A 922,746-nucleotide genomic window follows, 5' to 3' on the forward strand; every position below is an offset into this window, starting at 1 on the left:
TTTCGTGGGACACCCGCATCTCCGGATCGTCAGGAAATTCGATGCGCAAGCGTCCGCTGATCTGCTCGGGACTGGTGAACTGGCGCAACTGTCGGACCACCTCAGCGTAGAGTCTGCTGCCCGCCACCAGTTTGGGTTGTTTGGGTCGGCGTCGACGGCGGGCGGCGACCTTCTCACCCTGACGGGCGCGGTAGCGGCCGCCGAGCTGCCCGCGGGCGATCTCCCGGGTGATCGTCGATCGAGCCCGCCCCAACAGCCCCGCGATCTGCGCAGGCCGGTAGCGGGCCTCGAGAAGCTCCTCGATATGACATCGGTCCAGGAAACTGAGCCGGCCGCGACCGGTGCTCACCACTGCTTCCAACTGCGGATTCTGTGTTCGGGGATGCACTCCACCAGCTTTGGTGAACCAATCCTGGCCAGTGCGTTTCGACACGCCGGCGTGACGCGCGGCCGCCGCGACACTCACTCCGCGCGCCAACTCCGCCCAGAAAGCCTCGTGAACCTGTTGCGGCCACATTCCCTGAGGCCGTCCCGGACGTGCCGAGGGCAGCGACCGCCCGCTAGCAGTCATCCACGCATACCCGGTGCACCCTGACACCCCAGCGGCCTTCGCCGCAGCCACGACCGAGGCACCCGCCTCGACCGCATCAAAGAAGCCCTCGCGCACTCCATCACTCACACGCACACCACTTGCAGCCACAGCCACCTCCATCAAGGTGTTGCAGTGACCACTTGAGCCCAGGTTCGGTGACACCCCACGGGGTGCATTTCGGGGGCGGTTTTCGGGAGCGGCTCAGTGATCCCGCCCCGGTCCGTCTCTCAGTTCCGGTGAATGGGCCCGGCGCCCTCGAAGAGGGGTGCGGCCGGCGCGCCATGCCGTTCGGCAATGAGTTGGGCGGCAACGGCGACCGCGACCTCGGCGGGAGTGTGCCCACCGAGGTCCAGTCCGAGCGGTGACCGCAGCCGCGCGAGCTGTTCGTCGTCGACACCCTCTTCGCGAAGGCGACGGTTGCGGTCGGCGGCTGTGCGACGGGAGCCGAGCGCACCGATGAAGCCGAAGGTCGGTGACCGGAGTGCGGTGCGCAGCGTCGGCACATCGAACTTGGTGTCGTGGGTCATCACGCACAGTGCGGTGGTCGAGCCGATCTGCCGATCCCGTATCTGTTCGGCGAGATAGCGATCGGGCCAGCCGACGATCACCTCGTCGGCGTCGGGAAACCTTTCCGGGGTGGCGAACACCGGACGGGCATCGACGACGGTGACGCGCATCCCTAGTGTCGAGCCCAGTGCGCTCAGCGCGCGTACGAAGTCGTTGGCGCCCACCAGAATGAGACGCGCTGCCGGGGCGAAGGTCTGGACGAAGGTGCGCGGCCGGTCGCCGGTCGGGGCGGCCGGATCGGTGACTTCGCAGTCGTCGACGCCGATCACGCCGGAGCGTCCGGTGGCGAGCATGTCGGCGACGTCGCGGTCGAGGCGTCGCCACGGCGGTTGCGAGGTCTCGGTTGCGAGGTACCACTCCGGGTCAGCGGTGAGGGTGGTGGCGACGGCGATCGGCTTCTCGGCGGCCACCGCGTCGGCGAGGCGTCGAAGCTGACCGAGCCGTTCCGGCGTCGGCTCGATCCGTTCGACGACGACGTCGATCTGACCGCCACAGGTCAGGCCGGGTGCTGGATCGCGCGGGTCCTCGATGCCGAACTGTTCGACGACCGCGATCCCGTCGGACAGGACCTGCTGCGCGGTGTGGACCAGGGCGCCTTCGACGCAGCCGCCGGACACCGAGCCGAAGACCGCGCTCTCGGCTGTCACGACCATCGCCGCACCGACCTCACGCGGAGCGGAACCGGCGGTCGCGACCACCCGGCACAGCGCGACCGGACGCGCGTCTGCGCCGCCGAGGACGCCGAGCAGGTCGGGCAGGATGTCGCGCATGTGTTCCAGTTGACCAGATCACCGTCGCCCGGGCCACCGGTGCCTGATGACGACGGAACAGATGTCGCGGATCGCGGCGGTGGTCGACACGATCGGCGACATCGACGTAGAGGCCGCCCGCTAGTCGCCCAGCACCCGTCGCAGGTAGTCGTTGGCGAACACACGTGACGGGTCGAACCTGTCGCGCACCGCACGGAATTCGTCGAATCGGGGGTAGACGGAGCGCAGGTACTCGGCGTCGCGAGTGTGCATCTTGCCCCAGTGGGGTCGTCCGCCGAAGCCGGTGAGGATCGACTCGACGTCGGCGAAGTAGGCGGCGGCGTCGGCCGGGTCGTCGCGGTGGTAGCGGTGCACGGCGATGTACCCGCTGCGGCGTCCGGTGGCGGTGGAGAGCATCAGGTCGTCGGCCGCCGCGGCACGGATCTCGATGGGGAAGCTCACGCGGTACTCGCGGCGGTCGAGCAGCGCCCGGATCTCCCGTAGTGCCTCGGGGACGTTCTCGAGCGGGATGGCGTACTCCATCTCGCGGAAGCGCACATCCCGGTCGGAGACGAAGATCCTGGTCGACGTGTCGGTGAGCTCGCGCGACGACAGGCTGCGCCCGGCCACCGCGTTGATGGCGGGGACCAGACGGGGTGCGCGGACGCCGACCTCGCACAGCAGCCGGAAGAGCTTGTTGCTCAACAACTCATCGTCGACATAGCGGCGGAACCGCGGCGGCCCGGTGATCGGTGCATCGGTGCCCAGCCGCGTATTCGTCTTCACAAGCGCACAATTGGTGTGCGGGAACATGTAGAACTCGTGGTGGTCGGACTCGGCGACGCGGTCGAGGAAGCCGGCGATCGCATCGTCGGCGGAAGCAGGTCCCTCGACGGCGTGCAGCCGGAAGTTGTCGACGCAGTCGAGCGTGATCTCGACGAGTACCCCGAGTGCGCCGAGACCCAGTGCGACGGCGGGTAAGTCCGGGTCATCGGGGCCGACAGTGACGATCTCGCCTCTGCCGTTCACGAGTTTGACGCCGGCGATCTGCGTGCTGATGCCGCCGAACCCCAGCCCGGTGCCGTGGGTGCCGGTGGAGATCGCGCCCGCGATGGTCTGCCGGTCCACGTCGCCGAGGTTGGCCATCGCCAGGCCCCGAGGCGCCAGCAATGCGGGGATCTCGTGCAGGTGGGTGCCCGCATGCAGCGTCACCCGGCGGCCATCGGCGCCGGCCAGGCCCCGCAGACCGGAGAGCTCGAGTTGGACGTCGTCGGCCACGGCGATGGTGGAGAAGCTGTGTCCGGCACCGACGGTCTTGACCGTGCCGCCCCGCCCGGCGGTCTCCCGCACGATGTCGGCGATCGTGGCCACGCTCGTCGGACGCACCACCCGGCTCGGTGAGCACGACGCGGTGCCACCCCAGTTCTGCCAGCTGTGTCCGGTGGCAGTAGATGTCCCGCTCACAGAAAGCATTTCCCTTCGCCTCGGTAGGTCGGCACGACCTCACTCACCACCGCATGACCCGCGCCGTCCCGATCGATGATCGCGACGTGCCGGGCACGCTCGCAGACCTCCCCGGACTTGGTGTGCCGGAACCATACCCGGTCGCCGATCGCCATCGTGGCGGCGGCCTCACCGCGGAGCGGGGTCTGCACCTCGCCGGCGGCCTCGGTGCCGACGAACTCGAGCCCACTGGGCCACACCGGTTTCGGGAGACGATCGGGTGCGGGCGGTCCCGAGGCGATCCAGCCGCCACCGGCGCAGGTGACGATGTCGCGGGCGGGGCGCCGGACGACGTCGAGTCCGAAGGACAGTGCGGGTGCGGGCCGGAACCGGGCGTATCCGTCGAAGAGGTGGCCACCGAAAAGGCCACTGCCCGCGGCGATGTCGGTGACCGATCGATCGCCGGCCGTCGCCTCCAGGGATCCGGTGCCGCCGCCGTTGACGAATTCCAGTTCGGCGATCTGCCGCAGCTCGCCGATGATCTTCCCGCGCCGGCGGCGCAGTTCGGCCATCGACCGGCGCTGCATCGCCCCGACCACCCGGTTGACGACGGCCTTCCCGGGAACCGCATCGGCGACCCCGGCCACCTGCGCCTCGTACGACATCACGCCGACCAGGTGGAAACCGTTTCGCGACTCGATGATCCGGGCGAGCTCGACGGCATCGCGACGGGAATGCACCGGTGAACGCCGAACCCCGATGTGCACGCGACCACCGAAAAGCCGGTACGACGCGTCGAGGTCGATGGCCACCCGGATCGGCCGTCGCGATGCGGGTGGCGCGACCGCATCGATGATGTCCAGCTGGTCGACCGAGTCGACGAGCAGACTCACCCGGCTCGTCGCCACCTCGTCGGCCACGAAGGCGGCCAACGCTTCCCGGCGGACGCTCGGATAACCGAGCAGGATGTCCTCGATCGCCGTCGACGTCGCCAGCCAGTGCGCCTCGGCGAGGTCGTAGGCGAGCACACCGTGGAAACCGGTGCGGGTGGCGAGGTCCGAGATCACCGAACGCACGCGGAGGGACTTGCTGGCGATCCGGATGGGGACACCGGCCGAGCGTCGCAGCAGGTCGGCGGCATTGTGCTCCAGAGCTGCCCGGTCGAGGGCGAGGACCGGGGCGTCGAGCCCGGACCCGGAGACCGCCTGATCGATTGCCGCCCAGTACTGCTCGGGATCTCTCACCCACAGATCGTCGACCTCGACCGCCGAGGATCTGTCGGCCGAACCGTCAGTCGAAGGTGACATAGTTGACGAGCTGGTCGGCGACGGCGGTGATGATCGAGTCGACCACCTTGTCGTCGCCGGTGCTCAGGTAGATCAGCGTGATCGAGTTGGTCGCGGCGATGATGAACGGGCCGATTTCCTCCGTCGGCCGGTTCCACGTCAGACCGGTGAGTTCGGCCGTCTCGTGCAGACCGAACGACGCAACCCGGTAGAGCTGCTCGTACATGACCTTGCCGACCTGCTGCAGTTCCGGATGGTTGTGCGCGTAGATACCGAGCGCGATCGTCGCCTGCATGCGGCCGGGATCGGCTTTGAGGAGGTCGACGAAGGCATGGAACTGGCGAACGATGTTCGCTTTGAGTGCGTCGACGTCGGGATTCGGTCCGAAGTCGGCGGCGGGCATGACCGAATGCAGCATCCGCTCGATGTCGACGGGGACGGCCTGCTCCATCACCGCGCAGAGGAGCGCCGTGCGGCTCTCGAACGCGTAGTGGAAACTCGCGAGAGGCATTCCGGCGTGAGCGCAGATCCGGCGGGTGGTGGCACCCTCGACACCGTGATCGGCGATCACCCGGTAGGCCGACTCGATGAGCGCGCTTCGACGCTGTTCGACGGACATCCGTGGCACGACGGTCAACCCCTTGGCCCACATGCGCCTGCGCATGTGCGATGGACAATGTTCGCCGCAGCCTATCAGTGCCGCTGATCGCGTTTGCGCGGTTCACCGCCGAATATGTGTCGATCCCGGCCCCGGCTCACAATCCGAATCCGGCCGTGTGAGGTTCGGTGCCGGCGTCGTCGCGCTTCACGTCGTACCCCCGCCGATCGGATTACTGTGTGGACGTGACCTCGAACCCCGGAAGAACCGGCTCCGACGCGACCTCGCGGGTCCTCGGGCGGGTGACATCGGCGGGGGCGATGATGGCCGACGCGGTGGCCGGACGGCTCGCCGCCGGCGGTCTCGGCCCGGCACGCGCGCTCGGCGCCACCCGCGAGGAGATCATGCCGCATGTCCGCACGTCACCGAACCTGCGCGACGGGGTCTTCGACAACCCCGAACCGCCCGAGGCGTCCGTCGCCGCGGACCTCCAGGTGCTCGCCGACATGGCACGCCGCCCGGGACGGCCGCGACGGCCGGTGATGCTCACCGTCCCGACCTTCGACGCCCCTGCGCACCTCTCGGCCACCTGGCTCGGACATGCGACGGCGATCGTCGACATCGACGGAGCGCGCATCATCACCGACCCCGTACTCAGCCGCCGTTGTTCCCCGAGTCAGCTCGTCGGTCCGGCACGCATGCACGCGGCGCCGCTGGCGGCGCGAGAGTTGCCGCCGATCGACGTCGTGGTCATCAGCCACGACCACTACGACCACCTCGACATGGACACGGTCACCACCATCGCCGCCACCCAGCCGGACGCGGTCTTCGTCACGACCATCGGCGTCGCCGCACATCTGACGTCCTGGGGTATCGCCGAGGGCCGGATCCGGCAGGCTGATTGGTGGGACGAGGTGGTCGTCGCGACGCGCGGCGGTGAGCTGCGGTTCACCTGCGGTCCGGCGCGCCACTTCTCGGGTCGGCGGCTGGTCCGCAACCTGACTCAGTGGGGGAGCTGGGCGATCGCCGGGCACACGCACCGGGTCTTCTTCTCCGGCGACACCGGGCACACCGAACGCTTCGAGGACGTCGGTGCGCGACTCGGTCCCTTCGACCTCACGCTGATCGCCGTCGGCGCCTACGACGTGCTGTGGCCCGACGTCCACGTCGACCCCGAGGAGGCGCTGTCGGTGCACCGGATGGTGTCGCCCGGCGCGGGAGCCGATTCGGTGATGATCCCGATCCACTGGGGAACCTTCAATCTCGCACGCCATCCGTGGGGCGAGCCGATCGCGCGGTTGCAGGCAGCCTCACACCACGGCGACCCGACTGTGCTCGTGCCGCAACCCGGTGGTTCGATCGACATCGAACACCGCACCGGAACGGGTGTGGCGCACTCGAGTTGGTGGGAGGTTTCGGCGTGAGCACCACGGCGGAGACGATCGAGCCCGGCCTGACCGCGGCAGAGGTGGCGCAGCGGGTCGCCGACGGCAAGGTCAACTCCATGCCCGACCGTTCGGGTCGCAGCGTCGCGGACATCGTGCGCGCCAACGTGTTCACCCGCATCAACGCCATCCTCGGCGTGCTCTTCGCCATCGTCGCGTTCACCGGATCACTCATCAACGGACTGTTCGGCCTGCTGATCATCGCGAACTCGACGATCGGCATCGTCCAGGAGGTGCGCGCCAAACGCACCCTCGACAAGCTGGCCATCGTGGGCCAGACCCGGCCCCGGGTGCGGCGCGACGGCGAGGTCGCCGAGGTGTCGCCCGACGAGGTCGTCCTCGACGACATCATCGAGATCGGCGCCGGCGATCAGATCGTCGTCGACGGGGAGGTGATCGAGGCGATCGCACTCGACGTCGACGAGTCGCTGCTCACCGGTGAGGCCGACCCCATCGACAAGGACCCGGGTGCGCGGGTCCTCTCCGGCAGTTTCGTGGTCGCCGGCGGCGGTGCCTACCGCGCGACCAAGGTCGGGGCCGACGCCTACGCCGCGCAACTCGCCGCCGAGGCGTCGAAGTTCACCCTCGTCTCCTCCGAACTGCGGTCGGGGATCGACCAGATCCTGCGGGTGATCACCTGGCTGCTGATCCCCGCCGGCCTCCTCACCATCGTCAATCAGCTGTTCATCAGCGACAACGGTCTCAAGCAGGCGTTGCTGGGGATGGTCGCCGCTCTGGTGCCGATGGTCCCCGAAGGTCTGGTGCTGATGACCTCGATCGCCTTCGCGGTGGGCGTCGTGCGGCTCGGTCAGCGGCAGTGCCTGGTCAACGAACTCCCGGCGATCGAAGGGCTTGCCCGGGTCAACGTGGTGTGCGCCGACAAGACCGGCACCCTCACCGAGAACGGCATGCGGTTGTCCGAACTGAGGCTCGTGGGTGACGTGCCGGAAACCCGGGCCGGGGAGGTGCTGGCCGCGCTGGCGGCCCACGACCCGCGGCCCAACGCCAGCATGATCGCGGTCGCCGAGGCCTACCCGACGCCGCCCGCGTGGACCGTGTCGGCCATCAAACCGTTTACCTCGGCCACCAAGTGGAGCGGCATGTCGTTCGACGGCCCGGCCGGCGACGACGCGGGCAACTGGCTGATCGGCGCACCCGACGTGCTGCTCGATCCCAGCGGGCCGACCGCACAGCTCGCCTCCGACATCGGTGCCACCGGGCTGCGTGTCCTGCTGCTCGCGCGCACCGACGTCCCCGTCGACATCGAACCCGCCGGCGGCGCGGTCGCCCCCGGCACCGTGACCCCGGTCGCGCTCGTCGTGCTCGAACAGCGGGTCCGGCCCGACGCGCGCGGCACCATCGAATACTTCGAACAGCAGCACGTCGCGGTCAAGGTGATCTCCGGCGACAACGCCCGCTCGGTCGGCGCGGTCGCCGAATCACTGGGCCTCGGGACCGCTGACACCTCGGTCGATGCGCGCCGGCTGCCGGACGACACCGACGAACTGGCCGATGTCGTCGAGCACGGCGTCACGTTCGGCCGGGTCCGGCCCGATCAGAAGCGCGCGATGGTCAAGGCGCTGCAGGCACGGGACAACACCGTCGCGATGACCGGCGACGGTGTCAACGACGTGCTCGCACTCAAAGACGCCGACATCGGTGTCGCGATGGGGTCGGGCAGCTCGGCCGCCCGATCGGTGGCCCAGATCGTGTTGCTGGACAACAAGTTCGCGACCCTGCCGTATGTGGTGGGCGAGGGCCGCCGCGTCATCGGCAACATCGAACGCGTGTCCAACCTGTTCCTCACCAAGACGGTGTACGCGGTGCTCCTGGCGCTGTTCGTGGGCGTCGGCGGTGTGCTGGGCAAGCTGTTCGACTCCGATCCGCTGAGCTACCCGTTCCAGCCGATCCACGTGACGATCTCGGCGTGGTTCACGATCGGCATTCCCGCGTTCGTGCTGTCGCTGGCCCCGAACAACGAACGCGCCCGACGCGGCTTCGTCCGCCGTGTGCTGCTGCAGGCGGTCCCGAACGGCATCATCGTCGGCCTGTGCACCTTCGTCACCTATCTGATCGTCAACCCCGGCGGGCCGGGGGTGGAGGTCGGCGGTGACGCCGTCGAGCTGTCGCCGGCGCAGACGCAGGCCGCGACCGCGTCGCTCATGACGCTCATCGCGATCGCGGTCTACGTTCTCGCGGTGGTGGCCCGGCCCTACACCTGGTGGAAGGTCGTCCTGCTCGGCGTCTCGGCCGGAGCCTACGTGCTGATCTTCGCGTGGCCGTTCACCCAGGACCTCTTCCGTCTCGACTCGTCCAACGCGACGATGAACTCGGTTGCGCTCGTCTCGGCGGCGATCGGGATCGTGTGCGTGGAGGCCGTTTCGCGGGTGGTGCCGCGGTGGATCGCGACTCACGGTTCGCCCGCGGAACACTCGGTGGAGGTCGACGCGGCGGCCGCGTGACCACGCCGTGCAGGCGGCTAAACTCTGCGGCGTATGGCCGGAAGAAGTTCGGCTCGTCGACACACAGGAGACGTCATGGATCTCAAGGGACTCGTCAACAAGGCACGCGACACGCTGCGCAAGAACCCGAACCTGATCGAGAAGGGCGGCGACGCCATCGACAAGGCCACCAAGAACAAGTACGCCGGCCAGGTCGACAAGGCCCAGGACGCCGTCCGCAAGGCCGTCGGCGCGCCGGAGCAGGGCGCCCCGCGTCAGACCCCGCCCTCCAACCCAGGGGAGCCGTTGCCGGGCCAGCAGAGCCCGCAGCCCCGGAACCCGCAAAACCCGCAGTAGGTACCAGGTCACCCGCCGGCGCGCGGGTGGCGCCGATACCCCGATACAGTCGGGTGACCGTCGAAGAAGAACCGCCACGACAGGTCGGCCGCACGTCGTACGCCGACGCGCGGTCCGGCGGTCACCGGCAGCTCCGGGAGCGGTCCGCGGCGGTATGTGTCGAGAGTCACAGGCGTGGCCGGATCGGTGAGATCGGTGCCGAGGTCGGCCATCGTGATCCCGAGCGCGCGGCAGAGGTTTCCCGGCCCGCTCGCGAGCCGATCGTCGGACACCGGCGTCGAGCGCGCGGCGCCGCGTCGGGCACGTGCCAGTTCGACCCCGTCGACCACCTCCCCGGCCCGCAGCAGGACCGCCGCCGCCGGGCCGGGTCCCTGCACCACGATGTTGGCGCAGTGATGGCCGTGGATGCGGTAGACGTACAGCCGTCCCGGCGGGCCGTACATGATCTCCGAACGGGCGGTCCGCGTGTAGGCATGCGATGCGGGATCGTCCGGGCCCGCATAGGCCTCCACCTCGGTGAGCTGGATCGTCACGCCGTGGCCGGTCAGGTGGACGCCGAGTAGCCCGCGGGCCTGTTCGGCCACCGGCGCGGGAGGATCGGACGCGCGGACACTAGGCTCTGGGACCATGGCGAAGACGAGTGACTCCATCGAGGTTGAACTGTCTCCGGAAGATACCTGGGCCGCCGCGTCGGACCTGGGGCGGTACTCGGAGTGGCTGCTGATCCACGAGACCTGGCGCAGCCCGATCCCCGCCGCCGGAGAGCTGCGCACGGGCATCGAGATCGCCTCGATCGTCAGGGTCAAGGGCACGCGGGTGCGCTTCGACTGGGTCATCGAGAAGTTCGACCCGGTGTCGCACGTACGCCTCAAGGGAAGCGGGAAAGGCGGGGTGAAGGCGAAGCTCGATCTCGGCATCATTCCCACTTCGCGCGGATCGGAAGTAACCTTCACTGTTGATCTGGGTGGGTTGCCGCTGATCGGGCCCGTGGGGAAGACCGCGGTCCTGGCGGTATCGGGGGATCTGCGAAAGTCGCTGCAGCAATTCCGAGAGGTGTTCGGCTGACCCGCGCGTGACGTCGCGCGGGCCTCATCGGGCGCCGCGCCGACGCGGTGACGGGTGACAGCGATGCGTCAGACGGTGGAGGACACCGCCGTACGAGGGGAACGAGAGTAACTATGGGGCGTCACAGCTCAGATGCCGACCGCGGCGGAAACGACTGGTCCAGGGCTGCTGCGAGCAGCGGGGGAGCCGCGGGCGGCAACAGCCGGTCCGACGACGATTTCGGCTTCGAGCACCGGGAGGCCGGCAGCGGCCGGCGCGGTGGCTGGCTCTGGGCGATCGTTGCCCTCGTCGCGGTCGTCGTGCTGGTCACCGGCGTGATCATCTGGCAGGCCGGCTCCGGCGGGTGCGGTGACCGGACCCGGGTGGCGGTCGCCTCCGACGCCGCGATGACCGGACCCCTCCGCGAGGTGGCGCGTCAGGCGTCCGCGGATTCCTGCTACGACTACGACGTCCAGACCGCGGCCGGTGCCGACGTGCCCGGTCTGCTCACGCAGGGCGCCGCCGCCCCCGACCTCTGGGTCGCCGACTCGCAGGTGCAGGCACGTCGTGTCACGACGCAGGTCCGCCGCGACCTCGACCTGGTATCGCCGTCGACCGCCTCCACCCCGGCCGTCGTCGCCGGTGAGAACGTCCCTGAACTGCAGACGTGGGTCGACGTCATGAAGCTGCCCGACCTGAGGACCGGCAGTCCGGTCGACACCAGCACCGGCGACGCCCCGATCATCGGTGCGCTCGCGGCCGTCGACGCCGGCGAACTCCCGGAGGAGAAGTTCACCGAGGCCATGACGATCCTGGCCATCCAGCAGAACAACGCACGCCTCGTCAACGACAACGAGGGCACCCGACTCAACCTGGCGAACACCTCCGGTGTGCCGGTGGTGACGACCGAGCAGCAGTACGAGCTCTTCATGCGCACGCATCAGGGGTCGAAGCTGAAGTCCACCATTCCCGCCTCGGGCACCGTGATGCTCGACTACCCCCTGGTGAACACCGCGTCCGCGGCTCGCCAGCAGGTGGCCGACGACGCCGGTACCGCACTCGTCGCGGCACTGAACACGGATGCGGGCCGCAAGGCGCTGACCGAGGCGGGCTACCGCGACGCCGACGGTAACGGGGTCGGCGAGCCGGTCAAGAAACTTCAGCTGCGCGATCCGTCGGCGGTCGACAAGGCACTGCGCCAGTGGCAGGTGCTCGGTGTACCGATCCGCACCCTCGTCGTCCAGGACACCTCGGGTTCGATGGAGACGCCCGCCGGCGGCACCACCCGCGCGGGTCTGCTGATCGATGCGTCGAAGACGGGCCTGAAGCTGTTCCCCAACAACACGATGATCGGTGGCTGGGCGTTCAGCGTCGACAAGGGCGGTGAAGGTCAGGACTGGGTGGAGATGGCACCCATCCGGCGACTCGACGCGCGGTCGGGCAGTGGGACGCACCGTGATGCGCTCGGTAAAGCGGTCGAGGAGGGTCTGTCGGATCTGGGTGGCGGTACGGGCCTCTACGACACCACACTCGCGGCGTTCAAGAAGGTGCAGGACACCTATGACCCGAACTACTCCAACAGCGTCATCATCATGACCGACGGCCAGAACGAGGATCCGAACAGCATCGGCCTCGACGAACTGCTGGCCGAGCTGAAGCGACTCGAGGATCCGGCGCGACCCGTGCTGGTCCTGACCATCGGCATCTCCGACGACGCGGACTCCAACGCGCTCAAGCAGATCGCCGAGGCCACCGGCGGCACCACCTACATCGCCGAGAACGCCGCCGACATCCGGACCGTCTTCGTCGACGCCATCCAGGCGCGCGTCGCCGCGGCCGGTCGCTGACCGCGCCTGGCCGGTTCAGCGATGTGCGAGCACGATGCCGACGGGGATGCTGCTCGCGAGGACGAAAATCGTTGCCAGATAGGCGCCGCCGGCCAGGGGGAAGTCTCTGGCAAGGCTGCGGCCTGCCCAGGCGGTGAGCGCGAGAACGGGGAACAGGATCAGGGACCCGGCATCGACGACATAGGGCAGCTCGGCGAGTGATCCCCCGATCACCAGGCCGTTGGCCACCACCCAGCCGGTCAGCTGCAGATGCTGGACACCCGGCGGCACCGGTTCGCGGGTGTGTTGCTGGGCGGCGCCGATGACCGCGAGCGCCACCCCGCAGACCAGCACCAGGTAGGCCGCCAGCCAGCTGCCCTTGGTCAGATCCAGCGGCCGCGCCACCGCCGCGACCAGGCCGCCGACCACCACGCAGGCTGTACCGAGGCAGGTGAAGCGGTCGATGCTGATCTGCCCGCCCCGGACGGTGAGGTCCGATTGCCCGGCGGTCACGGGGCGTCACCAGCGGTCACAGCGGCGACGCAGTGGTCGCCGCCCGCGAAGGGCAGCAGGACAGTGGTGTCGGGATCCTTCCCGCAGCTGCGCAGCACGCCGCGGATCAGGCCGCGGTGGACCGCGCAGGTGATCTGCGGGTCGGCCTGCGCGAGCTCCAGGAATGGGCAGTGGCGCAGGGCGATCCGGATGTGTTCGTCTGTGGCGGCCGGGACCGGCTCGGGGGCGAAACCGGCGTCGGCGAAGGCAGCCAGCAGTACCGGCACCGGGTCGTGCCCGCTGTCGCCGAGTTCCTGACCCCACTTTTCCCCGGCCCGGGTGGCCCGCTCGGCGGCATCCGGGACGTCACCGAGGGCGGCCATCAGCGATCTCGCCAGGGCGAGATAGTTGCGTGGGCCGGCCGGATCCATGCGCCGGCGCGTACGGTAGACCGCTCGTGGCCGGCCCCGTCCCGCAGGCGGGGCGGTGTCGCGTTCTACGACGCCATCGGCCACCAGCGCGTCGAGGTGGAAGCGTGCGGTGGTCGGTGGCACATCGGCCGCGCTCGCGAGCTCGGTCAGCGTCGCACCATCGGGAGCGTCGCGTAGCAGTGTCGTCAACGTGGTGCGCAGGCTCATTCCAACGGGTTCTCCTGCGGAGGTAAGGATGCGACGAGTGGGGCGTCGGCCGCGATGGCCCCGAGCTTGGCCGCTCCGCCTGGCGATCCGAGCGGCAAGTCCATGCCTGGCAGCGTCTCGGTGAAGAAGTCGGCGTTGTCGGTCAGGTAACCGGCGTACTCCTCGGGTAGGTCGTCCTCGTAGAAGATGGCCTCGACTGGACACACCGGCTCGCAGGCGCCGCAGTCCACACATTCATCGGGGTGGATGTAGAGGCTGCGACCGCCTTCGTAGATGCAGTCCACCGGACATTCCTCGACGCAGGCACGATCCATCACGTCCACACACGGCAGGCTGATGACGTAGGTCATGATCGCAGCTCAGTTGTCGCCGAGCAGCTGCTGCGCCGACTCGGGCGCTGTCGCCGGGTTGTGGGTCGCCGCCGGTGCGTCGGGGGAGGCGGGCTCCACGTCGGCGGTCTTGCCGATACGAATCCGGTAGTCGCGGGGTTCACGGACGAGATACTCCCAGGAGTACGCCCCGGCGCGAACGTCCTCGAACTGACCGTGCAGCGGGATGGGGTCGTGGTCGTTGACCAGGATCAGCGCTTCACCGACGGACAGATCGTCGAAGATGCCGAAGATCTTGGGATGCCGTTGCGGCTTGGGGATCTCCCGGACGTCGAGTTCGATATCGGCCATGTCCGAAGCACCTTCCTATTAAACACGAATTAAGGTTGTGAAAATTAAAGCACGTCCGTCCGGCCGCCGCATCCCCGCTGGCAGCCACGCCCATTCGGCGGCTGATGTCCGCGGCGGCGCGCCGGGAGCGATAGCGTCTGGGGTGCATCCTCACCGACGGGAAGGCCAGAGAATTGTCGGACGGACGAGGTGCGCGCCTTCGACGAGGACGGGTGGTGGTTGTGCCGATCGACCCGGTTGATCAGGTTCGTGACCGCTGCTACGCGCTGCGTGAGTGCGCCGGGCTGAGTGAGCGACGAAGGAGCGCTTCGAAGTCGATGAGCCTCGAAGGGTCCACCTGATGCGGTACGAATACCCCTGCGAGATCGTCACCTTCGTGGTGTCCCCGAAGCATGCGTACTTCGGACGGCCCAAGGACGGTCCCGCCGATGAGGTCGAGACCCACACACCCGACACGGTGGAGATCGTCGCCGACAAGGGCATTCGAGGCGATCGCTTCTTCGGCGTGAAGGCCCACACCGAAGCCGCGGTGACCTTCCTTGCCCTCGAGGCCTGGACCGCGGCGGCCGGTGACGTGGACCCCGTATCGGCCCGACGCAACGTCGTGGTCCGCGGTGTCGAACTGGACCCGTTGCGCGGGAGGGAGTTCGAGCTCGACACCGGTTCCGGCCCGATCCGCTTCCGTGGTGGGCGTCCCGCACATCCGTGTTCGTGGATGGACACCGTCGCCGGCGAGGGCGTGCGCAAGGCGCTCATCGGGCGTGGCGGACTCCGGGCGCAGCCGTTGACGTCGGGGACCCTGCACATCGGTCCCGCGACGATCATCACCGACGTCGAACTCGACGCCGCCCGCGCCGCCGCCCAGGTGAGGCGAGCCCAGCCGATGTGATGATGGGTGCTTTCGAGCTCGGGTGCGCGGCCGAGCGGAAAAGGCACCGTCTGCGGTGGCTCACTTCTCACACTGTGGAGTTGTCAAGGTACGGATGCGGTCCCGGCGGGTGTCGGGTGCGGAAGGTTCTGCGCGAGAGTCTGTGTCAGGCGGCGATGTCGTCGAGTCGCATGGTGCGTCGGTTGTGGGCGGGTAGGGCGCGGCCCTGGGGGTCGATGTCGGCGGGTGGGATGAGCCAGGGGTGGCGGTCGAAGCCGATCATGATGTCCCAGCCGTTGTGGTGGACCTGTGTGTGGCAGCGTTGGCAGAGCAGGCAGCCGTTGTCGAGCTCGGTGTCACCGTCGTCGGTCCAGTGTTGGATGTGGTGGATCTGTGTGTGTGATGGCGGCGCACCGCATTTGATGCAGGTCTCGTCGCGCAGGATGATCGCTTTGCGTAGGTGGGCGGGGAAGAGTCGTCGTTCGCGGCCCATCTCGAGTGGCACGGTCTCGCCGTCGATGATGATCTCGGTGAGGGTCCCGTCGCAGGACAGTTGTTTCGCGGTGGCGTGGGTGACCGGGCCGGTCCAGGGCAGGAATGCGGGATTGCCGCTGTCGGCGGGGATGGTCAGCACTGTCTGGGTTCGCGGGCTGCCGATGGTGTCGATGGCGGCTCCGACGGCGGCTTGGTCGAGCAGTGTCTCGAGGGCGTCGGCGCGTCGTTGTTCGGGGGAGCGTCGGTCGTCGGCGCCGGGTTCGGGGCGCGGTGTGCTGCGTTCGTCGATCATGGCGATGAGTTTCTCGCCCACGACTTGTGTGACGTTGGCGCGGATGTCGATGCGGTTGTCGTCGGTGAGGCTGTGCGACAGCGTGTCCAGGGATCGGTCGTCGCTGGCGGGGATGCCGTCGTCGGTGGTGTCGGCGATGGTGTTGCCGATCATTTGGGCGTGCTTCTGGATGTCGGTGGGTGTGGCGCCGGACAGGGCCTGGGTGAGGAGTTCGGTTTGGTAGATGGTTCGGTCGTCGTCGGAAAGTGATGTGGGGGAGCGTTTCTCGATCGTGGACATCCCGCGGACGATGGCGTCGACGACTTCACCCGCGAGGCGGCCGTCAGCTGCGCAGGTTTCGATCTTGTCCAGCGTGCCGAGGTGGTCGGCGATGCGGGCGGTACGAGTGGCTGCTGCGGGTGGGAGTCCGATCTCGATCAACAGGTTTTTGGTGGTGGAGCCGGCTTTTGCGGCGACGCCGAGCTCATCGAGTTGTGCTGTGAAGGAGGCGATGCGGTGATCGGCGAGGTTGCGCAGCAGTATCCATCGGCGCAGCTGTGAGTACGTGTGGACGCCGGTGGGGTCGTCGGTGGGTGGGGTGATCTCGACGAGTTGATCGAGGATTGCGTCGAGTGGAGTCGTGTCGGTGTCGATCATGACGGCAGCCATCCCTCTTCTGAGGTGTACAAGCGGTTGAGTGGGACCGTCGTTGACTGCTGCTCTGGAGTGAATTCTTCGTGCGTCTTCAGTTCTACATCGGGGGTCTGACAAGAACTGCACACCGACCAAGTCGACCGCGCGAATCGGTGAGATGGTCGAGAACCGTGGTCAATTCCGCCATGACCCTGCTTGACCCACTTTACTCGAACATATGTTCAACTACCATGTTTCTCCACATCCGGGTGTTCGGTCAACACGACGGTTTGGTCAGGGTCTTTCCCGGGCCGGCGATGCGCAGCCGGTCGCCGTCCGGTGTGCACGTCACCGGCTGGGACGGCAACAACGCGATCCCGGGTCCTGAACCTGGGTCCGCCCGGCCTCTACCCCGCCAGCGCGCGCAGGAAGAACCCGAGGTTCGCCGGCTTCTCGGCGAGGCGACGGACGAAGTATCCGTACCACTCGGTGCCGTACGGGATGTACACTCGCACTCGAGCTCCCGCGGCGGCGAGCCGACGTTGCTCGTCGCTGCGGATGCCGTAGAGCATCTGGTGCTCCCAGGTGTCGGGAGCCCGATCGAACTCCTTCGCCAGAATCGACGCGGCCTCGATCATCGTCGGATCGTGGCTGGCGACCATCGGATAGCCGTTGCCCTTCATCAGGATTCGAAGGCAGCGGAGGTACGCCTCGTCGACCTGACCACGGTCGGGGTAGGCGACCGACGGTGGTTCGGCATAGGCGCCCTTGCACAACCGGATTCGCGCACCCGACTCCGCGAACTCGGCGCAGTCGTCCTCGGTGCGCCGGAGATATGCCTGCAGGACGGTCCCGACGTCGGGGAAGTCGCGCCGCAGCGAGCGCACCACGGCCAATCGCTCGTCGACGGTCGAGTGGTCCTCGGCGTCGACGGTGACCGACGCACCCGCGGACCGCGCCGCCTCCGCGATCGTCCGTGCGTTCTCTTCGGCGATCTTGGCGCCGTGCTCGGGCAGTCTCTGGCCGAGTGCGGTCAGTTTCAGTGACACCTCCAGCGAACCGGGTGGCACCGGAGCCAGGCGCGGCATCGCCTGCAGCAGAGCCACATAAGCGGCGACGGTGGCGTCGGCATGCGACTCGTCGACGGTGTCCTCGCCGAGGAAGTCGATGGTCACGGCGAGTCCGTCGTCGAGTTCACGTCTGATCGCGGTGAGCACGTCGTCGAGTGATTCGCCGGGTACGAACCGCCGCACGACCTTCTCGGTCGTCGACCATCGCTGTGAGGCCTGTTTGATCCGTTCGCTGCGCGCCGCGGCGATGATCGTCGGCCGCAAGACGCTGTCGAAGAGCGTGCTCACCTCAGACCCCCGTGAAGTCGGTGCTCATGTGCGGGTATCGGTAAGTCGTCGGTGGTGTGAAGGTCTCCTTGATCGTGCGGGTCGACGTCCAGCGCAGCAGGTTCTCCTTCGACCCCGCCTTGTCGTTGGTGCCCGAGGCGCGCCCGCCGCCGAACGGCTGCTGGCCGACGACGGCGCCGGTCGGCTTGTCGTTGATGTAGAAGTTGCCGGCGGCGTTACGGAGCCGATCCGAGGCGAGGGCGACCGCCGAGACGTCGGTCGCCATGACCGCACCGGTGAGCGCATACCGCGCCGTCGTGTCGACCAGATCGAGAATCGTCTCGTAGTCGGCGTCGTCGTAGACGTACACCGACAGGATCGGTCCGAAGTACTCGGTGGAGAACGCCTCGTCCCGCGGGTCGTCGGACAGCAGCACGGTCGGGCGCACGAAGTATCCGACCGTGTCATCGCAGGCGCCACCGACCGCGACGGTGAGCGACGGTGTGGACTTGGCGCGTCGCAGCGCGGTGACCTGCTTGTCGAAGGCACGACGGTCGATGAGCGCACCACCGAAGTTCGACAGGTCGCGCACGTCGCCGAAACCGAGTTCGGCGGCCTCGCTGAGGAAGTCGTCGCCCATCTTGTCCCACACCGACCGGGCGATGTAGGCACGCGAGGCGGCCGAGCACTTCTGGCCCTGATACTCGAAGGCGCCGCGGATCAATGCCGTCCGGAGCGCCCGCGGTTCGGCGGAGGAATGCGCGACGACGAAGTCCTTACCGCCGGTCTCGCCGACGAGCCGCGGGTAGTTCCGGTACTTGCCGATGTTGCCGCCGACCTCCCGCCACAGGTGCTGGAAGGTCGTGGTCGAGCCGGTGAAGTGGATGCCGGCCAGGTTCTCGTCCGCGAGAACCACATCCGACACGGCCCGGCCGTCGCCGTGGACGAGGTTGATCACTCCGGGTGGCAGTCCCGCGGCCTCGAGGAGTGCCATCGTGTACTGGGCCGAATACGCCTGTGTGGGAGAGGGCTTCCACACCACGGTGTTGCCCATCAGCATCGGTGCGGTCGGCAGGTTCGCGGCGATGGCGGTGAAGTTGAACGGGGTGACCGCGTAGACGAATCCGTCGAGCGGACGGTGGTCGAGCCGGTTCCAGACACCCGGCGACGACACCGGCTGCTCGGCGAGGATCTCCCGGGCGAAGGCGACGTTGAACCGCCAGAAGTCGACGAGCTCGCAGGGAGCGTCGATCTCGGCCTGCTGCACCGACTTCGACTGGCCGAGCATCGTCGCGGCGGCGACCCGTTCGCGCCACGGACCCGACAGCAGTTCGGCCGCGCGCAGGATCACCGCGGCGCGGTCGTCGAAGCTGGTGTGGGCCCACTCGTCCTTCGCGGCCATCGCGGCGTCGGCGGCGGCGCGGGCGTCGTCGTGCGTGGCGTTGGTGAGGAAGCCGAGCACCTCTCGGTGGGCGTGCGGCTGCACGACGTCGATCGGTTCGCCGTGTCCGAGGTGCAGGTGCCCGCCGATGATGTGCGGCAGCTCGCGGCGGCCCGCCATGGACTGGCTGGTGAGTTCATTGATGATGCGGGTGCGTTCGGGCGATCCGGGTGCGTAGGTGTGGACCGGCTCGTTGGCCGGTCGAGGGGGAGTGGTGATGGCGTCCATGACGTCAGTTCACCTGGGGAGCAGGTTCCCGCGATATGGCCGATCGGCAAACTGATCGGTCGTAGCCTTGTTCTTGTGGACAAATCGGCGGGTGTGGCGCTGGGGCATCTGATCCTGGCCCTCGATCGGACGGTGGCGACGCTGATCACCGCGCCGCAAGGACTCGACGTGCCGGTGCGAAGCCTGGCGATGATCGACATCGACGACGTCCACTTCGGCCTCGGCCAGGCCGCGCGGTCGGCTGACGTGTTCCTGCTGGTCGGCCTGTCCGACGAGGTGAGCACTGAACTGCTGGGCGGTCTCGGGATGCACCGTCCGGTGGCCGTCATGAGCAAGACGTCGTCGGCGACACTCACCGATCTCGCCGATCGGCTCGGAATCGCGGTCGTGGCCATCGACCCACACGCTCGGTGGGAGCGCATCTACAACCTCGTGGCGCGCGTCCTCGACACCGCGCGGCGTTCGCCGGACGACGGCGAGTCGATGGAGTCGGGTACCACCGGCGACCTCTTCGAAATCGCGGCCGAGGTCGCCCGGCGCACCGGCGGCCTGGTCAGCATCGAGGACGAGCGCTCGCACGTGCTGGCCTACAGCTCGGCAGGAGACGAGGCCGATGAGCTCCGGCGGTTGTCGATCCTCGGACGCGAGGGTCCGCCGGAGATGCTCGCCTGGCTCCGGCAGTGGGGGGTGATGGACGCGCTGCGCCGGTCGTCGCGGGTGGTGGCGGTCGACGCACGCACCGACCTCGGGCTGCGAGAACGCCGGGCGGTCGCGATCCGGGCCCCCGGGACGGCTGAGTTCCTGGGGGTCGTCTGGCTGCAGCGCGGTACCCGGCCCTTCGCCGCCGACACCGACGAAGTCCTCACCGGTGCCGCCGCAGTGGCCGCCCGGGTGATCGCCCGGCGTCGAACGGCCGGAACCGAACACGACGAATCGGTTCGTCGGCTCCTCGGCGCGCGTGGCGACATCATCGACGTCGATGCCCTGGCCGCCCAACTGGGCATCGAATCCTCCGTCGCGGTGGTGCTCGTCGGGTTCGCGACGACTGGGTCGGCCGTAGACGCTCCGGTCCCATTGGCAGAGAACGGCACTCGCATCTCCGCGCTCACCCTGCACGCCAGCGCGTTCAGTCCGTTGTCGGTGACCGCGACCATCGGCGACCGCGCCTACGTGGTGCTGCCCGGCGTGACCGGTGACGCCGCGGTCGAGTGGGCGCGGGTGTCGGTCGATGCGACGGACCGGCAGTTCGGCGTCCACATCCGGGCGGTGGTCGCGGGACCGGACAACCTCGCCGCGGTACCGGAACTGCGCACCCAGATCGACCGCGTGCTCGACGCGGCCTCCCTCGAAGGTGAACTGATCGACGATGTCACGACCGTCGGCGGTTCGCGCACCGGTGTCCTGCTCGGCGAGATCGTGGCGCTCCTCGCCGAGAACCCCGACCTGGTGGACCCGCGGGTCTCCGAACTCGCCGACCTCGACGACCGCACCGGCAGCGAGTTCACCGTGTCCCTGCGCGCCTACCTGGACCGCTTCGGCGACGTCCGTTCCGCCGCCGGGGATCTCCACGTCCACCCGAACACGCTGCGCTACCGCATCCGCCGGATCGAGGCCCTGACCGGGATGGACCTCGAGGATCCCGCCACGCGGCTCGTCGTGGCGTTGTCCTTGCGGGTGCGGTAGCGGTCACCCCAGAAATCCCGCCCTGAAAACCGCCCCCGAAATCCACCCCACACAGCGGATCCGGCGACATAGTGTCGTCGGATCCGCTGTGGAGGGCGTACTTCGGGGGCGCTTTCCGGTGGTGGTGCGTTCGCGAGATCTCAGAGGATGGTGAGCATCTCGTTGTACGTGGGCAGCGGCCACAGATCGTCGGCGACGATGCTCTCGAGCGTGTCGGCGACCTCGCGCACCGCGGCCATCGCCGGGATCAGCGTCTCGAGTGCGTACTTCGACTCCTCGTAGGTGCTCTCGCCGTGCATGCCGGCGATGCCCTCGTCGAGGGTGACCACCGCGGCCTGCAGTTTGCCGATCAGTCCGGTGATCTCCACGAGAAGTGTTGTGGGAGCTTCGATCCCGGCCATCTTCAACGACGCCGCGGTGCCGGCCAGTTCGCCCTGGTAGCGGATCGCGGCGGGCATGATCATCGTCTTGGCGATCTCCGCGGTCTCCTTGGCCTCGACGAGGATGGTGAGCCCGTAGTACTCGAAGATGACGTCCTCGCGGGCCTCGAGTTCGCGGGCCGACAGGACGCCGTACTTCTCGAAGATCTCGACGACCTCGGGCGCGGTGTACTCGGTGACGGCGTCGACGGTGGTTCGGAGGTTCTTGAGGCCGCGGGCGGCGGCCTCCTCCTGCCATTCGTCGGAGTAGCCGTTGCCGTTGAAGATTACCGCGCCGTGGCTGTTGATGATCTCCTGCAACACCTTCTGCACGGCGTCGTTGAGTTCGGCGCCGTCGGCGAGCAACCTCTCCAGTTCGGTGGAGATGAAGTCGATGGAATCGGCCAGGATGGTGTTGATCGCGACCATCGGATCGGAGATCGACTGGTTGGAACCCGGTGCGCGGTACTCGAATCGGTTGCCGGTGAAGGCGAACGGGCTGGTGCGGTTGCGGTCGCCCGGGTCGGCCTTCAGCGGGGGCAGGGTGTCGACGCCGAGCTCGAGGACGCCGGCCGCCTTGGAGCCGGTGGCGCCGCCCTTGGCGATCTGCTCGAAGACGTCCATCAACTGCTCGCCGAGGAAGATCGAGATGATCGCCGGCGGAGCCTCGTTCGCGCCCAGGCGGTGATCGTTCGACGCCGATGCGACCGCGGCTCGCAGCAGGCCGCCGTAGGTGTGGACGGCGCGGATGATGGCACCGCAGAAGGTGAGGAACTGCATGTTCTCGTGCGGGGTGTCTCCGGGGTTGAGCAGGTTGCCCTGGTTGGAGTTGCCGAGTGAGAAGTTGACGTGTTTGCCGGAGCCGTTGACCCCGGAGAAGGGCTTCTCGTGCAGGAGGCACTTCATCCCGTACTTCTCGGCGACTGCCTTCATCGTGGTCATCATGAGCTGTTGGTGATCGTGTGCGAGCACGGATCGTTCGAAGACCGGCGCGATCTCGAACTGGCCGGGGGCGACCTCGTTGTGGCGGGTCTTGGCCGGGATGCCCTGCTTGAACAGCTCGCGGTCGAGTTCGATCATGAACGACAGCACCCGCTCGGGGATGGCGCCGAAGTAGTGGTCGTCGAACTCCTGACCCTTCGACGGTGGGGCGCCGAACAGCGTGCGGTTGGACGTCATCAGGTCGGGACGCGCGTAGAAGAAGTGCTCGTCGATCAGGAAGTACTCCTGCTCGGCGCCGGCGTAGGAGACGACGGTGTCGACGTTCTCGTGGCCGAAGAGCTTCAGCAGGCGCATCGCCTGCTTGCTCATCGCCTGCTGGCTGCGGAGTAGCGGGGTCTTCTTGTCCAGTGCCTCACCGGTCCACGAGATGAAGATCGTGGGGATGCACAGCGTGTTGCCGTTCGGGTTCTCCAGGATGTACGCGGGGCTCGTCACGTCCCAGCCGGTGTAACCGCGGGCCTCGAAGGTGCCCCGCAGGCCGCCGTTGGGGAAGCTCGACGCGTCGGGTTCACCCTGCAGCAGGGTCTTTCCGGCGAACTCGGCGAGCGACGCGCCGCTCGAATCCGGTTCGAGGAACGAGTCGTGCTTCTCCGCGGTGAAACCCGTCAGCGGGTAGAAGACGTGGGCGTAGTGGGTGGCGCCCTTCTCGATGGCCCAGTCCTTCATCGCCACCGCGACGTAGTCGGCGAGCGTCGGATCGAGCGCGCAGCCGGTGTCGATGGTCGCCGCGACCGCCTTGAAGACATGCTTCGGCAGGCGCTTCTTCATGACCGACAAGCCGAACACGTTGCGTCCGAAAGTATCTGCCAACGGTTCGGTGAATCCGGGTGCCGACACCTCGTAGGTCGTCACGGCCTTGATGGCCTGACGGCGGGACATGCTGCCACTCATGGTTACTCCTGGAGTTTCTCGTCGACCTCGGCGAATGTCGGCACGACGACGTCGCTGGTGTTGCCGCGTTTGCGAGCGACTTGACGCTATGAGCTGGGTGTATGCGCTCCGTTGCCCCCGTGTGACGCTGAGGAAAACTGATGGCACAGCAGGGATTCGTCCGTTCGGACCACCCGGATCACCGCAGTGCGGCGTCGTCACCCATCACGGCACCCTCACGCCGCGGGTCGGCGCCGCCGATCCATCCGGCCTCGTGGCGCATGATCGCGCTGAGACCGCTGGACTGTTCGTCGACGGACACCTCTTCTCCGCGTTCGCGGAGGCCCCGCACCAACGGATCGTGCGCGCCGTCGTCGGTGGTGTCGACCAGTGGATGTTCGCCACCGACGTTCGACGTCGGGGTGTTGGCCGAGCCGAAGTCGATCATCGACACCGCCTGCTGCGGGTTGAGTCCCCAGTCCAGCATCCCGACAAGGGTCTTGACGACGAACTGGATGATGACCGATCCGCCCGGGGAACCCAACGCGGCGATCACCTGTGCGGGTGCGCCCCCGGTACCCGGTTGCATCACCAGGGTCGGGGCCATCGACGACCGTGGACGCTTCCCCGGCGACACCCGATTGGCGAGCAGGGCCCCGTCGTCGCGCGGTTCGGCCGAGAAGTCGGTGAGCTGGTTGTTCAGCAGGAAGCCGTCGACCATGTGGAAACTGCCGAAGGCCGATTCGATGGTCGTCGTCATCGACGCGACGTTGCCGTATCGGTCGGCGACGGTGATATGGCTGGTGCCGTACTCGGTACCGGGATGCGAACCCAGCGGGACCGGCCCGAGATCGCCGGCCGGGGCTTCGCCGAGCGAGGCGTCGGGGCGGATCAGTCCGGCCCGGGTCTTCAGATACCCCGGGTCGAGGATGGTGTCGACGCCGCGTCCCGGCAGCGGGACGAAATCCGGGTCGGCGACGTATTTGTCGCGGTCGGCGTAGGCGAGACGTTCGGCCTCGGTGATCAGGTGTACCGCAGTGGGATTCGGCCGACCGCCGTCCGCGGCCGATGGTGTGGAACCGTCGAGTTCGGTGGGCGGCATCGACGGCAGGTCGAAGTTCTCCAGGATGCCCAGCGCGGAGGCGACGGCGATCCCGCCCGACGACGGTCCCGGCATCGCCACGATCTGGCGGCCCCGGTATTCCGTCACGATGGGGTCCCGCGCGATGGCCCGGTAGTTGCGCAGGTCGTCGACGGTCATCAGGCTGGGCGTCATGCCGCCGGCGGTGGTGCCCGCCTCGGCGACGATCGCCTGCGCGAGCGGTCCGTCGTACATCGCGTCGGCGCCGTCGGTGGCCAGCACCCCAAGGGTTTTCGCGTAGGCGGGGTTGGCCAGGTTGGTGCCCGCCGGTTTCGCTGCGCCCTCACCGGTCAGGAAGTGGTCGCGGGCGTCGACGTCGGCCTCGAGGTCCGCCGCCGCGGCCGCGATCGCCCCGGACAGACGCGGGCTGATCTCGAAACCACTGTCCGCCAAGGAGATCGCGGGGGTGAACAGATCACGCCAGGCATGTTTGCCGTACTCGCCGTGGACCATGCCGAGCATCCGCATCACGCCGGGAATGCCGATCGACCGGCCCGATGCCCGTGCGCTGGGCACCGGTGGTGCCGGGTCGGTGGGGGAGATCCGGATCAGGTAGGTCTCAGTGGCGGCTGCGGGAGCCGTCTCGCGACCGTCGAAGGCGCGCACCGTCTTCGACGCGGCGTCGTAGTAGACGGTGAAGGCGCCGCCGCCGATCCCCGAGGACTGGGGTTCGACGAGACCGAGCACCATCTGTGCGGCGACCAGCGCGTCGGCTGCGGTACCGCCGTCGTGCAGGACGTCGCACGCCGCGCGGGTGGCGAGCGGATTGGCGGTGGCCGCGGCGTACGTTGCGGTGACGACCGGTTTCATCCCGCTCCGGTAACCCGAGGCGATCTCGGGTTTCGTCGCGATGTCGGTGGGGGCGGCCGAGACACTCTCGGCGCCGATCAGATCGCCGTTCGGGATCTCCGTGCAGGTGACCGGCGCGGCGGCCGGACCGTCGGAGCCGTTTCCGCACGACGCGAGGACCAGCATGCAGGAGACCCCGAACACCGCGAAGCGGACGACCCGACGCCCGGAATGAGGACTTCCCCGACGGCGTCTCATGGACTCAGCGTACGGTCATCGCGCAGGACGGACGGAACGAACGGCGATGCCCACACCGATGACGGCGAGGCAGGCGAAACCGAACGAGAGCAGACGTGCCGAACCGACCGCGTCGGACCCGATGCTGACGAGCAGACCCGCGGCCGCCGAGCCGATGGTGTTGGCGACCATCTGCACGGAGTTGACCCCTGCCGAGGCGCGGGCGGCCTCCGCCTGATCGGTGGTGATGCCCATCGCGGCGGTCGCGATGTGAGGGAAGGCCATGCCGATACCCATGCCGGCGACGACCAGAGATGCGTACCACCCGGCCACCGCGATCGGCGCGCTCGACGACTGCAGCAGGCCGTATCCGGCCATACCTGCGGCGAGGAAGGCCGGACCGGCGATGCGGGCGGCCGCCGCGGACCGGCCGTGCGCCCACGTGCTGCTGGCGATCTGCGCGACGGTCCACCCCGACGACAGCGCCGCGGGCATGAGCCCGGCGGCCAACGGTGTCAGGCCGCCGACCTGCTGACCGAACAGCGGGAGGAATGCCTCGGCGGTCGACCCGATCGCCAGCACCGCTATCGACAGATAGATCCACTTGAGGGGATTGCCCACCGAATAGGTGAGACGGGGGAGCAGGCCGGTGGTCCCGCGTCGATCCACGACCACGAACCCGACCAGGGCGAGGAGGGCGACTCCGCCGAGTACCACGATCACCGACGTCGAACCGGCGACGCCGGCGACCGAGACCGCCCCGGCGGCGGCGGTCACCGCGGCCAGCGATGCCCACGGCAACGGGTGCCGTTCGCCCGAGCCGCGACCGCGTGGCAACACCCGCGCGGCGATGGCAGCGATGACCAGGGTGAACACCGTCAGGAACCAGAAGGAGCCGCGCCACAACCCTACCTCGGCGAACAGGCCGCCGAGCGCCGGGCCGAGGAGGTTCCCGACTCCCCACATGGCCGAGATGAGCGCCACCGCGCGCCCCCAGATCCGCTGTGGCAGCGCGATCTGTACGACCGCCAGCGCCAACCCGGTGAGCAGGCCGCCACCGAGCCCCTGGATCAGCCTGCCGGCCAACAGGATCGGCATGGTCGGGGTGAGGGCGCAGATCAGTGAACCCGCGGCGAAGGCGGAGAACCCGATCAGGTAGGCGCCGCGCGCGCCGAACTGTGCCAGCGCGCGTGTCACCAGCATCGACGCCACCACGGACGCGATCAGGAAGATCGTGACGACCCAGGCGTAGAACTCGTCGCCGCCGATGTCGGCGATGGTGCTGGGCAGTGACGCCGCGGTCAGGAAGGTGTTGATCGCGAAGACGAGGATGCCGCCGGCGAACACCGACACCGCCGCGCGGTGTTCACGGGCGAGGAGTTCGGACCATCCGCCCGGTGACGTCGACATCGTGCTGCAGGAATAGCCGACCCCGCGGCGGAAGGTCAAGTCGGTTATCCGTGTCCCGCACCTGGAAGTGGTTGCGACCGCATAGTGTCGGTCGGAAGCGGCGCCGGAGACACCGGGCCGGACACGCGAGAACGGGGTAGAGCGTGGGAGTGGTACGTCATCAGGTCGTCGTCGATGCACCTCGCGAGCGGGTCTTCGACTATGTCGACGGATATCAGAACGTTCCCGAGTATCTGATCGGTGTCACGCACTTCGATCCGACAACAGATCAGACCCGCGGACTCGGGTCGGTCTTCGACGTGAGGGTCGACCTCGGGCCGAAGAAGATCAAGGCGGTCGTGGAGTGCACCCGGTACGTCGAGAACGAGTTGATCGAGCTCCGGGCGATCGACGGTTTCGAGGCCGACACCACGTGGCGCTTCGCCGACGACGGGAACGGCACCGATCTCCAGCTCGAGATCAACTACACGCTGCCCGGCGGGATCGCCGGCCGTGTGCTGGGAGGCATCATCGGCCCGTTCGCGGCGCAAGCGGTCAGACACATCGAGGCCACGATCGCGAAGAAGGTGGTCGCGCGGGGCTGACCCTTTTCAGGTTTTCTCCTCGGTGTCGGTGTCGGTGTCGGTGTGCGCGACGATTCGGTTCGGCAGGTGCCGTGAGAAGAGCAACGCCAGCACGAGCAGGACGAACACGATGAACAGGGCCTGCTGGATCGCGGCGATCTGCGCGTCGGCGTAGGCGTCGGACACCGCCTGCGCCGAGGCTTCCGAGCCGCCGGTGTCGAGCACCATGGTGCGTGCCTGATCCGCCGAGATTATGGGCACTCCGCTGTCGTCGACCGTCGAGACGATCTGCTGTTGCTCGCTGGCGGGGAGCGAATCGGTGTCGTCGACCGCGGAGACGAAACCCGACGACAACAGGAGGAGGAACACCGAACCAGCGACCGCGGTCCCGAATGACGAGCCGAGATTCTGGAACGTGCCCTGCAGGCCGCCGACCTCGGAGGTGTCCTTCTCCCCGACCGCGGACATGTTGACGTTTCCGAGTTGGGAGGCCAGGAGGCCGAAACCCGCTCCGACAACGAACATCCCGATGGCGAAGGTCATGCTGCGCAGGTCGACCCCCACCCCGGCGATCACGAAGAGGACGCCGACCGCCATGGTGAGCTGCCCGCCGCGGGCGATGAACCGGGCCGAACGTCGTGCGGTGAGCCACGAACCGAGGACCGAGAACAGCACGAGACCCACCGACAGCGGCAGGATCTTCACACCGGTCTGCAGGGCGTCGCGACCCAGCATCGTCTGCAGATAGACCGGCACCACGAAGAAGAGGGCGGCGATCGCGAAGTACTGCGCGAGGAACCCGCCCAGTCCGCTGCGCAACGCGGGTATCCGCAACAGTTCGACGCGGAGAAGTGGTTGCCGGCCGGAACTGGCAAGTGCGCGTTGTCGATCGACGAACAACCAGAGGACGACGACGCCGAGCAGCAACAGGTAGGCGACCGGGGACACGCCCAACGGGGCGATCTCCGAGCCGTTGATCTCCGGCGGATGCTGCGGTTTCAGCCACCCCCACGTCTTCGACTGCAGCACACCGTAGACGATGAGCGACAGGCCGCCGGCGGACGCGAGGACGCTCACCGGATCGATCCGCACGTCGCGATCGCGTTCGACGTCGTGGATCAGTCCCGCCGCGAACAGGACGATCACCATGACGACGGTTTCGGCGACGAAGACATAACGCCATGAGGCGTAGGTGGTCATCAGGCCGCCGAGCAACGGGCCGACGGCGGCGGCGAGTCCGGTCACGGCACCGAGGATCGAGAAGGCGGCGACGCGGGCCTTGCCGGTGTAGTTGATCGCGGCCAGAGAGGCGATCGCGGGGATGACGAGCACGGCCCCGAGTCCCTCGACCAGTGACCAGCCCACCATCAGGACGGCCAGGTTGGGACTCAATGCGGTGGTGAGCGAACCGATCCCGTAGATGACGGCGCCGATCTTGAAGGCCCGCACCCGGCCCATGAGGTCGCCGAGTTTGCCGCCGGTCAACATGAACGCCGCCATCGTCAAGGCGTAGAAGGTGATCGCGGCCTGCATGCCGGTGATCGACGTGCCGAGATCCGCGGCCACGACCGAGATCGACACGTTCATGACGGTGCTGTCGAGCACCATCACGAACTGCGACACCGCCAGGATGATGATGACCGACCACGAACGCATCGCGGAACTCCCCTCGGCTGGAAGTGATCTCCGCCGATTGTCCCAGCCGGACGCCGTCAGCGTGGGTGATCGAGCATCGGGACGAGGAATCGTCTCGCGATGTCGGCCAGTTGCGCGTCGTCGGTGATGTCGACGACACGACTCGGCACGGTGAGGAACGACGCCGAGATGCGCACCATCATCTCAGCCACGAGTTCGATGTCGAGATCGTCGGAGATGGTGCCCGACAACTGTTCTCGTCGTAGCTGTGCGGCCACGAACTTCTGCACGACGGACAGTAGGAGGCCGTCGTCGCCGATCATCGATTCGATGAGCATGCTCGACTCGGAGTCGGCCATGCCGCTGATCAGGGGATTGCCGGCGACCGCGCGCAGAGATCCGACAAATCCGACGACCACCCGCTCGGCGGCCGTCTGTGCGGCCGGGATGTCGGCGCGGAACTGTTCGAAGTAGCGCCGGAACTCGCGCAGCACCACCTCGTCGACCAAGGCGTCTTTGGTGGCGAACTTGCGGTAGAGGGTCACTCGCGTGACGCCCGCGTTCTTGGCGACCTTCTCCATCGGGGTCCGCTGGATGCCGAGGCGACAGAAGAGGTCGAAGGCGGCGTCGAGGAGACGTTCGGCGGTCGGATCGGACTCGGTGTCCGTCGGGTTCACCGACCCGAGGAAAGCGCGGTGGATCACCGAACTCGACGACGAGCCGACCGGCATCATGCCCGGTTCCGGGATGTCTGCGGCGGACGACGGCATCGGTGATTCCCCTTTCTGTGGCGATCGATCCGCCCGGATCAACGATCCCAAATCCGGGGATTTCGGTGTGTCTTGGATCACCCGTTGGTACAGAGGATACAAGGATACGAAGTTTGTCACATTGATACATCGGAACGGATGGGACGGGGTCATGGAAGATCTGAACAGGCGGAAGCTGCTCAAGGCCGGAGGAGTGGTCGGCGCCGCGGGTGCGGTGGCCGCGGTGGCCCCGGCGACGCCCTGGACGTGGTCACCCGCGAACTCTGTACCGGGCCGCGGTGCGGGCACCGACCCGCGGCAGCTGTGGGACGACGAGGCCGACCCGGTGATAGCGAAGGTCATCGACAGCGGTCAGGCGCCGAAGGTCAACAAGCTGTTGCGTACCTGGCACAAGAACTCGCAACCGCTGCCCGCCGGGCTGCCGTCGGAACTGCGCGACGTCATGGAGCACGCGCGACAGCTGCCGTCCTGGACCGATCAGTCCAAACTGGCCACGGCGGTGAAGTTCAACCAGAAGCGCGTTACGTACCTCGGGATCATCTACGGCTTCGCCAGCGGGATGATGAGCACCCTGATCCCGCGGGAGGCGCGGGCGGTCTACTACTCCAAGGGTGGTTGGGACCTCAAGGACCGCATCTCCAAGACAGCCAAACTCGGCTACGACATCGGCTCGCTCAACGCCTATCAGCCCGGCGGCGAGATGATCGTGACCTGTCTCAAGACCCGCATGGCACATGCCGGTGTCCGGCACCTGCTGCCCCAGTCACCGCACTGGGTGCACTCCGCGTCGGAGAACGTGCCGATCAGTCAGGCCGACATCATGGTGACGTGGCACAGCCTGCCGACGACGGTCATGCGCAACTTCCGCAAGTGGCAGGTGCCGATCGCTGCCGACGAATCGGCGGGCTTCCTGCATTCGTGGCAGATCACCGCCCACGTGCTGGGGGTCAAGGACGAGTACATCCCGGCGTCGTGGAACGCCGCCGAATCACAGGCGAAGCAGGTGCTCGACCCGATCATCGAGCCGACACCGGAGGGTCGCAAGCTCGCCGACATGCTGCTCGACCTCGGGATGAACCTGGACCTGACCCTGCTCTCGCGAGGAGTTCTGGGGGCGCTGACCCGGTTCATGCTCGGCGACAAGGCCGCCGACGGGCTGCACATCCCGCGTGAACCCGTGTGGACTCCGCTGCTGGAGACGGCGTGGACCCCGTATGTACTGGTCCGTGAAGGCCTGCTGAACGTCGGCATGCCACGCGAGGCCTATTGGATGATCGACGAATTCCTCCGGCAGTTCGTACTCTTCTACATGTCGGAACTGCGGATGCCGATCAACATCGAGATCCCGGTGTTCAACAACCCGAAGTACAAGTAGTCCGGTCACCCAGACTGGCCGACCTCGACCACGCGGCGGTCATCCCCTCTCATCCGCCGTCGAGGCCTCGACCGTCGGGGTTTCGGCCACTGCCGCCCGGTCCTGCTTCTTCTCTCGCCGCTTCGGCAGCAGGGGGAGGCGGGGCCGGGCGGTCAGCCATTTGCTGAACGGAAGACGCAGCAGGATGTCGACGAGCAACAGCGAGCTGACGAGAACGACCGCGATGAGGATCAGCGAACGCATGATCGCGCTGTGCGGGAACCATTCGAAGAGCCCGCCGAGGAAGCCGACGCGTCCGAGGATGTCGAGGATGAGTGGGTGAACGGCGAACACGCCGAACGCGCGCAGGGTCGCTTGCGAAACGAACTTCGCGGCGGCCGGCCGGCCGGCCGCGCGGCGGTCGTCCCAGACGAGACCGATCAGCCACAGCAGCGCGAACCCGCCCACGAGCCACGGCAGCGACACCGGATTCCAGGCGGTGTTCGCCTTCCACGGGACGTTGCCGGGCGAGGTCGCCAGGAGGTAGCCGGCGACGGTGAACGCCGCGCAGCCCGCGGCGACGAGCACCACGGTGGCCATGTGCTCACGCAACCACTTGTCCACCGCCTGCTGATGCTGCGCCGCGAGTACACCCATGGCGACGAACAGTGCGTACATCGGCAGCGTCTTCCACAGGTGCTGGTAGGCGAGGTCCCAGGCCGCCCCGGACGGACGCGGCAGGTACTGGTAGACGACGAACATCATGATCTGGATGACCGCGCCACCGGACAGCAGAAGCCACGGACGGTTCCGGCCGCGTTCGAAGATCCACGTGATGAGCGGGAAGAACAGATAGATCTGCATCGAGATCAGCAGGAAGTACAGCTGGTACTTCCCCTCGCCGACGAGCAGATCGTGCGCGAGTCCGGAGACCCACTCGCCGGCCGGTGGGAAGGGGTTGTCCCGGATGATCACGTGGTCGGTGATCGCGTAGATGACCGTCCACGCGAGGTAGGGCCCGATCACCAGGCCGAAGCGACGCCGCCAGAACTGCACCGGCGACATCTCGCGTCCCTGCATGCTCAGGACGAGGACGTAGAGCGTCACCGCGACGAAGCCGTAGCGGGTGAGGTGACAGAGGGTGCCGACCAGGTTGGCGCCGCGGATCTCGTCGGGTCCGCCGTTGATCGCGTTGACGCTGTGTGCGACGACCACGAAGGTGAACAGGACCACGCGGACGAAGTCGGCGGTGTGTGCGCGCGAGCGGGAGCCCCTGACCGGGGCCGTCGTCGACGGTGTCGCCGGAGTGGTCGGTCCCGAGTGGGCAGCCGTGCCGGTCTCGCTGTCGGCGGTGCGCGCCGAGCCCGCTGCGTGCACCAAAGCAAAGACCTCCCCGTTGACCAAACTGTTACCCGAACGAAGTGTACGGGCCGAATCTGGCAGGAACCTCAACGTCGGGGTGCATGAAGTGGCGACAATCACAGCCCGAATTGCCCGGTTCGCGCTTCCTGTCGACTATAGCGGCGATCGGAATCGGGTGCCGTGTGGAGATGGTGCGGTAGGCGTCGAGTGCTGACGTACACTGCCGTGTGGCGCTCGCGCGGGTCTCGCCCGTCGGCGGGTCGCTGCGCCTTCGTAGCTCAGGGGATAGAGCAACCCTCTCCTAAAGGGTAGGTCGTAGGTTCGAATCCTACCGAGGGCACCACCTGCCGTTTCATAGCTCGAAACCGCGCTGACCGCGGGTCCGAGCTATGACACGGCGGCGGACTTCGCGAAGCGACGGCGGTACACGAGCGGCGAGACGCCCACGGACGCCGCGAAGTGGTGCCGCAGCAGTGTCGCCGAGGTGAATCCGACCAACCGCGCGACCTCTTCGACGGGCGCGTCGGTGGATTCCAGCAGGTTCTTCGCGGCGAGGACGCGATGCTCGGTGAGCCATCGCCGCGGTGACACCCCGACCTCGTCGACGAATCTGCGCGCGAATGTCCGGCCGGACATGTGCATCCGTTCCGCCATGTCGTCGACGCTGATGTCACTGTCGAGGTGCTCGAGGAGCCAACTGAGCAGAGCGCCGAAACCCTCGTCGGAGCAGGAGGGCATCGGGGCGTCGACGAACTGTCGCTGACCGCCGTCACGGTGCGGCGAGACGACCATGCGGCGGGCGATCCGGTTCGCGACGCCCGGTCCCCAGGCCTCGCGTACGAGATGCAACGACGCGTCGATCCCGGCCGCGGTGCCGGCGCTGGTGGTGATGGGACCGTCGTCGACGAAGAGGACGTCGGTGTCGACCGTCGCCTTCGGGAACTGTCGCGACAATTCGTCGCCGTAGCGCCAGTGCGTGGTGCAGCGGCGACCGTCGAGCAGGCCGGCCGCGCCGGCGACGAAGGCGCCCGAGCACACGGTGAGCACGCGGCCGCCGTTGTCGACGACCGCGCGCACGGTGTCCAGGATCTCCGCGGGATAGTCGCCGTCGACCTTTCCGCCCGGGATGGCCACGAGGTCGACGTCGCGGCACTCGTCGAGGGTGTGCGAGACCTGGAGTGAGACTCCGTTGCCGACGCGCAGCGGGACCGACGGATCGGGGGAAGCGACCCGGAAGTCGAATGCGGGAACGCCGTCGTCGGTGCGGTCGAGGCCGAACACCTCGTGGATCACGCCGAACTCGAAGAGCGCGACGTTGCCGTGGAGGAGGACCCCGACCGTTGTCAGCATGACGTCAGTATGGCAGAAAATTTGTGGACATTGTCATTTGCGCCACTGTTGGCTGAAATCAAGTGCGCAGAAAATTACTGCCATGATCATCGCACTCATCGTTCTCGCCGTCCTGGCCGTGGTCGCCGCGGCGACCTTGGTGTACGTCACCCGCCGCACGCCGACCGGTCGCCGCACTCCGCTTCAGCGCTTCGCCGACTGGTGGACGCGCGATCCGCAGCGTCCCTACGGCCCCGACACCGATCGGGTCGCGGCCGAACTGAGCATTCTCACGCGTCGCTACGACCGTCTCGTCTGAAACGGGCTGCGATACCGTAGCGGGCGTGAGCTCTCAGACCGTTCTCGTCACCGGCGCGACCAGCGGCATCGGCGCCGAAGTCGCCCGCCAGTTCGTCGCCCGCGGGCATCGGGTCTACGGCACGACCCGTAACCCCGACGCCGTGCGGCACCCGATCGCCGGTGTCACCTACGTCCGCCTGGACAACGCCGACTATGACTCCGCCACCGCCTGTGCCGACCTCGTCGGTCCGGTCGACATCCTCGTCAACAACGCCGGCGAATCGCAGGCCGGCGCGCTCGAGGACACCTCGATGCAGGCCATCGAGGATCTGTTCCGCGTCAACGTGTTCGGGCCGATCGCGCTCACGAAGGCGGTTCTTCCGGGGATGCGGGAGCGGCGTCGGGGCACGGTGGTCATGGTCGGCTCGATGCTGTCGAGTTTCCCGGTCGCGTTCCGTTCCAACTACGCGGCGACCAAGTCGGCGTTGAAGGCGTTCGCGCTGGCCACCCGTCGTGAGGTCGCGCCGTACGGGATTCGCATGATCTCGGTGGAGCCGGGCACCATCGCCACCGGGATCGGTGATCGTCGGTCCATCCACGTCGGCGAGAACTCGCCGTACCGTGCCGAATACGAGACCCTCGCCGCGGCCACCCGCCGCAACGAGGACGCCGGGATCGGCGCACAGGACATGGCCACCCAGATCGTCGACGCGGCGCTCGCCGAACACCCGAAGCCGTTCTACGCCAGAGGAAACCAGGCGGGAATCGTGTTCTTCCTGCGCCGGCTCGCGCCGCGCCAGCTGATCCTGGACATGACCGCCCGGAAGCACGGCCTCCCCAAGGTGAAGATCTGACCGTGCGAATCACGCTGCGGGTCATCGGGATCGGGCCCGGCGGTCCACGCCAGGTCACACTGCAGGCCATCGACGCCATGGCCGACGTCGACGCCTTCCTCGCCCTCGAGAAGGGAACGGCCAAGAGCGGGTTGCTCGACGCGCGCCGGGTGATCCTCGATGCGCATGCGCGCGCGGGCTATACGCTCGTCGAGATCCCCGATCCGCCGCGTGATCGCACCCCGGCCGACTACGACGCCGAGGTCCGGCGCTGGCATGCGGCTCGCGCGGACCTGATCGCCGCCGCACTGCGGAACGAGGTCGGCGACGGCGGGGTCGCGGCCTTCCTGGTGTGGGGCGATCCGGCGCTCTACGACAGCACACTGCGCATCGTCGACGACCTGGCCGCCCGCGACGACCTCGAGCTCTCGATCGAGGTGATTCCCGGCGTGACCAGCGCCAGCGCACTCACCGCCGCACACGGCATCGTCGCCAACCGCGTCGGCGAACCGATCCACATCACCACCGGTCGCCGCCTCGCCGAGACACCCGCCGGCGCCGATGCCAACCAGATCGTCATGCTCGACGGCGATCTGGCCTTCCGTCACACGGCTAACCCGGACGACCACATCTGGTGGGGCGCCTACGTCGGCACCGCCGACGAGATCCTCATCAGCGGACGGGTGGGCGACGTGACCGACCGGATCGTCGAAGCTCGTGCCGAGGCGCGTGAACGCATCGGCTGGATCATGGACATCTACCTGCTGCGCAAGGCTTCCCGCCCCGCATGATCGCAGAACTGAAGTCTGAGGAACCTTCCACTTCCAGACTTCATTCCGAAGTTGCGACTTCGATCGAGGTCGCAACGTCGAAATGAGTTCTGGGAGTGAAGGAACGACCAGAAAGACCCGCCACCTTTCTGACCGACATCACAGGTCCTCTCGCGCCACCAGCTCCACCGTGACGAGCATGGCGATCGAACTGACGGCGAGCAGCGCGATGAGTACGAACAACTGCATCGCCGCGGCGGCCCACACCGACGCGCCGCCGAGCACCATGCCGACGAAGGCGCCCGGGATCGTCACCAGCCCGACGGCCCGGGTCTGATCGAGTCCGGGTATGAGAGCGGTCGCCGACGCCGGGGCGCAGATCTCGAACCGAGCGTCGCGGGGGAGAAGACCCAGCGAAAGTGCGGCCTCGACTTCACCGTGACGTGTGGTCAGCTCGTCGTGTGCGCGCCGACCGGCGAGGGAGGTGGTGACCATCGCGCCGCCGAGCAAGATGCCGGCGGTGGGGATGACCGCGATACCGCGGGCGGGCAGCACACCGACCACGACCAGCACGAGCACGATGACGATCGTCGGTGCCGCGACCGGGCCCAGGCACCGCGCGACGGTGACGAAGTCGGATTGTTTCGGACGAATGCGCCGCGCCGACGTCCAGGCCGCCGCCGCCGCCATGACCACGACGAACAGCGCGGACGCCCACAGATGCGGAATCACCACCGCCAGTACGCCCGCCAACGCGGCCAGTTGCACGACGGCCCGCAGGGTCGCCACCAAAGTGTCGGTGGCCAAACCGCTTCGGCGGTTCACCAGCACCGCGACGAGAGCGAGCACACCGATGGCGATCGCGAGGACCGGTCCGATCCGGACGACGGCGTCGCCGATTCCGTTCACACCGGCCAGTTCACCAGATCTGCTGCAGGGCCGCGAGCATGTCCTCGCGGATCTCGCGGCGGCAGATCACGAAGTCGGGCATGTAGGGGTGGCGATTGTTGTAGACGATCTCCGACCCGTCCAGGCGACTGCAGTGCAGCCCGGCCGCCAGTGCGACCCCGACCGGGGCCGCGTTGTCCCACTCATACTGGCCGCCGGCATGGACGTAGGCGTCGGCATCACCGCGGACGACGGCCATCGCCTTCGCGCCGGCCGACCCGACCGGAACCATCTGCAGGCCGAGCCGGTTGGACACGTAGCTCGTCTCGTACGAGCCGCCCCACCGCGAGGTCACCATGCGACGGGTCAGTTCGGCGCCCGGCTTCTCGACGGTGTCGGCGCGGAACAGTTCACCGGTAGCGGGCAGCGAGACCGCCGCCTCGGTGACGGTTCCGTTATCCGTCAACGCCACGTGCACAGCCCAGTCCGCGCTGCCCGCGGCGAATTCTCTTGTGCCGTCGAGCGGGTCGATGATCCACACGCGCCGGGCCGTCGCGCGGTCGCCGACGTCGGCGGCCTCCTCGGACAGAACAGCGTCGCGCGGACGGTGTTTGCGCAGGACGGTGGAGATCCACGCCTGCGCGAGAGCATCGCCGACATCGCCGAGCATGCTGCCGGCCAACAGGTCGCCATGACGAATCCCGAGGAGGATCTCCCCGGCTCCCTGGGCGATCCGGGCGGCCAGCTCGGCGTCGGAAAGTCGGGAAGTCATCCCTTTACTAGAGCACACTGGTGGCATGCCCGAGCTCCCTGAGGTGGCCGCCATCGCCGACTATGTCGACGGACGTGCAGCCGGACTCCCGATCCGGCGAGTCGATGTCGCGTCCTTGTCCGTGCTCAAGACGGCCGATCCGCCGTACACCGCGCTCACCGACCGGATCGTCGATTCGGTCGGTCGCGTGGGCAAGTACCTGGTCATCCGGACCATCCCGGGTTCGGAGGCGACGGCGCAGGAGCCGACGCTGGCGCTGGTCATCCACCTGTCGCGCGCCGGCTGGGTGCGATGGAGTGAGGACCTCTCACCCAAGCCGCTGCGCCCGGGCGGGAAGTCGCCGATCGCGCTGCGGGTGCACTGCGGTCTCCCCGGTGAGGGATTCGACGTCACCGAGGCCGGAACCCAGAAGCGTCTGGCGGTATGGCTCGTCCGCGACCTCACCGAGATCGACCGCGTCGCCGGACTCGGCCCCGACGCACTGGAACTGACCGGGGAGCAGTTCGCCGAGATCCTCGCCGGCACCACCGGGCGCGTCAAGAACGTGCTCACCGACCAGCACACCATCGCCGGGATCGGGAACGCCTACTCCGACGAGATCCTGCACACCGCGCGACTGTCGCCGTTCGCGTCGTCGAAAACTCTCAAACCCGACCAGGTGAGCGCACTCTACGACGCGATGCGCGCCGTGTTGACCGACGCCACGACTCGCCTCGAGGGGCAGACCGTCGCCCGGCTGAAGTCGGAGAAGCGCACCGGCCTCCGCGTCCACGCGCGCACCGGACTGCCGTGCCCGGTCTGCGGCGACACGGTCCGTGAGGTGTCCTTCGCCGACCGCTCCTTCCAGTACTGCCCGACCTGCCAGACCGGTGGCAAGGTGCTCGCCGACCGCCGGATGTCGCGGCTGCTGAAATGAGCGATGGTGCACGCGCTCGTCGTCGACGATGACATCAGAGCAGCCGAGACCGTCCGCCGGATACTCGTCAGTGACGGGTGGGCGGTCACCCTGGCCTTCGACGGTCCGGAAGGGCTGTGGCGGGCCACCGAGGGAAGCTACGACGTGATCATGCTCGACATCATGATGCCGGGGATGAACGGGTACCGCGTGCTCCAGAGCCTTCGTGAGCGCGGGATCTGGACCCCGGTCCTGATGCTGAGCGCGAAGGACGGTGAGTACGACCAGGCGGAGGCGCTCGACTGCGGCGCGGACGACTATCTGGTGAAGCCGTTCTCGGTCGTCGTGCTCAAGGCGCGGCTGCGGGCGCTTCTGCGTCGTGGTGCCCCGGAGCGTCCCGCGACCCTGCGCGTCGGAGACCTCTTCCTCGACCCGGCCGAACACCTCGTGCGTCGCGGCGACACCCCGATCACCCTGACACCACGCGAGTACGCGGTGCTCGAATGCCTCATCCGCCACGCCGGAACCGTCGTCTCGAAAACCGCCATCCTGCACTCGGTCTGGGACGAGAACTACGAGGGTGACCCCAACATCATCGAGGTGTACATCGGGTACCTGCGCAAGAGGATCGATCAGCCGTTCGGCGTGCACAGCATCGAGACCGTCCGCGGGGTGGGTTACCGCATCGGTTGACGAGGCGGCATCGCGAGTGCCGTGCTGACCTCGCCGTCGCCCATACCCTCCGGGAGACGACGAGCCGTCGGGAGAGAGATGACGAAGGTGACGCCGTGCGCGAACCCGGCCGGCGGGTCCTGCACGTACACCGAACCGCCGTGCGCACGGACGATCTCGCGGACGATGGACAGCCCGAGACCGGAGCCGCTGCGGTTGCGGCGATCGACATCGAGTCGGGTGAAGCGGTCGAAGATGATGTCGCGACGATCCCGCGGGATGCCCGGGCCGTCGTCGGTCACCGCGATCGACGCGATCCCGCCGGCCGGGTCGAAGTACATGTCGAACCGGACCGTCGACGCCGCGTAACGCACCGCGTTCTCGGCGAGGTTGCGGAGCGCGCGCGACAGTTTCTCCGGATCGCCCGACGTCCTGATCGGGATGATCGTGGTCGCGACTGCGGCGAGCCCCAGTGACCGGAGGCGCCACGCCTCGGCGGCGACGATGTCGTCGAGGTCGACGTCCCGGATGTGCAGCGGCACACCGTGTTCGTCGGAGCGTGCGAGCAACAGCAGATCGTCGACCATGTTCTGGAGCCGGCGGGCTTCGGGAAGAAGCAAGGTGCGGAGTGTCTGCACGTCGATCGGGGAGTCGGTGTCGTCGGCGAGGTCGAGGAGGCCGACCACTGTGGTCAACGGACTACGCATCTCGTGTGAAGCATCCCCGACGAATCGCAGCTGCGCCGCACGGCTTTGTTCGAGACGTTCGAGCATCGAGTTCATGGTCGTGGCCAGACGCGTCACCTCGTCGTCGGTGGACGGGACCGGCACGCGACGCGACAGATCCGACGCGGTGATGGCGGTGACCTGCTCGGTGATCCGCCCGACCGGGCGCAGCGCACGACCCACGAAGAACCAGATGGCGACCGCGGACAGGAGAACCAGGATCGGGAGTCCGACCGCGAGCACCAGCGCCGTGTTGATCAGACTCTGCCGGTACGCGTCCGCCGACACCGCGACGATCACGGTGTACGAGGCTCCGTCGTGCGAGGTGGCGGTGACGGTCGCGCAGAACTCCACGTCGCTGCCGGGGATCAGCCGGCCCTTCACCTGCGACGACGTCCACAGTGCCGGACGCTCCGTCGTCACCGCGTCGGCCGACGCGCCCGGTGAGGACGCCACCACGTCGCCGGTCCCGTCGATCACCTGCACGATGTCGGCCCCGGAACCCATCCCGAGCGACTCGGGGGAGATCGCCGAGATCCCGCCCTCTCGGATCTCTGCGGCGATCTCGTAAGCCCGGTAGCTCGTCTCGTCGTACATCGTCCGGCTGTCCGCGCGATTCAGCATGAACAGCATCACCGCGGCGCCGATGAGCAGAGCGATGGTGACGAGGAGGGTACCGACGATCGTGGACCGGATGCGGACTCCCTGACTCCGGCGTAGAAGAGCGGGGGGCCGGGGGAGCGCGGGGCGACCGGAGGCATGCGTGGAAAACCGGACATCGCGACTCCTCGCCGGTGCCTACCGAGACGACACCTGCTGATCACTCAGCCTAGGTCGTCATGCGTCCGCTCCGACAGTGTTCGAACGGTGTACTGCTTCAGCGGTTCTTCAGGTTCGGCGACGCAGAGTTGTTCCCATGACCTTGACCGCAGACCTCAGGCACCGGGCAACCGCCACCGGCAACGTGCGCGTCGCGACTCAGACGGTTGCCGAATACATTGTGGAACAACTGATCTCGGCGTCAATGACCCTCGGGTTCGGTGTGCACGGAGCCAACATCGAAGACCTCTACGACGCGGCGACGCGTGCGCCGGGGATGACGGCGGTCGTCGCCAAACACGAGTTCGCCGCCGGTGCGATGGCCGACGGCACCGCTCGGATGAGCGGCCGGCCCGGCGTCGTCATGACCACCTCGGGTGGTGGCGCGATGAACGTCGTCCCAGCGCTCGCCGAGGCGTACGACAGCCGGGTCCCGGTGCTCGCACTGATCGGTACCGCGCCGTCGACGCTGGTCGGCCGCGGGCCTTCCAGGACATGCTCGCGCCGCCGGACACCGTCGACATCGCCGGAGTCCTGTCGGCCGTCACGGGTTCGTGTTCGGTCGTCGGGCACGCCGACGAGGTGCCCGCTGCGCTCGCCACGGCCTTCGCCACCCTTCACCGAGGTCTGCCGGCCGCTGTCCTGCTGCCCAAGGACGTCCAGTCCGCGCCGGGCCCCGAACTGCGGCAACTGCATCCCGGGGAGTGGGTGCAGCACGGAATCGGCGTACCGGGGCCGACGCTGTTCGCCGTCGCCGACGAACTGTGCGCTCTCGCGGAATCCGATGCCCGGCTGCTCATCTGGGTGGGTGACGAGGCCTCCCGCGCGAAGGCCGGTCGACCGGTCGAAGCTCTCGCCGACGCGCTCGGTGCGGTGGTCGTCGCGGCTCCCGGCGGCCGTGACCTCCTCAGGGACGCCGACGGTTTCGCGGGCGTCACCGGTGTGATGGGACATCCGTCGGCGCATCGGGCCATCGCCGATGCGGACGCGTGCCTCGTGCTCGGGTGTCGCATGACGATGACCGATCGCGCCGGACTCGACGAGGCACTCGGACGACTCCGGTTGATCCACCTCGGCGCCGAACCGCCGCGGATGCCCGGCGACGTCGACCATGTGCCGTGTACCGACCTCGCCGCCGCGATCTCGCGACTGGCCGGTGGGGTCCGGCGACGACTCGGCCACGATCGCCCGCGCGAAGCGGTCTCCGTGACCCACCTGATCGTGCCGCCCGGCCGAGCGGGCCTGGACATGCGCACCGCGGTCGAGGAGATCGGGCGTGCGTTGCCGCCGGACACCCCCGTGTTCGCCGACGCCGGCAATGCCGGCGCCGCCGCGATCCACCACCTCCCGTGCGGCCACGGCAGATTCGTGGTGGCGCTGGGCATGGGCGGCATGGGATACGCGATCGCGGCCGGGATCGGCAACGCCATCGACTCGGCCGCCTGCGAGAAGCCGAAACGAACCGTGGTGATCGCGGGAGACGGCGCATTCTTCATGCACGGCATGGAGATCCACACCGCCGTCGAACACTCCGCGCCGGTCACCCTCGTCCTGCTCAACAACAACGCACACGCGATGTGAATCAGCCGGGAATGACTCTTCTTCCCGAACACGCCCAGTGTCAACAGGTTTCAACCCAGTGACCTGGCCGGCGGATTGGCCGCCATGTTCGACGGGCTGGTCGTCGCCCGCGCATCCGACGCCGCATCTGTACGCGCGGCAGCCACCGAGCTGCTGTCGCAATCCGGTCCGAACTGTCTCGTCGTCGACGTCGATCCCGACGAGATACCCCCGTTCGCCCCGCTCATCCCGAAAGGACAGTCATGACAGTGCTACAACCCGCCCTCTCCGACCTCGGCGAGGATGCCGCGACCCTCGCCGGTCTCGTCCGCATCGAAACCCATCCGCGGCCGGTCGCGACCCCGCTCGTGCTCGACAAGCTGCGGTCGGTGTATCCCCACGACCAGATCTACGGTGAGTTCTGCCCGGTGCAGGGCTACGTCGACGCCCCGCCCCGCGAGGTGTTCGACTGGCTCGCACACACCCGGCCGCTGGAGAATGGAGCTACAGCCTCCGCGGATTCACCGAGACCGAGGAGCCGGGATTGTGGGTCGCGCAGGACCGGTTGGGAGCCGACACCGCAATCTACGTCCGCACGGTCGCCTCGCCCGAGTCGATGACCGTCGACTATCACTGCGCGTGGGACCAGGGCCGTCACCTCTGGATGATCTACCTGATGCGGTCGTCGACGCCCAGGTGGTCTTCGACAAGCCCGGTTCCGTTGTCCTGTGGGTGAATTGCCATCACCCGTTCTACGACGAGAACCCCTTCCCGGAGACCGCTCCGCCCGAACGGCCGGTGTGGGTGGGGGACTTCTGGGACACCTTCGCCCCCGGCCATCAGATCGAACTCGACAACCTCACCGCCATCGCCGAATACCGGCACCGCAACGGCCTCCCGCTCACCCCAGAATGGATGCGATCATGACATCGAACCCCGTCAGCCTCATCGACCTCGCCACCTACCTTCCCGAGAAGGTCGTTCCCGCAGCGTATTACGCGCAGTTCGCCGAGGACGACACCCTGGCGGACAACGTGATGTTCCGCGCACCGGCATTCCGTCATCATGCTGCCGAGGGGGAGACGTCGGCAGACATGATGATCTCGGCCACGCGTGAGCTGTTCGAGCGGCACGGCGACGATTTCCTCGACGACGTCGACGTGGTCCTCACCCACAGTCAGCTGCCCGAGGTGCCCGTGCGCGGTTGCGGAGGGGAGGTGGCCCACCGTCTCGGCATGAGACCTTCGACTGTCCTCGATGTACACAACGGCGGTTGTGCGGCGTTCATCCACATGATCGATGTCGCCGCGGCGTTGCTGCGGGCCGGCGGAGGCCGCAAGGCGTTGCTCGGGTTGGCGCAGAACAGTGCAGGTCAGGTGTTCGCCCAGGAACAGGTCCGCGGCAAGGCGCAGGCCGCCATCCCGGGAGACGGTGCGGCGGTGGCCGTGCTGACCGTCGACGACGTGGATGCGAGCCCGGTCCTCGGCCTGCGTTGTCACTCGTTCGGGCAGTACTCCGGCGACATGACCGGGGTCTCCGACCCGCCCCGCAAGTACTGGGAGGCCGGACCGGGCCAGGTGCACATCGGGTTCACCCTCCAAGATCGCGAAGGTGCTCGCCCGGGGCAACCGGATGGTGCCCGAAGTCGCCATCGAGGTGGCCGACGAGATCGGCATCTCGCCGTCGGATCTCGACTGGTTCGTCACCAATCAACCCAGCCGGATCATCCTGCGCAATTGGCGTGAGGCGCTCGAACTGTCGGACAGCCATCACCCGGACACGTTCGACGAATGCGGCAACCTGTTCGCCGTGGCCATCCCGGTCACGCTTGACGCCGCCATCTCCGACGGTCGCATCGGCGAGGGCGACATCGTGATGATGGCTGCGTTCGCGCACGCCGGCGACTTCTCCGCGGCCGCCGCGCTGAGATGGGGAGGACGGCCATGAGTCCGCCGCTCGCCGGCGGCGCGTCCTGGCCACGCATCCGACTGGACCTCAACGAATCGGCCTACCCGCCGCTGACCTCGGTCGCGGCGGCGCTGCAGAACGAGATCGTCGACACCCATCGGTACCCCGACTTCCTGCCCGATCGCACGCGCGGACAGATCGCCTGCCACCTCGGTGTCGTACCCGAGCGGGTCACCGTGGGCGCGGGGGCGGCCGGAGTCGCCCTGGCAGCCTTGCAGTGCGCGGCCCGCCAGGCGGCAGAGGCCGGCGTCGCCACGCCGGCGCTGCTCACCTCGACGCCCACCTTCGACGGCTATCCGATCCTCGCGCGGATGGTCGGGATGCGCTTCGACGCAGTCGACCTCGCCGACGACGGCGCAGTCGACCTCGATCGCCTGCTCGCGGCGATCACCCCGGAGACGGTGGTGGTCGTGATCTGCTCGCCGCACAACCCGACGGGCTCGGTGGTGGACGCGGGCGACCTCAACCGGTTCCTCGGAGCGGTGCCGCCGCACGTGATCACCATCGTCGACGAGGCGTATGTGGAGTTCGGCGAGACCACGCCGGACCTGCATCGGCTGATCCGGAACCCCCGCGTAGTGGTGCTGCGGACCTTCTCCAAGGCGTACGGTCTGGCCGCACTCCGCGTCGGGTACGGAATCGGCCCCACCGAACTGATCACCGACCTGCGCGCACACGAGGTGCCCTTCGCCGTCGGCCGGGCCGCGATGGCGGCCGTCCCGGTCGCGCTCGACGCGGAACTCGAGCTGGCGCAACGAGTCCGGTCGATGAGGGGGGGAGCGGGACCGGATGGTGGACATGCTCGCGCACATGGGCTTCCGGGTGCTGCCCAGCCACGCCAACTTCGTCTTCTTCCCCGGTGCGGAGGGCGTGTCGGTCGGCCGGATGCTGTGCGGGCTCGGGGTTGCGGTGAAGGCGTGCGGCACGGCGGGAACCCGTATCGCCGTGGGCGACCGTTCCAGCCGATCAGGTCATCCGCGCCCTGCGACTCACCTCCAGGTCCGCGTAGCCGGCGGTGGTGCCGGTAGGTTCGGGTCCATGACCGCGACGACACGGCAGAAGATCCTCATCACGGGTGCGAGTTCGGGACTCGGCGAGGGCATGGCCCGCAGATTCGCCGCCCAGGGGCGTTCGCTGGCACTCGCCGCGCGACGCCTCGACAAACTCGAGGCGCTGGCCGCCGAACTGCGACCCTCGGCGGCACAGGTCGCGATCGCCCGACTCGACGTCACCGACCTCGACGCGGTGCCGGTCGCCTTCCGCGCGCTGGCCGGCGAACTCGGCGGCCTCGATCGCGTCATCGTGAACGCCGGGCTCGGCAAGGGGGCGCCGATCGGCACGGGTAAGGCGGCGGCCAACCTCGAGACCGTACAGACCAATCTCGTCGGCGCGCTCGCGCAGGCCGAGGCCGCGCTGGAGATCTTCCGCGAGCAGAACGCCGGCCACCTCGTCCTGGTCAGCTCGATCTCCGGGGTCCGGGGCATGCCCAAGGCGCAGGCGGCGTACTCGGCGTCGAAGGCCGGTCTGACCGCGCTGGGGCAGGGACTGCAGGCCGAGTTCGCGGGCTCACCGATCAGGGTGTCGGTCGTGGCGCCCGGCTACATCGAGACCGACATCAACCGTGGCGTGAAGACCTCGCTGATGGTCGACACCGACAAGGGCGTCGACGCCATGGTCGCGGCGATCGAGGCCGAGAAGAACTGGGCCCGGTACCCGCGTGGCCGTGGACGCCGATCGCCGCGGCGCTCAAGTACCTGCCGGCGTCGATCAGTCGACGGATGGTCTGAGGCGGAGCGGCTACTTCCAGTAGTCCTCGTCGAACACCTCGTCGGGGATCTCGTCACCGGGTTCGACGCCGAGCTTCTCGAGCCGGCCCATGATCGCGGCGGCGGTGGCCACGAAGGTCACGAGATCCTCGGATTCGACGGATCTTTCGGCGGGATCGCCACCGAGGAACTCGTAGAGGGCCGGCGGTACGCAGGCGCCCATGTCGAGCGAGCGTGTGCCGGTGGCGGTCCGCCAGGCATCGAAGCTCGCGACGTCGACGGCTTCGGCGACCTCGCCCGTGCGGACGGCTGCGAGCACGTCGTCGATGGTTGCCAACTCACCCGAAGATCCGCTGGACGCGTCGAATCCGAGCACCGTCTCGGCGTCGATGGATTCGTCCTCGGCGAGCGTGAAGTAGACGACCCCACGCCAGTCCGAGGCCAGCGCCTCGATGTCGGTCCGGCCGAAGATGTCTCCCAGCAACTCGCTGACCTGGTCACGACGACGGCTCCCCAACATCTGAAATGCGCCCGACGCCACGCTCTGTCCCTGCTTGTTCGCCACAGACCGTCACCTTACGCAGGTCAGTCGTCGATGCCGAGCACGACCACGCGGCCCGTCGACGGCGACAGGTACACCGTCGCCCGCCAGTCACCCGACGAGAACGCGTCGTCCAGGTGCTGCCCGCCGACGAACTCGCCGACCGGGACGAAGCCGCGCAGTTCGGCGGCCACCCGGTCGGGCGCGGCCACCGGTTCCGCGTGATACTCATCGGCCCAGGCGGTTGCGCGCTCGGGCCCGACGTCGACGACGGCGTCGAACCAGTAGGCGGTGGGACCGGGTACCCGCTCGGAGGACCCGGGGGCGGACCCGAGGGTTCCCGCTGCCCAGCAGTCGACGATGCCGTCGGTGAGCAGCGGAAAACGACGGGCCACCGGCTCGATGTTCCGGCTGGGACCGGCCGTCACGACCTTCACCGCCGCGGGAGCGGACATCGACGTGCCCGGCGCGCGATCGACGGGATCGTCGGGGGTGCAACCGGTGACGCCCACGAGAGCCAGTGTGACGACCGCGAATCCGGCTGCGGGGCGTCGAATCCGGTGTGGCAGCATCCCGCCACGCTAGCTTCCCGCGATCCCGTTTCCCATCCGCTGATCGGATCCGATCAGCGCGAAGGAACCGGCACTGCGGGAAGGGAACGCGCTCGCGGGAGCTCCGACCTCAGACCGCTCGACCCCGATGGCTGCGGTACCACGCGACCAGCTCGTTCGTCGACGAATCGTCGTCGCTCGCGGGCGCATCGGCCTGGGTGATGGTGCCCAGGAGTGCCTTCGCCTGGGTCTTGCCGAGTTCGACGCCCCACTGGTCGAAGGGGTTGATCCCCCAGATGACACCTTCGACGAACACCTGGTGTTCGTACAGCGCGATCAGCTGGCCGATCACCGACGGGGTCAGTCGGGGAGCGAGGATCGACGTGCTGGGGCGGTTGCCCGGCATCACCTTGTGCGCCAGCACATGTGCGGGTACGCCCTCCGCGGCGATCTCGTCGGCCGTCTTGCCGAACGCGAGCACCTTGGTCTGCGCGAAGTAGTTGCTCATCAGCAGGTCGTGCATCGAACCCGATCCGTCGGGACCGGCGGGCAGGTCGTCGGTGGGTTCGGCGAAGCCGATGAAGTCGGCCGGCACGATCCGCGTGCCCTGATGCAGCAGCTGATAGAACGCGTGCTGGCCGTTGGTTCCCGGCTCGCCCCAGAAGATCTCGCCGGTGTCGGTGGTGACGTGGTGTCCGCTCGCGGTCACCGACTTGCCGTTGGACTCCATGGTGAGCTGCTGCAGGTAGGCGGCGAAGCGTGCCATGTCGTTGCTGTAGGGGAGGACCGCCCGGGTGTCGATGTCCCAGAAGTTGTTGTACCAGAGGCCGATCAGGCCCAGGATGACCGGCGCATTCTGCTCGAGCGGCTGGGTGCGGAAGTGTTCGTCGACGATGTGGAAGCCGTCGAGGAACTCGGCGAAACGCTCCTTGCCGATCGCCGCCATCACCGACAGTCCGATCGCCGAGTCCACGGAATAGCGTCCGCCGACCCAGTCCCAGAAGCCGAACATGTGGGAGGTGTCGATCCCGAACCTCGCCACCTCGTCGGCATTGGTGCTCACGGCGACGAAATGCTTTGCCACCGCCTCGGACCCGGCATCGAGGGCCTCGAGCAGCCAGCTCCGTGCGGCGGCGGCGTTGGTCAGCGTCTCGAGGGTGGTGAAGGTCTTCGACGCGATGATGAACAGCGTGGTCTCGGGGTCGAGCCCGTCGAGGGTGCCGACCATGTCGGCCGGATCGACGTTGGAGACGAAGTGGCAGCGGATCCCGGCGTCGACGTAGTGGCGGAGAGCCTGGTACACCATGACCGGCCCCAGGTCCGACCCGCCGATGCCGATGTTCACGACGTCGGTGATGCGTTTTCCGGTGTGGCCCTTCCACTCTCCGCTGCGAAGACGGTCGGTGAACTCGCCCATCCGGGTGAGGACCTCGTGCACGTCGGCCACCACGTCCTGCCCGTCGACGGTCAGGGTGGCGTCGGCCGGGAGCCGAAGGGCGGTGTGCAGGACGGCCCGGTCCTCGGAGGTGTTGATGTGCGCGCCGGCGAACATGTCGTCGCGGCTCTCCTCGAGTCCGACCTCGCGGGTCAGGCTCATCAGCAGTTCGAGTGTCTCCCGCGTCACCCGATGCTTGGAGTAGTCGATGTGGAGATCGCCGACGTCGACGGTCAGATCGCGGCCGCGCGCAGGATCGAGCGCGAACACCTCGCGCAGATGAAGTGCGTACACATGCGGTTGGTGTGCGGCGAGAGCCTGCCAGGACTGCGTTGCGGTGATGTCGCCGTGGTCGGTGCCGGTGAAGTCGCTCCCGGTTGCCTGCGTGCTCATGACACCCAACCCTATGTGTTCGGCGTCCCCACCGCGACGCTCGTCACAGCCGTCGGCACAACTTCACGATCGCGGTCAGCGTCCGAGCGGACCCCGCCCGAGCCGGAGCAGGAGCATCGCGAGGGTGTGACCTTCTTTGCCGAGATCGGCGAAACGATCGAGGACCTTCACCTCGCGGCTGTGCACGAGTCGCGGACCGCCCGACGCCATCCGCGCGGCGCCGATCTTCTTCGAGACCGCCGAGCGTCGTTTGACCGCACCGAGGATGACGGCGTCGAGCCGGTCGATCTCCAGACGCAGTTCGTCGATGTCGTCCGGCAGGTCATCGACGTCGGAGGTGAGCTGGTACTTCTCGAGATCGATCGTGTTCTCGAAGGACGTCCCCGTCGATTGCTGGGGTTCGTCGGATCCGGAGCTCGGGCTGCGATCGGTCACGGCCTGATTTTGCCACGTCGCACCGATCCGACCTGCAGGTACCCGAGCGGACCCGACACCCCCCGATGTGCTCGCGGTCGCCACATGGAGACTGGAGCGCATGCTCAATGCGCGCATGATGTCGATGATCGCGGTGGCCCTGATCGCCGGACAGCTGATCATCCGGGGGTGGCTCGTCGCGACCGGGAACTTCTACTGGGACGATCTGGTGCTGATCGCCCGGGCCTCGTCGAACCCGATCCTCTCCTGGGAGTACCTCGGGCACAGTCACGACGGCCATTTCATGCCGGCGGCCTTCCTGCTGTCCGGAGTGGCCACGTGGCTGGCGCCGGTCAACTGGGTGGCCCCGGCCCTGACGCTGATCGTGCTGCAGGCCATCGCGTCGATCGCGGTGTGGCGGATGATCCGCGTCATCGCGCCCGCGGCCCGGGCCGGCGCGCTGGTGGCGCTGGCGTTCTATCTGTTCAGTCCGATGACGGTGCCCGCCTTCGCGTGGTGGGCGGCGGGCCTCAACACCCTGCCGATGCAGGCGGCGCTGGCCTGGATCGTCGCCGACGCCGTGGGACTCGCACGCGGTGACGTCGACCCGGCCCGACGCCGCGCCGTGTGGATCCGGTCGACGGTGGTCTTCGTGGTCGCACTGGCCTTCTTCGAGAAGTCGCTGTTCATCCTCCCGATCGCATTCGTGGCCGCGGTCCTGGCGAACGGCAGTGGGCGACGCTCGCTGACGTCGACCCTGCGCGCCGGCCGCGAGCTGTGGGCGTCGCTCGCGGTGATCACCGCGATCTGGACCGTCGTGTACTTCGTCACCGCCGATCCGACCGCGGGCAACCACTCGGTCGAACAGACCGCCCGGCTGGTGTGGCGTTCGGTGAACCACGCCATCGTGCCGTCGCTGGTCGGTGGCCCGTGGGAGTGGGACCGGTGGACGCCGAGCCCGCCCACCGGGTTCCCCGCGACGTGGATGATCGTCGCCGGCTGGGTGGTCCTGGCCGCGGTCGCCGGGTGGGCGGTGACCCGGGCGCGCGGGGCGGTGCCGATCGTGGCCTTCGCGGCGCTGTACGCGGTCGCTGCGCAGATTCCGGTGATGTGGAATCGGTCGAGCCCGGAGACCGCGCTCGAGCTCGCCCAGCACATGCGGTATCTCCCCGACACCGCGCTCGTGTTCGCCATCGCGATCGCGCTGCTGGTCGGCGTCCGGCCGACGAATGCCCGGCCGACCGATGCGCAGCCGGACCGCCACGCTGCCGAGGAGACGTCGCCGACGGTGCTCCTCCTGCCCGCTGTCGGTGCGCTGGCCATGGTGTCGGCGCTCGTCTCGCTCGTGTCGTTCTCGGCGTCGTGGCGTGACAACCCGACCGGCGACTACCTCGACGCGGCGGTCGCCACCCTGCACGACAACGCCGACGCGACGCTGCTGGATCAGTCCGTCCCGCTGGAGATCCTGCAGCCGGTCGTCTACCCGGACAACCAGATCAGCCGCATCTTCGGTCGAGTCGACCCGCGGCCGGTCTTCGGCACGAGTACCGACCGCCTCCTCGTCCTGGACACCGCGGGCAACGCAGTGCCCGGCGGGGTGACCCAACGCCGGCTCGTCACCGCCGGAAAGGGCAGCTGCGCCCGGCCCGAGATCTCCGGACCGTCACGTCTGGAACTCGACGGCCCGCTGTTCCGCTGGCCGTGGACGGTCGCCCTCAGTTATTGCGCCACCCGCGACGGCGAGATCGAGATGAAGCTCGACGGCGGCCGGGCGGTGCGCGTACCGGTCCGGTCGGGGCTCGGCTCGATCTACGTCCGCCTCGACGGCGGCGGCGACGCGATCTCGGTGCGTCCGGTGACCGCGGGGCTGCGACTCCACACCGGCGCCGGCCGGGTCGGCGAAGCGGTCGAGGCGCGCTTCGCCGGCGGCTGACCTACTCGTAGAAGTACGCGGTGACGTTGTCGGTCTGTCCCTCGGAGTCGATCAGCGAACGCAGCGCCGACGCGGTCTCCGGCTCGTTGACGAAGTAGACGACCTTCACGTCCCCTGCGGCCTTCACCTGCTCGCCGATCTGCTTCTTGAGGACCGCGGTCCCCTCCCAGCTCGGGTCGAAGCTGCCGGCACTGATGTGCTCTTTGTAACCGGGACCGAAGGTGACGTGCAGGTTGCCATCGGTGCCGATGCCGTCGAAGAGATACTCACCGCGCTTCACCGCGTAGTAGCTGGGCAGACCGGTGATGCCGGCGCCGTAGCGCGCCTGCTCGGGGCTCTTGTTCCCGGTGCGGACGTAGACGACCTCGGTGTTGGTCTGCTTCTCGTTGTCGTCGATGAGTTTGTTGAGGTCGGCCTCGGTGGTGTCGAGGAACGCCAGGTAGGTGTATGCCGAACGCGGACCGATCGACGAGTTCGCCGGCAGGTTGGTCGCGGTGCATCGCGTCGTGGCGGTGCGGCCGAAGTCGACGCGCACGACCGGCTTGCACTCGCCGCCCAGTGCGCCCGCGGGGCGGCCGCCGACGGCGAAGTTCAGGGTCATGCCGTAGTTGAAGTGACCCGTGACGTCGTCGGCCCACGGGATGCCGGAGACGGAGAAGTCGTAGGCGCAGGCCACGGTGGTGCACTCGCCGACCAGTCGCGGGGTGACCACCGGTTGCTTGGCCCACAGGCCCGGCGCCGGCGCCGACACCAGATCGCCGACGAGGGCACGCTGATTGGCGAACACCTTCTGGGCCTGGTCGGCGGGCTGCAGGCTCACCGAGGTGTCGATGTCGTAGGTCGCCGAGCCCTGCTTGGACTGACCCTTGACGTTGGTGACGTTCTTGGTCTCCGGATCGAAGGTGACCTCCCAGCCGCCGATCTTCACCTTGTTGTCGCCGATGAACTCGATGGGCGGGTCGCTCGTCGGCCACCGGCGGGCGTCGGGCGTGCCCTTGTTCGGGGTGGGGAGCTCGGCGCCGAGCTGCGGTTCGGAATCGGATTCCACGTTGCCGATGTCGCCGGCGAGGTTGTCCGGGCCGAGGATGGTGCCGAAGCGCGGGAGGCTGGTGAAGCGGGTCGACGCCCACTTGTTGTCCAGCGGCGCCATGTCGAGGTTCAGCTTCTCGTCGGCGACGAGCAGCTCGTTCCACAGGGCGTTGGGCGCGCTGATGAAGGGGTTGTTGCTGATCTGGCGGTACTCACCCTGCTCGGATCCGAGCGACACCGTGCCCTCGGCGGTGTTCGACGTCGTCACGATGAGGTCGCTGAACTCGACCGTGCCCTCGCCGCGGGCGTCCTCGTACTTGTAGGCGACCTTGCCGGTGTACTTGGCCGCGGGGCTCGTCGCCATCTTGAAGAGCACCTCGTCGAGGCTCTTCTGGCCGCGGAACGCGGCGGTGGGTTCGACCGTGCCCGCACTGCTGAACGGCACGAACGACAGGATCAGGGCCACGGCGAGTGCCAGTGCTCCGACGACCATCACGATGGCGGCGGGGACAATGGACGGTCTCTTCATGGTCGCCTCTTTCGGTCGACGAGGCATGGATCCGCATCGACGGGCGCCCCGAGCCAGTGATACCGGGTCATCGTAGCCGCGGGAACAGGCGTCTCGGGTGTCAACGCACGGGGCGGTCGAGCGATCGGACGACGGGCGTTCGGGCACATGGCCTGCGGAGAGGTGTCGGTGCGGGCGGGTAGCCTGGACTACCGATGAACAGCTCTTCTTCTGCCCCTCTCCTCGCCGGTCGTACGTCTTCCTCCTCCTCGGGGACGGCTGCCGCCGACGACCGTGTCGCGCGCCTGCTCGAGGGCCTCAATCCACAGCAGCGCGCGGCGGTGCTCCACGCGGGCTCACCGCTGCTGATCGTGGCGGGTGCGGGGTCGGGCAAGACCTCGGTGCTGACCCGCCGAATCGCCTACCTGCTGGCGGCGCGCGACGTCACGCCCGGGCAGATCCTGGCCATCACCTTCACCAACAAGGCCGCCGCCGAGATGCGCGAGCGGGTGATCGACCTCGTCGGCCCGCGGGCGGCCTACATGTGGGTGTCGACCTTCCACTCCACGTGCGTTCGCATCCTGCGGGCACAGTCGGGGCTGCTGGAGTCGATGAACTCCAACTTCTCCATCTACGACGCCGACGACTCGAAGCGGTTGCTGGGCATGATCATCCGCGACCTCGATCTGGACCCGAAGAAGTTCAGTCCGCGTGGCGTCTCGGTGGCCATCTCGAACTTCAAGAACGAGCTGATCTCGCCCGACGGGGCGGCGGCCGCGGTCAACGAGGACGACCTCGCCGCGGCGACGATCGCCCGCATCTTCGCGGAGTACCAGCGCCGGCTGCGGGCGGCGAATGCGTTCGACTTCGACGATCTCATCGGCGAGACCGTCGCGCTGCTGCAGCGGCACCCGCAGGTGGCCGAATACTACCGGCGCCGGTTCCGCCACGTCCTCGTCGACGAGTACCAGGACACCAACCACGCCCAGTACGTACTCATCCGCGAACTGGTGGGCGAGCAGACCACGGCGAGCGGACTCGAACCGTCGGAGCTGTGCGTCGTGGGTGACGCCGACCAGTCGATCTACGCCTTCCGCGGTGCCACGATCCGCAACATCGAAGAGTTCGAGCGCGACTTCACCAACGCCGAAACCGTTCTGCTCGAACAGAACTACCGCTCGACGCAGACCATCCTGTCGGCGGCCAACGCGGTCATCGCGCGCAACACCAACCGCCGCGAGAAGAAGCTGTGGACCGACTCCGGCGACGGCGAGCTCATCGTCGGCTACGTCGCCGACTCCGATCGCGAGGAGTCGACGTTCATCGCCAAGGAGATCGAGGAAATCACCGACTACTCGATCGGCGGCAGTTCGAGCCACAAGTACTCCGACATCGCGGTTTTCTACCGCACCAACACCGGCTCACGTGCGATCGAGGAGGTGTTCGTCCGCCACGGCATCCCGTACAAGGTGGTCGGCGGCACCAAGTTCTATGAGCGCAAGGAAGTCCGGGACGTGGTCGCCTACCTGAGGGTGATCGCCAACCCGGATGACTCGGTGAGCCTGCGACGCATTCTCAACACCCCCCGTCGCGGCATCGGCGATCGCGCCGAGGCCTGTGTCGCCGTGCATTCGGAGAACACCGGACGGAGTTTCTACGAGTCGCTGATCGACGCCTCCGAGGGCAAGGTCGCGTTGCTGAACACGCGCGCGGTCAAGCAGATCGGTGGCTTCGTCGAACTCATCGAGGGTCTGCGCGCCGACTTCCTCACACATTTCGGCGACTCCGACACCGAGGACGCCGACACCGCTTTCCTCGACGCCACCGAGGAGTCCACCGACATCGGTGAACTCGTCGACGCCATCGTCGAACGAACCGGTTACCGTGCCGAGCTGGAGGCGTCGAACGATCCCCAGGACGGCGCACGGCTCGACAACATCAACGAACTCGTCGCCGTCGCACGGGAATTCAGTGCCGACGCCGCCCAGATCGACCTGGAGGCCGACGAGGATCCGTCCATCGAGAGCGATCGCGAGGGCGAGCCGGAACCCGGTTCTCTCGCAGCGTTCCTCGAACGTGTCTCGCTGGTCGCCGACGCCGACCAGGTGCCCGACGAGGGTGACGGCGTCGTCACGATGATGACGCTGCACACCGCGAAGGGTCTCGAGTTCCCGGTCGTGTTCGTGACCGGTTGGGAGGACGGGCATTTCCCGCACATGCGCGCTCTCGGCGATCCGGCCGAACTGAGTGAGGAGCGTCGTCTCGCCTACGTCGGCATCACGCGCGCCAAGCAGCGTCTGTATCTGACCAGGTCGGTGACCCGCGCATCGTGGGGGCAGCCGGTGTCGAATCCGGAATCCCGCTTCCTGCAAGAGATCCCGCAGCATCTGATCGACTGGCGACGCACCGAGCCGCGTCGTTCGGCGCGTGGCTTCGGCGGGTCGTCGGGCGGGGTGTTCGGTCGCGACGGCTCGTTCTCGGGCTCGGGTTCGGGTGGTTCGTCGTTCGGTCGTGGGCGGTCGTCGTACTCCTCCGACCCCGCGCGCGGACGGAACAAGCAGGTGCACTTCGACATCGGCGATCGGCACAACCATCCCAAGTACGGCATGGGCAAGGTCGTGGCCAAGGAGGGGAGTGGCGCCACCGAACGTGTCACCATCGACTACGGCGGCAGCTCCGGACGCGTCACCCTGCTGACCGCGGGCGGAATCCCGGGGGAGAAGCTCTAGGAAGTAGTGCGGCGGCCCTTCGAGGCTCGTCGCTAACGCTCCTCGCACCTCAGGGAGCGAGAATGGGCGTGCGCTATCGCTACTGAGGGGGCGAGAATGGGCGTGCGCTATCGCTACTGAGGGGGCGAGAATGGGCGTGCGCTATCGCTACTGAGGGGGCGAGAATGGGCGTGCGCTATCGCTACTGAGGGAGCGAGAATGGGCGTGCGCTATCGCTACTGAGGCAGCGAGAACGGGCGTGCGCCTCAGACGGGCAGCTGTCGGAGAAAATCTAGCCGGTGTAGCCGGAGAGCTTGACGCCCTTGGCGGCGAGCCACGGCATCGGGTCGATCTTGGTGTTGCCGTTCTTCCACACCTCGAAGTGGAGGTGCGGGCCGAACGAGAAGCCCTCGTTGCCGACGAGCGCGATGACATCGCCCGCGGTGACGTGCTGGCCTTCGCTGACGAGGACGCCCGACGAGGACATGTGGCCGTACATGGTGACCGTGCCGTCGTCGGCGCGGATCTGGACCCAGTGGCCGTATCCGGAGGCCGGTTCGGCCTTGATGACGACGCCGTCGGTCGCCGCGTGGATGGGCGTCCCGAGCGGGGCGGCCATGTCGATGCCGCCGTGCATGGTGCCCCAGCGCATCGCGAAGGCGGAGGTGAAGTCGTACTTGCCGAGCGGGATCGGCGAGGCGAAGAGCGGGCGACGAGCCAGGGCCTCGCGCTGCGCCTCGTCGGCGGCCATCTTGGCGCCGACGCCGAGCTGACCGGTGAAGACGTTCATCTGGTCGGTCACCGGCGATGCCGTGGCGACTCCCGGACCGAGGTCGACGGGGGCAGCGGCGTCGTTGACCGCTGCTGCGTTCACCGGCGCCGTCGCGGGCGCGTCCTCGGTGGCACCGACCTGAGAGACGGCGGCGACGGCTGCGCCCGCTGCCATGGCGATCAGAGCGGCGCGACCGCCCTTGAGGGCGTTCGGCGGTGCCGCGATGCGATGCTTGCCGCCACGACGGACGCGCTGGCCGGCCGGGTTCGTGCGGAACGGGCGGAGTGCGGAGTCCGTGTCGGACTCGTCATCGATGAGGATGTCCAGTTCGGCGCCATCGACGTCGAACGGCTCGTCGTGTTCGTACTGATCGAACTCGTGCTCGGGGATCAGGATGTCCTGAGTGATCTCCGAGTGGGTCGGGCGGTAGTAGCCCGTCCAGGACGAGGGAGTCCAAGTGGTCTCGTCGGACGGTGTCCGGGTGGCGGAGGAAGACGAGTCGGAGGTGTCGTAACCGAAGTCGTAGTCGCTGAGGTCGTAGTCCGTGTCCTCGTCGACGACGGGGATGATGGTGGTCATCTCTTCTGCTCTGATGTCCTCGACCAACCCGCCCGATCGGACGCGGCTCGATCCGCGTGAGACTCCGGGTCCCGCCAAATCGTCCACCTCATCTCTTCGCTGCCGCGGATCCGAAATCATCGTCCGTAATCCTTTTGTGACCAATCTCCGAAGCCGACGGTAACGAAATGATTGCGGCAAGTCCAACCCTAGAAAGCCGCTAACCGGAAATTTGTGAGCTGAGTCACAAGACTTTTCCAACTTCGTCAGATCGTCGAATTGCTGGTTTGCCGACCTGCATGAGGTGGCTCGCCGGCATCGTCGCCGCGATCGATTCAACACTGTGTGCGAAAGGCGTGCCCCGTCGGGTCTGGGGGACGGCAGATGTGCCAGGTGAGACGTATCGCGACGTACCCGGGAGTAAGTTCGGACCGAGCGAGTGATCTGTCGCACAAGGGCAGGGTGCGCGCGAAAGGGCGATCCAGTACGGGTTTAGAGTCCGATATGGCCCGCGTTACACCCTTAAGCGGGCAAATCTACGAGATGGTGAGCTGAATGGATCTCTTCGAATACCAGGCGAAGGAACTGTTCGCCAAGCACGGGGTTCCCACCACACCCGGTCGGGTGACCGATGATGCCGCCGACGCGCGGGCGATCGCCAAGGAAATCGGCAAGCCCGTGATGATCAAGGCGCAGGTCAAGACCGGCGGACGTGGCAAGGCCGGCGGCGTGAAGTACGCCGCGACCCCGGACGACGCGCAGTCCCACGCCTCCAACATCCTTGGTCTCGACATCAAGGGTCACATCGTCAAGAAGTTGCTGGTCGCCGAGGCCAGTGACATCGCGGAGGAGTACTACATCTCTTTCCTCCTCGATCGTGCCAACCGCACCTACCTGGCCATGTGCTCGGTCGAGGGCGGCATGGAGATCGAAGAGGTCGCCGCGACCAAGCCCGAGCGTCTCGCCAAGGTCGCCGTCGACGCCGTGAAGGGTGTCGACCTGGAGACCGCCCGCTCCATCGCCGAGCAGGGCCACCTGCCTGCCGAGGTCCTCGACGCAGCCGCGGTCACCATCGCGAAGCTGTGGGAGGTCTTCGTCAAGGAAGACGCTCTCCTCGTCGAGGTCAACCCCCTCGTCCGCACCCCTGACGATCAGATCCTGGCCCTCGACGGCAAGGTCACCCTCGACGCCAACGCCGACTTCCGTCAGCCCGGCCACGAGGAGTTCGAGGACCGCGACGCCACCGATCCCCTGGAGCTCAAGGCCAAGGAGAACGACCTCAACTACGTCAAGCTCGACGGCGAGGTCGGCATCATCGGCAACGGTGCGGGTCTGGTCATGTCGACCCTCGACGTCGTCGCCTACGCCGGTGAGAAGCACAACGGCGTGAAGCCGGCCAACTTCCTCGACATCGGTGGCGGTGCCTCCGCGGAGGTCATGGCTGCCGGCCTGGACGTCATTCTCAACGACGAACAGGTCAAGAGCGTCTTCGTGAACGTCTTCGGCGGCATCACCGCCTGCGACGCGGTCGCCAACGGCATCGTCGGAGCACTCGAGAAGCTGGGTTCGGAGGCCAACAAGCCTCTCGTCGTCCGCCTCGACGGCAACAAGGTCGAGGAGGGCCGCAAGATCCTGGCCGATGCGAACCACCCGCTGGTCACGCTCGCCGAAACCATGGACTCGGGTGCCGACAAGGCCGCCGAGCTGGCGAGCAAGTAAGGGAGCCCGGAAAATGTCGATCTTTCTGAACAAAGACAACAAGGTCATCGTCCAGGGCATCACCGGCGGTGAGGGCACCAAGCACACCGCTCTGATGCTCAAGGCCGGCACCAACGTCGTCGGCGGCGTGAACGCGCGCAAGGCCGGCACCACGGTGTCGCACGTCGACGCCGACGGCAACAACATCGAACTGCCGGTGTTCGCCTCCGTCGAAGAGGCCATCAAGGAGACCGGGGCCGACACCTCGATCGCCTTCGTGCCGCCGAAGTTCTCCAAGGACGCCATCATCGAGGCGATCGACGCGGAGATCCCGCTGCTGGTCGTCATCACCGAGGGCATCCCGGTGCAGGACAGCGCCTACGCGTGGGCCTACAACGTGGAGAAGGGCGCCAAGACCCGCATCATCGGCCCGAACTGCCCCGGCATCATCACCCCGGGTGAGGCACTGGTCGGCATCACGCCGAACAACATCACCGGCAAGGGGCCGATCGGTCTGGTCTCCAAGTCGGGCACCCTGACCTACCAGATGATGTACGAGCTGCGCGACCTCGGCTTCTCGACCGCCATCGGCATCGGCGGCGACCCGGTCATCGGTACCACCCACATCGACGCCATCGAGGCGTTCGAGAAGGATCCCGAGACCAAGCTGATCGTGATGATCGGCGAGATCGGTGGCGACGCCGAGGAGCGTGCCGCCGACTACATCAAGGCCAACGTCTCCAAGCCGGTCGTCGGCTACGTCGCCGGCTTCACCGCGCCGGAGGGCAAGACCATGGGTCACGCCGGTGCGATCGTGTCCGGTAGCTCCGGCACCGCACAGGCGAAGAAGGAGGCCCTCGAGGCCGCGGGTGTGAAGGTCGGCAAGACGCCGTCCGAGACCGCCGCGCTGGCACGGGAGCTCTACGAGGCCCTGTAAGTCGTCTCGACACGAAGAACCCGAGCGGGAGTCATCCCGCTCGGGTTTTTTCGTGCGCTCGGATCGGGGTTACTACTCGCAGGCGACGCCGTCGCCGTCGCGGTCGAGCTTGGCGCGGTAGCCGGGCTGTCCGGCGTACAGCGGGGCGGCCCCCGCCGCTCGTGCCGCCGAGCAGTTCGCGTAGTACGCCGAGGGTGCGTCGGGGGTCGGTGCCTCGGGGGCGTAGAGCCGCGGCGGTGTGTAGGTCGCCTCGGGGAGGGGAGTCGCGGTGGAGGTGCGCGTCTCGGTGCGTTCGGTGGTGGCCGGCGCCGGAACGGTTGCCCCGCAGCCGACCAGCACGCGGGTGATCGCGTCCTTCTCGGCCTGGGTCACCCAGAGCCGGTAGGCGACCTTCACCTCGACCTGGCGGGCCACGTAGGTACACCGGTAGCCCTTCTCGGGCGGCAGCCAGGTGGCGGCGTCGCCGTCGCCCTTCTTCTGGTTCGTCGGACCGTCGACGGCCTGTAGGTTGCGTGGATCGTTGGCGAAGTCGGCGCGCTGCTGCGGGGAGAGTTGCTGCGCACCTTTCTGCCACGCGTCGGAGAGCGCGACGACGTGATCGATCTGAACTGCCGAGGACGTGTCCTGGCCGCGGACGAACCGGATCGTCGTGCCGGTGTACGGGTCATCGAGCGTGCCCGACAGGACGGCACATCCGTTGGACCCCGGCTTGAGTGTGATGTCGGTCAGGTCGCGGCGCAGGATGTCGTTGCGGGTGTCGCAACCATTGTGTCCGCCGTCGACGGTGACGTCATCGGACCAGGCCTGCCCGAACAGGTCGCGGTCGTACCCGGTCTTGGGTGCGCGTCCCTTGACGGCCAGGGTGTTCAGCGTCTCGAGGGCGTTGTCCGCGGCCGGTACCGAGGCCACGGTGATCACGGGCGAGGGGGTCGGCAGGGGCTCCTCGGTGGTCGCGACGGCCGAGGTCGTCTCGGGCGTCGGTGGTGTCGCGGCCACCGGTTCGGTGAGCCCGCAGCCGGCGGCGGCGAGTGCGAAGGCCGCGACGGGGCCGGCCGCGATCAGCCATCGAGCCTGCGGTGTCGAGCGTGGGACGGATTCGGGCATCGTCGAACAAACCTCTCATAGGACCACTCATCATCATGACGCGCACTTGTCTCGACGGGCCTCGAGCTCCATATCGATTGTGGAACGGCGCCGTTACACGACCCGCGACGTGACACGATTGCGACGGTCCGCGCCGATCCCCGCGTGCGATAATTCGGCGGTGAACCCAGAGCCGCGGGGCGGTGCGACATCCCAATTGATGAGGGAGTCGCTGCATTTCGCCGGCGTCGTCGTCGACGTCGCCGAGCGTCTGCCCGTCGCGGGCGGAGTCATCGGTGCGGTACGCACCAGGGCGCAGCAGTTCGTCGGCGACACCAGCGTGTGGGTCGCCACGACGACGCGGACGATTCTCGGTGCGGTGATCCGCGAGGTCGTCGGGGTCCTCACCGAGGAGGTCGACCTGACCGATCTCGTGTTGCGCAACGTCGACCTGCGCCGGCTCATCGCCGAGGTCCTCGCGGTCATCGATCTCGACGCGGTGATCGAGACCGTCGACCTCGATCGTGCTGTCGCGCAGGTGGATCTGATGAAGGCCATCGATCTGGTGGACCTCGACGAGGTGATCGGGAAGGTCGACCTCGACTCCGTGGCCGCCAAACTCGACATCGACGCCGTCCTCGACCGCGTCGATCTCGTCGGACTGGCCGAGGAGATCATCGACGGTGTCGATCTCCCCGACATCATCCGGGAGGCCAGCACGTCGGTCACCGCCGATGTGATGACCGACGTCCGGAGCACCAGCGAACGCGCCGACGACGCGGTCGCCAACGCGGTCAACCGATTCCTGCGCCGGCGCGCCGCCGAGACCGTGGACGAACACGTACACGGACGGGACGGTGGGGGCGGATGACGGCCGAACCCACACCGGACCACCCGGTGGTGCATCGTGCGCACGCCGTGCAGGACCGGGACAAGAACGCCGGGATCGTGAGTCGCGGTATCGCGGCCTTCCTCGACCTGCTCGTGGTCTGGACGATCCTGGGTGCGTGCTACATGGGTCTCGCGCTGATGAAGTTCGTCATCTCAGTCAGCGAGTTCGACTTCCCCGAGGTCAATCTGTTCTTCACCACAACGGGTTTCGTGGTCACCTCGGTGCTGTATCTGGCCACGTGCTGGGAGGTGTCCGGCCGCACGCTGGGCTCGGTCGTGATGGGCTTGCGGGTGGTCAACGGCAAGGGTGTGCGCGTCCGGCCCTCGGTCGCGGTGCTGCGGGCGCTGCTGTGCACGTTCTTCGCCATCGGTCTGGCGTGGGTGATCGTCGACCGTCGGCGTCGCTCGGTCGCCGACATCGTCTTCCGCACCCGGGTCATCTACTCTCGCTGACCGCTTTCAGCTGTGCCAGGCCCTTCTCGAAGTCCTTGCCGAGCATCTTGTCGAAGAAGCCGAACAGGCCGCCGACGCGGCTGAACAGGGTCTGCTTGCCGACCATCACCCAGGTGACCCGGGTGGCCTCGCCCTGGGGGACGAGTTCGAAGGTGACGGTGTTGGTGGCCTTCATCGGCTTCTCGAAGTCGAGTCGGACCTCGACCTCGCGCGGTGCGTCGACGCGGGTGATCTCCATGGCGCCGCGCCCGGCCTTCTTGTTGCCGGACCACGCATACTCCGCGCCGACACCGGACTCCGCGCCGGAGTATTCGCGATGCAGGTCGGGATCGACCCCCTCCCACGGGGACCAGTGGACCCACTGCCGAAAGTCGATCAGGTACGGCAGGATCGCGGCAGGCTGGGCGTCGACGACGGTCGAACGGGTGAAGGTGAAGGTGTCGGCCATGATGTCTCCTGAGAGCGAGGTCGGGTTGTCGAGAAGTATGACACCGGCGGTGAGCGGAATTCATCGCTTCTCTCCCGGGGCGTGATGCACGAGCGGGATACGGTGTGAGGCATGGGTGAACGGGCACGGCTGTCGGCCGTGGACTTGCGGGACATGATCGTCGACGACGGGTCGTGGGAGTCGTTGGACACCTCGATCGTCCGTCCGGCGGTCACCTCCGACGGCGACGACCGTGCCTATGCCGCCGACCTCGCGCGGGCCCGCGAGCGCAGCGGTTCCGACGAATCTGTGATCACGGGGACCGGGCTGATCGGCGGCCGTCGTGCGGCGATCGTCCTCAGCGAGTTCGGTTTTCTCGGTGGGTCCATCGGCCGCGACGCCGGATCACGCATCGTCGACGCGGTCGGCCGGGCCACCCGTGAAGGGCTGCCTCTGATCGCGTTGCCCGCATCGGGCGGCACCCGCATGCAGGAGGGGACCGCGGCGTTCCTCCAGATGGTCGCGATCACCGGGGCCGTCACCGCGCACAAGGCGGCCGGGCTCCCCTACCTCGTCTACCTGCGGCATCCCACGACCGGTGGGGTTTTCGCCTCCTGGGGGTCCCTCGGCCACGTCACCTGGGCGCAACCCGGTGCCCTCGTCGGGTTTCTCGGGCCCCGCGTCTACGAGGGGCTCTACGGCGAACCGTTCCCCGATGGTGTGCAGACGGCCGAGAACCTCGTCCGCACAACGGTCGTCGACGATGTGGTGGAGCCGGAGGCCCTGGCCGGACGTCTGTCGTCGGTGCTGCGGCTGCTGGCGCTGCATGAGAGCCCGAAGCAGTCGAACACGGTTGATGCGCCGCGCCCGACCCCGGGCCAGGTCGTCGATGCCGAAGACGCCTGGGCGAGTGTCCTCGCCACCCGTGAGCCGAGGCGGGCGGGACTCATCGAGTTCCTTGCCCGGGGTGACTCGGCGGCGCTCTCCGATGCGGGTCCACTTCGCTTCGCGCTGAGCAGTTTCGGTGGCCACGTGGCGCTGGTCGTCGGCTACGACCGGCTGTCCCAGGAGAACGGTGAACTGCCCGGTCCCCGACATCTACGGGAGGCGCGTCGGGCGATCATGGCCGCCGGAGACCTCTCGATCCCGATCGTCACCATCATCGACACGCCAGGTGCGGAACTGTCGGTGGTCGCCGAGGAGGGTGGGCTGGCCGCCCAGATCGCGCGCTGCACAGTCGAATTGATCAAGGTTCCGGTACCGACTGTCTCGGTGATGCTCGGCCAGGGCGCCGGCGGAGCGGCACTGGCGCTGTTTCCGGCGGATTTGCGCGTCGCACGTGCCGACGCGTGGCTGTCGCCGTTACCACCGGAAGGAGCCAGCCTGATCGTCCATCGCGACCTCGATCATGCCGACGAGATGGCCGCGCGCCAGGGCATTCTCGCCGGACGACTCGCAGCGCAGGGGATGGTCGACGTCATCGTCGACACCGACTCCGATGCGGACGCGCTGGCCGGGATCCGCGAGGCGATCGGCCGGTATCTCGCGAGTTCGCCGACGCCGGATCCGCGAGCGCGCACCCGGGTACCCGCGGCGGACGTGCGATGACCAGGCGCATCGTCGCGGTCGGAGCGGTGCTCACCGACGACGAGGGTCGGGTCCTTCTCATCCAGCGGCGGAACCCGCCGCAGGCCGGGAAGTGGACGGTGCCGGGCGGAAAGGTCGAGCCCGGCGAGTCGATCGAAGCCGCCGTCGTCCGGGAGATGGTGGAGGAAACCGGATTTCGCATCGAAGTGGGGGAGTTGCTGTGGACGGTCGACATCCCCGGCCCCGACGACGTCGTGTTCGAAGTCCATGACTTCTCCGCGCGGATCGTCTCCGGGACACTGTGTGCCGGAGACGACGCCGCTGACGCCGGATGGTTCACCGCCGACGAGCTGGCCGAGTTGCCGGTGACGCGGGGACTGGTCAGCCACCTCCGCAAGCACGGGGTGCTGGGGTAGGGAACCTTGCACAGGCTGTGGACTGAACCAACGGCCTCAACTCCCTCGGAGGTAATCTTCTTGGCCTCGGATGGGGTGAGGGGGAGACTTGTCTGTTGAAGTGGATCCGGACAGCCCGAGAGTGGCGTCGGGGACGCTGGCTCAGCTTTCTGGAGAGGTCGATTCGGCTCCCTTCCTGGGCGCTGCCGAAGTTGCGGCGCAACTGGTGGGGAGCAGTGTGGGGTCTGCACTCGGTGAGTCGAATACGGCGAGTACCGGCGCCAAGCAGGTGGTCAAGGCGAGGTATGACCAGTTCGCGAGTCTCCTGTCGCTGTCGGCGGACACCTACAGCGACTCTGACGCGGAGGCCGCAGCTCGCATCGCGGGTGTTCCCGACATCAACTCCGCGACAAGCGGTAGGTGAGTGTGGCCACTCCCAGTGACGTTCTGAGTTGGAACGTCGACTCCCTGCGAGAGTTGTCCACACGGGCCGCTGCGATCGCCGATGCAATGGTCGGAACGTCAAAGACAATGCGAGACACGATCTATGATCTGGCCTGGACAGGCGGTGGGCGACAAGCTGCTGAAGACCGGGCCGAACGAGAAAGAGAGCAGATCGGCGCGGACTGGGAACGGAACAGACCGACGAACCTCGGAGACCCGGACAATCCCCCCACCGTTGTCATGGTGCGATAGTGTCGCGCCGATGAAGCATCGTGCGCTACTGGCGGATTCCAGGTTTTGGCAGGCAGCCACCGTGGCCGTACCGGTCTCGGTGGTATTCGCCATTTTCGTCTTCATGATTCTGGCCGGGATCACGGACCGACTGAATCCGGAGTGGTCGTTGTCACTGGGAGTGGTGATAGGCATTGCAGGGGTGGTCCTTCTGGCGATCGCTGTCGGCCTATGGTGGCGCCGAACGCCGAGGTGTGCGGGAGCAGCTCTGGGTGTCTTGGCCGCGAGTGTGGTGGTCGCGTATGTCGCGTTGGTGACACTGTGGTGACGAACCCGTCGACGAGGTATCGACGTGAGGACTGGTTCGGACCGGAATCATTCTGCGCGGTGGTGATCGGTCTGTTCCTTATGTCCTTGCCCTACACCGGATTGGCCCCGCGGGAAGCGGTGTGGTTGATCGTCACGCCACCACTCGTGGGTACAGCCCTCGTCGCGCTGAGCGCGACGCCGGTTCGAGGTACGCGTACCGTTCGACGCGTCGGAACCGGCCTCCTCGCGGCGGGTGCCGGAGCCATCATCTCGATACCCGCCCTTGTGGCCGGGGCTGCACTGGGATCGGCCATCGCGTGAACAGCGACGCGCACCGGATGGCGGCGTGGGTGACCACGGCCGGTGGTGCCCGTTGCCCATCGTGTGGAAGATGGGGGACATGACCGAACTCCTTCCCCTGGATCCCGACCAGCTGCTCACGACGACGCGATCGGTGCGCAAACGCCTCGACTACGACCGCCCCGTCCCCCTCGACGTGGTCAAGGAGGCCCTCGAGGTCGCATTGCAGGCGCCGACCGGGAGCAACAGCCAGACCTGGCACTGGATCGTGCTCACCGACCCTGAGCTCAAGCAGAAGGTCGCGGACTACTACGCGCAGTCCTTCTCCCACTACTACGCCGCCCAGCAGCCGCGCGACGAGACCGGCAAGCGGGTCGCGTCGAGCGCGCAATACCTCGCCGACACGATGGGTCAGGTTCCGGTGCTGGTCATTGGTGCCATCTACACCGGCGGTGACCTGCCCGAGGGCAACCAGGCCGGCGTCTGGGGTTCGCTGCTGCCCGGCGCCTGGAGCCTGCAGCTGGCCCTGCGTGCCCGCGGCCTGGGCTCGGCGTGGACCACGCTGCACCTCGCCCACGAAAAGGAGATCGCCGAATTGCTCGGCATCCCGGCGGGCATCCACCAGGGCGTCCTGCTGCCGGTGGCCTACTACACGGGCACCGACTTCAAGCCGGCTCCGCGCAAGCCCCTCGACTCGGTGCTTCACATCGACGGCTGGTGAGTAGAGTGCGGATCACCATGTCCGCCACGAGTGACACACCACCCGTCGAGGCGGGGGACGACCCCCGCCCGCCGACGCGTCGCACCCAGGCCAAGGCGGCCCGCCGCGCCGAGCTGCTCACCGCGGCGGCCCGGCAGATGGCCGAACGCGGATTCGCCGGGGTGCGTCTCGAGGACATCGGGCGCGCGGTCGGGGTGAGCGGGCCCGCCATGTACCGGCACTTCTCGTCCAAGACCGAACTACTGGACGAGATGCTCGTCGACATCAGTCAACGGCTGCACGACGGGGGCGCCGAGGTCGTCGACCGCGGTGGACCGCCGTCCCAGACGTTGTTGGCGCTCATCGGTTTTCACATCGACGTGCTCGTCACGAAACCCGACCTGATCGTGGTCCAGGACCGGGATCTGTCGTCGACGACACCCGAGGCCAATCATCGGGTCCGACTGCTGCAGCGGCGATATGTCGAACGCTGGGTCGACGTCGTGATCGCCGTCTACGAGGGGGAGGGCCGCACCATGGACCGGGCCGAGGCCCGCGTCCGCGTGCACGCGACGTTCGGCCTGCTGAACTCCTCACCGCGGTTGCCCGACTACGACGAGACGCAACTGCGGCGTCTGCTCACCGCGATGGCCTTGGCCGCGCTCGGCTGCCGGGTCTGATCAGCGGAGCTCGCGGCGCAACACCTTGCCGGTCGCGCTGCGCGGGAGAGCGCCGACGATCTCGATCTCGCGCGGATACTTGTATGCGGCCATCCGTTTGCGGCAGAACTCGATGAGTTCGGTCGCGCTGACCTCCGCGCCCGGTTGCAGGGCGACATAGGCACGCGTCGACTCGCCACGGTAGTCGTCGGGGATTCCGACCACCGCCGTCTCGCGTACCGCCGGGTGTGATTGCAGCACCTGTTCTATCTCGAACGGCCAGATCTTGTACCCGGACGCGTTGATCAGGTCGTTGCTGCGGTCGATGACGTAGAACCAACCGTCGGCGTCCATGAATCCCACGTCGCCGGTGCGCATCTCGCCGTTCATCAGTGCCGAGCCGCCATCGTCCACCTGACCCCAGTAGCCGGCGGCGATCTGTGGTCCGGCCGTGACGATCTCACCGAACGTCCCCGGTGGCACCGGGTCCCCGTTCTCGTCGACGACCCGGGCCGTCGTGTCGAAGATCGGCAGACCCACCGAGAGAGCACCGGTTTCGGGGTCGACCGGCGCGAGGACACCGGGCGGGACCATGTGTGTCGGCGACGTCGACTCGGTCTGGCCGTACACGTTGTGGATCATCCCGCCGAGACGTTCGGCGACCCGATCGGCGACCTCGGGTGGTACCGGTGCGCCACCCGAATAACGGAGGCGGAGTGAGCTGAACGCCTCGGGCGACGCGTCGGGGTGATCGGCGAGCGCGATGTACGCGGTGATCGCGGCGACGGAGAAGGCCGGACGCCAGACGCGCACGGCGTCGAGGACCAGACCGGCGTCGAAACGGTGGGTGAGGATGACTGGCGATCGCAGGGACAGCGCCAGCATCACCGAGCCCACCAGCCCGGTGACGTGGAAGACCGGCGACATGCACAGGATCGGTTCGCCGGACTCCAGACCGGTCCAGTCGCGATATGCCTGCGCGCTGAACGCGAGATTGCGGTGCATCAGCTTGGCTCCCTTGGGCGGACCGGTGGTGCCCGACGTCGGAGCCAGTACGGCGACGTCGTCCGGTGCGGGCACGTGCCGACTCACCTCGCGCGAACCCGTGGCGATCAGGTCGAGGAGTTCGACGGTCCCGGCGGCGGCCGGTACCCGGGACACCTCGAACACGCGCCGGATATCGTCGTTGCCGGCGAAGTCGAGCGGGGAGACGGTGATGACGAGTCCGATGGACCCGGTCACCGCGATCTCATCGGCCACCTCCGCATGCAGGTTGTCGAGGACGAGCAGCGCGCTCGGCGTGAAATCGTCCAGCGCCCTACGGAACTCGGAACGCTTGTACATCGGACTGATGAGCGCGGCGACGCCACCCGTCTTCCAGGCCGCGAGAAGCCCGAGGACGATCGACGGTCCGTTCTGCACGGCGATGCCCAACCGGTCGCCGGTCGCGAAACCGTGTGCCTGTAGAGCGTGCGCGAGGGCGTCGGATGCGGCGTCGAGGTCGGCCCAGCTGAGGGTCGCGCCGAAGTAGCGGATCGCCGGACCGTCCGGCGCCGCCGCGAGGGCCGCGTCGAACATGTCGAGCGGGGACCCGAATTCGACATCGAGGTGCTCGGACAGTCCGGACGGGTAGTGGGCCAGCCAGGGACGGCTCTCGTAGGCGTTCATGCGTAGGTGCGTTCGGCGTGACGCGCGGGAAGCGACAGGTTGTGGACCACGAGACGAGTCTACGAAAAACAGGCGGCTCCCCATAAGCTGTTCAGCGTGGTCGAACAACCGGTGACCGACAGCGGCGCCGCCGTGCGCGAGTTGCGCAAGCAGGCGGGCGTGACGCTGCGCGGACTGGCGGCCGGTATCGGGGTGAGCGTCGGGACGATGAGTGCCATCGAGAACGGCAAGGTCGGGCTCACCGTCGACCGCCTGCGCGAGATCGCGCAGTGCCTGGACGTGCCCGTCGCCCGTTTCCTCGAGCCACCGGGATCGGCGAACACCGCCCCCGAGGGAGACCCGGCGGACTGGCGTGTGTTCACACCGCTGACGCTCGACCCGGTGCTGGAGTCGGCGATCGACGTCTTCGAGGAACTCGGCTACCACGGCGCGACGATGCGACTGATCGCCGCCGGAGCCGACATCAGCGTCGCCGGGATCTACCACCACTACCCGAGCAAACAGCATCTGCTCGTGGCACTGGTCAACATTGCACACGCTGACCTGGCGCAACGCCTCGACGCGGCCGGTGACGGCGTCGACGCGGTGACGGCCTTCGCGAACATGGTGGAGGCGCTGACCCTGTTCCACGTCGAGCGACGCGCGCTGGCGCTGGTCCTGGCGACCGAGCTGCGCCGCCTCGAGGAACCCAATCGGACGCACCTGCAGGCGTCGATGGCGCAGATCGAGGGGCGCCTCCTCGATACGGCTCGACGCGCCGCCGACCTCGGCTCGTTCCGGTCCGGGGACCTGTCGGTGGCGACCAAGGCCATCGTCACGATGTGCATGGCCGTTCCGACCTGGACCGACGACGCCGACGCGGTGCAGGGCCGTCGTATCGCCCGTCAGTACGCGAGTCTCGCGCTCGACATGGTGGGCTTCCACTCCGGCCACTAGGTGTCCCCAACTCGTCGTCGTGCATGCCGGGAGACACGCCCCGGTGGGTGAATGTTCAGTGTTCCTGAACTCACCGTCTGTACTGGGCTTTCCCTCTCTTCATTGACAAACCCTGAGACATCACGGGTTTCGCCTCTTGACGGCGGTGTGATCGGGTGCGATGCTCGTCACAATGAACTTCCCGAGCGATCGCTCGAAAAGTTCAGTCCGCAACTTTCAGTTCGCGACCCGGAACCCCCGGTTCCGCTCAGGTTCGAATCAAAGGAGATGAGATGACCGAGATCGCTGCGCCGTCCATGGGAGACCTGCTGGGTGCCGACACCCCGTCGAACTGGGGCAAGTGGGGACCCGACGACGAGGTGGGCGCGCTGAACTACCTCGATGCGAGCGAGGTGCTGCGCGGTGTCGGGCACATCAAGTCGGGTGAGACCTTCACCCTGCAGATCGAGATGGGCCGCAAGGAGAGCCCCGGCGACCCGCTGTGGCCGGGCCGCGAGGGCATCAACCGCACCAACATCCTCGACGAGTCGTCGTGGGACGGTGAAGGCGCGCCGCAGTTCCCCGGTGGTCTGCACTACGCCGACGACACCGCGAACATCTTTCTGCAGGGCTCCACGCAGTACGACGCCCTCGGTCACGTCTGGTACGACGGCAAGCTCTACAACGGCTACGACGCCCGCAGCACCGTCGACGCGCTGGACAAGGCGTCCGTCCTGCCGATCGCCGAGAAGGGTGTCGTCGGCCGTGGCGTGCTGATCGACATGGCCCGCTACCGCGGCAAGAAGTACCTGGAGAAGGGTGAGACCTTCGACCACAACGACCTCGAAGCCGCCGCTGCCGCACAGGGTGTCACCATCGAGCCGCACGACGTCCTGATCATCCGCACCGGATGGCTGACCTACTGGTACGAGCTGAACAACCCGGAGGAGTTCTACGACGGCTTCTGCGAGCCCGGCCTGACCTACTCCCGTGAGCTGGTGCAGTGGTTCCAGGACAAGGAGATCCCGAACCTGGTCACCGACACCATCGCCAACGAGGTCACCACCGATCCGGAATCCGGTGTGGCACTTCCTCTTCACAACGCCCTCATGCGCAACCTGGGTGTCGTGTTCACCGAGATCGTCTGGCTCGAGGAGCTCGCCGAGGCGTGCGCGGCCGACAACCGCTGGAGCTTCCTCTACGTCGCGGCTCCGCTCAAGGTCGTCAGCGGCACCGGTGCGCCGGTGAACCCCGTCGTCATCCGTTGAGCAACAACCTGAGTCATTCGCTGAAAGAGGAACGTCAGACATGAGTGTCTACGACGAGAAGGTGTGGCTGCGCCACTACCGCGAGCAGGATCTCGCGCCGCGGACCATCGAATTCGACACCGCGCTGGACATGTTCGCGGCCACGGTCGCGCGCAACCCGGAAGCCGGCCTGATCCGCTACTTCGACGGATCGATCACGGCCGGTGAGCTCGACGAGCTCACCGACGCGTTCGCCGTCGGCATCCTGGATCTCGGGTTCACTCCGGGCGACCGTGCAGTGGTCTATGCCCAGAACATCCCGCAGTTCGTCATCGCGCAACTCGGCATCTGGAAGGCCGGCGGTATCGCCGTTTCGGCCAACCCGATGTACCGCAGTCGTGAACTCGCCGAGATCCTCGTCGATTCCGGTGCGACCGTGCTGGTCGCGATGCAGCAGCTGTACCGCGACGTCGCGCAGGAAGCATTGCGCGACAACGAGACCGCGGTGCGGACCGTGATCACGACCTCGGAGCTGGAGTACCAGAGCGCGAACAGCGGAACCCTGGCCGGGGTTGAGAAGATCGAGTGCCCCGATACGGTGGACCTGGCGGCGATGCTGGCGAAGTACCGCGGTCAGCGGCCGCCGAAGCCCGACCTGACCGGCGACAGCGTTGCGTTCCTGACCTACACGTCGGGAACCACCGGGCCGCCCAAGGGCGCGATGACCACTCATCGCAACGTCGTCTTCAACGCGCAGACCTACCGCGACTGGGTCGGCGTCGATGCCGATGACGTGATCCTCGGTGTGGCACCGCTCTTCCACATCACCGGTCTCATCGCGCACATCGCACTCGCCGAGCTGACCGGTGCGCCGCTGGTGCTGATGTACCGGATGGACCCGGCGGACACCATCGCGACGATCGCGCGGGAGAAGGCGACCTTCACGGTCGGCTCGATCACGGTGTTCATCGCGCTGATGAACGTGCCGGACGTCGACCCGGCGTCGCTCGCGAGCCTGTCGAAGATCTACTCCGGCGGGGCGCCGATCCCGCCGAGCACGATCGCCGAGTTCCAGCAGCGGTTCGGGCACTACATCCACAACGTGTACGGCCTGACCGAAACCACCTCGCCGTCGCATGCGGTTCCGTTCGGGGTCACGGCCCCGGCCGACGAGGAGACCGGCGCCACCTCGGTGGGAGTTCCCGTCTACGACACGATCGTCCGGATCATCGACGAGCAGGGCAACGACCTGCCCGCCGGCGAGGTCGGCGAGCTGGTCACGGCCGGACCGCAGGTGGTCGCGGGCTACTGGAACAAGCCGGAGGCCACCGCCAAGGGCATCCCGAACGGCACACTGCACACCGGCGACGTCGGATACATGGACGCCGAGGGCTGGTTCTACATCGTCGACCGCAAGAAGGACCAGATCAACACCAGCGGTTTCAAGGTGTGGCCTCGCGAGGTCGAAGACGTTCTGTACGAGCACCCGTCGGTTCGGGAGGCGGCCGTCATCGGTGTGCCGGACTCGTACCGCGGCGAGACCGTGAAGGCGTTCGTGAGTCTGCGACCCGGCACCGACGCCACGCCGGAGGAGCTGATCGATCACTGCAAGACGCGGATGGCGGCGTACAAGTACCCGCGTGAGGTCGTGGTGATGGCCGACATCCCCAAGACGGCCACCGGCAAGCTGCTGCGTCGCGAACTCCGGACGGTGTCACAGTGATTCGTCCGGATCTGACCGTCCGCACTCCGTCCGAGACCCTCGACCTCCGGCCGTCGGCGAGGGCGCTCGAACTGCGGGATGAACTCATCGCGTTCATGCACTCCGACGTCTTCCCGGCGGAGGAGCGCTATGAACACGAGCGTGGTGTCGCCGGCCCCGACGACCACGACGTCCCGGCGGTCGTCGAAGAGCTGAAGCAGAAGGCGCGGGCGCGTGGGCTGTGGAATCTGTTCCTGCCGTCGGAATCCGGGATCAGCCAGCTCGACTACGCCGGTCTGGCGGAGATCACCGGCTGGAGTCTGCATCTGGCTCCCGAGGCGATCAACGGTCAGGCGCCCGACACCGGCAACATGGAGTTGCTGCACCTGTTCGGCACCGACGAGCAGAAGAAGACGTGGCTCGAGCCGCTCCTCGACGGCACGATCCGGTCGGCGTTCTCGATGACCGAGAAGGACGTCGCGAGTTCCGACGCGACGAACATCGAGACCAGCATCGACCGCGACGGCGACTCCTACGTCATCAACGGCCGGAAGTGGTGGACGAGTGGCGCGGCCGACCCGCGCTGCAAGCTGCTCATCGTGATGGGTAAGACCGATCCCGAGGCCGCAACCCATCGGCAGCAGTCGATGGTGCTGGTCCCGATCGACACCCCGGGAGTCACCGTGGTGCGCGACGTGCCGGTGTTCGGTCGTCACGACCAGCACGGCCACGTCGAGGTCGTGTACGAGAACGTCCGTGTCCCCGTCGAGTACCTGCTCGGTGAGGAAGGCGCCGGATTCGCCATGGCGCAGACGCGACTCGGGCCGGGTCGCATCCACCACTGCATGCGCGCGCTGGGCGCCGCCGAACGAGCCCTGCACCACCTGGTCCAGCGGTCGAAGGGGCGCGTCGCCTTCGGTAAGCCGTTGGCCGAGCAGGGTGTCGTCCAACAGCAGATCGCCGAGTCGCGCATCGCGATCGACCAGGCGCGCCTGCTGTGCCAGCTGGCCGCCAAGACGATCGACGAACTCGGAAACAAGGCTGCCGCACCGTATGTCTCGGCAGCCAAGGTGTCGGTGCCGCGGGTGGCGCTCGAGGTCATCGACCGTGCGATCCAGGTCCACGGTGGCGCGGGTGTCAGCGACGACGTGCCACTGGCCGCGATGTACGGATGGCACCGCGCGATGCGCATCTTCGACGGTCCCGACGAGGTGCATCTCCGCACGATCGCCAAGTCGGAACTGCGACGGTGAGCGTTTTCTGCTGGTTGAGTCGGCGCCGTATGGGGTGTGCTGGTTTTGCTGCTGGTTGAGCCGGCACCGAGCGGAGCGAGGAGCCGTGTCGAAGCCACTTCGCGACCGGTCGAATGAATCCTCGGCGGAGGGAGTGCGTCCGGGGGCCGACCGATCTAGTCTGGGCGCTCAGGTCGCGACGCCGCGTGCGCGATCGATCGACCAGCCGTCGGCGAGGAGTGCACCGTGAACGCAGGCGATCCCAACCAGCATCAGGGCGGTCAGTGGTCGCAGGCCCCACAGGGACCTCCGCCGTCCGGTGGAGCCCCCGGCAACCCGGGCGAGACCACCCAGTTCCAGGGCGGCCCGCCCACCGGTGGGGTCCCCGGGCAGCAGTGGGGTCCTCCGGGACCGCAGAACCAGTACCCGACCGGTGGCTGGGGTCCCTCACCCGGCATGGGTCCACAACGGATGGGGCCGCGGCCCGATCTGTCGGTGATCTTCGCCCTCGGCGCGGCGGTCGCCGGCGTCGTCACTTACTTCATGGGTTTCGTCAGCTGGGTGTCGGTGTCGGTGGGAGCCGAGCAGGAACTCGACCGGTGGGGTCGCGACTTCGAGGAAGGACAGGGCGGCATCCCGGCCTTCTTCTCCTACGAGATCGTGCTGAACCCGGGCAAGTTCTTCATCCTGCTCGGGGTGGTGGGGGTCGCGACGTCGCTCGTCCTGGTACCGCGATACCGGAGGGCGCTGCCCTTCCTCGCTGTGATCGCGCTCGGCGGGTGGCTGGCACTGTTCGCGTCGGCGTTGATCATGCCGCCGTTCCTCGACCTCGGCGCCGGCGCCATCGTCGGCCTCATCTTCGGATTCCTGCAGGTGGCCCTGCTGATGACGGCGTCGTTCTTGTACGGTCTGAGGAAGGATGACGCCACCCCTTCCTGACGGACACGCGCGGCCGGCGGGTCTCGTCGAGGACCCGCTGGTGGATGCGCTTCGCCGTGCGGGGTGCGTGTTCGCCGAGGACGAGGCCGGGTTGATCCGCCGACATGCTCGTGACTCGGCCGAGCTCGACGAGATGGTCCGGCGCCGCGTCGCGGGTGAGCCGCTCGAACATCTGCTGGGCTGGGTGCAGTTCGGCGATCACCGCTTGAGTGTCGGCCCAGGAGTGTTCGTGCCGCGTCAGCGGTCGCTGTTGCTGGCGGAAGAAGCTGTCCGGACCGCCGATGAGCGGACGGGACCTGTTGTCGTGGAGGCGTTCTGCGGGGTGGCGCCGATCGCCTCGGTGGTGGCCTCGTCGGTCGCTGACGCGAGAGTGCACGCATCTGACATCGACGCCGCCGCGCTCGTCCATGCCCGTCGCAATCTGCCCGGTGGCGCCTGGATACATCAGGGGTCCGGTTTCGACGCGATGCCCGCGTCGCTGCAGGGACGCATCGATGTGGTCGCGGCCGTCCCGCCGTATGTTCCCGAGCACGCCTTCGGCCTCCTCGCCCCGGAGGCGCGCGACCACGAGCCCCGACGTGCCCTCACCGGAGGCGTGGACGGGCTCGACCACGTCGATGCGCTGATCGTCGACGCGCAGATCTGGCTGTCCGATGACGGAGTGCTGCTCATCGAGATGAACGTCGCACAGTTCGACGAGGTGGCCCGGCGGCGCCGGTCGGGGGAGTTCGTCGTCGACGCGACGTCCGGCGACGACGGCCAGACGGTGGTGGCCGTTCTCACGCGGCGCCACTGAAATCCGCCCCTGAAATCCACCCCGGCCCGAGATCCGCCCCAGAAATCCGCCCCGGCCCGAGATCCGCCCGCAAGAAGTGACCCTGAGAACAACCCTCCAGCGCCCCGCCGGCGACATATCGCCGCCGAGAGGCCCCTGCTGGGGTCGTTTTCCGGGGCGGATTTCCGGGACGGGTGGTTTCCAGGGACAGATTTCTGGGGTGGATTTCGGGAGCGGGCGGATTTCCGGGACGGGTGGTTTCCAGGGGCAGATTTCTGGGGTGGATTTCGGGAGCGGGTGGTTTCCAGGGGCAGATTTCCGGGGCGGTTTTCGGGCCGGGTACCGACGTTCGTCAGACGCCCAGGGCCTGACGCAGCCGGCTGACCTCCGCCCGGTACTTCTCGACGTTGCGCATCTTCACGCTCTCGTAGCCGCGCACCATGTCCGGCAATCCGGCGAGTTCGACGACGGTCGGCAACTGCGACTCGCGGACCTTCCCACTCTCCATCGCGGCCAGCAGTGCGTCGACCATCTCGCGGTACTCGATGATCAGCGCACGTTCGGTGCGGCGGATCTCGTTGCGGCCGAACGGGTCGAGTGCCGTCCCGCGAAGTCGCTTCATCGACGCGAGGGACTTCAGTGGACGGTTCGCCCAGCCGCCGAGAGTCATCTTCTCGCGCATGCCCATCCGGCGCAGTGTCGGCGGATGCAGGCGAACGGCGACCTCGGCATCGTCACCGAACTCCTCGGCCACCTTCGCCGCGAACGCGGCGTCCTGCGTCAGCCGTGCCACCTCGTACTCGTCCTTGTACGCCATCAGCTTGTACAGGTTGCGCGCGACGCCGTCGGTCAACTCCGCACTGCCCACACCCCGGTGCACCCGCTCGACGACGTCGAGATACTCACGCGCGTAACGCTCGTCGGCGTAGGCCGTCAGCTCGTCATAGCGGAGGGCGACGGTGCGTGCCGACTCGTCGCCGAAACCGCCTGCACGGACGACGCCCATCGCGTGCTCGGACGGTTCGGGTTCCGCGGTCGCGGCACCGTGCAGCGAGGCGATGGCCGCCGACACCGCGTCCGCGTCAGCAACTGCCTGACGCCCCCGTCGGAATGCCTGCACGTTGGCATCGACCGCGACCCCGTTCAGCTCGATCGCACGCTCGATCGACGAGGCCGAGATCGCCAGCGCCCCGGCCTGGTACGCGGCTCCCACCATCACCATGTTGGCGAACTGCTCGTCACCGAAAAGGGCCGTCGACAATGCCCCGGAATCCAGGTAGAGGCCGCGTGTCACGTGAGCATCGATCGCCGAATGGATCGCGGTCTCGGCGGGGAAGCCCACCGAGGTGTCGATGACCATGAGCCCGGTGGGCACCTGCGTCGTGGACACCACGGCGACGGTCTTCTCGGGGGCCGCGACCTTCAGGTTGACCGGGTCGGTTCCGACCAGCGGGTCGCAGACGAGGTAGAGGTCGCAGTCGTCGGTGGCCACCTTCGCCGCCTGCTCGACGTCGTGCGGCGCGACCTTGATGTCGCTGACGACGGCGCCGCCCTTCTGCGCCAGACCCGTCATGTCGACGGTGCGGGCGGCGTGACCGTCGAGCACCGCGGCCGTGGCCAGCACCTGAGACACCGTCACCACGCCGGTGCCGCCGATGCCGGTGACCCGCAGGGAGAAGGTGTCGCGCACCGCCGGGAGGGACGGTTCCGGCAGCAGCGCACCGGGAATGTCGCCGGCGCGCTGCCGGGTGCGCGTCGTGCCCGGTGTGACGGTGACGAAGGAGGGGCAGTCGCCCTTCAGGCACGAATAGTCGAGGTTGCAGGAACTCTGGTCGATCTGCGTCTTGCGTCCGAACTCGGTGTGCACCGGATGTACGGACAGGCAGTTCGACTTCTCACCGCAGTCGCCGCACCCCTCACAGATCCGCTCGTTGATCATCACGCGCGTGGTGGGGGTGGGCATGGTGCCGCGCTTGCGCTTACGGCGCTTCTCCGCGGCGCAGTGCTGATCGTGGATGAGCACGGTCACGCCGGGGACACCGGCGAGTTCGGTTTGCACCTCGCCCAGCTCGTCACGATGACGGACCTCCACGTCTTTCGGAAGGCATAGTGCGCGAGTGCGTTTCGGGTCATCGGAGGTCACGACGATTCGGTGGACGCCCTCGTCGAGCAGGAGGGACGTCAGCCGGGGGAGGTCCATCGCGCCGACCGGGTCCTGGCCGCCGGTCATCGCGACCGTGCCGTTGTAGAGCAGTTTGTAGGTGATGTTCTCGCCGGAGGCGACCGCTGCCCGCAGCGCCAGCGATCCCGAATGCATGAAGGTGCCGTCGCCGACGTTCTGCACGAAGTGGTCGGCCGACACGAACGGCGCCATACCGATCCACTGCGCGCCTTCGCCGCCCATCTGCGTGATGCCGGCAACATCGCCGACCTGGCGCGGATCCATCAGCAGAACCATGGCGTGACAACCGATCCCAGCGCCGACGAGGGTGTCCTCGGAGACCTTGGTCGAGCTGTTGTGCGGGCACCCGGAACAGAAGTACGGCGTGCGTACGGCGAGTGGTAGTTCGATCCTGGTCCGACGCCGCGACCGCTTGTCGATCCACGCCTGCGCGGCGTCGACGTGATGCCGTGCGAGACGGTCGGCGAGACCGCGGGTCACGGCGTCGACGTCGAGTTCACCGAACCGGGAGAACAGGGTCGAACCGTCCTCGTGGACCTTGCCGACGATGCGGGGTGCACGCGGGTGGCGGAACAGGATGTCGCGCATCATCGTCTCGATGAAGTCGCGCTTCTCCTCGATGACGATGACCTCGTCGAGATCGCCTCTGGCGGTGTCGAACATGAAGCGGTTCAAGATGTCCCGCTCGATCGGATAGACCATCCCGAGCTTGAGGAGGCGGATGCCGAGACGACGCAGGTCGTCGTCGCTGATATGCATGAGGCGCAAGGCCTCTCGAAGGTCGAGGTAGGTCTTGCCCGCGGCGACGATGCCGATCCGGTCGTCGGGTGTGGACACCACGATCTGGTTGATCCCGTTGAGCCGCGCGTACTCCTGTGCGCGGGGGATGCGGGTGGTGAGCTGGTTCTGCTCGAGTTCCATCAGGTTGGTACCGAGAAGCCGGCCGCTCGGGACATGCGGGCTACGCCCGAGATCTCCATAGGTGGGGATGATCCGATCGGGATCCACGTGGGCGGTCGACGAGCCGTCGGCGACGTGGGCCGAGATCTTCAGCGAGGTCCACAGTCCGCTGACGCGACTCATGATCGCCGCGTGCACGCCGAGGTCGAGGATGTCCTGCGAGTCGGCCGGGTAGAGGATCGGGATGTAGAGGTCGGCCAGGGCCATCTCCGACGCGCACGGCACCGTCGAGGACTTGGCACCCGGATCGTCGCCGACCAGGGCCACCGCACCGCCGGACGGGTGCGTGCCGACCAGATTGGCGTGCCGGATCGCGTCGGTGGCGCGGTCGAGGCCGGGGGCCTTGCCGTACCAGTAGCCGACGACGCCGTCGCGGGACGTGCCGTCGGGAGCAGCGCTCAGCTCGGCAACCTGGGCGGCCACCTGCGAACCCATCACCGAGGTCGCGGCGATCTCCTCGTTCAGGCCGGGGCGGTGGACGATGTCGTAGGGCGCGAGGAGGTCGCGGCGGCGAGCGAGTTCGAGGTCGTAACCGGCGAGGGGAGAGCCCTCGTAGCCGGAGATGAACGACGCGGTGGTCAGGTTCTGGCGACGGTCGACGCGAGCGCGGTCGCGGACCATGCGGACCAGGGCCTGGATGCCGGAGAGGTAGATCGTGCCCGACTCACGGGTATAGCGGTCGTCGAGCGAGAACCCGTCAGGAAGGGGCTCGGACGAGCGTGTTGCTGACAAGCCGGTTTGTGGGGCCGGCACGTGCTGGAAGCGTGCGCGGTCGTCTGCGAGGGTCATGGGGTTACCTGGCCTTCTATGTGCGGTGGCCGGTCCGGTCGTGCCGGGGATCGACGCATCGGTTGTGGCGGCCCGGGGGTGGTGGGCCTGCCACCACAGTACGAGATGACGTGATGCGCGTCACGTTGAATGGGATCGGTGGCGGGGGCTTCGACGCGGTGCCTCGCTTCGCTCGGTACCGGCTCAGCCGGCGGGGGCGGGGGTGACACGGACCACTCCATGGCGTACGATTCCGTTCAGTTAATCCCTACTAACTGAAGGGTCGATGGTGACCAGCACGCTCGACGGCTTCCGGGCCGCGCACCAGCAGAATCTCGACCTGCTCAACCAGCGTCTGACGACGGTGTCCGCCGGCGGCGGGGCCAAGGCGCGCGAACGCCACGTCGCCCGCGGCAAGCTGCTGCCGCGCGACCGAGTCGACGGGCTGCTCGATGTGGGCTCGCCGTTCATCGAGGTGGCTCCCCTCGCCGCGTTCGGGATGTACGACGACAAGGCTCCGGCCGCGGGTGTCATCGCCGGCGTCGGCCGCGTGGCCGGCCGGGAATGCATGATCGTCGCCAATGACGCCACGGTCTCGGGTGGCACCTACTACCCGGTCACGGTGAAGAAGCACCTGCGCGCGCAGGAGATCGCCGCGGCCAACCGGTTGCCCTGTATCTACCTCGTCGATTCCGGCGGCGCGATGCTGCTGCAGCAGGACGAGGTCTTCCCGGATCGCGATCACTTCGGTCGCATCTTCTACAACCAGGCCACCATGAGCGCCGCGGGCATCCCGCAGATCGCCGCGGTCCTCGGTTCCTCGACCGCCGGCGGCGCCTACGTCCCGGCCATGAGCGACGAGACGGTCATCGTTCGCAATCAGGGCACCATCTTCCTCGCCGGACCGCCGCTGGTGAAAGCCGCCACCGGCGAAGACGTCTCGGCCGAGGACCTCGGCGGCGGCGCGATGCACTCCTCGGTCTCCGGCGTCACCGACCACCTCGTCGACAACGACCAGCAGGCGCTCGCGAAGGTCCGCGAGATCGTCGCCACTCTCGGTCCGCGTGAGGCGCCGCAGTGGGAGACCATCCCGTCGCGGGAGCCGCTCCGTCCGCAGACCGACATCTACGACGTCGTGCCCACCGATTCGCGCACGCCGTACGACGTGCGCGAGGTCATCAAGATCATCTGTGACGCCGGTGAATACACCGAGTTCAAGGCGAACTACGGCACGACCCTCGTCACCGCATTCGCCCACATCCACGGTCACCCGGTGGGCATCATCGCCAACAACGGCGTACTCTTCAGCGAATCCGCCCTCAAGGGAGCGCATTTCATCGAGCTGTGCGATCAGCGTCGAATCCCGTTGATCTTCCTCCAGAACATCACCGGGTTCATGGTCGGCAAGGCCTACGAGGAGGGCGGCATCGCCAAGAACGGGGCCAAGATGGTCAACGCGGTGGCCTGCGCGCGTGTCCCGAAGTTCACCGTCATGGTCGGCGGCTCGTTCGGTGCCGGCAACTACTCGATGTGCGGCCGGGCCTACTCGCCGAGGTTCCTGTGGATGTGGCCCAACGCACGTATTTCCGTGATGGGAGGGCCGCAGGCCGCCGACACGCTGGGCACGGTGCGCCGCAACCAGATCGAGCGATCCGGGGACACCTGGCCGGCGGCGGACGAAGAGGCTTTCAAGGCGCCCATCCGGGAACAGTTCGAACGCCAGTCCGACGCCTACTATTCGACGGCCCGACTCTGGGACGACGGCATCGTCGACCCCGCCCAGACCCGCACGCTGCTCGGGCTCGCGCTCGAGACGGCGCGGTACGCGCCACTGGCCGACCCGCGCTACGGCGTCTTCCGGATGTGAGACGCGAGACCGAGATGCAATCGCCGAGTTCGACCACGACCCGCAGAGGACCCGAGACCGTGAGCACCAGACCCATTCGCAGCGTCCTGGTGGCGAACCGTGGTGAGATCGCCTGCCGGGTGATCGACACGCTGCGCCGCTTGGGAATCCGAAGTATCGCCGTCTACTCCGACGCCGATGCGCAAGCACGCCACGTCCGCGAGGCCGATGTCGCCGTCCGGATCGGACCGGCCGCCGCCTCCCAGAGCTACCTCGACATCGATGCCGTTGTCGACGCCGCACGCAAGACCGGTGCCGACGCCGTGCACCCCGGCTACGGATTCCTCTCGGAGAACCAGAAGTTCGCCGCCGCACTGGCCGAGGCGGGCATCGTCTTCATCGGCCCGCCGGCCGAGGCCATCGCCACGATGGGCGACAAGATCACCGCACGCGCCGCTGTCACCGAGCGCGACGTACCGGTGGTTCCGGGACTCTCGCGTCCCGGCCTGACCGACGACGACCTCATCGCCGCGGCCCCCGACATCGGCTTCCCCGTCCTCATCAAGCCGAGCGCCGGTGGCGGCGGCAAGGGCATGCACCGCGTCGCCGACCCGGCCGAACTGCCCGCGGCACTCCAGCGCGCACGACGCGAGGCGGGCGCCGCATTCGGTGACGACGCCCTGTTCCTCGAACACTTCGTGGACACCCCGCGCCACATCGAGGTGCAGGTCCTCGCCGACACCCACGGCAACGTGATCCATCTCGGCGAACGTGAGTGCTCCCTGCAGCGCCGCCACCAGAAGGTCATCGAGGAGGCGCCGTCGGCGCTGCTCGACGCCGAGACCCGCGCCCGGATCGGCGAGGCCGCCTGCGACGCCGCGCGCAGCGTCGGCTACACCGGCGCGGGCACCGTCGAGTTCATCGTCTCGGCGCACAAGCCGGACGAGTTCTTCTTCATGGAGATGAACACCCGACTGCAGGTCGAACACCCGGTCACCGAACTCGTCACGGGAATCGACCTGGTGGAACAGCAGATCCGCGTGGCCCGCGGTGAGGTCCTCGGATTCGGTCAGGACGAGATCACGCTCACCGGCCACGCCGTCGAGGCCCGCGTGTACGCCGAGGATCCCGCACGCGGCTTCCTGCCGACCGGCGGCACCATCGAACATCTCGTCCATCCCGACACGTCGCCGGGAAGCGGCGTCCGCGTCGACTCCGCGATGCTGGCGGGTCTGCGCGTCGGCAGCGACTACGACCCGATGCTCGCCAAGATCATCGCGCACGGCAGCGATCGTGAGGAGGCGCTCGAACGACTGGACCAGGCACTGGCGCACACTCGCGTCCTCGGTGTCGTCACCAACATCGACTTCTGCCGCTTCGTCCTGCGTCAGCAGGCCGTCGTCGACGCCGAACTCGACACCGAACTCCTCGATCGTCTCGTCACCGATTACGCGGTGCCGCAACCTTCTCCGGAGGCGCAGGTCCTCGTCGGCCTCGCCCGCATCGGCACCCGGGACCGCGGTGACGTCTGGTCCTCGTCCGTCGGGTGGCGCGTCGGCGCACCCGCGCCGGTGGTGACCAGACTCGTGAGCGGCGGACATCACTCCACCGTCTCGATCCGCGTCGAACATGCTGACGCGCACTCTGTTTCGGGAACAGCCATGGTCACCGCGGAGGGTGCCGAAGGTGACGCGTCGTGGTCTGCCGACGTCGTCTACCTGCCCGCGCGGCCAGGTGACGGCCCGAACTCCGACCGGCTCATCGTCGACGGGATCAGTCAATCGTGGTCGTCGACGCTGATCGGCGAGTCGTGGTGGGTGTCGGGTCCGTCCGGCGCGTGGGTCCTCGACCTGGCCCGCCCGCTCCTCGACGAGGCCGCCGACGAACGGGCCGGCGAGATCGTCAGCCCGATGCCGGGCACCGTCGTCGCCGTGGGTGTCACCTCCGGCGACGAGGTGAGCAGCGGCGCGTCCATCGTGGTCGTCGAGGCGATGAAGATGGAACACGCCCTGACCGCGCCCGTCGACGGAACCGTCGACATCACGGTGTCGGTGGGTGACAAGGTGGATGCCGGACAGATCCTCGCCGTGGTCACGCCGGCCTCGGTGGCCGATCCGAAAGAACCCGTCGACACCGCCGCCCCCTCGTGACGGCCCTCCGCAAGCTCCGGGCCTCCTCAGGGAGCGAACGGGCGACGGCCCTCCGCAAGCTCCGGGCCTCCTCGGGGAGCGAAGGGGCGACGGCCCTCCGCAAGCGACCGGCTCCACCGCTCCCTGAGGTGCGAGGAGCGCAAGCGACCGGCTCCACCGCTCCCTGAGGTGCGAGGAGCGCAAGCGACGAGCCTCGAAGGGCTCGGAACCAACCGAACCAAAGTGACAAGAGCGAATAGGACTCTCATGGAACTCACGCAGGAGTACACCGACCTCATCGAGACGGTGCGCGACTTCGCGCAGACCGTGGTGGCGCCGGTGGCCGCGAAACACGATGCCGACCACACCTTCCCGTATGAGGTCATCGCCCAGATGGGCAAGATGGGGCTCTTCGGGCTGCCGTTCCCCGAGGAGTACGGGGGCATGGGCGGTGACTACTTCGCGCTGGCCCTCGCGCTGGAAGAACTCGGCAAGGTCGACCAGTCCGTGGCCATCACCCTCGAGGCCGGGGTGAGCCTGGGCGCGATGCCGATCTATCGTTTCGGCACCGAGGAGCAGAAGCAGCAGTACCTGCCCGACCTCACCGCCGGCACGGCACTCGCCGGTTTCGGCCTGACCGAACCGGGTGCGGGCTCCGACGCCGGTGCCACCGCGACCACCGCCCGCGACGACGGTGACTCATGGATCATCAACGGCGGCAAGCAGTTCATCACCAATTCGGGCACCGACATCACCTCGCTGGTGACGGTCACCGCGGTGACCGGGGTGAAGGAGAACGGCAAGAAGGAGATCTCGACGATCATCGTGCCGTCGGGAACGTCGGGTTTCACCGCCGAACCGGCCTACAACAAGGTCGGCTGGAACGCCTCGGACACGCACCCGCTCACGTTCACCGACGTGCGGGTGCCCAAGGAGAATCTGCTCGGCGAACGCGGGCGCGGCTACGCCAACTTCCTGTCGATCCTCGACGAGGGACGCATCGCGATCGCCGCCCTCGCCACCGGTGCCGCACAGGGTTGCGTCGACGAAAGCGTCAAGTACGCCAAGGAGCGTCAGTCGTTCGGCAAGCCGATCGGGGAGTACCAGTCGGTGTCCTTCGCCATCGCCCGGATGGAGACCCGGGCGCACGTCGCGCGGACCGCCTACTACGACGCGGCGGCGAAGATGCTGGCAGGCAAGCCCTTCAAGAAGGAGGCGTCGATCGCGAAGCTGGTGGCCAGCGAGGCGGCGATGGACAACGCGCGCGTCGCCACCCAGATCCACGGCGGCTACGGATTCATGAACGACTACCCGGTCGCGCGCCACTACCGCGACTCCAAGATCCTCGAGATCGGTGAAGGCACCACCGAGGTGCAGCTGATGCTCATCGCCCGCGAGCTGGGTTTCGCATGAGTGACGGAGGCATGAGCGAGGCCGACCGCACACCCGTGAACCGGATCGTCCAGCGCGGACTCTGGTTCGAGGAGTTCACCGAGGGCACGCTCTACGAACACCGGCCGGGCCGCACCGTGACCGAGGCCGACAACGTGCTGTTCACCACGCTCACCATGAACACCCAGGCCCTGCACCTCGACGCCGCCTGGTCGGCGCAGCAAGCCGGCTTCGGTGGACAGCGCCTGATCAACTCGATGTTCACGCTGTCCACGATCGTGGGCCTGTCGGTCAGCCAGCTGACACAGGGCACACTGGTGGCCAACCTCGGATTCTCCGAGGTCGCGTTCCCCGCGCCGCTGTTCGCCGGTGACACGTTGTACGCCGAGACCCTGTGCACCGGTAAACGCGAATCCCGGTCGAGGCCGGGGGAGGGCGTGGTGAACTTGACCCACATCGGACGCAATCAGCACGGCGAGGTCGTCGCGCGAGCCGCGCGGGCCACGTTGGTGCGCAAGCAACCTACGGAGTGACGAAGATGTTCTTCGACGGACCCGCCGACAACTCGCTCGTGAGCGGAGCGAATCTGGGTGATTCCCAGCTGGCCAACGCCTGGCTACCCGCCGGGCCGGCCCTGCTGTTCTGCCCGGCCGACCGGCCGGAGCGCTACCAGAAGGCTCTCGATCGCGCCGACGTCGTCATCCTCGACCTCGAGGACGCGGTGTCGCCGGCGAATCGCGCGGTGGCCCGGGAGGCGTTGATCGCCAACCCGATCGACCCCGACCGCACGATCGTGCGGATCAACCCGGCCGGCACCGGCGACTACCGTCGCGACCTCGCCGCGGTCTCCGAGACGAACTACCGCGTCGTCATGCAGGCCAAGTCGGAGGACGTGGCGTCGATCCTGGACACCGCATTCCAGACGATCGCGCTGATCGAGACACCGCTCGGTGCCACCCGCGCCAACGACATCGCCGCCACCTCGACCTGCATCGGACTCATGTGGGGCGCCGAGGACCTGGTCGCCGGACTCGGCGGGACGTCGAGCCGATTCGGCCCCGACGAGCCGCGGGCCGGCGAGTACCGCGACGTCGCCGCCTGGGTACGGTCGATGGTCCGCATCGCGGCCGCCGCGCACGGCAAGTTCGCCGTGGACTCGGTGCATCTCGACATCGGCGACGTCGACGGCCTGATCGACGAGGTGCGGGACGCGGTGGCCCTCGGCTACACCGCGACCGCGTGCATCCACCCGTCGCAGGTCGAGCACATCCGCGCGGGCTACCAACCGTCCGAGGAGTCGATCGCGTGGGCGCGCAGGGTCATCGACGGTTCCGCGGAACACAACGGCGGCGTCTTCAGCCTCGACGGCCAGATGATCGACGGTCCGGTGCTCCGGCAGGCCGAGGTCGTGCTGTCCCGGCTGACCGAACGACCGACCGTGAACGCCGAGGACTCCTGATCCACCTGCGACTCCTGATCCACCTGCACTGACTCGTTCGCGACATCCCCGAGAGACCGGAGCATGCCATGAGCAACGACGCTCACGCCCAGAACCTCGCACACACCCACGGACCGCAGAGTCCGGCCCTGCTGACGGACACGATCGGCGTGACCCTGGCGCGGACCGTCGAGAGATACGGCGACCACATCGCGCTGATCGACGCCGCGGCGGATCGGCAGTGGACCTACACCGAATTCCACCGTGACGTAAGGGCATTGGCCGCCGGCCTGCTGCGCCTCGGGGTGGCGCCGGGGGATCGCATCGGCCTGTGGGCGCCCAACCGGTTCGAGTGGGTTCTCACCCAGTACGCCACCGCCGAGATCGGCGCGATCCTGGTGAACCTGAACCCGGCCTACCGCCAGAACGAGATCGAGTACGCCCTGAAGCAGTCCGGATCGAGCGTCGTCCTCGCCGCCGAGCGGTTCAAGGACTCGGGCTACGCGTCGATGCTGGCGGAGGCGCGCCCGCACTGTCCGGACCTGCGAACCGTGGTGACCTTCGAGTCCACAGACTGGGCGGACCTGACCGCCACCCCCTCCGACGAGGAGCTGGCACGCGTCGCCGACATCGCGGCGTCGTTGTCCGCCGACGACCCGATCAACATCCAGTACACCTCGGGCACAACGGGATTCCCCAAGGGGGCGACGCTGTCGCATCGCAACATCGGGAACAACGGCTACCTCGTCGGTGAGCTGCTCGACTACACCGCCGAGGACCGCATCTGCCTGCCGGTGCCGTTCTACCACTGCTTCGGGATGGTCATGGGCAACCTCGCCGCCACCAGTCACGGTGCGGCCATGGTGATCCCGGGCCCGGCCTTCGACCCGCGGGCAACACTGGACGCGGTCGCCGAACACCGCTGCACCAGCCTGTACGGCGTGCCGACGATGTTCATCGCCGAACTCGCGCTGCTCGACGCGGCCCCCGACGGGTACGCTCCCGACCTCTCGTCGCTGCGCACCGGGATCATGGCCGGTTCACCGTGCCCCGAACAGGTGATGCGCCAGGTGGTCGATCGCATGCACATGAGCGAGGTCTCCATCTGCTACGGCATGACCGAGACATCGCCGGTGTCCACCCAGACCAGGGTCGACGACCCGCTCGAGTTGCGCGTCACCACCGTCGGCCAGGTCGGACCGCACCTCGAGATCAAGATCGTCGCCCCCGGCACCGGGGAAACGCTCGGACGCAACGAGACCGGTGAACTGTGCACGCGCGGCTACTCGGTGATGACCGGCTACTGGAACGACCCGGAGAAGACCGCCGAGGCCATCGACGCCGACGGGTGGATGCACACCGGCGACCTCGCCGAGATGGACGACGCCGGCTACGTCCGGATCACCGGCCGGATCAAGGACATGGTGATCCGCGGCGGCGAGAACATCTACCCGCGCGAGATCGAGGAATTCCTCTACACCCATCCCGACATCCTCGACGCCCAGGTCATCGGTGTCCCGGACGAGAAGTACGGGGAGGAACTCATGGCGTGGGTCCGACTCCGCGACCACGCAACCGATCTCACCGCGGAGGACGTTCGCGCCTTCGCCGACGGCAAGATCGCCCGGCACAAGATCCCGCGATACGTCCACGTGGTCAAGGAATTCCCCATGACCGTCACCGGAAAGGTACGCAAGGTCGCGATGCGCGAAGAGGCCACCTCCATCCTGGAGGACCTGAGATGACCGGTGCGTCCCGGTCGGGTGACCGGCAGACGAGTACGGCGCTGCGGGCCGACGAGCCCGCGATGGACCGGTTCCGCCGGCTCGTCGAGGACCGTTTCGGTGCGCGCACCGCGGATTACGACGAGCTCTGGTCGTGGTCGGTGCGGCAGCCGGCACAGTTCTGGCGAGCACTGTGGGAGTTCTTCGACCTCGACGCGCTGGCGGCCGAACCCCTCGCCGAGGGCGACGCAGCGGTCCTCGGCGACGCCCGGATGCCCGGCGCGCAGTGGTTTCCCGGCATCCGCTTGAACTACGTCAGCCAGGTCCTGCGCCACGCCGACCTTCCCGGTGCCGCCATCGTCGGACTCGACGAAGCCGGGGAACGCTCCGAGATCGCCTGGTCGGAATTGCCGGGAATGGTTGCCGCCCTGGCCACGACGCTGCGTGAGCAGGGGATCGGTCCCGGCGACGTCGTGGCCGCCTACCTTCCCGACATCCCCGAGGCGGTCGTCGCCTTCCTCGCCACCGCGAGCCTCGGCGCCATCTGGTCCGGATGCGGTCAGGACTACGCACCCCAGGGCGCCGCGAGCCGCCTCGGCCAATTGCACCCGAAGGTCTTGTTCAGCGCCGCGGGTTACCGCTACGGCGGCAAGGACATCGACAAGCGTTCCGACAGTGCGGAACTGGCGAGCCTGCTGCCGGAGCTGGTCGCGCACATCACGATCGGCGGGGACGCCGACACCGTCTCGGACGGGGGCCCGGCACGCATCGACTACGCCGACGCCCTCACCACGGATGCCGGTGACGCGGAACCGGTCCTCGTGGACTTCGACCATCCCCTCTGGATCTTGTTCAGCTCGGGGACGACCGGACGCCCCAAGGGGATCGTGCACGGTCACGGCGGCGTCGTCGTCGAACATCTCAAGGCGGGTGCGCTGCACGGCGACCTGTCCTCGGACGACGTGTTCTTCTGGCAGACCGCGCTCAGCTGGATGATGTGGAACTACCAGGTCGCCGGTCTGCTCTGCGGGGCACGGATCATCTGCTACAGCGGTTCTCCCCTCTACCCGGACGCCGACCGGCTCTGGCAGATCGTCGCCGATGAGAAGGTCACCTACTTCGGCACCTCGCCCGGTCAGCTACAGGCATCTCGCAAGGCCGGCCTCGAACCGGGCCGCGACCACGACCTGTCTCGGCTGCGCGCCCTGGGCAGTACGGGCTCCTCGCTCGCCGCCGACCTCTTCACCTGGGTCGACGACCACGTGAAAGGCGGACTGCCGATCTCGTCGATCAGCGGGGGCACCGACATCGTGTCGGCCTTCGCCGGCGGATCGATCGGTGCCCCGGTGGTGCCGGGCGAGTTGTCGGTCCGCTATCTCGGTGTCGCGCTGCAGAGCTGGGCCCCGGACGGCACACCGCTCGTCGGCGAGGTCGGCGAGCTCGTCGTCACCGCGCCGATGCCGTCGATGCCGGTGCATTTCTGGGACGACCCGGACGGCACCCGCTACCGTTCCGCCTACTTCGACCATGAGTGGGAAGGCCCGACGGCGCATCCCGATGGGCCGGTGTGGCGTCACGGCGACTGGGTCACCGTGACCGAGCGCGGCTCACTGGTCATCCACGGTCGCAGCGATGCGACGTTGAACCGGCACGGAATCCGCATGGGATCGGCCGACATCTACGAGGTCGTGGAGGCCCTCGACGAGATCGCCGAGGCGTTCGTCCTCGGCGTCGACGGACCCGGCGGCGCCTACTGGATGCCCCTGTTCGTCACTCTCGTCCCCGACGCGGTCCTCGACGACGCCCTCACCGCGCGGATCGCTGCCGCGGTCCGAGACCGGTTGTCCAAACGCCATGTGCCCGATGAGGTGATCGAGGCACCCGGTATCCCACACACGCGGACCGGCAAGAAACTCGAGGTTCCGGTCACGGCGATTCTGGCCGGCCGGTCGGAGGTCAACATCGATCCCAAATCGGTCGACGACTACTCGCTGATCGACTGGTATGCCGAACAGGGCCGAGCTCACCACTGGTGATCGTTGTGCACGAGGAGCGCATCGTCCCCGCCCGGCATGGGTAGCGTGGACGGTGTCGTCGACGGCAGACGTCGAATCGTTCATGTGACCCGACGGTCACATGTACTACCGTGGGCCCGGTGTGCCCGTCGGGACGGTGACGGGGGAGATTCCGTCATCACCGGCGCGCGACCCGAGCGAAGAAGACCCAGACGAGCCGACCAGGAGATCGCCATGACGTATCCATCGGGGGGCTACGGGCAGCAGCCCGAGTCCGGCCAGTCCTACGGCCAGTACGGGAGTCCCTCGGGCTACCCGCAGGCCGGATCCCAGAACCCCGGATCGCAGGGGTCGCCGACCTCCGGTTCGGAGCAGTACGGCCAGCAGTACCCGCAGAGTGGTCAGCAGGGTTACGGCCAGAGCCCTCAGCAGAATTATGGGCAGCAGTACGGCCAGCAGCAGGGCTATGAACAGCAGTACGGCCAGCAGCAGGGCTATGAACAGCAGGGTTACGGTCAGCAGGGTTACGGCCAGCAGGGCTACGGCCAGTACTTCTATTCGCAGCAGCCGGCGAAGCCGCCGAGCCAGGGCCTGCCCGCGATCACGCCGACGATCCTGGCCGGCGTCATCGGGCTGTTCGGGCTCGTCGTGCTGTTCAGCGGCTTCCTCGCCGCCGCCAAGGCCTACGACTTCGAGGTGCAGCTGTTCCAGACGCAGTACAACGCCCCGTACGCGCTGGTCGCCGTCGCCGGTGTGCTCTCGCTCATCTGGCTGATCCCGGGCGTCAAGGTCGCCGCGGCACCGATCGTCGCATCGCTGACCGTCACGGCGTTCCTGATCACGCTGTTCCAGTTCCTCAACGTCGACGACAACGCCTCCGGCGCGATCGTCCTGCTGATCTTCTCGCTCCTCTCGGCGATCCTCGCGATCGTGTGGCTGCTCGTCGAGGCGGCGGTCATCAAGGTGGCGCCCGCGGTGGGAGCTCCGTCGTCCGCCACCGGACCGATCTCGACCGCGGCGTCGACCGCCGATGCCTCGGCGAGCCAGTCGGCCGCCGGTCAGGGTCAGGGCGATGCCCAGTCCGCCGCATACGGCACCGGCAGCGGCCAGGCGCAGTACGGCCAGCAGTCGTCGGGCCAGCAGCCGTCGGCGAACTACGATCCGTCCGCGTACTCGCAGGCGCCCGGCACCGGCCAGAGCGGCTACCCGGGATCGGGCGCCCAGCCGGGACAGGCGTCGGCGCACAGTGAGTCCGGCTACGGCGGCTACAACCCGGGTCAGTACTCGGCGAGCGCCTCGGGAGCCTCGACCGGTGGTGGCGCGTCGGCGAGCCCGTCGGAATCGGAGGCCGGTCCGGCCGCCGACCACTCGACCACGGTCTTCCAGAAGCCCGAACCGCCCACGAGCAGCGGTAGCTGATCGGAGGCATACGAGGGTGCCCCGCCGACACTCGTCGGCGGGGCACCGTCGTGTTCGGGGCCGGCTCTCGTGACCTGAGACGCTTTCCGTCTCATCGCGGCGCGTCTCCGACGGCCCGGCGGCCACCCGTGCCACGCTCATGACGATGCCCACCTTCAGGCCCGACTCGACCGCGGAGAACCTGGCGTCGCAGCTGCGCGCACTGCGACGATCCCGTCGTGCCCAGCGCAGCGCCGTCGAGGGTTCGGCCCGGCAGCTGGCCGTGGTCGCATTCACCGTTCCCGCGCTCGCCCTGGTCACGCTCATCGTCGTGATGCTGACGGTGCTGCTGCTCGCGAGTAGCGGACTCACCGGCCTGCCGAGCGCGATCGCGTCGAGCTGGTTGGCGATCCATCAGGTGCCGGTGACCATCAGCGGGGTCACGATCGGCGTGCTGCCGTTGCTGCCGACCCTGGTCGTCGCGATCGGCACCGCCCGCCTGACGACCCGCGCGATCGGTGGGAGTGGACCCACACAACGGTCGGCGCACGACCTGTTCGACGTCGGTGCCGTGGTCTGCTCGGCGATCGTCGGTCCGTTGCTGATCACCGCGATGTCCCTGGCCATCGTGATGGACGGCGGATCGGTGCTCCCGGTGCAGACGCCCAATGCGCTGATCGCCTTCGCCTACACGATCGGTATCCACGGCGGTGCGGCGCTGGCCGGCGTCACCTGGGTACGACGACACGACTTCGCAGCCCGGTGGGGGATGTCCTACGCCGACCGCCGCGGCTTCCGATACGGACTCGTCGCCGTGCTGGCATTGCTGGTCACCGGCGCGGTGCTGGTGTGCCTGCGCATGCTGATGCGGCACACCGAGATCGGTGAGCTGATCGAAACGGGCTACGACTTCGACGGTTTCCTCGGGCTCACCCTGCTGTCGCTCCTGTATCTCCCGAATCTGATGGTCGGCGCGACCGCTGTCCTCGTCGGTTCCGACGTACAGCTCGGCGCGATGACCGTCGACCTGTTCACCGTCCGCGGGGGAGCGGTCCCTCCCGTCCCCGCCCTCGCCGTCCTGCCCGACGGAACCGGTGCAGGCGACTGGGGCTTCCTCGGGCTGATCGCCCCCGCCGCCGTGGCGGTCTTCGTGGGCTGGCGCTGCCGCGACCTCAACCCGGTCGCGCATTTTCGCTCGATCGGGGTGGCCGCAGCCGTCGCCGCATCGGCCATGGCGATCCTGACCGCGACCGCCGGCGGATCGCTGGGCGAGTTCGGCGACGTCGCGGTCACCGTCTCCGCGGCCGGCGTCTTCACGCTCGGCTGGATCGCGGTGGTCGGCATCCTCCTCGCGCTCGTCTACGCCTTCCTCCCCTCGACCCGGGCCGCCCGCGCAGCCGTCGGGGACGAGTACTTCGACGACCCGGACGACCTCGGCTTCGAAGACGAATACGTCATCGTCGCCGACATCGACGAAGACGACGAATACGTCGAGTACACCGAGACCGACGACGGTGCGTACGAGGACGATGAGTACGGCGAGGGGTACGACGACGAGGGGTACGGCGACGAGGGTGGCTACGAGGACGCCGAATACACCGAGGCGGACCACGCGGGGGACGACTCCGTCGACGGGTTCGTCCCGGCCGATGCGGACGACGTCCCGCCGTCGACCAATCGGATCCACCCCGACGACCTCGACGACAGCAACCTCGTCGACGACGCCGACTACGACCTCTACCCGGGAACACCCGGCGCGGGGCGTCGGCGCTGAGACCCGCTCATTCCCGCTCGACGTGCTGCTATTAGGCTCGCAGGCGTGACTTCGGAGACCGCGCCTGCACCAACACCTGTCGTGGTGATGGCGTCGGGCACCGGTTCCCTGCTCGAGTCGCTGCTCGCCCGTGCCGCCGCCGACGACGCTCCGTTCACGGTCGCGGCCATCGTGGTCGATCGCGTCTGCCGGGCCCAGGAGATCGCGCAACGCAACGAGATCCCGTTGATCACCTGCCGCGTCGGCGACCATGACGATCGGGCCGCCTGGGATCAGGCGCTCACCGACGCCGTCGCGGCGATCGATCCGGGCTGGGTGGTCACCGCGGGATTCATGAAGATCCTCGGTCCGGCCTTCCTCGAACGGTTCGGTGGACGAATCGTCAACAGCCATCCCGCGCTGCTGCCGGCGTTCCCGGGCGCGCACGGCGTGCCCGAGGCACTCGACTACGGCGTCAAGGTCACCGGTGCGACCGTCCACCTCGTGGACGAAGGCGTCGACACCGGCCCGATCCTGGCCCAGCAGGTGGTCACGGTCGACGACGACGACACCGTCGACACCTTGCACGAACGCATCAAAACGGTCGAGCGCGTGTTGCTCGCCGAAGTGGTGACCGCACTGGTCACCCGTGGAGTAGTCATCGATGGACGAAAGGCCCGCATCCCGTGAACGCACAGCCCGCTGACAGCGCCCGCCGACCCATCCGGCGCGCACTGGTGAGTGTCTACGACAAGAGCGGCCTGGCCGACCTCGCGACCGCACTGCAGGTCGCCGGGGTGGAGATCGTCTCGACGGGATCGACCGCCAAGACCATCGCCGACGCAGGTGTCCCCGTCGTGGAGGTCTCGACGCTGACCGGCTTCCCCGAGTGCCTCGACGGCCGGGTGAAGACCCTGCATCCCAAGGTGCACGCCGGCATCCTCGCCGACACCCGCAAGGACGACCACGTCGCCCAGCTCGCCGAATTGGGCGTCGCCGCATTCGATCTCGTCGTCGTGAACGTGTACCCGTTCACCGCGACCGTCGCCTCGGGCGCGACCCCCGACGAGTGCATCGAGCAGATCGACATCGGCGGCCCGTCGATGGTGCGCGGTGCCGCCAAGAACCACCCGTCGGTGGCCGTCGTGACCAGCCCCGGTGACTACGGTCTGGTGACCGAGGCGATCTCGGCCGGCGGCTTCACTCTCGCCGATCGGAAGAAGCTGGCCGCCAAGGCGTTCCGGCACACCGCCGACTACGACGTGGCCGTCGCCTCATGGATGTCGAGCGTGGTCGCACCGGAGGACGAGTCGCAGTTCCCGATCTGGGCGGGTGCCACCTGGAACCGCTCGGCCGTCCTGCGTTACGGCGAGAACCCGCACCAGGCCGCCGCCCTCTACGTCGGCAACGCCGGCGAAGGCGGCCTCGCCACCGCCGAGCAGTTGCACGGCAAGGAGATGAGCTACAACAACTACACCGACGCCGACGCCGCCTGGCGTGCCGCGTACGACTTCGACGCGCCGGCGGTCGCGATCATCAAGCACGCCAACCCGTGCGGCATCGCCGTCGGTGCCGACATCGCCGAGGCGCACCGCAAGGCCCACGCCTGCGACCCGGTCAGCGCCTACGGCGGCGTGATCGCCGCGAACCGCGAGATCACCGTCGAGATGGCCGAGCAGGTCGCCGAGATCTTCACCGAGGTCGTCGTTGCGCCCGGTTTCGCCGATGGCGCGCTCTCGGTGCTCACCCGCAAGAAGAACATCCGTGTGCTGGTGGCGACACCGCCGTCGGCCACCGGTATCGAGACCAAGCCGGTCTCCGGTGGTCTGCTGATGCAGCAGCGCGACGTCCTCGACGCCGAGGGTGACAACCCCGCCAACTGGAACCTGGTCGCCGGTCCGCCGGCCGACGCCCAGACTCTCGCGGATCTCGAATTCGCCTGGCGTGCTTGTCGTTCGGTGAAGTCGAACGCGATCCTGCTGGCCGCCGACGGTGCCTCGGTCGGCGTCGGCATGGGGCAGGTCAACCGTGTCGACTCCGCCCATCTCGCCGTTCAGCGTGCCGGTGACCGCTCCTCGGGCAGTGTCGGTGCGTCCGACGCCTTCTTCCCGTTCCCGGATGGTCTCCAGGTGCTGCTGTCCGCGGGCGTCAAGGCGGTCGTGCAGCCGGGCGGTTCCATTCGTGACAACGAGGTCATCGAGGCGGCCGACGAGGCGGGCGTGACGCTCTACCTCACCGGGGCCCGCCATTTCGCTCACTGATCTCGCACTACTCGTCGTCGCCGGTTTCGGCGCGGGTCTGATCGGATACATCACCGGACTGGCGTCCATCGTCAGCTATCCCGCACTTCTCGCGGTCGGTCTCACCCCGATCGCGGCGAACGTGACCAACACGGTCGCACTCGTCGCGGTCGGGGTCGGCAGCACCGCCCAGTCGGGTAGGGCCCTGCTCGACGGCGATCGCCGACGCCTCGTCATCGGACTGTTCGCCGCACTCGTCGGCGGAACGATCGGCGCCGCACTACTTCTCGTCACGCCTGCCGAGGCATTCGAGGCGCTGGTCCCGTTCCTGGTGGCGATCGCGGCCATCGCGCTTCTCGTGCAGCCGGTCCTGCGTCGGTGGGCGACCTCGCACGCCGAACGGCCGTGGATCTTCATCCTGGGACTGATGATGATCTGCATCTACGGCGGCTACTTCGGTGCGGGTGCGGGCATCATGATCCTGGCGCTGATGCTGGTGGTCACCAGTGAGCCGTTATGGCGTGCGGCACTGTCGAAGTCGGTGTTCCTCGGGGTCGCCAACGCCGTCGCCGCGGTCGGGTTCATGATCTTCGGGCCGGTGGACTGGTGGGCCGCGCTCGCGATGGCGATCGGCTGCCTCCTCGGCGGCTGGTGCGGGCCGCCGGTGGTCAAGCGACTGCCCGCCGGTCCGTTGCGGATCGTCGTCGGACTGTGCGGGCTCGGCCTCGCAGTGTGGCTCGCCGTCGCCTGAGTACGGATGAGGCCGACGATGGCGTCCTCGTGAGAGGTCCCCGAGGGCACATCGCCCTCGGACAGCGCTGAGATGGACGCGAACTTCGCGGTGTTTCGGTGTTTCGGTCAGCGTGAGCGCAATCCTGTCCGTCTCGTCGGCGGGCGACTACACAGGACGGGTGTCCGTTTCCGCACTGCCTGCCCCGCACCGCGACTGCTCGTCGAGCATGTCGTGTCCCGGGCCGGCGGCCGGAACGGAGTCGATGCGTCTGATGACGATCCACTCGATGAACTGGTCCGACGGGTCCCACCAATCGAGTTCGGAAACCGGTTGGGCGACCTGACGTTCGGCCACCCGGTGTGGGATTCCGGCGACGTCCCGGACGAGGTGTACGAACTCGACAGCGCCGACAACGGATTCGCCGACGTCTGGCACACCGACATGACGTTCATGCCGCGACCGCCGATGGGTTCGATCCTGCGTCCGGTCGTGTTGCCGCGCAACGGCGGCGACACCAACTGGGCCGACGCCGAACTCGCGTATCTGTCGCTGTCCGAGCCGATCCGACGCCTCGTCGACGGTCTGACCGCGGTGCACGACGGCAGTCGCGAGTTCGGCTACTACCTCAAACAGCGCCGCGACGGGCGCGGAAACACCTGGGACGGCAAGGAAGTCACCGAACTCGTACCGGTGAGCCATCCGGTGGTGCGGGTGCATCCGGAGACCGGCCGCAAGTCGCTGTTCGTCAACCCGGGTTTCACCTCGCACATCGAGGGCGTGTCGGAGGCCGAGAGTCGCGGCATCCTCGACCTGCTCTACGCGCACATCACCAAGCCCGAGCACATCGTCCGCCACCGCTGGCGTCTGGGTGATCTCGTGCTGTGGGACAACCGCAACACGCTGCACTACGCCAACCGCGACTACGGCGACAACCGCAGCGTGATGCACCGCATCACGCTGCGCGGCGACGCTCCGGTCGGGCCGGCCTGAGGCGACCTTCGAGATCCGTATGACGTTGTGCCCGGAATCCGGGCACAACGTCATACGGATACTTTTGCCCTCGTATTCAACCAAGGGGTTGACAACAGCGCTCCGCGGGAGCATCGTCGTATTCAACTAATCGGTTGAGGAGGACGAATGGCCGACGAGCTGTCCAAGGTGTTCGCCGCACTCGCGGACCCGACCCGCCGCGACATGGTCGCGCGACTGGCGGTCTCCGACGCGACGGTCAGCCAGCTCGCCGAGCCGTACGACGTCAGCATCCAGGCGGTCTCCAAGCACCTGAAGGTGCTCGAGGATGCCGGCCTGGTGACCCGAACCCGAGAGGCCCAGAAACGTCCGGTCCATCTGGAAGCCGAGGTGTTCGACCTCATGACCAAGTGGATCGAGCGGTACCGACGGCGGGCGGAAGAGCGCTACCAGCGACTCGACGTACTGCTCGCCGAGATGAACGACGGACCCGAGGCGGAACGTCCCGAGGGTCAGAACGACAAGACAACCGATAACGACACGACAACGAGGAAAGGAAAGGCGTCATGAGCACCACACAGACCCGCTATCCCGAGGCCGCCATCGAAGCCGACAAGGAGGTCCCGATCATCCGGATCACCCGCGACTTCCGTGGCACCCCAGCCCAGCTGATGAAGGCGCACACCGATCCCGATCTGTTCGTCCGCTGGATCGGCCCCGACGCCATCACCAGCCGGATCCTCGAATGGGATGTGCGCGACGGCGGCAGCTGGCGCTATGTCTCGACCCACGAGGGTCAGGAGTTCGGCTTCCGCGGCTGCTTCCACACCGTGGGTGAGGACAAGATCGTGCAGACCTTCACCTTCCTCGGGATGCCCGACCAGGTGTCGCTGGAGACGCTGTGGTTCGAGGACCTCGGCGACGGCACGACGCGCCTGCATGCCCAATCCCTGTGCGACAGTTTCGAAGCCCGCGACGGCTGGCTCGCGTCGGGCATGGAGGTCGGCGTCAACGAGGGGTATGCCGCCCTCGACCGGCTGCTCGAGTCCGGCGAGCTGTAGAACCATGGCACTGGCAGAACTCGACGCCGCAGACCGGCACCGTGCGGTCGCGGCCGGATTCGCCGACGTGATCGCCGACGTCTCCGACTGGGAGGCGCCGACACCGGTCGACGGCTGGGTCGCGCGCGATGTCGTGGCCCACCTCGTCGACTGGTTCACCGGGTTCCTCGACGCCGGGGGCGTGCGGTTGCCGGGCGGGCCCGCGGTCGCCGACGACCCGGCGGCGGCCTGGTCGGCGCATGCGGCAGCGGTGCAAGAACTGCTCGACGGGCCGTCGGCGCGGGAGACCTTCGCCCACCCGATGGCGGGGGAGCACCGCCTCGCCGACGCGGTCGACCGGTTCTACACCGCCGACGTCTTCATGCACACCTGGGACCTCGCCCGGTCGCAGGGCGCGACCCCCGACCTCGACACCGCCTATGCGCAGGTGCTGCTCGACGGGATGATCCCCATCGACGAGTTGCTGCGGAGCTCGGGTCAGTACGGACCCGCCGTCGACGTGCCCGCCGACGCCGACTCCGTCAGCCGCCTGATGGGCTTCGTCGGCCGGGACCCCACTGCCGGCTGAGCCGGTTCCGAGCGTAGCGAGGCGTTGTCCTGCCGGCTGAGCCGGTTCCGAGCGTAGCGAGGCACCGCGTCGAAGCCCCAGCCCCGCTGCCCCTCGAGACGCCCTTCGGAGGCTCCGGGCTCCTCGGGGAGCAGGGGGTGCTTCGTCGGGCGCGACCCCTCTGCCGGCTGAGCCGGTTCCGAGCGTAGCGAGGCGCCGCGTCGAAGCCCCAGCCCCGCTGCCCCTCGAGACGCCCTCCGCAGGCTCCGGGCTCCTCGGGGAGCAGGGGGGTGCTCCCTCGGCCGCGACCCCTCCGCCGGCTGAGCCGGTTCCGAGCGTAGCGAGGCACCGCGTCGAAGCCCCCTCTGCCGGCTGAGCCGGTTCCGAGCGTAGCGAGGCACCGCGTCGAAGCTCCTGGGTGACCACCCGACAGTGCGCACGCACATCACAACTCGGAGTAGCGTGGATCACGTGCCAGAGGACAATTTCACCACCCATGGTTCTCAGTCGACCGAAACCCGCCATCCTTCACCCCGCACCCTGGGTGAACTGCGTGCCAGCGGCCATGTGCAGCGCAGTGTGCGCGACGAGATCCGCAACAATCTGCTGACCGCGCTCCGCGAGAGTCGCGACCCGTGGCCGGGGATCGTCGGCTTCGAGGCCACCGTCATCCCCCAGCTCGAGCGCGCGCTCATCGCAGGTCACGACGTCGTGATGCTCGGCGAGCGCGGACAGGGCAAGACCCGCATCCTGCGCACCCTCGTCGGGCTCCTCGACGAGTGGACGCCGGTGATCGCCGGATCAGAGCTCGGCGAGCACCCGTACGAGCCGATCACCCCCGCGTCGATCCGCAAGGCCGCGAACCTGCTCGACGATCTGCCGATCGAATGGCGTCACCGCTCGCAGCGCTACAGCGAGAAGCTCGCCACCCCCGACACCTCGGTGGCCGACCTCGTCGGCGACATCGACCCGATGAAGGTGGCCGAGGGTCGCAGTCTGGGCGATCCGGAGACCATCCACTTCGGCCTCATCCCGCGTGCACATCGCGGGATCGTCGCGATCAACGAGTTGCCGGATCTGGCCGAGCGCATCCAGGTCTCGATGCTCAACGTGATGGAGGAGCGCGACATCCAGGTCCGCGGCTACACACTGCGGCTCCCGCTCGACGTGCTCGTGATGGCGAGTGCGAACCCGGAGGACTACACCAACCGCGGTCGCATCATCACTCCGCTGAAGGACCGCTTCGGCGCCGAGATCCGCACGCACTACCCGCTCGAACTCGACGACGAGGTCGCCGTCATCGAGCAGGAGGCCGACCTCACCGCGAGTGTCCCGACCTTCATCGTCGAGATCCTGGCGCGGTTCACCCGTTACGCCCGCGACCACCCGTCCATCGACCAGCGTTCGGGTGTCTCGGCCCGCTTCTCGATCGCCGGGGCCGAAACCGTTGCCGCCGCGGCACTTCACCGCGCGACGGTCACCGGCGAGGACCAGGCGGTCGCGCGTGTCGTCGATCTCGAGTCGGTGGTCGAGGTGCTGCGCGGCAAGATCGAGTTCGAGTCCGGCGAGGAGGGGCGCGAGCTGGAGATCCTCGAGCACCTCATGCGCAAGTCCGTCGCCGACACCGTCCGCGCACATCTCGGCGGAATCGACATGGCGGCGCTCGTCGACGCCCTCGAGAACGGTGAGCCGGTCGTGACCGGTGACCGCGTGCGGGCTGTCGACTTCCTGGGCTCGATCCCGTCCCCGGAGACAACCGGGAATGTGCTCGACGCGATCGCCGAGCGCCTCGAGGCCGACATCGAAGGCGAGCGGGCGAGTGCCGTCGAGTTGGCACTCGAGGGTCTGTTCCTGGCGCGTCGGATCGGCAAGGAAGCCGACGAGGCGGGCCAGACCATCTACGGCTGAGGAGAACACATTGGCGCGCAAGAGCTTCCATCGTTCGCGCTACCAGCGGTACACCGGTGGGCCCGACCCGCTCGCCCCGCCTGTCGACCTGCGTGAGGCGCTGGAGACGATCGGCGACGACGTCATGGCCGGTGCGTCGCCGCAGCGTGCCCTGCGGGAGTTGCTGCGCCGGGGCACCCCGAACATGCGCGGCCTCGACAAGCTCCGGGAACAGGTCAACCGGCGTCGGCAGGAGCTGCTGAAGAAGCGCAACCTCGACGGCACGTTCGCCGAGATCCGCGAGCTCCTCGACCGCGCCGTCCTCGAGGAGCGCAAGCAACTCGCCCGCGATCTCGACGACGACGCGCGCTTCGCGGAGATGCAGATCGGCAGCCTCCCGCCGTCGACCGCGCAGGCCGTCGAAGAGCTGTCGGAGTACAACTGGCGCAGCCCCCAGGCCCGGGAGGACTACGAGAAGATCAAGGACCTCCTCGGCCGCGAGCTGCTCGATCAGCGGTTCGCCGGAATGAAGGAGGCGCTCGAAGGCGCCACCGAGGCCGACCGGCAGCGGGTCTCGGACATGCTCAAAGATCTCAACGAGCTGCTCGAGGCGCACAACCGCGGTGAGGACACGTCGGAGATGTTCGACGAGTTCATGGACGCCCATGGCGACTTCTTCCCGGAGAATCCGCGCAACACCGAAGAACTCATCGACTCGCTGGCCCAGCGTGCCGCCGCGGCGCAGCAGTTCTACAACTCGCTCACCCCGGAGCAGCAGGCCGAGCTGGACCAGCTGGCGCAGCAGGCATTCGGTTCGCCGGACCTGATGAGTCAACTCGCGCAGATGGATTCACAACTCCGCGCGGCGCGGCCCGGGCTGGACTGGGACAACGCGCAGTCGTTCTCGGGGGACCAGCCGATGGGACTGGGGGAGGGTGCCGCGGCGCTCCGCGACATCTCCGAACTGGAAGCGTTGTCCGAGCAGTTGTCCCAGCAGTACGCCGGAGCGCAGATGGACGACATCGACCTCGACGCTCTCGCACGGCAACTCGGCGACGAGGCGGCGGTCGACGCGCGGATGCTCGCCGAACTCGAGAAAGCGCTGTCGGAGGAGGGGTTCTTCGACCGTGCCGCGGACGGGCAACTCCGGTTGAGTCCCAAGGCGATGCGGCAACTCGGGCAGTCGATCTTCCGTGACATCGCCGAGCAGTTGTCGGGACGTCGAGGCGATCGTCAGACCCGGCGCACCGGTCTGCTCGGTGAGCCGACCGGCGCCAGCCGCGAATGGGAGTTCGGCGACACCGACCCCTGGGATGTCACCCGAACGGTGTCAAATGCGGTGTTGCGCACTGTCTCCGAGACCACCGAGCCGTCGCTGGCGACGTCGGAGATGGCGCGGTCCGGAGTGCGGATCGACGTCCGCGACGTCGAGGTCGCGGAGACCGAGAGCCGCACCCAGGCGGCGGTCGTGCTGCTCGTCGACACCTCGTTCTCCATGGAGATGGAGGGTCGCTGGACACCGATGAAGCGCACCGCGATCGCGTTGAACCACCTGATCTCGACCCGCTTCCGCAGCGACGAACTACATCTCATCGCCTTCGGCCGCTACGCGAGGTCCATCGACATCGCGGAACTGACCGGACTGCAACCACGGATGGAGCAGGGCACCAACCTGCACCACGCGCTGTTGCTGGCGCAGCGGCACCTGCGTCGCTTCCCGAACGCACAACCGGTGGTCCTGGTGGTCACCGACGGCGAACCCACCGCGCATCTCGACCCCAGTGGTGAACCGTTCTTCTTCTACCCGCCGCACCCGCAGACGATCGCGTTGACCGTGCGCGAGCTCGACCACGTGGCCCGGCTCGGCGCGCAGGTCACGTTCTTCCGTCTCGGTGAGGACCCAGGCCTGGCCCACTTCATGGACCAGATCGCGCGCCGGATCGGCGGTCGCGTCGTGGCACCGGACGTCGACGGCCTCGGCGCCGCCGTGGTCGGGGACTACCTGAAGTCCCGGAAGGGTCGTCGTCGACGCGGCTGACCGGCGGGCGCCGGCTCAGGCCGTGCGCGGCCTACGTCCGGCGATGGCCCACAGCACGATCCCGATCAGCAGGAGGACGGCGCCGAATCCGCCACCGAAGACGGCCAGGAGAACCCCGCCGACACCACTGAAGATGCCGCCGAGGTCGATCGTGGCGACCACGACGCGGTCGCTGCAGAGGAACGAATAGGTTCCCGCCTCGACCACCTCGTAGGAGTCGAAGGACCGCACCTGGGTGCCGTCGTAGGGGAATTCGGCCGTCACGTCGGTACCGCGTTCGAGTGCCGCCGGTCCGGTGATCTCACAGGAGGGCGTCGCGGCGGTGTTGTCGGGGCGGAAGAGGGCGAAGGTGTCCCCGGCGTCGTATCGGTGCTCGGCCCGTGGGTCGACGACGAAGGCCTGGTCCGCCTGATCGACCACCTGGCTGATCCCGCTGACGGCCAGCACCACGCCGACCGCGACCGATGCGACGAGGATCACGACACCGACGGCGGTGAGGATCTTGCCCCAGAGTCGCATCCCGGTCCGGTCCTTGGGGGGCGCGGGCGGCGGGTAACCGCCGTACCCGTACGGGCCGGGCTGGTTCGGGCCGGGCTGATATGGATTCGGCGCGCCGGACGAACCGGGATCGTAGGGTTGGCCCATGGGTCGCCTCCGGTGTAGGTCGGGCGGGTGTCCGTCCGGGGTGAGTGAATTATGCCCCACATGCGTCGGGCGGTGGGCGGATCGTCGTCGGGGTCGGCTCAGGGTCGAAATCAGGGTGGTCTGACTGCGGTGCGGCCACTAGGGTTTCCAGACGTGACCTCTTCCGGCGATCTCCCCGCACCCGACGATCGGCGGGCGCGTCTGCGTGCCGCCGACGCCGACCGGGAACTGGTGCACGAAATCCTGTCCGCAGCCATGGCTCACGGCAGCCTCTCGCCCGTCGAGTACGAGGAGCGTGCGGGAAAAGCCATGATGGCCAAGACCTTCGGCGATCTCGACGAGTTGACCGATGACCTCCCGATCGCGCAGCTCGGCGTGGCGATGCCGGCGCCGTCGATGTCGCCGGGCCCCCGGGTGACCGGTGGGAGTTCCGATGCGGCGGTGCGCCATCGCCTGGCCATCATGTCCGGTAGCGAATTGTCGGGGACCGCGGTGGTGGCCGACGCCCTCACCGCGACGGCGATCATGGGGGCCGTCGAGATCGACCTGCGCGAGGTCGAGTTCACCGCACCGGTTCTCACCATCCAGTGCATCGCGATCATGGGCGGCGTCGAGATCAGGGCCCCCGAGGGCGTGACCGTCGAGATCGGCGGCCTCGGGATCATGGGCGGCTTCGGCGGGAAGTCGCAGAAGTCGCCACGGCCGGGTGCGCCGGTCGTGCGCGTGACCGGGCTCGCGCTGATGGGCGGCGTCGAGGTGAAGGTCGTGCCGCGCGAAGATCCCGACGCGTGACCGAGCCCGCGCGGTCAGCGGTCATCAGGCGAGAAGCAGGGCGATGACGGCGATGGCCGGGATCGACGCGAGTGTGGTGATCAGCGCGGTGTCCCGCGCCAGGATCTGCCCGCGCCGGTAGCGGGTGGCGTAGACGAGGACGTTCTGCGCGGTCGGCAGTGCGGCGATCACGACCTGGGCGAACAGTGCCTCACCGGTCTGGCCGAATCCCCACCGCGCGATCGCGTACACCGTCAGCGGCATCACGACCATCTTCAGTGCCGCGGCGAGCGCGATGTCGCGGCGCGGGCTCTCACCCTTCTTGAACACCTGGACGCCGGTCAGCGACAGACCGAAGGCCAGCAGCGCCGCCGGCACCGATGCGTCACCGAGCATCTTCAGCGGTGACATCACTGCCGCGGGTGGCATCACACCGAGCACCGACACGAACAGCCCGGCGATGCCGCCGACGACGATCGGGTTGGTGATCGGGGCGATGAGCGAATCACGGACGATCGAGGTCTCGGTGTTCCGTTCGAGGGCGGTGAGGTCGAGGGCCAACAGTGCCATCGGGGAGTAGATGACGATCTGGAACAGAAGCAGTGGCGCGATGAACGACGCGTCGTCGAGGACGAAGATCGCAATCGGGAGGCCGAGATTGACGCTGTTGACATACGACGACGAGAGCGCGCCGATCACGAGTTCCGGGACTGGGCGTCGTAACCACAGCTTGGCGATCACGAGGTAGATGACGCCCATGAGCATCGCGCTACCACCGGCGATCACCAGCGTCGAGGAGAAGACGACCGACAGGTCCGTGGTGACCAGCGAATGGAACAGCAGCGCCGGGGTGAAGACGAAGAACACCAAGCGGGACAGGACTTCATGTGCGTGATCGCCGATCACATGCGTCCGCCCGAGGAGATAGCCGACCCCGACTACTATGAAGATCACCGTGAAGCCGGAGATGACGCCAGACACCGCTCGAGTCTATTCATTAGGGTGATGAACGGATTTATCGGATCGAACGAGGGGGTTACGGGTGTCATATCCACCGGGACAGGGCTCGGGCCAGGGCCAGGACGACTGGGGGACGGTGCCGAGCCCCGGGGCGGCGGACGGATCGGGAGGGTCGCGCCCGAACCTGAACAAGGGTGACCAGGGTCAGGGTTCCCCGGACTACGCGCCGACCGAGTTCGGTCAGACATACCAACCGGGACCTTCCTCCGATCCGCAGGGTCAGAATTCGCAGGGTCAGAATCCGTACGGACAGAACCCGTATGGGCAGAACCCCTATGGCCAGAACTCATACGGACAGAACCCGTACGGCCAGGACCAGAATCCGTACGGTCAGCCGCCGGGGACGGGCTACGGCCAGTACAGCGATCCCTACCAGGCCGGGCAGGCGCCCGCTTACGGATCGGCCGCCTACGGTGCCCAGAATCCTTACGGCGCTGCGCCTTACGGAGGTTACGGTTACGGCGCTCCGCAGAAGAGCACCAACGGCAAGGCGATCGGCGCACTCATCTGCGGCATCGTCGCCCTGGTCATGCTTGCCGCGTGCTTCCCGCTCGCGCTGCCCCTCGGAATCGCGGGTGTCGTCCTCGGCTTCATGTCGCGGCGTGAGGTGGAGCAGTCGGCCGGAAACCAGACCGGTGCCGGCATGGGCCTCGCCGGCATCATCACCGGCGCATTGGGAATCCTCGGCGCGATCGTGTGGATCGTGCTGTTCATCATCCTGATCGCGGCCGGCAACTCGACGGACTCGGTCTACTACTACTGAACGAATTTCGGCCGATCTGAGCTTGCGATCGTCGACTTCTGCCCAGTTCGAGGCGTTTTCTCACTACTCTGTGACCTGCGCAGCCATGTGCATGAACGATCCTCGCGCCGCGACGACGCACGGCTTGGAAGGGCACCTGATGTCGAACCCGACCGGAGGCGGGGATCCGCGCGATCCGTCCTCCACACCCCAGTCCCCGTCGGATCAGGTACCGCCGGATTCGGCACCCGACCCGAATCCTTCTCCGGGGGAGCCGACGCAGAAGGTGTCGGCCGCAGAGCTCCTCGGCGAATCCGGCGATCGCCCAGCAGGTTCGGAGGAGACGACCGAGCCGGTGCCCTCGACGCCGGACACCCGCTCGCCCGACACCTCGACACCCCTGACCTCGACGCCGGGCGCCGGTCCGGAAGGCACGTCGGTGCCGCAGTCGCACAGCCCGGCCGACGGTGTCACCCGCGTCATCAGCACTGGTGGCGCACGTGCCGGGGGTGCACCTCAGGGTCATACCGCGCCGCCCGCACCGCCCGGTCCGCCACCGTCGGGGTACGACTCGACACGCGTGATCTCGACCCGCCCTCCGGGTGGTCCCGGTGGGCCGGGTGGACCTCCGCAACCGGGTTACGGCCCGCCGCCGGGTTACGGCCGGCAGGGTCCGGGGCAGCAGGGGCCGGGGCAGCAGAATCACCGGCAGCCGGCGCCGCCCGGGTACGGACCGCAGGGGACCCCGCCCGGCTACGGCGGGGCCTACGGACAGCCCGGTCAGCCGGCGCCAGGAGGTCGGCCCGGGTACGGTCCGTCACCTCAGCAGCAGGCGCCCGCGGGGCCGCCGCCCGGACAGCATGCGTTCGGCGATGATCCTCGGCCCGGCCTGACCCCCAAGACGAATACGCTTGCGGTGGCTGCGCTGGTCGCCTCGCTGCTCGGTCTCGTGTGTGTCGGCATCGGCGGCCTGGTCGGACTCGTACTCGGCGTGGTGGCGCGCAGACAGATCGCGGCGTCAGGCGGTGGGCAGACCGGCGACGGCCTCGCGCTGACGGCCATCGTCATCGGCTTGTTCATCGTCGTCATGTGGGTGGCGTACTGGCTCGTCGTCGCGTTCACGGGAGTGGAAAGTCCCTGGTCGTACATCTGACGCGGATCTGCGGAGCGTCGTACGGATGACCATTTTGGAGCTGGGCGGTCCCGCCAGGTAGTCTGGTCGGGTTGTGTGCCGCGCCCGCGGGGGCCGATAGGCGCACTGACTCGGGTCGATCGGTGACGCGCAGCGTTGCCGGCGGCCACGCAGACCACAGTAGGAGAAGGGCTCAACCATGGCTGTACCGAAGCGCCGGATGTCGCGGGCGAACACCCGTAGCCGTCGTTCGCAGTGGAAGGCGGAAAACCCCGCACTGCAGGAAGAAAAGGTCAACGGCGTCCCCGTGCGGATTCCGCGTCGACTCGTGAAGGCCGCTCGCGCGGGCATCATCGATCTGGATCGTCGCTAGCCTTTTCCCGGTTGCCGCCTCGGCACCGCGATTTCTACACGGACGGCCGTCCCCGGTTTACCGGGGGCGGCCATTCGTATGCCGTCGGCGGACCGGCGTCCTGGTCGTGAGGAGGGTCTGAGGTGCTTCTCGACGTGCTGAACTTCGCGGGTGTCGCGGTGTTCGCGGCCTCCGGTGCGATGGTCGGTGTCCGCAAGGACTTCGACATGTGGGGCATCGTGACCGTCGGAGTGCTCACCGGCGCCGGTGGCGGGGTCCTGCGGGACGTCCTGCTCGGCATCACCCCACCCTCGTCGGTCCAGGGCTTCGGCAACGCGCTGACCGGCACGATCGCCAGTCTGCTCGTCTTCGCCTTCCATCCGGCCTTCACGAAACTGCGCCGGTCGATCCTCGTCCTCGACGCCTTCGGGATGGGCCTGTTCGCGACGACCGGGGCGTCGATCGCCGTCGACGTCGGAGCGAGCGCGTTCGCCGCCACCGCCGTCGGACTCATGACCGCAATCGGCGGCGGCGTCCTGCGGGATGTGATCTCCAACGAGATCCCGCTGCTCCTCCAGCCCGCGGACCTCTATGCGATCCCCGCGCTGCTCGGCGCCACGATCGTCGCGGTCGGTTCCTACCACACCCCCGTCCCGCACTGGGTCTGGCTGACGGTCGGGTCGATCCTCGCCACCGGTCTGCGTCTGCTCGGACTGAAGTTCGGGTGGCGACTCCCGACGGCCCGGCACTGACCGCCGCCTCGCAGACCCACCCACCCCGCAAACCCACCACTTTTCCAGATATCCACCCCATTGTCGGGTGGTGGAAATCTGGAAAAAGGGTGGGTTTCCGGTCACTCGACGCCGGCGGATCGAAGCGCTTTCTTGATCTGCGCGTAGAAAGCGGCCTTGTCGGCGAGGTCCTGCCATGTCCACCGCACGACGGTGTACCCCTGCGCACGCAGCTTGTCCTCACGGACCTTCTCGTCGACGACGGTCTTCCAAGCCGGATCATCACCGACTGTGCCGTTGTACTTGATCATTCCGTCGAACTCGCCGACCACCCTGTTCGCCAGCAAGAAGTCGACGCGAGCAATGAACTTGCCGTGGTCGTCGACGATCTCCACCTGCTGCTGGGGCACGGGTAGGTCAGGAGACTCGAGCATGATTGCGCGACTGAGGGACTCGCCGACGCTTTCCGATGACGCGTTCGCGTGCGGCAGCGTGCGGCGGAGCATCTCGACCCCCTTGAATCCTCGGCACGAGTCGAGGATCTGCCGCAATCGTTCCGGTCTGGCGTCGCGTCGGAGCGCGGCGTCGAGCACCGCGAGGGCCTGTCGATCGGTACCCAGGCGGGCGACATCGCACGCCGTGCGCTCGATGGATGTCACCGTCACCCCGTCGACGACCTCGATGTCCTGCGGCTCGACGACGGCCTGATGCCGGACGATCTTCGCCGCCCGCTTCCCGACCTTCGGCGACGTGACGTGAACGTGTGACAGTTGGGGCCAGAGCACCGGCAACCGGTGGATGGCAGCCGCGGAGACGTGGCTGAACAGTCGGCCCGGGCGTCCTGCGCTCGCGGCGGCGATGACGGTCAACCGGTGCTTCTCGATGGCGTCGAGTTCGTTGACCGTGGTGAAGTCGGTCATCGCGCCCGGCCAGAGACGGTACAGCGCTTTGCCTGTGACCATCCGCTGCAATGTGTCGTCGGTGGTGTGAGTGCCGACGGTGTCACTTCTGAGGATCAGTCCGTGCCGGTCGTTGGGTAGCTCCATGTGAATGAGACGCACGGGCGCCCGGTTTGGACCCACCTCCTGACAAATTCACCCTTTTTCCAGATTTCCACCCCCTTCTCGGGTGGTGGAAATCTGGAAAAAGGGTGGGTTTGCGGGGCGGCTACTGCGCGATGAACTTGTTGACGGTCCGGTTCAGGAAGTTCGGGATGACCTTGGCGGCATTGCCGAGGACGAGGGTCTGAGCACCGACGGAGTAGCTGGTGCGGTGCAGCAGCTTGTCCTGGCGCGTGGGATGCACGGATTCCCAGACCTTGTCGGCGATCTGGTCGGGCGTGATGCGGATGCCCAGGGTCTTCGTGGACTTCGCGTCGTCGGCGGCCAGCGCGGTCTTCGCCCACAGCGGCCAGATGCTGACGACCCGGATGTCGTCGTGCTCCCACTCGAGTTCGAGGGCCTCGGTCAGTCCGCCGACGAAGAACTTGGTGGCGGAGTAGACCGCGATTCCGGGCTGGCCGTAGATCGCCGACGCCGACCCGATGTTCACCAGGTGCGCGCCCGGAGTCTTCTTCAGGTACGGGTGGGCGGCCTGTGCGCCCAGGGCGACACCGAGTGCGTCGATGTCGATCTGCCGCTTGATCTGCTCGGGCGTGATGGAGTCGATCCTGCCCGCGTGCAGGATGCCGGCGTTGTTGTCCAGGACGTCGAGGGTGCCACCGGTGTGCGAGGTGAACTCGGCCAGCGCGTCGGCCCACTGCTCCGGTTCACGGACGTCGAGCGTGCCCGTGATCCAGTCGGGATGGTCGGCCTCGACCTTCGCGAGGGCGTCGGTATCGACGTCGTAGACGCCGACAGTCCATCCCTCGCGATCGAACCGTTCGGCAGTGGCGAGTCCGATCCCGGCCGCTCGCCGGTGATGAAGATGGATGACATGCGTACTCCTACGGGGTGGTCGGTAGCGGCTTTGGTGGCGCTGACCTGCAAGAAGGCTGTCCAGCACCGAACTTACCGGCCAGTATATTCGTTGATTCGTTTACTGGGTCACAGTGCGGTGCTATCTTGACAACACACATTGTCATTACATCGATCATTGTCATGATCGACGTCGACCGGGAGGGGAGTTCGCATGACGGCCGCGATGGAACGAACCGAGAACGTCATCAGCATGCGAGACCAGGGCACCGAGGAGGTGTCAGCGCGTCTGCTGGCGTCGGCCGCCCGCCTCTCGCGCAATGCGATGACCGAGATCGACTGGTCCAAGCCGATGGACCCGACCAAGTACGGCTGCAGTCCGGAGTGGTCGTCGCTGTACGGCACCGACTACTGGGACGAACTCACCGAGGAGCAGCGGATCTCGGTGACGCGCCACGAGTTCGCGTCGATCATGAACATCGGGATCTGGTTCGAGATGATCCTGCAGGAGATGGTGATCCGCGATCAGTACCTCGGCGACTACCACGGCTCCGAATTCCAGTTCGCGCTGACCGAGATCGCCGACGAGTGCCGACATTCGCTCATGTTCGCCAAGGCGTCGGAGAAGATGGTCGGCGCCTCTTACCGGCCGTCGAAGAAGGTCGCGCGCCTCGGCAAGATCTTCATGCAGACCGCGAAGAACGAGGTCGCCTACGCCGGAATCCTGGTCGCCGAGGAGGTCCTGGACGTTTTCCAGCGTGGCTGCATGCGTGACGACCGCGTCCTCGACTTCATCCGCACGGTCAACGAGATCCACGTCCTCGAGGAATCGCGCCACATGAAGTTCGCGCGCGAAGAGGTGCGCGAATCTCTCGACGGAGTCAGTTGGGCGCGCCGCCAGTTCAGTGCGCTGACCGTAGCGATCGGTGCGTACTACATCGTCACGAGTCTGGTGCAGCGCAAGGCCTTTGCCGACGCCGGCCTCGACGCCGACCGCGCGGTCCGCGAGATGCGCCACAATTCGCACTTCCACTCGATGATCCGTTCGAGCTGCGCCCACCTCATGGAGTTCCTCGACGAGGTCGGCTTGCTCACCAAGCCCGCCATGCGGTACTACCGGAAAGCGCACATGCTCTGATGTTCGTCATCACCCAATCATGTTGCAGTGACGCGGCATGCGTGTCCGTGTGCCCGGTGAACTGCATCCACCCGACACCCGAGGAACGCGGCTTCGGCAGCTCCGACATCCTGCACATCGACCCGCAGGCCTGCATCGACTGCGGTGCCTGTGCCGACGCGTGCCCGGTCGACGCGATCTATCCCGCGGACAAACTCGGCACGCGCGACAAGGTGTTCATCGACATCAACGCCGACTACTACAAGAACAACCCCGACGTCCGGTCGGGGTGGGTGCCGCCGACCGACGACGAGGCGTCCACCGTCACCTACCCGGACATCCCGAAACTGCCTGCCGGCCTGCGGGTTGCCCTGGTCGGCACCGGACCGTCGGGTGGTTATGCGTTGCGTACCCTGCTCGACCGGACCGAGGCGACGGTCACCGTCATCGACAAGCTGCCGACGCCGGGTGGACTCGTCCGTGCCGGCGTGGCACCGGATCATCCGGGCACCAAGGGTGTGCTGCGCGGATTCGACCTGCTCTACCGCGACCCCCGCGTCACCATGCTGACCAACGTGTCCGTCGGCGATGGACCGGACGAGGTCACCCCGGCTGAACTCGCCGAGCATTTCGACGCGGTGTTCTACGCCGTGGGCGCCAGTGAGTCCCGGCGCCTGGGCATTCCGGGTGAGCACCTGCCGGGTTCGACGTCGGCGACCGACCTCGTGGCCTGGTACAACGGCGTGCCCGGCGTCGACGCGGGACCGCCGCTGCGTCGGGGAACCGCCGACGATCCGGCGACGGGCCGCGCGGTCGTCGTCGGCACGGGCAACGTCGCGCTCGACGTCGCCCGCATCCTCGTATCCCCGCCGGAGTTGTTGGCCACCACCGACATCGCCGACCGGGCGCTCGAGATCCTGCGCGAACAGAATGTCCACGAGGTGGTCCTGCTCGGTCGTCGTGATCAGGCCGCGGCCGCCTACACGGCAGCGGAATACCGTGCGCTGTCGGAGATCCCGGGCGTCGAGGTGGAGGTGTTCGACGGAGCGAACGGGCAGGTTCCGTCCTTGCACGAACCCGCTGACCCGTCGCGGCGTCGGATCGTGTTCCTGTTCCACAGCACTCCGGAGGAGATCGTCGGCAATCCGCAGGTGCAGTCGGTGACGGTCCGTACCGGCGAGGGACGGCATCACGTCGCCGCCGACCTCGTCGTGCGCTCGATCGGGTACCGCTCGACCCCGATTCCAGGTCTCGCCTTCGACGACGAGCGCGGCGTCTTCCGCAATGTCGACGGTCGACTGGTCGACGAGTCGGGCGGGATCGTCCCCGGCGGCTACGTGCTGGGCTGGGCCAAGCGCGGCCCCAGCGGCGGGATCGGCGCCAACAAGAAGTGCGCCACCCAAACGGTCGAGGACTTCATCGCCGACGCCGCGTCGGGGAGTCTTCAGCGCACCCGGCGTGCGGCGGGGGAGTTCCCGGCACTGGTGCGCAAGCGGGTGCCGACCGTGATCGGGTACCGCGGAATGCGCGCCATCGACAGGCGAGAACGCCGCCGGGGCATCGAACAGGGTCGCCCTCGTGTGAAGTTCACCCAGGTCGCCGAGATGGTCGGCGCGGCGGGATGGCGGCGTAGCTGACCCTTCGAGACGGCCCTCCGCAAGCTCCGGGCCTCCTCAGGGGGCGATGGGGCACGGCCTCCGCAAGCTCCGGGCCTCCTCAGGGGGCGGAATGCATCCGCAGCCGCGTCGACCGTGCCACCATCGGGGCACACACCCATCCCAGGAGGCGCGATGATGCACGACGGCTTGAACCAGAAGTGGCGCGAGCGTTCGCTGTTCGCCGTGTTCGTGACTGCGTTGGTCACCCAGAACGCGATTGCGATCCCGTATGTGCAGCGCAACGGCCCGGAGTCGGTGAAGGATTTCTTCGTCGGCGACATCATGAAGACCACGCCGGGTCGTTTCGCGATGGTCGATCTGCTCTTCGTGGTGATCGCCTTCCATCTGTGGGCGTTCGGCGAGGCCAGGCGGCTGCGGATCATGCCGTGGTGGATCGCGTCGGTGGTCCTCACCTTCGGGGTGGGCATCGCGACGGCGATCCCGTTCTTCTTCCTGGCCCGCGAACGCGCGTTACGGCGCTGAGCACACGCCTCCGGGCTGCTCTCCGGCCTTCGGAACGGCCGTGAGAACCAGACAACCCTGCCGTAACACCGAGGCAAGTCGCATTTCACGCGGCGCGCGGATAGTGGCGGCATGTCGAGTACTCCGCACTTCCTGCAGGGTGTGTTCCCGTTCGCGGGAGCGGGCCTGACCAAGTCCGGTCCCATCGACCCGGTGCTGTCGTTCGTGGTGCCGTCGGGAATGACGGCCCAGCCCTTGTACTTTCGTGGCGGCAACAGCTCCGACGAACTGATCTGCGTGACCCTGATGCGCGACGGGACGCCGATGCGGATGTTCCCGATGGGGGCGCGGTCGTCGGTGAACGTGCCGCTGAGGGTGGTCGAGGACGTCGATCCCGACACGACGCTCGAACTCGTGATCGCGGCGCCTGAGGGTGCGAGCGGTGAGGTCGTGGTGGACTTCGGGATGGTCGTCTTCTGATGGCGGATTCGCAGAACCTGCACGAACGACGCCGACTGGTCGTCGTCGGGAACGGTATGGCGGGGGCGCGCACGGTCGAGGAGATCCTGACGCGCGGTGGCGGCGACCTGTTCGACATCACGATGATCGGCGACGAACCGTACGGCAACTACAACCGCATCATGCTCAGTCATGTCCTCGCCGGTGAGGCCACGGTCGACGACGACGATCTGATGCTGAACCCGATGGCGTGGTACCGCGAGCACGGCGTCACTCTCTACGCGGGCGACCGCGCCGAGGCAATCGACCGCTTCGCCAAGACCGTGACGTGTGCGTCGGGGCGGGCAATCGACTTCGACGTCCTCGTCATCGCGACCGGCTCCCACACGTTCTTCCCGAACATGGACGGCCTCCGCGAACCCGACGGCAAGCTCGCGCGTGGTGTGTTCGGATTCCGGACCATCGAGGACACCAACGGCATGCTGCAGATGGCGACGTCGCGCGATCACATGCGCGCCGTCGTGATCGGTGGCGGCCTGTTGGGTCTCGAAGCGGCGTACGGTCTGCAGACGCAGGGCGTCGCTGTCGACGTCGTGCATTCGCCCGGGCATCTGATGAACCAGCAGCTCGACGAGCGCGGGGGACGGGTGCTGCGGAACAAGATCGAGTCTCTCGGTGTCGGCGTGCACACCGGCAAGCGCACGACGTCGGTACTGCGCAACGACGACGGGACGGTCGCGGGAGTCGGCTTCACCGACGGGGATTCGCTGCCGGCCGACATGATCGTGGTGACCGCGGGTATCCGCCCGAACGTCGAGATCGCGCGTGGCGCCGGTCTGGTCGTGGAGCGTGGGATCGTCGTCGACGATCAGATGCGTTGTGAGGATGAAGCATTCATCTACGCGGTGGGTGAGTGTGCCCAGCACCGCAGTGAGGTGTACGGACTCGTCGCCCCGCTGTGGGAACAGGCTGTGGTTCTGGCGGACGTGCTGACCGGCGTGAATCCCCAAGCGGAATATCATGGTTCGCGACTGACCACGAAGCTCAAGGTCGCCGGTGTCGACGTCGCGGCGATGGGTGTCAAGGGGCCCGAGCGTGACGACGACGAGTTCGTGCAGTTCTACGAACCGCGCAGCGGCACCTACAAGAGCGTGGTGGTCCGCGACAACAAGCTGATCGGCGCGATGCTGCTCGGCGACATCTCCAAGGCCAACTTCCTCACGCAGGCGTTCGACGACAAGGTGCCCCTGCCGGACGAGCGCATCTCGATGCTGTTCGACATGGGCACGCCGAGCGCGGAGACCGGCGCCGCCGAACTCGCCGACGATGTTCAGGTCTGCAACTGCAACGGCGTCACCAAGGGCGACATCATGGGTTGCGTCGCGTCGGGTTGCACCAGCGTCGGCGAGGTGTGCGCGAAGACGCGGGCCGGCAAGGGATGTGGGTCGTGCAAGGGCCTCGTCGCCGACATCGTCGAGTACGCCGCGGGGGACACTCTGACGGCCGACGCCGCGGCCGACTGGTACGTCCCGTCGATCCCGCTCACCAAGCCCGAACTCATCGACGCGATCCGGCGACAGGATCTGCGGTCGGTCAGCGAGGTCTTCGACAAGCTGGCACCCGACGGCGAGGACGCGACGGCAAAGATGCCGCTCGCCTCGCTGTTGCGGATCATCTGGGGATCGGAGTGGAAGCATGAGCCGGGTGCGTTGTTCGTCAACGACCGAGTGCACGCGAACATCCAGCGAGATGGCACGTTCTCGGTGGTTCCGCAGATGAAGGGCGGGGTGACCTCACCCGAGCAGTTGCGCAAGATCGCCGACGTCGCGGAGAAGTACTCGATCCCGATGATCAAGGCGACCGGCGGTCAGCGACTCGATCTGCTCGGCGTCAAGAAGGAAGACCTGCCGAAGGTGTGGGAGGACCTCGGAATGCCGTCGGGTTATGCCTACGGCAAGTCCTTCCGGACCGTCAAGACCTGCGTCGGAACCGATTACTGCCGTTTCGGTCTCGGTGATTCGACGCAACTCGGAATCGACATCGAAACCCGCTATCAGGGCCTGGAGTCGCCGGCGAAACTCAAACTCGCGGTGACCGGTTGCCCACGCAACTGCGCCGAGGCGCTGTGCAAGGACTTCGGTGTGGTCGCCATCGGCGACGGCAAGTGGGAGATCTACGTCGGCGGCGCCGCCGGTGCCCACATCCGCAAGGGTGACCTGCTGGCGACGGTGGACTCCTCCGACGAGGTGATCCGGTTGTGCGGCATCTTCATCCAGTACTACCGTGAGCAGGGCAAGTGGCTCGAGCGAACCTACTCCTTCGTGCCGAGGATGGGCATCGAGGAACTGCGCGCGATCATCGTCGACGACCGGGACGGCCTCGTGGCCGGCCTGCAGGAGCGGATCGACGAAGCCGTTGCCGCCTACGTCGATCCCTGGCTGGATCGCGCCGAACCGAAGTCGCCCGCACAGTTCACCCCGGCGCTGCCGTTGCTGCCGCTCCCGCAGGTGCCGGTCCGATGACCAGCATCGCCGAACCCGGAGTGGTCATCGGGGCCGTTGCCGACCTGGAACTGGGGGAGAGCCGCGCATATGTCGTGGACGGCAGGCAGATCGCGGTCTTCCGCATGACCGACGGCACGTTACGCGCCACCGACGCCGTCTGCCCGCACCGCGCCGGACCGCTCGCCGACGGCCAGTTCGACGCCGCGAAGATCGTCTGCCCGCTGCACCAGTACGCCTTCTCCTTCGCCGACGGCGCTTGCACGTCGGACGGGATCGGGTCGGTGTCCGTCTATCGCGCCGAGGAGCAGGACGGCGAAGTCATCGTCTGGCTGTAGCACCGCCTGAACGCTCTCGAGAGACTTACCACCTCGGTGATCGTTGCAGGGCGGGTCCCCGCACCTGTGCCAGATGCGGTCCTCCTCTGATGGACCAGTTGGTCACCCCAGACGTTCCTGAGCCCACGCCCAGTCGATACGTTCCTGCTCGAGTCGCACCCGCTCGCCGAGAGCATCCATCACAAGATCTGTGTAGAGATCGCGCTCGGTAGGTGTCAGCCGGACCAGATCCGATGAAGCGGGTCGTTGCTCGATGACCCAGCGATCTCGATGGGCCACAAGCGTTTCGCGATCCATCAACACCGACTCGGTCTGTGGCAGCCACGCTCTCAACCGGTCGAGGATGGCGAAGCCGTGGGTGTCGAGGTCGCCCCAGTAGCGGATTGGGACGCCGGCGAGCCAGGGGAGACGTCCGATCCGGTCCACCTCGAAACCCTTGCCCCACAGCACCACACCGTCGTCGGGGACATCGACACACAGGTAGGTGATCTCGTTCTCGATCACGAGCGCGGTTCGTGGCTGCACTGCGAGACGCGCGAGTTCGTCGGTGCGGACGGTGATCTCGGTGAGTGCTGCAGGTAGACCCATCGATGCGGACGGCCGCAGCCGTACGGACTCGGGCTTTGTCTGCAGCCCCAGTCCGGACAAGAAGCCCGATGCCGTCGACGACACCCCGAGCATCGCAGCCAGCACCGGGCGATGGCGTTCGGCGAACTTGGTGTCGACGCCGGGGGCGCTGATCTCCCGGAGGTAGCGGTGCGAGTCCCGATGGGTGTTCAGCCACGCGTAGGCGGCGATGAGTCGCGGCATCTCCGGTCCCAATTCGAGTGCACGCAAGGGGTATCGGAGCATCCAGTCGCGGACTGCCGGATGAGCGGAGGCTGATTCGAGGAGTTCGTCGAACTGCCGGACCGCCGGTGAGACCCCCAACAGTGCCCACGCCTGATCGAACGTCGACACCACGGCGCGCGACGGCAACTGGTTGCGCCCGACGTGCCGCCCGCCGACCGACTGCCACACCAACGCGTAGCGTCGGTCGCCCTGACGGCCGCTGTCCATCACGGTCACCCAGTCGCGGGCCGCGCCCAGATCCTCGCCGATCTGCGAGGCGGTCGGTCCCCGGAGCGGAATCTCGATGGGTTCGAACGGCTTTGCGTCGGCGTGGGCACGCAACAACGTCCCGTCGTCCCACCGGCGGCGAACCTTGCCGGCGATGTCGTCGGGCGAGGTCCATCGTCGGGTCACTTGAGCCGACCGTCGCGGCGTGACCGGTACTCCTCGATCGTCATCGTCTGCAGGCGCGAGAAGGTGCCGGTGGGGTTGTCGACGAAGCCGATCGCCTTGACGTACGGTTCGATCACGTGCACCTTCTGCAGTGGCGTCACGATCAGCAGCTGCAGCCCCAGCTTGGCGAACAGGTCCAGCGCGTACCTTGTCGACACATCCGAGCCACGTCCGAAGGCCTCGTCGATCACGGCGAAGCGGAAGTCGCGGGACTTCTCCACACCCCATTCCAGGCCGAACTGATACGCCAACGACGCCGCGAGGATCGTGTATGCCAGCTTCTCCTTCTGCCCACCGGATTTGCCGTCGGAGTCGCTGTAGTGCTCCCACTCCACGTCGGTGTCGACGTCTCGTTCGGATGCGGAGAACACGAACCAGTTGCGGACATCGGTGACCCGCCGCGTCCAGTTCTTGTCGGAGTCGGCGTGGCCGTCGCGCCCGCGGAATCGTTCGATGATGCGCTTGACGTCCAGGAATCGTTGCTCGGAGTACTGGTCGCCGTCGACGGCGAGGCTGTCGTTGGTGAGGTTGCGTAGGTCCGCCCGGAACTGTGCAACGTCCTGATTGGTGGTGGCCTCCCGCTCGAGCCGGATGTAGCGTCCCGGGTTGTACGGCACCGCCCCCAACGCCTCGTTGATCCGGGCGACGCGCTCGTCGATGGAGGCGGCCTGCCGGTTGAGCCAGTTGTTGAACCCGGCCAGCTCCTGGATCGCGTTCTTGTTCAACTGCTCCTTGAACTCGAACTCGAAGCGCGGCAGATCATCGGTGGCAACCTGTTCGCGGAACGTCACGAAGTCGGCGCGCGCATCGACGTCGGCGTCCATGTCGGCCCGCAGATCGGGCCAGCGCCGCAGCACCTCGGCCATCTGCTGGGCCAGGCTCTGCCCGAAACCGCCGAGCTCACGGGTGAGCCGTTCGATTCGTTGATGCAGCGTCGACGACAACGTGTTCTCCGCGGCGGCACACTCGGCGGCCCGGGTCGGCAGTGATCCGGAGAGTCGTTGCGTCAGTGCGGCATACGAGGTGCGGGCCGTCGCGAGGTCGGTGTCGGTGTGCTCGGCGACGTACTCGTCGTCGCGTTTGCGGTCCTGCTCCGCGCGATGGCGGGTCGCGGCGGTGGTGGCGAGCTTGCCGGTGAGCTCGTCGATGGCGGTGTCGGCGGTGGCCGCCAGCTCGGCGTTGCGTTCCAGAGCGGTCGTGATCTCCTGCAGACGAGAGGAACCTGATTCCAGCCGTGCTCGTTCGGCCGCATACTGGTCGGCGCGGCGTTGCGCTTCGTCGACGTCCAGATCGGCCCACGAATGGAAGCCGTCGAGACGGGCGAGCGCCTCGCGGCGCGTCTGCAATTGGTCCCGCTCCGACGACAGTGCCTCGACTTCTGTGGCGGCGGTCGCACGTTGCCGGTCCAGGTCGGCGAGATCCTCGCGCAGCGCGGCGATCTTGCGCTCGTTCGCCCATCCGAGAACCCAGCGGCGGGGATCGTCGACCCGATGCCGATCGTCCTTTTCGTGCCGACCGCCCGAACGGACCTGCCCCTCACGGGTGACGGCCCGCTTGGCGGACCGGAACTCCTCAAGGGTCGCCGCGCACTGGTGGTCGGCACGCTTGATCAGTTCGTCGCGCAGATAATCAGCGAACGGACCGGCTTTGACATCGAGGCGGTCGGCGAGCAGCAGGGTCGCGGAACCCTGCCGCTGCAACGGAATTCGTCGTGCCGGCACCCGTTCGTAGACGAGTTTGGCGCCGACGGTGCGCCCGCCGGCACCCCGGAACGTGAGGCGCCGGCCGTTGACCCACTGGGTGACCGCCTCGTAGTGCTGCTGCGGAACCAGCAACGACAGCGCGAAACCACGCAGTACCCGTTCGGCCGCGCCGCGCCATTCGGCATGCTCCTCGGCGACGTCGAGAAGCTCACCGGCATAGGGCACCTCCTCGTGGGAGAGGCCGAGATCGGTGCACAGCTCGTCGCGCAGCTGGACCTGATCGGGCGGCAGGTTGGTGGTGCGATTGGCGAGGTCGTCGAGTTCGTCGCGGATGGCGTCGCACCGTCTGGCGACTTCTTTCTCCCGTCCGATGGCGTCGGCGGTCGACGCGTCGAGTGACTGCTTCGTCGCCGCCAGTCGCGGACGTTCATCGGCGATGAGACCACGCAGCGAGGTGAACTGTTCTGCCGTGATCACCGGCTCGAAGCCGGCGGCGGTCACCGCGGTGTCGAACAGTGCGCGGCCGTGGCGGCGTTTGTCCACATCGTCGCGGGCGGTCGACGCGAGACGTTCCAGCTCACCGATGCGATCGCCGCCGGCCCGGGCCCGTTCCTCGATGAGCGATTCACGTTCGCGGCTCAGAGTCCGTTGCCGCGCTTTGGCTTCGTCCTGCTCACGCAACAGGCGTTCGCCTTCGGCGGTGAGGGTGGCGATCTCGTGGGCGAGCAGACCGGAGCGATGCTCGGCCATGAACAGTCGCACTGCTGCCCGCTGCCGGTCGAGGGCGTCACGTTCGGCCAGCGCGGCGTCGTACTTCTGCGCGGTCGCGACGATCGGGTCGAGCAACTCGAGCTGCTCGCGCGCCCGCTTGACCGCGTCGTACGCCTTGGTGAGGTCGTCGAAGTGGGCGATGATGTCGCGAACCCGGTCGGTCGAGTCGCTCGGTTCGAGCATGTGCCCGCGGACGAAATCGTTGAGATTGCCCACCGACTTCATCGACACTGTCTGGTGCAGCAGCTCCAGGGCCTGTTCGGACCGGATGCCCAGCAGCCGCCGAAGCGCGGTGGAGTATCTGGGGAACTCGTCGACCACGTCGGCGCCGCCGGATCGCAGGCGTTTGCGCAGATCGCGCAGGTCGGAACCGAAGTCGGCGAAATCGGTGGCGATGGCGAGCTGTTTGCTCGCGGTGACGTAGAAGCGGTACGGCTGCCCGGCACTGTCGCGTTGCTGGAAGACCTGTGCCAGGGTGACGGTCTCGTCGTAGCCGGGATTGGTGAACACTCCCAGGATCACCGAGTAGGTGCTGCGGTCCTGGCGCAGCCCCTTCGCACGTGATCGGCCGGTCGCCTCTTGTCGTTCCGACTTGTAGTGGCCTTCGACATAGGACCGCAGTGTGCGTTCCTTGGCCTCGGCGCCGGCGGCCTTGTTGTAGGCGATCTTGTGGGCCGGCATCAGCAGCGTCGTGACCGCATCGACCAGAGTCGACTTGCCGGAGCCGATGTCGCCGGTGAGCAGGGCGGTGTCGGTATTGGGGCTCAGCCGCCACACCTGCCGGTCGAAGGTGCCCCAGTTGAGGACCTCGACATGTTGCAGCCGGAATCCGACGCCGCCGGCCGGGGCGGCCAGTTCGACCGAAGAGAACAGGCCCTCAGTCATTGGCGCTCGCCGTCCCCGCGTACTCGCGCAGCTTGCCGGCGAAGTCCGACAGTGTCTGTGCATCGATGTAGGCCTTGATGATGCGCCGGACCTCCCACTGATCGGTCTGGCCGCGGAGCTGGCGCAGGAAGCCGAGTTCGACGGTTTTCTTGATGGTTGCCTCGGCCTGGTCGACCAGTCGGGCCTCGTTGGTGGACTCGGCCTGGAACAGCCGCAGCATCTCCATGATCTGTTCGGTCGACAGCACGAGGCGCCCGTCGCCGCCGGTGATCTCGAACTCCAGCAGCCGTTTGCGCAGCAGCACCAGCAGCAGACTCACGTTGTAGGTCAACGCACGTCGGCGCACGAGCCGCGGAAGTGGTTCGTCGCCTTCTTCTGCCGGACGGGACCGCAGGTAGGCATAACCCTCGGAGTCGTCGAGCACCACATCCACGCCGATGATGGCGAAGTGGTCGCGTACCCCGGCACCGGAACGTTCGAGGGTGCTCCAGGTGTCCTCGTCGGATTCGCGATACACCACGCCCTGCATCAGCCGGATGATCGCGCTCGCGACAGCGCGTTCGTCGGTCATCGTCGCCTCACCGTGACTCTCGGTAGCCGGGCACGTTTGGTGGTGTCCGGGTCGTCGGGGTCGGGATACTCGAGCAGCGTTTCCTCGGTGTCGTCGATGTCGACACTGACGTCGTCGTCATCGAGAGCGAGGTAGCCGACGATCTCGGCCGCGCCCTGCTCGATCGGGTACATCTCGATCACATCCGACAGCAGCGCCGACGAGCGCTGCGGGAGGATGGTTCGGATGTTGGCAGCCAGTCGCGCCTGATCCACGTAGGTCTGGCTGAACAGGAGATCCGCGTCGACCTCCTCGGTGGCGTCGTCGAGCCGGCTCTCGACGGTGACGGCTGCCGGTTGCTGATAGAGCGGCCGTTCGAACGGCAGCACGATCTCGATGCCGGGCTGATCGACCGTGAGGCCGAAACCCGGTTCCCGGCCGCGGACCTCGAGAGCGGTGGCCTCCACCGAGCGCACGAGGTCGAGGACGCGTCGGTTCTCGAGCCACACCTGGTCGTCGAGGAATCGGCGAAGTTGTTCGGAGATCTGTCGCACGGTGCGCTGGGTGCGATCGGCGGCCTCCGACCAGTCGTGGTGGATACCGCGGATGGGCCGGTCGGCGTCGATGATGTCCATCGACGACACCGCGTCGAGCAGGTCCGACAGTTCGGTCTGCCGTTCGTCGGAGAGCAGGAACTCGTAGAACGACTGGAAGCTGCGGCCCTGATCGGAGCCGGCGATCTCCGAGCGGCCACCCACCAGTTCGGCGAGCAGCTCACCCTTCGGGCCGTCCCAGGAGGCGATCTTCTCGCGGGCGGCTCGGTCGAGCAGACGGAAATTGTCCTCGACCTCGCGGAAGTCGGAGAGCAGCTCCCGGGCGGTCGACGAGAGCTGCTGATAGCGATCGCGCACACCGACCTCGTCGAGGACCGACACATCACCGGCTTCGACCGCCTCGATCTCGGCGTCGATCTCCGCGCGACGGCGACGTAGCTGGGCCAACCGGATCTCCGGGTCGGACTCGGTGCCATGCACGATCTGTCGCAACAGCTCGACGACGGTGTGCAGCCTCGACTCGGTGCCGACGAACGACCGGCCCCGCAACGAGACGACCCACCCGTAGGCCTTCTCGAAGGCGGGGGTCACCTCGTAGTGGACCTCGTCGTCGCCGGGCGGGTAGAAGCGGCGCAGGAAACCGGCGTCGGTGGCGGCCCAATCCTCCAGATAGGCGCGCGGTTCCTTGGGAAAGCGTGGTTGCCCGTCTTCGGTCGATGAGGCGATGTTGAGGGTGTAGAGGAGGTCATCCAGCGCTGTGGCCAGGTCACTTGCCGAGCCGGCGCCCCGGTTGCCCTCGACGAAATAGTTGCCGAGGAACGTCAGGATGAGCGGCGAGTTGTGCGCGCGCAGCAGCCGCCAGGCGGGATGCCGTTCCCACAGGCTGCCGAATGCGTCGAAGTCCACGGGTCAAGGGTAGGCAATGGGGCGACATGCTGGGTCAACGGTGTGCGTGCCGGGTTGTGGCCGGGGAGGTCAGTACACATCGCGCACGTACCGCTTGTCGGCGGCGAGGGCCTTGACGTAGGCCTCGGCAGACGCGGGGGAGCGGCGACCGTGCTGCGCGACGATGCCCTTCAGGGTCGCGTCGACGTCCTTCGCCATCCGGGTCGCGTCACCGCAGACGTATACGTGGGCACCGTCGTGCAGCCACTGGTAGAGCTCTTCGCCGTGTTCGACCATGCGGTCCTGGACGTAGATCTTGCGATCCTGGTCGCGGGAGAATGCGACGTCGAGGCGGGTCAGCAGGCCGTCGCCGAGCATGGTCGTCAGCTCGTCTCGGTAGTAGAAGTCGGTGGCCGAGTACTGTTCGCCGAAGAACAGCCAGTTCTTACCGTTGTGGCCCAGGGCCTCTCGTTCGCGGAGAAAACCGCGGAACGGGGCGATACCGGTACCCGGTCCGACCATGATCATCGGGGTGTCGGGATCGGCCGGCGGGCGGAAGTGCGTGGTCGAGGTGACGAAGACCCCGACCTCGGTGTCTTCGGCTTGGTCGGCGAGGAAGGTCGAGCAGACCCCGCCACGCTGGATGCCGCATCGGTTGTAGCGCACCGCCGACACCGTCAGCTGCACCTCGTCGGGACTCTCCAGCGGGCTCGACGAGATCGAATATGACCGCGGAGCAAGTGGTTTGAGGATCTTCAGCCACTCGTCGACGTCGGCGGAGATCGGGTGCTCGGTGAGGACGTCCACCGACTGACGGCCCCAGGACCAGTCGTTGAACGCCTGCTTGTTGCCGGCCGCGACGAGCGTCTTCAGCTCGTCGGAACCGCAACGCTCATCGACGAATCGGACGAAATCGGGAGTGACCCGCGCGAACTCGAGCCGTTCGCGCAGTGCCTGGTGCAGGGGCATGTCGTCGCCGCCGACCGTCACCGGGTGTCCGCCGTCGAGTCCCGTCCGGTCGAGAAACTCGTCGATCAGGGTCGGGTTGTTCAGCGGCCACACGCCGAGCGCGTCACCGGCCTGATAGGTCAAGGTGTCGGCGGGCAGCCGGAACCCGAAGTTGCGCACGTCCTTCTGCGATCCTTCGGTGTTCAGCTTCACGTTGCGCACCAGCGAGGTGGAAAGGGGCTTTTTGCGTGAGTAGGTCGGCGCGGTCCTCACCGACGGTGCTGCCGACGAGTCTGCGGGCTCGCTGACGACGGTGACCCGCTCGTCGGTGACGCCGGAGACGGGAGCGCGGTTGCCGATGCTGATCGCGCGGATCACCTCGTTGAGCCAGCCGCCCGCGGTCTCCTCGAAGTCCGGTTCGCAGTCGACGCGGTCGACGATCCGACGACCACCGAGCTCACCGATCCGTTCATCGAGTTTGCGCCCGTGCCCACAGAAGTCGTCGTAGTTCGAGTCGCCGAGGGCGAGCACCGCGTAGTCGACACCGGAGAGGTCCGGTGCCTCAGCGCCATTCAATGCCTCCCAAAAGGCCGTACCGTTGTCCGGCGGATCGCCGTCGCCGGTCGTGGACGTGACGAACAGTGCGGTGCCCCGCAAGTCGCCGACCTCGACCTCGTCCATCGACTTGGCATCGACGCGGAGTCCGCTCGCCTTCACCCGTTCGGCGGTCTCGGTGGCCAGTTCCTCCGCGTTGCCCATCTGCGACGCCCACAGCACGGTGATCGTGCCGGTCGACTCCGCCGGCTCCGAAGACTCTTCGCTCGGCGGGGCGACTTCGGTGCGCGCGAACATCCCGGCCAGCAGGCCCGACACCCACACTCGGACCTCCGGGCGCAGCGGTGCATCGGCCGGAACCGTGGGAACCTTTGACGGTGCGTCCGGGACACCCGCGGCCAGCCCGGCCAGATACAACTGTTCGGTCGATGACAACTCTGGAGCGGTGACCTCCGAAACGCCCAGCGCGACAGCCAACTCAGACGAATCGGCGACCGGAAGCACCGTCGACGGCGACCCGGCGACCTTTGTCAGCGTCACGGCGCACACCTTCAGCTCGGGCTGCTGGGAGAGCGGATCCACTGCGTCGGACGTGACCGCGTTGATGGAGAGGTGCTCACCGAAGACGTCGTTCCAATGGAACGGCACGAAGCAGTTCCCGGGGCGCACCCGATCAGAGATCCTGGCCGGCAACACCGCTCGTCCACGACGCGACGCCACCTCGACCTTGTCCTTCGCCGCGACACCCAGGCGCTCGGCGTCCTCCGGATGGAGTTCGACGAACGGCTCCGGGTTGAGTTTGTTCAGCTTGGCAACCCGGCCGGTCTTGGTCATCGTGTGCCATTGGTGCGGCAGACGGCCGGTGTTGAGCAGGAACGGATAGTCGTCGTCCGGGAGCTCGGCGGGGTCGAGGTGCGGCCGGGCGAAGAACTGCGCGCGGCGTGTGGGTGTGGCGAATGCCAGTCGCGGAATCGATCCGTCGTCGAGGCGGTGCAGCGTCTGGCTCCGACCGTCGTTCAGATAGCGGATCGGGTTGCGCGCGCCGTCTTCGAGGAGGTCGGCCCCGTCGGACGACGGTGGGCACGGCCATTGCATCGGTGTCCGGCGCAGGCCGTCGTAGGTGACGCCGCGCAGGTCGTAACCGGTGTCGGGGTTGGCGAACTGCTTGATCTCGGCGAAGATCTCCTCGGCACTCGAATAGCTGAAGGCGTCCGCGTAGCCCATCTCGCAGGCGATGCGTGCGATGATCTCCCAGTCGGGGATCGCCTGCCCGGGCGCGTCGAGAGCGGGTTCGAACAGGGTGAGGTTCCGCTCCGAGTTCACCATGATCCCGGTCGATTCCGACCACAGCGTCGCCGGTAGCACGACGTCGGCGTACTGGTTGGTCTCCGTCTCGGCGAAGGCGTCCTGCGTGATCACCAGATCGGCGCGTTCGAGTCCTTCGATGACGGTCTTGCGATTGCCGACGGAGGCAACAGGATTGGTGCAGATGATCCAGCAGGCCTTGATCTCGCCATCGACCATCTTGCGGAACATGTCGATGGTGCCGCCGCCGACGTCGGTGCGTAGTGTGCCGGCCGGGAGGCCCCACACGGTCTCCACGAACGTGCGATCCACCTCGGACAGCACCGACCTCTGGCCGGGCAATCCCGGCCCCATGTAACCCATCTCGCGGCCGCCCATCGCGTTCGGCTGGCCGGTCAAGGAGAACGGCCCGCTGCCGAGTCGGCAGATCGCGCCTGTCGCGAGGTGGAGGTTGATGAGCGCGTTGGTGTTCCAGGTGCCGTGGGTCGACTGGTTGAGGCCCATGGTCCAGCAGCTCATCCATTCGCCGGCCTCGCCGATCATGGTGGCCGCGGTACGCAGGTCCTCGGCGGGGATTCCGGTGATGGATTCGACCACCTCGGGCGGGTACTGCGCAGCGAAGTCCGGCATCTGCTCGAATCCGTCGGTGAACGACGCGATGAACTCGTCGTCGGTGTGGCCGCCGGAGATCAGCAGATGCAGGAGCCCGTTGAGGAAGGCGAGGTCGGTGCCGGATTCGATCTGCAAGAACAGGTCGGCCTTGTCGGCGGTCGCGGTCCGCCGCGGGTCGACCACGATCAGCTTCGCTCCCGCCTTGACCCGGTCCATCATCCGCAGGAAGAGGATCGGGTGGCAGTCGGCCATGTTCGACCCGATGACCAGGAAGACGTCGGCGTGGTCGAAGTCCTGGTACGAACCGGGCGGACCGTCGGAGCCGAGCGACAGCTTGTAGCCGGTGCCGGCGCTGGCCATGCACAACCGGGAGTTCGACTCGATCTGGTTGGTACCGATGAAACCCTTGGCGAGTTTGTTCGACAGATACTGCGCCTCGAGTGACATCTGTCCGGACACGTACAGCGCGACCGCGTCGGGGCCGTGATCGTCGACGATGGCACGCAACCGGCGCGCGGTGTCGGTGATGACCGTGTCGAGGTCGCCGCGGTGTAGCTGACCGCCGCGGTCGTCGCGGACGAGGGGAGCGTCGAGCCGTCCGCCGGCGGCGAGCATGTCGGCGGTGGTCGATCCCTTGGTGCACAGCCGGCCGAAGTTCGTGGGGTGATCGGCGCGCCCGACGGTCTTGACCAGCCCGCCGGAGTCGTCGAGCCGCATCTCCATACCGCAGCCGACGCCGCAGTAGGCGCACAGGGACATGACCGATCGGGACATGACGGGGTGCGTGGGGGGTGAGGCGGTCACGGTTCCAGCGTCGAAGTCGGATGTTTCGCAACCCGAAGGCCGGCGTTACGCAACCGTCAACTTGATCTCACAGTCGATGGTCACTGGCGTGAAGGCATGAGAAACTGCAGGTCGCGCGCAATTCCGAGACCGGATGGTCCGTGTTGCGGCGTTGCTCAGGCGGATCTCAGCCGAGGCGGATAAGACTGTATGCCATGCGCATCCTCGTGGTTGATGACGACCGGGCGGTCCGGGAGTCGTTGCGGCGGTCGCTCACCTTCAACGGATACACCGTCGAGACAGCGGGCGACGGCATCGAGGCACTCGAGAAGATCCTCGCCGATCGTCCCGACGTCGTCATCCTCGACGTCATGATGCCGCGACTCGACGGCCTCGAGGTGTGCCGCCGACTCCGTTCTGCCGGTGACGACCTGCCGATCCTGGTGCTGACCGCCCGGGACTCGGTGTCCGAGCGAGTCTCCGGGCTCGACGCCGGCGCCGACGACTATCTGCCGAAACCGTTCGCACTCGAAGAGTTGCTCGCACGGTTGCGGGCGCTGTTGCGTCGCGCGGCACCTGAAGACGACATCGACTCGGAGACGCTCACCTTCGCGGACCTGTCGCTCGACCCGGTGACGCGTGACGTGACCCGTGGTGAGCGGCCGATCAGCCTTACACGCACCGAGTTCGCCCTGCTCGAGATGTTGATGGCCAACCCGCGCCGGGTGCTGTCCCGAAGCCGCATCCTCGAGGAGGTGTGGGGATACGACTTCCCGACCTCGGGCAATGCCCTCGAGGTCTATGTCGGCTACCTGCGCCGCAAGACCGAGGCCGACGGCGAGTCGCGACTCATCCACACCGTGCGCGGCGTCGGATACGTGCTGCGGGAGACCCCGCCCTAGTGTCGTCGCCCTCGCGGATGCGCGACCACCTGACCCGTGTGCTCGCCGGCGGCCCCGGTTCGTCCGGGGCGAAGGGGTCGTCCGGAGAGAAGGAGATGCGGGCGCCGATGCCGTTGACGCGGGCGGTGTCCCTGCGTTCGCGTGTCACGATCCTGTCCGCGACCGTCGTGCTGGTGTCGGTGAGTCTGATGGCCGCGGCCGCCTACTTCGTGGTGTACCGGGCGATGTACAACGAGGTCGACCAGCAGTTGGAGAGCCGTGCCGACGGCATGGCGGCTCTGGCGCGCGCCGGTGTGCTCCGCAACCAGCCCGAGCAGCTGGTGGCGGGAACCGTGTTCTCGACGAACATCTCGGTCGCCCTCGTGACCCCGGGCGGTCAGACGTACCTCATCGGGCAGGTCCCGTTCGAGGACCCAGAGCGCGAGATCGTGCGCTCGCCGTCGGTTCCCGGGACCAATCCGCAGAGCCTGCGCACCACCCGCAATCAGCGCGTGCTGACGCGCAAACTCGACGACGGCAACACTCTTGTCCTGGCGCAGAGTCTCATCCAGACCGATCGCGTTCTCAAACGCCTGGCCTGGGTGCTGCTCGTGGTCGGTTGTGGCGGAGTGGCTTTGGCGGCTCTCGCCGGCACAACGGTCGGACGTGCCGGCCTGAGACCGGTGGCCCGGCTGAACCGGGCCGTCGAACGAGTCGCGCGAACGAACGACCTGACACCCATCCCGGTGACCGGCAACGACGAATTGGCCAAGCTCACCGCGAGTTTCAACGCGATGCTCCGGGCACTCGCCGAATCCCGGGACCGCCAGGCACGTCTCGTCGCCGATGCCGGACATGAACTGCGAACCCCGTTGACCTCCTTGCGCACCAACCTCGAACTGCTGATCGCGGCGAGCAGGCCGGGTGCGCCGGCCGTCCCCGAGCAGGACATGGTCGACCTGCGCGCCGACGTCATGGCCCAGATCGAGGAATTGTCCACGCTGGTGGGCGATCTCGTCGACCTCGCCCGCGAGGACGCCCCCGAGGTGGTGTACGAGGAAGTCGACCTCGCGGAGATCGTCGAGCAGGCCCTCGAACGTGTCCGACGCCGCCGCAACGACATCGAATTCGAGCTGGACCTGTCGCCCTGGTACATCTTCGGTGAACAGCACGGACTGTCCCGTGCGGTACTGAATGTGTTGGACAACGCGGCGAAATGGAGTCCGCCGGGGACATCGGTGGCCGTCGGGCTGACGCAGACCGGGATGTCCACCGCGCAGCTCACCGTCGCCGACGCCGGTCCCGGGATTCCCGAGGAGGACCGTGGTCTCGTCTTCGAACGCTTCTATCGTTCGACGCAATCGCGGTCGATGCCGGGATCCGGTCTGGGCCTGGCGATCGTGCGGCAGGTCGTCGAACGTCATGGTGGAACCGTCGTGGCCGACACGTCGCCGCGCGGCGGTGCACTCATTCGGATGACTCTGCCCGGCCGGGCAACTCCCGCGGAACCATCTCCGCAAGTGATTCGTCAATAAGGGTGAAGCGCCGTGCATCGGCGGGTCACGTCGGCCGTCGTCCACACCATCGACAGCTGTGTGGTTACCCGGTGTGACCTGCCCATCGATCCCCTAGGGTTGACCAAGGCGCTGCGCGGGACGCCGGTCGAGTGGTTTCGGCCGACAAACCCGAGCGAAGTGAACCTTGCCGGCACATGGCCGGCGGAGACCACTGAGCCGGCTGTGTGCCGGTCAGACGACGAGGAAGAGACGAAGATGACGACTGGCGGTTCGCAGGGTGGCGGTCCGTACGGGGGTGGCCAGCACGGTCAGCACGGCGCTGGCCCGTCGAACGGGGGCAGCGCTCCCTCCACACCATCGGGCTCCGAGTCACCGACGCAGTCCTACAGCGGTCAGGGCACTCCCGGTCCGGCCTCGGGTGCGTTCCCCGCGCAGGGCGGCCGGCCCGTCTTCGGCGGCAACAACGCACCCACGTCTGTCTACTGCAACCCGGGAACCAGTCCTTTCCCTCCGCAGGCCCCGTATGGCGGGCCCGGAGCCGGCAATGCCTACCCGCAGCCCGCGTTCGGCGGGTCGGGTGGCAATCCGCCGCCCCAGGCGGCGAAGAACAAGGGCGGCGGACGCCTGGCCGCACTCGGCGCCGGTGCGCTGGTGGTCGCCCTTGTCGCCGGTGGTGCCGGCGGTGCGATCGGTTACACACTGGCCGACGGTTCCGACGGGTCGTCGAGCAGCAGCACGAGCAGCGGCCCGCTCGGCGGCGACCCCAAGGCGAACGGGAACACCGCGCCCGTCGAGGCGCCGGCCGGCTCGGTCCAGGAGGTGGCCGCCCGCGTGCTCCCGTCGGTGGTCTCCATCGAGGTCGCCTCGGGCGGCGCGCTGGGCTCGGGATCGGGGGTCGTCCTGACCGAGGACGGGGTCATCATGACCAACAACCACGTCGTGAGCGCCGGCGGCAACGGCCCCGCGGCCAAGGTCGCGGTCAACTTCTCCGACGGTTCGCGTGCGCAGGCCCGGGTGCTGGGCGCCGACCCGATCTCCGATATCGCGGTGATCAAGGTCGACCGGAACGACCTGACCCCGGTCACGGTCGGTAATTCGAACAACCTGGCGGTGGGGCAGGACGTCATCGCCATCGGTTCCCCGCTCGGCCTGGCCGGGACTGTCACCACGGGGATCATCAGCGCGCTCAACCGACCGGTCCTGACCTCGCGCGATCCGGGCACGAACACCACCTCGGTGATCGACGCCATCCAGACCGACGCCGCGATCAATCCCGGGAACTCGGGCGGTGCGCTCGTCAACGCCAGGGGAGCGCTGGTCGGCATCAACACTGCCATCGCCACCCTCGGTGGAGGCGAGCAACAGGCCGGTGGCAGCATCGGACTCGGGTTCGCGATCCCCATCGATCAGGCGATCCGCGTGGCCAAACAGCTCGAGTCCACGGGCAGGGCCAGCCACGCCAACATCGGTGTGTCCGTGCGCCCGAGTGGTGACTCCGACACGCCCGGCGCCGTCGTCACCGATGTGACCCCGGGAGGTCCGGCAGCGACCGCGGGTATCCCGAAGAATGCGGTCATCACGAAGGTCGACGACCGTCCGATCGCGTCGGGAGACGCTCTGGTGGCGGCCATCCGGTCGCACGCGCCGGGGGACACCGTCACCGTGACCTACTCCGATGGCGGGAACAGCAAGACCGCGCAGGTCAAGCTGGGCACGCTCGAGGTGAAGTGACGCGCTGCGCGTCCGCCCGCGAGTACGAATCGCACAACTACAGAGCGCACCACGACCGTCCATCGGACGGTCCGACAAGCTAGAGAAAGGGCCTGCCATGACTTACGCCGGATCCCCCGTTCCCGGAAACCCCGCCATCTCCGGCGACACCGACGAAGGGCAGTCCCTGGACGTCCGTCTCGCCGGTGATCCGGGTCAGGTCGATCCGGCCGACGTGGTGGCCGCCGACGCCGCCGCGCGGGAGTTCGTCGCGCGCCACGAGCAGGCCACGCACCGGCCGCAGGGTGAGGAGATCGGCCGGGCACTCGTCGTCGTCGTCGACGACGAGGCGGCGCATGGAGAGGATCAGCGTCTGCTCGGGCCGCTCGTCGGCGAACTGCTCGCCGAGGCGGGGTTCCATGTCGACGCGGCCGTCGTCGTATCCGGCGACGAGGTGGAGATCCGCAACGCACTGAACACCGCGGTGATCGGTGGCGTCGATCTGGTGGTGTCGGTCGGCGGGGTAGGTGTCGGCGCCCGCGACGTCACCCCGGAGGCCACCGAGCCCCTGCTCGATCGCCGGCTCCGTGGCATCGAGGAGGCGGTCCGCAGTTCCGGTCTCGCCGCCGGCGCGACGGATGGCGGACTTTCGCGCGGGCTGGCTGGAATCTCCGGGCAGACGTTAGTCGTCAATCTGGCCAATTCCCGCGCTGCAGTGCGTGACGGTATGGCGACCGCGGCGCCACTCGCCAAATATGTGATCGAGTCCATAAGTGAATTCTGATCATGGTCGCGATTACTCGTCTCGAGTACTGTTGAGCAAGGCTAAGGATCTCCCTGAACACAGGGACGATCGACCGACCGGAAACGGGGCGTCCCGTCCGCCGGCGGCTGACCGTGAGCACCCCGGAAAACGACCGATGAGCAGTAGCGATGACGCTGCTGCTCGTCGTGCTGCGCGGCGGGCGAAGCTCGATTCCGTGTTCGGTGACGACCTCCCGGACATCACCACAGACGAGTGTGGCGAAGATCACAAAGGCCACTCTCAGGATTGGTTCGAAGCGCAGCGCCCACCCCATTACGAGTGAAATGCGACTTCTTCTACATAGCCGCATCAGCGTGTTTATCTACCGTTAACTTTGGTTCGTTGATAGATCACGTATTCGATATTTGTGATGCTGCGACCCCAGTTCGTGACACAGCTGAGTCCAGCTGTTGCCCGTTCTGAGACCCCTCCGATAACGTTCGGCTCGACAACGCTCGGCGCCCCGTAAATGGGGACATGAGCAGCGTCCTGCGATCTGTCGCGAGTGACGACGCAGCAGTGACCAGGAATTCGATGAATCCTCAACGGAAGCCAAGGCGTGCGCCAGAGCATGCTGGGCATCGCCGTGTGGAGCACATCGAACGTCGAGGGTCATGACTTGCGGATGCGGATGCATTCCGTGGGGGTAACAGCCGAATCCTGTGAGAGGGAACGAATGAGCAAGTTCAGCAAGCTTGGGCTGCGCCGCGCCGCGGGCGCGGTCGCGATCGCCTCGGCCGCGGTCGTGGGCCTGGCAGGCATGGGCGTCGGCGATGCCGCGGCTGCCGGTCTGCCGAATGGTTACAAGAAGGCCGCCGGCATCGACGGCGAGTCCATTCAGACGTGGCGCACCGGTGAGAGCGCGTACCCGGTTTCGACTGTGGCGAACAACCCGGCATCGCGTGGCTTCGCGATCTCCGGCACCTACACCGCGAAGGCTTCGGCCGGTGTCGGCGGCAAGCTCGCCGTCAAGTACATCATCGGTTGCCAGGTCGACGTCAGCGGCATCTCGCTCGATCTGGGCGGCGCCATCAGCCTCACCGCGACCACGCTGTCCGGTTCGCTCGGCCTCCCGCTGAAGCCGGGTCAGGTCGCGGTCGTCGACATCACCGACAAGGACTTCTCGGACAGTGGCATCGCCGCCGTCCAGCTGTCGCAGCTCACGTTCAACCTCAACCAGTGCGGTGGCTACGCCTCGGCACGCTCCGCGGCCAAGGTCATCGGTGCCAAGGGATACAGCACCGACGACGGCAAGCTGAGCGGCGAGGGCACCCTGATCCAGTCCACCCTGTACGGCAAGCCCTTCACCATCAACTGACCGGGCAGATAACTAGCACTTCCTGACTTATCTGCCCTGTGCAGATTGATATTCCACGAAGGGGAATCATGAAGAAGAACATCACGCGTCGCGTGGTTGCGGCGGCCGGTCTCGCCGGTGCCGTCGCGATGGGCCTCACCAGCCTCGGCGCCGGCGGCGCCACCGCCGGCCCGCTGCCCGGTGGCACGATCACCAAGACCCTGGTCGACGGCACGCCGGTCACGGTTCAGCTGTTCGACGAGTACGTCAACGTGCAGCGTCCGATCAGCAACGTCCCCACCACCCGTGAGGTGTGGCTGTCGGGCAAGGTCCGCGTCACCGTCGGCGGCAAGGCCAAGGGCGGCGCCGTCAAGGTCGGCTACGACGTCGGCTGCCAGGTGAACTTCGGTAGTGGAAAAGCAAACGTTCCGGGCGTCGCGGGCGGGGTCGACTACGGAACTCCCAGCAACATCACCGCAAACGGTGGCATCACTCCGTACAACAAAGAAGGGGACCTCGTCGGCGGCAGCCTTACCCTCGGTCCGGGTGAGGTCAAGCGCAAGTGGCTCATCAACGAGACCTCGGGCGACAACACCGCTTACACCGACTACGAGCTCAACGGTTACACCTTCAAGGGCAAGACCGGTGGTGTGGCCTACAGCCAGGAGCAGTTCAAGGTGGAGAGCTGCGCCGGCTACGCCGCTGCTCGCGCCTTCATCCAGGTGACGGTCAGCACCGACGCCGTCAAGGGCGTCGTCGCGCTCAACGGCAAGCCGTTCAGCCTCGGCTGATCGACTCGCTGACCCTCAGTAGCACCGCGGGGCGGGAATCCTTCATGGATTCCCGCCCCGCGGCGTTGTCTGGCGTGTGGGAGTGTCGAGGGTAGGTGGGCTTGGGGGTGTGAACCGCCCCTTGGTTGGCTGGAGGCTTGTTTAGTTGGCTGCAGCGACTGCCGGGACCGGGTTCACGGTAGCTGGGGACCGTGAGAGTCGACCAGTAGCGGCTTCGTACTCGAAGGGTGGGACGTGTCCGACCTCGCTGACACCGCCTCTTGGCCGCATCACCGGGTTGCGAATACACTAGCCTTGAACAGCGAGTCGAACCCCTCAGAAGACCGGGCACGGAGCCCGTACACCCTTCGAACAGCACCCGGTCGGGTGCTGTACGAGCGCACGTGAACGGGAACTTTGTACCGGCCGTCGCGTTGTCGTACGAATCACCCTTGGAGCCAACAGAAGTCACCGTCTCAGCGTCGCTGAGGCGTTCGGAATACAGCGAATCGCTCGATACTGCAGGATACGGTCGGAGTGGTGAATCAGCCCGGCCACCACACCCTGACCGGCCTGCGAACGCGCCCCACAACCCCATGTCCAAGGCGTCGAGGGCGAGGCTGGTGCGCATCGTGGTCGGCGGCCGCGGTGCCTCGACTCCCTTGCTGCGGGAGGTCTCTCGCGTCTTGGACCGCGCCATCCCTTGCAGCCCATCGGCTTTCATTGGTCGGCATGCGCGGCGATCTGGGCGACCGTATCTCGCAGGGCTGCACGGATCCTCGGTGTGGTTGCAGGGTTTCTGAATCCCTCAGTGGTGCAACGTCGAACCGCCCCCCACGTCCAGGGACGCGAGGGGCGGTTGCGAAATCGGTGAGCTCAGACTCAGTCCGTCTCGGATTCCTTAGAGCCGGAAGACAGCGCGGTGAGGATCTCGCTGATGTTGAATTCGATTCCAGTTGCCATGTCGATCTCCTTGTTTCTGTGTGGTGCCTCGATGGGTTTCGCGGTGTCCCTGCGGAATCCGCGACGTCGGCGGCTGGTCTAGTTGGGTTCAGGCTCGCTCGAGCCGGCCTTCAGCTCGTCGATGATCTGTTGCAGTGTCACGCCAGCGATTTCGGCCATTCGTTACTCCTTATGATGGGTGGTTCTGAAAATCGAGTAGGACGAGGTCGTGGCCGCGTGATTGACCGCGCATGGCACGGTCGTGACGTGCGCAATCATACAAATCGGTTGCGGTCTCGACCTCGGCAGGTGCTGTTACTTGGCGTCGTCTGTGGAACCGAAGCCGGCGAGGACTTCCTCGATCTGAAAGTCGATGTATTCGATGCCGATTGCGTCAGCCATGGGATCTCCTAAAAGGTCTTTGTCGAGCTTGATGTTCCGGCTCCGAGGACCGCAACGGGGCAGACATTACCGCACCCATTCACGGCTGTCCTGGTCAGAGAAACTTGAACTCCTGGTGAATTATCTAGAAGTCACGCCTTGGACCTCGCGGCACAGCTAGGGGCCACTCGCCGACGAGGTCACCGGTGTGCTGATATTGAGGGCGTGATGCACCGCCTGAATGCAAGTGGCTTGACTGTCCGGCCGCTGCTGGCATCCGACCGGGATGCTGCCTTGGATCTTCTGCAGAACGGGTTGCGTGAGGTTCCGATTTACCGCTGGCTGCTGGGCGACGGCGCCTCCGACGGTGCTTTTCGTTGGTACGGCGAGATCTTGTTCGTCGAATACCTGAGCGGGCTGCAGGGGGTCTTCAACGAGACGGACCTAATCGCTCTGATTGCTGTCGCCAGAGATGCAAGCGAACCTGGCCGCGCTGACGATGATCTGAAAGCACGTACGCGGCACTACATTCAGACGATTAACGGGTTCGCGCAACGATTCGCCGAACTGAAGACAAAGACTTCGGAAGCTGCGGTGCCGGGGGGTGATCTCCGTGTGATCTTCGCTCTGGTTCACCCTTCCTATCGGAGGAACGGAACGTTGTCGGCACTCGTGGAACCCATCGTCGAGGAGGGGCGGAGGGCTGGGCTCACGCTCACCGCAAGCAGCAGCGAACCTGAATTGAGGGAACTGTATGCCCGTAAGTGGAATGCGCGGGTCTGCGGTGAGTTTGCGCTGACCGACGGTCCGACGGTGTGGTGCCAACGACTAGATCTTTGATGTGCGCGACCGCAGGTGCGGTCGGGTCCTCCCGCCGTCGCATGCTGCCTGGTGTGCGGAGTAGTAATCGCGGGAAGTAGCCGAGCCTCGGCGTCGACGGTGAGGATACCGCCGCTGGGAGAGTGGCCGAGGGTGCATAAGTACACAAATCGCTCCGTAGCCTGGGCTACGGAGCGATTGTGAAGTAGATCCCCGACCTACTCGGAAAGGCTCTCCGAACCCGACTCGACCGAACCCGTCACCAGTTCGACGATTGCTGCGGTGATCGCACCTTCGATGATGTCTGCCATGTCATCTCCTTCGTCGACGTTTAACTATCCTGCGGGCGGAACCTGCCATTCAGGCGTCCGATATCCGCGAGAATGACATTACGACAATCGGAGATCAGAGAGCGACTTTCGTGCGAACGCAGACCTAATACGACCCGAACTCTCCAGTGAGATCATTCCGATGTCGTCTGCCTTCCGGTACTTGCTGCCGGTGCCCGCCGACGACTTCGGCCCCCGCCTGGTGGGCGAGGGCCGAAAAAGGGCGAAACTCTCAGCGCGAGTGGCGTCCCGGCGCGTCTGGACCGTCACCGGGGAACTGCTCACCCGGGTACTGCTCGCCCGGGTACGGCTGCTCACCGGGGTACTGGGAGCCGGGGGGCGGGTAGTTGCCGGGAGGCGGATAGTTTCCGGGCGGTGGGTAGTTACCCGGAGCCGGCTGCGGCGTCGGATACGGCTGGCCTCCTGGGCCCCCGGGATGACCCTGCGGCGAGTCGAACAGTGGCGATGACTGCGGACCCGACTGCGGTGAACCCTGTTGGGACGGTCCCTGCTGGAACGGCTGACCCGACGACGGGGGAGTCGAAATTCGTTGCGTGGTACCGGCGCCGGACGGCGACTCGTACGGTGCGAGCGGGCCCGACTGGGGCGCGTAGGCGTCACCGGCAGGCGCGGACGGTTCGGCCAGATGCGGCGGCAGATCGCTCTCCGCCTCGGCCTTGGCCTTCGACGTTCCCTCCGGATCGAGCAGGTCGCGGATCTCGGTGAGCAGAGCTACCTCGGTGACCTCGGACTTCTTGCCGAAGCCGCCCAGTTCCGCGAGCCTGTTGTAGGGCAGGATGATGATGAAGTACACCACCGCCGCGATGATCAGGAAGTTGATGATGGCGGTGATCACGCCGCCGAGGTCGACGAATGTCGAGGCGTTGTCGGTGATCTGGAAGCCGAGTCCCTGTGCGGCGTCGGTACCGATCGGGATCGAGTTGATGATCGGCTGAACGATGCCGTCGGTGAACGCGGTCACGATGGCGGTGAAGGCCGCACCGACGATGACTGCGGTAGCCAGCTCGACGACGTTGCCCTTGAGTATGAAGTCCTTGAATCCCTTGAGCACGGTGTGCGGCCTCTCCTTGGTAATCCCGCTCTTGTTTCCGGCAATTCGGTGTCGGTCGGTGCAAATCCGACATTTGCTGTGCGAACTCGTACTACCCTATCCACGATCGTGAACAGCGCGATCCATTTGCCTTGAATCGTCCGGAGTGTCGCGGGTTCAGTGCAGGACGACCGCGAGCGAAGACTCCAGACCTGCGGCGGCGACGCGATGGGCAGCTGCGGCATCCATCGCCAGGAGCACCGGTGCGACCGAGTTCCGGCCGGAGGCGAGCCCGCCCGAGGAGGACTGACCCGTGTGCATCGCCACGACGGCGCGTCGTGCGAGGACATCGGCCGAATCGGTCAGGACGTCAACCACATCCCCGGGCCGGAGCAACGAGGTGACCGCCTCGTCGGACAACCGGACCGGTACGAGACGGGCGTCGTCGACCCCGGTCAGCTCGGCCGGCAGACGCGAGGACAACAGGCGGGTGTCGGTGAGTATCTCCCCGGTCCGTACGCGACCGGTGACGGTGCGGCCGGTCGCGAGTGCGGTATCGGAGATCGCCCCGGCGGGGACCGTGCTCCCGATGACGAGCCGAGGGGTGAGATCACCGGCCTCGACCATCTGTCCGGGTACCAGATCGTGTGCCGCGACGAGCACCTCGAACTCCCCGTCGGCGCGGGCCCCGACCACTGCGACGACGGCGGCCGCGACGATCAGCGCTACCGCGACCAGTCGTCGGACTGCGAGACTGCGCGTCCATCCGGGACGCACCGCGTGAGCAAGCCGGTCGCCCAGGCGTGGTCCGAGCCGCTCGCGCGGCAACGACATCCGAGTCAGTGGCATGGCTGGACGATAGGCGTCGACCACCCGGGAAACGGTGCCGCGGACTCGTTGTGGACAGTCGTGGAGTCCGGCGTCGTGCTGTGCACAAGCGACCGCCGGGTCGGGCCTCCGCTAGGGTGACGTCGGAAACAAACCAAGGTGTGCCGGGAAGTCTGGTCGGCCGTCGCCCGGTGAAGGGTGGCGTGAAGAGGGCACGTGTACGTGTGCCCCGCGGACAGAGGAGTTCCATGACACGCGACCGACTGCGGCAGTGGGCCGCTCTCGACACCACCAGCGGCGTGCTGTTGCTCATCACGGCGGCCATCGCAGTCGTATGGGCCAATTCGCCGTGGCGGGAGAGCTACACGTCGCTGCTGCACACCGAGATCGGTCCCGAAGCCCTGCATCTGCATCTCTCGCTGGCGCACTGGGCGTCCGACGGACTACTGGCGATCTTCTTCTTCGTGGTCGGTGTGGAGCTCAAACACGAGTTCGTCGCCGGCAGCCTCCGCGACCTGAAGCTCGCTGGGGTGCCGATCGCGGCCGCCGTGGGCGGCATGGTCACGCCCGCGCTCTGTTACGTGGTCGTCGTCGCGGCGGGGGACCCCGAGGGACTTCGGGGATGGGCCATCCCGACGGCCACCGACATCGCCTTCGCGCTCGCCGTCCTCGCGATCTTCGGTCGCGGCCTCCCACTGCCGTTGCGGACGTTCCTGCTCACGCTGGCCGTCGTCGACGACCTGCTCGGCATCGTCGTGATCGCGACCTTCTATACCGACGAGATCGACTTCGTCATGCTCGGCGGCGCGATCGCGGTGGTCGCGGTGTTCGCCGTGCTGGTGCGCCGGTCGTGGCGGCTCTGGCCGCTCCTCATCCCGGTCGGCCTCGTCGCCTGGGGCCTCATGCACGCGTCCGGCGTCCACGCCACCGTCGCGGGTGTGCTGCTCGGCTTCGTCGTGCCCGCGGTCGCCATCCGCGGCGAGAAGATCCCGCGCACCGAACGGCTCGACGAGGCGGTCCGTCCCTACTCCGCGGCGATCGCGCTCCCGGTCTTCGCCTTCGCCGCCGCCGGCGTGACGGTGATCGGCGGTGAGGGCTCGATCGTGCAGCCCGTGTCGATCGGCATCGTGCTCGGACTCGTGGCCGGCAAACTCGTCGGCGTCCTCGGATCGACGTGGCTGATGACGAGGTTCACGCCGCTACGGCTGCCCGACGCCATCGGAATCCGGGACCTGCTGCCGATCGGCATGCTCACCGGCGTCGGCTTCACCGTGGCGCTTCTCATCGCCGAACTCAGCTTCGAGGGCGGTTCCGACGACCACGCCGCGGCTGCCAAGGCGGCCATCCTGGCCGGTTCGCTCATCTCCGCGATGCTCGCCGCGGTCCTGTTGCGCTGGGATGCCCGCCAGGCGCGCGACGCCGACATGAACCGCGACAACATCCCCGACGTCAACCGCGATGTGATCGGCGGATAGACGTCGGGAGGGGTCGCCGGGCGGGCTGGGTGGACCCGCGTTAGCACTCGGAATGTGGGAGTGCCAAAATCGGTTACACTTGTCAGCGTTTACTGACTTTCGGAGGTTCAGGTGCCCACCTACTCGTATGCCTGCACGGAGTGCGACAACAAGTTCGACATCGTCCAGTCGTTCTCCGACGATTCGTTGACCGAATGCCCGCAGTGCACAGGTCGCCTGCGCAAGCTGTTCAACTCGGTCGGCATCGTGTTCAAGGGGAGCGGCTTCTACCGCACCGACTCGCGGTCGGGTTCGTCCTCCTCGGACGCCGCGTCGTCCTCGTCGTCGGACAGTTCGTCGTCGAGCAGTTCCACGTCCGGCAGTTCCTCGACCTCGTCGGATTCGTCGAGCTCGAGCAGCGCCACCAAGAGTGACAGCAAGGCCGCCACGCCCGCCTGACACGCGGGGCGCACAACTTCAGACCAGAACCTGGGCAGGAGCTCACCCGTCACGCGACGGAGGCACCGCCCGGGTTCTGTCGTCTCAGCCGAGTTCCTGGAACCCGCCGCCGGGGGTCAGCGCCCAGCCCACGGCCACATCGTGGTCGCCGGCCGGCAGGGAGTCGACGAGCTCCTCGTCGTAGACCACCGCGACGAGTTCTGCGGACAGCCCCACGAGCGTGCGGTCGTAGTACCCGGCACCACGGCCGAGGCGGACGCCGGTCTTGTCGACGGACAGAGCGGGGATCAGGATCACCGACGCCGCGCGGATCGCGGCGACACCCAGGCGGTCGTTGGTGGGTTCGAGTAGGCCCCATCTACCCGGCGACAACGATCCCGGACCGGTGTATCGCGCCCAGTCGAGCGGTGCCGGATCGCCGGCGGGAACCACCGGGAGTAGCACCGTGACGCCGCGATCGAGCAGTGCGTCGAGCATCGCCGTCGATCCCGGCTCGTCGCCGACCGGTACATACGCGGCCACCGTGACGTCGTACTCGAGCCGGAAGGGGCAGGTGTGTATCCACTCGGCGAGGTCTGCCGCAGCCCGCTCGCGCGCGGCCTTCGGTATGGCCGACCGGCGGTTCGCGGCGTCCTCGCGCCGTTGGTCCTTCAGGGTTCGCACGACGCGTCCGTCCTTCATCCCGTGGTGGCTCGCCGACGACCGAACTGTATCCGACCACGGTCTCGATCCGGGTGAGGTCCGGGTCACTGCCGTCCGTCCGGCCGGCCGGGGACACCTGTCCTAGGGTGGATTCATGACTGCGTCCAAAGAAGGCTTCAGTGAGTACGAGGCGGTACCCAACACTCCGCCGATCCCGCGTACCGCGGTGGTCCCGGCTGCCGGGCTGGGGACGCGGTTCCTCCCCGCCACCAAGACGGTGCCCAAGGAGTTGCTGCCGGTGGTCGACACCCCGGGCATCGAGCTGGTCGCCGAGGAGGCCAAGTCCGCCGGCGCCGAACGGCTCCTGATCATCACCTCCCCGGGCAAGGACGGGGTGGTCGCCCACTTCGTCAAGGACCTCGTGCTGGAGAGCACCCTCGCCAAGCGCGGCAAGGAGGCCATGCTCGCCAAGGTCCGCAAGGCCCCGAACCTCCTCGAGGTCGCCTCGGTGATCCAGGAGAAGCCTCTGGGTCTCGGTCATGCGGTCGGTTGCGTCGAGGACCTCCTCGACGACGACGAGGACGCCATCGCGGTCCTGTTGCCGGACGACCTCGTCCTGCCCGGCGGAGTGCTGGAGGTCATGGCACGTACCCGTCAGCGCCGGGGCGGTTCCGTCCTGTGCGCGATCGAGGTTCCCGAGGACCGCATCAGTGCCTACGGCGTCTTCGACGTCGAGCCGCTGCCGGATGCGAACAATCCGAATGTGATGAAGCTCAAGGGCATGGTCGAGAAGCCCGAGCCGCAGGACGCACCGTCGAACCTCGCGGCCGCTGGACGCTACATCCTCGACCGCAAGATCTTCGACGCGCTGCGCCGGATCAAGCCGGGTGCCGGTGGTGAACTCCAGCTCACCGACGCGATCGCGCTGCTCATCGAGGAGGGCGAACCGGTGCACGTCGTCGTGCACCGCGGCACCCGCCACGACCTGGGCAACCCGGGTGGCTACCTCAAGGCCGCGGTCGACTTCGCGCTCGACCGTGACGATTACGGGCCTGATCTGCGTGAGTGGCTGGAGAAGCGACTGGCCGAGAGCTGATCGCCGGCGGCCTCCGCGCGCCTCGACCGTTCCGGCGCGCACGCCCGATAACGTTTCCCTGTGTTGTATCGAGCAGTGCGGGAAGAGCGGTGAGATGCGGTCCGTCGAAGATCATCTGACGCTCGTGACCGCCGCCGCGGTGGCACCGCGGCCGGTGCGCGTCGCGATCTCCGAGGCGCAGGGTCTGATGTGCGCGGAGGAAGTGGTCACCGAGCATCCGATGCCGGGTTTCGACCAGGCCGCCATCGACGGTTACGCGGTGCGTGCGGTCGATGTGGCGCTCGCCGGTGTCGTCGCTCCGGAGGATCTCGAGGATTTCGATGCGAACGGCGCCGAACTCGTCGACCTCGAGGCAGGCGAACCGATGATCGTCTCGCTGCCCGTGGTCGGGGAGGTGGGTCCGGGGTCGCGGACCCCCACTCGGCTGCAGCCGCGACAGGCCGTCCGGGTCGAAACCGGTGCGCCGATGCCGACTCTCGCGGACGCGGTCGTGCCGCTGCGCTGGACCGACGGCGGCGACCAGAAGGTGAAGATCGGGCACGGCGTCGAGAGCGGCAACTATGTCCGAAGGGTCGGGGACGACGTCCAGCCCGGTGACGTCGCGGTCCGTGCCGGCGCGATCATCGGTCCCGCCCAGGTGGGTCTGCTGGCTGCGGTGGGGCAGGCGCGCGTGATGGTCCACCCGCGCCCGCGGCTGTCGGTGATCTCGGTCGGCAGTGAGCTCGTCGACATCGATCGCACTCCCGGGCCAGGGCAGATCTACGACGTCAACAGCTATGCGCTCGCCGCGGCGGCGCGCGACGCCGGCGCCGACGTCAACCGGGTCGGCATCGCCGAGCGCGACGCCTCCCGCATGCGAGAGGTGGTCGAGGCGCAGCTCATCCGCTCCGAGATCGTGGTGATCTGCGGCGCGGTCGGCGGTAGCGCGTCGAAGGCCATCGCCGACGCCCTCGCCGATCTCGGTGAGCTCGAGATCGTCCGGGTGGCCATGCATCCGGGATCGGTGCAGGGCTTCGGCCGGCTCGGTCGCGACGAGGTGCCGACCTTCCTGCTGCCGGCGAACCCGGTGAGCGCGCTGGTGACCTTCGAGGTGATGGTGCGGCCGCTGATCCGTATCGCGCTGGGCAAGCGGCAGCCGATGCGCCGGGTCATCAAGGCCCGCACCATCGGGCCGATCGCGTCGGTGCGCGGCCGCAAAGGGTACCTCCGCGGACAGCTCATGCGGGACGAGCGGACCGGGGACTACCTGGTTCAGGTGCTCGGTGCGTCGCCGACCGGCTCGTCGCATCTGCTGGCCGAACTCGCCGAGGCGAACTGCCTCATCATGGTCGACCCCGACGTCGAAGAGATGAGCACCGGCGACGAGGTCGAGGTCGCCTTCCTCGCCCAGCGCGGCTGACCGCGGAGCGCGACTCTCCGCGAGACGCAGGTCTCATGCGGGGGATCCTGTGATTGCGCCTAAACTGTCATCTCGTGTTCAGGTGGTTGAGTGGCGGTGAGGGGAGTCCGGGCTGGCCGGCGTCCCTGGGACCGCTGCGCACCAGGGCCGGAACGGTCACGCTGCGCCCGGTGAAGATGCGGGACGGCAAGACCTGGAGCGCACTGCGCATCCGTAATCAGAATTCGTTGTTGCCCTGGGAACCGACCGGCGTCGGGAGCTGGGCCGACCGGCATCAGCCCGGTTCGTGGCCGCCGTTGTTCGCGGTGCTGAAATCCGAGGCCAAGCGCGGCACGATCCTGCCGTTCGTGATCGAACTCGACGGCCAGTACGTGGGGCAGCTGACCGTCGGCAACATTCAGCGCGGAGCCGTGCGCAGCGCGTGGATCGGCTACTGGGTCGACGACACGCATTCCGGGAAGGGCATCGCGACGGCAGCTGTCGCTCTGGGCGTGGATCACTGCTTCGGTCCGGTCGGCCTGCACCGGCTCGACGCGACCGTGCAGCCGGCCAACGACGCCTCGCGGAAGGTGTTGAAGAACATCGGTTTTCGGCAGGAGGGCCTGCTGGTCCGGTACATGGACGTCAACAAGCGCTGGCGCGACCACATGTTGTTCGCGTTGACGGCCGAGGAGGTCGTCGGCTCCGCGGCCGAGGCGCTGGTCCGTTCGGGCCGGGCGACATTCCAGTAGAAAGGCTATGCGCCGTGAGCGAGCTGGAAATCGTGGTTCGCGGCAACGCGCGCGGCCGCTACGCCCCAGAACGTGGCGTCATCGACATCGCCGTCCATCTCGAAGGCCCGGTGAAGTCTGCGGTGTACGAGTCTGCGGTGACGCTGCATTCCAGGATCACCGACGCCCTCGGCGAACTCGAAGCGGCCGGCGCGGTCAACCGGTGGACCGCCGAATCGGTACGGGTGTACTCGTACCGGCCCTACACCAACGAGGGCGAGTCACGGGAACCGATGTACAACACCCGTATTCGTCTCGATGCCGAGTTCGGCGACTTCGAGAAGCTGTCGGAGTTCATCGACACCTGGTCGGGCGAGGAGGGGGTGGCGATCGACGGCGTCCGTTGGGACGTGCACGAGGCCAGCCGTCGCGCACACGAACGTGAACTGCGCCGGGAGGCGGTCGAGGACGCAATTGCCAAGGCGCAGGCCTACTCCGACGCCGTGGGCCGCGGACCGGTGACACCGACACTCCTGTCCGACCCCGACATGGTCGACCACGTCGCGTCGCCGCGTGCGCGATTGATGGGTGCCGCCGTCGCGGGTTCGGCGCCGAGTCTGGAACTGCGGGCCGACGACATCGAGATCGACGTCGCGGTCGACGCGCGGTTCCGCGCTGAGTGACTGAGAGTGGCGTGTGAATCCGCGTCGACATGACCGCGCTACGGCGCGTCGGCGTGGAACTGGGACTTTCGGGCCCTAGATTGTGGAGTGGCCTCGTGTGACCAGAGTGAATGAAGGGAGAGTCGCATGCCCAACTCCGTACTGTGGGTTTGTCTCGTCGCGGTCTGGCTCTTCGTGCTGGTCCCCATGGTGATCAAGGGTCGTCCCCAGATCCTCAAGTCCACTGAGGCCGCGAAGAAGACGCGACTGCTCCACCGTGGTGGAGCGCGAGCGACGGCACCGTCGACCGCGCGACGCCGCTCGTCGGCTCGCCATCCGCACGACCCGTCCTGGAAGTCGACGCGTAAGACGGCCGCGGCCGCCACCGCCGTCGTCGACGAGACCGAGGACGACACCCAGACCGACGATGCCGACGACACGACGAAGGTCCAGAGCGTCGGGGACGTCGAGGTCGAGAAGCCGACGGTCGAGGCCTCCGATGACGCCGACGACGATCTGACCGACGCCGCCGACGACGTCGAGGCAGACGACACGGACGACGAAGGCGAGTACGAGGATTCCGAAGAGGCCGAGTACGAGGACGATTCGGAGGCCGCCGAGTACGACGACGAGTCCGAGTACGACGACGAGTCCGAGTACGACGACGAGTCCGACTACGAAGAGAGCACTGAGTACGAGGACGCCGAGTACGAGGACGCGACCGACGATCTCGACGAGGACGAATACGACGACTACGCCCGTGCGTCCCGGCGCACCGAGGACGAGCCGGAATCGGTCGTCGACGAGCTGGAGGACGAGCGTCCGGCTGCGCACACCGCACAGTCCGGGCGGGGTCGCCGCAGCGTCTACTCCTCGGAGAAGGAACGCGAGCTGAAGTATCGCGAGCGCCAGCGGGTCACTCTCGGCCTGTTCGCGCTGCTGATCCTGGCCGTGGTGTCCGGGTTCCTCATCGGGACAACCGGTTGGGTCGCCACCGGTGTGATCGGGCTGATGCTGGTCGGCTACCTCGCCTACCTGCGTCGGGCTGTGAAGGTGGAGCAGCAGATCCGGGCCCAGCGGCTCGCCCGTGCCAAGCGTGCGCAGCGCGCTGAGGAGGAGCGTCGTCGACGCGCCGCCGCGGTGCCCGAGTTCGCCGCCGCACCGCCGCCCCCGCGCCTGCGACGTCCCGGTGGCGCAGTGGTTCTCGAGATCGACGACGAGGACCCCGTCTTCGATCACCTGCCGCCGTTCCAGCGTCGCCGCATGGACCGCGAGGACGTGGAGTTCCGCCGGGTCGGCTGACCTTTCAGCTGCCTTTGGTCAGCGACGCCCTGCCGTGCGACTCCAGCCAGGCCTGGCCGCGTCTGGCGGCCGTCGAGAGGGCGAATCGCTCGCCGACATAGGTCGCCGGTGCGCCGATCACCGGGATGTACCCGAGCATTCGGAACAGCACCATCGGCTGGGGACGGTTCTCGAACTCGTCGTCGACCGCTCGGAGCAGCTTCGCGGCGTCCCAGATACCGCGGAACAGCGACTTCTTGCGCTCGTCCGGGTCGGTGGGGAGTGCGGCACCGGATTCCGGGTCGACGTCAGGTGCGGAGATGTCCCGTCCGCACAGCACCGACGCCAGGAGAGCGACCTGGCGACCGCGCTCGGTGACCCCGTACTCGCGGGCGATCGCGACGAGCACCATCGCCTGGTTGACGAACCCCAGGTAAGGCGTGACCGGCAGGCGCTTCGCCCAGACGCCGAAGACGCCGGGGAAGGCGACCGCACCGGTGTTGAGCGTGCCGATGCGGGTCACCCACCAGCTCGCGCGCTTGTGCATCGACCGTTCGCCCCAGCCCTTGGTGCCGGGCCAGTCGGCGACGTCGAGGAGCTTCGCCGCGGCGTGCCGGGCCTGCTGGAGGCGGGAATCCGGGTGGTCGTCGTCGTGGAAGGTGTGTTCCTTGAGGTCGAGCGGGTCCCGTTCGGCGAGCACGTCGAGGACCGGGTTGATCACCCCCACGACATTGTTGAGAACACCGGCCAACTGCTGATCAGACATCTGAGGCACCGACCCAGCCTAGCCATGGGTCCAGGCGTTTGGGATCCCGCGCGGTGGGGCTGCTAAAGTGGCTCCCGGCTGGTCGCAATGCGACCCTCCGGGGCTATGGCGCAGTTGGTAGCGCGACTCGTTCGCATCGAGTAGGTCAGGGGTTCGATTCCCCTTAGCTCCACAGAGTCCGAGGGCTCCGGCGCACGCCGGGGCCCTCGCTGTCGTTTTGGGCGCTGTCGTTTGGGAGCCGTTGTTTGGGCGCCGACGATCCGATGTCCGCGCCGGTCGACGGCTCGGAGCACGGCCGGGGTAATGTCGAAGACATCCGGATCGAACATCCGACAGGCCGCTGTCGGCGTCTCCGGTGTCAGACAGACCGTTTTCCGTCTGGTGAGCATGTCAGGTGGCAAATGTGAGTCCCGTCTCGCGTGTTTTCATCGTCCCGGCCGTGGGGGCCCGTCGATGAGCGCCCCGCCGCTTCTGGGTCCGCCTCGAGTGCGGTTCGGCGTCGATCCGTCTGTGGCGATCGGCGGCGCCTGGTACCCGTACACGGTCCAGCTCGCCGACGAGTTGCCCGGCGTCCTCGCCGCGGCGCGACCACAGATCGGCGAGGTGACCGGTATCGACGTCAACTGGCAGAGCTTCCGCCGATACCCAGGCCTGGATTCGCCCGACTCGCCCGCGACGCCGCCGTTGATGACTCTGACCGCGAAGGGGATCGAGGTGACCCTGCTGGTCATCCCACCGCGAACCGTGTCGTCCCTGGCAGCGATCTTGTTGCGTCAGGCGAGTAACACCGTGTCCCCGGACAGTCAGCTGCATTCGCTGGAATACCGTCGTGCGGAGCGGATTCTGGAGCTCGCTCGCCGGTCGCTGTCCACGTCCTGATCCCTGAGGTTCGAACTCGGGCACATCCGAACGACCTATCGTCGTCGTTCATCGCGTGGAGGGCGCGTTCCGGTCTCCGCCACCCGGGACGCAGCGGGCCGTGGCAGGGGAGTGCTGCGGTTTCGGCCGCCTTCCGAGCCCGGGTCGCTGTAGGTTTCCGCCTATGACCGCCGCGATGCTCACCTTCGCCGGGACGCTGCTGGTCGCGATGATCGGAGCGGTCATCGCGCGACTCGACGCCAACGACCGGCACCAGAAGTTGTCCCAGAAGGTCGACATCCTGGCCAAGCTGTCGCCCGAGTCGCCGGCACACACGCGGATGAGCGGAATCGTCCTCGCCGCCATCGACGATCTCGCCGAGCACGAGCATCGGCGTCGCAGTGCGGTCTTTCAGCGTCGGACGCTCACGATGGCGTTACTCGCCTGGCTCGTCGTGGTCGGATTCCGAATCGCGGCCGAGCAATTCGACCTCGGTCACTACGAGAGCGTCATGCACTACGTCGCGGTGACACTATTGGTGACCGGCTTCGTTCTCGTCCTCGCGTCGGCCGTCGCGACCGTGCGCGACTTCCGCCATCGCGACGAGGAAAACACGCCGTGACCTCTTCTGGACGCGTGATGCCTCGGCGACCGTGACAAGAGATGCGCGTCAGCCGGTGACGCGCGTGCATGGAGAGATTCGAAGACGGGTGCGACGTCGTCGATCGTGGGGCATTGCAGGTCGGGGCGCATCATCGAGTACAGCGCCTCGTTGTGGATCATCGGCGTCGAGATGTTCCCGGGCGCAATGGCGTTGACGGTGATGCCGTGACCGGCGAGGTCGAGGGCCGCGCTCTTGGTGAAACCGATGACACCCCATTTGGATGCCGCATACCCCGCCATGTTGGTGTTACCGGCCCGGCCGAGCATCGACGAGATGGTGACGATCCGTCCGTAGTTGCGTTCGATCATCCCGCCCGCCACCGCGCCGACCGTGTTGAAGACGCCGGTCAGATTGGAGGAGATGACCTCCGCCCACTGGCCGGAGGTCATCGACTGCACGGGTGCCGCGACCGACACGCCCGCGTTGGCGACCGCGATGTCGATGCGGCCGAACTCCGAATGCGCCTGTGCGACCAGCGCATCCATCGCGGCGCGGTCGGCGGTGTCGGCCCGGACGGAGATGCATCTGCGGCCGGTGGCGGCGACCAGACTCGCGATCCTCATCTGGTCCTGGGCGCATGACCGCATGGCTTCCCGTAGTCCTCTCATCGTGCCACGGTGTGGACGTCCTCACCCGACCAATGGGCGCGGAGGCGGTCTTCGAGATCGGCGCGTTCTGGCCGGTCGGTTCCCGTTGATCGGAAGTCCGGCAGCCGGTCTGGGCAAACGCCCACCCAGGTCCGCAGGTCTTTGTTAGTTTCTCAGCGATGAGGTCCTCGAAGCTGCTGTTGGGGCTGGTCGTGGCGGCGCTGGCCGGGGTGTTGGTCGCCACCGCCACGCCCGCGCGGGCAGACACATTGCCGGTCACCTACAACTTCCTCTCCGGAATCCCCGGTGAACTCACCGACCCGGGTGGTTCGCTGCCCGGCGCGAACGACTGGAACTGCAAGCCGTCGGCGCGTCACCCCAACCCGGTCATCCTCGTACACGGGACGGGCGGATCGCAGCAGACCAACTGGGGAACCTACGTCCCGCTGCTGAAGAACGAGGGATACTGCGTCTTCACGCCCACCTACGGCGCGATCAAGGGTGCCCCGTGGCCGATCAGTGCGATCGGCGGGATGGGCCTGATGTCCGAGAGTGCACGCGAGCTGGGTGGCTTCGTCACCAAGGTGCGTCGCGCCACCGCAGCGTCGAAGGTCGACATCGTCGGACATTCCCAGGGGACCGTGGTACCCGCGTACTACGCCAAATATCTCGGTGGCCAACACAACATCGACAAGTACGTCTCGCTGGCACCCGTGTGGCGGGGGACGACCGTCGCCGGCGCCGATGCCATCGGCCCGTTCGTACGCGGTCTGGGTGTTCGGCCCGAGCAGGTTCCCTTGTGCCAGGCGTGTTTCGACCTCGACCCTGGTGCCGCGTTCCTGCGTAGGGTCGCCGAGGGCGGCTACTACCTGCCGGGCATCGAGTACACCAACATCGCCACGCGCTACGACGAACTGGTGGTGCCGTACTGGTACGGGCTTCCGCCGGGTGGATCGAATGTCCGCAACATCGTTGTGCAGGAAGGATGTTCGGTCGACTACACCGAGCATGCGGGTATGGCGGGGTCGCGGCGAACGGCGTACTTCGTGTTGAACGCGCTCGATCCCGAGCACCCTCGACGCGTGCCGTGCGAGCGGGTCGCACCGTTCACGGGTAGCCCGTTCTGACCGTCGTGCACGAACCCTTCCGTCCCGGCGTTCGGTGTCGACTGCGGGTGCCCGCCGTGCTCGTGATCGCGCTTGCCGCAGTGCTGTTGCTGCCTGTTGGTGTCGCCTCGCCGGCGCGAGCCGCGGTTCCGCCGCTCGGTCCGGACTTCGACTTCGGTGTCGCCCAATCCGGCTTCCAGTCCGAGGGATACAACCGGGACTCGAACTGGCTGCGGTACGGGAAGCAGGGCAAGGTCGACGATCCGGTCGGCAACGCCGTCGACTTCTACCATCGTTACGCCGAGGACATCGATCGGGCCGCGTCGCTCGGTGTCGGGATCTACCGCACGTCGGTCGAGTGGTCGCGGGTGGAACCGACACGCGGACACGATGATCCGGCGGGCTGGGCGTTTTACGACAGGGTGATCCGCAAAGTCGTCGACGCCGGCATGCGACCGATGATCACGCTCAACCACTGGGTGCATCCCGGCTGGGCGGTGGATCTCGGCGGGTGGAATCGCCCCGGAATGACCGACGACATGGTGGCGTTCGCCTCCCGGGTCGTCGACCGGTATGCCTGGGCCGACCCGCTGTGGATCACCTTCAACGAACCGACCGAGTACGTTCGGCGCGAACTCCAGTACGGCGGGGTCTCGCCGCAGAACCTGGGCCGGATGGCCGATGGGATCGTCGCGGCGCATCGGGCCGTCTACCGGCACATCCATCGGGTCCAGCCAGGCGCGGAGGTGTCGTCGAACTTCGCCTACTATCCGATCGCTGGACTCCAGCCGTGGCTGGAATCGATCTTCCCGCAACGGATGCGCGACACCCTGGACTTCGTCGGCGTCGACCACTACTACTCGTTCTCGGTCACCGATGCGTCGGTGGCCTACGGCGCACTCGGCGAGTTCTGGAAGAGTTCACAGGCGCCCGAGAGCATCTATTACGTGCTCCGCCACGTGGCGCGACAGTTCCCGGGCAAGCCGATCCGGGTGATCGAGAACGGGCTGGCCACCGATCCGGCCGGTCGCCGCCCCGACGGTTATCGGCGTTCGGACCACCTACGTGACACGGTGTACTGGCTGCAGCGGGCCAAGCAAGACGGCATCACCGTGAAGTCCTACAACTACTGGAGTCTCACCGATAACTACGAGTGGGGCGATTTCGACTCGCGCTTCGGTCTGTACACCGTCGACGTCCGACGAGACCCGTCGCTGACACGGCGTCCCACCGACGGCGTCGCCGCTTACCGGGAGATCACGCGGTCCGGGGGAGTGCCTGCCGACTACCGGCCGACGCGGAGGCCGGTGCCGTGCTCACTGGTCGACGTCCCGGACAGCTGTGCCGAGCCGGCGGTAGTGCGTTGAGCGGCGCTGCGTCGAGCGTTCCGCGGAACGCTCGTGGAGTCGTGACCTGCGGAATTGTCGGTGGCCGCCGGTAGCTTGTTCGTATATCTGTTCGAACTGGCTGGGGGGTCGGGATGTCTGTTACCGCGTTGCGTGGCGAGGGTGTGTCGTCGATGTTCGACGGTGCGGATCCGGCGTCGTTGTCTGATGAGGTGCTCGAGGTTCGGGTGTTGGGGTATGCCGCGCAGATCACGGCGTTGACCGCGGAGTTCTTGTCGCTGGTGGCGGAGTTGGGTGAGCGGGAGTCGTGGCGGGGTCCGGCGATTCACTCGTTGGCGCAGTGGTTGTCGTGGAAGGCGGGGATTTCGCAGCGGACGGCGCATGAGCAGGTGCGGGTGGCCAAATCATTGCGGGAGTTGCCGTTGATCCGGAAGGCGTTCGGTGCGGGGCGGTTGACGTATTCGAAGGTGCGGGCGTTGACGCGGGTGGCGACTCCGTCACGGGAGAAGGAGCTGGTGAATCTGGCTCTGTCGTGTACGGCGTCGCAGCTGGAGAAGGCGGTGCGGGCGATGCGCCAGATCGATCGGGGCTACAGCGAAGGTGGGGAACTCGTGACGCCCACGGAGTCGTCGGCTCGGTGGCAGTGGAATGCAGATGGGTCGTTGTCGGTGTCGATGACGCTGACGCCGTTGGATGGAGCGCGGTTTCTGGCGGGGACGGTGCGGGCGGAGTACGAGCGGACCCGCACGGCTGGTGATCCGGATCTACCGAGCGTTCCGCGGAACGCTCCTGACGGCGAGTTGGAGACCGAGGGTGCTCCGGATTCGGAGGTGAGGCCGGCGAATCGTCGGGATCTGTGGAAGCGGGTGCCGTCGAATATTGCTGCGGCGGTGGTGGCGATGGCCGACATGGTGCATGAGGGGATCGCGATGCCCGACCTCGCTCCCGGGGCGGAGATCCTGATCCACAGTGGTGACGGGGTGGAACAGGCGCATCTGGATGACGGTCCGGCGTTGTCGGAGGCGGAGCTGGAGGAGGCGCGGTGTGGTGCGTCAATGCGAGAGGCGCTGTCCAGGAGGGTGCCCGGTCGTCGCGGAAAACTGGCGTTGCTTGGGCTGGGCCGTAAACAGCGGGCTCCGAGTAAGGCGATGATCCGGGCGTTGTGAGGTTCCCCCCGAACCGTAGAGGCATCGATAATGAGGAGCACGATGCCAGAGAAGCGGAAGAAGTACGACCGGGAGTTTCGTGATGGGGCGGTCCGGATCGTCGAGGAGACAGGTAAGCCGATCGCCCAGGTCGCTCGAGACCTGGGGGTCAACGAGGGCACCTTGGGTAACTGGGTCAACCGGGCGCGCGCCGAGCGGGAGGGCCGCGGCGAGCTGACCGTTGATGACGCTGCTGAGCTCAAACGGTTGCGTGACGAGGTCGCCGAGCTGCGCATGGAGCGTGATGTCCTCAAGCGATCAGTGGTCCTGTGGGTGAAGGAGGCGACGAAGTGAGCGTGGCACGCTTTATCGCCGACCAGAGGACCAACTATCGGGTGCCACACGCGGTGTCCTGCCGGCTGCTCGGGGTCAGCGAGGCGTGGTTCTACAAATGGCATAAGCGGACCCAATCGCCGGGTGCGGCAACGGGTTTGCACACCACCCGCGACTATCGCCGGGACACCATCGACCGGGCCGTGGCGGTGGCGTTCGACAAGGCCCGCGGCCTGCACGGGTCACCGCGCCTGCATGCGGATCTGCGTGCTGACGGGTGGACGGTGACCGAGAAGACTGTCGCTGATTCGATGTGTCGTCAGGGCCTGGTCGCGCGGCGGATCCGCCGGCGCAACGGGCTGACCCGTCAGGACAAGACCGCCCCGAAGTTCCCCGATTTGTTGGGTCGCGATTTCACCGCACAGTGCCCCGATCAGCGGTGGGTCGGCGACATCACCGAGATCCCGACCGCGGCGGGCAAGCTGTATCTGGCCACGGTCATCGACCTCTACAGTCGCCGCCTGCTGGGGGCGGCCACCAGTCGTCACCCGGATGCAGCGTTGGCGTGTGCGGCGATCGAGATGGCGGTCGCCACGCGGGGCGGTATGCAGGCGATATGGCGTGATGACGATGCGCAGAAGCTGATTTTCCACACCGATCGTGGGTCGACGTACACCGCGAAACGGTTCACCAGGCTGTGCCAGAAGATGGGTATCCGGCAGTCGATGGGCCGGGTCGGATCGTGTTTCGACAACGCCGCAGCGGAGGCATTCTTCTCTTCTTTGGAGTGGGAAGTGTTGTCACGCAACGAGTTCCATACTATCATGGAGGCGCAGGCGGTCGTGTTGGAGTGGTGCTACGGCTTCTACAATCACCAGCGTCGCCACAGCGCGATCGGGATGATGAGTCCGGTCGACTACGAGAACACCGCAGTCACCGAGCCCGAAGCCGCATAGAGGAGTCCTCCACGATTCCGGGGGAACCACATTGTTCCTCCGCGATCGCTGTTGCCAGACGCCAGGTTGTGGGCGGACACGGCATCTGCACGCGCATCACGTGGTGTTCTGGTCGCACGATGGGGAGACCGAGCTGGACAACCTGATTCTGTTGTGTGGGACCTGTCATCGGGCGCTGCATCGGGGTGAGTTCTCTATCAAGTCCCATGGGCAGCAGCGGTTTTCGTTCCACATGCCGAATGGTTCGGTGATCGAGGTGAATCCACCAACCCGGGCGCCGGGGTTGTGGCAACCCGATGATCAGGTCGCGGCGGATGCGACGGTGCCGGTCGGTGGCGGGAGACTTGATCTTGGGTATGCAATGGAGGTGATCTACGCGGTGTGGGAATGGAAGGGGCGCGCCGCGGCCAGCACCGCAGCGGCTTGATGTCGTTGCCTGGCCCGTCTCTCAGCTTCGGTGCTGGTCGAGTGCCATGACGGATCGAACGTGTTCTGCCAGTGACCCGGACAGGGTCTCGCGCGCCCTCGCCACGGACGAGTTCCCGCATCTGGGCAAGCTGCGGTGCAAGGAGCCGCTCCTGAAATTCTTGCGCCACCGCATCATCGGTTTGGATCGAGGCGGCCAGCGACCGGAGTAGAGAACGCTGCGGTTCGGTCGAGATCTCCTCGACGGCCGCGCTGAGTGCAGCCGTGACCGACGTATCTGCGGGTCCCTGCGGTTGCCGAGCGTCTCGTCGCGCATATCGCCGACCCGGAACCGGGCCGTCTGAGACTCCTGATCGGCGAGGACGCGCCGTCCCAGGTCGCCGTGGTTCTCGATCGGCGCGCACGCGAGTACGCGACCCAGGCGAATGCCTGACGAGGTCGGCTCAGGGGAGGCCGAGCGCGCGTAGACCGGCGGCGGTCGCGGCGGCGAGGATGACCACGACCGCGATCGGCGCGCGCAGGACGGCCGCGACGACGCCGACGGCCACGCCCGCGGGCCGTGCCCAGCCGGCGAAGTCGTGACCGGCGAAAACGGCCCCGGTCAGCGCCACCGCCACGAGCAACACCACGGTGGCCCGATCCATCAGCTTCTCCGCGGTCGCCGACACCGTGAAGCGGTTGCGGAGAAGCGGTCCGGCCAGCCGGATCAGGTAGGTGCCGGCAGCGAGGACGGCGATTCCGATGCCGAGGGAGAACCCGGAGATCAACGGGGTGCCTCACGGTGGTTTCGACACGGCTCGTCGCTATCGCTCCTCACCGGCTCAACCAGCGGGGATGGCGGCTCGAGCAGCGGAGCACGCGGCTCAACCAGCGGAGAACGCGGCTCGAGCAGCGGGGGCCGCAGCCGCCGGGCTGCTTCGACGGCGGCGAATCCGGCCAGTGCACACAAGATCGGCAAACCGGCGGGCAGGAACGGCGTCGAGGCCACCGCGACGGCACCGCCGACGGCGACAGCTGCCCAGGTGGCGCGCGTCCGCAAGGCCGGAATGGCAAGCGCGGCAAGCAGAGCGGGGAATGCGGCGTCGAGTCCCAGCGCTTCAGGACTCGCGACGCTGCTCCCGAGGAGGGCACCCAGCCCGGCTCCGACCGGCCAGCAGACGAGTATTCCCAAGCCGCACAGCAGGAATGCCGCACGAGCGCGCCGCGGCTCGGATTCCGCGGTGGTCATCGCGGCCGTCTCGTCGTTGATCAGGTGTGCTCCGAGGAAGGCCTCCGGGAGCCCGCGCAGGTGTTTGCCCACCGCGAGCCCGTATCCGAAGTTCCGCGTGTTGACCAGGAGTCCGGTGAGGGCGGCGACAACAGGGACGCCCCCGGCGGCCAGGACGCCGACGAAGACGAACTCCGACGACCCGGCGAGCACGACGGTCGCGATGAGCACGATCTGCCAGAGGGCGAGGCCGGCGCTGTGGGCCGCGACCCCGTACGACGCGCCGATCACGAGCACCGACAGGCACATCACGACGACGGCGCGCAGTGTCGCCGAATCGAGTGTTCTCCATGCCGAACGCATGACTATCATAGTGAACACACAGCAGGTGTTCGTCAAGATGGACGATCGGACGGTTTGATGAACGAATCTCGGCAGGTGAACCCGAAAACGCTGGTCGCCGCGTCGCTGAAGCGCGAACGTGCACGTGCCGGACTGTCGCTCACCGAGCTGGCGCGTCGTGCGGGTATCGGGAAGTCGACCCTGTCCCAGCTCGAATCGGGCGAGGGGAACCCCAGCGTCGAGACGCTGTGGTCGCTGTCCACGGCACTCGGCGTGCAGTTCTCGGCGCTGCTGGACTCACCCGCGCCGACCGTCGAGGTGATCCGGTTCGGGGAGGGGCCCCTCATCCCAGCCGCAGACGCCGATTACTCGGCCACCCTGCTGTCGACCGCCGCGCCCGGCTCCCGGCGCGACATGTACGTCATCCGGGCAGAACCCGGCAAGCCGCGGGTGTCCGCGCCACATGCGCGCGGCGTCGTCGAACACGTGGTCATCAGCACCGGGCGTGCACGGCTGGGACCGAGTGACGCCGCCGAAGAACTCGGCCCCGGGGATTACATCTCCTATCCCGGTGACGTCGAGCATGTCTTCGACGCGCTGGAACCCGGCACCGTCGCCGTCATGCTGAGCGAGGCGTTCTGAGCCGCGACCTCGGTCACAACGATTCGCTTCTTTCGTTACCGGCGCGTAGTGTCGATCGCAGTGTTGCGCCCGTGACGGGTTGCATCAACGCGTCGTAGAACGCTTCTCTCGCAGGTCGGGGCCCACTCAGGTGGTCGCCGGGTCGGACTTCAGATGTCCACCGCCTGCCATTGACTTCATACGGCGAACGAGCCCGCGTACCCGCGTGTTCGCCATCGGCACCGACCATCGGCAGTGAACTGTCGTCCTGCTCGCGTGCCACGCACAGGAAGAGCTCTGCTCACATAATGACTGCTGTCCTCGAGACCCCCTCGGCACCTGTAAACCAGGTCGCCGACACCACTCCCGCCGACACCACCGCTCCCCAGGTTTCCTTCGAATCCCTCGGCGTACCAACCAAACTGGTCCAGGTCCTGGCATCGCAGGGCAAGGCCGACGCCTTCCCGATCCAGGCCGACACCCTGCCCGACACCCTCGACGGCAAGGACGTCCTCGGCCGCGGCAAGACCGGCTCGGGCAAGACCCTCGCCTTCTCCATCCCGCTGGTCGCCGGACTCGCCGAGATGCAGGTCAAGCGCTACGTCGGTGCCCCCACCGGCCTCATTCTGGCGCCGACCCGTGAACTGGCCACCCAGATCGCGGCTGTCGTCGAGCCGCTCGCGGCCGCCGTCGGCCTCACCGTCACCACCGTCTTCGGCGGCGTCAAGCAGACCCGCCAGGAACAGGCCTTCCGCCGCGGCGTCGACATCGTCGTCGCTTGCCCGGGACGCCTCGAAGATCTCATGCGCCAGGGCATCGTGAAGCTGGACGAGGTGGAGATCACCGTCATCGACGAGGCCGATCACATGGCCGACCTGGGCTTCCTCCCGGTCGTCACCAAGCTCCTCGCCGCCACCCCGGCGGAGGGTCAGCGGATGCTGTTCTCGGCAACCCTCGACAACGGCGTCGACAAGCTGGCCAAGCGCTTCCTCGACAACCCGGTCCTGCATTCGGTCGACTCCGCCGAGTCGCCGGTCGCCGCCATGACCCATCACGTGTTCGAGGTGTCGTCGGCGGGCAAGGCCGACCTCGTCGCCGAACTCGCTTCCGGCGCCGGTCGCCGAATCCTGTTCATGCGCACCAAGCATCAGGCCAAGAAGCTCGCCAAGAAGCTGAGCGAACAGGGCATCCCGGCCGTCGACCTGCACGGCAACCTCAGCCAGGCCCAGCGCGACCGCAACCTCGCCGCCTTCGGTGAGGGAGACGTGCGCGTCCTCGTGGCCACCGACGTCGCCGCCCGCGGTGTGCACGTCGACGGCATCGAGCTGGTCGTCCACGTCGATCCGCCCGCCGAGCACAAGGCCTACCTGCACCGTTCGGGCCGCACCGCGCGCGCCGGCAGCTCCGGTGACGTCGTCACCGTGTGCCTGCCCGAGCAGCGTCGTGAGGTCTCGCAGCTGCTCCGCAAGGCCAAGATCAAGGTCACCCCGAAGCAGGTCGACGCCAAGGCCGGCGCCGTCGACGAGCTCGTCGGCGAGCGGGCCCCTCGCGTGTCGGCTGCCGAGCGCGCGGCCGCCGAGGCGGCCCGTGGTGGCCAGGGTGGTCGTTCGCAGGGTGGTCGTTCTCAAGGCGGTCGTTCGCAGGGTGGTCGTTCGCAGGGTGGTCGCCGTGGCGGACACCCGGGGCGTTCGCGCGGCGAGGGTCGCGGCAATGGCGCCGCCCGCGGTGAGAGCCGTGGCGGGGTACGCGGTCAGGGCGGCGAGAGCCGCGGGGGCGAGCGCCGGTCGGGTGGACAGCGTGCCACCGACGGCCGCTCCGCCGGTCAGTCCCGTTCGGCGGGACAGGGTCGCTCGGCGGCTCAGCCCCGTTCCGGCGACCAGCATCGTGCGGGTGGACGTTCGCAGGGCGGACGTCGCGCCAGCCGTCCGGCCGGTTCGCCGACCAACCGCTGAACCGAACCAACCGCTGAATCAGGCGGGTAAGAACTTCTGAGCAAGCCGTGGCGCAAGCCACGGCTTGCTTCCCCATGCGAATGCCCGGCCGGTCAGCGCCGCCCACGTGGGTGAGAGCCGGCCGTAACCGATCAGCAGCGCCGCGGCGGGGTCGACGCTGACGTGGACTTCGGCGCGTCGGGGATCGTCGGGGTTGATGATCAGCTCGCCGTCGGTGAACTCGTAGAGGTAGCGCTCCGAACACCCGCGCAATCGGATGTCATAGGTGCCGTCGTGTCCCGCCGCTGCCGTCGGGTCCACCCAGCTCGGCAGCACCTGTTGTCGGCCTCGGATGATCATCAGCACCACGTCGGGCTCGACCCACCACCGCGCGCCCACCGCACGCGCGATGTCGTGCCCGTGCACCACGAACTCGCCGATGAGGATGCCCAGCGCGGCGTCGGCCCGGATGAGCCGGTCGCCGTCGAACCGCATCTTCGGTACCTGGGCATTGAAATGCGAGACGGTGTCGACCAGGATGTCGAGGCCCTCTCTCAGCTGGCGCGCCAGCACCGAGACGTCACGGGTCGGCAGGTTCGCGATCTGTTTCGCGTTGAAATCCGGGACGTCGATCGCCTGTCGGCACCATTCGCCCTCGCCGCGCGCGAGCGCGAGAAACCGGGCCGGCGCCAGGGCGACGTGCCCCAGGCAGTCGACCAGCGTCCAGCCCGGCATATCCGGCAGACGCGTCTCCGGCTCGTCGACCCCCTCGACGAGTTTCAGAAAACGTTCCCCGGTGGTCAGCGCGGCGTCGGTGTAATCAAACCTCGAGAACATCCCCGTCACGCGTGGTTCCTCCCCCCACATGAGGCGCAAGAGTACTCGTGCGCACTGCGACGTGCGAGACCTCGTTCGGAATCGTGTGCAGTTACAGTGCCTATCTGGCACGCGCACAATGTCATACGGGATTCTCTCGCCGTGATCTCAGGTCTGGAGTCCAGCTTCAGGGTGACTCACCAATCGGACGAAACCGACACGGGCGGGCCCCGGTTTATGGGTTCTTCGCGGCCACGATCGCCGCACGCACCGCTTCGAGGCACTCCGCGCCGTGTGGCTCGCCGACGCCGAGGTGATAGCTGCCCGGGCGACCGTCCTGACCGGCGAAACCGGTCACCGCGAACCCGTCCGCCGACTCCGGTGTCTCGACCGACGCGACGGCGAGCGGCACCGACAGCGCCGAGATCCCGCGGTTCGCCCCGGAGACGACGACCAGCAGGTGCGTCGGGTGCAGTGCGACGAGCGTCTGGTGCTCGGAGTCGGGATCGGCCGGGTTGGCGCGCCGCCCGAAGAGCTTGCCGGTCAGCGACGAGGACGGCGGATTGATGCTCCGGGTGATCCACGCGGGCAGGTCATCGGTGATGGTCAGCTGCCGCGACTCGGCGTGGTCACGCAGCGCCGCCGCGAGGTCAGCCGGAAGAGCGGACAGATCGGCGCGCACGGTGGTGCGCTGGTACGCGGGCCCCATGGTCGATCAATCTATCCGAGAGCGCGCCCTCTTCGAGATCTGCGAGCAGCGAGGACACGGTCTCCGCCGAGTCGGTCTTGTTGGTGCCGATGAAGCCCGACGGTCCACGCTTGATCCAGCCGGTCACGTACGTGCCCGGTACCTGTTCGTCGCCGTCGAAGACCCGCCCGGCGCGATGCGGGATGACGCCCTTTGCTTCGTCGAAGGGCAGGCCCGGTACGGGGACGCCGCGGTAACCGACCGAGGTCAGCACGAGTCCGGCCTCGAGGGTGGCGCTTTCACCGGTGGGTTCGATCACGGTCGCGCCCGCGTCGTCGACGATCACCCGGTTGCGGCCGACGACGACACCGTTCGCGCGTCCGTCCTGCCCGCGCACCTCGAGCGGAGAACCGAAGAACGCCAGCCTGATCCGACGCCCCTCTGGTTCACCGGCAGCGGCGCATTCGGCCAGGATGTCGAGTTTGGCGCGGATGGTCGCGTCGAGTTCGCCGTCCACCGGAGGCGACTCGAGATCGGCGGGATCGACCGTCACCGCGACACCGGAATCCACCAACCCGATCAGCTCGGGCAGCGTGAATGCGGCGTGGACGGGTCCGCGCCGTCCCAGAACGACGACCTCGCGCACCGACGACCGCTGCAGGGCGGTCAGTGCGGCCGGCGAGATGGGCGTGTCGGCGAGTGCGGCAGGGTCGGCGACGAGGATGCGTGCCACGTCGAGTGCGACGTTGCCGTTGCCGATGACCACCACCCGGTCGGTGGACAGGTCGACGTCGAGGTCGGTGAAGTCCGGATGGCCGTTGTACCAGCCGACGAACGACGTGGCGCTGGTGACGCCGGCCTGCTCGATCCCCGGCAGGTCCAGCGTCTTGTCGGTGGGGGCGCCGACGGCCCAGATGACGCCCGAATGACGTGCCCGGAGGTCGTCGAGCGTGATGTCGCGTCCCACCTCGGTGTCGAGCAGGATCTCCAGATTCGGGTTGCGCGCGATGTCGTCGAACAGGCGCATCACCTTGCGGGTGTGCAGGTGGTCCGGGGCGACACCGAAGCGGGCGAGACCGAACGGCCGGTCGAGGCGTTCGTACATCGTCACCGAGACCTGGGGATGGCGCAGCAGCTCGTCGGCGGCGTACATCGCCGACGGTCCGGAGCCGACGATGCCGACCGACACCCGGCGCTCGACCGCGAGTTGCCGCGGACGGTCGATCGGGGCGAGAGGGAGTCGTCGTGCGGGGTCCACGGGGAAACGCGCCGCACCGTCGACGGTGTCGCGGTATTGCAGAGCGTTGACCTCGGCGAACCGTTCCTGGCCGTCGGGCAGGCGATGGCCGGGCACGATTGCGCCGACTGGGCAGGCGCTGACGCATGCCCCGCAGTCGACGCAGATCGCCGGGTCGATGTAGAGCATCTCGGCGATGCCGAAGTCGGGTTCTTCCGGGGTGGGGTGGATGCAGTTGACGGGGCATGCGTAGACGCACGACGCGTCGCCGCAGCACGCCTGGGTGACGACGTGAGGCATGAGGGTCGGTTCGCTACCTGTGTGGAGGAGGGCGGATCAGGCCGGTGGGGGGTCAGGCTGCCGTGTAGGTCGGTTCGCTGCGGAAACGCGAAGGGCGACCGCTGATTCCGAGTGCACGCCAGAGCAGGCGCGACACCGGGTTCATCAGTCCGCTCTGGTCGGCGAGCATCCGGACGTCTCCGAAAACGTTGCGCAGGAAGCGCTTCGACTCCTCGGACCGCCAGAAGATGTCTTTCATGACCTCACGGGGGACGTCGAATTCCCGGGCGAAGGAACGTGGCGGCACCACGATTGCACCGCACAGGATGCGCATCGTCAGCGGCAGCATGAGTGACAGCAGGAAACGCTGGAAGCGGTTGCGCTGCGGGACCTGCTCGCGGATGAAGTGATGCGCGAACGAGATGTGACGCGCCTCTTCGGCGACGTGCAGCTGCATCACCGCGGCCATCGTCGGGTGCAGGCGGGCGCGGGTCCGCAGGAAGTCCTTCTGGATGTGGTCGATCGGTTCCTCACCGCCGAGTACGCCGAAGAAGAACACGATCGGGAAGACCGTCGACACGAGCGGGACGAGCGGCGAGATCAGCCGGTACCCGATCTTCGCGCCGGGAACGTCCATGCCCACGCGGTTCACGAACTCCTGGAACATCAGGGTGTGATTGCACTCCTCCTTGGATTCGTGCGTGGTGTACCGGAACTCGCGTGCGCCATTGGGGAGGGAGAAGCTGTACTGCATCAGGCCACGGATGAGCACCGACTCGAACTGCAGGCCGACCTTGGCGACGTTGGCCTGACGCCACATGCCGATCTCGATCTGCTTGCTCTCCGGCAGCTGCTGGTACCAGGGGTGACGACCGATCGGGTCGACCTCGTAGGAGAGGATCCAGCGCGGGTCGTCCGCGGTGATCGCCATGTGCGGCGCATCCCAGTCGATGTCGACGTAGGGGTCGAAGTTGCGGTGCACCGAGGCCGCGGACAGGTCGTCGAGCACCTGGCCGTAGTCGTGTTCGGAGCCCGTTTTATCGGGTTCGGGAACGTAGCGCGAGGGTGCGTCGCCGGTGGTGTTCGGATTCGTCAATGCTTTGGTCATCGTCGCGTCCTTCGAGGTGGGCCGGGCCATGTGCGGGTGGCCACAGCAGATGAGTCGAACGTATTTCGACGCTCCGCTATTTGTCAACACTCGATGTCACGTTCCGTGGTCCGACCAGGTCCGGTTCGCCCGCTGACCAGCCGAGACGGACGTAATTCGTTCGGCTGGTTTCACACGGTTGCGGACCGCTTCGCGCGTTAGAGTTACCGCACAATCCGTGCCACCCGACCTCATCGGAGGAAAGCGATGTCCCGTCGTGTCCCGTACGCGCCCGGTCCGCCGCCGCGCGCTCCACGGCCGGGACCCGGCGGCCTCGGGGACCTGACACCCGAACTCGTCGAGACCGACGTGTGGACCGACGCCATGGTGCAGGCGGCGGGCATCCCGGTCGTCGACGTCCCGTTCGTCACCGTGGGTTCGGGGATCGGTTCCTTCGTGACCGTCGACTATCTGCGGATCTGTGGCGTTCCGCTCGACCAGATCGCGGTCCTCGGTCCGCAGGACGTGCCGTGGCGCAGCTACGAGTACCTCACCCGGGTGTCACAGATCCCGCGGGGCGAACGGCTGCGGTCGGATTCGGCGTCGACACCCGACAACATCTGGGGATTCCCGTCGTATGCGGTCCGCGAGGCGTGGGCCGACAAGCAGATCAAGCCGCTGTGGAATGTGCTGGTGGAGCCCGTCTTCGCGAACTTCTACACCCCGAGAGCGGGGCAGGCGTTCGAGTCGATGGAGAAGGAGTGCCGGCGCATCGGCTATCTGAAGTCGCTGCACCGCGGGCAGGTTCGCATGATCCGACGCCGCGCGGGCGGCGGCTACTTCACGATCCTCACACCGCCGCAGGGGAGTTCGCCGACCAAGCGGGTCGCCTTCCGCAGCCGCTGGGTGCATGTGGCGATCGGCTATCCGGGAATCAAGCTGCTGCCGGACCTGCAGGCGTTCCGCGAGACCTATCGCGACGCCAGCAAGGTCGTCAACGCCTACGAATCGCACGAACACGTCTACCAGTCGCTGCAGCGCAAACCGGGCACCGTCGTCATCCGCGGCGCCGGGATCGTCGCATCCCGTGTGCTGCAACGCCTGATCGACGACCGTGATGCGCTCGGCCTCCAGACGCAGATCGTGCATCTGTTCCGCACCTACTACGACAAACCCCACGGACCGCACATCTTCATGCGGCGCAAGGGCAAAGACGGGTGGGCCTACCAGGGCTTCAACTATCCGAAGTCGGTGTGGGGTGGGCAGCTCAAGGCGCGCATGCGCAAACTCGAGGGACACGAACGCGCCGAGGCCTACAAACAGATGGGTGGCACCAACACCCCGGTCCGCGACGACTGGCAGGAACAGCTCGCGCGCGGACGCCGGGAAGGGTGGTACCGGGTGGCGGTCGGCAGGGCCGAGAGCCTGGTGCCGGGTCCGGGCGGCCAGGGCGTGGTGACGACCGTGCGCGTCGACCCGCACGCCCCGATCCGACAGGAACACCGGCCGGACGGCACCTTCGAGCTGTACGCCGACTACGTCATCGACTGCACCGGGCTCGAGGCCGACGTGCGCGAACACCGGTTGCTGCGAGACCTTCTCGACCACACGGGCGCGGGGATCAACCCGGTCGGCCGGATGGACGTCGAACGCGACTTCGAGCTGAAGGGCACCCGCAACGGCGACGGGAAGCTGTACGCATCGGGCAGCGCCACACTCGGCGGGTACTTCCCGGGTGTCGACACGTTCCTCGGTCTGCAGATCGCCGCGCTCGAGATCGTCGACGATCTCGCCCGGCAGGGATTCTGCAAGCGCCTCACCCCGTGGCGGTCGACCGCCCAGTGGTGGCGGTGGATGAACAACAAGGGAGTCGACTGATGCTGCCCACCCTGTGGGGACGGATCCAGACCCGCGTGCTGGTGCTCGGCATCCTCGGCGGGTTGTGGACCATCGTCCTGGTGCCGTTCCTGTGGCTGATCTCCTCGGGTGATCCCACGATCTTCGACGTCTACCGCGTCGCTTTCACGGTGTTGTTCACGGTCATCGTGCTCGGTGTCGCCTGGGAGTTCGTCTACCACTTCCTGCAGCAATTCCGCTGGGAGAAGGACTGGCCCACCCTGTTCGGGCTGCTCACCGCGATCAACGAGGGCATCGTGGTGTGGCTGGTCATCGACGTGACCGGGCTGCTGCCCGAGGAGCTCCGGCCGTCGCCGTTCGTGTTCGCGGTCCAGTTCGTCACCACCTGGATGCTGGTGTGGGTGGCGGTCAACGGTCCGCTGCGAGTGATCTTCCCGCACTGGCGATTCCAAGGAGGACGGTTCCTGTGACCAGTCCGGGCGACATCCCGAGCGTGACACCCACGGTGACGCTGATCCCCGGTACCGGGATCGTGATCCGCAAACCCGCATTCCTCTGCCTGATCGCGGACACGGTGCCGGCCGCGTTCATCACCGACCTCCTCGACATCGAATCAGCGGTTTCGGTACCGGATTCCGCGCCCCGGCGCGGCCGTCATCTCGTCCGCGCGCTCGCGCAACTCGTGCTGACCGCCGACGAGCAGATCGACATCGCCTTCGCCGCACCCGACACCGTCGGGATCGCGATCTTCCTGTCGGGCAGGGTCTACGGGGAGACCGACGGCAAACGGATCGAGCCGCCTCCCGGCGAGACCTACGACAAGGCCGTCCCGTGGCCCTTCGAGGGGCTCGGCCTGTACCTCGAGGGGACCGTCCCGGCCGAGGTCGGAGAGGAACGATTCGACCTCGTCGACGGTGTCGTCCCCGCCTCCGGGGCTCTGCTGCACACGCCACTGGGTTTGCGCGGCACCGAATTCCATCCGCTTCCCGCCTCGTCGCGGATCCCGGCGCCCGAGCCGGAACCGCAACCCGAGGCGGAACCGCGGCCCGAGGCGTCCGCGCCGCAGCCCGAACCGGAACCGCAGCCCGAACCGGAACCGGACCAGATGGGGACGACCGAGCGGATGCGACCGGACGTCGACGAACTGTCGACGCCGGCGCATGCCGCGCCGGTGGCGGAGCCCCTGCCGTTCACCTCGACCCCGCTGGGCGGGACCCCGGTCGGGCAGCCGGGGGCCGGTGATCCACTCCCCACGGAGCCGATGCCGGCCGCGCCCGCGGTCCAGCAGTCGCCGTTCGCCCAACCCGACCCGTTCGCCGAACATGTCGAACCGCGGGCCCCGTTGCCGAAGGAAGAGCATCAGCGGCCCGCGACCGAGGTCGTGAAGATCGAGGCCTCACGGGCCAAGGTGCACGGAATCCGATGCTCCCGAGGTCATCTCAACCACCCGCAGTCGTGGCTGTGCGGGGTCTGCGGCATCCGGATGGATCAGCTGACGACCTTCCTCGTGGAAGGTGAGCGCCCGCCGCTCGGCTGGCTCCTACTCGACAACGGCTTCACCTTCCTGCTCGACGAGGACCTGGTCATCGGCCGCGAACCCGGATCATCCGGCGGTGGACGGGCCGGGAGCCCGAAACCGATTCGCGTCCAGGACGAGACCGGACAGCTGTCGCGCCGCCACGTCGAGATCCGGCTGGTCGAGTGGACCGTCCAGCTCGTCGACCTCGGTTCGGCGAACGGCACGTTCGTCGCCGACCCGAGCAGCGGGAACCGGGAGGTGCGCCTGCTCCCGCATCGTCCCCATGTACTGGTTCCGGGGTCGCATGTGCGTATCGGAGGACGCCACTTCATCTTCGAGTCGCACCATGCCCGAATCTGAGACGGCCAGGACCTGACATGGACAAGCACACGGTTGCGTTCCTTCTCCTGGATGTCGCGGTCATCATCGCGGTCGCCCGCGTCGGTGGGATGATCGCCCGTGCGGTGCGTCAGCCGGCCGTCGTCGGTGAGATCGCGGCCGGAATCGCGTTGGGGCCGAGTCTGTTGGGTCTCCTGCCGGGAAACTCCGACGAGTGGTTGTTCCCCGAAGAGGTGCGGCCGCTCCTGGGTGGGCTCGCGCAGATCGGTCTCGTGCTGTTCATGTTCATCGTCGGTCTCGAACTCGACATGCGACTGACGCGAGGTCGTGAGCGTGCGGCGGCGAGCATCTCGGCGTGCTCGATCGTGCTGCCGTTCGGACTCGGTGCGGCACTGGGGCTTCTGCTGTACCCGTCGCACGACACCGTCGGCGGAGTCGAGATCGAACGGCTCGGGATGGTCCTGTTCATGGGCGTCGCGATGTCGATCACCGCCTTCCCGGTGCTCGCCCGCATCCTCGCCGACCGCGGGATGATGCGGACCGTCCCCGGTGTCTTCAGTCTGGCCGCGGCCGCGGTCGACGACATCCTCGCGTGGACCCTGCTCGCGTTCATCATCGCGATCATCGAGGGCGGTGATCCGCTGGAGGTGGCCAAGATCGTCGGGATGACCCTGGTGTACGCGGCGGTCATGTTCGGCATCGTGCGCCCACTGCTGGTCAAGCTGGTCGAGTGGCGGGACTCGGCGGGACGTCTCAGCCCGGACATCCTGGCGGTCATCCTCATCGGCGTGTTCCTGTCCTCGGCGGTCACCGACGTCATCGGCATCCACCAGATCTTCGGTGCGTTCATGTTCGGCGCGGTGATGCCGAAAGTCGGTGCCGAGCAGTTGCACCGGGAGATCCTGGAACGGCTCGAACAGGTCAGCGTGCTGCTGTTGCTGCCGATGTTCTTCGTTGTCACCGGCCTGAGCGTGGACCTCGCGGGCATCGGGCTGTCGGGGCTCTGGCAGTTGGGTCTCGTGCTGGTCGTCGCGATCGCCGGCAAGTTCCTCGGCGCCTACGCGGGTGCGCGGGCCAGCGCGATACCCACGCGGCAGAGCGCGGCGATCGCCGTACTCATGAACACCCGGGGTCTCACCGAACTCGTGATCCTCTCGGCGGGACGCGACCTCGGCGTCCTCAGCGACGACCTCTTCGCGATGCTCGTGGTGATGGCGCTGGTGACCACGGTGCTGACCGAGCCGCTGCTCCGCCTGGTGTATCCGGACGTGGTGGTGGCGAACGACATCGCCGCGGCCGAGCGTCGAGCGCTGGCCGCCGCGACCGCACCGCGGGTGCTGGTGGTCCTGCGCGATCCCGGCGGCACGGTCGACGACCTGCGTGCACGGCACCGCCGGTTGCTCGATTGCACAACGGGTTACGACGTCGTGCTGGCGGGTCTGCTCACCGCGACGGACAGCCCGGCGAAGCGCCTCGAGGTCGGGGTGCCGGTGGTGCCCGACTTCGCGGCCATGGCGTCGGCCGTCGAGAAGCTGAACCTGCTCGGTGCCTCGCTGACCGGGGCCGGGTCGGTGTCGGTTCTGTGCCGGTTCAGCGCCGACCCGGCCACGGACCTCGACGCGATGACCCGAAACGCCAACGCCGACGTGATCGTCATCGACGCCGCCGATCGCGAGCTCGGTGAGATGCTGCGGGCGGCGCCGGTGGCGATCGTCGACGAGAACGTGTCGGCGGGTGTGGGACCCGGCCGCAGCGTCATCACCTGCGTGGTCGCCGACAACCGCAGCGGCCGCACTGCCGCCGTGGTGGGGGCGGGTCTGGCATTGTTCGGGTCGCGATCTCTCACGATCGTCTCCGCGGGCTCCCGTCGCCGGTGGCTCGCCGACCTGAGACCCGTTGTCGACCGCGGGGTCCGGGTCTCCCTCGTCGAACCGAAGCGTCACCGCGGTGAGGACGGCGCCTTCACGGTCGCCGCCGCCGACGACGCCACCCGCGGGCGTGGCTCGGACACTCCGGTGATCGTCGTCGACAACACCGAGACCAGCGAAGAAGCCCTGGGGGACCGGATGGCCACGCTGTACGCCGAGTCTCCGGCATCCGCCGACACCGCCGCGAACGCCACCGACACCACGCAGACCACCGACGCCGGATCTGCCGCGAAAGAGAGGCACTGACATGGCCACTGTCGAGATCCCGCAGCAGCTCGCGGATTTCACCGTGCTCCAGAAGCTGGGAGTCGGCGGCAACGGAACGTTCTATCTCGCCGTACCCCCCGCACGGCTGGGCCTGTCGACCGATCGCGTGGTGGTCAAGGTCTTCAGCGGCGTGTGCAGCGACGACGCCTACCGCCGAGGCGTGCGCGAACTACGTGCGTTCGCCGCGGTCGCCTCGCCCTACCTGGCCGGTCTGTACGACGCAGTTCTCCAGGGCCAGTTCATGTATGCGATGGAATACTTCCCGCTGGGATCACTCGGCACACCCGCGCGCCCCCTGAGCCGGGACGAGCGGCTCGCCGCGGTTGCCGACGCGGCGCGAGGCGTCGACGCCCTGCACGAAGCCGGCATCGCCCACGCGAACATCACGCCGTCGAGCATCATGGTGACCGAAACCGGCGGGAAGATATCCGATCTCGGGCTCGCCCGGGTTCTCGCGGCGGACGAACCGATCACGAGCTTCGCTCAGCCGGGTGCGGTGCAGTACATGGACCCGGCGCTCCTGGCGGGCGATGTGCCGTCCCGCGCGACGGACATCTGGTCACTCGGCGCCTGTCTGCATCGCGCGCTCACCGACGAGGGGGTGTACGGCCAGGTGCCCGACACCCAGCCGTTGCTGGCGATCCGAGCCGCCCTGTCGACGCCACCCGCACTGTCGGAGAACCTGAATCGGGACGAGCGCACGCTGATCGCCAATTGTCTTGCCCTGGCCGGAAGCCGGCCGTCGACCGCGCTGCAGGTCGCCGAGCGGGTCGACGCGCTACGGGGTCGGTGAGGCGGACCGTCGCTCAGCCGAGTGGTGCGGTGCGCCACCAGGCGTCGAGGATCTGACGACCCGAATGACCGGGCCACGTGGTGATCACCGTGTACGGCTCACGCGCCGGCGCGACGAAATTGGTGACGACCCAGCCGTCGGCGAGACTGTCCCGGCTCGACGACGCGGGACCGTCCCGCCACTGGATCTCGTCACCCGGATACCCCTCGAGCGCTGCGGTGACGGTGTCCCGTGCGATGGGTGTGGCCGTGTGCCAGACGACGTAGGTCACCTGCTCGGCGTCGGAGCACGTGATGGCGTCGAGGCCGTCGCGGAACACGGCCTCGCAGGCCGCATCCCGCCAGCCCTGCTGGTCGGGAGAATCGGGCAGCAGTCGCGGAAAGGCGTCGGCGATCGGCGCGACCGCCGGCGGCCACGGTGGTGGCGCGTTGCGGGCGCCGAGGACGATCACCGTGCCCACGCAGATCGCGACCACCACGAGCGCCACCACCAGTGGCGTGAGTGTCGGGCGTCGCGGTGGCGTGTCGGGTCTGTTCTGACGTGTCGGATGGTGGCCGGCGACGAGTTCGGTCGGCCGATCGGGATTCCACGCCGGCTGGAAGGCCCGCGGCGGTGAGCTGATCACCTCGGTCGGTGGCTCCCCGTCCGTGTGAGTCAGGTGGAGGGCGAGGTCGGCGGCCCGGACGAACTCCGCGCAGGTCCGATAGCGGTGATCGGGCTGCGGATCGAGAGCGCGGGCGAGCGCCGAGTGGAAAGCGGGGGATACCGCTCCCGTAATACGGTGTCTGGCAACCGAAGTGGTGCCGCTGAGCAGCTCGACGAGAATTCGGCCGACTGCGGCGACATCGGTTTCCGGGTGCGGGGTGTCCTCATCGTGGGCGGGTGGCGTCAGGCCGAAACCGCGCAGGGTGACGGCACCGGGGCCGGCGATGTCGGAGGCGGTGATCTCCGACGAAGCCGAATCCGGGCGGGCCGAGATCAGGATGTCGGCGGTCGTGAGGCCGCCGTGGACCAGCCCGCGGCGATGTGCGGCGTCGAGGGCGTCTCCGACGGCACCGATGATGCGCACCGCCAGGTCGATGTCGATGCCGTCGGGATGGCGTCGGATCAGTTCGGCGGCGTCGGTGGCGGGTATCGGCGCCGTGGCGACCCACACCCGGCCGTCGGTCAGTCCGTGGCCGGCGATTCGGGCGATCGCGGGATGTCTGGCGCCGGAAGCCAATTCATTGGAACGTGCGAACCAGTCACGAAAACGTGGATCTGCCGAACGCGCCGGGTCGACCACGGTGAGGACTACGGGTTCGGGTCCGGGTGGGCCGGAGGAAGGGGGACCCGACTGCACCGGGACCGCGCGACAGGTCGTGCTCACCGCGGATTCGTGGAGCACCCGTTCGATGCGGTGACCGGCGACCACCGAGCCGGGAACAACCGAGCCTCGCGCGGGCGAATCGCCGTGACTGGCATCGAAGGACACGCTTGGCTCCCGGTGGTCTGAGAGCTCGAATTGTACCGGCCGGGGCCGGCGCTATTCGGTGTTCGACTCGAACAGCACGGGTGCCGAATTGAACAGCATCACGATGAAGAACACCAGCAGGAACCAGGACCCGCCCTGCCACAGTTGCCATCGGCCACCGGCTTTCCAGACCCGGTACGTCCGCACCAGCATGGCGATCGCACCGATCAGGACCACGACCGGCGCGACGACGAAGAGTGCGTTCTGGAGAGACTGCGACGAGGCGTGTGCGACGATGAGGAGACCGAGACCGAACGCGACGGTGATGGCGATGTGGATCACGATCGCGCGAAAGTCGTTGTTGCCGTTCTTCGGTGTCGGGGAGTTCGGCGTCGGGGAGGTCATGATGACTCCCACGCTACACGCCGCTCGATACCCGGTGAGAAGGACTTAGTGCTCATTGCTGCCCGCGGTCCGCGGGAGCAGGATGAAGTGAGGACCGGCCCCCGGCCGGAGTTTGACGACCGGCCCCGGCCGGGGTCGTGACCAGAGGAGATGAGCGAGGGACATGAACGCGATACTCGTCGGTGTGGACGGTTCCGAGGCGGCCGAAGGCGCGGTGCGGTGGGCGGCGAAGGCCGCGGCGGCGGAGCGGCTCGATCTCAAGATCGTCGGTGCCTATGACGCGAGCACCAGCGACTACGCTCCCGGACTGATCATTCCGCAGGACGTCATCGACGCCATCCGTCAAGACGCGTCGGACGCAGTGCATGCCGCCGCCGCCGTCGCCAAAGAGGTTGCGCCGAACGTCAGCGTCGCGACCTCGATCGTCGACGGTGACGCTGCCCGCGTGCTGCTCGAGTTGGGCAAGGACGCTGCGATGATCGTGGTCGGCACGCGCCGGCTCGGCAGCGTGAAGGGACTGTTCCTCGGTTCGGTGAGCATCAGCGTCGCGGCCCACGCCCACGGCCGGGTGGCCATCGTCGCCGCCGGGGGATCGGACACCGGGCCGGTCGTGGTCGGTGTGGACGGATCGCCGATCAGCGATGTCGCGGTCGCCGAGGCGTTCCGGCAGGCGTCGCTGCGCAACGCGCCGCTGGTGGCCGTCCACACCTGGACGCCGCTGGACGCCGACGCCCTGCACGGCTACGGGATCGGGCCCGAGGAGGTCCAGCGGATGACCCAGGACGCGGTCGAGGTGCTCGCGGAGCGACTGGCCGGATACGCCCAGGACTACCCGGACGTCCGCGTGGAGCGGCACGTGCTGCCGGAGGAGCCGGCGAAGGCGCTGCTGGACGCGGCCGGTACCGACGCCCAGCTCATCGTCGTCGGCAGCCGGGGACGCGGCGGATTCCGCGGACTGATGCTCGGCTCGACCAGCCAGAAGGTGATGCACCAGGCCGAGTGCCCCGTGCTGGTGGTGCGCGGCTGACCAGGTGAGCTGCCTACTATCGACCCATGACGCTGAAGAGACTCGAGCTCTCGGTCGGGGAGCTCGCGCAGCGCGCGGGTATCGCGCCGTCGGCGGTCCGGTTCTATGAGGAACAGGGACTGATCTTCAGCCGGCGGACGGCCGGCAATCAGCGGCGCTACCACCGGGCGATGCTGCGGCGGGTGGCGTTCATCCGTGCCTCACAGGTCGCCGGCATCCCGTTGTCGGTGATCGGGGAGGTGCTCGCCGAACTCGGTGACCACGAGTCCCCGTCGAAGTCGATGTGGGAGGCGGCGTCGAAACGCTGGATGGACGACATCAACCATCGCATCTCCCTGCTGGAGAACATGCGCGACATGATCGGCTCCTGCGTCGGGTGCGGATGCTTGTCACTCGGGGAATGTCACCTGCTCAACCCGGGAGACGAACTGAACAAACTCGGTCCGGGACCGCGTCGTCTCATGACCGAGTGAACGGGAGTCGAGAAACCGTCGGCGGTAGGGTTGCGGCATGGCTCGACCGTCGCGCGTGGCGCTTGCTCTGGGAAGTGGCGGCGCTCGCGGATACGCGCACATCGGGGTGATCGCCGAACTCGAGGCACGTGGCTTCGAGATCGTCACGGTCGCCGGATCGTCCATGGGCGCGCTGGTCGGGGGCCTGTACTGTGCGGGCAAACTCGACGACTACGTCGACTGGATCTCGGGACTGTCGCAGCTCGACGTGGTACGGCTGCTCGACGTCTCACTCACCAAACCCGGCGTCATCGGAGCCGAACGCATTCTCACCCGTGTGCGGGAGATCCTCGGCGACACCGTGATCGAGGATCTGCCGATCCCGTTCACCGCCATCGCGACCGACCTGTTCGCGGGTCGCGCCGTGTGGTTCCAGCGCGGCAATCTCGCCGACGCCCTGCGTGCATCGATCGCGATCCCCGGCGTGATCAGCCCGCATGAGCACAAGGGACGGCTCCTCGCCGACGGCGGCATCCTCGACCCGGTGCCCGTCGCACCGACCTCGGGCGTCCCCAGCGATGTGACGATCGGCGTGATCATCGGCTCCGACGGCGGGCCCGAGACGGGTGCCAGCCGGCAGTCCAAGACGAAAGGCCTGCTCCGACGCAACGTCGCGCCGATCCTCGACAACGAGTTCGTGCGCTCGGTCCGTGACCGCTTCGGTTCGGAGGCCGGTGACGTGGCGGGGACCGAGGGGGCCGACGAGATCGCCCCCGCTGCCACCTCCGACGAGGAGGGAGCTGTCGTGGTCGACACCGGCGCACTGTCACCGGACGCCGCCGGCGAGCCCGGCCGGATGGGTCGCGTCGAGGTGCTCAGCCGGTCGCTCGACATCATGCAGGAGGCGTTGACCCGCTATCAGGTGGCCGGTTATCCGCCCGACGTCCTGATCCGGGTGCCCCGTCGTGCGGTGCGGACCCTGGACTTCCACAAGGCCGCCGAGATGATCGACATCGGCCGTGAACTCACCGCCAAGGCCCTCGACGACCTGCCCGAGATGCCATGAGGCAGATCCCTCGCGGCATCTGGGTGCTGCTGTCGGCCAACGTCGTCATCGCACTCGGCTACGGGTTCATCGCGCCCGCCCTCCCGAGTTTCGCTCGCGCCTTCAACGTCTCGTTCACCGCGGCCACCGCGGTGGTCTCGGCCTTCGCCGTCATGCGGCTGCTGTTCGCGCCGACGGGCGGACGACTCGTGTCGGTGTTCGGCGAACGGCGAATCTATCTGACCGGACTCCTCATCGTCGCCGCGAGCACGCTGGCTTGTGCCTTCGCGCAGACGTATTGGCAGTTGCTGGTGTTCCGCGGCCTGGGCGGCATCGGATCGACGATGTTCAGCATCTCCGCGATGGCCCTGCTGATCCGGATGGCGCCCAGCGACATTCGCGGGCGGGTGTCGGGCTTCTTCTCCGCGGGTTTCCTGATCGGCAGCATCACCGGACCGCTGATCGGCGCGGCCCTGGTGGGTTTCGGCCTGCGCGTGCCGTTCGTCGTGTACGCGGTCGCGCTTCTGGTCGCGTCCGCGGTCGTGGCCACCCAGCTGCGCGAGGTGATCGCCCCCGACCAGGCCGAGGGGCCGACGGCCGGACTCATCGGCTTCCGGACGGCCTTGCGCGACAGTGCCTACCGGGCCATCCTCGCGTCGAACTTCACGCAGGGCTGGGCGTCGATGGGTGTGCGGGTCGCGGTGGTTCCGTTGTTCATCACCGAGGGACTCGGTGCAGGCGCCGGTATGGCCGGGATCGTGCTGGCGATCTATGCCGCGGGCAACGTGCTCGCGATCCTCATCGCCGGTCGCCTGTCCGATCGGTTCGGCCGTCGGCCGATCATGCTGCCGGGTCTGACGATCACCGTCGTCGCCACCATCGCACTGGGATTCTCGCCCAACGTCCCCGTCGCGCTCGCACTGTCGGTGCTCGCCGGTGTCGGTTCCGGTCTGTTCGCGCCGACTCATCAGGCGGCCCTCGCCGACGTCCTCGGCAATCGTCAGCAGGGCGGATCGGCGCTCGCGGCGTACGGGATGTCCTCGGACCTCGGTGCGGTGACCGGGCCGGTCATCGTCGGATTCGTGGCCGATCGGGTCGGCTTCGGTCCCGCGTTCGTGCTGACCGGTGTGGTCGCGGCGATCGCCCTGGTCGCGTGGCTGTTCGCCCGGGAGACCGCGCCTGCGGTCGTCGGTCAGGGTCCGGCGTTACGGTTGAGCGATGACGCGTGAGGGGCAGCAGGACACCGCGGGCGAGTGGGATTACGCTCTGGGGGCGAACTCGGAGGTCGGCACCCTGCGCGCGGTGATGCTGCACCGCCCTGGTGACGAACTGCGGCGCCTCACCCCGCGCAACAGCGATCAACTCCTGTTCGACGGCCTGCCCTGGGTCGACCGTGCGCAGGAGGAACACGACGCCTTCGCCGAGGTGCTGCGCGATCGCGGTGTCGACGTCTACCTGCTCGGCGACCTGCTGACCGAGACGATCGCACACAGCGGGGCCGCCCGCATCCAGGGGATCGCGGCCGCGGTCAGTGCGCGACGTCTGGGATCTCATCTCGCCGAGGATCTCGCGAGGCACCTGCGGGGACTCGCGCCCGCGGAACTGGCCGACGTCCTGATGGCCGGTATGACGTTCGACGAACTGCCGATCACGCCGTCGGCGGAGCGGTCGTCGCTGGTCCGCCGGATGCATCACGGCCCCGAGTTCGCCATCGAGCCGCTGCCGAACCTGCTGTTCACCCGCGACAGTTCGTTCTGGATCGGGTCGCGCTTCGCGATCACCTCTCTCGCGCTGCCCGCGCGAGCGCGAGAGACGTCTCTGACCGATCTGATCTACGCCCATCACCCCCGTTTCACCGGTGCCCGACGCGCCTACGAGTCGCAGGTCGCGCCGGTCGAGGGCGGCGACGTATTGCTCCTCGCGCCGGGTGTCGTCGCCGTCGGGGTCGGCGAGCGCACCACGCCGGCCGGGGCGGAAGCGCTGGCGCGCAGCCTCTTCGACGACCATCTCGCCCACACCGTGCTCGCCGTGCCCATCGAGCAGGCGCGGGCGTTCATGCATCTCGACACCGTCTGCACCATGGTCGACACCGATGCGGTGGTGATGTACCCCAACATCCGCGACCACATGTCGGCGTTCACCCTGTCCCACGACGCGGCCACCGACGCCGTTCACGTGACGGGGGAACGGCCTTTCGTCGAGGCGGCGGCCGAGGCCATGGGGATCGGCAAACTCCGCGTCATCGACACCGGTCTCGACCCGGTGACCGCCGAGCGCGAGCAGTGGGATGACGGCAACAACACGCTCGCGTTGTCCCCGGGAGTCGTCGTGTCCTACAACCGGAACGTGGAAACCAATCGCCGCCTGCGTGATTCGGGGATCGAGGTGATCGAGATCGAAGGCCGCGAACTCGGCTCGGGTCGCGGTGGGCCCCGGTGCATGTCGTGCCCGCTGGCGCGTGATCTGTTGTGAGGGGACGACAATGACCACATCGCTGCTGGCCCATCTGACCGTCGACCCGGCATCGGACCGGCCACCGTTCGAGCAGGTGCGGCTGCGTATCGTCGAGCTGATCGCCGACGGCACGCTGCTCACCGGTGAACGCCTGCCGACCGTCCGGGCCCTCGCCGCGCACCTGGACCTCGCCCCCAACACCGTGGCCAAGACGTATCGCGAACTCGAGGCGGCCGGCGTGATCGAGACGCGCGGACGCTCGGGTTCCTTCGTCAAGGCGGGGCGCCACGACGCGCAGGACGCCGGTTTCGCGGCCGCGTCGACGTACGTCGGGACCGCCCGTGAGCTGGGACTCGACGACGACACGATCGTCTCGATGGTCCAGCGGGCGTTGCGCGCGACTTGAACAGACGCGCCGACGTTGCTTTGGTGGGGTAATGACAAGTGAACAGACAGCGACGACTCGTCGCGCGCGAGATGGCCAGCGCCGGCGTGATCGGGGGAGTCGGCCCGGGAGCCCACGGATCGATCCGGTGGTCTTCTCGATCACGGCTGCACTCGTCATCGCGTTCGTCGTGTGGGGCATCGGGGACAAGGACAGCCTCAACTCGACCACCGGTGAGATCCTGAGCTGGATCACCACCAACCTCGGCTGGCTGTTCATCCTCTCCGCAACCGGATTCGTGATCTTCGCGGTGTATCTGGCGGTTTCCAAGTACGGACGAATCCCGTTGGGGCTCACCGGGGAGAAACCTCAGTTCCGTACCATCAGCTGGATCGCGATGATGTTCAGCGCCGGAATGGGAATCGGCCTGATGTTCTTCGGTGCCTATGAACCGCTGTACCACTTCGCAAGTCCGCCACCGGAGATCGATGCCGGCGATGTCCGGACGGCAATGGCGACCACCATGTTCCACTGGGGTTTCCATCCGTGGGCGATGTACGCCGTCGTCGGACTCGCCCTCGCCTACAGCACCTTCCGGCTCGGCCGGACGCAGCTGATGAGCGCGGTGTTCACGCGTCTCCTCGGCCCACGCGTCTCGCACGGTCCCGCGGGCAAGCTCATCGACATCCTGGCCATCTTCGCGACCCTGTTCGGCACCGTCGCCTCATTGGGCTTGGGCGCCTTGCAGATCGGTTCCGGTCTGGACAAGGTCGGCTGGGTCAACGAACCGACCAAGCTCCTGCTGGTCGCGGTCATCGCGATCCTCACCGCAGCGTTCGTGGCCTCCGCGGTGTCGGGTATCGCGCGCGGCATCCAGTGGCTGTCGAACATCAACATGGTGCTCGCCGTGGTGCTCGCGGCCTTCGTGTTCGTCGTCGGACCCACGATCTTCATCCTCAATCTGCTGCCGACGACCCTGGGCGCCTACGCCACCGACCTCACCACCTTCGCGGGCCGTTCGGACGCCACGGTGACCTCCGACGCGGGCCGGCAGTGGCTGGCCGACTGGACCATCTTCTACTGGGCATGGTGGGTGTCGTGGACGCCGTTCGTCGGCATGTTCCTGGCCAAGATCAGCCGGGGCCGGACGATCCGTGAGTTCGTGATCGGCGTCATGGTGGTGCCCACGACCGTGTCGCTGGTCTGGTTCTGCGTGTTCGGCGGCACCGCGATCCGGCAGCAGACCGACGGCGTCCTCGACTTCGACCCGGCCACGGCGGCGAGCGAGGACACCCTCTTCGACGTACTGGCTCACCTGCCGTGGACCGGTGTCGCCTCGGCACTGGTGATGGTGCTCGTCGGGATCTTCTTCGTCTCCGGAGCCGACTCGGCCTCGCTCGTGATGGGCACCCTGTCCCAGCGTGGCGTCGAACATCCCTCGCGCGCGCTGACGGTGTTCTGGGGCGTGCTCACCGGTGTCGTGGCGGCGTTGCTCCTCGCGATCAGCGGTGACGACGCACTCGACGGCATCAAGACGATGGCCATCATCGCCGCCTTGCCGTTCGTCGTGGTGATGATCGGCATGTGCCTGTCGCTCTACCTCGACCTCCGGCGCGACCCGCTGATCGTGTCTCGTCACGTCTTGTCGGCTCAGGTCGATCAGCACGTCCGCGAACAGGCCGTGGCGATCGCCACCGGTGAACTCGAGTCGATCGACGCCGACGCCGTCAAGCACCTGGAGAAGATCGATCCGGGCTACGTCGAGCAGGTCGGTACGGGTGTCGCCCACCCGCTGGGCGAGGCGCACCACGCCGACACCGAGGCGGGCGTCGAGCCCCAGAAGTAGTCGCGCTCAGCCCCAGCTCGGCAGCCAGATCTGCTGCCGCCAGAGTCCCGGCGAGATCGGGGAGGCGGTGAGGATCGGCCACAGCCACACGAAGTTGGTGACCACGAGTGCCACGTAGACGGCGACCACGATGATCGACAGCACCCGGCGCTCGGGTCGGGCGCGGGCCGTGGTCGCCGTCGAGCGCAACAGATCGCCGCAACACAAGGCGAGGCCCATGACGAGGAACGGGGCCAGGGCGGTCGCGTAGAAGAAGTACATCTGGCGGTCGAGGGACAGGAACCACGGCAGGATGCCCGCACCGTAGCCGACGAGCACCGCCGCGTAGCGCCAGTCGCGGCGGACGACCCACGACCACAGACCCCACAGCAACATGGGCAGTGCGAGCCACCACAGGGCGGGCGGTCCGATCAGCATCTGGGCGCGGACGCACTCGCCCCCGCCGCACTGATCGGGGCCGTTCTCGAGTGCGTAGAGCATGGGGCGCAGGCTCATCGGCCAGGTCCACGGCTTTGATTCCCATGGATGGTGATTGCCCGCGGAGTTGGTCAGTCCCGCATGGAACTGGAGAATCCCGGCCTCGTAGTACCAGAGCGACCGCCACGCTCCCGGCACCCAGGCGAAGGTGCCGCCGGTGCCGATCGCATTGCCCTCGGAATAGCGGTAGACCGCGGTCTCGCTGTTGAACCACGGGATGTAGGTCAGGAAGTAGATGACGACCGGCATCACCGCGAGGCTCGCGCCGGCGGGCACGACGTCACGGACGATCGTGCCGATCCCCGGTCGCCGCACGTGGTACGCGCGCCGCGCCGCGACGTCGAAGCCGATCGCGAGGACGGTGAAGAAGATGACGTAGTAGACGCCCGACCACTTGGTTCCGCAGCTGAGTCCGAGCATCACCCCGGCGGTGAAGCGGTACCAGCGGAATCCGAGCCGTGGACCGAACCGGCTGTCGTCCATCCGGCCCTCGAGGTAGACGCGGTACATCCGCTCGCGGACCTGGTCGCGGTCGGCGAGGAGCGCGGCGAAGGCGGCGACGATGAACAGGGTCTGGAAGATGTCGAGCATCCCCATCCGGGACTGCACGAACAGCACCCCGTCACAGATCGCGAACACGCCGGCGACGGCACCGACCAGAGTCGACCGCGTGAGCCGGCGCACCGCGCAGTAGACGAGGACGACGATGAGGACACCGGAGATCGCCGGCGCGACCCGCCAGCCGAGCGGACCGTACCCGAAGGCGGCCTCGGAGGCGGCGAGCATCCACTTGCCGACCGGAGGATGCACCACGAGCCCGTATGCCGGATTGTCCTCGATCGAGTTGCCGCCGGTGAGGACCTGCCATCCCTGCGGCACGTAGTGCTTCTCGTCGAAGACCGGCGTGCCCTTGTCGGTGGGGTGACTCAGGTTCCAGAAGCGGGTGAGGGCGGCGATGAGAGCGGTGACGACACCCACCACCAGGCCGCGACCACGGTCCGGGGCACCGAACAGCGCCGCCGGGACCTCCGGTCCCAGACGACGAGGCGGGACCGCCGCGGGGACCGGGACACCGACGGGCACGGCGGTGTCACGCGCGGCGGTCATGGTCACCCGCTCGATCCTAGTGGGCCCTCGTAAGCTGGCTGACGATGAATGCCGCCCAGCCCGACACACAGTCCACCGACCACCTCCGGTCTGCCGTGCCCGGGACGAGCGGACGGCTGGTGCTGGCCGCCACCCCGATGGGACAGGTGGACGATGCGTCGCCCCGGCTGAGGGCGGCGCTGCAGACGGCCGACATCGTCGCCGCCGAGGACACCCGCCGCACCCGGTCGCTCGCCGCCGCGCTCGGCGTCGAGATCGGCGGACGCGTCGTCAGCTACTACGACCAGGTGGAGGCCGCCCGGACACCGGGCCTCGTCGAGGCGATCGCCGGCGGTGAGACGGTCCTGCTGGTCACCGATGCCGGGATGCCCTCGGTCAGCGACCCCGGCTACCGGATCGTGGTGGCCTGCGCCGAGGCGGGTCTGCCCGTGACGGCATTGCCGGGACCCTCGGCGGTGACGACGGCACTCGCGGTGTCGGCGCTGCCGTCGGAGCGGTTCTGTTTCGAGGGCTTCGCGCCACGCAAGCCGGGTGCCCGTGCGGAATGGCTGCGCGAGCTGATCGCCCAGCCGCGCACCGCCGTCTTCTTCGAGTCGCCGCACCGGCTGGCGGACACGCTCGCCGCGGCGGCCGAGATCCTCGGACCCGATCGGCGCGGCGCGGTGTGCCGGGAGATGACGAAGACCTACGAGGAGGTCCGCCGCGGTGGTCTGGCCGAACTGGCCGAGTGGGCGGCCGGCGGCGTCAAGGGCGAGATCACGGTCGTCATCGCCGGCGCGGTGGCCGCCGAATCCGACATCGACGAACTGGCCGACCGCGCCGAGAAACTGGTGGCGGGCGGGATGCGGCTCAAGGATGCCTGCGCGGAGGTCACGCAGGGTTCGAGTGCCTCGCGACGCGACGTCTACCAGTCGGTTCTCGATAGGCGTCGAGCTGATCCGAGCTGACCCGCAGCTCGACGCGCGGCGCCAGCCGGTAGGGCCGGCTCGAGACGAGCGCGCCGACCACCCGGCGCAGGCGCGACAACTCGGCACGCACGCTCACGGTGTGGTTCTGGTCGCCGAACAGCAACTGGCTCAACTGCTGTGAGGTGAGTCCATGGTCGCCCGCGTCGGCCAGCAGCAACAGGATCTGCGCGTGGCGCCGGGTGAGCACCGTACGCCACGGGTCGTCGTCACCGGTGACCGTGATCGTCGGCTCGCCGTCGAGGTCGAGTTCGGCGATGACCGGACCCGAGGGGCCTGCCGGACGCACGAGCCAGCCCATCCCGAGTCGTTCGACGACGCACATCCCGAGTCCGGGCACGAACTGACGCATGTCCACCGTCGGCGCGGCGACCCGGACCGGCGGCGTGCACCCGCGGCCCTCGGCCACCCAGCCGTCGTCGTCGATGAGTAGACCGGGCCCGTGCAGGCCGGCGAGCTGGGCACGGCCGTAGTAACGGAGGTCGGCGAGGGTGCGCTGATGGGCGAGAGTCACCTCGTGCTCGCTCAGTGCCGCCAGGGCGTTCGTGAACGCCGAAGCCGCGGGCTGCATCTGCATCGCCGGTCCGGCCAGCCCGGCGACCGCGACCATCTCACCCGTGCGCGGATCGTGGACCGGCGTCGCGGTGCAGTACAGCCCGTGCAGGGATCGGCTGTAGTGCTCCGCGCCGAAGACGCGGCTGGGTCGCCGGTGGCGGATCGCCAGGCCCACCGCCGTCGTCGCCGCGGAATCCTCATCCCACCGGCTTCCCTCGACGAGGCCGAGCCGGTTCGCCTCGGGCAGCACCGCGCGCGAGCCGCCACGCCACAGCATCACCCCGTCGGTGTCGAAGATGCCCAGTGCCATCAGCGGGTCGTCGGCCGACTGGGCGAACACCCGCTTGAGAGAGTCCACCGAGTGGCGGAGCGGATGCGCGGACCGGCGGGCTTCGAGCTCGTCGCGGTCGATCCGTCCGCGGTGGTGGTCGTCGAGCGTGGAGGGATTGTCCGCGGCCTTCACCCGGGTCCAGGACTCGGCCACTTCATCCGCGAATCGGGGAGGCGGCGTCGCACCCGACATGATCGCCTCGCGGTCGCGATTGATCTCCCGGGCCAGCTCCGTGAGATCGGTGGTCGTCCGGATGGACAAAGTCATGGGAGAAATATTACCCAAATCGCCAATCAAGTCCGGTATTTGCGATCCTGCAACGTCTGCGTCCGGTCGCCGGCAACGATGCTGGCAGCCTTGTCGAGACACTCCTGCCACTCGTCGTCCGGGACGGAATCAATGGTGATTCCGCCACCGACACCGAGTGCGATGCCGCCGTCCGGAGCGATCTCGACCGTGCGGATCGCGACGTTGAGATCGAGGGCGCGGTCGGGTCCGGCGACGCCGATCGCGCCGCAGTAGACGCCCCGGGCGCTGCTCTCCCAGTCGGCGAGCAGCTCCATCGCACGCAGCTTGGGCGTACCGGTGACCGATGCGGGCGGGAAGGTGGCGTCGAGCACCTCGGCGTTGCCGGTGCCGGGCCGCACGATCGCCTCGACACGCGAGACCAGGTGCCAGACGCCGGGCGCGGGCACCACCGACAGCAGTTCGGGCACCCGGACGCTGCCGGTGACGGCGATCCGTCCCAGGTCGTTGCGGACGAGGTCGACGATCATGATGTTCTCCGCGATGTCCTTCGCGGAGGCGGACAGGGCGTCGGGGTCGGCGTGCGCAGGCAGGGTCCCCTTGATCGGCGAGGAACTGATGATGTTCCCGGTGCGCCGCAGGAAGGTCTCCGGTGACAGGCTGGCGACCGTACCCCAATCACCCTGGAGGAAAGCCGCTTTCGCGGGGGTGGTGGCACCGGCGAGGTCGGCGAAGAAGTCCACCGGCCGACCCGACAACGTGCCGGTGAACCGCGTGCACACGCATGCCTGATACACCTCGCCGGCGCGGATCGCGTCGAGACAGCGATCGATCGCGGCCAGATGCGGTTCGCGCGCCGGCGGTGTCCAGTCGGTCGTCGTCGGCTTCCCCTCACCGGGATGCGGGGCGTCGAGTACGGCGTACGCCCAGTCGGGGAGGCCGGTGCCGAGGGTCGACCACACGCCGTTCCGCAGGACGAGGACGCCGTCGGTGAGACCCCCGGCGGTCGACGGCAGCGACGCCTCCTCGGCGCGCACGGGGAATCCGAGGTAGCCGAACCAGAAGCGGTCGGGGTCGTCGGGCGGGGTGCAGCCCGGGACGACCTCGATTGTCGGAGCGATCACCGCGTCGGTGTCCAGCCAGTCGCCGATCAGCGCTGCGGGCGGTGGGAGTCCCCGGGTGCGGGTCTCGGCATGGAGAGCCCGGAGCGCATCGAGCGCGGACGCGGCCATGTGCGGCGAGGGCGGGTCAGTTCTCGTACCGCGGGAACACCGGCGACGGTTTGGGCAGTGCGACGCCCGGTGCCAGCCGGGTGGTGACGACGCTGAACTGGCGGTCGTCGCCGACGGCGAGCAGATCGAGGATCTTGTTCGACGACTCCGGCATCACCGGCTGGCTCAGCACCGCGACGATGCGGACCACCTCGGCGCACACATAGAGCACGGTGCCGGTGCGGTCGAGGTCGGTCTTCGCGAGCTTCCACGGTTCCTGCGACGAGATGTACCGATTGGTCTCGGCCAGCGTCGACCACAGCGCCTCGAGTCCGAGGTGGATGGCCTGGTTGTCGAAGTGCTCGCGGACGGTCTCGAGCAGCGAGTCGGCCCGGTCGAGCAGCGCGCGGTCGGTGTCGGTGAGTTCACCGGTCGCCGGCACCACACCGTCGAAGTACTTGCCGATCATCGACAGGGTGCGCTGGGCGAGGTTGCCGAACTCGTTGGAGAGGTCGGCGTTGATGCGCGACACGATCGCCTCGGCGGAGTACGACCCGTCCTGGCCGTAGGACACCTCGCGCAGGAAGAAGTAGCGCACCGGGTCGAGACCGAACTCGTCGATCAGGTTCTCCGGGTCGACGACGTTGCCGACCGACTTGGACATCTTCTCGCCCTTGTTGAACAGGAAGCCGTGCGCGAAGACCCGCTTGGGCAGCTCGACGCCCGCGCTCATCAGGAAGGCGGGCCAGTACACGCAGTGGAACCGGATGATGTCCTTGCCGATGATGTGCAGGTCGGCGGGCCAGAACCGCTCGAAGGTCGCCGGATCGTCGGGAAACCCGACTCCGGTCAGGTAGTTGGTCAGCGCGTCGACCCACACGTACATGACGTGTTCGGGGTGGCCGGGGACCTGGACGCCCCAGTCGAAGGTCGTCCGCGACACCGACAGGTCGGTGAGCCCGCCCTTGACGAAGCTGATGACCTCGTTGCGCCGCGCGTCGGGACCGATGAAGTCGGGCTGTGCCTCGTACAGCTCGAGGAGCTTGTCCTGGTAGGCCGACAGCCGGAAGAAGTACGTCTCCTCCTCGGTCCAGGTCACCACGTGACCGGTGTCGGAGGCGACGCGCTCGCCGGCGTCGTTGACCTCGGTGTCGGCCTCGGCGTAGAACGTCTCGTCACGGACGTCGTACCAGCCGGAGTACTTGTCGAGATAGATGTCGCCGCGGTCGCTCATCCGCTTCCACAGCTCTTCCGACGCCCGCTTGTGATCGGCGTCGGAGGTGCGGATGAAACGGTCGAAGCTGGAGCCGAGGCGTTCCTGCAGCGACTGGAACCGGTCGGAGTTCCGGTTGGCGAGTTCGGCGGTGGGGATGCCCTCGGCCAGCGCGGTCTGCTGCATCTTCTGGCCGTGGACGTCGGTGCCGGTGAGGAACCGGACGTCGAAACCGTCGAGGCGCTTGAACCGTGCGAGGGCATCGGCGGAGATGTACTCGTAGGCGTGCCCGATGTGCGGTGCGCCGTTGGGATAAGCGATCGCGGTGGTGAGGTAGTACGGGCGCCCCGCACCGTACGAGGTGCCGTCCTCGGCCGTGCCGGACAGATCAGGGCTGGTCAGATCGGGTGCCATAGTGCTCCACAGAGTACCGACCGGCGGCCGGTGACAGCCAATCGCGGGTCGGCGCCGATCAGGGGGATCGTAACGATCCGATGGCCCGCGCGGTGCGCGCGACCGTCTCGTCGGCGTCGTCCCCCAGGTCGGTCAAGGCCTTCGACGCCGCGTCGCCGGCAATCTCGGCCAACGCCTGGACCAGCCGCAGCCGGACCGACGGGTCCGGGTCGCCGCCGAGACGATCGACGAGCAGGCCGACGATCCGGTCGTCGTCCGCATACGTCGCAAGGGTCTCGGCCGCCTCGACGTCGCGGTCCCCGGCGGCGACGAGTTCGATGAGGACGTCCACCGCGGCGTCGACCCCCCGACGGCCGAGGGCGCGGGCGACCGTGCGCCGGACCTCGGGATCGGGGTCCGTCAGCGCCCCCTCCAGCACGGCGGTCGCCCGGGCGTCCTCGATCGAGGCGAGGGCGGTGATTGCGCGGCGCCGGATCGTCGGATCGTGGTCGGCCACCCGCGCGGCGAGCTGGTCGAGCGCACCCGATGTCTGCGCGAGTGCCCAGCGGAGGGCGCCGGCCGTGTTGGGATCGGATTCGGCCAGCAGCGCGTCCGTCAGGGCCTCGGCGGACAGTCCGGCGTCGCCCGCCCGCAACGCCGCCCGCTGGCGGTGGGCGGCGTACTCGGAATGCACCGCGCGCAGCAGACCGACCACATCGAGTACCGCCGACCAGTCGTCGGCGTCGGCGGCCTCGATCTGCCGCAGCCGATCCAGTAGCCGGGCGTCGGCGGCCATCCGGTCCTCCGTGTCCTGGATCATCCGCTCCAGGAGCGCATCCGGCGCGAAGCCGGGATCGTCGAGTGCACGGCCGACGTCGCGCAACGACAATCCCAGCGACCGGAGACTCTCCACATGGAGGAGGCGTTCGATGTCGGCGTCGGAGTACTCGCGGTAACCACCTGTGGTCCGGCCCGTCGGCCGCACGAGGCCGAGGGTGTCGTAGTGGCGCAGCATCCGGGTGCTCACACCCGAACGCCGCGCCACCTCGCCGATCAGCACGGCGGACCCGAATCATGAACCGGTACACCGGTGTTCGCCAACCGTGTGGCCATTTCGAGCTCATACGCGAAGTCGCTGTCCGGATCGTCGAGGAGCCGCGCGGTGGCGGCGGCATGCGCGCGGACCCGTGGATCCCGATGTCGACGAGCCGAGGCGAGTGCGTCGAGCGATATCTCGCCCAGAGCGGCGAGCGCACGACTCAGGCTGCGCTGCACCTCGATTCCGCGGCGACCGAGTTCACCGGCCAACTCGACCGAGAGTCCCACCTCCTCGTCCGCCGGGACGAGGACCACCGCGGCGCGCCACGCGGCCCGTGCGACGTCGGGATCGGCGTCGTGCAGCAGTTCGACGGTGATGGCCGGCCACGCCGTCCGATCGCCGATCTTCGACAGCGTGTGCAGCGCCTGGGCACGCGCCTGCGGTGACGCCGAGACCAGCTCACCGATCAGGCGCGGTACCGTCAGCGCCGCCGGAAGTCTGGTCAGCGCCCAGGTCAGCATGTCCCGGACGAAGAAATCCGGTTCGGTGCCGCAGCGTGCGACGAGGTCGTCGACGAGGCGCGGGTCGGGTTCGGTACCCGCCGCCATCGCCGCCCGCAGCCGCGTCGAGGCCTCGGGGGAGTGCAGCGCGGTGGACAGGGCGCTACGGGTGGGGTCGCTGAGTGCGTGCTCGGTTGTCATCGTCGGCACCTCCTACCCCCGCATTGCAGTCCTTGACACAGTGTGAAGGTCAAGCGGTGGACGCGCCGGGCCCGATCAGATCTCGCGTCGGTAGGGCTCGCAGCCCGGAGGCGCCTTGGGTGGCTCGCGGTAGTGGAAGTCGGGGATCTTCATGGTCACCGGCGCCGAGGTGAGCGTGAACTTCTCGCCGTGGTGTGCCAGGTCGATCGGCGGACCCGACAGCAACCGGTAGGTGGTGCTCTCCTTGTCCACCGCGACCACGATCTTCGACTCCCGCACGATCATGCGGAACGACAGGTAGGTCAACCGCCTCGGCAGTCGCGGCGCGAAGGTGATCTGCCCGCCGAAGTCGCGCATGCCGCCGAAACCGGCCACGCAGTCCGTCCACGCCCCGGCGAGCGCAGCGATGTGCAGGCCGCTGTTGACGTTGTTGTGCAGGTCGTGCAGATCGGTGAACACCGACTCGGCGAGCAGGTCGTAGGCGAGGTCGAGGTAACCGACCTCGGCGGCGGTGACCGCCTCACAGCATGCCGACAGCGACGAGTCGCGCACGGTGATGGGGTAGTAGTAGTCGAAGTTGCGGAGCTTCTGTTCGGCGGTGAACGAGTCGCCGAACAGGTAGGTCGCGTACACCAGATCGGCCTGCTTCACGACCTGTTTGCGGTAGAGGTCGTAGTACGGATAGTTCAGCAACAGTGGGTAGCGGCCGACCGAGGACTCGAAATCCCACGCGCTGAGAAGCGTGAAGGACTCGCACTGCTGGTGCACCCCCAGCGCCTCGTCGTAGGGGATCGACATGTCGTCCGCGCACGACTCCCAGTGCGCCGCTTCGGCTGTGGTCACCCCGAACTGCTCGGCGAGATCGGGTCGACGGTGCACCGCCGCCACCGCGTCGCGCAGGTTCTGCTGTGCCGCGAGGTTGGTGAAGACGTTGTTGTTGACCACGGCCGTGTACTCGTCGGGCCCGGTCACGCCGTCGATGCGGAACTTCCCGTTGACATCGTGATGGCCGAGGCCGGCGAACAGCCGGGCGGTTTCGACGAGAAGTTCGACGCCACACTCGGTCTCGAACTGTTCGTCGCCGGTCGCGCGCAGGTACCGGGCGGTGGCGTTGGCGATGTCGGCCGACACGTGCACGCCCGCCGTGCCCGCGGGCCAGTAGCCCGAGCACTCGTCGCCGTTGATCGAGCGCCACGGGAACATGGCGCCGCGCTGCCCGAGTTCCGCGGCGCGGGCCTTGGCCTTGTCCATGGTGGCATGGCGCCAGCGGAGTTCCTCCCCGGCCGCCGCGGGCACCGTGTAGGTGAGCATCGGGAGGATGAAACTCTCGGTGTCCCAGAAGGTGTGGCCGTCGTATCCGGGACCGGTGAGTCCCTTGGCCGGGATCGCGCGTGACTGTCCGCGGGCGCCGGCCTGCAGGACGTGGAACAGCGCGAACCGGACCGCCTGCTGGAGTTCGGGATCGCCGTCGAGCTCGATGTCCGCGTCGCGCCAGAAGTCCTCGAGGTATCGGACCTGGTCGGCCTTGAGGGAGTCCCAGCCGGTCTCCATCGCCATCGCCAGCGCGGCGTCGACCTGCGCACGCAACGCCGGGACCGAGCGTCGGGCCGACCAGCCGTACCCCATGTACTTGGTGAGGGTCAGGCTCTTGCCCTTCGGCACATTCGCCGCGATGGTCAGGCGGGCGAGGTCGCCGTCGGCGCGGATGAAGGTGTCGGCCTTGTCCGGGAAGTAGATCTCGTGATCCATGCCGGCCGCGATGTGCAGACCCGACTGCCTGGTGTGGTGGACCAGCATGCCCCAGTAGTTGCGGCAGGTCGCGAGATCCGACACCAGCGGGGCGTCGAGCGCGGCCGCGAGACGCGGGTCGTTGCCCGGGGCCGGGACCGGCTCGTTGGCCAGCAGATCGGACTGGAGAACGAGTTTCATGTCCTCGTCAACGGGCTCCACCTCATAGCGGATGGCTGCGATGGTGCGCTTGGTGAACGAGACGAAACGCTCGGACTTGATCCGCACGGTGCGGCCCGTCGGCGACGTCCACAGGGTGTGCCGGCGCAGCGTGCCGGTACGGAAGTCCAGCGTCCGCTCGTGCTCTTCGGTACGCCCGTACCGAAGATCCATCGGCTCGTCCTCGACGAGCAAACGGATGATCTTGCCGTCGGTCACGTTCACGACCGTCTGGCCGGACTCCGGGTAGCCGTAGCCGCTCTCGGCGTAGGGCAGGCCGCGCAACTCGTAGAAGCCGTTGAGGTAGGTGCCCGGGTGATCGACCGGCTCACCTTCCTCGAAGGTTCCGCGTAAGCCGATGTGCCCGTTGGACAACGCGAACAACGTCTCGGTGCGGCCGAGCATGTCGAGATCGACTCCGCCGCTCCACTTCAGCTGCCACGGGTGGATCTCGAACCCGTGTCCTTGATCCGGGTTCATGCGGGCAGCAATTCGTCGAGATCGTTGACGACGATGTCGGCGCCGGCGGCACGCATCGCCTCGGCCTGGACTCCGCCGACGCGGTCGATGCCGACGACGTAGCCGAACTCGCCTGCGCTAGCGGCCTGTACGCCCGAGATGGCGTCCTCGAAAACCGCGGCAGCGGCCGGCTCGACGCCCATCAGCTCGGCTCCCAGGAGATAGGAGTCGGGAGCCGGTTTGCCGTTGAGTCCACGCGCGGCGATCTCGAGACCGTCGACGCGAACCTCGACGAATCCCGACAGGTCGGCTGCATCGAGCACCGGTCCTCCATTCTTCGACGACGTGACGACTGCGATGCGGAGGCCCGCCTCACGTGCCGCGGTGAGGTACCGCACCGAGCCGGGATAGGCATGCCCACCCTCCTCGGCGAGGCTGACCAGGAACATGTCGTTCTTGCGACTGCCGATCGCGGTCACGGTCGCCGGGTCCACATCGGTGATCCCGCGCGAGGCGAGGAATGCCCGCACGCCGTCCTCACGGGGACGCCCGTCGACATAGTCGAGGTAGTCCTGGTCGGTGAACTCCACGAACCCGGGGGCATCGACGCCGCCGGCGCGTTCGGCGAGGAAGGCGTCAAAGGTTCTCTTCCATGCCTTGCGGTGGAGCTCCGCGGTCTCGGTGAGGACCCCGTCGAGATCGAAGAGCGCGACAGAGATCACTTCTGGCAATCCCAACACGATGCGCAACGCTACCCGTCCGAGTCGGGGAAGGCGCGACGAAGCGCGATAGCGCGCGTCACGCAGAGCTGGCCGTGCGGGCTTCCTCGGTGGGCGACTGCTCGTCGTCCCAGAAACCGATGGATTCCAGCTGGTCGATCAGGCGGTCACGAGCGTCGTCGAACGCCGCGACGATCTCGGACTTGATGCCCACGGTGTCGCCCTTGCGCAACAGCTCGATGAGTCGCCGGTGGCTGGTCGCGGCCTCCCGGCCCCACCCGGGGTCGTTCGAATACAGCTGCAGCGGGTTGTACTTGCTGGCCGAGTACTGGAACCAGGCCAGCTTCTTGCTCTCGGCCATGAGGTGCACCTTGCGGTGGAAGGCGAACTCCGCGGAGAGCACGCGGTCGGCGCGTCCCGACTCGACCGCGGTCTCGAGATCGTCGACGATCGCGCCCAGCTCATCCAGCTGTTCGGCCAGGTCGGGGTTCTCGGCGGCATGACTGGCCAGACGTGCGGAGAGTTCGGCCTGCATCCAGAAGATGTCGACGATGTCACCGCGGGTCAGCGTCTCCACGATGAATCCCCGGTGCAGGGCCTGTTTCACGAGTCCCTCGCCGCGGAGTGTCGCGAGTGCCTCGCGCACAGGCGTCACGCTGCAACCGAGGGCCGACGCCGTCTCGTCGAGCCGGACGAACTCGCCCGGCCGCAGGACACCGGTCATGATGCGCGTGCGCAGGTAGTCGGCCACCTCGACGGCCAGCTGGGTCCTGTGGAGAGGTCCGGGGGTCATCGGTCGTTCCGTCCGTTGGTGTGGGGGTCCGTCACCGCGGTCCGCCTGAGTCGGGTGGCGCGGCGTATGCGCTGTCGTCTGCCGTGTCGGCGTCGGATCGGTCCGGGGCAGAGACCCTGCCGCAGGCGGACCGTGGGCACCGTCCGGCGGAAACGATGCTCGTGGCCGGCGGACCATTCGACTCCGTAGATCGACCTTAACCGTTCACCGGCCATTCCCCACGTCAGCAGGCGGATGCGGGGGAGGTGTCGGACGTACCGCCAGGGCATCGAATAGGTTGCGAACACCTGCGCGGCGACGTCGCCTGCGGTGACGTGTTCCGGATCGTCCGACGTCGACCGCGGCAGGGTCGCCGGGTAGTCCCCTTCGACGAAGTCGAGGTCCTTGTTCACCTCGCGGACGAGATCACGCACGCTGTCCTCGTCGCCGGCGACCGCGGTCCGCAGGTAGTTCACGGTTCCCGACCAGCGGCCCGCGCCGCGGACCCCGTACACGCCGCTCTCGACCTCGGTCGGGGCCACCCCCGCGTGGGCCAGCTGCATCAGCGCCGCGCGGGGCCACATCAGATAGATCACCGGCTCGTCGAGGACCCGCGCGAGGTCCGGACGTGAACGTCGCGAGATCAGATGATCGCCTTGTCGTGTTTCATCCGGCGTCGCAGGTCCCGCATCAGCATGCGACTGCCACCGAACCGGATCGACTTGGGCAGGAACTTGTTGACCACCGAGACGAAGGTGAACAGGTGCTGGAAGCGCCGACGGTCGTCCTCGGTCCATTCCAGGCCGAGCTGGTCGCGGTAGATCGGCGGCAGCGACCCGATGGTGAGAAAGCGCAGGAGACTCACGAACGGCAGTCGGATCAGCGGGTTGATCATCTTGAGGTCGACGAGATCGTTGAGGAAGTCGCAGGTGGTGTCGTCGATGACGATGCGCTGGCACGCGAGGTTCCAGTACCGGTCGAAGTCCTTGCGCGTCGCCGGCCACATGTCATCGGGTACCTGCAGCGTCGTGCCGAGGGTCTTGGACGACTGGTAGAACTCCTCTGCCTCGTCTTCGGTCATCTGGCCGTGGAGCAGTAGGTGCATGTCCTCGATACCCACGAACAGGCATGCGGCCACCCACATCTGGAGTTCCCGGTTGAACGCGTTGTACTTGACCGGGCTGTTCGCGTCGGACTTCACGTGGCGATGAGCCGAGTTGACCGTTTCCCGGAACGCGGCCTTCTCCTCGTCGGTGCCGAGGATCGCGACCGCGAGGTACTGGCCGGTGGTGCGGGCCCGCTTCCACGGATGCTTGGTCAGCGCGCCGGATTCGACCTTGCTCTCCATGACGCCGTAGGCGACCTCGGGCCAGCCCAGTTGCATGACGACGTTCGCGGCACCGCCGGCGAACGACCAGAAGTCGATGGCCTCCTGGATGCGCGCTGGTTTGCGCAGGCTGGTCGCGCGCCGCTTGCGGGTGGTGATGTGGATGCGGGTGCGCCGGGTCGTCAGTTCCGGCTCGGTGTCCTCGATCGACGGTAGGTAGCTCGCGGCCATGGTGGTCACTCCTCGGATCGGTGTGGGTTCACTTCGTCTCGACGTTGTCGACCAGCCAGCGATCGCCGGAACGATCGAGCGTCACCACCATCCGGTACGGCTGGGTCTTGCCGTCCGGGGAGACGACGTTGCGTGCCTTCTGGTCGGCGAACAGGATCACCGTCGCGGAGGAGCCGTCGATCTTCTCGACGGCCGCGTGCGACACCTCGGCGGTGGACTCACCCTTGCCGTCGGTGACGATCTGACTGAGGGCGGTGACCATCTCGCTGTACTTGGCGGCGAAGTCGTCGGTCGACATCGCGGTGATCGCGTCCCGATTCTTGTTCAGATCGCGGTAGTCGAAGCTGGACAGTTTGATCGCGTAGTCCTTGGCGGTGTCGATCGCCTCGGCGCTCGCCTCGGGCGAGGTGGCCGAGGAATCGGTTGTCGCGTACTGGTAACCGAAGAACCCGGCGAGGGCGGTCGCACCCAGCAGCAGCGACGCGAGTACACCGGTGACGATCGTGCCCCGGCCGGCCGGCTTCCGGGTCAGGGGAGCAGTGCGCGCAGCGGATGCGGTTCCGGTCGAGGAGACGTCCGCGGTCCCGTCGGCATCCGCGGCGGCGGTTCCCGCCGCTGCGGTTCGAGTCGTTGTGTCAGTTGCCATTTCGTGCCCTTTCCAGAAGTTCGTGCCACCACTGCAGCAGCTCCACGCCGTTCGGGATGAGTAGTGGATCGGCGACGGCCGGTGGTCCGGAGACACCGCCGGGGGATGTCCAGGTGCTCGTGCCCAGGTCGTTCGGCCGTGGGGCGTTCACCGCGCCGCGTTGTCCGTAGCCGTTGCCCGCCGGGCAGAAGCGCGCGAGATTCGGTGCCGGGGTGTTGAGATCGCCGACCGGGTAGCGGGGCTGGTCGTAGAACATACAGACGGGTCCCTGGGTGCCGATGAGCGCGAAGTCGGCGCGCCCGTTCTTCACGATCGAACGCAGGTCCAGCAGACCCTGGGGGATCGTCTCCAGGCCGACGGCGAGTGACTGGTCGCGGTCGGAGATGATCGGTTCCACCACCGCGAGATTCGCCATCACACCGCCGAAGGTGCCGCGGTACTTGTCGAACAGCGCCTGTGTGCGGGTCAGCGATTCGGGTGACTTGTCGAGCAGGTAGACGAACACCGGCTGGTTGGCGTCGAGCTGGTCGGTGAATGTCGCGGCGCTGCGCATGCCGGCCTCGAAGGCCGTGGTGGTGTCGTTCATCGCGGACAGCACCTGTAGCCATTCGTCGAAGAGTCCCTGCAGGATCGGTGCATTGCGGTTGACCAGCCCGGCGAGCGCGGTTCCGTTCGACACGATCCCGGCCAGGGCCTTCTCGTCGTGGTCGAAGGCCGCGTAGAACTCGTTGCCCAGCGTGGTGAGGTTGCCGCTGCCGATGCTGCGGAGCACCGACGCGGCGTCGCCGATGATGGCGTCCATCTGCTTGGGCTGTTTGTCGGCCGGCGCGGCGATCGTGTCACCGGACTCGAGATACGGGGGATTGTTGTCGGGCGGGATGATGTCGACGCTCTGGATGCCGGCCATCGAGGCCATCGTGACCTGCATGAAAGAGTCGGCGGGGATGCGGGTGTCCCCGCGCACGACCAGTTCGATGTCCGCGGCGCCACCGGCCGGATCGAGTTCGACGGAACGCACGGTGCCGATGTCGACGCCGCGGAGCGTGACGCCCGTGCCCGAGCTGAGCCCGAACGCGTCGTCCATCCTGGCCGTCAGGACGATCTTGTCGCCGAATCCCTCTGGCCCGGCGATGAAGTTGATGCCGTAGGGGATCACGATCGCCGAGAGGGCGAGGAAGATCAGGAACTGCAGCATCCCAGTGCGCGCCTGTGGCATCCGAACGCGGGGCATCCGAAGGCGCCGGGTCTTCGCCTTGGTGGTCATCGCGGGGCTCCTGGGCGTGGGCTGGGTGTCTGAGGGGTCGTCTTGGGTGGGGTCTTCGTCGCCGGCGCCGCCTTCTTCGCGGCCTTCTTCTCCGGCCTCTTGTTCGCGAGACCGCCGGACAGCACGTTGCGGAGGTCGTCCGGTGTCGGGAGGGGCTGACCGGCGAGCAGAACACCGCCGGTGAGGATCTTGTCGATGCCGCCCGGGATGTCGAGCGAACCGTCGAAGACCAGGTAGTCGCCCGGAATCGCGCGGTCGAAGTTCGTCATGAACGCGTTCATGTTGTCCAGGGTCGAGCCGACCTCGGTGTTGAACGCGGACAAGGACTTCACCATCTGTTCGGCGTCGCCGACGAGGTGGTCGAGCGTCTCCTGACGGCCGCGCGTGATCGCCGCGACGTTGGTCGCCAGTCGCGTGGTCTGCGACATCAGCTTCGCGATCTGATCCCGCTGTGCGGCGAGCACGGTCACCGCCTGCGGGACCTGACCGAGGAAGTCGTCGACGGTCTGCTGCTGCGCGACGAGGAGCTCGCTGACATCCGCGGCCGCCGCCATCGCCGCGTTGAAGTCGTCGGTGTACCTCGACGACCGGGCGAGCAGTCGGTTCAGCGTGTCGATCAGGTCGCCGACCTTGTCGGAGCGGTTCTCGAAGGCGGTGTTGAGGCTCGACATCACCGACTGGAGCTGGCTGACGCCACTGCCGCCGAGGATGTTGCCGAGCGCGGCGAGTGTGCTCTCGATCTGCGGTCCGACACCGGTGTCGGACAGGCTGAGATGCGACCCCTCGGTGAGCCGGCCCTGCGGGTCCGCGGGCTCGGACAGGCGGACGAACGGCGTTCCGAGCGCCGACGGCAGTTCGACGTTGAGCGTCGTGTTCGCCGGGAGGTCGGTGCCGTCGGCGATCGTCATGGTGATCTCCGCATGCCGTTCCTCCAGGCGCATGTCGGTGACCCGTCCGACGATCTGCTGGCCGTGCCGGACGTCGGCGCCCGACACCAGGCCGTCGGCGGTGATGAGTTCGGCGGTCACGTCGAAGGAGTTGCGGCCGCCGGCACCGAGCGGCAGGTCCTGCAGTCCGACCGAGCAGCCCGACAGGCCGACGGTCACCGCGATCGCCGCGGTGGTGATCCGGATCTTTCTGGCACGCACAGTCATCAGTTCCCTCCCTTCGGGGGGAGCTTGCCGCCGGTGATCGCCGAGACGATGCCCAGCGGGTCGGACGCGCTGATCGGGAACGAGATCGGGTTGGTGAGTCCGGCGCCGGTGCACAACGGCATCGGGAACTGGTCGCACAGCGGCTTGAGCGTCTTGAACTGGGTCAGCGTGGTCGAGACGTTCAGGCGGATGCGGCCACGACGGTCGGGGCCGATCGTGCTCGACAGGTTCTGCATCATCAGCGGTGCGAGGTCCATGAACTCGGCGAGTCCGGCCTTGTTGTCGACCAGGGTGTCGCCGAGGACCTTCAGGTTCTCCGCGACGACGCCGACGTCGTTGCCGTGGGCGAGGACGAAGTCGTTGATCTGGTCGAAGACGACCTTGAGATCGTTGACGGGCCCGGCGATGTCCTGGTTGGACGACGCCCACTGGCTGCTCAGCAGACCCATCGACTCGATGAGGCCGTCGAGCGAGACCTGCTTGGCGTGGAAGGTCTGCATCAGCGTGTTGAGACTGTCGATGAGATCCTGCAGGTCCTCGGTGCGGGCGCCGAAGATCCCCGACGCCGACGCGAGCCCGGACATCGTCGTCCCGAAACCGGTGCCGCGGCCGTCCCACGACTTGGCGGTGGCGGCCAGGAGCGCACCCATGTCGTTCGGGTCTTTCGGGGCGCCGGGCGCGGCGTCGGCGGGCCCCATGATCTTCGTCAGCACGCTGATGCTGTCGAGGAGCTGGTCGAAGCTGATCGGGGAGTGGGTGCGCTCGAGTGGGATGGTCGCGCCGTCGGGCAGCTGCGGCCCACCGGTGTAGGCCGGTCCGAGTTCGAGGTGACGGTCGCTGATCACCGACGGGTTGAGCACGTAGGCCGAGACGTCGGCCGGGAGATCGACGTCGCCCGGCATGGTCACGGTGACCTTGACGTGGTCCCCGGCGGGCTCGACGTTCTCGATACGTCCGACCGGAACACCCAGGACGGTGACCTTGGACCCCTCGTACAGGCCGTTGACGAACGCGAAATCGGCGTGGACGGTGCGGATCTGCGGATCGCGGCCGAAGACGTACCACGTGCCCACGATGATCGCGACCACGAGGAGCAGCGCGGTGAAGATCTTGCCGCCGTATCGCTTGCGCGGGCGGACCTCACGTACCTGGCGGAAAGTCATCAGCGGCACCCCTGCATCACGCCGAGCACACAGAGCAACGAGTCGGGGATGACCGCGCTCGGCGACACCACGTCGGTCCAGTTGCCGTTGCCGGTCGCATCGGTGATCGTGCGCATGGCCGGCGGCAACTGCGTCAGGATCCGGTCGATCGACGACACGTTGTCCCGCAGTGTCTTGGTCACCGACTCGATGTTGGTGACCAGCTGACCCATCGGGACCTTCGGGAAGGTCGTGGCCATCTGGTCGAGCACGGCGCGGAGGTTGTCGGTCAGACGGGTCAGCAGGACGCGCCGGACGACGAGGGTCTGCACGATCGCCTGCGTGCTGGACATCGCGCTCGAGATCGAATCACTCTGCTGCACGGTCACTTCGGCGACCCGCTTGGAGATGGCGAGCAGCTGGTCGAGCTGCGTGCCCGTTCCCGTGATGGCGGCCATCGCGCCCGTCGCCCCCTTCATCGAGGCGTCCAGGGTCGAGGTGCGGGGCATGATCTCCTTCATGGTCACGAACATCGCGCGCACGGCCTCCTCGTCGATGTCACGCGAGGCGGTGACCGCGGCGCCGGAGATGTCGTTGAGGCTGTAGGGCACCGTGGTGCGGTCGAGCGGGATCGTGTTGTCGGGACCGACCTTTCCCGATCCGCCCGGGACGATCTCGAGGTAACGCTTGCCCAGGACGGTCCGGAGCCGGACCGATGCGCGCGTCTGGTTGCCCAGCGGCTGACCGTCGTCGAGCCGGAAACCGACGCGAACGCGGTCTCCGGCGAGATCGACCGACTCGATCCGGCCGGCCGGGACACCCGCCACCAGCACCGGATCGGCCGTCGTCAGCCCCGACGCGTTGGCGAGTTCTGCGGTGTACGGGCTGGTGCGGGTGAAGTAACTCAGCTGGGGGATGCCGATCGCGATCAGCATCAGCGCGACCAGGGTGATGATGCCCGCCGTGCCGAGGACCGCGGGTGACGCACCCTGTGCGCGCTTGTCGGACTTGAAGACGAACTCCAAGATGCCGACGAAGACGTCGATGAGCCTGACCAGAAACACGGACTTAGGTTCCTACCTTGCTGGGAGCTGACATGGCTTGTCTCACATGCAGACCGGGGAGTGGAGCGGACCGAAGATGTTGGCGTCGAGGCCGACGGCGCCCAAGGTGAAGTTGCAGAGGTAGAGCATCATGAATCCCCCGTATCGTCCGCTCTTGTTGATCTCCTCGGCCATCACCGGAAGCCGGTCCAGGAATCGGGTGAAGGCCGGCGTGTTCGGAACCCAACTGGCCGTGACCTGTTCGAGTCCGACCATCGACTTCCGGAAGTCGTCGCCCGCGACGGTCATCATGTCGGCGAGCGCCGACACGGCGCGGTCCCCGCTGTCGAGGAGTGCGGCGAGTTGGCCGTTGTCGCCGACCACCGCCGAGGTGAGGTCGGACAATCCGCGGAAGAGTTCGTTCAGCTGCGGGTTGTGCCGGTCGACGGTGCCCATCAGCACGTTGAGGTTGCTCACCAGCCGGGCGAAGACCGCGCTGTTCGCCGAGAGGTTGTTGCCCATCGACGCGATCTGGCCGAGCAGAGTCTGCACCGAACCCGAACGCCCCTCGAAGGTGTCGACGAAGCCACGTGCGAGATCGTTGACCTGGTTGGCGTCGAGCGCGGAGAACAGTGGCTCGAAACCGTTCATCAGGGCGGTGAGGTTCACCGGCGGTGACGTCCCCTCGACGGGGATCCTCGTGCCGTCGCGCGCGGTGCCGTCCGCACCGCTGTCGGTCAGCGCGATGTAGCGGGCACCGAGCATGTCCCCGTAGCGGATCGCCGCGTGAACCTGCAGCGGTAGCTGATGGTCGTCGGAGATCGAGACGGCGACGTCGGCCAGGGCCGAACCGTCGTCCTGCGGTGCGAAGGCGACCGACTCGACGCGGCCCACCCGCACACCGGACATGGTCACCGGGTTGCCCTCGACCAGACCCTCGGCGTCGGTGAACTGGATGTGAAAGGTCGTCGTGGACCCGTGCACCGGGACACGCAGCGTGTTGCTGACGAGCACCGCGGCGATGATGCCGATGAGGACGAACGACCCGGCTTTCAGGATCGTCTTCAGCGAGAGAGTGGTCATGACACCTTCACCTCGTGGCCGCGAACCATCGGGCCGAGCATCAGCGTGGTGGCGGGGTTGGGGCCCGTGCTCTTGGGTCCCGTGCCCTTCGCCGGGGTCGCACCGAGTTCGGACTCCAGGCGGCTCAGCGTCGGGGCCTCACGCGTCCCGTCGATGACGGGGGGACCGACGAAACCGGAAGGGGTGTAGGTGGGTTCACGAGGGGAGAGCACCTTCGGGTTGGGCGCGCCCGGTGGTCGGACCGGTCCGGTGCCCATGCCGGTTCCCTTGCCGAAGCACTGCGAGCCGCGAAGCGATCCGTAGGTCGGGCAGTCGGCGGCCGTGTACGGCATCGGCTGCGAGAACGTGGGAACCGCGGTGATGTCGAAACGGCCGCTCGAGAACAGCATCGCGCCGGCGGCACCGAATTTCTTGGCCTCGGCGAGCGTCTTGCTGACACCCGACGGGTTCTCCGCGACGGTCGAGAGGATGGTGCCGGTGGAGTCGAGCACGGTGATGATGTTCTTGCGCTGGGCGGCGAGGAACGGGTCGACCGCGCCGGCGAAACCGGAGGCGGCGGTGAAGAACGACGCGAGATCGTCCTGGTTCTCGAGGATGCCGCGGGAGATGCTGGTCGTGTTGGCGAGCGTCTCGGTGATCGCCGGGGTGGAGCGTTTGAGACTCTCCATCACGGCGCGGAATTTCGGTGTGGCGTCGATGAACTGGTTGACGGTCGTCTCGAGTGTGCGCGACGCCTGCCACCAGTCGTCGATCATGACGCCGAGGTCGCCGCCACGGTCGCCGATCGCGGTGGCCACCGCGGAGAGCGCGATGTTCATCTTCTCGGGCTGGACCTCGGCGAGGACGTCGGCGAGTTTGGTGTAGATGCTGTAGAGGTTCGTGGCCTCGGCCGACGTGTCGATCCGGATCTCGTCACCGTCGGACAGCGGTGCGGCGCCCGCCGCGGGCTCCGGTTCGGTCAGCTGAACGTAGATGTCGCCGAAGAAGGTTCGCGGCAGGACGCGCATGGTGACGGTGGACGGGATCGCGTCGATGGCGGCGCCGTCGATGGAGATCCTCACCTGTGACGAGACGGTGCCCGGGTCGATGCCGCTGATCTCGCCGACCGTGACTCCGTGATAGCGGACCGGCGCGCCGGTGGTGATGAGGCCGGCCTCGACCGGCACCTCGGCGAACACCTCGGGATCGCTGGTGACGGTGCCGGCGCTGCGGGCCACCATCCACACCGCGAAGGCGGTGATGAGGGCGCCCGCGATCAGGGCGCGGAGGATGTAACCGAATCGGGAGACCGGGTTGCCCGGCAACATGGTCGACACGTCAGATCCCCATTCCCGGGATCTCGGGGACCAGGCCCCACAACCCGAAAGTGAAGATCACGTCGAAGATCCCGATGGCCAGGATCGACGTGCGGAGTGCGCGTCCGGCCGCCTGGCCGACGCCTTCGGGTCCGCCGGAGGCGAAGTACCCGTAGGAGCAGTGGACCAGCGCGACGATACCGGCGAAGACGATCGCCTTGATCGCGGAGTAGAGCAGGTCGGTCGGCGTGAGTGCGAGATGGAAGAAGTAGTCGAAGGTGCCCGAGGATTCGCCGTTGAACCAGACCACGACGAGACGCGTCGCGATGTAGCTCGCGAGCAGGCCGATCATGTAGATCGGCAGGATGCACACCATCGCCGCGATCATGCGGGTCGTGGCGAGGAAGGGGATCGACCGGATCGCCATCGAGTCGAGCGCGGCGATCTCGTCGGAGATGCGCATCGCGCCGACCTGGGCGGTGAACCCGGTTCCGACCTTGGCGGCCAACGCGATTCCGACGACGACGGGCGCGAGTTCGCGGGTGTTGGCGATCGCCGAGAGCATGCCCGACAGCGAGGTCATGCCGACCAGCTGCAGCCCGCGGTAGGTCTCGACGCCGAGCATCATCGCCGCCGCCAGTGACATGGCCAGCACGATGCCGAGCGTTCCTCCGCCGGAGAGAAGGGATTTCGACCCGAAGGTCACCTCGGCGATCTGGTTGAGCACGTGCTTGCGGTAGTGCACGAGGGTGAACGGGATCGCGGCGATCGCACGCACGATGAAGGTGACGAACTCACCGGCCCGGACGATGCCGGAGACCGTCTGGTCGATTCGACGCCCGAGCCGGCGTTCGGTACGCACTGTCACGTCTGCGGAGACCACCATCAGTACGCCCCCACGGCCGGCACCATCACGGTGTAGAGCTGGGACAGGATCGTGTTGAAGACGAACACGAGCGCGAACGCGATCACCACCGCCTCGTTCACCGCGTCGGCCACTCCTCGTGGGCCACCGCGTGCGTGTAATCCCTTGAAGCAGGCCACAATCGTGGACAGCAACGCGAACATGGCCGCCTTCACGAGTGCCATCACGAAGTCCGAGAACCGGCCGTACTGGCTGAAGGTCGCCATGAACGCGCCGGCGGGCAGGTGCTGGACGTAGATGTGGTAGAGGTAGCAGGCTCCGACGCCGGTGACCGTGATGAGTGAGCACAGCACCAGCGAGACGATGATCGCGGCGAGGAGCCGCGGTGCGACGAGGCGCTCGATCACGTTGAGCCCCATGACCTCCATGGCGTCGACCTCTTCACGGATCTTGCGCGATCCGAGATCGGTGCAGATGGCCGAGCCGGCGACACCGGCCATCATCAGTGCCGATACGAGGGCAGAGGCCTGGCCGACGATGATGAACGCGACGACCGCGCCCGAGTAGCCGCCGGCGCCGATGCGTCCGGCGAGTTCGCCGACCGAGACGGCGATGAACACGCCCACCGGGATCATCAGCAGGAGTGACGGTCCGGTGCTGACGCGGCCGATGAAGACGGTCTGGTTCAGGGTCTCGGCGATGGACAGGCGTCGGCGGAACGTCGCAACCACCAGTGCTCCGATGGCCTGCAGCGCGAACCCGAGTGTATGACCGGCCTCGTTGGCCAGGTCGCGCAGCGGCCCCCGGGAGGCGGGCAGCTCGAACGCCATTGGTCCCCCTGTCATCGCGGTGACATCCCGACGCTCGATCGCCGACTGTGACCCGCGTCGCATAGGAAGCTATCCGGTTTTATATATGAAATCAAACGAGACGGATTCTTTAATGCGTCTCTCCTGGTCGCGGAGAAGTCGACCCGAGCTGTGGGGGTCGGGTTGCCCGTGACAGAGCGGTGGCCGACGTCCGCGCCCCGATGAGACGATGGCGCGATGACTCGCCGTTTCGCTCAGGTCGATGTGTTCTCGTCCACCGGTACCGAGGGCAACCCCGTGGCGGTCGTCGTCGACGGGGGTGGTCCCGGCGCTCCCATCGCAGAGGATCGGATGGCCGCCTTCGCCCGCTGGACCAACCTGTCGGAGACCACGTTCGTGCTGCCGCCCACCGACCCGGCGGCCGACTACAAGCTGCGGATCTTCACCCCCGACGGGGAGTTGCCGTTCGCCGGCCACCCGACTCTGGGATCGGCGCACGCGTGGCTGACCTCGGGCGGGCGACCGAAGGGGGACGACGTCGTGCAGGAATGCGGCGTCGGGCTGGTCCGGATCCGGCGGTCGGGTCCGCGACTCTCCTTCGCGGCGCCGCCGTTGCGCCGGTCGGGCCCGGTGGACCCCGGCGTCGTCGACGAGGTCATCGCTGCTCTCGGCGTCGCCCGGGATGAGGTTCGCGCCGCGGAGTGGGTCGACAACGGTCCGGAGTGGATGGTGATCCAGGTGGGATCGGGGGAGCGGGTGCTCGATGTCCGTCCCGACATGCCCGCGCTCGGCGACCACAAGGTCGGCTTGCTCGGGCTCTACGGATCGGGAGATGTCTTCGCCGAGGTCCGGGCGTTCGTCCCGGGTATCGGTGTACCCGAGGATCCGGTGACCGGCAGCCTCAACGCGGGGATCGCGACCTGGCTCCGGGCGACCGGACAGGCGCCGGAGCGTTATGTCGCCGCGCAGGGTGCGGCCATCGGACGGGCCGGCCGCGTCCACATCCACGACGACGGTGACGACATCTGGGTGGGTGGCGACACCGCGACCGTGATCGAGGGCACAGTCGCGCTGTAGCCCGGCGCGAGGTGTCGCCGGTCTGTGTCAGGGTGTTTGCCATGAGCGACGCTGCCGGGTCGGAGACCCTCGGGAACGCCGGGTCGGAGACCCTGAGCAACAAGGCGGCCAGGAAGCGTCGTCGGCGCGAGCCGCCGCCCGATCCGGCTCCGCTGCCGGGTCTCGTGGACGCCCACACCCACCTGGCGGCCTGCGGTGGACGGGACGCCGAGTCGGTACACGCCATCCTCGACCGTGCGCAGGCGGTCGGGGTCGATCAGGTGGTGACGGTCGCCGACGACATGGTCGATGCCCGCTGGGCGGTCGCGGCGGCGGAATGGGACGACCGGGTCTACGCGGCTGTCGCGCTGCATCCGATGCATGCGGGTGATCTCGACGACGACACCGCCGCCGAACTCGAGCGGATGATCCGTCATCCGCGGGTCGTTGCGGTGGGTGAGACGGGCCTCGACTACTACTGGCCCGGCAAGTCCGGCGACTGCGCGTCGCCGGCGGTTCAGCACGAGACGTTCCGCTGGCACATCGATCTCGCCAGGCGAGTCGGTAAGCCGCTGATGATCCACAACCGCGAGGCCGACCGGGATCTGCTCGACATCCTGGCCGCCGAGGACGCCCCGGAGACCGTGATCATGCATTGCTTCTCCGGTGACCGGAATGTTGCCCGCGAGTGTGTCGACCGTGGGTACTTCCTCAGTTTTGCCGGAACTGTGAGCTTCGCCAATGCCGAGGAGTTGCGGGTGGCGGCGGAGCTGGTGCCCGACGAACAGATCCTGGTGGAGACCGACGCCCCTTTCCTGACCCCGCATCCGTACCGTGGCCAGCCGAATCAGTCGTACTGCCTGCCGTACACCGCACGGGCGATCGCCGAGGTCAGGGGGGTGTCCGAGGAGCAGATGGCGCGATTGTTAGGCGCCAATGCGCGGCGCGCCTACAACATCTCTTTGCCATAATCTGGCCGGTTCGTTATCGTACTGTGATCCCGCTCGGCCAGAGCGATTACATCCGGCTACCAGCGGTTCACGACGAGGTGCGTATGCATCCCGGAGTGCGGATGGGTCTTCTGGTCGCGGCGGCGCCCTGTTGCCGACCAGATTGTTGTGCCTTGCCTTCTCTACCTCCTTCAGTGTCACCCAAGTCGGTCTTCTCGAAGATCAACGGGTCCGATTCCCTGCGTGCCCGCCTGGCCGTCGGAGCCGTCTGCGCGACCGTCGCCGCCGGTGGTGTCATGGGTGTCGCGATGCACAAGACCGTGACCATCGATGTCGACGGCAAGACCCGTCAGGTGTCCACGATGGCGATGTCCGTGGAGAGCCTGCTCGAATCCGAGGGCCTCGCACCGGCCGGGGGTGACAAGGTGAGCCCGTCGCTCGACTCCGGTTTCGGCGAGGGGCAGACCATCACGGTGAACCGTCTGAAGAAGCTGACCCTCGACGTCGAGGGCAAGCGCGAGACGGTCATCACCAACGCCTCGACCGTGGACCAGCTCCTCTCCGAACGCGGACTGACGCATGCCGCCGAGCAGGCGGACTTCGCCACCGACAAGCTGCCGGTCGACGGCGGCGAGATCGATGTCGCGCTCCCCAAGCCGGTGAACCTCGTCGACGGCCCGGCCAAGAAGCGGCCGACGGTCGCGGCCCACACCGTCGGCGAACTGCTCGAGGCCCTCGGAACGCCCCTCGGGCCCGAGGACAAGGTCGTCCCCGCCGCCGACACCGAGGTCACCCCCGACCTGAAGGTCATCGTCACGCGCATCAAGACCGAGGACGTCACCGTCAACGAGCCGGTCGCCCCGCCGGAGATCAAGAAGGAAGACCCGACACTCGTCCGTGACCGCAAGGTCGTCGAGAAGAAGGGCACTCCCGGTGAGGCGCGCGTGACGTATAAGGTCACCACCGTGAACGGCAAGGTGGTCAAGCGCGACAAGCTGACGAGTGACGTGCTCACCGAGCCCGTCGCCGCCACCGTCCGCATCGGCACCAAGCCGGGCGCGCCGTTCGTGCCGCCGGGCTCGGTGTGGGACGCCCTGGCCCAGTGTGAGGCCACCGGCAACTGGGCCATCAACACCGGCAACGGTTTCTACGGCGGTGTCCAGTTCGACCAGAACACGTGGGAACGATGGGGCGGACTCGAGTTCGCGCCGCGCGCGGACCTCGCCACCCGCGAAGAGCAGATCGCGGTCGCCTCGAAGACCCAGGCCGTCCAGGGTTGGGGCGCATGGCCGTCGTGCTCGTCCAAGTTGGGCCTGCGCTGATCGACGACCCGCCAGGCGACGCACCGCGGCTCCTCGGACCCGCGCAGATCCGCGAACTCGCCGCCGAAGTCGGTGTCCGGCCGACCAAGACTCTCGGGCAGAACTTCGTCCACGACGCCAACACCGTCCGACGCATCGTCGCGGCTTCCGGGGTCGGCGCCGACGATGTGGTCCTGGAGGTCGGCCCCGGCCTGGGGTCGCTGACCCTCGCGCTGCTCGGGACCGCCGGCCGGGTCGTCGCAGTCGAGATCGATCCGGTTCTTGCGCAACGGATTCCGCAGACAGTCGCCGAGTACGCGCCGGCGCGGAGCGGCGACTTCGACGTCGTGCTCGCCGACGCGCTGCAGATCACCCGTGACGACCTGCCCGTCGTGCCGACCGCGCTCGTCGCCAATCTCCCGTACAACGTGTCGGTTCCGGTACTGCTGCATCTGCTCGGGCTGTTCCCCGAGATCACGACCGCCTTGGTGATGGTCCAGGCAGAGGTGGCCGACCGGCTCGCCGCCCCGCCCGGTAGCCGCACCTACGGTGTGCCGAGTGTGAAGGCCCGGTACCACGGCCGAGTGAGTCGAGCAGGTGCGGTGGGGCGCAACGTGTTCTGGCCCGAACCCAAGGTCGAGTCCGGTCTCGTGCGCATCGAGCGCACCGACGACCACCCCACCGACCCGGAGTTCCGGCAGGCGGTGTTCGCCGCGATCGACGCAGCATTCGCCCAGCGCCGCAAGACGATGCGGTCGGCACTGGCCGGCTGGGCGGGCTCCCCGGCGGAGGCCGAACGACGCTTGCGCGCTGCCGGCATCGACCCGGGTATCCGTGGCGAGAAACTCGACGTCGACGACTTCGTGCGGCTGGCCCGCACCGTCTGACGCATCGCTCCGATCCGGAAGAGCGAGACGCACCCCTCCGCCTCTGCCGCCTGAGGTGCGAGGAGCGCAAGCGACGGGACGGCCTCTGCCGCCTGAGGTGCGAGGAGCGCAAGCGACGGGACCGCCTCTGCCGCCTGAGGTGCGAGGAGCGCAAGCGACGGGACTGCCTCTGCCGCCTGAGGTGCGAGGAGCGCAAGCGACGAGCCTCGAAGGCCTGGTGAGTTGACCTAGCCGAGCCGAGAAGTACGTGGCCTCAGCCTGTCTGGCGGCGTCGACCGGATTCCGTTACACGAATGAGCAGTTCTCAGCTCGACGCCGCGCGCAGCTTATCCAGGAGCTCCGGTGCGGCGTCGCGCAGGAACTCGTCCTGCGTCTCACCGCCGATCTGCACGAGCGCGATGTCGGTGAATCCGGCTTCCCAGAACGGTTTCACGGCCTCGACGATCTGGTCGAGGTCGGGTCCGCACGGGATGTTGCCCGCGACATCGTCCGGGGTGACGTACTGGGTCGCGGCGGCGAAGCCCGCGGTGGTCCGGAGATCGGCGTTGACATCCCAGCCGCCGGCGAACCAGCGGAACTGGTCGTGGGCACGTTCGACGGCGGCATCGCGGTCGGGGCCCCAGCTGATCGGGATCTGACCGATGGCGCGGGTGCCCTTGCCGTCGATCGTCGAGGTGGCGGCCTGGGCGTTCCACGCCGAGATCAGGTCCGGGTCGGGTTCCACGGCGATCAGATGATCGGCCAGCGGGCCGAACGTGTCGATACCGGATTCGCCGGCCACGGCGACGCCGATCGGCACCGGCTGGTCGGGGAGGTCCCAGACGCGCGCGGCGTCGACCTGGAAGAACTCGCCACGGAAGTCGACGAGTTCGCCGGTGTGCAATGTGCGGATGATCTCGATGGCCTCGGCGAGCATGTCCTGGCGATCGGCGACCGCAGGCCAGCCCATGCCGACGACGTGCTCGTTGAGGTTCTCGCCCGAACCCAGTCCGAGTGTGAAGCGACCGTCGGCGAGGATCTGCAGGGTCGCGGCCTTCTGCGCGATGACGGCCGGGTGATAGCGGATCGTCGGGCAGGTCACGTAGGTCATCAGCTCGACGCGCTCGGTCGCGTGTGCCACCGCACCCAGGACCGACCACGCGTAGGGGGCGTGGCCCTGGGCGGACAGCCACGGGAAGTAGTGGTCGCTGCACACCTCGAAGTCGAAGCCGGCCCCCTCGGCGCCGATGGCGTAGCGGACCAGATCCTTGGGGCCGGCCTGCTCGGTCATCAAGGTGTACCCGAATCGGGGTGTCATCAGAACTCCTCTGCACGTCTTTCGTGGGCCGGGATCGGTCGCTTCGGTGTAGCCAGCGAGCCGTTCGGGTAAACGGACCGCCTCACCACGCGTCAACCGACCAGGAAAGAAGGTGCAGATGCCCGACGCAGACGCCGGAGCTTCAGTCGACACCGTTTTGCTCGACGTCGACGGGACCCTGATCGACTCGACCTATCTCCACGCACTCGCCTGGATGCGGGCCTTCACCGCGCACGACCTCACCCCGCAGTGGTGGAAGGTCCACCGTGCCATCGGAATGGGCGGCGACCGGCTCGTCGGCGAGATCTGCGGCGACGAGGTCGAGGCGTCGCTGGGCGATACCCTCCGCGACGACTGGGAGGGTCACTACCGCGAACTGGTGCCCGACCTGCGGCCGTTGCCCGGGGCCGTCGACTTCGTCCGAGGTCTGCTCGATGGGGGATACCGGGTGGCGCTCGCATCGTCGGGCAAGGCCGAATTCACCGACGCCGCACTGAAAGTGCTGGGTTTCGGTCACGACGACCTGGCCGCGGTCACCTCGTCGGACGACGCGGACGATTCGAAGCCGGCACCCGACATCCTGGAGGTCGCCCTGACGCAGGCGGGGGGTGGCCGGGCGGTCGTCGTCGGAGACACGGTGTGGGACGTCGCGTCCGCGCATCGGCTTCCCGCCGAGTGCGTCGCGGTCCGGTCCGGTGGTTTCGCCGAAGCCGAGTTACGCGACGCGGGGGCGGTACTCGTCGTCGACCACGTGGGCGAACTGTCGCGCCGCGGGTGGCGGCCCTGAGCGCATATGCGAAGCGGCCGACTAGTCTGAATCACTGTGTCGCGAACGTCGCTGTCGGTGGTAACCGATTCCGTCACCGCGCGTGCCCCGTCGAAGGTGAACCTCCACCTGGGTGTGGGCCCGCGCCGGGCTGACGGGTACCACGATCTGGTCACCGTCTTCCAGGCGCTCTCGCTGCACGATGACGTCCGGGTCGCGCGCGCCCACGAGCTGACCGTCGCCGTCCGAGGTGAGGGTGCCGGTTCGGTGCCCGCCGATGCCTCCAATCTCGCGGCCCGCGCGGCGCAATCGCTGGCCGAGTGGGCGGACCGTTCGGCACACGTCGCCATCGAGATCGAGAAGACGATCCCGGTCGCCGGCGGCATGGCCGGCGGCAGCGCCGACGCCGCCGGAGCGCTCGTGGCGCTCGCGCATCTGTGGAAGCTCGACATCTCGCGTGACGAACTCGCCGAGATCGCCGCCGACCTCGGGAGCGACGTCCCGTTCGCGCTCCACGGCAACACCGCGCTGGGCACCGGACGCGGTGAGCAGCTGATGCAGGTGCTCTCCCGAGGCGAGTTCCACTGGGTGCTCGCCCTTGCGCGAGAAGGCCTGTCGACGCCGGCGGTGTACCGGGAACTGGACCGGCTGCGGGAGAGTCGTTCCGACGAGACCGATGACGACAGCGACTTCCTGCGTCGCCCCGACGATCTCATGCAGGCGCTCGCGTCGGGCAGCCCCCGCGCGGTGGCGCCGTTGCTGCACAACGACCTCCAGCCCGCCGCCCTCAGCCTGCAGCCGACGCTGCGCCGCACCCTCCGGGCCGGGGTGGATGCGGGAGCCCTCAAGGGGATCGTGTCGGGGTCGGGTCCGACGTGTGCGTTCCTGTGCGCGGACGAGCAGTCCGCCGTGAACGTGGCCGCCGAACTGTCGGGAGCCGGTGTCGCCCGTGCGGTCCGCACCGCGAGCGGCCCCGCACCGGGAACCCGCATCCAGGGCACCGACTGAAACCATCGCGTTGCGCTGACCTGGTCTTTCTCGGAGGTCATTACAGTTGTGCGGGTGCTCCGCAGACCACTGACCGCCGTGCTGACATCCGCCGTCGCCGTGCTCGTCGGCATCGGGTCGCTCACGTCGACGCCGCCGTCGACGGCCGCGGCCCCCGCCAACGGATTCGTGTTCACCACCCGCGACGTTCCCGACGACCAGCTACCGTCGGCCGCGGCCGCCGGTACCCGGCTTACCTATGCCACGCGGGACCAGCGTGGACGCCCGGCGATGGCGAGCGGCGTCTACTGGGTCCCGCGCGGCACACCGCCGCCGGGCGGATGGCCGGTGGTGTCCTGGGCGCATGGGACCGTCGGTATCGCCGACGAGTGCGCACCCACGAAGCACCGGTTGGGTGACGGGGTCGAAGCACCCGTGCGGGCCGCGCTGGAAGCCGGCTACGCGGTGACGGCCACCGACTACGCCGGACTCGGATCCGCCGGGGAGACCGACTATCTCGGCGGCGCGGCCGCGGCGTACTCGGTCATCGACATGATCCGCGCGGCCCGGTCGGTCGACGCCGCCCTCGGTGGCTCCTGGGTGTCGGTCGGGCATTCCCAGGGCGGACACGCGGCACTGCATGCGGCGCACCGCGCACCGTCGTACGCTCCGGAATTGCCGGTCAAGGGGGCGGTCGCGATCGCTCCGGTGTCGTCGTTGGAGAACCTGTTCGGTCTCTTCGGACCGCGCGTACCCGGACTCGGCACCCTCAACGTTCTGAGCGCCCCGTTTCTCTACACCCTGGCAGGTCTGGACCATTCGCAGCCCGAACTCGGGGTCGGGGACTTCCTCACCGACAGCGGCAAGCGGTTCCTGGACCGGTCGCGCGCCCGCTGCAACGGTGATGTCGTCGACGCGCTGCGGTCGGTGTCGCCGGGATCGCTTGTCGCATCGTCGTTCACGAAGGACCAGAAGTTCCGCGACGCCCTGCGGGCCTACGCCGAGGTTCCGACCGCCGGCTACCCGGCGAAGGTGACCATCGCGCACGGACTCCTCGACCCGGTGCTGCCGTATCCACTGAGCCGTTCACTGCGGTCGGCGATGAGCCGCGACGGCACCGACGTCGACCTGAAGACCTACGCGCGCGCCGACCACAGCAGCGTCGTCGACGGCTCGCTACCCGACGTCATGACCGCCATCCGGGAGGCGTTCGCGCGGTAGGTCACTCGATGGCCTCGCCGAGCTCCATCCAGCGCTCCTCGAGTTCGGCGAGTTCGGACTCCATCTCCCGGATGCGTTCGGTCTCGGCGGACAGGCCCTGGTAGTCGGCCTGGTCGTGGTCGGCGAGGGCGGTGCGTGCCTCGTCGATCTTGCTGTGCAGCTTGTCGATCCGGCGTTCCAGCGACGCCAGCTCCTTGTTCGCGGCCCGCAGTTCGGCCCCGCTGAGCGCGGAGGTGGGCGCGGAGGTGGGCGCGGAGTGCGCCGATGCAGACGACTCGCCGGAGTTCGACGCCGTGGCGGAAGCCGATGCCTTCTGCTGTGCCGCACGGAGTTTCAGGAACTCGTCGACGCCACCGGGTAGATGGCGCAATTTGCCGTTCATCACGGCGAACTGCTGGTCGGTGACGCGCTCGAGGAAGTACCGGTCGTGTGAGACGACGATGAGGGTGCCGGGCCAGGAGTCCAGAAGATCCTCGAGGGCGGCGAGCATGTCGGTGTCGAGGTCGTTGGTCGGCTCGTCGAGGATGAGCACGTTGGGGGCGTCGAGCAGGATGAGCAGCAGCTGCAGACGACGCTTCTGACCACCGGACAGGTCGCGCACCGGGGTGGAGAGCTGGGCGCTGTCGAAACCGAGACGCTCGAGCAGCTGCGACGGGGAGAGTTCCTGCGCCTTCGATCCCGAACCGAATGTGTAGGTGGTCTGCAGCTGTGAGATGACCACGCGCACCGGGTCGTCGAGGTAGCGGTTCAGGTCGTCGAGCCGCTGGGTGAGGGTGGCGACCTTGACGGTCTTGCCGCGCTTGACCCTTCCCCCGGTCGCCGCGACCGTCCCGGCGATGAGCCCGAGCAGGGTCGATTTGCCCGCACCGTTGACGCCGAGGATGCCGGTGCGTTCGCCCGGCGCCAGTCGCCATTCGACGCCGTCGAGGACGTTCCGGTCGCCGTAGGAGACCGACACGTCGAGCAGGTCGACGACGTCCTTGCCGAGGCGCGCGGTGGCCAGCGACTTCAGGGCGACGGTGTCGCGGACCGGCGGGACGTCGGCGATGAGGGCGTTGGCCGCGTCGATGCGGAACTTCGGCTTGGAGGTGCGGGCGGGCGCACCGCGGCGCAGCCAGGCGAGTTCCTTGCGGGCCAGGTTCTGACGGCGCGCTTCGATCGCCGCGGCCTGCCGGTCACGCTCGACGCGCTGCAGGATGTAGGCGGCGTACCCGCCCTCGAACGGTTCGACGATCCGGTCGTGGACCTCCCAGGTCATGGTGCAGACCTCGTCGAGGAACCAGCGGTCGTGGGTGACGACCAGCAGCCCGCCGGCATTGGCGGGCCAGCGGCGCTTGAGGTGATCGGCGAGCCAGGTGATGGCCTCGACGTCGAGGTGGTTGGTCGGCTCGTCGAGCGCGAGGACGTCGTACTCGCCGGCCAGGAGCCGGGCCAGCGACACCCGGCGGCGCTGACCGCCGGACAGCGAACCCGTGGTGGCCGTCCACTCGACGTCGCCGAGCAGTCCGCCGATGACGTCCCGGACACGCGGGTCGCCGGCCCATTCGTGTTCGGGCCGGTCCCCGACGACGGCATGACCGACGGTTTCGTCGTCGTCGAACCGGTCGACCTGGTCCAGGACCCCCACACGCACTCCGCCACGCACCGTGACGCGTCCGGAATCGGGTTGTTTGCGACCGGCGAGCATCGCGAGCAGGCTCGACTTGCCGTCGCCGTTGCGTCCGACGATGCCGATACGGTCGCCCTCGTTGACGCCGAGGGACACCGAGTCGAAGACCTTGGTCGTCGGGTATTCCAGGCCTAGGGTTTCCGCGCCGAGAAGATGAGCCACGCCGACCAGGTTAGTGACCGGCCCGGCGCGGGTTACCGGCGGATCGCGCCGTTGATCATCATGGCGATCGCGAGCGCCCCCGCCTGGTTGACGTGATAGGGAAGCGCGATCCGATTCGACAACGCGCTCTCGTACCAGGGATTGATCAGATTGCACGGGTCATGACCGAGCGACCCGCGATTGGCGTCGACGAAAGCACCGCCGACCTTGGTCGTCGCGCGCAGGAGAGCGTCGTTGGCGCGGTAGAACACCTGACGCATCCATCGAGCGTCGGGGTCGCTGAGCGGGATCAACGGCCAGCACCCGCTGTTACCGATGAACCCGCCGAGACCGACGACGATGATCTGCGCGCGGGGAGCCTTCTGGCGGATCGCCCGCAGCGCCGGGGTGACACGGTTCTCCATGAGCTGGACGCGCCACCGCACCTCGTTCTCGAGCCGCGGGTTGTGCCGGCAACGTCGATCCGTGAGCGGCTGGCGGATCGCGCACTGCGCGAGGATCGCGGCCCACTGCATGTCGTTGCCGCCGATGCTGACGGTGATGAGTTGGGCGTCGCGGGGGACCAGGTTCAGCTGGACCGCCTTCGCCCCGCGCGAGGTGTGCTGTGCGGCGCGATAGAGGTGCGCCGACTGCGCCCCGGCGCACGACGTGTCGACGAAACGCCGTGGCAGCGTCATCGCCGCCACGTATTTCGGATAGTTGAGCGCCGACCGCTTACAACCGTCGAAGTACTCGGGTGTCGGCGTGAAGAATCCGCCCGAGGCCCGCGAATCACCCATCGCGATGTACGGGCCGCCGGTGTAGCGCACGGGCGCAGCCTGCGCGGGGGATGCCGTCGCGGCCACCAATGCTGTCACGAACGCGGTGATCAAGACCGCTGCCAGGGCGCGCACCCCGCGCCGATACTCCCGCACCAAAGATCCCCGCACTTTCCACGTCCCGACCCCGCTGCTTTGCTCAGCGAATATTAAGGCAAGCAGATCACGCGTGTGCACGGAGTGCGTTTTCGGTGCTGCTTCTCGGCACTGATGTCGCACTCGGCGGGAGCAGCGTTACGGCGGAACCAAGAAGGGAGTCGATGCGTCCAAGAATGCATGGTGATTTCGACCGCGCTCCGCACCCTCGCTCTCTCGCACGACGGCGTGGTCACCATCGATGAGGCGCGCGAGCACGGCCTCAGCAACGGTGCCGTCGGGCGTCGGGTGAAGTCCGGAGAATGGGTGCGCGAGGCGCACGGGATCTATCGTCTGGCCGATCACCCGGTCACCAGCCGTACGCGAACTCGGATCGCGACACAATCGGTGTCTCGCGATGCGGTACTCAGCGGACTTGCAGCAGCGTGGTGGCACGGTGTCGCGACCAAACGGCCCGCCGTTGTCACCGTTACCGGTCCCAAGAGTTGGAAGGGCGCGACGGTGAAAGGCAGAAAAGTCATCCGCCGAACACTCGACTCCGCTGACGTCGTCGACCACAAGGGCTTGCGCGTGACGGCGCTCCCACTGTCGGTCCTCGAAGGCGCCGTCGAGGGGAACATGGATGTCCTCGACCGCGCAGTGCAACGCGAGAAGGTGACCGTCGACGCGCTCGTCGAGACGTTCCAGCGTCGTCGTAAACGCAAGGGCGCCGCCGAGATGGCGAAGATGCTGGTGCTCGTCGGGTCGGGTGCACGGTCTGCCGCGGAGCGGCTGGCGGTCGACGCGTTCGAGCAGCACGGAATCACCGGCTGGATCGCCAACCATCCTGCAGCGGGCTATGTCATAGATTTCGCCTTCACCGAGAAGAAGGTGGCCGTCGAGATCGACGGCATGGCCTATCACCGCGACGCCGAGGTCTTCCGTTCGGACCGGGCACGGCGCAACGCGCTGATCACCGCTGGGTGGACGGTCCTCAACTTCACCTGGGCAGACCTGCTGGAAAGGCCGGGTTACGTTGCAGCGCAGGTCGAGTACACCTTACGCCGAACGCAGAGTGCGGGATGAGTGCCGGAAAACAGCACGCATCCCGCACTCTGCGGAAGCGGGAACCTAGAGCCCCAGATCCTTGGCGATGATCGTCTTCATGACCTCGCTGGTGCCGCCGTAGATGCGCGAGACGCGGGTGTCGGCGTACAGGCGGGCGATCGGGTACTCGAGGACGTAACCGTAACCGCCGTGCAGCTGCAGGCACTTGTCGATGACCTTGCCGGCGGTCTCGGTGGCGAACAGCTTGGCGCGGGCGGCGTCCGGGACGGTCAGCTCGCCCGCGTTGTGCAGCTCGAGAGCGCGGTCGACGATCGCGCGGATCGCCTCGACCTCGGCCGAGCACTCGGCGAGCACGAACTTGGTGTTCTGGAAGGCCGCGACCGGTTTGCCGAAGACGTCGCGTTCCTTCGTGTAGGCGATCGCGTGCTGTACGGCCGCGGCGGCGGTGGCCGACGCCCCGATCGCGATGGTGAGGCGTTCCTGGGCGAGGTTGTGGCTCAGGTACTTGAAGCCCGCGCCCTCGTCGCCGAGGAGGTCCTCGACCGGCACCTTCACCGAGTCGAAGGACAGTTCGGCCGTGTCGGAGGCCTTCAGTCCGATCTTCTCGATCTTGCGGCCGACCGAGAACCCCTCGGACTTGGTGTCGACCACCAGGATCGACAGTCCCGCACGACGATTCTCGGGATCGAAGGGGGTGGTGCGGGCGACGACGAGGATGCGGTCGGCGAGCGCGCCACCGGTGATGAAGGTCTTGGCGCCGTCGAGCACGTAATGCGAGCCGTCCTCGGACAGCTTCGCGGTGGTCGCGATGTTCGCGAGGTCCGAGCCGGTGCCGGGTTCGGTCATCGCGATCGCGAACATGATCTCGCCGGAACAGAATCCGGGGATCCAACGCTCCTTCTGCTCCTGCGTCCCGTACTCCATCAGGTAGGGGAGGATCAGGTTCGAGTGCACCGAGTAGCTGCCGAAGGTGACGCCCGCCGCGGAGGTCTCCTCGGCGATCACCAGGGAGTAGGTGAAGTCGGTGACGCCACCGCCGCCGAACTCCTCGGGGGCCTCGATGCCCAGGACGCCGAGATCGCCGAGCCGGTTGTAGAACTCGCGCGGCGGATGGCCCTGCTTCTCCCAGTCGTGGTAGACGGGTACGACTTCCTTGGCGATGAAGTCCCGGATCGTCTTGCGGAAGGCCTCGTGGTCCTCGGTGAAGATGCGACGCTGCATGGTGATTCCTAAAGTGTTGGGGAAGTGAAGGATTGGTTACTGCTCGCGGTACTCGCGCAGGAGTCCCCTGGAGATGATCTGCTTCTGGATCTCGCTGGTGCCCTCGCCGATGAGCAGGAAGGGCGCATCACGCATCAGGCGTTCGATCTCGAACTCCTTGGAGTAGCCGTAGCCACCGTGGATGCGGAAGGACGCCTGGGTGACCTCGGCGCAGTACTCGCTGCACAGGTATTTGGCCATACCCGCGGCGACGTCGTTGCGTTCCCCGGAGTCCTTCAGCCGGGCGGCGTTGACCATCATCAGGTGCGCGGCCTCGACCTTGGTCGCCATCTCGGCCAGCGAGAAGGCGATAACCTGATGTTCGGCGATGGGCTTGCCGAACGTGGAACGCTGCTGGGCGTACTTGACGCCGAGTTCGAAGGCGCGCTGGGCGATTCCGCACGCACGCGCGGACACGTTGACGCGACCGACCTCGACGCCGTCCATCATGTGCGCGAAGCCCTTGCCCGGCACCCCGCCCAGGATGTCGGTGGCCGGTGCGCGGTAGCCGTCGAAGACGAGCTCGGTGGTGTCGATTCCCTTGTAGCCCATCTTGTCCAGCTTGCGCGGGATGGTCACGCCCGGGACCACCTCACCGAAGCCGGCCGGCTTCTCGACCAGGAAGGTGGTCAGGTTCTTGTGCGGCTTCTCCTCGCCCTCCTCGGTACGGACAAGTGCCGCAACCAGAGTCGACGATCCGCCGTTGGTCAGCCACATCTTCTGTCCGTTGATGACGTAGCTGTCGTCACCGTCGCGCTTGGCGGTCGTCTTGATCGCCGCGACGTCGGAGCCGAGTTCGGGTTCGGACATGGAGAACGCACCCCGGACCTCGCCGGTGGCCATTCGCGGGAGGAACCGCTGCTTCTGCTCGTCGGTGCCGTGCTGACGCAGCATGTAGGCGACGATGAAGTGGGTGTTGATGACGCCCGAGACGCTCATCCAGCCACGTGCCAGCTCCTCGACGCAGAGGGCGTACGTCAGCAGCGATTCACCGAGGCCGCCGTACTCCTCGGGGATCATCAGGCCGAACAGTCCCATCTCGCCCATGCCGTCGACGATGGCCTGCGGGTATTCGTCCGCATGCTCGAGCTCCTGCGCATTGGGGATGATCTGTTTGTCGACGAAGGAGCGCACGTTGGCGACGATCTCCGTCTGGATCTCGGTGAGGCCCAGGGTCTGCGCGAGGCGGGTCATGGTGGTGGGTTCTCTCCCATGAGTAAGCGGTGCAGGTCGCACCGGCTGGCGGATGTGAGACGCAACGTACCCAAGCATGCCGTCCCGTGACCGCTGGAAGTAGACGCGATGCGCTAAGGGTGCGATAGCGCGAGCCAATGGTCGTCATGGAACGGCCGCGGCAGATTGTTCCGTGCCTAACTCTCGGATAGGGCCAGCCAATGGTGCCTGTTCGCAGCGCTGTGGCCCTCGACACATAGGCAGCTGTAGTCGGACCGTTCGCCGAGCGAACGTTGTGCCTCACATTGACGACAGTTTCAATCGAACGCAGATGTGATCCGCCCCACTGAATTCCCGGTCCATCTACTCTCAGACCATTCGCCTGAAAGAGGTTTCCCCCATGACGTCACGACCGCCTCCGGATCAGGCTCCGGCAAAGATCCCGCGGCAGCCCCCACTGCGCCCGACACCACCGATTTCGAGGTGACGCCAGGACGATTCGGCGGCGTCGGCCCGCTCGGCGAATCCCGGCTCACCGCATGGGGACTCACATCCCTGCTGGTCAGCCTGTATGTGATCAACTACGCCGACAAGGCCGTACTGGGCATCATCGCCAAGCCGCTGCGTGAAGAACTGGGTCTCAGCGCGTCCCAGATCGGACTCGTCGGAAGCCTGTTCTTCCTCACCTTCACCATCGGCGGCTTCTTCGCCGGCCTGCTCAACCGCTGGATGACGTTGCGCTGGTCGCTGGTCCTCCTCGGCCTGTGCTGGGCGGCGGCGATGTTGCCGCTGATCGCGGTGGCCGGTTTCGCGGTCCTGCTCATCAGCCGGCTCCTGCTGGGCCTGTCCGAAGGACCCACGTCGGCGCTGCTGCACACCGCCGCGTACGCATGGCATCCGCCGGCGCGTCGGGCGCTGCCCGGCGCTCTGCTGGCCGGTGCCGCATCGATCGCCAAGATCGCGATCGCCCCGCTCCTGACGGTCATCACCGTCAGCTTCGGCTGGCGCTGGGCGCTGTTCGTGCTCGCCGCCGCCGGTGCGGTCTGGGCCGTCGTGTGGCTGTCGACCTGGCGCCCGGGCCCCTACATCGCCGGCGGCAAGACCAAGAAGGTCGACGAGATGTAATGACCAGGGACGTTGTGGACGGTGTGGCGCCAGTGAATAGGTGAGGACCTCCGGTATCGGTGTGGTTACCACAACACACGCCGCTACCAAGAGGTCCTCATGTCCCACGCTAATGCCTTACTGACCCCAAAGGGGCGTCTGAAACTCGCTTCGGTGATCATCGATGAGGGCTGGTCGATCCGCCGAGCCGCCGAACGGTTCCAGTGCTCGCCCACCACAGCCAAGAAATGGGCCGACCGCTATCGGGACGGCGGGCCCGCGGCGATGGCTGATCGATCCAGCCGACCCCACCGCAGCCCCAATCGGACCCCCACACGCTGCGAACGGCGAATCATCAACCTGCGCTTCACCCGCCGCTGGGGACCACACCGCATCGCCTACCACCTCCAACTGCCCTGCAGCACCGTCGGAGCGGTGTTACGCCGGTATCAGATGCCGCTGCTACGGCATCTCGACCACAACACGGGCTTGGTCGTCCGCCGGCCTCGACCACGCCGTTACGAGCATCCAGAGCCCGGCGACATGATCCACGTCGATATCAAGAAACTCGGCCGGATCCCCAACGGCGGCGGACACCGCAAACTCGGACGCACGATCGGTAACCGCAACGACAAGAAGAACGGTCGTGGCTACGCCTTCGTTCATCACGCCGTCTGATGACCACACCCGACTGGCCTACTCCGAGATCCTCGGCGACGAACGTAAAGAGACCGCCGCCGGATTCTGGTCGCGTGCGAACGCCTACTTCAACAGTCACGGAGTCACCGTCAAACAGGTACTCACCGACAACGGATCCTGCTACCGCTCACACCTTTTCAAGCAAACCCTGGGTCCCGAGATCACGCACAAACGTACCCGTCCGTACCGACCACAAACCAATGGCAAAGTCGAACGATTCAACCGGACGCTGAACCAGGAATGGGCCTACGCCCAGACCTACCTGTCAGACGAGGCCCGCGCCCAGACCTACCAGGACTGGGTTCATCACTACAATCACCACAGACCCCACACAGCCATCGACGGCAAATCACCCATCGAGCGACTCGCCGTCCACAACCTCCCTGGGAAGAACAGCTACAGCCAGCTGCAGTCCGGTTCGATGTTCGCCTTCCCGTCGATCGTCGGTCTCGCACTTATGCTCCTCAGCTCGATCACCAGCGACCGGATGATCACCAAGGGTGCGTCGCCGCGGGTGCTCCGCGTCGTCGTCCCGTCGGTGGGCGTCCTGATCTCCGGTGTCCTGCTGTTCCTGCTGCCGTCGATCAGCACCCCGATGGTGTGTGTCCTGATCCTGTCGGTCGGCTACGGCTTCGCCGCCATGGTGTTCCCGCTGCTCAACGCCGCGATCGCAGAGATCTGCCCGCCCCGTCAGACCGCCGGCACCCTCGGTGTCTTCCTGGCGATCATGGCCATCGGCGGCCTCGTCGCGCCGTACGCCACCGGCGCCATCGTCGACGCCGCGGCGACGCCTGCCGAGGGTTACGCCACCGCGTTCCAGGTCCTCGGACTGGTCGCATCGGTCTGCGCCGTGCTGGCCCTGATCTTCGCCAACCCGGCGCGCGACCGCACACGCCTGCGTCCGCATGCGGTGCTCACCGCCTGAGGCGACGCTTCTTTCATAGGCAGCACCTCATCGTCCGTGAGCGGGAATCGACTTGTCCGCCAGACCACTTCGTGGTCGGCTCGACAGGACGGGTGATTTCCGCTCACGGACGTCCTCGGTTCCACAACTGAAACTCCCTCATCCACTGCCCGACATCTTTAGGAGACCTCATGCGCGATGCAGTGATCGTCGACGCCGTCCGCGCCCCGATCGGACGCCGCCGCGGAGCCCTGTCCGGAATCCATCCGGCCGACCTGTCCGCCCACGTCCTCGAGGCTCTCGTCGAGCGGACCGGCGTCGATCCCGCGATCGTCGACGACGTCGTGTGGGGTTGTGTCAGCCAGTCGTCGGAGCAGGCCGGCAACATCGCCCGCACCGCGATCCTCGCGGCCGGGTGGCCGGAGTCCGTACCCGGCACCACTGTCACCCGCGCCTGCGGGTCGAGCCAGCAGGCCGTCAGCATGGCTGCCGCCGCGGTCATCTCGGGCCAGCAGGATGTCGTCATCGCCGGTGGTGTGGAGTCGATGAGCCGGGTCGCGATGGGCAGCTCGGCCCCCAACGGCGAACACCAGCCCGCCACCGTCCTCGACCGCTACGGCATCGACAAGTTCAGCCAGGGTCTCGGCGCGGAGACGATCGCCGCGAAGTGGGGATTCGACCGCACCCGCGTCGACGAATATTCCCTGCGCTCACACGAACTCGCGGCCGCCGCCGTCGACCGCGGTGCGTTCGACGGTCAGCTGGCGCCCATCTCCGGGGTGCTCGAAGGTGACGAGGGCATCCGCCGCGGTGGCACCCTGGAGTCGCTCGGCAAGCTCAAGCCCGCGTTTGCCGAGGAAGGCGTCATCCACGCCGGCAACTCCTCGCAGATATCCGACGGCTCGGGTGCACTCCTGATCATGTCGTCGGAAACAGCGAAATCGCATGGCCTGACCCCGATCGCGCGCATCCACACCGCGGTGGTCGCGGCCGACGACCCGGTCGTCATGCTGACCGGCCCGATCCCGTCGACCGCCAAGGCGCTCAAGCGTTCCGGTCTGTCGATCGACGACATCGGCGCCTTCGAGATCAACGAGGCCTTCGCGCCCGTGCCGCTGGCCTGGCAGGCCGAGACCGGCGCCGACATCGAACGGCTCAACCCGCTCGGCGGCGCGATCGCCGTCGGCCACCCCCTCGGCGGTTCGGGCGCGATCCTGATGACCCGCCTCGTGCACCACATGCGCGACAACGGGATCCGCTACGGCCTGCAGTCGATGTGTGAGGCCGGCGGCATGGCCAACACCACCATCCTGGAACTCCTCTGATCCCGCCCCCACCCGAAGCCAGACAGCACTGAAAGGCACATCAGCACAATGGAACTCAAGGGACTCTCCGTCGCGATCACCGGTGGCGCCTCCGGCCTGGGGCTCGCCACCGCCAAGCGCGTCATCGACGCCGGCGGCCTGGTCACCCTGATCGATCTGCCCACCTCCGACGGACAGGCCGTCGCCGACGGCCTGGGTTCGGCGGCGAACTTCGCCGCCGCCGACATCACCGATGCCGAACAGTTCGCGGCCGCTCTCGATGTCGCCGACGAGCGCGGCGGCCTGCGCGGACTCGTGCACTGCGCCGGCGCGGGCCGTCGCATGCGGATCCTCGACAAGGACGGCAAGGCCGGGTCGGCGGAGGACTTCGAGTTCGTCATCAAGCTGAACCTCGTCGGGTCGTTCCACGCACTGTCGCTGGGTGCCGAGCGCATCGCGCGCCTCGAACCCATCGACGGCGAGCGTGGCGCCATCATCATGACGGCCTCCGTCGCGGCCTTCGAGGGGCAGATCGGCCAGATCAACTACTCGGCCTCCAAGGCGGGCATCGTCGGCATGACCCTCGTGGCCGCACGCGACCTGGCCAGCAAGCTGATCCGCGTCAACACCATCGCGCCCGGCACCATGGACACCCCGCTGCTCGCTCGCCTGCGCGAAGACGTGCGGGCCTCGCTCGCGGCCAGCATCCCCAACCCGTCGCGCCTCGGCCGTCCCGACGAGTTCGGACAGCTCGCGGCGAACATCCTGGAGAACGCCTACCTCAACGGTGAGACCATCCGGCTCGACGGTGCTATCCGCATGGCACCGCGATGAGCGGCGTGTCGCCGACGACGCTCACCTATCCGGACACGAGCATGGCGGTGCTGCCGGCAAGTATGGCAGCGCTGTACGGCGACCGCGCGGCAGTCGTCGACGGAGACACGACGCTGACCTACGCCGAACTCGACGCGCGTTCGGCGGCGGTGGCGTCGGCCCTTCGGTCGGCGGGCGTCGCCGAACGTGACGTGGTGCTGATCTATCTCACCAACAGCATCGAATTCGTTGTCGCCTACTACGGTTCGCTGCGAGCCGGTGCCACCGTCACGCTCGTCAACCCGTTGCAGCCGGTGCCCGGCCTGCACCGGCAGATCGTCGAGACCGGCGCGGTGGCGGCCTTCACGCAGGTCGAGCAGTCCGGTCGACTGCTGTCGGCGGCCGTCGATTCATCGCTGACCACCGTGGTGGTCGTGGACGGGTCCGTCGAGGCTTCGGTTGGCGTGCGGGCGATCTCGCTCGAGGAGTTCACCGCCGGGCACTCGGACGCCCCCGCCGTCTCCGTGTCCTCCGGCGACGTCGCACATGTGGCGTTCACCGGTGGGACGACGGGCGTTTCGAAGGGTGTTCGGGTGCTGCACCGCAACGTCCTCGGCAACGTCACGCAGATGATCGGTTGGCGTGCGGGGCACGCGATCGAGGTCGGCGACGACGGTCTGTTGCGGTTGACACCGCGCGAGGGTTCCGACCGTGGAGTGGTTCCGGGCGATGCCGCGACCGTCGTCGTGTCGCCGCTGTTCCACGCGCACGCGCTGATCAACATGTCGTTCCTGTTGCTCTGCGGCGCAACCCATGTGTTCGCCGGACGGTTCGAACCCGGACGGATGCTCGCCCTGATCGAGCGGTACCGGGCGTCGTATGTGACCGGCAGCCCGGCGATGTGGCATGCGCTGGCAGTCCACCCCGACGTCGAGTCGCGTGACCTGACGTCGGTGCGGGTGGTCTCGTCGGGCGCCGCTCCGATCGACCTCGTGACGCTCGGAGAACTCGAGAAGGCTTTCCCCGCAGCGGCGATCGTCGAAGGCTACGGACTCACCGAGGCGACCTGCCTGGTGTCCTCGGCACCGCTCACGGCCGAGGGCCAGTACCGGCTCGGCAGCGTCGGACTGCCGACCTTCGACACCGAGGTCGAGATCCGCGCCGCCGGTGACCCGGCCGTCGTCCTGCCGGCGGGGGAGCGGGGACAGCTCTGGGTCCGCGGGCCGCAGGTCACGGACGGTTATCTCGGTCATCCCGACCAGACCGCGGAACAGTTCGTCGACGGGTGGCTCGACACCGGCGACATCGCCTACCGCGACGCCGACGGCTACATCTACATCTGCGACCGCGCCAAGGACATGCTGATCTACAAGGGCTACAACGTGTATCCGCGGGAGCTCGAGGAGATCCTGGTGACCCACACCGATGTCGCGGCCGCCGCGGTGGTCGGTCGTGAGGCCGGGCCCGTCGGCCAGGAGCCGGTGGCGTTCCTGGTCCCCAAGGCCGGTCACGACATCGACGAGGACGCGGTCGCCGCGTTCGTCGCCGAACAGGTGTTGCCCTACAAGAAGATCCGCGACGTCTTCGTCGTCGACGAGTTGCCGACCTCGGCTGCCGGCAAGATCCAGAAGGTCGCCCTGCGGGAGCGTCTGACACACTCCTGACCTGCTCCGAAGAAGGGCCCGTCCCCACCGAGGTGAGGACGGGCCCTTGTCGTCGTGAGCTCAGCGCTGGGCGTTCTTGGCGCCCTGCTTGTAGAGGTTGCGGCCGATGATGAGGCGCTGGATCTCGCTGGTGCCCTCGTACAGTCGGAGCAGACGGACCTCGCGGTAGATGCGTTCCACCGGGACGTCGCGCATGTAGCCGCTGCCGCCGTGGATCTGGACGGCGAGGTCGGCGACCTTGCCCACCATCTCGGTGCAGTAGAGCTTCGCAGCCGAGGGCGCGAGACGACGGTCGGTGTTGTCGACCCAGGCACGGGCGGCGTCGCGGACCAGGGCCCGCCCGGCCATCACGCCCGTCTGCTGATCGGCGAGCATGGCCTGCACCAATTGGAACTCACCGATCGGTTCACCACCCTGGGTGGAGGTGGCCGCCCAGGCGATCGACTCGTCGAGTGCGCGCTGAGCGGTACCGACCGACAGTGCGGCGATGTGCACGCGACCGCGGGCGAGGGACATCATCGCGGCCTTGTAACCGACGTCCTCGCTGCCGCCGACGAGGGCCGAGTTCGGGACGCGAACGCCGTCGAAGTGCACATCGGCGGTCCAGGCGCCCTCCTGACCCATCTTGCGGTCCTTCGCACCGACGGTCAGACCGGCGGAGTCGGCCGGGACGAGGAACACCGCGATGCCGGTGCCGTTCTCGTCGGCCGGGCGGGTGCGCGCGAACACCACGAACAGGTCGGCCAGCGGAGCATTGGTGACGAAGCGCTTCTCGCCGCTGATGACCCAGTCGTCGCCGTCGCGGACGGCTTTGGTGCGCAGGCCGGCGGGATCCGACCCGGCGCCCGGTTCGGTCAGCGCGAACGACGCGACGACCTCACCGGAGGCGATCTTCTCCAGCCAGGCAGCCTTCTGTTCGTCGGTGCCGAAGTTCACCAGCACCTGACCGGCGATGCCGTTGTTGGTGCCGAACATCGACCGCAGCGCGAGGGAGGTGTAACCGAGTTCCATCGCCAGTTCGACGTCCTGGGTCAGGTCGAGTCCGAGTCCGCCCCACTCCTGGGGGATCGCGTATCCGAAAAGACCCATGTCCTTGGCGGTTTGGCGGATGTCCTCGGGAATCGCGTCGGTGTCCAGGATCTCCTGCTCGCGCGGTACGACGACCTCCCGAACGAACTCTCGGGTCGCCGCCAGGATGTCGGCGAAGTCTTCCGCGCTCACCTGGGAGGTCGCGGTTGCTGGTTGCATCACTCCGGTCATGCTGCCACTCTTGCGCGTCCACGGTGAGGGGTCCAATACGAAAGCGGGATCGCTCCGATAGCCGTTGCGTATGAAACGGAGGCGTTCGGCGCCGGAAATGCGGGTTAGATTACTGCCATAACCCGGCGCCTCACGCCGTCGGCGTTTGCACCAGAACCCCATGGGAAGGACCGAAGATGTCATCCACCACCGCCCAGCCGCTGCTCGAGGGGCGCACCGCCGTCGTGACCGGCGGTGCCCAGGGCATCGGCTTCGAGATCGCCCGGTCCTTCGTGGACGCGGGCGCCAAGGTGGTCCTGGGTGACCTCAACCTCGACGCCGCCCAGGCGGCCGCCGAGAAGCTCGGTGGTCGCGACGTCGCCCGTGCGGTGAAGTGCAACGTGGTGAACGGCGACGAGGTCGACGCTCTGCTCGCCGAGGCGGTCGACGGCTTCGGTTCGCTCGACGTCCTGGTCAACAACGCCGGAATCACCCGCGACGCCACGATGCGCACCATGACCGAAGAGGACTTCGACCTGGTGATCTCGGTGCACCTCAAGGGCACCTGGAACGGCACCCGCAAGGCAGCCGCGATCATGCGCGAGGCCAAGCGCGGTGCGATCGTGAACATCTCCTCGCTGTCGGGCAAGGTCGGCATGGTCGGCCAGACCAACTACTCCGCCGCGAAGGCCGGCATCGTCGGCATGACGAAGGCCGCCGCCAAGGAGATGGCGCACCACGGCGTGCGGGTCAACGCGATCCAGCCCGGCCTGATCCGCTCGGCGATGACCGAGGCGATGCCGCAGAAGGCCTGGGATCAGAAGATGTCGGAGATCCCCATGCACCGTGCCGGTGAGGTCGGCGAGGTCGCGAGCGTCGCCCTGTTCCTCGCCTCGGACATGTCGTCGTACATGACCGGCACCGTGCTCGAGGTGACCGGCGGCCGCTTCATGTGAGAGCTGTTCTCACCCAAACTCTTCCACCCGAGATTCTGCGAAAGGTCAACCATGCGAGACGTCGTCATCTGTGAGCCGGTACGTACCCCGATCGGCCGGTACGGCGGGATGTTCAAGAGCCTCACGGCGGTCGACCTGGGCGTGACCGCGCTCAAGGGTCTGCTCGAGCGCACCGGCCTGGACGCGGAGAAGGTCGAGGACGTGATCCTCGGGCACTGCAACGGCAACAGCGAGGCCCCGGCCATCGGCCGCGTCGTCGCCCTCGACGCCGGGCTCCCGATCACGGTGGGCGGCATGCACATCGATCGCCGATGTGGCTCGGGCCTGCAGGCCGTCATCCAGGCCGCCTACCAGGTGTCCTCGGGCGACAACGACCTCGTCGTCGCCGGTGGCACCGAGTCGATGAGCAACGCCTCGTTCTACTCCGTCGACATGCGCTGGGGCGGCGCGCGTACCGGAATCGCCATGCACGACAGCCTCGTCCGCGCTCGCTCGACCGCGGGTGGTAAGCACTACCCGGTGCCCGGCGGGATGATCGAGACCGCCGAGAATCTCCGCAAGGAGTACGAGATCTCGCGCGCCGAGCAAGACGAGCTCGCGGTCGAATCCCACACGCGCGCAGTGCGTGCACAGAAGGACGGTGTGCTGGCCGAGGAGATCATCCCGGTCACCGTCCCGGGCCGTGCCGGCGATCAGATCATCGACACCGACGAGCATCCGCGCCCCGACGTCTCCGTCGAGTCCCTGGCCAAGCTGAAGCCGATCATGGGCAAGTCCGACCCCGAGGCCACCGTGACCGCGGGCAACGCCAGCGGCCAGAACGACGCGGCGTCGATGGCGATCGTGACGACCAGCGAGGTCGCCGAGAAGCTCGGCCTGCGTCCGCTCGTCAAGCTCGTCTCATGGGGTCTCGCGGGTGTGCCGCCGCGCACCATGGGCATCGGACCGGTGGCGGCCACCGAGAAGGCACTGGCCAAGACCGGTCTGACCCTGGCCGACATCGACCTCATCGAACTCAACGAGGCCTTCGCCGCCCAGGCGCTCGCCGTGACCCGTGAATGGGGTTTCGGCCGTTTCGGTTCCGGAGGCGACTTCGACCGCACCAACGTGCACGGTTCGGGCATCTCGCTGGGCCACCCGGTCGGCGCGACCGGTGGCCGCATGCTGGCCTCGCTGGCCCGTGAACTGCAGCGCCGGGAGGCCCGCTACGGTCTCGAGACGATGTGTATCGGCGGCGGTCAGGGACTGGCCGCGATCTTCGAGCGGGTCTCCTGAGCGACCTCGATACGCGGCGTCCTCGCTCCGCTCGGTCGACGCTACTCGGCCGGCGGGTGGGGGCGCCGCGCTGCGTTGCGGTTGAGGCTACTCGGCCGGCGGGTGGGGCGCCGCGCTCCCTGATCCGAAGGAACGGGCACGGCACGCCACTGCTTCCTGAGGTGTGAGGAGCGATAGCGACGAGCCTCGAAGGGCCTGGTGAGTTGGTCTCGGCGCTACTCGGCCGGCGGATCGACCTGCGCGCGAACGAGTTCGACGAAGGCCTGACCCACGGGCGACAGGGACGCGGGGTCGAAGGCGATCGCGAACGGCCGGACGAAACGCGGTTCGGTCTCCCGGATGACGACGCGGTCCGCGGCCGTCTCGGCCATCGAACGTTCCAGCAGGGTGCCGCCGATACCGGCCAGCACCATCGGGAGTCGTTCCTCCCGATGCTCGGAGAGCACGGCGAGTGGTGGCCGGACCCCGCCGACGCGGATGGCCTCCTCGAGTTCGTCGGCCACCGAGTGCCCGCGCGGGACGAACACCATCGGCACCGCGGGGAGATTTCCCAGTGGGATCGGTCCGTCGGGAACCACGGCGTCCTCGGGATAGACGAGGACGTACTCCTGCTCACCGAGAACGATGACCTCGAGCGCGTCGCCGGCGATGGGCAGGTGGGCGACGGCGAATTCGCAGTGACCGTCCTCGATGGACGACGCCGCCCGCGTCTCATCGCGTAATTCGCCGAGCCGCACCGACACTCGCGGATAGGCGGCGCGGAAGCGGGCGATGAGGTCGACGACCGGACCGACCGCCGTCGCCGGTGAGGCGAGCAGGTCGAGATGACCGGTGAGTTCATCCTCCTCGGCCGCGAGGAGATCGCCCACGGCGTCGACGTCGCGGATGATCTGGCGCGCCGGACCGACCATCGTGCGGCCGGCCGCCGACGGGACCATGCCACGACCGATGCGGTGGAACAGCTGCACGCCGAGTTCGCGTTCGAGGGCGCGCAATGCCTGCGAGACCGTCGGCTGCGCGACGCCCAGCGCGGTGGCGGCACCGCCGATGCCCTGGTTCTCGACCACGGCGAGGAAGTATTCGACCTGGCGTAATTCCATGGTGGCCTACCAGTCCCGGGTCTCGGTCGGCTCCGGGCTCAGGCCGGAGTGGGCCCGGGCCGCGGAGATGAAGGCGAGGGCCGCCGGCGAGAGGAGTCCCGAGCGCAGGACGAGTCCCCACGGCCGTGTCAGCGGCGGATCGAGCGCGAGCTGCCGGACACCGGCGAGCTGTTTGTCGGCGACGATGCGCGGCACAACCGTTGCGGCCGTGCCGCGTTCGACGAGATTCCAGATCGCCGCCGGCAGCGGACAGTCGACGACGACGTTGCGCGCGGCGTCGTCGATGAGGTCGGCGAAAAGGGTCGCGGTGTGCTGGTCGCTGTGGTCGATGACCAGCGGCACCGAGCGGATGGCACTGCGCGACACGGTGTCCGGGAGTCCTGCGGCCAGCGCGTCGGGTGCGGCCACCACCAGTTCCTGCTCCGTCATCGGGATGGCGGAGAACGTCGCGTGTTCGGCGGATGAGTCGATGACGCCGATCTCGGCAGCGCCGGATCGCAATGCGGAGAGCACACCCGCCGGACCGTCGGCGGCGAGGACTCGCACCGCGAGACTCGGGAAGCGCTCCCGGAACAGGCGGACGACGTCGACGAGGGGATCGATGCTGAATGCCGCATACGTCACCACGTCGACACGCCCGGCCTGCAGTTCGCGCACCGCGTCGACCTTCTGCTTCGCACGCTCGACGTCGGCGAGGATGCGCCTCGCCGCGTCGTCGAGCTTGCGTCCGGCCTCGGTGAGTTCGAGGCGCCGTCCGGTCCGGTCGAAAAGGGTCACACCCAGACGCTTCTCGAGCGTCCGGATGGCCTGCGACAACGAGGGCTGCGAGATGTAGAGCGACTGGGCGGCCTTCGTGATCCCACCGTGGTCGACGACTGCGACGAAGTAGGTCACGAGGTGCAGGTCCACCTCAGTCACTCTAGTGATCGGCCTTTCCCGCGATCAGCGGCCCTTCCACTGTGATGATCAGCGGCCCCGCCACTGGGGTGCGCGCTTCTCGGCGAACGCCTTGGCACCCTCCTGTGCGTCCTCGGACGTGAAGACCGGGGTGAGGTACTCCCACTGCTTCTTGATCAGGTCGGTGTCGGTGTACTTGATGGCCATCGAGGTGACCTGCTTGGTTGCACGCACCGCAAGCGGTCCGTTGGCGGCGATCTTCGCGGCGAGTTCGCGCGCACCGTCGAGGGCCTCGCCGGGCTTGGTGACCTTGTTGACCAGTCCGAAATGGTGGGCGCGCTCGGCGGTGAGCGGGTCACCGGTCAGGGCGAGCTCCATCGCGACCTGGTACGGGAGGATCTTGGGCAGGCGCAGGAGGCCGCCGGCGGCTGCGGCGAGACCGCGCTTGACCTCCGGGATGCCGAACTTGGAGTTCTCGGCGGCGACGACGAGGTCGGCGGACAGCGCGAGCTCGCAACCACCGGCGAGGGCCCAGCCCTCGACCGCGGCGATCAGCGGCTTGCTCGGCGGGGCCTCGGTGAGGCCACCGAATCCGCGGCCCTTCAGCGAGACCTGCTCGCCGCGCGTGAACGCCTTGAGGTCCATGCCCGCGCAGAACGTACCGCCGGCGCCGGTGAGGATGCCGATGGTGAGGTCGTCGCGCGACTCGAGTTCGTCGATGGCCGCGGCGATGCCCTCGGACACCTCGAGGTTGACGGCGTTCTTCGCCTCGGGACGGTTGATCGTGATGACGGCGACGCCGTCGGCGAACTCGGTGAGCACGGCGCTCATTGGGGATTCTCCTCTGTGTAGTGAATTGCGGAAGGCGAACTGCTCGTGTGGTGTTCGGACACCGTCGCCAGCGACCACCGGACGGGCTCGATCGCGTCGTCGGCGAGGTCGGCCTCGGTCGGGGCGGGCGTCGATGACAGGATTCCACGCTCACTCAGGACCAGCAGGTGAGCGTCGGTCTCGCGCAGCGCGAGGCGTTTCATCGTGAGGTTGAGGTCGCTGAACGGCCGGGACCAGCGGACGGCCTGGGTGATCTCCCACGCGGTGGACTCGGGACGCGCGGCGACCGCCTCGGTGATCTCGGTGAGCCGTTCCTCGTGATGAGACAGCAACCCGGTGACCCGGGCACCCAGACCGCGGAACCGGTATTCGTGGGAGGGCAGGGCCTCGTGGTCTCGCATCCGCTCGGTGTTCGCCAGGGAGACGAGGTAGTCCGCGAGCGGGCTCTGGGTCTGCATCGGGCTGGTCGAGACGTTGGGGCTGATCCGCGGCAGCAGGTGGTCGCCGGTGAAGATGACTCCCGCGTCGTCGTCGGCGAAACAGAGGTGGCCCGGGGTGTGACCGGGCGTCCAGATGGCGCGCAGGTTCCAGCCGGGGATGTCGAGGGGGGCGTCCGCGGTCAGCTCTCGGTCGACGGTCCGGCCGTCGGGTAGCCGGACGAAGTCGACGAGTCCGAGTCCGGCGACGTCGGCCGGGGCACCCAGCACGCGCAACTCCCACCGGGCCTCGTCGAGCTGACGTTCGACCTCGTCGTCGGAGTGATAGCGCAGGTGGCAGGCATCGTCGCGGTGCATCAGCAGCTCGGCGTCGGTGTGCTCGAGCAGCCTCGGGACGAGGCCGAAGTGGTCGGGATGGAAGTGCGTGATGGCCGCCGAGCGCACGTCGGTGACGTCGTGGCCGGTGCCCCGGATGCCGTCGACGAGCGCCTGCCACGACTCGTCCGACGGCCAGCCCACGTCGATGAGCGCGAGACCGCCGTCGGGCAGCGCGAGGGCGTAGACCAGGACGTACCGCAACGGGTTGGGACCCATCGGCACCGGGATCGACCACAGCCCCGGCCGCACTTCTTCGACCGGCGGGAGCACCTTGTCGGCCCAGGCCTGCTGCTGGAGCCGACCGGTCACCTCGATCGTGGTCATCCGACCTCCTGGGCTGTCATCGTCGCGGCGCACCCGATGGCTGTTGCGGTGCGTAACAGTCATCCGATCACGAGAGGCCGGTGACGCTCAAAGTGGGGGCGGCTCAGGCGCCGTGAGGAACTACCTATGGATCGAAGGTTTGCGCTGACGATGACCCACCCACCGCGACGCGACGATCGATCCCGACCCGCTCCAGGAACCCGGCATCGTGCGAGACGACGAGCAGCGCGCCATTCCACCTCTCGAGCGCGCCGACCAGCTGGGTGACCGTGTCGAGGTCAAGGTTGTTGGTCGGTTCGTCGAGGATCAGCAGCCTCGGGATCGGGTCCCCGAGCAGCGCGTCGGCGAGGCCGACGCGCAACCGCTCACCGCCGGAGAGCTCCTCGAGCGCACGGTCGGCGCGGGCGCCGCGGAACAGGAACCGCGCCAGATGCGAACGCACCTCCTGAGTGCCGTTGTCCGGGTGATGCGCGGACACCAGGCCGGCGACCGACAGCGACGGGTCGTCGAAGACGATCTGCTGCGGCACATACGCATACGGCACCGCGATGGCCTCGCGTGCGATGAGGTCCGCGATCAGCGTCGACTTCCCGCATCCGTTGGGCCCCACGAGCGCGATCCGTTCCGGACCATCGATCCGCAACCGATCATCGGTGACGACCTGGGTGCGTGGCGCCAGTTCGACCTCCGGCACCACGATCCCGGCGGTGCGCTCGTCCCGGATCTCCTCGCGTGCCCCGTCCAGACGGGAAGCGGCCGCCGCGACGTCGTCACGATGGGTGTTGCGCAGCTTCCCGGCCGACACCTGGGCCTCGCTTCGGCGCTTGTGCGCGATGATCTTCGGCACCCGCTTCTCCCGTTCGGCGGTCGCCGCGGTGCGGGCGCGGCGATCGAGCTTGATCCGGGCGTCGACCAGCTCACGGCGCTGTCTTCGCAGATCGCCGGCCGCGTTGGCGACCGCGGCCTCGGCGGCCTCCTGCTCGGCGTCCACGATGTCGCGGTGGTGCGAGTACGGACCACCGAACACGCGGACCCGCCCCCGGTACAACTCGAGTGTCGCGTCGACGCGCTCGAGCAGTTCGAGATCGTGACTCACCACGACCACCGTGCCGGCGAAGGTGTCGATGGCATCGAAAAGCCTTGTTCGCGAGCCGGTGTCGAGGTTGTTCGTCGGTTCGTCGAGGAGCAGTACCGACGGTCGGCGCATGAGCGCGGCGACGATCGACAACAGCGTCGCCTCGCCACCGGACAGGGCGCCGACCCGCCGATCGAGATCGGCGGGCAGACGCATCTGTTCGAGGAGTCCGATCGCCCGTTCGTCGACGTCCCAGTCGTCGCCGACGGCATCGAAGTCGGCGGGGTCGACAGACCCGCCCTCGATGCGACGGATCGCGTCGCGGATGCCGTCGATCCCGAGCGCTGCGGACACGGTCGATCCCGGGTCCGACTGCGGGTCCTGCGGAACGATCCCGACCTCCGGTGCGGGCCCGGTGCCGGCGATGCTGACACTGCCCGATGCCGGGCGCAGGCGCTGCGCGATCAAGCCGAGCAACGTCGATTTACCCGCACCGTTGGCGCCGATCAACGAATACGTCGACGCACCCAGCGTGAGGTTGAGGTGATCGAAGACGACGGTGCCGTCGGGCCAGCTGAACGAGACGTCGGACAACACGATCGACGATCCCGGAGAAGACGGGGACTGCGCAGAAGAGGGCAGGGCAGTGGACACGAGAACTCCTGAAGTGGTTCGGATTCACCGACGGGTGTCTCATCGACATCGCGCGTCGGCGGGGGCCACTTCAGTTCTTCATCGGGTGGGATCACTCCTCGTGTCGCCGGCAACTGCGGAGTTCACCGTAGTAGATGTCCTCGGGTCTGCCAACGCGTTTTTCCCCGGTCTCATTCCGGTGCGATGAACCCGGACCTCCGGCACCGCTACGGTTGAGGGCATGTCCTTCATTCGCACCTCGGTGTCCAACGGCGTCGGTGAGATCGTCCTCGACCGGCCGAAAGCCCTGAACGCGCTGGACCAGACCATGATCGACGACATGTACGCCACGCTCGGCGAGTGGGGTGACGACGACTCGATCGAGACGGTGCTCGTCACCTCGGCCGGCGACCGCGCGTTCTGCGCGGGCGGTGACATCCGTGCGATACGCGATTATTCGCTCGACGGGGACACCACGGCGATCACGCGCTACTTCAACAGCGAGTACCGCCTCGACCAGATGGTCGCCGACTACCCCAAGCCCTATGTCAGCCTGATCGACGGCGCGGCCATGGGCGGCGGCCTCGGCATCAGCGTCCACGGCGAGATCCGGGTGGTGACCGAGAAGGCGATGATCGCGATGCCCGAGACCGCGATCGGATTCTTCCCCGACATCGGCTCCACCTACTTCCTCCCGCGGTTGCCCGAGGGTGTCGGCATGTGGCTGGGCCTCACCGGGGCCCGTATCCGCGGGATCGACGCGGTGGCCGTCGGCCTGGCAACGCATTTCGTCGCGTCGGCCGATCTGGCCGGAGTCGCCGAATCGATCCGTTCCGGCGATCCCCTTGCCGATGCGCTGGCGTCGTCGGGGACCACCGAGACCAGCGACGTCCCGCTGCGCAAGATCGGGGAGTACTTCGCCGACGACAACGTCAGCGCGATCGTCGGCGGCCTGCGCGGTGCGATCGGCGACGACTGGGCCGCGGAGATGATCGGCCTGCTGGAGAAGGCCTCACCCACCAGCCTGTGGGTGACGGCCGCGATGATCAACGTCGGCGCGCAGTCGGGGATCGACGAGTGCTTCGATCGGGAACTGCATGCGGCGCAACAGATCACGGCGACCAACGACTTCCGCGAGGGAGTGCGCGCGGTGCTGGTGGACAAGGACCGCAACCCGTCTTTCGACCCCGCCGCCATCGACGACGTCGACCCGGCGGTGGTCGCGCGGATCGTGGGTGCGTGAGCCGAAACCCCTACGGAGTGACCTGGAACCGTCCGGACAGGACGACTGTCGACGGGGTGCCGGCGTCGGGTCTCCGGCTCGTCGACGACTCGTCGGTGTCGTAGGCGACGTCGTCGTCGGGCGCGAACGGATTGGCGTCGACGCGGGCGGCCTCCGGGCACGTGAACGAACCCGCGGCGAGTTTGCCCGACATCCCGCTGATGCTGAGCCGGCACGCCGAGGACTGGTGGTAGACACCGTCGACCGAGACCCCGATCTGGGCATTGATCGGTGTGGTCAGGGGGCCGGCGGTGGGGCGTGGTCCGCCACCGGCGGGCGGGACGGTGCCACCGGTCAATTCGCTGACGGGGAACTCGATCTGGGCGCCGTCGGTCCCGGTTCCCTTGAACACGAACAACAGCGAATCCGGCGGGACATCGGGCCGCGCCGGACCCCACCGCGCGAACTCGTAGCAGGTGGTCGCTTCCTCGGAGGTCTCGCGGTTGCCGGCTGCCGGGAGACCGGCCGTCGTGGCTGCCTGTTCGGTGATCGCGATCCGGATGTCGCCGGAACGGAAGTCGAGGCCGTGGCCGCCGCGGTCGACATTGCCCTGTAGCGGTTTCTCGGCGCATTTCGCGGGATCGATCGGCCGTGCGGTCGGGGTGGGTGCGACGCTCGTCGACGTCGCGGCCGGCGGCTGACCGCCGGCGCAGCCCGAGATCAGGAGCGCCGTCGCGGACACCACGATCAGCGCCCCGACACCACGGGTGCGTACGAGGTGACGCCTCATCGGGTCAATCCGCCGCGGCGACAAGGGGTTGCAGCGTCAGGTCGGGATGTTCCTTCTCGATGTACTGCAGGCGCCACTTGTCGCTGAAGAGCGCCAGGATCGCGCCGTCGGTGCGCGTGAACACCTCGACGCCGCGCTGGCGGTCGAGCTCGGGTGCACTCTCGGCGTCGGTGCGTCGGGCCAGCGTGTACCCGAGCGGCTCGATGATGGTGTCGACGTTGAACTCGGCCTTCATCCGCGCGGTCACGACCTCGAACTGCATGGGGCCCACCGCGGCGAGCACCGGCGACATGTCGCCACGGGTGTCGTTGCGCAGTACCTGCACGACGCCCTCGCTGTCGAGCTGGTCCATCGCCTTGCGGAACTGCTTGTACTTGTCGGCCGTGGTCGCGCGCAGCGTCGAGAAGTGTTCGGGTGCGAACGAGGGGATCGGCGGGAACTGGACCCTGGGGCCGTCGAAGAGGGTGTCGCCCGGGGCCAGTGCGGTCGCGTTCACCAGTCCGACGACGTCGCCCGGATATGCGGTGTCGACCGTGGAGCGATCCCGGCCGAACACGGCCTGGGCGTACTTGGTGGCGAACGGTTTTCCGGTCTGCGCGTGCGTGACGACCATGCCGCGCTCGAACTCGCCGGACACGATCCGCATGTACGCCAACCGGTCTCGGTGACTGGAGTCCATTCCGGCCTGCACCTTGAACACGACGGCGCTGAACGGGTCGGTCACCGAACGTTCGGTGCCCCCGATGTCGAGGCGACCGGCGGGCGGGGGAGCGAGCTCGACGAGTACCTCGAGCAGTTGCCGGACACCGAAGTTCAGCATCGCCGACGCGAAGATCATCGGCGAGGTCTGACCGGCGAGGAACAGTTCCTGGTCGTGATCCTGGCCCATCTCGGAGAGCAGTTCGCTCTCCTCGACGGCGGCCGTCCACTCGTCGCCTTCGCGCGCCGCGGCGTCGTCGGCGCTCATGATCTCCTCGGGGGCGATCTTCGCCCCGCCGGCCGTGCGCGTGAAGTGCACATACTCGCCGGTGCGACGGTCGAGCAGACCGCGGAAGTCGCCGGCGATGCCGACCGGGAAGAACAGCGGGGTCGGGGTGAGGCCGATGCGCTCGGTGATCTCGTCGATCAGCTCCAGCGGTGTCTGGCCGGGACGGTCCCACTTGTTGATGACGGTGATCACCGGGATACCGCGGTGGCGACACACCTGGAAGAGCTTCAGGGTCTGCGGTTCGAGGCCCTTCGCGGCGTCGATGAGCATCACCGCGGCGTCGACCGCCGTCAGCACGCGGTAGGTGTCCTCGGAGAAGTCGGCGTGACCGGGGGTGTCCACCAGGTTGATCACGCTCGGGATGTCCGCGTCGCTGTGCTCGGCGGCATAGTTGAACTGCAGCGCGGTGGAGCTGACCGAGATGCCGCGGGCCTTCTCCATCTCCATCCAGTCGGAGACGGTGGACTTTCGTCCCGCCTTGCCGTGGATCGCACCCGCCTCGCTGATCATGCGCGCATGCAAGGCCAACGCCTCGGTCATCGTCGACTTGCCGGCGTCCGGATGGGAGATGATCGCGAAGGTACGTCGACGCTTGACCTCGGTTGCGACGTCAGAACTCACGAGATTCGAGGCTACTCGGCTGGTCGGGGGGCATCCAAACTCGCGTGGGTCAGCAATAGGTATCGCTGAGCGAAACCTATTGCTGACTGCTTCGGTCAGGCGGCCGCTGCGAGAGCGTCGCGGACGCGATCGACGAACTGTTCAGGCCGCTCCGTCAGATCTGACCACGTGAAGTTCAGGACGGTCCAGCCGCCTGCGGTCAGGTCGTTGCGCCGGTCGCGGTCGCGTTGGAACGCGGCCGCATCTCGGTGATAGGCGAAGCCGTCGATCTCGACGATGAGTCGTGCGCGAGGAAACGCGAGATCGGCGACGTATCCGTCGGTCGCGTAGTTCGCGAACCAGCCGGGGATACGGGCCGAATCGAGAAGGGAGACCGCGATTCGCTCTGCAGCCGACCGGGCGCCGGGACCCAGCAGTTCGAGGATGCGCGTCATCGCCCGTTCGTCGGAGGTGCCGACTCAACGAGCGGCTGCCGCGTTCAGCTGCTGCAACGACACCCGCCGGCGCAGCAGAGCGTTGTCGACGACGCTGACGCTTTCTTCGATCGCCGCTTCCAGAACTGAAAGCGCAAGAGTGGTGACCCGAAGGTCCGACCGGACGATCACCTCGGCGTCGTCGAGATCGCGATACCGCACGCGCACGCCCTCGACCTCTCGGCCGTGACTATGCCGAGGCGCGGTGACGGTGATCGTGGAGGGATTGTCGGCCAGTCCCTGCCACCAGACTGCCGACAACCCGGACAGGACCGCGTTCGGTCCGGTCTTGTGCACGGCCAACCGGGCCTTGGTGCGCGCTGTGATCGGGTGGTCGGCGAGGGTGTAGATGCCGCGACCCTGCGAGACCCAGGCGCCGCAGGTGACCCGTCGCCGCACGGCAGGGCGGGACAGGCCGGCGGATCGGACGTCAGCGGCGGTGATCACCCCGTCGTTGTTCAGGGCTATCCGACGGAGTTCAGGCGGGAGATGCATGGGGTTTGGACGTTGCCGGCAGCCCACCGGTTCCGCGTCGGAAATGAGTCAGCAATAGGTTTCGCCACGCGAAACCTATTGCTGACTGAGAAATCGAGGGCGACCTACTCGAACGGCACCGGCGGAAGCTTGACGACCTGCGAGGCGTACGAGAGTCCGGCACCGAAGCCGAGAAGGAGGGCGGTCTGGCCCGGCTGCGCCTTGCCGGTGGAGAGGAGGTCCTCCATGGCGAGCGGGATCGAGGCGGCAGAGGTGTTGCCGGTGTACTCGATGTCGTTGGCGACGACGGCGCCCTCGCGCAGCTTGAGGTTCTTGGCGAGCAGCTCGTTGATGCGTGCGTTGGCCTGGTGCGGGACGAAGACGTCGAGGTCCTCGGAGCCGATCTTCGCGGCCTCGAGGGCGCGGACGGCGACCTTGCCCATCTCGAAGGCGGCCCAGCGGAACACCGCGGTGCCCTCCATGCGGAGGTAGGGGCGCTGGACGCGGTCACCGTCGAGGAAGGTCACCCAGTCGAAGTCCTGGCGGATGGCGTTGAACTGCGATCCGTCCGAACCCCAGACCACCGGGCCGAGTTCCTGCTCCTCGGTGGGTCCGACGACCACGGCGCCGGCGCCGTCGCCGAAGATGAAGCAGTTGGTGCGGTCGGTCATGTCGAGGGCCACCGACAGCTGCTCGGCTCCGATGACCAGGACGTTGGTGGCGCTGCCGCCGCGGATCATGTCCGACGCGAGGGCCATGCCGTAGCCGAAGCCGGCGCAGCCGACGGTCACGTCGAAGGCAGGGACGCCGTTGCAGCCGAGTTCGGTGGCCACTTTGGTAGCGCCGGCCGGGGTCAGGAGCAGGTGCGTGTTGGTGGCGAGGATGACCGCGTCGATGTCGGAGCCGTGCAGCAGGGCGTTCGCGATGGCCTTGCGTCCCGCGTTGACCGACATCTCCATGACGCTCTCGTCGCGGCGGGCGAAACGGCGGGTCTTGATGCCGGTACGGGTGTAGATCCACTCGTCGGAGGAATCGATGTGCTCGCAGATCTCGTCGTTGGTGACCACACGCTCGGGGCGATAGGCGCCGATACCGAGCATGCCGATGTTGTTGATCCCTGAGGTGTCCGCGATGACTGCCATGGTCTTCCTTCCGAATATGTGACCCGACATACGACGGTACTCACCCGGTCACTTACTGGGAAGTACCGCATCCCCCTCGCACATCGTTACCGGTCGATTCCGATCTCCACGGCGCAAGCGGACCGAATGTGTCCTCATTGCGATGAAAACTGGTGCGCAGATCGGTCGATACCTCACGTCAGCGTCGGAAATCGGCCGCTCGATACGACGATCAGCACACGACGAGGTGCGCGTCCGGCACGACAGACAGCCAAGTGGGAGAAGGAGAGTCCGCATGATTCATGCGCGCGGTTTGGTCCAGGTGTTCCACACCGGGAAAGGAAAGAAGAAGCGCGAGGTGCGAGCCGTCGACGGCGTCGACCTCGACGTGGCCGAGGGGGAGGTGGTCGGCTTCCTCGGGCCCAACGGAGCGGGCAAGACGACCACACTGAGGATGCTGACGACACTGCTGCGGCCCACCGCGGGCACCGCGACGGTCAACGGCTACGACGTCGTCGAAGATCCGGTGTCGGTGCGTCGCAGCATCGGGTACGTGTCCCAGGCCGGTGGCACGTTCAGCCAGGCGCAGGCGGGCGACGAGATCGTCGACCACGGGATGCTGTACGGGTTGTCGAGAGCGGAGGCGACCCGGCGAGGCCAGGCGTTGTTCTCGGAGCTGCAGCTCGACGGCCTGTGGGAACGGATGCCCAAGAACATGTCCGGGGGGCAGAAGCGGCGCCTCGACATCGTGATGGGCCTCGTCCACGAACCGTCGCTGGTCTTCCTCGACGAGCCGACGACGGGCCTCGACCCGCAGGCCCGGGCCAACCTGTGGGAGCACATCCGCAGGCTGCGCAGTGAGCGCGGTGCGACGGTGTTCCTCACGACGCACTATCTCGACGAGGCGGACGAACTCTCGGACCGGATCCTCATCATCGACAACGGACGGATCGTCGCCGCCGACACCCCCGACAACCTCAAGGCCCAGGTCTCCGGCGATCTGGTGTCGCTCGAGGTCGCCGACGCGGCGGCGGTCACCACGGCCGCAGAGAAACTCGCGTCGGTCACCGGCGGTGATGGTGGCGGAAGGATCGAGGTGGACGGCCGCCACGTTCGCGGCCGGGTGCCGCGCGCGGGCCGGGCCGTGCCCGGACTGCTCCGTGACCTCGACGCATCGGGGATCTCGCTGGATTCCATCGAAGTCATCCGCCCGACCCTCGACGACGTCTTCCTCACGCTCACCGGAAGGTCCCTGCGCGACGCGGAGACCGCCGGCGATCCCGTCGGTGACGTGCCCGGGATCGAACCCGATGCCGTCTCTGCCGCAACCGTTTCCGACGATGCAACCCGCCGCACCGAGCAGGAGGTCGCCCGATGAACAGTTTCCTCCGTGACAGCACCATCGTGTTCCGGCGTCAGATCCGGATGAACCTGCGCAATCCCGCCTGGGTCCTGATCGGTGTCATGCAGCCGATCCTGTATCTGCTGCTGTTCGGACCGTTGCTCAAACCGCTGGTCGCCCAGTTCCCCGGTGGCGCCGACAACCCGTACACCTTCTTGGTGCCGGGTCTTCTCGTCCAGCTGGGACTGTTCGGGGCGCTGTTCGCCGGCTTCAGTCTGATCGGGGAATGGCGCGAGGGTGTCATCGAGGCCGAGCGAGTGACTCCGGCGAGCCGGACCGCACTGCTCACCGGTCGCCTGATGCGCGACATGCTGCAGTTGCTGGTGCAGGCCCTGATCCTGGTCACTCTCGGATTCGCCATGGGCATGCGCGGATCGATGATCGGCGTGATCCTCGGCATCCTCATCACACTGCTCATCGGCGGTGCGTGCGCCGCGGCGTCGAATGCCCTGGCGCTGACCACCAAGAGCGAGGACGTGATGGCCCCGCTCATCAACATGGTGATGATGCCGGTGCTGTTGCTGTCGGGAATCCTGCTGCCGATGACGCTCGGACCGGAATGGTTGCAGGGACTGAGCAATTTCATGCCGTTCCGCTGGATCGTCGACGCCGTGCGCGACACGTTCGGCGGCGACCTCGCAAGCGCTCAGGTGCTGTGGGGAGTGCTGGCCGCACTCGTTCTGGCGAGCCTCGGGACCTGGTGGGGCACTTCGGTGTTCCGCAAGGAGAACGCGTAACCCTTCGATACGCCCTCCGCAAGCTCCCGGCTACTCAGCCTGGATGCACCGATGTGGTGTGCCGGTGGTGGTGGAGGGTGTTGTGGGCGTGCGGTTTTGGGGGTGGTGGTATGTGGGCGTGGGTGGTCTGCCGATCTCGGAATGTCGGCTTGTTTCACTGGGTGTCCTGGTTGGGCCCGGGGGTGGGCGGGGTTGGTAGGGGTTTACGCGGGTTTTCGATGGTGGGTGTGGTCGAAGAGGTTCTGCCAGTACGGTTGCCAGGGCCAGTCGCGGGGTAGGTGCAAGGTCACGCGGCGTGCTGAGCGGGAGATGCGGGCGGCGATGCTGATCAGGGTGCGGCGCACGGTGGCGGTGGTGGCGGTGGTCATCCCGGCCACACATCCCGCGGCGCGGGAGAGGTTGAACGCGATGACTGCGCAGGTCAGCCAGGCGTTGTTCGCGGCGAACTGTGCCGAGGGCAGGTGGGCCAGGGGCCCGTTTTTGAGGTCGGCGTGGACGTTTTCGATGATGGCGTGTCCGCGGTGGATGGCGTCGGCGGTGACCGGATCGGGGTCGGGTTGGCTGGTGAAAAACGCGTGGTAGCGCCAGATCGGGAACAACTCGCCGGTCTGGGTGCTTTGTTCGTCGGGTACTCGCCGCACGATCAGGTGACCAGGCACTGGCTTCTTGCCGCTCATGTTGCCGGTGAATGCGGTGAACGGGGTGGCCGCGACCTGGGCGCGGTGGACCACGGTGTGGGTGTCGGGGTCATAGACCGGGCGGGTGTAGGTGATCGGTGTCCAGGCGGTGGCGTCGATGTTGGCGATGGCGCGCAGGACGTCGGGTTGGCGCCGCAGGGTGATCGAGACGTGCGCACCGTGGGCCAGGCAGGCGCGGACCATGTCGTAGGAGTAGAACGCGGAATCGGCACGCACCAGCACTGGTGGTGCAGTGGTGGTGGGCCTCAGACGGGTGAGCGTCTTCAGTGCTGAGGTGATCATTGACGCTGCGCCGTGCGAGGAACCGCGAGCACCGCGGCGTAGGCGCTGCCCACAGATCACCGGGGCCCGTCCTGGGGCGGTGAGCGTGGTCAGCAACACGTTGAGTCCGCGGGTGCCGGTGTAACCGACCTGCGCGCCCTGTTTGCCATAGCCGTGGACCTCGATGACAGTGTCATCGATGTCGAGCATCACCGAGGCGCTGGGATTACTGAGATCACCGAGCAGGCTGGTCTGTCGTGTCAGTTCGCCGAGAAACCGGGTGGCGACTGCGTCGAGTTGGCGGGTGTGGCCGTAGGTGAACATCCGCAGAAACGATCCCAGCGTGGACGGTGCGTAGGTGCGGTCGAACAGGGTACCCATCGCTCCGTGACGCAGCACACCCATGTCGGCGATGCTGTCCGCACCCATGACCATGCCGGTGACCAGCGCCGATACCTTCGCTCCTGGGTGGGCGCCTTTGTCGGTGGGGATCGTGAGCCACTCGTCGGCCAGGTCGGCCAAGCTGCACGAGGTGGCCAAGCCCATCACCGGCACGACCCCCGCTGCGGCGATCAGGTTCGGGTCGTCGAACGAGGCTGCTGCTACCGGGTTGGTATGAGAGAATCGCATCTGCGAGATGCCTTTCTTCGTGCCTGAATGTGTTCCTTAGACAAGTCCCATTCTTGCACTGCAGCAAGGCATCTCGCTTCTCAACACCCCATCAAACACCAGAAACCTCACCCCAAATCGGTGCATCCAGGCTCAGGGAGCAGGGGGAGAACACCGTGCACGCCTACCAGGCGTGCACGGTGTTCTGCGCGCTCTCCAGGTCCTGGGAGACGAGGAGTTCGACGGCGTCGCAGCCGTTGCGGATCATCAGCTCGACCTCGGCCCGGTCCGCGGACGGGAACGGCTTCAGCACGAAGTCGGCGGGGTCCTGCCGGCCGGGCGGACGGCCGATGCCCATGCGTACGCGCAGGTAGTCGCGGGTGCCCATCACCTGGCTGATCGAACGCAGCCCGTTGTGGCCGCCTTCGCCACCGCCGCGTTTGAGACGCACCGCGCCGAAATCGATGTCGAGTTCGTCATGCACGACGATGAGGTCGGCCGGCGTGACCGAATAGAACTTGGCCAGCGGACCGATCTGCCGGCCGGACTCGTTCATGTAGACGCGTGACTTGGCCACGAGAACAGACTGGCCGCCGAGGCGGACCTCGGCGACCTCCGCACCGGATTTCTTGTGAACCTTCCAGCGCTCGCCTGCCGAGTCGACGAGGCCGTCGGCGACCATCGCGCCGACGTTGTGCCTCGTCTTCTCGTACTTGGACCCGGGATTACCGAGTCCGACAATCAATTTCACCACTGGGGCAGTTTCACCACTCGAGTCGAGCAGTCTCGGGGTCGGATTACTCCGACTCCGCGGGAGCCTCGGCAGCAGCCTCTTCCTCGGCACCTTCGGTGGCCTCGGACTCGGTGGCGGCGGCCTGGGCCTCGTTCACGGCGACGATCAGGGTCTCCGGATCGGCGATCAGGGTGACACCCTCCGGCAGGTCCAGATCCGAGGCGTGGACGGCGGTGCCGGCCTCGGCGCCCTCGACGCTGACGACGATCTGCTCGGGGATCGACAGGGCGTCGGCCTCGACCTCGACGACGCTGGCGTCGGAGACGACCAGGGTGCCCGGCGCAGCGTCACCCTCGACGACGATGGCGACCTCGACGGTCACCTTCTCGCCGCGGCGGACGATGAGGAGGTCGGCGTGCTCGATGTAGTTGCGGATCGGGTGGACGTCGACCTGCTTGGTGAGCGCGAGCTGGCTGGAGCCCTCGATGTCGAGATCGATGATGGCGTTGAGGCCGTTGTTACGCAGGATCGCGGCGAAGTCGCGCGCCGGGAGGTTCAGGTGCTGCGGGTCGGTGCCGTGGCCGTAGAGCACGGCGGGAACGTTGCCCTCGCGGCGAGCGCGGCGAGCGGCGCCCTTGCCCTTCTCGGTGCGGGTGGTGACAGCCAGCTTGGAGGCCTGAGTAGCCATGGTGATCTCCTCTGATCGGTGGTTGCGGTCGGTCGTCCGTCGCGACGAGCAACGGGCACGGATTCCGACCGCGGACACCCACCGGGCTGCATGGGGCACCCGAGGAGACTGCGATGGTCGCGCCGATCACGGTGACTGGATCACCCTCGCCGAGACAACGTCGGCCAGGATAGTCGATGACCTGCCGGGATGTCACATCACGGCACCTCGGCGGCCGGTGGCAGGCATACTTGGCTGCCATGACCTCACAGACCCCGATCGAGATCGTGACGGCATTCCTCGACGCGTTCGTCTGCAACGACACCGCAGGTGCTCTGGCGTGCGTCGACGACGACATCGCCTACACCAACGTGTCGCTGCCGACCATCCACGGCAAGCGGAAGGTCGCCGGAGTGCTGGGCGGCGTCGCGAAGAAATCGTGGATCGGCTTCAACTACCGCATGGTCAACGTGAGCTCCGACGATGCGGGTGTCGTGCTCACCGAGCGTGTCGACGAGCTGCGTTTCGGGCGGCTGCATCTCCAGTTCTGGGTGTGCGGCCGCTTCGAGATCCGCGAAGGCCGGATCGCGGTGTGGCGCGACTACTTCGACTACTTCGACATGACGAAGGGGCTGGTGCGAGGCGTTACCGCGCTCGCCCTGCCCGCGGTGCAGAAGCCGTTGCCGGCGCCGAACCGGGACTACCTGGCCAGCGGGCTGTAAAAGACCAGGCCGTTGCCCTGGTTGTCGTACACCACGGCACGGCGTTCGTGCGCGTCGTCGTAGGGGCCCTTCACGATGGCGCCGCCGCCGGCCTCGATCGCCTTCGCGGCGGCGTCGACGTCGGCGGTCTTGATCCCGACGACGACCTTGCCCGGGATGGGGTGGTCGACCGAGGTGGCGAGGGCGAGCGTGACCGCGCCGGCGTCGAGTGCGGCGAAGTGGGCGCCGTCGCGGAACTTCAGCGACATGCCCAGGGTCTCGGTGTAGAAGGTGATCGACTCGTCCAGGTTCTCAGTGGACAGGATGATCATCTTTGCTTCGTGGTCGCTCACGGCACCTCCAGAGGGAGAGGGATCAACGGTCGACGGCCGGCGTCGTGCGCTACGCTACCCGCGATCGAGGGTGTCTGGAACGGCTGAATCGCGTTCTGGCACAAAGATGTACGAATCGCTGACCAAAGTCCCGACCCGTTCGGGACCGATGCCCCTTCAGAGAATCTCGTCGAGCTTCTCGATCGGCCGCGGGATGCGGGTTCCCTTGTCGGTCACGACGATCGGCCGCTCGACGAGGATGGGGTGTTCGACCATCGCGTCGAGGATCTGATCATCGGTGGCCGACGCGAGGTCGAGCTCTTTGTAAAGAGCCTCGCGTTTGCGTACGGCCTGCGCGGGGGTGACCCCGGCGTCGGCGAACAGCGCTACGAGCTGTTCGCGCGTGTAGGGCTCGTCGAGGTACTTGACGACCGCCGGCTCGATGCCGGCGTCGCGGAGGGCCTGCAGCGCTTTGCGCGAGGTCGAGCACTTCGGGTTGTGATAGATCGTCGCGTCCACGAAATACACCGTACCCAGCCGAAAGCGGCCCGGGCTCCAGAGGGGGAGAACCCGGACCGCTCGCGAACCCGTTCTGTGGGTGAGATCGCTACTCGGGATCGAGTGCGAAGTCGTACTGCACGACGTTCCGTCCGTCCGCATCGGGCTTCGGGTCGAGGAGCAGCTCCGGCTTGGTCGCCGAGGCGACGTCGCTGTCGAGCCAGTCACCACCCGCGAAGTACAGCTGGGTGACGATCGGATGCCGCCCCTTGGCCGACACCCGCAGATGCAGATGAGCCGGACGCCACGGGTGCCATCCGGCGGCCTCGATGAACTTGCCGGTCGGTCCGTCGGTCGGGATCTGATACGGCGCGGGCTGGATCGTGGTGATCTCGTAGCGGCCGTGACCATCCGTCACGACCGTGCCGCGCAGGTTCCAGTCCGGGATGTGCGGTGCGAACCCCGAGTAGTAGCCCTCGGCGTCGGCGTGCCAGATCTCGATCGTGGCACCCGCCATCGGGTTGCCGTCGAGGTCGGTGACCTGACCGTGCATCACCAGCGGTGTCTCGCGGGCGTCGGTGCTGCGCATCGGTAGGGTGCAACGGGCGGGCAACAGCGGGGAATCGGGGAGGTAGTACGGGCCTTCGATACTTCCTTTGGTGCCCTTGAACTTCCGCGAGTTGACCTCTTCGATGTCGTGTTCGACGAAGACGTCGAGCAGCAGCGGCCACTCCCCGCCCTCACCGACGTCGATGAGCCACTGCTTGAGGACGCGGTACTCGTCGTAGGTGATCTCGTATTTGTCGATCAGTGCGCTGAAGCCGGCGAAGGCCTCGGATGCGATGGCCGACAGACGTTCCGGTGAGGTGTCGGCGGTGAACCGATGGCCCGCGAAGGCCGCGGTCGCGGCGCTTCCGGAGCCCGCCGCGGTCGGTGATTCGACGGCGGCCGGGTTGTCAACAGCGCTCGGCCGTTCGATGGTGGTCATGATGTCTCCTGGTTTGGATGGGCTGTGCGAGAGGGAGGTTCAGCGGTTGCCGAAGTAGCTGACGTCGTCGTTGCCGATGAGGTCCGGCACGGTCCAGCCGTCGAGGTCGTACTCGGACATGCACTGCTCGGCGAGACCCTTCATCTCCCCGACGGTGCCGCGTGCATCGGCGAACATGAGGAGTTCGGCCTTGACGCCCTCGTGGTTGCCGGCGTAGTTGCGCTCGTAGAGCTCGTGACGGCCGCCGAACTCGCTGCCGATCGAATCCCACAGCGCCTTCATGACCTTCACGCGATCGACGGCGAGGATGCCGTCGGAGCCGCGGACGTACTTGTCGAGGTACGGGCGGACGTCGGGGCTCTTGAAGTCCGCCGAGCTCGACGGCAGGTAGATCAGACCGGAGGCGACGTCCTGCTCGATGATCTCCTTCACGCGGGGATAGCCCTGCTGGGCGAACATGCGGTAGGTCAGGCCGTACTCGAGCTTCGGGATGACGGTGTCACCGATCCACGGCTCGGGGTTGTTGACCATGGCATCGCTCAAGGACCAGAACAGGTTTCGCCATCCGATGACCTCACCGACGCGGGTCTGCACGCCGCGGAACCCGCCGGCGCCGGTGCAGTCGAGGGCCTTGAGGAGCAGGCCGGCGATGAAGTCGAGCTTGACCGCGAGACGGGTGCAGCCCTGGAGGGTGAAGCGAGGTAGGAAGCCGGACTGCGGGAAGAAGGCGTTGATCTTGTCGACGTCGCCGTACATGAAGACGTTCTCCCACGGCACGAGCACCTTGTCGAAGACGAAGATGGTGTCGTTCTCGTCCATGCGGCTCGACAGCGGGTAGTCGAACGGGGTGCCCATGACCGCGGCCTGCTGGGTATAGGAGGAGCGGCAGATCAGCTTCACCCCCGGGGCATCCATCGGGACGGTGCAGATCAGGGCGAACTGCTTCTTCTTGATCGGCAGACCGTAATGGGAGATGAAGTTGTAGTTGGTGATGGCCGAACCGGTCGCGACGACCTTGGCGCCGGAGACGATGAGGCCGGCGTCGGTCTCCTTCTCCACCTTCATGAACACGTCACCGACCTCGTCCGGCGGGAGCTGGCGGTCGACCGGCGGGTTGATGATGGCGTGGTTCCAGTACAGGACCTTCTCCTGCGACTCCTTATACCAGCGCTCGGCGTTGGCCTGGAACGGTGCGTACAGCTCGGAGTTGGCGTGCAGGGTGCCGAGGAAGCTGGCCTTGTAGTCGGGGCTGCGGCCCATCCAGCCGTAGGTCATCCGCGCCCAGGTGGCGATGGCGTCGCGGTCGGCGCGCAGGTCGTCGGCCGATTTCGGTGCGCGGAAGAACGGCATGGTCACGCCACCGTTGCCGGTGTCGGTGGGTGCGGTGACCTTGTCCTTGGTCGCCGGGTCGTGCATGGCGTCGTAGAGGCGCGCGGTCATCCGGATGGGGTTGCGGAAGGCCTCGTGGGTCGTCACGTCCTTCACCCGCTCGCCGTTGAGCCAGATCTCGCGGTCGTCACGCAGTGACTCGATGTACTCGTCGCCGGTCATGGGCCTAGTGGCGAAGTTCTCGGTGCGGTTGGCCTCGGAGTCGGCGGCGACGTTCACCTTCGACCGGTCCACGTTGTTGGTCGTCTCGGTGTCGGGGGCGATGTCGGTTGCGGTCATGATGGTCCTCACTTGTGTTGTGTGACGGTCGATGTCGTTGACAGCCGGGATGGGGTGGGGTCAGGCGGGTGCGCCGACCGGTACGCAGGTCGGGTGGAAGCGGGCGGTCGCGTCGAACCACCGGCTGTGCGGGTCGTCGAGACTACCGCAGTAGGCGGCCGCCCCGGAGGTGTCGCCGAGCTCGTGGAACTTGCTGCGGTAGAAGAGAAGCGGTTCGGCCTCGGTGTCCACGCGGGCGTCGACGATCTCGCCGATGTAGATGATGTGGTCGCCCCCGTCGTAGGACGCCCAGGGCGAGCAGATCAAGGTGGCGGCCGTGTCGGCGAGGGCGGGAACCAGCCACTGGTTGTTCCATTCGGGACCGGGGTCCTGCGGCTTGCCGGCGAAGTGCATGGCGGTGTCGAGCTGATCCGATTTCAGGATGTTCACCGCGAACGGGGCGTCGTCGAGGAAGCCGCACGCCTTGGACTTGCGGGTGAGAGTCACCTGGCACAGGCGGGGTTCGATCGAGATCGGGGTGAACGCGGTGACCGTCGCGCCGTGCGGCGTGCCCTCGTCGTTCGCGCAGGTGATGACGGTGACGCCGGTGGCGAACTGGCCGAAGATGTTGCGCATCGTGCGTTGGTCCATGGGGATCGGCTCCTTCGTGCTCGAACAGTGTCTGGTCTGGCGGTGCGACCCAACGTGAGTCGGCGCGTCAGCAGGTCGCGCAGTGCGAGGGCATCCTGTTGCGCAACCCGCGGATGGCCGAACAGCTGGGCGGCATGCTCACCACCGCCCTGGTGCTGGCGGCGCTACCCGACACCGACGAACCGATGGCCGGTACCCGTCCTCGTATGGTCAAGCGCGTCATCGACGCCATCCATGCCGACCCGGCCCGGCCCTGGACCGTGGGTGAGCTGGCGGAGATCGGGACCGTCAGCGCCCGGCGCCTGCAGCAGAGCTTCCGCGAATGCGTCGGGATGAGTCCCATGGAGTACGTGCTCGACGTCCGGCTCGAGTGCATCCACAACGACCTGATGACCTACGGCGGAACCTCGACCGTCACCGACATCGCGACACGTTGGGGCGTCATGCACACCGGCCGGTTCGCCGCCGCCTACCGGCGTAAGTACGGGGTCTCGCCGTCGGAGACCCGGCGGAGGTCGTAGGCCCTTCGAGGCTCGCTGCGCTCGCACCTCAGGGAGCGGGAGGGCGTGCTGCGCTCGCACCTCAGGGAGCGGGAGGGCGTGCTGCGCGCGCACCTCAGGGAGCTGTAAACACCGCGCCCGGATGTTCGTGAGAACATCCGGGCGCGGCGGTGAGAGGGACTGAAAGACTAGGCGATGCCGTCGAAGAGGCTTGTGACCGAACCGTTTTCGAAGACCTCACGAATCGTCTGTGCGAGCAGCGGGGCGATCGACAGGACGGTGAGGTTCTCGAAGCGCTTGTCGTCCGGGATGGGCAGCGTGTCGGTCGCGATGACCTCCTTGGCGCCGCATCCGGCGAGGCGCTCGGCAGCGGGATCGGAGAAGACGCCGTGGGTGGTGGCGATGATGACGTCGCCTGCACCGGCGTCCTTGAGGACGCGGACCGCCCCGGCGATGGTGCCGCCGGTGTCGATCATGTCGTCGATCAGGACGCAGGTGCGTCCCTCGACCTCACCGACCACGCGGTTGGACTTGACCTGGTTGGGGACCAGCGGGTCGCGGGTCTTGTGGATGAAAGCCAGGGGAGCGCCGTTGAGGGCGTCGGCCCACTTCTCGGCGACGCGCACACGACCGGAGTCCGGCGACACGACGGTGATGTTGTCGGTCCCGTAGTTGTCGCAGACGTAGCCGGCGAGCTGGCCGAGGGCGTGCATGTGGTCGACCGGGCCGTCGAAGAATCCCTGGATCTGGTCGGTGTGCAGGTCGACGGTGATGATGCGGTCGGCACCCGCGGTCTTGAGCAGGTCGGCGATCAGGCGGGCCGAGATGGGCTCGCGTCCGCGGTGCTTCTTGTCCTGGCGGGCGTAGGGGTAGAACGGCAGGATCACGCTGATGCGCTTGGCCGAACCGCGCTTGAGCGCGTCGATCATGATCAGCGCTTCCATGACCCACTGGTTCAGGGGGTAGGGGCAGCTCTGCAACACGAAGGCGTCCGAGCCGCGCACGGACTCCTCGAAACGGACGAACAGCTCGCCGTTGGCGAAGTCGCGTGCAGTCTGTGGGGTCACCTTGATGCCCAGTTCGGTGGCGACTGCTTCAGCCAGTTCGGGATGGGCACGACCAGAGAACAGCATCAGGTTCTTCTGGTTGTCGGTGGTCCAGGTCATGAAAACTCTTCTGTCCGTTTCGATGTCGATCTTCTGGGCTGCCTGCCGCGAACGGCAGACCGTGGTCGGGACCGCCTCAGGCGGACCCGAGGTCCTTGTCGTGCGCCTCGATGGCCGCGCGCGCCGCCGCGGTGTCGGGCCGCTTGGTGACGACCCAGTCCTCGATGACACGCTGTGCTCCCGCCGAGACCGCGAGGGCTCCCGGCGGTACATTTTGCCGCACGACGGTTCCGGCGCCGGTGTATGCCCCGTCGCCGACGGTCACCGGGGCGACGAACATGTTGTCCGAACCGGTGCGGCAATGGTCGCCGATCACGGTGCGGTGCTTGTTCACGCCGTCGTAGTTGACGAAGACGCTCGACGCCCCGATGTTGGAGTGTTCGCCGATGGTCGCGTCGCCGACATAGGTGAGGTGCGGGACCTTCGAGCCGTCGCCGATCGTGGCGTTCTTCGTCTCGACGAAGGTGCCGATCTTGCCCGCGACGCCGAGCACGGTGCCCGGTCGCAGGTAGGCGAACGGACCGACGGAGGCGTCGCCGCCGATGACGGCGTCGCTGCCGTGGGTGCGGATGACGTGCGCGCCTTCGCCGACCGTCACGTCGGTCAGCGTGGTGTCGGGCCCGACGACCGCGTCGGCGGCGATGTGGGTGCGGCCGTACAGCTGTGTGCCGGGTTCGATCCGCGCATCCGCCTCGATCGTCACGTCGACGTCGATCCAGGTGGTCGCCGGGTCGACGACGGTGACACCGTCGATCTGGTGGCGGCGGATGATGCGGCGGTTGAGCTCGGCCCCGAGGTCGGCGAGCTGGGCGCGGTCGTTGCAGCCGGCGACGAGGACGGGGTCGGCGACGGTGAAACCGCGGACTGCCTGACCGGCGTCGCGGGCGATCTCCACGATGTCGGTGAGGTAGAACTCGCCCTGGACGTTGTCGGTGGACAGCTTCGAGAGCGCGTCCCGCAGCGCGGCGGCATCGACCGCGTAGACACCCGCGTTGACCTCGGTGATCGCGCGCTGCTCGGCGGTCGCGTCCTTGTGTTCGACGATTGCGCGGACAGCGTTGTCGTCGGCGCGGATGATGCGTCCGTAACCGGTCGGGTCGTCGGCGATGAAGCTGGTCAGTGTGACCGCGGCACCACCGTCGGCGGTGTGGGTGTCGATGAGGCCGCGCAGGGTGTCGGCGTCGAGGAGTGGGACGTCGGCGGCGGTCACGACGACCGTGCCGTCGAAGTCGGCGGGAAGACCGGTCAAACCGACGCGGGCGGCGTCGCCGGTGCCGCGCGGCTCGTCCTGCTCGGCGATCGCGATCTCGCGGCCCAGTGTGGCGGCGATGTCGGCGACGGCGGCGGAGACCCGTTCACGCTCGTGGCTGACCACGACGACGAGGTGCTCGGGATCGATACCCGACGTGCCGTGCAGGGCGTGGCCCAAGAGTGAGCGGCCGGCAATCGTGTGGAGGATTTTGGGGGTCTTGGACTTCATGCGGGTACCGGCACCCGCGGCCAGCACGATCACGGCCACAGATGACGACGTTCCCGACATCGAATGCCCACCCTCTTCCTTCATCGGTGTTCACGTCGGGTGCGATCCTACGCACCGGTAGAACCGTGCAATAACGCGCCGCACCGATTTTCGGTGGATACGGGCTCCGACGTGATGCACCACACGTCCTCCGACCGCACCTGATAGAACACAAGGGACCGTCTCACCCGAGCGATCGATCGGCGCCCCCGGCGCTCGGTGTCGATGCGCAGGCGGGGAGCGGACGACATACGTGCGCCGGGCGTCCCGGTGCGCACACCGACCAACGGAGGTATGAATGAGCACGCAGAAGACCGCGATCGTCACCGGCGCGGCACGGGGCATCGGTGCTGCCGTGGCCAAGCGACTCGCCGACGACGGCCTGGCCGTCGCCGTCCTGGACCTCGACGCCGATGCCTGCGCCGACACCGTCAAGGCCATCACCGACAAGGGCGGCAAGGCGCTGGCCGTCGGCGCGAACGTCGCCGACGAGGCGTCGGTGCAGGCCGCCGTCGAGAAGGTCGCCAATGAGCTCGGCGCGCCGACCGTCGTCGTCAACAACGCCGGCATCACCCGCGACAACCTGCTGTTCAAGATGACTGTCGACGACTGGGACGCGGTCATGGCCGTCCACCTGCGCGGTGCTTTCAACGTCACCAAGGCCGCCCAGAAGTACATGGTCGACGCCGGTTGGGGCCGCGTCGTCAACCTGTCGAGCACCTCGGCTCTCGGCAACCGCGGTCAGGTCAACTACTCCGCCGCCAAGGCCGGCATGCAGGGCTTCACCAAGACCCTGGCCATCGAACTCGGCAAGTTCGGCGTCACCGCCAACGCCATCGCCCCCGGTTTCATCGAGACCGAGATGACCGCCGCCACCGCCGAGCGCGTCGGCGTGCCCTTCGAGGACTTCAAGAAGGCCGCCGCCAGCCAGATCCCGGTGAACCGCGTCGGCGTCCCCGAGGACATCGCCCACACCGCGTCGTTCTTCATCAGCGAGGGTGCGGGCTTCGTCTCGGGTCAGGTCGTCTACGTCGCCGGCGGCCCGAAGGACTGACTCGACTGACAGACCTCGTCTCGACTCCTGGACTTCGATCGAAGTCCGGGAGTCGAGACGAAGTCGACCGGTGGCGTCACGTCGTCGCCGGGGCGCTGTGGCACAATCGTCAGCGCAGTATTCCCCCATGGTGTAATCGGCAACACTTCTGATTTTGGTTCAGGCATTCCAGGTTCGAGTCCTGGTGGGGGAGCTTCAGTAAACAGTCAGCTCAGGGCTGGTTTTCGTCCACGCTCGCAGATCCTGATGTCGATATCGCACGCGAGAACCCCAGGAGACGAAAACGACCCCGACCTCCCAGCGTTCGCACCCGATGAAGGAGGGCCGGTGGTGGCGAGCGTTGGCGCCATGCCAGCCATACAGAGCCTGCCTTCCTTGCCGGAACGACTGTGCCGAACCCCGGTAGGGTCGGCGGCTTCAGTTGCAGTTGGACGATGCCGGAGCGAGAACTGCATTGTGGACGGCTCCGCAATTCCGGTGTGGTGAGGCCGAGAACAATCAGTTAAGTGCTAGCTCAGCAGGAGTTGTGCAATCTCGTCACTTAGAGACTCCTTGCTGGCGAGCTCGCGAAATTCTTCACTGGCGGCGCCGACATTGATGTACCAGAGGTCTGTCTCGAGTGCACAACGGGAAATAGACTCACTGTGCGCTGCCGTATTGTCGAATATATCCTGAAGCGCGTTAAGAGTTGTTGATAGATGGAGTTCTCTCGCGTTAAACTGCGCGTTGTCAGGTCTACTATCACGCTGCCGAGAGCGGCTTATGTCCGCATCTGCTGCGGCCTGGTTTTGTGTCTTGAAAATAACTGCAGTCCATATGGCAGAGAACTTAGTCCTCAACCAGGTTTCCTCGTAAGTTGCCCATATGTTGTCGAGGCTGTCCGCCTTGTCCTCGAATGACGTAGCCGCTAGCAAGGAACCCGATCTACCTGAGGGTTTCAAAGCTAGGTCGACTTTCCTTATGAATTGGTTTGCACGCGCCGCCATATGGCACGCCATGAATGTCTCGTCCCGGTTGAGGATCTTATCTCCAAGAAGAATTGTGGTTAGTACAATTGCGAGAGCGTCGCAAATAACCTCTTCTCCTATGCCCTCGAGATTTGACATGATCGAGTCTAGCCGCTCCTCGAGGGTGATTTTTGCTCCGTATCTAGGAACTATTTTTGTTTCGAGGATCTTGCGAATGTCCTCGTCCTCGGTTGCGGCAACGTATTGAATGCCCGACTCCGTAATTCGGGGTATCTGCATCGTTTCTAGAGGTCCGAACGTCATGTTTCCTAGTAGGTCGATGGGACTATTGCTGTCAAGGTATCGAACTGCTTCAAGTATTGCCTTCTCGTAATCGCTGGCGTACGCCCGTGCGATCACGTCGGCCGTATCACGGATGGTGCAGTGTGCCAATTCGTGCGCAATTGAATACGCAGACATGACCGCAGTCCAGCTGCCAACCAAATCTGGATTATGCATGCCCGGGGGTTGCTGCTGCTTCTTTTCGTATGCATGGAATGCGTTAAATGCAGCCTTTTCTCTCTGTCCGCCGGCTAAGTACCGAGCGGCGTGGATCGCGTGAACCCAGCCAGGAATTTCGAACATGGGACGATATGACAGAGACGGCGCGGCCTCGTTGAAGAGTGCGGAGAGTAGTGCAAAGTGAATACTGCGGAGGCGAGAATCATATATTATATGGGAACCCGTGCTTGTATGGATTGTCTCAACATCGCCGACATGAGATGATATCTGGGACATTCTCACGTGCGATGCATCGAATCCATAGCGCGATAGGGCGGCCACACAGTTGTTGAAGAAAGTTGGCAACATGGGGTTGTCGTAGTTCGAGTGCGTCCCGCGAGTTGCACTGATGTATCGAGAGACAGCATCGGGGGCTGTTCCGTAGTCAAGCATTCGAGCCATCAATTGGAATGTTCTTGTTGATCTCGCTGTATATTCTTACCGCGTCGTTTGCCGAGTAACCATCAATTTTCACACCGTTAATGCTCACACTTGTATCTTTTCTTGCTGCGACACGAGCGTTCAGCCACGCTTCAAAGTAAGGAAATGTCACCGTGCTTAAGGTGACAATAATTGTCATAACTGTTTCGCCGTCAAGAGATCGGGTCTCGAAGGGGGCCTCGGGCCTCTGAAGAGACTTGCCGAGGTCGTCCAGGTCAGTGCGGTCTTCTGCAGGGAGGCTGATCGCCAGGTCAACGGTGCTCATCGTTTGAGCTTATCGGGGCGGTGCGGTGTTGACATGCCCAATATCCCAGTTAGCCGAACCCCGCCAATGCTCGGACAAGTCGAAAGTCGTTCACCAAGGGTTCTTTTGAGCGTGCCGAGTCTCTCGCCGAACCGCTCTACGAAGTCGCGTCGCAGAAGAATCTTGAGGTGGCGGCCAGTCGGAAGCTGGTTTGAGACTGAGGCATGGCCAGGGTGACATCACCGGGTTCCGGGTCGACGTGGAGTTGCACGTACTGCGGTCAGTAGGGAAGTGGTGTCAGGCGGCTGGTGTCATCTACTCAGTATGATGACGCGTTGAGTGCGCTCTCGGGCAAACAAGGTGCTCGACCGTCAGCGCAACTCGAGGGCGACCAGCCGGCTTGTCGCCGGCGGCGGCAGGTGTCGCTCGGCGGCCTTGCGGTGGGCACGGCTCCGTTCCAGGGGCGGAGCGATCGGAGGCCATGGCATGCACTGAAGCCGCGAGTTCATGCGCTAGTGCAGCATCGGCATGTCCTATAGCTGCGCGGACTCGTGTGCAGTGACGGCGCGCTCTATCGACTCCTGGGCATGTTCCGCAGGCGCCGCGGGTTTTTCCGTGACCGGCTCGCCGGCGGCCAGCTGTCGACTCCGCGGATACCGCGAGTGCGATCCGCTCAAGACTGGTCGTGCCAATGATCTGCGCCGGGAATGTCGCGAGGGCGACCGGTCCAGACGGCGGGCTTTGGCCACTGCGGCGTCGAGTAGGGTGTCGACGTCTTTGCGGGCAGCCAATCCTCGCTGTGCTCACTGTATGGTCACCGGCAGGCTGAAGGAGATGAGTTGAGGTCAGAGATTCGCGACAGTACGATCCACCACCTGTCAGAGCGCGTGCGCAGGCGGAACTACACTAAGTATCTGACGGGTATGCGTGTGGTAAAGCTGCGGGGGTTCACCGACGTCGAGGTCCGCTTCGACTTTCCCGTTACCGCGCTTATAGGCCCCAACGGAGCGGGAAAGACCACCATCCTCGGCGCAGCTGGACTGATCTACGACTCCGTTCCACCTCGGAGGTTCTTCGCCAAGAGCGGCACCTACGACGGGTCGATGCGCGGTTGGAAGATCGAGTACGAACTCATCGACAAGACCCGCCACGGCTCGCCCTCCATCAACAGAACCGCGAGCTACCTGCAGGCGAAGTGGAACCGCGACGCCGTTAACCGTGTCGTCGTGATCTCTGGGATCGGCCGTACGCTCCCTGCGAGTGAGCGGAAGGACACGTACCGATTCATCAAGGGGGACTTCGAAGGCGCACGCGAAGTCACCTTCTCTCCGGAAGTGGTCAACGCGGTGGAGAACATTCTCGGCAAGGCAGCCGCAAACTATCTCCAAGTTGACGCGGACGCCGAAGGGAAGAATTCGATCTACGCCGTGCGCGGCGCCACCGCCGACGAAGATAGCTACAGTGAGTTCCACTTCGGTGCAGGAGAGGCGAGCATCATTCGCATCGTTTCCCGCATCGAGGAGGCCCCCGACGACTCGCTGCTCCTGATTGAGGAGATCGAGAATGGTCTCCATCCCGTCGCCACCCGCCGCCTCGTCGAGTACCTGATCGACGTTGCTCGCCGGAAGTCCTGCCAGGTCATCTTCACCACTCACTCGAACGACGCGCTCGCGCCGCTACCGACAGAAGCAGTGTGGTCCACCTACCGTGGCAGGGTCACTCAGGGCAAGTTGGACGTTGCAGCGCTCCGCACGCTAACAGGACAAGTGGAAGCACAGTTGGCGGTCTTCACCGAGGATGCTTTTGCTGCGATGTTCGCAGAGGTTTCACTACGGGCGTACTGCCAGGCGAACAGCTATGAACTCGCGGGCATCGAGATCCACAGTCTTGGCGGTGCCGCACCCGCGAGAGATCACACTCGCTTCCACAACGAAAATCCGTTGCGCCGCTTCCTCGCGATTGCCCTCCTCGACGGAGACAAGCGGGCCGAGGGCGGGTTTGCCGATCGACAAATCACGGAATCGGCTGACGCGGATGGCGTGGATGACGCGCCGAAGGCTGGCCGCGCGGACATTGTCTATGGCCCCGGCGATGGTCACCCTGAGGCTGCTGTATTCGAGGACATCCATGACAACTTCGACGTCGTCGGCAACCTACTCGGCAAGCTGACAATCGCGTTACAGCTCGACACGCCAATGCAATCGAGGGTGCGCGGCTCCGTCGAGGAGCGACGGCGCACGAACCGCGACATCCACATCATCTTCGCGCAGATCGGCGAAGACCTCGACTTCCTCTCCGAGTCGCTGGTCCAGCGCGCGTTCCTCAGCACGTGGGCGAACACTTTTCCTGAGAAGGTCGCCGCCGTGTGGGACCCCTGTCGCGAGCTATTTAGTCGCAAGGCGGAGTAGTCCGCCGCGGACATCCAAGGCTGAAGGAGGGGCTGAGAGTATCAATGCCTTAGCGCGCCTCAGAGGCTGACCGGGCACAAGGCCGACGTAGCTAGGGATACGGACGGGTGTAGTTCCCCTAACGCCGCCACTACAGGCTGGGCGGGTTCCTCTCACCTAACGAGTGCCTTGCTGGCGATAATCCTTTTCGCCCGCGCCAAGGCCGCGGCGTTGTTAGGCGCGTACAGCATCTTGAGTGCGATCTCAATAAACTCGGCTATTTCAAGGACATCGGCCGCGGTAATAGGTGTTGAGCCAGTGTGGGTTCCGTCGTTGCCGACCCATTTGACCGCTTCCAGGAGATCGGAGGCCTCCACGCGTGTCGCGGCGTCAGTGGTGCCGGCGGCGGCGCCTGTTCGAAAGTCGACGAGGCGCTGGTGTAGCGACAGGTGACGGCCAACCTTGTTGCGCGCGGGAACACCCTGCGCATCCATTAGGCGCTCGAGACCTGTGCGCAGCGCCGTTATGGCCGATCTCGGATCTGCCCACACGACCGCTGCGGCCCGATCGAGTTCGGTAACGACGGCATCGGGCACGTCATCAGGTAGCTCGAATAGTGGCAACGCTGGATAAAGCATCCGAACCTTGAGAACCTCGTAGAGGTCAGTGCGGCCAGTTGGGCCAGTATCCCAGTTCGTGCCATAGTCGCCCAGGACAGCGACGACTTCTAGGCAGGCAGTGTTGGCGCACACGAGACGGCCACTGAAAACGCCGGTGATCTCGTCGGGGTCCAGGCCGAGAGCGTTCCAGTTCTGCATCCTGAGGCTGAGACGGTCGAAGTGAATATCGCCGGCGAGCGCGGTCAGTGTTGAGTCACACTTTGGGCACGGCAGAGCTGGCCATTTGTCGACGGGGAAATACTGTTGCAATGCTGCGACCTGACGTTTCATGTCAGATCGATCCGCGCGCCGTCAGGAGGCGCTGAACTGATGTTGTCATATCTTGAGATCAAACCAGACTCAACGGCACAGAATCACTCACGGATCACCGCTCAAGCGGGTCGTGAGAGACCCAGGTTGTCCCGCAGCGTCGTCCCCTCGTACTCAGCCCGATGCACGCCCAACGCTTGCAGCACCGGCACCACCTCGTCGACGAAGCGGTCGAGTCCGCCGGGCACGATGTGCGGGACCAGGATGAAGCCGTCGGCGACGTCGTTCTGGACGAAGTCGTTGATGGTGTGCGCGATCGTCTCGGGTGATCCGACGAAGGACTGGCGTCCGGTGACCTCGATGATGAGTTCGCGGGTGGTGAGGTTCTTGGCCTCGGCGAGGTCGCGCCATTCGCGGGCGGTGGCGACGGGGTCGCGATGCATCCTCACGCTGGCCCGCCCCTTGGCGACGGTGTTCTCGCCGGGGATCGGATCCACTTGTGGCAGTGGACCGTCTGGGTCGTGATCGGAGAGGTCGCGGTTCCACAGTTGTTCGAGGAACTTGATCGCGGTCTGGCCGCTCACCTGCTGCAACCGGACCTCGTGGGCGAGTTCGGCGGCCTGCGAGTCGGTGTCGCCGACGACGAACGTCGCCGCGGGCAACACGAGCAACTCCTCGGGTCGACGACCGTACGCGGACAGTCGCCGCTTCACGTCGGCGTAGAACGCGCGACCGGCGTCGTAGGTGGCGTGCCGGGAGAAGATGGCGTCGGCCGTGGCCGCCGCGAACTCTCGTCCCTCGTCGGAGTCGCCGGCCTGGAAGATGACCGGACGACCCTGCGGCGGTCGTGGTGCGGCGAAGTGTCCGCGGATGTCGAATTGCGAACTCCGGAACTCGAATTCGCCGGCGCCGTCGCGTGCCAGGAAACGGCCGGAGGTCTTGTCGGCGACGATGTCGTCGTCGAGCCACGAATCCCACAGCACGGCTGCCGCGTCGAGGAACTCCTTGGCGCGGGCATAGCGCTGGTCCTCCGGTAGGTACCCGCCGCGGCGGAAGTTCTCGCCGGTGAACTCATCCCACGAGGTCACGACGTTCCATGCGGCGCGACCGCCGGACAGATGGTCGAGGGTCGCGAATTGCCGTGCGACGTTGACGGGTTCATTGAACGTGGAGTTGATGGTACCGGTGAGACCGAGGTGTTCGGTGACCGCCGCAAGGGCGGAGAGGACGGTGAACGTGTCGGGTCGGCCGACGACGTCGAGGTCGTAGATCAGTCCGTTCTGCTCCCGCAGCCGGAGGCCCTCGGCGAGGAAGAAGAAGTCGAACCTGCCGCGTTCCGCAGTCTGCGCGAGATGCACGAACGAGTCGAACTCGATCTGGCTGCCGGAGGCGGGATCGCTCCAGACCGTGGTGTTGTTGACGCCGGGGAAGTGGGCGGCGAGATGAACCTGCTTGGTCATGCGACTCCGGCCTTTCCGGTGGTGAAACGGTTGAGCGGTTGGGGCAGGCCGAAGCGATCGCGAAGGTTCCGATCGTCGTATCGGTTGCGGAACAGATTGCGGCGCTGCAGTTCCGGGACCACCGCTCGGGTGATGGAGTGCAGATCATCCGGCAGGACCGCGGGATGCAGACGGACGCCGCGGATGCCGTCGACGGACAACCACTGTTCGATCTCGTCGGCGAGATCTGCCGCGGTCCCGACGACGGGGACGATGTCGGGCGTGAACGATGTCCCAGCCCACTGGTCGAGCTGCGCGAGACGCTCGGCCGCAGCCCGGCGCGTCTCGCCGAGGACGACGAACAGGTCGACGAGCACGAGAACCGGATCATCGGGAGAACGTCCCGCGGCGCTGTGCGCCTTGGTGATCGCGGTGACCGCACGACCGGCGTCGTCGACGTCCCGCGGCGCGATGAAGCCGAGGTCGGCGACGCGACCGATCACCTGCAGATCGGCGGCATGTGCGGCGGTCGTTGCGACGATCGGCTGGCCCTGGGGCGGCCGCGGCGTGATCGACGGGCCGCGCACAGAGAACTGCGCCCCACGGAAGTCGATGTAGTGCAGTTTGTCCCGGTCGACGAACCGTCCCGTTGCGACATCGCGGATCTCCGCATCGTCCTCCCACGAATCCCACAGCAGCCGCAGGACAGTCACGAAGTCGGTTGCCTCGTCGGCGAGCTCGGCCAGAACGGCTGGGTCGTCGGGAAATCGGCGTTGGCCGAATAGTGCTGCCTCATCGGGGTCGGGGGTCGTGCGAAGGACGACACCCGCGCGACCGCCGCTGATGTAGTCGAGTGTGGCGATCGCCTTCGACACGTGGAACGGCTCGGTGTGCGTCGCGGTCGCGGTCGGGAGGAGTCCGATGTGCCGCGTCCCCGGTGCCAGTCGCGATGCCAGCAGAAGCGAGTCGAGTCGGCCCACCGCCCGGTCGGTTCGCGGTCGTCCGGAATGCAGTTCGAACGCGTCGGCGAACGTGACCAGATCGAGGAGCCCCGCTTCGGCGTCGGCGATGAGCGACTGCCAGTACTCAACTGTGGTGAGCGTGTCGGGTCGTGCGCCGGGCGCGCGCCACGAACCGGGATGGGACCCGGTCTGATCCAGGGCGACTGCCACGTGCAAGGGGTCGCTCATCGGTTCCTCCGTGTGGTTCGTATGCACCGTCTGGTCGGTCCTGCTCGATGCGGCAGATGCCGTCCTCGCCACCAACGGACGGTCGACGAGGAGGATTCCGGGACGACGCCATCCGATCCGGCTGGGTCAAACCCTTCCGTGAGCGGTGATCACCAGGCTTCCTGGTGGGGTCGGCGTCACGGCCAGTGGAGGAGAGCCATGTCATCAGTCGCGGCGATCCCGCTGTCGGTGCTGGATCTCGTGCCCGTCGTCGACGGTTCGGACGCGCCGACCGCCATCCGTCGGAGCGTCGAACTCGCACGTCACGTCGAACGGCTGGGTTATCGGCGGTACTGGCTGGCCGAACATCATTTCGTCGCGGTTGCCAGTTCGTCGTCGATGACGCTGATCGGTTTGATCGCGGCCGCCACCGAGTCGATCCGGGTCGGATCGGCGGCCGTTCAGATCGGACTGCACACCCCGGTCTCGATCGTCGAGGCCTTCGGCACCATCGACGCGCTGTATCCCGGTCGCCTCGACCTCGGGCTCGGGAGGTCGGCGCAGCGACGCACCGAGATCGCCTCGGGGAGTCGTCCACCCACCACACCGCAACCCGACAAAATCGTCGACGGTCTGCTGATCCCGTCGCCGTTCCCGGTCGAGAAGCTCCTCGGGTCGCCGCGCGTCGTCGCGGCCTACGAGGCCTCACAGTTCGAGGGGGCACAACCGCCGGACTTCGACGACGTCGTCAGCGACCTGATCGCGTTGCTGGAAGGCCGGTTTCGCCACGGCGAGATCCCGCTGACCGCGGTGCCGGGTACCGGCGCCGATGTCCAGGTCTGGATCTTCGGCAGCAGCAAGCGGCAGAGCGCACAGACCGCGGGAGCGCTGGGACTGCCGTTCGTCGCCAACTATCACGTCAGTCCCAGCACCGTCCTCGAGGCGGCCGAGGCCTATCGCGGTGCATTCCGTCCGTCGGCCGAGCTCGCCGAACCCTATGTCGTCGTGTCCGCAGATGTGGTTGTCGCCGATGATGATGCGACCGCGCAGCATCGCGCATCGACGTACGGGCACTGGGTCCACAGCATCCGCAGCGGTGCGGGCGCGGCTCCCTACCTCGATCCTGACACCGCACCCGCGCTCGACGATGAGCAGCGCGCGATCGTCGACGACCGAATCCGCACACAATTCGTCGGATCGCCCGGCACCGTCGTCGACGGGTTGCGCACCCTTGCCCGTGTCACCGGCGCCGACGAGCTCGTGATCACGAGCGTCACCCATGATTTCGACCATCGCCTGCAGTCGCACGAACTACTCGCTCGCGCATGGGGATTGGAGGGTGCACGATGACTGATCACGCAGCGTGGTTCGCCGGCGCCTCGCGGGGTCGCCTTCGCCAGTCGCTCGCCGCACTGTTCGAGGACTTCCTGTGCCGGCTCGACGCTGACACGCTTGCTGCCGCAGCTGCGCTGCATCCCGAGGCCCCGCGAACGCCGATGCCGCTCGACGAGGGTGCCGCGCGGCGGAGCTATTGAGCCAGCGACACGCTCCGAGGTCGCCGATACGGAGTGAGAGCGCATGCGACATCATTCCTGCGGGCGGAGTGAGGAATTCGGGTCACCGGCCCTTCGAGGCTCGTCGCTTGCGCTCCTCGCACCTCAGGGAGCAATGGGGGGCGCGCTTGCGCTCCTCGCACCTCAGGGAGCAATGGGGGGCGCGTGCGTTTGGTCGAGCTTCAGGGAGTGAGAAGGTCGGGTGTGCCCTAGGCGATGAAGCCCTCCGCCTTGAGCCAGTCGTAGGCGACGTCGGCGGGGTCCTCGCCGTCGATGTCGATGCGGCCGTTGAGTTCCTGCATCACCGCGTCGGTGAGCTTCGCCGACACCGGCGCCATCAGTTCGGCGATCTGGGGTGCCTCCTTGTTGAGTCTCGTGCTCAAGACCACACAACCGCTGTACGGCAGGAAGAACTTCCGGTCGTCGGTGAGCACCGTGAGATCGAGGTTCTTGATCCGGCCGTCGGTGGAGTACACCATGCCGAAGTTGCAGGGTGTACTGCGTGCCGTCGAGGTGTAGACGACACCGGAGTCCATGGTCGTGACGTTGTCCTTCGGCACGCCGTCGGGCTCCCCCAGAGGGATGTCATATGCCTTCAGCATCGGGATCAAACCGTCGGCACGACTCAGGAACTCGTCGTTGACGCAGAACGTCCGCTCCGACACCGGCAGTTTCGCGATGTCCGACATCGTCGTCACGTCGAGACGTTTCGCCGTCGGCGCCGACGCCGCGAATGCGTAGGTGTTGTTGAAGGCGGCCGGCGGAAGCCATTCGGCTCCATTGGCGCGATCGGCGTCGCGGACGCGTTGCCACAGCTCGTTCGGGTCGGAGATGGTCTCGGTCTCGCCGAGGTAGGTCTGCCAGGCGGTTCCCGTGTACTCCCACAGGATGTCGGCGTCGCCGTTGAGGAGTGCCTGGCGCGACGACATGGAACCCGGTGCGTTCGTCAGATCCTTGACGGCCGCCCCCGCCGCGCCGAGATAGGTCGCGGTGATCTTGCCCAGCAGAACGGACTCACTGAAGTTCTTCGACGTCACCCGGATCTCGGTGCCCGCCAAGGGCGTCGACCCGTCGGCCAGGAACGCCTCGCGGAATGTGCCCGACGAGCTGACCAACCCACAACCGGCGACCATGATCATGAGTATCGCCGAAACGGAGGACAGGGCAGTCTTTCTCATGAGACCCCCCGCGGTGTCGCGGCCAGTTCGACGAGTCGTCCGAGCCAGTCGATCGTCATCGCCAGCAGCGCGACGAGGACCGCGCCGGCGACGAGAAGTTTCGGTAGGAACAGGGTGATACCGGTCGTGATGAGCGTGCCGAGGCTCGTCGCGCCGATGAACGTACTCAGCGTCGCGGTGCCGACCAGGATGACCAGCGCGGTGCGCACGCCGTTCAAGATGACGGGGACCGCGAGTGGTAACTCGACCTGGAAGAGTGTGCGCACTCCGGACAATCCGATTCCGCGTGCCGCCTCGACCGTCCGCTGATCGACCTGTCGCAGACCGACGATCGTGTTCTGCAGGATCGGCAGCACCGCGTAGACGACGAGACCGACGACCGCCGTGTTGAATCCGGTGCCGAGCCAGAACGTGAACAGCACGAGCAGGCCGATCGCCGGAGCCGCCTGCCCGATGTTGGCGATGTTGATCGCAATCGGGTTGAGCCACTTCAGAGATGGGCGAGTCAGGGCGATCCCGAGCGGGATGGCGATACACACGACGATCACGGTCGCCACGAGCGTGAGCTCAATGTGATCGAGGATCGTCGACCGCAATGCCGGCCACGACATCGATGCACTCTCGGTCTCGGTGAATGTCGTGCGCTGATACCAGATCACGAATCCGACGCCGATGACGATGATGACCAGCGGTTCGAACCAGACGTCGACGGGGACCTTCGCGAGCCGTCGTCGGAAACCGCCCCGGGGTGGCTGAACAGTCTCTTCGGCGGCAGCGGTGACCCGCGCGGATTCGTCGGCGACCGCGGTCATCGTTCGGCGCTCGGCTCGGGTGCCGCGACTGCCTCGGCGCCGGCGGGCGACGACTCGTCGTCGGCTGCGACGACCGGGGTCTCGACGGGTGCGGACCCCTCGGTGTGGTCGACGTAGCCGAGGTGGTCGTCGTCGCGGACATCCGCGAGTTGCCCGCGGATCGCCTCCATCACCGACGCGATGTTCAGTGCGCCGATCACCGCGCCCCGGCCGTCGGTGACGAGGACGCCGCCCTGGCTGGTCGCGAGCATCGAGTCGAGTGCGTCGTTGAGCGTCGAGGACTGTGCGACGACCGGCAGCCGCGGGTCGAGATAATCGGACACCTCGGGTTTGGCGGCGACCTCGTCGACGGAGGGCCAGGCGCGTGGGCGCCCGTGTTCGTCGACGACGACCAGCCAATCCTCACCGGCCGCTCTGGCCCGGTTGACGACACCGCCGGACGGTTCGCCGACACGCGCGGTGACCACCTGTTTGATCTCGACGTCGCGTACGCGGGTGAGGGTCAGGTGGGCCAGTGTCGCACCCGAACCGACGAATTCCTCGACGAACGGGCTGGCGGGGTTGGCGAGGATCTCTTCCGGCGGGGCGAACTGTTCGATGTGCCCGCCCTCGGAGAGGATCAGGACCTTGTCGCCGAGTTTGGTGGCCTCTTCGAAGTCGTGGGTGACGATGACGATCGTCTTGCCGAGTTCGTGCTGGATGGCGATCAGCTTGTCCTGCAGGCGTGCTCGCGTGATGGGGTCGACGGCGCCGAACGGCTCGTCCATCAGCAGGACGGGCGGGTCGGCGGCGAGGGCCCGTGCCACGCCGACACGCTGCTGCTGGCCACCGGACATGTCCTTGGGCAGACGGTCGGCGAACGTCGCGGCGTCGAGTCCGACCAGGTCCATCAGGTATTCGGTCCGCTCGGCGATACGCTTATTGTCCCACTTGAGGATTCGCGGGATGGTGCCGATGTTCTTGCTCACCGACCAGTGCGGGAAGAGTCCGCCGGACTGGATCACGTAACCGATGGACTGCCGCAACCGATCCGGGTTCTCCGCGGTCACATCTCGGCCGCCGATGTAGATACGTCCCTCGGTGGGCTCGATGAGCCGGTTGATCATCTTGAGGGTCGTGGTCTTGCCGCAGCCCGACGGGCCGACGAAGGCGACGATGTCACCGGCTTCGATCTCCAGGTCGAGTCGGGCGACCGCGGGCTTGGTCTGGCCCCGATAACGCTTGACGACGCCTTCGAGCCGGATCGATTCGCCGGTGACGACGCGGTCCGTCGCGCCGGACGACGGTTGGCGGGCCGGGGATTTCGACGACGGGACGGTGGTGGAGTCGGTCATGAGAGTCCCTTGGAGATGGTGAGTCGGCCGAGTAGTACCAGGAGAGCATCGAAGACGAGCGCGATGATGACGATGAGAATGGTTCCGGCCAGCGCAGATTCGAGGGCGTTGGCGCCGCCGAGTCGGGCGAGGCCGTTGAAGATGAGCGATCCGAGACCCGGGCCGAGGACGTAGGCGACGATCGCCGCGACGCCGACGATCATCTGCGTGGACACGCGGATTCCGGTCAGGATCACCGGCCACGCGATCGGCAACTCGACCGTCAGCAGGATGCGCCAGCGCGAAAGGCCGATGCCGCGGGCGGATTCGACGACCGAGGACGGAACCGAGCGTAAGCCGACCACCGCGTTGCCGATCACCGGCAGCATCGCGAAGAACGCGAGCATCAGGAAGGACGGTGTCACACCGAGTCCGAACGGGACGATCAACAGTGCGAGCAGGGCCAGCGACGGAATCGTCAGTGCCACACGACTAGACGTGAGAGTGAGTGCGGACGCCAGCGGAAGCCGGTAGACCAGCGCGGCGACCGCGATGGCGACCAGGGTGCCGACCAGCACGGTCTGAAACGACAGTGACGCGTGCTGATAGGTCAAGAACGTGAGGGAGCGAGCATTGTCGCCGATGTAATCCCACAATTGCACGGTTGTGTTCCCATCCCCGGTGGTGAATCCGACATTACGCATCGTCGAGTGACGGTGGCTACATTTGGTGGATCGCGCGCGTCATCACACTCACGGCGGGCGAACCACCCTCCACTGTTTGCGCCGTATGCGGAGTCGGCACGATTCCGCGCACATCGGGAACCGATGACCACCCGGACGGTGTCATCCTGGAAGGGTGAGTGAGAGCGCCCCAGTCGATACGACAACCACCAGCACCGGGATCGATCCCGACGACGACCAGGCACTCCTGGCGGAGGCCGTCCGTTCGTGGACGCGGATCGCCGCCTGGGTGCTCAGCATCGGCGGGGTGATCGGGTTCGTGGCGTCGTTCGTGCTGACGGTCGAGCGCTTCGAACTCGCCGCCGACCCCGACTACGTGCCGACGTGCAACTTCAATCCGGTGCTGAGCTGCGGTTCGGTGATGGCCAAGCCGCAGGCCGCGCTGTTCGGCTTCCCGAACCCGCTGCTCGGTATCGCCGGGTTCGCGGTGGTGATCACCACCGGTGTGGCGATCTTCGCGGGCGCACGCCTGGCGGGCTGGTACTGGGCCGGTCTGCAGGTGGGCGTGACCGCGGCGATGGCCTTCATCTGCTGGCTGATCTACTCGAGCCTGTACTCGATCGGCGCGCTGTGCCCGTACTGCATGGTGGTGTGGGCGGTGACGCTGCCGATCTTCGTCTTCGTCAGCGTGCGCAACGCCCACGCGAGCGGACTGACCTCGCGGTCGGGTGTCGCGCTCGCGGTGGCGCGCAGTCATGCCCTGATCCTGGTGCTCGCCGTGACGCTGGTCGTCGTGCTCATCGCGGTGCGGTTCTGGTCGTACTGGTCGAGCCTGTACTAACCGTTCGGGGGCGAATCGGGAGCGGGAGTTCATGCAACATTCGTGATTCGACGGCGTCTCGTCCTAGGCTTGGCGCATGGCGATCGGACGTCCGGCGGAGGGTTCGGCCGAGGTGCAGCGGGCACCGCGGGCGCGGATGACCGGCGCCCAGCGGCGGCTGCAACTGATCGAGGTGGCGCGCGGACTGTTCGCGGAACGCGGATACGAGGGCACGTCGATCGAGGAGATCGCGCAACGCGCCGGCGTTTCCAAGCCGATCGTCTACGAGCACTTCGGCGGTAAGGAAGGCCTCTACGCGGTCGTCGTCGACCGTGAGATGGAAACCCTGCTGGAGATGGTGACGGCATCGCTGTCGAAGAACCGGTCGCTGTACCGCATCCAGCAGGTCGCCCTCGCGTTGCTCACCTACATGGAGGAACGCACGGACGGTTTCCGCATCCTGGTGCGCGGCGACAGCACCGCGTCGACCGGCGAGACGGCCACCTACTCGAGTCTTCTCAACGACGCGGTGAGTCAGGTCGAGCACATCCTGGCCGGCGACTTCGAGCGCCGCGGCTTCGACCCCGCACTCGCCCCGCTCTACGCGCAGGCCCTGGTGGGCATGGTGTCGTCGACCGCCCAGTGGTGGCTCGACGTCCGTGAGCCGTCGAAGGAGGTCGTGGCCGCCCACCTGGTGAATCTGTGCTGGAACGGACTCACACGCCTCGACCCGTCGCCGGCGCTCGTCGGTCCCGACTACGTCGAACCGCTCGAGCGCACCACCGCCGAGGACAGTTGAGTCCCGGCGCCCGGGCCGACGTCTGAACGACGGTCAGGCCAGCACCAGACTCCGCTTCGAGAGTCCCATCCAGAATCCGTCGATCACCTGATCCGGCCGCTGTTCGGCATCGTCGCTGGCGCCGAATGCGACGAACAGCGGCGCGAAGTGTTCGACCGTGGGGTGGGCATACGGCATGCCGGGCGCGGTCTGACGGAACCTGATGAGCGACTCCACATCTCCGGCGGTGAACCGCTCGGCGGCCCACGCGTCGAACTCGGCCGACCAGCTCGGCGGGGTGGCCTCCGGGCGCCAGTCGCGCAGGAACGGCAGGCCGTGGGTGGTGAATCCGGACCCGATGACGAGCACACCCTCGTCGCGCAGCGGCTTGAGTCGACGGCCGAGTTCGAGCAGCCGCTCGGGGTCGAGAGTCGGTAGTGAGATCTGCAGTACCGGGATGTCTGCCTCGGGATACATGACCGTCATCGGCACGTACGCGCCGTGGTCGAGGCGGCGGGTGGGGTCGTGGGCGATCGGTTCGCCGTCGGGCATCATCGCGGCGACCCGGCGGGCCAGGTCAGGGGCACCTGGCGACCGGTACTGGACGCGGTAGTACTTCTCGGGGAACCCGCCGAAGTCGTAGGTCAGCGGTGTCCGTGAATCGGTGGAGCCGATGGTGAGGGGTGCGGCCTCCCAGTGCGCGGAGACGATGAGGATCGCTGTCGGCCGGCCGAGTCCGCGGGCGAGTGTCTTCAGCTGTTGGACCCAGGTGGGGCTGTCGACGAGGGGTGGGGCGCCGTGGGACAGGAACAGTGCGGGTTGACGCGTGGGGGAGGTCGAGCCGGTCATTCCTCTACTAACCGGACTATGGTCCGCTTTGTTCCGCGGCCGCGCGGCGGTCCGTTTCCGTGCCGCCGGGTGGGCGCCCGGCGTGGCCAGCGCGCCTCCCGTCGCGGGCGGGCGATAACGTTCCAGACATCTCCGGCCGCGCGGCGGCCCAGAGGGAAAGGAACTCCCGGCGCGTGGAGACAGTCGGCATCTACCTCGTGGTCATCTTCGGATGTGGATTTCTCGCGCGGTTGATTCGCCTGCCCACTCTCGTCGGGTACCTGGCGGCCGGGTTCATCCTGCACGCGCCGGGGATCGAACAGTTGCCGATCATCGACACCCTCGCCGAACTGGGCGTGACGATCCTGCTGTTCACCATCGGTCTCAAGCTGGACCTCCGGATGCTGTTCCGGCGCGAGGTCTTGCTCACCACCGCTCTCAATCTCGCGGTCATCCTGGGTCTCACCACCGGCTTCCTCGGACTGCTCTCGACGATCGGTGTCCGGATGCTGATGGGCGAGAGCTGGCAGACGCTCGCTCTCCTCGGCTTCGCGTCGTCGTTCTCGAGCACCGTGTTCGTGGTCCAGGTGCTCGACGAGCGCTCGGAGTCGCGCTCCCTCTACGGCCGCATCGCGATCGGCATCCTCGTCCTGCAGGACGTCGTCGCCGTCGCCTATCTCACGGCGATGAGCGGTGAGCCGCCCAGTCCGTGGGCGTTCGCACTGGTGCTGCTGATTCCCGGTGCATGGGTCGTCCGGCGACTGTGGAACCGGCTGGGGCACGGCGAATTGCAGACACTCTTCGGTGTGACCATGGCACTCGTGCCGGGGTACTGGCTGTTCGAATCCGTCGGCATCAAGGGCGATTTCGGTGCGATGGTCATCGGCGTGCTCCTGGCCTCGCATCCGCGGGCGTCGGAGCTGTCACGCACGCTGTTCGGGCTTCGTGAACTGCTGCTGGTGGGCTTCTTCGTCTCGATCGGCCTGCACGTCACGCCGACTCTCGACACCGTTGTCCTCGGGCTGCTCCTCGTGGTCCTCCTGCCCCTCGAGGCGGCGCTGTTCACCTTCATGCTGGCCATGTTCGGCCTGCGTCGGCGCACCTCGATCCTCGCCGGACTCGCCCTGGCCAACTTCTCCGAGTTCGGGCTCATCGTCATCTCCACCGGCGTGGACGCGGACCTCGTCGACGACGACTGGCTCGTGGTCACCTCGGTCGCGGTCGCCGCGAGTTTCGTGTTCTCCACGCTCGTCAACCGCCGCGGGTCCCGATGGGTGAGCCGGCTCTCGGCGTACGTCCCGACGCCGGCCGCCGCGCGTGCCCATCCCGAGGACGCGACGATCGACCTCGCACCCGCCCGGGCGGTCGTCTTCGGACTCGGACGGGTGGGCAGTTCGGTCTACAACCGACTCGTCGACGAGTACGGGCTGAGCGTCGTCGGAGTGGAGAACGACCCCCTGAAGGTGGTCGACCTCCGTGCGCGCGGACTGCGGGTGATCGAGGCCGACGCGACCGAGACGGGGTTCTGGGAACGGTGCGAAGGGGTCTCCGACCTCGACATCCTCGTCTTCGCCATGCCGTTCCACGGCTCCAATCTGGTGGCCCTCGATCGGGTGGAGGAGAGAGAGTTCGCCGGCACCATCGCAGTCGTCGCCCAGTACGACGACGAACGCGACGAACTGCTCAGTCGGGGTGCCGACGTGGCCTTCCACATCTACGAGGGGACCGGCGTGGGTCTGGCCGACGCCGCTGCCGAGGCCGCCGGCCTCGACCGGTGACGCCGCTACCGGTCGCGTGACTCCCAGATGTCCTTCTGCATGTAGACGCAATCGATCCATTGGCCGGCCTTGTGGCCGATGGCACGCAGGCGGCCGGCCTCGGTGAACCCGAACCGCGAATGCAGAGCGATCGACCCGTCCCCGCCGGTGGCGGCGATCACCGCGACGATCTGGCGGACGTTCTCGGGGTTCGCACGATCGAGCATCCCGGCCATCAGCGCTGATCCGACGCCGCGGCCGCCGAAGCCGGGCCGGACGTAGATGGAGTCCTCGGTGGACCGGTCGTACGCCGGCATCCCGCGGAACGTGCCCAGGTAGGCGTAGCCGACGGTCTGTTCCGTAACGGACTCGTCGAACGCGCGGGCCACCACGAACGGCCGGCCGGCCGCGGTGATCGCGGCGTGCTTGGCGTGCCACTGCTCGAGCGTGGGGACGACGTAGTCGAAGGTCGCGACGGTGTGCTGCACGTAGTGCGCATAGATCTCGGCGACCGCGTCGAGGTCGTCGACCGTCGCGTCGTCGACGACGATCTGCCGCACCTCGTCTGAGTGGGAACCGTGCATTCCGACGAGGATATCGGCGAGCCCGACCCGGGGTGTGACGGCGCACCTACGACCAGTGGTAGTAGAGGCGGTAGATTGGCTACCGTGCGCGCGGCCTCCGATTCCGACTACCAGGGAGTGCATCCCTGGTGGTCGGTCGCTGCCGCAATCGTGTCGGCGGCGCTGGGCGTCGGCGCCCACGGACTGGCGGCGGGCGGGGGCACTCCGACGCCGTCGCACGCGGTTCTGCTTCTCGCGATCAGTGCCGGGCTGGGCTGGGTCCTGAACGCCGGGCTCGCCGACCGCGTCCGCGGTCGCGCATCTGCCGCGCTCTCGGTCGGATCGGCACTCGCCACCGCGCAACTCTTCGGGCACCTCGCCATGAGATCCGGCGATCACCACGCGCCGGTGGACGCGGTGACACCCGGCCCGACCATGCTCCTCTGCCACCTCGCGGCGCTCGCCGCCGCAGCGGTGTTGCTGGTCGGCGCCGAGGAGTGCTCGCGACGGGTCGGTTCGCGGATCATCGCCGCGATCTCGGGGGAGCGGTCGATCCCTCCCCGGGCCGTCCTCGTCGTCGCGGCGGCCGACGCCATACCGCTCACACCGACTCGGCTGTCGGGGAATCCGACGCGCGGCCCACCCATCGCGGTGCGCTGACCCATCCTTCCTCCTTCCCGCCGCGGCCCGTGGACCGCCGGCGGTGATCCGCGCACCACAAAAGGTGAAAAAATCATGTTCTCAACAACTTTCGTTCCCTCGTCCGTTCGTCGGCCGCTGGCGGTCCTGGCCATGGCGACGCTCCCGATCACCCTGCTCGCCGCATGTTCGTCGGACGACGACGCCACCACGCAGGCACAATCGGTGACCATCAGCGATCAATGGGTGAAGTCGGCCGACACCGGGATGACCGCGGCCTTCGGCACCGTCGCCAACACGTCCGGAACCGAGGTCACCCTCACCGGCGGTACCACCGAGGTGGCCGGGCGCGTCGAGGTGCACGAGATGGCGCCGTCCGATGGCGGCGGCATGGTGATGCGACCCATCGAGGGCGGTCTCGACATCGGCCCCGAACAGACGGTCGAGCTCAGGCCGGGCGGCAACCACATCATGCTGATGGACCTGCGGCAACCGATCAAGGCCGGCGACACCGTCACGCTGACACTGCGATTCGGCGACGGCTCGACGCGCGAGTTCGTGGCACGTGCCCGTGATTTCAACGGGGCACGAGAGGACTACGCACCGGGCCACGGCGCGCCCGCCGCCGGCACCGATGGCTGAGTCCGGGGGCGGCGGCCCCGCGCTGAGGCGCCGCACCCTGTTCGTGGGTGCGGCCGGACTCGCCGGGCTCGGCGTGGGTGTGAAGGCGGTCACCGCCCACGCCTCCGACGAGGCGCCGACCCATGGACGTGACGTGGTCGAGTTCTACGGGGACCACCAGGCCGGTGTGACGACGCCGCCACCCGCGCACGTGAACTATGTGGGCCTCGACCTCGTGTCGTCGGGCGGCGAACGCGACATGCAGGCGGCTCTCGCCGGCGTGCTGCAGGTGTGGACCGAGGACGCAGCCCGCCTCACCGCGGGTGATCCGGCTCTCGCCGACAGCGAACCGGACCTCGCCCGGCTGCCCGCCCGGCTCACCGTGACCGTGGGCCTGGGGCCCGGTGCGTTCACCGGCACGGGACTGGAAAATCGCCGGCCGCGCTGGCTGCATCCGTTGCCGCGATACGTCATCGACCGGCTCGACCAGCGACGCTGGGGGCAGACCGATGTGCTGCTCCAGATCTGCGCCGACGACCCGATCACGATCGCCCACGCGACCCGCGTGCTCACCGCGAATGTCGCGGGCCGTGTGCGTCTGAGATGGGTGCAGCGGGGTTTCCGCAACGCCCGCGGGACGCAGGACGAGTCCGTGACGATGAGGAATCTGATGGGTCAGGTCGACGGGACGGTCAATCTGGGACCGGCCGATCACGACAGTCTCGTCTGGGACGACGGTGCCGAGCAGCCCTGGTTCGCCGGCGGCACGTCGATGGTGCTCCGGCGGATCGCGATGAACCTCGACACGTGGCAGGAGCTCGATCCGCGGGACCAGGAACTCTCGGTCGGCCGCAGGATCGCCGACGGGGCGCCCCTGAGCGGCGGGACCGAACACGACGACCCGGACTTCGAGGCGGTCGTCGACGGACTCCCCGCCATCCCGGCGTCGTCGCATATCGCGCGGGCTCGCCGCCGCAGCGAGGTGGAGCGTTTCCTCCGGCGCGGATACAACTACGACGACCCGCCGGAACCCGATGGAACGGGCAACGTCCCGACCTCGAACAGCGGGCTGCTCTTCGCCTCCTATCAGCGTGACGTCGACGCGCAGTACGCGCCGGTCCAGGCGCGGCTGGCCGAACACGACGCGCTGAACCGGTGGACGACGCCCATCGGATCGGCGGTCTACGCCATCCTTCCCGGGGCACGTCGAGGGGAGGTGCTGGGGGCGGGCCTGGTCCGCTGATCCACCGGATGACCGGGCGCGGAGCGCGGCCCCATACAATCGGCGGAGTGTCGACGCTCCGTGCCCTGTCCGGTCTGGCCGCGCTCGCGTGTGCGGACAAGTCCTTCCGCGAGGTCCGCGAACGCCGTGGCGAACAGCGCCTCGACATCACCGCACCCGATGCGGCGCGGCCATTCCTCGTCTCGTGCCTGGCCGCCGACGCCGACGCCCCGCTTCTCGTCGTCTCCGCCAACGGTCGGGAGGCCGACGATCTGACCGCCGAGCTCGCGGAGATGCTCGACGACGCCGACGCGGTGGCCCAATTCCCGTCGTGGGAGACCCTCCCGCACGAGCGGCTGTCGCCCAGCGCGGACACCGTGGGTCAGCGACTCGCGGTGCTGCACCGTCTCGCCAATCCCGGCGACAGGCCGCTGCGGGTCGTGGTCACCACGGTCCGCTCACTCGTGCAGCCGATGGCGCCGGGCCTCGGAGACGTCGCCACGGTCACCCTGCGCGAGGGCATCGAGGTCGACTTCGACGGCTTGCTCGCCCAACTCGTCGAGATGGCCTACGAGCGTGTGGACATGGTCGGACGCCGCGGCGAGTTCGCGGTCCGCGGCGGCATCCTCGACGTCTTCCCGACGACCGCCGACCACCCGGTCCGCGTCGAGTTCTGGGGCGACGAGATCACCGAGATGCGGGCGTTCTCGGTCGCCGACCAGCGCAGCCAGCCGGAGGTCGAAGCGACCGAGGTGCGCATCCACCCGGGACGCGAACTGCTCCTCACCGAGAAGGTCCGCACGCGCGCAAGCGATCTCGCCGCGGAGAACCCGGACGACACCACGCTCTCCGAGATGCTCGGCAAACTGGCCGAGGGCATTCCGGTGGAGGGGATGGAGGCGCTGATCCCGGCGCTCGTCGACGGCGAGATGCAGCTGCTGACCGCGGTCGTCCCGGCCGGGACGCGTGTGCTCGTCCTCGATCCGGAGAAGGTCCGGACCCGCGCCGCCGATCTGTCCAAGACCGGTGCGGAGTTCCTCGAGGCGTCGTGGACGGCCGCGGCGATGGGTGCGAATGCACCCATCGACGGCCGCTCGGGTGTCGGCATCGACCTGGAGGCGAGCGCCTACCGTCCGCTCGACGACGTGCGCGCTGCGACGCTCGAGGCGGGCCGCCCCTGGTGGACCCTGTCGCCGTTGTCGACCGGGAGTGGGGACGAACTCGAGCTGGACCTGGTCCCCGGGCCCGCTCCACGCGGCGACGAACGCGAGATCGCAGCCACGTTCGCCCAGCTGCGAGCCCATGTGTCCGACGGCAAGACCGCCGCGATCGTCGTCGCCGGCAAGGGCACCGCCCAGCGCGTCGGCGAGCGACTGTCCGAGGCCGAGGTGCCGTACGTGATCGCCGAGCCGGGACATCGTCCCGAGCCGGGCGAGGTCGCGGTCTTCGGTGCGACGCTGCGCAACGGCATCGTCTGCGCCGACGCCGGTCTCGTCGTCGTCACCGAAGCGGACCTCACCGGTACCCGCGTGGCGAATGTCCGCGACGGGCGCAAACTCCCGGCCAAGCGTCGCAATCAGGTCGACCCGCTGGCCTTGACCGCCGGTGACCTCGTCGTGCACGACCAGCACGGCATCGGCAAGTTCGTCGAGATGATCGAACGCACCGTCTCGGGTGCGCGTCGCGAATACCTGGTCCTGGAGTATGCATCGAGCAAACGCGGCCAGCCCGCCGACCGGTTGTACGTGCCGATGGACGCCCTCGATCAGCTGTCCCGGTACGTCGGTGGCGAGCAGCCCTCGCTGTCCAAGCTCGGCGGGTCGGACTGGCAGAACACGAAGCGCAAGGCGCGCAAGGCCGTTCGCGAGATCGCCGGTGAGCTGGTACAGCTCTACGCCGCACGTCATGCTGCCCCGGGTCACGCCTTCGGGCCCGACACCCCGTGGCAGCAGGAGATGGAAGACGCCTTCGACTTCACCGAGACGATCGATCAGCTGACCGTCATCGCCGAGGTCAAGGCCGACATGGAACGTCCGGTCCCGATGGACCGCGTCGTCGTCGGCGACGTCGGCTACGGCAAGACCGAGATCGCCGTGCGTGCCGCGTTCAAGGCCGTCCAGGACGGCAAGCAGGTGGCCGTCCTGGTGCCGACGACCATTCTCGCGCAACAGCATCTGCAGACGTTCACCGAGCGGATGAGCGGATTCCCCGTGCGGGTGCGCGGGCTGTCGCGTTTCACCGACGCCAAGGAATCCCGCGAGATCACCGAGGCGATGGCCAAGGGCGAGGTCGACATCGTCATCGGTACGCATCGTCTCCTGCAGACCGGCATCACCTGGAAAGACCTCGGACTCGTGATCGTCGACGAGGAACAGCGATTCGGCGTCGAACACAAGGAACACATCAAGTCGCTGCGCACCCACGTCGACGTGCTGACCATGTCCGCGACACCGATTCCGCGAACGCTGGAGATGTCGATGGCCGGCATCCGCGAGATGTCGACGATCCTCACCCCGCCGGAGGAACGCCATCCGGTGCTCACCTACGTCGGCGCCTACGCGCCGAAGCAGGTCGCCGCCGCGATCCGTCGTGAGCTGCTGCGCGACGGTCAGGTGTTCTACGTCCACAATCGTGTCTCGACCATCGACAAGATGGCCAAGGACATCTCCAACATGGTCCCGGAGGCGAGAGTCGTCGTGGCACATGGCCAGATGGGGGAGGACCAGCTCGAGCGCACGGTGTCGGGGTTCTGGAACCGCGAATACGACGTGCTGGTCTGTACGACCATCATCGAGACCGGTCTCGACATCTCCAACGCCAACACGCTCATCGTCGACCGTGCCGAGAACCTCGGCCTCTCGCAGCTTCATCAGTTGCGCGGACGCGTCGGCCGAAGTCGTGAGCGCGGTTACGCCTATCTGCTCTACAGTCCCGATCGTCCGCTGACCGAGACCGCCTACGACCGGCTGGCGACGATCGCCCAGAACAACGAACTCGGCGCCGGGATGGCGGTGGCGCTCAAGGACCTCGAGCTGCGCGGTGCCGGAAACGTGCTCGGCGCAGAGCAATCGGGTCACGTCGCGGGTGTGGGCTTCGATCTGTACGTACGCCTGGTCGGTGAGGCCGTCGAGGCGTATCGCGCGGCCGCCGACGGCCAACCCGTGGAGACGCAGGAGACGGGCGAGGTGCGCATCGATCTGCCGGTGGATGCGCACATCCCGGTCGAGTACGTCGACTCCGACCGCCTGCGCCTGGAGGCGTATCGCAAACTCGCGTCGGCCGGCGACGACGCCGCGGTAGACGCGGTTCTCGTCGAACTCACCGACCGCTATGGTCCGCCACCGGTCGAGACCACCCGACTCGCGTCGATCGCACGTCTGCGTCTGCGCTGCCGCGAACGCGGGATCGCCGAGATCGGTCTGGCCGGACAGGGGGTCAAGATCTCGCCGCTGCCCCTGCTCGACAGCGAACAGGTGCGCCTGCGGCGGTTGTACTCGTCGGCGACATACCGGGCGACGACCTCGGTGGTCACGCTCCCGATCCCGCGGACCGGGGGAGTCGGCTCGGCACGTCTGCGCGACGACGAGCTGATCGAGTACCTCACCACGTTCCTGACGCAGCTGAAGCCGGAGCCGAGCGGCTGACCACTGAAAACCACCCCTGGAAAGCACCCGTCAGGGCGGTGTGAGTGACACTATGTCGTCGAAGTGCCTGCTCAGGGTGGTTTTCGGGGGCGGTTTCCAGGGGTGGTTTTCGGGGGACGGTCGAGAAGCAAGTCGGGGGTCGAGAAAGGACGTACGACGAATGACGGTGGTGCTGCTGGACCCGGCACGGCCCGACCTGATCCCCATCCGGGCGCGCGCCTGGCTCACGGGACCGGTCAAGGTCACCGAGGACGTGCCCGCCGTCCTCCTCTGGGAATTCGACCACGTCGAACCGGTTTTCGACGAGGTGCTCGGTGAGACCCCCGTCGACTCCGTGCTGGTGAGCACCGACGCCGATCACCCGCTCGTCCGCGCCCGCGCCGCCCGCGGTGAGCAGGTCATCGCCGCGGCGAAGGTGTCGGGGATGGCGCTGCTCGACTCGGTCGCCCTGATGGACACGTTGCGCCGCAACGGACCGTGGGAGAGCACCCAGACGCATCACTCACTGCGGCGCTACCTGCTCGAGGAGGTCTACGAACTGCTCGACGCCATCGAGACCGGCGACCAGATCGAGCTGAAGGAAGAACTCGGTGACCTGTTGCTGCAGGTGCTCTTCCATGCGCGCATCGCCGCCGACGATCCGGAGTCGCCGTTCGACATCGACGACGTCGCACGCAGTTTCACCGCCAAGGTGATGGGACGCACCCCCGGTGTGCTGTCGGGCGCCCACGCCGACCTCGAGACCCAGATCCGGGAATGGGAGGAACGCAAGGCCGCCGAGAAGCAGCGCGGTTCCGTCCTCGACGGGGTCGCCACCACACAACCGTCGCTCGCTCTGCTGCAGAAGATCCTCGAACGTCTCACCGCCGCGTCGTATCCGGTGGAGACGATCCCGGCCGAGACCTGGACGGTCACCGTCACCGCAGGCGACGACAGCGTCGAGGCGCAGGCCCGGGACAAGGCTCTGGCACTGATGGCGTCGGTGTACGCCGCCGAGGCACGGGCCAGGGAGCAGGGCGTCGTACTCGATTCACGCGAGGCGTGGCTGAGCGTGCTCGCGGGCTGAGCAGGACCTCACTCGAAAAGTCGCTGCCCCCACCACTCGCCGGGCTCGAGGCCCGGTGGGATCGCGAAGGTCGACGAGCCGTTGGGGATCAGGTACTCGGTCATCGCGTCCTGGCGGGACAGGATCTGCTGCATGGGGACGAACTGTTTGCCGGTGTCGCGGTTGAAGGCGATGAAGAACAGGCCGGCGTCGAGGTGGCCGAACCCGTCGGAGCCGTCGGTGAAGTTGTAGCCGCGGCGAAGAATCCGCACGCCACCGAGATTGTCCGGATGCGCCAGCCGCACATGGGAGTTCCGCGCGATGACCGGTGTGCCCCCGGAGGTGATCGCGAAGTCGGGGTCGTCGAACTCGCCGGACTTGCCCAACGGTGCACCGGACCGTTTGGTGCGGCCGACGATCTGCTCCTGCTCGAAGAGGTTGGCGCGGTCCCACGGTTCGATGTCCATGCGGATGCGGCGGGCGACGAGGTAGGTGCCGCCGGTCATCCACTGCGCCGCCGGTGGATTGTCCTCGGGACCGACCCACACCCAGCGGTCGAGGAGGTCGGTGTCCTCGGCGCGCAGGTTCGCCGTTCCGTCCTTGAATCCGAACAGGTTTCGGGGTGTGTCCTGGGACTGCGTCGTCGACGACGTCCGGCCGAACCCGAGCTGCGACCAGCGGACCGACATGACGCCCACCGCCATCCGCGCCAGGTTGCGGATCGCGTGGACCGCGACCTGCGGATCGTCGGCGCAGGCCTGCACGCAGATGTCGCCGTACGACCGTGCGGGTTCGATCTTCTCGGCCGCGAACATCGGCAGGTCGACGAGCGCCGGCGGTCGACGGTCGGCGAGCCCGAACCGATCGGGACGGTCGGGAGCCGACGCGCTGGGACCGAAGAGTCCGGGTCCGAAGCCGATCGTGAGGGTCAGGTGAGCGGCGCTCAGTCCCAACGCTTCTCCGGTGTCCTCCGGTGGCGTGTACTCGCCGAGTCCGGTGGCGCCGTCGGCGACGGTCTCCTCACCACGGGTCATGCGTTCGGCGGCCTCGGTCCAGCGGCGCAGCACGGACACGAGTTCGTCCCGGTTGTCGGTGACCACGTCGAAACTCGCGAAATGCAGACGATCCTGGGCGGCGGTGATGATGCCCGCCTGGCGCGGACCCCGGAACTCGACCACGTGATCGGCTGACGGTGCCGGGGTGGTGGCGCGCCCGACGGCCACCCCGCCCGCGGCGACGAGCAACCCGGCGCCGGTCCCGCCGAGGATCGCACGACGCGACAGACCGCGTCGTGTCGTGCGCCTCACGGGTTCGGTGGTCTGTGCGTCGTCGGGGCGGGGAGCCGGATCATTCATTGCTGCAACACGATTCCTGGTACCTGGGACAGGGTGGCCGACAGTGCGTCGATCTGATTCGACAGTTCTTTGCGCTGCTCCGGGGTGACCTCGGTGTACGACACGTAGCCGTCACCTTCACGGTAGGAGTTGACCGAGGTGCGAACCGTCGCGAACTGGGCGGTGATCTTGTCCATCAGCGCCGGGTTCTTGGCGGAGATGATCGGCTGCAGCGTCGCGATCGCGGTTTCCGAACCGTCGAGGTTGCCCGCGAAGTCCCAGAGATCGGTGTGGGAGTAGCGGTCCTCCTCGCCGTCGACCTTGGTGGCGGCGACCTCGTCGATCAGCGCCTGCGGGCCCTTCACGAACGAGAGTGTCTCGAACTCGAAGTCGGGTTTGCTGACCTCGTCGCGAAGCTTGGTGACGTTGGCGAGCAGACCGTCGGCGATCCCGGCGATGGCCTGCGGGTTGTCGGTCTCCTTGGCGTTCGCGGCATCCGACGGGGTGATCTGCCCGGGCGCATCGCCGATCTCGGCGGGCTGCGGCGGCCACAGGAAACGTTCGATGCGATGGAATCCGGTGAACGGCTGGGAGCCGTCCTCGGTGTCGTCCCACCGCATGTCGACGGCGGGGTCGAGGTCGGGGAAGGACTCGGCGACCGGCTCGATCCGTTCGTACGGCGTGCGGACGAGGCCGAATTGCGCTCGCGCAGCGTCGAGATCGCCCTTCTTGATGTTGTCGACGAACGTCGTCGTCTGGGCGTGCAGTGTGTTCAGCTGATTGCGGACGTATTCGAGGTACTGCGCCTTGGCGGCCGTCACGTCGGCCGGGACGCCGGATTTCTCCTTGCGCTCACCGCCGACCTCGAGCTCGGTACGGATGCCGGTACCGACCATGCCGGGCTTGCACGCGACGGTGTAGGTGCCGGGTTCGACGATCTCGACGGTCAGGTTCCCCGAGAGTCCGGGGCCGATGTTCTCGACCTCGCCGAGCACGCGGTTGTTGTTTCCGTAGACGTAGAACTCGGTGACCTTGTTGCCCGAGTTGGTGACCGTGAAGTCGATGTTCCCGGTCGTGGCCTCGTTCGAAGCCAGCTCGCAGGCGTCGGCGGTGGAGGTCACGGCGATCGCGCCCTCGGCGCTGCTCTTCTCGGTACAGCCGGTCAGCAAGATGGGGGTGAGCACCACCGCGGCCGCAGATGCGGCCACCACGGTTCTACGGTTCACTGAGGATTCCTTTCGGGGGTGGGCTCCGCAGGTGCGGGGCTCTCGTCGGGGGTTCGGGTCCTCTGGGCGACGGCCCGCCGGCCGGCTCGCTGGCGGCGGAAGAAGATCGCGGTCACCACGACCACGTAGACGATCCAGACGAGCACCTGCAGCACCGTCGGATCCGGCCGCACGTTGAAGATGCCGCCCAGGACGGTTCCGTACCACGAGGAGGCGTCGTACGTGCCGGAGACGTCGAACGCGATGTTGCCGAGACCGGGTAGCCAGCCCACCGTCTGCAGCGCGCGGATTCCGTAGGTGAGGATTCCGGCGGCGACGACGATCAGGAACAGACCCGTGTAGGTGAAGAACACCGAGAGGTTCATCCGGATGGCGCCGCGGTAGATCAGCACCGTCAGCACGATGGCGGCGAGGATCCCGACCACGAGTCCAAGCAGTGGCCACAACCCGCCGGACACACTCTCGGCATAGCCGACCATCAGCAGCGCGGTCTCGAAGCCCTCACGTCCGACGGCCAGGAACGCCAGACCCAGCACCGACGCACCGCCGGCGAGGAGCGCCTTCGACATCCCGCTCTTGAGGTCGGCGGAGATGTGGGACGAGGCCTCGCTCATCCACAGCACCATGAACGTCACGATTCCGACCGCCACCAGCGATGCGACGCCGGCGATGGTCTCGGCCGCGAGCGGCGTCATCGTCGACGTACCGAAGTGGATGACGAGGAACACCACGAGGGTCATGGCGATTGCCGCACCCACGCCCGCCCAGATCCACTTCAGGGCGTCCCGGCGGTCGGTCTTGACGACGAACGCGACCAGGACCATGACCACGATGCCGGTCTCGAGACCCTCGCGGAGACCGATGAGGGCGCTGCCGAACATCTGGGTGTAGATCGACGGGCCCCCGCCGGCAGCGAGGAAAGACGTGCCGCTGGAGGCAAGTGCCGATATGTAATCCACTCGGTGGTCCATCTCCTTGGCGCCCCGCGGCACCGTTTGTTCTGTAAGGCTAGCCATAGCGAGAGTAGACCCAGGGTCGGAGGGCGCATAGGGCACATCGCCCTACCCGGGCGTGCGTCGCCCGTCGCCGCGGAGTTCGGCGCACGATGAATTCAACTGCGGGGCCGCTGCGGTGGGCGGTATGTCGGTATTCGGCGTCGGTGCGACCCCGGCACCGCCGTCCATCTGCGTCATCATGGGGAATGGCCCGCGAGAACGTCATCCTGATCCACTGGCACGACCTCGGACGCCATCTGACGTGCTACGGCGCGGACGGCGTCTCGTCACCGGCCCTCGATCAGCTGGCCGCGCACGGCATCCGTTTCGCCGACGCCCATTCCACCGCGCCGCTGTGCTCCCCGGCTCGCGGATCGCTGTTCACCGGGCGATACCCCCACCGCAACGGGCTCGTCGGGCTCGCCCACCACGGGTTCGAGTACCACGCGGATGTGCGGACACTGCCGTCGCTGCTCGCCGACGCGGGGTACCGGTCGGTGCTGTTCGGGATGCAACACGAGAGCGCGGACCCGCAGCGCCTCGGCTTCGACTCGGTCGACGTCTCCGACTCCCGGTGCGACCACGTGGTCGAGCAGTCCCAGGACTGGCTCCGGCGCCACGCCGACGAGGATCGGCCCTTCTTCCTGACCGCCGGCTTCTTCGAGACCCATCGGCCGTACCCGGCGGACGAGTACGAGCCGTCCGACACCAGTGGCATCGCCGTCCCGGGATTCCTGCCCGACACCGATGACGTCCGCGAGGACCTCGCGGGTCTCCATGGCTCCATCACCAAGGCCGACGCCGCGGTCGGGCGCCTGCTCGACACCGTTGCCGAGCTGGGTCTGGATTCGTCGACGTGGATCGTGTTCATCACCGACCACGGCCTGGCGTTCCCGCGCGCGAAGTCGACGCTCTACGCGGCGGGGACCGGCGTCGCGCTCATCATGCGGCCACCGACGCAGCGCGGGATCGAACCGCAGGTCTACGACGACCTGTTCTCCGGAGTCGACCTGACGCCGACCCTGCTGGAGCTGCTCGGTGTCGAGATCCCCGACGAGGTGGACGGTGACTCTCACGCGTCGGCTCTCGTCGGGCCGCTCGGCGAGCCGGCCGCGGCCGTCCGCACCGAGGTGTTCACCGAGAAGACCTATCACGACGCCTTCGACCCGATCCGCGCCGTGCGCACCAAGGAGCACAGCTACATCGAGAACTTCGCGACCCGCCCGGCGCTGTTGTTGCCGCTCGACATCGCCGACAGCCTGTCCGCACGATCGCTGGATATCGAAGCGATACAACAGGACCGGCCGCGGGTCGAGTTGTACGACCTGCGTTCCGATCCCCATGAGCGCAACAATGTCGCCGAGGACCCGGCGTATGCCGAGGTGCGTGCGGCACTCGCCGCGACCCTCTCCGCGTGGCGCGCCGAGACCGGTGACGACCTGCCGGACGAGGCCACCGGCACGGCCATCGCCCAACGCTTCATGGGCGCTTTGAATGCGAAGGCGCCGCGGGTGGAGTCGCAGGAAGACGCGTTGCCGTCGCGTCGTCCCCGGGGGTCGCGCCGCTGAGCCGAGAGCCACCCCGTCTGGACACTCACTACAGTCGTTACGTGTCAAGGGTTTCGGGCCGGACGCTGCCGACCGAGGCTCAGCGGGAGTAGACCGCGCGCGGTGGACTGCGTGGTGCCCGCTATCCGTGGGGCGACGCGCGCCCCGGTCCGGACCGACCCGGGGAACCGAACGCAACCGCCGGCAGTTGTCTTTTGTGAGCCACGCGGTTGTGTGTTGTGTGCGGGACCACGCCGTCACATGTGCGATCGTGGTCGCTCGGGCGGGCATCGGCTCGCTCCAGACCTGAGACAGGAGTGGAACGGGGAATGCGTGTGGTGGGCCGGGGGCGGAATCGTCGCTCGTGGAGGAGTGGGCTCGTGGCGGGTGTCGTGGCGATCGCATCGTCGGTGCTGCTCTCCGCGTGCATCGACCTCCCGTCGCTGAACAGGCCGGACATCCCCGAGGGCATCCCGCCCGGCGCCGGGGTGCCGCAGCCCTACATCGACATCAACGCACCCGGCCGGACCGCCGACAAGATGCGCGAGTGGGCCGAGCCCATCTCGAAGTCGACCGGCATCCCGGTCGTGTCCCTGCAGGCCTACGGCAACGCCGCCGAGATCCAGCGCCAGCAGCACCCCGAATGCGGCCTCGCGTGGACGACCCTCGCCGGAATCGCAGGTGTCGAGAGCAAACACGGGCACTACCGTGGTTCCGATGTCGCCGCCAACGGCGACGTCAGCCCGCCGATCCGCGGGGTCAAGCTCGACGGCACCAAGGGCAATATGGAGATCCGTGACTCCGACGGCGGCGGTCTCGACGGCGACTCCACCCACGATCGCGCCATGGGGCCGTTCCAGTTCATCCCCGAGACGTGGAAGCGCTACGGCGTGGACGCCAGCGGGGACGGTGTGCCGGACCCGGACAACATCGACGACGCGGCCCTCTCCGCGGCCCGCTACCTGTGCGTCTCGTCGGGCAACGACATGACGGTCGCCGAAGGGTGGGAGAAGGCCATCCGCCGATACAACAACTCGATGGCATACGTCCTCGACGTACGCGATCACGCCAACGCCTACTCCATCAATGTTCGGTTCTGACCCCGTCGGTGTTCGATTCTGACTCCGTCGACGCCCGGCTGGTAACCGGGATCCGGACGGTTGCTGCCGTGGCCCGAGACCTTGTCTCGTGCACCGTGGGGGCAGCCACTACTCTTTGACCTACCGACCGGCATCACAGCCGGCACGTCCACCGAGATCGGAGTTCAGTCGTGGCAATCATCGAGCAGGTAGGTGCGCGCGAGATTCTCGATTCGCGGGGAAACCCGACGGTCGAGGTCGAGGTCGTCCTGGACGACGGCACCTTCACCCGCGCCGCCGTTCCCTCGGGCGCATCCACCGGGGAACACGAGGCCGTCGAGCTCCGTGACGGTGGCGAGCGGTACCTGGGCAAGGGTGTCACCAAGGCCGTCGAGGGCGTCCTCGGCGAGCTGGCCCCCGCGGTGATCGGCATCGAGGCCGAGGAACAGCGTCTCGTCGACCAGGCACTGCTGGATTGCGACGGAACCCCGGACAAGAGCCGCATCGGTGCCAACGCGCTGCTCGGCGTGTCGCTCGCGGTCGCCAAGGGCGCCGCCGAGTCGGCCGGTCTGCCCCTGTTCCGCTACATCGGCGGCCCCAACGCCCACATCCTGCCGGTCCCGATGATGAACATCATCAACGGCGGTGAGCATGCCGACAACGGCATCGACTTCCAGGAGTTCATGATCGCGCCGGTCGGCGCTCCCACCTTCAAGGAGGCCCTCCGCTGCGGCGCCGAGGTCTACCACGCGCTCAAGTCGGTGCTGAACAAGCAGGGCCTGAACACCGCGCTCGGTGACGAGGGCGGCTTCGCCCCCGACCTGCCGAACACCGAGGCCGCGATCGCCGTGATCGGTGAGGCCGTCGGCAAGGCCGGCTACAACTTCGGTCGCGACGTCGTCATCGCGCTCGACGCGGCGTCGACCGAGTTCTACTCGAACGGCGCCTACAAGCTCGAGGGCAAGGAGTTCGGCGCCGACGACATGGTCTCGTTCTACGAGAAGCTCATCAGCGACTACCCGATCGTGTCGATCGAGGACGGTCTGTCCGAGGACGACTGGGCCGGCTGGGCCAAGCTGACCGAGTCGATCGGCGACAAGGTGCAGCTGGTCGGTGACGACCTGTTCGTGACCAACCCCGAGCGCCTCGAAGAGGGCATCTCGAAGGGCATCGCCAACGCGTTGCTGGTCAAGGTCAACCAGATCGGCACGCTGACCGAGACCCTCGACGCCGTCGCTCTCGCGCACAACAACGGCTACAAGTCGATGATGAGCCACCGGTCGGGCGAGACCGAGGACACCACCATCGCCGACCTGGCCGTCGCCTGCAGCTGCGGCCAGATCAAGACCGGCGCGCCCGCTCGTTCCGAGCGCGTCGCCAAGTACAACCAGCTGCTGCGCATCGAAGAGGGTCTCGGCGATGCGGCACGCTACGCGGGCGACCTCGCCTTCCCGCGTTTCTCGTTTGGTTCGTGATTAGCTGTCTTCATGGCTTCTGATCGACGTCACCGCGGTGACGGGCGTCAGCGTGCGCGGGACCGGAGGGTCGACCCGCGCGTACGCGACGCCCGTCGCACGCGACGACACGATCGGTCCGGCCGGCCGGCCCGACCTGTATCACCGGTCTCGGTCGTCGAGACCGGTGAGCAGGAGCTGATCAGCGACGACGCGGCGGCCGAAGGCCAGGACAGCGCCGCCGACAGCCCGGCCCCGTCCGGGGAGCGAGTCACCACACGACCCCGCCCGAGCGCATCCCGCGGCCGGATGCGATCCGGACTGGGTGCTCGGCTCCGCCGGCTCGAGATGACCCCGGCGACGGTCGCAACGCTCGTCATCACCGTCGTCGTGGTCTGCGTCGTGGCCCTCACGCTGGCCATGCCGCTGCGCACCTACTTCAGTCAGCGTTCGGAGTTCCGGCAGCTCACCGCGTCGAACGAACAGCTGCGGCGCGAGGTCGCCGACTATCAGCAGAAGGTCAACGAGCAGAACGACCCCGCCTACATCGAGGCCCAGGCGCGGACGCGTCTGCAATTCGTCAAACCAGGAGAGATTCCGCTCGTGATGTTGTTCCCCGCCGACGAGGCCCGCCGCGAGGCCGCCGAACGAGCCGAGGAGCGCGCGCGTGCGCCCTGGTACGGCAACCTCTGGGACACCCTGTCGACTCCGCCCGCCGCGCAGTGAGGTCAGAGACCGTGAGCGTGTCCGAAGACGACCTCGCCACCGTCGCAGCCCAGCTGGGGCGTGAACCGCGCGGGGTCATCGAGATCAGCTATCGCACTCCCGACGGTCAGCCGGCGGTGGTCAAGACCGCGCCGCGGCTGCCCGACGGCACCCCGTTCCCGACGCTGTACTACCTGACCGATCCGCGGCTGACCGCCGAGGCGAGCCGGCAGGAATCGGCCGGGGTCATGAAGGGGATGACGGCCCGGTTGTCGTCGGACCCGGAACTCGCCGCCGCATACCGTCGCGCGCACGAGGACTACCTCGCCGAACGCGACGCCATCGAATCGCTCGGCACCGACTTCACCGGCGGCGGGATGCCGGATCGGGTGAAGTGCCTGCACGTGCTGATCGCCCACTCGCTCGCCAAGGGGCCGGGACTCAACCCGCTCGGCGACGAAGCGGTCGCCCTCGCGGCCGCCAATGGGTTGCGCGGCAGCGCGATTCCCGCCGACTGGCCGGAGACCTTGCCGACTGAGACCTTGCCGCCGACGGAGACCTCCGGAGACGACGCGTGACGATCGTCGGTGCCGTCGACTGCGGTACCAACTCGATCCGTCTGCTCATCGCACGGCCGGGGGAGGACGGGCGCCTCGTCGACCTGCATCGCGAAATGCGGATTGTGCGACTCGGTTACGGCGTGGACGCCACGGGACAGTTCGCGCCGGAATCGATCGAACGTACCCGGATCGCGCTCGCCGACTACGTCACGACGATGGAATCGCTGGGCGTCGAGAAGGTCCGGATGGTCGCGACGTCGGCGACCCGCGACGCGTCGAACCGCGACGAGTTCTTCGCGATGACCGCCGATCTGCTGGGATGTGTGTCCGACGGCGCGATCGCCGAGGTCATCTCGGGTGACGAGGAGGCACGGCTGTCGTTCCGCGGTGCCGTCGGCGAATTGGACCCGGCCAGTGGACCTTTCGTGGTCACCGATCTCGGCGGAGGTTCGACCGAGGTGGTGCTCGGCGACGCCGACGGTGTCCACGCCGCATACTCCGCGGACATCGGGTGCGTGCGCCTGACCGAACGGACTCTGCCGTCGGACCCGCCGACCGCCGACGAGATCGCCGCGGCCCAGGCGTTCGCCGCAGAGCGGTTGGCCGAGGCCTTCACGCGGGTGCCGGTGGAGTCGGCCCGCACGTGGGTCGGCGTTGCCGGGACGATGACGACGCTCGCCGTGCTCGGCGCCGGACTCACCGAATACGACTCCGAGAAGATCCACCTCTCCCGTATCTCGCTGCCCGACCTGGACCGCGTGTGCTGGGACCTCATCGGCATGACGCGCGCCGATCGTGCCGCGCTGGGGCCGATGCATCCCGGTCGCGTCGACGTCATCGGTGGGGGATCGCTGGTCACGCTGGAACTGGCCCGGGTGCTGTCCGAACGCGCGGGTATCGCCGAACTCGTCGTCAGCGAACACGACATCCTCGACGGGATCGCGCTGGGCATTCTGGACTGAGCGGCCGGCCCGATAAGATGTGACGCATGGCATACAACCTGCACTGCCCCTGTGGCGAGTCCATCACCGCACTCGAGGACGACTTCGTCCCCAAGGTCCAGGCCCATCTGGCGGCCGAACATCCCGGCCGGGACTACAGCGAGACCGAGATCATGATGATGGCGATGACCGTGCCCGACCGCGCGGTGAAGGACTAACCCTTCGAGACGCCCTCCGCAAGCTCCGGGCTCCTCAGGGAGCGGATGTAAACCCACCCCTTTTCGGCAGAATCACCACCTCGCGGGGTGGTGATTCTGCCGAAAAGAGGGGGGTTTGCGTGTCAGACGGCTGCGGGGTTCCGCAGCGAGATGTTGTTGCACGCCTCGCAGACCGACTCGGGGATGATGCCTTCACGCTGCAGGAAACCGAAGATGGTGCAACCGAGGCAGAATCCGAAGACCGATTCGAGTGTCGCGGCGGCGATCAGGATGCCGGTGGCGAGCTGTGCGGCCAGGCCGAAACCGAACAGGCTGAGCACGAACGCGACACCGCTGACCACCAGGCCGATGGCCTGGGCGAAACGCTTCGGCGGACCCGGGACGAGCTTCTCCTTGCGGACGATCTTCGGGACGATGAACTTCACCGAGAGCTGACCGAAAGGGGAGAGCGTCGGACCCGACGCCACGCGCAGCGCGAAGCCGAGGGCCAGAAGGCCGTAGACGATCGGTTCGTTGACCGCGACCGCGATGATCGCGAGGACGACAACCAGGCCGGCGGTGGTCCGGGCCGCATAGTCGTTCACGGGGTTGGGAAAGGTGAGAACCTCACGCACCGACATCGACAGAAACCTCCATGAACTAGGAAAACCAGGACCAAGTTACGGGTGAGCCCGCGCTTTGGCAAAGGTTGTATTCACCCAGATCGCAACAGAGGTGAGTTCTGTCTCACAAATGATCGGTGTCAGGTGCGATGCGGGGTTCCTCGGCCGCGATCTCCCGCGGGTCGGCTACGTCGGGTTCGTCCTGATCTGTGACACCACCGTCGTTGGCGAGTTCGGCCTCACGGGAGATCTCGCCCTCCTGGTCGATTCCGGTCTGCTCGCCGACGTCGATGCGGTCGGGAACCTCGTCCATGTCCACTCCTGTCACTTTGCGTGCCTGCTCGGATTCGGAGAAGGGCGCCGACATGTCGGCGTCTTTGATCGCCTCGGCGTAGGCGAACTCGGCGTCGATGATCTCCCAATCGCCGCCTCGGGCCCGCTCGTCGGCCTTTGCCTTACGTGCGGCCTCACGCATCTCGAACCCGTCGGTGACGATCTCCCCGATCTCGCGGGTGACACCGGCTACGGCGCCGGTGATGATCGTCGCGATCCGGCCGACGTGCGTGGCCGTCGACTCGATCAGTTCCTGGAACAGGTCCTTGTTGCGTTCGATGCTGTCGACCATCTCTAACCCCCTGGGTGCTGAAGGGTGTGTGTCCCCGCGTGTGAGTGTCCGCGCACGGCCGTACGTGCGGCTGGTCCCGAGGGTACCCTCGGGACCAGCTGATCAAACGATTCCTAAAATGCGCTGGTCAGGCAGCAGAAACGGGCTTCTCGCGCTCGACGATGACGGTCAGATCGTCGTCGTCGCGGGTCATCCAGTTGGGCAGCGACAGCTTTGCGATCTTCTTCCAGGTCGACGCCAGCTGGTGACTGAGCGAGCCGGTGTTGTACGGCAATCCGTAGCGCTCGCAGATCTCTTGGACCTCGGCGGACATCGACGGGTAGCGGCTCGCGGGGATGTCCGGGAACAGGTGGTGTTCGATCTGGTGGGACAGGTTGCCGCTCATGATGTGGAACAGGGGGCTGCCGGTGATGTTGGCCGAGCCGAGCATCTGCCGCAGGTACCACTGTCCGCGGGTCTCGTTCTGGCATTCCTCCGAGGTGAAAGTCTGTGCCCCGGTGGGGAAGTGGCCGCAGAAGATGATCGAGTACGTCCAGACGTTGCGCACCAGGTTGGCGGCGGCGTTGCCGACGAGCGTCGGAACGAACAGCGGGCCGGTCAGCGCCGGGAAGACGACGTAGTCCTTGAGGACCTGCCGGCCTGCCTTGCGCCACATGCCTTTCACCAGGCCCTTGATGTCACTCCACTTGCGCTTGCCCTGGATCACGTTCTCCGCCTCCAGGTCATGGAGCATGACGCCCCACTCGAAGAGGAGCATGAGGGCGGTCGCATAGCCGAGGTTGCCCAGGTAGTAGGGATTCCACTTCTGGTCACGCGCCATCCGCAGGATGCCGTAACCGATGTCGCGGTCCTCGCCGATGATGTTGGTGAACGTGTGGTGCAGGTAGTTGTGGCTGTGCTTCCACTGGTCGGCCGGACACACGGTGTCCCACTCGAATTCGCGGGAGTTGTAGGTGTCCTCACGCATCCAGTCGTACTGGCCGTGCATCACGTTGTGGCCGATCTCCATGTTGTCGAGGATCTTCGACACCGAGAGTGCGCCGACGGCGGCGACCCACGCCGGAGGGAAGAACCCGAGGTACATCAGTGCGCGACCACCGATCTCGAATCCTCGCTGGGCGCGGATGACGGAGTACAGGTAGTCGCGGTCCTTCTGGCCGAGATCGGCGACGATGCGGGAGCGCAGTTCGTCGAGGTCGCGTCCCAGGGCCTCGACCTGCTCGTAGGACAGGACGACGGTGTTGGGGTCTGCGGGTGTGTTGTTGTCCGAGGTCTTCTCGGCGGCGCGCAGGGCCGGCAGGTTCTCGGTGGGCGCCTTGCGGGCGGCCTTTTCGATGTCGATGGTCATGGTGTGCCTCCTGCTGGGTAGGAGAGGGAATGGGTGGTGGTCAGCGGGATAGGGTGATCGTCGACCGTCAGAGTTCGATGTCGACGGAGCCGACCGGGGCGTTGATGCACAGTTGGATCTGTGTGTCGGACTCGGTGTCGGTCTCGCCGGTCAGCACGTTGCGGGTGCACCCCGATTTCTTGACGGCGGTGCACGAGAAGCAGATCCCCATGCGGCAACCGGACTCCGGGGTGAGCCCGGCGGCCTCGGCCTGGTCGAGGATCGGGCGACCGTCGTTGGTCGCCGTGGTGCCCGACCGGGAGAACGTGAGTTCGCCCTCGACCGAATCCGGGTCGACGACTGTCGTCGGGGTCAGAGTGAACGCCTCGCTGTGCAGTGGCTGCGAGATGCCGAGCGCGGCATGTACCTCGGCGACGGCATCCATCAGGGCCCGCGGTCCGCAGACGAAGACGTCGGCGTCGGCCAGACCGGGGACGTCGTCGAGGTGAGCGGCGGTGAAGTGACCGTCGCGATCGTCACGGGTGTGGTGTACCCGTAGGTCGATGTTGGGATGTGCGGACGCCAGCGCGACGAGTTCGTCGCGGTACGCGACCTCCGAGGCGGTGCGAGCGTAATGCACGAAAGTGATCGGTCCGGCGTACCCTCGGGCCACCAGCGTCCTCAACATTGAGAGCACAGGTGTAACGCCGCTGCCGCCGCTGATGAAGACGGCCGAGGTGGGGTCGGTCTCCGGTAGTACGAAGTCGCCGTCGGCCTGGGACAGTCCGACGACGTCACCCGGCCGGGCGTGTGCGCCCAGATGCTTGGAGACGAGGCCGTCGTCGTTGGCGGTGATGGTGAGTTCGATGTCGCCGTCGGGACCGGTGGCGGCATTCGCCGGAGAGAAGCACCTGGTGTGCCGAACGCCGTCGATGACGACGCTGAGCTGCACGAACTGTCCGGCACGGTGTCCTTGCCATTGGCGGGTCGGACGGATGGTGAGACGCACCGTGCGGGGCGTCGGGTGCTCGGCCCGCACGATCTCGCCGCGCAGGTCGCGCCAGGTGAGCATGGGGTCGAGCAGTTCGAGATAGCGGTCGACCGGATGCGGGGACAGTGCCGCCTCGACGATCGATCCGACCAGGCGGTTCCAGCGGCCGGGGCTGCCGGCGGCGGTGCCCCGGGTCGGGGTATGGGGTGTGCGAATGCTCATGAAAGGGCTCCGTTCGCATGATTCGGTGTACATGTGTACACAAACGAGTGTGACACGTGGCCGCCCGGGAGCGTCAAGCGGAAATCCCTGTGACGGCCGTCACTGTCGATGGGAGGTCGCGGTCCGGGCGGCGCGCGCCGGCGAATACACTCGACTCTGTGACACGCACGCGGAGTTCGAGCCAGCGCGATGCGCAGACGCGTGCGGACAAGAAGAACCAGACGCGCCAGGCGCTCCTCGACACGACGAGGTCCCTGGTCGGTGAGCGCAGCTTCGGCAGCATCAGCCTGCGCGAGGTCGCCCGCGGTGCGGGGATCGTGCCCACGGCCTTCTACCGGCACTTCGCCTCGATGGAGGACCTCGGGGTCACCGTCGTCGAGGATTCGATGCGGGTTCTGCGTCGCGCACTCCGAGAGGGTCGGCGCGATCTCGCGGCTCGCGAGGCGATGCCGACCGCGAAGAACTCCCTCGACATCCTGTTGCGTCACGTTCGCGAGAACGAGTCGCAGTTCCGATTCCTCATTCGCGAGCAGCACGGCGGTATCGCGGAGATCCGCCGCGCCATCGACACCGAGCTCCGGCTCTTCTCCAAAGAGCTGACCATCGACCTCGCCCGGATTCCGGACCTCGCGCCCTGGCAACCCGAAGACCTCGAGATCGCCGCCGAACTCATCGTCACGATCATGCTGACCGCGGTCGCCGACCTGCTCGACGGCGAGTACCGCGGTCGCGGCGTCGAGAAGGAGATCGTCGAGCGCACCGAACGCCAGTTGGTGATGGTGTTTCTCGGCATGGGGCAGTGGCGTCCGTCTGAGTAGGGCGTCCCTCTGAGTAGGGCGTGACCGGCCCGGTGACGCGCATGCGACCGTCGTCCTGCCCGTGACCTGCGTGAACGCAGTCGTTACCGAACACTGCGGACCGTTGTCCACTTGGCGTCACAGAGATTTCAACTGTGGCCTGGTGTCTCGCCGGTGTTCGACACTTGTCGCCGACATGTGTTTCGCGGTGCGGGTCCCTCGGTCCGCGCTGCCGATCGCACCTGCCGCTCCACCCCTTCTGCTCCACGACGAAAGGTGCCTCCGCGGTGTCTCTGCATTTCCACTGGTTCCTGCCCACCTACGGTGACTCCCGCAACCTGATCGCGGGCGGGCACGGCAGCCAGATGAACGGGGACCGGCCGGCCGACCTTCGATACCTCAAGCAGCTCGCGGCCGCGGCCGAAATCAACGGCTTCGAAGCGGTACTGACCCCGGCGGGACTGTGGTGTGAGGACGCGTGGCTGACCACTGCGGCACTCATCGACGCGACGGAGAGCCTGAAGTTCCTGATCGCCTTCCGTCCCGGACTCATCTCCCCGCTGCTCGCCGCCCAGATGTCGGCGACCTTCCAGTGGCATTCCGAAGGCCGTCTCCTGATCAACGTCGTCACCGGTGGCGAGTCCAGTGAGCAGCGCGCCTTCGGCGATTTCCTGGCCAAGAACGCGCGCTATGAGCGCTGCGCGGAGTACCTGGAGATCATCCGCCGCCTGTGGACCGACGAGGAGCCCGTCGACTTCGTCGGCAAGCACCTGCGTGTCGAGAACGCGCTGCTCGGCCGTCGCCCGACCCCGACCCCGCCGGTCTTCTTCGGCGGCTCGTCGCCGGCCGCGGGTGACGTGGCAGCCAGATATGCCGACACCTACCTGACCTGGGGCGAGCGGCCGGAAGCCGTCTCCGAGAAGATCGCTTGGATCAACGGACTCGCCGCTGCGCAGGGCCGGACGCTCGATCACGGCATCCGCTTCCACGTCATCGCCCGGGAGACCTCCGAGCAGGCCTGGGCCGAGGCGGAACGCCTTCTCGACAATCTCGATCCCGCTCAGGTCGCCGCCGCTCAGCGGAACCTCGCGCAGTCGGAGTCGGAAGGTCAGCGTCGTATGTCCGAACTGCATGGTCGCGGAGCAGCTTTCGAGGGTTCGACCGACCCGCGTTCGCTGGAGATCCACCCGGGCGTCTGGTCCGGCGTCGGCCTGGTGCGCGGCGGTGCCGGCACCGCGCTCGTCGGTTCCTACGACGAGGTCGCGGAGCTGATCGGCGAGTACGCGTCCCTCGGACTCGACCACTTCATCCTGTCCGGATACCCGCACCTCGAGGAGGCCTACCACTTCGGTGAAGGCGTCCGACCCGCGCTGGCTCGACGCGGTCTGCTCGACGCGGCCGACGCCCGTCCGAGCGAAGAGGTCCGTACCGCGTTCCTGCCGCGCCTGCAGGCCGCATCGTCCTGATCGATCCACGTTCCACCTGAGAATCCACCTGCGGAGGTAACACCATGTCCACCGAATCCATCGCGGACCAGATCAAGTTCGCCTATTGGGTGCCGAACGTCAGTGGCGGTCTGGTCACCAGCACCATCGAACAGCGCACGAGCTGGGACTACGACTACAACATCAAGCTCGCCCGGACCGCGGAGAACAACGGCTTCGAGTACGCCCTCTCGCAGGTCCGTTACGAGGCGAGCTACGGCGCCGAATACCAGCACGAGTCGACCAGTTTCAGCCTCGCCCTGCTGCTCGCGACGCAGCGGCTGAAGGTGATCGCCGCCGTGCATCCGGGCCTGTGGCATCCGGCGGTCCTCGCCAAGCTCGGCGCCACCGCCGACCACCTGTCCAAGGGCCGTTTCGCGATCAACGTGGTCAGCGGCTGGTTCAAGGACGAGTTCACCCACCTCGGTGAGCCGTGGCTCGAACACGACGAGCGCTATCGCCGCAGCGGCGAGTTCCTCGAGGTCATCCGCAAGATCTGGACCGAGGACAACGTCGACTACCGCGGCGACTTCTACCGAATCCACGACTTCACGCTGAAGCCGAAGCCGCTCAACACCCCCGAGCGTCCGAACCCGGAGCTCTTCCAGGGCGGCAACTCCACCGCGGCCCGCAGCAACGGCGGCCGCTTCGCGGACTGGTACTTCTCCAACGGCAAGGACTTCGACGGCGTCACCGAGCAGCTCGACGACCTGCGCGCCGTCGCGCAGGCCCACAACCGTTCGGTGAAGTTCGGCCTCAACGGCTTCATCATCGCCCGCGACACCGAGAAGGAAGCCCGCGACACCCTGCGCGAGATCGTCGAGAAGGCGAATCGTCCTGCGGTGGAAGGTTTCCGGGATGCCGTACAGCAGGCCGGCAACTCGACCGGTGACAAGAAGGGCATGTGGGCGGACTCGAAGTTCGAGGACCTCGTCCAGTACAACGACGGCTTCAAGACGCAGCTGATCGGTACCCCGGAGCAGATCGCCGAGCGCATCGTCGCCTACAAGCGTCTCGGCGTCGACCTCATTCTCGGCGGCTTCCTGCATTTCCAGGAGGAGATCGAGTACTTCGGCGAGAAGGTGCTCCCGCTCGTGCGCGAACTCGAGGCATCGCTGACCCCCGCAGCAGTTCTGTGACGGCTGTAAGTCAGGCCCGACCCGAATCGGCGAGCCGGATCCAATCGACGGCCAAAGCTCTCTCCGTCGCAAGGGAACTCGCTGCGACGTTCGCGGCCGGTGCAGGCGAGCGCGATCGCGACCGCCGCCTGCCGTTCGCCGAGATCGATCGCCTGTCGGCGTCGGGTCTTCTCGCGTTGACGGTGCCCGCACGGTTCGGTGGGCTCGACGTGTCGCCGAGTGTGCTGGCCGAGGTCGTCTCGATACTTGCCGCCGCCGATCCCAGCATTGCGCAGATCCCGCACAGTCATTTCGTCTACCTCAACCTGGTGCGCCTCTCCGCGGGAGATGCGTTGGCCGAGCGCATCTTCACCGATGTCCTGGCCGGTGGCCGGGTGGCCAACGCGCAGTCGGAGCGCGGCGGCAAGACCATCGCGGACATCTCGACCCGTCTGACCCCGATCGACGGCGACGGTGGGCGGTTCGTCCTCGAGGGTGAGAAGTTCTACTGCACGGGTTCGCTGTTCGCGCACACGCTCGCCGTCCTGGCGAAGCTCGATGTGGCGGCCGGCGACCTCGCACCAGGTGAATATGTGGCCTTCATCCCCGCGAATGCGCCCGGTGTGGAGATCATCGACGACTGGGATGCCGTGGGGCAGCGGACCACCGGTTCGGGAACCGTCCGATTCTCGGGTGTCGGAGTGACCGCGGCCGACCTCGTGGCGCGCGCGTCGGCGACGTCGGCACCCACCGCGTACGGCGCGTACGCGCAGTTGCTCCACGTCGCGATCGATGTGGGCATCGCTCGGGGTGCGCTGACCGCGGCGGTCGAGTTCGTGCGGACCAAGGCCCGTCCGTGGTTCGAGGCGGGTGTCGACCGGGCGGTCGACGATCCGCTGGTGGTCCAGCGTTTCGGTGAACTCGAGGTCGACGTCGCAACTGCCGAGGCGATGCTCGTCGCCGCGGGTCGCAGGGTCGACGAGGCCGTCGACGGCTCGGCAGGCGCGCCGCGTGAACTCGTCGCCGAGGCGTCGATCGCGGTGGCGCGTGCCAAGGCCGTGGCCGACCGGGTCGCGGCGCCGGTCGCGTCGGCGCTCTTCGAGGTGAGCGGAACCCGCAGTGCCGCGGCCGGGACCGGGCTCGATCGCTACTGGCGTGACGCCCGGACGCACACTCTGCACGACCCGGTCCGGTGGAAGTACCAGCACATCGGGCGCTGGCTGCTCCGTGGGGAGGATCCGCCGCTGCACGGCGTGATCTGAATTCGCCTGTAGCAGAATCGCGTTGCGTTTGATCCCGGCTCCCGGGATCAAGCGCAACGCGATTCTGCTCTTCTACAGGTATTTGCCCACGTGTGAGAGCGCCTTCTTCGGGGTCTTGGCGTCGAATCCCTCGCCGATCGCCCGTAGCTTCCATTCATCGCCGTCGCGGCCGATGACCGCCATCGCGACGGCGGTGAACGGCATGCCGCCCTTGAGGGTGTAGCGGGCGAGTTCGGCTGACGTCGTCTCGTCGACGAGACGGCAGTAGGCGTTCTCGATCTTCTCGAAGGTGTGGCCGCGGTAGGACGTGACGATGAACATCAGTGCGTCGATGCGGGCCGGAACCGACTGCAGCGCAACGCGGATGACCTCGTCGTCGCCCTCGCCCTCGCCGGTCAGGTTGTCGCCCGAGTGCAGGACCGAACGGTCCTTGCTGTTGAGGTGGCCGTAGTACACGGTCTCGACGCACTGGCCGCCGGAGAACATCAGCACCGACGCGTCGAGGTCGATCGACCCGCCGCGGCCGAATCCTCCGCGTACCGGGTCCCAGCCGAGGCCCATGCGGATGTTGGTGAGCTTGACGCCACCCTCCTTGCGCAGCGTGACCTTCTGGCCCTTGGTGAGGCTGACCGGACGATCCTTGCTCAGGCTGATCTCCGGTGCCCGAGGTGGAGCGGGTGGCGGCGTGGGAGCAGGCGGGGGAGTCGAAGCAGGTGGGGGAGCGGCGGGCGGCGAATAGGTCGGCGTGGTCTGCACGGGTGCGGGAGTCGGCTCCTCGTCGACGCTGACACCGTGGTCACGGACGAGATCGGCGAACCCGCCGGCATATCCCTGCCCGACGGCGCGCACCTTCCAGTCGAGGTTGCGCCGGTAGACCTCGAGGGCGATGACGACGGATTCCGTCGTGAGGCCGGTGACGGTGAAGTCGTAGAGTTCGCGTCCGCCGCCGTCGGTCACCCGCGCGATCGGCGGCGCGAACCGGCCGAACGTGGAGCTCGTGTCGTCGAGGGTGATGACGGCACGGACGGCGTCGATGTCCGCGGGGATCTCGTTGGTCGAGATGTGCAGTCGCGCCGGACCGTTGGGCGCCTGCTGCAGCGAAACACCCGGACCGGTGGGCTGGTTGTAGAAGACGAAGTCGTTGTCGCTGCGCACGACGCCGCGGTCGGTCACCAGCAGTGCCGACACGTCGGCGGCGGTCGCGAGTTCGACGGAGACGACGATCTGGGAGGTCGACAGCGGGCCGTTCTGGCCTTTGGTCAGCGAGGGCATGGTGCACAGGGTAGTCATCGGTCGCCGTCGGCGTCCGAATGCGATCGTCCGGGCGACAGAGAAGTGTCAGTCGGTCGGCTTATGCTGCTCGGTATGTCAGGAAGCCGGGTCGGCACGCAGTTCGGGCCCTATCGTCTCGACGCACTGTTGGGGCGGGGCGGCATGGGAGAGGTCTACCGGGCATACGACACCGCCAAGGACCGTACCGTCGCGCTGAAACTGCTCAACCCAGGTCTCGCGGACGACACCATGTACCAGGAGCGATTCCGCCGGGAGTCGCACGCCGCGGCGCGACTGGGTGAGCCACACGTCATCCCGATCCACGACTGGGGCGAGATCGAGGGCGTGCTCTTCATCGACATGCGCCTCGTCGCCGGCGAAGACCTGCGGGCCCTGCTCAGCCGCGAGACGCGGCTCGAGCCGGCACGGGCGGTCTCGATCGTCGAGCAGGTGGCCGCGGCACTCGATGCCGCCCACACCGAGGGGTTGATGCACCGGGACATCAAGCCGGAGAACGTCCTCGTCGATGCCAACGACTTCGCCTACCTCGTCGATTTCGGTATCGCCCACGGCGCCGACGACACGCACCTCACGCAGACGGGTACCGCCGTCGGTTCGATCGCGTACATGGCGCCCGAGCTGTTCGACGCGGCGTCGCCGGGTCCGGCGAGCGACATCTACAGCCTCGCGTGCGTGCTGTTCGAGTGCCTCACCGGCCAGGTGCCACATCCCGCGAAGACCGTGAGCGCCGCTATCAAGGCAGCGGTCCTGTCGCCCCCGCCGGCGCCGAGCTCGGTCAACGCCGACGTCCCGGAGGCGATGGATGCTGTCCTCCGGACAGGTCTCGCCGCCGAACCGTCCGAACGCTACGAATCGGCGCGGGAGCTGGCTCGCGCTGCCCGCGCGGCGTTGTCCGGCGACCCGGACGCCGGACCCGCAGCAGACTCGGCGACAAGCATCATCAAGGCGCCCCACACCGTCATCGCCCCGGTCGAACCGGCGTACGAGCCGACCCAGATCCGCCAGACGACCGGCCCCGAGACCGCTGCGGGACCACAGATGTCCGGTCCGCAGCAGGTATCGGCACCCCAGTCGTATCCCGAGTCACACCCTGAGTGGGGCGGATCCGGCACCCGACAGCTCTCCGGGCCACAGACCTTCGGCGCGTCACAGCAGATGTCCGCACCCGCGTATCATGTTGAGCCGCAGCAGTTCTCGTCAGCTCAGCAGTACCCGAGCGCATACGGACCGCCACCCGGTTATCCGCCGGCCTATGGACAGCCCCGGCAACGGCGCTCGGCGGCGATCCCGATCCTCCTCGGGCTGATCGCGGTTGTCCTCGTGGGCATCGCCGTCGTCGTGGGCGTCCTCCTCGCGGGTTCAGGGGGCGACAGTTCGGAACAGGTCGCCGACCCGACCACCCCGACGATCACCGAGACCGTCGCGCCGCCGCCGACCGTCGAGAACGCACCCCAGGGGCCGCGCGCTCCCGCGGCGCCACCGCCGGGGTCCGCGCCGTGCGACGCGACCGTCGGCGTGGGGACATCGGTGACGAGCTGCCCGTTCGCCTTCGCGGTTCGAGACGCGTACTTCAGTGTGGGACAAGACCGTTCCCCACGCGTGGTGACCGCGGCGAGTCCCGTCACGGGGCAGTCGTATGCGATGAGCTGCGTCCCGGAGGGGGCGATCGTGGCATGCCGCGGCGGGAACGACGCGGTGGTGCACATCTACTGATGAGGACCACGCAGACGATCAGGTCCGTGGCGGTCGCGCTCGGATTCGTCGTGGCGGTCACCGCCGGTTGTACGACGTCCGCCGACCCCGCCCCGATCACACCGGTCACCGTGACTGTGACGTCGACACCCTCGACCCCGGTCCAGCCCACACCGGGCCAGCACGGGGCGGGGAGCCCGGCGCCACCGGTCCCCGCCTCGTACGGCGCGCTGGCCGCGAGCTTCCGCAAGGTCGCGTCGTCGACCGGGCTGACCGTCGGCATCGCGATCGCGCCGGTCGGCGGCGATGCGGTCCCCGCACTGACCCTGGGGGACACCACACCGCAGGTCGCATGGTCGACGATCAAGGTGCCGCTCGCGGTCGCCGCCGAACGCCAGAACGGACCCAGCCCGGCCGCTGGTGCGGCGATCATCAACTCCGACAACGGTTCCGCCGAGGCATTGTGGTCGTCGCTGGGCGGCGGACAGAGCGCCGCCGACGCGGTCACCGCGGTGCTGCGCGACGGAGGTGACACCACCACCGTCGTCCCGGCCACACAGCGTCGGCCGGGGTACACGATCTTCGGTCAGACGATCTGGGCATTGCCCGACGCTGCGACATTCACCGCCCATCTCCCGTGTCTCGAGGGGGCGCGGTCGGTGCTCTCGCTGATGGGTGAGGTCGCCGGGAATCAGCAGTGGGGCGTCGAGGTGATGTCCGCGCCTCGCGCGACGGCCGTGAAAGGCGGCTGGGGTCCCGGCATGTCAGCGGGGTATCTCGTGCGTCAGATCGGCCTGTTCACCTTTCGTGACGGTCAGCGCACCGCGGTGGCGATGAGTGCGGTCGGCGGGTCGATGACCGGCGGGATCGCGGCGCTGAACGCGGTGGCCGCCTGGCTCGACACCAACATGACCCGGCTGCCACGCGGCCGGTGTGCCGCCTGAGACCGAATTCCGCCGTCGCCGTCGGCGTGATGCCGGTCGCAGCAAGGTCCCGATTGGGTATACGAGCTGGTCACCCGGCCGGCCGCGGCACTACTCTCGTGTGTCTAAAGTGACTCAGGAGAATACTGTGAAAGTTGTGACTCGGTGTGCGCTGGTCGTCGGTGCTGTGATGATGTCCCTCGTCGTCGGTGCCGGAAGCGCGAACGCGGTTCCGCTCCCGGCGCTGCCGCCGCTGCCCGAGCCGTTCGCGTCCTGGTTCACGCCACCGGAACCGGTCGACAAGAAGCTGGCGAAGAGCTATGCCGCACTCCAGAAGTCGATGAAGAAGTCACTGCCCGGCCAGCTGGGTGTCGCCATCGTGCCGGTCGGCAGCGACCAGGTCATCTCGCTGGGATCGCTCAAGGCGGGCCGGGCGTGGTCGACGATGAAGGTTCCGGTTTCGCTGGCCGCCCAACGCGAGCGCGGTCCCGCCGTCGCAAGGATGGAGGACAAGGCGATCACCTTCTCCGACAACGACGCCGCGGGCGAACTGTGGGGAGCACTCGGCGGCGGGCGCGCCTCCGTCGACGCGGTGACCGCCGTGCTGCGCGAAGGACACGACACCCGGACGCACGTCTCCTCGGAGATCGACACCCCGGCGTCGTATCCGGGATACACCTCCTGGGCTCTGCGCGACCAGGCCCTGTTCGGCGCGCATCTGCCCTGCCTGCCCGGCAGCGAACACATCATCCGGCTGATGAGCGACGTCGCCCCGAACCAGCAGTGGGGCATCGCCAGGGTCGGCCGGAACAAGGGGGCGGTGACCGCCGTCAAGGGCGGCTGGGGTCCGGCCACGTCCAGAACCGGTGGTCATCTCGTGCGTCAGCTCGGCATCATCAGCACAGTCGACGGCCAGGTCGCGGTCTCGATGGCGGCGATCCCACGCAGCGGGTCGTTCACCGACGGCACCAAGATGCTCACGCGACTGGGCAACTGGCTCGGCAAGAACCTGGTCGAACTGCCCAAGGGACGGTGCTGAACTCCCCTCAGCTCGCCGCGGGTGACGGCATGCCCGCCGGTCGGCAGAGGGCCGCGGCGATCGCGGTGGTCAGCGGAACCGACAAGGCGATCGCGATACCGCCGACGAAGGACCGCGCGAGTTCGACGGCCACCACGTCAGTGGTGAGCAGACCTCCGAGGGGTTGCTGGGCGACCGAGAAGAGCAGCATCAGCGGCAGGGCGCTGCCGGCGTAGGCGAAGACCAGGGTGTAGACGGTGCTCGCGATGTGGTCGCGTCCCACGCGCATCGCGGCCTTGAAGGTCGCGAGCCGGGTCGGTTCGCCCGCGGCGGCCAGTTCGAAGGCCGCGGACGCCTGGGTGATCGTCACGTCGTTGAGGACGCCGAGCGTGCCGATGATGAATCCGGCCAGCAGTAGACCGCTGACCGAGATGTTGCCCTGATAGACCTGCAGATTGGTGGTCTGGTCGCCGGACAAACCGGTCAGGTTCATCGTCTCGATCGCCAGCCAGCTCAACAGGCCGGCCATCAGCAGTGAGGTCAACGTGCCGAGCAGGGCCGAACTCGTACGGAGGCTGACGCCGTGTGCGAGGTAGAGCACCACGAACAGGATCGCCGCCGACGACACCACCGCCACCGCGACCGGGGATGATCCATCGAGGATGGCCGGCAGGGTGAACCCGCCGAGGACGACGAAGGCGAAGGCGAGGCCGAGGATCGAGCGGAATCCGCGCCACGCCGCGACCAGCACGATTGCCGCGATGAAGAGGATCGCCCAGACGATCGTGGCCGTGCCGCGCTGGAAGTCGAAGAAGGTGTACCGATTGCCTTCCGGTCCGGGCACCGTCGAGAGCCGGATCGCATCGCCGACGTGGAGCGTCGGCTGACCGGCCTGCGGCTCGTCGCTCGCGCCCGGGGTCGGCGTGCCCTCGGGTCCCGGTTCGGTCCCCGACTGTGCACCCTTCGTGGGGATCTCCAACACCGTGTACCGGCCGGCGGCCTCACCCGAGTCGATGCGGACCGCGTTCAGGATGCAGGGCCCGCCGGCGACCGGGTTGACGGGGATGTCGGCGGTCTCGAGCACCGACCCCGCCGCCGGGTTGAGACAGTTCGCGCGGAACTGGTCGACGACCTCGCCGTCGACCGTCTGGATCGAGCCGCCGTCGGCCGCCCGGAACTGCGTGGGCACCGGATGCTCGGAATCCGACGGCCAGAGAACGATCATTCCGATCGTCACAGCCACCGCGGTGACCGCCAGGGTCCCGATGACCAGCCACCGCGCGAACGGGGACAGCATGTGGGAGATGTCGGTCAGCGAATGTGAATGACCGTGATGTGTGCGCTCCACGCCGGTGAGCCTATGCGTAAGCGCCCGGGTCGTGGTGTGCGACCCGGGCGCCCGGTGTGAACACGCGTCACGGAATGGTGGCCTACAAGGGCAGGAGAATGTTCTTCACCTGCGGATCGGTGCGCAGGAATTCCTGCACCGCGGGATCCTTGAACGCGGCTACGAGGTTCTTGATGTTGTCGGTGTTCTCCCACTCGGTGCCGATGGTGAGCTGTCCGGCGAACTCGTCGGGGGCCGGGGGAGCGTAGATCTGCTTCTCGATCGGGATGTTCGCGGCCGGGTAGTACTCGGTGTAGCCGACGGTCGCGTCGAGATCGGCCAGCGACCGGGACTGAGCGGCGAAGTCGAGCAGCACGAACTGCAGGTTGCGCGGGTTGGTGGTGATGTCCTTCTGGGTCGCCGTCCACTTGTCGATGCCCGGTTTGAGGGTGATCAGGCCGGCGCGCTCCAGCAGCCACAGGCACCGTCGCTGACTGCGCGGTTGAGCGTGGTCGAGTCGGCGAGCCCCTTGAAGGCGACCTTGATCCCGTATCGGGGCGCGACCTCGTTGCCGATGTACTCGACGAGCGCCTGCTCGGCGGCGTTGCCCTCGGCGGTGACGACGGTGAGCGTCGCACCCGGGGTCTCGTTGGGGGAGGTCGAATCCGAGCCGAGGAACCGCCAGCCGAGGACGCCGGCCAGAACAGCGACGACGACGAGGACGCCGGCGATCAGCGGCCAGCGGCGACGCGTGGAGATCTCGATGTCGGAATTGCCTGCGGGCGGCGGAGTTTCGGGCGACTTGTCCGACACGTCAGTGGCGGAACCGGTGTCCTGGGACATGCGTGAACCTTTCAAGAGTGGTGAAAGTGAGACGAGGGGCTCTGGCGTGAAGGCGCGTCGGTCAGTGGTTGACGCGCTTGGAGGTCACCGGGTTGAGGCTGCGCGCGAGTGCGTCGCCGGCCAGCTGGATCAACGCCACGGTGATCACCAGCACGATGATCGTGGCGACCATGACGCCCTGGTCGAAGCGCTGGTAGCCGTAGGTCACCGCCACGTAGCCGAGGCCGCCGGCGCCGATCGTGCCGGCAATGGTCGAGTATTCGATCATCGCGATGGTGTTGATGGTCAGACCACCCACGATGCTCGGCAGGGCCTCGGGAACCTGTGCCTTCCAGATGATCTGGGCGTTGGAGCCGCCCGATGCGCGGGCCACGTCGATCGTCGACGCCGGGACCGACCGCAGCGAGTTCTCCACGATGCGGGTGAAGAAGGCGATACCGGCGATGGACATCGGGACCACCGCCGCGGCGATGCCGATGTTGGTGCCGGTGACGAGGCGGGTGAACGGGATGATCGCCGTCATCAACACCAGGAACGGCAACGACCGCCCGATGCTGATGATCCAGGACAACGGTGTGTGCAGCGCCCGGTTCTCGAAAAGGCCACCGGGAGCGAGGTTGTGGACCAGTGCGCCGAGCGGGACGCCGACGACGAGGACGACGACCATCACGATGCTGACCATCAGGACGGTGTCGACGAACGCCGGGAGCAGCAGATCGGGGATCTCGTCGAGCGGAACGGTGATGCCGGCCAGGTTGATCGTGCTCATGCCGCGGGGTCGAAGTGCGCGTCCGAGAACCGAATCGGGATCGAGTACCAACTTCTCGAGGCGTCCGTGCTCGACGATGCGTCCGTGGTCGAGTCGGCCGACGGTGTCGGCGACGCGCACGATGGTGTCCATCTCGTGGGTGATGAACACGACTGCCAGACCGAGTTCGTTCCGGACCTCGGTCAGGAGTTCCGGGAAGGTGTCGGTGGCCGGGTCGAGTCCGGAGGTGGCCTCGTCCGACAGCAGCACCGACGGCTGCCCGCCGGAGAGCTGATGGGGGTACAGATTCGCCTTGTCGGACAGGCCGACCAGGTCGAGCAGGTCGGCGACCCGCGACGTGGTGGAAGCCTTTGTCGCGCCCAGGTACTCGAGCGGAAGGGCGACGTTCTGCGCTGCGGTCCGCCGCGAGAGCAGACTGGCCGGCTGGAAGACCGTGCCGATGCGGCGTCGAGCACGGTGGTGGGGTTCGGCGAACCGACCCCGAAGATCTTGCCCGAGAGCCATCGCGGTTCGACCTACCGCGTCGGCGGCGTGAGCGTGTAGATTCTGGCGTCGTAGGGATCTCGTCCGGCCAGGACGAGTTCCTCGCGGATCTTGCTCACGACGTCGCCCAGGATCGCCTTGGTGGGTGCGGCGACGAAGACGGCTTCGGCGTTCTCCGCGGCGAAACGGCGACCGCGTGGTGAGGCGCCCGCCTGGTAGATGACCGGCGAACCCTGTGGCGACGGCTCGGAGAGGTGGATGCCGGGAACGGTGTAGTGCTCACCGTGGTGTCCGATGTGGTGGACCTTGGCCGGATCGGCGAAGATGCCGCGCCTCGCGGTCGCGGCGTACCGCGTCCCGTTCCCAGGAGCCCTCCCACAGCTTGTAGAGCACGGTCAGGTACGACCGCGGGTGAGGTGGTCGAGCGTCGACAGACGACGTGCGAACGGATAAGGGTGTTCGAAACCGGTGCCGGTGGTGACGCCGAACCCGAGGTGCTGGGTTGCGTGTGCCATCGCGGAAACCAGCAGCAGCGGGTCGTTGACCGGGATCTGGGCGCCCTGGCGGATCGCCGCCTCGTCGGTGCCGGACAGGACGTCGTAGGTACCGAGGACATCGGCGATGAACAGGCCGTCGAAGCCGCCGGTCTCCAGGAGCCGGGCGAGGTCGACCCAGTAGTCGATGGTGTTGTAGTTCCACGACCGGTCGCTCGGATGGCGCCACAGGCCGGGGGACTGGTGCGCAACGCAATTCATGTCGAAGGCGTTGAAGCGGATCTTACGGGTGGAGCGCGAGCCGTCGGCGGGGGTCACGGCAGGCTGGTTCTGTTCAGACACCGGAGGAATGATGCTGACGGATCGGCGGACTCGCCATCCTTGCGCGCACGGCGAACTAAACTTGCCGCATGCGCGCCACAGATGTGTTAATCGACGGTCTCGGACGGGTCGCCGGGAATGTTCATGCGCTGCTCAGCGATATCGAGCCGGACATCCTTAATCGGGCACCGGCGTCGGGAGCGAACACGATCGCCTGGCTGGTGTGGCACCTGACGCGCGTTCAGGATTCGCACATCGCCGACGTCGCCGACACCGACGAGGTATGGGTGAGCGGCGGTTGGGTCGATCGATTCGACCTGCCGTTCTCGCCGGCCGACAGCGGGTACGGCCATTCGGCCGAGGACGTGGCGCGGGTTGTCGTCGACGATGCGGAATTGCTCCGCGGTTACTACGACGCCACGCACGCGGTCAGCGTCGACTACATTGCGTCGCTGACGGATTCGGATCTGGATCGGATCGTCGACACCAACTGGGACCCGCCGGTGACGCTCGGTGTCCGCCTGGTCAGCGTGGTCGACGACGATGCCCAGCACATCGGGCAGGCGGCTTATCTCCGCGGGTTGTTCGTCTGACCGGCGGCGTCATGCCCGGGGAGACGGTGGAGGCAGGCCGACCCTGGGACTCCAGGCCGGTCGCCCTCCGCACCCGAAGGCACGAAACCGTTCTCTCGGCTGTCCGAGAGTTAGGACCTGCAGCCCTTGAAGGTCTGGAAGTCACCGGCGAATGCAGGGCCGCCCTTGCAGGTGGGGCCGTTCTTGCCGTCGACGACCACCTCGGCGCCGGGTCCTGCGATACCGATGGCCAGTCCGGCGCGGTCGCCGGTCATGGTGACAGTGGCACCGGGCCCGAGCGCGATCGCCGCGGGGCCGGCGAAGTTGTTCGCCTCGGAGGTGGCCTTGCCGCCGTTGTCGGTGATGGCCAGTGCCAGACCGGTGGGGCCGGACTCGGCGCTGCACGAGGCCATGGAGGAGGTCTGACCAGGCAGAGCGGGACACACCGCGGGGGCTGCACCGGCCGACGGCGAGGCGGCGAGCGATACCGCGGTCGCCCCGGCGGCAGCGACGACGAAACCGAGGGCTGTACGCGCAACTGTCTTCATTTAGGACTCCTTTGTCGAGTACTCGGCCGAGTACTGGGTTGGGTGTCGAGCTCAAGCGATTCGGATTCACCGCGGTGCCGGATGGGCCGCGGGGAACTTGCGCCGCACCTGGTGAATGCCCACTGCGCGTAAGTTGAAACCGTGCAATTGCGAATCTTCACCGAACCCCAGCAAAGGCGCGACCTACGATCAGCTGCTCGCAGTCGCGAAGGCGACCGAGGAACTCGGATTCGACGCCTTCTTCCGCTCCGACCATTTCAGCGGCATGGGCGGCGACGGACTGCCCGGACCCTCGGATGCGTGGATCACGCTGGCCGGGCTGGCGCGGGAGACGTCGCGGATTCGACTGGGCACACTGGTCTCGTCGGCCACCTTCCGCCTGCCGGGCCCGTTCGCGATAGCGGTGGCCAACGTCGACCAGATGAGCGGCGGTCGAATCGAACTGGGTCTCGGTGCGGGCTGGTATGAGCCCGAGCACGAGGCGTACGGCATCCCGTTCCCGTCGCTGAAGGAACGGTTCGACCGGCTCGAGGAGAGCTTCGAGATCATCACCGGTCTGTGGGGTACGCCCGAGGGAAGCCGATTCGACTACCGCGGTGAGCATTTCCAGCTCAGCAACTCACCGGCGCTGCCGAAGCCGGTGCAGCGCCCCCGTCCGCCGATCATCGTCGGCGGCAGCGGAAAGAAGCGCACGCCGGCACTGGCGGCACGATTCGCCGACGAGTTCAACGTGGTGTTCCAGCCCGTGGACGTCGCACGTGAGCTGATCGGCAACGTGCGCGCGGCCTGCGCCGCGGCGGGGCGTCGTCCCGAGACCATGACCTATTCGGGTGCGCTCGTCTTGTGTTGTGGCAGTGACGAAGCCGAATTCCGGCGCCGTGCCGAGGCGATCGGCCGGGAGCCGGAGGAACTGCGCGAGAACGGCGCCGCGGGGACGCCCGACGAGGTCGTCGCGAAGATCGAGAGCTATCGCGAGCTCGGGATCACCCGGATGTATCTCCAGACCCTGGACCTCGACGATCTCGATCACCTCGAACTCGTTGCGTCGAAGGTGATCCCGCAACTCGGCTGAGCCTCAGGCGACGCCGGCGTGCATCTCCCAGAACAGGATCTCGGCTCCGCCGGGGCTGTGCAGGGAGATCTCGCCGGCGTTTCTCGTGCGCACGGCATCGCCTTCGACGAGCGTGTCGTCGCCGGCTAAATCCACCTCCCCTCGCGCGACGTAGAGGTGGCCGTAGGGGGAGGCGGGAAGAGTCACGGTCCTGCCGGCGGGCATCTGCGCCACGTGCAGGGCGGCGGCGGAGTTGTTGATGGTCACCGGTGTCGTCGTCGCGTGGCGGGACAGCCCGGAGACGACGACCACGAGGTCCCCGCTCGCCAGCGCGGTAGTGACGTCGGCCTCGGCATATCCGGGCTCGAGGCCGGTCTCTTCCGGAGCAACCCACATCTGGACCACGCGCAGATCGGTGCCGTCGAGACGGCCGGTCGCGTTGCCCTCGCTGTGGGAGATCCCGCGGCCCGCCGTCATGCGTTGCACGATACCGGGTTTCAGGATGCCGTCGTTTCCGGCGGAATCCCGGTGGCGTAGTGCGCCGTCGAGGACCCAGGTGACGATCTCGGCGTCACGGTGCTGATGCCGGTCGAGTCCTTCGCCCGCGTCGACCCGATCGTCGTTGTGCACCAGCAGGACTCCGTGGGCGTTCGCCGCCAGATCGAAGTTGCCTGTCGCCGGGAACGACTGCCAGGACTCGAGCCATTCGTTGCGCCAGTGATGACGTTCGTCGGCGCGGATGATGGTGAATGACATCAGGTCTCCTGGGTTCTCGGATGAATGGTGTCGAGGTGGGCGGCGAGTCGTTCCATCACCGCTCGCAGCTCGCGTCCGTCCGACGGCCGGAGCGCCGAGAAGAACAGTGCATCGACGCTTCGGTGGTGGTCGCGGGCGGCATTCCGGAACGCCGAGCGTCCCTCCTCGGTGAGTACCGCGTAGCTGCCGCGCCTGTCCTCGATGGCGCGTTCCCGCTGCAGCCAGCCATGTTTCACCATCGCATCGACCTGATACGAGAGTCGCGACGTGGAGAACACCATGCGGTGCGCCAGATCTCGCATACGCAATCTGCCGCCCTCGCTCTCGTGGAGGATGAGCAGCACGCTGTAGTCGGCGAGGCTCATTCCGGTTCCCGCTCGCAGATCGTCGTCGAGCATGGTCTGCAGGCGCGCGGCGGTCTCGATGAAGACGCGCCACGCGCCCTGCAGGTCATCGGAATCGGTGGGCATGGATCAGCGAACGGTGTGCGGCATCAGTGCATCCGGCGGGACGACGCCGAGCCGACCGGCCTGATAGTCCTCGATGGCCTCGACCAGCTGCTGGCGGGTGTTCATCACGAATGGACCGTACTGCGCGACGGGTTCGCGGATCGGTCGGCCCCCGAGAAGGAGAACCTCCAGGGCAGGGCGGTTGCCGTCCTGCGCACCGTCGGCGGCCACGGTGATCCGATCACCCTTGCCGAGAACCGCGAGGGAGCCCTGCTCGATCGGACGTCCCTCCGCGCCGACGCGTCCGCGGCCGGACAACACGTACACCAACGCGTTGAACTCGGGATTCCATGGGATCGACACCGCCGCACCGGGTTGCACCGTGGCGTGGGCCATCGTGATCGGGGTGTGTGTGGAGCCCGGTCCGCGGTGTCCCTCGATGTCGCCGGCGATGATCCGGATCAGCGATCCGGCGTCGGGCGAGGTCACCAGGCCCACCTGGCCGCCCTCGAGGTTCTGGTAGTTGGGCGGGAGGAACTTGTCCTCGGCCGGCAGGTTGACCCACAGCTGGATGCCGTGGAACAGTCCGCCGGACTCCACCAACTCGGCCGGCGGCGTCTCGATGTGCAGGATGCCGGAGCCCGCCGTCATCCACTGCGTCGCACCGTCCTCGATGAGGCCGCCGCCGCCCGCGGAGTCCTGGTGGGCGAAGCGGCCGTCGATGATGTACGTGACCGTCTCGAAGCCGCGGTGCGGATGCCAGGAGGTACCGCGCGGTTCACCGGGCTCGTAGTCGACCTCACCCATTTGGTCCATGTGGATGAACGGATCGAGTTCGGCGGGGGAGACGCCCGCGAAGGCGCGCACCACCGGAAACCCTTCTCCTTCGTAGCCGCGCGGTCCGCGGGTGACCGATCGGACGGGACGCTCGGTGGCGTCGAACCCGGGCGAGGACAGGCGCGTCAACGACAAGGTGTCGGCGGAGACGGCAGGCATGGTGTGCTCCTTCGGTCGGCAACTCACTCAAATTTGAGTGACTCTGTGTCGGTCAACCGCGCGAGGTGGCGGGCTATTCCTCGCGCGTTCGGTCTCCCGCCGTGCGCGTGGTGGGTGATAATCCAGCCCATGGTCGACACCGCGTCATCGAAGCCGCCCGAGCGGCAGCGCATCAAGAAGCTGGCGCAGGCAGCGCTCAATGCCGATATGACGGTGGAGCAGCTCGAGGGAATCCTCGCCGACATGGGTGAGGCCCTGGAGGGACTCGGCCCGACGATGAGCAATCTGGACGCGACGATCGAGAAACTGGATGCGACGCTCGTGCGGATGTCGGGAACACTCGATCAAGTGGACGCGACTGTCGACCGGATGTCCGACGTCGTCGCCCGGCTCGAGCGGGTCGTCGCACGCGTCGAGGTGATGGTCGGGATCGGGGAGGCCGCACTACGTCCGCTCGGCATGCTCGAATCGGCAGGAAAGTCGGTCGTGGCACGGCTGGGCCTGCACTGACGAGACCACGGCTCCAACGGCTCCACGGACGAGAGAACAGGGAATGACACCGGAAGAACACAGTTTTCGCGGTCCACACGGCCAGGACATCGTGTACGACGTCCACCGCCCCGAAGGTGATAAGCGCGGTGTCGTGGTCATCGCGCACGGACTCGCCGAACACGGCCGACGGTACGGACATCTGGCGCAGCGTCTCGTCGACGCGGGATTTCTCGTGGCGATCCCCGACCATGTCGGACACGGACGCTCCGGCGGCAAGCGGATGCGGCTGCGTCGGTTCAGCGAATTCACCGGCGATCTCGACACCGTCATCGCCCACGTCTCCGACGAGGCCCTCCCGACGTTCCTGATCGGACACAGCATGGGTGGTTGCATCGCCCTCGACTACGCGCTCGACCATCAGGAGAAGCTCGACGGGCTGATCCTGTCGGGGGCTGCCGTGCTCCCCGGGGACGACCTGTCTCCGCTGGCCGTCAAGATCGCGCCGGTGATCGGGAAGATCGCGCCTGGGCTCCCGACCACCGCGTTGAGTTCGACGAGCATCTCCCGCGATCCGTCCGTGGTGGCGGCCTACGACGCCGATCCGCTCGTGACGCGTGGCAAGATCCCGGCCGGTCTCGGTGGGGCGATGATCTCCACCATGCAGTCGTTCCCGCAGCGTCTGCCGTTGCTGCAGCTACCGCTGCTCGTGATGCACGGCGGCGCCGATGCCCTCACCGACCCGAAGGGCAGCGAGCTCGTCGAGCGGCTCGCCGGTTCGGAGGACAAGACACTCGTCATCTACGACGACCTGTTCCACGAGATCTTCAACGAGCCCGAGCAGGACGTGGTCCTCGACGAGGTCCTGACCTGGCTGCAGGTGCACACACCCGCCTCGTGACGGCGTGCCGGCCGATCAGGTCAGCCGCACGACGACGCCGGCGAGCAGCACCAGCACTCCGCCGAGCTCGCCGACTATCAGCGCGACCATGAACAGGTACGTTCCCGGCATCGGGTTCTCGAACTGATTGGTGGTGTCGCGGAGTGCGCCGTGGATGCAGTACGACGCGATCGCGGCGACGAAGAACACGATCGGGACCGCCGCGGCCAGCACGTTGACGACCGGCGCGAACGCGCTCAGCTCGACCAGCGCGGCGAGGACGAGGGTCGCGAACGAGTACATCAGTGCCGCACGGTGAGCGATGTCGACGTACACATGCGCGCTGTGCTCGGGCGACGTGCGGATCCCGTGGTACTTCCACACTCCGAGCGCCAGGCCCCAGACCAGGATTGCCCCGGAGGCGAACACCACGGCGATCGTGTCGGTGCCGACCAGGTCGGCCAAGTCAGAGTTCACGCCGTAACGCTAACGGCTGCGAGCGAAGTCGGGTCACCGCCCTGGCGTGGTGGTCGTGGTCGTCGACGGGACAGACCCGTCGGACCGGGCCGGTCCCGTCGGCGCGAGCTGCGGGATCGTGGGCTTCGTCGTGCTTGCCGCGGCCGATTCCTCTGGGGCCGATTCCGCTGCGGGCGCGGCGGGTTCGGCCGCTGCCGACTCGGGTGCTGCGGGCACCGACGCCGACACGTCACCGGTCGACGGGGCATCCGATCCCGAGGCCTCGGACGAGTCAGCTGATTCCGACGCCGCCGGGGTCTCCGAGGATGCGCTGGACGCGTCCGTCGACTGCAGCGCGGCCAGGACCGAGGCGTCGAGTGCGGGGGAGGCCGTGACGGCATTCTTCGCCGCCATGGTGACCTTCGCGGGGCCCTCGGGGTCGGGGCTGCCCGACGCCGAGACGACGGTCGTCTTCTCGGTGACCGGCGGATTGTTGCGCAGGGCCTCGAGTACGTGCCCCTTGCCGTCGCCGAGGGCGCGGCCCCAGTTCTCCCAGGTGTGGCCGCCGTAGTTGGGCAGCGAGATCACCGATGCACCGGACTGCTTGGCCTGCAGCTGCATCAGTACGGTCGACACCGCGGACAGGATCTCGAGTGCGATCGCCGAGATCTGATCCTGTGGCGCGAGCTTCGCCATCTCGGACGGGGTGAGGAACCCGTTGCCCGACGAGATGATCAGGACCTGGCCGTTCTCGGCGAGCCTGCCGACGTTCTTCGACGGGTCGTTGTCGGCCCAGCGGTCGCCGCCCGGCGCGCCCCACATGTTGACCACGCCGCTGACGTAGTTCGACACCAGGCTCTGCGTCGCGAAGACGCCGAGGGCGCCGATCGGATTGTCGGTCTGGTAGTAACCCGACATCGCCTGGACCACCTTGAACTGCTCCGGGTGTCGTTCGGCGAGCGTGACCGCGGGACCGCCCGACATCGAGAGACCGACGATCGCGTTGTTGTTGCGCGCCACCCCGAACTCCTGCTCGAGGTACGCAGGCAGTTCGGACGTCAGGAAGGTCTCCTGCTTGATGACGGTGTTCTTGTCGCCCGCACCGCCGTCCCAGTCGGTGTAGAACGACGACGCGCCGCCCACCGGCATGACCAGCGTGGTGTCGGCCTTGGCGTCGTAGACGCGGGCCGCCTGGACGTCGGTGGTCCAGGCAGAGCGAGTCTCGCTGGCCCGCATGCCGTCGAGCAGGTAGACGCCGCTGTCGCTGCCGCTCGACGCGCGGATCTGCACGATCACGTCGCGCTGCTGGGATTCCGACCAGACCTTGCAGTTCTGCACGAAGTATCCGGACTTGTCCCAGGTGCAGCCCGGGCGCAACACCTCCGGATGGCCGCGCAGAGCGCTGGCCGTGTTCGACGAGTTGAGCAATGTGCTCGCCCCGAACAGTCCGAGGGTGAGGATCGCGACGACCGAGATGCCGGTCAGAATGCGTTGCCGAGACGAGAGACGACGGATCTTGGATGAATGCGACATAGAACTCCTGACGTACGCGGCCACCCGAAGATCGCGTCGGTGCCGATGTCAAGAATGTCGTTCGACGACCCGACCGGCGTTACGCGCGCGCCGACGTCGCCGTGCGGATCGTGATCTCGGCGGTCTGCTCCGGACGTTCCCACCAGAACATGTGCCCGACGCCGGGCCAGCGTTCCAGCGTGGCGCCGGGGATCCCGGCGGCGAGCCGTTCGCCCTCGGCGACCCCGATGACCTCGTCGACGTCACCGTGGATGACGGTGGTCGGCACGCTGATGGTGTCCAATCGGTCGCGGGTGTCGTGGCCGCCACAGGCCGTGGCCTGATAGGCGACCACCGCCGATGGCACCTTGCGTAGCGTCGAGGACCGGGTGAAGCGATCGAATGCGCCGTCCCCGGAGCAGAACTCCGGGGAGAGGTTGACCTCGAAGGCGGTTCGGGCGACCCGCGCGGCATCCCGGGAAGCGATGGCCTCGACGAGACGCAGGGCACCGGACGTGCCGATGGCCCCCGGTCCGCCCGCGGTGGTGCAGCCGAGGACGAGGCTGCGTACGCGATCGGGATGGGCGAGGACCAGCTCCTGGGCGATCATGCCGCCCATCGACGTGCCCAGGACGTGCGCGGTGTCCCAGCCGAGTCCGTCGAGGACGCCACGCGCGTCGGCGGCGAGATCGGCGATGGTGAACGCGCCCTCGGCCCGACTGCTCCCGCCGATGCCGCGGTGGTCGTAGACGGCGACCTCGAAGTGCCGGGTGAGTGCGTCGAGGAGTTCATCGGTCCACATCTCCCGATGCGCTGACATTCCCGCGATGAGCAGGAGCGGTTCGCCGGACCCGGTCACCTCGACATCGAGGACGGTCGTGGAGTCGGGATGGGTGGGGATCAGCATGAACGTGAATCGTACCCAGGACGCCTACGCCGCAGGGTGATCGTCGATAAACACCTGCGATCAATCCCCGGAAACTGTGTCCTTGTTCTTGCCGAATGCGCAACTAGCCTCGCCCACATGTACGCACCCAGCTTCGAGCGGCCGCCCGGTACCCGGCCGGGTCCGTCGTCGATACTGCGCGACGCGGGCGGGGCCTACCTCGCGAACGGACTGATCGGGCTGATCTTCGCCGCGTCCGGTCCGGTGGCGGTGATCCTGGCAGCGGGCGCGGCAGGCGACCTCACGACCGCGCAGCTGACATCGTGGATCTTCGGTGTCTTCGTGCTCAACGGAATCCTGACGGTGGTCGCGAGCTGGATCTACCGGATGCCGCTCGGATTCGCATGGACGATCCCCGGCACCGTGCTGGTCGGCGCGGCGGTACAACACCTGACCTGGGCCGAGGTGGTCGGCGCATTTCTCCTGACCGGTCTGCTCATCATCCTCGTCGGTATGACAGGTCTTGTGCGACAGGCGATGTCGTTGATACCGATGCCCATCGTGATGGGCATGGTCGCCGGTGTGTTCCTGCAATTCGGTCTGGACATCGTCGGGGCGGTCGGCGCCGACCCGCGGGTCGCGGTACCGATCGTCGTCGCCTTCTTCGCTCTGCACTGCCACCGGACGGTGAGCCGGCGGGTGCCACCGATCATCGGGGCGTTCGTGGTGGGTGCGATCGCGGTCGTCGCGACCGGGTCCTTCCACGTCGACGCCGCGGCGTCGACGATCGTGGCCGTGCCCGTGTTCACCACCCCGGAATTCACCGTTCGTGCCGCGATGGAACTGGTTGTGCCGCTGGCCATCACCGTGATCGTCGTGCAGAACGGCCAGGGTGTCGCGGTGCTGCGCGAGGCCGGACACCATCCGCCGGTCAACGTGATCGCCCTCGCCAGCGGCGTGTGGTCGGCACTCGCGGCATCGGTCGGCGCCATCTCGTCCTGCCTGACCGGCCCCACCAACGCGCTGCTGGTGTCGGGCGGCCGCCGGGACCGGCAGTACATCGCCGCACTGACCTTCGGACTTCTCGCGATCGTGATCGGGGTGTTCGCGCCCGTGTTCGTCATGCTCATGCAGGCGATGCCCTCGGCGTTCATCGCGACGGTGGGCGGGCTGGCGTTGCTCGGGGCCCTCCAGGGAGCGTTCCGCGGAGCGTTCAGCTCCCGATTCACGACGGGAGCGCTGGTGACCTTCCTGGTCACGGTGTCGGATCTGACCGTCCTGAACATCGGGTCGGCGTTCTGGGGGCTCGTCGCGGGAACCGCGGTGTCGTGGGTCGTCGAGCGCGACGATCTCCGTGCCACCGACCCGATCGAGCGGGTGTCGTCTGCCTGAGGTGGGGGCTTCGACGCGGTGCCTCGCTTCGCTCGGTACCGGCTCAGCCGGCGGAGGGGGCCGGGGTGAACGCGCGAGAAACCGGCGGGCGCATCCGCAGTGGACGCGCCCGCCGGTCAGAGGGGTGTCAGACCCGGTGCGGCGTCAGGAGCCGTAGCCGAGCAGCGACTTGACCTCGAGGAACTCGTCGAAGGCGTAGTCGCCCCATTCGCGACCGTTGCCGCTCTTCTTGTAACCGCCGAACGGCGCGACCGGGTCGACGGTGGCGCCGTTGAGTCCGATCGAACCCGCGCGGATGCGCGAACCGATGCGGCGGACCTCGTCGAGGTCCTTGCCGGACACATAACCGGCGAGGCCGTACTCGGTGTCGTTGCCGATCTTGATCGCCTCGTCGATCGAGTCGTAGCCGATGACGACGAGCACCGGACCGAACACCTCGGTGCGGGCGATCTCCATGTCATTGGTGACGTTGGTGAACACCGTCGGCTTGACGTAGTAGCCGGTCTCGAGACCTTCCGGACGACCCGCACCACCGATGACCGGGGTGGCGCCGTCGGCGATCGCGCGTTCGATGAGTCCCTGGATCTTCTCGAACTGTGCCTCGGAGACCACCGGGCCGAGCTGGACCTCGGTCGTCGGATCGCCGACGGTGATGTTCGGCTCGACCGACTTCGCGATCTCGGCGACCTCGTCGAGACGCGAGGACGGCACGAGCATGCGGCTGGGCGCGTTGCACGACTGGCCGGAGTTCATCATCATCGCCGCGATGCCGCCTGCGACGTTCTTCGCGAAGTCCTCGTCGTCGAGGATGATGTTCGGGCTCTTGCCGCCGAGTTCCTGGGCGACGCGCTTGACCGACGGCGCGGCGGTCTTGGCGACCTCGATGCCGGCGCGGGTGGAGCCGGTGAACGAGATCATGTCGATGTCGGGGTGGGCGGCCAATGCCGCGCCGACGCCGGGTCCGTCACCGTTGACGAGGTTGAACACGCCGGCGGGAACGCCTGCGGCGTCGAAGATCTCGGCCACGATGGCGGCGCTGAACGGTGCCACCTCGGAGGGCTTGAGAACCATGGTGCAGCCGGTGGCCAGAGCCGGGGCGACCTTGCACATGACCTGGTTGAGCGGCCAGTTCCACGGCGTGATGAAGCCGCAGACGCCGATCGGCTCCTTGACGATGCGGTGCCCGCCGCGGTCCTCGCTGAACGAGAAACCGGGCAGCTGCGCGGCGGCGGTCATCAGGTGGCCGAGGCCGATCGGCACCTGGGCGGCGTTGGTGAGGCCGACCGGCGAACCCATCTCCTCGGTGACCGCGGCAGCCAGATCGCCCATGCGGTTCTGGTATTCGGCGATGATCCGGTTGATGACCTCGAGGCGCTCCTCGACGGTGGTCTGGCCCCAGGTCTCGAAGGCGCGGCGCGCGGCGTCCACCGCGGCGTCGACGTCGGCGGCAGTCCCGATGGCCACCTGACCCGCCGCCTTCTCGGTGGCCGGGTTGATCACGTCGATGAGGTTGAGTTCGACGGGGTCCACCCACTGGCCGTCGATGTAGAACTTGGTGATGTCCGGCATGTCGCCTCCGTTGCAGCAAAGATGTGAAGACATTTGTTGTGGTTTCACACTCTATGCCCTGACGCGGTCGAGGTCTCGTGAATCTCACCAGCCGCAAGCGGTCGCTCGCCGAGACATTTTGGGACAGTGGTCCCAGTCGCATTTTGCGACGCTCGTGCCGCCGCCGGGGGACTAGGGTCGAGGCATGATCCTCATCGTCGTGAAATGGCCGATCAAGCCCGAGTACGCGGACGAATGGCCCGAGCTGTCACGTGAGTTCACCGAGGCGACCCGTGCCGAACCGGGCAACAAATGGTTCGACTGGTCGCGTTCGCTCGACGACCCGAACACCTACGTGCTGGTCGAGGCATTCGACGACGACGCGGCCGAGGCGCACGTGACCTCTCCGCATTTCAAGCAGGCCCAGCAGGAGCTGCCCAAGTACCTGCAGCGGACCCCGGACATCATCAACACCACCGTCGGCGGCGACGAGTGGTCGAAACTGGGCGAGTTCGAGGTCGACTGAACGAGACCGTCGCGGTCACCGGCCGGCGCGGACCTCGGCCTCGGGGGAGGTGCGGGTCGCGGGGCCGGAGTCGTCGAGCCTGAGGTTCTCGCCCTCGATGTCGACGTTGGGCAAGATGCGGTCGAGCCAGCGCGGCAGCCACCACGCCTTGTCGCCGAGCACCGTCAGCACCGCAGGCATCAGCGTCATGCGGACGACGAAGGCGTCGAAGAAGACGGCCGCGGCCAGCGCGAAGCCCATCACCTTGATGAAGGCCATGTCCTGCAACATGAACGCCGCGAACACCGAGATCATGATCGCCGCAGCCGCCGCCACGACACGTGCGGAGTGCCGGTAGCCCTCGACGACGGCGGTCGTGGCGTCGGCGCCGTGCACGTAGGCCTCCCGCATTCGCGTCACGAGGAACACCTGGTAGTCCATGGCGAGACCGAAAACGATGCCCACCAACATGATCGGCAGGAACGACACCACCGGTTGCGGATTGCCGACGATCCCCAGGGCGCCGTCGGTGAACAGTGCGACGGTGACACCGAAGGTCGCCGCGACACTGAGCAGGAAGCCCAGCGCGGCGGTGAGCGGCACCAGGATCGACCGGAACACGATGATCAGCAGGATGAACGCCAGCCCGACCACCACCAGCAGGTAGGGGATCAGCGAGTCGGACAACCGCTCGGAGATGTCGAGTTCGATCGCGGTCTGTCCGGTCACCCCATAGGAGATGCCGGTGGTCGCGGCGACCCGCGGTTCCATGTCCCGCAGCGTCTGGACCAGTTTCGGGGTGGCCTCGTCGGACGGAGCGGTCGACGGAATGATGGTGATCTTCGCGGTGTCGCGGGCCTCGTTGAGCCCGCCCGCGCCGATCTGCGCGATTGCCACACCCTCGATCTGGGCGAAGTCGTCGACGAGGGTGTCGAAGGTGCGGAGGCGATCTCCGGTGTCCTCGATACCGCGCCCGTCGGCGACGACGACGAGCGGCCCGTTGAATCCCGGACCGTAGCCTTCGGCGACCATGTCGTACGCCTGCCGCTGCGTCGTCGACGGCTCGGACGTCCCGTCGTTGGGCAGTGCCAGCTTGAGACCTGTCATCGGGACCGCGAGTACGACGAGGACGCCGACGATCACGGCGGTGACGGCACGCGGATGGGCGACGATCCGCTGGACCCAGCGCTGACCGTTGTGCACGCGTTCGGTCTCGTGCGGTTCCACGTCGGGTGCGTTGAGCCGGGGGAGGCGCCCACCGAAGGTCCTGCCGCCGAACAGGCCGAGAATGGCCGGTAGCAAGGTCAGGGCGACCAGAACCGCGACGATCACCGTGGCCGCGGCTGCGACACCCATCGCGGTGAGGAACGGGATGTTGACGATCCCCAGCGCCGCCAATGCGATCACGACAGTGCTGCCCGCGAACACGACCGCCGATCCGGCGGTGCCGACAGCCCGGCCGGCCGCATCGGCGCGGTTCGCCGACCGATGGATCTCGTGCCGGTATCGGGACACGATGAACAGCGCGTAGTCGATACCGACGGCCAGCCCGATCATCGTCGCGAGGATCGGGGTCTCCTTGCTGAGGTCGAAGAAATGGGTGCCCAGCTGGATGCCGAGCATGCCGATCGCGACGCCGACGATCGCGGTGATGATCGGCATACCCCAGGCGACCAGGGAGGCGAACGTGAGGATCAGGATCAGCGCGCCGAAGCCGATGCCGATCAGCTCCGAGGTGATGCCGAGCTCGAACTGCTGGGTGGCCGTGCCCTTCATCTCGACGGTCAGTCCCGCGGCTCGTCCGTCCTCGGCGACGGCGTCCATCTGCGCGCGGGTCGTCTCGGTGATGTCCGACGACGCCTCCACGGCGAAGGACGTACCGAATTGCGCGACGGTGGACGAGGAGTTGATGGGCGAGGTCGCCTGCGCATCGGCCGCCGCGTCGGCGGCACTCTTGCCGAAGGTCCGCTCCTGGAAGGTCTGGGACAGTTCTCTGAGTCGGCCCGGGGACTGTTCGGTGCCGTACGAGACGAACGGATTGACGATCGAGTCGGGGCTCTCGACCGCCTCGACCTTCTTGAGGTCGACGACCATGTCGTCGATGGCCCGCTGGTACCGCGGTTCGGTCAGCGTCGAACCCTGGGGCGCCCGAACCACGTAGGTGACGCTGACGTCGGTGCCGAAAGACGGCTCGCCGGGGAAGCGCTCGACCATGAGGTCCTGCGCCTTCTCCGAGGGGATGCCCGGGATGGAGAACGATTCCGACGCGGGTTTGGCCAGCAGCGATGCGCCGACACCGAGTCCGATGAGGACGAGAACCCAGATCGCGATCGTCTTGAGACGGTTCTCGTACGTCCAGCGTCCGAGTCGGTACATATGTGTTGCCACGTCAGGGCTCCTTGTGGGATGCGTCGGCCAGGTCGTTCAGAAGCGGGACGGGACGCCCCAGACCGGCCGACATCTGGTCGAAGGCGGACTCGAGCACGGTGGACAGGACGGGTGGCATGGATCCGCCGGACGCATGTGCGGCGCGCTCGCTGCGTGCCACGAAGTACTCGAGGGCCACCCGCGCGGTGGTGATCGCCGTGTGGACGACCAGGTGTGGGTACATCGCGTCGGCCCGCTGGCCGCGGCGATCGTAGAGCTGGGCAAGTCGGGCCTCGAACGTCTGATCGAGGTCGATGTCGCGCGTTCGGGCGGTGAGTGCCGGGTCAGTGTCGAGAAGTCGCAGCAGCGCGACGATCTCGGCCGGCTCGCCGACGTCGAGTGAGGTGGCGGTCTCGATGAGCGCGGTCCGGACCGAACACCAGAAGCTCTCGCCGGCCGGTCGGGCCTCGATCCGTTCGATGACCGAATCCAGCAGGGAGTCGACGAAGTGGAGAAGCGCGTCTTCTTTGCCGCCGAAGTAGTTGTGGAAGGTGCGGACCGAGACGTTCGCCTCGGCGGCCACCGCGTCGATGGTCACGTGTTCGATGCCGTCGCGGATCGACAGGCGGAGCACGGCGCGCGCGAGCGCCTTGCGCGTGGCGGCCTTCTTGGCCTCGCGGAGTCCGGAGGGGTGCACTCCTCTACGGTAGTTGCAAGAACCTACAAACTTGCAGGCGGGTGCATAATGCAAGAGTTGTCTCAGTGGTGGGTCCGGAGTGGCGGGGCTCACACGGCGCGCTAACCTCCGTGCACGCTGCTGAGGATCGCCACGATCACGCCGGCGACCGTCAGTACGCCGACCACCCACCCCATGGTGATCGCCAGGCGTCGGCGCCCGAAACGGGCCGCGTTGATCGCGATGCCGAGGCACACCAGGATCGCGATCGAATACAGCGAGATGCCGAGGGTGAGGAGCGCGACAGAGGAATCGGCGGCCAGGACCTGGGTGGACATGCCACGAGTACATCACCACGGTGCCGACACGAACCAATTCGGCCGAAGAGTCCCGAACGGGGCGGGCCGACCTAGCGCTTGCTAGGGTGCCCGCAGCGGTTCGGTCGAGGAGGGTGCGTGGACGTCGGCGGCAAGATCTTCGTGGTGACAGGCGCGGGCAACGGTATCGGGCGTTGTGTCGCACTCGATCTCGTCTCTCGAGGTGCGACGGTGGTCGGCGCGGACATCAACGAGGTCGGTCTCGCTGAGACCGGGCGGCTCGCGGTGGACTTGTCCCGCTTCCGTTCCCATGTGCTCGATATCGGCGATCGCGAAGCGGTGCAACGGTTTCCGGGGATCGTGCGCGCCGAAGTCGGTCAGGTCGACGGGTTGTTCAACATCGCGGGGATCGCTCAGGACACACAGCCGATCGCGGAAGTCGGCGACGACCGCGTCGATCTGCTCATGCGCGTCAACTACTTCGGCACCGTGTGGCTCACCCGGGCCTTCCTGCCCGACCTCGAACAGCGCCCCGAAGGTGGACTGATCCTCATCACGTCGAGTCTGTCCGGGCTCGCGCCGTTCCCGGGCGCCGCGTTCTACGGGGCCAGCAAGGCCGCGGTCGCGCTCTTCGCGTACGGCCTCGCGCAGGATCTTCGGGGGAAGAAGTCGAAGGTCACCGTGACCACTGTCATCCCGGGCACCATCTGGACCGATCTCGTGCGCAAGACCTCTCAGGCCCTCGGCACCCCCGAGGCCGTCGCGAAGGGTTTCGCGATGGCTCCGGAGAAGGCCGCGCGTCGGATCATCGACGCGGCGCTCGACGGTCGGGTCCGCGCGGTGGTCGGGAAGGATGCGCATGTGTTCAACGGTGCGCGCAGGCTGAGTTCGCGGTTGAGCGAGCGGATGGCGTATGCGCAAGTGGGTCGATTCGTGTATCGGTCGTCGAGTCGTCGGAACGGATGACATCGAGCCGGGAGCGGGACCTCCTGGTTGAATGCGGTCCATGCGATCCTCTCGCGGGCCGTCCTCCGCACGCACCTTCGTGACCCGTGTCGTGACTGCTGTGATTGCCGTGTCCGTCGTCGTGGGGCTCGGTGCCGCTCCGGCGCTTGCCGCGCCGCCGAACGCGGCGCGCAAGACACTCACCTACATCGCCCTGGGTGATTCGCGAGCGGCCAGCCCGACCACGCTCACCCAGGTCCAGGGGTGCTCGCGTTCGGAGACTGCCTACCCGAACCTGCTCGCGAAGACCATCGGTGCGACGTCATTTCGCACAGTTGCCTGTGCGGGCGCAAAAGGGGAGAACATCACCTCGGTGCCGCAGCTGCGCTTGGATGGAGTCCATCCGCCGCAGATCCAGGCGGTGCGTCCCGACGCGGACCTGATCACGATCTCGATCGGTGCCAACGATGCCGACTGGGGCAACCTCTCGCGCTGGTGCATCGCGCCGATCGAGGGTATGGACTCGCGCTGCCGCACCAATCCCTTCTATGTGAACGGGGTCAACCACGGGCTGCGGGCGCTCGAGGCCGCGATCAACTCGTCGCTCGAGGCTGTCCGTGGGCGGGCACCCGACGCTGCCATCGCAGTGGTCGGTCAGGGTGGGTACTTCGGCGACCGCGGGTGCTATCCGGCCAACCCGGCGAGCGACGCCGACATATCGTTCATCCGGAACAGTTTCATCGGCAGGTACAACACGATCCTGGAGAAGGTGTCCGAGCGTCACGGCGCCATCTTCGTCGACATCCAGAACCAGGTCGTGGGACATGATGCGTGCTCGCGTGACAAGTGGTTCGAGGGCTTCGTGCCGACCAGTGTCTACCTCGGATTTCACCAGCACCTCAAAGGAAATCAGGCCATGGCCCGCCTGATCGCCAGGGCGCTGCCGGAGAACCTGCGCACCTCACGCTGAGTCCGCCGAATCGTCGTCGACGCCTGTGAAACGAGTGCCCCCAGTCGGACTCGAACCGACACTGTGCCGATTTTAAGTCGGCTGCCTCTGCCAATTGGGCTATGGGGGCTTCCCGGTGAGCATAGTCAGGTTCCTTGACCTGCCTCTTCCTTGACCCGCCCACCGCAGCGGGTGATCATCGGAGACATGGACGCGACAGCGGTGACCGGCGCTCGGAACTGGGAGGCTGTCCGGACGCGGCATCCCGAACTCGTCGAACGGCTGGAAGTCGGCCTCTCCCAGGGTGACCCGCTCGCCGACGCGGTGGTCGTCGAGGCCCGCGAACGCGGGATGTCGTTCTCGACATTGGTCGATCTCCTGGAGTCCCACGCGGATCCGGCCGCGCCTGATGATCCCGACCGGATCGAGATGCCGGCGTCGATGCGCCGACTGCTCAGGGCGACGAGCACCCCGCCCACGTGGTTCGACGCGGCAATCGCGGCGTCGGGGGCGCGTGCGTGGTGGCGATTCGGCACCCTGCAATCGTCGACGCTCTATCAGTCGCTGATCTACGGGTACAAGGCGCAGGGTTTCGTGCGGCCCTTGGTCGCCACGGGCCGCCCGGGGCTGGGGACGCGCGATCGGGTGCAGTCCACGGCGCGCTGGGTCGCGGAGGCCACCACGCCCGGAGCGATGTTGCCGGGAAATCCCGGTTGGGTTGCGACACTGCGCATTCGGCTCCTCCACGCGTACATCCGGGACACCCTTCGCCACCCCCATCGCGTCGACGGGGAGGACGCCGCGGGCTGGGATGAAGATGCGTGGGGAGTGCCGATCAACCAGACCTACTCGATGATGACGATCTCGTGCGGGTTCCTGGCTCTGCCGCTGGTGGTCGCGCGTGACTTCGGCATCCACTACAGCAGCGCCGAACGCGAGGCGATCACACCTGTGGCGGTGGATCGGCTGGGTCGTCGGCGTCGACGACGACCTGCTCCCGGTCAGTCACGCCGAGGCGGCCGATCTGTTCCGGGTTGCCGCCGAGTTCGAACTCGAACCGGACGATTCGTCGAAGGTGCTCATCAAGGCGTTGCTCCACGAGGGCTATGACCTCCCCGGCGTCGTGCAGGGCGCGGCGCCGATCCCGGTGCCCGCGGTGCTGGTGTCCGCGCTCGACGTGGTCACGGGTCCCATTCTCCGGTCGTCTTTCTCCGCGATTTCCACCCGGTGGGTGGAGCGTCCGGTGGCCCGCCGCATGGGTTTGCGACGTTCACCGCTTCACCATCTGGTGGACGTCGCGCGTCCGGCGATCCGGTTGCGGGAGATCATCCGTGCCACGGGACTGCTCGGTTCGGAATCGGTGGTCATCGAACGGGAGCTCCGAACGGTGCGTCGTGGAGTCGGTATGAATCGTGCGGCTGCTCACGACCCGCACTCGGTGATCCACGCAGGTTGATCCATTGACCCGGTAAGTTACTGCTGATAACTTAACGCCGTAAAGTCGACCGAGGCGAGGGGGCGCACGGTGGTTCGATTGACACGGCTGATCATCTCGATGCCGAAGAGGGTGCTGCTCGGCGCCTTCATCCTCATCGTGGTGTGTGGTGCGTACGGCGCGACCGCCGCCGAGCATCTGCTGGCCGGCGGTTACAGCGATCCGAACGCGGGCTCCGCAAAGGCCGACAAGGTACTCGACGAGACGTTCAATCGCGGGGGCATCCAGGTCGTCCTCAAGCTCGACGGTCCGGCCGGTGTCGACATCTCGCGTGATCCGACCGCGAAAAGCGTGGCGGACAACGTCATCCGTGAACTCGACGCGAACGAGAACGTGCAGGACCAGATCCTGTCCGTCTGGGCCGACCCGGCGCTCGACTCGGCGCTGGTCAGCCGCGACCGGACGTCGGCGCTGATCATCGTCTCGCTCGAGGGCGGCGAGGATCTGGCTCCCGCCCGGGCGGCGGAGATCGAGGAGGCGTTCACCGGCGAGCGCGACGGGATCTCGATCCGCGTCGGCGGCCAGGCGCTCGTGTACTCCCAGGTCAACGAACAGACCGCGTCGGACCTGTTGATGGCCGAGGCGATCGCCATTCCCATCACCTTCATCGTGCTGATCTTCGTCTTCGGTGGGCTCATCGCCGCGGCGATTCCCGTCGGCATCGGCATCGTCTCGATCATCTTGACCTTCGCGCTGCTGCGGGTGATCGGTTCGATCACCGACGTCTCGGTGTTCGCGCTGAACCTCACCACCGCAATGGGTCTGGCGCTCGCGATCGATTACACGTTGCTGCTGCTCACGCGCTACCGCGAGGAGGTCGAGCGGGGACGCGACCGCCCCGACGCGATCGTCCGGACCCTGGCCACCGCGGGCCGCATCGTGGCGTTCTCGGCGGTGACGGTTGCGCTCTCCCTGAGTGCGTTGGTGCTGTTCCCGCAATACTTCCTGCGCTCGTTCGCCTTCGCCGGGCTGGGCGTCGTGGCCGTCGCGGCCCTCTCCGCGCTCATCGTGACCCCGGCCGTGCTGATGCTCCTCGGCGACCGGATCGATGCGCTCGACGCCCGCAAACCCGCGCGCCGTCTGCTGCGTCTGCAGCCGTCGCAGCCTCGCGAACCGGAGGACACCTGGTGGTACCGCCTCGTCCAGTGGGTCCTACGCCATGCGCTCCCCGTCGCAGCCGTCGTCACCATCTTCCTGTTGGTCCTCGGCGCACCGTTCCTGTCACTCAAGATGGGCTTCCCCGACGACCGCGTGCTGCCGGAGTCCGCGAGTTCGCACGCCATCCAGCAGGAGATCCGCGACGACTACGAGGTCGACCTCTCCTCGGCGGTCACCATCGTCGTACAGGGGCCGGTGGGGCAGCAGTCACTCGCCGCGTACACATCGGCGCTGTCGCAGGTCGACGACGTCAATTCGGCGGGCTCGTCGGCCGGGACCTTCGTCGAGGGTCAGGCGGTCGCGCCCGGCAGTCCCGACGACAGTCGCGGCGACGTCCACATCCTCAACGTGTCGACCGACCGGGACCCGACCAGCGATGCCGGCATCGGGCAACTCGACGACCTGCGCGCGGTCCCCGCGCCGAACGGTACCGAGATCCTCGTCACCGGGCTTGCGGCGACCACCGATGACACTGTCGGCTCGATCTACGCCCACGTGCCCTGGGTGCTCGCGCTCATCGCGATCGCCACGTTCGTCCTGCTGTTCCTCTTCACCGGCAGCGTGGTCCTCCCGCTGAAGGCGCTGGTCCTGAACATCCTGTCGCTGTCGGCGACCTTCGGCGCGATGGTGTGGTTCTTCCAGGAGGGGCACCTCGGCGGCCTCGGCACCACGGCCACCGGGACGCTGAACGCGACCATGCCGGTGCTGCTGTTCTGTGTGGCGTTCGGTCTCTCGATGGATTACGAGGTCTTCCTGCTCGGACGCGTGCGCGAGGAATGGCTGAAGTCCGATCGCACCCGCGCGGCCAGCGATCATGCCGTGGCACTGGGCCTTGCGCGCACCGGTCGGGTGATCACCGCGGCGGCCCTGCTGATGAGCATCGTGTTCGCCGCGATCGCGGCCTCGGAAGTGTCATTCATGCGTATGTTTGGGGTGGGGCTGGCCCTGGCGGTGCTGATGGACGCGACCCTGGTCAGGATGTTCCTGGTGCCCGCGTTCATGCGCCTCGCCGGACGCGCCAACTGGTGGGCGCCGGCACCGCTGAGGAAGCTCCACGACCGCTTCGGTCTGTCCGAGGAAGTGTCCGAGGACGACCCGCCACAACCACACCGGATACAGGAGAAGAACCGAGCGCAGGAGAACAGTGACGACACGCAGACGGGCGAGATCACCTCGCGGAGCAGGTGAGATCCTCGCCGAGGAGATCATCGAGGCCGCGGGCGAGCTGCTGGTCGAGCACGGTGACGACACGGGCATGTCTATCCGGGGGGTCGCCACTCGCGTCGGCGTCACGCCACCGTCGATCTACCTGCACTTCGCCGACAAAGACGCCCTTCTCGACGCCGTGTGCGCCCGCTACTTCGAGCGCCTCGACGATCAGTTGGCCTCCGCGACCGAAGGCATAGACGATCCGCTGGAGCGGGCGCTGCAGCTCGGCCTCGCCTACGTCCGGTTCGCCGTCGCGACCCCGGTGCTCTATCGCGTGGCCTTCGGGAAACCAGCCGACGCCGCGCATCCGTCCAAGGTCGACCAGGTGCTGGCCGCCAGCGCCTACACCCGGTTCGTGGACACGGTTACCGAACTCGCCGACGAGGGGTTGTTCGGCCGCGACGACGTGAACGACGTGGTCCTCGAACTGTGGGCCGCCGCGCACGGCATCGCATCGCTGATGCTGTCCAAACCCGGACTGGGCTGGGGGGACGATTTCCAGCGCGCCGAGTCCATGCTCAAGGCAGTGTGCCTCGGACGTGCGGTGATGTCTGCTCACACCGACTGCGGGGACCCCGAGACCGCGCGGACATGGCTGGCGACCCTGCGGCCTCGGCAGCACGAGAGACAGTGATGAACGACAAGATGGTCAAGGGCCGGTAAAGTCGGATTCGACACGGTCACTCTTGTCGTCCCGTCAGGGAACTCACAGGAATGGCTCGACGTTGAGACGGTATAGATCCGTACCGATTAAGGAGCGCTTCGTGCGAGAGAGCAGCAATCCGGTGATGCGCGGCGTGGTCCGCGACAATCAATCCGGATACGCGGGGTTCGGGGCCGGCACGGCCGGCACCGGCGTCGCGATGAACAAATACGGTCAGGCAGCTGACCCTTACACCCAGGCGCCGCCCGCCACCCGGCAGCTCACCATCGACGACGTGGTCACCAAGACCGCGATCACTCTGGGCGTCCTGACCGTCGTCGCGGTCGCGACCTACTTCGGCATCAGCAGCCGGGCCACCGAGTCCGCTCAGGTCAGCCTCGCGCTGCCGCTGATGATGGTCGGTGCGATCGGCGGTCTCGTCCTCGTCCTGATCGCGAGCTTCGGCCGTAAGCAGGACAACCCGGCCATCGTGCTCGCCTACGCGGCATTCGAGGGACTGTTCGTCGGTTCGATCTCCTTCGCCTTCGCGAACCTGGTCGTCGGCGGCGACATCTCTGCCGGAGCCCTGATCGGACAGGCGGTTCTCGGTACGTTCGGCGTGTTCTTCGGCATGCTGTTCGTGTACAAGATCGGCGCCATCCGCGTCACGCCGCGCTTCACCCGCATGCTGTTCGCCGGCATGATCGGTGTGCTCGTGCTGATGGTCGGCAACCTGGTGATCGGCCTGTTCACCGGCGAGGCCGGTGTCCTGCGCGACGGCGGTCCGATCGCGATCATCTTTTCGCTGGTCTGCATCGCGTTGGCGGCGTTCAGCTTCCTGCTCGACTTCGACTCGGCGGACCGTCTCATCCGCGCCGGCGCGCCCGACCGCGCAGCATGGGGCGTCGCCCTCGGCCTGACCGTCACCCTGGTCTGGCTGTACGTCGAGATCCTGCGCCTGCTGAGCTACTTCAACTCGGACTAGTTCCGACGCGGCGGTCCCGCATCCGATTCACAACGAACCCCACACCCGCGCCGGTGTGGGGTTCGTTGTCGTCTGTGCGGAGGAAATAGATGTCAAGTGGGCATCCGCGGACAAGAGCTGTGCCGACCATCGGGGATGGTGTTTTTTCTGATTCAGCTCGCGTTGATGATCGTCGGCGCGATGGTGCACATCCTGGCGGACCGGTCGGCGCGTCGACGCACCATCGGCCGCAATGCAGAACTCGTGCTGCTGTGGATCCTCGTACCCGGCGGAGTGTTCGGCGTCTTCGCCGGCTTCGGGCACGTCGGACCGAATGCCCCGGAGATCGCCAAGGACATCGGACCGGACTTCATCCCGTCGATGTTCCAGTGGGAGCTCGGGTGGAACGACATCGCCGTGGGGTTGATCTGCCTGCTGACGTTCCGGATCCGCAACCGCGGCGGATGGCTCGACGCCGCGGTGTGGGCGCTGGCGATCAGCTACGGCGGCGACCTCGCCGGGCACATCTCGCAGTACTACATCCACGACAACACGGCGACGAACAACGTGTGGGCCATCCCCGCCGAGATCTACATCGTCGGCGGGACCGTGATCGCGTGGGCCGTCTATCGACGAACAACCCCTCGCAGCGTCGCGGTCCTGGGACCGAACGCGGCGAGGGGCGTCGAAGAGCGAGAGGAGACCTCGGTCAGTTGAGGCACTGCGCGCGGGTCAGCTGAGGCGCTCGAGAACCATGGCCATACCCTGACCGCCACCGACGCACATCGACTCGATGCCGAAGGTCTTGTCATGGGTGCGGAGGTTGTTGAGCAGGGTGGTCGTGATCCGTGCACCGGTCATACCGAACGGGTGGCCGAGAGCGACCGCGCCGCCCGAGACGTTCAGCTTGTCGTGGTCGATGCCGAGTTCGTTCGCCGAGCCGAGCACCTGGACGGCGAAGGCCTCGTTGATCTCCACGAGGTCGATGTCGGACAGCGACATCCCGGAGATCTTGAGCACCTTGCGGATCGCCTCGATCGGACCGAGGCCCATGATCTCGGGTGACAGGCCGGTGGCGGCGGTGGCGACGACGCGCGCCAGCGGCGTCAGGCCGAGTTCCTTCGCCTTGGTGTCGCTCATGATGACCAGCGCGGCGGCACCGTCGTTGAGCGGGCAGGCGTTGCCGGCGGTGATGGTGCCGTCGGGTCGGAAGACCGGCTTGAGCTGCGAGATCTTCTCGTACGTCGTACCCGCGCGCGGGCCGTCGTCGGTGGTGACCTGGGTGCCGTCGGCCAGGGTGACCGGTTCGATCTCGCGGGCGAAGAAGCCGGACTTGATGGCCGCTTCCGCGCGGTTCTGACTGAGGACGCCCCAGCGGTCCTGGTCCTCACGCGAGATGCCGGTGAAGCTCGCGACGTTCTCGGCGGTCTGGCCCATCGCGATGTAGACGTCGGGGATGAGTCCGTCCTGGCGGGGGTCGTGCCAGATCCCGGTGTCGCCGGCGGCGGCGAGTTCGGTGCGCGCCATCGCGTCGTCGAAGAGCGGGTTCTTGGAGTTCGGGGCACCGTCGGCACCGCCGGAGATCCCGAAGCTCGACACGCTCTCGACGCCGCCGGAGATGATGACGTCGGCCTCGCCGGCCTTGATGGCGTGCAGCGCCATACGTGTGGTCTGCAGCGACGACGAGCAGTAGCGGTTGACCGTGACGCCGGGGATGTGGTCGTAACCGAGTTCGACGGCGATCACGCGGGCGATGTTGTTGCCGCCCTGACCGCCCGGCTGGCCGATGCCCCAGTGGATGTCCTCGATGTCGGCCGGGTCGAGTTCGGGCACCTTCGCGAGGGCCGCCTCCACCATCTGGCGGGACAGGTCGTCGGGACGGACGTCTTTGAGGGATCCCTTGGCGGCGCGGCCGATCGGGGAGCGGGCGGTGGAAACGATCACTGCTTCAGCCATGCGCCCACGCTACCCCAACCAAGCAGATGCTTGGTTTGATGGGGTGGTAGATCACATCTGCCGCTCACACCTGCTTGAGCAGGCGTCGGAGCGCGGTGGCCACGCGCGACTCCTCCACCGCCGGGGATTCCTCGGGAGGTTCGGGTAACGGTGCCGAACCCCACTCGCCGATGGCGTCGAGGACCGGTGGCATCAGGATATCGGCGGCCAGCGCGTATCCCGCCGCCGAGGGGTGGTATTGATCCGGGGACAGCATGAAATCGAGCTGGGCCCGGAACTCCTTGGCCATCAGGTCGGCGAGCGGAACCGACCGCCCACCCGCGGCACGGACCGCCGCGCGTTGGGCTGCAGCCAAACGAAGGCCCCACTGCCGCAACACTGTTCGCAGCGGCTGCGGGATGGCGGTGATGACGCCGAAGTCGGGGCAGGTGCCGACGACGACCTTCGCGCCGCCGCCGACGAGCAGTCGCACGGCGTCGCCGAGTCGGCGGGCCGACGCGCGGATGCCGTTGCGGGACGTCACGTCGTTCGCGCCGATCAGGATGATCGCGACATCCGGCCGTTCGTGGGCGATGAACATCGCGTCGATCTGGGCGGCCAACCCCTTCGACGTCGCGCCGACGATGGCCTTGTTGGCGTAGCGGACGGTCTTGCCGGTCTCGGCCGCGACTCGTCGTGCGACCTGCACACCGGGCGTCTCGTCGGCCGTGTCGACACCGAGTCCGGCCGCGGTGGAGTCGCCGAAGACGGTCAGGAACAGGTCGACTTCGGTGTCGCGGGTGTACCGCGTCACCCGGCCGTCCGGGTGATAGACGCCGTCGCCGTCGGGGGCGTTGTCGGTGCGGTGCGGGATCACGGTGCGGGCCGTCGCGGCCTGGCCGTTGAGGTAGTTCCAGACCGCCCATCCGGCACTTGCTCCAGCCGCAGTGGCTGCCGCCGTGGCGCCCACGTCACGGCAGACCCGGCCCCAGGCCCAACTGTCGGCACCGACCTTGCGACTCCAACCGGACACGGCCGCCAGTCTAGAGGTCGACGGCCGGGTGTCGGTGGCCGAGTGTCGGGGACCACGACGGTTCTGGGACCATGGACTCATGCGCATCGCCAATCACGTTGTGGACCTGGTGGGCAACACCCCTCTGGTCAAGCTGAATTCCGTGACCTCGCCCGGATCCGGGCTGGTCGCGGCCAAGGTGGAGTACCTCAATCCCGGCGGGAGCAGCAAGGACCGCATCGCGGTCCGGATGATCGACGCCGCCGAGGCCTCCGGTGAACTCAAGCCCGGCGGCACCATCATCGAGCCGACATCCGGCAACACCGGAGTCGGTCTCGCACTCGTCGCGCAGCAGCGCGGATACAAGTGTGTGTTCGTCTGCCCGGACAAGGTCGGCGAGGACAAGCGCAACGTGCTGCGTGCCTACGGTGCCGAGGTCGTCGTGTGCCCGACCGCCGTGCCGCCGGAGCACCCCGACAGCTACTACAGCGTGTCCGATCGTCTGGTCCGCGAGATCGAGGGCGGGTGGAAGCCGAACCAGTACGCCAACCCGGCCGGCCCGCAGAGTCACTACGAGACCACCGGCCCGGAGATCTGGGCCGACACCGACGGGAAGGTCACGCACTTCGTGGCGGGCGTCGGCACCGGCGGCACCATCACCGGCACCGGGCGCTACCTCAAGGAGGTCTCCAACGGTGCGGTGAAGGTCATCGGCGTCGACCCCGAAGGGTCGGTGTACTCCGGCGGGACCGGACGCCCGTACCTCGTCGAAGGCGTCGGTGAGGACTTCTGGCCGGCCGCCTACGACCCGGAGATCCCCGACGAGATCATCGCGGTCTCCGACGCGGATTCCTTCGACATGACCCGCCGCCTCGCCCGCGAGGAAGGGCTCCTCGTCGGCGGTTCCTGCGGTATGGCCGTCGTCGCCGCCCTGCAGGTCGCCGAGCGCGAGGGGCCCGACGCCCTCGTCGTCGTACTCCTGCCGGACGGCGGACGCGGCTACATGGCCAAGATCTTCAACGACGAATGGATGAGCAGCTACGGCTTCCTCCGCACCCCGCTGGACGCCAACGCCAAGGAGTCGCTGGTCGGCGACGTGCTGCGCGGCAAGACCGGCGCCCTGCCCGACCTGGTCCACACCCACCCGCAGGAGACGTTGCGCGACGCCATCGAGATCCTCCGCGAGTACGGGGTGTCCCAGATGCCGGTCGTCGGCGCCGAACCGCCGGTCATGGCCGGCGAGGTCGCGGGTGCGGTCACCGAGCGAGACCTGCTCAGCGCCGTCTTCGAGGGACGCGCCAGCCTGGCCGACCCGGTCTCGGCGCACATGGGAGATCCGTTCCCGCTCATCGGTTCCGGTGAGCCGATCAGCGCTGCCACCAAGGCACTCGGCGACAGCGATGCGCTGATGGTCGTCGAGGACGGCAAGCCCATCGGCGTCATCACACGCCACGACCTGCTCGCGTTCGTCTCGAGCCACCCGATCGTCGGATAGGAGCACACCACTGTGAGTGAACGACGCAGCGCCGCGGATTCGGTTCGCTGGCAAGGTTTCTCGACCCGCGCCATTCACGCCGGATACGATCCGGATCCCCAGACCGGCGCGGTGAACGTGCCGATCTACGCCAGCTCGACCTTCGCCCAGGACGGCGTCGGCGGACTGCGCGACGGATTCGAGTACGCCCGCACCGGCAACCCGACGCGACGGGCGCTGGAAGCCAATCTCGCCGCACTCGAACACGGAACCTACGGTCGCGCTTTCGCGTCCGGTATGGCCGCCACCGACTGCCTGCTGCGTTCGACGCTGCGTCCCGGCGACCACCTGGTGATCCCGAACGACGCCTACGGCGGCACCTTCCGACTCATCGACAAGGTGTTCACCCAGTGGGGCATCACCTATTCGGTGGCACCGGTGTCCGACGTCGCCGCGGTGCGCGACGCGATCCGTCCCGAGACCAAGCTCGTCTGGACCGAGACACCCACCAACCCGTTGCTCAACGTCGGCGACATCGAAACCCTCGCCGCCATCGCGCACGAGGCCGGCGCGAAGCTCGTGGTGGACAACACCTTCGCCTCCCCGTACCTGCAGCAGCCGCTGACCCTCGGCGCCGATGTCGTCCTGCACTCGACCACCAAGTACCTCGGTGGTCATTCCGATGTCGTCGGTGGTGCGCTGGTCACCGACAGCGAAGAGCTCGACGAGGCGTTCGCCTTCCTGCAGAACGGGGCCGGTGCGGTTCCCGGACCGTTCGACGGCTACCTCACGATGCGCGGCACCAAGACGCTCGCCGTCCGCATGGATCGCCACTGCGACAACGCCGAGAAGGTCGTCGAGTTCCTGAGCTCGCACGACAAGATCGACGCCGTCCTGTACCCGGGACTCGAGAACCACCCGGGACATGCGGTCGCCGCCAAGCAGATGAAGCGCTACGGCGGCATGGTGTCGGTGCTGGTCAAGGGCGGCATCGAAGAGGCCAAGCAGTTGTGCGCCCGCACCGAGGTCTTCACCCTCGCCGAGTCGCTGGGCGGCATCGAGTCGCTGATCGAACACCCCGGCGCGATGACCCATGCGTCGACCGCCGGCTCGTTGCTGGAGGTCCCGGCCAACCTGGTTCGTCTGTCGGTGGGCATCGAGGACATCGACGACATCCTGGGCGACCTGGAGAACGCGCTGCGCTGACAGCCAGCGGTTGATACCGGCCCAATGCTGCTCACATCTGCAGACATCGAGAAGGCGACCGCCGAGTTGTCCGGCGTGATCCGGCGGACGCCGGTGATCGCGTCCCGCGTGCTGTCCGAGCGAAGCGGGGCCGACGTCTGGCTGAAGTGCGAGAACCTGCAGCGAACAGGCTCGTTCAAGCCGCGGGGTGCCTATCTGCGGATCTCCCGGTTGTCCGCCGACGAGCGGGCACGCGGCGTCGTCGCAGCGAGTGCGGGCAACCATGCGCAAGGGGTCGCCTGGTCGGCAACCGAGCTGGGCACCACCGCACGGGTGTACATGCCGACCGGCGCGTCGTTGCCGAAGATCGCGGCGACGAAAGCCTATGGCGCCGAGGTGGTTCTGGCCGGTGAGACGGTGGACGACGCACTCGTCGAGGCCCAGCGGTACGCGGACCGGACCGGTGCGGTGCTGATCCATCCGTTCGATCACCTCGACATCGTCGCCGGTCAGGCCACGGTCGGGACCGAGATCCTCGAGCAGATGCCCGATGTCACGACCATCGTCGTCCCCCTCGGCGGCGGCGGTCTGCTCGCCGGAGTCGCGGCCGCGGTACGGGCGTCGAGGCCAGACGTCCGAGTCATCGGCGTGCAGGCGGCCCAGGCCGCGGCATGGCCGACGTCGCTCGCGGCGACGCGTCCGGTGCCCGCGGCGTCGATGAACACCATGGCCGACGGCATCGCCGTGGCCCGGCCGGGCGACGTCCCGTTCGAGCACGTCACAGAGTACGTCGACGAGGTCGTGACCGTCAGCGAGGAAGAACTCAGTACGGCGCTCCTGCTGATGCTCGAACGGGCGAAGATGGTCGTCGAACCCGCGGGCGCGGCAGGTGTGGCCGCCGCGGTGGGCGGCACGCTCGACCTGTCGGGAAAAGTGTGTGTCGTGTTGTCCGGCGGCAACATCGACCCGTTGCTGCTGCGCCACGTGACCACTCACGGCCTCACCGCCGCCGGGCGATTTCTCACCTTCACCGCCACCGTCTCCGACCGCCCGGGCGGACTTCTCGCGCTGCTCGAACTGCTCCGCGACCAGGGTGCGAGCGTCATCGACATCGTGCACTCACGCGTCGCCGACGACCTCTACCTCGGCGAGGTGCAGGTGACCGTCAGCGTCGAAACGCGTGGGCCTGATCACCAGCACGACGTCCGACGCGCGTTGAGCGAGGCCGGTTTCCTGCGGGGATAGCTCGGCGAGGTTGTGGATGGGCCGTATGCCTGTGCAAGCTCCTCGTCGTCGGGCTTCGTGCGCACTTACCTTGCCGTGCATGGGAAGACGTTCACACTCATCCGAGTCGGCATGGGGACCTGAGCACGCGGAGCGGATTCGGGCGGATCTGTATGAGAGCTGGCGGTGGCTCAGGCGTACGTGCGAGACGCTGCTCGAAGAACTCGAGTCCCTCGACGGGCCTGTCTGCCAAGAGCACCATGCGCGTCGGTCGCTGTTGGTAAACGGGATGCCGCGACTGAAGATGACGAGGGATGCGGCGGAGTATGCCACGCGGACATTGCCGTACGTGCCCCTGACGTGGGTGGAGAGGTCGGCGATGCCGGTGCTGACGGGAGCCGGCGATTCCTATGATGCCGCCGACCTCTGGGACATTCTCGACTTGGTCGAGCGCGACGACGCCGGCTTTGTGCTCTTCGAGGAGTCGGCCGGACGCCATCGCATCGACGAAACCATTGCCGGACGGGCGCACGACATGTCGATCGACGGGCTCTATTGGCATTCCGCGAACGTGGTCTTCGAAGAGCTACCAGACGAGAGGTTCGATGGGATGGTCATCCACTTACTGACCAGGGACCGGGGACTGCGCCGCGACCATGCCGCGACGCAGCGTCGTCCCTTGGTGGTCGAGGCAGAGGCCAATCTCCTGCTCTTGGCGCCGCTAGGCGTGGAGCTACAGGTGGATTCGGTTCCTGTCCGCTTGGTGGCAGCACTCATCGACGAGGTCGGGATCGACGAGTCGGTAGCCCTGCACCTGGAAGTGCTGAACGAGCAGACCCGGACCGTTTTCGCTGCGTGAATCCGCGACTACGCCGCCGACGGGAGATGCGCGAAGTACTTCAGCGTGTCCGCTTCGATCGTCTTGTACACGGTCGACGACGCCGGCCCGGAGAACGCGGTGACGGCCTTGGACTTGGTCGGCAACTCGAGTGCGAAGGTCCACCGCAGGCGACAACCGACGTCGGCGGGGTCGATCTGAGTGGCCTCACCGAAGCGGCGGATGCCCGGGACGTTGGCGCTCTTGACCCGAAATGCGTTGTGGTACCGGCCTGCTTCGGCGTCCTCGGTCCAGTGGAAGAAGTCTTCCTGGAGCGTCACGTACCCCGGACCCAGGACGGCCTTGCGGGTGGCGCCTGCGCCGTAGGGCGGCGGAGAGGTGAATTCGATCGACTTGATCGCCCGACACCAGTCGAGGGTGTTCTGGCGAGTGAACTCAGCCCATGCGCGCTGCGGCGTGACGGGCAGTCGGACGTCGATCACGTGGCGCACGGGTGCGTCGTCGAAGAAGTCGAGGTCGAAGGTCTCCAGCGAATGGGGTGCCATGCGCCCATTGAAGCATCGACGTCTCGGTCCCACAGGCGCTTCCGCGATGGGACAGGCGAACCTCAACCCGATTCCCAGACTTCGATCGAAGTCTGCCAGTCGAGTTGAGGTTCGCCGGTCAGAGTGCCGGAGAGATCCGGCCACGAAAGTGAACCAATCGCCGGCGCGCTGCGTCCAAGAGATATGACTGTCTTCCCGACCGACCCCTACGGACTCATCCGACGCGAGGCGACCCTCCGGCTGGGCATCTCCGACGACGTCGTCGCGGCGGCGGTGCGCCGGGGCGAACTCGTCAGGCTTGCTCCGGGTGTCTGCGCCATGGCGGACTCCGATCCCGAATCCAACACGAATGAGGCCGATCTCTACCGACTCAAGTCGATCGCCGTTGCCACCTCTGCTCGTGATCGGGACACATCGACGCTGAGTCATGACTCGGCGGCGGCCGTCCATGGACTGTCGCTGCTGCATCCCGAGCGTGAGGTCGTTCATCTAACCAAGACACGCGAGCGCGGTGGTTTCGTGCGCGGCCATCGCATCGTCCATGCCGGTCCGCTGTCCCCGGACCACGTCGCCTCCGTCGACGGTGTTCAGGTGACAACCCTCGAGCGCACCGCGGTCGATGTCGCCATGAATGGGGACTTCGCACAAGCTCTGGTCGTTTTCGACGGTGCCCTCGCTCGGAAAGCCGACCTCGCCACGATGACGACGATCCTCGAATCTCGTGGACGATGGCGTGGAGTGGGCACGGCACGGCGCGCCCTGTCGCTTGCCGACGCCGCGTCGGAGAGCGTCGGCGAATCATGGAGTCGGGCTCAGATGATCGTGGCCGGGCTGCCGATGCCGCGCCTGCAGCACACGTTCCAGACGAGCGAAGGGCCTGCGCGTGCCGACTTCGATTGGGAGGCAAAGCTCGTCGGTGAGTTCGACGGCCTGCATAAGTACGGCCGGTTGCTGCGTCCGGGGGACACGCCACGTGATGCGCTGATCCGAGAGAAGCGCCGCGAGGACGCCCTCCGCGCGCAGGGGATCATGGTGGTCCGCTGGACGTGGGCGACGCTCGAGCGCGGCGAGTTGGTCGGTCTGCTCCGCCCGTGGCTGGATGCGCTCGCGGCTGCGTGACCGGTGGACCTCAGTTCGACGTGCAGACGTCGGTCGAAGTCTGCACGTCGGACCGAAGTCGACGTGATTGCCGGTCAGACTGGAACCATCTGATCGGATGACACTGTGCGCCAACGTTTTTGTCGTACCCCCGTGACACCTTGCTATCAGACACGGTTCCGCTTCCCAGAACCGTGAGCAGAGAAGGAAAAACGATGAGCAACCCCCAGAAGAAGAGATGGCCGTGGGCGGCAGGCGTCCTGGCGGCGTTCGTGATGATGATCGGGGTCATGGCCGGCTTCGGCACGAGCGTCTCCCCGCAGGCATCGCCGAGCGTGCAGGCTCCCGTGATCAAGCTCGTGTCGGAGAAGTCAGACGCGGTCGCCATGGCGAGGGAGTACCTTGCGTACAGCAGTTTTTCGAAGTCTGGGCTGATCGGCCAGCTCGAGTTCGAGGGCTTCTCATACTCGGACTCGTCCGCCGCCGTCGATCAGCGCGAGGTCGACGGTGAGGTGAATTGGTATGTACAGGCAGCAAAGTCTGCCCGTCAGTACCGCGAGTATTCCCCGTTCTCCAGGCAGGGACTGATCGAACAGTTGGAATTCGAGGGATTCACCAATCAGCAGGCGGTTTACGGAGCTGACCACAGCTAGCGGAACACATCTGTTCTGTCTCTGACGGTGTTACCGATATGTCTCGGAATTGAGTGTGATCGTCGCGCATTCGCCCACGATTCCTCCGAGCATACGACGCCGCGGAACTGTCAGACCTGTTGTGCAGAATGACATTTGAGCGGGCCGCTTCCCGGTCCGCATGTGAAAGAGGAACGAAATGACCGACCCCCAGAATCCCCAGGCCGGACAGGCCTATCCGGGACAGTCCCAGCCCGGACAGGCCCCCTATCCGGGACAGCCCTATGGGCAGCCCCAGTACGGAGCTCCCGGTCCGTACGGTGCACCGCCGGCGTACCAGGCGCCGATCCAGCCGCCGAAGAAGAAGAAGTGGCCGTGGATCGTCGGCATCCTGGTCGTGCTCATTGTCATCATCGCCGCCGTATCCGGCGGTGGGGACGAGGGGACCGACAACACCGCTTCGTCGGACAACTCGAACTCGGCCGAGCAGGCGGGTTCGGGTAACGGCGATGCTGGAAACGACAAGGGCAACAAGAAGGCCGACGATCAGGCCGCCGGCCTGAACACGCCGGTGCGCGACGGCAAGTTCGAGTTCGTCGTCACCAACGTCGAGTCGGGCCTGTCGTCGGTCGGCGAAAATGAGTTCCTCACGGCGGAGGCGCAGGGACAGTTCGTGGTCGTCACCATGACGGTGCACAACACCAGCAAGGAGCCGAAGGACTTCTCGCCCACCAATCAGAAGCTCTTCGACACCGAGGGCCGCAGCTTCGAGCCCGATACCACCGCGCAGATCTACCTCGGCGGCAGCGACATTCCCGTCTGGGACAACATCAATCCGGGTAACACAGTCGAGGTCAAGGTCGTCTACGACATGCCCGTTGACGCCAAACCGGCCAGCATCGAGCTCCACGATTCGGTGTTCTCCGGCGGTGTGAAGGTTAACCTCGGCTGACCGCACCTGCGGACAGGCGAACCTCAGTCCCGACCGGCAGACGTCGACCGAAGTCTGCATGTCGAAACGAGGTTGATCAGACGAAGCGAGCCCGGGACGATGTCGTCCCGGGCTCGGCTCGTGGTCAGACGGCTGGGATCAGCTGTGGTACGGCTCCGCGCTGACGAGGGTCACCTTGATTGTCGCGCCGCTGGGCACGGAGTACTCACGCGTCTCGCCGACCTTGGCGTCGATCAGTGCGGAGCCCAGGGGCGAGCTGGGGGAGTAGGTCTCGAGCTTGCCGCCCGACGCGCCCTCTTCGCGGGTCGCGATCAGGAAGGTCTCGGAGTCCTTCTCGTCGCCGTCGTAGTAGACGGTCACGACGGAGCCGGGCAGGGCGACGCCGGACTGGGTCGGCGCCTCGCCGACCTTGGCGTTGTTCAGCAGCTCCTGGAGCTGGCGGATGCGCGCCTCCTGCTGGCCCTGCTCCTCGCGGGCAGCGTGGTAGCCACCGTTCTCCTTGAGGTCGCCCTCTTCACGTCGCTCATTGATCTCGGCAGCAATGACCGGACGATTGGCGATCAATGAGTCGAGCTCGCTCTTGAGGCGATCGTGCGACTCTTGGGTCAACCAGGTCACCTGGGTGTCGGTCATCGGTCACTCCTTCGTGTTGCCCGCGCCGCGTTGCGACTTTTTTCACCGCGCGACATTTGGACGCTAAAAATGCAGCAACACGACCCCTCGCGGAGCCGTGTATCCGACCATCTTACCAGCCGACGAGACCTATGGCACATCCGTTGTGCGGGCGGTTGCCGCGTCGAGTGCTTCCTGATAGGTGGGCTCGGCTCGTTTCAGCCATCCGACAACGAAATACGTCACCGGCATGATGACGATCTCGACCATTGTCTTCCAGACAAACCCGACAACGGTGTAGTTGACGAAGTCCCCCCACGTGGAGATACCCAGTGCAGATGCGGCGATCGAACAGAAGACGAGGGTGTCCGCGAATTCGCCGACGACGGTCGATCCCAAAAGGCGCGCCCACAAATGTCGCTCACCGGCGCGCTCTTTCATTTTGACCAACACGAATGAATTCAGGAACTCGCCCACCACATATCCGGCAAGTCCGGCAAGTAGGAATTGTGGAACGACGCCGGCGACGGTTTCGAAAGCCTCTTGGCCTTCGTAGAAATCGGCGGCGGGGAGCTGAATCGTCAGCCAGAAACACAACGACGCGAGAACGAGGACGGCGAAACCGGCCAGGATCGTGCGGCGCATCGCGCGGAACCCGTACACCTCACTGATCACGTCGCCCAGGACGTAGGCGAGCGGGAACAGGAAGAACGCGCCGTCGGTGACGAGGCCCTGCATGTGGATGGGGCCGAGGTCGACGTCGAGCCAGTCGTCGAACAGCACGACACCCTTCGTGCCGGTGACGTTGCTGATCAGCATCACGCCGACGAACAGCCCGACGAGCAGCGGGAAGTAGCGGCTACCGATTGCGGCGAACGCCGCGCGGGGTGCCGGTGTCTCGCCTGGTCTGGCCTGCCGGGTGCTCACGACTCGGGCTGCAGGTAGGCGGGCACGTTGACGGTGCAACCGAAGACCTCACCGATCACCGGGGGTTTGGAGGTGGTGACCTCGGTGCGGACACCGATCCGCTCGGCGGAGTCGGCCGGGATCAGGATCTCGCGGCGCCCGGTCTCGCTGCCGTCCTTCGATCGTCCACGCACCACACAGGCGGCGGGCTTGCTCGGGTCGGAGCGGTCGACGGTGAACTGCACGGCGACGGTGTTGCTGTCGAGGATCTCGTAGCCGGTGGCCTCGCCGGACACGTCGGCGGTGCCGAACTTGCTGTACCCGATCGCCGCCAGCGTGACGCCGGCCACCACGACGAGTATCGACAGCGCGACGAACCAGCGCCGACGGGTCTGAGCGGTCGCGGAATGCTCCGGGTAGGTCGCGCGCGGGCCGCTGCGAGGGCGCTCTGCGGCGCCCCCATCCGAACTGTTCACGCGTCAATACCTACCATGGGACGAGTAGCGATCCGAAGGTGAGGAACTGTGACCGAAACCCACGCCGACGACCCGCAGCCGGGTGTGTTCCGTCTGATGGCGGTCCACGCGCACCCCGACGATGAGTCGAGCAAGGGTGCGGCCACGTCCGCCAAATATGCGGCCGAGGGCAATGAGGTGCTCGTCGTCACCCTGACCGGTGGCGAGCGGGGCGACATCCTGAATCCGGCGATGGACCGTCCCGGCATCAAAGAGCGGATGTCCGAGGTCCGCCGCGAGGAGATGGCCAAAGCCGCCGAGGCACTCGGCGTGAAGCAGACCTGGCTGGGTTTCGTCGACTCGGGGCTGCCCGAGGGCGACCCGCTGCCGCCGCTGCCGGAGGGCTCGTTCGCGACCGTACCGCTCGAGGAGGCCACGGAGGCACTCGTCCGCGTCGTCCGGGAGTTCCGTCCGCATGTGATGATCACCTACGACGAGCACGGTGGATATCCGCACCCCGATCACATCCGCTGCCACGAGGTGTCGCTGGCGGCCTACGACCAGGCCGGGGAACCCGACGCGTTCCCCGGAACCGGTGAACCGTGGACGGTGTCGAAGATCTACTACACGCACGGGTTCATCCGCGATCGCATGGTCCTTTTCTCCGACGAGTTCGCGCGTCACGGCCAGGAGAGTCCGTTCGCCGAGTGGCTCAGCAAGTGGGATCCCAGTCGCGGTGACCTGATGGGCCGGGTGACCACCCAGGTGGAATGCGCCAAGTACTTCCCACAGCGTGACGATGCGCTGCGGGCCCATGCGACGCAGATCGACCCCAACGGCATGTTCTTCGCCGTACCGCTGGAGTGGCAGCAGCGACTGTGGCCGACCGAAGAGTTCGAGCTGGCCAAGACGCGCGTGAAGACGGCCCTGCCCGAAACCGATCTGTTCGCCGGAATCGAGGCGTGATGAACATCGACATCGTGAACAACGTGGACTTCGTGAACACCGTGATGGTCGTCGCGGCGGAGGAGCCGCAGGGACCGGAATTCGGCAAGTCGTCCCCTCTGGGACTGCTCGTCATCCTGGTGTTGCTGGTCGGGACCGCGTTCCTGATCTGGTCGATGGGCCGTCAGCTCAAGAAGCTGCCCGAGTCCTTCGACACCGAGCACCCGGAAGCGGATCAGGCGTTCGACGAGGGCACCGATCCCTCCGGTCCGATCGCCGCTGCCTCGGCGCACGTCGACGCTGCACCCGACGGCGCCGTAACCGATGGCGCCGTAACCGATGGCGCAGCACCCGACGACGCCGCACCCGGCGACCAGGACGCGACGAGCACGGCCGGGACCGATGAGCGACGACCGGCGGACACCTGACGGGTCGTCGAACATGCTGGGCTCGGCGACGAGCCCATATCTCCGGCAGCACGCCGACAATCCCGTGCACTGGCAGGAGTGGTCCGACGCCGCGCTGAGCCGGGCACGCGACCGCGATGTGCCGGTCCTGTTGTCGGTCGGCTACGCGGCCTGCCACTGGTGTCATGTGATGGCACACGAGTCCTTCGAGGACGAGACCACCGCGGCCCAGATGAACCGTGACTTCGTCTGCATCAAGGTCGACCGGGAGGAACGTCCCGACATCGACGCCATCTACATGGCTGCCACCGTCGCGATGACCGGGCAGGGGGGCTGGCCCATGACCTGCTTCCTGACCCCCGATGGCGACCCGTTCTACACCGGCACCTACTACCCACCCCGTCCGCGCGGGCAGATGCCGTCGTTCCGGCAGGTGTTGACCGCGGTCACCGAGGCGTGGACCCAGCGACGCGCCGACCTCGACGACACCGCCGCGAAGGTGCGCGAACACATTGTGGTGAACACCTCACCGCTACCCGCGGGAACCGTTCCGGTCGACGACCGGCTGCTGGCACACGGTGTCCGCACGGTGCTGGACGAGGAAGACCGTGAGCGCGGCGGTTTCGGCGGCGCACCCAAGTTCCCGCCCTCGGCTCTTCTCGAAGCGCTGATCCGGCACACCGAACGCACCGGCGACGCCGCCGCGCTCGATGCCGCCGCCCGGACCATGCACGCGATGGGTCGCGGCGGCATCTACGACCAACTCGGCGGGGGCTTCGCCCGCTACTCGGTCGACGCCGGCTGGGTCGTGCCCCATTTCGAGAAGATGCTCTACGACAACGCACAGCTCTTACGTGCCTACGCGCATCTCGCGCGGCGGACCGGAGATCCGCTCGCGCACCGCGTCGTCGAGGAAACGGTGACGTTCCTCCGACGGGATCTCCGGGTGCCGGGCGGGTTCGCCTCGTCGCTCGACGCCGATGCCGGCGGGGTGGAGGGCTCCACGTATGTGTGGACTCCGGACGAATTCGTCGAGGTGCTCGGGCCGGAGGCGGGACGTTGGGCCGCCGAGCTGTTCGTCGTGACCGATCAGGGCACTTTCGAACACGGGCGTTCGACGCTGCAGCTCCCGGCGGATCCGGAGGACCGCGACCGCCTCGACGCCGTGCGCGCCGCGCTGTTCGACGCCCGGGCGAGACGTGTCCAGCCCACCCGCGACGACAAGGTCGTCACCGCGTGGAACGCGATGACGATCACCGCGCTCGCCGAGGCGGGCGCCGGGCTGGGCGAGACCGGCTTCGTCGACGACGCGGTCCGCTGCGCCGATGAGTTGCTGCGCGGCCATCTGGTCGGTGGTCGGCTTCAGCGTTCGTCGCTCGGCGGTGCCGTGGGGGCCGACGGCGGACTCGACGACCATGCGGCCTTGAGTACGGCTCTCCTGACACTGTTCCAGGTCACCGGCGAGACCCGTTGGCTCGGAGCAGGATTGGGGTTGCTCGACACCGCGATCGAACTCTTCGCCGACCCGGAGGCGCCCGGCGCCTGGTTCGACGCCACGGGCGAAGGGCTCATCGCCCGTCCTCGCGATCCGATCGACGGCGCCACTCCGTCGGGTGCGTCGCTGATGGCCGAGGCGCTGCTGACCGCGTCGATGCTCGCCGACCCGGAGAGGGCGGTCGGCTATGCAGAACTGTTGGAACACAGTCTGTCCCGTGCCTCGGTGATCGTCGCCAAGCTTCCGCGATCGGCCGGGCACTGGATGTCGGTGATGTCGGCGCGGGTCGCCGGCCCGCTGCAGATCGCCGTCGCGCAGGGTCCGACGTCGGATCAGTCGCTGACCAGAGCGTCCTGGGCGCATGTCCCCGGCGGCGCGGTCGTCGTCGCCGGTGAAGTGGATTCACATCCGCTGCTGGTCGCCCGCGGACCGGTCGGCGGACGCGACGCAGCCTACGTGTGCCGGGGAACGGTGTGCGGGCTTCCGGTCACGGACGAGGAATCACTCGCCGCGCAGTTCAGGTGAAGCAGGTGTCGGATACCGCGTGACGGGTACTCGTGGCCATGCGCATCTCCACCCTGACCGGGACCTCACTCGCCACCGCCGCGGCCGGTGCCATCGGCAGCATCGTGACCAGGCCGGCGGTCGAGACCTGGTATCCGCGGCTGAAGAAACCTTCCTTCGTCCCGCCCGCCTGGGTGTTCCCGGTGGCCTGGACCGCCCTCTACACCGACATCGCGGTCACCTCGGCGGTCGCGATCGACGGCTTGGACGAATCCGCCGCAGGCGCAACGACGGGCGACGCGAAGAACGACACGAAACAGGCGTGCCTCGCCGCGCTCGGCGCCAACCTCGCGCTCAATGGGGCGTGGAGCTGGATCTACTTCGGTAAGGGGGCGCTGGGCACTGCGTCGGTGGCCGCAGCAGTCCTCACGGTCAGCAGCGCTTACCTCGCCCGACGCACCGGTGCCGTGAATGCGCCGGCCGGGGCTGCCCTCGCTGCCTACCCGGCCTGGTGTGCGTTCGCCACGGTGCTGTCCACGTCGACGTGGTGGCTCAACCGCGACCGCAGGCTCGCGTCACGCTGACCCGTCCGCCCTCATCCGGTCAGCACGGCATCCGTTCAGCACTTCAGCCGTGCAGCACTTCCGCGAATCGGTCGACCGCCCAATCGATCTCCGGCACCGTGATGACGAGCGGAGGGGCGAGGCGCAGCGTCGAACCGTGGGTGTCCTTGGCCAGGACGCCGCCCTCGGCGAGGCGTAGGCAGAAGTCCTTGCCGGTGCCGAGTGCTGGATCGAGATCGATTCCCGCCCAGAGTCCGAGACCGCGGGTCGCGACGACACCGTGGCCGATGAATTCACCGAGGCGCGTGTGCATGTGGTTGCCGAGGTCGGTGGCGCGTCGCTGCCAGGTGCCTTCGGCGAGCATGTCGACGACGGTGTGACCGATCGCCGCGGCGAGTGGGTTCCCGCCGAACGTCGAGCCGTGCTGTCCGGGGTGCAGGACCCCGAGGATGTCGGTGTTCGCGACGACCGCGCTCACCGGCACGATCCCGCCGCCCAGCGCCTTGCCCAGCAGATAGACGTCGGGTTCGACGCCCCAGTGTTCGAGGGCGAAGGTCCGCCCCGTGCGGCCGAGGCCCGACTGGATCTCGTCGGCGATCAACAGCACGTCGGCGGCGGTGCAGAGTGCGCGTACTCGCGGCAGATAGTCGTCGGGCGGCACGATGATCCCGGCCTCACCCTGGACGGGCTCGACCAGGACACCGACGGTCGTCTCGTCGATCGCAGCGGCGAGTGACTCCACGTCGCCGAAGGGGACGCGTACGAAACCCGGTGTGTACGGGCCGAATCCGTTGCGCGCGTCGGGGTCGTCGCTGAAGGAGATGATCGTCGTGGTGCGGCCGTGGAAGTTGCCGCCGGCGACGATGATCGTGGCGCGGCCGTCGGGCACGCCCTTGACGTCGTATCCCCATTTGCGGGCGACCTTGATCGCCGATTCGACGGCTTCGGCGCCGGTGTTCATGGGCAGCACCATCTCCTTGCCGCACAACTCGGCAAGTGCGGCGCAGAACGGTTCGAGTCGGTCCGAGCGGAACGCGCGACTGGTGAGGGTGACCCGGTCGATCTGCTCGAGTGCTGCCGCGACGATCCGCGGATGCCGGTGTCCGAAGTTGACCGCCGAATAGGCGCCGAGGCAGTCGAGGTGACGCTTGCCGTGGACATCGGTGATCCAGGCGCCTTCGGCGCTGGCCGCGGTCACCGGGATCGGCGAGTAGTTGTGTGCCACATGCGGTTCCACATCGTGGTCGGGAGGTTTCACGTCGTGGGGCATCAGCGTCATGAATCGAGGGTATCGTCGGACTCTGGTGCAAACAATCGCCGTGAATTGCGTATGGGCGCAACAAATCGCCGCGAATTTCCGGAAAGGGGGCCTCTGTTGCGACACCTCGACGATCTCGATGAAAAGGTGCTTGCCTGCCTCACCCGCGACGCGCGGGCGACCTATGCCCAGATCGGCGACGAGGTCGGACTCTCGGCGCCCGCGGTCAAGCGGCGCGTCGACCGTCTCCTCGACGACGGGGTGATCCGGGGGTTCACCGCGATCGTCGATCCACACGCCATGCAATGGACCACGGAGGCCTATGTGCAGGTGTATTGCCGCGGCAACATCTCACCCGAGGAGCTCAAGGCGTCGTGGGAACCGATCCCCGAGGTCGTCAGCGCGGCGACCATCTCGGGTCAGGCCGACGCCATCCTTCGGGTTCGCGCCCGCGATGTGCGGCACCTCGAGCAGGCGCTCGAGCGCATCCGGGCTGCCGGTCCGGTGGACAGGTCCGAATCGATCATCGTGCTCAGTGAACTGATCGACCGTGGCCACCCCTGACACCCATGGCCATCCGTAGGAGGGCCCTGTGCTAGTGTTGTCGCCGTGATCAGCACCGTGCGCGCCTATTGGCGCTTTATCGAGGCTCCGGGTGGGGCCACGATGAAGCGCTGACCAAGCGCGCGCACGTAACACCCGGAGCCCGAGCAGCGACCATACGGTCGCTGCTCTTGTCGTTTTGAGCGGGGCTCCACCACTGAGAAGGCGTGCCCCGGATTGACCACCGACAGGGCATGACCTCGAAAGGCACACATCGTGACCACACTCCCGGATCTCTCGACGCGTACGGCCGAGCAAACCGAATCGACCTCCGATCGTCGGATCAAGTCCTTCCGTCCGATTCCGTCGCCGGACACCGTCCGCAGCGAGCTGCCGCTGACCGCACGGCGTGCGCTCGCGGTTGCGCGGGACCGCGACGAGATCGCCGACATCCTCGCCGGCCGCGACGAGCGCCTGCTCGTCATCGTCGGACCGTGCTCGGTCCATGATCCGATCGCCGCGATCGACTACGCCCGTCGTCTGGCACCGCTGGCCGAGGCCTACTCCGATCGCCTGAAGATCGTCATGCGGGTCTACTTCGAGAAGCCGCGCACCACGGTCGGCTGGAAGGGTCTCATCAACGACCCCGGCATGGACAACACCTTCGACGTGGAACGTGGCTTGCGGACCGCTCGATCACTGCTACTCGACATCATCGACCTCGGACTGCCCGTCGGCTGTGAGTTCCTCGAGCCGACGAGCCCGCAGTACATCGCCGACGCCGTCGCCTGGGGTGCGATCGGCGCACGCACCACCGAATCCCAGGTGCACCGCCAGCTCGCCTCGGGCCTGTCGATGCCGATCGGCTTCAAGAACGGCACCGACGGCAACGTCCAGGTCGCCATCGACGGGGTGAACGCCGCTGCGGCCGAACATGTCTTCTTCGGAGTCGACGACTTCGGCAACGGCGCGGTCGTCGAGACCGCCGGCAACGAGGACTGCCACATCATCCTTCGGGGCGGTACCCGCGGACCCAATTTCGACGCCGAGTCGATCGCGTCGGCCGCCGAGGCCCTCGAGAAGGCGGGCCTCCCGGCACGGGTGATGATCGACTGCTCGCACGCCAACTCCGGTAAGGACCACATCCGCCAGGCGGAGGTCGCCACCGAGATCGCGGCGACCCTGCGTGCCGCCCGGGAGGCCGGTGCGGTGTCGAACATCAGCGGCGTGATGCTGGAGAGCTTCCTCGAGCCCGGCGCCCAGTCGACGGACGCGACCCCGCTGGTGTACGGCAAGTCGGTCACCGACAAGTGCATGGGCTGGGAGGCCAGCGCCACCGTCCTCGACGTACTCGCGCGCGCCTGACCCTTCGATACGCCCCTCCGCAAGCTCCGGGGCTACTCAGGGAGCGGATTGGCCTACGTCGACCGCGGCGGTCGCGTCGGGAATGGTGACGACGGCGCGGCGTCGCAGCGAGCCGCGTGGTGATCGCACCGACGCTGCCACGCGGAACTCGGCCTCCCAACGGTCGTGCTGTATGCGGTTGAGCAGGTAGCCGCGCTGGGAGTTGCCGAACCGCACATGCGGCGAGGCGGCCTTCAACTGGCGGTCGCTGCCGTCGCTGTCCTCGCCGTCGCCGCCGGACGTGATCGACGTCGTGGCGAGTTCGACTCCGCGGGTGAGGGAGGCGTCGGCATAGTCGGTCCGTAGGTCGGCGACGACGCTCCGGTGGATGTCGCCGGCAAGGGACACCAGGTTTCGTACGCCGCGGTGTGCCGCCCCGTCGAGGATGCGACGTCGCGATGACTCGTAGCCGCTCCACCCGTCCATGCTGACCGCCCGGGATTCGCCGCGGGCCAGGTCGGCCATCGGGACCTGCTGGGCGAGGACATCCCATCGAACGCGACTCGACGCCAGGCCGTCGAGGAGCCAGCGTTCCTGCCGCGGACCGAGGATCGTCCGCGACGGGTCCGCGGTTCGGGCGTTCTGCGGGCAGTCGTTGTCCCCGTTCACCTGATCGCTGCGGTGGCTGCGGGTGTCGAGGAGGTTGATCTCCGCGAGGTCGCCGAAGGTGAGGCGCCGGTGCGCGCGGATGAAGGTGCCGTCAGGTCGTGCGGTGGTCCGCACCGGGGTGTTCTCCCACCACGCCCGCAGCGCTCCGGCGCGGCGGACGGCGAATTCCGAGAGGGCTGTCTTGTCCTCGGGAATCGTTGCGGCCCAGTTGTTGTCGACCTCATGATCGTCGAAGGAGATCACGAACGGCGACGCCGCATGAGCCTGCTGCAGGTCGGGGTCGGTCTTGTAGAGGGCGTACCGTTCCCGATAGTCGTCGAGACCGACGGCCTCGCGTGCCGCCGACACCGGTCGCGCCGCACCGCGGCGGGCGTCACCCGGGATCGGCTTCTCGTAGATGTAGTCACCCAGGTGCAGCACCAGATCCGGTGCGTGCGCGGCCATGTCGGCGAAGGCATGGTAGTAACCGTCCGCCCAGTTCTGGCAGGACGCCACCGCGATGGACAAGGCGCTGACGCGGGCGTGGGGAGCCGGGGCGGTGCGGGTCCGCCCGACCGGGGAGATCTCGCCGAGGGCACGAAAACGGTAGAAGTAATCGGCCGCGGGGGCGAGGCCACGCACGTCGATGTGGATGCTGTGACCCCACTCCGCGGTGGCGTGGGCGGCCCCGCGTCGGACGACTCGCGTCATCGACTCGTCCGCGGCGATCTCCCACTCGACGCGCACCGGACGTGAACCCATCCCGCCCAGTCGGGCGAACGGATTGCGCACCAGCCTCGTCCACAGCACGACGCCGTCCGGCAGCGGATCGCCGGAGGCGACTCCGAGGGAGAACACGCCGGCTGAATGCGCCGGGGAGGTCGCAGCAGGAGGAGCTCCGCCCAGCAGTCCCGGGGTGAAGGCCAGTCCCGTCACGAGTCCGGCCCAGGAGAGGAACCGGCGTCGGGAGGTGCCTGCCCGAAGGGTGAGGTCGGGGTTGCAGTGGAGTGTGGCCGGCGGTGTACCGGCCGGGGTTCCCGGCATGGCCTCAGCCGACCAGGACCACCTGACGTGGACGCCACCGAGAGGCGGCGGCAACGTGATGTTCGCGTGAAGAGAAGGCGAGGTGAAGAAGGCGAGGGTGGGACTGAGTCAGCAGTCCTTCGATGGATGACGGTTGGCCCTACCGCAACGTACTGATTCGGCATGCAATCAAGAGGTCAGTCATCTCGAATTGCCCTGTTTCCGGAGGTAGTCATGAGTATTCGATCAGCCCGCCGTCCCAACCCCTCGTGGCCGGCGCTGCCGGATTGGTCCGATCTGATGTCCCGATTCGAGTCCATGCCTCCATGGGGCTCCGGGGCAGGACGTCTGATCCGCGTCGAGGAACACCTCGATGAGGGCAAGTACACCCTGCGTGCCGAACTGCCCGGTATGGACCCGGACAAGAACTTCGACATCAGCGTCCGTGACGGGCGGTTGACGATCAAGGCAGAACGCGAGGAGCGCAGCGAAGAAGGCACCCGGACGGAGTTCCACTACGGGAGTTTCTATCGCTCCGTGCCGCTGCCCGAAGGTGCGAAGGAGGACGACATCGACGCGACCTATACCGACGGCATCCTCACCGTGACGATGCCGGTGAGCGAAGCGCCGTCTCCCGAGAAGCGGATCGAGATCAAGAGGAGCCCCGCCGAGGGTGGCGAGGGCAACTGACGGTGTAACGCCGATGACGGCGAGCGATCTGGCACAGGGCACTACCTACCATGTCGATGCCGGCGCGGAGGTCGAGCAGGTGATGCACATGATGGAGGAACACCAGATCCGACGTGTCCCCGTACTCGAGGAACATCGTCTGGTGGGCATGATCAGCGAAGCCGATATCGCACGTCACCTACCGGAGAACGCGGTCGGGTCGTTTGTCGAAGCCATCTGCGCACCGACCGTGCGGCCCTCTTCCTGAACCGGCCGTCCGGTCGTCGTGGAAACCCGGGGGGAGGTGAGGAGGATGGTCGATCAGATGATGCATATGTGTCACCACCTGATGATGTGGATGCACGGCATGGGGATGATGCCGCCGATGAACATGCACATGTGACCTGCTGAGCCGGCCGGGAATGCTAGGACGTGACGACCAGCCAGGCGGCGGTGTAGTGCAGCAGTGCCGCGATCGCGGTGCACAGATGGAACACCTCGTGGTGGCCGAACGTGCGCGGCCACGGGTCGGGCCAGCGGGCGGCATACAGCACGCCGCCGAGACTGTAGAGCACTCCGCCGAGCGCCAGCAGGATCATGACGAGGTAGCCGGTCTGGGCGACGAGTGCGGGAGCGACCACGACGATGACCCAGCCGAGCAGGATGTAGAGCGTGACGCCCAGCCAGCGGGGAGCGCCCGGCCACAGGATCTTCAGCAGTGATCCGCCGAGCGCGCCCGCCCACACGATGCCGAGCACCCACCAGCTGGCCGGGGACGGTAGCCCGAGGGCGCAGAACGGTGTGTAAGTGCCGGCGATGAACAGAAAGATCATCGCGTGATCGGCGCGCTTCATCCGGATGCGCGCCCGCGCCGTCTTCCACGGGATTCGGTGGTAGGTGGCACTGACGGTGAACAGCCCGACCACGGTGACGGCGTACACCGCGCAGGTCAGCGCGGCGACGGCACCGTCGAGGATCGCGGCCCCGATGACCAGCGCGAGGCCGGCGACCGCTGCCACATACGCGGAGTAGTGGTGGATCACGCCGCGAAGACGGGGGCGATCGTTCACGTCCAGGGGCGGGCTCGGCAGTGTGTTCACAAAACCTACGGTACCGTAAGTTACTCGTCTGTAGGGATGGCTGCGGACGTCGGCGGGGTCATCCTGCTCGCACCCCGACGCGTAAGGTGTCCCACGTGACACGAGGCCGCGAAGGATGAAGCTGCTGCCGGATCGGGTGCGCCGACCAGTTCTCACCATCTACGAACGTCGACTCATCCAACTCCTCGACACCCAACGCCTACCGCGGCATGTCGCGATCATCTGCGACGGCAACCGGCGCTGGGCGCGCGAGGCCGGATTCGAGGACGTCAGCCACGGACATCGGGTGGGTGCCCAGCGGATCGCCGACATGCTCGGCTGGTGTGCGGGTCTGGGCATCGAGGCCGTCACCATCTATCTGCTCTCCACCGAGAACCTGAACCGGTCGTCGGACGAACTCGACGCACTGCTGGAGATCGTGCCCGACATCGTCGACGAGATCTCCTCGCCGGACGGGGACTGGTGCATCCGCATCGTCGGCACGCTCGACGCCCTGCCGGACGCCGTCGGCCGGCGGCTGCGGGCCGCAGCCGAGCGCACCTCCGAACGGAACGGCATGAACGTGAACGTCGCCGTCGGGTACGGCGGCCGGCAGGAGATCGTCGACGCGGTGCGAGCGCTGCTCGACGAACAGCGTGCCGCCGGGGCGACGCCGGAGGAGATGATCGAGGCGGTCACCGTCGAGGCGATCGACGCGAACCTCTACACCAAGGGACAGCCCGATCCCGACCTGGTGATCCGGACCTCCGGAGAACAGCGACTGTCGGGATTCCTGTTGTGGCAGAGCGCATATTCGGAGATCTGGTTCACCGACGCATACTGGCCCGAGTTCCGCCGCGTCGATTTCCTCCGTGCGCTACGGGACTACTCGGCGCGCAGCAGGCGATACGGCAAGTAGGTCGCGCAGCGCCTGAAGGTCGGTCGTGAAGGTCGACGCCGCGGGAGTTCCGAATCCGACGACCAGGCCGCCGTTGGGCAGCGGGTCGGCGTCGGGATGGCGGAACAACGACAGCCCGACGACCCCGATCCCGCGTTCGAATGCCTGGTGGACCAGGGTGTGCTCGTCCGCGTGGCCGACGGGGACGACCGCGTGCAGTCCGGCCGCGATCCCGGGTACATCGAATCCGCTCGCGCTGACCGCGTCGACGAGTGCGTCGCGGCGCTGTCGATAGAACTGCCGGCTCCGGCGGATGTGTCGGTCGTAGGCGCCGGAGTCGATCAGGTCCGCGAGGATCAGCTGATCGACGATGCTCGCATCCGGTTCACGTAGTCCTTTGGCGCCCAGCACGATGTCCACCAGCCTCGGTGGCAGGGCGAGCCAGCCGGCGCGGACGGCAGGGGAGAGGCTCTTGCTCATCGACCCCGCATGGATGACGACATCCGGACCGAGCGCCTGCAGTGCGCCGACGGGGTCACGGTCATAACGGAATTCGCCGTCGTAGTCGTCCTCGACGATGATCGCACCGGTGCGACGCGCCCACTCGATGACCTGCATGCGTCGTGCCGGGGACAGGGCGACCCCGGTCGGGAACTGATGGCTCGGGGACAGCAGGACCGCCGAGGCGTCGCTGCGCTCGAGTTCGTCGATCACCATGCCCTCGTCGTCGACGGGGATCGGGATCACCCGGGTGCCGCCGCGCTCGACCGCCTGCCAGTGGAAGGGCAGGCCGTGGCTCTCGACCGCGAGTTCGTCTCCGAACACGTTGCGCGACAGCAACTCCAGTGCGGACTGTACCGCGGTGCCGAGCACGATCCGGTCGGCGCTCGTACGAACACCGCGGGTGCGGCTCAGGTATCCGCTCAGGGCGCGGCGGAGTTCCGGTCGGCCCTGCGGGTGTGACGGAGCGAAGGCCTCGTCGCCGACATCGGTGAGTACCCGACGGGTGGCGCGGATCCAGTCGGTCCGCGGGAACATGCTCGCGCACGGTTGACCGAGCGAGAAATCGTGCGGCAATCGGAAAGTGGTGGGCGTCGCGGGTTCCTCGCCGACGATCTGGGTGTCGGTGGGGTTCATGGCGGTGTCGGGGTGTGCCGCGCCGTCGGCCACCCGCGTGGACGAGCCCTGGCGAGCGGTCAACCAGCCCTCGGCGATCAACTCCTGGTACACGGTCGACACCGTACCGCGGGCCAGTCCGAGGTCGGCAGCAAGTGAACGATAGGGCGGCAGTGCGGTGCCGGCGGGCAGGCGTCCGTCGAGAATGGCCGAGCGCAACGCCTCCGTGAGTGTTCGACGCAGCGTCGCACCCCGGCCGCGGGCACTCGCCTCGGGGTCCGGCTGCAGGTCGAGAAACAGGTCGGCGCCGAGCCGCGCGGCGACCTCCGCCCAGGGATCGGGAGGGGCGACGCTCGGATTGACTCCGGTTTCTTCCATCGGATTGGACCACTTTCTTGTGCTAATCCCGAACTAGCGTAAGTCCTGAACAGGTGAACAGGTGAACAGACACACAGAGGCCGACGATGTCGGCGAGGAGGGCGAGATGAAGATCGTGGTGGTCGGAGCGAGCGGAGAACTGGGTAGCCGGGTTGCGGACATCCTCGCCGAGCGCGGCAACGAGGTGATACGGGCGAACCGGGGGACCGGGGTCGATGCCTACACCGGTGATGGCCTGGCTCAGGCGCTGTCCGGGGCCGACACGGTGGTCGATTGCCTCAGCCTCGAGACGCTGAGTGCGAAGAAGGCCGTCGACTTCTTCCGGACGACGGCGCACAACATCGGCAGGGCCGCCACCGCAGCCGCGGTCGGGCACGTTGTCGTCGTCTCCATCGTCAACGCCGACGATCCGGCGGTGAACGCGAAATTCGGTTACTACCAAGGCAAAGCGGCCCAGGAGGCCGCCTACCGCGATGTCGTCGACCCGGCGTCGCTGACCATCCTGGCCTCGGTGCAGTGGTTCGAACTCGCCGAACAGATGATGGGGAGAATGGCTTTCGGCCCCGTCGCGGTCGTACCGAAGATGTGGTGCCGTCCCGCGGCCGCGGGGGATGTGGCGAAGGTGGTCGTGGACACGGCAACCGCGGCGCCTGTCCCCGCGAATGGGGGCGGGGTCCGCAAGATCGAGGTGGCCGGGCCCGCCGAGATGAGTCTCGTCGAGGTGGCGAAAGCCGTTGCGGCAAGGCGGGGATCGCCACGCTGGGTTCTCGGGGCGCCCGTCGGTGGGCCGGCGATCCGCGGCGGGGGACTGGTGCCGGCGAACCCCGACGTGGTCACCCCGACCACACTCGAGCAATGGCTGGCCCGCCGCGCCGACGCTTCCGCGGGCAGTGCGCGATGAGTGTTCGCACGCGCCCGTCGACACGCATGTGGATTCCGCGGGACAATCCCGCCGTCTACAAGGCGCTGGTCGCCCTGCAGCGCGCGTCGTCGGCGGGTGTCGACGCCGAGATCGGCGAGCTGATCTCGATGCGGGTGTCGCAGCTGAACGGCTGCGCCTACTGCTTGCACATGCACGCGGGGGACGCGCTGGCCGCGCAGATCGACCCGCACAAGTTGCTGATGCTTCCGGCATGGCGTGAGGCCGGGCCGGTCTTCGACGCACGCGAACGCGCGGTCCTCGCGCTCGCCGAACAGCTGACACTGCTCGGCGACCGTGCGGTCACCGACGACGTATTCGACGACGTGCGAGTGCATTTCGGAGCCGTCGAGACCGGTCAGCTCGTGGCCGCGATCGCGATGATCAACACCTGGAACCGGATCGCGATCGCCGGCGGCTACCCGGCCGGGCTCGACGAGCGGCGTGCGTCGGTGACCGTCGGCTGACGCTAAACCATGGCGAACGGGGAGATCTCCATGCCGATCTCGAGAGATGCCGCGATCTCCCGGATCTCGTCGTAATCGAAGACGACGTGACCGGCCAGGACGTCGACGTCTCGGCGTGCACGCTGCATCGGGTGGTCGAGAAAGTGCACACTGGCACCCGAAGCCTCGAGCAGGGTGCCGATCACCGCTCTCGACTCGTGCACGATCCGGGCTGCGGCGAGGCGTGCCTGCGCACGCGTGCGGATGTCGATGGTCTCTCCGGCAGCCAGCATTCCGTCGATGGTCGTGGTGGTCTCCGCGAGCAGACCACGGAGGGCGTGTAGTCGGATTCGCGCGTCTCCCAGCCGAATTCGGGACGCAGGCTTGTCCTTCTGCTTGACCATCTGGTATGCGAGGACCCGTTCGGAGAGTCGTGCCGCGTACAGGTCGGCGACCCGTTCGGCCGTACCCAGCGCGGGCATCGCGGCCAGCAGCGCGAGGGCAGGCACCATCGGCCAGCGATACGAGTAGTTGTCGTGCAGCGATGCGCCAGGTGTCTTGCCTGCGTACAGATCCCGGACCCGGACGGTGCGATGGGCGGGTACGAAGGCGTTCTCGATCACCACGTCGTTCGAACCGGTCGCCCGCATGCCGTCGGTGTGCCAGACGTCGTCGACTCGTGCGTCGCTGATCGGCAACAGCGCGAGGATCGCGTCCGGTCGGTCGCCGGTGACGATGGCGCCCACCATCACCCAGTTGGCCGCCATGATCCCGGTGGCCCACGACCAGCGTCCGGATACCGAGAAACCGGCACCCCGGGGCTCCGCGGTGCCGGTCGGCGCCAGCGGTGCCGGTGCGAGGTACGGGCGATCGGCGAACGCCTCCTTCTGTGCCTCCTCGCCGAACAGTGCGGTGATCCAGCCGTGCAGCGTGTAGAAACCCAGCGTCCAGGCACTCGACGTGCATCCGTGTGCCAGGCGTCGGACGTGGTCGAGGATCTCGGGGAAGGGTGCTTCGAGTCCGCCGAACCGGTTGGGGATCAACAGATCCAACAGGCCGGAGTCGGTCGCGTCCCGGATCGTCTCGGCGGGCAGTTGCCGTAGGTCCTCTGCGCGACCGGCGCGCTCGGCCAGTGCGGCGATGAATTCGTCGGTGATCGTGACCGTTCCGGCTGTCGGGGAGTCCACGGGCCGAAACGTAACATACGAAAAAGTATGGGAGGCCTGGACCGGAAGACCGCATCGATCCGGGCCACCTGGATCTTCGCGATGGGTATCGGTGCCCTGCACCTGTCCAACAGCGAAGCGGACCGGGCGTCCACCGGCCGCAACAGCGCCGAGCTGGTGGACCTGATGCTCACAGCTTCCGCAGGCGCACTCGGTTGATGGAGTGGTCGACGTCCTTGCGGAGGACCAGCGAGGCCCGTGGCCGGGTGGGCAGGATGTTCTCGATCAGGTTCGGCCGGTTGATGGAGGTCCACAGGTCCCGGGCCGCGGCCGTCGCCTGCTTGTCGGTGAGCGAGGCGTAGGCGTGGAAGTGGGAGTCCGGGTTGGCGAAGGAGGTGGTCCGCATCTGCAGGAACCGGGAGATGTACCACTCCTCGATGTCCTCGATCCTGGCGTCGACGTAGATGGAGAAGTCGAAGAGATCCGACACCATCAGGGTCGGGCCGGTCTGCAGGACGTTGAGCCCCTCGAGGATGAGGATGTCGGGCTGCCGCACATAGTGATAGACGTTCGGCACGATGTCGTAGGCGAGGTGGGAGTACACCGGCGCGGCGACCTCGCGAGCACCCGACTTCACCTCGGTCACGAACCTGAGCAGCGCGCGCCGGTCGTAAGATTCGGGAAAACCCTTGCGGTGCAAGATGCCCCGACGCTGCATCTCCGCCGTCGGGAGCAGGAAGCCGTCGGTGGTGATGAGGTCGACCTTCGGATGTGACTCCCACCGGGCGAGCAGGGCCGCGAGCACGCGCGCGGTCGTCGACTTGCCGACGGCGACACTGCCCGCGATGCCGATGACGAACGGGACCTGTCGGTTGACCTGGCGTTCGCCGAGAAAGGTCGAGGTGGCCGCGAACAGTCGTTGGCGCGCAGCGACTTGCAGGTGGATCAGACGTGACAGGGGAAGGTAGACGTCGGCGACCTCGTCGAGGTCTATCTGCTCACCGAGACCCACGAGCTCGGCGAGCTCGGACTCGTTCAGTACGAGGGGCATCGACTCACGCAGTTCGCGCCACTGCCGGCGGTCGAGTTCCAGGTACAGGCTGGGGTCCCGATCACTGGCATTGCGGGCCATCAGCGCTGCTCCGGGGTCGTGGTACGCGCGGCTGCCCGGGTCGTCATGCGTAACAGCTTAGGGCCCACCCCTGGCTGCGACGCGGTGGGTCCACGCGGTGAGTCTGCTCGCGGTAACGTGCCGGTATGCCGGCCGACCACGCGAACCCCGACCTCGTCACCGACTACCTGCGGCTGGGGCTGGCGTTCGATCGGCTCGAAGAAGGCTTCGTCGACGCGTTCACCGGCGACCCGGCGGTGCGCGCCGAGATCGCCAACGGACCCGCACCCGACCCGGCGCAGCTGGCCGCACAGGCGCGAGCCCTGCGCGCCGACCTCCCCGGTGATCTCCCCGCGGACCGGGCGGAATTCATCGGTGCCCACCTGCGCGCGCTCGAATGTTCGGCACGTAAGTTCGCCGGCGACGACGTCTCGTTCGTCGATGAGGTCAGCGCCTATTTCGACGTCGACATCGCCCTCGCCGACGCCGACCGTTACCGGCAGGCCCACACGGAACTGGCCGAGGCGCTCGGCATCGGCGACGCCACCGGTACCGAGCTGCGCGACGCCTACGCCGCGCATCGTCGTGCCGACGAGATCCCCGCCGAGAAGGTCGACGAATGCGTCCGGGCGTTCAGTGGTGCCCTCCGGGAACGTGTACGCGCGCAATACCCGTTGCCGGACAACGAGATCGTCGACTTCGAGGTCGTCACCGACAAACCGTGGTCGGGGTTCAACTACTACCTCGGCGACTACCGGTCCCGGGTCGCGATCAACGTCGACCTCACGCAGCACATGTCGTCGCTTCCGCACCTGATCGCTCACGAGGCCTACCCCGGCCACCACACCGAGCACTGCCGCAAGGAACAGTTGCTCGTCGGCGCCGGCCAGTACGAGCAGTCGATCTTCCTCGTCAACACCCCGCAGTGCCTCATGGCCGAGGGACTCGCCGACCACGCCCTGACCGCCATCATGGGCAAGGACTGGGGGTTCTGGGCACAGGAGATCTACGCCGACCTCGGTCTGCGCTTCGACGCCGACCGGGCGATGCGCATCGGACGCGCCACCTCCGGACTCCTGACCGTCCGACAGGATGCGGCCCTGATGCTGCACGACCAGCACGCCGGCGCCGACTCCGTGGCCGACTTCCTCCAGACGTGGTTGCTCGCGCCGCCCGAGCGGACCCGCCAGATGCTGCGGTTCCTCACCTCGCCGCTGTGGCGTGCATACATCAGCACCTACGTCGAGGGTTACCAGCTGCTCGAGAGCTGGCTCGACGCCGCCGGCGACCGCGCCGCGGCCTTCGGGCGGTTGCTCGACGAACCTCTCATCCCGGCGAGCCTGCGGCGTGAGCTGGTGCCGGGTTAGGGGATGAGTAGGGGGGCTCCCTAGACTTGACGACATGACCGCGAACTCGTCATCCGTGAACTCGATGTCCCTGGCGGAGCTCGACCCCGACGTCGCCGCCGCGATGAACGGCGAACTCAGCCGTCAGCGGGACACTCTCGAGATGATCGCCTCGGAGAACTTCGTGCCGCGCGCGGTGCTGCAGGCGCAGGGCAGCGTGCTCACCAACAAGTACGCCGAGGGTTACCCGGGACGCCGCTACTACGGCGGCTGTGAGTACGTCGACGTGGTCGAGGACATCGCCCGCAACCGTGCCAAGGAACTGTTCGGCGCCGACTTCGCCAACGTCCAGCCCCACTCGGGTGCGCAGGCCAACGCGGCCGTGCTGCAGGCCCTGATGGAGCCGGGGGAGACCATGCTCGGTCTCGACCTCGCCCACGGCGGTCACCTCACGCACGGCATGCGACTCAACTTCTCCGGCAAGCTCTACGAGAACGCCTTCTACGGCGTGAGCAAGGAGGACTTCCGCATCGACATGGACGAGGTGCGCAAGATCGCCCTCGACGTCAAGCCGAAGGTCATCGTCGCCGGCTGGTCCGCCTACCCGCGCACCCTCGACTTCGAGGCGTTCCGCTCGATCGCCGACGAGGTCGGCGCCCACCTCTGGGTCGACATGGCGCACTTCGCCGGACTCGTCGCCGCCGGTCTGCACCCGTCGCCGGTCCCGCACGCCGACGTCGTCAGCTCGACCGTGCACAAGACACTCGGCGGCCCCCGCTCCGGCATCATCCTCGCCAAGCAGGAATGGGCCAAGAAGCTCAACTCGGCGGTGTTCCCCGGCCAGCAGGGTGGGCCACTCATGCATGCGATCGCCGGCAAGGCCGTCGCACTGAAGATCGCCGGCACCGAGGAATTCGCCGACCGTCAGCGTCGCACCCTCTCCGGTGCGAAGCTCCTCGCCGACCGCCTCACCGGTGAAGACGTCGCCAAGGCAGGCGTGTCGGTCCTGACCGGCGGCACCGATGTCCATCTCGTGCTCGTCGACCTGCGCAACAGCGACCTCGACGGACAGCAGGCCGAGGATCTGCTCCACCAGGTCGGCATCACCGTCAACCGCAATGCGGTGCCGTTCGACCCGCGCCCGCCGATGGTCACCTCGGGTCTTCGCATCGGAACGCCCGCGCTGGCCACCCGTGGCTTCGGCGACGAGCAGTTCGTCGAGGTCGCCGACATCATCGCCACGGCGCTCGCCGCCGGTTCGTCGGCCGACGTCTCGACGCTGCGCGGCCGTGTCTCGAAGCTCGCCCTCGACTTCCCGCTCTACGAGGGACTCGAGGAGTGGGGGCTGATGAGTCGGATCTGACTCGGCTCGGATCTGACCTGGATTGCCCACCTTCGAGCGGGCTCCGTATCCTTGCAGCGATGAACGCACTCACTGAAGACGACCTGATCATCGCGCTCGAGAAGGCTCTTCCCGAGATCGCGGAAGACCACCAGTCGGCCGCCAGCCCGTGGAACCCGCACGACTGGGTGCCGTGGGACGACGGACGCAACTTCGCGTTTCTCGGCGGAGACGACTTCGACCCGTCGCAGGCCACGCTGTCCGACGAGGCACGTGCCGGGCTGCTGGCGCTCCTCCTCACCAAGGACAACCTGCCGTCCTACCACCGCGTGCTGGCGAAGCACTTCCCGGCCTTCTCCGAATGGCGTCAGCTGATCGGCGTGTGGACCGCGGAGGACAACAGGCACTCCATCGTGCTGCGCGACTACCTCGTCGTGCGCCGCGCGATCGACCCGGTGGACGCCGAGGACCGGCGACTCGTCCACGTCACCAAGGGCTACCGGCAGACCCCGGAGCAGGTCGATCCGCTCGGCCCGCTGGATGTGCTCGCATTGATGGCCGTGCACGAGAACCAGTGCGTCAGCTTCATCAAGCGGATGTCGGCGGTCGCCGCCGACGACGTCCTGGTGCAGATCCTCGCCAAGATCTCGGCCGACGACCAGCAGCAGGCCAACACCTTCGGTGCGTTCCTCAACGCCGGCATCGTCGCCGATCAGGACGCCACCGTCATCGCGATCGACTCCGCGCTGGCGGTGGGCCGGGCCGAGGCCATCGGTCACGACATCGATGATTTCGAGGCCGAGCGCGCACTGATCGCCGACTACGAGAACTCCGACACCTGGCGGGACATCGCCGCCACCCTCGCCGACGCGGTCAAGCTCGACTCCGTGGAGGGGCTGGGCGAGGAGGCCGAGGCGGCGCGCCAGCGCATCCTCTCGCGCGCTCGCGGCTAGACGCGGCCCACCGCTCCCAGAACTCGCGCACGGCGCCATCAGGACGACGAATGTCCTGGTGGCGCCGTTTGCGTCCCTGGAGCAGACGATACTGCGGTTAACGCGAAATTCACGCCGACACACCTGATTCGGGCGCGCCGCTCGAGAATCCAACGCGTACGTTGTCGAGTACGGACCGCGGGGAAGCGGTTCGTCCGGGAGGTTCGATTCGTGGATTGCAGCAGCAACGCGAGGGGGCCGGCCCCGGTCCTCGTCCACCTCGGCTGACGCCGAGGGCAACGGACTTCGACCGGCCGGTCAACTGCGAGAACTGGTTTGTGCGGGCGCCGCATGAACGTAGGAGCCCCACGTGACCACACGCACCTACGTCCTCGACACTTCCGTGCTGCTGTCCGACCCCTGGGCGGTCATGCGCTTCGCGGAGCACTCAGTGGTGTTGCCACTGGTGGTCATCAGCGAACTCGAGGGCAAACGTCACCACCACGAGCTCGGCTGGTTCGCACGTGAGGCGTTGCGCATGCTCGACGACCTGCGGCTGGCACACGGCCGGCTCGATCTGCCGATCGAGATCGGCGATGAGGGCGGCACCCTCCAGGTGGAGCTCAACCACACCGATCCGGCCGTCCTGCCGGCCGGTTTCCGCACCGACAGCAACGATTCCCGGATTCTGGCCTGTGCGCTGAACCTGCGTGCCGAGGGCAAGGACGTCACCCTCGTGTCCAAGGACACGCCGCTCCGGGTGAAGGCCGGCGCGGTCGGTCTGGCCGCGGACGAGTACCACGCACAGGACGTGGTGGTCTCCGGGTGGTCGGGGATGACCGAACTCGACGTCGAGACCTCGACGATCGACGCGCTGTTCGCCGACGGCGTCATCGACCTCGACGAGGCCAGGGAGCTGCCCTGCCACACCGGCATCCGCCTTCTCAGTCCGTCGTCGAGTGCCCTCGGTCGCGTCAATCCGGACAAGCGCGTGCAGCTGGTGCGGGGAGACCGGGAGGCGTTCGGCCTGCACGGGCGTTCCGCGGAACAGCGCGTCGCCCTCGACCTGCTCCTCGACGACAGCGTCGGCATCGTCTCGCTCGGCGGAAAGGCGGGGACAGGCAAGTCGGCGCTGGCACTGTGCGCCGGTCTCGAGGCGGTCCTGGAACGCCGGACCCAGCGCAAGGTGGTGGTGTTCCGGCCGCTGTACGCGGTCGGCGGCCAGCAACTCGGCTACCTCCCGGGTGGTGAGGCCGAGAAGATGGGTCCGTGGGCACAGGCGGTGTTCGACACCCTGGAGGGGCTCGCCTCACCGGAGGTCATCGAGGAGGTGCTGAGCCGCGGGATGCTGGAGGTGCTGCCGCTGACGCACATCCGTGGTCGGTCACTGCACGATTCGTTCGTCATCGTCGACGAGGCACAGTCGCTGGAACGCAACGTCCTGCTGACGGTGCTGTCGCGACTGGGATCGGGATCGCGCGTGGTGCTCACCCACGACGTCGCGCAACGCGACAATCTTCGAGTGGGCCGGCATGACGGCGTGGCCGCGGTCATCGAGAAGCTGAAGGGGCATCCGCTCTTCGCGCACATCACGCTCACCCGTAGCGAACGGTCGCCGATTGCAGCGCTGGTGACGGAAATGCTGGAGGAGTTCGGGCCGTCCGCGCCGGGAGCGTAGCGAGCGGGCGACAATCGGCTGTGAAAAGAAGGAAGCCGCGACGATTCGCTGAGGGGAGGGAATCGGCGCGGCCTTCCGTCTGGTCCACCGCTGTGTTCGGCGTTGTCACGCTGCGAACCTCAGTGGCGGACCGGTCTCTCGGACGCGATCAGGCTGCGCCGCCGTCGACGCCGCTGAGCGCCTTGAGCAGATCGATGAGGGCTGTCACAACTTCGATGTTCTCGAGGGAACCCATTGTTTCTCCTTTGTCGGTGGTGTTCCGATCGGCGATGTCGCTGATCGACTTTCGCCATTTCCGACGCTAACGATTTTGTTTCGTTCCTGCAAAGGAAAGCTCGGTGAATTACCCGGGACGTGGTTGAACAATTGGTCTTCCGACGCATTGTCCTGCGCGGCGAGCAATGGATCATCGTTGATTTTCCATCGAGAATCGACAGCCGTCTCGGCGGTCGGAATGAGGTCGGAGGTCGGGATGCTTGATCTGATCCTCATTGCACCGTGACCATCACGTGACTCATGAGATCTTGCGCACTGTCACACTGGTGTGGTGCTGAAGTTACTGATGAGGCGAATGAGACTTCTGGGACTATTGGTGATAGCGGTGCTCGCCGCGTGTGCCGGTGGCGCGGGTCAGGCCTTCGCCGAGCCGGAGCCGACCACCCCGACCACTCCGGGGAGTCCGACGGGACCGGGAGCGGCGACGGGACTGGGCATCCCGGTGCTCGACGACGTGCTCGACCAGCTGTCCGGTGACAGCGGTTCCGCAGATGCGCCCGGCGGCGTCGAGCGTGCCGGCGGGGCGACCGGCCAGATGATCGTGGTGACCGCGCCCAAGGCGTCGGACACGACTGCCACCCTCACGGCCTTCGAAAAGGGCGCCGACGGCAGCTGGAAGCCGGTTCTCGGGCCCGGCAAGGCCTTCCTCGGTTCCCTGGGCATGGGGGAACCGCAGGACAACGTGCCCCGCACGCCGCAGGGCACGTTCCCGCTCGACCAGGCGTTCGGTCGTCAGCAGAACCCGGGTACCAAAATGCCCTACATCAAGGTCGATCAGCAGGACTGGTGGGATTCCGATCCCAAGTCACCGACCTACAACACCCACGTGCGTCAGGCGCAGAGCCCCGGCGGTGACAGCGAGAACCTGTACAACTCGGGTCCGGTCTACGACTACGCCGTCAACATCGCGCACAACCCGCAGCGCACGCCCGGCAAGGCGTCGGCGATGTTCCTGCACGTGACCAACAACGAACCGACGATGGGCTGCGTCGCCATCGAACGCGAGCTGATGAAGAAGATCCTCGTCTGGCTCGACCCGGCGAAGAATCCGAAGATCACGATCGGCGTGAACCAGGGCGCGCCGACCGGCGAGGCGCCCGGAGCAACCCCTCAAACAACTCCGGGTGCCACGCCGTCGACTCCCGACCTTCCTGCCTCCGATGAGCTGACCGGCCTGCTGTCGCAGCTGGTCGGCGCGGTGCCATCCCTCTTGGGTCTCGGCGCCGGGCTCGGCGGCTGAAGACACCGCCGCCGGATCTCACGGATCGCTGATCTCGAGGCGCGCCTGCCGGCAGGCAGGGCAGAAGGTCTCGTCGGCCCCGATGTGCCAGCCGTTGACCCTGGCCCAGTCGTCCCGGTCGGCCTGGGACAACGGCGATCGTGTGACGAAGCTGCGTCCGCAGCTGTCGCAGTACCGGTCGGCCGAACCCTCGGTTTCGGCGGCCAACGGGGATATGACTGTCATGACGGGACCTCTGTGGCTGGGTTTCGATTCGGGCCCTGTCGTCGCGTCGTCGGCGGACTCGCGACTTGGACGAACGACCAACTCAGTGTCACCGGATGTGATGTGGGTCTCATAGGGCCTAATGGCACATGGTTGGCCGATCCGCGGCCGCGGCTCAGCGGTCGTGGGGTACGACCATCACCGGGCACCGCGCGGATCGCAGGACCGACAGGCTCGTCGAGCCGAGTCTCATGCCGGCGAATCCGCCGCGGCCGCAGGCGCCCACGACGAGCAGTTGGGCTGCTTGGGCGTGGTCGAGAAGTGCGCGTGCGGGACGGTCCCGGGTTACCGCGCAGCGGATGGTGACCTGGGGATATCGGCGGCGTACCTCGGCCAGTTCATCATCGAGCCAGGCGTCGGCTCGGCTCCGATGGGTCGGCCAGTCGGACACCGTGCACGGCACGGACATGTCGGCGTCGCACCAGGCGTGGACGACTGTGACCGGCACGCTGCGCAGGGCAGCGGCGGCGAATGCGGCGCTGACCGCGCGCCGTCCGCCCGGGGAACCGTCGGTGCCGACCACGACGTTCGCCTGAGACCAATGCGCTGCGGTGTCCCGGACGACCGTCAACGGGCATCTGCAGTACTCGGCGAGGGCGATGGTCACCGACCCGAGAACCACCCGATGTCCGGCCATGTGCCCGCGGTTGCCCACGACGACCAACCGCGCCCGATCCGATGCGTCGAGCAGGGCGGCGATCGGCGGGGAGTCGACCACCTGGGTCGTGATCTTCAACGGGTCGGGGGTGTCCGTCGAATCCTCGACGACCCGGCGGGCCTCCGCCAGCGCACGTTCGAACCGGTCCCGAAGCGGATCGAGGACGTGCGGCTCGTCGGCCGACAGGTTCGCCGAGGCGATCATCTCGATCTCGGACCGGTGGAGAGCGGCGTCGCGTGCGGCCCAGCGTGCCGCCGCGCGTGCGGTGGCGGAACCGTCGATGCCGACGACAACGGGCCCGTCGGTGAATCTGGACGCGGTCACACGGCTGTCCCCTCTGGAGGTCACGCACCGAGCGCCGGGGTGTCCCGGCATTGGCTTCCGTTCTCCAGTACAGACCTCGGCGGGGGGGCGAGTCATCGGGTAAAGAGTCCCCAGAATGGGGACCAATGACACGTTTGCGCTCGAGGTGGCGGGGTATGAGCGTGGAGCTCAGCGGCCGTTGCCCCGCTGCGCCACTTTCGCCGCGTACACCGCTGCCTGCGTACGGCGTTCCATGCCGAGTTTGCCGAGCAGCCGGGAGACGTAGTTCTTCACGGTCTTCTCCGCAAGGTGCATCCGCGCGGCGATCTGCCGATTGGTCAGCCCCTCGCCGAGGAGGGCGAGCAGAGTGCTCTCCTGCTCGCTCAATGCGTCGCCGGGCTTCTTCTCTTTCTCGCGCTGGGTGCGCAACCGGTCCATGAGGGCCGCGGCAGCGCGGTTGTCGAGCAGTGAACGGCCGGCGCCGACGTCGGTGATGGCACGTGCCAGCTCCATGCCGGTGATGTCCTTGATGACGTACCCGCTGGCGCCGGCGAGGATCGCGTCCATCATGGCCTCGTCGTCGGTCATCGAGGTCAGGATGAGGCAGCGCAGGCCGTCGACGCGGCTGAGCAGCTCGCGACACAGTTCGATCCCGTTGCCGTCCGGCAGGCGGACGTCGAGGACGGCCACATCGGGTTTCACGGTGGGGACGCGGGCGAGCGCCTGCGCGCAGGTCGCGGCCTCGCCGACCACCCGGACGTCGTCCTCGTGGTCCAGGAGTTCGACGAGGCCCCGTCGGACGATCTCGTGGTCATCGACGAGGAAAACCGAGATCATCGGCCACACCTCCCTCCGGCGCGGGTGCCGCTGAGACGAATTGTAGGACGACCCCAGACGTGTTTCACCCGGATTGCCCGGACCGGCAGATTCGCGCATATCCGGAATGTCCGTTTCACCACTGATGCGACGGTTCGCGGAATATCCAATTGCGGTGCGGGACTTACTGATCGAGGGCTTCGAAGTCATTTGTCGAGAATTATTCAACCGAATACTCGACGGACCGCAGGGTATATCATCCAGAATATGGTCCGCGAATTCCCGGAACGTGGCGCGAGGTCTATCGAACTACAGAATGCGCCGTCGCAGAAGCGATTGCGTGAGCTCCTCGGTAAGGTCGGCGACCGGATCACGCAGATCGCCGATGTTCGAGACCGCATCGACGGTCTGCTCGAAGCCATGCTGTCGGTGAGTTCCGAACTCGATCTGGAGACCACTCTCGAGTCGATCGTCGCCGCCGGAATCCGCTTGGTCGACGCCGAGTACGGCGCGCTCGGCGTTCTCGGCAGCGGATACGACCTCTCGGCTTTCCTCGCCCAGGGCATCAGCGAGGAGGTCCGCACCGAGATCGGAGACCTGCCGACGGGACGCGGCGTGTTGGGCCTGCTCATCGACGACCCGCGGGTGTTGCGGCTCGACGACCTCTCCGAGCACCCCGCGGCGGTAGGTTTCCCGCCGAATCATCCGCAGATGACCACCTTCCTGGGCGCCCCGATCCGGGTACGTGACGAGATCTTCGGCAACCTGTTCCTGACCGAGAAGAAGAACGGTGCACTGTTCACCGAGGACAACGAACTCGTCATCCAGGCACTGGCGGCGGCGGCGGGCATCGCCATCGAGAACGCCCGGCTCTACGAGCAGGCGCAGACACAGCTCGCCTGGATCGAGGCGAATCGGGACATCATCGCGGAGCTGCTGACGGGTGCCGACAACCAGGAGGTCCTCGAGGCGATTGCCCGCAAGGTGCTCACCCTGGCCGACGCCGACCTGGTCTGCATCGCCGAACCCCACGACCACGAGATGCCGCCCGAACTAGTGGAAGAACTCGTCGTCACGGTCGCCGAGGGCATCGACGCCGATGTCTTTCGCGGGCGGACCGTGCCCACCAGGGGCTCGACCTCCGGCGACGCTTTCCGGCGACGCCGGCCGGTTCTGCGTGACCAACTCGAGTACGACATCTCCGGGCACTCCTCGGCATGGCACGGTCCGGTCATGGTCGCCCCGCTGCGCACGGTGGAGTCGACCCGTGGAGTGCTGATCGCCGTGCGGTCCAAGGGACGCGACGCGTTCGCAGAGGACCTGCTGAGCCTGAGCGCGGACTTCGCCGATCAGGCGGCCCTGGCACTCCAGCTGGCCAGCGCGGCGAACCAGACCCAGCAGATGCGGGTGCTGGAGGATCGCGAACGAATCGCGCGCGACCTGCACGATCACGTGATCCAGCGGATCTTCGCCGAGGGGCTGACGCTACAGGCGACGCTGCAGCGCACCCGGTCACCCGAGATCCGGGCCCGGCTGACGCGATCCATCAACAATCTGCAGGACATCGTGCAGGACGTGCGCTCGACGATCTTCGATCTGCAGGCGGAAGAATCCGAGACCACACGTCTCCGTCAACGCGTGCAGGAGACGATCGATCAGCAGGTCGACGATCTGCCGATACAGACCCATGTGCGGATGGCGGGACCGCTGTCGATCGTCGAGCCGCGACTCGCCGACCAGGTGATCGCGGTGGTCCGCGAGGCGTTGAGCAATGCGGTCCGGTACGCCCACGCCACGACGTTGACGGTCGCGATCTCGGTCGCCGACGACCTGGCCGTGGAGGTCACCGACGACGGGGTCGGGCTAGATGAGGACGTCACTCCGAGCGGGCTGACCAACATGCGGCTCCGAGCCGAGGAACTGGGCGGGACCTTCGCGCTGACGACACCCGGGGCCGGCCACGGGTTGTCCGTGCGGTGGACTGTTCCGCTCTAGTTCGCGTCGTCGCGTCGCGTCGTGTCACGTCGCGTCGGGTCAGGTGGTGGGGCCGGCCCACGGACCGGTGTCGTGGTCGGCCGGCAATCGCCAGGCCGACGTCCGCTCGGTCACCCATGCCACGGCCTGCACTCCCGACAGGAGGCCGAAGAGAACGACGAGCCAGATGGATAGCCCGACGAGAGCGCAGACGGCGAAGGCTGCGAGGAATGCGACGAGAACACCGGTGAGAGTGATGACCGGTCACCTCCTACGTACTTGGAGGAGACTCTCGGGGGTTCGAGAGACTGACCCTCACACTTTCTCCTGGTGGCGAACTTTTCGCGAGAGGCCGAAGGTCACATGTTGATGGGTCGTTTGAGCTCGAAGCCCGCCGTGCGCACACCGTCGGCACCGTCCCGCGGCGCGGTCGCCCGGTCGATCTGGGCGCGTGCCTGATCGAGGACAGGGGTGTCCGGGTCGAGGACCGACAGGTAGCGGTCGTGCGCGGCGAGCGACCGGACGGCGACCTCGAACTGCTCGTCGACGTCGACCGCATGCGTTGCGGCCGGACCGTTCTCGAACAACCACGCGGGCACCTCGTCGTATCCGGCCGCGACCAGGGCGTCGTAGGAGTCGAGCACGGCCGCGGCGAACTCCATGTGATCGCGTTGATTCGGCTGGCCGGGGGCCCATTCGGGACCCCCGTACAATGACAGGATCACCTGCGGCGCAATGCGTTCGATGGTCTCGGTGATCTTCGCCCGGAGTTCGCGGGTGTTACGGATGTCGCTGTCGGGGAAGCCCCAGAACTCCACCTCGTCGACGCCGACGATCGACGCGGAGGCGCGCTGTTCGGCTTCGCGCAGCGGGCCGCATTCGGCCGGTGACATTCCCTCGATGCCGCGCTCGCCGCTGGAGGCGAGCGCGTAGACCACCCGCCTGCCCTCGCCGGTCCATCGCGCGACCGCTGCCGCCATCCCGTACTCCGGGTCGTCGGGGTGGGCGACGAGGACGAGTGCGGTCTGCCAGTCCGTGGGGAAGGGCTTCAGGTTCGTCATGGCCCGGCCGTACTCAGCGTTCCCGGTCGAGATTGGCCATCTTGAGAACGTCGAGGCGCGCGTCGAGTTCCTCCTCGCTGAGCTTGTCGCCCACGAGGCCCCGATCGATCACGGTCTGGCGGATCGTCTTGCCCTCCTTGAGGGCCTGTTTGGCGACCGCAGCGGCCTCCTCGTAGCCGATCGCGCTGTTGAGCGGTGTGACGATCGACGGGGAGCTCTCGGCCAGGGTGCGGAGACGGTCGACGTTGGCCTGCAATCCCGAGATGCAGCGGTCGGCGAACAGTCGGGACACGTTGGCCAGCAGCTTGAGTGACTCGAGGACGTTGCGGGCCATCATCGGGATGTAGACGTTGAGTTCGAAGGCGCCGTTGCCGCCGCCCCAGGTGACCGCCGCGTCGTTGCCGACGACCTGTGCCGCCACCTGCGTGACCGCTTCGGGCAGAACGGGATTGACCTTGCCCGGCATGATCGAACTACCCGGCTGGAGGTCGGGGAGCAGGATCTCGCCCAGGCCGGTCAGCGGTCCCGAGCCCATCCACCGGACGTCGTTGGCGATCTTGGTGAGCGACACCGCGATCGTCTTCAGCTGGCCGGACAGTTCGACGAGCCCGTCCCGGGCGGCCTGCGCCTCGAAGTTGTCCTTGGCCAACGAGAGTTCCTCGACACCGGTGCGGCGGACGAGTTCGGCGACCACCTTGGTGCCGAAGCCGGCCGGCGCGTTGAGTCCGGTGCCCACCGCGGTGCCGCCGATGGGCAGCTCGCCGACACGCGGCAGGGTCGCGGTGACGCGCTCGATTCCGGCCTCCATCTGCCGTGCATACCCGGCGAACTCCTGGCCGAGAGTCACCGGCACCGCGTCCATCAGGTGTGTGCGGCCGCTCTTGACCACGTCACGCCACTCGGTTGCCTTGTCGGACAGTGCTTTCCGGAGATGGTTGAGCGCCGGGACGAGGTCGGTGACGACGGCCTCGGTCGCCGCGACGTGCGTGGCGGTCGGGAACGTGTCATTCGACGACTGCGACATGTTGACGTGGTCGTTGGGATGCACGTCCACCCCGTTGGCCTTCGCGATCGATGCGATGACCTCGTTGGTGTTCATGTTCGAACTCGTGCCCGACCCGGTCTGGAAGACGTCGATCGGGAACTGGTCGTCGTGGTTGCCGTCGGCGATCTCGGTGGCCGCCGCGATGATCGCGTCGGCTCGCTCCGCGTCGAGGAGTCCCAGATCCTTGTTGACCGTGGCGCAGGCCGCCTTCAGCAGGCCCATGGCGCGGATCTGCGCCCGCTCCAGCGGGCGATGGCTGATGGGGAAGTTCTCCACCGCCCGCTGCGTCTGGGCGCGCCACAGAGCATCGACGGGCACCTGCACCTCGCCCATCGTGTCGTGCTCGGTGCGGTATTCCTGCTTGTCCGGTGCCTCGTTCTTGCCCTGTGCCTCGGTCATAGGTGTTCTACTCCTTCGATCGAATCCTTATGCCGCTCAGCGGGACGTTGACGGCCCCACTCGGGTCGGTGAAAAAGTCGTTGCCCTTGTCGTCAACAACGATGAAGGCCGGAAAATTCTCGACCTCGATCTTCCACACTGCCTCCATCCCGAGCTCGGGGTACTCGATGATCTCCTGGCTCTTGATGCAGTCGAGCGCCAGTCGGGCGGCCGGGCCGCCGATCGAGCCGAGGTAGAAGCCGCCGTGCGAGTTGCACGCCTCGGTGACCTGCTTGGAACGATTTCCCTTGGCCAGCATGACCATCGAGCCGCCGGCGGCCTGGAACTGCTCGACGTAGGAGTCCATGCGGCCGGCGGTCGTGGGACCGAACGAACCGGAGGCCATGCCCTCCGGGGTCTTGGCCGGACCGGCGTAGTACACCGGGTGATCGCGCAGGTACTCGGGCATCGGCTCGCCGGCGTCGAGGCGTTCCTTGATCTTCGCGTGAGCGATGTCGCGGGCCACCACCAGGGGGCCCGTCAGCGACAGGCGTGTCTTGACCGGGTACTGCGACAGCTGTGCCAGGATCTCGGTCATCGGGCGGTTGAGATCGACCTCGACCACCTCGCCGCCCGAGATGTCCTCCGCCACACCGGCAGCCGGCATGTACTCGGCCGGGTCGGTCTCGAGCTGCTCGAGGAACACCCCGTCGGCGGTGATCTTGCCGAGCGCCTGCCGGTCGGCCGAACACGACACCGCGATGGCCACCGGGCACGACGCGCCGTGGCGGGGCAGACGCACGACGCGGACGTCGTGGCAGAAGTACTTGCCGCCGAACTGGGCGCCGATGCCGAAGGACTGGGTCAGCTTGAAGACCTCGTCCTCGAGCTCGAGGTCGCGGAAGCCGTGCGCCGACATCGAACCCTCCGTCGGCAGGTTGTCGAGGTAGTGCGCGGAGGCGTATTTGGCGGTCTTCAGCGCGAATTCGGCTGAGGTGCCACCGATCACGACGGCCAGGTGATAGGGCGGGCAGGCCGCGGTGCCGAGCGAGCGGATCTTCTCGTCGAGGAACTCGAGGATGGACTTCGGGTTGAGGATGGCCTTGGTCTCCTGGAACAGGAAGGACTTGTTGGCCGACCCGCCACCCTTGGCCATGAACAGGAACTTGTACTCCGGGCCCTTGGGGCCCTGCTCGGTGGCGTAGATCTCCACCTGGGCCGGGAGGTTGGTCCCGGTGTTCTTCTCGTCGTACGTGGTCAGCGGTGCGAGCTGCGAATAGCGCAGGTTGAGCTGCGTGTAGGCGTCGTAGACACCCCTCGAGATCGCCTCGGCGTCGTCGGTGCCGGTCAGCACGCCCTCGCTCTTCTTGCCCATCACGATCGCGGTGCCGGTGTCCTGGCACATCGGCAGGACGCCACCGGCGGAGATGTTGACGTTCTTGAGCAGGTCGAGGGCCACGAAGCGGTCGTTGCCCGATGCCTCGGGGTCGTCGATGATCTTGCGGAGCTGCGCGAGGTGGGCCGGGCGCAGGTAGTGGCTGATGTCGTGCATGGCCTCGGCGGTGAGCTTGCGGATCGCCTCCGGCTCCACCTTGAGGAACGTCTGTCCGCCGGCTTCGAACGTCGAGACACCCTCGGTGGTGATGAGTCGGTAGGGGGTCTCGTCGGCGCCGATGGGGAGCAGATCAGAGTAGAGAAACTCGGGGGCTGAGGGTGGTTTACTCACGCACCGGATCGTATCGCCCCAGCAAAACGGCCCCACGTCAGAGGTGACCGGACTCGTGAGATGGATCACGGTCGCAGCTCCCCGACGCGGGGCCGTTTGCTCGGTGTGTCAGAGGTCGACGCCGGGCGTCAGAGACTGATGCGGGCGTACTCGCGCAGCTTGGCCGGCTTGTGGACGGCCTCGATGCGGCGGACGGTGCCCGACTTCGATCGCATGACCAGCGAACGAGTGGTCGCACCGTTGGGACGGTAGGTGACGCCGCGCAGCATGTCGCCGTTGGTGACACCGGTCGCGCAGAAGAAGCTGTTCTCGCCGCTCACCAGGATGTCGTTGGTCAGGACCCGGTCGAGGTCGTGACCCGCGTCGATGGCCTTCTGGCGCTCCTCGTCGTTGCGGGGCCACAGCTTGCCCTGGATCTCGCCGCCCATGCACTTCATCGCGACGGCCGTGATGATGCCCTCGGGGGTGCCACCGACGCCCATCAGCATGTCGACGGTCGAGTAGTCGTCGGCGGCCGCCACGGCGCCGGCGACGTCACCGTCGGAGATGAGGCGGATCTTGGCGCCGGCCTGGCGGATCTCGCCGATGAGATCGGCGTGGCGGGGCCGGTCGAGGACGATGACGGTGAGGTCGGCGACGTCGATGCCCTTGGCCTTGGCGACCGAGTTGATGTTCCACTCGACCGACTCGTTGATGTTGATGGCGCCCTTGGCGTCCGGACCCACGGCGATCTTGTCCATGTAGAACACGGCCGACGGGTCGTACATGGTGCCGCGTTCGCTGACCGCGATCACCGAGATCGAGTTGGGGCGGCCCTCGGCCATCAGGGTGGTGCCGTCGATGGGATCGACCGCGACATCGCAGTCGGGGCCCTCGCCGTTGCCGACCTCTTCGCCGTTGTACAGCATCGGCGCCTCGTCCTTCTCGCCCTCGCCGATCACGACGACGCCGCGCATGGAGACCGTCGAGAGGAGCTGGCGCATCGCGTCCACCGCCGCGCCGTCGCCGCCGTTCTTGTCACCGCGACCCACCCAGCGGCCGGCCGCGAGTGCAGCCGACTCCGTCACACGGACCAATTCCATCGCGAGGTTGCGATCGGGTGCCTGGTGGTTGCTGGCTGTCATGGGCTTCGGCTCCTCATGTGTGGCCCCGATCTCAGTGGGTCGCAGCCCCTGGGATCCGTGGGTGTGGCGGTGATCTCAGGGACCATCCTTGCATGTCACACCGGCCGTTCGGTGACTGACCCTGGTAGTGGGATACTCGGCGACATGGCAGACAAACCGCGCATTCTCATCAACGGCAAGGACATGTTCTGGTCGTTGGTGCCGCTGATCGCGCTGTGTGCATTGGTGGCGATCGCGTCGGGGAATTGCTCGGTCGGCTTGAATCAGGACCCCGCAGACAGCAAGGTGCCCGCGTTCGACGTGGTCACCGCACTGGACGCCGACGCCCGGCAGATGCCGTTCCCGATCCGCCGGCCGCCCACACCCGAAGGATGGAAGCCCAACTCCGGCTCGTCGGATGCGATCGAGGGACATCGGGTCAGCACCGTCGGCTGGCTCAGTGCGAGCAAGGCCTATGTGCAGCTGAGTCAGACCGACGCCTCGGAGGACCTGCTGGTGCCGTACCTCGGCGGGAGCGGTGACGAGTACGCGGACACCACCGGCACCGGTACCCGCGAAGCGGGTGGCCGGCAGTGGGTGACCTACGAGACCTCCGAGGGCAAGAAGTTCTGGATCGCCGACTTCGGCGATGTCCGGATCGGCGTGCTCTCCCGGGGACCGGACTCCGACATCGAGACGATCGCGTCGTCGGTGGCGACGCAGCCACCGCTCGATGCCTGAGTGGAGACGATTCGAGTAGCCGACTACTCGCGATGACGAGTGCCTCCGTTCATAGCGTCTGCTCCAGGAGGCGCTCATGTCCGGGGAATTCTGGCACAGGTACAGGTGGACACCGGCGACGTCGTTGTCCGCACAGGCCGACGCCTGGCTGAACATCATGTGGGGACGACTCGTCCTCGTCGCGGTGCTCGTCGCACTGCTGGTGATCGTGGTTCCCGTGTACGGGGCCGGCGCGGCCGTTGCGGCGACCGGCGGTCAGGTCATCAGCGTGCCGTGCGTGCGAGTCGACCCACCGGCCGGCCGCCGGGAACCGCTGGTGCTCACCGATGGTCCGGTTCGAGCCGCCGAGCGGTCGCGGGTGTCCGCGGTCGACCAGCGGGTCCTCGTCGACTTCGACTGAGGTCACTCATCGTCGTCGTCGGCCGAATTCTTCTGTGCGATCACGGTTTCGATGCGTTCACGCGCGCCGCGGAGATGTTCTTCGCAGCGAGTCGCGAGCGCCTCGCCCCGTTCCCACAGGGCCAGTGAGGTGTCGAGATCGAGGCCACCGTGCTCGAGTGTGCTGACGATGTCGGCGAGTTCGTCGCGCGCCTCCTCGTATCCGAGTTCGGTGACCGGTGTGTACTCCTCGTCGGTGCTCACGAATCTCCTTCGTCGTCCGTGGACGTGGATGTGGGTGCCTCGGTGGCGGTGACGGTGGCCCTCGCCGCGCCGTCGGCGACGCGGATGCGTAGTTCGGCGCCCGCCGGCAGATCGTCGAGAGTGCTGACGACGTGGGTCACGTCGGTGTCGGTTCGTTGCACGACCGCGTAGCCACGCGCGAGGGTCTGGGCCGGGCCCAGGGTCGAGAGCCGGGCCGCGAGGTGCTCGTGGCGCCGGTCCTCGGTGTCGACGTGGCGTAGGACGTCGCGCCGCAGGGCACGCACCAGCTCGGCCACGTTCGCGGACTCCTGGTCGACGATCACGCCCGGCCGGGCGAGGACCGGACGTCGCCGCAGTCCGTCGATCACCCCGGTCTCGCGGCGCACCCAGTTGCGCAACGCCTGAGCGCTACGCCGGCGCAGGTCGTCGATCCCGGCGAGTTCGGCCTCGACGTCGGGCACCACTCGCTTGGCGGCGTCGGTCGGGGTGGCCGCACGCAGGTCGGCGACGAGGTCGAGCAGCGGATTGTCGGGCTCGTGCCCGATCGCGCTGACCACCGGCGTCCGACACCGCGAGACCGCCCGCAACAGCGCCTCGTCGGAGAACGGCAGCAGATCCTCGACGCTGCCGCCGCCGCGGGCGATGATGATCACCTCGACGTCGGGGTGGGCGTCGAGGTCGGCGAGGTGGGTCAGGATCCGTGCCACCGCCGTCGGGCCCTGCACGGGTGCCTCACGGATGTCCAGGCGCACGGCCGACCACCGGCTGGTGGCGACGCTGACCACGTCGTGCTGGGCGGCACTGGCCCGCCCGCTGATCAGCCCGATGGCGCGGGGCAGGAACGGCAGCGGACGTTTGAGCCGGCTGTCGAACAACCCCTCGGCGGCCAGCAGCTGACGGAGGCGTTCGATCCGCAGCAGCAGTTCGCCGACCCCGACCGGACGGATGTCGCTGATCCGCAACGACACCGTGCCGCGGCCCGTGTAATAACTCGGGCGGCCGAGGACGACCACGTGGCTGCCGTCGGTCAGCGGAACCTCGGTGCGCGTCAACAGATCCGGGCTGCACGTCACCGAGATGGAGATGTCGGCGGCCGGGTCCCGCAGGGTGAGGAAGGCCGTGCGGGTACCGGGGCGCCGGCTGATCTGGGTGACCTGACCCTCCACCCAGATCTGGCCCAATCGGTGTATCCAGTCGGCGATCTTCGTGTTGACCGTGCGTACCGGCCACGGATTCTCGGCCGAATTCGGCGAGGTCCCGCTCACGCCTCGGTGGAGCGCTTGTTCTGCGACGCGATCCGGTTCTCGAGCATCGTCACGAACGGTGCGCGACCGCGGTTCGACTTCTCGTAGTCGACGAGGCTGGTGAGGTCGTCGGTGCCGACCGCCCGTAGACGTGCCCGCAACTGTGCCAGGGTCAGCGTGTCGTAGTCGATGAGTTCGACGATCTCGGGTGTCGAGCCGTTCTTCGACGCCGGGGCAGGGGTCGCCGGCGTCTCCGCGGCGTCCAGGACGTCTTCGGGCGCGGAGCTGTACAGCGCGAAACGGCCGGCATCGGCACGCGGCGGTGCGGCGGTGGCATCCGTGGCATCGGCGGGCTGGTCGCCCGGGTCGTTGCCGTCGGCGGCGGCCTCGATCTCGTCGTCGACGGTGGTGGCCTTCGTGGAAGGCCTGGCGGGCTTCGCGGGCGTCTCGATCGGTACGTCGCCGGCGTGGGCGTCGGCGTCGGGGGCCGGGGTCTCGACGTCGTCCTCGTCGAAGCGGGCCCACTCGGGCTCCTCGCTGGGCTTGTCGAAGATCATCTCCAGGACGGCGTCGCCCTTGATGGCGAGTTCGGCGATGTTCTGCTGGGCCCGCATACCTGCCTGCAGGGTCTGGCTGACCGCAGTCATCGGGAGGGTGACAAACAGCGCGGGAAGCTTGCGCGTCTCCTCGAGGGCGGTGACGATCAGACCTGCGGCGATACGGGCCGGGTAGGGTGCGCGATGCATGCCAACACTCTGCCATCACGGGCACCCGTCTGTAACCCGTACCCTGGAAGCATGTCTGTCACGAAGCGTGTCCTGCTCGCCGAACCTCGCGGCTACTGCGCGGGTGTCGACCGCGCGGTGGAGACGGTCGAGCGTGCTCTCGACAAGCACGGCGCTCCCGTCTATGTCCGCAAGGAGATCGTGCACAACCGCCACGTGGTCGAGACCCTGGCGGATCGCGGGGCGATCTTCGTGGGGGAGACCGACGAGGTGCCGGAGGGGTCGATCGTCGTGTTCTCCGCACACGGTGTCTCACCGCAGGTCCATGCGACCGCCGCGGAACGCAACCTGAAGACCATCGACGCGACCTGTCCGCTGGTGACGAAGGTGCACCAGGAGGCCAAGCGGTTCGCCCGCGACGACTACGACATCCTTCTGATCGGCCACGAGGGCCACGAGGAGGTCGAGGGGACGGCCGGTGAGGCGCCCGAGCACATCCAGCTGGTGGACGGCCCGGACAGTGTGGACTCGGTGACCGTGCGTGACGAGTCGAAGCTGGTCTGGCTGTCGCAGACCACGCTCTCGGTCGACGAGACCATGGAGACGGTGAGGCGCCTGCGCGAGAAGTTCCCGCTGCTCAACGATCCGCCCAGCGACGACATCTGTTACGCCACCCAGAACCGGCAGGTCGCCGTCAAGGCGATGGCCCCCGACTGCGATCTCGTCATCGTCGTCGGTTCCAAGAACTCGTCGAACTCGGTTCGCCTGGTCGAGGTGGCCCTGCAGGCGGGCGCCAGGGCCGGCCACCTGGTCGACTACGCGCGCGAGATCGACGACGTCTGGCTCGAAGGTGTGAGCACGGTGGGCGTCACCTCCGGTGCGTCGGTGCCCGAGGTCCTCGTCCGCGGCGTGCTCGACTTCCTCGCCGAACGCGGCTACGACACGGTGGACACCGTCAACACCGCCAACGAGACACTGACCTTCGCGCTGCCGCGGGAGTTGCGGCCCGCGCGTACCACCAGCTGATCAGAATCTGTCTGATCAGAACTCGTCGGGGTCGAGCTTGCGCACCCGACGGTGGGGCAGCGCGATCGCCAGCACGGTCGCGATGAGCGCGGCGCTGACACCCGCCCCCGCGACGGCGACGTTGCGTGCGGTGTGGTCCGGCGGCGTCGGGGGTGCCGGTGCGGCGATCGGGGCCGACTGCGGCCCGGCCCGCTGATCGGCGGGTAGTTCCGCGGTCAGGGCGGAGACCGGGTCGACGACCCCGTGACCGATCCGCTGGTCGTGTCCGGTTCCCGGGGCGTGGGCGGTCGCCACGATCCGATCCATGACCTCCCGTGCGCTCAGGTCGGGGAACCGTGCCCGGACCAGAGCTGCGGTACCGGCGACGTAGGGTGCGGCGAAGCTCGTCCCGATCAGCGGCAGCGGCCCGTTCTCGCTGCGTTGCGCCGACACCAGGCGGCCCGAACCCTTCGCGCTGTCGAGACTCACGATGTCGGTGCCCGGTGCCGCCACACCCACCCACGGGCCGTGGAGGCTGAAATCGCTCGGTGTGCCGGTCGCGGCGTCGATCGAGGCGACGGTGAGGACGTACGGCGAGTACCACGCGGGACTCGCGATCGTCGTCACCGCACTCCAGTCGTCCGGGTCGCCGGCGGGAGGCGTCGGATTCTGGCTCTGGCAGGCGCCGTCCCGGGTGATGTTGCCGGCCGCCGCCACCACCACGACGTCGCGGTCGTAGGCGTATCGGATCGCCGCCCCGAGTGCGCGGTCGTCGACCTTGTCGGCCGCCGGCGCGCACGCGACCTCGGAGATGTTGATGACGGTGGCGCGCAGGTCGACGGCGCGGACGATGGCGTGGGCGAGTGTACGGACCGAACCGTAGCCCGAGCCGATCGCCGGTGCGGGGTCGTCGTCGCGGCGATCGTTCTTGGCCTTGAAGGCGCTGCTGGACTGGCGGATGCCGATGATCGAAGCTGCGGGCGCGACGCCGGCGAAGGCGTCCGAGGTGCTCGGCCGGGCGGCGATGATGCCCGCGACCAGGGTGCCGTGGGCGTCGCAGTCCTCGAGTCCGGTGCCGTTCGAGACGTAGTCGCCGCCCGCGGTGACGCGCCCGAGTCGCGGGTGCGGTGTCACGCCGGTGTCGATGACGGCCACCCGCTGTCCGGCGCCACGGCTGAAGCGCCAGGCCTCCTCGAGATTCATCATCGATTGGGCGGCAGTCGGATTCGCGGTGTTGCGGGTGAGGGTCGCGGTGTTGCACAGATGGCTCTGCTCGGTCGGTTCCGGCGGTGCGACAGGTGCCGAACGGATCAGTGCCGATGCGTCGACACGCGGCGGGGTGACCGCGGCGGCGGGGGAGGAGGTCAACCCGAGCAGGGTCGCGGTCAGCGCCAGCGCGAGAGGCGCCGCGATCCGGGTGCGTGCCCGGGACATCAGATCTCCCGGACGATCCGGTACAGGTCGAGCAACCACAGCAGCAGCGGGACGATGAGCGCGACGAGGATGTACTCGCCGATCTCCGCCCACCGGCGCATCACCGGGGAGAAATCCTGATGAGGCGCAACGACTCCGAAGACGAGCGCGGCGATCAGGACGACGCTGCCCAGGGCGAAGGACACGATCGGCCACCGGCCGTCCCCGAACGCCAGACCGACCAGCAGGGTGAGCACCACGAGCGCGCCGCCGATGATGAGGATCGCCGCCTGGAAGAGGTCGCTGTGGGAGCGTCCGCGCAGGCACAGGACCACGCCGATGATCGCGGCGTAGGCCGCGTTCTTCCATTCGAAGCCGGCGAGGGGAGCGGCGGTGAGCACCGCCGAGATCGCGACGATGCCGGTGAGGCCGCCGATGATGCCGGTCAGGTACGCGTTGGCGATGTATGAGCGACGTTCCAGCGCATCGGCCTTCGGCAGTGCCGTGGCCCCGATCGCGCCGATGCCCTCGATCGACGGCTGCGGTTCGATGTCCTTGACGTCGATGGCCGCGCCCGCGGTGGGGACCGGCGGCAACGGCAGTTTGGCGAGCAGGATCGTCAGTCGTGGGGAGAGCCCGATCAGCAGCAGACCCACCGCCGCGACGACGGCCGCGACCTCCGCGACGTCGGCGTCGATGAGCATTCGGGCACCACATCCCAGGACGCCGGCGAGTGCGGCGCTGGTCACCGCACTGTGGGCGGTCGCACCGACCGCGGTCATCCGGTAGGTGATGACCGCCGTGGCCAGGGTCAGCGCGAATCCGAGTGTCAGATGCGCGGCGCCGAAGGATCCGGGCGTGAGGATCATGCCGGTCACGAATGCCATCGGCGCCGCGCAGACCGAGAGGATCGTCGAGCTGAGCTGATCCCGGTAGTAGCGCGCGACGATCGTGGCCGCGGTGATCAGTCCGATCACCGCCAGCCCGGATCCTCCCGCGAGCCACAGTGCGCCGCTGTCGAGTCGACTCGCGGCGAGCCCCGCCGCCGCGGCGACCGCCGCGACCAGGGCCAGTGCATGACCCACATACCTCGCCGAGGTCGCGGTCCAGCTCATGAACTGGGATTCGTTCAGTCGCGCAACGGCATCGACCACGTCGTCGAACAGGATCGGCGACTCACCGGTCCGGGTGGAGGTCAGCAGGAGAAGGTCGCCGTCGCGGATTCCCGACTCCGACAGCGAGCGGTGCAGGGCCAGCGGTTCCTGACCGACCAGGGCCAGGGTCCAGCGGTTCTGCCGGTCGTGCGGGCGGCCGCGGCCGCGGGAATCCGAGTCGGGGTCGTCCGGGTCGTGACGGTTGGGGTTGCGCGACTCGATCTGTGCGACGAGGTCACCGATGAGTCCGGCGATCGGGATGCCCGCGGGCAGTCCGACGTCGAGTTGGGTGTTGCCGCCCAGCACCGAAACACGTACGAGCTGCGGCTCGATTGCGGTGTCCGCGCGTCGACGGTCACCGCCACTGCCGTCCGCGGCGGTCGTCGGGTGTCCCGGCGCGAATCCGTCCACAGGTGACATACAGGTCAATCCTCCCCCAGGTTTCAGCAGCTAACATAGCCAACTTCAGCGGGTTCGCCCGCCCGGGGATACACAGCTCGAGGTGTCAGGGGGATCGAGTGGTCACGACCACTGAGGGATTCGTGCGTCGGCCACGCATCACGCCGCCTCGAATGCCGGGCGGCGAGGTCAACATCCAGGCGCCGCCGGACGTCCCGCGCGTGGTGCCCGGCAACCTGCTCATGAAGCTGCTGCCGGTGGTGATGATCGTCGCCGTCGTCGGCATGATCGCGCTGATGATGGTCACCGGTGGCCGCAACATCCTGACCAATCCGCTGTTCATGATGTTCCCGCTGATGATGCTCATGTCGATGTTCGGCATGTTCGCCGCCGGTGGGCGCGGCGGCGGCAAGCGCGCCGCGGAACTCAACGAGGAGCGCAAGGACTACTTCCGCTACCTCGGCCAGTTGCGCGCCCAGGTCTTCGACACCGTGGAGAACCAGCGCGCCGCCCGCACCTGGAGTCATCCCGATCCGCACGCGCTGCTCGACGTCGTCGGCAGCCGGCGGATGTGGGAGCGACGCCCCGCCGACAACGACTTCGCCCATGTGCGTGTGGGAGTCGGCGTCCAACGCCTCGCGACGCGGCTGATGCCGCCGGAGACCGGCCCGCTCGAGGACATCGAGCCGGTGTCGATGGTGGCCCTGCGTCGCTTCGTGCGGACCCATTCCGCGGTGTACAGCTTGCCCCGGTCGATCTCGCTCCGCGGCTTCCCGGCGATCAACATCGAGGGTGCCCGGCAGGAGACCCGCGAACTGGTCCGTTCGATGATCGTCGAACTCTGCGCCTTCCACGGCCCCGACCACCTCCACATCGGCATCGTCACCGGCGACCCCGCCGGCGAAGCCTGGGACTGGGCGAAATGGCTTCCGCACGTAGGGCATCCGACGCTGCGCGACGGTATCGGGCCGATGCGGATGATCTATCCGACGCTCGCCGATCTCGAGAACGCGCTGGCCGCCGACCTGCTGGAGCGAGGTCGGTTCAGCAGGTCGGCGCCGCCGAACGGGAACCGCGCCCACCTGGTGGTCGTCATCGACGACGGTTACGTCGCCGGCGACGAGCGCATCCTCAGCTCCGCGGGCATGGAGGGCGTGACCGTCCTCGACCTGACGGCACCGCCGGACGGTCTCGCGGCCCGGCGCGGCCTGCAACTCGTGGTGCGCGGGGGGAAGGTCTCGGCCCGGAGCGTCGCGGGCGTCGAGGAATTCGCGGACATGGACTCGCTGACGATCGCCGAGGCGGAGGCGATCGCACGCCGCATGGCCCGGTACCGGCTGGCGACGGCGGCCACCCTGGCGAACCTGGAATCGGAGGCCACCTCGACCGATCCGGGCCTGCCCGCCCTCCTCGGCATCGACGACGCCGCCCGTTTCGACCCGGCCACGGCCTGGCGCGGACGCACCGGTCGTGAACGTCTGCGGGTGCCGATCGGATACACCCCGAGCGGCGCGCCGGTCGAACTCGACATCAAGGAGAGCGCCCGCGGTGGCATGGGACCCCATGGCCTCTGTATCGGTGCGACGGGTTCCGGCAAGTCGGAGTTCCTGCGGACCCTCGTCCTGGCCATGCTGGCCACGCATTCGCCGACCGAGCTGAACCTGGTCCTCGTCGACTTCAAGGGCGGCGCGACCTTCCTCGGGCTCGAGTCCGCACCGCATGTCGCGGCGATCATCACCAACCTCGAGCAGGAACTGTCGATGGTCGACCGCATGAAGGATGCGTTGTCGGGCGAGATGAATCGCCGCCAGGAGGTCCTGCGTGCGGCGGGCAACTACGCCAACGTCGCCGACTACGAACGTGCCCGCGCCTCGGGTGTGCGCCTCGAACCGCTGCCCGCCCTGTTCATCGTCGTCGACGAGTTCTCCGAACTGCTCTCGCAGAAACCGGATTTCGCCGAACTCTTCGTCGCGATCGGTCGTCTGGGCCGCTCGTTGCACATCCACCTGCTGCTGGCCTCGCAACGTCTCGAGGAGGGCAAGCTCCGTGGGCTCGACTCCCACCTGTCGTATCGAATCGGCCTGAAAACCTTCTCCGCCAACGAATCCCGGTCGGTACTCGGTGTCCCCGACGCCTACCACCTACCGAGCGTGCCCGGTTCGGCCTACCTGAAATGTGACTCGGACGACCCGGTCCGGTTCAACACCTCTTATGTCTCGGGTCCGTACTATTCGCCGGCCGTGGCGTCAGACACCTCGGACACCATGACGTCGGGGATACCGCGACTCGGGAACCTCAAGGTCTTCACCGCGCTGCCGGTCCCGCTGGACGAGGGTTCCCCGCGGTCGCTGCTCGATCAGGCGGCGAGCCTGCTCGACGAGGAGCCGCCGGCCCTCGACGCCGCGCCCGCCGACTTCGAGCCGACCTCGGTGTCGGTGCCGACGCTGATGCAGACCATCATCGGTCGCATGGAGGGCTCCGGCCCGCCGGCTCACCGGGTCTGGCTGGACCCGCTCGACGATTCGCCGACCGTGGAACACCTGGTCGGAGCACGCGACTGGACCAAGCCGACGGTCCCCGGCAACCTGGCCTTGCCCATCGGTCTGGTCGATCGCCCCTACGACCAGCGACGCGATCCCCTCGTCATCGACCTGGCGGGCGCGGCCGGCAACGTGGCCGTGGTCGGTGGCCCGCAGTCGGGCAAGTCGACGACGCTGCGCACGATCATCATGGCCGCGGCGGCCACGCACACGCCGGAACAGGTGCAGTTCTACTGCCTGGACTTCGGCGGCGGCAGTCTCGCCGGCCTCGCCGGTCTCCCACATGTTGGTTCGGTTGCGTCCCGCGGCGACATGGATGCCGTCCGCCGCACCGTTGCCGAGGTCGGGGCGGTCGTCCGGGCGCGGGAGCTGTTGTTCGGCCGTCTCGGCGTCGAGTCGATGCGTGATTACCGGGCCCGCCGTGCGGCCTGGTTCGCCTCCGGGACCCTCGCGCCCGACGATCCGTTGGCCGCCGACCGGTTCGGCGACGTCTTCCTCGTGCTCGACGGCGTCAGCGTGCTGCGTTCCGAACTCGAGTCGCTCGAGGAGCAGATCACCACGATCGTCTCTCAGGGGTTGTCTTTCGGCGTGCACGTGATCGTCAGCGCCTCGCGGTGGGCCGAGATCCGCCCGGCGGTCCGAGACCTCCTGGGTACGCGCATCGAACTGCGCCTCGGCGACCCGTCGGACTCCGAGATGAGTCGCCGCGCCGCTGCGGGCGTCCCGCAGAACCGTCCCGGTCGGGGTCTCACCGCGGAAGAGCTCCACATGCTCATCGCCCTGCCGCGCCTCGACCCGGTCAGCAGCGCCGAGTCGCTGCCCGCCGGTGTGGCGGCCTCGGCGGAGAAACTCGCCGCCGCGTACCCGGGCCGTTCGGCGCTGCCGGTCCGCAAGCTGAGCACCGAGATCGCGATGTCGGCCGTCCAGAACGGGCTGGCCGCGGCCGAGGTCACGTTGTCGCTGAACCAGGTCGCGATCGGCGTCGGCGAACTGGAGCTGGCCCCGGTGGTGCTCGACTTCAACGCACAGCCCCACTTCATGGTGTTCGCCGACGTCGAGCACGGAAAGACGAACGTGCTGCGCGCGATCGTTCGCGGCCTCGTCGCCGGCGGCACCCCGGAGCAGGTGAAGATCGCGTTCATCGACTACCGCCGCACGATGCTCGGCGTGGTCGACGGCGATCACCTCGCCGGATATGCCAGCTCGCACGACAATGCCATGACACTGATGAACCAGCTGGCGGCATATCTCAAGGACTGCATGCCCCCGAACGACGTGACCGTTCAGCAGCTGCGGGAGCGTTCGTGGTTGGCCGGCAAGCCGGAGGTGTACCTCGTGGTGGACGACTACGACATGGTGGCAACATCGTCGGGCAACCCGTTGCTGCCGGTCATCGAGTACGCATCGCACGCCCGAGACATCGGTTTCCACATCGTCCTGGCGCGTCGATCCGGCGGCCTCGGCCGGGCGATGTTCGATCCCGTGATCGCGCGGCTGAAGGACCTGTCGTCCGACATCCTGCTGATGAGCGGCGACCGCGACGAAGGTTTCATCACCGGACGCAGCCGCATGCAGCGGCTGGTGCCCGGACGCGGTGAACTCGTCTCGCGGGTGCGTCCGCAGGAGATGATCCAGGTCGCCCACCTACCGGCCGACGACTAGCGACGGATCTGCCTTGGACGACACGGGTACGGGCAGGAGCGGGGTGAGCCGACGCCGTCCGACGGTCGTCGACCTCGCGTTCGGGCAGCCACGGATCTGGGATCCGGTCACCGGGCTCAGGTGCCCTGACCGCGATCTGCGCCCGCTGCTCCTCGCGGTCGACGAGATGACGGTCGTGCTCGACGGCCGGCGCCGGCACCTGCGGCAGGCGTGGCAGCAGGCGTTCGACGAGATGGGTGTCCACGCCTCGGATCCGGACCGCCCGCTGATCGTCGGGCATCCGAGTACCTGGGGACACCGGCGCGCGTCGTCGCTGGCCGATGCCGGAGGGCGGAGGGCGGGCCAGGCGCCACTGACGCTTCTCCCGCGTGCGGTCCTCATCGCGCGCAGCCACGCCGACATCACCGTGCGGCGCTGTGCCGTCGTGGAGACCACGCACATCCCGGAACCGCCCCACGATCCCGCCCGTCCACGCCCGGCTGCGTGGGATGTGCAGATCGTGCGGCGACACCCCGAGGGCTGGGACATCGAGCGCAGTGGGGTGATCGAGCCGGGGGACCGGGAGGCCGAGGGGCTGTCGATCATCGACGACGCGGTCGAAGCCGTCTTCGTCGACGGTGACGATCCGCGGGAGGTGGCGGCGGCGACAGAGCTGGTCGCCGCGCACGCGATCGCGGGCCGTGTCGTGCCGGTGGACCGCGACCTTCTCGTCCGTCTGGGCCGCCGGACCGGTGGTGTCGCCGACGACGCCGTGCCGGTGGCCGACGGGCCCGCGATGCCGGCGCCGGACGCGTCGAGGCGACGCAGCCGTCGTGTGCTGGCCGGTGCTGCGGCCGCGGCGGTGGTGGTCGTCGCCGTCGCCTTCGGGGTGGGGTGGTGGCAGCGGGACGACCCCGCGCCCGCTGCTGCCGAGGTCGCGGTCGGCCGCGCCACGATGTCGGTTCCCGGGAACTGGCGGGAGTCCGGGCAGGACACCCCGAGCGACACCACCGACGACCCGACCACGACCCGCACCGTGTTCGTCTCCGCCGACGACGGCCGGCGGATCATCGCGGTCCTGACCGAGCTGCGCGACGGGTCGACCCGGCAGTCCGTCGCCACGAGTCTGCGCAATCGCATCGACCAACGGGGCGACGACGTCGTCACCGAGTTCTCCGCGGACACCCGCTACGCCGGACGCGACGTCATCAGCTACCGGGAGGCACCGGCGTCGGGCAGCGCCATCCGCTGGTATGTCATCGTCGACGACGGTCTGCAGGTGTCCATCGGGTGTCAGGCCGGGACGACCGCCGAATCTGTGGACCGCGAATGCGCGGAGGCCGTCAGATCGGTACGGGTGGGGCAGTAGGGGACGAGCGTGACGGGTCGGCTCGGCGTTTTGACCCTGACCTGCACGGTCGCGTAACCTGGATCGCTGGTGCTCGGCGCCTGTCGCACACACGCGTGCACAGGCAGAAGAGACCCGGGTCCCCACTGGTCGCCGGGAACAACCTCCGCCGTACATCCGACCAGCACCCACAAGACAAGAGTTGAGGACCAACTGTGCCTACCTACACCCCGAAGGCCGGTGACATCACGCGTACGTGGCACGTCATCGACGCCACCGACGTGGTGCTCGGCCGGCTGGCCGTGCAGAGCGCGAACCTGCTCCGCGGCAAGCACAAGCCGACCTACGCCCCGCACATGGACGGTGGCGACTTCGTCGTCATCATCAACGCGGAGAAGGTCGCGCTGACCAGCAACAAGGCCGAGCGCAAGCTGAACTACACCCACTCGGGGCATCCCGGTGGCCTGAAGTCCCGCACCACCGCCGAGCTGCTCGAGACCTTCCCCGAGCGCGTCATCGAGAAGGCCATCAAGGGCATGCTGCCCTCGAACAAGCTCGGCCGTGCGATGGCCTCGAAGCTGAAGGTCTACGCAGGCCCGAACCATCCGCACGCGGCTCAGCGCCCCGTTCCCTTCGAGATCAAGCAGGTGGCCCAGTGACCAACGAGAACATCAACGAGGCCGTCGAGGCCGTCGAAGAAGCTGTCGAGGTCGTTGAGGCCGTGGAGGCCGTCGAGGCCGCTGCCGACGATTACGACACCGCTGCCGCTGTCGAAGAGGTTCGCGAGCCGGTCGTGATCGACCGTCCGATCCAGACCGTCGGCCGCCGCAAGGAAGCCGTCGTCCGCGTTCGCCTGCTGCCGGGCACCGGTGAGTTCAAGCTGAACGGCCGTTCGCTGGAGGAGTACTTCCCCAACAAGGTGCACCAGCAGCTCATCAAGGCTCCGCTGGTCACCGTCGAGCGCACCGAGTCGTTCGACATCTTCGCCAAGCTCGTCGGCGGCGGCCCCTCGGGCCAGGCCGGTGCGCTGCGTCTCGCCATCGCTCGTGCCCTCATCGAGGTCACCCCGGATGATCGCCCCGCCCTGAAGAAGGCCGGCTTCCTCACCCGTGACCCGCGTGCGGTCGAGCGCAAGAAGTACGGCCTCAAGAAGGCCCGCAAGGCGTCGCAGTACTCCAAGCGCTGATCTTGGCACGCCTTTTCGGTACCGACGGCGTCCGAGGCCTGGCCAACGCCGAGCTCACTCCCGAGCTCGCGTTGCGCCTGGCCTCGGCCGCCGCGGTCGTTTTCGAGGACCTGTCCGACGATCACTCGCGCCGCCCGCGTGCGGTGGTCGGTCGCGACCCACGAGCCTCCGGCGAGATGCTGGAAGCCGCCGTGTGCGCGGGACTCGCCGCGACCGGCGTCGACGCCATCCGCGTCGGCACCGTGCCCACCCCGGCGGTCGCGTTCCTGACCGCGGACTACCACGCCGAGTTCGGCGTGATGATCTCCGCGTCGCACAACCCCATGCCCGACAACGGGATCAAGTTCTTCTCCGCCGGCGGGCACAAGCTCGACGACGAGGTCGAGGACCGTATCGAAGCGGCGATGGACGACGACTTCGTCCGGCCCATCGGTGCGGCGGTCGGTCGTGTCCTCGACGCACCGGACGCGGGAGACCGCTACCGGCGGCACCTGGCCCAGGCCGTCGACGAGCGTCTGGACGGTCTGACGGTCGTGGTCGACTGCGCACACGGCGCCGCGTCGCAACTCGCGCCGCTGGCCTATGCCGACGCCGGTGCGAAGGTCATCGCGATCCACGCCGATCCCGACGGCCTGAACATCAACGCCGACTGCGGTTCCACCCACATGGACAAGCTGCAGGCCGCCGTCCTCGAGCACGGCGCCGATCTCGGTCTCGCCCACGACGGCGACGCCGATCGTTGCCTCGCAGTGGATTCCACCGGTCAGATCGTCGACGGCGACGCCATCATGGCGATCCTGGCGACGTCGCTCGCCGACAAGAACCGTCTGCACGAGAACGTCCTCGTCGCCACCGTCATGAGCAACCTCGGCCTGCACATCGCGATGCGCGAGGCGGGAATCACGGTGCGTACCACGGCCGTCGGCGACCGCTACGTGGTGGAGGAGCTGCGTCGCGGCGGGTACTCCCTCGGCGGTGAGCAGTCCGGCCACATCGTGGTCCCGGGATCGGGAACCACCGGCGACGGCATCCTCACCGGCCTGATGATCATGGCCCGCATGGCGGCCACCTCGTCGCGACTGGCCGACCTGGCCGGCATCGTGACGGTGCTGCCGCAGGAGCTCATCAACGTCCGCGTCGCCGACAAACACGCAGTCGCGGAGTCGCAGTCGGTCAAGCAGGCCGTCGTCGACGCCGAGGCCGAACTGGGCGAATCGGGACGAGTTCTGTTGCGTCCCTCCGGAACCGAACAGCTCGTCCGGGTGATGGTGGAAGCCGGCACCGCGGAGCAGGCGGGCACGGTCGCCCGTCGCCTCGCCGATGTCGTCGCCGCCGCCGGCGCATGACCCCCGATCTCGTGGACAGGGCCAGCACTCCGCGGGCGGTCCTGTTCGACTTCTCCGGCACCCTGTTCCGCTTCGAGGCGCGCGACGACTGGTTCGTCGATCTCCTCGACGATGCGGGCGAGGCGTTCGTCCCGGAGCGGCAGGCGGACATCATCCGCCGCATGGTCGCGCCGGTCGGACTGCCCGAGGGTATCGAGGGCGACGACCGGACCGCTTGGGAGCGAAGGGATCTCGATCCGGAATTGCACCGGGTCGGGTACCTCGCCCTGCTGCGCACGGTCGGGATGAGCAACGCCGGTCACGCCAACTCGCTCTACGACCGGGTCCTCGACCCGGAATCGTGGGTGCCGTTCGCCGACACCGTCGAGGTGCTGACGCGTCTCGCGGACACCGGGGTGCCGATCGGCATCGTCAGCAACATCGCCTTCGATCTGCGCAAAGTCCTTGCCCTGCACGGCATCGACCACCTCGTGGACGCCTACGCGCTCTCCTATGAGGTCGGCGCGATCAAACCCGAACCGCGCCTCTTCCGCGCCGCCCTCGACCCGATCGGCGTGCCGGCCGGCGACGTGCTCATGGTCGGGGACAGCGTGAAGGCCGACGGCGGTGCGCGTGCGCTGGGGTGTTCCTTCGCGCTCGTGCACGATGTGCCGCCGGCCGATCGCCCGACGGCGCTGCTCGACGCCGTGGCCGCTCATGGCATCGAGCTGCGCGACTGAGATCTCCTCTCAGAAGTTGCCCTTGGCCGACCAGCCGCCGTCGACCGGGTAGATCTCGCCGGTCAGGAAGTCGCCCTCACGCATGAGATAGGCGACCATCGAGGCGATCTCCGACGGGCGGCCCAGCCGACGCACGATGTGCGCGTTGGCATTCGCCTGTCGCATCTCCTCGGTGATGTCGGCCAGGATCGGGGTGTCGATGGTGCCCGGTGCGATGGCGTTGATCAGGATGTTGTGCGGGCCGTACTCGTAGGCGGCCTGCTTGGTGAGGCCCACGACGCCGCCCTTGGCCGCCGAATACGACGCCAGGTTGGGCAGACCCCGAAGCGCGGCCATCGATGAGATGTTGACGATGCGGCCACCACCGTTCTCGATCATGCCGGGGATGACCGCTCGCATGCCGAGCCACACGCCCTTGAGGTCGGTGCCGACGACGACGTCCCATGCTTCCTCGGTGAGGCCGACGACGGTGTCCTCGCTGATCATGTTGACCACGCCGGCCACATTGGCCAGGAAGTCGATCGAGCCCTGTGAGGCGGTGATCTGCTCCACCGTGGCCGCCCAGTCGTCGGCGACGCGGACATCGAGGCGGACCGCCTCCGCGGAACCGCCGGCCTCGGCGATCTCTTTGAGGGTGACCTCGCAGTCCTGGATGTCGGCGGCGACCACATGGGCGCCGTCTGCGGCGAGTCGGATGGCCGTGGCCTGACCGATACCCTGTGCGGCGCCGGTGACGATGGCAGTTTTTCCGTTGAGAGACATACGTGTTCGCTTTCTGTTTCGGAGGAGGGGACGAGAAGGGTGCGTTCAGGGCTGTTCGGCGAGCAATTCGGCGAAGCGACGCCGGGCGGCCTCGCGCCGGGTGGGGATGTGCTCGGTCGGCCGGTCGTCGGCCGGTCGTGTGTATCCCTTGAGGTACTGGCGGGCGACGCTGTCGCGGTGCACCTCGTCGGGGCCGTCGTAGAGACGGCCGGCGCGTGCCGCGCGGTACATGGACTCCAGCGGCAGGTCCGCGCTGTAGCCGAGTGAGCCGTGGACCTGGAGCGCGCGGTCGATGACGTCGTGCAGGATCTTGGCGCCGAAGAACTTGATGAGCGCGATGTCCTTGCGGGCGGCGGCCGTGCCCTCCTCGTCGATGCGCCACGCGGCATGCAGCGTCATCAGACGGAGGGCCTGGATCTCGGCCGCGGAGTCGGCGATGAAGTTGCGGACCGTCTGCTTGTCGGCGAGGACCGATCCGTGGGCGTACCGGTAGGTGGCGCGTTCGCACATCATGTCGAATGCGCGACTCGCCTGACCGATCCAGCGCATGCAATGGTGAATCCGGCCGGGGCCCAGTCGTTTCTGGGCGATGAGGAAGCCGTCGCCCCGATTGCCGAGCAGTGCCGTGTCGTCGACCCGGACGTCACGCAGCACCACCTCGCAGTGCGAACCGTAGGTGTGCGGGCGCGGCCGGGGATTCTCGACCGAACCGATGTCGCGGACCACGTCGAGACCCGGTGCGTCGATCGGGATGATGAACTGCGAGGGGCGACGGTGGCGTTCGGCGTCGGGATCGGTGACGGCGACGACGATCATGAAGTCGGCGGTGGCTGCATTGCTGATGAACCACTTGTGGCCGTTGAGAACCCACTCGTCGCCGTCGCGGACCGCGGTGGTGGTGAGGTTGGTCGGATCGGCGCCGGCGTTGTCGGGTTCGGTCAGCGCGAACGAGGAATAGTACTCGCCGGCGAGCAGCGGCTCGAGCCACCGCTTCTTCTGCTCCTCGGTGCCGACCGCGGCGAGAATCTCGCAGTTGCCGGAATCCGGTGCCTGGCAGCCGAACACGAGCGGTCCGTACGGTGTGGAACCCAGGATCTCCTGCATCAGGCCCAGCTTCACCTGGCCGTATCCCTGTCCGCCGAGTTCCGGGTCGAGGTGTGCGGCCCACAGGTCGTTCGCCTTGACCTCTTCCTGTAGCGGGGCGATCGCCTTGCGCAGTTGATCCCAGTCGAGATCGAGGGTCTCGAGCGGGAAGACCTCGGTACGGACGAAATCCTTCATCCAGTCGAGCTTCTTCTGGAATTCGGGTTCCGTGGAGAAATCCCAGGCCATGGTGGTGTGCTCCGTTTCTGTGGGGGATCGTTGACGAGTACGGGTGGGGTGGGGAAGCGCCGGCGATGTGCGACGGGTCAGGCGCCGGCGGTGATCCCGCGTGCGCGGACGAACAGACCGTCGGCGTAGCGGTGCAGCCGTTCACCGACGTCGCGGGGCGCCTTGCCGTCACATGACCGGGCGTAGGTGCCCTCGAGGATGATGCCGAGTTTGAAGCTCGCGAGAACGGTGTACCAGTCCAGTGCGTCGAGATCCCGGTCGGAACGCTCCGCGTAGCGGGCGACGATCGCGGACCGGCTCGGCAGGTTGCCGGCGCGTCCGAGTGCGCTCTCGTAGAGATCGGGCTGCCGCGGGTCGTCGGGCCAGATCGCCAGCAGCACACCGAGATCGAGCAGCGGATCGCCGACGGTTGCCATCTCCCAGTCGACGATGGCCGCGACCCGGGGAGCGCGGTGATCATAGAGGACGTTCGCCACGTGGTAGTCGCCGTGCAACAGTCCGGGCCGGAAGTGGCCGGGACGGTTGTCCTCGAGCCAACCGGCGATGCGATCCAGATCGGGGAATGTTCCGCCCCGATATCCCGGTGTGGCGGCGTACCGCTCGTGTTCGGCGAGCCACCGGGGCACCTGCCGTTCGAGGAAGCCGTCCGGTTTGCCGAAGTCGTCGAGGCCGATGACGGAGTGGTCGACCGCCGCCAGTCCGGCGAGTGCGTCGACGAGGGCGTAACCCATCGCCTCGCGTCCTTCCGCTGTCGCGGCGTACGGGGCCGGCAGCGCATCGGCGGCGTTGAACCCGTGCACCGGCTCCATCAGGAAGAAGGTCGCGCCGAGGACGTCGGGATCGGTGGTGCCGGCGACGAAGCGCGGGTGCGCGACCTCGGTCGAACTCAGGGCCGACAGCAGGGTCATCTCGCGGGCGATCGCGGCGTTCGACTGCGGGCGCAGGTGCCGGGGCCCGCGCCGCAGGACGTACTCACGTCCGCCGCGGCTGACGATGACCATGATGTTCTGGGTACCGCCGTGCAGCGGCCGGAGCTCGGTGGTGTCACCGGTGGGGAGGCCCTGCTCGTCCATCCACGCCGTCAGCGCTGCGATGTCCACCGGGATGGGGTCGGCGGGAGCAGGACGGTCGGGGATCGTGCTGTGGGCCATGAGACGAACCTATGGCGTGTCCGCCTCGCGGAGAACCGTCGTCGTGCTGATCTGTTGGAGGAATCTCCAACCGGCATCGACGCAGTTCACTGACCTGCGAGATCCAGGACCTGGAAGGCCATCTTCGCCGACAGCAGGCAGTCCAGCGACGTCGGATCGCGACGGGCGATCTCCTTGATCCGGCCAAGGCGGTACCGGATGGTGTTCTCGTGGACGTCCAGCGCCGACGCGGTCGCCTGCACCTTGCCGTCGGCGGCCACGAAGGCGCGCCAGGTGGCGAGGAGGGTGCCGTCGTCGTGCTGTCGTACCGGCGCGACGAAGGAGTGCGCGAAGTGCAGGGCCTCCTTGACGTGGCCGCTGGACACGATCACCCGGAACAAGCCGAGCTCGTCGAGCGTCATCACCCGCTCGTCCCAACCGAAAGACTTTGCCACCGAGCCCATCTCGCGCAGGTCGCGATGAGCGTGCGGATAGTCGACCGGCGTGCGACAGATCCCGGAGATCAGGGTCGCCCCGAGCGAGAGGTCACCGGAGAGTCGATCGCGGATCGTCGACACGTGGTCGCGGACGTGCCCGACCTCGTCGAGGTCGTCGGACTCCAGGCGGACCATCACGATGACCGCCCCGGGCAGCCGGACGGCCGGTGGCGGGGAGATCGACATCACCGACGCGAAGGTGCGCGTGACCAGGGACTGAATCGCCGACGCCGTCAGGCTGTCGGTCGCGTCGTCGACGGCGAAGCGAACGAGGACATGGGGATTGGTCAGGTCGATGCCGAACTGCGGGCCTCGTCGGACCAGGTGCTCCTTGTCGCGGCTGTTGCGCAGTAGATCGGAGAGGTAATCGTCGCGCGCCTGACCCTCGGTCTCGATCTGCCGACGCTCGGAGAGCATCTGGAGCGCCAGGACGGTGGCGCCGCGTTCGGCGATGTTGGCGTCGAGGGCCTCCAGGCTGCGGCCCACCTCGACGATGCCGAGGAAGCCGGTCTGCTTGCCCTCGATCACCATGCGGCACATGAGATGCCGACGACCGAGGCCGACGGCCAGCTGCGCGGGCACGATGGCCGACGGCGTGCTCACCGACAGTTCGGCGAGCGCCTGACGCACCGAGGCGGTGGCCCGCACCTTCTCGCTCATCACCGGGGGAGCGGTGAGCTTCAGCGCGTCCGGCGCGGACCAGGCGAGCACGTCGAACGAGTTGTTGTAGAGGACCACAGGCTTGGCTGACAGCTCCGACAGAAAGGTGAGCGGGACGCCGAGCATCGCGCGGACATCCCAGTGCGTCATCGTTCGGCGGTGGGGACGCGGGTCGTTGAGCGCGTCGGCGATGACGACGGGCGCGCGCGTGTTGATGACCTCCTGGCTGAAGAGGTCGCCGTCGAAACCGGAGACCTGCCTCTTCACGGCCTCGGTGATGTCGCCGGCCTCCTGGCAGAAGCCCGCGGCGCCGCGGTAGCTGCCGTTGGCGTGCCGCAGGTACACCGAGCACCGGGTGACGCCGAGAAGTGCGCAGAGCTTCTGGCCGACCAGGCTGAGGAGATCTTCCAGCTTCGTGTCGGTGATCGCTTCGGTCGTGATCTCGGCGAAGGCCGCGATGACCTCGCGCTCGCGGCCGGTGGCATGTGCCGATCCGGCGTCGACCCCGTGCTCCACCATGGACGTCATCCGCGCGACCTCCTCACCGACTGCTCATGATGAACCTCACAGTAGCAATGAGTGGTGAGGCGGATCATGCACCCGTCGTCCCGGTCGGCGCCTCGGCGACGGCCTCGGTGGGCAGCACGTGGCCCATCCGCTCCCTCTTCGTGCGCAGATACCGGACGTTGTGCGGGGTCGACACGGTCGGCAGTCCGACGCGTCCGAGGATCTCGAGGTCGTGCCCTCCGAGTCCGCCGTACTTCGCCGGGTTGTTGGTGATCAGGCGGACGCGGCGGATGCCCAGGTCCTTCAGGATCGCGGCGCCGGTGCCGTAGGTGCGCGAGTCCACCGGGAGTCCGAGAGCGGTGTTGGCGTCGACGGTGTCGAGCCCCTGTTCCTGGAGTGCATAAGCGCGGATCTTGTGGCCCAACCCGATGCCGCGACCCTCGTGTCCGCGCAGGTAGACGACTGCTCCGCAGCCCTCTTCCGCGATGGCTGACAGAGCTTGTTCGAGTTGTGCACCGCAGTCGCAGCGCAACGAGCCGACGATGTCGCCGGTCAGGCATTCGCTGTGTACGCGGACCAGCGCGCCCTCGGCGGTGGCACCGGCTGCGGCCACGTCGCCCATGACGAGAGCGAGATGTTCGGTGCCGTCGATGTCCGAGCGGTAGGCGACCGCGCGGAAGTCGCCGAAGAGGGTCGGCATCGCCGCGGTGGCCATCTGGTGGACGAACGAACCGGCGGCGGTCCGGTGGGCCACGAGGTCGGCGATGCGCAGCACGGGCAGTCCGTGACGTTCGGCGAACTCGAGCAGGTCGTCGCCGCGTCGCATCGTCCCGTCGTCGGCGATGATCTCGCCGATGACCCCGACCTCGCCGGCGCCGGACATGGTCACCAGATCGACGGCGGCCTCGGTGTGTCCGGCGCGGGTGAGGACCCCGCCGTCGCGCGCCTGCAGCGGGAAGACGTGCCCGGGACGGCGCAGATCGCCGGCCAGGGTGTCGTCGGAGGCGAGCGCCCGGACTGTGAGCGCGCGGTCGTGTGCCGAGACCCCGGTGCCGGCATCCCGGTGGTCGACGGTGACGGTGAAGGCGGTGCCGTGCGCGTCCCGGTTGTCCTCGACCATCTGCGGTAGCTCGAGCCGGCGGGCGCGGTCGGCGGTCATGGGCGCACAGATGATGCCGGTGGTGTGCCGGATCAGGAACGCCATCTGTTCCTCGGTGACGGAAGCCGCCGAACAGATCAGATCGCCTTCGTTCTCCCGGTCGTCGTCGTCGACCACGACCACGAAACCGCCGGCGGCGACCGCCGCTACGGCACGGGCGACCGCCTGGGTGGACGCCTCGGTCGCGATGGGGGTCGGGGTGCTGGGGATCGTGTTCACGAGGCGACCTCGAATGCTCGGTGGGTGCCGAACACCCGGTCGTGGTAGGTGAGAGGTGCTACGGGGGCGACGCCGGTTGCGGCGATGTTGCCCAGTGCGACAACATGATCGCCGCCGTCCACCAGGGATTCGGTCGTGCAGGCCAGCCAGCCGGAGGTGCCGTCGAGGCGGGGGAGTGCAGACGACTCCGACCAGACGATCCCGTCGAACTTGTCGGCGCCCTTGCGGGCGAACCGCATCGCGACGTCGGCCTGGTCGTGGGCCAGCACGTTGACGCCGAATCGACCGGTGCGACGGATGATCGCGAGGAGGTCGGAGCCGCGATCGAGGGACACCAGGACCATCGGCGGTCCCATCGACAGCGACGTGAATGCGCTGACCGTGGTGCCGTGCGGTCGCTGGTCGTCGAACGCGGTGATGACCGCTACGGGCGTGCAGACCCGGGCCATCACCTCGCGGAACTCGAGGGCCACCTGGTCGATGACGGTTTCGCTCATCGATCCTCCTGGAGATGCGTGAGAGGGTTGGAGTCGCTGCGACGCCGGAGAGTGCCGGCGCCGCAGCGACGTTCGGATGGCGTCAGACCCCGGCGGGCGTCTTGGCCTTCATCTTGTGGACCGCGGGGACGACCTTCTCGCCGAAGAGCTTCAGGCTCTGCTCGGCGGCGTCGAAGGGGAGACCGCCGAAGGCGAAGGCCGCGTTGGGCAGGAAGTCGCCGATGAGCTCGTGGCGGTAGGCGTACTTCTCGATGCACTGCTCAGGTGTGCCGTAGATGTTCGCCTCGACGTAGGCGTCGGCAGCGGCCTCCATGCCGGCCTCGCGGATCATGTCCGCGCCCGCCTGGTAGGTCTCGTAGCCCTTGGTCTCACGCCAGTGCTTGCCGGCGAAGTCGTAGTGCTTGATGACCGACAGGAAGTACCGGTTGACGTGCTCGTAGGCCAGGCGACGGGCCTCCTCCTCGTCCTCGTGACAGATGACGAAGTCCTGGATGACCGGCGGGCCGGGCTCGGTGCCCTGGGCATCGCGGAACATCTGCTTCCAGCCGTTGATGGCCTCGGCATGCTGCTCGAACGGGAACTGCATGAAGGTCATCATCTGGACACCGAGGTCGGCGACCACCGGCACCGAGTCGGGTGACATCGCGGCGGCGAAAAGCCTTCCGTCCCAAGAGGTGTTCGGATTGGGGGCGGGACGCAGCGCGATCTCCTTCTGCGGATACATCGGGCCGTCGCCGGAGACGACGCCGGTGCGCAGTCCGCGCAGCACCATCTCGGCGGCCTCGTTGAAGCGGGGGCGCGCCTCGTCCATTCGGGATTCCGAAAGCCTCGTACTCCAGCTTCGCCAGACCGCGTCCCATGCCGAGAAGCACACGCCCGCCGGACATCTGGTCCAGCATGATGGCCTTCTCCACGACGCGGAGCGGATCGTTCCACGGCAGGATCGTGGCGCCGATGCCGAGCTTGACCTTCGAGGTCCGGCCGGCGAGGTAGGACAGGATCGCGAAGTTGTCCGGGCACATCGAGTAGTCGTCGAAGTGGTGCTCCGCCGACCAGACCGAGTCGAAACCGGCCTTCTCGGCCAGTACGCCGAGCTCGAGGTCGCGCAGGAAGACCTCTTCGTCGCTCACGTTCTCGTGGTAGTTCTGGAAGACGAGAAGTACGCCGACATCCATTGCATTGACTCCTTGATCACAGGGGTTGGGGTACTGGGTATCTCGAAAGATCGGGTCTTTCGAGGGGAATGGCCGCCGGCGGCGGGATGAGGGTCGGGGACCGCCGGCGACCGGGGCTCAGCCGAGGAAGACCGCGCGGGTGTGCTCGGTGTCGAGGAATTCCTTGACCTCGTGGATCTTTCCTTCGCGGACCACGAAGACGAAGTGGTAGAGGTTGTTGTAGACCTTGCCGTTGTTCATCTCCGAGTACGACTCGGTCTCGACCGCGACGCGTTCTCCCTCGGCGGTGAAGGCGAGCGGGGTGAGGGCGATGGCACCGGTCTTGGTGGTGGAGGAGAGGCCGGCCAGCATTTCGCCGAATGCCTCTTTGTCCTTGGTCCCGGAGATGCCTTCGATCTCTCCGCCCACCCACCAGGTGGCCGTCGGCGCCAGGTAGGACAGGATGGCGTCCACGTCGCCGCGGGAGAACACCTCCATGAATTCCGCGACCAGAGCCTTGTTCTGCTGCTCCGTGCTGACGCTTGCCGTACTGGTTGACACCGATTGGCCTCCTTCTGACCGCCCCCCGGGGGGGGAAGGCGAGAAACTGTGTGCAACAACGACGTTATGGGTCGATGTGGCGTGAGTCACCCTTGCGTTTCGCGTCTCTTGTGGGTTGTCACAACCGGTGCGGGGTGTCGCGAGCCCACGTCACCGGCCACCGCCGCTGAAGGTGTTCATCAGTCCGCCGTCGACGGGCACGATGGCGCCGTACATGTAGGTGGACAACGCGACATCGACGATGACCTGCGCGATCTCCTCCGGCCGGCCGGTACGTCCGGCCGGGATGGACGAGACGACACGCGCCCGCGCCCGGTCGCTGAGTCCCGAGGTCATGTCGGTATCCACAAAACCGGGGATGACCAGGTTCACCCGGATGTCGCGTGGGGCGAGTTCCGCGGCCAGGACCTGGGTCAGACCGCTGAGACCGGCCTTGGCCGAGCCATACGCGACGTCGCCCGGGAATCCCCGGAAACCGACCACCGCACCGACATTCACGATCGACGAGCCCGGTTCGAGGATCGGGACCGTGGCCTTGCACATCTCGAAGGCGCCGGTGAGGTTGGTGGTCAGCACAAGGTCCCAGTCCTCGCGACTCAGATCGTCGACGCGTCCACCGCGGTGCACGCCGGCGACGTTGATCAGGCCGTGGGCACTGCCGTACTCCTCCTTGACCGTGGCCAGCGCGCCGGCCACCGAAGAGGAATCGGTGATGTCGGTCTTCAGTTCCAGGACCTGAGCCGGTCTGGTGAACGGCGTGGTGGACACGCCACGGGCCAGGGACACGACCGAATCGCCTCGGGCTGTGAGGTTCTCGACGACCGCCCGGCCGATGCCGCGCGATCCGCCGGTGACGATCCAGACCCGGGGTCGGGTGTTCATGACTTCAGGAAGCCGGTCAGTTCGGCGAGGTAGCGGTCCCGGTCCTCGAGGAACGGGGCGTGACCGCAGGCGTCGAACGGGACGAGACGAGCGCGCGAGTTGAGTTCGAGGACGGCCTCGGCCCCGGCGAAGGGGACGAAGGCGTCGTCGCGGCCGTGCGGGAGCAGGATCGGGATGTCGAGCCCGCCGAGTTCCTTGCGCAGGTCGGTCCGGGCGAGGTCGCGCAGTGAGTCGTCGCCGACGGGTCCCATCTCCATGAACATCCCCCAGATCCAGTCCAGGACATCGGAACTCGGGGGAGTTGCGCACACCGCCGCGGCCACCCCGCGGAAGGTGTCGGCGCGGTTGGCGGCGGCGCCGGTGAGCACACCCTCGACGTCGTCGGTGGAGCCGCCGGGCCAGTCGTCGGTCGCGGTGTAGCGCGGCGACGCACCACCGGTCAGGACCAGGCCGCCGGCACGCGAGCCGAGTGCGGCGGCGGCAGCGGTGGCGACCGCTCCGCCCAGGGACCAGCCGTTGATGACCGGGGACGACAGGCCGAGGTGTTCGACCACCTTGACCACGTCGTCGGCGAGCGCCGCGATCGTCGCATCCTCGAAGTCCTTGTCGGAGCGGCCACAGGCGCGCAGATCGACGAGGACGACCTCGTGGCCCGCGGCCTTGAGCGCGGGAGCGGTCGTGTCCCAGCAGCGGGTGTTGGCGCCCCACCCGTGGATCAGCACGATGGGACGCTCGTCCCCGCGGTGGTGCTCGAAGTAGATCCGGCGATCGTTCTCAACCGCGAGATAGCTCATGGACTTCTCCTTCTTCGTCGAACTCGATTTCGAAAAACTTGTCGGCCTGGGTGGCGGGTTCCTCGTTCCGCAGGGCGCGGGGGACCAGCGGCGGGGCGTCGGCGAAATGCGGCATGACCTGGTCGGCGAGCAGTTCCATCGACCGCACGACGTCCTCGTGTGCCATGCCGCCGAACCGCATCCAGCAGATGAGATGGTCGAGACCCGTTTCCTCGCGGAGGATCTCGATGTCGCGGATGAGCCCGTCGGGGTCGCCGACGTAGCAGACCCCGCCCTCACGCAGGCCGGTCAGTGACATCGCACCCTCCGCGGCGGCCTCTGCCAGCGCGGCGTATCGCTCGTAGCCCGCGGGTGTCGCAACGCCCTGAGGAACGGCGGACATGACGTTGTCGAAGTACCACTCGAGGCTCGGTCGTGCCCGTCGGACGGCCAGTGCGTCGTCCTCGGCGAGATGGATCTGCCAGTTCATCGGGAAGTCGAGGGACAGCGGATCGCGACCCCGATGCATCAGCGTGCGTTTGGCGCCGACGACGAACCCGTTGAGTTCGGGCAGTGTCATCAGGGTCGGCGTGACGAGCATGTTGTGGCCGTGATCGGCGACCAGGTCGAAGGTCTCGGGACTGATCGACGCCACGTAGATCGGGGGTGTCGGTCGCTGCAGTGGCGTCGGTCGGCAGTCGACGCCGTCGATGTGGAAGTGCTTGCCGTGGAACGTGTACGGCTCACCGATGGCCTTGGTCCACAGACCCGTGACGATCTGGAACGCCTCGTCGAAGACCTCGCGGCTGACGTCCTGCTTGTCGGCCACGCCCATCGCACGGAACTCGTGGGGCTGGTAGCCGCGTCCGACACCGAAGTCGAGCCGGCCACCGGAGATCACGTCGACCATCGCGAAGTCCTCGGCGATCCGGACCGGCCACGCGAGGGTCAGGTTGCTGACCGCGATCCCGATGCGCATCCGGGAGGTGCGGGACGCGATGGCGGCCGCCGCGACCTGCGGTGACGGCATCGACCCGTAGGCGCTGCCGTGGTGTTCGGCGAGCCAGACCCCCTCGAATCCGAGACGTTCGGCGATCTCGACCTGCGAGAGCATCTCCTCGTAGGCCCGCCGAAAGTCCCGGTCCGGACTCTCCAACACGTAGAACAGGCTGAACTTCACAAGGTCGACGTTAGGAATCGCCGTGCGTCACCGGAACCGGAGAATCCGCGGCGGTTGTGGGTTCCCACAAGTCGGGTGTGCCGGCGGCCCGCTCACGGAGAGTCCGTTTGTCGAGTTTTCCCACGCTGGTTCGCGGGAGATGGTCGACGATCACGATCTTCTCGGGCATCCACCAGCGCGGCACACGCTCGGCGAGCTCCGCCGCGACCTCGTCGACATCGAGGCCGTCGTCGCCGACGATGTAGGCGACCGGGCGCTCCTGCCAGCGCGGATGCGGTACGGAGACCACCGCCGCCGCGTGGACGGCCGGATGCTCGACGAGCGCCTCCTCGAGGGCCACGGAGCTGATCCACTCGCCGCCGCTCTTGATGAGGTCCTTGCTGCGGTCGACGATGGTGAGATAGCCGTGTTCGTCGATGACCCCGATGTCGCCCGTGCGCAACCAGCCGTCGTCGAACCTGTCCGGATGGTCGGCCCGGTAATAGCGGGTGGCGACCCACGGCCCGCGGATCAGGACCTCGCCACGGCTGATCCCGTCGTGGGGCATGACCCGACCGTCCTCGTCGACGAGTCGAGCGAGATCGCCGCGATCGCGGAATCGGCACCAGAGGGGTCGGCGTCGGCGTCGATCGGCACGACCGGCATGTCCGGGCGTTGCGCGCGAGCGGTGGTGAGCAGGTGTTCCAGCGTCGGGTCGGCGAAGATCATCGCATCGTCGGCGTGATCGACGATGTAGGCGATCTCGTCGGGGGCGAGTCGGACGTTGATCGTGTGCAGCACCGCGCCGGCGAGCGGCACCGCGAGATACAGCTCCAGGTGCCGACGGTGGTTCCAGGCCAGTGTGCCGACCCGGTCACCCGGACGTATGCCGCTCGCGATGAGGGCCGACGCGAGCCGCAGGACCCGGTCGGCATAGTCGCGATAGGTGTACCGGAAGACCTCGGCGCCGTCGACGTGATCGATGATCTCCTTGTCGCCGAACATGTCTCGCGCCCGGAACAGGAAGTCGGTGATCAGGAGGGGGTGCGCCGACGGCGGCGTGGGGGGTGCGGAGGATGGGCCCTGGTTCATGCAGGGACCTCCACCGACGATCGCGCGGCCAGTCGGGCTCTGACCCCGGGTACGACCGTGCCGGCGAGGAGCTCGATGCGGGCGCTGCCGCTGTCGATGGACTCGCCGGGCAGCTGTGCCCAGAAGTGCACGTCCTCGATCTGCGGGGTTGTGGTGAGTTCGTCGACGGCGGTGGCCGGGTCCCACAGGGTGAACGAGCCGGCCTCGACGAGCTGATCGGGTTCGGTGAACTGCGGGATGGGACCGAACGCGCCCATCTCGATGTACTTGTTGATCTGGTAGAGCGCGTGGGCGCCGATGCGCGACCATTCCCGCTCGGGATCGTCGGCGATGATGGTCCACTGCCCGGCAAAGATCCGGCCGTCGTCACGGGACCGGCCGAGTCTTTCGAGCGCGTCCAGGTAGGACGCGTGGTGTGCGTTCTGGGTGCCGAGGAAACCGTCACCGATGCGTGCGGCTCGTTCGATCGCCGGATCGGCCATCGCGCCGACCAGGAGGTCGGGGGTCGTCTCCGGCGTGGGCGTGACGGGCAGCGCGGGTTTGCGCAGGCGCTTGCCGTCGAATGGTTCGGCCGACCCGGACCAGCAACGACGCACGATCTCCACGCCTTCCTCGAGCAGACTCGGCCGGTTGATCAGCCGCCGTCCGAAAGCCTCGAACTCCGGCTCCCAATATCCCTGCCCGACACCGAGCGAGAAACGTCCGCCGGTCAGCAGGGACAGCGTGGCGGAGTCCTCGGCGAGCCGGATCGGGTTGTGCAGTGGCGACACGACGAGGTTGGTGCCGATCCTCATCGTCGTCGTCCGGTCGCCGATGGCGGAGGCGAGGAGGAACGGCGAGGGTGTGTAGCCGTCTTCCATGAAGTGGTGCTCGGTCAGCCAGACGGAGTCGATCCCGATCGACTCCGCCCAGACGATCTGATCGAGCGTCGCTCGATAGAAGTCGCCGAAACCGCGCGAGTTCCCGGGCGGGTTGCGGAAGTCGTACCAGAGCCCGAAGCTGACGTCCGACGTACTCATTGCATGGTCCTTTCGCCGACGGTGTGGTCGGTGTCACTCTGGGCGATGGATGTGACGACCGGAAGGGCCCATCGGCGGGGTCATTGTCGGAAATCCCAAGGTCCGCGGATGCCGGCCCGGGAGATGGAACCGGCAGCGTCCCGTGAGCGTCCAACAGATGACGTGTTCCGGGCGGAGACGGCGAGCGCGCGGGATGGGTACCATCAGGCATCGTCAGGGGGGTGGGCATGGACAGCGCGGGGTCGAACCGGATCGCCATGGACGTCGAGCAGGTGTCCGCGGTCGCGGGCTATTACCGGCGTTCGTCCCTGGTTCTGAACGCGGTGGCCGACGACCTGGCCGCGCACGACTTCGGCCGGTGGGCGCGCACCGATGCGGACCCCGGCCCGGCGTCGTCGCTGGGTCCGTCCGCCGCGACCTACGCCGAGATGAGTGCCACGCTCTCCGTCCGACTCCGAACGCAATCATGGGCTGCGGCCGTTCTCGCCGACACCCTGCGGAACTCCGCGATCATCATGGCCGCGGGCGACGCGCACGCCGCGGACGAGATCACCCGTGCGACACCGGGGTCGGGGGCGACGACGGGATGAGGCGGGGTGCGGATTCGCTGGCCACGCTGCGGAAGGACGCGCAGGACGGTACCGGGGCGCTGACCCAGTTGCTGGCGGTCGGACGGCTGATGGGTGTACCGGTTCCCGACGACGTGACGATCCGTGCGGGGCTCCGTGCGGTGGACGACTTCGACATCGCGGCGCTCGCGGCGGACAGCCGGGTGCTGGTCTCCGCTCATCGAGCCGTGTCCGATCAGCTGCATCACCTGCCCGAGCAGCGGGTCCGGCTCGACGACGGCTGGCACGGCGAGTCCGCGTCGTTCGTGATCGAGACCGTCGTCGACCATCAGCGGCGCGCGGAATCCGACCTCTATCTGCTGCACACGATCACCGACGCCACCTCTGCGGCCGCATCGGGGATCGACCGTCTGTTGCGCTCCTTCTATCTGGCCCTCGCGCGTCTGTCGGCACCGAATGCCGCGGGAACCCCACCGGCCGAGCTCCCACAGGCCGTGCTCTCCGGACGTGTCCCGCTCGATGTCGCGGTCGAGGACATCCGGTCGCGCGTGGCACTGTTCACCACCTCCGTCGACGCGACACTGCGCGGGATCGCCGGAATCCTCGACATCCTGAACCGGTCCCTCGACGGGATCGACGACGATCCCTATCCCGTCGAACCCGAGCCCGTCGAACCCGAGACCCGGCCCGTCGCGCGTGCTGCCGAGCCGGTCCGGCCCCAAGCAACTCCGACCGAGCCGCCCCTCCCGCCGACCGAGACGGTGCTACCTGTGCGCGAGTCCGACGAAGGGGACATCCCGTTCCGGTTGAGCGGCTCGTCGGCCGCGGAACCCGAAGTCGCGCAGAAGATTCGTGGGGCCGAACCGGCTGCTTTCGAGAGCAGGCCGGCGGCCGGTCCCGGACCGCAGACGCCGACACCGACCCACATCGTCGCCGACACCCGCAGCGGCCGCACATCTCCGGCCGTCGGCGGGGCGTCGAGCTCACCCGAGCGATCGACCGGAGATCTGGCCCTGGCGGGTGACCAGTGAGTCTCGCCGATCAGATCGAAGCGCTGGCGCGCTCTGCCACCGCCGAGGTCGCCGATGCCTCACACCGCTTCTCCGCGGCACAGCGCGATCTCGAGATCGCGATGACCGACCACCGGCGCACCGCCGAGCAGTCGGCGGCGCAACGGCTTCGTGCCGAACTGGAGCGCGAGGCCAACGCCGCCGACGCATTGCCCGGCATCATGCTGCCCGCCGACATGGCCGACGCCAGTCCGCATCTGCCGCCGCCGAACGCATAGGCTGTCAGCTGTGCCAGGCAAGAAGCGTCCGAAACCATCGCAGTCGCCCGCGAAGCTGATGACCGCGCTCGGCCGTCGGGGCCCGAATCGCGTTCTCCACGGCGATCTCGGGATCGTCGGTACCCGCGGCGAGGTGTTCACCCCTGCGAGCGGGGAACGACTGCCCGCCATCGCCTTCGGGCACGGCTGGCTGTCCTCGCCGAGCCGCTACCGCGACCTGTGCCAGCACTTGGCGTCGTGGGGCATCGTGGTGGCGGTCCCAGCCGGTCAGCGGGGGGTACTGGTGTCCGACGACGCGATGGCCGCGGAGCTGCGTTCGGCGTTGTCGATCGTGACCCGGGTCCGGCTGGGCTTCGGCGAGATCACCGTCGACCCGGCGAAGGTGGGCTTCGCCGGTCACGGTTTCGGGGCGTCCGCCGCCGTCATCGCTGCGTCGGAGGGCATCCTGCACGGCCAGCGGCAGCCCGACGTCCGGGGTGTGGTCGCGCTCTTCCCGGCGCCGACCACCGCCGGGCTCCTGCCCGCGGCACGTCGAGTGACCGCGCCGGGGCTCATCGTCTCCTCGATCGGCGAACTCGACACCATCGACGGCAACGCGCTACCGCTCGCGCAGGCGTATGGCGCCGACCACACATCAGACGACGAGCGCCGTGTGGTGCTGCGCACGCCGCCCGGAGCGACGTCGCGGGGCCTCGTCGAACATCGCACGATCGGCGCGCTGTGGGGGAGCAACGGGGCCGACAAGAAGACGCACGGCGCCGCGCGTGCGCTGACCACCGGATTTCTGCTCCACACGCTTACCCAGGACCCCGAGTACCAGGCGTTCTCCGATCCCGGCACCGTCCTCGGCAAAGTCCCGGCCGTTGACCTCGACGATCCGCCGGAGGTGCAGGACCGAATCGCCAAACTGCTCGGCGCCAAGGAACGCAGGCGTCGTCGCGCAGCGTCTCCGGTGCCCGCCGCGGCCCCGAACGTCGTGGTCCCCAAGACCCTGGAGTGACGCCCCCGCGCGCGAGCGCATCGTCCGCACCGCGCGCAGGTACGCTGACTAGCTATGTGTGGAATCGTCGGATACGTGGGGCGCCGCGATGCCCTGGACATCGTCGTCGAGGCATTGCGACGGATGGAGTACCGCGGGTACGACTCGGCGGGTGTCGCCATTCTCGACGGCGCCGGTAACACCGCGATCCAGAAGAAGGCGCTCCGCATGGAGAACCTGGAGAAGCAGATCGCGACCGTCGGCCGGGAGTCGCTGTCGGGGACCACGGGCATGGGGCACACCCGGTGGGCCACGCACGGCAAGCCGACCGACCGCAATGCGCATCCGCACGCGAGTGACGACGGCAAGATCGCGGTCGTCCACAACGGCATCATCGAGAACTACGCCGAGCTGCGGGCCGAGCTGGAAGAAGACGGCGTCGAGTTCGGCTCGGAAACCGACACCGAGACCGCCGTCCACCTGGTCTCCAAGTACTACGCCCTCGGCCCGACCGCCGGCGACTTCGTGGCCAGCGCCTATGCCGCGCTGCGCCGGCTCGAAGGTGCGTTCACCCTCGTGTTCACCCACGCCGACCATCCCGACACCATCGTGGCGGCACGCCGGTCGACCCCGCTCGTGGTGGGTGTCGGGCAGGGCGAGATGTTCGTCGGATCCGACGTGACTGCGTTCATCGAGCACACCCGCGAGGCCGTGGAGCTCGGCCAGGACGAGGTCGTCGTGATCACCGCCGACACCTACACGATCACCGACTTCGACCGGAATGAGCGCGCGGGCAAGCCGTTCCACATCGACTGGGATCTCGCGGCGGCCGAGAAGGGCGGCTACGACTTCTTCATGCTGAAGGAGATCGCCGAGCAGCCGCGCGCGATCGCCGACACCCTGCTCGGACACCTGCAGAACGGGCGCATCGTGCTCGACGAGCAGCGACTGACCGACGACGACCTGCGCGATGTGGACAAGGTCTTCGTCGTCGCCTGCGGTACGGCCTACCACGCCGGACTGCTGGCCAAGTACGCGATCGAGCACTGGACGCGTCTGCCTGTCGAGATCGAGCTGGCGAGCGAGTTCCGCTACCGCGACCCGGTCCTCGACCGGTCGACGCTGGTCGTGGCGATCTCCCAGTCGGGCGAAACCGCCGACACGCTCGAGGCCGTCCGGCACGCAAAGGATCAGAAGGCACGAGTCCTCGCCATCTGCAACACCAACGGTGCGCAGATCCCGCGCGAATCCGACGCGGTGCTGTACACCCACGCCGGTCCGGAGATCGGTGTCGCGTCCACCAAGTGCTTCCTCGCGCAGATCGTCGCGGCCTATCTGGTGGGTCTGGCGCTCGCGCAGGCCCGCGGCACCAAGTACGCCGACGAGGTGGCCCGCGAGTTCGCGGCCATCGAGGCGATGGCCGACTCGGTCGCCGAGGTCCTCGAGACCATGGAGCCGGTGCGCGAGCTCGCGCAGTCGCTGGCCCACCACAACACGGTGCTGTTCATCGGCCGTCACGTCGGCTACCCGGTGGCCCTCGAAGGTGCGCTCAAGCTCAAGGAGCTCGCGTACATGCACGCCGAGGGCTTCGCCGCCGGTGAACTCAAGCACGGGCCCATCGCGCTGATCGAGGACGGTCTGCCCGTCATCACCGTCATGCCGTCCGCGGACGGTCGCGCGGTGCTGCACTCGAAGATGGTCAGCAACATCCGCGAGATCCAGGCCCGCGGTGCGCGCACGATCGTCATCGCCGAATCCGACGACGCCGCCGCCCGCGCGGTCGCCGACGAGTTCATCCCGATCCCGAAGACGCCGACGCTCCTGCAGCCGCTGGTCTCCACGGTGCCGCTGCAGGTGTTCGCCGCCAGCGTCGCCCAGGCGCGCGGTTACGACGTCGACAAACCGCGCAACCTGGCCAAGTCGGTGACCGTCGAGTAGACCGGTCCCGATGTCGACCCGGTACCTGACCGCCGACGAGGTCCGCGACGCCGAGCGGGCGTCGGGGGACCTCCTCGCCAACGGAACGCTGATGCGCCGCGCCGCGCACGGCGTCGCGCAGGCCGTCGTGGGGGAGTTGAACCGGACGGGCGGATGCTACGGGCGGACGGTAGGAGTGGTCGTCGGGGCGGGTGACAACGGCGGCGACGCCCTCTTCGCCGCCGCCGAACTCGCCCGCCGCGGAGCAGCCGCCCATGCGGTGCTGCTGGCACCCGACAAGGCGCACCCGGCCGGGCTACGGGCGTTCCGGTCGGCCGGCGGGCGTGTCGTCGACTCATTGCCGGGGCATCCCGACGTCGTCATCGACGGTGTCGTGGGCATCGGCGGCCGCGGACCGCTGCGACCCGCCGCGGCGGCGGTCTTCGCCGGTCTCGGTGCCGAGACCACGGTCGTGGCAGTCGATCTGCCGTCCGGTGTCGACGCCGACACCGGCGAGGTCCACGACCCGTCGGTCCGCGCCGATCTCACCGTCACCTTCGGCTTCCCCCGGCGCGCACACCTTCTCGCCGCGCCCCGGTGTGGTCGCGTGATCGTCGTCGACATCGGCATCGGTGACCCTACGGAACCGGCTGCGCAGCAACTCATCTCGTACTCCGACGAGGAGATCGACTGGCCGGTGCCGGGACCTGCCGACGACAAGTACACCCAGGGCGTGGTCGGGGTCGTCGCCGGCTCGCACCGCTATCCGGGCGCGGCGATCCTGGCCTCCGGGGCCGCGGTGGCCGCGACCTCGGGCATGACGCGGTATGTCGGATCGGCTCACGCCGAAGTCGTTTCGCACTTCCCCGAGGTGATCGCCGCTCCGGACCTCGCCGACGCCGGCCGCGTCCAGGCATGGGTGGCCGGTCCGGGAATGGGCACCGACGCCGCCGCGACGGCGACGCTGCGTACCGTCCTCGACTCCGATCTGCCGGTTCTCGTCGACGCCGATGCGCTCACCATCGTCTCGACCGATCCCGCACTCGTCGACGGCCGTCGGGCGCCCACGCTCCTGACTCCCCATGCCGGGGAGTTCGCGAGGCTGACCGGGACCGAGGTGGGCGCCGATCGGGTGTCCGCGGTCGCCGACCTCGCCGCCCGGTGGGGTGTCACGGTGCTGCTGAAGGGCCGGATCACGCTGATCGCCGACCCGTCGGGAAGGGTCGTCGGAAACGACGCCGGGGCGTCGTGGGCCGCGACCGCCGGCGCGGGCGACGTGCTGGCCGGGATCGCCGGCTCACTGCTCGCGGCGGGTCGGTCACCACAGGAGGCGGGTGCCGCGGCGGCCCGCGTCCACGCCCACGCCGCCCTGCTGGCGAGTCGGGGAGCCCCGATCGGCGCCTCCGCGCTGCTCGCGGCCCTGCGACCGGCGATCCGCGAGTTCGCCACACGACGAGCAGGAGCGGAGCCGCCGACGCCGTCACGCGCATCATCGTGACGTCCGCCCAACCGTGTCCCCGGTGCGCCCGCATCGGTGTGATTCCTCATAGGCGGCCGGGTGAAACGGCTGGTCACGGCGCTGGGCAGGTCTCCGCGCACAAATCGTTCGCGACGATCTGGGAGAATGGTCGGCGATGACTTCCCCTGCTCTGACCGCGACCGTCGACCTCGGCGCCATCGCGCACAACCTCGACGTGTTGCGGACGACCTCGAATGCTGCCGTGATGGCCGTCGTGAAGGCCGACGCCTACGGTCACGGCGCCGTGCCGGTCGCGCGGACCGCACTGGCCGCGGGCGCCGCCGAGCTGGGCGTCGCGCACATCACCGAGGCCCGCGCCCTGCGTGCCGCCGGGATCGACGCCCCGATCACCGCCTGGTTGCACACCCCGGCCGCGGACTTCGAGGGCGCGGTCACCGACCACATCGAGATCGCCCTGTCCTCGTCCACCCAGCTCGACGCGGTGGTCGCGGCCGCCCGTGCCACCGGAGTCGCGGCGAGTGTCACGGTCAAGGTCGACACCGGACTCAACCGGAGCGGCGTCGCGGCCGACGAGTGGGACGACTTCGCCGTGAAGATCGCGAAGGTGCACGCCGAGGGAGCCGTCACCGTCCGCGCGGTGATGTGTCACCTCGCCCGCGGTGACGAACCCGACCATCCACTCAACAGCGAACAGGCCGCCCGGCTCGACGCCGCAGCCGCCGACCTCGCTCGCCTCGGCGCGGCGCCCGAGATCATCCACATGGCGAATTCACCTGCGGCACTGACTCGTCCGGACCTGGCGCGTGACATGGTCCGGCCCGGGATCGCGCTCTACGGTCGTACCCCGGTCCCCGAGCGCGGCGACTTCGGGCTCATCCCGGCGATGACGCTGTCGGCGCAGATCGCCCTGGTCAAGCGCGTCGCCGCCGGGGAGGGTGTCTCCTACAGCCAGACCTGGATCGCACCGCACGACACCGTCGTCGCGGTGATCCCCGCGGGTTACGCCGACGGGGTCCCGCGCCTGCTGTCGGGACGACTTCGCGTACGGATCGGTGACCGGCTCTTCGGCGGGGTCGGCCGGATCTGCATGGATCAGCTGGTCGTCGACCTCGGACCCGACGCGGCCGGGGTGCGGGAGGGCGACGAGGTCGAACTCTTCGGCACCGGGGCCCGCGGGGGCCTAACCGCCAAGGACTGGGCCGACGCCATCGGCACCATCGACTACGAGATCGTCTCCCAGATCGGCAGCCGCGTGGTCCGGCGCTACGTGAACGCGAGCCCGGCTCGCGGTGACGCGGTGGCCGACGAGTGAGCGGGGTGAGTGTGGTGGACGATTCCGAACGCGTCGGACTGCTGGCCGGGCTGGCCGGTGTCGCGGCACTGGGCGGTATGGCGGCGGTCGGCGCCGCGCGCAACATCGCGCGCAAGAGCGTCGTCGGCAAGTCCGATCCCCACGCCGACATCGACCTCACCAGGTTGTACGACGAGCAGGCGCGGACGGTGACCACCGACGACGGACTCGACCTCGCGGTCCGGACCGTCGACCTCGGTGACGTTCCCGACGGCACACCTCCCGAGCTCACCATCGTCTTCGTACACGGATTCAGCCTGCGGCTGGCGAGCTGGCACTTCCAGCGCGACCAACTCGCGGCGGAGTGGGCCGACCGCAACTACCGTTTCGTCTTCTACGACCACCGCGGACACGGCGAGAGCGATCCCGCGCCGGTGGAGACCTGCACGATCGCCCAGCTCGCCGACGACGCCGCGGCCGTGATCCGTTCCACGGTGACCGCCGGACCCGTTGTCGTGGTGGGCCATTCGATGGGCGGCATGACGGTGATGGGGCTGGCCCGTCGTCATCCGGCCCTGTTCTCGTCGACGGGCCCGGTTGCCGGCGTGGGTCTGGTCGCGACCGCGTCGCGTGGCCTCACCGAGGCGGGACTCGGTGAGGGACTGGGTAATCCGGTGGTCGACGCTTTCCGCCTGAGCGTCCGACGCGCGCCGCGCCTGGTCCAGGCAGGTCGTGGCCTGACCCGCCAAGCCCTCGAACCCGTGCTCGTCGCGGCCAGCTTCGGGCCGGCGTTCTTCAGCCCGGCACTCGGTAGTGCCGTGGAGAAGATGATCCAGAACACGCCGATCGAGACCATCGTGAACTTCCTGCACGCCTTGGAGATCCACGACGAATCGACGGCACTGCCGGTGCTGGCGCAGGTGCCCACGACCGTCGTGTGCGGCGACAAGGACCGGCTGACACCGCTGCCGAACTCGGTGCGCATGTACTCCCAGCTCGGTCCGGATTCCCGTCTCGTGGTGGTCAAGGGGGCCGGCCACATGGTCCAGATGGAGGAACCCCGGATGGTCAGCGACGCGATCGTCGATCTCGTGGACCGCGCCCGGATCGCCCGGCCGGCGCCCCGTCGGCGCTGGTGGAAGAAGTTGGGGAAGGCATGAGCCCAGAGAGATCGCACACCGACGGAATCCACACGACACCGGTCACCGACCGCACCGGAACCCGTGAGCTGCCCGAGGTCGCCGACACCGAGGCGTTCGGCGCCGAACTCGCCACCGTGTTGTCCGCCGGGGACCTCGTGATCCTCGACGGCCCGCTCGGTGCGGGCAAGACGGCCCTGGCTCGCGGAATCGGCGCAGGTCTGGGGGTCGAGGGCCGGGTCACCTCGCCGACCTTCATCATCGCGCGCGAGCACCGACCGGGCCGACCCGGCGGCCCGGCGATGGTCCATGTCGACGCCTACCGGCTCGGCCTGGCCGGCAGCGACGAGGCCGGTGGGCCGGCACGAGGCGGCCTGGACGAACTCGACGCCCTGGACCTGGACACCGAACTGACCGATGCGGTCGTCGTGGTCGAATGGGGTGAGGGTGTGGCCGAGCGGCTGGCACAGCGATACCTGGTGGTGCGGTTGCGTCGCGACGTGGACACCGATGTGCGACACGTGGAATGGGAGTGGGTGACCGATAAATGAGTTCGGCTGAACGGGGTGTCGACGCGGCGCGGACGGTGCTCGCGATCGACACCGCGACCGACTCGGTGGTCACCGGCGTCGTCGAACTGACCGGCCAGACGATCGGCGGCGTGTGCGTGCTCGCCGAACGCGTGGTCACCGACCACCGCCGGCACGCGGAGCTGCTGACCACTCTCATCGCGGAATGCCTTGCCGAATCCGGGATCTCCCGCGACGCCCTCTCCGCGGTGGTTGTCGGATGTGGTCCCGGACCGTTCACCGGCCTGCGGGTGGGTATGGCCACCGGCGCGGCGTTCGCCGACGCACTCGGCATTCCCGCACACGGCGTGTGTTCGCTGGACGCGCTCGCACTCGAGACGACTCCGCCGGCCGGGCGTCCCGACGTCCTCGTCGTCACCGATGCCCGGCGCCGCGAGGTGTACTGGGCGCTGTACCGCGACGGGGCGTGTGTCCGCGGACCTGAGGTGTCCGCGCCGGCGACGGTCGCCGAGGAGCTGGCCCCGGTGTTCACCACCGGCGAGGTCGGTGCGGTGTCCGGGTCGGCGTCGCATCTGGAGCTGGTCGGCTGGACGGAGACGACCCCGCAGGTGACCGTGCCGTCGGCCCGGGGGCTCGTCGCGGCCGCCGCGTCGGCAATCGAGGCCGGCGTGGTGCCGGAACCACTTGTGCCGCTGTATCTCCGACGCCCCGACGCGGTCGAGCAGAAGGCCAGGAAGCTGGGAGCCGCGCGGTGACCGCCCCCGAACTGATCATCGACGCGCTGACCTATGGCGACATCCCGCACTGCGCCGCGCTGGAGAAGCAGATGTTCGCCGAGGACTCGCCCTGGCCGGCCTCGGCGTTCCGGGCCGAACTGAACGCGCCGTACAACACCTACTTCGCGGCGCGGGAACGTGCGGGCGGTGAGGTCATCGGCTACGCCGGGATCTCCACGCTCGGTCAGCCGGATGCCTACGAATGCGAGATCCACACGATCGCAGTCGATCCCGCCCACCGGGGGCGGGGGATCGGCAAGGCGTTGCTGGAGGCGATGCTGACGGTGGCCGACGCCGTCGACGCGCCGGTCTTCCTCGAGGTCCGCACCGACAACGACGTCGCGATCACCCTGTACTCCCGGCACGGCTTCAGCACCGCCGGGTTCCGCCGTAATTACTACCAGCCGTCCGGCGCGGATGCGTACACGATGTTGCGGGCCCCGAGTTCGGGACGGCCGCTCGATCCCGAGGAGGGCCCGGCGTGATCGTCATGGGCATAGAGAGTTCCTGCGACGAGACCGGGGTCGGCATCGTGCGCTGGACGCCGGCCGACGGTGACACACCCGGCCATGCGACGCTGCTCGCGGACGAGGTCGCCTCGAGCGTCGACGAACACGCCCGGTTCGGCGGCGTCGTCCCCGAGATCGCCTCACGCGCGCATCTCGAGGCCATCGTGCCGACGATGCGCCGCGCCCGCGAGGCCGCCGGCATCGACAGGCCCGACGCCATCGCGGTCACCATCGGACCCGGACTGGCCGGTGCGCTGCTCGTCGGCGTCGCGGCCGCCAAGGCGTATGCGCTGGTCTGGGACGTACCGCTGTACGCGATGAATCACCTCGGCGGACATGTCGCGGTGGACACGCTGGAGCACGGACCGATGCCCGAGTGCGTCGCCCTCCTCGTGTCGGGTGGACACACACACCTGCTGCACGTCACCGATCTCGCGGAGCCCATCGTCGAACTCGGCACCACCGTCGACGACGCGGCGGGGGAGGCCTTCGACAAGATCGCCCGACTGCTGGACCTCGGGTTCCCCGGCGGCCCGGCCCTCGACCACGCTGCGCGCGACGGCGATCCGAAGGCCATCGCGTTCCCTCGCGGGATGACCGGGCCGCGCGATGCCCGCCATGATTTCTCCTTCAGCGGTCTCAAGACCGCGGTCGCGCGTTACGTGGAGAAATGTGAGCGCGACGGGGTGGCGGTTCCGGTGGCCGACGTCGCGGCGTCGTTCCAGGAGGCCGTCGCCGACGTCCTCACCATGAAGGCCGTCCGCGCGTGCGGTGATCTGGGTGTCGACACGCTCGTCCTCGGTGGCGGTGCCACCGCGAACTCGCGGATCCGGTCGCTCGCCGAGGAGCGCTGTGCGGCCGCCGGCATCACGCTGCGCGTGCCGAAGCCGAGACTGTGCACCGACAACGGCGTGATGATCGCGACCCTGGGCGCACATGTGATCGCCGGGGGCGCGGCGCCGTCGCCGCTCACGGTGGCTTCCGATCCGGCGATGTCGGTACGGGTCAGTCAGCTCTGAAATCCGCATCGCGGCTCTGGCGCTTCCTGAGCTGCGATCGCGGGGAGCGAAACTCGGGCATTTTGCACCCACCACCCTTGAGTGCTGGCACTCGCACGTATAGAGTGCTAGCTGGCGCTGAACGAAGCCTCGGACACCCGCGACGACGAGGTTTTGTCTCAGGGCCATGAACGTGCAGATTCTTTCTCAGTACGAAAGTTGAGGACTCACATCGTGGCGAGCGTGAACATCAAGCCGCTTGAGGACAAGATCCTGGTGCAGGCCGTCGAGGCCGAGACGACCACCGCCTCGGGCCTGGTCATCCCGGACTCCGCCAAGGAGAAGCCGCAGGAAGGCACCGTCATCGCCGTCGGCGAGGGCCGGGTCACCGAGCAGGGCAACCGCGTCCCCGTGGACGTCAAGGAAGGTGACACCGTCATCTACAGCAAGTACGGCGGCACCGAGATCAAGTACGCCGGCGAGGAGTACCTGATCCTGTCGGCGCGCGACGTCCTCGCCGTCATCGGCAAGTAGGACTCGGGCCACACAGACCCCGCGAGTCGTTCGCGATTCGACGCACCGCCCCGGCTCCCCGTGCAGGGGTACCGGGGCGGTGTGCGTTGTCTCGACCGACTCCCGTGAAGAAAGAGATTCATGGCCAAGCAGATTGAATTCAACGAAACCGCGCGGCGGGCGCTCGAGCGAGGCATCGACCAGCTCGCCGACACCGTGAAGGTCACCCTCGGCCCGCGCGGCCGGCACGTGGTCCTCGCCAAGGCATTCGGTGGACCGAGTGTCACCAACGACGGTGTCACCATCGCCCGCGACATCGACCTCGAGGACCCCTTCGAGAACCTCGGTGCCCAGCTGGTCAAGTCGGTTGCGACCAAGACCAACGACGTCGCAGGTGACGGCACCACCACCGCAACGGTTCTCGCGCAGGCGATGGTCAAGGCCGGTCTGCGCAACGTCGCCGCCGGTGCCAACCCGATCGCGCTCGGACAGGGCATCAGCAAGGCCGCCGACGCACTGAGCGAAGCCCTGCTGGCCGCCGCGACCCCGGTCGCCGGCGAGCAGTCCATCGCCCAGGTCGCCACCGTCTCCTCTCGCGACGAGGAGATCGGCGAGATGGTCGGCAAGGCGATGTCCGTGGTCGGCGCCGATGGCGTCGTCACCGTCGAAGAGGGCTCGGGGCTGCAGACCGAACTCGAGATCACCGAGGGCGTGCAGTTCGACAAGGGCTTCCTCTCGCCGTACTTCGTCACCGACGTCGACAGCCAGGAAGCGGTCCTCGAGGATGCGCTCGTGCTGCTGTACCGCGACAAGATCAGCTCGCTGCCGGAGTTCCTGCCGCTGCTGGAGAAGGTCGTCGAGGCGGGCAAGTCGCTGCTGATCGTCGCCGAGGACGTCGAGGGCGAGCCGTTGTCGACCCTGGTCGTGAACTCGATCCGCAAGACCATCCGAGCCGTCGCGGTGAAGTCGCCGTTCTTCGGTGACCGCCGCAAGGCGTTCATGGAGGACCTGGCGGTCGTCACCGGCGGCACCGTGGTCACCTCGGACGTGGGCCTGAGCCTGTCGACCGTGGGCCTCGAGGTCCTCGGCTCGGCACGTCGTGTCGTCGTCACCAAGGACGCCACCACCATCGTCGAGGGTGCGGGTACCAAGGAGGCGATCGCCGGCCGCGCCGCGCAGCTGCGTCGTGAGATCGAGGAGTCGGACTCCGACTGGGACAAGGAGAAGCTCTCCGAGCGTCTGGCCAAGCTGGCCGGCGGGGTCGCCGTCATCCGTGTCGGTGCGGCCACCGAGACCTCGCTCAAGGAACGCAAGCACCGCGTCGAGGATGCCGTCGCCGCAGCCAAGGCCGCGGTCGAGGAGGGCATCATCCCCGGCGGTGGTTCGGCGATCGTGCAGGCGTCGAAGGTGCTCGACGAGCTCGCCGCCTCGCTGACCGACGACGAGGCGCTGGGCGTCCGCGTGGTGCGGGATGCTGCCAAGGCGCCGCTGTACTGGATCGCCTCCAATGCCGGTCTCGACGGCGCCGTGGTGGTCGACAAGGTGTCCAACCTCGGCAAGAACGAGGGCTTCAACGCCGCGAGCCTCACCTACGGGGACCTCGTCGGCGAGGGCATCATCGATCCGGTGAAGGTGACCCGTTCCGCGGTCGTCAACGCCGCGTCGGTCGCCCGCATGGTGCTCACCACGGAGACCGCGGTCACCGATCGACCCGCCGAGGAGCCCGCCGGCCACGCCGGACACGGTCACTCGCACTGATCGAGCGGTAGTTCACCGATCGAGCGGTGATACACACACAGGAGCCGGGCATCCTCCGAGGATGTCCGGCTCCTGTGTCGTTCGCGGTGGTGTCCGCAGGGCCCTGCTCGCCGTCCGCCGGCGGCTACGGACTGCTCAGCTCGCCATGCGGCGACCGACGCCGCGCTTCATCAGCATGCTGCGTTCGGACTCCGAGAGTCCGCCCCAGATCCCGTAGGGCTCGGCCACTGCCAGCGCGTGCTCGCGGCACTGGGCGATGACGGGGCACTGGTGGCACAGCTCCTTCGCCCGACGTTCACGCTGGGCGCGCGCACGGCCACGTTCACCGTCAGGATGGAAGAACATCGACGAGTCGACGCCGCGGCAGAGGCCGGACATCTGCCAGTCCCAGATGTCTGCGTTGGGGCCGGGGAGATGATTGGGCTGAGGCATGGCAGCTACTCCTTGTCTAAGGCCGCACCGAGGTGCTCGGTCGAGAAACGTCGATTTCCTGCAACGCTTGGGCTCACATTAAGCGGCCCTGAGAAATGGCGTCAATACCGTCGAAATCAGACATCGGGGCAGTGAAAGTCTCCTAAATGTTAACGGCGGGTTAGATGAACGGATGGTGCTAGCACAGCGGGGTCGAGGGGTTGTCACGCCCTCTGATCGGACGAAGGTAATGGGCCGCGACCTGCGTAGATGGAAAGACCAATGCTTTCCTCGACGAGTGAACACGACCTGATCATCGAACGACGGCCGTGTCAACGGTTAACACCGAGGAAATCTGGTTATTATCCGCCGGTGATCTGGTCGCAGGATTAACGTTGGGAATCGTTCGTTAAATTCATGCAAACCAAAAGAGAAGTAGTGATCAAGACCACTTCACGGGGCCTCGACAAGGCTCTTGAACTGCGTTGGGAGGCCGCGGTGGAGGCGGGAGGCCGCGGTGAATACGCCGCGGCGCTCACCATGCTGGCGCGGTTGGACGAGGACGTGAGGTCCACACAGGGGTCGACGCCCCGCGGACCCGCCGCCGCGTTGCTGTCGCTGTGCCGGAGCACGACGGCCTCGCTGCTGCGGCAGGGCGGACGCCACGATCTCGCGCTGGGACTCGACGGGGTCGCCTTCGCAACGGTCGCGGGTGTCCATCCGGTCGCGGACGATCTGGGACGGGATGACTCGGCTCGGATCGACCCGGTACGGGCCGCACAGTCCGATGCTCTCATCGGACTGGCTGCCGACAATCTCGGTCTCCTTCGTTTCCGGGCGTCGGCGCGACTGCTCGGTCGTGCTCGGGAGCAGCTGTCCGGGCCGGGCGGGTCCGGCCCGGAGGGGTGGGCCTCATCGGAAGCCGTGGACTGGCTCACCCACGGCCGGTGCCGGCTGCGCTGGGAATGGGTCAGTGCCGAACTCGGGCTGTACTCCGGAGACGTCGCCGCGGGGTTGGCTCATGCAGAGGCCGCCGACCGGCTCGTCCGTCATCTGGCCGGCACCTCGGACGTGCCGGTCCGGCATCGCGTGAAGACCTCTCTCATCCACGCGGCGGCCCTCGCCGGGGCGGGGAATTCCGAGGCATCGGCCGCGCGGGCCCGTCGCGTCGTCGTCGATGCAGGTGAACACGGTTTGATGCCCCTGGAATGGGCGGCGACGAGCCTGCTCGTCGGCACGGGCGTGGCGTCGGCGTCGGAAGAGGAGAGATGTCGAGAACTGCGCGCCACGCTGAGCGGCAAGGGCATGGCACTGACGCCCGCGGAGTGATGGCTAAGGTGTTTGAGGGTCTGCCTCGTGCGTTGCGGTGACGTTCAGGGGTGTCGCGGCCCGTAACAGGACCGCCTCACGACGGTCAACCGATCTGTAACACGGGGATTCCTACGCGCGATGAAGCTGTCAGGTGGTGAGTTGGACGACGCTGTCCGGGCCGCGGGCCAGGGCGACCGTGCAGCTCTCACCTCTGTCCTCGAAAGCGTGCAGGAACCGATCCTGCGCTATTGCCGAGGGCGAATCGGAGTAGGAGAACGTCATCTGTTCTCCGCAGACGACATCGCGCAGGAGGCTTTGATGGCGGTGATGACCGCGCTGCCCCGTTATCGGGACCAGGGCAAGCCGTTCATGGCCTTCGTCTACGGCATCACGTCACACAAGGTCGCCGATGCCATGCGGGTGGCCGCCCGGGTCAAGTCCGACCCGGTGGAGGATGTGCCCGAGGTGGGTCATGTGACCGGCGGACCGGAGCAGTCCGCTCTCGACGCCGACGGCAGTAGGCGGATGCGCGCGTTACTGGACATACTTCCGGAGAAGCAGCGCGAGGTGCTGGTACTCCGGCTGGTCGTCGGCATGTCGGCCGAGGAGACGGCCCAGATGATCGGGAGCACCGCGGGTGCGGTTCGAGTGGCCCAACACCGGGCGCTGGCGAAGCTGAAGGACGAGTTGAAACGGACAGGAGGTCACGATGAGCGGGGAGTCTGACTGGCGCGATCGTCGCTTTGTCCACGGACGCGAACATCTCGGCCGTCCGGGTCAGCCGTCGAGCCGGGGTCGGGGACCGGGTCCGAGCGGCCCGTCCACCGGAGGTCCCGCCGCCGGAGGGCCCGCAACCGGCGGTGACGCTCTCGGGCACGAAGCGGGCGCAATCGGTGCGGAATCACTGGACATCGCCGAGGTCGGTTTCGACGAGAACTTCCTCGACGCACTTTCCCACGATGTGCCCGTCCCCACCCGTGACAGCACCGAATACCAACTCGCAGAACTTCTCTCGGGGTGGCGCAACGAGGTCGTGTCGACCCCGGTGCCGCAGCTGGTGTCCGTCGACGACGTCGAGCGCGCGATCGCGAGCACCGAACGCGCGAGTCGTGGCCGCCGCATGGTGCGCCACCTGCGCGTGGTGTCCGGCGCGGCCGCGATCGTCATCGTGGCAGCGGCCGGCCTGACCGTCCTGTCCGAGGGCTCGCAACCGGGCGACCCGCTGTGGGGCGTCAAGCAGGTCGTGTTCGCCGAGGCGGCGTCGGAGACCCAGGCTGCCCACGATGTGCGCGCGGACCTCGAACGTGCCGAGGCGGCGATCGCCGCAGGCGACACGCAGGCGGCCGCGAGCTTCATCGCGAAGGCCCAGAGCAGCATGGGGCCGATGCGCGACAAGGACAGCCGGGAGGAGATGTCGGACTGGATGAACCGGCTCCGCGCCGGGGTCGGCCTGCCGCCGACCCGGGATGCGACGTCGTCGGCCGGTCAGTCGGAATCCGCGGCGACCGAATCCGGCGCAACGACCACCAATCCGGACGTGCGCAACCGGACCGACCAGAGGTCGCCCTCCGACAGTTCGGTGACCACGACACCGACGACCGAGGTGCCGCCTCCCGCGGAGGAGCCCGGTCAGACCGAGGAGCCGTCACAGTCGGCCCCGCCGAGCGAGCCGACCACCGGGCCCACCGAACCCACGACGAGTTCCTCGGTGTCGCGTACACCCGCCGACTTCCCGGCCTTCCCGTGGACACCGCCGCCCGGTGTCGACGCGTCGGACGGACGGCCCCGCTAGATCCGCAGGAACCAACCGCAGACGACTGCGCCCGTACCGATCTCGGTACGGGCGCAGTCGTGTGAGGGGGAGATGTCGGTCTGGTGGGCGGTGGCCCGCTGGTGTCAGCGGCCTTCGTCGAAATGGTTGCGGGCGTCGGCGTAGCCGCGGCAGTAGTCCCAGGTGACGTAGGCGTCGGGTCGCGGGTCGACGGCCGGCTCGTGCGGCCGGACGGTCCCGTCGATGAGCAGCTGGATCAGGTTGGCCCGGAGCATGTCCCAGTCGTGGTAATGGTCCTCGTGGCAGTCGTCGCAGACGACGACGAGACCGCGGACGCCGCGGTGGGCGAGCAGCGCCTCGTAGACCGCGAGATCGGCCAGGTCCTCCTCGACCGCCAGCCGCTCGTTCTCGTCCAGAGGGATGCCCGGTTCCACACTGTCCAGTGCGGAAGCGGGATCGCTCGGGTCGTCGGCGAACGGATCCGGCGGGAGGCCGGGTGGCAGGTGGTCACGCACACCACCACCGTAGCCGATCCGGGCGCTGTTCCGCCGTAGCCCTCCAAAGGTATTCCGAAGGTATCCGAGCCGGTGCCGGAGGAGGTTCCCGAACGTGGGAACGCGGGGTCCCGGACGCCTCACCGGCGCCGGAGTGCACGTGTGACGATCGCCGCATCGGTCGACTCGATACGATGGACCGATGACGCATGTTCGCACCGGTGGAGACGATCCCGGCAAGGTCGCAATGCTCGGCCTGACCTTCGACGACGTCCTGTTGCTGCCCTCGGCCTCGGACGTGATCCCCAGTGAGGTCGACACCTCCTCGCGAGTGACCAAGAACGTGACGCTGCGCGTGCCGCTGGTGAGCTCCGCGATGGACACCGTCACCGAGTCTCGCATGGCCATCGCGATGGCGCGCGCCGGCGGCATGGGCGTGCTGCACCGCAACCTGTCCATCGAAGCGCAGGCCGCCCAGGTGGAGACCGTCAAGCGGTCCGAGGCCGGCATGGTCACCGATCCGGTCACCTGCACGCCGTCGCACACCCTCGCCGAGGTCGACGCGATGTGTGCGCGGTACCGGATCTCCGGGCTGCCCGTCGTCGACGACAAGGGTGAGCTCGTCGGCATCATCACCAACCGCGACATGCGCTTCGAGGTCGACCAGAACCGTCCGGTCGCCGAGGTCATGACCAAGGCGCCGCTCATCACGGCGCAGGAGGGCGTGTCCGCCGAGGCCGCGCTCGGGCTGTTGCGTCGCAACAAGATCGAGAAGCTGCCGATCGTGGACGGCAACGGTCGACTCACCGGTCTCATCACCGTCAAGGACTTCGTCAAGACCGAACAGCATCCGAATGCCACCAAGGACTCCGACGGTCGTCTCCTCGTCGGCGCCGCGGTGGGTACCGGTGGGCCGCAGTGGGACCGCGCGATGGCCCTGGCCGACGCGGGCGTCGACGTGATCGTCGTCGACACCGCCCACGCGCACAATCGCCTCGTGCTCGACATGGTCGCCAAGCTGAAGGCGGAGGTCGGCGATCGTGTCGACGTCGTCGGCGGAAACGTCGCGACCCGCGAGGCCGCCCAAGCGCTCATCGACGCCGGTGCGGATGCGGTCAAGGTCGGCGTCGGACCGGGCTCGATCTGCACCACCCGCGTGGTGGCGGGCGTGGGTGCCCCGCAGATCACCGCGATCCTCGAGGCGGTCGCCGTGTGCCAGAAGGCCGGTGTGCCGGTCATCGCCGACGGCGGTCTGCAGTATTCGGGCGACATCGCGAAGGCGCTCGCCGCCGGTGCGTCGACCGCGATGCTCGGCTCGCTGCTCGCCGGCACCGCCGAGGCGCCGGGCGAACTCGTCCTGGTCAACGGCAAGCAGTTCAAGAGTTACCGCGGCATGGGTTCACTCGGCGCGATGCAGGGCCGCGGCCAGGCCAAGTCGTACTCGAAGGACCGCTACTTCCAGGACGACGTCCTCAAGGAGGAGAAGCTCGTCCCCGAGGGCATCGAGGGTCGCGTGCCGTTCCGCGGTCCGCTGGCGCAGGTGATCCACCAGCTCGTCGGTGGCCTGCGTGCCGCGATGGGCTACACCGGTTCGTCGTCGATCACCGATCTCCAGACCGCACGTTTCGTCCAGATCACCGCGGCCGGGCTCAAGGAATCGCATCCCCACGACATCACCCTCACCTCCGAAGCGCCCAACTACTATTCCCGCTGACATCCCCGCGGCCGTTCCCGCCGGTCCCTCCGGACCGGGGACGCCGTAGGGTCGTCGTGCAGCTGAACTCCGCAGAAAGGCGCACTGGTGCGTGACCTCGTCGAAATCGGCATGGGCCGGACGGCCCGACGGACCTACGAACTGGACGACATCAGCATCGTCCCGTCCCGTCGGACCCGTTCGTCCAAGGACGTCTCCACCGCGTGGCAGATCGATGCCTATCGGTTCGAGTCCCCGATCCTGAGCCACCCGACCGATGCCCTGGTGTCGCCGTCGGTGGCCATCGAGCTCGGCAAGCTCGGCGCGCTCGGCGTCATCAACGGCGAGGGACTGTGGGCGCGGCATCGCGACGTCGAGGCCAAGCTCAAGGAGCTGGCCGCCATCGCCGCCGGCGATCCCGATCCGTATGCGGCGGTGCGTCATCTGCAGAAGCTGCACGCCGCACCCCTCGACAGCGGCCTTCTCGCCGAAGCGGTTGCGCAGGTCCGCGACGCCGGTGTCACCACCGCGGTGCGCGTCAGCCCGCAGCACGCACCGGAACTGACCCCCGCCCTCCTCAAGGCGGGTGTCGAACTCCTCGTGGTGCACGGCACGATCATCTCCGCCGAGCACGTCGCGCAGGTCGACGCCGACGGGGCCCAGCGCGAACCGCTGAACCTGAAGACGTTCATCGCCGACCTCGACATCCCGGTCATCGCCGGCGGCGTCCTCGATCACAGCACCGCGCTGCACCTGATGCGCACCGGTGCCGCGGGCGTCATCGTCGGCTACGGCTCGGCAGCCGGAGCGACGACCACCGGTGAGGTGCTGGGCATCGGCGTGCCGATGGCGACCGCCATCGCCGACGCGGCCGCCGCCCGTCGCGACTACCTCGACGAGACCGGTGGACGCTACGTCCACGTCATCGCCGACGGCGACATCCACACCTCAGGTGACCTGGTCAAGGCCATCGCCTGCGGTGCCGATGCCGCGGTGCTCGGTACGCCGCTCGCCGCCTCGGCGTCGGCTCCCGGTGGTGGCTGGTACTGGCCGTCGGCCGCCGCTCACCCCGACACCCCGCGCGGGGCGCTGCTCCAGGTGGCCGGCAACGCCGACCGCCCGAGCCTCGATCGAGTCCTCAACGGCCCGTCCGACGATCCGTTCGGCGAGCTCAACCTCGTCGGTGCGCTGCGGCGCGCGATGGCCAAGGCGGGGTACTGCGACCTCAAGGAATTCCAGCGCGTGGGGCTGTCCGTCCACGCTTGACCGCTCCCTGAGTACCGTCCGGAGCTTGCGGAGACCCGTCGCTCGCTCCCTGAGTACCGTCCGGAGCTTGCGGAGACCCGTCGCTCGCTCCCTGAGTAGCGTCCGGAGCTTGCGGAGACCCGTCGCTCGCTCCCTGAGTAGCGTCCGGAGCTTGCGGAGGACGCGTATCGAAGGGTTAGGGTGACCTGGCTCATCCCATGTGACAACAGCTATTAGTATGGTTTCCATGGGTGTGACAAAGCGATCCGACAGCTCCACCGACTTCGACGTCCTCGTCGTCGGCTCCGGATTCGGTGGCAGCGTGAGCGCGCTCCGACTGGTGGAGAAGGGTTACCGCGTCGGTGTCGTCGAGGCGGGACGCCGCTTCGAGGACGAGGAGTTCGCCAAGACCAGCTGGCGGCTGAACCGTTGGCTGTGGGCCCCGAAGCTCGGTCTCTACGGCATCCAGCGCATCCATGCGCTCAAAGACGTGATGATCCTGGCCGGCGCGGGTGTGGGCGGCGGTTCGCTGAACTACGCGAACACCCTGTACAAGCCTCCGACACCGTTCTTCACCGACCCGCAGTGGAACCACATCACCGACTGGGAGGACGAACTCACCCCGTACTACGACCAGGCCCGGCGGATGCTCGGCGTGGTCACCAACCCGACCATCACCGACTCCGACCGGATCGTCGCGGAGGTGGCGGAGGAGATGGGCGTCGGCCATACCGTGACGCCCACGCCCGTCGGCGTGTTCTTCGGTGCCAAGACCGGACTCGAGGGTGCACCCGGCGAGACGGTGCCCGACCCGTACTTCGGCGGCGCCGGACCCGACCGCACCGCGTGCACCGAATGCGGTGCCTGCATGACCGGCTGCCGCGTCGGTGCGAAGAACACCCTGCTGAAGAACTACCTCGGACTCGCCGAACGCAACGGCGCCACCATCATCGACCGGACGACGGTCGACTCCCTCGTCCAGCGGGCAGACGGCTCGTGGGAGGTCGGGACACACCACTCGTCGTCGTGGGGACCGTTGGGACGTCGTCGGCGCACGTTGACCGCCGGCCAGGTGATCCTCGCCGCGGGGACGTTCAACACCCAGCGACTGATGCATCACGCGAAAGTCACCACGCTGCCGCAGATCTCGGATGCGATGGGCCGGCTGACCCGGACCAACTCGGAGTCGATCCTGGGCGCGATGGGTTCGCGGGTCGACCCCGAGCACGACTACTCACGCGGCGTCGCGATCACGTCGTCGTTCTATCCGGAACCGAACACCCACATCGAGCCGGTGCGATATGGCAAGGGCTCCAATGCAATTGCCTACTTGCAGACGCTGCTCACCGACGGCGGCACGCGCCGCAACCGGTTCGGGCAGATCCTCAAGCAGGTCGCGAAGAACCCGTTCCTGCTGGTGCGGCTGCTCGTCGTGCGCCAGTGGAGTGAGCGGACGGTGATCGCGCTGGTCATGCAGAACAACAACAACTCGCTGACGACCTTCGTGCGCAAGCGCGGACCGCTGCGTTACATCACCAGCAAACAGGGTCACGGCGAACCGAACCCGACATGGATTCCCAAGGGCAACGAGGCAACTCGCCGGATGGCGGCCAAGCTGAACGGCGGCGTCGCCGGCGGCACCTGGGGCGACATCCTCAACATGCCGCTGACCGCCCACTATCTCGGCGGGTGTGCGATCTCCGACGATCCGGACAGCGGTGTCATCGATCCGTATCAGCGCGTGTGGAACTACCCGACGCTGCACGTCACCGACGGCGCGTCGGTCTCGGCGAACCTCGGTGTGAACCCCTCGCTGACGATCTGTGCGCAGGCCGAACGGGCGGTCGCGTTGTGGCCCAACAAGGGTGAGGAAGACCGTCGGCCCGCGCAGGGGGAGAGCTACCAGCGGATCGACCCCACGGTCCCGGCGGCGCCCGTCGTCCCGGCGGACGCTCCCGGCGCGCTGCGGCTGCCGATCACACCGGTCACGGGCCCGGGCGTCACCGCGTAGATGCCGAAACTCATCAGATTGCGTTTTGTCCCGGTGACCGGGACAAAACGCGACCTGATCCCCACCTCGCGCGCTAGTCGAGCCCGCGCGCGGTGAGTGTGTCGGCGAAGCCGTCCGCGGTGCGGAGGGCGGCGAGCACGACCGGCGCGACCAGGATCCGCGGACCCGGCCGGAGCCCGCGGGCCTGGCGTGCCTCGTCGACCTCGCGCACCACCTCGACCATCAGCGGGATGGCGCGGATCGTCAGTGCGAGCGCGATGGCGATGAGGTCGGTGCGCACCCCGATCCGTCGAAGCGGACCCAGGGCGCGCACGATCGCATCGAGCATGTCGGTGGTGCGGGTCGTCAGCGTCACGACCGTCGCCAGGGCGACCGACAGCGCCAGGACGCCACAGATCACCACCGCGCGCTGCCAGTCGGTGAAGATGACCTGAAAAGCGAAGATGGACAACAACATCCAGGTCAGCGGGCGGAGCTGACGCCAGGCCTCGAGCGGGCCGATGCCGGCGAGCGCGAAGGTCGCCGCGACACCGAGGGTCGCGACCCCCAGCGTGAGCAGTGTCCCCACGGTCAGCGACATCACGAGGATCGCCACCGCCATGGCGACGAATTTGACGCCCGGTGGAAGCCGGTGCAGCAGGGTGTTCCCGGGACGGTAGACGCCGAGGACGTTCACGACATCAGGGTCCGGTAGAACGCGATGGCGGGAGCCGGCTCGTCGTCGGCGACCACCCGGCCTTCGTCGATCACGATGACCCGGTCGAAGCCATCGAGGATGTCGAGGTCGTGACTGACGACGATCAGCTGTTCGTCGAGTGACGCGAAGACGTCGGTGAGCATGCGGGTGTTGCGCAGATCGAGCAGGGTCGTCGGCTCGTCGGCGACGATGATCGCCGGGTCGGTCACGAAGATCGACGCGAGCGCGAGAAGTTGTTTCTGTCCGCCGGACAGTCGTTGAGCGGGATGGTCGGCGTGCTGGGCCAGACCGAAACGCTCGAGTACCTCGAGGGCCCGGACGGCGCGCTGCTTCTTGTCGAGGTCGGTACGGCGCAGCGACAGTTCGATGTCCTCGATGACCGTCGGCATGATGATCTGCCGGTCGGGGTCGGAGAAGATGAACCCGACACGGCGTCGGACCTCACGTTTGTGCCGGGCGACGAGAAGACCGTCGACGGTCACGGTGCCCGAGACCGGCACGACGAGCGCGTTGATCATCCGCGCCAGCGTCGACTTCCCGCTGCCGTTGGCCCCGACGATCCCGATCCGGTTCTCGGTGAGATTCAACGAGACGTCACGCAGCACGACCCGATCGTCGTAGGAGTGCGAGACGTTCGTGAACTCGATCATCGAGGTGTGGCGCCGGCCGGGTCGGCTCAGCTGTCGGCGCCGGAGCGCCGCAACAGTCGGAGCGGCTCGATGAGGCCGGGGCGGCCGCGGTGGATCTGCGCGGCCACCAGTGCGGCGACGACGACTTTGATCACGTCGCCGATGAGGAACGGGCCGTTCGACGTGATCGCCGCCCACACCGTCAGATCGGTGCGCAGGATCAACCCGAGAATGCCGAACAGGTAGATGACGAACATCCCGCCCAGTGCGTTGATCCCGATGCCCCAGAGCACGCGGTACCGCGGCCGGTCGCCGACCGCGAGCATCGCCGCAGTCAGCACACCGATGACGATGACCGCCGGCAGCCAGCCGACGAAGTAGCCGGCGGTCGGGGAGGCCAGGGCGGTGAGGCCGCTGCGTCCGCCGGACAGGATGGGGAGTCCCGCGATGGCCAGCACCATGAAGATGACGACGGCGAGAGTTCCCTTCTTCGGGCCCAGGACGGCGCCCGCGAGGATCACACCCAGCGTCTGGAATGTGATCGGCACGCCACTGGAGCCGATGTTGATGGTCCCGGGCAGGCCGAGCGCGGCGATCAACGCGGCGAAGACGGCGGCCTGGGTGAGGTCGCCGATGCTCAGCGACCAAGCGGAGGTACGGGGAGATGCAGTCATGTCGGTGTCGAAGTATTTCACGTCGAGGTCGACCACTAGACTCGGCCGGGTGACAGACTCTTCTGCCGAGGATTTCCTCGAGGGCCCGCGGCCCGTACTCGTCGTCGATTTCGGAGCGCAGTACGCGCAGCTGATCGCACGAAGGGTGCGCGAGGCGCGGATCTACTCCGAGGTGATCTCCCACGACGTCCCGCTGGCGAAGATCCAGGAGAAGAACCCGGTCGCGATCATCCTCTCGGGCGGACCGGCGTCGGTGTACGCCGAGGACGCCCCGGAACTCGACCCCGCCGTCTTCGACCTGGACATCCCGGTCTTCGGCATCTGCTACGGCTTCCAGGCGATGGCGGCAAAGCTGGGTGGCGAGGTAGCCAACACCGGCGGCCGCGAGTTCGGCCGCACCACGTTCACGGTGAACAGTGGCGGTGTCCTGCACCAGGGCCTCTCCGAGACCCAGCCGGTGTGGATGAGTCACAACGATGCGGTGCAGCAGGCGCCGGAGGGCTTCATCGTCACCGGTTCGACGCCCGGTGCTCCGGTCGCGTCGTTCGAGAATCTCGAGCGCCGCATGGCGGGCGTCCAGTACCACCCCGAGGTGCTGCACACCCCGCACGGCCAGCAGGTCCTCACCCGCTTCCTCTACGAGATCGCCGGTCTCGAGGCCACCTGGACCGCCGCGAACATCGCCGACGCCCTCATCGACGCGGTCGCCGACCAGATCGGCGACGGCCGGGCGATCTGCGGTCTGTCGGGCGGAGTCGATTCCGCGGTGGCCGCCGCGCTGGTCCAGCGCGCCATCGGCGACCGTCTCACCTGCGTCTTCGTCGACCACGGACTGCTACGAGCCGGTGAGCGCGAGCAGGTCCAGCACGACTTCGTCGGCGCGACCGGTGCCAAGCTCGTCACCGTCGACGCCGCCGACAAGTTCCTCGAGGAACTGTCCGGTGTCAGCGACCCGGAGACCAAGCGCAAGATCATCGGCCGCGAGTTCATCCGCTCCTTCGAGGGCGCGGTGAGCGAGGTCCTCGGCGAGGAGGCCGAGACGGGCGAGAAGGTCGACTTCCTGGTCCAGGGCACGCTCTACCCCGACGTGGTCGAGTCCGGTGGCGGCAGCGGCACCGCGAACATCAAGAGCCACCACAACGTCGGCGGCCTGCCCGAGGATCTCGAGTTCAGCCTCGTCGAGCCGCTGCGCCTGCTGTTCAAGGACGAGGTCCGTGCCGTCGGCCGCGAACTCGGCCTGCCGGAGGAGATCGTGGCGCGCCAGCCGTTCCCGGGTCCGGGTCTGGCGATCCGCATCGTCGGCGAGGTGACCGCCGATCGGCTCGAGATGCTGCGCAAGGCCGACCTCATCGCCCGCGAGGAGTTGACCGCCGCCGGTCTCGACGCCCAGATCTGGCAGTGCCCGGTGGTGCTGCTGGCCGACGTCCGCAGCGTCGGCGTCCAGGGTGACGGCCGTACCTACGGTCATCCGATCGTGCTGCGCCCGGTCGCGAGCGAGGACGCGATGACCGCCGACTGGACGCGCGTGCCCTACGAGGTCCTCGAGATCATCTCGACCCGGATCACCAACGAGGTCCCCGACGTCAACCGCGTCGTCCTCGACGTGACGAGCAAGCCGCCGGGCACCATCGAGTGGGAGTGACACAACACATCAGGCCGGCGTCGTGATCACGACGCCGGCCTGATGTGTTCACCCCTCGCCTTTCATCTCCGGCTGCGAGTCCCGGAGATGATGAGGATCAGTCCGATCAGCAGCCCGATGCCGACGGCGGCCCAGCCGAGGTCGGCTGCTTCGGGAAGTGCCGGCCCGCCGGCCAGACCCCACCCGGCGACGGCCAGTGCCGCGATCCCCACGATCCCCAATCCCGGTGCGCGGTGCGTTGATTCGGCGTAGTCCTCGGTAGCGGCGGGATCGCCGTTCATCTGCTCGCTCATCGTGTGACCTGAACCTCTCCCATGCCGGTGTGTGCGTCGATCTCGAGAACGGGTCCGTCGGTGCCGTCGCGACCACCGTCGAGTCCGGTGGGGCAGTCGATGTCGCCGATCCCGGTGTCGCAGGTGACACGGACGTTCATGTTCTCGGGCAACGCGACCTTGATGACGCCCATCCCGTTCTGGAGCTCCACCCGCCGGTCCGCGGTGAGGTCGACCTCGCGCAGGTCGAGGGTCATCTCGCCGACGCCGAGGGAGTACTCGGGTTGGATGTCGTTCTCCGTCAACGGCTTCCACACTCGATCGCCGGCCCCTCCGTTCGGGATCGTGATCCCCGAGACCGTCGTGGTGACGATCGTCGCGACGCCCAGCAGAATGGCCACGGGCAGGAGACCGGTGCTGTGCTCGCCGGTGCGTCGTCGGAGGGTTGCGGCCAGCAACAGGCCCGCGCCGACGACTGCGAGGCACAACGAGAGGACTCGGGGCGTGGTGAACCAGTCCACCCCTGCCTGATTCAGGGCGGCCCCGACCGCGCCGACGATGATCGCGAGTCCGAGGACGACCATGGTCAGCGGTGACCGACGGCGCCGAGGCTCGATGGACCTCACCGGGGCGGCGGGTTCGGGGAGATCCCAGGCGAACGGGGCCGCTCCCAACGGATCCCAGGCCGGCGGTGCCGGGTCGAGGTCGTCGGAGGCCGGCACCGGAGTCGGCAGGGGAGACCAGCGTTGCCCGGCCGATCCGGTGTCGACGTCGCCCTGGTTCATGCCCGTCTCCTTCGTTGCCGCCGCGTTCGGGCCGGTGTCGGTCGTGGACTTCTGCAGGTCGACGGTGGGTGTGCTCGCCGAGTTCGCGGCGGTCGTCCCAGAACCGGTCGTCCCGGAACCGGTCATCCCGGTATCGCTCATGGTGCGTGGGACCCATCGTTCGAATTGCCCCGCCGACGGCGGTGGGACCACGACGTCGGTGACGGCCACGGTGTCGATGCTGGTCCCGGGTGGGGGCGTGGGCGTGCGCAGATAGAGCAGGTACCACCCGCCGAGCATCAGGATCGCGCCGACCAGGCCACCCGAACCCCAGGTGCGGTTGGGGCCGATCGAGGTGACGATCACGATCGCGAGGACGACCAGCACGATCACCTGTGGATTGCCCCAGCCGTGGCCGTGACCGTGGCGTCGGTGCCCGCCGTGGCCGCCGGAGTACGCGGCGCGCAGTGCTTCGGCATGGGCGCGCTGGGACCCCGGGAACGCGATCCAGGCCGCCAGGTAGAGGATCAACCCGCTGCCGCCGAAGAAGGCGGAGACCACGAAGGCGACCTTCACGAGCGTGGGGTCGACGCGGTAGCGGGCCGCGATGCCACTGCACACGCCGGCGATGGTCCGGTTCTCCGGACGATAGGGGCGCGTCGACCACAGCTCCCTGAGCTGATTCTGGAACTCCTTGGTGTCCATGGGGATCATCGTGCTCCCTCGAGTGCCCGCAGCACATCGGGTGATCCCCTGATTTCACCCCCGGCGCCGATCGGGGGTGCGGGTCGGGCACCCCGAGTCACGGGTGGAGAAACGGGGGAGAACCCCGATGTCCGGATTGGCATGCCATGGGACCATCGAGGGGTGAGTGGAACGGAGGTGGAGCCTGCGCCGCGGCTGGTACGCCGGGACGGCGGCCGGGTGGTCGCCGGGGTCGCCGGCGGGATAGCCGACCATCTGGGGGTCGACGTCTTCCGCGTCCGGATCGTGTTCGTGGTGCTCGCCGCGCTGGCCGGAGCCGGGGTCGCGGCCTACGGTCTGCTCTGGTTCTTCTGCCCGCCCGGCAAGGACACCGCTCCGCCCGCGCCGGGCGAGCGCCGGCAGTCCCTGGGGCTCGCGGTGATCGGGCTCGTCGCGATGTCGGTCGTCGGCTTTGCCGCCTCGGGCACACCTGCGGAGTATCTCGTTCCCTTCGTGTTCATCGCGATCGGTGCGAGCCTCGTGTGGCGGGAGTTCGACACCTCCCACCGCGCGCCCCGCGCTCCGCTGCTGACCTGGACACGACTGATCGGCGGCGTGCTGCTCGTCGTCGGCGGACTCGTGGTGATCGTCGTCGCCGGCGATCGCAGCTTCGGCGGCCTCAACTCGACGATCCTCGCGGTGGTGGCGACACTCATCGGCGTCGTGCTCCTCACCGTGCCGCTGTGGATGCGGATGTGGCGTGCCCTCAACGAAGAGCGCGCCGCACGCATCCGCAATGCCGAACGCGAGGAGATCGCCTCGCACCTGCACGACTCGGTGCTGCAGACCCTTGCGCTGATCCAGAAGAAGGCCCACCGTCCCGAGGAGGTCGCGCGGCTCGCCCGCAGCCAGGAACGGGAGTTGCGTGCCTGGCTGTTCGGCGACCCCGCGCAGGAACGCGGTTCGCTCGCGGCGGCGCTGCGCAGCGTCGGCGCGGAGGTCGAGGACGCCTATGGCGTCGACGTGGAGATCATCACCGTCGGTGATCTGCGGCCCAACGACGCGCGGGATGCGAAACGATGGTCGGCGCTGGCCGGGGCGACCAGGGAGGCGCTGGTCAACGCGGCCAAGCATTCCGGTGAGCGCACGGTCGACGTGTACAGCGAGGTGACCGAGGACCAGGTCGAGGTGTTCGTCCGCGACCGTGGCGTGGGCTTCGACCCGATGGTCGTCGACGACGACCGCCAGGGGATCAGCCGGTCGATCCGGTCGCGGATGGAACGGATGGGCGGTCGGGTGGCGATCACCTCGACACCGGGGCGCGGGACGAATGTCGCTCTGACGATGCCGCGCGTCGACCGTGTACCGGTGGTCGACGAGGCGGTCGACGAGGCGGTCGACGAGGTCGACGAGGTGGGCGCGGAGACCGGCGCACCGCCGGTGCATCAGGCCCAGACGGAGCAGGCAGAGAAGGAAACAACGGACGACCGGAAGGTGCGATGACCCCCCAGCAGACCTCGAATTCGATGGACACGACCACCGGCGCACCGGCGTCGGGCTACACCGTGTACCTCGTCGACGACCACGCCGTGTTCCGTTCCGGGGTGCGCGCGGAGCTGGCCGACGAACCGGGACTGCGGGTGGTCGGGGAGGCGGGTACGGTGCCGGAGGCGATCGCCGGAATCGTCTCCACCGCACCGGACGTGGTGCTCCTCGACGTCCACATGCCGGCCGGTGGCGGGGTCGCGGTGCTGCGTGGCGTACTCGACCGGCTCGGTACCGATGCGGCGTCGACGCCGGTCTTCCTCGCCCTGAGCGTCTCCGACGCCGCCGAAGACGTGATCGCGACGATCCGGGCCGGTGCCCGCGGGTACGTGACCAAGACGATCGACGGCGCCGAACTCGCCGATGCGGTGCGTCGTGTCGCGGAGGGCGATGCGGTGTTCAGCCCCCGGTTGGCCGGGTTCGTGCTCGATTCGTTCACCGGCAAGTCGTCGGCGGCCGAACCGCCGCTGGATCCGGAACTCGACTCCCTCACCCGCCGTGAACTCGAGGTGTTGCGACTGCTGGCCCGCGGGTACACCTATCGGGAGATCGCCGAGGAGCTCTTCATCTCGATCAAGACCGTGGAGACGCACGCATCCAACGTGCTGCGCAAGACCCAGCAGTCCAACCGCAACGCCCTGACCCGCTGGGCGGCGACACGCCACATCGGCTGATCCGCCGGTCGGTTCGGCTACTCCGCCGATCGGTTCGGCTACTCCGCCGATCGGTTCGGCTACTCCGCTGGTTGAGCTCGTCTCCGCTGGTTGAGCCGTCTCCGCTGGTTGAGCCGTTTCCGCTGGTTGAGCCGTCTCCGCTGGTTGAGCTCGTCGAAACCTAGCTGTAACTCTTGGGGAGGTTGTGAACGGCGTGGTTCCGGTCAACAGGTGAGGGCCTCCGGTATCGATGTGGTTACCACACACACGCCGATCTCCAAGAGGCCCTCATGACCCACCGTAATGCCTTTCTCAGCGAACGTGGCCGCCTGGCCCTGGCTCAGTGCGTCGTCGACCAGGGTTGGCCACTGCGACGAGCCGCCGAACGGTTCAACTGCTCACCGGCCACGGCCAAGAAGTGGGCCGACCGCTACCGGCAGACCGGTGAGGCCGGCATGACAGATCGGTCCAGTCGCCCCTACCGGTCACCCACCCAGCTCGCGGTGCGCCGTGAACGTCGAATCATCAAGCTACGGTTCCTGCGTCGCTGGGGCGCTGCACGAATCGCTGCGCACCTGCGGTTGGCGAGGTCGACCGTTGAGGCGGTGTTGCGCCGGTATCAGATGCCGCTGTTGCGTCACCTCGACCAGGCCACCGGACTACCGGTGCGCCGGACCCCGCCACGCCGCTATGAACACGACGCTCCCGGCGACCTGATCCACGTCGACATCAAAAAACTCGGCCGCATCCCCGATGGCGGCGGCCACCGAAAACTCGGACGCACGATCGGCAACCGGCACAACAAGAAACAACGCCCCGGCTACGCATATCTGCACCACGCTGTCGATGACCACTCACGGTTGGCGTACTCCGAGATCCTCACCGACGAACGCAAAGAGACCGCGGCGCAATTTTGGGACCGGGCCAACGCCTTCTTCCAGGCCCACGGCATCTCCGTGAAAAGAGTGTTAACCGATAACGGAGCCTGTTATCGCTCAAAGCTTTTCGCAGAATCCCTCGGACCGACATCGCGCACAAGAAGACCCGACCCTACCGGCCGCAAACCAACGGCAAAGTCGAACGCTTCAACCGGACCCTGGCCTCGGAATGGGCCTACGCCGAGGTTTACACCTCAGAGACCGCCCGCGCGGACACCTACGCCGACTGGCTGCACCAGTACAATCACCACCGAACCCACAGCGGTATCGGCGGCCTCACCCCGATCGAACGCCTACACGTTCACAACCTCACCAGGTCTTACACCTAGCGCAACAGCGCGATCGCGAGGACCACGAGCACCGCAAGCACAGCGAAGAACACGAAGACCGACACCGCGAGGGCCGTGCTCGAGGTGGCCGAGTTCCGGGACGGTTCGCCGTAGCCGGGGTTCATCGGCTGCCGATGGGGTGACGACGACTGGGAGGCAGCCGAATACGGCTGCGGCGTCGACATCAGCGTCGGGGAGTGGTGCTCCTGCCGCGTATGCGGGATGTCGCGTGAGCCGCGATCACCGGCCACGGTCGGCGCGTACGGCGGCAGGGTCGCGCCGGCCACCGGGCGATGGGGTCCCGTGGTCGACGAGCGGTTGTTGCGCTGCGCCCACACCGGCGTACCTGCCCCGGGGCGGGTGATGAGGCCGGTGAGCACCTGGTCCCTGGTGCCGCGGGAACCGGCGGCGAAAGCGGTGAGCGCGTCGCGCGCCTCCGCCATCGACGGTCGTTTCGTCGGACTCGGTTCCAGCAGACGGAGCAGCACCGGTTCGAGATCACCGGCCTTCGTCATCGGATTGATCCGTGCCCGGGCGACCTTGTGCAGCAACGCGATCGAGTTGTCGTCGACGCCGAACGGTGGCTGGCCCTCGACCATTGTGTAGATCGTGGCACCCAGCGAGTAGACGTCGGAGGCCTCCATCGGCTCCGCGCCGCGGGCCACCTCGGGAGCGAAATAGGCTGGGGTGCCGGTGATCACGCCGGTCTGGGTGAGTGTCACATCGTCCTTGGCCCGCGAGATGCCGAAGTCGGTGATCTTGACGAGGCCGGCGTTGCGGCCGCCCTCGGCGATCAGGATGTTGCCCGGCTTGATGTCGCGGTGCACGATGCCGGCCGCGTGGGCCTCGACCATCGCGTCGGCCACCTGCGCACCGATCTGGGCGGCCTCCATCGGCTCGAGCGTCGTTGTGGCGTGCAGGATCTGGGCGACGCTGCGTGACGGCAGGTACTCCATCACCAGCCATGGCTCACCGCGGTCGAGGGCGACGTCGTGCATCGCGATGGCGTTGCGGTGCGACAGCTTCGCGGCGATGCGACCCTCGCGCATCGCCCGCTTACGGACGTTGTCCGCGGAATCCTCGGTGAGGCCCTCGGTGGAGACGACCTGCTTGACGGCCACGTCGCGATCGAGGAGCTGGTCGCGAGCAAGCCACACCGTGCCCATGCCGCCGCCGCCGATCCGCGACTTCAGGCGGTATCGGCCGGCCACCAGGTACTGGGGACCTGGGGCATGATGGGTTCCGACGGACGGTGGCATACGGCGATGATAGCGGCGAGGGATCGCCGGCGGGCACCCCACTTGACAGTCAGATCGCACATGTGTTCGACTCGCTGGTATGCGATGGTCCGAGCAGGCGGTCGAGGTCGACGACGGGGCACTCCCCGGGCTGAGCCGCTCCGGCCTGGTGCGGTCGGTGCGGACGCCCGACTTCGAGGGTGTCACCTTCCACGAGGTGCTGGCGAAGAGTGCTCTCAACCGTGTCCCGGAGGCCTCGCATCTCCCGTTTCAGTTCACCGTCAACACTTTTCGCGGATGCACCCACGCGTGCCGGTACTGTTTCGCCCGGCCGACGCATGAATACCTCGACCTCGATGCGGGTAAGGACTTCGATTCCCAGGTGGTCGTGAAGCTCAATGTGGCGGCCGTGCTGCGCAAGGAGCTGAAACGACGCTCCTGGACGCGGGAGACCGTCGCGCTGGGAACAAACACGGACCCCTATCAGCGGGCCGAGGGCCGGTACAAGCTCATGCCGGGGGTGATCTCGGCGCTGGCGGAGTCCCGGACGCCGTTCTCCATCCTCACCAAGGGCACACTGATCCGGCGTGACCTGCCCCTGTTGCGGCAGGCGGCGGCCCAGATCCCGGTGAGCATCGGGATCTCGCTGGCCATCATCGACCCGGATCTGCAGAAGAAGATCGAACCGGGCACACCGTCGCCGCAGGCCAGGCTGTCGCTGATCCGCGACCTCGCCGACGCCGGCCTCGCGCCTCATGTGATGGTCGCACCGGTCATTCCCTACCTGACCGACTCGACGTCGCACCTCGATGCGCTGCTGGAGGCGTTGGCCGGGGCCGGCGCGTCGGGCGTGACGGCGTTCCCGATGCATCTGCGGTCCTCGACCAAACCCTGGTTCCTGGAGTGGCTGGCCGAGGAGCACCCGGCGCTGATCCGCCGTTACCGCGGCCTCTACGGACGCGGTGCCTACGTGACACCTGAGTACTCGTCGTGGCTGCGGGAGCGGATGCAACCCATGGTGCAGCGCCACGGGCTGGCGGGCTCGGGTGGCCTACGGCAGTCCGGCACGGATGCGGACTCGGCGGGGTCGGTCGCCGCGCCCGAACTGCAGCACGCGCTCACCTTGTTCTGACCCTCCTGCTGCCTGAGGGGCGTTCCCCTTGCTGCCTGAGGTGCGAGGAGCGTGAGCGACGAGCCACGAAGGCCTGGTGACGTCACTCGCCAGGCCTTCGTGGCTCGCTTCGCTCGCACCTCAGGCAGCAGGGGGCTCCTCGCACCTCAGGCGGCGGGGGGGCTCCTCGCACCTCAGGCAGCAGAGGGGCTCCTCGCACCTCAGGCGGCGGGGGTTTGTTTTCTGTGACGAAAGATGCGCCAGTGCAACGTGTTACGTCCGTCGATCGGGTGCTGATGGCCGTCGGTTGACGCTTGTCGGTGGGTGGTTCTACTCTCTGGGTATCGAAACAATGTTCGAATGATCGGCGGACGAGATCACTCTCGGATCATTCCTCACGGCGGTTCGAGAACCAGATGGCGCAGCACCTTCCCGGCTCGCTCGAGTACCACCACGCGACTGGAGAGTGTCATGGATGTGTCATCCCGTGTCATGGATGTGTCGTCCCGTACGGATGAATTGGCCGGACTCCGCCGACGCATGGCGGCGATGTCGGGGCGTCCCGACCGGCACGCGGTGGAGACGCGTGATCCGGCCGCAGGCGTGCTGCCGATCCCCGAACCGCTGTCGGAGATACTGCCGCACAATGGGATTCCGCGTGGAACGGTCGCCCGGTTCGACGGTGCCAACTCGTTGCTGGTCGCGATGATCGCATCGGTCACCCGCGCGGGCGGTCAGGTCGGGATCGTCGGGATGCCCCGGCTGAGTCTGTTGTCGGCGGTGGAGATGGGTGCGGACCTCTCGCGCATCGCCACCATCCCCGATCCCGGCATCGATCCGGTGGAGGTCGCCGCGGTGCTGCTCGACGGCATGGACCTGGTGGTGCTCGGCAAGGTCGGACCGGGGGTGGGCGCGGCGGATGCGGTCGCCCCGTCACGGGCGCGCGTGGTGATGGGACGCGTACGCAAACAGTCGTCGGTCCTGCTGGTCGCCGGTGGCACATGGCCGGGTGCGCAGCTGACCATCGAGGCGCGGGTGCTCACCTACCGGCACAGCCCGTTGGTGTCCGGCGCCACCGACCTGGACTCCGCACGCAGCGGTTACGGCCGCATCGGCGGGATGAGGCTGCAGGTCACGGCCTCGGGACGCGGCAGGCAGTCGCAGAGCACCGAGGTCGATCTCCTGGCACGAGGCCAGGGTGCCGACCGGACGGTGGAGATGGTCTCGACGACGAGTGCTCGTCCGGTCCTCGCGGTCGCGAACTGAGGCAGGGGGCGAACCGATGACACAGCAGGAGCTCACCAGGCGGACTCTCGCACTCTGGTGCCCGGACTGGCCGGCGATGGCGGCGGCCGCCGAGGCCGATCTGCCGCCGTTGCATCCGGTGGCGGTGCTGTCGGCGAACCGGGTGGTCGCCTGTTCGGCGACGGCCCGGGCCGTCGGCGTCCGACGCGGCATGTGCAAACGCCAGGCACAGGCGGTGTGCCCGGAGATGACCGTGGTCGCGGCCGACGAGGGTCGCGACGGCCGGCTGTTCGATCCGGTGGTGACCGCGGTGGCCGAGGTGATCCCGACCCTCGAGGTGCTCCGGCCGGGTCTTCTGGTGATCCCCGGTGATCGGGCGGCGCGCTACTTCGGCGGTATGGAGGCGCTCGCCGAGGAACTCGTCGACGTGGTGTCTGCCTGCGGTATCGAATCGCAGGTCGGCATCGCCGACGAGATCTTCACCGCCGTCCTCGCCGCGCGGCACGGCCATCAGGTGGAACCGGGTGGTGACCGGGCTTATCTCGCCGGGCGTCCCGTCGCCGATCTCGCCCTCGAACCCAGCATGAGCGACCCGTCACGTGTCGAGCTGGTGGATCTGTTGCGGCGCTTGGGGATCGGCACCATCGGCGCCTTCGCCGAGATGGACATCGCCGACGTGGCCACCCGATTCGCCCGCGATGCGGTGCTCGCGCACCGCCTGGCCAATGCATTACCGGGGCGCGTGCCCTCAGGCCGGCATCTGCCGGCGGAACTGGACGTCGACCACACCTGCGATCCGCCCGTCGACCGCATCGACGTCGCGGCGTTCATCGGACGTACCCTCGCCGAGAAACTGCATCGTCGTCTGCGGGACGCCGCGGTCGCCTGCACCCGGCTCACCATCGAAGCGATCACCGAACGCGGCCAACAGCATTCGCGGACGTGGCATTGTGCACAGCCGCTGACTCCGGAGACGACCGCGGACCGCATCCGCTGGCAGTTGGAGGGGTGGCTGACCGGTGGGCGGCGGGGGAACGGCGGCCGGAAAACGAATGGCGGGGGAACGGGTGGACCGGGCAAGGACACCCGTCCCGACTCGCCGATCGTGCGGCTGCGGTTGATACCGGTGGAGGTCGTCGAGGCCGGTGCCCTGCACTATCAGCTCTCCGACGCACTCTCCGGCGGCACAGCGGTCGACCCCGACGTCGAAGAACGCGCCCGTCGCTCACTCGTCCGTATCCAAGGACTGCTGGGTGGCGATGCGGTCCGTATCCCGGTGCTCAGCGGTGGGCGCGGACCCGCCGAGCAGATCACGATGGTGTCCCTCGGCGACGAACGGACACCGCGCCGCGACCCGTCCGCACCGTGGCCCGGCCACCTGCCGCAACCCACCCCGACGGTGCTGGTGGAGACGGCTGTCAGTGTGCTCGACGCCGTCGGCCAACCGGTGCGGGTGACCGACCGGGGAGCGTTCACCGCCGAGCCGGTGACCGTCCGGCTGTCGGAGCCGGCGGGTGGGGGAAAGAGCCGGAAGACGAGTTGGGGGTTGTGCTGGTGGGCCGGCCCGTGGCCGGTCGGCATGGACCGTGCATCCGCGGCAGGGACCACCGAACTGATCGCACGGGCACAGGTGCTGCTCGACGATTCGCGCGCACTGTTGCTGTGCTACCGCGGAGGAACGTGGATCGTCGAAGGGGTCTACGAGTGAGGGCTTCAGCTGTTGCGACCCCGCGCGATCACCGGCCACCTGGTGTCCGAGCCGTCGATCGCCACCAGCTCGTCGACCAGGTTGACCGCGTTGCACACGTGGTTCGGCACCACGCGAACGAAGCTCCCGATACCCGGGATGTCCTCGTCGGGAGACTCCGCCGGGAACTCCACCACCGCATGATGTTCCGACAGCATCACGATGCGGGCATCGTGATGGTCGAGGAGCCGGCCGTACCCGGTGGCCCAGGGTGCGCGGTCGGCGCCGAGGATCTTGCTGCCCGCGTCGAGGACGATCCGGTGGGCGTCCCGGCGCACCACCGTCGCGACCGCGGTCAACGCGACCTCGTCGAAGCCGCACGAGCCGATCTCCACCTGCTGCGCGTCGTTGAACGGATACACGCCGGGGCGGATCTCGGTGAGGACATCCGCATGTCCCGCGTCGAGGAAGCCGACCGTCGGGGTCGAACCGCCGCTCCGGACGCGGGGGTCGACGCCGTTCGCGCGCAAACCGGCGGCCGCCGTCGCCAGCGCGGCCACCTCCTGTTCGGCCGCGGCGCGTCGGGTGTCACCGAGACCGTAGGAATGGCCGGGGAAGGTGAACACGCCGATGACGTCGAGTCCTGCCGCGACACCCGCCTCGGCGACGGAACCGGCCAGTTCCGGGGCGACGCCGGTGCGGTGCTGACCGGAGTCGACCTCGACGAGCACCTGCAGGCCGGCCGTGCCGAGCGACCTGGCGAGATGCCGTGCGCCGGCGAGCGAATCGACCCCCACTCGCAGATTGACCCGCTCGGCGAGCGCGCGCAGTCGAGACGCCTGGACGGCGTTCGGCCACAACGGGTATGCGATGAAGATGTCGGTGCACCTGGTGGCATCGGAGGCGTCGGCGAAGGCTTCGGCCTCGCCGATGGTCGCCACGGTCAGCCCCACCGCGCCGTGATCGATCTGAAGGCGGGCGATCTCGGCGCACTTGTGGGTCTTGGCGTGCGGCCGGACGTCGACGCCGACGTTCCGGGCTGCTCCGGCGAGTGTGGCGAGGTTGCGGTCCAGTCGGTCGACGTCGACCTCCAGGTACGGGGTGTCGATCACGCGTCGCGACCACCGGAACTGCGGGGACGGCCCAGGGCGGCCGCCGACTCGCCGAACAGCAGGTACTCCTGGTGCAGGATGCGGGTGGTCAGATCAGGGGTGTAGCGATGCCCGAGTTCGGCGATCGTCCCGACGACCGAACTGACCCGTTTGGGCCGATCGATGATGGCGTGCAACACCCGGGACGCGGCCTTGTCGACATCCCAGGTGCCGGGCTGGTTGTCGTAGGCCTCGGTGGGGGAGATCATCCGCGTCTTCACCAGCGGCAGACGCACATTGGAGAACGTCACATGATCGGAGACGGTTTCGGTGCCGGTCACATCGCTGAACGCCTCCAGCGCCGCCTTCGACGCCGCATAGGCGCCGAAGCGCGGACCGCGGGACTGCACCGCGATCGAGGTCACGTTGACCACATGTCCCGACCGCCGGGCAACCATGTGCGGCAGGAGTCCGAGGATGAGGTTGACCGCGCCGAAGTAGTTGACCGCCATGACCCGGTGATAGTCGTGGGAGCGTTGCACCGAGTTCACGGTGGCGCGCCGGATGGACCGGCCGGCGTTGTTGACCAGCACGTCGACGTGACCGTGCTCCGCCAGTACCGATTTGATCAGCGCGTTGACCGACTCCTCGTCGGTGATGTCGCACTGATACGCCACCGCACGGCCGGGCGGGATGCCCTTCTTGCTGGTCGTCGAATTCAATTCGGCGGCGGCGGAATCGAGTTCGTCGGCAGATCGGGCCACGATGATCACGTTGGCGCCACGTGCGATGCACATCCGGGCGGTGGCCTTCCCGATGCCGCTCGACCCGCCGGTGATGAGGATGTTCTTGCCCACGAGAGGGCCGCGGGGGTCGCGACGCCGGTTGCGGGAACGGTCGAGGTGCGCAGACCAGTACTGCCACAGGCGGGGTGCGTACTCGGCGAATTCGGGGACGCCGATCCCGTGCTCGTGGAGGACGGCGATGGTGGCGTCGGAGGAGAACTCCACCGGCAGCGACACCGCGTCGAGCACCGCCGGTGGGATGCCCTGTTGGGTGGCGAGGAGATTGCGGCCGACGCGGGCCGGTCCCATCGCGGACAGCGCCAGTACCGGCTCGACCATGGCGTGGGGGACGGCGTCGAATCCCCGGGGTGCACCGAAGGACGGGGCGAGCGCGTTGTACATCTCGGTGATGGTGAGCGAACGCCGGTCCCCGAGGTGGAACACGAGCCCGCTGCGCTGCGGTTCCACGGCGATGAGTGCCACCATGGCTGCGGCGACGAAGTCGACGGGCACCATGTTGAGCGTGCCGAGGTCGGGCATCGGCAACCGCAGCTTCGACGGGAGACGTCCGAGCGCCGCGAGGTGACCGAAGAAGTAGTAGGGGCCGTCGATCTTGTCCATCTCGCCGGTCCGCGAGTCGCCGACGACGATCGAGGGCCGGTACACGCGCCACCGCAGGCCCTCGCGTTCGCGCACGACTCGTTCGGCCTCGAACTTGGTTCGGTGATACGCCGTCGGAAAGCCTTGCCCGACTTCGAAATCGGTTTCGTCGAAGCGGCCGCGATGGTCGCCGGCCACCGCGATCGAGGAGACGTGGTGCAACAGCGCGTCGTGGGCGATGGCGAAGTCGGCGACGCGTGAGGTGCCGAGGACGTTGGCGGCTCGTTGCGACTCGGCGCCGGCGGCCATGTCGTAGATTGCGGCGAGATGGACCACGTGGTCGAAATCCGGCAGGTCGTTCGCGTCGAGGCCGAGGCCCGGGCTGGTCAGATCGCCGACGACCGGGGTCACTCGATCGGCGGCACCGAGGTCGTCGAGCAGGGCGGTGAACGTGGATCGAGAGGATTCGCGCACCAGTGCGTGGATGGTCGCGTCGGGGTCGACGGTCAGAAGACGATCGATGACGCGCCGTCCGATGAACCCGCTGCCTCCGGTGATGAAGTAGCTAGTCATGTAGGGATCCCATCATGTGAGCGGGCATGTCACCCGCTGGATGTCCCGTCCCCCGATGGGAGATGGAATCTGTCTGGTACTCAGAGTTGCACTAACTCGAGCCGGACGCAACGGCCTACGGGGATCGGCGGGGAATCCGGATGTCCATTCGAACTCGTGTTCGATAGACTGTTCGGGTGGGCTGGGATCAGGGACCACCGACGTGGTCGGAGATGGAGCGGGTGCTCTCCGGTCGGGCACCCGACGGCGGGCGTCCGGGTACCGCCTTCGGTCCCGATGACAGCGACCACGCGATGTTCCCGGGCGACGGCGGCGACAGCCCCGCCTGGTCGCGCAAACGTGGTGCGTACCAGGCGGGGGACATCAGGCGGGGATCGTCGTCGGTGGCATACGCCGAACTCCACGCCCACAGCTCCTACAGCTTTCTCGACGGTGCGTCGATGCCGGAGGAACTGGTCGAGGAGGCGCAGCGGCTCGGTCTGGCGGCGCTTGCGGTCACCGACCACGACGGCTTCTACGGGATCGTCCGGTTCGCCGAGGCCGCCCGTGAATTCGGGATGCCGACGGTCTTCGGTGCGGAGCTGTCGCTGGAGCCCGACATCGCACGAACCGGACACAACGATCCCCCGGGAGAACACCTGCTGGTCCTCGCCCGTGACGGCGAGGGTTACCGCCGACTGTCGCGGACGATTGCCGAGGCGCACATGGTCGCGGGCGAGAAGGGGCTGCTGCGCTACGACCGCGACGCCCTGGCCGGTGCCGGGGACGGGCATTGGCTGATCCTCACCGGCTGCCGGAAGGGCGCGGTCCGACGCGCGCTGGACCGCGGCGGCGTCCCGGCCGCGGAGATCGCGCTGCGGGAGATGATCGAGACCTACGGCCACGGCAACGTCGTCCTGGAGCTCACCGCCCAGGCCATGCCCGACGACGACGAACGCAACGCGGTGCTCGCCGGTCTCGCCGCGCGCGCCGGGGTGCCGACGGTGGCCACCACCGGTGCGCACTTCGCCGCGCCCCGGCGCCGCCGGCTGGCGATGGCGATGGCGGCGGTTCGGGCCCGCACCGACATCGAGACCATCGCGGGCTGGATGCCGGGCGTGGCCGGCGCGCATCTGCGCAGCGGCGACGAGATGGCACGGCTGATGCCCGCGCACCTCGACGCGATCGACAACGCGGCCGGCCTCGCCGCCGATTGCGCCTTCCATCTGGGCCTGATCGCGCCGGAATTGCCGCCGTTCGACGTGCCGGAGAGTTACACCGAGGCCAGTTGGTTGCGTGAACTCACCATGACCCGCGCCCGGCGCCGCTACGGCACGCCCACCGAACATCCGCAGGCCTACCGGCAGATCGAGCACGAACTCGCCATCATCGAGACCCTCACGTTCCCCGGCTATTTCCTGGTCGTCGCCGACATCGTCGACTTCTGCAAGGCCAACGACATCCTGTGCCAGGGCCGGGGGAGCGCGGCCAACTCGGCCGTCTGTTACGCCCTGGGGATCACCAACGTCGACCCGGTCGCCAACAAGCTGCTGTTCGAGCGGTTCCTGGCCCCCGAACGCGACGGACCGCCCGACATCGACGTGGACATCGAGTCCGACCGTCGTGAGGAGGCCATCCAGTACGTCTACCGACGGTACGGCCGGGATCGCAGCGCGCAGGTCGCCAACGTCATCACCTACCGCGGCCGCTCGGCCATCCGGGACATGGCGCGGGCGCTGGGGTATGCGCCCGGTCAGCAGGACGCCTGGGCGAAGTCCCCGGACACCGCACCATCGGACGTGACCGATCTGGCCGGTGAGATCCTCGGCATGCCACGGCATCTGGGCATCCACTCCGGTGGCATGGTGATCTGCGACCGGCCCATCGCCGACGTCTGCCCCACGGAGTGGGCACGGATGGAGAACCGCAGCGTGCTGCAGTGGGACAAGGACGACTGCGCGGCCATCGGGCTGGTCAAGTTCGACCTGCTCGGTCTCGGCATGCTCTCGGCGCTGCACTATGCGATCGACCTGGTCGCCGAGCACAAGGGCATCGAGGTCGACCTCGCCACACTCGATCTCGCCGAACCCGCGGTCTACGAGATGCTCTGCCGCGCCGACTCGGTGGGCGTGTTCCAGGTGGAGTCCCGCGCCCAGATGGCGACCCTGCCGAGGCTGAAACCGCGCTGTTTCTACGACCTGGTCGTCGAGGTGGCGCTGATCCGTCCCGGTCCCATCCAGGGCGGCTCGGTGCATCCCTTCATCAAACGACGCAACGGGCAGGAACCGGTCACCGTCGAGCACCCGTCGATGCACAAGGCCCTCGAGCGGACGCTGGGCGTGCCGCTGTTCCAGGAGCAGCTGATGCAGTTGGCCGTCGACGTCGCGGGCTTCGACGCCTCCGAGGCCGACCAGTTGCGTCGGGCGATGGGCTCCAAACGGTCGCCGGAGAAGATGGAACGCCTGCGCAAACGCTTCTACGCCGGCATGGAGCGACTGCACGGCATCACCGGGGACACCGCCGACCGCATCTTCGAGAAGATGGCCGCCTTCGCCAATTTCGGCTTCCCGGAGAGCCACTCGCAGAGTTTCGCGTCGCTGGTCTTCTACTCGTCGTGGTTCAAGTTGCATCATCCGGCCGCGTTCTGTGCGGCGTTGCTGCGGGCACAGCCGATGGGTTTCTACTCGCCGCAGTCGCTGGTCGCCGATGCCCGCCGGCATGGGGTGGCCGTCCATCGTCCCGACATCAACGCCTCCCTCGCGCACGCGACTCTGGAGAACGAGGGCCTCGACGTGCGGTTGGGTCTCGACGGGGTGCGCGGGGTCGGTGAGGAGGTCGCCCAACGCATCGTCGACCGTCGCGCCGACGGGCCGTACACCGACATCACCGACGTCTCGCGGCGTGCTGCCCTGAGCGCCAAGGAGCTCGAGGGGCTCGCCGGGGCCGGGGCTTTCGACGGTTTCGGTCTCAGCAGGCGGCAGGCGCTCTGGGAGGCCGGGGCCGCCGCGACCGTCCGCGACGATCAGCTGGAACTGCGATCGGCGGGTGCCACCCCGACGCTGCCCGGCCTGTCCGACATCGAGTTGGCGGCCACCGATGCCTGGGCCACCGGCATCACCCCGAAGACGTATCCGACGCAGTTCCTGCGCCCTCGGCTCGATGCGTTGGGGGTGGTGGCCGCGGACCGGTTGCTGTCGGTGCCCGACGGCGCGCGTGTGCTGATCGGGGGTGCGGTGACCCATCGCCAACGACCTGCGACGGCTTCGGGCGTGACCTTCATCAACCTGGAGGACGAGACGGGGATGGTCAATGTGGTGTGTTCGGTGGGCCTGTGGGCGCGGTACCGTGTACTGGCACAGACGGCACCGGCTCTGCTGGTGCGCGGCCGGGTACAGAATGCCGAGGGGGCCGTGACCGTCGTCGCAGATCGTTTGCAGCGCATGGATCTTCGAGTTGGAACCAGATCCAGAGACTGGCAGTAGCCCGCGGGAGGCCTGCCGGAGTGAGAAGACAATGAATCGGGGATATCGATGCCGCAGCAGGTCGTGGTGACCGTCAAGCCGAAGAGCAGCAAGGGTCCGCTGGTGGAAACCGGACCCGACGGCACCATCACCATCTATGTTCGCGAGCCCGCCACCGAGGGCCGTGCCAACAAGGCCGTCGCCGAACTGCTCGCCTCACATCTCGGAGTGCCCAAGAGCAAGGTCGCGCTCATCGGCGGGGCGACCGCCCGCACCAAGCGGTTCCGGGTGGGCTAGACGGCCCCGGCGAAACCGTTCTGCCGCCATGCCTCGTAGACGACGATGCTCGCCGCGTTGGCGAGGTTGTGTGAACGACGGCCGGCGAGCATCGGGATGCGCACCCGGTCGGTGACCTCGGGTTCGGAAAGGACCTCCTCGGGCAGTCCGGTCGGTTCCGGGCCGAACAGCAGCACGTCGCCGGGCCGGTAGTCGACGTCTGTGTGATAGCGCTCCGCATGTGCGGTGAACGCGAACACGCGCTCGGGCTTCAACGTGGTCCACGCCGTCACCAGGTTGGGATGCACGGTCACGTTCGCCATCTCGTGATAGTCCAGACCCGCCCGCTTGACCTGGGCGTCGGACATCGAGAATCCCAGGGGTTCGATGAGGTGTAGTTCGCACCCGGTGTTGGCGGCCAACCGGATCGCGTTTCCGGTGTTCGGCGGGATGCAGGGCTGATAGAACATGATCCGGAACATGATGTGCTCAGCGTAGTCGCAGGCCTCGCCGGGAGTGACGCGACGGTTCGTGTCGGCTACAGGTCGAAACCCGTGTTCGCACCGCACAGCACGATGCACGGCGTCGAATCCGGTTCTGTCCGAACCGCTCCGGTGGTCACCGCGGCGACGGCCGCGGCGGTGCCGTGTTCGACGAGGATGCGGTGAGAGTCCCACAGCATTCGTCGAGCGGCGACGAGCTGGTCATCGGTCACCAGCACACTGTCGACGTCCGGATGCTGTGCGGCGGTCTCCCAGCAGATGTCACCGAGGCGGGTCGCACCGAGGGAATCGGCGGCGATGCTCTCGAGTTCGACCGGGACCGGTGAACCCGCTGCCCGTGCCTGGTGAAAGCACGATGCCCCGAGGGGTTCGGCACCCACCAGGCGGTCGCCGGGACGCAGGGTCGCCGCGAGGCCGGCGAGGAGCCCACCGCCGCCGACGCAGGCCACGGTGGTGACCGGACCGGGTATGTCCTCGGCGACCTCGAGGCCGATCGTGCCCGCACCCGCGACGATGTCGGGCAGGTCGTAGGCGTGGAGAGCCAGGGCGCCGGTGGTCGCGGCGATCTCCACCGCGGCGTCGGCGGCGTCCTGGTAGCGCAGCCCGACGAGATGAACCTGCGCGCCCAGGGTTCGCAGTGTTCCGACCTTGACCGCGGGAGCCGTCTCCGGGATCACGACGGTGCAGGGCACGCCGGCGATCCGTGCGGCCCAGGCCGCGCCGATCGCGGCGTTGCCTCCTGACGCGACGAGCACCCCGGCGTCCATCAGCGTTCCCTCGGCGCGCGCGTGCATCGTCGCCCACAGGCTGCCCCGGACCTTGAAACAGCCACCGAGCTGGAGGTACTCGAGTTTGAACGCGACGTCCCGCGGGCCGTCGACGGTCTCGATGGTGCTGTGCGATGTCGGTGTGCGCCGCAGGAGAGGGGAGATGGTCCTGGCGGCGAGGTCGACGTCGGCCCGGGTTGCTCTCACGGCACAGACAGTAGTGGCTCACATCGCGCTCGCTCCGGATGGAAGAATGTCGGGCGTGACCGCGATACGACTGGATGGCAAGACCACGCGCGACGAGATCTTCGCGGATCTCGCCGAACGGGTGAACAAACTGCGCGAGGCGGGCATCACCCCGGGTCTGGGCACGGTACTCGTCGGAGACGACCCCGGCTCGCACTCCTACGTCAAGGGCAAGCACTCGGACTGCGCCCGGATCGGTGTCGAATCCATCCGCAAGGACCTGCCGTCCGACGCGACCACCGAGCAGCTCAACGCCGCGATCGACGAACTGAACGCCGACCCGGCCTGCACGGGATACATCGTGCAGCTGCCGCTGCCGAAGCACCTCGACGAGAACGCGGCGCTCGAGCGGATCGACCCGCTCAAGGATGCCGACGGACTGCACCCGATCAACCTCGGTCGACTGGTGCTGGGCAAGGAGTCGACACTGCCCTGCACGCCGCGCGGCGTCATCCATCTCCTCCGGCGTTACGACGTCCCGATCGCGGGTGCCCGCGTCACCGTCGTCGGTCGTGGGGTCACGATCGGCCGGCCGATCGGCCTGCTGCTGACGAGGCGCAGTGAGAACGCCACGGTCACTCTCTGCCACACGGGGACCGCGGACCTCCGCTCGGAGGTCGAGCGTGCCGACATCGTCGTCGCCGCTGCAGGTGTACCGCATCTGATCACCAAGGACATGGTGAAGCCGGGTGCCGCGGTCGTCGACGTGGGCGTCAGCCGGACCGACGACGGCCTGGTCGGCGACGTCCATCCCGACGTGTGGGAGGTCGCCGGACACGTGTCGCCGAACCCCGGCGGAGTCGGGCCGCTGACCCGCGCATTCCTGCTCGTCAACGTCGTCGAACGGGCCGAGCAGCAGCTCGCCGCCCAACAAGCCGCTGCCGAGGCCGTCGCCGGGGTCGAGGGCGGCGGCACGGCGTGAGCCCGGACGAGCCGCACGTCGGCCCGGTCGGTTCGGATCCGCCCTCGACGGATCCGAATCGGCCGAAACCGCGACCTCCGGGTGACGGAGCTCACGGAGCCGAACCCGTGCCCGAGCTGGTGCACGGGGTGCGTGCGGTCATCGTTCAGATCCCATATCTGCTGGTGATGCTCGGCGTACTCGTGGCCGCGCTGTTCGTGATGTTCGACCGATGGCGACGCGGATCTTTCGTGTTCGGCGCGGCGCTTCTCGTCGGTGCGTTGCTCCGGGCGTTCATCCCTTCGTCGCAGGCCGGATTGTTGCAGGTCAGAGGGAAACTGTTCGACGTCTCGGTGATGGCGACGGTCGGTGGTGTGATGCTCTGGCTCGCCACGTCGATCGACTCTTTGGGAACGGATTGATTACAATAGAGACCTGAGCGTGACCTTGAGACGCAGTGGTCGCGCCTGACCAGGCAAATCTCTCTGCCCGACAGCACTGAGTACGACGCTGGGCAGACGCATCGACCGCTGGAGTACGTATCACTGCAACACCGACCGATGGCCACGTGAACCAAGTGACGTCGATGGGCGTGTCGGCAGGCGCCGGCATGATCCACTACGTCTTGCTGACGCGTGACGATCTGGGCCGCAGTGTGGTGGATTCGCGCGTGATCGACGTCGACCCGACCGACGGGCTCGACGGCCCGGGGCGCGTGAACGCCGGTATCGACGTCATGCTCAGCGCAGCCCGCGAGGCCGACGCACGCGTCGGTCCGATCGGCGTCGCGGCCCGGACCGCGGCCCAACGACGCCATCTGCGATCACGGGGGAGCGGCCCCCGCCGCCAGATCCGTCTCGTCGCCGAGGACGAGGCCGTGGTCGCCTACCTCGCCGACACCGGTGAGATCGACCGCTTCTCCGCGGCCGTGGTCGTGGACTGCGGTGACACCGGTATGACCATGTACACCGTCGACCCGCAGAACCGGCAGATCACCGCCGTCGAACGCTCGACCGTGATCAGCGGCCGGCGTCTCGACCGCGCCATAGCCGAAGGTCTCACCGCCGACAACCCGGCTCTCGGAGATTCGTCGCGCACCCGCGCCGGGCGCAGCGAGTTGCTCAGCGCCTGCCGGACCGCGAAGGAAGAGATCGCCTACGGCGCTGCGGGATCCGATGGCACCGAGGGTTCGTCGGTGACGCTTCCGGGCGGTTCGGGACGGGTGTCGCTGACCGAATCCCATGTCGCGGGCGCCGTCGAACCGATGGTGCGTGAGGCACGGGAGGTGTTCGACCGCTATGTGGCCGACGTGGCCGCGCGAGGCATCAATCCGGACGCAGTGGTCTTCGTCGGTGGTCTCGCCAATCTGCCCGCGGTCCGGGAGATCACCCAGGGGCATGACTTCGACACAGTGTGCCCGTCCGCCCCGGAACTGGTGGCGGCGACGGGTGCGGCGCTCCTCGCCGGTGAGAGCGGTCCGAGCACCGCGCGACTGGCCTTCATCGGTGGTCGTCGGCAGCGTGAGTGGCTCTCGGCCATGCCGCTCGCGGTCGCGGGAGCGATCATCGCCGCGGCACTGATCACCGTGTACGCGGTCAGCTCCTCGTTCGCCGAACGACAGGTCACCGAGCCGTCGCCGTCGGTCGACAGTGTCCCGGCGGTCGCAACGACGAGCGAGCAGCGATCCGATCCGGTCCCCACGACGTCGGCTCCGGTGACGCGCGTCCCCGACCAGCCCGTCGAGCAGACCTTCGAGCAGACCTTCGAGCAGCCGACCGTGCCCCAGCAACCGGTTCCGACACCGGACCGGGACGCTCCGGGCTGGGCCACCACAGAGTTGGCGCCGACTCCGCCGTCGACCGGTACGAGCACGCGTACGTTGTCGCCGTATCCGTGGCCGACGCTGCCGTTCGCTCCGGGCACGACGCCGCGCATCCCGCCGGATCTGTTGCCGAAGGAGCTACTGCCGTCGAGTCCGGCGCAGACTCCTCCTCCGCCCGAACACTCGGCCACGCCGCGGGCGGAAGCACCTGCCGCTCCGTCGTCGAGCAGCCCGGTACCCGTCCCGCGCTGAGCGCCGAAGAGCGCAGACCGGCTCAGGCGTCGCGGCGGGCCAGTTCGACCGTGCGCTTGAGCAGGTCGCTGATGGCGTCGAATTCGGTGAGGAAGCCGTCGTGCCCGGTGTCGGATCGCACGACCTGCAGACCGCCGACGCAGTTGCCCAGCTCTTCGGCGAGCTCGGCCTGTAACCGCAAGGGATACAAACGATCCGAGTCGATCCCGCCGACGATGACGGGGACCGTGCACTCGTTGAGCGCCTTCTTGATGCCGCCGCGGTTGCGGCCGACGTCGTGGTGGTTCAGGACCTCGGTGAGCACGACGTAGCTGCTCGGGTCGAAGCGCTGCATGAGTTTCGACGCCTGGTGCTCGAGGTAGCTCTGGACGGCGTACCGGCCGCCGAGCAGCGGCTGCTCGTCGCCCTGCGGCTCGTTGGCGAAGCGCTCGTCGAGCTCGGGCTCACTGCGGTACGACAGGTGCGCGATCTGACGGGCGATGCCCATCCCGGTCAGCGGGACCTGTCCGGTGCCGTGGTAGTTCCCGCCGTTCCAGGCCGGGTCGGACTTGATGGCGGCGATCTGGGTGGTCTGGATGCCGATCTGGTCGGCGGTGGCGCGGGCGCCGACGGCCAGCACCAGTGCGCTGCGGACGCGCTCGGGGTATTCGATCGCCCACTCGAGTGCACGGGCTCCGCCCATCGATCCGCCGAGAACTGCTCCGACGCTGCGGATTCCGAGACGGTCGAGGAGAGCGACCTCGGCGCGGACCTGGTCGAGGACGGTGATCTGTGGGAATCGCGAACCCCACGGCCGACCGTCGGAGGCGAGTGACCCGGGACCCGTCGATCCCTTGCAGCCGCCGAGAACGTTGGCCGAGATGACACACCATTCGTCGGTGTCGATGGCCATACCCGGACCGATGAGGCCGTCCCACCAGCCGGGCGCCTCGTGCTCGTTGTCGGCGGGACCGGTGACGTGGGAATCGCCGGTGAGTGCGTGCAGGGTGAGGATCACGTTGTCGCGGGACGGCGACAACGTCCCCCAGCGCTGAAACGCCAGGGTGACGTTGTCGATCCGTTCGCCGCTGTCGAGAGGCAGCGAGCCGATGCTCATGCCGACGAGCTTCCCGTCCGGGACCGATTCCCAGTCGGGCTGATCAGACGCTTGCGCGTTCAGGTCGATACTCACCGACAAAATTGCCTCACCTGTCTCACTTGGCGGCTGCGAAGCCCTGTTCGAGGTCCGCCAGGATGTCGTCGATTCCCTCGATGCCCACGGCCAGGCGAACAAGTCCCGGGGTGACACCTGCGGCGAGCTGCTCCTCGGGGGTCAGCTGGCTGTGGGTGGTCGAGGCCGGATGGATGACCAGCGAGCGGACGTCGCCGATGTTGGCCACGTGGCTGTGCAGGGTCAGGGCGTCCACGAACTTCTTGCCCGCGTCCACACCGCCGGCGATCTCGAAGGAGATGATCGCACCCTGTCCCTTGGGGGCGAGTTCCTGGCCGCGCTGGTACCACGGCGAGGACTCGAGGCCGGCGTAGGCGACGGACTCGACCTGCGCATGACCCTCGAGGAACTTCGCGACCTTCTGCGCGTTGGCGACGTGACGCTCGATGCGCAGGCTCAGGGTCTCGAGGCCCTGGGCGAGCAGGAAGGCGTTGAACGGGGCGATGGCGGCACCGGTGTCGCGCAGCCACTGGACGCGGGCCTTGAGTGCGTAGGCCGGCGCACCGAGGTCGGCGAAGACCGCACCGTGGTAGCTGGGGTCCGGGGTGGTGAAGCCGGGGAACAGGTCCTTACCGTCGCGCTGCACACGCCAGTCGAAGGTGCCGCCGTCGACGATCACACCGCCGATCGCGGTGCCGTGTCCGCCGATGTACTTGGTGGCCGAGTGGACGACCACGTCGGCGCCATGGGCCAGCGGGTTGATCAGGTACGGGGTGGCGACGGTGTTGTCGATGATCAGCGGCACGCCGTTGCGGTGTGCGACCTCGGAGACGCCCTTGATGTCGAGGATCTCGTTGTTGGGGTTGGAGATCGACTCACCGAAGAACGCGCGGGTGTTCTCGCGGACGGCGGCCTGCCACGACGCCGGATCCTCGGGATCCTCGACGAAGCTCACCTCGACGCCGAGCTTCGGCAGGGTGTAGTGGAACAGGTTGTAGGTGCCGCCGTACAGACGCGGGCTGGACACCACGTGACCGCCGGTCTCGACGATGTTGAGAATCGAGTAGGTTTCCGCAGCCTGCCCGGAGGCCACGAGCAGAGCGGCGACGCCGCCCTCGAGCGCGGCGATGCGCTGCTCGACCGCGTCCTGGGTCGGGTTCATGATGCGGGTGTAGATGTTGCCCGGCTCCGCGAGACCGAAGAGGTTCGCCGCGTGCTGCGTGTCGTTGAAGACGTAGGAGGTGGTCTGGTAGATCGGCAGAGCCCGGGCATTCGTGGCCGCGTCGGCGGTCTGGCCGGCGTGGATCTGCTTGGTTTCGAAGCTCCAGTTGTCGGCTGGATTCGTGCCCTCGTTGGCATCAGACATGACGATTGATCACTTTCTACGGTCGGCAGGGCCAAATTCGACCCTGTTGGGGTCCGACCTTCGGACCCGCGCTTGCCGGGGCTTCGCTTCTGCGATCCCACAACCCGGTCATCACCCGGAGCACCCCACCGCGGTTGGAGGGTTGCCGATCAGCAAGCCGGGGCTTGGCGCTGATACTCATGACCTGGCGACAAGGATATAACACGGATGTGAGTGCCTGAGAACCCTCCCGGTCACGCCGAATCGAACCCCTCACACTGCCTCCGAACCGTGTACTGAGCGTGTGGTCCGACCGGTTGAAATCGGTCAAACGGCACGGTGAATCCCCAGTACAGCGTCGTTAGCGCTTCTCAGCATCATGTCAGGTTCTTCGTCGTCGCCTTAGGGTTCGGGCAACCCCGGCGGGCTTCCGCGCTGGCATGGTCCGGGTTCACCGAGGAGAACACCTCATGGCTGCGCTGGCACACCTCCGCTCTCGACGGATCTCCGTCCTCGTCGCGTCTGCAACCGGTCTCGCGGTGGCCGTCGCCCTGTGTCTTCCCGGTGACGCCCTCGCGGAGGCATCCGAGTCCTGCGGAGCGGGCGCGGTCGTGATCGCCGCCGGCACCAACGACCCGGAGGGGCAGCACCTGGTTGGGGTCACACAGCGGTACCGAGGGCTCGGGCCGGACGGGAACCCGGACCCGGAGTCCGAGTATGCGGGCGACAACGGATACACGATCATCTACGCCGACTATCCGACGACGCTCTGGCCGCTGGGCGCCACGGGGTACGACTCGAGCGTGGCGCAGGGAAACGCGGCGACCAAATCGGCGATCGCCGGCTATCAGACCCGGTGTTCGGGTAAGCCGGTCGTCGTCGCCGGGTACTCGCAGGGCGCCCGGGTCGCGGGTGATGTCCTGGCCGACATCGGCTCCGGTCCGGTCGAGGTCGTGGCGACCGACGAGAACGGCGACCCACTTCTCGACGAGGACGGCAATCCGATCACCGTCGTCATCGACCCGGACGGGATCAGCGGCGAGTTGTACTCCGACCCGCGGCAGGCCGGCGACAAGACCGGACGCGGCATCGAACTGTCCCTGATCGGCGTGATCCCGGGTCTGACGATGTCCGGTCCGCGCGGGACGACCGGGACCGACGCCGGTTTCGGTGAGCTCGAGGGTCGGGTGGTGTCGGTCTGTATCGAGGGCGACCCCATCTGTGACCTGCCCGATCCCGTCTACGACCCGATCGGTGCGATCGACGGGCTCCTCGGTTACCAGGTCAAGCACTTCCTCTACCCGTACGCGATGTACCGGGACCCCGCGTCCCAGTGGGCGACGCGACCGGTCTCGTGCAACGACGCGGGGACGGTCTGCATGGTCGGGGCGCAGTCCGCATTCGCCGAGCTGGTCCAGGGCTGGGCGTCCGATCTCGGTTACACCGGCGAGATCGGCGACTTCCTGTCCGGCCGTCCGACGGTCGGCCTCCCGCTCGGGATCACCCTGGCGAACCTGCAGCCCGTCGTCCGCCTGGTCCAGGGTGTCCTCCCGCCGCTGCCGCAGCTCGGTTACGGCGCCTACCTTCCCGACCTCTTCGTCTTCGAGGACATCCTGCAGGGCATCGTCAGCCTGTCCCCGGCGCGACTCATGCGCGGTGTGACCGCGCTGGCCGCCAGCGTTCGCAGCATCGTGCTGCTGCCGGTGAACGCCGTGCGGTACTGGGCGGGCGCGATCGTCGGACCGACCGTCACGTCGCAGCAGAACACCTTCACCGTGCTCGCCGACGACGACTCCGAGGTGCCGGTGACTCTCGCCCGAACCTTCGCCGCCGTCGACGACGATCCCGAGACCAGCGGACCGGAGGTCGAGGCGACCCATGGCGGTTCCGGCATCCCGGCCCCCACGGAGGTGGCGAGCGGTCCGTCCGGAGTCGACTCTTCGGCGGATACGGACACCTCGGCGCCTTCGTCGGCTGCCGAACCCGACAACAGCCCGGCCGGCGGTGGCGACGGCACCGACCCGTCCACCAGTGGCGGTGATCCGGGCGTGACGCGGTCGGAGACCGATTCCTCCGACGCGCCGTCGTCGGACGCCGGGACCCCGGGCTCCGATCCCGACGGCGGCTCCGGCAGCGCGGACTCCGGGACCTCGAGCCCGGACGGCTCGTACTCGGGCAGTTCCGGCAGCGGCGGGTCGGATTCGAGCAGCGGTTCCGGCAACAGCGATGGCCGATCGGACTTCGTCGAGCGGCGACTCGGGCTCCGAGTAGTCCCGGCAGACTCCGCGGAATCGATCACCCAGCGATCGGGCAGGCGGCGGGGGTCGTCGGCCCCTGTGAAGCAACTCACCGGGTCCGGGGGGAATCGTTGTCTCCAGGGGCCGGTTGGCATGAGGCGTGCCTGACGCTCCCACGACGACCACCGGTGCGCCGGACGACCTCGTTCCGAACGTGCTCGACAACGCATCGTCGAAGGTGCAGGAGCGTCCCTCGTCGACGATCTCGAGTCGTGCCCGCCGGTTGACGATCCTCGCGCTCGCGCTGGGCGGTTTCGGTATCGGGACCACAGAGTTCGTTGCGATGGGTCTGCTCTCGAACATCGCCGGTTCGCTCGGCGTCTCCGAGCCGACCGCCGGCCACGTCATCTCCGCCTACGCGCTCGGCGTCGTCGTGGGTGCTCCGCTGATCGCGGCGCTCACAGCGCGTATGTCGCGGCGGGTGCTCCTGATCGCGTTGATGGTGGCGTTCACGATCGGCAACCTCGCGACCGTGCTCGCGCCGTCGTACGGACTTCTCCTCGTGGCGCGGTTCGTCGCCGGTCTTCCGCATGGTGCGTACTTCGGCGTCGCGGCGCTGGTCGCCGCGCACCTCGCCGGTCCGCGGAATCGGGCCAAGGCGGTCGGGCAGGTGATGCTCGGTCTCTCGGTGGCGAACGTCGTGGGCGTGCCCGCGGCGGCCTGGCTGGGGGAGACGTTCGGGTGGCGCACCGCGTTCGCGATCGTCGTCGTCATCGGCATCGCGACCGTCGTCGCGCTGGTCCGTGTGCTGCCGACCCTGTCCGGCATGACGATCACCGACCCGCTGACCGAACTCGGGGCACTCAGACGAACGCAGGTGTGGTTCACCCTGGTGATCGGCGTCGTCGGGTTCGGCGGGATGTTCGCGTTCTACACCTATCTGAACTCGGCCCTGACGTCGGTGACGGGACTGCCGGTCTCCGTCGTGCCCTTTGCCCTGATGCTGTACGGACTGGGCATGGTGACCGGGAACTTCGTCGGCGGCTACGCGGCCGATCGGAGTGTGTCCGTCGCCATCCTCGCCGGCCTGTTCACCAGCGCGGTGACTCTCGCGGCCTTCGCGGTGCTCGCCGAGAATGCCTGGGCGGCACTGATTCTCACCTACTTCGTGGCGCTGACCGGATCGACGATGCTGCCGGCTCTCCAGACGCGGCTGATGGACGTCGCTGCCGACGCGCAGACGCTGGCCGCCGCCCTCAATCATTCGGCGCTCAACGTCGCCAACGCCGCGGGTGCGTTCCTCGGCGGCGTGGTGGTCTCGGCCGGGTGGGGGTTCCTGTCGCCGTCGGCGATCGGCGCGGTGCTCGCCGTCGGCGGAATCGCCGTCGCGGTCGTCGCGATCACGACAGTTCGACGGCGACCCGCCGCGGTCTGAGTGGTCGGCGCTGCCCGGTCAGCCGTTGGTCGGGGGCGTCGCGATCGTCTTCGACAGGTACAGCGGTTCGCCGAGCTTGTTGATCAGCTCGAGCTGCGTCTCGAGGTAGTCGATGTGTTCCTCCTCGTCGGCGAGGATCTTCTCGAGGAGGTTCGCGCTGGTGATGTCGCCCTTCTCGCGGCACATCGCGATGCCCGGGCGGAGTCGCTCGACGACCTCGATCTCGACGGACATGTCGGACTCGAACTGCTCGCGGATGGACTGACCGATGCGCAGCGGCAGCAGTCGCTGGTAGTTGGGGAGGGCCTCGAGGAAGAGGATGCGATCGGTGAGGAGCTCCGCATGGGTCATCTCCTCGATGGACTCCGCGCGGGTCTTCGCGGCGACCTCGGTCAGACCCCAGCTCGCCTGCATCTTCGAGTGGAGGAAGTACTGGTTGATCGCGGTCAACTCACTTGTGAGCTGTTCGTTGAGTAGTGCAATGACCTCGTCGTCGCCACGCATGTTGACAGCCTCCCGTTAGCCGATCGTCTCGTGACGAAGTTAACACGACAAAACGCCCCGCGCGCGTTCTCGCGCGAGGTTGTTTGGGAGTTGTCGAATGTCAGATCATGCGGCGTTCGTCGCGGTCGCGAGCCTTTCGCTCAGGATGCTGTCGAGTTTCTCCAGGCAGGTTCCGCAGCCCTCACCCGCGCCACACCGATCACTGATGTCGTCGACGGTGTAGGCACCGGCATCGCAGTGCTCATGTACTTCGTCGACGGTGACGGCGCGGCATATGCAAACGAACATCTTCGGACCTAACGTAGTGCCTGGATTAGGTAATGCTTACATATTCTCCCCGGTGAGCACAAGGGTTGCCTTACCTGTATTTCGTCTCAATTGGAGACCCGGAGACCCGTCTCGGGAGGTGTGCGGCGCGGCTCGGGCCTGTCGGACCGGATCCGTACTATGTGGCCTCGTGCCACTCTCCATTTCCACGGTCAACGTCAACGGAATCCGCGCGGCGGTCAAACATCGTTCCGAGACCAACCGCGGCTTCCTGCCCTGGTTGGAGGACTCGTCGCTCGACGTCGTGCTGTTGCAGGAGGTACGCGCGAGCGAGGACCTCGCCCGGGACGCCCTGGCTCCCGCGCTTCAGGCGGGCTGGCATCTCACGATGAGCGAGTCGGCGGTCAAGGGACATGCCGGTGTCGGCGTGCTCACCCGTCGGGCGCCGGAGGCGGTCCGGATCGGTTTCGGGAGCGCCGAGTTCGACGAACTCGGTCGCTATCTCGAGGTCGACCTCGACACCGATCTCGGACCGGTGACCGCGGCCAGTCTGTACCTGCCCAAGGGTGCGGCGCTCACCGACGCAGAGAAGGACATCGCCAAATTCGAGGAGAAGGCGCGGTTTCTCGACGAGTTCGGCGACCACCTCGGTCGGCTCGTCCGTCGTCGCCGGCACGTCGTCGTCGGTGGCGACTGGAACATCGCCCATGCCGAGGCGGACATCAAGAACTGGAAGGGCAATCTCAAGAGCCCGGGCTTCCTGCCGCATGAACGCGCGTGGGTGGGCGGGCTCCTCGAGGCCGGCTGGCGTGACGTCTCCCGTGAGCTCCATCCCGGTGAGAGCGGCCCGTACTCGTGGTGGTCGTGGCGGGGCAAGGCCTTCGACAACGACTCCGGCTGGCGGATCGACTATCAGCTGACCAACCGCTCCCTCGCCGAGCGGGCGGTCAAGACCACCGTCGACCGGGCGGCCGCGTACGACCTGCGGTGGTCGGATCATGCACCGGTCACCGTCGTCTACGAGTGAGACGGGCACCCGCGTCAAAGGGCTGTGCGGGTCTGCGAAAATGGACCAATGAGTTCTGACGCCTCCGCATCCGGTGCCGCCCGACCGCGCGTGCTGTCGGGAATCCAGCCGACCAGCGATTCCTTCCACCTCGGCAACTACCTGGGTGCGGTCCGCCAGTGGGTGGCCCTACAGGACGACTTCGAGGCGTACTACTTCATTCCGGACATGCATGCGATCACGGCGTCGTTCGATCCGAAGACCCTCGCCGATCGCACGCGCCTGTCGGTCGCTCAACTGCTGGCCGTCGGCGTGGATCCCGAGCGCTCCACGATCTACGTCCAGTCGCACATCCCGGAGATCGCCGAGCTGACCTGGGTGCTGTCGTGCATCACCGGTTTCGGTGAGGCGAGCCGGATGACACAGTTCAAGGACAAATCGGCCAAGCAGGGCGTGGACGCGGCGGGTGTCGGGCTGTTCACCTATCCGATCCTCATGGCCGCGGACATCCTCGCCTTCCAGGTGGATCAGGTGCCGGTGGGCGAGGACCAGCGTCAGCACCTCGAGCTCACGCGCGATCTCGCGCAGCGGTTCAACTCGCGGTTCGGCAAGGTCCTCAAGGTCCCGCAGGCGTACATCGTCAAGGAGTTCGCGAAGATCTACGACCTGCAGAACCCGACCGCCAAGATGAGCAAGTCGGCGGAGTCCGACAAGGGCCTCATCAATCTGCTCGACGAGCCGAAGAAGTCTGCGAAGAAGATCCGTTCGGCGGTGACCGACACGGAGACCGAGATCCGGTTCGACCCCGAGAACAAGCCGGGTGTGAGCAACCTGCTCACCATCCAGTCGGCATTGAGTGGCACTCCGGTGGACGTCCTCGTCGACAAGTACCAGGGCAAGGGATACGGCGACCTCAAGGTCGAGACCGCCGACGTCCTCACCGAGTTCGTCACGCCGCTGCGTGGCCGCGTCTCCGAGTACATGGACGATCCCGCGCAGCTCGACGCGATTCTCGCTCGTGGCGCCGAACGCGCTCGGTCGGTGGCCTCGGCGACCCTCGAGTCGGTCTATGACAAGGTGGGATTCCTGTCGCCGAGGCGCTGACACAGTCCTGAGTTCGACCTCCTCGGCGATTCGACGAGGAGGCGTGCGGTGAGTTCGGTGGTCGATACGGGGAAGTCGCTCGTCACCCGTGCGAAGTCGATCTACGAGGACCGGCGTGAGCGCTGGACCTGGCTCGACCACCTCGTGCGGACGGTGGACCGCTACAACGACCGCCGCGGAAATCTCTACGCGGCGAGCATCAGCTTCAACGGCATCCTCGCGCTCGTCCCGATCATCATGGTGGCGTTCGCGGTCGCCGGCTTCGTGCTGGCCCAACAGCCGGAGGTGCTGCAGGAGATCCAGGACGCGGTCGTGGAGAAGATGCCGGGGCAACTCGGCGATCAGGTCTCCGACATCATCACCTCGGCCATCGACTCCCGTACCACGGTGGGTGTGGTCGGCCTGCTCGGCGCGGCGTTCACCGGCATCGGCTGGATCTCCGGGGTCCGTACCGGAATGACCGAGATGTGGGGTGGCCGAGTACAACGCAACGCGGTCATGTCGAAGGTGTGGGATCTGGTGACCTTCGCCGGACTGGGTGTCGCCTTCGCGGTGACGATGGCCGTGACCGCCCTGGGCAATTCGGGTCTCACCAAGACCGTGCTGGGGTGGGTGGGCCTCGACGACGCGTCGTGGGCGCCGATCCTCGTGCGGGTGGTGTCGACCGTGGTCTCGATCCTCGCCACCTGGGCCTTGTTCACGTTCATCATGGCTCGGCTTCCCCTGGTGCAGTTGCCATTCCGCAACACCCTGAAAGCCGGACTGATCACCGCGGTCGCGTTCGAGATCGTCAAGACGGTCGGCGGGCTCTACCTCCAGTCGGTGCTGAGCAGCCCCGCGGGTGTGGCATTCGGCCCGATCCTCGGTGTCATGGTGTTCGCGTACCTCGCATCGCGCATCGTGCTCTACGCCGCCGCCTGGTGTGCGACCGACCCGGCGAACGAGGAGTTCCAGGTCGAGGAGGACCCCGACGCGGAACTGCATCGGCCGGTGGTCATCTCGCCGACGGTCGAGGTGAGTCCGACGCCGCGTCCGGCGGCACTGGCGGCCGCGGCGGGGGTCGGCGCGGCGATCGCGACGCTCGTGGGGGTCGTCCGCAGGCGCTGACGAAGCGGAGGAACGATCCCGGCCGGGGTCGGTCATGGGAACTGTGGCCCGCGGACCTTCCCGCGTGACCATTTCCTTCCCGCCTATTGAGCTCGATACGCGGGAGGGAATCCGACAAGCGGGAGTTTCTGTCGTCGGCGCCTACCCGCCGCCCTTCCGAGCAGAAGCGGGTGGGTGGATCACCTGCGCCCGAAAAGCCTGAGTCCCAACAGCAGCAACACCACGGCGGCGAGCGCCGCGACGAGACCGATGAGGACGCGCACCGACATCGGGGAGGCGGTGTCGGACCCCGAACTCGCGAGGTGGGAATCCGGGGACGAGGCGGCGTGCGGCGCAGTGGATTCCGCCGCTTCACGAGTGGAGTCGACGAGACGTCCGACGGTGACCTCAGGACCTGCACGGAAGCCGTATTCGAACATCGCCCGCGCTTGATCCCAGTACATGTCGCCCTCGACCGATAATCCGTACATCTGCACGACGAGGATGCGGTGGCCGTCGCGTTCGGCCACACCGACGAAGGTCTTGCGCGCGTCGTCGGTGTAGCCGGTCTTCCCGCCGAGCATGCCCGGATAGCCGTCCACGAGAAGCCGATTGCTGCTGTACATGTCGTAGGCCGGATGGTCCTTGTCGCCGGGCACATCTGGTCGGCGCGGATAGCCGGGGAATCGGAAGGTGGGCTTCGCGATGAGCTCCCGAAAGGTCTTCTGCGCCATGGCTGCTCGGAAGATCAGTGCGAGATCGTAAGGCGAGGAGGACATCCCGGCGGCATCGAGACCCGATGGGCTCGCTGCGCGCGTGTCGGCGGCGCCCAGCTCGCGGGCGCGTTCGTTCATCTTCTCGAGCGTGGTCTCCACGCCACCGAGTTCGCGGGCGAGGGCGTTGGCGCAGTCGTTGCCCGACACCATGAGCAGGCCGGTGAGCAGGTCGCGGACGGTGTAGTGACCGCCCGGTCCCATCCCGCACGAGTCGCCCTCGGTGCTCCAGTCCTCCGCGGTCGGGATGACCGTCGCGTCGAGGTCGAGTTCGTCGAGGGCGATGAGTGCGAGCAGCACCTTGATCGTCGACGCGGGCCGGTACCGACCGTGGGGGTCCTTGGCCGCGATGACGCGGCCGGAGTCGAGGTCGGCGATCAGCCACCCGGCCGAGGTCAGCCGTGGCGGAACGGGACCAGCCGCCGGGTCGGCGACGACGCCGCAGTACGAGAGATCCTCACCCCCGATCGCGGGTGTCGGGACGGGCAGCGAGGACGGGGTCGTCGAACCCGGTGCGACCGCCTCGGATTCGTCGACAGGAGGCGGCGTGCCGATCTTGTGCGGACAGTGATCGGTGACCGGAGTGCTGAAGGCGGGTGGGGCGCCGGTGGGAAGCGGGACGGCCCCGGCCGGTCCGACGCCGACCGGTCCGGCGGACAACATGCACAGAAGCATCCCGAGAACAGCGGCGACGAGTGCCGATGCGGTCCGGCGAGTCCACCCCGAGGTCACCGATCGCACGTTACCAGCGGAACCACGCGGTCTCCGGACGTGCGAACGCGTCGTGTCCGACGTTCGGCCATGCGGACTACAGCAACGAATACGCCTCGCCCAGGACCGACCGCAGGATCTGCTCGATCTCGTCGAACTCGGCCTGTCCCGCGATCAGCGGTGGCGCGAGCTGCACGACGGGATCGCCGCGATCGTCGGCGCGGCAGTAGAGCCCGGCGTCGAACAGCGCGGTGGACAGGAAGCCCCGGAGGATGCGTTCGGATTCGGCTGCCGTGAAGGTCTCCTTGGTGGCCTTGTCCTTCACGAGTTCGATCCCGTAGAAGAAGCCCTCGCCGCGCACGTCGCCGACGATCGGCAGGTCGTACAGCTTCTCGAGGGTCGCGCGGAACGCCGGGGCCTGGGTCTTGACGTGGTCGTTGAGGCCTTCACGCTCGAAGATGTCGAGGTTGGCCAGTGCGACCGCCGCCGACACCGGGTGCCCGCCGAAGGTGTAGCCGTGGGCGAAGGTCGTGGTGCCGTCGCGGAACGGTTCGAAGAGCCGGTCGCTGGCGATCATCGCGCCGACGGGGGAGTAGCCCGACGTCATGCCCTTGGCGCAGGTGATGATGTCGGGGACGTAGCCGAAGTCCTCGCAGGCGAACATCGAACCGATGCGACCGAAGGCGCAGATCACCTCGTCGGAGACGAGCAGGACGTCGTATTCGTCGCAGATCTCGCGCACCCGCTCGAAGTATCCGGGCGGCGGCGGAAAGCAGCCGCCGGCATTCTGGACGGGTTCGAGGAAGACGGCGGCCACGGTGTCGGGGCCCTCGAATTCGATCGCCTCGGCGATGCGGTCGGCGGCCCAGCGGCCGAACTTCTTCGGGTCATCGGACAGGTGGTCGTCCGCCCGGTAGATGTTGGTGTTCGGCACCCGGAACGCACCGGGCGTCAGCGGCTCGAAGGCCTCCTTGAGCGCCGGCACGCCGGTGATCGCGAGTGCGCCCTGCGGGGTGCCGTGGTAGGCGACCGCACGCGAGATCACCTTGTGCTTACCGGGTTTGCCGACCAGCTTGAAGTACTGCTTCGCCAGTTTCCAGGCACTCTCGACGGCCTCGCCGCCACCGGTGGTGAAGAAGACGCGATTGAGATCGCCCGGCGCGTAGGCGGCGATCCGCTCGGCGAGCTCGATGGCCGGCGGTGTCGCGTACGACCACAGCGGGAAGAAGGCGAGCTCCTTGGCCTGCCGGGCTGCGGCCTCGGCGAGTTCGACGCGTCCGTGACCCACCTGCACGACGAAGAGTCCCGCCAGGCCGTCGAGGTAGCTGCGGCCCTGATCGTCGAAGATGCGGACGCCCTCCCCTCGGGTGATCACCGGAGGGGTGATGGCGTCGCCGTGCCGGGCGAAGTGTCCCCAGAGATGAGCTGCACTGCGGGCGCCGAACGACTGAGCGGAGTTCGGGGGCGTAGAGGGGGCGGTCACTGTCATCGGGTTCCCCAGTTGTATTGCTGTTTCACGAGTTTCAGGTAGACGAGGGTCTCGGTACCGACGACCTCCGGGTGCACCCGTACCTTCTTGTTGAGGATCTCGAGCAGGTGGTCGTCGTCCTCGGAGACGACCTCGATCAGGATGTCGAAGGACCCCGCGGTCAGCAGCACGTAGTCGATCTCGGGGTGTTCCGCGAGCCGTTCGGCGAGCGCCTGGGTGTCGCCGACGCAACGGATGCCGATCATCGCCTGGCGTGCGAATCCGAGTTTGAGAGGGTCGGTGACGGCGACGATCTGCATGAGACCGCTGTCGCTGAGCTTCTGCACACGGTTGCGCACGGCGGCTTCGGAGAGTCCGACGGCCTTGCCGATGGAGGCGTAACTGCTCCGACCATCGGCCTGGAGGAGCTCGATGATCTTCTTCGCGGTTGCGTCCAGCTGTGTGGATACAGGGTCAGCCACCCCATGATCGTGACGGATTTAGTGATGAATCGCAACATCGACGACGGAAACCGTACTGAAGTCCGGTTTCGGCGCGTGAATCCGCAACGGCAACGGTAGGATCTGGGGGTATGTCCTCACCAACCAGCATCCCGTCCGGCTGGATCAACGGTAAGCCACATCACTCGACCGGTGCCGATCGCATCGTGGTCAATCCTGCCACGGATCAGCCGGTTGCGACTGTGAAACTCGCAGGTCGCGGCGATGTCGATGCCGCGATCGCGAGTGCCCGCGCCGCGCAGCCGGCCTGGGGACGTGCCACCCCGGCCGAACGGGCGGGTGTCCTGCTCGCGTTGGCCGGAGCGCTGGCGGCGCAGTCCGAGGTGTTGATCGCCGAAGAGGTCGCGCACACCGGCAAGCCGATCCGGCTCGCGACCGAGTTCGACGTCCCCGGATCGATCGACAACATCGAGTTCTTCGCCGGTGTCGCACGCAATCTCGAGGGCAAGGCGAGTGCGGAGTACTCGGGCGACCACACCTCGTCGATCCGCCGTGAACCCGTCGGCGTCATCGGCACCATCACGCCCTGGAACTACCCGCTGCAGATGGCGGTGTGGAAGGTCATCCCGGCACTCGCCGCCGGTTGCGCGGTGGTCCTGAAGCCGGCCGAGATCACGCCGCTGACGACGCTGACGATGGCCCGCATCGCCACCGAGGCCGGACTGCCCGACGGCGTTCTCAACATCATCGTCGGCACCGGTCCGGATGCCGGCGCACACCTGGCCGGACATCCCGGCGTCGACATGGTGACCTTCACCGGGTCGAGCGCGGTCGGCCGGCAGGTGATGACGCAGGCCGCCGCCACCGGGGCACGGGTCCAGCTCGAACTCGGCGGCAAGGCGCCGTTCGTCGTCTTCGACGACGCCGACCTGCAGGCAGCGATCCACGGTGCGGTCGCGGCCTCGATCATCAACGGCGGACAGGACTGCACCGCGGCGACCCGGGCGATCGTCGCCCCCACGCTCTACGACGAATTCGTCGACGGCGTCGCGGACCTCATGTCGCGCGTCGTCATCGGCGATCCGACCGACCCCGCCACCGATCTGGGCTCGCTCATCTCGCGACGGCACCGCGAGAAGGTGGCCGGGATGGTGGAGCGCGCCCGGGCAGCCGGGGCCCGGTGGTCACCGGCGGCGCGGTGCCCGACGGTCGGGGCGCCTTCTACCCGCCCACGCTCGTCGCCGATGTCACGGAGGACTCGGAGATCTACCGCGAGGAGGTGTTCGGACCGGTGCTCACGGTCAGCCACTTCGCCGGCGACGACGACGCGATCCGTCGCGCCAACGACACCCCGTACGGCCTCGCCGCGTCGGCGTGGACGCGCGACGTCTATCGCGCACAGCGGGCGTCGCGCGAGATCCACGCCGGTTGTGTCTGGATCAACGATCACATCCCGATCATCAGCGAAATGCCGCACGGCGGGTACGGCGCCTCCGGCTTCGGCAAGGACATGTCGACCTACTCCCTCGACGAGTACCTGCTGATCAAGCACGTCATGAGTGACATCCACGGCGTCGCCGAAAAGCAATGGCACCGAACGGTCTTCGCCCTGAATGGTCGGTCGGTGTGACGACCGGAACGTGGGCCCGCGAGCCGACCTCCCGGGGCGTCGAGATGGTCGCGCAGGCCGCGGCCCGTCCCTACTGGCTCGATCGGGATCTCCGTCCGGAACCGCGGCCCCGACTCGTCGGTGAGGTCACCGCCGACCTGCTGGTGATCGGCGGTGGCCTCACCGGGCTGTGGACCGCGGTCCAAGCGGCGGAACGGGATCCGTCTCGGACGATCGTGCTCGTCGAACGCGAACGGATCGCCGAACACGCGTCCGGACGCAACGGCGGCTTCTGTGCCGCGAGCCTCACGCACGGACTAGGCAACGGTCTGCAGCGTTTCCGCGACGAGATGCCGACGCTGCTGCGCATGGGGCGCGAGACACTCGACGCCATCGAGAGCACGCTGACCCGCCTGGGCATCGACGCCGACGTCGAGCGCACCGGAGAACTCGACCTCGCCACCACCGGATGGCAGTACGACGCACTCGCCGAGACCGCGGCCGCGGGCCGGGCGCTCGGCGAGGAGCTCGTGCTGCTCGACGCGTCCGCGGCGCGGGAACGCGTCGACTCGCCCATGGTCCGTGGCGCCCTCTACGACCCCGAGGTCATGCTGATCGATCCGGCCAAACTCGCTTTCGGTCTCGCCGACGCCGCGGAACGGCTCGGGGTACGGATCCACGAGGAGACCGAGGTACTGGGACTGTCCGGCGGTTCGTCGGGCCATGGTTCGTCGGGCAAGGTCTGCGCCCGAACGGGATACGGACAGGCGCGCGCCGGCCGGGTCGTGGTCGCGACGTCGGCGAGCACCTGCTGCAGATGTTCCCGCAACTCGAGGGGATCACCGCGACGCACACGTGGGGCGGGGTGATCGACACCTGCTCGAGGTTCTGCGCCTTCTGGGACACCTCCCACGACGGGCACGTGGTGACGGCGGTGGGTTTCACCGGTCTCGGCGTCGGTGCCTCGCATTTCGCGGCCGCGACCGCACTCGACCTCGTCGACGGTCGGCAGACCGAACGGACCGCGCTGGAGATGGTGCGCCGCAAGCCGTTACCGTTCCCACCGGAGCCGGTTCGGTGGGCCGGCATCACCCTCACCCGGCATCAGATCGCGCGCAGCGAACGCCGGAACGGCCGTCGGGGTGCGTGGCTCACGCTGCTGGACAAGGTCGGCTTGGGTTTCGACAGCTGACCCGTTCCTGCTCGGCAGATCTGGTTCTCAGCTGTTCTTGGGGACCACGATGACCGGTGCCGTCGTCCACCGGAGGATGCGTGAGGCGGTGCTGCCGAGGAAGACCCGGTTGGACGATCCCAGGTGTCCGGAACCGACGGCGACGATGTCGTTGGCGTCCCACGGCAGGTTGGCGAGTGCCTCGTCGACAGTGGCGCCGTCGGCGACGAGGACATCGACGGCGAGTTCGGCGTTCACCTCGGCGCGGGTCTTGTCGAGAAGTTCACGCGCGACGGCGATCTGCGCGGTCCGCGCGTCACGCGACGAGTCGTCGTCGAAGGGGGACTCGAGGGAGACCAGGGACAGCAGCCGGAGGTCGAGTTTGGCGCGTTCGGCGAGTTTCTCGGCGAACGGGAGCGGATTGTCGGTGCCGGGCTTCACCGGCACAGCGACGGTCACCGTGTCGAGGACCGCATCGACCCGGTCGGCATATCCGCGTGGTGCCAGGGCGACCGGAACCGGCGACGAGTGGACGAGTTCGTTGCTGACGGTGCCGAGGGTGTGGCGACGCAGCAGACCGTCGCCGGTGCCGCCGACGACGATCATGCTGGCCTGCGTCGCGAGCGCGTGCGATGCGAGCCCGCCGGCGAAGGAGTCGTCGACCGTGACGACGGTGCGATGGGGGAACCCCGCGGGGATGAGTGCAGCCCCCTCGCGGAGCCATTCGGCGGCCTGCGCCTCGATGCGCTGCTGATACTGGGCGAGACCGGGCCGGCCGTCGTAGGGGACCGGCCGTACCACGCACACCAGGTCGATCGTCGCCCCGGTGACGCGTGCGAGCGCCACGGCCAGGACGACACCGTCGGCGCCGGAAGGCGTCGCGAGGTATCCGACCGTGAGCCGCGGAGTGGTCGGGGGTCTGGTCTCCTCGTCGGGGGTCTCCGACTCGGGCCGGGGCACGGTCGCGTCAGTGGACATCGGGAACCTTCACCTCGGTGGTCGCGGTCAGTGTCCTGCCCCGGAAGAAGTCACTGTTGTGGGCGATGCAGGCCAGCATCAGGGGGATGCCGAGGACCAGCATGCCCACGCCGAGCACGAAGACACCTCCGATACCGCCGACCGAGGTGGCGCCGTAGTCCGGCGAGATCATGTCGATCGCCGAACGGATGAAGGCCGCCGCCATCGCGACTCCGCCGAGGAGTGGGAGAAGGCCGCGCAGGAAGAAGTTCCGGGCGGAGCCGAACAGGGTCGACCGGAAGTACCAGACGCAGGCAAAGGCGGTGATCCCGTAGTAGAACGCCACCGCCAGTCCGAGGGAGGAGATGGAGTCGGCGAGCGTGTCCTGGCTGAGCAATGACAGGACCAGGTAGAAGGTGAGCGCCGCGGCGCCCATCGCGGCGGTACCGAAGGCCGGCGTCATGTAGCGCGGATGGATGGAGGCGAACCTGTCGGGGAGCGCCTTGTAGACGGCCATCGAAAGGCTGCTCCGTGCGGTGGGCAGGATTGTGGACTGGGTCGAGGACAATGCGGAGACGCAGACGGTCAACAGCAGTGCCGAGGACATGACCGCACCCGCCACCGGATCGCCGAGGATGGTCAGCACGTCCTCGGCGTTCGCCTCGTTCCCCAGTCCGATCCCGGTGTCGCCGAAGCCGGCGAACGACTGGACGGCGTAGGCGACGAGCACGTAGGTCGCGACCAGGATCAGACAGGTGAGCACGGCGGCGCGTCCCGGGGTCTTGTCGGGGTCCTTGGTCTCCTCGCTGATGGCGAGGCACGCATCCCATCCCCAGTAGATGAAGATGCACAGGATCACCGCCGCCGCGATCTGCGACTGATCGAGGCCGTCCGGCCACAACCACGACAACTCGGGGTCGATCGCTTGCGCTCCGGCCCGGCCCGTGCCCGCTTTGACCAGGGCGATCACGCTCGCGACGATGAGCACCGCGAACTGGATGAACATCAGGATCGCCTGCATGCGTTCGCTGATCACGATGCCGCGGATGCTGATCCAGGTCATCCCGATGATGAAGACACTCCCGAGCAGGATCTTCGCGATCGAGCTGTCGGCCAGACCGTCCAGGCCGAGGAACCGGAACAGGTACAGCGCGGCGATCTCGGAGACATTGGCGAGCACGATGATCGCCGAAACCGCGAGACCCCAGCCGCCGATCCAGCCGATCCATGGACCGAAAGCCTTTGTGCCCCAAGTGAAGGTGGTGCCGCAGTCGGGGGTGTCGCGGGACAGCTCGCGATAGGCGAAGGCCACGAGCAGCATCGGGATGAACGCGAGGACGAACATCGCCGGTGCCTTGTCGCGAACGTTGTCGACCACGTAGCCGAGGGTGGCGGCAAGGCTGTAAGCCGGTGCGACAGCGGACAAGCCGATGATGACGTTTCCCATCAGCCCGATCGATCCGGCCCGAAGTCCCTTGCTTCCCGGGTTCTCGATGATGCCGGACGTGCCCGCGTCGGCTCCGACCGATCCGGCCTCGATGCGCTCCGACATGCCCGTTCTCCGCTCACGTATCCATGACGAGAGCCAGCGTACGATTCTCCGTTCCGGTTCCTCTCGGTAAGTTCGAAACCCGGCTCAATTGCGTGGTCGGCACCTGCTCGTCGGGTGCGGTCCGCGTACCGTGTCGTCGGCCACGAGAACGGCGTCGACCCGGATCTCACATCTGGAAAAGGTTCCGCTGGATTGGAATAGCGCATCGAGTGGTTCGCGCGGCGAAGGTCTCGTGTACACCAGGGTCGCCGACCACAGCTTCGTCCGGCCGTCCTGATGTGCGAGCGGGACGTCGGTTTGCGTTCGCAGCCGGCCGTCGGCGTCGAACCACACGGCGGCACCGTTGAGTTGCCGGTCGGAGGTGAAGGTGATCGTGATCCGGTGGGTGTCCGGCTCGTCCGGAGGCGACGCCGTTGCGGGTGAGAAGACCGCCAGGCACAGCGCTGTGCTGACCAGGACGGTGAGTAGAAGGCGGAAGTACAGGACTCGGACCACGTCGGCGCTCCGTTCGGCGGGCTGGTTGGGTTCTCGTTGGACGCAGCCGAACGCCGGGCGGTTCCACGGTTCACCGAACGAGTGTCAGCTCCATCGCCGCGGTCTGCCGAAAATCCGTTGTGGCGCTGAGCAATCGGTTGATCGCCAGGCGGCCCTGCAGGCGGGCCAGGGCGGCACCGACGCACAGATGGAGTCCTTTGCCGAATGCCAGGTGCGAGCCGTGTCCCGACCGGGCGGTAGTACGGTCGAGGTCGAAGGTCGGCGGGGCGTCGAAATGCTCGGGATCACGGTTGGCCGCGCGCCACATGAGATAGACGTGGGAGCCGGCCGCAAGGTGGGTGTCGCCGAGGGTGGTGTCTGTCACGACATGCCGGAAGTGGCCGCGGAAGGGGGAATCCAGGCGCAGTGTCTCCTCGACGAAGGCCGGGATGAGCCCGGGATCGCGACGGAGTCGCGCGGCGACGTCGGCATACTGCGTGAGCATCCGGACGGCGCTGGTCAGGAGGCTGACGGTGGAGTCGGAGCCCGCCGCGACCAGTTGCAGGAGGATCATCACCGCAGACGGGCGATCCAGGTCCTCACGGGAGACGGCCGACGCGATGTCGGCAAGTACGCCTCGTCCCGGCGTGCCTGCCCGGTCGTCGTCGCGCGCCCGATCGAGCGCTTCGCCGAGGTAGGCGGTGAGCTCGGCGACCGCGGTGGTCGCGGTGGTGAGCTGACCGGGGGTGATGACGCCGTCGATCAGCACATTGGTTGCGCCCGCCCAGTGGGCGAGATCGCCGACGTCGTCGTGTGAGAGACCGAGCAGTTCGGTGACCACCGTTATCGGGACACGTTGTGCGACAGCGGTTGTCCAGTCGGGTGAGTCCCCTGGTGTGGTGGGGTTTCGGGGCTGGGGTGAGGCCGTCACGTTGCGTGTCGGTGCCCCTGTTGAGGCGGGCCATCGCGTAGTGGTCAGTGAGTTACCTACCCAGTGACTCAACAGAAGGACACACGACGCGATGACCCACGATCATTCTGCCTTGCTCGCCCAGCTCGATGCACTTACGGCCGCTGATTCCGGCGCGGTGTTCGCCGAGTTGATCCGAGCGGGCCTACAAGCCCTGATCGAGGCCGAGGCCAGCGAGAAAATCGGTGCCGGCCGCTATGAGCGTTCCGCGGAACGCTCGACTCACCGTAACGGCCACCGCACCAAGACCGTGTCAACGACCTCGGGTGATGTCGAGGTCAAGATCCCCAAGCTACGATCCGGGTCGTTCTTCCCGAGCCTGCTCGAACGACGCAGACGCATCGACAAAGCACTGCACGCAGTGGTGATGGAGGCCTACGTCCACGGCGTGTCCACGCGCTCGGTCGATGACCTCGTCAACGCCCTCGGCGTGTCCTCGGGCATCTCCAAGTCCGAAGTCTCCCGCATCTGCGCCGGCCTCGACCAGGAAGTGGCCGCGTTCCGCGAGCGCTCGCTGACCCACACCGAGTTCCCGTACGTGTTCGCCGATGCCACTTTCTGCAAGGTTCGCGTCGGTGCCCACGTGGTGTCGCAAGCGTTGGTCGTGGCGACGGGAGTGTCGATCGACGGCACCCGTGAAGTGTTGGGTACCGCAGTCGGCGACTCGGAGTCCTTCGAGTTCTGGCGTGAATTCCTCGCCTCCCTCAAAGCGCGGGGTCTGTCTGGGGTGCATCTGGTCATCTCCGATGCCCACGCCGGATTGAAAGCCGCTGTGGCCCAACAGTTCACCGGCTCATCGTGGCAGCGATGCCGGGTTCACTTCATGCGGAACCTGCACGGTGCGGTGTCAGCAAAACAGGCACCCGTGGTGACCGCGGCGGTCAAGACCATCTTCGCTCACACCGAGCCCGCCGAGGTCGCCGCGCAGTGGGACCAGGTCGCCGACACCCTGGAATCGTCGTTCCCGAAGGTGGCGGCGATGATGGCCGATGCCAAACCCGACGTGCTCGCGTTCACCGCGTTCCCACACGCGCACTGGCAGAAGATCTGGTCCAACAATCCCATCGAACGGCTCAACAAGGAGATCAAACGCCGTGCCGATGTCGTCGAGATCTTCCCCAACCCCGCCGCGTTCCTGCGGTTGGCGACCGCGGTCGTGATCGAGGCCCACGACGAGTGGCAAGTCACCCGCCGCTACCTCTCCGACATCAGCATGGCCGAACTTCGCAAAGTCATCGCCGCCAAACATCAAGCCACCGAAACAGTCGACGAAACACGCCAAATCGCCTAACATTCACCACGACTCGTTGATCACAACGCGTGGCTCACGCCGGTCCGAAGTCCACCACCCCAAGGGGCGCTATCGTCCAGTCGATCGTGTTCCCGTTCAGTCCCTCGGTCCACGCGGTGTCCACCACCTCGGCGACATAGGGCTCCATCGCACGGATACGTGCCGGCGTCAGTGACGGCATGACCAGCGACCGGTGGAGCCGGTGCCGTGGACCGTCCGCGGTCGCCAGTACGTGCATCGCGTCGCCGAGGCCGGCCACCGGGAACTCCGAGACCGACCCGTCCTCGTGGCAGACCATGGTGGCGGTCAGGTTCGACGAGAACTCCTGAGGTCGGCGCACCACGTCGGCGATGAGTTCCCAGGAGCCGACGGCGAAGAACGGGGAGTCGCCGATCCGCTGGACCGGGAATCCGCTGTGGAAGCGCGACAGGAAGGCGGGATCGTCGAGTGCGAGCATTCTCTCAGCGTCGCCGACCGGCATGCAGGGGGCAACGATTCCTACGAAGTCGATACGCGGGGTCTGCCGTTGCGGGTCGCCGTGTCTCACAGATGGGGCCTGACCTGGGTGAAAAGGGCCTCACGGAGGGGTTATCTGTCTCATGATGAGAATCGGCGACGGAGGGAGTGGGATGTCGGACTGGCTCGTGGGCGACGATCGTGGTGAGGCGGCACGAAGGCGGCTCGTCTCCCATGCCGCCGCGCTCATCGCCGCGCGTGGACTCGAGGCGTTCAGCGTCGACGAACTGGCTCGTCGCGCGCACTGCTCGCGCGCGACGATCTACCGCCATGCCGGTGGCCGCACGGCGCTCGTCGAGGCGGTGTTGTCGTCGACCGCCGCCCCGGTCCTGGAGTCGATCCGCCACGAGGCGGCGGGCACCGCAGGCGTGGAGCGTGCGCGGATCGCGATCACCGCTGCGCTCCGCGCACTGCGCGGGGACCGGGTGATCCGCCAGTTCCTCCGTCCGGCGAACCTCATTGCGTCGACCCCGACCGTGCTCGCGTCGCCGACGGTGCTGGCCGTGGCCGCGGAACTCATCGGCATCGACCCCGAGGACACCGTCGCCGCGCGGTTCGCCATCCGGTCGGTGCTCACGATGCTGCTGTGGCCCGCCGCGCCCGAGGAGGAGGCGGAGCTGGTGGACTCGATCGTCGCGGGCGTCTTCCACGGCAGGGCGCCCGGATGAGCAACGGCCCGCACCGAAATCGGTGCGGGCCGTTGCCGGGCTGCAGAGAAAAGCGTTGAATCCTCTAGCGCGAGAACATCAGTGCGCGCTTGACCTCCGAGATCGCCTGCGTGACCTGGATGCCACGGGGGCATGCGTCGGTGCAGTTGAAGGTGGTGCGGCAGCGCCACACACCGTCGACGTCGTTGAGGATGTCGAGACGCTCGACGGCGCCCTCGTCACGGCTGTCGAAGATGAAGCGGTGCGCGTTGACGATCGCGGCGGGGCCGAAGTAGGAACCCTCGGTCCAGAACACCGGGCAGCTCGTGGTGCAGCACGCACAGAGGATGCACTTGGTGGTGTCGTCGAAGCGGGCGCGGTCGCTCTGGCTCTGGATGCGCTCACGGGTGGGCTCGTTGCCCGAGGTGATCAGGAACGGCTTGATCGCGCGGTACGCGTCGAAGAACGGCTCCATGTTGACCACGAGATCCTTCTCCACCGGAAGACCCTTGATGGGCTCCACGGTGATGGTGATCTCCTTGGACTTGTCCTTGGGGAGCATGTCCTTCATCAGGAGCTTGCAGGCCAGACGGTTGACGCCGTTGATGCGCATCGCGTCGGAACCACACACGCCGTGTGCGCAGCTGCGGCGGAACGTCAGGGTGCCGTCGAGGTAGCCCTTCACGTACAGCAGCAGGTTGAGCAGACGGTCGGTCGGCAGCGCCGGGACGCGGAAGCTCTCGAAGCCCTGGGCGTCCGGATTCTCCGGGTTGAACCGGAAGATCTTGAGCGTGACCATGGTGGCCTCGTCGGGCACCGGGGGCAGCGGCGGCTCGTCGGAGGAGGGTGCGGGCTTGTCCAGAACAGATGTCATCAGTACTTACGCTCCATCGGCTCGTAACGGGTCTGCACCACGGGCTTGTAGTCCAGCTCGATGTCCGAGAGAAGGTCGGTGCCCTTCTTGTAGGCCATGGTGTGACGCATGTAGTTCACGTCGTCACGATCGGGGTAGTCCTCGCGTGCATGGCCGCCACGCGATTCCTTGCGGTTGAGTGCGCCGACCACGGTGACCTCGGCCATCTCGAGCAGGAAGCCCAGCTCGATGGCCTCGAGGAGATCGCTGTTGAAACGCTTGCCCTTGTCGTGGACCTTGATCTGGGCGTACCGCTCCTTGAGCGCGTGGATGTCGGTCAGCGCCTGCTTGAGGGTCTCCTCGGTCCGGAACACCGAGGCGTTCGCGTCCATCGACGCCTGCAGCTCGGTCCGGATGTCGGCGACGCGCTCGTGGCCGTGCTCGGACAGGAGCAGTTCCAGCCAGCCGTCGACCATCTCGGTCGGCTTCTCCGGGAGGTCGGCGAACTCCGCGTTGTTGGCGTACTCGACGGCGGCGATACCGGCGCGGCGACCGAAGACGTTGATGTCGAGCAGCGAGTTGGTGCCGAGGCGGTTGGCTCCGTGCACCGACACGCAGGCACATTCACCGGCGGCGTACAGACCGTGCACGACCTCGTCGTTGTTGCGCAGCACCTGACCGTCGACGTTGGTCGGGATGCCACCCATGACGTAGTGGCAGGTCGGGAACACCGGCACGTACTCGGTGACCGGGTCGACGCCGAGGTAGGTGCGCGCGAACTCGGTGATGTCGGGGAGCTTCTCGTTGAGGACGTCCTCGCCGAGGTGGGTCACGTCGATGTAGACGTAGTCCTTGTTCGGTCCGGCACCGCGGCCCTCCAGTACCTCGAGAACCATCGAGCGGGCGACGATGTCGCGGGGCGCGAGGTCCTTGATGGTGGGGGCGTAACGCTCCATGAAGCGCTCGCCGTCGGCGTTGCGCAGGATGCCGCCCTCACCGCGCACGGCCTCCGAGATGAGGATGCCGAGGCCGGCCAGGCCCGTCGGATGGAACTGGTGGAACTCCATGTCCTCGAGGGGCAGGCCCTTGCGGAAGATGATGCCCATGCCGTCACCGGTGAGGGTGTGGGCGTTGGACGTCGTCTTGTACATGCGGCCCGAGCCGCCGGTCGCGAAGACGATCGACTTGGCGTGGAAGACGTGGATCTCGCCGGTGGCGAGTTCGTAGGCGACGACGCCGGTGGCGACCTGCTCGCCGTCTTCGTTCTCGGTGAGGCAGATGTCGAGGGCGTAGAACTCGTTGAAGAACTCGACGTCGTGTTTGACGCAGTTCTGGTACAGCGTCTGCAGGATCATGTGACCGGTGCGGTCGGCGGCGTAGCAGGCACGACGCACGGGCGACTTGCCGTGGTCGCGGGTGTGCCCGCCGAATCGACGCTGGTCGATCTTGCCCTCGGGGGTCCGGTTGAACGGCAGACCCATCTTCTCCAGATCGAGCACCGCGTCGATGGCCTCCTTGGCCATGATCTCGACGGCGTCCTGATCGGCGAGGTAGTCACCACCCTTGACGGTGTCGAAGGTGTGCCACTCCCAGTTGTCCTCCTCGACGTTGGCCAGCGCGGCGCACATGCCGCCCTGAGCCGCGCCGGTGTGGCTGCGGGTGGGGTAGAGCTTGGTCAGAACCGCGGTGCGGGCGCGCGGTGCGGATTCGATCGCCGCGCGCATCCCGGCGCCGCCGGCGCCCACGATGACGACGTCGTAGCGGTGTTCCTGCATGTTGTTGGTCTCCTTTAGCCGACGCTGTTGACGTCGAAGGTGAGGATCGCGTAGGTGCCCAGCACGAGGGTCAGGATCATCGACACGGCCAGCAGCACGTTGAGCCAGAAGCGGGTCGAGTCCTTGCGCGAGTAGTCGCCGATGACGGTGCGGACACCGTTGCCGCCGTGCAGCTGGGCCAACCACAGCATGGTCAGGTCCCAGATCTGCCAGCCGGGGGAGCTCCACCGCGCGGCGACGAACGAGGCGTCGATGCGGTGCACACCGCCGTCCCAGGCGAGCATGATGAACATGTGGCCGATCGTCAGGAAGACGAGGATCAGGCCGGAGAAGCGCATGAACATCCATGCGTTCTTCTCGAAGTTCCCGCCCTTGGGCTTGCGGGGCGAACGAGGGTTGTCCAGGCTGGCCGGACGGTCGTGTTCCTTGCCAAGGGTCTTCGCGACACCGGTGGCTTCCGAGGTGGTCATCTCTGGTGTCTCCTACAGGTGGCTGAACATGATCTGCAGCAGGCGGACGGCGCCGGCGGCGAACACGACGACGAACAGGGTCATGGCGACCCACAGCATCTGACGCTGGTACTTGGGGCCCTTGGCCCAGAAGTCCACCAGGATCAGGCGCACGCCGTTGAAGGCGTGGAACAGGACGCACGCGACCAGGGCGATCTCCATGAGACCGATGATCGGGGTCTTGTAGGTTTCGATGATCTCGTCGTACTGGTTGGGATCGACGCGGATGACCGCGGTGTCCAACACGTGTACGAACAAGAAGAAGAAGATGGTGACGCCTGTGATGCGGTGCAGGACCCAGGACCACATGCCCGGGTCGCCGCGGTACAGGGAACGTCGACGCACCGGGTCAGGTGCGACTTCGGTCGAGGTGCTCATCGGAAAAGTGGCCTCCAACATCGTCGATGGACGCGTCGAATCGGCATGCTCCGACTCGACCATGGACCCATGACAAGAGACTCTAAACCCATGCCCATTGCGGTGATAAATTGCCCGAACCGATCTGAGGCACAAGACATTACGACTTAGGTTTGCCTTACCCAAGCTTTGGCGGCGATGAATTGCGCATGTCCGGTTGGTTACACCATTTGCCAGGAGGTGGGCGTGCATACCGAAATACCGTGGAATGTCCTGCGACACAGTGCAACTGAAATGTTGTCCCGTGCCTACGCGCCGTACTCGCACTACCCGGTGGGGGCGGCGGGCGTCACCTCCGAGGGGCGTGTCGTGGCCGGCTGCAATGTGGAAAATGTCTCATACGGCCTGGGTATCTGTGCCGAGGTCGCGCTGGTCGCGCAGCTGATCTCACAGGGTGACCGGTCCCTGCGTGCGGTGACGGTCACCGATGCCTCCGGGAAGATCCTGATGCCGTGCGGGCGGTGCCGGCAGGTCCTCCTCGAGCACGGAGGCCACGAACTCCTCGTCGACCACCCCGCCGGTCCGCGTCCGCTCTCCGACCTCCTGCCGGACGCGTTCGGTCCCGACGACATCGCGGAGGTCGTCTCGTGACCTCCTCGCTCGAGGCTGCGAGCGACGAGGTCATCCACGCCGTCTCGGTGATCGCCACCAAGCGTGGGGGCTTCGAGCTCAGCGACGCGCAGATCGCCTGGGTGGTCGACGGCTACACGCGCGGCGAGGTCGCGCCGGAACAGATGTCGTCGCTGTTGATGGCCATCTACCTGCGCGGCATGAACCGGCGGGAGATCGCGACCTGGACCCGGGCGATGATCGACAGCGGACGCCGGATGGATCTGACCGGCCTTCGCCGCGACGGACGTCCCCTCACCACCGTCGACAAACACTCCACGGGCGGCGTCGGGGACAAGATCACGCTGCCCCTGACGCCTCTGGTCGCATCCTTCGGAGTCGCGGTTCCGCAGCTGTCCGGCCGCGGCCTGGGTCATACCGGCGGCACCCTGGACAAGCTGGAATCCATCCCCGGCTGGCGGGCCGAGGTGAGCACCGAGGAGATGTTCGCCCAGCTCGAGCGGGTGGGTGCGGTCATCTGTGCCGCGGGCGCGGATCTCGCTCCCGCCGACCGTAAGCTCTACGCGCTCCGTGATGTCACCGGGACGGTCGAGTCCATCCCGCTGCTGGCGACCTCGATCATGAGCAAGAAGATCGCCGAGGGCACCGGAGCCCTTGTCCTCGACGTGAAAACCGGCTCGGGCGCCTTCCTGCCCGACGAATCCGATGCGCGTGAACTGGCGTCGACGATGGTCGAACTCGGACACGACGCGGGGGTCGACACCCGGGCGCTGATCACCGACATGAGCGTTCCGCTGGGCCTGGCGGTCGGCAATGCGGTCGAGGTCGCCGAGTCGGTCGAGGTGCTCGGCGGCGGTGGGCCGGCCGACGTCGTCGAACTGACCCTGGCACTGGCCCGGGAGATGCTCGACGCCGCGGGTCTGCCCGACGCCGACCCGGCATCGCACCTCGCCAACGGCCGGGCGATGGACTCCTGGCGGTCGATGATCGCCGCGCAGGGTGGCGACCCGGATGTTCCGCTGCCGGTCGCCCGGCACCAGGACGTGGTCACCGCCGATCGCGACGGCATCGTGGCGGGTATGGACGCGCGCGCGGTCGGGGACGCCGCGTGGCGGCTGGGCGGCGGACGGTCGAAACCGGGGGAATCGGTCTCGGCCGAGGCGGGTGTCATCATCCACGCCAAACCCGGCGATCCCATCCGCGCCGGTCAACCGCTGTTCACGTTGCACACCCAGGATGAGGAACGGATCGCCGGCGCGCGCTCGAGCCTCGACGGTGCGGTGCGGATCGAGGACGGGGACACCGACAGGCGCGGCGCCGGCGACCGGCCGCTGATCATCGATTCCGTTAGGTTCAGAAGATGACGACGCTGGATCCGGCGCACCTCACCCTCGCGCCCAAGGTGCTTCTCCACGATCATCTCGACGGCGGGCTGCGGCCGGCGACCGTCCTGGAACTCGCGCACGAGGTCGGTTACGACGGGCTGCCGGTCGACGACGCGGCCGGGCTCGCGCGTTGGTTCCGCGAGGCCGCCGACAGCGGGTCCCTCGAGCGCTATCTGGAGACCTTCACCCACACCGTCGCCGTCATGCAGACCGCCGATGCTCTCGAACGGGTGGCGCGTGAGTGTGTGGAGGACCTTGCCGACGACAACGTCGTGTACGCCGAGGTCCGCTACGCACCCGAACAGCATCTCGAGGCCGGGCTCACGCTCGACGAGGTCGTCGAAGCGGTTCTGCGTGGCTTCGCCGACGGCGAGCGGATCGTCGCCGACCGTGGAAAGCGCATCAGCGTGCGATGTCTGGTCACCGCCATGCGTCACGCGGCACGGTCGCGGGAGATCGCCGAGCTCGCGGTGCGCTACCGCGAGCGCGGCGTCGTCGGCTTCGACATCGCGGGCGCCGAGGCCGGCCACCCGCCGACCCGTCATCTCGATGCTTTCGAGTACATGCGGGCGAACAGTGCGCCGTTCACCATCCACGCGGGCGAGGCGTTCGGCCTGCCGTCGATCCACGAGGCCATCGGCTTCTGCGGCACCGACCGTCTCGGGCACGGCGTGCGGGTCTTCGACGACATCGAACTCCCCGAAGGCGTTGACCTCGCCGCCCATTCCTTCGCCGGCGCGAAGCTCGGCCTGATCGCGAACGTCGTGCGCGACAAGCGGATTCCGCTCGAGCTGTGCCCGAGTTCGAATGTGCAGACCGGCGCGGTCGCGTCACTCGCCGAGCATCCGTTCAACGTGCTGGCCCGACTCCGGTTCCGCGTCACGGTGAACACCGACAACCGGCTCATGGGTGACACCACGATGAGCAAGGAGTTCGGACTGCTGGCCGATCAGTTCGGTTACGGCTGGGCCGATTTCGAGCGATTCACGGTCAACGCGATGAAGTCGGCGTTCATCCACTTCGACGAACGTCTGGCGTTCATCGACGACGTGATCAAGCCGGGCTACGCGGTGCTGCTGGGGTGACCTCGATACGGCCCTCGGGTAACCCCTCGGGCCTACTCGGCCGGCGGGGATGACGGCCCTCGGGTACCCCCTCGGGCCTACTCGGCCGGCGGCGGATCAGCCCTTCTTGACGAGCCGGTTCTCGAAGTCGTGCTCGAGTGCGCGCCACGCCTCGGCCTCGTTGTCGAACGGTCCGCTCGGGGCCATCCGCTTCGGGTCGGGGTTGACGGTGTAGTCGACGAACCAGCCGAGGGGGGTGGACGATCCCAGTGCCTCGTTGACGGTGTCGTCGCCGGCGTAGTCGGCTGCGTCGCTGAACAGTTCGACGGCCAGGTCGAGCTGGTCGCGGTCCATGCGGCGCGGGCCGTCGGCGATGTCCTCGGCGAGACCGGGCAGCACGTACACGTTGTCGTCGATGACGTCGAACTCGAGCGAGCCGTTGGTCGCCTCGGTGCGGATGTCCTCGAACGTCGACAGGTCGGACAGGTCATGGCTGTTGTCGTCGGCGAGGAAGCGGGAGAGTGCCCGCGCCGAGGTGAACACGAAGATCTTGCCCTTGGCGCCGAGGAAGACCGGGTCGTCGCCGAGGTAGCAGCGCAGCGTCAGGTACTCGTTGCCGCGCGTGACGATCTTGATCGGGTCGATGCCGACCGACGCCCAGAAATCGTCGTCGTCGTAATCGTCGTCCTCATCTTCTTCGTCTTCGTCGTCTTCGTCCTCGGCCTCGTCGTCCGCGGACTCGACGATCTCGATGTCGTCGTCGTCTTCCGGCTCGTCCTCGTCCTCCGCGGAGGCGGCGGCCTCGAGTTCGGCTTCGGCGGTCTCCACGGCCTTGGCGTCGACCTTCGGCGTGGTGATGACCTCGTCGATCGCGTCGAGGACGTCGTCCCAGTGCTTCGCGATGAGACGTCCGATGCGCACCCACAGGTCGAGGCCCTCGCGGCCCTCGAAGTTGCGCGTGCCGGTCGTGACCGCACCCAGGATCGGGTTGCCGTTGAAGAACTTCGTGATCGCGGTCAGCTCGCAGACCTCACCCAGGATGCGCACGATCTCGAGTGCGTCCTCGAGTTCGGCGATGACCTCAGGGGTCGGGTCCTCGGCGGCCAGCTCCGGCACGCCCACCAGGTCGTAGGTGTGGCGCTCGTCCGGCACCAGCTCGTCGGCCTGCACGCCGACGATGGTCGGCCACGCCGGATGCTCGACGAGGTCGTTGTCGTCGTTGGTGCGGATGAAGGCCGCGAGTTCGGCGACGCCGGGCAAGACGTAGAGATCCTCGTCGAGACCGAGGAACGCCTCCCACTCGTCGTCACCCTCCCGCCAGCGGGGTGCCCACAGGGTGAAGCTGTTTCCGTCGGTGAGTCCGAGCTCAATCGGGACGATGTCTCCGGCCATGGGGACACAGCCTAGCGATTGATCGCCGTGGATCCAGTAGTGCCCCCACAGACGCCGAACGGTACTCGCGCCGCATCGTCACCGCGGCCGGAAGAATCCCTCGAAGGTCTGGTCCAGATTGGCGGTCCGAACCGGTGAGACACCCACCGGATCGCCGGCCTCGATCATCTGATCGTTGCCGATGTACATCGCCACGTGGCCGGACCACACGGCGAGATCGCCCGGCTGTAATTGCGCCCGGGACACGCGGAATCCGGCGGTGTCCTGATCCTGGGCCAGGCGGGGGAGTTCGAGGCCGGCCTGCCGATACGCCCAGCGCGTGAAACCGCTGCAGTCGAATCCGGCGGGCGTCGTCCCGCCCCAGACATAGGGAACACCACGCTGACTCAACGCCGCCCGGACGGCTTTCGCCGCTCGCTCGTCGGGCGCGTACGCCACCGAACCGTCGGGGAGGGTGATCGGCACGCGTCCGGATGCCGGGGATTCCGAATGCCGCTCGCCCGGCGGTGCGGCGGTCGTGACCGCGGCGGGCGCGATCCGTCGGCCCAGGGAAGCCATCGCGTCGGTGTCGGAGCGGAGGTCGGCGCGTGTGCGGGAGACGATCTCGAGGCCGCGTCCGAGGTGCTCGGCCGCCACCGGCAGCATCGTCAGCAGTCCGGCCGGCGTGAACAATTCGCTCCCGAACGCGCGGGCACGACGTTCGAGCGAATCCACCAGGGCGCCGAGTTGGGTCGACGCCGACCGGACCTTGCTCCCGGCGCTCTCGACGAGGCGGGCGAATTCGTCGGCGTCACCCGTCAGCGCGCCCATGCTCTGCTGCAGTCCGACGGCCGCGTCGGTGGCGGCGTCCGCGCCGGACCCCTCCCAATGCGGGCGGACGGCTTCGGTGGCCGCCACCGACCCACGGCGCGCGGCGTCGACGGCCGACGCGGCGGACCGGATCGTCTGTGCCGGATTGCCCGGCGCCAGGACGCCGGTGCCGAGTGCGCCGACGAGCAGGCGCAACGGTTCGATGAAGAGCTCTACACCGGGCATCACAGGGTGAACTCCCGGTCGGCGGCCGCGCAGTCGCAGTCGAGGTAGCCTTCGTCGGCGCGCCGGGTGGCCGACGCCAGTTGTTCCTGACGTGCCGCGGTCGTCTCGATGCTGCGCCGGTGGATCTGCAGGAACTCGACCACCGCGGCGAGGAACTCCGCGCCGATGATCCCGAACGTGATCGCGAGGTCGACCAGTGCCGCTTCGTCACCGGCACGATCACCGAGCAGAGCGCCGCCGGCACTGTGGGCTGACGAAAAGTCTTGCAGTGCCGCGGAATCCGTCCGCAGTGTGGTACCCGGGGTGTGGTCGGGAGGCGTGAGGGCGGCGGATGAGGTCGTGGATCGCGGGCTCATGGGATTCTGACGCGGCGGACGCCTGTTCGGTTCCATCGGACACCCGACGCGGCTCACGGCACGCACTGCGCATGCGGACGGACCCAGGAAATACTCTGGTCGCCATGGAACGCCTGATCGTCGATCATCCCCTGGCCGCCGCGCGTCTGACGACGATGCGAGACGAGACCACCGACAACGCCGGATTCCGTGCGGCGCTGTCGGATCTCACCCAGATGCTCATCTATGAGGCGCTGGCCGGTGCGCCGCGTGTCGACATACAGATCAAGACGCCGCTGGTCCCGTACACCGGATCGCGTCTGGCGACGCCGCCGCTGCTCGTGCCGGTCCTGCGAGCGGGTCTGGGAATGGTCGAGCAGGCGCATGCGATGGTGCCCGAGTCCCGGGTCGGCTTCGTGGGCATCGCCCGCGACGAGGAGACCGCACAACCGGTGCCGTATCTCGAGTCGCTGCCCGAGGACCTCTCCGGACTTCCGGTCTTCGTGCTCGATCCGATGCTCGCGACCGGAGGGTCGATGCTGCACACGATCGAACTGCTCGTCGCGCGCAACGCCACCGACATCACCGCGGTCTGCGTCGTCGCGGCGCCGCAGGGCGTGGCCCTTCTGGAGGAGTCGGGCCATCCGTGCCGACTGGTCGTGGCGGCGATCGACGAGGGACTCAACGATGTCAACTACATCGTGCCGGGGCTCGGCGACGCCGGCGATCGTCAGTTCGGGCCGCGCTGACGGGGTTCGTGCCGAGGGTGGCGGCCGGTCGCGAGCGGTTCAGCCGGGCAGCGACCAGTAGGCGAGCATCGGTTCGTTCGTCAGCACCGAACCGCCCTCGACGATGGTGAGACTCGCGGGGGACACCAGATAGCGGACCGCTCCGTTGCGCGCCTCGAAGGTGTTGCCGACGCGGGTCGGGAACTGCAGCTCGATGCCGCCCTCGGGTGCCTGGCCCTTGTAGTACCAGCGACCCGTCTGGTTCCCGACCTGGCAAATGACCACGCGGGACCGTGAGGTCTGACCGATCGCGACGGCCGGGTCGTCGGCCGCGTTGCAGCGCGGACCGGTGACGAACCCCTGCCAGTCGGCACCCGTCACGGTCGGGGTCGGACGGTTCGGCACCGGTGACTGGGTCGTCGTGACGGTCGTCCGGGGAGGTGTCGGGGACCGGGTGACGGTGCTCGTGATCGTCGCGGGCTCCGGGGTGGTGGTGGTCGCGGCGGTCGTGTCGGCGGACTCCTCGTCCGACGGGATCAGGAGAAATGCGGCGAGCACCCCCGCCACCACCAGCAGGACACCGGCGCCGATCGCCACCAGGACCGCGGGCGACGTCCAGGGCGAGCGCGGCGGTTGCGGTGGCGGACCCTGCGGATAGCCACCCGCCCCATAGGCGCCCGGGTACCCGCCAGGCGGGTAACCGCCGGAACCGTCGGGTGGATAGGTCATGGTGCTCCTCGAGATCTGTCGGGACTACTCGGGTGAGGATTCGGCGTCGGGATCGGTTCTACAGCTCGCCGATGATCTGGGCGAGCAGCTCACCCATGCGTGTCGCCGACGCACGCCCGACGTCGAGCACCTCGGTGTGGCTGAGGGGTTCGCCGGTGATCCCGGCGGCCAGATTGGTTACCAGCGAGATCCCGAGAACCTCGAGTCCGGCCGCCCGGGCCGCGATCGTCTCGTGCACGGTCGACATGCCGACCAGGTCGGCTCCGAGCGTGCGGAGCATCCGGATCTCGGCCGGGGTCTCGTAGTGCGGTCCGGGCAGACCGGCGTAGACACCCTCCGCGAACGACGGGTCCACGCGACGGGCGATCTCCCGCAACCGCGGAGAGTAGGCGTCGACGAGGTCGACGAACTGTGCGCCGACCAGCGGAGAACGAGCCGTCAGATTGAGGTGGTCGGAGATCAGGACCGGCTGACCCACCGACATGTCCTCGCGCAGCCCGCCGGCCGCGTTGGTGAGCACGACCGTGTGGACGCCGGCCGCGGCCGCGGTACGTACCGGGTGCACGACGCGTGCGAGATCGTGGCCCTCGTAGGCGTGAATCCGGCCGAGGATCAAGAGGACTCGGCGGTCGCCGACGCGGACCGAGTGGATCACTCCGCCGTGACCGGCGGCCGCGGGCGGGGTGACGCCGGGGATCGAGGACATCGGCAACGAACGGATCGGTGCGCCGAACGCGTCGGCCGCCGGCGCCCACCCGGAGCCGAGGATCACGGCCACATCGTGTGCGGCGGCGTCGGTCTCGGCGGCGATGGTGGCGGCCGCGACGATGGCTGCGGCGTCGGCGTCGGCAGTGGGATCCATGCGCCAACCCTAAACGGTGACCCCGACGCCGGTGCGGCACCGCGGCATCGTGCGACGGCCGTGCCCGGAGGGGACTCGTCACGGGGCGATAGGGTCAGGCCATGCCATATCTCAACGAGGTCGGGGAGGTCGTCGAACTCCAGCTCGGGGCCACAGGCGCCGAACTCGACGAGTCGAACCCCGAGAACCGCTTCCGTCTGGAATGGATCGACGAGGTGGAACGACTGCTCGGTGAGGTGAGCGCCGACCCGAGCCGCCCACTGGTGCTGACCGCGACCGGCAAGTTCTTCACCAACGGGCTCGACACCGACCACATCGTCGCCGCGCCGGATCAACTGCCCGCATACCTCGACCGCGTGCACTCGCTGTACGCCACGATCCTCACGCTCCCCGTCCCGACCGTCGCCGCGATCAACGGCCACGCGTTCGGTGCCGGCGCCATGCTCGCCCTCTGTACCGACCATGTGCTGATGCGCACCGAACGTGGTTTCTGGTCCCTGCCCGAGGCCGCGTTGAACATGCCCTTCACCCGCGGCATGTCGACACTCCTGCGCACGCGGCTCACCGATCGGGCCGCGACCGAGGCGATGTACACCAGCCGGCGGTACGGCGCCGCCGAGGCCGCCGCGGCGGGGATCGTCGACGAGGCGGTCGAGGCGGAGCGGCTGACCGCCCGCGCCGCCGAGGTCGCCGCTTCGCGCGCGGCGACGGCCGGCCCCAACCTCGCCCTGATCAAACGAGGCCTGCGCGGACCACTGCTCGACGACCTCGCCGTTCCGACTCCGGCAGGGGTCCTGTCGTGACCGGCGTGACGGCGGACAGACTCCCCGACGCGTCGCGCATCATCGACGCGTGGCTGGCCGCCCACGGCCCCGAGCTCATCGCGTGGCGGCGCGACATCCACGCACATCCCGAGCTGTCCCGGCAGGAGGTGCGCACCACCGAGCTGGTGATGGCCGAACTGTCGGCCGCCGGTCTCGACCCTCGCCGGCTCCCGCTGGGCACCGGCGTCGTCTGCGACCTCGGTCCCTCCGGTGAACCGCGGATCGGTCTGCGCGCCGACATGGACGCCCTGCCGGTCACCGAACACACCGGCCTCCCGTTCACCTCGACCGTCGAGGGCGCGTCTCACTCCTGCGGACACGACGCCCACACGGCGATCCTGATCGGCGTGGCCAAACTCCTGGCCTCGGCCGGTCCGCTGCCCGTGGGTGTCCGGCTGATCTTCCAGGCAGCCGAGGAGGTCATGCCCGGTGGCGCGCTCGACGCCATCGAAGCCGGGGTGACCAGCGGGCTCGGGCGCATCTTCGCGCTGCACTGCGATCCGCGTCTGCCCGTCGGCACCGTCGGCCTGCGATCGGGTCCGCTGACGTCGGCGGCCGACCACATCGACCTGCAACTCCACTCCGCAGGCGGACACACCTCCCGCCCGCACCTGACCGGCGACCTGATCTACGCGATGGGCACCGTGATCACCGGACTGCCCGGCGTGCTCTCGCGGCGCGTCGACCCCCGATCGGGCACGGTGATGGTGTGGGGTGCGGCCAATGCCGGGAGCGCCGCCAACGCCATCCCGCAGGAAGGCCGGATGCGCGGCACGGTCCGCACCGGTGACCACGACACCTGGGCGGCACTGGAACCGTTGGTCCGCAGCGTCGTCGGCGAACTCCTCGCGCCGCTCGGCGTGCGCTACGACCTCTCCTACTTCAGAGGCGTTCCGCCCGTCGTCAACGACGAGATCGCGGTGGGCATGCTCGAACGCGCGGTCGCCGCGATCGGCCCCGAGACCGTCGCCGCCACCCCGCAGTCACCCGGCGGCGAGGACTTCTCCTGGTACCTCGAGCAGGTTCCGGGCGCGATGGCCCGACTCGGCGTGTGGGACGGTTTCGGTCCGCAGGTCGACCTGCACGCCCCCAACTTCGACCTGGACGAACGCGCCCTCGCCATCGGCGTCCGCACGCTCGCCGGGGTCGTACTCAACGCACGCAGCGCTGCCGGCGAACCGCCGGAACTGACGCCGCCGTTCGCGCCCTAGAAGACCTCAGGGTTCGACGGGCCCCGGACCTCAGGGTTCGACGGGCCCAGGCCCGGGCCCGACGTTGCGCGACTCGCGCAACCGCAGGTCCTGGACGTAGTCGGCGGGAGCGCCGGCGATCTCCGCGGCCTCGGCCATGACGCCGAGGTAGCGGGCCGAGGGGAGTCCGCCCTCGTAGGCGTCGAGCACATACAGCCAGGCCAGCACGGGGCCGTCGGCGGTGTCGACGCGTGCGCGGATCTTGCGGTGGATGCCGAGCTCGGAACCCTCCCACCGGTCGAGGAGTTCCTCGTCTTCGGTCGTCACGTCGTACAGGACGACGAAGACACGGGCGTCGGGGTCATCGCGGTCCTCGGTGACCGTCGCCAGGGAACCCTCCCAACCGATGTCGCCGCCACCGAAGGTCAGGCGCCACCCGCGTAGCCATCCGGTACCCGACATCGGCGAGTGCGGCGCGCGTTCCGCCATCTGCTCGGGATGCATGTTGGATCCGTAGGCTGCGTAAATCGGCACGGGTGGAGCCTAGTGGGTCGGCGGCGAGTCCGGAAGGCGACAGGCAGGAGGCGAGTAGTGGCGTACGCCGCATGCGGGGCCACCCGAGGAGTGCCGCGGGACGATCAGGACTAGGTTGTTAGGTGGCGCGACACCACGTGACGGTCCGCCACATCAGAGCGACGCACCACCCCGCGAGGCTCGACCCAGTCGGATCAGCAGTCGGACACCAGCCAGTCGGACGCCCGCCGGTCCGGCACCAACCAGTTCGCCCATTCGACAACACCACGCCGGGCGCACGGTGCCCCACGAAGGCCGCCGCGACGAGACCGGTGAAGGACAGGAGTGCACAGTGACCAGGATCGTCATCATCGGCGGTGGACCAGCGGGTTATGAGGCGGCGCTCGCCGCGGCCGCGTACGGCGCCGACATCACGGTGATCGATTCGGACGGGATCGGTGGCGCCTGTGTGTTGTGGGACTGCGTCCCGTCGAAGACCTTCATCGCCTCCACCGGTATCCGTACCGAGGTGCGTCGCGCCGTCGACCTCGGCATCAACATCAAGACCGACGACACCCTGGTCACCCTCCCGCAGATCCATCAGCGCGTGCGCGACCTCGCCTTCGCCCAGTCCGCCGACATCAAGTCGCGACTCCTCAGTGAGGGCGTCAAACTGGTCTCCGGTACCGCCGTTCTCGACGAGACGCAGGTCGGCGTCTCGACCCACTGCGTCGTCGCGACCCTCGCCGACGGCAGCACCGAGCGCTACGACGGTGACGTCGTGCTGATCGCGACCGGCGCGTCGCCGCGCATCCTGCCCGACGCGCAGCCCGACGGCGAACGCATCCTCACCTGGCGTCAGCTCTACGACCTCGAAGAACTGCCCGAGCATCTCGTCGTCATCGGTTCCGGTGTCACCGGCGCGGAGTTCGTCCACGCCTACACCGAACTCGGTGTGAAGGTGACGCTGGTGTCGAGTCGTGACCGCGTGCTCCCGCACGAGGACGAGGACGCCGCCCTGGTGCTCGAGGATGCGCTCGCCGAGCGCGGCGTCGAACTCGTCAAGCACGCGCGTGCCGACAAGGTCGTCCGCGACGGCGACACCGTCACCGCGCATCTCGCCGACGGGTCCACCGTCACCGGCAGTCACGTGCTGATGACCGTCGGCTCCATTCCCAACACCGCGAACCTCGAACTCGAGCGTGCCGGGGTCGAGGTCGACAAGGGTGGCTACATCCGGGTGGACCGGGTGTCGCGGACCTCGGTGCCCGGAATCTACGCGGCCGGCGACTGCACCGGCTTGCTGCCGCTGGCCTCGGTGGCCGCCATGCAGGGTCGCATCGCCGTGTACCACGCCCTGGGCGAGGGCGTCAGCCCGATCAAGCTGAAAACCGTTGCGTCGGCGATCTTCACGCGTCCGGAGATCGCCACCGTCGGGGTCTCGCAGAAGGCCATCGACGCCGGCGAGTACCCCGCGCGCACGGTGATGCTGCCGCTGGCGACCAATCCGCGCGCCAAGATGAGCGGGCTGCGTCGCGGATTCGTGAAGATCTTCTGCCGTCCGGCCACCGGCGTGGTGATCGGTGGTGTCGCGGTGGCGCCCAACGCCTCCGAGCTCATCCTCCCGCTGGCCCTCGCGGTGCAGAACAAACTGACCGTCGGCGATCTCGCGCAGACGTTCTCGGTGTACCCGTCGCTGTCCGGTTCGATCACCGAAGCCGCGCGTCAGCTCGTCCGGCACGACGATCTGGACTGACACCTCGTCGGGCGGCGCGATCACGGTAGGGTCGTACGAATCCGCCCGGAACCGGGCGCACCGCGACGTAGGGGGAGATGTCGTGACAGGGCCCGTTGCCGACCCGTTTGCGCAGAACAACCGGGGTGTGTCGAACGCGCCGTCGTTCGGCGGGGGACGCACCGACTGGGCCGGCATGGGCATCGACGAGATCATCGACACCCTCCGCACCATGGATCCCGGCCGGGCCTCCGGTGACGTCGAGACGATCCTCAAGGCGATCGAGGCGGTGCGCCGCGCGTCGGATCGCATGGCGGCGATGTTCGGCGACGAGCTGCTCGGCCTCGCCTCCGATGCCGCCCTCGATGCGGGAAAGGCGTTGTCCGACGCCATGCAACGGAGTCTGGAGACGGCCACCGTGGTCGGCGAGGCCCTGAGCACCGCCGTCGGGATCGTCGGTGCGACACGGGGTCAGGAGGGGCGGTTGCGAGAACTGCAGCAGCACCTCCGCGACAACCCCGAGGACGCTCCGGTGGTGCGGTTCGAGGCGGACCGCACCATGTCGGGCACGTACTCGTCACCGATGCAGCGTGTCCAGCACGCGCTTCCGGAGCCCACCGGGCCCGACGACCTGGTGCGCGGGATCGGCGGCATGTCGTCCGCGGCCGGCCCGGGGTCCGGATCCGAGACGCCGCGCGGTCAGGCGGCGAACACCGTCGACGCCGGAGACTTCGGCCGTTCCGGTGGCGCCACGGTCCCGGTCGCGACCGGTGGGCCGGGCCCGGGACCGACGGGAGGTGGGCCCACACCGGTCACGCCGGTCTCGTCGTCCTCCTCGCCGTCGGGATCGTCCGGCCGCCGGGATGTCGACGACCCCGACGGACTGCTCCGCGGCGGTCAAGGCACACCGGGCGGCGTCGGCGCGCACGGTGTCGCCGGTGCCGGACGATCTGGGGCCGAGCGCGGAAACGGTTCTGACAGAGCGGGTTCCGGGATCGCGGCCGGAGTTCCGATCACCCCGGTGGGCGGGCCGCTACCGCTGACGCCGTCGTCGCCCGGAGTCGCCACGCCGACGACGTCGACGCCGCCGGCCGCGAGTGCTGCGGGACCACGTGCGGGGATCGCACCACCGGTGGGCCCCGCCGGTGCGCCGCCCACGGCCCGCCGGCCCGGCGCCGAGGACGACGACAAGCACAAGGCGGCGCCCTACCTGAACAACCGAGAGCACGGCGCGGAGATCGTCGGCGACCTGCCGCTCGTCGGGCCGCCGGTGATCGGCGACTGGATTCCGCACATGGTCCCGGCCGCACCGGAGGTCGCACCCCCGCAGCCGACGCCGGGTGAAGAGATCGCTCCGGCGGTTCGGCACCCCGGTACCGCCGACGCGGGTACCGGCGGAGGCGAGGAACCGTCGTCGACGACACGTGGCCGGACATGCTGAGCCGGGTGGACAGGCTGCCCGGCGGTGTCGCCCGGCTCGCCTCCGCCGTGCCCGACGAGGACATCATCCGGTGTCTGCATCTGCTGGTAGCCACCGTCATGGACGTGACCGGAGCGTCGACACCCGAGGTCCGCGACGTGATCCGCCAGTGGCGCCAGCAGGGGAGTGCCGAGCCGGCGGGCGTGGCGTCGTTGAGGGTGGTTGCCGCACAACACGATTTCGATTCGTTCGCCCACCAGCGACGCGGTGACACCGATCGTCAACTCGACAGCTTCCGCCGTGCCCGAGCTGTTGACTGCGTCCTCGCCGCGATGTCGGTGTCGACGGCCGCGGAGGCACCGCGCACCGCTCTGCGGGAGGCTGCGTACGAAGCCGCCGCCGCGCTCGGGGGCACCGCGGGTGTCGTCGGGGTTCTCGCCGACTACGTCGCCTGATTCACGCCAGATCGAAGCTGCGCTCGACGGCGCGATTCCATTCGCCGTACAGGCGTTCCCGCTCTTCTTCGGCCATGGCGGGTTCCCAGCGTTTGTGTTCGGCCCAGTTCGCGCGGATGTCGTCCTCGCTCTCCCAGAACCCCGCCGCCAGACCGGCCGCGTATGCCGCACCCAGTGCCGTGGTCTCGTTGACCACGGGCCGGACGACCGGGACGTCGAGGATGTCGGCCTGGAACTGCATGAGCAGTTCGTTGACCACCATCCCGCCGTCGACCTTGAGCGTGGACAGCTCGATGCCGGCGTCGGCCTGCATCGCCTCGATGACCTCGCGGGTCTGGAAGGCGCTGGCCTCCAACGCAGCCCGGGCCAGGTGGCCCTTGTTGACGAAGCGTGTCAGACCGACGATCAAACCGCGGGCGTCCGAGCGCCAGCGTGGCGCGAAGAGGCCGGAGAACGCGGGTACGAAGTAGGCGCCGCCGTTGTCGTCGACCTCCGCGGCCAGCTTCTCCACATCCGACGACACCGGGAACAGGCCGAGATTGTCCCGCAGCCACTGGATGAGCGAGCCGGTCACCGCGATGGACCCCTCGAGCGCATAGCGCGCCGGCTCGTCGCCGATGCGGTAACAGACCGTCGTCAGCAGGCCGTGCTCGCTGAAGACCGGCTCGGTTCCGGTGTTGAGCAGCAGAAAGTTACCGGTCCCGTAGGTGTTCTTGGCCTCGCCGGGTGACAGGCAGGCCTGGCCGAAGGTGGCGGCCTGCTGGTCGCCGAGGATGCCGGTCAGCGGGACGCCGGGGAGTGGTCCGTTGCCTCGCAGCGCGCCGAAGTCGCCGGACGAGCTGCGGATCTCGGGCAGCATCGAGATCGGGATGCCCATCTCGTCGCAGATCTCCTCATCCCAGCTCAGCGTCCGCAGATCCATGAGCATGGTGCGCGAGGCATTGGTGACGTCGGTGACGTGCTGCCCGCCGTCGACTCCGCCGGTCATGTTCCACGCGATCCAGGAATCCATTGTCCCGAAGCACAACTCGCCGGATTCGGCGCGCTCGCGAAGCCCATCGACGTTGTCGAGCAGCCAGCGGATCTTCGGTCCGGCGAAGTAGGTCGACAGTGGCAGGCCGGTGCGTTCGCGGTAACGGTCGACGCCGGCGTCGCCGGCGAGTTCGGTGCACACCTCGGCGGTGCGGGTGTCCTGCCACACGATGGCGTTGTGGACCGGCCGTCCGGTCTCGCGGTCCCAGATCACCGTGGTCTCGCGCTGATTGGTGATGCCGCAGGCGACGATGTCCTTGGCGGTCAGGTCGGCCGAGGCCAGTGCGGCGGCGCCGACTCGGCGGGTGTTGCGCCAGATCTCGGCGGCGTCGTGTTCGACCCAGCCGGCCCGCGGGAAGATCTGTTCGTGTTCGAGTTGTTCCACCCCGACGACGCGTCCCTTGCGGTCGAAGATCATCGCCCGGGTCGAGGTGGTGCCCTGGTCGATCGCCGCCACATAATTGCCTGAACTGCCCACGCCGTCAGTGTCGCACGCTGTGGTGTGGGCCGGAATCAATTAGGCTCGGCGAACATGAACACCGAGTTCAACCCGGACCGGCCGGCGGACATGGGGTCGCACTACCACGCCGAGGCGTGGCGGCGGTTCGGTGACGAACAGTTCGACATCGTGGTGATCGGTGGCGGGGTGGTCGGGGTCGGCGCCGCGCTCGACGCCGCCACACGCGGTCTGCGGGTGGCGCTGGTCGAGGCGCGCGACATCGCCTCGGGGACCTCGAGCAGGTCGTCGAAGATGTTCCACGGCGGCCTCCGTTACCTGGAACAACTCGAGTTCGGTCTCGTCCGTGAGGCCCTCAGGGAGCGCGAGCTCTCGCTGCGCTTGCTGGCCCCGCACCTGGTGAAACCCCTCCCGTTCCTCTACCCGCTCACTCAGCGGGTCTGGGAGCGGCCGTATGTGGCGGCGGGAATCTTCCTCTACGACCGCATGGGCGGCGCCAAATCGGTGCCGGGCCAGCGCCATGTGACACGATCGGGCGCGCTGCGCGTGGCTCCGGCACTCAAGCGCAACTCGCTCATCGGCGGAATCCGGTATTACGACACGGTCGTCGACGACGCCCGGCACAGCCTCACCGTGGCCCGCACCGCGGCCAACTATGGCGCGGTCATCCGCACTTCGACGCAGGTGATCGGCTTTCTCCGCGAATCCGACCGCGTACTCGGAGTGCGCGTGCGGGACACCGAGAGCGGCGACGTCACCGAGGTGCGCGCCCACTGCGTCATCAACGCCGCCGGGGTGTGGACCGACGAGGTCCAGGCGTTGTCCAAGCAGCGCGGTCACTTCAAGGTGCGCGCGTCGAAGGGCGTGCACATCGTGGTGCCGCGCGACCGGATCGTCAGCGAGACCGCGATCATCCTGCGCACCGCCAATTCGGTGCTGTTCGTGATCCCGTGGGAGACCCACTGGATCATCGGCACCACCGACACCGACTGGAACCTCGACCTCGCACATCCGGCCGCCACCCGTGCGGACATCGACTACATCCTGGAGCGTGTCAACGAGGTGCTGGTCACCAAGCTGACCCACGACGACATAGAAGGCGTGTACGCCGGTCTGCGGCCGCTGCTGGCCGGTGAGGACGACGAGACGTCGAAACTCTCGCGCGAGCACGCCGTCGCCACCGTTGCGCCGGGATTGGTGGCGATCGCGGGCGGCAAGTACACCACCTACCGGGTGATGGCCGCCGACGCCGTCGAAGCCTGCAACGACTTCATCCCCACCCGCGTAGCGCCGTCGATCACCGAGCGGGTGCCGCTCCTCGGCGCCGACGGGTACTTCGCGCTCATCAACCAGTGCGAGCATCTCGGACAGCGGTACGGCCTCCACCCGTACCGGATTCGACGACTGCTCAACCGTTACGGCTCGCTGATCGACGACGTTCTCTACTACGCGTCCGAGGACAGGTCACTGCTCGCACCGCTGGGCGCGGCGCCGCAGTATCTCCGCGTCGAAGTGGTCTACGCGGCGGTCGCCGAGGCCGCACGGCATCTCGAGGACGTGCTGGCGCGGCGTACCCGTATCGCGATCGAGTACTCCCATCGCGGCGTCGACTGTGCCGACGAGGTCGCCGACCTGCTCGCCCCGATCCTGGGCTGGACCACCGAACAGCGCGACTTCGAGGTCGCGACCTACATCGCCCGGGTCGAGGCCGAGGTGGCCTCGCAGCAGCAACCCGACGACGACTCGGCCGACGCCCTGCGGGCGGCCGCACCCGAGGCGCGGTCGGAGATCCTGGAGCCGGTGCCCGTCCCCGAGTGAGACCGCCGGCCACCCGGCGAACTCGGAGACTTTGTCCTCTGTCGCCACCGTCTCTCGTAGAGGATCATCGAACTGGGGAAGAAGGGACTGATCATGATGGAGATGCCGGTTCAGATACTCGCTCCGGAAGAAGCCTGGGAGTTGCTCGGCTCCGGGGAGCTGGGACGGATAGCGTTGAGCGTCAACGACACTCCCGACATCTTCCCGGTCAACTACTATGCGGCGGACGGGAAGATCACCTTGCGTACGGGTGAGGGGACCAAACTCGCCGAGGTGGTCGTGAACAACCGGGTGGCGTTCGAGTCCGACGCCCACACCGACACCGGTGGGTGGAGTGTGGTGGCCAAGGGCTCGGCGCGGATTCTGTCCGCACTGAGTGAGATCGAGGCCGCCGACCGGTTGCCGCTGCGTCCGTGGATCGCGACGGTCAAGTACAACTACGTGGAGATCGCGGTCGAGGAGATCACCGCGCGTCGTTTCGAGTTCGGACCCGAACCCGAACGCTACCCCGTCTGACACCGCGATCAACTCTGGCAGCGTGGGCACCAGTAGACGGATCGCTCGCCACCGGTCGAGGCGAGTTCGCCGCGTTTGATGATCGTCGCGCAGCGGCGGCACAGCTGTCCGTTGCGGCCGTACACCCACATGCGCGCGTTCGGTGAAGTGTTGCCGGTGGTGGTCCGGGCCGAGCGCATCCGGTTGGCCCACAGCAGCCGCCGGCTGAGGTCGACCATCGGACCGAGGTCCACGTCTCCGACCGGACGGGTCGGGAGAACGCCACGCAGATAACAGATCTCGCTGCGGAAGACGTTGCCGACGCCGGCCATCAGGCGTTGGTCGAGCAGCGCCGCGCCGATGGTCTGCTCGGGGTCGGCGCCGAGGCGGCGGATCGCCTCCGCGCGGTCGAAGTCGTCGGCCAGCAGATCCGGCCCCAGATATGCGAGGGCGGCGTCGGGGTCGGCGAGGAGTTCGAGGGTGCCGAGATCGAAGCCGACGGCTTCGTGATCGTCGGTGCGCAGCACCACCCGCGCCTGGTACGCGGGGCGACGCCACTTCTGGCCCCGGCGATGCACATGCCAGACACCCTCCATCTTCAGATGGGAATGAATGCTGACCGCGTCGCCTGCACCGGGTTCGCTCTCGTCGACGTCGATGAGCAGATGCTTTCCCTTCGACCTGACCCCGACGACGGTCCGTCCCGACAGGTCGGAGGTGGCCAGCGACGGGATGCGGAACTGCGTCGAGATGAGTGTGCGTCCTTCCAGGCCCTGACGAAGCCGGGCGGCCGCGGCGAAGACCGTGTCGCCCTCAGGCATGGGTTCCGTACCGGAGTCGGATGCCGCGCGGGGTCGTGGCGAAACCGGCCTCGACGAGGACCTTCCCGAAGTCTGTGCCGCGCACCGGTTCCGAGTCGATCTGGTCGATCGTCAACCGGGAGATGCGGCCCGCACGGACCAGGGCCACCAGTGCTCCGGCAGCGGATTCCAGGGCAGGGATCGAGTCGGTGAAGGTCAGGAGCGTCTTGCCGCCGCGTTCGACGAAGCACACGAGCTCGCCGTCGACCAGAACCACCAGGGCGCCCGGCTTGCGTCCCGGCCGGTGGCCGGCTTCGGCATCCCGGGATCTCGGCCACTCCAGCGCCGCACCATACGGATTGGCCGGGTCGGTGGCGGCGAGGATGGTGGCCTCACGCGGGGGCTTGCGGTCGGGGAGGGCGTGACGCCGCAACTCGTCGACCGTGGCCGGGGAGGCGAACTGTGCGCCGCCGAGTCCGTCGACGTAGTAGCCGCGACGAACCTGGCCGTTGTCCTCGAAGACGGTGAGCGCCTTGTACACCCGGGCGAATCCGCCGGTCACCTCTTCGGCGGTGACGCTGCCCCGGGTGATCACGCCGTACCGGGTGAGCAATTGATCGCACAGCGCCTGCGTGGCGATCGTCGGGTCGATCTCGGGCCGGTCCAGTGCGAACCACCGACCGCTCGCGGTCGGCGCGACCGGTGGCCCGGACGCGTGCTCGGTCAGGTAGCGCGCGGAGAGGCGTCCGGCGCGGAGTCGTGGGGCGCGGCCTCGTGCGCGGTGGGCGGGTGCCGACCGTGGAGTCGACGGACTTCGCCGGGGATGGAGCAGCGCGCGCACCGGAGCGAAGGTGTCGTTGCTGACCTGACCGGCCCAGACCAGGTCCCACAGGGCGCTCTCGACATCGGCGGCGGGCGTCGTCGTACCCGTGCTGATGTCGCCGGCGATCTGTGGGAACCGCAGTGCACCACCGGGTTCGAGGGCGGTGGTGATGGCGTCGTGGACGGTGGTGGTGTCGATGGTGTCGGACTCGGGGAGGGTGAACGCGGCGACGTCGGCCGGATGCAGGGCCACCCAGCCGTCGGCGTTGCCGATGCGGCCGTGTCCCGACCAGACGACCTCGCCACTGCTCAGCAGCTCGTCGAGCATGGACGGTGCGTAGTCGGTGACGCGTGCGGGCAGGATCAGCGACTCCCAGGCCGACGCCGGGAGCGGATATCCGGCGAGCTGGTCCACGACCGTCGCCACTCCGTCCACGCCGCGCAACTGCGTCCCGGGTGACCCGTGCTGCCACTCGACGAGAAATCTGGTGAGGACCTCGGTACCGACCGGTGCGACCTCGGCCCGGCTCGCGGCGAGCGACCCACGACGGATCTGCCCGAGGACGTCGGTGTGGCACCACTGGGTTGTCGGCGCCGTCCCCTGAGCCGGATCGGCCGGTCTGGTCTCCGGGAGGAAATCACCTTCGACGACGCGTCGTTCGCCCGCGAGGCGGGCCAGGGTGTCGCGCACGACGGCCGTCGCGATCCCCAGGGCCGCCGCCGCGTCGGCGATGGTGAACGGCCCGTGGGTGCGGGCGTAACGTCCGATGAGGTCGCCGATCGGATCAGGTACCGGTTCGAGGAAGGCGGCCGGAATGCCCAGTGGTGCAGGGACTCCGAGTGCGTCGCGCAACCGTGCGGTGTCGTCGATCGAGGCCCAGAGCGCACGCCGGTTGTGGTTGACGGAGATGATCTGACCGCTGCGGTGCAGCTCGGCGAGCACTTCGGCCACCGGCGTCTCGCCGCGGTACCGGGCCTCGACCTCCTCGGTGGTCAGCGGTCCGAGCCAGCGGAGCAGGTCGACGATGTCTTCGGCGTCGCGCGCCTGTCGATCCGGGGACAGCCGTTGTAGGCGGGCGATGACCTCGGCGATGACACCGGGATCGAGCAACTCGCGCAGGTCGACGCGGCCCAGCAGTTGCGCCAGCAGGCTGGTGTCGAGTGACAGTGCGGCGGCACGGCGTTCGGCGAGTGGTGCGTCGTCGGCGTACATGAAGGCGCCGACGTAGCCGAACAGCAGCGACGCCGCGAACGGCGACGGACTCGGCGTCTCGGTCTCCACGACGCGGATCCGGCGCGAACGGATGCGGCTGAGCAGATCGAGCAGGGCGGGGAGGTCGTATACGTCCTGCAGACACTCCCGCACCGCCTCGAGGACTATCGGGAAGTCGGGGAACTTGGATGCCACCGAGAGCAATTGGGCGCTGCGCTGGCGCTGCTGCCAGAGCGGTGCGCGGCGTCCCGGATCGCGGCGGGGCAGAAGCAGTGCACGCGCGGCACATTCGCGGAATCTCGAGGCGAACATCGACGAGTCGGCGAGGCCGTCGGTGACGAGCTGTTCGACCTCGTCGGGGTCGAGGAGGAAGACATCGGCGCCCGGGGGCGCGTCGTCGGTGTCGGGGAGGCGGAGGATGATCCCGTCGTCGGACGCGGTGGTGGCGCCTTCTATGCCGAGCGTCGCGAGGAGTCGCTGGGAGATGGCGCTCGCCCACGGTGCGTGGACCCGCAGACCGTACGGGGAGTGCAGGATGACGCGCCAGTCGCCGAGTTCGTCGCGGAACCGTTCGACGACGAGTGTCCGGTCGGTGGGGACATGTCCGGTCGCCTCGCGTTGTTCGGCGATGAGGGTGGCGAGGTTGGTGCGGGCGTTCTCGGTCAGCCCGAGGCGCTCGGCGTGGGTGTCGAGCTTCCCGGGGTCGGCGATGGACCCGGTGAACGCCCCGATCGCCGCGCCGAGTTCGGCGGGACGCCCGATCGCGTCGCCGATCCAGAACGGCAGCCGGCCGGGTTGGCCGAACGCCGGCGACACCAGGACACGGTCGTGGGTGATGTCCTCGATCCGCCAGCTCGTCGCGCCCAGCGCGAACACATCGCCGACCCGCGACTCGTAGACCATCTCCTCGTCGAGTTCACCGACGCGCGTGGACTTCTCACCGGTATCGATGCGGCCCGCTCGCTGCGCTCCCGGCGCCGAGACCATGAAGACGCCGAACAGCCCGCGATCCGGGATCGACCCACCGGAGGTCACCGCGAGTCGTTGGGCACCACGGCGACCCGTGATCACGCCCGCGTCGCGATCCCAGTTGACCCGGGGGCGCAGTTCGGCGAACTCGTCGGAAGGGAACCGTCCGGCGATGAGATCGAGCGTCGCGTCGAAGACCCCGCGTCCGAGATCTTTGTAGGGAGCGGCCCGGCGGACCACCTCGTACCAGTGGTCGACCTCGAGATCGTCGACGGCGGCGGCCGCGATGGTCTGCTGGGCAAGGATGTCCAGGGGATTCTGGGGAACCTTGATCTCCTCGATCGCACCGTCGAGCATGCGCTCGACGGTGACCGTGCAGTGCAGCAGGTCGGTGCGGTGTTTGGGGTAGAGGATGCCCTGGCTGATCTCGCCCACCTGGTGGCCCGCGCGGCCGATACGTTGCAGACCGCTCGCGACCGACGGCGGTGCCTCGACCTGGATCACCAGATCCACCGCACCCATGTCGATGCCGAGTTCCAGCGAACTGGTCGCCACCACGCACGCGAGACGACCGGCCTTGAGGTCGTCTTCGATCTGGGCGCGGTGCTCCTTGCTCACCGAACCGTGGTGGGCACGCGCGAGAACGGCTTCGGCGCCGGAGCTCGCCCCGCTGCCCATCACGAACGCCGGGGCCCCGCCCGCGACCGTCGGATTGGCCCTGGGTTCGGTGGTTGTGCCTTGTCGCCCGGCGTGGATCTCGTTGAGCCGCGCGGTCAGCTTCTCGGCGAGGCGTCGCGAGTTCGCGAACACGATCGTCGCCCGGTTGGCCTCGATCTGGTCGACGATCGACGCCTCGACGTACGGCCACAGCGAACCGGCGGTGGGAGAGAAGGCATCGTCGAGTTCGGCCGGGTCGGCGCCGTCGGGACCGGGGGCCGGCGGGATGTTGGCCATGTCCTCGACCGGGACGTCGACGCGGAGGTCGAAGGTCTTGTCGGCCTTCGGTTTGACCACCTGGCACGGGGCCGACCCGGACAGGAACCCGGCGACGACCTGGGGTGGCCGCACGGTCGCCGACAGGCCGATCCGCTGAGCGGGTTTCTCGAGCAGTTCGTCGAGGCGCTCGAGGGTCAGCGCCAGGTGCGTGCCGCGTTTGGTCGCGGCGACCGCGTGCACCTCGTCGACGATGATCGCCTCGACGTTCGTGAGACTCTCCCGCGCCGCCGAGGTCAGCATGAGGTAGAGCGACTCCGGGGTGGTGATCAGGATGTCGGGCGGGGTCTTCACCAGGGCGCGGCGGTCGGCCGCCGAGGTGTCGCCGGAGCGGACGCCGACCGTGATGTTCGGTTCGGGCAGGTTCAGTTCCTGCGCGGCGCGGGTGATGCCGGTGAGCGGCGCGCGCAGGTTGCGCTCCACGTCGACGGCGAGCGCCTTCAGCGGCGAGATGTAGACGACCTTCGTGCCCGGACGGCGTGCAGCGGTGTCGGCGGCGAGCCGGTCGAGGGCCCAGAGGAACGCCGCCAGGGTCTTGCCGGAGCCGGTCGGTGCGATGACCAGCGTGTTCGCGCCGTCGGCGATCGAGGTCCAGGCGCCCTTCTGCGCCGCGGTCGGCTTGGTGAACGCCCCGGTGAACCATCGCCGGGTGGGGGCGGTGAAGCGGTCGAGTACCGAAGGGCGGGGCATCTCTCCACTATGTCTCACATGTGTGACAGGTCGGGGTATACAGTCATCTCACGCCTGTACGGGGAATCCGGTGAGAATCCGGAACGGTCGCGCCACTGTGAACGACGAACCGGACGCGGTCGAGGATTTCGACGGTGCCTGGGGAAGACATGAGTCAGGATGCCGTGCCGGCGAGTAACTGATCCACCACACTCACCGACGCGAGATCGGCGAAAGGACATCCCGATGACAGCTCCCCGTACGTCCGAAGCAGTCACACCCGCACCGCGCGCTCTCGCGGTACCGAATCTGTCGGTCGCCGGCGCGGCGCTCTGGCTGAGCCTCACCGTGCTGCTGGCCGGGCTCGCCTACTACTTCCTCGGCTACGACCAGGGTGTCGTCTCCGTCTTCGGCGAGGACACGCACGTGCACGAGTTCGTGCACGACGCCCGCCACTTCCTCGGCTTTCCCTGCCACTGAGTCGTTCTGACCCGATCGGTAGGGACAAGTTCACATGGAGAAGAGATTCATCGGCGCAGGCCTGCTGTCGGGCCTGATCGCCGGCATCCTGTCGTTCGTCTTCGCACGGTTCTACATCGAACCCGTGGTGTCGAAGGCCGTCGACTACGAGGGCGCCCGCTCAGAGGCCGAGGAGACACTGGCCCATGCCGCCGAGGCGGGTGGCCACCACCACGGCGACGGCGGTGAGGTCTTCACCCGCGCCATGCAGGAGAACCTGGGCGCCGGCGTCGGCAACCTGGTGTTCGCGCTGTGCATGGGGGCGTTCTTCGCGGTCGCCTTCACCGTGCTGTGGAGCTACCTCGGCAACCGGTATCCCGCCACCGATGCCCGCGCGGTCGCCGGAGTGATCGGTGCGATCGGTTTCGTGGCCGTCTTCGGCGTGCCGTTCTTCGCCTACCCGGCCAATCCGCCGGCCGTAGGGGACGACGACACGATCGGGGATCGGACCGGCGCCTTCCTGACCATCACCGTCGTGTCGCTGGTGCTGGCGATCGCAGCCGTCGTACTCGCGCTGTGGCTGCGTCCGCGGATCGGCGGGTTGGTGTCGGCGGTCGTGGGCGGCGCGGCGTATCTGACAGCGGTCGGTATCACGATCGCGTTCCTGCCGTCGTTCAGCGAGGTGCCCGATCCGGTGCGCGACGAATCCGGTCGGATCGTGTTCCCGGGATTCCCGGCGGATGTGGTCGCCGACTTCCGCGTGTACACGATCACCAACCAGGTCATCCTGTGGACGGTGCTGACGGTGACCTTCGCGCTGATCCTCGGCGCGATGGCGCGGTCGAAGAACCCGACCGCGCGCCGGACGGTCGACGCCGCCGAGAACTGAACGGGCCCGGACGTTCTCATGCAGATCATCACCGCCGGGCGCGCCGGTCCCAACAGATCGGTGCGCTTCGGCGGTGATGCGCCGCTGGACGAGCGCGGGCGGCGCGACATCGAAGCGCTCGCCGCATCGGTCGCCGGACCGGTGACGCTTTGCGGACCCGAGGCCGCGACCCGCGAGACTGCCCGGCTCCTGGGCGGGCGGCCGGAAGTCGACGACGCGCTCCGGACACTCGACGTCGGTTCCTGGGCGGGATCGACGCCCGAGGAGATCGACCCGCGCGACCTCGCGGCCTTCTTCACCGACCCGGCGGCCCGACCCCACGGCGGCGAGAGCGTGGCGGTATTCGTGCGCAGGGTGCACGCCTGGCGCGACCACCACGACACCGCGATGGCCTCGATCGTGGTCGCGATGCCCGTCGCCCAGGCGCTCCTGTGCGACGACCCGGGCCGATACTTCGGGATCGAGGTCCGTCCGGCGGCCTCCTACCTCTGGTCGAGACCCTGAAGAAACGAATTCGCGCAGACGTACCTAGACATCCTGAGTGACTCCTGACACAGTTGAGTCGGCAAAACTGAAACGTGTTCGCCCCGGCGGGCACCGGTCTGGGAGAGTGACGATGTTCGAGTGGTCCGAAGAAGATCTGATGGTGCGGGACGCGCTGCGCGCGTTCATCGACAAGGAGATCCGGCCACATCTCGACGAGCTCGAGTCCGGCGTACTGCCCCCGTACGACATCACCCGCAAGCTGCTGTCGACCTTCGGGGTCGATGCGATGGCCAAGGATGCGCTGGAGAAGGAACTCGCCGCAGAAGCCAACGGGGAGAAGAAATCTTCCGGTGACGGCGGCGGTATGGGCGGCTCGATGTTCATGATGGTCAACATCGAGCTCGCGGGTGTGTGCCTGGGCCTCGTCGCGTCGCTGGGTGTGAGCATGGGCTTGACCGCCTCGACGATCCGCGGCAAGGGCACGCTCGCGCAGAAGAAGCGCTGGCTGCCCGAGCTGGTCACGATGGAGAAGGTCGGCGCCTGGGCGATCACCGAACCCGATTCGGGCTCCGACGCGCTCGGCGGCATGAAGACGACCGTCCGCCGCGATGGTGACGACTACATCCTGAACGGGCAGAAGACGTTCATCACCAACGGCCCGTACGCCGACACCATCGTCGTGTTCGCGAAACTCGACGACGGCAGCGGAACGCCGATGCGTGACCGCAAGGTGCTGTCCTTCGTCCTCGACAAGGGGATGCCGGGGCTCACCCAGGGCAAGCCGTTCAAGAAGATGGGCATGATGAGTTCGCCGACCGGTGAGCTGTTCTTCGACAACGTCCGGGTCGGCAAGGACCGTCTGCTCGGCGAGACCGAGGACACCGGGGGAGATTCCCGTGGTTCCGAAGGCGCGAAGGCCGGCTTCACCGCCGAACGTGTCGGCATCGCCGCACTGTCGCTGGGCATCATCAACGAGGCGCAGCGACTGTCGATCGACTACGCCAAGACGCGCAAGCTGTGGGGTCAGGAGATCGCCCAGTTCCAGCTCATCCAGCTCAAGCTCGCCGAGATGGAGATCGCCCGGATCAACGTGCAGAACATGCTCTTCAGCACGATCGAGCGGGGCAAGGCGGGTAAGCCGCTGAGCCTGTCGGAGGCGTCGGCGATGAAGCTCTACTCGTCGAAGGCCGCCACCGACGTGGCGATGGAAGCCGTTCAGCTGTTCGGCGGCAACGGGTACATGGCCGAGTACCGGGTCGAGCAGCTCGCGCGAGATGCGAAGTCGCTCATGATCTACGCCGGCAGCAACGAGATCCAGGTGACCCACGTCGCCAAGGGGCTGCTGCGCGGCTGACCGGCGAACCGCACCGAGCGACGGCCCCGGCAGAAGCCTGCCGGGCCGTCGCTCGTCGTTGTTTGTGGCGAGAAGGCATCGATCTGAGCCCTTTTCGGCGTCACCGCGCGTGATATGAGTCGTGGCCGTCGACAATACGACGTGATTCGTCGATGCCCCTCAGGAGAGGTATGGCAATGTGAGGTCTTCGAGTGGTCGAGGACGCCGCATCCGCTGCCCAGGACGGCGGGCGACTGTGAGGTGAACGATGGGTGGCAAGAAGCATCGCGGGAAGAATTCCGTCAGTGGTCTTTCGGGCGTGGCCGCGACCGATCAACCGGCGGCGGTCGACCGGGCGACGATCGATTCCGGAATCCTCCTCCTGAAGTACTGGCTCGAGGTCAGTCAGGAACAGCAGACGCTGCGCCTCCAGAGTCGCATCGACGATCCGCGCAAGATCTGGAAGCTGTCGAAGGTCGACCTCGAGTCCTACAGCCGCTGGTACGACTTCTCGCGGGCGCGCGACGAGATGTTCCGTTACACCGACACCGGCTGGGCGCCTTGGTACGTCGTGTCCAACGACGACAAGAAGCGCGGCCGGCTCAACGTGATCAGCCATCTTCCCTACCAGGAGCGGTGAGGTGACCGCCGACCAATCAGCGGTGTGGCGTTGCCTGGACGCGGTCGCACCGCGGCGAGCGCGCGCATGAGCGTCGGCAGGTCGGCGCTCTGGCGCCTTCCAGGTCTCGCGACGGCCCGGGGATACAAGCGCGAGTGGCTTCGTACCGACGTCACCGCCGGTCTGGTGCTCACCGCGCTGCTCATCCCCGCCGGGATGGGCTACGCCGAAGCCGCCGGGCTGCCCGCCTATGCGGGCCTGTGGGCGACGATCGTGCCGCTGCTCGCCTATGCCGTGGTCGGCCCGTCGAAGATCCTTGTGCTCGGCCCGGATTCGTCGCTCGCGCCGCTGATCGCCGCGGCGGTCCTGCCACTGGCCGCGGTCGGTGACCCGGAGGACGCCCTCGCACTCGCCGGGATCCTCGCCGTGCTCGTCGGCGCAATTCTCCTCCTGGGCGGCTTTCTTCGGCTCGGATTCGTCACCGAACTCCTGTCCAAGCCGCTGCGACTCGGCTATCTGAACGCGATAGCGCTCATCGTCGTCGTGGGACAGTTGCCGAAACTGCTCGGCTTCTCGGTCGACGCCTCGGGGTTGTTCCAGGAGATCGGTGAGATCGTCACCTCCGTGGTCGCCGGTGACGTCGACCCGGTCGCCGCCGCGATGGGGATCGCCTGTCTCGTGGTCATCGTGGCCTTTCGACGCTGGCTCCCGCGGATACCGGGGGTTCTTGTCGCGGTGGTGGGTTCGATCGTGGTGATCGCCCTGTTCGGACTCGACGACGACATCGGGATGGTCGGCGCGCTGCCGGCGGGACTGCCCCTTCCGCAGTACGGCGGCATCGACTGGGACGACGTGCTGTCCCTCGTCGGACCCGCCGCGGGGATCGCGCTGATCGCCTTCGCCGACTCCGGGGTGCTGTCGCGGACCTTCGCCGCCCGGCGCGGTGAGGACGTCGACGGCAGCACGGAGATGAAGGCGATCGGCACGGCCAACCTCGCCAGTGGACTCTTCGGTGGATTCCCCATCTCGGCGAGCGGTTCCCGAACGCCGGTCGCCGAACAGGCCGGTGCGCACACCCAGCTCGCGGGCGTCGTGGGAGCGGCCGCGGTACTGGTGTTCGTCCTGGCGGCTCCCGGCGTGACCGCCTATCTGCCCGACGCGACGCTGGCGGCAGTCGTCATCGTCGCGGCGACCGCGCTCATCGACATACCCGGGATGGTCCGGGTGTGGAAGTTGAGCAAGATCGAATTCGGCTTGGCCGCGGCGGCATTCCTCGGCGTTGCGCTCGTGGGTGTTCTCCAGGGCATCCTGGTCGCGATCGGACTGTCCTTCGTCGCCGTGGTGGCGCGCGCCTGGCAGCCGTACCGAACAGAACTGGTGGAGTTGGGGGACACCGGCTTTCACGACGTCGTCCGGCATCCGGAGGGCCACCGGATTCCCGGGCTCGTGCTGGTCCGTTTCGACGCGCCGCTGTTCTTCGCCAACGGCAAGATCTTCGCCTCACACGTTCGGGAAACGTTGGCGCGCCGCGGGTCACCGGTCGACTGGGTCATCGTCGCCGCCGAACCGATCACCGGTCTCGACACGACCGCCGCAGATGAACTCGTCGATCTCGACCGCTCGCTCGAGTCGTCTTCGGTCCGACTGGTGTTCGCGGAGCTCAAGGGGCCGGTCAAGGACAAGCTCATTCGGTTCGAAACCGATGACCGATTCGACGAATCGCGGTTCTATCCCACGGTCGAGTCGGCGGTCGAGGCGTACCGGAACCGTGGTTCAGCCACCGCTGAGCCGCGGCCGGAGCAGATCCCGTAACCGGACCCAGTCGAGTTGCGGCGGTGCGACACGGATCTCGGGACGCTCTCGAGGGACACGGACACGCAACGCACCCGGGGCGATGGTGCAGCGCACCGGAGTCCGGAGTCGCACCGACTCGCCGTCGATACCGACCGGGATCTCGGCGGCGTCGGCGTCGACGATGACCTGCGTCGCCGTGCGCTGTACGAGGCCTTGTTGGTGGCCGCGCCGGAGCAGGCCCACGGCCTGGCGGGTGTCGGCGACCGAGACGGTGACCACGCCGAGTAATCCGGAGTCGATGCGCGTTCGGCGTCCAAGCCCCGCCAGGTCATTGGTGGCGTAGGGACCGTTGCTCACCAGGATCGCCTGTGGCCCGGTCACGGTGTCGTCGCCGATCCGGGCTCGCAAGCCCGGCCCGGAGTCCGCGCCGAGCAGGTCCGGCAGCATCCGCAGGACCGTTCCGGTCTTGTCGTCGCGGTACTGCGGACTCTGCACGACCTCCGCATAGACGCCGAATGACGCGTTGTTGACGAACGGGCGCCCATTGATCCAGCCGAGGTCGACGTGCAACTCGATTCCGTCGTGAAGTGCGTCCAGACATCGGGTGGGATCGCGCCGGTCCAGCCCGAGGTCGAGCGCGAAGTGATTTCGGGTGCCCGCGCTGATCACGAGGAACGGCACCTGTTGTTCGGCGGCCACGGCGGCCACCAGGGCCTGCGTGCCGTCACCGCCTGCCACCCCGAGGAGGTCGGCTCCTCGTCTCACCGCATCCCTGGCCAGTTCGGTGACGTCGACCTGTTCCGGCCCGCTCAGCAAGGCGACCTCGGCGCCGAGTTCCTCGGCCCGGCGCTGCAGGTCGAAGCGGCCGACCTTGCCGCCGCCCGACCGTGGATTCATCACCAGGAAGGGACGGCTCACCGGCGTCGCCGGATGTTCCGGCATGAGTGACTGTGCCCGAGGCGGTCGCAATGCTCGTCGGGCGCAGGCGATCGCGACAACGACCAGTGCCCCTGAAGCGATCACGACCCAGAGCTGGCGTTCGCGGATCAAGAAGACTGCCAGAAGTGGAAGCTGGATGACGGCGACGACAGCGGCCAGTGCGCGGATCGCGCCGCGGCTGATGAGGAACCAGTAGATCGCCACGACGATGACCACGGCACACGCGATACAGACCAGCAGCAGTAACACCAGTGCCCGCAGTCCCGACATGGCGACCGGGAGCAGCAGCGCGACGATCACCGCCGCGACTGCCGCACGCGCCCACCATCGACGAGAGACCGGTTCCTCGTCGACGGCCGTACCCGGCTCCTGCCTCATACCGTCGCGTCGTCCTGCCACGCCCGTGCCGGCCGGATCACGATCTCGATCACCAGCAACGTGACGAGTGCGAAGAACGCGATGAGCAGGACGACGAGGCCGGTCGGGTAGTTCCAGAACATGAGCAGCACCGCGGCGATGCCGATGACGGTCGCCCGCAGCGCGATGCGCGCACGGTAGGCGGTTGTCTCGAAGGCATTCGGTGGGCGTGCCTTCCGTAGATGTTGCAGGGAGTCGAGACCGTGTGAGAACCCGTGCCGCACCGCGGCGGCAGACGACGAACCGCCGATCAGATAGGCGCCGATCGCGATCACGAGTCCCAGCACGGCAACGGCTCGCAGTGCGAGTCGGAGTGGTTCGGTCACGGTGTCGGCGATGACGGCTGCTGCGTCGGGCGACAACACCTCCGCCGGTATGTCATCGAGATACAGTGCGCGGACGACGATCAGCGAGATCGCCAGGACGAGCATGCCCACCACCAACGACAGTCCGGCGAGGGAGAGCGCGCGGAGTCGTCGACCTCGTGGTGCGATCGCGACGGCGCCCAGGGCACATGCGATCGCGAGCCACGGCAGGACGTCGGCGACGGTGTCGAGCGTGGAGACCGCGCGTTGCGCGCGGATCAGTTCCGGTGACCGGAACAGCACGAACTGCTTGTCGACGGCGGGGATCTTCTCGGCGAAGGTGAACCCGCTGTCCAGGAGGCGCTTCTTGACGTTCTCGATCACCGTCCCGAGCGAGATGCTCACGGTTCCCGACTCATCGACGGTCACCGAGGACGGTCCGACGTCTCCGGTCACCACGGCGACGAGAGCGGCATGCGCCCTGCGATTGGCCTCCACCCAGAGCGTTTCGAACTGGTCGCTGGTGACCAGGGACGACACCGTCTGCTGTACGAAGGTGCGGGCCTGGCCGGCGAGGACCGGTGCGAGTCCGTCGATCGCACGATCCACGCGGGGCGCGTTCGCGGTGGCGGGAGCCGCATCGCTCAGCGCGTTGAGGGCGTTCGCCGTCAGCGCCTCGACGTCGATCCGCTGGAAGATCTCGTCGGTGACCGTGTCGGTGATCTCGGCCTGCAACGTGGGTTCCGAGGCCAGCGGTGCGACCGTCGTCAGATAGCGGTCGGTGTCGAGGATCTCCCCGCGCACGAAGCGGGAGGTGACCGAGGTGATCGCCAGCAGTGCGACGAGGACGCACAGGACCCCGACCGCGAACCAGCGCCAGCCGGACCGCCGTTTCGCGGCGCCGGCCGACGCTGGTTCGCCCGTCTCGGCCCGTTCGCGGAGCCGGGCAACCTCGGCGCGCAGCTGCTCGAGTTCGGCACGTTCGGAGGTGCTGATGGGGAAACCCCCGGGCGGTTCCTGATCGCCCCCAGGGGTTTCCGTGTTCACCGATGGCGCCGGTCTGCGTCAGCGGTAGTCGGCCCGGGGATTCCAGGTCGAGACCGCCCAGATGACGACCACATCGAGCGCGATGATCAGCACCGACCACCACGGGTAGTACGGCAGCCACAGGAAGTTGGCGATGATGGAGAGGGCGGCGATCACGATGGCGGTGAATCTGGCCCAGCCGGCACCGCTGACGAGTCCGGCGCCGACGATGATCGCGATGGCGCCCAGCACGATGTGGATCCAGCCCCAGGTCGTGAAGTCGAACTTGTACACGTAGTCGACTCCGCGGACGAAGACCTCGTCCTTGGCCACGGCCGCGATGCCCTGTGCGAGTTGGACGACACCGACGACGATCAGGATGATCGCCGCGCCGATGGACGTTCCGGCGGCGATACCCTGCTTGGCAGAAAGGGTTCCGCCGTCGTCTACGGGTGCAGTATGTGTCATGGTGCCCTCCTCTGGACTGTCGGATAATGAGGAGTGTGCGTCTCGGCGTGGCGATCTCGCAGGAATTCTGCCGAAATGTTTGTTCTTTGTTCCCAATTGCCTTCCAAATGAAATGTCTTGTGCACCAGACTTGTTAGGGAACCAAAGAATTCTTTATCCGATGTTGAACGCCTGTTTGTCAGCTCTTTAACTTCGGCGTTTGTCGCCGAATTCGGGGTGCGTGAGCCGCCAGATCCGGTCCCGTGACATCGGCGTCTCGTACGGGCGGACGTCGAGGGCACGTCGGATGGCGTTCGCCAGCGCGGGAGCGACCGGGTTGAAGGGGGACTCCGACATCGATTTGGCCCCGAACGGACCGAGTTCGTCGGCGGTGTCGGCGAAGTAGACCTCGGTGAACGGGATGTCGGCCATCTGGGGAACACGGTAGGTGCGGAACACCTTGGTCAGCGGTGCGCCGTGGTCGTCGAACATGATCTCCTCGTAGAGGGCAGAGCCGATGCCCTGCGCCACACCGCCTTCCACCTGACCCCGGCACTGTTCGGGATTCATCACGGTGCCGGCGTCGGCCGCGTGGACGGATTGCAGGATCGCGACGGTCCCGGTCTCGGTGTCCACCGCCACCCGGAAGGCCTGCACATCGAATGCGATGGAACGCATCTCGCCCCGTTCCTCGCCGGCGGCGATGGCGCGCGGGCCGTCCGGATGCAGCACCCGGTGACGGTCGTCGACCGTGTCGATCAGGTGTCGGAACCCGATCAGCCGATCATCGGCAAGGGCTCCGTCCGAACGCATTTGGATGTGGGCGGGATCGACACCGGTGAGTCGGCTCGCGGCCCCGACGAGAATGTCGCGGAGTGCGAGGCAGGCGCCGTACACGGCCTTGCCGGCGACGGTGGTACCCGCAGAGGCGAACGCTCCGGTGTCGTGTGTGACGGCGTCGGTGTCCCCGTGCCACAACGAGACCCGGCCCGGTTCGGTCGACAGCGCGGTCGCGACGATCTGCGTGTGGACCGTCGTGGTGCCGTTGCCGAACTCACAGGTCCCGACACCGACGTGATAGGTGCCGGCGGAGTCGACCGCCACGGTGACATCCGCGAAATGACCGCGTGGGGCCATGGTGGCGATCGCGGAGATCGCCATCCCTTCGCCGATGCGCCACCGTGGTCCGGGCGGGACGACGGCACCGTTGCCCCGCCGCAGGGCGGACTCGGCCAGGTCGAGGCACTGGTCGAGACCGTAACTGCCGTAGACCAGGTCCACCTCGGGGTCGGGACGTGCGATGAGTAGCGGATCGCCGTCGGCCACGGCATTGCGACGCCGGAGTTCGAAGGGGTCGAGGCCGAGGCGGACCGCGAGCTCGTCCATCGCGCACTCGACGGCGAAGATCACCTGCCCGAGACCGTAGCCGCGGAACGCGCCCGACGGCGGGTTGTTGGTGTAGACGACCTCGGCGTCGATCCTCTTGACCGGGCAGTTGTACACCGAGACCGACTCGGCGCAGGCATGGAACATCACGCCGATCGCGTGGTTGCCGTACGCACCGGTGTCCGACAACACGTCGACTCGCAGCGCGGTGAGCCGGCCGCCGTCGTCGGCCCCGAGATCCACCGTCACCCGCATCGGGTGGCGATAGGTCGTTCGCGTCATCTCGTCGGTGCGTGTCATCTCGTAGACGCAGGGACGCCCGGTGCGCAGTGTGGCGACGGCGGCGAGATCCTCGGTCAGCATCTCCTGTTTGCCGCCGAATCCGCCGCCCACGCGGCCGCTGAACACCCGGACCTTCTCGGGTGGGAGATCAAGGATTCGGGCGAGTTCGTCGCGTACGAGGAACGGGACCTGTGTGCTCGTGCGGACCACCAGACGTCCGGTGGCATCGGTCCAGGCGACCGAACCGTGGGTCTCGAGCTGCGCGTGGGAGACCCGACCGTTGCGCCATGTCCCGTGCACCGTCGTCGACGATGCCGCGAGTGCGTCGTCGACGTCACCGCCGAAACCCTCGTGGAAGGTGGCGACGATGTTGCGTTCGGCCTCCATCACCCGGTCGTCGACGGTGCGGTCGGGATGGATGACGGGGGACCCGGGCGTGCGTGCATCCTCCGGGTCGAAGACCGCGGGCAGTTCCTCGTAGGTGACGCGGATCAGCGCCGCGGCCTGCTCGGCGATCCCCGGTGTCGAGGCGACGACGGCGGCGACGCGCTGTCCGACGAAGCGAACTACGGGATCGAAGATGAGGGTGTCGTCGGGGTCCTCTAGCCGGTTCTGATGACGTCCGGTGGAAAACCTTGGCGTCGAGACGTTCTCGTGGGTGAGGATCACTTCGACGCCGGGGAGGGCCGAGGCGTCGGAGGTGTCGATCGCGAGGATGCGGGCGTGTGGGTGCGGCGAACCGAGTACGTGGATGTGCAGTGCGCCGTCGACCGGGATGTCGAAGGTGTACGCCTCGGTACCGGTCACCACGCGTCGCGCCGCGGGCGGATTGACCGAGGTGCCCACGCCGGCGCCGACCGCCGGACGGGGACGGGCAGGCGCCAGGGTGTTGCCGATGGCGTCCCGGATCGAACGGTAACCGGTGCAGCGGCAGAGGTTTCCCTTCATCCGCCGCGGCAGGTCACCGAGGTCGTCCGGGGTGAGCGTCGAGGCGGTGACGACCATGCCCGCGGTGCAGAACCCGCATTGGAAGCCGAAGCTGTCGACGAAGGACTGCTGCACGGGATGCAGATCGTCGGGTGTGCCGAGGCCGGCGACCGTGGTCACCGACTTCCCGGCGGCGCGCTGTGCGGGAAAGATGCACGAGTGCACGGGTTGTCCGTCGACGAGTACCGAACACGCACCGCAATCGCCTGCGTCGCAACCCTTCTTCACCTCGAAGTGGCCGTGCTGGCGGAGCAGCATCCGGAGGCACTGTCCAGCAGCGGGTTCGGCGTCGATCGTCTCGCCGTTGACCTCGAACTCCATCGTTCTACCCCGTCCCGGTGAGCTCGAGGCGGATCTCCTCGGCGAGGACCGCCGACACCCCGCGCCGCCAGTCGGCGGACCCGAGCGGATCGGTGTAGTAGCCGGGGGCGGTGGTGATGTCGTGATGCAGCCGGTCCGCGGTCGGCGGACGGGGATACCGCAGAACCGTGGGCCACTCCGTTGCGGCCGTGATCCCGAAGACCGTGGTGGCGTCGGGGTCGATGCGGCCGGTCACGACGGCCCCGGAACGTCCCAGGTCGACGAGGGCGATCTTCCGGAACCCGGTCACCGCGGCCAGTGCGTGCGCCGGGAAGTCGACGGCGCGGAGGACTTCCCCGGGGCCCAGGAGGTTGATGCCGTTGCCGATCACCAGTTCGGCGACCGGCACACACCGGTCGGCACCGTCGGGATTCCAGATGAGCGCCGTGGCGTCGAGTGCGACGGCCAGTGACACCATCGACGCCGCCGCGAAGGACCGGCAGATGTTGCCGCCGACCGTGGCCATGTTCCAGATCTTGAACGACGCGAGAAGGGCGTTCGCGCACTGGGCGAAGAGGGGATGGGCGCGGAAGCCGGGGCGTGGCGGCAGTGCGACCAGCTCCGCGATGGTGCAGGTGGCGCCGATGCGGAGACCGCCGTCGGGTAGGTCTTCGACCGATTCCCAACCCATTTCGCTGAGGTCGATGAGACCGGTGGTGGCCGGCTGGGGTTCGGAGAAGACCCAGGTTCCGCCGGCGACGAGTTGTTCGCCGGGGCCCGCGAACACGTCGCCACGAGAACGCGCGAATCGGTACTGGGTGACGGCGGTGAGATCCATCAGTGTGCCTTGTCGAGAAGGCGGCGGAGCTGCGTCGCGACCGCGGTGGTCAGGTCCCACAGTACGAGGTCGGTGAACTCGCCGGGTTCGATCGACGCGATTCGACGACGCGGTGCCGACCACACGCACCGCTCGGCGCCGGGCCCGACCCGGCCGGCCGATTCCATGTCGTCCGGTGGGGTGCAGCCGAAAGGTTCGGCGGCGTAGGCGTTCTCGATGAGCGTCGCAGGGGGCACGGCGTCACGCTACGTGGATCGGCCCGGCCGCGCATCTCGGTGACCGGTGACGTCGGCGACGTCGGGTTCGGCGAGGTCCGGTGTCACACGGGGGTTTCGGTGAGGCCGCGCCGCCCCGGGATGGCCATCGCGACCACCGACGCCACGACACAGGCGGCCAGCGCGATACCGGACGCCCACAGATAGCCTTCGCTGGCCGGGACCGAGATCACGCCCCCGTCGGGATCGGTGCCATCGGGTCCGGTGACCGTGATCATCGACCAGGTGAGGAGCATGCCGACGACGGCCGCGGCGGTCGAGGTGCCGATGATGCGCATGAGGGCGTTGACGCCGTTCGACTCACCGGTCTGCTCGATGCTCACCGACTGCATGATGAGTGCGGGCATCGCCGAGTAGGCGATCCCCAGTCCGGCGCCGATGCAGCAGGCGATCACCAGCATGTGGATCCAGGTCAGGGCCCACGGGCCCGCGAGTCCGACGATGAAGACGACGTATCCGATGCCGATCACGGCGCCGCCGAGGGCGAGTGACACCCGCGCGCCGAGTGCGGCGTTGATGCGACCGCTGAGGTTGGACAGCGCGAACATGACCAGGCCGCTCGGGGCGAGGATCAGACTCGCGTGGACCATGTCGTAGCCGAAGCCGTTGGGACTGTTGGTGGGTGCCATGAGCAGCTGGATCGGGATGAGCTGCATGGCGTAGAAGGCGAAACCGGTCGCGATCGACGCCAGGTTGGTCAGGAGCAGGGGACGCTCGCCGAGGATGCGGAGATCGATCAGCGGGTTCGGGCGTCGTAGTTCGACAACGGACCAGACACCGAGGAGCACGACGAAGCCGCCGAAGCAGCCGAGGGTGAGCGGGGCGGTCCAACCCCACACCGCGCCCTTCGACAACGGCAGGAGGAGGCAGACCAGGACCCCGGCCAGGCCGAGCGCACCGAGGAGATCGAATCGTCCACCGGATGCGGAGGAGCTCTTGGGGACCGTCAACACGACGCCGACGGCCGCCAGGGCGGCGACGGCGCCACACGACCAGAACAGGGCGTGCCAGCTGACGTGCTGGGCGATGGCCGCGGCGAACGGGAGTCCGAGCGCGCCGCCGATCCCGAGCGAGGCGCTCATCGTGCCGACCGCCGAGCCGAGGTAGCGGGCCGGGACGATGTCGCGCATGACGCTGATGCCCAGTGCGATGATGCCGAATCCGAGGCCCTGGAGACCTCGCCCCAGGATGAAGAGCGGCAGTGAGGTGGACAGGGCGCAGGTGATCGAACCGACCGCGACGAACCCGAGGCTGGCGAGGATCGCGAGCCGTTTGCCGTACATGTCGCCGATGCGGCCGCCGATCGGGGTCGCGACGGCTCCCACCAACAGGGTGATGGTGATGGCCCAGGTGGTGTTCGACGCGTCGGCGTTGAGAAGGGTGGGGAGTTGGGGGATCAGCGGGACGATGATCGTCTGCATCAGCGCGACGACGATGCCTGCCAGGCAGAGCACCGTGACCGCGGCACGGGGGTGGACGTGTTCGTCGGTGGCGTCGAGCGAGGGGTGGATGTCCGGCGAGGTGTGCGGGTCTTCTTCGCCCTGCGATCCGTTGGTCTCGGTCCTGCTGGTCACTCGCTCGTCCGACCCGTTGTCTTCATGTGTCGTTCACACCTCCGAAAGGTCAGACTATCCCGGCCCGGTCGCCGGAGAACGTTTGCGTCCCGGCCTGGGACGTCCGGAGGAAACGGTCTCAGCGTGCGATCAGGGCCGCACCCGACACGGGTTCGGGCCAGCGGGGCGTCACGCCGTCGCCGGAGGAGATGCCGCGCACCCGCCGCATCACCCAGGGGCCGAGGAAGGTGCGCGCCCATTCGGCGTTCTGTCGACGCTGCTCGCGGCGGGTCAGCTCGGCCGCGGCCTCGAGCTCGACGGGGGTGATGTCGTGGTCGACACCGAGGAGGTCCAGGACCTCGGCGGCCATCCGGGTGTGGCCCAGAGGTGACATGTGCAGGCGGTCGGTGTCCCACATCCGGTAGTCGTCGTAGCCCTTGAGTCGCCAGTAGTCGAAGACGACGACGTCGTGCCGCTCGGCGACCTCGCGGAGCAGTTCGTTGTAGATGGCGATGCGGCCGCGCAGCGTGCGGAAGACCGGGGCCCAGCCCGTGTCGTAGGCGGTGAAGACGACGACCGTGGTGCCGGTGGCGACCAGCTTGCCGAGCGCGGCGTCGTATCGGGCCATCAGCGCGTCGAGGTCGATCGACGGCCGCATGATGTCGTTACCGCCGGCGTAGAGGGTGATGAGATCGGGGTTCATGGCGACCGCCGCGTCGAGCTGCTCGGCGATCACGGCGTCGAGCAGCCGGCCGCGGATCGCCAGGTTCGCGTAGCTGAAGTTCTCGTCTCGGGCGGCGAGTTGTTCGGCGACGCGGTCGGCCCAGCCGCGCAGACCGTTCGGTCGGGCCGGGTCCGTGTCGCCGACACCCTCGGTGAAGGAATCCCCGAGCGCGACGAAGCGTGTGAAGCCCACGATGTTGACCCTCCTGGTCGGCGGTGACGAATGCCGGTGACGAACGGCGACGGCGAATCCGGGGTCGACGCTAGTTGTGCCGGGCCTGCCGAACCAAAGTCTGCGGCGTGCGTCACTCGCCCAGGCGAGGGCTCGGGTTGCGCGATTCGGATCGATTTATTCGTAATCCGGATACTGCGCGGCAACAATTCTCGACAGAGCGATCGGTCGGTTTTCGGGCATATTCAGCGCTGGTGATCTCTCACCGTGCCAACCTGCGGTGAGAGCATTTCACAACCCCTGTGCAATCTCTCCCGGTTATGTTGTCCGGCAGTCTGTTTCGGTGCTCGCCGGGGAGGTGTCGCGGGATGCTCGGGGTGGGTTGTGTCGTGAGTAGGATCACGTGATGTACTGCACAGGTCCGTCGAGTGAACGGACCCGAGATAACTCGATACAAATGTCGCAGCGGGAGAAAAGGGAACACCCGATGTTCGAGAAGGTTCTGGTTGCCAACCGGGGTGAGATCGCGATCCGCGCGTTCCGCGCCGCCTACGAGCTGGGTGCGCGCACGGTCGCGGTGTTCCCGTATGAGGACCGCAACTCGGTGCATCGCCTGAAGGCCGACGAGTCGTATCAGATCGGTCTGCCGGGCCATCCGGTGCGGGCGTACCTGTCGGTCGACGAAGTGGTGTCCGCGGCGGTGCGCTGTGGCGCCGATGCGATCTATCCCGGCTACGGCTTCCTGTCGGAGAACCAGGGTCTCGCGGCTGCGTGTGCCGAGGCCGGCATCACCTTCGTCGGACCCAGCGCCGACATCCTGGAGATGACCGGCAACAAGGCCACCGCGGTGGCCGCGGCGAAGGCTGCGGGCATTCCGGTGCTGGCGTCCTCGGCGCCGTCGTCGGATCTCGACGAGCTGCTCGCCGCTGCCGAGGACATGCAGTTCCCGGTGTTCGTGAAGGCGGTCGCCGGTGGTGGCGGTCGCGGTATGCGGCGCGTCGACGATCGTGCCGACCTGGCCGAGTCGATCGCCGCGGCATCGCGCGAGGCGGAGTCCGCGTTCGGCGACGCCACGGTGTTCCTGGAGCAGGCCGTGGTCAACCCGCGCCACATCGAGGTGCAGATCCTCGCCGACACTTACGGCAACGTGATCCACCTCTACGAGCGCGACTGCAGTCTGCAGCGCCGCCATCAGAAGGTCATCGAGCTCGCGCCGGCGCCCAACCTCTCCGACGAGCTGCGGGAGAAGATCTGCGCCGACGCCGTGGCCTTCGCCCGCCACATCGGTTACACCTGTGCGGGCACCGTCGAGTTCCTCCTCGACGAGCAGGGACGCCACGTCTTCATCGAGATGAACCCGCGCATCCAGGTCGAGCACACCGTGACCGAGGAGATCACCGACGTCGACCTGGTGAGCTCGCAGCTGCGCATCGCGGCGGGGGAGTCCCTGGACGATCTCGGGTTGTCGCAGGAGTCCGTCCGCATTCGCGGTGCCGCGCTGCAGTGCCGCATCACCACTGAGGATCCGTCCAACGGATTCCGTCCCGATGTGGGTCGCATCACCGCCTACCGCAGCCCGGGCGGCGCGGGTGTGCGCCTCGACGGTGGCGCCAACCTGGGTGCCGAGGTGAGCGGGCACTTCGACTCGATGCTGGTCAAGTTGACTTGTCGTGGAAGAGATTTCCCGACCGCGGTGCGGCGCGCGCGGCGTGCGGTGGCCGAGTTCCGCATCCGCGGTGTGGCGACCAACATCCCGTTCCTGCAGGCCGTGCTCGACGATCCGGACTTCCGCGCCGGTCGGGTCACGACATCGTTCATCGACGAGCGCCCGGAATTGCTGACCTCGCGGTCGTCGGCGGACCGCGGCACCAAGATCATCTCGTACCTGGCCGACGTGACGGTCAACAAGCCGCACGGCGAGCGTCCGACGACGGTGTACCCGCGAGACAAGCTGCCCACCGTCGAGCGTTCGGTGCTCGCGTCGCCGCCCGATGGTTCGCGTCAGCGTCTTCTGCAGCTCGGACCCGAGGGCTTCGCCCGCGACCTGCGCGAGAACCCGCGTCTCGGCATCACCGACACGACCTTCCGCGACGCGCATCAGTCGCTGCTGGCGACGCGCGTGCGCACCACCGGTCTGGTCAACGTCGCACCGTATGTCGCGGCGCTGACTCCTGAATTGTTGTCGGTGGAGTGCTGGGGCGGCGCGACTTACGACGTGGCCCTTCGCTTCCTGAAAGAAGATCCGTGGGATCGGCTGGCGCAGTTGCGCGAAGCGATCCCGAACATCTGTCTGCAGATGCTCCTGCGGGGTGCCAACACCGTCGGGTACACGCCGTACCCGACGAAGGTCACCACCGCGTTCGTCTCCGAGGCGACCGATGTGGGTATCGACATCTTCCGGATCTTCGACGCGCTCAACAACATCGACGCGATGCGTCCGGCGATCGACGCGGTCCGCGAGACGGGGACCGCGGTGGCCGAGGTGGCGATGAGCTACACCGGCGACCTGTCGTCGCCGTCGGAGGATCTCTACACCCTCGACTACTACCTGCGTCTGGCCGAGCAGATCGTCGAGGCCGGTGCGCATGTGCTGGCCATCAAGGACATGGCCGGTCTGTTGCGCGCGCCGGCGGCGACCACGCTGGTCTCGGCCTTGCGCAAGAACTTCGACCTCCCGATCCATGTGCACACCCACGACACCCCGGGTGGTCAGCTCGCGACCTACATGGCGGCCTGGCAGGCCGGCGCGGACGCGGTGGACGGTGCGAGTGCGGCGCTGGCCGGTACCACCAGTCAGCCGCCGCTGTCGGCGATCGTGGCCGCCACTGCGCACACCGACCGTGACAGCGGTCTGGACCTGGCCCGGGTCTGTGATCTCGAGCCGTACTGGGAGGCGCTGCGAAAGGTGTACGCGCCGTTCGAATCCGGTCTGCCGGCTCCGACCGGTCGCGTGTACTCGCACGAGATCCCCGGCGGTCAGTTGTCGAACCTGCGGCAGCAGGCCATCTCGCTGGGGCTGGGCAACCGCTTCGAGGCCGTCGAGCAGGCCTATGCCGCCGCCGACTCGATGCTGGGCCGTCTGGTCAAGGTGACGCCGTCGTCGAAGGTCGTCGGTGACCTGGCCCTGGCGCTGGTCGGTCGCGGGATCACCGCGTCGGATTTCGCCGCCGACCCGAGTTCCTACGACATCCCCGATTCGGTGATCGGGTTCCTGCGTGGCGAACTCGGTGACCCGCCCGGTGGATGGCCGGAGCCGTTGCGCACCCTGGCGCTGCAGGGCCGTGCACCCGCGCCGGAGATGGCGACGCTGACGACCGACGACGAGGCGATCCTGGACAAGCCCGGCCGCGATCGTCAGGTCCGGCTCAACCACCTGCTGTTCCCCGGTCCCACAAAGGAGTTCGAGGAGCACTACGAGACCTACGGCGACACCTCACGGTTGTCGGCGAATCAATTCTTCTACGGCCTGCGGTACGGCGAGGAGCATCGCGTCTCGCTCGAGCCGGGTGTGGAGTTGATGATCGGTCTCGAAGCGATCAGCGAGCCGGACGAGAAGGGCATGCGCACAGTGATGTGTGTGCTCAACGGTCAGCTCCGTCCGATTGCGGTGCGCGACCACAGCATCGACTCCGCTGTCGCCGCCGCCGAGAAGGCCGATCGCTCCAACCCGAAGCACATCGCGGCGCCGTTCGCCGGGGTCGTGTCCCTGTCGGTCGACGAGGGTGACGAGGTCGCCGCAGGCGCCACGATCGGCACCATCGAGGCGATGAAGATGGAAGCGGCCATCACCGCACCGGTCGGCGGCAAGGTCTCTCGGGTCGCGGTCGGCCCGGTCGCCCAGGTCTCGCCGGGTGATCTGCTCATCGAGCTCAGCTGACGAGACTCGCCCCCGCGTAGGCGTTTCCGTCCCACGCATCCGTTTCCTTCCCGCTGATCGAGCTCAATCGGCGGGAAGGAAACGCAAGCGCGGGAGATCAGGCGACCACGAGGTCTGCTCGGGGACGCGTACCCGCGATGAGTTCCGCGTTGGGTTCGTCGACGGTCTCGATCCAGGCGCGCGCCTGGGCTTCGGTCTTCCCGGCGGCGATGTGCCGTTTCAGCAGCCGCTCGCGTCGGACCTCCGCGTCCGCGTCGACGTAGACGAGGCGATGGAGGAGGGGCCGCACGCCGTCCCACCCGGGTTCGTCGAGCCCGAGGTAGTTGCCCTCGACGATCACGAGTCGTGCGGTGGTGGGCACGATGAGCGACGCCGCGATCGGCTCGCCGACGGTGTGGTCGAAGTCGGGTACGTACACGGTCTCGTTGCCGTCGGCGATGCGCTGAAGCACGGCAACGAATCCCGCGGCGTCGAAGGTGTCGGGTGCGCCTTTGCGGTCGCGGTGGCCGAGTCGATCGAGGACGGCGTTCGACAGATGGAAGCCGTCCATTGGCACGTACCCGACGGCGTCGGCGCCCGGTGTCGACGAGAAGTCGTCGACGAGCGTCCGTGCGAGCGTCGTCTTCCCGGCGCCCGGAGGCCCGGTGACGCCGACGAGCACTCGGTCGGCCGTGTCGAGGAGAGCCGAGATGTCCTCTCGAACGGGCATCAGCTGCCGCGGTACGTCGAATACGCGAAGGGGCTCAGCAGCACCGGGACATGGTAGTGGTGATCGGCGGCGTCGATCTCGAAGCAGATGTCGATCTCGGGGTAGAACGCCTTGATGTCGTTGTCGGAGAACCAGTTCCCGGTGTCGAAGACCAGGTGGTAGATGCCCGGGACAAGCGGTTCGGGGTTGATCTCGCCGATACGACCATCCGAATCGGTCTGTCCCGAGGACAATTCGGTGCCGGAGGCGTCCTGCAGAGACACCTCGACGCCGACGGCCGGGGCGCCCGACGTCGCGTCGAGTACATGGGTGGACAGGCCGGTCATGCGGAAGCTCCCTCGTCGGTGTCGTGTGTCGCCAGCATACGGATGAGGCGGCTGCGGTTGATCTTCGCCAGTTCGGCACGCATCACGCGGCGTTCGGTCTCGGCGTCGTTGTCGATGCGCTTCTTGAGGATCCCGAGCAGTTCGTGCGCCGGGCGGCCGTTGGCGAAGACCAGATAGACATGCCCGAACCGCTGCTCGTACGCCGCGTTGAACTCCTCGAGTTCGGCGAGTACCGAGGGGTCGGCACCGGCGACGCCGGACTGTTCTCGCGCTGACGAGGCGTTGTCGGGCCGATCGCCGATCCGGGGATGCCCGGCGAGAGCTTCGTCGATGTCCGTCTCGGTCAGTTCGGTCAGGATCTGATCCGCCCGGTCCAGCAGGGCCTGCGCGTCGACGAAGGGGCGGGCCGTCGCCACTCGCCGCGCCCAGGTCGGCGAGCTGCAACAGGCGAGCAACCGTTCGACGCATGCGTCGACGCTCAGCTCGTTGAAGCGGCGGACGTCTCCTTCGTCGGCGGCATCGCGGCGATCGTCTGGGCGCACGCGTCCAGCTTAGGAGGTCGACCCGAGTATCGCCGGTTCACGGGCGGCGGACACATGGAAGATGGAACGGTGAAAGCGTTGCCGGAGGACAGCACGACCGGTTCGGTTCTCGGTGTGGTGCTCGCCGCCGGCGCCGGTACCCGGTACGGAATGCCGAAGATTCTCGCCCACGGCGGTGACTGGCTGGATGCGGCGACGAACGCGCTGCGGGCTGGCGGTTGCGTGGACATCGCGGTGACCATGGGCGCGGCGGTCGTCGAGCCGCCGGTCGGCGCCACCGCGCTCGTCGTCGACGATTGGGCCGAGGGAATAGGTGCGTCGGTGTCGGCGGCGCTGAGATGGGCGTCGCGTCGGCCCGGGATGGGCGGGCTGTTGCTCACCGTGGTCGACACCCCCGACGTCGGAGCCGACGTGGTGCGACGCATCCTCGAGACATCCGAAGGTCGGCGCGAGCGTCTGGTGCGTGCGGTCTTCGACGGCCGGCCGGGCCATCCGGTGTACATCGGTGCGGATCATCTCGGCCCTGCGCTCGAGGTCATCTGCGGCGACGTCGGTGCGCAGGCCTATCTGAGGAGCCGGGAGGTGACGGCGGTCGAGTGCGGGGATCTCGCGTCGGGTGAAGACGTCGACACCAGGGGATGAGCCGGCGGTGACATGCCCATTCGGAGCGTGCCCATTTCGAGACCTTCTCGTCGCCGTTCCGGTGCATGGGGATCCCGCTCCTGGCGAGCGAGGGTGCATAGGGTGCAGACAGAGCCCGCATCGGTACAGCCAGAACCGGTGCACAACGGGCCGTAAGGACCATCACCGGCGAAGAAGGTGATCACGTGGCGCGAGGACACCACCGTCGAATCGTCGCGATGATCGCCGCGCTGGCCGCGGGTCTCGGAGTGGCCGCGTGCTCGGTGTCGCCGGAACCGCAGGCCGCGTCGCCCGCCGCCACGCAGGACGCCCATCTGCCACCGGGCTTCGACACCACCTTCCGCTGGTCGGCCACGCCGGTGCTCGACCCGCAGTCGGCCGAGGGGACCTTCGTGCGCGCCTACGTCGAGTCTTTCGAGCTCGCCAACGCCGGCGCCTCGGCCGAGTGGGGTTATCCGGGATTCGCCGAGGCCTCACCGTCGAACATCGACCAGATGGTGACGGCCTACCCGTCCGGCGTCTCGGACGCCCGACGTCAGGTGGGCAGTGCGTTCTATACGGGCATGCGGCGCACCGACGACGCCGACTGGACGCGAATCGTGCTGTGCCGACAGGGATATCACTCGGTCGAGCGTGACGGGGCCGGACCCGACCGGAGCTGGGCGATCGGATACGACACGTCCCGGCCCGTCGAGATCGACATCCGGCGCACCGGCGACCGGCCACCGGCAGCCCCGCGTGGTGGTCAACGGACGCCGGAGGTGAATGTCTTCGGCGGCTGGTACACCTCGCGATACGACTTCGCTGCGCTGTATCCGACGCCGACGACTGACCAGAAGGTCTGTGCGGCAACGCGACAGGCGGGGATGCCGCACTGGCTGCCGACGCAGGGCGACGACCCGTGGCCGGTGTCACCGGCGGTCCCGGGCTGGTCAGCCTACCCGGGCGTCGGCTGAGGCCCGCTCAGTTGTCCGGCAGTCCCTCGAGCAGGTCGTCGAGGTGGACGGGCAGGTCTCGGACGCGCACACCCGTGGCGTTGTAGACGGCGTTGACGACTGCTGCGGCGCTGCCGACGATGCCGATCTCACCGGCACCTCGGGAACCCATCGGCGTCGCGTGTTCGTCGGGGTCGTCGAGCCAGATGGCGTCGACGTCGGCGATGTCCGCGTGCACGGGGACGTGGTACTCGGCCAGGTCCTGGGTGACGACGTGACCGAAACGCGGGTCCCGGACGCTCTCCTCGTACAAGGCCATCGAGATGCCGAAGGTCATGCCGCCGATGAGCTGTGATCGCACCGTCCGCGGGTTGATGGCGCGTCCTATCGAGAACACGCCGAGCATGCGGGGGATGCGGATCTCACCGGTGTCGACGTCGACGTGGACCTCGACGAAGTGGGCGCCGAACGAGGCGATGGTGAATTTCTCCAGATCGGGGTTCTCGTCGGTCCTCGCGCTGACCTCGGCGCCGTCCGCGGGATCGTCGCCGAACCGTGTCCGGAAGCGTTGTGCCGCGGTGACTATCGCCGAACCCCACGACGAGGTGCCCGACGAGCCGCCCGCGACGGTGGCGCTCGGCAGGGCGCTGTCACCGATCTGGAGGTCGATGCGGTCCGGCTCGACTCCCAGCGCGTCGGCGGCGATGAGTGTCAGCGCGGTCCAGGCGCCGGTCCCGATGTCGGTGGCCGCGATGCTCACCGAATACCGGGTGCCCCGGTACGAGATCGAGGCTTCGTTGCCCGGGTTCACCATGTGCGGGTATGTCGAGGAGGCGACACCGAATCCGACGAGATGCCGGCCGTCCCGGTGTGTCCCGGGTTCTGGACGACGACGGTCCCAGCCGAATCGTTCGGCGCCCGCGCGGAGGCATTCGACGAGCTGTCGCGACGACCACGGCTTCCCGGTCTCGGGATCGTCGGCGGGTTCGTTGCGGATACGCAGCTCGATCGGGTCGAGCCCCACGGCATGGGCGAGTTCGTCCATCGCCACCTCGCCGGCATACATCCCCGGCGCCTCGCCCGGCGCACGCATCCAGAACGGCGGCGGGACGTCGAGTGGTACGACGTGGTGATCGGTGCGCCGGTGCGGCGCGGTGTACATCATCCGCGACGAGACGGCGGCCTGCTCGGCGAACTCCTTGGCATGTGCGCTGTGGGTGTGCGCCTCGTGGATCAGCGCGGTGATGTTGCCGTCGGCGTCCGCGGCGATGCGGAGTCGGGATCGCGTGGGCGCGCGGTGGCCGACGTAGGCGAACATGTGCTGGCGGGTGACCGCGAACTTCACGGCCCGGCCGGGCACCCGCATCGCGGCCATGGCGGCCAGGACGTCGTGTGAGTGGGGTGAACCCTTGGACCCGAACCCGCCCCCGACATGCGGAGCGATCACCCGCATCTGTGCGGGTTCGAGTCCAAGGACGGGAGCCAACGCGGAGACCACGCCCTGCGTCGACTGCGTTGAGTCGTACAGGGTGAGGAGCTCCTCGTCGGGTGCCCACAATGCGACCACGGTGTGTGGCTCCAGCGGATTGTTGTGCTCTTCGGGCGTCGAATACCACTCGTCGACCACGACGGTGCCCTCCGGCGGATCCGCCAGAATTCGGTCGGGTTCTCCTGTCTCGGAGGTGGTTTCGAATCCGCCGTTGACCTTCGCGGGCCGGTAGCGATTGGGGTGGTCGACGCGGAACGCGGTGTCGTGGGGAGCCTCGTCGTAGGACACCGTCACGGATGCGGCTGCTTCCCGGGCGATTTCGGGTGACTCCGCGACCACCGCGCCGATGAGCTGGCCGCGGTAGGAGACCTCCGGGGACTGCAGGATCGTGAGATCGCCGTCGGAGGTGTCGGCGAGGCGCGGCGCGTCGTCGACGGTGAGGACCGTGACGACGCCGACGGTCGACTCGGCTGCGTCGGTGTCCATCGAAGTGACTCGGCCTCGGGCGACGGTCGCGGTGACCGGCCACAGGTACACCGCGTCGGTGACGTGTTCGTAGGCGTACGGAGCTGTGCCGCGGACTTTTTCGACGCCGTCGATCCGAGCGTGGCCGATCGGGGCTGGAGACGATCCGACGACGCTCATCGGGTGGTCAGCTCCTCGAGAACAGCGGTCAGGGTGCGTCGGACGAGGGGGATCTTGAACTCGTTTCCGTCGAGCGGCCGGGCGGCGGCGAGTTCGGCGTCGGCGGCCTCGGCGAACAGTTCGCGCGAGGGTTGCTGCCCGCGGAGCACGGCCTCGGCCCGTTCGGCGCGCCACGGCTTGTGGGCGACGCCGCCGAATGCGACCCGCGCATCCGCGATCGTCCCATCGTTCAGACTGATCTCGGCGCCGACCGAGACCAGCGCGAACGCATACGATGCACGGTCGCGGACCTTGCGATAGGTCGACGCCGATCCGGGGGTCGGGGCGGGCAGGTCGATCGCGACGATCACGTCGTGGGGCTCGAGAACCGTGTCGCGGTCGGGATGTTCACCGGGTAGCCGGTACAGCGCACGCACGTCGAAGTCGCGTTCACCGTCCGGGCCCTGCACCACGACACGTGCGTCCAGGGCGGTGAGCGCCACGGCCAGGTCCGACGGGTGGGTGGCCACGCAGATTGCCTGGGCATCGGTGTCGGGCGCCCCGAGCACGGCGTGATAGCGCGTGTAGCCGCCGATCGCCGAGCACCCGCTGCCTGGTGTGCGTTTGTTGCACGGGGTCGTGACGTCCTGGAAGTAGACGCATCGTGTCCGCTGCAGCAGGTTTCCGGCGTTGGTCGCCAGATTGCGCAGCTGAGGGGATGCGCCCGAGAGCAGGGCGCGTGCAAGCATGGGGTAGCGACGGCGGACCAGGGGATGGGCGGCGGTGTCGGCGTTGCGCGCCGTCGCGCCGAGACGCAGTGAACCATCCGGGTTTTCGCCGATCTGATCCAGAGGAAGTCGTGAGATGTCCACCAGTGCAGGCGGGTTGGCGATGCCCAGCTTCATGTGGTCGACGAGGTTCGTGCCGCCCGCGAGCAGCTTCGCGCCGGGATGGTCGCGGAGGAAGTCGACCGCGCCGGCCACGTCGTCGGCGCGTTCGTAGGTGAAGGGGATCATCGTCCCGCCGCCTGCCGGATCGCCGCGACGATGTTGGGATAGGCCGCGCAGCGACACAGGTTGCCGCTCATCCGTTCCCGGATCTCGTCATCGCTGAGGGGTTCGTCCGAGGTGTCGGGGTCGAGGTCGTCGGTGGCGTGACTCGGGTGCCCGTTCTTGGCCTCGTCGAGCATGCCGGCCGCCGAACACACCTGGCCCGGCGTGCAGTACCCGCACTGGAAGGCGTCCTGATCGATGAACGCCTGCTGGAGTGGGTGGAGGTCGTCGGCGTCGGCGAGTCCCTCGGCGGTCACGATCTCGGTGCCCTCGTAGCTGACGGCGAACGACAGGCAACTGATGATGCGGCGACCATCGACGAGGACGGTGCACGAGCCGCACTGGCCGTGATCACAACCCTTCTTGGGCGAGAAGACGCCCAGACGATCCCGGAGGCCGTCCAGGAGGGTGGTGCGCGTGTCCACCACGACATCGCGGGCCACACCGTTGACCGACAGAGAAACCCTGGCTTCCACAGCGCGCGGATACCCGCCGGCATGGGGGTTAAACCACGGTTTACGGCGTCTCCCGCGGTATCCGGCCGGTGCGGTGGCGCGCCGCGATGTTCAGCCCGGGGGCCGATCCGTCTGGAACAATCGGCGGAATGGCCCCCTCGAGACCCAGAGTCGTCGTCATCGGAGCAGGATTCGCGGGCATGCACTGCGTCCGTCGACTGCGGAAGGCCGCGGTCGACGTGACCCTGGTCGACCGCGGAACCAGCCACGTCTTCCAGCCGCTGCTCTACCAATGCGCCACCGGGTTGCTGTCCGAAGGCGCGATCTCCAGCCCGATCCGGCACCTGACCCGGCGTCAGCGCAATCTCGATGTCGTACTGGGTGAGGCCGCCGGCATCGACGTCGAGACGCGCGAGATCATCGTGGACCGTCTCGACCGGTCGTCGTTCCGTCTGCCCTACGACTACCTCGTCGTCGGAGCCGGTATGCGTACCGCGTATCGAGGCAACGATCAGTTCGCGAAATACGCACCGGGGATGAAGTCGCTCGACGACGCGCTGACGATCCGCCGCAAGATCATGGCCGCCTTCGAGATGGCGGAGACGATCACCGACCCCGCGGAACAGCGATCCTGGCTGACCTTCGCGGTCGCGGGCGGAGGACCGACGGGGGTCGAGTTGGCCGGGCAGATCCGTGAGCTCGCCACCCGCGCCCTCGAGCGTGAATACGACGCCATCGATCCCGCCCAGGCACGAGTGCTGTTGCTGCACGGCGGGGATCGGGTGCTGCCGTCATTCGATGCACGACTGTCGGCGAGTGCACAGCGAACCCTCGACGCCCTGGGCGTCGAGACGCACCTCGGGGTGCACGTGACCGGTGTGGGCGACGACTACGTGGAGACGACCCGCAAGGCCGACAAGCACAAAGAGGTGTATCCGGCGCGGACGACGCTGTGGACCACCGGCGTCGAGGCCGTCCCGTTCGCCGCCACCCTGGCCACGGCCCTCGGCGTCGAGCAGGATCGGTCAGGGAGGATCCCGGTGGAATCTGACCTCTCGGTGCCCGGCCATCCCGACGTGTTCGTGGCCGGCGACATGATGGCGTACAAGGACCTGGCCGGTGTCGCCGAGGTCGCCATGCAGGGCGGTCACCACGTCGGTCGGGTGATCGCGGAAAGCGTTGCAGGGCAGCGGGAACGGGCGCCATTCAAGTACCGGGACCTCGGGACCGCCGCCTACATCGCGCGGCGCCACGCCATCGTGCAGTCGGGGCGTTTCCAGATGTCGGGGTTCACCGGATGGGTCGCGTGGGGCGCCATCCACATCGCCTTCCTGGCCGGCGTCCGAAACCGCCTGGGAACCGTGATGACCTGGGGCGCAACCCTGATGACCGATTCCCGCCGGGAGCGGGCGATCATCTACGGCGACACCGAGACCGCCCGGACACCGTACGCGCGCCGGGAACCGAAATAGGTCCGCCGCGTCGTCCGTTGAGAGTTTGTCGTCCGGTCGACCTCATCTCGACTTCCAGACCTCGATCGAAGTCTGGTAGTCGAGATGAAGTCTGGGAGTCGGCGAAATGATGGCGTACAAGGACCTGGCCGGTGTCACGCGCGACCGCCGCGCCCGGTTCAGAGATGGCTCAGAAACCAGTCGCGGGCCAGGACCGCGACCTGCTCGAGCGCACCCGTCTCCTCGAAGAGGTGGGAGGCACCCGGTACCACGGTGATCTCACATTCGGCGGTGATCGATTCTCGAGCACGCTGATTCAGGTCGAGGACCAGTTCGTCTCGTCCGCCGACGATCAGCAGGGTGGGCGCTGTCGTCATGGCCAGTGCGTCGCCGGCGAGATCCGGCCGACCGCCGCGCGACACTATCGCCTGGACATCCACACCCGGGTCGGTGGCGGCACGCAACGCGGCGCCCGCCCCGGTACTCGCGCCGAAGTAGCCGACCGGCAACGACCCCACGTCCGTTCGGGCGGCGAGCCAGGTGGTGACATCGACCAATCTTCGCGCCAGCAGGTCGATGTCGAAGACGTTGGCGCGGGTGAGTTCTTCCTCCGGCGTCAGCAGGTCGAACAGCAAGGTGGCGATCCCGGCCGCGTTGAGGACGTCGGCCACGTAGATGTTGCGGGAGCTGAACCGGCTGCTTCCGCTGCCATGCGCGAAAACGACCACTCCTTTGGCGTTCTCGGGAACGGTGAGGTGTCCCGCGACCCTGACCGGTGGCTTCCACCTCGACCTCGTGGTCACCCGCGCGGTGATCGTGGGCTTGAGAGTTCATGTCTTCTCACCATTCAGGTTGTCTGGTTCGGTTGCGGGCTGTCGTGCGCGCCCGGTCGAGCAGACTGCCGACCTCATCGTCGAGATGGACGGCCAGGTGGCGGCAGGCGTCGGCCCGATCCAACTGCATGTTCGCCTCCGTCCGTGCCGTGAGGGGTGTCCGGTCCTTGCAGTATCCATCGGTCGAGAGGGGCAATGTCACCGAATCGCTCACCGGAGAGCTCGGAGGGCGGAAGCATGCGGCCTGACCCGGAGGCCGTGCGGACTCCGGGCCCAAAATGTCCGAACGGCGTGTCGAGCGGGCTGATCGCATGCTACGGATAGAGGCGTAAGAGGATTGCGGCACATCCCTGAGGAGCCCTGATCATGAACCGACGTCAGAAAGCGCTGGTTTCGTCCTTTGCCGCGATCACGATCGGGGTCGCCGTCGTGGGTTGTGGCAGCGACACCACGTCATCTGAGGGCACCACTTCGGCGACCACTGCGGTGAGTACCGAGACGGGTTCTGCGACGACGGGTTCTGCGACGACGGGGAACGGCGACGACTCGGGCGGCGAGACCTTCGGTGGTCTGCCTGTTTACGAGCCGTCCGATCAGGTCAGCAAGGCGCCCGGATCGCTGGTTCTCACCTCGCCGGACTCGGTGGAGAAGATCGGCGAGTTCTACAAGAACGCAGTCCGGGACGGGGACTGGGACATCGTGTCGGAGACGGTGTCACGGTTTGCGGCCAGCATCACGGTCAAGAAGAGGGGCAGGGGAGCGTCCATCAACGTGGCCCCCGGCACCGACGGATCGGTGATCTCGATCAGCAGCTACCCCTCGCTCTGAGTCCGACAGCCGAGTCGTCGGGCTCGACGTAAGACACGAAGGCCAGGTCAGACGAAGGTCAGGTAGTCAGTCCTTCACCGGCGTCATCTGCTTGCCGCAACAGATCTCCCGGTGTTCCATTCCTTCGGGACATGGGCACTCTTTCTCATAGACGAGCCGCGCTCCACAACCTTGGCACTCGTAGCGGTCTCCGGCGTTCCGGGGCATCTGAACCTCCGTGGGATAGTTCCGCACCGTCTGGACCGGCACTCACATCATTCGATGAGCCGAACCGGCCGCCGGTCGGTTGAGTTGTTTCCGGTGACGTCTTCGGATTCAACCACGTCGACTGTCCGGAGGGACGGTCTTGATCTGAAAACCGTCGACGGGCCGGACCCGGTCGGGTATCCGATACACATGTGACCACTGGTGCACAGCAGTACCTGACGCCTGGCAGACGATGTCGTCTGGCAGGCCCCGTCAGACTGTTCCGCGGAACGCTTGTCCGTCGTCGCGGAGCCTGGTATTCAGATTAGAACACGTTCTAATTCTGACCTGGCGAGGAGTCTGTATGCACACCCCAATCTGCGACGAACTCGGTATCGAGTTCCCGATCTTCGCGTTCACCCACTGTCGTGACGTGGTGGTCGCGGTCAGCAAGGCGGGTGGCTACGGAGTACTCGGCGCGGTGGGTTTCACGCCGGAGCAGCTCGAGATCGAGTTGAACTGGATCGACGAGCACATCGGCGACCACCCGTACGGTGTCGACATCGTGATCCCCAACAAGTACGAGGGCATGGACTCGAACATGTCGGGCGAGGAGCTGACCAAGCTGCTCCAGTCGATGGTGCCGAACGAGACCCTGGAATTCGGACGCAAGCTGCTCCGCGACCACGGGGTGCCCCTCGCCGAGGACGACGACAACTCGCTGCAGCTGCTCGGTTGGACCGAGGCCACCGCGACACCGCAGGTGGAGATCGCGCTGCAGCATCCGAAGGTCACGCTGATCGCCAACGCGCTCGGCACGCCCCCGAAGGACATGATCGAGAAGATCCAGGCGGCCGGTCGCAAGGTCGCGGCGCTGTGCGGCTCCCCGAAGCAGGCGCGCAAGCATGCCGACGCCGGGGTCGACATCATCATCGCCCAGGGCGGCGAGGGCGGTGGTCACTGCGGTGAGGTCGGTTCGATCGTGCTGTGGCCGCAGGTCGTCAAAGAGGTTGCGCCCGTGCCGGTTCTGGCCGCCGGTGGTATCGGCAGCGGCGAGCAGATCGCGGCTGCGCTCGCGCTCGGCGCGCAGGGCGCGTGGAGCGGATCGCAGTGGCTGATGGTCGAAGAGGCCGAGAACACCCCTGTCCAGCAGCAGACCTACATCGATGCGTCGAGCCGTGACACCGTTCGCAGTCGCTCGTTCACGGGCAAGCCGTGTCGCATGTTGCGCAACGACTGGACCGAGGCGTGGGAAAACCCGGAGAACCCCGATCCGCTGGGGATGCCGTTGCAGTACATGGTCTCCGGTATGGCGGTCGCCGCGACGCACAAGCATCCCGACGAGAGCATCGACGTCGCCTTCAATCCCGTCGGTCAGGTGGTCGGGCAGTTCCGCAAGGTCGAGAAGACGTCGGCGGTCATCGAGCGCTGGGTGACCGAGTACATCGAGGCGACCGGCAATCTGGACACGTTCGCCAACGCGACGACCTAGACCGGACGAGGGGCGGGCTCATCCGGCGGATGCTCGCACCAGGGCTCGCCTCTCGTTCCGGTCATCGCGGATACGCCGGACCTGGGTTCGCACATCGGCGACGACCTCCCGCGTCGACGACGCGGGTTGGCGGAGTGCGCCGAGGATGAGGCTGGGAAGAGCGGTCAGCGGAAGCATCGACGACGGCGCCTGGACGCGGTTGTAGATGTCGCTCAGGATCTGAGCGTACTCGGGGCGATCCCGAGCGCGGTGGTAGAGCTCGTATTCGAGCGGCGAGGGCGGCGAGCCAGACGCCAGCACGTTCGTCCACTGATAGATCTCGACGCAGTCCTGCTCGCGTCGAGCGGCCCATTCCGCGGTGGCGGCGTCGACCGCCTCGGGGTCGGGACCACCGCGAGAGCCGAGAATCGGGGCGAGTCGCTCGCCGAGCAACCGGCCGTACCGGTAGGCGTCGCGGATTCCCTGCGCGGTGACCGGATCCTTGAAGTGGCCGGCGTCGCCGGGCAGTGCCCATCCCGGTCCGCTCGACCGGCGGAAGTACGACTCGATTCCGGTGCACGACCGCACCCGGGACACCATTTCCGCGCCCTCGAGGCGTCGTGCCAGGCCAGGCAGCGCTGCGACGCCCGCGCGGTAGGCATCGGTGACCTTACGCCCGTGGAACGCGTCATCGAGCTCGACAGGCGGTTGCAGCAGGCACAGCGTCTGGCCGTCGTCGCAGGGGAATGCGGTGCCGAGTAACCCGTCGACCCGCCATTGGGAGGCGATGTGGCGCAGGTCTTCGCGTGGGTCCGTCCAGTAGGCGAAGTAGCACGATCGGCCACTCCTGGAGGAAATCAGCGGGGTCTGCGCTCCCACCTCGCGGGCCACGACGCTCTTGCGGCCGTCGGCCCCGATGACGATGGGAGCAATCGCCGCCCGTTCGTGGTCGTCGGGATCGGTATAACGGATGCCGGTGACGCGCCCGTCATCGGAGATCAATCCCGTTGCCCGACACTGTTGCCGGATGTCGGCTCCGAGGGACGACGCCGTCCGGACGAGGGCGTCGTCGAGATGTGAACGCCGCAGACACATTCCGTAGTCGATACCGGACACCGGCGAATACCCGGTGCGCCAGCCGATCTCGTCGAGGATGGCCTCGGCGATGGGAAGACGTGGCGCGCCCGCCTCCTCGACGGCGGGCAGGGCGCCGAGTGCGTGGATCTCGGCCAGGGTCGACGGCCACAGCAGATGCGTGGAGAGTGTGTCGGAGGGGAAGCGCGCCGAATCGATGACCAGGACGTGCAATCCGCGGCCGGCGAGTGCGATCGCGGTGGCAGATCCGGCGCAGCGCGCGCCGACGATGATGGCGTCGAACTCTTCGGCTGCGTTCACTCCGGTGTGACTCACCGCGACCTCCATCGGCTCGGACGGCCTCTGGTCAACGAACAGTAGTCGCCGAACGCACAGGTGCGTGGCGACTTCTGTTCGATTGCCTGTCAGAAGGGTGGCGGGTTTGCTTGGTTCCAACGCTGTTCGGCGCGTCGGGCCCGGCGGGACCTCGTGTCTCGCTGAGTGGCGTGCCGGACGCGCGCCGGATGATCGGGTGAGCGAATCGGTGCGAGATGGCCGAACAGATCACGGCCGTTGTAGGCGTTGCCGACGAACATGTGTCCGGTGGGTGTGGTGAACCAGGCGGTCAGGAACTCGTCCTGGTAGTCCTGCCAGCTGGTGAAGGTCTTGATCCGGTGGTGAAACCGGCAGAGTGGTTTCAGGTTGCGTTCGAGGGTGCGTCCACCACGGTCGGGATGCTGATGGTCGAACGGCCGGGTGTGATCGAGGTCGATCTGCCACACCGGCGCATTGCATCCCGGGAAGGTGCAGCACAGTTCGCCGGCCCGCACCAGGGCTTGCAGCTTCTTCGACGGAACGTAACGCAACGCAGCGCCGATTCCGGGCTGGGTGCGACGGTGGGGTGCAGGTAGGTGCGTCGGGCTTCAGCGAGCAGCTTGCGTGCGGTTTCGGCGTCGATGATGCCCTGACCATCGAGAAACGCCGGATCATCGTCGAGGCCGATGAGGGTGGAAAGATTGGCGATGATGAAGTAGTTCGCCCGCGGAGCTGTCTTGTCGGCGGCGCAGGAGCACGGCATGGGTCCTGGGTCGACGTGGTGAGGGTCGACCGTCGGGGCATCCTCGGGTTCAGCGGTCTCCCCGAATTCTCTTGCGGAAGACGAACAATCGTTGCATGTGCAGGCTAGTGAAGTCGCGCCGCGAGCCAGTGCGACCAGCGCATCGGCGCGACGTTGTGCAACGGTGCGAGGGTCGGCGGCATGTACTTCGGCCGCCATCGCGGACAAGCGGGCGTCGAACGCGGCAGCGTCGGCGATCGGTAGTGTCCCGGACAGGCGGGATTGTCCGGGGTTGAACCGATCGGGTCCGACGGTGACCTTGCGGTCGTCGGTGGCTCGCTCGCGACGCCTGCGCACTGCCTCGGGTGCCCACTTTGCGACGATGGCGTCGACCATGGCGGTGAACCGGGTCGTCGACATCGGTGCGCGGGCGAAGATGGCCTCGGCCAGATGTGCATCCACCGTCTGCATCTCATCGGCGTCGGTGACGAGGTCGGTTCGCTTGATCGCGATGAGGAAACGCTTCTTGTCGATGCGGCCGCAGGCCAGTGCGTGACCGGTGAACGACAGTCGATACCGCAGGGCGTCACCGGCCATGATGAGTTCTCGGGCCTCTGCCGGCGTCATGGTCAAGGTGGCGCCGACCTCGGCGATGGCCTGCTCGAGACCGTTCGGCCCGAACTGTGCGTACGGGTTCTCACTGGCGGCCGCTCGAGCAGCCAGCTCGTCGAACGCCTCGATCGAGTCGAGTTGTCCGCTGTGCGCCTCGGCGCGACGCGCGGCATAGTCCATTTCCCGTTCGTCGTGAATGAGGCTGGCAACGGTCATCATTCGGTGGGCTGTCGACGCGGCGAGCCCGGCGCAGTGATTCAAGACCTCGATCAGCTCAGGGGCTGAGAGTTCGGTATCGGGACGCAGCGTGGGCTCGACAGAGTCTTCTGTGATGCCTGCCGAATCCGTGGATTCGCTGCCCGCCCCCCGCGCCATGACACAACAGTACTCGAATATGTGTTCGAGTCAAGTGGTCTCCAGTGCGTCAAGCATTCTGGCGGGCGCGCTGAGTGCAGGATCTTGACGCGCAGGGACTTGAAAAGAAGCTGTGACCGACGCCGAACACGCCCTCACCCGTTGCCGGCGATCGTTGGTTTCGACTACTCGCGGGTGTACTCGGCGATGTCGATGTCGATGTCGTGTTCGGCGGCCAGTGCTCGGAGCTTCTCGGCGTCGTCGAGTTGGATGCACACGCAGGCGTGTAGGCCATCGTCGTCGCGGCGCACGATGTAGTAGGCGTTGCTGTCGGTGAGTTGATCACCGTTGGCCCCGTAGAAGATCCACCGCACCTTGACCAGGCTGATCGCGGTGGTGAGGTGTTCGACGTTCAGGCATTCGTGGCTGACCGATGCCAAGCCGAGTTCGCGGTAGAGCGGGTAGGCCTGCTCAAGGCTGTGTGCCATGGTCTCGCGGTCGTCGACGACACCGGCGAAACGATCATCGATGATCATGCCCGGGATGGCCCACAACTGTGCGGCCGCGGTCGAGTCGAAGGCACTCAGCGTAGCGGCATAGCGGGTCAGGTAGTCGTCGATTTCCGGGTCGATCTGGTTCATGTCTCTGAACCTATTACCAACGACCTATTACCAACGCCGTCGCAGCTATGTCGGCTTGCGACCGGCAGGTTCGAGACGAGGGTGTCAGAGCTTCCCGAACGCGTTCTGGGCCGTGCCGAACTGTACGGGCCAATGCAGACAGGCGCTGAAAGCTCGGAGGAGAGAGCGACACCTGACACTCTCGGTCGATTCAGCCGATCGAACGCGAGAGGGGTTCGGCCACAGTGAGATCCAGCGCACCTTCGGCAAACCGTGACACTGGCCCGATCGCAGCGTCGAGCGCCGCGTCGTAGCCGTCGCGCGCCTGACCCCACAACCGGCCCGAGGCGCCGTCCGGCGTCACCCCGACGAGAGCGATCAACTCGCCGGTCGTGGGGATGCAGATGGCCCACACGAAACGCGTCTCGGTGTGCCAGTCGGAGTTCGCTGCCTCGACGTAATCGGCGGGGGAGTCGACCCCGAGAAGAGACAACGCCGGGACGTCGGTGATCCGGTCGTCCGCACGAAGCGAACGCAGATACCACGTCCCGGCGTTGATCTCGACTGGTTGCACGATGTCCCTTCGATACGCTCGCAGGCTCGCTACTCAGGGAGCGGGTGGCTCGCAAGCTCGCTACTCGGGGAGCGAGCCACGAAGGCCGGCGAGGTTGCCTCACCAGGCCTTCGTGGCTCGTCGCTATCGCTCCTCGCACCTCAGGCAGCGAGGGTGGTCGCTCGCACCTCAGGCAGCAGGGTGGTTCCTCGCACCTCAGGCAGCAAGGGTGGTTCCTCGCACCTCAGGCAGCGAGGGTGGTTCCTCGCACCTCAGGCAGCGAGTGGGTTACTTCAGCTCGAGCAGCACGGTACCCTGGGTGACCGCGGCGCCGGCCTCGATGGCCAGACCGGTGACCACGCCGTCCTTGTGGGCGGTGACCGGGTTCTCCATCTTCATCGCCTCGAGGACGACGACCAGATCACCGGCGGAGACCTCCTGGCCCTCTTCGACGGCGACCTTGACGACGGTGCCCTGCATCGGAGCGGCCACGGCGTCACCGGAGACGGCTGCGCCGCCGCCCTTCTTGCGCGAGCGGGCCTTCGGCTTCTTGCGGATGACACCGTTGGTCGAGCCGCCGCCGCCACCGAGGGCGAGATCACCCGGCAGCGAGACCTCGACGCGGCGTCCGCCGACCTCGACCACGACCTTCTGACGCGGTGCGGCGTCGTCTTCCTCGATCGGCTCTCCACCGGTGTACGGCTCGATCGGGTTCTCCCAATCGGTCTCGATCCACTTGGTGTAGACGTCGAACTTCTCGCCGTCGCCGATGAACGCCGGGTTGGAGACGATGTGGCGGTGGAACGGGATGACCGTGGCGAGGCCCTCGACCTGGAACTCGGCGAGTGCGCGACGCGAACGCTCGAGCGCCTGCTCGCGGGTCTCGCCGGTGACGATCAGCTTGGCCAGCATCGAGTCGAACTGGCCGCCGATGACGTCGCCCTCGACAACACCGGAGTCGACGCGCACGCCGGGTCCGGTGGGCTCCTTGTAAACCGAGATGGGGCCGGGGGCCGGCAGGAAGTTGCGGCCGGCGTCCTCGCCGTTGATGCGGAACTCGAAGGCGTGGCCGCGCGGGGTCGGATCCTCGGTGAACTCGAGCTTCTCGCCGTTGGCGATGCGGAACTGCTGACGGACGAGGTCGATGCCCGCGGTCTCCTCGGTGACCGGGTGCTCGACCTGCAGACGGGTGTTGACCTCGAGGAACGAGACCAGGCCGTCGTTGCCGACCAGGAACTCGACGGTGCCCGCGCCGTAGTAGCCGGCCTCGCGGCAGATGGCCTTGGCGGACTCGTGGATCTTGGTGCGCTGCTCGTCGGTCAGGAACGGCGCCGGGGCCTCCTCGACGAGCTTCTGGAAACGACGCTGCAGCGAGCAGTCGCGGGTACCGGCGACGATGACGTTGCCGTGCTGGTCGGCGATGACCTGCGCCTCGACGTGGCGGGCCTTGTCCAGGTAGCGCTCCACGAAGCACTCACCGCGACCGAACGCGGCGATGGCCTCACGCGTCGCCGACTCGAACAGGTGCGGGATCTCTTCGATGGTGTAGGCGACCTTCATACCGCGACCGCCACCGCCGAAGGCGGCCTTGATCGCGACGGGCACGCCGTGCTCCTTGGCGAAGGCGACGACCTCGTCGGCGTCCTTGACCGGGTCCTTGGTGCCGGGCGCCATCGGTGCGTCGGCCTTCAGCGCGATGTGACGGGCGGTGACCTTGTCGCCGAGGTCGCGGATCGACTGGGGTGACGGTCCGATCCAGATCAGCCCGGCGTCGATGACGGCCTGGGCGAAGTCGGCGTTCTCGGACAGGAAGCCGTAACCGGGGTGGATCGCGTCGGCGCCCGACTTGGCGGCGGCGTCGAGGATCTTGTCGAAGACCAGGTACGACTCGGCCGAGGTCTGGCCGCCCAGTGCGAAAGCCTCGTCGGCGAGTTTGACGAACAGTGCGTCCGCGTCGGGCTCGGCGTACACGGCGACGCTCGCGAGGCCCGCATCCCGGGCTGCGCGGATCACACGGACAGCGATCTCGCCTCGATTGGCGATGAGGACCTTGCTGATTGCGGTACTGGGCACTTGTTCTCCTGGGCCTTACTCGTACTCAGGTGCTCACGACGCGCGGTGGCGCGTGCGACACGGTTGTCGGACAACGGTCAAGACGGTGGTGCAGCCTTCGCCGGCCGGGATGCGGACGGTGAGGGCGCGGACGACGCCGGGAGTCCGGGCGTCGCGACCTTCCGGCAAATACAGTAGCCCACCGAGCAATCGTTCGGTGGAGCCGTGGGTCACAACGCGCGGGAGAATGTGCTCGCATCACCGAGGCGCCGTACGAGTTCGGCGAAATTGTGCAGGTAGGCGTGTACGGGACCGAGGGTCGGGTCGATGTCACTCGCCTCCGCGTCGAGCGGAAAAGGTGACGCATCCGGCATCGGGGCCCCGACGGGGGGAATGTCGGTCGACGACTCGGCGACGCCGAGTTCGCGGAGCGGGGATTCGCGCGGGAAACGGGCCGAATAGCGCAAACCGGACGGGGTCCGGTTGATCCAGATGTAGACCTCGTGCGGGGAGTAGCTGTGGCTGCGAATCACCTTCGCGCGGCCGGCGTCGGCCGCCCCGGCGCCCGGCGCGTACCGGGTGTCGATGAACGAGATCACGAACCGCGGCTCACCGTGGTGGCCGATCAGGTCGGCCACGCGAAGGAAGGGTAGCGAGGCGCCCCGGCGACCGCGCTTGAGGACGGCCGTGGCGCGGGTGACCGCCTGATCGAAGGTCGGGGAGTCGGACATGTCCATCCAGAACGGCGCGACGCCCACGAACCACCCCAGCGCGGTCAGCCACTGCGTGTCGTCACGGGTGTGCCGGGGCAGCACGCAGCGGAACTCCGCGTCGTCGGTCATCTCGTGATGGACCATCGCGAACGCGGCGAGGATGCCCGCGGTCAGCGTTCCGCCGGCCTCCGAACAGATCGCGGTGAACCGGTTGGCGGTCTCGTCGTCGGCGACGACGCCCCACAGCGACTCCTGCGGGATCGTCGTCTCCTCGAAGTACTCCTGATCGGCCTCGTCCCCGATTCCGCCGCTGGTGCCCTCCGGGGACCGCAGCAGGGCCGGCATGTCGCCGGCGCCCGTGCGCAGGAACTCCGACCACAGGGCCACCGCCGGATGGTCGCCGCCGGTCTGGTCGGCGCGGCGTCGTTCCTCGGCGCTGAAGTCGACGTAGCTGCCGACCGCGGGCAGGTTGGCGGTCCGGTGTTCGCGCGCCGCGCGGTACAGCGAGACGAGCTCCTGCTGGGCCATGATCAGCGAGTAGCCGTCGACCAGGGAGTGGTCCGCGGCGAACAGCAGGGTGAACGAGTCGGCGCGTCCCACCGTCGCGAACAGGTAGGCGGGCCAGTGCAGCGGCGCGGTGGCACGGTCGAAGGAGCCGCCCAGCTGCTCGACGAGGGGGCCGGGCTCGGCGAACCAGCCGATGCGTCCCATCTTGAGTTTCACGGTGCCGGGGTCGGTGGTGAGCCGCTGCAGGCCCGTCCCCTTGATCACGACGTGGCTGCGCAGGACCTCGTGACGGTCGATCCACTGGGTCAGCACCGAGCGGATCGCCGGGATCGACAATGGTTCGTCGAACTCGATCGACAGGCCCAGCCAGGCCTCCCGCCCACCCTCGCGCTGGGTCCGCACCCGATAGTCGAAGGCGGCACGCAGATGCTGTTCGTGGTTGTGCGAGGTCAGGCGGGGATCAGGACGCCAGGCGCCCAACCCGCCCGAGACATAGGGGGTCCACTCGACGAGACCCCCCGGTGCGATCGGCTCGTCGCGGATCTGGATGAACTTCATACCCCGGGTGTGTCGGACCCGGAACCGGCCGTCTGATCGCGCACCTGCGCCTTGATCCGGCCGAGCATGCCCGCCATACCCCGGAGGCGGAGCAGACTGACCGCGCTGCCCAGACCGAGGTCGTAGTAGAAGTCCGACGGGACGTCGAGGATCTCCTGCGCCGACGCGGTGTCGAGACCCTGGTGCAGGATCGCCGCGAATCCGCGCGTCGTCGGCGCCTCGCGCGGCGCGGTGAAGTACAGCCGTACCGATTCCGGATCGCCGGCGTCGACGGACAGGAACACCGGTGACTGGCACTCGGGTACCGGTTCCATCGCCTCCTGTTGCAGATGCTCAGGGAGGTCGGGGAGTTCGCCGGCGAATTCCAGGAGCAAGGTGATCTTGTCGGAATCACCAAGTGCGGCAAAGTCTTCGACGATTTCTGCCAGGGCTGGGGGCAAGCTCATCGTCGGTCGGGGCTCACTTGCGGCCGGGCGCGGCACCCGGCTCGTCGCCGACGGCGATGGGTACGCGAACCGCGTTGCCCCACTCGGTCCACGATCCGTCGTAGTTGCGAACCCTGGTGTGCCCAAGCAGATGGGTCAGCACGAACCAGGTGTGGCTGGAACGCTCGCCGATGCGGCAGTAGGCGATCATCGGGGTGCCCTTGTCGAAGTCGCCGTAGATCTCGTCGAGCTCGGCGCGGGGACGGAAACGGCCGTCCGGAGCGGCGGCCCTGGCCCACGGGATCGACACCGCGGTGGGGATGTGACCGCCGCGCAGCGCGCCCTCCTCGGGGTAGTCGGGCATGTGGGTGCGCTCGCCGGTGTACTCCTGCGGCGAGCGGACATCCACGAGCGGCTCGGTGCCGAGCGCCTCGAGGACCTGCGGGGCGAAGGCGCGGATCTTCGTGTCGTCGCGCTCGACGACGGGGTAGTCCGACCGCGGGTACTCGGGGACGTCGAAGGAGGTGTCCCGGTCCTCGGCCATCCACGCGTCGCGACCACCGTCGAGCAGGCGCACGTCCTCGTGACCGAACAGCGTGAACACCCAGAGTGCGTACGCCGCCCACCAGTTGCTCTTGTCGCCGTAGATGACGACGGTGTCGTCGCGCTCGATTCCCTTGCTGCGCATCAGTTCTGCGAACTGTTCACCGTCGATGTAGTCGCGGGTGACCGGGTCGTTGAGGTGCAGGTGCCAGTCGATCTTCTGCGCGGTCGGGATGTGGCCGATGTCGTAGAGCAGCACGTCCTCATCGGATTCGATGATCTTGAGGCCCTTGGCGCCGAGATGAGCCGACAGCCACTGGGTGGTCACCAACCGCTCGGGGTGGGCGTACTCGGCGAAGGCCGGATTCGGGTCGGTTTCAACACTCACGGTCTGTTCTCCAGCTTGGTGCGTTCGGGCGTCTCGACATACATCGCGCGGACCGTGACCGGTCCCGGATACAAAGGGTAGGGCATGGGCGCGTCCGACTGCCCGGTGGCAGACGGGCTCCCGTCTGTCGCAGCTGGTGAGGGCGTGCTTCGGACGGATGACAAACCCCAGGTCAACGGGTGGTTGCCTGCTAAGTTCGCCCAATGATCGATCGACGTGGGGCTCGCGTGGAGCGCCGGGATGTCTCGCGAATGGTCCGGTGGAGCGTTCCGTTGGCGGTGCTGGTGCTCGCCGTGACGAGTGGATGTTCGCTCATCTCCTCCGACGACCCGTCGAGCCCGGCGCCGGCGCCGTCGGCGTCGGCCTCGACGTCGACCTCCTCGTCACCGGGATCGCCGACACCGAGTACACGGTCGAGCATCCCGTCGTCGACGCCGGGCGACGCCGACCCCAGGGGATGCCGTCCGGACGACTGCCCGAAGCTGGCGACGCCGACGGCGGAACTCATGACCAGCGGGGTGAATTCGTCCAACGTCGACACCGCGGTACCGAAGTACCTCACCACGCTGCTCGACGACCTCGACCAGACGTGGGGTGGATGGTTCGGTGAACTCGGTTGGGGTGACCCCGCACCGGGACGGGCCCTGATCGAGTCGGGCACCTCGTTCGCCACCGAATGCATCGACGAGGACGGGGCGTCCAACCGGATTCCGTCCGACGAGGCGAACGCCTTCTTCTGCGGGGTCGACGAGGAACCCAACGGCGACGGCCAGGAGACCGAGGGCAGCATCGTGCTGCCGGTCGACACCTTCGCCGCCATCTGGGACGGGAACGTCTTCGGGGTGCCGTCGCCGATCGTCGGGGACTTCACCGCCGCGATCGTCGTCGCCCACGAGTACGGACACAACGTGGTGTTCCGGATGGCCGAGGCGTTCGGCATCCCGGAGCGGCGACTGCCTCAGGGCAAGAACAGCGAACTGATCGCCGACTGCCTCGCATCCAACTGGGCGGCCACGGCCTACCAGCGTGATGCGTTGGGCGCCAAGGAGATCCTGCAGGTTGCGACCCTGCTCCCGATCATCGGTGACACCGGCGGCGCGATGGGGCACGGGTCGGCGACCGAACGCGCGCGGGCGCTGACCATCGGCCTGACCGGACCGCAGTTCAATCGTCAGGGACAGCCGGTGGACTGCCTACAGCGGTACTGGCCGGAGTTCTTCGAGGTGGGGTGACCCTTCGAGGCAGTGAGAATGGGTGTGGGTGGTCAGTGCTTCCAGAAGTCGGTGACCGACAACCCGACCTCGGTCAGGAGCCGGTGGACGAGCGGCAGACCGATCCCGATGACCGACGAAGGATCGCCCTCGATGCGTTCGACCAGCCAGCCGCCGAGTCCGTCGAGGGTGAACGCACCAGCGACCTGTAGCGGTTCGCCGCTGTCCACATAGCGAGCGACCACGTCGTCGTCGGCATCGGTGAAATGGATTGTCGTGGAACTCGTCCCGGTCGCGCTGGTCGAGCCGCCATCGGGATCGAGCCGGATCAGGTGGTGGCCGGTGAGCAGGTCGGCGTTGCGGCCGCGCATCTCGGCCCACTGCGCGAGTGCACGTTCGGGCGTGTGCGGCTTGCCGAGCAGGCGGTCGTCGAGATGCAGCATCGAGTCACAGCCGATGACCACGACCGTCTCGCCGTTCTCGGCCGCACCGGCGATCTCCGGCAGTGCGGCGACCGACTCGGCCTTCGCCCGTGCCAGCTCGGCGACGACGGCGTCGGCGGGAGTGGCCGGCGGCAACTGTTCGAGCAGCGCGTCCTCGTCCACGTCGGAAACGCGCACCACCGGTTCGACACCGGCGGCGCGCAGGACCCGCAGTCGGGCCGGGGAGGCGGACCCGAGCACGAAGACCGGGCCGGCGGTGGCCGGCCCGGTCTCGTGTGTGTTCGACCCGATCTGGGAATCAGGCACTGTCAGTAGCGCAGATTGGTGAAACTCGACGGTGCGCCCCACTGGGGACGGAGTCGATCGACCGGGCGACCCCAGTCGTTGCGGATCTCCGGTTCCGGCTCACCACCGCCGGCACCCGCGCCGGCCAGGACGCTCACCAGCACGGCGAGGTCCTCATCGGTCGGGTTGCCGTTGACGACGGTCAGGAACGGCTTCTCGGCTGCCTTCTCGGTGTTCTCGTTCACGGATGCCTCGTTCGCTGGGCTCTCACTCACAGGGGGATGTTCCCGTGCTTCTTCGGCGGCAGGTTGACCATCTTGCGCTCGAGCAGCTTGAGTGCGGTCGCGATCTGGCCGCGGGTGTGGCTCGGCGGGATGACCGCGTCGACGTAACCGCGGGCGGCGGCGACGTACGGGTTGACGAGGGTGTCCTCGTACTCCTGCTGCAGCTCGAGGCGCAGTGCGTCGACGTCCTCGCCCTTCGCAGCGGCCTCCTTGAGCTGATTGCGGTAGACGAATCCGACGGCGCCGGAGGCACCCATGACAGCGATCTGCGCCGTGGGCCATGCGAGGTTCACGTCGGCACCCATGTGCTTGGAGCCCATGACGTCGTATGCGCCGCCGTAGGCCTTACGGGTGATGACGGTGATCTTGCCGACCGTCGCCTCGCCGTAGGCGTAGAGCAGCTTGGCGCCGCGGCGGATGATGCCGCGGTACTCCTGGTCGGTGCCGGGCAGGAAGCCGGGGACGTCGACCAGGGTGACGATCGGGATGTTGAAGGCGTCGCAGGTGCGCACGAAACGGGCGGCCTTCTCCGAGGCGTCGATGTCGAGGCAGCCGGCGAACTGGGTGGGCTGGTTGGCGACGATGCCCACACTGCGGCCGTCGACGCGGCCGTAACCGACGACGATGTTCTTCGCGTAATCGGCCTGGATCTCGAGGAACTCGTCGTCGTCGAGGATGCGACGGATGACCTCGTGCATGTCGTACGGCTGGTTCGGCGAATCCGGGATGAGCGTGTCGAGCTCGAGGTCCTCGTCAGTCAGGGTGTCCTCGATGGAGCCGGCGGCCGGCTGCGCGACCGGCAGACGCGGGGCATCGGCACGGTTGTTGCTCGGCAGGTAGCTCAGGAGTTCCTTGACGTACTCGAGCGCGTCCTCTTCGTCGGAGGCGACGTAGTGCGCGGTGCCCGACTTCGCCATGTGGGTGCTTGCGCCGCCGAGTTCTTCCTGGGTGACCTCTTCACCGGTGACGGTCTTGATGACGTCCGGGCCGGTGATGAACATCTGGCTGGTCTGGTCGACCATGACCACGAAGTCGGTCAGCGCCGGGGAGTACACGTGGCCGCCGGCGGCTGCACCCATGATCAGCGAGATCTGGGGGATGACACCGGAGGCGCGGACGTTGCGGTGGAAGATCTCGCCGTACAGGCCGAGCGAGACCACGCCTTCCTGGATGCGGGCGCCGGCGCCGTCGTTGATGCCGATCAGCGGGCGGCCGGTCTTGATGGCGAGGTCCATGACCTTCACGATCTTCTCGCCGTAGACCTCGCCCAGGCTGCCGCCGAAGACGGTGGAATCCTGCGAGAACACGCAGACCTCGCGGCCGTCGATCGTGCCGTAGCCGGTGACCACACCGTCTCCGACCGGTCGACGCTCGGCGAGACCGAAGTTGGTGCTGCGATGCTTGGCGAGCGCGTCGAGTTCGACGAACGAGCCCTCGTCGAGCAGGTGGGTGATCCGCTCACGGGCGGTCAGCTTGCCCTTCGCATGAGTCTTCTCGACGGCGGCCTCGCCCACGGGGTGCTTCGCCTCTTCGAGGCGATTGCGCAGATCGGCGAGCTTCCCCGCTGTCGTGTGGATGTCGGGAGCGGCGGCATCGTCGCGTGAAGCTGTGGTCATGACTGTCGATGCTAACTACCCGAGTGTGAGCCACGTCAACCGGATCAACGTGAGATATCCCTCAGGTTCCCGAGCGATCGGTCGGTGGTTGTTCATTTGTTAGGTTCTTCAGACATGTCCCTCGACGCCGACCTGCTCCGGACCCGACTCGCCGACACGCGCTGGCACCGGATCGAGGTGGTCGATTCCACCGGGTCGACCAACGCCGATCTGGTGTCCCGCGCGGCGACCGAACCGGTCGACGGCACGGTGCGCCTGACCACCGACCAGACCGCAGGTCGCGGACGGCACGCGAGGACCTGGACCGCGCCGCGCGGGACGCAGCTGGCGATGTCGGCGGCGGTCGACGTCGGCGAGCACACCGAACACCTCGGCTGGTTGTCGTTGCTGGCCGGGCTCGCCGCGGTGCAGGGAATCAGTGAGGCGATCGGCGTGCGGCCGGGTCTCAAGTGGCCCAACGACGTGCTGATCGACGGGCGCAAGACCGCCGGGATCCTCTCGGAGTACACGCGTTCACCCCATACCAGGCACGGGGACGGCGGGGTGGCCGTGATCGGCACCGGCCTCAACACGACGATGTCCGAGGACCAGCTCCCGGTCCCGACCGCCACCTCGCTGCAGTTGGCGACCGGTGAGGACGTCCCGCTCACCGAGCTGGCGGCGTCGTACCTGCGGGCACTGTCGGATCTGCTCGACCGGTGGCCGAACGACGTCGACGGACTCGCGGCGCGCTACCGGGAGGACAGTGACACCATCGGGCGCCGCGTACGCCTGGTGCTGCCGGGCGACGAGGAGGTCATCGGGACCGCAACCGGCGTCGACGCGTCCGGGCGGATCGTCGTCGACGCCGACGGCCGTCAGGTGATCGCGGCCGCCGGGGACGTCACGCACCTGCGGCCGGTCTGACTTCGACGGGGCTCAGCCGGCGACAGACGGGGCCTAGCGCTGCAGGCTCTTGACGCCCATCGCCGGGATGATCGTCAACGGCGGAAGACCGATGACGAAATGCAGGATCGCGGTCTCGATGCCGACCGAGGTCTGCTGATAGGTGAGGATCGGGATCAGCACCGCCGCCACCAGGAGCAGCCCCACGATCCAGCGATAGAACTGGTTGGGCGCCGGCGTGATGAGCTGCAGCACATACCAGAGCGCGCCGGCGGCGAGTGCGCACAGGAATCCCACGACACCGAACCAGATCTCGCTGGCCGCCACCGGGTTCCAGACACCGAGTTTGCCGGACTCGTTCACCTTCTCGACGAACGCCGCGATGATCCAGGCGACCAGCCACGCAGCGAGGCCGGTGACCACACCGGTCATCACCACGCCACCGGCGAAGGTGACCGGGTTGACGTCGGGTCCGCGGCGCGGCGCCCGGTCCGGCCGTGGCTGCTCGACGTAGCCGCCCGGTGCGGCGGGGCCGTCGGCGCGGTACGGATCCCGGTAAGGCTCGGCATACGGATCCTGCCGGCTGTAGGCACGCGAGTCGGGGTTGTACCCGGATTCGTAGCGAGCGGTCCGTGGGTCGGGATCGCGGTGCGGGCCCCGCGGGTCCTGGTAGGTCATGACAATTCTCCTCGCCGACCGCCCCAACGTGCCCGGCAGTCGATCGGTATTGGTGTCTCGCAGTCTACTCAGCGTGGCCCCGGGCAGGGCCGTCCCGATTATGCTGAGCCGCATGGCTTACCCGCGGGAGAACCTGGCGCCCGGTGAACGTGTCGTTCTCCACCGGCACCCTCATTGGAAGTGTCTGCTCGGTCCGTTCCTGTTGTTCGGGATCATCACCGCGGCCGCGGGTGTCCTCGCGGGCGTGATCGCCGGATCGTCGCTGGGCTCGACCCCGCGGACGGTGCTGCTGCTCGTCGTCGGCGTGGTGTGGGCACTCGGCCTCGTGTGGTATTTCGTCCGGCCGTTGCTGTCCTGGAAGACGACGCACTTCGTCCTGACCGACCGCCGGGTGATGTTCCGCAACGGAATCCTCACCCGGTCGGGTATCGACATCCCGATCCGGCGGATCAACACCGTCGAGTTCCGCCACGGCGTCATCGACCGGATGCTCCGGACCGGCACGCTGGTCATCGAGTCGGCCTCCGACGAACCGCTGTCCTTCGACGACATCCCGCAGGTGGAGAAGGTCCATTCGCTGCTCTACCACGAAGTGCTCGAGATGTACGGCGACGACGCGGAAGACGACTACGGCGTCCCGGGCGGCCCCGCCGACCGTCCCGAGAGCAGAGGGGCGCGGGAGCGTTGACCAACGTGCTGCTCGCCGAGGACGACGCCGCGATCGCCGAACCGCTCGCGCGGGCCCTCTCCCGCGAGGGATACGGGTGCGATGTCGTGAGCACCGGGGCCGACGCGCTCGAGAAGGCCCTCGACAGCCGCTACGAGTTGCTCATCCTCGACCTCGGACTCCCGGTCCTCGACGGCCTCGAGGTGTGCCGGCGGGTGCGCGCCCAGCGTCCCGCGCTCGCGGTCCTCATGCTCACCGCGCGCACCGACGAGGTCGACTTCGTGGTCGGCCTCGACGCCGGTGCGGACGACTACGTGGGTAAACCGTTCCGCCTCGCCGAGCTCCTCGCCCGTGTGCGGGCGTTGCTCCGCCGGCGTCAGCCCGACGACGGCGAGCCCGTACTCGAGGGCGGCGCGATCCGACTCGACGCGCGGGCGCGGCGAGTCCTGGTGGACGGGGAGGACCTCACCCTCGCGAACCGCGAGTTCGATCTCTTGCGATTCCTCATGGAGCGTGCGGGTCAGGTGGTGACCCGTGAGGAGATCCTCACCGAGGTCTGGGGTTCGGCGGATCTGCGGTCGTCGAAGACCCTCGACATGCACATCTCGTGGCTTCGCCGGAAGATCGGCGACGACCGCCACAACCGCCCGCGGCACATCGTGACGGTGCGCGGCGTCGGCTTCCGGTTCGACCCCTAGGAAGTTCCATGCGACCGGCATCGATGCGACCGGCTTCCATGCGCCGGCGCCTGCTCACCACGATGACCGCTGTCCTGATCGCGGTCGGCTGTCTGCTGGGCATCCCGTTGAGCGTCGTGGCCTGGTGGTGGGTGGCCGACAACGCGAATCAGGCTCTCGACAACCGGCTCAAGATCGTCGCCGACCAGCTCATCCGGCAGGAGGGGGCCGACGGTCGCATCCCGTCCGAGGCCGTCAACCGGCAGTCCTTCGAACTGCTGCTGCCACCCGACGGCCAGCTGACCATCACCTACCCGGATCTCGGGGGAGTCGATCGGCGGATGGTCGTCGGAGCCGACATCGATGGGCCCCGACTCTCGGAATCCATCGGTCTGGGCACCGCCGGCACGCTGACCCTGTCCATCCCGCGCAACGAGGTCCGGGACGACCAGATGACCGCGGCCGGCGTCGTCCTGCTCGTGGTCGTCGCCTCGGTGATCGGCGGCTCGGTGGTGGCGGCGGTGTCGGCGGGCCGGATCGTCGACCCCCTGACCGATCTGGCCGACCGCGCGGCGACTCTCGGCCGTGCCGACTTCCGTACCGAATGGAAGATGTACGGCATCGCCGAACTCGACCGGGTGTCGCGAGCGCTCGCCGACGCCAACACCGCGCAGGCCCTGAGGCTCGAACGCGAACGCGAGATCGCCGGCGATGCGTCGCATCAGCTCCGCAGCCGGCTGACCGCCATCCAGCTGCGGCTCGACGAGCTGGCGCTGCACGACGATCCGGCGGTCGTCAGCGAAGCCGAGGAAGCACTCGACCAGGTGGAGCGACTGGCCACCGATCTCGACGAACTGGTGGAAGCCTCGCGTGCCGACGAACCCGAACCACATTTCATCGACGTCGGCGACATGCTCGCCACACTCGTCGAGGACTTCCGTCACGCCTTCGAGGCGCAGGGTCGGCAGCTGATCGCGGTGGTCGAGGGTGCACCGCAGGCGCTCACCTCGCAGTCCGGACGCCTGCGGGAGGCAGTCAGTGTGCTGGTCGACAACGCGCTACAGCACGGTCGCGGGACGTGCCGGATCGAGGTGAGCACCCTGCAGGCCGGCGATCTGGTCCGCATCACGGTCGCCGACGAGGGCGACGGCGTCGCCGACGAGATCTCCGCGCACATCTTCCGCCGCGGTTTCTCGGCCGGGAAGCGGCCCGGTGCCGGGCGCAGCGGCGTCGGACTGTCGCTGGCGCGGGCGTTGATCGAGGCCGACGGCGGGCGCCTGGAACTCACGGTCCGACGTCCCCCGGTGTTCGCCATCGTCGTCCCGGCCCGATATGCGAGCGGATACGGCGAGGAACCGAACGAGCAGGACGACCCGGGTCCCGGCGGCACGGACACCGACGTCAGGCGTGACCGAGTTCCTCATCGTTGAGCTCGGCGAGCGAGGGGTGCAGGTCGGTGGACCCGGCTTCGCCACCGCGGAGGAGTTCCTCGGGGAACGCGAATTTGCGCAGCGCCCAGAAGCGGAAGGCCATCTGCATCAGGTTGCCGATGATGTAGCCGAGGACGAAGTCGACGACGACGACCTCGGACACACTCAGGTTGGACCGCATGTCGAAGACGTTGTTGCCGACGAACAGCGGTGCGGCCTGCAGGATGACGCCGATCCCGCTGATGAAGAAGAACAGCAGTGCCTCGTGGTGGCGTTCACGGCCGCCGCGGTTCTTGAAGGCCCACTCGCGGTTGAGGATGTAGCTGAGGATCGTCGCCAGCACCCCGGCGATGATCTTGGCGATCACCGGCTTCGGCTCGAGGATCGTGAGGCTGAGGCTGTAGAAGATCGCGAGATCGAAGATGAAGGTGGTACCGCCGACCATGGCGAACTTGATGAGTTCGTGGTGCCGCATCACGAGCCGTCGGACCGGCGCTGGGAGGCGAGCGATCAGCTCGTCGATCAATGGCACAAGATCCGAGTGTACGAAACAACAGCGCCGGGGAAGTTCTCCGGGCGGTTGTGCGGATGACAGAGCGGACGTGCCACGATGGTTCGCGTGAATCCACGCGAGGCGGATGGAGCGCCAGTGAACGGGCCGATGACCTCGAATTCCGCGCCACCCACCCCGGAAGCGGCGCGTAGCGCCGGCGCGGCGTCGGGTATGCCGAAGGTCACGATGATCGGTGGCGGACAGCTCGCGCGGATGACGCATCAGGCCGCGATCACACTCGGACAGTGTCTGCGCGTGCTGGCCGCGTCGGACTCGGACCCGGCCGCGCAGGTGAGTGCCGACATCGTCCTCGGCTCACACGACGAACTCGACGACCTGCGCCGCGCCGCCGCCGGTGCCGCCGCACTGACCTTCGACCACGAAGGTGTGCCGCTGCATCACCTCCAGGCACTCGAAGCCGAAGGAGTGGCGGTCCTCCCGCCGTCGAAGGCGCTGCACTTCGCCCAGGACAAGCTGGCGATGCGGGTTCGCCTGGCCGAGCTGGGTCTGCCGGTCCCGGAGTTCGCCGACCTCGCCGGCGACCGGACGGCCGCCCGCGCGCGTCTCGCCGAGTTCGGCGCGGCCAACGACTGGGAGATCGTCATCAAGGCGGTCCGCGGTGGATACGACGGTCGCGGGGTCTGGCTCGTCGACGGCGCCGACGAGGCCCTCGCGGTCTTCGACGAGTACCCGTCCGACGCGCCGGCGCTGCTGGCCGAACAGAAGGTGCCGATGCGGCGCGAACTGTCGGCCATGATCGCCCGGTCCCCGTTCGGGCAGGGTGCGGCGTGGCCGGTGGTGGAGACCATCCAGCGTCACGGCCAGTGCGCCGTCGTGCTCGCGCCCGCACCGGATCTCTCCGACGACGTCGCCGAGCAGGCGCAGCAGATGGCGTTGCGTCTCGCCGGCGAACTCGGCGTGGTCGGTGTGATGGCGATGGAACTGTTCGAGACCGTCGACGGCGAACTCGTCGTCAACGAACTCGCGATGCGTCCGCACAACAGCGGGCACTGGACGATGGACGGCGCGGTCACCTCGCAGTTCGAGCAGCATCTGCGCGCCGTTCTCGACTACCCGCTCGGCAACACCGCGCCGACCGCGCCGCTGACCGTGATGGCCAACATCCTGGGCGCGCCGAGCGCACCGGAGATGTCCATGGACGAGCGCCTGCACCACCTGATGGCGCGGATGCCCGAGGCCAAGGTGCACCTCTACGGCAAGGGTGAGCGGCGCGACCGAAAGATCGGCCACGTGAACATCGTCGGCCGGCCGGGTGAATCGATGGAATCGGTGCGCGAGCGCGCCGAGCGTGCTGCGCAGTGGATGTCGCACGCGACGTGGACCGACGGATGGGATGTGCATTCATGACCGAGAACAGGGGCCCTCGTGTCGGCCTGATCATGGGCAGCGACTCCGACTGGCCGACGATGAAGGCGGCCGCGGAGGCACTCGCCGAGTTCGACGTGCCATTCCAGGTGGGTGTCGTCTCGGCACACCGCACACCGCAGCGGATGCTCGACTACGCGGCCGGTGCCGCCGCCAACGGCATCGAGGTCATCATCGCGGGAGCCGGTGGGGCAGCGCACCTTCCGGGCATGGTCGCCTCGGCGACGCCGTTGCCGGTGATCGGTGTGCCGGTGCCGCTGCGACACCTCGACGGCCTCGACTCGTTGCTGTCCATCGTGCAGATGCCCGCCGGTGTGCCCGTCGCGACGGTTTCGGTCGGCGGCGCCCGCAACGCCGGACTGCTCGCCGTGCGCATCCTCGCCTCCTCCGACCCCGTCCTGCAGGAACGGATGGTGTCGTTCCAGAAGGGCCTCGAGCAGATGGTCCTCGACAAGGACGCCGCGCTCCAGCAGGAACTGCTCGGCGACTAGCCCTCTGCCGCAGGCGATCCCGGAGTGGCGGGGGACAAGCCGAGTTTGTCGGTGAAGAAGTCCAGCACCCGGTCGAAGGCTTCCCTCGTGGGTTGTCCGGGTTCGTCGTAGAGGTCCTCGGTCAGCACCGAATGCGGCCGGGGGAACATCGAATCCGGGTTCGCGGCGTCGTCGGGGAGTTCGATGCCGATGAACGAGTCGCCGAGAAGTTCCTGGAGACGGGCGAATCGAGAACGCGGCGAGAGCTGATCACCGGCGAAACGCAGACCAATCACCTCCAGGCCGCGGGCGCATCGTGCTTGCACTTTCTCGAGGTCGGCCTCGCCGACGTCGATCGCGCGTGCGCGTCCGGGGAGGACCGCGAACGGCAGCGACGGCTGCGAGAGCACCGGCGCCAGCATCCGTTCGTCGGTGGCCATCGCGAGCGCGAAGCCGCCGGTGAAACACATTCCGACCGCACCCACCCCGGGACCGCCGCAACGGTCGTGCTCGCGGGCGGCGAGCTCGCGCAGCCACGCCGTGACCGGTGAGGTCTTTCCCGTTGCGAGAATGGTGAATTCGCGGGTGATGCAGGTCTTGGCGATGGTGCCCAGCATCGACCGCATCGAGCCGACCCGGCCGAGGTTGTCCGGGCGAGGATCGCGCCCGTCGACGCCGAACAGCGACGGCATGACGGCGGTCGCCCCCAGATCGGCGATGCGCCGCGCGACGTCGGCGACCTTCGGACTGATCCCGGGCATCTCGGCGATCACGATGACCGCAGGACCCGTGCCCTTGCGGTAGACGCGACGGGTGTCGCCGCGCAGGGTCACGTCCTCGGCGGTGAAATCGTCGAGCGGGTCGTCGGCCACCGGGGTTCAGGCCTTGTGCAGGGTGCCGAGGAGAGCCGACTCGAAGAGCCGTGCGGGGATCTTCGCGCCGGAGGCGATGTCGGGGGAGTCCGACGGGACGATGCGCGGACCGGTGACCTGATAACGCTCGTTCTTGCGGACGATGGCGAAGGACCCGGCCGCCTGAACGTTGCGCACCCAGTCGGTGTGCCGGCCGTAGGTGAGGATGATCGTGAGTTTGTCACGATCGACCCAGGCCAGCACCGGATTCGAGTAGGTCTTTCCGGACTTGCGGCCGACGTGCTCCACCATCGCGAAGGGCGGCAGGTGGGGTGCCCACTGCCGCTGGATCGGATTGGTGACGATCTTGTTGAAACGGGCCAGTGCGTTGGGCAGTCGCATGTCCCCACTGTGCCGTATCAACTGCGATCCCGCAGGTTCTTGTGCACCGCGCTCCCGCGGGTCGTGCGCACTGCGATCTCGCAGGGCCGTATCAACTGCGATCCCGCAGGTTCTTGTGCACTGCGCTCCCGCGGGCCGTGCGGTAATTGCGACGCGGGCCGTGCGGCAATTGCGGCTATTCGGAGGGTGTTCCGAGGACGACTCCGGCCTTCTCGACCTCCGCGACCGCCGCCACCCGCTCGGCGGAGGCGTTCGCGACGTGCACCAGACTGCCACCGGCGACCAGAGGTGCGAGCAGGTGTGCGAGCACGCCGGGCGCGGTGTGCCAGGGACGCGTCGACACCACGCGGGTACCGGCGGCGATGCCGTCGCGTTCCGCGACGGTGCGTGCCTCGGTGACCACCTCGGCGGTCGGCATCCCGTCGAGCGCCTCGACCGCCGGGGACCGCGAGACGAACTGGTCGCCGTGCACCCGCACGACGCTCCCGTAGTCGCCGACCCCGGGCGGGAGATCACGCAACGGCAGCGCGAACGGATCGAGTGACGCCACCACGACCTCGTCGGCGTCGGGATGGTCGTCGAGCCGGTCGCGCGAGGTGAAGACCACCCGTGGCTCCGAAGCGGCCTCCGCGGCATCGGCGTCCGCGAGGTGGACGTCGGCGCCGGCCCACAGTGAGCCGATCACGATCCCGGCCGTCTGCCAGTGCTCGGGGAGGTCCACCACCACGACGTCCCCCGCGCCCACCCCGATCTCGTCGACGAGATAGTTGGCAGTCTTGGCCGCCCAGTTGCCGAGGGTGGCCGCCGACAGTTCGGTGCGCTCGCCGGTCGCCTCGTCGTAGTACGTCAGCAGCGGACGCGAATGATCGGCCACCGCACCGAAGATCGCGTCGGCGACGGTGTTCGGACTGCTCAGTTCACGCACATCGGCCCCTTGTTCGCGGCGGTGATCGGCGGGCGCTTGTTGCCGACACGCTCACTGGCCGGGGTGTTGTCGGACTGGTCGCCGGTGTCGCCGAGCCCGCCCGGTCCGGCGTAGGTGTTGGTGAGGACCACCTTGAGCTGGTCGTCGGCGAGGTTCGGGTCCTCGACGACCTTCACGCCGCCGAGGTCCTTGGCGAGCAGCCGCGCGGCGTCGCCGTTCTCCTTCGCGTAGATCACCGAGTCCTTGGTGTCGGCCTTGCCGCTGGAGGTCTCACCGGACTGATAACCCTTGTTGGTCAGGATGTTCGCCACGTTCGAACCCAGTCCGTCGATGGTGCCCGCGTTGACGACGTCGACCTTGAAATCGCCGCGCTGGGCGTCGGCTCCGGCCTGCTTCGGGGTGAGGAGGTCGCTGGTGTACGTCTTCACCGCCTGCGGATCCACCTGGACGACGCTCTGCAGACCGTCCTCGCTCCAACCCTGTTCGGTGACGATCGGGATGGTGGAGAACTTCACGCGGCCGCCGCTGAGGTCCTTGAGTTGCTCCGCGAAGTTGATGATGTTCCAACCGTCGTCGATGACGATCGACCGCGCCACCGCGTTCTGCATCTCCGAGAGCTTTCCCGGATCGGTGAGAGTGCCTGCGGACAACACCTTCTGGGTCAGTGACGCCATGAACGCCTGCTGACGTGTGATGCGGTCGAGGTCGCCGCGCGGGAGTCCGTGACGCTGGCGCACGAAGCTCAGTGCCCTGGGCCCGTCGAGGGTCTGGACACCCTTGCGGAAACGCGCGCCGCTGAACGGATCCCGGACCGGGGCGTTGAGGCAGACGTCGATGCCGCCGACCGCATTGGTCAGCAGGACGAAGCCGAGCAGGCCGACCTCCGCATAGTGGTCGACCTGGACGCCGGTGAGGTTGGCGACGGTGTCCACCAACGCCTTCCGGCCGGCCAGCGTGCCTTCCTTCTCCGCCTTCTCGGGCGACTGCCCGGCTTCCACGGCGCGGGCGCGCACGCCTTCGCGGGTGGTGCCGTAGGCCGCGTTGATCTTGCTCATGCCGATACCCGGTACGTCGACGTACGAGTCACGTGGGATCGAGATCGCGGTGGCCGACGAACCGTCCTCGGGGATGCGCACCAGCAGGATGGTGTCGGTGTTGGTGGCGACCTCCTCGCCCGAACGCAGGAGCTTGACCTCCTCCGGCGAGAGCGGGTTGCCCTTCGCGTCGGTACGGGAGTCGGTGCCCACCAACAGGATGTCGACGGCGCCGTCCTTCGCACCACCCAGACCGAGTCCGCCGAGCTGCGTGATGCGAGTCTCCAGGTCGGACATCGTGTTCCATGCGTAACCGGTGCACAGCAGCACGGCGACCGATGCGATCGCGATCAACGCGCGACCCCATCCGGCGCCCGACGCCCATCCGGCGTGAGGGCGAGTGACGGTGCCGGGCGGAGCGGTCGGCGGAGCGGTCGGTGTGGTGGACTCTGCAGTGGCCGAGAGCTTTTCGGTCACCGCGGCAGCACTTCGGGCTGTTCCTGCCGAAGCGTGCTTCCCGGGTGCGGCCTTCTTCGGTGGGGTTCTCCTCGGTGCGGCCTTCTTCGGTGCGGCCTTCTTCGCGGGAGCCTTCTCGGCGTCGGGTCGAGGGACGCGCTTGCGGGCGGAATCCGGTGACGCGGAACGCTTACGTTCGGCGGGTGCCGACCGCGTGTGGATCTCGCCGGACGAGCGTCGGCCGAGAGGCTCGTCGCCACGCCGCGGCCGGCGGGGAGACGCCGGTTCCTGCGGGGGCACACGCCTGCGGGGGTCGCGCGGCTCCGCGGGGCGTCGACGAGGCCTGCCTTCGGCATCCCGGGCGGGGATCCGTTCGGGCGGCGGCTGGCGCCGTGCGTGTTGTGCGGACTCGGCTCGCGACTGCGTCGTGGGAGCACCACGCACCACCCGGCGTCGGGGAGCGCCGGGCTCGGGGTCGGCGGGACGCGGGCGGGCGCCCTGAGGCGGCCACCCCGGTTCACCAGTGCGTTCGCCGCGCACCGGCCGTCGGCCGTGATCGGCATCCGGAGTGCGCCGGCTGCCCGGCTCCGGCGGTACCGCACGCCTGGGGCGCGGCCGCCCACGTGCGCCGTCGGATGGTGAATCCACTGGTCCGCGGTCCCTTTCGTGGTCGTCGTGCTGCTCGACGGTGGCGTCCGGTCGGTCCGCGCCATGGGATTGTCGGTGCAGGAGTGAAAGCTGATGTTGCTGTCGCCAGGCTACTGAAGTGATTCGGGAATTCGAGAACGCAACGCCGAGAAGTCGAGTAGCGGTCGTCACGTGTTGATGGACGGCCGAGTCGTGGCACGCCGGGGTCTGCGGCACGATGGTGGCCATGCGTGTCACGCCCAGCACCCCCACCGTGTACATCGTCGGCGCCGGCGGGCAGCTCGGCACCGCACTCCAGGAGAGGACTGCCCAGGCACCCGACTCCGTGGTGTGGCGTCCGCTGACCTCCGCCGACATCGACATCACCGACGAGACATCGGTCGCGGCCGCGCTGGGCGACCTCGGCGCCGGCGACGTCGTGGTCAACTGTGCCGCCTACACCGACGTCGACGGTGCCGAGTCTGATCCGGAGGGTGCGCGCCGGGTCAACGTCACCGGTCCGGCACTGCTCGCCGCCCAGACCGCCGCCGCGGGGGCGTGGTTGATCCATGTCTCCACCGACTACGTCTTTCCCGGTACCCCGCTCGACGGCCCGGGCTCAGCGGGCGACCGTCCCGACGGCTACGAACCCGATGACGTGAGCGGCGAACCGGCAACCGTCTACGGGGCAACCAAACTCGCCGGTGAACGCGCCGCACTCGACGCGGACCCGCGTGCCACCGTCGTGCGCACCGCGTGGGTCTACACCGGCGGACCCGAGAGCCGCGACTTCGTCGGGACGATGCGTCGTCTCGAGCAGACACGCGACACCGTGTCGGTCGTCGACGACCAGCTCGGTTCGCCCACCTACTGCATCGACCTCGCCGACGGGCTGTGGGAGCTGGTGGCCGCCGGGCCCCGCCCCGAGGTCACCGGAACCGTCCTGCACGCCACCAACGCGGGCCGCGCGACGTGGTTCGAGGTGGCGGCGGCCGTCTTCGAGGAGGTCGGCGCCGAACGTTCACGCGTGCTGCCCACCACCACGGCGGAGTTCCGGCGCCCGGCACCGCGTCCGGCGTATTCGGTGCTCTCCGGACGCTCCTGGGCCGCGGCGGGGCTGACGCCGCTACGGGACTGGCGCGCCGCGCTGCACGCGTCGATCGTCGAGCCGGGCGGTTCGTTACCCTGAGCCGGTGCCCGCTCAGCTAGCCGTCGTCACGGTGACCTACTTCTCCGGTGATCACCTCGCGACATTCCTTCGCAGTCTCGACGCCGTGACCGATGTGATGCCGCAGGTCGTCATCGCAGACAACGGCTCCGACGACGGTGCACCCGAACAGGCCGAGAAGGACTACGAGTCGGTGAAACTGGTCCGCACCGGCGGCAACCTCGGCTACGGCCGCGCGATGAACCGCGGGGTCGCCGAGATCGATCCCGACATCGAGTTCGTGCTCATCGCCAACCCGGACGTCGAGTGGAAGCCGGGCTCGATCGACGAACTCCTCGACGCTGCGCGGCGCTGGCCGCGTGCGGGATCGCTGGGACCGCTCATCCGGGAACCCGACGGCACCATCTACCCGTCGGCGCGACGCGTTCCCGACCTCGTCTCCGGCACCGGTCACGCCATCCTCGGCACGGTGTGGAAAAAGAATCCGTGGACCGCGGCCTATCGCGCCGACGACGAGGCGCCGTCGGAACGGGCCGTCGGCTGGCTCTCGGGGTCGTGCCTGCTGGTTCGACGGGAGGCCTTCGACGCCGTCGGCGGCTTCGACCCCCGCTATTTCATGTACATGGAGGACGTCGACCTGGGCGACCGCCTGGGCAAGGCCGGCTGGCAGAACGTCTATGTCCCCTCGGCCGAGATCGTGCACACCAAGGGGCACAGCGCCGGTCGGAACCCCGAGAAGATGCTGCCCGCACACCACGAGAGTGCCTATCGGTTCCAGGCCGACCGCAACCCCGGTGTGTGGCGTGCACCGCTGCGGCTCGCGCTGCGCGTCGGCCTGGCCGCGCGGTCGCGTCTTGCGGTCCGAGCGGCCCGCCGGACCACGTCGACGGAGAACACCTCGACGAGCGAAGACAACGGATGAGTGCTGAAGTGAATACCGGACATCACGAAGAAGGGACCGATCAAGTGGATCAGTACACCGTGCGCGAGTCGGTGGGGCGCGCGTCCGTCGGCGGATCGGCGCCTGTTGCCGAGGGCGTCGAGGCGGTCGTCCTCGTCGGCGGCAAGGGCACCCGGCTCCGTCCGCTCACGCTCTCGGCGCCCAAGCCGATGCTGCCCACCGCGGGCCTGCCCTTCCTCACGCACCTGCTGTCGCGCATCCACGCGGCCGGGATCCGCGACGTCGTCCTCAGTACCTCGTTCAAGGCCGAGGTGTTCAGCGAGTACTACGGCGACGGCTCCAAACTGGGCCTGCGTCTGCGCTACGTCACCGAGGACGAGCCGCTCGGCACCGGCGGCGGCATCCGCAACGTCCTCGACGAGCTGACCGCCGACACCATCGTCGTGTTCAACGGCGACGTGCTCGGCGGCACCGATGTGCGCGACGTCATCGACAGCCATCGCGCGGCCGACGCCGACGTGACCATCCACCTCGTCCGGGTGAGCGATCCGCGCGCGTTCGGCTGCGTGCCGACCGACGGCGACGGCCGCGTCACCGCCTTCCTGGAGAAGACCCAGGACCCGCCGACAGATCAGATCAATGCCGGCACATACGTTTTCAACCGCAAGATCATCGAGTCGATCCCGTATGGCGTGCCCGTCTCGGTGGAGCGCGAGGTCTTCCCGCGCCTGCTCACCGAGGGCAAGCACGTCCACGCCCACGTCGACCACGCCTACTGGCGCGACATGGGCACCCCGGAGGACTTCGTCCGCGGCTCGGCCGACCTGGTGCGCGGCATCGCACCGTCACCGGCGCTCGGTGATCGCCACGGCGAGTCGCTGGTCCACGAGGGTGCCGGCGTCGGCCCGGGTGCCCTGCTGATCGGCGGCACCGTCGTCGGCCGAGGCGCGGAGGTCGGGCCCCGCGCCCGCCTCGACGGTGCGGTGGTCTTCGACGGCGCGGTCATCGAGGCCGGTGCGGTCGTCGAGCGCTCGATCATCGGTTTCGGCGCACGAATCGGTCCGCGGGCACTGATCCGCGACACCGTCATCGGCGACGGCGCGGACATCGGTGCGCGCTGCGAACTCCTGCGCGGCGCACGCGTGTGGCCGGGAATCGAGATCCCCGACAACGGAATCCGCTTCTCGACTGACGTGTGAGGCGCCTCGCGAACTCGGCGCGCGTGTGAGACCCCGCAAACCCACCCTTTTTCGGCAAACCCAGCACCCCCTCAGGGGGCGGATCTGCCGAAAATGGGTGGGTTTGCGTTGTGGTCAGCGGGTCTTGACCGCCGCGAGCACACCGGGCCCGAGCGGGATCACGACCGGCAGGAGGCGCTCGTCGTCGGCGATCAGCAGGGCCGCCTCGCGCGCGGCCGCGGTCGGCGGGTCGGTGCGGGACGGATCGCCCACGGTGCCGTCGGCCGTCGCGTTGTGCACCACGACGACACCGCCGTCGCGCAGCATGCGGACGGCCTCGGTCACGAACCGCGGCAGGTCCAGCAAGGGACCGTCGATGAAGACCAGGTCGTAGGACGTGTCCGAGAGACGCGGCAGCACGTCGGTGGGTGTGCCGTTGATCAGGCGCGTGCGGCCGGGGGAGATGTCGGCCCCGGCGAACGACGCCCGCGCCGCACGATGGTGCTCGGGTTCGGGGTCGATGGTGGTCAGGACCCCGTCGGCGGCCATGCCGTTGAGCAACCACAGACCGCTCACGCCGGTGCCGGTGCCGATCTCGGCCACGGCCTTGGCGTCGGCGGTGCGGGCCAGGAGTGCGAGCAGCGCACCGACCGCTGGGCTCACGGGCGTGGCACCCAGTTCCTCTGCGCGGGCACGGGCGGCGATGACGGCGTCGTCCTCGACGATCGCCGACTCGGCGTAGGCGATCAGATCGGGGCCGGCGGACGGGGTTGACTCGGTCACGCGTCGAGGTTAGACCGCAGGCCCGGTCAACGCGGACATGGCACGCCGACCTGGGCGAATCCCGGGCCGCGGTCGGAGCCCGTCACATCCTCAGGGAACACTCAGGGGACTCATACGGCGACCACACTCCGATACGAGAGGGTGAGTGCGTCCGGTTGACGGTACTGCCCGGCGAGTCGGTGTGAAGCCCCGGCGCGTTGGGAATACCGGACCGGTGCGACGTTGTTCGACACGGTGAGTGCTCTGGGTCACCGGGCTGTGTTCACGAGAGAGGAACCGACCACCCACCATGACCGATTCCCGCGATTCCACCGACGAAGTGCCCGCCGTTCCGGCGGGCACCGCAGGTTTCGACGCCACCGGCGACGAACTGCTGATGCCGTCATGGGATGAACTGGTGCGCGAGCACGCCGACCGCGTCTACCGCCTGGCCTACCGCCTGTCGGGGAATCAGCACGACGCCGAGGATCTCACGCAGGAGACCTTCATCCGGGTGTTCCGATCGCTGTCGAACTACCGCCCCGGCACCTTCGAGGGCTGGTTGCACCGCATCACCACCAACCTGTTCCTCGACATGGTCCGCCGCCGCAGCAAGATCCGCATGGAGGCATTGCCCGAGGAGTACGACCGCGTGCCGGCCGACACCCCCGACCCCCAGCAGATCTTCGACGCCACCAACCTCGACCCGGATCTGCAGCGCGCCCTCGACTCGCTGGCGCCCGACTTCCGCGCCGCCGTCGTCCTGTGTGACATCGAGGGGCTGTCCTACGAGGAGATCGCCGCGACCCTGGGTGTCAAGCTCGGCACCGTCCGCAGTCGCATCCACCGTGGCCGCCAGAGCATCCGCGACGCGCTGGCCGCCCAGGGGCACACCAGCAGCCGTTCGGTCGCGATCGGCGCGCACAGCTGACGATCCCCGGCTCGTCAGGCTCGGGAACCACGAGTCGATGAGCGTCGTTGTCTGACTCGGATAAGCTGAGACGTTGCGTGCGGCCCCGGTCACACCCCGTGCGGCGGCACAGCCCGCCGACGGTGAGTACCGTGGCGAGCAGACTCGGCAGAGGTGATGACAACGGAGTACGGCGGACACGTCGTGGAGAGGGGTGACCGACGATGATGGACGGCGATCGCGGGCGTCCGACCCCGGGCGGCGGTGTCGAGCCCCCGACCCCCAATCTTCGTCGCCGGCGATCCTCCTGGGGTGCCGACTCGTGGACTCCGGCCCCGTCGTCCTTCCTGCCCAACCGCGGCTATCGCGCGCCGGGCACCGCCGGTGGACGCCGTTTCGCCCCGACCGAACATCTCGCCCCCGAGGCGGTCGCCGCTTTCGTCGACGGTGAGCTCGGTATGTCGGCGCATGCTCGCGCCACCCACCATCTGGCGCTCTGCCCGGAGTGTGTGGCGGCGGTCGACGCCCAGTCCCTGGCCCGTACCCGCCTGCGCGAGTCCGGCCAGGTGTCGGTGCCCGCCTCGCTGCTCGGAGCGCTCTCTCAGATCCCGACCCGCGAGATCGACCTCGGCTCGGACACCCCGACCGACGGCATCCCAGGCGCCCGCGAGGCGATGCGCCCGCCCGTGAACCCGCTCATGCGCGACACCGGCCGCGGCCGTAACTTCCGCCGTCGGGGTAGGTGAACGTGACCGACGGAACCGGACCCCAGGGCGAGGACACCTCGACTCCCGGCGGTGACGCGGAGTTCGCGCGTCGCGAAGAACCCCCACACTCGCAACGGCTGACGCCCGGGCGGCCGCGGCACGCCCCCGTATCGCCGGCAACGGCGCAGGTCTTCGGCCGGCCCTCGGGAGTGCGCGGTTCGTTCGCCGCCGATGCCGGCAGCCATTCCGCGCCGCAACCGCACGTCGCCGACCCGGACCCCGTCCTCGCCGAGGCATTCGGGCGTCCGCCCGGCTCTGACGAGACCCTCCAGCGCGATCCGCTTGCCACCTACGGCCAGACCGAGGACGAGCCGCCGCGCAACGACCCCTGGCGTGATCCGGAGAGCCCCGCGCGGCTCGTCGATCCCGCCCTGCCGACCAGCGCCTCGACGCCGGCCACCGACCCCGGCCCGAAACTCGGCGTCCGGGATGTGTTGCTGGGCAACCGCATCAGCTGGAGCGCGCTCGCGGCGCTCGCGATCATCGCGCTGCTCATCGCCGTCGTCGGCGGTCTGATGGGGCGGTGGACCGCCGAGGTCGCGGCGCCGCTGACCACCGATTCCGTGGAGCTGTCCACCGACGACCCCGGAAACGGTTCGGAGCCGCGTTCGCCGATCGCCGAGGTGGCGCGTTCCGTCGAGAAATCCGTGGTCGCCATCGACGTCCGGGCGTCGGGGGCCTATTCGACCGGTTCGGGCTTCGTCATCGACAAGGCGGGGTACATCCTCACCAACAACCACGTGATCTCGATGGCCGCGAACGACAAGAGCGCCAAGCTCGAGGTCGTCTTCTTCGACCGTCAGCGTGTCCCGGCACGCATCGTCGGACGTGACCCCAAGACCGACCTCGCGGTGCTCAAGGTCGAGAACGTGAGGAATCCCACCGTGTCGGTCCTCGGTAGTTCCGCGGACCTGCAGATCGGCGAGGAGGTCGTCGCCTTCGGATCGCCGCTCGGGCTCAACCGGACGGTGACGAGCGGCATCGTCAGTGCCACGAACCGCGCGGTGGCGCTCACGCCCGACGCCGAATCCGACACCGACGCGGTCATCGACGCGATCCAGACGGACGCGGCGATCAACCCCGGCAACTCCGGCGGTCCGCTGGTGAACGGCGACGCCAAGGTCGTCGGCATCAACACCGCGGGTCGGCTCGGTGCCGGCGGCGGCTCGATCGGGCTCGGATTCGCCATCCCGATCGACGAGGCCAAGCCCATCGCCGAAGCCCTCATCCGCGACGGCAAGGTCAACCACCCCCAGATCGGCATCAACGCGAGCTCGGTCCGCAACGAGCGTGTCCTGGGCGCCCAGGTGCGCAATGTGGTGTCCGGCGGACCGGCCGAACGCGCCGGAGTTCGCGAGAACGACGTCATCACCTCGTTGAACAACCGGCCCATCGAGAGCGCCGACGAGTTGAATGTCGCGGTCCGGACCGCGAAGATCGGTGAAGAGATCCCGTTCCAGTACTGGCGGGACGGGCGTACGTTCAACGGCACCATCACGCCGGCGAGCGACTGACACCGGGACGAGGCAGATGTTCAGCAGTATCGGATGGGGCGAGATCGCGATCCTGGTCGTGGCCGCCCTGGTCATCCTCGGGCCCGAACGACTCCCGGGCGCGGTGTCCTGGTCGATGCAGTCGCTCCGCAAAGTCCGCGACTATGCGACCGGTGCGACCAACCAGCTCAAGGACGAACTCGGTCCGGAGTTCGAGGATCTGCGCAAACCTCTCGCGGACCTGAACGAGCTGCGGGGGATGACGCCGCGTTCGATCGTCACCAAGCACCTTCTCGACGGCGACGACTCGCTGTTCCGCCTGGGCGAGGACGCCACCACCGTCGATCGCAGCACCACCCCGGCGCCACCGATCAAGCCGGTGTCGGCGCCGATGTCGCTCGACAAGAACACCGACACCCCGGCACAGCCGTCGTCCGACACTGCACCGGCAGAGCGTCGTACAGGTGGCCGTCCCGCCGTCACCGACTGGGACGCGACCTGATCGGAACTCCTCAGGAGTGGCGGACGGTGTCGAGCCCGAGGCTCATCCCGGCCAGTCCGCGCTTGCGGACGGCGAGTTTCGCGGCGATCGACCGCAGCGCTGAGCCGGCGGGGGAGTCGGGGGCCGACAAGACCACCGGAACACCCGCGTCGCCGCCCTCGCGCAGTGCGGTCTCCAACGGGACCTGACCCAAGAGCTCCACGGGTGCGCCCACCGCACGGGTGAGGCGTTCGGCGACCTGCTCGCCACCACCCGAGCCGAACGGCTCCATGCGGGTGCCGTCGGGGAGCTCGAGCCAGGACATGTTCTCCACGACGCCCAGGATCTTCTGGCGGGTCTGGAGCGCGATCGCACCGGCGCGCTCGGCGACCTCGGCGGCGGCCTGCTGCGGTGTGGTGACCACGAGGATCTCCGCACCCGGGATCAGCTGCGCGATGGAGATCGCGACATCGCCGGTGCCCGGGGGCAGGTCGAGGAGCAGGACGTCGAGGTCGCCCCAGTAGACGTCGGCGAGGAACTGCTGCAGCGCGCGGTGCAGCATGGGTCCGCGCCAGGTGACCGGGGTGTTGCCTTCGGTGAACTGGCCGATGGAGATGAATCGCACGTTGTGGCTGATGGGCGGCATGATCATCCGCTCCACCTGGGTGGGCTTGGCGTCACTGCCCAGCATCCGGGGGACGGAATGGCCGTAGATGTCGGCGTCGAGGACACCCACGCTGAGTCCGCGCTCGGCCAGTGCGGCCGCGAGATTGACCGTGACGCTGGACTTTCCGACGCCACCCTTACCGGATGCGACGGCGTAGACGCGGGTCAGGGACCCGGGCTGGGCGAAAGGGATGACCGGTTCGGCCTTGTCCCCGCGCAGCTTCTTGCGCAACTCGGTGCGCTGCTCGTCGTCCATCACGTCGAGTTCGACGCGCACCGCACCGACACCGGCGACATCGGCGACGGCGGTCTCCACCCGCTGGACGATCTCGGTGCGCAGGGGACACCCCGACGTCGTCAGATACACCCCGACGTCGACGCTCGCATCGTCGTTGACGGTGACCGACTTGACCATCCCGATGTCGGTGATGGGCTTGCCGATCTCCGGATCCTTGACCTTGCCCAGGGCGGCGCGAACTGCCGATTCCGTGGGCGCGACTCCTGTTGTCATCTGGTCCAGCCTACCGGCGCCGCCGACGGACCACGGTGGTGGTCCCGGCAGGCGGTCGTGCGGTGCCGGATCAGCGAACGGGCACCGGTGTCGTCGCCGGTCCCGACCGGTTCTCCGGCGGGGCCTTCTTGGTCACCGGAGCCTGCTTCTTGGGCGGCGGCGGGGGCACCTGTCCGGGCAGGGTGATCGTCGGCAGGCACACGATGAAACAGTTCTGCGGCGGCGGTGCGGGCCTGCGTACCGACGGCGACGAGGACGACGGACCCGACGGCGGCGTGGAGGACGAGGAGGAACTCGACTTGCTCTTGCTCGACGAACTCGACGCCTTGCGTTTCGCCTCCGGGATCGGGTTGGTCGGCATGACGCCGGTGGCGTAGGCGCCGGCCCAGCCGAGTACGTTCGCGACGTACTCCATCGAGCGGTTGTACCGGAGCACCGCCGCGACGCGGGTGCCCTCGCTCATGATGTCGCTGACCCCGGCGCACAGGTAGCGTCCCGCAGAGTAGGTGGCGTCGAAGATGTTGTTGGGGTCGGACTTGCCGTCGCCGTTTGCATCGGAGCCCCAGGACGCCCAGGTACTGGGGATGAACTGCATCGGTCCCATGGCCCGGTCGTGCCCGGGGTCGCCGTCGATGCGTCCACCGTCGGTGTCCTTGATGACCGCGTTGCCGGCCAGGGAACCGTCGAGCACGGGCCCGGCGATCGGGTTGATGGTGGTGCCGTACTGGTCGACCGAACCGTTGCTCGCATGATTGGACTCGATGCGGCCGATGCCGGCGAGCAGGAACCAGGGCAGCTTGCACTGGGGACTCTCGACGCCGACCCGGTTCGCGGCGAGCTTGTAGGCCTGCAGGACCACGCCGGGGATGCCGAGAGGACCGGAGGGGAGATCGTTCGCGAGTCGGAACTGCGGCGCGGGAAGCGCGGCGGCAGGCTTCTCCGGCGGCGGCGCGAAACCCAGGAGCGTCACGGGCGAACCCGGCACGACATCTGCGACGACGACCGGGGCCTCGGGTTCGGGGGTCGCTGCGGCGAGCACGCCGTGCGCACTCGATGACGCCGTGCCCAGCACCATCGTGCCGACGAGTGCGCCACCGACGACGATCGTCGCGGCTCGCCGCGGGAAGTGCAGGGGACGCTGCGGCCCACGACGGCGGCGCACCAGGTTCAGCGGGCTCATCGGCCACCGCCCCGGCGGTTCGCCAGCACCGATTTCTCGATCACATGTACTCCGTTGTCACAACACCACACGTCTGCCCCCCGAGGACGCAGTGATTGCCCGCTCCGGCCGCACGGCCTGGAGCCGAGAGCGGATGTGTCCGAACCGGGTCTGGCGTCGTGACCGACACCGGGATCCGGCCGAACTGTGACCCACCATACATATTGGGTCTGATGACCCAATGGCGAACTCCGCATTTACTCGTCGTCACTCACTTCGTCGCTGCGCCGCGAGAAGTTACGGCGGCAAACCCATGGGAGAGAAGTTACTGGAGTGACGTCACGGAGTGGTATCGGGCGGTGCCGGGACCTCCTGGAGACGTGGTCCGCTCAACGGGACTTCTCGACGCCGTCCGCGTCGTCCGAGGCTTCGTTGCGTGCACCGAACCGTTCGGTCAGCTCATCGAGTAGCTCGTCGAGTTCTTTGCGCAGGTAGTCGCGCGTCACCGTGTCGCCGACGGCCAGGCGGACGGCGGCCAGCTCACGCGCGAGGAACTCGGTGTCGGCCTTGGTCTGCGCCGACCGCATCCGATCCTCCTCGAGCGCCACGCGGTCCCGGTTCTCCTGACGATTCTGGGCCAGCAGGATCAGCGGCGCGGCGTAGGCCGCCTGCGTGGAGAACGCGAGGTTGAGCAGGATGAACGGATACGGGTCCCACCGGATCGTCACCGCGACCAGGTTCAGCGCGATCCACACCACGACGATGACGGTCTGGATCAGCAGGTACCGGCCCGTGCCCAGGAACCGGGCGACACGTTCGCTGTACATCCCGACGACGTCGGAATCGAGGTTGAACGAGATGGTGCGCCTGGTGCTGGGGATGTCGAGTTTGCGACCGCCCTGCTCGCTCATCGGATCCTCACCTGCGCGCCGGCGCCGGTCCGCTTGTCGACGTCCTCGGGTTCGGTCTCACGCCAGTCGCGCGGCAGGATCTCGTCGAGGAGGTCGTCGACGCTGACGGCGCCGAGCAGGTGGCCGGCCTCGTCGACCACCGGGCCGCAGACGAGGTTGTAGGTCGCGAAATAGCGCGTCATCGTCTCCAGCGAGTCTTCCGGGTGTAATTGCGCGAGGTCGGTGTCGAGGATTCCGCCGACCAGGTGGGCCGGCGGCTCGCGCAGCAGGGCCTGCAGGTGCACACAGCCGAGATACTTGCCCGTCGGCGTCGCGGTCGGGGGACGCACGACGAACACGATGCTCGCCGAAGCGGGGGTGAGGTCGGGGTTGCGGACGCGTGCGAGTGCCTCGGCGATCGTCGTCGACGCGGTGACGATGATCGGTTCGGAGGTCATCACACCACCGGCGGTGTCAGGGGAGTGCAGCAGCAGTCGACGGACCGGTTCGGATTCCTCCGGGTCCATCTCCTCGAGCAGCGCCTCGGCCTCGGTGTCGGGGAGCTCGCCGAGGAGGTCGGCCGCGTCGTCGGGGTCCATCTCCTCGAGAATGGTGACGGCCCGATCGCGACCCAGGGCGGTGAGCATCGCCGTCTGATCGTCGGGTGGCAGTTCCTGGAGCACGTCGGCGAGCCGCTCGTCCTCGAGCGCCGAGGCGATCTCACCACGTCGTTTGGCCGGCAGCTCCCGGAGCGCGTTGGCCACGTCGGCCGGGCGCATCCCCTCGAACTGCATCAGCGCCTGGGCGACGCCCTGGCCGGGCAGGTCGAGGGCGGACTGGGTGATGCCCTGGACGCTGGACCATTCCACGACGTGGGTCTCGTGACGCCGGCGCAGACCGCGTCGGCCCGCGCGGATGGCGACCCGCGACACGACCCAGTCCCGGGTGCGGGTGCGTTCGATGCCGAGATCGACCACCGTCACGTCGGCGTCGGCGAGTTCGGGCAGGTCCGGGTCGGTGACCCGGACCCGGGTGTCGAGGATCTGGCCGATCGCCAGGGCCTCGCCGGGGCGAAGATGCAGTTTCCGCAGGCTCACCGTGCCGGTGTTGAGGGTCACCGCCTGCGGTTCGATCCCGGTGACGCGCAGCATGGGAACGAAAATCCTTCGGCGGGTGGTCAATTCGACCGCGAGGCCGAGTGCGCGTGGTTGTTGACCCGACAATCGGATCGAGATCACCACGTCGCGGACCCGCCCGATGGATTCACCATCGGGACCAAGGACGGCCAACCCGACTAATCTGGCCACGAACACCTTGCTCACCGACGACATGGGAGTAAGGGTAGTGCCATCGGTTCGGCCAACGCCGTCGGCGAGCGCGGAACAGCAGACTCGACTTCACAGGGAGGTCCCGAAATGACGAATCCCATGCGCCCGGGTCGGGAGACGCCGGGACTGCCGACGCCGCCCAAGGGGTGGCCGATCGGCTCCTACAGCACCTACGCCGAGGCGCAGCGGGCGGTGGACTATCTGTCCGACGAGAACTTCTCCGTCGAGGACGTCACGATCGTGGGCGTCGACCTCATGCAGGTCGAGCGTGTCATCGGACGCCTGACGTGGGGCAAGGTGATCGGCGGAGGTCTGGTCTCGGGGGCCTGGCTCGGCCTCTTCTTCGGCATCCTGGTCTCACTCGTCTTCGCCGGTTCGCCCCTGGGGCCGATCCTGGTCGGTCTCGTCGGCGGCATGGTCTTCGGTGTGATCTCGGCGACGATTCCGTATGCTGCGACACGCGGCCAGCGCGACTTCGCGTCGACCATGCAGCTCGTCGCCGGCCGTTACGACGTCCTCTGCGATCCCAAAAGTGCAGAGAAAGCCCGCGACATGCTCGCGCGCCTGACGATGTGAGGTCTCGACCGTCGGCGGACACGGGGCGATCACAATCGGCGACGGAGTGGCACGCCCATGCCGAATGTGTTGCATGTCACGAATCGTGACGTATAGCGTTGCACCTCGGACGCTCACGGCGGAGCACCTCGGGTACTCCGCCGCGTACGACATCGAGGAGGCTGCGTGCGGAGCAGGGTCAGCAGGTATCGAACCACAAGTCGCGTAAGGCGAAAGGTCCTCGCGGCGGCGGTCGCCGCGGCCGCGGCGCTCCCCGTGCTGTCGGCGTGCGGCTCGGGATATGAAGCGGGCGTACTGAATTTCTATCCACCCGCCGACGGTGCCGACACCTTCGCCGCGATCGGCGACAAGTGTTCCGCCGAATCCAACGGTGAGTACAAGATCGTCACGACGCCCCTGCCGAAGGGTGCCGACGATCAGCGGCTGCAGTTGGCCCGCCGCCTCGCCGGCAACGATTCCGGGCTCGACCTCATGGGCATGGACGTGGTGTGGACCGCTGAGTTCGCCGACGCGGGCTGGATGGTCCCGGTGCCCGACGCGATGGCCGCGGAGGTGTCCGCGCGGACCCTCGGCGGTCCGCTCGACACCGCGGTGTGGAAGACGGATGAGGATGAGCGCGAACGCCTCTACGCCATCCCGTTCTCCACCAACACCCAGTTGCTCTGGTACCGCAAGGATGTGCTGCAGGACAAGGTCGACCGCCGTCGTCCCGCCTCGACATGGGACGGGATGCTCGAGGATGCACTGGTCAGCGGCCGCAACGGCGGACCGACCTACATCATGGTGCAGGGCAGGCAATATGAGGGCCTGATGGTCTGGTTCAACTCGGTACTCGTCAGTGCCGGCGGCCAGGTCGTCGACCCCGAGAACCCCGACAAGGTCACGCTCAACGACACTCCGGAGCATCGCGCGGCCACGGTCCGCGCCCTCCGGACACTCAAGGCGGTGGCCACCGCACCGGGCGCCGACCCGTCGCTGACCAACTCCGACGAGGGTGCCGCCCGCCTGGGCATGGAGAGCGGTGAGGCGCTCTATGAGGTCAACTGGCCCTTCGTGTTCCCCGGCATGCGCGAGAACGCCGTCGCGGGATCCGTCCCGTTCCTGGACCTTACGAAGTACGCCGACCTGTACGCCGACAGCGAGAATCCGCCGTCCGACCGGGATGTGCTCCCGCTCAACCGGGAGATGCAGAAGGTCTTCGACTTCGCCCCGTACCCGGGCTTCGAGGGCCTGCCCACCAAGACGACCCTCGGTGGGATCAACATCGCCGTCGCCAGCACCTCCGAGCAGCCGGACCTGGCCTTCCGTGCGGCCGAGTGCATCACGAGCGAGGCGTCGCAGAAGAACTTCTCGCTCAACGCGGGTCCGCCCCCGGTGATCGAATCCATCTACGACGACGCAGATTTCCGCCTCGCCTATCCGATGGCGCAGGAAATCAAGCGTCAGCTCGAACCCGACCATGCTGCGATTCGTCCGAAGTCTCCTGACTACCAGGCGATCTCGACGCTGCTGCAAGCAAAGCTGAGTCCGGTCGGGGCGTGGGATCCGGAAACACTGGTGGACGAACTCGCCGAGGCCGTCCAGAAGGCAATCGACGGGGAAGGGTTGGTTCCGTGACCGATCACAACACACCCGGCGGGAACACTCCGGGCGGGCGCGCACCGAACGAGGACGACTCCGCCGACGAGTCCGCGTTCCGCCCCGGCCGTCATGCGCTGCCCGACGATGCGCCCGCCCAGACCGGCCCGATCCCCATCGTGGGGGACAGCCCGCCCGTGCACTCCGACGAGTTGTGGAAGGCGCCACCGGGAGGACGCCACGAGGTTCCACCCGGTTCGGCCCGGGTCGGTTCGGCGCCCGCGAACCCGGTCGGGTCGAATCCCGGATCCGTCGGCGTGGCACGGTCATCGGCAGCCGCCACCGCGGTGGCCGAACGACGCCGCGATGAAGCGGCACCGAAGCCCCGCAAGCGCAGTGAGGGCAAGACGGCCGAGCGGCGGCTGGCCTTCTGGCTCGTCGCGCCCGCCGCGCTGATGATGCTGCTGGTGACCGGATATCCGATCATCTACGCGGTCTGGCTCTCGCTGAACAAGATGAGCCTGTCCGCGCCCGGAGAGCGGGAGTTCGTGTGGTTCTCGAACTACGCGACGGTGCTGACCGACAACTACTGGTGGACGGCCTTCGGCGTCACGGTGGGTATCACGGTCGTGTCGGTGCTCATCGAGCTCGTCCTCGGCATGGCCATCGCACTGGTGATGCACCGCACCATCTTCGGACGCGGCACGATCCGCACCGTCGTCCTGATCCCGTACGGCATCGTGACCGTGGCCGCGGCGTTCTCGTGGTACTACGCGTGGACGCCCGGCACCGGCTATCTGGCGAACCTGCTGCCCGACGGCAGTGCGCCGCTCACCGAACAGTGGCCGTCGCTGGCGATCATCGTCCTCGCCGAGGTCTGGAAGACCACCCCGTTCATGGCGCTGCTGTTGCTGGCGGGCCTGGCGCTGGTGCCCGACGACCTGCTGAAGGCCGCCCAGGTCGACGGTGCCGGTGCGTGGACGCGCCTGTGGCGCATCATCCTTCCGCTGATGAAGCCGGCCATCCTCGTCGCGCTGCTGTTCCGCACCCTCGACGCGTTCCGCGTGTTCGACAACATCTACGTTCTCACCAGCGGGTCCAACAACACCTACTCGGTGTCGATGCTGGGCTATGACAACCTGTTCGGCGCGTTCAACCTGGGCGTCGGATCGGCGATCTCGATCCTGATCTTCATCTGCGTGGCGATCATCGCGTTCGTGTTCATCAAGGGGTTCGGCACCGCCGCACCGGGTTCCGACGACGAGGGGAGGTAATCCGGTGAATTCGAGCGGAAAGTCCAAGGCGTGGTGGACGATCGCCAACATCCTGGTGATCCTGTACGCACTCATCCCGCTGCTGTGGATCATCAGCCTGTCGTTCAAGCCGGCGTCGAGCGTGACCGACGGGAAGTTCATCCCGGCCGAGTTCACCCTCGACAACTACAAGTCGATCTTCGAGACCAGTGCCTTCACCTCGGCGCTGATCAACTCGATCGGCGTCGGTCTGATCACCACCCTGATCGCGGTGATCCTGGGCACGATGGCCGCCTACGCCGTGGCGCGACTGGAGTTCCCCGGCAAGAAGGTCCTCATCGGGGCCGCGCTGCTGATCGCGATGTTCCCGCAGATCTCGCTGGTGACACCGCTGTTCAACATCGAGCGGCGTCTGGGTCTCTTCGACACCTGGCCGGGCCTGATCCTGCCGTACATCACCTTCGCGTTGCCGCTGGCGATCTACACACTGTCGGCCTTCTTCCGCGAGATCCCCTGGGAACTCGAGAAGGCGGCCAAGATGGACGGCGCCACCCCGTGGCAGGCCTTCCGCAAGGTGATCGCGCCGCTGGCCGCGCCGGGTGTGGTGACCGCGGCGATCCTGGTGTTCATCTTCGCCTGGAACGACCTGCTTCTCGCCCTGTCGCTGACCTCGACCGAACGGGCGATCACCGCACCGGTGGCCATCGCGAACTTCACCGGCAGCTCTCAGTTCGAGGAGCCGACCGGTTCGATCTCGGCCGCCGCGGTCGTCATCACCATCCCCATCATCATCTTCGTGCTGTTCTTCCAACGTCGAATCGTGGCCGGTCTGACTTCCGGCGCCGTGAAGGGATAACCCATGGCAGACATCGTTCTGGACAAGGTCACCAAGAAGTACCCGGACGGCTCCACCGCGGTCGACGGGGTCGACATCGAGATCGCCGACGGCGAGTTCGTGATCCTCGTCGGCCCGTCGGGCTGCGGAAAGTCGACGACGCTGAACATGATCGCGGGCCTCGAGGACATCACCTCGGGCGAGCTGCGGATCGGCGGGGAGCGCGTCAACGAGCGCGCCCCCAAGGACCGTGACATCGCGATGGTGTTCCAGAGCTACGCGCTCTACCCGCACATGTCGGTGCGCGACAACATCGCCTTCCCGCTGACCCTGCAGAAACTGCCGAAGGATCAGATCGCCGCCAAGGTCGACGAGGCCGCGCGCATCCTCGATCTCGGTCAGTACCTCGACCGCAAGCCGGCCAACCTGTCCGGTGGCCAGCGCCAGCGCGTCGCGATGGGCCGCGCGATCGTGCGCTCGCCCAAGGCATTCCTCATGGACGAGCCGCTGTCGAACCTCGACGCCAAGCTGCGCGTGCAGATGCGGACCGAGATCGCCCAGCTGCAGCAGCGCCTGGGGACCACCACCGTCTACGTGACGCACGACCAGACCGAGGCCATGACCCTCGGCGATCGTGTGGTCGTCCTGCGCGGCGGGCACGTCCAGCAGATCGGTACGCCCCAGGAGCTCTACAACAACCCGACCAACGTGTTCGTCGCCGGGTTCATCGGTTCGCCGGCCATGAACTTCCTGTCCGGCCGCCTCGGCACGGACGGCATCGAGACCGCGATCGGCACGATCGCCCTCGACGATCACCGCGCCGTGGTGTCGCGTGCAGGCGACGTCGGAAGCAGCGGTGAGGTTCTCATCGGCATCCGCCCCGAGCACCTCGAGGACGCGTCACTGGTCGACGACACCACGCGTCGGCAGGGTGCGACGTTCACCGCGAACATCGAAGTCCTGGAATCGATGGGCTCGGACATCTACGCCTACTTCGGCATCGGCGACGGATCGAGCCGGGCGTCGAGCGACGCGCTCGCCGAGCTGTCCGCCGACTCCGGCGCCGACCTCGGGGGCAGTCAGCTCATCGCCCGCCTGTCGCCGGATTCGATGGTCCGCCGTGGTTCGACCGCCGAGCTGTTCTACGACGCCTCGAAGGTGGCGGTGTTCGATCAGAGCTCGGGAGAGTCGCTGCGCCGCCGTTGAACCCGGTTATCGACTCGCTGCGCGACCACTACCGCCGTCTCTGGTGGGAGTGGTCGCGCAGTTCGTCGAACACCTTCTCGTCCCAGATGTGCCTGCGTACCAGCCGATAACGTTCGCAGGCCACCCACATGTACAGTTCGGCGTCGCTGGTCAGATCGTCGCGGATGCCGGCCCGGCGGGCCATGCGGACGACGGGCAGGAACTCCTCGCCGAACCAGCGCCGGGCGACCTCGGTGCGACTCAGGAACTCAGCGATCTCCTGAGACAGCCGAAAACCCCACGCCTCCACGTTCTCCGCGAGTTCGGCGTAGTCGAACGGGTCGGTCAGGGTGATGGCCTCGGCCTGCGCACCCTCGAGCGGCACCCGCGACAGGAACAGCCGGCGGTGATCCTTGAGGATCAGGTCCGACGGTGCGTTGATGCCCTCCGGTGAGATTCGTGTGTGGATCTCGGTCACATAGGCGTCGATGGTGGTCAGGTTGCGGGCGATGGCGATCGACACACGGTGATGGCCGTCGATGACGAAGTGCATCGAGCCGACCCGGTAGAGCTGAACCGGCGGCACCGACTCACCGCGGCGTTGCGCGGCGGCGATCCGCTGCCACCGTTCCCGCAGCCGCGACGAGGTGGGGCGGAAGTAGCGGTCGAAATCCTTGGTGCGGTCGAAGCTTCCGACGATCGAGGACACCTCGACGACCTGGAGTCCGAGTACGGTCTTGCCCGTCGCCCCGAGCGCCGCGACGACCTCGTCGAACGGCAGGATGGTGTTGACGTCCGCCGGCTGACGCATGAACCACTGTGCGAGACGGGCACGTTCGGCCTGGCGGCGCAGCCGGGCGAAGTCGTTGCCGGCGTCGGCGTCGGGGAATCCGGTGTCACGCGCCATGTCTGCGTCTCACGATCTCGACGTTCCGGCTCGCCGGATCGATGTCGAACTGGCAGAAGCCCACGACGTTCATCGACGTCGTCGTCTCGCCGATCGGCAGATCGCGCGACTTGCTGCCGTAGGGATGGACGTGCCCGTGCACCAGTAGCGTCGGGCGCAACGCATGCACGAGCGGGTGGAAACAGTCGAAACCCTGATGCGGGGTGTCGTCGCCATCGCCGACCCCGCGCGCCGGGCTGTGGGTGAGCAGGATGTCGGTGCCGCCCCGACCCGGACCGACGGGCCTCGACAGAACGTTTCCGCAGCGCAGACGCATCGACCGGAGTCGTTGCTGGGTGTCGGTGTACTGGTTTGTGCCGCCGTTGTATCGCCGGCTTCCGCCGAGACCGCTGATCCGCAGTCCGGCGACCGTCACCGTCCGACCGTCGGCGTTGATCCCGCCGCGCGGACCGGGATCCACGGTGGGTAGGCCCGCACGGGTCCACCCGGTGCGTCCGCGGTGGTAGCCGCGGAGTTCACGGTCGTGGTTGCCGGGGACGTAGACACAGGGTGCGTCGCACAGCGAGGCGAGGATCTCGAGATAGTCGAACGGGAGGTCGCCCGCGCCGAGGATGAGGTCGGGACGCCCCTCGATCCCGATGCCGAAGGTGAGAGAGTCCACCACCTCGTCGGCGACCGCCAGAACCCGGACCATTGCTCCAGGCTAGACGAGGGCTCAAATCGGTCACAGTCTTCTCGGTAGCCTGACGGACGTGACTGAAGCGGTGACCGAACTCGTCGGGCGACATGTCAGGGAACGGCTGGGCGCCGAACCACAACGAGCGTCGGTGACGTTCCTCGGTGTGGAGCCGATCGACGTCCTGCGGTTCGTGCTCGGCGACTCCGCCCCCGGTGAGCTGGTGTACGTCACGTCGGGGTGTGCACGCCACCCGATGACCGATCCGACCGACCTCCACGCCGACCCGGTGCGGGGGCCGCGGGCCGAACTGGTGGTACGCATGCGGGCGGGTTCGCCGCTCCCCGGTCTGCACAGGCGCTTGGCGACGCTGGCGGCCGCACCCGCCGTCGAGGGGCTGATCCTCGACGCCGACGCCCTCGTCGACCTGGGCGAACCGCTCTGGGACGGCGCCACCTGCACCGCGGTGTTGCTGTCCGACGACGAACTCGGCGAGGTCGAGTTGCCCGACCCCATGGATTCCGTCCGTCTGTTGCGGGCGGTGCCGATCACGGCGAACGAGGCGGCCTGGGTACGACTGAAGGGGGCTGAGGCGTTGCGCGACGCCTGGCAGGAGGCCGGCATCGATGTCGCCGAACCAAATCGCGCCTCGGCCACACCCGGCTGAGGTTTCGTGCGGCTCCCCGGCGGGAACGATGCACTGGTGACGCTGACATCCGCATCGCCCGCATCGCCGCGAGCCACGGTCGCCGCCTCCGCGGTCGGCGAGGTCTATCTGCCCCAGCAGGACACCGAGCTGCTCATCGACCTGGTGCACTCCCTGGGAGTGGACGGCAAACGCGTCCTCGACCTGTGTACCGGCAGCGGTGCGATCGCCATCGCAGCCGCTGGTCGGGGCGCCGCCGAGGTCACCGCCGTCGACGCCTCCGCCGACGCGGTCGCGTATGCGCGCCGGTCCGCGAGATCGGCGGGGGTGTCCATCACCGTCGAACACGGAGATCTGACCCGTCACGTCGGGCAGTACGACGTCGTGACCTGCAACCCTCCCTACGTACCGACCCCCCCGGTCGACGATCCCCGTTATCACCCGGCGGGACCGTCGCATGCCTGGGATGCGGGCCTCGACGGTCGGGCGGTGTTGGACCTCCTGTGTGCACACGTCCCGACGCTGCTGCGTCCCGGCGGAGCGTTCCTGCTGGTGCATTCCGAGTTCGCCGACGAGGAGGCGTCGCTGCGGGCTCTTCATGCCGCCGGTCTGCACGCCGAGGTCGTCTCGGAGCGGTTCATCCCGTTCGGTCCCGTCATGACCGCCCGGGCCGAGTGGCTCGAGGAACGCGGACTGCTCGAGCGCGGATGCCGCGTCGAGCGACTGGTCGGCATCGCAGCCGTCGCACCGGGCGACCGGAAGGTCGACGGGGAGCCGGCAGAGGGTCACACTACTGACACGGAGCATTCGGCATGACCCTGGAGGACGTCACCGTGGCGCGAACCGAGAACGGCGCGGGCACCGAGCGCACCGCGGTGCGGGTCGTCCGCGGAGGACCGGTGCTCGTCGAAGGGCCGGTCGACATCGAACTACCGGATGGCTGCCGTGTGCAGTCCGACCGCTTCATGGTCGCCATCTGCGCGTGCGGTCGCAGCAAGAACTATCCGCTGTGCGACACGAGTCATCGCAAGCGACGTCGGCGCTCGGCTGACTAGTTCGTTCTTCTAGATCCCGGGGAAAGCGCTCTCGCCGCGTTCCCAAGCACCCATCACGTGTGCTTCGAGTGCGTCCTCCACGAACAAGAAGGCGCGGATCCCGAAGATGACGTCGGCCTCGGCGCTCGGATCCGTTCGGACGAGGTCGCCGACCACGTCGGTGCGCAGAATCTGCTCGTGGACCGCGTCGGCCTCGACGTGTTCGCGGTAGAAGTGCCGGCAGGCCTCGGGTGCGTCGAGCCGTTCGAGTCCGGCGAGGAGTCGCTGGGACCCGGGCGGTGAGGTGATCTCGGTGGCCGCGAGGTGTCCGACGGCCGCACCGCGGTAGCGGCGGTGAAGACCGAAGAGCGACATCAGGTTCACCGGCGTCAGGGCGGCGGCGGGGACGGAGTCGAGGTAGCCGAGATAGTCGGCGGACAGCTCCGACGCGCGGAGCAGGTCGGCGAAGAGCTCCTGGTGCACGGCACGACCGCGACCCCCGCCGAACTCATCGAATTCGACTGCGACGAAAGACGCCTTGGCCTGCCCGCGTAGTCGCGGGATCGCCCAGGCGTGCGGATCGGCCTCCTTGAGGTGATACAGCGACCGCAGTGCGAACATCTGGCGGTATTGCTCCCAGGTCCCGTTGTCGCGGAGGAAGTACGACGCGCCGTCGCCGTCGAGGTTCTCGATGCAGAGTTCGTCCATCTCGACCTGCACGGACTCGTCCTCGGCGGCCGCGGGTACGTCGCGGTGGAGGGCCTCCAGGAACCGCCGCTCGAGTTCGGCGCGCAGCGACAGCAGCGCCGGCTGCCACTCCCACGTGACATCGGCGTCGGCGAATCCGACGTAGTGCATCTCGTAGCAGAGGTAGAGCGCGAGCTGCAGGTCGTCGCCGTAGGGGGCCGGGTCGTGCAGTGCTGCGGTCACGTCGACGGTGGGTGTCGTATCGGGATCGCTGCGCAGCAGGTCGATCACCGCCTCGGACAGGGGACCGCGTGCCTGTGGCAGCGTCGGGATGCGAAAGACTCCGACCGTGGTCGGATCCGCAGCGATCGCCTCAGCTGACACCAGCACTCCTCACTCCTCTGGTCCGCGACGCCTGGCGCGGACGCGGATCGTTCCCCGGGTATCCGGGGGCGGCCTGGCCCAAACCTGCCATACCGGTGACCGTCATCCCAGAATAGGCCGCCGCTACCCGGATCTGACCGCGCTGAGCAGGGCGTCGTCGAGTGAAACGCGCACCAGGGCGGCGGCGAGGACCTCGGGCCTGCCGCCGGCGAGGTCGGCGAGCCGCCCGGGCTCGTCGGGAAGACCGAGGTCCTTGGCGGCGTCGAGGGCCCGTCGGTCGAAACGCGGTGCGACCCAGCCCCACACGGACTGCACCTCCCGCAGGAAGATCTCGGCGCCGACCGGACCTATGCCGGTGAACTCCTGCAGCAGTTTCGCGGCCTTGTCCGGGTCGGAGTCGGCCTTCTCGGCGAGTTCGCGGAGATCGCCGTGATAGTCGTCGAGCACCTTCCGGCCGGCCTCCCCGAGCCGGGTGGCGGTGCTCTCGTCGTAGCGCTTGTAGTGTCCCCGGCCCAGCGCGTCGACGAGGCTCTGCCACGACGCCCGGGCCATCTTCTCCGGGGTCCGGTACCCCGACGAGAACAGTTCGCGAGCTGCGGCGACCGCGATGTCGGCGGAGATCCGCGTGCTCAGCAGGAGGGACAGGACGAGCAGCTCGAACAGTGGCGACGGGGTGTCCTTCAGCGTGATCCCCGCATCCTCGGCGTAGGTGCGACCGGCTCTCTCGAGCAGGGCCTTCACGGTGTCGTCGGTGTCGGTATCGCTCATGGTCTTGTGACTACCCGAGGTGGCGATCGAGCAATCACCTCACAGCCAGTGGCTGCGCCGAAAGACCACGAACAGCGTGACGCACACCGACACCAACACACCGAGGACGACGGGATAACCCCACGTCTGGTGCAGTTCGGGCATGTGATCGAAGTTCATGCCGTAGATACCGGCGACCATGGTCGGCACCGCCGCGATCGCGACCCATGCGGAGATCTTGCGCATGTCGGTCGATTGCTGGATGCCCACCTTCGCCGCGCCGGCCTGCAGCAGGGAGTTCAGCAGTTCGTCGTATTCCAAGACACGGTCGATGACGGTCGTGAGATGGTCGGCGACATCGCGGAAATGCCGGCGGACCTCCTTGGGCACCAACGGGTTTCCGCCGGCAGTCAACATCCGCAATGGCTCGGACAGCGGGGTGACGGCGCGTCGGAGTTCGAGGACCTCGCGCCGCAGGAGATAGACCGGGTCGATGTCGAGCCAGCGGTTCTGCCGGCTGAACACCGACTCCTCGATCGCCACGATGTCGACGTCCATGCGTTCGGTCACCGCGAGGTAGCTGTCGACGACCTTGTCGGCCACGGCGTGCAGCACGGCGGTCGGGCCGAGTGCGAGCCGTTCGGGTCGGCTCTCGAGATTCCGCCGCATCCCCGACAGTTCGGTGTGCTCGCCGTGCCGCACGGTGAGGACGAAGTCGGGTCCGGCGAAGACCATGATCTCGCCGGTCTCCACGACCTCGCTGGCCTTCGCCATCGACTCGTGTTCGACGTACTGCACGGTCCGCAGCACCAGGAACTGCGTGTCGTCGTAGACCTCGAGTTTCGGCCGCTGGTGTGCGTGCACGGCGTCCTCGACGACGAGTTCGTGCAGACCGAAGGTCTTGCCCACATCGGCCATCTGGGAGTCGTCGGGGGAATGCAACCCGACCCACACGAAGCCCTCACCCGATTCACGAACCTGAGCCAGTGCGTCGCGGTAGCCGATGCGACCCGGCCGGCGGTGGCCGTCGACATAGACCGCGCAGTCGACGACCGCGCGTGCCGCGGGCACCGGGATCTTCCTCGGCGAGGGGTGTGCCTCCCCACGCGGCGGGAGGCCGCGCGGACCGGGCCTGGGGATCGTCGCCACGTTTGCCGATGGTACGCGCGGGGACTGCGTCATTCCCGCCGGTGGGATCTCGGCCGTGCCGCCGAGGGTGTCTGAACAGGGAGGTGCACAGCAGATACGGTGGCACCGTGCGTAAACGTCTCGTCCGCAAGCGTCTCGTGGTGGCCACCGGGCTGATCGTGGCACTGGCCGTCGTCCTCGCCGGGTGCGGGGACGAAGCCGCGTCGCCACCGCGGGGCATCGTGATCGGCTCGTCGGACGACGCGGCCATGCGGGTGATGGCCGAGGTGTACGCGGGTGCACTGCGCAACGCGGGTTCCATCGTGTCCGCCGACCGGCTTCGCGGTGACGACGCGACGCTGCTCGACGAGATGGATCGCGCCGACCTGGACCTCTTCCCGGCCTTCACCGGGGACCTGCTGACGATGCTCTCCCCGTCGTCGACCGCGGTCGGCGCCGAGGACGTCTACGTGGAGCTGAACCGATCACTGCCGCAAGGTGTTTCGGTGGGTGACGAGACGCCGGTCTCCGGCGCGCCGCAGATCTTCGTGTCGACGACCCTCGCCGGCAGCGTGGGCGCCACCGGCCTCGACGACTGCGCACTGCTACCAGCCGGACTCCCGGTCGTCGCCACCTCCGACCCCGATCCGGCGACGCTCAACGCGTTCACCTCGGCCGGGTGCCGACTCGGACCCGTGGAAACGGTCGACACCACCGATCAAGTCCTGCGGCGCGCGGCCGACGGCAACGCGGTCGGTCTCCTCACGCCACTCGACATCGCAGGGGAGGACGCCGAGGGCGCATCGTCCGACGTCCAGGCACTACGCAACTCGGAAGGCGGCGGCGACACCCCCGACAACGCGCCGGCCGGGGTCGAGGCGAGCACCGAGCGCGAGCCCGCGGCCGAACAGACCGGACCGCGCGCCGAGGTGCTCGTGCCCGTGTTCCGGTCGGCCGCACTCAACCGCGATCAGGTCAAGACCATGAACAAGGTCGCCGGCGAGATCACCACCGCCGACCTCGCCACGATGGCGGGCGAGGTCGAGACCGGCAGCGATCCGCGGGACGTCGCGCTCGAGTGGCTGGCCGAACACGGCCTGTAGCTGCTCAGTTCGCCTTCGAGAGCGCCCAGCCGGTGACCTTCGCCGAGACCCACTGGTACTTCGATGCGACGATGCGCACCGCGAGATCGAGGATCTTCGCATCGGCTCCGACGAGGATGCGCGCCTTGTTCTTTCGCACGCCCTCGATGATCACGTCGGCGGCGTCCGCACTCGACATGCGCGCGAGGTAACGGTCGAAGAAGGCGGCGGTCGCCTTCTGGTCGTGGTCGCCGGAGACGGTGGCGTTGCGGGCGATCGCGGTCTTGATTCCGCCCGGGTGCACGCAGCTCACCTGGACCGGGTGCTTGGCGATGATCATCTCCTGGCGCAGGGCCTCGGTGAAGCCGCGGACGGCGAACTTCGCCGAGTTGTACGCGGCCTGACCGGGTTCGGCGAGGAGGCCGAACAGCGACGAGGTGTTGACGATGTGGCCGTCGCCGGAGGCGATCAGGTGCGGCAGGAACGCCTTGGTGCCGTTGACGACTCCCCAGTAGTCGACGTCCATGACGCGCTCGATGTCCTTGAACTCGGTGCGTTCGATCTCGCCGTGATGTGCGATGCCGGCGTTGTTGAAGATCACGTTGACCACGCCGAAACGGTCCTTGACGGTGTCGGCGTAGGTCAGCACGGCTTCCCGCTCGGCGACGTTGAGCAGCTGCGAATGCACTTCTGCTCCGGCCGCTTTCACGAGACGCTCGGTTTCGGCCAGGCCGTCGGGCGTGACGTCGGAGATGGCGAGGCGTGCACCCTGCCGGGCGAGTTTGACCGCGATGTCGCGGCCCATGCCCGAACCGGCGCCGGTGATGACCACGACCTTGTCGCGAAAGTCCTTCATGAGTTGTCTCCTCGAGATGGTGTCGAAGTGGCGGGGGGTCGAACGCTCAGGCGTTGACGGCCGCCGGCTGGTCGGTCTTCGACTCGTCGCCGTGATCCGGGGTGGAGGTCGCCGGGCGTCGTGCGCCGCGGGTGACATCGTATGCGGCGATGTCGAACCGGCGGGTCGTGTTGCGGAAGGCGAAGGTGAACCCGGGCCACAGCGTGGTGATGTTGCCGTTGGCGTCCTTGTACCAGGAGGCGCAGCCGCCGTTGACCCACACGCTGTTGCGGAGCTTGTGCTGGATGCCCGCGTTGAACTCCTGCTGTGCCGACAGCTTCACCTCGGTGCGGGTGATCCCTTGCGACCGAACGGTTTTGAGGTAGTCGACGAGGTAATTCAGCTGCGATTCGATCATGTACACCATCGAGGTGTGGCCGAGGCCCGTCGACGGCCCGACCATCAGCATCATGTTCGGGAAACCGTGGACGAACGAGCCCTTGTAGCCCTGCATGCCGATCTCGGCCCAGACGTCGGCCAGGCTGCGCTGGTCCTTGCCGACGATCTTGTCGAAGACGGGGGAGTCGGTGACGTGGAATCCGGTGGCGACGACGATGACGTCGACCTCGCGGGTCGTCCCGTCCTTGGCGACGACCCCGGTGGGGGTGATCCGCTCGATCCCGTCGGTGACGAGGTCGACGTTGGGGCGGGCGAGGGCGGGATACCAGTCGTTGGACCGCAGGATGCGCTTGCAGCCCACCTGGAAGGTGGGGGTGGCCTTACGGCGCAGCTCGGCGTCGCGACCGATGCCCCGCGCGATGTTTGCGCGGCAGAGCAGTTCGACGGGCTTGAGCGCGGTGGGGGAGTAGGTCAGGCCGAAGGCGATGACCTCGTTGGCGGCATAGATCCCGCCGCGGACGGCCGACTGGTAGCCCGGGACGTTCTTGTACGCCCAGTGCTCGAGCTTGGTGTACGCGCGTTCGGTACGGGGGACGATCCACGGTGCGGTGCGCTGGTAGACGTCGAGGCGCGAGGTCACCTTGGCCAGCTCCGGGACCAGCTGGATGGCCGAGGCGCCGGTGCCGATGACCGCGACGCGCTGTCCGGTGAAGTCGTGGTCGTTGTCCCAGCGGGCCGAGTGGACGATCTTGCCCTCGAAGGACTCGATGCCCTCGATGTCGGGGAGGTTCGGCTCGCAGAGCGGTCCGACGCCACCGATGAGGACGCGGGCGCGGACCTGTTCGGTGGTGCCGTCGCGCTCGGTGTCGATGATCCAGCGTTCCTCGTCCTCGTTCCACGCGGCGTTGGTGACCTCGGTGCCGAAGCGTGACCGGGCCGCGATGTCGTGACGAGCCGCGACATCGTTGATGTACGCATGGATCTCCGGCTGGTGCGAGTACGACCGCGACCAGGTCGGGTTCTTCGCGAACGAGTAGGAGTACAACTGCGACGGCACGTCGCAGGCGGCGCCGGGGTAGGTGTTGTCGCGCCAGGTGCCGCCGAAGTCGCGACCTCGATCGAGGAGCACGAAGTCGTCGAATCCGTGCTGCCTCATCCGGATGGCGGCACCCAGCCCCGAGAAGCCGGCCCCGATGATGGCGATCTCTACATCGTTCGTTGTCATGGTGCCACCATAGGGGTGATACTGAACACGTGTCAATAGTTATTGAACAAGCCTCAATAGGGGTAGTCTGACCGGGTGACCAGTAGAGGAACGGCTGCCACGCCGGTGATCGGGGACAAGCCGACCGCGTCCAAGCGCACCCGGATGAGTCCCGAGGCCCGTCGCGATCAGCTCCTCGAGTTCGGTCTGGAGATGGTCCGGGACCGCCCCCTCGACGAGATCACCATCGACGCCATCGCCGACGCGGCCGGGGTGTCGCGGGCGCTGCTGTTCCATTATTTCGCGTCCAAGCAGGACTATCACGTCGCGATCGCCCAGGCGCAGGCCGACCGGATGCTGGCCTGTACCGAACCGGACGAATCCCTCGGCGACCCGATCGCCATCCTGACCGCATCCATGGCGGCCTTCGTGGACTTCGTCAGCGAGAACCGTTCGGCATACACCGCTCTCATCCGCGGGGCGTCGAGCTCGGACCCCGCGATGCGCGACGTCTTCGACCGCACCCGGGAGGTCATGGTCGGCCGCGTTCTCGATCACGCGCCGGCTTTCGGTGTGGAGGTCACCCCGACGGTGGTGCTGAGCGTCCACGGCTGGGTCGCCTTCGTCGAGGAGACGACGATCCGCTGGCTGACCTCGCCCACGGTCACCCGTGAGCAGCTCCTCGGCCTGATCACCGCGGCGCTGCCGGCGCTCGCCGCTGCGGGCGAACAAGCCACCGGGAGCACCGGGTAGCGATGTGTCAGACGGCCGGGCCACCGGCCGGGTTGACGTCCGCCGTCGTGGGTCGCACGCCGCGGTTGCGTAGGAGGAGGCCGACCGCGATCATCCCGACCCCGAGAACGAAGTGGAGCCAGTTGTCTGCGGTGTTCACCGGGACGAAGTTGGCGCCGCTGTCCTGGTCGATGACCAGACCGTAGACCCAGAGCACGAGGTAGATGGCACCGCCGGCAACCAGGTAGAGGAACGCGGTGGCCGCCGTGCGGGCCAGGAGGATCCCCGCCACGCCGAACACCAGGTGGACGATGTTGTGCAGGATCGACACCTGGAAGATGCCGAGCAGAGCGGCCTCGGAATGATGACCCGCGAACGTCAGCGTGTCGTAGTCCGTGGTGATACCCGGGATGAAGCCGAGAATTCCGACCAGCAGGAAGACCGCGCCGACGACTAGCGCTGCGGTCCGGATGGGTGAACGAGTGACCCGGGCATTGGCATTCGTGGATGACATGAGAATCGACCTCCGAGGATTTCTGCGGATGCCGCGGCACGGTCTCGACCACGTTCTGATCTGTGTAGCCGGTAATAACCCTCACGATCGATTCCAAACCTGCGGTTGTGCACACGCCCGGATACGGTCGGTCCCGGGATTGTTCACCGCTGTGAACGGTCGCCTGCCGACCCCCGATGTCGGGAGGTGGCCGTCCCCGACGGTGAGCTGCCGTGACGTTGTTGTCCACCACCTGACACGGTCGGGACGAAAGGTCTTGCTACATGCCAATGCCGGAGAACGCCGAGGTTCGACGCGGGGTGCCAGGATGAGAGTCGCCATAGTCATCATCGGAACCCGGGGTGACGCACAACCCGGACTGGTCCTGGCACATGCGCTCGTCGAACGAGGACACGACGTCCGCATCGGGTTGCCGCCGAACACGATCAACGACGTCATGCGGCAATCGCTCGACGTCCGGCCCCTCGGGGTCGATTCTCGCGCCCATATGGAGAAAGTGCGGCGCATCCGCCGGGAGACGGAAGGGAAACCCATCCGTCGTATGCGCGACCTCGGTGCCGCGCACGTCTTCGGCTGGGATCGGCTCGTCGATGACATGTCGACGGTGGTCGACGGTGCCGATGTGATCGTCACCGGGTACAACACCGAGGTCCAGGCGCTCGCCTACGCCGAAGCAGCCGGTGTCCCGCTGGTGTCGATCCACCACGCGCCCGTCCGACGAAACCGTCGGGTGGCTCCGTTCATCGGGCGCCTGCCGGCCCGCAACAGCGCCGCGGTCCTCGCCAACTGGGTGTTGTTCGATGCGGTCACCTCGCTGCTCGGCCGACGCCGGGAGAACCGACTGCGCGCCCAGCTGGGTCTGCCCAAGGTGTCGCGGCAGTTCGCCAAACGGATGAAGGACATACCCGGGGTCGAACTACAGGCCTACGATCCGATGTTCGCGATCCGCGACGACCCGACGTGGGACGGCGACAGCCGGCTCCGCCGGCGTCCGGCAGTCGGATTCATCGAATTGCCGGCTGGTCTCCGCCCATACCTCGACCCCCAGCCCGACGAACCGGAGCCCGGCGACGACCTGATGACGTGGCTGGACGCAGGTGATGACCCGCTGTACGTCGGCTTCGGCAGCATGCCGATGCGAGGGCAGAAGGCCACCCTCGAGGCCTTTCTCACGGTCGCTCGTCGCCTCGGGCGCCGGCTGCTGATCTGCGCGGGCTGGACCGACCTGAGCGCCGAGATACGCGCGGCCGCCGAGTCCGACGACGTGCGCATCGAAAGCCACGTCGATCACGCCACCGTGTTCCCACGGTGCGCGGTCGTCGTCCACCACGGCGGCGCAGGCACGACCGCGGTCGCGCTCCGGTCGGCCACGCCGTCGTTGATCTGCTGGTACATGGTCGACCAACCGTTCTGGGGAGAAGAGCTCGAACGGCTAGGCATCGGGGCCTCCATGCCGATGACGAGCGACGGCGTCCTCGACCCCGACCGGATCGAGGAGGCGATCACCTCGCTGCTCGACCCGGGGGTGGCCGAGCGGGCGCGACGGGTCAGCGAGAAACTCACCAGCGCCGGCGACACCGTGACGTACGCGGTCGACGAGATCGAACGCCAGGTCGGTGACGCGGCTGAGCGCGGTGCCGGTGGCGCGAGTGCGGGATCGTCGGTCACGCGACTCGAACGTCTCGCGACCGACGATGCGCTCTACTGGATCATGACGCCGGCACTGGGATGGTCAGTGGTGCTGCAGATCGTCTGGGTCCTCGACGACGAGATCTCACCGGAGGCGCTGACCGCCATGAACACCGCCCTCGTCCGGGGGCCACTGCACCGGATTCTGAAGACGACCGATGTGTACGGAGCCCGGCCGCGATGGGAACGGGCACCGGACGCGCCGCCGCCGGCCATCGACGACTTTCCGATCGCGGAGTCCGACATCGACACCTGGGCTGCCGAAGAGATGGCCACGGTTCCACTCGACGTCGAGAACGGTCGATGCTGGCGGCTTCGTGCGGCGCGCACCGAGTCGGGCGGCACGGTGCTGTCCCTGTGCGCGCTCCACGTGGCCACCGACGGTCGGGGAATGCTCGCCGCGGCAGCCGAGGCGGCGGCGGCTTCTGGTGCTCCGCTCGATTCGGCGACGGGCGGTGTCACACCGCGCCCCCTCAACGTCCCGGATGCCGACACGGCCTCGCGCAGCCGCCGGCGACTCGCCGATGTGGCGGACGCGTGCGTGCAAGTCGGTGAAGTCGCGCGCGGTCTCGTACGAGCGGTCGTCGAACAGCGAAGGAGCGTCGACGTCGAACCGGATCCGCGGCCGGACCGGCCGCCGTTGTTCGAGCGATCACCCAACGCCCGTTTCACTTATGCGACCGCGACCGTCCCGACGGACGTGTGGGAGCGGGTCGCGGCCGAACACGGCGGGACGTCGAACACGATGTTCATCGCCGCGGTCAGCGGGCTGCTGAGGTCCAGCGGTTTCGCGCCCCGCGGAGTGCCGATCAAGGTGGGGGTGCCGGTCGACCAGCGTGAGGGCGACGATGAGCGACGCAACGCGATTGCCGGGGTCTCGGTGTATCTGGCCGACGAACCGGTCGCGGGCGGAGATCTCGGCGGCATTCGCGCCGCCTGCAAGGCAGCTTTTGTGCGACTGTCCGAAGGCAGGCGCGCCCCGCACATCCACCTGAACCCGCTGATCTGGTTCCTGCCGACCTCTCTGCTGTTGAAGGTGGCCGGTGCCGGCGCAGCCGGCCGGACACCCGACGCGATGGTCTCCAACCTCGGCGATGTCCCGGCCGAGGCGATGGAGATCGGTGGCCGGCCTGTGCGTCGCATCGCACTCCGCGGGATGGCGCAGGGAGTCGACCCGACCACGGAACTGAGGTTCGGCGACGGTGTCCAGTCGTGGCTGCTCCGGAGCCCGGAGCAGGTCACCTTCTCCGTCCTCGGCTGCGACGAGTCCCACTTCCCGGACGACGGGACGCTGCGCGACCTGCTCGACCGCGAACTCGATTCCTGGGACATCCCGCACCATATCTGGTGAGTCTGCACGCAGGAGGCCCCTGCCGGATGATTCCGGCAGGGGCCTCCTGCTGTTGGTAATCGGGCGGCGTGGACCTACTCGCCGAACGCCTCGTCGAGGATCTCCTGCTGCTCGACCGCGTGCACCTTGCTCGAACCCGAGGACGGGGCCGACATCGGGCGACGCGAGACGCGGCGCAGGCCACCGAGGACGTCCGGGAGCACCTCGGGCAGCCACAGGCCGAGGAACGGCCACGGACCCTGGTTGGCCGGCTCCTCCTGGACCCAGCGGAACTCGCTGGCGTTGCCGTACTGCTCCAGTGTGTTGCGCAGGCGGCGGTGCGGCACCGGGTAGAGCTGCTCGATACGGACGATCGCGATGTCGTCGCGATCCTCCTTGTCGCGGCGGGCGGCGAGTTCGTAGTAGAGCTTGCCGCTCACCAGCAGGACGCGCTTGACCTTGTTGCGGTCGGCGTCGCCCTTGGCGAACTTCGGATCGTCGATGACCGACCGGAACTTGTCGTCGGTGAAGTCCGACACCGGGCTGACGGCGGCCTTGTTGCGCAGCATCGACTTCGGGGTGAAGACGATGAGCGGACGGCTGATGCCGTCGAGCACGTGACGGCGGAGCAGATGGAAGTAGCTCGCCGGGGTCGACGGCAGTGCCACCGTCATCGAGCCCTCGGCGCACAGCTGCAGGAAACGCTCGATGCGGCCGGAGGTGTGGTCCGGACCCTGACCCTCGTGACCGTGCGGCAGGAGCAGCACGACATCGGAGAGCTGACCCCACTTGGCCTCACCGGAGGAGATGAACTCGTCGATGATCGACTGGGCGCCGTTGACGAAGTCGCCGAACTGCGCCTCCCACAGCACGAGTGCGTCCGGGTTGCCCACGGAGTAGCCGTACTCGAAGCCGACGACCCCGAACTCCGACAGCGGCGAGTCGTAGACCATGAATCGGCCGCCGTTGTTCTCTTCGTCGGCAGGCTGCAGGTGGTTCAGCGGGGTGTACTCCGAACCGTTCTGACGGTCGATGAGCACCGAGTGACGCTGCGTGAACGTGCCGCGGCGCGAATCCTGACCGGACAGACGGACGGTGCGACCCTCCATCACCAGCGAACCGAAGGCGAGGAGTTCGGCGAACGCCCAGTCGATGTTGCCGTTACGGGCGGCCTCGGCGCGACGCTCCAGAACCGGCTTGACGCGCGGATGCGGATTGAATCCCTCCGGGACGTTGACGAAGGCGTCGCCGATCGTCTGCAGGACCTCCTTGTCGACGGCGGTCACCAGCTTGGTCGGCAGGGTCTGGTCGGACTGGATCGACGGCGACGGCTCGGCGTGGTACTTCTCGAGTTCCTTGACCTCGTTGAAGACTCTCTCGAGCTGTCCCTGGTAGTCGCGCAGAGCGTCCTCGGCCTCCTTGGTCGAGATGTCACCACGACCGATCAGGGCCTCGGTGTAGCTCTTGCGGACGCCGCGCTTGGTGTCGATGACCTCGTACATCGCCGGCTGCGTCATCGAGGGGTCGTCGCCCTCGTTGTGGCCGCGGCGGCGGAAGCACACCAGGTCGATGACGACGTCCTTGTTGAACGCCTGGCGGTAGTCGACGGCGAGCTTGGCGACCCACACGGATGCCTCGGGGTCGTCGCCGTTCACGTGGAAGATCGGCGCACCGATCATCTTCGCGACATCGGTGCAGTACTCGGTGGAACGCGAGTGCTCCGGTGCGGTGGTGAAACCGACCTGGTTGTTGACCACGATGTGTACGGTGCCGCCGGTCCGGTAACCGGGCAGCATCGCCATGTTCAGCGTCTCGGCGACCACACCCTGTCCGGCGAACGCCGCGTCGCCGTGCAGCATGAGCGGCAGGATCGGGAAGCGATCGTCCTCGTCGAGGAGATCCTGCTTGGCGCGCACCAGACCTTCGAGGACCGGGTCGACGGCCTCGAGATGGCTGGGGTTGGCGGTCAGCGACACGTTGATCTCGTTGTCGCCGAACATCTGGTAGTACTTGCCCTCGGCTCCGAGGTGGTACTTCACGTCGCCCGAACCGTGGGCCTGCGACGGGTTCAGGTTGCCCTCGAACTCGCTGAAGATCTTCGAGTACGGCTTGCCGACGATGTTGGCGAGCACGTTCAGGCGGCCGCGGTGCGGCATGCCGATGACGACCTCGGTGAGGCTGTGCTCGGCGCTCTGGTCGATGACCGCGTCCATCATCGGGATGACCGACTCGGCACCCTCGAGCGAGAAGCGCTTCTGACCGACGTACTTGGTCTGCAGGAAGGTCTCGAAGGCCTCGGCCGCGTTCAGCTTGCTCAGGATGTACTTCTGCTCGCCGACCGGGGGCTTGACGTGCTTGACCTCCACACGTTCCTGCAGCCACTTCTGCTGTTCCGGTTCCAGGATGTGGGTGTACTCCACACCGACGTGCCGGCAATACGCGTCGCGCAGGATCGACAGCACATCGCGCAGCTTCATCTTCTCCTGGCCGTGGAAACCGCCGACCTTGAAGGAGCGGTCGAGATCCCAGAGGGTCAGGCCGTAGGTCGCGATGTCCAGATCCGGATGGCTGCTGCGCGCATCACTGTCCATCATCAGCGGATCGATGTCGGCCATCAGGTGACCGCGGCTGCGATAGGCCGCGATGAGTTCGAGCACGCGGGTGCTCTTGTCGACCAGACCGGCCGGGATGTCCCGACGCCAGCGGACCGGCTCGTAGGGCACATGGAACGCGGTGAAGATCTCGTCGTAGAACGCGTCGTCGATCAGCAGCTGGTGGATGGTGCGCAGGAAGTCGCCCGACTCCGCGCCCTGGATGATGCGGTGATCGTAGGTCGAGGTCAGCGTCATCAACTTGCCGACGCCGAGTTCGGCGATCTGCTCGTCGCTGGCACCCTGGAACTCGGCCGGGTACTCCATCGCACCGGCGCCGATGATCGCGCCCTGCCCCTTCATCAGGCGGGGCACGGAGTGCACGGTGCCGATGGTGCCGGGGTTGGTCAGCGAGATGGTGACGCCGGAGAAGTCGTCGGCGCCGAGCTTGCCGTCACGCGCGCGTCGGACGATGTCCTGGTATGCGGTGTAGAACTCGGCGAACCCCATCGTCTCGCACTCTTTGATCGCGGCGACGACGAGTGTGCGGTTGCCATCCTTGCCGACCAGATCGATGGCCAGACCGAGGTTGGTGTGCGCGGGGGTGACGACGTTGGGTTTGCCGTCGATCTCCGCGTAGTGCCGGTTCATGTTCGGGAAGGCCTTGATGGCCTGGACGATCGCGTAACCCAGGATGTGGGTGAAGCTGATCTTGCCGCCGCGGGTACGGGCGAGGTGGTTGTTGACGACGATGCGGTTGTCGATCATCGCCTTGGCGGGAACCGCGCGAACACTGGTGGCCGTCGGGATCTCCAACGACAGGGCCATGTTCTTCGCGATGGCGGCGGCGGGACCGCGCAGGACCTTGTTGGCGTCTGCGTTGTCCTTGGCGTCCGACGGGGCGGACTTGGCGGCGCCGGCCGTGGCAGCAGGCTTCGGCTGGGAACGGGCGGAGCCGTCGCGGCTCGCGAGGCTGTGGCCGGATGCGGCCTTCGTCGCGGTCGACTCCTTGGCAGGGGAGGGCTTGCGAGCTGCGGCGGTCCGCGTCGGTGTCTGGTCGAGGGTGACCTGCTTACGCGGTGCGGTCTCGCCGGCGGGTGTCGCCGGGGCGCTGCCACGGCCGGAGCCGGAGGCGCTGCCGTTGGCGGACGGGGTGGAGGCCGGTTCGGTGGACACTGGGCCACCGTTGTCTCCGGGCTTGTAACTCTTCAAGAGCTCGTGCCAACTCGGGTCCACCGAGCTCGGGTCCTCTTTGAACTGCTGGTACATTTCCTCGACCAGCCAGGTGTTCTGTCCGAAGTCAGAAATCGAACTGCTGCTCACAGCGGTATCTCGCCTCAATTCCCTTAAGGTGCCGGGTTCTCTGCCACGCTGTCGTCCCTTGTGGAGACTATCGGTGAACCAAGTGCCGATGCTACGCGTCGTCGGCTGCGTCACACCCACCGACCTGCTACTACGGAGTCAGATCGTCATCTCGGGTGATCCGGCGCGGATGGTTCGGTTGTCGGTGTGCGATGCGCCTCGTTGCGCGTCCTGTCCCGAGCCCGTGAGGTCGGCACCCACCGCATTCTTCCTCACGGCGTGCACCGTCGCGTCGGGCTCCGTCACCGCGGCCTCGTCGGGGTCCACACCGGCTTCCCAGAAGCCGCGATACAGAGTGTCCAACGCCAGTAGTTCGTCATGTGTTCCGAGTTCGACGATCCGGCCGCCGTCGACCACCGCGATGAGGTCGGCACGGGCAGCGGTGGCCAGCCGGTGGGCGACGATGACCGAGGTCCGGCGCCGCGTCATCTCGCGGCCGGCCACCAGGACCTGCGCCTCGGTCGCCTGGTCGAGCGTGGCGGTGGCCTCGTCGAGCAGGAGCAGATCGGGGTCGACGAGTTCGGCCCGGGCCAGCGCGATCAGCTGACGCTGGCCGGAGCTGAGACCCTGACCGCGTTCGCCGATGGGGTGATTCATGCGCCCGGGCAGAGCCGCGATCATCGGAAGAGCACCCACCGCGGCAGCGGCCTCGACGATCGTCGCCCGGTCGGCATCCGGCCGCCCGTAGGCGATGTTGTCCGCGACGGTCCCGGTGAACAGGTGCGGTTCCTGCGGGACCAGACCCAGGCGGCGACGATATCCGGAGAGGACGAGATCGCCGATGTCGGTGCCGTCCACGAGGACGCGTCCGGTCGTCGGGTCGTAGAAGCGGGCGAGCAGTTTGACGATCGTCGACTTGCCCGCGCCGGTCCGGCCGACGAGTGCGAGCGAGGTTCCGGCCGGGATGTGCAGGTCGACGTCGTGCAGCGCGTCGGACTCCGCACCCTGATAGCGGAAGCCGACCCGGTCGAACTCGACCTCGCCGTCGAAGCCGGTCGCCGGCGGTGCCGCGGCGTCCGGGTTGACCCGCAGCGAACTCGGGGTCCGCAGCAGGTCGCCGATCCGGCGCAGGCCGACCGCCGCCTGCTGGTAACCGTCGAAGACCTGCGACAGTTGCTGGACGGGACCGAACAGCATCGTGAGATAGAGGACGAATGCGACCAGGGTGCCCGCGGACAGCGACCCGGCCGCCACCTGGCCGGCGCCGACGCCGAGCGCGATCGCGGTGGCGATGTCCGACATCAGCATGATGAGCGGGAAGTACGACGCGATCGCTCGCTGCGACACCATCCGCGCCTCGACCCACGCCGCGGACCGCTGCGCGAATCGTTCCTGTGCACCCGCGGTGCGGAGGTAGCTCTGAGTGGTCTTGATCCCGGCGATGTTCTCCTGGAAGTCGGCGTTCACGGTGCTGATCAGTTCGCGGGACCGCGTGTAGGCGGCGCTCGCGACCCGACGGAAGACGATCGTGGCGGCGACGAGGAGCGGGAAGACCGGAAGGACCAGCAGTGCGAGCAACGGGCCGGTGACCAGCAACGCGATCGTGACCCCGACCAGGGTCAGGAGCGCGACGATCGCCGAGGTGAGCCCGGTCTGCAGGAAGGTCGACAACGCGTCGATGTCGGTCGTCATCCGCGTCATGATGCGACCCGACAGTTCGCGTTCGTAATAGTCCAGCCCGAGCCGCTGGATGTGGGCGTAGCTGCGGATGCGCAGCCCGAACAGCACACGTTCGCCGGCGCGTGTGGAGGTCAGCGTCAACAACGACGCGGCGACCCACCCGACCCCGACGAGCACCACACCGCCGACCGCCGCCCACCACAGGGTGCGCTGGTCGTGGTCTCCGGCGGCGTCGATGACGGCGCGGGCGATGCTGGGGAACACCAGGCCGATGAGGGTGTCGACGGCGATGGCCGCCAACGCGAAGGCGAGTAGCCATCGGACCGGTCTCAGCAGTCCGCGGAGCGTGAAGTGCGGGTTCTCGCGCCGGACGTCGGCGACGTCCACCTCGGGGTCCTCGACGGCCGGCGGCAGTGCGTCGACCCTCGCCTGGAGTTCGGGCGTCGCGGGCATCGAACCCAGGGCGCCGGCGACACCGCCGCCGCCGCGACGCCCGGCCCGTGGTCCGGCGCCGACCGCTGTGCCGGGCCGGGCAGGTGGCTGCCCGGCCGGGAGATCAGTTGTGGGCCAGAGGTTCTCGATGTCGTCTGCGGAGACGTTCGGCGGCGCGGGTGTCGACGGGCCATCGAGGTCTCCCACGGCGTCGGTCATCAGCTCGCGGAACCTCGCCGACCCGGCCTCGAGTTCGGCCAGTGTGCCGATCGCGGTGATCCGGCCGTCGTCGAGCACGGCCACCCGATCGGCGAGCACGAGCGTCGACCGCCGATGGGCCAGGACCAGCATGGTGCGGTTCTCATCGCGCAGGCGGCCGAGGATCCGGGCCTCGGTGGTCGCGTCGACCGCCGACGTCGCGTCGTCGAGCACCAGGACGCGCGGATCGGCGAAGAGGGCGCGCGCCAGGGCGACCCGCTGGCGCTGTCCGCCCGAGAGGGTCAGGCCGCGCTCGCCGACGACGGTCTCATAGCCGTCGGGCAGTGCCTCGATGAACTCCGCCGCATCGGCCGCCGCGGCGGCTGCCGCGACCCGGTCGGCGAGGGAGTCGGGATCGACGGCGGCGGCGGGCCCCATCGCGATGTTCGCGGTGATCGTGTCGGAGAACAGGAAGGGCTCGTCGAAGACGACGGCCACGGCGCCGTGCAGCGCGCCGGGCGTCAGCGAGTCCACCGGGTGCGGCCCGTCGGAGCCGATGAGGGAGATGGTGCCCGCGTCGGGCCGCTCGAAGCGGCTGACCAGATCGGCGACGGTGGACTTCCCGGAGCCGGGCGGGCCGACGATCGCCACGCATTCACCCGGTTCGATCCGCAGGTCGATGCCGGTGAGCACGGCAGGCGGGTCATCCGCCTCATGGGTGTGATGGGCGAAGGAGACATGGTCCAGTTCGACGCCGAGCTGCCCGTCGGGCAGCGTGCCGGTGGCGGTTTCGCCGGGGTCGCGCGGGTGATCGATGACGTCGTAGACGCGTTCGACCGCGGCGCGGGCCAGCTGGGCGTTGACGATGAGGTTGGTGAGGAGGCGGGCGATGCCCGTCATCGCGGTGACGTAGGTGGTGAAGGCGAGGAACGTGCCGGCGGTGATCGCGTCCGTCATCGTCAGGTAGCCGCCGACGACGATCACCCCGACCATTCCCAGCTGGGGGATGGCGCCCAGGGTCGGGCCGAACCGGGCGTTGATCCGCGCCGCGCGCAGACGCCGGGCGAACAGCGTGCGGCAGCGCGTCACCAGTCCGTCGACGGCGCGGTCCTCCTGGCCGAAGCCCTTGACGACGCGTACGCCGGTGACCGTCTCTTCCACGTGCTGGGCGACGTCGGCCGCGGATTGCTGGGCGGACCACGTCGCGGCGAACAGCTTCCGGCGGGTACGGAAGACCTCGAGGGCGATGAGTGGCGCGATCACCAGCGCGACGGCGGTGAGCATCGGCGAGAGATAGGCCATGATCCCGAGGGCCACGACCATCTGGACCGCGGCGCCCATCGACAGCGGAGCCATCGCGAGCAGTCCCTGGACCACCTGGATGTCGGAGATGGAGCGGGAGACGATCTGCCCCGTCCGGATCTGGTGCTGACTGCGGCCGTCGAGATGGAGCAGGGTGTCCAGCAGGCGTCGGCGCAGGTTGTTCTGCACGTTGATCGCGAGTCGGCCCGCGAACACGCGCCGCCCGAAATGGCAGACGTAGCGCACGAGAGCCAGGACGACCAGCCCGGTGATGATGGTGGACAGGGCGAGATCGTCGTCGATCACGCCGGTGGCCCGGTCCACCGCCCCTTTGGCCAGCAGGGGCATCACGACGTCGACGGCCACCGCGATCATCGTGACGGTCAGGGTCACGACGACGATGCGACGGTAACGCCACGTCTCTCCGACCAGCTTCCGGATCCAGCCCGGTGAGGTGGTCGGGGTGCTCCCGGTGGCGGGAGGCGCGAAGGGTCCCGGGATCACCGCGAGCCGGGCGGCAACGGGCTCGTCTCGCCCACCACCTCGGCGTCGAGTACCCAGAAGACAGGCGCGGGACCGAACGCCTCACGCGCGTTGTGCACGATCTTGCGACCGAGTGCGCGGCTTCCCGCGCCACCGATCACCGCACCGATGCCGGCCGGCATCAGCTTGCCGAAGATCAACGGTGCGCGCCGGATCGCGTACTTGCGCACGAGTTTGTTGACGAGGGTCTTGTTCAATCTGGTGATGGCGCCCGACGGTAGGGCCGCACCGCCGAGTCGGCGAAGGGGGCCGCCTCGCGTACCGACGACCCGGCCGAGCGCGAGCACGCCCTCCTCGCCGAGTGCGACCGCCAGGACCAGTGCCTTGCGTCGTTCGGTCTCGTGGACGCCGATGCCGTGAACCTCGGCGACGGACAGGGCGAGCAACGCCGAGGCCTCGAGGAAGAAGGCGGTGTCGCCGGTCATCGCGCCGAAGGCTGTCATGGTTCCCACACCGGGCACGGCCGCGGCCGCACCGACGGCCCCACCCGAGCCGGTGACGGCGTTCAGGTAGCGCTTCTCGAGCCGCTCGATGATCTGCGCGGGGGAGTCGTCGGGGTATTTGCGGCGCAATGAGGCGACGTACTTCTTCACCGCGGGGCCTTGGAGCCTCTGCGCGCGGTCGAGGATTCCGCCGGTGACCTCGACGGCTTTGCCGGGCTGGTTGCGAGCGGTGTCGGTCATGACTTCGGTACCCAATTCTCTTCGGGGACGACCTCGGCGGGTCGTGGGGGGCCGGGTGGTGTGCCGTCGCCGAAGGGGCGTCCGCCGAGTTCCTCACGATGGTGGGGGGTGAGCCATCCCCGCAGGTCGGGGCCTTTCGGCACGATCTGGGTGGGGTTCACGTCGGTGTGCACGATGTAGTAGTGCTGCTTGATCTGGGTGAAATCGGTGGTGTCGCCGAAGCCCGGGGTCTGGAACAGGTCACGCGCGTACGCCCACAGCACCGGCATCTCGCTGAGCTTGCTGCGATTGCACTTGAAATGGCCGTGGTAGACGGGGTCGAAGCGGGCCAGGGTGGTGAACAGGCGGACGTCGGCCTCGGTGATGGTGTCGCCGACCAGGTATCGCTGCGTCGACAGCCGCGCGGAGAGCTCGTCGAGCTTGGTGAACAGGCGGTCGTAGGCGGCGTCGTAGGACTCCTGACTGCCGGCGAACCCGCATCGGTAGACGCCGTTGTTGACCTCGGTGTAGACGCCTCGACTCACCTCGTCGATCTCGTCGCGCAGGTGCTCGGGGTAGAGCTCGGGTGCGCCGTCGCGGTGGAACGCCGTCCACTCGAGCGAGAAGTCGATGGTGATCTGGGGGAAATCGTTGGTCACGACCTCGCCGGTGGGGACGTCGACGATCGCGGGCACGGTGATTCCCTTGGGATAGCGGGGGAACCGCTTCTCGTAGGCGTCCTTGAGTCGTGGGATCTGCAGGACGGGGTCGAGGCCGCCCGGGTCGAGATCGAAGGTCCACGAGTTCTTGTCGTGGGTGGGCCCGCAGAGTCCGAGAGAGATGGCGTCTTCGAGCCCGAGGAGCCGACGGACGATCAGCGTCCGGTTGGCCCAGGGGCAGGCGCGCGCGGCGACGAGACGATAACGACCCGCCTCGACGGGGTAACCGTCGCGACCGTCTGCGGTGATGCGGGTTTCGATGTACTTGGTGTCCCGCACGAATTCCTGGCCGGACATCACATAACTGCCCTGTTCGCCGGAATCGCTTGTCGCGGTGTGGTCGCTGGCGGTGGAATCCTCGGGCGCACGAGTCATGCTCACCACAGTAGTGATGGCCGGTGACAGTTGGCAGGGTCCGGACATGTGCGTATATTCCGACTGGAATATTCGACGCCGATCACACGACCTCGGGGTCGTCGGACCAGGAGGTTCGCGCATGGCGTGTTCCACCCCGCTCGGACCGGTGGCGATCCTGGTGCTCGGCCTCCTCCACGAACGTCCGATGCACCCCTACGAGATGGTGCAGACGACTGTCGCGCGCCGCGAGGACCGCCTGGCGAAGTTCCGGGCCGGCACGCTGTACCACGCGGTGGACCGGCTCTTCGAGAACGGACTGATCGAGGTCCACGAGGTCCGTCGCGAGGGCAACCGTCCCGAACGGACCGTCTACACGATCACCGAAGCCGGCCGGGGAGCGCTCACCGAGAGCCTCGAACGCATCCTCGAGACGAGACCCGAGGAATACCCCGAGCTGTACCTCGCGCTGTCCGAGGCGCACGGGCTGCCCCGCAACCGGGTCGTCGAACTCCTCGACCGGAGGATCGCGACCATGCGGGCCGACCTCGCCGACGTCGAGGCCGCCGTCGCGGAGATCCGGTCCCGGGGCAAACCGGAGATGTTCTTCCTGGACGGCGGTTGCCGGATCGCGACACTCACCGCCCAGATCGCATGGCTCGACGACCTCGTCGACCGCCTCCGCACGTACCGCATCGCATGGCTCGACGACCCGGATTCGCCGTATCGCGTTCCCGCCGGGCCGAATACCTCCCCGGCTCCGAACACCTCCCCCGACACCGAACGCCTGACACAGAAGGTCGAGTAGAGATGACCCGTTCCACCCCCGCCGCCGGGGTCGCCGGCTCCGAGGTGACGACGAGGCCCTGGGCTGCGCTGATGGCGCTGTGCGTGGGCTTCTTCATGATCCTCGTCGACATGACGATCGTGGCGGTCGCCCAGCCGCGTATCCAGGCCGATCTCGACACCGATGTCAACGGCGTCGTCTGGGTCACCAGTGCCTATCTCCTGACGTATGCGGTGCCGCTGCTCATCACCGGCCGTCTCGGGGACAAGTACGGCCCGAAGACGATGTATCAGCTCGGCCTGATCGTCTTCACCCTCGCGAGCGTGTGGTGCGGCCTGTCGTCGTCGATCGGTGAGCTCATCGCCGCACGCGGCCTGCAGGGCATCGGCGCCGCGCTCATCACCCCGCAGACGATGTCGCTGATCACGCGTATCTTCCCGCCGGAGAAACGCGGTGCGGCCATGGGTGTCTGGGGCACGGTCGCCGGTGTGGCCACTCTGGTGGGCCCGCTGCTCGGCGGCATTCTGACCGACGCTCTCGGCTGGGAATGGATCTTCTTCATCAACCTGCCGGTCGGCATCGCAGGACTGGTGCTCGCCGCGACCCTCGTTCCGAAGGTCGAGACAAAGGACCACCAGTTCGACTGGATCGGCGTGGTCCTGTCGGCGATCGGTCTGTCCGCGCTCGTGTTCGGCATCCAGGAGGGCGAGAGCTTCGACTGGGCGGCGTGGATCTGGGCGCTGATCGTCGGCGGTCTGGTGTTCTTGGCGGTCTTCGTCTGGTGGCAGTCGCGCATCCGCACCGAGCCGCTGCTCCCGCTCTCGCTGTTCCGCGACCGCAATTTCTCGCTGGCCACCGTCGGTATCTCCTCGATGGGTTTCGCGGTGTCGGCCATGATGATCCCGCTGACCTTCTTCCTGCAGCTCGTGGGCGGTATGACACCCACCCGATCGGCGGTCGTGCTGGTCCCGATGGCGATCCTGACCGGTGTCCTCGCGCCGATCGTCGGGCGCATCGTCGACCGCGTGCACCCACGCGCCATCGTCTCCATCGCGTTGCTGCTCAACGCCATCGCGATCGGCTGGCTGGGCGTGGTCGCGCGCCCGGAGACGCCGGTCTGGATGATCATCCTGCCGCTGTGTCTGATGGGTATCGCGTCCGCCGGGATCTGGGCACCGCTGGCGGCCACCGCCACGCGCAACCTGCCGTGGCATCAGGCGGGTGCGGGTGCGGGTGTCTACAACACGCTGCGCGTGATCGGCTCGGTGCTGGGTTCGGCGATGATCGGGGCCCTTCTGCAGTCCCGCCTCGCGGCCGAGTTGCCCGGGATCGACGCCGCCGCGGCGCAGGACAGCACCGGCGCGAACCAGTTGCCGGAGTTCCTCCGTGAGGGCTTCGCCACCGCGATGGGCCAGTCGCTCTACCTGCCGGCGGCCGCGTTGCTGGTCGGTGTCGTGGCGACGTTCTTCTTCGTCCGGCCGGCGCACCAGATGCCGTCGCGCGCGCCCGCCGGCCCGGCGGATGCCGCGACGGGTAGCGCGACTCACACCGTCCCCGTGACCGGGGCCTGAGCGCGCGTCCCCCGATCTGTCGGGGCCCGACCGTATGGTTTGTCATCATGCGGATCGTGCACACCTCCGACTGGCACCTGGGCCGGACGTTCCACGGTGTCGACCTGCTCGCCGACCAGCGTCGCGCGCTGAGCCACCTCGCCGCGCTGGTGGCGGCCGAATCGGCCGACGTAGTCATCGTCGCCGGTGACGTCTACGACCGCTCGGTCCCCTCGGCAGACGCGGTCCGTGTCTACGACGACGGTCTGGCCGAGATCGCGGCCGCGGGGGCGCAGATCGTCGTGACGTCGGGCAACCACGACTCGGCCACGCGCCTGGGTGCGGGTTCGTCGTTCGCCGCTGCGGGCGGGTTGCACCTGCGGACCTCGATCGACGCGATCGCCGAACCGGTCGTCCTGTCCGACGCGCACGGCGAGGTCGCGGTGTACGGCATCCCCTACCTCGAACCCGACACCGCCCGACGCCACCTCGGCGTCGACGAGGTGTGCGGCCACACCGCGGTGCTCGACGCCGCAATGAGCCGCATCCGGGCCGACCTCGAAACCCGACAGTCGCGATCGGTCGTCGTCGCCCATGCCTTCGTCAGCGGCGCGGCGGCCTCCGGATCGGAGCGTTCGATCAGTGTCGGGGGAGTGGAAACCGTTCCCGCCGAGACCTTCTCCGGCGTCGACTACGTCGCCCTCGGTCACCTTCACTCTCCGCAGCGCGTCACCGACACGGTGCGCTACAGCGGCTCGCTGCTGCCGTACTCCTTCGGCGAGCGCACCCACCGCAAGGCGGTCTGGATCATCGACCTCGACGCCGACGGCGTCACCGAGATCCGCCGCAACGAACTACCCGTCGTGCGCCAATTGAGTTCACTGCGTGGAACTCTCGACGAATTGCTGACCGCGGAACAGTTCCTCGCCGTCCAGGACCACTACGTCGAGGCGACGCTGACCGATACCGTGCGTCCGCTCGACGCGATGCGCCGCCTGCGGGAGCGATTCCCGTTCGCGGTGCACGTGCAGTGGGATCGTCCGCACACCGGTTCCGGGGTCGACTATCGCTCGCGGGTCCGCGGCCGGAGCGATGCCGAGATCATCAACTCCTTCGTCGAGGACGTCCGCGACACCCCGACCAAGGGGGAGCGGGTACTCATCGAACGCGCGCTGCGCGCCGTCGTCGGCGAACCCGAGGCGGACGCCGGCGCCAACGGCGAGCTGGCGCTGTTCGCCCTCGACGCGTTCCGGGCGGAGACCGCATGAGCACGGAAACCGTATGAGACTGCACCGGATTCGGATTCGTGCGTTCGGCCCCTTCGCCGACGAGGTCACCGTCGACTTCGACGAGCTCGGCGCGGACGGCCTGTTCCTCCTGCACGGACAGACGGGCGCGGGCAAGACCACGGTCCTCGACGCGGTGGCGTTCGCGTTGTTCGGACGGGTCCCCGGCGCGCGGGACACCAATCGTCGCCTGCACTCGGATCATGCTGCCCCCGAGACGGTTCCGGAGGTCGAACTCGAGGCCACCATCGGTTCCCGCCGGATGCGCATCACCCGCTCGCCCGAACACGAACGCCCCAAGAAGCGCGGCGACGGGAAGCGGAAGATCAATGCCTGCGCGTCGCTGGTCTGGGTGGACGGTTCGGGTCCGGACCTCACCCGTATCCCCGAGATCGGCGAAGCGGTCGTTCGTCTGCTCGGCATGAGTGCCGAGCAGTTCTTCCAGGTCGTGCTGCTGCCGCAGGGCGACTTCGCCCGATTCCTCCGGGCACACTCCGACGAACGGGAGGAGTTGCTGGAGCGGCTCTTCGACACCGAGCGCTTCGGCGACCTCGAGGAGTGGCTCCGCGACCGGGCCCGTGAGAGCGCGGCCACACTGGCCGAGCACGCCGGCACCCTCGACCGCATCGCCGGGCAGATCGTCGCGATCAGCGGCACCCAGGCGCCCGCGGAACCCGACTTCGACTGGGCCCAGGGGTGTCTCGACTCGGCCCGGCAGGCCGCGGAACACGCACTGGCGGAATCGACCGCCGCGCAGGCGGCGGTCGAGCAGGCGGAAGCCGCCCACGAGCACGGCCGGCGCGTCGACGAGTTGCGTCGTCGTGGGCTGCAGGCGCGTGAACGACTCGCCCGGCTCGCCGACGGAGAGACGACGCTGACGGCCGCCGAGCAGTCGCGTCGGCTCGCCCTGCGCGCCGCACCCATCGCGCCGCTCGCCGACGACCACGAGCGCTCCGACGCCGAGGTCGCCGCCGCGTCCGCCGCGGCCGATGGCGCACGCGCCGCCCTCGCCGAACTCGCCGAGGGCCGGGCCCTGTGCGAAACCGACTGTGACGATTCGGCGCTCGTCGCGGCCGTGGACCGCTGGACCGAGGAATCGGGCCGCTGGGAGCCACTCGCGAAACGCGTCGCGGAGCGTCCCCGGCTCGTCGCCGACGTCGACGGACTCGAGAAGACGATCGCGGCCGCGGAACAGCAGGCCGCGGAGACACGTACACGGCTCGAGTCCGCGCCCGCTCGCCGCGACGAGGCGGTCGCCGCGCTTCGGTCCGCCGACGAGTTGCGTGTCCAGGCGCCGAAGCTGCGTGCCGAACGCGACCACGCCCGGCGGGTCCTCCAGGCCTTCACCGATCGCGACGAGGTGCTCGCGCAACTGGCCGACGCCGAGCAGGACCTCCTCGACGCGCGGGAGAAGCATTCTGCCGCAAGAGAACACCAGCTCGACATCCGCGAACGACGCCTCACCGGGATGGCCGTCGAACTGGCCGGCGCCCTCGTGGACGGGGAGCCGTGTGTCGTCTGCGGCTCGGTGGGGCATCCCGCGCCGGCTGCCGGCGACGCCGACGCCTCCGTGGGAGAGGCCGAAGAGAAGGAAGCTGCGGCCGCCGAGGAACGTGCGAGTGCGATCAAGGCCATCGCGCAGTCCGCGGTAGCCGCACTGCGGGAACGGCAGGCCAATCTCGACGCCGTCATCGCCGGCGCCGAGCGCGCCGCGACCGAGGCCGGTCACGCCCGGCTGGTCGCCGACCTCGCGTCCGCCGAGCGAGCGGCCGCGCGCACGCCCGCTCTGCAGGACGCCGTCGAACGGATCGACGCCGAGATCGCCGACCGGCGCCGGACTCTGGCCGACCACGAGACCGCGCAAGCGGGGCGTCGTGAACGTCTGACGGCTCTGCGCGAGAACCTGAAGGCCCTCGACGCCGAGGTCCAGGAGGCGACCGGCGGGCGGATGGGGATCGCCCAGCGCCGTCACGAGCTCGCCGAACTCTGTCGCCGCACAAGGACTCTGCGGGAGGCCCGACGCGAACTCGACCGGGCCCGTGGCCGTCGCACCGAGATCGCCGAGCGGCTCGCCGCCGCCTGTGCGGACGCCGGATTCGTCGGCGCGGACGAGGTGCGGGCTGCCGCCGCGTCGCACACGCAGATCCGTCACTGGGAGAAGCTGCTCGAAGAGGCGGCGGCGATACGCGCCGGCGCCGAGGAGACCCTCGCCGATCCCGACGTATGCGCAGCGCTGGAGGCACCGGAGGTCGACGTCGCCCGTCTCACCGCGGATCTGGTGACCGCACGGGCCCGTCGCGACGATGCCGCCCGCGTGAATGCGGTGGCGGCACAACGCCGTACCGACCTCGAAGAGTACGTGGCGGGATTCTGGGCGGCTCTCGATGCGCTGGCGCCGCTGAGGGCGCGGCATGACGAGTTGCAGGGTCTCGCCGAGCTCGTGAGCGGACGCGGACAGAACTCTCGTCGTATGTCGCTGCGGTCCTATGTGCTGGCCGCGCGGCTCGACGAGGTGCTGGTCGCGGCATCGGGCCGCCTGCGCGAGATGTCTTCAGGGCGATACGAATTCGTCCATTCCGACGCCGCCGGCGTGCGTGGCCGGCGCGGCGGTCTGGGGATCGAGGTGCGCGATGAGTACACCGGCGTGCTGCGCGCCACCACCACGCTGTCGGGTGGGGAGACCTTCTTCGCGTCGCTGGCCCTCGCGCTGGGCCTCGCCGACGTCGTGTCGGCCGAATCCGGGGGTCGCGTCCTCGACACGATCTTCATCGACGAGGGTTTCGGCACCCTCGACCCGGAGGCCCTCGACCTCGTCATGGGCGTCCTCGACGACCTCCGCTCCGGCGGGCGGGTCGTCGGCGTCGTCAGCCACGTCGACGAGCTGCGGGCCCGAATCCCGGCCCAACTGCACGTCCTGCGGGGCGAACACGGCTCGACGCTACGGGTGCAGAGTCCACTCGGCGTGTCGTGAGCTGCCCGATTGTGATGTGCCGGTGAGCGTGCGCTAGTCTGGGTTCCGCCCGATGAGCCCCCGTAGCTCAGGGGATAGAGCGTCTGCCTCCGGAGCAGAAGGCCGCAGGTTCGAATCCTGCCGGGGGCACCACAACCGCAAACCCACCACTTTTGGAGAAACCCACCACCCTTCGGGGCGGTGGGTTTCTCCATTCGTGGTGGTTTTGCGATCGGTGGTTTTGCGGATCACACGTACGGCTCGGTGAGCATCTCCAACAGCTGACCCGACGGGTCCTTGAAGTACACGCGGCGTCCCTCCTCGATGGAGATCGCGTCCGGGCGCCGCATCTGCGGATCCGCCCAGTGTTCGACGCCGCGGCGTCGTAGGGCGGCATACCCGCGATCGAACTCGTCGTCGTTCATCAGGAACGCGAGATGGATCGGCTCGTTCACGGGAGCCGGCGCGAACTGCAACAGCGTGTCGTCGTCGAGCAGGATGTTGACGAACGGGCCCCAGTTGGTCGTCGGCCGGGCGCCGAGGACCTCGACATAGAACTGCGCGGAGACGGTCGGTTCGTGGGCACCGATGATGATGTGGTTGAAACTGACTGGCATGGGCGAGACTTTCGCTCCGGCGCCTCCATGCCTGACGCGGTCCGCCACCGGCACGCGACGCTGTGCCAGAAGCTACCACCAAACGAGAATCGCCACCTCCGCTACAGAATCGCCGGCTACAGCTGGCGATTCCGGGCGGAGGTGGCGATTCTCGTCCGGTAGGGGGAGGTCAGTTCATCGGCAGCGGCTGCGCGTTGCGCTCGGCCAGCATGGCCTCGATGATGCCGATCTCTTTGTCCTGCGTGCGCTGCATCGCCGACGCGAGGTCGCGGACGTAGGGCTGCGAGACGTTGGCCGGGTTCGCGGCGTACTCCATCATGTGGAGCCCGCCCTCGTGGTGGCGGAGCATCAGCTGCAGGAAGGTCGTGTCGACCTCGGGCCCGCGCATCGCGCGGAACCGCTCCATCTCCGCCGACGTCGCCATGCCCGGCATGGCCGGCTGCTCGGCGCCGGCGGCCGGGGTGGACTCGTGATCGCCATGGTCCATGTCGCCGTGATCGTCACCGGACGTCTCCGTCGACGATCCGTGGCCCATCCAGCCCATCGCCTCGCCGGGGTTGGTGACGGGTTGACCCCAGCGGGTCAGCCAGGACTGCATCTGCCCGATCTCGTTGCTCTGGGCGGTGAGGATGTCGAAGGCCATGCTCCGCACCTGGGGATCGGTGCCGTGCTCGAGTTCGATCGCGGCCATCTCGACGCCCTGCTCGTGGTGACGCGTCATGTCCTGCGCGAAACCGACCGCGGCCGAGTTCGCCGCGGGGGAGTCCTCGCCGGAGGAGTCGTCGGCCAGGCTCGCCTGGATCAGCAGCCCGAGGCCGACGCCGACGAGCAGCACCGCGACCGCGGCGAGCGCGAGGATGGCCGGACGTCGACGTGACGGGGCGCTGCCGGTGGTCGGCTCGGTGCCCTCAGGTGTCTCGCTCATGTTCGTTTCCCGTCCGATCAGCCCGCGGGCATCGGGTTGTTGCCGCCGCCGTCCATGGGCACGGCGCCGGCGCCGGGCGCGCCCTCGTCGGCCGGCGGGGGATTCGACGGATCGAAGCCCGGGATGGCGGTGCAGGTGGCCTGCGTCTCCGGGTATGCCGCGGTCTGCGGGTTCTCCTGGTAGACGCCGGGCATCATGTTGCGGCGCAGCGAGGTGATGAACTGATCGAGCCGCGGGTCGCTCGCCGAGTCCAGCTTCAGCTGATGCCCCCAGCTCTGCACCGAGACCGGCTTGTCCTGCCCGGGGTAGGGCGACAAGAACAGGTACTGTTCACCGCGCACGAGCCGCTTGAGGTAGTCGACGTCCTCAGGCGAGGCCGTGTCGGGGTTGTAGGTGATCCAGACGGCGCCGTGCTCGAGTGCATGGACGGCGTTCTCCGAGCGCAGCGGGTTCGGGTAGACGACGCCGGTACAGGTGGCCCAGATCTCGTCATGCGGTCCGCCGAAGGGCGGCGACTGGTCGTAGGCGACGCGCTGGGACGCGTTCACGTGCTTGCCGGCCTGGTAGTAGATCTTCGTCACGCCGTCGATGTCCTTCGACGGGTCGGGGTTCTGCGGTGACGGGACGAACTCGGAGACCGACTGGACCGCCACGTCGTCCTTCTCATTGGCGCGCTTGTCGTTGAACTTGGGCACGAGGTAGATCGCGAGCCCCGCGAGGAGGCCGATGACCACGACGACCGCGCCGATCAGCATCCAGTCGACCTGCCGGCCGGTCGCCGTGGGTACGGACCCGGACTTCTTACGAGCCTTGGGGACGTTCGCCCCTGGTTTGCGCGCCATTGACTTCTTTCCTCGTACGACGGGGGTCGCCATGCGCGCGGGCGGTCGTACCCCCCGGCGCGCGCTCGGCGCACACGAGTCTACTGATGGACGGCACCGGCCCCGGGAGGGTGCGATTATCGATGAGCGGCCCTCGGCCAATAGGATGGTGTCCCGTGACTCCCGCCGACCTGGCCGCGCTGCTGCGCGCCGTGACCCTGACCGTGGTCCGTGACCGCGGACTGGACGAGAACCTGGTGCCCGACTTGATCGTCGTCGAGCGCCCCCGTCACGCTGACCACGGCGATTACTCCACCAATGTCGCCCTGCAGCTCGGCAAACGACTCGGTGTGGCGCCCCGTGAGCTGGCCGGATGGCTCGCCGATGCCTTCGCCGGCGCCGAGGGCATCGCCAAGACCGAGGTCGCGGGTCCCGGCTTCGTCAACATCTGGCTCGGTGCAGCCGCCCAGAACACCGTCGTCGCGACCGTGATGGAGCGGGGCGAGAGCTACGGCCGCGGCAAGGAGCTGGCCGGCTCGATCATCAACCTGGAGTTCGTCTCGGCGAACCCGACCGGACCGATCCACCTGGGCGGCACCCGCTGGGCCGCCGTCGGTGACGCACTCGGTCGTGTCCTGGCGGCTCGGGGCGCCGACGTGACGCGCGAGTACTACTTCAACGACCACGGCGCCCAGATCGATCGCTTCGCGCGTTCGCTCGAGGCCGCGGCGCTGGGCGAACCGACCCCGGAGGACGGCTACGCCGGCGACTACATCGCCGACATCGCGGCCAAGGTCACCGAGAAGGTGCCCGACGTGCTGTTGAAGCCCGAGGCCGACCGGGTCGAGACCTTCCGCGCCGTCGGCGTGGACCTGATGTTCGACCACATCAAGCAGAGCCTGCACGCCTTCGGCACGGACTTCGACGTCTACACGCACGAGGACAAGATGTTCGCGACGGGTCTCGTCGACGAGTGCATCGAGGAGCTCAAGGGCAACGGCAACCTGTACGAGAGCGACGGCGCCTGGTGGCTGAAGTCCACCGATTTCGGTGACGACAAGGACCGTGTCGTCATCAAGAGCGACGGCAACGCCGCCTACATCGCCGGCGACATCGCCTACTACCGCGACAAGCGCAACCGCGGCTTCAACCTGTGCATCTACATGCTCGGTGCCGACCACCACGGATACATCAGCCGCCTCAAGGCCGCCGCGGCCGCGCTCGGCGACGACCCGGCCACCGTCGAGGTCCTCATCGGCCAGATGGTCAACCTCGTCCGCGACGGCAAGCCGGTGCGCATGTCCAAGCGTGCGGGCACCGTCATCACGCTCGACGACCTCGTCGACGCGGTCGGTGTCGACGGCGCGCGGTACTCGCTGATCCGTTCGTCGGTGGACGTGAACATCGACATCGACCTGGACCTGCTGACCAAACAGTCCAACGACAACCCGGTGTACTACGTGCAGTACGCGCACGCCCGGATGTCGGCGCTGGCGCGCAACGCCGCCGACCTGGGCGTGGTGTCCTCGCTCGACCACCTCGACCTGCTCGACGACCCGGCCGAGGGTGAATTGATCCGTACCATCGGCGATTTCGACGAAGTGGTCGCCACCGCGGCCGCCCTGCGCGAACCGCACCGCGTGTGCCGTTACCTCGAGGTCCTCGCCGGCACCTACCACCGCTTCTACGCCAAGTGCCGCGTCCTGCCCCAGGGCGACGAGGAGGTGGCCGACATCCACCGCGCCCGGCTCGCCCTGTGTGAGGCCACCCGTCAGGTCCTGGCCAACGGTCTCGGGCTCGTCGGCGTCAGTGCTCCGGAGCAGATGTGAGCGCGCACCCGGCCGGACCCCGGCACGCCGAACTGCTGGCCGCGCCGCATCTCGCGCAGCGGCCGAACGATCCGGCCGTCCTCGCCGCCATCCCGCCCCAGGTGTGGCCTCGCAACGCCGCCCGCGACGACTCGGGTGAGCTGCGCATCGCCGGCGTGCCGGTGAGCGAGCTGGCCGCCGAGTTCGGGACGCCGGCGTTCATCGTCGACGAGGCGGACTTCCGGTCCCGGTGCCGCGACATGATGGCGGCGTTCGGCCCCTACGGCCGGGTGCACTACGCGTCGAAGGCCTTCCTGTGCAGCGAGGTGGCCCGTTGGGTCGCCGACGAGGGGTTGTCGCTGGACGTGTGCACCGGCGGCGAACTCGCCATCGCGCTGCGCGCCGGTTTCCCCGCCGAACGAATCGCGTTGCACGGCAACAACAAGAGCCCCGAGGAGCTGGCCGCTGCGGTCGACGCCGGTGTCGGCCACGTGGTGCTCGACTCGATGATCGAGATCGACCGGCTCGATGCCATCTCGGGTGAGCGGGGCACCGTCACCGACGTGCTCGTCCGCGTCACCGTCGGTGTCGAGGCGCACACCCACGAGTTCATCTCGACCGCCCACGAGGACCAGAAATTCGGCTTCTCCCTCGCCGGCGGCGTCGCGATGGAGGCGATCCGCCGGGTCTTCGCCGCCGACAACCTGCGCCTCGTCGGTCTGCACAGCCACATCGGCTCGCAGATCTTCGACATGGACGGCTTCGAGCTCGCCGCCCATCGCGTCCTCGGGCTGCTGCACGATGTCGTCGACGAGTTCGGCGTCGAGAAGACCTCGCAGATCTCGATCGTGGATCTCGGTGGGGGACTCGGTATCTCGTACCTCGAGGAGGAGCGTCCGCTGCCGGTTCAGGAGGTTGCGGAGACCCTTGCCGACATCGTCCGCCGCGAGTCCGCCGCCGTGGGTCTGCCGATGCCGGTCATCGCCGTCGAACCCGGCCGGGCGATCGCCGGGCCGGGCACCATCACGCTGTATCGGGTGGGCACGGTCAAGGACGTGGAGATCGGCGGCGGCGCGGTGCGCCGCTACATCTCCGTCGACGGCGGCATGAGCGACAACATCCGCACGGTGCTCTACGACGCCGAATACGACGTCCGTCTGGTCTCGCGGGTCTCCGACGCGCGCGCGGTGGTCTGTCGCGTCGTCGGAAAGCACTGTGAGAGTGGCGATATCGTGATCAAGGATTGCTGGCTGCCGGAGGATCTGGGCCCCGGTGACCTCATCGCGGTCGCCGCCACCGGTGCCTACTGTTACTCGATGTCGAGCCGCTACAACATGACCATGCGGCCGCCGGTCGTGGCCGTGTCCGATGGAAAGGCCCGCCTGATGCTGCGGCGCGAGACCATCGAAGACTTCCTCAGCCTGGAGGTGGGCTCGTGACCGGATCTGTCCAGAACGCAAGTGACACAAGCGAGGTGAATGCGGTGCGGCCCATCGGGGTGGCGGTACTCGGAATGGGCAATGTCGGTGCCGAGGTGGTGCGGATCATCACCGAGAACGCCGACGACCTGCGATCGCGCGTGGGCGCGCCCGTGGAGATCCGCGGCGTCGCGGTGCGAGATCTCAACCGGCCGCGCAAGATCGGGCAGGAGTTGCTGACCGACGATCCCGCGGCGCTCGTCGCGCGCGACGACGTCGACATCGTCGTCGAACTCATGGGTGGCATCGACCCGGCCCGCGAGCTGATCCGTTCCGCGCTCCAGAGCGGCAAGTCGGTCGTGACCGCCAACAAGGCGCTGCTCGCCGAGTACACCGGCGAGCTCGCGACCGCGGCCGCCGAGGCGAAGGTCGACCTGTACTTCGAGGCGGCGGTCGCCGGTGCCATCCCGGTCGTCCGCCCGCTCATGCAGTCGCTGGCCGGCGACACGGTGGAGCGCGTCGCCGGGATCGTCAACGGCACCACCAACTTCATCCTCTCGGCGATGGACGAGACCGGCGCCGACTACGCCGATGCGCTCGCCGAGGCCGGTCGTCTCGGATACGCCGAGGCTGATCCGACGGCCGACGTCGAGGGTTACGACGCGGCGGCCAAGGCCGCGATCCTCGCGTCGATCGCCTTCCACACCCGGGTCACCGCTGCCGACGTGCACCGTCAGGGCATCTCCTCGGTCACCGCGGCCGACCTGCTCGCCGCCAAGAAGTTCGACTGCACGATCAAGCTGCTCTCGATCTGCGAGCGCGTCCGCGACATCGATGGCTCGCAGCGGATCTCGGCGCGTGTGTACCCGGCGCTGATCCCGCTGACCCATCCGCTGGCCACTGTCAACGGGGCCTTCAACGCGGTCGTGGTCGAGGCGGAGAACGCCGGCCGGCTGATGTTCTACGGTCAGGGCGCCGGTGGTTCGCCCACCGCCTCGGCCGTGCTCGGTGACATGGTGATGGCGGCGCGCAACCGCGTCCACGGCGGTCGTGGCCCCCTCGAATCGACCTATGCGTCGTTGCCGATCGCACCGATCGACGACGTGTTCACCCGCTACTACATCTCGATGCGCGTGTCCGACCGTCCGGGCGTGCTCGCCCAGGTCGCCGGTGAGTTCACGAAGCGGTCGGTGAGCATTGCCGCCGTGCGCCAGGAAGGCGCAGGTGACGATGCCCGCCTGATCGTGGTGACCCATCGGGCCCCCGACCGCGCGCAGTCGGATTGCGTTGCGGCGCTAGAAGACATGGACGCCGTCATCAAGGTGTCGAGTGTGTTGCGATTGGAAGGTACCGATGACTGAAGCGACTTCTGCGCCCGTGCACCGCGCGTGGCCCGGCCTGATCGAGGCATACCGTTCGCGGCTGCCCGTCGCCGACGACTGGAAGGTCGTCACCCTGCTCGAGGGTGGCACCCCGCTGATCAGCGCCCCGCATCTGTCGTCGCTGACCGGTTGTGAGGTCTATCTCAAGGTCGAGGGTCTCAACCCGACCGGTTCGTTCAAGGACCGCGGCATGACGATGGCCGTGAGCAACGCGGTCAACAACGGCAAGACCGCGGTGCTGTGCGCCTCGACGGGCAACACCTCCGCCTCGGCGGCGGCTTATGCGACCCGCGCCGGGATCACCTGCGCCGTCCTGATCCCGCAGGGCAAGATCGCGATGGGCAAGCTCGCGCAGGCGGTCATGCACGGCGCCAAGATCATCCAGGTGCAGGGCAACTTCGACGACTGCCTCGAGCTCGCGCGCAAGGCCACCGCGGAGTTCGACGAGATCGAGCTCGTGAACTCGGTCAACCCGGCCCGCATCGAGGGGCAGAAGACGGCCGCCTTCGAGATCGTCGACGTCCTCGGTCGCGCACCCGACGTGCACGCGTTGCCGGTCGGCAACGCCGGCAACATCACGGCCTACTGGAAGGGCTACACCGAGTACCACGCCGACGGCGTGTCGTCCTCGCTGCCCCGCATGCTCGGTGTGCAGGCCGCCGGGGCGGCTCCGCTGGTGAACGGCGCTCCCGTCAAGGAGCCGGAGACCATCGCGACCGCGATCCGCATCGGGTCGCCCGCGAGCTGGAACCAGGCCGTCGCGGCCAAGGAGGAGTCGAACGGGCAGTTCCGCGCGGCCACCGACGAGAAGCTGCTCGAGGCCTACCGCCTGATCGCGGGCAAGGAAGGCGTCTTCGTGGAGCCGGCGTCCGCAGCGAGCGTGGCCGGGCTCCTCGCAGCACGCGCCGACGGCTGGATCGAGGCCGGCTCGACCGTGGTGTGCACCGTGACGGGCAACGGCCTCAAGGACCCGGACACGGCTCTGGCCGGCATCCCCGAGGTCGAGGCGATCCCGGTCGATCCGGTGGCAGTGGCGAATGCCCTCGGTGTCGGCTGAGACCGCCGGGGTCGAGGAGATGACGCAGAACGGCGAGATGACCGATCCCGGGGTGGCGACGCGACAGCTACCCGTGGGTCTCTCGACGCGCGTCCGGGTACCGGCGTCGAGTGCCAACCTCGGACCGGGATTCGACTGTCTGGGCATCGCTTTGGGCATCTACGACGAAGTGATCGTGGAAACCGTCGAGGCCGGGGTCGTTCTCGACGTCGAGGGGGAGGGCTCCGCCGACGTCCCCCGCGACGAGTCCCATCTCGTGGTGCGTGCCCTCAATCACGGTCTCGCGCATGCCGGAGTGTCCGCCCCGGGCCTGAAGTTGCGCTGCATCAACCAGATCCCGCATTCGCGGGGCCTCGGTTCCTCGGCCGCGGCCGCGGTCTCCGGCCTCGCCGCCGCGTCCGGCCTGATCTCCGCCGCGGGATTCGGCGTGGGCCTGTCCGCCGACGAACTGGTTCAGTTGTCCAGTGAGTTCGAGGGACACCCCGACAACGCCGCCGCGAGCGTCCTCGGTTCGGCCGTCGTCACCTGGACGGACACCGCCGACGAGGTGAACTCGTATCACGCCCACCGGCTGTCGGTGCACCCCGATGTGTGCGCGACCGTCTTCGTCCCCGACACCGAGTCGTCGACGTCATTCACCCGTGGACTTCTGCCGGACGCGGTGCCGCGCGCCGACGCGGTCTTCAACCTGAGCCGCGCCGCGCTCGCCGTCGTGGCCCTGACCTCGGACCCGCGCAATCTCATGGCCGCCTCCGCCGACCGGTTGCACCAGCCCTATCGTGCGTCGGCGATGGTGCCGACCAGCGACCTCGTCGCCGAACTGCGCGCACGCGGCCACGCCGCGACGGTCTCCGGCGCCGGTCCCACGGTCCTGGTGCTGGGTACGGCGCCGATCCCGGCCGACATCCGGGTACTCGCGCAGGGACTCGGCTTCACCACCCACTCGGTGGCCATCGCCGGCGGCGTGGACATCAGCGCGGGCTGAGGTCGCGGCGCTCATCACACGCCGACGCGTTTCATTCCGGGGACCGAGGGGAATACCTGACGGGCAACGCGCGTTGGGAACGAGGTGTTCAGCGGTGTCTCGCCGAGGACCACAGCCTCCGATTCGGAGCCTCATTTGGCGCTTTCGGCGTGTTGCCCCTATCATGCGAACGGGGTTAACATATTCTGGTCTAGCCGCGCGGGCTTGTCCTGCCGTGCTTCTCATCCATCACCGATCGGTGACGCCGATCGTATCCGGCCGGGGTCGTGGGTCTCTGTCGACGGTGCCGAAGCGCGGGTGGCTCCCGAGCACGCTCGCAGCGGGACCGAACATCTCTCTGACCGTTCACCCTCCACCGTCCAACGCGGACGGACTCCCTCGCGTAGACAGCAGGGAAACGTAGACCTCACGCAGCTTCCGTCTGCGGGAGGAACGAAAGGACTTCCGTGACAGATACGGACCTGATCACCGCACCTGCCGAGCAGGAATCCGCGGGTTCGGCCGGCCCTGACTCGGGGCAACCGGCCAAGACACGCGCTCGCGCAGCCCGTACCGGCCTGTCCGGCATGGTGCTCAGCGAACTGCGGACCGTAGCCGGTGAACTCGGCATCAAGGGCACGTCCGGCATGCGCAAGGGCGACTTGATCGCCGCCATCAAGGAGCGCCAGTCCGGTGCCGCCGGCAAGAGTGCAGGCGCCAAGGCCGAGGCCAAGAGCCCCGAAGTCAAGAACGTCGACGCCAAGGCGGCCGACGTCAAGGCAGCCGACGCCAAGGCGGAAACCAAAGCCACCGAGACCAGGCGCCGCAGCGCCAAGGTCTCGTCCGAGGACGGGCAGCTGTCGATCGCCGAGTCCGCCGGTGACGGCGATTCCGGTCGGGCACCCCGCTCCGCGGGCAAGAAGACCACGGCTCCGGAGGCGGGTGAGCAGAACGCCGAACAGCCCAAGGGCGGCGAGCAGAAGGCCGACGCCACGGGTGAATCAGCCAAGGCCGGCGACTCGGAAGGCGGTGAGCAGCGCAACCGCCGCAACCGGAACCAGAACCGGGACAACCAGAACCGCGAAGGTGGCCAGAACCGCGAAGGTGGCCAGAACCGCGAAGGTGGCCTGACCCGCGAAGGTGGCCAGAACCGCGACAACCAGAATCGCGATGGCGGCCAGAACCGCGGCGGCGGTCCGAACCGTGACGATCGCGATGACGACGGCGAAGGCGGCGGTCGACGCCGCGGACGCCGTTTCCGCGAGCGTCGTCGTGGGCGCGACCGCGACACCCAGAACGAACCGCAGGTCTCCGAAGACGATGTGTTGCAGCCCGTCGCCGGCATCCTCGACGTGCTCGACAACTACGCGTTCGTCCGGACCTCGGGTTACCTCGCCGGCTCCAACGACGTCTATGTGTCGATGAACCTGGTGCGCAAGAACGGACTTCGACGCGGCGACGCCATCACCGGCGCGGTCAAGGTGCCGCGGGAGGGTGACCAGCAGAACCAGCGCCAGAAGTTCAACCCGCTCGTGCGCCTCGACACCGTCAACGGCGGTGACGTCGAGACCGCCAAGCGCCGTCCGGAGTTCAACAAGCTGACCCCGCTGTACCCCAATCAGCGACTGCGCCTCGAGACGACCCCGGATCGGCTGTCGACGCGTGTGATCGATCTGATCATGCCGATCGGCAAGGGCCAGCGCGCACTGATCGTCTCGCCGCCCAAGGCCGGTAAGACGACGATCCTCCAGGACATCGCCAACGCGATCACGGTGAACAATCCGGAATGTCACCTGATGGTGGTCCTCGTCGACGAGCGTCCCGAAGAGGTCACCGACATGCAGCGCTCGGTCAAGGGTGAGGTCATCGCCTCGACCTTCGATCGTCCGCCGTCAGACCACACCTCGGTCGCCGAGCTCGCCATCGAGCGCGCCAAGCGTCTCGTCGAGAGCGGCAAAGACGTTGTGGTTCTTCTGGACTCGATCACCCGTTTGGGTCGCGCGTACAACAATGCGTCGCCGGCGTCGGGCCGAATCCTCTCCGGTGGTGTCGATTCGACCGCCCTGTATCCCCCGAAGCGGTTCCTCGGTGCGGCGCGCAACATCGAGAACGGCGGGTCGCTGACCATCATCGCCACCGCGATGGTCGAGACCGGTTCGACCGGTGACACGGTCATCTTCGAGGAGTTCAAGGGCACCGGCAATGCCGAGCTCAAGCTCGATCGCAAGATCTCCGAGCGTCGTGTGTTCCCCGCGGTCGACGTCAATCCGTCGGGTACCCGCAAGGACGAACTCCTGCTCTCGCCGGATGAGTTCGCGATCGTGCACAAGCTGCGTCGTCTGCTGTCCGGGCTCGATTCGCAGCAGGCGATCGACCTTCTGATAAGTCAGCTCAAGAAGACCAAGACGAACATCGAGTTCCTGATGTCGGTCCAGAAGACCGCGCCGGGAGCCGGTGGCAACGACGACTGACGACGAGCAGTCGGCGAACAGCAACCGACCGACGGGCCCCGTCTCGCATCACGCGGGACGGGGCCCGTCTGGTTTGTGTGTGCTTGCTCCCTGAGTGGCGAGCGTGCGAGCGTGTGCTTGTTCCCTGAGTGGCGAGCGTGCGAGCGTGTGCTTGTTCCCTGAGTGGCGAGCGTGCGAGCGTGTGCTTGTTCCCTGAGTAGCGAGCGTGCGAGCGTGTGCTTGCTCCCTGAGTAGCGAGCGTATCGAAGGGTCAGGAGGCCAGGTCGCCGGTCAGGTGATCCCATGATTCCGACGCTGCGCGGGGAACGGCTCCCGTGTGCGTGACGACCAGGCAGCAGTGTGCGCGCCGGTCGTAGATCTCGACTGCTGCGGTCGGGCCGCACGCGCCCTGCGACCGAGTGACCCAGCACTGCTCGACGTGGTTGAAGTTGACCATCACCCGAGACCTGCCGGACGCGAGCACCATCTGCCCGCGGTGTTCGCGAGCGCCGTCGAGCCGGTCCTGGCGCATCTGCATGCATCCCGGAGCCGCGGCTGCGACGGTGACCGTCATCCCGAGCAGGGCGGCGTGTTCCAGCGCGCCGATGACGCGGCGGGTGTCGACACGGATGCCGTGCGCGCCATGTCCCTGCGTCAGCGAACGAAGCCGGGTGGTGCCGCCGTCGAGCAGAATCGAGTCGAAGAGCCCGATCTGGTCGTCGTGGCGGTCGGGCAGGGCGGCCGGGATGTACTCCGGCCCCACGAACGCCGGCGCGGCAGCGGGTTCCGGGCGGTGGCCGGCCGATACCGATGTGGACAGGGACAACGACTCGAAGGCGAGACGGTCGGAGTTCTCGGTCAGGTACGTCGCGTGCGCGGTGTTGCCGAGCGAGTCGAACAGTCGCAGCGTGGGCGGCACAAGCGCAGACGGGTCGGTCCGAAGGGTCGAGGACAACCGGGAGGGGTTGAGTCGCAAGGAGATCTGCTCGTCACCGACGTGGAGTGGCCCGCCCAGCGACGTCGGCACCCCGTGCACCCCGATCGCGTTCATGATCACCGGTCCGGCGACGGTGACACCGACGACCTCGGCGAGCGAAGGGAGTCGGCCGGCGATCCCGTCGATGTCTGAACTGATCGAGGAGTTGCCGAAACCAGGTGTGCCGAGCAGGGTTTCGAGGTCGCTCGGTCGTGTCGGGTCGGTGGGGTCGGGCACTGTGCGTCGATCTCGCGTCGGCTCAGTAGACGTCGCGAGCGTAGCGACCCGCGGCGCGGAGCGCGTCGACGTAGTCCCGAGCGCCGTCGGAGTCGACACCGCCGTGTTGGGCGACGATCTCGTGCAGGGCGGCGTCGACGTCGCCGGCCATCGTGGCGGCATCACCGCACACGTACACGTGGGCGCCCTTCTCGAGCCAGGCGAACAGATCCGCACCGTTCTGGCGCATCCGGTCCTGCACGTAGACCTTGTGGTCCTGGTCCCGGGAGAACGCCAGGTCCAGGCGGTCCAGCAGACCGTCGGTGACGAACCGATCGATCTCGTCGGCGTAGAGGTAGTCGGTGTCGCGGTGCTGGTCACCGAAGAAGAGCCAGTTCTGTCCGGTCGAACCACTGGCCGCACGGTGGTGGAGGAAGCCACGGAACGGCGCGATGCCGGTCCCCGGGCCGATCATGATCGCCGGCGCCTCGTCCTCGGGGAGGCGGAAGGTTTTGTTGGGGGTGATGAAGACGTTCACCGTGTCGCCGGGGGCGCAGCGGTCGGCGAGGTGCGTCGAGCACACGCCGCCGCGCTCGCGATCGTCGGCGACGTAGCGCACGGTCGCCATCGTGATGTGCACGGTTCCCGCATGGACCGTCGGGCTGGAGGAGATCGAGTACTCGCGGTGGGCGAGGGGGCTGAGCTCCTCCAGGAGTTCCTCGGGTGCGAACGTCAGAGTGGGATCGATGTTCAGCAGGTCGAGGACGTCGCGGCCGCGGAGCCACGTGTCGAGCGCCTGTGCGTCACCGCCCTCGATCAGACGGGTCAGCTCCTCATGGCCAGTGCGTTCGGCCACCGCCTTGGCGAGATACTTCGACGGGCAGCCGATCTCGTAGCGCGTGGCGAGGGACTCACGCAGGCTGTAGGTGCCCTTGCGGTCAGCGATGATCTCGTCGCCGGCCGCGCCGAGGCGCTCGAGGAGGAGATCCACCAGGGCGGGGTCGTTGACCGGGGTGATGCCGATGCCGTCGCCCGGCTCGTAGGTGATCCCGCTGTCACCGAGGGAGATCTCGAGGTGCCGCACCTCCTTGGCCGATCCCGGACCCGACAGCAGGGTGTTGGTCAGGATCGTCGCGGGGTACGGGTTCCGGCGGTTCCACGGCGACCGGGCCGGCTTGCGCCGTGCGGGCGCGGTCCGCGACGTCGACGACTCATCCGGGGTGGTGCGCAGTGGCGTGCCGGTACCGGCCGGAGCGGCGTCGTACATCGAGGATCCTTCGTGGTCGCAGAGGGGTGGGGCGCAGAGGGGTGGGGCGCACAGGGCTGGCCGTCGGCCACCGTACTATCTTCAGGGCACCCTCACGACCCCCTCGGGATGTGATATTCGCCCGGGAATCAATCGGGTGGCCATGCCGTTGACCAACCTGCGGCCGCTGCGTCCACGATTTCCGTCGTGAACGGCGCACATGGCATACTGAGCGGTCGAGTCCGGTTCCGGTTCACACCGTCGACAGGCGACGGTGACCCGGCGACCATAGAAAGGGACAGCCAGACATGAAGCAGGGAATCCACCCCGAGTACGCGGCGACCACCGTCGTCTGCGGCTGCGGCAACACGTTCGAGACCCGCAGCACCGCTGCCAACGGTCGTATCAACGTCGAAGTCTGCTCGCAGTGCCACCCGTTCTACACGGGCAAGCAGAAGATCCTCGACACCGGCGGCCGTGTCGCCCGGTTCGAGAAGCGCTACGGCAAGCGCGCCAAGTAGACCACGCTGCGACGCCCGCCCGACGCCCAGTCGGGACGGGCGTCGTTTGTGTTTGGTCGTCATCACCCGATTTCCAGGTCTCGGGCCGAAGCAGTCTTCGGCGGTGAGTTCCGTCTCTACAAGTGAGGTTCGCAGTGAGTACGCAGAGTCCGTCGGCCATCGATGACATCCTGGCCGAGCACTCCGGTCTCGAGCGTCAGCTGTCCGACCCCTCGCTGCACGACGACCCGGCCGCCGCTCGCCGTGTCGGGAAGCGGTTCGCCGAGCTCGCCCCGGTGATGGCGACCTACAACAAGCTCAAGGCGGCCCGCGAGGACCTCGAGGCGGCGCGTGAACTCGCCGCGGATGATGCGTCGTTCGCCGCCGAGGTCCCCGCCCTCGAGGCGACCGTCGAGGAGCTCGACGCGACGCTCACCGATCTCCTCGCCCCCCGGGATCCGCACGACAGCGACGACGTGGTGCTCGAGATCAAGTCCGGCGCCGGCGGCGAGGAATCGGCGCTGTTCGCCTCCGACCTCGCACGCATGTACCTCAAGTACTGCGAGCGGCACGGCTGGAAGGTGCAGATCCTCGGCGTCACCGAATCCGACCTGGGCGGCTACAAAGAGGCGACCCTGTCGATCAAGTCCAAGGAGACGGTCCGGGACGGCGTGTGGTCGCGCCTCAAGTTCGAGGGCGGCGTGCACCGCGTGCAGCGAGTGCCCGTGACCGAGTCCCAGGGACGTATCCACACCTCGGCGGCCGGGGTGCTCATCTATCCCGAGCCCGAAGAGGTGGCCGAGGTCGCGATCGACGAATCCGACCTGCGCATCGACGTCTACCGATCGTCGGGCAAGGGCGGTCAGGGCGTCAACACCACCGACTCGGCGGTGCGAATCACCCACCTGCCCACCGGCATCGTCGTGACCTGTCAGAACGAGCGGTCGCAGCTCCAGAACAAGGCCCGCGCGATGCAGGTCCTCGCCGCCCGTCTCCAGTCGGCGGCGGAGGAGGAGGCCGAGGCCGCGGCCGCCGAGGGTCGCGCCGCGCAGATCCGCACCGTCGACCGTTCCGAGCGCATCCGTACCTACAACTTTCCCGAGAACCGCATCACCGATCACCGCATCGGATACAAGGCGAACAATCTCGATGCCGTACTCGCCGGGGACATGGACAACCTGCTCGACGCGCTCGTCACCGCCGAGCGCCAGGCCCGCATGGAAGCCGAATAACCCCGATGTCGCCCGCGCCGGTCCGGGTGGCCGACGAAATCCGCGGCGCCACCGCACAACTGGCGGCGGCCGGGATCGACTCGGCGCGGCGGGACGCCGAATGGCTGATGGCGCACGTCCTCGCGTGTGACCCGGGGCGGCTGATCGTCATCGACACGATCGACGACGCGCACGTGCGCGAGTTCCGGGCGGCAATCGATCAGCGGGCGCGGCGAATCCCGTTGCAGCACATCGTCGGTACCGCGGCCTTCGGTCCGGTCGAGCTCGCCGTCGGGCCGGGGGTGTTCATCCCGCGGCCGGAGACCGAGTTCCTGCTCGAGTGGGCGGTGTCGGCCGCCGCGACAATGCCGGCTCCGCTGCGGATCGTCGATCTGTGCAGCGGTAGCGGTGCCCTGGCCATCGCCGTGGCGACGATGGTCGGGTCCGCCCGAGTGGCGGCCGTCGAGATGTCCCATGACGCCCTGAAGTGGCTGCGGCGCAACGTGTCCGATGCGCCGGAGGCGGTCCGGGAGCGGATCGACGTGTTCGCCGCGGACGTCACCGACGCTGCGCAGATCGGCCGGGTCATACCGGCGGGGAGTGTCTCGGTCGTGGTGACCAATCCGCCCTACGTGCCGCGGCGGTCGGCGGTCGGTCCCGAGGTGGACCACGATCCGGAGCGCGCCGTCTTCGCCGGCGACGACGGCATGAGCGTGATCGTCCCGATGGTGCCGGTCATCGCGACCATGCTCACCGCGGGTGGTGTCGTCGGGATCGAACACGACGACACGACCTCCGACGCCGTCGTCGACTGTCTGCGCGCCCATGGCGCATTCGACGAGGTGACCGCCCACACCGATCTGGCGGGCCGTCCTCGCTTCGTGACCGCGCGCCGGATCGGCGCAGGCGCGTCTCGCGGGGGAACCCGACCGTCGGCATGACAGGATGGTCGGGTGAGCATTGTTTTCGACTGCAACGATCCGCAGAGCCGTTCGGCGGGCATTCGCGCGGCCGTCGGAGCGGCGAAGGCGGGACGCCTGGTGGTGGTCCCCACCGACACCCTGTACGGAGTCGGTTGCGACGCCTTCGATTCCGACGCCGTCGGCTCGCTGCTCGCGGCCAAAAACCGTGGCCGGGACATGCCCGTGCCGGTCCTCGTGGGTTCCTGGCACTCGATCGACGGGCTCGTGCTGTCCGTCCCGCAGGCCGCCCGCGACCTGATCGAGGCGTTCTGGCCGGGCGGTCTGAGTCTCGTTGTCCGACAAGCTCCTTCGCTGGCCTGGGATCTCGGTGACACCGATGGCACAGTGATGCTGCGCATGCCGCTGCATCCGGTCGCGATCGAGCTGTTGCGCGAGGTCGGACCGATGGCGGTCTCGAGCGCGAACGTGTCGGGCCGTCCGCCCGCCACCACCGTCGACGAGGCCCGTGAACAACTCGGCGACGAGATCTCGGTCTACCTCGACGGCGGACCCGCGCCGGTCGCACAGGCGTCGACGATCGTCGACGTCTCGGGGGCACAGCCGCGCATCCTGCGCGAGGGTGCCATCACGGCCGAGGCCGTGGCCGAGGTCCTCGACGTCGATCCCGCCTCGCTGCGTGGGTGAGATGCTGCCGGGCACCGGATCGACGGGTGACCCGCAGGTCGACGCTCTGATCGACCGAGAGTCGACGCGGCGGCGCTCGTGGCTGCAGTTGCTCGCGAGCGAGACCGAGCCCACGCCGGGCGTACGTGCCGCGATGGCCTCGGCCTTCGACGCCAAGTACGCCGAGGGACGGCCCGGCTCGCGCTATCACGGCGGATGCGAGGTCGCCGACGAACTCGAGGAACTCGCGATCGGCCGGGCACGGGACCTCTTCGGGGCCGGTCACGTCGATGTCCAGCCGCTGTCGGGGAGTGCGGCGAATCTCGCCGTCTACGCCGCGTTCGCCCAGCCCGGCGATCCGGTGCTCGCCCTCCGGCTCGAGCACGGCGGTCATCAGACCCACGGTTCGCGCGCCAACTTCTCCGGACGATGGTTCTCGCCCCTGCACTACGAGGTCCGCCGCGAGGACGAGTACATCGACTACGACCAGGTCAGGGAACTCGCCCTGGTGCACCGCCCGCGGATCCTCGTCGCGGGCGCCACGTCGTATTCGCGGTCCTTCGACTACCCGCTCCTGCGGGCGATCGCCGACGAGGCCGAGTGCATCCTGCTGGTCGACGCGGCGCATCTCGCCGGTCACGTGGCCGCCGGTCTCCTCCCGTCGCCGGTTCCGTACGCCGACGTCGTCACCTTCTCCACCAACAAGGTGTTCCGCGGACCGCGCGGCGGCGTCATCCTGGGCCGCGCCGAGCACTCCGACGCGCTGCTCAAGGCCGTTCACCCGTTCGTCCAGGGCGGTCCGTCCATGCACGCGATCGCCGCCAAGGCGGTCACCTTCCACGACGCGGGCACCGCGGACTTCGCGTCCTACGTGAGGGCGACCGCCGACAACGCGCGCAGGCTCGCCGACGCCCTGACGGAACGAGGGCTGCGCGTCGTCTCCGGGGGCACCGACACCCATCTTGCGGTGGTCGACGTGTCCGCGCTCGGCATCTCGGGGTCGGCGGCGCAGGATCGGCTCAACAGGTCCGGGATCGTGGTCGACAAAGCGGTCCTGCCGTTCGACGAACGTTCCGTCTCAGAGGGATCGGGCATCCGGATCGGGACCCCCGCGGCCACCTCCCGGGGCCTGACGGCGGACATGATCCCGGCCGTCGCCGACGCGATGCTGGCAGCGTTGTCGACCGAGGACCTCTCGACGCACGATCGGATCCACCGTGAGATCAGCGACCTCGCATGCGGGTAGCGTTGTCCGCGTGTCCGAGACGTCCCGAGCGACCTCCACAGACCGGGTGGTGAGCCGATGATCGAGGCCGCCCCGGTGGTGCTCGCGGCCGCGACCGACGGGGGAGGGGCCGGTGTCCCGCTGCGCGAGTTGCTGCTCGTCGGTCTCACCGCCGCCGCGATGACGTATCTGCTGACCTCGGCAGTGCGGGTGTTCGCGATCAAGGCCGGTGCGGTCGCCGTGCCGCGTGTGCGCGACGTCCATGTCATCCCGACCCCGCGACTCGGAGGCCTCGGCATGTTCGGCGGGGTGGTGGCCGGTATCGCGCTCGCCGCCAACCTGCCCGCACTCAATCGGGGCTTCGCCTACACCACGGACCTGACCGCGGTCATCACCGCGGGGACCGTGATCGTCCTCGTCGGTGTCGTCGACGACCGGTGGGGTCTGGACGCCCTGACGAAGTTCGTCGGACAGCTGACCGCCGCCGGGGTCCTGGTGCTCCTCGGCATCTCCTGGATCCAGGTGCCGGTGCCGTTCGCCGACATCGGGACCCTCGTGCTGGATCCACTGCAGGCTGGCCTGCTCACGGTCGCCGTCACGGTGGCGACGATCAACGCGATCAACTTCGTCGACGGCCTGGATGGTCTGGCTGCCGGGCTGGGACTCATCGCCGCGTCGGCGATCTGCATGTTCTCCCTCGGTCTGCTCCGCGACCAGGGCGGTGACGTCAGTTACTATCCGCCGGCGCTCATCGCCGTCGCCCTCGCCGGCGCCTGCCTCGGATTCCTGCCGCACAACTTCTCGCCCGCCCGCATCTTCATGGGCGACTCGGGTGCGATGCTGATCGGGCTGATGCTGGCCGCCGCGTCGACGAGCGCGTCGGGTCGCATCGCGGTGAACGCCTACGGACCGGCGGACATCTTCACCCTGCTGTCACCGCTGATCCTGGTGGCGGCCGTGGTTTTCATCCCGATGCTCGACATGCTCCTCGCGGTGATCCGACGGACGCGGGCGGGCGTCGGTTTCTACACCCCCGACAAGATGCACCTGCACCACCGGCTGCTCGAGCTCGGACACTCCCAGCGGCGCGTCGCGCTGATCATCTATCTCTGGGTGGGCGTCCTGGCGTTCTCCGCCGCGGCGAGCACGCTGTTCCCCCTCTCGGTGGTCGCGCCGATGTTCGGGGCGGGTCTGGTGGTGGCGCTGCTGGTGACCATGGCGCCTCGTCTGCATCGCCGGTTCGCGGAGCTGCGCACCGCGACGAAAGCCTTCCGCTGACGTGCGCGTATGCCGCTGTGCGCGAGGCGCATCCAGCACTGACAGCCCCTTGGTAAGGGGACAGTAAAACTCGTGTACTATCTCGTGTAGTAGGTCGACGTCGGTCTGGCGGGTGGCACTTCGGAGCTCCGGAGGGCGAACGCCGTGACGCCGTCGGCGCTCCACCTCCCCGGCGAGGTGCACACCCCCTGGGCTGCGCGTCATCCGGTGTTGGTAGTGTCACAGAAAACCGCGAGCTTACGTTCGGCCATACCAGCTGATCGCACGCGCGTTGCCCTGTGCCTGCGGGTTAGAGGATCCCCTAGTTGAGGAGAGGCGAATGAGCACCACCGTCCCCGACTCGACGTCGTACTATCCCGCTGCCCCGACCGGTCTCGTCCGGCCCGGGATCATCGCGGCGGTTGCGACCGTCGTGGTGGGTGTGCTCGCCGTCGTTCTGGGCCACCCCTGGTTCGCCGTGTTCTTCCTCGCCGGTGTCGTGCTGGTGTTCGTCAACACCAAGCTGGTCATCCGCGCGGTCGACAACGTGGCGACCGCAGAGAACCCCCGTAAAAAACTGCTCGCTCTCAATTCGGCATACCGCCTCGGGGCTATCACGCTCCTCGCATTGGTGGCGGCCTTCCTGGTCCGGCCCGACGGGCTGGGCGCGATGTTCGGACTCGCCATCGGCCAGGTCATCCTGGTGCTGAGCACGGTGATTCCGGTGATGAAAGGACTTCGTAAGCAGCTATGACCGTCTTGTCTTACCTGGCCGAGTCGGCAGAGGAGTCGTCAGAGTCGGCGATCGAGGTCGGCCACCACATCGAGGTCGAGTGGTTCGGGATGACCGTCAACCTCGACACGGTCATCGGCAGTGCCGTTGCGGCGGTCATCGTCATCGCCCTCGCTTTCTTCGTGCGCTTCAAGATGACCTCGAACAAGCCGAACTCTGTTCAGCTGTACTTCGAGGTCATCACTGTCCAGATGCGCAACCAGATCGAGAGCGCGATCGGCATGAAGATCGCGGGCTTCGTCCTGCCGCTGGCCGTCACGCTGTTCACCTACATCCTGGTCGCCAACTGGCTGTCGATCATCCCGTCGCAGTACGGGACCGAGCACGGCACCAGTGAATGGCTCAAGCCGCCGGCCAGCGATGCGAACTTCGTCTACGCGCTCGCACTCTTCGTCTTCGTCTGGTACCACGCGGCAGGCGTCAAGCGACGCGGTCTCATCGGTCACCCGGTGAAGCTGGTGAAGGGACACTCGGTCGCCATCGCCCCGGTGAACATCATCGAGGAGATCGCCAAGCCCGTCTCGCTCTCCCTCCGTCTTTTCGGCAACATGTTCGCCGGCGGCATCATGGTTGCGCTCATCGCGCTGATGCCCGCCTACATCATGTGGGCGCCGAATGCACTCTGGAAGTCCTTCGACCTGTTCGTCGGCCTGATCCAGGCGTTCATCTTCTCGCTGCTGACGGTCCTGTACTTCAGTCAGGCCATGGAGCTGGACGAAGACCACCACTAGTACGAACCCGGCCGGTGTCTGCCGCGCCGGGAGCAAAGACCTGACACGTGCAGTGTCAGTTTCACCCGAAAGGAAAGTTCTCAATGGATCCCAATCTGATTGGTCTGGGTGCGTTGATCGGTGGCGGCCTCATCATGGGTGGCGGCGCGATCGGTGCCGGTATCGGTGACGGCCTCGCCGGCGCTCAGTTGATCGCGGGCATCGCACGTCAGCCCGAGGCACAGGGCCGCCTGTTCACCCCGTTCTTCATCACTGTGGGTCTGGTCGAGGCTGCGTACTTCATCAACCTGGCGTTCATGGCGCTCTTCGTCTTCGCCACCCCGATCACCGGCCAGTCTTAATCCCGGTCGCTGACCGGGTCCCAAGGATCAAGGGAACATCCGCACAATGAATCTCGCCGCAGGAAACTTCCTCATCCCCAATGGCACGTTCTTCGTGTGCCTGGCCATCTTCGTCATCGTCTTCCTCGTGATTCGGACGATGGTCGTGCCGCCGATCCTCAAGGTGCTCGAGGACCGTGAGGCCCTGGTCGCGAAGACCGCCGAGGACAACCGGGCCGCTGCGGCGAGCTACGAGGATGCCGACACCGGATACCGGGCCGCTCTCAAGGAGGCGCGGGCGGACGCCACCGGTATTCGGGATCAGGCACGTGCCGAGGGCAACGAGCAGTTGTCCGAGGCAAGGAAGCGTGCCACGGCAGAAGCCGACGCTGCGATCGCCAAGACCGCCGAGCAGTTGAAGGCGGAAGGAGAGCGGGCCGCGGAGACCGCTCGTCGCGACGTCGACTCGTTGTCGGCCGTGCTCGCGAGCCGTGTGCTCGGTACCAATGTGTCGCCGTCCTCGCAGTCGGCGGCGTACGAGTCGACAGGAACGGTGAAGTAAGTGGACATCGTCATTGGAAACCTGATCGGGCTCGCGATCATCGTCTTCCTCTTCTGGAAGTTCGTGCGACCCGTGCTCTCGAAGGCGGTGACCGCGCAGAAGGAAGCCATCGCTGAGCAGGTCACCGAGAGCGAGGCAGCCAAGGCCCGGGTCGCCGATGCACAGGCCGCTCATGAGCGAGCGCTGGCAGAGGCCAAGGCCGAGGCCGAGGAGCTGCACAAGGGCGCGGTCCGGGACGCCGAGAACATCAAGCAGGATCTCGTCGCCCAGATCGATTCCGAGGTGAAGCGGATCACCGAGCACGGTCGTTCGCAGACCGAGCTCAACCGCGCCTCGCTGGTGCGGTCGCTGCGCAACGATCTCGGTCTGACCGCGATCGACGGGGCGTCCAAGCTCGTCCGGTCCCACCTCGCGGACTCGAAGGCACAGTCGGAGAGCATCGACCGGGTCATCGAGGAACTGGAGTCCATGTCGGCCGGCGGGCCCTCGGACCTGGTCACCCGCCGCGTGGACCTGATCGGCCTGCACTCGATGCGCGCCACGAGCCGGGAGGCCGCTCTCGCCGTCTCGTCGGCGTTCGACTCCTCGGCGTCGTCGCTCGACAGCGACGCCCTGGTGAAGGCCAGCGACGAGCTGACCGAGGTCATCCGCCTGCTCGACACCAACCCGGTGCTGCGCAAGCGACTCACCGAGGACGAGGACAACACCACCGGCCAGGTCAAGCTGGTCGAGAACCTCTTCGGCGGCAAGGTCTCGCCGATCGTGGTCGAGGTCCTGAGTGCCGCGGTGAAACAGCGTTGGTCGTCGTCGGCCGACTTCTCCGCCGCTCTGCGTCGTCAGAACGCACTGATCGTGCTGGCCGCCGCCGAGCGTGACGGAGTCATCGAGCAGACCGAGAACGAACTGTTCTCCGTTGCTCGACTGATCGACCAGAACCCGCAGTTGGCCTCGCTGCTCTCCGACCACAGCCATGATGGTGGAAAGCGCGCGGAGCTGCTGCGCTCGCTGGTGGGGGAGAAGGTCGGGAAACTGTCCTGGATCCTGCTGGCCCACTCCGTCGAACTGCTACAGGGCCAGCCGGCCGATGTGGCTTTCGATCAGCTCGCCGAGCTGGCGGCGGCACGCCGTGGCGAGTCCGTGGCCCACGTGGTCTCGGCAGCCCCGGTGTCGGAGTCCCAGACCACGCGTCTGGCCTCCGTGCTCGGCACCATCTACGGACGCACCATCTCGGTGCAGACCGAGATCGATCCCGACATCCTCGGCGGCCTCCGGATCGCCGTCGGCGACGAGGTGATCGAGGCCGATGTGGCCACACGCCTGGCGAAGGCGGCCGAGAGCCTGCCCAGCTAGACCCTGCCCGACCACATCCAGCGAATACCCCCCAAACACCAGCCGGACTGAGCAAGAAAGACGAGTACCAATGGCGGAGTTGACGATCTCACCAGACGAGATTAAGGGAGCGATCGAGCAGTATGTCTCATCGTTCGATGCCGATGCCTCCCGCGAGGAGGTGGGCATCGTCACCGACACATCGGACGGTATCGCGCACGTCAGCGGACTGCCCGGCGCGATGGCCAACGAGCTGCTGCAGTTCGAGGGCGGCGTGCTCGGCGTGGCCCTGAACCTCGACGAGGACGAGATCGGCGCCGTCATCCTCGGTGACTACGAGTCGCTGGAAGAGGGCCAGCAGGTCAGCCGTACCGGCGACGTGCTCTCGGTCCCCGTCGGCGACAAGTTCCTGGGCCGCGTCGTCGACCCGCTGGGTGCGCCGATCGACGGCCTCGGTGACATCGAGGCCGAGGAGCAGCGCGTCCTCGAGCTCCAGGCCGCCTCGGTGCTCGAGCGCCAGCCGGTCGAGGAGTCCCTCGCCACCGGTATCAAGGCCATCGACGCGATGACCGCCATCGGCCGCGGCCAGCGCCAGCTGGTCATCGGCGACCGCAAGACCGGAAAGACCGCGGTCTGCATCGACGCCATCCTGAACCAGAAGGCCAACTGGGAGACCGGCGACCCGAGCAAGCAGGTTCGCTGCATCTACGTCGCGATCGGTCAGAAGGGCTCGACCATCGCCGGCGTCAAGACCGCTCTCGAAGAGGCCGGCGCGATGGAGTACACCACCATCGTCGCGGCCCCGGCCTCTGACTCGGCCGGCTTCAAGTGGCTGGCTCCGTACACCGGTTCGGCCATCGGCCAGCACTGGATGTACCAGGGCAAGCACGTCCTCATCGTGTTCGACGACCTGACCAAGCAGGCCGAGGCCTACCGCGCCATCTCGCTGCTGCTGCGTCGTCCGCCGGGTCGTGAGGCATACCCCGGTGACGTCTTCTACTTGCACTCGCGTCTGCTGGAGCGTTGCGCCAAGCTCTCCGAGGAGATGGGCGGCGGTTCGATGACCGGTCTGCCGATCATCGAGACCAAGGCCAACGACGTCTCGGCGTTCATCCCGACCAACGTCATCTCGATCACCGACGGTCAGGTCTTCCTCGAGTCGGACCTCTTCAACAAGGGTGTCCGTCCCGCCATCAACGTCGGTACCTCGGTGTCGCGTGTCGGTGGTGCCGCTCAGACCAAGGGCCTGAAGAAGGTCTCGGGTTCGCTGCGTCTGGAGCTCGCACAGTTCCGTGAGCTGGAAGCCTTCTCGGCCTTCGCCTCCGACCTCGACGATGCGTCCAAGGCTCAGCTCGAGCGCGGCGCCCGCTGGGTCGAGATGCTCAAGCAGGACCAGTACAGCCCCTTCTCCGTCGAGGACGAGATCGTCTCGATCTACCTCTGCGGTGAGGGTCACTACGACTCGGTCCCGGTCGACGACGTCCGCAACTTCGAGACGCAGCTGCTCAGCCACCTGCATCACGCAGCCAAGGGTGTCTACGACTCGATCGCCGGCGGCAAGGTGCTGTCCGACGACCAGGCGGAGTCCCTCGTCGCCGAGACCAACAAGTTCAAGAACAGCTACCTCACCCACGACGGCAAGCGCGTGGTCAACGAGGCCGAGGCCGAGGCAATGGATGCCGAGGACGTCGAGAACGAAGAGATCAAGATCCGCAAGTGATCTCAGACGTCAACGGACATTGCGCTAAGGAAGGGGTGAGGGCTCGTGGCCAGCATTCGTGAGCTGCGCTCACGCATCCGGTCGGTCCAGTCGACCAAGAAGATCACCAAGGCTCAGGAACTGATCGCGACCTCGCGCATCACCAAGGCCCAGGGTCGTGTCGCCGCGGCCAAGCCGTACTCGGAAGAGATGACCACGGTCCTCTCCGAGTTGGCGAGTCACGCGGGGACACTGGACAACCCGCTGCTGACCGAGCGTGAAAACCCCAAGCGTGCGGCGATCCTGGTGGTCACCAGCGACCGCGGCATGTGCGGTGGTTACAACGCGAACGTCCTCAAGGCGACGCGGGAACTCATCTCGCTGCTGCGCGACGAGGGCAAAGAAGCCGTCCTGTTCGTGATGGGCCGAAAGGGCGTCGGATTCTTCAACTTCCGCGGCCTCACCGTCGAGGATTCCTGGACCGGCTTCTCCGAGTCGCCGAAGTACTCCGACGCCTCCACCGCGACCGGGTTCCTCGTGGACCTGTTCGTGGCGGGTTCGGGTGTCGAGGTCGAGCGTCCCGGTGGGGACGGCAGCCTCGAGGGTGTCGACGAACTGCACCTGGTGTACACCCGGTTCCAGTCGATGCTGTCGCAGGTGCCGGAGGTTCGTCGCGTGGCGCCTCTGGTCGTCTCGGAGGACACCGATTCCTCCGACGACAAGCCGTCGCGCAACTACACCTTCGAGCCGGGCGCCGAGACCCTTCTCGACGCTCTGCTGCCGAAGTATGTGACCACGCGGGTCTACGCGGCGCTGCTGGATTCGGCCGCGTCGGAGTCTGCGGCTCGCCGTACCGCCATGAAGGCGGCCACCGACAACGCCGAGGAATTGGCCAAGACGCTGTCGCGTGAGGCCAACCAGCTCCGCCAGGCTCAGATCACCCAGGAAATCAGCGAGATCGTCGGCGGTTCGAGCGCCCTGGCGAACTAGCCGGATGCGCCGACCAAGCACGACGACGAGACCCAATACTTCGATCAAGAGGAAGTGACCCAAGCACCATGACCGCAGCAGTAGAAACCCCCTCCGCGCAGTCGGCGGGTTCCGCCGATGGGCGGGTTGTCCGCATCATCGGCCCCGTGGTCGACGTGGAGTTCCCGCGGGGCTCGATCCCCGAACTGTTCAACGCCCTGCACGCCGAGGTCACTCTCTCCTCGGTCGCCAAGACCCTGACCCTCGAGGTCGCTCAGCACCTCGGTGACAACCTGGTGCGCACCATCTCGATGCAGCCCACCGACGGCCTGGTCCGCGGCGCGTCCGTCTCCGACACCGGCAAGTCGATCGTCGTGCCGGTCGGCGACGTCGTGAAGGGCCACGTCTTCAACGCCCTCGGCGACTGCCTCGACAGCCCCGGCCTGGGTCGCGACGGCGAGCAGTGGAGCATCCACCGCAAGCCGCCGGCCTTCGACGAGCTCGAGGGCAAGACCGAGATCCTCGAGACCGGCATCAAGGTCATCGACCTGCTGACCCCGTACGTGAAGGGCGGCAAGATCGGTCTGTTCGGTGGTGCGGGCGTCGGCAAGACCGTCCTCATCCAGGAGATGATCACGCGTATCGCGCGTGAGTTCTCCGGCACCTCGGTGTTCGCCGGCGTCGGTGAGCGCACCCGTGAGGGCACCGACCTCCACCTCGAGATGGAGGAGATGGGCGTTCTCCAGGACACCGCCTTGGTGTTCGGCCAGATGGACGAGCCGCCGGGCACGCGTATGCGCGTGGCTCTGTCGGCGCTGACCATGGCGGAGTACTTCCGCGATGTGAAGCACCAGGACGTGCTGCTGTTCATCGACAACATCTTCCGCTTCACGCAGGCGGGCTCGGAGGTCTCGACCCTCCTCGGCCGTATGCCGTCCGCGGTGGGTTACCAGCCGACCCTGGCCGACGAGATGGGCGAGCTCCAGGAGCGCATCACCTCGACCAAGGGCCGCTCGATCACCTCGCTGCAGGCGATCTACGTCCCCGCCGACGACTACACCGACCCGGCTCCGGCGACCACCTTCGCGCACCTCGATGCGACCACCGAGCTCTCGCGTCCGATCTCGCAGCTGGGTATCTACCCCGCTGTGGACCCGCTGACGTCGACCTCGCGCATCCTCGAGGCCTCGATCGTGGGCGACGAGCACTTCCGCGTCGCCAACGAGGTGAAGCGAATCCTGCAGAAGTACAAGGAGCTGCAGGACATCATCGCCATCCTCGGTATGGACGAGCTCTCCGAAGAGGACAAGGTCACGGTGCAGCGTGCTCGCCGTATCCAGAAGTTCCTCGGCCAGAACTTCCTGGTCGCCGAGAAGTTCACCGGTCAGAAGGGCTCGGTCGTCCCGCTCGCGGACACCATCGAGGCATTCGACCGTGTCGCCAAGGGCGAGTTCGACCACCTGCCCGAGCAGGCGTTCAACAGCTGCGGTGGACTCGACGACGTGGAGGCCGCCGCCGCCAAGATCGCCGGAAAGTAGCGGTAATCCATGGCTGAGAAGTCCTTCCACGTGGAGGTTGTCTCCGCGGATTCGAGCCTGTACTCGGGCGAGGCCACGTTCCTGATCGCGCAGACGACCGTCGGCGAGCTGGGAGTCCTGGCCAATCACGAGCCGCTGCTGGGCCAACTGGTCCCGGGTGGCTACGTGGTGATCGTCGAAGAGAACGGCAATCGCCGCGCGGCGGCGGTCGAGGGCGGATTCCTGTCCGTCACCGGCGAGACCGTCACGGTGCTGGCGGAGTCGGCCGACTGGGCCGACGACGTCGACATCAATGCGGAGAAGACCGCGCTCGAGCGGGCTGAGGCGGATTCGCCGGAGTACCACCGTGCTCACGCGCGTCTGACTGCGGCACAGCAGCTTTCGAAGTAACACCCCGCATTCGCGGCGGTCATCTCGGCCGGTCATCGGATTTCCATCCGGTGGCCGGCCGAGGTCGTTTCGCGTCGGGTGTGGGCGATCTGGCATGCTGTGTTCCACAGCCCCTGTCTCGCAAGTCGTGTCACGGCGTCGGTCCTCCTCGTTGGAAATCCGACGGTCGTCCGGACATACGCGGAGACTGCACGAAGGAGTAGGTGATGTCGCTGCCGGTCGTCTTGCTCAGTGTGCTGCTGGCGGTCGCCGTCATCGTGTGCGTGTTGCTCGCGGTCCGCCTGGCGCAGCTCAGGCGCGTCGGCACCCCCATCCTGTTGCGCACCATCCCGGCGGAGGTCGACCACGGCTGGCGTCACGGGACGGCGCATTACAGCGATGACTCGCTGCGCTACTACCGCCTGGCGTCCCTGCGTCCCGGACCGAACGTCACCCTTGTCCGGCAGGGCATCGAGATCACCGGCCGACGCCGCCCGGAGGGGACGGAGACCGAGATCCTCGAGGGCATGCTGATTCTGCAGGTGAAGCCCTCCGGCAAGAACCCGATCACCGGTAAGGGCAAGGACGGCTACGAGCTCGCGATGGGCCCGGGTGCGGTCACCGCGTTCCAGTCGTGGCTGGAGTCTCGGCAGTCCGCGCGTTCAGAACGGCGCAAGAGCGCCTGATCCCGCCGGTCGGAGCGGGATTTCCCGTTCCGGGCTATCAGTTCTCCGGAGTGGCTGGTCGTGCTCGGTTGCCGCCCGGAACCCACTTCACGTCGCCGAGTGTGCCGTCGGGTGCCCGATTGGCCACCCGCGACAGGATGAACAGCAGGTCGGACAGCCGGTTGAGGTATCTCGCCGGCAGGACGCTCGTGTCGTCGGGGTGGGCGGTCACCGCGGCCCACGCCGAACGCTCCGCGCGGCGGGTCACCGTCCGCGCCTGGTGGAGCAGGGCCGCCAGCGGTGTTCCGCCGGGCAGGATGAACGAGTCCAGGGGCGGTAGGTCGGCGCCGAAGTCGTCACACCAGCCCTCGAGGGCGTCGATGTACTCCTGGGCGATGCGCAGCGGCGGGTATTCGGGGTCGTCGACGATCGGGGTGGACAGGTCGGCACCGGCGTCGAACAGGTCGTTCTGCACCGTGGCCAGCACGGCGGCGATGTCCTCGGGTACGTCGCCGCCGAGGGCCAGTGCCATGCCGATCGCGGCGTTGGCCTCGTCGCAGTCGGCGTAGGCGACCACGCGCGGATCGGTCTTGGGGACGCGCGAGAAGTCACTCAGACCGGTCGAACCGTCGTCGCCGGTGCGGGTGTAGATCCTCGTCAGATGAACGGCCATGCGTTGAATGTACTGCGTGCGATGAGCGCCGGGGGGCGGCGGATAAGGTGGCAGGCGTGAGCGATCGGTTTCTGGTGTCGGGCGGGGCACGTTTGTCCGGTGAGGTGTCTGTCGGTGGCGCCAAGAACAGCGTGCTGAAGCTGATGGCGGCAGCGTTGCTGGCCGAGGGCACGACGGTGCTGACCAACGCGCCGGAGATCGCAGACGTCCCGCTGATGGCCGATGTCGTACGTGGTCTGGGTGCCGTCGTGGAGATGGACGGCGACACCGTGACGATCACGGCCCCCGCCGAACCGAAGTTCCATGCGGACTTCGCCGCCGTCCGTCAGTTCCGCGCCTCGGTGTGTGTTCTCGGACCGCTGATGGCCCGGTGTCATCGAGCGGTGGTGGCGTTGCCGGGTGGTGACGCGATCGGTTCGCGACCCCTGGACATGCATCAGGCGGGCCTGCGTGCTCTCGGAGCGACGAGCTCGATCGAGCACGGCTGCGTGGTGGCCGAAGCCGACGCCCTCGTCGGTGCTCCCATCGCGCTCGAGTTCCCCTCCGTCGGGGCCACCGAGAACATCCTGATGGCTGCCGTCCTGGCCGAGGGCCAGACGACGATCGACAACGCGGCCCGCGAACCGGAGATCGTCGACCTCTGCGTGATGCTGCAGCAGATGGGTGCCCAGATCGAGGGCGCCGGCACGTCGACGCTGACGGTGAACGGCGTCGACCGGCTGCATCCGACGACCCACCGGGTGGTGGGGGACCGCATCGTCGGTGCGACCTGGGGTATCGCTGCCGCGATGACGCGCGGTGACGTCACGGTTCGCGGTGTGCAGCCCGAACACCTGCAGCTGGTCCTCAACAAGCTGGTCGACACCGGTGCCCGCGTGGACACCTTCAGCGACGGCTTCCGGGTGCGCCACGACAGCCGGCCGGTCGCGGTGAACGTCTCGACGCTGCCGTTCCCCGGTTTCCCGACCGATCTGCAGCCGATGGCGATCGGACTCGCCGCCATCTCCGAGGGCATGTCCGTCATCACCGAGAACGTCTTCGAGGCCCGTTTCCGCTTCGTCGAGGAGATGGTGCGCCTGGGCGCGGACGCCCGCACCGACGGCCACCACGCCGTCATCCGCGGTATCGAGCGACTCTCGAGCGCACCGGTCTGGTGTTCGGACATCCGTGCCGGCGCCGGCCTCGTGCTCGCCGGCCTCGTCGCCGACGGCGTCACCGAGGTGCACGACGTCGAACACATCGATCGCGGCTACCCGCATTTCGTCGAGATCCTCCGCAGCCTCGGCGGCGAGATCGAGCGCGTCACCGACTGACATGTCGGCCCCACCTGTCCGATCGGACAGGTGGTACCCCCGTCCTGATGGACCGACCCTGCCCGCCGAGGGTCAGGACCCCTTGTGGGCGTTGTGATCTGAGCGACATTCTCGTTGTGACAGACCCAACCGTCACAAGGAGTTCACCCCATGGCCATTGAGCTGAACCAGATCTGGGATTTCCCGATCAAGGAGTTCCACCCGTTCCCGAAGGCGAAGCTGGGTGTCGGTGCGCACGACATGCTCGGTGTCGAGGCCAAGGAACTGGGCATCACGCGTGCCCTGCTGATGACCACCGGCCTCCGCGGTTCGGGCATCATCGAGGAATTGATCGGCAAGATCGAGTACCAGGGCGTCGACGTGGTGCTCTACGACCAGGTGGAGTCCAATCCCAAGGACTACAACGTCATGGATGCCGCGGCGCTGTACCAGTCGGAGAAGTGCGACGGCATCATCTCGGTGGGCGGCGGGTCGAGCCACGACGCCGCCAAGGGCGCCCGGATGGTGATCGCCCACGACGGCCGCAACATCAACGAGTTCGAGGGCTTCTCCAAGGCCACCAACAAGGAGAACCCGAAGCACATCGCGGTCTCCACCACCGCGGGCACCGGCTCGGAGACCTCCTGGGCCTACGTCATCACCGACACCTCGGACATGAACAATCCGCACAAGTGGGTGGCGTTCGACGACACCTGTCTTGTGGACCTCGCGATGGACGATCCGCTGCTCTACTACTCGTGCCCCGAGCACTTCACCGCCTTCTGCGGCTTCGACGTGCTCGCCCACGCCAGCGAGCCGTACGTCTCGCGCCTGGACTTCGCCCCGTCGCTCGGCAACGCCAAGTACTCGATCGAGCTCATCCGCGATCACCTCCGCACCGCGGTCTACGACCCGCGTAACCTCGCGGCCCGTACCGGCATGATGTACGCCCAGTACATCTCCGCGCAGGCATTCAACTCGGGTGGTCTCGGGCTGGTGCACAGCCTGTCCCATGCGGTGAGCGCCTTCTACGACAGCCACCACGGACTCAACAACGCCATCGCGCTGCCGCGCGTGTGGGAGTACAACCTGCCGTCCCGCTTCGAGCGCTACGCGGAGATCGCCGCGTTGCTCGGCGTCGACACCTCCACGATGACCACCGTCCAGGCCGCCGACGCCGCGGTCGAGGAGGCCATCCGCCTCTCGAAGGACCTCGGCATCCCGGACAACTTCGGACAGCTGTCGACCAACAGCTACGAGAAGAACCGGATGAACACCGGTAAGTACGAGGGGCGCGGCGAGAGCATCGACACCTCCGAGAAGCAGATCCGCGCCATCGCCGAGCACATGATGGGCGACTGGTGCACCCCGGGCAACCCCCGGGAGAGCACCGTGGAATCGCTGATCCCCATGGTGACGCACGCCTTCACCGGCAGCTACTGATCACCCGGCCGGAACCCCGTGCCCGGGAGGGGAATCCCTCGCGGACGCGCGGGTTCCGCCCCAGTCCACCGCCCCGTCGACGGAAGGTCTGACGATCCGATGACGCACACCTCCACCGCCCTCGCCCGCCTCACGGATGCCGACGAGACCGCCCGCTTCGCCTCCGCAGAGGAACTGACCGCTGCGCTCGGGGAGCAGGGATACCTCATCGGACCGGAACTGGCGATCGTCGTGCACCTCGCCACGCTGCTGGACCGGCCGCTGCTTCTCGAGGGGCCGGCGGGTGTCGGCAAGACCGAACTGGCCAAGGCGCTGGCCGCGGCGTCGGGGCGTGAGCTCATCCGCCTGCAGTGTTACGAGGGGCTCGACGACTCGCGTGCCCTCTACGAGTGGGACTACGCCCGCCAACTGCTCCACGTGCAGATGCTGCGAGACCGCATCAGTATCGAATTGGCCTCGGAGGCAAGTCTTTCGGAGGCATCGGCGGCCCTGGCGCGTACCGAGGTGGGCGTGTACACCGAGGACTTCCTGGTGGCCCGGCCGCTGCTGGCCGCGATCACTTCGACCACCCCCACCGTGCTCCTCGTCGACGAGATCGACCGTACGGACGAGGCGATGGAGGCGGTCATGCTCGAGGTGCTCGCCGAACGCCAGGTGTCGGTACCCGAACTCGGGACGTTCACCGCACGGTCGTCGCCGTGGGTGATCCTGACCTCCAACGACACCCGTGAGCTCTCGCCGGCCCTCAAGCGCAGGTGCCTGCACTTCCAGGTCGGCTACCCCGACCCGGACACCGAGCGCGCCATCGTCGCGGTGCGGGCTCCCGACATCGAGGACGAGGTCATCGGCGAGGTCGTCGACCTCGCCCGGCGACTCCGCGATCTGCCGCTGCGCAAGAGTCCCTCGATCGCGGAGGTCATCGACGCTGCTCGTGCGGCGTCGTATCTCAGGACCACCGAACCGGCACGGAACGCCCGTCCCGGATCCGGTCCGGCCGACGCCGCGTTGCTCTCCGTGCTGGTCAAGTTCGGCACCGACCTCGACCTCGCCCGTCATGCGCTGTCGACGCCCCCCGCAGACACCGCCGCCGCGGAGGTCGGTGTCGACGGGTCGACGCCGTCAGGGTCGGTCACGGCCCGGGCGTTCGGGGCCGGGCGGGCCCGCAGTGCCGGGGTACGCGCGGGCCGATGACCGTGCGCACGCCGCCGACGGGGGCCGTCCGCGACGAGATCCTCGACCTGGTCGCGGTTCTGTTCGGGCAGGTCCTGCGCGGTGCAGGGATCGCCGCGTCGCCCGCGGAGGTGATCGAGGTGCGGCGGACACTGGCGATCGTCGGGGCCGCCGACCTCGCGGTGCTGCGGGCCGCGCTGCGCAGTGTCTCCGTCAAATACGGTTACGAGACAGCAGGTTTCGAGCACGCCTTCGACGTCTTCTTCCTGGGTGCCGACACGGGGCCCGACCGCGAGGAGGACCTGCCCCGCCCGCGGGGTGCCGCCGCGGACCTGCCCGACGACGTCGTCTGGGACGACGAGTTCGACGGGGCGGCCCGCCGAATCGGCGCCGACGAGCACACCGACGAGATCGGCGATCTGATGGCACCCAACCCCGATGCCGGCGAGCGACACGGGGAGAGCGCCCATCGCGAAGAGAACGACTTCACCGTGTCGGCCGGCGCCGAACAGCTCGGCGTCGACCCGGACAGCGGATCGGTCAGCGGCGGAGTGACGTACACGGTCGAGATCGACTCCGCCGATTCGGCGTCGGTCGGCGAGCTGACCGGCGCCGCCGCCCGGGTGGAGAGCACACCCCTGGGGGTGACCGGCGCCGCCGCGATCCTGGCGGCTCTCGACGCCTACGACCCCCGGGGAGCGTACGGAACGGAGGGGAACGCCGACCTCGACGACGCGCGTCGCATCGAGCTCGAACGTGCCCTGGCCGCGTTCGTCGACGTGTTCACCGCGCGCCTCGAGGCGGCCGGGCTCACCGAGGGCGACGCACCCGGTCGATCGGCCCCGGTGCGGACCGAACAAGCCGACATCGACCGTGCCTGCCACCGGCTCGTCCAGCGCATGCGCGGAGCACCGCGACGGGTGATCGGCCGCGGAGATCGCGGGACCCTCGACATCCGCGCCACGATGCGCGCGGCGGTCGCCACCGACGGGGTGCCGGCCGAACTGTGGCGTCGACGTCCGCGGCCCGGCCCCGTGCGGTTGCTGGTCCTGGTCGACGTCTCGTTGTCGGTCCGGCCGGTCACCGGGTTCATCCTGCGGCTCGCGCAGACGCTGCACCGTTTCGGCGACCGGTGCGAGGTCGTCGCCTTCGTCGACCGGCCGGTGCGCGTCACCGCCGCGCTCCGGGCGGCGTCCGCCGACGCCGCGCTGGCCGCTGTGCTCGCCGCCGACGGCCTCGACCTGGCCGCGACGAGCGACTACGGACGGATGTTCGCCGGACTACTCGGCGAGTTCGGCGACCTCGTCACTCCGCGTACCTCGGTGCTCGTCGTCGGCGACGCGCGCAGCAACGGATTCGACGCACGCACCGACCTGGTCGCCGAGATCGGCCGGCGCGCACACCGCCTCGCCTGGGTGACCCCCGAACCGTCGCGCTACTGGTCGCAGACGGGGTGCGCGATGGCCGACTACGCCGAACACTGCAGCGGTGTCGTCAGCGTCCGGGACGGGGCCGAGATGCTTGCGCGCTGTGATGAACTGGGTGCAGCGCTCAGGTGAGGTGGGTAGCGTCGAAAATGCCGGTGGCGCACGACGACATCATCGGCCCGCGGTGATCGGAGGTCAACGGATGCAGGGTGGCACGCGCCGACGCAGCCCCGGTCATGTCGCCAAGTTCCACGCCCCCGAGATCGTGCTCGGCCCGGGCGCATTCGGCGAGGTGCCGCTCGCCACGTCGGGGCTCGGGATGCGCCGCCCGCTGGTGGTGAGCGATCGCGGTCTCGAGGGCACCCGCTGGTACGCGCAGCTGATGTCGGGGCTGGCCGCGGCGGGGCTGGACGCCACCTCGTTCGTGGACGTGTCGCCCAACCCGCGTGCCGGCGAGGTCACCGCGGCGTTCCTGGCCTACAAGGCGCACGATGCGGACGGGCTCGTGGCGCTCGGCGGGGGATCGGTCATCGACGCGGCCAAGGGGGTCGCGGTGCTCGCCGCCAACGGCGGTCACATCCTGGAATACGAGGGAATCGATCGTGCCCGCCGGCCGTTGCCGCCGCTCGTCGCCGTGCCGACCACCGCCGGGAGCGGTGCCGACGTCTCGCAGTTCTGCATCATCAACGACGGACAGCGCCGCACCAAGGTCACCATCATCGGCCGGTCGCTGGTGCCGGACCTGTCGGTGAGCGATCCGGAACTGCTCACCACGGTGCCGGCCGAGGTCACCGCACAGGTCGGGATGGACGTGCTGACCCACTGCGTCGAGGCCTACGTCTCGCTCGCGCACGGCCGGATGACGGATTCGCTTGCACTGGAATCGATCAGCGGTGTCTGGACGCATCTCGAGCGACTGGTCGACGACCCGCTCGACAAGGTCGCGGCGGAGGAGATGTCGCTGGCGTCGCTGCGGGCCGGGATGGCGTTCACCAACGCGATCCTCGGCGCGACCCATGCGATGAGCCACCCGGTCGGCGGGCATTGCGACGCCCCCCACGGTGCGATCAACGCGGTGCTGCTGCCGCATGTCATCCGCTACAACGCGGAGGTGTGCGCCGACGGATTCGTCGACCTCGCCGGGGCGATCGGCCTGTCCACCGACGGGAATGCGCGCATGGTCGCCGACCGTCTGGCCGATGCCGTGGCGGGCCTGGGTGCACGGGTCGGGATGCCGGAGTCCCTGGAGCCGTTGGGCGTTCGCCTCGGCGATCTCGATCGTCTCACCACGCACGCTCTCGCGGACTCGTGCATGACCACGAATCCGCGCCGTCCGCAGGCGGCGGGGATTCGTGACCTGTACGCGGCGGCACTGTGATGGTCGGCGCCGCGCGGGGGCCTGACCCCGAACGGGAGCCCGACCGGTCCGATCTCGACAGCCTCGTCGGTCTGCGCAGCGTCAAGGGCAGTCATTACGCGCAGTACCGCGGGGTCGAGGCCCGGCTGAGCCGGGTGGTCGGCGCTCTCGAACGGATCTCGCGGGCGCTGGTCCGCACCGCCGAAGGGCCCGAGGCGCTGGTCATCTCGGTGGTCGAGGCCGCGCGTGACCATCTGGGTGCGGAGTGGGTGGTGTTCGGGCTCGCCGACGGACGCCTGGAGCGATCCGCCCCGCGTCACCTGATCAGCTCCGGCAGCGGCAGGTTGTACGCCTTCGAGGGGTCGTCGACCGCCTCTCCGCCCGACGGGCTGCCCGACCAGGTGCTGAACCGGCTCAACGACATCCTGCGCGGCCACGAGCCGCTGTTGCACCGCCCGATCCTGTCCACCGACCACGTCCATGTCCCGGTCGAACTCGACGGCAGCGTCGTCGGCGGCCTGTCGGCGTGGACCCCGTCCGAGCGCGTCGTCGACCCGACGGACGTCGTGGTCCTGCGGATCCTGGCCAGCCAGGCGATCGTCGCCCTGCTCAACGCCGAGCTGTTCTCCGAAACACATCGGCACGCCGCGGAATTGGCCGAACGAAACGATGAGCTCGAGCGGGCCCAGCGTGAGTTGTCCGCCGCGATGCGCACCACCGTCCTCAACGAGGAGCGGTCGCGGATCGCGCGCGAGTTGCACGATTCGGTCACCCAGTCGGTGCTCTCGGCGGGCGTGCAGATCGAGCTGTGTCGCGACCTCGTCGACGGTGCGGCACTCGAACGGCTGCAGATGGCCGGCCGTCTCACGAAAGAAGCGGTCGAGCAGCTGCGGACGTTCATCTACACGCTCAACAACGCCGCGAGCGTCCCGTCGCCGAGTGTCCGGGAGGTCTTGACCGAATTGTGCTCCCTACACATGCCGCCCGACCTGACCACCGCGGTCCGCATCCGGGGACGCTCCCGCGACCTGACCGGCGACGTCCAGCACGCGCTGCTCCGGATCGCGGGGGAAGCACTGTTCAACGCCGCGATCCATGCGCGGGCCGACGAGGTCACGGTGACCCTCACCTATGCGCCGGAGCAGGTGTCGCTGTCGGTCGACGACGACGGGGTCGGCGACCCCGAACATCTGCGGCGCGTCCTGCGGACCGCGTCGCTCGGCGACCTCGCCGCCGGACGCCACCGCGGCCTGGCGAACATGGCCTCGCGGGCCGCCGAGCTCGACGGCGAGATCCGAATCCGCCGGTCACGGGCGGGTGGCATCCGAGTGACCGCGACCCTGCCGACGGGTGCGGGATCGCCGTCCGCGTCCGATTCCGGAGCCACGACCAGGGAGTTGCCGTGAGCACCGACAAGACGAGCACCGGTAAGCAGGCCAGGCCCATCCGCACACTGCTGGTCGACGACCACGCCCTGCTCCGGGAGGGGATGCGCTCGCTCCTCGAACGCGAGGACGTCGTCGAGGTGGTCGGCGAAGCCGACTCGCACGACGCCGCGCTCGCGGAGGTCAATGCGTGCCGACCGGATGTGGTGGTCGTCGATCTCAAACTGTCCGCGGGTACCGAATACGAGGGACTGCGCGTGATCAAGGACATCGCACAGCGTCACCCGGAGGTCGCGGCGCTGGTGCTCACCACATTCCTCGACGACGACCTGGTGGTGCGGGCTGTTCGCGCCGGCGCGCGGGGATACGTCGTCAAGGATGTCGACACCACCGAACTGGTGCGCGCGATCCAGGCCGTCTCGACGGGTGGCAGTGCCTTCGATCCGCGCAGCGCGGCGGTGGTGTTGCGGACCGTCTCCGGGGAGGCCGAGACCACCGAAACCCTCAGCGACCGAGAACGTGAGGTCTTGCGACTGCTCGCCGATGGCATGTCCAACAAGCGGATCGGGGAAACGCTGTATATCTCCGAGTCGACGGTGAAGTTCCACATCCGCAACATCATCCGCAAGCTCGGGGTCACCAAGCGCACCGATGCGGTCTACACGGCGAGCAAACGGGGGCTCATCTGACCGGCGGGTCCGAGGGGGTGAGGACCAGCCAGCCGCCGTGGTCGACGAACACCTCGGCCCCGGAGTGGGCGACGCTGTTCGCCCAGCTGTGCAGATCTTTCTCGGTCAGCCGGAGACGGTGACCGAAGTGGGGGCTGGGCTCCTCTTCGAAGGGCACCGCGACGACCACCCGGCGCCTCGCCACCCGCAGCGCCTCGGACAGCGCTGCCTCCACACCGCGGGCGTCGAGATGCTCGAGCAGGTGGATGAGCGAGACCATGTCCACGGAATCGTCGTCAAAGGGGAGCGCGGTCGCGTCGCCGACCACGGCGTCGACGGGTACACCGAGTCGCCGCGACGCGCACGCGAGCAGCGACACCGCGCCCGGTGAGATGTCGCAGGCCGACACGTCGTACCCGTCCATCGCGCAGGCCAGCGCGAAGAATCCGAAGCAGGAGCCCACCTCGAGGATCGACGAACCGGTGGCGAGTGAGCGTGCGCGCCGGTGCACGGGAGCGAAGGCCGAAGCCCCGCAACGAAGTTCGCGGATCGAGTTGTCGTAGAACGCCGACCACGCGTCCGCCGAGGTGGCTGCGGAGGTCCGGATGATGCCCACCGCCGCGGATTCGAAGTTCTCCTGACCCGACAACACGCCGGCCTCCACCAGCGAGACCAGCCCGTCGACGACCACCGAGTCGGAGATCGTCTCCTCGTCGAAGGGATGAGCGATCTGGAGGACGCCGGCCACTCGACGCCACGACAGGAGCCCGCAGCGGGCGAACCCCCTGGGGACGAGCCCGGATCGGAGTACCCGAGGCACACGCCCGCGTACGGGTGATGGGTCGAGAAGCGCAGCCGGGAAGGTCGTCGACTGATCGATGGTCGTCATGGACCGACCGTAGAAACATCCTGACCTGCGCATAACTGTCCGAGCGGGGGTGAGTACCTGTCCGAACGGACGGTTTGCGGCGCACGTCACAGTGACCGGCCCGGCGAGAATCTGCACGCGACAGAGCGTTTCGGTGTCGCCCGGCAACCCGTGACCTGCGGCGATGTCCGACTCGGGGAAGCGTGACCAGGCGATTTGACCCTGACGATTCGGTTGCGTAACTTTCTTCAAGTCAGCGCGCCACGGCGCCGCCCCGGAAGACCTGAGAGGGTCCGGCCGGGGAGTGGAGACCGGGCTTTGCGCAGACCGCCCCCGAACTTCGAGTTCGAGACTTCGTGTCTTGGACGAGGTGTGCGGGGTTGCCAGATCCCCTGAGTCCGAAAAACTTCGGATTTGCGGACTGAGGATCGGGTCTGGTAGGCTGGAAGAGTTGCCCCGGAGACGGGGTTGACGCGGAAAGTCAGGACAAAGTCTGCTGGTGAAAGCCCTTGTGGGGGTGAGTATCTGGTGGGTGTGTGTTCTTTGAGAACTCGATAGTGTGATGATGAATTGTCTGATGCCATTTTGGCATCGTGCATTCTTTATGGATGTAGATGTTTATTGTGTGTGGCGCTCGGCCCCGTCTGGGTGTCACATGTTTTTGCTAGTTTTGGATTGGTCAGGTTTTGCTTTCCTGATTGTGTTGAAACGCTGACACTTTCTGGGTGTTGGTTTTGTTTCGCTATTTTTTCATGGAGAGTTTGATCCTGGCTCAGGACGAACGCTGGCGGCGTGCTTAACACATGCAAGTCGAACGGAAAGGCCCGCTTGCGGGTACTCGAGTGGCGAACGGGTGAGTAACACGTGGGTGATCTGCCCTGGACTCTGGGATAAGCCTGGGAAACTGGGTCTAATACCGGATATGACCTTACATCGCATGGTGTTTGGTGGAAAGCTTTTGCGGTTCAGGATGGGCCCGCGGCCTATCAGCTTGTTGGTGGGGTAATGGCCTACCAAGGCGACGACGGGTAGCCGACCTGAGAGGGTGATCGGCCACACTGGGACTGAGACACGGCCCAGACTCCTACGGGAGGCAGCAGTGGGGAATATTGCACAATGGGCGCAAGCCTGATGCAGCGACGCCGCGTGAGGGATGACGGCCTTCGGGTTGTAAACCTCTTTCACCAGGGACGAAGCGCAAGTGACGGTACCTGGAGAAGAAGCACCGGCCAACTACGTGCCAGCAGCCGCGGTAATACGTAGGGTGCGAGCGTTGTCCGGAATTACTGGGCGTAAAGAGCTCGTAGGCGGTTTGTCGCGTCGTCTGTGAAATTCTGCAACTCAATTGTAGGCGTGCAGGCGATACGGGCAGACTTGAGTACTACAGGGGAGACTGGAATTCCTGGTGTAGCGGTGAAATGCGCAGATATCAGGAGGAACACCGGTGGCGAAGGCGGGTCTCTGGGTAGTAACTGACGCTGAGGAGCGAAAGCGTGGGTAGCGAACAGGATTAGATACCCTGGTAGTCCACGCCGTAAACGGTGGGTACTAGGTGTGGGGCTCATTTCACGAGTTCCGTGCCGTAGCTAACGCATTAAGTACCCCGCCTGGGGAGTACGGCCGCAAGGCTAAAACTCAAAGGAATTGACGGGGGCCCGCACAAGCGGCGGAGCATGTGGATTAATTCGATGCAACGCGAAGAACCTTACCTGGGTTTGACATACACCAGAAAGCTGTAGAGATATAGCCCCCCTTGTGGTTGGTGTACAGGTGGTGCATGGCTGTCGTCAGCTCGTGTCGTGAGATGTTGGGTTAAGTCCCGCAACGAGCGCAACCCTTGTCCTGTATTGCCAGCGGGTTATGCCGGGGACTTGCAGGAGACTGCCGGGGTCAACTCGGAGGAAGGTGGGGATGACGTCAAGTCATCATGCCCCTTATGTCCAGGGCTTCACACATGCTACAATGGCTGGTACAGAGGGCTGCGATACCGTGAGGTGGAGCGAATCCCTTAAAGCCAGTCTCAGTTCGGATTGGGGTCTGCAACTCGACCCCATGAAGTCGGAGTCGCTAGTAATCGCAGATCAGCAACGCTGCGGTGAATACGTTCCCGGGCCTTGTACACACCGCCCGTCACGTCATGAAAGTCGGTAACACCCGAAGCCGGTGGCCTAACCCTTGTGGAGGGAGCTGTCGAAGGTGGGATCGGCGATTGGGACGAAGTCGTAACAAGGTAGCCGTACCGGAAGGTGCGGCTGGATCACCTCCTTTCTAAGGAGCACACAACATCACGTGTTTCTGCAGGCGTATGTTCTGCGGCGCGTGTGTGTTCGAGGGTGAAACATCAGACAGGCTCACCGCTTCCACACGTGTGGAGGTTGGGGGTTGCTGCCAGGTCGTGAGGCCGGCGGGTTCATCGCACACTATCGGGGTTCTGAGGGAACACGCTTTGTGTTGTCTCTGACCTAGCTGGTTGCTGTGAGATTGTGTTGATCTGTCCTGTGATGGGGCGGGGAGCGGTCGAGTGGTGGTCGGTGTGTGTTGTTTGAGAAGTGCATAGTGGATGCGAGCATCTTTATTTCAAATCAACAATTTTTTGTTGGTCTGTGATTTAGCAGAAAGAATGTTTTGTGATGTCTACATTCGATCCTCGCCGAGCATGATCCTTTCGGGGTTGTGTGTGCAGCTTTCGGGTTGTGTGGTGGGGGTGGTTTGTAGGTGTTGTTGTAAGTGTGTAAGGGCGTTCGGTGGATGCCTTGGTACCAGGAGCCGATGAAGGACGTGGTAGGCCGCGATAGTCCTCGGGGAGTTGTCAAACGAGCTGTGATCCGAGGGTGTCCGAATGGGGAAACCCAGCACGAGTGATGTCGTGTTACCCACCTCTGAATGTATAGGGGGTGTGGAGGGAACGTGGGGAAGTGAAACATCTCAGTACCCATAGGAAGAGAAAACAAAAGTGATTCCGTGAGTAGTGGCGAGCGAAAGCGGATGAGGCTAAACCATGCGCATGTGATACCGGGTAGGGGTTGTGTGTGTGGTGTTGTGGGGTTCATCTTCTTCCATCTACCTGTGGAAGCGTGAGTCAGAAAATCGTGTGTTAGGTGAAGTGGCCTGGAATGGTCTGCCGTAGACGGTGAGAGTCCGGTAGCTGAAAACACATGGTCTTGCGTGATGTTCTCCCAAGTAGCAGCGGGCTCGTGGAATCTGCTGTGAATCTGCCGGGACCACCCGGTAAGCCTGAATACTTCCTGGTGACCGATAGCGGACAAGTACCGTGAGGGAAAGGTGAAAAGTACCCCGGGAGGGGAGTGAAATAGTACCTGAAACCGGACGCTTACAATCCGTCAGAGCCTGCGCCTTCGGGGTGGGTGATGGCGTGCCTTTTGAAGAATGAGCCTGCGAGTTAGTGCTCGGTGGCGAGGTTAACCCGTGTGGGGTAGCCGTAGCGAAAGCGAGTCTGAATAGGGCGTTTGAGTCGCCGGGTCTAGACCCGAAGCGGAGTGATCTACCCATGGCCAGGGTGAAGCGACGGTAAGACGTCGTGGAGGCCCGAACCCACTTCAGTTGAAAATGGAGGGGATGAGCTGTGGGTAGGGGTGAAAGGCCAATCAAACTCCGTGATAGCTGGTTCTCCCCGAAATGCATTTAGGTGCAGCGTCACATGTTTCTTACCGGAGGTAGAGCTACTGGATGGCCGATGGGCCCCACAGGGTTACTGACGTCAGCCAAACTCCGAATGCCGGTAAGTGAGAGTGTGGCAGTGAGACTGCGGGCGATAAGGTTCGTAGTCGAGAGGGAAACAGCCCAGATCGCCGGCTAAGGCCCTAAGCGTGTACTAAGTGGAAAAGGATGTGGGGTCGCGAAGACAACCAGGAGGTTGGCTTAGAAGCAGCCACCCTTGAAAGAGTGCGTAATAGCTCACTGGTCAAGTGATCCTGCGCCGACAATGTAGCGGGGCTCAAGTACACCGCCGAAGCCGCGGCACTCACACAATAGCCCGTTGGTTTTCTACGGAGAATCAACCAGGTGTGTGGGTGGGTAGGGGAGCGTCCTGCATCCGTGGAAGCCACAGAGTGATCTAGTGGTGGAGGGTGTGGGAGTGAGAATGCAGGCATGAGTAGCGAAAGCAGAGTGAGAAACTCTGCCGCCGAATGACCAAGGGTTCCTGGGCCAGGCTAATCCGCCCAGGGTGAGTCGGGACCTAAGGCGAGGCCGACAGGCGTAGTCGATGGACAACGGGTTGATATTCCCGTACCCGTGTATCCGCGCCCATGCTGAATCAGTTGTACTAACCATCCAGATCCCCCAGGAGCACCTTCGGGTGCCGGGTGGGGTGATGCATGGGACCTTGGCTGGTAGTAGGCAAGCGATGGGGTGACGCAGGAAGGTAGTGGGGCCAGTCAGTGGTTGTACTGGTGTAAGCCTGTAGGGCGTGTTCTAGGCAAATCCGGAACACATAGAGCCTGAGAGGTGATGCGTAGCCGTTGCGGTGAATTCCATGATCCTATGCTGCCGAGAAAAGCCTCTAGTGAGTTGGTACACGGCCCGTACCCCAAACCAACACAGGTGGTCAGGTAGAGAATACTAAGGCGATCGAGAGAACTGTGGTTAAGGAACTCGGCAAAATGCCCCCGTAACTTCGGGAGAAGGGGGACCCATCCTGGTGACGAGATTTACTCTCTGAGCTGGTGTGGGTCGCAGAGACCAGAGAGAAGCGACTGTTTACTAAAAACACAGGTCCGTGCGAAGTCGTAAGACGATGTATACGGACTGACGCCTGCCCGGTGCTGGAAGGTTAAGAGGACCGGTTAGTTCCTTTCGGGGAGCGAAGCTGAGAATTTAAGCCCCAGTAAACGGCGGTGGTAACTATAACCATCCTAAGGTAGCGAAATTCCTTGTCGGGTAAGTTCCGACCTGCACGAATGGCGTAACGACTTCTCTGCTGTCTCAACCACAGACTCGGCGAAATTGCAGTACGAGTAAAGATGCTCGTTACGCGCGGCAGGACGAAAAGACCCCGGGACCTTCACTATAGCTTGGTATTGGTGTTCGGTTCGGTTTGTGTAGGATAGGTGGGAGACTGTGAAGTGGGCACGCCAGTGTTCATGGAGTCGTTGTTGAAATACCACTCTGATCGTATTGGACTTCTAACCTCGGACCCTGATCGGGTTCAGGGACAGTGCCTGGTGGGTAGTTTAACTGGGGCGGTTGCCTCCTAAAAGGTAACGGAGGCGCCCAAAGGTTCCCTCAGCCTGGTTGGCAATCAGGTGTTGAGTGTAAGTGCACAAGGGAGCTTGACTGTGAGACGTACATGTCGAGCAGGGACGAAAGTCGGGACTAGTGATCCGGCACCGGCAAGTGGAAGCGGTGTCGCTCAACGGATAAAAGGTACCCCGGGGATAACAGGCTGATCTTCCCCAAGAGTCCATATCGACGGGATGGTTTGGCACCTCGATGTCGGCTCGTCGCATCCTGGGGCTGGAGTAGGTCCCAAGGGTTGGGCTGTTCGCCCATTAAAGCGGCACGCGAGCTGGGTTTAGAACGTCGTGAGACAGTTCGGTCTCTATCCGCCGCGCGCGTAAGAAACTTGAGGAAACCTGTCCCTAGTACGAGAGGACCGGGACGGACGAACCTCTGGTGTGCCAGTTGTCCCGCCAGGGGCACCGCTGGTTAGCTACGTTCGGAAGGGATAACCGCTGAAAGCATCTAAGCGGGAAGCCTGTTCCAAGATGAGGTTTCTCACCCCCTTTGCGGGGTTAAGGCCCCCTACAGACCATGGGGTTGATAGGCCAGAACTGTACGCACAGCAATGTGTTCAGGTGACTGGTACTAATCGGCCGAGGACTTACCAACAACACCCACACACCACAAAACATTCTGTTTTGGTGTGTTCGCATCCACTATGCATCTTCTGAGACAACACACGAACAAACAAACACCAGCGGTTTGTGGTTGTTTCACATTGTTACGGCGGCCATAGCGGAGGGGAAACGCCCGGCCCCATTCCGAACCCGGAAGCTAAGCCCTCCAGCGCCAATGGTACTGCACCTTAATCAGTGTGGGAGAGTAGGACACCGCCGAACACAACTTCCACTGTGGCCCTTCACGACACCAATCGTGAAGGGCCACAGTGCATTTCACGGACTTGCGATGAACTCGCGCAGCAGAAGAGTGAGCTCGGGAGCGCTGTCAGTCGGAGCCCTTGGGCACGACGATCATCGGTACCGATACCGCTCGGAAGATCTTCGCGGCGGTGGTGCCCAGGAACAACGTGTTCGGGGCGGCCAGCCGGCTCGACCCGACCATCACCACATCACCGTCGTGCCATTCCAGCGCCCCGATCGCCTCTTCGATCGTCGCGCCTTGGGCGACGGTCGACGTCACCGGGAAATGCTCCGGCAATTGCTTTCTCGCTTCATCGAGAGTGCGCTGAGCATGTCGTCGGGCAGATTCGATCGCGGCGTCCTCGGGGACGTTCCGCCAGGGCTGCATGTCGTCGATCGCGAGAATCGAGACCAGCCGGATGGGCCGGTGCGCCCGGATACCGCTGCGGATCGCGGTCTCGAACAACAGCGGAGCTCCCGGCCGGTCCCCGATCGTCACGGTGATCTCACGAACCTCGTCGGCGCCCAGATGCGCGAACCCGGGCGGCGCGACCGCCACCGGGATCGGCGACGCGTGCAGGATGTCGTTGACGACCGTCCCCAGCGTGTGGCGGCCCCTGATCCCACCGCCGGCTCCGCCGATCACGAGAATGTCGGAGGCGGTGCGTCGTGCCTCGATGATGAGTCCCTCGGCGGGATTGGCGTGCTCGGCGATCGTCGTCGTGGTCTCGATGTCATCGGGGAGACGTGCGGCCGCCTCGTCGAGCCAGCGGCGCGCCGCGCTGTCCAGGGCGTCGGAGAGTCTCTCCACCGCGTCGTCGGCACCGGCCGGTTCCGGCGGGATGACGATGCAGATCTCGAGTTCGGCGTCGAATGTGCGTGCCAGGCACGCACCCAACGACACCGCGTCCTCGCCCCCGGAGGTGGCGATGTATGCGACGAGCAGCTTCATCGGTGCTCCCAACTGTCTCGGGGCGATCTCACTGGGCCCAGCCTAGTCACGTCCGTGCCCTATTCACCGTTGTTGAGTTCCTCGTGGCGTTCCCCATCGCGTCGGCTACCCGATCGCCCCAGGACACGCTTAGATTGGGCCATGGAATCCCTCGTCGACGGCTACCTCCGTCACATCATGGACGAAGTCCGCGACGACCGGTCCGGTAGCGTCGCCGACTACATCCCCGAACTGGCGGTGGTCGACCCCGAGGGATACGGATTGTCTCTGTGCGTCCATGACGGATACACGTACTCGCACGGGGACTCCGCCGAGACCTTCTCCATCCAGTCGGTGTCGAAGCCGCTGACCTATGCGATGGCACTGCGGAGGCACGGCGTGACCGCGGTGGACGCCAAGATCGGCGTCGAACCGTCCGGTGAGGCCTTCAATGAGATCAGCGTCGACGATCGCCGCCGTCCGAAGAACCCGATGATCAATGCCGGTGCCATCTTCGCGGCGTCGATGCTGCTCCCGGCCTCCCGCGACGTGGGTCGCGTAGACGTCGAGGCGGCGTTCGCCGAGATCCTCGACTTCTACTCGGGCTGCGCGGGGAGGCAGCTCACGATGGACGACGAGGTGTACACCTCCGAGTCGGCCACGGGGTCACGCAACCGCGCGATCGCCTACATGCTCGACAGCTTCGGTGCGCTCGAGACCGATCCGGACGCCGCGATCGACCTCTACTACCGGCAGTGCTCGATCCGCGTGACCACCGAGGATCTGGCCGGTATCGGCGCAACCATCGCCAACGGTGGCCTGAACCCACGCACCGGCCGCATGGTCTTCTCCTCCGAGATCGCGCAGCGTCTGCTCAGCGTGATGACCACCTGCGGCATGTACGACGGGGCGGGGGACTGGGTCACCTCGGTCGGACTGCCGGCCAAGAGCGGCGTCGGTGGCGGGATCCTCGCAGTCCTCCCCGGACAGCTGGGCATCGGCGTGTACTCGCCGCGACTCGACGAGCACGGCAACAGCGTCCGCGGCGTCGAGACGTGCCGGCACCTGTCGAAGGACCTCGGTCTGCACATGTTCAACGTGACCCGCGAGAGCCGGGTGACGATCCGCTCGGTCTACGACCTGGCCGACACCCCGGTGAGTGCCGAATGGAGTGAACGCGAGCGCAGCTACCTCCGGACCTGCCGCGACAAGATCCGTGTCTACGAACTCCAGGGCGACCTGACGTTCGCCGGCGCCGAGAGCGTGCAGCGCCGCCTCGAGGCCGACATCGACCGCTACACGGTGGTCATCGTGGAGATCTCGCGGATCGGTGTCATCGATGCGGTCGCGCGGACGATGGTCCTCAGCATCAAGCGGCTACTCGACGACAGTGGCCGCCGAGCCGCACTCGTCGACCCCGACGGCGTGGTGCGGGCCAGCGTGATCCGCCATCGCGCGGACGGCACCGCACCCGACCTCGACGCCCCGGAAGACCTGAAGGGCTTCGATCCGGCGCTGCCACACGTGCACGCGACGATGGAAGATGCCGTCATCGACGCGGAGACCTTCATGCTGAAGCACTACTACGATCAGTGAGCGGCGCGGGCGCGTGAGTTCGCCGCGGCCGATGCCCTAGGGTGGGCTCGTGCGTCTCGTCATCGCGGAGTGTCAGGTCGACTACGTCGGGCGGTTGACCGCCCATCTGCCCCTGGCCAAGCGCCTGCTGCTGATCAAGTCGGACGGTTCGGTGAGCGTGCACGCCGACGACCGCGCCTACAAACCGCTGAACTGGATGAGCCCGCCGTGCTGGCTCACCGAGGCCGCCGTGCCCGAGGGCACCGCGGCGGAGGCGTATTGGGTCGTCACCAACAAGGCCGGTGAGGAACTGCGGATCACCATCGCGTCGATCGAGCACGACTCGAACCATGAACTCGGCATCGACCCGGGTCTGGTCAAGGACGGCGTCGAGGCGCATCTGCAAGAACTGCTCGCTGAACACGTGGAGACGCTGGGAGCCGGCCACACCCTCATCCGCCGCGAGTACATGACGGCGATCGGGCCTGTCGATCTGCTGTGCCGCGACGCCGCGGGCGGAACCGTTGCCGTCGAGATCAAACGCCGCGGCGAGATCGACGGCGTCGAGCAGCTGACGCGCTACCTGGAACTACTCAACCGCGACACCACCCTGGCCCCGGTGGCCGGCGTCTTCGCCGCACAGCAGATCAAGCCGCAGGCGCGGACGCTCGCCGAGGATCGTGGAATCCGTTGCCTCGTGCTGGATTACGAAGCCCTGCGCGGTGCGGAGAGCACGGAGTTCCGACTCTTCTGAGCTCCGCTCAGGCGTTGGCGCGGGCTTCCGGCGACAGCTTGCGATTGAGCAGTTCGAGGTCGTCGGTGTCGGAGAGCACGGTGTACTCGGAGTCCTCCGGCTGCGCCAGCAACTCGGGCAGTTCGTCGAGCTTGTCGCGGAGCTGACCCAAGTTGGCCGCGATCTCCTGACGGGCACGGTCGGCCGCGTGGGCCATCTCGCGGGACCGGCTCAGGCGTTCGCCGGCGATGTCGAGTGCCGTCTGACGGATGTGATTGGCCTCGTCGAGGGCCCGTTCGCGCTGGTCGGAGAGTTCGGCGTCGTGGCGTTCACGTTCGGCGGCGCGTTCGCGGGAGCTGATCGCCTCCAGCTCGGCGACCTCGGACTTCGCCTTCTCCACGATGCGGCGGGCCTCGTCGGCGGCCGCCTTCATCGTCTTGGTGTGCTCGGCCTCCATCGCCGCGGTGCGTTCGGCGATGAGACGCGCCGACTCGGACTCGTTGGCCGCGGCGGTCTCCTTGACCTGTCGGGCGCGCGCAGAGGCCTCGTCGACGAGCTTCTTCGCCGCCGCCTGCGCCTCGCTGCGGACCCGCTCGGCCTCGGCGGCCGCATCCGATCGCATGTCGGCGGCCTCCTGACGGGCGATCGACAGCGTCTCGGCGGCTTCGGCCGAGGCCTCGGCACGCATCTCCGAAGCCTCGTCGGATGCGAGTTGCAGCATGCGCGAGAGACGTTCGCTCATACCCTGCGCGGTGGTCGGCGGTACCGAGAGTTTGTCGATCTCGCGCCGGAGTTCGGCGATCTCCTCGCGCGCCTCTTCCAGATGGGCGGCGAGCTCGTGTGCGTTGGCGGTGGCGGCGTCGCGATCCGCGGCGAGAACCCGCAGCTCGGCGTCGAGTCGCTGAAGATGGTCGGCGACCTGCTCACGGTCATAACCGCGCATCACGATCGCGAAGGGCAATTGCCGTGCGGGACCTGGCATGCGGGCCAGTGTATCGGAGACGGCCGGACCCTGAAGCGCGGTCGGACTCAGGCTCGGTGCCGGTCTCGGCGTTCTCGGCGACACGGCCTCCGGCGGCGGTGCGTGGACATCCAACAGGGCGTCCACGCGCCGGCGCCGGCGTTCGTCCCGGCATGCCGGCCGGGAGTGAACGGGGAGGAATTCAGTAAGCGCCCGAACGGCTTTCGGTTCGGGCCGGGCGGTCGGTTCTCAGTGTGCGGCGTCGGCGCTCGGCTCGACGAGCTCGAGCAGGACGCCGCCCGCATCCTTGGGATGGACGAAGTTGATCCGGGAGTTCGCGGTGCCCCGCTTGGCGGCGGGGTAGAGGACGCGCACGCCGGCCTCGGTGAGGCGGGCCATGACGGCGTCCACATCGGTCACGCGCACCGCCAGCTGCTGCAGGCCGGGGCCGCTGCGGTCGATGAACTTCGCGATGGTGGACGACTCGTTCAGCGGGGCGAGCAACTGGATCAGCGTGCCACCGTCCGCCGGGCCGACCATGGCCTCCTCGACACCCTGCTCTTCGTTGGTCTCCTGGTGCAGCGTCTCGAAGCCGAGATGCGTCGCGTACCACTTCTTCGCGGCGTCGAGGTCGGGAACCGCGATGCCCACGTGGTCGATGGCCACGACCAGATCGGAGATCAGTGCGGTCGCGCCCTGGGGAGCGGCGGCGGGAGTGCTGGGGTCAGTTGCTGGGGAAGACATGAGACAACGGTAGCGTTGAGCCCAAGAGCGCACAGAGCGGGCGCTCGGTAGCTCCCCTGCAACACACCCCCCGGAGGTTCGTTTCATGTCCCCGAATGCCGACAACACCACGGTCATCGTCGCCGGCGCACGCACCCCCTTCGGCCGCCTCCTGGGCTCGCTGAAGGACTTCAGCGGCGTCGACCTCGGTGCGGTGGCGATCCAGGGTGCACTGGAGAAGTCCGGGGTCCCGGCCTCGGAGGTCCAGTACGTCATCATGGGCCAGGTGCTGACCGCGGGGGCGGGTCAGATGCCGGCTCGTCAGGCTGCGATCAAGGCCGGTATCGGCTGGCACGTCCCGACCCTGACCATCAACAAGATGTGCCTGTCGGGTATCGACGCCATCGCGCTCGCCGACCAGTTGATCCGCGCCGGGGAGTTCGACGTCGTCGTCGCAGGTGGCCAGGAGTCGATGACCCAGGCCCCGCACCTGCTGCCGGGCAGCCGCGGCGGCTTCAAGTACGGCAACACCGAACTCGTCGACCATCTGGCCTTCGACGGCCTGCACGACGCCTTCACCGATCAGCCGATGGGGGCGCTGACCGAGCAGGGCAACGACAAGGACGGCTTCACCCGCGAGCAGCAGGACGAATTCGCCGCCCGCAGCCACCAACTCGCCGCCGCCGCCTGGAAGAACGGCGTCTTCGACGACGAGGTCGTGCCGGTCTCCATCCCGCAGCGCAAGGGTGACCCGATCCAGTTCGCCGAGGACGAGGGCATCCGCGCCAACACCACCGCCGAGTCGCTCTCGGGCCTGCGACCGGCGTTCCGCAAGGACGGCACCATCACCGCGGGCAACTCGTCGCAGATCTCCGACGGCGCTGCCGCCGTCGTGGTGATGAGCAAGGCCAAGGCCGAGGAGCTGGGCGTGACCTGGCTCGCCGAGATCGGTGCCCACGGCGTCGTCGCCGGACCGGACTCCAGCCTGCAGGCGCAGCCGGGCAATGCGATCCTCAAGGCCTGCGACCGCGAGGGCATCGCCCCCACCGACCTCGACCTCATCGAGATCAACGAAGCCTTCGCCGCGGTCGGCCTGGCCTCGACCCAGCAGCTCGGCGTCGACGCGGACAAGGTCAACGTCAACGGTGGCGCCATCGCCGTCGGCCACCCGATCGGCACCTCCGGCGCCCGTATCACCCTGCACCTCGCGCTCGAGCTGCAGCGTCGCGGTGGCGGCGTCGGCGCAGCCGCGCTGTGTGGTGCCGGCGGCCAGGGCGATGCGCTGATCATCCGCGTCCCGAAGGCCTGAGAGATCCGCTGAAGGAGACTTCTACGACACTTTGTCGTAGAAGTCTCCGCCGGCAGGCACAATGGGGAACATGCTGTCTTTCTTCGACCTGACCACACCCGCCAAGCGCTTCCGCTTCGTCGCCGTGGCGGAAGCCATCACCTGGGCGTGGCTGATCGTCGGGATGATCCTCAAGCGTGTCAACGACGACCCCGAGGCCATCGCGCTGCCCGGCGCCACCCACGGCGCCGTCTTCGTGATCTTCGTGATCGTCGCCCTGATCACGGCCTTCCAGCTCAAGTGGAATGCCGTGAAGTGGGAGCTGCCCCTGGGTGGACGCCGCATCGGGATCCCCATCGTGACGCTGCTGGCGCTCGCATCGAGCGTCCCGCCCTTCGGCACGATCGTCTTCGAGTGGTGGGCCAAGCGCAACGGCCACCTCGCCGAACTCTCGGCCGGCCGGTCACCCCAGCAGGCGACCGCCTGATCCGGACGTGATCCATTGATCGTCGCATTCAGCCTCACGCCCTCGGGCGGAACCGCCGTCGACGCCGACGGCGGGATGAGTGCGGCGGTCGCGGCCGCCGTGGAGGTGGTGCGGTCCTCTGGACTCCCGCACCAGACCACCTCGATGTTCACCTATCTCGAGGGCGACTGGGACGAGGTGATGGCGGTGGTCAAGGCCGCTGCCGAGGCCGTCGCCGCCCATGCGCCGCGCGTCGGCCTCGTGCTGAAGGCCGACATCCGTCCCGGCCACACCGACGAACTGACCGGCAAGGTCGAACGGGTGGAACGCCACCTGGGTTCGGGCGCCTGAGTGCAGGTGCCCCAGACGACCGAACCTCGCCGATCCCGGCGGGCGGTCGCCTCGATCTTCGCCCTCAACGGCTTTCTCGCCGCCATGTGGGTGGCGCACATCCCGGTCATCAGCGACCGCACCGGCGTCGGCCACGACGAACTGGGCGGCCTGTTGCTACTCCTGGGCGGCTCCGCTTTCGTGGGCATGCAGGTGTGCGGTCCGCTGATCGACCGCTGGGGTTCCCGGCCGCTCACCGTCGCCGCTGCGGTTGTGCTCGCGGCGGTCATCGTCACCCCGGTCCTGGCCGTCGACACCGTCACTCTCGGCGCCGCCCTCGCGGCCTTCGGTTTCGCCAACGGGTGCCTGGACGTGTCGATGAACGCCCAGGCGGTGGCCGTCGAGCGCGCCTACCGCCGGCCGATCATGTCGTCGTTCCACGGATGGTTCTCCTCGGGGAGCCTCCTCGGCTCCGGAGTGGTGGCGGCGACTCTGTGGGCCGACGTCGGGGTCGTGCCGACCGTCGCGAGTGCCGCCGTCGCCGGATTGGTGGTCGTCGCCGCGGTCGCGCGCGGTCTCGCCGGGCGCGACGAGTCGCCGACGACGTCGACGAACACCTCGTCGGGATCGACGTCGGGATCGACGTGGTGGGACGGCATCGACCGGCGACGACTCGTCCTGCTCGCGATCGTCGCCTTCGGGCTCATGCTCGCCGAGGGCACCGCCTACGACTGGAGCGCCCTGCACGTCGTCGAGAGCTACGGGACCGGTGAGGCGATCGGAGCGATCGCCTTCGGCGCCTTCAGCGCGACCATGACGGTCTCGCGATTCGTCATCGACCCGGTGGTCGCCTCGGTGGGTGCGGTCCGCGTTGTGCGGGTCGGCGCACTCGTCGGCATCGTCGGCATGGCGATCGCGATCGTCTCGCCGGTGCCTGCGCTCGCCGTCGTCGGCTGGGCGGTCTTCGGTGTCGGACTCGCCGGGCTCATCCCGCAGATCTTCACCGCTGCGGGAAATCTCACCGATTCCGCGGGTGGCCGGACGATCTCGATCGTGGTCGGATGCGGATACCTCGGAATGCTCGCCGGACCCGCCGTCGTCGGGTTCATCAGCAGCCGAACATCTCTGAACACCGGCCTGCTCGCGGCACTGGCCGCGCTTCTGCTCGCCGTGTGCCTCGCCGGGGTCGTCCGTCCGCCGCAACGACCGGTGTCCGCGCTGAGCGAACCTCGGTCGTCGCACCCGGGTGGTCGTGCCACACTAGAGGGGTGACGCGACCAACCAATCGTCAGCAGGCCGCCGCGGCGGCCCGTCAGCAGGCTGCTGCCGCCATGGCCATGACCGGTGCCGTCGATCTCGGCGGGATCAAGGACCGGGCCGAAGCTCAACGCGCCCAAGCCCAGCGCGCGCAGGCACAGCGAGACCCGGCCCAGTCCGATCGATCCGACGGTGCCCAACCCGGTACACCGCCTCCCGGTGCGCCGCCCGTGGCATCCGGTGCGAGCGTCATCGACGTCACCGAGGAGACCTTCGAGGCCGAGGTCCTCAACCGGTCGATGCAGCAGCTCGTCGTCGTCGATCTCTGGGCCGAATGGTGCGGGCCGTGCAAGCAGCTATCGCCGGTCCTCGAACGCCTCGCCACGCAGTCCGGCGGTCGCTGGGTGCTCGCCAAGGTCGACGTCGACGCGAATCCCCGTATCGCGCAGGCGTTCCGGGTGCAGTCGATCCCGATGGTCGTCGCGATCGTGCAGGGGCAGCCGGTCACCGCGTTCAACGGCGTCCGGTCCGAGGCCGAGATCACCAGCTGGATCGACGAGATCTTCGCCCAGGTCGGCAACGCGCTCCCGGACGCACCCGCGGATGCGGCCCCCGAGCCGGAGCAGTCCGATCCGCGCATGATCGCCGCCGAGGAGAAGCTCAACGACGGCGACTTCGACGGGGCACTTGCCGCGTATCGCGCCGTCGCCGAAGCCGAACCCGAGAACGTCGAGGCGGCGTCGGCGGCACGGAACCTCGAGTTCATCCTGCGCGCGCAGGCCCACGACCCGAACATCGTCGAGACCGCGTCCCCGCGCGACGTCGACGCACAGCTCGCGGCCGCGGACGTCCTGCTGCTGTCCCAACAGCCCGAGGCGGCCTTCGACCGGATCATCGACGTCGTCCGGGTCACCAACGGCGAGGAACGCACCCGCGCCCGGACACGGCTGCTGGAACTGTTCGAGCTCTTCGACCCGGCGGAGCCCTTCGTCGTGACTGCTCGACGGAAGCTGGCGAGCGCGCTTTACTGATCCGCACACCCACCCTTTTTCGGCAAATCCAGCACCCTCCGACGCATCCTGTCAGGCTGTTTGTGAGACACCTGGCGGGGTGTGCGGGGATCGGAATGTGTGATGACTATCAGTGTCGAGGTCGGCCGAACCCCGAATGGGCAGCGGTCTTACCCGCTTGGTTTCAAGGTCGAGTTTTTGCAGTTGTGGGATGCGGCGACGCTGGAGCGCGGTGGCCGTGCCCGGTTGCTGCGCGAGCATGCTCTGTCGCGGGCCACGGTGCGGGGCTGGTTGCACGCCCGTGATCGGGGAGACTTTGAGGTGTCGATGGTGTCGGCAGCACTCAAGTCGAAAGGATCGCGCCGGGTGGATGCTCAGGAACGAGCCGAGTTGGCGCGGTTACGCGCTGAGAACCAACGGCTACGTAAGAAGGTCGAACAGGCCGAAGCCATTCAAGAGATCATGGGAAAAGCTATCGAGCTCATGGACGGGATCACCGCGAGCTCGACGAGCGAGGAGGAGCAGATCCCACCGGCGTTGATGAGCGCCGAACAGTACCAGCAGTGGCTGCACCGCAAAGGACTGTCCTAGTCGAGACGGTCATCGCGTTGGCCGCAGCTGGGATGACGATCGCGGCGGCATGTGTGTGGGCGGGATTGCCGCGGGCAACGTTTTATCGCCTCACTCGCCGGTATCGGCACTACACACCGGTGACCGATCCGGTCCCGCAGCACGCCCGCCAACAGCCGGCGGCATTGACTGCCGGTGAGCGTGCCCAGGCACGAGCGGTACTCGAAGACGAGCAATACGCCGAGCTGTCAGTGTGCCAAACCTATTGGCGGGCTTTCGATGCCGGTCGGGTGCCGTGTTCGCAGAGCAGTTTCTACCGCATTGCCAAAGCCGAACAGATGACCGGTGATCGCCGCAAAGGCAGGCACGGCGGCGGGTGCGCACGCCCGGCGCCCAAAGCGGTAGCGACGGCGCCGGGGCAGTTGTGGTCCTGGGATGTCACCGAACTCAAAGGACCATCCCGCCAGCGCTACAAGCTGTACCTGGTGATCGATGTGTTCTCCCGCTACCCGGTCGCCTGGCGCATCGAGCACGTCGAGGACACCGCCCTGGCAGTCGACATGTTCGCCGCCGCCTTCACCCGCTACGGCGCCCCGCAGGTGCTCCACGCCGACAACGGGGCGATCATGCGCTCACGCGATCTGCTCGACGCCCTGCAGGCTGCCAAGATCGAAGCCTCGTTCTCCCGGCCCCGAGTCAGTGACGACAACCCGTTCTCCGAATCGCTGTTCAAGACCATCAAATACGACCTGCAGTGTCCCGACCGGTTCGACCACATCGACCACGCCCGCGCCTGGACCGCCACCTTCCTCGCCACCTATGCCGACGAGCATCGCCACAGCGGGTTGGCCTGGCACACCCCGGCCTCGGTGTTCGACGGTACTGCCACCCAGCAGCGGCAGCACCGCCAAACACTGCTCAACCGCCACTACCTGGCCCACCCGCAACGCTTCCGGCGCCCACCCCGGGCCCCGGAAATCCCGACCACCGTCGGGATCAACCACAGAAGAACAACCAACCAAGTCCTGTCTCAGACAGGTTGAGAAATTCCGCTCCGAGGTGGTGACTCTGCCGAAAAAGGGTGGGTTTGCGCGCTAGCGGGGCGCGAGCCAGATGGCGGAATTGGCCGGCAGCATGACCCGCGCCGAGGCGGGGCGTCCGTGATACGACGGCCCATCGGCGGTCACCGCTCCCAGATTCCCCTTGCCCGCGCCGCTGTAGGCGTCGGCGTCGGTGTTGAGGATCTCCTCCCACACCCCGCCCTGCGGCAGTCCGACCTGGTAGTCGACGCGGTCCGATCCGGAGAAATTGAAGATGCAGGCGACGACCGATCCGTCCTCCCCGAACCGCAGGAAGCTGATCACGTTGTTCGCGGTGTCGTTGGCATCTATCCACTCGTAGCCGAGGGGGGTGATGTCCTGCGTGTACAGCGCAGGGGATGACCGGTAGATCCGGTTGAGGTCCGTGACCAGCGTCGATATGCCGGAGTGCAGTTCGCCCTCCCAGCCCTCGAGCTGGTGCCAGTCGAGGCTGCGGTTGTCGGCCCATTCGCCGGTCTGACCGAACTCCTGGCCCATGAACAGCAGCTGTTTACCGGGGTGCGACCACATGTACGCGAGGTACACGCGGGCGCCGGCCGCCTTGGTGAAGGAATCGCCCGGCATCCGCGTCCAGAGCGTGCCCTTGCCGTGGACCACCTCGTCGTGCGACAGCGGCAGCACGAAATTCTCGCTCCACGCGTACATCAGCGAGAAGGTGATCTCGTGGTGATGGAAGCTGCGGTGCACCTGATCCCGCGACAGGTAGTCGAGGCTGTCGTGCATCCAGCCCATGTTCCACTTGAAGCTGAAACCGAGGCCGCCGAGATCGGTCATCCGGGTGACACCCGGCCATGCGGTGGATTCCTCGGCGACGGTGATGACGCCGGGGAAGTGTTTGTGGACCGTCGCGTTGGTCTCCTGCAGGAACTGCACCGCTTCGAGGTTCTCGCGGCCACCGTGGATGTTGGGCCGCCACTGCCCGTCGGGACGTGAGTAGTCCAGATACAGCATCGAGGCAACGGCGTCGACGCGCAGTCCGTCGATGTGGAACTCGCCGAACCAGAACAATGCGTTGGCGACCAGGAAATTGCGTACCTCGTGGCGTCCGAAATCGAAGACGTAGGTGCCCCAGTCGAGTTGCTCGCCGCGCATCGGGTCGGCGTGCTCGTAGAGCGGGGTGCCGTCGAAGCGGGCGAGAGCCCACTCGTCCTTCGGGAAGTGCGCGGGCACCCAGTCGACGATCACCGCGATGCCACGCGAATGCAGATGGTCGACGAGGTACCGGAAGTCGTCGGGAGTGCCGAACCGGGCGGTCGGCGCGTAGTACGACGTCACCTGGTAGCCCCACGAACCGCCGAAGGGATGCTCGGCCACCGGGAGGAACTCGACGTGCGTGAAGCCCTTTTCCACGACGTAGTCGGCGAGCTGGTGGGCGAGTTCGCGGTAGCCCAGGCCCTGACGCCACGACGCCAGGTGCACCTCGTAGATGCTCATCGGTTCGCGCTCGGGCGCGGAGCGCTCCCGGCGCGCGATCCAGGCGTCGTCGGACCAGACGTGCTGCGATCGCGTGACGACCGACGCCGTCGACGGTGGGGGTGTGGTCCGGTAAGCCATCGGATCGGCCTTGTCACGGATCACGCCGTCGGCGCCGTGCACCCGGAACTTGTAGTGCGCGCCGTCGCCGACGTCGGGGATGAACACTTCCCAGACACCGCTGACCCCGACCTTGCGCATGGGAGCCACGCGGCCGGTCCATCGGTCGAAATCCCCGATGACGGCCACGCCGTGGGCGTTGGGCGCCCAGACCGAGAACGCCGTGCCGGAGACCTCGCCGTCGGCGGTCGTGTACGAGACGACGCGGGCCCCGAGGGCCTCCCACAGCGTCTCGTGCCGGCCCTCACTGAACAGGTGGATGTCGATGTCGCCAAGGCTCGGCAGGAATCGATAGCCGTCGGCGACGACGAACTCGGCGGTGCCCGCACCGTCGGGGTAGACGATCCGGTAGCGGTAGTCCATCAGGTCGGCGATCGGCACCGTGACGACCCACAGGTCGTCGGTCTGACGGGTCATGGGGTGGTCGACGCCGCCGATGACCGCCGACACCGACAGGGCGTCGGGTCGTAGTGTGCGCAGGATCGTGCTGCCCCCCGGGGCGTCGTGCGCCCCGAGGAACGCATGCGGGTCGGGATGGGTCAGCGCGTCGAGCCGGCGTAGGTCGTGATCGGACGCCTCGGGGGCGGGGAGGGAACCGGCGGCGAGGGGGCTTCCCGGCGCGGCGGTGCCGGGGGTCGTGGGGGACTCGGGATCTCGACGATCGGTCACGGGCACCTCACTGGATTCGGTAGGCGAGTCGCGCTGCGGTGGCGGGGTCGAGCGGCGGGAGGGCCAGGATGTGGGCGACCGCGCGCCACGGCTCCAGCCGGACGTAGTTGTCCTGTCCCCACCAGTACTCCTCCCCGGTGACCTCGTCGCGGACCGGGAAGTGGTCGTACCACTCGAATCCGAGTGTGGGCAGGTCGAGCCAGACGGTGGAGTCCTCGGCGGCGAACGGGTTGAGGTTGACCACCACCACGACGCGGTCGCCGGAGACCGGATCGATTTTCGAATAGGCGATCAGCGACGGGTTCTCGACGTGGTGGAAGTGGATGTTCCGCAGCTGCTGCAGCGCCGGATGCCGGCGGCGGATCTCGTTGAGCGAGGTGATCCACGGTTCCAGCGACTCACCGCGGCTCGTCGCCGCCTTGTAGTCGCGGGGACGCAGCTCGTACTTCTCGGAGTCCTGGTATTCCTCGCTGCCCTCGGCGACCGCGACGTGTTCGTAGAGTTCGTAGCCGCTGTAGACGCCCCAGGTCGGGGCCAGGGTCGCGGCCAGGGCGGCGCGCAGTGCGAACATGCCCGGGCCGCCGTGCTGCAGGCTGGCGTGCAGGATGTCGGGGGTGTTGACGAACAGGTTGGGACGCGCCTCATCGGCATGATCGGCCAGTTCGCGACCGAACTGCTCGAGTTCCCACTTGGCCGTCTTCCACGTGAAGTACGTGTAGGACTGGGTGAATCCGAGGCGGGCGAGACCGTACAGACGCGCCGGGCGGGTGAACGACTCGGACAGGAACAGCACATCCGGGTTCCGCTTCTTGACCTCGCCGATCAGCCACTCCCAGAAGTTCGGCGGCTTGGTGTGCGGGTTGTCGACGCGGAAGATGTTCACGCCCAGGCCGACCCAGTGCAGGACCACCTGCAGCACGGCCCGATAGATGCCGTTGCGGTCCTCGTCGAAGTTCAGCGGGTAGATGTCCTGGTACTTCTTCGGCGGGTTCTCCGCGTAGGCGATCGTGCCGTCGGGCTGGATGATGAACCAGTCGGGGTGTTCGGTCGCCCAGGGATGGTCGGGTGCGCACTGCAGTGCGAGGTCGAGGGCGACCTCCAGTCCCAGCTCACGCGCCCGCCCGACGAAGTACTCGAAGTCCTCCTCGGAGCCCAGCTGCGGGTGGATCGCGTCGTGGCCGCCGTCCTTCGACCCGATGGCCCACGGCGAGCCGACGTCGTCGGGACCGGCGACCAGGGTGTTGTTGCGGCCCTTGCGATTGACCTCGCCGATCGGGTGGATCGGCGGGAGGTAGACGACGTCGAAGCCCATCCCCGCGATCCGCGGGAGGTCCTCGGCGGCGGTGAGGAAGGTGCCGTGCACCGGGTTGCCCTCGCCGTCCCAACCGCCGGTGGAGCGGGGGAAGAACTCGTACCAGGACCCGAAGAGCGCGCGGGTGCGGTCCACCCACACGCGGTAGGTGCGACTCTTGGTGACCAGTTCCCGGACGGGATTGTCGTGGAGCAGTTCGACGACCTCCTCGGAGATCGCCAGACTCACCCGGTTCTCGACCCGGCGGCGTCGTGCGCGGAGCAGACGCGCGGCGTCGAGCAGGAGTTCGCGGTTCTCGTCGGCGATGTCCTCGGCGGCGCGGGTGAGGATTCGGGCGCCGGTCTCCAGGTCGTTGGCGAGGTCGGCGGCGCCCTGACCGGCGTCGAGCTTCTTGGTGACCGCCGAACGCCAGGTGGTGTACGGATCGCTCCAGGCCTCGATGCGATACGACCAGAAGCCGACCGCGTCGGGGACGAACGCCGCGTTGAAGGTGTCCGGTTCGGGCGACGGGGTCATCCGGATGTCGAGGACGCCGCGACGCGGTGCCTCGACATGGAGCGTGACGCCGATCGCGTCGTGCCCTTCGCGCCACGCCGTGGTGCTGATCGGGAAGAACTCTCCCACAACGGCTTTCGCGGGCTGCTGCCCGGCCGAGACCAGGGGTGCGATGTCATCGATACCCATGCGCCCGATCACTCGAAGCCTCCTCTCGTCAGCTCCCGCGATTGGTCAGGGTGCGTTGTCGGTCTCGCCTGCGTTGGAATCACCGCTACCCAACCTAGTGCCCCGCGTGGGCGATTGTCTCGTCGTACACGGTCGCCGTGCCGGTCGTCTCGCGTCAGGCGTGCTCAGCCCACCGGACGCGGTGCGGCGGTGAGCCGGCTGAGGGCGGACCGGACGACGGCGGGATCGGTGGTCCGCCACATCGGAGGCAGCGAGGCGAGTAAGTAGCCCCCGTATCCGGCCGTCGCCAGCCGGGAGTCGAGCACCGCGACGACGCCGCGGTCGTCGACCGAACGCAGCAGTCGGCCGGCGCCCTGCGCGAGCAGCAGCGCGGCGTGATTCGCCGCCACGGACAAGAAGCCGTTGCCGCCCCGGGCGTCGACCGCGCGCTGCCGTGCGGTCAGCAGCGGATCGTCAGGGCGGGGGAACGGAATGCGGTCGATGAGCACGAGGCTCAGCGACGGCCCCGGCACGTCGACGCCCTGCCAGAGCGACAGTGTGCCGAACAAGCAGGTCTCGGGATCCTCGGCGAAGCGTCTGACCAGGGTCGAGGTGGTGTCGTCGCCCTGACACAGCACCGGGTACTCGCAGCGTTCCCGGATCGCCTCGGCCGCCTCGCGGGCAGCGCGCATCGACGAGAACAACCCCAGCGTGCGCCCGCCGGCGGCATCCACGAGCTGGGCGATCTCGTCCATCGTCCGCGGAGCGATACCCGAGCGATCGGGCCGGGGCAGGTGCCGGGCCACGTAGAGGATCGCCGACTTCGGATAGTCGAACGGGGAGCCCGCGTCGAGACCGGTCCAGCGCGCCGAGCCCGAATCGGAGGGAACCGCCTTACCACTGGCCGTGACGTTGCGGGCGGCCGTCGGGTCGGGGCCCGGTTCGTCGCCCGGCTCGTCGGCGGCGGGACGGTCGGTGCCCCGCCCGGAGGCGGGCAGACCCCAGGTCGCGGCAAGGGCGTCGAAGGAACCGCCGATGGTCAGGGTCGCGGACGTCAGGACGACCGTCGAATTGGCGAACAGCGACGCGCGGAGCAGTCCGCCGACCGACAGCGGCGCGATGTGCAGCACCGGACGGGGTTCGGCGCCGCGTCGGGAGGTGTCGAGGCCGACCCACACCACGTCGCGGCGTTTGGACTCGTCGGGTTCGTCGAAGGCGCCGAGGACGCGGACGACCGTGTCGTGCATGTCGTCGAGCGAGGTGAGGGCCGCCGACCGGGCTGCGGCTGCGCCGTCGTCGCCGGCACCGGGCGCGCGCACCGGCCCGATCGCGGTCCGGGTCTGCCACAACCGGTCACGCAGCATCACCAGAACGGACGTGGCGTCGGGCGGCAGCTGCGTCCACTGTGTCTTCGGCGCCGTCTCCAGGAGTTTCCCGAGTTGCTCACCGGCACCGAGGAGGGCGTCGGCGGTCTCCTCGTCGACGAGTTTGCCGACGCGCCGGGAGACGAGGGCGATCGAGGCCGCCGACAGTTCGTCGGTCGCCACCGAGGTCATCCGGTCGACGAGTTCGTGGGCCTCGTCGATGATCACGACGTCGTGCTCGGGCAGAACGTTGGCCGGGCTCGTCGCGTCGATCGCCAGCAGGGCGTGGTTGGTGACCACCACGTCGACCTTGCCGGACCGGCGGCGGGCCTGTTCGGCGAAGCAGTCCTCGCCGTAGGAACAGTTGGCGGCACCGAGGCATTCACGCGCGGACACACTGACCTGTCGCCAGGCGCGGTCGGCGACACCGGGCACGAGGTCGTCGCGGTCACCGGTCTCGGTGTCGCTGCTCCACTCGCGCAGCCGGGTGACCTCGCGTCCGGTGCGGGACAACTCGAACGGATCGAACAGCTCGGTGTCCGGCTCGTCGGCGGCTCCTGAATGGATCTTGTTGAGGCACAAGTAGTTTCCGCGACCTTTGAGGATCGCGAAGGTGGGTTTGCGGCCGACGGGCTTCGCGAGGGCGCCGGCGAGACGGGGGAGGTCGCGCTCGATCAGCTGCCGCTGCAGCGCGATCGTCGCCGTCGACACCACCACGGTCCGTCCGGTCTCGACCGCATGGCGGATGGCCGGCACGAGGTACGCCAGCGACTTTCCGGTGCCGGTCCCGGCCTGTACGGCGAGATGTTCGCCGGTGTCGATGGCGTGCGCGACGGCCGAGGCCATGGCTACCTGACCGTCACGGCGACGACCGCCGAGCGCGGAGACCGCGGTGTCGAGCAGTTCGGTCACCGGGGGAGTGTTCGACATGTGGTGTTCCGGGGTCCTCGTTCGAGATGGTGCGAGATGGGGTGTGTGAGTTTCAGACGGATCCGCGGGCTCTACGGTTCCCTCGGGACTAACCCGTGCCGCACGAGCCGTCGTAGAGCAGGTCGCCCACCAGCTCGACCCCCGCCTCGCGCATGCTCTTCAGCGCGTCGGAGGTGGTCGCCGCCCCGACGCCCGCGGTGAAGTTGAGCAGCACCCGCGTCGTGAAGCCGGCGGCTACCGCATCGAGTGCCGTCGCGCGGACACAGTGATCGGTGGTCAGTCCCGCGATGTCGATGCTGGAGATCTTGTGGTCGCGCAGCCACTGTTCGAGGCTCGTGCCGTCGTCCGTAACACCCTCGAAGCCGGAGTACGCAGCGGCGTACTCACCTTTCGAGAAGGTCTCTTGCGCTGCGGTGGAATCGAATTCGGGGTGGAAGGCAACGCCGTCGGTGCCGACCACGCAATGCGGCGGCCAGGTGTCGACGTAGTCGGGGTCGTCGGAGAAGTGATCACCGGGATCGATGTGGTGATCGCGTGTCGCGACGACCGTCCGGTACTCGTCGAGGATCTTGGTGATCGCCCGGGCCACCGCCGCACCACCGTTGACCGCGAGGGAACCGCCCTCACAGAAGTCGTTCTGGACGTCGACGACGACCAACGCGTCGGCCGGTTTGGTGCCGTCGCTGCGTTCGCTGTTCATCTGCTACCCCCTGGCGGATCGAATCGTGTTGCTCGTCAGCCGAGCTGGTATCGGGTCGGCACCGCCGGGTCCCCGTGCGAGAGGCCGAGGCCCTCCCACGGCAGGCTCACCAGCCCTGCGGCGAGATGGGCGCGCGCGTCGGTCAGCGAAGGCAGCGATGCCACCGGCTCCCCGCCGCGAACCAGCGGAATCTGCAGGTCCCGCAGGTGGAGACCGCCCTCGGCGTCGGGGCGTGGTCCCTCGGCACGGTAGACGATCTCTTCCACGATCGTCCCACTGGCACGTGCGGCCCGCACCGCCGCCTTCGCCCCGCCACGCGACTCCTTGTGGCTCGACCGCTTCGCGACGGCAAGCCCGTCGACCTCGACGAGCTTGTACACCATGCCCGCGGTCGGTGCGCCGCTGCCGGTGACCAGCGAGGTCCCGACGCCGTAGGTGTCGACCGGTTCGGCGCGCAGCGAGGCTATCGCGTACTCGTCGAGGTCGCCGGACACCACTATCTGGGTGTCGGTGGCGCCGAGGTCGTCGAGTTGCGTGCGTACCTGCCGGGCGAGCACGCCGAGATCTCCGGAGTCGATGCGAACCGCACCGAGGCCGGGGCCGGCGACCTCGATCGCGTTGCGCACGCCCTGGGTGATGTCGTAGGTGTCGACCAGCAAGGTGGTGCCGACGCCGAGCGCATCGATCTGTGCGGTGAACGCGGCCTTCTCGTCGGGACCGTCCGGTCCGGAGAAGCCGAGGGTGAACGCATGCGCGGCGGTTCCCGCGCTGGGGACGCCGAAACGACGGTTCGCCTCGAGATTCGACGTCGCGGCGACGCCGGCCAGGTATGCGGCACGGGCGCTCGCGACCGCGGCGCGCTCGTGGGTGCGTCGGGAACCCATCTCGATGATCGGCCGGGACCCGGCGGCGCTGACCATCCGCGCGGCGGCCGAGGCGATCGCGCTGTCGTGGTTGAGGATCGACAGGATCAGCGTCTCGAGCAGTACGGCCTCGGCGAAGGGCGCACGGACGGTGAGGATCGGAGAGCCGGGGAAGTAGAGCTCGCCCTCGCGGTAGCCGTCGATGTCCCCGGAGAACCGGTAGTCGCGCAGCCACGCGACGGTCTCGGTGTCGAGGAACTTCTCCACGACGGCGATCTCCTCGTCGCCGAAACGGAACTCGGCGAGCTCGGCGAGGACGCGTCCGGTGCCTGCGACGACGCCGTACCGGCGGCCGTCGGGGAGTCGTCGGGCGAACACCTCGAACACGCACGACCGGTGTGCGACCGGGTGGCGGAGAGCCGCTGCGACCATGGTCAGTTCGTACTGATCGGTCAGCAGCGCGGTGTTGTCGATGCTCACTGTCGCGTTACCCTTGTCTCCATGGCGCCTGACGAAACTCGTGCGCACGAGGCTACCCCCGGCGGTACCGCGGTTGCCGAACCCGCGGTGGCGGACGGCGCGGCGGATCTCGACAAACCCTGGATGACCGTCGTGTGGGACGATCCCGTCAATCTGATGCGGTATGTGACGTTCGTCTTCCAGAAGATCTTCGGCTACTCGGAGTCACGTGCCAATCAGCTGATGATGCAGGTGCACACCGAGGGCAAGGCCGTGGTCTCCAGCGGCGACCGCGACAAGGTCGAGGGTGACGTGCGCAAACTGCACGCGGCCGGCCTGTGGGCCACCATGCAGCGCGATTCATGACCGGGTTCGCATTTCTGCCGCCCGAGCGCGGACCGGGATCGACGGTGCCGACGGGGTCGACGATGTCGACGGTGGGGAGACACTGAGGCGTGCGCACCTGGAAACGCAAGGGCCGCGGCGAGTCGATCCGGATCACCTCCCAGCTCGACGCGCACGAGGCCGAGCTGCTCGCGTCGCTGGTCTCCTCGATGTGCGAGCTGCTGACCGAACGCGCCGACACCGCACCGCGCGATGCGCTGTCGGATGTCACCGGTATCCGGGTCGGCCATGCCGACACACCCGACGACGCCACGCTCGGGCGTCTCCTGCCGGACTTCCATCGCCCCGATCAGGACCGGGAACTCTCCGCCGAGGTGGTGAACGGTCGCCTCAACTCGGCGCTGCGCAGCGTCAACGAGCCGAAGATCATCGACGCCAAACTCGCTGCGGCGCAGGTCCTTCTCGACACCCTGCCCGACGGCGGCGGCGACCTCGCACTCACCGTCGAGCAGGCGACCGCCTGGTTGACCGCCCTCAACGACGTCCGCCTCGCCCTCGGGGCGATGCTCGGGATCTCCGAGGACACCCCCGACCGGTTGCCGGCCGATCATCCGCACGCCGCGCATCTCGACGTCTATCACTGGCTGACGGTGATGCAGGATCTGCTCGTCGAAGCGGTGATGTGACCTACGATCCACGGTGACACCGCTCCATTCGGGAGCTTTGTCCGAGTTCTTCGTGGTGCGGGTCGGGACAGATGAGAGCAGAGGTGTACGTGACCACCATCGGACGACCCACCCGCCCGGGCGATCGCATCACCGACGTCGCCGGGATCACCGTCGGGCACCGTCATCGTGTCGACGCCGATGCGCAGGTCTCCGGCACCGCCGACGCACCCGACGGCCACGGCTGGGCGACCGGGACGACGGTCGTGCGGATCTCGGGACCCGCTGCGATCGCCGCCGTCGACGTGCGGGGCGGTGGTCCGGGCACCCGCGAGACCGACCTCCTCGATCCGTCGAACACCGTGCAGACCGCGCACGCCATCGTGCTCAGCGGCGGCAGCGCCTACGGTCTCGCAACCGCCGACGGCGCGATGCGCGCCCTCGAGGCCGAGGGGGTCGGCCTGCCGATGGACACCCGAGGACATGTGGTGCCCATCGTGCCCGCGGCGGTCATCTTCGATCTCCCGGTCGGCGCGTGGGATCACCGGCCCGACGCCGACTTCGGCGCCGAGGCGGTCCGCGCCGCCGGTACCGATTTCGCGGTCGGCAGTGTGGGGGCCGGCGCCGGTGCTCGTGCCGGCGCGCTGAAAGGTGGTGTGGGCAGCGCATCGGTGACGATCCCGACGGGTCCGGCCGCAGGTGTCACCGTCGGCGCGCTGATGGTCGCCAACCCGGTCGGTGCCGTCATCGACCCGCAGAGCGGCCTGCCGTGGGATCTCGGTGAGGACGACCTCGAACGCCTGGGCCTGAGGCGTCCGGAGGCCGGTGACATCGCACGGCTGGCCGAACTCGCGGAGAAACACACCGTGCTCAACACGACGATCGGAGTCGTCGCCACCGATGCCGCACTCGATGCCGCGATGACCCGGCGGATCGCCATGGCCGGCCACGACGGTCTCGGCCGCGCCATCCGCCCGGCCCACTCACCGCTCGACGGCGACACCATCTTCGCCGTCTCCACCGGTGCGGTGCGGCCGGAGTCGATCGACCCGGCGTTCGCCTCACCGCCCGGCATGCATCCGGACGCGGCGGTCATCGCGGAGATCTGCCGATGCGCGGCCGACGTCGTTCAGCGAGCCATCGTCGACGCCGTACTCGCCGCCGAGTCGGTGGCGTCCATCCCCACCTACGCGCAGGCTGCGCCGTCGGCGTTCGTCTGAACGGCCCGCCCCGGACTCACCGACGGTGACACCGGTCATAGGTGAATGCGGAATAGGCGTTCGCGCGGCGGCGTTCCCTCTCGGGACAAGTGCGACGACCTGTCGCCGACCCTCCGTGCCCTGCCCACCGGGGCCCGCGTCTGCGAAGGAGAACGGGACACCGATGCTCAAGATCGATCAGGAACTCGTCGACGCGATGGTCGCGCATGCGCGCGCCGATCATCCGGACGAGGCGTGCGGGGTGATCGCGGGGCCGGAGGGTTCCGAGGCCCCGCAGCGATTCATCCCGATGATCAACGCGGAACGGTCGCCCACGTTCTACCGGTTCGATTCCGCCGAGCAGCTGTCCGTGTGGCGCGAGATGGACCGTCGCGACGAGGAACCGGTGGTGATCTACCACTCGCACACCGCGACCGAGGCCTACCCGAGCCGCACCGACATCTCCTACGCCGGCGAGCCCGGCGCGCACTATGTGCTGGTGTCCACCCGGGACCCGGAGACCGTCGAGATCCGTAGCTATCGCATCGTCGACGGCACGGTCACCGAAGAAGAGATCGAGATCAGGAGCTGAATATGCCCGTCACCGTGTCCATCCCGACGATCCTGCGGACCCACACCAACGGCGCCAAGCGCGTCGAGGGTTCCGGGACGACGCTCGCCGCGCTGATCGACGATCTGGAGTCGGGCAACCCCGGGCTGAAGGAGCGCCTCGTCGCAGATGGCAAGCTCCACCGGTTCGTGAACATCTACGTCAACGACGAGGACGTCCGGTTCTCCGGTGGCCTCGACACCTCCATCGACGACGGTGACGAGGTGACCATCCTGCCCGCGGTCGCCGGCGGCTGCTGAGCGTGACACGCTACGACTCACTCATCGACTCGGTCGGCAACACCCCGCTGATCGGTCTCCCGCGGCTGTCCCCGCGCTGGGACGACTCGGCCGACGGGCCCCACGTGCGACTCTGGGCCAAACTCGAGGACCGCAACCCGACCGGCTCCATCAAGGACCGCCCGGCGCTGCGCATGATCGAGCAGGCCGAACGCGACGGGCTGCTGCACGAGGGTTCGACGATCCTCGAACCCACCAGTGGCAACACCGGGATCTCGCTGGCGATGGCCGCGAAACTCAAGGGCTATCAACTGATCTGCGTGATGCCCGAGAACACCTCCGAGGAGCGTCGGTCGCTCTTGCGCATGTTCGGCGCGAAGGTGATCTCCTCGCCGGCCCCGGGCGGATCGAACACCGCGGTGGCCGTGGCGAAGAAGCTGGCATCGGAGAACCCCGACTGGGTGATGCTGTACCAGTACGGCAACGTCGCGAACATCGCCGCCCACTACGAGGGGACCGGCCCGGAGCTCTTCGCCGACCTGCCGGAGATCACCCACTTCGTCGCCGGTCTGGGCACCACCGGGACGCTGATGGGCGTCGGACGTTTTCTGCGTGAACGCAATCCGGAGATCGAGATCGTCGCGGCCGAACCCCGCTACGGCGACGAGGTGTACGGCCTGCGCAACATCGACGAGGGATTCATCCCGGAGCTCTACGACGAATCAGTGCTGACGCGCCGGTTCTCGGTCACCGGAGTCGACGCGGTCGCCCGGGTGCGTGAACTGATCGACCTCGAGGGAATCTTCGCGGGCATCTCCACCGGCGCGATCCTGCAGGCCGCGCGCGGTATCGGCCGCCGGGCCATGAAGGAGGGGTCGCGCGCCGACATCGGCTTCGTGGTGCCCGACGCGGGGTGGAAGTATCTGTCGACCGGGGTCTACGAAGGTAGCCTGGACGACGCGGAGCAGGCACTCGAAGGTCAGCTCTGGGCGTGACCGGCCCCCGGGACGCCATCCACAAGAGTCGAGACCCGAAGAGATAATGGCCATGACGTCGTACACCTCGCCGGTTGGGCAGGAGCCGCAGCGGCGCTCCCGCCCGCTCTGGTTGCGTTCGTTGATCACCACCGTGTGCATCATCGCGGCGCTGTTCGTCATCGAGCTGATCGACGCGGCCACCCGGTACGACCTCGACTCCAACGGAATCGAGCCCCGCCAGGTCGACGGGCTCGACGGCATCCTCTGGGCGCCGATGCTGCACGCCGACTGGGAGCACCTGTTCGCCAACCTCATGCCCGGGGCGGTGCTCTGTTTCCTGGTGCTGATGACCCAGCGGTTCCTCGTCGTCACCGGCATCATCTGGGTGATCTCCGGTCTGGGAGTGTGGCTCTTCGCCGCGCCCTACTCGATCACCGTGGGCGCGTCGGGCATCATCTTCGGCTGGCTCACCTTCCTCATCGTGCGCGGACTGTTCAACCGGGACCTGTGGCAGATCCTCGGCGGCGTGGTGCTTTTCCTGATCTACGGCTCGATCCTCTGGGGCGTGCTGCCGACGAATCCGCTCGTCTCGTGGCAGGCGCATCTGTTCGGCGCGATCGCCGGCGTGCTCGCCGCCTGGTTCCTCGCCGCGCGTGACCGCAAGAAGCGGCAACGCACCGTGACCCCGGGGGTGGCGTCATAGCCGCACAACCCACGGCGCCCGTCTGGGCCGCCGATCCCGAGGCACCCATCGGGATCTTCGACTCCGGCGTGGGCGGTCTGACCGTCGCCCGCGCCATCATGGACCTGCTGCCCGACGAGGACATCGTCTACATCGGCGACACTGCGAACGGCCCGTACGGGCCGCTGACGATCCCCGAGATCCGCAAGCACGCCCTCGCGATCGGCGACGATCTGGCCGAGCGGGGTGTCAAGGCGATCGTCATCGCCTGCAACACCGCATCGGCCGCATGCCTACGCGACGCGCGTGAGCGATACGCGCCGATCCCGGTGATCGAGGTCGTGCTCCCCGCGGTGCGTCGTGCGGTGGTCGCCACCAAGAACGGCCGGATCGGTGTGCTCGGCACCGAGGCGACGATCGCCTCACGCGCATACGAGGATTCGTTCGCCGCCGCCCGTGACGCGGTGATCACCGCCGTACCCTGCCCGCGCTTCGTCGACTTCGTCGAACGCGGGATCACCAGCGGGCGGCAGATCCTGGGTCTGGCGCAGGGCTACCTCGAACCCCTCCAGCAGGCCGGCGTCGACACGGTCGTGCTGGGCTGCACCCACTATCCGCTGCTGACCGGGGTCCTGCAGCTCGCGATGGGCGACGAGGTGACGCTGGTGTCCAGCGCCGAGGAGACGGCCAAGGACCTCTTCCGCGTCCTCACCGAGAACGACCTGCTGCATCCGCACACCGGCCGGGAGGCGTCGCGCGTCTTCCAGGCGACCGGCGACCCGGAGATGTTCGCGAAATTGTCGCGACGGTTCCTCGGGCCCGTCGTCGGTGCCGTGCAGCACCTTTAGCCGACTCGGGCAATCTTCGCGGCTCACTTGTGACCCGGTAACCCGACAGCAGAAGGCGCGGGCATGGCACAGTAGGGCGTATGCGTCTCACGGTCCTCGGATGTTCGGGCAGTGTGGGCGGTCCGGGGGCGGCGTGCTCGGGCTACCTGCTCTCCGTCCCCGGCGAGCAGCCGGTGCTGCTGGACTGCGGACCGGGGGTGTTCGGCGAGCTGCAGCGGGTCACCGATCCGAACAGCGTTGCGGTGGTGCTCAGCCACCTGCACGCCGACCATTGTCTGGACCTGCCGGCCATGCTCGTCTGGCGACGCTATGCACCGTCGCCGGCGAAGGAACGTGCGCCTCTCTACGGCCCGCCGGGCACCGCGCTGCGGATCGGTTACGGCTCGTCGGAGTATCCCGGCCAGGTCGACGACATCACCGACACCTTCGACGTCCAGGAGTGGCGCGACGGTCTCGAGGTGACCCTCGGCGGCATGCGTATCAAGGCGATGAACGTCAACCACCCCCCGTCCACTTTCGGGCTGCGCATCACCGGGCCGGAGGGCCAGGTCATCGCCTACAGCGGTGACACCGCTCCCTGCGACGAACTCATCGACCTCGCCGCCGACGCCGACCTGTTCCTGTGCGAGGCGTCGTGGACGCACTCGCCATCGGAACGTCCACCGGATCTCCATCTGTCGGGGATCGAGGCGGGGGAGGCCGCGACGAAGGCGAATGTGCGGTCGCTGGCGATCACTCACGTGGCGCCGTGGACGGATTCGGCGGAGATCCTCGCCGAGGCGCGCCGTACGTTCTCCGGGCCGGTCGATCTGGTCCGGCAGGGACAGGTCATCGACCTGCTCTAGGGCGCCCAGCGTCAGTGGGTCACAGTCGAGTGGGTCATGAGGCGTCCGACCGTGGTCGTTACAGTTGGACCCGTGACCACACGAGCTGACGGCCGAGCCGACGACGAACTGCGTCCCATCTCCTTCACCCGCGGCTTCACCAGCCATCCCGCGGGATCGGTGCTGGTGGAGTTCGGGCAGACCCGCGTGATGTGCACCGCGAGCGTGACCGAGGGCGTGCCGCCGTGGCGCCGCGGATCGGGCCTCGGCTGGCTGACCGCCGAGTACTCGATGCTCCCGGCGGCCACGCACGAGCGGAACAAGCGCGAATCGGTCAAGGGCTCGATCGGCGGCCGCACCCACGAGATCAGCCGACTCGTCGGGCGGTCCCTGCGGGCCTGCATCGATCTCGCCGCCCTGGGGGAGAACACCATCGCCCTCGACTGCGACGTCCTGCAGGCCGACGGCGGCACCCGCACCGCCGCGATCACCGGTGCCTACGTGGCCCTCGCCGACGCCGTCACCTATCTCCGTGCAGCCGGCAAACTGTCTGACCCCCAACCGCTTTCGTGTGCCATCGCCGCGGTGAGTGTGGGTGTCGTCGACGGCCGTGTCCGTCTGGACCTGCCCTACGAAGAGGACTCCCGGGCCGAGGTCGACATGAACGTCGTCGCCACCGACGCCGGTACCCTCGTCGAGGTACAGGGCACCGGAGAGGGAGCGACCTTCGCACGGTCGACACTCGATGCGCTCCTCGACGTCGCCGCGGTCGGGACACAGAAGCTCTTCGAGGCTCAGCGTGCGGTGCTCGCCGAGCCGTACCCGGGTCAGCTTCCGGGCAACGCCTGATGTCGAAGGTCCTGCTCGCGAGCCGTAACCGCAAGAAGCTCGCCGAGCTGCAGCGCGTCGTCGACGCCGCGGGGATCACCGGATTGCAGATCCTCGGTCTCGACGATGTGCCCGAGTACCCCGAGGAACCCGAGGACGGTGCGACCTTCGAGGAGAACGCGCTGATCAAAGCGCGCTCGGGTGTGCGTGCCACCGGATTGCCCTGTCTCGCGGACGATTCCGGGATCTCGGTGGACGCACTGAACGGTATGCCCGGAGTGCTGTCGGCGCGCTGGTCGGGCAGGCACGGCGACGACCATGCCAACAATGCCCTGCTACTGGCCCAGCTGTCGGACACCCCGGACGAACGACGCGGTGCGGCGTTCGTGTCGGCATGCGCGCTGGTGCTGCCGGACGGGACCGAGACGGTCGTGCGCGGGGAGTGGCGCGGGCGGGTGCTGCGGGCCGAGCGCGGACCGAACGGTTTCGGCTACGACCCGCTGTTCGCGCCCGATGACGAGCCGGCCGCGGGCCGGTCGTCGGCCGAACTCACCCCGGAGGAGAAGGACTCGCTGAGTCACCGTGGCAAGGCGCTGGCACAGCTGGTCCCGGCCCTGCGGGCGCTCGCGAACTCCTGAGCTGGGCCGGTACCCTCGCCGCCACCGCTCCCTGAGGCGCTCGCCGCCACTGCTCCCTGAGGCGCTCGCCGCCACTGCTCCCTGAGGCGCTCGCCGTCCCCGCTCCCTGAGGCGCGAGGAGCGTAGCGACGAGCCTCGAAGGGTCAGAGGTTGAACTGCGCCTTCACTTCCCGGGTGCGCTTGTGCTCGAACCAGAACGACAGGAACGGAATGGTGCCGGCGATCGCGGTGATGATCGTCTTGCCCGCGGGCCAACGCACCTTGATCGCCAGGTCGATCGCCATGATCAGGTAGACGAAGTAGACCCACCCGTGGACGATCGGCACGAAGTCGAGCGCCTTGTTGTCGAAGCCGTACGCCAGGATCAGTTCGGCGACGAGCAGAAGCAGCCAGACGCCGGTGATCCAGGCCAGGACGCGGTACCTCAACAGGGCCCCACGGACCTTCTCCACCGGGGCGGTGCGGGCAGAAGCGGTGGATGCGGTCTCGGTCACTGCGGGCCTTTCGATGACGGGGCGTCGGTGGTGTCGGCCGATCTGAGCTCGGCCAGGTAGCGGTTGTATTCGATGAGTGCTGCGTCCTTGACCGGATCGTGGTCGGTCGCGAGAGACGATGCGCTCGGCGTGGTCGGGCGCTCGGGGAGGATGCCCTCGGGGATCTCGGCCGCGGCACGCGCGTCCGCCGCGGCCTTACGTGCTTCCTCCGGGTCCCTTTCGAGGACGACGAATCGTCGGTAGGCGTAGATCACGGCGATCGCGAAGGCGGGCCACTGCAATGCGTAACCGAGGTTCTGGCCGCTGCCGGATGACGACTCGAAGCGCGACCACTGCCACCAGGCGAGGATCAGACACGCCGCCGCGGCGACCACGGTCAGCACCACGAGAGCCGGCCGGTGCGTGCGACGGGGGGACGAGGACATACCTTTCAAGGTACCTGGCCTGCGATGATCAGAACGCGGCCGGTAGGGTGGTCGCGGTTACAGTGCAGAGCCCGGTTCTACGCCGGGAACGCACCGAGCGCGAGTGGCGGAATTGGCAGACGCGCTGGATTTAGGTTCCAGTGTCTACGGACGTGGGGGTTCAAGTCCCCCCTCGCGCACCGGATTTCGTAGAAGATGTGCGCCGATGGCGCGCATTGCTGCTACGAGACGTTCAGGAGTTCGACGGCGTCGTCGTCGGCGAAGACGATGTCGTGGTCGTCGGTCGAGATCGCCCAGCGCCGCAGCCGGGCGGTGTGATCCTCGTCAATGCGCGCCTCGACGGTCTGGTCGCCGGGAGCGAGGTCGGCGAAGTCGTCGACGATCTCACCCTCGCGCGTCGTGCCGTCCTCCAGCGTCACGCGCACCCGCGACGACACGTGCACACCCTCCAGATCCGCGGCGTCGGCGAGGTCGTCCGCGCCGGACTCCTCGGACTGCTCGGTGGTCGCTTCGTCAACCGGAGCGTCGAGCGGGGTGTCCTCGGCCGTGGCCTCCTCGACCGGGGCCTCCTCGACCGGGGCCTCCTCGACCGGGGCGGCGTCGTCGGTGCTGCTGTCTTCGGCGAGGAGCACCTCCGGGGCGATCTCCACCGTTGCGTCCTCGTCATCGGTCGGCAGATCGGCGTCGACGACATCCTTCTCCGTGTCCACCGCGTCGCTCGCGCGATCGCCGCTGCTCTCCGGTGCGCTCATCGCGTTGCCGTCCTTCCGGTCAGGGAATGTGCTCTCCGGGTGGCCGAACGCACCGAAATGGCACGTTTGACCAGGCCGTAGGGGTGATCATACTGAATACAGGCGTTGTCATCCCGAATGGGACCGAATCGTTGCCGCTCCGGAATTCTTGCCTCTGCCGGATCGGTGCCGGGCCCGGCTCTTCTCGGAGCAGACCCCCAAGCCGTGACAGGTCGACGTCGGCTCGACCTGCAGACCTCGATCGAAGTCTGCACGTCGAGCCGAGATCCACCGGTCCCGGACGGTGGATCCAGGCGTGGGGTCCGGCTGCTGACGACGAGGGTCTCCACGATCGTCGATTGTCGGACGATGAGTAGCCTCGACGAGGTGACAGCGCGACATCCCTCCCCTCATCCGCTCGTCGACGACACGGTCGTCCACCCGCTCACCGACGACACGGTCGTCGACGCCCTGGGTGCCGACCTCCGCGCTGCGGGCTACACGACCGACGGCGTGACCGAACTCCTCGGTGAGGATGTCCACGCCGCACTGCTGCGCGGGGTGTGGTGGCCCGCGGTGGCCGCGACCGCGGCGGAACAGCGCGACGGCGGTGCCGGTGAGTCGCGCCTCGCGACCGTCATCCGGCTCTTCCTGCTCGGTTCGGACGAAGCGGAAGACGTCGTCGCCCAAGCGTTCCCGTCCGCCGGCGTCGACGCACTCGTCGCCCAGGGCGTCCTCACCCGGCTCGACGGCGGAGCGATACGCGCGAGCCTCGACATCCGCCCGCACGCCGACGAGACCCACGACTTCCTCGTCGTAGCGGATCAGGACGCCGCCATGCGGCCCGGTCCCGTGGCCCGCGACCACGTGCTCGGCATCGGTGGGGCCTCGATGTCCCTGGCGCGCGCGATCATTCGCGAACCGGCGCGACGGGCCCTCGACATCGGCACCGGGTGCGGCATCCAGGCGCTGCACCTGAACTCGCACTGCGAGGAGATCGTCGCCACCGACACCAACGAACGGGCGCTGGCACTGGCGCGGGCGACCGCCCGCCTCAACGGGATGTCGTGGGATCTGCGCGCCGGCAGCATGTTCCAACCCGTGGCCGGGGAGCGCTTCGACCTCATCGTCTCCAACCCGCCGTTCGTCGTCGGGACCGGCAGTCAGGACTACATCTACCGGGACTCCGGCGTCGTCGGAGATGCGCTGTGCGAGCAGCTCATCCGCGAGCTGCCGGCGCACCTCAACCCGGGCGGCACCGCCCAGATCCTGGCCAACTGGATCATCCGCGACGGTGCGGACTGGCGTGACCGGGTCCGCGGATGGCTCGACGGAACCGGCCTCGATGCCTGGGTCGTCCAGCGGGAGGCTGCCGATCCGATCAGCTACGTGTCCCTGTGGCTCTCCGACGCCGGGGAGGACGAACAGGCCGCGGCCCGCCGCGGGGAGCAGTGGCTCGAGTGGTTCGACGACAACGACATCGTGGCCATCGGCATGGGTTCCATCACCGTCCGCGCACCGGAGGCGGGGGAGGACCGGGAACCCGACGTCGTGATCGAGGAGATCACCGGTGCCGGTGAAGAGGTCACCGGCCCGGAGGCACAGGCGTTCCTGGCCCGCAGGCGATACCTGCGCGAGACCTCCGACGCGGAACTTCTGGACAAGCGACTCTCGGTCGCGCCGGTGATGCTCGAGGAACACTCGCTGCCCGGCGAGGACGGGTGGCAACAGGTCGGGGCCGCCGTCCGCCGCCCCGGCGGTCCCGCCGCGGTTCTCGGCGTCGACGAGGTGTCACGCGCACTGCTCGCCGGATGTCGCGGGCAGGTTCCGCTCCACGCCCTGATCGAGCTGCTCGCCGGCTTCCACGGTGTCGACGCCGATGCGTTGGCCACCGCGGCACTGCCGGTGGTCCGCGAGGCGATCGGACGCGGGATTCTCTACGAGGCCGACGGAGAGCTGCCGGGGTCGGTCACATCCGTGCGTAACGGGTGAGCCAGTAGCAGTACACGCCGTAGGCGGCGATACCGATCGCAGCGAGGATCATCAGCACCTGTCCGGCGGGCAGCCCGGCCAGTGATTTGACCGTCCCGTCGATCCCGCTCGCCTTCGACGGGTCGGCGGTCGCCACCGCGACGATCACCAGGATGCCGGTACCGATCAGCACGAGCCCCTTGCCGCAGTATCCGACCACCCCGGCGATGGTCGCGGCCCGGTCGCCGGACGCCCCGGCCCGGGATGTCGTGACGTCATCGGAGGTCGAGCGACCGATGGGGGGTTTGAGGTCATCGAGGAACGAGCGGCTCGCGCCCTTGTACACGTGGTAGACGCCGACGCCGATGATGATCAGGCCGGCCACCACCACCACGAACTTCCCACCGCCGGATTCCATCAGGCGTGCGGTGAGTCCGGCGTTCTGCTTTCCGCTCGACTGGCCGTTACCCAGAGCGAATCGCACGGCCGTCCAGGCGAATCCGACGTAGACGACGGCCAGCGACAGTGCTTTCCCGCGGTCCAGCCAGTCCTGGGCACCGTCGTTCTCCTTGCCGGGCTCCGTCGGGTGCGGCCCGAGGATCGCCTCCGCGATGCGCCACAGGGCGAGGCCGGCGAAAGCCGCGGCGGCCACCCACAGCGCGAGCCGGCCCCCGGGGTTGCCGGCGAAGATCCCCAGCGCCCCGGACTGGTCGGCCGTCCCGGTGTCACCGAATGCGAGTCGCACGATGATGTAGGCGATGAGCAGGTGGAGGAGCCCGCTGAGGGCGTGGCCGGCACGCGCCACATGCTCGAACCACGGGCTCTCGGTGGCGCGATCGACCGCGCCGATGACCGGGTTGCCTGACATCGCCGCCGCCTTTCGCCGGGGGGTGAACGAGAGGCCGGCGCCTCGAACGATACGCGCGCTCAGCCGGCGCTCGGGAAGGTTGCGTCGAGAGCCTGGGCGAGGTCGGCGATCAGATCGTCGGCGTCTTCCAGGCCGACGGAGAATCTCAGGTGCCCCCATTGCCGAAACGGCTCGGGATAGACGGCGACGCGAGGGCCTTCGGGTCCGACGTGGACGATGAGCGACTCGTCGTGGCCGAGCGACACCGCCGACGTGATCACCTTCAGGGCTCCGACGAAACGGTTCTGGGTCGCCGAGTCCCCGCGGACGGCGAAGGCCATCATCGCGCCGAACCCGCGTCCGCCGAACTGGCGTGCCGCCAGCTCGTGTTCGGGATGGGAGGTGAGACCGGGATAGCGCACGAAGGCGATGCGCGGATCGGCGTCGAGGAAGGCGGCGACGCGTTCGGCGTTGCGCTGATGTTGGGCCAGTCGCAGCGGCAGGGTGATGGCACCACGGGCGATCAGCCACGCGTTGAACGGAGAGATCACGCCGCCGACGTCGACCATCGCCTGCTCTCTGATCCGGCCGATCAGTTCGGACCGACCGAGCACCGCGCCGCCCATCGCGTCACCGTGACCGTTGATGTACTTGGTCAGCGAATGCACGACGAGGTCGGCGCCGTCGGCGAGCGGCCGGTACAGGGGAGGTGGGGTGAAGGTCGAGTCGACGAGCAGCAGGGCGTCGGCGGAGTGCGCGATGTCGGCGAGCGCCGCGATGTCCCCGACCTTCGTCGTCGGATTCGCGATCGTCTCGACCGCCACCAGCCGCGTGGTGGGACGCAGTGCCGCCCGGACGTTGTCGGGATCGGTGATGTCGACGAAGGTCGCCTCGATCCCGTACTTGTCCGGCAACAGCTCCGCCCACAGCTTCCACGTCGCCTCGTAGGTCGTGTCCGAGACGACGACGTGGTCGCCGGTCGAGAGAAAGGTGAAGAACACCGCGTGCAGCGCCGCGACGCCGGACGCCAGGACCACCGCGTCGTCGGCCTCCTCGAGTGCGGCGAGCTTCTCCTGAAGCGCGACCTGGTTCGCGCCGGTGTTGCGCGTGTAGAACAGCTGCTCGGTACCCGACCAGCTCATCTGTTCCGGTTCGGGCGGCAGGTGATACGAGTTCGCCATCGTGATGGGCGTGCGGACCGACGGACCCGACGAGTCGTTCCCGGAATGCACGCTGCGTGTCATGTCACCGGGGATGGTCTCGCTGGTCATGCATGTGCTCCTGTCGGTTGCGGCTGATCGTCGGCCGGCACTCCGGGTTCGAGATAGGTCTCGACACCAGGGGCGTCGTCGGTGACGGGACCCGGCTCGGCTGCGTCACGGTGTGGCAGGACGCCACGCACGACTCGTCCGGGGACCTTGTGCAGTTTGTCGATGTGGGTGAAGTACCGGAACTCGGCCCACGCCCAGCAGATGCCGAAGACCAGTAGCGCGACGGCCTGCATCGTGATCGTGTCCCACGGGCGGTGAGCGATGTGAATGGGTACGACGACCAGCGCGATCGCCTGGATGACGTACGAGTCGAGGCTCCGGGTCCCGGTCATCACCAGCGGACGCAGCCAGTCGTGATGCCACCACCGGAGCAGCAGCCGGAAGACTCCGTAGATGGCCGGGATCGCCAGATAGGCGCCGATGGCACGCGCGGGCCGGAAGTCCAGCTTGTCGGCGATGGTGGGCTCGAGGTGCGCCCATGGCCCGACGTCGACTCCGTAGTGGAAGAACAGCGCGACCGTCACCGCGACCGCGACGATGACGACGAGCCAGCGGTCGATGAACTCCGGGACACGCCAGCGGGACCAGTTCCAGCCGATCACCACCGACGGGATGAACATGATCTGCCATCCCGCCACGTTCTGGATGTGGGGGGCCGCCTGGTAGGCGCTGACGTAGAACCAGTCCGGGGACCAGACGAGCGAGAGTACGTACAACGCCAGGGAAACGGCGACGGTCCACGCCCACCAGCCACGCTGGAGGAGAGGGAACAGGGCGAACGCCGAGACCATCAGCACCATGTAGAGGAGCAGGATGTTCCCGCCGCTCGGCAGGTACTGCATCGTCACCGAGAGCCAGATGCCGTCGATCCAGCCGTCGACCGGGAGCAGGAGCGTCAGCCAGCGGTGCCCCGCGAGTGCTGCCGCGACGGCGACCAGCGCGATGACCAGCTGACACACATAGAGGACCGCGATCCGTTTGGCCAGCCGGACGTAGGCGTACCGCAACCCGTGGCGCGTCGCCCAGCGCTGGTACACGAGGCCCAGCACGATGCCCGAGAGCATGACGAATGCCGACATGCCGTCGACGTAGGGAAACGCGTGCGTGGGAGACGCCAGCGGGGCGTCGGTGGCGAAGTGTGCGGTGACCATGCTCCAGATCGCCACCCCGCGGGTGGCGTCGATGGCGAGATCTCGGTTCCCAGACCCTCGTTCTTGAGACATTGATCTGAAGATAGAACTCACCGCGGCCCGGAGTCATCCCGGGCCGCGGTGAGTCGTGACGGAAATCGCTGACGAGTGGACGCCTGCGTGTATCCGACGCGGGCGCCTACGTGTAGAGGTCGGCGATCGCCTGCTTGTGCGCGTCGTGGATGACGTTGCGCTTGAGCTTCAGCGTCGGCGTCAGCTCACCGGTCTCGATCGAGAAGTCGGTGTCGAGGATGGTGAACTTCTTGATCGCCTCGGCGTTGGAGACCTTGCTGTTGGCGTCCTTCACCGCGGCGTCGATCTCGGCCTTCAGGTCCGGATTCTCGATCAGCTCCGACAGCGGGGTGTCGGCGGGCAGATGGTGACGCTCCAGCCAGCCCGGCACGGCCTCCGGGTCGATGGTGATCAGTGCGGCGATGAACGGCTTGTTGTCGCCGACCACCAGGCACTGGCTGATCATCGGATGGGCGCGGATCGAGTCCTCGAGCTGAGCAGGGGAGACGTTCTTGCCGCCCGCGGTGACGATCAGCTCCTTCTTGCGGCCGGTGATGAAGAGGTAGCCGTCGTCGAGGGTGCCGATGTCACCGGTGTGGAACCAGCCGTCGCGGATCGCGTCGGCGCTCGCGGCCTCGTTGCGCCAGTAGCCGCCGAAGACGACCGGCCCCTTGAGGAGGATCTCGCCGTCGTCGGCGATGGCGACCGTCACACCGGGAACCGGGCGGCCCACCGAGCCGACCTTCTGGTGTTCCTCGTTGTTCGCGGTGACCGCGGCCGTGGTCTCCGACAGGCCGTAGCCCTCGTAGACCGGGATGCCGACGCCGCGGAAGAAGTGGCCGAGGCGGGCGCCGAGCGGTGCACCACCGGAGATCGCACCCTCACACTGGCCGCCGAGAGCTGCACGGAGCTTGCCGTAGACGAGCTTGTCGAACAAGGCGTGGCGGAGCTTCAGGCCGAGGCCGACCTTGCCGTCCTCGGTGGCCTTGCTGTACTCGATGGCGGTGTCGGTTGCCTTCTCGAAGATGGAGCCCTTGCCGCCGTCGTAGGCCTTCTGCTTGGCCGAGTTGTAGACCTTCTCGAACACGCGCGGCACCGACAGCACGTAGTGCGGCTTGAAGACCGCGAAATCGTTGACGAGATTGGCGATGTCGTTGGTGTGGCCCAGGATGACCCCGTTCTCCACGCTGGCCACCGCGATGACGCGTGCGAAGACGTGGGCGAGCGGGAGGAACAGCAGAGTGGTCTTGCCCTCCGCCAGACCGGCGCCGACGGCGTCGCGGGTGGCGGCGCACTCGGCCATGAAGTTGGCGTGGGTGAGCAGGACACCCTTCGGACGACCGGTGGTGCCCGAGGTGTAGATGAGGGTCGCGGCATCGGACGACAGCGAATTCGCGTAGCGGCGGTCGAGTTCGTCGTCGGCCGTCTTCGCGCCGCGCTTGGTGATCGTCGGCAGCGCGTGCTCGTCGATGACCAGGGTTTCCTTGAGTGTCGGCGTCTCGTCGATCACCCGGATGTGCTTGGTGTAATGGCCTTGGTCCTCGACGAAGAGGAGCTTGGCTCCGGAGTCCTCGAGGATCCATTGCACCTGATCGGGGGCCGAGGTCTCGTAGATGGCGACGGTGCACGCGCCCGCGCGCCAGATGGCGTAGTCGAGAACGGTCCACTCGTACCGCGTCGACGACAGGATCGCCACGCGGTCGCCGGGCTCGATGCCCGACGCGACGAGTCCCTTGGCGACCGCGTCGACCTCGTCGGCGAAGTGCTTCGCGGTGACGTTGATCCACTGATTGTGGGAGCGCTTGCGGAAGAGAGGCATCGTGGGCCGCTCGGTCCGATAACGAAGGATCGAGTCGACGAGGTTCGCCTTCTCGTCGATCGTGAGATCAGACGGGGTGGCGTACTGCTGCTGCATGGCACTCCTGTGACGGCAACTATATCTGGACATTTCCGGCGTCAGTTCCGCGGTGACCGGGCACTACGCCGTTTGAGTGGCACTGACAGTACCAGTATCGGTGTGATGCATCACACGTGCCGCCAATAGTGCCTTACTCGCTGTTCAGCTGCGCTATGTGACGCGATCGTGGCACGATGCCGACATTCCGGGGTGGTGCGATTACAGTTGAGTCCGATGAATGAGACCCGCGCATGAGCACTTCCGAACAAGGCGAGCACAGCGCGCCGGCTGACACCTCCGCACAAGACGCCCCTGGTGGTTCGTTCGACGATCTCGGCATCGAGCCGCGAGTCCGCGCCGCGATCACCGACGTCGGCTACGAGACCCCCTCGCCGATCCAGGCGGCGACGATCCCGCCGCTGATGGACGGCCGCGACGTCGTCGGCCTGGCGCAGACCGGCACCGGCAAGACCGCCGCCTTCGCGATCCCGATCCTCTCGCGGCTCGACACCTCCGCCCGCACGCCCCAGGCACTGATCCTCGCGCCCACGCGTGAACTGGCTCTGCAGGTGTCCGAGGCCTTCGGTCGCTACTCCGCGCACATGCCCGAGGTGAAGGTCCTGCCGATCTACGGCGGACAGTCCTACGGTGTGCAGCTCGCGGGCCTGCGGCGCGGCGCGCAGGTGATCGTCGGCACGCCCGGTCGTGTCATCGACCACCTCGACAAGAAGACCCTCGACATCTCCGGACTCGAGTTCCTCGTGCTCGACGAGGCCGACGAGATGCTCACGATGGGCTTCGCCGAGGACGTCGAGCGCATCCTCGCCGAGACTCCGGACACCAAGCAGGTCGCGCTGTTCTCCGCGACCATGCCCAGCTCGATCCGCCGGCTCGCCCAGCGCTACCTGAAGTCGCCGCAGGAGATCACCGTCAAGTCCAAGACGGCGACCGCGCAGAACATCACGCAGCGCTATCTGCAGGTGTCCCACCAGCGCAAACTCGACGCGCTGACCCGATTCCTCGAGGTCGAGGAATTCGATGCGATGATCGTGTTCGTCCGCACCAAGCAGGCGACCGAGGAGCTCGCGGAGAAGCTCCGTTCGCGCGGACTGTCCGCGGTCGCGATCAACGGCGACCTCGCTCAGGCGCAGCGCGAGCGGACCATCAACCAGCTCAAGAACGGCTCGATCGACATCCTCGTGGCCACCGACGTGGCCGCTCGCGGTCTCGACGTCGACCGGATCTCCCACGTCGTGAACTACGACATCCCGCACGACACCGAGTCGTATGTGCACCGGATCGGACGCACCGGCCGCGCCGGACGTTCGGGCAACGCGCTGCTCTTCGTCTCGCCGCGTGAGCGCCACCTGCTGCGTGCGATCGAACGGGCGACGCGTCAGGAACTGACCGAGATCGGCCTGCCCAGCGTCGACGACGTGAACGCGCAGCGTGTCGCGAAGTTCGGCGAGTCGATCACCCAGAACCTGTCCTCGGACAACCTGGACCTGTTCCGCGGTCTCATCGAGAACTACGCCCGCGACAACGACGTGGCGATGGCCGACATCGCTGCCGCGCTGGCCCTCGAGACACGCGACGGCGGGTTCCTCCTGTCGCCCGATCCGCCGGAGTCGGAGAAGCGGGCGAACCGTGAACGGGAGCGCACCCCGCGCCGGCCCGGTGCGAGCTTCGCCACCTACCGCATCGCGGTCGGCCGCAAGCACAAGGTGTCCCCGGGTGCGATCGTCGGCGCGATCGCGAACGAGGGCGGCCTGACCCGCGCGGACTTCGGCAACATCAGCATCCGCGACGACTTCAGTCTCGTCGAGCTGCCCGACGACCTCGACAACGAGACCCTGTCGTCGCTCCGCCACACCAAGATCGGTAAGAACCCGATCGACATCCGGAAGGACCTCGGCTCCCCGCGCACCCGCGGCGGCAAGCGCGGCGGACCGCAGGGTGGGCGTGACAACTGGGGCAAGCGGCCGTCTCCGCGGGTCGCGGGTCGCAGTCGCCGGTCCTGATACCGCACTGAGCCGAGCGGGGGTTTTCGCTCGGCGTGCCGCAATGGCAGTGACGGAACTTGTCAAACCGAGATCATTCCGTAACCTTGAAGCGGGGGTCTTCAAGGTGTCCATCCCGATCGGCGGATACGCCGGTGGATGTGACAGACGATTACGAGTGAGCACAGGATTGGTGAGTCACCAGTGTCAGTGGTGAGTGCAATTTCAGCAGCCGAAGCAATTGACCACAGCCGCGCAGGGAACGCGGTCATGGTGGATGCCCGCCCGCAGGTGGTGCGCCACCAGGGCAGTCTTCCCGGTGCCTTCGTGGTCGAACCCAGCGAGCTTCCCGACCTCCTGAGTCCCACCCCGACCGGAACCTTCCCGGTCATCCGGGACGCCGGTGAGGCGCGACGCAAAAAGATCGCGCGCGACACGGAGATCGCCGTGGTGTCGGTGAGTTCGGAGGCGCCGCGCATCGCCGAGCAGATCGCCGACCTGGGGTACACCAACGTCCGCTACGTCGACGGCGGGTACCGCGCGCTCCGCTCGACCACCTGAGAGGTTCCACCACCGTTCCTCTGACCAGCGGCTTGGTAGCGTAGGAACGCCGGCTACGAGAGGAACCCATCGGATGCAGGATGACACTCGCGAGACGCTGCGAGACCAGGTCGCCCGGCTGATGGCGTTCCTGCGGGACGTCGTCCGCTCGCGCTCCGGGGATGTCCGGGACATCGACGACCACGCCGGCCACGTCTGGGTCGGCGCCTCGACGCCGGTCCCGGTACGGCCCGCGGCCGCGCCGGGGCAGGTCGTCGTCGAGATCGGTTCCGCCGACGCGGTCCACGCCGATGTCGCACGCCTCGTTGACGAACTGTCCGCGAGTCCCGACACGCTCGAACTCGTCCTGGCCAACGCTCTGGTCACGGTTCACGACGATGCCGGCGCCGAACCCCTGGTCCGCGAGCATCTGCTCACCCAGGCCGTGGTCGCCGACCGCGACGGGTCCGGCGCCATCCGGCTGTCACTCGGCGCGGGATCCGCGCCGACGATGCACGACACCCATCTCCTCGCCGCGGTCGACGGACTGGAACTCGCGGGAGCGGTGAAGACCCGGACCAGACTCGCCGAGCAGCCGTCCGTGGTCGTGAAGAAGGTCACCGACCTCGTGGGTGAGTGGCTGGGCGAGATCGAGATCGACGCGGACCGCGCCACCCTCGCGCTCGACATGCGGCCGGCGATCGTCCTGCGGCGCCGCGGCGTCGAGAACTCGCTCGCCTTCTACGACGCGATCATCGACGACCTGCGCGACGAGGGCTCGAGCGTGCCCGTCGGTCTGGCCCAGCTCGTCAGGCCGATCGACGCCGAGGACCGGCTCGCCGCCCTGGACGACCCCGATGTGCTCTCGCCCCGACGTCTCATCGCCGACGCGCTCTTCCCGCTACCGTCGAACGTCGAGCAGCGGGACGTGCTGGTCCGGCTGGGCAACGACAGCGGGGTGGTGGTCGAGGGACCGCCCGGGACGGGCAAGACGCACACCATCGCCAACGTGACGTCGGCGCTGCTGGCGAAGGGTCAGCGCGTGCTGGTCGTCAGTGAGAAGGCGCACGCGCTCCACGTGCTGCGGGACATGCTCCCGCCCGCGCTGCGGGAACTCACGGTGTCGATCGCCGACATCTCCCAGGACCGTGCCGAGACCATCGTGTCGGTGGTCGAGAACCTCGCGGCACGCAAGTCGGCGTTCTCGATGTCCGTCGCCGACGCCGAGATCGCCGACCTCGAGGCCCGCCGCGACCACGCCCTGCACCAGCGCGACCAGATCATGCGTGCGCTCTGGGATCTCCGGGCGGGAGAGACCGAGGTCCACGAGTGGGTGGCGGGGGACTACCGCGGCACCCCGGCCGAGATCGTGCGCCAGGTCAAGCGCGACGCCGAGCGCTATGACTGGATGCCACCGGGACTCGACGGTGCGGTCCCGCCGCTCGACTCCGGCGAGTTCTCCCGGCTCGTCGAACTGCTGAAGGTGACCGGCGGCGACACCGGCCGGCTGACCCAGCGGTTCCCCGACCTCGCCGGCCGTCTGCCGGAGCCCGCCGAGATGGACACCATCTGCGCGCGGATCGCCGCCCGCCCCCACGAGCCCCATCACGGCGCAGAATCGTTGCTGCCGTCTCTCGACGGCGTCGACAGCGAACGACTGCTCTCCATCAAGCAGCTCTGCGAGGAGCTGGGCGTGGCCGCCGGTGAGGTGTCGTCGTTCCCCGCCCCGATGGTCGACATGGCCGACCGTCTGCTGGCCGGCCGCGCAGCCCACCTGTGGTCGCGGGTGACGACGCTGTCCCCGGTGATCGCCGAGGCCGCTCGGCGCGACCGCGAGCTGGGCGCCCACACGGTCCTCGTCGACGGAGACCGACCGGGCGATGCGGCGTTGTTCGACGCGGCGGCCGACCATCTGGCGGACGGCGGCCAGTGGCGGGGCCGGCTACGTCGATCTCCGCAGCAGCGAGCGGTCGAGGAATCGCCGGTGCGGGCGACGGTCGACGGTCGTGTCCCGACCGACGAGGCATCGTTGCGGCGCGTCGCCGACCACCTGACGGTCGTCGACGCCGTCCACCAGGTTCATCGCATCCTGGCCGATCTCCATGTACCCGTCGACGCCTCCGGGTCCCGGTCCGCGCAGGTCGATCAGCTCGTCCGACTCGACTTCCAGCTGGCGTGGATCTCGCGGCTGGTCACCGGCCGCGACCGCCTCGTCCACGAACTCGAGGCCATCAGCCCCGGCGGCCCGCGACCCCGCAGCGTCGGCGAGATCGCCGAGGTGGCCGAGCAGGCCGGGTCGATCGCGGCCGCCAACGACGCCGCCCTGGCCGAACGTGAGCTCGCCGACTGCGCCTACGGGCTCGCCGCCGAGCTGGAGAAAGGTCCCTCGCCCGAGGGGGACGCGCTGCTCGCCGCGCTCGGTACCGCCGATGCCGACGCGATCCGTTCGGCGCGCAGGGCATTCCTCCGGGCCCGGGAGCAGGCGAACGCGGAGACCGCCCTCGATCTGCTCGAACTGCGTCTGAAGAGTCGCGCCCCGGAACTGGCCCGGACGATGTGGGCGACGCCCTCCGATCCGGTCTGGTCGGATCGTGCGCGGGAGATGGCCGCCGCCTGGGCGTGGAGGTACGCCCACACCTGGGTGTCCGAGCGCAGCGATCCGCATTCCGAAGCCCGGATACAGGCCGACCTGGATGCCATCGAGGTCGACATCGCCCAGTTGACCACCCGGCTCGCCTCGGCACGTGCCTGGCGGGAGTTGCTGGTGCGCACCACGACCGGCGAGATCCAGGCGCTGCAGTCCTACCGCGACCACATGATCAACCTCGGCAAGGGATCGGGTAAGCACGCGAACCGTTTCCGACGTGCGGCGCGCGAGGCGATGTCGGTGGCGCAGAACGCGATCCCGGCCTGGATCATGTCGATCAGCCAGGTGGCGGAGACGCTTCCGCCGCGGCGGCACTCCTTCGACGTCGTCATCGTCGACGAGGCGTCGCAGGCCGACATCACGAGTTCCTTCCTGCTGTGGCTGGCGCCTCGGATCATCGTCGTCGGCGACGACAAGCAGTGTGCGCCGGTGGGACTCGCGGGCACCACGCTCGACGACGCCTTCGCCGAACTCGACGCGGCGCTCCCGGATCTGCCGACCTACCTCCGCGACGGACTCACCCCGCGGTCGAGTCTGTTCTCGTTGCTCCGCAGTCGGTTCGGCAACGTGGTCGGGCTGCGCGAGCATTTCCGGTCGATGCCGGAGATCATCGAGTTCTCGTCGCAGCAGTTCTACGGCAACGCGCCGTTGATCCCGGTGCGGCAGTACGGTTCGGACCGGCTCGAGCCGTTGCGGACGGTCGCCGTCGACGGTCAGGCCACCGGAAGCGGATCCGGACTGGTCAACGACGCCGAGGTGGAGGCGATCGTCGAGGCCCTCCGGCGGTGTCTGGGCGATCCTGCCTACGACGGCCGGGATTTCGGCGTGATCGCACTGCAGGGCACCAAGCAGGCCGAGGCGCTCGAGCGGGCCCTGCGTGAGGGACTCGACGCGCAGGCGTGGCGCACCCGGCGCATCCGGGTGGGCACCCCGCCGGACTTCCAGGGCGACGAGCGCCACGTCGTCTTCCTGTCGATGGTGGTCTCCGACCCATCGGCGATCTCGGCACTGACCCGCGCCGAGTCGCAGCGACGGATCAACGTCGCGGCCACCCGGGCCATGGACCAGGTCTGGCTGTTCCACTCGATCGGCCTGGACGACTTGCGGCACAACGATCTCCGGTACTCGTTGCTGTCGTACTTCACCGCCCACGAGGGTCTCGCGATCAGCCCGATGCCGACCGACGTGCCCGACGACCGTCGTGTCGAACCCTTCGACAACCTGCTCGAACAGCGGGTGTTCAACCGCCTCGCGGCACTCGGCTATCACGTCACCCCGAAGGTGACCGTCAACAACCGCATCATCGACCTGGTGGTACTCGGCGCCGACGCGCGGATGGCCGTCGAATGCGATCCCGACGCGTTCCCGGGGACCGGGCGTCAGGCCCGTTCGGATCTGGAGCGCGAGCGTGAGTTGCGGCGCTGCGGATGGGAATTCGCGCGGGTCCGCGAGTCGGAGTTCGAACTCGATCCGGACCGGGTGATCGACGCGGTGGCCGCGGCCCTCGAGGCGCGCGGCTGCAAGCCCGGTTCGCTCACCGAGCGGCCGGCCGCGGAGGACGTGCCGACGTGGACCCCGATCGACCTGACCGTGGGTGATTGAACGCGGGAAGTGACGCGGGTCGTCAGTCCAGCGCGCGGAGCAGGGCCGGCAGCCCCGCGGCGGCCGGGACCCGCAGACTGTGGGTGACCAACTCGGACACCGACGATTCGGCGGGATTGAACTCGATGACCGGGATGCCTTCGCGTACAGCACGTTCGGTAGTGACGCGGCCGGATAGACGATGCCGCTCGTGCCGACGACGATCACCACCTCACCCGCGCGGAACGCCTGATCGGCGCGCTGCCAGTCGTCGGTCGGCAGTGCCTCGCCGAACCAGACGACACCGGGGCGGACGTCGCCGCCGCAGCGCGGACAGGTCGGCGGCGTCACCCGGGGTTGCACGTGTTCGGTGTCGGGATCGGTCGGTGAGGGCCGTGCGTCCGGGCCGTCGTAGGGGGTGTGACACACCGAGCAGCGCGGCGCGAAGAGGCTTCCGTGGAGGTGGCTGACCACGTCGCTTCCGGCGCGCTCGTGCAGGTCGTCGACGTTCTGGGTGACGACCATGACGGTGCGGGAGGCGCCGAGTTCGGCGAGTGCGCGGTGTCCGGCGTTCGGTTCGGCGGCAAGGACCTCGCGGGCGCGCCAGCGGTACCAGCCCCAGACGAGGGCGGGGTCTCGTTCCCACGCCTCCGGGGTGGCGAGTTCGGCCGGATCGAAGGTCTCCCACAGTCCGGTCTGCGCGTCGCGGAAGGTCGCGATCCCGCTCTCGGCGGACATGCCGGCCCCGCTGAAGACGGTGATCCACTCGGCGTCCCGGACGAGATCGATCACCGCCTCGGGGATGATCAGGCCGGTCATCCCGTGGCCTCGAGGGATGCGCGGACGAGGTCGGCGGTCTCGTCGGGGTTCGGGTCGCGGCGCACGACGAGCCCTTTGGCGAAGCTGAGCTTGTCGCCGTCGCGGCGGGGCACGACGTGCAGATGGGTGTGGAAGACGGTCTGGAAGGCGGCCCGGCCGTCGTTGAGGGCCAGGTTGACCCCGTCCGCGGCCATCGGTCCGGACCTCATGGCCGACCCGACCCGCTGGCCGGCGGCGAAGAGGGCCGCCCCGAGGGACGGGTCGAGGTCGTCGAGGCCGGACGAGTGGACGCGGGGGACCAGCAGGGTGTGCCCGCGTGTGATCGGCCGGATGTCGAGGAAACCGACGACATCGTCGTCGGAGTAGACGATCCGGCCCGGAGCCGTGCCCGCGACGATGGCGCAGAAGATGCAACTGCTCATGCGCCCGACTCTAGGGCACGGGCGATGTGTGCCGGGGCACCTCGCGACGGACGCAGACTCACCGACGGAACGCCGGCGTGGCCCGGATCACATCACGGTTTCATAACGGTTGACCGAGCGCGCGCTCGGCCGTCGACCCGCCGCCGGGTACGTTGCCTGGCCTGGCGGTTTCGCAACCCTTCGGATGGTCGTTGACATGGTGTTTCAAGTTACCCACGGGGTTACTGATGGGTATACCGGTAGGTCACCCGGAAACATGAGGAATCCCTCACTTTCGTGTGTCATCATGGGTGTCACGTTCACGTCCCAGACGACTCCTCAACGAGCCGGGGATTGTCAATGTCCATGTGTGGCAGGCGTGTTCATCCGTTGTACCCGTTAGTTCCGATCAGGCAGGGCTGCCGAGGTCGTTGTCGCCTGCGATGCCCCCGGTGTCGTGGACGACCCCGTTCTCATCGACGAGGAATTCGCCGGCGCTCCCGCCTGCACCCAACACTCCGCCGACCACCGAGACCGACCACCACAGAGGAGTACTCGTGACCGTCGACCAGTTCCGTACCGGCTCGCAGGGCGCCGCCAACGCCGAGCGCCCCACCACCACCCTCATCGACCGGCTCGCCCAGGGTGAGCCCTACGCGATCAGTTTCGGCGGTCAGGGCGGCGCGTGGCTGCCGACGCTGGCCGAGCTGGTCGTAGACGCCGACCTCGAACACCGGATCGCCGCCATCGTGGAGGCCGCGGAACAGCTCGTCGCGCCGGTCGCCGACGACCTCGTCGTCGCCCGCGCCGAGGGCTTCCACCCGCTCGCGTGGGTTCACGCACACGACGCAGGCGAAGAGGTGCCGACCGAGGCCGCACTCGCCGACTTCACGCTCTCGGGTCCGGGAGTGCTGCTGACCCAGCTCGCCGCCATCGAGGCGCTGCGCAAGCAGGGGCTCGACACCGCCACCCTCCCGCCCAACGCCGTCATCGGACATTCGCAAGGCTCCCTGGCCACCGACGCGGTCGGAGCCGAGGGAAGCGCCGCGGAGGCCGGCCAGGGCCTGCTGCTCGCCGTCGCCCACCTCATCGGCGCCGCAGGTTCACTGATCGCGCGCCGCCGCGGACTCGGTGTCACCACCGACGGCGCGCCGATGCTCGCGGTCAACAACGTCACCCCGGCGCGCGTCGACGAGATCCTCGACCAGTACCGCGCCGGTCTGGCCGAGAGCGACCTGGCCACGGCGCCCGTGGTGTCGATCAAGAACAGCCGTAACGCACTCGTGCTCTCCGGCGCCCCCCGTCACCTCGCCGGCTTCGTCGCCCTCTGCGAGCGCATCGCCGCCGCCGAGGCAGACGAGCGCAAGCGCAAGTTGACCGGCGGCGCGCCGTTCGCCCCGAAGTTCGACCACCTGCAGGTGTCGGTCGCCTTCCATCACCCCAACATGGCCGAGGCCGTCGAACTCGTCGGTGAGTGGGCCGACCGCTGCGGCATCGACCGCGAGCTCGCCACCCGCCACGCCCACGACATCCTCGTCGCGCACGTCGACTGGGTCTCCTCCGTCGACGAGGTCGTAGCCGGCGGCGCCAAGTGGATCCTCGACTTCGGTCCCGCCGACATCGCGACCCGTCTCACCTCCTCGCTCGTCCGCGGTCAGGGCGTCGGCCTCGTCCCCGCGGCGCTGCGCGTCGGGCAGCGCAACCTCTTCAGCCCGGGCGGCGTTCCCGAGGTCGCCGCCCCGTGGTCGCAGTTCACCCCCACCCTCGTCGAGCTGCCCGACGGTCGCACCGTCGTCGAGACCGCGTTCACGCGTCTCACCGGTCGTTCGCCGATGCTGCTCGCGGGCATGACCCCGACCACCGTCGACCCGGCGATCGTCGCCGCCGCCGCCAACGCCGGCCACTGGGCCGAGCTCGCCGGCGGTGGGCAGGTCACCGAGGACATCTTCGCCCGCAACATCGCCACCCTCACCGATCTGCTCGAGCCGGGCCGGGAGGCACAGTTCAACGCGCTGTTCCTCGACCCCTACCTGTGGAAGCTGCAGCTCGGCGGCAAGCGACTGGTGCAGAAGGCCCGCGCCCAGGGCGCACCGCTCGACGGCGTCATCGTCTCGGCCGGCATCCCCGAGCTCGAGGATGCGGTCGCCCTGGTCGATGAGTTCGTCGAGGCCGGACTCCGCTTCGTCGCCTTCAAGCCGGGCACCGTGGAGCAGATCCGCTCGGTCGTCCGGATCGCCGCGGAGGTCCCGCACCACCCGATCATCGTCCAGATCGAGGGCGGCCGCGCCGGTGGCCACCACTCGTGGGAGGACCTCGACGACCTGCTGCTGGCCACCTACGGCGAACTCCGTGCCCGGCCCAACGTCGTCATCTGCGTCGGCGGTGGCATCGGCACCCCGGAGCGGGCCAGCGAATACCTGACCGGCGTCTGGTCGACCGGTTACGGCTACCCGCTGATGCCGCTCGACGGCATCCTCGTCGGCACCGCGGCGATGGCCACCAAGGAGGCCACCACCACGCCCGAGGTCAAGCAGCTGCTGGTCGAGACCGCCGGTATCGACGAGTGGATCGGAGCGGGCCACGCCACCGCCGGAATGGCTTCCGGCCGTTCGCAGCTCGGCGCCGACATCCACGAGGTCGACAACACCGCCTCGCGTTGTGGCCGTCTGCTCGACGAGGTCGCCGGTGACGCCGAGGCCGTCGCCGCCCGCCGCGACGAGATCATCGCGGCGATGGCGGACACCGCCAAGCCGTACTTCGGCGACGTCGCCACGATGACCTACCGCGAATGGCTCGACCGCTACGCCACCCTCGCGGTCGGCGATGCACACGGCGATCAGCATCCGTGGGCCGACATCACCTGGCAGCAGCGTTTCGTCGAGATGCTGCAGCGCACCGAGGCCCGCATGCACCCGCAGGACTCGGGCCCGATCCCGACGATGTTCGCCGACCTGTCCGCCACCGACGATCCGCACGCCACGATCGACGCGCTGGGCAGCGTCTACCGCGAGATCGACACCGACATCCTGCATCCCGCCGACGTCGCGTTCTTCCTCGAGCTCTGCCGCACCCCGGGCAAGCCGGTCAACTTCGTGCCGGTCATCGACAAGGACGTGCGCCGCTGGTGGCGTAGCGACTCACTGTGGCAGGCCCACGACGCGCGCTACGGCGCCGATGCCGTCTGCGTCATCCCGGGCCCGGTCGCCGTCGCCGGCATCACCCGCGTCGACGAGCCGGTCGGCGAACTGCTGGACCGCTTCGAGGCCCGGGTCGTCACCGATCTGCTGACCGCAGGGGTGCGTTCGGCGCAGGTCGCCTCCCGACATCGCGCGGGACTGGTCCCCGACGCCGGTGTCCTGACCGCGGTCCTGGAGTCCGATGACGTGAGCTGGGCGGGGCGGATCGTCCCGAGCCCGGTCGCGCTCCTCGGTGATCGCGCCGCCTGGTCGGTGGTCGCCCCCGAACGTGCCGAGCACGAGCCCACCGGGGCGGTGATCGAGCAGGTCGGTTCGGAGCACGGCGTGACCCGCTTCGATCTCGTGGTCCCGATCTCCGGTGCGGCCGTGCGTATCCCGCTGCTCGCCGGCCTCGGTGTGCGGGACGGCGGCTCGCCCGTCGTCGGACTCGACGACGCCGCCGGCGCGATGACCGAGATCCTCACCGTCGCCGCGGGCGGCGACCTCGCCGAGGTGACCGACGGCACCGCGACCACCTCCATCACCTGGCAGCCGGACTCGGTGGCCGACCACGCGTCGGTGACCGGCTTCTCCCTGCCCGCGAACCTGCGCCCGACCACGCCGACGGAACCCTTCGGCTTCGCCGTCCCCGACACCCTGGTCGGCGCCTGCTGGCCGAGCGTGTTCAGTGTCATCGGTGCGGCCCGCACGGAGACCGGCGCACCGGTCGTCGAGGGCCTGCTCGACCTGGTCCACCTCGACCATGCGATCGCCCTCACCGGTGAGATCCCCACGGAGACCACCGAACTGACGATCACCGCGCGGACCGGAGCGGTGCGCGACTCCGAGGTGGGGCGTGTCGTCGAGGTCTCGGTCGAGATCGCCGGACCGGCCGGACCGATCGCCACCCTCGAGGAGCGGTTCGCCATCCGCGGACGCCTCGGTGCGGCCGAGCTCACCGACCCCCTCCGGGCGGGCGGTGCACCGACGGCCGAGCAGTCGGCCACCCGCAAACTGCTCCGCTCGGCCACCATCACCGCGCCGAACCGGATGCACGGTTTCGCCGTCGTCTCCGGTGACCGCAACCCGATCCACACCGACGCCTCGGCCGCCAAGCTGGCCGGACTCGGTGAGCCGATCGTGCACGGCATGTGGCTGTCGGCCGCCGCTCAGCAGGTCGTCACCGCCACCGACTCGAAGAACCCGACACCGTCGGCGCGTCCGCTGATCGGCTGGACGGCACGTTATCTGGGCATGGTGCGCCTCGGCGACACCATCACCGTGCGCGTCGACCGCGTCGGTCTCGACACCGGCCGCGAGGTCGTCGAGGTCAGCGCCAAGGTCGGGGACAACCTGGTCATGAGCGCCACCGGCCTGCTGGCCGCCCCGCGGACCGTCTACGCGTTCCCGGGCCAGGGCATCCAGAGCAAGGGCATGGGCCTCGACGCACGGTCGCGCTCGAAGGCCGCCCGCAAGATCTGGGACCGCGCCGACAAGCACACCCGCCAGGCACTCGGCTTCTCGATCCTGGCCGTCGTGCGGGACAACCCGACGACCCTCGTCGCCAACGGCACCACCTACAACCATCCCGACGGCGTGCTGTACCTGACGCAGTTCACCCAGGTCGCCATGGCGACCCTCGGTGTCGCGCAGATCGCCGAGCTCAAGGAAGCCGGCGGGTTCGTCGAGGGCGCCATCACCTGTGGTCACTCGGTCGGTGAGTACAACGCACTCGCGGCCTGTGCCGGAGTCCTGCCGCTCGAGGCCGTCCTCGAGGTCGTGTTCCAGCGCGGCGAGGCCATGCACCATCTCGTTCCCCGAGATGAGCAGGGCCGCAGCGACTACCGCATGGCCGCGATCCGGCCGAGCCAGTTCGGACTCGCCGATGCCGACGTGACCGGCTTCGTGGCCGGCCTCGGCGAGGAGATCGGGGAGTTCCTCGAGGTCGTCAACCTCAACCTGCTCGGTTCGCAGTACGCGATCGCCGGAACGGTCCGCGGCCTGGAACACCTCGAGGCCGAGATCGACCGTCGCCGTGCTGAGTTCGGCGGCAAGCGGGCCTTCATCGTCATCCCGGGTATCGACGTCCCGTTCCACTCCAGCGTGCTGCGCGCGGGTGTGCCGGAGTTCCGCGGCAAGCTCGAGGAACTGCTGCCCACCGACATCGACATCGACATCCTGATCGGTCGCTACATCCCGAACCTGGTGCCGCGCCTGTTCAACCTCGGACGCGATTTCGTCGAGGAGATCGCGGCACTCGTGCCGTCCGATCCGCTGAACGCCGTTCTCGCCGACTGGGACTCCTGGACCGCGAAGCCCGCCGAGCTGGCCCGTGTCCTCCTGATCGAGCTGCTCGCCTGGCAGTTCGCGAGCCCGGTGCGCTGGATCGAGACCCAGGACCTACTGTTCAGCGGTCCGGAGCGCAACGGTCTCGGCGTGCAGCGCTTCGTCGAGATCGGTTTGAAGGGTGCCCCCACCCTGACCGGTCTGGCGAACAACACCCTCAAGCTCGACGACTACGCCTCGGCCACCACCGAGGTCGTGAACGTCGAACGCGACTCCGACGTGATCCTGGCCAAGGACGCCGGCCACGAGCCGGACGAGGACGAGATCGAGGCCCCCGCAGCGTCGGCCGACGCTCTGGCGGAGGCGGCGCCCGCCGCGGCGGCACCGGCTCCGGCGGCAGCTCCGGCCGCCCCCGCCGGCGGCCCGCGTCCCGACGACATCGCCTTCACCCCATCGGATGCGGTGAAGTCCGTGATCGCGCTGTGGACCAAGATGCGCGTCGACCAGATCGGTGCGGCCGACACCATCGAGGCGCTGTGTGACGGTGTGTCCTCGCGTCGCAACCAGCTCCTGCTCGACATCGGCGGCGAGCTCGGACTCGGCGCCATCGACGGTGCGGCCGAGGCCGACATGGTCGCACTGGCATCGACCGTGGAGACCCTGGCGCGCGGCTACCGGCCGCTGGGTCCGGTCCTGACCGACGCCGTCAGCGACCAGATCCGCAAGGTCCTCGGCCCAGTGGGCAAGCGCCAGAACTACATCACCGACCGGGTCGCCAACGTGTGGCAGCTCGGACCCGGCTGGGGCCTGCACGCGACCGTGGCGCTCGCCCTCGGTACCCGGGACGGTGCCTCGGTCCGCGGCGAGGCACTGGGCAACCTGCTCGACGGCCCGGTCGCCAACGCGGATGCGCTCGACACGCTGATCGACAAGGCGGTCACCGCCGTGGGTGCCGAAAAGGGCATCGCGGTGAGCAAGCCCGCCGGCGAATCCGGCGGCGGCGCAACGGTCGACGCGGCCGCTCTCGGTGAGTTCACCGAGCAGATCACCGGTCGCTCGGGAGCGCTGGCCTCGGCGGCCTACACGGTGTTGGAGAAGCTGGGACTCGCCGAGGTCGCCGACCTCGCCGAGGCCGCGGCCGACCCCAACGCCGAGCTCGCCGAACTCGTCAGTGCCGAACTCGGATCGGACTGGGCGCGCACCGTCGCACCGGCGTTCGACGACGCCAAGATCGTCCTGATCGACGACCGGTGGGCAACCGCCCGTGAGGATCTCGTCCGTCTCTGGCTGACCGACGAGCACGAGCTCGACGCCGACTTCGAGAAGGTCGTCGGCGGGTTCGTCGGAGCCGGGGACACCGTCGCCGAACACGCCACCTGGTGGCAGGGCAAGGCCCTCGCGAGCGGAAACGCCGTGCACGGCCGCGTCTTCGGGGCGATCGCGCACGCTGCCGAGAACCCGGAGAAGGGCATCTACAGCCGCGAGATCGCCGTCGTCACCGGCGCCAGCAAGGGGTCGATCGCCGCGGGTGTGGTGGCGGGCCTCCTCGCCGGTGGCGCGACCGTCATCGCGACGACCTCGCGACTGACCTCCGAACGTCTGGCCTTCTACAAGAAGCTCTACCGCGAGAACGCCCGCACCGGTGCCGCGCTGTGGATCGCCCCGGCGAACATGGCGTCGTACAACGACGTCGACGACCTGGTCGAGTGGGTCGCGACGGAACAGACCGAGAACCTCGGCGGCACGACCGCGGTGGTGAAGCCGGCCATGAAGCCGACGATGCTGTTCCCGTTCGCCGCCCCGCGGGTGGCCGGAGATCTCACCGACGCCGGTGCTCGCGCCGAGCTCGAGATGAAGGTCCTGCTCTGGTCGGTCGAGCGGCTCATCGCCGGTCTGGCGGAGGTCCACTCCGACCACGACATCGCGGCCCGCCTCCACGTGGTCCTGCCCGGTTCCCCGAACCGCGGCATGTTCGGTGGCGACGGCGCCTACGGCGAGAGCAAGGCCGCCCTCGACGCGCTCGTGACGCGCTGGTCGGCGGAGGAGTCGTGGGGGTCGAAGACCACCCTGGCCCACGCTCTCATCGGCTGGGTGCGCGGCACCGGGCTGATGGGCCACAACGACGGCATGGTCGACGCGGTCGAAGCCGCCGGTGTCCGCACCTGGAGCACCGAGGAGATGGCCGCCAACCTGCTGACGCTGTGCACGCCCGAGCAGCGTGCGTCCGCGGTCGACGCGCCCGTCCTGGCCGACTTCACCGGCGGGCTCGACGCCTCGACCGACCTCAAGGCGCTCGCGGCCACTGCTGCAGCCGCTGCCGAGGCCGCCGAGGACGCCGACGAGGCACCGGCGTCGACCACCGTCGCCGCGCTCCCGGCACCTGCCCGCGCACCGCGCGGCATGCGTCCGGAATGGCCGTCGATCGACGCGCGTCCCGAGGACCTGGTGGTCATCGTGGGTGCCGGCGAGCTCGGACCGTACGGTTCGGCACGGACCCGCTTCGAGATGGAGGTCGACGAGAAGCTCTCGGCGGCAGGTGTTCTCGAGCTGGCCTGGAACACCGGTCTGATCCACTGGGATTCGGCTCCGAAGCCGGGCTGGTACGACACCGAGTCCGGTGATCCGGTGCCGGAGAGCGAGATCGCCGAGCGCTACCACGACGAGGTCGTCTCGCGGTGCGGCATCCGCCGCTACGCCGACGACGGCGCGATGGTCGACAACACCTCGCCGCTGCTCACCTCGGTGTTCCTCGACGAGGACCTGACCTTCACCGTCAACTCGGAGGCCGAGGCCCGTGCGTTCGCCAGTGCCGACCCCGAGAAGACCCGGGTGACGCAGAACCCCGACGGCGACTGGCAGGTCACCCGCCTGGCCGGCACGGAGATCCGTGTGCCGCGCAAGTTCTCGCTGACCCGCACCGTCGGCGGTCAGATCCCGACCGGTTTCGACCCGACCCGCTGGGGCGTCAGCCCCGACATGGTCGAGGCAATCGACCGGGTCGCGTTGTGGAACCTGGTCGCCACCGTCGACGCGTTCCTGTCGTCCGGCTTCACACCGAGTGAACTGATGCGGTGGGTGCACCCCGGCCTCGTGGCCAACACCCAGGGCACCGGTATGGGCGGCATGGCGTCGATGCGAGACCTGTACGTCAACACCCTGCTCGGTGAGGCGAACGCCAACGACATCCTGCAGGAGGCGCTGCCGAACATCGTTGCGGCACACGTCGTCCAGTCCTACGTGGGCAGCTACGGCGCGATGATCCACCCGGTCGCGGCGTGCGCCACGGCGGCGGTGTCGGTCGAGGAGGGCGTCGACAAGATCCGTCTCGGCAAGGCGCTCTTCGCGGTGGCCGGCGGATTCGACGATCTCGGCATCGAGGGCATCGTCGGCTTCGGCGCGATGTCGGCGACCGCCGATTCGGCGAAGATGACCGCACGCGGCATCGACGACCGCCGGTTCTCGCGAGCCAACGACCGTCGACGGGGCGGGTTCGTCGAGTCGGCCGGTGGTGGCACGATCCTGCTCGCCCGCGGCGATGTCGCGGCGCAGATGGGTCTGCCGGTCCTCGGCGTGGTGGCGTGGGCGCAGAGCTTCGGCGACGGCGTGCACACCTCGATCCCGGCTCCGGGACTCGGTGCGCTGGGCGCCGCCCGCGGCGCACTGTCCTCGCCGCTGGCCAACGCCCTGAGCGTGCTCGGGGTCGGCGCCGATGACGTCGCGCTGGTCTCCAAGCACGACACGTCGACGAAGGCCAACGATCCCAACGAGTCCGAGCTGCACGAACGGCTCGCCGAGGCGATCGGACGCGGTACGGGCGCCCCGCTGTTCGTGGTGTCGCAGAAGTCGCTCACCGGTCACGCCAAGGGTGGCGCCGCCGCCTTCCAGCTGATCGGTCTGTGCCAGATGCTCCGTGACGGCATCATCCCGCCGAACCGCAGCCTGGACTGCGTCGACGAGAAGATGAAGGAGTACCCGCACCTGGTCTGGCCGCGCGAGACCCTGCAGCTGGGCGAGCGGTTCCCGCTCAAGGCCGGTCTCTTGACCAGCCTCGGCTTCGGGCACGTGTCCGGGCTCATCGCGGTCGTCCATCCGGAGGCGTTCATCGCCTCCCTGGCACCCGAGGAGCGGGAGACCTACCGGCAGCGCGCCGACGAGCGTGCACGTCTGGGCAGCCAGCGCTTCCTGCAGTCGATCTGCGGGGGCGAGCCTGCCTACCAGCGTCCGCCGAACCGCCGCTTCGACGAGTCGGTCGACGAGCACGACGCCGAGGCGGGCATGCTGCTCGATCCGTCGGTGCGTCTCGACGAGGCGGATGTGTACGGTTCCGGTCGGGTGCCGGAAAACCGTTGACCGCAGCGGATTCGGGAAGTGAGGCGAAGCCGGGGGAGATGAGCGTTCTCGGAGTGGGCATCGACATCGTGTCGATCCCGGAATTCGCCGAGCAGCTCCGGCAGCCGGGTACGACGTTCGCCGACCGGTTCACGGTCGGCGAGCGTCGGGACTCGGCTGCCGGAACCGGCGACGATGCACGGCATCTCGCCGCGCGCTGGGCGGCCAAGGAGGCCGTGGTGAAGGCGTGGTCGGTGAGCCGGTTCTCGCGTTCCCCGCTGTTGCCGCTGATCCGGCACAGCGACATCGAGGTGGTCACCGACACCTGGGGCCGGCCGGCGATCCGGTTGTCCGGTGAGATCGGTAATCATCTGCGCGACACCGTCGTCCACGTGTCGTTGACCCACGACGGGGACACGGCTGCGGCGGTTGCGATCCTCGAGGGCCGATAGCGCCCCGCAGAACGCGACGACCCGGGGTTCAGACCGCCGTCGACTCCTCGAGCAGCAGATAGCCGGCGAGCATGCGCTTGAGCTCGGCAACGGTCTCGTCGTGGTCGTGGCCGTCCTGCACCGAGAAACTGAGCAACGAGTACGCCGTGTGCACCAGCACCTGCGACATCATCTCGCGCCGTTCACGCTGAGAAGGCGTGAGCGGCGCGATTATTCGTGCGACCTGCTCGGCGAGGACGCGTTCGTTCTCCGACGCCGTCGCGCGGGTGGCCGGGGTCGACTGGACCGCCAGCCACACCGCACGCCGCGACGGATCGGTGCGCCACAGCGCCGCGAGGTGGTCGAGGAACTTCTCGAGAAGACTGGGCCACTCGAGCGAGGGCACCTCGCTGGCGAACGCGGTCAGCTCCTCGCGCACGTCGACGGTGTCCTGCCGGTCGAGCTCGCAGACGATGACGTATTTGTTCGCGAAGTACTGGTACAGCGTGCCGATCGGGACCTCGGCGCGGGTCGCGATCTCCTCGCAGGTCAGGGATTCGAATCCGACGTCGATCAGCAGTTCGCGGGCCGCCTCGAGCATCGCCTGGAACTTGCGCTTGCTGCGTTCCTGGGTGGGCCGCTTACGCGGCACCAGCGGCTGGGCGGACTCGGTCATCGCGATGTCTCACACGGACAGGTCGCGGCGCAGCTTGGCGACGTGCCCGGTCGCCCGGACGTTGTACTGAGCGAGGGCGATGGTCCCGTCGGTGTCGACGAGGAACGTGGAGCGGATGACACCGGTGACGGTCTTGCCATACATCTTCTTCTCGCCGAAGGCACCCCACTCGGTCAGCACCTTTTTCTCGGGGTCGCTCAGCAGCGGGAAGGTGAGTCCCTCCGCCTCGACGAACTTGGCCAGCTTGGCCGGCTTGTCGGGGGAGATGCCGAGCACCGTGAGGCCCGCATCGTCGAGCTCGGCGAGGTTGTCGCGAAAATCGCACGCCTGCTTGGTGCAACCGGGCGTCGACGCCGCCGGGTAGAAGTAGACGATGACCTTCTGGCCGGCGTAATCGGACAACGACACCGGATTCCCGTTCGCATCGGGCAGGGTGAACGCGGGAGCGCGATCACCGACGGACAAACGCTGTGCCTCCGCGGGGGGAGTGACCTCTGCCATGAGAGCCAGGCTAGTGCATGGTCACATGTCGCGAGGTGGGGATGTCGTAGCATCGAATCGCCGCCGTCTGGCGGCGATCTGGAAGTCAATGACAACGCGTGAGCAGTGACGACGCGTGACAGAGCGAGAAGCGCCGGAAGGATGCAACGTGGCCGGAGACACCGAACGTATCGAGCAGGACATCGCCAGGGCCCGTGAGGACCTTGCCAACACGCTCGACGCGCTGGCCGAACGTGCCAACCCGCAGCGCCTCGCCGACGACGCCAAATCCAAAGCGCTGGCGACGCTGCAGAAGCCCGCGGTGATGTACTCGATCGCCGGTGTGGGCGCGCTCGTGCTCGTCTTTGTGGTCCGCAAGATCGCGAGCTGATCCACGCCGCTGCCGGCCCGCCGGGAACAAGAGTCTCGACGACACGTACAAACCCGTTCCGACCAGGCGATTTCACAACTGGCGACGGTGTCCTGTAATGTTCCTTCTCGCCGCCGGGAGGCAAACCGGAGGCGAAACCGGCAAGCGCCATTAGCTCAATTGGCAGAGCAGCTGACTCTTAATCAGCGGGTTCGGGGTTCGAGTCCCTGATGGCGCACAGAGTCTCACAAAACGCCTCGCAGAAGCTGCGGGGCGTTTTGTGGTATCCCGGGTCGGCGGGACGTCGGGGTATGTGGCGTGCCGAGTTTTTCCCGGGCATCGTCGCCCGGACCGTGCAGGACACGCCGCCGAACGGACGACACAGACGGAGTTCTGCAGGCGGGTTCTCGTACACTGGTGCGAGATTCGGGACGCATTCGGCCGTCCGGTCATCGGAGTCGGTCGAGACAGGTGGGAGAGAGATGGGGATCGGTCGTTCTTCTCGACGGATGCCGCTGATCATCAGTGGTGTGCTGCTCGCGATCATCGCGCTCGTGACGTCGTGCTCACAGGAGGCGTCGTACTCCGACAACGTGACCAGCTCGAGCCTCTTCGACGACCTGCTCAAGCCCGCTGTGGACATCACCGAACTGAACAATCAGCCGCTGAGTGACAACACGGTCGGCGTGCAGCCGGGTGCCCCGATCAAGGTCACCACGAGCGAGGGCACTCTTAGTCGCGTGCTCATCACCAAGTCGGACGGGACCCCGCTCAAGGGCTCCTTCAGCGACAACGACACCGTCTGGGTCAGCAACGAGGCGCTCGGCTACAACCGCACCTACACGCTGGAGACCGACGCGGTCGGCATCGGCGGCGCGGTCACCAAGAAGGTCACCTTCACGACCAGCAGCCCCAACAACCTGACGCAGGCCTACCTGACCCCCAACCCGGGTGAGACCGTCGGCGTCGGTCAGCCGATCGCGGTGAAGTTCGACGAGCCGATCCCGAACCGTCGCGCCGCGCAGAAGGCCATCCGGGTCACCACCGATCCGCCGGTCGAGGGCGCGTTCTACTGGATCAGCGACAGCGAGGTCCGGTGGCGTCCCAAGGAGTACTGGAAGCCCGGTACCAAGGTGCGGGTCGCCGTCAACACCTACGGCATCGACCTCGGCGACGGCCTGTACGGCCAGGAGAACGTACGCACCAACTTCACGGTGGGCCGCAGGATGATCATCACCGCCGACGACAACACCAAGCAGGTTGTCTTCGAGCGTGACGGCCAGGTCATCAAGAGCATGCCGACGTCGATGGGCAAGCCGGGTGACGAGACCGACAACGGTGTCTACCTGATCGCCGACAAGCACGACCACATCATCATGGACTCGTCGACCTACGGTGTGCCGTCGACTTCGCCGAACGGCTACCGCACACCCGTCGACTATGCGACGCGGATGTCCTACAGCGGCATCTTCTTCCACTCGGCGCCGTGGTCGGTGTGGGCCCAGGGCAACACCAACACCAGCCACGGCTGCCTCAACCTCAGCCCGGAGAACGCGCTCTGGGTCATGAACAACACGCTGCGCGGCGACCCGGTGGTCGTCAAGAACACCACGGGCGGCACCCTCTCGGGCACCGACGGGCTCGGTGACTGGAACATCCCGTGGTCGGAGTGGCGCAAGGGCAACGCGGACGACTCCTGATCCATGACTCATCTGTCCGGGACCCGCTCGCCGGGATCTCGCATGGGCCTGCTGAGGAGCGGAGGGCTCCGGTGGATCGTCCCGGCCTGTGCGGTGGTGGTTGCCGGCACCGCGCTCGGGGGTTCGGTTGCAGTGGTTCACGCAGCACCGTCGATCGTGTTGCCGAGCTCGGGGTGCGAGGCGGACCTGCCACCGAAGCCGAAGAAGGGCCCGGTCGATCCGCGTGATCTGATCCCGCGCTTGCCCGACCGGTTCAGCATCCCGCTCCCGTATCCGCGAATCGTGCCGGTGCCCGAGCCGGCCCCGGAGAAGCCGGTGGTGCGCATCCCGTCGGAGAAACCGCCGAAGGATCCGTGCTCGGATCCGTGCCCGGACATCACCGACCCGCCCAAGCCGAAGCCCGGCACCGGCGGGCCCGCCCTGAGCATCGAGTTCCCGAAGATCACCTTCGATCCGGCGCCGAAGGACATCCCGGTCCCGGTGCCCAACCCGAATCCGCCGCCGGTCCCGCCACCGCCCGCGGCCATCGCCCCCGGCGTCGACGCCGGTCCGGTCGCATCCAGGCCGGCGCGTCCGCGCGTGTCCGACGTCGATCTCGTCAGCACGCTCACCGGCAAGGGTTCCACGAGCCGCACCGACAAGCGCTGGCAGATCCACGGCACCGACCTCGGGATCATGTGGGAGTCGACGCCGGGCAAGGTCGCCGTCGTCTTCGGTGACACGTTCGGCAAGGGGTTCCGTCCGCCGGGAGCCAACGGTCGGGACTGGCGCTCCAACGTGCTCGGGTTCTCGAGCGACAAGAAGCTGTCCGACGGGATGAGCATCGACACGATGATCCAGGACAGCCGATGCCACGCCGCGGAACTCCTCAGCGCACGGCGCATCGACCGCTACGAGATGACCGTCATCCCGACGTCCGGTTTCGCGGTCGGTGACCGGCAGTTCATGACCTACATGTCGGTGCGGACGTGGGGCGAGATCCCGGGGGTGTGGCTCACCAACCACGGCGGGCTCGCCTACTCCGACGACGGCGGGTCGACGTGGACGAAGGACCCGTACGCCCGATGGGACAACATCTTCGGCGTGAGCCAGTTCCAGGTGTCGTCGATGGTGCCGCAGGGCGAGTACGTGTACATGTTCGGTACGCCCAACTCGCGGATCGGCTCCGTGGGCCTGGCGCGGGTCCACCGCGATCACGTGCTGAACAAGACCGCCTACCAGTACTGGCGCGACGGAAGATGGGTTCCGGCCCGGGACGGCAATGTCGCCTCGGTGATCTTCGCCGGCCCCGCGGGCGAGGTGTCGGCCCGGTACGACGAGAAGTCGCAGCGCTGGCAGCTGACCTACCTCGATGCCTTCCGCGGGGCGATCATGTTGCGCAAGGCCCGTGAGCCACAAGGACTCTGGTCCGAGCCCTCAGAACTGGTCCACTCGTCGAAATACGCCCAGCTCTACGGCGGCTTCATGCACCCATGGTCGAGCGGTGAGGATCTGTACTTCACCATGTCGACCTGGACCGACTACAACGTCTCATTGATGCGGGCGCGCATCCGCTGACCGATGCTCAGCCGACCTCGAACGTCCGCGATGTACCGCTGATCTGCCGGATGCGCCCACCCCCGTCACGGCTGTTGCCGTTGTACTTGATCCGGTACGTTCCCGATGTCCCGGCGGGCGGTCGCCACGTGATCGTGATGCGCGAGGTGTCGGTGCTGCCGGCCGGACGTGCCCAGCGGAACTCGGTGGACCAGTCGTTGTCGTCGGCAACCGTCTTCCAGGTCCCGCCGTCGCGCCGCTGGACCTCCAGATACGTTCCGCCATGGCGGAAGTCGTTGTTGGGATGGGCGCCGACGAAGTCGACGGTCACGGTCTGCTCCGGACGGTGGGACCCGCCGGGCTGCTTCAGCACGTCGCCGTAGGCGTGACCGGCGATGGGCCGGTCGGCGGGCACCGGCGGGACCAGATCCGGCTGTAGGCCGGACTTGTCGACCGGCGCCGGACCGCGATCGAGACCCCTACCCGATGCCATGGCACCGGCGAGCTTCGCGAACTCCTGCATGTACGCCGGCAGTGTGTAACGGCCGTACTGGGTTTCGCCGCCCTCGTACTGCTGGAGGTCGTATTCCTCCGGGGTGGTGACGTACTGGGTGTAGGCGTTCGCGTAACCCTGGACGAGCACGTTGTCGATGTCGACGCGCAGTTCATCGGCGACGACCCGCCGCAGCCGGAGTCCGGCGACGACGGTCACCTCGGCCGGGACCGCGACGAGCACGAGCTCGCCGATCCGCATGATCTGCAGCGGGACCACGGACGGAATCCAGCCCGACGGCGGCATGAGTCCGAGCGGGAAGAGAATCAGCTTGGGCGCCTGCATGTCCCGCACCCACGGGGCGATCGGCGGTGTCTTGTCACCGCCGAGCGCGGTGACGAGAGGGTTGGTCATGCCCTCGACGAGGAGGGGGAGCGGCTGCTCGTAGTTGTCCTCGCTGCTGGTCGCCGCGGCGGCTGCACCCATCATCGCCGGCGTCGTCGACGCCGGTTTCCCGTCGGGTGTGAAGGTTCCGGACACCCGCACCGCGGACATGTCGACATAGCGGGTGACCGAGTCGACGCCGCCGCGCGTCATCGGACGGCTGGCGTCGAAGGCGCGTCGCCCGGCGATGTACTGGCGCTCACCGATCAGTTCGCAGTTGCGCTTGTTGTCCGTGGTCGGCCCACTCGGCGTGAACCACTTGAGGGAGAGGTTCGGCGTCATGTCACCCGAGTTCGTCTGTGGGAAAGCCGCGACGAAGCCCGGTCGGGTGCGCTCCCACAGGTAGCTGGCGTACCCCTTGTTGTCGCCGGCGATCAGCACGTTGTGGTCGGCCAGCGAGGTGCCATGGGTCGAGAACCAGGTGATGGCCCCGACGTCCTTGCCGCTGGTGTGCCGCAGGCGCAGGACGGTGACCTGCGGATCGATCGCATTGGGGAACAGCTTCTTCTCCGACGACGGGTTGGCGTCGAAGGCGACCTTGGACCGGTTCGCGCTGGCGTTGTGTAGTTCCTCGCGGCCGATGGTGATCGTACCGGGGGCCAGGTTCTCGTGCGCCCGCACGATGGCGGCGAACATACCGTTGACCTCGGCGTCGTAGGAGTTCTTCTTGAAGCCGAAGGCGGCGAGCGAATACGCGTGGTCCCAGGCGGTTCCGCCGCAGGAGGCGTGCGAATGCTGCGCGTTGAGGTTGACGTTCGCCTCGGTGTAGATCGAGCCGAAACGCTTGCTCAGCTTCTCCATCAGCCCCATGTGGTGCGACTGGAAAAGGCAGGCGATGTCGGCGGTCAGGAAGACCACGCGCTTGCCGGTCGCCTGGTCGACGATGATGTAGGCACGCGCCCAGCATCGTTGGAGAAGTCCGGCCGCGACCTGCTCGGGGTTGGAGTAGCCCATCATGCCCTGTCCGGCGACGGCACCCGTGACGTCGCCGATGCCGCAGCCGACGAGGTAGTCCGTCGAATCGGCCGGAGCCGCCGACGCCTTACCGGCCCGGCCCGTGTTCAGCGCCAGGCCGGCGCCCGCGGCGGTCACCGCCGCACCGGCGATCAGTTGTCTCCGTGTCACGTTCACGTAGTGGGTCCCTTTCCGGCGTTCTCTGGGGCGTCGACGATGTGAGTCGACAGGTTGGTGACCGTGGCGTCGGCGATGAGGTCGCAGACGGTGCGGTCGCGGATGTTGAGGTACGACAGGGTGATTCCGTCGGTGGCGGCGAGGATGAGCGGTGCCAGTTCGGTGGTGGGCCGGTCCCAGCCGGTGCCGGTGACCGTGGCGACGCCGTCGAGTGCTCCGGCGATCGCCTCGTAATACCGGAGGTACATCTGTGCGCCGAGGTCGCTCAGACCGTCGGTCTGCCTGGCGTACTGGTTGAGCGAGATCATCGCCTGCTCACGGTCGGGGTCGGCCTGCACTCCGTCGATGTAGGCAGAGAGCGCGGTCTGGAGAATCGCCAGCACGCCGGCCCGTCCCGGCAAGATGTCCTGGGTGCCCTCGCCGAGCGCCGCACCCACGGCGCTGAGCTCCTTCTCGGTTCCGTGCTCGACGAGTGCGGCGAGGAGTTCGTCACGGGTGGCGAACACGTAATGGAAGGTCGACAGCGTGACGCCGGCCTCCGCGCAGATCGCTCGCGTGGTCGCGCCGTCGACCCCGCGTCGGGCGATCACCCGAAATGCGGACTCCAGCAGTAGTTCTCGCCGTTCCTCGACAGGCATCCTCATGGTCGTGGCACCGTCACCGCAGTTGGGTCATCTGAGGTCATCGAGGATCTCGCGTGCCGCACGACGGCCCGAGCGCACCGCGCCGTCCATGTAACCGGTCCAGTGGTCCGAGGTCTCCGTCCCGGCCCAGTGGATGGGGCCGACGGGCTCGCGGAGTGCGGGGCCGTATCTGGTTAGTGTCCCCGGTCGGCTGACGGCGACCGGGCCGCCGCGCGACCACGGTTCGAGGTCCCACTTGAACACACCGTGGTCGATGAAATCCCGTGCCTCGGGACCGAAGTACTCGACGAAGTTGGCGATGCACTCCCTGACCAGCGTGGATTCGGGTGCGTGGTCGAGGCGTCGCATCGCGTCGGCCGAGATGAAGCCCATCAGGATGTGCTGGTTGTCGGCGTAGCTCTCGAAGGTGACATCGATGGGGCGTCCGGACCCGTAGACCTGCCCGGACAGACCTTTGTCCCGCCAGCACGGTCGACGGTAGATCGCCGCGAACTTGCTGACCGCACCCATCCGGTAGCCGCGGTGGATCCCGATGCGTGCGGCGGGAAGCCCTGGGCGGTAGTCGATCTGGCCGGCGATGGCGGGGGACATGGCGACGATGACACGGCGGGCGCGGTGGGTTCCGGCGTCGCCGGTGACGGTCGCGATGCCGTCGGAATACGAGATCGACCGGACGGGCGCGTGGTAGACCACGTTCGCGGCGAGCTCGCGGGCCATCCGCAGCGGGATGAGTGCGGCGCCCCCTTCGAAGAGCCGCTCCTGCGCCCCGCCGTCGGTGCTCAGGAGTCGGACGAGGGTCCCGGGATTCTGTTCGTCACCGGATGCCGCGATGTAGTTGAGGTAGTAGAGCGCGGACACCTCGTCGGGCCGGACGGACAGTGGCGCCGACATCGCGATCTGCACCAGGTCGCGCGCCGTCTGGGTGTCGGCGATCTGGTGGGTGTACTGCCCCCACGTGATCGAGTCCAGGTAGGCGGCGTTCGGGTGTTTCCACGGTTCGCCGACGGGGAATCCGGCCAGTGCATCGGCCTGCGCCCGGGCCAGGGCGGCACCCGCCTGTCCGAGGTCGGCGACGGCCGGTACCGGCAGGGCGGCGGGTACGCGCGTCGTGCCGGTGCGGCTGACGAAGATGCTGTCGCCGGCGTTGTAGGTGCGCAGGGTTCGGACGTCGTACTCGCGCGCCAGTCCGGCGATGTGACCCTGTGTCGGACCGATGAATTCGGCCCCGGCGTCGAGCGTGGCACCCAGCCTGGGCGAGGCGATGTTGTGCACGCGGCCGCCCGCGCGTTCCCGGGCTTCCAGCACGGTGACCGAGGCTCCCGCGGCTTTGAGAGCCTTCGCAGCAGCGAGTCCGGACAGTCCTGCTCCGACGACGATGACGTCGACGATCCCCGACGGTGCCGCCGATGCCCGTCCGGAACCGACGAGCGAAGCCCCCGCCACCGCGCCGGTCACTGCCAGCGTTCCGCCGAGGAAGTTCCGGCGTGAGAGGTGTGTGCTCATGTGATCCCCCGATCTCCTGGTGGCGCGAGAGTATCGACCACATGTTCAGGTCAGATGACCTGAAGTATCGAGAGAGTAACAGGGAAGTGTGAGGTGCGACACCCCGCTACACACGTAGAATCGCCACTTCCGGCACAGCGCTGCTTGGGAGTAGCGCCGGTGTGCCCGAAGTGGCGATGAAGCGGAGACTTATCTGCGCGCGCGATCATCACGGCGCGCACTCGGGCGCGGCCGCGGAATCAGGGACCGGAAATCAGTCCTTGTTGCCGGGGATTCCGACCATGAATCCGACCCCGATGATGATGCACGAGATCAGCGCGACGACGAACATGACCCAATAGGCTGGCATGTGCCTCACGGTACTGCGGGAGATGTTCGTCCGCAGCTACTCCGGGATCATTGAGGTCCAAGTACCCGCAGGTCGTGGGCACAAGGTTGCGAGGAGGATCGAGGCGAGGGTGGCTTCGGCGTCGGAGGCGTTGCGCAGGTCGATGACTTGGCGCAGGTGCAGGCGTGGCTGATCGCCGGACGCCGGGTCGGGTCCGTGGATTTCGGTGCGCACCTGTTCAAGGTGCTCGGCGAAGCGTCGGGGTATGTCGGGTCGCCGGTTGATGCGTTCGGGATTCGGAGGCGCGCCGGGTTCGGCGTTGAGCCGCCAGGCGCAACGGCCCGCGTCGGGGCCCTCGCGGACCATGCGGGTGGTGTATTGGCCGGGTTGCCCTCCGACCATCCGATTGTGTTTCGGACACGCGGGTGCGAGGTCGGTGATGTCGGTGAGTCCGCCGAGGCCCCAATCGAGTTGGGCGTGATGCATTTCCACGTGTGCTGCGGATAGGTCGCAGTCGGGTGTGGAGCAGACCTCGCCGTCGGGTCGGGCGAAGGACACCAGTCGTTGTTCGCGGGTGGCCAGGCGTTTGCCGCGTCCGAAGTACAGCGGTATCGCGGTGGCGTCTTTGAACACGGCCAGCCAGTGTTGGGCGTCGGCGGCGAGGTCGATGAGGTCGGGGATGGGGATCAAAGTGCCGGTGGCGGTGGTGGCGAACCCGGCTTCGCGGATCAGATCGTTGAGGTCGGCTTTGACGATCACCTGTATCGGCAACCCGCGGTGACTCTTGCCGAGCAGGCCGTCCTCGAGCACAGCCTTCAGCAAGGCGTTGAACGCGTCGTGGTTGCGCTGCGCATCGCTGCGATCATCACGTGCGGCCGCGGCTTCGACCATCTCGGGGTCGGCATTCTCGATCGACCCGTGCGGTGATTCGGGGTCGTCGGGGTTGTTCATGCCGGGTTTGGCCCAGACCGCGAGCAGCATGGTGATCCGCGCGAGGAGTTCGGGTGTGAGGTCGGCGGACATCTTGGCGGTGCCGTCGGCGCGTTGCCGGTTGACCGACAGTTTGCGACGGCGTTTGCGGTCGGTGTCGTCGGCGAGTGTTCCGTCGGGGTCGAGGTGGGCCAACAGGCGTGCGCCGAGGTTGGTGATGTCGGCGGGGGTGTGGTCGACGGCGATTTCGGTCATCTGTCGTTCGGCGGCGATCTTCACGTCGTGGTCGACGGCGTGCGGGATCTGGTCGAGCACGTCGATGACCGCACGCACATGGGCGGGGCCGACATGTCCGTCGGCGAAGGCGTCGGCCAGGGTGGGGTGCTGGGGTGGGAGTGGTTCGCCGGTAGGGCTGGGAAAGGTTGCGGTGGCCGACATCTGGTCGCGGCGCCGCATGGGTTCGGCGATCCGGAGGCGGTGGGTCATGAACTGGATGACGCTGCGGTGCCCGGTCTTACGGGGTAGGTCACGTTCGGTGGCTTCGACGACCTGACGGTCCCCGGCGAAACTCAGTCGCGCGACGGCACGTTCGGTCTCCGCGGCGACCTCCACGAGTTCGGAATCGGTGCACGAGGCCAGATCGACAGTCTGGATCCCATCAATGAGGGCGTGCAGACTGCGAACGAGTTCGGTGGCCCGCGACGGCGGCACGTCTGAAGTGATGATGGCTTCACTGCTGGACATGCTGCACACCCCCGTCCGTCCTGCGAATGTATGTTCGACAGTACGCGCTATCGCGTTGCCGTGCAATGAAAACCGATCATCAGTTATCCGTCGCGAATTGTCGGTACGGCGTGCTAGGACGCGCGGGACTTCGGTGCATGATGACCGCAGATCACTCTGTCGTTCGGGCGGTGGGGTGTTCTGAATCACTCTGGGCCAAAGGGTCCCTCACGGTGGGACGTGTCAGTAGCGTCCGAAACGTCCTGGCCAGCCCACTTCTCAGGCGGATCTCTCATGACTCTCGAGCTCTCGACGCCTCCGGGTGTCGTCGGTGCCGTGCCCGCGGCACCAGCGACCGCGGCGACGCCGGTGCGGTCCACGTCGCGCTCGCGCCGACTCCCGCTCCTGCGTACCAATTCGATTCGTGTCCTGCGCCAGTCCATCGGCCTGATCCTCGTGGTCGGTGTCTGGCAGCTCGGAGCACGAGACTGGTTGGGTGCCACCACGCCTGCGCCGACCGAGGTGGTCACCGCCGGTTGGGAACTCGTTCGCACCGGTGAACTGTGGACCCACCTCGCCGCCTCCGGGCGTCGAGTGGCCATCGGCCTGGCCATCGGTATCGTCATCGGTGCCGTCCTGGGTGCCGCCGCCGGACTGTTCAAGGTCGCCGAGGATGTGGTCAACGCGCCCGTCCAGGTACTGCGCATGATGCCGGCTGTCGCACTGGTGCCGGTGTTCATCATCTGGTTCGGGATCGGCGACGAGTTCAAGATCGCACTCATCATCGTGGCGCCGATCTTCCCGATCTATCTCAATGTCGTCGCCGGCATCCGTGGGGTCGACCAGAAACTGATCGAGGCCGCGGAGTCGTTGGAACTGACACGGTTCGAGCTGATCCGATACGTCGTCCTTCCCGGTGCACTGCCGCAGATCTTCGTCGGCCTCCGCCAGGCGCTGGGTATCGGCTGGCTGGTGCTCGTCGTCGCGGAGATGCAGACGACGCCCGTCGGTCTCGGCTTCCTGATGAACGACGCGAAGGAATACCTCCGCACCGACCAGATCTTCCTGGTGCTGGTCATCTACGCGATCCTCGGTCTGCTGACCGACATCGCCGTGCGTGTGCTCGAACGCCGGTTCCTGTCCTGGCGCAACGGATTCGAAGGTCGGTGACAGATGGTCATCGGTAACGAGAACAGGGTTGTGGTCGCCGGAGCAGGCCGCGAGTTCGACGGGCGGACGGTCCTGGCCGACGTCGATCTGACCATCGAACCGGGAGAGTTCGTCGCCCTCCTCGGGGCGAGTGGCTCGGGCAAGAGCACGCTGTTGCGGGGGATCGGTGGCCTCGACCGTGGATTCACCGGCATCATCGAGGCCCCGGCCGCCAAGGCCATCGTGTTCCAGGAACACCGGCTCATGCCGTGGTTGTCCGTATGGCGCAATGTCGCTCTCGGCCTACGCGGCGGCAACACGCGGGACCGTGCAAGACGCGCGCTCGAGGAGGTCGGTCTCGCCTCGAAGTCCGACGCGTGGCCCTCGACCCTGTCGGGTGGCGAGGCGCAGCGGACGGCACTGGCCCGCGGCCTCGTCCGCGAGCCCGAACTGCTGTTGCTCGACGAACCGTTCGGTGCACTGGACGCACTGACCAGGATCAACGCCCAGAAGCTCGTCGCGCGACTGTGGGAAACACATCGCCCGGCAACTCTTCTCGTCACCCACGACGTGGAAGAGGCGTTGCTGCTCGCCGATCGCGCCCTGATCCTGCGGGGCGGCCACATCGACGAGGAGATCGTCGTCGACCTTCCCCGTCCTCGCCGGGTGACCGATCCCGAGTTCGTCGCCCTACGTTCGCGTCTGCTCGCCGGACTCGGTGTCGGCGACGGCGAACCCATCCGAACGACCACCACTGATCAGGAGTACACACATGTCTGAGCAACTGACGCTGTCCACCGATGTGCTCGTGATCGGCGGCGGGCCGGCGGCCACCTGGGCGGCCATCCATGCCCGCGACGCGGGTGCGGAGGTCATCATCGTCGACAAGGGATACTGCGGTACCTCGGGCACGACGGCGCCCGCCGGAACCGGTGTCTGGTACGTGGCTCCCGATCCTGACGAGCGCGCCAAGGCCAAGGCGAGCCGCGAGACGCTGGGCGGAAACCTCGCCGACCACGCGTGGATGGACCGGGTGCTCGACCAGACCTACGCCAATATGCACCGGCTGGGCACCGAGGCCCGGTATCCGTTCCCGGTCGACGACCGAACCGGCGAACCCATCCGTACCGGCGTCCAGGGCCCCGAGTACATGCGACGGATGCGGGCCTGGGTCCAGCGCCGCGGTGTGCAGATCCTGGACCATTCGCCGGTTCTCGAACTCCTCACCGACGCGTCCGGCGCGGTGGGCGGCGCGGTGGGCTACCAGCGCCAGGCCGATCGCGACTTCCGCGTCACGGCAGGGGCGGTCGTCCTCGCCACCGGTGGCTGCGCGTTCTTGTCCACAGCGCTGGGCACCAACGTCGACACCGGTGACGGTGCACTCATGGCAGCCGAGGTCGGGGCGTCGTTCTCCGGCATGGAGTTCGCGAACGCCTACGCCATCGTCCCCAAAGGCTCGACGGTAACGAAGACCGCGTACTACGGGTACGCGACCTTCTTCCACGCCGACGGACGCATCGTCGAGGGCGCGGGGTCGATGAAGGGGAGGTCGATGATCGCCCGGACGTTGCTGAACGAACCCGTCTTCGCCCAACTCGACCGTGCCGACGAGACGGTCGCAGCGAAGATGCGGAAGGGGCAACCCAACTTCTTCCTGCAGTTCGATCGCCGTGGAATCGACCCGTTCACACAGCGTTTCGAGGTCGACCTGCTCGCCGAGGGAACCGTGCGGGGAACCGGCGGCATCGACGTCGTCGACGACGACTGCTGGACGGGAGTACCCGGCCTGTACGCGGCCGGCGACGCGGCGACCCGCGAGCGCATCTGTGGCGGCTTCACCGGTGGTGGCAGCCACAATTCGGCGTGGGCGATGTCCTCCGGCAGCTTCGCCGGTGCGGCGGCCGCCCGAGCGTCCCGCAGCGCGGGCGGCGCGGTGCCGATCGACCGGCTCCGCGGCGCGGGGACCGTCGGGTTGTCGCTCACCCACGGCTCGCTCAGCGCCGACGAGGTCGTGGCAGCGGCGCAGGCCGAGCTGACTCCGTTCGACAAGAACTACATTCGCACCGGTGATCGGATGGCCGCTGCTCTGCGGGGGCTCGATTCCCTGTGGGACGGCGTCGCCGACAGCTCCTATGGAGCGCCGACGCCGGCAGGTCGCATCCGGACGAGAGAGGCCGCCGCGATCACCGCCGTCGGACGCTGGATCTATCGATCGGCGCTGGCGCGCACCGAATCCCGCGGGATGAGCAAGCGCGACGACATCCCGGGTCTCGATCCCGCCCAGCAGGCACATGTGCGTACCGGTGGACTCGACGAGGTGTGGGTCTCCGGCCCTCGCCCGACCGGCCACGTCGGAACCGGGACTCTCGCGAGGATTCCGGCATGATCGAACTCGTCGTCGCGTCCGCCTGCATCGCCTGCGACAAGTGCGTGAACGTCTGCCCGACGAACGTCTTCGACACGGGCACAGACGGTATCCCGGTGATCTCGCGACAGTCGGACTGCCAGACGTGTTTCATGTGCGAGGCGTACTGCCCGACCGACGCGCTCTATGTCAGTCCTCAATCGACGCCGATCGGTTCCGATGACACGGTCCGCGAGGAACTGATCGGCAGTTACCGCGAGAAGCTGGGCTGGGGGAAGGGGCGTCAGCCGGGAAGCCGAACGGCCGTCGGACCGCCCATTCCGCACGGGGATCCGCCGCCACGGCTCGTCGAGCGAATCCTCGACGAACCCTCTCCCTCCATCGGCTGAACACACCTCAGTCGAAATCACCTGAACCGCAACCGGTTCACCGAACCCGCGCGCTCTCGTCATGCCTTTGCCGGGATCGCGCCACGAACAGAGAACTCACCCATGAACATCGACCGCCGTCATCCGATCCGCCGATTCACGCGCACGGTCGCCGTCCTTGCGGCCGCATCTGCGGTCATGGCCGTCGCCGCATGCGGATCCGACGACACGTCCTCGGCCCAGCGCGACGTCATCGACACCCTCCGTATCGGTGTCATCGGTTCCAGCAACGTCATCGCCGGCCCGGTCGGGTTCGCACACAGCCGCGGCGAACTCCTCGAGGCGTTCGCGCCTCTCGGGGTCAGCAAGGTGGAGGTGTTCAGTTTCCCGAACGGTCCCGATCTGAACCAGGCCCTCGTCGGGGGGCGACTCGACGTGGCCAACTACGGCGACACGCCCGCGTTGGTGGCCCGCGGATCCGGCCTGCAGACGCGACTGGTCGCGGTTCAGCAGTTCAACAACGACGCCGGCGTCGTCGCGAAGGACCCGTCCATCAAGACACTCTCGGACCTCGCGGGCAAGAACATCGGAGTCCCGAAGGGGTCCTACATCGACCGGTACCTGCAGGGAGCCCTGGCCGAGGAGGGGATCTCGGCGAACCTGATCCATCTGTACCCGGCAGATCAAGAGGCGCCACTCAACTCGGGCGAGATCGATGCAGCGGCCCTCCCGGGCGTCATCCCGTCGGTCGCCCTGCAGACGTTCGAAGGGAAGGGGTTCCACCTCGTCGACTCCGTCTACCGGGACCGTCCGAATCTCGCCGGGACCAGTGTGACCGTCAGCAGCGAGGAGTTCCTCACCAAGAACCCAGAGTTCGCGCCCATCTGGCAGAAGCTGCACGCCTCCGCGGTCGACTACGCCAAGGACCACTGGGACGAGTATCTGCAGTTCGAACTCGGCAACTCCAAGGCTCCCGAGGCGGCGGTCCGTGCCGCAGCGAATCCCGACGGGTACTCCGAAGAACCGTTCCCCGCGGATGCCGTCGAACTGCTCACCGGCACCAAGGCGTTCCTCGTCGAGCAGGGCAGCATCAAGTCCGACTTCGACCTCGAGAGCTGGTTCCAGCGGTCGCCGATCGACAAGAACCCCTGATCGGAGGTGCCTCCGTACTCATGCGGCTCCCGCGGCCGGTCAAGGGTCCCGGCCGCCTAGATCCCGGTGCCCAGTAGTCGCTCACCGGGGTGGGCGGCTTCCCACGCGGCGATCGCGGCGTCCCACTGGTCGCCGTCGAGGGTGGTGACCGACGCGGGGAAGAGGGCGTCCTCCTCCTTCGCGATGTGCCGGTGCAGGGCGAAGACCTCGCGTCGGAATCGGTCCCGGTCTTCCGGGATTGACAGGTCCATCGAGTCCAGGAAGGTGCCGAGTTCGCGATGCTCGGTGACGAGCGGGTCGATGTATTCGGCGAAGAGGTCGTGTTCGGAGTCGAGCAGCTGGGAGAACAGGCCGTCTTCTTCGCCACGCCAGTGCGACCGGAGTTCGACTGTCAGCCTTCCGGCGAGGTCACGTGCACGATCCACGTCACCCGCATCGAGTGCGCGGACCGCATCGCCGCCGAGGTTCACGGCCCGCTCGTGTTCGGCGGTGTAATCCCGCAGGAGCGGCATGTCCCGGCAACCGCAGTATTGGCACACTCTCTCACCTCTCTGTCCACTCACCCCGCCGTCCCTCGACGGTCCGCTCGTTCGGTCCGGTTGCGGGAATGTGAGCCCTCCACCCACATCCCACGGTACGAGGAATGATGGGTTGTCGCGTGTCTCTCGCCGGTCGGCGGTGGTCGGGAACGACGAGTACGCGAGACGTCGGCACACCCTCCCCACCCGCACCAGAAACCCGCTGGCCACCGACCCGTATCCTGGACGGGTAAATTCCCGCACCGACCAGGAGAGATCATGCTCGCCCGAATTGACCTGCGCGGTAGCACGCCGACGCTCGCCGAATTGCGTCGCGCGCTGCCCCGCGGGGGTACCGACGTCAATGCCGTACTCGACACGGTGACGCCGGTTGTGCATGCGGTGGCCGAGACCGGCACGCCCGCGGCGCTGGAATTCGGGGAGAAGTTCGACGGTGTGCGGCCCGCCTCGGTGCGGGTCCCCGCCCAGGTCATCGCCGATGCCCTCGCCGGTCTCGACCCCCAGGTCGCCGACGCGCTCCGCGAATCCATCACCCGTGCGCGCAAGGTGCACTCCGACCAGCGGCGCGAGACCACCCACACCCAGGTCGTCGACGGCGGTGTCGTCAGCGAGAAGTGGATTCCGGTGCGTCGCGTGGGGCTCTACGTTCCCGGCGGCAACGCGGTCTATCCGTCTTCGGTGATCATGAACGTCGTCCCCGCGCAGGAGGCCGGCGTCGGCTCGTTGGTCGTCGCGTCGCCTCCGCAGAAGGACTTCGGTGGCTGGCCACACCCGACCATCCTCGCCGCCTGCGCGCTTCTCGGCGTCGACGAGGTGTGGGCGGTCGGCGGTGCACAGGGCGTCGCGCTGCTCGCCTACGGAGGAACCGATACCGATGCCGCCGACGAGCCGGGCGCCGTCCTCGACCCGGTCGACCTGATCACCGGCCCGGGCAACATCTACGTCACCGCCGCCAAGCGGTTGTGCCGCAGCGTGGTCGGCATCGACTCGGAGGCCGGACCCACCGAGATCGCGATCCTCGCCGACGACTCGGCCGACGCGGGCATCCTCGCCTCCGACCTCATCAGCCAGGCCGAACACGACGTCCTCGCCGCCTCGGTGCTCGTCACCGACAGCACCGAGCTCGCCGATGCCGTCGACGTCGCACTCGACCAGCAGGTCGCCGCGACCAAGCACCGCGAGCGTGTCACGACCGCGTTGTCGGGGGAGCAGTCCGGCATCGTCCTCGTCGACGACCTCGAAGCCGGTCTCGCCGTCGTCGACGCCTACGCCGCCGAACACCTCGAGATCCAGACCCGCGACGCCGCCGCGATCGCCGACCGCGTGCACAACGCGGGTGCGATCTTCGTCGGCCCGTATGCGCCGGTCAGTCTCGGCGACTACTGCGCGGGCTCCAATCACGTTCTGCCGACCTCGGGTTCGGCGCGCTTCGCGTCGGGCCTGTCGGTGCAGACATTCCTCAAGGGTGTCCACGTCATCGACTACGACGAGGCCGCACTGCGTGAGGTCGCCGACAAGGTCGTCACCCTCGCCGATGCCGAGGACCTGCCCGGTCACGGCGATGCGGTCAAGCAGCGCTTCGCGGGGAGCGTGCGCTCGTGACGGCATCGGAGGCGCCTGTCACGAACGTCACGGGAAGCAACGTCCCGGGCTCGGGCATCACCGTCGACGACCTGCCGCTGCGCGAGAACCTGCGCGGTAAGTCCGCCTATGGCGCACCGCAACTCAAGGTGCCGGTGATCCTCAACACCAACGAGAACCCGCACCCGCCGTCGCAGGCCCTGATCGACGACGTCGCCGCCTCGGCCCGTGACGCCGCGGCGGAACTGCACCGCTACCCCGACCGCGACGCGATCGCCCTGCGTACCGACCTCGCCGCCTACCTGACCCGAGCCACCGGAGTGCAGCTCGGTGCCGAAAACCTCTGGGCCGCAAACGGTTCCAACGAGATCCTGCAGCAACTGCTGCAGGCGTTCGGCGGTCCCGGGCGTCGTGCGCTCGGCTTCGTGCCGTCGTACTCGATGCACCCGATCATCTCCGACGGCACCGACACCGCCTGGCTCGTCGCCGCGCGCTCACCCGACTTCGGTCTCGACATCGACTACGCGGTCGCCGAGGTCACCAACCGCGAACCCGACGTGGTCTTCGTGACCTCGCCCAACAACCCGACCGGTGGCTCGATCCCGCTCACCGATCTGCGGCGCATCGTCGAGGCCGCACCCGGCATCGTGATCGTCGACGAGGCGTATGCCGAGTTCTCGTCCGCACCGAGCGCGACCGAGCTCATCGACGAGTTCCCGACCAAGGTCGTCGTCAGCCGCACCATGTCGAAGGCCTTCGCCTTTGCCGGCGGACGCCTCGGCTACCTCGCCGCAGCACCGGCCGTCGTCGACGCCATCCAGCTCGTCCGCCTGCCGTACCACCTGTCGGTGCTCACCCAGGCCGCCGCACGCGCCGCACTGCGTCACAGCGACGACACCCTCGCCGGTGTCGCCGAGATCATCGCCGAACGCGAACGCGTGGTGACGGCGCTCACCGGCTTCGGCTACCGCGTCGTCGACTCGGACTCGAACTTCGTGCTGTTCGGCGGCTTCCGGGATGCTCCCGCGTCCTGGCAGCGTTACCTCGATGCCGGTGTCCTCATCCGGGACGTCGGGATCGCCGGCCACCTGCGGGTGACCATCGGACTCCCACCCGAGAACGACGCCTTCCTCGACGTCAGCCGCACGCTCGCAACAACAGATCTGGAGAACTCTCAGTGAGCACCCCCGCGCCTCGCATCGCGAAGGTCGAACGGACCACCAAGGAATCCTCGATCTCGGTCGAGCTCGATCTCGACGGGACCGGCATCACCGACATCTCCACCGGTATCGCGTTCTACGACCACATGCTGACGGCGTTCGGCCAGCACGGCAGCTTCGACCTCACCGTCAAGGCCGAGGGCGACATCGAGGTCGAGGGACACCACACCATCGAGGACACCGCCATCGTCCTCGGACAGGCGCTCGGTCAGGCTCTCGGCGACAAGAAGGGCATCCGCCGCTTCGGCGACGCCTGGATCCCGATGGACGAGACCCTCGCGCAGGCCGTCGTCGATGTGTCCGGCCGTCCTTACTGCGTGCACACCGGCGAACCGGACCACCTGCTCACCGCGGTGATCGGCGGATACCCGGGCGTGCCGTACTCGACGATCATCAATCGGCACGTCTTCGAGTCGATCGCCCTCAACGCCCGCATCGCCCTGCACGTGCGGGTGCTCTACGGCCGCGATCAGCACCACATCACCGAGGCCGAGTTCAAGGCCGTTGCGCGTGCCCTGCGCACGGCAACCGAATACGACGCACGCGTGACCGGTGTGCCGTCGACGAAGGGTGCCCTGTGAGCGCGGCCGACGTCACGATCCTCGACTACGGTTCGGGCAACCTGCGGTCGGCGCAGCGGGCGCTCGAGCGCACGGGCGCCCAGGTGACCGTGACCTCCGACTTCAACACCGCACTCGAGGCGACCGGTCTCGTCGTGCCCGGTGTCGGTGCGTTCGCTGCGTGCATGGAAGGTCTGCGCGCGGTGAAGGGCGACCGGATCATCGGTCGGCGCCTCGCCGGCGGACGCCCGGTCCTGGGCATCTGCGTCGGCATGCAGATCCTGTTCGAACGCGGTGTGGAGTTCGGGGTCGAGGCCGAAGGTTGCGGGGAGTGGCCCGGAAGCGTCACCCAGCTGCCGGCTCCGGTCCTGCCGCACATGGGTTGGAACACCGTGGAGGCCCCGGAGGACTCGGTGCTGTTCGCCGGACTCGACGCCGACACCCGCTTCTACTTCGTGCACTCGTATGCCGCACAGAGCTGGGAGATGGACAACGTCGGTTCGCCGCTCGCGGCCCCGAAGCTGACCTGGGCCGAACACGGCGGACGTTTCCTGGCTGCCGTCGAGAACGGACCGCTCTCGGCCACGCAGTTCCATCCGGAGAAGTCCGGCGATGCCGGAGCCCAACTCCTGGAGAACTGGGTGAAGGGTCTCTCATGACCGGCGGCACGCCGGCCGGCGATGCAGGCGGTGGGGCCGTCGGGAACTCTGCCGACACCCCGTCGGCGGGCGGCGGTTTCTCGATCGCCAAGCTCGCGTTCTACGCTCTCGGCGCCGGTGTGCTGGTTCTGGCGGTGTCCATCCCGATCATCGTCCTGCTGGCGAACTGGTCGCCGGTCGCCGGTCTGATCGCCGCGCTGGCGGCGGTGGTCGCGATGATCGCGGCGATCGGTACGGTGGCAAATCGCATGGTCAACCGCGCGCGGGCCGATCTGATCGCAGCCCGTGACGACCACCCGCCGGCCTGACCCCTCTCCCACGACAGCCAGGACACAACAGTCCGACCCGAGAACAGACAGGAAAACTCCACCCATGGGTAGCACCCTCGAACTCCTTCCCGCCGTCGACGTCGCCGACGGGCAGGCGGTCCGCCTCGTCCAGGGCGCGGCCGGCACCGAGACCTCGTACGGTTCGCCGCGTGACGCGGCGCTGGCGTGGCAGAACGACGGTGCGGAGTGGATTCACCTCGTCGATCTCGATGCCGCGTTCGGCCGTGGTGACAACCGTGAGCTCCTTGCCGGTGTGGTCGGCGAACTCGACGTGAAGGTGGAACTGTCGGGCGGCATCCGCGACGACGAGTCGCTCGCCGCGGCGCTGGCCACCGGTTGTACGCGCGTCAACCTCGGTACCGCGGCCCTCGAGAACCCGGAATGGTGTGCCCGCGCGATCGCCGACCACGGAGACCGCATCGCCGTCGGCCTCGACGTCATCCGCGACGGCGAGTCCTACCGGCTGCGCGGCCGCGGCTGGGTCACCGACGGCGGCGACCTGTGGGAGGTCCTCGAGCGCCTCAACCGCGACGGCTGCTCGCGCTACGTCGTGACCGACGTATCCAAGGACGGCACCCTCAAGGGCCCGAACCTCGAACTGCTCGCCGAGGTCGCCGCGGCCACCGACGCACCGATCGTCGCCTCCGGCGGGGTCTCGGCGGTCGACGATCTGATCGCGATCGCCGGTCTCGTCGACCAGGGCGTCGAGGGCGCGATCGTCGGCAAGGCGCTCTACGCCGGCCGCTTCACCCTGCCCGAGGCGCTCACGGCCGTCGCCGGGGTCTGATGAGCGCAGCCCAGAGTTCGCTCGACCTCCCGCGGTTGCTCGACACCGCGGGATCGGTCCTCGACGCCGCCGTGGAGACCTTCGTCGAAGGGCTGGGCGCGCCGAGCGCCGTGCACAAGGGCGGGACGGACTTCGCCACCCAGGTGGACCTCGACCTGGAACGGCAGATCTCCGCCGAACTCGAGGACCGGACGCAGATCCCCGTCCACGGTGAGGAGTTCGGCGGTGCCGATCCGATCGACGGCCCGGTATGGGTGCTCGACCCGGTCGACGGGACCTTCAACTACTCCGCGGGCATGCCGCTGACCGGCATCCTGCTCGGTCTCGTCGTCGACGGTGAGGCGACGCTGGGTCTGACCTGGCTGCCGCTCCTGGACCGGAAGTACGCGGCCCACGCGGACGGACCACTGATGGTCAACGGTGTGGCCGTGGAATCACCGCCCGATCCGGCCCTCGACGAGTCGGCGATCGCCTTCGGGCCGTTCAACGCGGCCGGGCGCGGTCGCTATGCGGGATCCAAGCGGGCCGACCTGCTGCGCGCGCTGAGCTCACGTGTCGCACGGATCCGGATGACCGGCAGCACCGGCGTGGACATGGCGTTCACCGCCTCGGGCGTGTTCGGCGGAGCTGTTGCCTTCGGACGTCATCCCTGGGACAACGCGGCGGGCGCCGCACTGGTCCGCGCCGCGGGTGGCGTGGCCACCGACCTGGCGGGGGAGCGCTGGACGGTCGCGTCCCCGTCGCTGGTGGCCGGCGCACCCACGGTGCACGCAGGGCTGATGGCGGTGATCGACGAAACGGTCGAGGACTGGTCGGCGTGACCCCGCAGAACCGAGACGTGGCAGCCACCGATGAGGCAGCCACCGATGAGAGAGGTGCGAGAGCATCCCATGGAAGCACCACAGGTCAACGAGCTGAAGGAGTCACGACGATGACGCTGGCGACCCGGGTCATCCCGTGCCTCGACGTCGACGACGGTCGAGTGGTCAAGGGCGTCAACTTCGAGAACCTGCGTGACGCCGGAGATCCGGTCGAACTGGCCGAACGCTACGACCGCGAGGGTGCCGACGAACTGACCTTCCTCGACGTCACCGCGTCGAGCTCGGGACGTTCGACGATGATCGACGTCGTCAAGCGGACCGCCGACCAGGTGTTCATCCCGCTCACCGTCGGTGGCGGCATCCGCACCGTCGAGGACGTCGACACGATGCTGCGCGCGGGCGCGGACAAGGTCAGCGTCAACACCGCCGCGATCGCACGTCCCGAGGTCCTCGCCGAGATGAGCCGGCGGTTCGGTTCGCAGTGCATCGTCCTGTCGGTCGACGCGCGGACCGTGCCGGAGGGTTCCGAGCCGACGCCGTCAGGCTGGGAGGTCACCACGCACGGTGGCCGCAAGGGCACCGGTATCGACGCGATCGAGTGGGCTCGGCGCGGTCAGGAGCTCGGGGTCGGCGAGATCCTGCTGAACTCGATGGACGCCGACGGCACCAAGCAGGGTTTCGACCTGCGCATGCTGAAGGCGGTGCGCGAGGCCGTGCAGGTTCCGGTCATCGCCAGCGGCGGTGCCGGCCGTGTCGAGGACTTCGCCCCCGCTGTCGAGGCCGGTGCGGACGCGGTGCTGGCCGCCTCGGTGTTCCACTTCGGTGAACTCACCATCCACGACGTGAAGGCGGCCATGCGGGACGCCGGGATCACCGTCCGATGACACAGGCAGGAGAACGCTGATGGCACTCGATCCGGAGCTCGCCGCACGTCTCAAGCGCAACGCCGACGGGTTGTTCAGTGCGGTCGCCCAGGAACGCTCGACGGGTGACGTACTGATGGTCGCGTGGATGGACGATGCCGCCCTCGAGCGCACCCTCGCGACACGCACGGCGACCTACTATTCGCGCTCGCGCCAGGAGTACTGGGTCAAGGGCGAGACCAGCGGCCACACCCAGTACGTGCACGACGCACGCCTCGACTGCGACGGCGACACGGTGCTGCTCGTCGTCGACCAGGTCGGCGCGGCCTGCCATACCGGCAACCACAGCTGTTTCGACACCGACTCGCTGCCTTTCGGAACAGAAGCCCGTCCCGTCGATTCCGCACAGTAGATTTCCATCGTGATCACACCCGAAAGGCGGTGACGCTGCATGCCCCTCATCCAGATCTCGCAGACCCCCGGACTCTCCGACCGCGTCAAGCGCGAGACCATCGCGGCGGTGACCGAGGCGTACGCCAAGGCAACCGGCAAGAACCCGGATTCCGTCTGGGTGACGATCACCGAGGTACCGCGCACCCAGTGGGGCGTCGGCGGCGAGCCCCTCGGATGAGCGGCGTGAACTCGGCGGCCGTGGCGCACACGACGTCCCTCTCCGAATTCCTCGACCTCGCCCGCGACCATCGCGTGGTGCCGGTGACCCGAAAAGTGCTCGCCGATTCCGAGACACCGCTGTCGGCGTACGGCAAGCTGGCCGGCGACCGTCCCGGCACCTTCCTGCTGGAATCGGCGGAGAACGGCCGCTCCTGGTCGCGCTGGTCCTTCATCGGGGCCGGAGCGCCATCGGCGCTGACCGTCGTCGACGGTCAGGCGCACTGGTGGGGATCGGTGCCGGTGGGCGCGCCCGAAGGTGGAGACGCGCTCGAGGTGCTGGCCGAGTCGCTGCGCGTCCTGCGGACCGACCCGTTTCCGGGTATGCCGCCGCTGACCGGTGGCTTCGTCGGGTTCATGGCCTATGACATGGTCCGGCGTCTCGAACGCCTCCCGGAGACCACCGTCGACGACCTCGGCCTGCCGGACATGATGATGGTGCTGGCCACCGACCTCGCCGCCGTCGACCATCACGAGGGCACGATCACTCTGATCGCCAACGCGGTGAACTGGGACGGCTCCGACGAACGCGTCGAGGAGGCCTACGCCGACGCCGTGGCGCGGCTGGACCGGATGACCGAGGCGCTCGCCGCACCGGCGTCCTCGACCGTCTCGACCTTCGACCGGCCCAAGCCGGACTTCACCGCGCAGCGCTCCCTGGAGGAGTACAGCGAGATCGTCACGAGCCTCGTCGGCGAGATCGAGGCGGGCGAGGCCTTCCAGGTCGTCCCCTCGATGCGTTTCGAGATGGACACCGACGCCGATCCGCTGGACGTCTACCGCGTGCTCCGCGCGTCCAACCCCAGCCCGTACATGTACCTGCTGCGGATGCCGGGGACCGAGGCGAACAGCGACACCGCTGCTCCCGATGCGATCGCACGCAAGCCGTTCACGATCGTCGGCAGCAGCCCGGAGGCGCTGGTCACCGTGTCCGACCGGGTCGCGACCACGCACCCCATCGCGGGAACGCGCTGGCGGGGCGCCACCGAGGAAGAGGACCAGCTGCTCGGCAAGGGCCTTCTGGAGGACGAGAAGGAGAACGCCGAACACCTCATGCTCGTCGACCTCGGCCGCAACGATCTCGGTCGCGTGTGCGTCCCGGGCACGGTGAAGGTCAGCGACTACCGCCACATCGAGCGGTACAGCCACGTCATGCACTTGGTGTCGACGGTCTCGGGAACCCTCCGAACGGACAAGCACGCGCTCGACGCGGTCACCGCCTGCTTCCCGGCGGGAACCCTCACCGGAGCGCCCAAGGTGCGCGCGATGGAACTGATCGACGAACACGAGAAGACACGACGCGGCCTGTACGGCGGCATCGTCGGCTACCTCGACTTCGCCGGCAACGCCGACACCGCCATCGCCATCCGCACCGCGCTTCTCGCACGCGGGCACGCCTACGTGCAGGCCGGTGGCGGCGTGGTCGCCGACAGCGAACCCGAATACGAGTACAACGAGGCACGCAACAAGGCCACCGCGGTGCTCAATGCCGTGGCCGCCGCGTCGACGATGAGCAGGGTCGGGGAGACACCTGGAGGGGAGACGTCGTGACCTCAGCCGAGCAGCCGGCCGACGGCGCCGCGCCGAAGTCCCGGCCGAAGTCGTCGCGCCGTCCGCAGATCATCGCCGCGATCCTGATGGCGGCCACCGCCGCCGCGTTCTGGGGTGCGAGCCGGCTGACGTGGGCGACGGTCTCGGCAGAGGACGGCCTCTCACCCCAGCGCGCGTTCGACGTCAAGGGATCGGACTGGAGCCCCTGGCTGACGCCGCTCGCCCTGGTCTATCTCGCCGGTATCGCCGCGGTGCTGTCCGTGCGGGGCTGGGGCCTGCGCCTCGTCGCTCTGCTGGTCGCCGCCGGCGGTGTGCTGGCCGCGTTCCCGGCGATCTCACTCATCACCGGCGGCACCGACTCCGAGTACGCCGCCGACGCGGGCGACATCCCGGACCGGTACATCGTGCTCTACACCGACACCAAGTGGCCGCCTGCCGCGCTGGTGCTGCTCGGCACCGTGTGCGCGGTCGTCGCCGCCGTGGTGCTGCTCCGGGTGGCCAAGGGTGCGAGGATGTCGTCCAAGTACAAGACTCCCGCCGCCCGGCGGGAGGAGCTCGAGACCGAGATCTTCGCCGATTACGAGCGAAGGAAGAAGGCGGCCGCGGCGGACGCCACGACCGGTGACACCCCGGCCACGGGCGAGGTCGAGACGGGCGGGAAGGACGGCCGGCCCGGCGACGATCCCGACGCGAACGAGCGCATGATGTGGGACGCGCTCGACACCGGGATCGACCCGACAGAGTCGTCCGATCCGGACGAGCGCTGACCCTCCGGGCGAGCAATGACCCGACCGGAGTTCTCCGGGAGACGCACCCGACAGGCCGGGGATATGCGTACTGAGACATGCGTAACAGTCGAGGACGGTTGCGGGTTTGTGGAGATTCGGCCAACCCGACGACAGGCCGCCGAGACGATCGGTCTACCCTGAGACCACACGACGAGCGGAAGGGAGCGGAGTCGCTGTGAGCATGCCCAACGTTCTCGAGTCGATCATCGAGGGAGTCAAAGCCGACGTCGCCGCACGTGAAGCGGTGGTCGACTTCGCTGCTGTCAAGGCCGCCTCGGCGAAGGCTCCCGCTCCCCGGGATGTCATGGCGGCGCTCCGCCAGCCCGGCATCGGTGTGATCGCCGAGGTCAAGCGCGCCAGTCCGTCGAAGGGGGAGCTCGCCTCGATCGGCGATCCCGCCGAACTCGCCAAGGCCTACGAACAGGGCGGCGCCCGCATCATCAGCGTGCTGACCGAGGAGCGTCGCTTCCACGGATCACTCGCCGACCTCGACGCCGTTCGTGCAGCGGTCGACATCCCGGTCCTGCGCAAGGACTTCATCGTCGGGCCGTATCAGATCCACGAGGCCCGCGCCCACGGCGCCGACGTCATCCTGCTCATCGTGGCGGCCCTCGAACAGAACGTCCTCGCCTCGTTGCTCGACCGCACCGAGAGCCTGGGCATGACCGCCCTTGTGGAGGTCCACACCGAGGAAGAAGCCGACCGTGCCCTCGAGGCCGGCGCGTCGGTGGTCGGCGTGAACGCCCGAAACCTGAAGACCCTGCAGGTCGAGCGGGACACCTTCTCGCGGATCGCCCCCGGCCTGCCGACCGAGATCATCCGCATCGCGGAATCCGGCGTTCGTGGAACCGCCGACCTGCTGGCCTATGCCGGCGCGGGCGCCGACGCCGTCCTGGTGGGTGAGGGACTCGTGACAAGTGGTGACCCCCGCGCCGCGGTGCGTGAGCTGGTCACCGCGGGTACCCATCCGTCGTGCCCGAAACCAGTTCGCTGACATACGCCTTCGGGCCGTGTTCGGTCCATGTCGTCGTCGGCCCGATCGACTGTGAGATGTAGTGACCGCCCATCCTGATTCGGCCCATCCTGATTCTTCCGCGAGCACGGTGCTTCCGCCCGCCAGCACCGGACTGACCACGCGTACGTCGATCGAACCCGACGAGGGCGGTCACTTCGGCGTCTACGGCGGACGGCACGTGCCGGAGGCGTTGATGGCCGTCATCGACGAGGTCACCACAACCTTCTACAAGATCCGCTCCGACGACGACTTCCTCGCCGAACTCGACCGTCTGCAGCGTGATTACGCCGGACGGCCGTCGCCGCTGTACGAAGCGAAGCGTCTCGCCGAGTATGCGGGGGGAGCGCGCATCTTCCTCAAACGCGAGGACCTCAACCACACCGGCTCGCACAAGATCAACAACGTTCTGGGACAAGCGCTTCTGGCTCAGCGGATGGGCAAGAACCGCATCATCGCGGAGACCGGTGCCGGTCAGCACGGTGTCGCCACCGCCACCGTGTGTGCGCTGCTGGGTCTCGAGTGCGTGATCTACATGGGTCGCGTCGACACCGACCGTCAGGCGCTCAACGTCGCTCGGATGCGCCTGCTCGGCGCCGAGGTCATCGCCGTCGACAACGGTTCGGCAACCCTCAAGGACGCGATCAACGAGGCGATGCGCGATTGGGTCACCAACGCGCACAACACGTATTACTGCTTCGGCACCGCCGCGGGACCTCACCCGTTCCCGGTCATGGTCCGTGACCTCCAGCGCGTCGTCGGTCTCGAGGCTCGCGCCCAGATCCTGGACAAGGCCGGACGCCTGCCCGACGCGGTGACCGCTTGTGTCGGTGGTGGTTCCAACGCGATCGGGATATTCCACCCCTTCATCGACGACAAGGACGTTCGCCTAGTCGGTTTCGAGGCGGCCGGTGACGGTGTCGAATCCGGCCGTCACGCAGCGACTTTCACCGGCGGGACGCCGGGAGCGTTCCAGGGCGCGTACTCATACCTGTTGCAGGACGAGGACGGTCAGACGATCGAATCCCACTCGATCTCCGCCGGTCTCGACTACCCGGGCGTCGGCCCCGAGCACGCCTATCTCAAGGACACCGGCCGGGCCGAGTACCGTCCGATCACCGACACCGAGGCGATGGACGCACTGGCGCTGTTGAGCCGTCGGGAAGGGATCATCCCGGCCATCGAGTCGGCCCACGCGGTCGCCGGTTCGCTCAGGCTGGGCAAGGAACTCGGCGAGGGCTCGATCATCGTCGTCAGCCTCTCCGGACGCGGCGACAAGGACGTCGACACCGCGGCGCGCTGGTTCGGCCTCTTCGATCCCCCACCGTCACAGGACGAGGCGAAGACCACCAGCGGGCAACCGGGAGAGCAGGCATGAGCGCAGACACGATCCCGTCGAAAACCGGACCGGTGTTCGCCAAGTGCCGCGCGGAGAACCGCGCCGCCCTGATCGGCTACCTCCCGGTGGGTTATCCGACCGTCGACGATTCGCTGACGTCCTTCCGCACGATGGTCGACGCCGGTTGCGACATCATCGAGGTCGGGGTGCCCTACTCCGATCCGGTGATGGACGGTCCGACGATCCAGGAAGCCGCCGATCTCGCCCTCACCAACGGCGTCCGCGTCCATGACGTGTTCACGGCAGTCGAGGCGATCACCGCGGCGGGCGGCAACGCGGTCGTGATGACCTACTGGAATCCGGTGCTGCAGTATGGCGTCGACAAGTTCGCACGCGATCTCGCCAACGCCGGCGGCGCCGGTCTCATCACGCCGAACCTGATCCCCGAGGAAGGGGCCGCATGGCACGCGGCCTCCGACGAGCACGGGCTCGACCGCATCTATCTGGTCGCGCCGTCGTCGACCACGGAACGCATCGCATACACCGTCGACGCATCGCGCGGATTCGTGTACGCCGCATCCACCATGGGTGTCACCGGTGCGCGTGACGCGGTGTCGGACATGGCTCCCGAGCTGTGCGCCCGCGTCCGCGAGTACTCCGACATCCCCATCGGCGTCGGCCTCGGTGTCCGCAACCGCGAACAGGCCGCCCAGATCGCGTCCTATGCCGACGGCGTCATCGTCGGGTCGGCACTCGTGACCGCGGCCAAGGCCGGCCAGGACCGACTGGCTTCGCTCACCGCAGAACTCGCCGAGGGCGTGCGGTCGCGCCACGCCGCCGTCTGACGCCGGCCCTGCTGCGCGAGTCGTTCGCCGGCGTCTCCTGCGTCTCCTGCGGCTCCTGCGTGTCCTGCTGGTCGAGTGAGGCCGGGGGGCCACCAGAGGGCCCGTATCGAGGCCAGGCGCGCCACCCGGCACCCGGACCGACGGGCGTGAGTGGCCCGGTCGGATAGGGTTGCACCGTGAACGCGCCGACCTCGACGATGCTCGCCTACATCCCCAGTCCGCCCCAGGGCGTGTGGGATCTCGGACCGTTCCCGCTGCGCGCCTATGCGTTATGCATCATCGCGGGGATCATCGTCGCGGTCTGGTGGGGAAATCGCCGGTGGATCGCCCGCGGGGGACAGGAAGGCGAGGTCCTCGACGTCGCGATCTGGGCGGTGCCGTTCGGTCTCCTCGGCGGTCGTCTCTACCACCTGATCACCGACTGGAAGACCTACTTCGGGGCCGACGCCCCCAAAGAACCGCTCGACGCCCTGCGAATCTGGGACGGGGGTCTGGGAATCTGGGGTGCGGTCGCGCTCGGTGCGGTCGGAGCGTGGATCGGCGCCCGACGCCGCGGCATCCGGTTGCCCGCCTTCGGCGATGCGATCGCCCCGCCGATCCTGTTGGCGCAGGCCATCGGCCGGCTCGGCAACTACTTCAACCAGGAGTTGTACGGCCGCGAGACGACGCTGCCCTGGGGTCTCAAGATCTATGAGCGCGTCAACGAGGCCGGTTACTCCGACGCGGGCCTGATCGACGGCAAGTCCAACGGCGTCGTCGTCGCCATCGTCCAGCCGACGTTCCTCTACGAACTCCTGTGGAACGTGCTGATCGTGGTGTTGCTGGTGGTCATCGACCGCAGGTTCCGCATCGGTCACGGTCGCCTGTTCGCGCTCTACATCGCGGGCTACTGCCTTGGCCGGTTCTTCATCGAGATGCTGCGCGACGACCGTGCCGCCGTCGCCAACGACATCGCCGGGATCCGTCCGAACCTCTTCACGGCCGCGCTCGTGTTCGTGTGCGCGATCGTCTACTTCGTGGTCGCGCCCAAGGGACGTGAACAAGGGTTGGAGATGTACCACCCCGAACGTGCCGCCGAACTCGAGGAGCAGGGCGTCGCCGGATACGTCGACGACTGGTACGACGAAGATCTCGACGACCTGGACGGTAAGAAGGTCGAGCCGGCAGCAGGCGCCACCACCCTGGACGTCCTCGACGACGAGATCGCCGAGGAGGCAAAGGAGGCCGAGGCGGCGGAGCGCGCGGAGACGACCGAGACCACCGGAAGTGCCGAACCGGCGGTGGCCGAGACAGCGACAGCACAGGACGGTGAATCCGCCGATCAGGCGGCCGATAACGCCGAGCCGAGCGCGGTGGACGACTCGCAGGCCGACACCGAGACCGCGGACGGCGACGGCACCGAGGCTGCCGAATCGGCGGTCGACGAAACCGCGCTCGAGGAATCCGCGGTCGACGAAACCGCGGTCACGGAGGCCGGCGCTGAGTCCGCCGACGTGCAGCCAACCGGTGACACGGCGCCTGGCACAGCTGAGCCGGACACAGCTGCGTCGGACACAGTTGATTCGGACTCAGCTGATGTGGAGGCCGTCGGGTCTGACGCGGAAGAGTCGGGCACCGTCGAATCGGACACCGTTGAGTCGGACACGGTTGAGTCGGACACGGTTGAGTCGGACACGGTCGACTCGGACACGGTTGAGTCGGACACGGTCGACTCGGACGCAGGGGAGTCCGACGTACCCGAGCCGGAGACCGAGGCAGCCGACTCCGAGGTCGCCGACGCCGAGGTAGCCGACTCCGAGACCACTGGGTCCGGGGTCACGGAATCCGAGGCTGGCGGCGTCGCCGAATCCGAGGACGCAGCAAGCGACGTCGCCGACAGCGACGTGACGTCGTCTGCCGCCGAAACCGGTGACGCAGAATCTGCTGCCCCAGATGACGCCGACGTGGAAGCGACCGACGCAGACCGACCAGACGCCGGGGAGACCGACTCCACGAGCAGTTTCCGCCGCCGGGTCGCCTCCAGATTCGGTCGCCGCCGCCCCTGAAATAGACCCCAGTAAAGCGCCCTCCAGAGAGCAGCCAACGGTGAATTCAGGCGGTCGCTGCAACAGGATCGGTTGGGTGTGAGTGTAGGAGTTCGTCGAGTTTTTCGGCGGGTGTGAGGAATCCGTGGCGTTTGCGGGGCCGGTTGTTGAGTTCGGCGGCGACGTTGTCGAGGATGCCTGGCCCGTGGAATGACAGGTCGGTGCCTTTCGGGAAGTATTGGCGTAGTAGTCCGTTGGTGTTTTCGTTGGTGCCGCGTTGCCATGGGCTGTAGGGATCGGCGAAGTAGATCGGCAGTCCGGTGGCGGCGGTGATGGCAGTGTGCAGCGCCATCTCCGATCCGCGGTCCCAGGTCAACGACCGGCGCAGGATCTCTGGGATCTTGGGCACGGCCTCGGTCATGGCCGCGGCCACCGTGGCGGCGGTGTGATCACCGGGCAGATGCAGCAGCATCACGAACCCGGTGCTGCGTTCGACCAGCGTGCCGATCGCTGAGGTGCCGTGCGCGCCGAGGATCAGATCGCCTTCCCAGTGACCGGGGATGGCGCGGTCGGCGGCTTCGGCGGGGCGTTCGCTGATCGAGACCGCGTCCTTGATCGAGCCACCGCCCCGGGGTTGGCGGCCCTGGGGTTTGCGGCGCAGTCGCCCGGTGCGTAATCCCTTCTTGACCTCGTCTTTCAAGCTGCCCTTGGCTTGGACGTAGAGGGCGAGGTAGATCGTTTCGTGGGACACCCGCATCTCCGGATCGTCAGGAAATTCGATGCGCAAGCGTCCGCTGATCTGCTCGGGACTGGTGAACTGGCGCAACTGTCGGACCACCTCAGCGTAGAGTCTGCTGCCCGCCACCAGTTTGGGTTGTTTGGGTCGGCGTCGACGGCGGGCGGCGACCTTCTCACCCTGACGGGCGCGGTAGCGGCCGCCGAGCTGCCCGCGGGCGATCTCCCGGGTGATCGTCGATCGAGCCCGCCCCAACAGCCCCGCGATCTGCGCAGGCCGGTAGCGGGCCTCGAGAAGCTCCTCGATATGACATCGGTCCAGGAAACTGAGCCGGCCGCGACCGGTGCTCACCACTGCTTCCAACTGCGGATTCTGTGTTCGGGGATGCACTCCACCAGCTTTGGTGAACCAATCCTGGCCAGTGCGTTTCGACACGCCGGCGTGACGCGCGGCCGCCGCGACACTCACTCCGCGCGCCAACTCCGCCCAGAAAGCCTCGTGAACCTGTTGCGGCCACATTCCCTGAGGCCGTCCCGGACGTGCCGAGGGCAGCGACCGCCCGCTAGCAGTCATCCACGCATACCCGGTGCACCCTGACACCCCAGCGGCCTTCGCCGCAGCCACGACCGAGGCACCCGCCTCGACCGCATCAAAGAAGCCCTCGCGCACTCCATCACTCACACGCACACCACTTGCAGCCACAGCCACCTCCATCAAGGTGTTGCAGTGACCACTTGAGCCCAGGAACGACATATTCTCGTCGGCGCCCCTGTCGAGGGTGGTTTCCCGGGGCGGATTCCGGTCGTGAGGATCACAGGCCTCGAGCACCGGCGTGCCCCGTGGTGTTCGGATACGATCGAATCTCACGACGCGCGATCTCCGACCGCCCGGTACCGACCACCATGACCCTCGCAAACGACCCTCGGGGTCGCGACGGTTTCGAATCAGCCCGGTACCGATCTCGGCACGGTCACTCGCTCGCCGCGCAATACTCCTCGGGCCAGTGCTGTCCCAGTGGACACTCAGCAGCGATCCGTTTCCGGATCGAGTGGAGGTAGTGATGCTGTTTTCCGCGCTCCCGGCCAAGCAGGGCCTGTACGACCCGGAGGCCGAAGTCGACTCGTGTGGCGTCGCGATGGTCACCGACATCCACGGCCGGCGTTCGCACTCGATCGTCGCCGACGGTCTTCTGGCACTGGAGAACCTCGAGCACCGCGGGGCCGCCGGAGCCGAGACCAACAGCGGTGACGGCGCCGGCATCCTGATCCAGCTGCCCGACGAATTGCTGCGTGCCACCGCCGACTTCGAGCTTCCCGCGCCGGCCGCCGACGGCTCCCACACCTACGCGGCGGGCACGTGCTTCCTGCCGATGGACCCGGACCTGCAACAGCGGGCGATCGCGCGGGTCGAGGCGCTCGCCGCCGACGAAGGAATCACGGTCCTCGGCTGGCGTGATGTGCCCGTCGACCACGAACACGCCGACATCGGCGGGACCGCCGTCGCGTGCATGCCGTACATGATGCAGATCTTCGTCACGGTCGATCCCGAACCGGGTGACGAACGCATCGGCGGCGTGGCCCTCGACCGCTTCATCTACCCGTTCCGCAAGCAGGCCGAGCGGGTAACGCCGGAGGTCGAGGAGGCGGGTACCGGCCTGTACTTCCCGTCGCTGTCGAGCCGCACCATGGTCTACAAGGGCATGCTCACCACGATGCAGTTGCCGCTGTACTACGCGGATCTGCGCGACGACCGGTGCCAGAGCGCCATCGCGATCGTCCATTCGCGGTTCTCGACGAACACGTTCCCGTCGTGGCCCCTCGCGCATCCGTTCCGGTTCGTCGCGCACAACGGCGAGATCAACACGGTGCGCGGCAACCGTAACCGCATGCGCGCCCGTGAGGCCCTGCTCGAGACCGATCTCATCCCCGGCGACCTCAAGCGTGCCTTCCCGATCTGCACTCCCGAGGCCTCGGACTCGGCCTCGCTCGACGAGGTGCTCGAACTGTTGCATCTCGGCGGTCGCAGCGTGCCCCACGCGGTCATGATGATGGTCCCGGAAGCGTGGGAGAACGTCCCCGACATGGATCCCAAGCGCCGCGCGTTCCTGCAGTTCAACGCGTCGCTGATGGAGGCCTGGGACGGGCCGGCGTGCGTGACCTTCACCGACGGCACCGTCGTCGGCGCGGTCCTCGACCGCAACGGCCTGCGCCCCGGCCGATGGTGGCAGACTCGCGACGGCCGGATCATCCTCGCCTCCGAGGCGGGTGTCCTCGACGTCCCGGTCGACGATGTCATCAGCAAGGGGCGCCTCGAGCCGGGCCGCATGTTCCTCGTCGACACGGCCCAGGGGCGGATCATCCCGGACGAGGAGATCAAGGGCGAGCTGATGAACGCCGAGGCATACGACGAGTGGTTGCACGCCGGGCTCGTGGACATCGCCACGCTGCCCGAACGCCCGGTCTTCCAGCCCAACCACGACACCGTCGTCCGCCGGCAGCTGTCCTTCGGATACACCGAAGAGGACCTGCGCGTGCTGCTCACGCCGATGGCGGCGTCGGGGTACGAACCGCTCGGCTCGATGGGCACCGACACCCCGGTCGCGGTCCTGTCACAGCGCTCGCGGCTGCTCTACGACTACTTCGTCGAACTGTTCGCGCAGGTCACCAACCCGCCGCTGGACGCGATCCGCGAAGAGATCGTCACCTCGATGGGCCGCGTGATGGGTCCTGAGCAGAACCTGCTGAATCCCAGCGCCGCGTCGTGCCGCCAGATCATGCTGCACTGGCCGGTCCTCGACAACGCCGACCTCGCCAAGCTGGTCCACATCAACGACGACGGCGATCATCCGGGGTCGTCGGCCAAGCTGCTCCGTGCGCTGTACGAGGTGGCCGAGGGCGGAGCCGGCCTCGCGGCCGCGCTGGAGGATCTGCGTCAGCGGGCGAGCCACGCGATCGCCGAGGGACACACCACGCTCGTCATCTCGGATCGCCTCACCGACTCCGACCACGCGCCGATCCCGTCGCTGTTGGCCACCTCGGCCGTCCACCACCATCTGGTGCGCACCAAGGAGCGAACCCGGGTCGCACTGGTCGTCGAATCCGGCGACGCCCGTGAGGTCCACCACATCGCGACGCTCATCGGTTTCGGGGCGGCCGCGGTCAACCCGTACCTGGCGCTCGAGACGATCGAGGACCTCATCGCCGAGGGTGAACTGACCGGCGTCACCCCGTCGAAGGCGATCCGCAACTACCTCGAGGCGCTCGGCAAGGGTGTGCTGAAGGTGATGAGCAAGATGGGTATCTCCACGATCAGCTCCTACACCGCCGCACAGGCTTTCGAGGCCGTGGGCCTGTCGTCGGAGGTGGTGCGTGAATACTTCACCCGCACGGTGTCGCGCATCGAGGGCGTGGGACTCGACGAACTGGCCGAGGAGGTGCGCATACGTCATCACCGCGCCTTCCCGGAGAATCCCACCGAGCAGGTCTACCGCCGACTCGACTCCGGCGGCGAGTACCAGTACCGCCGGGACGGCGAACTGCACCTGTTCACCCCGGAAACCGTCTTCCTGCTGCAGCACGCCACCAAGACCGGGCGGGCCGAGATCTTCCAGAAGTACTCCGACGAGGTCGACCGGCTGTCCCGCGAAGGCGGCACGCTCCGCGGTCTCTTCGAATTCGATCTCGATGCGCGCGAACCGATCCCGATCGAGGAGGTGGAACCGGTCGAGGAGATCCTGAAGCGCTTCAACACCGGTGCCATGAGCTACGGCTCGATCTCTGCCGAGGCCCACGAGACCATCGCGATGGCGATGAACAGGATCGGCGGCCGGTCCAACTCGGGTGAGGGCGGCGAGGACGTCGACCGTCTCTACGACCCGGAACGCCGCAGCGCCGTCAAGCAGGTCGCGTCCGGGCGGTTCGGTGTCACCAGCGACTACCTGATCAACGCGACCGACATCCAGATCAAGATGGCCCAGGGTGCGAAACCCGGTGAGGGCGGTCAGCTTCCGGCGTACAAGGTGTACCCGTGGATCGCCAAGACGCGGCATTCGACGCCGGGTGTCGCGTTGATCTCGCCGCCGCCGCACCACGACATCTACTCGATCGAGGACCTCGCCCAGCTGATCCACGATCTGAAGAACGCCAACTCCGAAGCGCGCATCCACGTCAAGCTGGTCAGCGCGGTGGGCGTGGGGACGGTCGCGACGGGCGTGTCGAAAGCACATGCCGACGTCGTGCTGATCTCCGGACACGACGGCGGTACCGGTGCGTCGCCGCTGACCTCGCTCAAGCATGCCGGCACCCCGTGGGAGATCGGACTCGCCGACGCCCAGCAGACGTTGATGCTCAACGGACTTCGCGACCGGATCACCGTCCAGTGTGACGGTGCACTGCGTACCGGCCGAGACGTCATCATGGCGGCGTTGCTCGGCGCCGAGGAGTACGGCTTCTCGACCGCGCCACTGATCGTGGCCGGGTGCATCATGATGCGCGTCTGTCACCTCGACACGTGCCCCGTGGGTGTCGCCACCCAGAACCCGCAGCTGCGGTCGCGGTTCACCGGCCAGGTCGATCACCTGGTCAACTTCTTCCGCTTCATCGCCGAGGACGTGCGGAAGTATCTGGCGCAGCTGGGGTACCGGACCCTCGACGAGGCCATCGGGCAGTCGCAGCGTCTGCACACCGACGCCGCGGTCGCGCATTGGAAGTCGAAAGGACTCGATCTGTCCCCGATCTTCCGCAAGGTGGAGGACAAGGGTCCGAGCCGTCGGGTGCGGGAGCAGTATCACGCACTCGACCGTGCACTGGACCAGACGCTCATCCAGCTCGCCGAGGGTGCGCTGGAGGACGCCCACCCGGTCACGCTCGAACTGCCGGTGCGCAACGTCAACCGGACCGTGGGCACCCTGCTCGGGGCCGAGGTCACGCGACGCTATGGCGCCGAGGGCCTGGCCGAGGACACGATCGTGGTGAAGCTGGAGGGTTCGGCCGGCCAGTCGCTGGGCGCGTTCCTGCCGCCCGGCGTGACGATCAAGCTCACCGGTGACACCAACGACTACGTCGGGAAGGGGCTGTGCGGCGGCAAGATCGTCGTCGCCCCGCATCCCGACTCGTGGTTCGTGGCCGAGGACCAGGTCATCGCCGGCAACACCATCCTCTACGGCGCGACCTCGGGTCAGGTGTACCTGAGAGGCCGCGTGGGCGAACGTTTCTCGGTTCGCAACTCGGGTGCGACCGCGGTGGTCGAGGGTGTCGGTGACCACGCGTGCGAGTACATGACCGGCGGGCGCGTGGTGATCCTCGGACCGACGGGACGCAACCTGGCGGCGGGGATGTCGGGTGGTATCGCCTACGTGCACGACCTCGACCGGACCAAGGTGAACATGGCGATGGTCAAGCTCATGCGCCCGGACCCCGACGATCTGGCATGGCTCAAGGAGACCGTCGCCAGACACACCGACCTGACGGGGTCGGCGATGGGCGCCTCGATCCTGGCGGACTGGCCCCGCCGCTGCCTGGCGTTCACGAAGGTGATGCCCACCGATTACAAGCGCGTGCTCGACGCGGCCAGGATGGCCGAGGCCGAGGGACGCGACGTCGATTCAGCGATCATGGAGGCGGCACGTGGCTGATCCGCGCGGGTTCCTGGAAGTCCCGAAGAAAGAAGCGAAGTACCGTCCGGTCGCCGAGCGCGTCCAGGACTGGGACGATGTCTACGTCCACGCCGACAACCCTCTGAAGGTGCTCGAGGAGGTCAGTACTCAGGCGCGCCGCTGCATGGACTGCGGTATCCCGTTCTGCCACTCCGGTTCCGCGGGTTGCCCGTTGGGCAACCTGATCCCGGAGTGGAACGACCTCGTCCGACGCGGCCGCTGGGACGCGGCGAGCAGCCGGCTCCACGCCACCAACAACTTTCCCGAGTTCACCGGGATGGTGTGCCCGGCGCCGTGTGAGGCCGCCTGTGTCCTGTCGATCTCCGAGTCCGCGACCGGCGGCAGCGTCACCATCAAACGCATCGAGAAGACCATCGCCTACGAGTCGTGGGCGGAGGGCGTCATCGGACCCGAACCGCCGGCGTCCAAGACCGGGAAGTCGGTGGGGGTGGTCGGTTCCGGTCCGGCCGGACTCGCTGCGGCGCAACAGCTCACGCGTGCCGGGCATGACGTGACCGTCTACGAGCGCGACGACCGGCTCGGCGGATTGCTGCGCTACGGCATCCCCGAGTACAAGCTGCAGAAGTCCGACATCGATCGTCGTATCGCCCAGATGCGCGCCGAGGGAACGGAGTTCGTCACCAGCTGCGACGTCGGCACCGATCTGTCCGTCGGCGACCTGCAGGCGCGACATGACGCCGTCGTCCTGGCCATCGGCGCGATGCAGGCCCGCGACAACCCGGTGCCCGGTCGCGAGCTCAACGGGGTCCACCTGGCGATGGAACATCTCGTGCCCGCCAACCGGGAGTGCGAGGGCGACGGCCCGTCGCCGATCACCGCGGCCGGCAAGCACGTCGTCATCATCGGCGGCGGCGACACCGGCGCGGACTGCCTGGGCACCGCCCACCGGCAGGGCGCGGCCTCGGTGGTCCAGCTCGACTACAACCCCGAACTCCCCGACGAACGCGACGACACGCGCTCGCCGTGGCCGACCTGGCCGCTGGTCATGCGGACCTCCAGTGCGCACGCCGAGGGCGGTGAACGCAGGTACCAGGTGGCCGTCCAGCGTTTCCTCGGCGACGAGGAGGGCAACGTCACCACCATGGTCCTCGCGGAGGTCGAGGTACGACGAGACGCCGACGGTCGACGCGAGATCAAACCGGTCGGGGAGGAGTTCGAGATCCCCTGTGAGCTGGCGCTTTTCGCGATCGGCTTCGCCGGTGTGGAGCGCGGCGAACTGCTGTCGGGACTGGCGATCGAACCCAACAAGAGGGGCGCCATCTCGTGCGGAAGTGATTGGCAGACAGACGCTCCCGGTGTTTTCGTGTGTGGGGACGCGCATCGCGGTGCATCGCTGGTGGTGTGGGCGATTGCCGAGGGCCGGTCGACGGCGCGGGCGGTGGACGAGTACCTCGTCGGTGAATCCGACCTACCCTCTCCGGTCCGGCCCGCGGCCCTGCCGCTCTCCGTGCGCTGACGAGCGGAGCCGACGGACCATCGCGGTCGCCGACCGAGACGGCGGGTGGGGAGAACACGCGCGGGCGGCGCGTGTGACGCGAAACCCGTACCGAAAGGTAGTGCACCGTCACCAGCGACAACACCACGTGACCACTGGATGACGTCTGTGACGGCGCGTGGAGATGCTCCACCGACGGGACTAAGGTGTTGGTGTGACTCGGCGAACCAAGATTGTCTGCACCATGGGTCCGGCCACTTCCAGCGACGAACGCCTCAAGGAACTCGTCGCCAGCGGTATGGATGTGGCCCGGATGAACTTCAGCCACGGCAAGCACGAGGACCATGCTGCCGTCTACGCGCGCGTCCGCAAGGCCTCCGATGCGGCGGAGAAGGCCGTCGGCATCCTCGCCGACCTGCAGGGACCCAAGATCCGGCTCGGTCGTTTCGACGGCTGCGACGGCGCGACCGTCTGGGAGACGGGTGAGGAGATCCGGATCACCGTCGACGATGTCGAGGGCACCCACGATCGCGTCTCCACCACCTACAAGCAGCTGTCGGAGGATGCGAGCCCGGGCGACCGGCTCCTCGTCGACGACGGCAAGGTCGGACTGACGGTCTCGTCGATCGACGGCAACGATGTGGTCTGCACCGTCACCGAGGGCGGTCCGGTCAGCAACAACAAGGGTCTGTCGCTGCCGGGTATGAGCGTTTCGGTGCCCGCGTTGTCCGAGAAGGACATCGCGGACCTCGAGTTCGCACTCGGTCTCGGTGTCGACATGATCGCGCTGTCGTTCGTGCGCAGCCCGTCCGACATCGAACTCGTCCACGAGGTCATGGATCGGGTGGGCCGCCGGGTGCCGGTCATCGCGAAGCTGGAGAAGCCGGAGGCCATCGAGAACCTCGAGGCCATCGTCCTGGCCTTCGACGCCATCATGGTCGCCCGCGGCGACCTCGGCGTCGAACTGCCGCTCGAGCAGGTGCCGCTCGTGCAGAAGCGGGCCATCCAGATGGCCCGTGAGAACGCCAAGCCGGTGATCGTCGCGACCCAGATGCTCGACTCGATGATCGAGAACTCGCGACCCACCCGCGCCGAGGCGTCCGACGTGGCCAACGCCGTCCTCGACGGTGCGGACGCGGTGATGCTCTCCGGCGAGACCTCGGTGGGGAAGTACCCGCTCGAAACCGTCCGCACGATGGACCGCATCTGCCGGGCCGTCGAGTCCGGTCCGCGTGACGTGCCGCCGCTGTCGCATGTGCCCCGGACCAAGCGCGGCGTCATCTCGTACGCAGCCCGCGACATCGGCGAACGCCTCGAGGTGAAGGCACTCGTCGCGTTCACCCAGTCCGGCGACACCGTCCGGCGCCTCGCCCGGCTGCATTCGCGGCTGCCGCTGCTGGCCTTCACGCCGACGCAGGAGGTACGGAGTCAGCTCGCACTGAGCTGGGGCACGGAGACGTTCATCGTCAACAACGTCGACACCACCGACCACATGATCGACCAGGTCGACCATCAGTTGCTGCGCATCGGCCGACTGTCCGAGGGTGACGTGGTGGTCATCGTGGCCGGCGCCCCGCCCGGCACCGTCGGCTCCACCAACCTCATCCACGTCCACCGCATCGGCGAGCAGGACCACTGACAAGCACGACCACCGACACCGAGGTCCCGGGTCTGTCACTAGGGTGAAGGCCATGACCGTGGAACAGACCGGGGATCTCGGCAAGCTGCTCGCACTGCTCGACGTGGAACGCCGCGACGAGGACGTGTTCATCGGACACCACCCGGAGCAGGTCACCGCACGCACCTTCGGCGGGCAGCTCCTCGGGCAGGGAGTGGTGGCCGCATCCCGCAGCCTGACGCGCGGCAACCCGCCGATCCATGCGTTACACGCACACTTCATCCGCGGCGGCGACGTCACCAAACCGATGGAGTACCACGTCGACCGGTTCCGCGACGGCAAGTCCTTCGCCAATCGTCAGGTCACCGCCAAGCAGAACGGCGAAGAGATCTTCACGATGCTGGTGGCCTTCCAGGACAATGCCGCCGGACTCGAGCACGCGGTGGAGATTCCGCAGGTGCCCTACCCGGAGGAATTGCCCACTCTCGGAGAGCATTTCAAGGGATTCGAGGACCGGATCGCCACCTTCGTGAACGCCCTGCATCCGGTCGACATCCGCTTCGCGAATGATCCGAGCTGGAAGGCCAAGGAGGCCGGGCACAAGCTCACCGACAACCGGGTGTGGATGAAGGCCGACGGCGTGATGCCCGATGACCCCGTGATGCACGTCGCCGCAATGTGTTACGCCTCCGACACCACGGTCCTCGACTCCATCATCACCACTCACGGACTGTCGTGGGGCATCGACCGGCTGTTCGCGGCGACCGTGAACCACTCGATGTGGTTTCATCGCGAGTTCCGTTTCGACGACTGGTTGCTGTACGCGACGCGTTCGCCGGTGGCGACGGGTTCGCGCGGCATGGGGTCGGGACGATTCTGGATGCGTGACGGCACCCTCGCGACGTCGGTCGTGCAGGAAGCGTTGATCAAGTACTTCCCGCCCAAGAAGTGACTCCTTCGAAAATGACTGCAGCCCAGGAGATGTGGCTCGATCCCGGCCCGCCCCTCCCACGCCGGACCTGGCAGCGCAGGACGCGTCGACCGGTCATCGTCGGGACCACGATTGCGATGGTGCTGTTCGCCGCCGTTGCGATCGGCGCCCTGCTGGTCGGACTCCTGACCACCCCGACCTTCACGGCCAAGGGCGGCGTCGTCGCCGATTGCGCAACGGAAGTCGCGGCGCTGCCCGACGGCGGACGCATCGTCCGCGGCGCGCAGGTCGCGATCTACGACGCCGCCGGCGGTGAGGTCGCCGTCACCTCGCTCGACCGCTTCCTGCGCGCGGACGAGGGGTGCCAACTGACCTTCGAGGTCGACGGCGTGACGTTCACCGACGCCGGCTACGTCGTCCGGGTCGGCGATCGTTTCTCCCAACCGGTCTCCACGTCCGCCCTCCAACAGGGTGCGGTGCTCCGGTCCCTCGCCTGAGTTCCGCCGACCCGTCGCGACATGGGCCGCAGTTGTCCGGACAGCCGGTGAACGCCGGGTTAAACTGCGCCGGATCATTGTTGGGCCCGGACCCGTTGTGTCGACTGCATCTTCGACGCTCCGCGTGCAGACGGGCCGCGATGTCGCCCGGCGTTCCCGGCTGCGACGTCCGACGGTAAGGGAGTGTGCGTGGAGTACAGCATCGACTGGGGCAACGAGGTGTGGGCCAGCCTGAAGTGGCTGGCCATCGCATTCGGGATCTCCGCGGCGTCGATTCTCGTCATCGGATTCCTGCTCGCCCGCTTCAGTCGTTGGGGCAGGCCGCTGTGGCGCGTCATCGGCGGATTCTTCACCGAGCCCGGCACGCGACTGCGGGCCTGGGGGCTGGCCGCGGCGCTCACCCTGCTCGCACTGATGGGTGTGCGGGTGACGGTGCTGTTCTCGTACTTCAGCAATGACCTCTTCACCGGCCTGCAGACCGCGGCCGAGGGATTGGCAGGCGGTCCGCAGGGTGCCGACCTGCTTCAGGCCGGCAAGGACGCGTTCTGGCATTCCATGATGGTGTTCGCGATCCTCGCGTCGCTCCACGTGGTGCGCACCATGATCGAGATCTACGTCGGGGCCGCATTCGAGATCAACCTCCGCCGCTGGATGACCGCCGGGGCATCGGCGGACTGGATGAACGGACGCGCCTTCTACCGCAATCGCTTCGTCGACCTCAGTGCGGGACTCATGCGGCGCAGGTGGTTCCGCCGCACACCGGAGCCCTCGAGCAGGCCGACCGACATCCATCCCGGTGTCGACAACCCCGACCAGCGCATCCAGGCCGACATCACCAACGTCGCGTCCGTCGGATCGTCGTTGCTCTGGGGCGGTGGCGGTTCGTCGACCAACGGTGTGCTCACGGCGATCGCCTCGATCGTGTCCTTCTCGAAGATCCTCTGGGATCTGTCGGGGCCGGTGACGCTCCTCGGTGTCGAGATCCCACGGATGATGATGTGGCTGGTTTTCGTGTACGTGCTGGTGACGAGCGTCGTGGCGTTCGCCATCGGTCGACCGCTCATCCGTCTCAACTTCTGGAACGAGCGGCTCACCGCGAATTTCCGCTACGCGCTCGTCCGGGTCCGCGACAGTGCGGAGAACATCGCGTTCTATCGCGGAGAACGGGTCGAACACTCCGGACTGATGTCCCGGTTCGCGGCCGTCATCAGGAACTACTGGCAGATCGTCCATGTCCGGATGGCCTTCGTCGGCTGGAACTTCAGCGTCAGCCAGCTCGCGGTGGTGTTCCCGTATCTGGTGCAGATCCCGCGGTTCTTCGACGGCCAGATCAAGCTCGGCGACATGCAGCAGACGGCGTCGGCCTTCGGCGAGATGCACGACGCACTCTCCTTCTTCCGGACCGCGTATGACGACTTCACCGGTCTGCGCGCGTCGATCATCCGTCTCGACGGGCTGGCCGACGCCGACGTCAAGTCGCGATCCATGCCCGAGATCACGACCACGGATCGGGAACGCGCAGTGCGTCTCGCCGACATCGATGTGAACACCCCGAGCGGCGATGAGCTGATCCGCGCACTCAACGTCTCTCTCGATCCCGGTGACGCGCTGGTCATCAAGGGCCGTTCGGGTTCGGGCAAGACCACTCTCCTGCGGGGACTGGCCGGCCTGTGGCCGTTCATCGACGGCGAGTTCGCCCGCCCGCCGGGCGACCACACCCTGTTCCTCTCGCAGATGCCCTACATCCCGCTGGGCGATCTGAGGACCGCGGTCGCCTATCCGGCGCTTCCCGACGACGTCGGCGACGACACCATCAGGCGGGCCCTGGAGAAGGTGTTCCTGCCGCATCTCGTCGACCGTCTGCACGATGAGGAGGACTGGGCCAAAGTGCTCTCGCCGGGCGAGCAGCAGCGCGTCGCGTTCGCTCGCATCCTGCTGACGAAGCCGCAGGCGGTGTTCATGGACGAGGCGACCTCGGCGGTCGACGAGGGCCTCGAATACGCGCTGTACCAACTGATCCGGACCGAGCTCCCGGAGACGATCCTGGTGTCGGTCAGCCACCGGAGCACCACCGACCAGCACCACACCGAAGTGCTGGAACTGATCGGTGGAGGGGCGTGGACGTTGTCGCCGGTCGACTCGAGTCTTTCGCTAGACAAACAGTCTTGACCCGCAGTTTTCGATCTGGTCACCGTTTGGCGTGAACCGGTCCTCGCCACGGTCACCCTCGCTAGTGTGATCTGCAGCACAGCCATCGCACTGGCGATTGGAGGACCAGATGAGCGCTCCAGACCTGATCACCTTTCCCCATGAGACCGGCGTCGACGTGTCGACGGTGCCTGCTGCGTTCCAGCAGACGGTCACGGTCCGTCCGGACGCAGTGGCCATCCGTACCGCCGGCGGCGGTCGGCAGATCACCTGGGCGCAGTACGCCAGCGGGGTCGAGGCCATCGCCGGTGGACTCGCGGCGCTCGGCATCGGGCACGGCGACACCATCGGTCTCATGCTGACCAATCGGCCGGAGTTCCACTTGGTCGACACCGCGGCAGTGCACCTGGGTGCGGTCCCGTTCTCGATCTACAACACGAGCTCCTCCGACCAGATCGAGTACTTGTTCGGCAACGCCGAGAACTCGGTGGTGATCACCGAGCAGAAGTTCCTGCCGGTGATCACATCGGCGAACACCGCCGTCGAACGCATCATCGTCGTCGATGGGGTGGCCGCCGACGCGATCTCGCTCGACGACGTCGCACGCACACCGCCGCCCGATGGGTTCGATTTCACCGCGTCGTGGCGGGCGGTGGAACCCGAAGATCTGGCGACCCTGATCTACACGTCCGGGACCACGGGACCTCCGAAAGGCGTCGAGATCACCCACCGCAACATCGTCGCGGAGATGGCCGCGCTGGTGGAGAAGGTCGACGTGGGGTTCGACGACCGCTCGATCTCCTACTTGCCGGCCGCGCACATCGCCGACCGGGTGTCGTCGCATGCGGCGAACATCATGCGCGGCATGCAGCTAACCACGGTGTCGGACCCGCGCGAGATCGGCGCGGCGTTGCCCGAAGTGCATCCGACGTTCATCTTCGGGGTCCCGCGGGTGTGGCAGAAGATCCGGGCCGGCGTCGAGGCGAAGGTCGCCGAGGAGTCCAGTCCGGTGAAGAGAGTGCTCGCCGGTTGGGCCTTCGGCGTGGGAGCAGCCGGTGTTCAGGCACAGATCGACGGCAAGGGGCTGGGTGTCCTCGCCAGGGCTCAGCGTGGCCTCGCCGACCGGTTGGTGCTGCACAAGGTGCGTGCCGCGCTCGGACTGGACCAGATCAAGTTCGCCGGCTCGGGTGCCGCAGCGATCCCACCAGAGGTGTTGAAGTTCTTCCTGGGCTTGGGAATCCCGATTCTCGAGGTGTGGGGGATGTCGGAGACCACCGGTGTGTCGACGATGACCACGCCCGACAACCTCAAGATCGGCACCGTCGGCCCACCGATACGTGGCATGGAGGTCAGACTCGCCGACGACGGGGAGCTGTTCGTCCGCGGCCCCGTGGTGATGCGCGGATACCGTGGGCAACCCGAGAAGACGGCGGAGGCGATCGACGCCGACGGTTGGTTGTCGACCGGTGACATCGCGAAGATCGACGACGACGGCAACGTCATCATCATCGACCGTAAGAAAGAACTCATCATCAACGAGTCCGGAAAGAACATGTCGCCCACCAATATCGAGAACGCGATGAAGGCGGCGTCGTCGTTGATCAGTCAGGTGGCCGCGATCGGCGATGCGAAGCCGTATGTCTCCGCGCTGGTCGTACTCGACCCGGAGGTCGTGGCGGCGCGCGCCGAGAAGCTGAATCTGCCCGACGCCGACCTCACCGAACTGTCCGTGCATCCCGAGGTCGTGGACGAGGTCTCGACCGCCATTCGTACTGCCAACAAAAGGCTGTCCCGCGTGGAGCAGGTCAAGCGGTTCACCATCGTCCCCGTCACGTGGGATCCGGGCGGGGATGAACTGACACCGACGATGAAGCTGCGCCGCGCTCCGATCGCCACGAAGTACGCGGCCGAGATCGGTGCCCTGTACGAACCGCAGCCGGGTGACGCCGTAGTGGATCTGCGGTAATGACCGCCGCCGCCGATCGTGATCAGGCCCCTGATCGTGAACTGGGTCCGGTCGACTACGTCGTCGTCGAATGGGCCGGGCGAGAACCCACCGGTGAGGCGTTGCCCTACCTGATGGACCTGATCGACCGCGGGATCGTGCGTCTCATCGACATCGTCTTCCTGACCAAGGGGGCCGACGGAGCCGTCGCCTTGGTCGAGATCGGGGAACTGGGTGTGGAGTTCGCGATCTTCGACGGAGCGGCGACGTCGATTCTCGATGACACCGACATCGCCGAGGCGGCCACTGCGATCGAACCGGGTTCCAGTGCAGCGGTTCTCGTGTGGGAGAACCTGTGGGCGGCTCCGTTCGCCACAGCGTTGCGCAACAACGGTGGGCGCGTGGTCGCATCTGGCCGGATTCCCGTCGACGCGCTCCTCGAATCGCTCGACGCGATCGAGCGATCGTGATCGTCTCGACAGCCCTGACGGGTCAGAGAGGAACAGTGTCATGTCAGGTCTGATCCGCGGGGTCGCCCGCACGGCCGTCATCTCCGGGACCGCCACCGCGGTGAGCAATCGGGTGTCGCGGCGTCAGGCGAGCCGCTGGGCGCAACAGGGGACTGTCACCCAGCAGGACCCGAGTGCGCAGCGATATCCCGAACCGCAGTACGCCCCGACGCCGTATCCCGAATCACCGCCACCGCCGCAACCACCGCAACCGCCCGCGCAGTCGACCGGTATGGACATTATTGCGGCGCTGAAGGAACTCGGTGCGCTCTACCAGCAGGGCATCCTCACGGAGGCGGAGTTCGCCGCGCAGAAGGCGAAGATCCTCGGGATGTGAGGGCGGGGAGCGATCGCGGGATCACGAGGTCTCGATGGTGAGATCGTCTGCGTCGCCGATGTTCTGCTGTGCGCCCGGACGTGAGGTGTCCTTGAGGGCCACCCCTGATCGGCCGAGTCTCCGGGCGCCGTCGACGAGGGCCGCGGTGATCCGCGCGGCGACGTCGTAGTGCAATCCGTCCGGCGGGTGGATGTTGGAGATGCAGTTGCGGTCGGCATCGGTGCGTCCGGGCCGGGGTAGATGGGTCAGGTAGATGCCGAGGCTGTCGGCAACCGAGAGTCCCGGTCGCTCACCGATGATCACGATGAGGGTCGTCACGCCGAGGGCCTCGCCGATGTGGTCGCCGAGCGCGACGCGCGCCTGCGTGGCGATCACCGGCGGCGCCATCGTGTAGCGGCGGTCGAGGGCATCGACGAGTGCGGCCACCAGACCGTGTCCGTGATCGGCGACCGCGTGCGGGGACAGGCCATCCGCGATGACGATGCCGATGTCGGTGGCGGATTCGGTGAGCGCCGACAGGTCCTCGGGTGTCCGGCCGAGGTCGGGTCTGCGCAGATACTCGCCGCGGTCCGAGGCCCGGCTCGTGACGATGACCGGACGACCGAGGCCGAGTTCGGCGAGCGACTCGGCGATGGCGTCGGCGTCGAGGGGTTCGTGGACGGCATCGCGTGCTGCTGCGTGTGCGGCCTGGAACTCCAGGACGCGACGTGACGGCAGGGAGTTACCGGCACGCCCCAGACCGATGCGCGCCTGCGTGGTTCGACGCATCGACGCCCAGATGTCGTCGCCGCCGGCGAGTTCCGCCGGCCGTGACTGCTCCGGTGTGCTCATCGGCCGGCCGCCAACGGCAGGAGGGGTGAGGTCGCCGGATCGACCGGCAGGATCCGGCCGTCGGCGTCGCACATCCCGAGTCGGGCGAGCCACGCCTCGAATTCGGGTGCGGGACGTAATCCGAGTGCCTGTCGCACGTACAACGCGTCGTGGAAGGCCAGGCTCTGGTAGCCGAGCATGACGTCGTCGGCGCCGGGCACCGCGATGACGAAGGCCGCTCCGGCGACGCCGAGGAGCGTGAGCAGGGTGTCCATGTCGTCCTGGTCGGCCTCGGCATGGTTGGTGTAGCAGACGTCGACGCCCATCGGGAGTCCGAGGAGCTTCCCGCAGAAGTGGTCTTCGAGTCCCGCGCGGATGATCTGCTTGCCGTCGAAGAGGTATTCGGGGCCGATGAATCCGACGACGGTGTTGATCAGCAACGGGTCCAGGGCGCGTGCCACCGCGTAGGCCCTCGTCTCGAGGGTCTGCTGGTCGACGGCTTTGCCACCGGTGCCGAGGTGCGCGCCCGCCGACAGCGCGGATCCCTGTCCGGTCTCCAGATACATGACGTTGTCGCCGACCGTGCCGCGGTGCAGGGACCGGCCGGCCTCGTTGGCCTCACGCAGGATCGAGAGATTCACCCCGAATCCCGCATTGGCTCCTTCGGTCCCGGCGATCGACTGGAACACGAGGTCCACGGGGACGCCCTGACCGATCAGGTCGACCGTGGTGGTGACGTGCGAGAGCACGCAGGACTGCATCGGGATCTCGAAGCGCTGACGGATTTCGTCGAGCATGTGGAGCAGGTCGGTGGTCGCCTGCGGTGAGTCCGACGCCGGGTTGATCCCGATCACCGCGTCGCCGCAGCCCATCAGCAGACCATCGAGGGTGGCTGCGGCGATCCCGCGCGGATCGTCGGTGGGATGGTTGGGCTGCAGGCGGGTGGCGATGCGGCCCGGGAGTCCGATGGTGGTCCGGAACGCCGAGGTCACCCGAATGGCCGATGCCACCAGGATGAGGTCCTGGTTGCGCATGATCTTCGACGTGGCGGCCGCCATCTCCGGCGTCACGGCGGGGGAGATGCGTGCGATGCGTTCGGCCGCGTCGGAGCGGGTGGAGATCTCGAGCAGCCAGTCGCGGAACCCGCCGACGGTCAGGTGTGAGATCTCGGTGAAGGCTGCGCGATCGTGCGTGTCGACGATGAGTCGGGTGACCTCGTCCGACTCGTAGGGGACCAGGAGATCCTCGAGAAAAGAAGACAGGGGAACGTCGGCCAATTGCCATGCCGCAGCGGCACGTTCGGCGTCGGACGTGGCGGCGCAACCGGCCAATTCGTCACCCGAGCGGCGCGGGGTGGCCTTGGCCATGAGTTCGACGAGGCCGTCGAACTCATAGGACGTGCCGGAGATGGTCTGGGTGAATCTCATGGTCCCCGAAGTCTAGGTTCGGCCGATCCGCCGCGCATGACGAACGAACCACCTGCACTGACGCCGGCAACGGAGTGACCCTTGACACATCCAGATGAATGAATGTACGTTCACTCGTACCGCAATAGATGTTCACAGCGGGGCTCCGCTCGAGCAAGAAATCATCGCTGACCACTGCAGACACGCCCATATGGATGTGCCTGGAGGCGATTCCCAGCAGAAGGAGATCAAGATGGATTACGAAGACATCGACTACACGGTCGAGGGCCCCACCGCGATCATCACGATGAACCGGCCGCATCGGTACAACGCCTTCCGGGCCAAGACGGTCGAGGAGATGATCAACGCCTTCCGTCGTGCCTGGGCCGACAACGGAGTCCAGACGGTGATCCTGACCGGAGCCGGGGAGAAGGCGTTCTGCACCGGTGGTGACGTGAAACAGCGTGCGGAGACCGGCGATTACGGGCCCAGCGAGAGCGGCATGTTCGAGATCGGCAACCTGCACAAGACCATTCGCGACATCCCGAAGCCGGTCATCGCCGCGGTCAACGGACTCGCCATCGGCGGCGGACACGTCCTGCACGTGCTGTGCGACCTCACCATCGCAGCCGACACGGCACGCTTCGGTCAGTCCGGGCCCAAGGTCGGGTCCTTCGACGCCGGATTCGGTTCGGCGTTCCTGGCCCGCGTCGTGGGGGAGAAACGTGCCCGCGAGATCTGGTACCTGTGCCGCCAGTACGACGCCGAGACCGCCGAACGGTGGGGACTGGTGAACTGGGTCGTCCCGGCGGCCGATCTGCTCGACGAGGCGAAGAAGATCGCCGCCGAGATCGCCGAGAAGTCGCCCACCACACTGCGCTTCCTCAAGCAGAGCTTCAACGCCGACACCGACCACCAGGCCGGTCTGTCCAATCTCGCGATGAGCGCCCTGGACCTGTTCACCCACCACACCGAAGAAGGTGCCGAGGGTGCGCGGGCCTTCGCCGAGAAGCGCATGCCCGAATTCAACAAGTTCGCCGCCATCTGATTCGGAAGGACACCGAAACCAATGAGCTCCAACAGTATCGCCGTCGTGACGGGCGCCGGATCAGGCATCGGGAAGGCGATCGCCTTGGGCTTCGCGGCCGAGGGGACCACCGTGGTCGCCGCCGATCTCGATCTCGATGCCGCCAAGCGCACCGCCGAGGAGGCGGGTTCCATCGTGCCGATGGCCGTCGACGTGGCCGACCGTGCCAAGGTCGACGAACTGCGCGACGCCGTACAGGCGGAGGTGGGTGTCCCCGACATCCTCGTCAACGCCGCCGGCTGGGACCGCACCGATCAGTTCCTGAACGCCACCACCGAATTCGCCGAGAAGGTGGTGGCCATCAACTACCTCGGTCCGGTCCACATGGCCAGTGCGTTTCTGCCCGGCATGGTGGAGGCGTCGAAGTCCGACGGCTGGCGGGGTGGCCGCGTGATCAACCTGGCCTCCGACGCCGGGCGGGTCGGTTCGGCGGGTGAGACGATCTACGCCGGCGCGAAGGGCGGCGTCATCGCCCTCTCGAAGTCGCTTGCGCGGGAGATGGCCCGGTATCAGATCACCGTCAACGCGGTCTGCCCTGGACCCACTGACACCCCGCTGTTCCAGGCGCAACCCGAGAAGCTGAAAGAAGCTCTGGTGAAGGCGATCCCGTTCCGGCGACTCGCACGTCCCGACGAGGTCGCCGCACCGGTCCTGTTCTTCGCCTCGCCCGCGGCGTCGTTCATCACCGGTCAGGTGATCAGCGTCAGCGGCGGTCTCACCATGGCCGGTTGACCGGCCGCCATCCACCCGGATCGAGATGAGCCCTGGAGGGAACCGACATGACCCCCGACACGAGTTACGTGTATGACGCGCACGCGTACCGCAGTTTCTTCGAGCACGAGTTCACCTATCTGAACGGTTTCCGCCGCAACGTCGCCCGCTACGGCGGCGAGGTGGCGATGATCGACCCCCTCGCCGAACGGCAGTGGACATACGCCGAACTCGGTTCGGCAGTGGACGAACTCGCGGCCGGTCTCGCCGATCGCGGGGTGACCGACGGCGCCGTGGTGGGCTATCAGTTGCTGAACGGCCCGGAGTTCGCGCAGCTCTACCTGGCGACCCAGGCGGCCGGAGCGGTCGGATCCCCGGTGAACTTCCGGCTCGCGGCGGGGGAGACGGCCGTCATCCTCGACATCAGCCGGCCGAAGGTCTACGTCTACGACACCAGTCTCAGCGCCACGGTCGACGAGGCCATCGGCCTCGCCGACCACACCCCGCGGCTGCTGGTCGGTGTGGGTGAGGGCGACCTCGTCGCCGGGTCGATCCGCTTCGACGATCTGCCGGTGGCCGGCGCTGTGCCACCGGCGGTCTCGCGCGGTGTCTTCGACGAGACCACCCGGTTGTACACCTCGGGGACGACCGGCATGCCCAAGGCGGTGCCGATGAACTCGGCCATCGAGATCTTCTCGGCGCACGACGTGATCATGCACTTCCCGCTGTCCCCGGACGACCGGACACTGAACATGACGCCGTGGTTCCATCGCGGCGGACTCTACTGCGCCGGTCCCAATCCGTCGTTCTACCTGGGTTCCACGGTCGTCCCGATGCGCACCTTCGATCCCGAGCTGACCCTCGACTGGGTGGAGAGATATCGATTGACCTTTCTCATCGGTGCGCCGACCAACCTGGCGATGCTTGCCGGCGCGCAGTCGGCGAACCCGCGCGATCTCTCCAGTCTGCGCGGCATCGTCACAATGGGGGCCCCGCTCGAACGCGAGGCGGCACTGCGTTACCAGCAGGTGCTCACCCCGCGGATCTTCAACGGCTACGGCAGCACCGAGGGATTCTGGAACACCTTTCTGCGACCCGACGATCTCCCCGAGCACGCCGGAACCGCCGGACGTGCGTGCATCGACGACGACGTCCGCGTGGTCCGGGTTCACGACGACGGGCATCTGGCGAGCCCGGACGAGGTCGTCGCACACGATGGTGCGGAAGTCGGTGAGGTCATCATCCGGTCGCCGAAATGCGCGGCCGCCTACTACGACTCCCCCCGGCAGGAGAAGGCCAAGTACAACGGCAGCTGGCTGCATATCGGTGATCTGGCCACCTGGGACGCCGATGAGTTCGTCACCATCGTCGGTCGTAAGGACGACATGCTGCTGTCCGGCGGCGAGAACGTCCACCCGGTTCAGGTCGAGGAAGCACTGAACGGCCATCCGGGCGTGGTCGACTCGCTCGTGGTCGGTGTCCCGGACGAACGGTGGGGAAGTCTCGTCGTCGCCTACGTCGTGCCCGCCGACGGGGCGGCCCCGACGCCGGAGGACCTCGACGCCTACTGTCGCTCGCACCCGATGCTGTCGAGCTTCAAACGTCCTCGCGCGTATCGCATCGTCGAGTCGCTCCCCGTCTCGGCGACCGGGAAGAAGTTGCACTACAAAGCCACCGAGTCCGCCGCGCGCGAGATGGCCGACGGCGCGTTCCGCGCACCGGCCCCCGACCGCGTCCACGGCTGACTCACCCCGAACGGAAGAATCGATGTCCTCACTCACGCACGACCTCGAACACAAGCACTTTCGCGAGACGGTCAGACGCTTTGTGGCCGAACAGATCACCCCCGTGCACACCGACTGGGAGAACGCCGGGCAATGGGATCGCGACCTCTTCGTCGAGGCGGGCAAGAACGGACTCCTGGGCTTCCCCGTGCCCGAACGGTTCGGTGGTCCCGGCGTCGACGACTTCCGGTACAACGCCATCCTGATCGACGAGGTGGCGCGCACCGGTGCCGCCGCCGAGGCCATCGCCTTCTCGTTGCAGAACGATGTCGTACTGCCGTACCTCACGGAGCTGACGACCGACGAGCAGAAGGCTCGCTGGCTGCCGGGGGTCGTCGGCGGCGACACCGTGCTGGGTATCGCGATGACCGAACCCGGTGCGGGCAGCGACCTGACCGGTATCCGCACCTCGGCGGTCCGCGACGGCGACCACTACGTGGTCAACGGCGCGAAGACCTTCATCTCCAACGGTCGCAACGGTGACCTCTTCGTCGTCGCCACCCGGACGGGGCCCGAGAAGCACAGGGGGCTCACGCTTCTCGTCGTCGAAGCGGACACGCCCGGGTTCGTCCGGGGCCGCCGACTCGACAAGATCGGACTGCACGCGCAGGACACCGGTGAGCTGTCCTTCGAGGACATGCGCGTCCCCGCGGCCAACCGTCTCGGCGGGGAGGGCGAAGGCTTCTATCAGCTCGTCCGCAACCTCCCGCAGGAGCGGTTGTCACTGGCCATCGGTGCTGTTGCGGCTGCCGAGGGCACCTTTGCGCGCACCCTGGAGTACGTGCAGGAGCGCACGGCATTCGGGTCGCCGATCTCGTCGTTCCAGAACACGCAGTTCGTCGCCGCCGAACTGGCGACCGAACTCGACATCGCCCGCACGTTCCTCGACGACTGCATCGCCGAACACATCGCCGGTCGGTTGACGCCGGCCCGCGCCGCGAAACTCAAATGGTGGGCCACCGAGCTGCAGGTGCGCACCGCCGACCGGTGCCTGCAACTGCACGGCGGCTACGGCTACATGCGTGAGTATCCGGTGTCGCGGGCGTTCGTCGACGCCCGCATCCAGACCATCTACGGCGGCACCACCGAGATCATGAAGACGATCGTCGCCAAGGACCTCGGGCTGTAGGACTTGTACAGTGACTCCAGCGCTGATTCGTCGAGGCGGTCGTGGGCCGGTCTCGATGAACACAGGCACGATTGGATCAGAAGGAAGTTAGTGGGATGGCGAAATCTGCGACGGCGAGGTCGTCGGCCGACCTGGCCGTCGAGGAAGCGGTGCGCGCGGTGCGTGTCTCCACCCGCCGCCGGCAGCTGCTCGACGCCGCCGTGAAGGTCATGCAACGCACCGGTTTTCACCAGATGTCGATGCAGGCACTCGCCGAGGAGGCCCAGGTCAGCGTCGGCCTGTTCTACAAGTACTTCGGTGGCAAGGAAGAGATCCTACTGGCCGCGATCGTCGACATCCTGGAGGCCTTCCGCGATCAGCTCCAGCCCGCCATGGACCGCGCCGGTGACGATCCCGTCGAGCAGTTGATCGCGGGTTTCCGTCAGTACGCGACCATCGTCGACGAGAACCGTGACGCCGTCGTGCTGACGTATCGGGAGAGCCGGACGCTCGACGCCGCTGGACGGGAGCGGATCAAGGAACTCGAGGTCGAGACCTCCGCACCGATGCGGGCGGCGGTCACCGCCGGGACGGCAGCCGGACTCATCGTCGACGTCGACGCCGACCTCGTGGTCTTCGACCTGATGATGCTCGCCCATGGATGGGCGCTCAAGCACTGGCATTTCGCGCCCGGGTACGACCTGGACCGGTACGTGTCGGCCCAGCTTCGGTTCGCCTTGCAGTCCCTCGTCGTCGAGGACGCCCTACCGACCTATCTCGCCCGGCTCTGAGGTCGCCCCTGCCCGTACCGGGGGGGTGAGTGCCCGCGCATAGCTGCCCATCGCGCGACCCGCGGCGAGGATCGGATCGGTGGAGCGCTGGGTCCGGGCGACGATGAACGCGCCCTCGAGTGCCGAGACCACCGCGTACATCAGCGAGCGGGCATCCGCGTCGGTCAGTCCGCGCGCGGCGAAGAGTGCGGTGCCGGCGTCGATCCACGCGGACATGACCTCGTCGGCGACCTCTCGGAGGGCGGGTTCGGCATCGGCGACCTCGCCGGCGACGGTCCCGACGGGGCACATGTTCAGCCAGCCACCCTGCTCGATGGTGTCCGCCGCGGCGACGAACGCCGCCTCGATTCCCTCCGCGGGGTCGTCGTACGGCGCGAGTAGCAAGCCGATCAACTCGCCGTAGGCGGCGCCCGATTGCCGGAGAGCGGCGGCCGCGACGTCGCGCTTACCACCGCCGAAGTGGTGATAGATCGATCCGATGGGGGCGTCGGCCGTCTCGACGACCTGTTTGATCCCGGTCGCCGCATAGCCCTGCCTGCGGAGGAGCTCGGCCATCGCCACCACGATGCGTTCGTCGGTCTTCACCCTGGCCATTCTAGAGCAGATATTCTAGAGTGATCGTTCTAGAGGCCGGTTGCGGTCTCCCGGCCGAGGTGAGGAGCGCGCGACATGACCCAGCTCAACCAGATGGGAAGCCCGCAGGCGGGTGCCGTCAAGAGAATCGAGACCCCGGCCGGGACGGTGGAGTACGCGGAGGACGGTGCGGGTCCACCGGTGGTCCTCCTGCACGGCCTGCTCATGGACCACACGGTGTGGGACGACGTGATCCCGTTGTTGCCGAAGGGTTTCCGCTACATCCGGCCGGTGCTCCCGCTCGGGTCTCACCGGATTCCGCTGCACGAGGATGCGGATCTCTCGATGGACGGGATGGTGGGTCTCGTCGCCGACGTTCTCGACGCCCTCGACCTGCGCGACGTGACCCTCGTCCATTCCGATTGGGGCGGCTCATTGTTCCTGACCGCGCTCGGCCGCGACGAGCGTGTCGCCCGCATGGTGATCCTGCCGTGTGAGGCCTTCGAGAACTTCCCGCCGGGACTTCCCGGCAAGATGGCAACGCTGGCCGTGCGCCTGCCCGGGGGCATCACCCTCGCCGCACGTCAGCTGCGGATCGGGTGGCTGCGACGACTGCCCATTCTCTGGGGCTGGATGATCAACAAGCCCGTCGACAACGAGCGGATGCGCCGATGGACCGACCCCGTCCTCGCCGACCCGCGCATCCGGCGGGACGTCACCAAATACGCGACCACATCGTTCGATCCCGCCGAGCTCGTTCGAAAGACGGAGGCGCTCAGGGGGTTCGACGGGGATGTGCTCGTGCTGTGGTCGCCCGACAACCGGGTGATGCCGCCGGCGCACGGCCCTCGGCTCGCCGAGCTGGCGCCGCGTGGCCGCTATGCCGAGATCCCCGGTGCGGCGGTGCTGTCGATGCTCGACGAGCCGGAAGCCGTCGCCCGCGAGATCGGCGCGTTTCTCACCGCGACCGCGTCCCGCGGATAGTCATGTCGACCGCGAGGGTCAGGAACCTTCGATCTTGAAGCCCACCTTCAGGGTGACCTGGAAGTGTGCGATCTGGCCGTCCTCGATGTGTCCGCGGGTCTCGGTCACCTCGAACCAGTCGAGATGATTGACCGTCTGCGACGCACGCGCGATCGCGTTCCGGATGGCGTCGTCGGTGCCGGTCGCGGCTGAACCGACCACCTCGATGACTCGATACACGTTGTCGGACAACGATTCTCCCTCCGTCGGCGCCGGTCCGGCCATGGATGACCGGACCGCCTCATGGGTGACCTCGTTTCTGTCTACCCCTAAGATGCGGGGAATGAACATCGAATCGGCAAACCGTGATCCCGGCGCGCGGTGTCCGTGTCTGTCCGGCTTGCCGTTCGGTGAATGCTGCGGGACCATCCTCGCCGGTGAGCGCGACGCGCCGACCGCCGAGGCGCTGATGAGATCGCGCTTCACCGCTTTCGCCCTCGGTGATCGAGATCACCTGCTGCTCAGCTGGCACCCCGACACGCGTCCCGACGATCTCGAACTCGACGATGCGATGCGGTGGTACCGCCTCGACATCGAATCGACGAACGGCGGATCGCCGTTCGACACCGAGGGCGAGGTCACCTTCACCGCGTACTACAAGACCGGTTCGGAGCGTGGCACGCTGCACGAACGCAGTCGCTTCACCCGACACGACGGGCGCTGGGTCTACCTCGACGGTGTCGTCGGCTGACTCAGGAGTCCACGTAATCCCAGAACTGGAGCCAGGTGACGTTCGCGAAGATCGCCAGGCATCCGACGTACACCAGCAGGATCACCCCGGCGCCGGCGAGATTGCTGCGGAGGCTGTTGCCGTCCACCGGATCCAGCCAGCGGCGGAACGGTTTCGCCGCCCACGGCATGAGCCACCACTGCATCAATCCGACGCTCACGACCTGACTCAGCCACAACGCCAGCCACGGCTGGGCTCCGATGCGGTCGAGAACCGGCCCGAGGAAACGGGACAGGACCATCACCGTCGGGTAGAGCACCAGCAGGACCATCATCGCCGACTTCCAGTTCGGCGTCTGGCGGATACGGCCGTGGTCGTTCCGCACGGTGGTGCCGAACGCGGTGGTGCTCGACATCGTCTCGAAGTCGTGGGTCAGACTCGAACGCAGTCCGGAGAGGGCGGCGCTGCGTTCGCGAGACGACACCCACGCCGAGAGTTGCCGGTCGGTACGGAACCGCAGCACCGACAACGCCGTCTCGCGGTCCTCGTCGACGAACAGTGACGTGCCCTCGTAACCGCTGAATTCTCCTGCGGCGCCGGTCAAGTCGCGCTGCGCGTCGATGAAAGCGTCGACCTTGCCCGACACGATGTCGTGGCGGAAGGCGCCGACGCCGGGCGGGGGCGGTACGCCGTCGACCAGTTCGAGCATCGGCGCCGATGCCATCCAACCGTGAACACGCCCGTCCCGCAGGATCTCGGCCCGCCGGGGGCTGTCGACCCAGCGGTCGCAGGCCTTCTCGTCGACGAAGGTCGCGGCCACCGCCGGTTCGAAACGGCCATCCGCAACGGTCGAGACACGCGCGCTCAGGCAGCCCTCGCTGTCGGCCGCCGACGCGGCGAGCAGTGCGGCCCAGTCGGCGAACCCGGTCTGTGAGACGGGGTGGAACACCGACACGGTCGTGATCACGGCATCAGAGGGAAACTCGCCGGCCCTGCACATGGACCTCGGCGATCGAGGATTCACGCAACCCCATGAGAAGTCCGAACAGTGTCTGGTCGCGGGCGAGGTCGTCGTCCTCGGCGCGGACCGCGTTCTCGAGCACTCCCTTGAGCGCGTCAGCCGGTTCGATGACGAGGAAGTCGGCTTCCTTGCCCTCGTCGAAGTTGCCGAAGCGGGCCTCCATGTCCAGAGCACGGGCGCCACCGAGGGTTCCGATGAACAGCATCTCGGCGGGATGCATCGACACCCCGGCGTCGCCGGGTTCGGTGATGTGCTGCTTGAACGCGTCGCCGAGCACCCGCGGGATGAGCCACTCGTCGCCGCCGCCGAAATCGGTTCCCGCCGAGATGTTCACCCCCGACGCGACAGCGCGCTTCCACGGCATGGTCCCCGAACCCAGGAACAGCTGCGACACGGGACAGTGGGAGATGGACGTACCGGTCTCGGCCATCCGGGCCAGTTCGACGTCCTGGCAGTGCACACTGTGGGCCAGGATCGTTCGTGGACCCAGAAGGCTCTTGCCCCCGACCTGGGAACCCGGGAGGAATTTGCCGTCGTAGGTGTCCAGGTATGAATCGACCTGGTAGACCTCCTTGGTGGTGTCGATCTCGCCCGTGCCCGGACGGTTGTTCTCGTTGAGGTGCGAGTGGACGTAGACGCCCAGATCGCGGTACTCGTCGTAGAGTTCGCCGAGATTGCGCAACGTCTCGGTGGTCACCGACAACGAGAATCGCGGGATGATCGCGACATGCAGCAGCGCGGTGCGGAAGTCGCCGGTGTCGGCAGCGTGCCACTTCTCGATCTCCGCCCGCGTCAGGCGGATCGCCTCCTCCTCGGAGGTGAGGAGGGGTTTGGCCGTGTCGCCGCCGACGGTTTGGATACCGCGACCGGCCACGATGCGCAGACCCGCCTTGCGGGTCTCGGTGAACAGCGAATCCTGCGCGTGGGGAAAGGCCGAACCGAACACCATCATCGCCGTGGTGCCGGCGGCGACGCGGCGTCTGGTGAACTCGACCGCCGCGGCCTGGGCGAACTCGGGATCGGCGAACTTCGATTCGGAGGGGAAGATGCAGAGGTTCAGCCATTCGAGAAGCTGTCCGCCGCCGTAGGAGTCACCCGCATAGGTCTGTGGGAAGTGGATGTGGGTGTCGACGAAGCCGGGGATCAGGTACCCGCCGGGATGATCGTGCTTCTCGGCCGACGCGAATTCGGTCGGTAGCCCGGACCGTTCGCCCGCGTACTTGATCTTCCCGTCATCCCCGACCACGAGAGCGCCGTCGGGGATCGACACCAGGGCGTCGACGGCCTCGGTGATCTTCGGACTTCCGGCCAGGTGGAAGATGTGGCCGTGATGGACGTGGTCGGTCATCGGTGCTCCTCGGATCGTGGGATGGGGTCGGGGGACAGCGGGCGGTCACCGAGGTGGGTCTCCAGCCGTGGCCCCGTCGTCCGTCGGCATGGTCCCGGCCCGATCACGGCAACGACCAGAACTCGACGGTGACGAGATAGAAGACGGCCACCCAGGCCGCGTTCAGGGCGACGATGAACAATCCGCCCTTCACGTCGGTGTGTGGTTGCGGGGCCTTGGTTTTCGGTCGCAGCCACCAACCGAGGACCCTGTTCACGTAGTACGGCATCGTCAGATAGCTCATCGCGAAGCTGGACAACAGGTTTCCGATCAGCATGCCCAGCCACAGGGGCATGCCCAGCGGAGCGGTCACCAGCGTCAGGAACACGACGGTCGGGTAGAGGCCCACCCACACCGCGACCGAGGTCTTGAAGTTGGACGGGGGCGGGGCGTCGGGGGCGCCGTGGGAGAACCAGTTGCCGAACGAGTGGTCGATCGTCTGCAAGGTGAACTCGCCGAACTCCGCCGCCTCCGCGAGCAGGGCACGTCGTTCCGACGACGTCAGCCACGCCTCGAGATGCTCGGCGGTGTCGAAGCGATACGACACCGTCCACTCGTCCTGCACCCCCTCGATGGGGCGGAACAGTTCGGAGCCGCGGAAGCCCGCGAAACGATGCTCGGCGTCGTCCACCCGTTTCTGCCAGGCGAGGAAATCGTCGACCTTGGCGTCGGCGACATGGTGGGTGATCACGACCGTGACCAGTGTGTCGGGTTCCTTGGCGTCGTGGGCGAGGACCTGTGCGGTGGCCGGGCCGTCCATGAGATCCGCGCCGGCGCGCACGTGTTCGAGACGGACACTGCTGTTCAGCCAGTCCTGGAGATGGCTGACGGAGTCGACGCCGTAGATGGTGAGCCATTCCGCATGGGTGTCCGTCGGAGGCCGCAACTCGACGCCGAGGAAGCCCGGAAAGCTCGCGGCGGCAGCAGAGATCGCCGTATGCCAGGTGCGAAACGATTCGTCCGCACCGGCGCGGACGCGCTGGCCGAAGATCAGCGTGGCGGCGCCGTCCGGGCCCCCGATAGGTCGGCTCGTGTCCGGATGGGAGGTCTCGTTGGTCATGGGCTACTCCGGCGGTCGGTACTCGTGGGCGCGCTAAAGGGGATGGACGCCCAGAACGCGGGCAGGGTCGACGCGATCGCGTAGTTCACGTAGGCGAGTGAGGTTCTCGCCGTAGGCAAGTGCGGTCTCGTGATCGGTCTCGTCGAAACCCGGCCGGACCTCGACGCCGTACACACCCAGGGTGTCCTCGGCGAGGACATCCAGAATGTACCGGGCCCAGCCGGTGCAGGAATCCTCATCCGAGTGGATTCCGGTGTCCGGGTCGTCGGACCAGATCGCGTTCAGCGGCACATTCCATTCGGCGCGACGCCCCCAGAATGCCGTGGCGCCCTCGGCGACATCGGCGAGCGCGCCGCCCGTGTGCTGGAAGTCGATGCGGCACGCCCGCGTCGGGGCGATGCCGATCCCCTCGGCGAGTTCGTCGGCGACGCCGGAGCGCAGTGTGGGGCCGAGGAAGACCGACTTGCCGTAGAAGTGCCCGTGATCGTCGACGGCTTGGGGGTCGGGCGGACTGATCGGCGGCGGATCGGCGCCATCCGGTCCGGGCAGTGCGAACTCGGGTAGTCCGTCGAGGTACCGGCCGACGGTCGTCGACCGGAAACGAGGCGGATGCGACGAGCCGTCGACGACCGCGTCGGTTGCCTCGCGCGCTTCGGCCAGATCCGCCGGCCGCGTACTGCGGCAGGCCGTGTACACGAGCATCGCCGGGTCACCGGTCGATCCGGGATACCCCAGGACAGCGCCCATGGTCGTATGCCGCGGAAGTGTCGGAGCAGTGTCGAAATAGGCTGGAAGAGCGTCGAGTTCGATCACCGCGCGGTCGACGTGGACCGGCCCCTGTTCGTGTGTCCGGATCACCGCGCGGGTGACCACGCCGAACGACGGGGCGCACCCCCGGACCGCCCACCAGAGGTCGGCGTCGACGCCGCCGCTGTCCTCGGAGAGTCGGACCACCTCGCCGTCGGGCAGGACCAGTTCGACCTCGACGAGATGATCCAGCGTCAGTCCGGTGCTCCGCGTGAGATACCCGACGCCCCCGCGGGTCACGAGGCCGAAACCGGCGAGGCCGACTATTCCCACCGGGATGACGCGGCCCTCCGCCGCCAGTGCATCGAGGACAGAGCCGACCGTGGCGCCGCCCTCCACCTCGACGTGTGCGCCACGAGGTCGAACACTCGTGAGATGTACGGACAGGTCGAGGAGGACGGCGGCGTCGTCGACGGAGTGGAACTCAGGCCGCCCCCGCGGACGGTGACGGTGCCGCCGCGGGCCGTGACCGTGCGCATCGTCATGGCCACGTCCGAGGTGTCCCGTGGATGAACCACGCAGGGCGGATGGCGCCGAGAGGCATCGGGAAAGAAGATGCGTCCCAACGAGTCCCGGTAGCCGACTGAACCGGGAAGATGGACCCGGCCGGGTAGGGCGACCTCGAGATGTGCGGTCATACCGTGATCGAGCGTTGTCATCGGCCGTCCCGGTCATTCGAGGTCGTCAGCGACGTTGGACGGCGTCAGTATGACCACGCACCCGCAACGCGCGCGCAGAAAGCCGTCGAAGTCGTCCCGTTTTCGTTGAACAGACCACAGGGTGGGTGACCTCCGGGAGCGTCCCGGGCGAAACCGCAACGGTGTCCACGTGCGGACCGGTTCACGTAGCGGCGTGCCGCGCGATCCAGTCGACGAGCGGGGTCGTCGCGCGCCAGTCCTTGCGGACCCGGTCGACGAGTGCCGGGGTGTGGATGACCTCGTCGAAGCCGTAGTCACGGCCGGCGAAGAGCGACTTGTGACGCAGAAGGTCGATGCGCGGATGATCGACGTCGTAGCCGCGTGGAGCGGTCTTCAACCGGTCGCCGCCGATCTCCCATCCGGCTCTGGTGAGCCTACGGACGAGTTTCTCCAGTTCGGGCCCGTGCCGGTCATGGTCGATGGCCTTGCGCAACTCGGCGAGCCGTGCCGGGGTGGCTTCGTAGAACCCGGCCCCGACGCGGACACCGGGAGCGCCGATCTGGATGTAGTAGCCGGTGGCCGGGGCCACGGCCACAAAAGCTCCCTGATGTGTCTTGTAAGGCGTCTTGTCCTTCGAGAACCGGACGTCGCGATACGGCCGGAACAGCTTGGCGGTGCCGAACTCGTCGGCGAGCTCCTCGGCGAGTGCCGACATCGGTTCCGCGACCGCCGTGCGATACGTCTCTTTGTGCTGCTCCCAGAAGAACTTCGAGTTGTCGATCTCGAGATCGTCGTAGAAGTCGAGGGCGGCTTCGGGAAATCCGTCGAAGCTCATGACATCACCATGCCGGCACTAGTCATCCGATAGTCCGTCCGAATCCGACGACGCCGCCGTCGGACCTCCAGTCCAGCTCGTGTACCCGGATCCTGCGCATCTCGTTGCCCCCGACCGTGGTCGCCTCGTCACCGTCGACCCCGACCACGATATTGGTGTGCTGGCCGAGTGCCGACGACCGGTCGTAGATCACGACGTCGCCCACGCGGGGCGTGTAGTCGCCGGCGGGTTCGAAGCGCCCGGTGTCCTGGAAGTACTCCTGCAGGGTGAACACTCCGGGGATTCGCCAGTGCCCCGAGTGGGGGTTGGCGAACGGGGTTCCGGCTTCGCGCATGATCCAGCTGACGAAGTTCGCGCACCACGGCTCGTCGACGCCTTCGGAATAGAACGTGCCCGGCCGCTGTGCAGCGTGCTCGGCACGGAGCAACTCCACGATCCGGTTCTGTGCCGGTGACAGCTGCGAGGCGTCCACCTGGGGAAATTCCGCGGTGTCCCACGGGAGCCACCGCTCGGGAACGGTGCGCCACGCGACCAGCCCGGCACCCAGGAGCAGGACCACGGCGACCACGACAGCCACGGCGAACGGCCGGCGTCGTCGACGTCGGGTGGGCTTTTCGTCGAGGTCGTGCGCGGCTTCGGGTGTCACCTCGACGAGTGTAGGGACCGCCCCGAGGTGGGGGTGCCATGGCGACCGACGTGTGTTGGCAGAATGACGGGCTGACGGGGGGACTGACAACGACAACGGGTGACGAGAACGAGGCAGAGGACAACATGGCGGACGAGTCGGGACACGAGCCGATCCTGCGTGCGGGTGACACCTGTCGGGAGATCGCCACCGCCGACCGCGTCGCCTGCATCGTCGACGCGGCGGACTACTTTCTGCACGCCAAGTCGGCACTGCTCCAGGCACGACGCCGGGTCATCCTGATCGGCTGGGACGTCGACACCCGGATCAGCCTCGATCCGCGGTCATCCGACCACGAGATCCCCGACCGGCTCGGCGACTTCCTCGAATGGCTCATCGAGCACCGGTCGGGCCTCGAGATCTACGTGCTGCGCTGGAGCACGGGTGCGTTCACCGGGATGCTTCGCGGGGTGGCGCCGCCGTTCGTCCAGGACCTCCTCACGGGGCGTCGTCTGCACTACCGGATCGATGCCGCGCATCCGGTGTCGGCCGCACACCACCAGAAGATCGCGGTCATCGACGACCAGTTCGCGTTCTGCGGCGGCATCGACATGACCGTGGACCGTTGGGACACCTCGGAACATCTGTCGCACAACGATTTCCGTCGCGACCCCGACGGTGAACCGCATGGTCCGTGGCACGACGTGACCGTCGCACTGGACGGGGATGCCGCACGCGTCGTCGCGAGTGTCGCCGTCGACCGGTGGGAGGCGGCGACCGGTGAGCGTCTGGCACCCCTCGTCGACACCGAGGGCCCCGACATCTGGCCGAAGGGTCTCGACGTGACGTTCGCGGACTGCGAGGTCGGGGTCGCCCGGACCATCCCTCATTACAACGACCGTCCGGAGATCGACGAGATCCGCCGGTTGTACCGGGCGGCCTTCGCCGCCGCCCGCCGCACGATCTACGTCGAGAGCCAGTATCTGGCCGCCCGCGAGATCGCGGAGGCCCTGGCCGAGCGACTCGCCGAACCCGACGGTCCGGAGATCGTCGTGGTCCTCCCACGCAACGCCGACAGCCCGGTGGAACGACTGGCCATGGACGGCGCACGCCACAAGCTGCTCCGGATGCTGTGGCGTGCCGACGTCCACGATCGGTTCCGTGCCTACTATCCGGTGACCTCGGAGGGTGACGAGATCTATGTGCACGCCAAGGTGCTCGTGGTCGACGACGTCCTGCTGCGCATCGGCTCGTCGAATCTCAACAACCGGTCGCTGGGCTTCGACAGTGAATGCGACGTGGCCATCGAGGCACGCCGCGACGACCCCGACGACGCGGGACTTCGCGACACCATCACATCGATGCGTACCCGGCTGCTGTCGGAACATCTCGACGTCGATGCCGAGGTCTTCGACGACACCGTGCGCGAGAAGCAGTCGCTGATCGGGGCGATCGAGTCGCTGGCCACCCCGGGCCGCACGCTCGAACTGTTCGACCGCGACGTGATCGACGACGAGGCATCGATCATCGCCGAGAACGAACTCGTCGACCCGGAGGGTGCGCGCACTCCGCTGGTCGAGCGGATCTACCGCGGGGTGATCCGGCGCGGGGTCGGAAAACGACTGCCGCGCTGAGGGTTTCCTCAGTCGGAGAGCCGCGCGGTCTCGATGGCCGGAGCGATGATCTCGGCGAGATCCGCCGCGACGTCGCGATCGCCTTCCGGCGGCATCGCGACATAGCTCAGCGCCATGCGGGTGATGGCGCGCGCGATGCGTTCGATGTCGGAGTCGGGCATCGACAACCACGTCGACTCGCGGAACGCCTGGGAGAGCCGGTCGCCGGCCGTGGCGATGATCGGTGCCGCATCCGTCGTGATGAGTTTCATCAGATCCGGTTTCGCCTCGCCGGAGAGCAGCGACGCGATCAGGGGATCGGTGGCGACGCCGGTGAAGTACTCGGTGAACGCGGTGCGCAGCGCGCCGGTCACGTCGTCGACGTGCTCGGCGAGGGAGTCGGCGACATGGCCGGCGAAACGGCTCGCCAGCCGGACCGCATATCCCTGGGCGAGTCCGTACCTCGACCCGAACTCGTTGTAGACGGTCTGCCGGCTGACACCGGTGGCGGCGGCGACGTCCGACATCCGTACCGCCGACCAGTCCCGGTCCATCAGCAGATCGTGCAACCCGTCGAGCAGAGAGTTACGCAGCAGCGTCTTGCTGTCCTGGGCGTAGTTACGCGTCGTCATCCCGCCGCGCCGACCGGCTCCAGCGTCTTCTCGATCTCGGTACGGAGTGCACGGCCGGCACCGCCGCGACCCATGCACACCGCGCCGACGAGGCGTTCGTCGGCGAAACAGCGGACGGTGGTGGCGAACCCGTCGGCGCAGGTGCCCGTCCCCGTGCTGGTGTCGAGGTCCACGTCGAACCGGTCGGCCATGGTCGGCCACCCGACCATCTGGATGTTGCTGCTGTACTGCATCGACCATGCGAGCGGGACGCGCGGGACGGGGGTCGAGGGACCGGTGGCGAGGCCGAGATCGGCGGCGATGGTCATGGCCACCAGTTTGCCGTGCTCGGTCGCGGTCAGCCACTGCTCGGCCCGCATCGGCTCACCCGTCAGCGGATGGGGCCGTGCTGCGACGTCGCCGGCGGCATAGATCCGGGGTGTCGAGGTGCGCAGCGTCTCGTCGACGACGATGCCCGCGGGGCTCACCGACAGACCCGCCGCCTCCGCGAGGGCGGTATCTGGTTGCATCCCGATGGCGCTGATCACGGTTCCGGTCAGCCGGGTGCCGTCTGCCAGCGTCACCGCGTCGGTCTCGGCGGCAGTGATCCGGGCGTCGGTGACGACCCGCACGCCGCGATCCCGATGCAGGGCGGCGACGGCCTCCGCAACGCTGTCCGGGACCACCCGCGACAGCAACGACGCGGCGGCCTCGAGAACGGTGATCTGTCCGGCGGAGTCCACCCGCTGCTCGGAGGACGACACTGCGGCGGCGATCTCCAGGCCGATCAGTCCACCGCCGACGATGACGACCGGACCCGAGTCGATCCGGGCACGGAGACGTTCGACGTCGCGGCGAGTGCGCAGCGACAGGAGGTCCGGCGACGCGCCGGGCAGTTGGCGCGCCGTGCCGCCGGTCGCGAGGACGAGCGCGTCATAGCCGACCGCCGAACCATCGGCGAGTCCGACGGTTCGGGACACGGCGTCGATGCCGGTGACCCGGACGGACGGCACGATGTGGATGCCGCGCTCCTCCCAGTACCCCGAGGGCCGCAGGGTGATCTTGGGATCGGAGAGGTCCCCGTCGAGGATGCCCTTGCTGAGCGCGGTGCGTCGGTAGGGGAGGTGGGGTTCCTCGCCGAAGACGGTGATCGTCCCGTCGAACCCGTTGGCCCGCAGGGTTTCCGCTGCCGTGATGCCCGCGACCCCGGTCCCGACGATCACCACCGATGGGGGGTGGGCGGGCCCGGAGTTCACGGGCGGGCCACCTCGACCATCTCGAAATCTGCCTTCGCGGCACCGCAGTCGGGGCAGCTCCAGTCGTCGGGGATGTCGTCCCAGCGGGTCCCCGGCTCGATGCCGTCCTCCGGCCACCCGAGCTCTTCGTCGTATTCGAATCCGCAGACCTCGCAGCGGAACAGCTTGAACTTCACTTCGCCACCTCTTCGAAATCGATCTTCTCGCGGACGCCGCAGTCCGGACACGCCCAGTCGTCGGGGATGTCGGACCACGCGGTGCCGGCCGGGAATCCCTCACGGGGTGCGCCGGCCGCCTGGTCGTAGACGAAATCACAGACCGGGCAACGGTAGGCGCTCATCGGTCGCCGTCCTTCCCGGCGACACCGTGCGCGGCGAGGATGCGTTCACGACGATGCGGCGCGACGTTGACGAGCTCGATGTCGCCGTCGTAGTGGTCGAGGACCCGCTTGTCCATCACCGCACGCCAGATGGGTGGGAAGTAGGCGAGCGTGATCATGCTGGCGTACCCGCTCGGCAGGTTCGGCGCACCGTCGAAGCTGCGCAGCGTCTGGTAGCGGCGGGTGGGGTTGGCATGGTGATCACTGTGTCGCTGAAGGTGATACAGGAAGATGTTCGTGCAGATGTGGTCGGAGTTCCAGCTGTGCTCCGGGGTGCAGCGCTCATAGCGGCCGGTCTTGGTCTTCTGGCGCATCAGACCATAGTGCTCGAGGTAGTTGACGGTCTCGAGGAGCGAGAACCCGTAGACGGCCTGGATGACGAGGAACGGCAGGATCTGCCACCCGAACACCGCCGCGAGCACACCCCACAGCACGATCGACATGGCCCAGGCGTTGAGGACGTCGTTGCTCGGATGCCAGAACGGCTTGCCGACACGGTCGAGTCGCTTGCGCTCCAGCTCGATCGACGACTTCAGGCTGCCCCACACACTCCGCGGCAGGAATCGCCAGAAGGTCTCACCGAAACGCGAGCTCGCCGGGTCCTCGGGGGTGGCGACACGGACGTGATGTCCGCGGTTGTGCTCGATGTAGAAGTGACCGTAGAAGGTCTGAGCGAGCGTGATCTTCGACAGCCACCGCTCGAGATCGTCCTTCTTGTGGCCGAGTTCGTGTGCGGTGTTGATGCCGATACCGCCCATCACGCCGATCGACAGGGCGAGACCGATTTTGGAGGCGAGGCCCAATCCGCCGTCGATGCCGAGCCAGCTGAGATCGTCGGCAGTCCACAGATAACAGGCCATGACGAGGCTGGCGATCTGGAACGGGATGTAGATGTAGGTGCACCAGCGGTAGTACTTGTCGTTCTCCAGCTGCTCCATCAGCTCTTCCGGCGGATTCGAGCCGTCGGGGCCGAAGAAGACGTCCAGGATGGGCAGCAGGACATAGACCAGCATGGGTCCGATCCACCACCAGACGGGGGACACGGCGTCGAAACCGTGGCCGATCGCGTTGAAGGCGGCGACGAATGCCATCGCCAGGAAGACCGACGTCGGCGGGATGAGGCCGAGCAGCCAGAGGTGGCGCTTCTTGTCGCGCCATTCCAGGGGCGGGGTGCCGGGGGTGGATTCGAGCGGTGCGGTACTCATGCACGCTCCTCTCACGAGAAGGACTGTGACTTGCCGCACTAGACACTAACCGAGACAATGTACGTTGTCTAGACAAAACCGATGGTTTGTAAAGTAGTCTCTCGGAAAGAAGATCCCTCGCGCGTTTCTGTCGGGGGAGGGCGCGAGGGATCTTCCTGGGGGAACTCCGGGACGGCGGGGGAAGGCCGCATCCGGAATCGAGGGGGTTCTACCCCTCGGTCATGGGGTGTTGATCCAATTCAGGATCGACTGGGCGGCAGCGGGATCGCCGTTGCCGATACCGATGGCCGCACCGATGGCGGCGCCGACCCCGGCGCCCCAGATGCATCCGACGATGACCAGACAGCCGATGATCAGACCGGCGAGCGCGCCGACCGCGGTCGTCACGTTGCCACCGCGGTTCCAGCCGTTGGTGATGTGCCAGATCATCTGCTGATATGCGCGGTCCTTCTTCGCCGACGCCGGGCGGACACCGGCGGCGATCGCTGCCCGGGCCTCCGGTGTGAGGAGCGGGGTGAAGGTCGCCTGGGTGCGATCTGCGCTGACCCGCGTCTGTAACGGCACATTCACCCCGTTCAGCGGGAGTGCCAGGGCGACACGCTCGAGCGTTCGGCCGTTGAGATCGACGACGCGGATCTCGTCGCCGGCGGCGACGAATGTGGCGTTCTTCAGGGCGGAGGAGATGGATGTGCCGTCCGCGGATGCCACCGACAGATGTGACGGCGCCGCCGGCGCGGGCGTTCCGTGAGCGGTGCCGAACGACACCGTGAGCATCGCGACAGCCAACGTCGTGACGCTGAGAAGGCGGAAACGTCTCATCGTTGATCTCCACTTCGTCTGCGTGGCGACAGGTCGCCGTCGCCTCCGGTGACCACATTCAGGCCGTCTGCTGCCGGTCCGAGCGCATTGTCGGGTTCAAGCGGTGTGATTCTTGCATCGGCTCACGACCATGTGTGCTCTGTCCCGCGGCCATTGGTACGAACGGATGACAACGGTGACCCCGATCACACCGCGTCCTACCATGGACGAGTGGGTTTCGTCGTCCCGCCCGACGCCTACGGGCGCTTCATGGGCCGTTATGCCGACCCTCTCGCCGAGGTCTTCGCGACCTTCGCGGAGGTCGGTGCCGACGCGCGTGTCCTCGACGTCGGGTGTGGCCCGGGGGCGCTGACCGCCCATGTGCTGTCGCGAGGGGCCGCAGTCACCGCGATCGATCCGTCCCCGCCGTTCGTCGACGCGATCCACCAGCGATTCCCCGATGTCGACGTGCGTCGTGGGACGGCCGAGGAATTGCCGTACGACGCCGACGAATTCACCCACGCCCTCGCGCAGTTGGTGGTCCACTTCATGACCGACCCGGTTCGCGGCATCACGCAGATGGCGCGGGTGACCCGGCCGGAGGGGATCGTCGCGGCATGTGTGTGGGACGGACCCAGCGGAGCGCTCGCGCCCTTCTGGGATGCGGTGCACGTTCTCGATCCCGACGCCCAGGACGAGGCGCTCCTCTCCGGCGCCCACCGCGGTCACCTCACCGAACTGTTCGAGACGGCCGGGCTGCGGAACGTCACCGAGGAACCGATCACCGTCGACGTGGTGCACCCGACCTTTCCGGAGTGGTGGGAGCCCTACACTCTCGGCGTCGGTCCTGCGGGCGAGTACGTGACGACGCTCGGCGCCGGTGCCCGAACCGAACTCGAAACGGTCGCGCGTGGTCGTCTGGGCGACGGGCCGTTCACCGTCTCGGCCACCGCGTGGGCCGCTCGCGGGACGGTATGAGCCCGGGCTGGGTCAGTCGGCGGCCGACGGCCGTATACCCGCAGCAGGATGGTGAAGTTCCGGTACGGATCACAGCCTCGACACGGATTTCGCCCCCAGCGTTCGGAGAACGCGAACCAACTGCTCACCTCCGTCGGCCACCGAGCCGTCGTTGACGATGACGACGTCGCCCGGACGATGTGGCGCCGGGTCGGGACGGGACAGGCGCGCCGTCACGTCGCTATCGGACTCTCGTCCTCGACCCCGCAGGCGGCGCTCCCGGACGTCGTCGGAGACGGTCACCCGGACGACCACCAGCCGCGCGTACCTGGTCGCCAACTCGTCGATGACGGATCGCGAAACGTTCACCACCGCGACCCGGCCGCTCCGCACCGTGTCGTCGATATCGGCCGGAATCCCGTAGCGCAGGCCATGCGCCACCCAGTGCGCCGCGAAGTCTCGACGTGCACAGGCTGCGTCGAACTCCGCGTCGGTGACCGGCCGATGATCCTCGCCGGGGCCGGCGGGCCGGGTGATCACCCGCCGCGGAAAATACGCGTCGCAGCGCTCGGTGGCGTAGTCCATCAGCGAGTCCTTGCCGACGCCGCTGGCGCCCACCACCGCGACGAACGCGCCGGGACCGAGTGGCGTGCTCACGTCACGCGGGTCCCGGCTCGGTAGACGCCTCGGACGACGGGGACGTCCACGCCGCGGGGATGACGTGGCGTGGGCGACGACGAATGCGGACGCACCCGCACCAGATCGGCACGCTTGTTCACCGCGATCTCGCCGCGGTCGTCGAAGCCGACGGCGCGTGCGGGGTTGCCGCTCACCAGTTTCACGCCCGCCACCAGGTCGAGCGAGCCCTCGGCGGCGAGCTGGAACACCGCCTGCAGTGGGCTCGCCGGTACGTAGTCCGACGACAGGATGTGCAGAAGCCCGCGTTCCAGGAGGTCGCTGGCGGCCACGTTGCCGGACTGGCTTCCACCGCGCGCGATGTTGGGAGCCCCCATCACCACCCGGAGACCGTGGCGGGTGGCACTCTCGGCCGCGACGATCGTGGTCGGGAACTCGGAGATGTGCACTCCCAGGCCGATCGACTCCTCGACGTGTTCGACGGTGGCGTCGTCGTGTGCGGCGAGCGTGATCCCCCGTTCGGCCGCGAGTGTGGCGATCGTCTTCCGGTTCAGGTCGGCATATCGCTCGGACTGTTCGACCCGTTCGGCGATGTAGCTGTCCATGTCCTCGAGTGCGATCAGATGCTTGCCCGAGTAGTACTTCTTGAACTGCTCGACATCGGCGAACTGTCGCTGCCCCGGCGCATGGTCCATCAACGAGGCGAGTCGGACGTGGGGGTCGTCGGCGAATCGGCTGAAGGCATCGACGCAGTCGGCGGCCGACACCTCGCAGCGGAGATGGATCGCGTGGTCGGCACGCAGCAGCCCGGCGTCGGCCGCCTGCGTCACCGCATCGGCGAGGCGATGCGCGGCGGTCGCGGCCCGGTCGGCCGACTCCGACTCGGAACCGATGCGGACGGCGTCGAGGACCGTGGTGGCGCCGGCCGCGGCCATCTGGGCGTCGTGGGCCAGCACCGCGGGCAACGGATCCCAGAAGACACCCGGTCGCGGTGCGAAGTGGTACTCGAGGTGATCGGTGTGGACCTCGACCACACCGGGAATCAGGTAGTCGCCGTCGAGGTCTTCTCCGGCCGACGGAGCGGAGCGCTGCGGACTGATGTCGGCGATCACGCCGTCCCGGATCAGAACGCTGCCGTGCAGGATCTGATCGTCGAGGACGATCCGGGCGTTGGAGAGGACCGTTTCGCTGCTCATCGTGTGATTCCTCTCTGGGCTGTCTGGGCTGTCTGGGCTGTCTGGGCGCTCGCGCCGGGATGACGGGATGCAGGTGCGACGGGTTCCGGCCGTGCCGTCCCGAAGGTCATGGGATGAACCGAATGAAGACGAAACGGTGCGCCCGGTGTCTCCTGGATCAGCACCGTCAACACGTCGAGGGGGATGTCGTGGCCGAGTACATCGGCGAACCACGACTGCAACACCCCACCGACTTCCGACCGCCGGTCGTCGGGAATCCGGTCGGTAAGCGTGAGGTGGAAGCGGAACTCGTCCAGTACGTACGGATAACCCCAGCGCTCGAGGAGCTCTCGTTGTCTCGGCGTCAGCGCGTCGGGGTTTCGGCGCGCACGATCCTCGTCGGTCAACGGCGCACGGAACGTGTCGAGACCGGTGACGACTGCGTCGGCCACCGAGCGCAACGGCTGGTCATCGACCCCCGGAACCAGCGCGAAGAACGATTCGAGCCGGCCCAGACGCAGACGAGGGATCGACACGGCCGGGGTGCGTGCCGCCAGATCGGCCACCGCGCAGGCCAACTCGTCCAGCGACCGGCCGGCGGCGAGACGGAACGGCGGCTTCAGTGTCCCGTGGAAACCGTACGAACGTGCGGCGACGGTGATCGCGTCGACCTCGTCGCGCACCCACCCGCTGGGCGCACACGGCGGTACGGCGCGGCCGTCGATCGCGCGACCCAGCCACTTCTCGGCATGTTCCCGGAGCCGGGCCGCGCGCGCGTCGGCCTCCGAGGACCCCCGGCCGAATCCCGGTGCCGCGTAGACCGCGGCACGCCACACGGTCATCTCGCGGTACCCGCGATCGGTGACGAACCGACACCGCCCGCTGGCGGGGTGAAGGAGGCGACGTCGATCAGTCGGTCGGCGACGGCTTCACGGACGTGTGCGTCATGGAAGATGCCGAGCATTGCGGTTCCGCGGGAACACTTCTCGCGGAGCAGGTCGATCACCACGTCGCGGTTGTGGGCATCCAGGGATGCCGTCGGCTCGTCGAGGAGGAGCAACGGCAGGTCCGGGAGGAACCCGCGCGCGATGTTGACCCGTTGCTGTTCGCCGCCGGAGAAGGTGGCCGGCGGCAATCCCCAGAGACGTTCGGGGATGCTGAGACGGGTCAACAGAGCGGCGGCCCGCTCTTCGGCGACGGTGGCGTCGACGCCGCGCTCGAGGAGCGGTTCGGCGACGACCTGGAGGGTCGGGACCCGCGGGACGCAGCGCAGGAACTGGCTGACGTAGCCGACCTGATCACGTCGCGCGGTGAGGATCTCGCGGGGGTCGACCCCGGCGAGATCCACGGTTCCCCGACCGGTGTGCAGCACGATCCGGCCGCGGTCCACGCCGTAGTTGCCGTAGACCATCTTCAGGATCGAACTCTTGCCGGCACCGGACGCACCGTCGAGGACGACACATTCGCCGGCGAACACCTGGAATTCGAGTCCGGTCAGCACCGGGAGCTCGACCCCGCCCTGCAGATGCATGACGAATCGTTTGTCGACTCCGGACACGTCGAGAACGGCGACGCCGCGTCCGGATGGGTCCGAAGACGTTGCCGAGGAACGGCTTTCGGTGGTGGGGAGCATGGTCATCCTTGCAGGATCGACGAGACGAGGAGTTGGGTGTAAGGAGCATGGGGGTCGTCGAGAACGCGGTCGGTGAGCCCTGATTCGACGACGCGGCCGTCCTTCATGACCACCGTGCGATGCGACAGCAACCGTGCGACCGCCAGATCGTGCGTCACGATCACGACGGCCAGCCCGAGATCGGCGACGAGCCGGCGGAGCAGGTCCAGCAACCGGGCCTGCACGGAGACGTCGAGACCGCTGGTCGGTTCGTCCATGAACACCAACCGCGGGGCGACGACCAGATTGCGGGCGATCTGCAGACGCTGGCGCATCCCGCCGGAGAAGTCGGCCGGCGCGTCGTCGATGCGGTCCACGGGGATCTCCACCCGTTCCAGCCACTGGGCCGCGGTGTGCCGGATCCGGCCGTAGTGGCGGTGCCCGGTGGCCATGAGCGGTTCCCCGATGTTGCCGCCGGCGCTGACGTGCATGCGCAGGCCGTCGGCGGGGTTCTGATGGACGAAGCCCCATTCGGTGCGCCACAGGTGCCGTACCGCGCTCTCGCTGAGCGCGGCGAGGTCGACGACCTCGCCGTCGGCCAGACGATAGTGGATCTCGCCCTCCGACAGCGACAGTCGCTGCGACAGCGTGCCGAGCAACGTCGACTTGCCCGAGCCCGATTCGCCGACGACGGCCAGGACCTCGCCCGGCCACAGGTCGAAATCGACGTCGCGGCAACCATACCGATGTCCGTAGCGATGCCCGGCCCCGCGGACGGTCAACAGGGGTGCGTCGTCGTTCATGCTCCGACCTCCTCGTCGGTTCGGATGGCGTTGCGTTCACAGTGATCGGTGTCGGAGCACACGAACATGGCGGTGCCGGAGTCGTCGGTGATCACCTCGTCGAGGTAGACCCCGACGGATCCGCAGATGGCGCACGGCCGGTCGAAACGTTGCGGTTCGAACGGATGGTCCTCGAAGCCCAGGCTCTCCACCGAGGTGAACGGCGGGACGGCGTAGATCCGCTTCTCGCGGCCGGCGCCGAAGAGCTGCAGCGCCGGGTTCATGTGCATCTTGGGATTGTCGAAGCTGGGAATCGGCGAGGGCGACATGAGATATCGGCCGTTGACCAGTACCGGGTAGTCGTAGGTGGTGGCGATGTGCCCGAAGGAGGCGATGTCCTCGTAGAGCTTGACGTACATCAGCCCGTAGTCCTCTAGGGCATGAAGCCTGCTGGTCTCGGTTTCCCGGGGCTCGAGGAACCGCAGCGGCTCGGGGATGGGCACCTGGTAGACGAGGATCTGTCCGGCGCGCAACGGGGTCTCGGGGATGCGGTGCCGGGTCTGGATGACCGTGGCGTCCTCGGTGACGGTGGTGGTGGCGACGCCGGACACCTCGGCGAAGAAGGTCCGGATGGATACCGCATTGGTGGTGTCGTCGGCACCCTGGTCGATGACCTTCAACACGTCGTCGCCGCCGAGAACCGCCGCGGTCACCTGGACGCCGCCGGTGCCCCAGCCACGCGGCATCGGCACCTCTCGCGAGGCGAACGGGACCTGGAAGCCCGGCACGGCAACCGCTTTCAACAGCGAACGACGAATCATCCGCTTGGTCTGTTCATCCAGATAGCCGATGTTGTAGCCGATGGATGTGACGCTCATGATGCCTCCGGGTCGAGCTCACGGGTGGATGTGTCGGCCGGGTCGTCGGCGACGCGCGCCACCCGACGGCGGAAGTCGTCGTGGAGCTGCCGGACGAGGACGAGCTCGGCCTGGAAGTCCACGTAGTGCGGGAGTTTCAGATGCTCGACGAAGCCCGTCGCGGCCACGTTGTCGGCGTGACTGATGACGAACTCCTCGTCCTGAGCGGGCGCGACGATGCGTTCGGCGAACTCGTCGGTCCGCAGGGCCCGGTCGACCAGCGACATCGACATGGCCTTGCGTTCACCTCGACCGAATGCCAGTCCGTAACCACGGGTGAACTGGGCGGGTGAATCGGCACTTCCGGTGAACTGGTTGATCATCTGACATTCGGTGATCTCGACACGACCCAGCGGAACCGCGAATCCCAGTTCGGGCGCGACGAATTCGACCTCGACCTCGCCGACGCGGATCTCGCCGGCGAATGGGTGCGTCCGGCCGTACCCGCGCTGAGTGGAATAGCCCAGCGACAGCAGGAACCCTTCGTCGCCGCGTGCGAGGGCCTGCAGACGACCGGCTCGGGACATCGGGAACGTGGTCGGATCGCGGGTGATGTCCACGGGTTCGGGGTCGTGCGGGTCCGGATCGGCGTCCTCGATGAGGTCGCCCCCGGCGAGAAGATCGGTGACCCGGGGCATGTGGACGTCCTCGGTGAGCGTCGCCGCCTCCGGACCGTCGGTGTCGCGATCGATGAACAACCGATGCGTGTAGTCGAAGGTTGCGCCGAGCTGCTGCCCGCCGGGCAGATCCTTGAACGTGGCCGACACCCGACGCTGTGGCGGCAGGGAAGCGGTGTCGACGGGTTCGGAATAGCCGAACCGGGGGAGAGTGGTCCGGTAGGACCGGACCAGGGTGATGGCCTCGAGTGCATCGCCCTGGGCCTGCACGATGGCGCGGCCCGCGAGTTCGGGGTCGTAGAGCGACCCCTCGCTCATCACCCGGGAGACCAGGACGCCGAGTTGATCGGCGATCTGGGCGGGCTCGAGCGCGGGCCGGCCGGCGTCGCCGCGTCCTTGCTTGGCCAGCAGGGCATGGGCGTTGGCGATGGCGCGTTCACCGCCTTTCACCGCTACATACATCAGACCTCCTGGGGGTCGAGTCGAGTCGTGCGAGGCAGCCCGGCCACGGTGTTCCCGGTGACGAGCACGAGGTCGACGCCGCGGGGGAAGAGGGTCGTGTTGCGGTGCCACTGCGCGGCGAAATCGTCGAACCCAGTCGGCACCTCGACGGCCTGGGCGGTCTCGATGCCCGGCCCGCGTCCGGCGAAACGGGTCGTCGGTGCGTCGGCGGGGACGGCGAGCAGGACTGTCGCCGACTGATGTGGCGCCTCGTCGGTACCGGCGTCGAGGGTGTCGAGGCGCGGGATCGACGCGGGATCGGTGGCGAGGATGAACTGGGCTTCGGCGGGGTCGTCGATCAGCCGGACACCGGTGTGGAAGGTCAGCCAGGTGCGGATCGTCGGTGTCGAGGACAGTTCCGGTGCGAGCCAGACGGTGCAGTCGTCGTCGAGGAGGGTCAGGGCGAGCGCCCCCAGTGCGGGACCGAGGGGCAGCGGGGCCGCAGGTGTGCCGGCGACGGGGAATCGCCGTCCGGGATGTGCCAGGGCGTCGAGTACGGCGCGGAACGCCGCCTGGGATTCCCTGGTCGGATCGTCGAAACCGGGTGCGGGAACGAGAGTGTCCGCGGAGACGGTCGGCGGTGTGGGGGTCATTCGTGCTCCCTGGAGATGTTGAAGAAGTCCACGAGTGTGCTGCGGGCTTCGGCGCGGCGGGTGGTGTCGCGCTCTTCGGCTGCCTTCCGCATCGGTTCGATGACCTCGGCGAGAACCCGTGGACGCTGGGTGTCGTCGCAGAGGAGAGCGTCGAAACATGCGGCGGCACGGGCATGGTCGAGGTCGGTGCCCAGGATGTAGGCCGAGCCCACGGCGTCGGCGGTCAGCGGTCCCCCGCTGAGGCGGACCGTTGCGCGGGTCACCGTGGCCTCACCGAGGTTGAAACGGTTGCCGACCGAGTCGATCCGGGCGCGGAGCATCAGCAGGCCGGCCTCGGGGCCGCGGATCTGCTGCACGGTGGGTTTGGGTTCCCACTGTTGCCACGCGGTGTCCACCTCGGCTGGGGGTGCCGATGCCAGAGTGCGCATCCAGTTCTGTCGCGGGGTGAGCGCGGGGTCCGCGTCGGTGCGAGGTGTCGTCGCAGTCATCGGTCCTCCGGTGTGTTGATTCGGTGAGAGGTGAGAGTCGGTGGGGGGGTGGAGCGGTTCTGCAGTAGTTGTCTAGATCAGTAGACAACTTGATGGTGGTCGGTGTCGGCCACCAACTCGGTGACGTGGGATGGCGGTGTGGCCGCCGTGCGGTGAACACTTGGTGAACGGCTTCGAGCCCCTGCGCAGGCGGTACATTCGGGATCATCATGGTCATGCACAGCAGGTCTCCCAGTGGCTACTCGACGTGGCGCCTCATCGCCGACGAGCTTCGGGGCGAGATCGTCGACGGCGGACTTTCGCCCGGCACTCGGTTGCCATCGGAGTCGCAGCTCGCGAGTCGTTTCGGCGTCAATCGCAACACCGTGCGGCAGGCGGTGGCCGCGCTCGCGTCAGACCGCCTGGTCGTCGCGCGGCGCGGTAGCGGAACCTTCGTCGCCGAACACGAGGTACTGGTCCACCGGATCGGCCTGAGAACGCGTCTCAGCGACAGTCTCGGTGGCCGGGCCAAGGGTGCGACTGTGCGCCTGCTCGACTCCGAGACCGTGCCCGCGCCGGCATCCGTCGCGGCGCGACTGGGTCTCGACGACCGCCCGGCGCTGCGCCTGGAGATCGTCCGCGCCGTCGACGGTCTCCCGATCTCGTTGAGCACCAATTGGTTCGACGCCGAACGCGTACCCGGCCTCGCCGGGCGTTTCGAGGCCGAAGGGTCCGTGACCGGGGCTCTGCGCGCCGAGGGAATCGACGACTACGTGCGCGGTGCGACGACGATCGCGGCCCGCCATGCGACGACGAGCGAGGTCGCCGATCTGCAATTGCTCGAGGGTGCAGTGGTTTTGGCGGTCGAAGGACTCGACCAGCTGCCGGACGGCACACCGCTGCAACTGGCGGTCACCCGTTTCCCGGCGGACCGGGTCGAACTCGACGTCGACCCCGGGCGGTGAGGCGCCGCCCGGGGTTCAGCCCGCCGGGCACTGCCCGACCCTGATCTGACCGGTCAGCGGAACACCCGCCGTAGCCAGGCGGCGAGGCCCTCCACGATGAGAACGGTGACGACCATCATCATCACCAGCGTCGTGACCTGACCATGCGTCGACGACAAGGTCGAGGCGTTCATCAGGTAGAAGCCGATGCCGCTGCCACCGACGATGCCGAGGATGGTTGCTGCCCGGATGTTCGAGTCCACCAGGTACAGGGTGTTGCCGATCAGCGAGGGCAGGGCCTGCGGCCAGGTGGCCGCGAGGTAGCGCTGGCCGCGTGCCGCGCCGGTTGCGGTCAGGGCGCGTTCGGGGCCGGGGGAGACCTCCTCGCAGGAGTCGGCGATCAGCTTGCCGAGAAGTCCGATGCCGCCGACGGCGAGTGCCACCACACCGGCCTGATTGCCGAGCCCGGTGATCATGATCAGGAAGATCGCGAGCACGAGTTCGGGTATCCCGCGGAACACCACCAGCAGCACTCGGAATGTCCCGCGCACAGCCGGATTGGGGGCGATGTTGCGGGCCGCGAGGGACCCGACGGCAAGCGAGACGACGAGCGACAGCAATGCCGCGGCGAACGCGACCTGCACGGTCACCAGCAGTGCATCGGCGAACTCGCCGAAGGTGTACGAACCGGTGCTGGGCGACCAGAAACTCGCGATCGACGGCCACATGTGGGACCAGTTGACGTCGGCGAAGTCGATGTCGGCCATCCAGTAGCTGGAGATCACGAGCATGATCGCGCCGACGGTCCAGGCGCAGTTGCGGATTCGTCGTCGTGTCCACGGCTGACGCGTCATGGAGTCGACGGTCATCGCGATGGTGGAGGGGGCGTCGGTGGAGGTGCGACGCGGCCGGCCGCGGGTGACGAGTCGTACGGCGCGGTCACCGAGCCGGCGACCGCGAGGTTCCACGCCGAGGAGGTTGCGCCGGATGGTCGAGGAGATGATCTCGCACACGACGCACAACACGAAGATGACCGCGGCGATCCCGAGTCCGCGTCCGTAGCCCTGCGGAAACTGCTCGAACGCGATCTTCATCGCATAGCCGAGTCCGCCGACGCCCGCGTAGCCGAGGATCGCCGAACCTCGCAGGTTGATGTCGAAGCGGTGCAGGGTTGTCGCGATCCACGACGGCAGCACCTGAGGAAAGACACCCGACCAGAACTCCTGTGCACGACTGCCTCCCGTCGCTCGGATCGCCAGCCGGGGGCCGTCGTCGATCTGTTCGATCGCATCGGCGAACATCTTGGAGATCATGCCGATCGAGTGGATGCCGATCGCCAGCACGCCGGGCAGCGGACTCCCCAGTACGAAAGCGAGCGAAAATGCCAACGCGAGAACGGCATCGGGCACCGAGCGGGTGAGCACCCCGATGGTCCGGCCCATCCAGCGCAATGTGGTGGACGGGGTGGTGTTCGATGCCGACACCCAGGCCACCGGAACGGAGATGATCGCGGCGATCACCGTCCCGAGGATCACGATCCCCAAGGTCAGCCCGATGAGATATGCGAGCTCACCCCAGGCGGGCAGGCTGATCGGGTCCATCAGCGAGAACACCTTGCGGGCGTTGTCGATGCTCGACACGATGTTGGCCCAGGAGAAGTCGAGAGTGCTCAGCGAATAGACACCGAACGCCAGCATCCCGAGGATCACGACCGTGCCGACGGTGCGCCCGGTCCGCCGTGGCGGCCGGGGCGCCGACTGCTCCGGTTCTGGTGGAGCGGTCTCGAGGACGGTCACCACGTGCCGCTCCGGATGCGGAGGTCGTTCTCACCGGTTTCGGCGCCGACCTGGCGATAGATCGTCATGGCCCGCTCGCGGCTCAACTCGGCCGTCGGCGTGTCCAGGACGACCTCTCCCGCGCGCAGTCCGACCACCCGGTCGGCCCACTCGAGAGCGAGTTCGACCTGATGGAGACTGCAGACGACCGTCAGTCCGCGGTCTGCGGCGATCTCCCGGATGAGAGCCATGACCTGTGCGCTGGAGTCGGGATCCAGGCTGGCCACGGGTTCGTCGGCGAGCAGGATCTCGGGATCCTGCATCAGTGCCCGTGCGATCGCGACGCGTTGCTGCTGCCCACCGGACAGCTGGTCGGCACGTTCATATGCCTTGTGCAGCAAGCCGACTCGATCGAGATGACCGAGCGCCCTGCGCCGCAGGGACTTCGGATAAGTCCACAGTCCCAGGCGCGGACCGCGCAGCTGCGCGAGCGCCCCGGTGAGCACGTTCTCCAGGACGGTGAGCGGGCCGACCAGTTCGAACTGCTGGAAGATCATCCCGATCCGGCCACGCAGTGCGCGTAACTCTCTCGAGGAGCTCTCGGTGAGGGTGCGGCCCAGTACCGATACGGCTCCCGAGGTGGGTGAGTCGAGCCCGTCCAGATGGCGGAGCAGGGTCGACTTGCCGGACCCGGACAGGCCGAGCAACACGACGATCTCACCGCGTGCGACCGTGAGGTTGATGTCGTGCAGGGCGCGGGTGGCGCCGAAATCCTTGCAGACCCCGTTCACTTCGATGAGTGGTGCAACCGTCGTCGTGATCGCAGTGGGTGAGATCGTCGTGTTGGTCATGGTCGTGATCCTTCGACTCAGCGGGTCAGGACGCGCACTTCGCGGCGGCGATGTTCGTGCAGAGATCGCTGATCGGGGTGAAGTACTGCTTGTCCACCGGGAGTACGCCGAAGTAGTTGGACGTGAAGCCGTCGGTCATCGGGACCCCCGACGCGGCGATGGCTTCCACCGTGGCGCCGCGCAATGCGTCGGTGACCTTGGTCTTCGCGTCGGCCGGCAGTGCGGAGGAGACGGTGAACGGGCCGCCGGGCACGTACTCGCGGTTGATCACCTTGACCTGACCCTTCTTGACGCCTTCGGCGGCCACGGTGTCCTCGGCGAATCCCAGGTCGCACTGCTTGGATGCGACTGCCTGGGCAGACTTGTCGTGGCTGCCGGCGAAGAACGGAGTGAAGTCGTCGAAGGTGGGTCGGCCGTTGGCATCCTGGCCCGTCGACGTCACATCGAGTCCCGCCTTGGACAGGGCGTTGAGCCCGAAGAGGAAGCCGGAGGTCGAATTCGGGTCGACGAAGCAGACCGACTTGCCCTTGGCGTCGGCCAGCGAGGCGATCGGCGAGTCAGCCGCGACGATGGCCTCCGAGAAGTACCCGGCGTCCTCGGCGTCCGGCGAAGTGAGGCCCGCGGCGACCGGTTCGATCTCGGCACCCTTGTTGGTGGCCATCACGTACTGGAGGCCGCCCATGACGCCGACGTCTGCCTTACCTGCGACGAGTGCCGCGACCAACGCGGTGTAGTCACTCGTGGGGTAGTACTCGACCTCGTAACCGGTGGTCTTGGCGAGGTAGTTCTGCATCGGCTTCCAGTTGGCATCCGAGCCGGCCTTGTCGGGGACCGCGGCGAAGACCAGGGTCTCGGGGGCCTTGGCCCAGCCGCTGGAGGCGGAGTCGGTGGACGAACAACCGGTAGTGCGGCGGCGGAAAGTGCGCCGGCGACGGCGACGGACAGCAGGGTCTTGATGCTGCGGGCGCGCATGATGGAGGCCTTTCGAGGCGGTGGGATGGCTACGACCAGGGCGGTCGGGGGAATCCGTGTGGCGGAGACGCGGCTGTGAGCAGCAGGTGTGCGAGCCGCCTTCCGGGCACGCCATCAGGGTTCGATGGCCCGATGAACGGTTGTCTACCCGCAACTGTCATCTGGGTGAAGGCGCTCGGAACATGTCTAGTTGTGTAGACAGGTTGGTTTCATTGAGTGGCGAAGCGGGATGGATTCGGTGTCGCCCGCTACTGTTTTCCTCTGGACTCACAGAGGGAGACAACGTATGTCGGGCCATGTGAACGTGGACAACTTCGTTCGGGCGGAGACGCATCGGATGTTCGCCGACATCCAGTTGGCCGCCGGTGGGGTGGGCAGGTTCCGCCACAATCGAGAACCCGCCGCCATCGACGAACAGACGGTGATCCGGCTCAATCGGGACACCCTGTACAGCTTCGCCGTCGCCGATCTCGCGGCGCCGGCGGTGCTCACCCTGCCCGACGCCGGTGATCGCTACGTGTCCGCGATGATCGTGAACGAGGACCATTACGTCGGTGACGTCCTGCACGCGGCCGGCGAGCACACGCTGACGCAGGAGGTGTACGGATCGCGCTACGTCCTGGTCGCCGTACGGTGTGGTTCCCCCGGAATCGTGGAGGACTCCTCTATGCGGCTTCGGGCTCGGTGACTGCGGTGTTCTCGTAGTCGACCGGACTCATCATCCCGATCGCGCTGTGGCGACGCTGGTGATTGTAGAAGCCGTAGCACCACTCCAACACGACCGCCTGCGCCTCCATGATAGTATGGAACTCGTTGCGTGACAACACTTCCCACTCCAAAGAAGAGAAGAATGCCTCCGCTGCGGCGTTGTCGAAACACGATCCGACCCGGCCCATCGACTGCCGGATACCCATCTTCTGGCACAGCCTGGTGAACCGTTTCGCGGTGTACGTCGACCCACGATCGGTGTGGAAAATCAGCTTCTGCGCATCGTCATCACGCCATATCGCCTGCATACCGCCCCGCGTGGCGACCGCCATCTCGATCGCCGCACACGCCAACGCTGCATCCGGGTGACGACTGGTGGCCGCCCCCAGCAGGCGGCGACTGTAGAGGTCGATGACCGTGGCCAGATACAGCTTGCCCGCCGCGGTCGGGATCTCGGTGATGTCGCCGACCCACCGCTGATCGGGGCACTGTGCGGTGAAATCGCGACCCAACAAATCGGGGAACTTCGGGGCGGTCTTGTCCTGACGGGTCAGCCCGTTGCGCCGGCGGATCCGCCGCGCGACCAGGCCCTGACGACACATCGAATCAGCGACAGTCTTCTCGGTCACCGTCCACCCGTCAGCACGCAGATCCGCATGCAGGCGCGGTGACCCGTGCAGGCCGCGGGCCTTGTCGAACGCCACCGCCACGGCCCGGTCGATGGTGTCCCGGCGATAGTCGCGGGTGGTGTGCAAACCCGTTGCCGCACCCGGCGATTGGGTCCGCTTATGCCATTTGTAGAACCACGCCTCGCTGACCCCGAGCAGCCGGCAGGACACCGCGTGTGGCACCCGATAGCTGGTCCTCTGGTCGGCGATAAAGCGTGCCACGCTCACTTCGTCGCCTCCTTCACCCACAGGACCACTGATCGCTTGAGGACATCACGCTCCATGCGCAGCTCGGCGACCTCGTCACGCAACCGTTTGAGCTCAGCAGCGTCATCAACGGTCAGCTCGCCGCGGCCCTCCCGCTCGGCGCGCGCCCGGTTGACCCAGTTACCCAAGGTGCCCTCGTTGACCCCCAGGTCTCGAGCGACCTGGGCGATCGGCTTACCTGTCTCCTCGACGATCCGGACCGCCCCATCACGAAACTCCCGGTCGTACTTCTTCCGCTTCTCTGGCATCGTGCTCCTCATTATCGATGCCTCTACGGTTCGGGGGGAACCTCACGGATCCTGGTCGATCCGACCGATGTGGTCGATGTGGCCGAAGTCGGGAGGTTGCAGGACCAGGTGACGCTCCTTCCGGGCTCGTCGGAGCCGTTCGTGTCCCCCGACTACGACACCGCAAGTCTCGATGCGACCCGAGATGCTCTGCTGGAGCTGGCGAAAGGGCTCACCTCCTTCGACCACACCTTCGGCAGCCGCGAAGAGGTGGACCCGGTCCGCCACCTCATCGGATGCGCGGCGGGCTGGGGTGGGCTCCCGACATCCGAGGCCACCTATGTCGGCGTCGACCCCGCCGTCGGTCCCGGGCACTACGAACTCGTCTTCGCCGACATCCCGGTCGACGCCTTCTGGTCGGTGTCGGTCTACAACGCCGCGGGGTTCTTCGAGCCCAACGAGAAGGACCTCTACACGGTCAACAGCGTCACCGGCGTACGTAACGGCGACGGCTCGATCACCGTCCGGTTCATCCCCGACGCCACCGGTGACGTCCCGCCCAACGCGATCGTGACGCCCGAGGGCTGGAACTACCTCATCCGCCTATATCGACCGCGCCCCGAGGTCCTCGACGGCACGTGGACTCCGCCGGTCCTGAAGCCGGTCGCCGATTCCTGAGCCGTCGGTCGCCCTCCGGAATGACGTCGATGACGTGATCGACTGACGCAGCGGCCACGCACCTCCGATTCGACTTCGGCCCGGTTGCAAGAATTTTCGCTCCATGAGGTGCCCCCTCCATCTCTGAGGTGTGAGGAGTTTTGGCGGTGGGTGCCCATCTGCTCCCTGAGGTGTGAGGAGTGTTGGCGGTGGGTGCTCATCTGCTCCCTGAGGTGTGAGGAGTGTTGGCGGTGGGTGCTCATCTGCTCCCTGAGGTGTGAGGAGCGTTAGCGACGAGCCTCGAAGGGCTGGTAACCGTCCCTCGCCGCGCTTGCTTCACACGCGCGGGTATGCGGCGGCGAGCATTATCGAGGCGAGGGGTGGCTTCGGCGTCGGAGGCGTTGCGTAGGTCGATGATTTGGCGTAGGTGCAGGCGTGGTTGATCGCCGGACGCCGGCTCGGGTCCGTGGATGTCGGTGCGCACCTGTTCAAGGTGTTCGGCGAAGCGGCGGGGTATGTCGGGTCGCCGGTTGATGCGTTCGGAGTTGGGGGGTGCGCCTGGTTGGGTGTTGAGTCGCCAGGCGCAACGGCCTTCGTCGGGTCCTTCCCGCACCATGTGGGTGGTGTATTGGCCGGGTTGATCGCCGACCATGCGGTTGTGTTTGGAGCAGGCCGGGGTGAGGTCGGTGATGTCGGTGAGCCCGCCGAGGCCCCAATCGAGTTGGGCGTGATGCATTTCCACGTGGGTGGCGGCTAGGTCGCAGTCGGGGGTGGAGCACGCCTCGCCGTCGGGTCGGGCGAAGGAGACGAGGCGTTGTTCCCGGGTGGCGAGTCGTTTGCCGCGCCCGAAGTAGAGCGGGACGGCGGTGGCGTCTTTGAACACGGCCAGCCAGGGTTGGGCGTCGGCGGCGAGGTCGATCAGGTCGGGGATGGGGATCAGGGTGCCGGTGGCGGTGGTGGCGAACCCGGCTTCGCGGATGAGGTCGTTGAGGTCGGCTTTGACGATCAGTTGCACGGGGAGTCCGCGGTGACTCTTACCCAGGAGTCCGTCCTCGAACACCACTTTGAGCAGGGCGTTGAGGGCGTCGTGGTTGAGCTGGGCGGGGCTGCGGTCGTCGCGTTCGGCGGCGGCCGCCACCGCGTCGGGGTCGGCGTCGTCGATCGACCCGTGTGGGGAGCCGGGATCGTCGGGGTTGTTCATGCCGGGTTTTGCCCACACGGCGAGGAGCATGGTGATGCGTGCGAGTAGTGAATCACCCCAGGTTTTGTGCCGCCTCCAATGTGGGCTGGTCCTCGGGGCCGAGGCCAGCGTAGTGGAGCGTTTCGAACTCGGTCGGGGGAATCTGGCCAATACTCGAGTGCAACCTGCTGTTGTTGTACCAGTCGACCCAACCAGCGGTCGCGAACTCGACGTCGGAGATCGTCCGGTACGGGCCGGAGTGGAAGATCGTGGTCCGGATGCACTCGGTCTTGTACAAGCCGTTCACCGACTCGGCCAGCGCGTTGTCGTAGGCGTCCCCGACCGATCCGATCGACGCTGCGATGTCTTCGAGTCGCAGACGCTCAGTCAGTGTAACCGATGTGTACTGACTTCCGGCATCCGAATGATGAATAAGCTCAGCAGCTTTCACCGGATGCCCTTCCCGATTGCGCTGCCACAGTGCCATCCGAAGCGGGACTGTCACCAACTCCACCGACTTCGATGTCGAGGCATGCCATGCCACGATTCGACGGGAGAACACGTCGATGATGAACACCACATACACCCACCCAGCCCAGGTCCGGCAGTAGGTGAAATCGGTCACCCAAACCCGGTTCGGTTCGGCAGCACTGAACTGTCGGTTCAACAGATCCTCCGCGCGGACACCATCAGCGGATCTGACGGTCGTTCGGACTCCCTTCGACCGTCGAATTCCTTGGTGGCCTAACACTTTCATCGCTCGATCAACGGCACCATAGGACACCCCAGGCAGAGTTGTGCGATGCAGATGGGCGCGCATCTTCACCCGCCCGTAGAGGCCCTCGGGAGTCATCTTCCGCCGGCCGTCGTCACCGGTGCGCCAGACGACAGTGCGCACCGCATCGACGACGTGGGCATCAGAGACCGTCCGTGCGGCAGGCGTGCGTGATCGCCATGCCCGGTAGGTTCGTGCGGCAATCTGGCAGCCCTGCCCACGCAGGACCCGGCAGATCGACTCGACCGCAAACCCGTTGGCGCGCATCTGATCTATGAACGCCACGATCATCGGTTGCGGGGGTCGAGTTCCCCCGCGAAGAAAGTTGTCGCTGCTTTCAGAATGGCAACGTCTTCTCGTAACTGCTTGTTCTCGGCCTTGAGGCGCTTGATCTCGGCGGACTCCTTCGTAGTGGTCCCGGAGCGGGCGCCGGCATCGATCTGGGCTTGTACGGCCCATCGACGTACCGTCTCCCCGCCGACACCGACCTGCTTGGCGATCGCTTCGGCCGCGGCAGTCAACGACGTGTACTCGCCGCCGTGGGCCTCCAGCAACCGCAAGGCCCTCGAACGGACCTCCGGATCGATTTTCTTAGGCATGTGCCCATCCTTCCTGACTCAGAAGGAAGCGGCATCAAACCTGGGGTGATTCATAGTTCGGGGGTGAGGGTGGCGGTCATCTTGGCGGTGCCGTCGGCGCGTTGCCGGTTGACCGAGAGGTTGCGGCGCCGTTTGCGGTCGGTGTCGTCGGTGAGGGTGCCGTCGGGGTCGAGGTGGGCCAGCAGTCGGGCGCCGAGGTTGGTGATGTCGGCGGGGGTGTGGTCGACGGCGATCTCGGTCATCTGTCGTTCGGCGGCGACCTTGACGTCGTGGTCGACGGCGTGCGGGATCTGGTCCAACACGTCCATCACGGCGTGCACGTGAGCTGAACCGACTTGGCCTTTGGCGAACGCCTCGGCCAGGGTCGGGTGCGTGGGTTCGAGGGGTTCACCGGTGGTGAGGTCGGGAAAGGTTGCGGTGGCCCGGGTTTGCTTGAGTCGTTTGCCGGGGTAGGCGATGCGGAGCCGGTGTTTCATGTAGTCGATGACGCTGCGGTAGCCGGACTTGCGTGGCAGGTCGCGCTGGTCGGCTTCGACGATCTGCTGGTTACCGGTGTAGGTGAGTCGGGTGATGGCCCGTTCGATGCGCATGCCGGCGTCGTCGACCTCGGCATCGGAGAGTTGGGTGAAGCCGGTGTTCTGCAGCTTGTCGACGATCGTGTCGAGTTCATCGAGCAAATCGGGCATCTCGGCAGGGGAGGGCTCGTCGACGACATCAGTAGATGCGATGTCGGTCATGACGGTCACCCCCTGAATCCGTGGTTCGAATACATGTTCGACTGTACACGCAATTATTCTGCCGTGCAGAAGAATTCGGTGCTGGATGGCGGCACGAGAATTGTCGGGGGTGTGGTGTAAAGGGCCTCCGGTCGTTGGTTGGCACCCCGGGTGTCTCGAATGCCGGTGGTTGTATCGGCGAAAGCCATTCACACCACAGTCGATTTCGCGGATACTGCTGCAATGTTGCTGCCCCAGCGAATCCTCACTCGCCGGTCCCGCGTCGGCACATTGGTGATCGCGGTCCTTGCACTCTCGGCGCTGCTGGTCGGCACCCCGGGTGCCGCAGACGCGGCACCGGACAGCTGGCGGTACACGATGGTGGGGTTCTCCAACACCAGTGCCCAGCACATGGACGTGTACCAGTCCTCGGACGCGACCCGGTTCCAGCCGATCCGCATGTCGGCTTACCAGCCACCGTCGGGTCTGGTGCGTGACCCGAGTATCTTCCGGAGTTCGGACGGCTGGTACTACGTCACCTACACCACCGGTTCGACGTCGATCGGCTTCGCGCGCAGTCGTGACCGCGTGAACTGGACCTTCATGCACAACTACCCGGTGCCGTTGTGCTGTGCCTTCCTGCCCGGCACGGGTGACGGCACCGGGTCGTCGGCGGGCTCGCTGAGTTTCGGATCGGCGGGCTCCAGTGACGGACCGTCGTTGTCGCCGTTCACCACCAAGGCGTGGGCGCCGGAGTGGTTCGTCGAAGGTGGCCGGGTCAACGTGATCCTGTCGATGTCGACGGGTGGCGGATTCGTTCCGTATCTGATGACCGCGCTCGAGCCGGGACTTCGGTTGTGGAGTCCGCCGGTTCCGATCCTCGGCCTCGGGGCGGACCGTATCGACACCGCTGTCGTGAAGGTCGGGGCGACGTATCACGCGTTCACCAAGAACGAGACCAAGAAGGTCATCGAACACGCGGTATCCGGGTCGCTGGTGGGGCCGTACCGATTCGTCGCTCCGGGTCCGTGGGGTCGCCTGGTCGAGGGGTCTGCCGTGGTCCAGCTGCCGAACGGCAACTGGCGGCTCTATGTCGACGCCTATCGGGACCGCCGGTACTTCTACTCCGACAGTGGCGACGGGCTGCGGACCTGGACGCCGTTGAAGGAACTCCCCGGACTCTCGGGATCTGTTCGTCACTTCGGCGTGGTCCGAGAACCGGTCTAACCCTGCCCGAGCAGGTTCACGGCGTTCGCGCCGACGAGGCTGAGGATCACTATCGACAGCATGGCCTGCACGGCCATCGCCGGCTTCATCCAGCGCGCGAGCGGCATGACGTCCGTCGGGCTGAACGCGGTTGCGTTCGTCCGCGCCAGACAGAGGTAGTCGACGAAGACCGGTCGCCAGCCGCGCGTTGACCGCCCTCGAGGACGAGGATTCGGCGACATTGAGCGACATGTCAGATCGTATGCGCCACGCGCTGTTGCGGGTCAGTGCCAGGAGTGCGCGAACCGTCGCGTTCCCCGTCCACGCGACACGATCCTCGGAAACCGTTGACTGAACCGACCCTGCCGGTACTGTGTTGGATATCACATAGGCTGTGGAGGGAGCGCCATGATAATGGCCGAAATGAGAGAACTGCACCGTAGTATCACCACGCTGCGGCATCACATCGTCGGACTGAGGGCGCACTACGGCGATACCGACGCGGTTCGCCGGATGGCCAACGACCTCGACCGCCTTGAGATCGACCTGCACGACTTCGAACACAGCCCGCCCAAGCCGGTCAAGGTGAAGGCCAAGGAGCAGGTCATCTACGTTCCCGACAGCAAATCCGACGAGTCCGCGTGGCTCGGCGCTCAAGACGAAGGGCTCGGCTTCCACTCGCGCGAGCGCACGAAGTGAGCGCCCCCGCGGCTGAGCGGGAGTCACTCGGGGTCTTCTCCCCGAGACGGGCGCGCCTGACGGTGCGAACCCTACGGACCGACCGATGGTGGTTGTCGCCGTTGCTGACGGTCGTGGGCCTCGCGGCTTTCGTCGTCTACGCGACCGTGCGGTCGTTTGTCCGGAGCGCCTACTACGTCGCGGATTATCACTACCTGACGCCGTTCTACTCGCCGTGTCTGAGCGAGTCGTGCGTCCCTGGGTCGAGCCATTTCGGCACGCCCTTCCCCGAGTTGCCGATGTGGATACCGCTGGCGTTCCTGTCGCTGCCGTTCCTGCTCGGATTCCGGTTGACCTGCTACTACTACCGCAAGGCCTACTACCGGTCGGTCTGGCTGTCGCCGCCCGCGTGTGCGGTCGCCGAACCCCATACCAAGTACACCGGGGAGACACGGCTTCCGCTGATCATCCAGAACTCGCACCGGTACTTCTTCTATGTGGCCGTCGTCATCTCGGTGATCAACACCTACGACGCCATCGTCGCATTCCACGGCAAGGGCGGTGGTTTCGGCTTCGGGTTGGGCAACGTGATCCTCATGGTCAACGTGCTGTTGCTCTGGATCTACACGGTGTCGTGTCATTCGTGCCGTCACGTGACCGGCGGTCGGCTCAAGCACTTCTCGAAACATCCGGTGAGGTACTGGATCTGGACGCGGGTCTCCAGACTGAACACCCGGCACATGCAGTTCGCCTGGATCACGCTCGGAACGTTGATGCTCACCGATTTCTACATCATGTTGGTGGCCAGCGACACCATCTCGGATCTGAGGTTCGTGGGTTGATCGATTGAGTCGCAACCACTGTTGTGCAACCGTTTTCAAAGTTGGGAGTCGCGCTAGATGACCGAACCGGAACGCTACCAGTACGACGTCGTTGTGATCGGTGCGGGTGGTGCCGGTCTGCGGGCGGTCATCGAGGCCCGGGAAAAGGGCTATTCCGTGGCCGTGGTGTGCAAGTCGCTGTTCGGCAAGGCACACACCGTGATGGCCGAGGGTGGTTGTGCGGCGTCGATGGGTAACGCGAACGCGAAGGACAACTGGGCGACCCACTTCCAGGACACGATGCGCGGCGGGAAGTTCCTGAACAACTGGCGGATGGCCGAACTCCACGCCAAGGAAGCACCCGATCGTGTGTGGGAGCTGGAAACCTATGGGGCGCTGTTCGACAGGACCGCCGATGGTCGAATCGCCCAGCGCAACTTCGGCGGTCACACCTACCCGCGGCTGGCGCATGTCGGTGACCGGACCGGACTGGAACTCATCCGGACGATGCAGCAGAAGATCGTGTCTCTGCAGCAGGAGGACTTCGCGGCGACCGGCGACTACGAGTCACGGATCAAGGTCTTCGCCGAGTGCACCATCACCGAGCTGCTCAAGGACGGCGACGCCATCGCCGGCGCGTTCGGTTACTGGCGGGAGTCCGGGCGGTTCATCGTGTTCGAGGCGCCTGCCGTGGTGGTCGCGACCGGCGGGATCGGCAAATCCTTCAAGGTGACGTCGAATTCCTGGGAGTACACCGGCGACGGCCACGCTCTCGCCCTGCGCGCCGGCGCGAGCCTGATCAACATGGAATTCGTCCAGTTCCATCCGACCGGGATGGTGTGGCCGCCCAGCGTGAAGGGCATCCTGGTGACCGAGGGCGTCCGCGGTGACGGCGGAGTCCTGAAGAACACCGACGGCAAGCGGTTCATGTTCGACTACATCCCGCCGGTGTTCAAGGGGCAGTATGCCGAGACCGAGGATGAAGCCGACGAGTGGCTGGCCGACAACGACTCTGCCCGCCGCACGCCCGATCTGCTTCCACGTGACGAGGTCGCTCGGGCGATCAACGAGGAGGTCAAGGCCGGTCGCGGAACCGAACACGGTGGCGTCTACCTCGACATCGCCTCCCGGATGCCGGCCGAGGAGATCATCCGCAGACTCCCGTCGATGCATCACCAGTTCAAAGAGCTCGCCGACGTGGACATCACCGCCGAACCGATGGAGGTGGGCCCCACCTGCCACTACGTGATGGGTGGGATCGAGGTCGATCCGGACACCGGCGCCTCCCGGGTACCGGGTCTGTTCGCTGCCGGCGAGTGCTCTGGGGGGATGCACGGATCGAATCGGTTGGGCGGTAACTCGTTGTCGGACCTGCTGGTCTTCGGTCGACGCGCCGGGCTCGGCGCGGCGTCGTATGTCGAGTCACTGGGCAACCGGCCCGGAATCGCCCAGGACGACATCGACCGCGCGGCGAGATACGCGCTCTCGCCGTTCGATCCGCCGGCCGACGGCAAACCGGAAAACCCCTACACGCTGCACATGGATTTGCAGCAGGCGATGAACGATCTCGTGGGCATCATCCGTAAGGAAGACGAGATGCAGGAAGCGCTGCGAGTTCTGGCCGACCTTCGAAACCGGCTCGGCGACATGCAGGTCGAAGGTCACCGGCAGTTCAACCCGGGCTGGCATCTGGCGATCGACCTCCGGAACATGTTGCTGGTCAGCGAGTGTGTGGCAAAAGCGGCCCTCATGCGTACCGAGAGTCGCGGCGGACACACGCGCGACGACCACCCGTCGATGGACTCGGACTGGCGCAACACACTGCTGGTGTGCACCGCGGACATCGGCGACGGCTCCCCGGTGCCGGAGGTCGAGGTCGTCAAGAAAGAACAAGAGCCGATGCGGCCCGATCTGTTGGAGCTCTTCGAGTTCGAAGAGATCGAGAAGTACTACACCGCCGCCGAGATCGCCGGTCACCCCGGCGCCGGAGGCGAGCGAGCCGAGGGACAGTCGGAGGACTGACATGGGATACGACGCGAAGTTCCGGGTGTGGCGAGGTGACACCGAAAGCGGTGGGCTGCAGGACTACACGGTCCTGGCCAACGACGGCGAGGTGGTGCTCGACATCATCCACCGCCTGCAGGCAACCCAGGCCCCCGACCTGGCCGTGCGATGGAACTGCAAAGCCGGCAAGTGCGGCTCGTGTTCGGCGGAGGTCAACGGTCGCCCCAAACTGCTGTGCATGACCCGGATGTCCACGTTCACCGAGGACGAGGTCATCACGGTGACCCCGTTGCGGACGTTCCCGGTGATCCGCGACCTGGTCACCGACGTCTCGTTCAACTACGAGAAGGCCCGCGAGATCCAGGCCTTCACCCCGCCACCGGGTCTGGGACCGGGGGAGTACCGCATGAAGCAGGTCGACGTACAGCGATCCCAGGAGTTCCGAAAGTGCATCGAGTGCTTCCTGTGCCAGAACGTCTGTCATGTGGTGCGCGATCACGAGGAGAACAAACAGGCCTTCGCCGGGCCGCGCTATCTCATGCGCATCGCTGAGCTCGACATGCACCCGCTCGACGTCGCCGAACGGCGCGAGACCGCACAGAACGAGCACGGCCTAGGCTTCTGCAACATCACCAAGTGCTGCACCGAAGTGTGCCCCGAGAACATCAAGATCACCGACAATGCGCTGATCCCGATGAAGGAACGAGTGGCCGACCGGAAGTACGACCCACTGGTGTGGTTGGGGAACAAACTGTTTCGGCGATAGCCAGAACTGATCGAGCTGAGTGGCACGGGTGGACCCGCGCCGACCGACGGGGGATCCGTGAGCTCGGTGGCGCCGTTGTGTCCCTGGCTGCTGTCGGCAGAAGCCTTCACCACAGGTGGGAGGGGCTGACGTCGAAGTCGGCCGCGACCGCACGATCGCGGTACTGCTCGCGAAGCCACACCGCTGCTTCGGCATCACCACGGTCATCGGCGAGAAGTGCGCGCAGGCGTAGAGCAGACAAGGTGTTCAGCACGAAGCCGTCGTCGACGGGCATCGCCGCCAGGCGAGTGGTGGCCTCCTCGGCTTCCGACCGATCTCCGGTGTGGCCGCGGGACAACAACGCTTCGACCAGGACGGTGGTGGCAACTCCCCGGGAGAGGACCTCGCCTGCCGCCTCCATGACCGCGATCGATCTCCTCGCCAGTTCGATCGCACCGTCGAGATCGCCATGCTTGTCGCGATGGCGAGCGATCGCGGGATTGAGCAAGAGCCGTCGCGTTGATCGCATATCCACGGCGGGATGCCGTGGCCTGTGCTTGTCGCAGCAGGCCGATTCCGTCCTCGTAGTCAACAGTCTCACCGGCATCGTGTTGGTAAACCAGACCAGGCCCCGAGTAAGACGAGCGAATGTGAGGAGATACTCGTCTCCGATCTGTTCGGCGATCGAGAGCGCCTCGCTCGTCTCGTCGAGCGAGGTCGGGTCGACAGAACGGGCGCCCTGGGGGATCGAGAGAATGTACTTGTACAGCAGGGCGTTGACGAGTTCGCTTGCGTGAAGGCTCCGAGCCAGGGCCACCGCAATGTCGGCGTCACGGCGCCAGCCGGGCACGCCCAGACACATTCGGTACAGTCCCCGCCGCCGCGTGGCCGTGGCCAGTGGAGACTCGAAGACGACGCTGCCGCGGGTGAGATCGCCGCCGATGAGATCGATGACCGCCTGTGCCAATCGCAGTGCCTCCCGTAGCTCGCCCACCTCGGACTTGGCGTGGCCCACGGTCAGCAGCAGTCCGCCCGTGACGGTCGGGTCATCGAGCGACTCGATCAGCGAAAGGAGTTCGGAGCACAGTGCCTGTGCTTCTCGGTGGCGGTGTTGCCCGGTCAGCGCCATGATCATTCCGCCGATGCCGACTGCCAGGGATCGTCGGTCGCCGGACTCGTCACACAGCTGCCGCAGACGCCCGAACCGCGCGTCGGTGAGGTTGCCGCCCACCGTCCAGACCTCCGCGCAGAGCCGGGTGAGCACCTCGATCTGCAACCTCACGCGCTCCGTGTCATGAACTGGCAGTTGCTCGGTGATCTCGCGGGCCCGCTGCCAGCTCGTCCATGACGCGGAGCGGTCATGGCGCGCGAGCCAGTCACCGGCCCGCATCTGCCAGGCGTAGGCGGACCGGAGGTCGCCGGCACTCCGATAGTGGCTCGCGATCAATCCGGCGTGCTGTTCGACGTGGGCAGGACTGTTCTCCTCGATGGCGACCGCAACTCGTCGGTGTCGTTCGCGTCGGGTCGCTTTCAGCTGTGATTCGTACGCCACGGTGCGTATGAGTGGATGCCGAAATGCGAACTCCGCGGCGGATGTGTTCGGTGGGCGCTCGAGCAGTTCGGCGGCGAGGAGTTCATCGATCGCTTCGGCGAGGTTCACGACCTCTTGCGATACGGCTACGAGAAGCTCTGCCCGGAATCCGGTTCCGATGACAGCTGCGCTGTACAGAACGGCTTTCGTCGGACTTCGCAGCCGATCTATTCGAGCTGCGATGGCGGCGTAGAGCGTCGGAGGCACGGCGATGTCCGTGAGTCTGTGACTGGATCGGTAACGCCCGCGTTGCCCGCTGAGAACTTCCCGCTCGACCAGGTCGTGAACGATCTCGGAAGCGAAGAACGGGTTGCCTCCCGATGCTTCGACGATCTGCTCAGAGATTCGGCGAACCGACGGATCGCTGCCGAGAACATCGGCGAGCAGGGCCTCCGTCTGACTTTCGTCGAGGGGCGGCAACACCAGCGATTGCGCGGCGGGGATGCCGACGAGACGTCCACGGTAGTCGGGCCGGTGAGTGATCACCACGAGCGATCGGGCATCGCGCAGGTCGTCGATGAGCTCCGCGATCGTGGACTGACTCTCGTCATCCATCCAGTGCACGTCTTCGATAACGACGAGTGCTGACGTGACGTCGGCCCGCACGCCGCGGCCGATCAACGATCGAACCCGGCGTCGTCGCGCCTCGGCAGAGATCTGGGGCAGATCGATCGATGGTTCGGCGACGCCGAGCAGGTCCTCGAGAAGAAGTAGATCCTCAGGGTCGTCGTGTACGAACCTCGACCGCAGAACCGCTCGCACGTCACCGGGTTCGCGGGAATCGGCACCGAAGAGTGTCCGCAGCCACCGGCTGAGCGCGGAGTAGGGCAGGTTGCGGGTGTGGGACTCGCAGGAGGTGGTGTGGACGGGGATCGCGCGGCGAGAGGCCATGTGTGCGAGCTCGGCAGCGATCCTCGTCTTCCCGATCCCGGCCGGCCCCACTATCCGCGCGACCCCGCCGCGCGCACTCACCGCGTGGTCGAGAAGGGAATCGAGTTGTGCTAGTTCAGTCGACCTGCCCACCAGGAGTGTTTCCGACACGCCACGATGCAGCGCTGCCCCGGGCTTGAGGTCTTCGAGAGTGCGGACCTCGACCAGCGTGTTGCGACCCTTGATGGGGACGAGCTGGACTGGACCCAACTCCGCTACGTGTTCGACGAGTCGAGCGGTGCTGGAACTCAACAGTATGCCGTCGGTGGGCGCGGCCGATTCCATCCGATGGGCCAAGCCGACGTGTTCGCCGAAAGTGGTGTAACCTATTGCGCTGGAAGCGATCTCTCCGGCAACGACTCGGCCTGAGTTGAGCCCGATCCGGATCTGTAGATCGACGCCGTCTCGGTTGAGGGCATCGTCGGCGAGCATCCGCGCCCGTTCGCGAATGCGCAGAGCAGCGAGGCAGGCGCGAACCGCATGGTCCTCAAGAGCATTCGGTATGCCGAACACAGCCATCAGACCGTCACCGGTGAACTGATTCAGGAGCCCGTCGTAGCTGCTGATGGTTTCGGCCGAGCGGCTGATCAGCTCCGACATCAGCTCGGCCAGGCGCTCTGCACCGACCTTTTCGGCGATTGTCATCGACCCCACCACATCTGCGAACAGGACCGTAACCTGTTTGTACTCGGCGGTGTCGAGGCCGGGGAGCCTCGTCCCGCATCCATCGCAGAAACGGGCGTCTTCGCGTAGTAGCAGTCCGCAAGCTCGGCACGTCGACTGTTTCATACGAGACTCCAGCGAGCGTCAGTGGCTGACTCGGATCACGATACTCGTGCTGACGGTGTTTGGGGACGTGCGACCAGGGCCAACGAGGTGGACCCCATCTTGAGCCTCAGCAGGCTGGCGAACGCGGGTGCGAAAGCGACACTGATGGACAACCTGGAGATCTGTGGCTCTCGAGCGAACCCTCGCCAGGGGCTCCCACAGATCGGAAAGCCGGCCACTGCTCGCCAAAGGCCGGCGCAGGTGTGATGGTTCTCTGGAAGTCGCGGGTACGCGCAGACGGGTGCCCGTTATCGCAGGTTGATGGTGCCCCCGGTGAGACTCGAACTCACACTGGACGGGTTTTGAATCCGTTGCCTCTGCCAATTGGGCTACGGGGGCCAGTGCTCGGGTTGCCCCGTGCAGGAGCCAACTCTAGATGATCGGCCGACCGGCCCGGTAACCGGTACTCTTCGGAGCAACTATGGCGTGGAGGAGGGGATGGTGACGGTGACCGACAGCGCGACGACAACAGCTGGTGAGACCACGAAGACACACCGGGTTCTGGTGGCCGAGGACGACTCGTTGATCCGCATGGATCTCATCGAGATGCTCCGTGAAGAGGGCTACGACGTCGTGGGCGAGGCCCCCAACGGGCAGGTCGCCGTCGAGCTCACCGAGTCGCTGAGGCCCGACCTGGTGATCATGGACATCAAGATGCCCATCCGCGACGGCATCGACGCGGCGACCGAGATCGCGGAGAAGCGGCTGGCGCCGGTGGTCATGCTCACCGCCTTCAGCCAGCGCGACTTCATCGAGAAGGCGCGGGACGCCGGTGCCATGGCCTACCTGGTCAAACCGTTCACCAAGGCCGACCTGGTGCCCGCCATCGAAGTCGCGGTCAGCCGCTATCACGAGCTCAAGCTGCTCGAGCGTGAGGTCGCGACGATGAACGAGCGGCTCGAGACCCGCAAGCTCGTCGAACGTGCCAAGGGTCTGCTCATGCAGAAACAGGGGCTGTCCGAACCCGAGGCGTTCAAATGGATTCAGCGCGCTGCGATGGACCGTCGGACCACGATGAAAGCCGTGGCCCAGGTGGTCGTGGAGACTCTCGGAGCGAACTGAGCCGCCCGAGGGTCGATTGACGCAATGCCTGTGCGCGCAAGCCAGTTTCACTGTCTTTACGCAAGGGCAACAAGATCGCGCTAGCTTTTCTCCAGCGAGGCGCGGTTCGATGCGTCGATGTCGATGCGCCGCCTTCGTGGGATACCTCCAATCGCAAGGAGAACACCGATGTCCTTTCGTTTCCTGACGAGCGGGGCAGTGGTCATGACGGCGGCGGCAGCGCTCGTCGTCGCAGGCTGCAGCAGCTCTGATTCCGGTTCCGACGAAGGCTCGGGAGGGTCGGCGAGCGCAGCTGTCGAGTCCACGCCCGCGCCTCCCGGACCGGGCCTCGCCCAGAAACTGGCCTGTAACCCGCCGAAGGCCACCCCGGGACCGGCGAGCACCGCGCCGCTGAAGATCGGCACGCTGCTCCCCGAGACCGGCTCCCTGGCCTTCCTGGGACCGCCCATGGTCGCCGGCGTCAACCTCGCCATCAAGGACATCAACGCCGCCGGCGGTGTGCTCGATCAGCCCGTTGCGCTGGTCACCGGCGACTCCGGCGACACCACCACCGACACGGCCAACGCCACTGTCGACCGCGAACTGTCCGCCGGTACCCAGGTGATCATCGGCGCGGCGTCGTCGTCGGTGTCGCTGAAGGTCATCGACAAGATCGCCAACGCGGGCGCCGTCATGTTCTCGCCGGCCAACACCTCCGATGAGTTCACCTGCTACCAGGACAAGGGCCAGTACTTCCGTACCGCTCCCGCGGATGTCCTGCAGGCACAGGCACTCTCGCAGACGATGGCCGAGGACGGCGTTCAGCGCGTGTCGGTCCTCGCGCTCAACGACCCGTACGGAACAGGGCTGGCCGACAACACCGTTCGTGACCTGGAGGCCGCCGGTGTGCCCGCCGACCAGATCCAGAAGATCATCTACGACCCGAACGCCCAGTCGTTCAACGCCGAGGTCGACCAGGTGAAGAACTTCAACCCGGATGGCATCGCGCTCATCGGGTTCGAGGAGAGCGCCAAGATCCTGACCCGTATGCACGAGGTCGGCATCGGGCCGAGCGACGGCAAGCTCGTCTACGGCGTCGACGGGAACATGGGCAACGCGCTGGGCCAATCGGTCGGTTCCGGTCTGCTCAAGGGCATGAAGGGCACCACCCCGCTCACGCAGACCAGCGGTGAGTTCCAGTCCGCCCTCAAGGAGCTCGATCCCGAGCTCATCGATTACAACTACTCGGGTGAGAGCTACGACGCCGCGGTGCTGAGTGCCCTCGCGGCGACAGCGGCCAAGTCGACCGACGGTCGCACCATCGCCGCCACCATCATCGGCGTCACCAACGGCGACGAGGACTGCGACTCGTACCAGGCCTGCCTGGATCTGCTGAAGAGCGGCAAGACGATCGCCTACGTCGGCAAGACCGGCAACCTGGCGTTCAACGCCGCCGGTGAGCCCAGCGTCGGCTCGTACGGTGTCCTCGAGTTCGACGGGGAGAACAAGCTGCTGACCCCGACCCGCAAGTACGTTTCGGTGGCCGCGCAGTAGCCACAACGGAACCAGGGACCCTCGGCTCGCGAGCCGAGGGTCCCTGCTACTTCTTCTTCTCCGAGCTGCCCGCCAGGGTGCCCAGATAGAGCTCGATGATCTTGGGGTCGTTCGCGAGGTTGTTGCCGGTGTCGGTGTAGGCGTTGCGGCCCTGGTCGAGAACGTAACCGCGGTCGCAGATCTGGAGGCAGCGGCGGGCGTTCTGCTCGACCATGATGATCGAGACGCCGGTGGCGTTGATCGCCTTGCAGCGGATGAACACCTCGTCCTGGAACATGGGGGACAGGCCGGCCGACGGCTCGTCGAGCAGCAGCACCGCCGGATCCATCATCAGCGCACGTCCCATCGCGACCATCTGTCGTTCGCCGCCGGACAGCGCGCCCGCCTTCACCTTTCGGCGTTCGGACAGCAGCGGGAACAGTTCCGAGACGAACTCGAACCGCTTGACGAAGGTCTTCGGACGCAGGTAGACGCCCATCTCGAGGTTTTCTTCGATCGACAACGCAGGGAACACGTTCTGCGTCTGCGGGACATACCCGACGCCCTTGTCGACGAGGACGTGGGCCTTGGCCGAGGTGATGTCGTCGCCCCGTAGGGTGACCGAGCCCTTTCGCACCGGGATCAGCCCGAACAGGGCCTTGAGCAGTGTCGACTTGCCGGCACCGTTGGGCCCGATGATGCCCACGATCTCGCCGTCGTCCAGGAAGAAGTTGCACTCCTCGAGGATGTTGATGCCCGGGAGGTAGCCGGCGGTGATGTCGTCGGCACGTAGCAGGGCATTCGTGGCGAGCCTGCGGTGTTCCTCCGGCGTGGCCGCGAGCTGTGCCGGCGTCAGCGACCCGGCGTCCGAACCGGTGCTCATCACTGCGCCTCCTTCTCGTCCGCGCCGGTGGGCGGCAATTCGGTGACCTCCGACAGGTCGCCGCCCACCTCCAGAGTGGCCTCGATGGCCGCCTCGACCTTCTCCGCGAGCACCGCGGTCGCGCCGACCGGTTGCCCTCGATCGTCGAACTCCAGCGCCTGATCGTGATGCCCCCCGAGATAGGCGTCGACGACAGCCTCGTTGTCGCCCAGGCGATCCGGCAGGGATTCGGCGATGATCTGTCCCTGGGCCATCACCACGACCCAGTCGCTGATGTCGCGGATGACGTCCATGTCGTGTTCGACGAACACCACTGTGACGCCCTCGTCCCGCAGCGACTTGATGTGTTCGAGCAGGCTCTGTGTCAGAGCCGGGTTCACACCCGCCATCGGCTCGTCGAGCATCACGATCTCCGGATCGGTCATCAGCGCGCGCGCCATCTCCAGCAGCTTGCGCTGCCCACCCGAGAGCGACCCGGCGAAGTCGCCCGCCTTGGCGTCGAGCTTGAACCGACGCAGCAGTTCATGGGCGCGCTCGGTGATCTCGGCCTCCTGCCTGCGCCACGTCCACGGTGCGAGGGCGGCGAGGAAGTGCTCGCCACGCTGTCCCGTCGCACCGAGTTTGACGTTGTCGAGCACCGACAGCTTCGACAGTGCCTTCGTCAGCTGGAAGGTGCGGACCATGCCCCGTCGGGCGACCTGGTGCGGAACCATCCGGCCGAGGGATTCGCCGTTGAGCGACCAGGTACCGGAATCAGGCTTGTCGAAACCGGTGATCAGGTTGAAGAAGGTGGTCTTGCCGGCGCCGTTGGGGCCGATGAGACCGGTGATGGCCCCGCGCTGCACCTCCAGGTGATCCACCTGGACCGCCTTGATGCCGCCGAAGGTGCGAGAGATGTTGTCCACCACGATGATCGGGTCGGGCTTGGCGGACCCGGGCTCGGGTGAGACGTCGGCGAACAGGCGTGCACGTTCGGGAGCGGACAGCGTCTCGAAGTCGCGGCGCGTCGCCCTGGTGTCGGCGATGCCGGGGTCTGTCCCGTCGGCCGTGACCCCGGCTGCCGGTCCGGTGGGCGTCGAGGGTTCGTCGTCGTGAGCCGTGTGGCGGCCGTCATCAGGCATCGAGTTGCACCTCCCTCTTGTTGCCGAGGAGTCCCTGTGGCCGGAACACCATCATCAGAATGATCGCCAGACCGAGCAGCACGTAGCGGATCGCGCCGACCTGCTGCGCCGACAGGTCGAGGAGGGGGTCGTCGCCGGCCGTCGCCTGGCGCAGCAGTGCGTCGGGGATGGCAAGGAGGAACCAGAAGAGCATCGCGCCGAGAACCGGTCCGAAGACGGTCGCCGCACCGCCGAGGATCAGTGCGCCGTACGCGAAGAAGGTCTGGGCGGTCGAGTAGAAGTCGGGGTTGATCGACTGTGTGGCAAGCGCGTTGAACACGCCTGCGAGGCCGCCGATGCAACCGCCGAGGATCAGCGCCTGCATCTTGAAGAAGTAGGCGTTCTTGCCGAGCGAACGAGCCGCGTCCTCGTCTTCGCGCACCGCCTTGAGTACACGCCCCCACGGGCTGCGCACGAGGAGGTAGACCATGAGGCAGAGGAGACCGACGACGATCCAGCCCACCACCATCGACCACAGGTCGCCACCGAGGAATTTGACCCCGAGGAACGAGTACTGCTTGCCGTTGTCGAATGGGCTGATCGTGAAGAAACCGCTCGCGTATCCGTAGATGCCGTTGGTGGAGTGGGTGAAATCGTCGGCCGACGTCGAACGGAACACCAGTCGCAGGATCTCCGACGCGGCGATCGTCACGATCGCCAGATAGTCCGCTCGCAGACGTAGCGTCGGGATGCCGAGGACCACCGCGAGCATGCCGGCGGCGGCGATTCCCACGATGGCGCCCAGCCACAGTGGCTGGTCGTAGTTGACGGCCATGATGCCCACGCCGTAGCCGCCGAGGAGCGCGAAGGCGATCTGGCCGAAGTTGAGCAGCCCGGCATAGCCGAAGTGCAGGTTGAGACCGATGGCCAGCAGAGCGTAGAAGATAGCCGACGGGCCGACGAGCTGCGCGAGCGCGATCTGTAGCGCGGAGATGATGTCCATGGGTCAGCCGATCCTCGCTCGCGATCCGAGAATGCCCTGGGGCCGGATGGTCAGGATGATGATCAGGATCAACAGGCCGCCGATGTATTTGAGGTCGGGACTGAGGATGTACGTCGACAGCTGGACGAGCAGTCCGACGATGAGGCAGCCGAGCAGCGCGCCGTAGGCGGTGCCGAGACCACCGAGGGTGATGCCCGCGAACATCAGCAGCAGGAGCTTGAAACCCATTTCCCACTGCACGCGGCCGCCGAGTTCGGAGAGCGCGAACATCACGCCGCCGAGCGTCGCCAGCCCGCCGGCGAGTGCCCACACGAACAGGATGACGCGGTCGACGTCGATGCCCGACGACTCGGCGAGATCCTTGTTGTCGGCGACGGCGCGCATCGCCTTGCCGATCCTGGTGCGCTGCAACAGCAGAGCCACGCCGAGCAGCACGACGATGCAGATGATGATGCAGGCGAGATTGACCGGTGTGATCGCGAACGGACCCGACCCGATCTGGGTCTGCGCCTGATAGTCGTCGAATGGTTCGGCCCGGTCGGAGAAAAAGATCAGGATCAGATACCGCAACACCAGGGCCAGACCGATCGACACGACGAGCATGGCGATCAGCCCGGTTCGTCGTCGTCGCAACGGTCTCCAGAGGCCGAGCTCGTTCAGGATGCCGATGCCGACGCCGACGATGACGGCGAGGATCGTCGCCGGTATCAGCTGCAGCCCGACCCTCACGTTGAACACCCACGCGACGACGGCTCCCAGTGTCACCAGCTCCCCGTGGGCGAAGTTGGTCAGGCCTGTCGTACCGAAGATCAGGCTGAGCCCGACGCCGGTGATGGCGATGATGAGGCCGAAGCGGATGCCGTCGATCGCCAGGCGCGTGAGTTCGGCGACCGCCGATACCTCGGTGCCGGTTCGGACCTCGCCGAACGAGAAGATGACCGGCCGGGCGGTTCCACCGCTGACATCGACCGGTAACTCGGACTTCTGGACCTCGACATCGTCTGGGAGAGAACCGGTGTCGACGACGATCGTGTACTTCCCGGGTGGGACCATGACCGACCAGGCGCCGGTCGCGGACGAGGTCGCCGTCCCGACGACGCTGCCGGCGGCGTCCTTGGCCTCGAGTTTCACACCCGCGACCTTCTCCGTGCCGTTCCGCAGGACGCCGAAGACCCGCACCTCGTCGGGAGCGGCATCGGCCGACGGGGTCCCGAACAGCCCGCACAGTACCGATGCCGCGATGAACAGCAGGATGGTCGATGCGGTGCGCCGGGTGGAAGTCCTGCGTGTCGGTCGTCGCCGGGACAGCGGGCGGGAGGACGGTGAACGGGTCTGGCAGGCGGGCTGACACTCGGGGCGATGCGTGTGAATCCGTTCGGTGTGGTCATCGGACACGAGTGGGGCCTGCCGGTCAGGCTCTGTCATCGAGGGTGGTACCTCCCTGTTGACCCGTGCGGGTTGGCATCGGTCGGCGCATGAGCCCGCCGGTGTTGCTGTGCGGCGAGTCACTTGGGGAACTTAGCCGCAGCATCGTCGCCGCGTGACGACAACGACGTTTCCCGGAAGTTACATCTGCGGCGCGACGCGATCGGTTCGATCGACGCAATGTCGTGTTGGCTCGACGGTCGGCGCCGTACGCTGGTCGGATGGTGCCGGTGACCATCACGCAGACGAAAGACGTCGAACTCGCGAGTGCATTGCTCGCACAGGCCTTCGCCGACGATCCGGTGACGGTGTGGATGGACCCCGACACGTCTCGGCACCGCGCGATGTTCCGTACGCTGCTGGTCCACAGTCACGGACGGGGTTCGACGCTCGATCTCGCGATGCGCGACGGGCAACCGGTCGGTGCGGCCGCCTGGGACCCTCCTGGGCACAAGATCTCGACGTGGGCTCAGATCGTGTCGTCGTGGGAGTTCTTCCGTACTCTCGGGCCGCGCGTCAACCGCGGGATCAAGCTCGAGACGGAGTTCGCGAAGTATCGTCCCAAAGAGCCCCACTGGTATCTGGGGCAGATCGGTGCCCCGGTCAAAGGTGCCGGCATCGGCACGGCGCTGCTGACGCACCGGCTCGAGCAGATCGACGGACCCGCGTATCTGGAATGCTCCAATGGCCTCAACGTGCCGCTGTACGAGCGGTTCGGCTTCCAGGTCACCGAGGAGTTCGAACTGCCGCTCGACGGCCCGAAGGTCTGGGCGATGTACCGCCCGATGTGACACTGGTCGTCCACCTCCGAGTCGAACACCCGGCGGGCGGGGTCCGGGTGTCGGAACGGATCACTAGACTCAGCGACTGTGAGTCCAGCGCAGAGTTCCCCGGCAGCAACCCGTACCGGCAGCAAGGTCAAGACCAAGCAACCGGTCCTCATGCTCCTCGACGGACATTCCCTGGCATATCGGGCGTTCTTCGCGCTCCCGGCCGAGAACTTCAAGACGCACTCCGGGCAGACCACGAACGCCGTCTACGGCTTCACCTCGATGCTGATCAACCTGCTGCGCGACGAGGAGCCCACCCACATCGCGGCCGCCTTCGACGTCTCGCGGAAGACGTTCCGCTCGGAGATGTACCCGGAGTACAAGGCGCAGCGCTCCAAGTCGCCCGACGAGTTCAACGGGCAGGTCGACCTCACCAAGGAGGTTCTCGACGCGCTGGGCGTCACGGTCATGGCCATCGAGGGCTACGAGGCCGACGACATCATCGCGACCCTCGCGACCCAGGCCCGCGAACAGGGTTTCAAGGTCCTGATCGTCACCGGTGACCGCGATTCGCTGCAGCTCGTCGACGCCTCGACCACGGTCCTCTACCCGCGCAAGGGTGTCTCGGACCTCACGCGTTTCACCCCCGAAGAGGTGGAGAAGAAGTACGGTCTCACCCCGGCGCAGTACCCGGACTACGCCGCGCTGCGCGGCGACCCCAGCGACAACCTGCCCGGCATCCCCGGGGTTGGGGAGAAGACCGCGTCGAAGTGGATTCGTGAATACGGTTCGCTGGCCTCGCTGGTCGATCACGTTGACGAGGTGAAGGGCAAGGTCGGCGACGCCCTGCGTGCTCATCTCGCCTCGGTGCAGACCAACCGTCAGCTCACCGAACTCATCCGCGACATGCAGCTGCCGGCCGGCCCCGACGACCTCGCGATGGTCGGCTGGGATCGCGACCGCATCCACCAGCTCTTCGACGACCTCGAGTTCCGCGTCCTGCGCGACCGCCTGTTCTCGACCCTGAGTTCCGTTGAGCCCGAAGCCGAAGCCGGATTCGACCTCGACGGTTCGGTCCTCGGTGCCGGTGAGGTCGCGAGCTGGCTCACCGAACACGCCCGAACCGGCCGCACGGGTCTCGCGGTGACCGCGCCGCACGTCGTCGTGGGCTCGGACCCGACCGGTCTGGCGATCGCGGCCGCCGACGGCTCGTCGGCGTACGTCGATGTGACCACGCTGACGCCGGAAGATGATGCGGCACTGGCCAACTGGCTTGCCGATCCCGACGCGCTGAAGGCTGTTCACGAGGCCAAGTGGGCGGTGCACGCGCTGCGCTCGCGCGGCTGGAAGCTCGACGGGGTCACCAGCGACACCTCGCTGGCCGCATATCTCGTCCGCCCCGGACAGCGGACCTTCAACCTCGACGACCTCGCCCTGCGGTATCTGCGCCGGGAACTGCGCGCCGACACGGGTGCGGGTGACGGCCAGATGTCACTGCTCGACGACGACACCGAGGGCAAGGTCGCCGAACAGCACATGCTCGAGGCGCGGGCGGTACAGGAACTCGCCGACACGCTCGACATCGAGCTCGACCGCATCGACTCCAAGCCGCTGCTGACCGAGATGGAGCTGCCGCTGTCGTTCGTGCTGGCCGACCTCGAGGCCGCCGGCATCGCCGTCGACGTCGACCACTTCAATGCACTCGCGCAGATGTTCAACGACCGGATTCGTGCAGCCGCGGAATCGGCCTACGAGGTCATCGGCGAACAGATCAACCTGGGCTCGCCGAAGCAGCTGCAGACCGTGCTCTTCGACAAGCTCGACATGCCGAAGACCAAGAAGACGAAGACCGGTTACACCACCGACGCCGACGCCCTGCAGTCGCTGTACGAGAAGACCGAACATCCTTTCCTCGCACACCTTCTCGAGCATCGCGACGCCACGAGGCTGAAGGTCACCGTCGATGGTCTGCTGAAATCGGTGGCGGACGACGGTCGCATCCACACCACCTTCAACCAGACCATCGCGGCCACCGGCCGGTTGTCGTCGACCGAGCCGAACCTGCAGAACATCCCGGTCCGCACCGAGGCCGGACGCGAGATCCGCCGCGGCTTCATCGTCGGCACCGACCAGGCGTCCGAGGTCAACTACGAAAGTCTGATGACCGCCGACTACAGCCAGATCGAGATGCGGATCATGGCGCACCTGTCGGAGGACGAGGGACTGATCGAGGCCTTCAACACCGGCGAGGACCTGCACAACTTCGTCGGATCGCGCGCCTTCGGGGTGCCGATCGACGAGGTGACCATCGAGATGCGTCACCGCGTGAAGGCGATGTCGTACGGACTTGCCTACGGCCTCAGCGCTTTCGGACTCGCGGCACAGCTGAAGATCAGCCGCGAGGAGGCCAAGGAACAGATGGAGGCGTACTTCGCGCGCTTCGGCGGCGTGCGTGACTATCTGCACGATGTGGTCGCCGAGGCCCGGCGCAACGAGTACACCGCGACCCTGTTCGGCCGCCGGCGTTACCTGCCCGACCTGAACAGCGACAACTTCCAGCGACGCCAGTCCGCCGAGCGGATGGCGCTCAACGCGCCCATCCAGGGCACCGCGGCCGACATCATCAAGGTCGCGATGATCAACGTCCACAAGCGATTCGTCGCGGAGAAGCTGACATCGCGGGTGCTGCTGCAGGTCCACGACGAACTCGTGGTCGAGGTGGCGCCCGGTGAGCGGGACGCGGTGGAGGCAGCGGTGCGTGAGGAGATGGGTAACGCCATCACGCTGTCGGTCCCGCTAGAGGTGTCGGTCGGGTTCGGTCGGTCCTGGGACGACGCGGCCCACTGATGGTCTCCTCGCCCAGGCGGGTCGGTGTTCTCATCGGCGACGGCATCGGTCCCGAGGTCGTGCCGGCCGCGATGACGGTGGCCGACGCGGCAGCGGCCGTGGAGGGCTTCGGGATCGATTGGGAGGAACTCCCGTTCGGCGCCGCCGCCATCGCCTCCCACGACGACGCGGTACCCGATGCGACGCTGTCGGCCCTCGACGACCTCGGTCTGTGGATCGTCGGGCCGCACGATTCGGCGGCGTACCCGGTCGAGCACCGCAGCCGCACCCCGGGGGCGGTGCTGCGCACTAGGTACGGACTGTTCGCCAATCTCCGTCCCGCCAAGGCATTTCCGGGTGTGCCGGCGACGAAGCCCGACATCGACGTGTTGATCGTCCGGGAGAACTCCGAAGGCCTCTACGCCGACCGCAACATGACCGTGGGCAGCGGTGAGTTCATGCCGACCCCGGATGTCGCGCTGGCCGTGGGGCTCGTGACCCGGTCGGCCAGCGAGCGCATCGCGCGGGTCGCCTTCGAAGCCGCACGGGACCGCGCTGATTCCGGTCGTCCGGCACGGCTGACCATCGTGCACAAGGCGAACGTGCTGCGCCTGACCACGGGCCTGTTCCGCGACGCGTGCCGGGAGGTCGGCAAGGAGTTTCCCGACGTGGAGATCACCGAACAACACGTCGACGCCATGGCGGCGCTGCTCGTCCGCCGACCCGCTGACTTCGACGTCATCGTCACCGAGAACCTCTTCGGCGACATCCTGTCCGACCTGGCGGGCGAACTCGCCGGCTCGCTCGGCATCGCCGGTTCGGTGAACTGTTCGACGACCCAGGTGATGGCGCAGGCCACCCACGGAGCCGCCCCCGACATCGCCGGGCGGGGCGTCGCGAATCCCGTCGCCATGATCGCGTCGGTGGCCATGGGGTTCCGGCGCTACGGGCTCATCGCGGACGACCCGGAACTGATCGCGGTTGCCGACCGCATGGATTCGGCGGTCGCCGGCACCCTCGCGGCCGCGATCGCGACCGCCGACCTGGGCGGGACGGCATCGACCACCGAGTTCGCCGCAGAGGCGGTCCGGCGGGTGACCGGCACGTGACGCGCACGCGGACGTGCGTGAACTCCGGGTGGTCAGCCGGTGGGACGGGTGGCAACTACAGTGTGTTGTCTGACCAGGTGATCGTTCGAGATCGAAGGGATGTGTTGTGACACGGGCCTCGACGCGGGTCGACCGACGTTCCCTTCGACCACGTGTGGCCCGGTTGCTCGGCGTGCTCCTGGTGCTCGCGGTCGTGGTCACCGGCTGTGTGAACAACGAGGAACGCGAGCGCGCCAACCAGGTGACCCCGATCAACGTCGACGTGGCGAAGGTACCGGCGATCGCCGCGCTGGTTCCGCCGGAGATCGCTCGCACCGGTCGGCTCGTCGTCGGCGTCAACGTGCCGTACCAGCCCAACGAGTTCAAAGGGCCGGACGGCAAGATCATCGGCTACGACGTCGACCTCATGAACGCCGTCGGCAAGGTCCTCGGCCTGACGCCGGTGTACAAGGAATCGCAGTTCGACACGATCATCCCGTCGGTGCAGGCGGGGACCTACCAGCTGGGCATGTCGTCGTTCACCGACACGCTCGAGCGGGAGAAGCAGGTCGACTTCGTGACCTACTACAGCGCCGGCGTGCAGTGGGCACAGGCCGCCGACTCCGATGAGGCCATCGACCCGTCGAACGCGTGCGGCAAGCGGGTCGCGGTACAGACCACCACCTACGAGGACACCGACGAGATCCCGGCCAAGAGCGCCGAATGCGTGGCCAGAGGTCTTCCGCCGATCGACAAGGTGAAATTCGACAGCCAGGACGAGGCGGTGAACGCGCTGATCCTCGGCCGGGTCGACGCTATGTCGGCGGATTCGCCGGTCACCGCCTATGCGATCAAACGCACCAACGGAAAGCTGAAGGCCGCCGGTGAACTGTTCGACTCGGCGCCTTACGGATGGCCGGTTCGGAAGGGTTCCGGGTTGGGACCCGCGCTGCAGAAGGCCGTGCAATATCTGATGGACAACGGACAGTACGACGAGATCGCGGCCAACTGGGGCCTGCAGGAGGGCATGATCGATGTCTCCGTCATCAACGGAGCGGTGAGCTGAGATGACCTCACCGCAGACCGACTCCACCACCACGGCCGGCGAGCCCGAACCGATCAAGGCGGTACCGCTTCGCCGACCGGGGCAGTGGATCGCCGCCGTCATCATCCTCGTGCTGGCGGCGCTGTTCGTCTACGGGGCCGCCACCAACAAGGCCTACGCCTGGGGCACCTACGGCCGCTATCTGTTCGACGAACGCGTGCTGTCCGGCGTCGGGTACACGCTCGCACTCACGGTGCTGGCGATGACGATCGCGATCGTCCTCGGTGTCGCCCTCGCCATCATGCGGCTCTCGCCGAATCCCGTCCTGCGCGGCACCGCCTGGGTGTACCTGTGGATCTTCCGCGGCACACCGGTGTACGTGCAGCTCGTCTTCTGGGGTCTGTTCCCGGCGATCTACAAGCAGATCGACGTCGGCATTCCCTTCGTTCACCAGTTCGCGTCCTTCGACATCCAGACCCTCAACGCCGCATTCCTGTTCGCGGTCATCGGCCTCGGTCTCAACGAAGCCGCGTACATGGCCGAGATCGTGCGCGCGGGCGTGTCGTCGGTCGGCGAGGGACAGTCCGAGGCGTCGATCGCATTGGGCATGTCGTGGGCGCAGACGATGCGCCGGACCGTGCTGCCACAGGCCATGCGGGTGATCATCCCGCCCACCGGCAACGAGTTGATCTCCATGCTCAAGACCACGAGCCTCGTGGCAGCGGTGCCGCTGACACTCGACCTCTATGGACGGGTGCGTGACATCTCCGGCGTCAACTTCGAACCGATCCCGCTGCTGCTCGTCGCCTCGACCTGGTACCTCGTCGTCACCAGCATCCTGATGGTCGGCCAGTACTACGTGGAGCGCCACTACTCACGGGGCGCCACCCGCGCGCTGACCGCACGACAGCTGAAGGCGATGGCCGACGGGCAGGCGGCTGCGGCCGATGACGTCGCGGGCGGACCGGGAGCAGGCCGCACGACCGGGGGAGAGAACGCATGAGTTCCGCCGAGACACCGATGGTCCTCGCCGACCGGGTGTGCAAGAGCTTCGGATCGGTCCAGGTCCTCAAGGGCATCTCACTCGAGGTCGCCCGGGGCGAGGTGACGTGTCTGATCGGTCCGTCCGGTTCGGGCAAGTCGACGTTCCTGCGGTGCGTCAACCATCTCGACGTGGTCAACGCCGGCCGGCTCTACGTCGACGGTGACCTCATCGGCTACCGGGAGCGCAACGGCAAGCTCTATGAGATGAGCGCCAAAGCTGCTGCAGCCCAACGCCGCGACATCGGCATGGTGTTCCAGCACTTCAATCTCTTCCCGCACCGGACGGCCCTCGAGAACATCATCGAGGCGCCGATCCAGGTGAAGAAGCAGCAACGGGCCGAGGCCATCGAACGGGCCGAGTACCTGCTCGAAAGGGTCGGTCTGTCGGATCGTGCCGACGCCTATCCGGCGCAGTTGTCCGGCGGTCAGCAGCAGCGCGTGGCCATCGCCCGGGCCCTGGCGATGGAACCCAAGCTCATGCTCTTCGACGAGCCGACCTCGGCACTCGACCCCGAACTCGTGGGCGACGTCCTCAAGGTGATGCGCGAACTCGCCGCGTCGGGAATGACCATGGTGGTCGTGACCCACGAGATGGGATTCGCGCGCGAGGTCGCCGACCAGCTGGTTTTCATGGACGGCGGCGTCGTCGTGGAGAAGGGTGACCCGCGCGAACTTCTCGCCAATCCGCAGGAGGGGCGGACGCGCGAGTTCCTGTCGAAGCTGCTCTGAGGCCGGGACCCCGGCTCGTCATGCAGGTTTGTGGCTGCAGAAGATCGCGGTGCCGGGGAAGTAGCGTCCGCGAAACGGGCTCCACTGCCCCCATTCGCGATCGTGATCGTCGGGCCACTCGGGTTCGATGATGTCGTCGAGGATGAACCCGGCTGCCCGGAGCTCGCGCACCCGGTCGCCGATGGTCCGGTGGTGCTCGACGTAGGTGATCTGACCACTCGGGTCGGTTTCGGTGTACGGGGTCCGGTTGAAGTACGGGATGTGCACGGTCAGCCCCTCGGGTCCCGGGTCGTCGAGGAACATCCACCGCATCGGATGGTTGACCGCGAAAACCCAACGGCCGCCGGGCTTCAGGACGCGGGCGACCTCGGCCATGACGCCGGCGGAGTCGGCGACGAAGGGGATTGCGCCGAAGGCCGAGCAGGCGGTGTCGAATGACTCGTCGGCGAACGGAAGCGTTTCGGCGGTCGCCTGGATCAGCGGCACGCGCACCTCGTCGGCGTCCATGGCGTCGAGTCCGATCCCGAGCATGCGACGGGACAGGTCGACACCGACGGCGTGTGCGCCGTTGGCCGCCAGCCAGCGGGCACATGGTGCTGAGCCGCAGCCGATCTCGAGGATCGTGCGGCCCCGGATCTCGCCGAGAAGGCCGGCCTCGGACTCGCGGACACCTTCGGGACACCACACGAACTCGCCGCCCCCGGTGTAGGTGCCGAGGAAGGCGCCGTGCTCGTCGTGGTAATTCTCCGCGTCGTAGTCCCACCACCAGCGGCTGGCCCGGTCACTTGTCGCGGAGTCGACGTCGCCCAGGACGCGTGGAGGTCGTACGGAGGTCTCCTGTTCGGTGGTCTCCGAATTCTCACGGTCGTCCTTCGTGGGCATCCTGCGATGATAGGTCCCCGTCCGGTACGGCCCGGCGGCGGCAGAGCCTGTCGAGCGGCCGGGGGCCCGATCACCACGGACGCGGGCGCGGTGTCACCGGGTGCCGGGGACCGGTTCCTCGGATGTGGGGTCGGAACGGGCCGGTTCGGTCGCGTTCGGCGACTGCGGTGCGTGACGGATGGCGATCATCATGGCCACGCCGACCGCGGCCGTGAAGACGCCGACGGCGAGGTACTGCCACGACCGGAAGGGGCCCGGCAGGAATGCGACCGTCGCGATCCACCAGGCGAGAGTCATCGTCGTGAAGCACTGCCACATCAACCGGCTTTGACCGCGAAATGACCTGCGGCGCAGTGTCATCGACGGGCCGAACAGTGCATATGACATGAGGGTCAGTGCCGAACTCGCGAGATAGAGCGGGTCGTCGAACAGGAGTCGCAGATACTCCCACGCGAGGATGGAACCGGTGGTCGCCGCGATGATCAGCAGCGTGAACTGGAAAGGGGACCACGCCGGTGCCAGTTCTCGACGGCCGTATCGGATGAGCTGGGCGAAGAACACGAACTCCAGGAGTGCGGCGCTCAGCAGGCCGAGCCAGAACAGCTGGAGGAACCAGTGGTCATAGGTGGAGAACCAGTCGCGGAAGCGGACGACATAGGCGATGTCGTGGGCAAACCAGAAGAGGGTGCAGGCCAGCGGTATCGAGTAGCTCGAGTCGCGGCGTGCGACGCGTGCTGCCTCGATCAGCCACACCGTCTGGCAGAGCATCGCCACGCCCAGCCCCACCAGCAGTCCGACAGCGTTGGCGTCGATCGCCTCGAGGAGTCGATCTGGCGAATAGGTCACGCGTCTCCTACCGTCCGGCGCCGGTCCGGATCCCGGCACGGAAAAATGGTCGCATGCCAAATTATTTATCGTCAAGACATGTGTCGGACCTGTGGGAGTCGGACGGGTCGAGTGAAGTTCGGGTCACTGGATGAGTTCGTAGAACCGGAAGAAGCCGAAACCCTCGATCGGCAACACCTCGACGCTCTGAAAGCCGGCCTGCTCGGCGTACGACCGGAGGATGGCGGGTCGCATCACTGTGCCGGTGGCCACCGACGGCGGCGAACTCATCGAATCCGGTAGGCAGACGAAGAGTGAGAACCCGTACATCAGTTTGTCCAGTTCGTCTGCGGGGCCGGAGAATTCGTCGGAAACCGCTTCGTCCATGACGATCATCGGCGCACCGGGTGCCAGGGCTTGCCGGGCCGCGGCCAGCACGTCGACGGGCCGCGGCATGTCGTGAAGGCATTCGAACGCGAACGCGGCGTCGAACGGTCCGTGTGCGGTGGCCTCCTCTCCGCCGGCCAGATGGAACTGCACTCGGTCGCCGAGTCCTGCGGCCTCGGCGTTGTCACGCGCCATCTGCACCGATGCCGCATCGACGTCGAGACCGACGAACGTCGCCTCCGGATAGGCGCGGGCCAGGGCGATGGTCGAATGACCCGCGCCGAAGCCGATGTCGGCGATCTTCGCGTCCGGTCGCGACAGTCGCTGATGGAGGTGGGCGACCCTGCCGAGAGCAGGTCCGAGTTCGGTGTCGAACCACGGCTTGTTGAGTGCGGCCTGGCATTCACGCGCGTCCGCTCCGAGTTGTTCCCAGCTGACACCGCCTCCGTTGCGATAAGCATCGAGCAGTTCGGGCAGCCGGCCGAACGAGGCGGCGAACATCCGGGGCAGCGCACCCAGATAGGAACGGCTGGAGGTGTCGGTGAGGACCTCGGCGACGCCGGGTGAGATGGCGAATGTCGTCGGGGTGTCGGACAGGTCGGCGGCGAGGATGCCGAAGGCCGCCTGCATCTCCAGCCATTCACGGGCGTACCGTGCGTCGGTGGCGGTCCGGGCGGCGAGATCGGCGGCGGTGAGTGGACCATGGTCGGCGAGGCACTGATACCAGCCGAGGCGCTCCCCGAGGTAGACGCTCATGGTCTCCGCGGTGGCCAGTGTGGAGTCGAGGAATCGCTCGGCGAATTCATCGGCACTCGGCGCCGTCGGTGCGATGGTCGTGCGGTGCGGGCTCTGTCCGGGCGGTTCGGTGCCATCAGGTGTGATCGTCATGATGGAACGATGGCAGCGTTGGCTCTCGAGCCGGTCACGGTGCGGTTTCGACTCGGTCCGCAGGTCGTCGCCTCAGCACGCCCGCCCGGCCACCACGTGTTCGGTTCCGGCGTCGGGGTCCCAGCGCCGCAATGCGGTGAACGTGCAGATCCGGTCGGGTTTGCCCAGCGACTCGAGTGTGCCCAGTGCTTCGCCGACCTGTGTGAACGACAGGCGTCGGGCGAGGGTGAAGTGCGGGGTCCAGGCGCCCGGGTCCACGTGAGCGAAGGTGCTCGGGGTGGGGTCGTCGTCCTGCACGTCCTCGTCGCGGTGGGCGGTGTGCTCGCGAACCGTCCGTGCGACCTGGGCATGCAGCGACAGCAACTCGGTGCTCGGGACGACGAGCAGCGCGAGCGTATGGCGCGACCCATGGCCGAACACGATGGGCGCACCGATGAGGCAGTTCAGCGGGAGACGCTGGGCGGCGGGGCCGAGGGCGACGTCGGCGGCCGTCGCGATGTGGCGGGCCGCCAGCAGGGTGACGTGCGGACGGTTGGTGTCCGAACGGATGCGCTGGGCGCTGGGCAGGTCGGCGTCGGCGAGCGCGGCCCAGCGGTGCCGGAACCAGTGGTCGGTGTCGTCGTCGGGTAACAACTCGATCGAATGTGCCACGGACGTAGTCAACCAGAGCTCTCCGGATGTACCCGGTGATCCAACTCGCGATCGTGCACCAGGAAAAGGCGGGCGGGCACCGACTGTGCGCTGTGTCCGGACGGCACGTGTCCTCGGTTCCCGGTGGCCCGGAGTGGACGTCCCACCGGTGGTCTCACGGGCATTTGCCCAGCACAACGCCGCTGGAGTAGGCTTGACGAACGCGCGTGTGCTCGATGACGCGCGACAGGCACGCGCCCCGATCGAAATGCTTCTGATCAGGGGTTTCATGCCGTGAAATACCTCAAGAATCGTACCTACTACACACCTGTCCGGAGCAACTCAACATATGTCGTCCCCCACGATCACCTCGCCGCAAGTAGCCATCAATGACATTGGCACTGCCGAGGACTTTCTCGCCGCCATCGACTCCACGATCAAGTACTTCAACGATGGCGACATCGTGGAAGGCACCATCGTCAAGGTCGATCGGGACGAGGTTCTGCTCGACATCGGTTACAAGACCGAAGGCGTCATCCCTTCTCGCGAACTGTCGATCAAGCACGATGTTGACCCCAACGAGGTCGTCAACGTCGGTGACGAGGTCGAGGCCCTGGTCCTCACCAAGGAGGACAAAGAAGGTCGTCTGATCCTCTCCAAGAAGCGTGCGCAGTACGAGCGGGCTTGGGGCACCATCGAGGAGCTCAAGGAGAAGGACGAGGCCGTCAAGGGCACCGTCATCGAGGTCGTCAAGGGCGGCCTGATCCTGGACATCGGCCTGCGCGGCTTCCTCCCGGCATCGCTCGTGGAGATGCGTCGCGTCCGCGATCTGCAGCCGTACATCGGCAAGGAGATCGAGGCCAAGATCATCGAGCTCGACAAGAACCGCAACAACGTGGTCCTGTCGCGTCGCGCATGGCTCGAGCAGACCCAGTCCGAGGTCCGCAGCGAGTTCCTGCACCAGCTCCAGAAGGGCCAGGTCCGCAAGGGCGTCGTGTCCTCGATCGTCAACTTCGGTGCGTTCGTCGATCTCGGCGGCGTCGACGGTCTGGTCCACGTCTCCGAGCTGTCCTGGAAGCACATCGATCACCCGTCCGAGGTCGTCGCCGTGGGCGACGAGGTCACCGTCGAGGTCCTCGACGTCGACCTGGACCGCGAGCGTGTTTCGCTGTCGCTCAAGGCCACCCAGGAAGATCCGTGGCGTCAGTTCGCCCGCACCCACGCGATCGGACAGATCGTTCCGGGCAAGGTCACCAAGCTCGTGCCGTTCGGTGCGTTCGTCCGCGTCGACGAGGGCATCGAGGGTCTGGTCCACATCTCCGAGCTGGCCGAGCGCCACGTCGAGGTGCCGGATCAGGTTGTCGCCGTCAACGACGATGCGATGGTCAAGGTCATCGACATCGACCTCGAGCGTCGTCGTATCTCGCTGAGTCTCAAGCAGGCCAACGAGGACTACACCGAGGAGTTCGACCCCTCGAAGTACGGCATGGCCGACAGCTACGACGAGCAGGGCAACTACATCTTCCCCGAGGGCTTCGACGCCGAGACCAACGAATGGCTCGAAGGCTACGAGAAGCAGCGTGAGGCATGGGAGGCCCGGTACGCCGAGGCCGAGCGTCGCCACAAGATGCACACCGCCCAGATGGAGAAGTTCGCTGCTGCCGCAGCCGAGGCTGCCAACGCCCCGACCGACTACTCGTCGGCTTCGGAGAGCCGCGGTGGCTCGTCGAACACCAGCGGTCCGTCCGCCGGTGGTTCGCTGGCCAGCGACGAGCAGCTCGCCGCTCTGCGCGAGAAGCTGTCGGGCAACGCCTGACACCTCTGCTCACTGAGCACACGAAAGCCCTCCCGGGATCTCCCGGGAGGGCTTTTCGTATGTCCGGGTTCAATCGTCGTGCTCGGATGCCGTCGTGATCTCGTAGTAGTCGGCGACGTCGAAGGCGGTCAGCGACACCCACCGGGATCCTGGCGAGCCGGTGCCGGAGTCCGTCGGCGAGTCGTCGGTCGGTGCCCGGAAGTCCCGTAGCTCCAGTGCCAGTGACGGTTGCCGATCCACCGCAGCCGCCACCGCGTAGAGCCCGGCCAGAATGTGCAGGCATCGGTCACCGCGTGCCCGGCACGAACAGTCTGCGACGTCGAGGACCGCCGGCGACCACGCACCCGATTCCTTCAGCCGACGGTGGACCTCGTCGGACGGTTCGGCCGACGAGCCCAGCAGGTCGCGGAGCACGACGGCTGTCGTGGAGGTCATCGCCGAGAACTCCAGGTGTGCGACCGATGCCTCGCCACCGCGCTGGACCAGTCCCTCCACGTGCCGTCCGTCGACGGTCAGGGTGACACCCCCGTTGCGGGCGATGCTGCGGGCCCGCGGTGCCAACGGGTTCGGGGTCCGGGTCGAGAGCGGTTCGGCGAGCCGGACGATCTCGGCGCCCCACGCGCTGAATCCGAATTCGGCTGGTGTCGTGGTCATTCCGCCTCCCGGATTGCCGGGTCCAGATTTCGGTTGCGCCGGAGGACGGTGATGAGCCGTTCGTCGCTGAGCGCGGTGAGTTCTGCGAGAGCCGAGGACTCGTCGAGATGTGCGCTGAGCGCCGCCTTACGCCGGTGGAGGTTGTCGATGTGTTCCTCCAGCGTCGTGGCGGTCGTCAGCGTGGTGACGGTGACCGGCCGATCCTGCCCGATCCGATGGACACGATCGGACGCCTGGGCCTCGACGGCTGGGTTCCACCAGCGGTCGAAGTGGATGACGTCGCACGCGCGGGTCAGCGTGAGGCCGACGCCGCCGGCCTTCAGGCTCATCACCATGACGTCCGGAGTCCGCCCCGCCTGGAAGTCGGCGACCAGTTCGTCCCGCCGCCCCGGTGTGAGCCCACCGTGGAAGAACGGGATGTCGCAGTCGAATCTGTCGGCCAGATGGTCGGCGAGGAGGTCACCGGTGTCGCGGTACTGCGTGAAGACGAGAGTGGGCGAGCCGGTCTCCATGTTCTCCTCGAGGATCTCCATGCAGCGGTCGAACTTGCCCGACCGGCCCGGCAGGCGGCCGCGGTCGCGGTCGCCGGTGACCAGAGCGGGATGGTTGCAGATCTGCTTCAACCGCGTGAGGGTCGCGAGAATCCGTCCGTGGCGTTCGATTCCGACGCCGAACCCGGCGTCCTCGATCGCGGCCAGATGAGCGTCGTAGAGTTCCGCCTGCTCCGCGGTCAGATCCACGAGCACGGGGTTGTGGATCTTCGGTGGTAGGGCGGAAGCCACCCGGGCTTTGGTCCGGGCCAGCATGACGGGTGCGACGGCGACGCGTAGACGTTGCAGCGCACCGGAATCCCCGTCATCGACCGCACGGGTGAAGCGCCGCCGGAACACGGCCCGGTGCGGGAAGACGGACGGGGCGACCACCCGAAGGATCGCCCACAACTCGTCGAGGCTGTTCTCGATCGGCGTGCCGGTCAGGGCGATCCGCGCCTGCGCATCGACGCGGCGTGCCGCGCGCGAGAGTTGGGTACGGGGATTCTTCAACGCCTGCGCCTCGTCGTAGATCACGGTGGCCCACCTCCGTCCCGCGAGTTCGTCGATGCCCAACCGCAGTCGGGCGTACGAGGTGATCGTGACCGATCCGGCGGTGTCCGGAGCTTCCTCGATGCATCCGGTGTCCACGGCGAGCCCGGGTGCGAATCGGGTGATCTCATGCGCCCAGTTGGTGACCAGGCTCGTCGGGCACACGACGAGTTGCGGTCCGGTCTCGGCGCGGAGCGACAGGAGCCCCACGGCCTGAACCGTCTTGCCCAGTCCCATCTCGTCGGCGAGTACCGCTCCGCCTTCGGATTCGGCGGTGGATGCCAGCCACGCGACACCCCGGACCTGGTAGGGCCGTAGCTGCGCACGGAGGCGATCGCGGAGGAGTTGATCGGTGGTGAGACATGCGCGCATCGCCGTCCGAGCGAAATCTGCGGTGGTCATCGCCGTGCCGGTCGGATCGACCTCGGCATGGGCGGCGAGCGGGAGAGGAGTCTCGTCCTCGCCCCGAAGGAGTTGCTGCCAGACCTGTACCGAAGGCGCATCGGATGCCTGGGTGGCAAGGGCGTCGACGTCGACGAGGTCGCACGACACGTCGCGGACCACGAGGCAACGCCCGGCCGGGACCGCGAGACGGCACGTGTCCGAGCGTGTCCCGGAGTCGTGGGACGACCAGATCGCGAACTGGTGCAGGTCGGGGAGGTAGGTGGCCTGTGTGGTCAGCGGAACTCCTCACTTGGTACGGTGTACGGAATTATTCTCCGTACACCGTACGGGAAAGGAGTACACATGTCGACTGCCGAAGACGCGCGGACCCTTGTGCGCTTGCTGTGGCGCGGACGTGCCGAGCCCGAAGCGCCGAGGCGCGGTCCGCGACAACGGGTCACCGTCGACGAGATGGTCGTCAAGGCGATCGCGCTCGCCGACGATCGAGGATTGAACGCGCTCTCGATGCGGGCGCTAGCGGCTGAACTCGGTGTCGGCCCGATGACTCTCTACACCTACGTGCCCACGCGAGATGTCCTCGTTGCTCTCATGGTGGACCATGTTGCCGGCGACTCGCCGATGCCGAGCCCGGCGACGACGGTTCGGGAATCCCTCGCCTCGGTCGCACGCGTGCTGCGAGCGGAGTACCTGGCACATCCCTGGTTGCTCGACGCCAACCCGTGGCGCCAGGTTCTCGGGCCCCACCGTCTCACCCGCTACGAGCGGCAACTCGAAGTCCTCGAATCCCTGGACATCTCCGACCTCGATCGCGACCACATTCTCGCCCTCCTGGTGGCCTTCGTGACCGGCAACGCCCGGGAAGCGCTGGCCGCCGGCGCCGCGGCGACCGTCAGCGGCATGACCGACGCCCAGTGGTGGGAGGTGGTCGCTCCCGAACTCGACGCGGTGATCCCGGACGGCAGGTTTCCCCTCTCGGGGCGCGTGGGAACTGCGGCCGGCGAACGTCATCAGGCTCCGGGCGCTCCCGACGAAGTGTTCGACTTCGGCCTCGTCTGCCTGCTCGATGGTTTGCGGCCACTCATCGGCGACGACTGAGGTTCTCTCGCACGGATGGTGGCAACCATGCGTTGTTGACAATCATTTTCATTAGAATGTGCACTGTCCGAGTGCTATCACCACGGACAACCCTGACCCGTTCTCTCGCGCTGCTCGCCGCAGCCTCCTTCGCACTCGTCGCATGCGGGGATTCCGACCCCGGGGAGGCGGCGCGCCCCGCGGATTCGTCGACGCCACCCGCGGAACGGCACAGTGCGACACCGCGTCTCAGCCTCAGTTACGACGGCGGAATCCTCGTCCTCGACGCGACCACGCTCGAACAGGTCGCCGACCTGCCGGTCGACGGATTCGTCCGTCTCAACAGCGCGGGCAACGGGCGGCATGTCCTGGTCTCCGAAACCGGCGGCTTCCGGGTCCTCGACGCCGGAACCTGGACCAAGGCGCACGGCGACCACGGGCATCATTACACCGCCGAGCCTTCTCTCACCGAGATGCGCTTCGGCGGAGCAGAACCCGGTCACGTCGTGGTCCACGACTCGCGCATCAGCCTATTCAGCGACGGCACCGGGCAGGTCGACATCGTCGAACCGGCCGAACTACTGCGCGGCAACCCGGTCGCCACCACGTTCACGGTTCCGCAACCCCACCACGGGGTCGCGGTGTTCCGCGGCGACGGATCGGTCGTCGTCACGCGCGGAGACGACGAATCGCGCAGCGGCATCGCAATTCTGGACAAGGAGCGGACCGAGATCGCCCGCAACGACGAATGTCCCGGCGTTCACGGCGAGGCCGCCGCGTCCGCCGGCCGCCTCACCTTCGGCTGTGAGGACGGCATCTTGATCGTCGACGGCAACAACATCCGCAAGGTGACCAGTCCGGACCCCTACGGCCGCATCGGGAACCAGGCCGGTGACCACGGATCGCCGATCGTGCTGGGGGACTACAAGAGTGACCGGGACGCCGAACTCGAACGGCCGACCCGATTCTCGCTCACCGACACCCGTACCGGCGAGCTCCGACTGGTCGATCTCGGCACCTCGTACAGCTTCCGGTCGCTGGAACGCGGCCCCGGGGGGTCTGCGGTGATTCTCGGAACCGACGGCGCGCTGCACGTCTTCGACGTGGAATCCGGGACCCGCACGGCTCGAATCCCGGCGATCGGGGAGTGGAGCGAACCGGACGAATGGCAGTCGCCGATGCCGAATCTCGTCGTGCAGGACGGTGTCGCCTATGTGAGTGAACCGGCGTCGAAGAAGATCATCGCGATCAACCTGGAGACGGGGGCGAAGGTCGCCGAGGCGGGCCTGCCGCACGAGACCGTCGAACTCGCCGCGGTCACCGGTTGACGCGGTCACCGGTTGACCCGACGCGACACACTGGTGCAGCCGGTATGCGCGAGGCGTCGGTGGGTTTGCCAGACTGGTGACGTGATCAGGCTTGGGCTGACCGGCGGCATCGGCGCCGGCAAATCGACCGTGGCAAAGACCTTCGTCGAACGAGGCGCGTACATCATCGACGCGGACAAGATCGCCCGCGAGGTGGTCGAACCCGGGTCGGACGGTCTCGCCGCGCTCGTCGAGGCCTTCGGCCCCGACATCCTGTCCGCCGACGGCAGCCTCAACCGCCCTGCCCTCGCGGCCAAGGCGTTCCTCGACGACGAATCGCGGAAGACGCTCAACGGGATCACCCACCCGCTGATCGGCGCACGCACCCAGGAGTTGCTCGAAGCGGCACCCGACGACGCGATCGTCGTCCAGGACATCCCGCTGCTGGTGGAGAACCACACAGCGCCCTTCTTCCATCTCGTGGTGATCGTGTTCGCGGACGCCGACGTCCGACTGCATCGCCTCACCACGATGCGCGGCGTCGACGAAGCCGATGCGCGAGCGCGAATCGCGGCTCAGGCCACCGACGAGCAGCGGCGCGCGGTCGCGGATGTCTGGCTCGACAATTCCGGATCGGCCGACGATCTCGCGGCCGCCGCCGCGCGGGTCTGGGATGACCGGCTCGTACCGTTCGAGGCCAACGTCCGTGCACGCCGGGTCGCCGAGCCGGTCCCCGCACTCGTTGCGGCCGAACCCAATCCGGACGGCCCGGCGCCGCGGCTGGTCAACCGGCTGTGGGCGATCGCGGGCGAGCGGGCGACCGCCGTCGAGATCACCGATGCGGCGAAGGCCGAGCTGCGCATCACCGCCCGCGACGGCGCCGCATCGGCCGAACTCGCCGACCTCCTCGCGGTCGGTGGGTTCGCTCCGGCCGGGCCCGGCGTCCACGGCTCCTGCGATCCCGGGCGGCCCGCCACCGTGCGGATCGAGACCGCCTGAGGCGCTCGCCCGAACTGACTACGAATGTTTCCTGAATCGGCCACATCGTGGGCCCGGCGCTGTTAGCTTTGCGACACGCACCGATTCCGGTGCGGATCAACCAGCTGTCACGGCGCTGTGAGGAGCACACATGTGGGGTCAGGGTAGTCCGAATCGGGTGCGTACCGTCGTCGGCGGCATCGCTGTCGGTGCGGCCGTCACGGCCGCCGTCGTGACCGCGGCGCCGGCTGACGCCGCCCTGCAGGCAATCGCCGTCGACACCCTGCCCGGCTACGGTTCGTCGGCCAACGGCTCATCGAACTACGGTCTCTACGGTGCCGGTTGTTCCTACAAGCTGTCGGTGATCGTCGGCGACCCCGAGTCGGCGAAGTCGACGCTGAAGATCACCTCCACGCGAGCCGGGCGGACGGTGACGATCTACAACGCCAGGCCCTCGACCGTCGAGGTCAAGCCGACCTGGCGGCCCGCCGCGCCCGGACGTCACGTGCTCACCGCGACCCTCGACGGCGTGGTCAGGTCGCGGACCGTCGACGTCGGCACCGGAGTGCACCGCAGTTCATCCGGAACGGGGCATGCTTCGTGCTCCCGACCTACTGAGATCCCCTACCTACTGGGATCCCCGAGGTACCGGGACCCCCGACCCGACTGGGTCTACCGGCCGTAGCCGGGCCGGTGGTCCCGGAAGAACACCACGCCGCCGGCGGTGTCGTCGAGCCACGCCTGCACATCGTTGCCGTGCGCGGCCGCCCCGACAAGCGCGCGGGTCGCGATCTCGACCGCCTCCACGCACCGGGTGTTGTCGAGCAATCCGCACCGGTGTGCCTCGAAGATCTCGTCGACGTCGATGAGCTCCAGCGGTGAGCCCGGCACGTCGACGAGGTCGAGGTACCAGTCCTCGGCGTACCAGCGGCCGCGTTCGTCGGGTCCGACGAACCGCCCGATGTCGAGGTACAGACGCTGATCCGCCCGATAACCACCTTGATAGTGAAAGATGTTGGCGCGCAACCCCAGTCCGGGGAGCAGCCACGACTCGAGGTGGTCGAACCGCGGGTGACCGGGCGCGGGGCGCGACATGTAGAGGCCGTAATCGGTGACGCGGTACTCCTCGACCTCGCGGACGAATCCCTTGTTGTCGGTGTTCGTCATGGCGGGCACATCGAACACCTCCCGCTTGGGCGGGTGCAGCGAATGGGTTGCGGCGGCCGGCGCGGCGGTGGTCGGACCGCTGTTGCTCGTCATGCCCCGAATGTAGTGGCGGCCGCCGCCGAACTCAGCCCGAAAACCGGAGTTGTTCCCGGTCTGCGTCCCGCGTCGGACCCGGGGGCCGCGACCGCGCGGGAACACTCCTGTCGTACGGCGCGTTTACCCTGGCACTATGGCTTTTGCAGCAGAACGTCCGGTGCTCGCGCACTCCGAGTTCCGTCCGATCGGCGAGATCGAGCGCACCGAAGCCCGTTTCGAGGTGGTCAGCGAGTACGAGCCCGCAGGTGACCAGCCCGCCGCCATCAAGGACTTGACCGCCCGGATCCAGGCCGGGGAGAAGGACATCGTGCTCCTCGGTGCCACGGGTACCGGCAAGTCGGCCACCACCGCGTGGCTCATCGAGCAGGTCCAACGCCCCACCCTGGTGATGGCACCCAACAAGACACTCGCCGCGCAGCTCGCGAACGAGCTCCGCGAGATGCTGCCCAACAACGCGGTTGAGTACTTCGTGTCGTACTACGACTACTACCAACCCGAGGCGTACATCGCGCAGACCGACACCTACATCGAGAAGGACTCGTCGATCAACGACGACGTCGAACGACTCCGCCACTCGGCGACGTCGAGCCTGCTCTCGCGTCGTGATGTCGTGGTGGTCGCCTCGGTGTCGTGCATCTACGGCCTGGGCACCCCGCAGTCCTACCTCGACCGCTCGGTCGAGCTCGAGGTGGGCCAGGAGATCGACCGCGACGCCCTGCTGCGGCTTCTCGTCGACGTGCAGTACACCCGTAACGACACGGCGTTCACCCGGGGCAGCTTCCGTGTCCGTGGCGACACCGTCGAGATCATCCCGTCCTACGAGGAACTCGCGGTGCGCATCGAGTTCTTCGGCGACGAGGTCGAGTCGCTCTACTATCTGCATCCGCTCACCGGTGACGTCGTCCGCCAGGTCGACACGTTGCGCATCTTCCCGGCCACCCACTACGTCGCGGGTCCGGAGCGGATGGAGCGGGCGATGGCCTCGATCGAGCAGGAACTCGAGGAACGGCTCGCCGAGCTCGAGGCGAAGGGCAAGTTGCTCGAGGCCCAGCGCCTACGGATGAGGACGACCTATGACCTCGAGATGATGCGCCAGGTCGGGTTCTGCTCGGGTATCGAGAACTACTCCCGCCACATCGACGGTCGCTCGGCGGGAAGCGCGCCCGCGACCCTGATCGACTACTTCCCGGACGACTTCCTCATGGTCATCGACGAGTCGCACGTGACCGTGCCGCAGATCGGCGGCATGTACGAGGGCGACATGTCCCGCAAGCGCAATCTCGTCGAGTACGGCTTCCGTCTACCGTCGGCCGTCGACAACCGCCCGCTGACCTGGGACGAGTTCGTCGACCGCATCGGTCAGACCGTGTATCTGTCGGCGACGCCGGGACCATACGAACTCGGTCAGTCGAACGGCGAGTTCGTCGAGCAGGTGATCCGCCCGACCGGTCTGGTGGACCCGCAGGTCGTGGTCAAGCCGACCAAGGGGCAGATCGACGATCTGGTCCACGAGATCCGGCAGCGCACCGAGCGCGACGAACGCGTCCTTGTCACCACGCTCACCAAGAAAATGGCCGAGGACCTCACCGACTATCTGCTGGAACTGGGAATCCGCGTGCGGTACCTGCATTCGGAGGTCGACACCCTGCGTCGTGTCGAGTTGCTTCGGCAGCTCCGGTCGGGTGACTACGACGTCCTCGTCGGCATCAACCTCCTCCGCGAGGGGCTCGACCTCCCGGAGGTGTCGCTGGTCGCGATCCTCGACGCCGACAAAGAAGGGTTCCTGCGGAGCACCACCTCGCTGATCCAGACCATCGGCCGTGCGGCCCGCAACGTGTCGGGCGAGGTGCACATGTACGCCGACAAGATCACCGACTCGATGCGCAATGCCATCGACGAGACCGAGCGTCGCCGCGAGAAGCAGATCGCCTACAACAAGGAGCGCGGTCTCGACCCGAAGCCGTTGCGCAAGAAGATCGCCGACATCCTCGACCAGGTGTACCGCGAAGCCGAGGACGAGGCGGTCGCGGTCGGCGGTTCGGGCCGCAACGCCAGCCGTGGCCGCCGGGCGCAGGGCGAGGTGTCGAAGGCCGGCAGTGCGGGCGTGATCGAGAAGCGGGACGTGTCGACGATGCCGCGCGCCGAACTCGCCGACCTGGTGTCGCAGCTGACCGATCAGATGATGAGCGCCGCCCGCGACCTGCAGTTCGAGCTGGCGGGCCGGCTGCGCGACGAGATCGCCGACCTGAAGAAGGAACTGCGGGGAATGGACGCGGCAGGCATCAAGTAGGGCGGTGACCTGCGAAGTCCCCGGGACCGTTGCTTCCGGACGGTGTGCCGATCACCACGATCGGCGGACAGACACGCCGTGGCAAACTAATGTCCCGGTGAAAGAACCCTGCAATATGGGGGATATTAGGTGACGCCTCGCTGATGGGCAGCGAGGCGAATTCATGTCGGAGGTTGGGATGAGCGCATACGAGACCATCGTCGTCGGGACCGACGGCTCGGAGTCGTCGATGAAGGCGGTGGAACGTGCGGGGGCACTCGCGGGCGAACGCGCGCAGTTGGTGATCGCGTGCGCGTATTTCCCCAGCGAGCGCGGCGCCGGGGAGGCGGCCGACATCCTCAAGGACGAGGCCTACCAGGTCACCGGCTCGACGCCGACCGAGGAGATCCTGCGGACCGCCAAGGAACGCGCGTCCAAGGCCGGAGCCGCCACCATCGTCCAGCGCCCCGTCAAGGGTGCGCCGGTCGACGCACTGCTCCAGCTCGTGAGCGACGTGAAGGCCGATCTCCTGGTGGTCGGTAACCGCGGCCTGAACTCGATCGCCGGGCGCCTGCTCGGATCGGTGCCGGCCGATGTGGCGCGCAAGTCGGCGTGCGACGTGCTGATCGTGCACACCACGGGTTAGTACAGCTAGTCGCCCGCCGGCTTCGAGCTGACGAGCCAGTCCCCGCCTCAGCGGGCCTCCGGAAACCCTCCGGCGCGCCCGAGGAGAGCGGGGACGCTCTTTTCCAGGGACCTGCCCAGCCATTCCGCGGCGTCGATCAGTCCGTACATGTCGACACCGGTCGAGATGTTCGACCGGTCGAGCGCATACAGCAGATCCTCCGACGCGATGTTGCCCGTCGCCGCGGGCGCGAAGGGGCAACCGCCGAAACCGCCGATGGACGCGTCGAGCGCACTGGCCCCGGTGTCCAGGGCGGTCAGCGCATTGGCGTAGCCGGTGTTGCGCGTGTTGTGGAAATGCCAGCGCTGCGGAATCCCGGGCGCGTGTGCGGCGGCCAGATCGGCGAGCGTGCGCACCTGCGCCGGAACGCCGACGCCGATGGTGTCGGCCAGGGCGATCTCGTCCGGCGCCGCACCGTCGGTGAGCCGCGCGATGATCTCGCCGACCCACTCCGGTGCGACCTCTCCGGAGAACGGACAGCCGAAGGACACGGCGATGGTCACCGTCGTCCGGAGACCGGCTGCTCGCGCATCGCGCACGACGTCGACGGCGGCGGCGACGCCCTCGTCGACACTGCAGCCCTGGTTCCGCTGACTGAACTCCTCGGTCGCGACGACCACGACGTTGACCTCGTCGACGGCTGCGGTGAGTGCACGGTCGAGACCTCGTCGGTTGAGGACCAGTCCGATGTAGGAGACGCCGTCGACTCGCGGCACCCGCGCCATGACCTCTTCGGCGCCGGCCATTTGCGGCACCCGCTTCGGGTTGACGAAGCTGACCGCCTCGACGCGACTGATCCCCGCTTCGACACTGCGGGAGATCAGCTCGACCTTGTCGTCCACCGACAAAATGGTCTGTTCGTTCTGGAGGCCGTCTCGAGGGCCGACCTCGACCAATTGCACGCTTTTCATGTGCCCAATCTTGCCCCGTCGGGGATGGCGGGCGCGAGGAGATCCGTTCCATCGAGCGGATGTCGGTCGAACGACCGAATCCAAACCGCAACGTAAGTGCTGTCGCGCTACAGAAGTGAACGAAGTGACTCCGTGGGACTTCCGTGGTCCCACCAGTCACAGCAGTTCGCGGCAGCGTGCGGAGCGTCGTGTGGAGCCGAGATGCGCTGTATCACTTTCGATCTCAAAAGAGATGTAAAGCGTATGATTCGTGGCTGTTCAGCGAAAGCCTCGGGGGACGGGTCAGCGGCTGGTGCCGCTCGCAGTCGTGTTCCTCGCCGACTTCCCGACGACCCGCTCCGGGAAGCTGGACCAGTCGTCGTTGCCCGCCCCGGACCTGACAGCCGGCGCCAAGGAATTCCGCGAGGCGCGGACACCGGCCGAGAAGGCGATCGTCTCCCTCGTCGCCCAGGCTTGGGCCGAGAACGGATCAGCCTGTCCGACAACCTCTTCGCCCTGGGTGCTGACTCGATCCTCGCGGCACGCATGGTGTCCCGGGCCCGGATCGGGCACGGTCTGACGATCGCCCTGACCGACGTCTTCGACAGCGACGACCTCGCCGATCTCGCATCCCGCGCCGTCGTCTCGGACACCCCGCCCGTGTCCACGGAGCGTCGACGCCGGCCACGCCCGGCACGGATACCGTTGTCCCAGGCACAGACCCGGTTGTGGTTCATCAACCGGATGTCACCCGCCGAGGCGACCTACAACATGTCCGGCGCGCTGCGGCTCACCCACGCGGTGGACACCGCGGTGCTGCGTCGAGCAGCGCTCGACGTCCTCGACCGGCACGAGATCCTGCGTACCGTGTTCCCGGCCGTCAACGGCGAACCCGAACAGCGCATCCTCGACACCGCGTCCGCCGGCGCCGTACTCGATTCCGAACCTGTCCGGATCAGCACGGAGGGACGCCGGGAGGCTTCTGCCGCGGAACCGCTCGAAGCGGCGATCGCCGCCATCACCGACGTGGGATTCGACCTGGCAGAAGAGATTCCGTTCCGGTGCCGGCTGATCACCGGGGACCCTCGCGGCGATGTCGTGGTGCTCGTGCTGCATCACATCGCCGCCGACGGACACTCGTTGCGGCCGTTGCTCCGGGATCTGATGACGGCCTACGAGAGCAGGCGTGCCGGCGAGTCCCCCGAGTTCACCCCGCTGCCGCTGCAGTACGCCGACATCGCCGTCGAACGCGCCGAGGTCCTGGGCACGCCTGAACAACCCTCACCGGCGCTGGTCGACGGTCTCGAGTTCTGGCGTGCGGAACTGGACGGCGCACCCGATCTGCTCCAGTTGCCCACCGACCGTCCGCGCCCGCGGGTGATGTCCAGTGCGGGAGCCCACCTCGACGTCACCCTGGACGCGGAGCTGTCCGCCGACCTCCGTCGGCTGGCGACCACGCTGGCCGTCACCCCGTTCGCGGTCTTCAGTCCGCGCTTGCCCTCACGCTGGGCAGGCTCGCCGCGGTGGACGACATGAGCATCGGTACCGCGGTTGCCGGGCGCGACGATCCGGCCGTCGCCGATCTGGTCGGCATGTTCGTCAACACCGTGGTCCTGCGCACCGCACTGCGGCCCGGTGACACCGTGCGGGATCTGGTCACCGGGGCACATCGCCGTTGCGCTCGGGCCATGAGTCATGCCGACGTGCCCTTCGAGCGCGTCGTCGACGCCCTCGCGCCGCAACGGTCGCCGTCACATTCGCCGTTGTTCCAGGTCGCGTTGAGCGTGCAGCCCGACCAGTTGACCGACCTGTCGCACTGGACGGGGTCGGCGGAACTGCTCGATGCGCGGGTTCCGTCGGCGAAGTACGACGTCACCGTCTCGGTGACCGAGCGTTCGGACGACTATGTCGTCGAATTCGCCTACGCCACCGATCGTCTTCGACGAGAGCACGGTCCGCGACTTGGCGTCCCGGCTGCGGCGGGTGCTCAGCCAGATGGTGTCGGGGCCCGATCGTGTCCTCGCCGCGATCGATCTGCTCGAACCCGACGCGCTGCGCGAGCTCGCCGCACCACGCCGCGGCGCCCGTCCGGAGACGACCCTCGCGGAGCTCATCGCCCGGGGGTTCGCCACCGCCGACCCCGCCGCGGTCGCCCTCACTGGTGAGGCCACGAACGGTACCGCACGACTGACCTGGGCCGAGGTGGCCACGGTGACGCATCAGATCGCCCGTGTCCTCGCCGACCGCGGACTGGGGCCGGGAGAGGTGGTCGCCGTCAGCATCCCCAGGTCGCCCCGGATGGTGCTCACGATGCTCGGGGTGGCCATGAGTGGGGCCGCGTTCGTCATCATCGACGCGCGGTTGCCGGTACGGCGCCGCGCGGCGATGCTCGCCGACAGCGACGCCGCCCTGGTGATCACCGTCGACTCGGTGGTCGCCGCCGACCGGGCCGCGGAACCGGATGCCGCACCGCAGCAGCGTGACACGAGCGTCCGTGACCTCGGTGTCGAGGAGTGGTTGCTCGACGACCTCGAGGTGGAACTGAACATCGCCGGGCGCCGCGACCATCCGGTCACCGACGCGGACCGGACGCGTCGCACCCGTGTCGACGATCTCGCGTACCTGCTCTTCACATCCGGATCGACGGGACGTCCGAAGGCGGCCGCGGTCACCCACGCGGGGCTGGCGGAGATGGTCGCCGAACAGCAGGCCCGGCTCGGGGCCACGCCGGCGTCCCGTGTAGTGCAGCTCGCCGCACCGGGTTTCGGCGTCGCCGTCTGGGAGATCATCCTCGCGATCTGTGCGGGCGCGGAACTGGTGATCAGCCCGCCGGACGTGTTCGCCGGACCCGAACTCGAGGACGTCACCGCACGGCATCGGGTCACGCACGCCGTGGCCACGCCGACAGCTCTGGCGACGATCGATCCGGCGTCGGTCCCGGACGTCGAGACGATCATGGTGGCGGGGAGGAGTGCCCGCCGGAACTGGTCGCTCGGTGGGATGCCGATGGCCGGCGCCTGCTGAACCTGTTCGGTCCCACGGAGACCACGATCTGGGCGACCGCGTCCCGACCGCTGCGCGCGACGGCGCCGGTGACCATCGGGCGCCCCATCTCCGGCGTCGGAGCACGGGTTCTCGACCCGGGTCTGCGACCGGTGCCGCCCGGCGTCGTGGGCGAGCTCTACCTCGCCGGACGTGCGCTCGGACGGGGCTACCACGGACGCGCCGGGCTGTCCGCGGGCCGGTTCGTCGCCGACCCGTTCGGTGCCGGCACACGGATGTACCGCACCGGTGATCTCGTCTCATGGACACCCGATGGCGAGCTGATCTATCACGGCCGCAACGACTTCCAGATCAAGATCCGCGGCATGCGGGTCGAGCCGGGGGAGGTCGACGCAGTGCTCGTCACCCACCCCGACGTCGAGCACTCGGTGAGTGCGGGGATGCCCACGCCGGCCGGCGACACGGTCCTGGTGTCCTATGTGACCGGCCGGCCGGGCCGCAGTCCGGCACCCGAGCAGATCGTCGACCACGCGGTCGCCCACCTGCCGGCACATCTCGTCCCACACACCGTCCAGGTGCTCGAGGAGTTCCCGGTCACCCGCACCGGCAAGGTGGACCGCCGTGCGCTGCCGGCCGTCGAGATCTCACCCGCTCGCGAATATGTCGCTCCCCGAAGCCGTCTGGAGGCGGCAGTGGCGCAGATCTTCGCCGATGTCCTCGGACTCCAGACGGTCAGCGTGCACGACGGATTCTTCGAACCTCGGAGGCAGTTCGCTGTCGGCGACCAAGGTGACCTACCGGGTCGAACAGCACGTCGACCGGCGGGTGCCGCTCGCCCTGCTGTTCGAGAACCCGACGGTCGCGAGTTTCGTCGCCGCACTGCACACCGTCGAGTCCGTCGGGACGGGACGTGTCCTGACACCGCGGGAACGGCCGCACATGGTCGACCTCACGGGTGTGCAGCGCGGACTGTGGTCACTCAACCAGATCGACCCGTCGTCGTCGGCGTACAACGTCGGATTCACCCTCGAACTCGATGGGCCCCTCGACATCCCGGCCCTCACGGGGGCACTCGGGGACGTGATCGCCCGCCACGAGTCGCTCCGGACGCGGTACCCGCTGCACGAGGGGCGGCCGGTTCAGGTCATCATCCCGGCCGCTGATGCTCTCCGCGGATTCCGGGTCGCCCTCGTCGACACCACCCCCGACCGCGTCGGGGAGGAGATCGCCGCCGTCGTCGAACCGGGCTTCGACCTGACCGGCCCCAACGCGATCCGGGCGGTGATCCTGCGACTGGCGTCCGACCGCCACCTCCTCGTCTTCGTGGTGCACCACATCAACGCCGACGGCGGTTCGTTGCGGCCCTTGGCCCGCGACCTGACCACGGCCTACCGTGCCCGGATCAGTGGGCAGGCGGGACCGTGGACGGCGACCGTGAGCGCACCGCGCGTGCAGTACGCCGACTACGCGATCTGGCATGCCGAGCGGCTGGCGGCCGAGGCACCCGGTGGGCTGACCGAGGAACGGGCTCAACTCGAGTACTGGGAACGACGCCTCGGGACGGTACGGGAACCGGCGGTGATCCCGACGGACCGTCCGCGGCCGGCCGAACCCCGGCACCGCGGAGGTGTCGTCGACCTGAGCATCCCGCCCGAAACCGCAACGGTTCTCAAACATCTCGCGCGTGTGAACAACACGACGCAGTTCGTGGTGATGCACGCGGCGCTCGCGGTCCTCATCGGCCGTCTGTCCGGAAGCGAGGACATCGTGATCGGGACGCCGTTCGCCGGCCGCGACGATCCCGCCCTGGCCGAGATGGTCGGCATGCTCGCGACCACGGTTCCGCTCCGAACGCGTCTGCGCCTCGACGAGCCGTTCGACGAGCTTCTGCGACGCGTACGGACCGAGGACGTCACCGACCTGGCCCATGCCGACGTCGCCTTCGACCAGATCGTCGACCACCTGAACCGCGCCGAGACGGGACCGGGCCGGCGCGGCCGCCACAACCCGTTGTTCTCGGTCATGCTCTCGTACCAGAACCTCGACTTCCCGGAGGTGAGCCTCGACGGTCTGTCCGTCCGGGTCCGGCCCCCGGCGTCGATCGCGGCCAAGGTCGATCTGGAGATCATGGTGTACCCGGACGACCTGGACGGGGTGGATCGGGGTGGTGCACTCGGTGGCCAGATCGCCTACGACACCGACCTCTTCGACCGAGCCGGTGCCGAACGGATCGTCGAGCGCTACCGGAACCTGCTCACCGACATCGCGGCCCGGCCGGGCACCCCGGTCGGCGACCTGTCCATCTGGGCCGACAGGCAGTCGTCGGAGGTAGTCGACGAGGAGCAGGCGCTCCACGAACTCGTGTCCGCAGTCGCCGCGACGGTGCCCGACGCGGTGATCGGCATCCCCGGGGCGCCGTCGGTGACCTTCGCCGACCTCGAGGCCACCTCGGTCGCCATGGCCTTCTCCGTGCCGGACGAGGACCCGGGTGAGGCGCTGACGGTCGTGGTCACCACGCTCCTCGCCGACGCGGACCGCACCATCGACGAGGTGTTCGCGTGCATCCGCACCGCGGCGACGAACGCACTGTGCGTAGGCGCCGATGCGGTGAACGGTGAACCCCGACGGAACCGGGCGGACCCCGCGTGACGTCGGACACCTCGGTATCGCGCAGCGTCGGGGCGCGCACGTCCGCGGGGTCCACTCACCAGCCGGCGGTGCTGCGCAGGCTCACCTTCGCCGCGACCCACGCGGCCGACGCCGAGGCGATGGTCGGTGCGTCGGGGCCCGTGACCTTCGGTGAGTTGCACCGGCGGGTGACGGCGGCAGCGACCACCCTGGCCGCCCGCGGTGTGGATCCGGCCCCGGCGGTGCGCGCGACGGTCACGGCGCTGTTGCCCCGAACCGGAAGCACCCCGGCACAATTGGCGGCCACCGCCGGTGAGGTCCTCGCCGACCTCGAACGGCGGATCGACGACGTTCTCGGCACGCGCGACGTGGAGTCCCTCCCGGGTCTCTTCCGGGTGTCGGCACGCCGACGCGCAGACGCAGTGGCGCTCACCGACCTCGACGGCGCGGCGATCACCTACCGCGAGCTCGACGATCGGACGGAACGGCTCGCCCGCGCACTGGCCGCCGCCGGAGCCGGGCCGGAATCGCTGGTGGGCGTGGCGATGCCACGGTCGACCGAGCTCGTCGTCGCACTGCTCGCGGTGCTCAAGACCGGCGCGGCCTACCTGCCGCTGGACCGCACCCATCCCATCGCGCGGCTGCGAACCATCGTCGACGACGCCGCGCCGGTACTCGTCCTCGCCGACCCCGAGACCGCCGCCGCCTGGGCGGACATGCCTGCCCGGGTCTCGACGCCCGACGATCTGACGGCGTGGGCCGAACCGGTCCCGGTGGCGCTTCCCGATCGAGTCGGCGCACATACGAGTGCCTACGTCATGTACACCTCCGGATCGACCGGTGTGCCGAAAGGTGTTGTGGTCACCCACGACAACGTGATCTCCCTGCTCGTCGCGCTCGGCGCGCTGGTCGAGAGCACGCCCGACGACGTGTGGTCGATGTTCCACTCGTATGCCTTCGACGTGTCGGTGGGCGAGATCTGGGCGGCGCTCCTCGCCGGGGGCCGCCTGGTCGTGCTCGACCATGCCACCACGCGTGCGCCGGACGACGTGGTCGAGGTGTTCGACCGCGAGGGCGTCACGGTCGTCAACTTCACGCCGTCGTCCTTCTACCAGTTCGCCGCGGCGGTCCGGCCGCCGCATGGTTCGGTTCTCCCGCAATCGGTTCGGCGCCTCCACTTCTCGGGTGAGCTCCTCGACTACGAGCATGTGCGGAAGTGGCAGGCCGACCGCGCCGCCGACGGGTCGCCGGCCAGGCCGGGAGCCGACGTCCCCGGGCCCCAGCTCAACAACATGTACGGGCCGACGGAGACGACGGTGTACATGACGCGGCGCGAGCTCACGCGTGGATTCGTCGACGCCGCAACGGCATCGGACATCGGACAACCGCTTCTCGGGTCCCGCGTGCACGTCCTCGACGCACGGCTCGCGCCGCTGCCCGACGGTGTGCCCGGCGAACTGTACGTTTCGGGTGTCCAGGTGACCCGGGGTTTCCTCCGGCGCCACGGCCTGACGGCGACGCGTTACGTCGCCGACCCGTTCGGCCCGCCGGGCAGCCGGATGTACCGAACCGGTGACATCGGCGTCGCCAGGGACGGATCGATCGAGTTCGTCGGCCGGCGCGATGGACAGGTGAAGCTGCGTGGGTTCCGTATCGAACTCGGCGAGGTCGAGTCGGCGATGTCCGCCGTCGACGGCATCGACGCGGCCGGCGCCGACATCCGCATGCGCGGCGACACCGAACATCTCGTCGGCTATCTCGTACCCACCGCCGGGAACGGACCCGGCGAAGCCACCGTCCGGACCCGTCTCGCGGCCGCGTTGCCGGAGTACATGGTGCCGACCCTGTTCGTGTGGCTCGACGCGCTGCCGCTCACGGTCAACGGGAAACTCGACCGCACGCTCCTGCCCGAACCGGACGCCACCGACGACCCGGGAATCGACGAACCGCCCGCCACCCCGACCGAGGAGCGGCTGGCCGCTCTCGTCGCGGAGATCCTCGGCGAGAACGAGATCGGCGTCACCGCCTCGCTGTTCGACCTCGGCGGCAATTCACTCACCGCGACCCGCGTCGCGGCGCGCGCGACCGAGGACCTGGGGACCACGGTGGCCGCGCGCGACCTCTTCGCGACGCCCACGGTGCGCGGCCTCGCCGAGGTGATCGACCAGCGACTCGCCGACGGCGATGAGCCGGGACCCGCGCGGCCGCCGCTGCGTCCGGTGGACCGCACCGGGCCGTTACCGTTGTCACCGGCCCAGCGCCGGATCTGGTTCCTGGAGACGATGAACCCGGGGGGAGCGGCCTACCTGATCCCGGCCGTCCTGCGCCTGCGAGGCCGCTCGGACGCCGACGCGCCGGGCACACCTGTCGATCCAGCGGCCGTGGCCGCGGCGCTCGACGACCTGATCGTCCGTCACGAGACGTTGCGCACACGGTTCGTCGCCGGCGACGGGGTTCCCCGACAGATCATCGACGATCCCGATACCGCGCGGCACGACGCCCGGGCGGATCCACCGATCGACATGCGAGGTACCGGCACACCCGGGGTGACCGCGACGGTCGCCGACATCGTCACGCGCGGTTTCGATCTCGAGAACGAAGCGCCGGTCCGGGCGCGGCTCATCCGGGTCGCCGACGACGAATGGGTGCTGGTGCTGGTCGTCCATCACATCATCGGCGACGGTGGGTCGATGGCGCCGCTCGTGGCGGACTTCGTCCAGGCATACCAGGCCCGGTTGTCCGGTCGTGCCCCGGAGTGGCCGCCACTGACCGTGCAGTACGTCGACTATGCGGTGTGGCATCACGAGATCCTCGGGGACAGCGCCGACCCCGCGTCGCTCGCGGCCCGTCAGCTCGCCTGCTGGAAGACACAGCTCGCCGGCGTCCCCGAGCTCACCGATCTGCCGTTGGACCGTCCACGTGCGCCCGTACGCGACGAGAGCGGGGCGGAACTGTCCGCGGTGATCGACGCCGCGACGTGGTCCCGCCTGCTCGAACTCGCCGACCGGCACGACGCGACCATGTTCATGTGTGTCCACGCGCTTCTCGCGGTCACGCTGCTGCGGTCGGGGAGCAGCGCGGATCTGGTGATCGGCACACCGGTGGAAGGTCGCGGCGAGCGTCAGCTCGACAGTCTCGTAGGGATGTTCGTGAACACGCTCGCGCTGCGCACCCCGTTGCGACGTGACGCGGACTTCGCCACGGTTCTCGCGATCTGCCGCGAGACCGACATCGCTGCCCTCGATCACGCCGATCTGCCGTTCGAAACGGTCGTGGAGGAGGTCACGACCGCCCGCAGCACGGCGCACCCGCCGCTGTTCCAGGTCGCGCTCGCCTTTCAGAACACCGAACGGCCGGTCGTCGAACTCCCCGGACTGGTCGTCTCCGAACTCGAGGTACCGGTCACCACCGCCAAGGTGGATCTGCAGGTGACGGTCGTCGACCCACCGGGGCGGCCTCGCGACGAGGACACGCCCGTCGTGATCACCTACGCGACAGCATTGTTCGACGCGGACACCATCGCCGACCTGCTGCATCGCCTGCAATCCATCGCGCGGTCGGTCGTCGACGCACCGGAGACCCCGATCGGTGACCTGCCGACCGGGGAGTCCGACGCCGTCCCGGCACTCGTGAACTCGCCGGCCCTCACGGATTCGGCGGTCGCGGTGCCCGCGCTACTCGACTCCGCGGTGGCCCACCATCCGCACGGTGTCGCCGTCACCGACGGTGAACACTCGCTGACCTACGCCGAACTCGATGCGGCGTCACGATTGCTCGCCGCGGAACTCCGGTCGCGGGGTGCACGACCGGGCACGGTCGTGGCACTGGCCGTGCCCCGTTCGTCGGTCGGCACGGTGGCCTTCTGGGCGATCGCCCGGACCGGGGCGGCGGCCGGACTGATCGACCCGTCTCAGCCGGCCGAACGCATCCGGTACATGACCGGCACACTGGCCACGACGCTCGGCGTGACGTGCGCGGCGGCGGATGCCGTCGGCGGTGCCGGCGCACCGAGCGAGCCGGACGTCGGCACCTCCTGGCTCGTCGTCGAGGATCTTCTCGACCTGACGGACCGCTCGCGATGGGCGCCGGAGTCGGGTGTGTTCGATGACCCGCTGCCGTCCGTCCGGATGGACGACACGGCCTACGTCATCTTCACCTCGGGCTCGACCGGTCGTCCCAAGGGCGTCGCGGTGACGCACCGCGGGCTCGCCGATCTCGTCGCCGACGCCCGGTCGCGTTTCGAGTTGAGCCCGTCGTCGCGGGTGCTGCGTTTCGCCGCACCGGGATTCGACGCCTCGGTGTTCGAGACCCTGGTCGCGGTGGCCGCCGCCTCGACCCTGGTCGTGGTGCCACCGGGCGTCACCGGTGGCCGGGAGCTGGCGGCAGTCATCACCGACGAGGCCGTCTCGCACATGACGATCACACCGAGTGCGTTGGCCACGGTTCCCGTCGAGGCGTTCCCCGATCTCCGCGTGGTGTGCGTGGCCGGCGACTCCTGCTCGCCCGAACTCGTCCGCGCCTGGTCGGACGGACGCATCATGTACAACCTGTACGGTCCGACCGAGGCCACCATCTGGTCGACCGCATCCGGCGCCATGCGTCCCGGCGGGCCCGTCACGATCGGCGGACCGATCGCGGGAGTCGGTGTGCTGGTCCTCGACGCCCGCCTGCATCCGGTGCCACCCGGCGTCGCGGGCGAGCTGTACCTCGTCGGCCAGGCGCTGGCCGCCGGATACCTGAACCACACCGCCCTGACCGCAGAGAGGTTCGTCGCCGCGCCGTTCGGGCGACCGGGCGAGCGGATGTACCGGACCGGTGACCTCGTCCGCCGCCGTCGTCGGGACGACCGCTGGGAGCTCGACTTCCTCGGTCGCAGCGACTTCCAGGTCAAGATCCGCGGATTCCGGATCGAGACGGGCGAGATCGACGCCGTGCTGGAAAGTCATGCAGCGGTCGACTTCTCGACCACCGCCGGTGTCGCCCACCCGACGTCGGGCGAGACCGTGCTGGTGTCGTGGGTTCACCACAGCGAAGGTGCGGTCATCGACGTGTCGGCGCTGGCAGCCCATGCCGCACGGCAGCTGCCCGCGCACATGGTGCCGACCGCGATCGTCCCGCTCGACGAGATCCCCCTCTCCGCCACCGGCAAACTCGACCGGGCCGCGCTGCCGGTACCCGAGTTCTCCCGCGGCGTCCACGTCGAACCGCGCACCGCGACCGAACGCACGGTCGCCGCGGCCTTCGCCGAGGTCCTCGGCATGGACGGCGCCGACGACGCACCGGGCGTGTCCGCACTCGACTCGTTCTTCGACCTCGGCGGCACCTCGCTGTCCGCGACGCGCGTCGTCGCACGGCTCGGCGCCGAACTCGGTGTCGAGATCGGGGTGCGGGTGATCTTCGACGCGCCGACGGTCGAGGCCCTCGCGTCGGCGATCGACACCGTTGCCTGAGCTGGCCGAGCCGCGTTCGACTGCGGAGGTGGCCGAAGCGCTAAGGTCATGATCAACTACCTCGCGGACACCACCGGCGGGTCAGCCGAACCGCCGCTCGCACAGTTGGGTGAGGTAGAGGGGTTGCGTGTGCAACCGGTCGATCCCGGCCCGCCGCCGGCGAAGGTCGACCTGACTCTCGGACTCGCCGAGACGAACACCGTCGACGGGACGGTCATCGCCGGCGAGATCGACTACGCCGCAGGGCTCTTCGATCCGGAGACGGTCGCCGTGTTCCGCGACGTCTTCCATCGCATGGTCGATGCGATCACCGCGGACGTCCCGACCGCCACGGTTCTGGGTGAGATCGATCTGGTCACCGACGACGACCGTCGTCGACTCCGCTCTCCGGATGCACCGGGCGTCGTCGTCGATCCCGCCGGGCGACTCCTGCCGCCGCGGATCCCGGGTGAACTGCGTAGGTCCGACGAGACGCCGGTCGATTCCTCGACCGGACTGCTCGCACGGTGGCTGGAAGACGGTGGGGGACCGCGGATCGAGGTTCTCGGCCGCCTCTACCGTCAGGTCCGGATCGGTGGGTTGCGGGTCGATCTCGACCGGGTCGAGAGGATGCTCGCCGATCTCGACGGTGTGCGGTCGAGCGGCGTCGTCTCCATACCGGGCGCCGCCGGTGTCGAGATCCACGGTTGGGTGAGCGTCGACGCCGACATCACGGCGGACGATCTTCGTCGAGCTGCCGTGGAAAGCATTGCCCCGCATTGTGTTCCGTCGACGCTGACGATCGTCGACGAGATCCCGGTCGATGACGACGGACGGCCCGATCATGCGCGGATGTCGACGATGATCGGCACTGCCGCTCGCGATGCGGGTGTCCCGGAGCGGCCCGAGGCGCCGGTCGGGGAGTGGGAGGTGCTCGTCGCCGAGTGCATGTCCGGAGTCACCGGCGTCCCGGTCACGACCGCGGTCCAGGGATTCTTCGATGTCGGCGGAACTTCACTGTCCGCGGTGCGGCTCGTCGCGGAGCTCCGCCGCCGCACCGGCCTTCCGGTCGAGGTCGCCTGGGTGTTCGCCGGGCCGACTCCTCGCGATCTCGGTGCGCGGCTGGCCGCACACCGCGACCCGGAACGCGCCGGTGGCCCCACCACTGCGGCAAACGGCGGCGTCGTCGTGCCGCTGCGCCGGGAGGGATCGCGGAACCCGGTCTTCTGTGTGCATCCCGCGGACGGGCTGGCGTGGTTGTTCGGTGGCCTCGCACCCCACCTCGACGACCGGCCGGTGTACGGACTCCAGGACCCGTACGTGGTGGCCGGCGACCTCCCCGACGCCACCGTGCACGACCTGGCCGTGCGCTACGTCGACGAGATCCGGCGCATCGCCCCCGACGGCCCGTACCACCTCGTGGGTTGGTCGATCGGCGGTCTCATCGCGCAGGAAATGGCCGTCGAACTGCGTTTGCGCGGTGCGGAGGTCGGCGTTCTCGGATTTGCTCGACAGCTTCCCGGCCGACGATGCCGAGCCGGCGACCGGCTGGACCGACGACGGGGAGATGTCGCTGGACATCGATGCGCGTGAGCTGGCCGCCGAGCTGCTCGGCGGCTGGCGAGCGGTCATCGACGTGGACGAGCTCGTCGACCCCGCCCATCCGGGGTCCGTCGCGCCGGAGACCATCGCGGCCGCGATCCGGGACAAGGCCATCGGACTCGGCCTGCTCGATGCGGAATCCTTCGACCGGATGCTGCAGCGTATGACGAGTTCTGCGGAACGCGCCATCGCCCACCGGCCGCGACCCTACGACGCGATGCTCGTCGTCGCCACCGACGGCGAGGAGGACTCGACCGACGAGGCGCCCAACCGCTGGGCGCACCATGTGGGGGGTGACATCACCCGCATCGACATCGACACCGACCACCTCGGGATCGTCGGCAGCGAGGCGCTGGCGGAGTTCGGTCCGCGGATCGACGCGGCGCTCAGCGACGCGGAGTCGCGACGCCGGTGACGGCCGGCAGGTCGGCGAGCACCTTGGGAAGAGGGTCGCCGTGGACGACCACGAGTCGCTGCGTCGCGCGGGTCAGTGCGACGTACAGATCGCTGAGACCCCGCGGTGACTGCGCGATGATCGCGGCGGGTTCGACGACGATCGTGGTGTCGAACTCGAGACCCTTACAGGTCCGGACCGTGTAGACCTTCGGGGTCTCGACGTCTGTCGCGTCGAATGCGTCCGGGTCCGGCGCGGCGTTCACCGCATCGAGAAGGGCGTCCGGGACGACGACCGCCGTGAGTCCCTGGGGTTCGGCCAGGTCGACGGCACGCAGGACACCGGTCGCGATGCTCTGCGCATCCCCGGCATCGGTCACCGGGATCGCGACCGGCTCGACACCGTTGCTGCGCAACGAGGTCGGCGAGGTCTCGCCGTTGCCGATCTCGTCGAGGACGCGCGCGGCGTAGGTCATGATCTCGCTGGGCGTCCGGTAGTTCACCGACAGTTCCTTGAACTGCCAGCGCTTGGCGACGTAGGGCTCGAGCACGTCACCCCACGACCAGGTGCCCGCCTCGTCGGAGGTCTGTGCGGTGTCACCGATGATGGTCATCCACCGGTTCGGGATGCGGCGCATCACCATCCGCCACGCCATCGGCGAGAGCTCCTGTGCCTCGTCGACGATCACATGGCCGAAGGTCCAGGTGCGGTCGCCGTAGGCGCGTTCGGCTGTGGTGGCGCGCCGGGTCTCGGTCTGGCGCGACGCCAGTTGTTCGGCGTCGATCAGGTCATAGGCCATCAGGATCTCGGGATCGAGCTCGTCCTCGAGATCCTGTGGGGCCGAACCGGTCAGGATGTCGAGTGCGTCCTGGGCCTCGGCGAGCCGGCGACGCCAGCGGGCGCGCTCGGCACGTTCGGCGTCGTCGGTGCCGTACCCGATGAGTTCGGCCAACTCGTCGAGCAGCGGCACGTCGGCGGGGGAGAAGTCGTCCCCGGTGGTCGAGTACGTGCGCGGTTCACGCAGCAGGGCCGCCCGGTCCGCGTCGGACCAGCCGGGCGTGGCCTTGCGGATCGCACGCTCGTCGGTGAGCAGCTCGCGCAACATGTCCTGCGGAGTCAGTGTGGGCCAGTATTTCAGCAGCGCCGCGCGGATGTCGGGGTCGCTGCTCATGTCGTCGCGGATGTCGGAGATGTCGGCGGGGCTCAGGAGCTGGGAACCGTCGAGCAGACTGGAGCCGATGGTCGAGGCGTGCCGCGCCGCGAGTTCGGCGAGACCGGCCTTCAGGAAGGCCCTCTGGGACTGGTTGTGTGCACGCCGGGTCGCACGGGCCTTGGCACGCGCCGCCTTGATCAGGGCGGAGTCGATCTCGACCCGATAGCCGTCGAAGTCCACCGGTTCGGGACGGGACGGCAACGACTGCTTCGCGCGCACAGCGCGTTTGAGGACGTCGACCATCCGGAGCCCGCCCTTGACTCCGGCGGTGAACCGCGGGTCCTCGCTCCGTGCCCGGACGCCGGGGAACAGGTCGCCGATCGTCGAGAGCAGGACGCCGGATTCGCCGAGCGACGGCAGGACCTGGCCGATGTAGCTGAGGAAGTCGTCGTTCGGTCCGATGATGAGAATGCCACTGCGTGAGAGGATCTCGCGGTGTGTGTACAGCAAGTACGCGGCACGGTGCAGCGCGACGGCCGTCTTGCCGGTGCCCGGACCGCCCTGGATCACCGTCACACCGCGGTGTGTCGACCGGATGATGAGGTCCTGCTCGCGCTGGATGGTCTCGACGATGTCGGTCATCTCGCCGGTGCGCGCCGCGTTCAGGGCGGCGACGAGAGCGGATTCGTTGACGACGTCGCCGTGGCCGAAGTCGTCGAGCAGGGCGTCGCCGGCGGTCAGTGATTCGTCGCTGACCCCGCGGACCCTGCGGCTGCGGGTCCGGATGTGGCGACGGCGGGCGACGTCCTCGGGGGCGGCCGGCGTGGCCAGGTAGAAGGGGCGTGCGAGTGGGGCCCGCCAGTCGAGCAGCAATGTCGCGTCGGTCGCGGTGTGGTCGTGTGTCCCGTCTGCTCCCAGACCGTCGTCGAGGACACCGATGCGGCCGATCCGCCGGATCTCGCCGTCGTCGAGGTCGAGGCGGCCGAAATACAGGTTGTGTTCGGCGGCATCGAATTTCGCGAGATCCTCGTTGTACATCCGCTCGTAGGACTCACGTTCCGACCGTGCCTGCGGGGTTCCGCCGCGCTCGCTCAGGGTCGACGACAGGCGCCGCTGGGTCGTCTGCCGCATCCGGTCGAGACGGCCGTACACCCGGTCGAGGTGCTCCTGTTCCTCGCCGATCCGAGGGTCGGTGTCGGTGTCTGGGGACAAGGCGGTCACGCCACACCTCCGCGCGCGTCGACGGGCCACCCCGACCGTGCCAGCCCGGCGTCCTTGATCAGCCCGGTGATCCGTGCCGCGTGGTCCGCAGTCGCCAGTCGCGCGCAGACCTGTGGCGTCGAACCCTGAAGGGCGGGATCGTGCAGGTGCTGGTCCAGCCATCCGACGACGCGTGCCTGGCTGCCGAACGGCAGCGGCGTTCCCGTCGCGGGGTCGGCGAGGACTCCGTGACGCGACACGTAGATGTCGAACTCGTCCGGAGTGGCGGGACCGTCGTGGGGCAGCCGAGGGTCACCGAGAATGAGGGGATGGTCGTGCGTGTTCACTGTCCGTCGATCGTAGTTGGGTTCGGTCAGGTCGAGCGCCTCGGTCTGGAGCGGTGACAGCCAGGCCGCCACCGTTTCCCATGTGCCGTGAGCTGTGCGAACAGGTGCCGCAGGGATGTATCCGCGGACTGCGACGTGGGCGGAGTGACCGACTGTGATGTTGGCGACCCGCACACGCCGGAGGTGGAGGAGGGCGGCAGGGTCGAGGTGCCCGAGTTTGCGGCGGAGGACGCTCGGCGCCGCGTTCGAACCGACCGCGACCACCAGACGCGTACCCGGAGGCGGGAGCGACGGGACGTGATCGACCACAACGGACGCGGACACCCAGGGATAGTTCTCTGGAGGGTGTGCCGCGTCCGCGTGGTGATCGGTGGTGGTCAGCGTCGTACTCGCATCCGGCTACCGGGCAGGACGGTCAGCCGCGCGCCTTGCGCCAGCGCTTGCGACCTTCGTCCGCGGTGTGCGAGGCGGTTTCCTCGGCGGCGGCCGCGAGTTGCCGTGCGGACTCGGCGAGTTCGGCCGAACGGGCGCGGGCGAGATCGGCGAACTCGGCCGAGCGGTCCCGGGCGAGTTCGGCGAGTTCGGCCGAGCGGTCCCGGGCGAGTTCGGCGATCTTCGGCGCGTTCTTCTTGGCCTGCTTCTGGGCTTTCTCCGCGCGCTTCTGCGCTTTCTTCGCCAGCTTCGGGCCCCGCTTGCGGGCGGTCTCGGCCAATTCGGACGAACGATCGAGTGCTGCGTCGGCCAAGGTCGACGAGCGCACCAGCGCGGCGTCGGCCAGTACGGGTGCTCGATCGCGAATGCGATCGGCGACGACGGCCGCGGTGTCGGCGGCCCTGTCCGCGATCTCGAGCGAACGCTTCTGAGCAGCTTCAGCGAGTTCGGGGGCGTGCTCGCGGAACTTGGCCGCCGCCTCGGCGGACCATTCCGCGGACCGCTCGGACAGCACGTGGGCACCCTTGCTCAGCAGCTCGCCGGCCTCGGCCGACCGTTCTCCGACGACCTCGGCACCCTCGTGTGTGCGCTCGACGAGCGAATCCCAGGTCGAATGTCCGGCGGTCGCGCCGATCGGGAGCGCCGCGGCGACGGCACCGGCCTTCTGCCGGCCGCGCCACGCGAGCGACGGCTTGCCCTCGGTGTCCACCGCGGCCAGCAGCACGCCGCCGAGCAGGCCGACGTTCTTGATGAATGCGTCGCGCTGGGCTTCCTTGCGGACCGGGTCGGCCTCGTTCCAGAAGTCCGTACCGGCGGCCGTCGTCGGGATCAGCGTGCCGGCCAGGACAACCGAGGCGAGACGCGGGAACTTGCCGGTCGCCAGCAGGATGCCACCGCCGATCTGCGCCGCCGCATTGATCTGGACGAGGGTCTCGGTGTTCTCCGGGACCTTGTCCGCGACCTCCGGCGGCAGGGCGGTGCGTGCCTTGTCGACGAGAGGCGCCGCGGACTGCGCGATCGGTTTCGGGCTCCGGATGGCGTCGACGCCACTGGCGACGAACGCAGACGCGAGGAGCGGGCGGGCGATACGGCGGAGAATCATTCGGTCACAACCTTCTTCGATCGAGTGCGGTTCGAGATCCGTCGGGGTACAGCGCGTTTCTGGCCTGATCAACGCTACCCGCCCTCCGGATCCATGCAGGTGAATCGACTCTTCGTGATCCGTTCGGGAATTTCGGGATCCCGGGGGCACGTTTGGCAGAGCGCTTCGAGAACCAGGTATCCGGAGGGGGCGGGGCTCAAACCCGGCCGTCCCGACTTGACGCCAAACCCACCCTTTTTCGATGAAGCCACCTCCCTGGCCGGGGGTGGAAATATCGAAAAATGGTGGGTTTGCGGGTGAGACCGGGACCGGCCTACCAGCGGCGCTCGCGCCACTCCGGCACCGAGGCGCGTTCGGCGCCCAGGGTGGTGTCCTTCCCGTGTCCCGGGTAGACGACGGTCGAGTCGCCGAAGCGGTCGAACAGCTTGGTGGAGACGTCCTCGATGAGGGTGTCGAAGTCCTCGGGCTTCCAGGTCTTGCCGATGCCGCCGGGGAACAGGCAGTCGCCGGTGAACAGATGGACCGTGTCGCCGTCCGACCCCGTGTCGGTCAGGGCGAGCGCGATCGAGCCCGGGGTGTGGCCGACGAGGTGGATCGCCTCGAAGCGGAGGTCGCCGATCTCGATCACGTCCCCGTCGTCGACGAGACGATCCGGGGTGACCGGGAGTTCGGGGGCGTCGAACCGGCCGGCGGCGGTGGGCACTCCGGTGTGCTGGGCCACTGCGGCCAGTGCCTGCACGTGATCGTGGTGCTGATGGGTCGTGAAGATCAGGGCCGGCTTCCCGCCGATGGCGTCGAGTGTGGCGATGATCGTGTCCGCGTCGTTCGCGGCGTCGATGATCAGCTGGTCGCCGGTGGCCTTCGAGGTCACCACGTAGACGTTGTTGTCCATCGGACCGACGGACAGTTTGACGATGGTGGCCGAGCCGAGGGTGCGGCGCTGCGGGGTCTTCGACCCGGAGAGATCGCCGGTGTAGGAATCGCTGATCGGTGTCGCTGAGGTCATGCGGCAAGGCTATGACACCGCGCGGCCGATGTGTGACGCTCGCGACGGTCGGACCATCCCTGCGCGCGGGTATCGTGGACTATCGGTCCGATGGTGTATGGCGCGGATGGCGAGACCGATCGTCCGGCTCTCGGACCACGAATCCCATCCGGGCCGACGCTTCCGGAACAGTTTTGTCGGTGCCTGTCGTTACGGTGCCCATGCGCCACCCGTGCGCCCCGGTGAGTTTGAGAAGACTCTGACTCGAGAAGAAACGTTAGGACTGCAGTGGTTGATCGTCTGATCGTCCGAGGTGCCCGCGAACACAATCTTCGGGGCATCGATGTCGACCTGCCCAGGGACAGCCTCATCGTGTTCACCGGGCTGTCGGGATCGGGTAAGTCGTCCCTCGCCTTCGACACGATCTTCGCCGAAGGTCAGCGTCGTTACGTCGAGTCCCTCTCGGCCTACGCCCGGCAGTTCCTCGGCCAGATGGACAAGCCCGACGTCGACTTCATCGAGGGACTGTCGCCTGCGGTCTCGATCGATCAGAAGTCGACCAACCGCAACCCCCGTTCGACGGTCGGCACCATCACCGAGGTCTACGACTACCTCCGGCTGCTCTATGCCCGCGCGGGTAAGGCGCACTGTCCGATCTGTGGCGAGGCGATCGCCAAGCAGACCCCCCAGCAGATCGTCGACCAGGTGCTCGCCATGGACGAAGGCACCCGCTTCCAGGTCCTCGCACCGGTGGTCCGCACCCGTAAGGGCGAGTTCGTCGACCTCTTCGCCGAACTCCAGACGCAGGGCTTCTCCCGCGCCCGTATCGACGGCGTCGTGCACCAGCTCACCGATCCGCCGAAACTGAAGAAGCAGGAGAAGCACGACATCGAGGTCGTCGTCGACCGCCTCGTCGTGAAGGCAAGCGCCAAGCAGCGTCTCACCGATTCGGTGGAGACCGGTCTGCGTCTCGCGGACGGCATCATCGTGCTCGACTTCGTCGATCTCGAGGAAGACGACCCGAATCGCGAGCGCCGGTTCTCCGAGAAGATGGCGTGCCCCAACGCCCACCCGATCGCCATCGACGACCTCGAGCCGCGGTCGTTCTCGTTCAACTCGCCTTACGGTGCGTGCCCGGAGTGTGACGGCCTCGGCATCCGCAAGGAGGTCGACGAGGAGCTCGTCGTGCCCGACCCCGAGTTGACCCTGTCCGAGGGTGCGGTCGCACCGTGGTCGACGGGCCACAACGCCGACTACTTCCTGCGCCTGATGTCGGGTCTCGCCGACCAGATGGGCTTCGACGTCGACACACCGTGGAAGAAGCTGCCGGTGAAGGCGCGTCGCGCGCTGCTCAACGGCAGCGACCACCAGGTGCACGTGAAGTTCCGCAACCGCTACGGACGCACCCGCTCGTATTACACCGAGTTCGAAGGTGTCATGTCGTTCCTCGCCCGGCGGATGGACCAGACCGAGTCCGAGCAGATGAAGGAACGCTACGAGGGGTACATGCGCGACGTGCCGTGCCCCGCCTGCCAGGGTGCGCGTCTGCGTCCCGAGATCCTCGCCGTCACCCTGAACCACCCCGAGTACGGCCCGAAGTCGATCGCCGAGGTCTGTGCGCTGTCGGTCGCCGAATGCGCCGACTTCCTCGACAACCTCCATCTCGACGAGCGTCAGGCCGCGATCGCCAGCCGCGTTCTCAAGGAAGTACAGGCCCGCATCCGCTTCCTGCTCGACGTCGGCCTGGAATATCTGTCGCTGTCGCGTGCGGCCGGGTCGCTGTCCGGCGGCGAGGCACAGCGCATCCGTCTCGCGACGCAGATCGGGTCCGGTCTCGCCGGCGTCCTGTACGTCCTCGACGAGCCGTCGATCGGTCTCCACCAGCGTGACAACCGCCGGCTGATCGAGACCCTCACCCGCCTCCGCGACCTCGGCAACACGCTGATCGTCGTCGAACACGACGAGGACACCATCCGCGCGGCCGACTGGATCGTCGACATCGGCCCGCGCGCCGGTGAACACGGCGGACACGTCGTGCACAGCGGCAGCTACAAGGATCTGCTGAAGAACCGCAAATCGCTGACCGGTGCATATCTGTCGGGCCGGGATTCGTTGCCGATCCCGGAGATCCGCCGGCCGATCGACCGCAAGCGTCAGCTGACCGTCGTCGGCGCCCGTGAGCACAACCTGCGCGGGATCGAGGTGTCGTTCCCGCTCGGGGTGATGACGGCGGTGACCGGGGTGTCCGGCTCGGGTAAGTCGACCCTCGTCAACGACATCCTCGCGACCGTGCTCGCCAACAAGCTCAACGGCGCACGACAAGTCCCCGGGCGCCACACGCGGATCAAGGGACTCGACAACCTCGACAAGCTCGTGCAGGTCGACCAGTCGCCGATCGGTCGCACCCCGCGCTCCAACCCGGCGACCTACACCGGCGTCTTCGACAAGATCCGCACGCTCTTCGCGGCGACCACCGAGGCCAAGGTGCGCGGCTACCAGCCGGGCCGGTTCTCGTTCAACGTCAAGGGCGGTCGCTGTGAGGCCTGTACCGGCGAGGGCACGATCAAGATCGAGATGAACTTCCTGCCGGACGTGTACGTGCCGTGCGAGGTGTGTCACGGCGCTCGCTACAACCGGGAGACCCTCGAGGTCCACTACAAGGGCAAGACCATCGCCGAGGTCCTCGACATGCCGATCGAGGAGGCCGCCGACTTCTTCGAGCCGGTCACCTCGATCCACCGCTACCTCAAGACCCTCAACGACGTCGGTCTCGGATATGTCCGTCTCGGACAGCCTGCGCCGATGCTGTCGGGTGGTGAGGCGCAGCGCGTGAAGCTGGCCGCCGAGCTGCAGAAGCGGTCGATGGGCCGCACGGTCTACATCCTCGACGAGCCGACCACCGGCCTGCACTTCGAGGACATCAAGAAGCTCCTCGCGGTGATCAACGGGCTGGTCGACAAGGGCAACACGGTGATCACCATCGAGCACAACCTCGATGTCATCAAGACCGCGGACTGGGTCATCGACATGGGTCCCGAGGGTGGCAGCGGGGGTGGCATGCTCGTCGCCGAGGGCACCCCCGAGGACATCGCGGTCGCCCCGGGAAGCCACACCGGCAAGTTCCTCGCCGAGATACTCAAGGTCGACGAGACGGTCGCGTCGGCGGGCTGACACCCCAGAAAAATCGCCACTTCCGTTGCAGCAGCCCTACTTACAGTCAGCGCTTCTGGAACGGAAGTGGCGATTGTGCTCTGTCTGGGGGAGCGGGGCTCACTTGCCCATCGACTTACGGATCTCCTCGAGGCGCTTCTTGGCGGCCTCGTCGCGCTTGCGCATCATCTCGTCGACGCTCTGCCCCTCGGCACTCGCCTCGGCGAGTTCCTGGGAACCGATCGCGGTGGTGATGCGGTTCTCGATCTTGTCGCGGACGAAGTCGAAGGTCGGGACACCGCTGTCGGTGTAGTCGGGGTCGGGGAGAGTCCCCGGCACCGGGCCCGTGTGCACGACCTCGGCGTCGACGATGTCGTCCGTCTCGGCCGGCTTGTCCTGATCCGTCATGTGACCAGGGTACGGCGTGTGGGCTTCGACGCGGTGCCTCGCTGCGCTCGGTACCGGCTCAGCCGGCGGTTGCGCCGTGGGGGCTTCGACGCGGTGCCTCGCTGCGCTCGGTACCGGCTCAGCCGGCGGGGCTCGGTGTCGTCTGCGCTCGGTACCGGCTCAGCCGGCGGGGCTCGGTGTCGTCTGCGCTCGGTACCGGCTCAGCCGGCGGGGCTCGGTGTCGTCTGCGCTCGGTACCGGCTCAGCCGGCGGGGGCTACTTCTTCGGAACCCGAACCGGGCCGGTGTACTTCTCGCCGGGGCCCTCGCCGGGCTCGTCGGGGTAGGCGCTCGCCTCCCGGAAGGCGAGCTGGAGGCCTTTCAGGCCGTCCCGGATCGGTGCGGCGTGGATGCCGAGGTCGGCCTTCGACGCGTCGACGAGGCCGGCCAGTGCGGTGATGAGCGTGCGTGCCTCGGGCAGGTCGATCCGGTCCTCGGGGGTGCCCTCGGCCAGGCCGAGCTTCTCGGCGGCGGCACTCATGAGCATCACGATGGAACGGGTGATGACCTCGATCGCCGGAATATCTCCCAGGTCACGGATGTTGTCGAATTCGGTGTGTGCCGCATCATCCGTGTCGGCGCCACTGCCCGTCGCACCCTCCTGGGGTATCGGTGCTGGTGACGAATTGGGGTTCTCGGCCATGGCTGTTAGACTCCCATAGCACGACCGCCCTGGTATGCGCCGGGGTCGTAAGTGGAGTTCCGCTCCCACCGTTCGACGCACTGCTCGCCTCGCGAGATCACGCAGTTGCACGGTCCGGTTCACGCCGATCGTCGCAGATCGCATCCTCGTCGATGCGACCGCAGATCGGCAATGCTGTGCCCCTGAGGTGCAGCGCGAAGAATCGGTCGGTATCGGAGCCCCGCGGACAACAGTCCCGGGGCTCGTTTGCTGAGGTTTGCGCTGGTTCTCCTGCACACGACCCTCGCCACGACGCGACGGTTACCACTGCAGGATTGAACAAGGAGGCCCCATCAGCACTGAGACCCGCATCAACGAGCGCATCCGCGTCCCTGAGGTCCGACTCGTCGGACCCAACTCGGAGCAGGTGGGCATCGTGCGTGTTGAAGATGCGCTTCGCTTGGCCTACGAGGCCGACCTCGACCTGGTCGAGGTGGCTCCGGACGCCCGTCCGCCGGTCTGCAAGATCATGGACTACGGCAAGTTCAAGTACGAAGCGGCCCAGAAGCAGCGCGAATCGCGTCGCAATCAGCAGATGACCGTCATCAAGGAGCAGAAGCTCCGCCCCAAGATCGACGACCACGACTACGAGACCAAGAAGGGTCACGTCGTCCGGTTCCTCGAGGCGGGGTCAAAGGTGAAGGTGACCATCATGTTCCGCGGCCGCGAGCAGTCCCGTCCTGAGCTCGGCTACCGCCTGTTGCAGCGCCTGGGTAACGATGTCGCCGATTACGGCTTCGTCGAGACCTCGGCCAAGCAGGACGGTCGCAACATGACGATGGTTCTCGCCCCGCACAAGGGCGCGAAGACCCGCCAGAAGGCGCAAGAGAGCCGCGAACGTTCCGGCGGCCCGAAGAACGCGCCGGACGAGAGCTGAGCCGATCGGCCGGACGCGGGTGCATGCCCCGTCCCGGCCGAGATCACGAGAAGTGAACCCGGATTCCAGCCGGACCTGATCAGGTTCGGCTGCCCGAGTTCGCCCGACAGAAGGAAAGACATGCCAAAGAGCAAGACCCACAAGGGCACCGCGAAGCGGTTCAAGGTGACCGGCAGCGGCAAGATCGTCCGCCAGAAGGCCAACCGCCGCCACCTGCTGGAGCACAAGCCCTCCAAGCGGACCCGTCGTCTCGACGGCACCACCGTCGTCAGCGAGAACGACGCCCCCCGCATCAAGCGCCTGCTGAACATCTGACGCGCGCGAACCCGGACATCTGACAAGCAAAAGGATCTAACACATGGCACGCGTGAAAAGGGCAGTGAACGCCCAGAAGAAGCGTCGGTCCACCCTCGAGGCCTCGAAGGGCTACCGCGGACAGCGGTCGCGCCTCTACCGCAAGGCCAAGGAGCAGCAGCTCCACTCGATGACCTACGCCTACCGGGACCGTCGCGCCCGCAAGGGTGAGTTCCGGAAGCTGTGGATCGCGCGTATCAACGCTGCGGCCCGCGCCAACGACATCACCTACAACCGCTTCATCCAGGGCCTCAAGGCCGCTGGTGTCGAGGTTGACCGCAAGGTGCTCGCCGACATCGCGGTGACCGATCCCGAGGCCTTCACCGGCCTGGTCGAGGTCGCTCGCAAGGCCCTGCCGGCTGACGTCAACGCCCCGGCTGCCTGATTGCGCCACACCACACACGACCCGCGAGTCGCACGACGGATGATCCGATGACGGAGATCCTGTCCGAGCGATCCTCGCGGGTCGTGTCGTATGCCAAGCTCCATCGCGCCGCCGAGCGGCGCGACCAGGGGCGTTTCCTCGCCGAGGGGGCCAACTCGGTCGGCTCGGCCCTCGCTGTCGACCGAGCCGAGGTCGTGCTGGTCGCCGACGAGGAGCGTCTTCGGCACCGTGAGCTCACCGACGCCGCGGCGGCCGCCGGCGTCCCGGTCCTCGTGATCTCCGAGCGGGCGGCGTCGAAGCTCGCGGAGACATCGACCCCGCCCGGGATCTTCGCGGTCTGTCCGCTCCTCGACGTGCCGCTCGAGAGCGTCCTCGCCGACGAGCCGAGGATGCTCGCGATCGCCGTCGAATCGCGAGAGCCCGGCAACGCCGGCACCCTGATCCGATGTGCCGACGCGATGGGCGCCGACGCGGTCGTGCTGCTCGGTGACGCCGTCGACCCCCACAACGGCAAATGTGTCCGTGCGAGCGCAGGGTCGGTGTTCACCGTGCCGGTGGTTCGTCACCGTGCCCTGACCGAGGGACTCGACGCCATCGCAGGGGCCGGTGTCACGCTGCTCGCCACCGCCGCCGACGGCGAGGTGAACCTCGATCACGCCGCCGAGGTGCTGTCCGGCCGGGTCGGCTGGCTGTTCGGCAACGAGGCCCATGGCTTGCCCGCCGACATCCAGGCCGCTGCCGACCACCGGGTGTCGATTCCGATCCGCGGTCGCGCCGAGAGCCTGAATGTGGCCGCCGCGGCGGCGATCTGCCTGTACGAGAGTGCGCGCATCCACAGTGCGGTGGGTCGCGGCTGACAGCTGTCCCAGGCGGCCGGTAGGGTCGGCGATCGTGTCAGAAACTGTGCCACCCGCGTCCGTGCCCCCATCCGAGTCCGCTCCCGCAGCCCCAGCCCAGTCGGCTGCCGCGCAGTCGGATGCCGTCACCCCGCAGACGGTGCCTGCCCCCGACCCCGCGGTCGTGAACGCGCGCATCGCGTCGGCAATCGCCACCGAACTCGGCGTCGGCGTCGGACAGGTCCGGGCCGCGATCGAACTGCTCGACGGCGGATCGACGGTCCCGTTCGTCGCGCGGTACCGCAAAGAGGTCACCGGCGGGCTCGACGACACTCAGCTGCGCACGCTCGACGAGCGTCTCGGATACCTGCGCGACCTCGAGGCCCGGCGGCAGGCGGTTCGTGAGTCGATTGCCGCCCAGGGCAAGCTCGACGCCGAACTCGACGCACGGATCCTGGCCGCCGACACCAAGGCACGCCTCGAGGACATCTACCTGCCCTACAAGCCCAAGCGGCGCACCAAGGCCCAGATCGCGCGCGAGGCCGGGCATGAACCGGTGGCCGACGCGCTGCTGTCGGACCCGATGACCGACCCGTCGACGTTCACCGCCGAGCAGCTCGACGGCGCTCGCGCGATCGCCGTCGAACGTTTCGCCGAGGACGCCGACCTCGTGGGTGAACTGCGTGAACTGATGTGGCAGACCGGCGTGCTGCGGACCACCGTTCGCGAGGGCAAGGAATCGGCCGGCGCCAAATTCGCCGACTACTTCGAGTTCTCCGAGCCCTTCACGTCGATCCCGTCGCACCGCGTGCTCGCTGTCCTGCGCGGCGAGCGTGAGGAGATCCTGTCGGTCACCCTCGACGCCGACCCGGAGGCCGCGGATCGCCCGGCCGGCCCGGGTCCCTACGAGCAGCGCATCGCCGCGCGTTTCGGGATCTCCGATCAGGGCCGTCCGGCCGACCGCTGGCTCGCCGACACCGTCCGCTGGGCGTGGCGCACCAAGCTGTTCGTCGGACTGTCACTCGACGTGCGGATGCGTCTGCGTCAGGCGGCCGAAGCCGACGCGGTGGCCGTCTTCGCCACCAACCTCAAGGACCTGCTGCTGGCCGCGCCCGCGGGCGCCCGCACCACCATGGGCCTCGATCCCGGCCTGCGCACCGGTGTGAAGGTCGCCGTGGTCAACGACACCGGCAAGGTCGTCGACACCGCCACCATCTACCCGCACGAGCCGCGTCGCGACAAGGCCGGCGCCCTCGCTGTGCTGGGTGCGCTCGTCCAGAAGCACGGCGTCGAGCTGATCGCGATCGGCAACGGCACCGCGTCCCGCGAGACCGACGCGCTCGCCGGTGAACTGATCGCGGCCATCAAGGACTCCGGCAAGAAGCCGCCGACCAGCGTCGTGGTCTCGGAGGCCGGCGCGTCGGTGTACTCGGCGTCGGCGTATGCCTCGAAGGAACTGCCCGACCTCGACGTGTCGATCCGCGGTGCGGTCTCGATCGCGCGCCGCCTGCAGGACCCGCTCGCCGAGCTGGTGAAGATCGATCCCAAGTCGATCGGCGTCGGCCAGTATCAGCACGACGTCTCCGAGACGCTGCTGGCCCGGTCGCTCGGCGCCGTGGTCGAGGATGCGGTGAACGCGGTGGGTGTGGACGTGAACACGGCATCGGTACCGCTGCTGTCCCGTGTTTCCGGTATCACCGCCGGGCTCGCGGAATCGATTGTCGCGCATCGTGACTCGAACGGCGCGTTCCGCAGCCGCAAGCAGATCACCGATGTGCCGCGACTCGGACCCAAAGCCTTCGAGCAGTGTGCCGGCTTCCTCCGGATCACCGACGGCGACAACCCCCTCGACGCATCGAGCGTCCACCCCGAGGCCTACCCGGTCGTCACCCGGATTCTCAACACCGTCGGCACCGACGTCCGCTCGCTGATCGGCGACACCGCCACCCTCACCAAGCTGCGTCCCGACGACTTCGTCGACGAGACGTTCGGCCGTCCGACCGTCATCGACATCATCGCCGAGCTCGACAAGCCGGGTCGTGACCCGCGCCCCGAGTTCAAGACCGCGACCTTCGCCGCCGGCATCGAGAAGGTCTCCGACCTCACGCCCGGCATGGTGCTGGAGGGTCAGGTCACCAACGTGGCGGCCTTCGGTGCCTTCGTCGACGTGGGCGTCCACCAGGACGGTCTGGTTCACGTGTCCGCGATGGCGCACCGCTTCGTCTCCGATCCGCACGAGATCGTGAAGTCCGGCGACATCGTGAAGGTGAAGGTCATGGACGTCGACGTCGAACGCAAGCGGATCGGACTGTCGCTGCGTCTCGACGACGAGCCCGGCACCGGAAACTCGGGCAAGGGTGGCACCCGCGCGCCGCGCCCTGACAACCAGCAGGGCAACCGTGGCGGTGGGCAGGGACGTCGCAACGATCAGCGTGGCGGTCAGGGTGCTCAGGGTGGTCGCGGCAACCAGGGCAACCGCGCCGGCGGCAACCGCAACGACCGTCGCCCCGCACCGAGCGGTGCGATGGCCGACGCCCTCAAGCGCGCCGGCTTCGGCAAGTAGCTCCCGACATCGCTTCGGTCCCGGCACGCTTCAGTGACGGGACCGTGGCCTTTCAGCCGGCCTCGGCGCCCACGACGCCGTCCAGGAAGTCGATCAGGCCGCTGCTCAGAACGTCGTTGTCGTCGCCGCTGACCATGTGGCCCGCGCCGGTGACGTCGATGTAGCGGGCACCGGGGATCAGTCGGAGTAGCTCGCGCACGCCGTCGTCGCTCACGACATCGGACTGTTTGCCCCGGATGAGCAGGGTCGGGACCCGTACCGCCCGGGCGGCCTCGCGCGCACGTTCCTCCCGCTCGGCGGCTGTGTGCTCCATGTTGTCGTGCGATGCGAGCATCCGCGGATCCCAGTGCCAGTACCAGCGTCCGTCGCGTTCCCGGAGATTCTTGCGCAGGCCCTCGATCCGGGGCGGGCGGCTCCGGTGCGGGTTGTAGGCGACGACGGCGTCGAGGGCGTCCTCGAGACTGTCGAAGCCGTCGAGTCCGTCGCGCATGAAGCCGGTGATCTTGGCGATTCCCGCGGGTTCGGCGGTCGGGGTGATGTCGACGAGGACGAGCGCCCGTGCGATCGACGGGTCGGCACCCGCGGCGTGCAGCGAGGCCAAACCGCCCATCGACGCGCCGACCAGCACCGGTGTCTCACCCAGGTCGTCGACGATCTGCCGCAGGTCACGGGCGTGCGCGTCGTGGCTGTAGTCGCCGTCGTCGGCCCAGTCGCTGTCTCCGTGGCCGCGGGCGTCGATCGTCAGCGCCCGCCAGCCGTGCTCGGCGAGGCGGGCGCCGGTGCGCTGCCAGGAGTGCCGGGTCTGTCCACCGCCGTGCAGCAACAGGGCGGTGCCGGTCGGCGTGCCGGAGGGCTCCCAGACATCGGCGGCGAGTCGGATGCCGTCGCCTCGGAGCTGGGTGATAGTTGATTGCTTCACCTTTCTGTCTCTACCGTGGTGGCGGCCGATGGTAAAGCTTTTCGGCGGCACGTGATGCGTGCCACAGGCGCCCGGAGGTTGCGGGGATCACCGACCCCGGCTGAGTAGTTCTGCTCAGGTCGAGGGCCACGTACCCGGCGAGACTCGATGAATGCTCACGACCTCCCGCCGCCGGACAACCGGCGGACCGACCAGTCTGCCGACCCCACACGAACTCGCGGCACTCACCGGGGACCGGGATCGGGTCGTCGACCTCATCCGCATCTGCTCGCTGCTGGTGGTCGTCGCCGGCCACTCGATCATGCTCACCGTCGACACATCCGACGGCGCGATCCGTCTCGGCAACACACTCGGCGACGTGCCGATCCTGCAGCCGGCCACCTGGCTGCTCCAGGTGCTGCCGTTGTTCTTCTTCGCGGGTGCCGCCGCGTCGACGCACGGGTGGATGTCGCGTGCTTCCCACGACCACCCCACTGCCGGGCACTGGCTGTTCACCCGCGTGCAGCGACTGCTGCGTCCACTCGTCTGGTACCTCGGCGCCGTGCTGCTCCTGCTGGCCGGACTGACGACCGCCGGCCTCGACGCCGCGGCCGACGTCGTCGCGCGACTCGGCGTGCAGCTGCTCTGGTTCCTCGGTGCGTATCTCCTCGTGCTGGCCGTGGTCCCGCTGCTGCAGCGGATCCGCACACCCTTCCACGTGATGATCGCGCTCGGAACATGCTGGGGGAGTGCAGCGGTCATCGACGTGATCCGTTTCGCCGACGGCCCGTCGTGGCTCGGCTATCTGAACTTCCTCACGGTGTGGACGATCCCGGCCGTGCTCGGCGTCGCCTACGCCAAGCGCATCCTTCGTCCGGTGACTGCCGCGGCGGTGGCGACAGGTGTGCTGATCCTCGACGTCGGGCTCGTGTACCGGGGTCCGTATGAGGTCTCGCTCGTCACGGTGCCGGGGCAGCAACTGTCGAACATGAGCCCGCCCAGCCTGCTCCTCGCCGGTCACGCGATCGTGCTGTGTGCGGGCGCGATCGCCGTGCGAAGGATGCTGGCGAAGATCGCCGACCGTCCGCGGGTCTGGTGGTGGGTCGTCCTCGGCAACCGGGGTGCGATGACGCTGTACCTCTGGCATCTGCCGGTGCTCGCCGCGATCATCGTGTCCGGCGCGGTGACGGGCGCAGACCGTGCCGATGTGCACTCCGCGTCGTTCCCGATCATCGTCGGTGCCCAGACGATGCTGCTCCTCGCGCTCATGGTGCCCGTCGTCGCGGTGCTGTCGCCTCTGGAGAACCGGCCGCTCCGGTGGTGGGACGATCCGGTCGCCGGGCGATCCGGACGCGCGCGTGACCTGGCCCTGCTGGCGGTGCTCGTGTGCCTCGGCATCGCTGTTCTGATGGTGTCGCGGTACGGCCTGCTCGGCGACGGCATCGGGTGGCTGATCGCCGGGATCGGATGTGCGACGACCGCCCGTGTCCTCGCTCTTCGGCCGTCCAGTCCGCGCGGAGCGGACACGGTTCCCGGAGACCACGCCTCCCTGCAGGTCAGCGCGTCGCGGCGGTCGACTACCCTCGATGAGAGTCATCGCCGCCGTCGACGGTCGCCTCGAGCCGGTTTCCGCGCCCGACCGGCCCTCCGCGTCACGACGACACCGTCCATCCACCGACCCATGCATGAGGAGCTCGCCGACCGTGGCCACTTCCGCCGACGAAACGGTATTCCCCGGACCCGACGACCTCGAGGCGGCCGCGGCGTCGGCCGTCGAGGCCTTCGATGCGGCGGCCGACCTCGAGCAGTTGTCCGCGGCGAAATCCGCGCACCTCGGTGATCGCTCGCCGATCGCCCTGGCCCGACGCGCACTCGGCAGCCTGCCGAAGGACCAGCGCTCCGAAGCGGGCAAGCTCGTCAACCAGGTCCGTGGCCGGGTCACCGCGTCGCTCGAGTTGCGCACCGCGGTCCTCGAGGCCGAGCGCGATGCGGCGGTCCTCGTCGCCGAGTCGGTCGACGTGACCCTGCCCAGCGGTCGACGCCCGGTCGGTGCGCGCCATCCCATCACCGTGATCGCCGAGCAGGTCGCCGACGTCTTCGTCGGCATGGGCTGGGAGATCGCCGAGGGGCCCGAGGTCGAGACCGAACACCACAACTTCGACGCCCTCAACTTCCTGCCGGATCACCCGGCGCGGTCGATGCAGGACACCTTCTACATCGCACCCGAGGGTTCGCGTCAGGTGCTGCGCACCCACACCTCACCGGTTCAGGTGCGCTCGATGCTCAACCGCGACCTGCCGATCTACGTGGCCTGCCCGGGGCGTACGTTCCGCACCGACGAACTCGACGCCACCCACACCCCGGTCTTCCACCAGATCGAGGGTCTCGCCATCGACAAGGGCCTCACCCTGGCGAACCTGCGCGGCACCCTCGAGACCTTCGCCCGGGCGCTGTTCGGGCCGGAGACCACCACCCGGATGCGCGTGTCCTACTTCCCGTTCACCGAACCGTCGGCCGAGGTCGACGTGTGGTTCCCCGCCAAGAAGGGCGGGCCCGGCTGGGTGGAGTGGGGCGGCTGCGGCATGGTGAACCCGAACGTACTGCGCGCCAGCGGGATCGACCCGGACGTCTACTCCGGTTTCGCATTCGGCATGGGGCTGGAGCGCACTCTGCAGTTCCGCAACGACATCTCCGACATGCGCGACATGGTCGAGGGCGACATCCGGTTCACCCTCCCGTTCGGTCCGGCCGCCTGAGCGGCGCGACCCCTCCAGACTCCTCACGACGCGACGAAAGTAGTTGATACACAGTGCGTGCACCACAGTCCTGGTACACCGAGGTCCTGCGCGCGGGCGACCCGACGTGGTCGGCCACCACGGAGGAGATCGACGCGGGTTTCGTCCGCGTGGGTTTCGAGATCGAGGACATCGAGAAGTTCCCGGAGATCACCGGTCCGCTGGTGATCGGTCGCGTGGAGACGATCGAGGAGCTCACCGAGTTCAAGAAGCCGATCCGGTTCTGCACCGTCGAGGTGGGCGAGGCGGAGCCGCGCGGCATCGTCTGCGGTGCCCGGAACTTCGCCGTGGGTGACCTGATCGTGGCCGCACTGCCCGGCGCCGTGCTGCCCGGTCCGTTCGAGATCGCTTCCCGCAAAACCTACGGTCGCGTCTCCGACGGCATGATCTGCTCGGTCTCGGAGCTCGGCATCGGCAACGACCACAGCGGCATCCTGGTACTCGCCCCCGGCACGGCCGAGCCCGGCGCCGACGCACGCGAGGTTCTCGGACTCGACGACGCCGCGATCGACGTGAACGTCACCCCTGACCGCGGTTACGCCTTCTCGATCCGCGGTCTCGGCCGCGAGTTGGCGAGCAGCTTCGAGGTGCCCTTCGTCGACCCGGGCGTCACCGAGGCGGACGTCACAGCCGAGGGCACCCCGTGGCCCGTCGCCATCGAGGACGGCTCCGGCGCCACCCGCTACACCGCGCGCGTGATCAGCGGCGTCGACCCGTCGGCCATCTCGCCGTGGTGGATGCAGAAGCGACTCATGGTCGCCGGCATCCGGCCGATCTCGGCGATCGTCGACGTCACCAATTACGTCATGATCGAACTGGGTCAGCCGCTGCACGCCTTCGACGCCGATCGCATCACCGGCACCGTCACCGTCCGTTCGGCGAAGCCAGGTGAGAAGCTGCGAACCCTCGACGAAGTCGACCGTGTGCTCGACCCCGAGGACGTCGTCATCGCCGACGAGACCGGTCCCATCGCCCTCGCCGGCGTCATGGGTGGCGGCGCCACCGAGGTGGGCGAGGAGACCACGACCGTCCTGCTCGAGTCGGCCACCTTCGATCCCGTCCGCGTCTTCCGCACCGGTAAGCGCCACAAGCTGACCTCCGAGGCCAGCAAGCGCTTCGAGCGCATCGTCGACCCGGAGATCACCGCGGTCGCCTCCGACCGCGCCGCGGAGCTGATCGTGGAGATCGCCGGCGGCACGATCTCCTCGCCGCTGTCCGAGGCGCGGGTCGTGACACCGCTCCCGTCGGCGATCGGCATCGCCGCCGACGAGCCCGACCGCGTCGCGGGCATCAGCTATCCGGCGGGCACCACCGCCGCGCGCCTCACCGAGGTGGGGTGTGTGGTCACCGGCACCGATACGCTCGACGTCGTCCCGCCGTCGTGGCGTCCCGACCTCAGGCAGCGCGCCGACCTCGTCGAGGAGGTGCTGCGCCTCGAAGGCCTCGAGGACATCCCCGCCGTCGTGCCGCGAGCACCCGGCGGCACCGGCCTCACGCCGAAGCAGCGTCGGCGCCGCAGCGTCGGGCGCACACTCGCGCTCGACGGATATGTCGAAGTCCTCCCGTACCCGTTCATGCCGGCCGGGGTCTTCGACCTCTGGGATCTGCCCGCCGACGACGAACGTCGCCGCACCGTGAAGGTGGTCAACCCCCTCGAGTCGGATCGGCCCGAACTCAACACGACGCTGCTGCCGGGTCTGCTCGAGATGGCCGCGCGCAACATCTCCCGCGGCCAGCGCGACCTGTCGCTGTTCACCATCGGCCAGGTCGTCATCGCCGGCGACCATGTCGCGCCGGTTCCCGCACTCGACGTGACCCGTCGCCCGACGGACGAGGACATCGCGGCGCTCGACGCCTCGCTGCCGCATCAGCCGCTGCATGTCGGCGTCGTCCTGACCGGTCTTCGCGATCCGGCAGGTCCCTGGGGTCCGGGCCGTGCCGCCGACTACCTCGACGCCTTCGAAGCGGCTCGCACGATCGCTCGCGCCGCGGGCGTGGAGGTCGAACTCTCCGCTGCCGATCACCGGCCGTGGCATCCGGGTCGGTGCGCTCGCCTGACCGTCGACGGACGCACGGTCGGGTACGCCGGTGAGCTCCATCCGGCGGTTCTCGAACGCGCCCACCTGCCCAAGCGCGCGTGCGCGGTGGAGATCGACATCGACGCGCTCCCGCTCGGCGAGGTGCTGCCCGCTCCCGCGGTGTCGGTGTTCCCCGCCGTCCTGCAGGACGTGAACGTGGTGGTCGCGGCCGACGTACCCGCTGCCGAGGTCCGGTCGGCGCTGCGCGACGGCGCGGGTGAGCTGCTCGAGGACATCGCACTGTTCGACGTCTTCACCGGTGAGCAGGTCGGCGAGGGGAACAAGTCGCTGACGTTCTCGCTGCGCTTCCGTGCGAGTGATCGCACGCTCACCGAGGACGAGGCCAACGCCGCGAAGCTCGCCGCGGTGGACGCCGCTGCCGACCGGGTGGGCGCCCGACTCCGCTGACCGAAGGGCACTTCGACGGCCACCCACCCGGCGATGAATTGATTTGCAGGCTGCTGCATAATGATTGCATGGCTTCGACAAGCTCAACCAGCAAGGTGAAGGTCGCGGTGGCCGGCGCGAGCGGCTACGCGGGCGGTGAGATCCTCCGACTCCTGTGCGGGCATCCCCGTCTGCGATCCGGCGAGCTCGAGATCGGCGCGCTGACGGCCGGCGGCAACGCCGGCACGACGCTCGGATCTCATCATCCGCACCTGTTGCCGCTGGCAGAGCGGGTTCTCGAGGAGACCACCCCGGAGATCCTGGGCGGTCACGACGTCGTCTTCCTGGGCCTGCCGCACGGCGCGTCGGCCGTCATCGCCGACGCACTGCCGCCGACGACCCTGATCATCGACTGCGGTGCTGACTTCCGGCTGCGCGACGCCGGCGACTGGACCGCCTACTACGGCGGCGATCATGCAGGAACCTGGCCGTATGGACTGCCCGAGCTGCCCGGGAATCGCGACGTCCTCAAGGACGCCGGCCGGATCGCCGTCCCGGGGTGCTACCCGACGGTGTCGATCCTGTCGCTGCTCCCGGCGATCGCCGCGGGATTGGCCGAGCCGCACGTGACCGTGGTCGCGGTGAGCGGTGCGTCGGGTGCCGGTCGCTCGCCGAAGGTCGATCTCCTGGCCTCCGAGGTCATCGGGTCGGCCCGGGCCTATGGTGTCGGCGGCGTCCACCGGCACACCCCGGAGATCTCGCAGGCACTCTCGGCGGCGGCGCAGCAACCGGTCACCGTCTCGTTCACCCCGATCCTCGCGCCGATGGCCCGGGGCATCCTCGCGACGTGCACCGCACGAACCGTCGCGACCGGCGATGAGGTGCGCGCGGTCTATGAAAAGGCCTACGCCGACGAGGAATTCATCCACGTACTGCCGGAGGGCCGACTGCCGGCCACCGGTTCGGTCATCGGTTCCAACGCGGTCCAGCTCGGGGTGACCGTCGACGAACGCGCCCAGACCCTGGTGGTCGTCGGCGCCGTGGACAACCTGACCAAGGGGACCGGCGGCGCCGCGGTCCAATCGATGAACCTGGCGCTGGGCTGGACGGAGAACGAGGGACTGAGCACCGTGGGAGTCGCACCGTGACGGGAATCGAGAACACCCAGCAGGATCCGGAGCGGATCGAGGGCGGCGCCCCGGGCGATCATCCGCGGCTCGTCCGCGGACAGGGTGTCACCGCGCCGCTGGGATTCCGTGCAGCGGGAATCGCGGCCGGTATCAAGGCATCCGGTGCCGCCGACCTCGCTCTCGTCGTCAACGAGGGTCCGGACTGTTCGGCCGCGGGTGTCTTCACCACCAATCAGGTCAAGGCGGCTCCGGTGCTCTGGTCCCAGCAGGTCCTCACCACGGCCAGGCTGCGGGCCGTGATCCTCAACTCCGGCGGTGCCAACGCGTGCACCGGACCGGGTGGATTCCAGGACACCCACAAGACGGCCGAGGCCGTCGCGGAGGCGCTGAGCAACTGGGGGACCAGCACCGGTGCGGTGGAGGTCGCGGTCTGCTCGACCGGTCTCATCGGCGATCGCCTCCCGATGGACAAGGTCCTCGCCGGCGTCACCGAGATCGTCCAGGAGATGGGCGGCGGACTCACCGGCGGCACCGATGCCGCGCACGCGATCATGACCACCGACACCGTGCCGAAACAGGCTGCGCTGCACCATCCCCAGGGATGGAACGTCGGCGGTATGGGGAAGGGCGCCGGGATGATGGCGCCGTCGCTCGCGACGATGCTCGTGGTGCTCACGACCGACGCTGCGGCGACCTCCGAACAGCTCGACACCGCGCTGCGCCGGGCGACGGCGCGGACGTTCGACCGGCTCGACATCGACGGCTCCATGTCCACCAACGACACGGTGCTGCTGCTGAGTTCGGGCGCCAGCCAGATCCCGGTCGACCAGGCCGACCTCGACGAGGCCGTGTTCGCGGTCTGCGACGATCTGGCCGCCCAGATGCAGGCCGACGCCGAAGGCGTCACCAAGCGGGTCACCATCACCGTCACGGGCGCACCGACCGAGGAGGATGCGCTGACCGTCGCCCGGTTCGTCGCACGCGATTCCCTGGTCAAGACCGCGTTGTTCGGCTCCGACCCGAACTGGGGCCGGGTGCTGGCCACGGTCGGCGCCTCGCCGGTCCGCATCGACCCGGACGTGATCTCCGTGTCGTTCAACGGATCGCCGGTGTGCGAGAACGGCTGTGGCGTGCGGGGTGCGCGTGACGTCGACCTGTCCGACGCCGACATCGACGTGCTCGTCGACCTGAAACTCGGCGACGCATCGGCGTCGGTCCGGACCACGGACCTCTCGCACGCCTACGTCGAAGAGAACTCGGCGTACTCGTCATGACCGGCACCACACCGGAATCCGGTGCCACTGAAAGTGTCCCGGGGGCGATCGACCCGGCCGCAGGTCTGCAGAAGGCGACGATCCTTGCCGAAGCGCTCCCCGCACTGCAGGAACTCGCCGGCGCCACGATCGTCGTCAAATACGGCGGCAACGCCATGGTCGACGACGAGCTGAAGAAGGCGTTCGCCGCGGACATGGTGTTTCTCCGTGCCTGCGGCATGCACCCCGTCGTCGTGCACGGAGGCGGACCGCAGATCTCGGCGATGCTGAAAAAGCTCGGCCTCCAAGGGGAATTCAAGGGCGGCTTCCGGGTCACCACCCCGGAGGTGATGGACGTCGCCCGGATGGTTCTCTTCGGTCAGGTGGGTCGTGAGCTCGTCGGCCTCATCAACGCGCACGGGCCCTATGCGGTCGGCATCACCGGCGAGGACGCCCACCTGTTCACCGCGACGCGGCGGACGGTTCTCGTCGACGGCGTCGCGACCGACATCGGGCTCGTGGGCGACATCTCCTCGGTGAACACCTCGGCGGTGCTCGATCTCATCGGGGCGGGCCGTATCCCGGTGGTGTCGACCATCGCTCCCGATCGTGACGGCGTCGTCCACAACATCAACGCCGACACCGCGGCGGGAGCGCTCGCGGAGGCGCTCGGCGCGTCGCGGCTCGTGATGCTCACCGATGTCGAGGGGCTCTACACCGACTGGCCCGACCGCGGGTCGCTGGTGTCCCAGATCGACACCGATGCGCTGGTCGAGCTCCTGCCGTCGCTGGATTCCGGCATGGTCCCGAAGATGGAGGCCTGTCTGCGTGCGGTGACCGGGGGAGTCGAACGCGCCCACGTGATCGACGGCCGCGTCGCCCACTCGGTGCTCGCCCAACTACTGACCGGAAGCTCCACCGGCACCTCCGTCGTCGACCCGGCCGAGTCGGGGGCGAAGGCGGCCGCCGGAACCCATGAGGAGGACCTGTGACCGCACCGCTGCAACAGCGCTGGGGCCAGTCGCTGATGAAGAACTACGGGACCCCGCCGATCGCCCTGGTCGGTGGCTCGGGGCCGTATGTCACCGATGCCGACGGGAAGCGTTACCTCGACCTGCTCGGCGGGATCGCGGTCAACTCCCTCGGCCACGCGCACCCGGCGATCGTCGAGGCCGTCACGACCCAGCTGCAGACGCTCGGGCACGTGTCGAACCTCTACATCTCGCCGCCGGTCGTCGAACTCGCGGAGAAGCTGCTCGACCGTTTCGGTCATCCCGGCCGGGCGTTCTTCTGCAACTCCGGCACCGAGGCCAACGAGGCCGCCTTCAAGCTCGCGCGCCGCACCGGCCGGCCGGAGATCGTGGCCGCCGAGAAGGCATTCCACGGTCGCACGATGGGTGCGTTGGCGATGACCGGACAGCCGGCGAAGCGTGCTCCGTTCGAGCCGATGCCGCCGGGCGTGCGGTTCGTGCCCTACGGCGACATCGAGGCGCTCGACGCGGTCGTCACCGACCAGACCGCCGCGGTGATCCTCGAGCCGATCCTCGGTGAGGCCGGCGTGATCGTCCCGCCCGCCGACTATCTCGCCGCGGCCCGGCGCATCACCAGCGAGCGCGGCGCGCTGCTGATCCTCGACGAGGTGCAGACCGGTGTCGCGCGAACCGGCACCTTCTTCGCCCACCAGCAGGTGGGTGTGGTTCCCGACGTGATGACGCTCGCCAAGGGACTCGGCGGCGGACTGCCGATCGGTGCATGCATCGCCACGGGTGCGGCCGCCGAGCTGTTCGAACCCGGTCAGCACGGCACCACCTTCGGTGGCAATCCGGTCGCCGCGGCCGCGGCACTCGCCGTGCTCGGTGTCATCGAGTCCGAAGGTCTCACCGATCACGTCGCCGCCGTGGGCAAGGCGATCGCCACCGGGATCGAGGACCTCCACCACCCGCTGATCGATCACGTGCGGGGCGCCGGTCTGCTGCTCGGCATCGTGCTCACCGAGCCGCTGTCGGCCCGCGTCGAGGCCGCGGCCCGCGACGCCGGATTCCTCATCAACGCACCGGCACCCGACGTGCTGCGGCTCGCACCGCCGTTGATCATCACCGAGGAGCAGGGGCAGAGCTTCGTCGAAACGCTGCCGGACCTGCTGGACGCCGCTGCGCACGCTGCACAGAAGGACAAGGGAGACAGTGTGAACAAGGGAGACAGCGTGAAAAAGGGAGATGGGGCATGACGCGGCACTTCCTGCGCGACGACGACCTCACCCCGGCCGAACAGGCCGAGGTGCTCGCGCTCGCCGCCGAGGTGAAGGCGAAGCCGTTCGCCTTCCGCCCGCTCGAAGGGCCCCGCGGGGTCGGGGTGATCTTCGACAAGAACTCCACCCGCACCCGGTTCTCGTTCGAGGTCGGCATCGCCCAGCTCGGCGGTCACGCGGTCGTCGTGGACGGTCGCACCACGCAGCTCGGCCGCGAGGAGACCCTCGAGGACACCGGACGGGTGCTGTCGCGCTTCGTCGACGCCGTGGTGTGGCGCACCTTCGGGCAGGACCGTCTCGAGGCGCTGTCGTCGAGCGCGACCGTGCCGGTGGTCAACGCCCTGTCGGACGAGTTCCACCCCTGCCAGGTGCTCGCGGACCTGCAGACGATCGTCGAGCACAAGGGGTCGCCCTCGGGGCTGAAGATGACCTACCTCGGCGACGGTGCCAACAACATGGCCCACTCGCTCGGGCTGGGTGGCGTCACCGCCGGCATGCACGTCACGATCAGCGCACCGGAGGGTTTCCAGCCCGACCCGGCGATCATCGCCGACACCGAGCGTCGTGCCGCGGAGACCGGCGGGTCGGTACAGCTCGTGACCGACCCGGTCGCCGCCGCCACGGAAGCCGACATCCTGGTCACCGACACCTGGGTGTCGATGGGTCAGGAGGAGGACGGCAAGGACCGCACCGCGCCTTTCCGGCCGTACCAGATCAACGACGAGCTGCTCGCCCACGCCGCCGACGACGCGATCGTGCTGCACTGCCTGCCGGCGCACCGTGGCGATGAGATCACCGCGTCGGTCATCGACGGCCCGCGCAGCGTCGTCTTCGACGAGGCCGAGAACCGTCTGCACGCGCAGAAGGCACTGCTGGTCTGGCTTCTGGAGCACCAGTGAGATGACATCCGCAAGCCAGGACGAGCAGTGACACAGGACGAGCGATGACCGCCGGCGCCGAACCCACGGAGAACCGCCTCGCCGCGACCCGCGCGGGGCGGCATGCGCGGATCATCGACATCCTGTCGACCAACCAGGTGCGTAGCCAGTCCGAGCTGCAGCGACTCTTGGCCGACCAGGGGATCGATGCCACGCAGGCAACGCTGTCGCGCGATCTCGACGAGCTCGGGGCCGTGAAACTGCGGGCCGCCGACGGCGGTGCGGGTGTCTACGTGGTTCCCGAGGACGGCTCGCCGGTGCGCGGCGTGTCCGGCGGCACCGACCGGCTGTCCCGCCTCGTGTCGGAGCTGCTGGTCTCCACCGACAGCAGCGGCAACCTGGCCGTGCTGCGCACTCCGCCGGGCGCCGCGCACTATCTGGCGGCCGCCCTCGACCGTGCTCGTCTGCCCGATGTGGTCGGCACGATCGCCGGCGACGACACGATCTTCGTGGTCGCCCGGGAGCCGCTCGACGGAGCCGAACTCGCCCGACGGATCGAGGGCCTCGTGTAACCCCCGTCCTGCCCACCACCACCGGACGCACTCACCGCGGCCGGACACGACGAGAACCGCAACCGACCACACCGCCAACCGAGACCCGGACGGTGTGGTCGGAACCCCGGGGCCGATGATGGACTCGGGTCATCGCTTAGAACAGGAGCTTCACCTCATGGCAGAACGTGTCGTACTCGCATACTCGGGCGGCCTGGACACCTCGGTCGCGATCAGCTGGATCCAGAAGGAGACCGGCAAGGAGGTCGTCGCCGTGGCCCTCGACCTCGGGCAGGGCGGCGAGGACATGGATGTCATCCGCCAGCGCGCCCTCGACTGCGGCGCGGTCGAAGCGGTCGTCGTCGACGCCCGTGACGAATTCGCCGACGAGTACTGCCTCCCGGCGATCACCTCGAACGCCCTCTACATGGACCGCTACCCGCTGGTCTCGGCGCTGTCGCGTCCGCTGATCGCCAAGCACCTGGTGACCGCCGCCCGCGACCACGGTGGCACCGTCGTCGCCCACGGCTGCACCGGCAAGGGCAACGACCAGGTCCGGTTCGAGGTCGGTTTCGCCACCCTCGCACCCGATCTGGAGGTCATCGCACCGGTCCGCGACTACGCGTGGACCCGTGAGAAGGCCATCGCCTTCGCCGAGGAGAACGACATCCCGATCAACGTGACCAAGAAGTCGCCGTTCTCCATCGACCAGAACGTGTGGGGCCGCGCGGTCGAGACCGGCTTCCTCGAGGACCTGTGGAACGCGCCGACCAAGGACGTCTACAGCTACACCGAGGACCCGACCGTCAACTGGAACACCCCCGACGAGGTCATCATCGGCTTCGAGAAGGGCCGTCCGGTCAGCATCGACGGCCGTCCGGTCAGCGTGCTGCAGGCCATCGAGGAGCTGAACCGCCGCGCCGGTGCGCAGGGCGTCGGCCGCCTCGACGTCGTCGAGGACCGTCTCGTCGGCATCAAGAGCCGCGAGGTCTACGAGGCCCCGGGCGCCATGGTGCTGATCCGCGCCCACGAGGAACTCGAGCACGTCACCATCGAGCGCGAGCTCGGCCGGTACAAGCGCGGCACCGACCGTAAGTGGGCCGAGCTGGTCTACGACGGCCTCTGGTTCTCGCCGCTCAAGCGTTCGCTCGACGCCTTCGTCGACTCGACACAGGAACACGTCTCCGGTGAGATCCGCCTCGTCCTGCACGGCGGCAACATCGCGGCCACGGGACGTCGCAGCTCCGAGTCGCTCTACGACTTCAACCTCGCGACCTACGACGAGGGCGACAGCTTCGACCAGTCGGCAGCCCGCGGCTTCGTCGAGCTGCACGGCCTGTCCTCGAAGATCTCGGCCAAGCGGGACCTGAATCTGTGAGTGACGAGCAGACCGGCGGAACGACCAACGAGGGTTCGCTCTGGGGCGGCCGTTTCGCCGGCGGTCCGGCCGCGGCGATGGCCGCCCTGAGCAAGTCGACCCATTTCGACTGGGCCCTGGCGCCTTTCGACATTCAGGCTTCCAAGGCCCACGCCCGGGTGCTCAACAAGGCGGGGCTGCTCACCGGTGACGACCTGGGAGGCATGCTGGACGGTCTCGACCGCTTGGCAGCCGATGTCGCCGACGGGACGTTCGGTCCCGCAGAGTCCGACGAGGACGTGCACGGTGCGCTCGAGCGGGGACTCATCGAACGGGTCGGTCCCGAGCTCGGTGGGCGGCTGCGTGCCGGCCGGTCACGCAACGACCAGGTCGCCACGCTGTTCCGGATGTGGTTGCGCGCCGCCATGCGTCGCGTCGCCCTCGGTCTGCTCGACGTGGTCGACGCGCTGACCGCCCAGGCGGCCGCTCATCCCGACGCGATCATGCCCGGCAAGACGCACCTGCAGGCCGCTCAGCCTGTCCTGCTCGGCCACCACCTGCTCGCACATGCGCAGCCGTTGCTCCGCGACATCGACCGGCTCGCCGACGCCGACCGCCGGACCGCCGTGTCGCCGTACGGGTCCGGCGCGCTGGCCGGCTCGTCGCTGGGTCTCGACCCGGCTGCCATCGCGGCCGATCTCGGGTTCGACGCACCGGCCGAGAACTCCATCGACGCCACCTCGTCCCGCGACTTCGCGGCCGAGGCGGCGTTCGTGTTCGCGATGATCGCGGTCGACCTCTCCCGGCTGTCCGAAGAGGTGATCATCTGGAGCACACCGGAATTCGGATACGTGACACTGGCCGATGCCTGGTCTACGGGCAGTTCGATCATGCCGCAGAAGAAGAACCCGGACGTCGCCGAGCTGATGCGCGGCAAGGCCGGCCGGCTGATCGGTGACCTGACCGGTCTGCTCGCGACTCTCAAAGCGCAACCACTGGCATACAACCGGGACCTCCAGGAGGACAAGGAACCGGTCTTCGACGCGGTGGCGCAGCTCGAACTGCTGCTGCCGGCCGTCACCGGCCTGGTCGCGACGCTCGAGTTCCACACCGACCGGATGGAGGAGCTGGCCCCGGCCGGCTTCACCCTGGCCACCGACATCGCCGAGTGGATGGTGCGGCAGGGTGTGCCCTTCCGCGTTGCACACGAGGTCGCCGGAGCCTGTGTCCGCGAGGCCGAGTCGCGGGGTGTCGGTCTCGACGAGCTCGACGACGAGACACTCGCCGGCATCAATCCCTCGCTCACCCCTGCGGTTCGCGACGTGCTGACGGTGCGTGGATCGGTGGAGTCGCGTAACGCGCATGGCGGGACCGCGCCGATTCAGGTACGACGGCAGATAGAACTGGTGTCGGCGCAATCGGCCGACCTGCGGACACGCTGGAACGCGGGGCCCGGAGGACGGCGCTGATCCACTTCTGAGTGGGTAGAGTGACGTATGTCACCGATGTCACCGATGTCGGCGGTGCACGTCACGCTGACGACGGGAGGATTCGACGCGATGGTGGCTTGGGACGGTATCCCCGATGTGGGGGGAGTGGTCAGCCGGGTGGTGGCGACCGCTCAGAACGGGCTCGAGGTCCTGCGGTTCGGCGGACTCGAGACCGGGACGGAACCGGCGCCCTTCGCGATCGTCGAGACGCGCAAGATGTTCCGCCTGCGCCGGTACTTCCCGAACGAACCGTCCACCGGCCCCAACATCGTCCTCGTGCCTCCGATGATGGTGTCCGCCAACGTCTACGACGTGACCGAACACAACGGTGCGGTGTCCGTCCTCCATCGCAACGGCATCACCCCGTGGGTGATCGACTTCGGGTCCCCGGACACCGAAGAGGGCGGGATGGAACGCAATCTCGCCGACCATGTGGTCGCGATCAGCCAAGCGATCGACCTGATCATCGAGGCGACCGGACGCGACATCCACCTGGCCGGGTACTCCCAGGGCGGCATGTTCGCGTACCAGACCGCGGCGTACCGGCGGTCGAAGGGGATCGCGAGCCTCATCACCTTCGGCAGCCCGGTCGACGTCCTCGCGGCACTGCCCCTCGGATTGCCGGCGGGGTTGGTGGCGCCGGCTGCCGAGTTCCTCGCCGAGAGATCGTTCGTGCGGAATCTCTGGGTACGGGACTGGATGGTACGCACCGGCTTCCAATTACTCGATCCGGTCAAGACCGTACGCAGCCGCATCGACTTCCTCCGCCGTCTCCACGACCGCGAGGCGCTTTTGCCACGCGAGGATCAGCGCAGGTTTCTCGAGGCCGACGGCTGGGTCGCGTGGTCCGGTCCGGCGATCGCCGAACTGCTGCGTCAGTTCGTGGCCCACAACCGCATGGTCTCCGGTGGCTTCGTGATCAACGGTGACCTCGTGTCGCTCACCGAGATCACCTGTCCGGTACTGGCGTTTGTCGGCGAGGCCGACGACATCGGTCAGCCGGCCGCGGTGCGCGGGATCGTGCGTGCCGCGCCAGACGCCGAGGTATACGAATCCACGCTGCCCGTCGGTCATTTCGGGCTCGTGGTCGGTTCCTCGGCCGGTCAGCACACCTGGCCCACGACGGCCGACTGGGTGAACTGGTTGTCGGCCAACGGGACCCGCCCGGAGCTCATCAGTGAGATGACGGTCGCGGAGCCTGGCCACGGCAGTGGCGTCAGTCTGTCCTCCCGTATCACCCACGGGATGGGTTCGGTCGCCGATGCCGGCACCGCCGCGTCCCGCGAGCTGCTCGGACTGGTCAACTCCCTGCAACGGACGTCGCGAGCGGTCGCCTCCGAGTCGGTGCGTACGGTGCCGCGGCTGCTCCGCCTCGGTCAGATCCAGGGTGGCACGCGGATCTCCCTGTCCAAGCTGATGGCGGAGAACACCAAGAAGCACGGCGACAACGAGTTGTTCCTCTTCGAGAACCGCGTGCTGACCCATGCGCAAGTCGACGCCCGCATCAACAACGTGGTCGCCGGTCTCATCGACTGCGGTGTGCGGCCGGGGCAGCACATCGGCGTTCTGATGGACACCCGCCCGAGCGCACTGGTCGTGGTCGCGGCACTGGCCCGGCTCGGAGCCGTCTCCGTCCTCCTCGCCGCCGACGCCGACGTGCGGGAGATGATGCGGCTCGCCGACAGCTCGGTCATCGTCACCGACCCCAACAACCTCGACCTCGCCACCGCGGCGTCGGGTCGGGTGCTGGTCCTCGGCGGCGGCAGTGGCGACTCCCGCGACATCGACGGTGTCGACGGCGCCACCATCATCGACATGGAGCAGATCGATCCCGACGCGGTCGTCCTGCCCACCTGGTACCGGCCGGATCCCGGCCTGGCCGGTGATCTCGCGTTCATCTTGTTCAGCCGTGCGCGCGGCAAACTCGTCCCGTGGCCGGTCACCAACCACCGGTTCGCGATGTCGGCGTTCGGTGCGGCATCGGCGGCGGCGCTGTCCGACCGGGACACGGTGTACTGCCTGCCGCCCCTGCATCACGCCTCCGGCCTGCTGACGACTCTCGGCGCCACCGTGGTCGGCCGATCGCGGATCGCCCTGTCCAACGGCATCGACCCGGAGACCTTCGCCACCGAGGTGCAGCGGTACGGCGTCACCGTCGTGTCCTACACCTGGTCGATGCTCAGCGGCGTCGTGCGCGATCCCCGTTTCCGGATCAACCAACACAACCCGATCCGACTCTTCATGGGTTCGGGGATGTCGGCCGGTCTGTGGGAGGACGTGTGCAGCAGCTTCCCACGCGCCCGCATCCTCGAGTTCTTCGCGACCGCGGACGGCTCGGCAATCCTGGCCAACGTCTCCGGCGACAAGCTGTCCTCCGTCGGGCGGCCCCTTCCGGAGACCAATCCCGTCGAGGTCGCGGCCTACGACATCGAGAACGACCGCCTGCTCATCGACGAGTCCGGATTCGTCCGGCGGGCCGAGATCGGTGAAGCCGGGTTGCTGCTCTCCAAGGCCAAGCACAAGTTCGACACCAACGGCACGGTGCTCCGCGACGTGTTCACCAGCCGCGACCGGTGGGAGGTGTCGGGACATCTGTTCGTCCGCGACGCCGACGGTGATCTGTACTTCCTCGGTGCCATCGACCGCGTGATCCGGACCGAGGCGGGCCCCGTGTTCATCCCGCCGATCACCCACGCTCTGTCGCGTATGCAGGGTGTCGACCAGGTGGTCACCTACGGGGTCGGAGAACCGGGTCATCAGGTGGCCGTCGCCGCGCTGACGCTACGTCCGGACGCGAAAGCCGACTCACTCACCGTCACCCAGCTCCGCATCGCACTCGGGGAGTTCCCCGCCGAACTGCGACCACACCTCATCCGCGTCGTCGACGAGATCCCGCACTCGGCGTCGTTCCGTCCGCTGAGCACCGCCTTCGCGGCCGAAGGTCTGCCGAAACCCGGTCCCCGGACCTGGTATCGCGATGAGGAGGGCCGGTACCGGCGCTACACCAGGACGATCGCCCAGAAGCTGGACTGGGGCCATTCGTCGATCGACGATGCCCTAGGCTGAGCCGCGTGACGACACGCGCTGAGGCCATCGACCCGATCGTGCGCGAACGGCTGGCCTGCCCGCAGGACCACGGCCCGCTGATCAACGCCGGCGACGAGCTCTACAACCCGCGGCTCCATGTCGCGTACCGGATCGACGCCGACGGAATCCCCGTCATGCTCATCGACGAGGCACGCAAGGTCGACGACGCCGAGCACGAACGCCTGATCTCCGAGCAGTAGCCGACGCCTGCCGGCAGCCCACTCACGAGTCACCTCGTCCGAGCCCCGATCTCGATGGATGACAAGATCGGGGGGTGAGTGCTGAGACTGAGGGAACCGCCAACACGACCGACGAAATCGTCCGGGCCGCGACCGCCCAGAGCGGAACCGCACCCGTCGACATCCTCGACGAACTCGAGTGGCGAGGTCTGATCGCGCAGTCCACCGACCTCGACGCACTGCGTGAGGCCCTCGCGGGCGGGCCCATCACGTTGTACGCGGGCTTCGACCCGACGGCGTCGAGTCTGCACGCAGGTCACCTCGTGCCGCTGTTGACCCTCAAACGCTTCCAGCTCGCGGGCCATCGGCCGATCGTTCTCGCGGGTGGGGCCACCGGTCTCATCGGTGATCCCCGGGAAGTGGGGGAGCGGGCCATGAACGCTCCCGACACGGTCGCCGAATGGGCCGGCCGGATCGACGCCCAGCTCCGTCGCTTCGTCGACATCGACGAGTCGCCGACTGGTGCGCTCGTCGTCAACAACCTCGAGTGGACCGGACAGCTCTCCGCCATCGAGTTCCTGCGCGACCTCGGGAAGCACTTCTCGGTGAACGTCATGCTCGCCCGGGACACCGTGAAGCGACGTCTCGAGGGGGACGGCATCAGCTACGCGGAGTTCAGCTACCTGCTCCTGCAGTCCAACGACTTCGTCGAGCTCAATCGGCGGTACGGCTGCCTCCTGCAGATCGGTGGCTCGGATCAGTGGGGGAACATCGTCGGCGGTGTGGACCTGGGACGCCGACTCGACGGGTTGTCCCTGCATGCACTGACCGTGCCGCTCGTGACGTCGTCGGACGGCAAGAAGTTCGGCAAGTCCACCGGTGGCGGCAGCTTGTGGCTCGACCCCGAGCTCACCAGCCCGTACGCCTGGTACCAGTACTTCGTGAACACCGCCGACGCGGACGTCATCCGCTACCTGCGGTGGTTCACCTTCCTCGGACGCGAGGAGATCGCCGAACTCGAGCAGGCGACGAAGGAGAAGCCACACCTGCGTCTCGCGCAGAAGAAGCTCGCCGCCGAGATGACCACCCTGATCCACGGGGAAGGGAACACGCGCGCAGTCGAGCTCGCCAGCCAGGCCCTGTTCGGTCGCGCCGAGCTCGACGAGCTCGACGAGTCCACGCTCGCGGCGGCAGTGGGGGAGACCGTCATCGCGGAGTACGTGCAGGAGCGACCCACGATCATCCAGTTGCTCGTCGACACCAAGCTGTCCGAGAGCAACAAGGCTGCGCGTCGTGCCGTGTCCGAGGGCGGCGCGTACGTGAACAACACGAAGATCACCGATCCGGAGTGGCAGCCGGCGGACTCCGACCTGCTCCACGGGCGATGGTTGGTCGTGCGCCGCGGCAAGAAGAGCTTCGCCGGCGCGAGACTGGGCCGCTGACGCAGCCAAGCCGTAGCGAACCACGCCTCTGACCAGGCGATTTGACGCGTTGTTCGCGCCTGTGTAACTTAATCGACGCACCGCAGAGAGCAACTCCCCCGGAGCCGCAAGCACCGGGGAAGCAAAAGTGCCCGAGCTACTCGCTCGGGCCGCCTGTGCGGGGCCACTCCCGAGAACAAGAGCGTGAGAATTTCTCACGCTCTGGGAGAAGCTCACCGGAGCCGGACTCGTCAAGAGGACGTCTGGTGGGTGTGTGTTCTTTGAGAACTCGATAGTGTGATGATGAATTGTCTGATGCCATTTTGGCATCGTGCATTCTTTATGGATGTAGATGTTTATTGTGTGTGGCGCTCGGCCCCGTCTGGGTGTCACATGTTTTTGCTAGTTTTGGATTGGTCAGGTTTTGCTTTCCTGATTGTGTTGAAACGCTGACACTTTCTGGGTGTTGGTTTTGTTTCGCTATTTTTTCATGGAGAGTTTGATCCTGGCTCAGGACGAACGCTGGCGGCGTGCTTAACACATGCAAGTCGAACGGAAAGGCCCGCTTGCGGGTACTCGAGTGGCGAACGGGTGAGTAACACGTGGGTGATCTGCCCTGGACTCTGGGATAAGCCTGGGAAACTGGGTCTAATACCGGATATGACCTTACATCGCATGGTGTTTGGTGGAAAGCTTTTGCGGTTCAGGATGGGCCCGCGGCCTATCAGCTTGTTGGTGGGGTAATGGCCTACCAAGGCGACGACGGGTAGCCGACCTGAGAGGGTGATCGGCCACACTGGGACTGAGACACGGCCCAGACTCCTACGGGAGGCAGCAGTGGGGAATATTGCACAATGGGCGCAAGCCTGATGCAGCGACGCCGCGTGAGGGATGACGGCCTTCGGGTTGTAAACCTCTTTCACCAGGGACGAAGCGCAAGTGACGGTACCTGGAGAAGAAGCACCGGCCAACTACGTGCCAGCAGCCGCGGTAATACGTAGGGTGCGAGCGTTGTCCGGAATTACTGGGCGTAAAGAGCTCGTAGGCGGTTTGTCGCGTCGTCTGTGAAATTCTGCAACTCAATTGTAGGCGTGCAGGCGATACGGGCAGACTTGAGTACTACAGGGGAGACTGGAATTCCTGGTGTAGCGGTGAAATGCGCAGATATCAGGAGGAACACCGGTGGCGAAGGCGGGTCTCTGGGTAGTAACTGACGCTGAGGAGCGAAAGCGTGGGTAGCGAACAGGATTAGATACCCTGGTAGTCCACGCCGTAAACGGTGGGTACTAGGTGTGGGGCTCATTTCACGAGTTCCGTGCCGTAGCTAACGCATTAAGTACCCCGCCTGGGGAGTACGGCCGCAAGGCTAAAACTCAAAGGAATTGACGGGGGCCCGCACAAGCGGCGGAGCATGTGGATTAATTCGATGCAACGCGAAGAACCTTACCTGGGTTTGACATACACCAGAAAGCTGTAGAGATATAGCCCCCCTTGTGGTTGGTGTACAGGTGGTGCATGGCTGTCGTCAGCTCGTGTCGTGAGATGTTGGGTTAAGTCCCGCAACGAGCGCAACCCTTGTCCTGTATTGCCAGCGGGTTATGCCGGGGACTTGCAGGAGACTGCCGGGGTCAACTCGGAGGAAGGTGGGGATGACGTCAAGTCATCATGCCCCTTATGTCCAGGGCTTCACACATGCTACAATGGCTGGTACAGAGGGCTGCGATACCGTGAGGTGGAGCGAATCCCTTAAAGCCAGTCTCAGTTCGGATTGGGGTCTGCAACTCGACCCCATGAAGTCGGAGTCGCTAGTAATCGCAGATCAGCAACGCTGCGGTGAATACGTTCCCGGGCCTTGTACACACCGCCCGTCACGTCATGAAAGTCGGTAACACCCGAAGCCGGTGGCCTAACCCTTGTGGAGGGAGCTGTCGAAGGTGGGATCGGCGATTGGGACGAAGTCGTAACAAGGTAGCCGTACCGGAAGGTGCGGCTGGATCACCTCCTTTCTAAGGAGCACACAACATCACGTGTTTCTGCAGGCGTATGTTCTGCGGCGCGTGTGTGTTCGAGGGTGAAACATCAGACAGGCTCACCGCTTCCACACGTGTGGAGGTTGGGGGTTGCTGCCAGGTCGTGAGGCCGGCGGGTTCATCGCACACTATCGGGGTTCTGAGGGAACACGCTTTGTGTTGTCTCTGACCTAGCTGGTTGCTGTGAGATTGTGTTGATCTGTCCTGTGATGGGGTGGGGAGCGGTCGAGTGGTGGTCGGTGTGTGTTGTTTGAGAAGTGCATAGTGGATGCGAGCATCTTTATTTCAAATCAACAATTTTTTGTTGGTCTGTGATTTAGCAGAAAGAATGTTTTGTGATGTCTACATTCGATCCTCGCCGAGCATGATCCTTTCGGGGTTGTGTGTGCAGCTTTCGGGTTGTGTGGTGGGGGTGGTTTGTAGGTGTTGTTGTAAGTGTGTAAGGGCGTTCGGTGGATGCCTTGGTACCAGGAGCCGATGAAGGACGTGGTAGGCCGCGATAGTCCTCGGGGAGTTGTCAAACGAGCTGTGATCCGAGGGTGTCCGAATGGGGAAACCCAGCACGAGTGATGTCGTGTTACCCACCTCTGAATGTATAGGGGGTGTGGAGGGAACGTGGGGAAGTGAAACATCTCAGTACCCATAGGAAGAGAAAACAAAAGTGATTCCGTGAGTAGTGGCGAGCGAAAGCGGATGAGGCTAAACCATGCGCATGTGATACCGGGTAGGGGTTGTGTGTGTGGTGTTGTGGGGTTCATCTTCTTCCATCTACCTGTGGAAGCGTGAGTCAGAAAATCGTGTGTTAGGTGAAGTGGCCTGGAATGGTCTGCCGTAGACGGTGAGAGTCCGGTAGCTGAAAACACATGGTCTTGCGTGATGTTCTCCCAAGTAGCAGCGGGCTCGTGGAATCTGCTGTGAATCTGCCGGGACCACCCGGTAAGCCTGAATACTTCCTGGTGACCGATAGCGGACAAGTACCGTGAGGGAAAGGTGAAAAGTACCCCGGGAGGGGAGTGAAATAGTACCTGAAACCGGACGCTTACAATCCGTCAGAGCCTGCGCCTTCGGGGTGGGTGATGGCGTGCCTTTTGAAGAATGAGCCTGCGAGTTAGTGCTCGGTGGCGAGGTTAACCCGTGTGGGGTAGCCGTAGCGAAAGCGAGTCTGAATAGGGCGTTTGAGTCGCCGGGTCTAGACCCGAAGCGGAGTGATCTACCCATGGCCAGGGTGAAGCGACGGTAAGACGTCGTGGAGGCCCGAACCCACTTCAGTTGAAAATGGAGGGGATGAGCTGTGGGTAGGGGTGAAAGGCCAATCAAACTCCGTGATAGCTGGTTCTCCCCGAAATGCATTTAGGTGCAGCGTCACATGTTTCTTACCGGAGGTAGAGCTACTGGATGGCCGATGGGCCCCACAGGGTTACTGACGTCAGCCAAACTCCGAATGCCGGTAAGTGAGAGTGTGGCAGTGAGACTGCGGGCGATAAGGTTCGTAGTCGAGAGGGAAACAGCCCAGATCGCCGGCTAAGGCCCCTAAGCGTGTACTAAGTGGAAAAGGATGTGGGGTCGCGAAGACAACCAGGAGGTTGGCTTAGAAGCAGCCACCCTTGAAAGAGTGCGTAATAGCTCACTGGTCAAGTGATCCTGCGCCGACAATGTAGCGGGGCTCAAGTACACCGCCGAAGCCGCGGCACTCACACAATAGCCCGTTGGTTTTCTACGGAGAATCAACCAGGTGTGTGGGTGGGTAGGGGAGCGTCCTGCATCCGTGGAAGCCACAGAGTGATCTAGTGGTGGAGGGTGTGGGAGTGAGAATGCAGGCATGAGTAGCGAAAGCAGAGTGAGAAACTCTGCCGCCGAATGACCAAGGGTTCCTGGGCCAGGCTAATCCGCCCAGGGTGAGTCGGGACCTAAGGCGAGGCCGACAGGCGTAGTCGATGGACAACGGGTTGATATTCCCGTACCCGTGTATCCGCGCCCATGCTGAATCAGTTGTACTAACCATCCAGATCCCCCAGGAGCACCTTCGGGTGCCGGGTGGGGTGATGCATGGGACCTTGGCTGGTAGTAGGCAAGCGATGGGGTGACGCAGGAAGGTAGTGGGGCCAGTCAGTGGTTGTACTGGTGTAAGCCTGTAGGGCGTGTTCTAGGCAAATCCGGAACACATACAGCCTGAGAGGTGATGCGTAGCCGTTGCGGTGAATTCCATGATCCTATGCTGCCGAGAAAAGCCTCTAGTGAGTTGGTACACGGCCCGTACCCCAAACCAACACAGGTGGTCAGGTAGAGAATACTAAGGCGATCGAGAGAACTGTGGTTAAGGAACTCGGCAAAATGCCCCCGTAACTTCGGGAGAAGGGGGACCCATCCTGGTGACGAGATTTACTCTCTGAGCTGGTGTGGGTCGCAGAGACCAGAGAGAAGCGACTGTTTACTAAAAACACAGGTCCGTGCGAAGTCGTAAGACGATGTATACGGACTGACGCCTGCCCGGTGCTGGAAGGTTAAGAGGACCGGTTAGTTCCTTTCGGGGAGCGAAGCTGAGAATTTAAGCCCCAGTAAACGGCGGTGGTAACTATAACCATCCTAAGGTAGCGAAATTCCTTGTCGGGTAAGTTCCGACCTGCACGAATGGCGTAACGACTTCTCTGCTGTCTCAACCACAGACTCGGCGAAATTGCAGTACGAGTAAAGATGCTCGTTACGCGCGGCAGGACGAAAAGACCCCGGGACCTTCACTATAGCTTGGTATTGGTGTTCGGTTCGGTTTGTGTAGGATAGGTGGGAGACTGTGAAGTGGGCACGCCAGTGTTCATGGAGTCGTTGTTGAAATACCACTCTGATCGTATTGGACTTCTAACCTCGGACCCTGATCGGGTTCAGGGACAGTGCCTGGTGGGTAGTTTAACTGGGGCGGTTGCCTCCTAAAAGGTAACGGAGGCGCCCAAAGGTTCCCTCAGCCTGGTTGGCAATCAGGTGTTGAGTGTAAGTGCACAAGGGAGCTTGACTGTGAGACGTACATGTCGAGCAGGGACGAAAGTCGGGACTAGTGATCCGGCACCGGCAAGTGGAAGCGGTGTCGCTCAACGGATAAAAGGTACCCCGGGGATAACAGGCTGATCTTCCCCAAGAGTCCATATCGACGGGATGGTTTGGCACCTCGATGTCGGCTCGTCGCATCCTGGGGCTGGAGTAGGTCCCAAGGGTTGGGCTGTTCGCCCATTAAAGCGGCACGCGAGCTGGGTTTAGAACGTCGTGAGACAGTTCGGTCTCTATCCGCCGCGCGCGTAAGAAACTTGAGGAAACCTGTCCCTAGTACGAGAGGACCGGGACGGACGAACCTCTGGTGTGCCAGTTGTCCCGCCAGGGGCACCGCTGGTTAGCTACGTTCGGAAGGGATAACCGCTGAAAGCATCTAAGCGGGAAGCCTGTTCCAAGATGAGGTTTCTCACCCCCTTTGCGGGGTTAAGGCCCCTACAGACCATGGGGTTGATAGGCCAGAACTGTACGCACAGCAATGTGTTCAGGTGACTGGTACTAATCGGCCGAGGACTTACCAACAACACCCACACACCACAAAACATTCTGTTTTGGTGTGTTCGCATCCACTATGCATCTTCTGAGACAACACACGAACAAACAAACACCAGCGGTTTGTGGTTGTTTCACAATGTTACGGCGGCCATAGCGGAGGGGAAACGCCCGGCCCCATTCCGAACCCGGAAGCTAAGCCCTCCAGCGCCAATGGTACTGCACCTTAATCAGTGTGGGAGAGTAGGACACCGCCGAACACAACTTCAGAAGGGCCCCGTATTCGATGAATTCATTCGTCGAATACGGGGCTTTTCTCGTTCGCCCACGTCGTCTGGACGAGGGCGGCGATGCTTCCCATCAAGGTTCAAGGGCATAGATTGGCAGCTATGAATGATCGTGATCGTCCGCGTCGTGACGGACGCGGTGAGCGTGATACGCGAGATCAGCGGGAGTCGCGGGGCCAGGGCGGTCCGCGTGGTCAGCGGGGAGCCCGCGGTCAGAGCGATTCGGGTCGAGGAGATTCGAGTCGGGGACGTCGTCCGGATCGTCCGGGCCGTGAGCGCGGCGACGGTGGTCGCCGGCAGCCGGGTCCTCCGCTGCCCGACGACGTCGCTGCGTCAGACCTTGATCCTGAAGTCCGTCGCGACCTCCTGACACTCGACAAGGCCAACGCCGAGATCGTCGCCAAACACCTGGTGATGGTCTCGCGTCTGCTCCTCGAAGAGCCCGCGCTCGCGCTCGAACACGCTCGTGCCGCGCGCGGCCGCGCGTCGAGGGTCGGCGTCGTTCGGGAAACCGCCGGTATCGCGGCCTACAACGCCGGCGAGTGGCAGGAGTCCGCAACCGAGCTGCGTGCTGCGCGTCGTATCACCGGTAACAATGCGTTGTTGCCTCTCATCGCCGACTGTGAGCGTGGTCTGGGCCGTCCGGAGCGTGCAGTCGAGATCGCCCGTGGCGACGAGGGCCGTGCGCTGCGCGGCGAGGAAGCCACCGAAATGCGCATCGTCGAAGCCGGCGCACGAATCGACCTGGGTGAACCCGAGAAAGCCGTCGTCACGCTTCAGGCCGAGAACCTCAAGCCGGGTCAGGTGGGAACCGGACCTGCGCGGCTGTTCTACGCGTACGCGTCCGCGCTGTACGCATCGGGCCGCCGTGACGAATCGATCACCTGGTTCATGAACGCGGCCGCAGCCGACGTCGAGGACGTGACCGACGCCGAGTTCCGTCTGACCGAACTCGCGAACGACGACGCACCGGTCGGCGATGACGAGCAGGCCGTCGACGGGGTGGACGTCCTCGCCGACAGCGCAGTCTCTGAGGCACCGGCGGCCGAGTCGTCGAGTGCTGAACCCGTGAGCGTCGAACCGGCCGCTGCTGAACCGGCCGCTGCTGAACCGGCCGCTGCTGAACCGGCCGCTGCTGAACCGGCCGCTGGTGAGTCCCCCGAGTTGCCCGCGGCAAAGGTAGCTGCCGAACCGGTCGTCGCACCGGAGCCGGTTGTCGTACCGGAGCCCGCCGGCGATCAGGAGGCCGACGACACCGAGACGATCGAAGGCGTGCAGGGGACCGCAGACCTGTCCAAGACGTCGAGTTTCGTCGACGACGACGTATCGGAGCTGATCGGGCTTTCGGACTCGGTCTCGCAGACCCTCGCCGATCGTTACGATGCACTCCTGCTCGATCTGGACGGCACTGTCTTTGCGGGCAACAAGGCGCTGCCGAATGCGGTCGACACCCTCGACCGGCTCGACATCCCCTGCTTCTTCGTGACGAACAACGCGAGTCGACGGCCCGCCGAGGTCGCTGCGCATCTCCGTGACCTCGGCTTCGACGCCACCGACGATCTCGTCGTCACCAGTGCGCAGTCGGGAGCGCGATTGCTGTCCGAGCATCTGGCACCGGGATCGCGGGCGCTGGTGATCGGGACCGATGGACTCGCGCAGGAGGTTCGCGAAGTCGGTATCGGCGTGACACGGAGCGCCGACGACCGTCCCGCGGCCGTGATCCAGGGGCATTCGACCGACACCGGCTGGGCGCAGCTGTCCGAGGCCGCTCTGGCCATCCGAGCCGGTGCGCTGTGGGTGGCCACCAACGTCGACGCCACGCTCCCGTCCGAGCGCGGTCTGCTCGTGGGCAACGGCTCGATGGTCGCAGCACTGCGCAGCGCGACCGGCAAGGAGCCGCTCGTCGCCGGCAAGCCTGCCGCCCCGCTGATGGCGGACGCGATCACGCGGGCCGGGGCCAACGCTCCGCTCGTCGTCGGCGATCGTCTCGACACCGACATCGAGGGTGCACACGCCGTCGGCATCGAGAGCGCACTGGTCCTCACTGGCGTCAGCACGGTCACCGACCTGCTGGCCGCGCCGCCAGAGCAGCGACCCACCTATGTCATCGACGACCTCGCGGGCATGTTCGACGACGTCGACGCGGTGCGCGTGGCCGACCAGCCGGGCTGGACCGTGAGCGTGGAGGCCTCGACGGTGAGCGTCTCCGGCTCGGGCGACGAGACAGGTGTCGTCCCGGCGCTCGCCGCTGCCACCTGGGCCGCGGTCGACGCCGGTACCGCGGATCCCGAGGAGTTACGGATCCGGGCCGAGGGCACGGCGCGGGAGAAGCTGGCGTCGCTGGGTGTCACCCTCGTCGGCTAGCGTGGTTGACGATGACTTATCCGAGTGACGAGAGCAGTCGTTCGGACCTGAGCAGCGGTCCGACACCGAACAGCATGGCGCCCCGACCCGGTCCGGGCGCCATGCCACGTCGCCAGTACGACCCGATGGCAGCCCTGACCGACGACCTATCGTCGGGACCGGACGCCGATCTCGACCTGCCGGACGTCGAGGCCACGGTCTCTGAGCTTCTCGCCGAGGTCGACGAGCTGCGTGAGTCCGTCGGGGACACTTTTTCGCTGGCCGCACTCGAGCGCCAGGCGAACCTCCTCGAGCAGGCACACGATGCGCTGACCGCAGCGCTCGATGCGGTGGACCGACGATGAGTCGATCCCGGACGCGGCACTGACGATGGCGACCCGAGCACGACTCGACGCAGAACTCGTCCGGCGTGGCTTGGCCCGGTCCCGGGAGCAGGCGCGCGAACTCGTCGACGCCGGCGTCGTGAAGGTCAACGGAACGGTGGCGGCCAAGGCCGCGACCGGCGTCACCCGTGATACCCCGATCGTCGTCGTCGAGGCACCGAAAGACGACTGGGCGTCGCGCGGCGCCCACAAGCTCCTCGGCGCGCTCGAGGCGTTCGAACCCCAGGGTCTGACCCTCGCCGGCCGTCGGTGTCTCGATGCGGGCGCGTCGACCGGTGGCTTCACCGATGTGCTTCTGCGTCGCGAGGTCCGGGAGGTCGTCGCCGTGGATGTCGGCTACGGACAACTGATCTGGCGTCTGCAGAACGACGATCGGGTTCACGTCTACGACCGCACCAACGTCCGGCACCTCGAGCCCGAGCAGATCGGTGGTCAGGTCGACGTCGTGGTCGCCGACCTGTCCTTCATCTCGCTGGGACTCGTCCTACCCGCATTCGCCCGTTGCGCGGTTCCGGGAGCCGACCTGCTGCCGATGGTCAAACCCCAGTTCGAGGTGGGCAAGGACCGTGTCGGCGCCGGCGGAGTCGTGCGCGATCCCGAGTTGCGTGCCGAGGCGGTGCTGGGAGTGGCGACCGAGGCCGCTGCCCTCGGGCTCGAGACTCGTGGAGTCGTGGCCAGCCCACTGCCCGGCCCGTCGGGCAACGTCGAGTACTTCCTCTGGCTGCGTAACGAACCCGAAGGCCGGACGGGCGAGGAGTCGGGGGAGAGCGATAGGGTCGACCGGGCGGGATCGTCCGACGAGCTCCGCTCCATGATCGAGCGTGCGGTCGCGGAGGGACCGCGCTGAGCGCGGACCGACCGGCGCCCGTTCGGCTCGTCCCTGCTCGACCACACGTCCGACCACACTTCTCCGGGAGGGAACATCAGTGACCGACGAGTCGGTAGCCGAGTCCGCCGGTGCCCGCGAGTTCTTGGTGGTCGCCCACACCGGACGCGAGAACGTCATCGAGACGATCGAGGCGATCGCGCGCCACTGTGCCGCGGCCGGCGTCGCGCTGCGTGTCGTCGACCATGACACGCTCGATCGGGACGCTCCGGACCACGACGTGCTGTACCGCAACCGGGAGGGCGAAGCCTCGCGACCCGGCAACATCCCGGTGGATCCGGAGTACCTCCGTTCCCTGGGTGCGGTCGTCGAGGTCACCACGGCCGAGTCCGCGTCGGCCGAGGGTTGCGAGCTCGTCATCGTCCTAGGCGGTGACGGAACCTTCCTGCGCGCCGCCGAGCTGGCCTGCCCGGCCGGAGTGCCCGTCCTGGGCATCAATCTCGGGCACATCGGCTTCCTCGCCGAATCCGAGGCGCACAAGATCGACGAGGTGATGGCGCAGCTCATCGCCCGCGACTACCGCATCGAACCGCGGATGACCCTGGAGATCGACATCGTCGACCCGGCCGATCCCGACCCACCGACGGCCAGCAGCTGGGCCCTCAACGAGGTGGCGATCCTCAACACCAGCAAGAACGGCGTACTCGAACTCGTCACCGAGGTCGACGGTCGCCCGGTGTCCGCGTTCGGCGCCGACGGCGTGCTGGTCGCGACCCCGACCGGGTCGACGGCCTACGCGTTCTCGGCGGGCGGTCCGGTCATGTGGCCGGACCTCGAGGCCATCCTCGTCGTCCCGAACAATGCGCACGCGCTGTTCGCGCGGCCCATGGTGACCAGCCCGAGGTCGCGGATCGCCGTCGAGGTGGACAAGAACGGACGTTCGGCGGTCGCGCTGTGCGACGGCCGTCGAGCACTCGACGTGCCGGCCGGTGCTCGCGTCGAGGTCGTACGCAGCGAACGTCCGGTGAACTGGATCCGAATCGATTCCGATCCGTTCGCCGACCGGCTCGTGACCAAGTTCGCCCTCCCGGTCACGGGATGGCGAGGGAGGCAGGCATAGGGGTGCTCGAAGAACTGTCGATCACCGGACTCGGTGTCATCGAGGAGGCGCAGGCACGTTTCCACCCGGGCTTCACAGTGCTCACCGGTGAGACGGGCGCGGGCAAGACGATGATCGTCACCAGCCTGCACCTGCTGTCCGGGGCGCGCGCCGATGCGACGCGCGTCCGAACCGGTAGCGCCAAGGCCATCGTCGAGGGTCGGTTCCGGCTGGCGAACGCCGAGGGTGTGCAGAAGGATCCGGTGGTCGCCGACATCCTCGACTCCACCGGCGCCGAACTCGACGACGACGACACCGTGATCGCGGTCCGGTCGGTGAGCGCCGACGGTCGGTCGCGGGCACATCTGGGTGGCCGATCGGTGCCGGTCGGGGTGATGGGGCAACTCACCACCGCGGTTCTGGCCATCCACGGCCAGAACGATCAGCTCCGTCTCCTGCGACCGGAGCATCAACGGGCCGCGCTCGACACCTTCGGCGGCTCGAAGGCGACGGCTGCGCTGGAGGCGTACCGGAAGGCCCGGACCGCCTGGGTCGACATCCTCGACGAACTCGACGCCCGTCGCGCGAACTACCGTGAGCTCGCGCAGGAAGCCGACCGACTTCGTTTCGGCATCGATGAGATCGCCGCGGTCGACCCGATCCCGGGTGAGGACGAGGAACTCACCGCGACGATCCGGCGTCTGTCGGACCTCGAATCCATCCGCGGCGCCGCCGACCAGGCACACGACATCGTCGCCGGCGATTCGGGAGCATCGGTGATCGAGGGGTTGGGCACGGTGCGCACCCTTCTGGAGGGTGCCGCCGACGACACCCTGCGCGGACTGGTCCCGCGGGTCTCCGAAGCGCTCACCGTGATCACCGACGTCGGCGCCGAACTGACGGCGTTCACGTCGAGCCTTCCCGCCGATGCCGAAGAGCTCGACAAACTCCTGGCGCGTCAGGCCGAACTCAAGACACTCGTGCGCAAATACGCGCCCGACGTCGACGGCGTCATCGACTGGCGGCGTAAGGCCGAGGCCCGACTCGCCGAGATCGAGGACCCGCGGTCGTCGATCGAGGAACTCGAGACCGCCGCCGCGGCGGCGCTGGAAACGGTCGAGGCGGCTGCGACCAAGCTGCACGACCTGCGCGTCAAGGCGGCGTCGTCGATGGCCGGCAAGGTGTCCAAGGAGCTGAAGGGTCTCGCCATGGGCGACTCGACGCTTGCGGTCTCCGTCGGTCCCGAACCGGCCTCGCCGGAGGATCGGCTCGCGATCACGCTCGGCGGCAGCCGGGCTCATGCGGGGGCCGACGGCGCCGACAAGGTCGAATTCGCGCTCGTGGCGCACCCCGGAGCCACGCCACTGCCGATCGCGAAGTCTGCATCCGGCGGCGAACTGTCGCGCGTGATGCTCGCGCTCGAGGTGGTGCTCGCGGCGCCGACCTCCGGTTCGGTCATGGTGTTCGACGAGGTCGACGCCGGTGTCGGCGGGCGCGCCGCCGTGGAGATCGGCAAGCGACTGTCCCGTCTGGCCCGGGCCCACCAGGTCATCGTCGTCACCCACCTGCCCCAGGTCGCGGCCTTCGCCGACAACCACCTGGTCATCGGCAAGTCCAAGAAGGGTGCGCGGGTCACCAGCAGTGTGCGGACCCTCGACCGCGACGAGCGCGTCGCCGAACTGGCACGCATGCTCGCCGGGCTGGGGGAGTCCGACACCGGACGTGCGCACGCCGAGGAATTGCTGGCCACCGCGGAAGCGGAACGGGCGGCTCACTGACCTCGCACGGGCTGGGACCCCTGTTGCTTGTGTGACAAAAGTTTCTCGTGTTACGGCGCGCCTCCCGGGCTCCGTCGTGTCTTCGGTCAATCATTGCGGTCATGAAGATGCCTGCACTGCTCGCGCGTAACACCGAAGAACTGCCTGGCGTGACCGGTATCGCCAGGATCGACAAGAACACCAAACGGCTGCTCAACCGGGTCGGTCCGGGTGACATCGCCATCCTCGACGAGGTCGACCTGGACCGCGTCACCGCCGACGCCCTTGTCGAGGCCAACGTCGTCGCGGTGGTGAACGTCTCCCGCTCGATCACCGGCCGCTACCCGAACCTCGGTCCCGAGGTTCTCGTCGCGTCGGGCATCGTCCTTCTCGACGATGTGGGCCCGGAGATCTTCAAGCGCGTCAAGGACGGAGCCAAGGTGCGCGTCCACGACGACCGGCTCTTCGTCGGGGAACGTCGCCTGGCGCTGGGCACCGAACTCGACGAGCGCGACATCGCCGACATCATGATCGGCGCCAAGGCGGGCCTTGTCGATCACCTGGAAGCCTTCTCCGGCAACACGATCGAATTCATCCGCAGCGAATCCCCGCTGCTGATCGACGGCGTGGGTGTGCCGGAGATCGACGTGGACCTTGCCGGCCGGCATGTGGTCATCGTCGGAGAGGGCGCCGACCGCGCCGCGGATCTGCGTGCGCTCAAGCCGTTCATCAAGGAGTACCAGCCGGTGATGGTCGGTGTGGGCACCGGCGCGGACACCCTGACGAAAGCCGGCTACAAGCCCGCGATCATCGTCGGCGACCCCGAGCACATCAAGACCCCGACGCTGAAATCCGGTGCGCAACTGGTGCTGCCGGCCGACACCGACGGACATGCCGCGGGCCTCGAGCGCATCCAGGACCTCGGTATCGGTGCCACCACCTTCCCCGCGGCGGGCTCCGCGGAAGACCTCGCCCTGCTGCTGACCGACTACCACGGCGCCGACCTGATCGTCACCGTCGGGTACCCGGGCTCCCTCGACGACTTCTTCGATCGTTCGCGTCGTGAGAGCAACCCGTCGATGTTCCTGACCCGGCTGAAGGTGGGGCAGAAGCTCGTCGACGCGAAAGCGGTTGCGACGCTGTACCGCAGTCGTGTGTCCGGTGCAGCGATCGCGTGTGTCGTCCTGGCCGCACTGGTCGCGGTGATCGCGGCCCTCCTGCTGTCCAACACCGGCACCGACGTCACCGATTGGATTGTCACGCAGTGGAATGCGCTGCTCGACTGGGCACGAGAGGTCTGGAATCGATAGGCGATGATCTCGCTACGACAGCATGCGATCTCACTGGTCGCGATCTTCCTGGCATTGGCGCTCGGACTCTTCCTCGGTTCGGGGTTCGTCGGGGATCGGGTGAACTCGATGACCGGGACCAGTAGGGACCGGATCGGTGATCTCGAAGACCAGCGCGACGACCTGAACGCGAAGCTCAACGCGTCCAACAGTTTCGATCTGGCGATCGGGCCCCGGCTCATCGCCAACACCCTGCGCGGCCAGTCGGTTCTGGTGGTCACCGCGCCGAACGCGGCCGAGGCCGACGTCGACGCCGTGAAGGAGAACATCTCCGGCGCCGGCGCGCGCTTCGCCGGTCAGATCGCGCTGACCGAGTCGCTCCTCGGCGACCAGAACGCCGAACAGCTGCGCACCATCGTCGACCAGACGATCCCGCCGGGTGCGATGTTGCGAGCCGAGCTGACCGACTCGGGCAGCCGGGCCGGTGACCTGCTCGGAACCCTGGTGCTCTCCGGCAAATCCACCCGCCCGGCATCGTCCGCCGACCGTCGGACCGGTCTCGCGACCCTGCGCGACGGCGGGTTCATCGATTACGTCAACAACGCGGTGACACCGGCCGATCTGATGGTCGTGGTGACCGGTGACGAGTTCGGCCCCGACTCGGGAGCACAGGGTGCGCTCGTGGCCCGCCTTGCCGCAGCGGCGTCCGTACGTGGCGTGGGAGGGGTGCTCGTGGGTCGGACCGGATCGGCCAACGGAAGCTCGCCGATCGCCGTGGTCCGTGCCGACCCGTCACTGGCCAACGCGGTCTCCACGGTCGACAACGTCGACCAGCCGACCGGTCTCATCACGACGGTCCTGGCGCTCGCCGCCGAGGGCAAGGGTGCGACCGGGGCCTACGGCACCGGGGCCGGCGCCACCGCGGTCACCGTCGGGGCCGACGGCAAGCCGGCCGCCTGACCCCGCCGTCGAGCTGATTTCGGGTTCGGAGTGAGTACCGCCACGCCACGCGCCGGTGTGGCGGTACGGCATGGCGGCCCAGTGGTGTTACCCTGGAGTCCCGTAGGTAATCAGGGCATCGGCCCCGATTCGGCCGACGGGAGACACGCTTTTGCGACCTTTGCGACACGTTCACGACACCAAGCACATCTTTGTCACTGGTGGCGTCGCCTCTTCACTGGGTAAGGGCCTCACGGCCTCGAGCCTGGGTCAACTTCTCACCTCTCGGGGCCTGCGGGTCACGATGCAGAAGCTCGATCCCTATCTGAATGTCGATCCCGGCACGATGAATCCTTTCCAACACGGAGAGGTCTTCGTGACCGAGGACGGCGCGGAGACCGACCTCGACGTCGGACACTACGAGCGCTTCCTGGACCGCAACCTCTCGCAGTCGGCGAATGTGACCACGGGACAGGTGTATTCGACGGTCATCGCCAAGGAGCGGCGCGGCGAGTACCTCGGTGAGACCGTGCAGGTGATCCCGCACATCACCGACGAACTCAAGTCGCGGGTGCTGGCCATGGGCGAGCCCGACGCCGACGGCGAGGTGCCCGACGTCGTCATCACCGAGATCGGCGGCACGGTCGGCGACATCGAGTCGCTGCCGTTCATCGAGGCCGCCCGCCAGGTGCGCCATGACGTCGGCCGCGACAACGTCTTCTTCCTGCACGTGTCGCTGGTGCCCTACCTCGCGCCGTCGGGGGAGCTCAAGACCAAGCCGACCCAGCACTCGGTCGCCGCTTTGCGCAACGTCGGTATTCAGCCCGACGCGTTGATCCTGCGCTGCGACCGCGACGTGCCCGAGGGACTCAAGAAGAAGATCGCGCTGATGTGCGACGTCGAACTCGACGGCGTGATCTCGACCCCCGACGCGCCGTCGATCTACGACATCCCCAAGGTGCTGCACAACGAGCATCTCGACGCGTACGTGGTCCGCAAGCTGGGGCTGCCCTTCCGTGATGTCGACTGGACGGTCTGGGGCGAACTGCTCCAGCGCGTCCACGAGCCGCGCGAAACCGTGCGGGTGGCGCTGGTCGGCAAGTACGTCGACCTGCCCGACGCCTACCTGTCGGTCACCGAGGCCATCCGTGCCGGCGGTTTCGCCTGGAAGGCGCGCACCGAGATCAAGTGGGTGCCGTCGGATGACTGCCAGACCCCGGCGGGTGCGCAGGCCGCGCTCGGGGACGTCGACGCGATCCTGATCCCCGGCGGCTTCGGCATCCGCGGCATCGAGGGCAAGGTCGGCGCCATCTCGTACGCGCGGCGCCGCGGCATCCCGCTCCTCGGCCTCTGCCTGGGGCTCCAGTGTGTGGTCATCGAGGCCGCCCGTTCGGTGGGGCTCGACGAGGCCAGTTCGACCGAATTCGATCCCGACACCCCGCATCCGGTGATCTCGACGATGGCCGACCAGGCGGACGCGGTGGCCGGCGAGGCGGACCTGGGCGGCACGATGCGCCTCGGTGCCTACGACGCGGTCCTGAAGGCGGGTTCGGTCGTCGCGGAGTCGTACGGTACCCGCGAGGTGTCCGAGCGTCACCGTCACCGTTTCGAGGTCAACAACGCCTACCGCGACAAGATCGCCGATTCGGGTCTGGTCTTCTCGGGGACCTCGCCCGACGGGCACCTCGTCGAATTCGTCGAATACCCCAAGTCGGTGCATCCGTTCTTCGTCGCCACCCAGGCGCACCCGGAGCTCAAGAGCCGTCCGACGCGTCCGCACCCGCTGTTCCGCTCGTTCATCGAGGCCGCTCTGAAATACAAGGCAGCCGAACGCCTTCCGGTGGATCTCGGTGACGAGTACGAGTCGAACGACGCCCCGGCCGGCACCGTCGCGGCGGTCAACGACGTCACCGTCGAACCGGTCGCCGGGATCGACGAGATCGGCGTCGAGGGCTGACCGGGTTGGGCGGCCACGAGTTCGACGTCAACGGCACCCGCACCGTCTACGACGGTGCGATCATCACGTTGCGCGTCGACGACGTGGCCATGCCCGGCGGGCGAGTCGCCGAGCGGGAGGTCGTCGAACACTTCGGTGCGGTCGCGATCCTCGCGCGTGACGAGGACCGCCGGATCGCCATGGTGCGCCAGTACCGGCATCCGATCGGCCGCCGCCTCCTCGAGTTGCCGGCCGGCCTTCTCGACCAGGACGGTGAGGCGCCGCTGGCTGCGGCGCAGCGCGAGCTGGCCGAGGAGGCCGACCTGGCCGCCGACACCTGGCACGTCCTCGTCGATCTGGCGCTCTCACCGGGTTTCACCGACGAGGCACTTCGCCTCTACCTGGCCGAGGACCTACATCGCCTCGACGAGGCGGAGCGCGTCGACGAGGAAGCCGACATGGAGGTCGAGTGGGTGTCGCTCGACGACGCCGTCGCGATGGTGCTGGCCGGCGAGATCGTGAACGCCACCAGCGTCGCGGGCATCCTGGCCGCCTCGGCGGCGGAACGGTCGGGGATCGGGCTGCGCGGGACAGATGCCCCGTGGCCCGACGAGCCGACCGCGCTTCGGGACCGCCGGCGTCGCTCGTGAACACGTCAGTCGTGAGTCGCCCGTGACGATCGCCGCCGCCATCTCGCGCTTCCTCGATCACCTCACCGTCGAACGAGGTGCGGCGGCCAACACCGTGTCGTCCTACCGTCGTGATCTCGAGCGGTACCGGCGATATCTCGAATCGCGCGACATCGCGTCGATCGACGCGGTGACCGAGGAGGACGTGCGCGAATTCCTCGTCGACCTGCGTCGCGGGGATCCGGACGCCGGGTTCCCGCCCCTCGCGGACAGCTCGATCGCGCGAACAGTGGTGGCGACCAGGCGCTTTCACAAGTTCGCGGTCGACGAGGGGATGGTTGCGACGGACGTTGCGCAGGCGGTCCGTCCGCCGAGGCCGGCGCGCCGTCTCCCGAAGTCGCTGCCCGTCGACGAGGTGCTGGCCATCCTCGAGGCCGCCGGTGCCGAAGACCATCCCCGCGCCCTGCGCGATCGCGCCCTGCTGGAATTCCTCTACAGCTGCGGCGCCCGCATCTCCGAGGCCACCTCGCTCGACATCGACGACCTCGACCTCGACACCCGGGCGGTACGCCTACGGGGCAAGGGCGGCAAGGAGCGGCTCGTCCCGCTGGGCGGACCGGCGATCGATGCCATCGACGCCTATCTCGTCCGCGGCCGTCCCGCGCTGGTATCGCGGGCGACGCCGGCGCTGTTCCTCAATGCCCGGGGCGGGCGACTCTCGCGTCAGTCGGCGTGGCAGGTACTGGTCACCGCCGCCGAACGCGCCGGGTTGGACAAGGCCGTCTCCCCGCACACCCTGCGGCACAGCTTCGCGACCCATCTCCTCGACGGCGGCGCCGACGTCCGCGTCGTCCAGGAGCTGCTCGGACACGCCTCGGTGACCACCACGCAGGTGTACACACTCGTGACGGTGAACACGATGCGCGAGGTGTATGCCGTCGCACATCCGCGTGCCCGCTGACCGCGCGCCGACAGCGGGTCGACGCCCGCGATGTCCTAGGCTGATACGAGTCGTCGTCCACGGACCGGCATTTCCGCCCGGCCGGCCGACGCGCATCGGGTACCGAAGAGTGAAGGGAGCGGCGGGCACGTGACCACTCCGAGCACACTGCGGTCTGGCACCCGACTCGAGTGTTCGGGGACGCGATCGTGACCTCCGCGGGTGATCAGTACAGCATCCAGGTGTCGCCGGGACATGACGCCGACGAGGTCGACCACCACGGCACCGGCGAGATCGGCCCCACCGGACGGCCCTATCGAGAAGTCCCCGAGCCGAGACCACTCGACCGTCACGGTCCGGCCACCGTCATCGCCGTGTGCAACCAGAAGGGCGGGGTCGGCAAGACCACCTCGACCATCAACCTCGGGGCCGCGCTCGCCGAGTACGGCCGCCGCGTGTTGCTCGTCGACCTCGACCCGCAGGGCGCGTTGTCCGCGGGACTGGGTGTGCCGCACCACGAACTCGAGCAGACGGTCTACAACCTCCTCGTCCCGCCGCAGGTGGCCACCGACGAGGTGCTGATGCGCACACGCGTCGACGGACTCGACCTGCTGCCGAGCAACATCGACCTGTCGGCCGCGGAGATCCAGCTCGTCACGGAGGTGGGACGCGAACAGTCCCTGGCCCGTGCGCTGCACCCGGTTCTCGACCGCTACGACGTGGTGCTGATCGACTGCCAGCCCTCGCTCGGCCTGCTCACCGTGAACGCCCTCGCCTGCGCGGACACCGTGCTGATCCCGATGGAGTGCGAATACTTCTCGCTGCGTGGCCTGGCGCTGCTCACCGACACGATCAACAAGGTGCGCGACCGTCTCAACCCGCGCCTGGACCTCGGTGGCATCCTCGTCACCATGTTCGACGCCCGCACGCTGCATTCCCGCGAGGTGATGGCGCGTGTGGTCGAGGTGTTCGGCGACGCCGTCTACGACACCGTGATCTCCCGGACCGTCCGTTTCCCGGAGACGAGCGTCGCCGGTGAACCGATCACCTCGTGGGCACCGCGGTCGGCCGGCGCGAAGGCCTACCGGGCGCTGGCGCGTGAGGTGATCGCGCGCAACGTGAAGGGCGCATGACCGTCGACACCGACCACGCCGTGACCGAGTCCGACGGGTCCGAGGTCGAAGCGCCGGTCGAGGCGTCGGAGCCGGTCGGGGACACCCCTGATGGGAGTGACGAGGCCGCCGAATCCGGTTTCCGGGTCAAGCTCCGCAATTTCGAGGGACCCTTCGACCTGCTGCTGAACCTGATCTCGCAGCATCGGCTCGATGTCACCGAGGTCGCGCTGCACGAGGTGACCGACGACTTCATCGCCTATACCCGCGAACTCGGTCCGGAGGTCGGGCTCGACCAGACCACCGAGTTCCTCGTCGTGGCGGCCACGCTGCTCGATCTCAAGGCGGCCCGGCTGTTGCCGTCCGGCGAGGTCGACGACCCCGAGGACCTGGCCCTGCTCGAAGCCCGCGACCTGCTGTTCGCGCGGCTGCTCCAGTACCGGGCGTACAAGCAGGTGGCACAGTTGTTCGGCGAACTGGAAGCCGCCGCGCTGCAACGTTATCCGCGCGCCGTCTCGCTGGAGCAACGGTTCGAGGACCTGTTGCCGGAGGTCACGCTCGGCGTCGACGCCGCCGGTTTCGTGCAGGTGGCCGCGGCGGCGATGACCCCGCGGCCCGTGCCGACGGTCGGACTCGACCATCTCCACGACGTGCAGTCGGTGTCGGTGCCGGGTCAGGCCCGGCGGATGGCGGCACTGCTCAGTGCGTCGACCGGCGAATGGCTCACGTTCCGCGCTCTCACCGCCGACTGCGGGAGCGGACTCGAGATCGTCGGCAGCTTCCTCGGATTGCTGGAGCTCTACCGCGATCAGGCCATCACCTTCGAACAACCCGAGGCTCTCGGCGATCTCGCGGTGATGTGGACCGGCGAACGCGAGATCGACGACCTGCGCATCGACAAGGCAGAGGATTACGGATGACCGACGGACCGATCGAGGACGCCGACGACGTGAATGACGAGGCTCTCGCCGAATCGGCAACCGACGCCCCGGCGTCGGCGGAGAGTGCGACGGACCACGGCCCCGCCGACCCCGAGCAGACGGCGCTGACGGGGGAGGACGAGGTCGAGGTCCTCGACGACGCGACCCTGCGGGCGGCACTCGAGGCCGTGCTGCTCGTCGTCGACACCCCGGTGACCACCGAGGAGTTGGCCAACGCCGTCGACCAGGACCGGACACGCGTGCGCGAGATGCTCAACGCGATGGCCGCCGAGCTCACCGCGGCGCGCAGCGGCATCGACCTGCGTTTCGCGGGCGACGGCTGGCGGTTGTACACCCGGGCGGACTTCGCACCGTACGTGGAGAGGTTGCTGCTCGACGGGGCGCGGTCGAAGCTGACGCGCGCCGCGTTGGAGACACTGGCCGTGATCGCCTACCGGCAGCCGGTGACCCGCGCACGGGTCAGCGCGATCCGTGGTGTGAACGTCGACGGCGTGATCCGCACCCTCGTCGCGCGCGGCCTGATCAACGAGGTCGGCCAGGACCCGCAGACCAACGCCACGACCTACGCGACCACCGAGTTGTTCCTCGAGCGTCTCGGTCTCGCCTCGCTGTCCGAACTGCCCGATCTGGCGCCGCTGCTGCCCGACGTCGACCTCATCGACGACCTCGACGACGAGCTGCTGTCGGATCCCCGATTCGCCAAACTGTCCCCTCAGCCGTCAGACTCGAAGGTACTGGTCACCGACGGTGACCTGAATGATGACTAGAACCGCATAGATCCACCCACACACAGGATTGAGAACAATGGCTTCCGCTGGCCGAGATGGCTCACCGGGAAAACGCCGCAAGGGCGCCCCCGCACAGCAACCGCGAACCAAGAAGACGCACCGCAAGGGGTCGTCGAAACCGAACGCCGATGTCGGGAAGATCCGGCTCAACAACGCCCGGCCCGCACGCCATCAGGTGGCGCCGGAGCAGGTGAGCGGCACGGGCCCGGCCTTCGTCGAGGACGGTGTGCGGCTCCAGAAGGTACTCGCCCAGGCCGGCGTCGCCTCGCGCCGCGGCGCCGAGGAGATGATCGCCGCCGGACGTGTGAAGGTCGACGGCGTCGTCGTCACCGAGCAGGGCCTGCGCATCAACCCCGACACCGCGATCATCCATGTCGACGATGCACGCGTGATCATGGACGAGACGCGTCAGTACCTCGCGTTCAACAAGCCCAAGGGCTGGCAGTCGACCATGGCCGACGACCAGGGTCGTCCGTGCGTCGGTGACGTGGTCGCCGAACGCGTGATGGCCGGACAGCGTCTCTTCCACGTCGGCCGCCTCGACGCCGACACCGAAGGTCTGCTGCTGCTCACCAACGACGGCGAGCTGGCCCACCGGCTGATGCACCCGTCGTTCGAGGTGCCCAAGACCTACCTCGCGACCCTGAAGGGTGAGGTGCCCCGCGGGGTCGCTCGTCAACTCCGTGAGGGGATCGAACTCGAGGACGGTCCGGTCAAGGTCGACAGGTTCACCGTCATCGAGGTCCACGAGGGACAGTCGCTGGTGCGGATCACCCTGCACGAGGGCCGGAACCGCATCGTGCGCCGCATGATGGACGAGGTCGGCTTCCCGGTCACGAAACTCGTTCGCACGCATGTGGGTACCGTCGCGCTCGGAGAGCAACGGCCGGGCAGCCTGCGTGTCCTCGGCAACGACGAGGTCGGCGCGCTGTACAAGGCGGTCGGGCTGTGACCGCTGGCACCACGCGCGTCGTCGCCATCGACGGGCCGGCCGGTACGGGCAAGTCGTCGGTGTCGAAGCTGCTCGCCGAGAAGGTCGGTGCCAGCTACCTCGACACCGGTGCGATGTACCGCGCGGTGACCCTGGCGGTCCTCGATGCCGGTGTGGCACTTGATGATCCGGCCGGTATCGCCCGGGTCGCGGACGCGGTCGACATCGAGTTGATCCCCACCGGAGACGGGTCGTCGACGGTGTTGCTCGACGGTCGCGACGTGTCCGGGCCGATCCGGACCGACCATGTGACCAGCGCGGTCTCGGCGGTGTCCGCCGTTCCCGAGGTGCGAACCAAACTCGTTGCGCTGCAGCGGCAGAACGCGCAGGACCGCTTCGTGGTGGTCGAGGGACGCGACATCGGGACCGTGGTGTTCCCGGCCGCCGACGTCAAGATCTTCCTGACCGCGACGCCGGAGGCACGCGCTGACCGGCGGCACAAGCAGAACCTGGCCGCGGGTCGCGACAGCGACTACGCAGCCGTTCTCGACAGCGTGAACCGCCGCGATCATCTCGATTCGACGCGCGCGGTGTCGCCGTTGCGTGCCGCCGACGATGCCGTCGTCGTCGACACCAGCGACAAGACCCTGATGGAGGTGCTCGACGAACTGAGCGGCCTCGTGGAGACCCGGATCGGAGCATCAGAACGGTGAGCGACAACTTCGAGACCGATGTGGCGGCGTTGCCGGGTGACGGCACGTGGGCGGACGAATCCGATTGGCAGCTGGCCGATATCGAGGGTGCCGACGGTGCCGCCGAGTTCGAGCACATGCCGGTGCTGGCGATCGTCGGGCGACCCAACGTGGGCAAGTCCACTCTCGTCAACCGCATCCTCGGCCGTCGCGAGGCCGTGGTCGAGGACATCCCGGGCGTCACGCGTGACCGTGTGTCCTACTCGGCGAGCTGGTCGGGACGTAGCTTCACGGTCGTCGACACGGGCGGCTGGGAACCCGACGCCAAGGGTCTGCAGCAGGCAGTCGCGGCCCAGGCCGAGCTCGCGATGCGGACCGCCGACGCCATCGTCGTGGTCGTCGACGCGACCGTGGGCGCCACCGCCACCGACGAGGCCGTGGCGCGTGTCCTGCGACGGTCGAAGACCCCGGTGATCCTGTGCGCCAACAAGGTCGACAGCGAGCGCATGGAGGCAGACACGGCCGCCCTGTGGTCGCTGGGACTCGGCGAGCCGCACCCGGTGTCGGCGGCGCACGGTCGTGGCGCCGGTGACCTGCTCGACGTCATCCTGGAGAAGCTGCCCGCGACCCCGCGCGAGGCGCCGGTGCTGGGCGGCCCGCGTCGTGTGGCACTCGTCGGCAAGCCGAACGTGGGCAAGAGCTCGCTGTTGAACAAGCTGGCCGGCACCGAGCGTTCCGTCGTCGACAACGTGGCCGGGACCACCGTCGACCCCGTCGACGAGATCGTCGAAGTCGGCGGCAAGACCTGGCATTTCGTCGACACCGCCGGCCTGCGGCGCAAGGTGCGCACCGCGAGTGGTCACGAGTACTACGCGTCGTTGCGGACGCGGTCGGCACTCGACGCCGCCGAGGTGGCGATCCTGCTGATCGACGCGTCGGAGCCGATCACCGAGCAGGACCTTCGCGTGCTGTCGCTCATCATCGAGAGCGGTCGTGCGCTGGTCATCGCGTTCAACAAGTGGGACCTGGTCGACGAGGATCGTCGTTACCAGCTCGACAAGGAGATCGATCGCGAGCTCGCCCGCGTGCCGTGGGCTCGCCGGGTGAACATCTCGGCGTCGACCGGTCGTGCGGTCCAGAAGCTGGTACCCGCGATGGAGAGCGCGCTCGACTCGTGGGACAAGCGCATCTCGACCGGACCGCTGAACAGCTGGCTCAAGGACGTCATCGCGGCCAACCCGCCGCCGCTGCGCGGCGGGCGACAGCCGCGCGTGATGTTCGCGACCCAGGCGTCGGTACGACCGCCGACCTTCGTGCTCTTCACCACCGGCTTCCTCGAGGCCGGCTACCGCCGCTTCCTGGAGCGTCGCCTGCGCGAGGAGTTCAACTTCGACGGCTCGCCGGTGCGCATCAACGTGCGTGTGCGCGACAAGCGGGAGCAGCGTCGCAAACGCTGACCGCAGACCCACCCTTTTTCGGCAGAATCACCCCCGCGTCGGTTGGCGTTTCTGCCGAAAACTGGTGGGTTTGACTGGGTCTGGCGACCATCACCGGCGGTTGGATCTGGTTCAAGATGCGGTCCGCGGTCTAGGTCGCGGTAGCAGATGTCGTCGATCGTTGCGCCCGGCGCCACGTTTCGCGACATCTGACGACCGGCCGGGAACCCCGCCTGACCAGGCGATTGGTTCCGAACGGCAGTCGTCGGCTAGGCTTTATCTCGCTCCGCTTGAGCAGGGAGCAACGGGCTGTGGCGCAGTTTGGTAGCGCACTTGACTGGGGGTCAAGTGGTCGCAGGTTCAAATCCTGTCAGCCCGACAGAGCAGGCCCCGTCCGCAGTGCGGACGGGGCCTGCGTCTTGTCACGGACTCTTGTCGACGCGATCGAAATACTCGACGATCCTTCCTGCGCGAACAGGCCGTCCGCTGAGGAAGTTCGGGGTCGGCGGGGTACACGCAGAATCGTGGTCAGCACCGGTCGAGCTCACCGAACCGGGCGAGCAGCCGGTCGATCGCGGTGCAGTCCTGCAGGAATCGGCGGCGATCGGGGTCCTCGGCGACCTCGCGCAGCATCGCATCGCCGTCCGCGACCTGTTCGACGGCGAGGATCGCCGACCACGTCGTCCCATCGGTGGCCGTGAACGCGTCGACGCCATCACACAGGGCCCGCGCCAGGATGTTCCGGTCGTGTCGGTCGAGCCGGTCGTGGACCATGGCGATCATCTCGGACGCAACCGAGGCGTGTGCGCGCTCGTCTCGGCGGTGCAACGCGATGGTGGCCTGGTGCACCGGTTGGATCGTCCGGTCGTCGGCGATCAAGGTCAGGTAGTCCGCGATGGAGGTCTCCGCGACGGTCGCGTACGCGAGGGTCGTCAAGGCCGCGGCACGGGCCGACTCGGCCCGCGAGAGCGCCTCCCGATGCCGCCGCACGGTCGACGTCTCCGGCAAGGCTGCGTCCGGCAGCGCCCAGCCGCGTCGACGCCGGGTCAGCGCGGACGCGTTCAGGTGCATCAGCGTGTGGTACTCCTCGTCGACCATCGACTGCACCACCGCCGCCCGGCCCGCGTCGGAGAAGCCGGTGCCGAACGCGTCCCGGAAGAGCAGTCCGAAACCAGGTGTCACCACGTCCTGTTCGATGTCGACGACATTCTTGTTGTAGGCGATCCACGCCCACGCCAGGATGCGGGACCGTACACCCTCGTCGAGCCGCTCCCAGACCGGATGCCCGGCGAAGGGGAGCAGCACCTCTGGGTAGTCGACGCAGTTGTCGTCGTAGAGGTCGTCCATCGTGGGCGCGTCGAGTTCGGGTTCGGTGCGCCGCACCGTCGCCCGCCGCGGCCAGCTGCGGACCAGCCCGCGGATGACCGCCGTCTCCACCGGATCGGAGGCGTCGTGCTCGGGCACGTGGCCGCTCACGACGGCAGTCCTTCGAAGATCCGCGCACACACTCGCGCGTACCCGTCTGCGCGGTCGCCCAGCGGGACACCGGCCCGCGCGAGGAGCGCCGTGAAGTCGTCGGCGTCGCCCTCGGACGCGGCCGACACCCGGGATACGGCCCGCGCCAACGCCTCCCGCGCGGCGGGCGCACACGGGTTGGATTCCTGCACGTCTCGATACACCTCCGGTGTCCCGCCGGTGATCCGCGCCAGCAACGCCGACATCGTCGTGAACGGCGGGGTGGCCAGCGCCGTCGCCTCGTCGGCGCCGACTCCGAGGTCGGCGAGCGCGCATCCGAACGACAGGATCGTCGCATGGGTGAGGGCCTGCACCGCCGCGCACAACCGGTCGTGCCGGTCCGCGGTCGTGACCTCCACCCGCGCGCCCCACCGTGCGAGGTCCTCGAGCAGACGGTCTGCGCCCGCGCCGCGCCGATGGACGACCACCGCGACCGTGCGCCCGGGCAGGCCGAGGGACGGCGCGAACATGGGATTGATCCCGACGATCGACCCGCCCCGGTCGCGATCGGCGGCGTCGAGACGGGCTACGGCCGACGAGAACCGCGTCTTGACCGACAGCGTCTCCACCAACAGCGCGGTCGGGCGCAGCAGTGGCCCCACCTCCGCGACCGCGGCGAGCGCCACATCCTCCGGGACCGCGAAAACCACGACGTCCGCCTCGCGCAATTGCGCTATCGCCTCCGGACCGGGAGACCGGATGTCATCGCCGGAGCAGGCATCGAGCACGTGCACGGTGTTCCCGTCACCGCGCCACCGGTCGGCGAGCATCGTCCCGACCGCCCCGGCGCCGCCGGCGACGACCACCGACCGTGCACCTGGGACGGGTGGTGCGGTCACGGGTCGCTCTCTTCGGCGACAGACAGGCAGCGGCGCATCGTCAGCGCCTTGACCATCGTCTCCTCGAACTCCTCGTCCGGATCCGACAGCGCGACGATCGCGCCGCCCACCCCGAACGTCACCTCGGAACCGGTCGCGACCATGGTGCGGATCACGATCGACAGGTCGGCGGTTCCGGTCAGCGAGAAGTAGCCGATCGCGCCCGAGTACACCCCTCTCGGACCGGCTTCGAGTTTGTCGATGATCTCCATCGTGCGGATCTTCGGCGCCCCGGTCATCGATCCGCCGGGGAACGCCGCCCGCACACAGTCGACCGCTGACAGCCCCTCGCGCAGCGTCCCACGCACCGTCGACACCATCTGGTGCACGGGCGCGTACGTCTCGATATCGAACAGGGAGGGCACGTGCACCGATCCCGGCACGCAGACCCGCGACAGGTCGTTGCGGACGAGGTCGACGATCATCAGGTTCTCCGACCGGTCCTTCTCGCTGGCTCGCAGGTCGCACCGAAACCCCTGGTCCTCGACGGGGTCCGCCGACCGCGGCCGGGTGCCCTTGATCGGTTTCGATTCCACCGTCCGGTCCGCACCCACCTTCAGGAATCGTTCCGGGGACGCGCTGAGCACCGACAGTCCCGAGAACTGGAGCAACGCGTTGTAGGGCATCGGGCTGATCTCGCGCAGACACGAGTACCCGGACACGGGATCGAGACTGCGGAGCACTGTGGCCGTGTTCGTCAGGCACACCTCGTAGGACTCCCCGGAGCGGATCTCCGCCAGGCATTGTTCGACGAGCCTCAAGTACGTGGGGTGGTTGTGCCGGAACACGATCGGCACCTCTTCCGCCGCCGGGACCAGTGGGGGAGCCGTCACTGGTGGCTCGGGGAGCGTGTCCTGCATCGCACCGATGGTCGACGCCGTCTCGTGTAACCACCGCGCGGTATCGGGGTCGGCGGTGTCGGGGTCCGGGCCGTCCACCGATTCGAGTGCCAGCGCGTACGCACATCCCCGCTCGTGGTCGATCACGACGGCCCGGTCCGCGAACACGAGCGCCGCATCGGCCTGCTCGGACGCGTGTGCCAGCTGCCCGCCGGTGTCCGCCTTGAGTTCGTAGCCGAGATAGCCGACGTAGCCGAGGCAGAACCCGAACGGTGGATCCGTGCGCGGCGCCACCGACCGCTCCCGTAGTTGTGCGCCGAGATAGTCGAAGAAGGTGCTGCGGATCTTCTCCACCGTCCCGTCCGAATGTTCTACTCGCACGGTCATTTCCGGGACGCTGTAGGTCACGTATTCGGCGCGCGGACCCGAGCAGTCACCCATCACGGAGAACCGGCCGTCTGCGTCGTCGGCCGCCGACCCGTCCAGCCAGTAGCTGTTCGGTCCACCGGCGAACAGCCGCTCGTACACCGCCCCGGGGTCCACGACCCGGTCCACCTTCACCGACCGGATCCGGTAACGGTCTCTCGGCTTCGTTGCCGGCGCCTCGGTCTCCGCTGCCGTCGGGGGAGTCCTTGCCGCCCGGGTCGGCCGGGGCGCCCGCACCGGCGTCGCTGCCGCGAAGTTCGCCAGGAGTTCCCGGCCGTACTCGGAGCAGATCGACTCCGGGTGAAACTGCACCCCCCACAACGGCAGTTCCCGATGACGTACCGCCATCAGGACACCGTCGTCCGACCACGCCTGGACTTCCAACGCGTCGGGGACATCCACGACCGCCAAGGAGTGGTACCTCACCGCCCGGAACGGGGACGGCAGTCCCGCGAACAGGCCTCTGCCGTCGTGGTGCACCGCGCTGATCCGTCCGTGTCGAGGTTCGGGCGCCGGTACCACCGGGCTGCCGAACACGTGACACAGTCCCTGGTGGCCCAGACACACGCCGAGCACGGGAAGCCCGCTGTCGGTCAGGGCCCGCGCGCTGATCCCGAAGTCGCGCGCGCAGTCCGGCCGGCCCGGGCCGGGGGAGACCACCACGTTGTCGAACGCCGTCAGGTCCACCGACGGCCACGGCATGTCGTTGGCGACGACCGTCGGCTCCCGGCCGTTGACCTCCGTCAACAACGTGTACAGGTTGTACGTGAACGAGTCGTAGTTGTCGATGAGCAGTGTCCGCACGGCGGCCACCTCATTCCGTGCTCGGGCCGCCGACGTCCGCGGCAATCCGTTCGGTGAGGGCACGATCCGGTCCTGCGTTCTCGGCCGGGACGCCGTTGGTCCGCAGTTCCTCGGTCACCACGATCAGGTCCTCCACCCGGCAGGTCTCCGAGATGAGCAGGTCGTAGAGGTCGTGCAGGAACTGCGGGGAGAGGTCGTGATCGAGGGCGTACCGGTGGGCATGCTCGTGCACCGCTCCGACACGGCGCGGCTGCATCACCGGAATGGTGTATCGCTGCTTGAGGTGCGCGATGCGGGTGCACACCTCTATCCGGGCGCGCACGTCCTCGAGCAGTCGGTCGTCGATACCGTCCAACTCCGCACGGAGGTCCGCGAGCTCGCGTTCGCCGACGTCGCTCCCACCCAGCATCTGTCCCTTGTCGCCCATCGACTTGTTCACGCCACGACCACCTTGCGCTGTCCGAAGGGAAGTGCGGCCCGCCAACTTGAACCGCCGAGATGCGACGCCGACCTCGACTGGTCCTGCGCCCGGTTCGGTCTCGCGAACCGCGTCCCCCGACTCGGTCCATAGTCGCACCGACCGCGTGCACTGTGAGGGAGTTGGCGTCACCGCCCGGTCACGATTCACCAACGAACGCGACGTCACTGTCGTCCGATCAGATGGGGGGTGGTTCGATCGCGTCGGTCTGGCTGTGTCCGCGCGGCGCACGAACTCGTGTCGGGTCAGTGGGACGGCCGGACAGGGCGTTCAAGCGGGCAGCGGCACCCCGACGTCGGCGCCGCCCTCTTCGGTGATCCGAGCTCCCATTCGGGTGAAGGTGGGGGTGGTGATGAACCCGCCGGCGAAGAGGGCCTCGCCCTGGCGGAACTCGGGTGACTCCGCCAGCAAGTGTTCGCCGACGAACCCGAACGTGTCGGCGAGTTCGGCCAGATCGCGCGGGGCGTTCATCCGCATCAGGCACAGGTTGTCGCACTGGGACAACACGTTGGGGTGGATCTTCGTCGGCCGTTGCGTGGACAGGAGAAGCCAGAGACCGAACTTGCGGCCTTCGGCTGCGATCTGCACGACGCGATCGATCAGGGCCTGCTCCACGGCGCTGGTGGCGACGGGCGGGCAGATGTTGTGGGCCTCGTCGATGACGATGAGGACGGGGCGACGCTCTTCGCGGCGAGCCCACAGGTGTTCGAGCACGCTGAGGGCGGCCACCTTGGGTTCCGCCGAGTGGGCGAATCCGCCCAGGTCGAGCACGGTTGCCTGGGGGCGCTCGTCGACGATGTCGGTGGCCGCGACCTCGCCCCGCGCCCACAGGTCCCAGTCGAGGACCTGGAGATTCTCGATCCGCTTGGCCAGCCGCTGGTGGCCGGGGTCGTCGGAGGCGCGCAGCGCGGTGATGTAGGTGCTCTGGTCCGGCGTGCCGGTGAGAGTGGCGTCGGCGTGGAGCAGGACGTTGTACTCGTCGGCGTCGGCGATCGGGTCCAGCTGCAGGACCGCGGCCTTCGCGGCGAGCGGCAGGTCGGTGAACCGCGTCCGCAGCTGGGGGAGGTCGCGCCGCGTCGAATGCAGCACCCGGATGTCGGATGCGGCGATGGTCTCGGCGGCTTCGGGGTCGGAGCTGTCCCTCGTCTCCGGCAAGCGGGTGAAGTCGGCATTCGGGTCGAGGATGAGCAGCGGGAGTCGGGTGCTCAGGAGCAACTGCTCCAGCACCACACCGAGCGCGTAGGTCTTGCCCGAACCGCTCTGGCCGCACCAGAAGGTGTGACGGTTGAACTTCAGGGCGGAGAGAACGACTTCGGACGTCGCGTCGTCGCGATGGCTTCCCACTGTCAGCTGAACCACGCCTGAACGATACGGCGTCGGAGGCCTCGGCACCGACTCGCACGGTCGCGTGGCGCGGTGTCGGAGAATCGCCGCCTGCCGCGAGCGCTACTTGTAGCCAGCGCTGCGGTGTTCGGGTGGCGATCCCGGCCTTCACTTGCGGGCGTGCCGCAGGTAGCCGTACAGGGCGGCACGATGGCCGCGGGTGTAGCTGGGTTCCTCGTCGTCGGGGTCAGGCGGACAGTCGAGGGTCGACGATGCGAGCTGACGTGCCCACGGTGCCGGCAGTGCGCACAGCGCGGCTTCCGCGTCGTCGAACCCCTTCTGGAAGAGATCGGGATCGAGATGCTCGTCGAGGTCGGCGTCGTAGATCGGGAACGACGTGGGAAGCCGGGTGACTACTCCGTATTCGGTGACGATGTCGAGGTCGGGGAGCTCGTTCTCGTGATTTGTCAACGGACCGTGCGTCTTTCGGCGAGGGTGCGGTAGAGCGTTGCACGGCTGACCCCCAGCGCCTGGGCGATCCTCGGCACGGATTCGCCTGCGGCACGCATCTGTTCGGCACGCAGCACCTGCTCGTCGTCGAGGACACGGGGGCGTCCGACCGTCGATGCAGGCTGCCGGTGTGTCGTCGTGGTCCGCGGCCTCGACGAGCTGAGCCCGGGGGAGGGGTCGTCGAGTTCGGCCAGGGACGCCAGGAGTCCGACGACCATCGCGCCGGCGGGATCGTCGGTGTCGATGCCCTCGCGCAACGAGCGGAGGCCGATGCTGCGTTTCGCGAGTTCACGCGTGATGGCCATGACCTCGCGGATGTTGCGTCCGAGACGGTCGATGCCCACGACCACGGTGGTGTCACCAGCCCGCGCGTAGTCCAGCAGTGCGTTCATGCCCGGTCGACGGTCCGCGGACCGAACCCGGTCGGCGACGTCGGTATAGATCCGTGCCGGATCAACCCCTGCTTCTGTCAATGCATCGATCTGCGGACCGAGGGCGTGTGCTCCCGGGGTCTCGCGCGCGTATCCGAGGGACATCCCCGGCGCGCCACCTCTCGCTTCTGCCGTCACGACGAGGACTCTATCTCAAAAGTCTCGATACAGATTTGAGACGCGCGCGGGAGATTCGAGATTGGTCGTCTGGAACGCTCGGCCAAGTCTGAGTTTTCGCGACAAAGTGTCGCAAAATACTGTCTCGTAAGGTTCGAGACGAGATCGGTGCCGAACGTGATCGCGGTCGTGTGCCGGGGGGAGTGCGTCGACGATCTTCGGCGCAGCACGTCGACGACCGGATTTCGATCAGGCTGCGCGCAATCGTGTCCCGCTGATCCCGGCAGACCTAGGGTGCAGCAGTCCCATTCACGTCCCTCGTTCTGTGAAAGAAGTCGCACTCGTGTCTGAAGAAGCCGCCCGTCCGCTCCATTTCGCCGCGTTCGTCATGAACACGACCAGCCACATCGTCCAGGGCACGTGGCGTCGCCCGTCGTCGCGGTCGGCGGACTTCAACGATCTCGATCACTGGGTGAACCTCGCGAAGACGCTCGAGCGCGGGAAGTTCGACGCCATCTTCTTCGCCGACGTCGTCGGGCTCTACGCCCCGTACCGCGGTGACGAGCGGAAGTACTTCGAAGCCGGTCTGCAGGTCCCGAGCAACGACCCGAGCGTGCTCGCCAGCGCGATCGCCTACGCGACAGAGCATCTCGGCATCGCATTCACCGCGAGCATCCTGCAGGAGCATCCGTTCAACTTCGCCCGCCGGATCTCGACACTCGACCACGCGACGAAGGGTCGTATCGCGTGGAACATCGTGACGAACTACCTGCCCAATGCCAGCCGCAACTTCGGTCTCGAAGGACTCACCGCCCACGACGCGCGTTACGCGTGGGCCGACGAGTACGTCGACGTCACCTACAAGCTGTGGGAGGGCAGCTGGGACGACGACGCGCTGCTGCAGGACCGTGAGCGCGGCGTCCACGCCGATTACGACAAGGTCCACCGCATCAACCACATCGGTGAGCGGTACCAGGTCGAGGGGCCACACCTGGTGTCGCCGAGCCCCCAGCGCACGCCGTTCCTCTTCCAGGCGGGTGCCTCAGAGGCCGGCCGCAACTTCGCGGCGCAGAACGCCGAAGCAGTGTTCCTCGGAACGCCGAACCGTGAAGCCGCACTCCGGGACACCTCCGACATCCGCCGGCGTGCGGTCGCGCTCGGGCGTCGAGCCGACGACCTGAAGTTCTTCCAGGGGCTGTACGTCGTGCCGACCTCGACCGAGGCCGAAGCGGCACGCGTCGCCGCGGAACTCGACGAGTGGATCGACCACGACGGACACCTCGCGCACATGTCGGGGTCCATCGGCATCGACTTCGGTCACGACGACCTCGACACCCCGGTCGGTGAGATCAAGACGGAAGGCGTGCAGTCGGTCGTCGGTTGGATCAACGACCTGGTGACCGACCGCCCCGCCACACTGCGCGACGTCGCCCACCACACCGCGACCAACCTGCGCATCGTCGGCACGCCCGAGAAGATCGCCGACGAGCTCACCGCGTGGCAGGCGAGCGGTGTCGACGGCGTCAACTTGATGAACTACGAGATCCCGACCTCCTACGAGGATTTCGTCGATCATGTGATCCCGACGCTGCGCGAGCGGGGCCTCATCCAGAGTGAGTACTCCGACGGCACCCTGCGACAGAAGATCTTCGGGGAGGGGGACCGGCTGCCGGATCGCCACCATGCGACCCGGTACCGCGGCGCGTTCGGCGCGGGGGCCGGCAAAGCCGGCGACGAGGCGTTCGCTGGTGCGGTGAACTGACGCTCGCTCCTGCTCCCTGAGTAGCGAGCTTGTGCGCGTGAGGCTCTGCTCCCTGAGTAGCGAGCTTGCGAGCGTGAGGCTCTGCTCCCTGAGTAGCGAGCTTGTGCGCGTGAGGCTCTGCTCCCTGAGTAGCGAGCTTGCGAGCGTATCGAAGGGCTTGGCGAGGAAATGTCGCCAGGCCCTTCGAGGCTCGTCGCCAGCGCTCCTCACACCTCAGCCTGGATGCACCGATTTGGGGTGAGGTTTCTGGTGTTTGATGGGGTGTTGAGAAGCGAGATGCCTTGCTGCAGTGCAAGAATGGGACTTGTCTAAGGAACACATTCAGGCACGAAGAAAGGCATCTCGCAGATGCGATTCTCTCATACCAACCCGGTAGCAGCAGCCTCGTTCGACGACCCGAACCTGATCGCCGCAGCGGGGGTCGTGCCGGTGATGGGCTTGGCCACCTCGTGCAGCTTGGCCGACCTGGCCGACGAGTGGCTCACGATCCCCACCGACAAAGGCGCCCACCCAGGAGCGAAGGTATCGGCGCTGGTCACCGGCATGGTCATGGGTGCGGACAGCATCGCCGACATGGGTGTGCTGCGTCACGGAGCGATGGGTACCCTGTTCGACCGCACCTACGCACCGTCCACGCTGGGATCGTTTCTGCGGATGTTCACCTACGGCCACACCCGCCAACTCGACGCAGTCGCCACCCGGTTTCTCGGCGAACTGACACGACAGACCAGCCTGCTCGGTGATCTCAGTAATCCCAGCGCCTCGGTGATGCTCGACATCGATGACACTGTCATCGAGGTCCACGGCTATGGCAAACAGGGCGCGCAGGTCGGTTACACCGGCACCCGCGGACTCAACGTGTTGCTGACCACGCTCACCGCCCCAGGACGGGCCCCGGTGATCTGTGGGCAGCGCCTACGCCGCGGTGCTCGCGGTTCCTCGCACGGCGCAGCGTCAATGATCACCTCAGCACTGAAGACGCTCACCCGTCTGAGGCCCACCACCACTGCACCACCAGTGCTGGTGCGTGCCGATTCCGCGTTCTACTCCTACGACATGGTCCGCGCCTGCCTGGCCCACGGTGCGCACGTCTCGATCACCCTGCGGCGCCAACCCGACGTCCTGCGCGCCATCGCCAACATCGACGCCACCGCCTGGACACCGATCACCTACACCCGCCCGGTCTATGACCCCGACACCCACACCGTGGTCCACCGCGCCCAGGTCGCGGCCACCCCGTTCACCGCATTCACCGGCAACATGAGCGGCAAGAAGCCAGTGCCTGGTCACCTGATCGTGCGGCGAGTACCCGACGAACAAAGCACCCAGACCGGCGAGTTGTTCCCGATCTGGCGCTACCACGCGTTTTTCACCAGCCAACCCGACCCCGATCCGGTCACCGCCGACGCCATCCACCGCGGACACGCCATCATCGAAAACGTCCACGCCGACCTCAAAAACGGGCCCCTGGCCCACCTGCCCTCGGCACAGTTCGCCGCGAACAACGCCTGGCTGACCTGCGCAGTCATCGCGTTCAACCTCTCCCGCGCCGCGGGATGTGTGGCCGGGATGACCACCGCCACCACCGCCACCGTGCGCCGCACCCTGATCAGCATCGCCGCCCGCATCTCCCGCTCAGCACGCCGCGTGACCTTGCACCTACCCCGCGACTGGCCCTGGCAACCGTACTGGCAGAACCTCTTCGACCACACCCACCATCGAAAACCCGCGTAAACCCCTACCAACCCCGCCCACCCCCGGGCCCAACCAGGACACCCAGTGAAACAAGCCGACATTCCGAGATCGGCAGACCACCCACGCCCACATACCACCACCCCCAAAACCGCACGCCCACAACACCCTCCACCACCACCGGCACACCACATCGGTGCATCCAGGCTCAGGGAGCGGGGGCGGTCGCCAGCGCTCCTCGCACCTCAGGGAGCGGGACGGGGGTGCTGCCGTGCCTCAGCCTCCCGGGAGCGAGGGTTGTGCTCAGAAGTACCCGTTCGCGGGCAGGGGAGTGTCGTTGACCAGGAGGTCGCCCAGGGCGATGGCCTTGTACGACGTCGGGTTGTGCAGGGTGACGGTGCGGATGTTGCGCCAGTGCCGGTCCAGGTTCGTGGTCCGGCTCGCCGATGACGCGCCGCCGACGTCGAACAGGTCCGCGGCGGCGCGGAGACCGACGCGGTCCACGTGAACCTTCACCCGCGCGGCCGCCACCGAGGCCTTGATGAACAGGTCGGGATCGATCTCGCCGCTGCGTGCCGGCGCGAACGCCTCCTCGATCGTCTGTGCGGCGTCGAGGACGGCGGCCCTCGCCACGTGGGCGGCCGCGTCGATCTCGCCGACGGTCCCGAGGAGCACGGGATCGTGGCGCGGCGAATCCACGGGGGCGTGATCGAACGTTCGCGTCCGCGATCGCAGCAGCGTGGTCGCATCATCGCCGACCGACAACAGGATTCCGGTGATCAGTGCCTGTAGGTAGAGCTGAAGAAAAGGGCCGTCGTTCGCCAGCGGAGCGGCTGACGCCGGGTCCGTGAAGGCCAGGACGTCGTCGGCGGACACCGGGACGCGGTCCAGGGTGGTCGTGCCTGTACCCGTGCGGTTCTGACCGATCCCGTCCCAGTCGTCGACGACGGTCACGCCGTCACGGTCGACGGGCAGGACGATCCGCGCGATCTTGCCGTCGAATTCACCGCCTCGTACGGTCGCGGTGACCGAGACGTAGTCCGAGAACGCGGTGCCGGTGCTGTAGAACTTGGCCCCGGTCAGCAGCCACCCGCCGTCGACCGCCTCCAGCTCGGTCTGGAACGACAGCGAACCCGCGCTTCCGGTGCGTTCGCTGGTCGCGTTGCCGAAGACCTTTCCCGCGGCGATCTCCGCGACCCAGCGGTCGCGCACGGGCCCGTCGGGGAACCGGCGGATCTGCTCGACGAACCAGTAGTGCGCACGCAGGATGTGGGCGACGATCGGATCGGCGCGTGCCAGATCGATGAGGAACCCGAACAGCTCGGGAGTGCCGGCCCCGGGACCGGACCCGTCGTCGAGAGTCAAAGCGGTATAGCCGGTTTCACTGAGCAACCGCACCTGGGCGTGAGGATCGATGCCGGTGAGCTCACGCACCGCGGCATCGGCCCCGATCTCGGACAGGATCGCCGATCGGTCCGCGACGACACGGCTCAGCACGCTCACGCCGACACCTCGACCTTTTCGGCGAACGCACCGCGATAGGCCGCCGCGGGATGGGACTCGGGCAGGCGATCGCGGCCGGTGAGCTTGCGTCGCGTCGTGCCCGGCGCGTAGTCGTGCTGGGCGAGTCCGCGTTCCCGCAGCACCGGCAGGACGTGCTCGGCGAACTCGACGTAGCTTCCCGGGATCGTCGCGTTGATGACGTTGATGCCACCGACGCCCGCATCTCGCCATTCGGCCAGGCGGTCCGCGATCTGTTCGGGGGTGCCGACGACCCGTCCACTGCGGCTGCGCAGTTCGGCCAGGTCGCGGACGGTCGGCTCACGGTCGGGCACGGCCTCGCGCAGCCACAGCAGGGTGCTCTGCGTGCCCTCGGTGTGGATCTCGCCGATCGGGGTGTCGAGATCGTAGAAGCCGAGATCGAGCCCGAGACCACCCGCCGAGTGGGCGATGATCGTGCTCGGATCGATGTACTCGTCGAGTTCGGCGGCCTTCCGGCGTGCCTCCTCCTCGGTGCTGCCGATGACGAAGGAGAGCCCCTGGAAGAACTGGATGTCCTGAGGGTCCCGGCCGGCCTCGACCGCCAGACGACGGGTGTCGTCGACGAGGCCCTTGGCGGCCTGCGGAGTGGGCGACACGATGAACTGTGCCTCGGCATTGCGGGCGGCGAAGCGGCGGCCCGTCGGTGACGAACCCGCCTGGAACAACACCGGTGTGCGCTGCGGCGAGGGTGCCACGAGGTGCGGTCCCTCGACGCGGTAGCGGTCACCGACGTGATGGATCTTGTGCACCTTGTCGAAGTCTGCGTGGACGCCGCTGTCCTTGTCCTGGATCAGCGCGCCGTCATCCCAGCTGCCCTCCCAGAGCTTGTAGACGACGTCGACGTACTCCTCTGCCCACGCGTACCGGTCGTCGTGGGCGGTGATCCCGTCGTATCCGAAGTTGCGCCAGGCATTCTGGGACAGGCTCGTGACGATGTTCCACGCGATGCGGCCATCGGACGCGTGATCGAGCGTCGAGATCTTGCGGGCGAAGTCGAAGGGGTGTTCCTGCAGGATCGAGCTGGTGATGGCGATGCCCAGGTTCTCGGTGTGTGACGCCAACGCGGACGCGAGAACGATCGGGTCGTTGCTGGGGATCTGCAATCCGGTGTCCACGAACTTCTTCCAGTCGCCCTGGTAATCGTCGTAGAGTCCGACGACGTCGGCGAAGAAGACGAAGTCGAATCGCGCCTCCTCCAACGTCTTTGCGAGGTCGATCCAGTGCTGCAGCGAGTTGAAGTCCGTTTGCCGCGCACCGGGGGCACGCCACGCCCCATGCAGGATGTGGGAGGTCGTGTTCATCACAAAGGCGGCGAAACGCAAGGGTTTTGGCTCTGACACCCGAACGACGGTACGTTCGCGCGCCGTCTCGTGTGTCGTTGTGCTCAGGGTGACTGCAAAGCCTGACGCAGACGCCTTCGGTCGTTACCGTACGACGACGACCGCGGGTCAGAGTTCTGATTCAGCTGTGCCGAGACTTCCGTGCCGGCCCGCCGCCCCTTCCGCTTTCGATCACTGTCGAATCCTGACTCTCGATAACGAGGAGTACCTGCCGTGTTCAGATCTGTCCGTTCCAGACGGACTCGAGCCCTACTGGCGGTGAGTCTGTCGGCCGCCGCTCTGCTGTCGGCGTGCGGTGAGCGCCCGGCGACCGGAGACGGCACGTCGACGGGCATTCCCGCCGCGGCCGGCGACTACGTCGACGGCGGCGTCATCGAATACGGGCACGAGCAGGAACCGCCGTGCATCCACGGCGGCTGGGTCCAGAACGCCTACCTGGCGCGGCAATACCTCGACAACCTGGTCTCGCTAGACGACAACGGGACTCCCGTGCCGTGGCTGGCGACGAACTGGGAGATCTCACCCGACCGCACGACCTACACCTTCCGGCTGAAGCCCGACGTGAAGTTCAGCGACGGAACCGATCTCGACGCGGCTGCGGTGAAGACCAACTTCGACAAGTACCTCGATCCGGACGCACCCAACGGGACGGTGATGGCCTACATCGGCCAGTACTACGCCGGGGGAGAGGTCATCGACCGCAACACCTACGCGCTGCATCTCAAGCAGCCGTACAGTCCGCTCCTGACCGTTCTCACCCAGGGCTACTTCGGAATCCAGTCGCCCACCGCGCTCGCGCGTGGGAAGAAGGCGAACTGCTCGCAGCCGGTCGGATCGGGACCGTTCATCATCGAACGCTGGGATCGCAACCGCAGCATCACCTTCGTGCGCAACCCGAACTACAACTCGGCGCCGGCCAATGCGAGACATCAGGGACCGGCCTACGTCGACAAGGTGATCTGGAAGTTCCTCAAGGACCCGGTACTCCGGTACGGCTCCTTGACCAGTGGTTCGTCCGACGTCATCTACAACGTCCCGGCCATCAACTGGGCCGACGCGACAACGCGATTCCAGACCAAGCAGTACGTGACCCCGGGTCGCCCCAACGCGATCACGCTCAACGTCGCCCACGCACCGTTCGACGACGTCCGGGTGCGCCAGGCGTTCGCGTACTCCGCGGACCGCGAGAAGGCGGTGGAGACTGCGTTTCTCGGCGTGGTGCCGTTCAATTCGAACGGCGCCCTCAGTCAGAGCACTCCCGACTACGATCCGTCCGCCGGCGCGTATGACCGCGACCCGGACAAGGCGAACGCCCTGCTCGATGAGGCGGGGTGGACTTCGCGTGACGACGACGGCGTCCGCACCAAGGACGGTCGGCGGCTGACCGCGCGGCTCGTGTACGCGGCCGATGCCATCGTCGGACCCGAGGGCGCGGCGATCCTGCAGAACATCGCGTACCAGGCCCGCGACGTCGGCTTCGACATCGAACTCGTCCCGGCGACGCAGAGCGAGTACTTCGGCGGCAACTACGCCAAGCCGGACACCTACGACGCCTACGTCGGCTACTGGACGAGTCCGACTCCCGGCCTGCTCTACATCAACTGGCGCCAGCGGCTCGAGGACTCACCCAACCCGCACAACACGGCCTACTACAACGATCCGACTCTCCAGGGACTGATCGAGAAGGCCAACAGCTCGGCAGACCCCGCGGAACAGCGCGAGTTCTACAGTCAGGCCCAGAAGCTGATCGGTGACCAGGCGCTGTCGATCGGGCTGTACACACAAACGACCTCGATCGCAGCGAACCCGAAGCTGCACGACGTGTGGGTCGAGAAATCCCAGGGTGAACCGGTGTTCGCGGATGCGAGGTTTGTGCGATGACCATTCAGACCGACAAGACGACGATCGTCGACGCGGGCTCGGCGGGCCGGCCGGTCGCGCGTCGACGACGCAGGGGCTCGGCGGTGTGGTTGCGGTGGCTCGGCAAGCTCGGCTCGGCCGTGTTCGTGCTGTGGGCGGCCGCGACGATCACGTTCCTCCTGCAGGTGCTTGCACCCGGTGACCGCGCGACGCTGCTGCTGAACCTGTCGTCGGGCGAGAGCCGGGAACGCACGGCCGACGAGGTGGGCCCGGTGAACGATCAGTTCGGTTTCACCGATCCGATCTGGCAGCAGTATCTGCATTACCTGCAGGGTCTGCTGCACGGTGACCTCGGTACGTCGTACCAGCTGAGCGAGCCGGTCACCGAGGTGATCGCCGCCCAGCTCGGTCCCACCCTGGTCCTGACCATCAGTGCGCTGATCGTCGCCTGGCTCCTGGTGCTGGTGACCACGACGCTGACGGCCGGCCGCCGTGGGCCGGGCGGCGCGCTCGGCGCCCTGCTCGAGACCGTGAGCGCCGGACTCCCGCAGTACTGGCTGGGCTCGATCCTGCTGGTGGTCTTCGCGATCAACCTCGCCTGGTTCCCGGTCGAGAGCGGCGATTCGCTGCGCGGACTGGTTCTCCCGGTGCTCACACTGGCGATTCCCCTCGCCGGATTCCTCGGCAGCATCGCCCGCGACGAGTTCGCACGCGCACTCGACCAGCCCTTCGTCCTCACGGCCCGGAGCCGGGGTCTCGGCGATCTGTCGGTTCGTGCCCGACATGTGTTGCGCCACTCGGTCATTCCCGCCGTGACCGTCTCGGGTTGGGCCATGGGTGCCCTGCTCTCGGGTGCGGTCATCGCCGAAACGGTGTTCGCGAGAGCGGGCATCGGCCAGACCCTCGTCGCAGCCGCCAGTTCGAGAGACGTCCCACTGGTCAGCGGCATCGTCGTGCTCGTCGCCGCGATCTACACGGTCGCCAACCTGCTCGTGGACTTCCTGTACACCGTCATCGACCCCCGGATCGAGGTCCCGTGACCACCACCCAGAAACCGTCCATCAAGACGTCCCGCAGCACGGTCACCGCGCTACCGGAGACGTCACGGCGGCCGTGGTCGTTGCCGCCCACCGTCATCGCCGCGCTCGGGGTGCTGGTCCTGCTGGCCCTTGCGGCGGTGGTACCTGGGCTGATCGCGCCGTACGACCCGCTCGCGATCAACCTCGACGAGACGCTGTCGCCGCCGACCTGGGCGCATCCGTTCGGTACCGACCTGTCGGGTCGAGATCTTCTGACTCGCATCATCTTCGGCACTCGGCAGTCCCTCGCCATCGGCCTCGGCGCGGTGGCCGTGGCCCTGTTGCTGGCCGTGGCGCTGGGAATCACGGCCGGGCTCTCGGGCCGGATCGCGCAGGCCCTGGCGAATCGTTGGATCGACGTTCTGTTCGCCTTTCCGACGATCCTCCTCGGACTCCTGCTGACGTCGGTGTTCGGCCCCGGGCCGTACACACTGATATTCGCGATCGGGATCGGCATCGCCCCGGGCTATGCCCGGATCATCCGCGGACAGGTCCTGACGGTCCGCAATGCCGCCTACATCGAGGCGGCGACCGCGCTGGGACACTCGCGGACGCGAATCCTGGTGCAGCACATCGCTCCCAATGCTCTTCGTCCGATGATCGTGACCGCCACACTTGGCATCGGCCAGGCGATCATCTGGGCGTCGGGGCTGGCCTACCTCGGTCTCGGTGTCGCGCCGCCGTCGCCCGAATGGGGGGCACTGCTCGACGCCGGACGCACCTACATCACGGTGGCGTGGTGGCTGGAGATCTTCCCCGGCCTCGTCATCGTGATCACCGCACTGGCATTCACCACCGTGGGACGCCACCTCGGCGCCCGACTGGAAGGAACAACCCGATGACCGTGGTCGCGAGCTCCATCGAGGAACGGGCGGATGGCGCCGACACCGACGGCACGCGGGCGCCGCTCGCCGAGATCCGGGACCTGCATGTGTCCTTCGGTGATCGGGAAGTCGTCAAGGGCGTCTCGTTCACGGTCGACGCGGGCGAATGCCTCGCCATCGTCGGCGAGTCCGGGTCGGGAAAGTCGGTGACCGCGCGCACACTCATCGGGCTCACGGGCGAGGGTGCCCGGATCAGCGCCGCGACCATCGCATTCGACGGACGGTCGATGCTCGGATACAAGGACCGGGATTGGCATCGTCTGCGTGGTCGTGAGATCGGCTTCGTCCTCCAGGATGCCCTGGTGTCGCTGGACCAGCTGCGTACCGTCGGGAGCGAGATAGGGGAAGCGCTGACCGCGCACTCGGATTCCCGTGGCGGAGGCGTCTTTCGGAGCCGATCGCCCCTCCGACGTGCGGATCGCGAGGAGAAGATCGTCGAACTGCTGACACTGGTCGGCGTCCCCGAACCCCGCGTCCGGGCTGCGCAGCGTCCGCATGAGCTCTCCGGCGGTCTACGCCAGCGCGCGCTGATCGCATCGGCCCTCGCCCAGGATCCGAAGCTGCTCATCGCGGACGAGCCGACCACCGCTCTCGACGCCACCGTCCAGGCTCAGATCCTCGACGTCCTTGGCGAGGCCAAGGCACGCGGCAACGGCGTCATCCTGATCTCCCACGACCTGGCCGTCGTCGCCCGCCTGGCCGACCGTGTCGCGGTGATGCGGCACGGGGAGATCGTCGAATACGGCTCCACCGACCAGGTGCTGCGCAACCCCACGCACGAATACACCGAAAGCCTGCTCGCATCGGTGCCGTCGCGCACCTCCAAGGGCACGCTCCTGACGAGCGGCGAAACCCTTCCGGAGCCCACGGCGGCATCCGGGACCCACGCGACTCCCGCGCTGCGCGTCCGTGATCTTCGAAAGTCGTTCGAGGGCAAGCACAACACGGCGCGACCGGCGGTACGCGGTGTGAGTTTCGACGTCCTCCCAGGAAAGACGCTGGGAATCGTCGGCGAATCCGGATCGGGCAAGACGACGACGGCTCGGATGGTCCTCGGACTCACCGACCCCGACGCGGGGACCGTCGAGCTGAACGGACGGCCGTGGAGCGCGTTGACCGATGTCGAACGTCGGGTGAACCGGCACCAGATCTCCGTCATCTACCAGGATCCCCTCAGCTCGTTCGATCCCCGGTGGAACGTCGAACGTATCCTGCGCGACAGCCTGCGCTCCCGCGGCCTACGCGGCAAGGCGCTCGACGAAGGTATCTCCGAACTGCTCGACAGCGTCGGACTCTCGGATGCCTTCCGATGGCGTCACCCACTGCACCTGTCCGGTGGACAGCGTCAACGAGTGGCCATCGCCCGGGCGCTGGCACCCGAACCGTCGGTGATCGTGTGCGACGAGCCGGTGTCGGCCCTGGACGTGTCGATCCAGGCCCGTATCCTCGACCTGCTCGCGATGCTTCAGGTGGAAACCGGTGTCTCACTGGTCTTCATCTCGCACGACCTCGGCGTCATCCACCACGTCGCCGACGACATCCTGGTGATGCGCGGCGGCGAGGTCGTCGAGTACGGCGACGCCGACCGCGTCTTCGGAAACCCGGAGCACCCCTACACGCGTGAACTGCTCGCCGCGGTGCCCACCGTCGACGGCGGTGAGCTCATCGCCTGAACGCCTCGGCACGCTCCCATCGCGTCGAGGCCGTGCCGTTCAGAACCGCGCCGGCGGGACAGCCGCCGAGAGCCGGAACGCGCATGGTGCTGGTGGTGCGCGTGGTACCAACCGTCACTATCGGGCCAACTGAGTCGCGAGGCCGGTGTCGTTAATGTCCGGTTTTCTCTGTTCCGGTATATCTCTGGCAGTGCTTCGGTCGGGAAGCCGAAGAATCCCTCGTGCGCATTTCCTGTACAGAGAAACGCTGTCTCATGACTGCTCGGAGACGGAGCAAACGCCGCAAGAAGATCGCCACCGGTTCGGCGTCGGTGGTGGCGGGCATCCAGATCGTTTCGCAGGGAGTCCTCGGCGGGACCGTGCTCAACCACCCAGACGCGCAGGGTGACGGGGCGTCGTTCGCATTCCTTCCAGGCTCTGTCGCCGGAACCTCGTCTCCGAGCGCCGGTGACGTCGCCTTCGCCCTCGCCGTCCTGGGGTTGGGCGTCGCGACGGCGTCTGCCGACGACACCGGGTCGGTCACCTGCTTCGGTGCCCTTGCGATAGCGGCCTCGTCCTCGGCTGGTGCGTGCACAAACGTTCTGGGCGCATTCGACTTTCGTTACGACCGGCTGAAGAAGGAGATCTAGTTCGGCCTGACGAATCCCGGGACGCTCCTCACCGGCGACCGGTCGCTGGAGGACATCCTCGACGACGTGGTGCTCGGGGGAGGCAGCGCGAAAGCGTTGACGAAGGACTTCGTTCGGGTCACCCTCGGTCAGTCGGCCGGAACCCACCGGATCGCGGTCACCTCGAGCTATGGGTTCGCACCCGTCATCGTCGGCGGCAGCGATTCGAATGTCGCCGACCCGGTGTATGGGCCGGGAGCGATCACACTGGACTGGCTGGGAAGCACGATCGTTCTCTTCCCCGTCGTGACCGGTTCCGGCGGTGGTTCGGGGAACGATCAGGGCAATACGACGAAGCCGGGTCCCGACCCGGGAATCTTCGAGGACACCCAGCCCCTCGATCCCGGCCCCGCCCCAGAGGCGAGCACGGCGGATCGCCCTCGGGTCCCGGCGGAGAACAGTCCGACGACACGACTCCCGGTGCTGACCCGATCGGGGATGTGCCGGCAGTGTCGGACTCCTCGACCACGGAGAAGGAGCCGGTGCCGGATTCCGGTGGTTCGGACCTGAAGGCGGTCGTGGACGACGGATCGTCCACCGGTGAGACTAAGGTGACTGCCGACGGGTCGCGACCGGCGTCCGGAGCGGGAGCAGCACCGGAGACGGTCGCCGAAGACGGCGGCGATCGGCGGACGACGGCGGAATAGGTACGGGTGTCGGAGTGTTCTTGCGGCCATGAGTGTCAACGCAGAATTGAGTCCTGAAGGCTGGGTCCGCGAGCAGACCGAGAAGATCCTGGAGCAGGGCACCACCGAGGGTGTGCTGGTCCAGGATCGTCCGATCGTGCTGTTCACCACCACCGGCGCGAAGTCCGGCAAGAAGCGCTACGTGCCGCTCATGCGCGTGGAAGAGGACGGCAAGTACGCGATGGTCGCCTCCAAAGGCGGTGCACCGGAGCATCCGGCCTGGTACTTCAACGTCAAGGCCAATCCGCAGGTCACCGTGCAGGACGGTTCCGAGATCAAGGAACTGACCGCGCGTGAGATCAGCGGCGACGAGCGCGCTCACTGGTGGGAGCTCGCCGTCGCGGCTTTCCCTCCCTACGGTGAGTACCAGACCAAGACCGACCGAGAGATCCCGGTCTTCATCCTGGAGTGATTCATCTGCAGCCCGCAGGCATCAGAGCCCTCGACTTCGGTCGGGGGCTCTGATGTTGTGGCCACCGAGTGGCGCCCGATGTCCTCCAGCGGGTCATCTGCGGCCGTGCTTCGTCATCAAGGGCGGGTGTTGACCGTGTGTTCCTGCTGCCCGTGGGGATGATCCCCGTGTGCGGGATAAGCGTGGATCAGCGCACTGGCGAGCTTCGGAACGGCATGGGTCAGTTCGTGTTCGGCGTCGTGCGCGATGGTGTGCGCCTCGGTGAGCAGTAGGTTCGGATCGACGTCCAGTTCGGCGTCG

General features: G+C 67.6%; 782 protein-coding genes, 9 tRNA genes, 6 rRNA genes, 36 pseudogenes, 2 riboswitches and 1 other annotated feature (2 of these 836 cut by a window edge). Of the genes and pseudogenes, 473 read left to right on the forward strand and 360 right to left on the reverse strand.

All coding sequences use genetic code 11. The features are described 5' to 3' along the window. The 5 genes and pseudogenes from GAA2_RS06050 to GAA2_RS06070 all read right to left on the reverse strand — a co-directional run. Window positions 1–517 (reverse strand): annotated as a pseudogene (locus GAA2_RS06050) (IS30 family transposase); it reaches 670 nt to the left of the window's first position. Between the two features lie 302 nt (window positions 518–819). After that, window positions 820–1,929: an XdhC family protein gene (locus GAA2_RS06055; protein WP_191834812.1), complete on the reverse strand. Its 1,110-nt coding sequence runs from the start codon at window positions 1,927–1,929 to the stop codon at window positions 820–822. A gap of 120 nt (window positions 1,930–2,049) precedes the next feature. After that, a complete protein-coding gene (locus GAA2_RS06060; protein ID WP_191834813.1) occupies window positions 2,050–3,381 on the reverse strand; it encodes a D-arabinono-1,4-lactone oxidase in 1,332 nt (443 codons plus the stop codon). After that, window positions 3,369–4,658 carry an alanine racemase gene (locus GAA2_RS06065; protein ID WP_407043487.1) on the reverse strand — a complete coding sequence of 430 codons (1,290 nt, stop codon included), beginning with the start codon at window positions 4,656–4,658 and terminating at the stop codon, window positions 3,369–3,371. Before GAA2_RS06065 ends, GAA2_RS06060 begins: the two co-directional genes overlap by 13 nt. After that, a complete protein-coding gene (locus GAA2_RS06070; RefSeq protein ID WP_248664713.1) occupies window positions 4,642–5,301 on the reverse strand; it encodes a TetR/AcrR family transcriptional regulator in 660 nt (219 codons plus the stop codon). Before GAA2_RS06070 ends, GAA2_RS06065 begins: the two co-directional genes overlap by 17 nt. 173 nt (window positions 5,302–5,474) lie before the next feature. Between GAA2_RS06070 and GAA2_RS06075 the strand changes: the two genes are divergently transcribed. From GAA2_RS06075 to GAA2_RS06085, 3 genes are all read left to right on the forward strand, one after another. Continuing rightward, window positions 5,475–6,659 (forward strand): MBL fold metallo-hydrolase, encoded by a 1,185-nt coding sequence (locus GAA2_RS06075; protein ID WP_096273394.1) that lies wholly within the window; start codon window positions 5,475–5,477, stop codon window positions 6,657–6,659. After that, window positions 6,656–9,142 carry an HAD-IC family P-type ATPase gene (locus GAA2_RS06080; RefSeq protein ID WP_191834815.1) on the forward strand — a complete coding sequence of 829 codons (2,487 nt, stop codon included), beginning with the start codon at window positions 6,656–6,658 and terminating at the stop codon, window positions 9,140–9,142. The genes GAA2_RS06075 and GAA2_RS06080 overlap by 4 nt, the downstream gene beginning before the upstream one ends. A 75-nt stretch (window positions 9,143–9,217) precedes the next feature. Continuing rightward, entirely contained in the window at window positions 9,218–9,478 is a 261-nt protein-coding gene (locus tag GAA2_RS06085; RefSeq protein WP_191834816.1) for an antitoxin, read from the forward strand. A gap of 8 nt (window positions 9,479–9,486) precedes the next feature. Here the strand turns inward: GAA2_RS06085 and GAA2_RS06090 are convergent, their stop codons facing one another. Beyond that, window positions 9,487–10,128 (reverse strand): DNA-3-methyladenine glycosylase, encoded by a 642-nt coding sequence (locus GAA2_RS06090; protein ID WP_024499932.1) that lies wholly within the window; start codon window positions 10,126–10,128, stop codon window positions 9,487–9,489. Between GAA2_RS06090 and GAA2_RS06095 the strand changes: the two genes are divergently transcribed. Next, the gene (locus GAA2_RS06095) at window positions 10,106–10,543 is read left to right on the forward strand and encodes an SRPBCC family protein (RefSeq protein WP_024499933.1); all 438 of its coding nucleotides are present in this window, start codon (window positions 10,106–10,108) and stop codon (window positions 10,541–10,543) included. The two genes, GAA2_RS06090 and GAA2_RS06095, sit on opposite strands and share 23 nt — an antisense overlap. A 113-nt stretch (window positions 10,544–10,656) precedes the next feature. Next, complete coding sequence (locus tag GAA2_RS06100) at window positions 10,657–12,369, forward strand: substrate-binding domain-containing protein (protein ID WP_191834817.1); 1,713 nt, start codon at window positions 10,657–10,659, stop codon at window positions 12,367–12,369. A gap of 15 nt (window positions 12,370–12,384) precedes the next feature. Here the strand turns inward: GAA2_RS06100 and GAA2_RS06105 are convergent, their stop codons facing one another. The 4 genes from GAA2_RS06105 to GAA2_RS06120 are packed head-to-tail and all read right to left on the reverse strand — an operon-like array spanning window position 12,385 to window position 14,158. Further along, entirely contained in the window at window positions 12,385–12,861 is a 477-nt protein-coding gene (locus tag GAA2_RS06105; RefSeq protein WP_236577712.1) for a hypothetical protein, read from the reverse strand. Further along, a complete protein-coding gene (locus GAA2_RS06110) occupies window positions 12,858–13,478 on the reverse strand; it encodes a helix-turn-helix transcriptional regulator (RefSeq protein ID WP_159405865.1) in 621 nt (206 codons plus the stop codon). Before GAA2_RS06110 ends, GAA2_RS06105 begins: the two co-directional genes overlap by 4 nt. Then, window positions 13,475–13,828 carry a ferredoxin gene (gene fdxA / locus GAA2_RS06115; RefSeq protein WP_024499937.1) on the reverse strand — a complete coding sequence of 118 codons (354 nt, stop codon included), beginning with the start codon at window positions 13,826–13,828 and terminating at the stop codon, window positions 13,475–13,477. The genes GAA2_RS06110 and fdxA overlap by 4 nt, the downstream gene beginning before the upstream one ends. A gap of 9 nt (window positions 13,829–13,837) precedes the next feature. Further along, a complete protein-coding gene (locus GAA2_RS06120; protein ID WP_191834818.1) occupies window positions 13,838–14,158 on the reverse strand; it encodes a DUF2249 domain-containing protein in 321 nt (106 codons plus the stop codon). A 340-nt stretch (window positions 14,159–14,498) separates the two neighbouring features. On the opposite strand from GAA2_RS06120, the gene GAA2_RS06125 reads away from it, so the two are divergent. Then, the gene (locus tag GAA2_RS06125; RefSeq protein WP_159405866.1) at window positions 14,499–15,047 is read left to right on the forward strand and encodes a molybdenum cofactor biosysynthesis protein; all 549 of its coding nucleotides are present in this window, start codon (window positions 14,499–14,501) and stop codon (window positions 15,045–15,047) included. A 145-nt stretch (window positions 15,048–15,192) separates the two neighbouring features. Here GAA2_RS06125 and GAA2_RS06130 read toward each other — a convergent pair whose 3' ends face one another. From GAA2_RS06130 to pruA, 3 genes are all read right to left on the reverse strand, one after another. After that, entirely contained in the window at window positions 15,193–16,449 is a 1,257-nt protein-coding gene (locus GAA2_RS06130) for an HNH endonuclease (protein WP_236577713.1), read from the reverse strand. Between the two features lie 383 nt (window positions 16,450–16,832). Beyond that, window positions 16,833–17,783, reverse strand: coding sequence for a proline dehydrogenase family protein (locus GAA2_RS06135; RefSeq protein WP_006436098.1), 951 nt, complete (start codon window positions 17,781–17,783; stop codon window positions 16,833–16,835). Between the two features lies 1 nt (window position 17,784). Next, a complete protein-coding gene (pruA, locus tag GAA2_RS06140) occupies window positions 17,785–19,431 on the reverse strand; it encodes an L-glutamate gamma-semialdehyde dehydrogenase (protein WP_006436099.1) in 1,647 nt (548 codons plus the stop codon). Between the two features lie 75 nt (window positions 19,432–19,506). Here pruA and GAA2_RS06145 point away from each other — a divergent pair, with 75 nt between their 5' ends. Beyond that, on the forward strand, window positions 19,507–21,114 hold the full coding sequence (locus GAA2_RS06145; protein ID WP_159405869.1) for a PucR family transcriptional regulator: 1,608 nt from the start codon (window positions 19,507–19,509) through the stop codon (window positions 21,112–21,114). Window positions 21,115–21,254: 140 nt separating this feature from the next. Here GAA2_RS06145 and GAA2_RS06150 read toward each other — a convergent pair whose 3' ends face one another. The 3 genes from GAA2_RS06150 to GAA2_RS06160 form a co-directional block, all read right to left on the reverse strand. Further along, a complete protein-coding gene (locus GAA2_RS06150) occupies window positions 21,255–23,426 on the reverse strand; it encodes a glutamine synthetase III (protein ID WP_159405870.1) in 2,172 nt (723 codons plus the stop codon). 178 nt (window positions 23,427–23,604) lie between these two features. Then, on the reverse strand, window positions 23,605–25,593 hold the full coding sequence (locus tag GAA2_RS06155) for a gamma-glutamyltransferase family protein (protein WP_159405871.1): 1,989 nt from the start codon (window positions 25,591–25,593) through the stop codon (window positions 23,605–23,607). A gap of 15 nt (window positions 25,594–25,608) precedes the next feature. Beyond that, the gene (locus GAA2_RS06160; RefSeq protein ID WP_006436103.1) at window positions 25,609–26,982 is read right to left on the reverse strand and encodes an MFS transporter; all 1,374 of its coding nucleotides are present in this window, start codon (window positions 26,980–26,982) and stop codon (window positions 25,609–25,611) included. Window positions 26,983–27,125: 143 nt separating this feature from the next. Here GAA2_RS06160 and GAA2_RS06165 point away from each other — a divergent pair, with 143 nt between their 5' ends. Then, entirely contained in the window at window positions 27,126–27,566 is a 441-nt protein-coding gene (locus tag GAA2_RS06165; protein ID WP_006436104.1) for an SRPBCC family protein, read from the forward strand. Window positions 27,567–27,572: 6 nt separating this feature from the next. On the opposite strand, the gene GAA2_RS06170 is transcribed toward GAA2_RS06165, so the two are convergent. After that, complete coding sequence (locus tag GAA2_RS06170; RefSeq protein WP_191834819.1) at window positions 27,573–29,201, reverse strand: MFS transporter; 1,629 nt, start codon at window positions 29,199–29,201, stop codon at window positions 27,573–27,575. Window positions 29,202–29,257: 56 nt separating this feature from the next. Continuing rightward, window positions 29,258–29,950 (reverse strand): TetR/AcrR family transcriptional regulator, encoded by a 693-nt coding sequence (locus tag GAA2_RS06175; RefSeq protein ID WP_006436106.1) that lies wholly within the window; start codon window positions 29,948–29,950, stop codon window positions 29,258–29,260. Window positions 29,951–30,101: 151 nt separating this feature from the next. On the opposite strand from GAA2_RS06175, the gene GAA2_RS06180 reads away from it, so the two are divergent. Then, window positions 30,102–31,325: an oxygenase MpaB family protein gene (locus GAA2_RS06180; protein WP_006436107.1), complete on the forward strand. Its 1,224-nt coding sequence runs from the start codon at window positions 30,102–30,104 to the stop codon at window positions 31,323–31,325. 39 nt (window positions 31,326–31,364) lie between these two features. Here the strand turns inward: GAA2_RS06180 and GAA2_RS06185 are convergent, their stop codons facing one another. Continuing rightward, the gene (locus tag GAA2_RS06185; RefSeq protein WP_006436108.1) at window positions 31,365–32,681 is read right to left on the reverse strand and encodes an acyltransferase; all 1,317 of its coding nucleotides are present in this window, start codon (window positions 32,679–32,681) and stop codon (window positions 31,365–31,367) included. 252 nt (window positions 32,682–32,933) lie between these two features. Here GAA2_RS06185 and GAA2_RS06190 point away from each other — a divergent pair. After that, window positions 32,934–33,009, forward strand: a tRNA-Arg gene (locus GAA2_RS06190). A gap of 44 nt (window positions 33,010–33,053) precedes the next feature. Here GAA2_RS06190 and GAA2_RS06195 read toward each other — a convergent pair. Next, on the reverse strand, window positions 33,054–34,016 hold the full coding sequence (locus GAA2_RS06195) for a GlxA family transcriptional regulator (RefSeq protein ID WP_006436110.1): 963 nt from the start codon (window positions 34,014–34,016) through the stop codon (window positions 33,054–33,056). An 82-nt stretch (window positions 34,017–34,098) separates the two neighbouring features. Between GAA2_RS06195 and GAA2_RS06200 the strand changes: the two genes are divergently transcribed. The 3 genes from GAA2_RS06200 to cobF are packed head-to-tail and all read left to right on the forward strand — an operon-like array spanning window position 34,099 to window position 35,919. Then, window positions 34,099–34,314: a hypothetical protein gene (locus GAA2_RS06200; RefSeq protein WP_006436111.1), complete on the forward strand. Its 216-nt coding sequence runs from the start codon at window positions 34,099–34,101 to the stop codon at window positions 34,312–34,314. Window positions 34,315–34,339: 25 nt separating this feature from the next. Further along, on the forward strand, window positions 34,340–35,149 hold the full coding sequence (locus GAA2_RS06205; RefSeq protein WP_006436112.1) for an SDR family oxidoreductase: 810 nt from the start codon (window positions 34,340–34,342) through the stop codon (window positions 35,147–35,149). A 2-nt stretch (window positions 35,150–35,151) separates the two neighbouring features. Continuing rightward, a complete protein-coding gene (gene cobF, locus GAA2_RS06210; RefSeq protein ID WP_006436113.1) occupies window positions 35,152–35,919 on the forward strand; it encodes a precorrin-6A synthase (deacetylating) in 768 nt (255 codons plus the stop codon). 138 nt (window positions 35,920–36,057) lie between these two features. On the opposite strand, the gene GAA2_RS06215 is transcribed toward cobF, so the two are convergent. Next, window positions 36,058–36,807, reverse strand: coding sequence for an ABC transporter permease (locus GAA2_RS06215; protein ID WP_006436114.1), 750 nt, complete (start codon window positions 36,805–36,807; stop codon window positions 36,058–36,060). A gap of 10 nt (window positions 36,808–36,817) precedes the next feature. Beyond that, window positions 36,818–37,558 carry a 3'(2'),5'-bisphosphate nucleotidase CysQ gene (locus GAA2_RS06220; RefSeq protein WP_040004697.1) on the reverse strand — a complete coding sequence of 247 codons (741 nt, stop codon included), beginning with the start codon at window positions 37,556–37,558 and terminating at the stop codon, window positions 36,818–36,820. 25 nt (window positions 37,559–37,583) lie between these two features. On the opposite strand from GAA2_RS06220, the gene GAA2_RS06225 reads away from it, so the two are divergent. Continuing rightward, window positions 37,584–38,474, forward strand: a complete 891-nt coding sequence (locus GAA2_RS06225; RefSeq protein WP_006436116.1) for a DNA-formamidopyrimidine glycosylase family protein — start codon at window positions 37,584–37,586, stop codon at window positions 38,472–38,474. A 3-nt stretch (window positions 38,475–38,477) separates the two neighbouring features. After that, window positions 38,478–39,146, forward strand: coding sequence for a response regulator transcription factor (locus tag GAA2_RS06230; protein ID WP_006436117.1), 669 nt, complete (start codon window positions 38,478–38,480; stop codon window positions 39,144–39,146). Here GAA2_RS06230 and GAA2_RS06235 read toward each other — a convergent pair. After that, on the reverse strand, window positions 39,131–40,474 hold the full coding sequence (locus tag GAA2_RS06235) for a sensor histidine kinase (RefSeq protein WP_236577714.1): 1,344 nt from the start codon (window positions 40,472–40,474) through the stop codon (window positions 39,131–39,133). The two genes, GAA2_RS06230 and GAA2_RS06235, sit on opposite strands and share 16 nt — an antisense overlap. Window positions 40,475–40,766: 292 nt before the next feature. On the opposite strand from GAA2_RS06235, the pseudogene GAA2_RS23430 reads away from it, so the two are divergent. From GAA2_RS23430 to GAA2_RS06260, 5 pseudogenes are all read left to right on the forward strand, one after another. Beyond that, window positions 40,767–42,496: pseudogene (locus GAA2_RS23430) on the forward strand (thiamine pyrophosphate-binding protein). Beyond that, a pseudogene (locus GAA2_RS06245) lies at window positions 42,493–43,156 on the forward strand (SRPBCC family protein). Before GAA2_RS23430 ends, GAA2_RS06245 begins: the two co-directional pseudogenes overlap by 4 nt. Beyond that, window positions 43,153–44,176, forward strand: a pseudogene (locus tag GAA2_RS06250) (3-oxoacyl-ACP synthase III family protein). The pseudogenes GAA2_RS06245 and GAA2_RS06250 overlap by 4 nt, the downstream one beginning before the upstream one ends. Then, a pseudogene (locus GAA2_RS06255) lies at window positions 44,173–45,206 on the forward strand (pyridoxal phosphate-dependent aminotransferase). Before GAA2_RS06250 ends, GAA2_RS06255 begins: the two co-directional pseudogenes overlap by 4 nt. A 29-nt stretch (window positions 45,207–45,235) precedes the next feature. Then, window positions 45,236–45,984, forward strand: a pseudogene (locus GAA2_RS06260) (SDR family oxidoreductase). 10 nt (window positions 45,985–45,994) lie between these two features. Here GAA2_RS06260 and GAA2_RS06265 read toward each other — a convergent pair. The 4 genes from GAA2_RS06265 to GAA2_RS06280 form a co-directional block, all read right to left on the reverse strand. Next, window positions 45,995–46,528 carry a hypothetical protein gene (locus GAA2_RS06265; protein ID WP_040004699.1) on the reverse strand — a complete coding sequence of 178 codons (534 nt, stop codon included), beginning with the start codon at window positions 46,526–46,528 and terminating at the stop codon, window positions 45,995–45,997. 20 nt (window positions 46,529–46,548) lie between these two features. Next, window positions 46,549–47,076, reverse strand: a complete 528-nt coding sequence (locus GAA2_RS06270; RefSeq protein WP_040004700.1) for a hypothetical protein — start codon at window positions 47,074–47,076, stop codon at window positions 46,549–46,551. 109 nt (window positions 47,077–47,185) lie between these two features. Then, entirely contained in the window at window positions 47,186–48,883 is a 1,698-nt protein-coding gene (pgi, locus tag GAA2_RS06275; RefSeq protein ID WP_006436125.1) for a glucose-6-phosphate isomerase, read from the reverse strand. Between the two features lie 75 nt (window positions 48,884–48,958). Then, window positions 48,959–49,318: a chorismate mutase gene (locus GAA2_RS06280; RefSeq protein ID WP_006436126.1), complete on the reverse strand. Its 360-nt coding sequence runs from the start codon at window positions 49,316–49,318 to the stop codon at window positions 48,959–48,961. 100 nt (window positions 49,319–49,418) lie between these two features. Here GAA2_RS06280 and GAA2_RS06285 point away from each other — a divergent pair, with 100 nt between their 5' ends. After that, window positions 49,419–51,230 (forward strand): hypothetical protein, encoded by a 1,812-nt coding sequence (locus GAA2_RS06285; protein WP_040004701.1) that lies wholly within the window; start codon window positions 49,419–49,421, stop codon window positions 51,228–51,230. 1 nt (window position 51,231) lies between these two features. Here the strand turns inward: GAA2_RS06285 and GAA2_RS06290 are convergent, their stop codons facing one another. Beyond that, entirely contained in the window at window positions 51,232–52,788 is a 1,557-nt protein-coding gene (locus tag GAA2_RS06290; protein WP_006436128.1) for a hypothetical protein, read from the reverse strand. A gap of 194 nt (window positions 52,789–52,982) precedes the next feature. Between GAA2_RS06290 and GAA2_RS06295 the strand changes: the two genes are divergently transcribed. Then, window positions 52,983–55,496, forward strand: coding sequence for a UvrD-helicase domain-containing protein (locus GAA2_RS06295; RefSeq protein WP_191834820.1), 2,514 nt, complete (start codon window positions 52,983–52,985; stop codon window positions 55,494–55,496). 271 nt (window positions 55,497–55,767) lie between these two features. On the opposite strand, the gene GAA2_RS06300 is transcribed toward GAA2_RS06295, so the two are convergent. Continuing rightward, window positions 55,768–56,913: a M23 family metallopeptidase gene (locus tag GAA2_RS06300; protein ID WP_191834821.1), complete on the reverse strand. Its 1,146-nt coding sequence runs from the start codon at window positions 56,911–56,913 to the stop codon at window positions 55,768–55,770. 447 nt (window positions 56,914–57,360) lie between these two features. Here GAA2_RS06300 and sucC point away from each other — a divergent pair, with 447 nt between their 5' ends. Both sucC and sucD read left to right on the forward strand, forming a co-directional pair. Then, window positions 57,361–58,524, forward strand: a complete 1,164-nt coding sequence (gene sucC, locus GAA2_RS06305) for an ADP-forming succinate--CoA ligase subunit beta (protein ID WP_096273431.1) — start codon at window positions 57,361–57,363, stop codon at window positions 58,522–58,524. 13 nt (window positions 58,525–58,537) lie between these two features. Continuing rightward, complete coding sequence (gene sucD / locus GAA2_RS06310; protein ID WP_006436132.1) at window positions 58,538–59,440, forward strand: succinate--CoA ligase subunit alpha; 903 nt, start codon at window positions 58,538–58,540, stop codon at window positions 59,438–59,440. A 72-nt stretch (window positions 59,441–59,512) separates the two neighbouring features. Here the strand turns inward: sucD and GAA2_RS06315 are convergent, their stop codons facing one another. After that, window positions 59,513–60,544, reverse strand: a complete 1,032-nt coding sequence (locus GAA2_RS06315) for a DUF1524 domain-containing protein (RefSeq protein WP_096273436.1) — start codon at window positions 60,542–60,544, stop codon at window positions 59,513–59,515. A gap of 199 nt (window positions 60,545–60,743) precedes the next feature. Here GAA2_RS06315 and GAA2_RS06320 point away from each other — a divergent pair, with 199 nt between their 5' ends. Further along, on the forward strand, window positions 60,744–61,394 hold the full coding sequence (locus tag GAA2_RS06320) for a hypothetical protein (protein WP_096273438.1): 651 nt from the start codon (window positions 60,744–60,746) through the stop codon (window positions 61,392–61,394). Next, window positions 61,391–61,867 (forward strand): RDD family protein, encoded by a 477-nt coding sequence (locus tag GAA2_RS06325; protein ID WP_006436135.1) that lies wholly within the window; start codon window positions 61,391–61,393, stop codon window positions 61,865–61,867. Before GAA2_RS06320 ends, GAA2_RS06325 begins: the two co-directional genes overlap by 4 nt. On the opposite strand, the gene GAA2_RS06330 is transcribed toward GAA2_RS06325, so the two are convergent. Then, complete coding sequence (locus GAA2_RS06330; protein WP_096273440.1) at window positions 61,851–62,315, reverse strand: SRPBCC family protein; 465 nt, start codon at window positions 62,313–62,315, stop codon at window positions 61,851–61,853. The genes GAA2_RS06325 and GAA2_RS06330 overlap by 17 nt on opposite strands. A 111-nt stretch (window positions 62,316–62,426) precedes the next feature. Between GAA2_RS06330 and GAA2_RS06335 the strand changes: the two genes are divergently transcribed. From GAA2_RS06335 to GAA2_RS06365, 7 genes are all read left to right on the forward strand, one after another. Then, window positions 62,427–63,902, forward strand: a complete 1,476-nt coding sequence (locus GAA2_RS06335; protein ID WP_191834822.1) for a carboxyl transferase domain-containing protein — start codon at window positions 62,427–62,429, stop codon at window positions 63,900–63,902. After that, window positions 63,899–64,297, forward strand: coding sequence for an NUDIX hydrolase (locus GAA2_RS06340; RefSeq protein ID WP_024499981.1), 399 nt, complete (start codon window positions 63,899–63,901; stop codon window positions 64,295–64,297). The genes GAA2_RS06335 and GAA2_RS06340 overlap by 4 nt, the downstream gene beginning before the upstream one ends. 217 nt (window positions 64,298–64,514) lie before the next feature. Beyond that, entirely contained in the window at window positions 64,515–64,700 is a 186-nt protein-coding gene (locus GAA2_RS23105; RefSeq protein ID WP_238555684.1) for a hypothetical protein, read from the forward strand. A gap of 282 nt (window positions 64,701–64,982) precedes the next feature. After that, window positions 64,983–65,279: a hypothetical protein gene (locus GAA2_RS06350; RefSeq protein WP_024499983.1), complete on the forward strand. Its 297-nt coding sequence runs from the start codon at window positions 64,983–64,985 to the stop codon at window positions 65,277–65,279. Continuing rightward, the gene (locus tag GAA2_RS06355) at window positions 65,276–65,581 is read left to right on the forward strand and encodes a hypothetical protein (protein ID WP_191834823.1); all 306 of its coding nucleotides are present in this window, start codon (window positions 65,276–65,278) and stop codon (window positions 65,579–65,581) included. Before GAA2_RS06350 ends, GAA2_RS06355 begins: the two co-directional genes overlap by 4 nt. Before the next feature lie 79 nt (window positions 65,582–65,660). Next, on the forward strand, window positions 65,661–66,281 hold the full coding sequence (locus GAA2_RS06360; RefSeq protein ID WP_191834824.1) for a nitroreductase family protein: 621 nt from the start codon (window positions 65,661–65,663) through the stop codon (window positions 66,279–66,281). Window positions 66,282–66,298: 17 nt separating this feature from the next. Beyond that, entirely contained in the window at window positions 66,299–66,940 is a 642-nt protein-coding gene (locus GAA2_RS06365; protein WP_191834825.1) for a TetR/AcrR family transcriptional regulator, read from the forward strand. Here the strand turns inward: GAA2_RS06365 and GAA2_RS06370 are convergent, their stop codons facing one another. After that, window positions 66,941–68,587 (reverse strand): class I adenylate-forming enzyme family protein, encoded by a 1,647-nt coding sequence (locus GAA2_RS06370; protein ID WP_006436145.1) that lies wholly within the window; start codon window positions 68,585–68,587, stop codon window positions 66,941–66,943. Window positions 68,588–68,683: 96 nt separating this feature from the next. On the opposite strand from GAA2_RS06370, the gene GAA2_RS06375 reads away from it, so the two are divergent. The 6 genes from GAA2_RS06375 to GAA2_RS06400 all read left to right on the forward strand — a co-directional run bounded on the left by GAA2_RS06375 (window position 68,684) and on the right by GAA2_RS06400 (window position 75,418). Further along, on the forward strand, window positions 68,684–69,523 hold the full coding sequence (locus GAA2_RS06375; protein WP_024499986.1) for a TetR family transcriptional regulator: 840 nt from the start codon (window positions 68,684–68,686) through the stop codon (window positions 69,521–69,523). 272 nt (window positions 69,524–69,795) lie between these two features. Further along, window positions 69,796–70,770 (forward strand): cyclase family protein, encoded by a 975-nt coding sequence (locus tag GAA2_RS06380; RefSeq protein ID WP_006436147.1) that lies wholly within the window; start codon window positions 69,796–69,798, stop codon window positions 70,768–70,770. Window positions 70,771–70,810: 40 nt separating this feature from the next. Beyond that, window positions 70,811–72,472: a class I adenylate-forming enzyme family protein gene (locus tag GAA2_RS06385; RefSeq protein WP_006436148.1), complete on the forward strand. Its 1,662-nt coding sequence runs from the start codon at window positions 70,811–70,813 to the stop codon at window positions 72,470–72,472. Then, window positions 72,469–73,704, forward strand: coding sequence for an acyl-CoA dehydrogenase family protein (locus GAA2_RS06390; protein WP_006436149.1), 1,236 nt, complete (start codon window positions 72,469–72,471; stop codon window positions 73,702–73,704). The genes GAA2_RS06385 and GAA2_RS06390 overlap by 4 nt, the downstream gene beginning before the upstream one ends. A 225-nt stretch (window positions 73,705–73,929) precedes the next feature. Further along, window positions 73,930–74,622 carry a DUF5336 domain-containing protein gene (locus GAA2_RS06395; protein WP_096273450.1) on the forward strand — a complete coding sequence of 231 codons (693 nt, stop codon included), beginning with the start codon at window positions 73,930–73,932 and terminating at the stop codon, window positions 74,620–74,622. Further along, window positions 74,603–75,418, forward strand: a complete 816-nt coding sequence (locus GAA2_RS06400) for an SAM-dependent methyltransferase (protein WP_096273453.1) — start codon at window positions 74,603–74,605, stop codon at window positions 75,416–75,418. Before GAA2_RS06395 ends, GAA2_RS06400 begins: the two co-directional genes overlap by 20 nt. Before the next feature lie 331 nt (window positions 75,419–75,749). Here GAA2_RS06400 and GAA2_RS06405 read toward each other — a convergent pair whose 3' ends face one another. Next, entirely contained in the window at window positions 75,750–79,328 is a 3,579-nt protein-coding gene (locus GAA2_RS06405; protein WP_096273455.1) for an indolepyruvate ferredoxin oxidoreductase family protein, read from the reverse strand. A 265-nt stretch (window positions 79,329–79,593) separates the two neighbouring features. Between GAA2_RS06405 and GAA2_RS06410 the strand changes: the two genes are divergently transcribed. The 18 genes and pseudogenes from GAA2_RS06410 to GAA2_RS06495 all read left to right on the forward strand — a co-directional run bounded on the left by GAA2_RS06410 (window position 79,594) and on the right by GAA2_RS06495 (window position 102,477). Beyond that, the gene (locus GAA2_RS06410; protein ID WP_248664716.1) at window positions 79,594–81,174 is read left to right on the forward strand and encodes a carboxyl transferase domain-containing protein; all 1,581 of its coding nucleotides are present in this window, start codon (window positions 79,594–79,596) and stop codon (window positions 81,172–81,174) included. Between the two features lie 59 nt (window positions 81,175–81,233). Then, complete coding sequence (locus GAA2_RS06415) at window positions 81,234–83,303, forward strand: acetyl/propionyl/methylcrotonyl-CoA carboxylase subunit alpha (RefSeq protein WP_191834826.1); 2,070 nt, start codon at window positions 81,234–81,236, stop codon at window positions 83,301–83,303. Window positions 83,304–83,549: 246 nt separating this feature from the next. Continuing rightward, the gene (locus tag GAA2_RS06420) at window positions 83,550–84,695 is read left to right on the forward strand and encodes an acyl-CoA dehydrogenase family protein (protein WP_191834827.1); all 1,146 of its coding nucleotides are present in this window, start codon (window positions 83,550–83,552) and stop codon (window positions 84,693–84,695) included. An 11-nt stretch (window positions 84,696–84,706) separates the two neighbouring features. Then, window positions 84,707–85,207, forward strand: a complete 501-nt coding sequence (locus GAA2_RS06425) for a MaoC family dehydratase (RefSeq protein WP_191834828.1) — start codon at window positions 84,707–84,709, stop codon at window positions 85,205–85,207. Between the two features lie 5 nt (window positions 85,208–85,212). Next, a complete protein-coding gene (locus GAA2_RS06430) occupies window positions 85,213–86,133 on the forward strand; it encodes an HpcH/HpaI aldolase/citrate lyase family protein (protein ID WP_006436159.1) in 921 nt (306 codons plus the stop codon). A 68-nt stretch (window positions 86,134–86,201) separates the two neighbouring features. After that, entirely contained in the window at window positions 86,202–87,857 is a 1,656-nt protein-coding gene (locus GAA2_RS06435) for an AMP-binding protein (protein ID WP_006436160.1), read from the forward strand. A gap of 62 nt (window positions 87,858–87,919) precedes the next feature. Beyond that, the gene (locus GAA2_RS06440) at window positions 87,920–89,872 is read left to right on the forward strand and encodes an acetoacetate--CoA ligase (protein WP_051995393.1); all 1,953 of its coding nucleotides are present in this window, start codon (window positions 87,920–87,922) and stop codon (window positions 89,870–89,872) included. Window positions 89,873–90,085: 213 nt separating this feature from the next. Continuing rightward, a complete protein-coding gene (locus tag GAA2_RS06445) occupies window positions 90,086–91,270 on the forward strand; it encodes a DUF5336 domain-containing protein (protein WP_159405188.1) in 1,185 nt (394 codons plus the stop codon). 145 nt (window positions 91,271–91,415) lie between these two features. Next, window positions 91,416–93,023, forward strand: coding sequence for a DUF6350 family protein (locus GAA2_RS06450; protein WP_006436163.1), 1,608 nt, complete (start codon window positions 91,416–91,418; stop codon window positions 93,021–93,023). A 45-nt stretch (window positions 93,024–93,068) separates the two neighbouring features. Beyond that, the gene (gene purN, locus GAA2_RS06455; RefSeq protein ID WP_006436164.1) at window positions 93,069–93,692 is read left to right on the forward strand and encodes a phosphoribosylglycinamide formyltransferase; all 624 of its coding nucleotides are present in this window, start codon (window positions 93,069–93,071) and stop codon (window positions 93,690–93,692) included. After that, window positions 93,689–95,263: a bifunctional phosphoribosylaminoimidazolecarboxamide formyltransferase/IMP cyclohydrolase gene (purH, locus tag GAA2_RS06460; protein WP_159405187.1), complete on the forward strand. Its 1,575-nt coding sequence runs from the start codon at window positions 93,689–93,691 to the stop codon at window positions 95,261–95,263. The genes purN and purH overlap by 4 nt, the downstream gene beginning before the upstream one ends. Beyond that, complete coding sequence (locus tag GAA2_RS06465) at window positions 95,250–95,993, forward strand: sulfite exporter TauE/SafE family protein (RefSeq protein WP_081598219.1); 744 nt, start codon at window positions 95,250–95,252, stop codon at window positions 95,991–95,993. The genes purH and GAA2_RS06465 overlap by 14 nt, the downstream gene beginning before the upstream one ends. A 294-nt stretch (window positions 95,994–96,287) precedes the next feature. Next, window positions 96,288–96,965, forward strand: a pseudogene (locus GAA2_RS06470) (TauD/TfdA dioxygenase family protein); the annotation flags it as partial. Window positions 96,966–97,112: 147 nt separating this feature from the next. Next, window positions 97,113–97,514, forward strand: coding sequence for an ArsR/SmtB family transcription factor (locus GAA2_RS06475; protein WP_024499993.1), 402 nt, complete (start codon window positions 97,113–97,115; stop codon window positions 97,512–97,514). Next, complete coding sequence (locus tag GAA2_RS06480; protein WP_006436170.1) at window positions 97,511–98,005, forward strand: SRPBCC family protein; 495 nt, start codon at window positions 97,511–97,513, stop codon at window positions 98,003–98,005. Before GAA2_RS06475 ends, GAA2_RS06480 begins: the two co-directional genes overlap by 4 nt. A gap of 4 nt (window positions 98,006–98,009) precedes the next feature. Next, window positions 98,010–98,573, forward strand: coding sequence for a maleylpyruvate isomerase N-terminal domain-containing protein (locus GAA2_RS06485; RefSeq protein WP_006436171.1), 564 nt, complete (start codon window positions 98,010–98,012; stop codon window positions 98,571–98,573). Window positions 98,574–99,014: 441 nt separating this feature from the next. Then, a complete protein-coding gene (locus GAA2_RS06490) occupies window positions 99,015–100,460 on the forward strand; it encodes a sigma 54-interacting transcriptional regulator (RefSeq protein ID WP_006436172.1) in 1,446 nt (481 codons plus the stop codon). A gap of 10 nt (window positions 100,461–100,470) precedes the next feature. After that, the gene (locus GAA2_RS06495; protein ID WP_024499994.1) at window positions 100,471–102,477 is read left to right on the forward strand and encodes a vWA domain-containing protein; all 2,007 of its coding nucleotides are present in this window, start codon (window positions 100,471–100,473) and stop codon (window positions 102,475–102,477) included. Window positions 102,478–102,492: 15 nt separating this feature from the next. Here GAA2_RS06495 and GAA2_RS06500 read toward each other — a convergent pair whose 3' ends face one another. Further along, window positions 102,493–103,122: a hypothetical protein gene (locus tag GAA2_RS06500; protein WP_006436174.1), complete on the reverse strand. Its 630-nt coding sequence runs from the start codon at window positions 103,120–103,122 to the stop codon at window positions 102,493–102,495. Window positions 103,123–103,275: 153 nt separating this feature from the next. Between GAA2_RS06500 and GAA2_RS06505 the strand changes: the two genes are divergently transcribed. Next, window positions 103,276–103,914: a DUF1707 domain-containing protein gene (locus GAA2_RS06505; protein WP_024499995.1), complete on the forward strand. Its 639-nt coding sequence runs from the start codon at window positions 103,276–103,278 to the stop codon at window positions 103,912–103,914. A gap of 24 nt (window positions 103,915–103,938) precedes the next feature. Here GAA2_RS06505 and GAA2_RS06510 read toward each other — a convergent pair whose 3' ends face one another. Next, entirely contained in the window at window positions 103,939–104,874 is a 936-nt protein-coding gene (locus GAA2_RS06510) for an AEC family transporter (RefSeq protein ID WP_006436176.1), read from the reverse strand. Window positions 104,875–104,935: 61 nt separating this feature from the next. Here GAA2_RS06510 and GAA2_RS06515 point away from each other — a divergent pair, with 61 nt between their 5' ends. The 4 genes from GAA2_RS06515 (at window position 104,936) to GAA2_RS06530 (ending at window position 107,891) form a co-directional block, all read left to right on the forward strand. Next, window positions 104,936–105,676, forward strand: coding sequence for a DUF4190 domain-containing protein (locus GAA2_RS06515; RefSeq protein WP_024499996.1), 741 nt, complete (start codon window positions 104,936–104,938; stop codon window positions 105,674–105,676). 91 nt (window positions 105,677–105,767) lie between these two features. Further along, on the forward strand, window positions 105,768–106,808 hold the full coding sequence (locus GAA2_RS06520) for a DUF4190 domain-containing protein (RefSeq protein WP_232513081.1): 1,041 nt from the start codon (window positions 105,768–105,770) through the stop codon (window positions 106,806–106,808). Window positions 106,809–106,986: 178 nt separating this feature from the next. Continuing rightward, window positions 106,987–107,160 carry a 50S ribosomal protein L32 gene (gene rpmF, locus GAA2_RS06525; RefSeq protein WP_005193867.1) on the forward strand — a complete coding sequence of 58 codons (174 nt, stop codon included), beginning with the start codon at window positions 106,987–106,989 and terminating at the stop codon, window positions 107,158–107,160. Between the two features lie 122 nt (window positions 107,161–107,282). After that, window positions 107,283–107,891, forward strand: coding sequence for a trimeric intracellular cation channel family protein (locus GAA2_RS06530; protein WP_024499999.1), 609 nt, complete (start codon window positions 107,283–107,285; stop codon window positions 107,889–107,891). 101 nt (window positions 107,892–107,992) lie between these two features. Here the strand turns inward: GAA2_RS06530 and GAA2_RS06535 are convergent, their stop codons facing one another. Further along, window positions 107,993–108,916 (reverse strand): hypothetical protein, encoded by a 924-nt coding sequence (locus GAA2_RS06535; protein ID WP_024500000.1) that lies wholly within the window; start codon window positions 108,914–108,916, stop codon window positions 107,993–107,995. A 121-nt stretch (window positions 108,917–109,037) separates the two neighbouring features. Further along, window positions 109,038–109,807 (reverse strand): annotated as a pseudogene (locus GAA2_RS06540) (SDR family oxidoreductase). Between the two features lie 193 nt (window positions 109,808–110,000). On the opposite strand from GAA2_RS06540, the gene GAA2_RS06545 reads away from it, so the two are divergent. The 6 genes from GAA2_RS06545 (at window position 110,001) to GAA2_RS06570 (ending at window position 116,321) form a co-directional block, all read left to right on the forward strand. After that, on the forward strand, window positions 110,001–110,924 hold the full coding sequence (locus GAA2_RS06545) for an AurF N-oxygenase family protein (RefSeq protein ID WP_006436185.1): 924 nt from the start codon (window positions 110,001–110,003) through the stop codon (window positions 110,922–110,924). After that, entirely contained in the window at window positions 110,924–112,540 is a 1,617-nt protein-coding gene (locus GAA2_RS06550) for an FAD-dependent oxidoreductase (RefSeq protein ID WP_006436186.1), read from the forward strand. Before GAA2_RS06545 ends, GAA2_RS06550 begins: the two co-directional genes overlap by 1 nt. A gap of 153 nt (window positions 112,541–112,693) precedes the next feature. Then, window positions 112,694–113,044 carry a DUF2834 domain-containing protein gene (locus GAA2_RS06555; protein WP_006436187.1) on the forward strand — a complete coding sequence of 117 codons (351 nt, stop codon included), beginning with the start codon at window positions 112,694–112,696 and terminating at the stop codon, window positions 113,042–113,044. A 111-nt stretch (window positions 113,045–113,155) separates the two neighbouring features. Further along, complete coding sequence (locus GAA2_RS06560) at window positions 113,156–113,503, forward strand: hypothetical protein (protein ID WP_006436188.1); 348 nt, start codon at window positions 113,156–113,158, stop codon at window positions 113,501–113,503. Beyond that, a complete protein-coding gene (gene nirB / locus GAA2_RS06565; RefSeq protein ID WP_006436189.1) occupies window positions 113,503–116,004 on the forward strand; it encodes a nitrite reductase large subunit NirB in 2,502 nt (833 codons plus the stop codon). The genes GAA2_RS06560 and nirB overlap by 1 nt, the downstream gene beginning before the upstream one ends. Beyond that, complete coding sequence (locus tag GAA2_RS06570) at window positions 116,001–116,321, forward strand: Rieske (2Fe-2S) protein (RefSeq protein WP_024500001.1); 321 nt, start codon at window positions 116,001–116,003, stop codon at window positions 116,319–116,321. Before nirB ends, GAA2_RS06570 begins: the two co-directional genes overlap by 4 nt. A 102-nt stretch (window positions 116,322–116,423) precedes the next feature. Here GAA2_RS06570 and GAA2_RS06575 read toward each other — a convergent pair whose 3' ends face one another. The 5 genes from GAA2_RS06575 to GAA2_RS06595 all read right to left on the reverse strand — a co-directional run bounded on the left by GAA2_RS06575 (window position 116,424) and on the right by GAA2_RS06595 (window position 127,132). Beyond that, complete coding sequence (locus tag GAA2_RS06575; protein WP_006436192.1) at window positions 116,424–117,566, reverse strand: Wadjet anti-phage system protein JetD domain-containing protein; 1,143 nt, start codon at window positions 117,564–117,566, stop codon at window positions 116,424–116,426. Then, window positions 117,563–120,964, reverse strand: a complete 3,402-nt coding sequence (locus GAA2_RS06580; RefSeq protein ID WP_024500002.1) for an ATP-binding protein — start codon at window positions 120,962–120,964, stop codon at window positions 117,563–117,565. The genes GAA2_RS06575 and GAA2_RS06580 overlap by 4 nt, the downstream gene beginning before the upstream one ends. Then, window positions 120,957–121,535, reverse strand: coding sequence for a DUF4194 domain-containing protein (locus GAA2_RS06585; protein ID WP_006436196.1), 579 nt, complete (start codon window positions 121,533–121,535; stop codon window positions 120,957–120,959). Before GAA2_RS06585 ends, GAA2_RS06580 begins: the two co-directional genes overlap by 8 nt. Continuing rightward, window positions 121,532–122,974, reverse strand: a complete 1,443-nt coding sequence (locus GAA2_RS06590) for a DUF3375 domain-containing protein (protein WP_006436199.1) — start codon at window positions 122,972–122,974, stop codon at window positions 121,532–121,534. Before GAA2_RS06590 ends, GAA2_RS06585 begins: the two co-directional genes overlap by 4 nt. A gap of 69 nt (window positions 122,975–123,043) precedes the next feature. Continuing rightward, window positions 123,044–127,132, reverse strand: a complete 4,089-nt coding sequence (locus tag GAA2_RS06595) for a bifunctional nitrate reductase/sulfite reductase flavoprotein subunit alpha (RefSeq protein ID WP_191834984.1) — start codon at window positions 127,130–127,132, stop codon at window positions 123,044–123,046. A gap of 239 nt (window positions 127,133–127,371) precedes the next feature. On the opposite strand from GAA2_RS06595, the gene GAA2_RS06600 reads away from it, so the two are divergent. From GAA2_RS06600 to GAA2_RS06630, 7 genes are all read left to right on the forward strand, one after another. Continuing rightward, entirely contained in the window at window positions 127,372–128,058 is a 687-nt protein-coding gene (locus GAA2_RS06600) for a response regulator transcription factor (protein WP_191834829.1), read from the forward strand. 17 nt (window positions 128,059–128,075) lie between these two features. Next, window positions 128,076–129,572: a sensor histidine kinase gene (locus GAA2_RS06605; protein WP_248664717.1), complete on the forward strand. Its 1,497-nt coding sequence runs from the start codon at window positions 128,076–128,078 to the stop codon at window positions 129,570–129,572. A gap of 237 nt (window positions 129,573–129,809) precedes the next feature. Beyond that, entirely contained in the window at window positions 129,810–131,285 is a 1,476-nt protein-coding gene (locus GAA2_RS06610; RefSeq protein WP_191834831.1) for a S1C family serine protease, read from the forward strand. A 97-nt stretch (window positions 131,286–131,382) separates the two neighbouring features. After that, window positions 131,383–132,048 carry a molybdenum cofactor biosynthesis protein B gene (locus tag GAA2_RS06615; protein WP_006357808.1) on the forward strand — a complete coding sequence of 222 codons (666 nt, stop codon included), beginning with the start codon at window positions 131,383–131,385 and terminating at the stop codon, window positions 132,046–132,048. Between the two features lie 697 nt (window positions 132,049–132,745). Beyond that, complete coding sequence (locus tag GAA2_RS06620; RefSeq protein WP_006357810.1) at window positions 132,746–133,387, forward strand: MspA family porin; 642 nt, start codon at window positions 132,746–132,748, stop codon at window positions 133,385–133,387. 68 nt (window positions 133,388–133,455) lie between these two features. Then, window positions 133,456–134,157 (forward strand): MspA family porin, encoded by a 702-nt coding sequence (locus GAA2_RS06625; RefSeq protein ID WP_191834832.1) that lies wholly within the window; start codon window positions 133,456–133,458, stop codon window positions 134,155–134,157. A gap of 1,530 nt (window positions 134,158–135,687) precedes the next feature. After that, the gene (locus GAA2_RS06630; protein ID WP_191834985.1) at window positions 135,688–136,299 is read left to right on the forward strand and encodes a hypothetical protein; all 612 of its coding nucleotides are present in this window, start codon (window positions 135,688–135,690) and stop codon (window positions 136,297–136,299) included. A gap of 540 nt (window positions 136,300–136,839) precedes the next feature. Here GAA2_RS06630 and mscL read toward each other — a convergent pair. Both mscL and GAA2_RS06640 read right to left on the reverse strand, forming a co-directional pair. Beyond that, window positions 136,840–137,679 carry a large conductance mechanosensitive channel protein MscL gene (gene mscL, locus GAA2_RS06635; protein WP_191834833.1) on the reverse strand — a complete coding sequence of 280 codons (840 nt, stop codon included), beginning with the start codon at window positions 137,677–137,679 and terminating at the stop codon, window positions 136,840–136,842. Window positions 137,680–137,835: 156 nt separating this feature from the next. Beyond that, entirely contained in the window at window positions 137,836–138,507 is a 672-nt protein-coding gene (locus tag GAA2_RS06640) for an SAF domain-containing protein (protein ID WP_248664718.1), read from the reverse strand. A gap of 227 nt (window positions 138,508–138,734) precedes the next feature. On the opposite strand from GAA2_RS06640, the gene nhaA reads away from it, so the two are divergent. Then, window positions 138,735–139,961, forward strand: coding sequence for a Na+/H+ antiporter NhaA (gene nhaA, locus GAA2_RS06645; protein ID WP_191834834.1), 1,227 nt, complete (start codon window positions 138,735–138,737; stop codon window positions 139,959–139,961). 111 nt (window positions 139,962–140,072) lie between these two features. Continuing rightward, window positions 140,073–140,399, forward strand: coding sequence for an FmdB family zinc ribbon protein (locus tag GAA2_RS06650; RefSeq protein WP_081474318.1), 327 nt, complete (start codon window positions 140,073–140,075; stop codon window positions 140,397–140,399). An 84-nt stretch (window positions 140,400–140,483) separates the two neighbouring features. Here the strand turns inward: GAA2_RS06650 and GAA2_RS06655 are convergent, their stop codons facing one another. After that, window positions 140,484–141,062: a 5-formyltetrahydrofolate cyclo-ligase gene (locus tag GAA2_RS06655; RefSeq protein ID WP_024500011.1), complete on the reverse strand. Its 579-nt coding sequence runs from the start codon at window positions 141,060–141,062 to the stop codon at window positions 140,484–140,486. A gap of 133 nt (window positions 141,063–141,195) precedes the next feature. On the opposite strand from GAA2_RS06655, the gene GAA2_RS06660 reads away from it, so the two are divergent. The 5 genes from GAA2_RS06660 (at window position 141,196) to glpR (ending at window position 146,210) form a co-directional block, all read left to right on the forward strand. Continuing rightward, window positions 141,196–142,137, forward strand: coding sequence for a UTP--glucose-1-phosphate uridylyltransferase (locus tag GAA2_RS06660; RefSeq protein WP_024500012.1), 942 nt, complete (start codon window positions 141,196–141,198; stop codon window positions 142,135–142,137). Between the two features lie 94 nt (window positions 142,138–142,231). Beyond that, a complete protein-coding gene (glp, locus tag GAA2_RS06665) occupies window positions 142,232–143,536 on the forward strand; it encodes a gephyrin-like molybdotransferase Glp (RefSeq protein ID WP_006436216.1) in 1,305 nt (434 codons plus the stop codon). A gap of 74 nt (window positions 143,537–143,610) precedes the next feature. Beyond that, the gene (locus GAA2_RS06670) at window positions 143,611–144,267 is read left to right on the forward strand and encodes a GNAT family N-acetyltransferase (RefSeq protein ID WP_191834835.1); all 657 of its coding nucleotides are present in this window, start codon (window positions 143,611–143,613) and stop codon (window positions 144,265–144,267) included. Between the two features lie 14 nt (window positions 144,268–144,281). After that, window positions 144,282–144,929 (forward strand): SIMPL domain-containing protein, encoded by a 648-nt coding sequence (locus GAA2_RS06675; protein ID WP_191834836.1) that lies wholly within the window; start codon window positions 144,282–144,284, stop codon window positions 144,927–144,929. Window positions 144,930–145,055: 126 nt separating this feature from the next. Further along, on the forward strand, window positions 145,056–146,210 hold the full coding sequence (gene glpR / locus GAA2_RS06680; protein WP_191834837.1) for a gephyrin-like molybdotransferase receptor GlpR: 1,155 nt from the start codon (window positions 145,056–145,058) through the stop codon (window positions 146,208–146,210). Between the two features lie 4 nt (window positions 146,211–146,214). On the opposite strand, the gene GAA2_RS06685 is transcribed toward glpR, so the two are convergent. Continuing rightward, on the reverse strand, window positions 146,215–146,964 hold the full coding sequence (locus tag GAA2_RS06685; protein WP_191834838.1) for a hypothetical protein: 750 nt from the start codon (window positions 146,962–146,964) through the stop codon (window positions 146,215–146,217). Window positions 146,965–147,054: 90 nt separating this feature from the next. On the opposite strand from GAA2_RS06685, the gene GAA2_RS06690 reads away from it, so the two are divergent. From GAA2_RS06690 to GAA2_RS06700, 3 genes are all read left to right on the forward strand, one after another. Next, window positions 147,055–147,127: transfer RNA gene (locus GAA2_RS06690), tRNA-Ala, on the forward strand. A gap of 281 nt (window positions 147,128–147,408) precedes the next feature. After that, entirely contained in the window at window positions 147,409–147,834 is a 426-nt protein-coding gene (locus tag GAA2_RS06695; protein ID WP_024500018.1) for a DUF5994 family protein, read from the forward strand. Window positions 147,835–147,997: 163 nt separating this feature from the next. Continuing rightward, window positions 147,998–148,435, forward strand: coding sequence for a hypothetical protein (locus GAA2_RS06700; RefSeq protein WP_024500019.1), 438 nt, complete (start codon window positions 147,998–148,000; stop codon window positions 148,433–148,435). Here GAA2_RS06700 and GAA2_RS06705 read toward each other — a convergent pair. Then, window positions 148,330–149,040, reverse strand: a complete 711-nt coding sequence (locus GAA2_RS06705) for an SDR family NAD(P)-dependent oxidoreductase (RefSeq protein WP_248664719.1) — start codon at window positions 149,038–149,040, stop codon at window positions 148,330–148,332. The two genes, GAA2_RS06700 and GAA2_RS06705, sit on opposite strands and share 106 nt — an antisense overlap. A gap of 203 nt (window positions 149,041–149,243) precedes the next feature. On the opposite strand from GAA2_RS06705, the gene GAA2_RS06710 reads away from it, so the two are divergent. From GAA2_RS06710 to GAA2_RS06735, 6 genes and pseudogenes are all read left to right on the forward strand, one after another. Beyond that, a complete protein-coding gene (locus tag GAA2_RS06710) occupies window positions 149,244–150,191 on the forward strand; it encodes an esterase/lipase family protein (RefSeq protein ID WP_191834839.1) in 948 nt (315 codons plus the stop codon). A gap of 56 nt (window positions 150,192–150,247) precedes the next feature. Next, window positions 150,248–151,537 carry a family 1 glycosylhydrolase gene (locus GAA2_RS06715; RefSeq protein WP_191834987.1) on the forward strand — a complete coding sequence of 430 codons (1,290 nt, stop codon included), beginning with the start codon at window positions 150,248–150,250 and terminating at the stop codon, window positions 151,535–151,537. 152 nt (window positions 151,538–151,689) lie between these two features. Continuing rightward, a pseudogene (locus GAA2_RS06720) lies at window positions 151,690–152,679 on the forward strand (DUF222 domain-containing protein); the annotation flags it as partial. Between the two features lie 45 nt (window positions 152,680–152,724). Continuing rightward, window positions 152,725–153,015 carry a transposase gene (locus GAA2_RS06725; RefSeq protein WP_005195137.1) on the forward strand — a complete coding sequence of 97 codons (291 nt, stop codon included), beginning with the start codon at window positions 152,725–152,727 and terminating at the stop codon, window positions 153,013–153,015. Then, window positions 153,012–153,950, forward strand: a complete 939-nt coding sequence (locus GAA2_RS06730; protein ID WP_020169777.1) for an IS3 family transposase — start codon at window positions 153,012–153,014, stop codon at window positions 153,948–153,950. The genes GAA2_RS06725 and GAA2_RS06730 overlap by 4 nt, the downstream gene beginning before the upstream one ends. 31 nt (window positions 153,951–153,981) lie before the next feature. Next, window positions 153,982–154,377 (forward strand): annotated as a pseudogene (locus GAA2_RS06735) (HNH endonuclease); the annotation flags it as partial. Window positions 154,378–154,819: 442 nt separating this feature from the next. Here the strand turns inward: GAA2_RS06735 and GAA2_RS06740 are convergent. Together GAA2_RS06740 and GAA2_RS06745 are read right to left on the reverse strand one after the other, a co-directional pair. Then, on the reverse strand, window positions 154,820–155,143 hold the full coding sequence (locus GAA2_RS06740) for an AzlD domain-containing protein (RefSeq protein WP_024497886.1): 324 nt from the start codon (window positions 155,141–155,143) through the stop codon (window positions 154,820–154,822). Then, window positions 155,140–155,946, reverse strand: coding sequence for an AzlC family ABC transporter permease (locus GAA2_RS06745; protein WP_248664720.1), 807 nt, complete (start codon window positions 155,944–155,946; stop codon window positions 155,140–155,142). The genes GAA2_RS06740 and GAA2_RS06745 overlap by 4 nt, the downstream gene beginning before the upstream one ends. A gap of 57 nt (window positions 155,947–156,003) precedes the next feature. On the opposite strand from GAA2_RS06745, the gene GAA2_RS06750 reads away from it, so the two are divergent. Together GAA2_RS06750 and GAA2_RS06755 are read left to right on the forward strand one after the other, a co-directional pair. Continuing rightward, entirely contained in the window at window positions 156,004–156,567 is a 564-nt protein-coding gene (locus GAA2_RS06750; RefSeq protein ID WP_191834840.1) for a helix-turn-helix domain-containing protein, read from the forward strand. A gap of 287 nt (window positions 156,568–156,854) precedes the next feature. Then, entirely contained in the window at window positions 156,855–158,498 is a 1,644-nt protein-coding gene (locus GAA2_RS06755) for a DEAD/DEAH box helicase (protein WP_191834841.1), read from the forward strand. Between the two features lie 18 nt (window positions 158,499–158,516). Here GAA2_RS06755 and GAA2_RS06760 read toward each other — a convergent pair whose 3' ends face one another. From GAA2_RS06760 to GAA2_RS06775, 4 genes are all read right to left on the reverse strand, one after another. Further along, window positions 158,517–159,323 (reverse strand): maleylpyruvate isomerase family mycothiol-dependent enzyme, encoded by an 807-nt coding sequence (locus tag GAA2_RS06760; RefSeq protein WP_159405173.1) that lies wholly within the window; start codon window positions 159,321–159,323, stop codon window positions 158,517–158,519. A gap of 205 nt (window positions 159,324–159,528) precedes the next feature. Continuing rightward, on the reverse strand, window positions 159,529–160,002 hold the full coding sequence (locus tag GAA2_RS06765) for a hypothetical protein (protein ID WP_159405172.1): 474 nt from the start codon (window positions 160,000–160,002) through the stop codon (window positions 159,529–159,531). Continuing rightward, window positions 159,944–161,518, reverse strand: a complete 1,575-nt coding sequence (locus GAA2_RS06770) for a 4Fe-4S binding protein (protein WP_159405171.1) — start codon at window positions 161,516–161,518, stop codon at window positions 159,944–159,946. The genes GAA2_RS06765 and GAA2_RS06770 overlap by 59 nt, the downstream gene beginning before the upstream one ends. Window positions 161,519–161,570: 52 nt before the next feature. Further along, window positions 161,571–162,605, reverse strand: a complete 1,035-nt coding sequence (locus tag GAA2_RS06775) for an AurF N-oxygenase family protein (RefSeq protein WP_159405170.1) — start codon at window positions 162,603–162,605, stop codon at window positions 161,571–161,573. Window positions 162,606–162,851: 246 nt separating this feature from the next. Here GAA2_RS06775 and GAA2_RS06780 point away from each other — a divergent pair, with 246 nt between their 5' ends. Genes GAA2_RS06780 through GAA2_RS06800 form a run of 5 tightly spaced genes read left to right on the forward strand, consistent with a single transcriptional unit; the run spans window position 162,852 to window position 169,287 of the window. After that, complete coding sequence (locus tag GAA2_RS06780) at window positions 162,852–164,462, forward strand: hypothetical protein (RefSeq protein ID WP_159405169.1); 1,611 nt, start codon at window positions 162,852–162,854, stop codon at window positions 164,460–164,462. Further along, complete coding sequence (locus GAA2_RS06785) at window positions 164,462–164,911, forward strand: hypothetical protein (RefSeq protein WP_159405168.1); 450 nt, start codon at window positions 164,462–164,464, stop codon at window positions 164,909–164,911. The genes GAA2_RS06780 and GAA2_RS06785 overlap by 1 nt, the downstream gene beginning before the upstream one ends. Beyond that, window positions 164,908–166,320, forward strand: coding sequence for an FHA domain-containing protein (locus GAA2_RS06790; RefSeq protein WP_159405167.1), 1,413 nt, complete (start codon window positions 164,908–164,910; stop codon window positions 166,318–166,320). The genes GAA2_RS06785 and GAA2_RS06790 overlap by 4 nt, the downstream gene beginning before the upstream one ends. 17 nt (window positions 166,321–166,337) lie before the next feature. Continuing rightward, the gene (locus GAA2_RS06795) at window positions 166,338–168,473 is read left to right on the forward strand and encodes a cation:proton antiporter (protein WP_159405166.1); all 2,136 of its coding nucleotides are present in this window, start codon (window positions 166,338–166,340) and stop codon (window positions 168,471–168,473) included. 1 nt (window position 168,474) lies between these two features. Next, window positions 168,475–169,287 carry a protein kinase domain-containing protein gene (locus GAA2_RS06800; protein ID WP_006437103.1) on the forward strand — a complete coding sequence of 271 codons (813 nt, stop codon included), beginning with the start codon at window positions 168,475–168,477 and terminating at the stop codon, window positions 169,285–169,287. A 13-nt stretch (window positions 169,288–169,300) separates the two neighbouring features. Here the strand turns inward: GAA2_RS06800 and GAA2_RS06805 are convergent, their stop codons facing one another. Both GAA2_RS06805 and GAA2_RS06810 read right to left on the reverse strand, forming a co-directional pair. Then, window positions 169,301–170,761 (reverse strand): serine/threonine protein kinase, encoded by a 1,461-nt coding sequence (locus GAA2_RS06805; protein ID WP_159405165.1) that lies wholly within the window; start codon window positions 170,759–170,761, stop codon window positions 169,301–169,303. Between the two features lie 51 nt (window positions 170,762–170,812). Further along, window positions 170,813–171,145 carry a hypothetical protein gene (locus GAA2_RS06810; protein WP_006437101.1) on the reverse strand — a complete coding sequence of 111 codons (333 nt, stop codon included), beginning with the start codon at window positions 171,143–171,145 and terminating at the stop codon, window positions 170,813–170,815. Window positions 171,146–171,308: 163 nt separating this feature from the next. Here GAA2_RS06810 and GAA2_RS06815 point away from each other — a divergent pair, with 163 nt between their 5' ends. The 7 genes from GAA2_RS06815 to GAA2_RS06845 are packed head-to-tail and all read left to right on the forward strand — an operon-like array spanning window position 171,309 to window position 178,354. Continuing rightward, a complete protein-coding gene (locus GAA2_RS06815) occupies window positions 171,309–172,172 on the forward strand; it encodes a universal stress protein (RefSeq protein ID WP_006437100.1) in 864 nt (287 codons plus the stop codon). A gap of 26 nt (window positions 172,173–172,198) precedes the next feature. Further along, entirely contained in the window at window positions 172,199–172,645 is a 447-nt protein-coding gene (soxR, locus tag GAA2_RS06820; RefSeq protein WP_006437099.1) for a redox-sensitive transcriptional activator SoxR, read from the forward strand. Between the two features lie 37 nt (window positions 172,646–172,682). Beyond that, a complete protein-coding gene (locus GAA2_RS06825; RefSeq protein ID WP_006437098.1) occupies window positions 172,683–173,690 on the forward strand; it encodes a patatin-like phospholipase family protein in 1,008 nt (335 codons plus the stop codon). Then, complete coding sequence (locus GAA2_RS06830) at window positions 173,687–174,898, forward strand: MFS transporter (protein WP_159405164.1); 1,212 nt, start codon at window positions 173,687–173,689, stop codon at window positions 174,896–174,898. The genes GAA2_RS06825 and GAA2_RS06830 overlap by 4 nt, the downstream gene beginning before the upstream one ends. Beyond that, window positions 174,888–176,141 carry an arginine deiminase gene (gene arcA / locus GAA2_RS06835; protein ID WP_159405163.1) on the forward strand — a complete coding sequence of 418 codons (1,254 nt, stop codon included), beginning with the start codon at window positions 174,888–174,890 and terminating at the stop codon, window positions 176,139–176,141. Before GAA2_RS06830 ends, arcA begins: the two co-directional genes overlap by 11 nt. 10 nt (window positions 176,142–176,151) lie before the next feature. Continuing rightward, window positions 176,152–176,529 (forward strand): GntR family transcriptional regulator, encoded by a 378-nt coding sequence (locus GAA2_RS06840; RefSeq protein WP_006437095.1) that lies wholly within the window; start codon window positions 176,152–176,154, stop codon window positions 176,527–176,529. 31 nt (window positions 176,530–176,560) lie between these two features. Then, window positions 176,561–178,354, forward strand: coding sequence for a BCCT family transporter (locus GAA2_RS06845; protein WP_159405162.1), 1,794 nt, complete (start codon window positions 176,561–176,563; stop codon window positions 178,352–178,354). Between the two features lie 6 nt (window positions 178,355–178,360). Here the strand turns inward: GAA2_RS06845 and GAA2_RS06850 are convergent, their stop codons facing one another. Further along, window positions 178,361–179,944, reverse strand: a complete 1,584-nt coding sequence (locus tag GAA2_RS06850; RefSeq protein WP_191834842.1) for a dolichyl-phosphate-mannose--protein mannosyltransferase — start codon at window positions 179,942–179,944, stop codon at window positions 178,361–178,363. Between the two features lie 38 nt (window positions 179,945–179,982). Here GAA2_RS06850 and rsmI point away from each other — a divergent pair, with 38 nt between their 5' ends. Then, entirely contained in the window at window positions 179,983–180,885 is a 903-nt protein-coding gene (gene rsmI / locus GAA2_RS06855) for a 16S rRNA (cytidine(1402)-2'-O)-methyltransferase (RefSeq protein WP_096273523.1), read from the forward strand. Here rsmI and GAA2_RS06860 read toward each other — a convergent pair. The 19 genes from GAA2_RS06860 to GAA2_RS06950 all read right to left on the reverse strand — a co-directional run bounded on the left by GAA2_RS06860 (window position 180,809) and on the right by GAA2_RS06950 (window position 201,369). Next, entirely contained in the window at window positions 180,809–182,056 is a 1,248-nt protein-coding gene (locus GAA2_RS06860) for a helix-turn-helix domain-containing protein (RefSeq protein ID WP_096273525.1), read from the reverse strand. The two genes, rsmI and GAA2_RS06860, sit on opposite strands and share 77 nt — an antisense overlap. 26 nt (window positions 182,057–182,082) lie before the next feature. Continuing rightward, on the reverse strand, window positions 182,083–183,267 hold the full coding sequence (locus GAA2_RS06865; protein ID WP_096273527.1) for an aminodeoxychorismate synthase component I: 1,185 nt from the start codon (window positions 183,265–183,267) through the stop codon (window positions 182,083–182,085). 16 nt (window positions 183,268–183,283) lie between these two features. Next, window positions 183,284–184,873, reverse strand: coding sequence for a methionine--tRNA ligase (metG, locus tag GAA2_RS06870; RefSeq protein ID WP_096273529.1), 1,590 nt, complete (start codon window positions 184,871–184,873; stop codon window positions 183,284–183,286). Between the two features lie 58 nt (window positions 184,874–184,931). Beyond that, window positions 184,932–185,912, reverse strand: coding sequence for a HEAT repeat domain-containing protein (locus GAA2_RS06875; protein ID WP_006437088.1), 981 nt, complete (start codon window positions 185,910–185,912; stop codon window positions 184,932–184,934). After that, entirely contained in the window at window positions 185,906–186,592 is a 687-nt protein-coding gene (locus GAA2_RS06880; RefSeq protein WP_096273531.1) for a HEAT repeat domain-containing protein, read from the reverse strand. The genes GAA2_RS06875 and GAA2_RS06880 overlap by 7 nt, the downstream gene beginning before the upstream one ends. A gap of 75 nt (window positions 186,593–186,667) precedes the next feature. After that, complete coding sequence (locus GAA2_RS06885; protein WP_006437086.1) at window positions 186,668–189,019, reverse strand: glycoside hydrolase family 65 protein; 2,352 nt, start codon at window positions 189,017–189,019, stop codon at window positions 186,668–186,670. Next, window positions 189,016–189,738: an HAD family hydrolase gene (locus tag GAA2_RS06890; protein WP_024497880.1), complete on the reverse strand. Its 723-nt coding sequence runs from the start codon at window positions 189,736–189,738 to the stop codon at window positions 189,016–189,018. The genes GAA2_RS06885 and GAA2_RS06890 overlap by 4 nt, the downstream gene beginning before the upstream one ends. A 58-nt stretch (window positions 189,739–189,796) precedes the next feature. Next, window positions 189,797–190,510, reverse strand: a complete 714-nt coding sequence (locus tag GAA2_RS06895; RefSeq protein WP_006437084.1) for a GntR family transcriptional regulator — start codon at window positions 190,508–190,510, stop codon at window positions 189,797–189,799. Beyond that, the gene (locus GAA2_RS06900) at window positions 190,507–191,136 is read right to left on the reverse strand and encodes an oxygenase MpaB family protein (RefSeq protein ID WP_332108820.1); all 630 of its coding nucleotides are present in this window, start codon (window positions 191,134–191,136) and stop codon (window positions 190,507–190,509) included. Before GAA2_RS06900 ends, GAA2_RS06895 begins: the two co-directional genes overlap by 4 nt. Continuing rightward, window positions 191,133–192,047, reverse strand: coding sequence for an oxygenase MpaB family protein (locus GAA2_RS06905; RefSeq protein WP_024497878.1), 915 nt, complete (start codon window positions 192,045–192,047; stop codon window positions 191,133–191,135). The genes GAA2_RS06900 and GAA2_RS06905 overlap by 4 nt, the downstream gene beginning before the upstream one ends. 28 nt (window positions 192,048–192,075) lie before the next feature. Continuing rightward, window positions 192,076–192,693 carry a hypothetical protein gene (locus GAA2_RS06910; RefSeq protein ID WP_006437081.1) on the reverse strand — a complete coding sequence of 206 codons (618 nt, stop codon included), beginning with the start codon at window positions 192,691–192,693 and terminating at the stop codon, window positions 192,076–192,078. Continuing rightward, window positions 192,683–193,924 (reverse strand): MlaD family protein, encoded by a 1,242-nt coding sequence (locus GAA2_RS06915; RefSeq protein ID WP_157228319.1) that lies wholly within the window; start codon window positions 193,922–193,924, stop codon window positions 192,683–192,685. The genes GAA2_RS06910 and GAA2_RS06915 overlap by 11 nt, the downstream gene beginning before the upstream one ends. Window positions 193,925–193,953: 29 nt before the next feature. After that, a complete protein-coding gene (locus GAA2_RS06920) occupies window positions 193,954–195,111 on the reverse strand; it encodes an MCE family protein (protein ID WP_159405160.1) in 1,158 nt (385 codons plus the stop codon). After that, complete coding sequence (locus tag GAA2_RS06925; protein WP_024497875.1) at window positions 195,111–196,274, reverse strand: MCE family protein; 1,164 nt, start codon at window positions 196,272–196,274, stop codon at window positions 195,111–195,113. The genes GAA2_RS06920 and GAA2_RS06925 overlap by 1 nt, the downstream gene beginning before the upstream one ends. After that, a complete protein-coding gene (locus GAA2_RS06930) occupies window positions 196,274–197,317 on the reverse strand; it encodes an MlaD family protein (RefSeq protein WP_159405159.1) in 1,044 nt (347 codons plus the stop codon). The genes GAA2_RS06925 and GAA2_RS06930 overlap by 1 nt, the downstream gene beginning before the upstream one ends. A gap of 42 nt (window positions 197,318–197,359) precedes the next feature. After that, window positions 197,360–198,379 carry an MlaD family protein gene (locus GAA2_RS06935; RefSeq protein ID WP_159405158.1) on the reverse strand — a complete coding sequence of 340 codons (1,020 nt, stop codon included), beginning with the start codon at window positions 198,377–198,379 and terminating at the stop codon, window positions 197,360–197,362. Next, entirely contained in the window at window positions 198,376–199,695 is a 1,320-nt protein-coding gene (locus tag GAA2_RS06940) for an MCE family protein (protein ID WP_159405157.1), read from the reverse strand. Before GAA2_RS06940 ends, GAA2_RS06935 begins: the two co-directional genes overlap by 4 nt. 1 nt (window position 199,696) lies before the next feature. Beyond that, window positions 199,697–200,560 carry an MlaE family ABC transporter permease gene (locus tag GAA2_RS06945; protein ID WP_410471358.1) on the reverse strand — a complete coding sequence of 288 codons (864 nt, stop codon included), beginning with the start codon at window positions 200,558–200,560 and terminating at the stop codon, window positions 199,697–199,699. Further along, window positions 200,560–201,369, reverse strand: coding sequence for an MlaE family ABC transporter permease (locus tag GAA2_RS06950; protein ID WP_024497870.1), 810 nt, complete (start codon window positions 201,367–201,369; stop codon window positions 200,560–200,562). Before GAA2_RS06950 ends, GAA2_RS06945 begins: the two co-directional genes overlap by 1 nt. Window positions 201,370–201,585: 216 nt before the next feature. Between GAA2_RS06950 and GAA2_RS06955 the strand changes: the two genes are divergently transcribed. The 4 genes from GAA2_RS06955 (at window position 201,586) to rsmA (ending at window position 205,542) form a co-directional block, all read left to right on the forward strand. Beyond that, entirely contained in the window at window positions 201,586–202,425 is an 840-nt protein-coding gene (locus GAA2_RS06955) for a PhzF family phenazine biosynthesis protein (RefSeq protein WP_159405156.1), read from the forward strand. A 41-nt stretch (window positions 202,426–202,466) separates the two neighbouring features. Further along, window positions 202,467–203,375 carry a TatD family hydrolase gene (locus GAA2_RS06960; protein ID WP_159405155.1) on the forward strand — a complete coding sequence of 303 codons (909 nt, stop codon included), beginning with the start codon at window positions 202,467–202,469 and terminating at the stop codon, window positions 203,373–203,375. Between the two features lie 173 nt (window positions 203,376–203,548). Beyond that, complete coding sequence (locus GAA2_RS06965; RefSeq protein WP_024497867.1) at window positions 203,549–204,676, forward strand: resuscitation-promoting factor; 1,128 nt, start codon at window positions 203,549–203,551, stop codon at window positions 204,674–204,676. Continuing rightward, complete coding sequence (gene rsmA / locus GAA2_RS06970; protein ID WP_024497866.1) at window positions 204,640–205,542, forward strand: 16S rRNA (adenine(1518)-N(6)/adenine(1519)-N(6))-dimethyltransferase RsmA; 903 nt, start codon at window positions 204,640–204,642, stop codon at window positions 205,540–205,542. Before GAA2_RS06965 ends, rsmA begins: the two co-directional genes overlap by 37 nt. A 304-nt stretch (window positions 205,543–205,846) precedes the next feature. Here the strand turns inward: rsmA and GAA2_RS06975 are convergent, their stop codons facing one another. Continuing rightward, window positions 205,847–206,839, reverse strand: a complete 993-nt coding sequence (locus tag GAA2_RS06975) for an LLM class F420-dependent oxidoreductase (RefSeq protein ID WP_024497865.1) — start codon at window positions 206,837–206,839, stop codon at window positions 205,847–205,849. A 118-nt stretch (window positions 206,840–206,957) separates the two neighbouring features. On the opposite strand from GAA2_RS06975, the gene GAA2_RS06980 reads away from it, so the two are divergent. The 3 genes from GAA2_RS06980 to GAA2_RS06990 are packed head-to-tail and all read left to right on the forward strand — an operon-like array spanning window position 206,958 to window position 209,813. Further along, entirely contained in the window at window positions 206,958–207,626 is a 669-nt protein-coding gene (locus tag GAA2_RS06980; protein WP_159405154.1) for an HAD family hydrolase, read from the forward strand. Window positions 207,627–207,662: 36 nt separating this feature from the next. Beyond that, window positions 207,663–208,613, forward strand: coding sequence for a 4-(cytidine 5'-diphospho)-2-C-methyl-D-erythritol kinase (locus GAA2_RS06985; protein WP_159405153.1), 951 nt, complete (start codon window positions 207,663–207,665; stop codon window positions 208,611–208,613). Between the two features lie 54 nt (window positions 208,614–208,667). Continuing rightward, window positions 208,668–209,813, forward strand: coding sequence for an alpha/beta fold hydrolase (locus tag GAA2_RS06990; RefSeq protein WP_024497862.1), 1,146 nt, complete (start codon window positions 208,668–208,670; stop codon window positions 209,811–209,813). Window position 209,814: 1 nt separating this feature from the next. Here the strand turns inward: GAA2_RS06990 and GAA2_RS06995 are convergent, their stop codons facing one another. Together GAA2_RS06995 and GAA2_RS07000 are read right to left on the reverse strand one after the other, a co-directional pair. Next, window positions 209,815–211,644, reverse strand: coding sequence for an ABC-F family ATP-binding cassette domain-containing protein (locus GAA2_RS06995; protein WP_159405152.1), 1,830 nt, complete (start codon window positions 211,642–211,644; stop codon window positions 209,815–209,817). Window positions 211,645–211,676: 32 nt separating this feature from the next. Continuing rightward, window positions 211,677–212,573 carry an SGNH/GDSL hydrolase family protein gene (locus GAA2_RS07000; RefSeq protein ID WP_081712387.1) on the reverse strand — a complete coding sequence of 299 codons (897 nt, stop codon included), beginning with the start codon at window positions 212,571–212,573 and terminating at the stop codon, window positions 211,677–211,679. A 165-nt stretch (window positions 212,574–212,738) separates the two neighbouring features. On the opposite strand from GAA2_RS07000, the gene GAA2_RS07005 reads away from it, so the two are divergent. Then, window positions 212,739–213,623 (forward strand): type IV toxin-antitoxin system AbiEi family antitoxin domain-containing protein, encoded by an 885-nt coding sequence (locus tag GAA2_RS07005; protein WP_024497859.1) that lies wholly within the window; start codon window positions 212,739–212,741, stop codon window positions 213,621–213,623. A 45-nt stretch (window positions 213,624–213,668) separates the two neighbouring features. On the opposite strand, the gene GAA2_RS07010 is transcribed toward GAA2_RS07005, so the two are convergent. Then, the gene (locus GAA2_RS07010) at window positions 213,669–214,826 is read right to left on the reverse strand and encodes an acyl-CoA dehydrogenase family protein (protein ID WP_024497858.1); all 1,158 of its coding nucleotides are present in this window, start codon (window positions 214,824–214,826) and stop codon (window positions 213,669–213,671) included. Window positions 214,827–214,862: 36 nt separating this feature from the next. Beyond that, window positions 214,863–216,059: an acyl-CoA dehydrogenase family protein gene (locus GAA2_RS07015; RefSeq protein WP_024497857.1), complete on the reverse strand. Its 1,197-nt coding sequence runs from the start codon at window positions 216,057–216,059 to the stop codon at window positions 214,863–214,865. Window positions 216,060–216,521: 462 nt separating this feature from the next. On the opposite strand from GAA2_RS07015, the pseudogene GAA2_RS07020 reads away from it, so the two are divergent. The 6 genes and pseudogenes from GAA2_RS07020 to GAA2_RS07045 all read left to right on the forward strand — a co-directional run. Then, window positions 216,522–217,148: pseudogene (locus GAA2_RS07020) on the forward strand (MFS transporter); the annotation flags it as partial. A gap of 114 nt (window positions 217,149–217,262) precedes the next feature. Further along, window positions 217,263–218,232: pseudogene (locus GAA2_RS07025) on the forward strand (IS481 family transposase); the annotation flags it as partial. A gap of 6 nt (window positions 218,233–218,238) precedes the next feature. Continuing rightward, window positions 218,239–218,766, forward strand: a pseudogene (locus tag GAA2_RS07030) (MFS transporter); the annotation flags it as partial. A gap of 170 nt (window positions 218,767–218,936) precedes the next feature. Next, a complete protein-coding gene (locus tag GAA2_RS07035; RefSeq protein WP_096273560.1) occupies window positions 218,937–220,070 on the forward strand; it encodes a thiolase family protein in 1,134 nt (377 codons plus the stop codon). A gap of 48 nt (window positions 220,071–220,118) precedes the next feature. Then, window positions 220,119–220,883 (forward strand): SDR family NAD(P)-dependent oxidoreductase, encoded by a 765-nt coding sequence (locus GAA2_RS07040; protein ID WP_096273562.1) that lies wholly within the window; start codon window positions 220,119–220,121, stop codon window positions 220,881–220,883. Further along, a complete protein-coding gene (locus GAA2_RS07045; protein ID WP_096273564.1) occupies window positions 220,880–222,526 on the forward strand; it encodes a class I adenylate-forming enzyme family protein in 1,647 nt (548 codons plus the stop codon). Before GAA2_RS07040 ends, GAA2_RS07045 begins: the two co-directional genes overlap by 4 nt. Window positions 222,527–222,586: 60 nt before the next feature. Here GAA2_RS07045 and GAA2_RS07050 read toward each other — a convergent pair whose 3' ends face one another. Then, complete coding sequence (locus GAA2_RS07050) at window positions 222,587–223,786, reverse strand: acyl-CoA dehydrogenase family protein (protein WP_096273566.1); 1,200 nt, start codon at window positions 223,784–223,786, stop codon at window positions 222,587–222,589. Between the two features lie 176 nt (window positions 223,787–223,962). Here GAA2_RS07050 and fabG (GAA2_RS07055) point away from each other — a divergent pair, with 176 nt between their 5' ends. Together fabG (GAA2_RS07055) and GAA2_RS07060 are read left to right on the forward strand one after the other, a co-directional pair. Further along, a complete protein-coding gene (gene fabG, locus GAA2_RS07055) occupies window positions 223,963–224,721 on the forward strand; it encodes a 3-oxoacyl-ACP reductase FabG (RefSeq protein WP_006437055.1) in 759 nt (252 codons plus the stop codon). 51 nt (window positions 224,722–224,772) lie between these two features. Next, complete coding sequence (locus GAA2_RS07060; RefSeq protein ID WP_096273569.1) at window positions 224,773–225,996, forward strand: acetyl-CoA C-acetyltransferase; 1,224 nt, start codon at window positions 224,773–224,775, stop codon at window positions 225,994–225,996. A 215-nt stretch (window positions 225,997–226,211) separates the two neighbouring features. Here the strand turns inward: GAA2_RS07060 and GAA2_RS07065 are convergent, their stop codons facing one another. From GAA2_RS07065 to GAA2_RS07085, 5 genes are all read right to left on the reverse strand, one after another. Then, a complete protein-coding gene (locus GAA2_RS07065; RefSeq protein ID WP_006437053.1) occupies window positions 226,212–227,096 on the reverse strand; it encodes a LysR family transcriptional regulator in 885 nt (294 codons plus the stop codon). Window positions 227,097–227,102: 6 nt separating this feature from the next. Next, window positions 227,103–228,005, reverse strand: a complete 903-nt coding sequence (locus tag GAA2_RS07070; protein WP_040004820.1) for a LysR family transcriptional regulator — start codon at window positions 228,003–228,005, stop codon at window positions 227,103–227,105. A 57-nt stretch (window positions 228,006–228,062) separates the two neighbouring features. Beyond that, complete coding sequence (locus GAA2_RS07075; protein ID WP_006437051.1) at window positions 228,063–228,824, reverse strand: crotonase/enoyl-CoA hydratase family protein; 762 nt, start codon at window positions 228,822–228,824, stop codon at window positions 228,063–228,065. Further along, the gene (locus GAA2_RS07080) at window positions 228,821–229,963 is read right to left on the reverse strand and encodes an MBL fold metallo-hydrolase (RefSeq protein WP_096273571.1); all 1,143 of its coding nucleotides are present in this window, start codon (window positions 229,961–229,963) and stop codon (window positions 228,821–228,823) included. Before GAA2_RS07080 ends, GAA2_RS07075 begins: the two co-directional genes overlap by 4 nt. A 124-nt stretch (window positions 229,964–230,087) precedes the next feature. Then, window positions 230,088–231,692 carry an ABC-F family ATP-binding cassette domain-containing protein gene (locus GAA2_RS07085; protein WP_096273573.1) on the reverse strand — a complete coding sequence of 535 codons (1,605 nt, stop codon included), beginning with the start codon at window positions 231,690–231,692 and terminating at the stop codon, window positions 230,088–230,090. 220 nt (window positions 231,693–231,912) lie between these two features. On the opposite strand from GAA2_RS07085, the gene GAA2_RS07090 reads away from it, so the two are divergent. Next, window positions 231,913–232,914: an enoyl-CoA hydratase/isomerase family protein gene (locus GAA2_RS07090; protein WP_096273575.1), complete on the forward strand. Its 1,002-nt coding sequence runs from the start codon at window positions 231,913–231,915 to the stop codon at window positions 232,912–232,914. Between the two features lie 10 nt (window positions 232,915–232,924). Here the strand turns inward: GAA2_RS07090 and GAA2_RS07095 are convergent, their stop codons facing one another. The 5 genes from GAA2_RS07095 to GAA2_RS07110 all read right to left on the reverse strand — a co-directional run bounded on the left by GAA2_RS07095 (window position 232,925) and on the right by GAA2_RS07110 (window position 237,381). Next, window positions 232,925–233,683: a hypothetical protein gene (locus GAA2_RS07095; RefSeq protein ID WP_096273577.1), complete on the reverse strand. Its 759-nt coding sequence runs from the start codon at window positions 233,681–233,683 to the stop codon at window positions 232,925–232,927. A gap of 4 nt (window positions 233,684–233,687) precedes the next feature. Then, window positions 233,688–235,292 (reverse strand): peptide chain release factor 3, encoded by a 1,605-nt coding sequence (locus GAA2_RS07100; protein WP_024497841.1) that lies wholly within the window; start codon window positions 235,290–235,292, stop codon window positions 233,688–233,690. A gap of 95 nt (window positions 235,293–235,387) precedes the next feature. After that, complete coding sequence (locus GAA2_RS23365; protein ID WP_316249315.1) at window positions 235,388–235,726, reverse strand: endonuclease domain-containing protein; 339 nt, start codon at window positions 235,724–235,726, stop codon at window positions 235,388–235,390. Between the two features lie 24 nt (window positions 235,727–235,750). Next, complete coding sequence (locus tag GAA2_RS23370; protein ID WP_316249316.1) at window positions 235,751–236,260, reverse strand: type IV toxin-antitoxin system AbiEi family antitoxin domain-containing protein; 510 nt, start codon at window positions 236,258–236,260, stop codon at window positions 235,751–235,753. A gap of 104 nt (window positions 236,261–236,364) precedes the next feature. Further along, entirely contained in the window at window positions 236,365–237,381 is a 1,017-nt protein-coding gene (locus GAA2_RS07110; protein ID WP_024497840.1) for a beta-ketoacyl-ACP synthase III, read from the reverse strand. Between the two features lie 274 nt (window positions 237,382–237,655). On the opposite strand from GAA2_RS07110, the gene GAA2_RS07115 reads away from it, so the two are divergent. Next, window positions 237,656–238,738, forward strand: coding sequence for a daunorubicin resistance protein DrrA family ABC transporter ATP-binding protein (locus GAA2_RS07115; RefSeq protein ID WP_024497839.1), 1,083 nt, complete (start codon window positions 237,656–237,658; stop codon window positions 238,736–238,738). Continuing rightward, entirely contained in the window at window positions 238,735–239,499 is a 765-nt protein-coding gene (locus GAA2_RS07120; protein WP_024497838.1) for an ABC transporter permease, read from the forward strand. Before GAA2_RS07115 ends, GAA2_RS07120 begins: the two co-directional genes overlap by 4 nt. A 203-nt stretch (window positions 239,500–239,702) precedes the next feature. Here the strand turns inward: GAA2_RS07120 and GAA2_RS07125 are convergent, their stop codons facing one another. From GAA2_RS07125 to GAA2_RS07135, 3 genes are all read right to left on the reverse strand, one after another. Continuing rightward, a complete protein-coding gene (locus GAA2_RS07125) occupies window positions 239,703–241,088 on the reverse strand; it encodes an IS1380 family transposase (RefSeq protein WP_024498686.1) in 1,386 nt (461 codons plus the stop codon). A 163-nt stretch (window positions 241,089–241,251) separates the two neighbouring features. Then, the gene (gene pth, locus GAA2_RS07130) at window positions 241,252–241,818 is read right to left on the reverse strand and encodes an aminoacyl-tRNA hydrolase (RefSeq protein WP_024497837.1); all 567 of its coding nucleotides are present in this window, start codon (window positions 241,816–241,818) and stop codon (window positions 241,252–241,254) included. A gap of 46 nt (window positions 241,819–241,864) precedes the next feature. Next, window positions 241,865–242,488: a 50S ribosomal protein L25/general stress protein Ctc gene (locus GAA2_RS07135; RefSeq protein ID WP_024497836.1), complete on the reverse strand. Its 624-nt coding sequence runs from the start codon at window positions 242,486–242,488 to the stop codon at window positions 241,865–241,867. Window positions 242,489–242,727: 239 nt separating this feature from the next. Here GAA2_RS07135 and GAA2_RS07140 point away from each other — a divergent pair, with 239 nt between their 5' ends. Further along, window positions 242,728–243,189, forward strand: coding sequence for a limonene-1,2-epoxide hydrolase family protein (locus GAA2_RS07140; protein WP_024497835.1), 462 nt, complete (start codon window positions 242,728–242,730; stop codon window positions 243,187–243,189). Here GAA2_RS07140 and GAA2_RS07145 read toward each other — a convergent pair. The 5 genes from GAA2_RS07145 to GAA2_RS07165 all read right to left on the reverse strand — a co-directional run bounded on the left by GAA2_RS07145 (window position 243,168) and on the right by GAA2_RS07165 (window position 247,284). Continuing rightward, complete coding sequence (locus GAA2_RS07145) at window positions 243,168–243,521, reverse strand: VOC family protein (RefSeq protein ID WP_006437038.1); 354 nt, start codon at window positions 243,519–243,521, stop codon at window positions 243,168–243,170. The genes GAA2_RS07140 and GAA2_RS07145 overlap by 22 nt on opposite strands. 156 nt (window positions 243,522–243,677) lie before the next feature. Continuing rightward, entirely contained in the window at window positions 243,678–244,019 is a 342-nt protein-coding gene (gene arsC, locus GAA2_RS07150) for an arsenate reductase (glutaredoxin) (RefSeq protein WP_024497834.1), read from the reverse strand. 88 nt (window positions 244,020–244,107) lie between these two features. Continuing rightward, window positions 244,108–244,986 (reverse strand): catechol 1,2-dioxygenase, encoded by an 879-nt coding sequence (catA, locus tag GAA2_RS07155; RefSeq protein WP_024497833.1) that lies wholly within the window; start codon window positions 244,984–244,986, stop codon window positions 244,108–244,110. 39 nt (window positions 244,987–245,025) lie between these two features. Next, window positions 245,026–246,654 (reverse strand): 4-hydroxyphenylacetate 3-hydroxylase family protein, encoded by a 1,629-nt coding sequence (locus GAA2_RS07160; RefSeq protein ID WP_191834843.1) that lies wholly within the window; start codon window positions 246,652–246,654, stop codon window positions 245,026–245,028. 60 nt (window positions 246,655–246,714) lie between these two features. Next, a complete protein-coding gene (locus GAA2_RS07165; protein ID WP_006437034.1) occupies window positions 246,715–247,284 on the reverse strand; it encodes a flavin reductase family protein in 570 nt (189 codons plus the stop codon). An 86-nt stretch (window positions 247,285–247,370) separates the two neighbouring features. Between GAA2_RS07165 and GAA2_RS07170 the strand changes: the two are divergent. Beyond that, window positions 247,371–247,805 (forward strand): annotated as a pseudogene (locus GAA2_RS07170) (helix-turn-helix transcriptional regulator); the annotation flags it as partial. A 167-nt stretch (window positions 247,806–247,972) separates the two neighbouring features. Here GAA2_RS07170 and GAA2_RS07175 read toward each other — a convergent pair. Beyond that, window positions 247,973–248,950 carry a ribose-phosphate diphosphokinase gene (locus tag GAA2_RS07175; RefSeq protein WP_006437029.1) on the reverse strand — a complete coding sequence of 326 codons (978 nt, stop codon included), beginning with the start codon at window positions 248,948–248,950 and terminating at the stop codon, window positions 247,973–247,975. Window positions 248,951–249,026: 76 nt separating this feature from the next. Beyond that, on the reverse strand, window positions 249,027–250,490 hold the full coding sequence (gene glmU / locus GAA2_RS07180; RefSeq protein ID WP_024497829.1) for a bifunctional UDP-N-acetylglucosamine diphosphorylase/glucosamine-1-phosphate N-acetyltransferase GlmU: 1,464 nt from the start codon (window positions 250,488–250,490) through the stop codon (window positions 249,027–249,029). A gap of 277 nt (window positions 250,491–250,767) precedes the next feature. Here glmU and fabG (GAA2_RS07185) point away from each other — a divergent pair, with 277 nt between their 5' ends. Next, window positions 250,768–251,523, forward strand: coding sequence for a 3-oxoacyl-ACP reductase FabG (fabG, locus tag GAA2_RS07185; protein WP_024497828.1), 756 nt, complete (start codon window positions 250,768–250,770; stop codon window positions 251,521–251,523). 121 nt (window positions 251,524–251,644) lie between these two features. Further along, window positions 251,645–251,716: transfer RNA gene (locus GAA2_RS07190), tRNA-Gln, on the forward strand. A 316-nt stretch (window positions 251,717–252,032) separates the two neighbouring features. On the opposite strand, the gene GAA2_RS07195 is transcribed toward GAA2_RS07190, so the two are convergent. Next, window positions 252,033–253,424, reverse strand: coding sequence for a hypothetical protein (locus tag GAA2_RS07195; protein WP_152528500.1), 1,392 nt, complete (start codon window positions 253,422–253,424; stop codon window positions 252,033–252,035). Further along, the gene (locus GAA2_RS07200; RefSeq protein WP_152528499.1) at window positions 253,417–253,737 is read right to left on the reverse strand and encodes a hypothetical protein; all 321 of its coding nucleotides are present in this window, start codon (window positions 253,735–253,737) and stop codon (window positions 253,417–253,419) included. Before GAA2_RS07200 ends, GAA2_RS07195 begins: the two co-directional genes overlap by 8 nt. An 818-nt stretch (window positions 253,738–254,555) precedes the next feature. Here GAA2_RS07200 and GAA2_RS07205 point away from each other — a divergent pair. Further along, window positions 254,556–256,124, forward strand: coding sequence for an ATP-dependent nuclease (locus tag GAA2_RS07205; RefSeq protein ID WP_024497826.1), 1,569 nt, complete (start codon window positions 254,556–254,558; stop codon window positions 256,122–256,124). A 152-nt stretch (window positions 256,125–256,276) separates the two neighbouring features. Here the strand turns inward: GAA2_RS07205 and GAA2_RS07210 are convergent, their stop codons facing one another. From GAA2_RS07210 to GAA2_RS07220, 3 genes are all read right to left on the reverse strand, one after another. Next, the gene (locus tag GAA2_RS07210) at window positions 256,277–257,053 is read right to left on the reverse strand and encodes a DUF4145 domain-containing protein (protein WP_024497825.1); all 777 of its coding nucleotides are present in this window, start codon (window positions 257,051–257,053) and stop codon (window positions 256,277–256,279) included. 101 nt (window positions 257,054–257,154) lie between these two features. Continuing rightward, window positions 257,155–258,492, reverse strand: a complete 1,338-nt coding sequence (locus GAA2_RS07215; RefSeq protein ID WP_024497824.1) for an NtaA/DmoA family FMN-dependent monooxygenase — start codon at window positions 258,490–258,492, stop codon at window positions 257,155–257,157. Further along, the gene (locus GAA2_RS07220; RefSeq protein WP_024497823.1) at window positions 258,489–259,661 is read right to left on the reverse strand and encodes an LLM class flavin-dependent oxidoreductase; all 1,173 of its coding nucleotides are present in this window, start codon (window positions 259,659–259,661) and stop codon (window positions 258,489–258,491) included. The genes GAA2_RS07215 and GAA2_RS07220 overlap by 4 nt, the downstream gene beginning before the upstream one ends. Window positions 259,662–259,859: 198 nt before the next feature. On the opposite strand from GAA2_RS07220, the gene GAA2_RS07225 reads away from it, so the two are divergent. Further along, window positions 259,860–260,990 (forward strand): LLM class flavin-dependent oxidoreductase, encoded by a 1,131-nt coding sequence (locus GAA2_RS07225; protein ID WP_024497822.1) that lies wholly within the window; start codon window positions 259,860–259,862, stop codon window positions 260,988–260,990. Then, window positions 260,987–261,175 (forward strand): hypothetical protein, encoded by a 189-nt coding sequence (locus tag GAA2_RS07230; RefSeq protein ID WP_024497821.1) that lies wholly within the window; start codon window positions 260,987–260,989, stop codon window positions 261,173–261,175. The genes GAA2_RS07225 and GAA2_RS07230 overlap by 4 nt, the downstream gene beginning before the upstream one ends. A gap of 227 nt (window positions 261,176–261,402) precedes the next feature. Here GAA2_RS07230 and GAA2_RS07235 read toward each other — a convergent pair whose 3' ends face one another. The 4 genes from GAA2_RS07235 to GAA2_RS07250 are packed head-to-tail and all read right to left on the reverse strand — an operon-like array spanning window position 261,403 to window position 265,158. Continuing rightward, entirely contained in the window at window positions 261,403–262,371 is a 969-nt protein-coding gene (locus tag GAA2_RS07235; RefSeq protein WP_191834844.1) for a glycine betaine ABC transporter substrate-binding protein, read from the reverse strand. Further along, window positions 262,368–263,183, reverse strand: coding sequence for an ABC transporter permease (locus GAA2_RS07240; protein WP_191834845.1), 816 nt, complete (start codon window positions 263,181–263,183; stop codon window positions 262,368–262,370). The genes GAA2_RS07235 and GAA2_RS07240 overlap by 4 nt, the downstream gene beginning before the upstream one ends. Further along, the gene (locus tag GAA2_RS07245) at window positions 263,180–264,517 is read right to left on the reverse strand and encodes an ATP-binding cassette domain-containing protein (protein ID WP_191834846.1); all 1,338 of its coding nucleotides are present in this window, start codon (window positions 264,515–264,517) and stop codon (window positions 263,180–263,182) included. Before GAA2_RS07245 ends, GAA2_RS07240 begins: the two co-directional genes overlap by 4 nt. Then, window positions 264,514–265,158 (reverse strand): ABC transporter permease, encoded by a 645-nt coding sequence (locus GAA2_RS07250; RefSeq protein ID WP_024497817.1) that lies wholly within the window; start codon window positions 265,156–265,158, stop codon window positions 264,514–264,516. Before GAA2_RS07250 ends, GAA2_RS07245 begins: the two co-directional genes overlap by 4 nt. Before the next feature lie 196 nt (window positions 265,159–265,354). Between GAA2_RS07250 and GAA2_RS07255 the strand changes: the two genes are divergently transcribed. Both GAA2_RS07255 and GAA2_RS07260 read left to right on the forward strand, forming a co-directional pair. Beyond that, window positions 265,355–266,020, forward strand: a complete 666-nt coding sequence (locus tag GAA2_RS07255; protein WP_096273626.1) for a vitamin K epoxide reductase family protein — start codon at window positions 265,355–265,357, stop codon at window positions 266,018–266,020. Between the two features lie 76 nt (window positions 266,021–266,096). Next, the gene (locus GAA2_RS07260) at window positions 266,097–266,798 is read left to right on the forward strand and encodes a TetR/AcrR family transcriptional regulator (RefSeq protein ID WP_006434314.1); all 702 of its coding nucleotides are present in this window, start codon (window positions 266,097–266,099) and stop codon (window positions 266,796–266,798) included. A gap of 33 nt (window positions 266,799–266,831) precedes the next feature. Here GAA2_RS07260 and GAA2_RS07265 read toward each other — a convergent pair whose 3' ends face one another. Next, window positions 266,832–267,626, reverse strand: coding sequence for a dioxygenase (locus tag GAA2_RS07265; protein ID WP_191834847.1), 795 nt, complete (start codon window positions 267,624–267,626; stop codon window positions 266,832–266,834). A 173-nt stretch (window positions 267,627–267,799) separates the two neighbouring features. On the opposite strand from GAA2_RS07265, the gene GAA2_RS07270 reads away from it, so the two are divergent. After that, the gene (locus tag GAA2_RS07270; RefSeq protein WP_191834848.1) at window positions 267,800–269,383 is read left to right on the forward strand and encodes a cation:proton antiporter family protein; all 1,584 of its coding nucleotides are present in this window, start codon (window positions 267,800–267,802) and stop codon (window positions 269,381–269,383) included. Window positions 269,384–269,388: 5 nt separating this feature from the next. Here the strand turns inward: GAA2_RS07270 and GAA2_RS07275 are convergent, their stop codons facing one another. Then, window positions 269,389–269,946 (reverse strand): GNAT family N-acetyltransferase, encoded by a 558-nt coding sequence (locus GAA2_RS07275; protein WP_191834849.1) that lies wholly within the window; start codon window positions 269,944–269,946, stop codon window positions 269,389–269,391. Window positions 269,947–270,030: 84 nt separating this feature from the next. On the opposite strand from GAA2_RS07275, the gene GAA2_RS07280 reads away from it, so the two are divergent. From GAA2_RS07280 to GAA2_RS07300, 5 genes are all read left to right on the forward strand, one after another. Then, on the forward strand, window positions 270,031–270,585 hold the full coding sequence (locus GAA2_RS07280) for a hypothetical protein (RefSeq protein ID WP_024497812.1): 555 nt from the start codon (window positions 270,031–270,033) through the stop codon (window positions 270,583–270,585). A 75-nt stretch (window positions 270,586–270,660) separates the two neighbouring features. After that, window positions 270,661–271,206: a copper chaperone PCu(A)C gene (locus GAA2_RS07285; RefSeq protein WP_024497811.1), complete on the forward strand. Its 546-nt coding sequence runs from the start codon at window positions 270,661–270,663 to the stop codon at window positions 271,204–271,206. After that, entirely contained in the window at window positions 271,199–272,428 is a 1,230-nt protein-coding gene (locus GAA2_RS07290) for a Dyp-type peroxidase (RefSeq protein ID WP_191834850.1), read from the forward strand. The genes GAA2_RS07285 and GAA2_RS07290 overlap by 8 nt, the downstream gene beginning before the upstream one ends. Window positions 272,429–272,475: 47 nt before the next feature. After that, window positions 272,476–276,051 (forward strand): transcription-repair coupling factor, encoded by a 3,576-nt coding sequence (gene mfd, locus GAA2_RS07295; RefSeq protein WP_191834851.1) that lies wholly within the window; start codon window positions 272,476–272,478, stop codon window positions 276,049–276,051. A gap of 160 nt (window positions 276,052–276,211) precedes the next feature. Continuing rightward, the gene (locus GAA2_RS07300; protein WP_006434323.1) at window positions 276,212–277,117 is read left to right on the forward strand and encodes a MazG family protein; all 906 of its coding nucleotides are present in this window, start codon (window positions 276,212–276,214) and stop codon (window positions 277,115–277,117) included. Window positions 277,118–277,125: 8 nt separating this feature from the next. On the opposite strand, the gene efeB is transcribed toward GAA2_RS07300, so the two are convergent. From efeB to efeU, 3 genes are read right to left on the reverse strand one after another with little or no spacing between them, the layout of a single operon-like run. Then, a complete protein-coding gene (gene efeB / locus GAA2_RS07305; protein WP_006434324.1) occupies window positions 277,126–278,451 on the reverse strand; it encodes an iron uptake transporter deferrochelatase/peroxidase subunit in 1,326 nt (441 codons plus the stop codon). Next, window positions 278,448–279,656: an iron uptake system protein EfeO gene (gene efeO, locus GAA2_RS07310; protein WP_006434325.1), complete on the reverse strand. Its 1,209-nt coding sequence runs from the start codon at window positions 279,654–279,656 to the stop codon at window positions 278,448–278,450. Before efeO ends, efeB begins: the two co-directional genes overlap by 4 nt. Beyond that, window positions 279,653–280,615: an iron uptake transporter permease EfeU gene (efeU, locus tag GAA2_RS07315; protein WP_024497807.1), complete on the reverse strand. Its 963-nt coding sequence runs from the start codon at window positions 280,613–280,615 to the stop codon at window positions 279,653–279,655. Before efeU ends, efeO begins: the two co-directional genes overlap by 4 nt. Window positions 280,616–280,857: 242 nt before the next feature. Here efeU and GAA2_RS07320 point away from each other — a divergent pair, with 242 nt between their 5' ends. The 7 genes from GAA2_RS07320 to GAA2_RS07350 all read left to right on the forward strand — a co-directional run bounded on the left by GAA2_RS07320 (window position 280,858) and on the right by GAA2_RS07350 (window position 287,155). Continuing rightward, window positions 280,858–282,219, forward strand: coding sequence for a sulfatase (locus GAA2_RS07320; protein WP_096273634.1), 1,362 nt, complete (start codon window positions 280,858–280,860; stop codon window positions 282,217–282,219). A 308-nt stretch (window positions 282,220–282,527) separates the two neighbouring features. Continuing rightward, entirely contained in the window at window positions 282,528–283,298 is a 771-nt protein-coding gene (locus GAA2_RS07325) for a lytic transglycosylase domain-containing protein (protein WP_024497805.1), read from the forward strand. 170 nt (window positions 283,299–283,468) lie between these two features. After that, window positions 283,469–284,752, forward strand: coding sequence for a phosphopyruvate hydratase (gene eno / locus GAA2_RS07330; protein ID WP_006434329.1), 1,284 nt, complete (start codon window positions 283,469–283,471; stop codon window positions 284,750–284,752). A gap of 12 nt (window positions 284,753–284,764) precedes the next feature. Next, window positions 284,765–285,457, forward strand: coding sequence for a septum formation initiator family protein (locus GAA2_RS07335; RefSeq protein ID WP_006434330.1), 693 nt, complete (start codon window positions 284,765–284,767; stop codon window positions 285,455–285,457). Between the two features lie 11 nt (window positions 285,458–285,468). Further along, window positions 285,469–286,014: a DUF501 domain-containing protein gene (locus tag GAA2_RS07340; RefSeq protein ID WP_006434332.1), complete on the forward strand. Its 546-nt coding sequence runs from the start codon at window positions 285,469–285,471 to the stop codon at window positions 286,012–286,014. Continuing rightward, the gene (locus tag GAA2_RS07345) at window positions 286,011–286,958 is read left to right on the forward strand and encodes a Ppx/GppA phosphatase family protein (protein WP_096273638.1); all 948 of its coding nucleotides are present in this window, start codon (window positions 286,011–286,013) and stop codon (window positions 286,956–286,958) included. Before GAA2_RS07340 ends, GAA2_RS07345 begins: the two co-directional genes overlap by 4 nt. A gap of 26 nt (window positions 286,959–286,984) precedes the next feature. Beyond that, the gene (locus tag GAA2_RS07350) at window positions 286,985–287,155 is read left to right on the forward strand and encodes a hypothetical protein (RefSeq protein WP_182156268.1); all 171 of its coding nucleotides are present in this window, start codon (window positions 286,985–286,987) and stop codon (window positions 287,153–287,155) included. Window positions 287,156–287,277: 122 nt separating this feature from the next. Here the strand turns inward: GAA2_RS07350 and GAA2_RS07355 are convergent, their stop codons facing one another. From GAA2_RS07355 to GAA2_RS07370, 4 genes are all read right to left on the reverse strand, one after another. Further along, complete coding sequence (locus GAA2_RS07355; RefSeq protein ID WP_096273640.1) at window positions 287,278–287,775, reverse strand: DUF4395 domain-containing protein; 498 nt, start codon at window positions 287,773–287,775, stop codon at window positions 287,278–287,280. A gap of 106 nt (window positions 287,776–287,881) precedes the next feature. After that, complete coding sequence (locus tag GAA2_RS07360; protein WP_096273642.1) at window positions 287,882–288,382, reverse strand: hypothetical protein; 501 nt, start codon at window positions 288,380–288,382, stop codon at window positions 287,882–287,884. 127 nt (window positions 288,383–288,509) lie between these two features. Next, entirely contained in the window at window positions 288,510–289,730 is a 1,221-nt protein-coding gene (locus GAA2_RS07365; RefSeq protein ID WP_006434338.1) for a fatty acid desaturase family protein, read from the reverse strand. A gap of 67 nt (window positions 289,731–289,797) precedes the next feature. After that, the gene (locus GAA2_RS07370; protein WP_006434339.1) at window positions 289,798–290,922 is read right to left on the reverse strand and encodes a ferredoxin reductase; all 1,125 of its coding nucleotides are present in this window, start codon (window positions 290,920–290,922) and stop codon (window positions 289,798–289,800) included. 158 nt (window positions 290,923–291,080) lie between these two features. Between GAA2_RS07370 and GAA2_RS07375 the strand changes: the two genes are divergently transcribed. From GAA2_RS07375 to GAA2_RS07390, 4 genes are all read left to right on the forward strand, one after another. Next, on the forward strand, window positions 291,081–291,740 hold the full coding sequence (locus GAA2_RS07375) for a TetR family transcriptional regulator (RefSeq protein WP_096273644.1): 660 nt from the start codon (window positions 291,081–291,083) through the stop codon (window positions 291,738–291,740). 266 nt (window positions 291,741–292,006) lie between these two features. Then, complete coding sequence (locus tag GAA2_RS07380) at window positions 292,007–293,185, forward strand: LLM class flavin-dependent oxidoreductase (RefSeq protein ID WP_096273646.1); 1,179 nt, start codon at window positions 292,007–292,009, stop codon at window positions 293,183–293,185. A 44-nt stretch (window positions 293,186–293,229) separates the two neighbouring features. Further along, a complete protein-coding gene (sfnG, locus tag GAA2_RS07385) occupies window positions 293,230–294,342 on the forward strand; it encodes a dimethylsulfone monooxygenase SfnG (protein ID WP_096273648.1) in 1,113 nt (370 codons plus the stop codon). After that, on the forward strand, window positions 294,339–295,583 hold the full coding sequence (locus GAA2_RS07390; RefSeq protein WP_096273650.1) for an SfnB family sulfur acquisition oxidoreductase: 1,245 nt from the start codon (window positions 294,339–294,341) through the stop codon (window positions 295,581–295,583). The genes sfnG and GAA2_RS07390 overlap by 4 nt, the downstream gene beginning before the upstream one ends. Window positions 295,584–295,655: 72 nt before the next feature. Here GAA2_RS07390 and GAA2_RS07395 read toward each other — a convergent pair whose 3' ends face one another. Continuing rightward, a complete protein-coding gene (locus GAA2_RS07395) occupies window positions 295,656–296,855 on the reverse strand; it encodes a TerD family protein (RefSeq protein ID WP_096273653.1) in 1,200 nt (399 codons plus the stop codon). A 93-nt stretch (window positions 296,856–296,948) separates the two neighbouring features. Between GAA2_RS07395 and GAA2_RS07400 the strand changes: the two genes are divergently transcribed. The 3 genes from GAA2_RS07400 to GAA2_RS07410 all read left to right on the forward strand — a co-directional run bounded on the left by GAA2_RS07400 (window position 296,949) and on the right by GAA2_RS07410 (window position 300,530). Continuing rightward, window positions 296,949–298,589, forward strand: coding sequence for a serine/threonine-protein kinase (locus GAA2_RS07400; RefSeq protein WP_096274931.1), 1,641 nt, complete (start codon window positions 296,949–296,951; stop codon window positions 298,587–298,589). Continuing rightward, window positions 298,589–299,512, forward strand: a complete 924-nt coding sequence (locus GAA2_RS07405) for a hypothetical protein (protein WP_096273655.1) — start codon at window positions 298,589–298,591, stop codon at window positions 299,510–299,512. The genes GAA2_RS07400 and GAA2_RS07405 overlap by 1 nt, the downstream gene beginning before the upstream one ends. Before the next feature lie 172 nt (window positions 299,513–299,684). Next, window positions 299,685–300,530 carry a hypothetical protein gene (locus GAA2_RS07410; RefSeq protein ID WP_096274932.1) on the forward strand — a complete coding sequence of 282 codons (846 nt, stop codon included), beginning with the start codon at window positions 299,685–299,687 and terminating at the stop codon, window positions 300,528–300,530. Between the two features lie 7 nt (window positions 300,531–300,537). On the opposite strand, the gene GAA2_RS07415 is transcribed toward GAA2_RS07410, so the two are convergent. From GAA2_RS07415 to GAA2_RS07435, 5 genes and pseudogenes are all read right to left on the reverse strand, one after another. Next, window positions 300,538–301,857 (reverse strand): YibE/F family protein, encoded by a 1,320-nt coding sequence (locus tag GAA2_RS07415; protein ID WP_006434346.1) that lies wholly within the window; start codon window positions 301,855–301,857, stop codon window positions 300,538–300,540. An 82-nt stretch (window positions 301,858–301,939) separates the two neighbouring features. After that, window positions 301,940–302,679: pseudogene (locus tag GAA2_RS07420) on the reverse strand (MetQ/NlpA family ABC transporter substrate-binding protein). 61 nt (window positions 302,680–302,740) lie between these two features. Further along, complete coding sequence (locus tag GAA2_RS07425; RefSeq protein ID WP_096274933.1) at window positions 302,741–303,448, reverse strand: methionine ABC transporter permease; 708 nt, start codon at window positions 303,446–303,448, stop codon at window positions 302,741–302,743. After that, window positions 303,443–303,904: pseudogene (locus GAA2_RS07430) on the reverse strand (methionine ABC transporter ATP-binding protein); the annotation flags it as partial. The pseudogene GAA2_RS07430 and the gene GAA2_RS07425, both read right to left, overlap by 6 nt. A 77-nt stretch (window positions 303,905–303,981) precedes the next feature. Further along, window positions 303,982–304,686 (reverse strand): annotated as a pseudogene (locus GAA2_RS07435) (LLM class flavin-dependent oxidoreductase); the annotation flags it as partial. Between the two features lie 149 nt (window positions 304,687–304,835). On the opposite strand from GAA2_RS07435, the gene GAA2_RS07440 reads away from it, so the two are divergent. Beyond that, window positions 304,836–305,339, forward strand: coding sequence for a mycothiol transferase (locus GAA2_RS07440; RefSeq protein WP_006434351.1), 504 nt, complete (start codon window positions 304,836–304,838; stop codon window positions 305,337–305,339). A 110-nt stretch (window positions 305,340–305,449) separates the two neighbouring features. Here GAA2_RS07440 and GAA2_RS07445 read toward each other — a convergent pair whose 3' ends face one another. Then, window positions 305,450–305,866: a DUF6764 family protein gene (locus GAA2_RS07445; protein WP_006434352.1), complete on the reverse strand. Its 417-nt coding sequence runs from the start codon at window positions 305,864–305,866 to the stop codon at window positions 305,450–305,452. 141 nt (window positions 305,867–306,007) lie between these two features. Here GAA2_RS07445 and GAA2_RS07450 point away from each other — a divergent pair. Continuing rightward, window positions 306,008–306,938: pseudogene (locus GAA2_RS07450) on the forward strand (LLM class F420-dependent oxidoreductase). Window positions 306,939–306,941: 3 nt separating this feature from the next. On the opposite strand, the gene GAA2_RS07455 reads toward GAA2_RS07450, so the two are convergent. Genes GAA2_RS07455 through GAA2_RS07465 form a run of 3 tightly spaced genes read right to left on the reverse strand, consistent with a single transcriptional unit; the run spans window position 306,942 to window position 309,118 of the window. Next, window positions 306,942–307,673, reverse strand: a complete 732-nt coding sequence (locus tag GAA2_RS07455; protein ID WP_191834853.1) for a pirin family protein — start codon at window positions 307,671–307,673, stop codon at window positions 306,942–306,944. After that, complete coding sequence (locus GAA2_RS07460; protein WP_191834854.1) at window positions 307,673–308,143, reverse strand: MarR family winged helix-turn-helix transcriptional regulator; 471 nt, start codon at window positions 308,141–308,143, stop codon at window positions 307,673–307,675. The genes GAA2_RS07455 and GAA2_RS07460 overlap by 1 nt, the downstream gene beginning before the upstream one ends. Before the next feature lie 3 nt (window positions 308,144–308,146). Further along, complete coding sequence (locus GAA2_RS07465; RefSeq protein WP_191834855.1) at window positions 308,147–309,118, reverse strand: pirin family protein; 972 nt, start codon at window positions 309,116–309,118, stop codon at window positions 308,147–308,149. Between the two features lie 129 nt (window positions 309,119–309,247). Here GAA2_RS07465 and GAA2_RS07470 point away from each other — a divergent pair, with 129 nt between their 5' ends. Both GAA2_RS07470 and GAA2_RS07475 read left to right on the forward strand, forming a co-directional pair. After that, on the forward strand, window positions 309,248–309,628 hold the full coding sequence (locus GAA2_RS07470; protein WP_191834856.1) for a hypothetical protein: 381 nt from the start codon (window positions 309,248–309,250) through the stop codon (window positions 309,626–309,628). 43 nt (window positions 309,629–309,671) lie between these two features. Continuing rightward, window positions 309,672–310,508, forward strand: a complete 837-nt coding sequence (locus GAA2_RS07475) for an alpha/beta hydrolase (RefSeq protein ID WP_191834857.1) — start codon at window positions 309,672–309,674, stop codon at window positions 310,506–310,508. A 15-nt stretch (window positions 310,509–310,523) separates the two neighbouring features. Here the strand turns inward: GAA2_RS07475 and GAA2_RS07480 are convergent, their stop codons facing one another. The 3 genes from GAA2_RS07480 to GAA2_RS07490 form a co-directional block, all read right to left on the reverse strand. Further along, on the reverse strand, window positions 310,524–310,964 hold the full coding sequence (locus GAA2_RS07480; RefSeq protein ID WP_191834858.1) for a hypothetical protein: 441 nt from the start codon (window positions 310,962–310,964) through the stop codon (window positions 310,524–310,526). Between the two features lie 33 nt (window positions 310,965–310,997). Next, window positions 310,998–312,476 carry an alpha/beta hydrolase gene (locus tag GAA2_RS07485; RefSeq protein ID WP_191834859.1) on the reverse strand — a complete coding sequence of 493 codons (1,479 nt, stop codon included), beginning with the start codon at window positions 312,474–312,476 and terminating at the stop codon, window positions 310,998–311,000. 79 nt (window positions 312,477–312,555) lie between these two features. Continuing rightward, window positions 312,556–313,362, reverse strand: a complete 807-nt coding sequence (locus GAA2_RS07490; RefSeq protein WP_191834860.1) for an alpha/beta fold hydrolase — start codon at window positions 313,360–313,362, stop codon at window positions 312,556–312,558. A 117-nt stretch (window positions 313,363–313,479) separates the two neighbouring features. Here GAA2_RS07490 and GAA2_RS07495 point away from each other — a divergent pair, with 117 nt between their 5' ends. After that, the gene (locus GAA2_RS07495; protein WP_191834861.1) at window positions 313,480–314,733 is read left to right on the forward strand and encodes a benzoate/H(+) symporter BenE family transporter; all 1,254 of its coding nucleotides are present in this window, start codon (window positions 313,480–313,482) and stop codon (window positions 314,731–314,733) included. Window positions 314,734–314,877: 144 nt separating this feature from the next. Here the strand turns inward: GAA2_RS07495 and GAA2_RS07500 are convergent, their stop codons facing one another. Continuing rightward, window positions 314,878–316,302: an aldehyde dehydrogenase family protein gene (locus GAA2_RS07500; protein WP_191834862.1), complete on the reverse strand. Its 1,425-nt coding sequence runs from the start codon at window positions 316,300–316,302 to the stop codon at window positions 314,878–314,880. 184 nt (window positions 316,303–316,486) lie between these two features. Here GAA2_RS07500 and GAA2_RS07505 point away from each other — a divergent pair, with 184 nt between their 5' ends. Next, window positions 316,487–316,807, forward strand: coding sequence for a putative quinol monooxygenase (locus tag GAA2_RS07505; RefSeq protein ID WP_006434364.1), 321 nt, complete (start codon window positions 316,487–316,489; stop codon window positions 316,805–316,807). 15 nt (window positions 316,808–316,822) lie between these two features. Here the strand turns inward: GAA2_RS07505 and GAA2_RS07510 are convergent, their stop codons facing one another. From GAA2_RS07510 to GAA2_RS07520, 3 genes are all read right to left on the reverse strand, one after another. Beyond that, window positions 316,823–319,174, reverse strand: coding sequence for an MMPL family transporter (locus GAA2_RS07510; RefSeq protein WP_006434365.1), 2,352 nt, complete (start codon window positions 319,172–319,174; stop codon window positions 316,823–316,825). A 1-nt stretch (window position 319,175) separates the two neighbouring features. Then, a complete protein-coding gene (locus GAA2_RS07515; protein WP_024497786.1) occupies window positions 319,176–319,850 on the reverse strand; it encodes a TetR/AcrR family transcriptional regulator in 675 nt (224 codons plus the stop codon). A 101-nt stretch (window positions 319,851–319,951) separates the two neighbouring features. Further along, window positions 319,952–320,167: a hypothetical protein gene (locus tag GAA2_RS07520; RefSeq protein WP_006434367.1), complete on the reverse strand. Its 216-nt coding sequence runs from the start codon at window positions 320,165–320,167 to the stop codon at window positions 319,952–319,954. Window positions 320,168–320,284: 117 nt separating this feature from the next. Here GAA2_RS07520 and GAA2_RS07525 point away from each other — a divergent pair, with 117 nt between their 5' ends. Beyond that, window positions 320,285–321,112 (forward strand): SDR family NAD(P)-dependent oxidoreductase, encoded by an 828-nt coding sequence (locus tag GAA2_RS07525; protein ID WP_006434368.1) that lies wholly within the window; start codon window positions 320,285–320,287, stop codon window positions 321,110–321,112. 91 nt (window positions 321,113–321,203) lie between these two features. Then, entirely contained in the window at window positions 321,204–322,061 is an 858-nt protein-coding gene (locus tag GAA2_RS07530) for an SGNH/GDSL hydrolase family protein (protein WP_248664721.1), read from the forward strand. A gap of 35 nt (window positions 322,062–322,096) precedes the next feature. Here GAA2_RS07530 and GAA2_RS07535 read toward each other — a convergent pair. Beyond that, a tRNA-Leu gene (locus tag GAA2_RS07535) sits at window positions 322,097–322,170 on the reverse strand. A gap of 77 nt (window positions 322,171–322,247) precedes the next feature. Here GAA2_RS07535 and GAA2_RS07540 point away from each other — a divergent pair. From GAA2_RS07540 to GAA2_RS07560, 5 genes and pseudogenes are all read left to right on the forward strand, one after another. Beyond that, window positions 322,248–323,496: pseudogene (locus tag GAA2_RS07540) on the forward strand (oxygenase MpaB family protein). A gap of 99 nt (window positions 323,497–323,595) precedes the next feature. Then, the gene (locus GAA2_RS07545; RefSeq protein WP_248664851.1) at window positions 323,596–325,881 is read left to right on the forward strand and encodes an MMPL family transporter; all 2,286 of its coding nucleotides are present in this window, start codon (window positions 323,596–323,598) and stop codon (window positions 325,879–325,881) included. Next, entirely contained in the window at window positions 325,838–326,536 is a 699-nt protein-coding gene (locus tag GAA2_RS07550) for a TetR/AcrR family transcriptional regulator (RefSeq protein WP_182156258.1), read from the forward strand. The genes GAA2_RS07545 and GAA2_RS07550 overlap by 44 nt, the downstream gene beginning before the upstream one ends. Window positions 326,537–326,666: 130 nt before the next feature. After that, on the forward strand, window positions 326,667–327,530 hold the full coding sequence (locus GAA2_RS07555; protein ID WP_006434374.1) for a Bax inhibitor-1/YccA family protein: 864 nt from the start codon (window positions 326,667–326,669) through the stop codon (window positions 327,528–327,530). Between the two features lie 135 nt (window positions 327,531–327,665). Then, complete coding sequence (locus GAA2_RS07560; protein ID WP_024497782.1) at window positions 327,666–328,226, forward strand: DUF6790 family protein; 561 nt, start codon at window positions 327,666–327,668, stop codon at window positions 328,224–328,226. Window positions 328,227–328,241: 15 nt separating this feature from the next. Here the strand turns inward: GAA2_RS07560 and GAA2_RS07565 are convergent, their stop codons facing one another. Next, window positions 328,242–329,465, reverse strand: a complete 1,224-nt coding sequence (locus GAA2_RS07565) for an acetyl-CoA C-acetyltransferase (RefSeq protein WP_191834865.1) — start codon at window positions 329,463–329,465, stop codon at window positions 328,242–328,244. A 64-nt stretch (window positions 329,466–329,529) separates the two neighbouring features. Continuing rightward, window positions 329,530–330,477: an SGNH/GDSL hydrolase family protein gene (locus GAA2_RS07570; RefSeq protein WP_191834866.1), complete on the reverse strand. Its 948-nt coding sequence runs from the start codon at window positions 330,475–330,477 to the stop codon at window positions 329,530–329,532. A gap of 79 nt (window positions 330,478–330,556) precedes the next feature. Between GAA2_RS07570 and GAA2_RS07575 the strand changes: the two genes are divergently transcribed. From GAA2_RS07575 to GAA2_RS07590, 4 genes are all read left to right on the forward strand, one after another. Continuing rightward, complete coding sequence (locus GAA2_RS07575; protein WP_006434378.1) at window positions 330,557–331,951, forward strand: cystathionine beta-synthase; 1,395 nt, start codon at window positions 330,557–330,559, stop codon at window positions 331,949–331,951. A 12-nt stretch (window positions 331,952–331,963) separates the two neighbouring features. Then, entirely contained in the window at window positions 331,964–333,136 is a 1,173-nt protein-coding gene (locus GAA2_RS07580) for a cystathionine gamma-synthase (RefSeq protein ID WP_096273686.1), read from the forward strand. Window positions 333,137–333,160: 24 nt separating this feature from the next. Continuing rightward, window positions 333,161–334,360 (forward strand): threonine ammonia-lyase, encoded by a 1,200-nt coding sequence (ilvA, locus tag GAA2_RS07585; protein ID WP_096273688.1) that lies wholly within the window; start codon window positions 333,161–333,163, stop codon window positions 334,358–334,360. A 358-nt stretch (window positions 334,361–334,718) separates the two neighbouring features. Continuing rightward, window positions 334,719–335,198 carry a hypothetical protein gene (locus GAA2_RS07590; protein WP_157753377.1) on the forward strand — a complete coding sequence of 160 codons (480 nt, stop codon included), beginning with the start codon at window positions 334,719–334,721 and terminating at the stop codon, window positions 335,196–335,198. Window positions 335,199–335,206: 8 nt separating this feature from the next. Here GAA2_RS07590 and GAA2_RS07595 read toward each other — a convergent pair whose 3' ends face one another. After that, window positions 335,207–335,722, reverse strand: coding sequence for an SRPBCC family protein (locus GAA2_RS07595; protein WP_096273692.1), 516 nt, complete (start codon window positions 335,720–335,722; stop codon window positions 335,207–335,209). A 183-nt stretch (window positions 335,723–335,905) separates the two neighbouring features. Between GAA2_RS07595 and GAA2_RS07600 the strand changes: the two genes are divergently transcribed. The 3 genes from GAA2_RS07600 (at window position 335,906) to GAA2_RS07610 (ending at window position 338,404) form a co-directional block, all read left to right on the forward strand. Next, window positions 335,906–336,841 (forward strand): type IV toxin-antitoxin system AbiEi family antitoxin domain-containing protein, encoded by a 936-nt coding sequence (locus GAA2_RS07600; RefSeq protein WP_096273694.1) that lies wholly within the window; start codon window positions 335,906–335,908, stop codon window positions 336,839–336,841. A 194-nt stretch (window positions 336,842–337,035) separates the two neighbouring features. Then, window positions 337,036–337,473: an Ltp family lipoprotein gene (locus GAA2_RS07605; RefSeq protein WP_096273697.1), complete on the forward strand. Its 438-nt coding sequence runs from the start codon at window positions 337,036–337,038 to the stop codon at window positions 337,471–337,473. A gap of 178 nt (window positions 337,474–337,651) precedes the next feature. Continuing rightward, complete coding sequence (locus tag GAA2_RS07610; RefSeq protein ID WP_191834867.1) at window positions 337,652–338,404, forward strand: DUF4352 domain-containing protein; 753 nt, start codon at window positions 337,652–337,654, stop codon at window positions 338,402–338,404. Window positions 338,405–338,542: 138 nt separating this feature from the next. Here GAA2_RS07610 and greA read toward each other — a convergent pair whose 3' ends face one another. The 3 genes from greA to GAA2_RS07625 form a co-directional block, all read right to left on the reverse strand. Then, window positions 338,543–339,037, reverse strand: a complete 495-nt coding sequence (greA, locus tag GAA2_RS07615; RefSeq protein WP_006434387.1) for a transcription elongation factor GreA — start codon at window positions 339,035–339,037, stop codon at window positions 338,543–338,545. Between the two features lie 129 nt (window positions 339,038–339,166). Then, window positions 339,167–339,943, reverse strand: coding sequence for a queuosine precursor transporter (locus tag GAA2_RS07620; RefSeq protein ID WP_006434388.1), 777 nt, complete (start codon window positions 339,941–339,943; stop codon window positions 339,167–339,169). After that, a complete protein-coding gene (locus GAA2_RS07625; RefSeq protein WP_006434389.1) occupies window positions 339,940–340,398 on the reverse strand; it encodes a DUF4307 domain-containing protein in 459 nt (152 codons plus the stop codon). The genes GAA2_RS07620 and GAA2_RS07625 overlap by 4 nt, the downstream gene beginning before the upstream one ends. Before the next feature lie 48 nt (window positions 340,399–340,446). Between GAA2_RS07625 and mca the strand changes: the two genes are divergently transcribed. The 4 genes from mca to GAA2_RS07645 are packed head-to-tail and all read left to right on the forward strand — an operon-like array spanning window position 340,447 to window position 344,312. After that, window positions 340,447–341,343, forward strand: a complete 897-nt coding sequence (mca, locus tag GAA2_RS07630; protein ID WP_006434390.1) for a mycothiol conjugate amidase Mca — start codon at window positions 340,447–340,449, stop codon at window positions 341,341–341,343. After that, window positions 341,343–341,750, forward strand: coding sequence for a hypothetical protein (locus GAA2_RS07635; protein ID WP_159406114.1), 408 nt, complete (start codon window positions 341,343–341,345; stop codon window positions 341,748–341,750). Before mca ends, GAA2_RS07635 begins: the two co-directional genes overlap by 1 nt. Before the next feature lie 13 nt (window positions 341,751–341,763). Continuing rightward, window positions 341,764–343,749 (forward strand): thioredoxin domain-containing protein, encoded by a 1,986-nt coding sequence (locus GAA2_RS07640; RefSeq protein ID WP_191834988.1) that lies wholly within the window; start codon window positions 341,764–341,766, stop codon window positions 343,747–343,749. Between the two features lie 38 nt (window positions 343,750–343,787). Then, window positions 343,788–344,312 (forward strand): TspO/MBR family protein, encoded by a 525-nt coding sequence (locus GAA2_RS07645; RefSeq protein WP_159406113.1) that lies wholly within the window; start codon window positions 343,788–343,790, stop codon window positions 344,310–344,312. Between the two features lie 43 nt (window positions 344,313–344,355). Here the strand turns inward: GAA2_RS07645 and rocD are convergent, their stop codons facing one another. After that, the gene (gene rocD, locus GAA2_RS07650; protein ID WP_159406112.1) at window positions 344,356–345,570 is read right to left on the reverse strand and encodes an ornithine--oxo-acid transaminase; all 1,215 of its coding nucleotides are present in this window, start codon (window positions 345,568–345,570) and stop codon (window positions 344,356–344,358) included. A 96-nt stretch (window positions 345,571–345,666) separates the two neighbouring features. On the opposite strand from rocD, the gene GAA2_RS07655 reads away from it, so the two are divergent. Then, on the forward strand, window positions 345,667–346,113 hold the full coding sequence (locus GAA2_RS07655) for an Lrp/AsnC family transcriptional regulator (RefSeq protein WP_159406111.1): 447 nt from the start codon (window positions 345,667–345,669) through the stop codon (window positions 346,111–346,113). A 255-nt stretch (window positions 346,114–346,368) separates the two neighbouring features. Then, window positions 346,369–347,457, forward strand: coding sequence for a 3-deoxy-7-phosphoheptulonate synthase (locus tag GAA2_RS07660; RefSeq protein WP_159406110.1), 1,089 nt, complete (start codon window positions 346,369–346,371; stop codon window positions 347,455–347,457). 36 nt (window positions 347,458–347,493) lie between these two features. Here the strand turns inward: GAA2_RS07660 and GAA2_RS07665 are convergent, their stop codons facing one another. Then, window positions 347,494–349,128 (reverse strand): alkaline phosphatase D family protein, encoded by a 1,635-nt coding sequence (locus GAA2_RS07665; protein ID WP_159406109.1) that lies wholly within the window; start codon window positions 349,126–349,128, stop codon window positions 347,494–347,496. A gap of 213 nt (window positions 349,129–349,341) precedes the next feature. On the opposite strand from GAA2_RS07665, the gene GAA2_RS07670 reads away from it, so the two are divergent. Together GAA2_RS07670 and GAA2_RS07675 are read left to right on the forward strand one after the other, a co-directional pair. After that, entirely contained in the window at window positions 349,342–349,797 is a 456-nt protein-coding gene (locus GAA2_RS07670) for an Hsp20/alpha crystallin family protein (protein WP_159406108.1), read from the forward strand. 7 nt (window positions 349,798–349,804) lie between these two features. Further along, a pseudogene (locus GAA2_RS07675) lies at window positions 349,805–350,044 on the forward strand (CBS domain-containing protein); the annotation flags it as partial. A gap of 157 nt (window positions 350,045–350,201) precedes the next feature. Here the strand turns inward: GAA2_RS07675 and trhA are convergent. Further along, window positions 350,202–350,876, reverse strand: coding sequence for a PAQR family membrane homeostasis protein TrhA (trhA, locus tag GAA2_RS07680; RefSeq protein ID WP_159406107.1), 675 nt, complete (start codon window positions 350,874–350,876; stop codon window positions 350,202–350,204). Between the two features lie 115 nt (window positions 350,877–350,991). Between trhA and GAA2_RS07685 the strand changes: the two genes are divergently transcribed. Then, the gene (locus GAA2_RS07685; RefSeq protein WP_024497562.1) at window positions 350,992–351,774 is read left to right on the forward strand and encodes an isoprenyl transferase; all 783 of its coding nucleotides are present in this window, start codon (window positions 350,992–350,994) and stop codon (window positions 351,772–351,774) included. On the opposite strand, the gene GAA2_RS07690 is transcribed toward GAA2_RS07685, so the two are convergent. Beyond that, window positions 351,733–353,247, reverse strand: a complete 1,515-nt coding sequence (locus GAA2_RS07690; protein ID WP_159406106.1) for a PLP-dependent aminotransferase family protein — start codon at window positions 353,245–353,247, stop codon at window positions 351,733–351,735. The genes GAA2_RS07685 and GAA2_RS07690 overlap by 42 nt on opposite strands. A 106-nt stretch (window positions 353,248–353,353) precedes the next feature. On the opposite strand from GAA2_RS07690, the gene GAA2_RS07695 reads away from it, so the two are divergent. Then, the gene (locus GAA2_RS07695; protein WP_159406119.1) at window positions 353,354–354,148 is read left to right on the forward strand and encodes an SDR family oxidoreductase; all 795 of its coding nucleotides are present in this window, start codon (window positions 353,354–353,356) and stop codon (window positions 354,146–354,148) included. Next, window positions 354,145–354,633, forward strand: coding sequence for a carboxymuconolactone decarboxylase family protein (locus GAA2_RS07700; RefSeq protein ID WP_191834868.1), 489 nt, complete (start codon window positions 354,145–354,147; stop codon window positions 354,631–354,633). The genes GAA2_RS07695 and GAA2_RS07700 overlap by 4 nt, the downstream gene beginning before the upstream one ends. 2 nt (window positions 354,634–354,635) lie before the next feature. Here GAA2_RS07700 and GAA2_RS07705 read toward each other — a convergent pair whose 3' ends face one another. Then, entirely contained in the window at window positions 354,636–355,799 is a 1,164-nt protein-coding gene (locus tag GAA2_RS07705) for an acyl-CoA dehydrogenase family protein (protein ID WP_191834869.1), read from the reverse strand. A gap of 27 nt (window positions 355,800–355,826) precedes the next feature. On the opposite strand from GAA2_RS07705, the gene GAA2_RS07710 reads away from it, so the two are divergent. Beyond that, on the forward strand, window positions 355,827–355,997 hold the full coding sequence (locus GAA2_RS07710) for a hypothetical protein (protein ID WP_191835046.1): 171 nt from the start codon (window positions 355,827–355,829) through the stop codon (window positions 355,995–355,997). Here GAA2_RS07710 and coaA read toward each other — a convergent pair. Next, window positions 355,969–356,910 carry a type I pantothenate kinase gene (coaA, locus tag GAA2_RS07715; protein WP_006434411.1) on the reverse strand — a complete coding sequence of 314 codons (942 nt, stop codon included), beginning with the start codon at window positions 356,908–356,910 and terminating at the stop codon, window positions 355,969–355,971. The genes GAA2_RS07710 and coaA overlap by 29 nt on opposite strands. Before the next feature lie 125 nt (window positions 356,911–357,035). Here coaA and GAA2_RS07720 point away from each other — a divergent pair, with 125 nt between their 5' ends. The 5 genes from GAA2_RS07720 (at window position 357,036) to GAA2_RS07740 (ending at window position 363,703) form a co-directional block, all read left to right on the forward strand. Beyond that, window positions 357,036–358,256, forward strand: a complete 1,221-nt coding sequence (locus GAA2_RS07720) for a DUF885 domain-containing protein (RefSeq protein ID WP_191834870.1) — start codon at window positions 357,036–357,038, stop codon at window positions 358,254–358,256. 34 nt (window positions 358,257–358,290) lie between these two features. Further along, a complete protein-coding gene (gene glyA / locus GAA2_RS07725; RefSeq protein WP_269550082.1) occupies window positions 358,291–359,598 on the forward strand; it encodes a serine hydroxymethyltransferase in 1,308 nt (435 codons plus the stop codon). A gap of 59 nt (window positions 359,599–359,657) precedes the next feature. Next, a complete protein-coding gene (locus GAA2_RS07730; protein ID WP_006434414.1) occupies window positions 359,658–360,530 on the forward strand; it encodes an acyl-ACP desaturase in 873 nt (290 codons plus the stop codon). A gap of 349 nt (window positions 360,531–360,879) precedes the next feature. Beyond that, window positions 360,880–362,187 carry a PhoH family protein gene (locus tag GAA2_RS07735; RefSeq protein ID WP_006434415.1) on the forward strand — a complete coding sequence of 436 codons (1,308 nt, stop codon included), beginning with the start codon at window positions 360,880–360,882 and terminating at the stop codon, window positions 362,185–362,187. 571 nt (window positions 362,188–362,758) lie between these two features. Beyond that, window positions 362,759–363,703, forward strand: coding sequence for a L,D-transpeptidase (locus tag GAA2_RS07740; protein ID WP_024497568.1), 945 nt, complete (start codon window positions 362,759–362,761; stop codon window positions 363,701–363,703). 18 nt (window positions 363,704–363,721) lie between these two features. On the opposite strand, the gene GAA2_RS07745 is transcribed toward GAA2_RS07740, so the two are convergent. The 3 genes from GAA2_RS07745 to GAA2_RS07755 form a co-directional block, all read right to left on the reverse strand. Continuing rightward, a complete protein-coding gene (locus GAA2_RS07745; RefSeq protein WP_006434417.1) occupies window positions 363,722–363,928 on the reverse strand; it encodes a hypothetical protein in 207 nt (68 codons plus the stop codon). Between the two features lie 154 nt (window positions 363,929–364,082). Continuing rightward, window positions 364,083–364,949 (reverse strand): universal stress protein, encoded by an 867-nt coding sequence (locus GAA2_RS07750; RefSeq protein WP_006434418.1) that lies wholly within the window; start codon window positions 364,947–364,949, stop codon window positions 364,083–364,085. A 168-nt stretch (window positions 364,950–365,117) separates the two neighbouring features. Beyond that, window positions 365,118–365,765 (reverse strand): response regulator, encoded by a 648-nt coding sequence (locus GAA2_RS07755; protein WP_006434419.1) that lies wholly within the window; start codon window positions 365,763–365,765, stop codon window positions 365,118–365,120. 246 nt (window positions 365,766–366,011) lie between these two features. On the opposite strand from GAA2_RS07755, the gene GAA2_RS07760 reads away from it, so the two are divergent. Beyond that, window positions 366,012–367,739 carry a GAF domain-containing sensor histidine kinase gene (locus GAA2_RS07760; protein WP_191834871.1) on the forward strand — a complete coding sequence of 576 codons (1,728 nt, stop codon included), beginning with the start codon at window positions 366,012–366,014 and terminating at the stop codon, window positions 367,737–367,739. Window positions 367,740–368,077: 338 nt separating this feature from the next. On the opposite strand, the gene GAA2_RS07765 is transcribed toward GAA2_RS07760, so the two are convergent. From GAA2_RS07765 to glpX, 4 genes are all read right to left on the reverse strand, one after another. Next, window positions 368,078–368,779 (reverse strand): PIG-L deacetylase family protein, encoded by a 702-nt coding sequence (locus tag GAA2_RS07765; RefSeq protein ID WP_191834872.1) that lies wholly within the window; start codon window positions 368,777–368,779, stop codon window positions 368,078–368,080. Window positions 368,780–368,792: 13 nt separating this feature from the next. After that, on the reverse strand, window positions 368,793–370,223 hold the full coding sequence (locus GAA2_RS07770) for a class II fumarate hydratase (RefSeq protein ID WP_191834873.1): 1,431 nt from the start codon (window positions 370,221–370,223) through the stop codon (window positions 368,793–368,795). 7 nt (window positions 370,224–370,230) lie between these two features. Beyond that, window positions 370,231–371,928 (reverse strand): fumarate hydratase, encoded by a 1,698-nt coding sequence (locus tag GAA2_RS07775; protein ID WP_191834874.1) that lies wholly within the window; start codon window positions 371,926–371,928, stop codon window positions 370,231–370,233. A 128-nt stretch (window positions 371,929–372,056) separates the two neighbouring features. Further along, window positions 372,057–373,052: a class II fructose-bisphosphatase gene (glpX, locus tag GAA2_RS07780; RefSeq protein ID WP_006434424.1), complete on the reverse strand. Its 996-nt coding sequence runs from the start codon at window positions 373,050–373,052 to the stop codon at window positions 372,057–372,059. 144 nt (window positions 373,053–373,196) lie between these two features. Here glpX and GAA2_RS07785 point away from each other — a divergent pair, with 144 nt between their 5' ends. Together GAA2_RS07785 and GAA2_RS07790 are read left to right on the forward strand one after the other, a co-directional pair. After that, the gene (locus GAA2_RS07785) at window positions 373,197–373,772 is read left to right on the forward strand and encodes a DUF4245 domain-containing protein (protein ID WP_006434425.1); all 576 of its coding nucleotides are present in this window, start codon (window positions 373,197–373,199) and stop codon (window positions 373,770–373,772) included. A 76-nt stretch (window positions 373,773–373,848) separates the two neighbouring features. Continuing rightward, on the forward strand, window positions 373,849–374,172 hold the full coding sequence (locus GAA2_RS07790; protein WP_006434426.1) for a hypothetical protein: 324 nt from the start codon (window positions 373,849–373,851) through the stop codon (window positions 374,170–374,172). Between the two features lie 2 nt (window positions 374,173–374,174). On the opposite strand, the gene GAA2_RS07795 is transcribed toward GAA2_RS07790, so the two are convergent. From GAA2_RS07795 to GAA2_RS07805, 3 genes are read right to left on the reverse strand one after another with little or no spacing between them, the layout of a single operon-like run. Further along, window positions 374,175–374,414 carry an exodeoxyribonuclease VII small subunit gene (locus tag GAA2_RS07795; RefSeq protein WP_006434427.1) on the reverse strand — a complete coding sequence of 80 codons (240 nt, stop codon included), beginning with the start codon at window positions 374,412–374,414 and terminating at the stop codon, window positions 374,175–374,177. Further along, entirely contained in the window at window positions 374,411–375,679 is a 1,269-nt protein-coding gene (xseA, locus tag GAA2_RS07800) for an exodeoxyribonuclease VII large subunit (protein WP_006434428.1), read from the reverse strand. Before xseA ends, GAA2_RS07795 begins: the two co-directional genes overlap by 4 nt. Next, window positions 375,676–376,404, reverse strand: coding sequence for a lipid droplet-associated protein (locus GAA2_RS07805; protein ID WP_024497572.1), 729 nt, complete (start codon window positions 376,402–376,404; stop codon window positions 375,676–375,678). Before GAA2_RS07805 ends, xseA begins: the two co-directional genes overlap by 4 nt. A gap of 51 nt (window positions 376,405–376,455) precedes the next feature. On the opposite strand from GAA2_RS07805, the gene GAA2_RS07810 reads away from it, so the two are divergent. Further along, the gene (locus tag GAA2_RS07810) at window positions 376,456–377,409 is read left to right on the forward strand and encodes a 4-hydroxy-3-methylbut-2-enyl diphosphate reductase (RefSeq protein WP_024497573.1); all 954 of its coding nucleotides are present in this window, start codon (window positions 376,456–376,458) and stop codon (window positions 377,407–377,409) included. 15 nt (window positions 377,410–377,424) lie between these two features. On the opposite strand, the gene mycP is transcribed toward GAA2_RS07810, so the two are convergent. Both mycP and eccD read right to left on the reverse strand, forming a co-directional pair. Then, window positions 377,425–378,822, reverse strand: a complete 1,398-nt coding sequence (mycP, locus tag GAA2_RS07815; RefSeq protein WP_024497574.1) for a type VII secretion-associated serine protease mycosin — start codon at window positions 378,820–378,822, stop codon at window positions 377,425–377,427. After that, a complete protein-coding gene (gene eccD, locus GAA2_RS07820) occupies window positions 378,822–380,375 on the reverse strand; it encodes a type VII secretion integral membrane protein EccD (RefSeq protein ID WP_096273713.1) in 1,554 nt (517 codons plus the stop codon). Before eccD ends, mycP begins: the two co-directional genes overlap by 1 nt. 98 nt (window positions 380,376–380,473) lie before the next feature. Here eccD and eccCa point away from each other — a divergent pair, with 98 nt between their 5' ends. From eccCa to GAA2_RS07850, 6 genes are all read left to right on the forward strand, one after another. After that, on the forward strand, window positions 380,474–384,556 hold the full coding sequence (gene eccCa, locus GAA2_RS07825) for a type VII secretion protein EccCa (RefSeq protein WP_191834875.1): 4,083 nt from the start codon (window positions 380,474–380,476) through the stop codon (window positions 384,554–384,556). 43 nt (window positions 384,557–384,599) lie between these two features. Continuing rightward, window positions 384,600–385,904: a type VII secretion-associated protein gene (locus GAA2_RS07830; RefSeq protein ID WP_024497577.1), complete on the forward strand. Its 1,305-nt coding sequence runs from the start codon at window positions 384,600–384,602 to the stop codon at window positions 385,902–385,904. A 194-nt stretch (window positions 385,905–386,098) separates the two neighbouring features. Then, on the forward strand, window positions 386,099–386,542 hold the full coding sequence (rplM, locus tag GAA2_RS07835) for a 50S ribosomal protein L13 (RefSeq protein WP_006434435.1): 444 nt from the start codon (window positions 386,099–386,101) through the stop codon (window positions 386,540–386,542). Further along, window positions 386,539–387,069 (forward strand): 30S ribosomal protein S9, encoded by a 531-nt coding sequence (gene rpsI / locus GAA2_RS07840; RefSeq protein ID WP_024497578.1) that lies wholly within the window; start codon window positions 386,539–386,541, stop codon window positions 387,067–387,069. Before rplM ends, rpsI begins: the two co-directional genes overlap by 4 nt. A gap of 2 nt (window positions 387,070–387,071) precedes the next feature. Then, the gene (glmM, locus tag GAA2_RS07845; protein ID WP_024497579.1) at window positions 387,072–388,415 is read left to right on the forward strand and encodes a phosphoglucosamine mutase; all 1,344 of its coding nucleotides are present in this window, start codon (window positions 387,072–387,074) and stop codon (window positions 388,413–388,415) included. Next, on the forward strand, window positions 388,412–389,134 hold the full coding sequence (locus GAA2_RS07850; protein ID WP_024497580.1) for an HAD family hydrolase: 723 nt from the start codon (window positions 388,412–388,414) through the stop codon (window positions 389,132–389,134). The genes glmM and GAA2_RS07850 overlap by 4 nt, the downstream gene beginning before the upstream one ends. Window positions 389,135–389,143: 9 nt before the next feature. Here GAA2_RS07850 and GAA2_RS07855 read toward each other — a convergent pair whose 3' ends face one another. The 14 genes and pseudogenes from GAA2_RS07855 to GAA2_RS07915 form a co-directional block, all read right to left on the reverse strand. Then, window positions 389,144–389,896: an SDR family NAD(P)-dependent oxidoreductase gene (locus GAA2_RS07855; RefSeq protein WP_006434439.1), complete on the reverse strand. Its 753-nt coding sequence runs from the start codon at window positions 389,894–389,896 to the stop codon at window positions 389,144–389,146. A gap of 45 nt (window positions 389,897–389,941) precedes the next feature. Further along, window positions 389,942–391,228 carry an acyl-CoA dehydrogenase family protein gene (locus GAA2_RS07860; RefSeq protein ID WP_024497581.1) on the reverse strand — a complete coding sequence of 429 codons (1,287 nt, stop codon included), beginning with the start codon at window positions 391,226–391,228 and terminating at the stop codon, window positions 389,942–389,944. A gap of 77 nt (window positions 391,229–391,305) precedes the next feature. Beyond that, window positions 391,306–392,379 carry a phosphotransferase family protein gene (locus GAA2_RS07865; protein WP_096273717.1) on the reverse strand — a complete coding sequence of 358 codons (1,074 nt, stop codon included), beginning with the start codon at window positions 392,377–392,379 and terminating at the stop codon, window positions 391,306–391,308. An 86-nt stretch (window positions 392,380–392,465) separates the two neighbouring features. Further along, window positions 392,466–394,043 carry a helix-turn-helix domain-containing protein gene (locus tag GAA2_RS07870; protein WP_024497583.1) on the reverse strand — a complete coding sequence of 526 codons (1,578 nt, stop codon included), beginning with the start codon at window positions 394,041–394,043 and terminating at the stop codon, window positions 392,466–392,468. A gap of 64 nt (window positions 394,044–394,107) precedes the next feature. Then, a complete protein-coding gene (locus GAA2_RS07875) occupies window positions 394,108–395,400 on the reverse strand; it encodes a bifunctional 3,4-dihydroxy-2-butanone-4-phosphate synthase/GTP cyclohydrolase II (protein WP_191834876.1) in 1,293 nt (430 codons plus the stop codon). Continuing rightward, window positions 395,397–395,897, reverse strand: coding sequence for a flavin reductase family protein (locus tag GAA2_RS07880; RefSeq protein WP_006434444.1), 501 nt, complete (start codon window positions 395,895–395,897; stop codon window positions 395,397–395,399). The genes GAA2_RS07875 and GAA2_RS07880 overlap by 4 nt, the downstream gene beginning before the upstream one ends. A gap of 82 nt (window positions 395,898–395,979) precedes the next feature. Continuing rightward, window positions 395,980–397,072 (reverse strand): annotated as a pseudogene (locus GAA2_RS07885) (LLM class flavin-dependent oxidoreductase). 117 nt (window positions 397,073–397,189) lie between these two features. Continuing rightward, window positions 397,190–397,612, reverse strand: coding sequence for a nuclear transport factor 2 family protein (locus tag GAA2_RS07890; protein ID WP_024500305.1), 423 nt, complete (start codon window positions 397,610–397,612; stop codon window positions 397,190–397,192). Between the two features lie 150 nt (window positions 397,613–397,762). Continuing rightward, on the reverse strand, window positions 397,763–398,494 hold the full coding sequence (locus GAA2_RS07895) for an SDR family NAD(P)-dependent oxidoreductase (RefSeq protein WP_024500306.1): 732 nt from the start codon (window positions 398,492–398,494) through the stop codon (window positions 397,763–397,765). Further along, entirely contained in the window at window positions 398,491–399,288 is a 798-nt protein-coding gene (locus tag GAA2_RS07900; protein ID WP_024500307.1) for an alpha/beta fold hydrolase, read from the reverse strand. Before GAA2_RS07900 ends, GAA2_RS07895 begins: the two co-directional genes overlap by 4 nt. Further along, window positions 399,269–400,447, reverse strand: coding sequence for an LLM class flavin-dependent oxidoreductase (locus tag GAA2_RS07905; protein ID WP_024500308.1), 1,179 nt, complete (start codon window positions 400,445–400,447; stop codon window positions 399,269–399,271). The genes GAA2_RS07900 and GAA2_RS07905 overlap by 20 nt, the downstream gene beginning before the upstream one ends. Before the next feature lie 10 nt (window positions 400,448–400,457). Next, window positions 400,458–400,994: an AMP-binding enzyme gene (locus tag GAA2_RS23125; RefSeq protein WP_024500309.1), complete on the reverse strand. Its 537-nt coding sequence runs from the start codon at window positions 400,992–400,994 to the stop codon at window positions 400,458–400,460. Next, a complete protein-coding gene (locus GAA2_RS23130) occupies window positions 400,958–401,518 on the reverse strand; it encodes an AMP-binding protein (protein ID WP_024500310.1) in 561 nt (186 codons plus the stop codon). Before GAA2_RS23130 ends, GAA2_RS23125 begins: the two co-directional genes overlap by 37 nt. Next, the gene (locus tag GAA2_RS07915) at window positions 401,515–402,537 is read right to left on the reverse strand and encodes an LLM class flavin-dependent oxidoreductase (RefSeq protein WP_024500311.1); all 1,023 of its coding nucleotides are present in this window, start codon (window positions 402,535–402,537) and stop codon (window positions 401,515–401,517) included. Before GAA2_RS07915 ends, GAA2_RS23130 begins: the two co-directional genes overlap by 4 nt. Window positions 402,538–402,764: 227 nt before the next feature. On the opposite strand from GAA2_RS07915, the gene GAA2_RS07920 reads away from it, so the two are divergent. From GAA2_RS07920 to groL, 14 genes are all read left to right on the forward strand, one after another. Further along, entirely contained in the window at window positions 402,765–403,127 is a 363-nt protein-coding gene (locus GAA2_RS07920; RefSeq protein WP_191834990.1) for a hypothetical protein, read from the forward strand. Then, complete coding sequence (locus tag GAA2_RS07925; protein ID WP_024500313.1) at window positions 403,124–404,137, forward strand: hypothetical protein; 1,014 nt, start codon at window positions 403,124–403,126, stop codon at window positions 404,135–404,137. The genes GAA2_RS07920 and GAA2_RS07925 overlap by 4 nt, the downstream gene beginning before the upstream one ends. After that, window positions 404,134–404,394, forward strand: coding sequence for a hypothetical protein (locus tag GAA2_RS07930; protein ID WP_024500314.1), 261 nt, complete (start codon window positions 404,134–404,136; stop codon window positions 404,392–404,394). The genes GAA2_RS07925 and GAA2_RS07930 overlap by 4 nt, the downstream gene beginning before the upstream one ends. A gap of 10 nt (window positions 404,395–404,404) precedes the next feature. Continuing rightward, window positions 404,405–405,394, forward strand: coding sequence for a dienelactone hydrolase family protein (locus GAA2_RS07935; protein ID WP_024500315.1), 990 nt, complete (start codon window positions 404,405–404,407; stop codon window positions 405,392–405,394). A 54-nt stretch (window positions 405,395–405,448) separates the two neighbouring features. Further along, window positions 405,449–407,311, forward strand: coding sequence for a glutamine--fructose-6-phosphate transaminase (isomerizing) (glmS, locus tag GAA2_RS07940; protein WP_024500316.1), 1,863 nt, complete (start codon window positions 405,449–405,451; stop codon window positions 407,309–407,311). Window positions 407,312–407,321: 10 nt separating this feature from the next. Next, window positions 407,322–408,788, forward strand: a complete 1,467-nt coding sequence (locus tag GAA2_RS07945; protein WP_024500317.1) for a bifunctional ADP-dependent NAD(P)H-hydrate dehydratase/NAD(P)H-hydrate epimerase — start codon at window positions 407,322–407,324, stop codon at window positions 408,786–408,788. Window positions 408,789–408,924: 136 nt separating this feature from the next. Further along, entirely contained in the window at window positions 408,925–410,082 is a 1,158-nt protein-coding gene (gene alr / locus GAA2_RS07950) for an alanine racemase (protein WP_006434457.1), read from the forward strand. After that, entirely contained in the window at window positions 410,079–411,221 is a 1,143-nt protein-coding gene (locus tag GAA2_RS07955; RefSeq protein ID WP_024500319.1) for an alpha/beta fold hydrolase, read from the forward strand. The genes alr and GAA2_RS07955 overlap by 4 nt, the downstream gene beginning before the upstream one ends. Next, entirely contained in the window at window positions 411,218–411,751 is a 534-nt protein-coding gene (gene tsaE, locus GAA2_RS07960; protein ID WP_024500320.1) for a tRNA (adenosine(37)-N6)-threonylcarbamoyltransferase complex ATPase subunit type 1 TsaE, read from the forward strand. Before GAA2_RS07955 ends, tsaE begins: the two co-directional genes overlap by 4 nt. Then, window positions 411,748–412,485, forward strand: coding sequence for a tRNA (adenosine(37)-N6)-threonylcarbamoyltransferase complex dimerization subunit type 1 TsaB (tsaB, locus tag GAA2_RS07965; protein ID WP_024500321.1), 738 nt, complete (start codon window positions 411,748–411,750; stop codon window positions 412,483–412,485). The genes tsaE and tsaB overlap by 4 nt, the downstream gene beginning before the upstream one ends. Continuing rightward, the gene (gene rimI / locus GAA2_RS07970) at window positions 412,482–412,991 is read left to right on the forward strand and encodes a ribosomal protein S18-alanine N-acetyltransferase (RefSeq protein WP_024500322.1); all 510 of its coding nucleotides are present in this window, start codon (window positions 412,482–412,484) and stop codon (window positions 412,989–412,991) included. The genes tsaB and rimI overlap by 4 nt, the downstream gene beginning before the upstream one ends. Continuing rightward, on the forward strand, window positions 412,988–414,034 hold the full coding sequence (gene tsaD / locus GAA2_RS07975) for a tRNA (adenosine(37)-N6)-threonylcarbamoyltransferase complex transferase subunit TsaD (protein WP_191834877.1): 1,047 nt from the start codon (window positions 412,988–412,990) through the stop codon (window positions 414,032–414,034). The genes rimI and tsaD overlap by 4 nt, the downstream gene beginning before the upstream one ends. Before the next feature lie 213 nt (window positions 414,035–414,247). Next, window positions 414,248–414,547, forward strand: coding sequence for a co-chaperone GroES (gene groES / locus GAA2_RS07980; protein WP_004019185.1), 300 nt, complete (start codon window positions 414,248–414,250; stop codon window positions 414,545–414,547). A gap of 120 nt (window positions 414,548–414,667) precedes the next feature. Continuing rightward, the gene (gene groL, locus GAA2_RS07985) at window positions 414,668–416,284 is read left to right on the forward strand and encodes a chaperonin GroEL (RefSeq protein WP_006434463.1); all 1,617 of its coding nucleotides are present in this window, start codon (window positions 414,668–414,670) and stop codon (window positions 416,282–416,284) included. A gap of 135 nt (window positions 416,285–416,419) precedes the next feature. Here groL and GAA2_RS07990 read toward each other — a convergent pair whose 3' ends face one another. Next, the gene (locus tag GAA2_RS07990; RefSeq protein WP_006360721.1) at window positions 416,420–416,716 is read right to left on the reverse strand and encodes a WhiB family transcriptional regulator; all 297 of its coding nucleotides are present in this window, start codon (window positions 416,714–416,716) and stop codon (window positions 416,420–416,422) included. A gap of 417 nt (window positions 416,717–417,133) precedes the next feature. Between GAA2_RS07990 and GAA2_RS07995 the strand changes: the two genes are divergently transcribed. From GAA2_RS07995 to GAA2_RS08005, 3 genes are all read left to right on the forward strand, one after another. Beyond that, window positions 417,134–418,024, forward strand: coding sequence for a hypothetical protein (locus GAA2_RS07995; protein WP_006434464.1), 891 nt, complete (start codon window positions 417,134–417,136; stop codon window positions 418,022–418,024). Between the two features lie 120 nt (window positions 418,025–418,144). Further along, window positions 418,145–418,732 carry a sigma-70 family RNA polymerase sigma factor gene (locus tag GAA2_RS08000; protein ID WP_191834878.1) on the forward strand — a complete coding sequence of 196 codons (588 nt, stop codon included), beginning with the start codon at window positions 418,145–418,147 and terminating at the stop codon, window positions 418,730–418,732. Continuing rightward, complete coding sequence (locus GAA2_RS08005) at window positions 418,716–419,798, forward strand: anti-sigma-D factor RsdA (RefSeq protein ID WP_024500325.1); 1,083 nt, start codon at window positions 418,716–418,718, stop codon at window positions 419,796–419,798. The genes GAA2_RS08000 and GAA2_RS08005 overlap by 17 nt, the downstream gene beginning before the upstream one ends. 104 nt (window positions 419,799–419,902) lie before the next feature. Here GAA2_RS08005 and GAA2_RS08010 read toward each other — a convergent pair whose 3' ends face one another. Then, window positions 419,903–420,292, reverse strand: a complete 390-nt coding sequence (locus GAA2_RS08010; RefSeq protein ID WP_006434467.1) for a DUF5319 domain-containing protein — start codon at window positions 420,290–420,292, stop codon at window positions 419,903–419,905. A gap of 181 nt (window positions 420,293–420,473) precedes the next feature. Here GAA2_RS08010 and guaB point away from each other — a divergent pair, with 181 nt between their 5' ends. The 3 genes from guaB (at window position 420,474) to GAA2_RS08025 (ending at window position 425,220) form a co-directional block, all read left to right on the forward strand. Further along, on the forward strand, window positions 420,474–421,985 hold the full coding sequence (gene guaB, locus GAA2_RS08015; protein ID WP_024500326.1) for an IMP dehydrogenase: 1,512 nt from the start codon (window positions 420,474–420,476) through the stop codon (window positions 421,983–421,985). A gap of 87 nt (window positions 421,986–422,072) precedes the next feature. Further along, a complete protein-coding gene (locus tag GAA2_RS08020) occupies window positions 422,073–423,230 on the forward strand; it encodes a GuaB3 family IMP dehydrogenase-related protein (protein ID WP_191834879.1) in 1,158 nt (385 codons plus the stop codon). A gap of 226 nt (window positions 423,231–423,456) precedes the next feature. Beyond that, on the forward strand, window positions 423,457–425,220 hold the full coding sequence (locus tag GAA2_RS08025; protein ID WP_191834880.1) for a GMC family oxidoreductase N-terminal domain-containing protein: 1,764 nt from the start codon (window positions 423,457–423,459) through the stop codon (window positions 425,218–425,220). Window positions 425,221–425,293: 73 nt separating this feature from the next. Here GAA2_RS08025 and GAA2_RS08030 read toward each other — a convergent pair whose 3' ends face one another. Genes GAA2_RS08030 through GAA2_RS08040 form a run of 3 tightly spaced genes read right to left on the reverse strand, consistent with a single transcriptional unit; the run spans window position 425,294 to window position 427,220 of the window. Next, the gene (locus tag GAA2_RS08030) at window positions 425,294–425,896 is read right to left on the reverse strand and encodes an energy-coupling factor transporter transmembrane component T family protein (protein WP_006434471.1); all 603 of its coding nucleotides are present in this window, start codon (window positions 425,894–425,896) and stop codon (window positions 425,294–425,296) included. After that, on the reverse strand, window positions 425,893–426,567 hold the full coding sequence (locus GAA2_RS08035; protein WP_006434472.1) for an energy-coupling factor ABC transporter ATP-binding protein: 675 nt from the start codon (window positions 426,565–426,567) through the stop codon (window positions 425,893–425,895). The genes GAA2_RS08030 and GAA2_RS08035 overlap by 4 nt, the downstream gene beginning before the upstream one ends. Window positions 426,568–426,593: 26 nt before the next feature. Then, entirely contained in the window at window positions 426,594–427,220 is a 627-nt protein-coding gene (locus tag GAA2_RS08040) for a biotin transporter BioY (protein WP_096274936.1), read from the reverse strand. A gap of 49 nt (window positions 427,221–427,269) precedes the next feature. On the opposite strand from GAA2_RS08040, the gene guaA reads away from it, so the two are divergent. Further along, on the forward strand, window positions 427,270–428,862 hold the full coding sequence (gene guaA, locus GAA2_RS08045; RefSeq protein WP_191834881.1) for a glutamine-hydrolyzing GMP synthase: 1,593 nt from the start codon (window positions 427,270–427,272) through the stop codon (window positions 428,860–428,862). Window positions 428,863–428,924: 62 nt separating this feature from the next. Here the strand turns inward: guaA and GAA2_RS08050 are convergent, their stop codons facing one another. Next, window positions 428,925–429,155 (reverse strand): hypothetical protein, encoded by a 231-nt coding sequence (locus tag GAA2_RS08050; RefSeq protein ID WP_182156252.1) that lies wholly within the window; start codon window positions 429,153–429,155, stop codon window positions 428,925–428,927. After that, on the reverse strand, window positions 429,152–430,612 hold the full coding sequence (locus GAA2_RS08055; RefSeq protein ID WP_191834882.1) for a PspC domain-containing protein: 1,461 nt from the start codon (window positions 430,610–430,612) through the stop codon (window positions 429,152–429,154). The genes GAA2_RS08050 and GAA2_RS08055 overlap by 4 nt, the downstream gene beginning before the upstream one ends. 132 nt (window positions 430,613–430,744) lie before the next feature. Here GAA2_RS08055 and GAA2_RS08060 point away from each other — a divergent pair, with 132 nt between their 5' ends. From GAA2_RS08060 to GAA2_RS08070, 3 genes and pseudogenes are all read left to right on the forward strand, one after another. Continuing rightward, window positions 430,745–432,085: an ATP-binding protein gene (locus GAA2_RS08060; protein WP_232513089.1), complete on the forward strand. Its 1,341-nt coding sequence runs from the start codon at window positions 430,745–430,747 to the stop codon at window positions 432,083–432,085. Further along, window positions 432,082–432,801 (forward strand): LuxR C-terminal-related transcriptional regulator, encoded by a 720-nt coding sequence (locus GAA2_RS08065; RefSeq protein ID WP_269550067.1) that lies wholly within the window; start codon window positions 432,082–432,084, stop codon window positions 432,799–432,801. Before GAA2_RS08060 ends, GAA2_RS08065 begins: the two co-directional genes overlap by 4 nt. Window positions 432,802–433,070: 269 nt before the next feature. Beyond that, a pseudogene (locus GAA2_RS08070) lies at window positions 433,071–434,047 on the forward strand (IS481 family transposase). On the opposite strand, the gene GAA2_RS08075 reads toward GAA2_RS08070, so the two are convergent. Further along, entirely contained in the window at window positions 434,044–435,306 is a 1,263-nt protein-coding gene (locus GAA2_RS08075; RefSeq protein WP_191834883.1) for a serine/threonine-protein kinase, read from the reverse strand. The pseudogene GAA2_RS08070 and the gene GAA2_RS08075 sit on opposite strands and share 4 nt — an antisense overlap. Window positions 435,307–435,385: 79 nt before the next feature. Here GAA2_RS08075 and GAA2_RS08080 point away from each other — a divergent pair, with 79 nt between their 5' ends. The 3 genes from GAA2_RS08080 to GAA2_RS08090 all read left to right on the forward strand — a co-directional run bounded on the left by GAA2_RS08080 (window position 435,386) and on the right by GAA2_RS08090 (window position 439,349). Continuing rightward, entirely contained in the window at window positions 435,386–436,417 is a 1,032-nt protein-coding gene (locus GAA2_RS08080; RefSeq protein WP_191834884.1) for an Rv2578c family radical SAM protein, read from the forward strand. A 450-nt stretch (window positions 436,418–436,867) separates the two neighbouring features. After that, window positions 436,868–437,662: a hypothetical protein gene (locus tag GAA2_RS08085; protein WP_191834885.1), complete on the forward strand. Its 795-nt coding sequence runs from the start codon at window positions 436,868–436,870 to the stop codon at window positions 437,660–437,662. Window positions 437,663–437,678: 16 nt separating this feature from the next. Further along, a complete protein-coding gene (locus GAA2_RS08090; protein ID WP_191834886.1) occupies window positions 437,679–439,349 on the forward strand; it encodes a DNA polymerase Y family protein in 1,671 nt (556 codons plus the stop codon). Between the two features lie 5 nt (window positions 439,350–439,354). Here the strand turns inward: GAA2_RS08090 and GAA2_RS08095 are convergent, their stop codons facing one another. Together GAA2_RS08095 and GAA2_RS08100 are read right to left on the reverse strand one after the other, a co-directional pair. Next, window positions 439,355–440,440 (reverse strand): alanine racemase, encoded by a 1,086-nt coding sequence (locus GAA2_RS08095; RefSeq protein WP_191834887.1) that lies wholly within the window; start codon window positions 440,438–440,440, stop codon window positions 439,355–439,357. Next, complete coding sequence (locus GAA2_RS08100; protein ID WP_191834888.1) at window positions 440,437–442,377, reverse strand: SDR family oxidoreductase; 1,941 nt, start codon at window positions 442,375–442,377, stop codon at window positions 440,437–440,439. Before GAA2_RS08100 ends, GAA2_RS08095 begins: the two co-directional genes overlap by 4 nt. A gap of 176 nt (window positions 442,378–442,553) precedes the next feature. Between GAA2_RS08100 and GAA2_RS08105 the strand changes: the two genes are divergently transcribed. Further along, on the forward strand, window positions 442,554–445,838 hold the full coding sequence (locus GAA2_RS08105) for an error-prone DNA polymerase (protein ID WP_024497188.1): 3,285 nt from the start codon (window positions 442,554–442,556) through the stop codon (window positions 445,836–445,838). Window positions 445,839–445,886: 48 nt separating this feature from the next. After that, complete coding sequence (locus tag GAA2_RS08110) at window positions 445,887–446,114, forward strand: DUF167 domain-containing protein (protein ID WP_024497189.1); 228 nt, start codon at window positions 445,887–445,889, stop codon at window positions 446,112–446,114. Here GAA2_RS08110 and GAA2_RS08115 read toward each other — a convergent pair. Next, window positions 446,111–446,575, reverse strand: coding sequence for a tRNA (cytidine(34)-2'-O)-methyltransferase (locus GAA2_RS08115; protein WP_024497190.1), 465 nt, complete (start codon window positions 446,573–446,575; stop codon window positions 446,111–446,113). The genes GAA2_RS08110 and GAA2_RS08115 overlap by 4 nt on opposite strands. A 56-nt stretch (window positions 446,576–446,631) precedes the next feature. After that, the gene (locus GAA2_RS08120) at window positions 446,632–447,570 is read right to left on the reverse strand and encodes a serine/threonine dehydratase (RefSeq protein WP_024497191.1); all 939 of its coding nucleotides are present in this window, start codon (window positions 447,568–447,570) and stop codon (window positions 446,632–446,634) included. A 55-nt stretch (window positions 447,571–447,625) separates the two neighbouring features. Here GAA2_RS08120 and GAA2_RS08125 point away from each other — a divergent pair, with 55 nt between their 5' ends. The 3 genes from GAA2_RS08125 (at window position 447,626) to GAA2_RS08135 (ending at window position 450,584) form a co-directional block, all read left to right on the forward strand. After that, a complete protein-coding gene (locus GAA2_RS08125) occupies window positions 447,626–448,531 on the forward strand; it encodes a bifunctional methylenetetrahydrofolate dehydrogenase/methenyltetrahydrofolate cyclohydrolase (protein ID WP_191834889.1) in 906 nt (301 codons plus the stop codon). 107 nt (window positions 448,532–448,638) lie between these two features. Then, window positions 448,639–448,932, forward strand: coding sequence for a DUF3017 domain-containing protein (locus GAA2_RS08130; protein WP_024497193.1), 294 nt, complete (start codon window positions 448,639–448,641; stop codon window positions 448,930–448,932). Between the two features lie 164 nt (window positions 448,933–449,096). Beyond that, window positions 449,097–450,584, forward strand: coding sequence for a hypothetical protein (locus tag GAA2_RS08135; protein ID WP_024497194.1), 1,488 nt, complete (start codon window positions 449,097–449,099; stop codon window positions 450,582–450,584). A gap of 22 nt (window positions 450,585–450,606) precedes the next feature. Here the strand turns inward: GAA2_RS08135 and GAA2_RS08140 are convergent, their stop codons facing one another. Further along, window positions 450,607–451,761, reverse strand: coding sequence for a homoserine O-acetyltransferase MetX (locus tag GAA2_RS08140; protein WP_006434492.1), 1,155 nt, complete (start codon window positions 451,759–451,761; stop codon window positions 450,607–450,609). A gap of 16 nt (window positions 451,762–451,777) precedes the next feature. Then, complete coding sequence (locus tag GAA2_RS08145) at window positions 451,778–453,100, reverse strand: bifunctional o-acetylhomoserine/o-acetylserine sulfhydrylase (protein WP_006434493.1); 1,323 nt, start codon at window positions 453,098–453,100, stop codon at window positions 451,778–451,780. 63 nt (window positions 453,101–453,163) lie between these two features. After that, a riboswitch (SAM riboswitch) is annotated at window positions 453,164–453,285 on the reverse strand. Window positions 453,286–453,549: 264 nt separating this feature from the next. Here GAA2_RS08145 and GAA2_RS08150 point away from each other — a divergent pair. Continuing rightward, complete coding sequence (locus tag GAA2_RS08150; RefSeq protein WP_152528491.1) at window positions 453,550–455,484, forward strand: PE-PPE domain-containing protein; 1,935 nt, start codon at window positions 453,550–453,552, stop codon at window positions 455,482–455,484. Then, a complete protein-coding gene (locus GAA2_RS08155) occupies window positions 455,477–456,751 on the forward strand; it encodes an MFS transporter (RefSeq protein WP_024497195.1) in 1,275 nt (424 codons plus the stop codon). Before GAA2_RS08150 ends, GAA2_RS08155 begins: the two co-directional genes overlap by 8 nt. A gap of 18 nt (window positions 456,752–456,769) precedes the next feature. Here the strand turns inward: GAA2_RS08155 and bfr are convergent, their stop codons facing one another. Then, window positions 456,770–457,255 (reverse strand): bacterioferritin, encoded by a 486-nt coding sequence (bfr, locus tag GAA2_RS08160; RefSeq protein ID WP_024497196.1) that lies wholly within the window; start codon window positions 457,253–457,255, stop codon window positions 456,770–456,772. Window positions 457,256–457,360: 105 nt separating this feature from the next. Then, on the reverse strand, window positions 457,361–457,543 hold the full coding sequence (locus GAA2_RS08165) for a bacterioferritin-associated ferredoxin (RefSeq protein WP_024497197.1): 183 nt from the start codon (window positions 457,541–457,543) through the stop codon (window positions 457,361–457,363). A gap of 169 nt (window positions 457,544–457,712) precedes the next feature. Here GAA2_RS08165 and GAA2_RS08170 point away from each other — a divergent pair, with 169 nt between their 5' ends. From GAA2_RS08170 to GAA2_RS08180, 3 genes are read left to right on the forward strand one after another with little or no spacing between them, the layout of a single operon-like run. Further along, window positions 457,713–458,549 (forward strand): exodeoxyribonuclease III, encoded by an 837-nt coding sequence (locus GAA2_RS08170; protein WP_024497198.1) that lies wholly within the window; start codon window positions 457,713–457,715, stop codon window positions 458,547–458,549. 48 nt (window positions 458,550–458,597) lie between these two features. After that, window positions 458,598–459,632 (forward strand): tryptophan--tRNA ligase, encoded by a 1,035-nt coding sequence (gene trpS, locus GAA2_RS08175; protein ID WP_024497199.1) that lies wholly within the window; start codon window positions 458,598–458,600, stop codon window positions 459,630–459,632. A 48-nt stretch (window positions 459,633–459,680) separates the two neighbouring features. Further along, on the forward strand, window positions 459,681–460,739 hold the full coding sequence (locus GAA2_RS08180; protein WP_024497200.1) for a YhjD/YihY/BrkB family envelope integrity protein: 1,059 nt from the start codon (window positions 459,681–459,683) through the stop codon (window positions 460,737–460,739). Window positions 460,740–460,918: 179 nt separating this feature from the next. Here GAA2_RS08180 and GAA2_RS08185 read toward each other — a convergent pair whose 3' ends face one another. From GAA2_RS08185 to GAA2_RS08195, 3 genes are all read right to left on the reverse strand, one after another. Continuing rightward, window positions 460,919–462,223 (reverse strand): D-alanyl-D-alanine carboxypeptidase family protein, encoded by a 1,305-nt coding sequence (locus tag GAA2_RS08185; protein ID WP_024497201.1) that lies wholly within the window; start codon window positions 462,221–462,223, stop codon window positions 460,919–460,921. A 76-nt stretch (window positions 462,224–462,299) separates the two neighbouring features. After that, the gene (locus GAA2_RS08190) at window positions 462,300–463,691 is read right to left on the reverse strand and encodes an aspartate aminotransferase family protein (RefSeq protein WP_024497202.1); all 1,392 of its coding nucleotides are present in this window, start codon (window positions 463,689–463,691) and stop codon (window positions 462,300–462,302) included. Next, a complete protein-coding gene (locus GAA2_RS08195; RefSeq protein ID WP_024497203.1) occupies window positions 463,688–464,152 on the reverse strand; it encodes an Lrp/AsnC family transcriptional regulator in 465 nt (154 codons plus the stop codon). Before GAA2_RS08195 ends, GAA2_RS08190 begins: the two co-directional genes overlap by 4 nt. 110 nt (window positions 464,153–464,262) lie before the next feature. Between GAA2_RS08195 and GAA2_RS08200 the strand changes: the two are divergent. After that, window positions 464,263–465,761: pseudogene (locus GAA2_RS08200) on the forward strand (gamma-aminobutyraldehyde dehydrogenase). Next, window positions 465,758–466,932 (forward strand): annotated as a pseudogene (locus tag GAA2_RS08205) (NAD(P)/FAD-dependent oxidoreductase). Before GAA2_RS08200 ends, GAA2_RS08205 begins: the two co-directional pseudogenes overlap by 4 nt. Window positions 466,933–466,959: 27 nt before the next feature. On the opposite strand, the gene GAA2_RS08210 reads toward GAA2_RS08205, so the two are convergent. From GAA2_RS08210 to GAA2_RS08225, 4 genes and pseudogenes are all read right to left on the reverse strand, one after another. Continuing rightward, window positions 466,960–467,889, reverse strand: a complete 930-nt coding sequence (locus GAA2_RS08210; RefSeq protein ID WP_024497206.1) for a universal stress protein — start codon at window positions 467,887–467,889, stop codon at window positions 466,960–466,962. Next, window positions 467,879–469,420 (reverse strand): APC family permease, encoded by a 1,542-nt coding sequence (locus GAA2_RS08215; RefSeq protein ID WP_024497207.1) that lies wholly within the window; start codon window positions 469,418–469,420, stop codon window positions 467,879–467,881. The genes GAA2_RS08210 and GAA2_RS08215 overlap by 11 nt, the downstream gene beginning before the upstream one ends. Window positions 469,421–469,504: 84 nt before the next feature. Then, entirely contained in the window at window positions 469,505–469,915 is a 411-nt protein-coding gene (locus tag GAA2_RS08220; protein ID WP_024497208.1) for a hypothetical protein, read from the reverse strand. Between the two features lie 70 nt (window positions 469,916–469,985). Next, a pseudogene (locus GAA2_RS08225) lies at window positions 469,986–470,783 on the reverse strand (cytochrome P450); the annotation flags it as partial. A gap of 133 nt (window positions 470,784–470,916) precedes the next feature. On the opposite strand from GAA2_RS08225, the gene GAA2_RS08230 reads away from it, so the two are divergent. Further along, the gene (locus tag GAA2_RS08230; protein ID WP_159405424.1) at window positions 470,917–472,155 is read left to right on the forward strand and encodes an IS256 family transposase; all 1,239 of its coding nucleotides are present in this window, start codon (window positions 470,917–470,919) and stop codon (window positions 472,153–472,155) included. Between the two features lie 67 nt (window positions 472,156–472,222). Here GAA2_RS08230 and GAA2_RS08235 read toward each other — a convergent pair. Continuing rightward, window positions 472,223–472,612 (reverse strand): annotated as a pseudogene (locus tag GAA2_RS08235) (cytochrome P450); the annotation flags it as partial. Window positions 472,613–472,784: 172 nt separating this feature from the next. On the opposite strand from GAA2_RS08235, the gene GAA2_RS08240 reads away from it, so the two are divergent. Continuing rightward, window positions 472,785–473,339, forward strand: a complete 555-nt coding sequence (locus tag GAA2_RS08240; protein ID WP_024497210.1) for a TetR/AcrR family transcriptional regulator — start codon at window positions 472,785–472,787, stop codon at window positions 473,337–473,339. 64 nt (window positions 473,340–473,403) lie between these two features. Here the strand turns inward: GAA2_RS08240 and GAA2_RS08245 are convergent, their stop codons facing one another. From GAA2_RS08245 to sdhC, 4 genes are read right to left on the reverse strand one after another with little or no spacing between them, the layout of a single operon-like run. Next, complete coding sequence (locus tag GAA2_RS08245) at window positions 473,404–474,192, reverse strand: succinate dehydrogenase iron-sulfur subunit (RefSeq protein ID WP_024497211.1); 789 nt, start codon at window positions 474,190–474,192, stop codon at window positions 473,404–473,406. Beyond that, entirely contained in the window at window positions 474,192–475,946 is a 1,755-nt protein-coding gene (gene sdhA, locus GAA2_RS08250; RefSeq protein WP_191834890.1) for a succinate dehydrogenase flavoprotein subunit, read from the reverse strand. Before sdhA ends, GAA2_RS08245 begins: the two co-directional genes overlap by 1 nt. Before the next feature lie 14 nt (window positions 475,947–475,960). After that, window positions 475,961–476,416, reverse strand: a complete 456-nt coding sequence (locus tag GAA2_RS08255) for a succinate dehydrogenase hydrophobic membrane anchor subunit (RefSeq protein ID WP_024497213.1) — start codon at window positions 476,414–476,416, stop codon at window positions 475,961–475,963. 12 nt (window positions 476,417–476,428) lie between these two features. Next, window positions 476,429–476,833 (reverse strand): succinate dehydrogenase, cytochrome b556 subunit, encoded by a 405-nt coding sequence (sdhC, locus tag GAA2_RS08260; RefSeq protein WP_051349539.1) that lies wholly within the window; start codon window positions 476,831–476,833, stop codon window positions 476,429–476,431. Window positions 476,834–477,058: 225 nt separating this feature from the next. Here sdhC and GAA2_RS08265 point away from each other — a divergent pair, with 225 nt between their 5' ends. From GAA2_RS08265 to GAA2_RS08275, 3 genes are read left to right on the forward strand one after another with little or no spacing between them, the layout of a single operon-like run. Further along, window positions 477,059–477,463 (forward strand): cytidine deaminase, encoded by a 405-nt coding sequence (locus GAA2_RS08265; protein WP_024497215.1) that lies wholly within the window; start codon window positions 477,059–477,061, stop codon window positions 477,461–477,463. Continuing rightward, on the forward strand, window positions 477,460–478,806 hold the full coding sequence (locus GAA2_RS08270) for a thymidine phosphorylase (protein WP_024497216.1): 1,347 nt from the start codon (window positions 477,460–477,462) through the stop codon (window positions 478,804–478,806). Before GAA2_RS08265 ends, GAA2_RS08270 begins: the two co-directional genes overlap by 4 nt. Next, window positions 478,803–479,912 carry an adenosine deaminase gene (locus tag GAA2_RS08275; RefSeq protein ID WP_024497217.1) on the forward strand — a complete coding sequence of 370 codons (1,110 nt, stop codon included), beginning with the start codon at window positions 478,803–478,805 and terminating at the stop codon, window positions 479,910–479,912. Before GAA2_RS08270 ends, GAA2_RS08275 begins: the two co-directional genes overlap by 4 nt. Window positions 479,913–480,008: 96 nt before the next feature. Here the strand turns inward: GAA2_RS08275 and GAA2_RS08280 are convergent, their stop codons facing one another. The 3 genes from GAA2_RS08280 to GAA2_RS08290 all read right to left on the reverse strand — a co-directional run bounded on the left by GAA2_RS08280 (window position 480,009) and on the right by GAA2_RS08290 (window position 482,674). Next, window positions 480,009–481,283, reverse strand: coding sequence for a hypothetical protein (locus tag GAA2_RS08280; protein ID WP_024497218.1), 1,275 nt, complete (start codon window positions 481,281–481,283; stop codon window positions 480,009–480,011). A 78-nt stretch (window positions 481,284–481,361) separates the two neighbouring features. Next, window positions 481,362–482,318 (reverse strand): C40 family peptidase, encoded by a 957-nt coding sequence (locus GAA2_RS08285; RefSeq protein WP_024497219.1) that lies wholly within the window; start codon window positions 482,316–482,318, stop codon window positions 481,362–481,364. Continuing rightward, the gene (locus GAA2_RS08290) at window positions 482,318–482,674 is read right to left on the reverse strand and encodes a type VII secretion target (RefSeq protein ID WP_024497220.1); all 357 of its coding nucleotides are present in this window, start codon (window positions 482,672–482,674) and stop codon (window positions 482,318–482,320) included. Before GAA2_RS08290 ends, GAA2_RS08285 begins: the two co-directional genes overlap by 1 nt. Window positions 482,675–482,778: 104 nt before the next feature. On the opposite strand from GAA2_RS08290, the gene upp reads away from it, so the two are divergent. After that, window positions 482,779–483,402 (forward strand): uracil phosphoribosyltransferase, encoded by a 624-nt coding sequence (gene upp / locus GAA2_RS08295; protein WP_035760054.1) that lies wholly within the window; start codon window positions 482,779–482,781, stop codon window positions 483,400–483,402. Between the two features lie 39 nt (window positions 483,403–483,441). On the opposite strand, the gene GAA2_RS08300 is transcribed toward upp, so the two are convergent. Together GAA2_RS08300 and GAA2_RS08305 are read right to left on the reverse strand one after the other, a co-directional pair. Next, a complete protein-coding gene (locus GAA2_RS08300) occupies window positions 483,442–484,110 on the reverse strand; it encodes a hypothetical protein (protein WP_024497222.1) in 669 nt (222 codons plus the stop codon). A 58-nt stretch (window positions 484,111–484,168) separates the two neighbouring features. Beyond that, window positions 484,169–484,972 (reverse strand): purine-nucleoside phosphorylase, encoded by an 804-nt coding sequence (locus tag GAA2_RS08305; protein ID WP_024497223.1) that lies wholly within the window; start codon window positions 484,970–484,972, stop codon window positions 484,169–484,171. 101 nt (window positions 484,973–485,073) lie between these two features. On the opposite strand from GAA2_RS08305, the gene GAA2_RS08310 reads away from it, so the two are divergent. Then, window positions 485,074–485,775 (forward strand): enoyl-CoA hydratase/isomerase family protein, encoded by a 702-nt coding sequence (locus tag GAA2_RS08310; protein WP_024497224.1) that lies wholly within the window; start codon window positions 485,074–485,076, stop codon window positions 485,773–485,775. Next, window positions 485,772–487,007: an amidohydrolase gene (locus tag GAA2_RS08315; protein ID WP_024497225.1), complete on the forward strand. Its 1,236-nt coding sequence runs from the start codon at window positions 485,772–485,774 to the stop codon at window positions 487,005–487,007. The genes GAA2_RS08310 and GAA2_RS08315 overlap by 4 nt, the downstream gene beginning before the upstream one ends. A 30-nt stretch (window positions 487,008–487,037) precedes the next feature. On the opposite strand, the gene GAA2_RS08320 is transcribed toward GAA2_RS08315, so the two are convergent. After that, window positions 487,038–487,520: a gamma-glutamylcyclotransferase gene (locus GAA2_RS08320; RefSeq protein WP_006434525.1), complete on the reverse strand. Its 483-nt coding sequence runs from the start codon at window positions 487,518–487,520 to the stop codon at window positions 487,038–487,040. A gap of 331 nt (window positions 487,521–487,851) precedes the next feature. On the opposite strand from GAA2_RS08320, the gene GAA2_RS08325 reads away from it, so the two are divergent. From GAA2_RS08325 to GAA2_RS08335, 3 genes are all read left to right on the forward strand, one after another. Further along, window positions 487,852–489,255 (forward strand): NAD(P)H-quinone dehydrogenase, encoded by a 1,404-nt coding sequence (locus GAA2_RS08325; protein ID WP_006434530.1) that lies wholly within the window; start codon window positions 487,852–487,854, stop codon window positions 489,253–489,255. An 82-nt stretch (window positions 489,256–489,337) separates the two neighbouring features. Then, entirely contained in the window at window positions 489,338–490,675 is a 1,338-nt protein-coding gene (locus tag GAA2_RS08330; protein ID WP_035760056.1) for a hypothetical protein, read from the forward strand. Further along, window positions 490,669–491,109, forward strand: a complete 441-nt coding sequence (locus tag GAA2_RS08335) for a hypothetical protein (protein ID WP_006434532.1) — start codon at window positions 490,669–490,671, stop codon at window positions 491,107–491,109. Before GAA2_RS08330 ends, GAA2_RS08335 begins: the two co-directional genes overlap by 7 nt. Before the next feature lies 1 nt (window position 491,110). On the opposite strand, the gene glpK is transcribed toward GAA2_RS08335, so the two are convergent. Beyond that, a complete protein-coding gene (gene glpK, locus GAA2_RS08340; RefSeq protein ID WP_024497227.1) occupies window positions 491,111–492,598 on the reverse strand; it encodes a glycerol kinase GlpK in 1,488 nt (495 codons plus the stop codon). Between the two features lie 75 nt (window positions 492,599–492,673). Between glpK and glpD the strand changes: the two genes are divergently transcribed. Together glpD and GAA2_RS08350 are read left to right on the forward strand one after the other, a co-directional pair. Further along, window positions 492,674–494,416 (forward strand): glycerol-3-phosphate dehydrogenase, encoded by a 1,743-nt coding sequence (glpD, locus tag GAA2_RS08345; protein WP_024497228.1) that lies wholly within the window; start codon window positions 492,674–492,676, stop codon window positions 494,414–494,416. A 93-nt stretch (window positions 494,417–494,509) separates the two neighbouring features. Next, window positions 494,510–494,932 (forward strand): pyridoxamine 5'-phosphate oxidase family protein, encoded by a 423-nt coding sequence (locus GAA2_RS08350; protein WP_024497229.1) that lies wholly within the window; start codon window positions 494,510–494,512, stop codon window positions 494,930–494,932. Window positions 494,933–494,940: 8 nt separating this feature from the next. On the opposite strand, the gene GAA2_RS08355 is transcribed toward GAA2_RS08350, so the two are convergent. Together GAA2_RS08355 and GAA2_RS08360 are read right to left on the reverse strand one after the other, a co-directional pair. Beyond that, window positions 494,941–495,732, reverse strand: coding sequence for a DNA-formamidopyrimidine glycosylase family protein (locus tag GAA2_RS08355; protein ID WP_024497230.1), 792 nt, complete (start codon window positions 495,730–495,732; stop codon window positions 494,941–494,943). Continuing rightward, window positions 495,725–500,398 (reverse strand): ATP-dependent helicase, encoded by a 4,674-nt coding sequence (locus GAA2_RS08360; RefSeq protein WP_024497231.1) that lies wholly within the window; start codon window positions 500,396–500,398, stop codon window positions 495,725–495,727. The genes GAA2_RS08355 and GAA2_RS08360 overlap by 8 nt, the downstream gene beginning before the upstream one ends. 10 nt (window positions 500,399–500,408) lie before the next feature. Then, a riboswitch (cobalamin riboswitch) is annotated at window positions 500,409–500,585 on the forward strand. Window positions 500,586–500,623: 38 nt separating this feature from the next. On the opposite strand from GAA2_RS08360, the gene GAA2_RS08365 reads away from it, so the two are divergent. The 6 genes and pseudogenes from GAA2_RS08365 (at window position 500,624) to GAA2_RS08390 (ending at window position 505,975) form a co-directional block, all read left to right on the forward strand. Further along, window positions 500,624–500,857 (forward strand): CbtB domain-containing protein, encoded by a 234-nt coding sequence (locus tag GAA2_RS08365; RefSeq protein WP_024497232.1) that lies wholly within the window; start codon window positions 500,624–500,626, stop codon window positions 500,855–500,857. A gap of 34 nt (window positions 500,858–500,891) precedes the next feature. Further along, window positions 500,892–501,725, forward strand: coding sequence for a CbtA family protein (locus GAA2_RS08370; protein WP_024497233.1), 834 nt, complete (start codon window positions 500,892–500,894; stop codon window positions 501,723–501,725). 18 nt (window positions 501,726–501,743) lie between these two features. Continuing rightward, entirely contained in the window at window positions 501,744–502,229 is a 486-nt protein-coding gene (locus tag GAA2_RS08375) for a histidine phosphatase family protein (RefSeq protein WP_024497234.1), read from the forward strand. Window positions 502,230–502,341: 112 nt separating this feature from the next. After that, complete coding sequence (locus tag GAA2_RS08380; RefSeq protein ID WP_024497235.1) at window positions 502,342–503,565, forward strand: acyl-CoA dehydrogenase family protein; 1,224 nt, start codon at window positions 502,342–502,344, stop codon at window positions 503,563–503,565. A gap of 325 nt (window positions 503,566–503,890) precedes the next feature. Beyond that, window positions 503,891–504,175 (forward strand): annotated as a pseudogene (locus GAA2_RS08385) (polyphosphate kinase 2); the annotation flags it as partial. Between the two features lie 75 nt (window positions 504,176–504,250). Continuing rightward, complete coding sequence (locus GAA2_RS08390) at window positions 504,251–505,975, forward strand: SulP family inorganic anion transporter (RefSeq protein WP_024497237.1); 1,725 nt, start codon at window positions 504,251–504,253, stop codon at window positions 505,973–505,975. Here GAA2_RS08390 and GAA2_RS08395 read toward each other — a convergent pair. The 8 genes from GAA2_RS08395 to GAA2_RS08430 all read right to left on the reverse strand — a co-directional run bounded on the left by GAA2_RS08395 (window position 505,937) and on the right by GAA2_RS08430 (window position 515,628). Further along, on the reverse strand, window positions 505,937–507,274 hold the full coding sequence (locus GAA2_RS08395; protein WP_024497238.1) for a diacylglycerol/lipid kinase family protein: 1,338 nt from the start codon (window positions 507,272–507,274) through the stop codon (window positions 505,937–505,939). The genes GAA2_RS08390 and GAA2_RS08395 overlap by 39 nt on opposite strands. Beyond that, entirely contained in the window at window positions 507,271–508,665 is a 1,395-nt protein-coding gene (locus GAA2_RS08400) for a hypothetical protein (RefSeq protein WP_024497239.1), read from the reverse strand. The genes GAA2_RS08395 and GAA2_RS08400 overlap by 4 nt, the downstream gene beginning before the upstream one ends. Window positions 508,666–508,683: 18 nt before the next feature. After that, the gene (locus GAA2_RS08405) at window positions 508,684–509,112 is read right to left on the reverse strand and encodes a hypothetical protein (protein ID WP_024497240.1); all 429 of its coding nucleotides are present in this window, start codon (window positions 509,110–509,112) and stop codon (window positions 508,684–508,686) included. A 186-nt stretch (window positions 509,113–509,298) separates the two neighbouring features. Next, window positions 509,299–512,067 carry a molybdopterin-dependent oxidoreductase gene (locus tag GAA2_RS08410; protein ID WP_024497241.1) on the reverse strand — a complete coding sequence of 923 codons (2,769 nt, stop codon included), beginning with the start codon at window positions 512,065–512,067 and terminating at the stop codon, window positions 509,299–509,301. A 4-nt stretch (window positions 512,068–512,071) separates the two neighbouring features. Further along, on the reverse strand, window positions 512,072–512,884 hold the full coding sequence (locus tag GAA2_RS08415; RefSeq protein ID WP_024497242.1) for an FAD binding domain-containing protein: 813 nt from the start codon (window positions 512,882–512,884) through the stop codon (window positions 512,072–512,074). Beyond that, complete coding sequence (locus GAA2_RS08420) at window positions 512,884–513,120, reverse strand: hypothetical protein (protein WP_024497243.1); 237 nt, start codon at window positions 513,118–513,120, stop codon at window positions 512,884–512,886. Before GAA2_RS08420 ends, GAA2_RS08415 begins: the two co-directional genes overlap by 1 nt. Window positions 513,121–513,203: 83 nt before the next feature. Beyond that, entirely contained in the window at window positions 513,204–514,733 is a 1,530-nt protein-coding gene (locus GAA2_RS08425) for an MFS transporter (RefSeq protein WP_024497244.1), read from the reverse strand. A 118-nt stretch (window positions 514,734–514,851) separates the two neighbouring features. Continuing rightward, a complete protein-coding gene (locus GAA2_RS08430; RefSeq protein ID WP_024497245.1) occupies window positions 514,852–515,628 on the reverse strand; it encodes an SGNH/GDSL hydrolase family protein in 777 nt (258 codons plus the stop codon). A 466-nt stretch (window positions 515,629–516,094) separates the two neighbouring features. On the opposite strand from GAA2_RS08430, the gene GAA2_RS08435 reads away from it, so the two are divergent. After that, window positions 516,095–519,484 carry a pyruvate carboxylase gene (locus tag GAA2_RS08435; RefSeq protein WP_024497246.1) on the forward strand — a complete coding sequence of 1,130 codons (3,390 nt, stop codon included), beginning with the start codon at window positions 516,095–516,097 and terminating at the stop codon, window positions 519,482–519,484. 97 nt (window positions 519,485–519,581) lie between these two features. Here the strand turns inward: GAA2_RS08435 and GAA2_RS08440 are convergent, their stop codons facing one another. From GAA2_RS08440 to uraD, 3 genes are read right to left on the reverse strand one after another with little or no spacing between them, the layout of a single operon-like run. Beyond that, entirely contained in the window at window positions 519,582–520,193 is a 612-nt protein-coding gene (locus GAA2_RS08440) for a nucleoside/nucleotide kinase family protein (protein WP_024497247.1), read from the reverse strand. Beyond that, on the reverse strand, window positions 520,193–520,519 hold the full coding sequence (gene uraH, locus GAA2_RS08445; RefSeq protein ID WP_024497248.1) for a hydroxyisourate hydrolase: 327 nt from the start codon (window positions 520,517–520,519) through the stop codon (window positions 520,193–520,195). The genes GAA2_RS08440 and uraH overlap by 1 nt, the downstream gene beginning before the upstream one ends. Beyond that, window positions 520,516–521,061 carry a 2-oxo-4-hydroxy-4-carboxy-5-ureidoimidazoline decarboxylase gene (uraD, locus tag GAA2_RS08450; protein WP_024497249.1) on the reverse strand — a complete coding sequence of 182 codons (546 nt, stop codon included), beginning with the start codon at window positions 521,059–521,061 and terminating at the stop codon, window positions 520,516–520,518. The genes uraH and uraD overlap by 4 nt, the downstream gene beginning before the upstream one ends. Window positions 521,062–521,115: 54 nt before the next feature. Here uraD and GAA2_RS08455 point away from each other — a divergent pair, with 54 nt between their 5' ends. Both GAA2_RS08455 and GAA2_RS08460 read left to right on the forward strand, forming a co-directional pair. Continuing rightward, complete coding sequence (locus GAA2_RS08455; protein WP_024497250.1) at window positions 521,116–521,703, forward strand: NTP transferase domain-containing protein; 588 nt, start codon at window positions 521,116–521,118, stop codon at window positions 521,701–521,703. A 218-nt stretch (window positions 521,704–521,921) separates the two neighbouring features. Next, entirely contained in the window at window positions 521,922–522,659 is a 738-nt protein-coding gene (locus GAA2_RS08460) for a hypothetical protein (RefSeq protein WP_159405503.1), read from the forward strand. 7 nt (window positions 522,660–522,666) lie between these two features. Here GAA2_RS08460 and GAA2_RS08465 read toward each other — a convergent pair whose 3' ends face one another. From GAA2_RS08465 to GAA2_RS08475, 3 genes are read right to left on the reverse strand one after another with little or no spacing between them, the layout of a single operon-like run. Beyond that, window positions 522,667–524,772, reverse strand: coding sequence for a xanthine dehydrogenase family protein molybdopterin-binding subunit (locus GAA2_RS08465; RefSeq protein WP_159405471.1), 2,106 nt, complete (start codon window positions 524,770–524,772; stop codon window positions 522,667–522,669). Then, on the reverse strand, window positions 524,769–525,767 hold the full coding sequence (locus GAA2_RS08470; RefSeq protein WP_159405470.1) for an FAD binding domain-containing protein: 999 nt from the start codon (window positions 525,765–525,767) through the stop codon (window positions 524,769–524,771). Before GAA2_RS08470 ends, GAA2_RS08465 begins: the two co-directional genes overlap by 4 nt. Next, on the reverse strand, window positions 525,764–526,279 hold the full coding sequence (locus GAA2_RS08475; protein ID WP_159405469.1) for a 2Fe-2S iron-sulfur cluster-binding protein: 516 nt from the start codon (window positions 526,277–526,279) through the stop codon (window positions 525,764–525,766). Before GAA2_RS08475 ends, GAA2_RS08470 begins: the two co-directional genes overlap by 4 nt. A gap of 128 nt (window positions 526,280–526,407) precedes the next feature. On the opposite strand from GAA2_RS08475, the gene GAA2_RS08480 reads away from it, so the two are divergent. Beyond that, window positions 526,408–527,730 (forward strand): NAD(P)/FAD-dependent oxidoreductase, encoded by a 1,323-nt coding sequence (locus GAA2_RS08480; protein ID WP_159405468.1) that lies wholly within the window; start codon window positions 526,408–526,410, stop codon window positions 527,728–527,730. 158 nt (window positions 527,731–527,888) lie between these two features. Here GAA2_RS08480 and GAA2_RS08485 read toward each other — a convergent pair. Together GAA2_RS08485 and GAA2_RS23135 are read right to left on the reverse strand one after the other, a co-directional pair. Beyond that, a pseudogene (locus GAA2_RS08485) lies at window positions 527,889–528,510 on the reverse strand (dienelactone hydrolase family protein); the annotation flags it as partial. Between the two features lie 39 nt (window positions 528,511–528,549). After that, entirely contained in the window at window positions 528,550–528,672 is a 123-nt protein-coding gene (locus tag GAA2_RS23135) for a hypothetical protein (protein WP_262411029.1), read from the reverse strand. 236 nt (window positions 528,673–528,908) lie between these two features. On the opposite strand from GAA2_RS23135, the gene GAA2_RS08490 reads away from it, so the two are divergent. Both GAA2_RS08490 and GAA2_RS08495 read left to right on the forward strand, forming a co-directional pair. After that, a complete protein-coding gene (locus GAA2_RS08490) occupies window positions 528,909–529,370 on the forward strand; it encodes a hypothetical protein (RefSeq protein ID WP_024497256.1) in 462 nt (153 codons plus the stop codon). 550 nt (window positions 529,371–529,920) lie between these two features. Then, complete coding sequence (locus GAA2_RS08495; protein ID WP_024497257.1) at window positions 529,921–531,048, forward strand: nitronate monooxygenase; 1,128 nt, start codon at window positions 529,921–529,923, stop codon at window positions 531,046–531,048. A gap of 18 nt (window positions 531,049–531,066) precedes the next feature. Here the strand turns inward: GAA2_RS08495 and GAA2_RS08500 are convergent, their stop codons facing one another. The 10 genes from GAA2_RS08500 to GAA2_RS08540 all read right to left on the reverse strand — a co-directional run bounded on the left by GAA2_RS08500 (window position 531,067) and on the right by GAA2_RS08540 (window position 540,991). Continuing rightward, window positions 531,067–532,437 (reverse strand): NAD(P)/FAD-dependent oxidoreductase, encoded by a 1,371-nt coding sequence (locus GAA2_RS08500; RefSeq protein ID WP_236577676.1) that lies wholly within the window; start codon window positions 532,435–532,437, stop codon window positions 531,067–531,069. An 89-nt stretch (window positions 532,438–532,526) separates the two neighbouring features. Next, window positions 532,527–532,883, reverse strand: a complete 357-nt coding sequence (locus tag GAA2_RS23140) for a hypothetical protein (protein WP_236577675.1) — start codon at window positions 532,881–532,883, stop codon at window positions 532,527–532,529. After that, window positions 532,799–533,989 carry a DUF222 domain-containing protein gene (locus GAA2_RS08505; protein ID WP_236577674.1) on the reverse strand — a complete coding sequence of 397 codons (1,191 nt, stop codon included), beginning with the start codon at window positions 533,987–533,989 and terminating at the stop codon, window positions 532,799–532,801. Before GAA2_RS08505 ends, GAA2_RS23140 begins: the two co-directional genes overlap by 85 nt. 320 nt (window positions 533,990–534,309) lie before the next feature. After that, window positions 534,310–534,765: a hypothetical protein gene (locus tag GAA2_RS08510; protein ID WP_159405466.1), complete on the reverse strand. Its 456-nt coding sequence runs from the start codon at window positions 534,763–534,765 to the stop codon at window positions 534,310–534,312. Between the two features lie 190 nt (window positions 534,766–534,955). Beyond that, on the reverse strand, window positions 534,956–535,318 hold the full coding sequence (locus GAA2_RS08515) for a hypothetical protein (RefSeq protein ID WP_159405465.1): 363 nt from the start codon (window positions 535,316–535,318) through the stop codon (window positions 534,956–534,958). A gap of 267 nt (window positions 535,319–535,585) precedes the next feature. Further along, window positions 535,586–537,370, reverse strand: coding sequence for an acetyl/propionyl/methylcrotonyl-CoA carboxylase subunit alpha (locus GAA2_RS08520; protein WP_024497273.1), 1,785 nt, complete (start codon window positions 537,368–537,370; stop codon window positions 535,586–535,588). A gap of 209 nt (window positions 537,371–537,579) precedes the next feature. Continuing rightward, window positions 537,580–539,127, reverse strand: coding sequence for a condensation domain-containing protein (locus tag GAA2_RS08525; RefSeq protein WP_024497274.1), 1,548 nt, complete (start codon window positions 539,125–539,127; stop codon window positions 537,580–537,582). Next, entirely contained in the window at window positions 539,124–539,573 is a 450-nt protein-coding gene (locus tag GAA2_RS08530) for a SufE family protein (RefSeq protein WP_006434573.1), read from the reverse strand. The genes GAA2_RS08525 and GAA2_RS08530 overlap by 4 nt, the downstream gene beginning before the upstream one ends. Before the next feature lie 13 nt (window positions 539,574–539,586). Continuing rightward, window positions 539,587–540,483 carry a sulfurtransferase gene (locus tag GAA2_RS08535; RefSeq protein ID WP_024497275.1) on the reverse strand — a complete coding sequence of 299 codons (897 nt, stop codon included), beginning with the start codon at window positions 540,481–540,483 and terminating at the stop codon, window positions 539,587–539,589. Window positions 540,484–540,673: 190 nt separating this feature from the next. After that, entirely contained in the window at window positions 540,674–540,991 is a 318-nt protein-coding gene (locus GAA2_RS08540) for a hypothetical protein (RefSeq protein ID WP_024497276.1), read from the reverse strand. On the opposite strand from GAA2_RS08540, the gene GAA2_RS08545 reads away from it, so the two are divergent. Then, window positions 540,990–541,715: a metalloprotease gene (locus tag GAA2_RS08545; RefSeq protein ID WP_024497277.1), complete on the forward strand. Its 726-nt coding sequence runs from the start codon at window positions 540,990–540,992 to the stop codon at window positions 541,713–541,715. The genes GAA2_RS08540 and GAA2_RS08545 overlap by 2 nt on opposite strands. 32 nt (window positions 541,716–541,747) lie before the next feature. Here GAA2_RS08545 and GAA2_RS08550 read toward each other — a convergent pair whose 3' ends face one another. From GAA2_RS08550 to GAA2_RS08560, 3 genes are read right to left on the reverse strand one after another with little or no spacing between them, the layout of a single operon-like run. Then, window positions 541,748–542,443: a Maf family protein gene (locus tag GAA2_RS08550; protein ID WP_024497278.1), complete on the reverse strand. Its 696-nt coding sequence runs from the start codon at window positions 542,441–542,443 to the stop codon at window positions 541,748–541,750. Between the two features lie 2 nt (window positions 542,444–542,445). Continuing rightward, the gene (locus GAA2_RS08555) at window positions 542,446–542,697 is read right to left on the reverse strand and encodes an acyl-CoA carboxylase subunit epsilon (protein ID WP_024497279.1); all 252 of its coding nucleotides are present in this window, start codon (window positions 542,695–542,697) and stop codon (window positions 542,446–542,448) included. After that, entirely contained in the window at window positions 542,694–544,322 is a 1,629-nt protein-coding gene (locus GAA2_RS08560; RefSeq protein ID WP_024497280.1) for an acyl-CoA carboxylase subunit beta, read from the reverse strand. The genes GAA2_RS08555 and GAA2_RS08560 overlap by 4 nt, the downstream gene beginning before the upstream one ends. Window positions 544,323–544,436: 114 nt before the next feature. Between GAA2_RS08560 and GAA2_RS08565 the strand changes: the two genes are divergently transcribed. Continuing rightward, window positions 544,437–545,228, forward strand: a complete 792-nt coding sequence (locus tag GAA2_RS08565; protein WP_024497281.1) for a biotin--[acetyl-CoA-carboxylase] ligase — start codon at window positions 544,437–544,439, stop codon at window positions 545,226–545,228. 33 nt (window positions 545,229–545,261) lie between these two features. Here GAA2_RS08565 and GAA2_RS08570 read toward each other — a convergent pair whose 3' ends face one another. Further along, the gene (locus tag GAA2_RS08570; RefSeq protein ID WP_024497282.1) at window positions 545,262–545,885 is read right to left on the reverse strand and encodes a hypothetical protein; all 624 of its coding nucleotides are present in this window, start codon (window positions 545,883–545,885) and stop codon (window positions 545,262–545,264) included. 112 nt (window positions 545,886–545,997) lie between these two features. On the opposite strand from GAA2_RS08570, the gene GAA2_RS08575 reads away from it, so the two are divergent. The 3 genes from GAA2_RS08575 to GAA2_RS08585 are packed head-to-tail and all read left to right on the forward strand — an operon-like array spanning window position 545,998 to window position 548,659. Next, the gene (locus GAA2_RS08575; RefSeq protein WP_232513094.1) at window positions 545,998–546,573 is read left to right on the forward strand and encodes a PH domain-containing protein; all 576 of its coding nucleotides are present in this window, start codon (window positions 545,998–546,000) and stop codon (window positions 546,571–546,573) included. Next, window positions 546,570–547,250, forward strand: coding sequence for a response regulator transcription factor (locus GAA2_RS08580; protein WP_024497284.1), 681 nt, complete (start codon window positions 546,570–546,572; stop codon window positions 547,248–547,250). Before GAA2_RS08575 ends, GAA2_RS08580 begins: the two co-directional genes overlap by 4 nt. Window positions 547,251–547,288: 38 nt before the next feature. Further along, window positions 547,289–548,659 carry a sensor histidine kinase gene (locus tag GAA2_RS08585; protein WP_024497285.1) on the forward strand — a complete coding sequence of 457 codons (1,371 nt, stop codon included), beginning with the start codon at window positions 547,289–547,291 and terminating at the stop codon, window positions 548,657–548,659. Here the strand turns inward: GAA2_RS08585 and GAA2_RS08590 are convergent. Further along, window positions 548,631–549,191, reverse strand: a complete 561-nt coding sequence (locus GAA2_RS08590; RefSeq protein ID WP_024497286.1) for a GtrA family protein — start codon at window positions 549,189–549,191, stop codon at window positions 548,631–548,633. The two genes, GAA2_RS08585 and GAA2_RS08590, sit on opposite strands and share 29 nt — an antisense overlap. 129 nt (window positions 549,192–549,320) lie before the next feature. Between GAA2_RS08590 and GAA2_RS08595 the strand changes: the two genes are divergently transcribed. Then, a complete protein-coding gene (locus GAA2_RS08595) occupies window positions 549,321–550,580 on the forward strand; it encodes a 5-(carboxyamino)imidazole ribonucleotide synthase (protein WP_191834891.1) in 1,260 nt (419 codons plus the stop codon). Then, complete coding sequence (gene purE, locus GAA2_RS08600; RefSeq protein WP_006437231.1) at window positions 550,577–551,089, forward strand: 5-(carboxyamino)imidazole ribonucleotide mutase; 513 nt, start codon at window positions 550,577–550,579, stop codon at window positions 551,087–551,089. The genes GAA2_RS08595 and purE overlap by 4 nt, the downstream gene beginning before the upstream one ends. Here the strand turns inward: purE and GAA2_RS08605 are convergent. From GAA2_RS08605 to GAA2_RS08620, 4 genes are all read right to left on the reverse strand, one after another. Further along, the gene (locus GAA2_RS08605; protein ID WP_024497288.1) at window positions 551,086–551,940 is read right to left on the reverse strand and encodes a dienelactone hydrolase family protein; all 855 of its coding nucleotides are present in this window, start codon (window positions 551,938–551,940) and stop codon (window positions 551,086–551,088) included. The genes purE and GAA2_RS08605 overlap by 4 nt on opposite strands. A gap of 6 nt (window positions 551,941–551,946) precedes the next feature. Continuing rightward, window positions 551,947–552,321 carry a nitroreductase family deazaflavin-dependent oxidoreductase gene (locus GAA2_RS08610; protein WP_024497289.1) on the reverse strand — a complete coding sequence of 125 codons (375 nt, stop codon included), beginning with the start codon at window positions 552,319–552,321 and terminating at the stop codon, window positions 551,947–551,949. A gap of 175 nt (window positions 552,322–552,496) precedes the next feature. Then, window positions 552,497–553,246, reverse strand: coding sequence for a TIGR03089 family protein (locus tag GAA2_RS08615; RefSeq protein WP_024497290.1), 750 nt, complete (start codon window positions 553,244–553,246; stop codon window positions 552,497–552,499). Then, the gene (locus tag GAA2_RS08620; RefSeq protein ID WP_236577673.1) at window positions 553,234–555,036 is read right to left on the reverse strand and encodes an LCP family protein; all 1,803 of its coding nucleotides are present in this window, start codon (window positions 555,034–555,036) and stop codon (window positions 553,234–553,236) included. The genes GAA2_RS08615 and GAA2_RS08620 overlap by 13 nt, the downstream gene beginning before the upstream one ends. A 565-nt stretch (window positions 555,037–555,601) precedes the next feature. Between GAA2_RS08620 and rfbD the strand changes: the two genes are divergently transcribed. The 3 genes from rfbD to GAA2_RS08635 are packed head-to-tail and all read left to right on the forward strand — an operon-like array spanning window position 555,602 to window position 558,631. Next, window positions 555,602–556,552 carry a dTDP-4-dehydrorhamnose reductase gene (rfbD, locus tag GAA2_RS08625; RefSeq protein WP_040004855.1) on the forward strand — a complete coding sequence of 317 codons (951 nt, stop codon included), beginning with the start codon at window positions 555,602–555,604 and terminating at the stop codon, window positions 556,550–556,552. 4 nt (window positions 556,553–556,556) lie between these two features. Beyond that, window positions 556,557–557,453, forward strand: coding sequence for a glycosyltransferase family 2 protein (locus GAA2_RS08630; RefSeq protein WP_006437237.1), 897 nt, complete (start codon window positions 556,557–556,559; stop codon window positions 557,451–557,453). Between the two features lie 44 nt (window positions 557,454–557,497). Next, window positions 557,498–558,631 (forward strand): sugar phosphate nucleotidyltransferase, encoded by a 1,134-nt coding sequence (locus tag GAA2_RS08635; RefSeq protein WP_006437238.1) that lies wholly within the window; start codon window positions 557,498–557,500, stop codon window positions 558,629–558,631. Window positions 558,632–558,745: 114 nt separating this feature from the next. Here the strand turns inward: GAA2_RS08635 and GAA2_RS08640 are convergent, their stop codons facing one another. Next, on the reverse strand, window positions 558,746–559,393 hold the full coding sequence (locus GAA2_RS08640; protein ID WP_006437239.1) for an O-methyltransferase: 648 nt from the start codon (window positions 559,391–559,393) through the stop codon (window positions 558,746–558,748). A 289-nt stretch (window positions 559,394–559,682) separates the two neighbouring features. On the opposite strand from GAA2_RS08640, the gene sigE reads away from it, so the two are divergent. The 4 genes from sigE (at window position 559,683) to tatB (ending at window position 563,044) form a co-directional block, all read left to right on the forward strand. Further along, window positions 559,683–560,303 (forward strand): RNA polymerase sigma factor SigE, encoded by a 621-nt coding sequence (sigE, locus tag GAA2_RS08645; protein WP_006437240.1) that lies wholly within the window; start codon window positions 559,683–559,685, stop codon window positions 560,301–560,303. Window positions 560,304–560,506: 203 nt separating this feature from the next. After that, on the forward strand, window positions 560,507–561,028 hold the full coding sequence (locus GAA2_RS08650; RefSeq protein WP_006437241.1) for a hypothetical protein: 522 nt from the start codon (window positions 560,507–560,509) through the stop codon (window positions 561,026–561,028). After that, a complete protein-coding gene (locus GAA2_RS08655; RefSeq protein ID WP_040004856.1) occupies window positions 561,025–562,563 on the forward strand; it encodes a S1C family serine protease in 1,539 nt (512 codons plus the stop codon). Before GAA2_RS08650 ends, GAA2_RS08655 begins: the two co-directional genes overlap by 4 nt. A gap of 16 nt (window positions 562,564–562,579) precedes the next feature. Continuing rightward, window positions 562,580–563,044 (forward strand): Sec-independent protein translocase protein TatB, encoded by a 465-nt coding sequence (tatB, locus tag GAA2_RS08660; RefSeq protein WP_024497297.1) that lies wholly within the window; start codon window positions 562,580–562,582, stop codon window positions 563,042–563,044. Window positions 563,045–563,054: 10 nt separating this feature from the next. On the opposite strand, the gene GAA2_RS08665 is transcribed toward tatB, so the two are convergent. From GAA2_RS08665 to GAA2_RS08680, 4 genes are all read right to left on the reverse strand, one after another. After that, complete coding sequence (locus tag GAA2_RS08665; protein ID WP_024497298.1) at window positions 563,055–564,200, reverse strand: Mrp/NBP35 family ATP-binding protein; 1,146 nt, start codon at window positions 564,198–564,200, stop codon at window positions 563,055–563,057. Window positions 564,201–564,270: 70 nt separating this feature from the next. Beyond that, the gene (locus GAA2_RS08670) at window positions 564,271–565,380 is read right to left on the reverse strand and encodes a lytic transglycosylase domain-containing protein (protein ID WP_159405464.1); all 1,110 of its coding nucleotides are present in this window, start codon (window positions 565,378–565,380) and stop codon (window positions 564,271–564,273) included. A gap of 368 nt (window positions 565,381–565,748) precedes the next feature. Further along, window positions 565,749–566,270, reverse strand: coding sequence for a DUF1003 domain-containing protein (locus tag GAA2_RS08675; RefSeq protein ID WP_024497299.1), 522 nt, complete (start codon window positions 566,268–566,270; stop codon window positions 565,749–565,751). After that, the gene (locus GAA2_RS08680) at window positions 566,267–567,580 is read right to left on the reverse strand and encodes a magnesium transporter MgtE N-terminal domain-containing protein (RefSeq protein ID WP_024497300.1); all 1,314 of its coding nucleotides are present in this window, start codon (window positions 567,578–567,580) and stop codon (window positions 566,267–566,269) included. The genes GAA2_RS08675 and GAA2_RS08680 overlap by 4 nt, the downstream gene beginning before the upstream one ends. An 84-nt stretch (window positions 567,581–567,664) precedes the next feature. Between GAA2_RS08680 and GAA2_RS08685 the strand changes: the two genes are divergently transcribed. From GAA2_RS08685 to GAA2_RS08705, 5 genes are all read left to right on the forward strand, one after another. Next, a complete protein-coding gene (locus GAA2_RS08685) occupies window positions 567,665–568,153 on the forward strand; it encodes a general stress protein (protein WP_024497301.1) in 489 nt (162 codons plus the stop codon). Between the two features lie 165 nt (window positions 568,154–568,318). Beyond that, window positions 568,319–569,770 carry an extracellular solute-binding protein gene (locus GAA2_RS08690; RefSeq protein ID WP_191834893.1) on the forward strand — a complete coding sequence of 484 codons (1,452 nt, stop codon included), beginning with the start codon at window positions 568,319–568,321 and terminating at the stop codon, window positions 569,768–569,770. Next, window positions 569,767–571,005: a sugar ABC transporter permease gene (locus tag GAA2_RS08695; RefSeq protein ID WP_081712364.1), complete on the forward strand. Its 1,239-nt coding sequence runs from the start codon at window positions 569,767–569,769 to the stop codon at window positions 571,003–571,005. The genes GAA2_RS08690 and GAA2_RS08695 overlap by 4 nt, the downstream gene beginning before the upstream one ends. Before the next feature lie 4 nt (window positions 571,006–571,009). Next, complete coding sequence (locus GAA2_RS08700; RefSeq protein ID WP_006437251.1) at window positions 571,010–571,840, forward strand: carbohydrate ABC transporter permease; 831 nt, start codon at window positions 571,010–571,012, stop codon at window positions 571,838–571,840. Between the two features lie 3 nt (window positions 571,841–571,843). Continuing rightward, a complete protein-coding gene (locus GAA2_RS08705) occupies window positions 571,844–573,025 on the forward strand; it encodes an ABC transporter ATP-binding protein (protein WP_024497304.1) in 1,182 nt (393 codons plus the stop codon). Window positions 573,026–573,053: 28 nt separating this feature from the next. Here GAA2_RS08705 and GAA2_RS08710 read toward each other — a convergent pair whose 3' ends face one another. Next, the gene (locus GAA2_RS08710) at window positions 573,054–573,911 is read right to left on the reverse strand and encodes a chromosome partitioning protein ParB (RefSeq protein WP_159405463.1); all 858 of its coding nucleotides are present in this window, start codon (window positions 573,909–573,911) and stop codon (window positions 573,054–573,056) included. Then, a complete protein-coding gene (locus tag GAA2_RS08715) occupies window positions 573,901–574,605 on the reverse strand; it encodes a metallophosphoesterase (RefSeq protein WP_024497306.1) in 705 nt (234 codons plus the stop codon). The genes GAA2_RS08710 and GAA2_RS08715 overlap by 11 nt, the downstream gene beginning before the upstream one ends. A 58-nt stretch (window positions 574,606–574,663) precedes the next feature. Between GAA2_RS08715 and GAA2_RS08720 the strand changes: the two genes are divergently transcribed. Genes GAA2_RS08720 through GAA2_RS08730 form a run of 3 tightly spaced genes read left to right on the forward strand, consistent with a single transcriptional unit; the run spans window position 574,664 to window position 576,288 of the window. Next, window positions 574,664–575,254 (forward strand): suppressor of fused domain protein, encoded by a 591-nt coding sequence (locus tag GAA2_RS08720; RefSeq protein ID WP_024497307.1) that lies wholly within the window; start codon window positions 574,664–574,666, stop codon window positions 575,252–575,254. 36 nt (window positions 575,255–575,290) lie between these two features. Continuing rightward, complete coding sequence (locus tag GAA2_RS08725; protein ID WP_024497308.1) at window positions 575,291–576,049, forward strand: HemK2/MTQ2 family protein methyltransferase; 759 nt, start codon at window positions 575,291–575,293, stop codon at window positions 576,047–576,049. Continuing rightward, window positions 576,046–576,288, forward strand: coding sequence for a CDGSH iron-sulfur domain-containing protein (locus GAA2_RS08730; RefSeq protein WP_024497309.1), 243 nt, complete (start codon window positions 576,046–576,048; stop codon window positions 576,286–576,288). The genes GAA2_RS08725 and GAA2_RS08730 overlap by 4 nt, the downstream gene beginning before the upstream one ends. 9 nt (window positions 576,289–576,297) lie before the next feature. Here the strand turns inward: GAA2_RS08730 and GAA2_RS08735 are convergent, their stop codons facing one another. The 3 genes from GAA2_RS08735 to GAA2_RS08745 all read right to left on the reverse strand — a co-directional run bounded on the left by GAA2_RS08735 (window position 576,298) and on the right by GAA2_RS08745 (window position 579,234). Next, window positions 576,298–577,344 (reverse strand): iron-containing redox enzyme family protein, encoded by a 1,047-nt coding sequence (locus GAA2_RS08735; protein WP_024497310.1) that lies wholly within the window; start codon window positions 577,342–577,344, stop codon window positions 576,298–576,300. Window positions 577,345–577,461: 117 nt separating this feature from the next. Then, on the reverse strand, window positions 577,462–578,106 hold the full coding sequence (locus GAA2_RS08740) for an endonuclease (protein ID WP_024497311.1): 645 nt from the start codon (window positions 578,104–578,106) through the stop codon (window positions 577,462–577,464). A gap of 39 nt (window positions 578,107–578,145) precedes the next feature. Beyond that, complete coding sequence (locus GAA2_RS08745; protein ID WP_024497312.1) at window positions 578,146–579,234, reverse strand: magnesium and cobalt transport protein CorA; 1,089 nt, start codon at window positions 579,232–579,234, stop codon at window positions 578,146–578,148. Window positions 579,235–579,341: 107 nt separating this feature from the next. Between GAA2_RS08745 and GAA2_RS08750 the strand changes: the two genes are divergently transcribed. Beyond that, a complete protein-coding gene (locus GAA2_RS08750; protein WP_024497313.1) occupies window positions 579,342–580,316 on the forward strand; it encodes a glycine betaine ABC transporter substrate-binding protein in 975 nt (324 codons plus the stop codon). A 4-nt stretch (window positions 580,317–580,320) separates the two neighbouring features. Here GAA2_RS08750 and GAA2_RS08755 read toward each other — a convergent pair whose 3' ends face one another. Next, window positions 580,321–581,151 carry an SDR family NAD(P)-dependent oxidoreductase gene (locus tag GAA2_RS08755; protein WP_024497314.1) on the reverse strand — a complete coding sequence of 277 codons (831 nt, stop codon included), beginning with the start codon at window positions 581,149–581,151 and terminating at the stop codon, window positions 580,321–580,323. A gap of 46 nt (window positions 581,152–581,197) precedes the next feature. Beyond that, complete coding sequence (locus GAA2_RS08760; RefSeq protein WP_024497315.1) at window positions 581,198–582,754, reverse strand: flavin-containing monooxygenase; 1,557 nt, start codon at window positions 582,752–582,754, stop codon at window positions 581,198–581,200. Window positions 582,755–582,829: 75 nt separating this feature from the next. On the opposite strand from GAA2_RS08760, the gene GAA2_RS08765 reads away from it, so the two are divergent. Then, a complete protein-coding gene (locus tag GAA2_RS08765; RefSeq protein ID WP_024497316.1) occupies window positions 582,830–583,486 on the forward strand; it encodes a TetR/AcrR family transcriptional regulator in 657 nt (218 codons plus the stop codon). A 7-nt stretch (window positions 583,487–583,493) separates the two neighbouring features. Here GAA2_RS08765 and GAA2_RS08770 read toward each other — a convergent pair whose 3' ends face one another. After that, complete coding sequence (locus GAA2_RS08770; protein ID WP_024497317.1) at window positions 583,494–583,979, reverse strand: DUF4383 domain-containing protein; 486 nt, start codon at window positions 583,977–583,979, stop codon at window positions 583,494–583,496. Between the two features lie 307 nt (window positions 583,980–584,286). Here GAA2_RS08770 and GAA2_RS08775 point away from each other — a divergent pair, with 307 nt between their 5' ends. Next, complete coding sequence (locus GAA2_RS08775; RefSeq protein WP_159405462.1) at window positions 584,287–587,019, forward strand: glycosyltransferase; 2,733 nt, start codon at window positions 584,287–584,289, stop codon at window positions 587,017–587,019. Between the two features lie 74 nt (window positions 587,020–587,093). Here the strand turns inward: GAA2_RS08775 and GAA2_RS08780 are convergent, their stop codons facing one another. The 4 genes from GAA2_RS08780 to GAA2_RS08795 form a co-directional block, all read right to left on the reverse strand. Beyond that, complete coding sequence (locus tag GAA2_RS08780) at window positions 587,094–590,858, reverse strand: multifunctional oxoglutarate decarboxylase/oxoglutarate dehydrogenase thiamine pyrophosphate-binding subunit/dihydrolipoyllysine-residue succinyltransferase subunit (RefSeq protein ID WP_051349544.1); 3,765 nt, start codon at window positions 590,856–590,858, stop codon at window positions 587,094–587,096. A gap of 192 nt (window positions 590,859–591,050) precedes the next feature. Beyond that, entirely contained in the window at window positions 591,051–595,007 is a 3,957-nt protein-coding gene (locus tag GAA2_RS08785) for an ABC transporter ATP-binding protein (RefSeq protein ID WP_024497319.1), read from the reverse strand. Further along, window positions 595,004–595,729, reverse strand: a complete 726-nt coding sequence (locus GAA2_RS08790) for a hypothetical protein (protein WP_024497320.1) — start codon at window positions 595,727–595,729, stop codon at window positions 595,004–595,006. The genes GAA2_RS08785 and GAA2_RS08790 overlap by 4 nt, the downstream gene beginning before the upstream one ends. After that, window positions 595,726–596,802: a glutathione S-transferase family protein gene (locus GAA2_RS08795; protein ID WP_024497321.1), complete on the reverse strand. Its 1,077-nt coding sequence runs from the start codon at window positions 596,800–596,802 to the stop codon at window positions 595,726–595,728. The genes GAA2_RS08790 and GAA2_RS08795 overlap by 4 nt, the downstream gene beginning before the upstream one ends. 121 nt (window positions 596,803–596,923) lie before the next feature. Between GAA2_RS08795 and GAA2_RS08800 the strand changes: the two genes are divergently transcribed. From GAA2_RS08800 to GAA2_RS08820, 5 genes are all read left to right on the forward strand, one after another. Further along, window positions 596,924–597,589 (forward strand): PadR family transcriptional regulator, encoded by a 666-nt coding sequence (locus GAA2_RS08800; protein WP_024497322.1) that lies wholly within the window; start codon window positions 596,924–596,926, stop codon window positions 597,587–597,589. 2 nt (window positions 597,590–597,591) lie between these two features. Beyond that, window positions 597,592–599,139, forward strand: a complete 1,548-nt coding sequence (locus GAA2_RS08805) for a DHA2 family efflux MFS transporter permease subunit (RefSeq protein ID WP_024497323.1) — start codon at window positions 597,592–597,594, stop codon at window positions 599,137–599,139. 47 nt (window positions 599,140–599,186) lie between these two features. After that, window positions 599,187–600,386: an exonuclease SbcCD subunit D gene (locus GAA2_RS08810; RefSeq protein WP_024497324.1), complete on the forward strand. Its 1,200-nt coding sequence runs from the start codon at window positions 599,187–599,189 to the stop codon at window positions 600,384–600,386. Window positions 600,387–600,399: 13 nt separating this feature from the next. Beyond that, on the forward strand, window positions 600,400–603,375 hold the full coding sequence (locus tag GAA2_RS08815; RefSeq protein WP_024497325.1) for an AAA family ATPase: 2,976 nt from the start codon (window positions 600,400–600,402) through the stop codon (window positions 603,373–603,375). A gap of 56 nt (window positions 603,376–603,431) precedes the next feature. Further along, window positions 603,432–603,507, forward strand: a tRNA-Arg gene (locus GAA2_RS08820). 95 nt (window positions 603,508–603,602) lie between these two features. Here GAA2_RS08820 and GAA2_RS08825 read toward each other — a convergent pair. The 3 genes from GAA2_RS08825 to GAA2_RS08835 form a co-directional block, all read right to left on the reverse strand. Beyond that, window positions 603,603–603,971: a VOC family protein gene (locus GAA2_RS08825; protein WP_024497326.1), complete on the reverse strand. Its 369-nt coding sequence runs from the start codon at window positions 603,969–603,971 to the stop codon at window positions 603,603–603,605. 169 nt (window positions 603,972–604,140) lie between these two features. Further along, a complete protein-coding gene (locus GAA2_RS08830) occupies window positions 604,141–604,896 on the reverse strand; it encodes a DUF305 domain-containing protein (RefSeq protein WP_024497327.1) in 756 nt (251 codons plus the stop codon). Window positions 604,897–604,913: 17 nt separating this feature from the next. Then, window positions 604,914–605,738, reverse strand: coding sequence for a DUF3105 domain-containing protein (locus tag GAA2_RS08835; RefSeq protein WP_024497328.1), 825 nt, complete (start codon window positions 605,736–605,738; stop codon window positions 604,914–604,916). 155 nt (window positions 605,739–605,893) lie between these two features. Between GAA2_RS08835 and argS the strand changes: the two genes are divergently transcribed. From argS to rho, 6 genes are all read left to right on the forward strand, one after another. After that, on the forward strand, window positions 605,894–607,546 hold the full coding sequence (gene argS / locus GAA2_RS08840) for an arginine--tRNA ligase (RefSeq protein ID WP_159405457.1): 1,653 nt from the start codon (window positions 605,894–605,896) through the stop codon (window positions 607,544–607,546). Next, window positions 607,543–608,964, forward strand: coding sequence for a diaminopimelate decarboxylase (gene lysA, locus GAA2_RS08845; protein ID WP_024497330.1), 1,422 nt, complete (start codon window positions 607,543–607,545; stop codon window positions 608,962–608,964). The genes argS and lysA overlap by 4 nt, the downstream gene beginning before the upstream one ends. Beyond that, window positions 608,961–610,304 carry a homoserine dehydrogenase gene (locus tag GAA2_RS08850; RefSeq protein ID WP_024497331.1) on the forward strand — a complete coding sequence of 448 codons (1,344 nt, stop codon included), beginning with the start codon at window positions 608,961–608,963 and terminating at the stop codon, window positions 610,302–610,304. Before lysA ends, GAA2_RS08850 begins: the two co-directional genes overlap by 4 nt. After that, entirely contained in the window at window positions 610,297–611,382 is a 1,086-nt protein-coding gene (gene thrC, locus GAA2_RS08855; protein WP_024497332.1) for a threonine synthase, read from the forward strand. The genes GAA2_RS08850 and thrC overlap by 8 nt, the downstream gene beginning before the upstream one ends. After that, window positions 611,363–612,367 (forward strand): homoserine kinase, encoded by a 1,005-nt coding sequence (thrB, locus tag GAA2_RS08860; protein WP_024497333.1) that lies wholly within the window; start codon window positions 611,363–611,365, stop codon window positions 612,365–612,367. The genes thrC and thrB overlap by 20 nt, the downstream gene beginning before the upstream one ends. Before the next feature lie 446 nt (window positions 612,368–612,813). Next, the gene (rho, locus tag GAA2_RS08865) at window positions 612,814–614,817 is read left to right on the forward strand and encodes a transcription termination factor Rho (protein WP_159405456.1); all 2,004 of its coding nucleotides are present in this window, start codon (window positions 612,814–612,816) and stop codon (window positions 614,815–614,817) included. 250 nt (window positions 614,818–615,067) lie between these two features. On the opposite strand, the gene GAA2_RS08870 is transcribed toward rho, so the two are convergent. Both GAA2_RS08870 and GAA2_RS08875 read right to left on the reverse strand, forming a co-directional pair. Further along, window positions 615,068–616,009 (reverse strand): heme transporter, encoded by a 942-nt coding sequence (locus GAA2_RS08870; protein WP_024497335.1) that lies wholly within the window; start codon window positions 616,007–616,009, stop codon window positions 615,068–615,070. Window positions 616,010–616,031: 22 nt separating this feature from the next. Beyond that, the gene (locus GAA2_RS08875) at window positions 616,032–617,255 is read right to left on the reverse strand and encodes a sulfite reductase subunit alpha (RefSeq protein ID WP_024497336.1); all 1,224 of its coding nucleotides are present in this window, start codon (window positions 617,253–617,255) and stop codon (window positions 616,032–616,034) included. Between the two features lie 287 nt (window positions 617,256–617,542). On the opposite strand from GAA2_RS08875, the gene rpmE reads away from it, so the two are divergent. From rpmE to GAA2_RS08955, 16 genes are all read left to right on the forward strand, one after another. Continuing rightward, window positions 617,543–617,755: a 50S ribosomal protein L31 gene (rpmE, locus tag GAA2_RS08880; protein WP_006360515.1), complete on the forward strand. Its 213-nt coding sequence runs from the start codon at window positions 617,543–617,545 to the stop codon at window positions 617,753–617,755. 134 nt (window positions 617,756–617,889) lie between these two features. After that, window positions 617,890–618,966 carry a peptide chain release factor 1 gene (prfA, locus tag GAA2_RS08885; protein WP_024497337.1) on the forward strand — a complete coding sequence of 359 codons (1,077 nt, stop codon included), beginning with the start codon at window positions 617,890–617,892 and terminating at the stop codon, window positions 618,964–618,966. 5 nt (window positions 618,967–618,971) lie between these two features. Then, entirely contained in the window at window positions 618,972–619,886 is a 915-nt protein-coding gene (gene prmC, locus GAA2_RS08890) for a peptide chain release factor N(5)-glutamine methyltransferase (protein ID WP_159405455.1), read from the forward strand. A 12-nt stretch (window positions 619,887–619,898) separates the two neighbouring features. Further along, the gene (locus tag GAA2_RS08895) at window positions 619,899–620,552 is read left to right on the forward strand and encodes an L-threonylcarbamoyladenylate synthase (RefSeq protein WP_159405454.1); all 654 of its coding nucleotides are present in this window, start codon (window positions 619,899–619,901) and stop codon (window positions 620,550–620,552) included. 1 nt (window position 620,553) lies between these two features. Then, window positions 620,554–621,777 carry a serine hydroxymethyltransferase gene (gene glyA / locus GAA2_RS08900; protein ID WP_159405501.1) on the forward strand — a complete coding sequence of 408 codons (1,224 nt, stop codon included), beginning with the start codon at window positions 620,554–620,556 and terminating at the stop codon, window positions 621,775–621,777. Between the two features lie 57 nt (window positions 621,778–621,834). Next, window positions 621,835–623,034: an MraY family glycosyltransferase gene (locus GAA2_RS08905; protein WP_006437290.1), complete on the forward strand. Its 1,200-nt coding sequence runs from the start codon at window positions 621,835–621,837 to the stop codon at window positions 623,032–623,034. A 319-nt stretch (window positions 623,035–623,353) separates the two neighbouring features. Further along, entirely contained in the window at window positions 623,354–623,767 is a 414-nt protein-coding gene (locus tag GAA2_RS08910) for a hypothetical protein (RefSeq protein ID WP_024497340.1), read from the forward strand. Beyond that, window positions 623,764–624,537 (forward strand): F0F1 ATP synthase subunit A, encoded by a 774-nt coding sequence (gene atpB, locus GAA2_RS08915; RefSeq protein ID WP_024497341.1) that lies wholly within the window; start codon window positions 623,764–623,766, stop codon window positions 624,535–624,537. Before GAA2_RS08910 ends, atpB begins: the two co-directional genes overlap by 4 nt. A gap of 83 nt (window positions 624,538–624,620) precedes the next feature. Further along, on the forward strand, window positions 624,621–624,878 hold the full coding sequence (locus GAA2_RS08920; protein WP_006437293.1) for a F0F1 ATP synthase subunit C: 258 nt from the start codon (window positions 624,621–624,623) through the stop codon (window positions 624,876–624,878). 46 nt (window positions 624,879–624,924) lie between these two features. Further along, window positions 624,925–625,419, forward strand: coding sequence for a F0F1 ATP synthase subunit B (locus GAA2_RS08925; RefSeq protein ID WP_024497342.1), 495 nt, complete (start codon window positions 624,925–624,927; stop codon window positions 625,417–625,419). Then, the gene (locus GAA2_RS08930) at window positions 625,420–626,769 is read left to right on the forward strand and encodes a F0F1 ATP synthase subunit B/delta (RefSeq protein WP_024497343.1); all 1,350 of its coding nucleotides are present in this window, start codon (window positions 625,420–625,422) and stop codon (window positions 626,767–626,769) included. A gap of 70 nt (window positions 626,770–626,839) precedes the next feature. After that, window positions 626,840–628,468: a F0F1 ATP synthase subunit alpha gene (gene atpA / locus GAA2_RS08935; RefSeq protein WP_006437296.1), complete on the forward strand. Its 1,629-nt coding sequence runs from the start codon at window positions 626,840–626,842 to the stop codon at window positions 628,466–628,468. A gap of 45 nt (window positions 628,469–628,513) precedes the next feature. Further along, entirely contained in the window at window positions 628,514–629,437 is a 924-nt protein-coding gene (locus GAA2_RS08940; RefSeq protein ID WP_006437297.1) for a F0F1 ATP synthase subunit gamma, read from the forward strand. A 68-nt stretch (window positions 629,438–629,505) separates the two neighbouring features. Next, complete coding sequence (gene atpD / locus GAA2_RS08945) at window positions 629,506–630,954, forward strand: F0F1 ATP synthase subunit beta (protein ID WP_006437298.1); 1,449 nt, start codon at window positions 629,506–629,508, stop codon at window positions 630,952–630,954. 9 nt (window positions 630,955–630,963) lie between these two features. After that, window positions 630,964–631,344 carry a F0F1 ATP synthase subunit epsilon gene (locus tag GAA2_RS08950; protein ID WP_024497344.1) on the forward strand — a complete coding sequence of 127 codons (381 nt, stop codon included), beginning with the start codon at window positions 630,964–630,966 and terminating at the stop codon, window positions 631,342–631,344. 206 nt (window positions 631,345–631,550) lie between these two features. After that, entirely contained in the window at window positions 631,551–632,009 is a 459-nt protein-coding gene (locus tag GAA2_RS08955; protein ID WP_024497345.1) for a DUF2550 domain-containing protein, read from the forward strand. Between the two features lie 37 nt (window positions 632,010–632,046). On the opposite strand, the gene GAA2_RS08960 is transcribed toward GAA2_RS08955, so the two are convergent. Further along, complete coding sequence (locus tag GAA2_RS08960; RefSeq protein WP_024497346.1) at window positions 632,047–632,661, reverse strand: cob(I)yrinic acid a,c-diamide adenosyltransferase; 615 nt, start codon at window positions 632,659–632,661, stop codon at window positions 632,047–632,049. 56 nt (window positions 632,662–632,717) lie between these two features. Between GAA2_RS08960 and murA the strand changes: the two genes are divergently transcribed. From murA to GAA2_RS08995, 7 genes and pseudogenes are all read left to right on the forward strand, one after another. Further along, on the forward strand, window positions 632,718–633,974 hold the full coding sequence (gene murA, locus GAA2_RS08965) for a UDP-N-acetylglucosamine 1-carboxyvinyltransferase (RefSeq protein WP_006437302.1): 1,257 nt from the start codon (window positions 632,718–632,720) through the stop codon (window positions 633,972–633,974). 150 nt (window positions 633,975–634,124) lie between these two features. After that, window positions 634,125–635,396 carry an NDMA-dependent methanol dehydrogenase gene (gene mdo / locus GAA2_RS08970; RefSeq protein ID WP_024497347.1) on the forward strand — a complete coding sequence of 424 codons (1,272 nt, stop codon included), beginning with the start codon at window positions 634,125–634,127 and terminating at the stop codon, window positions 635,394–635,396. A 99-nt stretch (window positions 635,397–635,495) separates the two neighbouring features. Then, a complete protein-coding gene (locus tag GAA2_RS08975) occupies window positions 635,496–636,587 on the forward strand; it encodes a MadB family AAA-type ATPase (RefSeq protein WP_024497348.1) in 1,092 nt (363 codons plus the stop codon). Beyond that, a complete protein-coding gene (gene madC, locus GAA2_RS08980) occupies window positions 636,584–638,125 on the forward strand; it encodes a MadC family VWA domain-containing protein (protein WP_159405452.1) in 1,542 nt (513 codons plus the stop codon). The genes GAA2_RS08975 and madC overlap by 4 nt, the downstream gene beginning before the upstream one ends. A gap of 166 nt (window positions 638,126–638,291) precedes the next feature. After that, window positions 638,292–639,371, forward strand: a pseudogene (locus GAA2_RS08985) (iron-containing alcohol dehydrogenase); the annotation flags it as partial. After that, complete coding sequence (locus tag GAA2_RS08990) at window positions 639,371–640,756, forward strand: MadS family sensor histidine kinase (RefSeq protein ID WP_282707222.1); 1,386 nt, start codon at window positions 639,371–639,373, stop codon at window positions 640,754–640,756. The pseudogene GAA2_RS08985 and the gene GAA2_RS08990, both read left to right, overlap by 1 nt. Next, entirely contained in the window at window positions 640,753–641,424 is a 672-nt protein-coding gene (locus GAA2_RS08995; RefSeq protein WP_024497352.1) for a MadR family response regulator transcription factor, read from the forward strand. Before GAA2_RS08990 ends, GAA2_RS08995 begins: the two co-directional genes overlap by 4 nt. On the opposite strand, the gene mftM is transcribed toward GAA2_RS08995, so the two are convergent. Beyond that, entirely contained in the window at window positions 641,417–642,292 is an 876-nt protein-coding gene (mftM, locus tag GAA2_RS09000; RefSeq protein ID WP_024497353.1) for a mycofactocin oligosaccharide methyltransferase MftM, read from the reverse strand. The genes GAA2_RS08995 and mftM overlap by 8 nt on opposite strands. Before the next feature lie 728 nt (window positions 642,293–643,020). On the opposite strand from mftM, the gene GAA2_RS09005 reads away from it, so the two are divergent. The 3 genes from GAA2_RS09005 (at window position 643,021) to rrf (GAA2_RS09015) (ending at window position 648,351) form a co-directional block, all read left to right on the forward strand. Then, a 16S ribosomal RNA gene (locus GAA2_RS09005) occupies window positions 643,021–644,539 on the forward strand. A 453-nt stretch (window positions 644,540–644,992) separates the two neighbouring features. After that, window positions 644,993–648,121, forward strand: a 23S ribosomal RNA gene (locus GAA2_RS09010). 113 nt (window positions 648,122–648,234) lie between these two features. Next, window positions 648,235–648,351: ribosomal RNA gene (gene rrf / locus GAA2_RS09015) — 5S ribosomal RNA — on the forward strand. The 16S, 23S and 5S rRNA genes sit together here, the layout of an rRNA operon. A gap of 106 nt (window positions 648,352–648,457) precedes the next feature. Here rrf (GAA2_RS09015) and GAA2_RS09020 read toward each other — a convergent pair. After that, entirely contained in the window at window positions 648,458–649,324 is an 867-nt protein-coding gene (locus tag GAA2_RS09020) for a universal stress protein (protein ID WP_159406293.1), read from the reverse strand. A gap of 141 nt (window positions 649,325–649,465) precedes the next feature. On the opposite strand from GAA2_RS09020, the gene glsA reads away from it, so the two are divergent. Together glsA and nucS are read left to right on the forward strand one after the other, a co-directional pair. Then, window positions 649,466–650,899, forward strand: a complete 1,434-nt coding sequence (gene glsA, locus GAA2_RS09025) for a glutaminase A (protein WP_191834894.1) — start codon at window positions 649,466–649,468, stop codon at window positions 650,897–650,899. A gap of 49 nt (window positions 650,900–650,948) precedes the next feature. Further along, a complete protein-coding gene (gene nucS, locus GAA2_RS09030) occupies window positions 650,949–651,632 on the forward strand; it encodes an endonuclease NucS (RefSeq protein ID WP_191834895.1) in 684 nt (227 codons plus the stop codon). Window positions 651,633–651,639: 7 nt separating this feature from the next. On the opposite strand, the gene GAA2_RS09035 is transcribed toward nucS, so the two are convergent. Both GAA2_RS09035 and mce read right to left on the reverse strand, forming a co-directional pair. Further along, a complete protein-coding gene (locus GAA2_RS09035; RefSeq protein WP_191834896.1) occupies window positions 651,640–652,593 on the reverse strand; it encodes a hypothetical protein in 954 nt (317 codons plus the stop codon). Window positions 652,594–652,821: 228 nt separating this feature from the next. Further along, window positions 652,822–653,316 carry a methylmalonyl-CoA epimerase gene (mce, locus tag GAA2_RS09040; RefSeq protein ID WP_191834897.1) on the reverse strand — a complete coding sequence of 165 codons (495 nt, stop codon included), beginning with the start codon at window positions 653,314–653,316 and terminating at the stop codon, window positions 652,822–652,824. A gap of 85 nt (window positions 653,317–653,401) precedes the next feature. Here mce and GAA2_RS09045 point away from each other — a divergent pair, with 85 nt between their 5' ends. The 7 genes from GAA2_RS09045 to GAA2_RS09075 all read left to right on the forward strand — a co-directional run bounded on the left by GAA2_RS09045 (window position 653,402) and on the right by GAA2_RS09075 (window position 659,259). Continuing rightward, window positions 653,402–654,604 carry an acetyl-CoA C-acetyltransferase gene (locus GAA2_RS09045; RefSeq protein WP_191834898.1) on the forward strand — a complete coding sequence of 401 codons (1,203 nt, stop codon included), beginning with the start codon at window positions 653,402–653,404 and terminating at the stop codon, window positions 654,602–654,604. A gap of 70 nt (window positions 654,605–654,674) precedes the next feature. After that, window positions 654,675–655,070 carry a DUF3817 domain-containing protein gene (locus GAA2_RS09050; protein WP_024499500.1) on the forward strand — a complete coding sequence of 132 codons (396 nt, stop codon included), beginning with the start codon at window positions 654,675–654,677 and terminating at the stop codon, window positions 655,068–655,070. Between the two features lie 15 nt (window positions 655,071–655,085). Then, window positions 655,086–655,400 (forward strand): MTH1187 family thiamine-binding protein, encoded by a 315-nt coding sequence (locus GAA2_RS09055; RefSeq protein WP_191834899.1) that lies wholly within the window; start codon window positions 655,086–655,088, stop codon window positions 655,398–655,400. Beyond that, window positions 655,401–656,651, forward strand: coding sequence for an MFS transporter (locus tag GAA2_RS09060; protein WP_191834900.1), 1,251 nt, complete (start codon window positions 655,401–655,403; stop codon window positions 656,649–656,651). 59 nt (window positions 656,652–656,710) lie between these two features. Beyond that, on the forward strand, window positions 656,711–657,667 hold the full coding sequence (locus tag GAA2_RS09065; protein ID WP_191834994.1) for a tetratricopeptide repeat protein: 957 nt from the start codon (window positions 656,711–656,713) through the stop codon (window positions 657,665–657,667). Between the two features lie 102 nt (window positions 657,668–657,769). Then, window positions 657,770–658,237: a hypothetical protein gene (locus GAA2_RS09070; protein WP_096273810.1), complete on the forward strand. Its 468-nt coding sequence runs from the start codon at window positions 657,770–657,772 to the stop codon at window positions 658,235–658,237. A gap of 119 nt (window positions 658,238–658,356) precedes the next feature. Then, on the forward strand, window positions 658,357–659,259 hold the full coding sequence (locus GAA2_RS09075; RefSeq protein WP_232513020.1) for a DDE-type integrase/transposase/recombinase: 903 nt from the start codon (window positions 658,357–658,359) through the stop codon (window positions 659,257–659,259). Between the two features lie 51 nt (window positions 659,260–659,310). Here the strand turns inward: GAA2_RS09075 and glgB are convergent, their stop codons facing one another. From glgB to GAA2_RS09100, 5 genes are all read right to left on the reverse strand, one after another. Next, window positions 659,311–661,578, reverse strand: coding sequence for a 1,4-alpha-glucan branching protein GlgB (glgB, locus tag GAA2_RS09080; protein WP_375295698.1), 2,268 nt, complete (start codon window positions 661,576–661,578; stop codon window positions 659,311–659,313). A 7-nt stretch (window positions 661,579–661,585) separates the two neighbouring features. Beyond that, the gene (locus tag GAA2_RS09085; protein WP_159406196.1) at window positions 661,586–663,586 is read right to left on the reverse strand and encodes a maltotransferase domain-containing protein; all 2,001 of its coding nucleotides are present in this window, start codon (window positions 663,584–663,586) and stop codon (window positions 661,586–661,588) included. 152 nt (window positions 663,587–663,738) lie between these two features. Then, window positions 663,739–665,847 (reverse strand): ATP-dependent DNA helicase, encoded by a 2,109-nt coding sequence (locus GAA2_RS09090; protein ID WP_191834901.1) that lies wholly within the window; start codon window positions 665,845–665,847, stop codon window positions 663,739–663,741. 88 nt (window positions 665,848–665,935) lie between these two features. Next, window positions 665,936–666,547 (reverse strand): isochorismatase family protein, encoded by a 612-nt coding sequence (locus GAA2_RS09095; protein WP_191834902.1) that lies wholly within the window; start codon window positions 666,545–666,547, stop codon window positions 665,936–665,938. 35 nt (window positions 666,548–666,582) lie between these two features. After that, complete coding sequence (locus tag GAA2_RS09100) at window positions 666,583–667,890, reverse strand: nicotinate phosphoribosyltransferase (protein WP_191834903.1); 1,308 nt, start codon at window positions 667,888–667,890, stop codon at window positions 666,583–666,585. Window positions 667,891–667,911: 21 nt separating this feature from the next. On the opposite strand from GAA2_RS09100, the gene clpS reads away from it, so the two are divergent. From clpS to rdgB, 11 genes are all read left to right on the forward strand, one after another. Then, the gene (gene clpS / locus GAA2_RS09105) at window positions 667,912–668,235 is read left to right on the forward strand and encodes an ATP-dependent Clp protease adapter ClpS (protein ID WP_006437886.1); all 324 of its coding nucleotides are present in this window, start codon (window positions 667,912–667,914) and stop codon (window positions 668,233–668,235) included. An 89-nt stretch (window positions 668,236–668,324) separates the two neighbouring features. Further along, window positions 668,325–668,900, forward strand: coding sequence for a DUF2017 domain-containing protein (locus GAA2_RS09110; RefSeq protein ID WP_159406200.1), 576 nt, complete (start codon window positions 668,325–668,327; stop codon window positions 668,898–668,900). An 89-nt stretch (window positions 668,901–668,989) separates the two neighbouring features. Further along, complete coding sequence (locus tag GAA2_RS09115) at window positions 668,990–670,099, forward strand: P1 family peptidase (protein ID WP_159406201.1); 1,110 nt, start codon at window positions 668,990–668,992, stop codon at window positions 670,097–670,099. 163 nt (window positions 670,100–670,262) lie between these two features. Further along, window positions 670,263–670,670 (forward strand): Mov34/MPN/PAD-1 family protein, encoded by a 408-nt coding sequence (locus GAA2_RS09120; RefSeq protein ID WP_159406202.1) that lies wholly within the window; start codon window positions 670,263–670,265, stop codon window positions 670,668–670,670. Between the two features lie 2 nt (window positions 670,671–670,672). After that, entirely contained in the window at window positions 670,673–670,948 is a 276-nt protein-coding gene (locus GAA2_RS09125; protein WP_159406203.1) for a MoaD/ThiS family protein, read from the forward strand. Window positions 670,949–670,950: 2 nt separating this feature from the next. Then, the gene (locus GAA2_RS09130) at window positions 670,951–671,922 is read left to right on the forward strand and encodes a PLP-dependent cysteine synthase family protein (RefSeq protein WP_159406204.1); all 972 of its coding nucleotides are present in this window, start codon (window positions 670,951–670,953) and stop codon (window positions 671,920–671,922) included. Between the two features lie 52 nt (window positions 671,923–671,974). Next, entirely contained in the window at window positions 671,975–672,607 is a 633-nt protein-coding gene (locus tag GAA2_RS09135; RefSeq protein WP_159406205.1) for a rhomboid family intramembrane serine protease, read from the forward strand. Further along, a complete protein-coding gene (gene murI / locus GAA2_RS09140; protein WP_191834996.1) occupies window positions 672,604–673,434 on the forward strand; it encodes a glutamate racemase in 831 nt (276 codons plus the stop codon). Before GAA2_RS09135 ends, murI begins: the two co-directional genes overlap by 4 nt. A gap of 80 nt (window positions 673,435–673,514) precedes the next feature. Continuing rightward, a complete protein-coding gene (locus GAA2_RS09145; RefSeq protein ID WP_159406206.1) occupies window positions 673,515–674,279 on the forward strand; it encodes a cyclic nucleotide-degrading phosphodiesterase in 765 nt (254 codons plus the stop codon). A 72-nt stretch (window positions 674,280–674,351) separates the two neighbouring features. Continuing rightward, a complete protein-coding gene (gene rph, locus GAA2_RS09150) occupies window positions 674,352–675,107 on the forward strand; it encodes a ribonuclease PH (protein WP_006437895.1) in 756 nt (251 codons plus the stop codon). Continuing rightward, the gene (gene rdgB / locus GAA2_RS09155; protein ID WP_191834904.1) at window positions 675,107–675,724 is read left to right on the forward strand and encodes an RdgB/HAM1 family non-canonical purine NTP pyrophosphatase; all 618 of its coding nucleotides are present in this window, start codon (window positions 675,107–675,109) and stop codon (window positions 675,722–675,724) included. The genes rph and rdgB overlap by 1 nt, the downstream gene beginning before the upstream one ends. 143 nt (window positions 675,725–675,867) lie before the next feature. Here the strand turns inward: rdgB and GAA2_RS09160 are convergent, their stop codons facing one another. Continuing rightward, window positions 675,868–676,218, reverse strand: a complete 351-nt coding sequence (locus tag GAA2_RS09160) for a DUF3817 domain-containing protein (protein ID WP_191834905.1) — start codon at window positions 676,216–676,218, stop codon at window positions 675,868–675,870. Next, the gene (locus GAA2_RS09165) at window positions 676,215–676,643 is read right to left on the reverse strand and encodes a transcriptional regulator (RefSeq protein ID WP_191834906.1); all 429 of its coding nucleotides are present in this window, start codon (window positions 676,641–676,643) and stop codon (window positions 676,215–676,217) included. Before GAA2_RS09165 ends, GAA2_RS09160 begins: the two co-directional genes overlap by 4 nt. 97 nt (window positions 676,644–676,740) lie before the next feature. On the opposite strand from GAA2_RS09165, the gene GAA2_RS09170 reads away from it, so the two are divergent. Further along, a tRNA-Leu gene (locus GAA2_RS09170) sits at window positions 676,741–676,822 on the forward strand. Between the two features lie 42 nt (window positions 676,823–676,864). Here the strand turns inward: GAA2_RS09170 and GAA2_RS09175 are convergent. Then, window positions 676,865–677,395, reverse strand: coding sequence for a hypothetical protein (locus GAA2_RS09175; RefSeq protein WP_191834907.1), 531 nt, complete (start codon window positions 677,393–677,395; stop codon window positions 676,865–676,867). A 348-nt stretch (window positions 677,396–677,743) separates the two neighbouring features. Here GAA2_RS09175 and GAA2_RS09180 point away from each other — a divergent pair, with 348 nt between their 5' ends. Continuing rightward, window positions 677,744–679,366: a methyltransferase gene (locus GAA2_RS09180; protein WP_191834908.1), complete on the forward strand. Its 1,623-nt coding sequence runs from the start codon at window positions 677,744–677,746 to the stop codon at window positions 679,364–679,366. On the opposite strand, the gene GAA2_RS09185 is transcribed toward GAA2_RS09180, so the two are convergent. The 4 genes from GAA2_RS09185 to GAA2_RS09200 form a co-directional block, all read right to left on the reverse strand. Next, window positions 679,344–680,213 (reverse strand): DUF1206 domain-containing protein, encoded by an 870-nt coding sequence (locus tag GAA2_RS09185; RefSeq protein WP_024498174.1) that lies wholly within the window; start codon window positions 680,211–680,213, stop codon window positions 679,344–679,346. The genes GAA2_RS09180 and GAA2_RS09185 overlap by 23 nt on opposite strands. Window positions 680,214–680,272: 59 nt before the next feature. Continuing rightward, a complete protein-coding gene (locus tag GAA2_RS09190) occupies window positions 680,273–681,463 on the reverse strand; it encodes a trans-sulfuration enzyme family protein (RefSeq protein WP_024498175.1) in 1,191 nt (396 codons plus the stop codon). After that, entirely contained in the window at window positions 681,460–682,686 is a 1,227-nt protein-coding gene (gene opgC, locus GAA2_RS09195; protein ID WP_024498176.1) for an OpgC domain-containing protein, read from the reverse strand. The genes GAA2_RS09190 and opgC overlap by 4 nt, the downstream gene beginning before the upstream one ends. A 106-nt stretch (window positions 682,687–682,792) precedes the next feature. Beyond that, complete coding sequence (locus GAA2_RS09200; RefSeq protein WP_024498177.1) at window positions 682,793–684,580, reverse strand: AMP-dependent synthetase/ligase; 1,788 nt, start codon at window positions 684,578–684,580, stop codon at window positions 682,793–682,795. A gap of 233 nt (window positions 684,581–684,813) precedes the next feature. On the opposite strand from GAA2_RS09200, the gene GAA2_RS09205 reads away from it, so the two are divergent. From GAA2_RS09205 to GAA2_RS09215, 3 genes are all read left to right on the forward strand, one after another. Next, window positions 684,814–686,583: a DEAD/DEAH box helicase gene (locus GAA2_RS09205; RefSeq protein WP_191834909.1), complete on the forward strand. Its 1,770-nt coding sequence runs from the start codon at window positions 684,814–684,816 to the stop codon at window positions 686,581–686,583. 249 nt (window positions 686,584–686,832) lie between these two features. Beyond that, window positions 686,833–687,123 (forward strand): rhodanese-like domain-containing protein, encoded by a 291-nt coding sequence (locus GAA2_RS09210; RefSeq protein ID WP_006437908.1) that lies wholly within the window; start codon window positions 686,833–686,835, stop codon window positions 687,121–687,123. 73 nt (window positions 687,124–687,196) lie between these two features. Beyond that, on the forward strand, window positions 687,197–691,351 hold the full coding sequence (locus GAA2_RS09215) for an AAA domain-containing protein (protein WP_191834910.1): 4,155 nt from the start codon (window positions 687,197–687,199) through the stop codon (window positions 691,349–691,351). A 22-nt stretch (window positions 691,352–691,373) separates the two neighbouring features. Here the strand turns inward: GAA2_RS09215 and GAA2_RS09220 are convergent. Then, window positions 691,374–692,149: pseudogene (locus GAA2_RS09220) on the reverse strand (SIR2 family NAD-dependent protein deacylase). Beyond that, on the reverse strand, window positions 692,146–692,571 hold the full coding sequence (locus GAA2_RS09225; RefSeq protein ID WP_159406214.1) for an HIT family protein: 426 nt from the start codon (window positions 692,569–692,571) through the stop codon (window positions 692,146–692,148). Before GAA2_RS09225 ends, GAA2_RS09220 begins: the two are co-directional and overlap by 4 nt. A 536-nt stretch (window positions 692,572–693,107) precedes the next feature. On the opposite strand from GAA2_RS09225, the gene GAA2_RS09230 reads away from it, so the two are divergent. Continuing rightward, window positions 693,108–702,362, forward strand: a complete 9,255-nt coding sequence (locus GAA2_RS09230) for a type I polyketide synthase (RefSeq protein WP_159406215.1) — start codon at window positions 693,108–693,110, stop codon at window positions 702,360–702,362. A gap of 38 nt (window positions 702,363–702,400) precedes the next feature. Next, complete coding sequence (locus GAA2_RS09235; protein ID WP_006437916.1) at window positions 702,401–702,793, forward strand: holo-ACP synthase; 393 nt, start codon at window positions 702,401–702,403, stop codon at window positions 702,791–702,793. Between the two features lie 28 nt (window positions 702,794–702,821). Here the strand turns inward: GAA2_RS09235 and GAA2_RS09240 are convergent, their stop codons facing one another. Both GAA2_RS09240 and bcp read right to left on the reverse strand, forming a co-directional pair. Then, window positions 702,822–703,448, reverse strand: coding sequence for a TetR/AcrR family transcriptional regulator (locus GAA2_RS09240; RefSeq protein ID WP_024498184.1), 627 nt, complete (start codon window positions 703,446–703,448; stop codon window positions 702,822–702,824). Between the two features lie 9 nt (window positions 703,449–703,457). Then, window positions 703,458–703,949 (reverse strand): thioredoxin-dependent thiol peroxidase, encoded by a 492-nt coding sequence (gene bcp / locus GAA2_RS09245; protein WP_006437918.1) that lies wholly within the window; start codon window positions 703,947–703,949, stop codon window positions 703,458–703,460. Window positions 703,950–704,097: 148 nt separating this feature from the next. Here bcp and GAA2_RS09250 point away from each other — a divergent pair, with 148 nt between their 5' ends. From GAA2_RS09250 to GAA2_RS09265, 4 genes are all read left to right on the forward strand, one after another. Beyond that, window positions 704,098–704,319 (forward strand): DUF3618 domain-containing protein, encoded by a 222-nt coding sequence (locus tag GAA2_RS09250; protein WP_024498984.1) that lies wholly within the window; start codon window positions 704,098–704,100, stop codon window positions 704,317–704,319. A 144-nt stretch (window positions 704,320–704,463) separates the two neighbouring features. Continuing rightward, window positions 704,464–704,536, forward strand: a tRNA-Lys gene (locus GAA2_RS09255). Window positions 704,537–704,807: 271 nt separating this feature from the next. Further along, a complete protein-coding gene (locus GAA2_RS09260; RefSeq protein ID WP_159406216.1) occupies window positions 704,808–705,998 on the forward strand; it encodes an Ig-like domain-containing protein in 1,191 nt (396 codons plus the stop codon). 42 nt (window positions 705,999–706,040) lie between these two features. After that, window positions 706,041–707,555, forward strand: coding sequence for a DUF4185 domain-containing protein (locus tag GAA2_RS09265; RefSeq protein WP_159406217.1), 1,515 nt, complete (start codon window positions 706,041–706,043; stop codon window positions 707,553–707,555). Between the two features lie 7 nt (window positions 707,556–707,562). Here the strand turns inward: GAA2_RS09265 and GAA2_RS09270 are convergent, their stop codons facing one another. The 4 genes from GAA2_RS09270 to GAA2_RS09285 all read right to left on the reverse strand — a co-directional run bounded on the left by GAA2_RS09270 (window position 707,563) and on the right by GAA2_RS09285 (window position 713,751). Continuing rightward, window positions 707,563–709,602, reverse strand: a complete 2,040-nt coding sequence (locus tag GAA2_RS09270; RefSeq protein WP_159406218.1) for a neutral/alkaline ceramidase — start codon at window positions 709,600–709,602, stop codon at window positions 707,563–707,565. Continuing rightward, complete coding sequence (locus GAA2_RS09275) at window positions 709,599–710,240, reverse strand: TetR/AcrR family transcriptional regulator (protein ID WP_024498980.1); 642 nt, start codon at window positions 710,238–710,240, stop codon at window positions 709,599–709,601. Before GAA2_RS09275 ends, GAA2_RS09270 begins: the two co-directional genes overlap by 4 nt. Before the next feature lie 33 nt (window positions 710,241–710,273). Further along, window positions 710,274–711,749 carry a flavin monoamine oxidase family protein gene (locus GAA2_RS09280; protein WP_024498979.1) on the reverse strand — a complete coding sequence of 492 codons (1,476 nt, stop codon included), beginning with the start codon at window positions 711,747–711,749 and terminating at the stop codon, window positions 710,274–710,276. Between the two features lie 385 nt (window positions 711,750–712,134). After that, a complete protein-coding gene (locus GAA2_RS09285; RefSeq protein ID WP_191834911.1) occupies window positions 712,135–713,751 on the reverse strand; it encodes a DUF222 domain-containing protein in 1,617 nt (538 codons plus the stop codon). A 273-nt stretch (window positions 713,752–714,024) separates the two neighbouring features. On the opposite strand from GAA2_RS09285, the gene GAA2_RS09290 reads away from it, so the two are divergent. The 5 genes from GAA2_RS09290 (at window position 714,025) to GAA2_RS09310 (ending at window position 718,764) form a co-directional block, all read left to right on the forward strand. Continuing rightward, window positions 714,025–714,900 carry an ABC transporter permease gene (locus GAA2_RS09290; protein WP_024498843.1) on the forward strand — a complete coding sequence of 292 codons (876 nt, stop codon included), beginning with the start codon at window positions 714,025–714,027 and terminating at the stop codon, window positions 714,898–714,900. Window positions 714,901–714,903: 3 nt separating this feature from the next. Then, on the forward strand, window positions 714,904–715,659 hold the full coding sequence (locus GAA2_RS09295) for an ABC transporter ATP-binding protein (RefSeq protein ID WP_024498844.1): 756 nt from the start codon (window positions 714,904–714,906) through the stop codon (window positions 715,657–715,659). Next, a complete protein-coding gene (locus GAA2_RS09300) occupies window positions 715,652–717,265 on the forward strand; it encodes an FAD-dependent oxidoreductase (RefSeq protein WP_191834912.1) in 1,614 nt (537 codons plus the stop codon). The genes GAA2_RS09295 and GAA2_RS09300 overlap by 8 nt, the downstream gene beginning before the upstream one ends. After that, complete coding sequence (locus tag GAA2_RS09305) at window positions 717,262–717,633, forward strand: ferredoxin family protein (RefSeq protein WP_024498846.1); 372 nt, start codon at window positions 717,262–717,264, stop codon at window positions 717,631–717,633. Before GAA2_RS09300 ends, GAA2_RS09305 begins: the two co-directional genes overlap by 4 nt. A gap of 102 nt (window positions 717,634–717,735) precedes the next feature. Further along, window positions 717,736–718,764 carry an ABC transporter substrate-binding protein gene (locus tag GAA2_RS09310; RefSeq protein WP_024498847.1) on the forward strand — a complete coding sequence of 343 codons (1,029 nt, stop codon included), beginning with the start codon at window positions 717,736–717,738 and terminating at the stop codon, window positions 718,762–718,764. Window positions 718,765–718,820: 56 nt separating this feature from the next. On the opposite strand, the gene GAA2_RS09315 is transcribed toward GAA2_RS09310, so the two are convergent. Next, window positions 718,821–719,276 (reverse strand): hemerythrin domain-containing protein, encoded by a 456-nt coding sequence (locus tag GAA2_RS09315; protein ID WP_035760451.1) that lies wholly within the window; start codon window positions 719,274–719,276, stop codon window positions 718,821–718,823. 285 nt (window positions 719,277–719,561) lie between these two features. Between GAA2_RS09315 and hisD the strand changes: the two genes are divergently transcribed. The 16 genes from hisD to lgt all read left to right on the forward strand — a co-directional run bounded on the left by hisD (window position 719,562) and on the right by lgt (window position 734,372). Further along, entirely contained in the window at window positions 719,562–720,905 is a 1,344-nt protein-coding gene (gene hisD / locus GAA2_RS09320; RefSeq protein WP_024498849.1) for a histidinol dehydrogenase, read from the forward strand. Beyond that, on the forward strand, window positions 720,902–722,065 hold the full coding sequence (locus tag GAA2_RS09325; RefSeq protein ID WP_159405617.1) for a histidinol-phosphate transaminase: 1,164 nt from the start codon (window positions 720,902–720,904) through the stop codon (window positions 722,063–722,065). The genes hisD and GAA2_RS09325 overlap by 4 nt, the downstream gene beginning before the upstream one ends. Next, window positions 722,062–722,685 carry an imidazoleglycerol-phosphate dehydratase HisB gene (gene hisB / locus GAA2_RS09330; protein ID WP_006437802.1) on the forward strand — a complete coding sequence of 208 codons (624 nt, stop codon included), beginning with the start codon at window positions 722,062–722,064 and terminating at the stop codon, window positions 722,683–722,685. The genes GAA2_RS09325 and hisB overlap by 4 nt, the downstream gene beginning before the upstream one ends. Beyond that, window positions 722,682–723,323, forward strand: coding sequence for an imidazole glycerol phosphate synthase subunit HisH (gene hisH, locus GAA2_RS09335; RefSeq protein ID WP_006437803.1), 642 nt, complete (start codon window positions 722,682–722,684; stop codon window positions 723,321–723,323). The genes hisB and hisH overlap by 4 nt, the downstream gene beginning before the upstream one ends. After that, window positions 723,320–723,631 (forward strand): hypothetical protein, encoded by a 312-nt coding sequence (locus GAA2_RS09340; RefSeq protein ID WP_159405618.1) that lies wholly within the window; start codon window positions 723,320–723,322, stop codon window positions 723,629–723,631. Before hisH ends, GAA2_RS09340 begins: the two co-directional genes overlap by 4 nt. 64 nt (window positions 723,632–723,695) lie before the next feature. Next, window positions 723,696–724,439, forward strand: coding sequence for a bifunctional 1-(5-phosphoribosyl)-5-((5-phosphoribosylamino)methylideneamino)imidazole-4-carboxamide isomerase/phosphoribosylanthranilate isomerase PriA (gene priA / locus GAA2_RS09345; RefSeq protein ID WP_159405619.1), 744 nt, complete (start codon window positions 723,696–723,698; stop codon window positions 724,437–724,439). Next, on the forward strand, window positions 724,439–725,260 hold the full coding sequence (locus tag GAA2_RS09350) for an inositol monophosphatase family protein (RefSeq protein ID WP_159405620.1): 822 nt from the start codon (window positions 724,439–724,441) through the stop codon (window positions 725,258–725,260). The genes priA and GAA2_RS09350 overlap by 1 nt, the downstream gene beginning before the upstream one ends. 110 nt (window positions 725,261–725,370) lie before the next feature. After that, window positions 725,371–726,144, forward strand: coding sequence for an imidazole glycerol phosphate synthase subunit HisF (hisF, locus tag GAA2_RS09355; protein ID WP_024498855.1), 774 nt, complete (start codon window positions 725,371–725,373; stop codon window positions 726,142–726,144). A 19-nt stretch (window positions 726,145–726,163) separates the two neighbouring features. Next, a complete protein-coding gene (hisI, locus tag GAA2_RS09360) occupies window positions 726,164–726,535 on the forward strand; it encodes a phosphoribosyl-AMP cyclohydrolase (RefSeq protein WP_024498856.1) in 372 nt (123 codons plus the stop codon). Between the two features lie 39 nt (window positions 726,536–726,574). Next, complete coding sequence (locus tag GAA2_RS09365) at window positions 726,575–726,754, forward strand: tautomerase family protein (protein ID WP_005196179.1); 180 nt, start codon at window positions 726,575–726,577, stop codon at window positions 726,752–726,754. Beyond that, window positions 726,751–728,343, forward strand: a complete 1,593-nt coding sequence (locus tag GAA2_RS09370; RefSeq protein ID WP_159405621.1) for an anthranilate synthase component I — start codon at window positions 726,751–726,753, stop codon at window positions 728,341–728,343. Before GAA2_RS09365 ends, GAA2_RS09370 begins: the two co-directional genes overlap by 4 nt. After that, the gene (locus GAA2_RS09375; RefSeq protein ID WP_159405622.1) at window positions 728,340–729,110 is read left to right on the forward strand and encodes a TIGR02234 family membrane protein; all 771 of its coding nucleotides are present in this window, start codon (window positions 728,340–728,342) and stop codon (window positions 729,108–729,110) included. The genes GAA2_RS09370 and GAA2_RS09375 overlap by 4 nt, the downstream gene beginning before the upstream one ends. 196 nt (window positions 729,111–729,306) lie before the next feature. Beyond that, on the forward strand, window positions 729,307–730,125 hold the full coding sequence (gene trpC / locus GAA2_RS09380) for an indole-3-glycerol phosphate synthase TrpC (protein ID WP_024498859.1): 819 nt from the start codon (window positions 729,307–729,309) through the stop codon (window positions 730,123–730,125). 61 nt (window positions 730,126–730,186) lie between these two features. Continuing rightward, entirely contained in the window at window positions 730,187–731,521 is a 1,335-nt protein-coding gene (gene trpB / locus GAA2_RS09385) for a tryptophan synthase subunit beta (RefSeq protein ID WP_159405623.1), read from the forward strand. Next, entirely contained in the window at window positions 731,518–732,327 is an 810-nt protein-coding gene (gene trpA / locus GAA2_RS09390; protein WP_024498861.1) for a tryptophan synthase subunit alpha, read from the forward strand. Before trpB ends, trpA begins: the two co-directional genes overlap by 4 nt. 176 nt (window positions 732,328–732,503) lie before the next feature. Continuing rightward, window positions 732,504–734,372 carry a prolipoprotein diacylglyceryl transferase gene (gene lgt / locus GAA2_RS09395; protein ID WP_159405624.1) on the forward strand — a complete coding sequence of 623 codons (1,869 nt, stop codon included), beginning with the start codon at window positions 732,504–732,506 and terminating at the stop codon, window positions 734,370–734,372. A 46-nt stretch (window positions 734,373–734,418) separates the two neighbouring features. On the opposite strand, the gene GAA2_RS09400 is transcribed toward lgt, so the two are convergent. Beyond that, window positions 734,419–735,606, reverse strand: a complete 1,188-nt coding sequence (locus GAA2_RS09400; protein WP_375295661.1) for an IS30 family transposase — start codon at window positions 735,604–735,606, stop codon at window positions 734,419–734,421. A gap of 541 nt (window positions 735,607–736,147) precedes the next feature. On the opposite strand from GAA2_RS09400, the gene gltB reads away from it, so the two are divergent. The 9 genes from gltB to GAA2_RS09445 all read left to right on the forward strand — a co-directional run bounded on the left by gltB (window position 736,148) and on the right by GAA2_RS09445 (window position 750,181). Further along, window positions 736,148–740,719 (forward strand): glutamate synthase large subunit, encoded by a 4,572-nt coding sequence (gene gltB, locus GAA2_RS09405; protein ID WP_191834913.1) that lies wholly within the window; start codon window positions 736,148–736,150, stop codon window positions 740,717–740,719. Beyond that, window positions 740,712–742,217 carry a glutamate synthase subunit beta gene (locus GAA2_RS09410; protein ID WP_159405626.1) on the forward strand — a complete coding sequence of 502 codons (1,506 nt, stop codon included), beginning with the start codon at window positions 740,712–740,714 and terminating at the stop codon, window positions 742,215–742,217. Before gltB ends, GAA2_RS09410 begins: the two co-directional genes overlap by 8 nt. A 193-nt stretch (window positions 742,218–742,410) precedes the next feature. Then, entirely contained in the window at window positions 742,411–743,835 is a 1,425-nt protein-coding gene (pyk, locus tag GAA2_RS09415) for a pyruvate kinase (protein WP_006437817.1), read from the forward strand. A 52-nt stretch (window positions 743,836–743,887) separates the two neighbouring features. Continuing rightward, window positions 743,888–744,766 (forward strand): acyl-CoA thioesterase, encoded by an 879-nt coding sequence (locus tag GAA2_RS09420; protein ID WP_006437818.1) that lies wholly within the window; start codon window positions 743,888–743,890, stop codon window positions 744,764–744,766. Window positions 744,767–744,777: 11 nt separating this feature from the next. Next, window positions 744,778–745,242: a hypothetical protein gene (locus GAA2_RS09425; protein ID WP_159405627.1), complete on the forward strand. Its 465-nt coding sequence runs from the start codon at window positions 744,778–744,780 to the stop codon at window positions 745,240–745,242. 189 nt (window positions 745,243–745,431) lie between these two features. Continuing rightward, complete coding sequence (locus tag GAA2_RS09430) at window positions 745,432–747,411, forward strand: ABC transporter ATP-binding protein/permease (RefSeq protein WP_159405628.1); 1,980 nt, start codon at window positions 745,432–745,434, stop codon at window positions 747,409–747,411. Between the two features lie 109 nt (window positions 747,412–747,520). Next, window positions 747,521–749,356 (forward strand): AMP-dependent synthetase/ligase, encoded by a 1,836-nt coding sequence (locus GAA2_RS09435; RefSeq protein WP_159405629.1) that lies wholly within the window; start codon window positions 747,521–747,523, stop codon window positions 749,354–749,356. After that, complete coding sequence (locus GAA2_RS09440) at window positions 749,356–749,805, forward strand: DUF6325 family protein (RefSeq protein WP_159405630.1); 450 nt, start codon at window positions 749,356–749,358, stop codon at window positions 749,803–749,805. Before GAA2_RS09435 ends, GAA2_RS09440 begins: the two co-directional genes overlap by 1 nt. 40 nt (window positions 749,806–749,845) lie before the next feature. Beyond that, window positions 749,846–750,181 carry an SHOCT domain-containing protein gene (locus tag GAA2_RS09445; RefSeq protein ID WP_159405631.1) on the forward strand — a complete coding sequence of 112 codons (336 nt, stop codon included), beginning with the start codon at window positions 749,846–749,848 and terminating at the stop codon, window positions 750,179–750,181. Between the two features lie 21 nt (window positions 750,182–750,202). Here the strand turns inward: GAA2_RS09445 and eutC are convergent, their stop codons facing one another. Together eutC and GAA2_RS09455 are read right to left on the reverse strand one after the other, a co-directional pair. Beyond that, a complete protein-coding gene (eutC, locus tag GAA2_RS09450) occupies window positions 750,203–751,012 on the reverse strand; it encodes an ethanolamine ammonia-lyase subunit EutC (protein WP_159405632.1) in 810 nt (269 codons plus the stop codon). Then, entirely contained in the window at window positions 751,009–752,418 is a 1,410-nt protein-coding gene (locus GAA2_RS09455; protein ID WP_159405633.1) for an ethanolamine ammonia-lyase subunit EutB, read from the reverse strand. Before GAA2_RS09455 ends, eutC begins: the two co-directional genes overlap by 4 nt. Before the next feature lie 232 nt (window positions 752,419–752,650). Between GAA2_RS09455 and GAA2_RS09460 the strand changes: the two genes are divergently transcribed. From GAA2_RS09460 to GAA2_RS09480, 5 genes are all read left to right on the forward strand, one after another. Then, window positions 752,651–753,445 (forward strand): enoyl-CoA hydratase-related protein, encoded by a 795-nt coding sequence (locus tag GAA2_RS09460; RefSeq protein ID WP_024497896.1) that lies wholly within the window; start codon window positions 752,651–752,653, stop codon window positions 753,443–753,445. Window positions 753,446–753,466: 21 nt separating this feature from the next. Next, window positions 753,467–754,216, forward strand: coding sequence for an SDR family NAD(P)-dependent oxidoreductase (locus GAA2_RS09465; protein WP_159405634.1), 750 nt, complete (start codon window positions 753,467–753,469; stop codon window positions 754,214–754,216). 47 nt (window positions 754,217–754,263) lie between these two features. Then, complete coding sequence (locus tag GAA2_RS09470) at window positions 754,264–755,940, forward strand: class I adenylate-forming enzyme family protein (protein WP_159405635.1); 1,677 nt, start codon at window positions 754,264–754,266, stop codon at window positions 755,938–755,940. 22 nt (window positions 755,941–755,962) lie between these two features. Further along, window positions 755,963–757,108: an acyl-CoA dehydrogenase family protein gene (locus tag GAA2_RS09475; RefSeq protein WP_159405636.1), complete on the forward strand. Its 1,146-nt coding sequence runs from the start codon at window positions 755,963–755,965 to the stop codon at window positions 757,106–757,108. Between the two features lie 95 nt (window positions 757,109–757,203). Further along, window positions 757,204–757,878 (forward strand): TetR/AcrR family transcriptional regulator, encoded by a 675-nt coding sequence (locus tag GAA2_RS09480; RefSeq protein ID WP_024497900.1) that lies wholly within the window; start codon window positions 757,204–757,206, stop codon window positions 757,876–757,878. On the opposite strand, the gene GAA2_RS09485 is transcribed toward GAA2_RS09480, so the two are convergent. Then, window positions 757,852–758,472, reverse strand: a complete 621-nt coding sequence (locus GAA2_RS09485; protein WP_159405637.1) for a TetR/AcrR family transcriptional regulator — start codon at window positions 758,470–758,472, stop codon at window positions 757,852–757,854. The genes GAA2_RS09480 and GAA2_RS09485 overlap by 27 nt on opposite strands. A 75-nt stretch (window positions 758,473–758,547) precedes the next feature. Here GAA2_RS09485 and GAA2_RS09490 point away from each other — a divergent pair, with 75 nt between their 5' ends. After that, window positions 758,548–759,435, forward strand: coding sequence for an alpha/beta fold hydrolase (locus tag GAA2_RS09490; protein WP_159405638.1), 888 nt, complete (start codon window positions 758,548–758,550; stop codon window positions 759,433–759,435). Between the two features lie 18 nt (window positions 759,436–759,453). Here GAA2_RS09490 and GAA2_RS09495 read toward each other — a convergent pair whose 3' ends face one another. Then, window positions 759,454–759,666: a dodecin gene (locus tag GAA2_RS09495; RefSeq protein ID WP_006867659.1), complete on the reverse strand. Its 213-nt coding sequence runs from the start codon at window positions 759,664–759,666 to the stop codon at window positions 759,454–759,456. 91 nt (window positions 759,667–759,757) lie between these two features. Here GAA2_RS09495 and GAA2_RS09500 point away from each other — a divergent pair, with 91 nt between their 5' ends. Further along, window positions 759,758–760,165 carry a YchJ family protein gene (locus GAA2_RS09500; RefSeq protein ID WP_024497904.1) on the forward strand — a complete coding sequence of 136 codons (408 nt, stop codon included), beginning with the start codon at window positions 759,758–759,760 and terminating at the stop codon, window positions 760,163–760,165. A gap of 1 nt (window position 760,166) precedes the next feature. Here GAA2_RS09500 and GAA2_RS09505 read toward each other — a convergent pair whose 3' ends face one another. The 4 genes from GAA2_RS09505 to GAA2_RS09520 all read right to left on the reverse strand — a co-directional run bounded on the left by GAA2_RS09505 (window position 760,167) and on the right by GAA2_RS09520 (window position 764,806). After that, entirely contained in the window at window positions 760,167–761,111 is a 945-nt protein-coding gene (locus GAA2_RS09505; RefSeq protein WP_024497905.1) for a hypothetical protein, read from the reverse strand. A gap of 4 nt (window positions 761,112–761,115) precedes the next feature. After that, the gene (locus GAA2_RS09510; RefSeq protein WP_191834914.1) at window positions 761,116–762,513 is read right to left on the reverse strand and encodes an amidohydrolase family protein; all 1,398 of its coding nucleotides are present in this window, start codon (window positions 762,511–762,513) and stop codon (window positions 761,116–761,118) included. 103 nt (window positions 762,514–762,616) lie between these two features. Further along, window positions 762,617–763,612, reverse strand: coding sequence for an antibiotic biosynthesis monooxygenase (locus GAA2_RS09515; RefSeq protein WP_006437837.1), 996 nt, complete (start codon window positions 763,610–763,612; stop codon window positions 762,617–762,619). Window positions 763,613–763,645: 33 nt separating this feature from the next. Then, window positions 763,646–764,806 carry an FAD-binding oxidoreductase gene (locus GAA2_RS09520; RefSeq protein ID WP_248664831.1) on the reverse strand — a complete coding sequence of 387 codons (1,161 nt, stop codon included), beginning with the start codon at window positions 764,804–764,806 and terminating at the stop codon, window positions 763,646–763,648. On the opposite strand from GAA2_RS09520, the gene GAA2_RS23145 reads away from it, so the two are divergent. Beyond that, on the forward strand, window positions 764,795–764,932 hold the full coding sequence (locus GAA2_RS23145; RefSeq protein ID WP_248664855.1) for a hypothetical protein: 138 nt from the start codon (window positions 764,795–764,797) through the stop codon (window positions 764,930–764,932). The two genes, GAA2_RS09520 and GAA2_RS23145, sit on opposite strands and share 12 nt — an antisense overlap. Before the next feature lie 327 nt (window positions 764,933–765,259). Here the strand turns inward: GAA2_RS23145 and GAA2_RS09525 are convergent, their stop codons facing one another. Together GAA2_RS09525 and GAA2_RS09530 are read right to left on the reverse strand one after the other, a co-directional pair. Beyond that, entirely contained in the window at window positions 765,260–765,892 is a 633-nt protein-coding gene (locus GAA2_RS09525; RefSeq protein WP_191834915.1) for a DUF2461 domain-containing protein, read from the reverse strand. A 22-nt stretch (window positions 765,893–765,914) separates the two neighbouring features. After that, window positions 765,915–766,538: a CHAP domain-containing protein gene (locus tag GAA2_RS09530; protein ID WP_159405641.1), complete on the reverse strand. Its 624-nt coding sequence runs from the start codon at window positions 766,536–766,538 to the stop codon at window positions 765,915–765,917. A 125-nt stretch (window positions 766,539–766,663) separates the two neighbouring features. Here GAA2_RS09530 and GAA2_RS09535 point away from each other — a divergent pair, with 125 nt between their 5' ends. Beyond that, the gene (locus tag GAA2_RS09535) at window positions 766,664–768,151 is read left to right on the forward strand and encodes a phospholipase D-like domain-containing protein (RefSeq protein WP_024499786.1); all 1,488 of its coding nucleotides are present in this window, start codon (window positions 766,664–766,666) and stop codon (window positions 768,149–768,151) included. An 8-nt stretch (window positions 768,152–768,159) separates the two neighbouring features. On the opposite strand, the gene GAA2_RS09540 is transcribed toward GAA2_RS09535, so the two are convergent. The 6 genes from GAA2_RS09540 to GAA2_RS09565 all read right to left on the reverse strand — a co-directional run bounded on the left by GAA2_RS09540 (window position 768,160) and on the right by GAA2_RS09565 (window position 772,400). Further along, complete coding sequence (locus GAA2_RS09540) at window positions 768,160–768,762, reverse strand: TetR family transcriptional regulator (RefSeq protein WP_024499787.1); 603 nt, start codon at window positions 768,760–768,762, stop codon at window positions 768,160–768,162. Beyond that, window positions 768,759–769,997 carry an NAD(P)/FAD-dependent oxidoreductase gene (locus tag GAA2_RS09545; RefSeq protein WP_159405642.1) on the reverse strand — a complete coding sequence of 413 codons (1,239 nt, stop codon included), beginning with the start codon at window positions 769,995–769,997 and terminating at the stop codon, window positions 768,759–768,761. The genes GAA2_RS09540 and GAA2_RS09545 overlap by 4 nt, the downstream gene beginning before the upstream one ends. Continuing rightward, entirely contained in the window at window positions 769,994–770,173 is a 180-nt protein-coding gene (locus GAA2_RS09550) for a rubredoxin (RefSeq protein WP_006437844.1), read from the reverse strand. The genes GAA2_RS09545 and GAA2_RS09550 overlap by 4 nt, the downstream gene beginning before the upstream one ends. Next, window positions 770,170–770,337 carry a rubredoxin gene (locus tag GAA2_RS09555; RefSeq protein WP_024499789.1) on the reverse strand — a complete coding sequence of 56 codons (168 nt, stop codon included), beginning with the start codon at window positions 770,335–770,337 and terminating at the stop codon, window positions 770,170–770,172. The genes GAA2_RS09550 and GAA2_RS09555 overlap by 4 nt, the downstream gene beginning before the upstream one ends. Beyond that, window positions 770,334–771,581: an alkane 1-monooxygenase gene (locus GAA2_RS09560; RefSeq protein WP_159405643.1), complete on the reverse strand. Its 1,248-nt coding sequence runs from the start codon at window positions 771,579–771,581 to the stop codon at window positions 770,334–770,336. Before GAA2_RS09560 ends, GAA2_RS09555 begins: the two co-directional genes overlap by 4 nt. Window positions 771,582–771,800: 219 nt before the next feature. Then, on the reverse strand, window positions 771,801–772,400 hold the full coding sequence (locus tag GAA2_RS09565) for a hypothetical protein (protein WP_159405644.1): 600 nt from the start codon (window positions 772,398–772,400) through the stop codon (window positions 771,801–771,803). 210 nt (window positions 772,401–772,610) lie between these two features. Between GAA2_RS09565 and GAA2_RS09570 the strand changes: the two genes are divergently transcribed. Then, on the forward strand, window positions 772,611–773,357 hold the full coding sequence (locus GAA2_RS09570) for a class I SAM-dependent methyltransferase (RefSeq protein WP_159405645.1): 747 nt from the start codon (window positions 772,611–772,613) through the stop codon (window positions 773,355–773,357). A 69-nt stretch (window positions 773,358–773,426) separates the two neighbouring features. On the opposite strand, the gene phnN is transcribed toward GAA2_RS09570, so the two are convergent. Genes phnN through phnG form a run of 9 tightly spaced genes read right to left on the reverse strand, consistent with a single transcriptional unit; the run spans window position 773,427 to window position 780,657 of the window. Continuing rightward, window positions 773,427–773,993 carry a phosphonate metabolism protein/1,5-bisphosphokinase (PRPP-forming) PhnN gene (phnN, locus tag GAA2_RS09575; RefSeq protein ID WP_159405646.1) on the reverse strand — a complete coding sequence of 189 codons (567 nt, stop codon included), beginning with the start codon at window positions 773,991–773,993 and terminating at the stop codon, window positions 773,427–773,429. Continuing rightward, window positions 773,990–775,168 carry an alpha-D-ribose 1-methylphosphonate 5-triphosphate diphosphatase gene (locus tag GAA2_RS09580; protein WP_159405647.1) on the reverse strand — a complete coding sequence of 393 codons (1,179 nt, stop codon included), beginning with the start codon at window positions 775,166–775,168 and terminating at the stop codon, window positions 773,990–773,992. Before GAA2_RS09580 ends, phnN begins: the two co-directional genes overlap by 4 nt. Further along, entirely contained in the window at window positions 775,165–775,989 is an 825-nt protein-coding gene (locus GAA2_RS09585; protein ID WP_159405648.1) for a DUF1045 domain-containing protein, read from the reverse strand. Before GAA2_RS09585 ends, GAA2_RS09580 begins: the two co-directional genes overlap by 4 nt. After that, the gene (gene phnL, locus GAA2_RS09590; RefSeq protein WP_236577689.1) at window positions 775,986–776,786 is read right to left on the reverse strand and encodes a phosphonate C-P lyase system protein PhnL; all 801 of its coding nucleotides are present in this window, start codon (window positions 776,784–776,786) and stop codon (window positions 775,986–775,988) included. The genes GAA2_RS09585 and phnL overlap by 4 nt, the downstream gene beginning before the upstream one ends. Continuing rightward, a complete protein-coding gene (gene phnK / locus GAA2_RS09595; RefSeq protein ID WP_159405649.1) occupies window positions 776,783–777,562 on the reverse strand; it encodes a phosphonate C-P lyase system protein PhnK in 780 nt (259 codons plus the stop codon). The genes phnL and phnK overlap by 4 nt, the downstream gene beginning before the upstream one ends. Then, on the reverse strand, window positions 777,559–778,419 hold the full coding sequence (locus tag GAA2_RS09600; protein WP_159405650.1) for an alpha-D-ribose 1-methylphosphonate 5-phosphate C-P-lyase PhnJ: 861 nt from the start codon (window positions 778,417–778,419) through the stop codon (window positions 777,559–777,561). Before GAA2_RS09600 ends, phnK begins: the two co-directional genes overlap by 4 nt. After that, window positions 778,416–779,537 (reverse strand): carbon-phosphorus lyase complex subunit PhnI, encoded by a 1,122-nt coding sequence (locus GAA2_RS09605; RefSeq protein ID WP_159405651.1) that lies wholly within the window; start codon window positions 779,535–779,537, stop codon window positions 778,416–778,418. Before GAA2_RS09605 ends, GAA2_RS09600 begins: the two co-directional genes overlap by 4 nt. Beyond that, a complete protein-coding gene (gene phnH, locus GAA2_RS09610; RefSeq protein WP_159405652.1) occupies window positions 779,537–780,169 on the reverse strand; it encodes a phosphonate C-P lyase system protein PhnH in 633 nt (210 codons plus the stop codon). The genes GAA2_RS09605 and phnH overlap by 1 nt, the downstream gene beginning before the upstream one ends. Then, a complete protein-coding gene (phnG, locus tag GAA2_RS09615) occupies window positions 780,166–780,657 on the reverse strand; it encodes a phosphonate C-P lyase system protein PhnG (protein ID WP_191834916.1) in 492 nt (163 codons plus the stop codon). The genes phnH and phnG overlap by 4 nt, the downstream gene beginning before the upstream one ends. Window positions 780,658–780,872: 215 nt before the next feature. Between phnG and phnF the strand changes: the two genes are divergently transcribed. After that, window positions 780,873–781,601 (forward strand): phosphonate metabolism transcriptional regulator PhnF, encoded by a 729-nt coding sequence (gene phnF / locus GAA2_RS09620; protein ID WP_248664727.1) that lies wholly within the window; start codon window positions 780,873–780,875, stop codon window positions 781,599–781,601. A 53-nt stretch (window positions 781,602–781,654) separates the two neighbouring features. Here phnF and GAA2_RS09625 read toward each other — a convergent pair whose 3' ends face one another. The 3 genes from GAA2_RS09625 to GAA2_RS09635 are packed head-to-tail and all read right to left on the reverse strand — an operon-like array spanning window position 781,655 to window position 785,293. Next, window positions 781,655–783,379 carry a PhnE/PtxC family ABC transporter permease gene (locus GAA2_RS09625; RefSeq protein ID WP_191834918.1) on the reverse strand — a complete coding sequence of 575 codons (1,725 nt, stop codon included), beginning with the start codon at window positions 783,377–783,379 and terminating at the stop codon, window positions 781,655–781,657. After that, window positions 783,373–784,206, reverse strand: a complete 834-nt coding sequence (gene phnC / locus GAA2_RS09630; protein WP_191834919.1) for a phosphonate ABC transporter ATP-binding protein — start codon at window positions 784,204–784,206, stop codon at window positions 783,373–783,375. The genes GAA2_RS09625 and phnC overlap by 7 nt, the downstream gene beginning before the upstream one ends. 25 nt (window positions 784,207–784,231) lie before the next feature. Then, entirely contained in the window at window positions 784,232–785,293 is a 1,062-nt protein-coding gene (locus GAA2_RS09635; protein WP_223121897.1) for a phosphate/phosphite/phosphonate ABC transporter substrate-binding protein, read from the reverse strand. Window positions 785,294–785,464: 171 nt separating this feature from the next. On the opposite strand from GAA2_RS09635, the pseudogene GAA2_RS09640 reads away from it, so the two are divergent. Beyond that, window positions 785,465–785,812 (forward strand): annotated as a pseudogene (locus GAA2_RS09640) (DUF1254 domain-containing protein); the annotation flags it as partial. A gap of 31 nt (window positions 785,813–785,843) precedes the next feature. Here the strand turns inward: GAA2_RS09640 and GAA2_RS09645 are convergent. Further along, window positions 785,844–786,782 (reverse strand): IS3 family transposase, encoded by a 939-nt coding sequence (locus GAA2_RS09645; protein ID WP_094601264.1) that lies wholly within the window; start codon window positions 786,780–786,782, stop codon window positions 785,844–785,846. Further along, window positions 786,779–787,069 carry a transposase gene (locus GAA2_RS09650; protein WP_005195137.1) on the reverse strand — a complete coding sequence of 97 codons (291 nt, stop codon included), beginning with the start codon at window positions 787,067–787,069 and terminating at the stop codon, window positions 786,779–786,781. The genes GAA2_RS09645 and GAA2_RS09650 overlap by 4 nt, the downstream gene beginning before the upstream one ends. A gap of 45 nt (window positions 787,070–787,114) precedes the next feature. Between GAA2_RS09650 and GAA2_RS09655 the strand changes: the two are divergent. Next, window positions 787,115–787,726 (forward strand): annotated as a pseudogene (locus tag GAA2_RS09655) (DUF1214 domain-containing protein); the annotation flags it as partial. A gap of 315 nt (window positions 787,727–788,041) precedes the next feature. Here GAA2_RS09655 and GAA2_RS09660 read toward each other — a convergent pair. The 3 genes and pseudogenes from GAA2_RS09660 to GAA2_RS09670 form a co-directional block, all read right to left on the reverse strand. Then, window positions 788,042–788,954 (reverse strand): annotated as a pseudogene (locus GAA2_RS09660) (DUF222 domain-containing protein); the annotation flags it as partial. 4 nt (window positions 788,955–788,958) lie between these two features. Next, a protein-coding gene (locus GAA2_RS09665; protein WP_159406341.1) for an IS3 family transposase occupies window positions 788,959–790,259 on the reverse strand; the annotation gives its coding sequence in 2 pieces (ribosomal slippage) (window positions 788,959–789,986 and window positions 789,986–790,259; 1,302 coding nt in all). Next, window positions 789,856–789,987 (reverse strand) — a sequence feature (AL1L pseudoknot). (Overlaps the previous gene by 132 nt.) A gap of 53 nt (window positions 790,260–790,312) precedes the next feature. Then, a pseudogene (locus GAA2_RS09670) lies at window positions 790,313–790,996 on the reverse strand (DUF222 domain-containing protein); the annotation flags it as partial. Window positions 790,997–791,218: 222 nt separating this feature from the next. Here GAA2_RS09670 and GAA2_RS09675 point away from each other — a divergent pair. The 5 genes from GAA2_RS09675 (at window position 791,219) to GAA2_RS09700 (ending at window position 796,450) form a co-directional block, all read left to right on the forward strand. Then, entirely contained in the window at window positions 791,219–792,202 is a 984-nt protein-coding gene (locus GAA2_RS09675; protein WP_191834920.1) for a glycoside hydrolase family 43 protein, read from the forward strand. Between the two features lie 387 nt (window positions 792,203–792,589). Next, a complete protein-coding gene (locus tag GAA2_RS09685; protein ID WP_191834921.1) occupies window positions 792,590–792,880 on the forward strand; it encodes a hypothetical protein in 291 nt (96 codons plus the stop codon). After that, a complete protein-coding gene (locus GAA2_RS09690; protein WP_191834922.1) occupies window positions 792,877–793,701 on the forward strand; it encodes a hypothetical protein in 825 nt (274 codons plus the stop codon). Before GAA2_RS09685 ends, GAA2_RS09690 begins: the two co-directional genes overlap by 4 nt. 57 nt (window positions 793,702–793,758) lie before the next feature. Further along, the gene (locus GAA2_RS09695) at window positions 793,759–795,702 is read left to right on the forward strand and encodes a fumarate reductase/succinate dehydrogenase flavoprotein subunit (RefSeq protein WP_006437315.1); all 1,944 of its coding nucleotides are present in this window, start codon (window positions 793,759–793,761) and stop codon (window positions 795,700–795,702) included. Between the two features lies 1 nt (window position 795,703). Then, complete coding sequence (locus tag GAA2_RS09700; RefSeq protein ID WP_006437316.1) at window positions 795,704–796,450, forward strand: succinate dehydrogenase/fumarate reductase iron-sulfur subunit; 747 nt, start codon at window positions 795,704–795,706, stop codon at window positions 796,448–796,450. Between the two features lie 106 nt (window positions 796,451–796,556). Here the strand turns inward: GAA2_RS09700 and GAA2_RS09705 are convergent, their stop codons facing one another. After that, entirely contained in the window at window positions 796,557–799,739 is a 3,183-nt protein-coding gene (locus GAA2_RS09705; protein ID WP_191834923.1) for an ATP-binding protein, read from the reverse strand. 301 nt (window positions 799,740–800,040) lie between these two features. Continuing rightward, a tRNA-Leu gene (locus tag GAA2_RS09710) sits at window positions 800,041–800,117 on the reverse strand. Window positions 800,118–800,216: 99 nt separating this feature from the next. Here GAA2_RS09710 and GAA2_RS09715 point away from each other — a divergent pair. Together GAA2_RS09715 and GAA2_RS09720 are read left to right on the forward strand one after the other, a co-directional pair. After that, window positions 800,217–800,840, forward strand: coding sequence for an ANTAR domain-containing response regulator (locus GAA2_RS09715; RefSeq protein ID WP_159405680.1), 624 nt, complete (start codon window positions 800,217–800,219; stop codon window positions 800,838–800,840). Between the two features lie 168 nt (window positions 800,841–801,008). Continuing rightward, the gene (locus tag GAA2_RS09720) at window positions 801,009–802,373 is read left to right on the forward strand and encodes an ABC transporter substrate-binding protein (protein WP_006437319.1); all 1,365 of its coding nucleotides are present in this window, start codon (window positions 801,009–801,011) and stop codon (window positions 802,371–802,373) included. 46 nt (window positions 802,374–802,419) lie between these two features. On the opposite strand, the gene GAA2_RS09725 is transcribed toward GAA2_RS09720, so the two are convergent. Genes GAA2_RS09725 through GAA2_RS09740 form a run of 4 tightly spaced genes read right to left on the reverse strand, consistent with a single transcriptional unit; the run spans window position 802,420 to window position 806,763 of the window. Next, on the reverse strand, window positions 802,420–803,235 hold the full coding sequence (locus GAA2_RS09725; RefSeq protein WP_006437320.1) for an ABC transporter ATP-binding protein: 816 nt from the start codon (window positions 803,233–803,235) through the stop codon (window positions 802,420–802,422). Further along, on the reverse strand, window positions 803,235–804,356 hold the full coding sequence (locus GAA2_RS09730; RefSeq protein ID WP_191834924.1) for an ABC transporter ATP-binding protein: 1,122 nt from the start codon (window positions 804,354–804,356) through the stop codon (window positions 803,235–803,237). The genes GAA2_RS09725 and GAA2_RS09730 overlap by 1 nt, the downstream gene beginning before the upstream one ends. Continuing rightward, window positions 804,349–805,338 carry a branched-chain amino acid ABC transporter permease gene (locus tag GAA2_RS09735; protein ID WP_006437322.1) on the reverse strand — a complete coding sequence of 330 codons (990 nt, stop codon included), beginning with the start codon at window positions 805,336–805,338 and terminating at the stop codon, window positions 804,349–804,351. Before GAA2_RS09735 ends, GAA2_RS09730 begins: the two co-directional genes overlap by 8 nt. 3 nt (window positions 805,339–805,341) lie before the next feature. Next, window positions 805,342–806,763, reverse strand: coding sequence for a branched-chain amino acid ABC transporter permease (locus GAA2_RS09740; RefSeq protein WP_006437323.1), 1,422 nt, complete (start codon window positions 806,761–806,763; stop codon window positions 805,342–805,344). Window positions 806,764–806,984: 221 nt separating this feature from the next. Between GAA2_RS09740 and GAA2_RS09745 the strand changes: the two genes are divergently transcribed. The 6 genes from GAA2_RS09745 (at window position 806,985) to GAA2_RS09770 (ending at window position 814,265) form a co-directional block, all read left to right on the forward strand. Next, window positions 806,985–807,554 (forward strand): GNAT family N-acetyltransferase, encoded by a 570-nt coding sequence (locus tag GAA2_RS09745; protein WP_006437324.1) that lies wholly within the window; start codon window positions 806,985–806,987, stop codon window positions 807,552–807,554. Between the two features lie 78 nt (window positions 807,555–807,632). After that, a complete protein-coding gene (polA, locus tag GAA2_RS09750) occupies window positions 807,633–810,380 on the forward strand; it encodes a DNA polymerase I (protein ID WP_006437325.1) in 2,748 nt (915 codons plus the stop codon). Beyond that, entirely contained in the window at window positions 810,380–811,468 is a 1,089-nt protein-coding gene (locus GAA2_RS09755) for an isocitrate/isopropylmalate dehydrogenase family protein (RefSeq protein ID WP_006437326.1), read from the forward strand. Before polA ends, GAA2_RS09755 begins: the two co-directional genes overlap by 1 nt. 106 nt (window positions 811,469–811,574) lie before the next feature. Next, on the forward strand, window positions 811,575–812,513 hold the full coding sequence (locus GAA2_RS09760; RefSeq protein WP_006437327.1) for an ABC transporter substrate-binding protein: 939 nt from the start codon (window positions 811,575–811,577) through the stop codon (window positions 812,511–812,513). Window position 812,514: 1 nt separating this feature from the next. Beyond that, entirely contained in the window at window positions 812,515–813,495 is a 981-nt protein-coding gene (locus tag GAA2_RS09765; protein WP_191834925.1) for an amino acid ABC transporter permease, read from the forward strand. Continuing rightward, a complete protein-coding gene (locus tag GAA2_RS09770) occupies window positions 813,492–814,265 on the forward strand; it encodes an amino acid ABC transporter ATP-binding protein (RefSeq protein WP_006437329.1) in 774 nt (257 codons plus the stop codon). Before GAA2_RS09765 ends, GAA2_RS09770 begins: the two co-directional genes overlap by 4 nt. Before the next feature lie 18 nt (window positions 814,266–814,283). Here GAA2_RS09770 and GAA2_RS09775 read toward each other — a convergent pair whose 3' ends face one another. The 4 genes from GAA2_RS09775 to GAA2_RS09790 all read right to left on the reverse strand — a co-directional run bounded on the left by GAA2_RS09775 (window position 814,284) and on the right by GAA2_RS09790 (window position 817,898). Next, the gene (locus tag GAA2_RS09775) at window positions 814,284–815,147 is read right to left on the reverse strand and encodes a class I SAM-dependent methyltransferase (RefSeq protein ID WP_006437330.1); all 864 of its coding nucleotides are present in this window, start codon (window positions 815,145–815,147) and stop codon (window positions 814,284–814,286) included. Between the two features lie 93 nt (window positions 815,148–815,240). Further along, window positions 815,241–815,993, reverse strand: a complete 753-nt coding sequence (locus GAA2_RS09780) for a hypothetical protein (protein WP_006437331.1) — start codon at window positions 815,991–815,993, stop codon at window positions 815,241–815,243. A 123-nt stretch (window positions 815,994–816,116) separates the two neighbouring features. Continuing rightward, entirely contained in the window at window positions 816,117–817,247 is a 1,131-nt protein-coding gene (locus GAA2_RS09785; RefSeq protein ID WP_006437332.1) for a class I SAM-dependent methyltransferase, read from the reverse strand. 72 nt (window positions 817,248–817,319) lie between these two features. Further along, complete coding sequence (locus GAA2_RS09790; protein ID WP_191834926.1) at window positions 817,320–817,898, reverse strand: 2'-5' RNA ligase family protein; 579 nt, start codon at window positions 817,896–817,898, stop codon at window positions 817,320–817,322. 328 nt (window positions 817,899–818,226) lie between these two features. Between GAA2_RS09790 and rpsA the strand changes: the two genes are divergently transcribed. Further along, a complete protein-coding gene (gene rpsA / locus GAA2_RS09795) occupies window positions 818,227–819,693 on the forward strand; it encodes a 30S ribosomal protein S1 (protein WP_006437334.1) in 1,467 nt (488 codons plus the stop codon). Between the two features lie 69 nt (window positions 819,694–819,762). On the opposite strand, the gene GAA2_RS09800 is transcribed toward rpsA, so the two are convergent. Beyond that, window positions 819,763–820,347 carry an SWIM zinc finger family protein gene (locus GAA2_RS09800; RefSeq protein ID WP_006437335.1) on the reverse strand — a complete coding sequence of 195 codons (585 nt, stop codon included), beginning with the start codon at window positions 820,345–820,347 and terminating at the stop codon, window positions 819,763–819,765. Next, entirely contained in the window at window positions 820,344–821,981 is a 1,638-nt protein-coding gene (locus GAA2_RS09805) for a DEAD/DEAH box helicase (protein WP_248664731.1), read from the reverse strand. Before GAA2_RS09805 ends, GAA2_RS09800 begins: the two co-directional genes overlap by 4 nt. Before the next feature lie 195 nt (window positions 821,982–822,176). On the opposite strand from GAA2_RS09805, the gene GAA2_RS09810 reads away from it, so the two are divergent. From GAA2_RS09810 to GAA2_RS09825, 4 genes are all read left to right on the forward strand, one after another. After that, window positions 822,177–822,929 carry a TetR/AcrR family transcriptional regulator gene (locus GAA2_RS09810; protein WP_006437337.1) on the forward strand — a complete coding sequence of 251 codons (753 nt, stop codon included), beginning with the start codon at window positions 822,177–822,179 and terminating at the stop codon, window positions 822,927–822,929. Window positions 822,930–823,000: 71 nt separating this feature from the next. Then, entirely contained in the window at window positions 823,001–824,236 is a 1,236-nt protein-coding gene (gene aztD / locus GAA2_RS09815) for a zinc metallochaperone AztD (protein WP_191834928.1), read from the forward strand. 81 nt (window positions 824,237–824,317) lie between these two features. Next, window positions 824,318–825,214 (forward strand): dephospho-CoA kinase, encoded by an 897-nt coding sequence (gene coaE, locus GAA2_RS09820; protein WP_006437339.1) that lies wholly within the window; start codon window positions 824,318–824,320, stop codon window positions 825,212–825,214. Window positions 825,215–825,344: 130 nt separating this feature from the next. Then, window positions 825,345–825,878 (forward strand): hypothetical protein, encoded by a 534-nt coding sequence (locus GAA2_RS09825; RefSeq protein WP_232512993.1) that lies wholly within the window; start codon window positions 825,345–825,347, stop codon window positions 825,876–825,878. On the opposite strand, the gene GAA2_RS09830 is transcribed toward GAA2_RS09825, so the two are convergent. After that, entirely contained in the window at window positions 825,866–826,453 is a 588-nt protein-coding gene (locus tag GAA2_RS09830; protein ID WP_040004870.1) for a DUF402 domain-containing protein, read from the reverse strand. The two genes, GAA2_RS09825 and GAA2_RS09830, sit on opposite strands and share 13 nt — an antisense overlap. Window positions 826,454–826,589: 136 nt before the next feature. On the opposite strand from GAA2_RS09830, the gene uvrB reads away from it, so the two are divergent. Together uvrB and GAA2_RS09840 are read left to right on the forward strand one after the other, a co-directional pair. Further along, entirely contained in the window at window positions 826,590–828,746 is a 2,157-nt protein-coding gene (uvrB, locus tag GAA2_RS09835) for an excinuclease ABC subunit UvrB (protein ID WP_040004871.1), read from the forward strand. A 178-nt stretch (window positions 828,747–828,924) separates the two neighbouring features. Beyond that, complete coding sequence (locus tag GAA2_RS09840) at window positions 828,925–829,371, forward strand: universal stress protein (RefSeq protein ID WP_191834929.1); 447 nt, start codon at window positions 828,925–828,927, stop codon at window positions 829,369–829,371. Between the two features lie 47 nt (window positions 829,372–829,418). On the opposite strand, the gene GAA2_RS09845 is transcribed toward GAA2_RS09840, so the two are convergent. Then, window positions 829,419–830,321, reverse strand: coding sequence for a hydroxymethylglutaryl-CoA lyase (locus GAA2_RS09845; RefSeq protein WP_040004872.1), 903 nt, complete (start codon window positions 830,319–830,321; stop codon window positions 829,419–829,421). Window positions 830,322–830,610: 289 nt separating this feature from the next. On the opposite strand from GAA2_RS09845, the pseudogene GAA2_RS09850 reads away from it, so the two are divergent. The 4 genes and pseudogenes from GAA2_RS09850 to GAA2_RS09865 all read left to right on the forward strand — a co-directional run. Next, a pseudogene (locus GAA2_RS09850) lies at window positions 830,611–835,952 on the forward strand (amino acid adenylation domain-containing protein); the annotation flags it as partial. After that, on the forward strand, window positions 835,949–841,381 hold the full coding sequence (locus GAA2_RS09855; protein WP_248664732.1) for a non-ribosomal peptide synthetase: 5,433 nt from the start codon (window positions 835,949–835,951) through the stop codon (window positions 841,379–841,381). The pseudogene GAA2_RS09850 and the gene GAA2_RS09855, both read left to right, overlap by 4 nt. Window positions 841,382–841,429: 48 nt before the next feature. After that, window positions 841,430–842,953 carry a thioesterase domain-containing protein gene (locus GAA2_RS09860; protein ID WP_191834930.1) on the forward strand — a complete coding sequence of 508 codons (1,524 nt, stop codon included), beginning with the start codon at window positions 841,430–841,432 and terminating at the stop codon, window positions 842,951–842,953. After that, the gene (locus GAA2_RS09865; protein WP_191834931.1) at window positions 842,928–843,377 is read left to right on the forward strand and encodes a hypothetical protein; all 450 of its coding nucleotides are present in this window, start codon (window positions 842,928–842,930) and stop codon (window positions 843,375–843,377) included. The genes GAA2_RS09860 and GAA2_RS09865 overlap by 26 nt, the downstream gene beginning before the upstream one ends. Here the strand turns inward: GAA2_RS09865 and GAA2_RS09870 are convergent. From GAA2_RS09870 to GAA2_RS09885, 4 genes are all read right to left on the reverse strand, one after another. Beyond that, a complete protein-coding gene (locus GAA2_RS09870) occupies window positions 843,349–845,730 on the reverse strand; it encodes a HelD family protein (RefSeq protein ID WP_191834932.1) in 2,382 nt (793 codons plus the stop codon). The two genes, GAA2_RS09865 and GAA2_RS09870, sit on opposite strands and share 29 nt — an antisense overlap. Further along, complete coding sequence (locus GAA2_RS09875) at window positions 845,727–846,380, reverse strand: hypothetical protein (RefSeq protein ID WP_006437350.1); 654 nt, start codon at window positions 846,378–846,380, stop codon at window positions 845,727–845,729. The genes GAA2_RS09870 and GAA2_RS09875 overlap by 4 nt, the downstream gene beginning before the upstream one ends. Window positions 846,381–846,471: 91 nt before the next feature. Further along, complete coding sequence (locus tag GAA2_RS09880) at window positions 846,472–847,590, reverse strand: DoxX family protein (protein ID WP_006437351.1); 1,119 nt, start codon at window positions 847,588–847,590, stop codon at window positions 846,472–846,474. A gap of 313 nt (window positions 847,591–847,903) precedes the next feature. Then, complete coding sequence (locus GAA2_RS09885; RefSeq protein WP_006437352.1) at window positions 847,904–848,596, reverse strand: MBL fold metallo-hydrolase; 693 nt, start codon at window positions 848,594–848,596, stop codon at window positions 847,904–847,906. Between the two features lie 267 nt (window positions 848,597–848,863). Here GAA2_RS09885 and uvrA point away from each other — a divergent pair, with 267 nt between their 5' ends. After that, window positions 848,864–851,746 (forward strand): excinuclease ABC subunit UvrA, encoded by a 2,883-nt coding sequence (gene uvrA, locus GAA2_RS09890; RefSeq protein ID WP_191834933.1) that lies wholly within the window; start codon window positions 848,864–848,866, stop codon window positions 851,744–851,746. Window positions 851,747–851,845: 99 nt separating this feature from the next. Here uvrA and GAA2_RS09895 read toward each other — a convergent pair whose 3' ends face one another. Beyond that, window positions 851,846–852,133: a hypothetical protein gene (locus tag GAA2_RS09895; protein WP_006437354.1), complete on the reverse strand. Its 288-nt coding sequence runs from the start codon at window positions 852,131–852,133 to the stop codon at window positions 851,846–851,848. 255 nt (window positions 852,134–852,388) lie between these two features. Beyond that, window positions 852,389–852,814, reverse strand: coding sequence for a DUF1844 domain-containing protein (locus tag GAA2_RS09900; protein WP_006437355.1), 426 nt, complete (start codon window positions 852,812–852,814; stop codon window positions 852,389–852,391). A 313-nt stretch (window positions 852,815–853,127) separates the two neighbouring features. Between GAA2_RS09900 and infC the strand changes: the two genes are divergently transcribed. The 5 genes from infC to GAA2_RS09925 all read left to right on the forward strand — a co-directional run bounded on the left by infC (window position 853,128) and on the right by GAA2_RS09925 (window position 857,868). Next, window positions 853,128–853,730, forward strand: coding sequence for a translation initiation factor IF-3 (gene infC, locus GAA2_RS09905; RefSeq protein WP_085950459.1), 603 nt, complete (start codon window positions 853,128–853,130; stop codon window positions 853,728–853,730). A gap of 120 nt (window positions 853,731–853,850) precedes the next feature. Then, window positions 853,851–854,045, forward strand: a complete 195-nt coding sequence (gene rpmI, locus GAA2_RS09910) for a 50S ribosomal protein L35 (protein WP_006360758.1) — start codon at window positions 853,851–853,853, stop codon at window positions 854,043–854,045. A 43-nt stretch (window positions 854,046–854,088) separates the two neighbouring features. Then, entirely contained in the window at window positions 854,089–854,469 is a 381-nt protein-coding gene (gene rplT / locus GAA2_RS09915) for a 50S ribosomal protein L20 (RefSeq protein ID WP_005178731.1), read from the forward strand. A 47-nt stretch (window positions 854,470–854,516) separates the two neighbouring features. Continuing rightward, window positions 854,517–855,326: a TrmH family RNA methyltransferase gene (locus tag GAA2_RS09920; protein ID WP_006437357.1), complete on the forward strand. Its 810-nt coding sequence runs from the start codon at window positions 854,517–854,519 to the stop codon at window positions 855,324–855,326. A 46-nt stretch (window positions 855,327–855,372) separates the two neighbouring features. Next, window positions 855,373–857,868 carry a Tex family protein gene (locus GAA2_RS09925; protein WP_394854770.1) on the forward strand — a complete coding sequence of 832 codons (2,496 nt, stop codon included), beginning with the start codon at window positions 855,373–855,375 and terminating at the stop codon, window positions 857,866–857,868. Window positions 857,869–857,920: 52 nt separating this feature from the next. Here the strand turns inward: GAA2_RS09925 and GAA2_RS09930 are convergent, their stop codons facing one another. Further along, complete coding sequence (locus tag GAA2_RS09930) at window positions 857,921–858,787, reverse strand: alpha/beta fold hydrolase (protein WP_006437359.1); 867 nt, start codon at window positions 858,785–858,787, stop codon at window positions 857,921–857,923. Between the two features lie 151 nt (window positions 858,788–858,938). On the opposite strand from GAA2_RS09930, the pseudogene GAA2_RS09935 reads away from it, so the two are divergent. The 34 genes and pseudogenes from GAA2_RS09935 to GAA2_RS10100 all read left to right on the forward strand — a co-directional run. Further along, window positions 858,939–860,372 (forward strand): annotated as a pseudogene (locus tag GAA2_RS09935) (acyltransferase family protein); the annotation flags it as partial. Window positions 860,373–860,469: 97 nt separating this feature from the next. Further along, window positions 860,470–861,522: a phenylalanine--tRNA ligase subunit alpha gene (gene pheS, locus GAA2_RS09940; protein WP_040004873.1), complete on the forward strand. Its 1,053-nt coding sequence runs from the start codon at window positions 860,470–860,472 to the stop codon at window positions 861,520–861,522. A 53-nt stretch (window positions 861,523–861,575) separates the two neighbouring features. Continuing rightward, the gene (gene pheT / locus GAA2_RS09945) at window positions 861,576–864,047 is read left to right on the forward strand and encodes a phenylalanine--tRNA ligase subunit beta (RefSeq protein WP_006437362.1); all 2,472 of its coding nucleotides are present in this window, start codon (window positions 861,576–861,578) and stop codon (window positions 864,045–864,047) included. A gap of 68 nt (window positions 864,048–864,115) precedes the next feature. Then, window positions 864,116–865,174 carry an N-acetyl-gamma-glutamyl-phosphate reductase gene (gene argC / locus GAA2_RS09950; protein WP_040004874.1) on the forward strand — a complete coding sequence of 353 codons (1,059 nt, stop codon included), beginning with the start codon at window positions 864,116–864,118 and terminating at the stop codon, window positions 865,172–865,174. After that, window positions 865,171–866,430 carry a bifunctional glutamate N-acetyltransferase/amino-acid acetyltransferase ArgJ gene (gene argJ, locus GAA2_RS09955; protein WP_159406225.1) on the forward strand — a complete coding sequence of 420 codons (1,260 nt, stop codon included), beginning with the start codon at window positions 865,171–865,173 and terminating at the stop codon, window positions 866,428–866,430. Before argC ends, argJ begins: the two co-directional genes overlap by 4 nt. Next, window positions 866,427–867,401 (forward strand): acetylglutamate kinase, encoded by a 975-nt coding sequence (gene argB, locus GAA2_RS09960; protein ID WP_159406224.1) that lies wholly within the window; start codon window positions 866,427–866,429, stop codon window positions 867,399–867,401. Before argJ ends, argB begins: the two co-directional genes overlap by 4 nt. Beyond that, window positions 867,398–868,636: an acetylornithine transaminase gene (locus GAA2_RS09965; RefSeq protein WP_191834935.1), complete on the forward strand. Its 1,239-nt coding sequence runs from the start codon at window positions 867,398–867,400 to the stop codon at window positions 868,634–868,636. The genes argB and GAA2_RS09965 overlap by 4 nt, the downstream gene beginning before the upstream one ends. Next, entirely contained in the window at window positions 868,633–869,556 is a 924-nt protein-coding gene (gene argF, locus GAA2_RS09970; RefSeq protein WP_191834936.1) for an ornithine carbamoyltransferase, read from the forward strand. Before GAA2_RS09965 ends, argF begins: the two co-directional genes overlap by 4 nt. A gap of 44 nt (window positions 869,557–869,600) precedes the next feature. Beyond that, window positions 869,601–870,107 (forward strand): arginine repressor, encoded by a 507-nt coding sequence (locus tag GAA2_RS09975; RefSeq protein ID WP_006437368.1) that lies wholly within the window; start codon window positions 869,601–869,603, stop codon window positions 870,105–870,107. 157 nt (window positions 870,108–870,264) lie between these two features. Beyond that, window positions 870,265–871,464, forward strand: coding sequence for an argininosuccinate synthase (locus GAA2_RS09980; protein WP_006437369.1), 1,200 nt, complete (start codon window positions 870,265–870,267; stop codon window positions 871,462–871,464). Then, window positions 871,461–872,912 carry an argininosuccinate lyase gene (gene argH, locus GAA2_RS09985; protein WP_006437370.1) on the forward strand — a complete coding sequence of 484 codons (1,452 nt, stop codon included), beginning with the start codon at window positions 871,461–871,463 and terminating at the stop codon, window positions 872,910–872,912. Before GAA2_RS09980 ends, argH begins: the two co-directional genes overlap by 4 nt. Window positions 872,913–873,002: 90 nt before the next feature. Next, window positions 873,003–875,999 (forward strand): AMP-binding protein, encoded by a 2,997-nt coding sequence (locus GAA2_RS09990; RefSeq protein ID WP_191834997.1) that lies wholly within the window; start codon window positions 873,003–873,005, stop codon window positions 875,997–875,999. A 5-nt stretch (window positions 876,000–876,004) separates the two neighbouring features. Next, window positions 876,005–876,220, forward strand: a complete 216-nt coding sequence (locus GAA2_RS09995; RefSeq protein WP_024498583.1) for a Trm112 family protein — start codon at window positions 876,005–876,007, stop codon at window positions 876,218–876,220. A gap of 74 nt (window positions 876,221–876,294) precedes the next feature. Beyond that, complete coding sequence (gene tyrS, locus GAA2_RS10000; protein ID WP_024498582.1) at window positions 876,295–877,641, forward strand: tyrosine--tRNA ligase; 1,347 nt, start codon at window positions 876,295–876,297, stop codon at window positions 877,639–877,641. 466 nt (window positions 877,642–878,107) lie between these two features. Beyond that, window positions 878,108–879,626 (forward strand): 16S ribosomal RNA (locus tag GAA2_RS10005). 453 nt (window positions 879,627–880,079) lie between these two features. Beyond that, window positions 880,080–883,208, forward strand: a 23S ribosomal RNA gene (locus GAA2_RS10010). Between the two features lie 113 nt (window positions 883,209–883,321). Beyond that, window positions 883,322–883,438 (forward strand): 5S ribosomal RNA (rrf, locus tag GAA2_RS10015). A gap of 129 nt (window positions 883,439–883,567) precedes the next feature. After that, window positions 883,568–885,829 carry an HAD-IIA family hydrolase gene (locus tag GAA2_RS10020; protein WP_191834937.1) on the forward strand — a complete coding sequence of 754 codons (2,262 nt, stop codon included), beginning with the start codon at window positions 883,568–883,570 and terminating at the stop codon, window positions 885,827–885,829. 11 nt (window positions 885,830–885,840) lie between these two features. Next, the gene (locus tag GAA2_RS10025) at window positions 885,841–886,173 is read left to right on the forward strand and encodes a hypothetical protein (RefSeq protein WP_024498690.1); all 333 of its coding nucleotides are present in this window, start codon (window positions 885,841–885,843) and stop codon (window positions 886,171–886,173) included. A 25-nt stretch (window positions 886,174–886,198) separates the two neighbouring features. Then, window positions 886,199–887,059, forward strand: coding sequence for a TlyA family RNA methyltransferase (locus GAA2_RS10030; RefSeq protein WP_024498691.1), 861 nt, complete (start codon window positions 886,199–886,201; stop codon window positions 887,057–887,059). A 79-nt stretch (window positions 887,060–887,138) separates the two neighbouring features. Beyond that, complete coding sequence (locus tag GAA2_RS10035) at window positions 887,139–888,158, forward strand: NAD kinase (protein ID WP_159405986.1); 1,020 nt, start codon at window positions 887,139–887,141, stop codon at window positions 888,156–888,158. 2 nt (window positions 888,159–888,160) lie between these two features. Continuing rightward, window positions 888,161–889,915, forward strand: coding sequence for a DNA repair protein RecN (gene recN, locus GAA2_RS10040; protein WP_159405985.1), 1,755 nt, complete (start codon window positions 888,161–888,163; stop codon window positions 889,913–889,915). 101 nt (window positions 889,916–890,016) lie between these two features. Next, window positions 890,017–891,204: a putative cytokinetic ring protein SteA gene (steA, locus tag GAA2_RS10045; RefSeq protein WP_159405984.1), complete on the forward strand. Its 1,188-nt coding sequence runs from the start codon at window positions 890,017–890,019 to the stop codon at window positions 891,202–891,204. Between the two features lie 3 nt (window positions 891,205–891,207). Next, window positions 891,208–892,143: a copper transporter gene (locus tag GAA2_RS10050; protein ID WP_024498695.1), complete on the forward strand. Its 936-nt coding sequence runs from the start codon at window positions 891,208–891,210 to the stop codon at window positions 892,141–892,143. A 151-nt stretch (window positions 892,144–892,294) separates the two neighbouring features. Next, a complete protein-coding gene (locus tag GAA2_RS10055) occupies window positions 892,295–894,079 on the forward strand; it encodes a CTP synthase (RefSeq protein WP_159405983.1) in 1,785 nt (594 codons plus the stop codon). 5 nt (window positions 894,080–894,084) lie between these two features. Further along, a complete protein-coding gene (locus tag GAA2_RS10060) occupies window positions 894,085–894,708 on the forward strand; it encodes an NUDIX domain-containing protein (RefSeq protein ID WP_159405982.1) in 624 nt (207 codons plus the stop codon). A gap of 22 nt (window positions 894,709–894,730) precedes the next feature. Further along, a complete protein-coding gene (gene xerD / locus GAA2_RS10065; protein WP_006435437.1) occupies window positions 894,731–895,648 on the forward strand; it encodes a site-specific tyrosine recombinase XerD in 918 nt (305 codons plus the stop codon). A gap of 170 nt (window positions 895,649–895,818) precedes the next feature. Continuing rightward, window positions 895,819–896,760 carry a ParA family protein gene (locus GAA2_RS10070; protein WP_024498698.1) on the forward strand — a complete coding sequence of 314 codons (942 nt, stop codon included), beginning with the start codon at window positions 895,819–895,821 and terminating at the stop codon, window positions 896,758–896,760. Then, window positions 896,757–897,659, forward strand: a complete 903-nt coding sequence (locus GAA2_RS10075) for a segregation and condensation protein A (protein WP_159405981.1) — start codon at window positions 896,757–896,759, stop codon at window positions 897,657–897,659. Before GAA2_RS10070 ends, GAA2_RS10075 begins: the two co-directional genes overlap by 4 nt. Continuing rightward, a complete protein-coding gene (scpB, locus tag GAA2_RS10080; protein WP_191834938.1) occupies window positions 897,656–898,447 on the forward strand; it encodes an SMC-Scp complex subunit ScpB in 792 nt (263 codons plus the stop codon). Before GAA2_RS10075 ends, scpB begins: the two co-directional genes overlap by 4 nt. 37 nt (window positions 898,448–898,484) lie before the next feature. Next, complete coding sequence (locus GAA2_RS10085) at window positions 898,485–899,420, forward strand: pseudouridine synthase (RefSeq protein WP_006435441.1); 936 nt, start codon at window positions 898,485–898,487, stop codon at window positions 899,418–899,420. Further along, window positions 899,417–900,112 carry a (d)CMP kinase gene (gene cmk, locus GAA2_RS10090; protein ID WP_159405980.1) on the forward strand — a complete coding sequence of 232 codons (696 nt, stop codon included), beginning with the start codon at window positions 899,417–899,419 and terminating at the stop codon, window positions 900,110–900,112. Before GAA2_RS10085 ends, cmk begins: the two co-directional genes overlap by 4 nt. After that, window positions 900,109–901,548, forward strand: a complete 1,440-nt coding sequence (gene der, locus GAA2_RS10095) for a ribosome biogenesis GTPase Der (RefSeq protein ID WP_024498702.1) — start codon at window positions 900,109–900,111, stop codon at window positions 901,546–901,548. Before cmk ends, der begins: the two co-directional genes overlap by 4 nt. A 284-nt stretch (window positions 901,549–901,832) precedes the next feature. After that, window positions 901,833–901,906 (forward strand) — tRNA-Pro (locus GAA2_RS10100). A 149-nt stretch (window positions 901,907–902,055) separates the two neighbouring features. Here the strand turns inward: GAA2_RS10100 and GAA2_RS10105 are convergent. The 7 genes from GAA2_RS10105 to GAA2_RS10135 all read right to left on the reverse strand — a co-directional run bounded on the left by GAA2_RS10105 (window position 902,056) and on the right by GAA2_RS10135 (window position 908,836). Next, complete coding sequence (locus tag GAA2_RS10105) at window positions 902,056–903,003, reverse strand: diiron oxygenase (RefSeq protein WP_191834939.1); 948 nt, start codon at window positions 903,001–903,003, stop codon at window positions 902,056–902,058. Next, on the reverse strand, window positions 903,000–903,881 hold the full coding sequence (locus tag GAA2_RS10110; RefSeq protein ID WP_006435447.1) for a prephenate dehydrogenase/arogenate dehydrogenase family protein: 882 nt from the start codon (window positions 903,879–903,881) through the stop codon (window positions 903,000–903,002). Before GAA2_RS10110 ends, GAA2_RS10105 begins: the two co-directional genes overlap by 4 nt. Continuing rightward, on the reverse strand, window positions 903,878–905,998 hold the full coding sequence (gene pabB, locus GAA2_RS10115) for an aminodeoxychorismate synthase component I (protein ID WP_191834998.1): 2,121 nt from the start codon (window positions 905,996–905,998) through the stop codon (window positions 903,878–903,880). Before pabB ends, GAA2_RS10110 begins: the two co-directional genes overlap by 4 nt. 1 nt (window position 905,999) lies before the next feature. Continuing rightward, window positions 906,000–906,428: a chorismate mutase family protein gene (locus GAA2_RS10120; protein ID WP_191834940.1), complete on the reverse strand. Its 429-nt coding sequence runs from the start codon at window positions 906,426–906,428 to the stop codon at window positions 906,000–906,002. Window positions 906,429–906,737: 309 nt separating this feature from the next. Further along, the gene (locus GAA2_RS10125) at window positions 906,738–907,826 is read right to left on the reverse strand and encodes an ATP-binding protein (protein WP_006435450.1); all 1,089 of its coding nucleotides are present in this window, start codon (window positions 907,824–907,826) and stop codon (window positions 906,738–906,740) included. 132 nt (window positions 907,827–907,958) lie between these two features. Further along, a complete protein-coding gene (locus GAA2_RS10130; protein ID WP_006435451.1) occupies window positions 907,959–908,261 on the reverse strand; it encodes a hypothetical protein in 303 nt (100 codons plus the stop codon). Continuing rightward, window positions 908,258–908,836, reverse strand: coding sequence for a recombinase family protein (locus tag GAA2_RS10135; RefSeq protein WP_006435452.1), 579 nt, complete (start codon window positions 908,834–908,836; stop codon window positions 908,258–908,260). Before GAA2_RS10135 ends, GAA2_RS10130 begins: the two co-directional genes overlap by 4 nt. A gap of 355 nt (window positions 908,837–909,191) precedes the next feature. Between GAA2_RS10135 and GAA2_RS10140 the strand changes: the two genes are divergently transcribed. Together GAA2_RS10140 and GAA2_RS10145 are read left to right on the forward strand one after the other, a co-directional pair. Further along, entirely contained in the window at window positions 909,192–910,610 is a 1,419-nt protein-coding gene (locus GAA2_RS10140) for an LLM class flavin-dependent oxidoreductase (RefSeq protein ID WP_248664733.1), read from the forward strand. 348 nt (window positions 910,611–910,958) lie between these two features. After that, window positions 910,959–912,344, forward strand: coding sequence for an IS1380 family transposase (locus GAA2_RS10145; protein ID WP_024498686.1), 1,386 nt, complete (start codon window positions 910,959–910,961; stop codon window positions 912,342–912,344). A 261-nt stretch (window positions 912,345–912,605) separates the two neighbouring features. On the opposite strand, the gene GAA2_RS10150 is transcribed toward GAA2_RS10145, so the two are convergent. Both GAA2_RS10150 and GAA2_RS10155 read right to left on the reverse strand, forming a co-directional pair. Beyond that, window positions 912,606–913,805: an acyl-CoA dehydrogenase gene (locus GAA2_RS10150; protein ID WP_159405976.1), complete on the reverse strand. Its 1,200-nt coding sequence runs from the start codon at window positions 913,803–913,805 to the stop codon at window positions 912,606–912,608. Beyond that, window positions 913,802–915,184 (reverse strand): LLM class flavin-dependent oxidoreductase, encoded by a 1,383-nt coding sequence (locus tag GAA2_RS10155; protein ID WP_159405975.1) that lies wholly within the window; start codon window positions 915,182–915,184, stop codon window positions 913,802–913,804. Before GAA2_RS10155 ends, GAA2_RS10150 begins: the two co-directional genes overlap by 4 nt. A gap of 213 nt (window positions 915,185–915,397) precedes the next feature. On the opposite strand from GAA2_RS10155, the gene GAA2_RS10160 reads away from it, so the two are divergent. From GAA2_RS10160 to GAA2_RS10185, 6 genes are all read left to right on the forward strand, one after another. Further along, complete coding sequence (locus GAA2_RS10160) at window positions 915,398–917,065, forward strand: ABC transporter substrate-binding protein (RefSeq protein WP_159405974.1); 1,668 nt, start codon at window positions 915,398–915,400, stop codon at window positions 917,063–917,065. After that, the gene (locus tag GAA2_RS10165) at window positions 917,062–918,084 is read left to right on the forward strand and encodes an ABC transporter permease (protein ID WP_159405973.1); all 1,023 of its coding nucleotides are present in this window, start codon (window positions 917,062–917,064) and stop codon (window positions 918,082–918,084) included. The genes GAA2_RS10160 and GAA2_RS10165 overlap by 4 nt, the downstream gene beginning before the upstream one ends. Continuing rightward, window positions 918,081–918,965, forward strand: coding sequence for an ABC transporter permease (locus tag GAA2_RS10170; protein ID WP_024497436.1), 885 nt, complete (start codon window positions 918,081–918,083; stop codon window positions 918,963–918,965). Before GAA2_RS10165 ends, GAA2_RS10170 begins: the two co-directional genes overlap by 4 nt. Beyond that, on the forward strand, window positions 918,962–920,680 hold the full coding sequence (locus GAA2_RS10175) for a dipeptide ABC transporter ATP-binding protein (RefSeq protein WP_159405972.1): 1,719 nt from the start codon (window positions 918,962–918,964) through the stop codon (window positions 920,678–920,680). The genes GAA2_RS10170 and GAA2_RS10175 overlap by 4 nt, the downstream gene beginning before the upstream one ends. 254 nt (window positions 920,681–920,934) lie before the next feature. Next, window positions 920,935–921,309, forward strand: coding sequence for a hypothetical protein (locus tag GAA2_RS10180; protein WP_159405971.1), 375 nt, complete (start codon window positions 920,935–920,937; stop codon window positions 921,307–921,309). 714 nt (window positions 921,310–922,023) lie between these two features. Continuing rightward, window positions 922,024–922,446, forward strand: a complete 423-nt coding sequence (locus GAA2_RS10185) for a nitroreductase family deazaflavin-dependent oxidoreductase (RefSeq protein ID WP_024497439.1) — start codon at window positions 922,024–922,026, stop codon at window positions 922,444–922,446. A 116-nt stretch (window positions 922,447–922,562) separates the two neighbouring features. Here GAA2_RS10185 and GAA2_RS10190 read toward each other — a convergent pair whose 3' ends face one another. Beyond that, window positions 922,563–922,746, reverse strand: partial view of a cation diffusion facilitator family transporter gene (locus GAA2_RS10190; protein WP_024497440.1) — the 3' portion only. Its footprint extends 890 nt past the window's final position; only the last 184 of its 1,074 coding nucleotides appear in the window; its start codon lies off the right edge, out of view; it ends in the stop codon at window positions 922,563–922,565.

This window comes from Gordonia ajococcus (assembly GCF_012974285.1).
GTDB lineage: Bacteria > Actinomycetota > Actinomycetes > Mycobacteriales > Mycobacteriaceae > Gordonia > Gordonia amicalis.

Bases quoted from the DNA above. Each gene is read 5' to 3' on its own strand.
- GAA2_RS09485 (WP_159405637.1), bottom strand. From the start codon at position 758,472: ATGGCCAGGGTGAAGACCGACGAACGCATCGTGGTGGCGATGGCCGAG.
- GAA2_RS09975 (WP_006437368.1), top strand. From the start codon at position 869,601: ATGACCGCCGGCGCCGAACCCACGGAGAACCGCCTCGCCGCGACCCGC.
- greA (WP_006434387.1), bottom strand. From the start codon at position 339,037: ATGACCGACACCCAGGTGACCTGGTTGACCCAAGAGTCGCACGATCGC.
- GAA2_RS09725 (WP_006437320.1), bottom strand. From the start codon at position 803,235: ATGAGCACCGGTTCGGACGCCGGGTCGCTGACGCCGGCACAGCTCGCG.
- GAA2_RS08480 (WP_159405468.1), top strand. From the start codon at position 526,408: ATGGCCCCCTCGAGACCCAGAGTCGTCGTCATCGGAGCAGGATTCGCG.
- GAA2_RS23145 (WP_248664855.1), top strand. From the start codon at position 764,795: ATGTACGGACAGGTCGAGGAGGACGGCGGCGTCGTCGACGGAGTGGAA.
- GAA2_RS07770 (WP_191834873.1), bottom strand. From the start codon at position 370,223: ATGACCGAGGCACAGGGCAAGAACGAGGCACCGGACAAGCAGGAATAC.
- GAA2_RS06610 (WP_191834831.1), top strand. From the start codon at position 129,810: ATGACGACTGGCGGTTCGCAGGGTGGCGGTCCGTACGGGGGTGGCCAG.
- GAA2_RS06090 (WP_024499932.1), bottom strand. From the start codon at position 10,128: ATGGAGTCACTCGTCTTCGCCATGGTCCCAGAGCCTAGTGTCCGCGCG.
- GAA2_RS09920 (WP_006437357.1), top strand. From the start codon at position 854,517: ATGACGGAGATCCTGTCCGAGCGATCCTCGCGGGTCGTGTCGTATGCC.
- rpmF (WP_005193867.1), top strand. From the start codon at position 106,987: ATGGCTGTACCGAAGCGCCGGATGTCGCGGGCGAACACCCGTAGCCGT.
- GAA2_RS09400 (WP_375295661.1), bottom strand. From the start codon at position 735,606: ATGTGGCCGCAACAGGTTCACGAGGCTTTCTGGGCGGAGTTGGCGCGC.
- GAA2_RS08360 (WP_024497231.1), bottom strand. From the start codon at position 500,398: ATGCCCCGCCCTTCGGTACTCGACCGCTTCACCGCCCCCACCCGGCGA.
- GAA2_RS06350 (WP_024499983.1), top strand. From the start codon at position 64,983: ATGAAGCATCGTGCGCTACTGGCGGATTCCAGGTTTTGGCAGGCAGCC.
- GAA2_RS06385 (WP_006436148.1), top strand. From the start codon at position 70,811: ATGAGTGTCTACGACGAGAAGGTGTGGCTGCGCCACTACCGCGAGCAG.
- GAA2_RS07125 (WP_024498686.1), bottom strand. From the start codon at position 241,088: ATGCGATTCTCTCATACCAACCCGGTAGCAGCAGCCTCGTTCGACGAC.
- GAA2_RS07855 (WP_006434439.1), bottom strand. From the start codon at position 389,896: ATGTCTCTCAACGGAAAAACTGCCATCGTCACCGGCGCCGCACAGGGT.
- GAA2_RS07050 (WP_096273566.1), bottom strand. From the start codon at position 223,786: ATGACCGGAGTGATGCAACCAGCAACCGCGACCTCCCAGGTGAGCGCG.
- upp (WP_035760054.1), top strand. From the start codon at position 482,779: ATGGAACGCCTGATCGTCGATCATCCCCTGGCCGCCGCGCGTCTGACG.
- GAA2_RS06600 (WP_191834829.1), top strand. From the start codon at position 127,372: ATGCGCATCCTCGTGGTTGATGACGACCGGGCGGTCCGGGAGTCGTTG.
- GAA2_RS08710 (WP_159405463.1), bottom strand. From the start codon at position 573,911: ATGGCGCGTGACACCGGATTCCCCGACGCCGACGCCGGCAACGACTTC.
- GAA2_RS07040 (WP_096273562.1), top strand. From the start codon at position 220,119: ATGGAACTCAAGGGACTCTCCGTCGCGATCACCGGTGGCGCCTCCGGC.
- GAA2_RS09490 (WP_159405638.1), top strand. From the start codon at position 758,548: ATGACCCAGCTCAACCAGATGGGAAGCCCGCAGGCGGGTGCCGTCAAG.
- GAA2_RS09215 (WP_191834910.1), top strand. From the start codon at position 687,197: ATGCAGGATGACACTCGCGAGACGCTGCGAGACCAGGTCGCCCGGCTG.
- GAA2_RS07060 (WP_096273569.1), top strand. From the start codon at position 224,773: ATGCGAGACGTCGTCATCTGTGAGCCGGTACGTACCCCGATCGGCCGG.
- GAA2_RS07720 (WP_191834870.1), top strand. From the start codon at position 357,036: ATGCCGGCCGACCACGCGAACCCCGACCTCGTCACCGACTACCTGCGG.
- GAA2_RS06400 (WP_096273453.1), top strand. From the start codon at position 74,603: ATGACGCCACCCCTTCCTGACGGACACGCGCGGCCGGCGGGTCTCGTC.
- GAA2_RS09745 (WP_006437324.1), top strand. From the start codon at position 806,985: ATGGTGCCGGTGACCATCACGCAGACGAAAGACGTCGAACTCGCGAGT.
- GAA2_RS06615 (WP_006357808.1), top strand. From the start codon at position 131,383: ATGACTTACGCCGGATCCCCCGTTCCCGGAAACCCCGCCATCTCCGGC.
- GAA2_RS09165 (WP_191834906.1), bottom strand. From the start codon at position 676,643: ATGTCCTCGTCCCCCCGTCGCACGCACCGGCCGGCTCTCGTGGTGCTG.
- guaB (WP_024500326.1), top strand. From the start codon at position 420,474: ATGACGCATGTTCGCACCGGTGGAGACGATCCCGGCAAGGTCGCAATG.
- GAA2_RS09145 (WP_159406206.1), top strand. From the start codon at position 673,515: ATGCGTCTCACGGTCCTCGGATGTTCGGGCAGTGTGGGCGGTCCGGGG.
- GAA2_RS07760 (WP_191834871.1), top strand. From the start codon at position 366,012: ATGGTCCGCGAATTCCCGGAACGTGGCGCGAGGTCTATCGAACTACAG.
- GAA2_RS06945 (WP_410471358.1), bottom strand. From the start codon at position 200,560: ATGGTGGTCTCCGCAGACGTGACAGTGCGTACCGAACGCCGGCTCGGG.
- GAA2_RS06340 (WP_024499981.1), top strand. From the start codon at position 63,899: ATGACCAGGCGCATCGTCGCGGTCGGAGCGGTGCTCACCGACGACGAG.
- GAA2_RS06825 (WP_006437098.1), top strand. From the start codon at position 172,683: ATGGCTCGACCGTCGCGCGTGGCGCTTGCTCTGGGAAGTGGCGGCGCT.
- GAA2_RS08795 (WP_024497321.1), bottom strand. From the start codon at position 596,802: ATGACTCGTGCGCCCGAGGATTCCACCGCCAGCGACCACACCGCGACA.
- GAA2_RS07900 (WP_024500307.1), bottom strand. From the start codon at position 399,288: ATGAGCTATCTCGCGGTTGAGAACGATCGCCGGATCTACTTCGAGCAC.
- GAA2_RS08575 (WP_232513094.1), top strand. From the start codon at position 545,998: ATGGCTTACCCGCGGGAGAACCTGGCGCCCGGTGAACGTGTCGTTCTC.
- GAA2_RS09185 (WP_024498174.1), bottom strand. From the start codon at position 680,213: ATGTCAGGCAACCCGGTCATCGGCGCGGTCGATCGCGCCACCGAGAGC.
- GAA2_RS06725 (WP_005195137.1), top strand. From the start codon at position 152,725: ATGCCAGAGAAGCGGAAGAAGTACGACCGGGAGTTTCGTGATGGGGCG.
- GAA2_RS08910 (WP_024497340.1), top strand. From the start codon at position 623,354: ATGAGCACCACCGTCCCCGACTCGACGTCGTACTATCCCGCTGCCCCG.
- GAA2_RS06770 (WP_159405171.1), bottom strand. From the start codon at position 161,518: ATGCCTCACGTCGTCACCCAGGCGTGCTGCGGCGACGCGTCGTGCGTC.
- GAA2_RS06175 (WP_006436106.1), bottom strand. From the start codon at position 29,950: ATGCCGTCGTCCGCCGCAGACATCCCGGAACCGGGCATGATGCCGGTC.
- GAA2_RS07895 (WP_024500306.1), bottom strand. From the start codon at position 398,494: ATGAACACCCGACCCCGGGTCTGGATCGTCACCGGCGGATCGCGCGGC.
- hisI (WP_024498856.1), top strand. From the start codon at position 726,164: ATGGCACTCGATCCGGAGCTCGCCGCACGTCTCAAGCGCAACGCCGAC.
- GAA2_RS06910 (WP_006437081.1), bottom strand. From the start codon at position 192,693: ATGGCAACTGACACAACGACTCGAACCGCAGCGGCGGGAACCGCCGCC.
- GAA2_RS07700 (WP_191834868.1), top strand. From the start codon at position 354,145: ATGAGTGTTCGCACGCGCCCGTCGACACGCATGTGGATTCCGCGGGAC.
- GAA2_RS06555 (WP_006436187.1), top strand. From the start codon at position 112,694: ATGATGCACGACGGCTTGAACCAGAAGTGGCGCGAGCGTTCGCTGTTC.
- coaA (WP_006434411.1), bottom strand. From the start codon at position 356,910: ATGGCCCGCAATGCCAGTGATCGGGACCCCAGCCTGTACCTGGAACTC.
- GAA2_RS08000 (WP_191834878.1), top strand. From the start codon at position 418,145: ATGAAGCTGTCAGGTGGTGAGTTGGACGACGCTGTCCGGGCCGCGGGC.
- GAA2_RS09205 (WP_191834909.1), top strand. From the start codon at position 684,814: ATGAGCACTTCCGAACAAGGCGAGCACAGCGCGCCGGCTGACACCTCC.
- GAA2_RS08570 (WP_024497282.1), bottom strand. From the start codon at position 545,885: ATGACCTACCAGGACCCGCGGGGCCCGCACCGCGATCCCGACCCACGG.
- GAA2_RS06935 (WP_159405158.1), bottom strand. From the start codon at position 198,379: ATGACCACTCTCTCGCTGAAGACGATCCTGAAAGCCGGGTCGTTCGTC.
- GAA2_RS08975 (WP_024497348.1), top strand. From the start codon at position 635,496: ATGACGCACACCTCCACCGCCCTCGCCCGCCTCACGGATGCCGACGAG.
- GAA2_RS06625 (WP_191834832.1), top strand. From the start codon at position 133,456: ATGAAGAAGAACATCACGCGTCGCGTGGTTGCGGCGGCCGGTCTCGCC.
- GAA2_RS23125 (WP_024500309.1), bottom strand. From the start codon at position 400,994: ATGCCCCACGACGGGATCAGCCGTGGCGAGGTCCTGATCCGCGGGCCG.
- GAA2_RS06765 (WP_159405172.1), bottom strand. From the start codon at position 160,002: ATGGGGCCCGCGTACCAGCGCACCACCGTGCGCGCCGATCTGTCCGCT.
- eccD (WP_096273713.1), bottom strand. From the start codon at position 380,375: ATGTCACCTGTGGACGGATTCGCGCCGGGACACCCGACGACCGCCGCG.
- GAA2_RS08775 (WP_159405462.1), top strand. From the start codon at position 584,287: ATGAGAGTCGCCATAGTCATCATCGGAACCCGGGGTGACGCACAACCC.
- GAA2_RS09800 (WP_006437335.1), bottom strand. From the start codon at position 820,347: ATGACCACGACACCAGCCGAATTCGGATTCAGCGCGTGGGGCGCCGAG.
- ilvA (WP_096273688.1), top strand. From the start codon at position 333,161: ATGCTGCTCACATCTGCAGACATCGAGAAGGCGACCGCCGAGTTGTCC.
- GAA2_RS06170 (WP_191834819.1), bottom strand. From the start codon at position 29,201: ATGCGTTCGTGGTCGGTCATCATCATCCTGGCGGTGTCGCAGTTCGTG.
- GAA2_RS07640 (WP_191834988.1), top strand. From the start codon at position 341,764: ATGCTGGGCTCGGCGACGAGCCCATATCTCCGGCAGCACGCCGACAAT.
- GAA2_RS08370 (WP_024497233.1), top strand. From the start codon at position 500,892: ATGGAGAAGAGATTCATCGGCGCAGGCCTGCTGTCGGGCCTGATCGCC.
- GAA2_RS07140 (WP_024497835.1), top strand. From the start codon at position 242,728: ATGACCTCACAGACCCCGATCGAGATCGTGACGGCATTCCTCGACGCG.
- GAA2_RS08810 (WP_024497324.1), top strand. From the start codon at position 599,187: ATGCGGATCGTGCACACCTCCGACTGGCACCTGGGCCGGACGTTCCAC.
- GAA2_RS08240 (WP_024497210.1), top strand. From the start codon at position 472,785: ATGTCGGACTGGCTCGTGGGCGACGATCGTGGTGAGGCGGCACGAAGG.
- soxR (WP_006437099.1), top strand. From the start codon at position 172,199: ATGACGCTGAAGAGACTCGAGCTCTCGGTCGGGGAGCTCGCGCAGCGC.
- GAA2_RS07445 (WP_006434352.1), bottom strand. From the start codon at position 305,866: ATGAAGACAGTTGCGCGTACAGCCCTCGGTTTCGTCGTCGCTGCCGCC.
- GAA2_RS07785 (WP_006434425.1), top strand. From the start codon at position 373,197: ATGGCAGACAAACCGCGCATTCTCATCAACGGCAAGGACATGTTCTGG.
- GAA2_RS09310 (WP_024498847.1), top strand. From the start codon at position 717,736: ATGAACATCGACCGCCGTCATCCGATCCGCCGATTCACGCGCACGGTC.
- GAA2_RS06160 (WP_006436103.1), bottom strand. From the start codon at position 26,982: ATGTCGACGTCACCGGGCGGATGGTCCGAACTCCTCGCCCGTGAACAC.
- GAA2_RS07425 (WP_096274933.1), bottom strand. From the start codon at position 303,448: ATGAGCACGATCAACCTGGCCGGCATCACCGTTCCGCTCGACGAGATC.
- GAA2_RS08760 (WP_024497315.1), bottom strand. From the start codon at position 582,754: ATGACAACGAACGATGTAGAGATCGCCATCATCGGGGCCGGCTTCTCG.
- GAA2_RS07500 (WP_191834862.1), bottom strand. From the start codon at position 316,302: ATGCCGGACATCACCAAGTTCTACATCGACGGCCAGTGGGTGGACCCC.
- GAA2_RS07010 (WP_024497858.1), bottom strand. From the start codon at position 214,826: ATGCAGCGTCGCATCTTCACCGAGGACCACGAGGCCTTCCGCAAGACG.
- GAA2_RS08565 (WP_024497281.1), top strand. From the start codon at position 544,437: ATGTCCCTCGACGCCGACCTGCTCCGGACCCGACTCGCCGACACGCGC.
- steA (WP_159405984.1), top strand. From the start codon at position 890,017: ATGAAGATGCCTGCACTGCTCGCGCGTAACACCGAAGAACTGCCTGGC.
- pruA (WP_006436099.1), bottom strand. From the start codon at position 19,431: ATGGACGCCATCACCACTCCCCCTCGACCGGCCAACGAGCCGGTCCAC.
- GAA2_RS10085 (WP_006435441.1), top strand. From the start codon at position 898,485: ATGGCTTCCGCTGGCCGAGATGGCTCACCGGGAAAACGCCGCAAGGGC.
- GAA2_RS06295 (WP_191834820.1), top strand. From the start codon at position 52,983: ATGAACAGCTCTTCTTCTGCCCCTCTCCTCGCCGGTCGTACGTCTTCC.
- glyA (WP_159405501.1), top strand. From the start codon at position 620,554: ATGCTGCCGGGCACCGGATCGACGGGTGACCCGCAGGTCGACGCTCTG.
- GAA2_RS06410 (WP_248664716.1), top strand. From the start codon at position 79,594: ATGGTGACCAGCACGCTCGACGGCTTCCGGGCCGCGCACCAGCAGAAT.
- GAA2_RS09510 (WP_191834914.1), bottom strand. From the start codon at position 762,513: ATGACCGACCACGTCCATCACGGCCACATCTTCCACCTGGCCGGAAGT.
- GAA2_RS10030 (WP_024498691.1), top strand. From the start codon at position 886,199: ATGGCGACCCGAGCACGACTCGACGCAGAACTCGTCCGGCGTGGCTTG.
- GAA2_RS09285 (WP_191834911.1), bottom strand. From the start codon at position 713,751: ATGTCCAGCAGTGAAGCCATCATCACTTCAGACGTGCCGCCGTCGCGG.
- GAA2_RS08390 (WP_024497237.1), top strand. From the start codon at position 504,251: ATGAGCGTCGGCAGGTCGGCGCTCTGGCGCCTTCCAGGTCTCGCGACG.
- GAA2_RS07165 (WP_006437034.1), bottom strand. From the start codon at position 247,284: ATGGACCAACGCACGATGCGCAACATCTTCGGCCAGTTCGCCACCGGC.
- GAA2_RS07245 (WP_191834846.1), bottom strand. From the start codon at position 264,517: ATGACCGACTCCACCACCGTCCCGTCGTCGAAATCCCCGGCCCGCCAA.
- GAA2_RS08395 (WP_024497238.1), bottom strand. From the start codon at position 507,274: ATGAGGCAGGAGCCGGGTACGGCCGTCGACGAGGAACCGGTCTCTCGT.
- GAA2_RS09420 (WP_006437818.1), top strand. From the start codon at position 743,888: ATGACCGTGGAACAGACCGGGGATCTCGGCAAGCTGCTCGCACTGCTC.
- GAA2_RS08650 (WP_006437241.1), top strand. From the start codon at position 560,507: ATGATGGACGGCGATCGCGGGCGTCCGACCCCGGGCGGCGGTGTCGAG.
- madC (WP_159405452.1), top strand. From the start codon at position 636,584: ATGACCGTGCGCACGCCGCCGACGGGGGCCGTCCGCGACGAGATCCTC.
- phnG (WP_191834916.1), bottom strand. From the start codon at position 780,657: ATGACTGCGACGACACCTCGCACCGACGCGGACCCCGCGCTCACCCCG.
- GAA2_RS08150 (WP_152528491.1), top strand. From the start codon at position 453,550: ATGGCTGCGCTGGCACACCTCCGCTCTCGACGGATCTCCGTCCTCGTC.
- GAA2_RS06560 (WP_006436188.1), top strand. From the start codon at position 113,156: ATGTCGAGTACTCCGCACTTCCTGCAGGGTGTGTTCCCGTTCGCGGGA.
- GAA2_RS10075 (WP_159405981.1), top strand. From the start codon at position 896,757: ATGACCGTCGACACCGACCACGCCGTGACCGAGTCCGACGGGTCCGAG.
- GAA2_RS09740 (WP_006437323.1), bottom strand. From the start codon at position 806,763: ATGACAGAGCCTGACCGGCAGGCCCCACTCGTGTCCGATGACCACACC.
- argC (WP_040004874.1), top strand. From the start codon at position 864,116: ATGGCTTCGACAAGCTCAACCAGCAAGGTGAAGGTCGCGGTGGCCGGC.
- sucD (WP_006436132.1), top strand. From the start codon at position 58,538: ATGTCGATCTTTCTGAACAAAGACAACAAGGTCATCGTCCAGGGCATC.
- GAA2_RS23130 (WP_024500310.1), bottom strand. From the start codon at position 401,518: ATGAACCAGGGCCCATCCTCCGCACCCCCCACGCCGCCGTCGGCGCAC.
- phnF (WP_248664727.1), top strand. From the start codon at position 780,873: ATGCACAGCAGGTCTCCCAGTGGCTACTCGACGTGGCGCCTCATCGCC.
- GAA2_RS07080 (WP_096273571.1), bottom strand. From the start codon at position 229,963: ATGACCACGATCGAGGTGACCGGTCGGCTCCAGCAGCAGGCCTGGGCC.
- GAA2_RS07520 (WP_006434367.1), bottom strand. From the start codon at position 320,167: ATGTCCACCCAGGTCCTGGCCGCCGATTCCTCTGTCGCGCTCCTCACC.
- GAA2_RS09260 (WP_159406216.1), top strand. From the start codon at position 704,808: ATGCCGCTGATCATCAGTGGTGTGCTGCTCGCGATCATCGCGCTCGTG.
- nirB (WP_006436189.1), top strand. From the start codon at position 113,503: ATGGCGGATTCGCAGAACCTGCACGAACGACGCCGACTGGTCGTCGTC.
- GAA2_RS09460 (WP_024497896.1), top strand. From the start codon at position 752,651: ATGGATTACGAAGACATCGACTACACGGTCGAGGGCCCCACCGCGATC.
- GAA2_RS09275 (WP_024498980.1), bottom strand. From the start codon at position 710,240: ATGCCTGTCGAGGAACGGCGAGAACTACTGCTGGAGTCCGCATTTCGG.
- GAA2_RS09050 (WP_024499500.1), top strand. From the start codon at position 654,675: ATGCTGTCTTTCTTCGACCTGACCACACCCGCCAAGCGCTTCCGCTTC.
- GAA2_RS06860 (WP_096273525.1), bottom strand. From the start codon at position 182,056: ATGACTTTGTCCATCCGGACGACCACCGATCTCACGGAGCTGGCCCGG.
- GAA2_RS09305 (WP_024498846.1), top strand. From the start codon at position 717,262: ATGATCGAACTCGTCGTCGCGTCCGCCTGCATCGCCTGCGACAAGTGC.
- GAA2_RS07690 (WP_159406106.1), bottom strand. From the start codon at position 353,247: ATGGAAGAAACCGGAGTCAATCCGAGCGTCGCCCCTCCCGATCCCTGG.
- GAA2_RS07460 (WP_191834854.1), bottom strand. From the start codon at position 308,143: ATGCCCACCGATTCCGATGACCTGCAGGGCGCGTGGCGCGTCTTCATC.
- eutC (WP_159405632.1), bottom strand. From the start codon at position 751,012: ATGAGCACACCGGAGCAGTCACGGCCGGCGGAACTCGCCGGCGGCGAC.
- GAA2_RS08110 (WP_024497189.1), top strand. From the start codon at position 445,887: ATGCCGCAGCAGGTCGTGGTGACCGTCAAGCCGAAGAGCAGCAAGGGT.
- GAA2_RS08815 (WP_024497325.1), top strand. From the start codon at position 600,400: ATGAGACTGCACCGGATTCGGATTCGTGCGTTCGGCCCCTTCGCCGAC.
- GAA2_RS08560 (WP_024497280.1), bottom strand. From the start codon at position 544,322: ATGACCACAGCTTCACGCGACGATGCCGCCGCTCCCGACATCCACACG.
- GAA2_RS09990 (WP_191834997.1), top strand. From the start codon at position 873,003: ATGGTGGCTTGGGACGGTATCCCCGATGTGGGGGGAGTGGTCAGCCGG.
- GAA2_RS06430 (WP_006436159.1), top strand. From the start codon at position 85,213: ATGTTCTTCGACGGACCCGCCGACAACTCGCTCGTGAGCGGAGCGAAT.
- GAA2_RS06235 (WP_236577714.1), bottom strand. From the start codon at position 40,474: ATGCTGAATCGCGCGGACAGCCGGACGATGTACGACGAGACGAGCTAC.
- GAA2_RS06895 (WP_006437084.1), bottom strand. From the start codon at position 190,510: ATGACCCCCGGACCTCTCCACAGGACCCAGCTGGCCGTCGAGGTGGCC.
- GAA2_RS08505 (WP_236577674.1), bottom strand. From the start codon at position 533,989: ATGATGACCGTTGCCAGCCTCATTCACGACGAACGGGAAATGGACTAT.
- GAA2_RS07990 (WP_006360721.1), bottom strand. From the start codon at position 416,716: ATGCCTCAGCCCAATCATCTCCCCGGCCCCAACGCAGACATCTGGGAC.
- GAA2_RS09865 (WP_191834931.1), top strand. From the start codon at position 842,928: ATGTCGCTGGACATCGATGCGCGTGAGCTGGCCGCCGAGCTGCTCGGC.
- GAA2_RS09225 (WP_159406214.1), bottom strand. From the start codon at position 692,571: ATGAGCAGTTGCATCTTCTGCGCCATCGTCGCGGGCACGGCTCCGGGC.
- GAA2_RS10050 (WP_024498695.1), top strand. From the start codon at position 891,208: ATGATCTCGCTACGACAGCATGCGATCTCACTGGTCGCGATCTTCCTG.
- GAA2_RS06055 (WP_191834812.1), bottom strand. From the start codon at position 1,929: ATGCGCGACATCCTGCCCGACCTGCTCGGCGTCCTCGGCGGCGCAGAC.
- GAA2_RS09540 (WP_024499787.1), bottom strand. From the start codon at position 768,762: ATGACGACGCGTAACTACGCCCAGGACAGCAAGACGCTGCTGCGTAAC.
- GAA2_RS07215 (WP_024497824.1), bottom strand. From the start codon at position 258,492: ATGACCAAGCAGGTTCATCTCGCCGCCCACTTCCCCGGCGTCAACAAC.
- GAA2_RS08035 (WP_006434472.1), bottom strand. From the start codon at position 426,567: ATGATCGAGTTCACGAACGTCTCGCACTCCTACGACGATCGGGTCGTG.
- GAA2_RS06800 (WP_006437103.1), top strand. From the start codon at position 168,475: ATGGCCACTGTCGAGATCCCGCAGCAGCTCGCGGATTTCACCGTGCTC.
- GAA2_RS09585 (WP_159405648.1), bottom strand. From the start codon at position 775,989: ATGACCGTGTGGCGTGCCGCGGTCTACGCGGCACCGGGATTCGGCCGG.
- GAA2_RS07805 (WP_024497572.1), bottom strand. From the start codon at position 376,404: ATGCATCGCGCACCCTACCCGGCCCGTATCGCCGCAGGTCTGATCGTC.
- GAA2_RS09180 (WP_191834908.1), top strand. From the start codon at position 677,744: ATGAGTAGCCTCGACGAGGTGACAGCGCGACATCCCTCCCCTCATCCG.
- GAA2_RS08705 (WP_024497304.1), top strand. From the start codon at position 571,844: ATGGCAGACATCGTTCTGGACAAGGTCACCAAGAAGTACCCGGACGGC.
- GAA2_RS08005 (WP_024500325.1), top strand. From the start codon at position 418,716: ATGAGCGGGGAGTCTGACTGGCGCGATCGTCGCTTTGTCCACGGACGC.
- GAA2_RS08955 (WP_024497345.1), top strand. From the start codon at position 631,551: ATGTCGCTGCCGGTCGTCTTGCTCAGTGTGCTGCTGGCGGTCGCCGTC.
- GAA2_RS09465 (WP_159405634.1), top strand. From the start codon at position 753,467: ATGAGCTCCAACAGTATCGCCGTCGTGACGGGCGCCGGATCAGGCATC.
- GAA2_RS08090 (WP_191834886.1), top strand. From the start codon at position 437,679: ATGACACAGCAGGAGCTCACCAGGCGGACTCTCGCACTCTGGTGCCCG.
- GAA2_RS07755 (WP_006434419.1), bottom strand. From the start codon at position 365,765: ATGATCTCGGTTTTCCTCGTCGATGACCACGAGATCGTCCGACGGGGC.
- GAA2_RS08905 (WP_006437290.1), top strand. From the start codon at position 621,835: ATGATCGAGGCCGCCCCGGTGGTGCTCGCGGCCGCGACCGACGGGGGA.
- GAA2_RS06180 (WP_006436107.1), top strand. From the start codon at position 30,102: ATGGAAGATCTGAACAGGCGGAAGCTGCTCAAGGCCGGAGGAGTGGTC.
- GAA2_RS08100 (WP_191834888.1), bottom strand. From the start codon at position 442,377: ATGACTAGCTACTTCATCACCGGAGGCAGCGGGTTCATCGGACGGCGC.
- GAA2_RS07490 (WP_191834860.1), bottom strand. From the start codon at position 313,362: ATGCTGATCCCCACCCATCCCGACTCCACGACCGTCCTCGATGTCGAG.
- GAA2_RS09885 (WP_006437352.1), bottom strand. From the start codon at position 848,596: ATGACCTCAGCGACACCGATCAGCGATTCCTACACCGGCGATCTCTCC.
- GAA2_RS06155 (WP_159405871.1), bottom strand. From the start codon at position 25,593: ATGAGACGCCGTCGGGGAAGTCCTCATTCCGGGCGTCGGGTCGTCCGC.
- GAA2_RS09200 (WP_024498177.1), bottom strand. From the start codon at position 684,580: ATGCAGCAGCAGTACGCCACCCCGTCTGATCTCACGATCGACGAGAAG.
- fabG (WP_006437055.1), top strand. From the start codon at position 223,963: ATGTCATCCACCACCGCCCAGCCGCTGCTCGAGGGGCGCACCGCCGTC.
- GAA2_RS06810 (WP_006437101.1), bottom strand. From the start codon at position 171,145: ATGACCTCCCCGACGCCGAACTCCCCGACACCGAAGAACGGCAACAAC.
- GAA2_RS09370 (WP_159405621.1), top strand. From the start codon at position 726,751: ATGAGCGGCGTGAACTCGGCGGCCGTGGCGCACACGACGTCCCTCTCC.
- tatB (WP_024497297.1), top strand. From the start codon at position 562,580: ATGTTCAGCAGTATCGGATGGGGCGAGATCGCGATCCTGGTCGTGGCC.
- GAA2_RS08950 (WP_024497344.1), top strand. From the start codon at position 630,964: ATGGCTGAGAAGTCCTTCCACGTGGAGGTTGTCTCCGCGGATTCGAGC.
- GAA2_RS06150 (WP_159405870.1), bottom strand. From the start codon at position 23,426: ATGAGTGGCAGCATGTCCCGCCGTCAGGCCATCAAGGCCGTGACGACC.
- GAA2_RS09775 (WP_006437330.1), bottom strand. From the start codon at position 815,147: ATGCCCACGAAGGACGACCGTGAGAATTCGGAGACCACCGAACAGGAG.
- GAA2_RS08055 (WP_191834882.1), bottom strand. From the start codon at position 430,612: ATGATCCCCATGGACACCAAGGAGTTCCAGAATCAGCTCAGGGAGCTG.
- GAA2_RS09715 (WP_159405680.1), top strand. From the start codon at position 800,217: ATGGTGACGGTGACCGACAGCGCGACGACAACAGCTGGTGAGACCACG.
- GAA2_RS07485 (WP_191834859.1), bottom strand. From the start codon at position 312,476: ATGTCGCATTCATCCAAGATCCGTCGTCTCTCGTCTCGGCAACGCATT.
- GAA2_RS06325 (WP_006436135.1), top strand. From the start codon at position 61,391: ATGACGGCCGAACCCACACCGGACCACCCGGTGGTGCATCGTGCGCAC.
- GAA2_RS06440 (WP_051995393.1), top strand. From the start codon at position 87,920: ATGGACCGGTTCCGCCGGCTCGTCGAGGACCGTTTCGGTGCGCGCACC.
- GAA2_RS06330 (WP_096273440.1), bottom strand. From the start codon at position 62,315: ATGGCCGACACCTTCACCTTCACCCGTTCGACCGTCGTCGACGCCCAG.
- prmC (WP_159405455.1), top strand. From the start codon at position 618,972: ATGTCGCCCGCGCCGGTCCGGGTGGCCGACGAAATCCGCGGCGCCACC.
- GAA2_RS08080 (WP_191834884.1), top strand. From the start codon at position 435,386: ATGCGATGGTCCGAGCAGGCGGTCGAGGTCGACGACGGGGCACTCCCC.
- GAA2_RS09560 (WP_159405643.1), bottom strand. From the start codon at position 771,581: ATGAGTACCGCACCGCTCGAATCCACCCCCGGCACCCCGCCCCTGGAA.
- GAA2_RS07440 (WP_006434351.1), top strand. From the start codon at position 304,836: ATGCGCGCCACAGATGTGTTAATCGACGGTCTCGGACGGGTCGCCGGG.
- GAA2_RS09440 (WP_159405630.1), top strand. From the start codon at position 749,356: ATGACCGCCGCCGCCGATCGTGATCAGGCCCCTGATCGTGAACTGGGT.
- GAA2_RS07210 (WP_024497825.1), bottom strand. From the start codon at position 257,053: ATGAAACGTCAGGTCGCAGCATTGCAACAGTATTTCCCCGTCGACAAA.
- clpS (WP_006437886.1), top strand. From the start codon at position 667,912: ATGGCGCCTGACGAAACTCGTGCGCACGAGGCTACCCCCGGCGGTACC.
- GAA2_RS07285 (WP_024497811.1), top strand. From the start codon at position 270,661: ATGTTCTCAACAACTTTCGTTCCCTCGTCCGTTCGTCGGCCGCTGGCG.
- GAA2_RS06285 (WP_040004701.1), top strand. From the start codon at position 49,419: ATGCTCAATGCGCGCATGATGTCGATGATCGCGGTGGCCCTGATCGCC.
- rsmA (WP_024497866.1), top strand. From the start codon at position 204,640: ATGGCCGTCGTGCTCGTCCAAGTTGGGCCTGCGCTGATCGACGACCCG.
- GAA2_RS08670 (WP_159405464.1), bottom strand. From the start codon at position 565,380: ATGAGCCCGCTGAACCTGGTGCGCCGCCGTCGTGGGCCGCAGCGTCCC.
- GAA2_RS07110 (WP_024497840.1), bottom strand. From the start codon at position 237,381: ATGGCAGTCATCGCGGACACCTCAGGGATCAACAACATCGGCATGCTC.
- GAA2_RS08770 (WP_024497317.1), bottom strand. From the start codon at position 583,979: ATGTCATCCACGAATGCCAATGCCCGGGTCACTCGTTCACCCATCCGG.
- GAA2_RS09045 (WP_191834898.1), top strand. From the start codon at position 653,402: ATGTCCCCGAATGCCGACAACACCACGGTCATCGTCGCCGGCGCACGC.
- GAA2_RS06485 (WP_006436171.1), top strand. From the start codon at position 98,010: ATGGCACTGGCAGAACTCGACGCCGCAGACCGGCACCGTGCGGTCGCG.
- GAA2_RS06365 (WP_191834825.1), top strand. From the start codon at position 66,299: ATGTCCGCCACGAGTGACACACCACCCGTCGAGGCGGGGGACGACCCC.
- GAA2_RS08290 (WP_024497220.1), bottom strand. From the start codon at position 482,674: ATGAGCCCGCGATCCACGACCTCATCCGCCGCCCTCACGCCTCCCGAC.
- GAA2_RS06840 (WP_006437095.1), top strand. From the start codon at position 176,152: ATGACCACATCGCTGCTGGCCCATCTGACCGTCGACCCGGCATCGGAC.
- GAA2_RS06550 (WP_006436186.1), top strand. From the start codon at position 110,924: ATGTTCGTCATCACCCAATCATGTTGCAGTGACGCGGCATGCGTGTCC.
- GAA2_RS09480 (WP_024497900.1), top strand. From the start codon at position 757,204: ATGGCGAAATCTGCGACGGCGAGGTCGTCGGCCGACCTGGCCGTCGAG.
- GAA2_RS07275 (WP_191834849.1), bottom strand. From the start codon at position 269,946: ATGCACGGTTCCCACTCAGACGAGGTGCGGCAGATCGTCGTCGACGAC.
- GAA2_RS06420 (WP_191834827.1), top strand. From the start codon at position 83,550: ATGGAACTCACGCAGGAGTACACCGACCTCATCGAGACGGTGCGCGAC.
- GAA2_RS06125 (WP_159405866.1), top strand. From the start codon at position 14,499: ATGCGGTACGAATACCCCTGCGAGATCGTCACCTTCGTGGTGTCCCCG.
- rplT (WP_005178731.1), top strand. From the start codon at position 854,089: ATGGCACGCGTGAAAAGGGCAGTGAACGCCCAGAAGAAGCGTCGGTCC.
- GAA2_RS07470 (WP_191834856.1), top strand. From the start codon at position 309,248: ATGGTCGACACCGCGTCATCGAAGCCGCCCGAGCGGCAGCGCATCAAG.
- GAA2_RS09070 (WP_096273810.1), top strand. From the start codon at position 657,770: ATGACTATCAGTGTCGAGGTCGGCCGAACCCCGAATGGGCAGCGGTCT.
- GAA2_RS08465 (WP_159405471.1), bottom strand. From the start codon at position 524,772: ATGAGCGTCGTCGGATCGTCTCCAGCCCCGATCGGCCACGCTCGGATC.
- GAA2_RS06230 (WP_006436117.1), top strand. From the start codon at position 38,478: ATGGTGCACGCGCTCGTCGTCGACGATGACATCAGAGCAGCCGAGACC.
- phnH (WP_159405652.1), bottom strand. From the start codon at position 780,169: ATGACCCCCACACCGCCGACCGTCTCCGCGGACACTCTCGTTCCCGCA.
- glmS (WP_024500316.1), top strand. From the start codon at position 405,449: ATGTGTGGAATCGTCGGATACGTGGGGCGCCGCGATGCCCTGGACATC.
- GAA2_RS07265 (WP_191834847.1), bottom strand. From the start codon at position 267,626: ATGACCGGCTCGACCTCCCCCACGCGTCAACCCGCACTGTTCCTGTCC.
- glmU (WP_024497829.1), bottom strand. From the start codon at position 250,490: ATGTCGGGAACGTCGTCATCTGTGGCCGTGATCGTGCTGGCCGCGGGT.
- uraH (WP_024497248.1), bottom strand. From the start codon at position 520,519: ATGACCGGCCTGTCCACCCATGTACTCGACGCGACGTCGGGCGCCCCG.
- GAA2_RS08075 (WP_191834883.1), bottom strand. From the start codon at position 435,306: ATGCCACCGTCCGTCGGAACCCATCATGCCCCAGGTCCCCAGTACCTG.
- thrC (WP_024497332.1), top strand. From the start codon at position 610,297: ATGACTGAAGCGACTTCTGCGCCCGTGCACCGCGCGTGGCCCGGCCTG.
- trpS (WP_024497199.1), top strand. From the start codon at position 458,598: ATGAGTTCTGACGCCTCCGCATCCGGTGCCGCCCGACCGCGCGTGCTG.
- GAA2_RS08135 (WP_024497194.1), top strand. From the start codon at position 449,097: ATGGGCGTGTCGGCAGGCGCCGGCATGATCCACTACGTCTTGCTGACG.
- GAA2_RS08305 (WP_024497223.1), bottom strand. From the start codon at position 484,972: ATGGATCCCACTGCCGACGCCGACGCCGCAGCCATCGTCGCGGCCGCC.
- GAA2_RS08255 (WP_024497213.1), bottom strand. From the start codon at position 476,416: ATGACCACCTCGGAAGCCACCGGTGTCGCGAAGACCCTTGGCAAGGAA.
- GAA2_RS07920 (WP_191834990.1), top strand. From the start codon at position 402,765: ATGGACAGCGCGGGGTCGAACCGGATCGCCATGGACGTCGAGCAGGTG.
- GAA2_RS08675 (WP_024497299.1), bottom strand. From the start codon at position 566,270: ATGAGCGAGCAGGGCGGTCGCAAACTCGACATCCCCAGCACCAGGCGC.
- uvrB (WP_040004871.1), top strand. From the start codon at position 826,590: ATGGCTTTTGCAGCAGAACGTCCGGTGCTCGCGCACTCCGAGTTCCGT.
- GAA2_RS08685 (WP_024497301.1), top strand. From the start codon at position 567,665: ATGACGAATCCCATGCGCCCGGGTCGGGAGACGCCGGGACTGCCGACG.
- rdgB (WP_191834904.1), top strand. From the start codon at position 675,107: ATGTCGAAGGTCCTGCTCGCGAGCCGTAACCGCAAGAAGCTCGCCGAG.
- GAA2_RS06630 (WP_191834985.1), top strand. From the start codon at position 135,688: ATGCACCGCCTGAATGCAAGTGGCTTGACTGTCCGGCCGCTGCTGGCA.
- GAA2_RS08190 (WP_024497202.1), bottom strand. From the start codon at position 463,691: ATGACAGTGACCGCCCCCTCTACGCCCCCGAACTCCGCTCAGTCGTTC.
- GAA2_RS06830 (WP_159405164.1), top strand. From the start codon at position 173,687: ATGAGGCAGATCCCTCGCGGCATCTGGGTGCTGCTGTCGGCCAACGTC.
- GAA2_RS07175 (WP_006437029.1), bottom strand. From the start codon at position 248,950: ATGACCTGGACCACCGACAACCAGAAGAACCTGATGCTGTTCTCTGGT.
- purE (WP_006437231.1), top strand. From the start codon at position 550,577: ATGACCGAGAACAGGGGCCCTCGTGTCGGCCTGATCATGGGCAGCGAC.
- GAA2_RS08310 (WP_024497224.1), top strand. From the start codon at position 485,074: ATGCCATATCTCAACGAGGTCGGGGAGGTCGTCGAACTCCAGCTCGGG.
- trpA (WP_024498861.1), top strand. From the start codon at position 731,518: ATGAGCGCAGACACGATCCCGTCGAAAACCGGACCGGTGTTCGCCAAG.
- GAA2_RS06500 (WP_006436174.1), bottom strand. From the start codon at position 103,122: ATGGGCCAACCCTACGATCCCGGTTCGTCCGGCGCGCCGAATCCATAT.
- GAA2_RS08740 (WP_024497311.1), bottom strand. From the start codon at position 578,106: ATGAGCGATACCGACACCGACGACACCGTGAAGGCCCTGCTCGAGAGA.
- GAA2_RS10135 (WP_006435452.1), bottom strand. From the start codon at position 908,836: ATGTCCCTCGGATACGCGCGCGAGACCCCGGGAGCACACGCCCTCGGT.
- GAA2_RS09065 (WP_191834994.1), top strand. From the start codon at position 656,711: ATGGCCATGACCGGTGCCGTCGATCTCGGCGGGATCAAGGACCGGGCC.
- arcA (WP_159405163.1), top strand. From the start codon at position 174,888: ATGACGCGTGAGGGGCAGCAGGACACCGCGGGCGAGTGGGATTACGCT.
- GAA2_RS08545 (WP_024497277.1), top strand. From the start codon at position 540,990: ATGACCAGCGGGGTGAATTCGTCCAACGTCGACACCGCGGTACCGAAG.
- GAA2_RS09770 (WP_006437329.1), top strand. From the start codon at position 813,492: ATGAGTTCCGCCGAGACACCGATGGTCCTCGCCGACCGGGTGTGCAAG.
- GAA2_RS06750 (WP_191834840.1), top strand. From the start codon at position 156,004: ATGAACGAATCTCGGCAGGTGAACCCGAAAACGCTGGTCGCCGCGTCG.
- GAA2_RS08460 (WP_159405503.1), top strand. From the start codon at position 521,922: ATGATCGCCGCGCTGGCCGCGGGTCTCGGAGTGGCCGCGTGCTCGGTG.
- GAA2_RS09425 (WP_159405627.1), top strand. From the start codon at position 744,778: ATGACTGCAGCCCAGGAGATGTGGCTCGATCCCGGCCCGCCCCTCCCA.
- GAA2_RS07365 (WP_006434338.1), bottom strand. From the start codon at position 289,730: ATGACCATCGACATCGAAAAGGCCGCCCGCAAGGCGCCCACCGAGAAC.
- phnC (WP_191834919.1), bottom strand. From the start codon at position 784,206: ATGACCAACACGACGATCTCACCCACTGCGATCACGACGACGGTTGCA.
- GAA2_RS06480 (WP_006436170.1), top strand. From the start codon at position 97,511: ATGAGCACCACACAGACCCGCTATCCCGAGGCCGCCATCGAAGCCGAC.
- GAA2_RS07465 (WP_191834855.1), bottom strand. From the start codon at position 309,118: ATGCCTGCCGTCTCCGCCGACACCTTGTCGTTGACGCGCCTGTCCTCG.
- GAA2_RS07135 (WP_024497836.1), bottom strand. From the start codon at position 242,488: ATGGCTACTCAGGCCTCCAAGCTGGCTGTCACCACCCGCACCGAGAAG.
- GAA2_RS08530 (WP_006434573.1), bottom strand. From the start codon at position 539,573: ATGAGCTTGCCCCCAGCCCTGGCAGAAATCGTCGAAGACTTTGCCGCA.
- GAA2_RS08375 (WP_024497234.1), top strand. From the start codon at position 501,744: ATGCAGATCATCACCGCCGGGCGCGCCGGTCCCAACAGATCGGTGCGC.
- rpmI (WP_006360758.1), top strand. From the start codon at position 853,851: ATGCCAAAGAGCAAGACCCACAAGGGCACCGCGAAGCGGTTCAAGGTG.
- GAA2_RS07600 (WP_096273694.1), top strand. From the start codon at position 335,906: ATGACTGTCTTCCCGACCGACCCCTACGGACTCATCCGACGCGAGGCG.
- metG (WP_096273529.1), bottom strand. From the start codon at position 184,873: ATGGCACCCGATCTGACCAGCCCTGATCTGTCCGGCACGGCCGAGGAC.
- GAA2_RS08490 (WP_024497256.1), top strand. From the start codon at position 528,909: ATGAACCGACGTCAGAAAGCGCTGGTTTCGTCCTTTGCCGCGATCACG.
- GAA2_RS09895 (WP_006437354.1), bottom strand. From the start codon at position 852,133: ATGACGGATCAGGACAAGCCGGCCGAGACGGACGACATCGTCGACGCC.
- rfbD (WP_040004855.1), top strand. From the start codon at position 555,602: ATGGTGGCCATGCGTGTCACGCCCAGCACCCCCACCGTGTACATCGTC.
- GAA2_RS09445 (WP_159405631.1), top strand. From the start codon at position 749,846: ATGTCAGGTCTGATCCGCGGGGTCGCCCGCACGGCCGTCATCTCCGGG.
- glpD (WP_024497228.1), top strand. From the start codon at position 492,674: ATGAACACCGAGTTCAACCCGGACCGGCCGGCGGACATGGGGTCGCAC.
- atpB (WP_024497341.1), top strand. From the start codon at position 623,764: ATGACCGTCTTGTCTTACCTGGCCGAGTCGGCAGAGGAGTCGTCAGAG.
- GAA2_RS07015 (WP_024497857.1), bottom strand. From the start codon at position 216,059: ATGACCCGCCTCGCGCAGACCCTGGGCCTCACCGAGATCCAGACGGAG.
- GAA2_RS07405 (WP_096273655.1), top strand. From the start codon at position 298,589: ATGAGGACCACGCAGACGATCAGGTCCGTGGCGGTCGCGCTCGGATTC.
- GAA2_RS09785 (WP_006437332.1), bottom strand. From the start codon at position 817,247: ATGACGATCACACCTGATGGCACCGAACCGCCCGGACAGAGCCCGCAC.
- GAA2_RS09290 (WP_024498843.1), top strand. From the start codon at position 714,025: ATGACTCTCGAGCTCTCGACGCCTCCGGGTGTCGTCGGTGCCGTGCCC.
- tsaE (WP_024500320.1), top strand. From the start codon at position 411,218: ATGAGCCCAGAGAGATCGCACACCGACGGAATCCACACGACACCGGTC.
- GAA2_RS10180 (WP_159405971.1), top strand. From the start codon at position 920,935: ATGACTGCTCGGAGACGGAGCAAACGCCGCAAGAAGATCGCCACCGGT.
- GAA2_RS08280 (WP_024497218.1), bottom strand. From the start codon at position 481,283: ATGGCCGGAGACATCGTCCCGATTGAGCTCGGACTCACCGACGGAAAC.
- GAA2_RS09980 (WP_006437369.1), top strand. From the start codon at position 870,265: ATGGCAGAACGTGTCGTACTCGCATACTCGGGCGGCCTGGACACCTCG.
- sfnG (WP_096273648.1), top strand. From the start codon at position 293,230: ATGTCCACCGAATCCATCGCGGACCAGATCAAGTTCGCCTATTGGGTG.
- GAA2_RS08435 (WP_024497246.1), top strand. From the start codon at position 516,095: ATGTTCGAGAAGGTTCTGGTTGCCAACCGGGGTGAGATCGCGATCCGC.
- GAA2_RS08060 (WP_232513089.1), top strand. From the start codon at position 430,745: ATGCCATGGGACCATCGAGGGGTGAGTGGAACGGAGGTGGAGCCTGCG.
- GAA2_RS07300 (WP_006434323.1), top strand. From the start codon at position 276,212: ATGACGGTGGTGCTGCTGGACCCGGCACGGCCCGACCTGATCCCCATC.
- GAA2_RS08405 (WP_024497240.1), bottom strand. From the start codon at position 509,112: ATGACACATACTGCACCCGTAGACGACGGCGGAACCCTTTCTGCCAAG.
- GAA2_RS08275 (WP_024497217.1), top strand. From the start codon at position 478,803: ATGACGACGCTGGATCCGGCGCACCTCACCCTCGCGCCCAAGGTGCTT.
- GAA2_RS06475 (WP_024499993.1), top strand. From the start codon at position 97,113: ATGGCCGACGAGCTGTCCAAGGTGTTCGCCGCACTCGCGGACCCGACC.
- GAA2_RS07710 (WP_191835046.1), top strand. From the start codon at position 355,827: ATGGGAGGCCTGGACCGGAAGACCGCATCGATCCGGGCCACCTGGATC.
- GAA2_RS08350 (WP_024497229.1), top strand. From the start codon at position 494,510: ATGATGGAGATGCCGGTTCAGATACTCGCTCCGGAAGAAGCCTGGGAG.
- GAA2_RS09845 (WP_040004872.1), bottom strand. From the start codon at position 830,321: ATGAAAAGCGTGCAATTGGTCGAGGTCGGCCCTCGAGACGGCCTCCAG.
- GAA2_RS09190 (WP_024498175.1), bottom strand. From the start codon at position 681,463: ATGACCAGCGAGACCATCCCCGGTGACATGACACGCAGCGTGCATTCC.
- GAA2_RS07665 (WP_159406109.1), bottom strand. From the start codon at position 349,128: ATGCCGGGAACCCCGGCCGGTACACCGCCGGCCACACTCCACTGCAAC.
- GAA2_RS06405 (WP_096273455.1), bottom strand. From the start codon at position 79,328: ATGACCCTCGCAGACGACCGCGCACGCTTCCAGCACGTGCCGGCCCCA.
- GAA2_RS07945 (WP_024500317.1), top strand. From the start codon at position 407,322: ATGTCGACCCGGTACCTGACCGCCGACGAGGTCCGCGACGCCGAGCGG.
- GAA2_RS07290 (WP_191834850.1), top strand. From the start codon at position 271,199: ATGGCTGAGTCCGGGGGCGGCGGCCCCGCGCTGAGGCGCCGCACCCTG.
- GAA2_RS08495 (WP_024497257.1), top strand. From the start codon at position 529,921: ATGCACACCCCAATCTGCGACGAACTCGGTATCGAGTTCCCGATCTTC.
- GAA2_RS09120 (WP_159406202.1), top strand. From the start codon at position 670,263: ATGCTCAAGATCGATCAGGAACTCGTCGACGCGATGGTCGCGCATGCG.
- GAA2_RS06070 (WP_248664713.1), bottom strand. From the start codon at position 5,301: ATGCGCAGGCGCATGTGGGCCAAGGGGTTGACCGTCGTGCCACGGATG.
- GAA2_RS08215 (WP_024497207.1), bottom strand. From the start codon at position 469,420: ATGTCGGAGCGCATCGAGGCCGGATCGGTCGGAGCCGACGCGGGCACG.
- GAA2_RS07670 (WP_159406108.1), top strand. From the start codon at position 349,342: ATGAGTATTCGATCAGCCCGCCGTCCCAACCCCTCGTGGCCGGCGCTG.
- GAA2_RS07410 (WP_096274932.1), top strand. From the start codon at position 299,685: ATGTCCCTCGTCGTCGGTGCCGGAAGCGCGAACGCGGTTCCGCTCCCG.
- GAA2_RS06110 (WP_159405865.1), bottom strand. From the start codon at position 13,478: ATGAGCCTGCGCACCACGTTGACGACACTGCTACGCGACGCTCCCGAT.
- GAA2_RS08525 (WP_024497274.1), bottom strand. From the start codon at position 539,127: ATGAAGTTCATCCAGATCCGCGACGAGCCGATCGCACCGGGGGGTCTC.
- pgi (WP_006436125.1), bottom strand. From the start codon at position 48,883: ATGAGCACGCAGGCAACCGGGAGCGACTTCACCGGCACCGACCACGGC.
- GAA2_RS08455 (WP_024497250.1), top strand. From the start codon at position 521,116: ATGGAAGATGGAACGGTGAAAGCGTTGCCGGAGGACAGCACGACCGGT.
- hisD (WP_024498849.1), top strand. From the start codon at position 719,562: ATGCTCGCCCGAATTGACCTGCGCGGTAGCACGCCGACGCTCGCCGAA.
- GAA2_RS09515 (WP_006437837.1), bottom strand. From the start codon at position 763,612: ATGACCAACGAGACCTCCCATCCGGACACGAGCCGACCTATCGGGGGC.
- GAA2_RS06370 (WP_006436145.1), bottom strand. From the start codon at position 68,587: ATGAACGCCTACGAGAGCCGTCCCTGGCTGGCCCACTACCCGTCCGGA.
- GAA2_RS06915 (WP_157228319.1), bottom strand. From the start codon at position 193,924: ATGCCCCGCGTTCGGATGCCACAGGCGCGCACTGGGATGCTGCAGTTC.
- GAA2_RS08085 (WP_191834885.1), top strand. From the start codon at position 436,868: ATGGATGTGTCATCCCGTGTCATGGATGTGTCGTCCCGTACGGATGAA.
- GAA2_RS06100 (WP_191834817.1), top strand. From the start codon at position 10,657: ATGGGGCGTCACAGCTCAGATGCCGACCGCGGCGGAAACGACTGGTCC.
- GAA2_RS09240 (WP_024498184.1), bottom strand. From the start codon at position 703,448: ATGACCGAGTCCGCCCAGCCGCTGGTGCCGCGTAAGCGGCCCACCCAG.
- GAA2_RS09600 (WP_159405650.1), bottom strand. From the start codon at position 778,419: ATGAGCGTCACATCCATCGGCTACAACATCGGCTATCTGGATGAACAG.
- GAA2_RS09830 (WP_040004870.1), bottom strand. From the start codon at position 826,453: ATGACGAGCAACAGCGGTCCGACCACCGCCGCGCCGGCCGCCGCAACC.
- GAA2_RS10145 (WP_024498686.1), top strand. From the start codon at position 910,959: ATGCGATTCTCTCATACCAACCCGGTAGCAGCAGCCTCGTTCGACGAC.
- GAA2_RS08835 (WP_024497328.1), bottom strand. From the start codon at position 605,738: ATGGCGCGCAAACCAGGGGCGAACGTCCCCAAGGCTCGTAAGAAGTCC.
- GAA2_RS09435 (WP_159405629.1), top strand. From the start codon at position 747,521: ATGAGCGCTCCAGACCTGATCACCTTTCCCCATGAGACCGGCGTCGAC.
- GAA2_RS09880 (WP_006437351.1), bottom strand. From the start codon at position 847,590: ATGATTCTCCGCCGTATCGCCCGCCCGCTCCTCGCGTCTGCGTTCGTC.
- GAA2_RS07860 (WP_024497581.1), bottom strand. From the start codon at position 391,228: ATGGCCTGGGATTTCTCCACGGAACCCGAATTCCAGAAGAAGCTCGAC.
- GAA2_RS09095 (WP_191834902.1), bottom strand. From the start codon at position 666,547: ATGAACAGCGAACGCAGCGACGGCACCAAACCGGCCGACGCGTTGGTC.
- GAA2_RS08510 (WP_159405466.1), bottom strand. From the start codon at position 534,765: ATGAACCAGATCGACCCGGAAATCGACGACTACCTGACCCGCTATGCC.
- GAA2_RS06980 (WP_159405154.1), top strand. From the start codon at position 206,958: ATGCCCGACGCAGACGCCGGAGCTTCAGTCGACACCGTTTTGCTCGAC.
- GAA2_RS08730 (WP_024497309.1), top strand. From the start codon at position 576,046: ATGACCCTGGAGGACGTCACCGTGGCGCGAACCGAGAACGGCGCGGGC.
- GAA2_RS07605 (WP_096273697.1), top strand. From the start codon at position 337,036: ATGAGCAACCCCCAGAAGAAGAGATGGCCGTGGGCGGCAGGCGTCCTG.
- rpmE (WP_006360515.1), top strand. From the start codon at position 617,543: ATGAAGCAGGGAATCCACCCCGAGTACGCGGCGACCACCGTCGTCTGC.
- GAA2_RS09565 (WP_159405644.1), bottom strand. From the start codon at position 772,400: ATGAGACGTTTCCGCCTTCTCAGCGTCACGACGTTGGCTGTCGCGATG.
- GAA2_RS06595 (WP_191834984.1), bottom strand. From the start codon at position 127,132: ATGTCCCTGTGCGCCTACTGCGGCGTCGGCTGCGGTATGGAGATGCGG.
- sdhC (WP_051349539.1), bottom strand. From the start codon at position 476,833: ATGAGCACCTCGACCGAAGTCGCACCTGACCCGGTGCGTCGACGTTCC.
- GAA2_RS08610 (WP_024497289.1), bottom strand. From the start codon at position 552,321: ATGCGACTGCCCAACGCACTGGCCCGTTTCAACAAGATCGTCACCAAT.
- GAA2_RS07360 (WP_096273642.1), bottom strand. From the start codon at position 288,382: ATGGTCGACAGCATCGAACGCAACAAGGACCTGTTCCAGGAACTGATC.
- GAA2_RS09840 (WP_191834929.1), top strand. From the start codon at position 828,925: ATGAGCGCATACGAGACCATCGTCGTCGGGACCGACGGCTCGGAGTCG.
- GAA2_RS06290 (WP_006436128.1), bottom strand. From the start codon at position 52,788: ATGAAGAGACCGTCCATTGTCCCCGCCGCCATCGTGATGGTCGTCGGA.
- glpR (WP_191834837.1), top strand. From the start codon at position 145,056: ATGCCCAACTCCGTACTGTGGGTTTGTCTCGTCGCGGTCTGGCTCTTC.
- GAA2_RS08040 (WP_096274936.1), bottom strand. From the start codon at position 427,220: ATGACTGCATCTCCCCGTACCTCCGCTTGGTCGCTGAGCATCGGCGAC.
- GAA2_RS08165 (WP_024497197.1), bottom strand. From the start codon at position 457,543: ATGTTCGTTTGCATATGCCGCGCCGTCACCGTCGACGAAGTACATGAG.
- GAA2_RS07120 (WP_024497838.1), top strand. From the start codon at position 238,735: ATGAACAGTTTCCTCCGTGACAGCACCATCGTGTTCCGGCGTCAGATC.
- GAA2_RS08230 (WP_159405424.1), top strand. From the start codon at position 470,917: ATGACCCACGATCATTCTGCCTTGCTCGCCCAGCTCGATGCACTTACG.
- GAA2_RS07880 (WP_006434444.1), bottom strand. From the start codon at position 395,897: ATGAGCGAAACCGTCATCGACCAGGTGGCCCTCGAGTTCCGCGAGGTG.
- GAA2_RS09300 (WP_191834912.1), top strand. From the start codon at position 715,652: ATGTCTGAGCAACTGACGCTGTCCACCGATGTGCTCGTGATCGGCGGC.
- atpA (WP_006437296.1), top strand. From the start codon at position 626,840: ATGGCGGAGTTGACGATCTCACCAGACGAGATTAAGGGAGCGATCGAG.
- GAA2_RS08300 (WP_024497222.1), bottom strand. From the start codon at position 484,110: ATGACCTATCCACCCGACGGTTCCGGCGGTTACCCGCCTGGCGGGTAC.
- GAA2_RS06815 (WP_006437100.1), top strand. From the start codon at position 171,309: ATGAACGCGATACTCGTCGGTGTGGACGGTTCCGAGGCGGCCGAAGGC.
- GAA2_RS09700 (WP_006437316.1), top strand. From the start codon at position 795,704: ATGGGATACGACGCGAAGTTCCGGGTGTGGCGAGGTGACACCGAAAGC.
- GAA2_RS07045 (WP_096273564.1), top strand. From the start codon at position 220,880: ATGAGCGGCGTGTCGCCGACGACGCTCACCTATCCGGACACGAGCATG.
- GAA2_RS07575 (WP_006434378.1), top strand. From the start codon at position 330,557: ATGCGCATCGCCAATCACGTTGTGGACCTGGTGGGCAACACCCCTCTG.
- GAA2_RS08755 (WP_024497314.1), bottom strand. From the start codon at position 581,151: ATGAAGGACTTTCGCGACAAGGTCGTGGTCATCACCGGCGCCGGTTCG.
- GAA2_RS07090 (WP_096273575.1), top strand. From the start codon at position 231,913: ATGTCCTTCATTCGCACCTCGGTGTCCAACGGCGTCGGTGAGATCGTC.
- GAA2_RS09555 (WP_024499789.1), bottom strand. From the start codon at position 770,337: ATGAGCGCCTACCGTTGCCCGGTCTGTGATTTCGTCTACGACCAGGCG.
- GAA2_RS06845 (WP_159405162.1), top strand. From the start codon at position 176,561: ATGACAAGTGAACAGACAGCGACGACTCGTCGCGCGCGAGATGGCCAG.
- GAA2_RS07160 (WP_191834843.1), bottom strand. From the start codon at position 246,654: ATGACCGCAACCGACATCGCCCCCGACACCGAGACGACCAACAACGTG.
- GAA2_RS06095 (WP_024499933.1), top strand. From the start codon at position 10,106: ATGGCGAAGACGAGTGACTCCATCGAGGTTGAACTGTCTCCGGAAGAT.
- GAA2_RS06270 (WP_040004700.1), bottom strand. From the start codon at position 47,076: ATGCTGCCACACCGGATTCGACGCCCCGCAGCCGGATTCGCGGTCGTC.
- fdxA (WP_024499937.1), bottom strand. From the start codon at position 13,828: ATGACCTACGTCATCAGCCTGCCGTGTGTGGACGTGATGGATCGTGCC.
- GAA2_RS07850 (WP_024497580.1), top strand. From the start codon at position 388,412: ATGACCCCCGATCTCGTGGACAGGGCCAGCACTCCGCGGGCGGTCCTG.
- GAA2_RS08145 (WP_006434493.1), bottom strand. From the start codon at position 453,100: ATGTCTGATGCCAACGAGGGCACGAATCCAGCCGACAACTGGAGCTTC.
- GAA2_RS09705 (WP_191834923.1), bottom strand. From the start codon at position 799,739: ATGAAACAGTCGACGTGCCGAGCTTGCGGACTGCTACTACGCGAAGAC.
- GAA2_RS07925 (WP_024500313.1), top strand. From the start codon at position 403,124: ATGAGGCGGGGTGCGGATTCGCTGGCCACGCTGCGGAAGGACGCGCAG.
- GAA2_RS07035 (WP_096273560.1), top strand. From the start codon at position 218,937: ATGCGCGATGCAGTGATCGTCGACGCCGTCCGCGCCCCGATCGGACGC.
- alr (WP_006434457.1), top strand. From the start codon at position 408,925: ATGACTTCCCCTGCTCTGACCGCGACCGTCGACCTCGGCGCCATCGCG.
- GAA2_RS07745 (WP_006434417.1), bottom strand. From the start codon at position 363,928: ATGACAGTCATATCCCCGTTGGCCGCCGAAACCGAGGGTTCGGCCGAC.
- GAA2_RS07065 (WP_006437053.1), bottom strand. From the start codon at position 227,096: ATGGAATTACGCCAGGTCGAATACTTCCTCGCCGTGGTCGAGAACCAG.
- hisF (WP_024498855.1), top strand. From the start codon at position 725,371: ATGACGCTGGCGACCCGGGTCATCCCGTGCCTCGACGTCGACGACGGT.
- GAA2_RS07560 (WP_024497782.1), top strand. From the start codon at position 327,666: ATGGTGTTTTTTCTGATTCAGCTCGCGTTGATGATCGTCGGCGCGATG.
- GAA2_RS06710 (WP_191834839.1), top strand. From the start codon at position 149,244: ATGAGGTCCTCGAAGCTGCTGTTGGGGCTGGTCGTGGCGGCGCTGGCC.
- GAA2_RS09350 (WP_159405620.1), top strand. From the start codon at position 724,439: ATGAGCGCAGCCCAGAGTTCGCTCGACCTCCCGCGGTTGCTCGACACC.
- GAA2_RS09500 (WP_024497904.1), top strand. From the start codon at position 759,758: ATGAACATCGAATCGGCAAACCGTGATCCCGGCGCGCGGTGTCCGTGT.
- GAA2_RS08920 (WP_006437293.1), top strand. From the start codon at position 624,621: ATGGATCCCAATCTGATTGGTCTGGGTGCGTTGATCGGTGGCGGCCTC.
- GAA2_RS07200 (WP_152528499.1), bottom strand. From the start codon at position 253,737: ATGAGCACCGTTGACCTGGCGATCAGCCTCCCTGCAGAAGACCGCACT.
- GAA2_RS08365 (WP_024497232.1), top strand. From the start codon at position 500,624: ATGACAGCTCCCCGTACGTCCGAAGCAGTCACACCCGCACCGCGCGCT.
- argB (WP_159406224.1), top strand. From the start codon at position 866,427: ATGACCGGCACCACACCGGAATCCGGTGCCACTGAAAGTGTCCCGGGG.
- GAA2_RS07545 (WP_248664851.1), top strand. From the start codon at position 323,596: ATGCCGAAGAGGGTGCTGCTCGGCGCCTTCATCCTCATCGTGGTGTGT.
- GAA2_RS08410 (WP_024497241.1), bottom strand. From the start codon at position 512,067: ATGGAGTTCGAGGTCAACGGCGAGACGATCGACGCCGAACCCGCTGCT.
- GAA2_RS06955 (WP_159405156.1), top strand. From the start codon at position 201,586: ATGACTCGCCGTTTCGCTCAGGTCGATGTGTTCTCGTCCACCGGTACC.
- GAA2_RS06700 (WP_024500019.1), top strand. From the start codon at position 147,998: ATGACCGCCGCGATGCTCACCTTCGCCGGGACGCTGCTGGTCGCGATG.
- GAA2_RS10025 (WP_024498690.1), top strand. From the start codon at position 885,841: ATGACTTATCCGAGTGACGAGAGCAGTCGTTCGGACCTGAGCAGCGGT.
- GAA2_RS09580 (WP_159405647.1), bottom strand. From the start codon at position 775,168: ATGAGCAGCGAAACGGTCCTCTCCAACGCCCGGATCGTCCTCGACGAT.
- GAA2_RS08805 (WP_024497323.1), top strand. From the start codon at position 597,592: ATGACCCGTTCCACCCCCGCCGCCGGGGTCGCCGGCTCCGAGGTGACG.
- GAA2_RS07565 (WP_191834865.1), bottom strand. From the start codon at position 329,465: ATGGCTGAAGCAGTGATCGTTTCCACCGCCCGCTCCCCGATCGGCCGC.
- GAA2_RS09315 (WP_035760451.1), bottom strand. From the start codon at position 719,276: ATGCCGCTCCTGCGGGATTACACCGCCGAACACGAGCGGGCCGTGAAC.
- GAA2_RS06695 (WP_024500018.1), top strand. From the start codon at position 147,409: ATGAGCGCCCCGCCGCTTCTGGGTCCGCCTCGAGTGCGGTTCGGCGTC.
- GAA2_RS09340 (WP_159405618.1), top strand. From the start codon at position 723,320: ATGACCGGCGGCACGCCGGCCGGCGATGCAGGCGGTGGGGCCGTCGGG.
- GAA2_RS07370 (WP_006434339.1), bottom strand. From the start codon at position 290,922: ATGAGCATTCGCACACCCCATACCCCGACCCGGGGCACCGCCGCCGGC.
- rpsA (WP_006437334.1), top strand. From the start codon at position 818,227: ATGTCGTCCCCCACGATCACCTCGCCGCAAGTAGCCATCAATGACATT.
- GAA2_RS09735 (WP_006437322.1), bottom strand. From the start codon at position 805,338: ATGGACATCATCTCCGCGCTACAGATCGCGCTCGCGCAGCTCGTCGGC.
- rocD (WP_159406112.1), bottom strand. From the start codon at position 345,570: ATGACGCTGATGCCCCACGACGTGAAACCTCCCGACCACGATGTGGAA.
- thrB (WP_024497333.1), top strand. From the start codon at position 611,363: ATGCCCTCGGTGTCGGCTGAGACCGCCGGGGTCGAGGAGATGACGCAG.
- GAA2_RS10185 (WP_024497439.1), top strand. From the start codon at position 922,024: ATGAGTGTCAACGCAGAATTGAGTCCTGAAGGCTGGGTCCGCGAGCAG.
- GAA2_RS06200 (WP_006436111.1), top strand. From the start codon at position 34,099: ATGATCATCGCACTCATCGTTCTCGCCGTCCTGGCCGTGGTCGCCGCG.
- GAA2_RS06225 (WP_006436116.1), top strand. From the start codon at position 37,584: ATGCCCGAGCTCCCTGAGGTGGCCGCCATCGCCGACTATGTCGACGGA.
- tsaB (WP_024500321.1), top strand. From the start codon at position 411,748: ATGAGTTCGGCTGAACGGGGTGTCGACGCGGCGCGGACGGTGCTCGCG.
- GAA2_RS10165 (WP_159405973.1), top strand. From the start codon at position 917,062: ATGACCATTCAGACCGACAAGACGACGATCGTCGACGCGGGCTCGGCG.
- GAA2_RS06640 (WP_248664718.1), bottom strand. From the start codon at position 138,507: ATGCCACTGACTCGGATGTCGTTGCCGCGCGAGCGGCTCGGACCACGC.
- GAA2_RS08380 (WP_024497235.1), top strand. From the start codon at position 502,342: ATGTTCGAGTGGTCCGAAGAAGATCTGATGGTGCGGGACGCGCTGCGC.
- phnL (WP_236577689.1), bottom strand. From the start codon at position 776,786: ATGACCATGCTCCCCACCACCGAAAGCCGTTCCTCGGCAACGTCTTCG.
- GAA2_RS06795 (WP_159405166.1), top strand. From the start codon at position 166,338: ATGGACAAGCACACGGTTGCGTTCCTTCTCCTGGATGTCGCGGTCATC.
- GAA2_RS09825 (WP_232512993.1), top strand. From the start codon at position 825,345: ATGTGGGGTCAGGGTAGTCCGAATCGGGTGCGTACCGTCGTCGGCGGC.
- GAA2_RS07005 (WP_024497859.1), top strand. From the start codon at position 212,739: ATGGTGATTTCGACCGCGCTCCGCACCCTCGCTCTCTCGCACGACGGC.
- glp (WP_006436216.1), top strand. From the start codon at position 142,232: ATGCGGTCCGTCGAAGATCATCTGACGCTCGTGACCGCCGCCGCGGTG.
- GAA2_RS07320 (WP_096273634.1), top strand. From the start codon at position 280,858: ATGGCCCGCGAGAACGTCATCCTGATCCACTGGCACGACCTCGGACGC.
- GAA2_RS08680 (WP_024497300.1), bottom strand. From the start codon at position 567,580: ATGTCGTCGGTGAGCAAGGTGTTCGTGGCCAGATTAGTCGGGTTGGCC.
- GAA2_RS06865 (WP_096273527.1), bottom strand. From the start codon at position 183,267: ATGGCCGCGTCCGCGCTCGATGCGCTCCGGGCTCTCCATGCCGAGACC.
- GAA2_RS09720 (WP_006437319.1), top strand. From the start codon at position 801,009: ATGTCCTTTCGTTTCCTGACGAGCGGGGCAGTGGTCATGACGGCGGCG.
- glsA (WP_191834894.1), top strand. From the start codon at position 649,466: ATGGAATCCCTCGTCGACGGCTACCTCCGTCACATCATGGACGAAGTC.
- GAA2_RS08245 (WP_024497211.1), bottom strand. From the start codon at position 474,192: ATGACATCTGTTCTGGACAAGCCCGCACCCTCCTCCGACGAGCCGCCG.
- GAA2_RS08665 (WP_024497298.1), bottom strand. From the start codon at position 564,200: ATGACAACAGGAGTCGCGCCCACGGAATCGGCAGTTCGCGCCGCCCTG.
- fabG (WP_024497828.1), top strand. From the start codon at position 250,768: ATGAGCACGCAGAAGACCGCGATCGTCACCGGCGCGGCACGGGGCATC.
- GAA2_RS09810 (WP_006437337.1), top strand. From the start codon at position 822,177: ATGTCGACTGCCGAAGACGCGCGGACCCTTGTGCGCTTGCTGTGGCGC.
- GAA2_RS07870 (WP_024497583.1), bottom strand. From the start codon at position 394,043: ATGACGTCCATGGTGGAGCACGGGGTCGACGCCGGATCGGCACATGCC.
- GAA2_RS08585 (WP_024497285.1), top strand. From the start codon at position 547,289: ATGCGCCGGCGCCTGCTCACCACGATGACCGCTGTCCTGATCGCGGTC.
- priA (WP_159405619.1), top strand. From the start codon at position 723,696: ATGGGTAGCACCCTCGAACTCCTTCCCGCCGTCGACGTCGCCGACGGG.
- GAA2_RS07395 (WP_096273653.1), bottom strand. From the start codon at position 296,855: ATGCCCTCGCTGACCAAAGGCCAGAACGGCCCGCTGTCGACCTCCCAG.
- sucC (WP_096273431.1), top strand. From the start codon at position 57,361: ATGGATCTCTTCGAATACCAGGCGAAGGAACTGTTCGCCAAGCACGGG.
- GAA2_RS09470 (WP_159405635.1), top strand. From the start codon at position 754,264: ATGACCCCCGACACGAGTTACGTGTATGACGCGCACGCGTACCGCAGT.
- efeB (WP_006434324.1), bottom strand. From the start codon at position 278,451: ATGAATGATCCGGCTCCCCGCCCCGACGACGCACAGACCACCGAACCC.
- glyA (WP_269550082.1), top strand. From the start codon at position 358,291: ATGACCGCGAACTCGTCATCCGTGAACTCGATGTCCCTGGCGGAGCTC.
- GAA2_RS07505 (WP_006434364.1), top strand. From the start codon at position 316,487: ATGATCCTCATCGTCGTGAAATGGCCGATCAAGCCCGAGTACGCGGAC.
- GAA2_RS09365 (WP_005196179.1), top strand. From the start codon at position 726,575: ATGCCCCTCATCCAGATCTCGCAGACCCCCGGACTCTCCGACCGCGTC.
- GAA2_RS08925 (WP_024497342.1), top strand. From the start codon at position 624,925: ATGAATCTCGCCGCAGGAAACTTCCTCATCCCCAATGGCACGTTCTTC.
- GAA2_RS06195 (WP_006436110.1), bottom strand. From the start codon at position 34,016: ATGCTGACAACGGTCGGGGTCCTCCTCCACGGCAACGTCGCGCTCTTC.
- GAA2_RS07685 (WP_024497562.1), top strand. From the start codon at position 350,992: ATGAAGCTGCTGCCGGATCGGGTGCGCCGACCAGTTCTCACCATCTAC.
- GAA2_RS09695 (WP_006437315.1), top strand. From the start codon at position 793,759: ATGACCGAACCGGAACGCTACCAGTACGACGTCGTTGTGATCGGTGCG.
- GAA2_RS08830 (WP_024497327.1), bottom strand. From the start codon at position 604,896: ATGAGCGAGACACCTGAGGGCACCGAGCCGACCACCGGCAGCGCCCCG.
- GAA2_RS08595 (WP_191834891.1), top strand. From the start codon at position 549,321: ATGACCTCGAATTCCGCGCCACCCACCCCGGAAGCGGCGCGTAGCGCC.
- GAA2_RS07260 (WP_006434314.1), top strand. From the start codon at position 266,097: ATGGCGATCGGACGTCCGGCGGAGGGTTCGGCCGAGGTGCAGCGGGCA.
- GAA2_RS07595 (WP_096273692.1), bottom strand. From the start codon at position 335,722: ATGGCACCCCATTCGCTGGAGACCTTCGACCTCGACTTCTTCGACGAC.
- GAA2_RS09535 (WP_024499786.1), top strand. From the start codon at position 766,664: ATGGCGGACGAGTCGGGACACGAGCCGATCCTGCGTGCGGGTGACACC.
- GAA2_RS06570 (WP_024500001.1), top strand. From the start codon at position 116,001: ATGACCAGCATCGCCGAACCCGGAGTGGTCATCGGGGCCGTTGCCGAC.
- GAA2_RS07730 (WP_006434414.1), top strand. From the start codon at position 359,658: ATGAACGCACTCACTGAAGACGACCTGATCATCGCGCTCGAGAAGGCT.
- GAA2_RS23135 (WP_262411029.1), bottom strand. From the start codon at position 528,672: ATGCAGTTGGATCGGGCCGACGCCTGCCGCCACCTGGCCGTCCATCTC.
- GAA2_RS08025 (WP_191834880.1), top strand. From the start codon at position 423,457: ATGGGTGTGACAAAGCGATCCGACAGCTCCACCGACTTCGACGTCCTC.
- GAA2_RS06925 (WP_024497875.1), bottom strand. From the start codon at position 196,274: ATGACTTTCCGCCAGGTACGTGAGGTCCGCCCGCGCAAGCGATACGGC.
- GAA2_RS06545 (WP_006436185.1), top strand. From the start codon at position 110,001: ATGACGGCCGCGATGGAACGAACCGAGAACGTCATCAGCATGCGAGAC.
- GAA2_RS07915 (WP_024500311.1), bottom strand. From the start codon at position 402,537: ATGAGTACGTCGGACGTCAGCTTCGGGCTCTGGTACGACTTCCGCAAC.
- GAA2_RS08825 (WP_024497326.1), bottom strand. From the start codon at position 603,971: ATGCCAGTCAGTTTCAACCACATCATCATCGGTGCCCACGAACCGACC.
- GAA2_RS06755 (WP_191834841.1), top strand. From the start codon at position 156,855: ATGACTGCTGTCCTCGAGACCCCCTCGGCACCTGTAAACCAGGTCGCC.
- GAA2_RS09265 (WP_159406217.1), top strand. From the start codon at position 706,041: ATGGGCCTGCTGAGGAGCGGAGGGCTCCGGTGGATCGTCCCGGCCTGT.
- GAA2_RS07475 (WP_191834857.1), top strand. From the start codon at position 309,672: ATGACACCGGAAGAACACAGTTTTCGCGGTCCACACGGCCAGGACATC.
- GAA2_RS06605 (WP_248664717.1), top strand. From the start codon at position 128,076: ATGCGCGACCACCTGACCCGTGTGCTCGCCGGCGGCCCCGGTTCGTCC.
- GAA2_RS07865 (WP_096273717.1), bottom strand. From the start codon at position 392,379: ATGGCCCACAGCACGATCCCCGACCGTCCTGCTCCCGCCGACCCCATC.
- GAA2_RS06580 (WP_024500002.1), bottom strand. From the start codon at position 120,964: ATGACTGAGGGCCTGTTCTCTTCGGTCGAACTGGCCGCCCCGGCCGGC.
- GAA2_RS09635 (WP_223121897.1), bottom strand. From the start codon at position 785,293: ATGGCGTGCCCGGAAGGCGGCTCGCACACCTGCTGCTCACAGCCGCGT.
- GAA2_RS23370 (WP_316249316.1), bottom strand. From the start codon at position 236,260: ATGCATCTCCCGCCTGAACTCCGTCGGATAGCCCTGAACAACGACGGG.
- GAA2_RS07765 (WP_191834872.1), bottom strand. From the start codon at position 368,779: ATGACGAACCTGAAGCCCTTCCCCACGGACTGGCAGACCGCACTCGTC.
- GAA2_RS06960 (WP_159405155.1), top strand. From the start codon at position 202,467: ATGAGCGACGCTGCCGGGTCGGAGACCCTCGGGAACGCCGGGTCGGAG.
- mftM (WP_024497353.1), bottom strand. From the start codon at position 642,292: ATGACGACCATCGATCAGTCGACGACCTTCCCGGCTGCGCTTCTCGAC.
- GAA2_RS09175 (WP_191834907.1), bottom strand. From the start codon at position 677,395: ATGAGCGCACCGGAGAGCAGCGGCGATCGCGCGAGCGACGCGGTGGAC.
- GAA2_RS09675 (WP_191834920.1), top strand. From the start codon at position 791,219: ATGTTGCTGCCCCAGCGAATCCTCACTCGCCGGTCCCGCGTCGGCACA.
- GAA2_RS09730 (WP_191834924.1), bottom strand. From the start codon at position 804,356: ATGCCTGATGACGGCCGCCACACGGCTCACGACGACGAACCCTCGACG.
- GAA2_RS08285 (WP_024497219.1), bottom strand. From the start codon at position 482,318: ATGCCCGGTGTAGAGCTCTTCATCGAACCGTTGCGCCTGCTCGTCGGC.
- GAA2_RS08210 (WP_024497206.1), bottom strand. From the start codon at position 467,889: ATGTCCACTGACGCGACCGTGCCCCGGCCCGAGTCGGAGACCCCCGAC.
- GAA2_RS08960 (WP_024497346.1), bottom strand. From the start codon at position 632,661: ATGGCCGTTCATCTGACGAGGATCTACACCCGCACCGGCGACGACGGT.
- GAA2_RS09765 (WP_191834925.1), top strand. From the start codon at position 812,515: ATGACCTCACCGCAGACCGACTCCACCACCACGGCCGGCGAGCCCGAA.
- GAA2_RS07335 (WP_006434330.1), top strand. From the start codon at position 284,765: ATGGCTTCTGATCGACGTCACCGCGGTGACGGGCGTCAGCGTGCGCGG.
- GAA2_RS09090 (WP_191834901.1), bottom strand. From the start codon at position 665,847: ATGTCGAACACTCCCCCGGTGACCGAACTGCTCGACACCGCGGTCTCC.
- GAA2_RS07645 (WP_159406113.1), top strand. From the start codon at position 343,788: ATGCGCATCTCCACCCTGACCGGGACCTCACTCGCCACCGCCGCGGCC.
- GAA2_RS07740 (WP_024497568.1), top strand. From the start codon at position 362,759: ATGAGACTTCTGGGACTATTGGTGATAGCGGTGCTCGCCGCGTGTGCC.
- GAA2_RS06380 (WP_006436147.1), top strand. From the start codon at position 69,796: ATGACCGAGATCGCTGCGCCGTCCATGGGAGACCTGCTGGGTGCCGAC.
- GAA2_RS07635 (WP_159406114.1), top strand. From the start codon at position 341,343: ATGAACATCGACATCGTGAACAACGTGGACTTCGTGAACACCGTGATG.
- catA (WP_024497833.1), bottom strand. From the start codon at position 244,986: ATGACCACCATCGAACGGCCGAGCGCTGTTGACAACCCGGCCGCCGTC.
- GAA2_RS09685 (WP_191834921.1), top strand. From the start codon at position 792,590: ATGATAATGGCCGAAATGAGAGAACTGCACCGTAGTATCACCACGCTG.
- GAA2_RS06880 (WP_096273531.1), bottom strand. From the start codon at position 186,592: ATGACAACCGAGCACGCACTCAGCGACCCCACCCGTAGCGCCCTGTCC.
- GAA2_RS09020 (WP_159406293.1), bottom strand. From the start codon at position 649,324: ATGAAGCTGCTCGTCGCATACATCGCCACCTCCGGGGGCGAGGACGCG.
- gltB (WP_191834913.1), top strand. From the start codon at position 736,148: ATGCTGTTTTCCGCGCTCCCGGCCAAGCAGGGCCTGTACGACCCGGAG.
- GAA2_RS07350 (WP_182156268.1), top strand. From the start codon at position 286,985: ATGGCATACAACCTGCACTGCCCCTGTGGCGAGTCCATCACCGCACTC.
- GAA2_RS06315 (WP_096273436.1), bottom strand. From the start codon at position 60,544: ATGCCCGAATCCGTCCCACGCTCGACACCGCAGGCTCGATGGCTGATC.
- GAA2_RS09900 (WP_006437355.1), bottom strand. From the start codon at position 852,814: ATGGCCGAGAACCCCAATTCGTCACCAGCACCGATACCCCAGGAGGGT.
- GAA2_RS08780 (WP_051349544.1), bottom strand. From the start codon at position 590,858: ATGTACCAGCAGTTCAAAGAGGACCCGAGCTCGGTGGACCCGAGTTGG.
- GAA2_RS08875 (WP_024497336.1), bottom strand. From the start codon at position 617,255: ATGTACGACGCCGCTCCGGCCGGTACCGGCACGCCACTGCGCACCACC.
- GAA2_RS09650 (WP_005195137.1), bottom strand. From the start codon at position 787,069: ATGCCAGAGAAGCGGAAGAAGTACGACCGGGAGTTTCGTGATGGGGCG.
- GAA2_RS06060 (WP_191834813.1), bottom strand. From the start codon at position 3,381: ATGCTTTCTGTGAGCGGGACATCTACTGCCACCGGACACAGCTGGCAG.
- GAA2_RS09125 (WP_159406203.1), top strand. From the start codon at position 670,673: ATGCCCGTCACCGTGTCCATCCCGACGATCCTGCGGACCCACACCAAC.
- phnK (WP_159405649.1), bottom strand. From the start codon at position 777,562: ATGAACGACGACGCACCCCTGTTGACCGTCCGCGGGGCCGGGCATCGC.
- GAA2_RS08470 (WP_159405470.1), bottom strand. From the start codon at position 525,767: ATGATCCCCTTCACCTACGAACGCGCCGACGACGTGGCCGGCGCGGTC.
- GAA2_RS10020 (WP_191834937.1), top strand. From the start codon at position 883,568: ATGAATGATCGTGATCGTCCGCGTCGTGACGGACGCGGTGAGCGTGAT.
- GAA2_RS06535 (WP_024500000.1), bottom strand. From the start codon at position 108,916: ATGGAGCTACCCAACGACCGGCACGGACTGATCCTCAGAAGTGACACC.
- GAA2_RS06450 (WP_006436163.1), top strand. From the start codon at position 91,416: ATGCCCACCTTCAGGCCCGACTCGACCGCGGAGAACCTGGCGTCGCAG.
- GAA2_RS07195 (WP_152528500.1), bottom strand. From the start codon at position 253,424: ATGCTTGACTACGGAACAGCCCCCGATGCTGTCTCTCGATACATCAGT.
- GAA2_RS07220 (WP_024497823.1), bottom strand. From the start codon at position 259,661: ATGAGCGACCCCTTGCACGTGGCAGTCGCCCTGGATCAGACCGGGTCC.
- GAA2_RS09755 (WP_006437326.1), top strand. From the start codon at position 810,380: ATGGTCTCCTCGCCCAGGCGGGTCGGTGTTCTCATCGGCGACGGCATC.
- GAA2_RS10175 (WP_159405972.1), top strand. From the start codon at position 918,962: ATGACCGTGGTCGCGAGCTCCATCGAGGAACGGGCGGATGGCGCCGAC.
- GAA2_RS06520 (WP_232513081.1), top strand. From the start codon at position 105,768: ATGAACGATCCTCGCGCCGCGACGACGCACGGCTTGGAAGGGCACCTG.
- GAA2_RS06130 (WP_236577713.1), bottom strand. From the start codon at position 16,449: ATGATCGACACCGACACGACTCCACTCGACGCAATCCTCGATCAACTC.
- GAA2_RS06975 (WP_024497865.1), bottom strand. From the start codon at position 206,839: ATGACACCCCGATTCGGGTACACCTTGATGACCGAGCAGGCCGGCCCC.
- scpB (WP_191834938.1), top strand. From the start codon at position 897,656: ATGACCGACGGACCGATCGAGGACGCCGACGACGTGAATGACGAGGCT.
- GAA2_RS07230 (WP_024497821.1), top strand. From the start codon at position 260,987: ATGACTGATCACGCAGCGTGGTTCGCCGGCGCCTCGCGGGGTCGCCTT.
- GAA2_RS06435 (WP_006436160.1), top strand. From the start codon at position 86,202: ATGAGCAACGACGCTCACGCCCAGAACCTCGCACACACCCACGGACCG.
- GAA2_RS06920 (WP_159405160.1), bottom strand. From the start codon at position 195,111: ATGACTGTGCGTGCCAGAAAGATCCGGATCACCACCGCGGCGATCGCG.
- GAA2_RS07240 (WP_191834845.1), bottom strand. From the start codon at position 263,183: ATGACCGCGGTCGCCGACGAATCCGCGCGGGTCACCGCTGCCGCCGAA.
- GAA2_RS08335 (WP_006434532.1), top strand. From the start codon at position 490,669: ATGCTGAGCCGGGTGGACAGGCTGCCCGGCGGTGTCGCCCGGCTCGCC.
- argF (WP_191834936.1), top strand. From the start codon at position 868,633: ATGACGCGGCACTTCCTGCGCGACGACGACCTCACCCCGGCCGAACAG.
- GAA2_RS06780 (WP_159405169.1), top strand. From the start codon at position 162,852: ATGTCCCGTCGTGTCCCGTACGCGCCCGGTCCGCCGCCGCGCGCTCCA.
- GAA2_RS07225 (WP_024497822.1), top strand. From the start codon at position 259,860: ATGTCATCAGTCGCGGCGATCCCGCTGTCGGTGCTGGATCTCGTGCCC.
- GAA2_RS09860 (WP_191834930.1), top strand. From the start codon at position 841,430: ATGATCAACTACCTCGCGGACACCACCGGCGGGTCAGCCGAACCGCCG.
- GAA2_RS07695 (WP_159406119.1), top strand. From the start codon at position 353,354: ATGAAGATCGTGGTGGTCGGAGCGAGCGGAGAACTGGGTAGCCGGGTT.
- GAA2_RS06885 (WP_006437086.1), bottom strand. From the start codon at position 189,019: ATGAACCCGGATCAAGGACACGGGTTCGAGATCCACCCGTGGCAGCTG.
- GAA2_RS23365 (WP_316249315.1), bottom strand. From the start codon at position 235,726: ATGACGCGCATCCTCGAACTGCTGGGTCCCGGCGCCCGGTCGGCTGCA.
- GAA2_RS07495 (WP_191834861.1), top strand. From the start codon at position 313,480: ATGTACGCACCCAGCTTCGAGCGGCCGCCCGGTACCCGGCCGGGTCCG.
- GAA2_RS07325 (WP_024497805.1), top strand. From the start codon at position 282,528: ATGCGTGTGGTGGGCCGGGGGCGGAATCGTCGCTCGTGGAGGAGTGGG.
- GAA2_RS06905 (WP_024497878.1), bottom strand. From the start codon at position 192,047: ATGGCCGCGAGCTACCTACCGTCGATCGAGGACACCGAGCCGGAACTG.
- atpD (WP_006437298.1), top strand. From the start codon at position 629,506: ATGACCGCAGCAGTAGAAACCCCCTCCGCGCAGTCGGCGGGTTCCGCC.
- GAA2_RS08715 (WP_024497306.1), bottom strand. From the start codon at position 574,605: ATGGTCCGGGTTCTGGCGGTCGCCGACGAGGTGGTGGACTCTCTCACC.
- GAA2_RS09135 (WP_159406205.1), top strand. From the start codon at position 671,975: ATGACGTCGTACACCTCGCCGGTTGGGCAGGAGCCGCAGCGGCGCTCC.
- GAA2_RS09475 (WP_159405636.1), top strand. From the start codon at position 755,963: ATGTCCTCACTCACGCACGACCTCGAACACAAGCACTTTCGCGAGACG.
- GAA2_RS09295 (WP_024498844.1), top strand. From the start codon at position 714,904: ATGGTCATCGGTAACGAGAACAGGGTTGTGGTCGCCGGAGCAGGCCGC.
- rsmI (WP_096273523.1), top strand. From the start codon at position 179,983: ATGAATGCCGCCCAGCCCGACACACAGTCCACCGACCACCTCCGGTCT.
- mce (WP_191834897.1), bottom strand. From the start codon at position 653,316: ATGTCTTCCCCAGCAACTGACCCCAGCACTCCCGCCGCCGCTCCCCAG.
- GAA2_RS06320 (WP_096273438.1), top strand. From the start codon at position 60,744: ATGAGGGAGTCGCTGCATTTCGCCGGCGTCGTCGTCGACGTCGCCGAG.
- GAA2_RS07355 (WP_096273640.1), bottom strand. From the start codon at position 287,775: ATGTCGGTGCGTGAGGTTCTCACCTTTCCCAACCCCGTGAACGACTAT.
- GAA2_RS06775 (WP_159405170.1), bottom strand. From the start codon at position 162,605: ATGACCAAAGCATTGACGAATCCGAACACCACCGGCGACGCACCCTCG.
- mdo (WP_024497347.1), top strand. From the start codon at position 634,125: ATGGCCATTGAGCTGAACCAGATCTGGGATTTCCCGATCAAGGAGTTC.
- GAA2_RS08800 (WP_024497322.1), top strand. From the start codon at position 596,924: ATGGCGTGTTCCACCCCGCTCGGACCGGTGGCGATCCTGGTGCTCGGC.
- GAA2_RS06705 (WP_248664719.1), bottom strand. From the start codon at position 149,040: ATGAGGATCGCGAGTCTGGTCGCCGCCACCGGCCGCAGATGCATCTCC.
- GAA2_RS07400 (WP_096274931.1), top strand. From the start codon at position 296,949: ATGTCAGGAAGCCGGGTCGGCACGCAGTTCGGGCCCTATCGTCTCGAC.
- GAA2_RS09235 (WP_006437916.1), top strand. From the start codon at position 702,401: ATGAGCGTTCTCGGAGTGGGCATCGACATCGTGTCGATCCCGGAATTC.
- GAA2_RS06085 (WP_191834816.1), top strand. From the start codon at position 9,218: ATGGATCTCAAGGGACTCGTCAACAAGGCACGCGACACGCTGCGCAAG.
- GAA2_RS07790 (WP_006434426.1), top strand. From the start codon at position 373,849: ATGTCCGGGGAATTCTGGCACAGGTACAGGTGGACACCGGCGACGTCG.
- GAA2_RS08050 (WP_182156252.1), bottom strand. From the start codon at position 429,155: ATGAGCGAGCAGATGAACGGCGATCCCGCCGCTACCGAGGACTACGCC.
- GAA2_RS09455 (WP_159405633.1), bottom strand. From the start codon at position 752,418: ATGAGATTCACCCAGACCATCTCCGGCACGTCCTATGAGTTCGACGGC.
- GAA2_RS06065 (WP_407043487.1), bottom strand. From the start codon at position 4,658: ATGTCACCTTCGACTGACGGTTCGGCCGACAGATCCTCGGCGGTCGAG.
- GAA2_RS09280 (WP_024498979.1), bottom strand. From the start codon at position 711,749: ATGAGCACACACCTCTCACGCCGGAACTTCCTCGGCGGAACGCTGGCA.
- mycP (WP_024497574.1), bottom strand. From the start codon at position 378,822: ATGTCCCGGGCACGCACCCGGATCGCGGCGCCTCTCGCGCTGGCGCTG.
- GAA2_RS08115 (WP_024497190.1), bottom strand. From the start codon at position 446,575: ATGTTCCGGATCATGTTCTATCAGCCCTGCATCCCGCCGAACACCGGA.
- opgC (WP_024498176.1), bottom strand. From the start codon at position 682,686: ATGTCTCAAGAACGAGGGTCTGGGAACCGAGATCTCGCCATCGACGCC.
- GAA2_RS06335 (WP_191834822.1), top strand. From the start codon at position 62,427: ATGGGTGAACGGGCACGGCTGTCGGCCGTGGACTTGCGGGACATGATC.
- glpX (WP_006434424.1), bottom strand. From the start codon at position 373,052: ATGACAGCCAGCAACCACCAGGCACCCGATCGCAACCTCGCGATGGAA.
- GAA2_RS07810 (WP_024497573.1), top strand. From the start codon at position 376,456: ATGTCTGTCACGAAGCGTGTCCTGCTCGCCGAACCTCGCGGCTACTGC.
- GAA2_RS07590 (WP_157753377.1), top strand. From the start codon at position 334,719: ATGCCGGTGCTGACGGGAGCCGGCGATTCCTATGATGCCGCCGACCTC.
- GAA2_RS08790 (WP_024497320.1), bottom strand. From the start codon at position 595,729: ATGACCGACACCGCTCGCAACCAGCCCGGCAAAGCCGTCGAGGTCACC.
- GAA2_RS09210 (WP_006437908.1), top strand. From the start codon at position 686,833: ATGGTGGATGCCCGCCCGCAGGTGGTGCGCCACCAGGGCAGTCTTCCC.
- GAA2_RS06585 (WP_006436196.1), bottom strand. From the start codon at position 121,535: ATGACCGACGAACGCGCTGTCGCGAGCGCGATCATCCGGCTGATGCAG.
- GAA2_RS06220 (WP_040004697.1), bottom strand. From the start codon at position 37,558: ATGACTTCCCGACTTTCCGACGCCGAGCTGGCCGCCCGGATCGCCCAG.
- groL (WP_006434463.1), top strand. From the start codon at position 414,668: ATGGCCAAGCAGATTGAATTCAACGAAACCGCGCGGCGGGCGCTCGAG.
- GAA2_RS06360 (WP_191834824.1), top strand. From the start codon at position 65,661: ATGACCGAACTCCTTCCCCTGGATCCCGACCAGCTGCTCACGACGACG.
- GAA2_RS09525 (WP_191834915.1), bottom strand. From the start codon at position 765,892: ATGAGCTTCGACGGATTTCCCGAAGCCGCCCTCGACTTCTACGACGAT.
- GAA2_RS06425 (WP_191834828.1), top strand. From the start codon at position 84,707: ATGAGCGAGGCCGACCGCACACCCGTGAACCGGATCGTCCAGCGCGGA.
- sigE (WP_006437240.1), top strand. From the start codon at position 559,683: ATGACCGATTCCCGCGATTCCACCGACGAAGTGCCCGCCGTTCCGGCG.
- sdhA (WP_191834890.1), bottom strand. From the start codon at position 475,946: ATGCAGGAACACCGCTACGACGTCGTCATCGTGGGCGCCGGCGGCGCC.
- GAA2_RS06445 (WP_159405188.1), top strand. From the start codon at position 90,086: ATGACGTATCCATCGGGGGGCTACGGGCAGCAGCCCGAGTCCGGCCAG.
- bfr (WP_024497196.1), bottom strand. From the start codon at position 457,255: ATGCGTGGCGACGACGAGGTCATTGCACTACTCAACGAACAGCTCACA.
- GAA2_RS06785 (WP_159405168.1), top strand. From the start codon at position 164,462: ATGCTGCCCACCCTGTGGGGACGGATCCAGACCCGCGTGCTGGTGCTC.
- bcp (WP_006437918.1), bottom strand. From the start codon at position 703,949: ATGGCAGAGGTCACTCCCCCCGCGGAGGCACAGCGTTTGTCCGTCGGT.
- GAA2_RS06745 (WP_248664720.1), bottom strand. From the start codon at position 155,946: ATGCGTTCGGCATGGAGAACACTCGATTCGGCGACACTGCGCGCCGTC.
- GAA2_RS06660 (WP_024500012.1), top strand. From the start codon at position 141,196: ATGACTGCGTCCAAAGAAGGCTTCAGTGAGTACGAGGCGGTACCCAAC.
- GAA2_RS08065 (WP_269550067.1), top strand. From the start codon at position 432,082: ATGACCCCCCAGCAGACCTCGAATTCGATGGACACGACCACCGGCGCA.
- GAA2_RS08990 (WP_282707222.1), top strand. From the start codon at position 639,371: ATGGTCGGCGCCGCGCGGGGGCCTGACCCCGAACGGGAGCCCGACCGG.
- GAA2_RS07095 (WP_096273577.1), bottom strand. From the start codon at position 233,683: ATGAGGCGTCACCTCGTACGCACCCGTGGTGTCGGGGCGCTGATCGTG.
- GAA2_RS06620 (WP_006357810.1), top strand. From the start codon at position 132,746: ATGAGCAAGTTCAGCAAGCTTGGGCTGCGCCGCGCCGCGGGCGCGGTC.
- GAA2_RS09605 (WP_159405651.1), bottom strand. From the start codon at position 779,537: ATGTATGTAGCGGTGAAAGGCGGTGAACGCGCCATCGCCAACGCCCAT.
- GAA2_RS09035 (WP_191834896.1), bottom strand. From the start codon at position 652,593: ATGCCAGGTCCCGCACGGCAATTGCCCTTCGCGATCGTGATGCGCGGT.
- GAA2_RS07235 (WP_191834844.1), bottom strand. From the start codon at position 262,371: ATGAGAAAGACTGCCCTGTCCTCCGTTTCGGCGATACTCATGATCATG.
- GAA2_RS06950 (WP_024497870.1), bottom strand. From the start codon at position 201,369: ATGGCGTTCGAGCTGCCCGCCTCCCGGGGGCCGCTGCGCGACCTGGCC.
- GAA2_RS07455 (WP_191834853.1), bottom strand. From the start codon at position 307,673: ATGTCATTCACCATCATCCGCGCCGACGAACGTCATCACTGGCGCAAC.
- GAA2_RS08415 (WP_024497242.1), bottom strand. From the start codon at position 512,884: ATGGATCTCACCGCCGTCACCCAGTACCGATTCGCGCGTTCTCGTGGC.
- GAA2_RS07075 (WP_006437051.1), bottom strand. From the start codon at position 228,824: ATGAGCGCCGTGCTCACCGAGTTCGCCGACGGCGTCGCCGTCATCACG.
- GAA2_RS08540 (WP_024497276.1), bottom strand. From the start codon at position 540,991: ATGAGTTCCGCCGTCGGCGTCGCCAGCTTCGGGCAGTCGTCCGGACGG.
- GAA2_RS07610 (WP_191834867.1), top strand. From the start codon at position 337,652: ATGACCGACCCCCAGAATCCCCAGGCCGGACAGGCCTATCCGGGACAG.
- GAA2_RS06120 (WP_191834818.1), bottom strand. From the start codon at position 14,158: ATGGCCGATATCGAACTCGACGTCCGGGAGATCCCCAAGCCGCAACGG.
- nhaA (WP_191834834.1), top strand. From the start codon at position 138,735: ATGACACGCGACCGACTGCGGCAGTGGGCCGCTCTCGACACCACCAGC.
- GAA2_RS08355 (WP_024497230.1), bottom strand. From the start codon at position 495,732: ATGCCTGAGGGCGACACGGTCTTCGCCGCGGCCGCCCGGCTTCGTCAG.
- GAA2_RS07115 (WP_024497839.1), top strand. From the start codon at position 237,656: ATGATTCATGCGCGCGGTTTGGTCCAGGTGTTCCACACCGGGAAAGGA.
- GAA2_RS08440 (WP_024497247.1), bottom strand. From the start codon at position 520,193: ATGCCCGTTCGAGAGGACATCTCGGCTCTCCTCGACACGGCCGACCGA.